The following is a 908811-nucleotide window of genomic DNA, read 5'->3' on the forward strand; positions in this document are numbered from 1 at the left end:
GCGCGCGCACCACGATCAGCGCGAGGACGGCGAGGATGATGACCATGATCATGAAGGCGCCGAACAGCGCGATCGTGCCGGGGATCGTCCCCATCTCCATCCGGATCAGTTCGCCGAGCGAACGGCCGTCGCGGCGCATCGAGATGAACAGGATCATGAAGTCCTGCACCGCGCCCGCCACGACGACGCCGGCGAGAATCCAGAGCGTACCGGGGAGGTAACCCATCTGTGCCGCGAGCACGGGGCCGACCAGCGGGCCGGCGCCGGCGATCGCCGCGAAATGGTGGCCGAACAGGATGTTGCGGTTGGTGGGCACATAGTCGAGCCCGTCGGCGCGGCGGTGCGCCGGGGTGGTGCGGGCCGGGTCGATGCGCAGCACGCGGTCCGCGATGAAGCGCGCGTAGAAGCGGTAGGCGATCAGGTAGACCGAGATCGCGGCGGCGACGATCCAGAGCGCGTTGATCTGTTCCCCGCGGGACGTGGCGACCACCGCGAGCGCGCCGGCCGCAAGCGCGGCCATGGCGGCCCAGCCGGTTTTCTGGATGATGGTCATGCGCCGCCCCTCTGTTCTTGGGTGGAACCTAGTCGGGGTTTGGGTTGGAGGGCAAGCTGCCTGCCGGTCTTGTTCCCCGGCGAAGGCCGGGGCCCAGACGCAACCGCTTCACCTGGGCCCCGACCTTCGCCGGGGAACTGTCGGCGGTGCAGGTGTTGGCTCTCCCTTCCGTTGTCAGACCGGGTAAGGAGGCATCAGACACACAGGGGAATCAGGTGGACGATCCGAACATGAACCGGCGCGTGCTGTGGGCCAGCCTGGTCGGGACGGCGGTCGAGTTCTACGATTTCTATATCTATGCGACCGCGGCGAGCCTGTTTTTCGGGGCGATGTTCTTTCCGGCCACGTCGGCGGCGGCGCAGCAGATGGCGGCTTATGCCAGCCTGGGGCTCGCGTTCGTCGCGCGGCCGGTGGGGGCGGCGGTGTTCGGTCATTATGGCGACCGGATCGGGCGGAAATCGACGCTGGTCGCGTCGCTGCTGCTGATGGGGGGATCGACGACGCTGATTGCGTTCCTGCCGACATATCAGGTGGCGGGATGGTGGGCGCCCGCGTTGCTGTGCGTGCTGCGGTTCGGGCAGGGGTTCGGGCTGGGCGGTGAGTGGGGCGGGGCGGCGTTGCTGGCGGTCGAGAATGCGCCGCCGGGGTGGCGCGGGCGGTTCGGCATGGTGCCGCAGCTCGGCGCGCCGGTCGGGTTCATCGCGGCGAACGGCTTCTTCCTGCTGCTCGGGCTGACGCTGACGCCCGATCAGTTCCGTGACTGGGGTTGGCGCGTGCCGTTCCTGGCGAGCGCGGTACTGGTCGGGTTGGGGCTCTGGGTGCGGTTGAAGCTGACCGAGACGCCTGCGTTCAAGCAGCAGTTGGCGGAGGGGCCGCCGGAGGCGGTGCCGTTCGCGACGGTGTTCGCGCGCCATCTGGGGCCGACGCTGGCCGGGACGTTCGGTGTGGTGGCGTGTTTCGCGCTCTACTATCTCGCGACGGCGTTCGCGCTCGGTTGGGGGACCGGGACGCTCGGCTATTCGCGGACCGAGTTCCTGCTGATGCAGCTTGGCGCGATCCTGTTCATGGCGGCGGGGATCGTCGCGGCCGGCGTGCTGTCGGATCGCTACGATCCGCGGCGCGTGCTGATCGGCGGGTGCCTGGGAACGGTGGCGGTCGGGATGCTGCTCGCGCCGCTGTTCGGCAGTGGATCGGCGGTGGGGGTGTTCGTGTTCCTGGCGCTCGCGTTGCTGGCGATGGGGTTCGTGTACGGGCCGCTCGGCGCGTGGTTGCCGGGGCTGTTTCCGGCGGGGGTGCGCTATACCGGCGCGTCGATCGCGTTCAACGTCGGCGGGATCCTGGGGGGCGGGGTGGCACCGCTGGCTGCGCAGGCGATGGCGGAGCGTGGCGGGCTGGCACCGGTCGGCTGGTATCTGGCGGGGTGTGCGGCGGTCAGTCTGGTTGCGCTGCTCGCGGCGTCGCGGTCCGGGACCGCTGTCGACTGACGGTTAAAACGTGGAGCGGGTAGCGGGGATCGAACCCGCGTCACAAGCTTGGAAGGCTAGTGCTCTACCATTGAGCTATACCCGCGTCGGGTGGTTCCCTGCCATTCGGGCGGGCGGTTCGTCAACCGTCTTGGCGTGCGGTCAGGCATGCGCCGGTTCGCGGGCGGGCGGCGCATCCGACCGGGTCCGGCGGGGCTGCGCGCCTTCGTAGAAGCCGGCGATCGTGATCCAGTCCATCCGCCATTCCATGACGATCCGATCGTCCGTGATGTGGACCAGTGCTGCGCCTTCATCGACCAATCGGAACCCGATCCGCCCGTGCCGATCAGGCGTGCCGAGGATGCGCGACCCGTCGCTGGTCGCGATCCAGAAGCGATCCTCGATCCCGGTATCGGGGATGCGCAACTGGACGTCGATGTCGCCGGTGACGGCAATGCGGTCGGAACGAATCGGTCTGATGTCGATGCCCATGTCGGCCTCTTCGCGGAACAAAGGAAGAACATGGACGAGGGCGGGTTTGTAGGAAAGCGCAAATCCTACTGCGATGGTGCTTTCCTGGGGTCACTCCCGATGAAGCCGAAGAAGATGTCGTGCGATAGCAGGTCACTGGCCGCCATGACGTAGGTGACGCACTCATACTGCGCCGGCGTGGCGGCGGCGCCTTCGATCCCGGTGGCGGTCAGATGCCCGAGGCCGCCCTCGGTAAAGGTTATGGTCCGGTCGTCGACCGCGACGAGCAGCGCGCCGGGTTGGACGCCGCAGAATTGTTCGACGGCCTTCGTGAACCCGGCCAGCGGGCGACCGCGCTTGATCGACCGCGCGGTTTCGGGCCGGTTCTGCTCCTGCAACCACGCGCGTGCTTCGGCGACGTCTCCGGTGTTTGCGATGGTCGCGTAGATTGCCGAATAACGCTTCCACTCCGCCGCCTCGCGGAAATAGACATAGTAGGACGTCCGGCGGGACGCGTGTGCGATGCAGGACAGCATGGTCTTTGCGAACGGTGCATTGCCACTTGCGATCCACACGACGTCTTCCTGCATGTCCTCGTCGTACGACACGCTGACGCGATCGGGTGCCACGCCGCAGCCGATCACGGCGCTGCGAGCCTTGTCCGGTGATGGCGAGGTGACGGGGGCCGGCGCCGAGCCGTTCGACGGCAATGCGGGTGCCGCCAGCAGCAGCATCGAGCCGATCAGGTCGAACATGGCGATCCCCTCAGTCTGCCCGCGTATCGCGGCGCTGCTCCGGTATAGCAGCTTCGGACTGCGACGGGGCGTTCGGCAACGGCTTCGCGATTTCTGCACGAATTGACGCTATGCCGGCCGAATGACGGAACGGGATCAGCGGCCGCGGTCGGCAGTGAGCGGTTGGGTGGGGCTGGCCGGGATGGTCGGGCTGGCGGCGTGGATCGCGGTGGCGGCGTATTGGGGCATGGACGGGCCGATGGCGGGGATGGCCGCGGTCGTCGCGTGCGGGCTGCCGATGGTGGCGTGGTCGCTGATCGTCGACAAGGTGCATCGGCGGGCGTCGACCGGGATCGACTGGTCGTTGCGCCGGCCCTGGGCCGAGGTGCGCGAGACCGCGTTCGCCAAGATCGCCGGGCTGTGGGTGACGTGGGCGGCGATCGCGGGCTTCTACGCGCTCGGGCGGTGGTATTGGCAGGGCGGATATGTGTTCGCGATGCAGGTGCTGGCCGGTGTCGTGCCGGCGTTGTTGCTGCTGTCGGTGCCCTACATCTTCTGGATCGACAGGCGGCTGATCGAGCCGCGCGACGGGGCCTATGCGTTCGGGCAATGGCTGAGCGGGCGGGCGCATGACCGCGACGCGGTGGCGCGGCATGCGCGGGCGTGGGCGGTGAAGGGGTTCTTCACGGCGTTCATGCTGTCGATCGTGCCGGGGAACTGGCACGAGCTGATGCACCGCGATCCGTGGGCGATGCTGGCGGATCCGATGGCGGCGGCGTTTGGGCTGATCACGCTGATGTTCCTGATCGACGTGGCGTTCGCGACGGTCGGCTATGTCCTGACGATGCGGCCGCTGGATGCGCATATCCGATCGGCGAACCCGTATCTCGGTGGCTGGGTGTCGGCGCTGGCCTGCTACCCGCCGTTCATCCTGATCGCGCGCGGCGGGCCGGTGGATTACGAGACGGGCGGGGCGAACTGGTCCTGGTGGCTGGCGGGGAGCCCGCGGCTGACGTTCGTCTGGATGGTGCCGCTGGTCGTGCTGACGGGCGTCTATGCCTGGGCGACGGTGGCGTTCGGGTTGCGGTTTTCCAATCTGACGCATCGCGGGATCATCACCAACGGACCGTACCGGATTACCAAGCATCCGGCCTATCTGGCGAAGAACCTGTTCTGGTGGATGTCGGCGATGCCGTTCCTGGCGGTGTCGGGGGATCTAGCGACGGGGGTGCGCAACACGGTGCTGATGGGGGTGGTGAGCGGCGTCTATTACTGGCGCGCGCGGACCGAGGAGAAGCATCTCGGCGCGGATCCGGAATACCGGGCCTATGCGGCGTGGATGGACCGGCATGGGCCGGTGCCGCGGGTGTTGGGGAAGGTCGGGTTGCGGACCGGGGGGTGGAGCTGACCGTTTCATCCCAACAGCGTCGCAGCTGTGTTGAGGTAGTCCCCACCCCAACCCAGTTTCACGCCACGTCAGGTGAAACATGCCCCCGGCATGTTTCAGGAATTGCCGGGGCAATTCCGACCTGACGTGACGTAAAACTCCTAAAGGAGAGGGGTTTTCGGTTGTGATTAGAAGCGCATCTCGTCGTAGATGCGGCTGAGGTCGCCCTGCCATTCGCCGTGGTAGCGTTCGAGCAGGCGGTCCGCGGAAGTCTTGCCGCTGGCGACGATGTCGCGGAGCGGGCTGAGATAGCCGGTTTCGTCATCGCCGGCCGCGTTGTGGCGTGCGCGAGCCTTGAGACCGGCATGGGCGACGTCGAGCACTTGCGCGCCAAGTTCCTTGAACGTGCGGCCGCGCGGGCCGACCGTCTTGAGGCCGAGCCGCGGGACGTCGGCGCGGATGCGGGTGTGGTCCGCGATCGTCCAGTGCTTGACGAGATCCCACGCCGCATCGAGCGCGGCATCGTCGTATAGCAACCCGACCCAGAAGGCAGGAAGCGCGCAGATCGTGCCGTGCGGGCCGCCGTCCGCGCCGCGCATTTCGAGGAAGCTCTTCAGCCGCACTTCGGGGAAGGCGGTGGAGAGATGGTCGGACCAGTCGGTGCGGGTCGGCTTGTGCCCCGGATACACCGGCAGTTCGCCGCGCAAGAACGCCTTGAAGTCATGGCCCGCGGCGTCGATGTATTTCCCGTCGCGGTACACGAAGTACATCGGCACGTTCAGCATGTAGTCGGCATAGCGTTCATAGCCGAACCCGTCCTCGAACACGAACGGCAGCATGCCGGTGCGCGCCGGATCGGTATCGGTCCAGATGTGGCTGCGGTAGCTGAGGTAACCGTTCGGCTTGCCTTCGGTGAAGGGCGAGTTGGCGAACAGCGCGGTGGCGAGCGGTTGCAGTGCCAGGCTGACCCGGAACTTCTTCACCATGTCGGCCTCGCTGCCATAATCCAGGTTCGTCTGGATCGTGCAGGTGCGGAGCATCATGTCGAGCCCCATGCCGCCGACGCGCGGCATGTGATCGAGCATGATCCGGTAGCGGCCCTTGGGCATGATCGGCAGTTCGGCGCGCGTCTTGTCCGGCCACATGCCCATTCCGAGGAAGCCGAGGCCGAGCTTCTCGCCGATCGCCTTCACCTGTTCCAGGTGGCGGCCGGTTTCGGCGCAGGTCTGGTGGAGGTTGTCGAGCGGGGCGCCGGACAGTTCGAACTGGCCCGCCGGTTCCAGGCTGACATTGCCGTCGCTGCCCGCCAGCGCGATGACGTTGCCGCCCTCCTCGATCCCGGTCCAGCCATAGTCGCCCATGCCGGCCAGCAGATCACGGATGCCGCCCGTCTCGGTGTAGGACGGGGCGCGGCGATCCGCGGTGCGGAACACGAATTTTTCGTGCTCCGTCCCGATCCGCCAGCGGTCCTTCGGTTTTTCACCATCTGCGAACAGGCCGATCAGGTCGGCGCGATCGGTGATGGTCGCGGTGCTGAGGGTGTCGGTCGTGCTGCTCATGAACGCGCCCTTACGCGTGGGCGGGGATGCGCGCCAGCGAGCATTTTTCGAGGCGTCACCAGTCGCCCGCATGCGCCATCCAGAGTGCCACCGCGGCCGCCATGGCGGTGTCGGCGCGCAGGATTCGGGGGCCGAGCGTGACGCCCGACGCCTGCGGGATCGCGCGGATCGAGTCGCGTTCTTCGGGGGTGAAACCGCCCTCCGGCCCGATGAGGATCGCGGCCGGGCCGGGGCGGACGGCCTGCCCGAACGACAACCCGCCGGTTTCGTCGGCGAAGAGCAGCTGGCGGTCGTCGGGCCACGCCTTGAGCAGCGTGTCGAGCGGGGTGAGTTCGGCGAGATCGGGAAGCGCGGTGCGGCCGCATTGTTCGGCCGCCTCGATCAGGTGGGCGCGGAGCCGGTCGTGGTTGAGCCGGTCGACGATGGTGCGGCGGGTGAGGACGGGGACGATCCGTGCGACGCCCAGTTCGCAGGCTTTCTCCATCAGCCAGTCGATACGGCCTTTTTTGATCGGCGCGGCGAGCAGCCAGAGGTCGGGGACGGGCTCACGGTCGCGCAGGTGGCGGGTGATGGCGAGCGTGACGGCGCGGCGCTCGGCGGTGACGATTTCGGCGAGCCATTCGCCGGTGCGGTCGTCGAACAGCTTCACCTGTGCCCCGGGTTTGAGGCGCAGGACGGCGCCGAGATAGTTGGCGGCTGGGCCGTCCAGGGTGAGGTGGGCGTCCTGGGTCAGGGGCTGGTCGAGGTAGAGGCGGGGGAGGGTGTTGGGGGGCCAGGCTGGGGTGGCGGGCATTTTCTTGGCTTTCGCGGAGTGAGTCGTGTGTAGCCATATAGCCCTCCCCCCATCGGGGGGAGGGTACGGTGAGGGGCTTTGGCTGGACGGGGTCTGTTCCATTGTCGCTTCACCCAGAAAAACCCCCCACCCCAGCCCTCCCCCCGGTGGGGGGAGGGGGCTTTGTTCCGTGCTTCCTGAGCGGTAAGGCGTTCCGATGACGACAGAGACTACCCCCGACAGCGAGCAGCGTGGTTTCGTGCGGTTGCTGCCCGCTGCGATCCAGCCATTCTGGTTGCTGGCGCGGTTCGATCGGCCGATCGGGGGGTGGTTGCTGTTCTGGCCGGGGGCTTGGGCGATCGCGCTAGCGGGGGCGGGGTGGGCGCGGGTCGATCTGATCCTGTGGTTTCTGCTCGGCGCGTTCGCGATGCGCGGGGCGGGGTGCGTCTATAACGACATCGTCGACCGCGATCTGGATGCGCAGGTCGAGCGGACGCGGAACCGGCCGTTGCCGAGCGGGCAGGTTTCGGTGCGGGCGGCGTGGATCTGGCTGGTGATGCTGTGCGCGGTCGGGCTGGTCGTGCTGACGCAGTTGAACTTGACCGCGGCGATCACCGCGGTGGCGAGCTTGGGGGCGGTGGCGGCCTATCCGTTCATGAAGCGCATCACGTGGTGGCCGCAGGCGTGGCTGGGGATCGTGTTCAGCTGGGCGGCGCTGGTGGGGTGGCCCGCGGCGACGGGGACGTTCGCGCCGGCGCTGGCGTGGCTCTATGCCGGGTCGATCGCCTGGGTGATCGGGTACGACACGATCTATGCGTTGCAGGATATCGAGGACGACCAGATCGCAGGTGTAAAGTCCAGCGCGCGGGCGCTCGGGGCCCATGCGCGCGCGGGGATCGCAATCTTCTATGCGGTGGCGGTGGCGGCGTGGGGCGTGGCGATCTGGCAGGTCCGGCCGCAGGGGCTGGCGCTGCTCGCGCTGGCGCCGGTCGCGCTGCATCTCGCGGCGCAGGTCATGACGCTGAAACCCGCGGACGGCGGCGATGCGCTGGCGAAGTTCCGGTCGAACCGCTTTGCCGGGCTGCTGATGTTCCTGGCGTGCCTGGTGGTGGGCAGCGCGCGCTAGCCGGGACGGCCCTTTCGCCGGGGCCGCCGCGGCCCTAGATGTCAAACATGCTGACATCCTCTTCCGCCGCGGCGCGTGCCGCCGATCTCGTTGCCGATGCCGTTGCGGCCGGTGCCGACAGTGCCGACGTCCTCTATGTGCGCGATGCATCGACGCAGGTGTCGGTGCGGCTCTGTAAGCTCGACGATGTGCAGCGGTCGGACGGCGAGGAGATCGGGCTGCGGCTGTTCGTCGGGCGGCGGTCGGCGAGCGTGTCGTCGTCTGACCTGTCCGCGGACGCGATGCGCGCGCTGGTCGAGCGTGCGGTCGCGATGGCGCGGGAGGCGCCGGAGGACCCCTATGCGGGGCTCGCTCCGGCCGAGCTGCTGGCGACCGGGGCGGTGCCCGATGTCGATATCGACGATGGCGGCGGGGTCGGCCCGGCTGAGCTGAAGGCACGCGCGCTGGAGGCCGAGGAGGTCGCGCGGGCGGTGCCGGGCATCACGAACAGCGAGGGCGCGGGGGCGAGTGCCAGCCGGGCGACGATCGCGCTGGCGACGTCGACCGGCTTTGCGCGCGAGTACAGCACGACGGCCTATGGCTGTTCCGCCAGTGTGATCGCGGGGGCGGGTGGCGCGATGCAGCGAGATTACGCCAGCCACAGCGCGCGGCATCTGGCGGATCTGGAGGCGGCCGACACGATCGGGCGGCGCGCGGGCGAGCGGGCGACGGCGCGGCTGAACCCGGTGCAGCTGCCGTCGGGCCGGATGCCGGTGGTGTTCGACCCGAGGGTCAGCGCCGGGCTGCTCGGTCCGCTGATCGGCGCGATCACCGGGTCGGCGATCGCGCGGCGGACGAGTTTCCTGCTGGATGCAATGGGGACGCAGCTGTTCGCACCGGGGATCAGCGTGATCGACGATCCGCACCGCGTGCGCGGACTGCGGTCGCGGCCGTTCGATGGCGAGGGGCTGCCGACTGCGCGGAGCGAGATCGTGGCGGACGGGCGGCTGACCGGGTGGATCGCCGATTCCGCGTCCGCGCGGCAGCTCGGGATCCAGCCGACCGGCCATGCCAGCCGCGGAATCGGTGGATCGCCGGGCGCGGGGACGACGAACCTGCATCTGGCGGCGGGGACACTGTCGGTCGAGGAGTTGATCGCGGACATCACGCTGGGCGTGTGGGTGATCGAGCTGATCGGGAGCGGCGTGAACGGGCTGACCGGCGACTATAGCCGGGGCGCGGCGGGCTTTGCGATCCGCGACGGCAAGCTGGCGGAGCCGGTGGCGGAGATCACGATCGCGGGCAATCTCAAGACGATGTACCGCGAACTTGTGCCGGCGTCTGACCTGGTGTTCCGCGGCGGTAGCAACGCGCCGACGGTGCGGATCGATGGCATGACGGTGGCGGGTGCCTGACCGGTTGATCGATGCGGTCGCCGACGTCGCCGCGGAGGCCGGGCGGATCGCGATGGCGAGCTTCGGCGGCGACTATTGCCGCTGGGAGAAGGAGCCCGGCCACCCGGTGTGCGACGTCGACCTGGCGGTCGATGCAATGGTGCGGGCGCGATTGCGTGAGATCGACCCGGAGGCGGGCTGGCTGTCCGAGGAGACGGTCGACAACGCCGAGCGGCTGATGGGGGTTAGGACGTGGGTGGTCGATCCGATCGACGGGACGCGCGATTTTCTGCGCGGGCGACCGGGCTGGGCGGTGTCGATTGCGCTGGTCGAGGGTGGGAATGTGGTGCTGGGCGTGCTCGATGCGCCGGTGCGGGGTGAGCGCTGGGCGGCGGTTCGCGGGCGGGGGGCGACGCGGAACGGCGTTGTGTTGCGGGCCGGTGGGCGGACGGAGCTGGCGGGGGCGCGGACGCCGGCGGAGGCTTTGCCGCGCGCGGACCGCGCGTTGACGATGGTGGAGCGGCCGAACTCGATCGCGCTCAGGATCGCGATGGTGGCGGCGGACGAGGCGGATCTGGTCGCGACGCTGCGCTGGGGGCATGAGTGGGATATCGCGGCGGCCGCGCTGATCGCGCAGGAGGCGGGGGCGGTGGTGACCGACGGGTTCGGCGATCCGCTGCGCTATAACTCTACGAAGGGCGAGGCGTTCGGGTGTATCGCGGCAGTGCCGGGAATCCATGCGGCGGCGGTGGCGCACCTGGGGTCGCGCGCGGTTGCGGCTGTGGCTCGGTAGGGCTGGGTCTGGCGGGGCAGTCCTTCGATACGGGCCTTCGCCTTCGCTCGGTCCCTACTCAGGACGAACGGATGGTCAGTTAAAACGCCGGGTCTTTGCGACCCGGCGTTTTTAGGTCGTGATCAGCTTGGCTTGATGGCCGAGATCATCTCGATGTGGTGCTGGACGATCGGCACGGCTTTCGTCGCGGCGGCCTTCAGCGCGGGCTGCGTGCCGGAGGTGCTGTAACCCTGGTGCAGGGCGAGCGCTTCCTGGTGGGCGGTGGCCTGCTGCTGCAGGTAGAGCGCATCGCGGGCCGGGCCGGTGGCGCGGTTGAGGTCGGCGATCATCTGCGCCTTGGGGGCGTCGAGCTTCGGCGGGGCGGGGCGGATGCCGGCGGTCTTGGCGGCGGCCATGACGGTCGCGGTCGTCTTGCCGTGATCGGTGATCATCATCTGCGCGAAGCTGCGCACGCCGGGGTTTTTCGTCGTTTTCAGGACCGACTGGCTCGACTGCTTTTCGTACAGGTCGCTGGCGCCGGCTTTCATGACGAAGGTCGCGGGCGTCTCGGGTGCCTGGGCGAAGGCGGGGGTCGCGACGAGAGCGGCGAGGATTAGGGCTGGCTTGAACATGGTGATCTCCATTCGATGCGGCGTTCAACCGCGAATGGAGCCCCAACCGCTCGTATGGCCTGGGTGTTCAACACTATTCGGGAGTAGCAACCTGGATCAGGACGATTGTCCATCCGACACGGGCGACAGGCCGAGCCGCGCGATTTCGATCTTCGGGCAGCGATCGACGACGACCTTCAGTCCGGCCGCCTCGGCGCGCGCGACGCCGGCGTCGTCGTGGACGCCGAGCTGCAGCCAGACCGATTTCGCACCGGCGGCGATTGCCTGATCGATCGCGGCGCCGGCATCCGCGGACTTGCGGAAGATGTCGACCATGTCGATCGGTTCGCCGATCTGCGCCAGTTCGCGCCAGACATATTCGCCGTGGACATGCTCGCCGGTGATCTGCGGATTGACGGGGATCACGCGGTAGCCGTGGTGGGTGAGGAACTGGGCGACGCCGTAGCTCGGCCGGTCGGGGCGGTCGGATGCGCCGATCATCGCGATGGTGCGGGTGTCGCGCAGGAGGGCCGCGATGTCGTCGTCGGATGTTAGGGGCATGCCGGTCTCCGTCAAATGGTGGGTGTGAGCGCCGCGGGTTGGGTCAGCCAGTCGGCGATGCGGTCCGCGATGGCCAGGAACGCGGCGGCCTCGGGTCCGTCGCCGGCGGCCGGCGGGGTGCCGGCGTCGGACGCGGTGCGGATCGCGATGTCGAGCGGGACGCGGCCGAGGAACGGGAGCGCCAAAGCGGCGGCCGCCGCCTCCGCACCGCCGCGACCGAACGGATCGGACTGCTCGCCGCAATGCGGGCAGATGTAGCCGGACATGTTTTCGACCAGGCCGATGAGCGGCACCGACGCCTGGCGGAACAGGTCGATCGCGCGGGTGGCGTCGATCAGCGCGAGGTCCTGCGGCGTCGAGACGATGACCGCGCCGGCCGGCTTGTGCTTCGAGATCATGCTGAGCTGCACGTCGCCGGTGCCGGGCGGCAGATCGAGGATCAGGACGTCGATATCGCCCCAGTCGGCATCGACGAGCTGGCCGAGCGCGCCGCCGACCATCGGCCCGCGCCAGGCGATCGCGCGGCCGGGCTCGACCAGCTGGCCCATCGACAGCATCGGGACGCCGTATTCGGTGGGCACCGGGTTGAGCCGCTTGTCGAGCGCGGTCGCCTTTTGATCTGCGGCGTGCATCAATTGCGGCTGCGACGGGCCGTAGATGTCCGCATCGACCAGCCCGACCTTCACGCCGCGCCGCGCGAGTGCCACCGCGACGTTGGCGGACAAGGTGGACTTGCCGACGCCGCCCTTGCCGCTGCCGATCGCGATGATGCGGCGGGTCTTCTTCTCCGCGGTCATGGCGACACGGACTGTCGCGACGCCGGGGACCGCGAGTAGGGCGGCCCGGATGTGGTCCTCGACGGCGGTGCGGTCCGCGTCACTGTAGCCGGTGACGTCGAGGATCACGCTGGCGGTCGTGCCGGTCATGCGGGGGGCCGCGGCGCGGGCGGCGGCGATGAGGCCGCGTCCGGACGCCGGGTCGACGACCAGATCCAGGGCGTGGGCGAGACGGTCGGTGGGATCGGCGGGAGACTGCATATGATGGACATAAGGCCCATAGGCAGCGTTGCCACTGTTTTTCCCCGGGCGGACACCTATAAAGAATGGATGAGCGACACAGCAGGCGGACAAATACCGGGGCGCAGCCTTTTGAACGAGGCGGGCGGCGGCCCATGGAGCGGTGGAGCCCCGGGTGGCGGCTCCGGCGGCGGTGGCGGCAAAGGTGGCGGCGACGGTGGCAAGGGTGGTGATGGCGGCAAGGGCGGCGACGGCGGCCTCGGCCCGCGCAACCCGTGGGACCAGCCGCCACGCAAGCGCCCGTCCGGCGGCGGGAATGGCGGCAAGGGTCCGAACGGGCCGACCGCGCTCGACGAACTGCTCCGTCGCGGACGGCAGGGATTCAACAATGGCCTGCCGACGCCGCAGGGGCGCAAGGTCTGGACTTTGGTGGCGGCGGCCATCGTGCTGCTGTGGATCGTGACGACGTCGTTTCACCAGGTCGGCGCGCAGCAGCGCGGCGTGGTCACGCGGTTCGGCAAATATGTTACGACGATGTCACCGGGTGTCGGCTTCACGCTGCCCGCGCCGATCGATCGCGTGACGAAGGTTTCGGTCGACGAAATCCGCGAGATCAACATCGACGCATCGGACACAAGCGGTGCCGCCGCGGGCGGTGCGCAGAACCTGATGGTAACCGGCGACCAGAACATCATTGACCTGGCCTATTCGGTGCGCTGGAACATCCGCGATCCGGAGCTTTATTTGTTCGAGCTGGCCGATCCGGACGACACGATCCGCGAAGTTGCCGAGAGCGCGATGCGGGCTGAGATCGCACGCGTGACGCTGAACGACGCGATCGGGCCGCAGCGCAGCCAGATCGAGGGCCGTGTGCAGCAGCGTGTTCAGGCGATCCTCGACGGGTACAAGGCCGGCGTGCTGATCCAGGGTGTCGCGATCAAGCAGGCCGATCCGCCCGCCGCGGTCGTGGCCGCATTCAAGGACGTATCGGCCGCCCAGCAGGAGGTGCAGAGCTACCTCAACAATGCGCGGGCCTACGCGCTCCAGCTGACCGCCAAGGCGCAGGGCGAGGCGGGTGCGTTCGACAAGGTGTACGACCAGTATCGCCTCGCGCCGGAAGTGACGCGCAAGCGCATGTATTACGAGACGATGGAGGATGTGTTGGCCAAGACCGACAAGACCGTGGTGGAGACGCCGGGTGTCACGTCCTACCTGCCGCTGAACCAGTTGCCGCGCCCGGCAACGACGCCCGCGGCCCCCGCCGCGCCCGCGATCCAGGAAGGGCCTGCGCAGTGAACCCGGTGACCAACCTGTTCCGCAATCCGATCAGCTGGGCGATTGCGCTGGTCCTGGCGCTGATCGTCGCGGCGTCCGTGTTCGCGGTGGTGCCGGAAACGCGGCAGGGCCTCGTCGTGCGGCTCGGCAAGCCGAACCGGGTGATCAACGGCTATGTGCCGGGTCGTCCGTTCGGGCAGACCGGGGCGGGCCTCGTGGCACGCTGGCCGTTCCTCGAGCAGATCGTCTGGATCGACAAGCGTGTGCTCGATTTCGACATGCCGCGTCAGTCGGTCCTGTCGACCGACCAGCTGCGGCTGGAGGTGGATGCGTTCGCGCGGTACCGGATCGTGAATCCGTTGCGCATGTACCTGCGTGCGCGTGGCGACGAGAAGCGCGTTTCGGATGCGTTGCGCCCGATCCTGGCGTCGTCGTTGCGTAATGAGCTTGGGCGGCGGTCGTTCGTCGCGTTGCTCAGCCCGGAGCGTGGCCAGCTGATGGACAACATCCAGGCGCGACTGAACATCGTCGCGGCGCAATATGGTGCCGAGATCGTCGACGTGCGGATCAAGCGGGCCGATCTGCCCGACGGTACGCCGCTCGAGAGCGCGTATCAGCGGATGCGGTCGGCGCGCGAGCAGGAGGCGCGGTCGATCCGTGCCGAGGGCCAGAAGCAGGCGCAGCTGATCACCGCTCAGGCCGATGCCGATGCGTCGCGGGTCTATGCCAATTCGTTCAACCGCGACCCCGAGTTTTACGACTTCTACCGGGCCATGCAGTCCTACCGCCATACGTTCGGGACGGACGGCACCACGGCGACGGGTGGAACGTCAATGGTGCTGTCGCCCGAAAACGAGTATCTTCGCCAGTTCCGGGGCCGGCGCCCCTGATCCGTCGGGCGGGCCGTCCACAGGCCCGTCGTTCAAACACCGTTCAGCCGGGAAACGGCAGCGACACGCTGTCCGCCCGGTGCCACAAGGCGGAAACTGACTCCCTGAGGAGGATTGCGATCGTGCGTTACGCCTATGCCATCACTGCCGCCATGCTTGCCGGCGGTGCGACGGCCACACTCGTCGTAAACCAGCCGCTCGGCGCGCAGGTCGCGCAGAACGCCCCGGGCACCGTGCCCCCCGTGGCGCCGCGACCCGGCGCGCCGATGAGCTTCGCGGATCTTGCCGCCAAGCTGCAGCCCGCGGTGGTCAACATTTCCACCACGCAACAGGTGTCGCTGCGCGGGAATCAGTCGAACCCGTTCGCCGGCAGCCCGTTCGAGGATTTCTTCAAGCAGTTCGGCGGCCAGGGCGGCGCTCCGGGCGACGGCGGCCGTCCGCAGACGCGCGAAGCGACCTCGCTGGGGTCCGGCTTCATCGTGTCGGACGATGGTTACATCGTGACCAACAATCACGTGATTTCCGGCGGGCGCGATGCGGCCGGGCAGGGCACCACGTCGGTCGTGTCGTCGATCACGGTCACGCTGCCCGATCGCAAGGAATATGTCGCCAAGGTCGTCGGCCGCGACGTCAATTCCGATCTTGCGGTGCTGAAGATCGAAGCGCGCGGCCTGCCGTTCGTGCAGTTCGGCGATTCGAAGCGCGCCCGGATCGGTGACTGGGTCGTGGCGATCGGCAACCCGTTCGGGCTCGGTTCGACCGTGACCGCGGGCATCGTGTCGGCGCTCCATCGCGGGATCGGCGCCGGCGGTGCCAACGACCGTTACATCCAGACCGACGCGTCGATCAACCAGGGCAACTCGGGCGGCCCGATGTTCGACCTGAACGGCAACGTGATCGGCATCAACACCGCGATCTATTCGCCGACCGGCGGCAATGTCGGCATCGGCTTCGCGATCCCGGCCGAGGAAGCCAAGCCGATCGTCGACGCGCTGCGCGCCGGCAAGCGGGTGCGCCGCGGGTATCTGGGCGTCGGCATCCAGCCGATCGACGACAACATTGCCGAATCGCTTGGCTTGCCGAAGAATGTCGGCGAGCTGATCCGCTCGGTCGAGCCGGGCTATGCCGCGGCGCGTGCCGGCATCCGCCAGGGTGACGTGGTCGTGAAGATCGGTGGGACCGACATCACGCCGGACAGCACGCTGAGCTACACCGTCGCGAACCTGCCGATCGGCAGCCGCGTGCCGATCGAACTGATCCGCAGCGGTCAGCGCATGACCGTGACCGCAGTGATCGGCGAGCGTCCGCCCGAGGACCAGTTGGCCGCGGCCGGTTCGGGTCAGGGGCTGAACGACGACGATGATGCCGATCCGGCGACGCCGCAGGCACAGCCGACGCGCGCCTCGCTCGGCCTCAGCCTGCAGGCGCTGACGCCCGAGATCGGGCGTTCGATCGGGCTGCCGACCGGAGTGCGCGGTGTGGTGATCTCCGCGGTCGATCCGTCGAGCAACGCGGCATCGCAGGGGCTGGCACGCGGTGACGTGATCCTGTCGATCAACCAGAAGCCGACGACGACCATCCAGGAGGTGATCGCCGCAGTGAATGCCGCCAAGGCTGCCGGTCGGCCGAGTGTGCTGATGCTGGTCCAGCGTCAGGCGACGCCGCCGCGTTATCTGGGCGTGGAACTGGCGAAGAAGTAAACCGGTCCTAGAACCGGACGAACGACGAGCACCCCCTTTCCAACCGGAGAGGGGGTGTTTGCATGAGGAGGGCAAGCGATGGCGGACGGCGAGATCCTGATCGGGGCAACGGCGGACGGGGTGCGGCAGGTGATGAACCTGAAGCGCGCCAATCGGCACGGCCTGATCGCCGGGGCGACGGGCACCGGCAAGACCGTGACGTTGCAGACGATCGCCGAGCAGTGCTCGCAAGCCGGCGTGCCGGTGTTCGTGTCCGACGTGAAGGGTGACCTGAGCGGGATCGCGATGGCCGGGTCGGCCGCCGCGCCGATGCATGCGACGCTGGCGGCGCGGGCGGCGGAGATCGGGCTGACCGACTGGACCTATGCCGCCAATCCGGTCGTGTTCTGGGACCTGTTCGGCAAGCAGGGGCATCCGATCCGCACTACGGTGTCGGAGATGGGGCCGATCCTGCTCGCGCGGCTGATGGACTTGAACGCGGTGCAGGAGGGCGTGCTGGCGATTGCGTTCCGGGTGGCGGACGAGGGCGGGATGCTGTTGCTCGACCTGGCCGACCTGCAGGCGATGCTGGCCCATATCGCGGAGAATGCGGCGGAGCTGACTGCCAAGTACGGGAACGTCACGCGGCAGAGCGTGGGGGCGATCCAGCGGCAGTTGTTGCAGCTGGAGTCGCAGGGTGGCGACGCGTTCTTCGGCGAGCCGGCGCTCGACATCCACGACTTCATCGCGGTGCACGAGAACGGCCGCGGGAACATCAACGTGCTGGCCGCCGACAGCCTGATGGCGAGTCCGCGGCTTTACGCGACGTTCCTGCTGTGGCTGCTGTCCGAACTGTTCGAGACGCTGCCGGAGATCGGCGATCCGGACAAGCCGGTGCTCGTGTTCTTCTTCGACGAGGCGCATCTGCTGTTCGATGCCGCCCCGCCGGCGCTGATCGATACGATCGAGCAGGTCGTGCGGCTGGTCCGGTCGAAGGGGGTGGGCGTCTATTTCGTGACGCAGAACCCGATCGACGTGCCGGACGATGTGGCGGGGCAGCTGGGCAACCGCGTGCAGCATGCGTTGCGCGCGTTCACGGCGCGCGACCAGAAGGCGGTACGCGCGGCGGCCGAGACGTTCCGGGCGAGCCCCGGTGTCGATGTAGCGACCGCGATCACCGAGCTGAAGGTCGGCGAGGCGCTGGTGTCGATGTTGCAGCCGGACGGATCGCCCAGCCCGGTCGCGCGCACGCTGGTCGCGCCGCCGGGGTCGCGGCTGGGGCCGGTGACGGACAAGGAACGTGCGCTGCTGGTGTCGGTGTCGCCCTATGCCGGGAAGTATGACGAGGCGATCGACCGCGAAAGTGCGGCCGAGCTGCTGGCGGCCAAGGCGGGCGATGCGCAGGCGGCGGTCGAGCGTGCGGCGGCCGATGCCGCGGCTGCGCGCGAGCAGGCGGCGCAGGCGAAGCTGGACGCGGCACGCGAGAAGGACGACGCGCGGCTGGCGCAGGTCGCTGATCGTGCGGCGGCCCGCGCGGAGGCGGCGCAGGCCAAGGCGGAGGAGCGCGCCCGGATTGCGGCGGAACGCGAAGCGGCGCGGCCGACGATGGTGGACAAGATGGTGCAGTCGGCGGCCCGGTCCGCGGCGTCGTCGGTCGGGCGGCAGGTAGCCGGGCGGTTCGGCGCGCAGCTGTTCCGCGGGTTGCTGGGCGGATTGTTCAAGGGATGAGGCATCACGCCCGGTTGGTGGTTCGGCCGGGATGGCTTATCTGAGAGGAAAGCAGGACAGGACCGCGATGATTACCGAGATCGAACCGACGACCACCACCGATGCGATCGCATCGCTTTCGCTGACCGACAGCAGCACCGATCCGCAGGGCTTCGCCGACGCGCTGGGGCGGTCTTTCGAGACCTACGGCTTCGCGGTCGTGCGCGATCACGGGATCGATGCGGCGATCATCGCGCGGGCGGAGACGGCGGCGAAGGCGTTCTTCGCGCTGCCCGAGGATGTGAAGCGGCAGTATCATATTCCCGGCACCGGCGGTGCGCGCGGACTGACGCCGTTCGGGATCGAGACGGCGAAGGATGCGACCGCGGTCGACCTGAAGGAATTCTGGCATGTCGGGCGCGAGCTGGTCGCGGGGCACCCGTTCAGCGCGCAGATGCCGCCGAACGTGTGGCCGGCGGAGGTCGCCGATTTCCGCGATGCGATGCTGGCGATCTTCGCCGCGTTCGATGCGGCAGGGGCACGGATCCTGTCGGCGATCGCGCTGTATCTGAAGCTCGATCCGGACTTCTTCGTCGATACGGTGCGTGACGGCAATTCGGTGCTGCGACTGCTCCACTATCCGCCGATCGGCGCGGACAGCCCGAGCATCCGGGCGGGCGCGCATGAGGACATCAACACGATCACGCTGCTGCTGGGCGCCGAGGAGGCCGGGTTGCAGTTGCAGAAGAAGGACGGCGACTGGATGTCGGTCGCGATCGGCGAGGGGGAGCTGGTCGTCAATGTCGGCGACATGTTGCAGCGGCTGACCAACGGCGTGTTGCGGTCGACGACGCACCGCGTGATGAACCCGCCGCCGGAACGCCGCGGCGTCGCGCGTTACTCGATGCCGTTCTTCCTGCATTTCCGGCCGGACTACATGATCCGCACGCTGCCCGGTACGATCAGTGCGGAGCGGCCCGACCAGTATCCGGACGGCATCACCGCGCATGACTATCTCATGCAGAGGCTCCGCGAGATCAAACTGATCTGACCGGCGACAGGGGCGTCAGCCGCGGCCGCGATAGCCGGGGACGCCCTGATCCGGCAGCCAGAGGCCTTCCGGCACGGCGCCCGATTGCCAGAACACGTCGATCGGGATGCCGCCGCGCGGGTACCAGTAGCCGCCGATCCGCAGGTAGCGCGGGTGCATCTCGTCGAACAGCCGCTGGCCGATGCCGACGGTCACGTCCTCGTGGAAGCCCGCATGGTTGCGGAAGCTGCCGAGGAACAGCTTGAGCGATTTCGATTCGACGATCGTGTCGCCGGGCGCATAGTCGATGACGAGATGCGCGAAATCCGGCTGTCCGGTGACCGGGCAGAGCGAGGTGAACTCGGGCACCGCGAACCGGACGAGATAGAGCGATCCAATGCGCGGGTTCGGGACATAGTCGAGAGCGGCCTCCTCCGGCGATGCGGGGAGCGTGCTGGCCTGGCCAAGATAGAGAGGTGTCATGCGTTCGGCCTTAGCGGTTTTCCGAGCCCAACTATACCATTGTCGTCGCGCGATTGAACGGGTGGCGGGCGGGGGTTAGGGTGGCTTCGAACCAAGGGAAGACGCAGATGGACGCGCTGGTATCAACCGAGTGGCTGGCGGACGCGATGGTGGCGGACGATCTGCGGATCGTGGACGCGACTTATTTCGCGACCGATCCGGGGCGTGATCCTGCTGCAGACTATGCGGTCGGCCATATTCCCGGGGCGGTGTTCATGGACCTGGGCGGGCTCGCCGATCCGGAGAGCGACCTGCCGGGCATGGTGCCGCCCGCCGCGCTGTTTGCGGAGCGGATGGGGGCGCTCGGGATCGGTGATGGTGTGCGGGTGGTGCTGTACGATGCGGCGCCGCACCGGACGTCGGCGCGGGCGTGGTGGATGCTGCGGATGTTCGGGGTGCGCGACGTAGCGATCCTGGACGGTGGGCTGGCGAAATGGGTTGCCGAGGGGCGGCCGTTGGCGACCGGGCGCGAGACGTCGGGGCCGGGGCGGTTGAGTGTTCGGCAGGATGAGGCGGCGGTGCGCGATCTTGGGCAGATGACGGACAATCTGGCGTCGGGGGCGGAGCAGGTGGTCGATGCGCGTTCCGCCGCGCGGTTCAGTGGGGCGGAGGCCGATCCGCGACCGAGCGTGGCGTCGGGGCATATTCCGGGGAGCGTCAACATTCCTTACGACCGGCTGTTCGCGGCGGACGGGACGTGGAAGCGTGGGGACGCGTTGCAGGCTGTGTTCGACGAGGCGGGGGTCGATCTGGCGCGGCCAATCGTGACGACGTGCGGGTCTGGGGTGACCGCGGCGGTGCTGCTGTTCGGGGCGCATCTGCTCGGGGCGCGTCAGGTGGCGTTGTACGACGGGAGCTGGAGCGAATGGGGTGCGGACCCGACGACGCCGAAGGCCGTGTTCTGAGCGCCCCCGCCGACCCTACGCGCCCGGTCGGGGCGCAGACGCAGCTTGTCGAGGGCGGGCGACGGGCGGAGTGGACGCAGGGGATCGTCAACCCGGCGGTGTGGCGTGCCTCGACCGTGCTGTTCAACAGCGTGGCCGATCTGCGTGCGGCGTCCACGCGGCCGAATGACGGGCTGTATTATGGACGGCGGGGCACGCCGACGCAGTGGGCGCTGGCCGAGGCGCTGACCGCGCTGGAGCCGGGGGCGGAAGGGACGATGCTGTACCCGTCCGGCGTGGCGGCGGTGGCGGGGGCGCTCCTGTCGGTGCTGAAGCCGGGCGACGAGTTGCTGGTGGTGGACAGCGCCTATGAGCCGACGCGAGCGTTCTGCCGGACGGTGCTGGCCCCGATGGGCGTGACGACGCGGTTCTACGATCCGATGATCGGCGCGGGGATCGCGGATCTGATCGGCGAGCGGACCGCGGCGATCCTGATGGAGAGCCCGGGAAGCCTGACGTTCGAGGTGCAGGACGTGCCGGCGATCTGCGCGGTAGCGCGGGCGCGGGGGGTGGCGACGGTGTTGGACAACACCTGGGCGACGCCTTTGCTGTTCCGGGCGATCGAGCATGGGGTCGACCTCACCGTGCTGGCCTGCACCAAATATATCGTCGGGCATTCGGATGCGATGCTGGGGTCGGTGACGGCAGGGCCGGGGCGGTTCAAGCGGTTGCGCGATCTGGTTCATGCCTACGGCATCCATGTCGCGCCGGACGATGCATTCCTCGGGAGCCGCGGGCTGCGTACCTTGGCTGTGCGGATGCGGCAGCATGAGGCGGGTGGGTTGGCGGTCGCGCGCTGGCTGGCGGATCAGCCGCAGGTCGCGCGGGTGATCCATCCGGCGATGCCGGGGTGTCCGGGGCATGAGATTTGGGCGCGCGATTTCAGTGGGGCGTCGGGGTTGTTCGGGTTCGTGCTGGCGGGCGGCGACGATGCGGCGCGGACGGCGCTGATCGACGGGCTGGTGCATTTCGGGATCGGCTATAGCTGGGGCGGGTATGAAAGCCTGGCGATCCCGGTCGATCCGGCGGGGTTGCGGACCGCGACGGAATGGGCGGCGGCGGGGCCGATGGTGCGGTTGCATATCGGGTTGGAGGATCCGGATGACCTGATCGCGGATCTCGCGGCCGGGCTGCGTCGGTTCGATGCGGTTGTTGGGTCGCGGTAAGGCGAGATCTCGCCTAGGTCCCGGCCTGCGTCGGGGAACTGATGGTGTTGGAGAAGCACGATAATATCACGTGGCGTGATTTATGTGCAACAATCAGCCCCCGAACTTACCCGCTGTCGCAAATTCGTCATTGTGCGGTGCGGCGATATCGCGGACATACATGGCATCGCCGGCCCGTCGCCCCCCGCAAGGAGAGAGGATCGACGCTGCGATACGCAGTGGAACGAGCTATTTTCCGCATAAGGGGCTTTCGCCATGCAACCGTTCCATATCCTGCTGCCGGCCGCGCTTCTGGCCGTTGCCACCCCTGCGTTCGCGCAGGATGCGGCGCCCAGCCCGATCACGATCAGCGGATCGGCGGGCCTCGTTTCCGACTACCGGTTCCGCGGCGTGTCGCAGTCCGACGAGGACATGGCGGTGCAGGCCGGCCTGACCGTCACGCATGAGAGCGGCTTCTACGTCGGCACCTGGGGGTCGAACCTGTCCGGCTGGGGCACGTTCGGCGGGTCCAACATGGAACTCGACCTGTACGGCGGCTACAAGGCGAAGGTCGGCTCGGGCACGCTTGACGTCGGACTGCTGTGGTACATGTACCCGGGCGGGGCGAGCAAGACGGACTTCGCCGAACCTTATGTGAAGCTGTCGGGCGTGGTCGGGCCGGTCACGCTGACCGCCGGCGTCGCCTATGCGCCGAAGCAGGAAGCACTGGGGCGCTGGTACAGCACCGGCGAACTCTACGTCGCCGGCACGCCGGATCGGCCGGGCAAGAAGAACGATAACCTCTATCTCTCGGGTGACGCGCTGGCCGCGCTGCCCGGCACGCCGGTCAGCCTGAAAACGCATATCGGTTATTCCGACGGCAATCCGGGGCTCGGGCCGAACGGGACGAGCGTTGCGCCGACCGGGACCTACTGGGACTGGATGATCGGCGCGGACACGACGTACAAGAATCTGACGTTCGGCGTGTCCTATGTCGATACCGACATCAGCTTCGGTTCGTTCGGCGCGCAGCGGATCCAGCCGAGCTTCTCGAAGGGGCAGGACGGCACCGGGTCGATCGCCAACGGCAAGGTCGTGTTTGCGGTGACGGCTGCGTTCTGAGTGTGACGGCGTCGTCCTCCGGTTTTGAGGGCGACGCCTGCATCTGGTGACGCGGGCGTTCCCGACCGAAGGGAGATCCCGGCTTTCGACGGGATGACGGTTTGGGGGTAGCTAGACTTTCCCCCAACGAAAAACCCCCGCGGCGGTGAGCCACGGGGGTTTTTCATGTTCGCGATCGGTGAGGATCAGTTCGGGGTCGGCGTTGCCGGCGTGGGGGTGGCGGCTGGCGTGCCGCTGGTTGCCGCGGCGTCGGCGCCGGCACCGACGGGGGCGGCGAGGATGTCGCGGGTGACGGCGCCCTTGTCGACGACGGTGGTGTTGCCGTCGGTTTCGGAGCGGATGCCGGCATCGCCCGCGCGACCCGCGGACCCGATCAGGCCGGCTTCACCGGCGCTGCGCGCGGCCTGGCCACCGAACATCGCGGTCAGCGCCTGCGTGCTGCTGTCGGCTTCCTGCGGGCGGGGGGCGCCGGGCTTGGGCGGGGTGAGTGCGAAATCGGGCGGCACGACCAGCGGCGCGCGGCGGGCGACGGCGAATTCGTCCGGGCCGGAGCGGCCGGCGAACACGCCGCCCTTGTTGTTGCCACCGCAGGCCGAGAGGACCAGCAGGGCGAGCGCGGAGCCCGCAACGATCGACTTACGCATGCACATTCTCCGAACGATCGGCCCCGTCGCGCGTCAGGAAGGCGCGGAGCAGCAGCAACAGGACGCCGATGGTAATGGCGGCGTCGGCGACATTGAAGACCAGAAAGGGATGCCAGTCCCCGAAATGCAGGTCCAGAAAATCCGCGACATAGCCCAGCCGGACCCGATCGAGGATATTCCCGAGCGCCCCCCCAAGGACAAGCCCGAGCGCCACCATATCGGGCGTCTTGCGTTCGCGCCAGAGCCAGACCGCGACACCGGTGGCGATCACGCCGGTCAGCCCGACGAGCAGCCAGCGCGCGGTGTCGGTGCTGGCGGTGAGCAGACCCATCGAAACGCCGAAGTTGCGGACCCAGGTCAGGTCGAAGAACGGCAGGAGACGGATCTGGAGCTGCTCGGGGAGGCGGAGCGTGTCGACGACGTACCATTTCGACAATTGGTCGATGAGGAACACGGCGATTGCGATCGCGTAGCCGAGCGGGCGGGGGCGGGTCACTGGACTGGCCCCCGAACCGTAACACCGTTCGGTTCGAGCATGTCGAGAACTTCGCGCGGGGTTCTCGACTCCGCGTCTCGGCTTCGCTCGACACTCGCTCGAACCAAACGGAGTTGGGGGGCGTGACGCGTGGGGTTGAGGCCCGGCCCGACTGAGCACGCCATTACGCGCCGACCACTTCGGTGCAGCGGTCGCAGAGGTCGCCGTCGGTCGTGACCTCCGGGAGCAGGCGCCAGCAGCGGCCGCATTTGGCGTCTTCGCTGCGGTGGACGATGACGGTCGGGCCGTGGACCGTGTGTTCGAAGCCGACGTTGGACACGATCAGCAGCTCGGCCAGTTCGGCGGTCGTGGCGCGTGGGCGGTCGAGTTCGTCGGGGTAGCCGATCGTGACGCGCGCTTCGTTGCTGGATCCCAGCTCCTTGGCGCGGCGCTTGGGTTCGATCTCGGCGTTGACGACGAGGCGGAGCGCCATGACCTTTTCCCACTCGGCCCGGTCGACGCCTTCGCCCCAGACGGGGTCGAGGATCGGCCAGGTGAGCAGGTGGACCGAGCCGCCGTCCGGGTAGCGCGTGCCCCACACTTCCTCCGCGGTGAAGCAGAGGATGGGGGCGGCGTAGCGGACGAGCGCGTGGAACAGGATGTCGAGCACGGTGCGGTAGGCGCGGCGCTTCGGGCTGTCGGCCGCGTCGCAGTACAGGCTGTCCTTGCGGATATCGAAGAACAGCTGCGACAGGTCGTTGTTTGCGAAATCGGTCAGCGTGCGGGCGTAGCGGTTATATTCGAACGCATCGGTCGCGGCGCGGAGCGTGCGATCGACGTCGAGCAGCCGGTCGAGGATGTAGCGTTCGAGGTCCGGCATATCCTCCGGCGCAACGCGTTCCTCCTCGGTGAACCCTTCCAGCGCGCCGAGGAGGTAGCGGAACGTGTTGCGCAGCTTGCGATAGGCGTCGGACGTGCCGGACAGCACCTCCTTGCCGATCCGGACATCCTCGAAATAGTCGGTGCTGGCGACCCAGAGGCGCAGGATGTCCGCGCCGGATTCACCGATGATCTTGAGCGGATCGACGACGTTGCCGACCGACTTGGACATCTTGCGCCCCTGTCCGTCGAGCGCGAAGCCGTGGGTCAGGACCGCGTCGTAGGGCGCGCGGCCGCGGGTGCCGCACGATTCGAGCAACGAGGACTGGAACCAGCCGCGATGCTGGTCGGACCCCTCGACATACAGGTTCGCGCGCGTGCCGAGGCCGTAGCGCGCCTCGATCACGAAGGCGTGCGTGCTGCCGCTGTCGAACCAGACGTCGAGGATGTCCTTCACCGGTTCGTAGTTGGCCGCGTCGTAGGCGTCGCCGAGCAGCGCCTGATGGTCGGTTGTGTACCATGCGTCGGCGCCGCGTTCCGTCACCGCCGTAACGATGCGCGCGTTGACGGCGGGGTCGCGGAGATAGTCGCCGGTCCTGCGATCGACATAGAGCGCGATCGGCACGCCCCAGGCGCGCTGGCGGCTGATCACCCAGTCGGGCCGGCCGGCGACCATCGCGTGGATGCGGTTGCGCGACTTCTCGGGCACCCAACGCGTGCGTTCGATTGCGTCGAGCGCGGTTTCGCGCAGGGTTGCACCGTTGGTTGCGGACGCGCCCTCCTCCCCGGTGGGGGGAGGGCTCTGCTGCGTTCCGGTCGCGGCATCCATCGGGATGAACCACTGGGGGGTGGCGCGGAAGATCAGTTTGGCGTTGCTGCGCCAGCTGTGCGGGTAGCTGTGCTTATAGTCCGCGGAGGCGGCGAGGAGCGCACCGGTTTCGCGCAGCGCGGTGCAGATCGGGCCGTCGGGGGCGTTGAACTTCGGGTTGATGACCGAGCCTTCGCCGCCCAGCCAGCCCCAGTCGGCGCGATACTTGCCGTCGCCCTCGACCGCGAAGACCGGGTCAATGCCGTGCGCCTTGCAGAGGTCGAAATCGTCCTCGCCGTGGTCGGGCGACATGTGGACGAGGCCCGTGCCGGCGTCGGTCGTGACGAAGTCGCCGGGCAGCATCGGGCGCGGCTTGGCAAAAAAACCGCCGAGCGTGTGCATCGGGTGGCGGACGGTGGTGCCGGCTAGGTCGGAGCCCTTAAGGATCATTGGCTGATCCAGAAAACACATCCGCCAATAGTCTTCAGTTCCTGTCCCGGATGAGACCATCCGTTTCGCGAAACTTTCTAACAAGGCAGGGTCTGCCGCGACCAGCAGCCAGCGCCCGTTATCGTTTATAAGAGCGTACTCAACCTCCGGCCCGTAAGCCAAAGCCTGGTTGACCGGGATCGTCCAGGGCGTTGTCGTCCAGATGACCGCGTGCGCACCGATCAGCTCCTTGATCGGGCTCTCGACGATTTCGAATGCGACGTCGATCTGGGTGGAGACGATGTCTTCATATTCGACCTCGGCCTCGGCGAGGGCGGTTTTTTCGACGGGGCTCCACATGACGGGCTTGGCGCCGCGGTAGAGTTGGCCGGTTTCGGCGAACTTGAGGAGTTCGGCGACGATCGTGGCTTCGGCCTCGTACTTCATGGTGAGGTACGGGTCGGCCCAGTCGCCCATGACGCCGAGCCGCTGGAACTGCGTGCGCTGCACATCGACCCAGGTTTCGGCATAGGCGCGGCATTCGGCGCGGAACAGGACGGGGTCGACCTCGTCCTTGTTCAGCTTCTTCTTGCGATACTGTTCCTCGACCTTCCATTCGATCGGCAGGCCGTGGCAATCCCAGCCAGGCACGTAGGGCGCGTCCTTGCCGAGCAGCGACTGCGACCGGACGATGATGTCCTTCAGGATCTTGTTCATCGCATGGCCCATGTGGATGTCGCCATTAGCGTAGGGCGGGCCGTCATGCAGGATGAAGCGCTCGGCGCCTTCGCGCGCCTTGCGGAGCTGTCCGTAAAGGTCGGCGTCGGCCCAGCGTTGCAGGATCGCCGGCTCCTTGGCGGCAAGGCCGGCCTTCATCGGGAAATCGGTCTTCGGCAGGAAGACGGTGGCGCGCCAGTCCTGCGCGGGCGTATCTTGGGTGTCGGTCATCGCCTGCGGCCTTAGCGCAGGGTGGGGCGGGGGGGAACAGGCGTGTTTCGCTGGTCTCGATCGTTTCGCGCTTCGGTATCCCCGTGTGGGGGGATCCCGTCTTCTTCTAAGCGCTGCGTCCTGGACTTAGCTGGACCCCCGCGTCCGCGGGGGTACGGTCAGTTAGAGGCCAGGATCGCTTTCGCCTTCGCGCTGTCGCGGTCCATCTGGGCGATGAGCGTGGGGAGGTCGTCGAACTTCGCTTCCGGGCGGAGGTGGGCGATGAGGTCGATCTCGATCGTCTGGCCGTAGAGGTCGCCGTCGAAATCGAAGAAATGCGGTTCGAGCAGTTCCTTGGGCGGCGTGAACTGGGGCCGGATGCCGAGGTTGGCGACGCCGTCGAGCGTGCGGCCGTCGGGCAGGTGGCCGCGGACCGCGTAGATACCGTAGGCGGGGCGGAGATATTTGCCCATGTCGAGGTTGGCGGTCGGGTAGCCGATCGTGCGGCCGACCTTGTCGCCGTGCTGGACGACGCCCTGGATCGCGTAGGGGCGGGTGAGCAGGCGCGCGGCCTCTTCCGGACGGCCGGCGCGGAGGGCGCCGCGGATGCGGCTGGACGAGATCGGGCCGTCGGCGTCGGCGATCGGGCCGACCGCCTCGCTGCGCAGGCCGGCGGCGGTGGCGCGTTCGGCGAGGATGGTGGCATCGCCCGAACGGCCCGCGCCGAAGGTGAAGTCGGCCCCGGTGACGATGCACGCCGCGCCGACGCGGTCGCGCAACCAGTCGGCGATGAAGTCCTGCGCCGTGACGGCGGCGAGCGCGGCGTCGAACCCGAACACCAGCATCGCGTCCGCCCCGGCCGCCGCGAACAGGCGCTGGCGCTGTTCCAGCGTGGTGAGGCGGAACGGTTCGGCGTCGGGGCGGAAATAGCGGACGGGGTGCGGATCGAAGGTGGCGACGATCAGCGGGCGACCCTCCGCCGTGGCGATGGCGCGCGCCCGGGCGACGACCGCCTGGTGGCCAAGATGGAACCCGTCGAAATTGCCGAGCGCAACGACGCCGCCGCGATAGGGGGCGGGAATGGGTTCGTTGGTGGTCAGCCTCTGCATGACGCCGGGCTATAGGTAGCGCGGGCGGCGGCGACAATGGTGCGGCGTGTGGCGGTTACGCGCGGCGCAGGTAGCGGGCGAAGCTGTAGGCCGGACGGGTGCCGTCCGCGGGGTGGTCGGTTCGCGTGGCTTCCTGCCAGACGGCTGGGTCGGGGAGCGGCAGGGAGGTGTCGCCGGTCGGCTCGGCGTGGACGTGGGTCAGTTCGATCCGGTCGGCGAGCGGTTCGAACAATGTGTAGATCTCGGCGCCGCCGATGACGGATGGTGTATCGCCCGCCGTGGCGAGCGCTTCGGCGACGGTCGCGACCGGTTCGGCACCGGCGGCGGACCAGGTGCGGTCGCGGGTCAGCACGATGTGGCGGCGGCCGGGCAGCAGGCCGGGCAGGCTGTCGAACGTACGGCGGCCCATGATCATCGGTGCGCCGGCGGTGATGGCCTTGAAATGAGCGAGGTCGGCGGGCAGGCGCCAGGGCAACCCGCCGTCGCGACCGATCACGCCGTTGGTGGCGCGCGCGACGACCAGCGTGATGCGGGGGCGGGGGGCGGCGGGATCGGACATGGTCTGCGCCCTATGCCCGCCCGCTTGGCGGAGCAAGCCCGCTTGACCCCGTGCCGCCCATCGCCAATACGACCGGGATGGCGGAACAGACGGACAGCATCGGCGACCTTTCGTTCGAGGACGCATTGAAGCGGCTGGAAGCGATCGTGCAGCGTCTGGAGGGCGGCGAGGCGTCCCTGGACGAATCGATCAAGCTTTACGGCGAGGGCGACGCGTTGAAGCAGCAGTGCGAGGCGCGGCTGCAATCGGCGCAGGCCCGGATCGAACGGATCGTGGCCGGCGCGGACGGCAAGGCGACGGGAACGGCGCCGTTCGATGGCGATTGAGACCATGAATGACGACGCGATCCTGCCGGCCGCGTTCGCGCGCGTTTCGGGTGAGATCGACGCGTTCTTCGATACGCTGCTCGCGGTGCCGGACGACGGGCGGGCGCAGCTGTATCGGGCGATGCGGCATGCGGCGATCGGCGGCGGCAAGCGGTTGCGGCCGTTGCTGGTGTCGGCGGCCTGTGCGCTGTTCAATGTCGATCGGGAGCGGGCGATCCGGGTCGGCGCGGCGATCGAGTGCATCCACGTCTATTCGCTGATCCATGACGACATGCCGTGCATGGACGATGACGATATGCGGCGCGGCAAGCCCACGGTGCACCGCGCGTTCGACGAGGCGACTGCGGTGCTGGCGGGCGATTCGCTTCACGCGCTGGCGTTCGAGGTGCTGGCCGATCCGGCGACGCACCCCGACCCCTATGTGCAGGTCGAGCTGATCGCCGAACTGGCGCGGGCGAGCGGGCCGATCGGCATGGCGGGCGGGCAGATGATGGACCTGGCGGCCGAGACCGCGGGCGACACATTCGACCTGGCTGCGGTGACGCGGTTGCAGCAGCTAAAGACCGGCGCGCTGATCGGGTTCTGCCTGGAGGCGGGCGCGATCATGGGGCGGGTGCGGCCGGAGGGTCGGACCGGCCTGCGTGGTTACGCGCACGACATCGGGCTGGCGTTCCAGATCGTCGACGACCTGCTCGATGCGGAGGGCGATGCGGCGGCGGTGGGCAAGGCAGTCGGCAAGGATGCGAGTGCCGGCAAGGCGACGTTCGTGTCGCTGATGGGCGTGGCGCGCGCGCGGGCGCAGGCGGCGATGCTGGTCGATCAGGCGGTGCAGCATCTGCACGCGTTCGGGGCGGAGGCGGACCTGTTGCGTGCGATCGCGCGGTTCGTGCTGGAGCGCGACCGGTGAGCGGCCAGCGCATCGGCGTGTATCCCGGGACGTTCGACCCCATCACGCTGGGTCATATGGACATCATCCGGCGCGGTGCGAAGCTGGTCGACCGGTTCGTGGTGGGGGTGACGACGAACCCGTCCAAGTCGCCGATGTTCACGGTCGAGGAGCGGCTGGCCACCGTGCGGCGCGAAGTGGCGACGATCGGCGGCGACATCGACGTCGTGGCATTCGATTCGCTGCTGATGGATTTCGCGGAATCGATGGGCGCGAGCATCATCGTCCGCGGGCTGCGCGCGGTCGCCGATTTCGAGTATGAGTATCAGATGGCGGGCATGAACCAGCAGCTGAACAACCGCGTCGAGACCGTTTTCCTGATGGCGGACGTGGCGTTGCAGCCGATCGCGTCGCGGCTGGTGAAGGAAATCGCGTTCTACGGCGGCGACGTGACGAAGTTCGTGCCGCGTGCGGTGATCGCCGAGATCCGTGACCGGGTCGAGACGATCGGTCGCAAGGGCCGCTGACATTCAGGCTTTGGACAGCCGCGCGCGGGTAGCGCACGGCCGAATTTTTCGGGATACGGAATGACGATGCGCAACAGCTTCCTTCTCGCCGCGATGGCCGGCCTGCTGTGTTCGGCCGGCGCGCTGGCACAGGCGCAGTCCGAACCGACCGAGGCGACCGAGCCCAAGCCGTTGCCGAAGACGTTGCAGGCGACGCCGGTGGAGGCGTTCCTGCCGCCGGCGCTGACCGCGGAGAACACGCTGAACCTCGACCTGTCGACCGGCGGGCGCGTGGTGATCCAGCTGCGGCCGGACAAAGCGCCGGAGAATGTGGCGCGGGTCAAGACGCTGGCACAGCAGGGTTTCTATAACGGGCTACCGTTCCACCGCGTGATCGACGGGTTCATGGCACAGGGCGGCGATCCGAAGGGCGACGGCACGGGCGGTTCGCCGCTGCCGGACCTGAAAGCGGAGTTCAACGACATGCCGCATGTGCGCGGCGAAGTGTCGATGGCGCGCAGCCAGCAGCCCAACAGTGCGAACAGCCAGTTCTTCATTATGCTGGCCCCGAACCTTGGCCTCGACGGCAACTATACCGCGATCGGGCGGGTGGTGTCGGGAATGGAGTTTGTCGACCGCATCGAGAAGGGCGAGCCGCCGGCGAACCCGTCGAAGATCGTAAGCGCCACGCTGGGCGCGCCGTTCGTGCCGTCGGCCGTGGCGCCGGTGGCGGCTCCGCCTGCTGCCGCGGCCGCTGTGCCAACGACGGAGCCGGCACCATCTACGACGCCTGTGCCTACGCCCCCGCAGTGATGTTCGCTGGCCCCGCGGGATCCCGGAATTAAGCCGGCTCGCGGGTCTTGCGCGTGATGTTCTGGTCCCTGAGGCGGATCGACGGTTAATCCACTGCGCGGGGGAACGCTCTCGGGTTCGTCCACATCTCGATGATGTTAGGCGAACCTTGCGAACGGGTGGCCGAGAACGCTGTAGGTCGATCTTGTCTAGATAAGCCCCGCAAGACCGGGCGGGTTAGTCCTCCATCATTGCGGCGAGCGCCGGGCTTAGATGTTCGATGGTGATACCGGCATGTTGTTCGACGATCCGTGCGGCCAAGTCGTGTTCCGTCGCCAGCGTCATTCCGGCCTTCCCTCCCATGACGGTCAACGCAGTCGCCCAAGCGTCGGCGTTGCCGGCGCGGGGGTGGATGACGGTTGCGGAGACGACGCCGTTTTTCACTGGATGGCCGGTGCGCGGGTCGAGCGTGTGGTCGCCGCGGATGGCGTTGCCGGAGGTGGCGACGGCGAGGTCGTGGAGCGCGAGGCGGAGCGGGGCGATCGTCGTGCCGGGCGGGGTTTCGAGGTCGACCCACCAGGGGTCGCCGTCGGGGCGGATGCCGCGGCCGGTAAGTTCTCCGCCGATCTCGACGAGGCAGTCGAGGATGCCTTGGGTGGCGAGCAGCTCTGCGACGGCGTCGACCGCGTCGCCCTTGGCGATCCCGGACAGGTCTAGCGCGAGGCCGCCGGGCTGGCGGATGCGGCGGGTGCCGGGTTCGAACTGGAGTTTCTGCCAGCCCGCGGCGTCGTGGACGGTCGCGACGTGTTGGGCGTCGGGAGTGGGCATCGGGCCGGGCGGGCCGTAGCCCCAGAGGTCGACAAGGCGGCCGATCGTGGGGTCGTAGGCGCCATCACTCGCCTCGGCGATCGTCAGTGCCGTCGCGACGACGCGAGCGAAGTCAGGCGGGAGTGACAGCTGGTAGCCGGCGGGGGCTTGGTTGAATTCCGAGAGGAGCGAGGTCTGGTCCCAGTGGCTCATCTCGGCGACTAGGCCGGCGAGGCGCGTGGTAATCGCGCGTTCAATCGTCCGCGGGTCTGTCGTGCGGGGGCAGGCGAACAGGACGCGCCAGACCGTGCCCATCGTCTCGCCCTGGAGCGTGACGATGGGCAGCGACGGATTGCGGCGGGCGAAGGCGTCCGGTGCAATCCGGGAGGTCAGCGCGATGCGCATGGGGGTCAGGGCGTCAGCACTTCCAGCGTGGTGGTGTAGGACAGGCGGCGCTCGGTGGCGCTTGGGACGATCGTCTTCGCGTCGGTCAGGGTCGCATTGAGCCAGTACATGCCGGCGGTCGGCCACGTCACGGACAGGACGCCGTCCGCGCCGGTGGTGAGGTCCATGCCGTTCTCGGCGTCGCGGTAGCGCTTGCCGCCGGGGATGACGATGACCTTCAGGCCCGCCGCGGGCTTGCCGTCCACGAGGAAGCGGAAGCGGGCCGCCTCGCCCGCGACCAGTTCGTCCGGGTGGGTGATGGGGCTGAGTTCGAGGCCCTTGCCGGTGGTGCGGAAAACCGTGGTGGTGGGCGCGCCGGCGGTGACGAAGATCTCGTTGCGGCCGGCGGATTCGGTGAGTTTCACGTCGGTCGCGTTGGCGGGGATGTCTGCGACCGTCAGCGGGGCGGGGGCGCCGGGTTGCGGCGGGCCGCGGCGGCCGATGCGTTTCTCGACACCGTCCACCTTGAAGCTGCCGCCGACGCCGCTGTTCTCGGACCCGATCTTCCAGGTGCCGGGCTTATCGAGCTGGACGTCGAAGACCGAGCGGTAGCGGCCGGTGGCACCGTTCTGAAGCTGGCCGGCGGTGCCGTCGGGTTGCCAGACCTTGATCGATTCGAGCCGACCAGGCTGGTGATCGAAGAAGAACAGGTCGTTGGAGACCGCAGCGTCGACGGTCACCCAGCTGTCGGTGCCGGAGAAGACCGTCGCGGAGGGGAGCAGCCACATGCGGTGCGCGGAGCCGGCCGCGGGGAGCACCAGCAACGCGGCGGCGGCGATCAGGCGGTGCTTGAAGTTCGTCATGGTCATGATCCTCAGCGGGCGGCGAGCGTGACGGCGCCGAGTTCGGTCTTGCCGGTGGCGCGGGCGGTTCCGTTCGGGACGGTGAGCGGCACGGTGACCAGCTCGCGGCCGCCGGTTTCGCGCGCGGCCTCGACATTCAGGACGTAGGCGCCGGAGCGGAGGTCCGAGGGCAAGGCAACGCTGTATTGGCCGGGCGCGCGAGTGGCGCCGCTGATGCCGTTGGCGGGGAGCGCGAGGCTGCGGCCGCCCTTGCGCCACCAGGCGCGCATGTCAGACAGCCATTTGGTGCCGGGTTCCTTGCCGCCCTTCTTGACGTCGTACCAGACCGCCAGCGTCCGCGCCGCGCCGCCGCCCGCCGGTTCCAGCCAGATCGCGACATAGGGCCGATGATATTCGGCGACCGGCAGGCGCGGGATGGTGACCGTGACGGTGCCGGCGGTGGCGGGTGCGGCGATGACGCCCGCGAGCAGCAGATAGGACGAGCGCATGACGGGACCCCCTTTAGTGGACGAACAGGACGGCAATGATGATCGGAATGGCGAGGCCGGCGGCAACGATGGGCCACGTCATGGGCCGGCGGCGCGCGTGGAATTGCAGCAGCAGCAGGCCGGTCAGCGTGAACAGGATGCAGGCCGCGGCGAAGATGTCGATGAACCAGAACCACGCGGCGCCGGCGTTGCGGCCCTTGTGGAGGTCGTTGAGGTAGGAGACCCAGCCGCGGTCGGTGGTCTCCGCGGTGATCCGGCCGGTGGCGCGATCGATGCTGACCCAGGCGTCGCCGCCGGGGCGCGGCATGGCGACATAGACTTCGCTGTCGGACCACTCGGCCGGGCGCGCGGCGGGATCGAGCCCGACCGCTCGTTCGACTGCGGCGGCAACCTCTGGCGATAGCGGGGTGTCTGCGGCGGGGGTTCTGGGCAGGAGCGATGCGGACAACTGGCCGGTCCTGTTCATGACGACCGGCTCGGCCGCGATCGAACCGGCGTGGTTCAGCGTGATGCCGGTGATCGAGAAGATCAGCATCGCCACGAGCGACACGGCAGCACTGACCCAGTGCCAGTTGTGCAGCTGTTTCAGCCACCAGCCGCGCCATTTGCGGTTCGGGACGGGGCGAGCGGCGGCGGGTGGAATGACGATGACCCCGATCAGGACGGCGGAGACTCTCCTAGGCCGCTAATGCGAGGCATTGTCAACTAGCTTCCGTCCTACATCAACGTGTCGATGACGCCGCCGTCGACGCGGAGCGCGGCACCGGTGGTGGCCGACGCCTGTTCCGACGCGACGTAGACGATCATGTTGGCGACCTCCTCGACCGTCGCGGCGCGCTGGATGATCGAGGTCGGGCGATTGCTGGTGACGAACTCGGCCGCAACGTCGGCGATCGGGCGGTTGGTGCGGGCGCGCTCGGTCTCGAGCATCGCCTCGACCCCTTCGGACAGCGTCGGGCCGGGCAGGACCGCGTTCACGGTGACGCCGGTGCCGGCCATGCGCTTGGCCAAACCGCGGGCGAGCGCCACGTCGGCGGTCTTGCTGACGCCGTAGTGGATCATCTCGACCGGGATGTTGAACGCCGATTCGGAGGCGAGCATGATGAAGCGGCCCCAGCCCTTGGCCTCCATACCGGGCAGATAGGCGCGCGCCAGCCGCACGCCGGCCATGACGTTGACCTGCCAGTGGCGATCCCAGGTCGCATCGTCGGTGTCGAAGAAGTCGGCGGGCTGGAAGATGCCCAGGTTGCTGACGACGATGTCGGCGGCGGGGATCGCCTTCACCAGCCGGTCATGGCCATCGACGGTTGCAAGATCAGCCGCGACACCGCGGACGTCGGAGCCGAGCCGTGCGACCGCCGCATCAACCTTCTGCAACGTGCGGCCGTTGATGACGACGCTGGCGCCCGCGTTGCGCAGACCGGCGGCGATGGCGTAGCCGATCCCCTCGGTCGATCCGGTGACAATGGCCGTTTTGCCGGTGAGGTCGATATGCATGGGCGGTTTCCGATGATGCGCGAGGTGAGCAGCGTCGGGTAACGCGTCGTCGCGCAATTCAGTGCCGCGCGATCAGGCGGCGTCGCGGATCGCTTGCTGGAACAGGTCGTAGCCCATGCTGTCGGCGAGGCGGGCGGCGGAGGCGGGGGCGACGACGAAGCCGATCCGCCGCCGCACGTCGAAGCCGGCGAGCGCGACCATCGCGATCCCGTCGTCGGCGAAGCAGCGCGGCATGACCGTCATGCCGAGGCCGGCGCGGACATAGGCGACTGCGCGGTCGTCACTGGTCGTGCGGGCGGCCATGAACGGGCGGACGCCGCGGCGGGTGAAGAAGCGGCTGACGTCGGCCAGTGCCTCGCAGTGGCGGCGGACGATCATCGGTTCGGCGGCGATGTCCTGCGCGTCGATCATGGTCCGGTCGGCGAGGGGATGGTCGACGGCCATTGCGACGGCATAGCCTTCATCGAACAGGGCAGGCGGGCCGTCGCCGACGTCGCACAGCACCGCATCGAGCGCGCCGCGGTCGAGACGGGGGCGGAGGTCGCGCGCGCGGCCTTCGCGGATTTCGAGGCGGTCGGTGCAGCCGGCGTCGTGGACCGCCCGCAGCGCGCGTTCGATCCAATGGGAGGGCAAGGTCGGGACGATGCCGAGGCGGATGTGCCGCCCGCTCTCCGTTTCGCGGACGGAGCGTTCGGCGGCGGCGAACTCCGCCTCGATCCGCCGGGCGTGGACGGCGAAGCGTGTGCCGGCGGCGGTAACCTCGACCCGGCGGTTGGTACGGTGAAACAGTGGGCTGCCGAGGAGCGCCTCCAGCTTGGCGATGCCGACCGACAATGTAGGTTGCGACACGCGGACATGCTGTGCCGCGCGGGTGAAGTTGCCCTGGTCGATCACCGCCAGGAAATAGCGCAGCAGGTAGCGATCGATCATAGACCGGCCCTATGCCATGCATCGCGCGGTTTCAATTTCTGCGCGCGTCCGCGAAGTGGTACGGACCGGAAAACAGATACACCGGAGAGGCCGCATGGCACCTGATTTCGATTTCGCGCTGGGCGAGACCGCGGACATGATCCGCGAGACGACGCAGCGTTTCGCGGCCCAACAAATCGCGCCGCTGGCCGCGCGGATCGACGCGGACGACTGGTTCCCGCGCGAGCTGTGGCCCGCCATGGGCGCGCTCGGCCTGCACGGCATCACGGTGAGCGAGGCCGATGGCGGGCTGGGGCTCGGTTATCTTGAGCATGTCGTCGCGGTGGAGGAGGTTTCCCGCGCGTCGGCGTCGGTGGGGCTCAGTTACGGTGCGCACAGCAATCTGTGCGTCAACCAGATCAGCCGGTGGGGCAATGCGGCGCAGAAGGCGAAGTATCTGCCCAAGCTGATTTCCGGCGAGCATGTCGGGAGCCTGGCCATGTCGGAGGTCGCGGCCGGGTCCGACGTGGTGTCGATGAAGCTGCGCGCGCGGAAGACCGACGCGGGATACGTGCTGGACGGGACGAAGTTCTGGATCACCAACGCGGCCTATGCCGACACGCTGGTCGTCTACGCCAAGACGGGCGAGGGGAGCCGCGGGATCACCGCGTTCCTGATCGAACGCGACATGCCGGGCTTCAGCATCGGGCAGAAGATCGATAAGATGGGCATGCGCGGATCGCCGACCGCGGAGCTGGTGTTCAACGGCTGCGAGGTGCCGGCCGACGCGGTGATGGGGCCGGAGAATGGCGGCGTCGGCGTGCTGATGTCGGGCCTCGATTACGAACGCGCGGTGCTGGCCGGGATCCAGCTGGGCATCATGCAGGCGTGCCTCGACGTGGTGATCCCCTATGTGCGCGAGCGGCAGCAGTTCGGGCAGGCGATCGGCCAGTTCCAGCTGATCCAGGCGAAGGTGGCCGACATGTATGTCGCGCTCAATTCGGCGCGGGCCTATGTTTATGCGGTCGCGCGGAGCTGTGATGCGGGGCGCACGACGCGGTTCGACGCGGCGGGCGCGATCCTGCTGGCGAGCGAGAACGCGGTGAAGGTGTCGCTGGAGTCGATCCAGGCGCTGGGCGGGGCGGGCTACACGAAGGACTGGCCGGTCGAGCGTTATATGCGCGACGCCAAGCTGCTCGATATCGGGGCGGGTACGAACGAAATCCGGCGGATGCTGATCGGTCGCGAACTGATCGGGGCGCCGCCGAAGGTGATGCAGTGAGCGCACCGGTCCTGACATCCGCGCTGTCGCCCGAGACCGAGGGGTTTCGCGCGAACGCGGCTCATAACCGGGCGCTGGTCGAGCGGCTGCGCGGCGATGTGGCGCGCGCGGCGCTGGGCGGGAGTGCGGCGGCGCGGGAGCGGCATGCGGGGCGCGGCAAGCTGTTGCCGCGCGACCGGGTGGAGCGATTGCTCGATCCGGGATCGCCGTTTCTGGAAATAGGCCAGCTGGCGGCGAACGGGTTGTATGACGATGCGGTGCCGGGCGCGGGGGTGATCGCGGGCATCGGGCGCGTCGCGGGGCGGCAGTGCATGATCCTGTGCAACGATGCGACGGTGAAGGGCGGGACCTATTACCCGCTGACTGTGAAGAAGCATCTGCGCGCGCAGGAGATCGCGCAGGAGAACCGGCTGCCGTGCATCTACCTGGTCGATAGCGGCGGCGCGAACCTGCCGCATCAGGCGGAGGTGTTTCCGGACCGCGAGCATTTCGGGCGGATATTCTTCAACCAGGCGCAGATGTCGGCGCTGGGTATCCCGCAGATCGCGTGCGTGATGGGCAGCTGCACCGCGGGCGGGGCGTATGTGCCGGCGATGTCGGACGAGACGGTGATCGTGCGCGGGCAGGGGACGATCTTCCTGGCCGGGCCGCCGCTGGTCAAGGCGGCGACGGGCGAGGTCATTTCCGCGGAGGAACTGGGCGGGGCGGATACGCATGGCAGGCGGTCGGGCGTGGTCGATCATGTCGCGGAGGACGACGACCATGCGCTGGCGATCGTGCGCGATATCGTGTCGATGTTGCCGCCGCAGGTGACGGCGCCGGTCAACATGGCCGAGCCGCGGCCGCCGGCGTTCGATGCGGAGGAGTTGTACGGCATCGTGCCGGCCGACGTGCGGGCGCCCTACGATGTGCGCGAGGTGATCGCGCGGATCGTCGATGCGTCCGAGTTTCACGAGTTCAAGGCGCTGTACGGGACGAGCCTGGTCTGCGGGTTCGCGCATGTCCACGGGATGCCGGTGGCGATCCTGGCGAACAACGGCGTGTTGTTCAGCGAGAGTGCGCAGAAGGGCGCGCACTTCATCGAACTGGCTTGCCAGCGGCGGATCCCGCTGCTGTTCCTGCAGAATATCTCCGGCTTCATGGTCGGCGGGCGGTACGAGGCGGAGGGGATCGCCAAGCATGGCGCGAAGCTGGTCACCGCCGTTGCCACCGCGACCGTGCCGAAGATCACGATGCTGATCGGCGGGAGCTTCGGCGCGGGGAATTACGGGATGTGCGGGCGCGCGTACGGGCCGCGGTTCCTGTTCAGTTGGCCCAACAGCCGAATCAGCGTCATGGGCGGGGAGCAGGCGGCGTCGGTGCTGGCGACCGTTCACCGCGACGCGGAAAGCTGGACCGCGGAGGAGGCGGAGGCGTTCAAGGCGCCGGTCCGCGCGAAGTACGAGGACGAGGGCAACCCGTGGTACGCGACCGCTCGGCTGTGGGACGACGGGATCATCGATCCGGCGCAGACCCGCGACGTGCTGGGCCTGGCGTTGGCCGCGACGTTAAATGCCCCGATTTCCGAACGCACCGCGTTCGGCGTGTTCAGGATGTAGCCGCATGATCGCATCGCTTCTGATCGCCAATCGCGGCGAAATCGCCTGTCGCATCATCCGGACCGCGCGGGCGCTGGGGATCCGGACGGTTGCGGTTTATTCGGATGCCGACGCGCAGGCACTCCATGTGAGCCAAGCTGACGAGGCCGTGCATATCGGTGCTTCGCCGGCGCGGGAGAGCTATCTGGTCGGTGAGCGGATCATCGCGGCGGCGTTGGCCGCGAGCGCGGAGGCGATCCATCCGGGCTATGGTTTCCTGTCGGAGAATGCCGAGTTCGCGGAAGCCGTGATCGAGGCCGGGCTGGTCTGGGTCGGGCCCCGGCCGGACAGCATCCGCGCGATGGGGCTGAAGGATGCCGCCAAGCAGCGCATGATCGCGGCTGGCGTGCCGGTGACGCCGGGCTATCTCGGCGCGGACCAGTCGCCCGAGCGGTTGCGGGCGGAGGCGGATGCGATCGGCTATCCGGTACTGATCAAGGCGGTGGCGGGCGGCGGCGGCAAGGGGATGCGGCGCGTGGACGAGGCGGCGGCGTTCGACGATGCGCTGCTGTCCTGCCAGCGCGAGGCTGCGGCGGCGTTCGGCAATACCGACGTGCTGATCGAGAAGTACATCCTGTCGCCGCGCCATATCGAGGTGCAGGTGTTCGGCGACACGCATGGCGACGTCGTGCACCTGTTCGAGCGCGACTGTTCGTTGCAACGGCGGCACCAGAAGGTGATCGAGGAAGCGCCCGCGCCGGGCATGGATGCCGAGACGCGGGCGGCGATCTGCGATGCGGCGGTGCGGGCGGCCAAGGCGGTCGACTATGTCGGGGCCGGCACGATCGAGTTCATCGCGGATGCGAGCGAGGGGCTTCGCGCCGACCGGATCTGGTTCATGGAGATGAACACACGGTTGCAGGTCGAGCATCCGGTGACCGAGGAGATCACCGGCGTCGATCTGGTCGAATGGCAGCTGCGCGTGGCGAGCGGGGAGCGCCTGCGGAAGCGGCAGGACGAGCTGGCGATCAACGGCTGGGCGATGGAAGCGCGGCTCTATGCGGAGGACCCGGCGACGGGGTTCCTGCCGAGCATCGGGCGGCTGGACTATCTGCGTTTTCCCAAGCCCTATCGCGGGCGGACGGTGCGGATCGAGACCGGGGTGCGGGAGGGGGACGCGGTTTCTCCCTTCTACGACCCGATGATCGCGAAGCTGGTCACCCATGCGCCGAGCCGGGCGCTGGCGATCGAGAACCTGGAGCAGATGACGGCGCGGACGCGGTGCTGGCCGGTGAGGACGAATGCCGGGTTCCTGACGCTTGCGCTGCGCAATACGGACTTTGCCGGTGGCGAGATCGATACCGGGCTGATCGCGCGGGAGGGTGAGGCGCTGATCCCGGCGGTACAGCCTTCGGATGCGGTGTTGCAGGCGGTGGCGCGGGTTGCGGTCGGGCGGCAGCCGAGGGGTGGTCGGTTTAGACACCGGACTTCCGACAAGAGCGGTTTCCGGGTGAACGGTGCCGCTGCGCCGGTCATGGTTCGGTTTGCCGAGGGTGGGCGGTCCTACGAGGTCGTTGTCGAGGATGGTGACGCCGACCTGCCGCGTGTGACGCGGATCGATGCGGGCTGGGCGGTGACCGAGGATGGCGTGACGCGGGTGTTCACGCTGTACCGGCCGGGCGGGCCGCAGGGGGCTGTCGCGGGCGATGGGGCGATCCTGTCGCCGATGTCGGGGCGGATCATCGCGGTCGATGTCGCGGAGGGAGCGGCCGTGACGAAGGGGCAGAAGCTCGTCACGCTTGAGGCGATGAAGATGGAGCATGGGCTGGTCGCGCCGTTCGACGGGGTGGTCGCGGAGCTGCATGCGGTGGTGGAGGGGCAGGTGCGCGAGGGCATGTTGCTGGTCCGGATCGAGAAGGACGCCTGATGGCCGGACGGCATTATGATGCGTGGCGGGTGGGCGACCGGATCGCGCACGAGATCCGCCGGACGGTGACCGAGACGGACAATCTGCTGTTCTCGGTCATGACGCACAATCCGCAGCCGCTGCACATCGATGCGGAGGCGGCGAAGGCGAGCGAGTTCGGGCAGATCCTGGTGAACGGGACCTTCACCTTTGCGCTGATGATCGGGTTGTCGGTCGGTGAGACGACGCTGGGCACCTTGGTTGCGAACCTCGGCTACGACGCGCTGGTGATGCCGAAGCCGGTGTTCATCGGCGATACGATGCGGGCGGAGACGGAGGTCACCGCGCTGAAGGACAGCCGGTCGCGGCCGGAGGCGGGGATCGTCACCTTCACGCATCGGTTGCTGAACCAGCGGGACGAGATCGTCTGTCAGTGCCTGCGGAGCGCGTTGTTGATGCGGACGCCGGCGTGAGGTTGCGGTCGCTGCTGTTCGTGCCGGCGGATCGGCCGGAGCGGTTCAACAAGGCGACGGCGAGCGGGGCGGATGCGATCATCCTTGACCTGGAGGATTCGGTGGTGCCGGCCCGCAAGGATGCCGCGCGGACGGCGGTGGCGGCGTATCTCGACACGCCGTGCGACGTGATCCGGATGGTGCGGATCAATCCACTGGACGGTGGGGCGCTGGACGCGGACCTGAGCGTCGCGCGGCGGGCGGATGCGATCATGCTGCCCAAGGCGGCGGGTGCGGCGGACGTGCGGGCGCTGGTGCGGGCGGCGGGGGCGGAATGTCCGCCAATCCTGCCGATCGCGACGGAGGTGCCGGCGGCGATCTTCACGCTGGGCGAATATGCCGGCGTGGCGGAGCGGCTGTGCGGGCTGACCTGGGGGGCGGAGGACCTGCCGGCTGCGATCGGGGCTGCGACCAGTCGCGAGCCGGACGGGTCCTATACCGCGCCCTACCAGATGGTGCGCGCGCTGCTGCTGTTCGGCGCACACGCCGCGGGGGTCGCGGCGATCGAGACGGTCTATCCGGCGATCCGCGATCTGGAGGGGCTGGCGGCCTATGCGGCGCGCGGGTGTCGCGACGGGTTCACGGGCATGATGGCGATCCATCCGGCGCAGGTGGCGGTGATCAACGCGGCCTTCACGCCGGATGCGGCGACGGTGGCCCGGGCGCGGGCGATCGTCGCTGCGTTCGCGGCGGAGCCGGAGGCGGGTGCGCTGCAACTCGACGGGCAGATGATCGATGCGCCGCACCTACGCCAGGCGCTCGCGACGATCGAGCGGGTAGGTGACGCTGCGGCGTAGCGCGGGCCGGCGGACGCTGGCATAGTCGGCGCGTTCGGGGTGGGGAGCGGTCGATGTCTGCGTGGCTGAGCCTTGTCCTGCAAACGGCCGTGCCGTTCGATCTTGCCGCGGTTGCGAAGCCGGTGGACCTGAGCGCGATCCAGCGGTGCGGCGCGGCCGCTTCCGGCGAGATCGTGGTGTGCGGTGGGCGTGGCGAGCGATATCGCTTGCCGCTGCCGAACGAGCGGGTCGCCGGGGCCCGCACGCGTGGCGACGCGCTGACCGGGACGGCTGCGCTGACGCCCCCGGCTCCGTGCGGCATCTTTGCGGGCGAGCGGCGCTGCGGCAAGCGCGAGGCGGCGGACTATGGCTACGGCGGCGGGCGGGACCCGGTCACGGCGTTGACGCGGGTTATCACGAGCCTGACGGACCCTGACGCGAACTAGCCTTCCGTGCCAGCCTGTGCATGATCGGCAACGACAGGATGAAGGAGCCGGACATGGATCATCGAGTAGTCGCGATCATTCCGAGCAGCAACCTGGAGAGCAGTACCGCCTTCTATCGACGGATCGGGTTCGCGGTGGTCGGCGACTACGGGCATTATCGCATTCTGGCCGATGGGCGCGGGTGGCATCTGCACCTGAACCTCATGCCGGGCTGGCCGCGGCATATCGAGGATAACCCGTTCGGGCTGTACCTGTATGTCGACGACGTCGATGCCGTGGCCGCGGCGGTACGCGAGTTGATCATCGATCCGGCCACGCCGCATTTCACGCCGTGGAGAACATATGAATTCGCGGTCAGCGACCCGAGTGGGCTGCTCGTCCGGATCGGCCGGAGCGTCGACCAGGCTTAGGCCGGCGGCTCAGTCCGGCAGTTTGCCGCAGGCCGCCAGCCAGCGGTCGCGGGTGCTGGGGTTGTCGGCAAGCGTCGTGCCGGGAAGGTGCGAGCAATCGAGCCAGGCGGGCAGGATCGTTTCGACCGAAAAATTATGGTCGGGGACGAAGGCCGACGGATCGTCGAACGAACCGATCGTCAGGTCCATCATGTCGCCGTCGGGAAACTCGAAGGTCAGCGGGGTCCCACAATCGCGACAGAAACCGCGCAGGGCGATCGGGGAGGAGCGGTAGCGGTCGGGCTCTACCGTCGTCCAGGTGACGTCGGCCTTTGCGATGTTGCGGAACGCGATGGAGACGCCGCCGGTCGCGCGGCGGCACATCCGGCAGTGGCAGAGATAGGCCGCATTCGAATCGATACGGGCGGCGTACCGCACCCGACCGCATTGGCATCCGCCCGTCATGACCTGCATCGTCGCCTCCCCTGCGAGGCGACAGGTACTGCGGCGGTCGGTTCGATGGCAAACCGGACCTGCTCAGGGCCAGCCGATATCTTCCCGAACTTGGCGCGGCGGTGCTGCTCTACGCTGTCCTGCTCACGGGCGTGGCTCTGTGTGGCCAATCATGGGGAATTGTGGGGGCTCGGCATGGTCGTGGCGCAGGCCGCTACCGGTGACGCACCGGATCAAGGCATTGCGGCTTGCCCGCGCGTGGAGCCAGGGCAATCTGGCCGAGGTGCTGGCCGTGTCGCGCCAGACCGCGAACGCGATCGAAAACGGGCGGTACGGCCCGAGCCTGCCGCCCGCCTTCACGATCGCTGCGGTGTTGTTCGGCCTGCGGATCTAGGATGTGTTTCAGCCTTAGGCTGGCGGCGTTCGAGCGCCCGCCAACTATCGTGTCCAGCCGAGCATGGCGCGGAGTTGCGCGGTGCGTTGCCGGGTGACGGCAGCGAGGCACTGGCCAGCGGTGAACGGCTGCATCGTGCCGCCGCGCCATTCATAGCTTTCAATGCGGCATTCGGCATCGCGGAAGGCGAGCCAGGCACGTTGCGACGCGAGCAAGGCCGCGGCGAAACCCGGTTCGGTCGGCTTCGCTTCGTCCGCCCGATCCCGGTCGGCCTGCTGCATCGTCGCGTAGACCTGTTTCCAGGTGCGATCCATGTCCGCGTCGGCCTGCGCCGCGACGGCTTGCTGACACATGGTCATGGCGGTCTGGTTCGGCTTGTCGCCGCAGCCGGCGGTCGCCGCGGCGAGCGAGATCAACAGGGAGATCATGGCTTGCCCTTACTGCGCAGCGTCAGAACTTCTGGCCGGGAAAGCCCGTGAAGAATTCTCGCGTGCAGGTGCCTTCCGCCAGCGTGGCGGCCGAACCGGACCAGCCCATCATGATATATTCGCGGACGGTGCCCTTGGTGCGCGATAGCGAGACTTCCGCATCGGCGGGGCCGCCGATCGTCGCGCGGCTGTCGGGCAGGACGATGTCGTCGGCGGTAACCTGACCGGTCTGCGCGGCCGTCTTGCACGCGCCGCGGCACCAGCGCTTGGCGTCGAGATCGATGCGGAAACGCTCGGTCCAGGCGGTGGCCGGGACGCCGGTGCGCTTTTGCTCCTTGCCCTTGCAGACGAGGTCGAACTGGTTGGCGGAGGCGGCCGATGCGGTGGCGCTCCACGATGCGAGAACGGCGAACGCAACGAGCAAGGACGACTTGGACATGATTTCCCCCGACGGATTATGCTTCAGCGGAGCACAGGTTTGCTGTTCATTGCAACCGTCGAACCGGGAAGCCGCCGGGGCGGCGGATTTTACCGGATGAGTCGTCGGAGAGCGTGGGCGTTATTCGCCCGTGGCGACGGACTGAGGCCGTGATTCGGTCGAACGCGACCGGCCGTCGCCGCTACACGGGCGACGACCGGCCCGTGTTCGTCAGGCGGCGGCGCGTTCGCGCAGGCGCATTTCCTCGTTGAGCATTTCGGCGAGCAGGAAGGCGAGTTCGATCGACTGGCCCGCGTTCAAGCGCGGATCGCAGTGGGTGTGGTAGCGATCGCCCAGGCTCTGTTCGGTGACGTCGATCGCGCCGCCGGTGCATTCGGTGACGTTCTGGCCGGTCATTTCGGCATGGATGCCGCCGCCATGCGTCCCCTCCGCACGGTGGACCGCGAAGAAGCCGCGGACCTCCGCCAGGATTCGGTCGAACGGGCGCGTCTTGTAGCCGCTGGCGGCCTTCACGACGTTGCCGTGCATCGGGTCGCACGACCAGACGACCGGGCGACCCTCACGCTGGATCGCGCGGACGAGCGCGGGGAGGTGCTTTTCGATCTTGTCATGGCCGTAGCGCGTGATGAGCGTGATGCGGCCGGGGATGCGCGCCGGATCGAGCGTGTCGAGCATGCGGAGCAGCGCGTCGGGATCGAGGCTGGGCCCGCACTTGATGCCGATCGGGTTGTGGATGCCGCGGAGGAATTCGACATGCGAGGAGCCTTCGAACCGCGTGCGATCGCCGATCCAGAGGAAGTGCGCGGACAGGCCGTAATAGTCGCCGGTCAGGCTGTCCTGCCGGGTGAGCGCCTGTTCGTAGGGGAGCAGCAGCGCCTCGTGGCTGGTGAAGAACTGCGTGCCCTTCAGCTGCGGCACGGTTTCCGGGTTGATCCCGCAGGCGGCCATGAAGTCGAGCGCCTCGCCGATCCGGTTGGCGACGTCCTGATACTGCGCGGCCCACGGGCTGCGGCCCATGAAATCGAGCGTCCAGGCATGGACCTGATGCAGGTTGGCATAGCCACCCTGGGCGAATGCGCGGAGCAGGTTGAGCGTCGCGGCCGACTGGCTGTAGGCGCGGATCATGCGCTGAGGATCGGGCTCGCGTGCGGTCGCCTCGAACCCGATGTCGTTGATGATGTCGCCGCGGTAGCTGGGCAGCGAGACGCCGCCGATCTCCTCCATGTCGGTCGAGCGCGGCTTGGCGAACTGGCCCGCCATGCGGCCGAGCTTCACGATCGGCAGCTTCGACGCATAGGTCAGCACGACGGCCATCTGCAGGATGACGCGAAACGTATCGCGGATATAGTTGGGGTGGAATTCCGCGAAACTTTCCGCGCAGTCGCCGCCCTGGAGCAGGAACGCCTTGCCCGCCGCGACTTCGGCCAGCGAGGACGTCAGATCGCGCGCTTCGCCGGCGAAGACCAGCGGGGGGTAGTGCCCGAGTTCGGCTTCGGCCGCGGCGAGTGCGACGGGGTCGGAATAGGTCGGCAGCTGGCGCGCTTCGGCCTGCTTCCAGCTGTCGGGAGTCCAGTTGTGTGCCATTTACGTTTCCCAGTGTTCGCAATTTCCTTGCGTCGGACATGACCGAAACGCAACCTTCGTCGACGGCAGCCCGTCAGTCGCCGAGCAGCGGGCGCCATTCCCAGCCGAACGGGTCGCCGTCCATAACCTCGACACCGCCGGCCGCCAGTTGGTCGCGGAGCGCGTCCGAGGTCGCAAAGTCGCGCGCGGCGCGGGCTGCGGCGCGGTCGGCGAGGAGGGTGGCGACGTCGTCGTCCTGGAGCGCGGCGGCGGCGGGGCGGAGTGACAGTGCGCGACGGTCCAGCGTGACGAGGCCAAGCCCGAGGACGAGGTCCATGCTGGCGACGAGGCGGAGCCGTTCGTCGGCTGGGATGGACTTGTCGGCGATCGCGTCTTCCAGCACGGGGAGCGCCTGCGGAGTCATCAGGTCGGCGGCGATGGCGGCGTCGAATCTGGCGAGATAGTCACATGCCTTCGTGCCGAGCGGCTGCTCGATCACATCGCGCTGGTAGGTCGTGGCCGCACCGCGCGCGTCGGTCGCCTCCGCCAGGACGCGGATCCAGCCGGTGTCGGTCGCCTTGGCGCGGAGGGCGACGACCGCGGAGACGAGCCGCTTGAGCCGGGTCAGCGCAGCGCCGAGGCCGTCGGCGGAGAAGTCCAGTTCGGAGCGGTAGTGCGACGACAGGCACATCATGCGGTAGGCGAGCGGCGATACGCCACGGTCGACGAGCGAGGCAAGGGTCGCGAAACCGCCCTTCGACTTCGACATCTTGGCGCCGCGATCGACGAGGAAGTTGTTGTGCATCCACACGTTCGCGCCGGTGGCTGACGTGCAGGTGAACGCCTGGTTCTGCGCGATCTCGTTCACATGGTGGATTTCGCGGTGGTCGATGCCGCCGGTGTGAATGTCGAACTGCCGCCCGAGATACTTGAGGCTCATGACCGAGCATTCGAGGTGCCAGCCGGGCGCGCCGGGGCCCCAGGGGGAGATCCATTCCATCTGACGGTCGGCCCCGGGCGCGGACGTGCGCCACAGCGCGAAGTCGGCCGCGTTGCGCTTGCCGGCGACCGCATCGATCCGCGCGACGACGTCGTCCGGCCGCGCGCCGGCGAGCAGGCCGTAGTCGGGGACGCGCGACGTGTCGAAATAGAGACCGGTGTCGAGTTGGTAGGCCGCGCCGTGGCCCTCGATCGTGCGGGCGAAGGCGATCATGTCCTGAACATGCTCCGTCGCGACGCTCCACAGCGTCGGCGCACGCACGCCGAGCGCGGCGAGATCGGACTTGAACGCGGCGGTGTAGAAAGCGGCGATGTCGTGGATGCTGCGCCCGGTTGCGGTCGCGGCGGCCTCCATCTTGTCGTCGCCGGCATCGGCATCCGACGTCAGGTGGCCGACGTCGGTGATGTTGATGACGTGGTTGACCGCATAGCCCTTCCAGTTGAGCGTGCGGCGGAGCGTATCGGTGAAGACATAGGCGCGCAGATTGCCGAGATGCGCGAAATTATAGACGGTCGGCCCGCAGCTGTAGATCCGGACGAGGTCGTGATCGATCGGCACGAACGGCGCAGTGGCGCGCGTCATGCTGTTGAACAGGATCAGCGGGGCAGGAGACGTCATCGACAGTCCATAGGCGTGGCGGTGTGCCGCGGGCAAAGAAAAAGGCGGGGGCCCTGGGGCCGCCCGCCTTCAAACCGTCTGCTCCGGTCCGAAGACCGGGGCAGCCACGATCACATCGCGTTTGCGGCGTTCGCAGCAACGGCGCCGTTGTCGACAGCGTCTTCGACGTTGTCGGCAGCTGCGGACATGTTGTCAGCAGCGTTCTCGAGAGCGGCTTCGGTCGACTCGTTCGTCGCGTTGTCGGCGGCGTCTTCGAGGTTGTCGGCGGCGTTGTCCATGGACTCGGCGACGTTCTCGGCGGCGTTTTCGGCCGGGGTATTGTTCGTGCAGGCGGCCAGAGACATCAGGCCGGCGGCGACGACGAAGCTGAGCTTCTTCATATGTGCTGCTCCAAGAAAGGCAAACGGAAGGGCCGGCCCGAATGCCGCCCCCTGTTCGTCTGTAGCGGCGTCATCTCTTCCGTCAACGTAGAAATAGCGTGAACGGTGTGCGGTTCGTCGCATTTAACTGATGTGGTTCATGCAGGCGCAACCTACGTGTGCCGCGAACGTTTGTTCATCAACAGCGCCGGGTTACGCCCGCTGCCGCTAACCCATCATTCCCAAGGTAGACATCCATGGCATCCACCCCGACCGATCCGAAGATCGAAAACCGCATCGAACGGATCGCGATCGTGGGCAATCATCCGCCGCGGCTGTGTGGCATCGCCACGTTCACGCGCGACACGGCAGTCGCGTTGCGCGCCGCGTTCCCGGACCTGGCGATCGACGTCTATGCGATGAACGATGTGGGCGCGGCGCACGACTATGCCGGATCCGTGGTCGCGGAGATCGGGCAGGACGATATCGCCGACTATCGCGCGGCGGCCCGCCTGATCGACGAGAGCGGTGCGCAGGTCGTGATGGTGCAGCATGAATATGGCATCTTCGGCGGGCCGGCCGGGGCCAACCTGCTGACGTTGCTCGACCGCGTGACGGTGCCGGTGATCGTCGTGCTGCACACGGTGCTGGAAACGCCGAATCCCGAACAGCGCGCGGTGATCGAGGCACTGGCGCGGCGTGCGTCCAAGCTGATCGTCATGGCCGAGAAGGGCCGCGACATCTTGCAGCACGTCCACGGCCTGTCGCGTGATTCGATCGAAGTCGTCGCGCACGGCGTGCCGGATCGGCCGTTCGATCAGGGCGCGGTCAAGAAGACGCGGTTCGGGTTCGACGGCCGCAAGGTACTGATGACGTTCGGCCTGCTGTCCCCCAACAAGGGGATCGAGACGATGCTGCGCGCGCTGCCGGCGATCGTGGCGGCGAACCCGACCGCGCTGTACGTGATCCTGGGGGCGACGCACCCGCATCTGGTGGCGCGCGAAGGCGAGGCGTATCGCGACGGCCTGCGCGCGCTGGCGGACGAGCTGGGCGTGCTCGACAATATCCGCTTCGTCGACGGGTTCCTGGAGCAGGAACTGCTGCTCGATTATGTCGAGGCGGCGGATATCTACGTGACGCCTTATCTCAACGAGGCGCAGATCACGTCGGGCACGCTGGCCTATGCGGTCAGCCTGGGAAAGCCGGTGGTGTCGACGCCGTACTGGCATGCGAGCGAACTGCTGTCGAACGGGACGGGCATCCTCGCCGCGTTCGGCGACAGCGACGCGTTTGCGCGTGAGATCAACGGGTTGTTCGCGGATCCTGAGAGGATGCGTGCAATTGCCGAGCGCGCCTATGCGATCGGCCGCGGCATGACGTGGGAGACCGCGGCGCACCGTTACATGGCGATCATGCGCGCCGCCGTCCGCCGCCAGCCGGTGCGGATGGTGCAGCGGCCGGTCGCCGAGCTGCCGATCGTGGTGCCGGACCTCACCGGGGTGGAGCGGATCACCGACGGGTGCGGGATGATCCAGCATTCGATCTTCTCCGTGCCGGACCGCGACCATGGCTATTGCGTGGACGACAATTGCCGCGCGCTGATGCTGATGCACCGGATCGACGGTGACGCATCCGCACGGGCGGACCAGCTTGCGACGGTCTATGCCTCGTTCGTCCAGCATGCCTGGAACGGCGAGACCGGGCGGTTCCGCAACTTCATGGGCTTCGACCGTAGCTGGATGGAGAGCGTGGGGTCGGAGGACAGCTTCGGGCGGTCGCTCTGGTCGATCGGTGACACCGCGGCGCGGGCGCGCAAGGCCGACCTGCGGCGTTGGGCGCTGCACCTGTTCGATCAGGTGGCGCCCTATGCGCATGAGTTGGGCAGCCCGCGGACCTGGGCGTTCGCGCTACTTGGCGCCGACGCTGTGCTGGAAGTACATCCGAGCCATGCGGTGGCCCAGCGGCTGGTCAAATATTTCGGCGAGAAGCTGTCGCGCCGGTTGGCCGATGCCCGACGTGAGGACTGGATCTGGTTCGAATCCGTGCTGGGGTACGACAATGCACGTCTGCCGGAAGCGTTGATCCGGGCCGCCGCGCGGACGGGCAATTCGGCCTGGATGGCGGATGGGCTTGCTGCGCTGGAGTGGCTGGAGACGGTCCACACCGGGCCGCAGGGTTATTACCGTGCGGTCGGGACGGAGAGCTTCGGCCGTGAATATGTCGGGCCGTTGCGGTTCGACCAGCAGCCGCTCGAGGCGTGGGCCTCAATCGATGCGACGCTGACCGCCTACCGCATGACGGGTGCCGAGACGTGGCGCGATGCCGCGGTACGGGCCTATCGCTGGTATCTCGGTGCCAACGATGTCGGCATTCCGCTCGCGTCGATTATCGACGGTGGCTGCTTTGACGGATTGATGAGCGACCGGGTCAACCTTAATCAGGGAGCCGAATCGGTGCTGGCTTTCCAGTTCGCTTGCTGCGCCATGGCGTCGTTGGCGCTGGAACCGGCCCAATCCGCGGACGATCGGTCGAGCCAGGTTTCCTAGCGCGCCGGCGTCCGCGCCGCGAAAGGGTACGGACGCTAGTGATCGATGTCATACACGCCCTGTTGAAGCTGGCGGCCGACCCCGCCCGCGTCGTCGTGCGGCCGTTTCATATTCCGATCGAGGCGGGGAAGGTACCCGGGCGGCCCGGGCGGGTGCGGCGGATCGTCGATGCGGTGATGGCGCTGAACCCGGAGCAGACCGAGGCGGAGCTAGACTTGGTGCTGCGCGATTTCGAGGCGAGGCACTGGCAGACGCGCAACGTATTCGACCTGCGCTACGCGGCGATCGAGCGGGCGCTGGAGCTGGACGGGTCGACCATCCCGCATGCCAAGCGGCAGCTGATCGGCGCCTATTTCTGTCACGAATACAGCTATGCCGCCGCCGCGTTGATGAACCCCAGCATCATTCCGCATCCCGACCAGACCGGGCTGAGCGGTGGTGCGATCCGGATCGCGATGTCGCTGCGCGCAGTGGGGGAGGGGCACATCTCCTCCGTCGCGTTCCGCGAGGGGATTCTCGGGCCCGGCGCGAATTTCGAGCTGATGGCCGAGCCGCCGTTCGCGACCGCCGCCGACATGGCGCGCGAGCTCGATCGCGGCGCGGTGGAGGTGCACCGCCATCCCGACAGTTCGCTGTCGGGTACGGTGCTGTTCCCGGTGACCGAGGCGCAGCGCAACGGGTTGGAAGACCTGCGGCTCGTCGAGTTCACGCACGACGACGGTTCGGTCGAATGGCTCGGGACGTACACCGCCTATTCCGGGTCGACGATCCGGTCCGAACTGTTGCGCACCAGCAATTTCCGCAGCTTCATCTTCCAGCCGATGAGTGGGCCGGCGGCGCGCAACAAGGGGATGGCGCTGTTCCCGCGCAAGATCGGCGACGAATATATGATGATCGGCCGGCAGGACGGCGAGAACCTCTACCTGCTGCGGTCCAAGACCATCGATTTCTGGGGTGAGGGCGAGCTGCTCCTGACGCCGCATTATCCGTGGGAGATGGTGCAGATCGGCAATTGCGGATCACCGATCGAGCTGGACGAGGGCTGGCTGCTGCTGACCCACGGCGTCGGCGCGATGCGGAAATATTCGATCGGCGCGGTGCTGCTCGATAAGGAGGACCCGTCAAAGGTGCTGGGGCGGACGTCGCAGCCGATCCTGACGCCGAATGAGGATCGCGAGGGCTATGTGCCCAACGTGGTCTACACCTGCGGCGCGTTGAAGCAGGACGACATGCTGTTCGTGCCCTACGGCGTGGCGGACAGTTCGGTGGCGTTCGCGTGGGTTTCAATCCCGCACCTGCTGGCGGGCATGAAGGCGGACTGAGGGGCTTCTCAGCTCAGTATGTTCGCCGGCGGAGGCCGGGGCCTTGGTGACGGGTTTTCACCTAGGCCCCGGCCTTCGCCGGGGAATGATATTGCCTACTCCCCGTCGCCCTTCTCCACCGGGCCGAGTTCGGTCGGGTCGTTGGCGACGACCGCGAGCAGCGTCGTCCAGGCGGCGACGTTCTGGCGGAGCTGGGCCGGGTCGACCTTGTCGAGCGTGTCGTCGGGGGTGTGGTGGATGTCGAAATAGCGCGTGACGTCCTGCCGCAGGCTGACGATCGGGATGCCGGTGGCAGCCAGCGGGGTGATGTCGGAGCCGCCGGACGCGCTGTTGTTGCCGCGCGCGATGCCGAGCGGGGCGAGCGCGGCGGCGATGCGGTCCATGACGGACATAGCGGCAGGAGTAACCTTCGTGTCGAATTTCCAGACGCGGTCGGCGCCGGAGTCGGATTCGGCCATCAGCGCATGCTTCTCGTTCGGGTGGGCCTTGGCATAGGCGATGCCGCCGAACGCGCCGACCTCCTCCGCGCCGAACCAGACGACGCGGATCGTGCGGAGCGGGCGGCCGGCGTCCATGACGCGCTTGGCCGCCGCGGTGGTGATCGCAAGGCCGGTCGCGTCGTCGATCGTCCCGGTGCCGAGATCCCAGCTGTCGAGATGGCCGCCGACGACGATCACGCCCGCTTTGGGGTCACGCCCCGGAACCTCCCCCACCACATTGCCGGACTGGCGCGTGCCGATCTGCCGCGGGGTCAGCAGCAGGCGCATCTTCACTGGCTTGCCGCGCTTCAGGATGCGGTCGAGCTGGTCGGCGTCGGGGATGCTGAGCGCGGCGGCCGGGATCGGTGTCGCGCCGTCGGCGAAGACCTGCACGCCGGTATGGGGGGTGCGGTGATGGTCGGTGCCGATCGAGCGGATGACGATCGCGGCGGCGCCCATCTGCGATGCGACGGTCGGACCCTGGCGGCGGACGATCCCGGACGCGCCGTAGCTCGACCCGTCCTGCGTCGGCATCATGCTGTGCGTCAGGTAGACGATCCGGCCACGGACCGACGCGGGGGGTGCCGCCTTCAAAGCGGCAATCGAGGGGAAGGCGACGACCTCCGCCTCCAGCCCCGACGCCGGGGTCGCACCGCTGTTGCCGAGTGCGGTGAGCGACAGGTTCTGCGGGAAGGGGCTCAGGATCGCGCCGCGTTCCTCGCCGCGGACCCAGACGGGCATGTCGTAGGTCTCGATATGGACGTTGCGGAAGCCGAGCGATTTCAGCTTGGCGACGCTCCAGGCGCGGGCGCGGGCCTCCGCATCAGTGCCGGCCAGCCGCTGCCCGACCTCGGTCGTCAGTCCTTCGGTGATGTCGTAGGCGATGTCGTCGGTCAGCGCGGCGTCGCGGAGTGCCGCCACGCGGTCCGGCGTAGACGGTCCCTGCGCGAGCACGGCGGCGGGAAGGGCGGCGGCGCACAGCAGCGCGAGGGGGATGGTCTTCATGGCAGCCTGCCTATCGCCCATGTCCTCGTTTGCCAACGGTGCCGCGACCCCTTACATCGCGGACGAAATTCGACAGCCTTACGATATCGGAGACCGCGCCAGATGGCCGTTCAATACAGCTATGTGATGAAGGGTCTGACCAAGACCTTCCCCGGCGCGGCGAAGCCCGTGCTGAACAACATCCACCTGCAATTCCTGCCGGGCACGAAGATCGCGATCATCGGCGTCAACGGTGCGGGTAAGTCCACGCTGATGAAGATCATGGCCGGGTACGACAAGGACTATGTCGGCGAGGCGTGGGCCGCAGAGAATTTCCGGGTCGGTTATCTGAGCCAGGAGCCGCAGCTGGACCCCGACAAGGACGTCCGCGGCAACGTTATGGACGGCGTGCGCGCGACGGCCGACCTGGTCGACCGGTTCAACGCGATCAGCGACCTGATGGGCGATCCGCCCGAGGACGCCGATTTCGACGCGCTGCTGGCCGAGATGGGCGAGTTGCAGGAAAAGATCGACGCGGTCGACGGCTGGACGCTCGACAACCAGCTGGAGATCGCGATGGAGGCGCTGCGTTGCCCGCCGGGCGATGCCGACGTCACCACGCTGTCGGGTGGTGAGCGGCGCCGCGTCGCGCTGTGCAAGCTGCTCTTGTGGAAGCCGGAAATCCTGCTGCTCGACGAGCCGACCAACCATCTCGATGCGGAAAGCGTCGGCTGGCTCGAGAACCATCTGAAGGAATATGCGGGGAACGTGATCCTCGTGACCCACGATCGCTACTTCCTCGACAATGTCGTCGGCTGGGTGCTCGAAATCGATCGCGGCCGCGGCCTGCCGTTCGAGGGCAACTACTCGGCGTGGCTGGAGAACAAGGCCACCCGCATGGCGCAGGAGGACCGCGAGGAGGAGGGCCGCCAGAAGGCGATCCAGCAGGAACTGCAGTGGATCCGGCAGAGCCCGAAGGCGCGTCAAACCAAGTCCAAGGCCCGCATCCGCGCGTTCGACGAACTGGTCGAAAAGCAGAATGATCGCCGGCCGGGTGCCGCACAGATCCTGATCCAGATCCCGCAGCGGCTGGGCGGCAACGTGATCGAGGCGAAGGGGCTGACCAAGAGCTTCGGCGACAAGCTGCTGTTTGAGAATCTCGACTTCAACCTGCCGCCGGGCGGGATCGTGGGGATCATCGGGCCGAACGGCGCGGGCAAGACCACGCTGTTCAAGCTGATCACGGGGCAGGAAAAGCCGGACGGTGGCGAGATCAACATCGGCTCGACGGTGAAGCTCGGCTATGTCGATCAGAGCCGCGACCACCTGAACCCGAACAAGAATGTCTGGGAGGAGATTTCGGACGGGCTCGACCGGTTCACGTTCGGCAAGCACGATGTCGCGACGCGGGCCTATGTCGGTGCGTTCAACTTCAAGGGTGCCGACCAGCAGAAGAAGGTCGGCCAGCTGTCGGGCGGTGAACGCAACCGCGTCCACATGGCCAAGATGCTGAAGGAGGGCGGCAACGTGCTGCTGCTCGACGAGCCGACCAACGATCTCGACGTCGAGACGCTGCGTGCGCTGGAGGAGGCGCTCGAGAGCTTCGCGGGTTGCGCGGTGGTGATCAGCCATGACCGCTTCTTCCTCGATCGGCTGGCGACGCACATCCTGGCGTTCGAGGGCGACAGCCATGTCGAATGGTTCGAGGGGAATTTCGAGTCCTATGAAGAGGACAAGAAGCGCCGGCTGGGCGACGCGGCGGACCGGCCGACGCGGTTGGCTTACAAGAAGCTTACGCGCTGAGGGTTGGGGGGCTTCTTCTGAACCCCTCTCCTTCAGGGGAGGGGTTGGGGTGGGGGCAACAGCACCACCCCTACGACCTCACCGGTTTGACGATGTCAGCCCCACCCCAACCCCTCCCCTAAAGGAGAGGGGCTTTTCGGTTTCGCTCCCGCTTTAGCTTCAGTTCACTAACCACCACGCTGGACACGATGAGCACCGCGCCCACTAACCCGAACTGCGTGAAGCGTTCGCCGGCGATCCAGCCGATCAGGCCGGCATAGACCGGCTCGGCGGCGTAAATCAGTGTCGCGCGCGCCGGGGCGACATGCGCCTGGCCCCAGTTCATCGCGACCTGGATCACTGCGCTGGCCACGCCGAGCGCGAGCGCGCAGGCGATCAGCGGCGACGTCAGCGCCGGTAGAGGCTCGCCCGTCAGCGGCATCAGCGCGTAGCAGCCGATCGCGACGGTCGCGAGCTGGACCAGTGCCGCGCGACGTGGGTCGACCACACCGGCGAAGCGGCCGATGAACAGGATCTGGAACGCGAAGGCGAGCGCCGACAGGATGCTGAGCAGTTCGCCGTAGCCAAGCGTCAACGTCGCAATCGTCGCAGGCCCGGCGAGCAGGACGAGGCCGGAGAAGGCCATCACGATGCCGGCCCAAACCATCGCGCCCGGCACCCGCCGGAACAGGACGAGCTGCAGCAGCGGTACGAACGGCACGTAGAGCGCCGTCAGGAACGCCGACATGCTGCTCGGGATCGACTCCAGGCCGGTCGTCTGCAACGCGTAGCCCGCCACCATCGTGCAGCCGATCAGCGCCGGGGCGAGAATGTCCCGGACGCTCCAGCCGCGCAGTAATGCGGGGGACAGGGTCGCGAGCAATGCCGCGGCGATGGCGAAGCGCGAGCCGACGAAGAACAGCGGCCCGCTGTCCGCCAGACCGATCTTGGTAACGAGGAATGTGCCACCCCACAGAATGGTGATCCCGACCAGCACCAGTTCCGGGAGGAAGCGGCGCGGAGCCGCATCCTCCCGTTCCCGTGCAATCATGCGGGGTTGAACGCCCCGGTTTCCGGATCGCGGACGAGCAGGTCGCCCTCGGCAATGCCGAACCATGCGCCGTGCAACTTCAGCCGGCCGTCGTCGAGCCGGTCCTGCACGAACGGAAATGTCTTGAGATTGTTGAGGCTGACCCCGACCGCGCGGTGCTCCATCTCGGTCACCGCTTCGGCGTCGGCATTCGGGCCCTTCTCCGCGATGACCTCGTCACGCACGTCGGCGAGCATTGAGATCCAGGAGTCGATGAAGGCGCCGTGGCCGTGATCGGATCCTTCGAAGGTGCGGCTGAGCGCGGCCTTGCAGCCACCGCAGGAGGCGTGGCCAAGCACGAGCACATCGGTGACCTCGAGCTGCGTCACCGCGAATTCGATCGCGGAGGAGACACCGTGGAAACCGCCGCCGGTTTCGTAGGGCGGCACGAGCGCCGCGACGTTGCGCACGACGAACGTCTGGCCGGGCGCGACGTCGAAGATGGTCGCGGGATCGACGCGGCTGTCGGAGCAGGCGATGATCATGATCTTGGGGCTCTGACCCTTGGCCAGCGTCTCCCAACGTTCGCGCTGATCGTCCCAGCCGGTCTTCTTGAAACGACGATAGCCGTCGATGAGCGGGGTGATTCCAGTCATACTATCTCCCTTTGATAACTGGCAGGGGTGGCAAGCCGCTCCCGCTGCCGCTATCTAACGTAGCATGAACCAGATGGTGCCCAACCCCGCTGAAGCCCTCGTCACGGGCCGCGTCCGCAAACCCGACTGGATCCGCGTGAAGGCGCCGACCGGTGCGGTCGTGGCCGCAACGCGCGCGCTGATGCGATCCAAAAGCCTGACCACGGTGTGCGAGGAAGCGGCCTGCCCCAACATCGGCGAATGCTGGAGCAAGAAGCACGCGACCGTCATGATCCTGGGCGACACGTGCACGCGGGCCTGCGCGTTCTGCAACGTGAAGACGGGTATGCCACGCGCGGTGGATCACATGGAGCCGCAGAATGTGGCGGATGCCGCGGCACAGATGGGGTTGCAGCATATCGTCGTGACGTCGGTCGACCGCGACGACCTGCCCGATGGCGGCGCGAGCCAGTTCGTGAAGGTGATCGAGGCGCTGCGCCGTACGACGCCGGGCACGACGATCGAGATCCTGACGCCCGATTTCCGCAACAAGGCGGACAGCGCGATCGAGGCGATCGTAGCGGCGCGGCCCGACGTCTATAATCACAATCTCGAGACCGTGCCGCGGCTGTACCCGACGATCCGGCCGGGTGCGCGCTACTATGCCTCGCTGCGGCTGTTGGAGCAGGTGAAGCGGCTCGATCCGTCGATCTTCACCAAGTCGGGCGTGATGGTCGGGCTGGGCGAGGAGCGGCTGGAGATCCATCAGGTGATGGACGACATGCGCTCCGCCGGGATCGATTTCCTGACGATGGGGCAATATCTGCAACCGACGCCGAAACACGCCAAGGTCGCCGAGTTCGTGCCGCCGGCCGCGTTCAACGCTTATGCCTCGATCGCGCGAGCCAAGGGGTTCGCGCTGGTTGCGGCGAGCCCGCTGACCCGGTCGAGCTATCACGCCGGCGACGATTTCGCGAAGCTGCGCGCCGCGCGCGAGGCCAAGCTGGCCAAGCGCTGATGCCGCGGCATAGCGAGACGCGGCATTTGCCCTACAGCCCGGAGCAGATGTTCGACCTGGTGGCCGATGTCGGGCGGTACCGCGAGTTCCTGCCCTGGGTGGTCGCCGTACGGGTGCGGTCGAACAGCGAGACCGAGATGATCGCGGACCTGGTCGTCGGGTTCAAGGCGTTGCGCGAATCGTTCACATCGAAGGTGACCAAGACGCGCGCCGAGCGGATCAGCGTCGAATATGTCGACGGGCCGCTGGAGCATCTGGTCAACGACTGGACGTTCCGGCCGGACGGTACCGGCGGAACGCTGATCGATTTCAAGGTCGATTTCGCGTTCCGCTCGCGAATCTTCGAGGCGATTGCGGGTCAGGTGTTCGAACGCGCGCTACGCAAGATGATCGGCGCGTTCGAGGAGCGCGCGGCCGTGCTCTACGGGTCGAGCGACGCGCCGGGCATCAGCAAGTCGAGCGCGCACAACGCGGCGTGAAGCCGGATGCCGGCGCGGCCGGTGTCGTCAAACTGGCGCATGTCGGCGGTAACCTCGTCCGGGTCGCTGTCCTTGTCGGCGCGGGCGAACACGACGGTGCCGACCGGTTTCTTGGCGCTGCCGCCCTCCGGGCCGGCGATGCCGGTGATGGCGACCGCGACGTCCGCCCGGCTGCGCGCCAACGCACCGCGCGCCATGGCCCAGCCGACCGCGATCGACACGGCACCGAACGTTTCGACCACTTCGCTGCTGACGCCGAGCAGGTCGACCTTGGCGGTATCGCCATAGGTCACGAAGCCGGCCTCGAACACCGCGGACGAGCCGGGGATCTCGGTCAGCGCGGCAGAGACGAGCCCGCCCGTGCAGCTTTCGGCAACGGTAATGCGGCGGCCGAGCGCGAGGTTCGCGGCAACCACGCGGCGCGCGGCCTCGACCAGTTCGGGGGGGAGGAGGGTGTCGGGCATGTCAGCGTGCTCCGGCCGTGGACGTCGGGCAGATCGAAATGCCGGTGCGCGACGAAAGGCTGCGGTCGAGCTGGACCAGCCCGACGAGCAGCGCCGCGACGTTGCCGATCGGCAGCGGGCTGATCTGTTCGGCGATCCGGCTGACCGCCGCGCAATCGCGCGTCGCGACCGCGGTGCCGATCCGGTCGAAAATCAGCTTTTCGACGATGTTGGTGACCGTCGAGGGATCGAGCATGTCGGGGACCTGTTGCCCAGACAGTTTCTCGAACACCGGGAGTGCTGCGTCCGCATTGCCGCCACCATCGCGCCGGTAGCGTGCGGCGAGGCTGGCGCCGCCGCGGTTGAGCCAGGCGGCGGCGGGGAGGGCCGGGCGACACCGCGCCGCCGTCGCTTCGATCGCGGCGGGGAGTGCGTAGGCGACCACGGAGCGGCCCTCCGCCTCGGTCAGGCAGTCGCTCTGCGCAAGAGCGGGCCCGGCGAGCGTTGCGGCAAGCAGGAGTGCGACAGGGGTCTTCGACGGCATCTATTCGTCCTCCGGCAATCGCACGGTGGCCACGGCCTGCGCGGCGATCCCTTCGCCCCGGCCGGTGAACCCGAGCCGTTCGGTCGTCGTCGCTTTCACGCTAATCCGCTTCTCGGAAAGCTGCAACAGACGCGCGATGTTGGTGCGGATCGCGGCGCGGTGCGGGCCGACCTTTGGCGCCTCGCAGATGATCGTGACGTCGACATGGTCGAGGATGCCGCCGCGTGCGGTAAGGAGCTCGCGGGCGTGGACCAGGAAGCGGTCGGATGCGGCGCCTTTCCACTGTGGATCGCTCGGCGGGAAATGGTCGCCGATGTCGCCGTCGCCGATCGCACCGAGGATCGCATCGGTGATGGTGTGCAGCACGACGTCGGCGTCGCTGTGGCCGAGCAGCTTGAAACCGTGCGGCACCGCGACGCCGCCCAGGATGACATGGTCGCCGGGCGCAAAGGCGTGGACGTCGAACCCGGACCCGACCCGCACGACGAGCATCCGCGATCGGGCGTTGGCCAGATCCTGCGGATGGGTGAGCTTGTCGAGCGCGGGGTCGCCCTGGACGGTTGCGACAGTGCCGCCGGTGGCGCGCAGCATCTGGGCGTCGTCGGTCGCTTCGTTCGCGGGATCCCATGCAGCGTGCGCGGCGGCGATCGCGGGGAGCCGGAACGCTTGCGGGGTCTGGACGCGGACGAGGCCGGCGCGTTGGGTGACGGGGCCGAGCGTTTCACCGCCGGCCGCGAGCGTGTCCGACACCGGTAGCACGGGGACGGCACCTTCGTTGGAGCCGAGCGCCGTCAGGAGGCGATCGATGACGACGGCCGGAACGATCGGGCGCGCCGCGTCGTGGATCAGCACGCGGTCGCCGGTCAGCGATGCCAGGCCGGCCGCAACGGACTCGCGGCGGGTCGCGCCGCCGACGATGGGCGGGGGGAGGGGGCGGTCGCCGATTGCGGTCGCGTAGGCCTCGTGCTGGTCCGGGCCGATCACGACTTGGATCGCGTCGATGCCCGGGTGGCGGAGGAATGCGTCGATGGCCTGGGCCAGGACGGAGGACGCGCCGAGCGGCTCATATTGCTTCGGACCGCCGCCCATGCGGAGGCCGGATCCGGCGGCGACGATCAGGGCGGTGGTACGCGGATGCTCCATGCCGCGTGCCTAGCGGAGCCCGGTGCGGGCCGCCAGCGGGTTATCCGTCTGGCGCACTGCCTCATTTGCGGGCATATGTGCGCGATGCCTGCCATGCTGTCCCCGATCGACATCGGTCCCGTGCGGATCGAGAACCCCGTCATCCTTGCGCCCATGACGGGCGTCACCGACCTGCCGTTCCGGCGGATCGTGCGACGTTACGGATCGGGCCTGAACGTGACCGAGATGATCGCCAGCCAGGCGATGATCCGCGAGACGCGCCAGTCGCTGCAGAAGGCGGCATGGGACCCGGTCGAGGAGCCGGTGTCGATGCAGCTGGCCGGCTGCACCGCGCGCGAGATGGCGGAGGCCGCCAAGCTGAACGAGGATCGCGGCGCGGCGATCATCGACATCAACATGGGCTGCCCGGTGCGCAAGATCGTCAACGGCGATGCGGGATCGGCGCTGATGCGCGATCTGGTCAACGCCGCTGCGATCATCGATGCGACGGTGAAGGCCGTTAGCGTGCCCGTGACGCTGAAGATGCGGATGGGGTGGGACCATGACAGCCTGAACGCCCCCGAACTGGCACGGATCGCGGAGGATCTGGGCGTGGCGATGGTGACCGTCCACGGCCGGACACGGAACCAGATGTACAAGGGTACCGCGGACTGGAAGTTCATCCGCCGTGTGAAGGATGCGGTCAAAATCCCGGTGATCGCCAATGGCGACATCAACAGCATCGACGATGCGGTCGAGGCGCTGGATCAGTCCGGCGCGGATGGCGTGATGATCGGCCGCGGGGCTTACGGCCGGCCGTGGCTGCTGTCGCAGGTCATGCGCTATCTGGCGACGGGCGAGCGGCGGGCCGATCCGTCGATTGCGGAACAATATGCCATGATCGTAGGCCATTACCACGCGATGCTCGACCATTATGGCAGCGAGATCGGCGTCAACATGGCGCGCAAGCACATCGGCTGGTACACCAAGGGCCTCGAGGGATCGGCCGAGTTCCGGAACCGGGCGAACCAGGAGGCGGACCCGAAGGTCGTGCTGGCGATGTTGGAGCGATTCTACGAACCCTGGCTGTGCCGCGCGGCGGCGTGACCGCCGGATCGCTTGCAACCGCGCTGTTCGCCGCCGGGCCGATCCCGAGCCTGGCGATCGACGAGGGCGATCATGTCCGCGAGGCGAACCCCGCAAGCGAGACGTTGTTCAACTTGTCGCGCCAGATGCTGGTCGGGCGGCGGATCGATGATTTAATTGGGCCGGGTCCGACCGGTGCGCCGGTCGCGGCGCCCTATGCGGCCTATGATCAGGTGCTGACCCTGCCCGGTGGGCGGCGGGTGGTAGCGGACGTCACCGCGGCGCCGCTGGCGATCGAGGCCGGGTGGCGCGTGCTGACGGTGCATCCGCGCTCCGCCGGGCCGATCGGGGCAAGGCGGGACGGGGGGCAGCGGAGCGCGACCGCCGCCGCCGCGATGCTGGCGCATGAGATCAAGAACCCGCTGTCCGCGATCCGCGGGGCGGCGCAATTGCTCGACCGCGCGGACGAGGCGACCGCGTCGCTGACCCGGCTGATCCGCGACGAGGTCGACCGGATCGCGCGGCTGATCGACCGGATGGAGGGGTTCACCGACAGCCGTCCGTTGGTCCGGTCGCCGCAGAATATCCATGCGATCCTGGCGCATGCCCGCGACGTGGCGGAGCAGGGCTTTGCCGGAGCCGTGACGATCCGCGAATATTATGACCCGTCACTACCGCCCGTGCTGGGCGACCGCGACGCGCTGGTCCAAGTGTTCGTTAACCTCATCAAGAATGCGGTGGAGGCGCTCGACGGGCGCGGCGGGGAGATCGCGTTGACCACGGGGTATCGCTCCGGTCTCACCAAACGGACGAGCCCGGATGCGCCGCAAGCGTTGCCGATCGAGGTTTGCGTGATCGACGACGGGCCGGGCGCGCCCGACGATATCGCCGACCATCTGTTCGATCCGTTCGTGACCTCCAAGCGCAGCGGGAGCGGGCTGGGGCTGGCCCTGGTCGACAAGCTGATCGCCGATCATGGCGGTGTCGTGGAGTTCGTCCGCGAGGGGAACCCGCCGAAGACGGTCGTGCGGATGCTGCTGCCGCGGGTCGGGGGGCGGGCATGAGTGGGCGCATACTGGTCGTCGATGACGATGCGGCGATCCGGACGGTGGTGCGCGAGGCGTTGCGGCGGGCGGGGCATAGCGTGGAGCTGGCCCCGACGCTGGCGGCGGCGCGTGCGCGGATCGCGGCGTTCGAGCCGGACGTGCTGATCACCGACGTGATCCTGCCGGACGGGAACGGGCTCGACATGCTCGCCGGGCTGATCGCGCTGCGGCCGCAGATGCCGGCGATCGTCATGTCGGCGCAGAATACGCTCGCCACCGCGGTGCGTGCGACCGAAGAAGGCGCCTTCGATTATTTGCCCAAGCCATTCGATTTGGCGGAATTGTGCCGATCGGTCGAGGCCGCACTGGCGATCGGGCGGCGCGATGCGGTGGCGCCGGACGGCGACATAGTTACCGACGGGTTGCCGCTGATTGGCCGGTCGCCGGCGATGCAGGATGTGTACCGTACGATCGCGCGGGTAGTGGCGAACGACCTGACCGTGCTGGTCCTGGGCGAGAGCGGGACGGGCAAGGAACTGGTCGCGCAGGCGATCCACGATCTGGGACCGCGGGCGGCGCGGCCGTTCGTGGCGATCAACATGGCGGCGATCCCGCGCGACCTGATCGAAAGCGAACTGTTCGGGCATGAGCGCGGGGCGTTCACCGGGGCCGCGCAGCGCAGTGTCGGCCGCTTCGAACAGGCGCAGGGCGGCACGTTGTTCCTGGACGAGATCGGCGACATGCCGATCGACGCGCAGACCCGACTGCTGCGCGTGTTGCAGGCCGGCGCATTCACCACGGTCGGCGGGACGCGGCAGATTGTCGCCGACGTGCGGGTGATCGCGGCGACGCACAAGGACCTGACGGCGCTGATCGCGGCGGGGCGGTTCCGCGAGGATCTGTATTACCGGCTGAATGTCGTGCCGGTGCGGTTGCCACCGCTTCGTCAGCGCGGGTCCGATATTATTGATCTGGCAAAGCATTTCCTCGATCGGGCGGCGGCGGATGGACTGCCACGAAAGCATCTGAGCGAGGAAGCAAGCGCGCGGCTGTTGCGGCACGACTGGCCGGGCAATGTTCGCGAACTGGAGAATGTCATGCGCCGGACCGCGGTGCTGGCGCGTGCGGACGTGATTGCGGCGGCGTTGCTGGACCAGGAACTGGGCGGCGGGGCGGGCGTCGCGGACAATGTCGTGGATGCAGACGGCGCGTTGGCGGAGGTGATCGATCGCTGGATGGCCGGCTGGTTCGGCGACGGCAACGTCTCGCCCGACGCCGATGACCTGTACGATCGGCTGTTGCCGGCGTTCGAGGGGCCTTTGTTGCGCCATGTGCTGGCGGCGGCGCGGGGGAACCAGGTACGCGCCGCGCGAATGCTCGGGATCAATCGGAACACGCTGCGCAAGAAGCTGAGCGCGCTCGGGATCGAGCCGTCCGACCTGCGCCGCGCGGACGGACCCGCCGAAGGTTGAGCACAGGTGATGCAGGCGGGTGTGGCAAAGGCGCAACAACCTGATATGACTGCGAGTCGATGACGGCATTACCCATCCGGCAATTGCGACGCGCGCCCCGTTGGCGACGACTGGTAGCCCTGATCCGTCAGCGGCGGATGCTCCGGCTGATCGAGATCCTGGTGCTGATCGCGGCGATCGGCATCGCGGCCGCCAGTTATTTCGTGATCGCGCGTGGTGGCAATTCGGACCGGTTGCTGACGCCGCCGATGGTCGCTTTGCTGCTGGTCGCCAATCTGGTGCCGATCATTTCGCTGATGGTGCTGTGGGCGCGGCGCGTAGCGATGCGGCGTGCGGCGGCGTCGCCGATCGGCGGGGGCGGGCGATTGCACGTCCGGCTGGTCGCGTTGTTCTCGGTCGTGGCCAGCGTTCCGACGCTGCTGGTGGTGATTTTTGCGTCGCTGCTGTTCCAGTACGGTGTGCAGTTCTGGTTTTCGAACCGCGCACGTGCGGTGCTGGAGAACAGCGACAAGGTCGCGCAGGCGTATATCAGCGAAAACAGCAAGCGGCTGGCGGACGATATCGTCGCGTCACGCACCGATTTCCGGCTCGCGGCAAGCCAGGTGCCGTTGCAGGACCAGCGGATGCAGTTCTTCGTGGCCGAACAGATCGCGCTGCGCCAGTTCGGCGAGGTTGCGCTGATCCAGATTGGTCAGGACGGAGCGCCGCGCATGCTGATCGGGTCGCTCGACCAGCGGGCGCTGGAGAAGCGCCTGCCACCCGCCGCGTTGCCGAAACTGCGCGACGGCGCGCCGCTGACCTCGTTCGAGTCCGGGGACCGGGTCGAGGGGACGATCGCGTTCGATCCGGCGAGCCGGACCTATCTCTATGCCTCGCGGTCGGTGAAGCCTTTGGTCCTGCAGCAATTTTCGCGCGGGCGGGAGGCGCTGACCGAATATAACACGCTGCTCGACCGGTCGAAGTCGTTGCAGTTGCAGTTCAATGCCGCGTTGCTGCTCGTCTCGCTGCTGATCGTCGGCGGGGCGATCTGGGTCGCGCTGGCGGTGGCGGACCGGTTCGTGCGGCCGGTGGGCGAACTGGTCGGCGCGGCGCGGCGCGTGGCGGGTGGCGACCTGTCGGTGCGGGTGAAGATGCCGCGTGGGCAGGACGAGGTCGGCACGCTGGCGATGGCGTTCAACCGCATGACACGGCGGCTGTCGGAGCAGACCGGCGCGCTGGTCGCGGCGAACGAGCAGGCGGAGAGCCGGCGCTCGCTGATCGAGGCGGTGCTGTCCGGTGTCACCGCGGGTGTCGTGTCGGTGGGGCCGGACGGTCGGATACGGATCGTCAACACGACCGCGTCCGAACTGCTGAAGACCGGGGGGCTCAGCCCCGTTGGTCGGCCGCTCGGCGCGGTCTCGCCCGAACTGGAGTCGTTCCGGCGGTCGGGGGACCGGCAGGCGGTGGTGCGAATGGCGAGCGAGGGCGATGTCCGCACGCTGGCGGTGAAGCGCGTCCGCACCGCCGAGGATGACGTGCTGACGTTCGACGACATCACGCAGCAGTTGCTCGACCAGCGGCGCGCGGCCTGGGCCGACGTCGCCCGCCGGATCGCGCACGAGATCAAGAACCCGCTGACCCCGATCCAACTCGCCGCCGAACGGCTTCAACGCCGCTACGGCCGTGAGGTCCAGTCCGACCCGGCGACGTTCGAGCGCCTGACCCAGACGATCGTCCGGCAGGTGGGGGACATGCGCCGCATGGTCGACGAGTTCAGCTCGTTCGCGCGGATGCCCAAGCCCGTGTTTCACGACGAGGAGGTCGCGGAGATCGCGCGCCAGGCGATGTTCCTGCACGAGGTGGCGCATCCGTCGATCAGCTTCGTTGTGGATGCCGCCGAACCGTCGCCGCACCTCGTCTGCGACCGGCGGCAGATCGGCCAGGCGCTGACCAACATCGTCAAGAACGCGGCGGAGGCGATCGAGGCGCGACCGGCGGGGGCTGAGCAGGGCGAGATCCGGTTGCGCGTCCATCCGATGGGCGACGACGACCGGTTGGTGATCGACCTGATCGACAACGGCATCGGATTGCCGCCGGAACGGGAACGCATCACCGAACCTTATATGACCACGCGGACGCGCGGCACCGGCCTGGGCCTGGCGATCGTGAAGAAGATCGTCGAGGAACATCACGGGACGATCGGCTTCGAGGATCGTCCCGGCGGCGGAACGGTTGTAAGGCTATGCTTCGACGCGGGGACACTGGCGCCCATGTCCGGTGCCGATGTCGATGAAGACGATACCGACGGGGACGGACGCAATGTGCCGTTTCCCGAACTTACTCGAACGAAGGCCGATTGATCGATGGCGTTGGACGTATTGGTAGTCGACGACGAACAGGACATCCGCGAACTCGTCGCGGGTGTGCTGGAGGATGAAGGATATCAGACGCGGGTCGCCGCCAATAGCGACGCGTGCCTGGCCGCGCTGGACGAACGCCGGCCGTCGCTGGTGCTGCTCGATGTGTGGCTGAAAGATTCGAAGCTCGACGGGCTGGATCTGCTCGACGAGATCAAACGGCGGGATCCGTCGCTGCCGGTGCTGGTCATCTCCGGGCACGGCAATATCGACACCGCGGTGTCGGCGGTTCGGCGCGGCGCGGCCGATTTCATCGAGAAGCCGTTCGAGGCGGAGAAGCTGCTGCTGCTGGTCGCGCGGGCGACCGAGACGGACCGGTTGCGGCGCGAGAATGCCTCGCTGCGTGCACAGATCGGGCAGGAGGAGGAGCTGACCGGCAGTTCGGTCGGGATCAACGCGGTACGCGCGACGCTGAAACGTGTGGCGAGCACCGGCAGCCGTGTGCTGATCACCGGTGGCGCGGGCGTCGGCAAGGAGGTTGCCGCGCGGCTGCTCCATATGTGGAGCACGCGCGATGCGGCGCCGTTCATCGTGGTGTCGGCTGCGCGGATGACCCCCGAGCGGGTCGAGGAGGAGCTGTTCGGCATCGAGGACGGGACAGGCACCGTCCGCCCCGGCCTGTTCGAACAGGCGCATGGCGGCACGTTGTTCCTTGACGAGATCGCCGACATGCCGCTGACCGCGCAGGCCAAGATCCTGCGCGTGCTGACCGACCAGAGCTTTGCGCGGGTCGGCGGGCGGCGGATGGTGAAGGTGGACGTGCGCGTCGTGTCGGCCACCGCACGCACGCTGCCGACCGAGATCGCGGCCGGGCGGTTCCGCGAGGATCTATATTACCGGCTGAACGTGGTGCCGGTCCATCTGCCGTCGTTAACCGACCGGCGGGAGGATATTCCGGCGCTGGTTGATCATTTCGTCGCGCGCTACGCCTCCGAACGGCGGGTCGCGACGCCGAAGGTGTCGGACGAGGCCTATGCCGCGCTGCAATCCTACGACTGGCCGGGCAATGTCCGCCAGCTGCGCAATATTGTCGAGCGGACGATCATCATGGCGCCGGGCGACCGGATCGGACGGGTCGATGTCGACATGCTGCCGCCGGAAGTGATGTCCGACCAGGAGAAGTTCGCGCCGACCAGCGCATCGAAATCGATCATGGGCACGCCGCTGCGCGAGGCCCGCGAGACGTTCGAGCGCGAGTATCTTCGTGTTCAGATCCGCCGCTTTTCCGGCAATATCTCGCGCACCGCGACGTTCATCGGGATGGAGCGATCGGCGCTCCACCGGAAGCTCAAGACGCTCGGCCTGGCCGAAGCGAAGGAGGAGGGCGGCGAGTGATCGCCGGGCGGGCGTTTACCTTGGGCCCCACCCACCCTACATATTGAGCGTCGGGACGCGGTGTCCCGGCGTACCGACGCCCTCCAGGGCGCACCCCGCGGGCTTACGGCCCGCCAAGACCGGAGACCGGCACCATGGCCGAAAAGGTCAACAATCTTCAGGACATTTTCCTGAACACCTTACGCAAGACCAAGACACCGGTGACGATGTTTTTGGTAAAGGGGGTGAAGCTGCAAGGCATCATCACCTGGTTCGACAATTTTTCCGTCCTGCTTCGTCGCGACGGGCAGTCGCAACTGATCTACAAGCATGCGATTTCCACAGTCATGCCGGCACAACCGGTTGACCTGAGCGAGGTCGAGGCGTCGTTCGAGGAACGCAAGGCGACGTTGCTGCAGGAGATCTTCCTGTCGGCGGTGCGCAAGCAGCGTGAACCGGTGACGATGTTCCTCGTCAACGGCGTGATGTTGCAAGGCGAGATCGCGGCGTTCGATCTGTTCTGCATGATGTTGCGGCGCGATGGGCTGTCGCAGCTCGTCTACAAGCACGCGATTTCGACGGTGCAGCCGGCCAACCCGATCTATCTCGGCGGCGTGGACGATAGCGCGGAGGATGCGGATTGAGCGGCTTCGATCGTGATGCGGACGGCGTGACGCGTGGGGCGAGGGCGATCGTCGCCCTGCCCGAACGCGGCGAGAATGCCCGCACGACCGAGGCGCGGCTGGCGGAGGCCGCGGGGCTGGCGGCGGCGATCGGGATCGAGGTGATCGACCGGATCGCGGTGAAGTTGCGCGAGCCCAAGGCGGCAACGCTGTTCGGGTCGGGTCAGGTTGAGAATCTGGCGACCGCGGCGCGGATGGCGGAGGCCGAGCTGGTCATCGTCGACGCGGCGCTGTCGCCGATCCAGCAGCGTAATCTGGAGAAGGGGCTGTCCGCGAAGGTCATCGACCGGACCGGGCTGATCCTCGAGATTTTCGGCGAGCGGGCCGCGACCGCCGAGGGGCGGTTGCAGGTCGAGCTGGCGCATCTCGATTACCAGGCGGGTCGTCTGGTGCGCAGCTGGACCCATCTCGAACGGCAGCGCGGCGGCTTCGGCTTTCTCGGCGGCCCAGGCGAGACGCAGATCGAGGCGGATCGCCGGCTGATCCGCGATCGGATCGCCAAGCTGAAACGTGAGCTGGAGCAAGTCGCGCGGACGCGGACGCTGCACCGGTCGCGTCGCCAGAAGGCGCCGTGGCCGACGATCGCGCTGGTCGGCTACACCAATGCCGGCAAGTCGACGCTGTTCAACCGCATGACGGGAGCCGCCGTGATGGCGGAGGATCTGCTGTTCGCGACGCTCGACCCGACGATGCGGCAGATCGGGCTGCCGGGGATCGACAAGGCGATCCTGTCCGACACGGTCGGGTTCGTCTCGGACCTGCCGACACAGCTGGTCGCGGCGTTCCGTGCCACACTGGAGGAGGTCGTGGCGGCCGATCTGATCCTGCATGTCCGCGACATGTCGCATCCGGACAGCGAGGCGCAGGCCGCCGACGTGCTGACCGTGCTGAGCGAGATCGGGATCAGCGGGGAGGAGGGGGCTCCGATCTTCGAGGTCTGGAACAAGATCGATCTGCTCGAACCCTCGCTGGTCGAGGCAGCGGCGACCGAAGCGGCGTTGCGCGACGATGTGGCGGTCGTTTCGGCGCTGACCGGCGACGGTGTCGCGGCATTGCGCGATGCGGTGTCGGCGCGGCTGACGCAGGGCGCGCGGTTGCGGCATCTCGATCTGGATGCAGGCGACGGGGCGGATCTGGCCTGGTTGCACGCGCATGGCGATGTGGTCTCGAGCGATCCGGAGGGCGACCGGATGCTGGTCGATGTGCGGATGACCGAAACCGAATGGGACAGGTTCCAGGCGCGGCGTCAGGTGTGAGCGGGCGGCTCCGCGCGTTTGACCTGAACCCATAAGGCTTCCTGCTCGTCGAGATTGCGGTCGGCGAAGCCTGCGTCGAGCGCCTCCATCGCGGCGAAGCGCCGTTCGAACTTGCCGTTCGCGGTGCGGAGCGCAGCCTCGGGGTCGACGCCGAGGTGGCGGGCCCAATTGACCACCGCGAAGAGCAGGTCGCCGACCTCCTCGGCGCGGTGGCCGGGATCGGTCGCCGTCTCGACCTCGGCCAGTTCCTCGTCGATCTTGTCGCGCGGGCCGATCGCATCGGGCCAGTCGAACCCAACTCGGGCGGCGCGCTTCTGGAGCTTTGCGGCGCGGAGCAGGGCGGGCATGCCGAGCGCGACGCCGGCAAGTGCGCCGGTCACCTGGGCGCCGTCGCGCTCGCCGGCCTTGAGCGTTTCCCAATCGCGCCGCGGGCCATCGCCGAAGATATGCGGGTGGCGGCGTTCCATCTTGTCGACGATGCCGGCCAGCACGTCCTCGATCGTGAACGCGCCGCGGTCGGCCGCGATGGCGGCATGGAACACGACCTGAAGCTGGAGGTCGCCGAGTTCGTCGCGGAGGGCGGCCATGTCGTCATGCGCGATGGCATCGGCGACCTCATAGGATTCCTCGATCGTGTACGGTGCGATGGACGCGAAATCCTGCGCGCGGTCCCAGTCGCAGCCGCTCGGACCACGCAGGGTGGCCATGACTTGGACGAGCTTATCGAACAGGTTCATCCATCACCTTAAGTCTGATAATATATATTATGTTAAATCGAGGTTTTCGGAGTGAGGATGAGTGTGCGATCTTCGACCCCCCAGCGCTGCAACCCGGACAGGAAGTTCATCCCCAGCACGTTGATGCCACCGAATCCCGGCGACGAGACCGCGTCGAGATCCTCGACGCGGATCGAACCGACGGCGAGCGTCGGTATCGTGACGCGATCGGCTCGGATGTCGCCGTTGGCGGTCCGCAGGATCATCGGTCGCCGATCGTCCGTTTCGAGTTCGGCCTTGGCGAGCGTCTCCGGCGAGATCGCAGTCATGGTCGCGCCGCTGTCGACCAGGAAACGAACCGCGTCGCCGCCGATCTTGGCATCGACCCAGAAATGGCCGTCGGGCGACATGGCGATCCGGACTGTCTTGCCGACGATCTGCGGCGTGGCCGGTCGCAGGTCGGTCGTGACGCGGTCGAACATCGGGCGGAACGCGTCCCGGTTGACGAACAGCAGATACGCTCCGACGAAGATCGCAGCCCATGACAGCAAATAGCCGATGACGCGCCCGAGCTGCAGGCGTCGCGCGCCGAGCGACAGCAGCACGAGCACGAGGATCAACGCAAGATAGCCGGCCTGCGCGCCCTGATCGGCCGTCATGCGACGTCCCTCGTCAGCCCGTCATGACCTGGGACGACACCGGTCGGTAGCGTCGCGACCAGTTCGGCATAGTCCATCGACTGATCCATATGCGTCAAGACCGCCTCCCCCGGCTCGAAGTCCGCGATCCATTCGAGCGTTTGTGACAGCGTAGGATGGCTGGGGTGCGGCGCACGGCGGAGCGCATCAACGACCCAGAGGTCCAAGCTTTGATACAGCGTAGCCATATCGTCCGTCATGCCACTGAAATCGGTGGCGTATCCGATTGCACCAGCACCCTGCGAGAAGCGCAGGCCGGCACTCTGCGTGCGACCATGTGGTTGATCGACGGCATCGACGACGATGTCGCCGATCATGATCCGGTCGGGCAGTTCCTGGCCCGCGAGCGTGGCGGGGTAACCCGACTTGCCGTCGAACGCGTAGCCGAACCGGCTTGACAGCGACGCCATCGTGGCCGGCCGCGCATAGGCCGGGATCGGCGAGCGCCGGTTGTGAAAGACCTGGCGCAGGTCGTCGATCCCGTGTGTGTGGTCGGCATGATCATGCGTCCAGACGATCGCATCGAACGTGCCGACGTCCGCGCGGAGCAGCTGCTCGCGCATGTCGGGGCCGGAATCGACCAAGATGCGGGTCGTGGCGCTTTCGATCAGGATGGCGGCGCGCGTGCGCCGGTTGCGCGGCTCGGCCGGGTCGCATGCGCCCCAGTCGTTGCCGATCCGCGGGACGCCGGACGACGTGCCGCAACCGAGTATCGTGAGCCTCACGCGGCGGCCTTGTCGAACAAAGTGAAGAAGTTGGCACGGGTTTGCGCCGCGAGGTCTTCGACGGAGACGCCGCGGAGGCGGGCCAGGAAGGCGGCGGTATCGGCGACGAACGCAGGTTCGCCGGGGCGGCCGCGGTGCGGGACCGGCGCGAGGAACGGCGCATCGGTTTCGATCAGCAGCCGGTCCGCCGGCAGCGTCGCGGCGATGGCCTGAAGGTCCCTGGCGTTCTTGAACGTCACGATCCCAGAGATCGAGATATAAAGGCCCATTGCCAATGCCTTGGCGGCGAACTCTGCGGACGCGGTGAAGCAGTGGATGACCCCGGAATAGGCCCCCTTCCCCATCTCGTCCGCCATGATCTCGGCGGTATCGTCCTCCGCATCGCGGGTGTGGACGATGATCGGCAGCCCCGTGTCGCGCGAAGCGGCGATGTGCGCGCGGAAGCTGCGGCGCTGCCGGTCGCGGTCGCTATGGTCGTAGTGATAGTCGAGCCCGGTCTCGCCGATCCCGACGACGCGCGGGTGCGCGGCGGCTTCGATCAGTCGCGCGGTGCCGACGTCGGGATGGGCGTCGGCCTCGTGCGGGTGAATGCCGACCGTGGCCCAGACGCCCGGCTCGCGGTCTGCCGTGGCGATGATCGCGTCCCAGTCGCTTTCGCGTGTTGCGATGTTGAGCATCGCGGTCACGCCGCGGGCCTGCGCCCGGTCGATCACCGCGCGCTGGTCCTCGACAAGGCCGGGATAGTTCAGGTGGCAGTGGCTATCGGCAAACATGCTCTGCAGATAGGGGCTGCCCCACCGCGCGTCACCCCGCCTTTTCGTCCTCCAGCCGCGGAAACACGCCGACGGGCGGCGGCAGCGGCGTGCCGGGGGCGATCGCGGTGGCGAGTGCGGTGAAGTCGCGGGCCTCCATGGGTTGCGCGAGCAGGTCGAGCAAGCGATCCGCACTGGCCGGCACCGCCCAGCGAACAAGGATGGCGAGGCGGCGGACTGCCTCGGCCGTGTGATACAGGATCGTATCTGCCGCGGCCGGGTCGGTCTTGCGCAGGCTCCACGGTGCGTTGTCGGCGAAGTAGCGGTTCGCGTCGCCAACCGCTTCCCAGATCGCCTCGAGCGCGCGGTTCGGCGAGAGCTGGGTCATTGCGGCATCGACTGCGGCGCGGGTGGCCTGTCCGGCTAGGTCAGGATCTTCCGAACCGGCGGCAGGTTCCGGGACCAAGCCATTGCAATTCTTGGCGATGATCGACAGGCAGCGCTGTGCTAGATTGCCGAGGCCGTTGGCGAGATCGGCGTTCGAGCGCGTCACGATCGCGTCGGCGGCATAGCTGCCGTCCTGGCCGAAGCTGACCTCGCGCAACAGGAAGTAGCGCACCGGATCGACGCCGTAGCGCTGCGCCAGCTCCTGCGGATCGACGACGTTGCCGAGCGACTTCGACATCTTGACGCCGCGGTCGAGGACATGGCCATGGCCGAAGATCTTGGCGGGCAGCGGCAGGTTCGCGGACATCAGGAAGGCGGGCCAGTAGACCGCGTGGAACCTGACGATATCCTTGCCGATGACATGCAGGTCGGCGGGCCACCAGCGGTCCATCCGCTCGCGATCGTCGGGGTAGCCCGCGCCGGTCAGGTAGTTTGTGAGCGCGTCGACCCAGACGTACATGACCTGCTCCGCGCTGCCCGGCACCGGCACGCCCCAGTCGAAATTCGAGCGCGAGATAGACAGGTCGCGCAGCCCGCCGCGGACGAAGGCGATGACCTCGTTGCGGCGGCTTTCGGGCTGAATGAAGTCCGGGTTGGCCTCGTAATGCGCGAGCAGTCGGTCCTCGAACGCGGACAGGCGGAAGAACCAACCCTCCTCCGCGGTCCAGGCGACCGGCGATCCTTCCGGCGACAGGCGACCGCCGCCGTCCGGATCGTCGACCAGTTCCTTCTCGTCGTAAAACGCCTCGTCGCGGACCGAATACCAGCCTTCGTAGCGGTCGGCGTAGATGTCGCCGGCATCGGCCATCGCCTGCCAAAGCGTCTGGCTCGCGTGGTGGTGAGCGGCCTCCGTCGTGCGGATGAACCGGTCATAGGAGATGTTGAAAGTATCCGCCATCTCGCGGAAATAGCCGGACATTTCGTCCGCCAGCGTGCGCGCGTCGATCCCGCGGGCGCGCGCCGCCTGGTCCATCTTCAGGCCATGTTCGTCGGTGCCGGTCTGGAAGTAGACGTCACGCCCGACGAGCCGATGGTAGCGCGCGATGGCATCGGTGACGATCGCCTCATAGGCGTGGCCGATGTGCGGCCGGCCATTGGGGTAGCTGATCGCGGTGGTGATGTAATAGGGATCGGTCATGCGCGGTCCTTAGCCGAGCCGGCGGCGGGAGCAAGACTTGCGGCGAGCGTCGCGATCTCGAACGCGGTGGTTTGCGGGTCGAGCGACAGGCCGACGGCGGCGGCGGAGACGCCCCTAACCCGCTCCCATGCTTGCAGCGCCTGTTCGAGTGCCGGCCCGCTGCGGTCGCGCGCGGCGGAGGCGAAGCGGCTGGGGGCGCGATCGAGGAACGCCTCGAACCGCGGTTGCGCCGCCTTGGTCGCCATAGTGCGCGCGAAACGGTTGCGGAGCGCGTTGGTTGGGTCGCCGCGGGTGATGAGCTGGTCGAGTGTTTCGTCGATCGAAGCGATGTCGAGCCCGGCGAACCGCAGCGCGCGGCCGGGGGAACCGTCGCCGGCGCGGATCAGCGCGGCCAGCTCCTGCGGCGACAGGTCGGGTGCGGCCTGCGTCAGGGCGGCGGTCATCGCTGCGTCGTCGAGCGGGCCGAAGCGCAGCATACGGCAGCGCGAGCGGATCGTCGGGAGCAGCCGGCCGGGGGCGTGGGTGACGAGCAGGAACAGGCCGTCGGCGGGTGGTTCTTCCAACGATTTCAGCAGGGCGTTGGCGGCTTTTGCCTCGAGGTCGTCGATCGAATCGATGATGACGATGCGGCGCGGCGACATGCTGCCGGTGGTCGCGAACACGCCGTTGAGCGAGCGGACCTGCTCGATCGAGATGTTGCGGGCATGGTCGCCGGTCTTCTCGCGGAACAGCCGTTCGGCGATGCGCAGGTCTGGGTGGCTGCCGGCTGCGATCAGTGCCGCGATGCGGTGCGCGGGGTCGACCATGAAGCCGGGGCCCGTGGGTCGTGGCCCGGCGGCGTCCGCGAGCAGCCAGGTCGCGGCGGCGCGGGCGAAGAGCCCCTTCCCCACCCCCTCCGGCCCGGCAAGCAGCCAGGCGTGGTGGAGCCGGCCGCTGTTGGCCGCTGTCTGGAGCGCCGCGACGTTCGCGTCATGGCCGATCGGCTGGATCATGCCGGGGCGTCGATCGCGGCGAGCAGCCGTTCGGTGACCGCCGCAGCGGGTCCGCTCGCGTCGACGATGCGGAATCGTGCGGCGTCCGCCTTGGCCAGCGCGAGGAAGGCATCGGAGACGCGCGCATGATAGTCCGGATCGCGCGCCCCGAACCGGTCTGCGGCGCCGGCATCGCGTGCCGCAGCCCGGTCCGTTGCTTCGGCGAGCGGCAAAGTCAGCAGCAGCGTCCGGTCGGGCAGCAGCCCTTCGCTGCCGATCGCGTGGAGCGTGCGGATCGCGTCGGCGCCGATGCTGTCCGCGCCGCCCTGATAGGCGAGCGAGCTGTCGAGGAAGCGGTCGGTGAGCACCCACTGCCCCGCCTCCAGCGCAGGCCGGATCGTACGCGCGACATGGTCGGCGCGCGCGGCGGCGAACAGCAAAGCTTCGGTCCGCGCGGTCCAGCGGTCCGCCGTGCCTTCGAGCAGCAGCCGGCGGATCGCCTCGGCGCCCGGACTGCCGCCCGGTTCGCGGGTTTCGACGACGGTCAGCCCGCGCGCGCGCAGGGCCACACCGAGTGCCCGGACCTGCGTCGACTTGCCCGCCCCCTCCCCGCCCTCGAGCGAGATGAAGCGGCCGGGCGTGCGCGGGCTCACGCCAACCCGAACAGTCGACGGAAGCCGGCCATGATCCGTCCGAAGAAGCCGGCCTCTTCGACCGCCGACGCGGTGACCAGCGGCAGGCGCTGCGGCGCCATGTCGGGGCCGCTGACGACGAGGTCGGCGACATGCTGCCCGGCCGCGAAGGGTGCCGCAATCGGGCCCTGGTACACGACGCGGGTGCGCAGGTCGGAGCCCATGCCAGCGGGCACGGTGACGGCGAGGTCGTTGGGCGCGACGAGCGCCACGGTACGTGCGTCGCCGCCCTGCACCTCGGCATCCTGGACATGCGCGCCCTTGCGGACGATCGGCTTCGACGACCAGGCACCGAAACCCCAGTTCATGAAGGCGACCGACTGTTCCTGCCGCTGACCCGAGGAGGTCAACCCGGCGATGACCATGACGAGCCGGCGGTTGCCTTGCTTGGCGGAACCGGTGAAGCCGTAGCCCGCCTCCTCGGTGTGGCCGGTCTTGAGGCCGTCCGCGCCCTCGACCCGGCCGAGCAGCGGGTCGCGGTTCTGCTGCGTGATCGCCTCGCCGCCGCCCATCGTCTTGCCCCAGGTGAAGGACGTGCGGCTGTAGAATTTCTTGTAGAGATCCGGGTGGTTCTGGATCGTCGCCTCGGCCAGCGTCGCGAGGTCCTTGGCGGTCACATAGGTGCGGCCGGCGTCGGGCCAGCCGTTCGACGTCCCGAACTGCGAATTGCGCATGCCGAGTTCGGCGGCGCGGCGGTTCATCAGCGACACGAACGCGGGTTCGGTGCCGGAGATCGCCTCGGCAAGAACGACGCAGGCGTCGTTGCCGGACAGCGTGACGATGCCGTTCAGCAGGTTTTCGACGCTGACCTGCTCGTTCGGCGACAGGAACATGGTCGATCCGGCTTCCGGACCGTGCCAGCGGCGCCACGTCTCGGGCCGCACCGTGACCATGCGGTTGAGCTTCAGCTCGCCCTTCTTGATCAGGTCGAACGCTACGTAGACCGTCATCATCTTGGCGAGCGACGCCGGCGGCATGCGGCGATCCGCATCCTTGGCGTACAGGACCGCGCCGGACGACAGGTCCTTCATATAGGCGACCGGGGCCGGCGTATCGAACGGCGGGGCGGCGGCTTGGGCGGCGGTGCCGAGCAGCAGGATCGCGGGAAGAAGACGCTTCATCGTGCAGGTTCCATGTTTGATATCGGAGCGGGATCGCGGACCAGCCTGGCGTCCTGATAGCCGGCCGCCCGGACCCGCGCCAGCGTCGGTTGCGCGTCCGCCTCCGCGATCGGGCCGATCCGCACGCGGACGAGGTTGCCGACGGCAAGCGTGGTGCCGCCGAGGTCGCGCGCCAGTTGTGCGGCGCGGTCCGGGTCGGACAGGGTGGCGACCTGGACGTGTAGCTGGCCGAGCATCGGGAAAGCGGGCGGTCGGGCTGGCTGGGGCAGCGGTGCGGTCGACGCAGTGCGGAGGCCGGTCGAGCGGCCGGCGCGCAGGGCGGCGCGGTCCCGCTCGCTGGGGAACACGCGGCGGACGCGGACGCGGAACGTGCCGGTCCGCTCGACGCCGAGCAGCCGCGCCGCGCCGCGCGACAGATCGATGATGCGGTCGGACGCGAACGGACCGCGATCGTTGACCCGGACCAGGATGGTGCGGCCGGTGTCCAGCGCGGTCACCTCGACATAGCTCGGCAACGGGAGCGTGCGGTGCGCGGCGCCGATCCAGTCCGGGCGGAAGCGCTCGCCGTTCGCGGTCTGGCTGCCCGATTCGGAGCCGTACCAGGATGCCATGCCGACCGCGTCGTAGGTCGGGTCCTCCGCCGGAACGTAGGTGCGCCCGCGGACCGTGTAGGGCCGGCCGATCCGGACCGGGAGGTCGGCGACCGGGCGGTAACGTCGCGCGCCCCCGCCTCGGTCAGATCCGCCGGCACATCCGGCGAGCATCAGCGCCGCGAGCAATGCAGCGCCGGTCGCCCGCTCAACGCTGGACGGCATCGGCCAGCAGACCCACGGACAGGGCGTAGAAATTGGAGCAGTTATAGTCGAGGATCGAGCGATAGTTGGTGGTGAGCAGATAGGCGGTTGCGCCCGGACCGTCCGGTTCGATCAGGCTGGCCTGCTCGCCGTCAGCGGGCACGGGATAGCCGACGAACTGCACGCCCAGCCGCCGCCATTCGCCGATCGTCTGCCAGCGGCTCTGCCGGTCATAGACGCGCGGGCAGCGCGGCGAGGAGAGTTTCGAGCGGAGCACGGCACGGTCCAGATCCGCGGGCACGCGGACCGCGACGCCCCACGGCACGGAGGGTTTCCACCCGGCCTTCGACAGATAGTTGCCGATCGAGGCCAGCGCGTCTGGTTCGCTGTTCCAGATATCGACGCGCCCGTTGCTGTCGCCGTCGACCGCGAGGCGCAGGTACATGCTGGGCAGGAATTGCGGGTAACCGGTGGCGCCGGCCCAACTGCCCTTCAGCGTGCTGCGCGGGATGCCGCTTTCGAGCAGCTTCAGCGTGGCGATGAACTCCGCGGTGAACAGTTCGCGGCGCCGCCCCTCGAACGCCAGCGTGGCGAGCGAGCGGAGCAGATCGAAGTCGCCGACCACGCGGCCATAGCCGGTTTCATGGCCGTAGATCGCCATCATGATCGGCCCCGGCACACCGGTCTGCGCCTCGATCCGCTGCAGCCGCGGTCGTAGCTCTGCATAGCGCGTCCGGCCGCGGCCGATGCGGTCCGCATCGACATGCGTGCGCTGATAGGGCGCGAAGGCCGGGATCGACGGCGTGCTGGTCGTCGTCGCCGGATTGCCGCCCGGCTGGCCGCGATCGAGCGTGATGACGCGCGGGTTGAACGTCAGCGTGGGGAATACCTGGTCGAGCGTGCGGGCGCTGACCCCGGCGGCCAGTGCGCGCGGCCGCAGGTTGGCCAGGAACGCGCGGAATGCGGCATCGCGTGGGTCGGCAGCGGTCTCGTACTGGCCCATATCCTGCGCCTGGCAGGCGGAGGACGCGGGGAGCAGTGCCGCCAGCAGCATCGCCGCCACGATCGTCGAACGCATCATCATCCCCTGGTCACCCCGCAAGCCCACCTGATGCCACGTCGCGGGCGGCGCGATAACCCCGGTCGTCGCAGGGACGGCACGTCCGGCCCTTCCCACTCCGCGGCAACCGCGCTAATTGACGATGGCACCGGACGGGTGGTCGAGTGGTTTATGGCTACGGTCTTGAAAACCGTCGTGGGTTCACGCCCACCGTGGGTTCGAATCCCACCCCGTCCGCCAGCATATCCGGAGTATCCCATGGTAGCCGAACTCGACCGCATGATCGCGGCACGCGCCGCATGGGGCGAGACCCCGATGGCGATCGCCACCGTCGTTTCCACCTGGGGATCCGCGCCGCGGCCGAAGGGCAGCCACATGCTGGTCGCCGCGGACGGCCGGTTCGAAGGGTCGATCTCCGGCGGGTGCGTCGAGAACGAGGTGCTGCAGGTCGCGAGCGAGGCGATCGTCGACGGGCGCAGCCGGCTGCTCGACTATACGATCGGCGACGAGACGGCGTGGGAAGCGCATCTGCCCTGCGGCGGATCGATCAGCGTGCTGGTCCAGCCTGTTTCGCCCGATGGTTATGTGCCGGAAATCTTCGACGCGTTGGCCGAGGCACGGGTCGCCGGGCGCAGTCTGTCGGTCACCACCGATATCGAATCCGGGCACAGCCGGATCGGTGCGGAGCCGGACGAGGGCCAGTTCGTGAACCGGTACCGCCCGGCGCGCACGCTGCTGATCGTCGGCGCCGTGCAGATCGCGCAGTCGCTGGTCGAGTTCGCCGCGCCGCTCGATACGCGCGCGGTGCTGATCGATCCGCGCGAACGGTTCCTGACCGCGGCGCGCTTCCCCGGCATCGAACTCGATTCGCGCTGGCCGGACGAGGCGATCGCCGCGCGGATGCCGGGGCCGGAGACCGCGGTCATCACGCTGAGCCACGATCCAAAGATCGACGATCCGGCGCTGATCGCCGCGCTGTCGGCCGACACGGGCTATATCGCGGCGCTCGGTAGCAAGCGCAGCCATGCGGCGCGGCTGGAACGGCTCGCTGCGGCGGGCATGACGCCGGCGCAGCTCGATCGGATCGATGCGCCCGCGGGCCTGCCGATCGGTGCGCTGGGGCCAGCGGAGATCGCCCTGTCGGTCGCGGCGGGCATGGTGCGTGCGTTCCGGACGCACGGCTGAGACGCATGAAAAAGGCCGCGGCAGGATGATCCCGCCGCGGCCCTTTTCGGGTTCGAGCTGCTTACTTCTTGGTGAGCGACAGGCCACCGAAGCGCTTGTTGAAACGGGCGACCTGGCCGCCGGTGTCCAGCATGCTGGACTTGCCGCCGGTCCATGCGGGGTGGACGGTGGGGTCGATGTCGAGCGTCAGCGTGTCGCCTTCCGCGCCGTAGGTCGAGCGGGTTTCGAACACGGTGCCATTGGTCATCTGGACCTTGATGACGTGATAGTCGGGGTGGATGTTCTTCTTCATGTCGCGGCTCCGATGTTGCGCTGGTTTCCGACCAGCCGGGCGAAGGCGCGCTGTTACCGTGCGATAGCGCGAATGACAAGCTGTGAGGTCACCCGGCGGTCGCGTGTCTGTTTGCTTTCGACCAGGCACTCTGTACCGCCGTGGCGAAGGACCTTGTCGATATGAATGCTCAACTCACACCGGCGGCTGCTCGGGAGGCGGGAAACCGAACGGTGAAGACGCTCGGTGCGATATTTGCGGGCGGTGCGGGTCGGCGGTTCGGTAGCGACAAGGCGGTGGCGCTGCTCGACGGTCGGCCATTGCTGGAGCATGTGGCGGAGGCGTTACGGGCGCAGTGCGATGCGGTCGTAGTGATCGGGCGCGAGTGGCCCGGCCTGGACGACGTTCCGGATCGACCGGCGCCGGGGTTAGGGCCACTTGGAGCGCTCGCCGGTGCGCTTGGCTACGCAGCAGACAATGGGTTTGACCAGGTGCTGACGAGCGGATGCGATCTGCCGGAGCTTCCGTCGGATTTGTTGACGCGGCTGCGGCCGGGGCCTGCGGTGGTGGCGGGGCAACCGTTGCTCGGGTTGTGGCCTGCTGAGCTTGGGTCACGCGCCATTGCCTGGCTGGAAGCGACCACCGACCGATCGATGCGGGGGTGGATCGCGGAGACTGGCGCTCGTGTGGTGCCGTTCGACGACGCGATCGCCAACATCAATCGGGTCGAAGATCTGGAAGCGCTGACCGCAGTGCGCGGCCGGCCTCTGTCCCACGATTGAGTTCAGCCGAGACGCTGGAGACCGCCGCGCAAAACGTGATCGACTCTGCGCGTCCGTGCGGACCTGATCCGGGAGGCAAGTTCCTGCCCGGATCAAGCCCGGGCGGGCCACGTCCTGTATCAATTGACTAGCATCGTCCGCTTCCCAGACCCCTCGCCCGTCATCCCGGCGAAAGCCGGGATCTCGTTCTGGCTTGGGGTCACCCCTTACCGACGGGAGATCCCGGCATGCGCCGGGATGACGGCTGGGGGGCATGGGCTGGGCTAGGTCAGTCTGGGTAGGCGTCTGTTCCAAGCCGGATGATCTTCCGGAGTAGCACCTTGACGTAAAAAGGGGTCACAGCTTCACGCTGTAACCCCCTCTATCGACGCTCTAATCTTGAGACTAAACCGTCGTCACGCCGGCGGATCGGCGATCATGGCCATGAAGCTCGCCTGTGCGGCCAGCTTGCCGTCGACCAATGCACGGCCAGCGAACTTGCTTGCCGACTTGCGCATCTGGGTGAACTCGACCTCCAGCGCCATCAGCACGCCGGGTTCGACCGGAACGCGGAACTTCGCGTCGTCGATCGCCATGAAGTAGACGAGCTTCCCCGTCCCCTCCAGCCCAAGCGACTTGACCGCCAACACGCCGGCGGCCTGCGCCATCGCCTCGATGATCAGGACGCCGGGCATGATGGGACGGCCGGGGAAATGCCCCTGGAAGAACGGCTCGTTGATCGTCACCGCCTTGATCGCGCGGATCGATTTGCCCGGGACGAGCGATTCAACCCGGTCGACCAGCAGCATCGGATAGCGATGCGGCAACGCCGCCATGACCTGCCGGATATCCAGCGGGCCCATGGCGCCGTCGTCACTCCCGTCCGTCATGGACGTGTCGCTCACCGGCCCTGCGGACGGCGTGCCGGGGTGGCAGGTGCAGCGGCCGGGGCCGGTGCGGCGCCAGCGCCCTGCGCGGTCTGGCCGGGCTGCCAGCCGGCGGGCGGCGTGGTGGATACGGTCTTCACCAGCGCGTTCAGTTGCGTCGTGACGTCGGCGGTCAGGTCGGCGGCGGGCTGGATCGCGACGACGGCCTGCGGGTTGACGATGATGCCGATCCGCTTGGCGACCATCGCGGCGCGCAGGGCCTGGTCGAGCTTCGTCGCAACCTGCTCCTCAGCGTAGGACAGCGGGCGCTGGAACGGCGCGGCAAGCGGCGCCAGTTCGCGCTGGGCCGAGGCTTCGCGGGTGCGATAGGCCGTGACCTTCGCCTGCAGCGTGGCGGGCGGAGTCGCGGGATTGGCCTGAAGCGTCTGGATTTCGCGCGCCATCGGCTCGAGTTCCGTGCTGATCGCGGTGCGGCGCGCGGTGAACGCGTCGATCTGCGCCTTGTACTGCGTCTGGATCTGCGTCTGGGCGGCCTTCAGCGCGGCCGAGTTGCCGAGTGCGCCCTCGAGGTTGGCCGAGGCGACGCCCAGCCCCTGTGCGGATGCCTGGGTCGCGACGAGCGGGGTCGCCGCCAGCGCCAAGCCAAGCGCGATGGTCTTGATATGGTTGGTCATCAGAACTGCGTCCCTACGTTGAAAGTGAAGAGTTTCGTGTCGTCGCCCGGCTCCTTCAGGAGCGCCTTGGCGACATCGATCCGGAAAGGACCGAATGGCGAGTTCCAGTTGACGCCGACACCGACCGACAGGCGCGGTTTCGGCGTGTTGCCCGAATAGACTTCCTGGAACGCACCGCTCTGGTCGGTGGCCAGCGTGGAACCGGTCGGGCAGCCGTTGTTGGAGTCGGCCTTTTGCACGACGCGCGACGTCGCGGAAGTCGTCCCGCTCGCCGGGAAGTCGCAAACCCGCGTGTCGATCGTGTTCGGCCGGGTCAGGCCGAAGACCGCGCCGGCATCCATGAACAGCGACGGGCGCAGGCCCAGGTCGCGCGCACCGGCGCCGAGCGGAATTTCAAGCTCGGCACGGCCCAGATAATAAGCGCGGCCGCCGATGGCGTCGTCCTGGATCTGGTTGCGATCGACGCCCGTGTTGAGCGTGCCGTCCGCATTGTACGGGATACGCTGGATGCGCGGACCGACACCGCGGATGTCGAACCCGCGCAGCTGCGGCTGGCCGAGGAACCAGCGATCGACCAGGCGGACCTTGTCGACCCCCTCACCGCGGCTCTTGTCGTAGGAGAAGATGTAACCACCCTCGAGCCCGAGCGAGAAGACGAAACCGGAGCCGAGGCCCCAATATTTGTCGGCGTCGATCTTGGTCTTGATATACTTCACGCTGCCACCGAGGCCGGCGAAATCCTGCGAGAAGATGACGCGCTGGCCACCGGTCGGGCGGATCGAGTTGTTCAGCGTGCTGTAGACCAGCGAGTAGCCGACCGACGAGGTGATCCGCTTACCGATCGCATCGCAGAGGTAACGGCCGGCCTGCAACGGATCGCAGGTATCGCCGGCCGCGTCGCCGCGGATGCCGTTATTGTCGATATCCGTATAGAAGCTGCCGCGATCGAGCGTCACGTTGTCCTGGCTCAGGCCGTAGCGCAGCGCCAGCTGGACGAACTCGGTCAGCGGCACGCCGGCGCGGACCTGGAACCCGGTGGTCGTCTGCCGGTACGTCGTGTTGCGATTGTTGTTGACGTAGTTGAACGAGTTGAAGTCGCGTCGGAAGATGTCCACGCCGACCGCGATGTTCTGATCGAACAAATAGGGTTCGGTAAAGCCCAGTTCGACCGACTTCGAGTAGGTCGAGTAGCTGCCGCTTGCGCGCAGGACCTGGCCCTTGCCGCGGAAATTGCGCTGCGTGATCGACAGGTCGACGATGAACTTCTCGAGGCTGGAATAACCGGCCGACAGCTGCAGCTCGCCGGTCGACTTCTCCTGGACGTTCGCCTCGAGCACGACGCGATCGGGGGCCGACCCCTGCTTGCGCTCGATCTCGAACTTGTCCTGGAAGAAGCCGAGCGACTGGATGCGGTCGCGCGAGCGCTTCACGCGGAACGAGTTGAACGCGTCACCCTCGGCCAGCCGGAACTCGCGGCGCACGACCTTGTCCTGTGTCAGCGTGTTGCCGTTGACGTCGATCCGTTCGACATAGACGCGCGGCGCGTCGTTGATCTTGAAGGTGACGTCCATCGTGAGCGTCTCCTTGTCCGGCCGGAAATCCGGGCGGACATCGGGCGTAAAGCCCAGGAGGCCGGTCGTCTCGGTGATCGAATCGACGGTATCTTCGATCTGCTTGGCGTTGTACCAATCGCCCTTCTTCATCGGTAGGAGGTAGCGGAACGTCTCCGCCTTCACGTCGCGGATGTCGCTTTCCAGGTTCACTTCGCCGAACTTGTAGCGATCACCCTCCTCCACCACATAGGTGACGATAAAGTCACGCTTGTCCGGGGTCAGTTCCGCCACCGCCGACACCACGCGGAAATCCGCATAGCCGTTGGTGAGGTAGAATTGCCGCATCTTCTGCTGATCATAGGACAGCTTGTCGGGGTCGTAGCTGTCGCCCGACGAGAAGAAGCGGTAGAAACGCGACTGCTTGGTCGCCATTTCACCGCGCAGCTGGCCGTCGGAAAACTTCTCGTTGCCGATGATGTTGATCTGGCGGACCTTGGACTTCGCGCCCTCCGTGATCTCGAACACCACGTCGACGCGGTTCTGGTCGAGCTGGACCATCTTCGGTTCGACGGTGGCGGCGAAGCGCCCCTGGCGACGGTAGAGTTCGATGATCCGCGCGACATCGGCACGCGCCGCTTCGCGCGTGAAGATCTGGCGCGGGGCGAGCTTCACCTCCGGCCGGATCTTGTCTTCCTTCAGCCGCTTGTTCCCCTCGAACACGATCCGGTTGATCACCGGGTTCTCGCGGACCTGCAGGACGATGTCGCCGGTCTCCGCACCCACGATCGTCGCGTCGGCGAACAACTGCGTCGCGTAAAGGTCCTTGATCGCCTGATCGAGCTGCTCGGTGGTGTAGGTCTCACCCACCCGCAGCTTGACGTAGGAGCGGACGGTTTCGGGTTCGAGACGCTGTGCGCCGGTCACCGACAGCGAGCGGATGATCCGCGTCTGCGCCAGGCTGGGCGCGGCGGCCGCGGGCGTGCCGGCTGCCCCGGGGGTGGGCTGCACGGTAGGGGGAACGCGCGGGCCGGCCGGTGCCGGGGTCTGGGCCCCCGCCAGCGATGCCGTGCCGCCAAGGATGGTGCCAAGCAGGAATACGGACGTCGAACGCCGCCCGAAATGATTGTTAATGACCGTCACGCAATCCCGCCCTCGATAAGGAAGTGTCGCCCCTGCCCCCGCGGGTGACGCCATAGTGCTGCCCTGCCCTATCAGGATCAACCGATCAACCCGGCAAGCTGCCGCCACAAGCCGAAAGAGCCCAGGTCGTTGACGGTCACGAAGACCATGAACGTCAGCAACAGGGCCAGTCCGGACCGAAACGCCCACTCCTGCGCCACCGGGGCCAGCGGTTTCCGCCGCACGGCCTCGATCACGTAGAAGAACAGGTGCCCGCCATCGAGCATCGGAATTGGAAGAAGGTTCATGAATCCCAGATTAATGGAGATCGCCGCCATGAAGTAGACGAAGTCCAGCCAACCGAGCGTCGCGACCTGGCCGGACAACCGCGCAATCTGCAACGGCCCGCCCAGTTCGCGGACCGAGCGGCGGCCCGACACGATCTGCCAGAGCGTATCGACCATCGTGCGGGTTATCAGCACGGTCTGCCGCGCGGCGGCGCCGGGAAGCTCGCTGAACTGCAGCGGCACCTTCACCTGCTTGCCGGCTGCGATGCCGAGCATGCCGATCCGGAATTCATTGCCGAACCGGTCGCGTTGCAGGTCGGTTTCCGGGGTGACAAGCAGATGGATCTGTTGCTGCCCGCGATACACGTCCATCTTCAGTGTCTCGCCCGCGCGGTGGCGGACAAGGTCGCCGATATCCTCGAACCGGTACACGCCCTGCGACGCGATCATCGTGATGCGGTCGCCGGCGCGCACGCCGGCTTGCGCCGCCGCCGACCCGGGCAGCACCGCTGCGACCGTGGATGGTGTGCGCCCCTCCCCCACCACCGCGAAGATCGTCATGAAGATCAGCACCGCCAGCGCGAAGTTGATTGCCGGGCCGGCCGCCACGATCAGGAACCGCTGCCAAACGGGTTTCGCCTGGAACGTCATCGCGCGTTCGCCGGGCGGGAGAGCGAGCCAGGCTGGGGTGGGGACGCTGGCCGGGTTCATGTCGCCGGCGAACTTCACATAGCCGCCGAGTGGGAGCAGGGCCACGCGCCACCGCGTCCCGCGCCGGTCGGTCCAGCCGAACAGTTCCCGTCCGAACCCGATCGAGAAGGTGTCGGCCTTCACCCCGAACGCGCGCCCGGCGAGATAATGGCCCATTTCGTGGATGAAGATCAGCGGGCCGATGAGCAGGAAGAAGCTCAGCACGGTCAGCGCGATCCCGGGGCTCTGCATCATGCGGCCATGTCCTTCATCACTTCGTCCGCGATCCGTCGCGCCTGCCGGTCGATCGACAGCACGTCGTCGATCGTCGCGGGCGCGGGCGGATCGTAGCGGTCCAGCACGGTCGCGACGATCCGCGCGATATCGAGGAAACCGATGCGCGAGGCGAGAAAGGCCGCGACCGCGATCTCGTTCGCCGCGTTCAGGATCGCCGGCCGTCCCCCGCCGGCGACCGCCGCTTCGCGCGCCAGCCGGAGTGCGGGGAAGCGTTCGGGATCGGGTGCCTCGAAGTCGAGCCGGCCGAGCGTCGTGAAATCGAGCGGAGCGGACGGTCCGTCCATCCGGTCCGGCCAGGCGAGCGCGTGAGCGATCGGCGTCCGCATGTCGGGCGTGCCCATCTGGGCCAGCGTGGAGCCGTCGATATACTCGACCATCGAGTGAATGACCGATTGCGGGTGGACGACGATCTCGATCCGTTCGGAGCCGATCGGGAAGAGGTGATCCGCCTCGATCAGTTCGAGGCCCTTGTTCATCATGGTGGCCGAGTCGATCGAGATCTTGGCACCCATCGACCAGTTGGGGTGGCAGACCGCTTCGGCCGGGGTGACGGCGCGCATCCGATCGATCGTCGCGGTGCGGAACGGGCCGCCGCTGGCGGTCAGCAGGATGCGGCGGACGCGTTCAATCCTGCTCCCGGCAAGGCACTGAAAGATCGCGTTATGTTCGGAGTCGACGGGCAGCAGCGTGGCGCCGGTGCGCGTGGTGGCGCGGATCATGAGGTCGCCTGCGGAGACGAGCGCCTCCTTGTTGGCGAGTGCCACGGTCTTGCCCGCCTCGATCGCGGCCATCACGGGGACGAGCCCCGCGCATCCGACGATCGCGGCCATCGTCCAGTCGGCCCCGAGTCCGGCGGCATCGCGCACGGCGTCGGCCCCGGCGGCATGGGCTATCCCGGTTCCGGCGAGGGCCGTAGCAAGCGCCGGTTCCTGGTCGGGGTCGGCGATGACGGCAAGCTCGGCGTTCGTCCGGATCGCGGCGGCGGCGAGACCGGCGACATCGCGGTGCGCAGTCAGCGCCTTCACCTGGAACGCGTCCGGCGTGCGCTCGATCAGGTCGAGCGTCGAGGAGCCGACCGATCCGGTCGCGCCCAGCACGGTGATGGTCCGGGGCGTCACAGCACACCGCCCGCGACGAGGCCGGACACGAGCACCGCGACGGGCACGACGCCATCGAGCCGATCGAGCGCGCCCCCATGGCCGGGGAGCAACCGCCCGCTGTCCTTCACCCCGGCGCGGCGTTTGAGCCAGCTTTCGAACAGGTCACCGATCTGCGCCAGCACGGCGAGCGGGGGACCGAGCCAGAGGCAGGCGGTCGGCAGTCCGGCGATCCAGGCGATCAGGCCACCCACGACGAGCGCGCCGGCCATCCCGCCGAACAGTCCGGCCCAGGTCTTGTTCGGGCTGAGCCGCGGCGCGAGCTTCCGCCCGCCAATCGCGCGGCCCGAGAAATACGCGCCGATGTCGGTCGCCCAGACGATCGCCAGCGTCCAGAGCGTCCAGCCGATGCCAGCCGGCTGACCGCGCAGGAACAGCAGTCCCGCGGTCGGCAACCCGGCGTAGAGCAGCCCCATACCCAGGCGGCCCGAGTTGCCGACGACCATCACCAGCAGCGCGCAGGCGACCAGGATGGCGATCGTGTCGCGGTTCGCCCCGCCGATCGCCGGCATCAAGAACAGCATGGGGACGGCGAACAGCACAAGCGCCAGCACGATCCGCCGCGACGAGGACCGCATGAGCCCTGCCCATTCGGCGAGCATAAGTCCGGCCGCCGCGACCGCCAGCAGCCAGAACGCCGTCCCGCCGAGTGCGAGCGCACCGACGGCAACGAAGATCATCGCCGCACCCGCCAGGGCCCGCGTCGCCAGATCGGAACGACGCCGCGCGGGCGTCTGGCCGGGAACGACGGTCACAGGCCCCCGTATCGCCGTTCGCGCGTCGCGAAGTCCTGCACCGCGGTCGCCAGTGTCGCGGCATCGAAATCGGGCCACAGCGTGTCGACGAACAGCAGTTCGGCATAGGCCGCCTGCCACAACAGGAAGTTCGACAGCCGCCGTTCGCCCGACGTGCGGATCAGCAGGTCGAGCGGCGGCAGGTCCGACGTATCAAGCCGCGCGCCGATCGCGGCGGTATCGATGTCCGCCGGCGCGAGCCCGTCCGCGACGATCGCGCGCACCGCCCGAACGATCTCGTCCTGCGCACCGTAGTTGAGTGCGATGACCAAAGTCGTGCCAGTGTTGCCCGCGGTTTTTGCGACGGCATCGTCGATCAGCGTGACCACGTCCGGTTCGAACCGGCGATAGTCGCCGATGATCCGCAACCGGATGCCGGCCGCCGCGATCTCCGCGATTTCGGCGCGGATATAGTGGCGGAGCAGACCCATCAGGTCGGCGATCTCGGACGCCGGGCGACGCCAGTTCTCGGATGAGAAGGCGTAGAGCGTCAGCACCTCGATCCCGAGCTGCCCGGCGCCGCGGATCGTGCGGCGCAGTGCCTCCGCCCCGGCACGATGCCCGGCGATGCGCGGCAGCAGGCGCTTCTTCGCCCAGCGGCCGTTGCCGTCCATGATGATCGCGACATGCCGTGGCCCGCCGGACCGGCCGGTCGCCGGCCCGGGAACGGGCTCCGATACGGCCGGGACGCCGGTCACTTCCCGAGGATTTCCTTTTCCTTCGACGACGCCAGGCTGTCGATGTCCGCGATCGTCTTGTCGGTCAGCTTCTGGACGTCGGTTTCGTGACGCTTGCGCTCGTCCTCGCTGATCTCGCCCTTCTTCTCGTCGGCCTTCAGTGTGTCCATCCCGTCGCGGCGCACGTTACGCGCGGCGATGCGCGCACCCTCGGCATATTTGCTGGCGAGTTTGGCCAGTTCCTTGCGCCGTTCCTCGGTCAGTTCCGGGATCGGCAGACGCAGCGTCTGGCCGTCGACGATCGGGTTCAGGCCGAGACCGGCGGCGCGGATCGCCTTGTCGACCGGGCCGACATTCGTCTTGTCCCACACCTGGACCGAGATCATGCGCGGTTCGGGCACCGATACGGTCGCGATCTGGTTGATCGGCATGCGCGCGCCGTAAACCTCGATCTGCACCGGATCGAGCAGCGAGGTTGAGGCACGGCCGGTGCGCAGGCCCTGCAGATCGTGATGCAGTGCATCGATGCTGCCGGCCATGCGCCGTTCAAGATCGGTCTTGTTATACGCCGCCATGCGGGGTCTCCTCGTTGCGGACGATCGTCGCGATCCCCTCACCCGCCAGGACGCGGGCAAGATTGCCGCGTTCGCGGATGTTGAAGACGACGATCGGAATATTGTTGTCGCGGCACAGTGCGACGGCGCTGGCGTCCATGACGCGCAGGTCGTCGCTCAGCACTCGGTTGAAACTGACGGTGTCGTAGCGTCGCGCGGTCGGCACCTTCTTCGGGTCGGCATCGTAGACGCCGTCGACCGAGGTGCCCTTCAGCAGCGCGTCGCAGCCCATTTCCGCCGCGCGCAACGCCGCGGCGCTGTCGGTGGTGAAAAACGGGTTGCCGGTGCCGCCGGCGAAGATCACGATGCGACCCTTTTCCATATGCCGTTCGGCGCGGCGCCGGATGAACGGCTCGCACACGGTCGGCATCGGAATGGCGGACTGGACGCGGGTGTCGACGCCGATCCGTTCGAGCGCGCTCTGCACCGCCAGCGCGTTCATGACGGTGGCGAGCATGCCCATATAGTCGGCGCTCGTCCGGTCCATGCCGCGTGCGGAGCCGGCCAGGCCGCGAAAGATGTTGCCGCCGCCGACGACGATGCACAGCTCGTGCTCGCGCGCGACGCCGGCTATTTCCTCCGCAACGCGACCGACGGTATCGGGGTCGATGCCGAACTGGCCGCTCCCCATCAGGACCTCGCCGGACAGCTTCAGCAGGATACGGTTGAAGCGAGGGCGTGTCATTACGGGCAGGGTATCCGATTCATGGGCGGGGCGGGCGTGGCGCACCTTAGGCAGTGGAACCCGCGGTGCCAAGGGATGCGATCGGTCTCGCGCCGATCGACCGACAAGCACGGGACATGAAAAAGGGGCGGATGGTCGCCCACCCGCCCCTTCTCAATGCCGATCGAGGATCAGGCCTTCGGGCCGACGCCCGATGCGGCGGCGACTTCGGCGGCGAAATCGCTCGTCTCGCGCTCGATGCCCTCGCCCAGCTGCAGCCGGACATAGTCAGTCAGCGCGATGCTGCCGCCCGCATCCTTGGCCGCGGCCGCGACGACGTCCGCGATCTTGGTCTTGTTGTCCATGACGAACAGCTGGTTCAGCAGGCTGTTCTCCTTGCGGAACTTGGCGATCGCGCCCTCGACCATTTTTTCGATGATGTTGGCCGGCTTGCCGCTCTCGTTCGCCTTTTCCATGGCGATCGCACGCTCGCGCTCGACCAGGGCGGCGTCGAGGCCTTCCTCGGTCAGCGCCTGCGGGCTGGCGGCGGCGATGTGCATCGCGAGCTGCTTGCCGAGTGCTTCGATCTTCGCGACGTCGGCATCACCCTCGAGTGCGACGAGCACACCGATCTTGCCGAGGCCGGGGGAGGCCGCGTTGTGGACATAGGCGACGACCGCGCCCTGCTCGACCGAGACGGTGCGCGCGCGGCGCAGCGCCTGGTTCTCGCCGATCGTGGCGATGTTCGCGGTCAGCTTCTCCTCGACCGTGCCACCCGTCGGGTATGCGGTCGCCTTCAGCGCGGCGATGTCGTCGCCGGTAGTCAACGCAAGGCCGGTCACGGTGCGGACGAAATCCTGGAACTGTTCGTTCTTGGACACGAAGTCGGTCTCGGAATTGACCTCGACCGCGGCGCCCTTCTTTCCTTCGACCACGACGCCGATCAGGCCCTCTGCCGCGGTGCGGCCGGACTTCTTGGCGGCGGTGGCGAGACCCTTCGTGCGCAGCCAGTCGACCGCGGCCTCCATGTCGCCGCCGGTTTCGGTCAGCGCCTTCTTGCAATCCATCATGCCCGCGCCCGAGCGTTCGCGCAGGTCCTTTACGGCCGCAGCGGTAATGTCCGCCATGTCATGTTCCTTCTCGAGAGAGTCCAGGCGCGCCGTATGTGGCAGCGCCATGTTGCACATATGCGTACCCCCGCGCAGGCGGGGGTCCAGTTCGACAGGTCGGGACTGGACCCCCCGCGCGGGGGCACGAACGAGCGATCAGGCGGTCGCGAGCGCTTCTTCGACCGGCGGCTCCATCATGGCGCCGAGGTCTTCACCGCGGGCGGCACGGCCACCCTGGTTGCCCTGCGTCGCGGCCGTCGCAACGGCATCGCAGTACAGCCGCAGCGCGCGTGCGGCGTCGTCGTTCGCCGGGATCGGGAACGCGATGCCGTCGGGGCTGACGTTCGAGTCGAGGATCGCCACGACGGGAATACCCAGCGTGTTGGCTTCCTTGATCGCCAGCTCTTCCTTGTTCGCGTCGATCACGAACATAACGTCCGGGATGCCGCCCATGTCGCGGATGCCGCCGAGCGACAGCTCGAACTTGTCGCGCTCGCGCGTCAGCTGGAGCACTTCCTTCTTGGTCAGGCCGTGCGTGTCACCCGACAGCTGCTCCTCAAGCGACTTGAAGCGCTTGATCGAACCGGAAATGGTCTTCCAGTTGGTGAGCATGCCGCCCAGCCAGCGATGGTTGACATAATGCTGGCCCGAACGGCGAGCGGCTTCTGCGATCGGCTCCTGCGCCTGGCGCTTGGTGCCGACGAACAGGACCTTGCCGCCGTGCGAGACGGTCTGGCCGATGAAGTCGAGCGCGCGCGCCATGAGCGGTACGGTCTGCGACAGATCGAGGATGTGGATGCCGTTGCGATCGCCGAAGATGTAGGGTTTCATCTTGGGGTTCCAGCGGTGCGTCTGGTGGCCAAAATGTGCGCCTGCGTCGAGCAGGTCATGCATCGAGACGGTGGGTACCGCCATAGGATAGTCTCCTTCCGGTTATACCTCTGCAGGGCAGTGACCGGGACGTATCAAACGTCCACAGCACCGGTTTATGACGCCCTGCATGGGGAATATGGCGCGGTTAGCCGTGTTCGCAGCACAAATCAAGGCTTGCGTGCAGAACAGAAAGGGAACATACGGAACCGTCACCGAATGGATTGGTTAACCAGTTCACCGGTCGACGCGGATCATCGGGCGCTTCGGCCAAGGAGAGTTTCGTGCTTCATTTCCTTATGTTCACATTCTTCACGGTCACTTTGTTCGCCGCGATCGCTGGGTGCGTCACGCAGTTGTTGGCGTCGAAGGACATGATCCTTGCTGCGTTGCAACTGGCACCCGCCCCCACCGTGCCGGTGTCGGCCGGCGTGGCGAGAGTGCGGATCCGGTACAATGCTACGCCGCGCCGGGTTGAGACGCCGCTTCGCGCAGCCGCCTGACCTTGCGATAGGCCGTCATGCCGAACGGGATGGCGGCTATATAAGCGAGGCTTGCGAGCGTCAGCGTCGCCCACGGTGCGCTAATCAAGGCGCCGGTTACCACTGCTAAGCCGACGAGCGCGCCGAACCGGACGCCATGACGGAGGCGGAGCGCGCCCCAACTGAACGTCGCGATATCCGACACCATCAGGAACGCGACCGCGGCAACCCAGGGTGCGACGACATACCATTCCCGGAAGATGCCGAGCCCGGTCCACAGCCAGAGATAGATCGGCAGGAACGCCAGGCCGGCCGCAGCCGGTGCCGGAATACCGGTCAGGAAGCCGGCGGACTTGTGCGGCTGTTCCTTCGTATCGATCGCCGCATTGAACCGGGCGAGCCGCAGCGCGCAGCAGACCGCGTGGGCCAGCGCAAAGGTCCAGCCGAACTGCGGCATCGCCTGTAACGACCAGAGATAGATCACGATCGCCGGCGACACGCCGAACGCGATGACGTCAGACAGTGAATCGAGCTCGGCGCCGAAGCGGCTCTCGCCTTTCAACATCCGCGCGATTCGACCATCGAGCCCGTCGAGCACCCCGGCGAACAGGATTGACAGCAGCGCCTTCTCCCAGTCGCCCTCGACACCCCCCGCCGCGGAAATCGCGAATCGCACGCCCGACAGGCCGAAGCACAATGCCAGCGCGGTGACCGCGTTCGGCGCGACCGCGCGGAGCGGAATACCGCGCCGTGGCCGATCTTTCGGCCCTACCCGGCGAACCGGCCTCACTGGGCGATCCCGGTGACGGCGATCGACTCGCCGATCTTGGCGAGCACCGTCTCGCCCGCCAGCGTGCGTTGTCCGAGCGCGACACGCGGCAACGTTCCGGCCGGTAGGTAGACGTCGACGCGGCTGCCGAAGCGGATCAGCCCGATCCGCTGTGCCTGAGCAACGAGATCGCCCGGTTTCACGAACGGCACGATGCGTCGCGCGACCAGCCCGGCAATCTGCGTGAAGCCGATCCGCGTGCCGTCGGTGCCCTCGACCATGATATGCTGGCGCTCATTATCCTCGCTCGCCTTGTCGAGGTCGGCATTGAGGAACGCGCCGGAGATATAGACGACGCGGCGGATCGTGCCGGCAATCGGCGACCGGTTGATGTGTACGTCGAACACACTCATGAAGATCGACACCCGCGTCATCGGCAGGCTGCCGAGCCCGTCCGGCCCCTCCAGCTCGCGCGGCGGCGCGACGGTGGCGATCATCGTGATCAGCCCATCGGCCGGCGCGATGATCAGCCCCTCCCCGCGCGGCGCGGTGCGGATCGGATCGCGGAAGAAGGCGGCGACCCACATCGTGATGCCGATGAAGACGAAACCCAGCTCGTCCCAGATGAAGAACAGCAGCAGGACCGTGATCGCGGCGGAGATGAGGACGAACTTCCGACCGTCCGGATGGACCGAGGGAAAGCGCCATTTGATCGTGGTGGTGCCGACGTCCGGCTTTTCGAGCGATGTCATCGTGCCACCGTAGCATCCCCGGCCAACGAGACAATGACGGCGGTTCGCCCCTACCCCTTGCGCCCGCCCCCGGTTGATCCCGGCGGCACTGTCCCGTAAGCGGACCGGGACTTTCCTCCCCCGGAACAAGGCGTATCAGCATGGCCAAGATCAAGGTGAAAACCCCCGTCGTCGAAATGGACGGCGATGAGATGACACGCATCATCTGGGCCTGGATCCGCGAGCGGCTGATCCTCCCCTATCTCGATATCGACCTGGAATATTACGATCTGGGCATGGAGAATCGCGACGCCACCGACGATCGCGTCACGGTGGAGAGCGCGCACGCAATCCAGAAGTACGGCGTCGGCGTGAAGTGCGCGACGATCACCCCGGACGAGCAGCGGGTTGAGGAATTCGGCCTGAAGAAGATGTGGAAGTCGCCCAACGGCACGATCCGCAACATCCTGGGCGGCGTCGTCTTCCGCGAACCGATCGTCATCAAGAACGTCCCCCGGCTGATCCCCGGCTGGACCGACCCGATCGTCGTCGGCCGCCACGCATTCGGCGACCAGTATCGCGCGACCGATTTCAAGGTGCCCGGCCCCGGCAAGCTGAAGATGATCTGGGAAGGCGAAGACGGCCAGCGGATCGAGGAGGAAGTGTTCAACTACCCGTCCGCCGGCGTCGCGATGGGCATGTACAACCTCGACGATTCGATCCGCGATTTCGCGCGCGCATCGATGAACTACGCGTTGCAGCGTGGCTGGCCGCTATACCTGTCGACCAAGAACACGATTCTGAAGGCCTATGACGGCCGCTTCAAGGACCTGTTCGCCGAAGTGTTCGCCGCCGAATTCGCCGACAAGTTCCGCGACGCCAACATCGTCTACGAACATCGCCTGATCGACGACATGGTCGCATCGGCGCTGAAGTGGAGCGGCAAGTTCGTCTGGGCCTGCAAGAATTATGACGGCGACGTGCAGTCCGACCAGGTCGCACAGGGCTTCGGTTCGCTCGGCCTGATGACGTCCGTTCTGCTGTCGCCCGACGGCAAGACGGTCGAGGCGGAAGCCGCGCACGGCACCGTCACGCGTCACTTCCGCATGCACGAAAAGGGCAAGTCGACGTCGACCAATCCGATCGCGTCGATCTTCGCCTGGACCGGCGGCCTGAAGTTCCGCGGCCAGTTCGACGGCACGCCGGAAGTGACCAAGTTCGCCGAGACGCTGGAGCGGGTCTGCGTCGAGACCGTCGAGCAGGGCGCGATGACCAAGGATCTGGCGATCCTGATCGGGCCGCAGCAGCCCTGGATGACGACCGAGCAGTTCTTCGAGGCGATCGTCCAGAACCTCGAGAAGGCGATGAACGTTCCTGCCTGACGGAACGCGTAACGGCATCCCCCGTTCAGGTGGGACGAACGGGGGATTACATGGCTAAAAGTACACGTGCTCGGCTGGAGGTGCGCAACGCATCGCCGGCCGACGCATCCGCGATCATGGCGCTGATCGAACGCGTCTATCCACGGATGAGCAGCTACACCGCGGGGCAGATCCGCGGTCAGATCAACAATTTTCCCGATGGCCAGTTCGTCGCAGTCTATGACGACGACGTCGTCGGCTACTGCGCCTCGTCGCGGCTGGACGAGACGGTCGTCATGTCGCCGCACGACTGGGAACAGATTTCGGGCAACGGCTTCGGATCGCGTCACGATCCGACCGGCGACTGGCTCTACGGGTTCGAGATGTGCGTCGATCCGGACCGCCGCGGTCTGCGGATCGGAAAGCGGCTGTACGAGGCGCGGCGTGCGCTGGCGGAGCGGCTCGAGCTGCGCGGGATCGCGTTCGGCGGGAGACTGCCGGGCTATCGCCGCGTGCGCGACCGGGTCGATGGGCCGGAGGGTTATCTCGCCGGGATCAAGGATGGAACGCTGCGTGATCCGGTGATCGGGTTCCAGCTGGCCAACGGGTTCGAGCCGGCCGGCATCCTGCCGCGCTACCTGCCGGAGGACAAGCAGTCGGGCGGTGCGGCGGCGCTCATGATCTGGCGCAATCCCTATGTCGATCCGAACGAGGCGCCCGAATTCCGCGTGCCGCGCGGGATCGAGAGCGTGCGGCTGGCGACGGTCCAGTTCCAGACGAAGCCGGTCAAGGACTTCGCGGAGTTCATCAAAAACGTCGAATATTTCGTTGATATCGCGTCGGATTACAAAGCCGACTTCGTGGTGTTCCCTGAGCTGTTCACGTTGGCGCTGCTGTCGTTCGAGAAGCAGGAGCTGTCGCCGATGGAGGCGATCGACCGGCTGACCGAGCATACCCAGCCGCTGATCGCTGAACTCAGCCGGATGGCGCTGGAGTATAACGTCAACATCATCGGCGGGTCACACCCGACGCGGACCGACGACGGCGATATCCAGAACATCACCTATGTCTGCCTGCGCGACGGGTCGGTCCATGGGCAGGAGAAAATCCATCCGACGCCGAACGAGCGTTACTGGTGGAAGATCAAGGGCGGCGATTCGCTCGACACGATCCAGACGGACTGCGGCCCGATCGGCGTGCTGATTTGCTACGACAGCGAATTTCCGGAGCTGGCCCGGCGGCTGGCGGACGGTGGCGCGCGGATCATCTTCGTGCCGTTCTGCACGGACAGCCGGCAGGGCTACCTCCGCGTCCGCTATTGCGCGCAGGCGCGGGCGATCGAGAACCAGTGCTATGTCGTGATGTCGGGCAATGTCGGCAATCTGCCGAACGTCGACAATATGGACATTCAATATGCCCAGTCGGCGATCCTGACGCCGTGCGATTTCCCGTTCGCGCGCGACGGGATCGCGGCGGAGTCGACTGAAAATGTCGAGACACTGACGATCGCGGACGTGAACCTGGCCGACCTGACCTGGGCGCGGGCGGAGGGCACGGTGCGAAACCTGGCCGATCGCCGGTTCGACCTCTACGCAATCGACTGGAGCAACCGGCCGCACGGCGAACAGCCGCAGGTCGACAGCCGGCCGATGGGGAGCCGCGCGCCCGGCGGCGGCTGACGCCTTACGTTACAGGAAGGGGTGACACGGCGCGTCGGATGTCGAATGGTCGTGCAATGGCGCTACCGATCAACTCCGACGCATTCAGCGACGCCCTCGTTATCCTCGGCGCGGCCGGTCTGGTCATCCCGGCCTTTGCGCGGGCGCGGGTCAACCCGGTCATCGGGTTCATTCTGGTCGGCATGCTGGTGGGGCCGGCCGGGCTCGGAGCGCTGTCCGGGCGGTTTCCGTGGCTCTACCACATCACGATATCCAGCCCCCACGCGATCGAGCCGTTCGCGGAGTTCGGCATCATCCTGCTGTTGTTCTCGATCGGGCTGGAGCTGTCGTTCCGGCGGCTCTGGTCGATGCGGACCGACGTTTTCGGGCTTGGCGCCGCAGAACTCGTGGTGTCGGCCGGGCTGATCGGCGGGGCGCTTTTCCTGCTGGGGCAGGAACCGGCGGGTGCGATGGGGCTCGGGCTGGCGCTCGCGCTGTCGTCGACCGCGCTGGTTCTGCCGATCGCGGGAATGCGCAGCGCGGTCGGCAAGGCGGCGTTCGCGATGCTGCTGTTCGAAGATCTGGCGCTGGTGCCGATCATCTTCCTGCTCGGTGCGCTGGCGCCGATGTCGGCGGATGCGGGGTGGGACGGACTGGTCCGGACCCTGCTGATCGGCGCCGCGACGGTCGCGGGCATGATGGTACTTGGCCGGCTGCTGCTGCCCCGGCTGTTCGCGCAGGCGGCGAGGACAAAGAGCCCGGAGTTGTTCCTGGCGGCCAGCCTGCTCGTCGTGATCCTGGCGAGCGTCGCAACGACCGCCGCCGGGCTGTCGCCGATCGTGGGGGCGTTGCTCGCCGGCATCCTGATCGCCGAGACGGATTATCATACCGAGGTTGAGGCGATGACCGCGCCGTTCCGCGGACTGGCGCTGGGCGTGTTCCTGATCACGGTGGGCATGTCGCTCGACCTGAGGTTGATCGCGGGTAGCTGGGTGCCATTGGCGACCGCGGTGGTGGGCGTCGTGATCGCCAAAACGGTCGTGACCGCCGTGCTCCTGCGGCTGCGCGGGGCAACGCGCGGGCTGGCGGCGGAGGTCGGCCTGCTGATGGCGTCGCCGTCCGAGACGACGCTGATCGTGCTGGCCGCCGCGGCGCAGGCGCAGCTGATCCAGGCGTCGACCGCATCGTTCTGGCAGATCGTGACCGCGCTGGGGCTGACGATCACGCCGCTGCTGGCGCGCGTCGGAAGCGATCTGTCGAAGCGGGCGGAGCGGAACGTCAAGACGGAGCTGCCCGAGGCGAGCACCGATACCGAACGGACGGTCATCATCGGTTGCGGGCGGGTCGGTCGACTGGTCGCGCAGATGCTAGACGCGCACAAGCAGCCCTATGTCGCGATCGAGGCAGACGTCGACGCGGTCGCCCACGCGCGGATGCGTGGATACAACGCGCAATATGGCGACATCGTGCGACCCGGCATGCTCGAGCGGTTGCAGCTGGAGACGGCCAAGGCGCTGGTGCTGACGATGGACGATCCGGTCCAGCTGGTGCGGATCACGCGTAAGGTCCGGCTGATGCATCCGGCGCTGACGATCGTCGCGCGGGCGCGGGATCCCAACCATGCCGCCGAACTCTACCGTGCCGGGGTGACCGACGCGGTGCCGGAGACGCTCGAAAGTTCGTTGCAGCTTTCCGAGGCGGTGCTGGTCGATCTGGGGGTTGCGATGGGGCCGGTGATCGCGTCGATCCACACCAAGCGCGCCGAACTGCGCAGCAAGATCATGGAAATGGGGGCGGTCGATCACGAGCCGCCGATCCAGCGGCGGCGGCTGAGCGATCTGGCGGCCGATCCTGTGGTGGAGTGATTTTCCGGGCCGAAATCAGTCCAGTTCGCGCAACTGACTGACCCGTCCATGCCGAACGCAGTCCCGGCAAAAATTCCCAAGCGAAGCGGTTGGCTTCGCCCGGGAAGGATGGGCTATCGAATTCGTGTCTAACCGACGATCGTTTCCGGCCTGCGGCCGAGCGCGGTTGCGAGAATCTTGAGCCGACGTTCGACCGATTCGCCCGCCAGATCGCGGTGATCCGCCGGCAGGGTCAGCGTGATCGCGTCGGCGGCGAGTGCGACGCTGCTGCCCGCCAGCGGACCGGCCACGCCGCCCGACAGACGCTGACCAAGGCGCATCGCGTGGCCCCAGCGATCGGCCATGGCCTTGTCCTCTGCCGTGAACAGGCGGTCGAGCAGCGGCACCGGCAGCGTCCCGCCGAAGCTGGTGTAGAGCGCGCGGGCGACGATCGCCCGGCCGCGGGCGTCGATGCCGACCCAGTTGCCGTGCAGTGCGGTGTCGAGGCCGCGGGCGGCGCGGAACTCGGGGTGCGCGCGCCAGCCGACGTCGCCCAGCAGGCAGGCGGCATGGCGCAGGCGGGCGTCTTCGGCCCCCTCGTCCGGGAACAGCGGCGCGATCCAGTTGTGGAGCAGGTCACCATGCTCGGCGAAGCGGCCCTGACGCCCCCCCTCCTCCCGCGTTGCGGTGATGAGCGGATCCTGCCGCCGTTCCGCGACCGGCAACGTGTCGTGGAGCAACCCTTCGCGCAGACCGTAGGCGGAGGCAACGAGGGAGCTGGTCTGCAGCTGGCGCACCACGACGCTGAGCAGGGCGGCGGCATCGGGCAATGTCGGCAGGCGCGATGCGGACAGGCCGATCACCTCGCGCAGCCGCTTGCGGTCGATCTGCGCCAGCACGCGGACGAGCCGCGCGGCACGGTCGGATGGCATGCGGTAATGGTGGATGATCGGCAGCGGCCAATCCTCCAGATACATGTCGAGCCGGGCCAGCGCACGCCACGATCCACCGACGAGATAGAGCGGCAGCCCCGCGGGAATGTCGGTCCAGTCGGCCGCGTCCAGCCCGGCGGCGACGGTGCGCTGCAACGCGCCCGGCCCGCGCGCACGGATCGCGGCGAGCCGCAGGACGCCAAGCGGCAGCGACAGCTTCTCGTGGACCGTGCCGCTATGGACGCGGATCAGTTCGAGACTGCCGCCGCCGAGGTCGCCGACGATGCCGTCCGCCCCCGGAATGCCGGCCAGCACGCCCATTCCGGCCATGGTCGCTTCCTGATCGCCGGATAGGAGTTCGACCTGAAGACCGAGCGCTTCGATCTGTTTCAGGAACAGCGGGCCGTTGCGGGCGTCGCGGACCGCGGCGGTGGCGACGGTGCGGAGGCTCGATACCTCCATCTGGCGGGCGAGCGTGGCGAACCGTTTCAGCGCGGTCATGCCGCGTGCGATTCCGTCCTCCGCGAGCGCGCCGTCCTTGGCGAGCCCCTTGCCGAGGCCGGCCATCACCTTTTCGTTGAACAGGATGACCGGGGTGCGGGTCGGCGCGTCGTAGACGACGAGGCGGATCGAGTTCGATCCGATGTCGATGATGCCGATGCGGCCCGACGGGGCGGCCTCATCCCGGCGGCGAAAGATCGGTAAGGCCATGGCCGGGGAGGTAGCCGAGAAGGTCTGGTACTTCTACCCCTTGCGGCTATGTCCCCCGCTTCAAACTGAGCTTCGGCACCGCGCCGCTGCGCGCCTCGCCGCGGCCGGAAAGCGACGGGTTGGTCATGAAATACCGGTGCAGGTTGAAGTGGCGGCGGCCGGTGTGGACCCGGTCGTAACTGCCGTCGGGCAACAGCTGCCACGTCTGCTCGTCGTCGATCAGGTTGGCGACCATCACCTGTTCCAGGATCTGCGCATGGACGGTGGGATTCTCGATCGGCAACAGATATTCGACGCGGCGATCGAAGTTGCGCGGCATCCAGTCGGCGGACGAGATGTAGACCTTCGCCTGCTTGTTGGGGAGTGCTGCACCGTTGCCGAAACACATGATGCGGCTATGTTCGAGGAACCGCCCGACGATGGAGCGCACGCGGATATTGTCGCTGAGCCCCGGCACGCCGGGACGCAGGCAGCAAATGCCGCGGATAATGCAGTCGATCTGCACGCCGGCCGCCGACGCGCGGTACAGTTTCTCGATGATCGCCGGATCGACGAGTGAGTTCATCTTGATCCAGATCGACCCCTCGCCCCCTGCCCGCGCCGTGTCGATCTCCGCGTCGATCAGTTCGGCCAGCCGTTCGCGCATGCCCATCGGCGAGATGGTGAGCAGTTCCATGTCGTGCGGTTCGACATAGCCGGTGATGTAGTTGAACAGCCGCGCCGCATCGCGCCCTGCCCGTGGATCGGCGGTGAAGAAGCTGAGGTCCGTATAGATCCGGGCGGTAACCGGGTGATAATTGCCCGTGCCGAAATGGCAGTAGGTCCGGTAGGTGCCGTTTTCGCGGCGCACGACCATCGACACCTTGGCGTGCGTTTTCCAGTCGATGAATCCGTAGACCACCTGCACGCCGGCGCGCTCCAGCTGGCTGGCCCACATGAGGTTCTGTTCCTCGTCGAACCGCGCCTTCAGCTCGACCACCGCGGTGACGGACTTGCCCGCCTCCGCCGCGTCGACCAGCGCGCGGATGACGGCGGACTGCTTGCCCGCGCGGTACAGCGTCTGCTTGATCGCGACGACGTCGGGGTCCTGTGCGGCCTGTTTGAGGAAGGCGAGCACGACATCGAACGATTCGTACGGGTGATGGACGACAATGTCCTTCGACCGGATCGCCGCGAAGCAATCGCCGCCATGTTCGCGGATGCGTTCCGGAAAACGCGGGTTGAATAGCGGAAATTTGAGGTCGGGGCGGTCTTCCTCGACCAGCTGTTCCAGGTCGGCGATGCCCAGGAAGCGGCCGGTGTCGGTGATGATCGCGTCGGCGCCACCGATCTCCTCCTTGATCAGCTTTTCCAGATTTTCCGGCATTCCGACTTCCATCACCAGCAGGATCACGCGACCCTTGCGGCGACGCTTGATGGCCGAGCGGAAGTAGCGGACGAGATCCTCGGCCTCTTCCTCCAGCTCGATATCGCTGTCGCGGATGATGCGAAACGCGCCGTCGCCCTGGACCTCGTAGCCGGGGAACAGGATGTGCGTGAACCGCCGGATGACGGTTTCGATCGCAACATAGCGTGCGCGGGGGACGATGCCGTCCTGCGTCGGCAGGTCGGGCAGCCGCACGAAACTGGGGAGACGCGCGGGGACCATCAGCAGCTCGCGGATCGGCTCGTCGTCGGACAGCCGGCGAAGGTCGAAGATGAGGCTGAAGCCCTTGTTCGGGATGAACGGGAATGGATGCGCGGGGTCCAGCGCCTGCGGGGTCAGCACGGCGAACACCTGTTCGCGGAAGAACGCCTCCAGCCAGGACGTTTCGTCGGCCCGGATATCGGCGAGGTCGAGCACGTCGATCCCGGACGTCGCCATCGCACGGCGGATCGCGGACCAGACGCGCTGCTGCGCATCCATCAGCCGATCGGCTTCCTCGGTGATCGCGGCCAGTTGCTGTGCCACGGTCAGCCCGTCGGGCGAGCGCGTGTCCACATCCTGAAGGAGTTGCCCCTTCAGTCCCGCGACGCGGACCATGAAGAACTCGTCGAGGTTGTTGCCGGAGATCGACAGGAAGCGCAGCCGTTCGAGCAGCGGGTGCGCTTCGTTACAGGCCTCGTCCAACACACGCTGGTTGAACGCCAGCCAGCTGAGTTCACGGTTGAAATAGCGTTCACGCAGCGTGATCGGTGCGGCGGGATCGGACGCCGCGGTCAGCGTTGCGTTCTCGGTGGGATCGGGCGTTTCCATGGGATCGACTCTAGCCGATATCGGATGACTCGTCGATGAATCCGCAGGCGGCGAGCGCATCGCGGGCGAGCGGCACCGTCAATCCGCGCTGTCGGACGAGTGCGGCGGTGTCGAGCGCATCGACGATTCGCGCGATCGCGACATGCGTGCGGTCAATCCGGGCGAGCACATAGGTCGCAACTGCGGGTGGCAGCGCGAGGCCGCGTGCGCCGAGTTCCTTGTGAAGCAGCGCGGTGGCCAGCGCGTCGTCCGGGTTGCCGAGCGTCACGACGGGAGTCGCCGCCAGCCGCGATCGCAGGTCGGGCAGTGCGGGCGACCAGATCGGCGGCGGCTGGTCCGCGATCATCAGCAGCGGGCGGCGATCCGACTGCGCACGGTTCCAGGCGTGGAATAGTGCTTCCTCCGGCTGGCGATCCGCGGCGTCGATCAACGTGCCGCCGCTTTGCGCCGCGAAGATCCGGCCGAGTAGGCTGCGGCCCGACTTACGCGGTCCGACCAAGACGGTCGCCATGACGGGCCAGAGTGCGAGATGGTCGAGATGACGGACCGCGTCCGCGTTGGTAGGAGAGACGATGAAGTCGTGCGCCGCCGCGTCCGCCGGCCAGAGCAGCGGCAGCGCGATCTGGTTCACGGCGCGGCGGGTTCTGGCGCGGGCGCCGCGGCGGCCGGCGGGGTTGCGGGCGCGGCGCGGCGCAGGCGGAAGCTGTTGTTCCCGATTTCCTCCGCACGGATGCCGCGGGCCCCGAGCGCGATCGACAGCGCGGCGGCGTCGCCCTGGTACAGCACGCGGATCACCGAGACGCCGCCGATCGCGAGGCTGGGCGTGCTGAGCGAGCGGACGCCGGGGATGGCGCGGATCGTCTGTTCCGCCGAGGTGAGCGCCGCGGCGTCGGGCGTATCGACTTCGAGCGAGAAGCTGCTGCCAGCGGTGTCCGCGCCGTCGACGGCCGCGGTCTCGGCGGCGGCATCGTCGAGCGTTTCTTCGATGGCCGGATCCTCGACCAGCATCGAGTCGGGATACAGCGCGCCGGTGCGCAGCGCGTCGGCATAGGCCATGTCGATCCGCCGGACGCCCTCGTCGAGCAATCGCGGCATGTTCGCCGAACTGCTCGTGCGCAAGACGAACCGGTCGATCACCGTCCCGTCCGGGCCGTGGCGGGCGGTGAAGGTGGCGACGACCGGGCCGCCGGGGAAGCTGCGCTTGATCGACACCTCGGGCACCAGCACGTCGGACGCGCCATATTGATCGAGCAGCATGCGCCACCACGCACGGCCCGGCCGACGCGATTCCGCGACGTTCAGGAGGAGCGGGTCCGCCCCCGTCCCGACCGGCCGGACATAGTCGATCGGGCTGCCGCCGGTGCGGAACCGCGCCCAGGCCTGCTGCCACTGAGTGCGCAGTTCGAAACTCTGCGGCGCGCCGCCGGACCACATGACCGGGATGGTCAGCATCGGCGCGGACCGTCGTACCTGCCCGCCGACGCCGAGCAGCGCGCCCGCCCGCCCGCGATCGAACAGCACGCCGAGCCGGCCGATATAGCGCCGCGCGCTGATCTGTTCGTCCTCGACAACGATGCCTGCCACGATCGAATCGAGCGTCGAATCGGGTAGCCGGGGGGCGGCCGCGAACGGCACGCCGTGGACGCGGGCGTAGAGCATGCGCCATCCCTTGCGCTGCGCCTCGCGCCAGCCGCCGGCGCGGGCGGTGTCGGCGTCCTTGCCCGAAACATCAACGGTGACGCCGCCGATCTCGTAGCTGGACGTGCTGTCGATCGGCGCCACGCCGCGGTCGCCCTGTTCGATCTGGCTGACGGCGATGCCGCCGGCGACGAGCGATGCCGCGCCGGCGAGCGCGATCAGGATGCGCGGAGGGGTCAGAAGTCGGGCCACGAACGCGCTTGTGGCGAGTTGGTCGTGGAAATCCAAGCGCGTTATGTCTAATCGCGCGGACATGGCCACAGACGACACACCTTATACCTATGCCCAGGCGGGCGTTTCGATCGCGGCGGGCAATGCGCTCGTCCGGGCGATCGGCCCCCTGGCGCGGTCCACGCGGCGGCCGGGGGCGAACGCGGAACTCGGCGGGTTCGGCGGGTTCTTCGACCTCAAGGCGGCGGGTTATGCCGATCCGCTGCTCGTCGCGGCGAACGACGGGGTCGGCACCAAGCTGAAGCTCGCGATCGAAAGCGGGCGGCACGAGACGGTCGGGATCGACCTGGTCGCGATGTGCGTCAACGATCTGATCGTACAGGGTGCGGAGCCGCTGTTCTTTCTCGACTATCTCGCGTGCAACAGCCTGGACGTGGGGCAGGCCGAGACCGTGGTGGCGGGAATCGCGGAGGGGTGCCGGATTGCGGGCTGCGCGCTCATCGGTGGCGAGACGGCGGAGATGCCGGGCATGTATGCGCCGGGCGACTATGATCTGGCCGGGTTCTGCGTTGGCGCGGTGGAGCGATCCGACGTGCTGGACGGCGATCGGGTTCGCGTCGGCGACGTCGTGTTGGGGCTCGCGTCGTCGGGCATCCACAGCAACGGCTATTCGCTCGTTCGGCGGCTGGCGGCGGACAAGGGGTGGAAGCTCGATCGCCCGGCGTTGTTCGACCAGGACGTGATGCTGATCGACGCGCTGATGGCGCCGACGCGGATCTATGTGAAATCGCTGCTGCCGGTCGTGCGGTCCGGGCGGGTCCATGCGCTGGCGCATATCACCGGCGGCGGGTTGCTCGAGAATATCCCGCGCGTTCTGCCCGACGGTCTGCACGCGACGATCGACGCCGACGCGTGGGTGCAGCCGCGGCTGATGGCGTATCTGCAGGCGCAGGGGAATATCGAGCCGGGCGAGATGGCGCGGACGTTCAACTGTGGCATCGGCATGGCGGTCGTGGTGGCGGCGGACGATGTCGACGCGGTGACTGCGGAGCTTGAAGCGGCGGCCGAGACGGTGTTCCGGATCGGCGCGATCGATGCGGGCGAGAAGGGCTGTACCGTACGCGGTTCGGCGGAAAGCTGGAGCGGGCGCGGCGACTGGTCGGCCACCTTCCATGGCTGATTTGCGCGTGCCGGTCGCGATCCTGATTTCGGGTCGTGGATCGAACATGGCGGCGCTGATCGCCGCGGCGGAGGCGGAGGACTGCCCCTACCGCGTCGTGTTGGTCGCGGCGAACGATCCGGCCGCGGGTGGGCTGGCGATCGCCGAGGCGGCGGGGATCGCGACGTTTGCGCTTAGCCATAAGGGCATGCCGCGCGCGGCGTTCGATGCGCTGCTCGATGCGGAGATCCGGCGTGCCGGGGCGGAGTGGATCGCGCTCGCCGGCTATATGCGCGTGCTGTCGGCGGAGTTCATTTCCGGCTGGGCTGGGCGGATCGTCAACATCCATCCCTCGCTGTTGCCGCTGTACAAGGGGCTCGACACGCATGCCCGCGCAATCGCGGCGGGCGATGCGGAGGGCGGTTGTTCGGTGCATATCGTGACGGCGGAGCTGGATGACGGACCCGTGGTGGCCCAGGCGCGCGTGCCGATCCTGCCCGGCGACGATGCCGATACGCTGGCGGCACGCGTGCTGCCGGAGGAGCACCGGCTCTATCCCGCAACTCTGGCCGAACTGGTACGCCGATGACCGATCGTCAGGACAAGGCCGAGGCTGCGCGGGTCCGCCGCCGTTGGGTGACCATGGGCGAGGTGCTGGCGGTGGCCGCGGTCGCGATCTCCGGGCTGACGTTGTGGAACAGCTATACCGAGCGGCAGGACGTCCGCGTGGAGAAGGCGGGGGAGGTCGCGAAGGCGAGCGTGGCGAACCGGACCCTGTTGCTAAAGGCGACCGCGGACCGGTCCGCGGCGACGCTCGACATGGCGCCGCTGAATGCGGAGCAGAGCATCCAGAGCCAGACGATCGCGTTTCCGTCCGCGCTGGGCGTGGCGGCGGTCGATACGACGGGGGATGCGCGGATCGAGGCCGGGTGGTTCGACGATGCGCTGGTCCGGGCACGCAAGTCCGCCGGATTGCAGGCCGAGACGCGCGGGGACGAGCGGCTGCCGGTGCTGTTGACGACGCGGTATCTGGCGGAGGGTGTCGCGATGACGGATCGGGCGATCTACGACATCGGCTATGCGACCGACACGGCGTTCCTGCAGGGCACGGATGTGCGGTTGCGGGGGTTGTCGCTGGTTGAGCGGGTGAAGGGTGACGATGGGGTGAAGCGGGTTGATGCGCTTTGGGCGCGGAAGGCGCGTTGAGGTTTTCGCGTTGTTGACCATCTGAGCGTTACTTCTCGGCTTGGTTAGCCCAAGCCACTCCCCCTCTCCCAACCCTCCCCCGTGGGGGAGAGGGCTTTAGAAGAGGCCATTCACGGGCACGACAGGCCCCCTCTCCCTTGCGGGGAGAGGGGTGGGGTGAGGGGCTTTGGCTGGACCGAAGCCCGCCTAAAGCCCCCTCACATCACCCGACGATTTCTTCCGGCTTGAAGAAATACGCGATTTCGATCGCGGCGTTCTCGGCGCTGTCCGAACCGTGGACGGTGTTGGCTTCGATCGATTCGGCGTGGACCTTGCGGATCGTGCCCTCGTCGGCGTTGGCGGGGTTGGTGGCGCCCATCACTTCGCGGTTGCGGGCGACGGCGTTCTCGCCTTCCAGAACCTGGATCACGACCGGGCCGGAGACCATGAAACCGACCAGGTCGGCGAAGAACGGGCGTTCGGCGTGGACGGCGTAGAAGCCCTCGGCCTGTTCGCGGGTCATCTGGATGCGGCGCGATGCGACGACGCGCAGGCCGGCTTCTTCCAGCATCGCGGTGACGGCACCGGTCAGGTTGCGACGCGTGGCGTCGGGCTTGATGATCGAAAAGGTACGCTCGGTCGCCATGGCCGGACGGGCTCCTGTATTAGCGATTGGGGATGGCGTCGCTCTAGTCGGGCGTTGCGTCCCCGGCAAGCGCGCTGACTTCAGGCGACGCGCGTCCAGCGACCGTCCTCGTCCTGCCGCCAGAAACGCCTTTCCAGCCCTTCGACGTCGTTCAGCGATCGCCACGCCGCGCGCGCCGCCTCGATCGAGTCGTCGTCGAAGAAGTGGAAGCTGCGGTCATAGTCGAGCGCCTCGGCCCGCCAGCGCCCGTCGACCAGTGCGACATTTCGCGCGGCGTTGAGCGGATCGAGCGTGGTGGAGAGCAGGACCGGCTGGTGCGCCTCGCCCCCCTGCCCCGCGCGGCCATGCGGTAGGAAGGCGTCGGCGGCATAGTCCCACAGCTCGCGGTCGAGCCGTTCGAGCATGGCTGGGTCGTCCGCTACCACCAGCAGGCGGGCGCCGGACCCGGTCACACGCTCCGCGATACGCGGCAAGACCGCGGCGATGGGGGCGTGCCCGAGATGGTAGAAGTCGACCTGCATGACGCGGCGTCTAACCCGTCCGGCAGGCCGTGATAAGAGGATCCGGGCGACGGCCGCGCCGCCCGGACCTGACGACGCGGATCAGACCTCGAAATTATCGCGGACGAACCGGTCGAGCAGGCGCACGCCGTAACCGGTCGCGCCCTTGTCGTGCAGCGTGCCGGGCTTGGCCGCCCAGACCATGCCGGCGATGTCGAGATGCGCCCAGCGGACATCCTTGTCGACGAACCGCCGGATGAACTGCGCCGCAGTGATCGAACCGCCCGGCCGCGGCCCGACATTCTTCATGTCGGCGATCGGGCTGTCGATCAGCTTGTCGTAGGCATCGCCCAGCGGGAAGCGCCAGAGCGGGTCACCCGACGCGGTGCCGGCGGCGAGCAGCTGCTCCGCCAGCGCATCGTCGTTGGCGAACAAGCCGCCATATTCATGGCCGAGCGCGACGATCATCGCGCCGGTCAGCGTGGCGAGATCGACGATCGTCTTGGGCGCGTAGTTCTGCTGCACCCAGGAGATCGCGTCGCACAAGACCATGCGGCCCTCCGCGTCGGTGTTGATGACCTCGATCGTCTGGCCGGACATCGACGTCACGACATCGCCCGGGCGCGTCGCGGTGCTGGACGGCATGTTCTCGACCAGTCCGCAGACACCGACGACGTTCACGCGCGCCTTGCGGCCGGCCAGCGTCGCCATCGCCCCGACGACCGCGCCGGCACCGCCCATGTCCCACTTCATGTCTTCCATGCCTGCGGCCGGCTTGATCGAGATGCCGCCGGTGTCGAACGTCACGCCCTTGCCGACCAGCGCCAGCGCGGGGTCGCCCGCATCGTCGGTACCGTTCCAGTGCAGGACGAGCAGCTGTGCCGCCCGCGCGCTACCCTGGCTGACGGCCAGAATCGCGCCCATGCCGGCGGCTTCCATCTCCGCTTCGCCCAGCACACTCACCTTGATGCCAAGATCGGCAAGCGAGCGGCAGCGTTCGACGAAGCTTTCCGGGTAGATGATGTTGGCCGGTTCGGTGACCAGTTCGCGGGTCAGCGACAGCCCTTCGGCAAGCGCGGCGAGCGGGGCGTACAGGTTCGCGGCATCGTCCCCGCCGCCAACGATCACAATCTCGGTCAGCGTCGGCTTCGACTTGTCGGCCAGCTTCGTGCGGTACTTGTCGTAGCGCCAACTGCGCATGAGCGCGCCGAATGCGATGTGCGCGGCCGCGGTCGCCGGGTCGCCGATGCTGCTGCCGGTCAGGTCGACGACGAGGCTGGTTTCGCCGGAGGTAAGCAGGCGGGCGGCGAGCGCGGAGCCGGCCTTTTCGAGATTGTCGGTCGTCGGTGCGGCCTTGCCGATCCCGGCGAACAGAACGCGCGACGCCGTTTCGCCGCCGGGTACGAACAGGTCGAGCAACGAGCCGGCGTCGCCGTCGAATCGCTGTGCGGCGGCAGATGCGGTGGCGAGGGCGGCAGCATCCGCATCGGTCTGCGGAAAGGCTGTGCCGGTGACGGGATAGGCGACGGTCCGGGTATCGACGGGACGGCTGGCTTCAAAACGGACCTGCATGTGCGTGTCATTCCTTGTTCTGGTTCGTCGCCGGGCGTCACCCGGCCGGCGTTGCCTGCCAGAAATGGGAAGTGTGCGAAGGGTTTGCCACCATTCTCCACGGTAAAGCGGTCCCAAGTGCCGTCGATACGGCCTGCCGCATCGACGATTGCAGCCGTCCGGAGTCGATGCGATAGGCGGAGATCGGCCATAGCGGCCGCAAAGGGTTGCTGGCTTGCAAGTGAAGACGACCGGCGGGGCAATGGTCTCGCTTGCGATCCTGTTATCGGGAACGGCCGCGGCGGCCCAGTCGGGGTCGGCGACGTCGCCTGTCGCGACCGGCCAGGCCACGGCGCCCGAATCGACCGCGACGCCCAGCCTGCTGCCGCCCATCGTGGCGCCGCCCGCTGATGTCGGCATCACGGCCCCACTGTCCGACGAGGAAGTGGGTTTCAGCTCCGACACGCTCGATTACGACAGCAATGGCGACATCGTGACCGCCTCCGGCGACGTGCGGATGGTGCGCGCCGGCAACCGGATGCGCGCGGACCGGATCGTCTGGAACCGCAAGACCGGCGCGGTCCGGGCGGAAGGCAATGTCGCGGTCGTCAATCCGGGCGGCGACACGGTCTACGGCGACAGCGTGGACCTGACCGATACGCTGAAGGACGGCGTGATCGAAAATCTGCTGCTCGTGCTGGAGGATGGCGGGCGGCTGGCGGCGGTACGCGGCACCCGCGTCAACGGCGTCAGCACGCTGGAACGCGCCGCGTACACGCCCTGCGCGGTGACCGATGCGGCGGGCTGCCCGCGCACGCCGGTGTGGACGATCAGCGCGGTCCGGGTGGTCCACGACCCCGTCAAGCACCGGATCAGCTACCGCGACGCGCGGTTCAAGCTGCTCGGCGTCACCGTGCTGTGGCTGCCCGGTTTTTCGCACCCAGATGGGCAGCAGGGGGGCGGGCCCGGGTTGCTCGTGCCCGATTTCCAGATCTCGCGCCTGAACGGCGTCCAGTTCTCGGTCCCTTATTACATCAAGATGGCGCCGGGCCGCGACCTGACCATCACGCCGCACGTTTATTCCAAGGTCCTGCCGGCGGTCGAAGGCCAGTACCGCGAACTGACGTCGAACGGCGCGTATCAGGTCGGCGGCATGCTGACCTACGGGTCGCGCTCGCCCGCTTTGCTGGTGCCGACCGATGTCGATACCGATCGCGGCGTGCGTGGCTACATCGATGCGAACGGCAAGTTCCAGCTCGATCCGAACTGGTCGGTGACAGGATCGCTGCGCTTGACCAGCGACCGGACGTTCCTGCGGCGGTACGACATCACCAACGACGATCGGCTGCGGTCGGTGCTGAACGTCGAGCGGATCGACCAGGACAGCTATCTGTCGATCGCGGGCTATGCCGTCCAGACGTTGCGCGCCGGCGCGATCCAGGGGCAGCAGCCGATCGCCATCCCGGCGATAGATTATCGCCGCCGCATCGACGATCCGCTGCTCGGCGGAAAGGTCGAGCTGCAGCTCAACAGCCTCTCGCTGATCCGTACCGCGGGGCAGGATACGCAGCGCGCCTTTGCCGGCGCGCGCTGGGACCTCCGCCGGCTGACGACGCTGGGACAGGAAGTGACGCTGACCGCCTATGCGCGCGGCGACGTTTATCACAGCGACGACGGCATCTCGACGCCGACGGTCAGCTATCGCGGTCAGGACGGCTGGCAGGGCCGCGGCATCGTGGCGGGCGCGGTCGACATGCGCTGGCCGTTCGCGGGGACGTTGTTTGGCGGCACGCAGACGATCACGCCGCGCGTCCAGATCGTGGCGACGCCGCCGCTTAGGAATTCGGACATTCCTAACGAGGACAGCCGCGCGATCGATCTGGAGACGCTCAACCTGTTCGCGATCAACCGGTTCAGCGGCTATGACCGGTTCGAGGACGGATCGCGCGCGGTCTACGGTGCGGAATGGGCGTTCGATCGGCCGCGGCTGTCGGTGCGGTCGGTCATCGGCCAAAGCTACCGCCTGACCAAGGAGCCGACGCTGTTTCCGCAGGGGACCGGCCTGACCGATCGGTTCTCCGACATAGTGGCGCAGACGACGATCCGCTACGGCCGGTTCGCAGCGCTGACGCAGCGCATCCGGCTGGACAAGGACAACCTCAATATCCGGCGTAACGAAGTCGACGCGACGCTGGGCGGTCGGCGCACCTATGCGACGGTCGGCTATTTCCGGCTCAACCGGAACGTCGATACCGCGATCGAGGATTTGCGCGATCGCGAGGAGATCCGGCTGGGGGGCCGCGTGCAGATCACCCGCACGGTGTCCGTGTTCGGGTCCACCGTGGTTGACCTGACCGGTCCGGGCGAGGACCCGGCTGTGATCTCCGACGGCTATCAGCCGGTGCGGCAGCGGATCGGCATCCTGTACGCGGATGAATGCCTGGAGGTCGGCGCGACCTATCGCCGCGACTACGACATCATCGGATCGACCCGTCGCGGCAGCACGGTCGCCGTCAGGCTGGCGCTCAAGAACCTCGGGCGCTAAGCTAAGGTTCAGGCGGGGGCCGGTAGGGAACCTTTTCCCTGTTGCGGCGTGGGACTTTGTGAATTGGAGCATATCTTGGGTGCATTACGAAGGCATCGGGTCGGGCGTGCCGCGCTGTTGGCGGCGGGTCTCGGCTTCGGCGCGGTAGCACTGGCGCAAACGGTGGACGACAGCGTCGGTCCTGCAGTGCAGTCGATGAACCTGCCCAACGACCTGACCGTGTTCGGCAAGGTCGACCCGAACGTCCGCAAGGCGACCGCGATCGTCAACGGGACGATCATCACGCAGACCGACATCGAACAACGCCTAGCGCTGGTGCTGGCGGCGAACGGCGGCAAGGTGGAAGGCGAGGAGCGCGAGCGGCTGAAGCTGCAGGTGCTGCGCAACCTGATCGACGAGACGTTGCAGATCCAGGAAGCCAAGGCGCGCGACATCGTCATCACCCCGCCCGAGATTCAGCAGACCTACACGCGCGTTGCCGGCAATTTCAAACGGACGCCCGCGACGTTCGGCACGTTCCTGCGCGAACAGGGGTCGTCGGAAGCATCGATCAAGCGGCAAATCGAGGGCGAGTTGGCCTGGCGCCGGTTGCTCAGCCGACGGATCGAGCCGTTCGTCAATGTCGGCGACGAAGAGGTTGCCGCCGTGATGGCGCGAATCAGCGCCAACAAGGGCGCGGAGGAGTTTCGGATCGGCGAGATATTCCTGTCCTCCACCCCCGAAACGGCAGCAGCGACGCTCACCAATGCGAACCGCATCGTCGAACAGGTGCGCAAGGGCGGATCGTTCCTCGCTTATGCCCGCCAGTTCTCGGAAGCCTCGACGGCAGCGGTCGGGGGCGATCTCGGCTGGGTTCGCGCCGAACAGCTGCCGCCCGAGCTGGCGACGGTGGCGCAGACGATGCAACCGGGTTCGGTCAGCGTGCCGATCGCGGTGCCCGGTGGGTATTCGATCATCGCGGTGGTCGATCGTCGCACCGGTGGCGGCGTCGATGCGCGCGACGCGGTGCTCGCGCTGAAGCAGGTCAGCATCAAGTTCCCGGCCGGCGTGACGCGCGAACAGGTGGCGCCCGACGTCGCCAAGTTCGGTGCGGCGATGAAGACGGTGCGCGGTTGCGGTTCGGTCGAGGCGATCGCCAAGACGCTGGGGGCCGAGGTGGTCGACAACGACCAGATCCCGGTCCGCGGACTGCCCGCCGCACTCCAGCAGATGATGCTCGACCTCCAGATCGGCCAGGCGAGCCCGCCCTTCGGGTCGGTCGAGGACGGCGTCCGTTCGCTGGTGCTGTGCGGCCGTGACGAAGCCAAGGCGGCGGCCGGCCCGGACGCCGCGACGATCCAGTCCCAGTTGGAAGAGGAACGCGTCAACCGCAGCGCGCGGCGTTATCTGCGCGATCTGCGACGCGACGCGGTGGTCGACTATCGCTGACGATCCCGCCACGCCGCTCGCCGTCGCGCTGGGCGATCCCGCCGGGATCGGTCCCGAGATCGTGGCGAAAGCCTGGGCGCTGCGACAGGTCCACCGCCTGCCGCCGTTCTTCGCGGTGGGCGATTGCCGTGCGATCCGTGCGGTCTGGGACGGCCCCGTCGTGCGCATCGCCGATCCGTCCGAGGCCGCCGAGCGGTTCCACGATGCGTTGCCGGTCGTGCAGGTGGAGGACGCGGCCGACATCGTGCCGGGCAAGCCCAACATGGCGGGCGCGCGCTGCTCGCTCGATGCGCTGGAGCTCGCCGCCGGGCTGACCCGGTCTGGGGTCGCCTCCGGCCTCGTCACCGCGCCGGTGTCGAAGGCGCAGCTCTACGCGATCGGGTTCGTCCATCCCGGGCAGACCGAATTTATCGCCGAACGGTGCGGCGTGGCGGCGGACAATGTCGTCATGCTGCTCGCCGGACCGACGTTGCGCACGGTGCCGATCACGACCCACCTGGCGATCCGTGACGTGCCGGATGCGCTCTCGATCGAGCTGATCGTCGCGAAGGCGCGGGTCGCGGAACGCGGACTGGTACGAAATTTCGGCATCCTGCACCCGCGGCTCGCGATCGCCGGGCTCAACCCGCATGCGGGCGAGGAAGGTGCGCTGGGGCGTGAGGAGATCGACCTGATCGCCCCCGCGGTCGAAATCCTGCGCGAAGAAGGGATCGACATCGTCGGGCCGCTGGCCGCGGACACCATGTTCCACGAACGCGCGCGCGCGCAGTATGACGTGGCGCTCTGCCTCTATCACGATCAGGCCCTGATCCCGATCAAGACGCTGCATTTCGACGAGGGCGTCAACATGACGCTCGGCCTGCCGATCGTGCGGACCGCGCCGGATCACGGCACCGCGTTCGGTATTGCGGGTCTTAACCAGGCGCATCCCGGTGCAATGATCGCGGCGATCGCGCTGGCCGGCAAGGCGGTGCGGTACCGGGCGACGTCGGCATGACGACCCCGCCGGCGGCGGTCGTCCTGCCGCCGCTGCGTGAGGTGATCGCCCGCCACGGGTTGGCGGCATCGAAGGCGCTCGGGCAGAATTTCCTGCTCGACGGGCAGCTGCTCGATCGGATCGCGCGCGTGCCGGGCTTGCTCGATGGGCAGCGCGTGTATGAGGTCGGGCCCGGCCCGGGTGGCCTGACGCGCGCGCTGTTGAAGGCTGGGGCGACCGTCACCGCGGTGGAGCGCGACCGCCGTTGCCTGCCCGCGCTGGCCGAACTGGGCGATGCCTATCCCGGACGGCTGACCGTCATCGACGACGACGCGCTGGCGATCGACGAGGCGGCGCTGATGGGGTCCGGCGCGCATATCGCGTCGAACCTGCCGTACAATGTCGGCACGGCGCTGCTCGTTCGCTGGCTGACGATCGAGCCGTGGCCGCCCTTCTGGGCGTCGCTGACCTTGATGTTCCAGAAGGAAGTGGCCGAGCGGATCGTCGCCGCACCGGACACATCGGCTTATGGCCGGTTGTCGGTGCTGGCACAGTTCCGCTCGACTGCAACGCTGGCGTTTGCCGTGCATCGCTCGGCGTTCGTGCCACCGCCAAAGGTCACCTCGGCGATCGTGCATCTGGTGCCAGCCGCGCAACCCGCGGGGGTTTCGATGCGGACGGTGGAACGGTTGACCGCGGCGGCGTTCGGGCAGCGTCGCAAGATGCTGCGGCAGTCGCTGAAGTCGGTGTCGGGCGCGGTCGAGGCGCTGGTCGGTCTAGGGATCGATCCTACGCGGCGAGCGGAGACGCTGCCGGTCGCGGACTTCGTGGCACTGGCGCGGGTACTGGACGCCGCCTCGGCGTAAGCTTCTAAGTTTAGGGCCTACCCCAACCCGTTTGGTTCGAGCCTGTCGAGAACTCGGCGCTGAGTTCTCGACAGGCTCGAACCAAACGGGTCAGGGTACTGGCAAACCGTCAAATCAGGGTTTGACGGTCGCCGCTTCCTTGCCCTTCGGCGGGACGACGGTGGTCGCCTGCGCCGTCACGACGGCGGGCGGCGGACCCTTGGTGATCGCTGCAGCCAGCGCGGTGGCCGGCGCGCAGGGAGTGGCCTTGCAGATCGTCTTGATCTTCGCGAGGTTGAGCTTGGCGCGTTCGACGGCACCCTTCTGGACCATTGCCTCGCCCTGCCCGCCGAGCGCGGTGACGTCGTTCGGTTCGAGGACGAGCGCTTCGCGGTACAGGCGGATCGCCTTGCCGGGGAGCGACTGGGCCTGCGCGACACGGGCAAGCGCCACATAGGCGCCGCGGTTGCGCGGATCGACGGCGAGTGCGGTTTCGATCAGGTCGCTCGCGCCGGTCAGGTTGCCCGCGCGACGGGCCGCTTCGCCAGCTTGCATCAATGCGACCGAACGCGGGTTGATCTGGTCGTCGGGCTTCTGGCCGGATCCCATGCTGGACACCAGGCCGAGGACGACCGCCAGGGCAATGGCAGGGCCGGAGAAACGCATGAGGGTATCCTTAAAACTGGCGCGCGGTAACGCTAGCACGGCGCCCGGGCTCTCGCGACGAAAAATCCGTCGGTGCCGTCATGCAGCGGCGTCAGGCGTCGGCCCTTCCCGTGTGGGACACCCGCGGGGATCGTGACCTGGTCGACCGCCCACTTCGGGTGGCGGGTCAGGAACGCGTCGAAGCCCCCCGCCCCCTCGTCGTCGATCAGCGAGCAGACCGCATAGACCAGCGCGCCACCCGGCTTGACCATCGATGCCGCGATGTCGAGGACATGCTGTTGAAGCGTGACGAGCTTTTCGACCCGCGCCCGCGTCAGCCGCCAGCGCGCCTCCGGATTGCGCCGCCACGTGCCGGTGCCGGAACAAGGGGCGTCGACCAGCACGATGTCCGCTTGTTTGACGAAGTCGGCCAATGCCTCCCGCTCACGATCCGGGTCGAGCAGCTTGGGTTCGACGATCGTCACCCCGGCCCGCGTCGCGCGGGGCGCGAGATTGCCCAGGCGGCGGCGATCGGTGTCGCAGGCGATCAGCCGCCCGTCATTCTGCATCGCGGCGGCCAGTGCGAGCGTCTTGCCGCCCGCGCCCGCACACAGGTCGATCACCATCATGCCGGCGCGCGCCTCGCAGGCAAGCGCGAGCAGCTGGCTGCCCTCGTCCTGAACCTCGATCCGACCTTCGCCATAGGCCGTAAGTGTCTCGAGTTGGGTTCCTTCCGGCATGCGCAGACCATCCGGCGCATGCGGCGTGGGCTCTGCGCCGGGCAGTTCGGCGAGCATCGTCGCGCGGTCGGTCTTGAGCCGGTTCACGCGCAGGTCGAGCGGTGCGCGACCGAGCAGCGCCTGCTGTTCCGCGCTGTCGAGCGTATCGAGCTTGGCGACGAGCCAGGCTGGCGCAACACCAGCGCGCGCGACGAGTTCACCGGGATCGATCGTGGCCGGAGCGTGATCGCTGCCGTCGAACAGATCGCGGATCTCGGGTTGGTCGACCGCGAGACCCAGCATCGCGGCGCGGCCCGACACCGGACGCTCGCCCGCACGGCGGATCGCGGCGTAGACGAGGTCGCGGACCGCACGACGATCCTTTGACCCGGCGTAGCGCCGCGTCTTGAAGTAGCGCGCGATCAGCGTGTCGGCGGCGGCGCCCCCCGCCCCGGCTGCCGCGATGGTCTCGTCCAGCAGGTCGATCGCGGCCTGGACGCGCGCGGCGGGGGTCACCGATCAACCCCGGGTCGGATAGTTGGGTGCCTCACGCGTGATCGCGACGTCGTGGACATGGCTTTCGCGCAGCCCGGCGTTGCTGATCCGCACGAACTTCGCCTTCTTCAGGTCCGCCAGTGTCTGCGACCCGGTATAGCCCATCGCCGCCTTCACGCCGCCGACCAACTGGTGGATCACGTCGCGTGCGGGGCCCTTGAACGGCACCTGCCCTTCGATTCCTTCGGGAACAAGCTTGAGCGAGTCCTTGATTTCCTGCTGGAAATAACGATCCGCGGAGCCGCGTGCCATGGCGCCGACCGACCCCATGCCGCGGTACGACTTATAAGCCCGCCCCTGGAACAGGAAGGTTTCGCCCGGCGCTTCCTCCGTCCCGGCCAGCAGCGATCCGATCATGACGCAGCTTGCCCCGGCGGCGAGCGCCTTGGCGACGTCGCCCGAGGTGCGCAGCCCACCGTCGGCGATCACCGGTACGTCGGACTTGGCGGCTTCCTCCGCCGCCTCCTTGATGGCGGTCAGCTGGGGCACGCCCACGCCGGCGACGATCCGCGTGGTGCAGATCGATCCGGGGCCGATCCCGACCTTTACCGCATCCGCCCCGGCGCCAATCAGCGCACGGGTCGCCTCCGCCGTCGCGACGTTGCCCGCGACGATCTGGACGTTGTTCGAGATCGCCCGCACCCGTTCGACCGCCCGGCTGACCTCGCGGTTATGGCCGTGCGCGGTGTCGATGACGATCAGGTCGCAACCCGCGTCGATCAGCGCCTGCGTGCGTTCCCAGCCGAGGTCGCCGACCGTGGTCGCGGCCGCAACGCGCAGGCGGCCAGCTTCGTCCTTCGTCGCGGTGGGATAGGTGACGGCCTTCTCGATATCCTTGACGGTGATCAGGCCGATGCAGCGATATTCCTCGTCCACCACGAGCAGCTTCTCGATCCGGCGCTGGTGCAGCAGGCGGCGGGCGCCTTCCTGATCAACGTCGGCGGGGACGACGGCGAGGTTATCGTGCGTCATCAGCTCGGACACGGGCTGGTTCGGGTTCTCAGCGAACCGCACGTCGCGATTGGTCAGGATTCCGACCAGGCGGCCGGACGCCTCGACGACCGGAATGCCGGAGATGCGGTGCCGCGCCATCAGCGCCTGCGCATCAGCCAACGTCGCGTCGGGCGCGATGGTGATCGGGTTGACGACCATGCCGCTTTCGAAGCGCTTGACCTGCCGCACGGCCGCCGCCTGTTCCGCGACGGTCAGGTTGCGGTGGAGTACGCCCAGGCCGCCGAGCTGCGCCATGACGATCGCCATGTCGGCTTCGGTCACGGTATCCATCGCGGCGGACATCATCGGGATGTTGAGCGCGATCGACCGCGTCACCCGCGTGCTGGTGTCGGCCTGCCCCGGCATCACGTCCGACGCGGCCGGGCGGAGCAGAACATCGTCGAAGGTAAGGCCGAGCGGGATATCCATCATGATCCTGGAGCAAGGGGAGTCGGGTGCGACCCTATAGGGCGAATGGCGGGGCGAGACCAGTGCGCGGGCACGGTGCCGTAGCGACACGCGGCAGGATGGGCATCGTCAGCGTGCCGGATAGGCGGCCGGATCGACGAGCGTGCGCGCCACCGCGACCGTCAGATCGGCATCCTCCGCCGCCCCGCCGAGCACCACGGACTTGCCCGGTGCATCCGCCGGCCCGTGATAGACGCTGCCAAGGAAAGCCTCCAACCGCTTCAGATCGCTGAACGATCCGCCAATCATGACGGCCGGAACGCCGCGCCGGACCAGTACCGCGCCGTCCTGCCGATCGATGAAGGCGTTCGCCTCCAGATCGGTGTCGACCTTCCGCCCCAGCCGGCGGGCGGCGCGATCGACGACGGGGTCGAGCCGGGTCAGGCCGCGCCCGACGATCGCCACGGGAAGGCCGCGCGGGGCGATTGCGACGGTGTCGACGTTGATCGCCGCGACCACATCGGTCAGCGGAACCGTCGGTGCATCCGCCCATGCCTCCATGCCCAACAAGCCCAGTTCCTCGGCCGTGGTGGCGATGAAGACCTCGTCCCGCACCGGTTTGGCACCGGTGCCGAGTTCGCGCGCGGTTTCAATCATGCTGGCGATGCCGCTGGCGTTGTCGACCGCGCCGTTGCAGATCCGGTCCGTCGCGCCTTCCGGGCGGCAGATGCCGAGATGGTCCCAGTGGCCGGTGAACAGGACCGCCTGCCCCATCGCCGCGGTGCCGGCGCGGCGGCCGATGACGTTCCACGAGGTGAACGGACGGATCGTCGTTTCGACCGTGAGGCTCATCCGTCCCGGCAACGGGACCGCCTGGAAACCGGCAGTGTCGGTGGCGGCGAGCAGCGCGTCGGCGTTCGGGGCTAGTCGCCGAAACGCGGCCTGGCTGATCGTGCCCTGCACAGACGGGCGGCGCACGGTCGCCAAGGTCGTGGCCGGGCGGGTCCGCTGTGCGGTCTGATCGGCCCATGGTGTGGTTGCGGACGTCACGGTCAGGACGGCGGCCGCACCGCGCGCCTGCAACGTGGCGATGCGCTCCGCCGTGCGCGGGGCCTGGGCCATGCCGGCGGGCGTCCCGCTGCGGATCACGACCACCGCCCCGGTCAGGGCGACGCCGGCCAGGTCGTCGCGACCCTGTCCGACGATGCCGTAGCCCGCGAAGACGATCGGGGCGTTCGCGATCCGGACCTGCGGATCGAGTCCGGTCGCGGTCACCTCTGCTTCGTGCCGCGTCCCGACGCGCGTGTCCGTCGTGACGGGCGTCCGTTCGGTGAAGCCGATGGCCTGGTACCAGCCGCCGTCCGCGGCGCCCGGGGTCAGGCCGGCATCGCGGAATGCGGCGGCGATGTAGGTGACGGCCTTGATCGCACCGGGCGTTCCGGGCTTCCGCCCCTCATAGGCGTCGCTCGCCAGCACATCGATATGGCGGGCCAGCGACGCCTCGCGGATCGGCGCGGTGATCGACGGCGTCGAGGCGGCAAGCAGCGGGAGCAGGAGAGCGGTGCGGAGATGATTCATACAGCCCGATATCAAGCGATCGACCGGCTGCAAAGCGGGCGCCGCTTTTCATTTGTCGCCGACCACCGGGAGGTCCAGACTAAGACGCTAACGGGGATGGGGTTGGATATGGCGGCGATTGTTTTCGGGGTGTTCGCGTTACTGGTCGTCGTCTTCATCGGCGCGGGTGTCACGGTGGTGCGGCAAGGCTACCAATATACGATCGAGCGGTTCGGCCGCTTCACGGCTGTCGCCCGGCCCGGCTTCACCTTCATCGTCCCGTTCGTCGACAGGATCGGTCGCAAGGTCAACATGATGGAGCAGGTTCTGGATATTCCGGGGCAGGAGATCATCACGCGCGACAATGCGATGGTCTCGGTCGACGGCGTTGTGTTCTTCCAGGTGCTGGACGCGGCGAAGGCGGCGTATGAGGTGAGCGAACTCTATGTCGCGATCATGCAGCTGACGACCACCAACCTGCGGACCGTGATGGGATCGATGGACCTCGACGAGACACTGTCGAAGCGCGACGAGATCAATGCGCGGCTGCTGTCGGTCGTCGATCACGCGACCAATGCGTGGGGGATCAAGATCACGCGGGTCGAGGTGAAGGACATCCGCCCGCCCGCCGATATCGTGAACGCCATGGGGCGGCAGATGAAGGCGGAACGCGAGAAGCGCGCCCAGATCCTGGAAGCGGAGGGCAGCCGCGCGTCGGAGATTCTGCGTGCCGAGGGGCAGAAGCAGTCGCAGATCCTGGAGGCCGAGGGCCGCCGCGAGGCCGCGTTCCGCGACGCCGAGGGCCGCGAGCGCGAGGCGGAGGCGGAAGCGCGCGCCACCGAGACGGTGTCGACCGCGATCGGCACAGGCGGAACACAGGCGATCAACTATTTCGTCGCGCAGAAATATGTCGAGGCGATAGGCAAGTTCGCGACCAGCCCGAACGCGAAGACGATCCTGTTTCCGGTAGAAGCGACGCAGTTGATGGGCACCCTTGGCGGCATCGGCGAACTGACCCGCGAGATCATGGGCGACCGCGATCGTCCGCGGCAGGAAGCACCGCTGAAACCGCGGGCGTCGGAGAATGCCGCGCCGTCGGTGCCGCGCGTCACCGGGCCGGAGAGCTGAGGCATGCCGACGATCGATCCGGCGATGCTGTGGATCGTGCTGGGACTGTTGCTCGCGATCGCGGAGATTGCGCTGCCCGGCATATTTCTGATCTGGCTGGGGTTTGCGGCGCTGCTGACCGGGTTGGCGACTTTGGTGACCGGCATGGCGCTGGCCGCACAACTGGGCACATTCGCGGTCGCGGCGCTGGCAACGGTTCAGGCCGGGCGCAGCGTGATCAAACGGCATCCGTCGCAGAGCGCCGATCCGTTACTGAACGACCGGCTGGCGCGGCTGGTGGGCGAACAGGTGGTCGTCGTCGAGGCGATCGAGGACGGTGTCGGGCGTGTCCGGGTCGGCGACGGGGTGTGGGCAGCGTGCGGGCCGGACACGCCAGCCGGCACGCGCATGCATGTGATCGGGCATGACCAGGGACGACTGGTGGTGGCGCGGTCTGGGTGAGGCCGGGCAAGCTTTCGTTCGCGGGTCTAGCCGTGGGCGATGGTGCGTCCCGACCAACTGGAGTTTGGCGGCCTGAGCATGTTGCCGAGCGCTCCGGGTAGAGTATCCCCAACGCACGACCACCTGAAAAACTCGCTGTTTGAGAATGGCTGATCTCGTCAGCAGCGTGCCGGGACAACGGCGACGGCCCTGCTGTGACAACGGCGGAACAGCCGGCTTGGACATTTGCAGGACATATCATCCCGCCAAAGCTCGATCTCGATGATGACGGGAGTGGCAACCAATGACCGTCCGCTGCTGCGCGGGGCGCGTCGTGCGGACATGCGGCACCGCATGTTCGGCCATCGACGGGCGTGGCCGCATGGGCGGCGAACGGTCGGTTGGGCAACTCTCCTGCACATGAGCCTAGCTCGTCCCGGCTGGGGGATCGGCTTGCTTCTTGTGTACCCGGCGATAGCGCAGGCGCGCCATGGCGGCAATATCACCGACAGCGTTGACAGGACTGGCCGTGCGTCCGCGTTGCCCTTATCCGGCCTATCCGCTAACCGGTGGCCTTGCCGGATGTGGAGGAAAGGCCCGGAATGTCCGCTTCCATCGCGCTCGTCGACGACGATCGCAACATACTGGCGTCCGTATCGATCGCGCTGCAATCCGAAGGGTTCGCGGTGCGCGTCTATTCGGACGGCGACACGGCGTTGAAGGCGCTGATCGACTCGCCGCCCGACCTGGCCGTGCTCGACATCAAGATGCCGCGGATGGACGGGATGGAGCTGCTTCGTCGGCTGCGCGAGAAGAGCGCGGTGCCGGTCATCTTCCTGACATCGAAGGACGACGAGCTGGACGAGGCGCTCGGCCTCGCAATGGGTGCCGACGACTACATCACCAAGCCGTTTTCGCAGCGGCTGCTGATCGCCCGGATCCGCGCCATCCTGCGCCGGTCGGAGGCACGCGCCGTGCCCGATGCGGAGGGTGAGCCCGCCCCGGCCGCCGAGCGCATCGTGCGCGGACGGCTGACGATGGATCCCGCGCGGCACCGCGTTCAATGGGCGGGCGCGGAGGTCGTGCTGACCGTGACCGAGTTCCTGATCCTCGAGGCGCTGGCGCAGCGCCCCGGGTTCGTGAAGTCGCGCGACGCGCTGATGGACACGGCGTATCAGGACGACGTCTATGTCGACGATCGCACGATCGACAGCCACATCAAGCGCCTGCGCCGCAAGTTCCGGCAGGTAGACGGCGAGTTCAAGGCGATCGAGACGCTGTACGGCGTCGGCTATCGTTTTTCCGAGGAATAGGATGTCGACATTCCGGCCCCGCGGCAAAAGCACGGGCAATCACGAACTGGACCGCGACCTGGCGCTTGCCTGGTCCGGGCGATGGACGCTGGTCACGCGCATCCTGGCGGTCAACATCTTCGCGCTGGCGCTGCTGGCGGGCGGCTTCTTCTATCTCGACAGCTACCGGTCGCGGCTGATCGATCAGCGGATCGACCAGTCGACGGTGCAGGCCACGCTGATCGGTGAGGCGATCGACGCCGCGCGGCCTTCCGATCGCTCCGCCCTGATCGCCCGGCTGGGGCAGTCGACGAAGCTGCGGTTGCGGTTGTACGGCCCGGACGGGCGGTTGATGGACGACAGCTGGCGGCACGAGGCGCCGACCTACGAACTGCGCGATCCGGCGACCGAGGGCTGGCGACGGCAGGTGGCACGCGCGCTGGATCGCGGCGTCGACATGGTCGTGGGCGCGGACGTGCCGGAGATGTTCGTGGAGCCCGATTTCGACCGCGCCGCCGCCTGGCCCGAAGTCCGCGCCGTGCTGGCCGGCGACCCGGTGGAGGCGCATGTGCGGCGCGCGCCGGACCGGACGCTGGTCGTATCGGTGGCGAGCCCGCTGCCGATGCGGGGCCGCGGCGTGCTGTTCATCACCGGCAATGCGCGCGACATCACGCGGATCGTGCGGGAGGAACGGTTGCGGCTGGGCATCGTCCTGCTGGTCGTCATCCTGACGTCGGTCATGTTGTCGCTGTTTTTGGCGCGGACGATTGCGCGGCCGCTGCGTCATCTCGCCATTGCGGCGCAGCGCGTGCGCCTCGGCCGATCGCGCGAGGTGCAGGTGCCCCGCCTGCCCAGCCGGCGCGACGAGATCGGCATGCTGGCGCGGGCGCTCTCCGACATGACGCAGGCGCTGCGCCAGCGGATCGACGCGACGGAAGCGTTCGCCGCGGATGTGACGCACGAGCTGAAGAACCCGCTCGCCTCGCTCCGGTCGGCGATCGATAGCCTGGATGTTGTGACCGACGCGGAGTTGCGCGCCCGGCTGATCGCGATCGTGCATGACGATGTCCGGCGGCTGGATCGGCTGATCACCGATATTTCGGAGGCATCGCGCGTCGACTCCGAACTGGCGCGCGCGAAGTTCGAGTTCGTCGATCTGGGCACCATGATCGAAGGGCTGACCCGATCGCGCGAAGATCGCGGGATCGACGGTGGCGTGCGGATCGCCTTTGCCCGCCCACACCGCGGCAGCGCCGTCGTGCTGGGCGACGGATCGCGGTTGACGCGCGTGGTCGAGAATCTGATCGACAATGCGGTGTCGTTCTCGCCCGAGAACGGCCTGGTGCAGATCGGTGCGACGCGGATCGGCGACCGGGTGACGGTGTGGGTGGAGGACGAGGGCCCGGGCGTTCCGGCGGCATCGCGCGAGGATATCTTCCGACGCTTCCATTCGGTGCGGCCGGAGGGCGAGACGTTCGGGCGGCATAGCGGCCTCGGCCTCGCGATCGCCAAGGCGACGGTCGAGGGGCATCAGGGTTGGATCACGGTGCGCGACCGCGACAGCGGGGCGAGCGGTGCGCGTTTCGTCATCGACCTGCCGGCCGCGGAGTTGTGAACGAGGCGGGCAGCGAGACTGTTCACGCAACCGCGGTGGCGCGGGATGGCCGCGCGGTGCTGCTGTTCGGGCAGTCGGGTGCTGGTAAATCGGACCTGGCGTTGCGGCTGATCGATCGCGGATGGGTGCTGGTCAGCGACGACTACACGGTGGTGCGGCGCACGGGCGCGGTCGCCATCGCCACGCCCCCTGCCACGATCGCGGGGCGGATGGAGGTGCGCGGGATCGGGATCGTCGCGATGCCGCATGTCGCGTCTGTCCCAGTTGCGCTGCTCTGTGATCTGGGCGAGGCCGTCGTGCGGATGCCGGACGCGGCGGAACGGTCGATTGCTGGTGTTATGTTGCCCTGCATCGCGCTCGCCGCGTTCGAAGCGTCCGCGCCGATCAAGCTCGAACTCGCGCTCGCAAGGATAGCGTCATGACCGAACCGAGCCGCATCATCCTGGTCACCGGCATGTCGGGGGCAGGCAAGACGACTGCGCTCAAGACGTTCGAGGACATGGGCTGGGAAACGGTCGACAATTTTCCGCTGGCGCTGCTCGACCGGCTGCTCGGCGCGCCCAGCGCGCCGGGGGCGGAGGATCAGGACCGGCCGCTGGCGATCGGCATCGACATGCGGACGCGCGGGTTCGACGCGGAACAGATCGTCGCCCGCATTGCCCGGTTGCGGGTGGAGCGCGGCGGGACGGCGGAAATCCTGTTCCTCGATTGCGGCGGACCGGAACTGGTCCGGCGCTTTTCGGAGACGCGGCGGCGGCATCCGCTGGCGCTCGACCGGCCGGCGGCGGACGGCATCCTGCGTGAACGCGACCTGATCGCCGCGGTCCGGCGCGGGGCGGATCACCTGATCGACACGACGGAGCTATCGACCAACGCGTTGCAGGCCGAGGTGCGGGGGCGGTTCGGCGCGACGGACGAGACGCCGACGCTGACCGTCATGTCGTTCGGTTTCTCGCGCGGAGTGCCGCGCAACGCCGATCTGCTGTTCGACATGCGGTTCCTGCGCAACCCGCACTGGGACCGCGCGCTGCGGCCGATGACCGGGCAGGACCAGCCGGTGATCGATCATATCGCCGGCGATCCGGCCTATGCCGACGTGGTCGGGCGGATCGAGGATCTGCTGCTGACGCTGTTGCCGCGATACCATGCCGAGGGAAAATCCTACGTCACGGTCGCGTTCGGATGCACCGGGGGGCGTCACCGCTCGGTTCACGTGGCCGAACGCGTCGGCCAGCGGTTGCGCGATGCGGGCTTTTCGCCCACGGTTCTGCATCGGGACCTGGGCGATGCCGCCCGTGAGTCCGCTGGCGACGGGGCTGCGAAGAAGGCATGATGCGACAATGATCGGACTGGTTCTGGTGACGCATGGCCGGCTGGCCGCGGAGTTCGTGACGGCGATGGAGCATGTCGTCGGACCGCAGGAAGCGATCGTGCCGATCTGCATCGGGCCGGACGACGACATGGAGGCCCGCCGCGCGGACATCGCGCGCGCGGTGGCCGAGGTCGACCGCGGCAAGGGCGTCATCCTGCTGACCGACCTGTTCGGGGGCACGCCGTCCAACCTGGCGATTTCGCTGATGGAGCCGGGCCGGGTCGAGGTGATCGCCGGCGTCAACCTGCCGATGCTGATCCGGCTGGAGGGCGCGCGCAAGACGTTGAAGGTCCAGCCCGCCGTCGCCGCCGCGCGCGATGCGGGCCGCAAATATATCTCCGTCGCGTCCGAGGTCCTGGGAGTCGCGGCGGCATGAGCGACTGTACGCGCACCGTCCAGGTCACCAACCGCCGCGGCCTGCACGCGCGGGCCAGTGCGAAGTTCGTGACGCTCGCGGCGCAACAGGAAGCGGCGATCAAGGTCGAGAAAGACGGGTCGAGCGTGACCGGCACGTCGATCATGGGGCTGATGATGCTGGGCGCCGCGATGGGCGACAGCGTGAAGATATCCGCCGAGGGACCGGGTGCGGAACGCTCGCTGGATCTGCTGGTAGCGCTGGTCGAGAACAAGTTCGGCGAGGATTGAGGCTGAAGTTCGCGTGCTCCCGTTTCCCATCACGGCGGCACCCGCCGCCATACGACAAACGGTTTGATCCACTCCCCGCCCCGTTTGGTTCGAGCCTGTCGAGAACTCGGTGCCGGGTTCTCGACAGGCTCGAACCAAACGGATTTGTGGGCGGTTTGATCGACGATTATCCAACCGAGTATGCTTGGCACGGCTAGACCGAGCCGCCGCTGTCCTACCGGCGGATGAGCGAACACCGCCAGCGAGCCCCACCGAAAGCTTCGATCATGCCCCGCACCATCACCGCCTTCTCCAACCCGCTCATCAAGCGCGTGCGATCGTTGCGCGAGAAGAAGGGCCGGCGGCTGGAGCGGTTGTTTCTGGCGGAGGGACTGCGCATCCTGACCGAGGCGCGCGAGATGGGGCGCGTGCCGAACTGGGTGTTCTACGCGCCCGAGGGGGCGGCGCATCCGCTGGTCGATGCGCTGATCGCCGCGGTCGAGGGTGCGGGCGGCGAGGCGATCCAGACCGACCGCGACATCCTGTCGAAGCTGAGCGGCAAGGACAATCCGCAGGCCGTGCTTGGCGTGTTCGACGAGCCGGCGACCGACCTCGACCTGATCGACCGCGGGTCGGCGGACCTGTGGATCGTGGCGCAGGCGCTGCGCGATCCGGGCAATATCGGCACGATCTTGCGGACCGGCGACGCGGTGGGAGCCGGCGGCCTGATCCTGATCGACGATTGCGCGGACCCGTTCTCGGTCGAGGCGGTGCGCGCGTCGATGGGCGCGATCTTCACGCAGAAGCTGGCGACCGCGCGCTGGCCGGACTTTCTGACCTGGCTCCGCGCCGGCCCCGGTCAGCTTGTCGCGACCGCGCTGGACGGTGCGGTGGATTACCAGTCGCCGACTTATCAGACCCCCAGCTTTCTGATGGTCGGCAACGAATCGCAGGGCCTGCCCGCCGACTATGCCGCCGCCGCCGACCTCCGCGTGAAGATCCCGATGCTGGGCAAGGCGGACAGCCTGAACGCCGCCGTCGCGACTGCGGTGGCGGCGTACGAGATCCGCAACCAGTGGCGGCGCGGCTAGCCCCCTACTCCGCCGCCTCGCTGTAACGCGGGAGCGCTTCGACCGGGACCGAATCCTCGATCGCCTTCGATCCGGTCTCGATGTTCAGATCGCGGAACTTGCGGCCGGTGACGAGCACGCGGCCTTCGAACGAACTGACGAACTTGTTGTAGTTGTTGACCGCCGTCGACAGCCCGCCGCCGACCGTCTTGAGGTGCCCGGCGGCCACCGCGAGCCGGTCGTACATCTCCTTGCCCAGCTCGCCGATCTGCTGCGCCTCGGCGGCCAGCTTCTCCTGCCGCCAGACCGCTGACACGGTGCGGGCGATCGCGATCAGGTTGGTCGGTGTGGCGAGCAGCACGCGCTTGTCGAACGCAAAGTCCCAGAGCGTCGGATCGTGCTCCAACGCGGCGGTCAGGAAATGCTCGCCCGGCACGAACATGATGACATAGTCGGGTGCGTCGCTGAACTGCGACCAATAGGCCTTGTTGCCCAGCCCGTTGACGTGCGCGCGCATCGATGCGGCGTGCGCGGCGAGCCCCAGCGTGCGTTCGCGGTCGTCCACCGCGCCGAACGCGTCCTGATAGGCGTTCAGCGACACCTTGGCATCGATCACCAGCGCCCGCCCGCCCGGCACGCGGACGATCGCGTCGGGGCGCATCCGACCGCCCTCCCCTTCGCCGTCGGCGATGCTGACCTCCATCTGAAAGTCGGTGTGTTCGGCGAGGCCGCAGCTTTCGAGCACGTTGCGGAGCTGCTGTTCGCCCCAGCGGCCGCGCGCCTTGGGGGCGGAACGGAGCGAGTTGACGAGCTTGGCCGCCTCGCTGCGCACCGCGTCCTGCCCGTCGCGCATCGAGGCGATCAGGCCGGTCAGCGTCCCATATTCCTGTCGCCGATCCTGCTCGACCTTGGTGACGGTCTCCTCATAGCGTTGCAGCCGTTCACGGACGGGCTGCAGCAGCGCCTTCAGCTCAACGCCGCTCTTCTCCTCCGACTGGCGGAAGCGCGCATCGGCGCGTTCCAGGAACACCTTCTGCGCATCGCCCAGTGCCTTGCCCGCCAGTTCGCTGAAGCGGGCATCGAGCCGCGCCTCGAGTTCGCCCAGCCGGGCGGTCTGCTCTTCATAGGCCCGCGCCCGCTCCGCCTCGCCGCGGACGAAGGCGGCGCGTTCACCGGCCAGCGTCTCGACGCGCTGCACCGCCTCGGCGAGCCGCGCTTCCAGCGTTGGGACGCGCGCGGCGGTCGCGTCGGCGGTCGCCAGTGCCTGACGTGCGTCGTCGCGTTCGCGCGTGACCTCGGTCAGCATCTGCCGGACCAGCCCCGCGTCGCGCGCGCGCTCCTCAGCGACCGCCAAGCCCTGTTCGGCGACCCGGCCACGTTCCACCGCCGCGTCGCGCTCCGTCCGCAGCGTCGCGGTCGCGCGTCCGAACAGCAGCCAGCCCAGCATCACGCCGACGGCCAGCGCCACCAGCAGCAGGAGTATCAGTTGACCGTCCATCGAAGCACCTTGGGCAAGAACATTATGGCAACAATGCCGTGTTCCGACCCGAATGGCAACGCTGCCGGTCCGATCAGCGGCGGAGGCGCTGGCCCTTCAGGACCTTCTTAAGTGCCATGTCGCGCTTCAGCTTGGACAGATGGTCGGTGAACAGCACGCCGTTCAGATGGTCCATCTCGTGCTGGACGCAGGTGGCGAGCATGCCGTCGATCCGCTCGTCGTGGGCAGCGCCGGTCTCGTCGGTCCACTGCGCACGGACGCTGGCGGGGCGGATCACCTCGGCATAATATTCCGGGATCGACAGGCAGCCTTCGTTGTAGGACGAGACCTCTTCCGACGGCTCGCTGATCACCGGGTTGATGAAGACGCGCGGGTGGCGGATCGGCTTTTCGTCCTCGTCCTGCTCTTCCTGCAGGTCGATCACCATCACGCGCTTCGCCACGCCGATCTGGATCGCCGCGAGGCCGATGCCGGGCGCATCGTACATCGTTTCGAACATGTCGGCGATCAGCTGCGGCAGCGACGCGTCGTCGGGGGCGACCGGTGCGGAGATATCGCGCAGGATCGGATCGGGAATTTCGAGGATTGGAAGAATGGCCATGCCGCGCAGCTAGGATTTGGCGGCGGACGGGTCAAGGCTCACACGATCGGCCGGCGCGCGCGCAACGCCTGTGCCAGCGTGCCTTCGTCCATATAATCGAGTTCGCCGCCGACCGGGAGGCCGTGGGCGAGCTGTGTCAGGCGGACGGGAAACGCCTCGATCCGCTCCGCCAGATAATGCGCCGTCGTCTGGCCCTCCAGCGTGGCGTTCATCGCCAGCACGACCTCGTCGATGCCGCCGGCAGCGACCCGGCGGAGCAGCGCGTCGATCGTCAGATCCTCCGGGCGGATTCCCTCCAGCGCGGACAACCGGCCGCCAAGGACATGGAATCGACCCGGGAACAGCCGCGACCGATCGAGCGCCCAGAGGTCGGCGACATCCTCCACGACGCAGAGCATACGCGGGTCGCGGCGATCGTCGCGGCAGATCGCGCACGGATCGCTGGTGTCGACATTGCCGCAGACGCCGCAGGTCGCGAGCCGATCGGCCACCGCCCCCAGCGCCTGCAACAGCGGGGCAAGCGCGCTTTCCCGCTTTTTCAGCAGGTGAAGCGCGGCGCGGCGGGCGGAGCGCGGGCCGAGGCCAGGGAGGCGGGCGAGCGCCTGGACGAGCCCTTCGATTTCGGTGGATGCCATGCGGATAGCGATATGGGCTTGCATCGCGGCTTGCCAAGCGTTTCAGGGGGTGGATGCGTATCATCTTCATGGGAACCCCCGATTTCGCGGTGCCGACGCTCGACGCGCTGGTCGCGGCCGGGCACGACATCGTCGCGGTCTACAGCCAGCCCCCCCGCCCCGCCGGCCGCGGGAAGGCGTTGCGGGCCGGCGCCGTGCAGGCGCGGGCGGAGGCGCTTGGCCTGCTCGTCCGCTGTCCGCTGTCGCTGCGCGATGCGGAGGCGCAGGCCGCGTTCGCGGCGCTCGGTGCCGATGTCGGCGTGGTCGCCGCCTATGGGCTGATCCTGCCGCAGGCGGTGCTGGATGCGCCCCGGCTGGCGTGCCTGAACGTCCACGGGTCGTTGTTGCCGCGCTGGCGGGGGGCGGCGCCGGTGCAGCGCGCGATCCTGGCCGGCGATACGGAGACGGGCGTCGGCATCATGCAGATGGAGCGCGGGCTCGATACCGGGCCGGTGCTGCTGGAGGGGCGGACGGCGATCGCGGGCAAGGACGCGGGCATGCTGACCGCGGAACTCGCCGCGATGGGCGCGGCGCTGATGGTGCGGGTGCTAGGCGATATCGATGCGTACCCGCGGGTGGCACAGGAGGGAGAGACGACCTATGCGCCGAAGATCGACAAGGCGGAGACGCGGCTTGACCTGAGTGGCAGCGCAGCGGCGGTCGAGCGGCAGGTCCGCGCCTTTGCGCCGGCGCCGGGGGCCTGGTTCGAACATGCGGGCGACCGGGTGCGGGTGATGGCGGCGGAGGTGGTCGAGGGGAACGGACCTCCGGGTACCGTGCTCGACGATCGGCTGACGATCGCCTGCGGCACGGGCGCGATCCGGCCGACCGCGGTGCAGCGTGCGGGCCGCGGCGTGATGACGACCGGCGAACTGCTCCGCGGCTTTGCCGTGCCCGTCGGCACGCGGATCGCATGACGCGGTTCCGGCTGACAGTGGAGTTCGATGGACGGCCCTTTATGGGCTGGCAGCGGCAGCCGCATGGGCCGAGCGTGCAGGCCGCGATCGAGGCGGCGGTGCTGGCCATCACGCGCGAACCCGCCGCCGTGACCGCCGCCGGGCGCACCGATGCGGGCGTCCATGCCGAGGCGATGACCGCGCATGTCGACATCGCCCGCCCGTTCGATCCGTTTCGGCTCGGCGAGGGACTCAACGCGCTGCTCCGCCCGCAGCCCGTGGCGATCCTGTCCACCGTGGCGGTCGCGGACGACTGGCATGCGCGCTTTTCCTGTGTCGGGCGGCGTTATCGCTACCGGATCGTCAAACGGCGCGCGCCGCTGGCGCTCGATGCCGGGCGGGCGTGGCATGTCCGCGCGCCGCTCGATACCGACGCTATGGCGGCGGCGGCACGGGTCCTGGTCGGGCGGCACGACTTCACGACGTTCCGCTCCGCGCATTGCCAGGCGGACAGCCCGGTTCGCACGCTCGAACGGCTGGAGCTGACCCGGACCGCCGACGGGATCGACATCCATGCCGAGGCGCGGTCGTTTCTCCATCATCAGGTCCGGTCGATGGTCGGTTGCCTGATGCTCGTCGGGCGCGGCCGCTGGTCGGTGGCGGATATGGCAGATGCTCTGGAGGCGCGGGATCGGACGCGGCTCGGCCTGAACGCGCCGCCGGACGGGCTGTATTTTACCGGGGCGGTCTATCCGGACTGAGCCGGATCAGACCCGCGTACGGAACGGCGTAAAGTCGGTGTCGTCGTCGTACACGTCGATCCCCTCGCGGCGTTTCAGGAACCCGACCGCGGCGTAGGTGGCGGGGGTCAGCACGACCTCCCACGTCACCTTCAGCACGAACTGGCTGAGCATGACCATCAGCAGCGCATCGCCGGACCAGCCGACCGCGCCGTAGAAGGCCAGCGGGTAGAAGATGAGGCTGTCGACGCCCTGCCCCGCGATCGTGCTGCCGATCGTCCGCATCCAGAGATGCCGGCCGCGGGTGCGGAGTTTCAGCCGGGCGAGGACCAGCGCGTTGGCGAACTCGCCCGCCCAGAATGCGCAGATCGAGGCGAACACGATGCGCGGGACCTGGCCGAACACCTGTTCGTATGCCGCCTGCCCCGTCCAGCCGGCGTCGGGCGGCATCCGCACGACGATCCACGACATCGCCGCCATGAACAGCAGCGCCGCGGTCCCCGCCCAGATGCAGCGCCGCGCGCGGGCATAGCCGTAGACCTCGGTCAGCACGTCGCCGATGACGTAGGAGATCGGGAAGAACAACAGCCCCGCACCGAACGGCCAGGGTCCGATCAACGGGAGGTCGACCACCGCGCGCTTGCCCGCGCCGATGACGTTGCTGAGCAGGAGGATCGTGACGAACGCCACCATGACGAGATCGTAGTAACGAAACGGGCGGTCGCCGAGCGCGGTCGCGGAGGGCTGGTCTGTCACGCTGGGCCTCGTGATTCCGTGGGCAGTGGCTCTTATTAGGCGACACCGAACAGGCGGGTCAGCGATTTTTCGAGCATCAGCAGCTGCCAGAGCAGGCGGCCATGGTCGGCACGGCCGCTGCGATGGTCGTCCGCAACCGATTTCAGGCGTGCGCCGTCGAACCAGCCGGTCGCGGACAGTGCCGAACCCTCGCCGATCCGCTGCGCCTCCGCCGCCAGCGGCCCGCGGAACCAGGCGGTGATCGGCGTCACGAACCCCATCTTGCGGCGATACAGGATCTCGTCCGGCAGACGGCGGGCGAGCGCCTTCTTCAGGAGCCACTTGCCCTGCCCGCGGTGCAGCCGCATCGACGCGGGCAGCCGGGCTGCTAATTCGACCAGCCGGTGGTCGAGCAGCGGTTCGCGCGCCTCCAGGCTGACCGCCATGCTGGCGCGGTCGACCTTGGTCAGGATGTCGCCGGGCAGCCAGATCTGCATGTCCGCATATTGCGCGCGGTCGATCGGGTCGCGCGCCGGGGCGTCGGTCATCGCCTTGACGTAGCGGTCCTCCGCCCGGTGGCCGGACAGGCTGCGCGCGAAGCCGGGGGCGTAGAGCGCGTGGCGATCGGCGTGCGACGTGATGCCGACCGCGGTGGCATAGGCCTCCGCCCCGCTCTGCCCCAGCGATTGCAGTGTCGATTTTGCGCGGAACATTTGCGGCGCCCAAGCGAGCTTCGGATAGGCGGCACCCAGCCGGCCGAACACCGGTTCGCGCAAGCTGGCCGGGATCATCCCGCGCACGCGCTCCTCCGCGGCGTGGAAGGCGTGGCGGCGATATCCGGCGAACGCCTCGTCCGCGCCGTCGCCCGACAACGCCACCGTCACCGTCTCGCGCGCCAGTTCGCAGACGCGGTAGGTCGGCAGCGCGGAGGCATCCGCGAACGGCTCGTCATAGGCGGCGACCAACGTGTCGATCAGGCCGAAGTCGCCCGCCGCAACCGTCCGTTCGCGGTGGTCGGTCGCGAACCGGTCCGCCACGATGCGGGCATAGCGCGTCTCGTCATAGCCGGCGCTGTCGAACCCGATCGAACAGGTCTGGACGGCGTGCGGGCTGGCCTCCGCCATCATCGCGACGACGCCCGACGAATCGACGCCGCCGGACAGGAACGCCCCGAGTGGTACGTCCGCCACCATCCGCGACCGGACGGCGTCGCGCAGGCGGGCGTCGAGCTCCTCGGTCAGCGCGGCGACGCTGCCGGTGGCCCGATCGGCGAAGCTTAGCTGGTACCATTTGGTCGGGGCCGGCAGCGGTTGCCCGCGGCGGACGAGCATGTGGTGCCCGGCGGGCAGCTTGCTGACCCCCGCCACGATGCAGGCGTCGTCGGGGACATAGCCATAGGCCAGATAATCGTCGATCGCGGTCAGGTCGGGCACCGCACGGAACAGCGGGTGCGCCAGGATCGCCTTGAGTTCCGACGCGAACAGCAGCGCGCCGTCGGACAGCGTCGCGTAGAACAGCGGCTTCACGCCGAACCGGTCGCGCGCCAGGAACAGCGTGTTCTCGGCCGCATCGTGCAGCGCGAAGGCGAACATGCCGTTGAACCGGTCGAGGCACGCCGGCCCCCAGCGCCGGTAGGCGTGCAGGATGACCTCGGTATCGCAATCGGTGTGGAAGCGGTGGCCGGCGAGCGACAGTTCGGCGCGGACCTCGGCGAAGTTGTAGATCTCGCCGTTGAACACGATCGTCAGATGGTCGAGCAGCATCGGCTGCGCGCCGGCCGGCGTCGGATCGATGATGGCGAGCCGGCGATGGCCGAGCCCGACGCCGCTGCCGGTCCAGACCCCCGCGCCGTCCGGCCCGCGATGCGCGATCGCGTCGGTCATGCCGCGGACGCGCGCGGGATCGACGGGCTTGCCGGTCTCGCGGTGGAAGATGCCGGCGATGCCGCACATCAGCGCGTCGCCCGGTCGGCAAGTGCGTCGATCGGCCCGATCGCGGCGCGGAACCGGTCGAGCGCCGGGCGCGCGGTGCCGCCGCGTGGGGCCTGCGCCGACAGGATGATCGCGACGGCGCGCTGTGGTGCTCCGGTCAGCCGCGCACGGAGGGTTTCGAGTTTCACGCGAGTCTCGCTGCCGGTGGTGAGGGTGCCGATGCGGTAGAAGATCAGGACGTCGCGCGGCGTATCGCCCGGCCCGACGATCCGCATCGCCCGGCCATCCGCGACCTTTGCGCCGTCCGCCCCCCATGTCCAGCGGCTCTGCGGATCGACCGCACCGATGCCGTAGCCGACGACCTCGTGGCCCTCCTCCTGATCGCCGTACGCCGCGATCGCGAGATCGACGACGGTGCCGTCCGCCGCGCGGTAATGCGCCAGTGCGAACCGGTCCGCACCGGGGAAGCGCGGTGCCCAGGGCAGACCGTGCGTTGCGGACACCGGCGTCCAACTGTTCGGAGAGGGTAGAGCAATGGCGGCCGGGGCGAGGCGGCCGCCGGAAGCGGCGAGTTCGGTCCACGTGACGGGTGCCGCAGCGATCAGCACGGCCGCCACCGCGACGGCAACGCGGCGGCGCGGATCGGCGTGCGGCGGCACCGGTTCGATCCGCGCGGGGTCGAACGCGGGATCGTCCGGCGCGCGATCGAAAAAGCGCCAGCTGAGCCCGAGCAGCAGTCCGATCACGACGGCGAAGAACACCCAGCCGTAGACGACATGATCGAAGCTGCCGGCGACATCGGTGTCGGTATAGTTCGCGACCAGGATGGTGCCGAACGCCCGCACGCCGTTGGCGAGCACGGGGATGACGATCGCCAGTGTCATGAACGCGATGCGGCGGCGGATGCTGCGGAAGCAGACGTTTGCGGCGAGCGCGCCGAGCGCCACCATCGCGATCAGGAACTTCGCGCCGGAACAGGCCTCCGCCACCTCGAACCAGCCATGCGCGGTGGTGATGAAGATGCCGTCGAGCCGCGCGGCGATGCCGAACAGATGGAGGAGGGCCATGCACATCTGCGCCGTGATCGCCTGAAGCGGCGGCACCAGCCCCTCCCCCGCCGGCACGAGGAAGAAGGCGTAGCAGAGGGGGAACAGCAGCCCGCGGGTGACCGCCGGGCCGAGCGTCGCGACGACCACGCCCTGCAGCATCAGCACCAGCCCGAGATGCCGCGCGATCGCGACCCCGGCAGCATGGCCGAGCAGCCAGCCGGCGGCCCCCGCGGCGACGATCAGCAGCCCCGGCGCCCAACCGCGCGGGCAGAGCCGAGCGAGTTCTGGTGCGCGCTGCCACACCAGCCAGCCGATCAGCGGCAGGATAAACAGGCAATGTTCGAAGGTCGAACTGGTCCACCAGATGCGCGCCATGTCCGCTGCATCGCCACCGAACAGCAACAGCACGGCAAGCATCGCGGCGATCACGATCGGGACGGCGGCCGCCCACGCGTCACGGGTATCGGTGGTTTCCGGCGCGACCGGCACCGCACGCATCGCGGTCATTCGGCCGCGATCGCGCGTGCGTCCCCTTGGCCCGTCACCATCGGCGCCAGCGGCGTGAGCACGCGGTCCCAGCCGTAGCGCTCCACCATCCGCGCGCGCGCGGCGCGGCCGAGCGTGGCGCGACGGACGGGATCGGCGATCAGTGCGCGGACGACGTCGGCCTGACGGTCCGGCCCCGCGACGATCAGGTGGCGACCGGGTTCGGCGTCGATCCCCTCATGCGCGGACGGGCTGGCGACGACCGCCTTGCCCATCGCCATCGCCTCCAGCACCTTGTTCTGGATGCCGCGCGCGAGTTTCAGCGGAGCGACCACGACGTCGGCGGCGGCGAGCCAGGGGCGGACGTCCGGAACCTCGCCGACGACCATGACGCCCGGCAGAGTCGCCAGTGCACGCACCGCGGGGACCGGCGCGCGGCCGACGATGGCGAAGCGTGCGGTGGGGTACGAAGTGCGGACGGCGGGCAGGATGTCGCGCGCGAACCCGTCGACCGCCTCGACATTGGGGGCATAATCCATCTGGCCGGTGAACAGGATCAGCGGACCGTCGCCCGCCGAAACCGGGGTGATGTCGGCGTCCGGATCGAAGGTGGCGAGATCGATGCCGTTTTCCAGCGCGGCGACGCGGCCGGAGACGGCGGGATGACGGTGGGCGAAGACGTCCGCCTCCGCTCGGCTGACGAACAGCGACAGGTCGGCGCGTTCGGCCACCTTGCCTTCGAAGTCCGCCAGCAGCCGGCCTTCGCGCGCGTTCACCTGTCGCCAGAGCAGGCCGGCGGTGGCCGCGTAGCCGTCGAACTTGGCGCTGTCGACGTCGACGAAATCCATCAGAAAACGGGCGGTGATGTCGTGCGGCACGAACTGCGCCATCTGGCCGGAGAAGGCGTAGACCGTATCGATCCGCACGCGGCCCAGCAGGCCGTTCGCCGCGCGGCGCATCGCGGGATCGTCGAACATCGCGAGCGACACCGGGCGGCGCGACGCGAGCGCGGCCACCGCCCCGAACGCTCGCCCGCGCCGGCGGACGATGACCTTTGACGACGACACCCACGGTGCCAGTCCGGCGACATGCGCGGCGTCGGCCTCATCGTCGGCAAAGGTCAGCAGGTGGACGCGGCCGAGCGCGGACAGTGCTTTCAGGATATGGAACGACCGGATCTTGTCGCCGCGATCGGGCGGGAACGGGACGCGGTGGCAGAGGAACAGGATGTCGCGGCTCACCCCAGCCCCCGCGCGATCCAGGGGCCGATCAGGTTCGCGACGGGCAAGGGCAGCTTCTTCCACAGCGCGATCTTCGCCTGGTACTTCGGATCGAGCGGATTGATCTCGCGCGGGGTGTCGCCGTGGACCGCGTAGGACAGCGGTTGCGGATCGAAGCCCCAGTTGCGCTTGAACGCGGCGGCGCCGGTGCCGACCTTCGACCGGCCGAAATCGAACCGCGTGCATCCGCGCGCGCGGGCATGGCCCATCAACGCATAATACATCAGGTCGTTGGCGCGCATGGACCGGGCCTCCGTCGTCCCGCCGCCCCAATAGGGCATCACCGTGCCGCGATGATAGAGGCTGAGCACGGATGCGATCGGCCGCCCCTCGTGACGGACGGTCAGGATGTCGGCGTCGTCTCCGAACCGGTCGAGCACCGAGCCGAACAGCTTGGCCGGGAACACCGGCGTGCCGAGATTGTGTACGCTAGCGGCGTAGACCGAATGGTGATCGGCGCGCTCCGCCGCGTCGCGACCGGTGGTGACGGTCATGTCGTTGCCGAGCGCGCGGCGGACCTCGGCGCGTTGCTTGCGCGGGATGGCAAGCAGTTCGGCTGCGTCGTCCGCGGCGATCGGGCGGGTGAAGCCGACATAGGTCGTGTCGTCGCGGTGCCAGGCGGCGGGGAGCCAGCCGCCGCGGAGTTCGACCGAGGGGCAGGATGAGCGTGCGGCGAGCGCGACCGCGGCGTCGGCAAGCGTTTGGGCGGCGGTGTCGTCGTCCGCGAGAATGCCGCCCGCGACCGCGAAACCGGTGGCGGCGAGTGCTCGACCGAATAGAGCGGAGTGGACTTCGGTCAGCGGGAGGATGCCGACTAGGGTTTCGGCGCGATAAACGGCGAGGAGGTGCGGGGTTTGCTTGCAGCCTGCGCAAACGGCGAGGTTCCAGGCGGAGAGGTGGAACGGCGTGCCGTCGGCGTGCTGGCGGGCATAATCGTCACAGCGAGCGACCTGCGCGGCGTCGGTGATGACGTTGCGCACCGACAAGCCGGTGACGGCAGGCCGCGTCTCACCATGCGGCCTATGCACTGGATACGGCGTTAGGTGCTCTTGCGACAAGGTTGTGTCTAGGCCCCGGCCTGCGCCGGGGAACCCTCGAGGGAGCTTTGGCTCACAGCGTTGCGGCCTGGCGGGCGACGACGTGGTCGGTGCGGTCCCAGGCGAACTCCTTGAGGAGCCGTTCCAGCTTGCCCTCCATCGCGGACAGCCGGCTGTAGTGGCGCAGTTTCGAGCGGAGCGGGGCGTTCGCGACGCGCGGCTGCTGGGGGTCGATCTCCCAAGGGTGGAAGTAGAACACCGCCGGGCGCCCTTCCATCCCGTTCGCGCGGCCGATCGCCCAACGCGAGAAGGCGTAGGGCAGCATGCGGAAGAAGCCCCCGCCCCCTGCCGCCAGCGTGCGGCCGCCGATCCGCGCGGTGGTGACGGGGAGTTCGATCAGCGGACTGTCCGCCAGCGGCCGCCAGATGTAGCGCGGCGACTCGGGCCAGCCATAATGATCGTGCCGGACCGGCGCGACGCTGGACGAATAGGTATAGCCCGCCTCGGCCAGCACCGGGTGTGCCCAGGGTGTGCGGGCGTCGATCGAGAAGCTCGGCGCGCGGTAGCCCGTCACGCGGACGCCACCGGCATCCTCGATCGCGGCGCGCGCATTTTCCAGGTCGGCACGGAACTCGTCTGGCGTCAGGGTGAACACGCGCTTGTGATCCCAGCCATGGCTGGCGATCTCGTGCCCGGCCGCGACGATCTTGCGGATCAGCTGCGGATGCTGCGCCGCGACGCAGCCGAGCGTGAAGAAGGTGCTCTTCACCCCCACCCGATCGAACAGCGCCAGCACCGCGTCCCCGTTCCGCGCGACGCGGTCCTCGCAACCCGCCCAGTCCGAACGCGGGATCACGTTCTCGAACGCGCCGACGTGGAACCAGTCCTCCAGATCGACGGACATCGCGTTGCGCATGGGCACGGACTGGGCGTCGGGCATGAGACGATCAGGCCGCGTTGTGGCGCGAACGATCGGAGCGCAGCGGCGCATCGCTTTCGACCCAGTCGATCAGCAGGCCGAGCACGCGGCGCAGCGACGACTCGAGTTCATCCTGGCGCGCCTCGATCGCATTCAACCGGGCGTCGTACGCGGGTTCGGCACGGAGTGGCGTGACCGACGCGCTGCGCAGGCGCGGTTCGTTTTCGGCGGCGACGCGTGGGCGGTTGGCATCGCCGTCCATCTCCGACGCCACGCTGTCGACCAGCGCCGCATCGATCACGGTCCGATCCTCGACCGCAGCAGCGAGCAGGACGCGGCCGGCGATCTGGTTCAGCTTGCGGGGCACGCCGCCCGAATGGCGGAAAAAGGCGTCGTACGCGGCGGGCTCGAAATCCGGATTGCCCGCCCAGCCGACCCGCGCGAGGCGGTGGAGCATATAGGGTTCGACCTCGTTCGCGGTCATCGGATCGAGGTGATGCGTCGCGATCACGCGCTGGCGCAACTGCTCCAGCCGGTCCGACTGCTGCAACAGCTCGCGGAACTCGGGCTGGCCAAGCAGGAAGATCTGGAGGAGCGGCTGGTTGCCGGTCTGGAAATTCGACAGCATCCGCAGCTCCTCGAGCGCGCCGAGCGACAGCGTCTGCGCTTCGTCGACGATCAGGAGCGTGCGGCGGCCGGAGCGCGCCTCGTTGACCAGATGGCGTTCGATCCGGTCGATCAGTGCCGCCTTGTCGTGCGCACCGCCGCCGACGCCGAACGCCTGCGCCACCAATGCGACAAGCTGGTCGGCGTCGGCCTGCGTTGACACCAGCCGGACCGCGGTCAGGCGCTGCGGATCGACCGTCTCCATCAAATGCGCGACCAGCGTGGTCTTGCCCGCGCCGATGTCACCGGTGATGACGATGAAGCCTTCGCCCTGCGCCAGGCCATAGCCCAGATAGGCCATCGCCTTGCGGTGGGTGGCGCTTTCGAACCAGAAACGTGGGTCGGGCGTCAGCTGGAACGGGCGATCGGTCAGCCCATAATGATCTTGGTACATAGTGGCGTCTCCTGCGCGGCACTGTATCCGCGCAATCCTTAACGTTGGCCTAGAATGCGTAACGCGCCCCGACGAGCAACTGCCCCGTCACGTCCGTATCGAATTCCTGCTGGTCGGTCGCGAAGATCGCGACGGTGGCGTTGCCGCTCAACCGGTCGGTCAGGCGACGATAGTAGCTGCTCGACACGCCGCCGGTCAGCACGCCGTCGGTGTCCGGCAGGCCGCTTTCGAACCAGCCGACGAAGATCTGGTTCGCCAGACTGGACCGTTCGTCGAGGGTGATGGTCGCGTTGGCCTGCGCGGTCACGCTGCGGTCGGTGACATTGTCGTACGCGATCCCGTTGGCGACCAGCACCGGCCCGAGATAGCGTCGCTCGTCATAGCCGATACCGAGCCCCACCGACAACGCGCCGCGGCGGTTGGTGTAGAGCGCGTTGACGCCGCGGGCGCGGTAGTTGGACGTGCTGGCCGATTGCAGCGCATCGTTGAAGCAGCCGCCGGTGCCCTGGTTACCGAACACGCACCCGTCGAACCGGTTGTTCAGGCTGTTGCGCGGCACCGAGAACTGCGTCGGCAAAGCGGACAGGTTGTTGCCGATCGACCGGCCGAAACTGTCGATGCCGTTATAGACACCGATCGTCAGCCCGCTGCGCGAATTGATCTGGTGGCTGAACGATCCGGTGACCGCCAGCTGGCCGTAGCGCCGCCCCACGGTGGCAACGAGCGTCGTCCGCCGGCTGGGGCGCCAGATGACGCCCGCGTCGTAGAACAGCCCATCGAAATCATAGGCGATCTGCCGCGGCGCGGACCGGTCGCCGACGAAACGACCCTTGCTGTCCACAACCGGCAGGCCCGCGGCGGTCCGCTGCACAGCCTGCTGCGACACGCGGATATCCTCGTATCCCACGCCGGCGGTCAGCGCGAGCGTGGGAGCGACCGGGACCAGCACCTCGGCCCGGACGAACTTGTTCCCGAACCGCTGGTCGAGTGGCTTGGCATCTTCGCGCGAATAGGAGCCGGACAGCGTCCAGCCGAACGGCAGCTGGCCAGGCTTCATGCCGACGCTGGCGTTCGCCAGGTGACTGACGGAACTGTCGTAGCGGTTCAGCCCGAACTGGCCGGTGCCAAGATCGGCGCCGTCGTCGCCGCCGAACCCGTTGTCGGTCTTTACATAGCCGAAGCGGTAGCCGGCGTTGATGTCCAGCGGGCCGACGCGGGTGGTCAGGCTCGGGCCGACATAACCGCCATAGACCTGCGCGACGTTGTTGCCGCGGCCGAGGAAATCGACGCCGCCGCCGCGCGCATCGACGCGCGTGCGGGTGGCGATGCCGCCGGCCTGGAGCGTCAGGAAGTTGGGCACGAGCTGGAAGCTGCCGCGCGCGATCCCGTTATGCGTATCGCTCGGCACGCCGCCGTCGCCGCCCCAGGGGAAGCGCCGTTCGTAGCGATAGCTGAGCGTTCCCTCGAGCCGCCGTCCGCTCGCGCCGGCATCCACCCCGGCCGCGAGCACGCTGTAGGTCAGCACGTCCCGTCCGCCGGTGATCGGCACGTCGAGCACCTGCAACGCCTCGATATACGGCGTGATATAGGTGGTACGCGGCGCCGCGATCGCGGCCGCACCGGGCATGCCGACGCTCGCGATTGCCGTGGCCAGGATGGTCGTCGAACGCATTCAGCCGACCTGCCCGTAATAGGACCCGAAGCGCCGGCCGCCAGACGCCAGCGCCGCCGCGTTCAGCAGCAGACGGATGTCGTCGCAACCGGACAGCAGGGCAACGGCCTCGCGCAGTTCCGTCTCGCCGGTTTGATCTGCGCGGACCACCATCACGACGCGGCCGACATGGTGGGCCAGTTCGGATGCGGGCGACGCCGCAAGCGCGGGAGGCGAATCGAACAGCACGATGCGGTTCGTGCGCTGCGTCGCGATCCGGTCGAGGACCGCGCGGGTGCGGTCGGATGCGAGCAACTCGGTCGCATCGTTGCGGATGCTGCCGGCCGGCAGAACCGACAGATTGCCGATGTCCGTCCGGATGATGCACCCTTCGACATCGAGCCGCGGGTCGGCGATCGCGTCCATTAGGCCGGGGCCGTCCTCCAGCCCCAGCAGCGCGGGGATCGTCGGCTTGGCGACGTCGGCATCGACCAGCAGGACCTCGAAGTCCTTTTCCGCCGCGATCGATAGTGCCAGATTGACCGCGCAGAACGTCTTGCCTTCGGCCGGCAACGCGGATGCCACGAGCAGCATCCGGTCGCGCGGCGTGGCATCGGCCGCGGTCGCGGCCTGGAGCAACTGGCGCTTCACCAGTCGGAATTCCTCGGCAATCGCCGTGACGCCGGCGTCGGGCATGACGAATCCGGCGGCGGTCAGCGCGTCGCGCGCAACCGATCCGCGACGATTGGGCGTCGCAGGGCGAGCCGCGTCCGTATACCGGCGGCCGAGTTCGAGCGGCGGGCGCGGGTCGGACCCGGGGCCGGGCAACCGTGCACGCGCTGCGGCATTGAAGTCGTAGACGTCGGCGGCGCGCTCGAACAGCGATCGGCGGGGTTCGGTCATCGGGGCGTTCCTCATGCTACCAGCCCCCGCTGGATAAATTCGATGGTCATCAACAGCAGGAAGCAGCCGACCAGACCAGCGACACCGCCGGCAAAGCGCAGCGTATGCTTGCGCCGCACCGCCTGTTGCGCCGGGGTGACCACCTCCGACACCGATCCGAGGACCGGCAGGCCCGTGGCCGACGCCAGCTTACCCGCGGTTGGGTAGGTCGTCGTCAGCTGGCCGCGCGCGAACGCGACCCCTGCCCCGGCACCCAGCGCGACGATCAGAATCCCGGCCAGCAGCAGCGGCCGCTTCGGTGCGACCGGCACCTGTGGTGCGGACGGCGGATCCATGACCTGTACTCGGACGGCGTCGGTCTTGGTGCTGACGTCTGCCCGCAACTGAACCTGCTCGCGATCAGCCAGCAGCTTGTCATATTGCGTTTTCAGGACGTCATAACCGCGGTTGAGCCGATCCTGTTCCGCGGCGACGGTCGGTTCCGACGCCTGGCGCGATGACAGCGAGCCGATCTCGGCCTGCAACGCCGCACGGCGCTGCGACAGGCCGGACACGGTCCCCTGCCGATCCGCCTGGAGCGAACGGATCGAGGCATAGGCCGGGTTCTGCACCGTCCCTGCGCCGCCGCCGCCCGAGGCGGGTTCACGCGCGACGTCGGACCGGGTCCGGGCGATCTGCGACCGCAGGGCGATCACGTCGGGATGCTGGTCGGTCAGCCCGCGGGCCATCGCCTCGCTCAGCTGCCCTTCGAGCGCCGAGAGACGACCGCGTGCGCCGCCGACAGCGCCACCGCCGCCATAATAAGGCGCGGGGATCGTGGCGGGGGTGCTTGCCAGCTGTCCACCCATCGCCGCCAGCGCGCTTTGTGCGGAAACCAGTTCGGTTTCGACCTGGCTGAGTTCGGCACGCTTCTGCTCCGCGCGCTGCTCGAACGAGCCGACGCCGGGCAGGAGGCCCATATATTTCTGCTGGAACGCCACACGGCGTGCCTCCGCCTCCGACAGCTGTGCGGCACGCCGGGCCAGTTCCTGGTTCAGGAAGGTCAGCGTCTGACCGGCTTCCTCGCGGCCGCCCATGACGTTTTCGGTCGAGAAGATCGTGACGAGCTGCTCCACCACGCGACGCGCCAGGACGGCGTTGTGCGCGTCGCTGTTACCACCGGCGGAGATCCGCGCACTGATCTCGAACATGTTGTCGGGCAGCGCCTTCACGGTCACCGCGTTGCGGAGCGTAGCAATATGTCCGTCGATCGTGCCGTCGTCGGCACCGACCGGGGCCATGCCGCTGCCCAGCACGACCTTGCGCAGGTTCGCGGCCGACAGCAGCGCGGACCGGACGCGGTCGATGTCGCCCTGCTGATCGTTGGGGCTGATCCCCATCGTGTCGCTCAGCATCGACTGGTTCTGGACCTGGACGCGCGCGGTGCTTTCGTAGCTGTTCGGGATCAGCGCGATGATCAGCCAGCCGAGCAACGCCACGGCCCACGCGACGCCGAGCGCGAGCCAGCGTTGCCGCCAGACCGAGTGCAACGCGATCTTCACTTCGTCGTAGAGGCCGTTCATCTTTACCTGCCGTTCCCGTCCGGTTCCGGTTCGTTGCCGCGCGTGCGGATCAGAACATGCTTTCCGGGATGATGATGACGTCGCCCGGCTGCAGCGCGACGTTCGCCTTGGCATCGCCCTGCTTAAGCAGGCGGCCGATGCGCAGGCTATATTCCATCTGCTTGCCGGTCGCGCGATCGAACCGGACTAGGCGCGCCTTGTTGCCCGACGCGAATTCGCTGAGCCCGCCGACCGCGATCATCGCGTCGAGTAGCGTCATGTTCGCGCGGTACGGGATCGACGCCGGCTTCTCGGTCGCGCCGACGATGCGGACCTGTTGCGAGAAGGTGCCCGAGAAATTGTCGACGATGACCGACACCAGCGGTTCACGCACGAAGGTGGCGAGCCGGTTCTTGATGTCGTCCGCAAGCTGCGCCGGGGTGCGGCCGACCGCGGGTAGATCGGCGATCAGCGGCGTCGTGATGCGCCCGTCGGGACGAACCTGAACCTTGCCGCCCAGTTCCGGGTTGCGCCAGACGAAGATCGTCAGGCTATCGAGCGGCCCGATGACATAATCCTCGCTCGGCCCCTGCGTGGACGAAACGAACGCCGCGGGCGGAAGCTGCGGCGCGGCCGAACCGCCGCCTGCGCAACCGGTAATGGCGGTGGCGACCAGCGCCAGGGTCAGGACGGTTGCACGCGTGTCGATCATCTTGGTCACCTTGGGCTTTTGCAGGGGGCGATACGGATCGCTCGATTATTGGACCTGCATCGGCGATACAGGTGAAGATACGGTTAGGAACGTCCCGGAGTTCGCGTCTTAACCCAAAATTTACCATCATTCGGGACAGATTGCAGCATCCCCGTCGACCAGCCGTTCGAGTGGTGCGGGGTGCCCCAGGAATGCGGCCGGGCTGGCGGTGGCGCCGTAAGCCCCCGCCATGAAGATCGCGACCAGATCACCGACCTCCGCCCGGGGCAGCGCAACGCGGTCCGCGAGCCGATCCAGCGGCGTGCAAAGGCAACCGACGATGCTGGCGGTCTCGGTCGGCTCTGCCCCGAAACGCGTGGCGATCGCCGCCGGATAGTTGCGTCGCACGACCGTGCCGAAATTCCCGGACGCCGCGAGTTGGTGGTGCAGCCCGCCGTCGGTGACGAGGAAGGTTTCGCCGTGGCTGTCCTTCCGGTCGACGATGCGTGAGAGGTAGACCCCGGCCTCCCCCACCAGCCAGCGGCCGAGTTCGATCGCGAACCGCGTTTCGGCCAGCACCGGGTCGCGGGTCGCGAGCGCGTTGATCAGCCGTCTGCCGATCACCGTGAGATCGAGCGGCGTCTCGTGCGGAAAGTAGGCGATGCCGAACCCGCCGCCTAGATTGACGAGCGGCGGCGCCGTCTCGCTGTCCCGGCTGACCCCCGCCGCGAACGCAATCGCAGACGCCTGCGCATCGGCGATTGCATCCGGATCGAGCGCCTGCGATCCGGCGAAGATGTGGAGCCCGCGATAGTCCGCGCCGCTCGCGACGATCCGCCGGACGAGCGCCGCCGCACGGTCCGCATCAACACCGAACGGCTTGGCCCCGCCCCCCATCTTCATACCCGACCCGCGCAGGTCGAAGTCCGGGTTCACCCGCACCGCCAGTCGTGGGCGAACGCCCTCCTCCGCCGCGATGCCGATCGCGCGTTCCGCTTCGCCTTCCGACTCAAGGTTGAGCGTCGCGCCGGCCAGGATCGCAGCGCGCAGTTCGCGGTCGCGCTTGCCGGGTCCGGCGAAGCTGATGTGCGTCGCCCCCGCCGCGACCGCCAGCGCGAGTTCGCCCCCCGACGCGACGTCGATCCCGTCCACCATCGGCACCATTCGCGCGAGCAGCGGCGCCCACGGATTGGCCTTCATCGCATAATGAAGCGACACGCCTGGCGGCATGTGCGCGCGGAACGCCGCGACCTGCGCCCGGACGCGGGCGAGATCGTAGACGAACAGCGGCGTATCGCCGGCGGCCGCGACATGGGCGGTGACGCCCTGCCCCGCGATCTGCAGCTCGCCGTCCACCGCGTCGAAATCGGCCGGGACCGTGCCCATCGCCTTCATGCGCCGGCTTCCTTGGCATATTCCGTCTTTAACGCGACGCGGTCGAGCTTGCCGTTCGCGTTGCGCGGCAGGGCGTCGCGCCAGATCACGCGGTGCGGCACCATGAAGTTGGGTAGGTCGCGCTTCATTGCGGAGAGCAAGCGGTCGTCGTCACCGTCCCCGCGCGCGACGAGCAGGACGCTCTGGCCGAGCCGTTCGTCGGCGATGCCGAGTGCCACCGCCTCCGCCGCGCCGGCTGCGACCGCCGCTTCCTCGACCTCGGTCGGGCTGATCCGGTTGCCCGCGGACTTGATAATCTCGTCGTCGCGGCCGACGAAGCGCAGCAGGCCATCCGCGTCGCGCATTACCGTATCGCCGGACCAGACCGCCATGCCGCCGCGGGTCGACGCCGCTGGAGCGGGCCGAAATCGTAACGCCGTACGCTCGGGATCCTGCCAATAGCCTTGTGCCACTAACGGCCCGGCATGGACCAGTTCCCCAGGTTGCCCTTCCACGGCGATCGCGCCGTCCGGGGTCACGACCAGTATTTCGGCGAACGGAATGGCGGTGCCGATCGAGTCCGGATGGTTGTCGATCAACGACGGGTCGAGATAGGTCGAACGGAACGCCTCGGTCAGCCCGTACATGGAGAACAGCCGGGCATCCGGGAAGAGATCGCGCAGCCGACGGACGAGCGGGACGGACAGCCGCCCGCCGGTGTTGGTGATCCGGCGCAGCGTCGGCGCTCCCTCCGCTGGCCACTTCGCTTCGACCAATTGAACCCACAATGGCGGTACGCCCGCCAGCGTGGTGATCCCCGCCTTCGCCACCGCCTTCACCGCATCGGTCGGCGTCAGGTAATCGAGCGGGTACGCGCAGCCGCCCGCCGCCCATGTGGCGAGCAATTGGCTCTGGCCATAGTCGAAGCTGAGCGGGAGCAATGCCAGCACGCGGTCGTCCCCCGCCAGCCTGAGATAATGCGCGACCGAGACCGCGCCCAGCCACAGGTTCGCATGGCTGAGCATGACGCCCTTGGGCCGTCCGGTCGATCCGGAGGTGTAGAGGATCTGGGCCAGTGTTTGCGCATCTGCTCCCAAAGCAGAGGGTGGAAGCGTCGTGGAACCGAGCGGGATCGCAAGCGCGTCGATCGCCTCGGCGGACCCGAGGTCGCCCGGTTGTAACGTGTCGAGCCTGGCCGGCTGGGTGATGAGCAGCACCGCACCGCTGTCCGCCAGGATGTGCGCGACCTGCGCGCGTTTCAACAGCGGGTTGATCGGCACATGGACCAGCCCCGCCCGCGCGCAGGCGAGCGGCAGCAGGCAGGCGATCCGCGTCTTGGGCAGCCAGCAGGCGATCCGGTCCCCCGTCGCCGCCCGCGCACGCAGCGCTGCCGCGAGCACGCCGACCGCATCGTCGAACGCCGCGTAGTCGAGCGTCCCGTCGCGATCGACGAGCGCGGGCGCGCCCGGATCGCCGCGCAGCGTCAGTCGGTCGAGCCGTTGCGGGACGGGATCGGGTCCATTAACCGGAACTTGCACTCTACCTCCCTACACTCAGCAGCGGCGCTTTTGCCGGGGATAGCGCAATGCTCGTTAACGTTCACCTCTACGACGATCTGGACGCGGTCGCGATCGACGCGGCGGGCGCGCTCGATCGCGATGCGCAGCCGGTGCTGTTCGATCGGATCGATTGGTTTCGGTTGATCGCCGCCCACTTGCCGGACCTGCGCCCGGTCGTGATCCGTGCCGAATGCAGCGGCAGCCGAGCGTGGCTGTTCCTGACCGACCGCGGTGGCGGGCGGGCGGAGGCGCTGGCCTGCTGGTACACGCTCGGGTTCGGGCCGGTTTTCGGCGGTGAGGGACCGCACGACGTGCTGCTCGCCGCCTGCGCAAAGAAGGCCCGGGCGCGGTTCCGCTCGATCACGCTGTCTCCGCTGGCCGATGACGATCGCGCGTTGGTCGAACGGGCGTTCGGCGCAACCGGTTGGGGCACGATCGCAACGCCCGCGACGATCCGGCGCACGACGGCGGTCGAGGGCGATTTCGCCGCATGGTGGGCGGGTCGCCCGGGCCAGTTGCGCAACACCGCCAAGCGCAAGGCGAAGGCGACACCGTTTCGGATCGCGATCGCGGACGGCTTCGATCCCGACCTGTGGGCTGCTTACGAGCGGGTCTATGCCGACAGCTGGAAAGGCGCCGAAGGATCGCCTGCCCTCCTGCGGACGCTCGTCGAGCAGGAAGGCGCGGCCGGCACGTTGCGGCTGGGGGTCGCCTGGCTGGCGGACGAGCCGGTCGCGGCACAGTGGTGGCTGGTCGAGCGCGGCCATGCGACGATCCACAAGCTGGCCTATGTCGAGTCGGCGCGCCCACTGTCGCCCGGCACCGTTCTGACCGCCGCGCTGTTCCGGCACGTGATCGACCGCGATCGGCCGGCGACGATCGATTTCGGGACCGGCGACGATCCGTACAAGGCGGACTGGATGGACGGCCGCGAGGTCCTATGGCGAGTGTATCTGTTCCGGTTGAGCAGCCCGTCCGCACTGTTGCGCTATGTCCGCGCCCGGGCGGCGGCGCTTGTCCGTACCGCCAAGGGCGGTTAGTGCCGGCCACCCGATTGGAGAAGACCATGAGCCAGGATGCCGCGATCATCGAGACGACCCTGCGATCGGTGCTGACCGACGTGCTGGGGATCGACGCCGCACGCGTGGCGACGTTCGTGTCGACCACGCCGCTGTTCGGCGCGCTGCCCGAGCTGGACTCGATGGCGGTCGCGGGCCTGCTGACCGAGCTGGAGGACCGGCTCGGCATCGTCGTCGAGGACGACGAGGTCGATGGCGAGATGATGGAGACGTTCGGCAGCCTGCTGCACTTCCTCCGGAACAAAGCTCTTTGAGCGATCCCGTCGCCGATGTCGCGCGCCTGACGATCCACGGCCGCGAGGAATATCTGCGCATCGTCGGTTCGGGCGATACCGCCGCCGTCCTGCTTGTCCCGCCGCTGTTCGGCGAGGCGAACCGGTGCCGGCGGTTGCTCGCCGACGTGATGGCTGAACTGGCGGTGCTCGGCCGCGGTAGCGCGCTGCCCGATCTGCCGGGCACCGGGGAAAGCCTGACACCGTTCGCCGTGGCGACGCTGGCCGACTGGCGGGCGATGGTCGCGGCGAGTGCGGCGCTGCTGCACGTGGCGACGGGCCGACCGGCGATGATCGCCTCGTTCCGTGGCGGGGCATTGCTGGACGATGCGCCTGAGCCTGCAGATGTTGCGGGTCGATGGCGCATGACACCCGTCGAAGGCGCGACCGTGCTGCGCGAACTGGGCCGGGCGCAGCGGATGGCGGCGACGTCCGGGGCACCGATTTCGGGGCCGGTGTTCGCCGGGACCGCATTGGCGACTGGTCTTGCTGGACCGCTGGCCGGTGCGTTGCCGGCCGGAGCTGCGCGGGTCGTGCGGTTGGCGGAGGACGGCAAGGGCGCGGACGAACGCTTGCCCGGATCGCCCATGTGGCGCCGCGCGGAACCGGGGCGCGACCGTGCCATGGCCAAGGCCATCGCGCAGGATATTGATCGGATGGCGGCGACATGCGCGAATTCCTGACCATCGACTGTGCGGGCGATCTAGTCGCCGCGACGCTCGATACTGCCGATGAACGTGCTCCTGCCGGTCTGCTGATCGTTGGCGGCGGGACCGAAATCCGCGCCGGTGCGCATGGCGGGATGGCACAACTGGCGGCGGCGGTGGCGGCGGCTGGGTGGCCGGTGCTGCGCTACGACCGGCGCGGGGTAGGTGACAGTGGCGGTGAGGATCCGGGCTTCGCTGAAAGCGGTCCTGACATTGCCGCGGCGGCGGATGCGTTGCGCTCACGGCTTGGCGCTGGCGGACGGGTCGTCGGGTTTGGGCTCTGCGACGGCGCGACGGCTCTAGCGCTGCATCACGCTCCGGCGAAACTCGATGCGCTGCTGCTCGCCAATCCGTGGGTCGTCGAGCCGGCGGGCGACCTGCCCCCGCCTGCCGCAGTGCGGGCGCATTATCTGGCGCGACTGACCGACGGGGCGTTCTGGAAGCGCCTGCTGACGGGCGGCGTCGATCTGCGCAAGGCGGCGCGCGGCGTTGCGAGCCTGGGTGCGGTGGCGGACGACAGCCTGCCGACGCGCATTGCAGCTGCGCTTTCCGCCGGGCGACGGCCGCTGGCGATCCTGCTGGCGAAGGCTGACGGGACCGCGATCGCGTTCGATGACGCCTGGTCCGGGCGCGCCTTCGCCAACGTGCGCGATGGGGTCGAGGTGGTGCGGATCGATAGCCCGTCACACACCTTTGCCGCGGACGCCGCCGCGATGCTGGCTGCTTTCGTAGTCGCCGGAATGGAGCGTTTCGCCTCGGACGCCTAAGCCGGTCCCCGGCGTAGGCCGCGGCCTGGGTGGCCGCGTTTCATCTAGGGCCCGGCCTACGCCGGGGAACGCATCCTACCCGGAGCGGAGCAAGCCGACGGCGGCATCGCGTTCGAACAGGTAAAGCGCCACCCTTGCCGCCTGTCCGCGCGGACCATCCAGGCCACCATCGCGGTCGACCAGCAGACGCGCGTCGGCCGTTGCTGTTTCGATTAGCGCGGCGGTCTTCTCCGGACTAGCGATCCGGAACTGCGCCTCGCCCGACTGGCGGGTACCGAGCATTTCACCAGCACCGCGTAGTCGCAAATCTTCCTCGGCGATACGGAAGCCGTCGTTGCTCTCCCGCATCAGCGCAAGCCTTGCCCTGCTCGTCTCGCTCAGCCCGTCGCCGCGCAGCAGGAGGCAGGTAGACTTGCCCGTCCCCCGCCCCACTCGCCCGCGCAACTGGTGCAACTGCGCCAGTCCGAACCGGTCCGCGGCCTCGATGATCATCAGCGTCGCGTTTGGCACGTCGACGCCGACCTCGATGACCGTCGTCGCGACCAGCACCTGCGTCTCGGCCCGCTGGAACGCGGCCATCACGGCGTCCTTTTCCGGACCCTTCATTCGCCCGTGGATCAGCCCGACCTTGTCGCCGAACCGCTCGCGCAACGTCGCGGCACGACTTTCCGCCGCGGTCAGGTCGCTGACCTCGCTCTCCTCGACCAGCGGGCACACCCAGTAAGCCTGCCCGCCTGACGCGACATGCCGCCCCAGCGCGTCCGCGATCTCGTCGATTCGCGCGCCGGACAAGACGCGGGTCTCGATCGGCTGGCGGCCCGGCGGCATCTCGTCCAAACGGCTGACGTCCATCTCGCCATATTGGCTGAGCGTCAGCGTGCGCGGGATCGGCGTTGCGGTCATGACGAGCAGGTGCGGCGGGCGTTCGGCCTTCGCCTGCAACAGCATCCGTTGCGCCACGCCGAAGCGGTGCTGCTCGTCCACCACCACCAGTCCGAGCCGGCGATAGCAGACTGCTTCCTGGAAGATCGCGTGCGTGCCGATCAGGATATCGATCGATCCGTCCGCCAGCCCCATCAGCGTCGATTCGCGCACGCGGCCCTTGTCGCGCCCGGTCAGGATCGCGACGTTCACCGGCAGGCCGGCCAGCGTCTTCACGAACGTCGCATGATGTTGCCGCGCCAGGATCTCGGTCGGGGCCAGAAGCGCGCCCTGCGCACCCGCCTCGACCGCCGCCAGCAGCGCCATCGTCGCGACCAGCGTCTTGCCCGACCCAACATCGCCCTGCAGCAGGCGGGTCATCGGTCGCGGCTGGGCCAGGTCGCCCTCGATCTCCGCGATCGACCGCGCCTGCGCCCCGGTCGGCGCATAGGGCAGCTCGAGCGCATCGCGCAGTCGGCCGTCGCCCTGCAACGGCACGCCCTTCCGGCGCCGCGACGACGCACGCAGCAGCATCAGCGCGAGCTGGTTGGCGAACACCTCGTCATAGGCGAGCCGGTCCTTGGCCATCGCATCGGTCGGATCGGCATGCGCGCGGACCAGCGCGTCGCGCCACGCCGGCCAGTCGTTCTTGGCCAGTAGCGTCGGCTCGATCCACTCCGGCAACTCCGGCGCGCGCGCCACCGCCTGCGTCACCAGCGCCTGCAACCGGCGGTTGGTGAGGCCGGCGGTCAGCGCATAGACCGGGTCGCGCGGCGGCAGCGCGGCGGCTTCCTCCGGCGTCATCACGTCCGGGTGGACGATCTGCAACCACTGGTCATAATGTTCGAGCTTGCCGGACACCGCGCGCGTCTCGCCGATCGGCAGCAGCGCCTTGGCCATCCCGGCATTGGCGCGGAAGAACACCAGCGCCACGATATTGCCCGCCGGGTCGGTCGCGATCACCCGCGACGGACTGCGCGGGCCGTTGCCGAGCCGGTGTTCGGTCGGCGTCACCACCACCGTCACCACGCGGCCGACATCGACCACGTCGAGTTCGGGCACGGCGGTGCGATCGATATAACCGGTCGGCAGATCGAACAGCAGGTCGACCGGGCGCGACAGGCCGAGCTTCGCCAGCGGCTTGGATAAGGCCGCGCCGACGCCCTTGAGCGACTCTACATCTGTGAACAGCGGATTGAGTATATCGGGTCGCATGACTATCTGCGTGCCCATAGACCCCGCCGAGGACGTTCGCCAAGACGTCCGCCGGCTTATTCGCGTTGGGACCAGAATGGACGTCACCACCCGCATCAAGCGCCAGCGGTTTCGCGCATGGCATCGCGGCACGAAGGAAGCCGACATGCTGATCGGCGGCTTCTTCGACCGCGAGCATGCTAGCTGGACGCTGGAGGAGATCGACTGGTTCGAGGCGCTGCTCGACGAGGAAGATGTCGAGATCATGGGCTGGGCGCTGGGCACGATCGCAGTGCCCACGCGGTACGAGGGCCCGATGCTCGAACGGATGCGCAAGCTGGACTACATCCCCGTCTCTGAGTGATGCCCAAATGACTCCCCTCCCCTTCACGGGAGGGGCTGGGGGTGGGTCGGCACGCGAAGACGTGTCGTTCGGCCTCCGACGCAGGAGCCGCCGTCTGCGCGGCGGCACCCACCCCCGGCCCCTCCCTTGAAAGGGAGGGGGGGTTCACGAAAGTCACGAATGCCCGACCTGAAGACGATCCTGACCGCGACCCATCCCCTCACCCTGTCGGGCGTGCCGACCGGGTTCCTTCCCTCGCTGGTCGCCGATCTGGCGCGAGCGGCCAAGGGACGCGCGGTGCTGGTGACGTCGGACGAGGCGGCGATGCGCGCGGTGGGCGATGCGGCGACCTGGTTCGCACCGGAACTTGAGGTCATTCAGTATCCGGCGTGGGACTGCCTGCCCTACGACCGCGCCTCGCCCTCATTGCGGTCCACCTCCGAACGGCTGGCCGCGCTCTATGCGTTGCAGGAGAAGACGACCAAGCCGCAGCTGCTCGTCACCACCGCCAACGCCGCGACCCAGCGGACGCTCACCCCGTTTCGCGTGCGGCAACTGGTCGCCAAGCTCGCACCCGGCGAGCGGATCGGGCGCGACCGGTTGGCGGCGTTGTTGCAGGCCAATGGCTATGTCCGCACCGATACGGTCGCGGATGCCGGTGAGTATGCGGTCCGCGGCGGGCTGGTCGACCTGATGCCGGCCGGCGCGCCGCACGCGTTGCGGCTCGATTTCTTCGGGGACGAGATCGAGAGCGTCCGGCAGTTCGATATCACCGACCAACGCACGATCGGCCGGATCGACGGCTTCACGCTGCTGCCCGCATCCGAGACGTTGCTGGACGAAGAGACGATCAAGCGTTTCCGCGGCGCATACCGCGAACGGTTCGGCGCCAGCGCGACGGGCGATCCGCTGTACCAGGCGATCAGCGAAGGCCGGCGGCTGGCGGGCATGGAGCATTGGCTCCCGATGTTCGAGGAACGGCTGGCGACTTTGTTCGATCACCTGTCCGACGACGACATCGTCGTGCGCGATGCTTCCGCCGATCCGTCGGTCGAGACGCGGTTCGAGGCGATCTCCGACTATCATACCAACCGCGTCCGGGCGCAGTCGTCCGACCCGGGTAGCTACCGCCCGCTTGCGCCCAACACGCTGTATCTAAGTCCCAAGGACTGGCAGGCCGCGATCGCCGAGCGCCCGGTCCACCTGATCGCGCCGTTCCACGAACCGGCAAGCGCCAGCGTCTTGGATTTCGGCGTCGACCCGGCGCGCGATTTCGCGCCGGAACGGTCGCAGCAGGTCAACATCTACGACGCGGTCGTCGATCATCTCGCGGCGCTGCGGAAGCAGAAGCGCAAGGTCGTGCTGGCAAGCTACACCAAGGGATCGCGCGACCGCTTCTCCGGCCTGTTGCGCGATCACGGGCTGGAGACATTCTCGCTGGCCGAAAGCTGGCAGGAGGCACTGGGCAAGGCGAAGGGCGGCGTGTCGCTCGCGGTCGTGCCCCTCGATCACGGTTTCACGACGCCCGACGTCGCTGTCCTGACCGAACAGGACATGCTGGGCGACCGGCTGGTCCGCCGGCCGAAGCGCAAGAAGTCGGCCGATGCGTTCCTTGCCGAACTCGCGACACTGACGCCGGGCGACCTCGTCGTCCACATGGACCACGGCATCGGCCGCTACGAGGGGCTGACCTCGATTCCGGTCGGCGCGTCGCCGCATGACTGCGTGATGCTGAGCTATGCCGGCGGCGACAAGCTGTACGTGCCGGTCGAGAATATCGACATCCTGTCGCGCTACGGCAACGCGGAGGACGGCGTCGGGCTCGACCGGCTCGGCGGCGTCGCGTGGCAGGCGCGCAAGAGCCGGATGAAGGAGCGCATCCGCGAGATTGCGGGCGACCTGATGGCGACCGCCGCCGCGCGCGCGCTCCGCCCCGCCGACGTGCTGGAGGTGGATCCGGGTGGCTATGCCGAGTTCACCGCGCGTTTCCCGTACCAGGAGACCGAGGATCAGGACGCCGCGATCGTCGACGTGCTTGCCGATCTGTCCGCCGGGCGACCGATGGACCGTCTGATCTGCGGCGACGTCGGGTTCGGTAAGACCGAGGTCGCGTTGCGTGCCGCGTTCGTCGCCGCGCTCGCCGGAATGCAGGTTGCGGTCGTGTGTCCCACCACGCTGCTCGCGCGCCAGCATTTCATGAACTTCGTCGACCGGTTCCAGGGTTTCCCGATGAACATCGGCCGGCTGTCCCGACTGGTGACCGCGAAGGAAGTCCGCCAGACCAAGGAAGGGCTGGCCAACGGCACGGTCGATATCGTGATCGGCACGCATGCGCTGCTCGCCAAGAACATCGATTTCAAGCGGCTCGGCCTCGTCATCGTCGACGAGGAACAGCGATTCGGCGTGACCCACAAGGAACGGTTGAAGGCGCTCAAGACCAACGTCCACCAGCTGACGCTGACGGCCACACCGATCCCGCGCACGTTGCAGATGGCGATGTCGGGCCTGCGCGAACTGTCCGTCATCCAGACGCCGCCGGTCGATCGGCTGGCGGTGCGGACCTATGTCATGCCGTGGGATCCGGTCGTGGTGCGCGAGGCGTTGCTGCGCGAGCATTATCGCGGCGGGCAGAGTTTCTTCGTCACGCCGCGCGTCGCGGACCTACCCGATATCGAGGATTTCCTGCGCCGCGAGGTGCCCGAGGTCCGCTACGTCATCGCGCACGGCCAGATGGCGGCAAGCGACGTGGAGGAGCGGATGTCCGCGTTCTACGACCGCAAGTTCGAGGTGCTCGTGTCGACCACCATCATTGAATCGGGGCTCGACATCCCGTCCGCCAACACGATGATCGTCCACCGCGCGGACCGTTTCGGGCTGGCGCAGCTGTACCAGATCCGCGGCCGCGTCGGCCGCGCCAAGACACGCGCCTACGCCTACCTCACCACGCCCGCCACGCGGACCATCACTGATACGGCGGAGAAGCGGCTGCACATCCTGTCGAACCTCGACACGCTCGGCGCCGGGTTCCAGCTGGCAAGTCATGATCTCGACATCCGCGGCGCGGGCAACCTCCTCGGTGACGAGCAGTCCGGGCACATCAAGGAAGTCGGGTTCGAACTCTACCAGTCGATGCTGGAGGAGGCGATCGTCGAGGCGAAAGCTGGATCGCTCCGCGACGACCGCGTGCGCGACCATTTCTCGCCGCAGATCACGATCGATGCGCCGATCCTGCTGCCCGACGACTATGTCATCGATCTCGACCTGCGGATGGGCCTGTACCGCCGCATGAACGAGCTCGACGACAAGACCGCGATCGAGGCGTTCGCCGCCGAACTGATCGACCGGTTCGGGCCGTTGCCGGACGCAACGCAGAACCTGCTGACGGTGATCGAGACCAAGCTGAACTGCCGCAAGGCGTGCGTGGCGAAGCTCGACGCCGGGCCGCGCGGCGCGCTGGTCAGCTTCCACGACGATCGCTTCCCGGACATTCCGGGGCTGCTCGCCTATGTTGATCGGCTGAAGGGGACGGCCAAGCTGCGCCCCGACAACAAGCTGGTCATCACCCGCCCCTGGCCGGACCCGAAGGCGCGCCTGCATGGAGCGTTGCAACTGTCCAAGGGTTTGGCGAAGATCCTCACCATCTGACGGGAGTGAAGCTGATGAAACCGATATTTGGTCTGGCGGCCATGCTGGTACTCGCGACCCCCGCGGTCGCGCAGCGGCCGGTGGCCAACCCGTTCAGCGACAAGCTGGCGTCGTTGAAGGACGTCCCACGCCGCGCCGTGCTGCGCCGGGCGATCCTCGACAGCAACCTGTGGTGCGACCGTGTGTCGCAGGATCTGCGCCGCGGCACGTGGCGCAACCTGTCGGTCTGGAACGCTCGCTGCGGCCGCGGGGCCGACTACGGCGTGTTTATCGGGCAGGACCAGTCGGTCCAGGTCCGGCCGTGCAAGGACCTCGCGTCCTTGAAACTGCCGCGCTGCACGCTGCCGCCCCGCGCCGTGGTTCAGAACACGGGCGCGCGGCAGACCCGCTGAGCCAGTCGGTCGCCGCCGTTACGCGGCGACCGTATCGTTCGTCAGGGCCGCACGGACGGCGTCGATCGCTGCCGGGGCTGCGGCGCCATCCGGCCCACCGCCCTGCGCCATGTCGGGACGGCCACCGCCACCCTGCCCGCCCAACGCCGCGACTGCAGCCTTAACCAGCACGACGCTGCTGAACCGATCGACCAGATCGGCGGTCACCCCGACTGCAACCGTGCCGCGGCCGTCTTTCTCCGCCACGATCGTGACGATGCCCGACCCGATCCGCTGCTTGGCCTCGTCAACCAGTCCGCGGAGGCCCTTCGGATCGAAGTCCTGCAGCGTCTGGGCGACGAACGGCACACCCGCGACCATCTCGGTCGGAGCGGCGTCGGTTGTAGCACCGCCGCCGGTCGCAAGCGCCTTCTTCGCCTCCGCCAGTTCGCGCTCGAGTCGCTTGCGATCATCAATCAGTCCCTGGACCCGCGCCGGGAGATCCTCCGGCCCGGTGCGCAGCGTCGTTGCGATCTCGCGCAGCCGTTCGTCGCGGGCGGTCAGCCAAAGACGCGCGGCCTCGCCGGTCAGCGCCTCGATCCGGCGGATGCCCGACGAGACGGCGGTTTCGCCGATGATCTTGAACAGGCCGATATTGCCGAGTGCCGCGACATGCGTGCCGCCGCACAGCTCGATCGAATAGGTGCCGTCCTCGGTACGGCCCATCGACAGGACGCGGACCTCGTCGCCATATTTCTCGCCGAACAGCGCCATCGCGCCCTCCGCGATCGCCTCGTCCGGCGTCATCAGGCGCGTGGTGACGACGTCGTTCTCGCGGATGTGACGGTTTACGTCGGCTTCGACGACCGCGATGTCCTCGGGCGTCAGCGGGCGCGGCTGCGAGAAGTCGAACCGCAGCCGTTCGGGCGCAACGAGGCTGCCGCGCTGCGCGACATGGCCGCCGAGCCGGTCGCGGAGCGCGGCGTGGAGGAGATGCGTCGCGCTGTGGTTGGCGCGGATCCGGCCGCGGCGGGCGACGTCGACCGCGAGGCGCACGGTATCGCCGACCGCGACACTGCCGCCCTCGATCCGCGCGCGGTGCGCGTGCAGGCGGCCGAGCGGCTTGCCGGTGTCGGCGACCGCGGCGTGCAGGCCGGTATCGGACGTGATCGTGCCGGTGTCGCCCACCTGGCCGCCGCTTTCCGCGTAGAACGGCGTCTGGTTGGTCAGGATGGTGACGGCGTCGCCGGTCTCGGCGCGCGGAACCCGCTCGCCTTCGCGCAGAATCGCGACGACCTTCGCCTCGCCTGCATGGTTACTGTAGCCGGTGAACTCGGTTCCGCCGAGCTCCTCGACGATGTCGAACCAGATCTCGTCCGATGCCTTCTCGCCGGAGCCCTTCCACGCGGCGCGGGCGGCGGCCTTCTGCTCGGCCATGGCGCTGTCGAAACCGGCGCGGTCGACGGTGCGGCCCTGGGCGCGCAAGGCGTCCTCGGTCAGGTCGTAGGGGAAGCCGAACGTGTCGTATAGCTTGAACGCGACCTGGCCGGGCAATTCGCCGTCGGCCGCCATGTCGGCGGTAGCATCGTCGAGCAGGCGCAGTCCGTTGGCGAGCGTCTGGCGGAAGCGGGTTTCCTCGAGCTTCAGCGTCTCTTCGATCAACGGCTGGGCGCGGACCAGTTCGGGATAGGCGACGCCCATTTCGGCGACGAGGCTCGGCACCAGACGGTGCATAAGCGGTTCGGCCGCGCCGAGCAGATGGGCGTGGCGCATCGCGCGGCGCATGATGCGGCGCAGGACATAGCCGCGGCCTTCGTTGGCGGGCAGGACGCCGTCCGCGACGAGGAAGCCGGCGGCTCGCAGATGATCGGCGATGACGCGGTGCGACGCCTTGGTCTCACCTGTCGCGGCGGTCCGGGTCAGGTCGCAGGAAGCGGCGATCAGCGCCTTGAACGTGTCCGTATCGTAGTTGTCGGTCACGCCTTGCATCACCGCGGCGATGCGTTCGAGGCCCATCCCGGTGTCGATCGACGGGCGTGGCAGCGCGACGCGGTCGTCCTTCGTCACCTGGTCATATTGCATGAACACCAGGTTCCAGATCTCGACGAAGCGGTCGCCGTCCTCGTCCGGGCTGCCGGGAGGGCCGCCGGGGATGTGGTCGCCGTGGTCGTAGAAGATTTCGGAGCACGGACCGCAGGGGCCGGTATCGCCCATCGCCCAGAAATTGTCGGAGGTCGGGATGCGGATGATCCGCTGTTCCGGAAGGCCGGCGATCTTGCGCCACAGGTCGAACGCCTCGTCATCGGTGTGGTAGACGGTGGCGGTCAGGCGGTTCGGATCGAGCCCCCAGTCGCGGGTCAGCAGGGTCCAGGCGTGGGTGATCGCCTGTTCCTTGAAATAGTCCCCGAACGAGAAATTCCCGAGCATTTCGAAGAAGGTATGGTGCCGCGCCGTGTAGCCGACATTGTCGAGATCGTTGTGCTTGCCGCCGGCCCGGACGCATTTCTGCGACGAGGTGGCGGTGACGTAGGGGCGCGTTTCGAGGCCGGTGAAGACGTTCTTGAACGGCACCATCCCGGCGTTGACGAACATCAGCGTCGGATCGTTCTGCGGCACGAGTGGCGCCGAGGGGACGATGCGGTGGCCGCTCCCCGCGAAATAATCGAGGAAGGAACGGCGAATATCGTTGGTCGATGTCATGCCGAGCGGCTTAATCGACGACCCGCCGCTACTCAAGCAAATCGGTCAGTCACGCATAGGCATAGGGCCCGCCGCGTTCCAAGGCGCGGCCATAGGCGGGCCGGGCGTGGCAGCGTTCGAGCCAGTCGATCAAATGCGGGCGGCTGCCGTCGAGCCCGGCGCGGGAGCGGCAGGCCTCGATCGGGAAGCTCATCATGACGTCGGCCGCGCTGAAATCCGCGCCGGCGAACCACGGGCGGGAGCCGAGTTCGGTCTCGAGCCAGTCGAGATGGGTGTCCATCATCGCCTGCACCGGCTTGCGGGCGGGAAGGCCCAGGACGCCGAGCTTGCCGAGCACCAGCAGCGCGAGGAGCGGCGGCATCATCGAGCCTTCGGCGTAATGGAGAAACTGCCGGTAGCGGAGCGCCGCGTCACGGTTGCCGGGTGCGCCGAGCCGTCCCCCTGCCCGTTCGACCAGATACTCTACGATCGCGCCGGTTTCGGTGATGACGCGGCCTTTGTCGACGATGACCGGGGACTTGCCGAGCGGGTGGACGGCCTTGAGTTCGGGAGGGGCCAGCATCGTCTTGGGATCGCGTTCGTAGCGCTTCACCTCGTAGGCGAGGTCGAGTTCCTCGAGCAGCCAGAGGATACGCTGCGACCGCGAATTTTCGAGGTGGTGGACGATGATGGTCATTTTTGGCGGGCCTGTGGCTGCGGGGTGACTGCGGGGTTCGGGGGTGACGGGGCAAAGACGATGGCGATCGGAGTCCGTGTAGGAAAGCGATGTCCTACGGTTTCGCGGTCGGACGATCCGGCGCGGCGACGACCCGATTTCCGGGCGTCATGAGCAAAAGCGATCTCGGCCCGAAAAAGATGCGGGGGGGGTCTGTGGGGGCTCAGGATTTCGCAGTTTCGGCGAGGAGTCTCTCGAGTCGGTCAGCGTTTTCCGATGCCGGTGCTGATAATGATCGGCGCGCGGCAGTGATCGATACGGCGATCAACGGCGAGATAATGGTTGGCCGGCGGAAGGTCGGCCAGCTTCTGGGCCTTGCCGGATTTCGAGTCGGCGGTCTTGCGGACTTCCATTTCCTGGCAGTGTTTGGGGTCTGCGCCGATCGACGGCGTCGGCAGAACCGGTGGCGCGGCGCTTGCGGCGATGGGGGCAAGTGTCAGCAGCAGGGGCAGGATACGCATGGCGTGTTCCTCTGGTTGGTAACCGGAGAATGACGCGGATCGGGTTTCCCTACAAGTCGGGTTCCGCCCGATACCAAACCGGCCGCGCCTCCTGGTGGAAGCGCGGCCGGGTGGTCGGTCGGAGGGGCGAAGATCAGTCCTCTTCGGGTCCGGTCATCATCTGTTCGGCGACGCCGGCTGCGTTGTCGCGGATCGCCTTTTCGAGGCGGACGGCGACGTCCGGATGCTCCTTAAGGTAGGTCTTCGAGTTCTCGCGGCCCTGGCCGATGCGGATCGAGTCGTAGCTGAACCAGGCACCGGACTTCTCGACGACGCCGGCCTTGACGCCGATGTCGAGCAGCTCGCCCATCTTGGAGATGCCTTCGCCGTACATGATGTCGAATTCGACCTGCTTGAACGGCGGCGCGACCTTGTTCTTCACGACCTTCACGCGGGTCGTGTTGCCGACGATTTCGTCACGGTCCTTGATCTGGCCGATGCGGCGGATGTCGAGCCGGACCGAGGCGTAGAATTTGAGCGCGTTGCCGCCGGTGGTCGTCTCGGGCGAGCCGTACATCACGCCGATCTTCATGCGGATCTGGTTGATGAAGATGACGAGCGTCTTCGACCGGCTGATCGAGCCGGTGATCTTGCGGAGCGCCTGGCTCATGAGACGAGCTTGGAGGCCGACATGGCTGTCGCCCATCTCGCCCTCGATTTCCGCGCGGGGCACGAGCGCCGCGACCGAATCGACGACAAGCACGTCGATCGCGTTCGACCGGATCAGCGTGTCGGTGATTTCTAGCGCCTGCTCGCCATTATCGGGCTGCGACACGATCAGTTCGTTCGTGTCGACGCCGAGCTTGCGGGCGTAGCTGGGGTCGAGCGCATGTTCGGCGTCGACGAACGCGGCGGTGCCGCCCGCCTTCTGCGATTCGGCGATGACGTGGAGCGCCAGCGTGGTCTTGCCCGACGATTCGGGGCCGTAAATCTCGATCACGCGGCCCTTGGGCAGGCCGCCGATGCCGAGCGCGATGTCGAGCCCGAGCGAACCGGTGGAGACGGCTTCGATTTCGACCGCTTCCTTGCTGCCCAGCTTCATCGCGGAGCCCTTGCCGAATGCGCGATCGATCTGCGCCAGCGCGGCGTCGAGCGCCTTCTGCCTGTCCATGTCGGCCTTTTCCTTCTCGGATCCGATAAGCTTCAGTTGCGCCGCCATGGTGTCGATCCCCGCATGTCAGGTCCAGTCCGGACAGGACTTTCCATGTACGCGCTTTGTTCTGTTGGAACAAGTAGGGAACGGCGCCGCGTTGGCGGTTTGTTGGAGTGTGGTCGTGGTTTCGTTTCGCACAGTCGGGCGTGGATAAGAAGCGGGATCCCGGATCAAGCCCGGGATGACGATGTATGGGACCTGTTCCATCGGCCGCGCGGATCGGCTAGCGGCGGCGCGAAGGAGAGCGCCGATGTCCGCCAACCGGGTTACCGCATGACGCGGACGTCGCCGATGCAGCGCGCGCTGGTCGCGGGCTTGCTGGGGCTGGTGTCGGCCACCGGGTTCGCGCCGCTGGGGGCGTGGCCGCTGACGATCGGTGCGCTGGGGGGGCTGCTGTACCTGCTGACCCAGGCGCACGGGGTGCGGCAGGCGGCGGCGATCGGCTGGTGGTTCGGGCTGGGGCAGTTCGCGCTCGGGCTGAACTGGATCGCGACGGCGTTTACGTATCAGGCGACGATGCCGGCGTGGCTCGGCTGGCTCGCGGTGGGGCTGCTGTCGATCTACCTCGCGGTGTTTCCGGCGATCGCGGCGGCGGTCGCGTGGCTGGCGGGCGGACGGCGGACGATGCCGCTGATCTTTGCGTTCGCGGGCATCTGGCCGCTGACCGAGTGGGTGCGGGCGTCGCTGTTCACCGGGTTTGCGTGGAACCCGCTTGGGGTTGCATGGATGGGCCTGCCGACGGCGCAGGCGGCACGCTATATCGGGACCTACGGGCTGTCCGCCCTGATGGTGCTGGCGGGCGGTGCGGTGCTGGCGGCGGCGTTGCGCAAGCCGGGGACGACGGCGGCCGCCGCGGTCCTGCCGCTCGCGCTGTCGCTGACCCCCACGCCGGCGGCGCGCGACACGGGCCGCGCGATCCATGTGGTGCAGCCGAACATCGACCAGGATGCCCGCAACGAGCCCGACTATGCCTATGACGGGCTGCTGAAACTCGGCGCGCTGTCGCATCGGCCGGCTGCGGATGCGCCGCCGCGGCTGCTGTTCTGGCCGGAGGCGGCGGTCGAATATTATCTGGAGACCGACCGGCTGGCGCGCGAGGCGCTGACCGGGCTTTTGCGCCCCGGCGACCTGCTGGTGACCGGCGGGACGCGGCTGGAACGTGACGACCGGGACAATGTGATCGGGGCCCGCAACAGCCTGTTCGTCATGGATGCGCGCGGGCGGTTGCTGCACCGTTACGACAAGGCGCATCTTGTGCCGTACGGCGAATATCTGCCGATGCGCGCGCTGCTGTCGCCGATCGGGCTGTCGCGGCTGGTACCGGGCGATATCGATTTCTGGCCGGGTCCGGGGCCGCGATCGTTCGCGCTGCCGGGGTTCGGCAAGATCGGCGTGCAAATCTGTTACGAGATCATTTTCTCCGGCCATGTGGTGGATCGCGCGAACCGGCCCGACTTCATCTTCAACCCGTCGAACGATGCGTGGTTCGGCGCGTGGGGCCCGCCGCAGCATCTGGCGCAGGCACGGTTGCGCGCGATCGAGGAGGGGTTGCCGGTCGTGCGTGCGACGCCGAACGGCATTTCCGCGCTGATCGATCCCGCCGGGCGACTGGTCCGCACGATCCCGACGCACCGCGCCGGCGCGATCGATACCACCCTGCCCGCGCCGTTCGCGGCGACGCCGTTCGCGCTGTTCGGCAACCTGTTGCCGCTCATGGTGGCATTGGCACTGTTGGCCATTGCCGCGATTGCGCGGCGGTCGAAGCGCGGCTAAGGCAGATATAAGGATAGCTTTATATCTTTATATGCGGTGTCTTCTACGACGCCCGTTCTACTGGAAAGGCTGCTTTTACCCATGCGCGATACGTTCCTGTTCACTTCCGAAAGTGTCTCCGAAGGCCATCCCGACAAGGTTGCCGACCAGATCTCAGATGCGGTCGTCGACCTGTTCCTGGGCAAGGACGCGCAGGCGCGCGTCGCGTGCGAGACGATGGTGACGACGCAGCGCATCATCCTGGCCGGCGAAGTCCGCGGCGAAGGCATGATCGACACGGCCGGCAACTGGTCCGCCGGCGCGCTTGACGAGATCGAGGCCGCCGCGCGCGAGACCGTGAAGCGGATCGGGTACGAGCAGGAAGGGTTCCACTGGCAGACCGCCGATTTCGCGAACCACCTGCATCCGCAGTCGGCGCACATCGCGCAGGGCGTGGACGAGAGCGGCAACAAGGACGAAGGCGCCGGCGACCAGGGCATCATGTTCGGTTACGCGACCGACGAGACGCCCGACCTGATGCCCGCGACGCTGTATTACGCTCACCGCATTCTGGAGAAGATGGCGGAGGATCGCCACAGCGGCGCCGCACCGTTCCTGGAGCCGGACGCCAAGAGCCAGGTGACGCTCGAATATCAGAACGAGAAGCCGGTCCGCGCGACCGCGCTGGTCGTGTCGACGCAGCACGGCAAGGGCGCCGATCAGGCGATGCTGCGTGACTATGCCAAGGGCGTGATGGCCGGGATCCTGCCCGAGGGCTGGATGCCGGGCGACGAGTCGATCTTCGTCAACCCGACCGGGCTGTTCGAAATCGGCGGGCCGGACGGCGACGCGGGCCTGACCGGGCGCAAGATCATCGTCGACACCTACGGCGGCGCATCCCCGCATGGCGGCGGCGCATTCTCCGGCAAGGATCCGACGAAGGTCGATCGTTCGGCTGCCTATGTGACGCGCTACATGGCGAAGAACATCGTGGCGGCGGGCCTGGCGCGTCGCGTGACGATCCAGCTGAGCTATGCGATCGGCGTGGCCGAGCCGCTGTCGCTCTATGTCGACACGCACGGCACCGGTCAGGTGGACGAAGCGGCGATCGAGCGCATCCTGCCGCAGCTGGTGCGCCTGACGCCGAAGGGCATTCGTACGCATCTGAAGCTCAACGCGCCGATCTATGCGCGGACCGCAGCCTACGGGCACTTCGGCCGCCAGCCGGACGGCGACTTCTTCACGTGGGAGAAGACGGACCTGGTGGAAGAGCTGAAGCGCGCTTTCTAAGGCCGGCTTCATTGCGGACCTGATGCGGGATCCGGGGTGGCGGGCTTTGGCCTGTCACTCCGGATCCCGTTTCGTTTCGGGCGAAGTCGGACGCGCCTTCCCCTTGCCCTCGTCGTCGGCTAACCGGCGCGGTCATGGAAGATCCCACGACGCTTCGCCGGCTGTACGGCCGCCGCACCGGACATAAATTGCGCGAAGGCCAGGCCGGGCTGGTCGAGCGGATGCTGCCCGAGCTGGCGGTGCCGGAGACCGGACCGATCGATGCGGCGATGCTGTTCGGCGACGACCGGCCGATGCAGGTCGAGATCGGGTTCGGCAAGGGCGAGCATCTGGCGGGCCAGGCGGCTATGCGGCCGGACCACGGTTTCATCGGGTGCGAGCCGTTCCTCGACGGGGTCGTCGGCGCACTGATGAAAATCGATGCGGACGGGATCGACAATGTCCGGCTGCACATGGGCGATGCGCTCGACGTGCTCGAGCGGTTGCCCGATGCCTCGCTGGAGCGGGTGTATCTGCTGCACCCCGATCCGTGGCCCAAGGCGCGCCATGCCAAGCGGCGCTTCATGAACGCCGGGCCCGTCGACCGGATCGCGCGGAAGCTGAAGCCGGGCGGTGAGTTCCGGTTCGGGACCGACCACCCGGTCTATGTCCGCTGGGCCATGATGATCATGGACGAAAGCCCGGATTTCGAATGGCTGATCGACGGACCGCAGGATTTTCTCGTCCGCCCGGACGACTGGCCGGAGACACGCTATGAGCAGAAAGCCCGCAGCAAGGGGCACGAGGTCTGGTACTTCCGGTACCGGCGGCGCTAGTGGTGACGGCATGAAGACGTTCGTGACCGTCCTGCTCGCCGCGCTAATCGGTGCGGTGGGGTTCCACCTTTATTATCTGTCCGCCGCGCGCGACGAGCGGTGCGCGTGGGATCACCGTGTCGGCTGGCGGTCGAGCGATGCGTGCCGGATGCATGCGGTGCCCGCGCAATATGATCGCGCGGCGCAGAAGAAGCTGGATGCGCTGATCGACGACGTTCGGTAGGTGCCGTCATCCCGGATCGGGTCCGGGATGACGGTGTCGCGCCTTACCCCTTCGGTGTCAGGCGCAGCAGGCGGGCGTTGGGGCCGTCTTCCAGCACGTAGACCGCGCCGTCGGGGCCCTGTTCGACCTCGCGGATGCGGGCGCCCATGTCGTAGCGCGCGGCCTCGCGGGCGGTGGTGCCGTCGATCGCGACGCGGATGAGCGCCTTCGACGACAGCCCGCCGATGAACGCATTGCCGCGCCATGCGGGGAACAGTGCGCCGGAATAGATCATGAGGCCGGCGGGCGAGATGACCGGGTTCCAGCTCGCCTTGGGTGCCTCCAGGTCCGGGCGGGTCGGATGGTCGGGGATCGGGCGGCCGTCATAATGGTCGCCGTTCGACACGAGCGGATAGCCGTAGTTGCGGCCGGGCAGGATGAGATTGAGCTCGTCGCCGCCCTTCGGCCCCATCTCCTGCTCCCATAGATTGCCCTTCGCATCGAACGCGATGCCGAGCAGGTTGCGGTGGCCGTAGGTCCAGACCGCGGGGTCGAACCCCTTGGCGGCGAGCGGGTTGCCGGGCGCAGGCTTGCCGTCCGCGGTCAGCCGCAGGACCTTGCCGAGCGTCAGCTTGGGGTCCTGCGCGGGATCGAACTTCTGCCGTTCGCCGGCGGTGAAGAACAGATGCCCGTCCGGCGCGAACGCGATGCGGCCGGAATAATGGCCGTTGCCGTCGACCTTCGGCGTGCGGAACAGCGTCTCGACGTTGTCGAGACGAGCGCCCTTCGCGTCCTGCACGAAGCGCGCGCGGGCGAGGGCAACGCCCTTGCCGCCGGCACCGGCCTCCGAATAGCTGAAGTAGAGCATGTCGGTGCCGGGGCGGAACACGACGTCCATCAGCCCGCCCTGCCCCCCGTCGTCGACCTTCGGCACGCCGGCGACCGAGCGCGCCGCGGCGTTCGGGCCGATGGGGAGATATTTGAGCGTTCCGGCCTTCTCGGTGACGAGGAAACCGCCGCCGGGCGCCGGCGTCATCGCCCACGGGCTGTCGAAGCGCGCGACCTGCGTTTCGGTGAAGTCCTTCGCGGCGAACGGCTGTTCCGCGGTGATCGGTGCTTGTGGGGAGGCAGTCTGGGCGGCAACGGCGACCGCGCCGCCGGCGGCGAGCAACAAGGCGAGGGTGAAGCTGGTGGTCGGTACGCGCATGACTGTCTCCCGGCAGTTTGGTTGGATGCGAAACTCCGCGGCCCCACTTTATGTTGCAGTCTTGCCGCCCCCGGTCGTTTGGCGTAGAGGAAATTCATCTTCTCGACATTGGTAACTTTGGCGAGGTCGGATCCCCCCGGGTCCGGCGATACGGACGCATGCATGACGCATGAAGAGCGCAGGAGCATCGATGGCGGATATCGCCTTGTTGAACAGTCTGATCGAACCGGAGGCGCAGGCCTTGGGTCTCGCACTGGTGCGCGTGCAGATGAACGGCGGCAAGTCCGACCCGACGCTGCAGATCATGGCCGAGCGGCCCGACACCCGCCAGCTGGACCTGACGGATTGCGAGGCGCTGAGCCGCCGCATCTCCGACATGCTGGACGAGAAGGACCCGATCGAGGAGGCGTACCGGCTGGAGGTGTCGTCCCCCGGCATCGACCGGCCGCTGACCCGCCTGAAGGATTTCCAGGACTGGGCGGGCTTCGATGCGCGTATCAAGCTGGTCGAGCCGCGCGACGGGCGCAAGCAGTACGAGGCGTCGCTGAAGGGCGTCGATGGCGACGACGTGCTGTTGTACGTCGAACGCGTCGGTGAACTGACGCTGCCTTTTACCGGTATCGCATCTGCCAAACTTATCTTGACCGACGCGCTCCTCAAGGCCACGGCCCCGCTGAACGCGGACGGCGCCGACGAGATCGTCGAACTGGACGCCGATGACGGCGTCGAACCCACGCAGGAAGGATAGTCCGATGGCCACCGCCATTTCCGCCAACAAGGCCGAGCTGCTCGCCATCGCCGATGCGGTCGCCAAGGAAAAGCTGATCGATCGCGAGATCGTGATCGAGGCGATGGAAGACGCCATCCAGCGCGCCGCCCGTACGCGGTACGGCGCGGAGAACGACATCCGCGCGAAGATCGACACCACCGCGGGCGACCTGCGCCTGTGGCGCGTCGTCGAGGTCGTCGAGCTGGTCGAGGATTATTTCAAGCAGGTGAGCGTCGCAGACGCGCAGAAGCTGCAGGCCGGCGCGGTCGTGGGCGACTTCATCGTCGATCCGCTGCCCAACATTGAATTCGGCCGCATCGCGGCACAGGCCGCCAAGCAGGTCATCTTTCAGAAGGTGCGCGATGCCGAGCGCGACCGCCAGTATGAAGAGTTCAAGGACCGCGCGGGCGAGATCATCACCGGCGTGGTCAAGCGCGTCGAGTTCGGCCATGTCGTCGTCGACCTGGGCCGTGCAGAAGGCGTCGTGCGCCGCGATGCGCAGATCCCGCGCGAAGTCGTCCGCGTCGGCGACCGCATCCGTTCGCTGATCCTGCGCGTCGCCCGTGAAACGCGTGGTCCGCAGATCTTTCTGAGCCGCGCGCACCCCGATTTCATGAAGAAGCTGTTCGCGCAGGAAGTGCCCGAAATCTACGACGGCGTGATCGAGATCAAGGCCGCCGCGCGCGATCCGGGCAGCCGCGCCAAGATCGGCGTCATCAGCCACGACAGCTCGATCGATCCGGTCGGCGCCTGCGTCGGCATGAAGGGCAGCCGCGTGCAGGCCGTCGTGCAGGAAATGCAGGGCGAGAAGATCGACATCATCCCCTGGTCGCCCGACACCGCGACGTTCGTGGTGAACGCGTTGCAGCCGGCGCAGGTCAGCCGCGTCGTGATCGACGAGGAGGACAGCCGCATCGAAGTGGTGGTGCCCGATGACCAGCTGTCGCTCGCCATCGGCCGCCGCGGCCAGAATGTGCGGCTCGCGTCGCAGCTGACCGGTTCGGCGATCGACATCATGACCGAGGCGGATGCTTCGGAGAAGCGCCAGAAGGAATTCGTCGAGAATAGCGGCCTGTTCGAGAAGGAACTGGACGTCGACGAGACGCTGGCCCAGCTGCTGGTCGCCGAGGGCTTCTCCAGCCTGGAAGAAGTCGCCTATGTCGAGGTCGACGAGATCGCCGCGATCGAGGGTTTCGACGAAGAATTGGCGTCCGAGTTGCAGAACCGCGCGCAGGAAGCACTCGACCGGCGCGAGCAGGCCAACCGCGAAGAGCGGCAGGGCATGGGCGTCGAGGACGCACTGGCCGACCTGCCTTACCTGACCGAGGCGATGCTGGTGACGCTGGGCAAGGCGGGCATCAAGACGCTCGACGACCTGGCCGATCTGGCGACCGACGAGCTGATCCTGAAGAAGCGCGTCGAACCGCGCCGCCGCACGCCGAGCACCGATCCCGAGAAGAGCGGCATTCTGTCGGAATATGGCCTGACCGAAGATCAGGGCAACGAGATCATCATGGCGGCGCGCGCGCACTGGTTCGAGGACGAAGAGCCTGCGGCCGAGGCTTCGGAAGAGGCGCCTGCGAACACAGCCGTGGAGGACGACGCCTGATGCCGTTCGTCGACATCAAGGTCGCCGGGCCGCTGACCACCGAGCAGAAGCGCGGGCTGGTAGAGGACGTGACGCGTTCGCTGGTCGAGCGTTGCGGCAAGAACCCGGCGACGACGCACATCGTCATCACCGAAGTCGCGACCGAGAATTGGGGCAACAACGCCATGCTCGTCATGGATCGCAAGCCGCGGGAGGACGCAACCGCGGATGTCCCACGATGATCGCCCCGAGTTCGTAAATCATCGCGATGCGCCCCCGCCTGAAACGGCGGGGGATGTGCGTGCGCCTTACCCAGTAGAGGGAACGGAGTCCGGTGGTCCGGACGCCGATGTCACGGTTGTGCCCGGGACGTTGCTGAGCACGGACGTGGGTTCGGATGCCGAGCCCGAAGAAGATACCAAGGCCAACAAGCATGATCCCGAGCGGCGCTGCATCCTGTCGGGTGTGCGCGCGTCGCGGGAGAAGCTGATCCGGCTTGCGCTCGGCCCCGACGGGTCGATCGCGCCGGACGTGCGGGCGCGGGCGCCGGGGCGTGGGGCGTGGATCGGGGTGGACCGGACGACGCTGGAGACGGCGCTGGCCAAGGGCAAGCTGAAGGGTGCGCTGTACCGCGCGTTCAAGACGCAGGCGTTGACCATCCCGGACGACCTGCCCGCGCGCATCGCCGCAGCGCTGGAGCGCGATGCGCTCGATCGGCTGGGGCTGGAGGCGCGCTCGGGCACGTTGCTGACCGGATCGGACAAGATCGCGGAGAGCGCGCGCAAGGGCGTTGCCAAGCTGCTGCTGCACGCCGCGGATGCCGGCACCGACGGCAATCGCAAGCTGGATCAGGCGCTCCGCGTGGGCCGCGGCGAAGAGGGCAGCGATCTGCGCGGTCTGGTAATCCCGGCGGGCCGTGCCATATTGTCGATGGCGCTGGGCCGCGAAAACGTGGTACATATTGCGCTGATAACGCCGGCTGCTGCCGCGCGAGTCACGCAGGCGCTGGATCGCTGGCGCGACTTTATCGGACGAGAATGGGCGATCGAGCCTTGCGACAGTGCTTCGCAAGGCCCTTCCCCGCTGAATATCGAAGGGTTCTGACGACCATATGAGCGACAACGAAAAGCCGAAGCTTGGTATGCGCGCACCGCTTGGTGTCCGCCGCACGGTCGAAACGGGCAAGGTGAAGCAGAGCTTCAGCCATGGCCGTTCCAACACCGTGGTGGTGGAGGTCAAGAAGGCACGCGTATTCCGCAAGCCCGGCGAGGCGGAGCCTGTGGTCGAGCAGGCGGCACCCGAGCCCATGGCGGCACCCGAAGTGGTGGCCTCACCGACGCCGGTCCCGGCACCAGTTGCGGCACCCGCCCCTGCGCCGGAGCCCGTTGCGGCCCCGGTTGCCGAGCCCGTCGCCGAGGCACCTGCCCCGGTCGCCGAAGCTGCACCCGAGGCCCCTGCCGCGGCACCGGCCTTCCCGCCGCCGCGCGCGTTCACGCCGGTCGCCAAGCCGGTGCCGACGCCGCCCCCGGCCCCGGCTCCCGTGGTCGAAGCTGCGCCGGAGCCGGTCGCGGCACCCGAGCCGACGCCTGCGCCGAAGCCGGTGACCGCAACGCCGCGCCGTGCCCCCGCCCCCGTGCGGACCCCGGCGCGTCAGGCCGCCCCCGCTCGCAACCCGGGCAACGACCTGCTCAGCCGTCAGGAACGCCAGGCCAAGCTGCTGCGCGAGGCCGAAGAGGCACGCATGACGGCGCTGGAGGAAGCGCGCCGCCGCGAGGATCGTCTGCGTGCCGAGGCCGCGGAAGAAGAGAAGCGCCGGATCGAGCAGAACAAGCTGGCGGCGGAAAACCCGACGGCGGCCCCTGCCCCCGCCGCGGCACCGGCCGCCCCTGCGGCTACCGCAGCCGCGCCGACCGGCGAAGCCGCGCAGGCCGAAGCCGGTGCGGATGGGCGTTTCCCGCCGCCGCGTCGCTTCACCCCGTTGCCGACCGCACCGCGTCCGGCCGCAAAGCCCGTATCGCGCGAAAAGAATGCCGACGAGCGTCGCCAGTCGGGCAAGTTGACCGTCACGCGTGCGCTGGACGATGGTGCCAGCGCCCGCACCCGCTCGCTCGCTGCGCTGAAGCGCAGCCGCGAGAAGGCCAAGGGTTCGGGCAACAGCGGTCCGTCGATCAAGCAGGTTCGCGACGTGAACGTGCCGGAAGCGATCACCGTGCAGGAACTGGCGAACCGCATGGCGGAACGCGGGGCCGACCTGGTCAAGGCGCTGTTCAAGATGGGCATGCCCGTCACGATCACGCAGACGATCGACCAGGATACGGCGGAGCTGCTGGTCACCGAGTTCGGCCACAACATCAACCGCGTGTCGGACAGCGACATCGACCTGACGAGCCACGAGGAAGTCGATTCCGACGACACGCAGGTCACGCGTCCGCCGGTCGTCACGATCATGGGCCATGTCGATCACGGCAAGACCTCGCTGCTCGACGCGCTGCGCGGTGCGAACGTCGCATCGGGCGAAGCGGGCGGGATCACCCAGCATATCGGCGCCTATCAGGTGACCGTGAAGTCGGGGAACAAGATCACGTTCCTCGACACGCCGGGCCATGAAGCGTTCAGCGACATGCGTGCGCGTGGCGCCAACATCACCGACATCGTGGTGCTGGTGGTGGCCGGCGACGACGGCATGCGGCCGCAGACGATCGAGGCGATCAGCCATGTCCGCGCCGCGGGCGTGCCGATGATCGTGGCGATCAACAAGATGGACAAGCCGGGTTCGGATGCGTCCAAGATCCGCCAGGCGCTGCTGCAATATGACGTGCAGGTCGAGGAAATGGGCGGTGACGTCCAGGACGTCGAGGTTTCCGCGACCAAGAAGACCGGGCTGGAAGAGCTGATCGACAAGATCGAGCTGCAGGCCGATCTGCTCGAACTGCGCGCCAACCCGGATCGTCCGGCCGAGGGCACTGTCGTGGAAGCGACGCTGGACAAGGGCCGTGGTGCGGTTGCGACCGTCCTGGTCGGGCGTGGTACGCTGCGCGTCGGCGACATCTTCGTGGTGGGTGCCGAGAGCGGCAAGGTCCGCGCGCTGATCGACGACAAGGGCAAGAACGTGAAGCTCGCGCTTCCGTCGATGCCGGTGCAGGTGCTGGGTCTGACCGGCGTGCCGTCCGCGGGTGATCCGCTGTCGGTGGTCGAGAACGAGGCGCGTGCCCGTGAGGTCGCGGATTACCGTGCGAGCGTGATCCAGCAGAAGCGGACCACCTCGGCCCCGGCCAACCTCGAGACGATGTTCTCGGCACTCCGCGAGAAGCAGGCGCAGCAGTTCCCGCTGGTCGTCAAGGCGGACGCGCAGGGCTCGGTCGAGGCGATCGTGGCGTCGCTCAACAAGATCTCGACCGACCTCATCCAGGTCCGGATCCTGCATTCGGGCGTGGGCGGCATCACCGAGAGCGACGTGTCGCTGGCGGCGGCGTCGCGTGCCCCGATCATCGGGTTCAACGTGCGTGCGAACAGCAAGGCACGCGAACTCGCGACGCGGGACGGCGTGGCGCTGAAGTATTACGACGTCATCTACGACCTGCTCGACGAGATCCGCGCCGCGATGGCCGGGCAGCTCGGGCCGGAGTATCTCGAGCATGTCGTCGGTCGTGCCGAAATCCGCGAGGTCTTCTCCGCGGGCAAGCACGGCAAGGCGGCGGGTCTGCTCGTGGTCGAAGGTTATATCCGCCAGAAGCTGCGTGCCCGCGTGTTGCGCGACGACGTCATCATCTACAACGGGTCGATCTCGTCGCTCCGCCGGTTCAAGGACGACGTGCCGGAAGTGCGCGCCGGTCTGGAGTGCGGTATCACGATCGAAGGGTCGACCGACATCAAGGCGGGCGACATCGTCGAGACGTTCGAGGTCGAAGAGCGCGAGCGCACGCTTTAAGCGCTTCGTCCTGAATTCGTCATCCCGGCGGAGGCCGGGGTCTCCCTGCGGCTTGGGCCACCCGGCCACATCGAGATCCCGGCCTTCGCCGGGATGACGGGCTCGCTTCGTTTCGCTAGACAGGGGTCATGCCCAGGCATGATCCCGTCACCCTGCTTGCCCGGATCGCGTTTGCGCCGATCCACCTGTTGTTCAGCGGGATGATGATCCTGATGACGCTGCTGATGCCCCCGCGGCGTCACGACTGACTGGAGTACCGCCATGCGCCCCACCGAAACATCCGAAGGCCGGTCGGTCCGGGCGCTCCGCGTGGGCGAACAAGTGCGTCACGCGCTGTCCGAGGTGCTGATGCGCGGCGACGTGCATGACGACGTGCTGACCAAGCACAGCATTTCGGTGACAGAAGTGCGGATGTCCCCCGACCTGCGCCACGCGACCGCGTTCGTGAAGACGCTGGGCGAGGCGGACGAGGCGGTGATCCTGAAGGCGCTGCGTACCAACACCGCCTATCTGCAGAGCGAGGTCGCGCGACGGGTGAACGCACGGTTCGCGGCGAAGCTGAAGTTCCTGTCGGACGAAAGCTTCGACGAGGGCAGCCATATCGACGCGCTGCTCCGGGATCCGCACATCGCGCGCGACCTGGGGTCCGATTGACCGGTTGGACGGTAAGACGTATCTTACCGGCATGAACGCGCGCACCAGATTGTCGTCGAAGGGACAAATCGTCATTCCGAAGGACATTCGGGATGCGTTGCAACTCGAACCCGGCGAGTTCCTCGACATTGTTCGGGAGGGCCGCCGCATCGTCCTGCAAGCGGCTGAACCCGCGCGCGAGAAGATCAGCTACGAGGAATTCAGGCGACGCATACCGCGGCATGAAGGCCCCGCGGTGACGATCGAAGAGATGAATACCGCGGTCGACGCAATGTTCGCGGCGAAGGGCCGCGAATGAGGGCTGTCGATACGAATGTCGTCCTGCGGCTGATCGTCGCGGATGACGAGGATCAGGCGCGCGAGGCCCAGACGCTCCTCCAGAACGAGGTCCTGCACGTTTCGCTGACCGTCCTCATCGAGGTCGAGTGGGTCCTGCGCAGCGCCTATGGCTGGAAGCGTGAACGGATCGCTGACGTTCTGGCGGTGTTGACCGATCTGGACGGCCTTGTCGTCGATGAAGCTGCGATGGTTCGCTGGGCTGCGGAGCGCCTGGCCCACGGCGCGGACTTCGCGGACATGATCCATCTAGTCGCGACGCGGCATATTAGTTGCTTCGTCACGTTCGACCGTGGGCTTGCCCGCAGGGCTGGCGTTGACGCCCCCCTGCCCGTTGAAACGCTGGGCGTGTCCTGATGGCGAAGCTGTATTTCTACTACGCGTCGATGAATGCGGGGAAGTCGACGATCCTGTTGCAGTCGAGCTTCAATTATCGCGAGCGTGGGTTGAACACGATGTTGTTCACCGCGGCGCTGGATGATCGGTATGCGGCGGGGATGATTACGTCGCGGATCGGCTTGTGTGCGCCCGCCATGACGTTTGATCGCCAGACCGCAATCCGGGCGTGTGTCGAGGCGCAGCATGCGGCGACCCCGCTCGCCTGCGTGTTGGTGGACGAGGCTCAGTTTTTGACGCGGCACCAAGTGTTGGAACTGGCGCAGGTTTGCGACGAGGTCGGGATACCGGTGCTGGCCTACGGCTTGCGCACCGATTTTCGGGGGGAGTTGTTCGAGGGGAGCGCGCATCTGCTGGCGCTGGCGGACACGCTGACCGAGATCAAGGCGATCTGTGCTTGTGGGCGGAAGGCGACGATGAATTTGCGGGTCGATGCCGGCGGGCGCGGGGTGCGTGATGGCGACCAGACCGAGATCGGCGGGAACGACCGCTATGTCGCGCTGTGCCGGCGGCATTATATGAAGCAGAGCCGTGCGCGGTGATTTGAACCGCCTGATCGCGCCGATCGATGCGCCGGGGTTGCACCTCGAGCAGCTTGGCGATGCGCATCGCGAGTTGCTTCGCCCGCTCTGCCCCGCGGACGATCCGGTCTGGGAAATCTATCCGACGTCCTACGCGCCGGAACGGTTCGACGCGAGTTTCGCGGCGATGCGCGCGGATCAGGGCCGGCGGCCGTTCGCGCTGTTCGCGGATGGCGCGATGGTCGGCATGTCGGGGTATCTGAACGTCGATACCGCCAATGGCGTCCTAGATATCGGCGGCACTTACCTGACCCCCTCGGCCCGCGGCACGGGCCTGAACCGGCCGATCAAGCATCTGCTGATCGAGCGGGCGTTCGAGGCGGGTTTCCACCGCATCCAGTTCCGCATCGACGCGCGGAACGGCCGGTCGATGGCGGCGGTGGAGAAGCTCGGCGCGGTGCGCGAGGGCGTGATGCGCCGCGATCGGATCACCTGGACCGGATATGTCCGCGACAGCGTGATGTACGCGATCCTCGCCGACGAATGGGTTCCTGCGTGAACGGCTGGCTGGTGATCGACAAGCCGCTCGGACCCGGATCGACGCAAATCGTGTCCGCGGTGAAGCGCGCGCTGCGCTCCGGCGGCTATGCGAAGGTGAAGGTGGGCCATGGCGGCACGCTCGATCCGCTGGCAACGGGCGTGCTGCCGATCGCGCTGGGCGAGGCGACGAAGCTGGCCGGGCGGATGCTCGATGCGGACAAGGCATACGATTTCACGATCGCGTTCGGGGCGGCGACCGATACGATCGACCTGGAGGGCAAGGTGGTGGCGACGTCGGATGTGCGGCCGAGCTTGGCGGAGTTGCTGGCGGTGCTGCCGCGTTTCACCGGGCCGATCGAGCAGGTGCCGCCGGCGTATAGCGCGATCAAGATCGACGGGGAGCGTGCCTATGACCGGGCGCGGGCGGGCGAGACGTTCGAGATCCAGACGCGTGGGGTTACGGTCTATGCGCTCGAGGTTGTGGCTCCTGCTAAGGCTGCCTCGACTTCGCTCGGCATGGACGGGGTTGAGGGTTTGTCGGAGATCACCCTCACCGCGCGCGTGTCGAAAGGCACCTATATCCGCAGCCTCGCACGCGACATTGCCGAAGCGCTGGAGACCGTCGGGCATGTGACCATGCTCAGGCGCACGAAAGCCGGGCCGTTCGTGCTCAGACAGGCGATATCGCTGGACAAACTGGCCGATCTGGGACAGGACCGCGGCGTGCATCATGCACTCCTGCCGTTGACGGCGGGGCTGGACGACATCCCGGCCTTTTCCGTCACCCCCGATCAGGCAGGTGCGCTCCGCCAGGGGCGCAAGCTGATCGGGATCGCCGTACCACCCGGCCTGCACCTCGCGCTCGACGCCGGCACCCCTGTGGCGCTGGTCGAACAGGGCGAAAGCGGGATACGGGTCGTGCGCGGTTTCAATTTAGTCGATGTCGAGGACATAGCATGACGATCACCGCAGAACGCAAGACCGCCCTCATCGCCGAACATGGTCGCAGCGAAGGCGACACGGGCAGCCCCGAGGTCCAGATTTCGATCCTGACCGAGCGGATCGTCAACCTGACCGAGCATTTCAAGGGCCATGCGAAGGACAACCACTCCCGCCGCGGCCTGCTGATGATGGTGAACAACCGTCGCAGCCTGCTCGATTACCTGAAGAAGAAGGATGCGCAGCGCTACACCGATCTCATCGGCAAGCTCGGCCTCCGCAAGTAAGGAAAAGGCGCCGAAAGGCGCCTTTTTCATATCCCCGCGGCATGCGGGGATCCAGTTCCACGGTCGACCGGAACTACCGCCTATGCGGGGTACGAACGACCGCAGATAGGACGAACGGCAATCCGGCCATCGTCCACAGGGGGCCCCAGGGCATCCCGAACCGCGCGGGCCGGTCATCGTCCGCACCGATCCACATGGGATCGGATAGAGGCCCCGGCCGCATCGGGCGTGCCGGCAATCCTGAGGAAACCGAATGTTCGATATCCAGAAGAGCGAAATCCAGTGGGGCGGCCAGACGCTGACCCTGGAAACGGGCCGCGTTGCCCGCCAGGCCGACGGCGCGGTCCTCGCGACGCTCGGCGAGACGGTCGTGCTGTGCGCGGTCACCGCCGCCAAGTCGGTCAAGGACGGGCAGGACTTCTTCCCGCTCACCGTCCACTACCAGGAAAAGTACAGCGCCGCCGGCCGCATCCCGGGTGGTTTCTTCAAGCGTGAGCGTGGCGCCACCGAGAAGGAGACGCTGACCAGCCGCCTGATCGATCGTCCGATCCGCCCGCTGTTCCCGGAAGGTTTCTACAACGAAATCAACGTCATCTGCCAGGTTCTGAGCTATGACGGCGAGAACGAGCCAGACATTCTGGCGATGATCGCCGCATCGGCCGCGCTGACCATTTCCGGCCTGCCCTTCATGGGCCCGATCGGTTGCGCCCGCGTCGGTTACAAGGACGGCGAGTACATCCTCAACCCGTCGAACGAGGCGATCAAGGACAGCGATCTGGACCTGATCGTCGCCGCCACACACGGCGCGGTGATGATGGTCGAGTCCGAAGCCAAGGAGCTGTCGGAAGACGTCATGCTCGGCGCCGTCGTGTTCGCGCACGACGCGAGCCGCCTGGTCATCGACGGCATCATCGACCTGGCCGAGAAGGCCGCGAAGGATCCGTGGGAATTGCCGGCGCTGGACGACAGCGGCGACCTGAAGAAGCAGGTCAAGAAGCTGATCGGCAACGGGCTGGACAAGGCCTACAAGCTGACCGGCAAGGCCGACCGCGTCGCCGCGATCGCAGAAGCCAAGAAGGCGATGCACGAGCATTTCAAGGATGCCGATGCCGCGACGCGCCTGAAGGCGAACAAGCTAGGCAAGAAGCTGGAAGGCGACATCGTCCGCACGGCGATCCTGAAGGAAGGCCGCCGCATCGACGGACGCGACACGAAGACCGTGCGCCCGATCGAATCGATGGTCCACTTCCTGCCGCGCGCGCACGGTTCGGCGCTGTTCACCCGCGGCGAGACGCAGTCGATCGTCACCACGACGCTCGGCACCGCCGATGCGGAGCAGATGATCGACGGCCTGAACGGGCTGCATTACGAGCGCTTCATGCTGCACTACAACTTCCCGCCCTACTCGGTCGGTGAAGTCGGCCGCTTCGGTGCGCCGGGCCGTCGCGAGATCGGTCACGGGAAGCTCGCCTGGCGCGCGCTGAACCCGGTCCTGCCGACCAAGGAAGAGTTCCCGTACACGATCCGCGTCCTGTCCGACATTACGGAGAGCAACGGCTCCTCGTCGATGGCGACGGTCTGCGGCGGGTCGCTGGCGATGATGGATGCGGGCGTTCCGCTGAAGCGTCCGGTGTCCGGCATCGCGATGGGCCTGATCCTGGAAGGCAAGGAGTTCGCCGTGATCTCCGACATCCTGGGCGACGAGGATCATCTCGGCGACATGGACTTCAAGGTGGCGGGCACGTCCGAGGGCATCACCAGCCTGCAGATGGACATCAAGATCGCCGGCATCACCGAGGAGATCATGAAGGTCGCGCTCGCGCAGGCGCATGAAGGCCGTGCCCATATCCTGGAGGAGATGGCCAAGGCGCTCGACACCACCCGGACCGAGCTGTCGGCGCACGCGCCGCGGATCGAGACGATGACGGTGCCGAAGGATAAGATCCGCGATATCATCGGCACCGGCGGCAAGGTGATCCGCGAGATCGTCGCCACCACCGGCGCGAAGGTCGACATCGAGGACGACGGCACGATCAAGATCGCATCGTCCGACCCCGAGAAGATCGCAGCCGCACGCAAGTGGATCGAAGGCATCACGCTGGAAGCCGAGATCGGCAAGATCTACGACGGCAAGGTCGTCAACCTGGTCGACTTCGGCGCGTTCGTGAACTTCATGGGCGGCAAGGATGGTCTGGTCCACGTGTCCGAGATCAAGAACGAGCGGGTGGCCAAGGTCTCCGACGTGCTGTCCGAAGGGCAGGACGTGAAGGTCAAGGTCCTCGAGATCGACCAGCGCGGCAAGGTGCGCCTGTCGATGCGCGTCGTCGATCAGGAAACCGGTGCCGAGCTGGAGGATACCCGTCCCCCGCGCGAAGCCGGTGACCGTCCGGATCGCGGCCCGCGCCGTGAAGGCGGCGGTGGCGGTGGCGACCGGGATGGTGGCCGTGGCCCGCGTGGCGGCGGTGGCGGTGGCGGCGGCGATCGCAACGATCGCGGCCCGCGCGGCGGCGGCGGCGGCGACCGTGGTGGCGATCGTGGCCCGCGCCGCGACCGCAACGACGGCGACCGTCCGGATCGCGGCGGCAGCAACGAAGAGACGACCTTCGCACCCGCGTTCCTGACGCGCGAAGACTGATCTTCGTCAGCCTTGCTACGAAGCGAAAGGGGGCCCCGCGGGGCCCCCTTTTTGCGTCGGCGGCTGGTGGCGTTGCCTCGACCTAGAAGCGCGTCTTGACGGTCAGACCGTAGGTGCGCGGGTCGGCGGGTTGGCCGACGATCAGGCCCGTGCTGCCCGACTGGGTGGCGAGGATGTCGTAATAGTTCTTGTCGAGCGCGTTGCGGACCCAGCCGAAGATGTCCCAGCCGTCCGCCACGCGGGCGCCCGCCCGGAAGTTCGCGACCGCGTAGCGGGCGATGTCGGTGTAGGCGGAGCGCGAGGGATTGGACGAGAATTTCGAGCGGTAGTTGCCGTCGAACGCGGCGTAGACCTGCCCCTCCCGCCCGAAGAATGTGGCGGGGATGTTGTATTCAGCGCCGTAGGAGGCGGCCCATTTCGAGATGCCGGGCAGCCACTCGCCGGAGATGTCGCAGTTGGCGGGGCTAAGGCCGCCGGGGGTGCCGGGCGCGCTGGGCGTCTGGCCGGCGGTGACCGTCGTGCCGCCGGACAGTTCGGGCGGGCACGGGGCGTCGACGAACTTGACGTATTCGTGGTCAGTGAAGGCGCCGCTGGCGTAGACCGTCAGCCGCTCGCTCGGCCGCATCGAGAAGTCCGCCTCAATCCCGCGGACCCGGACCTTGTCGGCATTGGCGAGGTAGCCGCGCAGCACGCCGAGCTGGCCGTTGGTGACGGTCGCCTGGTAGTTGCCGATCTCTGTCCAGAACGCGGCCAGGTTGAACGTCGCGCGGCGATCGAACAGCTGGGTCTTGAGGCCGAGTTCGTAGTGGTTGACGTTCTCGGGTTTCACCGTTTGGGTGGCGAGGATCGGGCGGTTGTTGGCGTCGAGCGGCAGGCCGGCGAGGTTGATGCCGCCGGACTTGAAGCTCTTCGCATAGGTTGCGTAGCCGAGCACGTCGCGTGCGAATTCGTAGGAGGCGGTGAAGTCGCCCGACACGTTCCAGTCGGTGAATTTCGGGTTGTAGCTTTGCGGCGGCAGCGTCGCGCACTGATCGCGCAGGATGGTATTGGTCGACGGGATGACGGTGCAGTCGATCGCGACCCCCTGCCCGTTCGTCACGACGGAGACATAGTTGCCGGACTTCCGGTCGTAGTTCACGCGCAGCCCGGGTTGCAGCTTCAGCCGGTCGGTGACCTTCCAGCTGAGCTGGCCGAACGCGGCGAGGCTGGTCGATTTGAACAGGATGTCGTTGGACGAGGTCAGGCCGTTCAGGACCGCGGGGTTGTTCGCGTTGGCACTGGTCGGGTTGAGCAGCCAGCGGCTGGCGGCGGCGCCCTGTTCCTGGACGCCGGTGGTGTGCTGTTCCTGGTGATAGGCGAACAGGCCGGCGACAGTGTCGATGCGGTCGCCCGACACGGCGTAGCGCAGTTCCTGGGAATATTGGTCCTGCTTCGACGGGTTGTTCGACCGCGTGGTGATCGGCAGGCCGGTGAAGTCGCGGTCGTTCGACGGCTTCCAGTTCCAGAAGCGCCAGGCGGAGACCGAGGTCAGCGTGCCCGGGCCGACATCCCATTCCGCGCGGAGCGAGGCGCCGCCGATTTCCTGGAACGCGTCGAGCGGCGTGTCGAGATCGGTGACGCGGTCGAACGCGTTCGTGCTGGGCGGGACATAGCCGAACGCGGCGGCGAGGCCGGCGAACTGACGGTTGAGCGGGCGTTGTGTGGCCCCGGTGCGGACGTAGATCTGCGCGCAGCATTCGGGGTCCTGGCGGTTATAGTCGCCGGACAGCGTGAGTTTCAGTGCGTCGGTGGCGCGCCAGAGCAGCGAGCCGCGGAAGCCGAGATTGTCCTGTTCGTTGACGCGCCGGCCGCTCGTGACGTTGTAGATCGTGCCCTTCCGGTCGGTGGTCGACGCCGCCAGCCGGATCGCGAGTGTGTCCGCGATCAGTGGGCCGGAGATGGACGCCTTGGCCTGGACGAAGCCGAGATTGCCGACGGTGGCCTCGGCGCGGCCCTCATATTCGAAGCTGGGGGCGCGCGTCGTGATGTTGATCGCGCCGGCGGTGGTGTTCTTGCCGTAGAGCGTGCCCTGCGGCCCGCGCAGCACTTCGACCTGTTCCACGTCGAGGAAGTCGAACGTCGCCGCCGCGATGCGGCTGTTGTAGACCTGGTCGATATAGACGCCGACGCCCTGTTCGATGCCGTCGTTGGTGAGCCCGAACGGCGCGCCGAGGCCGCGGATGTTGGCGGCGGAGTTGCGCGGGTTGGTCGAGTAGAATTGCAGCGAGGGTTGTAGCTGGGTGAGCTTGGCGACGTTGAAGCTGCCGGTCGCCTCCAGCGCGCGCGCGTCGACGACGGAGATGGCGAGCGGGACGCTCTGGACATTCTCGCTGCGCCGGCGGGCGGTGACGAGGATGTCGAGCGGGTTGGGTGCTTCAGTCGTCGCGGCGGGGGCCGGCGCAGCGCCTGACGTTAGGCCGGGTTGGGCTGCGACCGGTTCCGCTGTCGCGGGTTCAACCGCAGGTTGCGTGACGGGTTGGTCGGCTGCGGTCGTGGTCGCAGCGGCTGGCTGGGCGAAGGCTGCAAGTGCCGAGCCGGCGCAAAGGATGGTTCGGAATGTCATGGTAAGGCCCCCTGGTCTCGCACGCAGCGTGACCCGCCCCCCTCACGGCCCGACGTCGTGAGGGGAGCGGGTCGGAGGCGAAGCGCCTCCGGACCGGATGATGGCATCATTCCCAACTGGATTGGTAGAGATAAAAGTTTGCGGCGGGCAATTTGGGTTTGTTGGGGAGGCGGGCGCCCTTTCCCGTTTGGTTTGAGCCTGTCGAGAACCTTGCGTGGAGTTCTCGACAAGCTCGAACCAAACGGGGTGGGGTGTGAGTTGGGGTTCTCGACAGGCTCGAACTGAACGGTGTTTGGGGAAGCGGTCTCGGCTTGCTTATATCGGGACTTGGCTTGCTGACCTACGTCAGCCCTCACCCCGTTCGTGCTGAGTAGAGGTGGAGTAGTGCCCTTGCGCGTATCGAGGGCTCGTATCGAAGCATGGTGTTCGAGGCTGGGACCGATCCTTCGATACGGGCCTTCGGCTTCGCTCAGTCCCTACTCAGGACGAACGGTGGGTTCGAGGGTTCGAGGCTTCGAACCCTCCCACTCCGTCCATGCCGGGCGAAGTCGCTCTTCCCCGCGCGCAGCCCAGGGGCGCTGTTGGCTTCTCGGCTTCGCTCGAAGGATCCCTCGACTTCGCTTGAGACCGGCGGATCTGGTCTAAGCACAGATCGGAACTGCAGGACTAAACCAGCAGCGTCTCGCCAAATTAAAAACAAGTGGGGAGCTTCTGTTGCTCGGTGCCCCCCGTACCGCCGGTGTCCGCTTCTGTTGCCCGGTGCGGCCCCAACCGCGCTTTTGTCTGTTTAACTTCGTCCGTTAGGACTTAGTTACGCAGCAATCGCGAGTGCCTCGTTGTCGTTAGCACTTGTGGTTGTGATCGGTTTTACGGCTCAATCAGGCCGGGCAAAAATATCGTCTTTCAACACACGTCGATCCTAGTTCGGCCCCGTCACAATCGGCGCCGCCCGTCTAGGGTCGGGTGCGCCGATGATGGTGGAGCCGCCGGGTACTGCCCCCGGGTCCGCTGCGTCTATGTCACGACATCATTTATCACCATAGCCGGGCGAACCCGGCATTGGCGATATAGGATGGTGCGCGACGCGGCGCAATATGTCGGTCAGATGACGGGCGGGCGGCCCTGACGCAGGGCGTCGCGGATTTCGCGAAGCAGCAGGATCTCGGTCGATTCGACCACGACCGCAGGCTGTTCCGGCGCCTTCGGGATCGCGCGGTTGACGGCACGCACGACCAGGAAGATCACGAACGCGACGAGCAGGAAATTGACCGCGACGGTCAGGAACTCGCCGTAACCGAGCAGCGGGACGCCGGCTTTCTTGAGCGCCGCATAGTCGTCCAGCGATCCGGTATAGTCGGCGGGCACGGCACCCATCTTCAGGAAATAGCTGCTGAAGTCGAGGCCGCCGAAGATGCGGCCGATGACCGGCATGATGATGTCGTCGGTCAGCGATGTGACGATCCGGCCGAACGCGGCGCCGATGATGACGGCGACCGCCAGATCGAGCACGTTGCCACGGCTGACGAACGCCTTGAATTCGGTAAGCATCGACGGTCTCCCTGTTTCGCCCGCGATCTGGCATCGGCGGTGCCGGCCGGGCAAGCAGTTATTGCGGGCCGGCGGGGCGCGCGGTAGACCGCCGTCCGAGACCTCCGAGGGGAACATCATGCCGCATCCGACCCGTCGCCGCATCCGGTTGCTCGTTCCGTTCGCCGCGCTGATGCTGTCCGCGTGCGGCGTGAACAGCGTGCCGACCGCGGAGGAGACCGCCAAGGCGCGCTGGGCCGATGTGCAGAACGAATATCAGCGGCGCGCGGACCTGATCCCCAACATGGTCGCCACGGTGAAGGGTTATGCCACGCAGGAAAAGGATGTGCTGACTCAGGTGACGCAGGCGCGCGCGAATGCGACGGCGATCAACGTGCGGACCGACGATCCGGAATCGCTGAAGCGGTTCGGCGCGGCGCAGGGCGAGCTGTCCGCGGCGCTCGGCCGGCTGATGTCGGTGACGGAGAATTATCCGGACCTGAAGTCGAACGCGAACTTCCTGGCGTTGCAGGCGACGCTGGAGGGGACCGAGAACCAGATTCGCATCGCGCGGCGCGATTATAACGAGGCGGTGCAGGCGTATAATACGCGCATCCGGACCTTCCCCGACGCGATCGGCGCGAAGATCTTCTACGGCGCCAAGCCGATGACGCCGTTCGAGGCGACGACGCCGGGTGCGCAGACCGCGCCGACCATCGACTTCTCGCCGAAACCGGCATGATGCGCGCGTGGCGGGCGCCGGCGCTGCTGGTCGCGCTCGCCCCCCTGCCCGCGGTCGCGCAGACCTTTCCAAAGTTCACGGGGCTGGTCGTCGATCAGGCGAACGTCATCCCCCCGGCGGACGAGACGGCGCTGACCGCCAAGCTGCAGGCGTTGCAGAAGGATACCGGGCGGCAGCTGGTCGTCGCGACGATCGCCGACCTGCAGGGGTATAGCGGCGAGGATTATGGGTACCGCATGGGTCGCGAATGGGGTGTCGGGGTGCGCAAGATCGACAACGGCGCGATCCTGTTCATAGCGCCCAACGCGCCGGTCGGACAGCGCGACGCGCGGGTCGAGGTCGGCTACGGCCTGACCCCGGTGCTGACCGACACATTCTCGAGCATCGTCGTGAACACGGTCATCCTGCCGCGGTTCAAGGCGGGCGACATTCCGGGCGGGCTGACGGCGGGCACGGACGCGTTGATCGCGCAGCTGCGGCTGCCCGATGCGGCGGCGAAGGCGAAGGTGGACGCGGCGGCGAAGAAGTATGACGCGGAGCATAAGAACGGCGGCGGGATCCCGGTGGAGATGATCTTCGTCGGACTGGTGCTGCTGTTCGTGCTGTTGTCGATGATGCGCGGGCGCGGCGGTGGTGGCGGGCGGCGGCATCGGGGCGGCGGGATGCCGGTGATCCTGTGGGGGCCCGGCCTCGGCGGTGGTTTCGGTGGGGGTGGTTTCGGCGGCGGCTTTGGCGGCGGCGGGGACAGCGGTGGTTCGTCCGGCGGCGGCTGGATGGGCGGCGGCTTCACGGGCGGCGGCGGCGGATCGTTCGGCGGCGGCGGGGCATCGGGGCAATGGTGATGTTCGCCCTCTCCTCGGCGGACAGTGCGCGCATCACGCAGGCGGTGACCGCGGCGGAGGCGGCGACGGACGGCGAGATCGTGCCGATCGTCGCGGCGCGGTCGGACAGTTACGGCGATGTCGTGCTGCACTGGGCGTTGCTCGGCGCGCTGGTGGCGATGGCGGTCGCGGCGGCGCGCCCTGCCCTGCTCGATGCGATCGACGCGCTGTTCCGCGGCGGCTGGTCGATCGAGGCGGCGCCTCGACTGACGATCCTGCTGTTCCTCGTGGTCGCGCTGTTCCTGGTCCTGCGGTTCGTGATCGGTCTGCCGGCGCTACGCTATGCGCTGACGCCGGGGGCGACCAAGGCACGGCGTGTGCGGCGGCGGGCGGTCGACCTGTTTCGCGTCGGGGTGCAGACCCATACCGCCAACCGCAACGGCGTGCTGCTCTACCTCTCGCTGGCCGAGCGCCGGGCGGAGATCGTCGCGGATGCGGCGGTCCACGCGGTGGTGCCGAACGAGCGTTGGGGCGATATCCTGTCCGCGCTGCTCGAGCAGGTCCGCGCGGGCCGCGCCGCCGATGGCATGATCGCGGCGATCGAGGCGGTTGGCGAAACGCTCGCGACGCACTTCCCGCATTCCGCGCGCGATGCGCCCGAACTCCCGGACAGGTTGATTCAGCTATGACCGATGCACCCGTCGAGACGATGTGGGAGGGGCGTTACATCGTCGTCCGGCGGCGCGGGCCGTGGGAATATGTCGGGCGGGCACGTGGGATCGGCGCGGCGGTGATCGTGGCGATCGACGACGGGCATGTCCTGCTGGTCGAACAATATCGCGTGCCGTTACAGGCGCGCTGCCTGGAACTGCCGGCCGGGCTGGTCGGGGACGAGAGCGAGGGCGAACCGGTCGAGGTCGCCGCGGCGCGTGAGCTTGAAGAGGAGACCGGGTACCGGCCGCAGCATGTCGAGGCGCTCGGGCGGTTCGCGTCGTCGCCGGGGATGGTGTCCGAAACCTTCATGCTGGTGCGCGCGACCGGGCTGGTCCGGGTGTCGGACGGTGGTGGTGTGGCGGGTGAGGATATCGTCGTTCACCGCGTGCCGCTGGGCGAGATCGCGGCATTCGTCGAGGACGCGCGGGCGGCGGGGATGGTGATCGACGTGAAGCTGTTGCTGCTGCTCGGCGGGGGGATGCTCGCGGGCTGACGGAACGACGCGGGCTGCGCTGCGTCCTGACAGGACATGACGCAGATTAAGTTCACCCGCCCTGCCCGCCTGTTGGCCGGCGTTTCGATCGTCGCGGCGGCGGGCGTGGTGGCGGTCGGGGCATTCCCGTGGGGGGTGTTCCGCGGGCCGATCGAGCAGCGCCTGTCCGCGCGGGTCGGGCGGCCGGTGACGATCGGCGCGATCGAGCGGGTCGACGCATTCGGCTTTTCGCCGACGGTGCGGATCAGGGATGTCCGCGTTCCACAGCCGAGCTGGGCCGGGCGTGGCGACATGCTGCGCGTGGCGGAGGCGACGGTGCGGTTTCCGATCGGGCCGCTGATCCGCGGCAAGCTGTTGCCGACGGCGGTCGATGTGGCGGGTTTGCGGCTGGTGGCGGTGCGCGATGGGCGTGGGCGCTGGAACCTGGATGGCGGCGGTTCCGCTGGCGACGACAGCGGCGATATTCCGCGTATCCGTCAGCTGCGGGTTCGGGACAGCGAGGTGCGGATCGTCGATGCGCGGCGGCGGCTGGACCTGGAGGCGACCCTGTCGGCGGATGCACGGTCCGGGGTGCGGATCGCGGGGCGTGGGACGTTGCGTGGTGCAGCGGTGCGGGTCGTGGCGACGGGCGGTGCGCTAAACGATCTCGATCCGGACGCGCGCTATCCCTTCGGACTGTCGGTGGTGTCGCCGGCGGTGACGCTCGAGGCGCGGGGCATGATGGATCATCCGCTCGACGTGGCGCATCTGGCGGCGCGGGTGACGTCGCGCGGGGATGATCTGAAGTCGCTCGACGCCATCGTCCAGGCGGGCATTCCGGCGACGCAGGACTATGTGCTGCGGGCCGACGTACGGCGTGACGGGTCGACCTGGGCCTTTCGGCGGATGGTTGGGACGCTCGGCCATTCCGACGTGGCGGGTACGCTGACGGTGTCGAAGCGCGCGGGGCGGAGTTTCCTCGATGCGACGGTGCGGTCGCGGCGGTTCGATTTCGACGATCTGGCGTCCGCTGCGGCGCAAGCCCGGGCGGCGGCGCGGGAGCGCGTGACGGGTCGGCGGGTGCTGCCCAATACGCCGATCCGGCTGGACAAGCTGGTCCATACCGATGGCCGACTGCGGTTCGTGGCGGAGCGGCTGGTGATGCCGCCGGGGAGCCGGTTCCGGAGCCTGTCGGCGACGCTGACGCTCGATCGGCAGCGGCTGGTGGTGGCGCCGTTGCGGGTGGGCATGACGCACGGGTCGCTCGACGGGAGTATCGCGGTCGACCACCGGGCGGGCGGCGATCCGCGGCTCGCGATGCGGCTGGCCATGCGCGGGGCGCGGATCGAGGATGTGCTGACCACGGTGGCGGAGGCGTCGGGGCCGCTGGAGGGGCGGATCGCGCTCGACGGCAGCGGCTCGACGATCAGGTCTGCGCTGGGGCGGTCGTCGGGGACGATTGGGCTGGTCGCGCGCGAAGGCTTGGTCGCGCGGACCCTGGCGACGCTGGCGGTGGGCGATCTGTTGCGCGGCGCGGTGCTGGCGATCGATGGCGATGGTGCCACCGTGCCGATCCGGTGTCTGATCGGGCGGTTCACGGTGCGCGGCGGACGGATGTCGCCAGCGCCGGTGCTGATCGATACGCCGGTCATGCGCGCCGATGCGCGGGGCAGCGTGGACCTGGCGACGGAGCGGCTGGCGCTGATGTTCGATGGGCGGTCGAAGCGGCCGGACCTGATCCAGTCTGCGGCGCCCGTGCGGGTGTCCGGCACGCTGGCGGACCCGAAGCTCGATGTGACGCCGCCCGATCCGGTCGGCCACAAGCGCGGCCTGCTGAGCAAGATCGGAACGTTCCTGAAGACGATCCGAACCCGCGGTGATGAGGGTCGTGGTGTCCGCGCGCCGGATGCGGACTGCTCGCGTCTCGAACGGCTCGCGCTTCGGTGATCTAGTCTACTTACATTCCGCATTGACCGTTTCCCCGCGGTCAAAACGAAAAATTCATTTTGTCACAATCATGCGACCGGAGTCGGTAGGAAGCCCCGGATCGCTCCAGGGCTTCCATGGGATCAGCCTTCCTGACCGCCGCCGATGCCGTCGTGGTTGTCGCCGTACCACCAATCCCAGATGCCCCACTTGAGCTGTGCTGGCTTCTTCATCGCAAATTCCCCTGAACTGTCGTGCGACCGACTCGCAACGACAGGGAGGAATTTACTGAATCAACAATATGGTTACCAACAAATTAACCAATTAAGCGGCCGTTCGCCGCCGTTCCTTTAGGAGCAGACGGCTGAGCGCGCCAAACTTCATCGGCCGACCGGTCAGATAGCCTTGCACGAGGTCGCACCCCATGACGCGCAAGGCCCGCAGCGTTTCCTCGCGTTCCACGCCCTCGGCGACGACGCTCTGGCCGAGCGAGTGCGCCATCTGGATCGTTGATCGCACCATCACCGCATCGCTCCGGCTGTGATCGATTGCGTCGATGAAGCTACGGTCGATCTTGATTTCGGTGGCCGGGATCGTCCGCAGATTTTCGAGATTCGAATAGCCCGTCCCGTAATCGTCGATCGAAAGCACGACGCCGATCAGCCGCAACCGGTTCAACACCGCGATCGAGTGCGCGCTGTTCGCCACGGCGACTGTTTCGGTAATCTCGAGCGTCAGCAGGTTGGATGCCAGACCATGCTCGGTCAGGATCGACGATACGCGCTCGACAAGTTCGGGATCGTCCAGCAACCGCGCGGACAGGTTGACCGCGATCCCGAAACTGATGCCGTGGCTGTTGATCGCAGCCGCGGCGCGGATCGCGGTTTCGAGGACGTGATAGGTGAGCTTGCCGATCCGGTTCTGCTGTTCGGCCATGGGGATGAAATCGACCGGGCTGATCGGTCCCTTTTCCGGATGGCTCCATCGGACGAGCGCTTCACTCCCCACGATGCGACCGGACGCCAGGTCGATCTTGGGCTGATAGGCGACCCAGATCTCCCCGCTGTCGATCGCCGCGTCGAGCCGACCGAGCAGCGACAGGCGCCACGCGGAGTCGTCTTCCTGTTCGGGCTCGTGCAGCTTCCAGTGCAGTCCGGCGTCCGCGGCGGCGTCGGCCGCCATCAGGGCGCCGCCCAGCCGGTTGAACGGCGACGAGTCCGGATCGGACGCCAGACCGAAGGTGATGGCCAGATCGAACCGCCGATCGTCGATCGAGATCGGATTGCGGAACAGGGCGTGGAGCGCGTCGAACTGGTCCGACGTGAACGACACCGTTTCGCACGGCATCAGCCAGGCGAAGATGCCCTCGTCGCCCTGATAGATCGTCGCCCCGCCGCTGCCGAGCGCAAGGCGGCGCGCAATCTGTTCGACCAATGCGCGTTCCTTCTCCTCCGGCAGGGTCGCCGAAATCTCCGGGAAGTTCCGGACGCGCGCGGCCACCAGCGCCACGTCCGGCGCGTTGTCGACGGCCCGTAGCGCGTTCAGATTGGGCAGGCCCGAGACCACGTTGACGACCGACCGACGACGGGCCGCCTCGCGATAGGCGAACCAGAGCGACGTGCCACCGATCGCCGCCAGCAGCGCCAGTGTCGGCACGATCTCCACAAAGATCAGTTCGCGATCGAGCATGAAGGGTGCGGCGACGGCAACGATCGTCCCCAATATGTAGACGATCACCCGAAAGCGCCGCCGCCGGATGAAGGACGCCACGAACGCAACGATCAGTGCCACGCTGAGCGGGACGAACCAGGGGATGTCGGTTGCCGATCCGTTCCGCAGCGTCTCCGCGCCGAGCACATGAAGGATGACGCCGGAAACCAGACCGATGTTCGGGACCAGGAAGTTGTTTCCGGCGCGTGCGGAGGTCAGGCCGACAACGACGTCCCGTCCCGCGATAGCCCGTTTAGGAACCGCCCCGGACAGGACGTCCTGGGCATTGACGATCGGTATCGATGACAGGTTGGTCGCGTAATCGATCGGATACTGGCTTCCCGCCGAACCCTCTCGATTTGCCAGGAGCGCCGAGAAGGACGGGGTGACGCCCATATCGCTCTTCATGGCGTAAGGCAGACGGCGGACCGTCCCTTCGGCATCGAAATTCAGATTGATGCTCGATACGCTGGTAACCGGCTTGAACAAAAGCGCGGGCGCGAAATAGGCGCGCACCCTGGTGATCGGATCGATGGTGAACCCGACCGGCAGGATGATCGGTGCCTTCGACCGTCGCATGGCGCTGACCAGTAGAGCGTCGTCCACGGGATCGGACAGCGTCGTGAAGTTGACGCTGATGAATATGCGTCCGGCCCCTTCCGCGTTCAGACGATCGATCAGGGTCGCGTAGAACCGCCGCGGCAAAGGCCATTGTTGTGCCGCGCTCATCGTCCGGTCGTCGATCGCCACGACGACGATCTGCCCCGAAACCGGATGGTCCCGGACGCGATCGCGGAGGAAGCGGAGCATATGTTCGAGCGGTGCGCCGGCCTGCAACAGGCCGAACAGCATGGATCCGAGCGCAATCCAGAACAGCGGTCGCCGTTGAAACACACGTGGCCTTTCGCGGTTGCGCCGGCGAGGACGCGAAAGGGATGCCGGGCTCATGCGGCACCGATGCCCGATATTGGTTATCAAACCATCAATAGACGGGGGTCGAAACGGGATCGAAACGATCTTTTCTGCTTATTTGGCCGGTTGACCGGGGGCCTGCTTGCGTTGCGCCGCGCTTTCGTTGCGGATCGCGGCGAATTCCGATCCGGCGCGCCAGTCGGGCCAGCGCGTGCCGTTTGCCAGGTTCGTGGCGATTGTCCTGACCAATTCGGTATCGGCGGCGGCCCCGCGAAGGTCCCATTTTGCGTCCCACGCGTCGCAGGTCTGGTGGTAGCATTTCATATAGTCGCGCAGCCAGGCGTCGCCCGCCGCGCGGCCGCCCGCGACCAAGTCCGGTCCGCCGCCGAGCGCCATCAACAGCAGCGTCGGTACGCCCCGCCTGGCGAGCGAGAAATGGTCGGCGCGGTAGAACAGTCCGCGTTCGGGGAGCGACTCGGGCGTCACGCGGCGGCCTTGCGCGGTGGCGGCGCGGGCGAGGTCGTCCTCCAGCGCGTTCTGCCCCTGCCCCACCAGGATGACGTCGCGCGCCGGCCCCGCGGTCTGCAGCACGTCGAGCGTCAGGTTCGCGACGGTGTGGTCGATCGGGTAGATCGGGTCGGTCGCGTAGGTTTCGGAGCCGAGCAGCCCGCGCTCCTCCCCGCTCCACAGCGCGAACACCAGGCTGCGCGCCCGCTTCGGCCCGGTCGCGAAACCGCGCGCGAGTTCGAGCACGCCGGCAACGCCCAGCGCATCGTCGTTGGCGCCCGGCCGGACGGTGCGGCCCTGCGCGTCGGGCGTGCCCTTGCCGTACGCGTCCCAGTGCGCGCCGATCATGACCGTTTCGTCCGGCCGCGTGGCGCCGGGGATACGCGCGAGCACATTGCGGCTTTCGACGCGCTCCTGCTTGACGGACAGGTCGGCGCTGAACGTCAGCGCGCGCATCGCCACCGGGCGGAACGTGCGGCTGCGCGCCCGGACCCGTTCGGCGGCGAGGTCCAGCCCGGCGCGGGCGAACAGCGCGGTGGCGGCCTCGCCCGAGAGCCAGCCCTGCAACGGCACGCGCGCGTTCGGATCGGTGCGGATGATGTCGTAATTCTCTCCACCGGGCGCGGTGACCGTGTCCCAGCCATAGCCGGCGCCGGCGGTGTCGTGGACGATCAGCGCGGCGATCGCCCCGCGACGGGCGGCTTCCTCGTACTTGTAGGTCCAGCGGCCGTAATAGGTCATGCGGCGGTCGCCGAACTTACCCTTCGCGTCGTCGCCCGCCATGGCCTCGAAATCGGGGTCGTTGACCAGGAACACCGCAACCTTGCCCTTCAGGTCGACGCCCTTGAAATCGTCCCACTGGCGCTCCGGCGCGGAGACGCCGTAGCCGACGAACACCATCGGGGCCTTGTCGATCGCGACGCGGTCGACCGGGCGGACCGTGCTGACATAGACGTCGCGGCCGCGGACCAGCGGTTGGCCGGAGACGGTGATGGTGCCGCCGGGCGCGACCTGCGTGCGGACGAGCGGCACGGGCTGCGTCCAGCTGCCGCCGCGGCCGCCGGGTTGCAGGCCCATCGCCTTGAACTGCGCGACCAGCCAGTCGACCGTGCGGGTTTCGCCGGGCGTGCCGGGTGCACGGCCCTCGAACGCGTCGGACGCGAGCACCTTCACCGAGGCGGACATCCGCTCAGGCGAGATCGTGGGCGCGGCAGACGCCCCCGTGGCCAGCATCGCCGCCAGCGCGACGCCGCAGCGCCATCCAGATCCGATCATGTTCGTTCCCCTTGGTCAGTCGCCTGCGTCGGTAGCGTGGTGAAGGCCCATCGCGCCAGTCCGGATCGGACGAGCGGAGAAGGCTGACAGGCGCATTCGTTCCCGCTATGGTCCTCCATAATGTCCGCCGACGATCTCTTTGCCGCAGCGCCCGCCACCGGTTCGGGCGATTATGACGCGTCGTCGATCGAGGTGCTGGAGGGGCTGGAGCCGGTCCGCCGCCGGCCCGGCATGTATATCGGCGGGACGGACGAGCGCGCGTTCCACCATCTGGCGGCCGAGGTGCTCGACAACGCGATGGACGAGGCGGTCGCGGGCCACGCCAACCGCATCGACATGGCGCTGGGTGCTGGCAACCGGTTGACCATCGTCGACAACGGGCGCGGCATCCCGGTCGATCCGCATCCGAAATTCCCCGGCAAGTCCGCGCTCGAGGTGATCCTGACCACGCTCCATTCGGGCGGCAAGTTCAGCGACAAGGCCTATGCCACGTCGGGCGGCCTGCACGGCGTCGGCGTGTCGGTGGTGAACGCGCTGTCGTCCGACACGGTGATCGAGGTCGCGCGCAACCGTGCGCTGTACCGCCAGAGCTTTTCGCGCGGCCTGCCGACGAGCGAGCTGATCGAGGTGGGTGGCGCGCCCAACCGTCGCGGGACGAGCGTCGCGTTCACGCCCGACACGGAGATCTTCGGCGAGGCGGCGGGGTTCAAGCCGGCCCGGCTGTACCGGCTCGCGCGGTCGAAGGCCTATCTCTATGCCGGCGTCGAGATACGCTGGCGCTGCGATCCCGCGCTGCTGACCGACGAGACGCCGGCCGAAGCCGTGTTCCAGTTTCCGGGCGGGCTGTCGGACTATCTTGCCGAGCAGCTGGGCGACCGCGAGACCGCGACGACCAGTTTCTTTGCGGGCAAGCAGGACTTTCCCGGCACCGCGGGGCGCGTCGAGTGGGCGGTCGCGTGGCCTTTGTGGTCGGAGGGGTCGTACACCTATTATTGCAACACCATCCCGACGCCCGATGGCGGGACGCACGAACAGGGCCTGCGCGCGGCGCTGACCAAGGGGATCCGCGCGTTCGGGGCGCTGGTCGGGCAGAAGAAGGCGACCGACATCCAGGCGGAGGACATCGCGGTCGGCTGCGAGCTGATGCTGTCGGTCTTCATCCGCGATCCGCAGTTCCAGAGCCAGACGAAGGACCGGCTGACCAGCCCGGAGGCCGCGCGGCTTGTCGAGAATGCGGTGCGCGACCATTTCGACCATTATCTGACCGACGATATGGCGCGCGGCCGCGCGCTGCTCGGGTTCGTGCTCGACCGGATGGACGACCGGCTGCGCCGCAAGGCGGAGCGCGAGGTGAAGCGCAAGACGGCGACGTCGAAGCGCTCGCTCCGCCTGCCCGGCAAGCTGACCGATTGCGCGTCGGACAGCCCCGCCGGCACCGAATTGTTCATCGTCGAAGGCGACAGCGCGGGCGGTTCGGCCAAGCAGGCGCGCGACCGCAAGACGCAGGCGGTGCTGCCGATCCGCGGCAAGATCCTGAACGTCGCCTCCGCCAACCGGGCGAAGATCGGTGCGAACAGCGAGATCGGCGATCTGATCCAGGCGCTCGGCTGCGGCACGGGAAAGACGTGCGATCCCACGCTGCTGCGTTACGAGCGGATCGTGATCATGACCGACGCGGACGTCGACGGCGCGCATATCGCGACGTTGCTGATGACGTTCTTCTTTCAGGAGATGCCGGACTTGGTGAGACGCGGGCATCTGCATCTGGCGCAGCCGCCGCTGTACCGGCTGACCGCGGGCGGCAAGTCCGCCTATGCGCGCGACGATGCGCACCGGGCGGTGCTGGAGAAGGGGAAGGATTTCCGGGGAAAGAAGGTCGACGTCTCGCGCTTTAAAGGGTTGGGCGAGATGAACCCGCAGCAGTTGCGCGAAACGACGATGGACCCGAAGAGCCGTTCGATGCTGAAGATTGTGCTGCCGGCGGATTATGAGGAGCGGTCCGCGGTGCGCGACCTGGTCGATCGGCTGATGGGCAAGCATGCCGAGCACCGCTTTGCGTTCATCCAGGCGAACGCCGCGAAGCTGGACGAAGACGCGATCGATGCGTGAGGCCGGGGTCGCGCCCCGACACCGAAGTGTCACACTGGACGCGCGCTGCTGCTGCACTATATACCGTTCGGTATGAATAGCTTGTCCAAGATCTCGATCTGCAAGGGTCGCCCGCGCGAGTTCGATCTCGAAACCGCGCTGGCGGCTGCGCTCCGCGTGTTCTGGAAGAACGGTTACGAGGCCGCGTCGATGGCCGAGCTGACCGCCGCGATGGGGATCACCAAGCCGAGTCTGTATGCCGCGTTCGGCAACAAGGAGGCGCTGTTCCACAAGGCGCTCGACCTCTACGAGCGCGAGAAACTGGCCTACATGACCTCCGCGGTCGAAGCGCCGACCGCGCGTGCGGTGGCGGAACGGCTGCTGCACGGCGCGTTGCAGATGCAGACCAGCACTTGCGACCCCAAGGGTTGCCTGGGCGTCATCAGCACGGCGGCCTGCGGAGTCGAGGCCGAGCCGATCAAGGCGGAGGTGATGAAGCGCCGCGCGTCGTCCGAGGCGGCGATTGTGCGGCGATTCGAGCAGGCGAAAGCCGACGGCGAGTTTCCCGAGGGGCTCGAGCCTGCCGCGCTCGTCCGCTACCTGTTTGCGATCATGTCGGGCATGGCGTTGCAGGGCGGGTCCGGTGCCACGGCCGCGGAACTGCGCCAACTGGTCGAAACCAGCATGGCGGTCTGGCCCACCAAATAAATCTACCGCGCGGTACAAAAGCCGATTGACGCGATGAACCTCAGGTTTATATACCGACTGGTATCGAAGCAGTCCCCCGCAACGGGGTCCGCAGACGGGGGACCAGCGACCATGACACTGAGCACCTGACCTTACGGCTTCGGCCGTTTCCAACACCCATCATTGACCGGATACCGCGTGTCGCCCGTGCGATCGCGCATGTCCTCCTGCGTCCGCCGCGTGGCGCATCGCCGACGGATCGTCCGTCGGTGGCTGCCGGCGCACGTCCCCGCTCCACCGCCTTGAACCGCAAGGAATTTTCCATGGCCTATCTGGACATCGACGACATGTTCGCACCCGCCGCCCGCACCTTCGCCTCCGCGCCCGCCACGATCAGCCCCGCCGCGACGGCGGATGCCGGATTCCGCCCGCTGGAATGGAGCGTGATCGCGCTGGCCAAGCGCGACACGCTGCGCAGTCTCAGCGAACCGAGCCGGCTGTCGCGCGCGATGGGGAGTTTGTTCGGGCAGGAGACGCCCTCGCGGCTCGCCGACCCGCGGCTGGAGGCGCTGCGCCGGATGGCGGTCTATGCGTGGCGGCACGGCTTCGCGCTGCCCAAGGCGGAAATCGAGCGGTTCCTGTCCGCCGGGTTTCAGGAACAGCAGATCGAGACATTGGTCACCAGCGTGACCGGCATGCGTGTGAGCGCCACGAAGCGGAGCCGATCGGCATGAATATGGATACCCCGATTTCGCGGACGGACGCGGTGCAACCCGATGCGCGCCGCCGCCGGCCGAGCTGGCAGCGCGGCGCGATGGTGCTGGTGCCGGTCGCGCTGCTCGGTGCGGTTGGTGTGAAGCTGTTCGACCAGCCCAATGCGGCGGTGGCAGCCCCTGCCCCGCCCGCGGTGACGGTGGCGGCGCCGCTCGTCCGCCAGGTGAGCGAGTGGGACGATTATGTCGGGCGGTTCGCCCCGAGCCGCACGGTCGAGATCCGACCGCGCGTGGCGGGCGAGGTGACCGCCGTTCATTTCCGCGACGGCGAGATCGTCCGCAAGGGCCAGCTGCTGTTCACGATCGATCCGCGGCCGTTCGCCGCTTCACTGGCCGAGGCGCGCGCTAATGCGGCCAGCGCGTCGAGCGCGCTGACGCTGGCGCGCACCGATCTCGGTCGCGCGCAGCGGCTCGTCGCGGACGAGGCGGTGTCGGCGGGTGAGGTCGACGCGTTGCGTGGTCGGTTGCAGGCGGCGCAGGCGGCGCTCGCGGCGGCCAATGCGCGGGTCCGGGCGCGGGCGCTCGACGTGTCGTTCACGCAGGTTCGCGCCCCGATCGGCGGGCGGATTTCCGACCGCCGCGTCGATGCGGGCAACCAAGTGGCGGGCGGCGAAGGCACCGGCGGCACCGTGCTGACCACGATCAACGCGCTCGATCCGATCTACTTCACGTTCGACGGGTCGGAAGCGCTGTTCCTCAAGGGCCAGCGCGCACGGCGTGCCGGGGCGGCGCCTGCCGCGGTCGAGATCCGGTTGCAGGACGAGGCGGAGCATCGCTGGCACGGGCGGCTCGACTTCACCGACAACGGGCTCGACCAGCGATCGGGCACGATCCGCGGGCGGGCCGTGCTGTCCAACCCCAATTATTTCCTGACGCCCGGCATGTTCGGCAATATGCGGCTGGCAAGCGTCGGCACGCGGACCGCGATGCTGGTGCCCGACGACGCCGTCCAGACCGATCAGGCGCGCAAGATCCTGCTGACCGTCGACCGCCGCAACATGGTGGTGGCGAAGCCGGTCGAGCTCGGCCCGGTGGTCGGCGGGCTGCGCATCGTGCGGTCGGGGATTGGCCCCGACGACCGGATCGTCATCACCGGCACGCAGATGGCGATGCCCGGATCGCCGGTGCAGCCCAAGCCCGGGCGCATCACGCCGCAGGCCGCGGTGGCGACGCCGACGGCGGTCCAGCCGGTCGCGGGCGAGGCCACGCTGGCCAGCTGACCTAGGCTCAGCCCACTCTGATCGACCTCCCGACCTCGCCCACCAGGGCGGGGACGGCGGACCGCGCCCCCTCCTGTTCGAGGACAGACATCATGCGCTTCTCGCGCTTCTTCATCACCCGGCCGATCTTTGCGGCCGTCATCGCGGTCATCATCACCATCGTGGGCGCGATCGCGTACCTGGCGCTCCCGGTGTCGCAATATCCCGACATCGTGCCGCCGACCGTGACGGTCAGCGCGACCTATCCCGGTGCGTCGGCCGAAACGGTCGCCGAAACCGTGGCCGCGCCGATCGAACAGGAGATCAACGGCGTCGACAACATGCTGTACCAGTCGTCGCAATCGACCGGGGACGGCAATGTCACGATCACCGTGACGTTCAAGATCGGCACCGATCTGGATGCGGCCCAGGTGTTGGTCCAGAACCGCGTCTCGGTGGCCGTGCCGCGATTGCCGGAGGATGTGCAGCGGCTGGGCGTGGTGACGCGCAAGACGTCGCCCGACTTCCTGATGGTGGTGAACCTCGTGTCGCCCGACCGGTCGCTCGATCGCGGCTATATCTCGAACTATGCGCTGACCCAGGTGCGCGACCGGTTGAGCCGGATCGACGGCGTGGGCGACGTGCGGCTATTCGGTGCGCGCGACTATGCGATGCGCGTCTGGATCGATCCGGGCCGGGCGGCGGCGCTGGACCTGACCGCGGGCGAGATCGTCGCGGCGTTGCGCGCCCAGAACGTCCAGGTCGCGGCCGGGACGCTCGGGCAGCCGCCTTATGATCAGGGTGCCGCGTTCCAGCTGAACGTCGAGACGCAGGGCCGGCTGACCGATCCAAAGCAGTTCGCCGACGTCGTGATCCGCACCGATGCGCAGGGCCGCCAGGTCCGCGTGTCCGACGTCGCGCGGGTCGAGCTGGGCGCGCAGGATTACGGCGCCAACACCTATCTGAGCGGCGAGCCGACGGTCATCGCCGCGGTGTTCCAGCGCCCCGGATCAAACGCGCTGGCCGCGGCCGAGGCGGTCAATGCCGAGATGGAAACAATGTCAAAGAAGTTTCCCAAGGGCCTGGAATATCGCGTTATCTATAACCCAACCGAGTTCATCGCGCAGTCGATCGACGCGGTGAAGCATACGCTGATCGAGGCGATGTTCCTCGTCGTGCTCGTGATCCTGGTGTTCCTCCAGAAATGGCGTGCGGCGATCATCCCGATCGTGGCGATCCCGGTCTCGCTGATCGGGACCTTCGCAGTGCTGGCGGCGGCGGGCTATAGTCTCAACAACCTGTCGCTGTTCGGGCTGGTGCTGGCGATCGGCATCGTGGTCGACGATGCGATCGTGGTGGTCGAGAATGTCGAGCGCAACCTGGAGCATGGCCTGACCCCGCTGGAGGCGGCGCGGACGTCGATGGACGAGGTGTCGGGTGCGCTCGTCGCGATCGTGCTGGTGCTGTGCGCGGTGTTCGTGCCGACGGTGTTCCTGACCGGGTTGTCGGGTGCGTTCTACCGCCAGTTCGCGGTTACGATCTCGACCGCGACGATCATCTCGCTGCTGCTGTCGCTGACGCTGTCGCCGGCGCTCGCCGCGATGCTGCTGAAGCCGAACGAGACGAGCGAGAGCGGTAACCGGCTGGTCCGCGTGACGCGTCGGGCGGGCGACTGGTTCAATCGCGGGTTCGAGCGGATGAGCGACGCCTATGCGCGGCTGACCGCGAAGCTGGTGGCCGCGCCGAAGCGGATGATGATCGGCTATGCCGCGCTGATCGCGGTGACCGCCGCGGTATTCGCGGTGACGCCGACCGGGTTCGTGCCGGCACAGGATCAGGGCTATTTCCTGACCGTGATCCAGTTGCCGTCCGGCGCGTCGGTCGAGCGGACCGATGCGGTGATGCAGAAGGTCGCCAAGCGCATCCTGCCGCTGGCCGGCGTGAAGGGGGCGGTGATGCTCGCCGGGTTCGACGGACCGTCGCAGACGCTCGCACCGAATTCAGCCGCGGCCTATATCCCGTTGAAAAGCTTCGAGGAACGCCAGGAACTCGGCGTGACGTTCGCCGGGATCATGGACGAGGCGCGCAAGGCGACCGGCGATATCACCGAAGCACGGTTGCTGATCATCCCGCCGCCGCTGATCCAGGGGATCGGTTCCGCGGGCGGATACCGGCTGATGGTGCAGGACCAGGGTGGCCATGGCTATCAGGAGCTGGGCAAGACGGCGGGCGGGCTGATCGGCCAGGCGAACCAGACGAAGGGGCTGGCGCAGGTCTTCACCTTCTTCGACACCGCCACGCCGCGCATCTTCGCCGATGTCGACCGTGCCAAGGCCAATCTGCTGGGTGTCCCGCCGGAGCGTGTGTTCGAGGCGTTGCAGGTCTATCTCGGTTCGGCATTCGTCAATGATTTCAACCTGCTGGGGCGGACATATCGCGTCACGGCCCAAGCCGATGCGCCGTTCCGTGCCACCACCGCGGACATCGCCAACCTGAAGACGCGGTCGAACAGCGGTGCGATGGTGCCGGTCGGGTCGGTCTCCACGTTCCGCGACAAGACCGGCCCGTACCGCGTCGTGCGTTACAATCTGTTCCCCGCGGTGGAAGTGGACGGCGACACGGCGCCCGGTTTCTCGTCCGGCCAGTCGCTGGTCGCGATGGAGAAGCTGGCCGAGACCGCCCTGCCCGCCGGCTATGCCAGCGAGTGGACCGGGATCGCGTTCCAGCAGAAGTCGGCGGGCAGTACCGCGGCGATCGTGTTCGGGATGGCGGTGCTGTTCGTCTTCCTGGTGCTCGCCGCGCAATATGAGAGCCTGACCCTGCCGCTGGCGATCATCCTGATCGTGCCAATGTGTCTGCTTGCCGCGATGACCGGCGTGAACCTGCGGGGGATGGACAATAATGTCCTGACGCAGATCGGGCTGGTCGTGCTGATCGCGCTGGCGGCGAAGAACGCGATCCTGGTCGTGGAGTTCGCCAAGCAGGCGGAGGACCGCGACGGGCTGACCCCGATGGAGGCGGCGGTACGCGCGGCGCGGGACCGGTTGCGGCCGATCCTGATGACCAGCTTCGCGTTCATCCTCGGCACCGTGCCGCTGGTGATCGCGAAGGGCGCGGGCGCCGAACTGCGCCAAGCACTCGGGACCGCGGTGTTCTTCGGCATGATCGGGGTGACCGGGTTCGGTCTGCTCTTCACGCCCACCTTCTACGTCGTCGCGCGTGCGCTGGCCCTGCGGTTCGAACGCCGCCGGACACGGCACGCGACGCCGACCCTCCAGCCCGCCGAATAGGGAATCAATACGATGAAGACCGCCCTCCTCGCCACGCTGTCGACGCTGGCGCTCGCCGCCTGCGCCGCGGGTCCCGACTATCATGCGCCGGTGACGCCGCCGCGTGCGGCCGCCGCCTTCTCCACCGTCACGCCGGCCGCGACCGCGGAGGCACCGGCCGACGACTGGTGGCGGATGTACCGCGATCCGGTGCTCGACGGGCTCGTCGCCGATGCGCTGGCGGCGAACACCGATATCCGCGTGGCGGTGGCGCGGCTCGATCGCGCGCGATCGGTGCTGCGCGCTGCGCGGACCGAGCGCCAGCCGCAGGTCGATTTAGGTGCGAGCGGCACCTATGGCCGCGCGTCGCAGCTTCAGTCGCTGCCGGGGTTCGATCGTGAGCGGGCGACCTACGATGTTGGGCTCGACGTGAGTTACGAGGTCGACCTGGCCGGGCGGATCAGCCGCAATATCGAGTCCGCGCGCGGCGATGTGGGGGCCGCGGCGGCGGATGCCGATGCGGTCCGCGTGTCGATCGTGGCGGAAACGACGCGCGCCTATGTCGACGCCGCCTCGTCCGCGGAACGACTGGCGGTGGCGCAGCGGATCGTCGGGCTGCTCGACCGGTCGGCGGTGCTGACCGGCAAGCGCGTCGATGCGGGGCGTGCGGCGCGGCTGGATCAGGTCCGGATCGCGGCGTTGCGCGATCAGCGTGCCGCGCTCGTGCCGCAGATCGCGGCGGAGCGGCAGGCGGCGCTGTTCCGGCTGGCGACGCTGACCGGGCGCGTGCCGCAGGACCTGCCCGCCGCGGCGGGGGCGCGGACGACGACGCCGCGGCTGGACCGGCCGATCCCGATCGGCGACGGGGCGGCGCTGCTCGCGCGGCGGCCGGACGTGCGCGCGGCCGAACGCCGGCTGGCGGCGGCGACCGCGCGGATCGGGGTGGCGGCGGCGGATCTGTATCCGCGGATTTCGTTGGGCGGACAGGTCGGGTCGACCGCGGTCGCGGCGAGCGATCTGTTCAGCGGTGGGCCGATCCGCTGGCTGCTCGGGCCGCTATTGAACTGGTCGCTGAACCAGTCGGCGGCGCGCGCGCGGATCGCCGGGGCGGAGGCCGATACCCGTGGTGCGCTCGCAACGTTCGACGGTAACGTGCTGAATGCGTTACAGGAAACCGAGACAGCGCTGTCGAACTATGCGCGCGAGCTGGACCGGCGGACGCAGCTCCAGTCGGCGCGCAATAACGCCGAACGCGCCGCCCGCATCACCCGCGCCCGCCAGCGCGAAGGCCAGATCGACTTCCTCGAAGTGCTCGATGCGGAGCGGACCTTTGCCGATACGGACGCGGACCTGGCGACTGCCGACGCCCGGATCGCCGCCGCGCAGGTCGATCTGTTCCGCTCACTGGGTGGCGGGTGGCAGCAGGCCGGCGGGGTTTGATCTGATAGGGCCGACGGACGTCAGCGGCCCTACCTCTTCGTTTGGGCTAAAGCTCAGCCGCGCAGCATCGCGACGGCGAGCCACAACCAGCCGACGATCAGCACCAGCCCGCCCAAGGGCGTGACGAACCAGATCGCCTTGGCCGGCACGCCATACGCCATCGCGTAGAGTGAGCCAGAAAACAGCGCGGCGCCCGCGACGAACAGGGCCGCCGGCCAGCGCCCGCCCGGCATCCCCATCACCACCAGCGCGGCAACCGCGTGGACCATCTGATAGTGCGAGCCGGTGCGGAGCCATTCCGCCGCTTCGCCAACCGCGCCATGCGCGCCGCGTGCGCCGGCCATGACCGCGATCGCGCCCGACAGCGCGGCCAATGCTCCGATCATCATGCTTCAGGCTCAACGGTGCGGATCGAGCGTTCTGGGGTGAACATCATTTCCTTGCCCGAATGGAGGTCGCCCGACTTGCCCTGTTCCGTTAGGCGGAGCGCGTCGCGCTTGCGATATTCCGCCTCGGCCCGGTCGATCGCGTCGTCCGCGACACCGACCGCTTCGAGCGCCTTGCGGCCCATGCAGACCGCGGATTCGAACACTTCACGCGTGACGCCGGCCAGATCGAGCCGGTTGAGCCGGATCAGGTGGCGGCGGTCGAACGCGCGGACCAGGATGGCGGCGTGCGGGAATGCCTCCAGTACGGGCTTGAGCGTCTCGGGGGACACCGGATCGCCGTCCATGCAGAACACGATGGTGCGCGCGTCGTCGGCGCCGGCCTGACGCAGCAGGTCGAGCCGTGTGCCGTCGCCGTAGAAGACCTTCGACCCGAAATCGCTGCTGCGGTCGACCTGCGTTGCGGACACGTCGATCAGCGTGACGGAGACTGCCTTCGCCATCAGCATCTGCGCCACGGTCTGGCCGAAGCGGCCGTAGCCGACGACGATCGCGCTGGCCGGCATCGCAGCGCTCGGCCCGTCGAGATCGTCGCGTTCCGGGCCGGTACCGCCGCGGTTGAACCAGCGCGCGATGATCATCAGGAACGGCGTGGTCGCCATCGACAGCGTGACGACCGCGCCAAACAGGCTAGCCGCCTCGGGCTGGATCAGCTGCGCCGCGCGCGCCTGCGCGAACAGCACGAAGCCGAACTCGCCGCCCTGGCTGAGCAGGAGACCGAGTGCGAGCGCAGGGCGCGTCTCCACACCGAACACGCGGGCGAGGCCGAAGATGACGCCCGACTTCACCGCGATGACCGCGATGGCCAGCCCGATGACGAATAGCGGCCGCGACATCACGACGTTCAGGTCGAGCATCATGCCGACCGACAGGAAGAAGAGCCCGAGCAGGATGGTGCGGAACGGCTCGACGTCGGCCTCCAGCTCATGCCGGTAGGGCGAGTCCGCCAGCATGACGCCGGCGATGAACGCGCCGAGCGCGGTCGAGAGATGAAGCGCCTCCATCACGCCGGCCGCGGCGAGCACGGTGAACAGACCGGCGGCGACGAACAGCTCGCGCTCGCCGAGATGGCCGATCAGCCGGAACAGCGGGTTGAGGAGGTAGCGCCCGGCCAGCACCAGCCCGACGACCGCACCGACGGTGTAGAGTGCGAGCATATAACCCGGCGGCGCGGCGGGATCGGCCGGCGCGCGGGACAGGGCCGCAATGATCGTAATAAGCGGGACGATCGACAGGTCCTGGAACAGCAGGACGGAGAAGGCGCGTTCACCGAACGGGGTGTTCATCCGGCCGGCGGAGCGCAGCATGGGCAGCACCTGAGCCGTCGAGGATAGCGCGAGCGGCAGGCCGAGCGCGAGCGCCGCCTCCCAGCTGAAGCCCGCGAACGCCAGGATGATGCCGCTGATCGCCAACCCGCAGGCGACGACCTGACCGAGTCCGAAGCCGAAGATGTCGCGTCTCAGCCGCCAGAGCCTGGTCGGGTGGAGTTCGAGCCCAACAAGGAACAGCAAGAGGACGATGCCGAGTTCGGCGATCCCGAACTTGCCCTCGACATCGCCGATCAGCTTCATCCCCTGCGGTCCGATGACCGCGCCGGCGACGAGGTATCCCAGCACGGCGCCGATGCCGAGCCGGCGGAACAGCAGCACGAATAGCAGCGCGGCGCCCAGCATGATGACGCCGTCATGCACCCAGTTGGCGGCGCTGTGGGCCTCGTTCACGGCTTCGCTTCCGCTTGCCGCGCCGCATCGGCGACCGCCTCGAACGCAAGCCGGATCGAGGCGTGCCGCGCGGTGTAGGGCCGCGCCGGTTCGAAAATGTCGAGGCCGGGCCATTCGCCGGGGGTTTCGCGATCGCCTGCAAGGTAGGCGGTGAGGTCGGCGCGGGCGGCCTCCAGTTCGTCGGGCGTGCGGCCCATCGCGGCGGCGCCCATCAGCGAGGCGGATGCTTGGCCCAGAGCGCAGGCGCGGACCTCCTGGCCGATCGCGTTCACCCGCCCCTCCCCGTCCAGCGCCACGTCGACGATGATCCGGCTCCCGCAAACGGGCGATCGTTTCTCGGATGTGCCGTCGGGGGCGTCGAGCCGGACCTGATGGGGAATGCTCGTCGCAAGGCGGAGGATGGTCTGGTTGTAGAGCGGTGCTGACATGGGCCGGTATGTAGGGCGTCGAAGGGACAGCGCATAGCCCTCCACCCACCGGGGGGAGGGTTGGGTGGGGGGATTGGCTGGGTGGTTGATTGCCTTTTGTGGAGGTTCGGCGACCGGTCCCGACGTTCGCTTTTCCTTACTGCATGGCCTCCTGGAACACCGTCGGCCTGAGCCGAAGCCCCCCACCCCGACCCTCCCCCCGGTGGGGGGAGGGAGTCTTGGGCTACTCAGTTGTCGCCGGCTTCGGGTCCAGTTTCCGGCGGGCGGCGACATAGTCCACGATCGCCTTGCCGCTCGCGTTGAGGAGAGAATAGCTGCGAGAGTCGCGGATCCAGTCGGGGCGGGTTGCGGCACCGCCGTAGAGCGTGTCGTAGACCAGCGTTACGGCCAGGAAGAGCAAGGTCGCGCCGATCAGGCCTTTCAGAGCGCCGAAGCCGAAGCCGAGCAGGCGGTCGAGCGGGCCGAGGACCGATTGTCGCGTCCGGCGGCCGAGCGCGCGGGCGACGAGTTTGCCGCCGGCGAACACGACGAGGAAGATCAGCGCAAAGGCAAGGACGGAGGCCCCGGCGCGCGTGCCGACCGGGCCGACGAGCAACTCGGCCAGCGCGGGATGGAAGAATTTGAGTGCCAGGATCGCGGCGACCCAGGCGAACAGCGAAAGCACTTCGGTCACGAAGCCGCGCAGGATGCCGAGAACCGCGCCGCCGCCGACGAGCAGGATCACGACGATATCGAGGGCGGTGAGCGCTGGCATGCGCCTACCGCTAACCCCGACCCAGCAGCCGGTCAACGAGGGCGGCGAGCGTCGAGTAGCCGCGCATCGACAGGCCGGAGGGCGCCTCCGCCAGCGACGCGGGCACGAGCGCCTGGGTGAAACCGAGCTTGGCGGCCTCCTTCAGCCGCAGCCCACCATGGGCCACGGGGCGGACCTCGCCGGACAGCGACACCTCGCCGAACGCGACCATTTCGGACGGGATCGGCTGTTCCGCCAACGCCGAGACGAGCGCGGCCGCAACCGCCAGGTCGGCGGCGGGATCGATGACGCGGTAGCCGCCGGCGATGTTGAGATAGACCTCGGCGGTCGAGAAACTGAGCCCGCAGCGCGCCTCTAGCACGGCCAAAATCATGGCGAGCCGCCCCGAATCCCAGCCTACGACCGCGCGGCGCGGGGTGGCGCCGGAGGCGAGCCGCACGACGAGTGCCTGGATTTCGACCAGCACGGGGCGCGTGCCCTCCATCGCCGGGAACACCGCCGCGCCGGACACCGATTCGCCGCGCGTCGTGAGGAACAAAGCGGACGGGTTCGAGACTTCGTCCAGCCCGGCCTCGGCCATCGCGAACACGCCGATCTCGTCGGTGCCGCCGAAGCGGTTCTTGATGGCGCGCAGGATGCGGTACTGGTGGCTGCGTTCGCCTTCGAACGACAGCACGGTGTCGACCATATGTTCGAGCACACGCGGGCCGGCGATCGATCCATCCTTGGTCACATGGCCGACGAGCACGAGCGCGCAGCCGCTTTCCTTGGCATAGCGGACCAGTTCGTGGGCAGACGCGCGGACCTGGCTGACCGTGCCGGGCGCACCCTCGATCAGGTCGCTGTGCATCGTCTGGATCGAGTCGATGACGAGCATGTCGGGCGCCTCGGCGCGTTCCAGCGTGGTGAGGATATCGCGGACCGAGGTCGCCGCGCCGAGCTGCACCGGCGCGTTGCCGCAACCCAACCGGCGGGCGCGAAGCCGGACCTGATCGGCGGCTTCCTCGCCCGAGACATAGGCGACCGACTTGCCGGCCAGCGCGAGTTTCGCCGCGGCCTGTAGGAGCAGCGTCGACTTGCCGATGCCCGGATCACCGCCGATCAGCGTGGCGGACCCGGCCACGAACCCGCCGCCGAGCGCACGGTCGAACTCGGCGATTCCGGTCGGCATCCGTTCGGGCAGCGCGACGTCGGTGTCGAGCGCGGACATCATGACGAGGTTGCCGCCGCCGCGCAGGTTGTGCTTGGCGGAGAAAGGCGTCTTGGCCCCGCCCGCATCCTCGACCAGCGTGTTCCATTGCAGGCAGTCGACGCACTGCCCCTGCCACTTGTTCGCCACCGCCCCGCAGGATTGGCAGACATAACGCTTCTGCGGCTTGGCCATGCAAACTCCAGTTGGAACGAAATAGGAACGTAGCGGGGAACGGGACGGGTTTCCAGTCCTGACCGCGTGGCGCGGTGCGGTCGAGGCACTTTCGCTCAGGCACGCGGCGTGCCACCTTGCCGGTCATGCGGGAGAAGGAACTGAGGCTGGCGCTGGTCTGCTACGGCGGGATCAGCCTGGCGGTGTACATGCACGGCATCACGCGCGAGATCTGGCATCTCGCCCGCGCGAGCCGCGCCTATCATGCGGGCGAGGCGGCGGATGGCGCGAGCGAGGCGGTGTACCGCGACCTGATCGGCGAGATCGAGGCGGCGACCGGCACGCGGTTGCGCGTGCTGGTCGATATCGTCGCGGGGGCGAGCGCGGGCGGGATCAACGGGATCTTCCTGGGCCAGGCGATCGCGACCGGGCAGTCGCTGGATCCGCTGACCGACCTGTGGCTGAACAATGCGGATGTCGACCGGCTAATGGCGGACGACCGGCCAGCCGGCGCGATATCGAAGCGGCTGTCGCGGCTGTGGGCGTCGCCGCTCGCGCGTTATGCCGCCGGGCGCGCGGCGACCGAGACGCTGGACCCGGCGGTGCAGGCGGAGGTGCGCGCGAAGCTGATCCAGTTCGTGCAGGCGCGGTGGTTCGCGCCGCCGTTCGGGGGTGCGCGGTTCACGACGCTGCTGCTCGACGCGATGGGGGCGATGGCGGGCACGGGTGACGGGCGGTCGCTGCTACCCGACGGGCACCCGCTCGACCTGTTCGTGACGGTCACCGATTTCCGCGGGCATCCGGAGCGGCTCACGCTGCATTCGCCGCCGGAGATTGTCGAGACGGAACATCGCCTTACGCTGGCTTTCTCGACACGTGATGAGGATGGTGCGGGGCTCGGCGAGATCCCGGCGCTGGTGTTCGCGGGGCGTGCGACGGCGAGTTTTCCGGGGGCGTTCCCGCCGTTCACGGTGGGCGAGTTGGATGCGGTGCTGGCGGAGCGCGGGCAGGACTGGCCGGGGCGTGGTGCGTTCCTGACGCGCGCCCTGCCCCGGCTGGCGGCGATCGACGCGGTGGAGAGCGCGGTGCTGATCGACGGATCGGTGCTGAGCAACGCGCCGTTCCGCCCGGCGATCGAGGCGTTGCGCAACCGGCCGGCGGCGCGCGAGGTGGACCGGCGCTTCGTCTATATCGATCCGAAACCCAATATCCGCTCGGTCCACATGACCGGTGGCGACGGCATCGAGCCGCCAGGTTTCTTCCAGACCATATTGGGCGCGATGTCCGACATTCCGCGCGAACAGCCGATCCGCGACAATCTGGAGGCGATCGCGGCGCGGTCCGCGCGGATTGCAGATGCCGCCGCTACGATCGCCGCGGTACGCCCGGAGGTGGAGGCCGCGATCGACGATGCGCTGGGGGGCACGATCTTCCTGACGCGGCCGACGCCGGCGCGGATCGCGGGGTGGCGGGCGAAGGCCAACATGCTGGCGGTGAAGCGCGCAGGGTTCACCTTTGCGGGTTACGGTCATCTGAAGCTGGCGTCGGTGATAGACCGGCTGGCAACCCTGTTCGCGGAGGGCGGTGCGCAGGATCGCGATGCGGTGCGCGTGGCGTTGTGGACGCATGTCCGCGCGGTCGGGATCGCCGGGCCGGGCGCGGACGATGCGGCGTTCGTCCAGTTCATGCGCGCGCACGACCTGGAGTTCCGCGTGCGGCGGCTGCGGTTCGTGGCGGAACAGGTGCCGGACGTACCGCCGCCCGGTTGCCCGGCGGACCTGATCGAGGCGATGCGCAGCGCGTTGTTCGCGGCGCTCGCTCCCTATCTGGACCAGCGTGCGCCGAAGCTGCGCGACATGGCGGACGTGCTGGACGATCCCGCTGCGGCGTTGGCGGCGCTGGCCGATGCGACCGACCTGCGCGCGATCGACGACCGCGCCGACGCCACACTGTGCGCCGCGCTGCTGCCCCTGCCGCGGCCCGAGCGGCGGCGTATCCTGCTCGCCTATCTCGGCTTTCCTTTCTACGACATCGCGACGCTGCCGCTGCTGCGCGGCGACCACCGCGACGAGTTCAACCCGGTGAAGGTCGACCGGATCGCGCCCGACGACGCGAGCGCGATCCGCGCCGGCGGGGCGGAGGCGACGCTGAAGGGGATCGCGTTCAACAGTTTCGGCGCGTTCTTCAGCCGGGCGTGGCGCGAGAACGACTATCTTTGGGGGCGGCTGCACGGGATCGACCGGCTGGTGGACATTCTGATCTCCACGCTGCCCGCCGGGACGACATTGCCGCCGGGGCATGTCGCGCTGCTGAAGACGCGGGCGTTCCGTGCGGTGCTGGCGGAGGAGCGCGGGCGGTTGACGGCGATCCCCGAGCTGTTCGCGACCCTGGAGCGCGAGATCGGGTGAAGGGCCACCTCTCCCCCGCCCGCTTGCGCGCCCTCTTGTTCTGGCGCGGCATCGCCGTAGAAGAAGCGGCATGACGCGGAGGGCGATGCCATGCAATTCCTGAGAACCCTGTTCTGGGTGGTGCTCGCGGTGATCGCGGTGATCTTCGCGACGAAGAACTGGACGACGGCGCAGGTGAACCTGTGGGGCGGCATCGTGGCGGACGTGAAGCTGCCGGTGCTGCTGCTGCTCGCCTACCTGGTCGGCGTCGTGCCGCCGACGATCCTGTACCATGCCAGTCGCTGGCGCCTGCGCCGCCGGCTGGACAGCGCGGAACGGACGATCGCGGAACTGCGCCCGGCCGCCGCGACGCCCGCCGCGACGCGCGAGCCGTTGTTTCCGGATCCGGTCGACGTGGCGATGCCGACCGCATACTCCCCGCCCCCGCCCGCACCGCCGCTGATCCCGGGGTCACCGGCATGAGCGGCTGCATCTATGTCGCGCTCGACACGACGGACCTTGCCCGTGCGAAGGGGATCGCGACGAAGGTCCGCAACCATGTCGGCGGGATCAAGCTGGGCCTCGAATTCTTCATGGCGAACGGCCAGGCCGGGGTGCGCGAGATGGCGGCGCTCGGCCTGCCGGTGTTCCTCGACCTGAAGCTGCACGATATTCCGAACACGGTGGCCAAGGCGATCCAGGCGCTGCGCCCGCTCGACCCCGCGATCCTGACCGTTCACGCCGCGGGCGGCCGCGCGATGATGGAGGATGCGAAGGCCGCCGCCCCGCCGGGGACGAAGGTGGTCGCGGTGACCGTGCTGACCTCGCTCGACGGCAGCGACCTGGCCGCGATCGGCGTGCCGGACGATCCGCATGCGCAGGTCGCGCGGCTGGCGGCGCTGGCGCGCGAGGCCGGGATCGACGGCATCGTGTGTTCCGGCGCGGAAGTGGCGGCGGCGAAAAAGGCGTGGCCGCGGGGCTTCTTCGTCGTGCCCGGCGTGCGTCCGGCGGGCGGCGATGCGGGCGATCAGAAGCGGATGATGACGCCGGCCGCCGCGCGGCGTGCGGGTGCGTCGATCCTGGTGATCGGCCGGCCGATCACGGCGGCGGAGGATCCGGACGCCGCGGCGCGGGCGATCGAGGCGACGCTTTAGGGGCGGCTGCCTCTCCGTTGTCCAACTGACCAACCCTGTCCATGCCGAGCGCAGCCGATGGATGCTGTCGGCGTCTCGGCTTCGCTCGACGGGTCCCCCGACTTCGCTCGGGATGGACGGGTGTCGGGGGGAATCACCAAGCCTTCCGGCGCCGTGAGGCCAGCGTTTCGGTCTCCCCCTAGTCGACGACCGGTTCCGCGCGGAAGCGGTTCTGCGCGGCCAGGCGGATCGGGGCGTTGGGGGCGCCGTAGCCGTCATAGCCGCCGGTCCGTTCGACATATTCGAAGAAGAATGTCTTGGCGAAGGCGCGGCTATAGATCTGCCGGAACCGGGCGCCGGGGCCTTCCTCGTCCAGCAGCATGTCATGGTCGCGCATTGTCGCGGCGGCGGCGGGGTCGAGCCCGAAGCGGTCGACCGCGTCGTCATGATAGTTTTGCGGGACCGGGAGCCGGGCCAGCCCATGATCGGCCAGCGCGCGCGCCGCCACGTCCATGTCGCGGACGCGCATCGCGACATGCTGGAACCCGGCGCCGAAGGACTGGCTGAGGAACCGCGCGGACAGCGCGTCGCGTGCGTCGGTGCTGTTCAGCGTGATGCGAAAGCTGCCCGAGGCGTTCTGGATCGCCTGGCTCTGGACCAGGCCGTTCGGGTCGATCACGTCCTGCGCGCCCGCGCCGTGGACGTCGAACAGCGCGCGCCAGTAGAGTTGCCAGGACAGGAACTCGTCGTTGGGCACGGTTGCGGCGAGATGATCGAACGCGGTCACGCCGATGTCGGGTGCCGCGGCGGTGCCGTCGTCCACCGAGTCGAACTCGTCGGTCCAGATCGTCCGGGCCGCCTCCACGTCGAGGACATAGACCAAAGTGCCGGCGACGCCGCGCAGCGCGGGCATCGTGCGTATGTCGCTGACATGCCGGGCGACGCCCAGCGCATCGGCCCGTGCCATCGTCGCCGCGCCGTCCGCCACGACAAGCCCCATCGCGCAGATCGCGGTGCCGTGCGTCGTGCGGTAGGCCGCGGCGAACCCGCCCTCCTCGTAATTCAGCACCATGTCGGCCGCGCCGCAGCGCCAATGTTCGACGGCCTTGCTCCGGTGGCGACCGGCGCAGGCGAAGCCGGCGGATCGCAACATCGCGGTGATCGCATCGCGGTCGTCCGGTGCCACCGCGACCTCGACGAACGCGATCCGTTCGATCTGCGCCCGGGCGGGCATCGCCGGTGCCTCCCCGATCGCCCGGCGCGCGCCGTCGCGGAGCGCATCGAGCGAGCGGACGCCGTCGCGCGCGACCATCGCGGCCGAATTGGCGCGGAACCGGTCGTTGAAGATCTCCAGGCTGAGCGGGCCGGTATAGCCAAGCCGCAGGATTTCGGCGACATAGTCGGTCAGGTCCATACCGCCCTGCCCCGGCAGGCACCGGAAATGGCGGCTCCAGTACAGATGCCCCATGTCGAGCAGCGGCGCGTCGGCAAGCTGCACGAACACCAGCTTTTCCGGCCGGATCGCACGGATCGATACGCTGGGGATGCCGCGCGACAGCGAATGGAAGCTGTCGAGCAGAATGCCGATGCGTGGGTGATCGACCGCATCGACGATCTCCCACGCGACGCGGTGGTCGTTGACGTGCCGGCCCCACGCCAGCGCCTCATACCCCACGGTGATGCCGTGCGCATCGGCCAGGTCGCCCAGCTCGCGCAGGTCGGCGACGATCCGGTCGCGGTCCGGCAGGGCATGAGGCGAGCAGTTGGAACAGAGCAGGATCCGGTCGCAGCCCAGTTCGCGCATCACGCCGAACTTCTGCGCGATGCGGGCGAAGGCGCGCGCGCGATAGGGTTCGGGCATGCCCTCAAGGTCGCGGAACGGCTGATAGAGCACGCAGGCGAGGCCGAGTTCGTCGAGGAGCGCCTTCACCTCCGCCGTCGTCATTGCCGACGCCAGGAAGTCGGTGTCGAAGATCTCGACCCCGCCGAACCCGGCCGCCGCCGCTGCGCGCAGCTTATCCTCCAGCGTCCCGCTGAGCGACACGGTGGCGATCGCGTTCATCATGATGCCTGTCCCGATTGCATGTGGTCTTGCGCGCCTGCTGCCCGCCACAATGCCGGATCGCGGAGGGAAAGCAAGAATGTACGAACCGGTGCGTTCGGATGCCGGTGAAGACGATCGCCGGACATGACGCCTTCGAGACACGGCCGGTCTCGAAGCAAGGGAGCGCGCGACGATGCGAGGCGACAAACGGAAGTCCGCGATCGATCCATGTGGCGTGTGATGGGAAGAGCGGTGGTGACCCCTACGAGAATCGAACTCGTGCTTACGCCGTGAGAGGGAACAAAACGGTCATTCTGACACAACCATGGACAGTCAAAAACTGGCTTAAACCCAAGGTTTTATATTTTAACCGTCCGTGGTTGTGTCACACTGATCCTGCGTGCATATTACCGAGATGCTACCTTGAAGGCGATTTCGGTAATGGCGCGAACGGTAAAGGATGCGAAGCTCGACACCCGCGCGGCCCGCGATCGGCTGCCCGTGAAAGCCGAGCCTTACTGGAAGATGCTCAATGAGGGAGAACACCTCGGGTATTACCGCGGCGTCCGTGTGGCGAAGTGGGTGGCGCGCTACCGGAAGCCCCGGGCTGCCGGCGGGTATGCCAAGACGACGCTGGCCGAAGCCGACGACGACAGCGACGCCGACGGTTCTAAGATCATGGACTACCGACAGGCCCAGGCTGCGGCGCGCGCATGGTTCGAGCTGGTCGCACGCGGTGGTCCTAAGCAGGGCCCGTTCACCGTCGGCGACGCCCTCACCGAATATCTCGCGAAGTTCCGAGGTAAGTCGATCGTCTCGACCCGTTCGCGCGTGGAAACGGTCGTTCGCCCGGACTGGGATACGGTTGAGGTGGCGCAACTGACCCAGAAGCAAGTCGCCGACTGGCACCGGGCGCGCGCCGCGTCGCCTGCCAAGCTGCGTACCGGCAAATTCGCGTTGAAGCAGAACGAGCGTGAGACGGTGACCGAGGACGCGATCCGCCGGCGTCGATCGACCGCCAACCGCGACCTGACCGTGCTCAAGGCTGCGTTGAACCGCGCAGCCGACGAGCGGACCGGATTGCCGACCGAAGCATGGCGCAACGTGAAACCCTTCGCCAACGTCGACGCAGCGAAGCTCCGCTACCTGTCGGACGAGGAAGTCCGCCTGGTGGTCAACGCCGTCGATCCCGTCATCCGCAAGCTGGTTCAGGCCGCGCTGCTGACCGGCGCTCGTTATGGCGAGCTGACGGCCGCGAAGGTGCGTGATTTCGATCAGCAGGCCAACGCGCTGTGGCTGCTCGACACCAAGGCTGGCAAACCACGAATCGTCTATCTCGAAGCCGAGGGTGTGCGCCTGTTCAAGCAGCTCGCTCACGGACGCGAAGCTGGTGACCTGTTGCTACCTCGCGGCGATGGGAAGCGCTGGGGGCACAGTCAGCAGACGCGCTACATGAAGGCCGCCTGCGTGGCCGCGAAGATCGAGCCAGCTGGCTTTCACGACCTGCGGCGAACCTACGGTGCGCGCTTGGCGCTGCGCGGCGTGCCGATGGCGGTGATCGCGGAGGCGCTCGGGCACGCGGACGAGCGGATCACGCGAAAGCACTACGCTCACCTTTCGCCGTCCTACGTTTCGGACACCGTCCGCCAGCACGCCGCCGGCCTGGGCATTGTTGCAGAGGATGACGCGAAGGTCGTCCCGATCGCTGCGACGCGCCCGAGCAAGGCTGCATGATGCGGTCAACGATTTCACAGTTTCGGGATCTAGGTCCCGTACCACCCTCCCCCGGATAGTCCGGGCGAGACGGCTCGACCGGGTGCGCTAACACCCGACCGAGCCTGACCACCAACGTTCATGGAGCGAACGATCATGGCTGCGACTTCCCCTACACCGGCCGCATGCGCGTCGGAAACTACCCAAATTGCGTTCGAACGACTCGATTCGGGACAAGCCACCCTTGAAAGGGCTGGCGTCATGTTTCGTGCCGCCGAAACTCTGGTTTCAATCGTGCGGGATGCACTTCGCCAAGACGGGGATGCTGCTTTCGTCGTCGCCGCCGCCTGCCGCGAACTGAGCGATGCCATTTGCCTCATCGAAGAGGGCGCCGACAGGCTGGAGGCGGCTGCGCAGGACGTTCGCGCCGCCGACACCCGGACGGGAGGATCGTTCTGATGGGCGCGATTCATGGCCGCGCTGCCTTCCCGCCCAGCGTCGACATGCCGGGCCTGGCACACATGCGCGTACTGAGGCGCTTCGACCGCGCGACGCTCGAGCGGGCAGCCGAGTGCATCATCGCCCTGCTCGACGCACTCGATGGTGATGCCGATCGGGAAGACGGCGACGAGGACCGGTGCGAAGGCTTCGATGACAGCGTCGCGTTCATGGCGAACGGTGGATCGACGCCGGGCGTCGGTGACGACGACGACGCGGAAGATGACGATCCCAGGGAGGCGAGCGGCTGGGGCAAGTCGTCCGATCGGGTCGGACAACTGCCGCGAGTTCGACGGCGCCAAGCATCGGGGCACGCCGCCGTCCGTCAGGCGGTGCGGTTATGATCGATGGCACCAAGACGCTGAACGGCAACCGGCATTTCGAACCCAACGCCGAAGTCTATCTGGAACAGGCACACGCGGTCGCCATCCTGCTGCAGCAATCGTTCGTCGACGACGCCGAACTTAACGAACGGATCCTCACTGCAGCGTGTGGCGCGCTGACCGGGCTGATCGAACGCGCTGCGGTGGCGGCTCGTCAGGAGCGTGAGACAGCTGCTCAAGCGGAGAGCGTGCAATGATCGTCCGCGTGGTCCAGATGGACGATGTCAGCCGGCATTGCCCTTCGCGCAGCCTCCTTGCGTCGGCGCGCTGATGCGTCGATCTTGGGCCTTGGACGGGATAGGGGGCACCCGAAAACGCGCCGCTCCGCGCGCTGCCCGTCTACATTATGGAGCGCCCGTGCGGAGCAGGGCGATGCAACCCCAGTTAAATGACAGCGGTGGAACCGCGTTTACTTTCAAGCTGACTAAGCTTGAACAGGAACTATCCCGCGTCTTTGGACCTCAACGCGCCAGAGATAAGATTATTGACCGCCTAATATACGGCAGTCTGCGAACAACATCTGTCGAATTTATGCGAGTTGCATATCCTCAATTTGATACTGTCGCTTGGGGTGGGCTTCAAATTACTTATAACGAAGCTGTAGTACCGTCGACCTTTTGGCGCGGAAGCCATGCGAACGGCTCACCCTCAAATGTCGATGGTACATTGCCAACCACCGAGGAGTGGGACGCCTCCGTATTCGAAACTAGGACTGTTGTGCTAGGCTCCGATCTGCCGAGCGACATCCGCCCACACGAGCAAGTCGCAGGGTTCGATGAGGCGGAAATGATCTTCATCGAGCGTGCGACTGGCATCATGTGCCATGACGATGAGGCGCGTAGGCTTCTCGCTCTTTTCGATGTCAGCACCACCACCTTCATCGGCGCTCCGAGACAACGTGCCGCCCAAGTAGTCCAACGCCTCAATCCGCTCCCCGGCACGGCATTAGATGACATTCACGACGTGCGCGGCGAGCAGGTGCTGCCCGGTGAAAGCGAGACTGGGGTTTCGGGGGTGCCTGCTGCTCGCCAGCGCGTTCCCAGCCAAGATGAACTGATAAGCTGGTTCGCGGCTAAAAGCTTGACGAGTTACAAACCGGCATGGGCCGCCTTCAAATCCGTGCCAGAATGGGAGGGCGGTCGCGAGCACGTCTTCGAACCAGCCTGGAAAGAATACCGGCTCTCCTCACGTCAAAAGCGAGCAAAATAAAAGGTTTCCGGCCATCTCCGAAAAACCCCGCGAGATTACCCCAGGGGTAATTTGACGGGGTTTTTTACGCCGCCACCCTCTCTCGCAGTCGCACTGATGCGACCAGCGACAGAGAGACACGCAAATGGCTACCAATCCCGCTTCTCCGGCTCTCAAGCCGCGAACGATCCAGATTAATGACGCGGCCGCATATCTCAGCATATCGCGGTCGAGTATCTACAGGTTGATCGAAACGAAGAGGGTCCGGTCGATCAAGGTCGGTCGCCGCACCCTGGTCGACGTTGCCAGCTTGGACGCGTTCGTCACGAATGCCCCGACCGTCACGCTGGCGGCCTGACCGGTGCCCGAACTGGATGGAGGGGCGACGCTTGCGCTCGCCGCCCGCTCCGGGAGAACGACCGGCTACCACTCCGATCGACCCTGTCATAGCACCGCGTCCGCCGTTCTGGAATCACCAATCGGCGCTACCCCGATTTCGGAACAGTTCGATCATGACGCGCGCAGAGCGCAGGCTTTCCGCAACAGCGCCGCCGTACTCGCGCGCTGGCAGGATCGTGAAGCACAGCCGATCGGTGAACTCGTGTGGCCGCAGTTCGCTGAGGTTTGCGCGCAGCTGGGCGTCACGCTGCGGGGTGAGGCATGAGCAGTCGCGCGCAAGCCTGGTCGGCCGAACCGACGCCAGCCAACGACACGCGCGCAAGTGCGGTGATCAATCCGGAAGCTGAGTTCGCGCTGCTGGGTGGCCTCATGATTGAGAACCGGCTTGTTGACGCGGTTGCGGATCGGCTGGCACCGGAAGATTTCAGCGAGCCTCTCGCCGCCAGGATCTTCAGCGCGATCCTGCATTTGGTCGCACAGGGTCAGGCCGCGAACCCAATTACCCTTCGACCTCTGCTGGCCGGCGACCCTGACATGGTCGAGCAGCCGGGGTTCCTCGCTCAGCTGACAGGTTCTAGCGCTGCGTTGATCGGTGCGCGTGATTTCGCGGATCAGATCGCGGAACTCGCGAACCGTCGGCGGCTGATGACCGGGCTGGAGGCAGCAGTTGCGCTTGCAGGCGATCTGCACTCGCCTGTCGCGCAGGTGGTGGACGCGGCCGATGCAGCGATCGTCGACGCGACGATCCGGCGGGATCCTTTGCACCAGCCGACCGGCGCGGAATGCTTCGACGAGCTGCTGGCCTCATATGGAGACCCGGTCAAAGGTGTGACGTGCGGGCAGATCGAGGCGCTCGATCGCGTCCTCGGGGCGATCCGGCCCAAGCAGCTGATCGTCGCAGCCGGTCGACCTGGGATGGGAAAGACGGCGGTCGCGCTCTCCTACTCGATCGGCGCGGCGCGGGGCGGTCAAGGCGTCCTGTTCGTCAGCCTCGAAATGGGCAGCACGGAACTTGCCGGACGCATGGCGGCCGACATGTGCTTCGACGGGCGAACGGGGATCCCCTATCAAGATATCCGCGACGGCTCCCTTTCGAACGACCAGCTTCAGCGTGTGTGTCGCGCCCGCGGCGAGATCGCAGATATGCCGCTCTACGTCGTCGACGCCGGCAGCATGACGATCGGCCGGCTGGCGATGATCGTGCGGCGATACAAGCGCCGGCTCGCCGCCAAGGGGCAATCCCTCGATCTCGTCGTCGTGGATTATCTCCAGCTGTTGTCATCCGACGCACGAGGCCGATCCAATTACGAAACGGTTTCGGAAGTGAGCCGCGGGCTGAAGGCGATCGCGAAGGATCAGTCGATCGGCATCCTGGCGCTGGCCCAGCTGTCGCGCGACGTCGAGAGGCGGCCCGATAAGCGACCGATCATGCCCGACCTGCGCGACAGTGGCCAGATCGAGCAGGACGCCGACGGCATCCTGTTCCTGTTCCGACTTGAGTATTACCTTCGCCAAGCCGAGCCGGACGCCGATACGACCGAATGGTCGGAATGGGACCACAACCTTCGGCAAGCGACGGGCCGGATCGAGTTTATCGTGGCCAAACGCCGCGGCGGTCGCACCGGCACGGCGATGGGATCATTTCTCGGGGAATATCAGGCGGTGCGGTCATGACCGCCGCTCCCGCCCCCCTTACGCCGCTCGACTGCGACCTGCGCGACTTTCCGCGGATGATGATCGACATCGGGCGCCTGCGCGGCAGCGACTTCGACGCGATGCCGAACGACGGCGCATGGCGTGCAGGCCTGAACCTGTGGATGTCGGCTTGGCATGTCGTCCCGGCCGGGTCGCTGACGAACGACGATGCGACCCTCGCAAAGGCCGCGGGTCTGGGTCGCGACCTGCGGACGTGGGCTGAGGTGAAGGAAGATGCCTTGCGGGGGTTCGTCCTCTGCGGCGACGGCCGCCTCTATCATCCCGTCGTCGCGGAGATCGCGATCGAGTCCTGGCTTGAGAAGCTGTTCCAGAGGCTATCGAGCGGTGCCGGTAACGCCCGTCGCTGGGGTGGAACATTTGACTCATCGAAGGTTGAAGAGGACATCGCTGCAGCAGTCCAGCTGCTGCGAAACCTGGCACCTAACTCGAAATCGCTAGCGAAGGTTCGCCGTCGACAGGTCCGTCAAAATGCCGACGGCATCCCATCGGGATCAGAAGCCATCCCGTCGGGACCAAACGATGATCCCACCGGGATAGACAGTTCGTCCCACCGGGACTCCCACCGGGATAACAATCCGGTCCCGGTGGGATCGCAAGGGACAGGGACAGGGACAGGGAATAATAAGAAGAGTTCCGAAGCTAACGCTTCGGGCACTGACGCGCCGACGGATCCGGTGAAACAGGTATTCGACCTGGGCGTCGCCCTGCTTACGGACGCTGGCACTAAGCCTCAACCTGCAAGGGGGCTTGTCGGAAAATGGCGCAAGGAATTCGGCGACGGGGCGGTGCTCGCAGCGCTGCTCGATTGCCGGTCACGGGGGATCAGCGACCCGGCCGCCTGGGTCATAAAACGTTTGCAAGCGGCCGGTCCCACATCGGGCAACGCGGCCCTCTACGCCCATGCCGCTCGCTACGCCGCGCTGGAAAAGAACCCACGCACAGGTGAAACATCATGACCAACGTGATCCCGCTGCGTCCCCGGCGCATCCCGCGTTCCGTCACGGGTGCCCCATACATCCCGGATCGGATCTGGCAAGCGATCGCGCCGGGAAACGATTTCGCCTCCGATCGGGCACGCCTGCGGCATTTGTCCGCAGGAGGCGAGCTCGGCCAGCTCGTCGCTGTCAGCGTCTGCGTTTCGGATGCTTGCCTCCCGGCGGAGCGCGAATGGATGCTCGACCGCCTGTCGGAACTATACCAGTTCATCGGCAGCGAACGCGGTGTCGACGGTGCCACGGCCTGGCTGGCCACCATGCTTCGGCTGCTGCATCGGTTTCCAGCGGACATCGTCCACCGTGCAATCGACCAGGCGGTCTTGGATCTCGATCGTTGGGACCTGCCGACGCCGAAGGCAATCAGTTCGATCGCAACCACGATGTTTGCCGAACGCATCGCGGACTCGATCGCGCTGGATAGGCTGGTCCGTGCCAGTCTGCGCGCCAGCCTTTCGTCGGCTCATCGCCGGGCCAAGGCTGTCTCCGCGGACCAGACGAACCTGCCGCTCGGCATCGTGCCCGCGACGCGCGCGGAGGGCCAACGATGAGCGGTGCCCCGACTCGCCCCGGCGGCGATCAACGAACTCCCTTTTTCGACCACCACGCTCGCCGCGCTGCGGCACAGGAGATCACCACGTGAAATTCATACACAACCGCCAGCGCCGGCACGCGTTGATTTACGAACAGGACGTGGGGACGACGGGTCCGATCGAGCCGATGTTCCTCAGCGCGGATCCCGACCGTCCTGCGCCGACGGCCGCCGCTCCGTCTGCCGCCAGCGAACCGAGCCCGCCGGCGCCTGTCCCGGCAATTGACGGCCGCGCCGCCACGATCCGCGCCGAAGAGCGCATCCGCATGAAGACCGTGCTCACCAGCGCCCACTTCGCCGGCCGGGAACAGGTGGCCGTCGAAATGCTCGACAGCAATCTGACGGCCGAGCGCATCGTCTCGATGCTGGCGAAGGCGCCGCGGCGCGAGGCTGCAAACGCCATGCTGGCCGGGCTGGCGGCAACACCCAACCCCGATCTGGGGCCCGGGTACGAAGCAAGCGGATCAGGATCAGCGAACCCGGACGTCATCTGGGATCGCGCGCGCGCTTCGAACCTCGCCGACATCACCCCCGAAAGGCCGAAAGCATGACCGACCGAACCGAACAGCTGTCCGACCTCGACGAATTCGATCCCGTCGACGACGACCATATTGAACCCCTCGATCCGACCACAGCCGACGACGATGACGAGGGCATGACATACGCCGCGATCCTCGCCGGGGTCGCTGCGAACTTGGTGGCGATCGACATCACGCCGGAAATCGAGCGCGCCGAAGCGGCCAAGGGTCGGACGCAGCACATCCAGACGACGCTTGCCGGCGCGCAGGAACAGGCCGCTGAACTGCGTGTGCTGATCGAGGAGCGGCGGCGCCTGGGGCCTGACGGCGCAGCCGTCGCGCGGGCGCTGCTCGTCGGGGACGATGCGCTGTTGCGATCGGGATCGCTGGGGATGCTCGAGGCGCACGAGCTGGAACTGCAGGCCGGAATTAAGGAATTGGGCCGCCAGCTGGTCGATAGCCGTCAGCGGCCCGACGACAGTCGGGATAAGGTTCGGGCGAAGCTGGCACCAGCGCCGGACGATTTGGTTCGTGAACTCCGGGAATACGCCAGCGGCATCGGCGTCGAACTGGCGGACACCTACGCTACCGTTGCGGCCGCGGCGGCCGCGACGCAGTCCCCCGCGTGCATCGGCCTCGCGCAGTCCCTTTCCCCGATCGTCGCCTTCCTCGCTCAGAATGGCCTCATCCCGAGGGCGGCGCTTCCGGTCGACGATGACGTCCGCGCAGCGCTGGCAGCGAACCCACCTGCTCTCAGGGCAGCGGGGCTGACCGTCCCCGCGACGATCCCGCTGCCGAGATACGAACCGGACGACCGGTACAGCATCGGGCTGGCGCACGGCCGTGCCGAAGCGAGAAGCTGACCCCAGCAACCTGACCAATGTGAAAGGACTAAAGATGGCTGAATACGAAGACTTTGGGAAATATCCCTCTCCCCGTTCTACCGGCACGAACCCGCCCGTCGTCAACGATTTCGGCACCGGTTCGACTTTCGTACGAGGCGTAATTATGCGCTATCATGAGGAAGCCCCCTACGAGGGAACACATCACAAGGTTAATCGTGACGGCAAGGTCGCTTATCAGAAGTTTAGCGACGCCATCCACCTAGACTATCTCGGCGAGAGTGCTCCGCTGAGTGTGATCAACGAGGAAATCACCTTCGCTCCCGGCACTTCGACAGCGTTTGATCTGCGAACTGGAATGATCGTCGGCCAGGTGACCGCGACAAAGTTCTGGCTGCCGTGGAAAGCGACCGCAACGGACGGAAGCCAGATCGCGGCCGGGATCATGGCGACACCCCACTTCACCTTCCCCGGGAGGCAGACGAAGGCGCTGGCGACCGTTCGAGGGCCTGCAACGGTCAACGGGAATTTGCTCTGCTTCCACACTGACCCGGATCTTCCGTGGAACCAGAGCACACGGACTGCCAACGCGCTTGCGGAGGAAGCTTTCAACCGAACAGCGCGGGACGCGGCCGCTGCCCTTGCGTTTCCCCAGCTGGCCCAGCGCGGCATCAAAGTTCTGACTGAATTCAAACGGCCATAGCTCCCGAAGGATCAACGAGCGCAGACCGCCGTACCACCCGGATCACGCCGATCCGTGTGGCGTACGGCGGCTCATCCGCCGCCATGCCGCTGGCTGCCTGCACAGGACGAATCTTCAATGTACCAGACCAACACCCATCTCGGGCGCGCTGAGCGCCCTGTCACGCTCGCATACGGGGCTGACGCATGACGTCGCGGCAGGACGCGGGGACTCCGGCAAAACCGGCAACCCCGTCACCCGCTTCGGATCGGCGCTCGTCTGACGCCATCCTGGTGATGGAGACCGAGCTGCGCACGCTTTCGCTGGCGCTTCTTCCCGGCGGCCGACATCCGGTCGGATCGGCATACGTCGAGGCGGCGCGAGCGACGGGCGTCGACCTGACGACGTTCGTCACAAGAAGGAAGGCGGCACTCGAGAACGAGCTGATCCGACTGAGGAAACAAGACGGCGTTGTGACCCGGCGCGCCGGGCCGGCGTCATGAGCGCGAACATCGGCACACCTGCAAACCTAGTCCACATCACCACTGAAGGAGCTTAACATGTCCAAGACACTTCGAACCGCGGCGCTGATCGTTGGCGCCGTGGCGATCATCTCAACTGGCGTCGGCGCAATCGGTGCGCTCGGGGCAGCGGGGGCCTCGTTCGGCAGTGTCGCAGCTGCAGCCAGCGCCGGGGCAATCGGGGTCTCTGCGGCCTCTTTGTCGGCGATCGCCGGGGGCCGATCTGCCAGCGCTCCCCTGCGTCGACGCGTTGCATGACCGCGTTGAACATGATGATCCAGCGCAGGGCGCGCGCTGGGTACATCATCTCGGACGGGGCGACGACCGCGCCCGATGGTACGCTGCTCGGGAACAGCCCAAAGATCATCATGTCCGCCGGTCGCTTCCCGTGGGCGGCCGGCGTGACAGGTAGCGTCCCGCCTGCCAGCATCCATGCAGAGCTGGGCAAGGCCAATCCCGTGAGTTTGAAACAATTGTTATGCCGTCTTCCCGGCGCGATGCGTAGCGCGATCCAGCGGACAGCGCGGGATACGTCAAAAGATCCAGCGGATCTTGATCTGGCACTGGTCGGGGTCGCTTGGGATTTCGACGCGAAAGCCCCCAGCGGGTTCATCATCCAGAGCCGTGCCGGCATCATCACTCCCGACGCCGAACCGTTCGTCTGGTACGAAACCGACTGGAACCTGGCGGGCGGCGAGATCGGCAGCGACGCCGCTGCTCAACTGGGCCGGGCGTGCGATCTAACAGACCCGAAATCGTTTGATCCGGAACGCGACGGCCTAGCTCTGATCGAACGCCAACGCCGTGCGGCTATTACGCCCACGACCCCGGGCTTCGACACGTCCTGCCGCCATCGGATTGGCGGTGATATCGACATGACGGTGGTCACGAGGACCGGCGTGCAGGTGTGGTGTATCCACAAATTCCCGGACGTCGTCGGCGAACCCATACGACTGGACGAGGCTCAGTGAGCGCGAGCCGAAATGGTCGCAGGCGCGGGCACACCGTATCCGCTACCGCGCGGGGTGGAAACCGGATCGACGAGATGGCCGACATCATGGCGAAGGGGTTCCAGGCTGTGTCAGCGGCGATCCTGCAAAACGCCGAGAAACAGTTCCACCAGGAAGTCGCGCTCTTCGCGGTGATCGAGCTGCTGTCCCAATCGCCTGTCCTTGCGGATCCGACCGCCCGCGAGGGCTTTGCCATCGCTATCGCTACCGCCGCCGGCGTCCCCGACACGACCGGTCACAATGCGCTGCTCGCGTCAGCCGCCGCGGTGGTGCGGAAGGGAGCGCCGAAGTCCACTGTGATCGAGCCCTCCGGCTAAGATGTCATGTCCCGACGACATGACGAAGTCGCCGCCGGGGGTGTCCACGGTAAGGACACCCCCGGGGCTTTAGCTGCCAACCGCAACGCCGTGCGAAGCATCAGCCCCCAATCCGACGCCTGCTCGCCCGAGCGATGTTCGTCTGGGCCATCCGTGCCCCGCCAGCTGCACCTCGTATCGCTGCCTGATCCGACATCGCGTTCATCTGGTTTAACAGATCCTGCGTCATCACCGCGCCGCGAAGGTCGAAGTGCATCTGCGTCGAGCTGGTGCCGCCCATGTCTTGGCCGGGCTTGCGGATGTCGACCATCTCGCCCTTCGACAAGCGCATCGAGACCAGGTTCTTATCGATGCCCGACTGTCCGCCGACACGGAACGATCCGCCGCTGGCGAACTTGGGCACGTTGAGGCTGGGCAGCGCGATCACGTTCGCGTTGCCGATCGAAGTCGCGGCGCTGATTGCGCTCGACACACCGCCACCGCCGACTGCCGCCGCGCCCGCGCCGAACAGCTTTCCAATCGACCCGAGAATACCGCCGAGGCCGCCACCGCCGCCCGATCCTATCTTCACGTTGGCGAACAGCCGCTCAATCAGCTTCGACAGGCTGTTGAGCGCGTCCTCCATGCCCTTCGCCATCCGGTTCTTGAACCAGTCTTGCGCGAAGCTCTTGAGGTTCCCATCCAGCGCCGCCCGCACGCCGTCCGACATCGCGCTGCGGAAGGTGCCGGTGATGCGCGCCCTCTCCGTCTCGAGATCCTCCGCGGTCGCCTGCGCCAGCCCTTCGCCACGATTGAGCCCTTGATCGTCTTCGATCTGGCGCGCGCGCCGCTGAACCTCATCCGCTCGCTCAAGAGCTTTGATTGTCTCGTCGCTGGAACCACGCAGCTTGGCTAGATCGATCTGACGCGACCGCTGATCCTGTTCTAAAAGTCGCGCTCGCACGACCGCACGGGCTTCCTGTAGGCGGGTCATGTCCTCCTCGGCCGCCGCGGCCGCTTCCGCATAATTCGCGGTGCGCGCGTAGTATGCTTCCGTGCGCTCGCGCAGGTCTTCCTGATCCCGAAGGCTTTCTTCTAGCGCATGGTTGGCGGTCAACTGGGCTCGTTCGATTTCGACGGCTGCGCGACCATCTGCCAGTTCCTTCGCCGTCGCCTCCGCACGTGCCTGGTGGACCAGTGCCATGTCACGCGCTGCGGCCGCCGCAGCATTGGCCGAACTCATCTCGGTATCGCGATACGCCTGCATCTGCATAACAAGATCGCGGCGGTCCTGCAGACGTCGCGCGGTGGCTTCGTCGCCCCTGGTGCGTGCGGCCTCGATCTCAGCCTCCAGCCGCAACTCCTCACGTTTCGCGGCAATGTCCTCCGCGGACGTTCCCTTACGGGTGCGCTTCTTGTCGGCATCGCCAAAATCGAGACGGTCGGTGCCGGACAGATCGACCGACCCTGCGGCTATTATTTTGTCCGCGTCGCCGATCGCCTTGATGTTGGTCGCGATAGCATCCTTCAGCGCACCTGCGTTGGCCAGCGCCTGCTTACGGGTGTTCTCCGCAGCCGAAGACGCGACGGTCACGCCCATGCCGCCATCGTAATCCGCGGGGCCGCTGTTCAACTGGTAGGCCCGGCGTGCTTCGGCTTCCATCTGCGTGACGGTTGCTTGCGCCTGCACGAGCTGCGCCCGCGCCGTTGCAAGGGTCTGCCGGGCCTGCTCTCGCTTGGCGGCCGCGTTCTTCAGTGCCTCGTCACGCTCCTTGCCGGTTGCGTTCGCGGCCAAACGTGCCGCCTCGGCATAGTCCTCGGTCGCTTTCGTCAGCGCATCGCTGGATTTGGTTGCTGCGGCGGAAGCCTCGGCTTTTCGCGTCAGCGCATACACGACGACACCGACTGCGACCGCCACCGCGGCGATCGGGCCGGCGAGGAGTGCCAGACGACCAAGTGCGGCGGACAGGAGCGTCATGCCCCGCGCCGCCGCCGCGGCCGCGCCCATCCGCAGGAGGGTCGACACGACCAGGCCCATCGGATTGACGAGTGCCGTAAAGGCTATGGCCAGCGGGTTAAGCCTGGACGCCATGAGGACCAGCGCGATCTTGCCGACCGCGAGCATCGCCAGCGCAACCGGTCCCATCGCCGCAGCGATTGCGCCGCTGATCACGATGACCTTGGCCATGATGGGCGGCATGTGCGCGAACGATTCCGCGACAGCCGCGATCGCGTTCTTGATGCCGGTCATCACGCCCAGCAGGCCCGAGTCCGCAAGTGTCATCTTCAGATTGTCGAACGCTGCCGCCATGCGCTGTGATGCGGCGACATCACCCTCCTGCATGATCGACAGCTTCTTATCCGCGCTGGCTTTGCCAATCGTCTTCCGTAAGTCCTCGATGCCCTGTCGGCCCTGCCGCATCAGCGCGATCGCCGCGTCCATGCCGTCGGCGCCGAACATAGCGGTCAGTGCTTTACCTCGGTCGCCCGTGGCAACGCCCGCCAGTGATCGCTGCAATATATCCGCCTGGTCAGCTACAGACTTGATGCTGCCGTCGGCATTAAGGAAGATATTGCCGGTGAGTCCGATCCGCTTGCCGAGCTGCTCCATAGCCTTCTCCGACTCCTTCGTCGGGGCCACGATCCCACGGATCATGGAAGCATAACCGGTGCCCGCCGACGCGCCGGACGAGAACTGCGTGGAGAGCGCTGCGATCGCGATGTTGAAGTCGTCGAACGTCAGTTCGAGCCCACCTGTCGCGCCGCTCGCCTGCGCCGCTGCCAGGCGGTAATCTTCGAAGCCGTATTTACTGGCGTCCAGCGCGCCGGTGATACGGTCCACGACCTGGGGCAGCTCGCTGGCCGATTTGTTGAACTGCACCATGATATCGTTCGCGAGTGCACCAGCGTCGGCAACCTCGCCGCTGTTAGCGGCAGCGAGCTTCAGCGAGGATGCGAACCCTCCCCCGATGATATCGCGCGTGTTCATCCCTGCGGTGCCGAGTGCAGCAATGCCCTCTGCCGCCTCGACCGCGCTTTTGCCGACCGCAGGCCCCATCTGCCTCGCCTGATCGCTTAAGGCCTTCAGCTGCTCAGGTCGCGCGTCCTGCATTGCGGCGCGGACCTTGTTCATCGCAGCTTCGAATTCGCCTCCGGCCTGCACGGCCGACTTGGCGACCAGCCCCATCGGGATTGTTACGCCAACCGTGACCCCGACGGCAGCGTTACGCATCCGCTGAGTGACGCGCTCCATGGTGCGACCGACTTGCTCGAACGCCGTCTGAAGCATTCCAAGCCCGCCGCGCGCATGCGTAACGCCTGTATCGAACTGAACCGTATCAAGGCCGACGACCCCCCGAAGGGAGCCGATTACGATGTCGGACATATTTCTATCCTTCCTTCGGTGGGGCGACGGCAGACCACATGCGGGCGATCTGCACCATCATGTCGGGGTGGCGGGCTTACCCATCCAATCGGATCTTCGTCTTCAGCGCGCGGGTGACGTCTCGGCCTTCTTCACCCGCCTCCGAGGGGCCGGCTTTGCACTGCCGCCATCTTCCGTCTCAGCGGGATCCGGGAATGCCAGCTGGAAAGCATAACCGATCAACTCGCCCGCTTTCTCGACCCCGATGTCCTGGATGATGGCGCCAGCTTCCGCGTCGGTCATCACACCGTGATGGTGTTCCAGCCCGACACGGAAGACGGTGCGCGCGCGGGTAGGGCTCGACAGATCCGTCAATCGCCCGAGCGTCTCGCCAAGCGCCTCTTCGATCGAGCAAAGCGCGTTGAAATCGTAGACCAGCGTCCACGGCAGCCCGTTCGCCGCGAAGCCTACTTCATTTTTCGTTGCAGTCGTCATTCTAGTTTCCTCCACATCGCTGCTCGGAGCCGCAGCATCACCAGCACCAGCCGCACGTCATTCCGCACCGGCCCGTAATCCCGCTGGATTTGTACCATTTAAGCGAGTCGCGCGGAAGGTAGCCGCCTTCGTGAGGCGGGTGGCGAGAAGTCCCAACGTTTGTTGGGGTTTTCGCCGATTGGGCCACAGAGTCGAAGATGATACATTCACAAAGTTTGCGGATGCCTCCCACAAACTTAAAAATCGATCCGTCGCCGCGACGCTCGCCGGGATCGGCTAGGGAGGACCCGCGATCCCCTCGCCGGCGTCACGCGCGCGTGCTCACGCTCCATGACGGGCATCCGCAGCCTCCCAGTCCGGGCCTAGTGCGCCGGCGTTGCCGCAAGCGTCAGTCGACCGACATACCGCACTGGTATAGCCAGCGCGCGGCGTGATCTGGCCGTTGATCAGTGGCCGGTATCGCGGCAATGCGCGTCCGACCCAACACGAGCGAATGCCATATGACCAAGGACCGGAACGGCACCGTGCACGGATACGCAGGCAAGGTGGCCATTCGTCACGCGGTCGAGGCTGCCAGGGCGGCGGGCGTGGAGATCGGCAGCATCGAGATGGCGCCCGATGGAACGATCAGGATCTTCACGCCGCAGAGCGCGTCACCTGAACCTATAAAGCTATACGACCGTCTCAAGGCCGAAGGCCGGCTGTGATCTAGTGCGCCGTCGCCGCGGGACGGCTGCTATCATGCCGCGGGTGGTGCCGGTCCACGCCGCCGCTTCGTCGATGCGACCACTTCGGCGGCGCGGCGTGTAACGGCGGCTTCTACAGCAGCCCGATCAGGAGCCCGCGGAGGGTGCTGGCCCCGTCGGTTCGGTAACTGGGGCGGATCGGATGCTTCAGCTTTCGGGGACGTGCCATGGCCGGTCTGGCAGGGTGCGTGCGTCACGCGCCGCTCGCCGCCCCAGCTCGCGATCAGCTCGTCGGTCTTGGCTTCCAGTATGGCGGCGTACGCTGGATGCATGATCAGCGCTCGGCTCTCCTCTGCTGTGAGGTGCAGCCGCCCACCATTGCGAGCGGACCGCTCGAGCTTCTTGCAGATCGATGTGAACAGCATCGCGTCGTCCATCATCCACTCCGTCGTAGGCGGTACCGCCAGAGTTCTTCATGACGAACCATTCTGCGCAATTATCATTTGCGATCCAACCTCAGCAGACATCCCGGTTGATGCAAACGGATCCACGACGCTGGCCGGGAATACGCACAAGCGCTGGTAATGAAATCTTAGGCGGGCGCGCCCAAGGACAATGCCGCCCTGTTTGGTCATCGGGTTGCCCCGCCGCTATGTTGCCCCCGAAGGTTTGCGGCGGGGCTTTCCACGCTCATCCCGCAAATCGGCTGGGCGCTTCATAACTCGGACCAGGTCCGGATGCACGCCGACGAGGCGCGCGACGGATCGCGCACCGAGAATGATGCTCATTCGATTTTCCTTTGTTAAGGTGCCGCTACCGCAGCCGGCCAGGGGGTAGGTTGCGCAGTCCTGCCGGTCTTTCCCTTCACCCCCCCTTGGGGAGGGCCGGCAGGCATCCTCAGGCTTATTTGTCGTCCGGCTGCCTGAGAGCGGCGCGCACGGCGCCGACGATTAGGCGGAAGGTGCCGAACCCGGTCCACCCGGCAGCGATGCCGGCGCCGAGGATGAAGTAGACCGGCCAGTCATATTCAGCCGCCAGCGCCTTACCGCGCAAACGATTGCCGCAACGCGGACCTGTGACCGCCAGCGCCCCAGTTCGTTGCCCAAGCTTACGCTAGTGGCGCGTCCCTACAGGGCAGCCGATGACAGATATATGGGGCGCAGCGTGGCCCGAAACTGATTTGTTAACTCAATTTGTGGTTTCTCTCCGTTACCAATGCGTGCGCCAGATTGATCGCTGGTGACCGCGGGACGGTGTTGTCGGGTTGGCACGCTAAGCAGGCTGGCGTTGATCGCGCCACGCGCCAGCGTTCAACATCGTGCCCGCGGACTACGCGAACGGGGTAGCAGTTCCCCTCTGTCGTCGTAGCAACGCGAGGGACCGCCGCTTAACGTGCGATGGCGCAGCGCTGGCAGACCAGCTTCTCTTGAAAGTCTCGGACGGTCCGGGCGTGCGGTACCGGTCCAACCCGTAGGGACGGCCTCATGGGTTCGGCGAAGCTGGCAATGCATCGGCTCACCACATGTCCCACGAAACTAGACGGTGGCCGTTGGGCAGCATAACAACGAGGCTGCGGAGTCCGGTTCTCTGCATAGTTCACCGGGAGCGCGTGTGTCAGAGAAGCAGATCACTGAGATGGAGCTCGACGCTCTAGTCCTGGACTTAGAGAATCCGAGGTTCGGTTTGATCGATGCCGCGAACGAAGCAGAAGCATTGGGCCTGCTTGCAGCTCGCGCCGATCTGCGCGAGTTATGGAATTCGATCAATGAGCGTGGTTTCGAACGATACGAGCCGTTAGTCGGCTTCCAAGGCGGTGACGGTCGCTATGTCATTGTCGAAGGCAACCGCAGGTTAGCCGCCGTAAAGACGCTGCGTGAGCCCCACCTGCTTTCCGGAGCGCGCGTTACACCGCCCCCCATGACTGCGCTGGCTGAGGAAACCACTCGCAAGCTACCGGTAGTCGTCGTTCAGGAGAGGGGTGAAGCAGACGATTACATTGGCTTCAAGCATATCAATGGCCCCTCAACTTGGGGTGCGCTGGCGAAGGCCAAATTTGCGGTGAAGCTTTTCGAGAAGTTGACTAGGAATGGGGCTGGGGATGATGACACACGCATTCAGCATCTCAGCAAGCGACTTGGTGACAGTCGCCAGCTGATCTTGCGAAACCTCGTCGCTTACAAAGTGTTTGAGCAGGCCCTGAAGCAGGAAGCTTTGGACGCGGAGCGGGGCGCCGATAACAACCTCGAATTTTCACATCTTTACACAATGCTGCAAAATCCTCCAACGAGGGTCTATCTTGGCCTTACAGATGCGCCGTTGACGGAAGCATTGGTTAAGGACGACCCTATCCCGGATAGTCATCGTGAACAGCTTGCGAAGATGATGCAGTGGTTATTTGGTAGCGGGGGTCAGCCGTCCGTCATCAAACGTCAGGGAACCGATCGGCCGAAACTACAAAGGATCCTCAGTTCACCGTCTGCAACACTCACTTTAGAGACGACCGGCGACTTCGAGTCGGCCGCGGACGAAGCAGGGTTTCGGACGGACAGTTGGTTGGATCAGGTTGTTCGTCTATCAACTTTGTCGAAAACAGTTGCGGACGGGGTGACGGAGCTTCCAACCGATCTGGATCCCGAGCTAGTCACGCGAGCCGGGGAACGGCTCAACGTAGCGGATCGAAACGTGAAGGGGGCAACGGCCATTTTGCGCGCACTGTTCTCGTGAGGCTGGAACTGCAGCCGATCAGTGGTGTGAAGCAGCTTGCCGCCTGGCATCCCCTCGTGGAACTCCTTGCGCTGTTTAATGGAAGCTGTGCGCTTGATGACCTTGAGTGGGACGATGGCGAGATGCTGGCCTCGTATGTGGAGGACATGGATCCCCACGCTCGTGCAGACTATGAAGCCGAACCCGCCGCTGGTATCCGAGAAGCTAAAGACCTTTTTATCACTGGCATGCTGGAATTGATACGTGACCGCCAAGCAGCCCTTGGCGCCGCCTCACCATTTCACCTACCCAACGACGGAACAACTTTGTTGATTCGCAAGCCAGTGGAGGAGGTCACGGAGGCGAGCATTGCCTACTCGTGGATGGTTCTGTTTTGGGCGATCTCGTCAAAAACGGATTACCTCATTATTACCAAACAAGATCGAACAGCGTTCACGACGGATTTTGCAAAGGTGTTTGAGTGGATTTGCTGCTTGATCATGGTTGCTCGCTCGCCGGCATCGGTTTGGTATTTCGGAGATAGCCGGGACGTAAGGGAGTTCTTGCGGAGGCTAGAGCGAATGGTCTTGGTCGCTGGGACCGGGCGGGTGAAAGGTTTTGCACAGCTTCAGGCCAACCAGGTTGGTGCCAATGACGGGGGAGTGGATATTCTAGCGATACAGACGCGCCAAGGGGCCGTTCCGCGCGACGCCACTGCCTACCTCGTTGGCGCGACGATCCAGCAGTCGGATCGGCGGGCGAAGATCATGGGGGGTGGCAGTATTGCGCGCTTCCTAGAGTTTTTCGAACGAGGCCCGAACTTTGCGTTCCATGGCGTACTCGCAGTGCCTTTCGAGGCGTCTGATATTGATCAGTTAAACTGTAATTTAAATAATTGCATTTATTTATCAAAAGCAGAGTTGATTAGTATTCTAGGACAGTATCCGCAAGACATTCGGCAACGCTTGAATGTTGGTACGGCTCGAAGAAAAATTCGGCAGCGAAGTCGTGAAATATCGAATACAACGATCTTGGTTGGAAAGGCGGGCGATCTCAGGCTGCAATGGGCGTAACCAGTATCTCACCCTCAAGCCGCTTTTTTTGCAGACTGTAGAGAACATCTAGCCTCGAAATATGAGCTCCCTTGTACGTATTTCGTATGAGTTCGCAGTCATCATACGTCACGATCCAATGCGGAATAACGCCTGCGCATAAGTATGCACCTAGTAGAATATGGTCGCGCGTCTTCATGGCGTTAAGATAAAGCCTGGAACCCGCCGTTACATATGGCGGATCTATGAAATAGAGTGATCGTTCAAGATCGATCTCATTGGATGTCTGTTGAACAAACTTTAACCCATTCATATTTGATAGTTTGATACGATCAGCGTTAGCTCCAAGCCATTTAATCCGTTCGATCATGGCTGCGCGATTGAACCGGACATCCAGCTTCCAATCCCCGTTTTGAGCATACCCACCAATTGGACCAGCCCCCTGAACGATGCCCGATCTGTTCGTGCGGTTTAGAAAAAAGGTGGCGAAGCCGAGTTCGAATTCGTCCGTTGCCAGTGTAGGATCATCGACAATGGCTTTGTGGTGCCACCATTCATCAATTCCAACAACGACGTCCGCCAGGGCATCGAGGAAGCGAGCGTTATGAGCGATCATCGCTCGCCATGCGCTGTATACGCGGATGTCCGCATCGTTGAGATATATGAGGTCGACGGAGTTTGTGCCGAGAAGCCGGATGGCAGCACCAGCTCCGCCTGCGTACGGTTCTAGATAAGCGGTGATTCCGCCTGGCAAGGCCTGAACTGCATGGTGTAGTGCCTCGGCGAAAAACGCTTTGCCGCCGGGATAGCGGAAAGGGGACATGGCCGCGCAGGCGCGCCGCGAAATCCGTTTCCTGTCCGTCATAACACCAACGCACTCACCCCAAGCAAGTCGGGCCTTCTACCGGCAAGACGCTGCATAGCAAGGCAGGTCGAGATTAGGAACCGCTTCAGTCGCCGCGGCATTTTGGGCGCCTGCACGTTCGCTGGGCAAGGAAACCAGCCGGCTGTTTGCGTTCACGAGTGCCAGACTGCGAGGTGGGCACCGGACGGATCGCGCACTGCTGTAGCACGCTGCTGTGACGTTCGCGCCAATCATGCTGCACGGCGTGGGGGTCGTCGAGGCGGACGTCGACGACGGCTGATCGCGAATCGCTTTCCTACACGTGTTCCCTATGCGTTCTCTCCCTGCATGGTTGGACCGCCAAGATCTCTTCACGATCTCCGCAAAATCGAAGCGAACCTCGTGGTCATCTGTCGCACCTGCGGCCGGTCTCGGGAGTTCGATCGCGAGGCGTTGATTGCCGAGCTGGTCCGCCGCGGCCGGAGCTTGGTCTGGGCGATGCTCCCGGCCCACTTCCGGTGCAGCGGGGAAGCGTGTCAATCGAAGGACGTCCGGCTCACCGCCCCCGCGTTCCCGGACAAGTTGCGGCTGGAGCAGTTGCAGGAAGTCCGACGCGTGTTCGACGCCGCCGACACCCTCATGGCGAGGCTCGGCGAAATGAACGGCGACATCAAATCGCTGCAGGCGGTCTCGCTCGCGCGTTGCGAGTATGAGGCGGCTAAGCGCGCGCTTATCGGCTGGGGCTGGGCATTGCATTCTGGAACAGGCTTGCAGCCGATCAGCCGCCACGGCGACGAAGGGTAAAGGGTCCGGGCCGATGACAGGAGAGCGGCGCAGTGAACGGCGTTTGGATCGGGTCAGCGACACACGGAGGCGGATAGTTCCGATCCGTTACCGAAGTTCGGCAATGCCGACCAGATGCGGCGCGCTAAGTGCTTGAAAAACCGTGGTGACCCCTACGAGAATCGAACTCGTGCTTACGCCGTGAGAGGGCGTCGTCCTAACCGCTAGACGAAGGGGCCGTTTCCGGTGGTCGCTCCTATGAAGCGGCGGCGTGTCCGTCAAGTCTTTCCGGGCCGATACTCCATCATCATTCGCACACAAGGGCTGACAAAGTGGGCCGACATTCCCTACCTGCGGCCCATGCCTACAGCCAAGATTTGCGGCCTCACCACCGAGGCCAGCCTGGATGCCGCCATCGCGCATGGTGCGTCGCATGTCGGGTTCGTGTTCTTCCCGCGCAGCCCGCGCGATATCGATCCGGACCGCGCCGCGGCGCTGATCGCCCGGACGCCGGCGCGTGTCGGCAAGGTCGGCGTGTTCGTCGATCCGGACGATGCGCTGCTGACTCGCGCCGTCGCGGCCGGAGTCGACACGATCCAGCTGCACGGCGGCGAGACGCCGGAGCGCGTGGCGGCGGTGCGGGCACGCTACGCCCTGCCCGTCTGGCGCGCGGTCGCGGTGCGGACGCGGGAGGATCTAGGCGCGGCGGCCAAGTATCGCGGGGCGGCCGACCTGATTCTGTATGACGCCAAGCCTCCTCGCGGGGCGGACCTGCCCGGCGGACTCGGGCTGCGGTTCGACTGGCGGCTGTTGCAGGGGCACGTCCACCCGCTGCCGTGGGCGCTGTCCGGCGGGCTCGATGACGCGTCGGTCGGCGAGGCCGTGCAGGTGACCGGGGCGACGTTGCTCGACGTTTCGTCGGGGGTCGAATTGTCCCCGGGCGTCAAGGATGTGGACAAGATCGCTGCCTTCCTGCAATCGGTCGCCCGGTCATGACCATACAGAACAGCTACCGTGCGCAGCCATCGCCAGACGGCCATTTCGGCCAGTTCGGCGGACGCTACGTCGCCGAAACCCTGATGCCGCTGATCCTCGACCTGGAACGCGAATATCGCGCCGCGCAGGCCGATCCGGCGTTCCAGACCGAACTCGACTGGCTGCTGAAACATTATGTCGGCCGGCCCAGCCCGCTTTATTATGCGGAGCGCTTCACCGAGGCGGTGCGTGCGGACGCGCCCGAGGGGATGGGCGCGAAAGTCTATCTGAAGCGCGACGAGCTGAACCATACCGGCGCGCACAAGATCAACAACTGCATCGGCCAGATCCTGCTGGCCAAGCGGATGGGCAAGACGCGGATCATCGCGGAAACGGGCGCGGGCCAGCACGGCGTCGCCACCGCCACAGTGGCGGCGCGGTTCGGCCTGCCCTGCACCATCTACATGGGTGCGCGCGATACGGTGCGGCAGCAGCCGAATGTGTTCCGGATGAAGCTGCTCGGTGCGGAGATCGTGCCGGTGACGGCGGGCGCGCAGACGCTGAAGGATGCGATGAACGAGGCGCTGCGCGACTGGGTCGCCAATGTCGAGGACACATTCTACATCATCGGCACCGCGGCCGGGCCCCACCCCTACCCGGAGCTGGTTCGCGATTTCCAGTCGGTGATCGGCCGCGAGGCGCGGGAGCAGATCATGGAGGCCGAGGGTCGCCTGCCCGACCTGCTGGTCGCGGCGATCGGTGGCGGGTCGAACGCGATAGGGCTGTTCCATCCGTTCCTGGACGATGCCGACGTGCGGATGGTCGGGATCGAAGCGGCGGGCCACGGGCTCGACACCGTCGAACATGCCGCGTCGCTGGCGGGTGGCGAGCCGGGCGTGCTGCACGGCAACCGGACCTATCTGCTGCAGGACGAGGATGGGCAGATCACCGAGGGTCATTCGATCTCGGCGGGTCTCGACTATCCGGGGATCGGGCCGGAGCACAGCTGGCTGCACGAGACCGGGCGCGTGCAGTATGAAAGCTGCACCGACCGCGAGGCGTTGGACGCGTTCCAGTTCCTATGCCGGACGGAGGGGATCATTCCTGCGCTGGAACCTGCACACGCGTTGTCCGCCGTGGTGCGGCATGCGCGGACGATGCCGCGGGACCAGATCATCATCGCCAACCTGTGCGGGCGTGGGGACAAGGATATCTTCACCGTCGCCGACGCGCTGGGGGTGAAGATATGACGGCGCTCGCCTGCTCCCCCTCCCTTGAAAGGGAGGGGGGAAGAGCATGACCCGCCTCGCCACCACCTTCGCCGCCTGCGCCGCGCAGAACCGGGCCGCACTCGTGTGCTTCGTCACGGGCGGGGACCCTGCCCCGGCCGCGACTCCGGCGATCCTCGACGCGCTCGTCGCCGCGGGTGCGGACGTGATCGAACTCGGCATGCCGTTCACCGATCCGATGGCGGACGGCCCCGCGATCCAGCTCGCCAACCTGCGCGCGCTGGGGAGCCGCACGACCACCGCCGCGCTGTTCGAGATCGTGCGCGGGTTCCGCGCGCGGCATCCGGACGTGCCGCTGGTGCTGATGGGCTATGCCAATCCGATGGTGCGGCGCGGGCCGGAATGGTTCGCCGACCGGTGCCGCGATGTCGGGGTGGACGGCGTGATTTGCGTCGACGTGCCGCCGGAGGAGGATGCCGCGCTCGGCCTGCCGTTGCGGGCCGCCGGGATCGATCTGGTCCGGCTGGCGACGCCGACCACCGATGATGCGCGGCTGCCTGCGGTGCTCGCGAACGCGTCGGGCTTTCTCTATTATGTCTCGGTCGCCGGCATCACCGGCAAGCAGCAGGCGGCGTCCGCATCGATCGACGCCGCGGTCGCGCGGTTGAAGGCGGCGACCGACCTGCCCGTCGCGGTCGGGTTCGGCGTCCGCACACCGGAACAGGCCGCCGCGATCGCGCGGACCGCCGACGGCGTCGTGGTCGGTTCCGCGATCGTCGAGGTCATCGCCGCGGCCTATGCCGGCGGAAACGACCCGGCCGCCGCGATCATGGACTATGTCGGCGGGCTGTCCGCCGCGGTCCGAACCGCCCGTCAGGAGGCCATCGCATGAGCTGGATCGACCGCGTCCGCCAGTCGCTGCCGTTCGTCGCCAAGCGCGAGACGGACGAAGAGCTTTGGCACAAATGCCCGTCCTGCGGGCAGATGGTGTTCAAGAAGGAGTTCGAGGAGAACCAGTCGGTCTGCCCGAAATGCGACCATCATGGCCGCATCGGGCCGGACGAGCGGTTCGACGCGCTCTTCGACGGCGGGCTCTACACGCCGCTGCCGATCCCGACGGTGCGCGAGGATCCGCTGAAGTTCCGCGATACCAAGCGCTATGTCGACCGGATCCGCGCCGCCCGCACCGCGACGGGCGAAACCGACGCGCTGATGAACGCGCGCGGCACGATCGAGGGCCGCCGTGCGGTCGTCGGCGTGCAGGATTTCGCGTTCATGGGCGGATCGATGGGGCTCGGAGTCGGCGCCGCGTTCCTGGCGGGCGTCGAGGCGGCGATCAAGGACCGCTGCCCCTATGTCATCTTCACCGCGGCCGGCGGCGCGCGGATGCAGGAGGGCATCCTGTCGCTGATGCAGATGCCCAAGACGACCGTCGCGATCGCGATGCTGCACGAGGCGGGGCTGCCCTATATCGTGGTGATGACCGATCCGACGACGGGTGGCGTAACGGCGTCCTATGCGATGCTGGGCGACGTGCAGCTGGCTGAACCGGGCGCGCTGATCGGCTTCGCGGGGCAGCGCGTGATCGAGTCGACGATCCGCGAGAAGCTGCCCGAGGGGTTCCAGCGCGCGGAATATCTGCTCGATCACGGGATGCTCGACATGGTGGTCCACCGCCACAAGCTGCGCGAGGAACTGGCGCGGCTGATCGGGTATCTTTGCGTGGATGAGGCGGCTTAGGACGCGTTTCCTTTAAGCAGCATATCGTTCCCCGGCGCAGGCCGGGGCCTAGGGACGAGCGTTTCACCTAGGCCCCGGCCTGCGCCGGGGAACCGACGCGTTTCCGGAGCGAAACCGATGGCCGATCACGCAATCTCGTCCGACCCTGCGGTTCAGGCGCAGCTCGATCGGTTGGCGTCGCTGTCGCCCGGGGCGGACATCCTCGGGCTGGAGCGGATCTCCGCGTTGCTCGCGCGGCTGGGCAATCCGCAGCTCAGGATGCCGCCGGTGCTGCATGTCGCGGGCACGAACGGCAAGGGGTCGACCTGCGCGTTCCTGCGCGCGGCGATCGAGGGCGCGGGGCTGAGCGCGCATGTTTATACGAGCCCGCATCTGGTGCGGTTCAACGAGCGGATCCGGCTGGCGGGGACGCTGATCGACGATGCGTTGCTCGCCGCGTTGCTGGCGGAGGTGCTCGATAGCGCTGGCGATATTTCGCCGAGCTTCTTCGAGGTGACGACGGCGGCGGCGTTTCTGGCGTTCGCGCGGGTGCCGGCGGATGCGTGCATCGTCGAGGTCGGGCTCGGCGGGCGGCTCGATGCGACCAACGTGCTGGCGGCCCCCGCGGCGTGCGGGATCGCGCAGTTGGGGGTGGATCACCAGGCGTTCCTGGGCGACCGGATCGAGGATATCGCGGCGGAAAAGGCCGGGATCGCACGCGTCGGCGTACCGCTGGTGACGATGGCCTATGCGGCTGGACCTGCGGAGCGTGTGGCCGGGGCGGCTCGGTCGGCCGGGGCGAATTTGTTGCGCGCGGGTGACGAGTGGTCGTTCGCGGCGGAGGCGGATGGCGTCCGCTATATCGATGCGCATGGCACGTTGCTGCTGGAGCCGCCCGCGCTCGACGGGGCGCATCAGGCGGGCAATCTGGCGCTGGCGGTGGCGATGCTACGGCATCAGCGGCGGATCGCGGTGCCCGACGCGGCGCTCGTCGCGGCCGGGCCGCGTGCCAAATGGCCGGCGCGGATGCAGCGGATCGATCGGGGCATGCTGTTCGATCGGCTGCCCACGGGTTCGGACCTGCATATCGACGGGGCACATAATCCCGCGGCGGCGATGGCGATCGCGCCACATCTGCACGCGCTGCGCTGGGACGGTCGGCCGCTGGTGGTAATCGTCGGGTTGCTTGCGAACAAGGACGCGACCGGCGTGCTCGGTCCGCTGGCGGAGGCGACAGACCGACTGATCGCAGTGCCGGTGCCGGGCCATGCGACGCATGATCCGGTCGTGTTGGCGCACGCGGTGCGGGGACTCGGCGTGCGGGCGGATGCGGAGCCCGATATCGCGGCGGCTTTTGCACGCGTGATCGCGGAGGCTGATCCGGCCCTGCCGCCGCATGTCGTGGTGCTCGGCTCGCTCTATCTGGCCGGCACCGTGCTCGCCGCGAACGGAACACCGCCCGACTGACATCGCCTCGCCGACTCTGCTAATGCGATTGACTTGCAATAGCGACGATGCTTAGTTGTGCTCCTGACGTTGATGGAGTGCAGCGACATGCCCGGCCCCCGCAGTGAGATTTCCGAAGCCACCAAGATGCTGCCGCACGCGATGCCCGCGGCGTCGGCGGACCGGCTGCTGCTGTTCGCGATCCGGCGGATGGCGCAGGGCGGGATCGACGATGCCTATGCCGCCAACGCGATGCTGACCCATTTCGGGCACGGTTTCCGCCGGCCGCTGGTGCTGCTGCGCGCGATGATGGCGGAGGTGTCGCGCGTGTCGGCACGGTCGCTGATGGTGGCGCCCTGCTGCTGCCCGCGCACGACGGCGGACGAGCATGGCCTGCTGACCGCGATCGCCGAGGCGGGCGGCGATCCGCGTGCGGGGCATGACCGGCTGGCGCGGCATATCGGGGTGCGGCACTGCCATGTGGCGGGCGAGACGGCGCGGGCTTTGGCGGAGTCGTTTTGTGACCTGGGGCATCCGTTGGGCGTTTGATGAGACCCGGTCCGCATCCGGTCAGGCTGGATCCCCGCCTTCGGCGCCGGCACTGCCGATCGAGGCGTCGACCAGCCCCGCCCGGATCATCACCCAGAACAGCACCACGCCGGGCAGCGCCAGCGCGGTCGTCAGCACGTAGAAGTCGACATAGCCGAACCGTTCGATCAGCCCCCCGGCGGTCGTGCCGGTCGCCAGCCGCCCGACGATGCTCGCCGCCGCGGAAATCAGCGCATATTGCGCAGCCGTGAAGCGCAGGTCGCACAGCGCTGAGAAGTAGGCAATGACCGTGACCCCGCCGATCCCGCTCGCGATATTCTCGAAACCGATCGCGCCGGCCATCGCCCAATTGCTGTGCCCGGACGCGGCAAGACCCGCAAAGGACAGGTTCGACACCGCCATCAACACCAGGCTGAGCAGCACGGACCGTTTCAGCCCCAACCGGGCGTACAGGATCCCCCCGATGAAGATGCCGACCAGATAGGCCCAGAAACCGAAGCCGACATCGTAGATGGCGACCTCGTCGTTGGTGTATCCAAGATCCTCGAACAGCAGCCGGAATGTCAGGTTGGCGAGCGTATCGCCGACCTTGTGGATCAGGATGAACAGCAGCACCAGCGTGGCGCCAGGCCTCTGCAGAAACTCCGCGAACGGCCCCCAGATCGATCGGGCGATTTCCGCGAGACCGCGCCGGCCCACCGGTTCGCGGTGGCGTTCCGGCTCGCCCATCGTCAGCGCGACGATCATCGCGGGCAAGGCGAACACGGCGCAGGCCATGTAGGCGACCTGCCAACCGACCCGCGCGGCCAGCACCAGCGCCAGCGCGCCGGCCGCCACCGACCCGATCCGCCAACCATATTGCGACATGCCCGCGCCGACGCCCAACTGGCGCGGTTTGAGGAGTTCGATCCGGTACGCGTCGATCACGATGTCGAACGTCGCACCGGCCAGCCCCAGCAGGACCGCAGCCTGCGCCGTGGCGATCAGGCTGGCGGACGGATCGACGATCGCGAGGTTGAGGACGGCGGCGATCACGAGCACGCCGGCCAGCAGCATCCACGAAACCCGCTGTCCCAATCGGCCGATGACGGGCAACCGGACTCCGTCGACAGCCCAAGCCCACAGCGGCTTCAGATTGTAGACGAGAAAGGCCAGCGTGAACGCGGTCACGCTTTTCTTGTCGATCCCGTCCTGCGCCAGCCGCGTGGTGAGCGTCGCGCCGATCATCGCGAAGGGGAAACCCGACGACATGCCCAGGAAAAAGGCCGCGACTGGCCCGGCCTCAAGATAAGGACGGATCGCGGCCAGCGGGCCTTCGAAGCGGGGGGTCACTGTCATCAGGCGACCATAACGACGCGGCTCCGATCGGCTACTGGAATTTCAGTTGCCGCGGCGACCAGATTCGGTGCGCATGGAGCATCCAGCGCAAGTCACGACACGCCCGTACCGTCGGCAACCGCGGCGGTACGGGGCCTGCCTATAGGCTAAAAGGCTCGACGTGCATCGCCCAGCCGCGAACGTGACATCCGCCGTTCTCCCCCGCGTAGGCCGCGGGTCCGAGGCCTTGAACGGCAGCGCGCTTGGCGCTGGTCCCCCGCCTACGCGGGGGAACCGGGATTCATCGGGTGAATGTCGACCCGTCCTAGAACAGGTCGAGTCCCGGCGGCGGGCGCTTGACTGTGCGACCGGCGATCTTGGCATCGACGGCATCGATCGCGGCGACCAGTTCGCGCGGGTTGTAGGGCTTGTTGAGCACGCCGAGCGCAAGGCCGCGTGCCTCGGGCGGGCATTGCCCGGTCACGAACAGCAGCGGGATCTTGCGTTCGCGCGCCGCGCGCGCGACGTCCAGCCCGCTGCCGTCCGACAGGCTGATGTCGGCCAGCACGAGGTGCAGTTCCTCGCCGTCGATATAGCCCAGTGCTTCTTCCACGCGGTCCACCGTCGCGACGATGTCGAACCCGGCGTCGCGCAGGAACAGTTCGTTGTCGAACGCGACGAGCGGCTCGTCCTCGACGATGAGGATTCGCTGAATCGAGCGTTTGCGCTTGCCGAAAAGCATTTGACCGTTACGCCCCCACACGAGTCCCGCCGTAAGTTGATCAGACGGTCTGGCGGATGTTTCGGTTCCGGTTTATTTCCGGCTTTTATACCCGTTTCCAGATCGGACGACCTGACCCTTGCGTACTCCCCGCCGCCCCGGCCCCGCGGCACCCGTTCCGCCCACCGCAACCCCCTCCGCGCCGCCCCCGCCCAAGCCCGCGCGCGAACCCGATCGCGCGTTGAAGAAGCAGGCCGGCGACCCGCAACGCATCGCGAAACTGCTGGCGCGTGCCGGCGTGGCATCGCGGCGCGAGATCGAGCGAATGATCGACGAACGGCGCATCGCGATCGACGGCGTGGCGATCGAGACGCCCGCGACGATCCTGACCTCGCTCCACGGTGTGACGGTGGACGGCAAGCAGGTGAACGCGCCCGCGCCCACCCGGCTGTTCCGCTATCACAAGCCCGCCGGCCTGCTAACCGCCGAGCGCGACCCCAAGGGGCGGCCGACGATCTACGACAAGCTGCCCGAGGGGCTGCCGCGGCTGGTGCCGGTCGGGCGGCTCGATCTCAATACCGAGGGGCTGTTGCTGATGACCACCGACGGTGGGCTGAAGCGCCAGCTGGAACTGCCCGCAACGGGTGTCGAGCGAACGTACCGCGCCCGCGTGTTCGGCGACATCAGCCAGAAGCAGCTCGAGGAGCTGATCCACGGGATCGAGATCGAGGGCATCCGCTACGGTTCGATCGACGCGAACCTGGAACGCCGCACCGGCCGCAACGGCTGGGTCGAGATGCGCCTGCGCGAGGGCAAGAACCGCGAGGTCCGGCGCGTGCTGGAGTTTCTGGGGCTGCAAGTCAGCCGGCTGATCCGGACGAGCTATGGACCGTTTCCGCTGGATGACCTGCCGGCGGGGTATGTGGACGAGATCAAGCAGCATGATCTCGTCGCGTTTAGGAAGACGTTGAAGGACTAGCCTTCGCTTCGACCACCCCTAACCCCGTTTGGTTCGAGCTTGTCGAGAACTATGCACAACGTTCTTGACAAGCTCGAACCGAACCGGGTGGGGTTTTGTGATCGCGCTGTTCTCGACAGGCTCGAACCGAACGGTTTAGGGGGTGTCGTGACGCACCTCGTTGCATTCATCATCGGATATCACACCCATGCGCATCATCGCCGGCAGCTGGCGCGGCCGTTCCATCGTATCGCCCAAGGGGGACGACACGCGGCCGACGTCGGACCGGACGCGCGAGGCGCTGTTCTCGATGCTTGCCAGCCGGTTCGGCAGTTTCGAGGGCGTGCGCGTGCTCGACCTGTTCGCCGGGACCGGTGCGCTGGGGCTGGAGGCGCTGTCGCGCGGGGCGGCCTATGCGACGTTCGTAGAGCGCGAGCGGCAGGCGCTCGACGTGCTGAAGGTCAATGTCGCCAAGCTCGCCGCGCCGGGCACGACCGATATCCGCGGCCAGGGGGTCGAGGCGCTCGGGCCGCTCTACGGACCGCGGTACGATCTGGTGCTGATCGACCCGCCCTATCTGTCGGGCGGCGGCGGCGCGTTGCTCGAACGGCTGGCGCGGCTCGGCTGGTTCGCGCCGGGTGCGCTGGTGTCGGTCGAGACGGGCAAGGCGGAGGTCGTGGCGGCCAAGGGGTTCGAGCAGGATACGGACCGTGTGCATGGGAAGGCCAAGCTGACCTTGCTGCGCTGGGTTGGGGGTGATGACGGTGCGGTTGTTGCGAAGGTTGAGGCAGTCGAGGAAGACGATGTTGCTGAGGACGAGGCCAAGGACTGACCGCGAACGCCTTTAGCCCCTCTCCTTCAGGGGAGGGGTTGGGGTGGGGCTGACCTCCTCAAGCCGGTGAGGTTGTGGGTGTGGTGCTGTTGCCCCCACCCCAACCCCTCCCCTGAAGGAGAGGGGCTTTCTGTTTCGCGTGCGTTTGCGGCCCGTCTCGCACCAACCCCAACAAACTTGCCCCCGCGGCCCGCGTTCCCTACCTGTTCGCGGGTGAACCAGCCGCTTTCCCCCTCGCCCGCCGATCCCGCCTATCTGCGCGGGTTGAACCCGCCGCAGCGGGAGGCGGTGTTGACGACCGAGGGCCCGGTGCTCGTGCTAGCCGGTGCGGGGACTGGCAAGACCTCCGCCCTCACCGCGAGACTCGCGCATCTGGTCGCGACGCGGCGGGCCTGGCCGTCGGAGATCCTGGCCGTGACCTTCACCAACAAGGCGGCGCGCGAGATGCGCGAGCGGATCGGGCGGATCCTGGGCGATGCTGTGGAAGGCATGCCGTGGCTCGGCACGTTCCACTCGATCGCGGCCAAGATGCTGCGCCGTCATGCCGAACTCGTCGGGTTGCAGAGCAATTTCACGATCCTCGACACCGACGACCAGCTGCGCCTGCTGAAACAGCTGATCGTGGCGGCCGAGATCGACGAGAAGCGCTGGACCCCGCGGATGCTCGCCGGGCTGATCGACCGCTGGAAGAACAAGGGCTGGGTGCCGGCCGATATCGACGCCGCGGAGTCCGAGGCGTTCGCCAACGGGCGCGGGGCGGAGCTGTACGCCGCCTATCAGGCGCGGCTGCGGGGCGTGAACGCGTGCGATTTCGGCGACCTGCTGCTCCACATGCTCGTCATCCTGAAGACGAATCGCGACGTTCTGGAACTGTATCAGCAGCGCTTCAAATATGTGCTGGTCGACGAATATCAGGACACCAACAGCAGCCAGTATCTCTGGCTGCGGCTGATCGCGCAGGAGCGGCGCAACCTGTGCTGCGTGGGGGACGACGACCAGTCGATCTATTCCTGGCGCGGCGCGCAGGTGGAGAACATCCTGCGGTTCGAGAAGGATTTCCCGGGCGCGGCGATCATCAAGCTGGAACAGAATTACCGGTCCACGCCGCATATCCTGGCCGCCGCATCCGGCGTGATCGCGCATAATGGCGGGCGGCTGGGCAAGACATTGTGGACGCAGGAGGCGCAGGGCGATCCGGTCAAGGTCGTCGGCGTGTGGGACGGGCCGGAGGAGGCGCGCCGCATCGCCGAGGAGATCGAGGGGCATCAGCGCGGGGGTGGCACGCTCGACCAGGTCGCGATCCTGGTCCGTGCGCAGTTCCAGACGCGCGAGCTGGAAGACCGCTTCATCGCGATCGGCATGCCGTACCGCATCGTCGGCGGCTTCCGCTTCTACGAACGCGCCGAGATCCGCGACGCGCTTGCCTATCTGCGCGTGATCAGCCAGCCGGCGGATGACCTGGCGTTCGAACGGATCGTCAACGTGCCGAAGCGCGGCCTGGGCGACAAGGCTGTGGCCAAGATCCACATGGTGGCGCGTGCGCAGGGGCTGCCGCTGTCCTATGCGGCCGCGCGGCTGCTCGACACGGACGAGCTGACCGGGGCGGCGCGCAAGTCGCTGGGCAATCTGGTCGGCGATATCGCCCGCTGGCGGGACCGGCTCGGGTCGCTCGGCCATGCGGAGCTGGCGCGGCAGATGCTCGACGAGAGCGGCTATACCGCGATGCTGCAGGCGGATCGATCGGCGGAGGCGGCCGGGCGGCTGGAGAACCTGACCGAGCTGGCCCGTGCGATGGAGGAATATGAGACGCTGTCCGCGTTCCTGGAGCATGTCAGCCTGGTGATGGACAACGACGCCGCAGCGGACGAGGCGAAGGTGACGATCATGACGATCCATGCCGCCAAGGGTCTGGAGTTCGACACGGTGTTCCTGGCCGGGTGGGAGGAAGGCGTGTTCCCATCGCAGCGCGCGGTGGACGAAGGCGGGACCGCGGCGGTCGAGGAGGAGCGCCGGCTGGCCTATGTGGCGATCACGCGGGCGCGGCGGAAATGCTTCATATTCCACGCGGCGAACCGGCGGATCTACGGGCAGTGGACGTCGTCGATCCCGTCTCGCTTCGTGGGCGAACTGCCGGCCGACCATGTCGATCAGGAGACGACGATGTCGGGTGGCGAGTCGCTCTGGCGCGCGCAATGGTCCGAGCATCAGGACCCGTTCGCACATCTGGGGCGCAGCGAGGGGCGTGGTCCGGGCTGGCAGCGGGCGGCCGCGACCGGGGTGGATCTGCGGCCGGCGCGGGTGGTGGAAGCGCGGACGTCGCCGACGAGTTTTGCGGCGAAACCGCGGGCGGATATCGCGGTGGGGATGCGGGTGTTCCACACCAAGTTTGGCTATGGCGCGGTGGCGACGATCGACGGGAACAAGCTGGATATCGATTTCGAGCTGTCGGGGCGGAAGCGGGTCTTGGACAGCTTCATTCAGCCGGCTTGAGAACACCTTAGCGGTCCCCCACCCCGTTTGGTTCGAGCCTGTCGAGAACTCAGCGCTGAGTTCTCGACAGGCTCGAACCAAACGGGGTTGGGATTGGAGTCGTGACGAATTCCTCGAACTTGGTCCGACCCGCCTCCCCGCCTATTTCGCCCGGTCCGGTCGCGTGTAGGGCACGAAATCGTCCAGAACCACGAAACCGCCCTGCATGCGCGTGTTGCGGTCGATCAGGCGGACCGCGTCGAGCCGGCAGGCCGATCCGCCGTACAGGATCGAGACGGGGATCACGTTCCAGTCGAGCCAATTCGCACCCGATTGCGGCACGTTGAGATATTTGCGGCCGCCGCCGACGTCGTAGAGCAGGCCGACACCGGTGATAACCTGGGTCGATTGGACCGACGACAGCGGCAGGCAGCGGACGGATTCGCCGCGGACCAGGCCCTTGGTGGCCTTGGCAAGTTCCGCCTGCCCGCGTTCGGCCAATGTCTGGCGGTCGCGTGCGGCGACGGGGGCCGTCACGATGGCGGCCAGCATGGCGCAGCTTAGCAAAAACCTCTTCATCACCGCATCCTTCGATCCTCCTGACGATATAGGGTGCGCGAGATAAAGCGCATCTGACCGCGGGGTCGGAAGCCCAGCTTTGCTCCCGTCAAGCAATCGGAGATTGTGGCGGTGGCGCGGGTGGCCCATCTGCCGGTCATGGCAAATCTTCTCGATCCTGCGGCGCGCGGACGCGTCATCCTGGTGGGGGCCGGCCCGGGCGATCCGGACCTGCTGACGTTGCGCGCGGTGGAGGCGCTGCGGTCTGCCGACGTCGTCGTACATGACGGGTTGATCGATCCCCGCGTGCTCGACCATGCGCCCGCATCGGCGCAACGTATCTCGGTCGCCAAGCAGCGCAGCCGCCATACGGTGCCGCAGGAGGGGATTAACGCGCTGATCGTGGCGCATGTCCGCGCCGGCAGCGTCGTCGTGCGGCTGAAGGGCGGCGATCCGTTCGTGTTCGGGCGCGGCGGTGAGGAGGTCGAGGCCGTCCGTGCCGCCGGCCTGCGCGTCGATGTCGTGCCGGGCGTGTCGGCCGCGCTCGGTTGCGCGGCGGAGGCGATGCTGCCGCTGACGCACCGCGACTGGTCGTCGGCGGTCAGCTTCGTTGCGGGGCAGTGCAAGGGGCTGTCGGACCAGAACTGGGCCGGGCTGGCGGGCAAGGGTCGCACGCTGGTGATCTACATGGGTCTCGCCAACGCCACCGCGATCGCGGACAAGCTGATGGCGGACGGCGTGTCGCCGGGCATGCCGGTGGCGGTGCTGGAACGCGGCACCCTGCCCGGGTCGCGCGCGATGCGGACGCTGCTGGCGGACCTCGGCGACATGACGGTGCGCGAGCGGATCATGAGCCCGGCGATCATCGTGGTGGGTCAGGTCGTGCTGCTGTCCGACGCGCAGGACCGGCTGCACCAAATCGCAACCCAAGCCGCGGAGGCGTTCGCATGAAGATCCTGACCGGCCAGGACCTGGCATCGGGCGACGTGACGTGGTGGACCGGCAGCGGCTGGTCGCTGCACCTGTTCGATGCGGTCGACGTGGGCGATGCCGGCCCCGCGATCGCGGCGGCCGAGGAGAAGGCGCTGCGCGTGAACGTGCCTTACGTCATCGACGCGACGCAGACCGCGGACGGCCCGATGCCGGCGCACATCAAGGACCGCATCCGTGCGGCCGGGCCGACCGTGCATCCCGCATTCGGCATCCACCCCGAAATTCCGATCCTAAAGACGCCCGCGCAGCATGAGAACAACGCCGACGCCCCGTCCGAAGTGAAGGCGAACTGAGATGTACAAGTACGACACCTACGACCAGACGCTGGTCGATGCGCGCGTCGCCGATTTCGGCGATCAGGTCGCGCGCCGCCTGTCGGGCGAGATGACCGAGGACCAGTTCAAGCCGCTCCGGCTGATGAACGGGCTCTATCTGCAGCTTCACGCCTATATGCTGCGCGTCGCGATCCCGTATGGGACGCTCGACAGCCGGCAGATGCGAATGCTGGGGTCGATCGCGCGCGATTACGATCGCGGTTACGGTCACTTCACAACGCGCCAGAATTTGCAGTTCAATTGGATCAAGCTGGAGGATACGCCCGAGATCCTCGCCAAGCTGGCGACGGTCGAGATGCATGCCATCCAGACGTCGGGCAACTGCATCCGCAACATCTCGTCCGATCAATATGCGGGCGCTGCGGCGGACGAGGTCGGCGATCCGCGGCCTTGGGCGGAGCTGCTGCGCCAGTGGTCGAGCTTTCACCCGGAATTCAGCTACCTGCCGCGCAAGTTCAAGATCGCGGTGATCGGGGCGGCGCAGGACCGCGCCGCGATCCAGCTGCATGATATCGGGTTGCAGATGCGGCGCGACGAGGCGGGCGAACTCGGGTTCCGCGTGCTGGTGGGCGGCGGCATGGGCCGGACGCCGATGATCGGGTCGGTCATCCGCGACTATATTCCGGCGGCCGACCTGCTGAGCTATGTCGAGGCGTGCCTGCGGGTCTACAATCGCTACGGCCGGCGCGACAATATCTACAAGGCGCGGATCAAGATCCTCGTCCACGAACTGGGCGCGCCGGAATATGCGCGCCAGGTCGAGGAGGAATGGGCGCATGTGAAGACGCTCGGGCTCGATCCGCCGCAGGCCGAATATGACCGGATCGCGGCGTTCTTCGCGCCGCCGGCGTTCGCGGAAGGTTTGCCGACCGAGATCGACCGCAGCGACGCGGGCTTCGCGCACTGGGTCGACCAGAATACCGCGGCGCACAAGGCGGCGGGCTATGCGATCGTGACGGTCAGCCTGAAGCCGACCGGCGGTATTCCGGGCGATGCGACCGCGGACCAGATCGACCTGATCGCGGACCTCGCCGAACGCTACAGCTTCGACGAGATCCGCATTACGCACAGCCAGAATGTCGTGTTGCCGCATGTCCAGCGGCAGGACCTGCGCGCGATCTGGGATGCACTGGTCGCCGCGGGGCTCGCCACCGCGAACCTCGATCTGGTGACCGACATCATCGCCTGCCCCGGGCTCGATTATTGCAGCCTGGCCAATGCGCGCTCGATCCCGGTCGCACAAAAGATCACGGAACGGTTCGCCGATCCGGACCGGCAGCGCGATATCGGCGAGTTGAAGCTGAAGATCAGCGGCTGCATCAACGCGTGCGGCCACCACCATGCCGGCCACATCGGCATCCTGGGTGTCGATCGGAAGGGCGAGGAGAATTACCAGCTCTCGTTCGGCGGATCGGCGGCGGAGGACACCAGCATCGCCAAGATCATCGGCCCCGGTTTTTCCGAGGACGGCGTGGTCGATGCGGTCGAGAAGGCGGTCGAAACCTATCGCGGCCTGCGCGAGCCGGGCGAGCGGTTCCTCGACACCTACCGCCGGGTCGGCCTGCAACCGTTCAAGGCCGCGATCTATGGGTGAGCTATTTCCCAAGAGCCGGTCGAAAGCCCCTCTCCTTCAGGGGAGGGGTTGGGGTGGGGCTGAGCTACTCACCCTTCCAATGTTGCAGGCTTGGCGAGGTCGCCCCCACCCCAACCCCTCCCCTGAAGGAGAGGGGCTAATAGAACTTCGAGGTGCGTTCGCATGATCCGTTTCCGTGACGACGTCGCCCACGACGCGCCCCCCGCCCCGCTGGCCGAGTTCGTCGGGGAGAGTAACGCGACCGCGGTCCGGCTGGAGCCAACTGACGATGCGCGCGCGCTGCTGCCGCATCTCGATCGGCTGGCGCTGATCGAGGTGGCGTTCCCCAAGTTCCGCGACGGACGCGGGTACAGCGCCGGGCGCATCCTGCGCGAGGCCGGGTATCTCGGCGAACTGCGCGCGCAGGGTGATTTGCTCGTTGACCAGATCCCGCTGATGCGGCGCTGCGGGTTCGACTCGTTCGTGCCCGACGTGCCGCTCGACGAGGCGGCGCTGGGCCGCACGCTCGACCGCTATCCGAACGTGTATCAGAAGGCCGCGGACGGCCGGAGCCCGGTCTGGGCGTTGCGACATGGCTGAGGCCGCGCGCCGGATCGACATGATCGACACCGCCCCGGCGTTCACCGCCGCCGACGTCGCGGCGCTCAACACGCGCTACGACGGGGTGGCGACCGATGTCATGTTGCGGGAGCTGGTGACCGGCGAACTGGCGGGGCGCATCGCGCTGGTGTCGTCGTTCGGCGCGGAGTCGGCGGTGCTGCTGCATCTGGTGTCGGAGATCGACCGGAGCGTGCCGCTGGTCTTCACCAACACGCAAAAGATGTTCGGCGAGACGCTGGCGTACCGCGATGCGCTGTCCGAGCAGCTCGGCTTCACCGATTTGCGCGTCTACCGCCCCGATCCGGCCGCGCTGGCGACGAAGGACGGCACTGGCCTGCGCTGGTCCTACGACCCGGACGGGTGCTGCGAGATCCGCAAGGTCGAGCCGCTGGCGCGCGCGCTGGCGCCGTTCGACGCGTGGATCAGCGGGCGCAAGGGGTTCCAGGCGAAGACCCGCACCGCCCTGCCCCGCTTCGAGTTGGACGAGACGGACGGCTATGGCCGGCTGAAGATCAACCCGCTGGCGAGCTGGACCAAGCCGGAACTCGACGCCTATTTCGTGGAGCACAAGCTGCCGCCGCATCCGCTGGTCGAGCAGGGTTATCTGTCGATCGGCTGCCAGCCCTGCACCAGCAAGGTGCGGCCGGGGGAAGACCCGCGCGCGGGCCGCTGGCGCGGGTGGGACAAGATAGAATGCGGCATTCATGTGAGCGAACTGCCGGGGGAAGAGCCGGCGTTCTGAGGGCGGTCAGCCGGTCGCGCCATAGCTGCCCGGTGCCTCGAACAGCGCCGTAAGTCCCGCGCGTTCCTGCGGCGTCAGTTCAGGACGCCAAACCTCGAACAGAAGCACCACGCGCACGTCGTCGCTGTCGTTCCACGCTTCATGTTCGATACTGTCGTCGAACAGCATCGCTTCCCCGGTCCGGACAGCGCGGGTTTCGTTGCCGACGCGCAGGCGGCACCCATCCGGAACGATCAGCGGAATATGGCATATCAGCCTGGTGTTGAGCATGCCGTGATGCGGCGGAATATGCGTTCGCGGGCGCAGTTGCGAGAACAACGCCATCGGCGACCGCCCAGCGATCGCCGGCATGGGCGCCGCGGCCAGCAGGGCCATCGTCCGCGGGCAGCGCGTCGCGTTGGCCGGAACGATCACGCCACCCTGCCACAGGTGAAGCGCACTCCAGCGAATATCGTCCCGCAGTGCATGGTCGCGGTTGGGGCGGTTTGGTTCGGCGACAATATAGGGTTCGAACCCGTGGTCCTGCGCCAGTACCGCCTCGACCTCGGCACGCATCGCAGGAACAGCTGCCTCCAGTGCGGCGACCCAATCGAGTCCGCCAGTCGGGAAGAAGCTGGTATGCGGCAGGCCGGGGTAAAAAAAGCTGGTCGGTTGTTGCAGCTGGACGGTCGCAGTTCCGGACAGGATATCCAGCGCCTCACGGAACCTGCCCGGTTGGGCCGCCGGATCGACCGCCGCATCCGCAAGTTGCCGGTCGAGATGTGCGCGGAATTTTGCCTGGATCGTCACGACAGCGTCGTCCGCCGATCGCAGCCGCGCGCGAAGGTCGGGCGGGACATCCGGTGCGGCGGTGGCGGATTGCAGTGCAAATGTGAGGTAGCTGGAGGCCGCGCGTTCGTCGCCTGCCGCAAGCCTGATCTCGCCCTTGATGAGCAACGCGTAGAGATTCCCGCGTTCCAGCGCGAGCAGCCGATCAGCCGCTGCCTCGGCACCGGTCAGGTCGCCCGAAATCTGGCAGCTGTGCGCCAGGTAGAGCCAGGCCTGCGCATCGCGCGGATTGCCGCGCAGGACAGTTTGGAAATGTCCGCGCGCAGTCCGCGGATCGCCGTGTTGCAGCGCAAGAACGCCGGCATCGGTCGCGGATCGTTGGTCAGCCATCGCCAGTCTTCAACTCCCCTGCAACATCATACAAGCGCGCACTATTCCTCCAATGAACGGAAACTTTCGTCGGCCAAGTCGGAGAATCGGGTGATCTTGCTCTCGAATTTCAACGTCACGGTGCCGGTCGCGCCATGGCGCTGTTTGGCGATCACCAGCTCGGCCTTGCCGTGCGCGTCGGCCATCTTGCGCTGCCAGTCCTCGAACTCCGCGACCGAGGCCAGGCTGTCGCCCTCCCCCGCGCTCGCCTCCTTGGGCTTGGCGAAGTTGATGTAATATTCCTCGCGGTACACGAACCAGACCATGTCGGCGTCCTGCTCGATCGACCCGGATTCGCGCAGATCAGACAGCATCGGGCGCTTGTTCTCGCGGCTTTCGACCGCGCGGCTGAGCTGCGACAGTGCGATCACGGGCAGATGCAGTTCCTTGGCGAGCGTTTTCAACCCGCGGCTGATCTCCGAAATCTCCTGCACGCGGTTGCCGTCGCTGGCCTTGCCCGATCCCTGGAGCAACTGGAGATAGTCGACGACGATCAGGTTGATCCCGCGCTGACGCTTCAACCGGCGCGCTCGAGTGCGGAGCGCGGCGATCGTCAGGCCCGGCGTGTCGTCGATATAGAGCGGGAGGTTCTCCAGCTCGGCCGCGGCGCGCGCCAGGTTGCGGAAATCCTGCTGGCTGATCTTGCCCATGCGGAGGTTTTCGGAGCTGATCCCCGACTGCTCCGACAGGATACGCGTCGCGAGCTGATCCGACGACATTTCGAGCGAGAAGAACGCGACCGCCGCGCCGACCGACTTGGCATCCTCGATCCCGTCGTTGCGGTCGCGGACCAGCCGCATCGCCGCGTTGAACGCGATGTTGGTGGCGAGCGACGTCTTGCCCATGCCGGGACGGCCGGCCAGGATGATGAGATCGGAGCGGTGCAGGCCGCCCATCTTGCTGTTCACGCTGTCGAGGCCGGTGGTGATGCCGGACAGGTGCCCGCCCGATTGCAGCGCGCGTTCCGCGGTCTCGACTGCCATGCGGGTCGCCTGCGCGAAGGTCTTGACCGAACCCTGTTCGCCGCCCTCCTCCGCCACCTTGTAGAGTGCAGTTTCGGCCTCCTCGATCTGGCCCTTCGGATCGACCGATTCGCTGGTGTCGAACGCGGTTTCAACCATGTCGCGGCCGACGCCGATCAGCGCGCGGAGCAAGGCCAGGTCGTAGATCTGCGCGGCGAAATCGCGCGCACCGATCAGCGCGGCGCCCGATCCGGTCAGCTGCGCCAGATAGCCCGGCCCGCCCAGTTCGCGCATCTGGCTGTCCGCATCGAACAGCGGGCGCAGCGTCACCGGGTTGGCGATCATGTTCTTGTCGACCATCCGGATGATCGCTTCGTAGATCCGGCCGTGCAGCGACTCGTAGAAATGGTCGGGACGGAGCTTCAGCTGCACATCCTCCATCAGGCGGTTGTCGATCATGAGCGCGCCGAGCAGCGCCGCCTCCGCCTCGACATTGTGCGGCAGCGTCTGTTCGGGCGGCGGGGATGCGACGGTGTAGGGGAATGCAGTAGCCATGCGCGCATCATCGGCGCTTTCGGCCGCACCCTCAACCGGCTTGGTCGCGGTCGCCCACAGCTTATCGCTGTCCTGTGGATAAGCCGCGCTACGATTGCGGCGGCCCGCAGGCTCGGCTAGGCGGAAAGGCTGCCATGTCCGATCCCCGCATCATCGCCGTCGATCTGGACGAAAAGACCATCCTGTGGCGCAATGCCGATATCGAACAGGAACGGCAGGTCGCGATCGTCGACCTGCTGGAGAGCAACCATTTCCGTCCGCTGCGGCCCTACCCCGAGGACTATGCCGGGCCGTTCCGGATTGGACTGGCCACGCAGGAGGGGCGGCTGGCAATCGACATCATGGCGATGGGCGGCGAGCGGCTGGAGACGCTGATCCTGGGGATGGCGCGGTTCCGCCGACCGATCCGCGATTATTTCGCGATCTGCGACAGTTATTTCCAGGCGTTGCGCGCGTCGACGCCGCAGCAGATCGAGACGGTGGACATGGCCCGCCGCGGTATCCACAACGATGCCGCGGAGCTTCTGAAAGAAAGACTGGAAGGCAAGATCGACGTGGATTTCGACACCGCCCGCCGACTGTTCACGCTGATCTGCATGTTGCACATCCGTGGTTGAGGTGGCGATGACCGAGGTCGCCGGACAGGTGCTGATCGACGCGGCGCGCACCGCGGCGGCGAACGCGCATGCGCCTTATTCCAACTTCGCGGTCGGCGCGGCCGTGCTGCTGACCGACGGCAGCATCGTGCCGGGGACCAATTTCGAGAATGCGAGCTACGGCCTGTCGCTGTGTGCCGAAACGGTGGCACTAGCCGCGGTGAACGTGGCCGGGCGGTTGCGCGATGTGGTGGCGATCGGGATCGTCGGCGGCATGATCCGCGGCGACCGGATCGAGGGCACCGCGCCGATAAGGCCGTGCGGGCGCTGCCGCCAGGTGCTGAACGAGGCGGCCCAGGTCGGCGGGCGCGACGTGCTGGTCTATTGCGGGTCGGCGACGGGGGACGAGATCGAGCGGCATGATCTGTCGGATCTCATCCCGTACGCCTTCGGGCCGCGGGATTTGGGCGTGGTGGTGTAGCGCAACCTGCCCCCTCTCCCCTCCGGGGAGAGGGTTGGGGAGAGGGGTTTGGCTTGAGACGGCCGCACTTCTAGACCCGCACCGTTGCGGGGGGGGGGCNGGGGAGAGGGCTTAGAAAGAAAGAGGCTACATGACCGTCCAATCCGACCGCTGGATCCGCGAACAGGCGGAGGCGCATGGTATGATCGAACCATTCGTCGAGGCGCAGCGGCGTGACGGGTGCATCAGCTACGGGCTGTCGTCCTACGGGTACGACGCGCGGGTGGCGGACGAGTTCAAGATCTTTACCAACGTCCATTCGGTGACGGTCGACCCGAAGAATTTCGATCCGGACAGCTTCGTCGACCGGCAAACCGATTGCTGCATCATCCCGCCGAACAGCTTCGCGCTGGCCCGGACGGTGGAATATTTCCGCGTGCCGCGCGACGTGCTGGTGATCTGCCTCGGCAAATCGACCTATGCGCGCTGCGGGATCATCGTGAACGTGACGCCGCTGGAGCCGGGTTGGGAGGGGCATGTGACGCTGGAATTCTCCAACACCACGCCGCTGCCGGCCAAGGTCTATGCCAACGAAGGCGCGTGCCAGTTTCTGTTCCTGAAGGGCAACGAGCCGTGCGAGGTCAGCTATGCCGACCGCGCGGGCAAATATATGGGCCAGCGCGGGGTGACCCTGCCGAAGCTGTAGCGGCTCAGCGCTTCACCAGCGTTACCTGCGCCACGTCGATCCCGCCGCCGCGGAAGCCGCCTTCGCAATACATCAGGTAGTAGCGCCACAACCGGACGAAGCGGTCGTCGAAGCCCGGCGGCAGGCGTCCCTCCGCCACCGCGGCGTCGAACCGGACACGCCATTGACGCAGCGTCTCGGCATAGTCGGTTCCGAAGCCGACCCGGTCGTGCCAGTCGAGCCCGGCCGCCGCGGCCGCCGCGCGGAAACGCGATTCGGAGATCAGCATGCCGCCGGGGAAGACATAGGTCTGGATGAAATCGGCGCTGGCGGCATAGTGCTCGAACACCGCGTCGTCGATCGCGATATACTGGATCGCGGCGCGCCCGCCGGGTTTGAGCGCGCGGGCGATGGCGGCCATGTAGGTCGGCCAATATTCCGCGCCGACCGCCTCGACCATCTCGACACTGGCGACCGCATCGTATGTGCCGGTCTCGGCCCGATAGTCGCGCAGCGCGATCGTGACGGCCTCCGGCACGCGCGCGTCCGCCCACGCCTTCTGTTCCGCCGACAGGGTGAGGCCGGTGACGGTCAGGCGATAGTCTCGCGCGGCGACATCAGCGAGCGCGCCCCAGCCGCAGCCAATTTCCAGCAGCCGCTCGCCGGGCCGCGTGCCGAGCCGGTCGAGCAGCGCGCCGATCTTGCGGCGCTGCGCCTGTTCGAGCAACTCGTCCGGGTGGCCGAACATCGCGCTGGAATAGGTCATGCCCGGGTCGAGCCAGGCGGCGTAGAAGTCGTTGCCCAGGTCGTAATGGAACGCGATGTTGCGCCGTGCGCCGCGCGGATCGTTGCGGCGCCAGGCGTGGGCCAAGCGGTTGACGATCCGCCCCCAGCCATGCGCGCGGGCGGTGGCGCCGAGCGGCACGCGGTTGCGCATGAACAGGTCGAAAAGCGGCACCGGATCGGGGCTCGACCATTCGCCGTCCGCCCAGCTGCGATACCAGCCGACCGAGCCGGACAGCATCAGCCGCATCAGCGGCCGCCAATCGTGCAGCGTGACGATCGCGACAGGTCCGGGCTTGCGACCGCCCAGCCGGCGCTTGCGCCCATCGGGCAGCGTCGCCTCGATCGCGCCCTCCGCCAGGCCGCGGTCGACGCGGTCGAGCACGCGGTGGAAGGCGGGCGCCAAGAAGCGTGAGACCCGCCCGCCCCCGGTCGAAAAACCGCGATCGGCCCGGACAAGATGGTCGCCCCGGCGCGGGGTATCGGTCGTCATGCGCGCTCAGTGGCGTCGTGCGGGATCGGATGCAAGCGGAAGCGGGTTTGCGGGTGGTGAAGTCAGTCCGACGCGCCGGGATCGCGCGCGGTCACCTTCTTCACCGCCTGCAGCGCGCGCTCGCGCGCCTCGCGGTGGCCGATGATCTTTTCGGGATAGTCGGCGGGACGGCACCCGGCCTCCTCCGGATCGTGGATCGCGCCGTCGGACAGGTCCGCCAGTTCTGGCACCCAGGTGCGGATATAGTCGGCCGCGTCGAACTTGGGCGACTGGGTCAGCGGCGCCATGATGCGGCCGAACGGATTGGAGTCGATGCCCGTCCCGGCGACCCATTGCCAGTTGACGCTGTTGTTGCCGTAGTCGGCGTCGATCAGGCAGTCCCAATACCACGCCTCGCCGCGCCGCCAGTCGAGCAGCAGATGCTTGATCATGAAGCTGGCCGCAACCATCCGGACGCGGTTGTGCATCCAGCCATGCGTCCAGAGCTGGCGCATCCCGGCGTCGACCAGCGGGTAGCCGGTGCGCCCTTCGGTCCACGCCTTGAAGTCGGCGTCGGCCTCCTTGCCCGTGCGCCACGGCATCGCGTCATAGGCGTTGCGGCCGTTCGCGTCGGCATAGGCGGGCAGGATGTCGATGACATTCGACGTGAAGTCGCGCCAGCCGACCTCGCGCAGATAGGGTTCGGTGTCGCCCTTCCCCTTGGCCACCGCGTGCCAGACCGCCGCGGGCGAGACCTCGCCGTGGTGGAGGTGCGGGGAGAGCCGCGACGTGCCCTCCTCGGACGGCAGGTTCCGCGCGGTGTCGTACGCGCCAACCTTCGGCACGAACGCCTTCAGCGCTGCATGAGCGCCCGCCTCGCCAGGCTTCCAGTCCGCGAAACCCGGAGACCAGTCGGGCGTGGTGGGCAGCAGTTTCCAGTCGGCGAGATCGTCGGACGCGATCTTGCCGGACGGACCGGACAGGTTGCGCGGTGCGGCGATCGGCTCGGGCGGCGGCATGCGTTCGCGGAGCGCCTTCCAGAACGCGGTGAACATGCGGTAGCGGCCGCCCGATCCGGTGCGGATGCTGTCCGGATCGTCGAGCAGCATCCCGCCGTGGAGCTTAAGCGTCAGCGCCTTGCCGAGCGCGTCCTCCGCCACCTTCCACCAGGGTTCGTAGTGATGGACTGCGTGGACCGTCTCCGCGCCAACCTCCTTGGCGAGCTTGCCAATCTCCGCCACCGCATCGCCGCGCCGCAGGATCAGCGGAACGCCGTGCTTCTTCAGATCTGCGGCCAGCGCGGTCAGGCTGTGGTGCAGCCACCAGCGTTGCGCCCCGCCGATCTTCCACGCGCCGGGCGCATCGTCGTCGAGCACATAGACCCCCACCACGGGCCCGTCATGGGCAGCGGCCGCCAGCGCCGGCTGGTCCGCCAGACGCAGGTCCTGACGGAACCAGACGATGGATGGGGTGGTCATATGGGGGCGGCTCCGTATCGAACAGGCGCTGGAAACGCCTGACTCCGCCATTTTATCCGGCATTTTATCCGCGTGCCCTTATCCGCGCGCAGCCCCCGCCAGCGTCGTCATCGCCGCGACGTGGCGCGTGGCCACCGCGAGCCGGTCGTTGCCGTAGCCGCCGCCCATCGTGCTGGCGACCGGGATCCCGCGCGCCGCGGCGATCACATGGCGTTCGCGCGCGGCGAGGCCCGCGTCGCTCAGCGCCAGCCGGCCGAGCCGGTCGTCGCGGTGCGGATCGACGCCCGCCTGGTACAGGATCAGGTCGGGCGCGAACCCGTCGATCACGCGCGGCAGATGCTCGTCGAGGATTTCGAGATACGCCTCGTCTCCCACTCCGTCGGGCAGGTCGACGTCGAGCGACGAGGCGGCCTTGCGGACCGGGAAGTTCTTCGCCGCATGGACCGACAGCGTGAAGATGTCGTCGCGCCCCATGGTCAACGCCGCGGTGCCGTCGCCCTGATGCACATCGAGGTCGAGGATCAGGATGCGGTCGACGTCGCGTTCCGCGATCAGCCGGTTGGCGGCGATGACGAGGTCGTTGAACACGCAGTACCCCGCGCCCGTATCGTAGAGCGCATGGTGGCTGCCCCCCGCGGCATTCGCGGCGAACCCGTGCCGCATCGCCAGTTTAGCCGCGAGCCAAGTGCCGCCCGGCGACAGCAAAGCCCGCCGCGCGACGCGTTCGGTAACGGGAAAACCGATCCGCCGTGTCTTGTCGGCCGGCACGGTGCAGGACAGCACCTGTTCGACATAGGCGGGGTCGTGGACCGCCTCGACCCAGTGGCGCGGCATCGGATCGGGGGTGTGGACGATGTGCGGATAGCTGCCGTTCGCCAGCACCTCCATCACCAGCCCGTATTTGTCGAACGTGAACGTCGATCCCGGCGGTGGCGGCGAAACATAGGCCGGGTGGTGGACGACGTGCAGCATCGCGGACTAGGTAGGCACGCGCCGCTGCGGAGAGAAGTGCATGACCGATATGAGACAGCCCCCCGCCGATCCGAACGACGGACTGCCGCCCGCGCGCCCGGACGTGCGGGCGTTCCTCGATTATCTGAACGCCCTGCCCGGCCCGCGCAGCCACGAGATCGGCGCGGTCGCCGCACGCCAGCAGATGCGCGATTCGCGGTCGCTGGTCGATCTGGACGTCGGGCCGCTCGCCGTGCTGCGCGATCTGGAATGCCCGCGCGCCGACGGCAGCATGATCCCGCTGCGGCTGTACGATCCGCGCCCGTCGCGTGCCCCCGGGCCGGTGATGGTCTTCTTCCACGGCGGCGGCTTCGTGATCGGCGATCTGGAGACGCACGAGCCGGCCTGTGCCGAGATCGCCCGGACGCTCGACATGCCGGTGATCTCGGTCGATTACCGGCTGGCGCCCGAATATCCGTGGCCGGCAGCACCCGACGATTGCGAGACGGCGGCGCGCTGGGTCGCGACGGGACCGAGCGAACTCGGGTTCGGCATCACCTCGCTGGTGCTGGCCGGCGACAGCGCTGGCGGCACGCTGACCGTCGTCACCGCGCTCGCGCTGCGCGACCGCGCGGCGGACGTGCCGGTCGTGGCGCAGTGGCCGATCTATCCGGCGGTCGACAAGGCCACCGAATATGCGTCGTTCGCGCAGTTCGCCGACGGCTATTTCCTGACGCGCGAAGGGATGGCGTGGTTTCACGACAGCTACGCGCCCGACGTCGCGGACTGGCGCGGATCGCCGCTGATCGCGTCGCAGCACGACATGCCCGCCACGCTGGTGGTGACCGCCGGGCTCGACCCGCTGCGCGACCAGGGGCGCGCCTATGCCGCCAAGACGATTCAGGCCGGCGTGCCGACGATCTACCGCGAGGCGGTCGGCAACGTCCACGGCTTCATCAGCCTGCGCCGCGCGATTCCGTCGTCGCAGGGCGATCTGGCGATGTGCTTGGCCGTGCTGCAACCGATGATCGCGGAGGCGGAGGCCAACCGCGTGATGGCGCAGGCCGCACCGCGATGAGCGCCGACCAGTATCGCCCCGCCGCCGGCATCATGCTGCTCAACCGGGACGGCCGCGTGTTTGTGGCGCAGCGCCGCGACACGACGCTGGACGCCTGGCAGATGCCGCAGGGCGGGCTCGACCCCGGCGAGGATGCGGAGGCGGGCGCGCTGCGCGAGCTGGAGGAGGAAACCGGCATTCCGGCGCGGCTGGTAGAGATCCTCGCGCGGTCGCGTGGCGAGCTGCGCTACGACCTGCCGACCGATCTTGCCGGGTCGTTGTGGCGCGGCAAGTGGCGTGGGCAGCGGCAGGTCTGGTTCCTGATGCGGTACCTGGGGCAAGACGACGAAATCGACATCGAGACCCCGCATCCGGAGTTTCGCGCCTGGAAATGGGCCGAAGCGCGCGAACTTCCGGACATGATCGTGCCGTTCAAGGCAGAATTGTACCGCGACGTGCTACGCGAGTTCGCCGATCATTTATCCCGCGAGTAGCCGATGACCCCGCTGATCCTGATCGCCGCGCAGGTGCTGACCCTGCCGCCCGAGTTGCTGGAACCGGTTACACCGGTGCCGCCGCCTGCCCCCGTGCTGGTGTTTTTCCTGCCGCCGCCGCCCGAGCCTCTCCCGCTGCTCGAACCGCGCCGGCCGGAGGATGCGCCGCCCGTGCTGCCCGAACAGATCCGCGCGGTGGTGAACGCCGCGGTCAGCAGCGGCGATCCCGCGGCGGTCGCGGCGGTGGTGAAGTTCGCCAAGACGACCAACCCCGAAACCGCGGTGCAGATCGACCGGATCAACGAGGCGTATCTCGCCCGCGTCGCGGCACGCAAGGCGCGGGAGGCACGCGAGAAACGCGACGCGCTGATGCTCGCCGGGCCGCTGGATTACTGGAAGGGTTCGATCGAGCTGGGCGCCTCTCGGTCGACCGGCAACACCGATGCGCTCGGTGTCTATGTCGGCGCGGCGGCGAACCGCGACGGGATCGACTGGCGCCACAAGCTGACCGGACGCGTCGATTACCAGCGCACCGACGGCGTCACGAGCACGGAGCGGTTCAACGCCGCGTACCAGCCGAACTACAAGATCAACGAGCAGCTCTACATCTACGGCATCGCGCAATATGAGCGCGATCGGCTGCTCGGCTACACCACGCGTCTGACCGCCGGCGGCGGGATCGGGTACAGCGTGTTCCGCACCGGGCCGATCAAGCTGGACCTCGAAGGCGGCCCCGCGCTGCGCCGCACCGACTATGTCGAACTGCCTGAGGAGAGCGGGCTGGCCGGGCGCGGATCGGCCAACCTGACGTGGAACGTGACGCCCAAGCTGGTGCTGACCCAGAATGCGTCGGTCTACTTAGAACCGGACAACCGCAGTGCGACGTCGAGTACCGCGCTCGACACGACGATCATCGGGTCGCTGAAGGCGCGGTTTTCGTACAACGTGCAGTATGAGCGCGCCGCACCGACGCGGAACCGTTCGGTCGATACGCTGGGGCGGGCGACGCTGGTTTACGGGTTTTAGGGGTTGGGGTTGGGGTGACCGACGCCGCCCTGCCCACGTACCGAATCTGCCGCCCCTGCCCGGCCTGTCCGCCCCGCCGCCCACCCCGTTTGGTTCGAGCTTGTCGAGAACTTAGCGCTAAGTTCTCGACAGGCTCGAACCAAATGGGGTTGGGGGGTGGTTAGATTGACTGCACAATTCAAACTTCAGACTCTGAACCCCAAACTCCGTCCATGCCGAGCGAAATCGAGGCACCCTCTTCCCCGAGCGCAGCCGAGGGGCCCCTACTCAGGACAAACGGTGGGTGGGAGGCAACCCAGACGAGCGCCCCAGCATCGCAGGTTCCACTCCGCCCGCTCCCGTCCTACAGTCCCGCCATGCTCCACACCGCCCTGCTCGACCGTGCCGCTGCCGCCCCTATGTTGGATCAGGTCCTCGCCTGGTCCGCGGTCAACAGTGGGTCGCGGAACCTAGCCGGGCTCGCGACGATGGCCGGGCTGCTGGCGGATGCCTTCGCCGTCCTGCCCGGCGAGATCACGCTGGTGCCCCCGGAGCCGGTCGACGCGGTCCTCCCCGACGGGACGCGCGCAGAGCAACCCCACGGCGCCAACCTGCACCTTCGCGTCCGGCCCGAGGCCCCCGTCCAGATCCTCCTGACCGGGCATATGGACACGGTGTTCGCCGCGGACCATCCGTTCCAGGCGACGCGCCTGAGCGCGCCCGACCGGCTGAACGGCCCCGGCGTGGCGGACATGAAGGGCGGGATCGCGATCATGCTGGCCGCGCTCGCCGCGATCGAGGGGGATCCGGTGCGCGAGCGACTGGGCTACGAGGTCGTGCTGAACGCTGACGAGGAGGTCGGATCGGGCGGGTCGGCGGCGCTGATTGCGGCGGCGGCGCGCGGCAAGGCGGCGGCGCTGACCTACGAACCGGCGCTGCCCGACGGCACGCTGGCGGGTGCGCGGCCGGGGAGCGGGAACTTCTCCGCGATCGTGACGGGGCGCAGCGCGCATGCCGGGCGCAATCCGGAGGACGGGCGCAACGCGGTCGTCGCGGCGGCCGATCTGGCGCTGCGGCTGTCGAAGGCGGCCGGGCCGCGGCTGTCGGTCAACCCCGCGCGGATCGAGGGTGGCGGGCCGAACAATGTCGTGCCCGACCATGCCATCCTGCGCATCAACATGCGCCCCGCGACCCCGGAGGACGAGGTGCGCGCACGGTCCGCGCTCGACGCGGCGATCGCGATGGTCGCGGCGACGCACGACGTGACAATCCACCTGCACGGCGGGTTCGGACGGCCGCCGAAGCCGCTCGATCCCGCCGCGGAACGGCTGTTCGCGCTGGTGCGGGATTGCGGGGCGGAGCTGGGGCTGAAGATCGGCTGGTCGGCGACCGGCGGGGTCTGCGACGGCAACAATATCGCGGCATGCGGCGTGCCGGTGATCGACACGATGGGCGCACGCGGCGGGGCGATCCACAGCGATGCGGAGTTTCTGATGATCGACAGCCTGGCCGAACGCGCGCGCCTGTCCGCGCTGGTGCTGCACCGACTGGCGACGGGGGGCCGGCCATGACGTTCTTCGTCCGCCCGTCGCGCACCGACGATATCGATGCGCTGTACGAGATGGCGAAGCTGACCGGTGGCGGGTTCACCAACCTGCCACCGGACCGGCCCGCGCTGACCGCCAAGCTGGCGCGCTCAGCCGCCGCGTTCGGGCGCACCGACGATGCGCTGGGCGACGATCTGTTCCTGCTGATCCTGGAAAATGCCGAGGACGGCCGCATCGCCGGTACCGCGCAGATCTTCAGCTGCGTCGGCATGACCTGCTCCTTCTACAGCTACCGGCTCGGCACGCTCAGCCAGACGAGCCGCGAGCTGGGCCGCACATTCAAGGCGGAGATGCTGTCGCTGACCACGGACTATGAGGGCGCGTCGGAGGTCGGCGGGCTGTTCCTCCACCCGCGCGAACGGGCCGGCGGGCTCGGCCTGCTGCTTGCGCGCAGCCGTTATTTGTTCATCCGTCAGCACCGCGCGCGGTTCGCGGATCGGGTGATCGCGGAACTGCGCGGGGTGATCGACGAGGCGGGCGGATCGCCCTTCTGGGACGGACTGGGCGCCAAGTTCTTCGGCATGGGGTTCCAGGACGCGGACGAATTCAACGCCACGCACGGGACGCAGTTCATCGCGGATTTGATGCCCAAGGACCCGGTCTACCTCGCGATGCTGAGCGAGCCGGCGCGCCATGTGCTGGGCCTGCCCCACCCCACCGGCCGCGCGGCGATGCGGATGCTGGAAAAGGAGGGCTTCGCGCACGAGGGTTATGTCGACATCTTCGACGGCGGGCCGACGATGGCGGCGCAGACCGACCGGATTGCGACGATCCAGGGTGCGGCCGATGCGACCCGCGCGGCGGGCGATGCGGCGGACGGCGGGCGCGCGGCCCTGCTCGCCACCGGGCATTACGACACGTTCCGCGCGGCGTGGGGGCGGATCGCCTCGGCACCGGGCGGCATGGCGGTCGAGCCGGCGGCGGCGCGTGCGCTGGAACTGCCGGTCGGCGGGGGGTTCGTTCATGTCGCACGCTGATGCCGTGGTGGAGATCAATTTCGACGGGATCGTCGGTCCAAGCCACAATTATGCGGGCTTGAGCGTCGGCAACCTGGCGGCGGTCGGCAATGCCGGGCGCGTGTCCCGCCCGCGCGACGCGGCGCTGGAGGGCGTGGCGAAGATGCGCACGGCGCTGTCGCTCGGCCTGACGCAGGGCATCCTGCTGCCCCAGCCGCGCCCCGCTGCGGATTGGCTGGCGGCGCTCGGGGCGACGCCAGAGACAGCCGACAGCCTGCTGATGGCGAACGCGATGAGTGCGTCGGCGATGTGGGCCGCCAATGCCGCAACGGTCTCGCCCGCGGCGGACAGCGCGGACGGCCGTTGCCACCTGAGCGTCGCGAACCTGCTGACGATGCCGCACCGCGCGCATGAATGGCCCGCGACGCTGGGGCAATTGCGGTTGGCGTTCGCGGACCCTGCCTTTGCGGTCCACGGCCCCGTCCCCGCCCCGTTCGGGGACGAGGGCGCGGCGAATCATATGCGGCTGGCGATGGCGGATGGTGCGCCGGGGGTCGAGATCTTCGTCTACGGCCGGCCAGGCGGCGCCTTTCCGGCCCGACAGCACGAACAGGCCAGTCGCGCTGTCGCGCGTCGCCACGGGCTCGACCCGGCGCGGACGCTGTTCTGGCAGCAGTCGGACGCGGCGATCGCGGCGGGTGCGTTCCACAACGATGTCGTCGCGGTGGCGGACGGCACGATCCTGTTCGCGCATGAGCAGGCGTTCGCGGACCGCACGGCGGCGTTCGATGCGCTGCGTGCCGTACTGCCCGCGGTCGAGATCGTCGAGGTGCCGGCCGCTTCGGTACCGCTCGCCGACGCGATCCGGAGCTACCTGTTCAATGCACAGCTGGTGACGCGGCCGGCGGGCGGCGCGGTGCTGATCCTGCCGCGCGAGGCGCAGGACGTGGACAGCGTGCGGACCTATGTCGACGCGCTGGTCGCGGGCAACGGGCCGATCCGCGCCGTGCAGTTCGTCGATGTGCGCGAATCGATGGCCAATGGCGGGGGGCCGGCGTGTCTGCGGCTGCGCGTGCTGTGCGATCCGGCGACGGTCGACCCGCGGTTCCTGGTGGATTTTGCAAAGCTGGACCGGATTGCGGGGGTAGTCGAACGCTATTGGCCGGAGCGGATCGTGCCGGATGCGCTGGGTGATCCCGATTTGCACAATGCAATCCGGGTGGCGCGATCTGCGCTTCTTGCAGAACTCAACCTCAGCGAACTCAAATCCTATTCACCCGTTCGCCCTGAGTAGGGACTGAGCGCAGTCGAAGGCCCGTATCGAAGGGGGCTACGCAGTGCTGCTTCGATACAAGCCCTCGATACGCGCCAAGTGGCGCTACTCGGTCTCTACTCAGCACGAACGGAGGGTTTGTGAGTGATATTGGCCACCCCGCCCCCGAAACTCGCAGTACAATAAAAAAGGCCGATCCCCGAAAGGACCGGCCCTGCCGTTTCCGGCGGTATGAGTTGGTGCACCCAGAGCGATTCGAACGCCCGGCCCTCAGATTCGTAGTCTGATGCTCTATCCAGCTGAGCTATGGGTGCGCCGTGGGAGGGTCTCTAGCCACCACATGCAGATCGTGCAACCCCGTTGCGACGGTAAAATGATGATGCATAAGGCGGCATGACATATCGCCCCCGCGCCGCCGCCCTTCCCGCCCTCTCCTGCGCCGCCCTTGCGCTGCTCGCGGGGTGTGCGGGCGATACCGCCTTTCCCTCGCTCGCGCCGCGCCCGATCGAGGCGATCGCCCGCCAGCCGGAGCGGACCGTGACCGCGCCGGTCCCGGTCGGCGACAGCGCGCTGGAAACGCAGGTGACCGCGCTGGAGACCGAGCTGAAGGACGCCGCGTTGGAATGGTCTTCCACCGCGGCGACGACGCGGACGGCGGTCGGGCGGGCGCGTGGTGCGGCGGTCGGCAGCGAGGGCTGGATCGTGGCGCAGCAGGCGGTGTCGCGGCTCGATGCGATTCGCGAGCGGACCGCGAAGGTGACGGAGGCGCTCGACCAGCTGCGGATCGACCGGGCGCAGGCGGCGAAGGTCATCGATACCGCGCGGCTGGACCGGATCTGGGCGGCGTCGGTGGCGCAGGGGGAGGCGCAGGATACGGAATATGCGGCGCTGCTGGCGGGGCTGAAGTCGGCTTGATCTAGCCCGTTCAGCCTGTTGAGACCGTTCCGCTGAGTTCTCGACAGGCTCGAACCGAACGGGTTTGGGGGGTTTAGAAGCGGCGTGAAAAGCCCGCGAAGATCCGCACGGCCGGGCTGTCTGCATTCAGACCGATCGCGGTGCCGCAGTCGATCTGGGCGTTGTCGCTGACCTGGTAGCCGCCCGACAGCGCGGCGAGCAGGAAGGTCTGCGCGCCGTCCGGGTCGCGGTCGCGCGCGGCGGACAGCTCGACGGTGGCGGAGACCGCCTTGCTGAGTGTCAGCGCGATGCCGCCGATCGCGGAATAGGCGCGGTGGCGGCCGATACCGTCCTCGTCCGGCGTCGCGTCGACCTCCGCGGTCAGCTGCAGCTGGACTATGTCGTTCAGCTCATAGCCCATCGGCACGGTCAGGCCCGCGCCCCAGGTGCCCTCGCCGATCGGCTGGCGGCCGACGGGGAGCGTCACGAACGGCTGGAGCGCGAGGCTGAACCCCGATCCGTCGGGGTTGCTGAGGTTCTGGCGGAGGGCAAGGGACACGTCGCCGATCCGCGTCCGGCGATCAACCATGCCGGTCGCATCGCGTTCGCGGACATGGCCGACGGCCGTCCAGCCGAGCTGCACCTCGGTCGTGTCGCCAAGCCCGACGCGGACCAGCGTGTCGCCGGTCAGGAACGTGTCGGTGCGGCCGCCGTCGTCCGTCTCGCGCTGCCAGTCCGCGACGCCCATCTCCAGCATCGGATGGCCGATCTCCGTGATGCACGCGCCCGCACCCAGGCTGGGCCGCGTCGGGCAATAGGGGCGCGTCGGGGCGTCTGCGGCCTGCGCGGCGGCGGGTGCGGGCGCCAGCACCAGCATGACGGGTGCCGCTACGGCGAGGGCGTGGAGTCGGGGTAGAATCATACCATGGCCATCTGCCAACTTTACCCGTGTCGCAAGCGGTGCGGCCGATCGGTCCGCGACAGGATGACGCCGCCGGAACGATCGGCTACGCGGTCAGGATGAGCAGCGCGTCGTCCAGCCCCGCCCCGACCCGGTCCCGATCCCCGTTTGCACGGATCGTGCGGTTCGTGTTGCGGATCGCGCTGATCTTCCTGGTCGTGTCGGTGCTGTGGGTGCTGGCCTACCGTTTCGTGCCGCCGCCGGTCACCGCGACGATGCTGGGCGACGCGTTCGCCGGGCGCGGGATCGACAAGGACTGGATGTCGCTCAACCGGATCGATCCGGACATGCCGCGCGCGGCGATCGCGGCGGAGGACGGCAATTTCTGCCGCCACCACGGGTTCGACGTGACGGCGATCGGCCGCGCGATTCGCAACAATGCGACCGGGCACCGGCTGCGCGGCGGATCGACGATCAGCCAGCAGGTCGCGAAGAACGCGTTCCTGTGGCAGGGCGGCGGCTTCTTCCGCAAGGGGCTGGAGGCGTGGTTCACCGTGCTGATCGAGGCGACGTGGCCCAAGCGGCGGATCATGGAAGTCTATCTGAACATCGCCGAGACCGGGATCGGCACCTACGGCGTCAATGCCGGGTCGCAGCGCTATTTCCACCACGACGCGTCGCGGCTGAGCATGGCGGAGGCGTCGCGGATTGCCGCAGTGCTGCCGTTGCCCAAGAAGCGCGGCGCGATCTCGCCGACGGGGTTCACGCGGCGCTACGGCAACAACATCGCCAGGCGCGTGCCGAAGATGCAGCGGGCGGGTTATTATAGCTGTCTGTGAGGCTTCGTAGGTCGAGCGAGCTTGCGAACCGATAAGACCCGTGATCCGGGATCCAGGGACGCGGGAACTTTGCGTGAAAAGCTGGATCCCGGATCAAGTCCGGGATGACGAAGATTTAGGTTGCAGGGGTCAACGCCGCCCGCCCCAGCGCGGGGTCGTCGGTGAAGAAGCCGTCGATGCCGGTCGCGATGTAGCGCCGCATTTCGGCGATCGAACCGGCGGGGTTGCGGGCGTCCTGGCCGGCAGCGTTGCGGAAGTCGGCGGCGAGAAAGCGGTTTTCCGGGCGGAACGTCCAGGGAATGACCTGCAACCCGGCGGCATGCGCGTCGCGGACCAGCGTGCTGGGCGGGCCCAGCCGGCCGTCGGCGCGCAACGGGATGATCGCGCGGGTGCCGGGCGACACGATGTCGGCGTAGGTCGCCATCGCGCGCAGTCCCTTGAGTGTCGCCATCTGCGCGAAGGTGGTGGTGCCGCCCGCCTTCGCCACGTCGGCCGGGCGGATGTCGCCGTCCGCGATCAGTTGTGCCAGCCGGACGTTCGTGGGGCGGCGGAGCTTCGTGCGGAGGTAGCGCAGGTTCGCGATCTCGAACGACTGGACGACCACCGGCGCGCGCCTCGTATAGGCGTGGGCACCCAGGACAGCGAGCAAGCGGTCCTCGGTCGGCAGGCCGATGCCGGCGAAATAGGTGCCGTGCTTGAGTTCGGGAATCAGCCCGATCGTCCGCCCGCGCGCCGCCGCCTCGGCCGCCGCGAAATCGACGATCTCCTCGAATGTCGCGATCTGGAACTGGCCGTCATAGCCGGCGCTGATCGGCCGCACCTTGCCGAGCCGCTCGACCGCGCGCAGCGTCTTCAACTCGGCCAGCGTGAAGTCCTCCGCGAACCAGCCGTCCTGCACCTCGCCGTCGACCGTCTTGCGGGTGCGGCGGGCGGAGAACTCCGGGTGGCGCGCGACGTCGGTCGTCTCCGCAATGTTGTTCTCGTGCCGCGCGATCAGCACGCCGTCCTTCGTCACGACCAGATCCGGTTCGATGAAGTCCGCGCCGTCTTGGATCGCCTTGGCATAGGCGGCCAGCGTATGTTCGGGACGGAGCGCGGAGGCCCCGCGATGCGCGATGACGAGCGGCACCTTCGGGGCAGTTGCTGCGCCGACCGCGCGCGAGGTCAATGTGAGGGCGGCGGCGCCGGCTGCGGTGCCGATCAGGGCGCGGCGCGTGACGTCGGGCATCGTCAGGACCGCGGCCGGACCGGGTTCGGGATCATGTTCTCGATGGTCATGGCAGTCCCTCTTGCGAACGGGATCGGGTCGGCCCGGTCGCGCTGCCATTGCGCTTTACCCGCGTCCGTGTCGGTTGCGTGACAGCGCGGCGACGGTTCGATGACGGCGGCGAAATGCCGGGTCCGCGCCGGTGCGGCCAATCGGGCGTCGTGCGCGACGGGGCCGCGGCTTAGGCGGCACAAGGCGGAAACCTCCCGCGACCAGCATCGTTACGCATCCAAGACCGACCGCCGTCCCGGCATCGGCAGACGAGGAATTTGGCATGGGTCTCTTCAGCAGCGACATCAAGACGTTCGACGACCTGTTCATCCACCAGCTCCAGGACGTCTATTATGCCGAGCACCAGATCCTGAAGGCGCTGCCCAAGATGGCGGCGAAGGCGACCGCCGCCGACCTGAAGGAAGGGTTCGAGATGCACCTGCGCGAAACCGAGACGCAGGTTGCGCGGCTCGAGCAGGTGTTCGCGCTCCACAACGAGAAGCCGAAGGCGGTCACCTGCCCGGCGATCGACGGCATCATCAAGGAGGCCAACGAAGTCGCGGGTGAGATCTCCGACAAGGCGGTGCTCGACGCCGCGCTGATCGCGTCCGCCCAGGCGGTCGAGCATTATGAGATCACGCGCTACGGCACGCTGATCTCGTGGGCCCGCCAGCTCGGCCGCGAGGACAGCGCCGCGATCCTCAAGCTGACGCTCGACGAGGAATATGCGACCGACGACAAGCTGACCAAAATGGCGGAATCGCGTATCAACCCGCGCGCCGAGCAGGTTACCGCCTGATTTGATGGACGGGGGTGCCGGTGGTGCCCCCGTCCCAAGCGCGCCCGCACCCCCGCGGAGGCGGGGGTCCAGAGCCACGGGCGATACCGTTTGTGGCACTGGACCCCCGCCTACGCGGGGGTACTCATGTTAGCCGCTTAAATTACGCTCCAACCTAGTTCAGCCGCACACCGATCCAGAGCGTCCGCGGTGTGCCCAGATCGATCGATCCGCCCTGATTGCGGGTCACCACCGTCTCGTCGAACAGGTTTTCCGCCCGAGCAACGACCGCGACATGCGCCGTGATGCCGATCCGTGCGACCGCGTCGATCGTGACCGCGTCGGGCAGGACGTCGGTTTCGAGATCGTCCTCATATTGCTTGCCGACATAGCGCGCGGTGCCGGACAGCGACCAGTCCGGTGCGGGCGTCCAGGCGATCGTCGCGCTGCCGCTGTGCCGCGGGCTTTGCGAAGGGACGAAGCCGTCCAGCGCGGCGGACTCGCCCGATCCACGGACTTCCGCGTCGCTATAGGCGTAGGAGGCGTCGAACGAAACCTGCCCCAGCGCGGCGGCGGCGGTCAGTTCTACGCCGCGCGCGACGACCGCGTCGACATTGCGGCGCTGGCGCAGGTTGGTGCCGATCGTGACGTTGGCGATCGCATCGTTTAGCCGGTTGCTGAACACGGTCAGCCCGATCCGCGTGCGCGGCGCTGGGGTCAGGTCGATCCCCGCCTCCACGCCCCGGAGTTTCTCCAGCCCAAGGTCGGCGTTCGCCTGCGTCGTGACCGGAAACACCACGAACGGACGGTACAGCTCGTTCAGCGTCGGCAGGCGGAAGCCGGTATAGCCCGCGACGCGCAGCGCCACGGCGGACGTCGCCTGGAACAGGGCCCCGGCCCGCCCCGTCGCGGTCACGCCGTCGCGGTCGGCGAAGCTCTGGTCGGTGCCCGCCCCACCCGCCGCGGGGCGCTCGCGGAAGAAGCCGTCGGTGATCGTCCAGCGGTCCGCCCGCACGCCGCCGGTCAGAACGAGCCGGCCGATCGTCCAGTCGTCCTCGACGAACAGCCCGGTCGTGCTGGTCCGGCCGCCGGCGTTGCGGCGTGTGGTGACCTGGCCGGTGACCGTGCTGTACGCATCCTCGAACAGCTCGCCGTCGCCGAGCCGCGCGTCGACGCCGATCCGCAGGACATGGTCCGGGCCGACCGGCGGGCGGATCTCGATCTTGCCACCGAGGCCGGTCGACGGCGTGTTGCGCTGGTCCAACGTCAGGCGAAGGTTGGTCGCGCTGATCACCTTGTTGCTGAAATTGCGCGCCTGGACATAGGCGAGCGCGTCGACCTGCCACGGCCCGCGGTGGACCAGGCGCACGCTCGCGTCTTGCCCGGTCGAGGTGCTGTCCGCGCCGGCGAAGCGCAGCGTGCGCTTGTCGTCGTAGACGAGCCCGCGGAACTGCAGGTCGGTCTCCGCATCGATCGGCGCGACGCCGCGCAGGCCGATCGACCAGTCGCGGTAGCGCGCGGGTACGGTGGCCGCGCCACGCTGGTCCCGCGGTGTCGTCTGGAAGCCGTCGCCGCGTTCGAACCGGCCGGACAGCGTGACGAACCCGCCGCCGACATCGGGCGAGACCGCGCCGGCGACGCTCATCGAATCGCGGCTGCCGTAGAAGGCGCTGGCGGAATAGGGCGGCAGGTCGGCGCGCGTGGCGCTCGCCAGTTCGATCGTGCCGGCCACCGCGCCCGCGCCGAATGGCCCTGCCCCGCCGCCGCGCGTGATGCGCACCGCGGACAGCCGGTCGCCGCTGAGCGCGTTGAACGGGATGTAGCCGAAGAACGGATCGGCCAGCGGCACGCCGTCGAGCAGCACGAGCGCGCGGCCCGACGCGTTGCCGCCCAGCGCGCGAAGCGTGACGCCCTGCGCCGACGGATTGGCGGACCGGCTGTCCGAGCGGCGAAACTGCTGGAACCCGGCGACGTCCTTCAGGACATTCTCGACCCGGTCGGACGCCTCGTTGGTCAGCCGGTCGCGGTCGATGATCGTCGACCCGTAGGCCGGCGTGCCGGGCGGCAGCGGCAGGCCCGACCCGAGCACGAGGATGTCGGCCTCAGCCTGCGTGATCGGCGTCTGGGCGGCGGCTCCGACCGGCGTGGCGAGCGCGAGGAACGGCAGGAGATAACGCATCGCGGTGGAAGCTTTCGGGGATTCGGACGGGCGGAAAGCCCGGACTTTCCGCCCCCATGCCACAGAAACCGGCCGCGATGCTTATAACCGGTTGGGTCGGCCGTAGTTTGGCGGCGCGCCGTCAGGCCGGATCGTTACACAAGCCCGCATCGGTCCCCGGCAGGCGCATCAGCGGGACCCCTGCCCGCACCTGCTCGCCCTCCGCCACGCAAAGTGCGAAGCCCGGCGGGGCGAACACGAGGATGGTCGAACCATGTTCGAACCAGCCCATCTCCGCGCCCTTCGCCACCGGCACGGCGCAGGCGATCCGCCGCGGGCCGCCCTCGCGCAACAACCGTTCGGTGTCGAGGCAATGGAGCCGGATGCCGGCGACGAGGATCGCCGCGACGGGCACCAGCAACACCGGCCAGCCGCCCTGCGCCAGCCGCAGCCGCAGCACTGCGCGCTCGTTCCGGCAGAACAGCCGTTCGACGCGCTTCAGCGCGATCGGGTTCACGTTCCAGGTGTCGCCCGACAGATAGCGGATCTCCTGCACCTCCGCATCGTGTGGCGCGTGGAAGCGGTGGTACATGCCCGCGGTCAGCCGCAGCGTGACATAGCTGCCGTCGCGGAACGGCGCGGCGAGCGCGGCGTCGCCGAGCAGGTCGGTCAGCGTGTAGGGAAAGCCCTTCACCTGCATCAGCATGTCGCCGTCGATCCGCCCGCACGCGCCGACGATCGCGTCGCACGGGCTGGCCAGCACGTCCGGATCGGGATCGGCCGGCCGCGCACCGGGGCGCAGCGCGCGGGTGAAGCCGGCGTGGAGGCTCGGGTACTTTGCCTCCGCGGCGTCACCCAGGTCGACGTCGGAGAAGAACCGCCACGCGGCGATCGAGGCGCGCGCGACCAGCGGCTGTTCGATCTTGCTGACCCGCCCCATGAACGTCGTCGCGACGCGGCGTGGAATGCGGTTGGTCAGCAGGAAATTCAGATTCTCCTGCATCAGGAAACGCGTGATGGCGCTGCGGACTGTCATGAGATTTTCCCCGTTCGGTCATAACGCTGCCGGTCATGAACATGACACTTCTCGGCTTCGTCGGCGCGGGCGCCATCGTTGGAACCACCTGGTTGAAGGGCGTGCCGCGGCTCACCCTGTCGCGCGCGAAACACCGCTCGCTCGCCGGCCATGCGCGGATGGGCCGGCGCGTCGCGGGGCAGATCCCGTTCTACGATTATGGCGAGGACCGCTTCTTCCGCGCGGACGATGCGCCGGACGACGTCGTCGCGACGCGCACCGCCGGGTTCGCGCGGCTGTCCGACCTGTTCCGCGGCCGCTGCCCCAAGACGCTGGCCGAGACCGCGGCGTTGCGCGAGGGCTATTCCGACCTGAAATTCACCAGCCGATACCGCGTGCCGTTCCAGTTCGCACGCATCGTGCGCGAACGGTTGCCGGTCGGCGCGTTCCTGGCGTCGTCGGAGGGGACGACGGTCACCGATCTGGACGGCAACCACTATCACGACCTGACGGGGTCGTACGGCGTCAACCTGTTCGGTTACGGCTTCTACCGCGATTGCATCGCGGACGGCACCGCGCGGGTCGAGGCGCTGGGGCCGGTGCTCGGCGCCTATCATCCGGTGGTGCAGGGCAATGTCGCGCGGCTGCGCACGATCTCCGGCATGGACGAGGTCTCGTTCCACATGTCGGGGACGGAGGCGGTGATGCAGGCGGTGCGGCTGGCGCGCTACCATACGGGGCGCAGCCATCTGGTGCGGTTCTGCGGCGCCTATCACGGCTGGTGGGGCGATGTGCAGCCCGGTATCGGTAACCCGACGCCGGCCGACGGCACCTACACGCTGGCCGAAATGTCGGACCGGACGCTGAAGGTGCTGGCGACGCGTCGCAACATCGCCTGCGTGCTGATCAACCCGTTGCAGGCGCTGCACCCCAATGGCGGCGCGCCGTCGGACGGGACGATGGTCGATGGCAGCCGGCGCGCGCATTTCGATCGCGCGGCCTACACCGCCTGGCTGCACAAGCTGCGCGCGGTCTGTACCGAGCGCGGCATCGTGCTGATCTTCGACGAGGTGTTCATGGGCTTCCGGCTCGCCCCCGGCGGGGCCGCGGCCTATTTCGGCGTGCGGCCGGACATGGTGACGTACGGCAAGACGCTGGGTGGCGGCCTGCCCGTCGGCGTGCTGTGCGGGCGCGGCGACCTGATGCAGCGGTACCGCGAGGATCGGCCGGTCGACATCTGCTTCGCGCGCGGCACGTTCAACGCGCACCCCTATGTCATGGGCGCGATGGCCGCGTTCCTCGACCGGATCGAGACGCCCGAGGTGCTCGCGCTCTACGACGGGATCGATGCGCGCTGGGATGCGCGGGCGGCCGACCTCAATATGCGGCTCGCGACCGCGGGCGTGCCGGTGAAGGTCGCCAACATGTCGACCGTCTGGACCGTGCTGTACGACGTGCCGTCGCGCTACAACTGGATGCTGCAATATTATCTCCGCGCCGAAGGGCTGGCGCTCAGCTGGGTCGGGACCGGCCGGCTGATCTTCAGCCTGGACTATGACGATGCGGCGTTTGCGGAGGTCGCCACCCGGTTCGTTGCGGCCGCGGAAGCGATGCAGGCGGACGGATGGTGGTGGGTGGAACCCGGCATCACCCCCAAGCAGGTCCGCCGCCGCGTCCTGCGCGAGACGCTGGCGGCGCGGTTCGGGCGGTAATCCCTACGCCGTCATCCCGGACTTGATCCGGGATCCCGCTTCTTCTCGCGACAGGAAAGAAGCGGGACGCCGGATCAGGTCCGGGGCGACGTAAAAGCCTCAGTGACGCGCAGCCTCGACCAGCCGCGCGTCGATCGTCTCGCCGCGGAGCAGGCGGAGCGGTGCCTTGCGGTACAGCCAGAAGTCGCTGAACGGATCGGTCAGGATCTTCGTCGCCCAGGTCACCCCGGTTGGCACGTCATACAGCACGAACAACTGCACCATCCGGAACAGCAGGCCGGCGACCGCAAGGCCGAGCCAGACCAGACCCAGGTGACGCGCGAACTGGACGAAGCCGTCATGCGGCACGAACAGCCCGAACAGCGTCGGATCGATCAGCAGCGGGATCGGCGTCGCCGCCCAGATGCCGACCAGCACCCATTTGCGGAACAGGTTGTAGCCGAGCTTAATCTCTTCCTTGTGCTCGTGGCTCGCGTCGTTGACGTGGTCGTAGCCCTTGGGTTCGAAGAAGAAATGCCCCGACTGCCGCGTCGTCATCGCGACCAGCCAGCCGAGCAGGCTGGCGAGCGCGGGATCGATGAACAGGACGACATAGGCGCACAGGAACGTCGTCGCGCTGACGAAATGGAGCGCCTGATTGACCAGACTGTGATGATAATAGCGGTGATCGTCCCACCGCTGTTCGCGCAACGACGCGAGAAATGCAGGCATGCGGATCGTCCTTTCGGGGGGGTCAGGCGGCGACGGCGACGGGCACGTCGCGCCGGCGGAAACAGATGAGGGCGAAATGGCCGAGCGGAGGCAGCGGCCGACGTTCGACCAGCTCCACCCCCGCGCCGCCGGCCCAGCGGGCATAGCGTTCCCACGCGAATTCGGTGCGCCAGCCGAGCCGGCTGGTGACCGGCATCAACGCGCGTTCGATCCCGCCGCGCAGGCCGCCTTCGGCGCCGATCCGCGTGGCGATCACGATCAGCCCGCCCGGCCGCACGACGCGCACGAATTCGTCGAGCGCGCGTTCCGGGTTGGGCACCGCGGTGACGACATATTGCGCGACGACCACGTCGAACGCGGCATCCGGGAAATCGAGCGCCTCGGCGTCCATGACCTGGATACCCTCGACATTGGCGAGCTTCAGCTGGGTCACGCGGGTGCGCGCGCGCTCCAGCATCTCCTCGGAGATATCGACGCCGAACAGCGTGCTGGTCGACGCATAGTCGGGCAGCGAGATGCCGGTGCCGACACCGACCTCCAGAATGCGCCCGCCGACTTTTTCGGCCGCCACGATCGCGGCACGCCGGCCGCGGCGGAACACCGGACCGAACACCATATCGTACACCGGGGCCCAGCGATCGTAGGCCGCGGTCACGACCTGCTTGCTGAGCTGCTTTTGCTGTGGCTTCGTCATATCGACACGCACCCCGTCACCGCATGCGGCCGGAAAGATCGGCCGATAACCACGGTGGCCGCGAACCATGACGAACCGGTTGCGGATCGGTGAACATGCGGTGGCAGGACGGTGACAGGACCGTCACGCAGCCGAAACCGCCACGACGCGAACCTGCACTAATCATGAACGGACCGCAGCGGCGACCGGCCGGCGGCAGCGACAGGGGAAACGCCATGGCGACCATGTTCGACGACAGCACGGCAAAGCTGGCACCGGCCCGGGATCGAGCTCCGGGTTCGGGCCAAGGTGGCGGTGGCCGCCGGCCGCGCATCCCGTTGCCGACGTGGCTGGCCGCCGAGGATCCGGCCGACACCCCGCCGACGAAGGACCGCATGCGGTTCCGCACGGTGTTCGTGTCCGATTTCCACCTGGGCACCGCCGGCTGCAACGCGGACCTGCTGCTCCATTTCCTGCGCACGATCGAATGCGACACACTCTATCTGGTCGGCGATATCGTCGACGGGTGGCAGATCAAGAAGGGCTGGTACTGGCCGCAGGGGCATAACGATGTCGTGCGCTGCATCCTGAAGATCGCGACGAAGGGCACGCGCGTCGTCTACCTGCCGGGCAATCATGACGAGGCGTTCCGCGACTATGTCGGGCTGGAATTCGGCGGGGTCGAGCTGCTGCCCGAGGATATCCACGTCACCGCCGACGGGCGCCGGCTGCTCGTGGTCCACGGCGATGCGTTCGACGCGGTCGTACTCTACGCGCGCTGGCTCGCCTTCCTGGGCGACTCGGCCTACACCTTCCTGCTGAAGGCGAATGCGGTCTACAACGCGGTGCGCCGCCGGCTGGACCTGCCCTATTGGTCGCTGTCCACCTATGCCAAGCGCAAGGTGAAGAACGCGGTGCAGTTCATCAGCCGGTTCGAGGAAACGGTGGCGCATGCCGCGGCCGAACGCGGTGTCGACGGCGTCGTCTGCGGCCACATCCACACCGCCGAGATCCGCGAGTTCGAAGGCGTGACCTATTATAATGACGGTGACTGGGTCGAAAGCTGCACCGCGCTGGTCGAACATGACGACGGCCGGATGGAGGTGCTCGACTGGCACGAGCGGGCGCGTGCGCAGCAGTCGGCACGACGGGCCGACGCGAAGCGCCCGGTGGTCGCTGCGTGAGGATCGCGATCTGTAGCGACGCATGGGCGCCGCAGGTGAACGGCGTGGTCCGCACGCTGCGCACCACCGCGGCTGAGGTCGTGGCGCGTGGCCATGTCGTCGACATGGTCACGCCCGACCTGTTCCGGACCGTCCCCTGCCCCAGCTATCCGGAGATCCGGCTGGCGTTGGGGTGTGGGCGGGCCGTCGCGCGCACGCTGTCGGCGGCGGACCCGGACGCGGTCCACATCGCCACGGAAGGGCCGATCGGCTGGGCGGCGCGGCGCTGGTGCATCGACCGCGGCATGCCGTTCACCACCTCGTTCCACACGCGCTTCCCCGACTATGTCGCGCTGCGCACGCGGTTGCCGGCGGACTGGTTCTGGCCGCTGCTGCGCCGGTTCCACGGGGCGGCGGCCAATGTGCTGGCGGCCACCGCACGACTGGAGGACGAACTGCACGGCCGCGGCATCGTGCGGACGCACCGCTGGTCGCGCGGCGTGGATCTGAGCCTGTTCACGCCGGGCGATGCGGTGCCGGCGGCGCTGGCCGACCTGCCCCGTCCGTTTCTGCTCCATGTCGGGCGCGTCGCGGTGGAGAAAAATATCGGCGCATTCCTCGATGTCGATCGGCCGGGGACGAAGATCGTCGTCGGCGACGGACCTGCGCTCGCCACTTTGCGCGGGGCGCATCCGGACGTGCTGTTCCTCGGCGCGTTGCACGGGCCGGAGCTGGCCGCGGTGTACCGCGCGGCCGACGTGCTGGTGTTCCCGAGCCGGACCGACACGTTCGGGCTGGTGATGGTGGAGGCGCTGGCGAGCGGCGTACCGGTCGCGGGCCATCCCGTGCAGGGGCCGCTTGACGTGGTCGGGATCGAAGGCGCTGGGCTCAATGGCGGCACGCGACAGATCGGTGCGCTCGATGAAGACCTCGGGGTCGCGATCGACCGCGCGATGGGTGCGGACCGCGAGGCCTGCGCCGACTATGGCCGCGGGTTCAGCTGGGCGGCCTCGACCGATCAGTTCCTCGCCGGCCTGCGCCCGCGGAACCGCCTGCCGACCGACGCGGTACCGTTGCGCCGCCGGACGCGCCGGCCCGCGGCGATGCCGGTTCGGCGTCCGGCGTTTGCAAAGGACAGTGCCAAACCGGCGTAGGTTTCGATCGACGTTAAGCGGTCTGATCGCGAACATGACACCAGCGGTTCCCCCGCGCAGGCGGGGGTCCAGCGCCACAAATTGCAGCTTTCTTGGCTCTGGACCCCCGCCTGCGCGGGGGAACCGAGGCGAGTTAGAATGCCGGTCGGTCAGTCGATCCGGCGTTCGCCCTCGATCGATAGGCCGTAGCCGTCGAGCCCGACCAGCGTGTGGTGCGTGTTGGTGAGCAGGATCATCTTCTGCACGCCCAGTTCGGTCAGGATCGATGCGCCGACGCCGTAGTCGCGCAGCGCCTCCATCTCCGCGACGCTCGCCTCGCCCGAGCGGACGCGCAGCGCGGTGGTGAACGCGTCCTGATCGGTGCTGTTGATGATGACGATGACGCCCGCGCCCTCCGCGCCGATGATCTCCATCGATTTCTGAAGAAGCCCGCCCCGTCCGCTGAGATCATTGAAAATATCGGCGAACGGCGACAACGCGTGCATCCGCACCAGCGTTGGCTTGGCCGGGTCGATCGTGCCCTTGGCCAGCACCAGCTGTTCGGAATTGGTCGCGCGGTTCCAGAAGGTCATCGCCTTCCAGTCGCCGCCCCAATGGCTGGCGAAGTCGGCCTCCGCGCGCTTTTCGACCAGATGGTCGTAGCGCCGGCGATAAGCGATCAGGTCGCGGATCGTGCCGAGCTTCAGATTGTGATGCTGCGCGAAGGCGACGAGATCGTCGAGCCGCGCCATCGTGCCGTCGTCCTTCATGATCTCGCAGATCACGCCCGACGGGTTCAACCCGGCAAGCCGCGCGATATCGACGGCCGCCTCGGTATGGCCGGTGCGGACCAGCACGCCGCCGTCCTTGGCGATCAGCGGGAAGACATGGCCGGGCGACACCAGAGTTTCCGGCCCGTTGCCCGCATCGATCGCCACCGCGATGGTGCGGGCGCGGTCGGCGGCGGAGATGCCGGTCGACACGCCCTCCTTCGCCTCGATCGACACGGTGAAGGCGGTGCCGTGGCGCGTGCCGTTCGCGCGGGTCATCGGTTCCAGGCCGAGCTGCGTCGTGCGCTCGCTGGTCATCGCCAGGCAGATCAGCCCGCGGCCGAAGCGCGCCATGAAGTTGATCGCATCGGGCGTCGCCATCTGCGCCGGGATGATGAGGTCGCCCTCGTTCTCGCGGTCCTCGTCGTCGACGACGATGACCATGCGGCCGTTGCGCGCCTCGTCGATCAGTTCCTCCGGGGACGAGAGGAACCCGTGCCTGATATGCGCCAACGCGGTGTTCATCCGTACCATCCCGACTGGATTTTGCCTGGCCCGCATATCGGCCTGGATCGCGCCGATCGCAACCCGCGCGGATGGATCGTCGCAGGGGTGAGACCGTTGGACGGAAATGAACACCCCCCTCCCCGCCGCGCTCGCCTCCTGGCCGGAAGCCCCGCGCGTCCGCCCGCTCAACGCCGAGGCCGTCCGGCCGGACGGACGCTATGTCCTGTGCTGGCTGCAACAGGCGTTGCGGGCGAACGACAATCCGGTGATCGATGCGGCGATCCGGCTGGGCAATGCGCTCGGCCTGCCCGTGCTGGTCTATCAGGGCGTGCGGGAGTATTATCCCTACGCGTCGGACCGGTTGCACAGCTTCATGCTCGCCGCCGGGCGCGATCTGGCGCGCGATTGTGCTGCGCGCGGGATCGCGTGCGTCCAGCATGTCGACCGGGCGGAGGTGCGCGAGAAGGGGCTGGTCTACCGCCTCGCTGCGGACAGCGCGGCGGTGCTGGTCGAGGATCAGCCGACATTCGTCGCGCGCTGGCAATCGGAGCGTGTCGCGGCGCGGGCCGACCGCGCGGTGCTGGCGATCAACGCCGCCTGCCTCGTTCCACCGGCGGCACTCGGCGACGGGATCGGCTCGACCTCCGCCTTCCGCCGCCGGCACGAACCGCTGCGCGCCGAATGGCAGCATGCGACCGCCGAGGTGCCGGCGGTCGCATGTTACAATGGTCCGCTGCCGTTCGTGCCCGACGACCTCGTTGCGATGTCCGATGCGGACCTCGATGCGCTCGTCGCCGCGGCCGACATCGATCACAGCGTACCGCCGAGCACGTTGTTCGTCGGCGGAAGGACGGGGGCTCTGGAAGGACTGGAGCGGTTAGTCGGGGTCGTACTGCCGAGCTATGCCGGCACGCGAAACGACGCGACCCGGCCGAAGGGCGCGAGCATGTTGTCGCCCTATCTGCATTTCGGCGTCGTCGGCCCGCGCGAGGTGATGGACGCGGTCGACGCGGCCAAAGCGCCGGCCGCGTGCAAGGACAAGTTCGCCGACGAACTGCTGAGCTGGCGCGAGTGGTTCCACTGCCGCGCGCGGACGCTGGCGGCACCCGAGCGCTACGACCGGATCGCCGGCTGGGCGCGCGAGACGCTGGAAGCGCATGCGGGCGACCGTCGCTGGGACGGCGAGACGCTTGCCGACATCCTGCACGGCACGACGCGCGACGAGACGTTCAACGCGTGCCAGCGGCAGTTCCTGATCGACGGCTGGATGCACAACAACCTGCGCATGTACTGGGGCAAGCGGATCATCGCGATGACCGCCGATCCAGAGACCGCGTGGGCGGTGGCCTGTTACCTGAACGACCGGCTGAGTTTGGACGGGCGCGATCCGTCGACCTACGGCAACATCGCGTCGTCGTTCGACGGTGGCGCACCGGCGCGCGAGGAAGAACCGGTTTACGGCAAGGTCGCGACGCGATCGGACGGATCGACCCGCCACCGCCCGAACGGGCCGCAATGGCTGAACGAGGCCGCGAACCGCCCCGCGCCGCGGCCGACCGTGCCGGATGCGGTGCCGACCGAACGGTATGTCGGGACCGCATAGTACTTCTCGGCATGGGACCTAATTCGGGCGGGCGCGTTCTACGGGCTCTCTCGAAAGGAGCCATCATGAGCAACACGACCGACGTCACCGTCCTGAACAGCCTGATCAAGACCACGCTGGACAGCATGAAGGGTTACGAAGAAGCGGCCAAGGACGCCGAGAGCACGCAGTTCGCGACGATGTTCGCCGATTTCGCACGCGATCGCAGCGCCGTCGCGATGAAGCTGCAGGCGCAGGTCCGCACGCTGGGCGGCGAGCCGGAAATGGACTCGAGCCTGCTGGCCGCGGCGCACCGTTCGTTCATGGACCTGAAGCAGGCCATCACCGGCAAGGACGACAAGGCGATCATCGAGGAGGTCGAGCGCGGCGAAGATGTGATCAAGGCGAAGTACGAAGCCGCGATGCAGGAAGCCGACCTCTCCCCCACCACGCTGGCGGCGGTCAAGGACGGCTTCGTCTCGGTCAAGGAAGGCCACGACAAGATGAGCGCGCTGAAGCACAGCATCGGCTGAGCGTTCTGACGTTTGAATGACTTGCGGCCGCATCCGAACCCCGGGTGCGGCCGCTTTTCGTTTGGGCGTCGTTGCGCGGTTCGTCACCCCTCCTCACCGTCGTCATCCCGGCGAACGCCGGGATCTCCCTTGAGCTAGGGGTGCGCGCTTCACCGAAGGGAGATCCCGGCTTTCGCCGGGATGACGTGTTTGGGGAGGGGCTGGGGGCCTCGGTGGCTGACAGCGGCGGTTGGTTTGCCGCCCAAACCGAAGCTGAACCGCGCGGTTCAGAGCGGGTTGGTCGGTCATCCACTAGGACCGCAGCCGACGATTGCAGCCGCCGAAACCAAGCGGCCATGATTGACGTATGTTAATAGACCCCCGCCGGTAAGAGCCGCGGACGGTCGGACCGGGGGAGAGTGCCGCATGCCCGTGATCGACCGATCCGAACGGTCCTGCCGGTGATCGCGACAGCGACCATCTGGACGATCTGCGCCGGTGCCACCGCGGGCGTGATCGTGCGGCCGTTCCGCTGGCCGGAGGCGGTGTGGGCGGTGGCGGGCGCGGTCCTGCTGGTCGCCGGCGGGTTCATGCCGTGGGGCGAGGCGGCCGGTGCGGTGGGCGAGGGGCTCGACGTCTACCTGTTCCTCATCGGCATGATGCTGCTGAGCGAGGTCGCGCGGGCGGAGGGACTGTTCGACTGGATCGCCGCGACCGCCGCGATCCATGCGCGCGGATCGTCGCCGCGGCTGTTCGCGCTGGTGTTCGCGACCGGTGTCGTGACGACCGCATTCCTGTCGAACGATGCCACTGCGGTCGTGCTGACCCCCGCGGTCTATGCCGCCGCGCGCAAGGCGAAGGCCGATCCGCTGCCGCTGCTGTTCGCCTGCGCGCTAATCGCCAATGCGGCCAGCTTCGTGCTGCCGATCTCCAACCCCGCGAACCTCGTGCTGTACGGCGGGCGGATGCCGCCGCTGGCCGAGTGGTTCGGGTCGTTCGCGCTGCCGTCGGTCGCGGCGATCGGCGTGACGTTCCTGATGCTGCGCTGGGTGCAGCGCGACCGGATCGTCGGCACCTGTAACTCGACGGTCGAGCGCGCGGCGCTAAGCCGGGGCGGGAAGCTGGCCTTTGCGGGGATCGTTGCGACGGCCGTGCTGCTGCTCGTCATGTCGTTGCGCGGGATCGACCTCGGGTTGCCCACCTGTATCGCGGGCGTGGCGACGACGCTGGTCGTCTGCGCGCTGGCCCGACGTTCGCCCATCGCGGTTGCGCGGGACGTGTCGTGGAGCGTCCTGCCGCTGGTCGCCGGGCTGTTCGTGCTGGTCGAGGCGCTCGACCGGACCGGCGTGATCGCCCGCGTCGCCGATGCGCTGCGCACCGCGTCGGCCGATCCGGCGCGCGCGGCGGCGGTGTCCGGCCCGATCCTGGCGTTCGGGTCGAACCTCATGAACAACCTGCCCGCCGGGCTGATCGCGAGCAGCGCGGTCGCGCAGGCGCAACCGCCGCGGATCGTGGTCGATGCGCTGCTGATCGGAGTCGATCTCGGCCCCAACCTGTCGATCACCGGCTCGCTCGCGACGATCCTCTGGCTGCAGGCGATCCGGCGCGAGGGGGAGGATGTCGGCTTCTGGCAGTTCTTCCGGGTCGGGCTCGTCACGATGGTGCCCGCGCTGGTCGCGGCGCTCGGCGTCCGGTTGCTGATCGGATGACACCCTTCTCTACCGGCCCCTCCCCCGGCACCCTCCCCCGAACGGACGCACAGCCATGGTCGCAGACACCAGACCCAACCCGTCGCAGGGCCGCACGCTAGACGCGCTCAACTTCTTCCTGGCGGACGTGCGCGACGGGCTCGGGCCGTATCTCGCCATCTACCTGCTTGCGGTGCGCGGGCCGGCGCATGGCTGGAACGAGGCGACGGTCGGCCTGGTCCTGACGATCGCCGGCATCGTCGGGCTGCTCGGCCAGACGCCCGCGGGCAGCCTGATCGACCGCAGCCGCAACAAGCCGCGGATCGTGATGATCGCAGCGCTACTGGTGACGATCAGCAGCCTGTCGCTGCCCGTCGTGTCGGGCTTCACCTTCGTTGCGATCACACAATCGGTCGCTGCGGTGGCGGGTGCGGTGTTCGCCCCGGCGATCTCGGCGATCACGCTGGGTCTGGTGGGCCCCAAGCTGTTCGCGCGACGGGTCGGGCGGAACGAGGCGTTCAACCATGCCGGCAACGCGGTGTCGGCGGCGCTGGCGGGCGTGCTGGCCTGGAATTTCGGGCCGGTCGTGGTGTTCTGGCTGATGGGCGGGCTGACCGTGGCGAGCATCGTCACTACCATGCGGATCCGCAACGCGGACATCGACAATGCCGTCGCGCGCGGGCTCGAATGCGAGCCGGAGGAAGGGTGCGAGGAGCCGAGCGGCTGGAAGGCGCTCGTCGAGAACCGGCCGCTGCTGCTGTTCGCGGTGATCGCGTTCCTGTTCCACCTCGCCAACGCCGCGATGCTGACGTCGGTCAGCCAGCTGCTGTCGCGCACGGTGGGCAAGGATCAGGCGACCTCGCTGACCGCCGCGTGCATCGTCGCGGCGCAGTTGGTGATGGTGCCGGTCGCGGTCATCGTCGGGCGCAACACCGATCGCTGGGGGACGAAGCCGCTGTTCCTGGTCGCGTTCGGCGTGCTGGCGGCGCGCGGCGCGCTCTATACCGTGTCGAACGATCCGTGGTGGCTGGTCGGGGTGCAGGCGCTGGACGGGGTCGGCGCCGGCATCTTCGGCGCGCTGTTCCCCGTGTTGATCGCGGACCTGACCAAGGGGACCGGGCGGTTCAACGTCAGCCAGGGTGCGGTCGCCAGTGCACAGGGGCTGGGTGCGGCGCTGTCCGCATCGCTGGCCGGCGGGATCATCGTGTCGGCGGGCTATGCCGCGGGGTTCCTGACGCTGGCCGGGATCGCCGTGGCGGGCCTCGCGCTCTACGCAATCGCGATGCCGGAGACAAAAAAGGGGTGACCCGAAAAAATTTGCGGCGACATTCTTGACGGTCGGAAGGCCCGAATTATCTCGCTCGCCGTCGGATGCGTTGGTCGGTCCGGCACCCAAGTTGAGGGCACCGGCTCTCCCGGTGCTCCTTGTGCTCAGATTGCTCATGAGGAGGATTTGGATATGAGGACGAGCTTCGATTTCACCCCCTATCGGCGGTCCACGGTCGGTTTCGACCGGTTGTTCGACCTGCTCGAAACCAACGCGCGCGTCGAGACGGTCGACAGCTACCCGCCGTTCGATATCGAGCGCGAGAGCGAGGACAGCTACCAGATCACGCTGGCGGTGGCCGGGTTCCGCCCCGAGGACATCGACATCGTGGCGCAGGACAACCAGCTGACCGTCAGCGGACGCCGGCCGGACGAACGCGACGAAGGCCGCTTCGTACACCGCGGCATCGCGACCCGCGCGTTCGAGCGCCGCTTCCAGCTCGCCGATTTCGTGCAGGTGCAGGGCGCGCGGTTCGACAACGGGCTGCTGCGCATCGCGCTGCGCCGCGAGGTGCCGGAGGCGATGAAGCCGCGCCGGATCGAGATCGCGAGCGCCGCCAGCGCGGCCAACGACCGGATCGAAGCGCCGGTCGCGGATCGCAACGCCGCCTGATCCGACGTCACGACGCAACGCGGGCCGTCGCCGGTTTCGGGACCGGCGGCGGCCCTTTTTGTTGTCCGCGGCGTTCGATCAAACCGGTGCATGCCGCTGCCACCTTGGGCTAAAGGGTGCACGACGCGGCGCGACCGCAACGGAAGGGTGAGCATGACATCGACGGAACAGCCGGCGGGCGCGACCCCGATCGGTCGCGGGCTGACGTTTGCGATGGCGGCGGCGGCGGGCGTTGCGGTCGCCAACATCTACTACAACCAGCCGATGCTGGGCGTGATGGAGCGCGACCTGCCGGGTGGGATCATGCCGCTGGTGCCGACCGCGACGCAGCTGGGCTATGCCGCCGGGCTGTTCCTGCTCGTCCCGTTGGGCGACCTGGTCGAACGGCGGCGGTTGATCGTGGTGCAGTTCATCGCATTGGCCGCCGCACTGGCGATGGTGGCGGCAGCGCCGGGTGCGGCGCTGGTGCTGGTCGCCTCGCTGCTCGTCGGCGTGCTGGCGACCGTCGCGCAGCAGATCGTGCCGTTCGCCGCGCATCTGGCGACGCCGGAACGGCGCGGGGCGACCGTCGGCACCGTGATGGCGGGGCTGCTCTGCGGCATCCTGCTCAGCCGCACGCTTGCCGGGTTCGTCGCGACCCATGCGGGCTGGCGGGAGATGTTCTGGCTTGGCGTGCCGATGGCGCTGGGCGCGGCGGCGGTGATGGCGATGCGGCTGCCGCGCAGCATGCCGGCGGCGGAGATGCGCTACACCGCGCTGATCGCGTCGCTGGCCGATCTATGGCGGACCTTCCCGGCGCTGCGCCGTGCGGCGGTGACGCAGGCGTTGCTGTTCGGCGGCTTCAGCGCGTTCTGGACGATCCTCGCGCTCTTGCTCCAGACGCCGGAGTTCGGGCTGGGCGCGGACATCGCCGGGCTGTTCGGCGTGGTGGGCGCGGTTGGCGTGCTGGCCGCGCCCATTGCGGGGCGGATCGCGGACCGTCGCGGGCCGCAGCCGGTGATCATCCTGGGCGCCGCGCTGACTTTGGTCGCGTGGATCATCTTCGGGTTGTGGGTGTCGATCGCCGGGCTGATCGTCGGCGTCATCCTGCTCGATTTCGGGGTGCAGGGCGCGATGGTGTCGAACCAGCATATCGTGTTCGCCTTGCGGCCGGAGGCGCGGGCGCGGCTCAACACCATCTTCATGGGCGCGATGTTCCTGGGCGGTGCCGCTGGGTCGGCGACCGCGATCTGGGCGTGGAACGCCGGCTGGACCGCGGTGACGATCGTCGGTGGCACGCTGTCCGCCGCGGCGTTGCTGATCCAGCTGCTCCACGCCCGGCGGTAGGAACTCGAAGCCGCCGGTCCCTCTCCGGGGACCGGCGGGATCACGCGCTAGAACCGGGCGCGGACACCGGCGCGGTAGAAACGGCCGAGCGTGTCGTACAGTGCCGGGTTGACGTCCAGGCCGGTGTTGGTCTGCGGCGCGGCCGCCGGATCATGATCGAACACGTTTTCGACGCGGAAGAACGCGCTGACCTGCTTGGTCAGGTTCACCGATCCACCGACGTCGACATAGAAGGCGCCCTTCATCTTGTTGTAGTCGATCGTCGGGTTGTTGGCGGTCGAGGCGGGACAGCCCGTGGTGCAGACGACATACTGGTTGCCGAAATTGCCGTCCGAGAACCAGCGTTGCTGGATGTTGATGCTGAACAGGTCGTTGTCGTAGCTCTGCGTCGCCAGCCACTTCCAGTTGGGCGTCGCGCCGTTGTTGGCGCCGGCCTGATCGACCGTAGCGACACCAGCGATGCCGGCCGCCACCTTGAACTCCCGCACGTGCGTGCCGAGTGCGCGGACCGTGAAGCTGCCCGGCAGGCCGAGCGGCTGCTTCCAGGCGTAGCTCGCCTCGATATCGAACCCGCTGGTCTTCCACGATGCCAGGTTGAACGGCTGGACGTTCACGAAATTGCCGCCCTGCGTCGGGCTGTTCAATTCGAAGCCGCCGCAGAACGCCTGGTTCCCTTCGAAACAGAAGCGCACGATCTGGTCCGCCGACAGGGTCGATACGACGCCGTTCAGCTTGATGTTGTAATAGTCGAACGACAGGCTGAGCCCCGGCAGCCAGGACGGACGCGACAGAACGATGCCCGCCTCGGTATTGCGCGCGATCTCGGGCTTCAGGTCGGTGTTACCGACCGTATTCTGGAAGATCTGCACGGCAGGCCCGCCGAACGGATTCGTGAAGCTGGGCAACGTCGTGACGGTAGGCGCCGCGAACAGTTCCGACAGGTTCGGCGCGCGCACGTCGCGCGACGTGACGGCGCGCAGCCGGATACCGTCGAGCGGCGTCTCCCACGTCCCGCCGACCTTCCACGCCCAGATCGTACCCGACGTGCTGTAACGCGTCACGCGGGCGGCGCCGTTCACGTTCGCCTTGCCGATCGCCTCACTGTCGAACAGCGGAAGGTTGAGTTCGAGAAACCCTTCGTAGACGTCGTACTTGCCGGTCCCGTTCTTGTAGTTGCCGGCGGCCCAGTTGCTGCCGAGCGTCGAGTTCAACAGCGGATCGGCCGGATAGGCTTCGCTGTTCGGGCTGACGTCGGTCACGCCGGCACCGTAAGGGTCGCCGCGGACGCGGTAATATTCGCGGCGATATTCGGCGCCGAACGCGACAGACAGCGGCCCCGCCCACAGCTCGACCGGCTCGCCCGAGAAGTTGAGGCTGGCGACGTCCTGCTTCAGCGTCGTGCGCTGCAACGGCCCGTTGGCCGGGGTGACATAGGCAAGCGCCGCCGCCGACGGTTCCGCGCCGCCGAAGATGTTGATCGGCTGGCACCCCGCCGCCCGCGCCGCCGCATCGGCGCAGACGATCGCGCCGTTCAGCGTGATCGCGTTGGTCGCCGCGACATAGCGGTTCTGCAACACGGTCCGCTCGACGTCGATCGCCGCCTTGGTGACGCCGTGTTCGTAATAGCCGTCATAGGTCCAGTCGGTGCCACCGACGTCGAACTTGCCCTTCAGTCCGGCGACGAAGCGATATTGCCGGCGATCGGTCTGGACCAGCGGGTTGGGGAAGTTCGCGTTGCTGCTGCCGAAGTTGAACTGGGTGATGCCCGCGGTGGCGCAGCGATCGCGGACGAGCTGCGGCAGATACGGGTTCGCGCACTGCACGGTCAGGTTGGGGCGGTTGTAGCCCGGGCTCGGCTGGTTGCTGGTCTTCACCTGCGCCACGTTGACCGTGACATAGGCTTCGCTGCTTTCCGCGAAGTCGTAGCCGATCCGGCCGAAGCCGATCAGCCGTTCGAGCGACGACTTGAGCGACGCGCCGGAGCCGGGGGCCCCCGAAAGATCGCCACCGACGCAGAAGCTGTTGCCGGGGAAGCAGTTGGTGACGGCACCGGTACCCGTCGGACGGCCGTTCGACCCGTAATTGAACTGATACGGCGCACCGTTCTGGTCGAACGCGATCCCCTGCAACGGCCCGTTGTTGATCAGGCCGTATTTCGCATATTGATAGGGCTGCGCGAAATCGCGGTAGTTGAACTGCGGCAGGCCGTTATTGGTCTGCCCGGTGTTGAGCAGCGTCGACGCGCGGTACCAGTTGCGCTCCTTGGCCAGGTCGGTGCCGTAGTCGCCGGGCCCGACGCCGTCCTCGTCGTCATACTCACCGCTGACGATCACGTGCAGCCGGTCGTCCAGCAACGAAGCGCCGTAGGCCGCCTGGACCAGCGCCTGCTTGTCGTCGCCGTAGCGTGTGACGCCGCCCTGGACATTGGCCTTGAACCCCTTGAACCGCGTGTCGGTGATGAAGTTGACCACGCCGCCGACCGCGTCGGACCCGTAGGATGCGGACGCGCCGCCGGTCACCACGTCGACCCGCTTGATCAGCAGCTGGGGGAACATGCTGATGTCCGGAACGCCGGTGACGTTGGCGCCCACCACCCGCTGCCCGTCGAGCAGCGTCAGCGTGCGGATCGCGCCGAGACCGCGCAGCGAGAAGGAGCTGAGCCCCTGCGTGCCGCTGGACGTGCTGAACGTGCCGGTGGATGCGCCGGTCGATCCCTGCAACGACGGAAGCTGGGCGATGGTGTTGAAGATGTTGGGCTGCGCATTTTTCAGGATCGCGTCCTCGCCAATCACCGTGGTGGGCGTCGGCGCGGCGAACCCGCTGGAGGTGATGCGCGTGCCGGTGACGACGATCGATCCGGCGTCCTGCGGGCCTTCGGCGGGCGTGGTGCGCGGCGCGATCGACTGGTCCGGGGCGGCCGGATCGGCGGAACGGGTGGAGGCCGGGACGCCCGCGTCGGCCGGCGGCGTGACCGGTGCCGCCTGCGCGAAGGCCGGCGCGCTGGCGAGCGATGCGGCCAGCGCGGCGAGGCTGCCGGCGACGCGCCATGCAACGGTCGATGTACGAATCCCCTGTTCGGTCGTCATGGTTCATCCCCTGTCGTGCACCGTCGTGCGATGCTTGTTCTGGTTACCGCCGGGTTACCGGATCGCGGGGGGTGCGGCACCCGCGACCATGGTCGCGTGTGGCCCGGAAATCACGGCTGCGCGGCGTATAGCGCGTGGTGGGCGAGGATGAACAAGGTGCGGCCGTCCGCCCCGCCGAAGACCAGTTGCAGCGGGCGTTCCGGCACGTCGATCCGGCCCAGTTCGCGGCCGTCCGCGGCGTAGACGAAGACCTGCCCGTTCGCGACATAGACCCGCCCGTCCGGCCCGGTCGCCACGCTTTCCCCGCCGCGCGGTGCGAAGGCACGCAGATCGATTACTGCCCCGCCCGGCCCCAGCAGCCCGCTATAGGTCCGGTTCTCCGACGCGTTGGCGACATGGATGCGCGCGCCCACCGTGCCGGTGACGAAGCCGTAGGTGTCGAGCGTATCGGAGAAGCGCCAGCCGAGATGGTCGGCCGGTCCCTGCTGCCACACGCGGAACGCGGGCAGGATCAGGCTGCCGTCCGGCGAGACATATTCGCGCGCTTTCGGTGCGGCCATGTCGCGCGCGAACATCTCGGCCAGCGTCGGGAACCGATCCGCCGCGGCGTCATACTGGTCGCGGAACTCGCCATTGTTCCAGAAGCTGCCGGGCAGCGCGACGCTTGTACCGCGTCGCGCCGCGACCGCCGTGGGGGCGATCAGGCGAACCGCGGCCGGCTTGCGCGGATCGATGCTGTACACCGTCGCGGCGGGCCCAGCGGAGGACAGCACCATCAGGTCGCCCGACCGATCGACCGCGAGGTTGACCGCATCGAGCGGGGCATCCGCCACAATCGACAAGCCTTCCTTGGCTGACCAGCCATGGATGCGCTGAAATTGCCGATCGACGAAGTAGAGCTTGCCCGCCGCATCGACCGCCCCGCCGCCGATCGAATAGAAGCCGTCCGCCAGTTTCCGGACCGGGGCGAGTGAAGCCGTCGCGGCCGGAGTCGGCGCGTCGGTGACGTCGAGCACCGCGAACTCGCGCTCGCGGATCTCCGTGCCGCGCGTGACGTCGCGGATCGCGTTCTCGTACGGGAACTTGCTGGCGCGCAGATAGGTGCCGCAGCCGTTCGCGTCGCAGGTCGAGAAGCCGCTTTCGGCGTTCACATGGACGTTGCGGAACCGGATGCCCGTGGAGTTGTAGAGCGTGACCGCGGCCGGTGCCGGCTGGAGCGACCGCGTGACGCGGTAGGCGTGCAGGTTCGCGAACAGGATGTCGCGCGAATTGCGGACCTCCAGCGCGACGGTGTTGCGGCTTTCGCCGGCCTCCTCCTCGGTCTGCGGCGCGAGGAATTCCCAGTTGCGCACGCGGTCCAGCACGATCTCGGCGCGAACATGATGCTCGGCCGACATTTCGTAGACATGGCCCGGCGTGTCGGTGTCCGACACGTACAGCCCGGCCTGCGCATAGGTGTTGGGCGTCCACAGCCCGTTGAACGTGCCGCCCCCGCCGTCCGTCACCCACAGGCTGGCATATTGCCCGTCCCAGCGCTTGGCCGGGTCGGCATCGGCGGTGTGGGTGGCGTTGTAGGGATCGAACCGCGTCCCGTCGGGCAGGTTGGTGCCGTGCCCGCCCTGGAACTTCACGTCGTCGACCAGCGATGCTTCCCCGGCGCGCCACAGCAGCGCGGTGGTGCGCGGGTTGCGGCCGCCGGTGGCGAGGCCGAGCCCGGACAGGATCGCGGCGCCGCCCTTAGCGCTTTCGATCAGCGCACGCGCGCCGCCGACGCCGCGATAGGCCGGGCTGTCCTCGGCCAGCACGATCTGCGTCAGGCTGGGGTGCAGGCCGATCAGCACGCTGTCGGGGCGGAGCTTCAGCGTGTCGGTGACGCGGTAGAAGCCGGACGGGAAATACAGCACGCGGTGGCGATCGATCGCACGCTGGATCGCGGCGGTGTCGTCCGCGCTGTTGTCGCCGCGCACGCCCAGGGTGCGGACGTTGACCCAGCTGGCCACCGGCGGCAGCGCGCGGATCGCGGGAGCTGGCACGCGCGGGCGGGCGGAGAGCGGTGCGGCGTCCATCCGCGTTTCGTAGGTGCCGGTGGTCGATGCCCCTGCCCCCGTGCCGTTCAGCGTCAGGCCGTAGGTAAACGATCGGACGCGATATTGCGCCGCGGGGCCGGCCACCGTCCGGCCGCTGTCGCGGAACCGCGCGAACACCGGCGTGGCGCTGGCGGTCGCATTCTCGAACCCGACTTGGGTATAGGCATTGCCTTCGTTGCTGACGATCACGCCGGCCTTGGCGATGTTGTCGAACCGGACGTCCCGGCCCCACAGCCAGTCGCCATAGCCGCGGTCGATCTCGATCCCGACGGGCATGTTGCGGAAGCTGGTATTGACCAAAGTCAGCCCCGCCTCATGTTCGCGGATGCCGGCGTCGCGCTGGCCTTCGAACGTCGAATCAAGCAGCGTATACTGCCACGCGGGCGAGGGTTTCTCGGTCAGGATGCCATAGCGCCCGCCGTGGAAATGCAGGTCCATGCCGAGGTTGCCGACCTGGTAGATCCCGGCGAGCGCCGTCCCCAGCCGGAAATCGATATGGCTGAGATAGGCGTGCTGCGCGGTGTGGAACCGGACCGCGGTGGCGGCCGGATTGCCGTCGCCGATCTCGAAATCGATGTTCGACAGCGCGGAATAGAAGGTCCCCGAATTGGCATCGCCGATCCGCGGATCGAACGGCACGCTGGTCGGCGGGGGGACCGGCACCGGTCCGGTCGCGACCTTGCCACCGGGACCGGGCGATGCGCCGCCGGGCCGGTTGCCGGTGAAGAAGACCATGCTGCCGACGCCGGTCTGAAACCCGGGGGTGGCGGGCGCGAGCACGAACACCGGCCGCTTGCCGCCGACGCCGAACAGTCGGACGCCCGGCCAGACGAACAGGCTGCGCGTGATGCGGTACCGCCCGGCGGGCAGGAACACGATGCCGCCACCGCCCTTCGCCTCGGCTGCGTCGATCGCCGCCTGGATCGCGGCGCTGTCGTCCGCAACGCCGTCCCCGCGCCCGCGCACGGTGACCGCGCGCGGATCCTCGGTCGCGGCGCCGAACGCCGACACGCCCGATGCGGCGATCGCCGGCGCGGCCGTACCCGCCAGCAGCAGCGCGAGCAGCCCCGCCGCGGTCCCCGTCTTCATTGCGTCGCGCGCCATCGTCCTGCTCCCTGTCCGGCCTGTCTATTCCCGCTTGCCGCGCGATCCGCGACCGCGACAAAGGTCGCGATAGTCAGGTCGTCCGCTGCCACCGATAGCGATGCCAGGTCGGGCACCGACGCGACGGAAAGAAAATGATGCGACCGGACAGCACCAACACCGCCCCCTGCGCCATCGTCGCGATGGGGGTGAGCGGCAGCGGCAAGTCGACGCTGGCGGAATGCCTGGCCACCCGGCTGGACTGCGCGTTCCTGGAGGGCGACGCGTTCCACGGCGCGGCGAACGTGGCCAAGATGCGCGCGGGCCATCCACTGACCGACGACGATCGCTGGCCCTGGCTCGACCGGCTGGGCGCGGCGATCGGCACGGGCGCCCGCGACGGCGGGATCGTGGTCGCGACCTGTTCGGCGCTCAAGCGGACCTACCGCCGGCGGCTGGAAAGTGCCGCCGCGCTGCCCCTGCTGTTCGTGCTGCTCGACGGTGACGTCGATGCGCTGGCCGCGCGGATGGAGCGGCGCGCGGGGCATTATATGCCGGCCAGCCTGCTCGACAGCCAGATCGCGACGCTGGAACGCCCGACGCCGGACGAACGTGCGCTGACGCTCGACGCCGTGCGCCCGCAGGATGCGCTCTGCGACGCTGCGCTCGCCTGGATCGATGAGATGCGCGGCGCCCTGCCGCGCTGAGACGGGCGCCGCATCACGGCATCAACCGCTTGCGGCCCTGCGACAAGTGCCAGCGCATCGCGAGCGCCGCGCCGTCCGCATCGTGCGCGCGGATCGCCTCGACGATCGCATCATGCTCCTCCATCATCGCGCCGATCACCTCCGGCGGGCGGGAGCGCGAGATTTCGACCCCCGCCTTCAGGATGCGAAGCACGCCGTCGCGCAGATGGTCGAAGCTCTCGATAAACGCCGGGTTCCCGGTCGCTTCGACGATCGCGCGGTGGAGCAGCCAGTCCTCGTCATGCGCCGGCGCGTTGGACAGCAGCGCCCCGCGCAACGCCTGCAACGCCTGCTCGATCGCATCCATCTGGTCCGTCGACCGACGCTGCCCGGCCAGCCGCGCGGCCTCCGCCTCCAGCACGAACCGCACCTCGTACGTGCCGAGCGTGGCGGACAGCGCGTGCATCGGCATGAACGAGCCGAGCCGCTCGGACGGCCGCCGCTTGACGTAGGACCCCGCGCCGCGCCGCGCCTCCGTGATGCCGTCCGCCGCCAGCCGGACCAGCGCCTCACGCACGATCGTGCGCGACATGCCGAACATCTCGCCCAGCCGCGCCTCGGACGGCAGCCGGTCGCCGCTGACCAGCGCATCGTCGTTGATGAGTTGCGCGATCGCGGTGTAGGCGCGATCGGCGAGCCGCCCCTCGCTCATGGCCGTCCCCGCCCGCTCACACGACTAGGCTCAGCAGCAGCACGAACGCCAGGCCGGCGACCGAGATGACGGTCTCCAGCATCGACCAGGTGCGGAACGTGTCGGCCGTGCTGGTCCCGACATAGCTTTTCACCAGCCAGAAACCCGGATCGTTGACGTGGCTGAAGAACACCGAACCCGCGCCGATCGCCAGCACGACCAGTTCGGGCGACACGCCCGACCCGGCGACGACGCCCGACATCACGCCGACCGCGGTGATCGTCGCGACCGTCGCCGATCCCGCCGCCAGCCGGATGCAGACCGCGACCAGCCAGCCGAGCAGCAGCGGCGAGATCGCGTGCATCAGCACCAGACGGGCGAGCAGATCGGACAAGCCGGCGGTGACCAGCACCTGCTTCAACGCGCCGCCCGCGCCGATCGCGAGCAGGATCGCGCCGGCCGAGATCATCGTTTCGTGCCAGACCGCATCCTGGATCGCCGCCTCGCTGAGCCGCCGCCCGAACAGCAGGGGAAGTGCCACGAGGTTGGTGACGAGCAGCGCCACGACCGGGTTGCTCGCCGCGACCAGCCCGGCCGCACCCTTCAGCCCCGGCACGAACTGCCCCAGCTCGCCGGTCGCGATCAGCAGCACGGGCAGCAGCACGACGAGCAGCGACACGGCACGCGCCGGCGGGGCGATCGTGACGGTCGGTTCGGTGATGGCGAGCGGTTCCAGCCGGACGCCGGGCGTCACGAACCGCGCCAGCACCGGCCCCGCCAGGATCGCGGTCGGGATCGCGATCAGGATACCGTAGAACATCGTGAGCCCGAGGTTCGCGCCCAGCGCCTCGACCGCGAGCAGCGGCCCGGGATGCGGCGGCACCAGCGCATGGACGACGCCGAGCCCGGCGAGCGCGGGCATGATGAGCCGCAGCTTGCCCACATCGCGCACCGCGCCGCTCGCCTCGTCACGGTGCATCGCGTCGGCGGCCGCAACCACGATCGGCAGCAGCAGGACGAGTCCCGTCTCGAAGAACAACGGCAGGCCGATGACCATCGCGATCCCGAGCGTCGCCCACGGTGCCGCGCGTACGCCGGTGAGCCGCAGCGCGCCGGTCGCGAGCGACGCCGCCGCGCCCGACAGGTGCAGCATCGCGCCCAGCGACAGGCCGAGCGCCACGACGAGGCCGGTGCCGCCGATGATATCGCCGACGCCCTTCTGCACCGCCTTGGCCGTCTCGCCGATCGGCAGGCCGGCGAGGATGCCGACCGTGAACGCGCCGCACAGCAGCCCGATGAACGGGTGCAGCCGACCGCGCACGATCATCACGACGGCCAGGATGATGCCGGCCAGTGCCGCCAGGACGAGTCGGGTGTCGGCGCCGGTCACGGGCGAAATCCGGGCATCGCTACGGGATCGGTCCTGACCGTCATGTTCGTCCTCCCCCGCGGCGCATTCGCCTGCTCGTTAACGTGAACGCTGTAGGACAGCTATTTCGGGAATAACACCATAAAAGGCTTGCCGAGCCATCAAAAGAGGCGATCATATGGATATCTGTCCAACAGAATCCGGAATCACCGGAATGTCGGACGGGGGCACGGAGTCGCGCTGACGGAACGGTCTGACGGCTGCGACCGGACAGGGAAAAGGGACGAGAGGATGACGATGGAGAGGAACGCCCACAGCGCGATCGCGCCGATGCCGGAAACCGCGCACGCGGACGGCGGGCCGGCGACGCAATTCACGCCCACCCAGATCAAGGTGCTGCGCGGCGTCCATTCGGGGCAGCTGAACAAGCAGATCGCCTACGACCTGGGCATCGCCGAGGCGACCGTGAAGGCGCACATGACGACGCTGATGCGCAAGCTGAACGTCCGCAACCGGACGCAGGCTGCGATCGCTGCGCAGCGGATGTCGCTGTCGCTCTGACCGCGCGACTGCACGGGCCGACCGCCTGCACGATAGAATTTCGGGGGAGAGAATCGATGAAGTCATGGTGCCTTGCGGGCGCGGCGCTGCTGCTGCCTGTCCCTGCCCTCGCTGCGACGGCGGGCTCGACCTCCGTCTACCTTCAGGCCCCGGCCGATCCGCGCGCGATCACTGTGCGCGGCGTGGGCGACGGGCGTGCGGACGACAGTGCCGCGATCCAGCAGGCGATCGATGCCGCCGCCGCGGGGGGCCATGGCGGCGTCGTGTTCCTGCCGTCCGGCCGCTACCGCATCACCCGGACGATCTTCGTCAAAACGGCGGTGCGGGTGTTCGGCGTGGGCAAGACGCGGCCGGTGATCCTGCTGGCGGACGGGACGCCCGGCTACGGATCCGGCGTGGCGGCGATGGTCAGCTTCACCGGGGAAGACCAGTACCGCGTCGGCAAGGCGCCCGTGCCGCCGCGCACCAGCGTGCCGTTCGATCCGTCGATCTTCGACGCGACGTCGAGCACCTTCTACTCCACGCTGTCCAACGTCGATTTCGCGATCGGCGAGCGCAATGCCGGCGCGGTCGCGGTGCGGTTCCGCGTCGCGCAGCACGGCTATCTGCGCCACATCGATTTCCACACCGGATCGGGGCTGGCCGGCGTATACCAGGCGGGCAACGAGTTTGAGGACCTGAACTTCCACGGCGGGCGCTACGGCATCATCTCCGAAAAGACGTCGCCCGCCTGGCAGTTCACGCTGATCGATTCGACGTTCGACGGGCAGCGCGACGCCGCGATCCGCGAACATGAGCTTGGGCTCACACTGGTCAACGTCGCGATCCGCAACACGCCGGTCGGGATCGAGATCGACAACGGCTATTCCGACTCGCTCTGGGGCAAGAACGTCCGGTTCGAGAATGTCGCGCAGGCTGGCGTGCTAATCTCGAACGAAAACAATGTCCTGACGCAGATCGGGTTCGACAATGCGGTGGCGACCGGGACGCCGACGTTCGCGCGGTTCCGCGACAGCGGACGCACCGTGGCTGGTCAGGGCCGGCAATACCGGGTGAGCGACTTCTCGTACGGACTGAAACTGCCCGCGCTCGGCACGATCGGGGCGTTCGCGACCGATGTGAAGATGGCGCCGCTCGGCCGCATGCCCGCCCGCCCCGCCCCCGCGATCCGCGCGCTGCCGCCGGTCGCGACCTGGGCCAATGTCCGCGATTTCGGCGTGAAGGGCGATGACACGACGGACGATACCGCCGCGTTCCAGCGCGCGATCGATACGCACCGCGTGCTGTACCTGCCGATGGGGCGGTACCGCGTGTCGGACACGCTGCGGCTGCGGCCGGACAGCGTACTGATCGCGCTGCACCCCAGCCTGACGCACATCTACCTGCCCGACGAAACGCCCGCCTTCATGGGCGTCGGCGCGGCCAAGGGACTGATCGAGTCCGCGCGCGGCGGCAACGCGATCGTCCACGGCGTCGGCCTGTGGACCGGCGGCGTCAACCCGCGGGCGAGCGCGCTGATCTGGCGCGCGGGTGCTGCGTCGATGGTCAACGACGTGAAGATCCAGGGTGGCGGCGGCACGGTGCTGACCAAGGGGAGCCCGATCGGCTTCGGCAACCCGAAGGCGCGGTTCGACGGGCAGCATCCCAGCATCTGGGTCACCGACGGCGGCGGCGGCACGTTCGCGGCGGTCTGGTCCCCGAACACGCTGGCGTCCGCCGGGTTCTACGTGTCGAACACCAAGACGCCGGGCCATGTCTACGAACTGTCGGCCGAACATCATTACCGGGCGGAGATCGTGCTCGATAACGTCGAGAACTGGGATTTCCTCGCCCCGCAGACCGAACAGGAAGTCCGCGACGGGATCGACGCGATTTCGACCGAGTTCCGCAATTCGCGCAACATCCTGTTCGCCAACTATCATGGCTACCGCGTCACGCGGTCCGCCAAGCCGATGGATGCGGCGGTGAAGCTGTATAATTCGGGCAACATCCGGTTTCGCAACGTCCATGTGAACGCCGAAAGCGCGTTCGCCAGCTGCGACGCCAAGGGCTGCGGCACCTATGTCCGCGCGAGCAAGTTCCCGTTCGAAAACGCGATCAAGGACATGACCCGGCAGCAGGAGGTTCGCGAGCGCGAATTCGCCAGCCTCGACGTGCCGCCCGCCCCCGCACAGGCGGCGCAGGCCCCCGCCATCCCGGTGACGCCCGGCGTGCGGAAGCTGGCCGGCGGCTTCTATTCGATCGCCGGTGCGGCGACCGACGCGAAGGGCAAGCTGTACTTCATCGACCGGCAGTTCCAGCGCATCCATGGCTGGACGGACGCGGAGGGGCTGTCGATCGTCAGCGACGCGACGCTCGACCCGGTCAACCTGGCCGTTGCACGCTCGGGCGACCTGCTCGTGCTGTCCTCGGCCGGGCGCGACGGGACGGTGTACAGCATCGACCCGGCCAAGCCGGCCGACGTGCGCGTCATTCCGCCGACACCGGTGCGCGCGCGACGCGGCGCCGCGACGTTACTGCCGGTCAACGTCTGGGCGAACGGCGAATTCGCGGACCGGATCGATCCGGTGACCTACCGTTTCCCGACGCTGGCCGACTTCTTCACCCGCGGGCTGGGCGAGGCGAAGCCGCAGGAATATGTCTCGCCGGACGGGTCGCTGGTCCTGCCGGCGTTCCGCGTGTGGAACCAGGGGCCTGACGATCATCAGGGCTGGCGCTGGTCCGATACGCTCGACGCGCACGGCTTCGTCGGCGCGCCGGTCGGGTCGCGCGTGTTCCTGACCAATGCGTCGGAGAACCGGACCTATAGCGGGCTGGTCGGCGACGGCGGGCGCGTGACGGACCTGAAGATCGCGGCGGACCGTGGCGGCGAAAGCGTGGCGCGCGATGCAGCCGGCAACCTGTATGTCGCAAACGGACAGGTGTTCGTCTACGCGCCGGACGGCACGCTCACCCGGCGGATCGACGTGCCGGAGCGCCCGCTGCAACTCGTGATCGGCGGGGCGGACGGGCGGACCCTGTTCATCCTGGCGCATCACACGCTGTACGCGACGACGCTCTGACGGACTGGCTCCGCCGCCGGAGCCAGCGCCGCAACCCGGTGTAGAACAGGATCGCCGGCAGCAACCCCGCGACGAAGGCGAGCACGCGCCCTGTCAGGCCGAACGCCTCGCCGCCGTGCAGCGGGTGCAGCCAGTTCAGGACGGTATCGCCGCCGCTACCCGCCAGCCCGTCCCGCACCGCCACGATCCGCCCGTCATGCGGATCGAGCCAGACGTTGGTGCGCGGGAAGCGCCGACTGGGTTCGCCGGGGCGCGACAGGTTGATCCGCACCGTGCCGGTCGCGCCGGCGGGCGTCTCGATCCAGGCGAGCGCCGCGTCCGGGAACCGCGCCTGCGCGATCGCGACCAGCCGGTCGATCGGGACCGCGCCCTGCCCCGCCGCAACGGTCGGGCGCGCCGCGGGTGTGATCGGCGAGGCCAGCGCGACCACCGCACGCGTCTGATCGGGCAGGTCGAGCATCGCCCCCGTCGCGGTGACGACGAGCAGCAGGACGAGCCCGACCAGCCCGTTCAGCTTGTGCCAGTCGTACAGCCGGCGGATCGGCGCGGCGTCGCGCTTAAACCGCAGTGCGCGCCACCAGCCCCCCGGCCGCGGCCACCACGCCCACAACCCGCTCACGATCAGCAGCAGCATGACGAGCCCAGCGATCCCCATCGCGATCCCGCCCGGCTCCTCCAGCAGCAGCCGGTAATGCAGGTCGTAGAGCCAGGTCACGACCGTATCGCCCCAGAAACCGGTGCGGATCGTCCGCATCGCGACGGGATCGATCCAGACGAGCAACGGCGCGAACGCGCGGCCGGCGGTCTCCTTCGGCTTGTAGTAACGCGCCGGGATCGCGCCGCCCGCCTCGGTCACCTCGATCCGCCAGGCCCCGGTGCGGGTCGGATGGTCGCGGTGCAGCGTATCGACCACCGCCTGCCACGATGGCGGGCGCGCATCGCCCGGCACTGCGCGCAACGCCGGGTTCAGCGCCGCGTCGATCTCCGGATAGAAGACCAGCGCGCTGCCCGTCAGCCCCGCGAACACGAACAGCGTGCCGATGGTCAGCCCGAGCCAGAGGTGGATGCGCCGCACCGTGACGCGCAGCGGCGCGCGGGTCGCACTCACCGGAACCCGACCCGGACGGTCGCGAGCAGCGAGCGCGGATCGGCCGGCGCGTGGAGCCGCTGCGTCCCGTCATACCAGACATATTCGTAGCGATCATTGGCCAGGTTCTTGACCTGCGCCGACAGCGTGACCTGCGGCGTCAGCGTGTAGGCCAGCTCCGCATTCAGCACGACATAGTCGCCGAAGCGGCCCTGCGAATTGGCGGGGTCGAGTTCGTAGCTCGACTGCCCGTTGCCCCACAGCGACAGCCGGACGCGCGCCGCCGGATCGAGGTCGATCCCGCCGCTGAACACGTTGCCCGGCACATGATCGATCCGGTTGCCGGCCTGCGACGGGGTGGCCGGATCGGGCGTCACGATCCGCGCGGACTGGCGCGACCAGCTGGCCCAGAGTGCCACGCCGCGAACCGGCTTCACGTCGATCTGCACGTCGACGCCGCGCCGCCGGGTCCGCCCGAGATTGTCGAAATCACCCGACGGATCGTTCAGGCGGCGCTTCAGCTCGCCGCTCGCGGTTTGCTGCCACAGCGCCACGCGCGCCTCCAGCCAGCGGCCGCGGGTCAGCTTGAAGCCGCCCTCATACCCCTCGTTGATCGATGCGGCGACATCGGCCACCCGCGGCGGCACGAGATAAGCGCCCGAGCCCGCCCCGATCTGGAACGTCCGGCCGTAATTGCCGTAGAGCGTGAGCCCAGGCGTGGGCACGACCGCGACGCTCAGCTTGGGCTGGCTGATCGTCCCGTAATCGTTGATCGGCGCGGTGACCGCGGACAACCGGTCGTGGAAGTCTCCCTCCACCCGGTCGATCCGCCACGCCGGCGTGATCGTCAGCCAGCCGGTCGGCTCGATCACCGCCTGGAGGTAGCCGCCGTAGACCGTCAGGTCGAACGCCTGGTCACGCGTCCGGCGGACGAGGACGCGGCGGTCGGTGGTCCAGCGCGAGCTCTGATTGTCCTGCACCTGCACGTCGCCGCCCGCCTCGATCATCAGGCTGTGCAGCCCGGCGATCGGCGGGTGATAATGCAGCGCGATCGTGCCGCCATATTGCCATTCGTCGGCCAGCCGGCGCTGCTGCGCGACGGTGGCGGAATAGCGGACGTAGCGGTCGTCATACAGGCTGTTGGCATAGCCCTTCGCACTCAGCGCCAGCGTCTCGGCAAGGTCGGAATCGAGGTGCAGGCTGTACTGCCCGATCCGCCGCCGGCCGCCGTCCGTCTCGGACAGCGGATAGGATGTGCGCCGGTCGGTATAGGCGTCCACATCGGTCAGGTAGCCCGGTTCCTGCGCGGTCGCGGTCGACCGCCGGACGATCGCGCCGATCCGGGTGGCGCCGAAATCGTAGAACCACTTGCCCGCCAGGTTCAGCCGTTCGAGATCGGCATGGTCGCGGTAGCCGTCCGTCCGGCGATAGCTGACGAGGTAGTTCTGGCTGAACCCGCCGCGTTCGTAACCGGCCGAGACCTGCCCGTCATAGGTCTCGAACGCGCCGACGATGGCGCGCGCGTCCAGATAGGTCCCGCCGATCCGGGTCAGGATGTTCGCATTGCCGGCGATGTTGTGCAGCCCCCAGCGCGGGTCGGACGTGCCGCGCACCAGCTCGATCCCGGCGATGTCGAGCGGGGCGATCATGTCGATCCCGGTCATGCCGCCGGCATTGTCGTTGGTCGGCACCCCGTCGATCAGCAGCTTGACCGCGTTGATCTCCCCCTCCCCGTTGAAACCGCGGATCGAGAAGCGGCCCGACGTGGTGCCCTGGTTGAAATCGGTCAGCACGACGCCGGGCAGCCGCGCGAACAGCTCCCACGCATTGTCGACCGACTGGCGCTGCGCGATGTCGCCGCCCAGCACGTCGACCGAAGTCAGCACGGTGCCGGCGGCGCGCGCCATGTTGGTGGCGGTGACGACGATGTCGCCGATGGTGAAACGGGTGTCGCCGTCCGTGACACCGGGCGACGGCGTGGGTGAAATGGCGGTTTGTGCGAATGAGGGCGCGGCGGCGGCAACAGCCACCACCCACGCGGTCAGCGTCAAGCGAAACATCGGTAAGACCTTCGACCGGCGGCGATCCCTGGGGACTGCCCACCATGAGCGACGGCGCACGGCCCCAACCGGGACCGGGCGCACTGCGTAGCGTGGGGGTCAGGCGGTCGCGGGCGGTCCGCGCTGCGGCGGGCGGAGGTAGGGCGTGCCGGCCCGGACCGGCGTTCGGACGGGGCGCAGGGCCGCCGCCATGACGAACGCGATCGCCGCCAGCAGGACGATCGGATCGATCCCGCCCAGCGCATGGGCGCTCAGCGCCGTGAAGGCGCAGGGCATTTCGGTCTGGCCGTGGTCGCCGGGTTTCTCGTGATCCGCCATGTCGCCGTGCATTGCCGGCATCGCGGCCGGCGCGACGCCCGAACACAGCGTGATGGTGACGCGCCCGTTCTGGCTGGCGACCATGTAGCCGGCCGGCACGATCAGCTTCAGCGCCAGCGCCGCCATGCAGATCAGCACGGCGATATGGCGATGCGCCAGGATGAGGCTGCGGAGTGCGGACACGTGCGACGCGCTACGCGGTTCACGGAGCGCTGTCATCGGGACAGGTTGTCCCGCGTCGTTTTCTAGGGGGGCGGGTCGGTCTGGACATCGCCGCCGCCCATCATCCCACCGCCGCCCATGCCGCCACCGCCTCCCCCGCCGCCACGGCCGGACCCGCCACCGGACCGGTCGCCACCCCCGCGCCCGCCCGACCCCGACGGCCGCGCCGGACCCTGCGGCGGCAACACCAGCCCGGCCGGCACGGGGTCGAGATCGAGCGCCGCGCGGATGAAATCGCGCAGCGACACGACGAGGTCGTGCGTCGGCACCGGCCGCCCGGCGACCAGTTCCTGCGCGGCCGTCGCGGCAAGCTGCACATGCGCATCGGTGCCGAGCAGAATGATGTCGGACAGCGCGGCCTCCACCGCATCGCGGATCCGACGCGTCCGGTCCGACCCGGCGGCGCCAGTCCCGGCAACGGTTAGGTCGATCGCGGTCGCCTCGGTCGCTTCGCCCTGGCGGCGCGGGTCGCGCAGATGCGCGGGGTCGACCGTCAGGTTGCCGGTGAAAGATCCGCCCAGCGTCTTGTACGCGGCGATCAGCGTGCGCAGCCGTTCGTTGATCTGGCGGTTCAACCGCTCGCGGCGCTGCTGGATCGTCATCATCGTGACCAGCCGGATGCCGACGCCGATCAGCGTGACCAGCACCAGCCCGAACAAGGTCGCGAGCACGCTCTGCCACGAACTGAAATCGATATTGCGCATTGCACACCCCTCGTCCGCAGACCACGAACGTCACGACCATCAAGAACGGACAACGCGACTTGCGAAGATTTCGGGCCAAAATTGCGACGATCGCACCGCCGGGACGTTGCGATGGCATGAAGTTGAAGACGATGCGGGTGCGACGCACCCATGCAGGGCGGACGCTGCCTATGGTTCTGGCGGCGCTGGCCGCGATCTCGATCCCGCACGGCGGCATGGCGCAGACGCCTTCGACCGACAGCATCCCGGTCGCCAAGACCGCGGTCACCGGTCCGATCGTGGCGAACGTCTATGCCAAGGTGGGCTGGCGGACGATCTGGACGCCCGGGCTGATCGCGGCGTTCGACCGCGTGCTGGAGGATCGCGGGCGGCACGGGCTCGACCGCGTGGCGTTCCTGCCGGACCCGATGCCGGATGCGTCACCGGTGGCGGCGGACATCGCGCGGACCGAGGCGACACTCGCTTATGCCGCGGCGCTTGCCTACGGACGCGTCGATCCGGCCACGCTGCATGCGGTTTACACGCTGCCCAAGGCAAAGGCAGACCTTGCCGCCGGGCTGGCGAGTGCGATCGCGGCCGACCGGCTCGCCGCCTGGTTCGACGGTCTCGCGCCGCAGGACGACGAGTATCGCCAGTTGTCCGCGTCCTACCTGACGTTCCGTGCCAGGGCGTCGGTCGCGCCCGCCGGGCAGCCGATCGCGGCGGGACTGATTCGGGTCGGCGACCGCGATGCGCGCGTCGCGGCGGTGGTCGAACAGTTGACCGAGAATGGCTATTTCACGCCCGCGACGGCGGCCGCGCCGACCGGACCGGTGCGCTACACGCAGGCGATGGCCGATGCGTTGAAGGCGTTGCAGGACGATTACGGGATCGCGTCGGACGGTGTCGTCGGGCCGGACACGCTGAAGGTGCTGAACCTCGGCCCCGGCGACCGGGCGCGCGCCATCGCGGTGGCGCTGGAACGGCGGCGCTGGTTGTCGCGCACCACGCCGGACACGCGGATCGACGTCAACACCGCGGCGGCGCAGCTGCGCTACTACCGCGACGGCACGCTGGCGGACGAGCGCAAGGTGATCGTCGGCGAGCCGGGGCACGAGACGCCGCCGCTCGCGTCGCCGATCTTCCGGCTGGTCGCCAACCCGACCTGGACCGTGCCGAAATCGATCCAGAACGGCGAGATGGCGAACACCGACGACGCCTATCTCGCGGCGCACAACATGGTGCTGAAGGACGGCTGGATCGTGCAGCAGCCGGGGCCGGACAACGCGCTCGGCCTCGTCAAGTTCGACATGGCGAACGACCAGGCGATCTACCTGCACGACACGTCCACTCCCGCGCTGTTCGGCCGCAGCCAGCGTCACCTGAGCCATGGCTGCGTGCGGGTGGAGGATGCGCAGGGCTTCGCGCAGATGATCGCCGAGGATCAGGGGATCGGCTCCGAATGGTATGTGGCGCAGGCGTCCGGCGAGACGCAGTTCGTGCAGATCCCGACGCGGATCCCCGTGCGGTTGCTCTACCACACCGTGTTCGTCGACGATGCCGGGCGCGTCGCGTTCCGGACCGACGCCTATGGCTGGAACGATCCGGTCGCCGAGCGGCTGGGCTTCACGCCGAACGCGGCGCGCAAGGTGGAGGCGAAGGCGATCGATATCGGGCCGTGAGGGCATCGACCCGCGCCGCGCATCGTGTCAGAGGATCGCACTACCGCACGGATAATGCTCGATGATCCTGACGACGCTGACGACGCTCCCGTTCCTCGCCGCACTGTTGCTGGCGTTGTGCGGACGTGCGTCGCGGGGCGTGCATATTGCGATCGCAGGGGCCGCGAGTGCGATCGGGCTCGGGCTCCTGCTGCATGCCGCGACGGGGGTGTTGGCGGGCACGCCGCTGACGCTGCGGATCGGCTGGGTGCCGGCGATCGATCTCGATGTCAGCCTGTGGCTCGATCCGCTCGGGCTGCTGTTCGCCGGGCTGATCCTCGGTATCGGGTTGCTCGTCGTGATCTATGCGCAGGGTTATCTGGCGAAGGACGAGCCGACCGGGCGGTTCCTCTCGTTCCTGATGCTGTTCCAGGGCGCGATGGTCGGGATCGCGCTGTCCAACAATGTCCTGCTGATGCTGGTGTTCTGGGAGCTGACGAGCCTGTCGTCGTTCCTGCTGATCGGCTTCTGGCGCGATCGGGCGGACGCGCGACAGGGTGCGCGGATGGCGCTGGCGGTGACCGGCGGCGGCGGGCTGGCGCTGATCGGCGGGCTGCTGCTGCTCGGTCAGGCGGCCGGGACCTATGATCTGGCGACGATCCTGACGCGCGGCGATCTGGCCCGCGCGTCGCCGCTCTATCCCGCGATCCTGGTGCTCGTGCTGCTCGGCGCGTTCACCAAGTCGGCGCAGTTTCCGTTCCATTTCTGGCTGCCGCACGCGATGGCAGCACCCACACCGGTCAGCGCGTACCTGCATAGCGCCACGATGGTGAAGGCCGGCGTGTTCCTGCTCGCGCGGTTGTGGCCGGTGTTGAGCGGGACCGAACTATGGTTCGATCTGGTTGCCACGACCGGGCTTGCGACCATGCTGTTCGGGGCGGCGGTCGCGCTGTTTCGCAACGACCTGAAGGCGATCCTGGCCTATTCGACGATCAGCCAGCTCGGGCTGATGGTCATGCTGCTCGGCTTCGGCACCGCCGCCGCGGTGACGGCCGCGCTGTTCCACATCCTGAACCATGCCGCGTTCAAGGCGGCACTGTTCATGAACGCCGGGATCGTCGATCACGAGACGGGCACGCGCGACATCACGCGGCTGGGCGGGCTGGCGCGGCTGATGCCCATCACCGCGACGCTCGGGACGCTGGCGGTCGCCGCGATGGCCGGGCTGCCGCCGCTCGGCGGGTTCATCTCGAAGGAGATGATGCTGGAGGAGAGCCTTCACGCGGGACAGGGCTGGCTGGTCCCGCTGCTTGCGACGCTCGCCGCGCTGCTGTCGGCCGCCTATTCGCTGCGTTACGCCATGCAATATTTCGGGGCCCAGCGGACCGGTGAAGTCGGGGCGCCGCATGATCCGGGGCTCGCGATGATCGGGCCGTCCGTGGTGCTGGTGACGGTCGCGCTCGTGCTGGGTCTGCTGCCGATGACGATCGCCGGGCCGCTCGTCCGGGCCGCGTCCGGTGCGGTGATCGGGGGTACGCCGCCGGAGCTGGATCTGGCCCTTTGGCACGGCATCAACCCGGCGCTCGGGATGAGCATCGTCGCGGTCGCGGCGGGTGCGCTGCTGCTGTGGCGGCGTCGGCCGATCGCGCGCTGGGTCGCGGATCAGCGCAGGCCCGACGCGAAGTTCATGTTCGACACCGCCATGGATGCCATCATCGGCGCGACGCGGCGTGTTTCGCTCGCAGTCCACACGGCGTCGTTGCAACGCTATCTGTTCATGCTGTTCGCGGTTGCGGTCGCGTGCGGGATCGACGGCGCGCTGACCAACGGCGGCCTGCCCGGCGGCACGCGACCGACGCAGCCCGCCTCCCCCATCGCGATCGTCGCCTGGTTCGCGCTGGTCGTGGCGACCGGCACGGTGGTGATCGCACAGCGGCGGCGGTTCCTGGCGCTCGTCTTCATCAGCGTCATCGGGCTGGTCATGGCGCTCGCCTTCGTCCGGCTGTCCGCGCCGGACCTCGCGCTGACGCAGATCGCGGTGGAGGTCGTGACGATCCTGCTGATGCTGCTCGCGCTCCACCTGTTGCCGAAGATCCCGCCGCGGCTGTCCGACACGCCGCGCCGGGTGCGCGATGCGGTGCTGGGCATCGCGGCCGGGATCGGCACGGGCTGGACCGCGTGGGCGATCATGACGCGCGAGGCGCGCACGTCGGTGTCGTCCTGGCACTGGGCGCACAGCTATTCCGGCGGCGGGGGCAAGAATGTCGTCAACGTCACGCTCGTCGATTTCCGCGCGTTCGATACGCTGGGGGAGATCATCGTGCTCGGCATCGCCGGCCTCGCAATCTACGCGTTGCTCGAACCCGCGGCGCGCGGTGCGGCCGGGCGGCGGTTGCGCGAATGGCGCGCGGACATGCCGCATTCGCCCGAACGCCACCCGATGATGTTCGTGATGGCGACGCGGCTGCTGCTGCCGCTGGCGCTGCTGGTGGGCATCTACATCTTCCTGCGCGGGCATAACCAGCCGGGCGGCGGGTTCATCGCGGCGCTGGTCTTCGCGATCGCGCTCCTGCTCCAGTATCTCGCCTCCGGGTTCGACTGGACCGACGACCGGCGCAAGATCGGCGAACATCCGCTGATCGCGATGGGCGTGCTGATCGCGGCCGCCACCGGCCTTGGCTCGCTCGCGTTCGGCAAGCCGTTCCTGACGAGCAGCTTCGGCCACTTCACCCTCCCGCTGGTCGGCGAGTTCGAGCTGGCGACCGCGACTTTGTTCGACACGGGCGTCGCCTGCGTCGTGGTCGGCGCGGTGATGATGGCGCTGGCCCAGCTCAGCCATGTCGCGCAGCGCGCCGCGAAATACCGCGAACCGGATGCGGAGCCGCCACGATGACCCTCGAATTTCTGGTCGCCAGCGCCATCGGCGTGCTCACCGCGGGTGGCATCTACCTCGCGCTGCGGGCGCGGACGTTCCAGGTCGTGCTGGGGCTGACCCTGCTATCCTATGCGGTCAATCTGTTCCTGTTCGCGGTCGGGCGGCTGGTGGTCGATCGGCCGCCGCTCTACGCGCCCGGCATGACCGATCATGCCGATCCGCTGCCGCAGGCGCTGGTGCTGACCGCGATCGTCATCACCTTCGGCATGACCGCTCTGGTCGTCATCCTGTCGCTGCGGTCTTACCTCGAAAGCGGGTCGGACCAGGTCGACGGGATCGCCGATCCGCCGCGGGACGAAGGCGAATGACCGCGCTCGACCATCTCGTCATCGCGCCGGTCGTGATCCCGGCGATCGTCGCGCCGCTGGCCCTGCTCGCGATGCGGCGGCGGCGGCGGGTCGGCGTCGCGCTTTCGCTAGCGGGCTGCGTCGCGATGCTGGCCGCGGCGCTCGCGCTGTTCGGCATCGCGCAGGACGATACGATCCGCGCCTATCCACTCGGCGACTGGCCCGCGCCGTTCGGCATCGTGCTGGTGCTCGACCGGCTGTCCGCAACGATGCTGGTGCTGGCCGCGGTGCTGGGGCTGGTGGTGATGGTCCATGCGGTCGTCACCGCGGCGGACCGGCGCGGCTGGCATTTCCACCCGCTGTTCCATTTCCAGCTGCTCGGCCTGAACGGCGCGTTCCTGACCGGCGATCTGTTCAACCTGTTCGTGTTTTTCGAGGTGCTGCTGATCGCGTCCTACGGCCTGATGCTGCACGGCCAGGGGGCGGACCGGCTGAAGGCGGGGGTCGCCTATGTCGTGGTCAACATCGTCGGATCGGCGCTGTTCCTGATCGCGCTCGGGCTGCTCTACGGGCTGACCGGCACGCTCAACATGGCCGATCTGGCGGTGCGCGTTGCGGCGCTGGGCGCGGCGGATCAGGGCCTGCTGCGGATCGCCGCGCTGCTGCTCGTCACTGTTTTTGCGCTGAAGGCCGCGGTCGTGCCGCTGCATCTCTGGCTGCCGCGCACCTATGCCGCGACCGCGCCGGTGGTGGCCGCGCTGTTCGCGATCATGACGAAGGTCGGCGTCTATGCGATGATCCGTGTCATCCCGCTGATCTTCGGCGACGGTGCCGGGGCGGCCGCTTGGGTGCCCGCCCCGTGGCTGCTGCCCGCTGCCGTCCTGACCGCGATCATCGGGTTCGCCGGGATCCTGGCGGCGCGCGCGATGCGGGAACAGGCGGCGTTCGCGATCGTCGGGTCGACCGGCACGCTGCTGCTCGCGGTCGCCTGCTGGACGCCGACCACGACCGCGGCGGCTCTCACATACCTCGTCCACGCGGTGATCGCGGGGGCGGCGTTGTTCCTGGTCGCGGACGTGGCGCAGCGCCGGCGCGGGCAATATGGCGACGCGCTGGTCCCCACGCCGCGCTTCGCCGGACAGCAGGCGGCCGGGCTGCTGTTCCTGGCCGCCACCGTCGGCGCCGTCGGCCTGCCGCCGCTGTCGGGCTTCGTCGCCAAGCTGTTCATCCTCCAGTCGAGTTTCGCGCTGCCCGGCTGGTGGGTCATCTGGGCGACGGTGCTCGGCACCACCCTGATCGGCGTCATCGGTTTCGCACAGAGCGGCAGCCGACTGTTCTGGAAGTCCGCGCCCGATGCCGCACCGATCACCGGTCCGGCGCGGTCGCGCTTCGAGTTCATCGCCCCCGCCATGCTGATCGCGCTCCTCGCGCTGCTGACGATCGGCGCCGGCTGGGTCACGGCGCAGATGCAGGCGACCGCGGCGCAGGTCTATGCACCCGAGCGCACGATCGCCGCGGTGCTGAGGGAGGCTCCAAGATGATGAAGCGCATCCTGCCGCACCCCGCGCTGTCGGCGATGCTGCTGGTCGTCTGGCTGCTGATGGCGAACGGCATCACCGCGGGTGGCGTCCTGATGGGCGCGCTGTTCGGCGTGCTGCTGCCGAAGTTCACAGAACCGTTCTGGCCGGATCGCCCGCGCATCCGGTTCGGGCGCACGCTGCTCGTCTACCTCGTCACGGTGCTGTACGACATCGTCGTCGCCAATTTCCAGGTCGCCGGGCTGATCCTGTTCCGCCGCAACGCCGACCTGCGTTCGCGCTGGCTGGTGATCCCGATCGCGCTCACCACACCGGAGGCGATCACCGTACTCGCCGGCACGATCAGCCTGACGCCCGGCACCGTCTCGGCCGACGTCTCCGCGGACGGCCGCTTCCTGCTGGTCCACGCGCTCGACGTGCCCGATCCGGTGGCGGAGATCGCGCGGATCAAGGCGCGCTACGAGGCCCCCCTGCTGAGGATCTTCCGATGATCACGGTGGCACTTTATATCGCCGCGGTCGCCATCGCGCTCGCGCTGCTGCTGAACGGCTGGCGGCTGCTCAAGGGGCCTGCGCTCGGCGACCGGATTGTGGCGCTCGACACGATGGTGATCAACGTCATTGGCGTCATTCTGCTGATCGGCATCGCGGGCGGCACGGCGACCTATTTCGAGGCGGCGCTGCTGCTCGCGATGGTCGGGTTCGTCAGCACGATCGCCTACTGCAAGTTCGTCCTGCGCGGGGATATCGTCGAATGAGCGCGCTGCTGGACATCGCGGTCGCGGGGCTGCTGCTGCTCGGCGCGGCGTTCGTGCTGATCGGCAGCTGGGGGCTCGTCCGCCTGCCGACGACGATGGAGCGGCTGCACGGGCCAACCAAGGCGACGACGCTCGGGCTTGGCGCGCTGCTGGTCGCGAGCGTGCTGTTCTTCCAGTCGCGCGGGATCTGGTCCGCGCACGAGCTGCTGATCTCGCTGTTCCTGTTCATCACCGCGCCGATCTCGGCCAACATGATCGCCAAGGTCCACCTGCACCGCCGCCGCACCGGGGGACACGTCGAGCCCGGCGGGATCGCGGGCGAACCCCCGCGGCCGAGCGAGGACGGCGACTGGGCGACGTTCGAGGCGCCGAAGCAGGATACACAGGCATCGACCGCGAACAGCTGATCTGGGTCTGGAGCGCGCGCGTCGAGTCACATCAGTTGCCCCCACCTCGTTTGGTTCGAGCTTGTCGAGAACTCAGCGCAGAGTTCTCGACAGGCTCGAACCAAACGGAATAGGGGTACGGTTCAGCTGAAATCTTCGCGCTCGAACGCGTGCATGTACCCGCCCAACCGCGTCCATCCCGAACGCAGCCGAGGGGCGCTGTGAGCTTCGAATGCGCTCGAGATGAACGGTTCAGGAAGCCGCTATCGCATCCTGCAACGCCGCGCGGGGACCGGCCGTCCGCCATTTCGTCACAGCTTCGACAAGGGCCGCCATCGTGATTTCGGACGCCCCGATCGCAGGCGCGAAGATGCCCAGCTCTCTGGCGAACCGCGTCACCACAGCGCCCACAGCGCCCCCGGCCTCGGCCCAGATCGCCGCATAGCGCGCGTCGAACGGATCGCTCGCGATCGCCGGCGCGCCCGCCGTGTAGGCCATCCAGGCCGCGAGGCTCATCAGGTGGAACGGGCTCGCCTGCCCTCTCTCCAGCCGGTCCGCGACGGTCGCGATCCAGCGTTGCGGCAGCTTCTGCGACCCGTCCATCGCGATCTGGTCGAGCCGGTGGTGGAGGTCGGCATTGCCGAACCGGTCGAGGATCGCGGCGATGTACGCCTCCGGGTCCAGCCCCGCGGCCGGGGTCAGGCCGGGGACCGCCTCCGTCCGCATCTGCGCCAGGACGAAGGCGCGGAGCAGCGGGTCGGCGATCGCCTGGTGGACATACTCATGGCCGAGCTGCAGCCCGGCATAGGCCAGCGTCGAATGGCTGGCGTTGAGCAGCCGCAGCTTGGCGAGTTCGAACGGTGCGACGTCCGCGACGATCTGCGCCCCCGCCGCCTCCCACCGCGGACGCGGGCCGGCGAAGCGGTCCTCGATCACCCACTGGCGGAACGGCTCGGTCACCAGCGCCGCTGCGTCCTCGACGCCAATCGCCGCGGCGACCGTCGCGCGGTCCGCGGCGGTCGAGGCGGGCACGATCCGGTCGACCATCGTATCGGGTGCCGCGACATGCGTGCGGGTCCAGTCCGCCAGCCCCGCGTCCGACGCGTCGAGGAAGGCGAGCAGCAGCGCCATCAGCAGCGTGCCGTTGTGCGACAGGTTGTCGCACGACACGAGCGTCAGCCCCCCCGCCCCGTCCGCGCGGCGCCGCGCCAGCCCGGCGGCGAGGAAACCGTAGATCGTCTGCGGCGTGTCCCCGCGCAGGTCGGCGGCGACAGCGGGATCATCGGTTAGCAGCCGGCCGGGGGCGGGGTCGCGGTGATAGCCCTTCTCGGTCACGGTCAGCGTGACGACATGCGTGTCGGGGGCCGCGATCGCAGCGATCACCGCTTGCGGATCCTCCGCCGCGACGAGCAGCGTGTCGATGAGGGTCACCAGCCGGGTCTCGCCCGCGCCGTTCTGCCGATCGGTCACGGTATAGAGCCCGTCCTGCGGCGCCAGCGTATCGCGGACCGCCGCCGAACGCAGCGATACGCCCGTGATCCGCCAGCCGTCGCCGGCGTCCTGTGTATACACCGCCTGATGCGCGCGGTGGAACGCGCCGATGCCGAGATGGACGATCCGCCGCACCGGCCCCGACCCCTCGACGGGCCGCACGACATCGTCGGACAGCGCGGACAGCGTTGCGCGCGACAGCCTCACAGCTTGTACGCCCGACGGACCAAGCCACTCGTCAGCTCCTGCGCCAACTCCGCCGCTTCCCAGTCCTCCAGCCGGTGCTCGGCCACGAGACGGGCCAGGAAGCCGCAGTCGATCCGCCGCGCGACATCGTGACGCGCCGGGATCGACAGGAACGCGCGCGTGTCGTCGTTGAACCCGACCGTGTTGTAGAAACCGGCCGTCTCGGTCGTCATCTCGCGGAACCGGCGCATCCCCTCCGGACTGTCGTGGAACCACCAGGCCGGCCCCAGTTTCAGGCAGGGATAATGACCGGCGAGCGGCGCCAGTTCGCGCGAATAGGTGCTTTCGTCGAGCGTGAAGAGGATGATCGACAGGTCGGTCGAGGTGCCGAACCGGTCGAGCAGCGGCTTCAGCGCGTGGACATAGTCGGTGCGGCGGGGGATATCGGCGCCCTTGTCGCGGCCGTGGCTGGCGAACAGGCCGGCATTGTGGTTGCGCACCGATCCGGGGTGGATCTGCATCACCATGCCGTCCTCGATGCTCATGCCCGCCATCTCGGTCAGCATCTGCGCGCGGAACAGTTCGGCATCGGCTGCGGTCCAGTCGCCGCCGACGATCCGCGCGAACAGCGTCTCGCATTCCGCGGGCGACAGGTTCGCGGTTGCTGCGGTCGGATGGCCGTGGTCGGTCGCGGTGGCCCCGGCCGCGCGGAAGTCCGCACGGCGCTTGCGGTGCGCCGCGAGGTAGCCGTGCCAGCTGTAGACGTCCTCGCCGGTCAGTTCGGCGAAGCGCCGCATCGCGCCCGCGAACTGCTCATGCTCGACATCGATCACGCCGTCGGGGCGATAGGTGCTGACGACGCGCCCGGTCCAGCCGCTTGCCTGGATGCGGTGATGCGCGTCGAGGCTGTCGTGCGCGCCCTCGGTGGTGGCGAGGAAGTCGATCCGGAACCGGTCGAACAGTGCGCGCGGGCGGAACGCGTCGGTCGCGAGCTTCTCGCCGATCGCGTCGAAGTACAGGTCGGCCGTCGCAGCTTCGAACGCCACGTCCATGCCGAACACCTCGGCGAACACATGGTCGAGCCACATCCGCGACGGCGTGCCGCGGAACAGGGGATAATGCTCGGCCAGCACCCGCCATGCGTCGCGCATCGCCGTCTCGGGCGCGACGCCGTGCCGCGGGATCGCCAGCCGATCGAGGTCGATCCCCTGGCTGTACAGCATGCGGTAGAGATAATGATCGGGCGCGAGCAGCAGCGAGGTCGCGTCGGTCCAGTGGTGATCATCCGCGAACCAGTTCGGGTCGACATGGCCATGCGGGCTGACGATCGGCAGGTCGGCGATGCCGGCATACAGGCTGCGCGCGATGGCGCGCGTCGTCGGATCGGCGGGAAACAGCCGATCGGGGTGCAATTCCAGACGCCGGGTCATGCCGGGGCTCCTCTGCCAGTTGCGATCCCGCGCTCCGGCCCCCCGCATCGTCGCGGGGCCGCGCAGCCGCGGACCGCCGAATAGCGGGGTTTGCCCGCGCGGTGAAGCGGCGTCCGTGCCATCGCCGCACGATGACTGGCATCACCGGCCGGATGTGATAGCGCAGAGCCATCATCTGGCCTGCGAGTATGCACAGCGTGTTTGAATCGAATATCCCGGCACCGGCCGGAGACGCAGCGATCCGTTACGACGTCCTGATCGTGGGCGCGGGCCATGCCGGGACGCAGGCGGCGATCGCGTTGCGGCAACGCGACTATGCCGGCAGCATCGCGCTGCTCGGCGACGAGCCGGAACTGCCCTACGAACGACCGCCGCTGTCGAAGGATTACCTGGCGGGCGACAAGCCGTTCGAACGCATCCTGATCCGACCGGAGAGCTTCTACGCCGCGCGCGACATTACGCTCCTGCCCGGCCGGCGGGTAGTGGCGGTCGATCCCGTGGGGCACCGCGTGACGCTCGCCGATGGCGGGACGGTCGGCTACGGCACGCTCGTCTGGGCGACGGGCGGCCAGCCGCGGCGGCTGAGCTGTTCTGGCCATGCGCTGGCCGGTGTCCACGGCGTGCGGACACGGGCGGATGTCGACCGGATGATGGCCGAACTGCCCGCCGTGCGCCGCGTCGTGGTGGTCGGCGGCGGCTATATCGGGCTGGAGGCGGCGGCGGTGCTGACCAAGCTCGGCAAGCCGGTCGTGGTTCTGGAGGCGCAGGACCGTGTGCTGGCGCGGGTGGCCGGGGCGCCGCTGTCCGCCTTCTACGCCGCCGAACATCGCGCGCGCGGCGTCGACCTGCGGCTCGACGTCACGGTCGCCTGTCTTGAGGAAGCCGACGGCGCGGTCACCAGCGTACGGCTGGCGGACGGCGAGGTGTTGCCGTGCGAGATGGTGATCGTCGGCATCGGCATCGTGCCCGCGGTCGAACCGCTGCTGGCGGCGGGCGCGGCGGGCGGCGACGGCGTGACGGTCGACGACCATTGCCGCACCACCCTGCCCGATGTGTTCGCGATCGGCGATTGCGCGGGCCATGCCAACCCGTTTGCGGGCGGTGCCGCGATCCGCCTCGAATCGGTGCAGAACGCCAATGACCAGGCGACCATCGTCGCAAAGGGGCTGACCGGGGCGGCCGAACCCTATCATGCGGTGCCGTGGTTCTGGTCGAACCAGTATGATCTGAAGCTGCAGACCGTCGGGCTGTCGACCGGCCATGATCTCGCGGTGCTGCGCGGCGATCCCGATACGCGCAGCTTCTCGGTCATCTATCTGCGCGACGGGCGGGTGATCGCGCTCGACTGCGTCAACAGCGTGAAGGACTATGTCCAGGGCCGCGCCCTGGTGGTGGCGGGTGCGGAGATCACCCCGACCCTGCTCGCCGACGACACCGTCCCGCTGAAGGCGATGCTGCCGGCGGGGTGACGCGGACCCTTTGCGGCCGGTCGGAACGCGCATACATCTCTGCCAAGCCAGGGCGCGCCACATGCCCATCGGCCATCAGGAGACCGTCATGACGCCACCATCCCGTCGCGCGATACTCGGCGGGGGTGCGATACTGGCGCTCGCCGCGACGCCGCTTGCCGGACAGGTCACCGCGCAGGACGAGGTGATCGAACTCTGGCCCGGCCCGCCGCCGGGCAGCCGCGGGACCAAGATCACCCGCTCGATCGAGCAGAAGGGGCGCGATCCCGCCCACCCCGACCGCTGGATCCGCGGCATCGCGCGCCCGCTGCTGGTGGTGCGGCGCCCCGCGCGGCCTAACGGATCGGCGGTGCTGCTGATGCCGGGCGGCGGCTATGGCTTCCTGTCCTACGATAACGAGGGCGAGGAGCAGGCGAAGTGGCTCAACGCGCGTGGGATCACCACCTTCATCCTGATGTACCGCCTGCCCGCGGAGGGCTGGGACGGGCGCGGCGACGTGCCGTTGCAGGATGCGCAGCGCGCGATGCGGACGATCCGCGCCGGCGCACAGCGCTTCGCCATCCGGCCGGATCGGATCGCGGTGCTGGGTTTCTCGGCCGGCGGGCATCTCGCCGGATCGCTCGCAACGCGCCATGCGGAACGGGTCTATGCGCCGATCGACGCCACCGACCGGCTGAGCGCGCGGCCGGATCTGGCCGGGCTGATCTATCCCGTCATCAGCCTGGATGCGCCGTTCACGCATGGCGGTTCGCGCGACAATCTGCTCGGGAAGGATGCGCCCGCCGCCGCGCTGCGGGCGCGATCGGTTGAGCGGCGCGTCGATGCTACCACCCCGCCGGTGTTCCTGGTCCACGCCGCCGACGACGATCTGGTGCCGGTGGCGAACAGCGTCGCGATGTTCGATGCGATGCGGACCGCCAAACGACCCGTCGCGATGCATGTGTTCGAGGATGGCGGCCACGGTTTCGGCACGCGCTTGCCCGCGACCCAATCGGCATCCGCCTGGCCCGGCCTGTTCGTCGCGTTCGCCACGCGGCAGGGGATCCTGCCGGGCGGGCCGGCCTAAAATGAACCTCCCCCCGGCCGCACGACCGGGGGGGACACAGCCTTACTTGAACGTGTAGCGCGCGCCGATCGCGAAGGTCCGGCTGAGCAACGTGGTGCCCAGGTTGAACTGTTCCGGGCCGCCGGTGTCCTCGAACTTGTAGTAGGTCTGCTGCTTCGACTTGGTCAGGTTCACCGCGTCGAACGTCAGCCCCAGCCGGTCGTTGACGTTCAGCGTCAGCTGGAGGTCGAGGCTCTTTTCCGGGTTGCGCCACACGCCGATCGGGTTGGCGAACAGCCGCGCCTCGTTGTTGGCGAGGAACGCCTTGCGCCAGATGTAGGACAGCCGCGCGCCGATGGGCCCGCGATCATAAGCGAGCGTCGTGTTGTACGACAGGTCCGACACGCCGAAGAAGGGCGAGGTCGCCTGCCCCGTGATGTTGCCCGCCGCATCGGACAGCGGGATGTTCTGTTTCGAATCGAGCACGGTGACGCTGCCCTGGAACCCGAGGCCGCGGAACGGACCCGGCAGATAGTCCGGGAAATAGGTCAGGCCCGCCTCGATCCCCTTGAGCACGCCGTCGGACGCGTTGACCGGCCGCGTGATCGCGAACGAGTTGGTGGCACCGGCGACGATCCCGTTGTTCGGGATCGTCTCGCGCACCGTCAGCGGCACGACCAGGCCGTCAACCTCGCGCCGGAACCCGGTGACGAAGATCGCGCTGTTGCGATCGAAGTACCATTCGGCCGCGACGTCGTAATTCTTCGACTCCGTCGGCCGCAGCGTCGCGGTACCCGCCGTGCCGCTGCCGTAGCCGACATTGGTGAGATCGCCGGTCAGCGCGAAGTTCGGGTTGATGTCCGAGAAGCTCGGCCGGCGCAACGTCTGGCCGTAGTTGAACCGCACGCGCAGCTTGTTGGTGATCTCGTACCGCGCGGTGAAGCTCGGTAGCCACTTCGCGGAGCCGGTCGACACGAAGGTCTGCGCACCGTTGGCGTACCGATCGAAGAAATTATAATCGGTGTCGACCGTCACGTGCCGCACGCCGGCCTGCAGCTTGAGCGGCCGGCCGAAGATCGACAGTTCGGCATCCGCCTGGATATAGGCGGCGAGCGTGGTTTCGGTGATATCGAACACGCGTTGTAACGCCAGCTGGTCGGACGTCTTCAGCCCATACAGCGCGCGGACGGTGTCGGCATTCTCGTGCAGCCAGTAACCGTTCGGCAGGACCCAGCTGGTCGGGCTGTCGCTCCGGCCGTCGAAGAAGTCCTTGTTCGTGAACTGCGCTTCGGACGGCAGCGACGACAGGGTGCGGCCGAGATTGGCGGCGTCCTGCGTCCGGACCGACGTCGCCGCCTTGCGGTTGTCGTAGCGGAAGCCCGCCTTGATCTGGCGCAGGAAGCCTTCGTCCCAGCCATAATAGCCGTCGAGCGTGCCGGTCAGCGCGCTGCCCTTGTCGCGATTGGCGTTGTCGTAGAATTGCGCGACGTTCCAGATGCTGGGGTCGGTCAGCAGCGCGTCATTGTCGAAATGATAGGACGGGATGCCACCGCCCGCGTTGAAATCGACGTTGATCTGGTTGGCGGTCCGCTCGGTCCGCATCGCGTTGAACGACGTGGTGACCTTGCTGGTCTGATAGGCGACGTCGCCGATGATCTTGCCGCTCGATCCGAGATCCCATTTGCCGTTCACCGCGTAGACGAAGCTGTCCGTCTTCGACTTGGTATAGTCGCCGCTGTTGAACCCGTAGACGCTGTTGGCGGTGCGCGACTTCACGATGTTGGTACCGTCGTACAGCGTCACCGGCTGCGGATTGCCCCAGAAATCGACGAAGCTGAACTGCAGGCTGTTGAACGTCTCGCCGCGGAACCCGGCGTAGAACGCCTCGGCCGTGTAGACCGAGCTGCTGTTCGGCGCCCATTGCAGCGCGATGTTGGCCGACGGCCTCTCGCGCTTGCCGTACAGGTCCGAACTGAAGATCGCGTCGCGCGACAGGTAATAGGGCGTGGTGACGCCGTTGATGTTCAGCGTCGAACCCGGCGTCGTCGGCAGGCCGCGGTCCAGCCCCGGCGTCCAGTTGCCGTTGGTCGCACCCGGGAAGATCCGCTCGAGCGGCGCGAGGCCGGACCCGGCGGGCGGCGTCTCGGTCGCGAACGGGACGAACGCGCCCGCGGTGATCGTCTGGTCGCGATATTTGGTGCGCGTGTAGCTGCCGTTCACCAGCAAGCCGATGTCGCCGATGCCGGTTTCCCAGCGGTTGCTGACGAGCAGCGCCGCGTTCGGGTTATAGCTGTCGGCCTGTTCGTTGTAGATTCCGCGTGCGAGGCCCGAGATCGCGAACCCGTCGAAATCGAATGGGCGGCGCGTGGCGACGTCGATCTGTCCGGCCAGCCCGGTCTCGATCTGCTCGGCCGCGCGCGTCTTGTACACGTCGACCTGTTTGACGAGATTGGCGGAGATGTCCTGCAGCGCGAATGCCTGCCCCGCCGCGGTGAAGATGTTGCGGCCGTTCAGCGTGGTGAGCGCGTCGGGCAGCCCGCGGATCGAGATCGCGGCGGCCTCGCCCCCCGTGCGGTTGGTCACCTGCACGCCCGTCACGCGCTGCAACGCCTCGACGACATTGTTGTCGGGCAGCTTGCCGACATCCTCGGACACGATCGAGTCGACGATCTGGATCGAATTCTTGCGCACGTTCAGCGCGCCGACCAGGCTGGCCCGCACCCCGGTGACGACGATCGCTTCCTCGCTGCCGTCCGCGGCGGGTGCGGCGGCGCCGGCTGCGGGTTGCGCGGTGTCGGCGGTCGGGGTGGTCGCCGCCGGGGCGCTGTCGGTCCGTGCGGGGGTGCCGGTCGGCGCGACCTCCGGGCGATCCTGCGGCGTGGTGGGCACCGCCTGCGCGAAAGCCGGTGCGGCGAGCACCAGCGCGAGGACGGACGCAGAACAGAGTTTGAATGCCTTGATCGCCATGCGACCTCTCCCCGATTCGTTATCGCGGCCTTGTTGTCGGCCTACCATTACTCCGACATCCGCTATGCCTGCTCGGTGCTTTACGCAAGCGGTAAGTTACGGGTCTGTCGCACGGCGAAATATTTGGCCCGAGCGAGGGACAGACGCCGCCAAACCGGCCTTTTCAGCCGCCGGGCGTCAGCCCGTACAGCGCGGCGCCATGCGATGCAATGGTCCGCGTGATCCGATCTGACACCGTTGCCTCGTCACGCCGCTTCCACAGATCCCGCATACCGACACGGCCCGACAGACCAAGCAACGTCAGATCAAGCGTCACGGATCGCGCGCTTTTGTCGGTGTTGAACAAGGCGAGGTAGCGATCGTCGGTACCCGGCACCCGCGCCGACCAGACCCGGATCCCGTCCGCGATGTAGTGCGGCTGGTTGCCGTCGCTCCGCTGGTTGACCGCGATCACCTCCGGATTGGTCAGCAGCGCCAGTGTCGCGTCGTCAAGGTGGCGGAGGTCGCCGCCCATGATCAGCGGTGACCGTGCGATCGCCCACAGCGTCATCAACGTCCCCTGCTCGTCCGGCGTGAATTTCGTATCCCGCGCGCCCAGCGCCAGCCGACCGAGCGGCAGCATGTCGGCGTCCGGCCACGCCCCCGGCGCACGGTGCGCGTTCCAGTTCTCCAGCCGCACGAACTGCGCCTCCAGCAACGCCCATTCGTCCCAGAAATCGTCGCTGATCCGCCACATCTGCGCGTAGCGGCGAACATGGTCGGCGCGCGGCACCGGCGTCTCGCCCGGCGACAGGCTCAGGATGATCGGCCGGCCGGTCGCGCCGATTGCCTTGTGCGCCGCCTCGATCTCGGCTGCGTGCGCGTCATAGGGACGGCTCATGTCGTCCATCTTGACGAAGTCGACGCCCCACGACGCGTAGAGCGCGAACACGCTGTCATAATAGGCCTGCGCGCCGGGCTTCCGCATGTCGACGCCGTACATGTCGGGGTTCCACGCGCAGATGCTGGTCGTATCGGCGATGTCGCGGGCGCGGTACCGCGTCCCAAGCACCGGCAGGTTGCGCTCCACCGCCAGCCGCGGGATGCCGCGCATCAGGTGGATGCCGAACCGCAGGCCCAGCGCATGGACCTGATCGGCGAGCGGGCGGAACCCCTTGCCGCCGACGCTCGACGGAAACCGGTTTAGCGCGGGCAGCAACCGGCCATGGCCGTCCATCGCCGGCGTCGGGCGGGCATTGTACGTGTAGCTCTCCGCCTCCGGTTCGTACCACTGGATATCCACGGTGAAGATGTCGTAGCCCGCGGGCAGCAGCTTGGCTGCCATGATCCGCGCGGTCTCGATCGCCTGCGCCTCGGTGATCGTCGTCGCGAAGCTGTTCCAGCTGTTCCACCCCATCGGCGGGGTCGGCGCGAGCAGCGGCGGACGCGACGACGGCGCGGGTTGGGCACGCACCACCCCCTCGCCGCCGATCGCGGTCGCGGCAAATGCGCCGGCCAGCAGCGTGCGGCGATCGACCGGCGCGATCATGGCTCAGCGCACCAGGAAGGTGGCGGACGCGCGCTCGGCGGGCGTCGCGGTGGTGCCGAGCATCAACGCGCCGTCGCCGCGCCGCACGGCCATGCCCGGCCGCCCCGCCGCCACGAACGTGATGCCGCCCGGATCGGTCAGTCCCGGCCGCGCGATAAAGCTCGCCTGTTCTGCGAACCCGCGGCCGCCGTCCTTGGCCGCCAGCGCGATTTGCCCGTCGCCCTGCGCGAACAGATAGCGGTCGGGCGCATCGATCGGCACCAGCGACACGCTGCCCCGCCCGGCGATGCCCGGCACCCGGCGGAACTGGCTGGACGCGATGTCGCCCTGCCCCACCGACACGCGGTCGCCGTCATGGCGCAGGAAGCCGGCGTCGCCACCGACCGCCGCGAACCGGTCCGGCAGCGGTCCGTTGCCGACCGGGATACCGAAGTCGGGCGTGCCATCGGGCTTGTAGTAGAAACGCTGCATCCGCGTGTGGCGGTTCGGGTCGAACAGCGGATCGCCCTTGATCGCGGCATAGTCGCGCCCGTGGTAGACGAGCACGTCGCGGCCCTGTTCGTCCACCGTGAAGCTGTTGTGCCCCGGCCCGTAGACGTTGGTGACCGTCGAGGAGACGAACACCGGCAGCGGCGACTTCGTCCAGGATGCGGCGTTCATGATGTCCGCATCGGCGCGCGCGCTGACCATGCCGAGGCAGTAGCGCGCGTCGGTCGCACTCGCCGAATAGGTGATGAACAGCCGGCCGTTGCGCGCCAGCAGCGACGGCGCCTCGGCGACCTTGTAGCCCTGGATCTCCCAGTCCAGCGTCGGCACTGCCAGCCGGATCGGCGGTTTCGCCAGCGTCAGCGGCGTGGCGAGCGGCGCGAGGTACAGGTTGCTGTTCGTCTCGATCCCCGGTTCGCGCTGCGCCCAACACAGGTAGCGCGTGCCGCGGTGGACGAACGACGTCGAGTCGAGGTTGAAGCTGTCCCACGGCGTCTTCAACTGGCCCAGCACGGACCAGCGCGCCGTCATCGGATCGGCCCCGTCCGCCACCAGCGCATAGGTGCGGATGCGGAACACGTCCTCCCCGCCCCCGCTCGGCCCCGCGGCGAAGTACACGATCCACTTGCCGTCGATCAGATGCAGCTCGGGCGCCCACAGGAAGCCGGACATCGGTCCGCTGGCGAGATGCCGCCACAGCACGCGTTCCGGCGCCGTCGTCAGCCCGGCCAGCGTCCGCGACCGGCGCAGCACAATCCGGTCATATTCCGGGACCGACCCGGTCATGTAGTAATAGCCGTCGTCGTGGCGGAACACCTGCGCATCCGCCCGCTGGCGCACCACCGGGTTGCTCGGCACCGGCGCGGCCGCGGGCGCCCCGCCGGGCAGACGCGCGATCGCGCCGCTGGCGGACACTGCGCCGGCACCGGCCACGAACAGGCGGCGTGAAACTGCGATCATCATTGATACTCCGCTGTCGGCCAACCATCGGCACCCCAGGCGATCGGCGCGATCCGGAGCGTGGGCACGCCGTCCTTCGTCCGGTCATAGGCGTGGTAGACCACATAATCGCGCCCGTCGGCATCGTGCATCACGCCCGGATGGCCCGGCCCGCGAAACCGCTGCTGCTCCTGCAGGTCGGCGCGCAGCAGGATCGTGCCGCCGCCGTTCAGCATCGTACTGCCGTCCTTGCCGAGATACGGCCCGGTGATCGCCTTCGCGCGGCCGACAACGGTGTAGTAGGTGCTATTCACGCCCTTACAGCAATAATCATAGCTGGCGAGCAGCCAGTGATAGCCGCCGTGCCGGATGATGAACGGCGCCTCCACCGGGGCCGGCCCACCCGCGGGGGCCGGACGCCGCGCGATCGCGTAGGGCTTCTCCTTGGGATCGAGCAGCTTGCCGGTCCGCGGATCGAGCGCGAACAGCTTCAGCCCGCTCCAGAAACTGCCGAGCGCCAGCCAGTGGCGGCCGTCCGCATCGACGACATGGTTGGGGTCGATCGCGTTGAAATCGTCCGCCGGGGTGGACATCACGACCATCCCCTCGTCGCGCCAGCCATAGCCCGGCGCGGCCGGATCGAGCGTCGCGCTGGTCGCCAGACCGATCGCCGAGCGGTTCGACCCGAATGTCGAAACCGAATAATAGAGCCGGTAGCGCCCGTCCGCCCCGCGCGAGATGTCGGGCGCCCACATCCCCTTCGTCCCGGGCACGGCCTTGGTCGCCCAGTCGGGGAGCCGCGACAGCGGCGGCGTGCCGGCGGTCCAGTGGATCAGGTCGGTCGATGTCCGCGCGCTCAGCATCTGCCCGTCGAGGCCGGTGCCGTAGACATAATAGGTCTTGCCGGCGCGGATCATGACGGGGTCGTGGACCGGCGCGATGTCGCCCGTCATCCGCGCGTTGATCGCCCCGCGCCCGGCGGCGGCTTTTGGCTGCGCCTGTCCGGACGCGCTGCCCGCCAGCATCAGGGCGATCAGTCCCGTCGCCCAAACCCGTGAAGCCATCGTCGCACTCCCCCATCCCTGCCCGCCGGTTGTTCCGGCCGGGCCACCGACTCCGGCGGCGCGGATCGCCCGTTCGGATGGTCGGTTTCAGTATTTCTACTCCGACATATGCGGTCGCGGCGAGTTTGACAATCGACCCCCCGCGCTTCTCATCTTGAACGTTCGAGGGCAGAGGTGGCTGGCGAAGGCCGCCGCCGGGGCCAAACCTCGCTACGGTCGGGTGACCGGATGTCGGACAAGGCTGCCGGCCAGATCCGTTCACCTGCGTCACTCCAAAGCGAGCGGCCCCCGGGCGGCGGATCGCGCTCCGTCAGTTGCCTTCGGCGTCCACCATGAACAGCATCGGCCTGCCGCGCGACATCGGGTCCCACCCCGCGGCGAGCGCCGCACGAACGCCACGCGAGAGGGTCGCATCGTCGATCTGGAGACGCCCCCGTGGCAGCCCCTTCATCAGGCGCTTCGGAGCCGGAAATTCGATCGAGGCCTCACGCTGCGTATCCTTTTGCAGCAGGCGGATCGCCATCCCCCTCCATCCCTCGTCATCCGACCATTGCGGCTCGCGCTGGAGTTCCCAGGTGTAGGTGAGCCCATCGACATCGACGGTCCCGGTGTTGCTTCGGTTGTTTGACATGCCCGCCGCCCTAGCATGCCAGCCCGGCCAGTTCATCAGCCCCCGTGAATCCGTCTCGCCCGGGGGCGGCCGCAGTCGTTCCGGTCCCGGACATTCGCCAGGCCCGGCCGTTTCGCGACTTCCGCTTAGAACCGCATGCCGAGACCGACGCCGAACACGAGCGGATCGATCCCGGCATCGACCCGGTTGACCAACGCCCCGGTCCTCAGCCGCGCCCGGGTGTCGATATCGACATATTTCACGTCGAAGTTCGCGAACAGCTTCGCGCTGATGTCGACATCGAACCCCGCCTGAAGCACGTAGCCGAAACTGTCCTTCAGATGCACGTCGGTCTCACCAATCGCGGTGTTCAGCGCGCCGCTCGCCTTGCTGGAATAGAAGATCGTGTAGTTCACGCCGGCGCCGACATAGGGCCGGATCCGCGCATTCGGCCGCAGATGATATTGCAGCGTCAACGTCGGCGGCAGCACCCAGGTGCTCGCCACCTTGTCCAGCGCCGCCAGCGTACCGCGGCCCTGCAGCGTGTGCTTGGTCGTCGCCAGGATCAGCTCGGTTCCGATATGGTCCGACAGCATATAGGTGAAATCGAGTTCCGGCGCGAAGCTGTCGGTCACCCCGATGCGCGCGCCCGGAAAGCTCGGCTGCACGCCGCCGGAACTCTCGTTTGGCGACACCATGATCGCGCGGACGCGGACCAGCACGTCGCCCTTGTGCTGCGCCGTGGCCGGGGTGGCGACGCAGGCCGCGGCGAGCGCCAGCAGCGTGGCGGTGGAAGAAAGGATGCGCATCTGGATGTCCCCGTAAAGCAATGCGCATCCGCTACGGCGACGCGCCCAGCCCCGCCTTGATCCCGCGCAAACCGGGTCACGCGGCGATCTGACCGGCGTCCGGCGGCTCAGCCGCGCGCGACAATCACCGCATTCCCCCCATGGCGCCGGGCATCGGCATCATGTTCGTGTTGAGGTGATACATCACCCAGATCGACCCGGCGATCGTCAGGACCACGATGACCGTGGTGAACAGGAACGCCAGCAACGTCCAGCCACCCTCGGACCGCGTATCGAGGTGGAGGAAGCACAGCACATGGACGACGATCTGCGCGAAGCCCATCGCGAAGATGAGCGCGGCCGTCGTCTGCCAGTCCTCCACGATCCCCGACATGACCAGCCAGAACGGCACCACCGTCAGGACGATCGAGAGGATCGTCCCGATACGGTAACCGCGCCGGCTGTGGCCGGGCGCCGCGCCATGGCCGGGATTGGCCGGGTCTTGCCCGATCGAGATGTCGCTCACCGCAGGACTCCAAACAGATAGACGAAGGTGAAGACACCGATCCAGATGATGTCGAGGAAGTGCCAGAACATCGACAGGCAGATCAGCCGGCGCTTCATCGGCGGGCTGAGGCCCTGCTGCCCGAGCTGCACGAGCAGGACCGCGATCCAGATCAGGCCGACCAGGACATGCACGCCGTGCGTGCCGACCAGCGTGAAGAACGCCGACAGGAACGCGCTGCGCTGCGGCGTCGCGCCTTCGGCGATCAGTGCCGCGAATTCGAACAGCTCGACGCCGACGAACGCCGCACCGAGCAGGCCGGTGATGGCGAGCCAGACGCGCGTCGGGCCGACCCGCCCCGCCTCCATGTGCGGCATCGCCTGGCCGAAGGTGATCGACGACGCGAGCAACAGCGCGGTATTGAGCGCGACGAGCTTCAGGTCGAAGATCTCGTGCGGCATCGGCCCGCCGGCGTAGCTGGTCCTGACCACGCCGAACATCGCGAACAACGACGCGAAGATCAGCGCGTCGCTCATCAGGTAGATCCAGAAACCGAGCACGGTCGCGCCGTTCCCGTCATGGTCATGATCGTCGTCGGGCAGGTGCCATGTCGCCGCGGTGTCGGCGGGGTGGAGCGTGTGGTCGGTCATGTCGGGCTCCCGTCGGCCGGCTGGTGGCGCGCGCTCTCGGTCAGCGCGACCGCGTCGGCCGGAATGAAATAGTCGCGCTTGAAGTTGAACGTGTGCGCCACCGTCACGACGAGCAGCCCGGCGAAGCTCAGCGCGGCGAGCCACCACATGTACCACACCATCGCGAAACCGAGCGTGAGCGCGAGACCGGCCAGGATCACGCCCGCGCCGGTGTTGCGCGGCATGTGGATCGGGCGATAGCCCCCGGCGGGCCGTTCGTAGCCGCGGCTCTTCATGTCGTACCAGGCATCCAGATCGTAAATCACCGGCGTGAACGCGAAATTGTAGGCCGGCGGCGGCGAGCTGGTCGACCATTCGAGCGTCCGGCCATCCCACGGATCACCGGTCAGGTCGCGAAGCTTGTCGCGCTTTACGAACCCCATCACGATGCTCATCACGAAACCGAGGATGCCGATCAGGATGATCAGCGCGCCGATCGCGGCGACCACGAAATAGGGCTGGAGCGTGGGATCGTCGAAATGGTTCACGCGGCGCGTGGTGCCCATCAAGCCGACGACGTAGATCGGCGTCCAGGCGATCCAGTAGCCGACGACCCAGCCCCAGAAGGCGACCTTGCCCCAGAATTCGTCGAGCTTGAACCCGAACGCCTTGGGGAACCAGTAGACCATCCCGGCGAACAGGCCGAACACCACGCCGCCGATGATGACGTTGTGGAAATGCGCGACGAGGAACAACGAGTTGTGCAGCACGAAATCGGCAGGCGGGATCGCCAGCAGCACACCGGTCATCCCGCCGACCACGAAGGTCAGCATGAATGCCACCACCCACATCATCGGCAGTTCGAAGCGGATGTCGCCACGGTACATGGTGAACAGCCAGTTGAAGATCTTCGCCCCGGTCGGGATCGCGATCACCATCGTGGCGATGCCGAAGAAGCTGTTGACGCTCGGCCCCGCACCCATCGTGAAGAAGTGATGCAGCCAGACGAGATACGACAGAAGCGTGATCACCACCGTCGCGTACACCATCGACGAATAGCCGAAGAGCCGCTTCCCGGTGAAGGTCGAGGTGATCTCGGAATAGATGCCGAACGCCGGCAGGACCAGGACGTAGACCTCGGGGTGACCCCAGATCCACACCATGTTCCAGTACATCATCGGCGACCCGCCGAGTTCGTTGGTGAAGAAATGCGTCCCGACATAACGGTCGAGCATCAGCAGGAAGAACGCGGCGGTCAGCGCCGGGAAGATGGCGATCGCCAGCACGTTGGAACACAGCGCCGTCCAGCAGAACACCGGCATCTTCATCATCGTCATGCCGGGTGCGCGCATCTTGATGATGGTCGCGACCATGTTGATCGCCGACAGCGTCGTGCCGACCCCGGCGATCTGCAACGCCCACAGATAATAGTCGACCCCTGTTTCGGGGCTGTAGGCCAGGCCGGCGAGCGGTGCGTAGGACAGCCAGCCCGTGCTCGCGAACTCCCCGATGAACAGTGAGATCATCACCAGGACGGAGCCCGCCGCGGTCAGCCAGAAACTGAAATTGTTGAGGAACGGGAACGCCACGTCGCGCGCGCCGATCTGGAGCGGCATGACGTAGTTCACCAAGCCCACGACCAGCGGAATGGCCACGAAGAAGATCATGATCGTCCCGTGCGCGGTGAAGATCTGGTCGTAGTGATGCGTTTCGAGGAAACCCTGGTTGTCGCCGAACGCGATCGCCTGCTGCGCGCGCATCATCAGCGCGTCGGAGAAGCCGCGCAGCAGCATGACGATGCCCAGGATGATGTACATGATGCCGATCCGCTTGTGATCGACGCTCGTGAACCATTCATTCCAGAGATAGCCCCACAGCCGGAAGTGCGTCACCGCACCGACCAGCGCGAGGCCGAGCAGCGAGACGACGATGAACGTCGTCAGCAGGATCGGCTCGTGCAGGGGAAAGGATTCCCAGGTGAGCCGTCCGAAGATCGATTTGAGGAGATGGTCGCTCATGAATGTCCCGATGGTTGGGGATCAGACCCGCACGGCGCGAAGCGCGCCGGGGGCGGGGATGGGCTGCGTCACGGACATGTCGCGGTTGCGCGGGTCGCCGGGCTTCTGGTCGCCCGGCGCACCCGGTCTGGCGGGCTTGGTCACGTTCGGCCCCGTGCCCTTGTCCTGCTGCGCCTTGAACAGTGCCGGCGTCGGCGTGTCGCCGTGCAGCGGTGCGGCGCTGCGGCCCGGCATCGCGCCGCTGCTGCGTTCCATGTCGCGGCGCATGATGTCGATCGTGCAGGGCGTGCCCGGCACGACGCAGCGGTTGAGGACGCGATCGAACAGGCCCGGCATGACCGACCCGAAATGCAGGACCGGCACCTTGATGCTGGGTTTTTCCAGCGCGACATAGTTGCCGGGCGCCAGCGTCCCGCGCTTGCTGGCCTTCACCTGCGCGACCCAGGCGTCGAAATCGGCCGGTGCCAGTCCACGCAGCTTGAACCGCATGTCGGTATGGCCGCGCCCGGTATAGTTGCCCGAATAGCCCCAGCTTTCGCCCGGCTTGTTCAGAACCGCGTTCAGCACCGACTGCATCCCCGGCATGGCGTAGATCATGCCCGCCATGGTGGGCGCGTAGAATGTGCTGAACTGGCTCGTCGACGTGATCGTGAAATGCACCGGCACATCGACCGGCAACGCCAGCTCGTTCACGGTCGCGATGCCCTGCGCCGGGTAGATGAACAGCCATTTCCAGTCGAGCGCGACGACCTGCACCTTCAGCGGCTTGGTGTTCGGCGCGACCGGCCGGCCCGCCGACAGGCGGTCGAGCGGCCGGAACGGATCGAGCAGATGCGTACTGGTCCACGTCACGACGCTCAGCGCGATGATGATCAGCAACGGGCACGCCCAGATCACCAGTTCCAGCGTGGTCGAATGATCGAAATTCGGGTCGTAGACCTTGTTCGGATTGCCGCGGCGATACCGCCACGCGAACAGCACGATCAGCACCATGACCGGCACGATGATCAACAGCATGATCCCCGTGGCGAACAGGATGAGGTTGCGTTGCTGCACGGCGATATCGCCGGTCGGGTTCATGACGACCATGTCACACCCGCTCAGCAATGCCGCCACGCCCAGGAGTGACAGGCGCGCGGCCCGGTTAAGATGATCGGAAATTGGTCTGCCCATGGCCGGCGCTTAGCTGCCGATCCGCGACCCGACTTTGTCCGCGGTCAAAGTTTCGCGGTTTGCCCGTCGCTATGGTCCGCTCGTCGGCATGGCTGATCGATCGCGGCGCGCAGCCACGGTCGGCGCCACGATCGATCGAGCAGATAGGACCCAAACGCGATGGTAGCCACGACCCCTGGCGCGGGCAATTCGACCGCCCTGGAACGCGACGCGCAAGTGATCAACGCGCGCGGGCATCAAATCCGGCCGGGCGACATCGCGGTCGGCGTGATCATCGGGCGCTCGTCGGAATTCTTCGACTTCTTCGTCTACGCGATCGCCTCGGTCCTGGTGTTCCCGTCGGTCATCTTCCCCTATGTCGATCCGCTCACCGGCACGCTCTATTCGTTCGGCATCTTCGCGCTCGCCTTCGTGGCGCGGCCGTTCGGCGCGCTCGCGTTCATGTGGATCGACCGGAAGCACGGCCGCGGCGTCAAGCTGGCCGCGGCGCTGTTCCTGCTTGGCGGATCGACCGCCGCGATCGCCTTCGTCCCCAGTTACGCGCAGGCCGGCAACCTGGCGGTGATCCTGCTGGCGTTCTTCCGCATGGGACAGGGCTTCGCGCTCGGCGGCACCTGGGACGGCCTCCCCGCCCTCCTCTCGCTCAACGCACCGGAAAAGCGCCGCGGTTGGTTCGCGATGATCCCGCAGCTCGGCGCCCCGGTCGGCCTGTTCGTTGCCGCCGCCGTCTTCGCCTATCTGCTGACGGCACTCACCACCGCGGACTTCCTGACCTGGGGGTGGCGCTTCCCCTTCTTCGTGGCCTTCGTGATCAACGTGGTAGCGCTGTTCGCGCGGCTGCGGCTGATCTCGACCCCGGGGTTCAAGGCGCTGTTCGAAAACCGCGAGCTTCAGCCATCGTCGGTCGTCTCGCTGGTCCGCGAGGAAGGCCGCACGGTCGTGCTGGGAGCCTTCGCGCCGCTCGCCAGCTTCGCGCTGTTCCACCTCGTCACCGTCTTCCCGCTGTCGTGGTTCGTGCTCACCTCGGGCGAGCCGCCGGCCCGCTTCCTCGTCATCGAACTGGTCGGTGCGCTCGTCTGCCTGATCGCCGTGATGCTGTCCGGCGTCGTGGCGGACCGGGTCGGCCGCCGCACCGTGCTCGGCGTCTCGGCCGCGCTGATCGCCGGCTATAGCGGGTTTGCGCCGCATCTGCTCGGACAGGGGGCCGCGGGCGAATGGACCTACATGATGCTCGGCTTCGTCCTGCTCGGCCTGTCGTTCGGCCAGTCGTCGGGCGCGGTCAACGGGCGCTTTTCGGCCCGGCATCGCTATACCGGGTCGGGCACGACCGCGACGGCATCATGGTTCATCGGTGCCGCCTTCGCCCCGCTCGCCGCCTTGTTCCTGGCGAGCCGGTTCGGGCTGATGTCGGTCGGGATCTACCTGCTGTCGGGCGCACTCTGCACACTCGCCGCGCTCGCGCTCGGCCGGGACCGCGCCCGGACAACCTCCGTCGATACGGTCTGATCGGAACCATGATGCCCGATACGCTTGAACCAGACCCGATGATCGGATCACCACCCGGCCACGCCCACGCGGCAGACGCAGGCGTGCTGCCCTTCCCGGCTGGCGGGAAGCGGATCAGCGGCACCGACCTCGTCGGGCTCCTGGCGGATCATGCCCAGTTGCGCGTTCTATGCGACCAGCTCGAAACCTTGGCGGACGGCCTGCCGCTCTATCCGTCGCTCCAGGACCGTCGGACCCTCGCCGACCGGATCGAGACCGCCACGATCGCCCATGTCCGAACGACGAACTCGTTCCTCGGCCGGTTTTTTACAGGGAGCGAGCGGAGGACAACGCGCGGCATCCTCGCGCGCATCCTGTCGCGGCAGATTTCGGATGCTCTGCATGCCGAGGACACCGCCGATATCCTCCGGTCGCTATCGCTCAACCAGGCGTCGATCGACATGCTCAGCTACATGCTGCGCGTCCTGTTCGAAGGCGCGCGTCGCGCGCTGGATTTCGAGGGGCTGTTCCTGCTCTCGCTCGGCAACACCCGGCTGACCAGCGCGGCGCGCGCCGATCTTGAAGGCGCGCTGGCTTGATCTGCCGCCCCGACTGACTTCCGCGTCAGGCGGCGTGCGCACAGACGGCGAGCGCGGCCCGGTCGGAGATCGTCACCGCCCGCCCGCCCGGCAGCCCGATCACCCCGGCCGCCTTCAGCCGCGTCATCTGCCGGCTCACCGTCTCGATCGTCAGGCCCAGCACATCGCCGATCTGCCCGCGCGTCAGCGGCAGATCGAACGTCAGCGGGCCGTCCGGCGTCGCGCGACACCCGGTGTTCGCGGCCCGCAACGCCATCTCCAGCAGGAAATCGGCGATCCGCTCCTCCGCCGACTTGCGCGCCAGCGACAGCATCCGGTGCCGCGCGGCGGTCAGCGCCGTCAGCGTGCGCTGCAGCAGCAGGCGCTCCATCCGGCCATGATCCTCCAGCACCCGCTGGAACGCGGCGCGCGGGAAGATGCACAGTTCCGCATCGGTCAGCGCGGTGATGGTGAAGTCCGCCAGCCCGGCATGCGCCTGTCCGACGAAATCGGCGGGATACAGCAGGCCGACAATCTGTTCGCGCCCGTCCGGCGTCGCAGCGACCAGCTTCAGCACGCCGGACAGCAGGTTCGCGCAGATGACGCTCGTGTCGCCCGCCCAGATCACCGTATCGCCCCGCGCGATGCGCTGCCGCCGGCCGATCGTGTTGAGCGCCCACAACTCGTCTTCGCTCAACGTCCCGCACAACGCTTCGTCGCGCACGGTACAGTCGGTGCAGATGTCCTGAATCTTCATGAACCGCTATGGACCATTTCGTTCCGGAAACCGAACCTTTCCTTGAAACCGGCAATATTGGCAAGGTCGGCCGCTCAATCCCGCACGCGACCCATTAGGCGAGCGGATGGCACGACGCAGGATCGGGGCGGCACTGATGACGTTTTGTCGAACGTCATCGGTGCCGCGTCGCTTGATCTCAGCGACGTGTCCCGGGTCGCGCGACCGTGAGTGCCGCACCGCTGTAGCTGACCTCGGCGTCGAAGCCGTTGGCGTCCGTCATGGGCTTGCCCTCGCCGACCCAGCGGATGCGAATGGTGCGGGTTGTCGGCATCCCCTCCCATCCCTTGCCCTCACGCCCACCAATCGTCACCGCGCCCGTGCGATCGTCGTAGCCGATCGGGATGCGACTGAACGCGCCCTGCTTGTACTGCTGGCTGGTCCCGTCGTCCTCGTAGAGCGAGAAGCGGCCGTCCGCGCCGGTATAGACCGCCATCGTCAGGGGAGCCGCGCGGTCCTGATCGACATATTGCGTCACCGGCCCCATCGGCACGATCGCACCGGCGCGCACGAACAGCGGCATCCGCTCGAACGGTGCCGCGACACTCGCCGTCGTCCCGCCGCGATACGCCGTGCCGGTGGTGAAATCATACCAGCGGCCCGTGCCCGGGAAATAGACCGGGCGCGCGCGTGCGCCATATTCGGTGACCGGCGCGACCAGGAACGCGTCGCCGAACAGATACTGGTCGGTCGGTTTGCGCGCGCCCACGTCGGTCGGGAAATCGGCCGCCATTGGCCGCATGATGCTGCCGTCCTTGGCCCAGGTGTCGGCGCCCACCGTGTAGATATACGGCATCAGCCGGTACCGCAGCTGCGTATACCAGACCATCGACGCGCGCATCGGCGATCCCGCCGGGCTGATCTCGTAGATCTCGCGGAACGGCGCCTCGCCGTGGCTGCGGAACAGCGGGCTGAACGCGCCGAACTGGAACCAGCGCAGGTTGAGCTCGCGCCACTCGGCAAGATCCGCGGCGGCCGGCGTCTTGGCGGAATAGCGATCCTCCAGCGCGAACCCGCCGATGTCGTGCGTCCAGTTCGGAATGCCCGAGACCGACGCGTTGACGCCCGCTGAAATCTGCGCACGCAGATCGTACCAGCGGCTGGCGACGTCGCCGGACCAGATCGCCGCGCCGTAACGCTGCAACCCGGCAAAGCCCGAACGGGTCAGCAGGAACGGGCGGACGTCCGGCTTGAACGCCTGCCACCCGTCGAAGAACGACCGCGCGTTCATCAACGGGAAGCTGTTGAAATACTGCGCGGCCGGCCCGATTGCGGTCGGGCCCATCGTCTCGATCCGCTCGGGCACGGAGATGTTGGAATGCATGTCGGGCTCGCTGGCGTCCGCCCACCACGCATCGGTGCCCAGCTTGGCGAGGCGATCCTCGATCTGCCGCCAGAAGATCCGCCGGCCCGCCGCCGAATAGGGATCGTAGACCGTGCTGGCATAGCCCGGCCCCACCCAGTCCTTGTTCCCCATTTTCAGGTTGCCCTGATACACCGCACCCGCCGCCGCGAGTTCCTTGTAGGTATCGGTGGTCGGATAGAATTTCGGCCAGACCGAAATCATGAAATGCGCATTCTTGGCGTGGACCGCGTCGATCATCGCCTTGGGATCCGGGAAACGCGTCGGATCGAACCGGTGGCTCCCCCAGTCGTCGTCCCGCCAGTAACGCCAGTCGAGCACGATGTTGTCGAGCGGGATCTTCAGTTCACGGTAGCGATCGACGACGGCGGTCAGCTCGGCCGCGGTGTCGTAACGCTGCCGCGACTGCCAGAAGCCGTAAGCCCATTTCGGCATCATCTCGGCCTTGCCGGTCAGCTGGCGATAGCCCGCGACGGCGCCGTCCATGCTGCCCGCGCCGGGCACGAACCAGTAGTTCTTGGCCTGTGCCACCTCGCTGGTGAACCGGATCGATCGGCGATCGCTCTCCGGCACGGGGTCGTTGTGGAACAGCGCGATGTAACCCGCATTGGGCTCCCACTCGATCCGGATCCGCGCGGGCGTCCCGGCGCGCATCGGCACGTCGAAATTCGCGTACCAGGGATTCCAGTTCTGCCGCCAGCGGTTCAGGACTTCCTTGCCATCGACGAACACCTTGAAATAGCTCGATCCGTAAAGCTGGAAGCGGTGCAGGCCGGCGACGGTCGGCTGCAGGTCGCCCGTCCACACGACGCGCTGCTTCTGCACCGCATTGCCGGCGGTGTTCTGGCCGCCCTCCGCCGCCGTCGTCTGCACCTTCGCGGCGGCGGGCCAGTTCACCTGATCCTTGATGAACTGGTAATTCACCGTCGCTTCCTGGCGCGTGACGACCGGCCGGCCGTTCAGCGAATATTCGGCGGTGAAGCCGGGCTTTCCGTTCGACGTGACGCGCATCCCCTCGCCGACCAGCGTGTAGGGCTTGGGATTACCGAAGCGCGTGATCGCGTTGTTGTCCCACAGGATGCCGTAGCCGCGGGTGGAGACGAGGAACGGGACCGCGATGTCCATATTATGCTGCGCCAGTTCGACGTCTTCGCCGTTCTGGTCCATCTGACCGGCCTGATGCTGGCCGAGGCCGTACAGCCCCTCGTCGGTCCCGCGATTGAACTGCTGCGACACGGACACGAACGGCTTGCCGTCCGCGGTGGCCGGCGCGAAACCGGGCGCTCCGGCCTCGCTCAGCAGCGGCTTTCCGGCGGTGTCGCGAAAGCTCACCCGACCCGTCGCCAGTTCGACTTCGGCGATGGTCCGCGCGGCCGTCACGACGACGCTGCCGGCCGTCCCGCGCACGGAGAAACTGCCCGCCGCCGGGGGCGTCGGCGCCATCAGGCTCGGCGCCGGCGTGCCGGTCCGGGCGTCCCGCGGCGTCGCGACGACATGGATGATGCCGTCGCCGTGGACGGTCAGCGCCACGCGCGACGACGGCCCCGTCGCGGGCGTGACCACGATGCCGTCCGCGGTCCGCTCATACCGTCCGGCCTGCGCATAGGCCGGTGACGCGATGGCGCTGCCGATCAGCAGCGCAGCAACAAGAGCCTTGTTCATGGTCGTTCCCCTCGATCATGCGCGCCACGGCCGTTCAGGACCGGCCCCCGGGCGTCGCGGCGGTTCATGCAATCCGTGCCACGGCGCGCGGCCCCGGAACAGTGGTCATCGCGGTGTCGCGTCCGTCCGCTCGACGGTTGCGAGCACGACATCGTTGGCGCGCATCGGCACGCGCACCGCGTACCGCCCGTCGCGGCCGACCCGAACGGTCTGCGTCGATTCCGGCAGATCGCGGGTCAGCGCCTGCAATTCCGCGACCTGGACCGGCGTGGGATCCTTCGGCGACCCCATCTCGAGGTAGCGAGTATGCGCGTCGTTGGCCTTGAAACCGGTCCGGCGCAGCGTCACGCGGTAAGTGCCCGGCGCCAGTCCCGACAGCCGCAGCTGCGCGGGCGCCAGCGTGGTGGTCGGCAGCACCTTTGTAAAGAACGGCCGGTTGCTGATGGACTGTGCCGGCAGGCGCCATGCCCACAGCAGCACGCTGGTCCCGCCGTCCCCCGTCGTCGCCAGCGCTTCACCGTCGCCGGTCGCGATCTCGCGGCCGCGCAGCTGGTTCAGATATTTGTACGCGAACCAGCTGGCCTTGCGGATCCCCTCGCGGTTCATCAGCCCGAACCCGCCGTGGAACGACGTCGGCGGCACGCCGGCTTCCTCGAACAGGTCGCTATACGTCCAGTAGCTCATACCCTGCGCGATGCCGCGGGTCGCGCGCAGCTTGCCCAGGATATAGGCCGCGCTGATATAGCTGTCGTGGACCGGATCGCGCGGATTGTAGCTGGCGCTCCATTCCGTGAAATAGAGCGGTCGCCCGCGATAGGCCGTCGCGTCGATCTGCGCGCGCACCTTGCGCACGTCCGCGGTGACCGCATCGGGATTGGTCGACAGCTTGTTGTCGTCCTGCCCCTTCTCGTCCAGGAAACCGCCGTCGACGCCGTAGGTGTGGGTGGTCAGGAAATCGATCGGGACGTTGCGCCGCGACACATAGTCCAGCAGTTCCGGCACCCACGCCGCCCCTGCCGTGGACGGCCCACCGACGCGCAGCTGCGGGTCGATCGCCTTGATCGTCCGCGCGCTCGACTCGTACAGTTCGAAATACGCCTTCTGGTCCGCCTTTTCCCAGAAACCGTCCAGATTGGGCTCGTTCCACACCTCGAAGAACCAGCTGCGCACCTCCACCTCGCCGTAACGCTGGCGCAGGTGGCGCACGAACGCGTCGACCAGTGCCGCCCACGCCTTCGGCTCCGGATGCGACGTGTTGCCCTTCCAGTAGAAGATCGTCTGCGGTGACGTGGCCATCGCGTTCGGGGTGAACCCCAGTTCCACGAACGGCTTGATCTTGCGCGCCAGAAGCCCGTCGATCAGCTGATCGATCTTCGTCCAGTCGTAGATCGTCCGGCCATTCTCCACGCGCACCGTCTTCAGATCGTCGTGGAAGATCGCGTGGAAGCGGACATACTCGAAACCCAGCTCCTTCACCGCGGTATCGAGCTGCGCCATGCTGTCCGGGCGGATCAGCGTCCCGGCATAGTCGGAACCGACCGACAGCCGGAACGACTGGTCCATCGGGGCGCCCGCCTTTCGCACATCGATATCGATCACGCGTTCGGCGGGGCGCGCCACGGCCGCCGCGGCCCCGGCATGCGGCACGGCGATCATGGCGGTCGTCACCAACGACGCGGCCAGAGTGAGCGAGAGCGGACGCGTCATAGTTCTTCCCAACTGGATCACGCGGTCTGGAGCGCGGGCGCGGCGCAATGCTGCGCGATGAAGGTCTCGTGCGTCGGCATCGCGGCGGCCGTCCGGCCGATTACATCGCGCAGATGCGCCAGGAAGGCGGCCGCCTCCCCGACCGGCAGTGCAGCGACCAGCGGATCGTAACCGCTCGGACGCTGCCCCTGCCCCAGCAGCACCGCGATCCAGCTATCCGGCGTGAACAGCTCGCCGGCCTCGCGGAACAGCCTGGCATTGCCGGCCCAGAGCGCCAGCTTGTCGGCGAGCGACGTCGGAAGCGCCATGGTGCGGCAATGATCCCAGAAGGCTGAATCGCTGCGCGTCGTCGCGTGGTAATGCAGGATGATGAAGTCCCGCACCTGATCATATTCGCGCAACAGCAGCCGGTTATACTCGGCGACCTCGACCGGATTGAACGATCGGTCGGGAAACAGGCTCATCAATCGCGTGATACCGGACTGGATCAGGTGGATGCTGGTCGATTCCAGCGGTTCCAGGAAACCGCCGGCCAACCCGATCGCGACGCAGTTCTTCTCCCACAACCGTTCGCGCCGGCCCGCCACGAACCGCAACTGGCGCGGTTCCGCAAGCGGCGTTCCCTCCAGCCCGTCGAGCAGCGCACGGACCGCGGTTTCGTCGTCGCTATGCGCGCTCGAATAGACATGCCCGTTCCCGACGCGATGTTGCAGCGGGATGCGCCACCGCCAGCCCGCCCGGTCCGCGGTGGCGCGCGTGTAGGGGGTCAGCGGCCCCTGCCGCGTGCTCGGGACCGCCCAGGCACGGTCGCACGGCAGCCAGTGCTGCCAGCTGGTGAACGGCACCTCCAGCGCATCGCCCAGCAACAATGAGCGGAAGCCGCTGCAATCGACGAACAGCTCGCCGTCCACCCGGCGACCATCGGCCAGTGTCACCGCGTCGATGAAACCCGTTTCGGCGTTGCGCACGACGCCGGCGATGCGTCCCTCGATACGCGTCGCCCCGGCGGCTTCCGATAGCGTGCGCAAATAGGCGGCATAGAGGCCGGCGTCGAAATGGAACGCGTAGGACAAGGTCGACAGCACGGCCGACGGGTCCGCGACCGGCCGATTGAAGCGCCCCAGTCGGGCCGCGACGTGGGACAGGCAATACTCGCCGATCGGGCCGGGCGTTCCCGCCTCCCCGCGCGCGGCCGCACGCAACCACAATTGGTGGAACGACACACCGGCCACGTCGCGCCCATGCGTGCCGAACGGGTGCAGATAATCCTCGCCGATCCGCCCCCAGTCGCGGAACCGGATCCCCAGTTTGAACGTCGCCTGGGTCGCGCGGACGAACGCATCCTCGTCGATGCCGATGATGCGGTTGAAGTCGAGCAGCGAGGGGATCGTCGCTTCGCCGACGCCAACCGTGCCGATCTCCTCCGACTCGATCAACGTGACCGACACGTCCGGGGAGACGGCGCGCGACAATGCCGCGGCGGTCATCCACCCCGCGGTGCCGCCACCGACGATCACCACCTTGCGGATCGGGGCTGTTGCCGCGCCGGTCACGCCGCCGCCTGCGTGCCGAACCGTCCGCGCTGCGCATACTGCACGAGGTCGCGATTGCTCGGCAGGTTCCGGATCGCGAACTGCGCCTGCTGGCACACCTCGGCAAATGCGCGGCGGGCATCCTCATGGTAGCGCAGCGCGCCGGCCCGGGCGGTCAGGTCGGTCTTCCACCCCATGCCGTACAGCACATATTGCCAGCTATGCTCGGTGAAGATGTCCGTCCGCGGGTCGATATCCAGCTCGTTCGGCCAGCGGAACCGCCAGCGGTCCAGCATCTCCTGCAAGCTGTCGGGGATCGACGCGGCGGCGACATTGTCTCGCCAGAAGTCCGTGTCGCGCCGTTCGGACAGGCAATAATGCAGTTTGATGAAATCCAGCGCGCGTTCGTACCGGCGGCGCAGCGCCGCGTTGAACTGGCGTGCCGACGTCTCATGATCGCCGCCCCACGGGAACAGGTTGGCGATCAACCCGGCGGCCACCTCGGCAAAGGCGATCCCCGTCGCCTCGAGCGGCTCGAAGAACCCGCTCGACAAACCGACCGCGACACAATTCTTGTGCCAGCTGATCTCGCGGTAGCCGGCGTCGAACTTGAACCGCCGCACCTCGGCCTCCGCGCCCGCCGGGCCCAAATACGCGCGCAGGACGCGCTCGGCCGTCTCGTCGTCGCTATGGTCCGACGAGTAGACGTGCCCGATCCCGCGCCGTGCCGCGAGACCGATGTCCCACGTCCAGCCGTCCTGCTGCGCCGTCGAGATGGTATAGGACGCGATCGGTGCGTTCGGGTCCGGATAGGGCAGCTGTGCGGTCACCGCGCGGTTGCAGAACAGCGTGTCGCGGCACGACCGAAACGGCATGCCCATCGCCTTGCCGATCAACTCGGCGCGGAACCCGGTGCAGTCGATATACAGGTCGGCGTCCAGCATGCCGTGCTGCTCGGTCCGCACGCCGCCGATCGCGCCATCGGCGTCGAGCATGACCTCCGTCACGGTATCGACCAGATGACGGACGCCGTTCGCGATCCCCTGTTCGCGCAACAAGCCGGCCAGCGCGATCGCGTCGAAATGGAACGCATAGCTGAGCGGCCCGACATAGTCGGCATGGCTCGCCAGCTTCGGCGCGCGCCAGGCGTCGGCCGCCTTCTTCTGCGGCGTCGCGACCGTGTCCCAGCCTTCGGAGCCGCCCGCGCCGATCAGCCAGTAGGGAAGCAGTTCGAGCCCGCTGCTCTGGTCGGCGACCTGGAACGGGTGCAGATAATGGTCGCTCGCACCCTCGCCCGGCACATGACGCCAGTTGGCGAACTTGATGCCCTGCTTGAACGTCGCGCCGCATCGGCGGACCAGTTCCGCCTCGTCGATGCCAATCGTGGCCAGCGTCCGGCGGATCGTGGGGAACGTCCCCTCGCCGACACCCAGCACGCCGATGTCGCGCGATTCCACCAGCGTGATCGCGACGCCGCCCGGCAGATCGGCGCTCAACCGCTTGGCAAGGTAACCCGCGGTCAGCCAACCGGCCGTCCCGCCACCGACGATCAGGATGCGCTGTCTCATTCCCCCCACTCCCCGCCGTCGTCGGTCCGGCATGGCCACCGCGACCGGAGTGATTCCGATCGCGGTGGAGCCCGGCCGCCGGTGTATCAGAAAGCCAGGTTGATGCCCGTGCTGATCCGGCGATCGCTCTGGAACCAGCTGCGCCCGACCAGCTTGCCGCCGGGATAGCCGCCCATCAGCGTCTTCGCCGTCGCCGCCGTCAGGTTCGTCCCCTGGACACCGAACGAGAAGTTCTTGGTGACCTTGAAGCGAATACCGGCGTCGAGCGTCCCGTAGGAGTCGCTGTAGACCGGCAGCGCGATCTGGGTCGCCGTGGAGACACCCGGAGCCGAGAAATAGGCGTAGGTCGGGTTCGTGCCGTTGCTGTTGGTCGACTGGAGATATTTCGACCGCCAGGAATAGGCGATGCGCAGCGAGAAGGGATTGCGTTCGTACAACAACGCCGCGTTGGCGTTGTGCTTCGACAGCCCGACCAGCGGCGCGTCGTTGCGGATCGTGCCGTTGATGTCGCGGTAGACGTCGCCGGGGTTCTTGCTTTCGATATACGTGTAGTTCCCCTCGAACCCGAGACCGCTGATCGGCCCTTCGAACATGTCGAGGAAGAAGCGACCGCCCACTTCGACGCCCTTCACCGTCGCCGCCTTGTCGGCGTTGATGTAGTCGGATGCCGCCGCACTCACGGTTTCCGACCGGCCGTCAGAGAACACGACCTGCACCTGTCGCGTCGTCAGCGAGAAGATCGGCAGATCGGTCAGCCGCTTGTAGAACGGCGCGATGTGGAACGTCACGCCGCGCGGGCCATAATATTCGAACGACAGGTCGAAGTTGTTCGAAATCGTCGGCTTGAGCAACGGATTGCCGGTTTCGGCGGTGAAGTTCGTGAACGTGCCGGGCTGACCCTGCACCGGGCTTGCGGTTGTCGCCACACCGACCGATCCGGACGCGCGCAGCGCGTTGAAGCTCGGCAGGTCCATCGTGATATTGTAGCCGGCGCGCAGCTTGACCTGGTTCGACGGCGCATAGACCACGTTGATCGACGGCAGCGCGCGGGTGAATTCCGCCTTTCCGCCGCGCGCGACGAACTGCGTTCCCAGCGTCACGGTCTGGCCGTCGCGGATGAACGTGTTGCCGTTCTGCTGGATGAAGCCGTTGCCCTCGTTCTTGATGTTGACGACGCGGACACCGACGTTGCCGGACACACCGTTGCCGTCGCCCTGCGGCCCGAACCGGACGAGCGCATAGCCGGCCAGGTTCTGCGTGCGGTTATCGACCTGGTCACCCGGCAGGATGAACCCCGGTGCGCGGATGCCGGACAGGCCGCCATAACCGGTCTGCGCCAGCGGACCCGACGCCGAACAGTTGAACTCCGTTCCGGCCGGGCAGAAACCCGCCGGCGGCGGCGTGACGAGGCCGGTCCGGTCGACGTTGAACCGGTCAGCCAGTTCCTCGCTGGCGAACAGGAGATTGCCCGGCAGCAGCGTTTCGCCGCGGAAGAAGTCCTTGAACGCGTGGAGCGCGACATCGCCCGGCGCGGCATTGGCATAGGTCAGCTGCGGATCGCCGTTCCAACCGCGGCCGAGTGCGGCCCAGTTATAGCCGTTCTGCAGATCGCGCTCGGTCCGCTCGGCATAGCGTCCACCGATCTTCACCGATCGGAAGAAGCTCGAATCGAACTTATATTCGGCATCGAGCTGCGCCGTGTCGAGCCGCCCCTTGTTCCGCTCGTTATGCGGCATCGATGCAGACCAGAAATAGTTCGACGGATCGGCGAACGATGCCTGGGTTGCCGGGCTGACGCTGATCTGCGGCAACCCACCGGTCAGGTCCATCCCGAACCCCGAGCCGAAGCTGACTTCGCGGAAGATATCGATCCGATCGTAGATCTGGCGTGAATCGACCCGCTGGATCGCGCCCTTCAGCGTCAAGGGGCCATCCTGCGGCGCCCATGCGAACGACAGCGAATAGTCGCGAGTCCGCGTGTTGCTTTCGACGAAGCCCTTGTTCCCGCTGCTAGTCACCTGCCCGCCGGGCAGGAACGTCGCGGTGTCGCGGTTGAACAGCGAGTCCGTCTTCAGCAGCAGGCCGTTCGAATCGAACGTGCTGTTGGCCGGATCGACGGCCAGCGTCTGGGACGAAACCTGCGCGCCATAGTCACTCGACTGGCTCTTGTACTTCGACTGGAAGAAGCTGCCCGTGAACGTCAGGCTGTCCGATGGCGCCCACTGCGCCGCGCCGTAGATGCCGTTGCGGCGGTACTGGAACGCTTCGTCGCCATAGGTGAACCCGCCCGGAATATAACGGTCGGTGTCGCCGATACGCGTCTTGAAATAGGGTTCGGTGCGGATGAACTGCGACAGCGAGCTGAACTGGCTGTACGCCACGTCCGCCAGCAACCCGATGCGGCCGATCGGCGTGTCGAACGAATCCGTCACCAGGACCGAACCCATCGGATCGGCCTTGTTCGCCATGTCGCCCAGGCTCAGCTCGCCCGTGCCGGCGACGTGGAACTTGCCGTTAAAATCGAATGGCATCTTCGTCCGAAGATCGATCTGCCCGCCCGTGCCGCCTTCGATCAGGTCGGCCGTCGACGCCTTGTAGACATCGACCGCGGCCATCAGCTCGGGCGTCACGTCGCTCCAGAGGATCGCGCGACCGTTGTTCGCGCTGAAGATTTCGCGCCCGTTCAGGCGCGACGCGACACCGGTCAGACCGCGCACCTGCACGCCGGAACCCTGGACCGAGAAGTGATCCGGATCGCCCAGCGCGGCGAAACGCACGATCGACACGCCCGAGACGCGTTGCAACACTTCGGTGATCGAATTGTCGGGCAATTTGCCGGCATCGTCGGCCACGACGGAGTCGACGATCGTCTCGCTGCGCCGCTTGCGCTCGACCGCAGCTTCCAGCGCGGCACGGCGTCCGGTCACGACGACGGTGTCGCCGCCGGTCTGATCCGCGGCCGGTTCACCGACGTCCTTGCTTGGCGCGGCGGCCTGGGTCGCATTCGGCGCGATCGCCTGGACCTCCGCCTGCGCTGCGGCGCCCGTGCTGTATCCGGCGGCAAGCAACGCGATCAGCGATACGCCGGTCTGCGTCCGAAACTGGCGTTTCAAAACAAGCTGCTGGATCGCGCGCATTTCTGTCATCCCCCCTTAGTGAACACGGCCGTACGGGCCCGCGGCGCACTTTGTGCATTCCGCGAAGCGCGCGGTAACAGCGCAGCAACAATCCCGCAACAACCTTTCGCCGGTGGAACGACCACCGCCAGGTGCCACGGCGAATGGGGCAGCGGCCCGGCCCGCACCGGCGGGGGTCGCGCGCTGTACGGCTTTACATTAGTCGTACATATTGAAATCCTGCGTAACGAGCATGTTCAAGTGCCGCCGCACCGAAGGGGAGGATGTGGAATGACCGGGCTGCGGAGCGGAAGCGCGCTCGACCGACGAACGTTGCTGCGGACCGGGGTTGCGGCGAGCGTCGTTGCGCCGGTGGCCGGCGCACTGGGTTATACGACGGAGGCCCCCGCGCTGGCCGGCGCGCTACCGATGCCCGCGCCCCGCGACACGTTGCCGCCGAGAGCGCATGTCGAAGATCCTCACCGTCTGCTGCTCGACCGCGGCTGGCGTTTCCATCTCGGCGATATCGCGATGCCCGAGATCCGCGGTCACGGCTGGTCCTATAACGCCGCCAAGGCCGGCCAGGCGCAGGGCGCCGCCGCCATGCAGTATGACGATTCGGACTGGCCCGAAATCGACCTGCCGCACGACTGGGCCGCGGCGATGCCGTTCGAGGAAACCGCCAACGTCTCGCAAGGCTATCGCCGGCGTGGATTTGGCTGGTACCGGCGTGCGCTCCGGCTCGATCCTGCCGACCGTGGCGGCTATCTGGAACTGCAGTTCGGCGGCATCGCGACCAACGCGACGATCTGGTTCAACGGATCGGTCGTCGCGCACAACTGGAGCGGCTACACCTCGGTCTACATCGATATCACCGACCTTGCCCGCTACGGCGACGACCTGAACAGCATCGTCGTGCGGGTCGATGCGCAGTCGATGGAAGGCTGGTGGTACGAGGGCGCGGGACTGTACCGGCATGTCTGGCTGGTCCGCCGCGACGCGACGCATATCGCCACCGACGGCATCCATGCCGACCCGCTCCGCGCGCCGGACGGATCGTGGACGGTGCCGGTCACCGTGACGCTCGGCAATGTCGGCAAGGCGGCGGCAGCCACGATCGTCGAGGCGACGCTGCTGGATCCCGACGGGCGCACGGTCGGCACCGCACGCGTTCCCGCCACGGCCGATCCGTTGAAGACGACGCTCGCCACCCTGTCGATCGCGGTCCCTGCACCGCGGCTGTGGTCGGTCGAGATGCCGACGCTCTACAGCGTGCGAACCAGGCTGGTGCGCGACGGCCGGGTCGCGGACGAACGCACGCTCCGCATCGGGTTTCGCACGCTGCGCTTCGATGCGGCCACCGGCTTTCACCTCAACGACCGTCCCGTGAAGATCAAGGGCACCTGCAATCACCAGGATCATGCTGGCGTGGGGGTCGCCGTGCCGGATGCGTTGTGGGACTGGCGGCTGCGCCGGCTGAAGGCGCTCGGCTGCAACGCGATCCGTTTCGCGCACGCCGCGATCGCGACCGAGGTGCTCGACGCCTGCGACCGTCTGGGCTTCCTGGTGATGAGCGAGAACCGCAACTTCAACACCAGTCCCGACTATATGAAGCAGCTGGAATGGCTGGTCCGGCGCGACCGGAACCGGCCGAGCGTCTTCATGTGGTCGGTGTTCAACGAAGAACCGATGCAAGGCACCCCCGCCGGGTACGAGATGGTCCGGCGGATGTCCGCCGTGGTGAAGGCACTCGACGACAGCCGCCCGGTCACCGCGGCCATGAACGGCGGGATGTTCGCACCCGTCAACGTCAGCCAGGCGGTCGACGTCGTCGGCTTCAATTATCAGCGCGACCAATATGACCGGTTCCACGCCGCCAATCCGACGCTGCCGTTGACCAGTTCGGAGGATACCAGCGCGTTCATGACGCGCGGCGCGTGGACGACCGATCGCGCCGCGCAGGTCATGTCGTCCTACGACGAGGAACCGGCGGATTGGGGCAGCACCCACCGCGACGGGTGGAAATCGATCGCCGAACGGCCGTTCGTGGCTGGCGCATTCGTCTGGACGGGGTTCGACTACCACGGTGAGCCGTCGCCGTTCGAATGGCCGTCGGCGAGCAGCTATTTCGGGATCATGGACCTCTGCGGCTTTCCCAAGATGGCCTTCTACCTCCACCGCGCGCAGTGGATCGACGATGTCCCGCTGCTCGATCTGATGCCGCACTGGAACTGGCCGGGGCGCGAGGGGCAGCCGGTCCGCGTCATGGCGCTGACCAACGTCGAGTCAGTCCGACTGACGCTCAACGGGCGGCCGGTCGGCCAACGGACGGTCGATCGCTACACCATGCCGGTCTGGTCGGTCCCCTATGCGCCGGGCCGGCTGGAGGCGATCGGATATCGCGGCGGCCGTGAAGTCGCGCGCAGCGTCGTCGAGACGACGGGTGCGCCGGTCGCGCTCCGGGTCACGCCCGACCGCCGCACGATGGCGGCCGACGGCGAGGATGTGCAGCCGTTCACCATCGATGCGGTCGACGCCCGCGGACGCCATGTGCCGACGAGCAACCTCGATGTCACTTTCGCCGTCAACGGCGGTCGCATCATCGGACTGGGCAACGGCGACCCCGTCAGCCACGAACCGGAACAGGGCAACCGCCGCCGCCTGTTCAACGGGCTGGCACAGGTCATCGTGCGGGCCGATGGCGGCGATGCACGTGCCTTGACGCTCCGTGCCGACGCGACCGGGTTGCGCGCTGCGCGCAGCACCGTTCGGTTGCTCGCGACGCCGCCGCGGCCGTTCGTGCCGGTCACCCCTGCGACCCAGATGATACCGGACTGGCGCCAGTCGCCCCTATCTGCCGCGAAACCATCGCCCGACATCGTCCTGGCGGACAACGACATGAACAGCTGGCTATTCGTGCGCGCCGGCGAGATCCAGCCCGCGCAAGGCACGGGGACTTGGAGCGTCCTGCGCGCCCGGTTCACGCCGCACCGCCCGGTGCAGGCGCGCGGCGGCCGCATCCGGTTCAGGGGCGTCGTCGGGCGCGGCGAGGTCTGGGTCGACGGCCGGCGGCTGGCCACCAAGACCGGTTTCGCGTCGGAAACCATCACCGTGCCGCTGCCGGCGGGCCAGGGGGAGCGCGTCGTCACCCTCCTGCTCGAAAGCGACGGCCGCGCTCCGTCCGGGCTGGGCGGCATCGTGTTCGTCGAACAATGAACCCCCGTACCGTCCGGCTTACCAGAGGATATCGACAATGATGCACCGCCTGTTCCGGGGCATGACCTGCCTGATCGCGGCCGGGCTGCTGGCCGGCTCCGCGTCTGCGCAGCCCAGCAACCCGATCCCCACGCTGGTCACCCGCGACGGGCGTCACGCGTTGATGGTCGATGGCGCGCCGTGGCTCATGCTGGGGGCGCAGGTCAACAATTCGAGCAACTACCCCGCAATGCTGCCGCAGGTCTGGCCGACCATCCGGGCGATGCACGCCAATACGGTCGAGGTGCCGATCGCGTGGGAACAGGTGGAGCGCAAGGAAGGGCAGTTCGACTTTTCGTTCCTCGACCGGTTGCTGGTCGAAGCGCGGCAGAACAATGTGCGGCTGGTTCTCCTATGGTTCGCGACGTGGAAGAACACATCGCCCAACTACGCCCCGTCCTGGGTCAAGCTGGACAACAAGCGCTTCCCCCGCATGACGAATGCCAAGGGCGAGACGCATTATGCGCTGTCGCCGCATTATCGTGCCACGCTGGAGGCGGACAAGCGCGCCTTCGTCAAGCTGATGGAGCATCTGAAGCTCGCCGATCCGCAGAATACCGTCATCATGGTCCAACCTGAAAACGAGGCCGGGACGTACGGCAGCGTCCGAGACTTCTCGCCCGTCGCGCAAAAGGCGTTCGACGGCCCGGTGCCGCGGGCGTTGCTGACCAGGTTCGGGAAGCGTCCGGGCAACTGGAAGACCGTGTTCGGTGCCGACGCCGACGAATTTTTCCACGCCTGGTCGGTCGCGCATTATATCGACGAGATCGCGGCGGCCGGTAAGGCCGTGAAGCCCCTGCCGATGTACGTCAACGCCGCGCTGGCCGCCGCGTTCGGTCGGCAGCCGGCCAATAGTTACGCAAGCGGCGGCCCCGTCCACCACGTCATCGACGTGTACAAGGCGGCCGCACCGTCGATCGATCTGGTCGCGCCGGATATCTATGCGCGCGACCAGGGCCCCTATCTCGAATATCTGCGGCTCTACGGGCGGCCGGACAACGCGCTGATGGTCCCCGAAACCGGCAATGCGGCGGAGTTCGCGCGCTATTTCTATCCGGTCGTCGGCAAGGGCGGGATCGGCTTTGCGCCGTTCGGCATGGACGATACCGGCTACTACAACTTCCCGCTGGGCGCGCGCACGCTGGACGCCGCGACGCTCGATCTGTTCGCGCGCAACTACCGCATGTTCGCCCCAATGATGCGGCACTGGGCGCGGCTGGCCTTTGCGGGCAAGACCTGGGGCGTCGCCGAACCGACCGATCCCAAGGCCGAGCACCGCCAGGTGATGGAGCTGGGCAAGTACCGCGCCACCGCGACGTTCGGTCAGTACCAGTTCGGCGTCGACAAGCCGACCGGCAACCCGCAACCGACCGGCGGCCTGGCCATTGCCGAGATCGGCCCCGACGAATATCTCGTCGCCGGCTTCGACACGCGCGTCACCTTCGCGCTGGCCGACACGAACAGCGGCCGGTCGATGCTGTACGATCGGATCGAGGAAGGCCATTACGACGCGCAGGGCGGCTGGGTGTTCGACCGCGTCCTGAACGGCGATCAGACCGACTATGGTCTCAATTTCACCGGCCGACCGCAGGTGCTTCATGTGAAGCTCGGCAGCTACAAGGGGAGTCCCGTCATCCCGGTCGGCAATCCGAACTAGGACGCAGGAACCGGGAGGGGGGACGGGATGGCCGATTTCACGAAGCGGGAGATCCTGGCGGCGCCGCTGCTGGGTGCGGCGGGCCTGTCGTCCGCCACCGCATCGCCCCGCCCGGCGCCCGCGATCCCGCCGGGGCGCTTCGACGCATCGGTCGCCTCGCTCGAAACCTACCGCGTTCCCGACTGGTTTCGCGATGCCAAGTTCGGCATCTGGGCGCATTGGGGGCCGCAGGCGGTGGCGCGTCAGGGCGACTGGTATGCGCGTTTCATGTACGTGCCCGGGCACCCGCATTACGATCATCACGTCAAGACCTACGGCCACCCATCGACATTCGGGTACAAGGATATCCTGCCGCTCTGGACGGCGAAGCGGTTCGATCCCGATGCGCTGATGACCCGGTTCGCCGCGGCCGGTGCGCGCTATTTCGTCGCGATGGGCGTGCATCACGATAATTTCGATCTGTGGCGATCGCGGCATCACCGCTGGAACGCTGTCGCGGTGGGGCCGAAGCGCGACATCGTCGGCGCCTGGAAAACCGCCGCGACGCGCCGCGGACTGCGCTTCGGCGTCTCCGAACATCTGGCTGCAAGCTATTGCTGGTGGTACCCGAACCACCTCTACGATCAGTTCTGGCCGAAACTCGGCGTCGCCTATGACGGCGCGGATCCCGCTTATGCCGATCTGTACCACCGGAACCGCGACGAACCCTACCGCAACACGCCGGCGTCCTGGTACACCGTCAACGCCGATTTTCATGCGCGCTGGTTCGATCGGATCCGCGATCTGGTCGACAGCTGCCAGCCGGACCTGCTCTATTCCGACGGCGGCCTGCCGTTCGGTGTCGTCGGGCGCACCCTTGTCGCGCACCTCTACAACGGCAGCATCCGGCGCTCGGGGCGGCTCGACGCGGTCTACACGTGCAAGGACAACGGAACCGGCAGCTTCCACCGCGGCGCGGCCGTGCAGGATGTAGAACGCGGCGTCCTGGCCGGGATCAATCCCCTGCCGTGGCAGACCGACACGTCCAACGGCGACTGGTTCTACAACGCGGCGCACCCGTACAAGACCACGACGCAGGTCGTGACGATGCTGGCGGACATCGTCAGCAAGAACGGCAATCTGCTGCTCAACATCGTCATGGACCCGGACGGCAGCCTGCCGCCGCAGTCCGAACTGCTGCTCACCGAACTGGCGGACTGGATGGCGGTGAACGGTGCGGCGATCCACGGAACCCGCCCCTGGAAGATTTACGGCGAAGGGCCGACCGAAACGGCGGCCGGCATGTTCGCGGAGAAGGGTGACTATACGCCGCGCGACGTGCGGTTCACGACGCGCGGCGACGACCTGTTCGCGATCGTGCTGGGCGAACCGTCCGGCACGCTGACGATCGCGACGCTCGCCGCGCGGAACCGGCACGAACCCCGTCCGATCCGCCACGTCGCGCTGCTGGGCCACGCCGGACTGATCGACTTCCGCCAGACCGCGCAGGGCCTGATGATCGCCGTGCCGCCGACGCTGCCCACCCGGCACGCCAGCGCCTTCCGCATCTCCTATGCCTGACGCCCCGCCCCGCATCCTCCCGCCTGCCCGCCACGCTTCCAGGAAAGTCCGCCCCATGAACCCGACCGGCACCCCGTCCTCCCGCACCGTCCTGGCGTTGGCGCTGTCCTCCCTGCTGGTCGCGATCGCCGCCCCGCAACCGGCGGCGGCGCAGAGCGCGGTCGGCCACCCCGAATGGCCGGGCAAGGGGCAGTTGTTCGTCGGCACCTGCTATCAACCGGTCGATCGATCCCCCGAACAGATCCGCCAGGATATCGCGATCATGAAGGGTGCGGGGTTCAACATGGTCCGCATGGGCGACCTGTCCTGGGACTCGTTCGAACCCGAGGAGGGGCGTTTCGAGTTCGGCTGGTTCGACGACGTGCTGCGCCAGATGCACGCCGCGGGCATCCGGGTCATCGTCGATATTCCCGGCCAGCCGGCACCGATCTGGCTGCACAAGCGCTATCCCGGCGTCGATATCGTCAACCAGGACGGCGTCCGGCTGAACGCCGCGACGCGTTACTGGGACAATATCGCCGACCCGGACTATCGCCGGCTGGCCGCCCGCCTGGCCGAGCGGATGCTGCAACGCTACGCCCGCAATCCGGCAGTGATCGCGATCGGTTACGATAACGAGATCGGCAACGGCCAGGTGTCCTACTCGCCTGCGGACCGCGCGCGGTTCGTCGTCTGGCTGCAGAAGAAATATGGCTCGATCGCCGCACTCAATACCGCCTGGGCGACGCAGCGCTGGTCGCGCCGGATCAACAGCTGGGATCAGGTCGACCTGCCCTATATGCGCGGCCCCGGTCCGAACGAACGCTATCTCGATCTGCGGCGTTTCTGGTCGGACGATACGATCGGCGCGCTCACCGAGCTGGAGGCGGTGCGCAAGCGGTTCGCCCCCAACCTGCCGGTGGCATCGAATTTCTGGCCGACCGCCTGGACCAAGGGGTTCGACTATCTCCGATCGTGGGAAAAAATCTCGACCTACGGCGCGCAGGGCTTCTATCCGGGCGATCCGCTGGGCGCCGGTTTCGAAGTGATGATGAACCGCGCCGCGCACCAGACGCCGGTCTGGTTCAACGAATTCGTCGCGGGCGGCGGCGGCAACTACGGCACGCCCGGCCGTTCGCGCATGTGGGCCTATTTCGGTTTGCTCCATTATGCGCAGACGGTGCTGGCCTGGACGTTCAATTCGCATATCGGCGGGGAGGAACAGTCGCTGTTCGGCCTCGTCGATCATGACGGCCGCCCGTCCTGGAAAGTCGCCGAGTTCGGCCGCATCGCGCGCGAGTTCAGGACGCTCCAGGCCATGGGCTTTCCCCGCGACGCGCCACCGCAGGTCGCGGTCCATTACTCGTTCGAGACGAGCTGGCTGACCAGTCCGCCCCCCGGCCCCAACACGATGCAGGAATATTTCAAGGGCAACTACACCGATCAGGTAAAGGCCGCCTATGCGCCGTTCCACCGCGACAATATCGACGCGGCCGTCATCGACATCGGCCACGATCCGATCGACCGATACAAGCTGGTCGTGCTGTCGAGCGCGTATCTGATGGACAAGGCGACCGGCGACGCCGTCCGGCGCTATGTCGCGAACGGCGGGACGGTGATCATGACGGGCTATTCCGCCAAGGCGGACGAGACCGGCAAATGGTTCGACACCCCCCTGCCCGGGCGCCTGACCGACGTGTTCGGCGTGCGGACCAATGCCTTCTACCGCGCCGAACAGCCGTTGCGGGTCCGGTTCGACGGCCAGCTGCGGGAGGGCAGCGATCCCTATTACGAGGTCCTCGAACCCGACACTGCCAAGACGCTGGCGCTGTTCGAGAACACGCCCGAGAAGAGCCCGGCGATCACGGTGAACCGCTACGGCAAGGGGCGCGCGATCTACCTTGCCACGGCGGCCCAGCCCGGGCTGATCGGCCCGCTCATCCGATCGCTCTATCCATCCCTCGGGATCACGCCCGGACCGAAGACGCCCGAAACCGTCTCCGCGCGGGTGGTGGACGGACGGACGCTGTATGTGAACACCGCCAACGTGCCAGCGACGGTGACGATCGCCGGCACCGCGAAGGGCCTGCTCAGCGGACAGCGCTTTTCCGGGACGCTGCCGCTGGCGCCCTACGGCGTCGAACTGCTCGACCGACCATGAGGGTGGCCATGAAAGCGGAACGCGCCTCACCCGGCACGATCATCGAAAGGACGAGCATGCGGAAGACATCGACGTACGGATTGTGTTTGGCATTGGCCTCGCTCGCCGCGCCTGCCTCGGCGCAGACGAACGTGCCGGGCGACCCTTATGTGAACGACCCCGTCGGCATAGTTGCGGACCCCTGCCCGCCGGGCCGTACCATCGACAATTCCGGCGGCTGGCAGATGTGGAACCTTCATCTGCTGACCCGCGACTTCGGCCAGCTGTGCCGGTACCGCGCGGACAATGCCCGCCTGGCCGCATCGGGCGCGGCGGTGCGGGTCGTCTTCATCGGTGATTCGATCACGGACAGCTGGATCGGGGCCGACCCCGCATTCTTCACCGGCGGACTGGTGGATCGCGGGATCAGCGGGCAGACCACGCCGCAGATGCTGGTCCGCTTCCGCCAGGACGTCCTCGCGCTCCGCCCCGCCGCGGTTCACATCATGGCTGGAACCAACGACATCGGCGGGTCGACCGGCGCCGCCACTATCGAGACGGTGGAAGGCAATATCGCGACGATGGCGGAGCTGGCGAAGGCGCACGGCATCAAGGTCATCATCGCGTCGATCCCGCCGGCCGCCGCATTCCGCTGGAGCCCGCAGACGCGCCCGGTGCCGCAGATCGCGGCGCTCAACCGCCGCCTGGCGGACTATGCGCGGCGGAACGGCTTCACCTATGTCGACTATCATCCCGTGCTCGCCACGCCTGCGGGCGCGATGAAGCCGGGGCTGGCCAGCGACGGCGTCCACCCGACCCCCGCCGGCTACGCGGCGATGCGCCCCGTCGCGCTGGCGGCGATCGCGAAGACGCTGGGCGGACGCTGAGATGCAGCGCAGATCCTTTCTCGCCGGTGCCGCTGCACTCGGACTGGCCCGCACGGCGCTCGCGCAAAGCCCCATGGGCGTCGCGCGCGGACCCGTACAACCGAGCTGGCCGTCACTGGTGTCGAACTACCGCTATCCGGACTGGTTTCGCGATGCGAAGCTCGGCCTGTGGTCGCATTGGGGGCCGCAGTCCGTGCCCGAACAGGGCGATTGGTACGGGCGTTTCATGTACATGCAGGGTCACCCGATGTACGACCATCACCTGAAGACCTACGGCCATCCGTCGCGGACCGGCATGAAGGACATCATGCACCGCTGGACCGCGGACCGTTGGGACCCGGACGCGCTGATCGAGCGGTACAAGAAGGTCGGCGCCAGATATTTCGTCGCGCTCGCCAACCATCACGACAATCTCGACTGCTTCGACAGCCGCTATCATCCGTGGAATTCCGTGCGGGTCGGGCCGGAGAAGGACGTGGTCGGCATCTGGGAAAAGGCCGCGCGCCGCGCCGGGCTGAAATTCGGCGTGTCCAATCATGGCGCGCACAGCTGGCACTGGTACCAGACGGCCTATGGCTATGACCCGACCGGGCCGATGAAGGGCGTGCGCTACGACGCGTCGCGGCTGACCCGGGCGGACGGCCGCGGCCTGTGGTGGGACGGGCTCGATCCGCAAGCCCTGTACAACGGGCCCTATGCCGCGATGCCCGACGGGATCGACAGCGTGGCCGCGATGAACCGGTGGCATGACGTGCATGACGGCCAATGGATCGAAACCGCACCGCCCGGCCCGCGCGGCCAGGCCTATGTCGCCAACTGGCTGCTGCGCCAGACCGACCTGATCACGAAATACAAACCCGACCTCTGCTATCTCGACGACTACGGGCTGCCATTCGGTCCGGTAGGGCTGCAGGCGGCCGCGGACTATTATAACCGCTCGATCGATTGGCACGGGAAGATCGACGTCGTGCTGACCGGAAAGCAGCTGCAACCGCACCAGCGATTCGGCATGGTGCAGGATGTCGAGCGCGGCTTCTCCGACCATCTGTGGGAGGAGCCATGGCAGACCGACACCTGTCTCGGCGACTGGTTCTACAACGTCGCGCGGCTGAACGACAAAAGCTACAAGACCGCCGAGGACGTCGTGCAGCGGCTGGCCGACGTGGTGTCGAAGAACGGCAATCTGCTGCTGTCCGTGCCGCAACCCAATAACGGATCGATCGATGCGGAGGAGGAGCGGATCCTCGACCGGATGGCTGGCTGGATCGCGATCAACGGCGAAGCGATCTTCGGCTCCCGGCCGTGGCGCAGTTTCGGCGAAGGGCCGACCGTGCTGACCGCCGGCATGCAGAACGAGGGCGCGGCCAAGCCGTTCACCCCGCGCGACGTGCGCTTCACCACCAACAGAGGCGCGCTCTACCTGCTGTTTCTAAAATGGCCGACGGAAACCGCGACCGTCACGTCACTCGCCGCCGGGCGGTGGAACGCGAACATCGGCCGCGTCACCCTGCTCGGCGGCGGGCCGGTCCGTCATCGGCAGGACGCGGCGGGCCTCCATCTCGATCTACCTGCACGACCCGCTGGCGGATTCGTGCCGGTCGTGCGGATCGACGGGCGGGGTGTCACCGCCTGACCCCCGCCCCGCCCGCTGTCCTGCCCTAGCGGGGGTCTCCGTAGACGATCCCGCGGCCGTCGGTGCCGATATAGACCCGGCCATAGCGCTTGGGATCGCCCCCGATGACGCGGAACCGCATGCCCCATTGGTGCGCATCGTCGTTGATGCGCGCCCAGTCCGTCCCGCCGTCGATCGACCGCCAGACCGCCTTCACGCCCTCGCGTTCGCCGATGGCGTAGAGCGCCGGCCAGCCGCTGCCGGTCGCCGCCTTGCCGAGCCCGTAATAGCCGATCTTCAAGGCTCCCGGTACCCGGACCCAGCTGTCGCCACGATCCTCCGAACGGTAGAGCGTTCCGTCGATCAGCAGCCACAACGCACCCGCGCGACCCGGCGTCGCCACCAGTGGATTCTGCGCCTCGCGCCAGGTGTTGCGCGCGCTCGACAGGTCCCGTGGCAACCCGCGTGCCGCGACGACAGTGAAATGCGCGCCGCCGTCCTCACTGCGCAGGAACCGGCCCGCCTCCGCATCCACGACGTAGAACAGGCGCGGATCGACCTTGTCCGCCGCCGGGCGGCTGCGCAGCGGCAGTCCGATCGCCTCGACCCAGCTCGCGCCGCGGTCGCGGGTCAGCATCGGCATGATCGTGCCTGCCAGGAACGTCCGGCCGTCCGCCGACACGATGATCGGCGCGTCGCCCGTCGCGATGGGCGCGGGCCCTTCCAACGGGCGAACCGGTGCGATTTCGCGCGGGACCAGCGGCTGCCAGCTGCCACCCCCGTCGGCCGACCAGGCGAGCGACGGGCCGGGCACGATCTTGGTATGAGTACTGCCGCTGCGCACCATCACGGACGGCGCCAGTCCGGCATAGTCCAGCGTGTTGGTGTTGGTCAGATACGGGTTGCGGTGAACATGCGGCGGCGAAACCGTCAGGTTGTCATGGCGGAACCCGGCGATGTCGCCGAACCCCGAAACCAGCGGCGCGCCGCCGGTCGGGCTGGTCAGGGTGATGATCGCGGTCTGCTCGATCCCCCGCGTCCAGGGCCGCCATGTCATGCGGCCCGGCGCGGCGAAGTCGCGCGTGTCGTACAGCGTCGCGCCGGTCGTATAGGCGGCATGGCGATCGTCAAACGGGTCGATCCCCAGCCCGGCGATCCAGTGGCCGAAATCCGCCTCCTCGCCGTTCAGTTTCAGGAACGGGCTGGCCGTGACGTCGCGGATGCTTCGGCGGTACAGTTCGTCCCAATGCGCGCCGCCGTCGACGGACCGCCACACCGTGTCGATCGGGTTGTACCGGTTGACCGTACTGACGGCGATGACGCGCGGGTCCTGTCGCGACACGGCGACCCCGAAATAGCCGCCCGGTGGCGCATCGGCGCGGCGGTCCGGCGTCACGTCCGTCCACGCACCGGTTGCGATCGCGTGCCGCCAGACCGCGCCGCGCGTGACGCCGTTCGGCCCGATCGCATCGGCATAGCTGATGGTCAGCACGCCGTCGCCGCCGACGACCGCCTTGACCGGCACCATGTCCGCCGCCGGGCCACCGGGCACCGCCCGCCAGCTCTGCCCGCCATCGTCCGACCGGAACAGGTGCCGGTCGCCGGGGTCCGCATTGCCCACGAACATCCGCCCCGCCTGCGCGGGGTCGAACAGGACGAAGCTCAGTCCGCCATGCGTCTTGCGCGGTTCCGTGGGCTGGCCGAGCCCCGCCAGCGGAAACGCCGACACGCGCCGCCACCGTGCGCCGCTGTCGTCGCTGCGCCACAGCCCGTCGTGACGCGATCCGAAGAACAGCGTCGCGCGCTTATGCGGATCGACCGCGAGCCGTTCGCCAAGGCCGCGCCCGTCCTCGTTCCCGCCCATCGCGAACGAAACGGGTGTCACCCGCCAATGCCCGCCGCGGTCGGCCGATCGCAGGATCGCGGCCGGCGCCCGCGCCCCCATGCCCGCCGCCAGATAGACGACCTCCGCATCGACCGGATCGGGTGCGACGCTCTCGATGCCCATGTAGCTGCCGATCGCCATGCCGTCCTGCAGCGGGATCCAGCGGTCCGCCCGCGCATCCCGGCGATAGGCACCGCCCATGTCGGTGCGCAGATAGGCGAGGCCGCGCTCCGCCGTGCTGAACACGATCCCCGGCGCGAACCCGCCACCGCCCACCGTCACGTTGCGCCACGCATAACGCAGCGACGGACCGGCGGCACCAGCCGGCGTCACCATGGCAAGCGCGAGAAGGCAGGAAAAGCCGGCCCGGCGCGCAACCGCCCGGAAGTGGCGCGGTCGTATTGGGAAGAGTGTCAGCATGGCGCCAGACTAATGGCATCTCCCCCGCCCCATGCAACGCCCAATCACGGTTGCGCTTGCATCGGTGAAGACTTGTCTCTTAAGCGAAAGACCGGAATTCAAAGGCGGCCTCAGTTCGCCTGTCCGACGGGAGGGACCCTGATGAGCATCACGAAGCGCCGTCGCATGCTGACGCTGGCCGGGGCATCGCTGCTCGCGACGCTGGCCACCGTCCCGGCGCTGGCGGAGCCGATGGCGACGCTGGACCGCAACGGCAGCCTGGTCGCGGTCGAACCCTATGCGCCCAACATCGTGCGGGTCACGATCGCGCTGGATCGCACGCTGGCCGATGCCCCCCCCGGACCCGGCCCGAACGCGCAGTCGAACACGACCGGCTGGACCCGCCGCAGCGACGCGACCGGCGACATCTTCGCATCGCCCGGCATGACACTCACAGTGAACGCGCAGCCCTGGCCCAAGGCGCCCAGCCAGATGGAACGCTATTTCGCGCCGTCGCTGCCGCCCGTGTCGCTCTCCATCGCCGACGGCGCAGGCCGCGTGCTCACCCGGATGGACGGCTGGGAAATGGCCCCGCACACGGTGAACGGGGAAAAGACGTTCCGCGTCGGGGCCAGCTTCGCCGACACGCCCGACACGCATTATTACGGCCTGGGCCAGAACCAGGAAGGCACGCTCGACCTGCGCGGCCGCACCATCGACTGCCGCCACAATTACGATGCGCCGGCGGGCGAGACGGTCTGCGTGCCGTTCATGGTGACCAACAAGGGCTACGCCATCGTCTGGGACAATCCGTCGGCGCTGACCGTATCGCCGGGCCTCCACAACGGCACGCATTTCCAGTCCAACGTCGGCGAACGCGTGTCGTTCTTCGTCATCACCGGCGCCACCACCGACGCGCTCTACGCCGGCTACGCGCAACTCACCGGGCGCACGCCGCTGCCGCCGAAGGCCGCGTTCGGGCTGATCCAGTCGAAGGCGCGCTACGAGACGCAGGCCGAACTGCTCGGCATCGCCGACGGCTATCGCAGCCGCGGCTACCCGCTCGACATCATGGTGCTCGATTGGTTCCACTGGACCCGCATGGGGCAACTCGACATCGACCGCACCTACTTCCCCGACCCCAAGGGGATGAACGACAAGTTGCGCGCGATGGGGATGCACTCGATCATCAGCGTGTGGCCGCGGTTCGAACGTGAATCGCGCTACTACAACATGCTCGCGGCCAAGGGCTGGCTGCTGAAGGATCATGACGGCAATGTCGTCGACGGGCTGCCCATCCGGGCGGATCGCGCCGGGGCATTGATCGACAGCACCAACCCGGATGCGCGCGCCTGGTACTGGCAGACGATCCGCGACAATATCGCGTCGCAGGGCTTCGAATGGTATTGGTTGGACGAAACCGAGCCGGACCTGGTGCCGGACGGCAACCAGTTCTCGATCGGTTCGGGCGACCGCTATCACAATCTCTTCCCGCTGGTGCACACCAGCGGCGTCGCGGACGGATCGGCGCGCGACCGCCCGAACCTGCGCAATCTGATCCTGTCGCGCGCCGCCTATCTCGGCACGCAGCGCAATGGCGGGCTGTTCTGGTCGTCCGACATCAAGTCGACGTGGGAGGCGTATCGCCGCCAGATCCCGACCGGCCTCGGCTTCACCGCCAGCGGCCATGCCTATTGGGGCAGCGACATCGGCGGCTGGCAGTGGCCGAACGGACCGCAGGCGGCGCGGCCCGTGCTGCTCGATCCGGCCGGCGCCACCGCGATGGCACCCGACTACCGCGACTATCCCGAACTGTTCACGCGCTGGTTCGCCTATAGCGTGTTCACCCCGACGCTCCGAATCCATGGCCAGCGGCCCGGCACCGCGGTGTGGGAATATGGCAAGGCGGCCGAACCGGTCATCGCCGACTTCCTGAAGCTCCGCTACGCGTTGATGCCCTATCTCTACGCCATGGGCCGCAACACTTACGAGACGGGCGCGCCGTTCATGCGCGCGCTGTTCATGGATTTCCCGGCCGACCTCGCGGCCGCGACGATCGGCGACCAGTATATGTTCGGCCCCGCCTTCCTCGTCGCCCCCGTCACCGAACAAGGCCAGACCAGCCGCCCGGTCTACCTGCCCGCTGGTGCCGACTGGTACGATTACTGGACGAACCGCAAATATACGGGCGGCCAGACGGTCACGGTGGCCGCACCAATCGACAAAATCCCGCTGTTCGTCCGTGCCGGTTCGATCGTCCCGATGGGCGCCCCCGTGATGAGCACCGCGACCCGCCAGCCGCTCGAAAGCGTCCGGGTCTATCCCGGCCGCGACACCAGCTTCGCGCTCTACGACGACGACGGCGTCACCAACGCCTACCGGCAGGGCGGCCAGTCCGCCACGCTCCGCTGGGACGACCGCACCGGCCGCCTGACCGCGAGCGGCCGCCTCCCCACCGGCCAGGCGCTGCCCGGCCTCGTCAAGGTGATCCAGCCGGCGGCCGGAGCGAACTGACGCGGGCCCGGGCATCGGCGAGGTATGTGCCGGCGTTCTGCCTGAGGACAAGAAGGCGCTGATCGATCAACTGCGCCGCGAGGGCCGCAAGATCGCCATGGCGGGCGACGGCGTCAACGACGCGCCCGCCATGGCCGAGGCGATGAGCCTGTCGGCGGTGTCGGTCCTCACAAACGCGCTGCGCCCGGCTGGGTATTTACCGATGGCTGCCGTCAGTCGATCGCCCGACCGGGAGGACGCATCAGCGTTGAGGATGAAGTGATGACGCCATCGATTCTCGTGTTCCTCGGTTCGGAACGGGTGTCCGGCGCACCGCTGCCGACGCGCCTCGGGGCACGGGTTTCCGCGGCTTGCCTCCGCCGCCTGGCCGATAAGGACGTGGCAGCGACCCTGATCGACCCCGTCGAGGTCGATGCCCCCCATCCGTTCAAGCCGCTCTTCGCCTATGCAGCGGGTAAGGCCCCCGCGGCGCTGGACCGCTTGGCCGACCAGATCCGCCACGCCGACGGCTATGTCATGATCAGTCCGGAATATAATCACCTCATGAGCCCCGCGCTCAGCGACCTGCTGAACCACTTCGGCAGTTCGCTATTCTCGTTCAAGCCGAGCGCGATCGTGACCTATTCGGCCGGCCAATGGGGTGGCACCCGCGCCGCGGTGAGCATGCGCACGTTCCTGTCGGAACTGGGCTGCCTGCCGGTGTCGGCGATGATCCATGTCCCGCATGCGCAGGACGTGTTCGACGAGGAGGGCGGATATCCCGCCGGCGTCGACGGCGACCGCTGGGCCGGCTATTTCGATCGGACATTGGATCAGCTCTGCTGGTGGGCGACAGCCGCGGCGCGGCAGCGCGCCGGCGGATCCGATCGGCCCGACGCGTTCGTGACCAGCCCTACCGAACGCAATGCCCCGTAGGAGTACAAGATTGATGACCCGGATTGCGAACGAAGCCCTGCGCAGCAGGATCATGAGCGCCGATGCGGCCGCCGCGCTGATCGCGCCGGGCAGCACCGTCGGGCTCAGCGGTTTCACAGGCTCCGGTTACCCCAAGGCGGTCCCGTTGGCGCTCGCCGCGCGGATCGAGGCGGAACATGCCGCGGGCAACCCGTTCCGGATCCGCGTCTGGACCGGCGCGTCGACCGGTCCCGAACTCGACGGTGCGCTGGCCAAGGCAGACGGCATCGAGTTTCGCCTGCCCTACAATTCCGACCCGATCGCGCGCGAGAAGATCAACCGCGGCGAGATGGACTATTTCGACATGCATCTGAGCCAGGTCGCGCCGATGGCGTGGCAGGGCTTTCTCGGCCCGCTCGACACCGCGGTGGTCGAGGTGTCGGGCATTCGCGCCGACGGCTCGCTGATCCCGTCTTCCTCGATCGGCAACAACAAGACCTGGCTCGACCGCGCCGATCAGATCATCCTGGAGGTCAACGCCTGGCAGAACCCGGCGCTGGAGGGGATGCACGACATCTACTACGGCACCGCGCTACCGCCGCACCGTGTGCCGATCCCGCTGATCCGCCCCGACGACCGGATCGGCGAAGCCTATTTCCGGGTCGATCCCGCGAAAATTGTCGCGATCGTCGAGACGGAGGCGCCCGATCGCAACCTGCCGTTCGCGGCCCCCGATGCCGCCGCGCACGCAATCGCCGGTCACCTGATCGAGTTCTTCCGACACGAGGTCGCGCGCGGCCGCCTGCCCGCGTCACTGCTGCCGTTGCAGTCGGGCGTCGGCAACATCGCCAATGCGGTGCTGACCGGGCTCGTCAGCGGCCCGTTCGATGCCATGACCTCCTATACCGAGGTGATCCAGGACGGGATGCTCGACCTGCTCGACTCCGGCAAGCTGCGGATGGCGTCGGCGACCGCCTTCTCGCTCAGCCCGGAGGCGGCGGCGCGGCTGAACGCGGACATGGGCGCCTACCGAGACCGGATGATCCTGCGCCCGCAGGAGATCAGCAACCATCCCGAGCTGATCCGCCGGCTGGGCTGCCTCGCGATGAACGGGCTGATCGAGGCCGACATCTACGGCAACGTCAATTCGACGCACATCATGGGCTCGCGCATCCAGAACGGCATCGGCGGCTCTGGCGATTTCGCGCGCAACGCCTATGTCTCGATCTTCATGACGCCGTCGACCGCGAAGGGCGGCAAGATCTCCGCGATCGTCCCGCAGGCGAGCCATGTCGATCATATCAGCCAGGACGTCCAGGTGCTCGTCACCGAACAGGGGCTGGCCGACCTCCGCGGGCTCAGCCCGAAACAGCGCGCGACCCTGATTATCGACACCTGCGCACACCCCGACTACCGCCCCGCGCTGGCCGACTATTATCGCCGGGCACGCGCCGGTTCCTACGGGCAACAAACGCCGACCCTGCCGGGCGAGGCGTTGTCCTGGCACCAGCGCTTCCTCGAAACCGGCACGATGCGGATGTGAAGCCGCGGGCCGCCGGCGTCGTCGTGCGGGTCCCCGGGACTTACCCGACCGTCGTGCGGGCCAACTGCAACGCCGCCGCAAAATCCGCGGCATGGCGCACCCGACCGTCGGACGGGCCGAGCCGGATACGGGCCAGCATCTCGCCCGGCTGCGGCTGGACGCCGGACAGGATCACCTGGATGCCGGCACGTTCGGCCTCGCCGACCAGCCCGTCCATTGCGGTCGCGCCGGATGCGTCGATCATCGGCACCAGCCGCATGCGCAGGATGAGCGCGCGGGGCTGCTGACCCATCGCGCGGAACGTGTCGATCAGCCCGCCCACCACACCGAAGAAGAACGGCCCGCTCATCCGGAACACCTCGACGCCCGGGGGCACCGCGTCGCGTTGCCGCAAGTCCTCGTCCCCTTCGTCGAACCCCGCCCCGATGGTCACCGTCGCACTCATCCGCGCCATGAAGATCAACGACGCCAGCGTCACGCCCACGCCGATCGCGACGGTCAGGTCGACCAGCACCGTCAATCCGAAGGTCAGCAGCAGGACGAGGCGGTCGCCGTTCGGCATCCGCAGGTAACCCAGGAAATGGCGATGCTCGCTCATTCCCCAGGCGACCATGAACAGGATCGCGGCCAGCGCCGCCATCGGGACGAACGCCATCAGCTTCGATCCGAAGAGGATGAACAGCAGGATGAAGATCGCGTGGGACATGCCCGCGACGGGGGAGCGCCCGCCTGCCTTGATGTTGGTCGCCGTGCGCGCGATGGCCCCCGTCGCCGGCAGTCCGCCGAACAGCGCAGAGCCGATATTCGCGATACCCTGCCCCACCATCTCCTGGTTGGAGCGGTGGCGGAACCCCGTCATCCCGTCGGCGACCACCGCCGACAGGAGGGACTCGATGCCCGCGAGGAACGCGATCGTGAAGGCGGACGGCAGAACCTGGCGGACCTTCTCCAACGTGAAGGCCGGCAGCTGCGGCATCGGCATGCCCGTCGCCATGGTCGGGAACCGCGACCCGATCGTGTCGACCGGCAGCCCGAGCGCCACCACGACAATCGATGCGAGGACGACCGCGACGAGGAAGCCGGGGATGCGCGGCGCCACCCGACGCAGGACGATGATCGTCGCCAGCGCGCCGCCACCGACCGCGACGGTCAACGGGCTTATGGTCGCGATCTCCGCGAAATAGGCCGCCCATTTGGGAATGAAATCGGCCGGCATCGATGTCATGCGCAGGCCGAGAAAGTCCTTCACCTGGGTCGATGCGATGATGACCGCGATCCCGGCGGTGAACCCGGTCACCACGGGATGCGGGATGAACTTCACCAAGCCGCCGAGCCGCAGATAGCCGGCGGCGGCCAGGATGACGCCGGCGAGCAAGGTCGCGAGCACGAGGCCGTCATAACCATGCTGCGCGATGACGTTGAAGACGATGACGACGAACGCCCCGGTGGGGCCGCCGATCTGCACCCGCGACCCACCGAGCAGCGAGACGAGCAGGCCGGCGACGACCGCCGTGATCAGCCCCTTGTCGGGCGTGGCACCGCTGGCGATCCCCAACGCCATCGACAGCGGCAGAGCGACGATCGCGACCGTGAGGCCCGCGACGACGTCCGCCCGCAGCCGGGCTACGCCATAGCCCTCGCTGAGGACCGAGAACAGCTTGGGCGTGAACTCGACGGGAAAGGCTTTGAAGTGCATCGTCAGCTTCTCCGGTCGAACAATCGCGGGGTCAGACCGGGGCGGCCATCGACGCCGTGCGGACCAGTTTCTTGTTCACGAACTGCTGGATGCCCATGTCGCCGAGTTCCCGGCCATAGCCCGAGTTGTTGATGCCGCCGAACGGCAGCTCGGCATCGGTCCAGTCGATGTTGTTGATGAACATCATTCCGGTATCGACCCGGCTGGCGACACGCGCACCGCGCGCGGCATCGGCGGTCCAGACCGAGCCACCGAGACCGAAGTCGGAATCATTGGCGAGCGCGACCGCGGCGTCCTCGTCCTTCACGCGGAAGAACGATGCGACCGGACCGAAGAACTCGTCGCGAAAGGCCGGATTGCCGGGTGCGATGTCGGTCAGGATGGTCGGTTGCATGAACGCGCCGGCCCGATCGATGCGCGTGCCGCCCGTGACCACCGTGGCGCCGGCGGCCACCGCGGTATCGACCTGCTCCACCAGCTGGACGAGGGCCGCCTCGCTCGACAACGGCCCGAGCGTGGTTGCGGGGTCCAGCGGGTCGCCGGCCTTCAACGCCTCCAGCGCGACCTTGAACTTGGCGAGGAACGCATCGGCGAGCGAGTCCACGACGATGAAGCGCTTGGCGGCGCAGCAGGTCTGGCCGGTGTTGTACATCCGGCCCCACACCGCCCAGGGGATGACGTGATCGAGATCGGCATCGTCGAGCACGATGAACGCATCGCTGCCGCCGAGCTCCATCGACGAGATCTTGAGGTTACGACCGGACCGCGCCGCAATGCTCTGGCCCGCCGCAACGCTGCCGGTCAGCGCGACGCCCTTGATCCGCGGATCGTCGATGATGCGGTTGGACTGGTCATGCGTGATCAGCAGGTTGGTGTAGAGGCCGACCGGCGCACCGGCGTCGCGCAACAGCTGCTCGAACGCGATCGCGCAGCCCGGTACGATCGCGGCATGCTTCACGACCAGCGTGTTGCCCGCCATCAGGTGCGGACCGGCGATCCGCGCGAGCTGGTAATAAGGGAAATTCCAGGGCTCGACGCAGAAGACGACGCCGATCGGGCTGCTTTCCATATGCGCCGCGCCGACGATCGGATCGAGCTTGACCGGCGCCAGGAAGCGCTCGGCGTTCTTGGCGTAATAGCGCAGGATCTGCGCGCTGTACGCGACCTCGCCGCGCGCCTCGCCGATCCGCTTGCCCATTTCGAGCGTCATCGTCCGCGCCAGCGCGTCGGCCCGCTCGTCGAGCAGATCGGCGGCGCGGTTGAGGATGACGGCACGGTCGGCGAAGCTGGTGTGGCGCCACGTTTCGAAACACGTCTGCGCCGCGGCCAGCTTCGCCTCGACCTCGCTATCGGACAGGTCGGTGAACGTCTCGATGATCGTGCCGTCGAACGGGTTGAGGCTCTGATAGGTCATGGTGTCGATCCTTTCGGGATCTGAATGATCTTGCCGGTGCGAGACGCGCGTCGGCGCTTGATCGCCATCGTGCGGACCCTGGCGACGGACGCCCGGGATCGGGAACCGCGTCCCTAGAAGATCCGGACACCGCTCATGCAGCCTCGGAAACTACGCAGCCACGGCGATGCGGGAAACCACAATAGTCCCGCGCTGGTGCCGGTGCGACTGTCGAGCGGAGACGGCGCCTCCATCCGCGCCCGGAACCGACATCATGCACAGCATTTCCGCGATCATCGCCGTCTACGACGACGAAACTCTGGCCGAGGCCGCGATCGACCGGCTGGGCGACCAGCTCGGCAGCAGGACCGCGATCACCGTCGCCGGCGTCGATCGCGCGGACGTCGTGATGCCGATCAGCCTCTACAAGGCGGATCACCGGGTCCGGCTATGGGGGTGCCCGGCCGGCATCTGGCAGCGGCAATGGCCGATCTTCGCGGACGGCGTCTCGCTCCCGTCACCCATGAACGGGCCGACCATCGTCCTCGGATATATGGCATCCGCCGTGATCGCGGGGCTCGATATCCGGACCGGTACGACCGGTGCGGAGGCGTTCGGTTCCGCCCTGCGCGGGATCGGCGTTCCGGCGGCCGACGTCGCGATGGTGCAAACCGAACTCCTGGCGGGCAAGCTGATCGTCATGGCGAATGCCCGGGTCGATACGGGCGTCCTCCTGCCCGCGCTCGTCGGTGCCGTCGCGATCCGGCTCTACGATGCCGTCTCCGCCGCGCCGGCCATGCCGCCCGCAAGCCAGGACTTCCATGTCGAGATGCACTGTCAGGCCTGACCCGGCTGACATCGCGATCCGCACTGTCCGCGCCGGCCTGCCGAACCCACTCTTCCCGTCCGCACAAGCGAAGGACCCTTCGATGAAATCCATCCTCCTCCACGTCCATGACGATGCCGGCCTCGAATCCCGGCTGCAGGCTGTGTTCGATCTCGCCCGCGCCTTTGCCGGTCACATCACCTGCCTCCACGCCAAACCCTATCCCGACTATTTCATGGGCGATCCGAGCCTTGCCAGCGCAGTGCCGGTCGAACTGTTCGAGGAAATGGAGGCGAGGCGCTTCGCCCTGCAGAAGAAGGTCGAGCAGCGTCTGCGGCTGGAGACGATCCCCTGGGACTGGATCCATGTCGACGATCTGCCGGCCGACGGCCTGATCAAGGCCTCGCCGTTGACGGATGTCATCGTCCTCAGCCTCGACGACCGGTCCGCCGAATATGGGCGATCCCAGGCGCTGGTCGGGGCCGTCGCGACCGGCGCGTTGCCGCCCGTGCTCGCGATGCCGGCCTCGGTCCATTCGCTCGATACCGGCGCGCCGGTGATCGTCGCGTGGAACGGGTCGGCCGAGGCATCGACCGCGCTGCGCGTCGCCGTACCGCTTCTCCGCCTCGCCGCCCGCGTCCAGCTCGTCGAGGTCGCCGAACGTTCGTCGGCGCTGCCGGCCGATGCGGGCGCGCGCTATCTGTCGCGCCACGGGATCGAGGTCGAGATCGTGCAGCGCCAGCCGATCGACGGCAGTGTCGGGAAAGCGATCCTGCAGGCCGCGCTCGAAACGGGTGCGGGACTGATCGTCTCCGGCGCCTACGGCCACTCGCGGCTCCGCGAATTCCTGCTCGGCGGGGTCACCCGTTCGCTGCTCACCAGCAGCAAGGTCCCGCTGCTCTTCGCACATTGAGCGCGCGGTAGGGCCTCCCCGCCTCACACGGCCCGGGCTGCGTTCGCGCGGCCCCGCTTCCCTGCCTGGATCAGGCCGACACCGGAAACATATCATGTCCACGCCCCTTTCGCCGCGCACGATGGCACTCGTGAAATCGACGGCGCCCGCGCTGCAGCAGCACGGCGTGGCGATCACGACGCTCATGTATCAGCGCCTCTTCGTCGATCCCGACATCAAGGCACTGTTCGACATGGCCGCGCAGAAGTCCGGCGCGCAGCCGCAGCGGCTGGCCGCAGCCATCCTGGCATTTGCGCAGAACGTCGACCGGCTGGACGCGCTGACGGCGGCCCTCGAACGGATCTCGCAGCGTCATATCGCGACACATATCCGCGCCGAACATTATCCCGCGGTCGCCGCCGCCCTGCTACCCGCGATCCGCGATGTCCTGGGCGACGCGGCGACCGACGAAGTCCTGGCCGCATGGGGCGAAGCCTACTGGTTCCTCGCCGAAATCCTGATCGCCCGCGAACGGGAACTTTATCGCGAAGTCGAACCGGCATGAACCCGCCGAGTCCATTCCCGGAAGGGCTGCAAAGTTACAAGCGAACACCCTCGTTCGACGAGGCAACGGTGCCGGCCGGCCTGCGAGCCGACCATGCTACCAAGGACGGCACCTGGGAGCTGATCGAGGTGGAGAGCGGCCGGCTGCTCTACCGCGTCACCGACACCCGCCGCCCGCCCACAGAGCGCATCCTGACGCCGGACGACCCGGCCGGAATCGTCGAGCCGACGATCCTCCACAACGTGACACCGCTCGGGCCGGTGTCGTTCCACGTCTCCTTCTGGCGGTAGCCGTGTCGGCCAAGGCGACGGCCGCGCACGATCGCGTGGAGCGATCAGACCGTCGTGCCGATCAGGTGGCCGATCAGCGCGGTGGCGGCCATCGCGAACGCGCCCCAGAAGGTGACCCGCAGCGTCCCGGTCCACAGCCCAGCCTTGCCCGCCCACGACCCCATCGCCCCGAGGATCGCCAGGAACAGCAGCGATGCGACAGCCACACCGGGGATCAGCAGCGTGACCGGCAACGCGAACACGGCCAGCAGCGGCATCGCCGCGCCGACCATGAAACTGGCGGCCGAGGCGAACGCCGCCTGCACGGGCCGCGCGCGGGCCCCGACCGACAGGTCGAGTTCGTCGCGGGCGTGCGCCCCCAGGGCATCGCGCGCCATCAGCTGCGTCGCGACCACGAGCGCGGTTGGCTCGTCCACGCCGCGCGCCACATAGATTGCCGCCAATTCGGCCAGTTCCCCCGCGGGATCGGCGGCGAGTTCGCCGCGTTCGCGGGCGATCTCCGCATTCTCGGTGTCGGCCTGCGCGCTGACCGAGACATATTCGCCCGCCGCCATCGACATCGCACCGGCAACGAGCCCGGCGGTCCCGGCGATTGCGATGTCGGCCGTCCGGCTGCCGGCCGCTGCGACACCGAGGATCAGGCTGGCCGTGGAGACGATGCCGTCATTGGCGCCGAGGACCGCGGCGCGCAGCCAGCCGATGCGATCGACGACATGGCCTTCGCGGTGTCCACCCGCTCGACCGCTCTTGCCGGGCACGCCGGCCGCACGCCGCGGCTGCGACGCGTTCTTGGCGGCATCATTGTCATTCTTGACGTACATCGATTTTTCCACGGATGTTCGGCGTTAAAGCGGCAGCAGCGTCATTGCGTGCGGCCGTTCGCCACGAAAGGCTCGGAAGTTACGCATCCTCCAGAACCGTCCGCGGCGGGCAAGAATAATCATCGACTTGCGTAAAACCACAATATCGATCGGGGCGCGCAACGCTCAGGACGTCCTTGCATCTTGAGGACCGCCGACCATGTTCCACGCTTTTCGCACCTCGCTTCATCCGCTGAAAGCCATGAATCGTCGGGCGCTGATCGGCGCGGCGGGTCTGACGTTGCTGATCCTCGGGCAAACCGCGATGGCGCTCATGGCGCCGTTTGCCTGACATGGCCCATGACCGGTCCAGGGGCGTTGGTCTGTTTCGGGTCGTCCATGACTTCCCGCCGCGTCCCTCGGAAGGTAACCGTCCTGACCCATCCAACCGTTCCTCGATCCGCCGCCCCGCCGACATGAGCGAAACGTCGCGCCGGAACGCGGTGATGGCGGAGGAACTCGGGCTTCTGATCGACGGTGCGCTCGGCTACGCGATCTACATGATGGACCCGGACGGCCGCGTCACCATCTGGAACCGCGGTGCCGAACGGATGAAGGGCTGGACCGAGACCGAGGTCGTCGGCTGCAACTTCGCCATGTTCTACACGCCCGACGATGTCGCCGCCGGCAAACCTGCGGGCGATCTGGCGCGTGCCGCGGCGCAGGGCCGCATCGAGGAGGAAAGCTGGCGCCTGCGCAAGGACGGCTCCGAATTCCTGGCCAGCGTCACGATCACCGCATTGCGCGACGAAACGGGGGCGCTGCGCGGTTTCGGCAAGGTCAATCGCGACATCACGGATCAGAAGGCGTCCGAGGCGGCGTTGCTGCGGCGCGAACAGCATCTGCGCTCCATCCTCGCCACCGTGCCGGACGCCATGGTCGTCATCAACGAACAGGGCATCGTCACGTCGTTCAGCCGGGCCGCAGAACAGATGTTCGGATATGCGGCGGCCCAGGTCATCGGACAGGATGTCGCGATGCTGATGCCCAGCGCCGAACGCAGCGAGCATGGCGGCCATCTGCGCGCCTATCTCACCACCGGCATCCCGCACATGATCGGAACGGTCCGCACCGCATCGGCGCAGCGCGCGGACGGCTCGCTTTTTCCCATTGAGATCGCGGTCGGCGAGGCATCGATGGCCGGCGACCGCATCTTCACCGGTTTCGTGCGCGACCTGACGAACCGTCACGATACCGCCCGGAAGATGAACGAACTCCAGTCCGAGCTGGTCCATGTTTCGCGGGTCAGCGCGATGGGAACCATGGCCTCCACCCTGGCGCACGAGATCAACCAGCCGCTGACGGCGATCGCCGCCTATCTCCAGACCACCCGCGCGATGATCGGCGAAAGCCAGGACGAGCTGCTGGCCGAGATCGCCGAGGCACTGGACCTCGCGGCCGCCCAGTCGCTGCGCGCGGGCACGATCATCCGGCGGCTGCGCGCGTTCGTGGACGGCAGCGACAGCGGGTTCCAGGTGGAACGGCTCGATGCGCTGGTCGAGGAGGCGACCAGTCTGGGGCTGCTCGGCGCGCACGAAGCGGGCGTCAAGGTCACGATGACGATCGCCGCCGGCCTGGACCGGGTGCTCGTGGACCGGGTCCAGATCCAGCAGGTCCTCGTCAACCTCATCCGCAACGCGATCCAGTCGATGGCCTGCGTGCCGGACAAGGAACTGACGATCGCGACCGCGCCCGATCGTGCGGGGTGGGTGCGGGTGACGGTGGCCGATACCGGGATCGGGCTCGCGCCCGCGATCCGCGATCGACTGTTCGAGGCGTTCGCGACCACCAAGGAAGACGGAATGGGCCTCGGCCTGTCGATCTGCCGCACGATCGTCGAGGCGCACGGCGGCAAGATCTGGGCAGAAGCCGGCGTCGAATGCGGAACGGCCTTCCACTTCTGCGTCCCACTTGCAGGAGATCGAGATGTCTGACCCCACGCGTACCGTCCATATCGTCGACGACGACGAGGCCATCCGGCAATCGGTCGGCTTCATGCTGCGCAAGGCGGGTTACGGCGTCGAAACCTATGTCTCCGGCGTGCAGTTTCTGAAACAGGCGAACCGCGGCACACCGGGCTGCGTGCTGCTCGATGTCCGCATGCCGGAAATCGACGGACTGGAGGTTCAGGCACGGCTCGCGGCGCAGGGCATCCTGCTTCCTATCATCATGCTGACGGGGCATGGCGACGTCACCCTGGCGGTGCGCGCCGTGAAGGCGGGCGCGGTCGAGTTTCTGGAAAAGCCGTTCGAGCGGACCGCGCTGCTGGCCGCGATCGACGACGCGTTGCGCCAGGCCGACCGAAACGACCGCGGGCAGCTCGCCGCGGCCGACGCGAACGTGCGCCTGGCCGCCCTGACGGCGCGGGAGCGCGACGTGCTGAACGGCATGGTGGTCGGCCGCCCCAACAAGCTGATCGCCTACGATCTCGACATCGCGACCCGCACCGTGGAGGTCCACCGTGCCAATCTTATGGAGAAGCTTTCGGCGCGCAGCCTCTCCGACGTGCTGCGCATCGCGTTTGCCGCTGGGCTGGGGGAAACTGAGCCCGAACAACCCGCGCCGCCCTCGTCTTCTACGTAAAGACTATCGCCGATCGACCTGCAATCCTTGGGAGAAATCCAAGGATCCACACATGCAGAACAGTATCGAGACGCCGTCCGGGGAGACGATCGGGGTATCTTTGGTCGATGGCGAGTCCACCATCCGCCGCGCCCGTCAGCTGATGCTGCGCTCGGAAGGGTTCGCGGTCCGGTCCTACCCCACATGTGCCGCGATCCTCGCCGATCCGCAATCGCGCGACTATCCGTGCATCATCCTCGACCTCGAAATGGCGGATATCGGCGGCCTCGATCTGCTGCGGCGGATGCGCGCCAGCGGCTGGCGGGGCAAGGCGCTGCTGCTCGACGGTCTCGACCCGGCCGGCGCGATGGTCGCGGAAGCCGAGCGACACGGCGACACGGTGCTGCACCGCACGGTCGGCGATGGGACGCTGCTCACCGCCATCGCGGCCTCGATCGATCACGACCGGACCGTGCCGAACGCGCACGGTTGAGCCATAGGTAGTTCCCGACACTGGGTGCCGCACCGCGGGCCGCAGTATCGCTGTCGCCGACCGCGTCATCCAAACCCGCTTTTGGGTTTGTCGCCGCGACGCGGAGATCCGACGATGATGATCCACTCCGACACTGCCGACCGTGGAATGTTCACGCGCCCGGCATCGCGAGCCGGAGCCGGGTCGCGGCTGGCCGCGCGACTGCAAGGGATGTTCGATCCCCGGATCCTGTTCGTCGCGCTGCACGACTTACGCGATCGTTCTTCCGCACGTGACACGGCATGATCGTCCCACTCCGCGCGACTGGCCTGCGCACCTCGGCGGCCCCATCGCCGGACCGGTCCGACCGGCTGTTCACGATCGTCGCGACACGCATCGCGGGCGTCGCGGGCCAGCCGGTCGCGTTCGTGACGGCGGTCGCGATCATCCTGCTCTGGTCGCTCACCGGGCCGTTGTTCGGCTATTCCGATACGTGGCAGCTGGTCGTGAACACCGCGACGACGATCGTGACGTTCCTGATGGTATTCCTCATCCAGAATTCGCAGAACCGCGATGCCGCCGCGATGCAGGCGAAACTCGACGAGCTGATCCGCGCGGTCGACACCGCCCGGTCGCAATTCATCGGGATCGAGCATCTGACCGAGCGCGAGATCGAGCGGGTCCGCTCCGATCTGGAACGCGAATGCCGTGAAGCCGACGGCGACCTCTCGCCCGCGATCAGCCTCGCCCATCTGCGCGACCGGCTCTGACGCCATGCACCCGGAAAGAACCATCATGCCCGATCGACGCGACGTCCTGCTCGGCTCGGCCGCGCTCGCCCTCGGCAGTCTCAGCGGCTGCAGCGGCACGGCCGACAACGCCTACGGCACGACGATGACCCGGCTGCGGGCGCCGCTCGGGCCGACGCCCGACCTGCGCGACTTTGTGCGCTATGCCACGCTCGCGCCGAACGGTCACAACACGCAACCATGGCGCTTCGCCGCGACGCCCACCGGCGTCGACATCATGCCCGACCTGTCGCGACGGACACCGGTCGTCGATCCGGACGATCATCATCTGTTCGTCGGTCTCGGATGCGCGGCCGAGAATCTGGCGATCGCGGCATCGGCGAACGGACGGCCGGCGTCGATCGGGTTCGACCCGGCGGGCGACGGACGCATCGCGATCGAACTGGGCAGCGGTCGACCGCGCGATCTCGCACTCTGCCGCGCGATCCCGGCCCGTCAGTCGACGCGGTCGCTTTACGACGGGCGCCCCGTCCCGGTCGAAGACCTGCGAAGTCTCGAGCGCGCCGCCGCCGTCCCGGGCGTCTCGCTGCTGTTGATCACCGATCCGCCGCGCCGCGAGCGCGTGCTCGAAACCGTCCTGCACGCCAACGACCTGCAGATGGAAGACCCGGCGTTCATGGCGGAACTGATGCGCTGGCTGCGCTTCAACGAAGCGGCGGCGCTCCGCACGGGTGACGGCCTCTACTCGGCCTGTTCGGGCAGCCGGACGGCCCCCACCTGGCTCGGCAAGCGGATGTTTCCGCTCTTCTTCACGAAAACTTCGGAGACCGAGCGTTACACCGCCTAACTCCGCTCGTCCGCGGGCATCGCCGTCTTCGTCGGCGACCGCGCCGACCCGGATCACTGGGTCCGGGTCGGCCGCAGCTTCCAGCGTTTCGCGCTTCAGGCGACGGCGCTCGGTCTGCGCCATGCGCATGTCAACCAGCCGATCGAGGTACCGGCGGTGCGCGCCGGCTTCGCTCGGTCGCTCGGTCTGGGTGACGCACGTCCCGATCTGGTCGTCCGGTTCGGCGCCGCACCGGCCTTGCCGATGGCGATGCGCCGTGCAGCGAACTTCACCTAGTCCCGGCCGCCAAGTGACCGCCGATCATCGGGAAAACCGGCGTGCGGGCGTCGGATCGCGCTTCATTGCCGCGTCGACGAACGCAATCCCCGCACAGATGCGCCTCGCCATCGGGAACGGTGGGGCATAAAGCCGCCCGATGCGCATCGCGATCATCGACACCAGCACGACGCGCGCCGCGATCATTTCGGACGGCCTGCGCGACGCCGGCCTGACCGACATCGTCGTGATCGACGGCACGCCGGGCATGGTCGCCGCGCTGGAACGGGCGGCGCCGGAAGTCGTGTTGATCAACCTCGAAAACCCGAGCCGCGACGTGCTCGAGGAATTCTTCGCCGTGTCGCGCGCGCTCGCCCGGCCGATCGCGATGTTCGTCGATCAGAGCGACGAAGAAACCACTGCCGCCGCGGTCGACGCCGGCGTGTCCGCCTATATCGTCGACGGGCTCGCCAAGCAGCGGATCAAACCCGTCCTCGACCTCGCGATCCGCCGGTTTCAGGCGTTCGCCCGGCTGCAGGCCGAGCTGAACGAGGCCCGCAGCGCGCTGGCTGATCGCACCACGGTCGACCGCGCCAAGGCGATCCTGATGCAACGCCGCGGCATCGACGAACCGACCGCCTACGGCCTGCTCCGCGCGCAGGCGATGCGATCCAACCGCCGGATCGCGGAGATCGCCGACGCGATCATCACCAGCGACGCGCTCATGGGAGACTATTGATGGCGCTCGACCGGGTCCGCATCGGGTTCCTGCCGCTGGTCGATGCCGCGCTGCCGATCTTGGCGCGCGAACGCGGGTTCGCCGAGGCCGAGGGGCTGGAGATCGCGCTGGTCCGCGACATGAGCTGGGCGACAGTGCGCGACCGGCTGCTCTACGGCCATACCGACGCCGCCCACATGGTGGCACCACTCACCATCGCGACGGCGCTGGGACGCGGCCGACCGGCGGTGCCGATGGCGGTGCCGTTCGTGCTGGGGCTGAACGGCAACGCGGTGACGCTGTCGCTGCCGCTCGCTGCGCAGGTGCTGGATGACGATGCGCTCGGCGATCCCGTTCTGCTCGGCGCGCGGCTGAGGTCGGTCGCGATCGCCCGCGCCGCGGCCGGACGACGGCTGCGGTTCGGCGTGGTGCATCGTTATTCCAGCCACAACTACATGCTGCGCTACTGGCTGGCCGCGGTCGGCATCCGCCCCGACACCGATGTCGAAATCGTGACGATCAGCCCGACCTTCGCCGCCGACGCGCTGGCGGCGGGTGAGGTCGACGGCATCTGCGTCGGCGAACCGTGGAACGGCGTCGCGGTCGACCGCGGCGTCGGGCGGATCGCGCTGGTCACCGCGCAGATCTGGCAACGCGGCGTCGAAAAGGTGCTGGCGATGCGCGCGGCGACTTTGGTCGATCGCGGCGACGTCGTCCACCGCCTGATCCGCGCGCTGCATGCCGCCGCCGCACAGTTCGTCGATCCTGCCACGCGTGAGGCCAATGCGGCGATCCTTGCCCGCCCGGACTATCTCGATGCGCCGGTCGATGCGGTGTCGCGCGCGATCGGCGACCGCGTGCGGCTGGTCCGCGATGCCGTGCCGATCCACGTTCCCGACTTCATGTTCCAGTACCGCGAGGCGGCGAACTTCCCGTGGCGCAGCCAGGCGGCCTGGCTCTATTCGCAGATGGTGCGCTGGGACGGCACGCCCTTCTCCGCCGCGGAGGCGCAGACCGCGCAGGGCGTGTTCCGCCCCGACATCTACCGCGCCGCGCTCGCCGGATCGAACGCGCCCTTGCCCAATGCCAGTTCCAAGCTGGAGGGCGCGATCGGTGCCGAGAGCATCGGCGCAGGCTCCACGCAGGGTCGACTCATCCTCGGGCGCGACGCGTTTTTCGACCGACGCGCCTTCGATCCGGACGATATCGAAGGGTATCTGAGCGACCTGCCATAGGGCGTGCCGGTCGTTTCGCCTCGCCAAGACGCGGGCGAGAGACACGAACTGATCGAATTTTGCTGCGCATGCGAATGATACTTGCGCAGCGCTCCTTCTTCGGTCATCTTCTGCGTGTTCGACATAGATGCCGGACACGAAATCATCGCGAGACCGGTTCCAACGACGGGACCAGACCGCGCCGGGCGATCCACCGATCGCCCACAGGCAACGAAGCCGCCCCGATGCGCCCGCATGGTCGCCGTCGTGGCGGCTTTTTCTTTGTCCATCGCAGATGGGGGACCAACCATGTTGTTCGCATCGACGGGTATCGACGTCACCGGATCGAAGGCCAACCGGATCGACCTGTTCAGCCTGGCAACGCCGCAGATGCGCGCGTTCCACGTCACGTGGGCGGCGTTCTTCGTCTGCTTCTTCGCCTGGTTCGCCGCCGCCCCGCTGATGCCGCTGATCAAGGCGGAGTTCGAGTTGAGCAAGGATCAGGTCGCCAACATCAACATTGCCGCGGTGGCGGTCACGATCCTGGTGCGGCTGATCGTCGGCCCGCTCTGTGACCGGTTCGGTCCGCGCCGCACCTATACCTGGCTGCTGCTCACCGGCGCGATCCCCGTGTTCGGGCTGGCGTTCGCGCAGACGTACGAGACGTTCCTGTTCTTCCGCCTCGCGATCGGCGCGATCGGCGCGTCGTTCGTCATCACGCAATATCACACCAGCGTGATGTTCGCGCCGAACGTCGTCGGCACCGCCAACGCGACCGTCGGTGGTTGGGGCAATGCCGGCGGTGGTGCCGCGCAGAGCCTGATGCCGCTGGTCGTGGCGGCGATGATCGGCCTCGGGGTCGAGCACGCCTTCGGATGGCGCGCCGCGATGTTCGTGCCGGGCGTCGCGATGGTCGCGATGGCATTCGTCTATGCGCGCTACACACAGGACACGCCGCAGGGCGACATCGTCGATCTCCGCGCGGCGGGCATCGCCGTCGACGGCGGCAAGGCGACCGGCGTGGCGATCCTGCGCCGCGCCGCCGCCAACTACCGCACCTGGATGCTCGCCGCGACCTACGGCGCGTGCTTCGGCGTGGAGATCTTCATCCACAACATCGCCGCCAGCTATTATGTCGACCGGTTCGGGCTGTCGCTGACGAGCGCCGGGCTGGCCGCGGGGATCTTCGGCGGCCTCGCGCTGTTCGCCCGCGCGCTCGGCGGGATCGCCAGCGACCGGATCGCGCTCGTCCGGGGGCTCGACGGCCGCGCGCTGCTGCTGTTCGGGCTGATGCTCGGCGAAGGCGTCGGCCTCGTGCTGTTCGGCCATGCCGGCAGCGTGACGCTGGCGATCCTCGCGATGACCCTCTTCGGTCTCTTCACGCACATGGCCTGCGGCGCGACCTATGCGCTGGTGCCGTTCGTCGATCGCAAGGCGCTGGGCGGCGTCGCCGGCATCATCGGCGCTGGCGGCAATATCGGCGCGGTCGCGGCGGGCTTCCTGAACAAGGCGTCGGCCACCCCGCAGCAGTGCCTGATCGTGCTCGGCTACATCGTCGCCGGCACCGCGGTCTGCGCGCTCGCGGTCCGCTTTTCCGCCACCCACAAATCCGACGAGCGCGCGCTGCTCGACGCCGCGCTCGACGCACGCCGCACCAGCGACCGCTCGGTGACCGGCGCGATCCCCGCCTGATGCACCCCCTTCCCCGGCTCCAACCCGACTGGACGATCTGATGGAACACCAGACCATAACCCCCGCCCCCCACGACCCTCGCGAGCATCTCGTCGTGATCGGCAACGGCATGGCCGGCTGTCGCGCGGTCGAGGAACTGATCGCGCGCGATCCGACCCGCTACCGCGTCACGATCTTCGGCGCCGAACCGCATGTGAACTATAACCGCATCATGCTGTCCCCCGTGCTGGCGGGTGAGAAGACGTTCGAGCAGATCGTCATCAACGACCACGCCTGGTACGCGACCAACACGATCACGCTGGTGACGAGCGACCCGGTGCAGGCGATAGACCGCACCGCCAAGACCGTCACCGCACGGTCCGGCCTGACGGTGTCGTACGACCGGCTGCTGATCGCGACCGGCTCCGACCCGTTCATCATCCCCGTCCCCGGCAAGGACCTGCCCGGCGTCATCTCGTTCCGCGACATGGCGGACGTCGATCACATGCTGGCGGCGGCCGGAAAAGGCGGCGCGGCGGTCGTCATCGGCGGCGGCCTGCTCGGGCTGGAGGCCGCGCATGGCCTCACGCTGCGCGGCATGAAGGTGACGGTCATCCACCTGATGCCGACACTGATGGAACGCCAGCTCGACGAGGCGGCGGGCTGGTTGTTGAAGTCGGCGCTGGAGGCGCGTGGCCAGACCATCCTGACCGAAGCGAACACCGCCGAGATTGTCGGCGATACCCATGTCGAGGGCGTGCTGCTCAAGGACGGCACGCTGATCCCCGCCAGCCTCGTCGTCATGGCGGTCGGCATCCGCCCGTCGGTGGCGCTCGCCCGCGATGCCGGGCTGGAGATCGGCCGCGGGATCAAGGTCGACGACCATATGGTCACCAGCGACCCGTCGATCCTCGCGGTCGGCGAATGCGTCGAGCATGACGGCAACGTCTACGGCCTCGTCGCGCCGCTGTGGGACATGTGCCGCGCGCTGGCCGACGGGCTGACCGACAGCCACAGCGGCTATCGCGGTTCGGTCACCTCGACCAAGCTGAAGGTCGCCGGACTCGACGTGTTTTCCGCCGGCGACTTCTCCGGCGGCGCAGATGCGGAGGACATCGTCCTGCGCGACGCATCGCGCGGCATCTACAAGCGCGTCGTGGTGAAGCACGACCGCATCGTCGGCGCGGTGCTGTACGGCGACACGACCGATGGCGGCTGGTATTTCGACCTGCTGAAGCGCGGCGAGGACATCGCCCCCATCCGCGACATGCTGATCTTCGGCCAGGCCTTCGCCGCGGGAGGGGGCGCTGCGGACCCTAAGGCAGCCGTTGCGGCGCTCTCCGACGAGGCGGAGATCTGCGGCTGCAACGGCGTCAGCAAGGGACAGGTCGTGGCGTGCATCGGCGCCGGCAACACCACGCTCGATGCAGTCCGCGCCACCTGCAAGGCGTCGGCATCGTGCGGCTCCTGCACCGGGCTGGTCGAGACGCTGCTCGCGGTCACCTTGGGCGACGAGTATTCGGGCGAGCGTGCGGTGAAGACGGTGTGCAAATGCACCAGCTTCGGCCACGACGACGTCCGCCGCGAGATCGTCGCGCAGGGCATGCGTTCGATCCCCGAAGTGATGCAGAAGATGAGCTGGTCGACGCCCGACGGCTGTTCGTCCTGCCGCCCTGCGCTCAATTACTATCTGCTCTGCGCGCTGCCCGGCGACTACAAGGACGACCAGCAGAGCCGCTATGTCAACGAGCGGCTGCACGCCAACATCCAGAAGGACGGCACCTATTCGGTCGTGCCGCGGATGTGGGGCGGGCTTACCAACCCGCGCGAGCTGCGCGCGATTGCCGACGTCGTCGAGAAATACGATGCGCCGATGGTCAAGGTGACGGGCGGCCAGCGGCTCGACATCTTCGGCATCAAGAAGGAGGATCTGCCCGCGGTCTGGGCCGATCTCAACGCGGCCGGCATGGTCAGCGGCCACGCCTATGGCAAGTCGCTGCGCACCGTGAAGACCTGCGTCGGCTCCGACTGGTGCCGCTTCGGGACGCAGGATTCGACCGGGCTCGGCGTCAAGGTCGAACGCATGACATGGGGATCGTGGATGCCCCACAAGTTCAAGATCGCGGTCAGCGGCTGCCCGCGCAACTGCGCCGAGGCGACGATCAAGGATTTCGGCGTGGTCTGCGTCGACAGCGGCTACGAGCTGTCGGTCGGCGGCAATGGCGGCATGAAGGTCCGCGCGACCGACTTCCTGTGCAAGGTCGCGACCGAGGAAGAGGCGATGCACTATTGCGCCGCGTTCATTCAATTGTACCGCGAGGAAGCGCGCTATCTCGAGCGGACCGCGCCGTGGATCGAACGGATCGGCGTCGCCTATATCCGCGAGCGGATCGCCGAGGATGCCGAGGGTCGCGATGCGCTGGCGGCGCGGTTCCTGTTCTCGCAGCAGTTTACCCAGGACGACCCTTGGGCAGCACGCGCGGCGGGCGAGCATCGTGAGCAGCATGCGCCGATGGCGCGCTTCACACCCATCGATGCAACGAGGGAAATGGCATGATCGGCGAATGGCTCGATATCGGCTGGGTCGACGAGATCCCGGTCCGCGGCAGCCGCACGGTGCAGGTCACGGGCGGCGACGACATCGCGGTATTCCGCACCGGCGACGGCACCGTCTTCGCGCTCGCCGATCGCTGCCCGCACAAGGGCGGTCGTCTGTCGCAGGGCATCGTCCACGGCGGCGCGGTCGCCTGCCCGCTCCACAACTGGCGCATCGCGCTCGATACCGGCCAGGCGCTGGGCGAGGACAAGGGCTGCACTCCGGTGATCCCGGTCAGGATCAGCGGCGGCCGCGTGCTGCTCTGCCGCGCCTCGACCATGAAGGCCGCCGCATGATCCCCGCCGGGTCGGGCGGGAGCATCCGCACCACCTGCGCCTATTGCGGCGTAGGCTGCGGCATCCTCGCCACCCCGACCGGCGAGCGCACCGCACGGATCGAAGGCGACCCGGACCACCCCGCCAACACCGGCAAGCTCTGCTCCAAGGGCACGCATCTCGGCGAGACGATCGGGCTCGACGGCCGCCTGCTCCACCCGATGATCGGCAAGCGCCGCGTGGGCTGGGACAAGGCGCTCGACCTCGTCGCCAAACGCTTCCGCGACACCATCGCGCAGCACGGCCCCAACAGCGTCGCCTTCTACGTCTCCGGCCAACTCCTGACCGAGGACTATTATGTCGCCAACAAGCTGATGAAGGGCTTCATCGGCTCGGCCAATATCGACACCAATTCGCGGCTCTGCATGGCAAGCGCGGTCGCGGGCCACACCCGCGCGTTCGGCGAGGATATCGTCCCCGCCACTTACGACGATCTCGACGCCGCCGACCTGATCATACTGGTCGGATCGAACACCGCCTGGTGCCACCCGATCGTCTACCAGCGGGTCCGCGCGCGCTGTGATGGCGGTGCGAAGCTCGTGGTCATCGACCCGCGCCGCACCGAAACCGCGGACGAGGCCGATCTCCACCTCGCGATCCGCCCCGGCACCGACGTCGCGCTGATGAACGGGCTGCTCGCCTGGTGCCGTGACGCGGGCGTCGTCGATCACGACTATCTCGCCCGCCACGTCGCGACGCTGGATACGTTCTGGGACCAGCTCGCCGAGGGCAGCGACCTGTGGTCGGTCGCGCGCACCTGCGACGTGCCCCTCCCCGACCTCAAACGCTTCTTCGAACTGTTCGCCGCCACGCCGCGCACCGTCACGATGTTCAGCCAGGGCGTGAACCAGTCGCTGTCCGGCACCGATCAGGTCAACGCGATCACCAACCTCCACCTCGCCACCGGCCGCATCGGCAAGCCCGGCGCCGCGCCCTTCTCGATCACCGGACAACCCAATGCGATGGGCGGGCGCGAGGTCGGCGGGCTCGCCTCCAGCCTCGCCGCGCACATGGATTTCACGCCTGACAACGTCGCCCGCGTCGGCCGCTTCTGGGCCGCCCCCAACATGGCGACCAGACCGGGGCTGAAGGCGCTCGACCTGTTCCGCGAACTGGGCGACGGGCGGATCAAGGCGATCTGGATCATGGCGACCAACCCGACGGTCTCGATGCCCGACGCCGGCCGCGTCCGCGAGGCGCTGGCCGCGTGCCCGTTCGTCGTCGTCTCCGACGTGATTGAGACGACCGACACCTCGGTCCACGCGCATGTCCGGCTGCCCGCCGCCGCCTGGGGCGAAAAGGACGGCACCGTCACCAATTCCGACCGCACGATCAGCCGCCAGCGCGCGTTTCTGGCGGCACCCGGCGAAGCCAGGCCCGACTGGTGGATCGTCGCGCAGGTCGGCCGGCGGATGGGCTGGAAGACTGCATTCTCCTACGATCGCCCGGCCGAGATCTGGCGCGAGCATTGCCGGCTGTCATCCTATGAAAACGGCGGCACGCGGCTGTTCGCGCTCCCCGGCCACGCCGCGCAGGGCAATGCCGACTATGACGCGATGCCGCCGTTCCGCTGGGGCGGCACACCGTTCGCCGACGGTCGCTTCCCGACACCCGACGGCCGCGCGCGGCTCGTATCGGTCGTGCAGACGCCGGTCGCGGCCCCGCTGCCCAACTGGCCGATGACGCTCAACACCGGCCGCTACCGCGATCACTGGCATACGATGACGCGCACCGGCTTGTCCCCCAAACTGGCGCGCCACCGCGAGGACCCGCTGGTCGAAATCCACCCCGACGACGCCGCGCGGCTCGCGATCGTCGACGGCGGCCTCGCCCGCGTCGTGACACCGCAGGGCGAAAGCCTGTTCCGCGCCAGCGTGACCCGGACGCAGCGGGTCGCGGAACTGTTCGTGCCGATCCACTGGACCGACCGCACCGCGACCGGCGGCCGCGCCGGCCTCCTGCCCCGCCCGCTCGGCGATCCGATCTCGGGTCAGCCCGGTTTCAAGTCGACATCCGTCCGGATCGAGCCGGTCGAAACGGTATGGCGCGGTTTTCTCATACTCCGCGACGATCTCGCGACGCGCCCCGACTGCCTCTGGGCGACACGGATCGCGGCGCCCGGCGGCACGGTCTGGGAGATGGCCGGCACGGGCGATCCGGCCACGCTGATGGCGCTTTTGCCGAAGGGCCAGCGGATCGAGGCGATCGACGCCGCACGCGGCAGCCGCCGGATCGCGATCCTGAACGGCGGCCGGCTGGCTGCGGCGCTGTTCGTCACGCGCGATGGCGCCCTGCCGTCCCGCGACTGGCTCGTCGCGCAACTCGCCGAAGCGGTCGCCGCCCCCACCCTGCTCGCCGGTCGCGCGCCGGGCGTGCAGGTCGATCGCGGCCCGATCGTCTGCGCCTGCTTCGACGTCGGGCTGACGGCGATCCTGACCGCGATCGCCGACCAACGGCTCGCCGACGTCCCCGCGATCGGCGCGGCGCTCGGCGCAGGCACCAACTGCGGATCATGCCGCCCGGCGCTCGCCCGGTTGCTCGTTACGGAAGGATCGACCCATGTCGCATGATTTCCCGCCCGGTTCGGTCTGGCTGGTCGGCGCCGGCCCCGGCGATCCCGACCTGCTGACGCGCAAGGCCGAACGACTGCTCGCCGCCGCCGACATCGTCTTCTACGACGCGCTCGTCGGCGCGGGCGTCCTCGCGCTGATCCCCGCCGCCACCGATCTGGTGAGTGTCGGCAAGCGATCGGGTCGCCATTCGAAGGACCAGGGTTCGATCAACGCCCTGCTCGCCACGGCCGCACTGTCGGGCAAGCGCGTGGTGCGCCTGAAGGGCGGCGACCCCTCGATCTTCGGTCGCTCGACCGAAGAAATCGACTGCCTCTCCGCCAAAGGTGTCGCGGTGCGGATCTGCCCCGGTATCACCGCCGCCAGCGCCGCCGCGGCATCGGGCGGCGCCTCGCTCACCCTCCGCGGCCTCGCGCGCAAACTCACCTTCGTCACCGCACACGCCCGCGCCGGCGAGGCGCTCGACCTCGACTGGACCGCACTCGCCGCCCCCGATGCCACGCTCGCCGTCTATATGGGCCGCGCCGCCGCCGCCGAGGTCGCGCGCAACCTCATCGCCGTCGGCCGCGCGCCCGACACGCCGGTGATGGTCGCGGTCAACGTCTCGCTCCCCACCGAACGCATCCTGCGCGGCCGCCTCTCCGCGCTCGCCTTCCTCGTCGAAACGATCAGCGACGACGACCCCTCCCTCCTCCTGATCGGCGAAGCGATCGCCGCGCCGATCCTTCACGGCCGATCCGCAAACGCGGACATCCCGATTTGCGACGTTCATTCCACCGGCCGCCCGTAGTCTCCTGCATCGATAATCTCACACAACATCGCGACGCAAACGGTGATCCAGGCCCACGCTGCCGCAATCCATTCTTGAACGCACCTCGGCACCATCCGGCGGACCGGCCAACGGCATCGATTACCGATCTCCACGGTAAGCCCCCCGGTTCGCACCCGGCAGCGGACTCGCAACACGTGACAAATGTCACCCGGCCCGCATGACAGCCGGCACTGCATCCAGCGCGCGGCGTGGCGCACAACGCTGTCGACGTGACAGGGAGATGAACGGATGCAGGACGATCTTTCCGCCATTGCGACACTGGCGAACGTGTCGAAACGGCTGGGCGGCAAGCCCGTCCTCGGCGGCCTGACGCTCAGGCTCCGGCCGGGCGAGGTCACCGCGCTGCTTGGCCCGAACGGGGCCGGCAAGACGACCACCGTCGGGTTGCTCACCGGGCGGTTGCAACCGGATGCCGGAACCGCCCGACTGTTCGGGCTCGATCCGACCCGCCCCGCGGCGCGCAGCCGGATGGGCGTGATGCTGCAATCCGCGGGCCTGCCCGACGTCATGACCGTGTCCGAACTCGTCACGCTGCAGTCCGGCTATTATCCCGACCCGCGCCCGGTCGCCGAAACGCTGGCTGTCGCGGGCTTGTCCGATCTGGCGAGGCGGCGTTGCGGGGCGCTCTCGGGCGGCCAGGCGCGGCGCGTGCTTTACGCGCTGGCGATCTGCGGCCGGCCCGCGCTCCTCGTCCTCGACGAACCGACCGCGGCGATGGACCGCGCGGCGCGACAGGCGCTGTGGGCCACGGTGCGCGACGCGGCCGACGGCGGCACCGCGATCCTGCTGACCAGTCACGACCTGGCCGAGGCTGATGCGCTCGCCGACCGCGTCCTGGTCATGGATCATGGCCGGATCGTCGCGGACGACAGCCCCGCCGCACTCCGGGCGCGCGCCGGCGGGTCGGTCATCCGCTGCCGCACCATGCTGCCCCCTGCCATTCTCCGCGCGCTGCCGGGCGTCCGCGACGCCGGACCGGAGGGCGCGGACCAGCGCGTCGTGACGAGCGACGCTGTCACCACCGTCCGCGCGCTGTGCGGCGCCGACCCGAACCTCACCGATCTCCGCATCGCCGATGCGGCACTCGAGGACGCCATCGCCGCGCTGCTCGGCCCGGACCGGAGGATCGCCGCATGACCATCGCCGCCCTCCCCACCGGCATCTGGCGGCGCGAGGCCGTTGCCGAACTGAAACGCTCCTGGCGCCTGCCGCAGTTCCTGCTGCCGACGGTCCTGACCCCAGCCGCCTTCTACGCGCTGTTCACACTGGCGATCAGCCGCACGCCATCGCCCGCCGTCGCCGCCGCCAGCCTGGCGGGCTACGGCGTGTTCGCCGCGATCGGCCCGGCGCTGTTCGGCTTCGGTGCGGGCGTCGCGATGGAACGCGAACAGGGCCTGATCGAACTGAAACGCGTCTCCCCGCTGCCCGCCGGCGCGTTCGTTGCCGCCAAGCTGGTCGCCGCCCTCGCCGCGACCGCCGCTGCGATCGCGCTCATCTATCTCGCCGCGATCCTGGCCGGCGTGCGGCTGTCGGCCGGACCATGGCTGCTGCTGGCCGCGCTGCACCTCGCCTCCACCCTCCCGTTCGGGCTGATCGGCCTCGGTCTCGGCATGCGGATGAGCGGCAAGGGCGCAGTGGCCGTCGCCAACGCGCTGTTCCTCGGCTCCGCGGTGTTGGGCGGGCTCTGGATCCCCTCGACGATGCTGCCCGGCTGGATGCAGGCGGTCGGCCAGTTCGCGCCGTCCTACCATCTCGGCCAACTGGCGCGCGCGATCGTCGGTGCCGACACGATCGGCAGCCTGCCCGTCCATGTGATGGTCACGGTCGGCATGACGCTGGCGGCCGCCGGCTGGGCCTGGACCGGCTGGCGGCGGAGCCCCGCTTGACGACCGCCCCCATGCCGCGCGACGCTGACGCCATGCCGCCGCCCGCTCCAACGCCCCCTCACAGAAGCTGGATCGAAGGGCCGCTACCGTGGCTCGCCTATCTGCCCTTCTATGCGATGCCCTGGCTGTGGCAGCCGCCGACGCGGATGGGGATCGCGGTCTCGATCGCGGGCATCGCGCTGTTCCTGCCGGTCTATCTGTTCGGCTACCGGCGGCGCGGCACGGCGCAGGCCGCCGCCGCCGCGGTCATCCTCGTCATCGGCCTCGTCCTCGCTCCGTTCGGCGGCAGTTGGACGGTCTTCTCGATCTACGCCGCCGCGATGGTCGGCTACCTCCAGCCGTCCCGCCTCGCGATCGCCGCAATCCTCGGCATCGGCGCGATCACCGCCGCGGCCGGCATCGCATGGCAGCAAGCCCTGGTTTCGTGGCTGCCCGGCGTGTTGCTGCTTCTGCTGACCGGCTTCGGCAACTTTTCGCGCGAGGCCTTCTACCACCGCACCCAGGCACTGCTCGCCTCGCAGGAGGAGGTCCGCCGCCTGGCCGGCACCGCGGAGCGCGAGCGCATGGCACGCGACCTGCACGATGTCGTCGGCCGCACGCTGACGCTGATCGCGCTGCGTGCCGACCTTGCGGTGAAGCTCGTCCCCGGTGACGCCCCCGCTGCGGAGGCGGAGATGCGCGCCGTCGCCGACATCGCGCGCACCGGCCTGGCCGAGGTCCGCGCAGCGCTGTCGGGCACCGCGGGCGACAGCCTGCGCCACGAAGCGGAGTCGTCGCGCGGCGCGCTGGAGGCCGCGGGCATCACCGCGACGCTGACCGGCGATATCGAGGCGATCCCCGCCGACGCCGGCGCGGTGCTGGCCATGACGTTGCGGGAGGCGGTGACGAACGTGATCCGCCATGCGGATGCGCGCACCTGCTGCATCGACTTCACGACCGATACCACCACCGCCGGCCTGACCGTCGCCGACGACGGGCGCGGCGGTTCGTTCCGCGAAGGCCACGGCCTGACCGGTATGCGACAGCGCCTGTCGGCGGCCGGCGGGACATTCTCGATCCAGATGCTGACACCCGGCACGCGCCTCGTGGCGCACGTGCCCGCGGCGACCGCATGATCCGCATCGTCATCGCGGAGGATCAGGCGCTCGTCCTCGGCGCCATCGCCTCGCTGCTCGGCTTCGAACCCGACATGACCATCACCGGTCGCGCGATCGACGGCGACACCGCCCTCACGCTCGTGCGTGATCTGTCCCCGGACATCCTGCTGACCGACATCGAAATGCCGGGGCGCAGCGGGATCGACGTCGCCGCCGCAATCGCTACCGAAAGGCTCGCCACCCGCGTGGTCATCGTCACCACGTTCGCCCGCCCCGGCTACCTCGCTCGCGCCCGCGCCGCCGGGGTGCGCGGCTATCTGCTCAAGGATTCCCCCGTCGAACAACTCGCCTCCGCGATCAGGACGGTCGCCGCGGGCGGGCGCTCGATCGCCGCCGATCTGGCCGCCGCCGCCTGGGAAACCGGCGCCGATCCGCTCACCGACCGCGAACGCGACGCGCTTCGCCTCGCCGAGGAAGGGCTCCCCAACCGGGAGATCGGGCTCCGCCTCGCGCTCTCCCCCGGCACGGTCCGCAACTATCTGTCCGACGCGGCCGCCAAGCTCGGCGCGGGCAACCGGATCGAAGCGGGCCGGATCGCCCGGGCGAATGGCTGGCTGTGAACCACAGAAACATTCCCTGTTGCGATCCCGCCGAACCTGATTTACCGTGTTGGTGTAGCAATACGGTAATACTGAACGGGGAAGGACGCGAATGAAGACGCTTCTGCTCATGGCAGCACTTGTGGTCGGCGCACCGGCGGTGGGGGCCACCGAACCGAATCCTGCGCTGATGATCGTCGGCATGCCCCACCTCGCCAATCCGGCGCGCGATATCGCGAACACCAAGGTGGAAGACGTGCTGTCGCCCCGCCGCCAGCGCGAGATCGCGGACCTGGTCGATCGCCTCGCCGCCTTTCGCCCCAATCATGTCGCGGTCGAATGGGAAACCGCCAATCAGGCAAAGCTCGACCAGCGTTATGCCGACTACCGATCGGGCCGTCTGAAGCTGGCCGCCGACGAAACCGACCAGGTCGGGTTGCGCCTGGCCGCCAAACTCGGCCTGCCGCGCGTCGATGCGGTCGACTGGAATCAGGAGCCGCCGGGCAAGGACGAGGATTATGATTTCGTCGCCTGGATGAAGGCGCATGGCCGCGGCGCGGAATGGGACGCCTTCCAGAAGAGCAGCCAGGATGAGGCGGACGCCAAGGGCGCGTTCCAGCGGTGTCATCCGATCGCCGACTGGGTGCGCAACTATAACGACGCAGCCGGGACGGCGCAGCTGACGACCCCCTACTACACGATCGCGACATTCGGCGACACGGCCAGCAATCCCGGTGCGGCCTGGGTCGGCGCCTGGTATGCGCGCAACCTGCGGATCTATGCCAACCTGCTCCATGTCGGCGGCGCGCCGGGGGACCGTACCATCGCGGTCTTCGGCGCGGGCCACGGCCCGTTGCTGCGCAGCAACGCCGTCGAGTCCAGTCGCTTCACGCTGGTCGACGTCCTCCGCTCCCTCCCCCCCGCAAGCACGCCGAGCTGCTGAACGCGGACGATCGTCAACCCTGAACCACGATCCCCGTCAGAGCGACCAGCCGCCATCGACCGAGATCGCGGCCCCGGTCACGAACGCCCCCAGGTCGGCACTCATCCAGAGGACGGCGTCGGCAATCTCCTCCGGCCTGCCGAGCCGCCCAACCGGTTCCAGATCGATCGCCTTCTGGATGTCGCCGCCGGTGAAACGGTCCATCATCGGCGTCTCGATATTGCCCGGCAGGACCGCATTCACGCGGATATTCTGCCTGGCATAATCGAGCGCGGCAGACTTGGTCAGACCGATGATCGCGTGCTTGGACGCCGCATAGGCCGCGCCGCCGGCCACGCCGCGGACCCCGGCCCCGGACGATGTGTTGACGATCACACCGCCGCCCTGCCGCACCATCTGCGCCAGTTCGTGCTTCATGCAGACGAACGTCCCGCGCAGGTTGATGTCGAGAATGCGGTCCCACTCGTCGAGCGCGATGTCCGCGACCGGCGCCGCCTTGTTCTCGACGCCGGCATTGTTAAACGCGATGTCGAGCCGGCCGAACGTCTCCACCACACGCCCGACCGCCGCCTCGACCTGTTCGGGCTGCGCGACATCGCAGGCGATGACCAGCACCGCGCCATCCGCCCGCCGGATCGCATCGGCGGTGTCGCCCAACGCCGCCTCGCTCCGGTCGAGGATCGCGACGCGCGCCCCCTCCGCGGCGAACGCAACCGCGGTCGCGCGGCCGATCCCGCTGGCCGCGCCGGTCACGAACGCGACCTTTCCGGTGAAACGATGGGCGTCGGACATGGCGATAACCTCATGATATTGTTGCGGCGCTCAGCGCTTCGCGGGACCGGCCAGATATTGCGCGTCGGTGACATGCTCCAGCCAGGTCACGGGCGAACCGTCCTGCGACTCCTGGATCGCGATATGGGTCATCGCCGTGGTGGGCGTCGCCCCGTGCCAGTGCTTGCGGTCCGCCGGACACCACAGCTGGTCGCCGGCGTGGAACTCGACGACCTCGCCGCCCTCGACCTGTGTCCAGCCGACGCCCTCCGTGACGATCAGCGTCTGGCCGAGCGGGTGCGTGTGCCAAGCGGTCCGCGCGCCGGGCTCGAAATGGACGATCGCGCCGCCGACGCGCGACGGCGCATCGCGCTGGAACTGGCCGCTGATCGTGACCGTGCCGGTGAACCAGTCCGCCGGTCCGTCGATCGTCTTCATGTCGGCTTTGCGCGTGACGTCCATCTTTGCGGCTCCTTCGCCTGATCCGGGACCCGGGTGCCGCGCCCCCTGCGCATCGGCTACGGACGCCGCGGCAACGAGCAGCAGCGGCAGAGGCAATGCAGACAGCTTCATCGCGACATCCTTCCGGGCGTGCCCCTGTGGCACAGCTTCCATATGGCGCAATTCCGAGGCCCGGAAAGCGCCGGCCGGTTTGATGGAGCGATGAGCTCGGCTCATCGTCGCGGTTCAGAGCCCGAGTGGCCGCAACTCGCGAACGAGGTCGATCAGCAGGCGCAGCCCGGTCGGCAGTTGCCGGCGGCTGGAATAATAGATGTGGAACCCCGCCCCCATCGGTGCCCAGTCGGGCAGCACGACACGCAACGCCCCCTGCTCCACGCGCGACGTAACGCACGGCTCCGGCAGATAGGCGAGCCCCGCCCCGCCGACCGCCAGATCGAGCGCGAACGGGGTGTCGTCCAGCGTGATCGCACCGGGCACGTCAATCGCCAGCGCCTCGCCCTCCCGCTCGAACTCCCAGCGATAGAGGCTGTCGTCACCCAGCCTGATCCGCAGGCAACGATGGTCGAGGAGGGCCTGTGGATGATCGGGCGTGCCGAAGCGATCGAGGTAACCCGGCGCGCCGACCACGACCCAGCGGATCTCGCCCGACAGCGCCTGCGCGATCATGTCCTCGGGCACGGTTCCGCCATATCGGATGCCGGCATCCGCCCCCTGCGCGGTCACATCCACCAGGTAGTTGGTGACCGTCACGTCGACCGCGATCTCGGGATAGCGCTCGACGAACACCGGCATGACCGGACCGAGCAGCAGCGCGCTCGCATGTTCCAGCACGTTCAGGCGGATCCTGCCCATCGGCTCCGCGCGGTAGCGGTTCAGCCCCTCGACCGCCGCACCGATCGCCTCGAACGGGGATCCGATCCCGGCGAGCAGTTCCTCGCCCGCCGCCGTCAGCGTGACGCTCCGGTTGGTCCGGTTCAACAACCGAACGCCGAGCCGCCCTTCCAGCCCCTTCAGCGAATGGCTGAGCGCCGACGCGCTGACGCCCAGCTCAAGCCCCGCCCGCCGAAAGCTGCGATGCCGCGCGATGGCCAGGAAGTAGCTGAAGTCCGCCAGGTCGGTTCGGCTTATCTGCATCACGGCAGGGTGACGCGGCCCGCCCCGATTGGCAACCGCACTGAACGCCGCTCATCGTACGCGTAGCCATTGACCGGCACCGAACACCACCACTCGACACCATCCACCGATCCGCTACGCTCGCGGCGATGACGCTTCTCGATCGCCGCCACCTGCTCGGCGCTGCCGGCGCACTGCTGCTTCCCGCCTGCACCACGGGTCGCGTCGGGACCGCGTCCGCACCGCCCCGCTGCCTGCCGCCGGTCAACGCCGCGCCCGATCGTATCATCCGGACCGCAGCCGGCCTGCGCCCCTTCCGCCCCGCCGGCTTCCGCGTCGAACGCGCCGCACTGGGCGACAAGGCGCTGGTCCACAACTACGGTCATGGCGGCGCCGGCATCACGCTGAGCTGGGGCACGTCGAAGCTCGCGGTTGAACTCGGCCTGCCCGGACACACCGGGCCGGTGGCGGTGATCGGCGCGGGGATCGTCGGCCTCACGACGGCGCGGTTGGTACAGGAGGCGGGCTTCCCCGTCACGATCTACGCCGCCGCGCTGCCGCCCGACACGACCTCGAACGTCTCCGGCGGCCAGATCCACGCAGTCAGCTATTTCGACCGCGCGGCGGTGACCCCCGCATGGCTCGCCCAGGCCGAACGTGCCGAGGATTATAGCTGGCGCCGGTTCCAGATCATGGTCGGCGACGACTACGGCATCCGCTGGGTCCCGACCTATGTCGACGGCGGGGGCCGGCAGCGCCCGCACATGCCCGCCTATCAGACGCTCGAACCGAAGGCCTGGCCGTTCGGCGGCGAGCAACTGCTGCGCTACGACACGATGTACGTGGAGACCGGCCGCTTCCTGCGCGAGCTGAGCAAGGACATCCAGATCGGCGGCGGGCGCATCCTCGTCCGGCGCTTCGACACGCCGGCGGCCGTCGCCGCGCTGCCCGAAACGCTGGTGTTCAACTGCACCGGACTCGGCGCCTGCGCGTTGTTCGGCGACACGACGCTCTACCCGGTCCGCGGCCAGCTCGCGATCCTGCTGCCGCAGCCCGAGGTCCGGTACGCCTATTCCGGCCGCGCGGGCTACATGTTCCCGCGGTCGGACGGCATCGTGCTCGGCGGCACCTACGAACAGCATGTCGACGACCCGACACCGCAACCGGCGGCGATCGCTGAGATCATCGCGTCGCACCGCCGCCTGTTCACCGGGTTCCGCTGCTGAGGCACCGCTCAGCCGGACATCCCGTCCAGCGCCAGCACGGCCGCCTCCGGCAGGACCAACGATGCCGCCGCCAGGTTCTCGGCCAGATGCGCGACCGACGACGTGCCGGGAATCAGCAGGATGTTAGGCGACCGCCGCAACAGCCAGGCCAACGCCACCTGCATCGGCGTAGCGTCCAGCTCGCGCGCGACGGTGTCCAGCCGCGACGACTGCAACGGACTGAAACCGCCCAGCGGGAAGAACGGCACATAGGCGGTCCCGTCCGCGGCCAGCGCATCGATCAGTGCGTCGTCGCCCCGATGAGCGAGGTTATACTGGTTCTGCACGCAGACGACCGGCGCGATCCCCCGCGCCTCCGCGACCTGCGCCGCCGTCACGTTGCTGACGCCCAGATGGCGGATCAGCCCTTCCTCGCGCATCGCCGCCAGCGCCGCGAACGGTGCCGCGATCGATCCCTCCGTCGGCCCGCCGTTGCCGCCACCCAGCATCGAACGGAAGTTGACCACCTCCAGCGTATCGAGCCCCAGGTTGCGCAGATTGCTCTCCACCGCACGGCGCAGGTCGTCGGCCGACGCCGCAAGGTTCCACGACGCATCGTCGCCGCGCACAGCGCCCACCTTTGTGACGATCACCGGGTCCTGCGGATAGGGCGCCAGCGCCTCGCGGATCAGCTCGTTCACGACATGCGGGCCGTAAAAGTCGCTGGTGTCGATATGGGTCACGCCCGCCGCCACCGCCGCACGCAACACCGCGATCGCCGCATCCCGGTCCTTCGGCGGCCCGAACACGTGCGGCCCCGCAAGCTGCATCGCGCCATACCCCATCCGCGTCACCGCGCGGTCGCCCAGCACGAAACGGCCGGCTTGATCGATCATGTCCATGGTCCTGTCTCCTTGCCCCCCAGCTAGGCCTTGGCGACCGCCGCGATAATCCGGCATGATCCGCACGGGCCGTGCGGAAAGGCGAACAATGAAACCCGATCTTGCGGACCTGAACGCTTTCCTAGCCGTGGCCCGCGTCGGCGGCTTCCGGGAGGCGGCCCGCACAGCGGGCGCCAGCGCCTCGACATTGAGCGAGGCCGTGCGCCGGCTGGAATCATCGCTCGGCGTCCGCCTGCTCCACCGCACCACGCGCAGCGTCACCCCGACCGAGGCCGGCGCCCGCCTTCTCGAACGGCTCGCACCCGCGCTGGGGGAGGTCGCGGCGGCGCTCGGCGCGGTCGACGACCTGCGCGAAGGGCTGACCGGCACGCTCCGGTTGAACGTGCCGATCAGCGCCGCGCGGCTCGTGCTGCCCGCGATCCTGCCGGGCTTCCTCGCCGCGCATCCCGGCATCACCGTCGAAATCGTCGCGGAGGACGGTTTCGTCGACGTGCTCGCCTCGGGCTGCGACGCGGGCATCCGCTACGACGAACGGCTGGAACAGTACATGATCGCGCTGCCGATCGGCCCACGCGTCCAGCGTCTCGCGACCGCCGCCTCGCCCGATCATGTGGCACGCCACGGCCGCCCCACTCACCCGCACGACTTGCTCCACCACCCCTGCATTCTCGGCCGCTTCGGCAGCGGCCGGCTGACCACGCCGTGGGAGTTCGAACGCGACGGCGAGGTAATCCGCATCGAGCCGCAGGCGCGCCTCACCGTCGGCGTCGGCGGCGCCATCGATCTCGGCGTCGCCGCTGCGATCGCCGGCGTCGGCGTCATCACGCTGTTCGAGGAGTGGCTGCTCCCGCACCTGGCGAGCGGCGCGCTCGTCCCGTTGATCGAGGACTGGTGGCAGCCCTTCTCCGGCCCCTTCCTCTACCATTCGAGCCGTCGCCTCGTCCCGCCACCGCTCAGGGCGTTCATCGACCATGTCCGCGGCGAGCCCTGAGACCTGAGAGGCGCCGCTCGGCCAACAGTCCGCTTGACGCTCGTCCCCTGACCGGGTTGAGTCAGGCCCCGGCCCCAACACGGAAAGCAGAGCCATGACCCTGTCGGATCTCCTCGTCCCCACCTACGTGCAGATGCTGGGCTCGCTCTCGAAGTGGCTCGATAAGGCCGCGGCGCAGCGGCCGGACGACGGCGAGGAGGCGTTGCTGACCGCACGGCTCGCGCCCGACATGTTCCCGCTGGCGACGCAGGTCCGCTTCGCCTGCCGCCAGGCGCAGGAAGGCGTCTTCCGGCTGCTGCAACAGGATTTTCCGCCCGCGCTCCAGATCCTGCTCGACGAAGGGCGCAACGCCGGCGACCGACCCGGTACCGTGGCCGACGCGCAGGCCCGGATCGCCGAGACGCTGGCGGTGATCGAGGCCGCCGCCGCGGACGCCATCACGATCGACCCCGCGACCCCGATCGCCCACGCGCTGCCGAACGGCATGACGCTGGACCTGACGGCCACGCAATACGCACGCGACTGGGCGCTGCCGCAATTCTACTTCCACCTGATGACCGCCTACGCGATCCTCCGCGCGCAGGGCGTCGAACTCGGCAAGGCGGACTATGTCGCCCACATGCTCGCCTATGTCCGGCCGGCGACATCCTGAACTCACGACGCCGCGTCGCTGCCGGTCCCAGCCCCTTCGAAACGGATCGCGACACCGCGTATCGGCGGGTTCGCAGACGCTGCTAGTCCGCGACGAGCAACGCGGTCCGTGCCGTCTCGCCAACGACCATCGCCCGTCTGAGGATCAGCGAGAGTTCGTCGATCGAATAGGGTTTCTGCAGAAGTTCGAAACCATGTGTCCCTGATTCGGCCAGCGCGCTGCTATAGCCGCTGGTCAGGACGACGGGCATGGACGGGTAGAGCCGGCGCACCTCCTGCCCCAGCTCGATTCCCGACATCCCCGGCATCACCACGTCGGAAAACACGACATCATATCGGTCGTCGGTCGTGCGCAGGAACGAGAGCGCCTGCTGCGCGTCGGTGGCCAGGTGGGTGCGGTACCCGAGTTCGCGCAGCGCCTCCGTTGCGAAACGTCCGACGTCGACATTGTCCTCGACGATCAGGGCGCAGCCATCGTGGCGCATCATCGCCTCATGGCCTTGGTCGCGGTCGGCGATAATCGGCAAGACCACGGAACGCGGCAGATAGAGGGTGAAAACCGTGCCCGTCGTAGCGTGACTTTCGACGGCGATCTCGCCCCCGGACTGTTTGGCGAACCCGAACACCTGGCTCAGGCCCAGCCCCGTCCCCTGCCCGACCCCCTTCGTGGTGAAGAACGGCTCGAAGATGTGGTTGATCTGGTCGGGGGGTATGCCCTTGCCCGTGTCATGCAGCGATATCGCGACATAGTCGCCGCCGTGCGCGGCGTGGGCGCGCACAGCGGGAATGCTCGCCACACCCTGGACCCGGAGCGTGAGCCGGCCCTCGCCGTTCATGGCATCCCGCGCGTTGATCGCCATGTTGACGATGGCCGTATCCAGTTGCCCGGGGTCGGCGTTTACCGGACACGGCTCGTCCGCGATATCGACGACCACCGCAACGCGCGATCCGGCCAGGGTGACCAGCATGTCGTGGAGGTTGAGGATGTTCTTGCGTGCGTCGAACACCGTCGGCTTCAGGGTCTGGCGACGCGCAAAGGCAAGCAGCTGACTGGTCAGTTTCGACGCGCGGTCCGCGGTATCGGCGATCGCATCAATATAGCGTTTGCGGCGCTCCTCCGTCAGGTCCGGCCGCCGCAACAGGTCGACCGAACCGCGGATCACCGTCAGCAAATTGTTGAAGTCATGCGCCACGCCGCCGGTCAACTGGCCGACCGCCTCCATCTTCTGCGACTGCCGAAGCTGGTCCTCCGCGATATGGAGCGCCTGTTCCGCTTCGCGGGCCAGCGTCATGTCCCGCCCGGTGGCATAGATCATGCCGCGCGCGGCATCGGGCGCCGCGACCCACGATATCTGCCGGTACGTCCCGTCCATGTTGCGGTAGCGATTCTCCGCCGCCGGCAATGCGCATGTCCGGCCGTCGCCCCGCGCGATCTCGGTCAACAGCCGGTCGTCCGGATGGACGAGGCTGTCGACCTGCCGGCCGATCAGATCGTCGAGATCGTGGCCGAGCAGCGACGTCCAGGCCGGATTGACCTCCCGAATGATCCCGTCGAAATCGAACATCAGCAGCAGGTCGGGCGACGCTTCCCAGAGCTGGTCGCGCTCGGCCGTCCGGCGGGACACGTCGGTGGCCAACTGTTCGTTCAGGCGGCGCAGTTCGGCCTCGAGACGGTTGCGCTCCTCGTCGGCAAGTCGTTGTCGCGTCCGGTCGCGCAGCACCTTGACGTAACCGATCGCGCTATCGTCATCGTCGCGCAGCACCGTCAGTTCACCGCTCGCCCAGAAACGTTCGCCGTCCTTGCGCTGGTGCCAGCGTTCGTCGTTGCCGTGGCCGGTCGCCAGCGCGGATTGCATTTCGAACTCGACCCGCCCGGCGGCCACGTCTTCTGCGGTGAAGAAGCGATGCAGAGGCTCGCCCAGCATCTCCGCCTCGGTCCAGCGCAGGATGCGGTGCGCGCCTTCGTTCCACCGCGTCACCCGCCCGTTCAGGTCGGTTGCCACGATCGCGAAATCGATTGCGCTATCGACGACCGCACGGAGATAGGCTTCGCTTTGTTTTGGCGCAGCGGCTTCCGCCGGCGCGGCTGCCGGAACGCACGGTTGGTCATCCACCACTCGACTAGACCGGCCGGACCGACGGCAGACCGCCACCGTTCGTCTTAAGCGATTCGGCGATCGCGACGAGCAACCCATAGGATTGCCAGAGCGGCGCCGTCTGATCGTCCCGACAATGCTGATCCTCAGCCAGGGCCAATCTGTCCAACTGGGCGTCGACCGCGGTGTAGACGATACTGATCGCCTCTGCGTTGTTCAGCGCCGCTTTCTCGCAAAGGCCGTGGATCAGGCACTCGATCAGCAGCAGGGCCGCCTGCCCGTGGCCGTCGCCCGAAGACGGCCTGTTTCGCTGAACGACGTCGTTGTCATTGGTGGGCATTGTACGCACCCTTCGCAGCAGGCGGGAGCAAGCGGTTGCCCTCGGTCGTCGGCACCTGTGGAACTTGCCGTCGATCGGCCTTGAGTACCGCCCCCGAAATTTGGAACAATAACGTGCGATAACAGAAAATCTTAACATGGATTGGGATAGCCGACGGTTTCATACCTGCACCCAAGACCGAGGTCGCGTTCAAACGCGGCGGGTCGGGCCTGCTCAGGCGGCGTGGATCGGCACGCGCGGAATGAGGCAACAAACGATTGCGTCTGGTGAAATCCTAACCTGCATCAGGATTCAGGTTCTGGACCCTGTTAGACATTGATGATTGTTAATGCTCCAGAGGCCCTGGATATGCCGCTCATTCGCCGCCTTGGTGCCTCCTGCGATCTGACCCAAGCTGATGAAGAAGCGCTGGCACGTCTCATAGGATCGCCGGCGCGGGAGTTCTCGCCGCGGCACGATCTGGCGCGCGAAGGCGATACCGGGCGTCATGTCCGGCTTGTCGGGGACGGCTGGGCGTGCCGGTACAAATCCACGCTGGAGGGAAAGCGCCAGATCGTCGGCTTCATCCTGCCCGGCGACTTTTGCGATCTCAGCGCCTATCTGCTCGGCCACATGGACCACAGCATCAGCGCGATCACCCGCATCCGGGTCGCGTTGATCACGCCCGAAAGTCTGGATGCCCTGATCACCGGCCACCCCAGCCTGGCGAACGCGTTCTGGCGGCTCGAGTTGATCAACGCATCCATGCAGCGCGAATGGCTTCTCAGCCTCGGTCAACGAACGGCCTATGAGCGGATCGGCCATCTCCTTATCGAACTGTTCAGCCGGCTTCGGGCCGCGGGTCTCGTGGACGGCAATAGTTGCGCCTTCCCGCTGACCCAGAATGACCTTGCGGACGCGACCGGCTTGTCGCCTGTGCATGTCAATCGGACGCTGAGGGAGCTTCGGCTGCAAGGCCTCGTGGAGCTCGATCGCAAGCGCCTTCGACTGCCCGATCTCGCGACGCTGGCCGAAGCGAGCGGTTTCCTGCCGAACTACCTTCACGCAGATCCGAAGGAGCGGCACGTTGGCGTCTACGCCTGACAACGACGTTTCTCCGAACGCCTATGAAACCGATAAGCCGGACACGGCCGCTCGGACCTCGATGGAAGGCACGATCGAGACGCTGCGGCAACGCGGTGGCGTGTTCGTCAACGCCGTGCGCGCGACGCGCATGGCCATGGCGCTGACCGACCCGAACCTGCCGGGCAACCCCATCATCTTCGCCAATCAGGCCTTTCTCGATCTGACCGGTTATTCGCTGGACGAGGTTCTGGGCCAGCAACCATTCTTCATGAACGGCCCAGATACGAAACCCGACGACGCTGCCAAGTTACGGCAGGCGCTGGAACAGGATCGGGACGGCCTGCTGGAGTCGGTTCAGTACCGCAAGGACGGCTCCCGCTTCGTCGCGGCGATGCTGCTGAGCGCGTTCAAGGACGATGAAGGTCGAACCATCCACCAGTTCCTGTCCTGGCAGGACCAGACGCGCCGCGTCGACGCCGAGGCGGAGGCCGATGCGCTGCGCAAGGCGCAGGACCGACTTCGCGAGAGCGAAGATCGGCTCGCGGCCGCGTTCGAGGTCATTCCGGTCGGAATGGGCATCATGGATACCCACGGCAAGCTGACGGTCGCGAATGCCGAGATCCGGCGCTTCCTACCCACCGATCTCATCCCGTCCCGCGACGCGGAGCGCCGCGAGCGCTGGCACGCCGAGGATGCAACCGGGGCAAGCGTCGGCCCGATCGACTGGCCGGGCGCCCGCGCCCTGCGGGGCGAACGGGCGATCCACGGCCTGGAGATGAGCTATACGAACGAGGACGGGGCCAGGGTGTGGGCCAAGGTTTCGTCCGCCCCCATCCGCGACTCTTCTGGCAAGATCAGCGGCGCCGTGGTTGCGGTGCAGGACATCACCGCGCTCAAGCAGGCCAACGAACGGCAGCGGCTGCTGCTGTCCGAGTTGCAGCACCGCGTCCGCAATATCCTGGCCATGATCCGCTCGGTCGCCCGCCGAACCGCCGAAACCGCCGAGACGGTCGAGACTTACGCGCAGCATCTCGAAGGCCGCATCAGCGCGATGGCCCGGACGCAAGGGTTGCTGACCCGCGGTGCCGTGACCGGGATCGATCTTCAAAGCCTCATCCTAGACGAACTGAAGGCGCAGATCGCCCGGCCGGAACATCTCACGACCGTCGGCCCCGACGTGGCACTCCCGGGCAAAGCGGCCGAGGTCCTCAGCCTCGCCATCCATGAACTGACGACCAACTCGGTGAAATACGGCGCCTTGAGCCAGAAGACCGGCCGCCTCGATGTCCGCTGGGCGCTTCTCGATGGCGACGATTGTCCGCGGTTGAGCCTCATCTGGGCGGAGTCCGGCATCACGCTCGATCAGCGGCCGGTCAGACATGGCTTCGGCACGGAACTGATCACGGAGCGCGTACCATATGAATTGCAGGGGATCGGCGCGTTGGAATTCCGGACGAACGGCATTGTCGCCACGATCGAGTTTCCGCTGCTGGGGACGCCGAGCATCCTGCAAACGGATGTCAGCCCGCGCGGGAACCTTTGATGACCCCGCCTGATGCCTTGGCCGGGCAACGCATCCTCGTCCTCGAGGACGACTTCTATCTCGCTCGGGAACAGAAGCTGATCCTAGAACAGGCCGGTGCCGTCGTCATCGGGCCGTTCGGCACCGCGGTGCGGGTCGACGAACTCGCGTCACTTGGTGCCGTCGACAGCGCCATCGTCGACATCAACCTGGGCCGCGGGCCGACCTTTGAATTTGCGCGCTGGCTGCAGGCCCGCGGCGTACCGTTCGTTTTCGTCACGGGCTATGACGCCGCAACGATCCCGCCCGACCTGTCGCATATCGACCGCCTGGAAAAACCGATCCGCGCGACGGAACTCGTCCAAGCGTTGCTGCACCTGACGCGACCAGCCGCAGATCGCGAAAACGACGTGCCGTGAACGGCCAAGACAGGCAAAGGACCCACGCGCCTGCACCATCCTTGGCGTGAATCGATCGTCGAGGCGCTATGCGCACCGGCGTGGTGATGATGGCGATCCGCGGTCGCGTCTTCGAGCTTTCAGATGACCTATCGAACGATCATCTGCGACAGACCACGGAAACGATGTTGCCCGCGAGCCCTGTTCGTCAGCAGGCCAATCGGCCGAATGCCTGCATGATCAACCCTTTTACGGGTAATGGCGGAGACGGAGGGATTCGAACCCTCGGAACGAGTAAACCCCGCTCGGCGGTTTAGCAAACCGCTGGTTTCAGCCACTCACCCACGTCTCCGGGTCGGCAAGCGGCGGCTATAGCCAGTGTCCTGCGGCGGATCAACAGGTCGTACGCGAATGGGCATGATTCATCGAAAATCGCCCGATGTTCATTGCGGGGACAGCCATATTGCGCCTTAGATACCGGCACACAGACCGGATGAACCGGGGGAGCGCGCGATGACGATGGTGGCCAAGATGATACGGGCGGCGATGCTCGGGCTGGCGGTATTGCCCATGGCCCTGCCGACAGCCGGCATCGCAGCGCAGATCCGCACGGTCGATCCGTCCGCCGCATCCGTCGCCGGATCGCGCGGCACGCCGCGGACGACGTCGCCTGCCCCGAGCCCCGAGGTCGCCGACTATGGCAGCGAGACGGTGCCGGCCGCCGACGCGGCGCAGGTCGAGGACACCGTCCCGCTTCGCACGACGACGACCAGCGGCGACACGAGCGGATCCGGCAAACCGCAGGGCCCGGTCGACGCTGCGATCGCCGGCGAGGCATCCAAGACCGACCCGACCAGCGTGTACCAGGACGACGATATCCTGGGCGCGGCCGAGGGTGTGTTCGGCCGTGGTGCGGAGGGCCTCGCCAAGGCGGTCGAGAGCGTGTTGCGCAAGCAGGGCCGCCCGAACGCCTATATCGCCGGGCGGGAAGTCGGCGGCGCGTTCGTCGTCGGGCTGCGCTACGGATCGGGCACGATGCACCACAAGATCGAGGGCGACCGCCCGGTCTACTGGACCGGCCCGTCGCTTGGCATCGACTTCGGCGGCAGCGGCGCCAAGACCTTCGTGCTGGTCTACAACCTCTACGACAGCCAGGAACTCTACAAGCGCTTCCCCGCGGTGGAGGGCCAGGCCTATCTCGTCGGCGGATTCAACATCAGCTACCTGCGCCGCGGCGACGTGGTGCTAATCCCGATCCGGCTGGGCGTCGGCTGGCGACTGGGCGCGAACGTCGGCTACATGAAGTTCAGCGAGAAGGCGAAGGTCCTGCCGTTCTGAGGCTTGCCGCCCGACGGCGCGGGTCGGCGTAGCGTCCCGTTAATTGTCATCCCCGCGTAGGCCGGGATGACGATTGGGCTCGCACCGACCTACCGAGCGACGGCTGCTCGCGCGGTAGGGCGCGGAACAAGGCTCACCCCTGCGGGGCGATCGTCCCTTCGAACCGGATCGGCCGGCCTGTCGCGCGCTCGGCTAGCTGCCCGTCCCACATCACGCGCTCGCCGCGAACGATCGTGCCGACCGGCTTGCCCGTCAGTTCCATGCCCGTATAGGGCGACCAGCCGCAGCGCGATGCCAGCCAGTCCTCGGTCACGGTCCAGCGTGCTTGCGTATCGACGATCGAGAAGTCCGCGTCGTAACCGACCGCGATCCGCCCCTTGCCGACAATGCCGAAGATCCGCTGCGGCCCGGCACTGGTCAGCTCGACCAGCCGCTGCATCGTCAGGCGTCCGGCGGCGACATGGTCCAGCATCAGCGGCAGCAGGGTCTGCACCCCCGGCATGCCGGACGGCGACTGCGGATAGGGCAGCGCCTTTTCCGCCAGAGTGTGCGGCGCATGGTCGGAACCGAGCACGTCGACCACGCCCTGCTCCAGCCAGTGCCACAGCCCGTCGCGGTGCGCGCCCGATCGGATCGGCGGGTTCATCTGCGCGAAGGTGCCGAGCCGCGGATAGGCCTCCTCCCCCGCCAGCGTCAGGTGCTGCGGCGTCGTCTCGCACGTCACCAGATCCTTGTGTGCGCTCAGATATTCCAGTTCCGCCGGCGTCGTGATGTGCAGCACATGGATCCGCCGCCCGGCCGCACGGGCCAGCGCCACGATCCGCTTCACCGCGATCATCGCGCTCTCGTCGTCGCGCCAGACGGGATGCGACGAGGGATCGCCGGGCACTCGCTCGTCGAGCCGCGCCTGCATCCGCGCCTCGTCCTCGGCATGGATCGCGACGCGGCGCTTGCCGGACGCCAGCACCGCCGCCAGCCGCGCATCCTCCGACACCAGCAGGTCGCCGGTCGATGCGCCCATGAAGATCTTGACCCCCGCCGTGCCGGGCATCCGCTCCAGCTCGGCCAGCTCCGCCGCATTGGCGTTGGTCGCGCCCACGTAGAACGCATGGTCGCACCACATCCGGTCGCGCGCCAGGTCGAGCTTCTGCTGGATCGCGGCGGCGCTGTCGGTGTTCGGCTTCGTGTTCGGCATCTCGAACACCGCGGTTACGCCGCCCAGCACGGCCGCGCGGCTGCCGCTTTCGAGATCCTCCTTGGCGACGAGGCCTGGCTCGCGGAAATGGACCTGGCTGTCGATCACGCCGGGCAGGATCGTGAGCCCGGTGCAGTCGATTACCGTGCCCGCGTCGCCATCCACGCCGATCGCCGCAATCCGGCCGTCCTGCACCGCGACGCTGGTCTCGGCCGGGCCGCCGGGCGTCCAGACCGTGCCGCCGCGCAGGATCATGTCGTAATGGGCCATGGTGTGGTCTCCTCGGGCGGTGCGCGATGCGGGTTACAAATGCCGTGCCCGCGCCTTACCTGTTCGGGATGGATCCTACCACCTTGTCCGACCGCGCCGTTATCCGCCTGTCCGGCACCGATGTCCGCGGGTTCCTCCAGGGGCTGGTCACCGGCGACGTCACGGGGCCGCTACCGGTCTGGGTCGGGCTGCTGACGCCGCAGGGCAAGGCGCTGTTCGATTTCCTGGTCTGGGCGGACGGCGACGACCTGCTGCTCGATGTCGAAGCGGAACAGGCCGACGCGCTGCTCCGGCGGCTGTCGCTCTACCGCCTGCGCCGGCCGATCACGATCTTGCGGGACGAAGGGCTGGCCGTGCATTGGGCGCTGGACGGCGATGCGGGTGTGCCCGATCCGCGCTTGGCTGCGCTCGGCCACCGCTGGATCGCGCCGCCGAGCGCGCCCGCGACAGGCTGGCTGGCGCACCGGCTGTCGCTCGGCGTGATGGAGGGAATCGCGGAACTCGGTAGCGACCGGACGCTCTGGCTCGAGGCGAACGCCCGTGAACTGAACGGGGTGAGCTTCGTCAAGGGCTGCTATGTCGGGCAGGAGAACACCGCGCGGATGCACCACCGCAGCAAGGTGAACCGGCGACTGCTGGTGGAGCGGCACGACGCGGAGCCGGCGGATGCGCGAGTGTGGTATCCACAGCTTGGTTTGGCTGTGATGCACCGGCGGATTGAGGGACTGCCGGAGGGTGCGTTGCCCGCGTGGGTTGTCGCGGAAGAGTAATTTCGCGTCGCTGTTCGGCATCACCGTTGTTCGAGGCGCAAGTGGTTTGAGGCGGGCTTCGGTCTAGCCAAAGCCCCTCTCCCCAACCCTCTCCCCGGAGGGGAGAAGGAGCCTGCTGCGCCGGTGAAGCGCCCGTTCCGCCATGACGAACAGAAAGCCCTCTCCCCCTTGGGGAGAGGGTTGGGAGAGGGGGAGTGGCTTGGCCGAACCGATCCCCGGCGAAACGCCGAGACCATCAACCTCAGAACACGCCCTCCGTCTGGATCGCATCAGACGGCAAGGACGCGGACGGCTTGCGGCACTTGTCTTAATTAGATCGACTAGTCGGAGGTCGAGCGGCCGCCCGGAGCCTTGATGAGCACTGCCCGCCAGACGACGCTTTGCTGTTCTAACTGAAACCCCGTTTGGTTCGAGCCTGTCGAGAACCCTGCGCGGAGTTCTCGACAGGCTCGAACCAAACGGGGGAGCGGTCCGATCAATCGTAAGGCGTTAAATGGAAGCTCCGGACTTCAAGGCAGCGGACCCGAAGGCCCACCCCCCTCAAATCAATCCTTCATCCCGATCGCAGTCCCCAACGGCACAATCTTCTTGTCCGCTTCCTTCTTCGGTTTGCGGACTTCCTTGTTGCTCTTCTTCTGACCCTTGGCCATTTCGATGATCCTTAGTTCAGCGCTGGCGGAGCGCGCTGGCGGCGGCAGCGCGCTTGGCGGCTTCGACGCGGGCGGGGACGCGCTCGGCGGCGCGCGCTTCGGCTTCGCCGACATTGGCGACGAGCTTGCGATAGATGCTGTAGGCGCGACGATGGAAGGCGCGGTCGCGCTCACTGGTCGCGGCTTCGGCAGCGGCCAGGCTCTCGGCGGCTTTCGCGCTATAATCTTCGACGGTGCTCATGGCGCTGCTCCTGATCCAAGCGGGAGCGCGTACCGTCTCTCAGTCGCCGGATGCTTGCTTTGACACTGCGACGATGGCCGGAGCGTAGCGCATGACGGCCCCGCTGGCGAGGGGGCATATGAGACGACTTGCGGGCAAGTTTGTTCCGTCAGTAAGGTCCGGCCTGCCCCCCCCAGCCGTCATCCCGGCGAAGGCCGGGATCTCGTGCCGGTGAAGGGCGACCGTCAAGCCTAAGCTATATCCCGGCCCCCGCCGGGATGACGAGGAGCAGCGACACCGCACCCGGCTCGAGGGCGGCGAACGCAAAGCACCCCGCCCCACGCCCGCCGCCGTCAGGACTTAAGCCGCCAGCTTCCGCAGCACATACTGCAGGATGCCGCCGTTGAGGAAATATTCCAGCTCGTTCACCGTATCGATCCGGCAACGCGCCTCGAACGTCGAGGTGCGGCCGTCCGCATGGCCGACCGTCACGGTCACCTGCTGACGCGGGCGCAGGCCGGCGACGTTCTCGACCGAGAAGGTCTCCGTCCCGTCGAAGCCGAGCGTCTCGCGGCTTTCACCGACCGCGAACTGCAACGGCAGGATGCCCATGCCGACGAGGTTCGACCGGTGGATCCGCTCGAAGCTCTCGGCGATGACCATCCGCACGCCGAGCAGCATCGTGCCCTTCGCCGCCCAGTCGCGCGACGAGCCGGTGCCATATTCCTTGCCCGCCAGCACGACGAGCGGAGTGCCGTCTTCCTTGTAACGCATCGCGGCGTCGTAGATCGCCATCGTCTCGCCGGTCGGGATGTAGCGCGTCACGCCGCCCTCGATCCCCGGCGTCATCTGGTTCTTGATGCGGATGTTGGCGAAGGTGCCGCGCATCATGACCTGATGGTTGCCGCGCCGCGCGCCGTAGCTGTTGAAGTCGCCGCGGCTGACCTGATGTTCCGACAGATACTTGCCGGCCGGGCTGTCCGCCTTGATCGACCCGGCCGGGCTGATGTGGTCGGTCGTGATGCTGTCGGCGAAGATCGCCAGCGGGCGCGCCTCGACGATGTCGGCAACCGGCGCCGGCGTCATCGACAGGCCTTCGAAATAGGGCGGGTTCTGGACGTAGGTCGATCCTGCAGCCCAGCTGTAGGTGTCCGACCCCTCGACCGCGATCCCCTGCCAATGGCGGTCGCCCAGGAACACGTTGGCATAGCGCGAACGGTACATGCCGCTGTCGATATGCGACGTCACCATGTCGGTGATTTCCTGGTTCGTCGGCCACACGTCGCGCAGGTAGACGTCCTGCCCGTCGCGGCCCTGGCCGAGCGGCGTCGTGGTGATGTCCTCGCGGACCGTGCCCTTCAGCGCGTAGGCGACGACCAGCGGCGGCGAGGCCAGGAAGTTGGCGCGCACGTCGGGCGACACGCGCCCTTCGAAATTGCGGTTGCCCGACAGGACGGACGCCGCGACGAGGTCATTGTCGTGGATCGCCTTCGACACCGGTGCCGGCAGCGGCCCCGAATTGCCGATGCAGGTAGTGCAGCCATAGCCGACCAGGTTGAACCCGAGCGCGTCGAGATCGGCGCTGAGCCCGGCCTTGTCGAGATAGTCGGTCACGACCTGCGAACCGGGCGCGAGCGAGGTCTTGACCCACGGCTTCGGCATCAGGCCGAGCGCGTTCGCCTTGCGCGCGACCAGCCCGGCCGCGATCAGGACGTTCGGGTTCGACGTGTTGGTGCAGCTGGTGATCGCGGCGATCACGACGTCGCCGTGGCCCAGGTCATGCGCGGCGCGCGTCCCGTCGGCATCGACCGGCACGCGCACGTCGCTGTCGCCCGACTTTTTGTAGCCGTTCAGCAGTTCGCCGTTGAAATTCTCGTCCACCGCATCGAGCAGCACGCGGTCCTGCGGGCGCTTCGGCCCCGCCAGCGACGGCAGCACGCCCGACATGTCGAGTTCCAGCGTGTCGGTGAAGATCGGATCGGGCGCCGCCGCATCGCGCCAGAAACCCTGCGCCTTGGCATAGGCCTCGACCAGCGCGATCTGGTCGTCCTCGCGCCCCGTCAGGCGGAGATAGGTAAGCGTCGCATCATCGACCGGGAAGAAGCCGCAGGTCGCGCCATATTCCGGCGCCATGTTGGCGATCGTCGCACGATCGGCGAGGCTGAGCGCATCGAGACCCTCGCCGTAGAATTCCACGAAGCGCCCGACGACACCCTTGGCGCGCAGCATCTGCGTCACGGTCAGCACCAGATCGGTCGCGGTGATGCCCTCGGCCAGCGTACCGGTCAGCTTGAACCCGACGACCTCGGGAATCAGCATCGACACCGGCTGCCCCAGCATCGCGGCCTCCGCCTCGATCCCGCCGACGCCCCAGCCGAGCACGCCCAGACCATTGACCATCGTCGTGTGGCTGTCCGTGCCGACCAGCGTGTCGGGATAGGCGACGGTTTCGCCGTTCGCATCGACCGAGGTCCAGACGGTCTGCGCCAGATTCTCGAGGTTCACCTGGTGGCAGATGCCGGTGCCGGGCGGCACGACCTTGAAATTGTCGAGCGCCATCGAACCCCAGCGCAGGAACTCATAACGCTCGATGTTGCGCTGATACTCCAGCTCGACATTCTGCTCGGCGGCCTTGGGCGTGCCGAATTCGTCGACCATGACCGAATGATCGATCACGAGGTGGACGGGCACTTGCGGGTTGATCTTCTGCGCGTCGCCGCCCAGCGCGTTCATCGCATCGCGCATCGCGGCCAGATCGACGACGCAGGGGACGCCGGTGAAATCCTGCATCAGCACGCGCGCCGGGCGATACTGGATCTCGCGCTCCGACGTCTTGTCGGTCAGCCATTGGACCATCGCCTTCAGGTCGTCGATCGTGACGGTCTTGCCGTCCTCGAACCGCAGCAGATTCTCCAGCAGGACCTTCATCGAGAAGGGCAGGCGCGACACGTCGCCCAGCTGTTCGGCCGCTTTCGGGATCGAATAATAGGAGACGGTCTTGCCGCCGACCTCCAGCGTGGTGCGCGTGCCGAGCGTGTCCTGGCCGATGGCGGTCATGCAAGTATCCTTGATCTGCGACGTTTGAGGGGGCGCATAGCAAGGGGGGGCCGTTTGGGGAAGGGCGTGGGCCGCACTGCGTCAATGCGTCTTCCTCGCCGCCCGCTCCGCGTACCGCCCCCGCGGCGGACAAAAGCGGAACCGATATCGCAACCGATCGCTCAATCGTAGTTCAGCGGCGGTTCAACGCAGAGGTGCGAAGAAGTGCCCATCACACAGATAGAAGACGAACGGAGCGGACATGGGTTTTTCCATAAAGACATTTGCGGCCGGCGCATTGATGGTCGCCTCGCTTGCCCTCGGCGGCTGCGCCTATGACGATTATGGCTATGGCGGTATCAACGCCGGCTACGGCGTCGCGGGTGGTTATGGCGGCTATGGCGGCGGATATGGTGGGTTCAACGACGGCTATTATGGCGGTCCGGGATACGGCCTTGCCGGCGGCTACGGGTCGGGTTGGTTCAACAACTATTATTATCCGGGCAACGGCTACTACGTCTATGATCGCAGCGGCCGACGGTCGCGTTGGAACAGCGGTCAGCAGCGTTACTGGCAGCAGCAGCGTCAGGCCTATCGCGGCGACCGTCGCGACGATCGCCAGGACTTCCGCCAGGAACGGCGCGAGGATCGCCGCGGCCTCCGCAACGGCACCGTGACTCAGGACCAGTTCCGCCAGGATCGTCGCGGCGACCGACAGGACTTCCGTCAAGAGCGCCGCCAGGACCGCCAGCAGTTCCGACAGAACAATGGCGGCGCCCGCCCATCCCGCGCCGACGGCGGCGCTCGCCCGCCGCGCAACTTCGGCAATGGCGGCGGCGGTGGTCGCCGCGACGGCATCGTCGGCAACGTGCGGAACCGCGTCGAACGCTAGCGTTGAGAGTGATGGCGGGGAGCGCCCCTCCCCGCCACACTACTTCGAGGGCAAACGCCGTCATCGCGTTGGCGGGAGCGCGCCAGACATGGTCCCGGCGCACAAACCCAGACCGCATGCGCATAAATCCGTTCGGTTCGAGCCTGTCTAGAACACTGCGCAAGATCAGCGACAGACCCGAACCAAACTAGGTCGCGTCATCACCCCAAGATCGTTTCACACGACCCCGCCCATCCCGAGCGAAGTCGAGGGACCCTTCGAGCGCAGTCGAGACGCCAACAGCATTGCTGGGCTCAGCATCGTGGACGCGCGACACCACAATCCACTGCCGCACGCTTCGCCAATACAACCCAAAGCGGCGTAACTCTCACGTTAAGGCCGCACCCGCACCGGCGGCAATGCGTTGCAGATATCCAACCCCGCCGCCGGACGCTCATAAAAGTCATCCTTCCGGTTCGCCTTCACCCGGATCCAGTCCGCAAACGCCGGCGCCCGGCTGTCCATCACCTGCCAGACCTGCCGTTCACCCGCCGGCAACTCGCTCATCAACCGCACCCGCACGATGCCCGTGCGCTGCGCCGGATCGGTGTAGAACCCCAGATCCCCCGTCCCGCGCGGCAAGGCGGCCATGGCCTCCATCCCGGCCAGCACCCGCCCGACCACCGCGATATTGCGATCCAGCTGCCGCGGCGAATGGCCGATCGCGACATACAACTCCGCCCCCGTCCCCGTATCGGGCGCCAGGTTCCGCCCGACCCCGACCATGCCGTAGCAATGCGGCAGCCACGCCCGCCCGCCATCCTCCGCCACCGCCCAGCCGCCGACATGCCCCACCGCCGCGGCATAGCTGTCGCGGTACGGCATCGCCCGGAACGCCAGCCCCGCCGCAGGACGGTCATAGTCGCGCGCCGGTGCCTTGATCCCGGCGGGCAGCGGTTTCGCCTCGGTCGCATCGCCCCACTGCGTGACATAATTATCCTGCACCCGGTTGATGCTCGTTCCATCCCACCAATGCGCGCGGGCCAGCGCGACGATGTTGGCGACATGCGGTCCCGCGAAATCCGGCGACAACGCGATCGTCACCCGCCGCCCGCCGGCCAGCTCCATCACCAGCAACCGATCCGCCGGCACATCGACCCAAGCGGAGGCCGGCGCGCTTGCTACGACGCTGGAAGGCGTCACGGACTTCGTCGCATCCGCAGCGGCCGGGGCGGCCACAACCGGCGACTGCATCGCCAACGTAAGGAGCAAAGGCAGGATCATGTCCGAAGCATGCCATGTCGATGGCGCTTGCGGAAGCGCACATCACCCGATAGGGCGCGCTTTCCAGGACGCGGAGCGGTGGCCGAGTGGTCGATGGCGCACGCCTGGAAAGTGTGTAAGGGTTAATAGCCCTTCGAGGGTTCGAATCCCTCCCGCTCCGCCAGTTACCCCGTCTAACGCGTTGAATCAGAACAGATTTTATTGATCGCCGCGACGCTTCCCCACAAGACTGCCCACTTGCCATTGGACGACGTTAATCGCGTCGCCGGTCACGGGTAATTGATCACCGTCTTAGGTTCCCGGCCGCTTCACGGTCCGGACGTCGCCAATGCTACGGCAGGTTACGCGTTGGATCACCGCCTTTGCAGTGACCGTCCGGGCTCCGGACTTATCGATAATTACACGATTTTGTGACGCAGTAAGGCCCCCAAAATCCACTATCATTAGCAGTATGTCTTGGAAGTAGAACGCTTTGTTACGGTCAAGTGCCTCGGTATTTTCAATCTGTTCAAAAGTAATTTTATGATCAGTGGTCCTCATTCCGATTACCTTTCCAACCAGCGACCCGTTCTGATAGATACCATCCTCAAAATCAGGAGGCCTGGGAGGGTCGGTAAGAGCGTTTAGCCCCTTGATAAGATTGCCGTTTGCTTCCTTCCACCAAGTCAGTTCGCGTTGGAACACTTCCGAGGCCTCGCGGGCCATGACGCCCGGTGTGGAAACCAGACGAATTATGAGGGCGACCGGGAAAGCAAGGAATGGTGCCGCAGCGGTGAGCGACCGTGTTGCTGTGGTCATTTCCGTGAAGGACCCGAGAGCAAGGTAAAGGATTACCGAGGCCATAGCCTGCCCGCAGAGCGACGCAGCTGCGGCAACAGGGCTGTCCAGCTTCGCGTCTTTCAAGGCCTGGGTGGCCGCAACTTTGGCCACCGATTTGTAATATCCCACCTGACTCTCTGCCCCTCACTTGCGAATCGGCGATACCAAAACGCCCCAACCTTTCGGCAAGGGCGTAACGTACCGTATCGCGTCACTGGTGGGCAGGTTGCGCCTTACCCGCAACGCGAGCGCCCCGTATCCCGCCGTCCGGGCAAGACTGGGTTCCCTACCGTCGGCTGGGTTCGGCCGTCGCGCCCAGGCCGGTGGCCGTCCAGTAGATGCCGCCCATCAGGTGGTTCAGATATTGTGGGTCGCGGTACATCTCGCCGTTGTGGCCCAGGGTGGTGACGAACACCCGCCCGCGCTCGTACGGGCGGTGCCAAGCGATCGGATGGTCCCTACCCATCGGTTTCGACACCTGACCCGGCCAGATCTTCGTCGGGTCGTATGTCGACTCGTCGACGGTCAACACGGTGCTGATCGTCTGGCGGTGCGGGTTGGTCGTGACGTAGAACTCGTCGCTCCAGATCCACCGTTCCGGAACGCCGTACGTTGCCGGAAACCTTTTGTCGGTCGTCGTGACGACGCCGGTCTGCAGCATCGGGTGAACGCCGACGGTGCGTCCGACGAGCCGTTCGAACCACGGCCAGGCATTCGGCTGGGTGATCGCGGCACGGTGTACCACCATCGCGTTCCCGCCGGCCCGCATATAGTCCTCGAACCGCTTGCGCTGCGCCGCGTTCAATTCCTCGCTCGGTGTGTTGAGGAACATGACGGCGGCATATTGGCGCAGGTCGCCGTCGAAGGCCTCGGTCTTGCTCGTCCACGTCAGATCGAACGAATGCAGCTTGGCCAATTGTTCGAAGCTGTCCCGCGCGATCGGGATATACTCGTAATGATACTTGCTCGGCATCGCGAGGACGAGCAGCTTGTACTGCGCATCCGCCTGACCTGCGGATGGCACCGCCGACGCCGCGAAGGCGACCAGAGCGTAGGCGATGGGTCTCATGGAATCTCCTGCGTCACGTCACCGAACGTCGTCGACAGGTTCCACACAGACAGCGACGCAGTGCAACCGGCACCAAGGTCTATTCGGTCGCGACGCGCTGCTGGAGGAACATCCTGGCGGAAAGAAAGGCGGAAACATATCGCTTTCTCTCAATCCTACGCCCCCCCCCCCCGCTCCGTCGGTAACCCCGGCCCCCGCCAGGCCTGCTCCTACCCGCGCAGCCGTTCCGCGTGCCAGCGGAGATGGTCTTCCATGAAGGTGGACACGAAATAATAGCTGTGATCGTAACCCGGCTGCATGCGGAGCGTCAGCGGGATGCCCGCCGCTTCACAGGCTGCGGTCAACAGTTCGGGCTTCAGCTGCTCGGCCAGGAACTGGTCGGCCATGCCCTGATCGACCAGCAGGTCCGGCACGCGCGCGCCGTCCTCGATCATCGCGACCGCATCGTGCGCGCGCCATGTCGCTTCGTCGGGGCCGAGATAGCCACCGAGCGCCTTCTTCCCCCACGGCACCTGCCCCGGTGCCACGATCGGCGCGAAGGCGGAGACCGAGCGGTAGCGGCCGGGCATCCCGAGCGCGGCCGTCAGCGCGCCGTGACCGCCCATCGAATGGCCGAAGATACCCTGCGAGCTCATGTCGGCCGGGAATTCGTTGGCGATCAGCCGTGGCAGCTCGTCGGTGATGTAGGTCCACATCCGGTAATGCGCGGTGAACGGCGACGTGGTCGCATCGACGTAGAAGCCCGCACCGAGCCCGAAATCATAGGCCCCGTCGGGATCGTCCGGCACCTGATCGCCGCGCGGCGACGTGTCTGGCGCCACCAGAATGATGCCCAGTTCGGCGCACAGCCGGCGATACTCGCCCTTCTCCGTCACGTTGGCGTGCGTGCAGGACAGGCCCGACAGATACCACAGAACCGGCAGCGTCGTGCCGCTGGCATGCGCCGGCACGAACACCGAGAATGTCATGGCGGTGCTCGTGGCACTGGACGCGTGGCGATAGACGCCCTGGATGCCGCCATGGGCATGTGCGGTCGAAACGATTTCCACGATCTGTGGCTCCTTCAGCGGTTCAGTACTGCACGACCGAGCGGATCGATTCGCCCGCGTGCATCAGGTCGAACCCGCGGTTGATCTCGTCCAGCGTCAGGACGTGGGTGATCATCGGGTCGATCTCGATCTTGCCGTTCATGTACCAGTCGACGATCTTCGGCGTATCGGTCCGCCCGCGCGCACCGCCGAACGCGGAGCCCTTCCACACCCGCCCGGTGACGAGCTGGAACGGCCGCGTGCTGATCTCCTTGCCCGCCTCCGCCACGCCGATCACCACCGACACGCCCCAGCCGCGGTGGCACGCCTCCAGCGCCTGCCGCATCACGGTCGTGTTGCCGGTGCAGTCGAACGTATAGTCCGCGCCGCCGTCGGTCAGCCCGACGAGATGCTGGACGATGTCGCCGTCCACCTTCGACGGATTGACGAAATGGGTCATGCCGAACCGCTTGCCCCACGATTCCTTGTCGTCGTTCAGGTCGACGCCGATGATCCGGTCCGCGCCCACCATCCGCGCGCCCTGGATCACGTTCAGCCCGATCCCGCCCAGCCCGAACACGATCACGTTCGCGCCCGGCTCGACCTTCGCCGTGTTCACGACCGCGCCGACACCCGTCGTCACGCCGCAGCCGACATAGCAGGCCGACTGGAACGGCGCGTCGTCACGGATCTTCGCCACCGCGATCTCCGGCACCACGGTGAAGTTAGAGAAGGTCGAACAGCCCATATAGTGGAAGATCGGCTGCCCCTTGTAGCTGAACCGCGTCGTGCCGTCGGGCATCAGCCCCTTGCCCTGCGTCGCGCGAATCTTGGTGCACAGGTTGGTCTTGCCGCTCAGGCACGACTTACATTCGCGGCATTCCGGCGTGTAGAGCGGGATGACATGGTCGCCCACCGCGACGCTGGTCACCCCCGCGCCGATTTCGCGCACGATGCCCGCGCCCTCATGGCCCAGCACGCTCGGGAACAGCCCCTCGCTGTCCAGCCCGTCGAGCGTATAGGCGTCGGTGTGGCAGATGCCCGTCGCGACGATCTCGATCAGGACCTCGCCCGCCTTCGGCCCTTCCAGGTCGAGTTCGACGATCTCGAGGGGTCGCTTCGCTTCGAACGCCACTGCTGCCCGTGTCTTCATGGTCACTCGCCCGTCATCGTTCCTGGTTGGTGATGACATTAGCGAGCGTGCGGCCATGCGACCAGCACTGCGTATTGGGGCTCAGCCCTTCGCCGCCTCCGCCGCGCAGACCTGCGCCCATTCCGCGTTGCCCAGCCGCGACGCGAGATAGTCGAGCAGCACCGTCACCCGCGCAGGCCGCTGGACCCCCGGCGGCGTCAGCAGGTGCAGGCCGATGTCGGGCATCCGCCAGCCGGGCAGCACCTCCACCAGCCGGCCGTCCGCCAGTTCCTGCCAGATCATGAAATCGGGCTGTACGGCGATCCCCAGCCCGGCGAGTAGCGCGGGGGTCAGCGCGTCGGCACTGTTCGCGCTCAGCTGCCCGGTCAGCGTCACGACATATTCGCCCGCCTCCGCATGGACGAGCCGCAGCAGGCCCGGCGGCGATACATTGGTGTAGAGCAGCCCACGCGACGTCTCCAAGTCGCGCGGGTGCTCCGGCCGGCCGTGGCGCGCGATCCACGACGGTGCCGCCACCAACGGCAGCCGGACCGAGCATAACCGCCGTGCGCGCAGCGAGGAATCCGCGAGGCTCGCGATCCGGATCGCCACGTCGACGCCCGACGCGACGAGATCGACCTGCGCATCGCTCAACTGCATCTCGATACAGATGTCCGGGTAAAGTTCGAAGAACGCCGGCAGCAGCGGCGCGACATGCCGCACGCCGAACGACATCGGCAGCGCGAGGACCACCTTGCCGCGCGGGGTCGCCGCCTGCGACGATGCCTCGCCCTCCGCCGCCTCGCCGTCCGCCAGGATGCGACGCGCGCGGTCCAGCACGCCGCGCCCGCTCTCGGTCAGCGCCAGCTGCCGCGAGGTACGGTGGAGCAACGGCACGCCAAGCCGCGCCTCCAGCCGGGTGACCGCCTTCGACACGGTCGGTTTCGACAGGTGGAGTGCATCGGCGGCGCGTGCGAACGATCCCGCCTCCACCACCTTGGCGAAGATCGCCCACGCTTCCAGATCGGGCAACGCGGACATGGGCGTCGTTTCCTTCATCGATGGAGTGCCGTCATTGCACTTCTTAACGCCCATCGAAAGCGTATCTTGGTCGCAACGGCCGCACCCGGCCATTTTGACGGAGCAGACGATGATCGACCTTCGCCCCTTTTCCACGCTCGGCGGCGCCAACCATGGCTGGCTCGACGCCAAGCATCATTTCTCGTTCGCCGGCTATCATGATCCCGCCCGCATGGGCTGGGGCAACATCCGCGTCTGGAACGACGACGTGATCGCGCCGAAATCCGGTTTCCCGCCGCATCCGCACCGCGACATGGAGATCATCACCTATGTCCGCGAAGGTGCGATCACCCACAAGGACAGCTTGGGCAATCTCGGCCGGACCGAGGCGGGCGACGTGCAGGTGATGTCCGCCGGCACCGGGATCACCCACGCCGAATATAATGTCGAGGACGTCGAGACGCGGATCTTCCAGATCTGGATCCAGCCGACCAGCCGCGGCGTCGCCCCCAGCTGGGGCGCGCGCCCCTTCCCCAAGGGCGAACGCTCGGGCCGCTTCGTGACGCTCGCTTCGGGCTTCGCCGAGGACACCGACGCGCTCCGCATCCGCACCGATGCGCGGATCGTGGCCGCATCGGTCAAGGCCGGCGAGACGATCGACTATGCGCTCGGCAAGGAACGGCGCGGCTATCTCGTCCCCGCGACGGGCGCAGTGACGATCGACGGCGTAAAGGTCAACACCCGCGACGGTGTCGCCATCACCGATGTCGACACCCTGCGCGTGACGGCGGTCGAGGACAGCGAGCTGATCCTGGTCGACGGCGCGTAAAACCAATGAGCGTTCCCCGGCGGAGGCCGGGGCCTAGGTGAAACGGTTGCACCAAGGCCCCGGCCTCCGCCGGGGAACGCATCGAGCGTTACAAGCAAGGCCCCGGCCACGCGCGCCGGGGTCCAGCCTCAGATCTCCACCTGACTGCCCAACTCCACCACCCGGTTATGCGGCAGCTTGAAGAACTCCATCGCCGTCTCCGCATTGCGCAGCATCCAGGCGAAAAACTGCTCCCGCCACCGCGCCATCCCCGGCCGCGCGGCCGAGATCAGCGTCTGCCGCCCCAGGAAATAGCTTGTCTCCATCGGCCGGAACGCGCCGCCGCCGATCGTGATCGCGGTCAGCGCCGCCGGGATGTCGATATCCTGCATGAACCCGTAATGCAGGATCACGCGCGAGAAGCCGTGGCCCATGTCGACCACCTCCGGACACGCCCCGGCCTCGACCAGCGGCACGCCCTCGATCGTCACCGTCAGGATCACCACCCGCTCGTGCAGCACGCGGTTGTGCTTCATGTTGTGGAGCAGCGCGGACGGTATGCCGTGCGGCGACGCGGACAGGAACACCGCGGTCCCCGGCACGCGCCCGACCGACCCGGCGGCGGAGCGAATGAACACATCCACCGGCATCGCACTCTCGTCCAGCCGCGCCCGCATCAGCCGGCGACCCGTCGCCCAGGTCGTCAGCACCGTGAACACCACCGCGCCGACCAGCAGCGGGAACCACCCGCCGTCCGGGATCTTCGTCAGGTTCGACGCCAGATACGCGCCGTCGATCACCAGGAACACGCCGGTCACCGCGAACGCGACCCAACGGTTCCATTTCCACACCGTCACCGCCAGCACGCCCAGCATGCACGCCGTGATGAACATCGTCCCCGTCACCGCGATGCCGTACGCCGCGGCAAGATTGCTCGACGTGCCGAAGCCCAGCACCAGCATGATGACGAAGCCGAGCAGCACCCAGTTGACCAGCGGCAGATAGATCTGCCCCGCCGCGGTGGCACTGGTATGGACCATCTTCAGCCGCGGCAGGAAGCCGAGCTGGATCGCCTGCTGCGTCACCGAGAATGCGCCGGAAATGACCGCCTGACTGGCGATGATCGTCGCCATCGTCGCCAGGATCACCAGCGGCAGCCGCAACGCGTCGGGCGCGAGAAGATAGAAGGGATTCTCGATCGCCGCCGGGTTCTCGATCAGCAGCGCGGCCTGCCCCAGATAGTTCAGCAGCAGGCACGGGAACGCCATGTAGAGCCACGACACCGCGATCGCCTTGCGCCCGAAATGGCCCATGTCGGCATAGAGCGCCTCCGCCCCGGTCACCGCCAGCACGACCGACCCGAGCGCCAGGAACGCGCGCAGCGGATCCATCGTGAAGAACGTGACCGCATAGGTCGGGCTGAGCGCGCGCAGCACTTCCGGATGCGGCAGGATCGCCAGCATGCCGAGCACCGCCAGCACCGCGAAATACACCAGCATCACCGGGCCGAAGATCATGCCGACCTTCGCGGTCCCGCGCGACTGGATCATGAACAGCGCGATCAGCACCGCGATCGAGATCGGCACCACCAGCGGCGCGAGCCCCGCCTGCACGATCGTCAGCCCCTCAACCGCCGACAGTACGGAGATCGCCGGCGTGATGATCGCATCGCCGTAGAACAAGGCGGTCGCGACGATGCCGAGCAGCACGATCCCGCGCGTCCAGCCGCGGTCGCCACTGCTCCGCACGATCAGTGCAAGCAGCGCAAGGCTCCCGCCCTCGCCGCGATTGTCGGCGCGCAGGATGATGAGCACATATTTCAGCGTGACGATCAGCGTCATCGTCCAGAAGATGAGCGAGATCACCCCGTACAGATGCGGCGCATCCACCGCGAGCCGGTGATGCCCGATGAAACTTTCCTTCAACGCATAGAGCGGCGACGTGCCGATATCGCCGAACACCACGCCGATCGCGCCGAGCGCAAGCGTCGACGTCCGATCCTGCGGCCCGTGATGCGTCACCGGCCCCGCGGCGTCCGTCTCGATTCCCGTCGTCATGTGCCGCCCTGTCAAAAGTCTTCACGCCGCATGTGCATGGTCCCGCATAGCGAAACCAGCCATTCCGGCGGCCCACCGCATAGTATTCGCATATGTTTTTGGTGGCCGATGTTGTTTCGGAACTGCCGTTGCGCGATGACCACCGCCATGCCCACGACCCGGATACGGCGATGACGCGCTGCGCGATCTGCGGGAACCGCGCGCGGCACGACCGTGGCGACGGGGTGCGCGAATGCACCCATTGCGGGCTGCGCTACAGCGCCGGCCACCGCGCCATGGACGCCATCGCCGCGGACACCGCGGACCGGCTCGCGGCACCGTTAGTCGACCTGATCGCCCACCCCCCGCAGGACTGGACCTGCGCCATCGCCACGCTGCGCATCGCCGGCTACCGCTTCGGCCGCGCGATCCGCCCCGCAGACGCTGCACAGGCGGCCGAACTGGCCGACCCCACCGGCACCCTCCCCGCCGCCGCGCTGACCGCGCCACTCCCCGTCGACGGACCAGCGATCACGCTCGGCATCATGGGCCGCGTCTCCGAACTTCGCGCGATCCGCCGCCTTGTCGATCGGCTAACCCCGCACTTCGCCAAGGTCCGCGTGCTGATCGACAGCGATGATGAGACCGTCGTGGCGGGCCTGTCGCGCCCAGACGTCGAGTATCTCACCCACCCGCTCGGTCAGGATTTCTCGGCCCAGCGCAATCGCTTGCAAGGCGCGTGCGAGACGCCGTGGCAACTCCAGCTCGACGCCGACGAGGACCTCGACCCGGCCATGCTTGCCGCCCTGCCCGGCCTCGCCGCCGATGCCGACGCGCACGGCCTGCGCTCGCTCGCCTTCCCGCGTTCGAACCTCGTGGACGGCGTCCGCTCGGATCACTGGCCCGACGTCCAGTACCGCCTCAACCGCGCCGAAGTCCGCTTCTCCGGCGTCGTCCACGAACGGCCCAACCCGTCGCGCGACTGGCGCCATTCCGCGCTCGCCCCGGCCGGCGCGATTCTCCACCGGCTGGACGGCGCCCACGTCCCCGCCCGCACCTCGCGCTACGCCGCGATGGCCGCCGACGGCGCGCGGCCGGCGGACGAAGCCGCGCTGCTTCGCCCGTTCAGCGCCGACTGAGCATCGCGCGGTACGCCGCGACCGTCTCGCTCCCCATCGTCGCCCGCGTAAACCGTCCCGCCGCCGCTCGGCTTCCCCGGTGGAGCGTCCTGCGCAACTCCGGGTCGACAATAACGCGCCGCAGCTCATGTGCCACTGCCGACGCATCGCACCGCTCCGCCAGCAGCCCCGCCCCGGTCCCGCCTACGAACAGTCGCGCGCTCGGGTCCTCCGCACACGCCACGATCGGCCGCCCGAACGCCATCGCCTCCTGATACACCAGCCCGAACGACTCGTAGCGCGACGGCGCGACCACGACATGCGTCTTCGCCAGCAATGCGTACAGCTGTTCGCTCTCCGCGCGCCGGAACGCCATCACCCGCGCCCGCGCCGCCGCCGACAGGTCCGCCACGCGGTCATCACCGACCCCAACCATGGTCAGCGCAAACTCCGGGATCGCCCCGCGCTCAGCCTCCGCAGCAAGGATCTCGATCGCCGGCGCCAGCGCGTCATAACCCTTGCGATGCTCCGCCCGCCCGACGAACAGCAGCCGCACCGGACCGCTTGCGGCCTCCGGGTACGCCGCCTCGGCACCCGCGGCGACCAGCGCGGGGTCGAGGCTCAGCCCGACGACATGATGCGCAGGCCCAGGTTTTGCCACACCGTACAGCGCCGCGATCTTTACTCCATGCGCCGCGGTATTGGAGATCAGCATGTCGCTCCGCGCCGCCGACAGCGCCTCCACCGCCCGCGCCGCCGCATGGTCGGTCCGCGCCCGCACGCCCCGCCCGCCCGCACCGCTCGTCGCGACCGGCGTCGAATTGCGCGTCACGAACGGCATCCGCCGGTCGAGCGCCACGAACAGCCCCGGCGCGTACCAGTTTGTCGCTTCGACCACGTCGAACGGCGCGCGCGCATGCTCCGCCCGCACCGCGCGCGCCATCGCCCACGGCCCGACCAGGTGCCCCGTCGCCGGCAAACCGCGCAACCGCGCCAGCGCGCCCCCCGCCGGAAGCGCGCAACCGATCACCGTTACCGCCCCATCCATCGCCCGACCCGACCGGTCGAACGTGAGCACCCGCACGCCATGCCCCGCCTCGGCCAGCGACTGCGCGATCTCCCGCGCGGCGACCGACAATCCGCTCTTTTCGGGCGGATAGGTCCAGCTGATCACACCGACTTCCATCAGCCGCGATCCTGCGCACCCAGCACCGTGCGGTACAGTGCGACATAGTCCGTCGCCATCCGCCGCGCGCCGAACCGCGCCTCGAACCGCCGCCGCACCTGCGCCCGGTCGATCGACGGCAGCCGCGCGATCGCCGCAAGCGCCTCCGTCTCGTCGCGCACGACGAAGCCCGTGACGCCCTCCTCGATCACCTCGCGCACGCTGCCGCGGTCCCACGCGATCACCGGCGTCCCGCATGCCATCGCCTCGATCATCACCAGCCCGAACGGTTCGGGCCAGTCGATCGGGAACAGCAGCGCCGCCGCATCGCCCAGCAACCCCTGCTTCGCCCCATCGTCGACCGGCCCGACATACTCCGCATCGGTCCCCAGCAGCGGACGAACCCGATCCTCGAAATAACGCGGATTGCCGACATCGATGGTCCCCGCCAGCCGGATCGGCCGCCCGGCGGCGCGCGCCACGCGGATCGCGACGTCCGGCCGCTTCTGGTCCGTCATCCGCCCGATGAACGCAAGATAGCCGCCCGCGCCGTCCCCCAGCCGGTAACGGTCCTCGGCAATCCCGTGATGGACCACCCCCGCCAGGTTGGACGCCGGAATGTCGGCGGCCTGAGCCCCCGAGATCGCCGCCACCTGCAACCGGTCGAAATGCGCGAAGAACAGCTTGCGATCGAGTTCGTCGACCCGCCAGTGAATCGTCGTCAGCGCCGGCCGCCCGGCCAGCACCGCGGCATGCGCGAACTCGCCGTGGACATGAACGATGTCATGTTCGTCGATCGCGCGCGCGACCATGTCGAGTTGCGCCGCCTCCAGCACCCCCGGCACGCCCGGCGCGACGGGACCACCCGCCGCCCGCTCCAGCGCGGACAGGCTGGGATGCGCGGACCGCAACCGGGCCGACGTCACACTGTCCGACGGCGCATAAAGCGTCACGTCGTGGCCGAGTGCGACCAGCGCCTCGGTGAGGTCGGACACGACCCGTTCCGTCCCGCCATGATCGACGGGCGGCGTCGGGAAAATGACCGGGGCGACCTGCGCGATGCGCAGTAACTTATTGATCGACATCAACACCGGGAACCAGCGGTAGCGGAGCGCGGTTCCGCCATGAACGACAAATGAATGGACGGGGACGTATGTTCGTGATGCACATCGCGTTGCAGGGGTGCCTGCGCGCCCGCGACGTCGAATATGGTGTGAACGCGGACACTGGCGGCCATATCCGGTACCTGCTCGATCTCGCCCGCGCGTCGGCCGCCGAACCGCGCGTCGACCGGATCGAGATTGTCACGCGCGGCTTCCGGCAGGACGGCATGGCCGATTGCTACGCCGTGCGGACTGAGGATGTCGATGCCAAGACGCGGATCGTGCGGCTGGAGACGACCTCGTCCTGCTACCTCGCTAAGGAAGCGCTCTGGGCGGAACATGACAGTTTCAGCGCCGCACTGATCGCCCACATCGCCGCGCTCGACCGCCGCCCCGAGATCCTCCATGCCCACTACGCCGACGGTGGCGAAATCGCCCGCCGGGTCGGCGCCGCGCTCGACATCCCGTTCCTGTTCACCGCCCACTCGCTCGGCCGCGTGAAGCGCGATGCGTTCGCCGGTATCGACGACGCCGACGCGCTCGCCGGCATGGACCGTCGGATCGCGCTGGAGGAACGCACGATCGCCGCCGCCGCGGGCATCATCGCCTCGTCGCGCGATGAGGCCGAGGTCCAATATGCGGGCTACGACGCCTACCGCCCCGGCCGGATCCGGGTGATCGAACCGGGCAGCGATCTTGCCGCGTTCGCCGATGCGGCACCCGATCCTGCGATGGCCGGTCGCATCGACCGGTTCCTTACCGATCCGGACAAGCCGATGATCCTCGCGATCGCGCGTCCGGTAACGAAGAAGAACCTCGCCGGCCTCGTCCACGCCTATGGCAACGACCCGCATCTGCGCCGCACCGCGAACCTCGTGATCGTCGCCGGTATCCGCGACGATATCGCCCGGATGGAGCCGGAGATCGCGAGTAATCTCGACGAGTTGCTCCGCCTGATCGACCGCTACGACCTCTACGGTCAGGTCGCCTATCCCAAGCACCACCTGCCGTCCGAAGTCCCGTCGATCTACGCCCTCGCCCGGCGACGCGGCGGCGTGTTCGTCAACCCGGCCCTCAACGAACCGTTCGGGCTGACCCTGCTGGAGGCCGCCGCCGCCGGCCTGCCGATCGTTGCGACCGACAGCGGCGGGCCGAACGACATCGTCGAACGCTGCGGCAACGGTGTGCTGGTCGATCCGCGAGACCATGGCGCAATGGCCGCCGCGATCGGCCGCATCCTCGACGATCGGCCGCTCTGGGAACGCTATTCCCGCGCCGGTGCGGTCGCGGTGGCGGCGTACGACTGGACGCGCCATGCCGAACTCTATCACGACTTCGCCGAGTCTGCGCTCGGCCGACGGCCGCCCCGCGCCCTGCCCGCCGATCCGTCCGGCACGACGATGCTCATCAGCGACATCGACAACACGCTGGTCGGCTGTCCCGCCGCAACGGTCCGGTTCGCCGATTGGCATGGGCGGCAGGAGGATCTGCTGTTCGGCATCGCCACCGGCCGCTCGCTGCACAGCGCGCAGGCGATCCTGTCGCGCGAAAACGTGCCGCAGCCGCAGGTGCTGATCACCTCGGTCGGGTCCGAGATCTACCATCTCGACCGCACCGGCACCGCCTACGACCTCGACGAAGGCTGGGCCACGCAGATCGCCGCGGGATGGGACCGCGCGGCGGTCGCCGCGATCCTTGCCGACGCGACCGACCTGCAACCGCAGGGCTCGCTCGAACAGCGCCTCTTCAAGCTCAGCTACTTCACTCGCGGCGACCCCGATGCCGCCCGCCGCGTCCGCGACCTGCTGCGCGCCGCGGGCCACGCCTGTTCGGTGATCCAGAGCCACGGCACCTATCTCGACATACTCCCGCACGCCGCGTCGAAGGGGACCGCGGTCGAGCATGTCCGCCGTCACTACGGCATGGCGCGCGACCAGGTCATGGTGGCGGGCGACAGCGGCAACGACGTGGAGATGCTCCGCTCGGTCCGCCACTCGATCATCGTCGCCAACCACAGCGACGGGCTCGATCAGGACCCGACACTCGCGCACAGTTTCGTGTCGCGCTACGGTCATGCCGGCGGCATCATCGACGGCGTCGATCATTTCCGCCGCCAGGCACTCCGCCGCCTGCCCCATGCGGTGTCCGCGACCGAACCGACCTGCAGCCCGTGCGCGTCAGCGTCCTGACGCTGGTGCGCGGCCGCCGCGCGCATCTCGAACGACTGATGCAAGGACTCGCGACCCAGACGCGGGCACCGGACGAGTTCGTCATCGCCTATATGCAGGACGCCGCGCCCGCCGACCTGCCCGCGCTGCCGTGCCCCATCCGGATGGTCGCCGTGCCGGGTGAACCGATGCCGCTCGCCCGCGCCCGCAACCAGGCCGTGGCGACCGCGACCGGCGACCTGCTCCTTCTGCTCGACGTCGACTGCATCCCGTCGCCCACGCTGGTCGAAAGCTATACACAGGCAGCGGCGACCGCTGACGGGATATTCCTCGGCGAAGTGCTCTACCTCCCCGCCGGCCCGGTCGCGCTCCCGCTCGACTATGCCGCGCTCGACGCGTCGGGTCAGCGCCACCCGGCGAAACCCGCCCCGCCGACGACCGGCATCGTCCCCGAACCCGACCACGGCGAACTCTGGGGCCTGTCGTTCGCACTGTCCCGCACCGCGTGGGAGCGCAGCGGCGGGATGGACGAACGCTATGTCGGCTATGGTGGCGAGGAAACCGACTTCGCCGCAGCCCTTGCCGCCGCGCACGTCCCGATGTTCCGCGTCGGGCAAGCGCGCGCCTACCACCAGCATCACCCGGTCCACGTCCCCCCCTACCAGCATTTCGACCACATCGTCCGCAACGCGCGGCTGTTTCGCACGAAATGGGGCCGGTGGTGCATGGACTATTGGCTCGGCCAGTTCGCCGATCGCGGGCTGATCGCGATGACCCCGGACGCCATCACGATCCTGCGCCACCCGCGCGCCGACGAGATCGCCGCCGCGCGCCAGCCAGACGATGTCCGCTTCAGCTGACCGGCTCGGCCACCGCCACACCGGTCAGCACGGCCTCGCACGCCGCCACCGCACCGCCCAGCGTTCGAACCTGATCCGCCCCGCCGGCCTGTAACTGCGTCGCCATGTCGTCGACCATCGCATCGACCGCCGTCCGCCACAGGCCGACCACGATCTTCGCCTCCGGCGCCCGCTGCGACACGCGCCGCACCAGGTAACGCAGATGCGCCGGCGCGCCGACCAGTTCGAGATGGCACAGCGCGACCACCGTCACGCCGCTCAGATCGAGCGTCCCGATCGCCGCGCGCGACACGGCGGCATGCGTGATGATCCGCGTCGCGATCCCGCGCCGCGCGAGCAGCTGCGCCAGCATCGCCGCCACCGCCGCATCGAACGGATCGCGCCCCACGACGCACGCCACGACACCGCCCGGCGCGTCCTGCGGCACCGGCGGCGCACCCGCCCCGTCGCGGTGATCCTCCAGCTCGCCGATCAGGCCGAGCATCGACCCGCACATCCGCGCCGCCCGGCGATCGTCGATCGTCCCGCGCGCATGGTCGATCCCGGCCAGCCGCAATCCGGGCACCACGACCTCGTCATAATAACGGTCGAGCGTCCGGTCGGTCAGCAGCGTCTCGGCCTGCGCCAGCGCCTCGTCCGGATTGTCCGCCAGGACCCGCTGGTAGAAACTGTCCACCGCGGACAGTGCCGGCCGGTCGCCGAGCAGCACGTCGAAGAACTCCAGCGACTTCACATGCCGCCCGACGACGACCAGGCACAGCGTCAGCGGCGTCGACAAGATCAACCCGACCGGCCCCCAGATCCACGTCCAGAACACCGCCGCGACGATTACCGACACCGGGGACAGCCCCGTCGAATGGCCATACAGGAATGGTTCGACGACATAACCGACCAGCGGCTCGACGATCACGAACAGCAACGCGACCGCGATCGCCGTGCCCCAGCCCGGATCGATCGCCGCGGCCAGCGCGATCGGCGCGACCGCCGCCAAGAACGACCCGATATAGGGCACGAACCGCAGCAGCCCGGCCAGGATGCCCCACATCGCCGCCGACGGCACGCCGATCAGCGCGAGGCCACCGCCGATGATGATCCCGAACCCGGTATTGACCGCGAGCTGCGACGCGAAATACCGGCTGAGCCGCTGCCCCGCCTCGTCCATCGCGATCGTCGTGCGGTGCAGGTCGTTCGATCCGAACAGCCGGATGAAGCGGTCGCGCAGATCTTCCTTCTGCAACAGCACGAAGATCGCGACGATCAGCACGATGACGGTCGTTTCGAGCGGCCCCAGGATCGGTTGCAGGATCGTCCGCGCGACGGTCAGCGGCGACGTCCGCTCCTGCACCACCTCGACCAGCACCGGCCGGCGCTCGCCGGTGGCTTCGGCGGCCGGCGCTGCGGCGAGCGACCCACGCCGGACCGGGCGAATCCGCGGCGCGAACTCCTTCGACAGCGACGCCATCCGCGCGGCGGCGAATGCCTGCGCGCCCTCCATCTTCTGCTCGATCGTCTGGGCATAGCGCGGCGCATCCGCGGTCAGGTTCGCCGCCTGCGTGCCGATCAGCATGCCGACCGCGGCCAGCACGCCCACCGCGAACAGCACCGTCAGCACCACCGACGGCGCGCGCCACAGCCCGATCCGCTGCAGCATGTTGACCAGCGGCGCCAGCACGAACGACAGCAGCACGGACAGCGTGATCGGGATCAGCACGTCCTGCGCGAAATACAGCGCGCCCACCACGACCGCCGCGACGGCGAGCCCCAGCAGGCTCTTCAGCTCCGGCACGGCGGCCGCGGTTACGGTCGACGCGGCATCGGGCGATGGCACGCCCGTCCGGTCGCCGGTGATGATATTCTCGTATCCGGCGAGTTTCTCGTCGCTCTGCATGACCATATCCTCGTCCGAGTCTTGGATAGACCATAGCGTCCCGGTGCGGTCGGCACATTGGCTATTGACCGGCCGCCCGGCTTTCCCATCTATTGTGCAATGCAGCATAAACGCGACGTCGCCACGGCGACGCACGACGCCTTATCCCGGAGGGCCAGACCCCGATGCGTAACATCAGCGACACCATTGCCCGCCTGACCCGCGCGGCGAACCTCCCCACCGGCGCGATGGGCGCGCACATGTTCGGCGGCGCGGGCGAGGCGGATCGCCTGACCGACATGGATGCGTTCGGCACCAACCCCGGCGGCTTACGCGCGCGCATCTATGTGCCGTCCGACCTGCCGCAGGGCGCGCCGCTCGTCGTCGTCCTCCACGGCTGCACACAGACCGCGGCCGGTTACGACCATGGTTCCGGTTGGTCGCGGCTGGCCGATCGTCATGGTTTCGCGCTGCTGTTCCCCGAACAGCGCCGCGCCAACAACCCGAACCTCTGTTTCAACTGGTTCGTGCCGGCCGACACCGTGCGCGACGACGGCGAACCGCTGTCGATCCGGAACATGGTGGCCCAGATGATCGCCGATCACGCCATCGATCCGGCACGCGTGTTCGTCACCGGGCTGTCCGCGGGCGGCGCCATGACCGCGGTCATGCTTGCCACCTACCCGGATGTGTTCGCCGGCGGTGCCGCGATCGCCGGGCTGCCCTACGGCTCGGCCAGCACGGTGCCCGAGGCGTTCGACCGGATGCGCGGCCATGGCGGCCCTTCGCGCGATCTTCTCGCAGAACGCGCACGTGCAGCAGCCGGGCATGACGGCCGCTGGCCCACGCTGTCGATCTGGCAGGGTGCGGCCGACCAGACCGTCGCGCAGAGCAACGCCGACGCGATCGCCGGCCAGTGGCGCGACCTGCACGGCCTGCCCGAACGCCCGACGCAGGAGGAGATGATCGACGGCCATCGTCACCGCGTCTGGCACGATGCGAACGGCCGCTCGGTGCTGGAGGAGTATCGCATTGCCGGCATGGGTCACGGCACGCCGATCGATCCCACCGCAGGGTCCGATCACGGCGCCAGCGCGGCCTATATGCTCGACGCCGGCATTGCCTCGTCACACCTTATCCTGCGCTTCTGGGGCCTTGAGACCAACGCGGAGGAGATGACGGTCGACGCAGCTGAGGAGCAGCAAGCGGAAACGCCCGCCTCGCCGTTCGCCATGCCGATGGGGACACCCATGGCGATGGGCGGCCCGGTCGGTACCGTCATCGAAACCGCACTGCGCAACGCCGGCCTGATGAAATAAGGCGCTTGCACCCGGGGTCGGTTCAGCGTGGCGAAGGGTGCAGCCCGCTAGACGCCACGGACCGGTTCGGGCTATGTTCCCGGCAACGACCCCTGGAGTTTCCGACCTTGTTGACGCCCACGCCACCCCGTTTCCGGACTCCCTTGCTGCTGGCCGCCGCTCTGGTGCCGCTGCTGTCCGGTCCGGCGGCGGCGCAGACCGCGTCCGGCGCGGTTCCGACGTTCGGCGTGCCCGCACCTGCGATCCCGCCCGTCGTCGATGCCCCCGCCCCGCCGCCGCGCGTCATGCCCAAGCTGACCCGCGCCCAGGCGTCGCAGCTGGCCGCGATGATCGATGCCGCGCCCGCCCAGGGCCTGCGCCACGATTTGCGCGACGGTGATGGCGAGGCGGCCGATCGCGGCGATGCCGAACTGATCACCGCCGCGCTCGATCATGCCCGCGCGGTCCATAGCGGCCGGCTGGAGACCAGCGACTTCCTCAAGGACTGGGGCCTGCGCCCGGCCGCCTATGATCCGTGGCCCGGCTTTTCGCAGGCGGTCGCCAGCGACCGGCTCGCCGCCTGGATCAACTCGTTGCCACCGCCCTATGCCGGCTATGACGGCCTGATGAAGGGCCTCAAGACCTACCGCAAGATCGAGGCGGACGGCGGCTGGCGGACGCTGGCGTCCGGTCCGGACATGACGATCAACGCCAGCGGCGCGCGGGTGCTGGCACTCCGCCGCCGGCTCGCGGTCGAGGACAGCGAGGTCGCCAGGACCGGTGACACGTTCGATCGCCCGCTGCTCGATGCCGTCCGCCGGGCGCAGCGCCGCTACGGCCTGCAACCCAGCGGCATCGTCTCGACCCAGACCATCGCCGCGCTCAACGTCCCCGCGCGGGACCGCGTGCGGCAGATCATGGCCAACATGGAACGCTGGCGCTGGCTGCCGCAGGACCTCGCCAAGGACCGGGTGCAGGTGAACATCGCCGCCGCCGTCCTGACCGTGTTCGACGGCGACAACCCGGTGACGTCGATGAAGGCGGTCACCGGCCGTCCCGGCGACAACACGCCGATGCTCCAGTCGCGCATCCATAGCATCGTCATCAACCCGCCGTGGAACGTGCCGACTTCGATCGCGACCAAGGAATTGTGGCCGAAAGAGCGCGCCAATCCCGGCTACTTCAAGCGCAATTCGATCAAGGTCATCAAACTCGACGGCGGCGGCACGCGGCTGCAACAGGCGGCCGGCGACATGAGCGCGCTCGGGCGGCTGAAGTTCGATTTCGACAATCCCTACTCGGTCTATCTTCACGATTCCCCGGCACAGGCGGCCTTTTCGCGCTGGGACCGGCTCGCCAGCCATGGCTGCGTCCGGCTTGCGAAACCGGTCGAGCTGGCCGACCTGCTGCTCGCCAACGACCCGACCTATGCGGGCAACGTCAAGCCGGCGATCGACGCGGGCGAGACGAAGCGCGCGCGGCTGGCCAACCCGGTCACCGTCTACCTGCTCTACTGGACCGCGTTCGCCAGTTCGGCGGGACAGATCAATTTTCGCGCCGATCCCTATGACTGGGACGGCATCCTGGCCTCCAAGATCGAGGCGCGCGGCAACCGCGCCGCCGCCCTCGCGTCGCGATAGGATCCCCATGTTGAAAATCCGCCTGATCGCCCCGTTCGCCGCCGCCATGCTGCTCGCCGCCTGCGACCGCGGCCCCGCGCCGCAGCCGGAGGCTGACCCCTATAACGACAGCGCGAACGCGGACGAACCCGTCGAGCCGGAGCCCGCCCCCGCGCCGGAACCGATCAACGAACCCGCGCCCGCGCCCGTCGAGACGACCAGCGCGGTCGACACCCCACCCCCGGCCGAACCCACCCGGCCGAGCGACCAGATGATGGAAGACGCCGAAGCCACCGGCATGACCGCCCGCGTCGCCCGCGACGCCGAGACCGCCAGCGACGCTGCAAGCGATGCCGCAAACGAGTCCGAACAGGTGGCTGTCGAGAAGAAGTAGGTCGGAAGCACATCAAAACCCGACCGTCCCGAACGCAGCCGAGACACCTACAGCGACCCTCGGCTGCGCTCCGGGGGATGAACTAGAGTCCAGGTCGGCTGCGCGACGCCGCCACGCGAAACGCCACGCGCTAACCCGCGCCCGACCTTGACAAAATCCCGCACTCGGCCATAGCCGCGTGTGTCGCGGATCGCGCGCTTTGCGGTCGCATTCTTATCCGGATCGCCCATGACATTCGCCGATCTCGGCCTCTCCGACGAAACGCTGCGCGCCGTGACGGAGTCCGGCTACACCATACCCACGCCGGTGCAGGCGCAGGCGATCCCGCCCGTGCTGATGAACCGCGACCTGATTGCCATCGCGCAGACGGGCACGGGCAAGACCGCATCGTTCGTCCTGCCGATGATCGACGTCCTGGCGCATGGCCGCGCCCGCGCCATGATGCCGCGCTCGCTGATCCTCGAACCGACGCGCGAACTCGCCGCACAGGTCGCCGAGAATTTCGACAAATACGGCAAGTATCACAAGCTCTCGATGGCGCTGCTGATCGGCGGCGTGTCGATGGGCGACCAGACCGCCGCGCTCGCCCGCGGCGTCGACGTGCTGATCGCCACGCCCGGCCGACTGATGGACCTGTTCAAGCGCGGCAAGATCCTGCTGTCCGGCTGTTCGATCCTGGTGATCGACGAGGCGGATCGCATGCTCGACATGGGGTTCATCCCCGATATCGAGGAAATCTGCACCAAGCTGCCCGCCACGCGCCAGACCCTGCTGTTCTCGGCCACCATGCCCGGCCCGATCAAGAAGCTTGCCGACCGTTTCCTGTCGAACCCGAAGCAGATCGAGGTCGCACGGGCGGGCATGAACAACCTGCTGATCGAACAGCGGCTTGTCGAGACCACCTCGCGCGGCAAGCGCGACGCGCTGAAGGCGTTGCTCGCGGCGGAGGACGTCCGCACCGCGATGATCTTCTCCAATCGCAAGACCACGGTCCGCGACCTGGCCGAGATGCTCGGTCGTTCGGGCATGAAGGTCGGCCAGATCCACGGCGACATGGAACAGGCCGAACGGCTGCGCGAACTCGACCGGTTCAAGGACGGCACAATCAACATCCTGGTCGCCTCCGACGTCGCCGCCCGCGGTCTCGACATCAAGGGCGTCAGCCACGTCATCAACTACGACATTCCGTGGCATCCGGACGACTATGTCCACCGCATCGGCCGCACCGGCCGCGCCGGCGCCTCGGGCAAGGCGTTCAGCCTCGTCACGCCCGAAGACGCCGAGGCGATTGCCAACATCGAAAAGCTGACCAAGTCGACGATCGAACGCGTCGGAAAGCCGGTCGCCACGGCCGCGCCCATTGCGATCGAGCAGCCCGCACCCGAAGCCCCCGCCGCGCGTCAGGACGCCGAACCGCGCGGCCCGCGCCGCCGTCCGCGCAGCGAACGCGCCCCCGCCGCGAACACACCGCCGCCCGCCGTCGCCGCACGACCGATCGCTGAACCCGTCGTCGTCCAGGCCGCCCCGGTCGCCGAACCTGCACCCGCCCCGGCCCGCCCGGCCGCGCCACCCGTCCCGGCACCGCAGCCCCGCCACGTCGCGCCGCCACGCGAGGACCGCCGCGACGTCCCGTTCCGCGAAACCCGCCGCCCCCAGCAGGACGACCGCCGCCCGCAACGCGTCGTCGACGAAGGCCCGGACGACGGCTGGAACGGCCCGTTCCCCAACTTCCTCACCGTCCGCCTCGACCTGCCACCCCGCGACTGACGGGTACGGCGCTCACCGGAGCGCGGCGATCCGGCGGGCGGCCTCCGCCGCCCCGTCGTCCCCGGCGATAGACCGCGCCGCCAGTTCGGCGGCACGCCCGATGTCGCCGTCGGACAGCAGCCGAGAAATCGCCGCCAGCGCGCGCGGCGTTGCGAACTGCGCGCGGGTCAGCGACAATCCCAGGCCGGCCGTCTCCACCCGGACCGCATTGTCATACTGATCGCCAAAGTGCGGCACGACGAGCTGCGGCCGCCCGGCCCGGACCGCCTGCCCCGTCGTGCCGATGCCGCCATGATGGATCACGGCCGCTGCATGCGGAAACACCGCGGAATGCGGCGCATAGCCCATCCAAAGACACGCATCGTCACGCCGCGGCGGCCCCTCCTGGCCAGTAAGCAGCAGCGCGCGCCGGCCAAGCGTCCGGCTCACCGCCGCCGCCTGTTCGTAGAAGCCCCCGGCCGCCCCGACCGCGACGGACCCGAGCGTAAAAACCAGCGGCCGATCGCCGTCGTGTAGGAAGGCGTCGAGTTCCGGTGGCAACGCATCGTCGCCACCGCTCTCGCTGTCGAAGAACGGAAAGCCGACCAACGCGGCACTGTCCGGGGCATCCGGCGGAAGCTTCCCGAGCGTGTCAGACCAGCAGCACAGCACCGCCCGCACCGCCGCCCCATGGTCGAGCATCGGCACGCCGGTAGACGCCCCGAGCCCATGCTCCGCCCGAACCGCATCGATCCGCGTACCATAACGGCGGCGCAGCACAGTCCGGACCATCGCGAGACATGCCCTGTTCCAGCTCCGCCCGACCCGACTGCGCGGCGACTTCCGCATCATGCCGAACCGCGGCGTCACCGGCGGCTGCCATGCGGAAAACAGGCTCATCGGCTGGAGCACCACCGCAGCCAGTGGCAGGCGACGCTTCTCCGCCACGATCTCGGCGCAGAAGGCGAAGATCGAACCCGCGATCACGTCCGCGTCGGCCGCCAGCCGATCGAGCCTGGCCGTGCTCGACCGGAGATCGGGCATCAGGACCTCGTCTATGACGAAGTTCGGGTCGGCCAGTATCCTCGCGGCGACCGCCTCCTCGCTCAAGCCGAGCCGCGCGCAGATCGACGCGTAGCTCAGCAGGATCGGCTCGGCGTCGAGACCGGCCGCGCGGACCTTCGCGACCCCATCCTCCGGCACCGCCAGCAGAACCTGCCGCCCCTGCGCGACGAGCGCCCGACCGATCGCGATGAAGGGATGCAGATCGCCGAGCGAACCGACGGTGACGAGAAGTATTCGGCCCATGAACACCGGTAACCGGTGATCGTTGCGGACGCGAGACAGTCAGTCCTTCCGCTCGAACTCCGACACGATCCGGCTGTTGCCACGGATCAGCGTGCCGTCGGCATGATGTTCGCACGCCGCCTCCGCCTCGACGCGCGAGGGGTAGATGCCGATCTTGGTCCAGGCCAGCACGCGCCAGCATTGCGCGACGTACCAGTCGGTATAGGTGCGGCCGGAGAACAGCGCCTCGACCAGCGACTTTTTCTGGTGGATCACCCGATATCTACGCGCCATCGGCCGGCTCCTTCACCCGCACATAGCGCGCGCGGAACGCATCGGCATAGCCGGTCAGCGTTCCCGCCGCGATCGCGCCGCGCAGGTCCGCCATCAGCGACTGGTAGAAGGCCAAATTATGCTCGGTCATCAGCATCGCGCCCAAGATCTCGTCCGACCGGACGAGATGGTGGATATAGGCGCGTTCCCACGTCGCGCACACCGAACATGCGCATTCGGGATCGAGCGGCCCGCGGTCCTCGGCGAACTTCGCATTGCGGATGTTAATCGGCCCGTCGCGCGTGAACGCCTGCCCCGTCCGCCCCGACCGCGTCGGCAGAACGCAGTCGAACATATCGATTCCCCGTTCCACCGCGCCGACGATGTCGTCGGGCTTGCCGACGCCCATCAGGTAGCGCGGCCGATCCGCGGGCAGCTGACCCGGCGCGAAATCGAGCACCGCGAACATCTGTTCCTGCCCCTCGCCCACCGCCAGCCCGCCGACCGCATAGCCATCGAACCCGATGTCGATCAGCTGGTCCGCCGACGTCCGGCGCAGGCCCTTATCCATCGACCCCTGCTGGATGCCGAACAGCGCGGACGTCTCGGCATGCTCGCCGCCGCTGTCGAACCCGTTGCGCGACCGGACCGCCCAGCGCATCGACCGCTCCATCGACGCGGCCGACCGGTCGTAGGTCGCCGGGTGCGGCGTGCATTCGTCGAACACCATGACGATGTCGGACCCGAGCAGCCGCTGGATCTCCATCGATCGTTCCGGCGTGATCATGTGGCGCGATCCGTCGATATGGCTCTTGAACGCCACGCCGTCCTCGGACTGCTTGGTCAGTTCGGACAGGCTCATCACCTGATACCCGCCGCTATCGGTCAGGATCGGCCGGTCCCACCCCATGAACCGGTGCAGTCCGCCCAGCCGCGCCACCCGCTCCGCCGTCGGCCGCAGCATCAGGTGATACGTGTTGCCGAGCAGCACGTCCGCCCCGGTCGCCCGCACGTCCGCCGGCTTCATGCCCTTCACGGTCGCCGCGGTCCCGACCGGCATGAACGCCGGCGTGCGGATATCGCCGCGCCGCATCCGGATCGTGCCCGTACGCGCGGCCCCGTCGGTGGCGTGAATGTCGAAGGCGAAACGGGGCGCAGCGGTCATGACGCCGCTCTACGACCAGTCCGATGCGATGGAAAGCGGTGGGCGCGTCTAGCCCGGGGACGCCGCCGATCCGGCCAATAGCCCGCCGTCGATGTTGATCTCCGTCCCCGTCACATAGGTCGCTTCGTCGGACGCCAGCATCACCGCGATCGCCGCCACCTCGTCCGGCATCCCGAACCGTTTCAACGGCGTGTCCGCCACCAGCGCCGCCATTCGCGCCTCGCGGTCGTCGCCGGTCCCGAGCATCGGTTCCCAGATCCCGGTCAGGATCGCGGCCGGGTGGATCGAGTTGCAACGGATCTTCCAACCCTGCTGCGCGCAATAGAGCGCGACCGTCTTGCTGTGGTTGCGCACCGCCGCCTTCGATGAGGCATAGGCGGCGGCCATCGGGATGCCGACCAGCCCGGACCGCGACGAGATGTTGATGATCGATCCGGTCCCCGCCGTCTTCATCGCGCCGATCGCATAGCGGCAACCGAGGAACGTCCCGTCGAGGTTGACCGCATGAACCGCGCGCCAGTCCGCCAGGCTCGCATGTTCGGGATCGTGCGCCACCATCCCCTGCTCGAATCCGGTTACGCCGGCATTGTTCACCACCACGTCGGCGATCGGAACGACGCGCATCAGTCGCTGCCAGTCCGCCTCGACGCTTACGTCAAGCGGCTCGAACCGGCACCCGATCGTCGCGGCGGTCGCAGCGCCCGCCTCCACGTCGCTGTCCGTGACGATGACGCTCGCCCCCTCGTCGTGGAAACGCGCCGCGATCGCGCGCCCGATCCCGCGCGCCGCGCCGGTGACGACGCAGGTCTTCTGATTTAATCTAGCCATGATGATCCAGTAACCGGAGTAAGTTCGGCGGATCGCTCCGCCTGCGCAAGTCTGTCCGCCTCAGCGGTGGCGCTGGATCATCGGGTCATACTCCCTGAACGGCCGACGCCTTTGGCAGCAACAACGATGCGTCGCCGTAGGAGTAAAAGCGATACCCCTCCGCCACCGCATGCGCATAAGTCGCCTGCATCCGCTCCGTCCCCATAAGCGCGGACACGAGCATGAAGAGCGTCGACTTCGGCAAATGGAAGTTGGTCAGCAGCCCGTCGATCCCGCGGAACACATAGCCCGGCGTGATGAAGATCGCGGTATCGCCCTCGAACGGCCGCACGACGCCGTTCGCGCCGGTGGCGCTCTCGATCAGCCGCAGGCTCGTCGTGCCGACCGCGATCACCCGGCCGCCCGCGGCGCGCACCGCGTTTAGCCGGTCCGCGGTCGCCGCATCGATCCGGCCCCATTCGGCGTGCATGACATGGTCATCGGTATCATCCGCCTTCATCGGCAGGAACGTGCCCGCCCCGACATGCAGCGTCAGCCGCGCATGATCGACACCGCGCGCCGCCAGCGACTCCATCAGCTCCGGCGTAAAATGCAGCGCCGCGGTCGGGGCGGCCACCGCGCCGTCGGTCGTCGCAAACATCGTCTGATAATCCGACCTGTCCTGCGCATCGGCGGCACGGCGCGCGGCGATATAGGGCGGCAACGGCATGCGCCCCGCGCGTTCCAGCAGCAGTTCGACCGGCTCGTCGCCCTCGAACGTCAGCAGGATCGATCCGTCGTCGGCCTTCGCGCCCGCCACCGCAAAGACATCCGCCCCGAAATCGATCCGGTCGCCGGTCCGCACCCGCTTGGCGTTGCGCACGAACGCATGCCAGCTGCGCAGACCCTCACGCTTGTGCAGCGTCGCGCCGATCCGCGCATCGCCGCGCTGCCCTTCCAGCTGCGCCGGCAGCACGCGCGTGTCGTTGAACACCATCAGGTCGCCGGGCCGCAGGCAATCCGGCAACTCCGAGACGATCCGGTCGGCGAGCCCGTCCGGCCCCACCACCAGCATCCGCGCCGCATCGCGCGGCACTGCCGGCCGCAACGCGATCCGGTCCTGCGGCAGGGGGAAATCAAACTGGTCGGTACGCATGCCCGCGCTCTAGCGGTCGTTCGGGAGAGACGAAAGCCCCATCCGCGGGGCTGCCAGCACCCCGCGACGCGTGATCAGTTGTCCGTCCCCGGCCGGCGGATCGGCAGCGGCAGCGGCATGACCGGAATGCCGTCCTCGGTCAGCGACTTCACCTCGGTCGGCGTCGCCCGGCCGTGGATCACGCGGTCCGGGCTATCCCCGTCGTGGATTGCGCGCGCCACGCTCGCAAACCGGTCGCCGACATCATCGGATTGCTTCAACACCGCCGCCTGCGCCCGCGCCAGGTCGGCGAGCATCGCCTTGGCCACCTCCGGTCGGAACGTCGGCGTCGTATCGGTCCCCGACAGCCGCGGGGCCATCGGTGCCTTGTCGACCGCATCCGATCCGCAGATCGGGCAGGACAGCAGCCCGCGCGCGCGCTGGTCGTCATAATCGTCGGCGGACCCGAACCACCCCTCGAACACATGCCCGCCCGCCCGGCAGGCGAGATCATAGACGATCATGGCATGACCCGCGCCGGGGTGATCGTCCGGCGATGCGCCAGCGTCGGCATCCGGCCCCGAACGTCGGCAGTCACGCCCGCATCGATCTCGGCAAACCCCACGCCAACGTCGTCGCCCATGTCGAGCAGCACGTCGCCCCACGGACCCACCACCAGCGACCGGCCATAGGTCTCGCGCCCGTCCTCGTGCACGCCCGCCTGCGCCGCCGCGACGACATGGCACCCGGTCTCCACCGCCCGCGCGCGCAGCAGCAGGTGCCAGTGCGCCTCACCCGTCGGCACAGTGAACGCCGCCGGCACGGACAGCATAGTCGCGCCGCCCGCGCTCACCGCCTGGTACAGCGCCGGAAACCGCACGTCGTAACAGATGCTCAGTCCAAGCCGCCCGGCCGGCGTATCGGCCACCACCGCCTCTTGCCCGCCGACATAGCTCGCCGACTCACGCCACGACTGCCCGTTCGGCAGGTCCGCATCGAACAGATGGATCTTGTCGTACCGCGCCCGGATCGCACCCGTATCGTCGATCAGCAACGCGCGGTTCGCCATCGCGCCACCCTCGACCAGCACGCCGATCGACCCGAGCTGCACCCAGATCCCGGCCCGCGCCGCCGTGTCGCGCACCGCCTGCAGCACGGGGTCGTCCCCCTCGCTGCGGCGATGCGCGGCGGCGCGCGTCCGGTCGCGATCCAGCAGGTTGCCGTTCTCCGGCGTAAACAGCATCGCCGCCCCGCCGTCGCGCGCGGCCTCGACAGCGGCCACCAACGCCGCGGCGTTGGCGGCCGGGTCGATCCCCGTCCGGCTCTGATAGACCGCGATCCGCGTCATGCGGCCAGCAGCGCGTCCAGCTTGCCGCCGCGATCGAACGCGGCCAGATCGTCCGACCCGCCGACATGCTTCCCGTCGATGAAGATCTGCGGCACGGTCGACTTGCCGCCAGCCCGCTGGATCATCGTGTCGCGCTCTGCCGGTTCGCGCAGCACGTCGGTCTCGTGATACTTGACGCCCTTGCTGTCGAGCAGCTTCTTGGCGCGCTGGCAGTAGGGGCAGGTCGCTTTCGTGTAGATTTCGACTTTCGCCATGGGGTCGCTTCCTTCGCGTTGATGATGCGCCGCGCGGTGTCGCGCGCCGTCCGGATTGTCAACGCACGGGATCGCCATCGCGCACCACGACGCGCGCCCAGCACACCAGTCGCACCTCCGCCGCCCCCGCCCGGCGCAACACGCGCGCGCATGCCTCCGCCGTCGCCCCCGTGGTGAAGATATCGTCGACCAGCACCACGCGCCGCCCGCGGACCTGCTCCGCATCGCGCATCCGGAACGCGCCCTGCACCGTGGCCGCGCGCTGCCGCGGGTTCATGTCGCGCAATGGCGGCGTCCGCCTGTGTCGCTCGATCGCATCCAGCGCGATCGCGACGCCGCCGCGTTTCGCCAGGGTGCCGGCGATCAGCGCCGACTGGTTGAACCCGCGCGTCCAGATCCGCCAGCGGTGGAGCGGCACCGGCACCAGCACGACATCGTCGCCCGCCGGCACCAGCCGCTGCATCAACCGCGCCATCGTCCGCGCCACCCCCGGCCGTCGCCCATATTTCAGCTTCAGCGCCAGCGCGCGGGCAATCGGACCATAAGCAACCGCCGCCGACGCATGATCGAACGCCGGCGGCCGGGCGAGGCACGGCGCGCAACTCGTCACCCCAAGCGTCTCGTCGGGCAATGGCCGGCCGCAACGCTGGCACGCCGGCCCGCCCAGGAAATCGAGCCCCGCCCAGCAGTCGAGGCAGAAGCGATGATCCCCCGCCACCACCACGCCGCACCCCGGACACCGCGGCGGCAGTGCGAAGGAGACGCAGGCGTCGCCGAACCGGGCGAGATGGGTCAGGACGGCCATCCCCGCTTGTCGGGCGCGACCGCGGCGGGCACAAGCCCCGCATGGCCGACCCAACCGCACGCGACGACGCGCCCCCCGAAATCTTCGACCGCACCCGCCGCCGCCGCCGGCGCGACCGGGCGGCGGCGCGGTTCGACGACCACGCTTTCCTCATCGACGCGATCGGCGACGAGATCCTCGACCGGCTCGACGACACCACGCGCACCTTCACCGACGCGCTCGACCTCGGTTGCCACGACGGCCGGCTCGGCACGCGACTGGCGGCCCGCGGCATGACCGTGACCTCCGCCGATGCCGGGCACCGCTTCTCCACGATGTCGGGCGGCGTGCAGTGCGACGAGGACCGGCTGCCGTTCGCCGACCACAGTTTCGACCTTGTCGTGTCGGCCGGCGTACTCGACCAGGTCAACGACATCCCCGGCGCACTGGCGCTGGTCCGGCGCGTGCTGCGCCCGGACGGGCTGTTCCTGGCCGGCTTCGTCGGCGCGGGCAGCCTGACCGTCCTGCGCGACGCACTGCTCGCCGCCGACATCGCCGCCGACCGCGGCGTGGCCGCCCGCACCCACCCGCAGATCGACGTCCGCGCGGCTGGCGACCTCCTCCACCGCATCGGCTTCCGCCTGCCGGTGGCGGACAGCGTCCGGCTCGGCGTCCGCTACGGCGACCTCGTGAAGCTGATCCACGACCTGCGCGGCATGGCATCGACCAACCTGCTCGCGGACGGCGGCCGCTCTCCGATCACCCGCACCGGCCTCGCCGCCATGCGCGCGCGGTTCGCGGCGGGCGCCGACCCGGACGGGCGGCGGGCGGAGACGTTCGAACTGCTGTTCATGAGCGGCTGGGCCCCGGAGCCGGGTGTGCCGCTACCGCCGCCACCGGCGTTCCGCGGGGCGCGGTTGGGCTGAGATAAGCCAACCTAAGACGAGTTAAAGCGCCCTCAACCCCTGTCCATGCCTAGCGAAGTCGAGGGGCACTGTTGGCTTCTCGACTGCGCTCGAAGGGTCCCTCGACTTCGCTTGGAATGGACGGATCTGATTTAACCCAAACCCACCCCGTTTGGTTCGAGCCTGTCGAGAACTCCGCGCAGCGTTCTCGACAGGCTCGAACCAAACGGAGGGGGGTACAAACAAAAAAGGGGCGCAGCCTCCCGGCCACGCCCCCTTCTCACGCAATCAACGAAAGCTTACCGCCCGCCGACCTTCCGGACCGCACCCTTGTGCGCCCCGACCGAACCGCTGCGGCGCGGTGCGAAGCGGCGCTTTTCGCCCGACGGCGCGCCCGGACCATCGTGACGCCGTGGCGCCCCACGGTCGCTGCGACGCTCGTCGCCGGGGGCCGACGGTGCCGGCTTCGGCAGCTTGGCCTTTTCCGCCAGGAAATTGTCCGGCAGCGGCAGCATCTCCATCTTGATGCGGGTCAGCTTCTCGATCGAGCGCAGATACGCCTTCTCGTCGTCCGCCACGAACGCGATCGCGATGCCGCTCGCCCCGGCGCGCGCCGTGCGGCCGATGCGGTGGACATACTGCTCCGAAACGTTCGGCAGTTCGAAGTTGAACACGTGGCTCACACCGCCGACGTCAATCCCGCGCGCGGCGATGTCGGTCGCGACCAGGATCTTGATCTCGCCCGTCCGGAACATGCCCAGCGCGCGCTCACGCTGCGGCTGGCTCTTGTTGCCGTGGATCGCCTCCGCGCCGATGCCCGATGCCTTCAGGTGCTTCACCACCTTGTCGGCGCCGTGCTTGGTGCGGCTGAACACCAGCGCGCGGTCGATCGGCTCGCTGCGGATCTTCATGATCAGCAGCGCGGCCTTCTCGGTCTGGTTGCACAGGATCGCGAACTGCTCGACGCGCTCGGCGGTGGTCGCCTGCGGCGCAACCGCGACCTTGATCGGGTCGGTCAGGAACCGGTCGCCCAGCTCGGCGATCGCCTTCGGCATCGTGGCGGAGAAAAACAGCGACTGGCGCTTGGCCGGCAGCAGCTGGTCGATCCGCTTCAGCGCGTGGATGAAGCCCAGGTCGAGCATCTGGTCGGCTTCGTCGAGCACAAAGATCTCGACATTCTTGAGGCTGAGCGCGCGCTGGTCGATCAGGTCGAGCAGCCGGCCCGGCGTGGCGACGAGGATGTCGACGCCCGAACCCATCTGGCGGATCTGCTTGCCGATCGGCACGCCGCCGAACACGGTCGCGACCGACAGGCGCATGAACTTGCCATATTCGACGAAGCTTTCGGCGATCTGGCTGGCCAGTTCGCGCGTCGGCGCAAGCACCAGCATGCGGCAGCCACCCGGCGGACGCGGGCGGGGCGACGCGGCCAGGCGGTGGAGCGACGGCAGCGCGAACGCTGCGGTCTTGCCGGTGCCGGTCTGCGCGATACCGCACAGGTCGCGCCCGTCGAGCAGCGGCGGGATGGCCTGCGCCTGGATCGGGGTCGGCACTTCATAGCCCTTGGCGGCAAGCGCCTTCTGCAACGGCTCGGCGAGGTAAAGGTCGGAAAATTTTGTCATGATCGGCTTTCGCGGCGCGACGGACGCCAGCGATCACGCCGACGACACGAAGCGGGTTCGTGTGACGACCCGCGTGAATGGGGAAGCCCTGTGGGGTCGCGTCCGAAGGGGAAGGCCGGTCTGGCGCTTGATACGCCAGAATTCACGCTGCCATGCCCTAACGGCCGGATAACCGGACGTCGACGCTGAGCGCCCTATGCCAGCGGTGTCAGTTTTATACAAGCGGTTTTGTGCACTGCGGGGTGACGTCCGCGAACCGACGCGATACCAACCGGTATCCAGTCGAAAGGCCCACCCGAAGATGAAGCGCATCGCCGCCCTGCTCCTCGCCGCCAGCGCCCTGCCCGCCCTTGCAGCACCCACGCCGGCCGAACGCGCCGCCGTCGCCGCGGTCGATGCCGGCATGCCCGCCAACCTGGCGTTGCTCGAACGACTGGTGAACCAGAATAGCGGGACGATGAACCTCGCCGGCGTCGAACGGGTCGGCACGATGATGTGCGCCGAACTCGAACCACTCGGGTTCAAGGTCCTCTGGACGCCCTTGCCGCAGACCAAGCGCGCCGGCCACCTCGTCGCCACCCGCACCGGGCGAGCAGGCAGCAAGCGCCTGCTGCTGATCGGCCATCTCGACACGGTGTTCGAGGCGGACAGCCCGTTCCAGCGCTACCGCCGCACCGGCGACAAGGCGGAAGGCCCCGGCGTCGGCGACGACAAGGGCGGCATGGTCGTGATGCTCGCGGCGTTGAAGGCGATGAAGGCCGCCGGCACGCTCGACGATGCGACGTTCGAGATCGTGCTGACCGGCGACGAGGAACGCACCGGCGATCCGACGTCGGTCGCCCGCGCTGGGCTTATTGCAGCCGGCAAGCGCGCCGACGCCGCGCTCGATTTCGAAGGGCTGGTGCGCCAGGACGGGCGCGACATGGGCTCCGTCGCGCGGCGCTCGTCGAACAGCTGGCAACTGACCACCACCGGCACGACCGGGCATAGCAGCCTGATCTTCGACGCGGCGCACGGCGACGGCGCGATCAACGAACTGGCCCGCATCCTGGCGGCGTTCCGCAAGGAGCTGCCCGAACCCAACCTCACCTTCAACACCGGCCTCGTCGTGGGCGGCGCCACCGCCTCGTTCGATACCGACGCGGTGCGGGGACAGGCGACCGGCAAGCCCAACATCATCCCCGCCACCGCCATCGCGCGCGGTGATTTCCGCACGCTGTCGGAGGAGCAGACTGCTCGGGTCCGCGCGAAGATGGAGGCGATCGTCGCCGCCCACGCGCCCGGCACGTCGGCGGAGATCCTGTTCGACGAAGGCTATCCCTCGATGGCGCCGACCACCGGCAACCGCGCGCTGCTCGCCGCGCTCAACGGCGTGAACCGCGATCTCGGCCTGCCGCAGATGCCCGAACTCGACCCGCTGAAGCGTGGCGCGGGCGACATCGCGTTCGTCGCGCGCGACGTGGACGGGCTCGCCGGGCTCGGCCCCTACTCCACCGGCGATCACGCGCCGGGCGAGACGGTCGACATCCCGAGCATCGCGGTCCAGGCTAAACGCGCCGCGCTGCTGATGGCTCGGCTTGGGCAGGGCAAGCCTTGATTGACTTGATCCCACACCGCCATCGGACCACATGCAACCCATGCTGATCGAAACCGAACCCACACCGAACCCCGCCACGCTGAAATTCTCGGCCGGCCGCCCCGTCATGGACTCCGGCACGCGCGATTTCGCCGCGCCGGAAGAAGCCGACGCCTCCCCGCTCGCCGCCGCCTTGTTCTCGCTGGGCGATGTCGAGGGCGTGTTTTTCGGTCGCGACTTCGTGTCGGTCACCGCCGCCCCGGGCAGCGACTGGCGCGACCTGAAGCCGCAGGTACTCGGCGTCCTGCTCGACCATTTCTCCAGCGGCGCGCCGCTGTTCACCGGCGGCAGCGCGAGCGGGATCGCAGTCGACCCCGACTATAACGACGACCCGGCCGATGCCGACATCGTCGCGCAGATCCGCGAACTGGTCGAAACCCGCGTCCGCCCGGCGGTCGCGCGCGACGGTGGCGACATCGTCTACCGTGGGTTCGACAAGGGCGTCGTCTACCTCGCGATGCAGGGTGCCTGCGCCGGCTGCCCGTCGTCCACCGCGACGCTCAAGCAGGGGATCGAGTCGCTCCTCAAGCACTATGTGCCGGAAGTGACCGAGGTCCGCGCGGCCTGACACGACAAGGGGGGATGACCATGACGACAGTCTTGCCGGATCCGGCGCTCGATCAGCTGTTCCGCACCGCGCGCAGCCATTATCATTATGACGCGACGCCGGTCACCGACGCCGACCTGCGTGCGATCTGGGACCTGGCGAAGATGGGGCCGACCTCGGCCAACATGCTGCCCGCGCGGATCGTGTGGTGTACCACCGACGACGCCAAGCGCCGGCTGGCGGACTGCGCGAGCAGCGGCAATGTCGACAAGATCCTGCACGCGTCGGTCACCGCGATCGTCGGGACCGATCTCGACTTCCCCGATCACCTGCCGACGCTGTTCCCGCCCGCCGACGCGCGGTCCTGGTATGTCGGCAACACCGCGCTGATCGAGACCGCGGGCCTGCGCAACAGTTCGCTGCAAGCCGCCTATGTCATCCTCGCCGCGCGCGCGCTGGGCTTCGACACCGGGCCGATGTCCGGGTTCGACAACGACAAGGTCGACGCCGCGTTCTTCGCGGGCACCAACATCCGCTCGAACCTGATCATGTCGCTCGGCCACGGCGTCCCGGCCGCACTCCACCCCCGCCTGCCCCGCCCGGAGTTCGAGGCGTACAACACAGTCGCCTGATGCGGGTGCTGGTGATCGAGACCGCGTCCGCCGCCTGCTCGGTCGCGCTGATCGATGACGGTCACGTCGTCTCCGCGATCCACGAGGTCGTCGGGCGCGGCCATGCCGAACGGCTCGTCCCGATGATTTCGGAACTGGCCGGCGGCGGGCGCGCCGATGCGATCCTGGTCGATTGCGGCCCGGGCAGCTTCACCGGCGTCCGCGTCGGGCTCGCCGCCGCCCGCGCGCTCGCGTTCGGCTGGGGCGTGCCGGTCCACGGCTTCGGCGCACCCGCCCTGCTCGCCGCCGCCGCCTTCGCCGAGCGACCGGATCTGACCATGCTGACCGTCGCGATCACCGGAGGCCACGGCGAACTGTTCGTCCAACGCTTCACCGGACCGACGCTCACGGAGGCCACGCCGCTCGCCTCGCTCGTCCCGTCCGCCGCCGCGGAAGCCGCCGACGACGACTGGGTCATCGGCTCCGGCGCGCCCGCCCTGCTGGCCGCCCGCGGTGACGAATATGGCGCAGACCGCCTGCCCGACTCATCGGACGCACACCACCTCGCCCCCGCCTTCACCACGCTCCCCGCCACGCCGGTCTACGGCCGCGCGCCGGATGCGAAGCTGCCCGCGTGACGGCGCTCGTCTTCGCGGATGCCGGGGTCGGCGACCTGCCCGAAGTCATGGCGACGATGCACGACGCGTTCGACCCCGCGTTCGGCGAGGCGTGGACGCAGAGCCAATGCGTCGGAATCCTTTCGCTCCCGGGTGTCTGGCTCACGCTCGCGCGGATCGACGGCAAGCCCGCCGGCTTCGCGCTCAGCCGCGTGGTGATCGACGAAGCGGAGCTGCTGCTGCTCGCGGTCCATCACGACCACCGCCGCGCCGGCATCGGCCGCGCGCTGCTCGAACGCGTCGCGGTCGCTGCGAAGTCGCGCGGCGCGCTTCGCCTGTTCCTCGAGACACGCGACGGGAACCCGGCCCGCGCGCTCTACGACGCCGCCGGCTTCCAGGCGGTCGGCACGCGCCTGAACTATTATCGCGGCCGCGACGGGTCGGCGCATGACGCGCACACGCTCGAACGGCGGCTCGATCACGACTGACCGCGGCCCCCGTCGCGTTGGAGGCTTTCGCGCCGCCGCCCCATGTTCTAGAGGAAAGGCTGCAAAGGCCGCGTGACTCGCTCGGCCGCGCCGATATTCAGGGACGCCATGCACCGCCGAATCGATGTAGAAGCATTGTGCGCTGAAAAGGGGTTGCGGATCACCGAGCAGCGTCGCGTCATCGCACGCGTCCTGTCCGAGGCAGAGGATCACCCCGACGTCGAGGCGCTGCATGTCCGTGCCGTCGCGATTGATCCGGGCATTTCGATCGCCACCGTCTACCGCACCGTCCGGCTGTTCGAAGAAGCCGGCATTCTCGCCCGCCACGATTTCGGCGACGGCCGAGCGCGCTACGAAGCCGCACCCGACGCGCATCACGATCACCTGATCGACATCGAATCGGGCCGCGTCATCGAATTCGTCGACGAAGAGGTCGAGATTCTTCAGGCCAAGATCGCCGAGCGGCTCGGCTACCGGCTCGTCGATCACCGCATGGAATTGTACGGCGTCCCGATGGACCGCGATCACTGATCGCCGACACAACGGACAGCGCGGTGACGACCGGCGTGCCGTCCGCGTTTGAACGGCTCGGCGCGCGACTCCGCATCGCCCGCCGCGTCGGCGCGCTCGTTCTATTCCTGCTGTTCTGCCTCGTCGGCTACGGCCTCGCCCAGCCCGCCCGTCGCGTGGCCTGGGTCCAGCGCTTCCTCGGGGGCGCTGCCCGCCGGCTCGGCGCGGACGTGACGATCGCCGGCACGCCGCTCAAACGCGACGTCCTCTACGTCGCCAACCACCTCTCCTGGTTCGACATCCTCGCCATGGGCGGCGCCACCGGCACGGCGTTCGTGTCGAAGGAGGAGGTCGGGGCCTGGCCGATCGTCGGTGGCCTCGCCCGCATCGGCGGCACGATCTTCATCGCCCGCACCAGCCGCGCCGCCGCCCGCTCGCAAGCCGACGCACTGACCGCAGCACTCGCCACCGGCCGCCCCGCCACGTTGTTCCCGGAGGGCGAAACCAACGACGGCACGCAGATCCTGCCGTTCCGCGCCGCCCTGCTCGGCGCGGCCCCCGCCGCGGGCGTCGCGGTGCAACCGGTCGCGATCGACTACGGCCCCGCCGCCGCCGAGATCGCCTGGGGCAAGGACGAAACCGCCCCCGCCGTTGCTGCTCGCCTCATCGGCCGGCGCGGTCGCCTCCCCGTCACGCTCCGCTTCCTCGATCCGGTCGCGCCCTCGCCCGACCGCAAGGAACTTGCCGCCGCCGCCCAGGCCGCGATCGAGCACGCGCTACGTCCCTAAGCGGGGCTACCCCCTGCGCCGCCGCTCCTCTATAGCGCGCCGATGAACGCCCCGCCCCGCTCCTTCCACGTCAAGTCCTTCGGCTGCCAGATGAACGCCTATGACGGCACCCGCATGGCCGAGATGCTGGAGGCGGAGGGCATGACCGCCACCGACGAGGCGACCCAGGCGGACCTCGTCGTGCTCAACACCTGCCACATCCGCGAACGCGCCGCGGAAAAGGTCTATTCCGACATCGGCCGGCTGAAGCGTGCCGACGGCAGCACCCCGATGATCGCCGTCGCCGGCTGCGTCGCGCAGGCGGAGGGGGCCGAAATCCCGCGCCGCGCGCCCACCGTCGACATCGTCGTCGGTCCGCAGGCCTATCACCGTCTGCCCGCCATGGTCGCCGCGGTCACCGCGGGCGCGCGCGCGATCGACACCGACATGCCCGCGCTGTCGAAATTCGCGCAGCTCCCCGTCCGCCGCCGCCAGGGGCCGAGCGCCTTCCTGACCGTGCAGGAAGGCTGCGACAAATTCTGCACCTACTGCGTCGTGCCCTACACGCGCGGCGCCGAAATCAGCCGCCCCTGGGCCCAGGTGATGGACGAGGCGCGCGCGCTGGTGGACGCCGGCGCGCGCGAGATCACGCTGCTCGGCCAGAACGTCAACGCCTGGACCGGCACCGACGGACGCGGGCTCGCCGGTGGCCTCGACGGGCTGATCGCCGAACTCGACCGGCTGCCCGGGCTCGAACGGATCCGCTACACGACCAGCCACCCCAACGACATGACGCAGGGGCTGATCGACGCGCACCGCGACGTCGGGAAACTGATGCCGTTCCTCCACCTCCCCGTGCAGGCCGGCTCCGACCGCATCCTGAAGGCGATGAACCGCAGCCACACGCGCGACAGCTACCTGCGCATCCTCGACCGCGTCCGCGCCGCGCGGCCCGACATCGCGATCTCGGGCGACTTCATCGTCGGCTTCCCCGGCGAAACCGACGCCGACTTCGCCGCCACGCTCGATCTGGTCCGCCAGGTCGGCCACGCGCAGGCCTACAGCTTCAAATACAGCGCGCGCCCCGGCACGCCCGCCGCCACGCTCGACGGCGCGGTGCCGGAGTCGGTCATGGACGAACGGCTCCACGCGCTCCAGGCGCTGATCTGGGAACAGGCGACCGCGTTCAACGCCGCCACCGTCGGCCGCCGCACCCGCATCCTGATCGAACGCGACGGCCGCAAACCCGGCCAGCGGATCGGCAAGTCCCCCTGGCTGCAATCCGTCCACCTCGACACCGACGCCCCCATCGGCGCGATGCTCGACGTGGAGATCGTCAGCGCCGGCCCGAACAGCGTCGGCGGCGCGGCGCTTCTCTAACTTAAGCCCCTCTCCTTCAGGGGAGGGGTTGGGGTGGGGGCAACAGCACCACGCCCACGACGTCGGAGGCTTGAAGAGGTCAGCCCCACCCCAACCCCTCCCCTAAAGGAGAGGGGCTAAGAAGACCCCGAAACCAAATCGCGCGCCTCCACTTTCCAATCTCCCCCCCGCCCCCCATCTCGGCTAGCATCGGTGCGCGCCGGAGTCCCTGGCGGCCGTGGGAGAGTGCGCAGATGACGAGTGTCCATGTCGCGTAAGCCGGTCCAAGCGCGTGCCGGGGATCGCGCCCGGCTCGAAATCCTGTTCGACAAGCCGCAGCTGCTGGGGCGTCTGTTCGGGCAATATGATCAGAACCTGATCGCCATCGAAAGCAAGTTGGGCGTCTACATGTCCGCCCGCGGCAATAAGATCCAGATCGAGGGCGAGGCCGAGGCCGCCGCCCGCGCCCGGGAGGTCCTGACCGGCCTCTACAACCGCATCGTGCAGGGGCAGGACGTCGACGCCGGCATGGTCGACGGCGTGATCCAGATGTCGGCCGAACCCACGCTCGAAGGGATCATCCGCGCCGATGCGGGCGACGCCCCGCCGGTCATGATCCGCACGCGCAAGAAGACGATCGTGCCGCGCACCGGCACGCAAATCGGTTATATGGAGGCGCTCGGCCGCGACGACGTGATCTTCGCGCTCGGGCCGGCGGGCACCGGCAAGACCTATCTCGCGGTGGCACAGGCGGTGCAGCAGCTCATCAACGGATCGGTCCAGCGGCTCATCCTGTCGCGCCCCGCGGTGGAGGCGGGCGAACGGCTCGGCTTCCTGCCCGGCGACATGAAGGAGAAGGTCGACCCCTATCTCCGCCCGCTCTACGACGCGCTGTACGACATGCTGCCGACCGAGCAGGTCGAACGCCGCATCGCCAGCGGCGAAATTGAGATCGCCCCGATCGCGTTCATGCGCGGCCGCACGCTGTCCGACGCCTTCATCATCCTGGACGAGGCGCAGAACACCACCATCGCGCAGATGAAGATGTTCCTGACCCGCTTCGGCATGAACAGTCGCATGGTGGTGTGCGGCGATCCGCGCCAGATCGATCTGCCCGGCGTCGGCCAGTCCGGCCTCGCCGACGCGGTCCGCCGGCTTGAGGGCCTCGAAGGCATCGGCACGATCCGCTTCGGCGCCGCCGACGTCGTCCGCCACCCCATCGTCGGCCGCATCGTCCAGGCCTACGAAGGCCCGGACGATGCGTGACGCCAAACACAACAGAAAGCCCCTCTCCTTCAGGGGAGGGGTTGGGGTGGGGGCAACAGCACCACAATTTCCGACCTCGAACCGTAAAACCCACTACCGGACCAACTCATGATCGAAGTCGCCATCTCCCCCGAAGAAGGCTGGTCCGGCCCGACCGACTGGCAGGCGCTCGCCGACCGCGCCGTCGCGACCGCGCTGCGCCACAGCCCCTACGCCGAACTCATCGACGCCGACGCGCTGGTCGAGGTCTCGGTCCGGTTCACCGACGATGATGAGGTGCAGGGCCTCAACGCCAGCTACCGCGCGAAGGACCGCCCGACCAACGTCCTGAGCTTCCCGATGGTGCAGCCCGACCTGCTCCCCGGCCTCGCCAACACCGACGACGGCGAGATCCTGCTCGGCGACATCGTGCTGGCGTCCGGCGTCTGCGAGCGGGAGGCGGCCGAACGCGGCGTGCCCGTCGAAACGCACGCCACCCACCTCATCGTCCACGGCACGCTCCACCTGCTCGGCCTCGACCATCTCGACGAGGCGACCGGCGACGCGATGGAAGCCGTCGAACGCGCCGCGCTGGCCGCGATCGGCATCGACGACCCCTACGCCGTCGAGGACGACTGAAGGCATCACCCGCCCGGTCCCCCTCGAGCAAAGCCGAGAAGAGGGCAGCCGAAAACAAATCTCCCACCTCCCCATCATCGCGATAGCGACACCCCGCCAATCCGCGCTAGGATTGCGATAACTGCACCGAAGGACCCTACCCCCTCCCATGCCAGACGATTCCAGTAGCAACGAGACCGGCGGCCGATTGTGGGCCGGTCTCCGCAACCTCCTGTTCGGTGAGGACAGCGAACCGAATCTGCGCGACCAGATCGAGGAAGCGATCGAGGACCATGAGGACGGCGGCGCGCGCCCCGACCCGGGCGACCTCTCCCCCGTCGAACGTCAGATGCTCCGCAACCTCCTCCATTTCGGCGAGCGCCGGGTGGGCGAAATCGGCGTCCCGCGGGCGGACATCATCGCGGTCGCCGAAACGATCAGCTTCACCGATCTCGTCGCCGCCTTCGCGGATGCGGGCCACAGCCGCCTGCCGGTGTACCGCGACAGCCTCGATCATGTCGTCGGCATGGTCCATGTGAAGGACGTGTTCGCGATCCTCGCGTCCGGCGGCCCGCACCCAGTCGATCTGACCGGCCTGCTCCGCGAACCGCGCTACGTCCCCGAATCGATGGGCGTGCTCGATCTGCTCGCGGAAATGCGTTCCACCCGCACGCATCTCGCGATCGTGGTCGACGAATATAGCGGCACCGAAGGGCTCGTCACGATCGAGGACCTGATGGAGGAGATCGTCGGCGATATCGAGGACGAGCATGACGAGGCGGCCGACGCGCTGTTCGTTCAGCTCGAGGACGGGATGTGGGATGCCGCCGCCCGGGCCGAGCTGGAGGACATCGCCATCGTCGATCCGCGCCTGGCCGATACGGACGAGGATGTCGAGACGCTCGGCGGCCTCGCCTCCGCGCTCGCCGGCCACGTCCCGCAACCGGGCGAGACGGTACTGCACCCGAGCGGCTGGCGACTGGAGGTCACGGCGGGCGACACCAAGCGCATCCACCGCCTGCGGCTGCACCCCCCGGTCGGCCCGACGCAGGATGCTGACTGAACCGATCGTCACTTGCAATCGCCGCCATATTAGATCGTTATCGCGGCCTGTGTCGCTCGCCCGGAAGGCTCAAGCCGTTGCGTAACCGCATCATCGCCGTCATCGTCCTGCTGCTCGTCCTGGGCGGCGGGCTGTTCTACTGGCTAAGCCGCGGCACCACCGCCAAGCTTGACCTTGCGCAGACGCAGGGCACCAAGCCGGAGATCCCGGAACCGACGACGTCGTGGATCCCGACGGTCAACATCGCACCTGCGGTCGGCTGGAAGGCCGGCGAGGCTCCGACCCCCGCCGCCGGGCTCGCGGTCAACGACTTCGCCGCCGGGCTCGATCATCCGCGCTGGATGCTGTTGCTGCCGAATGGCGACGTGCTGGTCGCCGAAACCAACAAGCCGCCCAAGCCGGGCCAGAGCAAGAGCATCCGCGAGTGGGTCCAGTCAAAGGTCATGGGCCGCGCCGGTGCCGGCGTGGCAAGCCCGAACCGCATCGTCCTGCTGCGCGATGCGGATGGCGACGGCATCGCGGAAAGCCGCTCGACGTTGCTCACCGGCCTGATGTCGCCGTTCGGCATGGCCCTGGTCGGCAACCAGCTCTACGTCGCGAACGCCGACGCGCTCGTGCGCTACCCGTTCACACCCGGCCAGACGAAGATTACCGCCGCGCCCACCAAGGTCGTCGACCTGCCCGGCGGCCCGATCAACCATCACTGGACAAAGAACGTCATCGCCAGCCCGGACGGCAAGCGGCTGTTCGTCACGATCGGGTCGAACAGCAATGTCGGCGAGAACGGCATGGCGGCCGAGGAAGGCCGCGCCGCGATCTGGGAAGTCGATCCCGCCACCGGCAACCACCGAATCTACGCCTACGGCCTGCGCAACCCGAACGGCCTGGCCTACGAACCGCAGTCGAAGCAGCTGTTCACCGTCGTCAACGAACGCGACGAACTCGGGTCCGACATGGTCCCGGACTACCTGACCCACGTCGAATTCGGCGGCTTCTACGGCTGGCCCTACTATTATTGGGGCGGCTACATCGACAAACGCGTGCCGCCGCCGGAAGAAGACATGCGCCAGTACAGCGTCCGCCCCGACTATGCGCTCGGGCCGCACACCGCCTCGCTCGGCCTGACGTTCGCGGATGGCGCGAAACTCGGGGACCGCTTCGCCAACGGCGCCTTCATCGGCCAGCACGGCAGCTGGAACCGCAAGCCGATGTCCGGCTACAAAGTGGTCTACGTGCCCTTCGTCGACGGCCGGCCGACCGGCAAACCCGTCGACGTCCTGACCGGCTTCCTCAGTGCCAAACAGGACGCCCGGGGCCGCCCGGTCGGCGTCATCAAGGACAAGACCGGCGCGCTATTGGTCGCTGACGACGTCGGCAACCGCATCTGGCGCGTAAGTGCCGCGCCCGCGGTACGGACTGCGACGCGGTAGGGACGCCGTGGTCGTGACAGGACGCACGCCAAGGCGGCAATAGCCCGCGACACGCGCCCCACCCCGTTTGGTTCGAGCCTGTCGAGAACTCAGCGCAGCGTTCTCGACAGGCTCGAACCAAACGGATCAGGGGCTGGGCGAATTCACGCGCCCCGGTTTCGGCGACGCCCATCGAAGCGAAATCCCAAAACGCCCCGTCCATCCCGAGCGAAGTCGACGGATCCTTCGAGCAGAGCCGAGAAGCCTACAGCGTCAGCGGGCGAACACCACCCCACCGAGCGCAGTACGCTCGGCGTCCATGGAGTGTTTAGTCTTGGGAAACCCCGGCCGTCCGCAAACCCTCGAGCGCGCTCTCCACGCGGTCCAGCGTGAACGGCTTGGGCAGCGTCGGGCAATCCGCATGGCGCGCGGGCGGCGGGTCGATCATGCCGCCGGTTGCCACGACGAACGCCTTGCCCTGATCGGCCAACGCATCGGCCACCGCCCAGCTCGGCTCGCCACCGCGCAGGTGGACATCCAGGATCGCCATGTCGAACGGCGTGGTGCGGATGTGGTCGAGCGCAGCGGAAACATTGTCCACCGTGCCGGCCACCCGGTGCCCCAGCGCGTCGACGAAATCTTCCAGCATCATCGCGATCAGGGGTTCGTCTTCGACAATCAGAACGGACAATGGCTGCGTCATGAAAGGGGCATTACGGGATGCCCGCCACGCCGCAAAGCCAATTCGCTACGCTGCCGGTCCAATTGACTGACTTGGATCAAGACCGAGCGAGTTATCCCGCGATATCGCTCCGCCCGACCGCCGCCCCCAGCGCGTCGCGCGCCGCCTGTCCAAGCTGCTGTACCGAAAACGGCTTGGGCAGGAACGCGACATTGTCGATCGCGATCGACTTGCGCAGCTGCTCCTCGGCATAGCCCGACATGAACACGATCGGCAGCCGCGGCAGCACCGCCCGCGCGTGACGGACCATCGTCGGTCCGTCCATCGTCGGCATCACCACGTCGGAGATCAGCAGGTCGATCGTCGCCGGTTCCGGATTGCCGGCCCCCCAAGTTCCGATCCCGAGCATCTCCAGCGCCAGCTCGCCGTTCGCGGCGGTCAGCACGCGGTAGCCCTGCCGCGTCAGCGCGCGTTCCGCGACCGCACGAACCATATCCTCGTCCTCGACCAGCAGGATCGTGCCGGAGCCCCACACCTCGGACGGCTTCTCACGCGGCAGCGGCAGCACCACCTCCGCCTTCGAATCGGCCAGATGGACCGGCAGGTAGATGACGAACGTCGTCCCCTCCCCCAGCTTCGAATCGGCAAAGATGAACCCGCCCGACTGCTTGACGATACCGTACACCGTCGACAGCCCCAGCCCCGTCCCCTTGCCGACCGGCTTGGTCGTGTAGAACGGCTCGAACACCTTGCTCAGCACCTCGGCCGGAATGCCGGTGCCGGTGTCGGTCACCGACAGCGCGGTATAGTCGCCCACGGGCAGCACGTCGGACCCGAGATCGCGCACCTGCGCCGCGGTCACGCCGTAGGTCTGCAGCGTCAGCGTGCCGCCCCCCGGCATCGCATCGCGCGCATTCACCGCCAGATTGACGATCACCTGTTCCAGCTGCCCCGGATCGGCGCGCACCGCCCCCAGCGCGCGGCCATGCTTGACCTGCAACGCCACGGTCTCGCCCAGCAACCGCTTCAGCAGGTTCGAGATTTCCGAGATCACGTCGGGCAGTTGGAGCACCTGCGGCCGCAGCGTCTGCTGGCGCGAGAAGGCAAGCAGCTGCCGCGTCAGGCCGGCCGCGCGGTTCGAGTTGTGCTTGATCTGCTGGATGTCATCATAGTCGCTGTCGCCCGGCGTGTGGCGCATCATCATCAGGTCGCAATGCCCGATGATCGCGGTCAGGATATTGTTGAAATCATGCGCCACGCCGCCGGCCAGCTGGCCCACCGCCTGCATCTTGGTCGCCTGCGCCACCTGCCGCTTCAGCTTCGATTCCTCGGTGCTGTCCTTCAGGCTCAACAGGACGGACGCGTCGCCCAGCCCGCGCGCGGTGGCGATGGTCAGCGACACGGGCTCGTCCGGCCGGTGGCGCAACCGCACGGACAGGTCGCCCGAATGCTGCCGACCGGACCCGGATCCGAACCGCCGCACCGCATCGGACACCGCGCCCTTGTCCTCCTTCACCACCAGGTCGCTCGGATACACCGCCGCCTGTCCCGCGGGCAGCCCCGCCGCACGCTCGAACGCCGCATTGACGAACAGCAGCCGCCCATCGCGTTCCGCCAGCGCAAGGCCGAGCGGCAGCATGCCGAGCAGGTTGTGGATATGGACCGCCGACCCGGCATCGCCCGTCGGAGTCGCGCCCGGCCCGGGGCTGTCGTCCAGGATCAGGAACAGGCTGGTGTCGCGGTCGGGATCGATCGGCACCTGCACCAGCCGCAGCGGATCGACCTCGTCGCCGTCGCCGGCAAAGCGAATCCGGTCGTCCGGCCCGCGGCGCAGCAGGTCGGTCAGCGTCCGTCCGGTCGCGTCCACCCCGCTCAGCCCCGCGCCGGTTCCGGTCGCATCCAGCGCGCGCGCCGACAGTACGCGGTTCGCGCCGAGCAGCCGCCCGTCCCGATCGACCAGCGCCGCCATCACGCCGGCATCGCCCATCCGCCGCCCCGGCTCGCCCGTCACCAGCGCCAGCAGGTCGCGCACCGGATCGTCGGTCAGATGCGGCCGGAACCGCCAGACGAGATGATCCTCCGACTGGCCCGCACGCAAGACCGTCACCGACAGCCTGCGATGCTCGGTATTGAGCAACGCCGCCGCGCCGATCCCGTCGCGCCACGCCGCACGCCCCGCCGCGCTCAGTGCCAGGCTGCCCTCCCCGTCGAACAGGATGCCCGACGGCGGCGGCAATCCCCCGAACCAGCTTTCGTACATGCGGTTCGCGCACAGCAGCTGCCCGTCGCGGTCGGTGATCGCCACCGCGTCGTGGTCCTGCTCGATCCCCGCCAACGCCAGCGACCAGTCGACCCCCGGTCCCGCACCCGCTTCGCCCCCCGTCCGCACGGTGCGCGTGAACCAGACGAGCGCGACGATCGCCGCCAGCGTCGCAAGGAACATGGTCGCGACCATCACATCGCCCGCGAACCACCAGATCGCCACGGCACTTGCCAGCGCGACGCAAGCCACCGCGGTGAGCGCGATCCGGTGGCGGACGTCGGGATCGGCGGGGTCAGGGGACGGTGTCATGCGTGGATGCGCTTTCGACCCGCCGGGGGTGCATCGTCAAGCCGCCTGCCATGGGCGGTGTCGCAACGGGGTGGCGCCGACCGCCACCCCTGCCATGATTACCAGATGCGGACGCGCTCGGCCGGCGTCAGGTACAGTTTCTCGCCCGGCTTCGGCTTGTACGCCGCATACCAGGGGTCGAGGTTGCGGACCACGTTCGCACGCTGTTCGGCGGGCGAATGCGGATCGGTCAGCAACTGCTGGCGCAACGCGGCCTCGCGGTCGTTGCGGCGCCACACCTGCGCCCAGCCCAGGTAGAAGCGCTGGTCGCCGGTCATTCCGTCGATCACCGGCGCGGGCTTGCCGCCCAGCGACTTCTGGTACGCGCCATACGCGGCGGTCAGCCCGGCCAGATCGCCGATATTCTCGCCCAGCGTCAGCCCGCCCTGCACGTGCAGCCCCGGGATCGGCTCGTACTTGTCATACTGCGCCACCAGCTGGCCGGTCAGTGCCTTGAACTGCGCGACGTCCTTGGGTGTCCACCATTCGGTCAGCTTGCCGGTGCTGTCGTACTGCGACCCCTGATCGTCGAAATGATGGCTGATCTCGTGGCCGATCACGGCACCGATCCCGCCATAGTTTACCGCCGGATCGGCGTTCGGATCGAAGAACGGCGGCTGCAGGATCGCCGCCGGGAACACGATCTCGTTCATGCCGAAATTGGCATAGGCGTTGATCGTCGTCGGGGTCATGCCCCATTCCTCGCGGTCGAGCGGCTTGCCCAGCTTGTTCAGGTCGCGCTGGAACTCGAACGCCGTCGCACGCTGCACATTGCCGAGCAGGTCGCTCCGGTCGATCTTCAGCGCGGAATAATCGCGCCACGTGTCCGGGTAACCGATCTTGGCGCGGAACGCGGCCAGCTTGGCGCGCGCCTTCACCTTCGTCTCGGGCGCCATCCACGTCAGCGCGTCGATCCGGTCGCCCATCGCGGCGATCACGTTCTTCACCAGCAGGTCGGCCTGCGCCTTGGCTTCCGGCGGAAAATACTTAGCGACGTAGATCTTGCCGAGATCCTCGCCGACCTGCCCGTTGACCAGCGCCACGCCGCGCTTCCAGCGATCACGGTTCTGCGGCGTGCCCTGCAACTGCGTCGAATTGAACGCGAACGACGCGTCGACAAACGGCTGCGAAAGGAACGGCGCGAACCGGTTGATCGCGCGCAGCTTCATGTAATCCTGCAACACATTGAGCGGCGTCGCGGCGATCACCGCGGCACTGCCCGTGAACGCGGTCGGCTGCGCGACCAGGAACTGCGTCTGGCCGTTCACGCCGGTCGCGGCGAGATATGCCGTCCAGTCGAACCCGGGTGCCTTCTGCGCGAAATCGGCGGCCGACCATTTGTTGTACGTCTTGACCGCATCGCGCGAATCGATCCGCGTCCACTGGACCTGCGCCAGCTTCGTCTCGAACGCGATCACTGCCTGCGCCCGCGCCGCGCCGTTGGGCAGCCCCGCCAGCGCGAACAGCTTCGTCAGATACCCGGCATAGGCGGTCCGCGCCTCGACCAGCTTCGGATCGGTCTTGAGGTAGTAGTCGCGGTCGGGAAGCCCCAGCCCGCCCTGCGCCATCGACACGATGTAGGTTTCGGGATTGCGATCGTCCTGACCCACGCCCAACCGGAACGGCGACGGCACGCCGAACCGTGCGAGCTTGCCCATCTCGGCTGCCAGCGCCGGCTTCGTCTTGGCCGCATCGATCGCATCCAGCGTCGGCTTCAGCGGGGCCGCGCCCTTGGCGTCGACCGCCGCCTGATCGACGAAGCTGGCGTATAGATCGCCGATCCGCGTCCCCGGCGTCCGCGCCGCTTCCTCCAGGATCGCGCGGCTGCGCTCGGTCGACAGGTCGTCCAGCTTGGTGAACATGCCGAAGCTCGACCGATCGGCCGGGATCGGGTTCGTCTTCTTCCACGTGCCGCTGGCGAACGCGTCGAAATTGTCACCCGGTGCCACGCTGCGGTCCATGCCCGCGGTGTCGAACCCGAACGTGCCGAGTTCCGGCTTGCCGCCATTGACTGCGGCCACGGGGCGCGGCGCAGGTGCATTTGCGGTCTGGGCGAACCCGGTGGTGGCGATGCTGGCAAACGCGGACGCGCCCAGCAGGGCGATCTTCAGACGCATGGAAATCCTTCTCGATCGGGTGCCGCGGACGACGCGGCTAGACCCCGGAGTGTACGGACTTCAGGCGACTATGCGAGCATTTCCGTCGCCGCTCCTGACATCTCTGTCGCAAAGCTCAGAGGCCGCGCAGCGCCCGTTCCCGGCCGCGCGCGTGCCATTTGTGACCGATCCAGATCCGCCAGCCGATCGTCGCGACCGCATAGCCCGCCAGCCCCATCCCGACCGCCAGCACGGTGAGCCCGATCAGCAAGCCCGGCGCCGCCGAGGACAGCAGCCAGTGCTTCCAGTCCGCAAAGGTCGCGCCCGCATGGATCATCCGCATCACCGACCCGGGATCGGTCTCCATCCCGAACAGCGCGGACGCGATCCACAGCGACGCGATCACGATCAGCGGCGTCGTCAGCGGGTTGGACAGGAACGTCGTCCCCGTCGTCAACGGCACGTTGGCGCGGAACGGGATCGCCAGCATCGCGGCCGACAGCGGCTGCACCACCGGGATCATCACGAATATCCCGACCAGCAATCCGAGCCCGATCGCCCGCGGCACTGACCGCCGGGTGAAACGCCACAGCGCCGGGCGCAGCAACAAATGCGCCACGGGCCGCAACAGACGGTTCGCCTCCAGCTCCTCGCGGGCCGGCATGATCGCGCGGATGCGATCGGCGAGCCAGGTCTTAGCCACGTTCGCGCATGATCCGGGCTCGGTCGCGCGACCAGTCGCGGTCCTTCTGAACCTCGCGCTTGTCGTGCAGCTTCTTGCCCTTCGCCAGCGCCAGTTCGACCTTCGCCCGCCCGCGCCCGTTGAAATAGATCGCCATCGGGATCAGCGTCATCCCCTCGCGCGACACGCCGGTCCGCATCTTCTCGACCTCGCGTTCGTGCAGCAGCAGCTTGCGCGGGCGCTTGGGCTCGTGATTGAACCGGTTGCCGAAATTATATTCCGGCACGTTGGCGTTCACCAGATAGACCTGGCCGTCCTTCACCTCGGCATAGCTCTCCGCGATCGACCCCTCGCCGAACCGCAGCGACTTCACCTCTGTGCCGGTCAGCGCGATGCCCGCCTCGAAGAACTCCTCGAGGAAATATTCGAACCGCGCACGGCGATTCTCGGCGACCACCTTCACCTTTTCGAACTGCGGGGGCTTGGGACGCGCCATCAGGCAGCACGCTCGCGGAGAGGGAAAACGATCATGATCCGGCCTAGATGGTCCGTCCGGCCGCGCTTCACAACAGTCCGGCCACCAGCAGGGCAGCATCGACCTGCGCCCGGCTCGCCGCGGACGGCTCCGTCATCGGCAGGCGCAGCTCGGCCGGGAAATCGGACAGCACGCGCGACAGGGCATATTTCACCGGCCCCGGCGACGCATCGCTGAACAGCGCAGTGTGCAGCGGGAACAGCTTGTCCTGCAACGCCAGCGCATCGCCCCAGCGCCCCTCCAGGCACGCATCCTGGAACTCCGCGCACAATGCCGGCGCGACGTTGGCGGTGACCGAGATGCACCCCACCCCGCCCATCGCCATGAACCCCAGCGCCATGTCGTCATTGCCCGACAGCTGGCAAAAGTCGCTCCCGCACGCCAGCCGCTGCGCCGTCACGCGCACCGCATTGCCGGTCGCATCCTTCACCCCGATCACGCCCGGCATCTCCGCCAGCCGTGCCATCGTGTCGACATGGATATCGACGGAGGTTCGGCCGGGCACGTTGTAGAGCATGATCGGCAGGTCGCAGCCGTCGGCCAGCGCCTCGAAATGCGCGACGATCCCGGCTTGCGACGGGCGGTTATAGTAAGGCGGCACCAGCAAAGCCGCCGCCGCCCCCGCCCGCTGCGCCGCGCGCATATGTTCCAGCGCGACGCGCGTATCGTTCGATCCGCATCCCGCGATTACCGGCACGCGCCCCGCCGCCTGCTCGACGCAGACCGACACGACGCGGTCATGCTCGACGATCGTCATCGTGGCACTTTCCCCGGTCGTCCCGCACGGCACCAGCGCGCTGCTGCCCGATTCGATCTGCAGGTCGATGAACTTCCGATATGTGCCTTCGTCGAACGCCCCATCGCGGAACGGCGTTACCAAGGCCGGAATGGACCCGCGAAACATGCGCTTCTCCCCTTCACCCGGACGCCGCCAACCGGCATAGTCGCCGGCATGTCACAGCCCCGTGATCGTTCAGCGCCTGATAAGGACGCCCCTGCCACCGTGTCCAGCATGCTTAGTCGTATCCTCGTCTCCTCGACGCTCCTCGCATCGGTCGCGGCCGCCGCGATGACGCTGCAACCGCAGGGTGGCGCGCTCGTCCCGCCGGCGTTGCCCGCGCCCGGTTATGCCGTGCCGTCGTCGGCCATGCCGGTCACAGGCTATACCGCCCCGGGCTATGATCCGATCCGTTCCGCCATCGCGGAATGGACCCGGCTGCGGCAATCCGACTCCTATGCGTTCGGCGATTATGCGCGGTTCCTGACCGCACACCCCGGCTGGCCGGGCGACGTCGCGATGCGCCGCACGGCGGAGAAGCGGCTGGAGACAAGCGGCGCGGATCCGCAGACGATCGTCGCCTTCTTCACGCGCTATCCCCCGCGCACGCCGGCCGGCAACGCGCGCTTCGCCGATGCGCTGGCCGCACTCGGCCGCGCGGCGGATGCGCAGACCGCGGCGACCGCGGCCTGGACGGGCGGCTACCTGCCGCCGGATCTGGAGGCCGGCATCGCCTTGCGCTACGGCCCGCGCTTCACCACCGTGGACCAGGACCGGCGGATGGAGGCGCTGCTCTGGGCACGCGCCACCGTCCCCGCGATGCGCCAGCTCCCGCTCGTCTCACCCGCCCGCCGGCCGCTCTATGCCGCGCGCATCGCGTTGCAGAGCAACCAGCCCGGCGCCGGCACCGCCCCCGCCAGCTTCGACAGCGATCCGGGCTATGTCGTTGATCGCGCCAACTGGCTGCGTAACGGCGGACAGGTGCCGGCTGCGCGCGCCTACCTCGCATCGCCGCTCAGGATCGAGGGGCAACCCTATGATGCAGAACGTTATCTCGACGCGCTGCTGACCATTGCACGCGGTGCGGCGACCGACAACCAGTCGAGCTACGCCTATGCCATCGCGGAAAAGGCGGAGGCTGCGTTCCCGGCCGGCACCAATATCCGCGAGCGTGATCTGGACGAGCGCGACGACTATACGAGCCTCGTCTGGCTGGGCGGCATCACCGCGTTCAAAAAGCTCAACCGCCCGGCGGACGCCGCGACGATGTTCGCGCGCTACGCCCGCGCCGCGCAGACGCCCCAGACCCAGACCAAGGGGCTCTACTGGGCCGGCCGTGCGGCGCAGGCCGCAGGCAACACCACCGCCGCCAACGCTTATCTGTCCGAAGCCGCGCAGCACATGGACCAGTTCTACGGTCAGCTGTCCGCCGAACGGCTCGGCCGTGCGATGGTCCTGCCGCCCGAACCCGCCGCGCCCGTCGTCGGTGCCGCCGAACGCGCCGCATTCGAATCGAGCGAACCGGTCCGCGCCGCCCGCCTGCTCGGCCGCGACGGCAACTGGCAAGACCAGACCTTGTTCGTCCGCGCGATCGCCGCGAACGCGAAGGATCAGGTCGCCCACCAACTCGCCGTCGATCTGTCGCGCAGCATGAACCGCCCCGACCTCGGCGTCATGGTCGCGCGCAATGCGCGGATCGGCACGACCGACCCAGTGCGTTACGGCTTCCCGACCATGACGGTCCCCGGTGCGTACGCCAGCGACTGGACGATGATCCACGCGATCAGCCGCCAGGAAAGCCAGTTCGACCGCCAGGCCAACAGCCGCGTTGGCGCCCGCGGCCTGATGCAGCTCATGCCCGGCACCGCGCGCGAAACCTCGGGTAAACTCGGTTTGTCGTATGATTACGGACGTTTGACGAGCGATCCGCAATATAACATCATGCTCGGCGCCAGCTATTTCCGCCGTATGCTCGACTATTATGGCGGCAGCCATGTGCTGGCGGTCGCGAGCTACAACGCCGGCCCGGGCAATGTGAACAAGTTCATCCGCGCCAACGGCGACCCCCGCATGGCCGGCGTTGACGTCATCGACTGGATCGAGGCGATCCCGCTCTCCGAAACGCGCGGCTACGTCCAGCACGTCCTGGAGAACGCCGTCGTCTACGACATGATGAACCCGAGCCGCGCCAAGATGCCGGCGACAAACCGCCTCTCTGCTTACCTGGGCAAGCGGACCGCAGGCTGATCGCTTCGCACTTGGCCCCTCTCCTTCAGGGGAGGGGTTGGGGTGGGGGCAACAGCACCATAAGCGCAACACCAGCCGGCTATCCAACCAACCACATGGACCGCCCCAACTACATCACCCCCACCGGCTACCACGCCATGCAGGCCCGCTACCGCCACCTGCTCGGCGAAGAGCGCCCCAAGCTCGTCGAAGTCATCAGCTGGGCGGCGGGCAACGGCGACCGCTCCGAAAACGGCGACTATATTTACGGCCGCAAGCGCCTCCGCGAAATCGACCGCGAACTCGGCTGGCTCTCCAAACGCATGAAGGCCGCCAAGATCGTCGACCCCGCCCATCAGACGGAGCGCCACCGCGTCCTGTTCGGCGCCTGCGTCACGATCGCCGACGAGGACGACGCCGAGCGCACGCTCACCCTGGTCGGCGAGGACGAGACCGACACTGCCGCCGGCCGGATCAGCTGGTCCTCCCCGATCGCCCACGCCCTGCGCGGCGCCACCATCGGCGACGTCCGCCGCGTCGACCTCCCCGGCGGCACGAAGGACTACGAAGTCCTGACGATCACATACCCGTCAGAGCGGTCCTGACGCCCCCCGTCGAGCTCAAAATCCCCACCCCGTTCGGTTCGAGCCTGTCGAGAACCCCGCGGGAAGTTCTCGACAGGCTCGAACCAAACGGGGCGTAAGGCCTCCCCTCAATCCAGCTTCAGCGCCGCCCCGAAATGCGCCTTCGCCAGCGCGATCATCTCCGGATCCGCCTCGGGCGCGTCCATCGGCACATGCTTCTCCAGCACCTTCGCCACATGGGTCAGCGCCGCGATCCGCGCCGCCTTCTTGTTCCCCGCATCCACGACATGCCACGGCGCGACGTCCGTATCGGTATGGCGGAACATGTCCGCCATCGCATCGAGATAGCCCGCCCGCTTGTCACGGTTACGGAAGTCGTCGGCCCCCGTCTTCCAGCGCTTCCACGGATGCCGCACGCGCCGCATGATCCGCTCGTCCTGCTCCGTCTGGTCGATATGCAGGAACAGCTTCACGATCTTCGTTCCGTCCGCACATTGCTGCGCCTCGAACGCGTTGATCTCGTCATAGCCGCGCCGCCGCTCGTCCTCGGTCGCATAGCCCTCGACCCGCTCGACCAGCACGCGCCCGTACCAGCTGCGATCGAACACCGCGATCCGCCCCGCGGCGGGCAACCGCGTCCAGAACCGCCACAGAAAATGCCGCGACGCCTCCTCCGGCGACGGTGCCGCGATCGGCCACACCTGGAAATAGCGCGGGTCCCATTCCGCCGTCATCCGCTGGATCGCGCCACCCTTGCCCGCCGCGTCCCAGCCTTCGAACAGGATGATCGACCGCCGCTTGTGGACGATATGGGCGACCATGATCCGGGTCAGCCGCTCCTGCAGCTTCGCCAGATCCTCCTCATAATCGCCGTCATATTTCGCGCCGGTCTCATACTCGGAAAGGTCGATGCCCATCGCGGCTACTCCGTTCGGTTACGCCTTCGGGCCGTCGACCACCCGGATCGACAGCTCGCGCAACTGGCGCGGCGTCGCGGGCGCGGGCGCCTGCATCATCAGGTCCTCGGCGCGCTGGTTCATCGGGAACAGCACGACCTCGCGGATGTTCGGCTCCTCCGCCAGCAGCATCACGATCCGGTCGATCCCCGGCGCGGAGCCACCATGCGGCGGCGCGCCGAACTTGAACGCGTTGATCATGCCCGAGAAATTCGTGTCGACATCGGCCTGCGAATAACCGGCGATCTCGAACGCCTTGTACATGATCTCCGGCTTGTGGTTCCGGATCGCACCACTTGAGAGCTCGACACCATTACAGACGATATCATACTGATAAGCCAGGATATCGAGCGGATCCATCGTCTCCAGCGCGTGCAGTTCGCCCTGCGGCATCGAGAAGGGATTGTGGCTGAAATCGACCTTCTTGGCGTCCTCGTCATATTCGAACATCGGGAAGTCGACGACCCAGCAGAACTTGAACACGCCCTCCTCGATCAGGCCCAGCTCCTCGCCCGTCCGGGTCCGCGCCGCACCGGCCAGCTTCGCGGTCGCCAGCTCCTTGCCCGCAGCGAAGAACACGCCGTCGTTCGGCCCCAGGCCCAGCGCCGCGATCAGCTTCGCGGTCGCCTCCTCGCCGTGGTTCTTGGCGATCGGCCCGCCGGGCACGCCGTCCTTGATGTTGATATAGCCCAGGCCCGCATGCCCGGCCGCGCGCGCCCACTCGTTCATCTCGTCGAAGAACTTGCGACTCTTCGCCCCCGCGCCCGGTGCCGGGATCGCGCGGACCACGCCGCCGCCTTCGACGATCTTGGCGAACAGGCCGAAGCCCGAACCGACGAAATGCTCGGTCACGTCGACGATCTCGATCGGGTTGCGCAGGTCCGGCTTGTCCGACCCGTAACGCAGCATCGCGTCGCGGTACGCGATCCGCGGGAACGGCGCGGCCGTCACCGTGCGGTTGACCGCGAACTCCTCGAAGATGCCGTGCAACACCGGTTCGATCGCTGCGAAAACATCGTCTTGCGTGACGAAGCTCATCTCGAAATCGAGCTGGTAGAACTCGCCCGGCGACCGGTCGGCGCGCGCATCCTCGTCGCGGAAGCACGGCGCGATCTGGAAATAGCGGTCGAACCCGGCGACCATCAGCAGCTGCTTAAACATCTGCGGCGCCTGCGGCAGCGCGTAGAACTTGCCCGGATGCACCCGGCTCGGCACCAGATAGTCGCGCGCACCTTCCGGCGACGACGCGGTCAGGATCGGCGTCTGGAATTCCATGAACCCCTGGTCGATCATCCGCCGGCGGATCGATGCGATGACGTTCGACCGCAGCACGATGTTGCGGTGGATCCGCTCACGGCGCAGATCGAGGAAGCGATAACGCAGCCGGATATCCTCGGGATATTCCTGGTCGCCCGCCACCGGCATCGGCAGTTCGCTGGCCGACGACTGCACCGTGACCGCGTCCGCGACGACCTCGATCGCGCCCGTCGCCAGGTTCGCGTTCGTCGCCTCGGCACCGCGCGCCACGACGGTGCCGTCAATCGTCACCACCGATTCGGCGCGCAGCCCGTCCAGGATGCGCAGCGCATCGCTGTCCGCCTTCGCGACGATCTGGGTCAGCCCGTAATGATCGCGCAGATCGACGAACAGCACGCCGCCATGGTCGCGTTTCCGGTGGACCCAGCCCGACAGGCGGACGGGCGCGCCGACGTCGCTTTCGCGAAGGGCGGCGCAGGTGTGCGTGCGGTAGGCGTGCATGTTGAAATTCACTCGAATAGTGATTTTGGAATGATGCCGCTTCACGCGTGCGACCCCGGTTTGTCAAGGCGCGCGCAGTCGCTATGACAGTCTCATGAAGATCCATCCCCTGATCACCGACAGCCAGACGCTTGCCGATCTGTGCGCCCGCCTTTCCAAATCGCCCTTCGTCGCGGTCGATACCGAATTCATGCGCGAAAACACCTACTGGCCGGAACTCTGCCTGATCCAGATCGGCGATGCGGAGGAAGCCGCGGCGATTGATCCGAAGGCCAAGGGGCTCGACATGACCCCGCTGATGGACCTGATGGTCGAGAACGAGGACGTTCTGAAGGTTTTTCACGCCGGCGGGCAGGACCTTGAGATCATTCATAACATCACCGGCAAGACGCCCTACCCGTTGTTCGACACGCAGGTCGCAGCGATGGCGCTCGGGATGGGCGAGCAGATCGGCTATTCCAACCTGGTCGAGAGCATGATCGGCGTGAAGCTGGACAAGGGCGCGCGCTTCACCGACTGGGCGCGCCGCCCGCTCGACCGGCGGCAGATCGACTATGCGATCGGCGACGTCACCTATCTCGCTGATATCTTCCCCAAGATGCTCGGCAAGCTGAAGCGCCAGGGCCGCGGTGCCTGGCTGGATCAGGAGATGGAGCGGCTCGGCGATCCGGCGAGCTACGTCAACATTCCCGACCTCGCCTGGCTGCGGATCAAGATCCCGAGCCGCAAGGCCGACGTGCTCGGCCGGCTGAAGGCGATCGCCGCGTGGCGCGAGCGCGAGGCGCAGACCAAGAACCTGCCGCGCGGCCGCCTGATCAAGGACGAGACGATCGCCGATCTCGCCGCCCACCCCCCGGTGCAACAGAACGACCTTTCGCGCGTCCGCGGCATGAGCCCGAGCTGGGCGTCGAACGACATCGGCGCGCGGCTGCTCGCCGTGATCCGCGACGCGCCGCCGCTGTCCGATGCGGAGATGCCGGCGCGCGAGGACCGCAAGCCGGGGCTCGGCAAGGACGGCTCGCTGGTCGCGGACCTGCTGAAACTCCTCCTCAAGATCCGCGCTCGCGATGCCGATGTCGCCTCGAAGCTGATCGCCCGCGCCGACGAACTTGAGCATCTCGCCGCCGGACGCCGCGAGGGGCTGTCGATGCTCGAAGGCTGGCGCTTCGAACAATTTGGCCGCGACGCGCTCGACCTGGTCGAAGGCCGCCTCGCCTTCGCGGTCGTGAACGGCAAACTGACCATGACGCGCACCGCGCTGGAGACGGACAATGACGATCGGCACGACACGGGCAGCGGCGATTCTGATGATGACGCTGGCCTGCGGTTGCATGCGGACGGGTGACACCGTCCGACCAGTGGCGACTGCCGAAATCTGCGACGCCGGCCGGATCGCCGATGCGGTGGGCAAACCGGTGTCGGACGAAACGGCGGAAGGTTGGCGCCGTCAGAGCGGCGCGCGCACCATCCGGATCGTGCGGCCGGGTATGATGGTCACTGCGGATCTCCGCCCTGACCGGCTGACCGTAGATGTCGATGCCGCCGGGCTTGCGACGCGGGTTGTCTGCGGTTGATTTTCGCGGATTGAGACAGGGAAAGGCTGGCTGCCCGTTGACGTAGCGGATCCGCTTGGCTCCGCATCATAACTCCCGCCCATCCCGAGCGAAGTCGAGGGACCGGCCGAGCGCAGCCGAGGCTTCCGACTTTAACGCTTCTCGACTGCGCTCGAAGAAGTCCCTCGACTGCGCTCGGGATGGACGGGGGTTGGGTGAGACCCAAAGTGTCGGAAGCCGAGAGATCCGAGCTCAGGTGAAGGGCGGGGACGCGTTACCAAACGGTCGCGCCAGATGACGGCCCGCCCCCGCCCCACACGAATCAGAACGGTAGCTTGAACCCCGGCGGCAACGGAATACCCGCCGTCATCTTGCTCATCTCCGCGGAGGAAGCGGCGTCCGCCTTCGTACGGGCGTCGTTCAGCGCGGCGGCGATCAGGTCTTCCAGCATCTGCTTTTCCGACGCGACCATCAGGCTGTCGTCGATCGACACGCCCAGGATGCGGCCCTTCGCGGTCGCCTTGATCGTGACAAGTCCGCCGCCGGACACGCCTTCGATTTCGATCGTGTCGAGGCTGTCCTGCGCCTGCGACAACTGGTTCTGCACATTCTGGGCCATCGCCAGGATATCGTCGAGATTCTTCATGCGTGCGCACTCCTCTGATCCAGCGTGTAGCCCAGCAACTCGGTATCGGGAAAGGCCTCGCGCGCAGCCCGCACGACCGGCGAGTCCCACACCACCGCGCGCTCGGCCGCCTGCATCGCGCGTTCCTGCTCCAGCATCGTCGGCGCGGCATCGCCCTCCTCCGCCGAAACCGTCCAGACCGTGTCGGTCAACCGGCGCAGCGCCCCCGCCAGCTTGCGCAGATCAATCGGCCGCGTCGGGCGCACCACCAGTTCGGGCGGCGCATACCGAACAAGCCCAGCGAAATCGTGCAGCTCCTGCGCCAGCAGCGGCTCCCCGCGATCTTCGAGCAGGTCGTGCAACGCGCGAAAATCAGCCGGCAGCACAGGCTTCGGCGGCACGACCGGCGTGGGGGGCGGAACCGGCGCGGCGGCAACTGGTGCGGGCGCAGGCGGCGCGACCGATGGCTCATAGGCGGAGGACACCGCGGCCGCGGCCGGCGCAGACGCACTCGTCGCAGCAGGGGCAACCCCCGCCGCTTCCATCCCCGTCAGCCGGCGAATCAGCTCCCCCGGATCGGGCAGCGTGCTCGCATGAACGATCCGCAGCAGCGCCATCTCGGCCGCCTCCATCGGCAGGATCGCCGACTGGACCTCCTCATGCCCTTTCAGCAGCAGTTGCCACATGCGGTGCAGCACGGGATATCCCAGCCGACTCGCCCAGTCTGCGAACGCCTCACGCTCCTCCGCCGACAGTGCGGGATCGACATGATCGCCGACCTTGGCGCGCGTCACGCCGTGGCACGTCTCGAGCAACCCGCGGAACAACGCGGTCGGATCGACGCCCAGCTCATGCTGCCGCCCCACCGCCGCCAGCACCGCCGGCGCATCGCCCGCGAGGAGCTTTGCGAACAGCGCGCGCACCGCCCCGCGATCGGACAGCCCCAGCATGTCGCGCACCTGCGCCGCGTCGACCCGGTCCTGCCCATGCGCGATCGCCTGGTCCAGGATCGACAGCCCGTCGCGCGCCGACCCCTCCGCCGCCCGCGCGATCAGCGCCAGCGCCTCGGGCTCGGCCTCGACGCCCTCCTGCTCCACCACATGCGCGAAATGACGGGTCAGCAAGTCCGCTGGGATCCGCCGCAGGTCGAACCGCTGACAACGCGACAGCACGGTCACCGGGATCTTGTTCACTTCCGTGGTGGCGAACAGGAACTTCACATGCGCCGGCGGCTCCTCCAGCGTCTTCAACAACCCGTTGAACGCCGCCTTGGACAGCATGTGGACTTCGTCGATGATGTAGATCTTGTAGCGCGCCGAGACCGATGCATAGCGCACCGCCTCGATGATCTCGCGGATGTCGTCGATGCCGGTGTGGCTCGCGGCGTCCATCTCGGTCACGTCGATATGGCGGCCCTCGGCGATCGCGCGGCACGGGTCGCACACGCCGCACGGGTCGATCGTCGGCCCGCCCTGCCCGTCCGGCCCGATGCAGTTCAGCGCCTTGGCGATCAGACGCGCGGTCGACGTCTTGCCCACCCCGCGCACGCCGGTCAGCAGGAACGCATGCGCCAGCCGATCGCGCCGGATCGCATTGCCCAGCGTCGTCACCATCGCATCCTGCCCGATCAGCTCGGCAAAGGTCTGCGGACGGTATTTGCGCGCCAAGACGCGGTAGGGAACTGCGGATTCGGCCATGACACGGATTTAGGTCATCGGCGGGCGGTTGTCGAAGGGAGAGCTTGGGTTCGCTACGTGAAGGGCGCCCGTCCAGCCGAAAGGAGATCCCGGCCTGCGCCGGGATGACGGCCTTAGTAATGATGCCTTGTTAATCGCCCCTCAGTCGTCATCCCGGCGAAAGCCGGGATCTCCCTGAGGCGAGGACGACATCTTTGCGGAGCGCCCAAAGCCGCTCAACCAACCATCAATGTAAGAAGGTGGGAGCCGGAACGACCCGGTACGAAATCGTTGTGGCTGCTTCCTTCCGGATCTGACCAGATTGGCGACAGCATCGTCCGCCCGACTCCCGCGCCGCCTATGCGACATGCGCGGGTGGAGGGCAAGGGTTTGCGTTTGCAGAGCTAAAACGACTGTTCCCCGGCGAAGGCCGGGGCCTAGGTGAAGCGGTTCCGCCTAGGCCCCGGCCTGCGCCGGGGAACTACATCATACCAATGCGGTGTGACGGGACACTAAGGCAACCCCGTCACAACCTAACCATCAAGCCTCGCGGAAGATCTTCCCCCAGGCGCGCACCGGCCGGTCCTTCCAGTGACCGCGATGATAAGCATCGCTCGCCAGGAGCGGCATGACCGAGCCGGCCTCCGCGAACACCATCTGCTCGATGCCGGTGTTCACCTTGCCCCAGCTCGCTGCTTCCTGAAGCGTCGAGGACGAGCAGGCACCGTCGCGCACGTCGGCGACGGTGATCTGCACCGCGTACTTGTGAACCTGCACATCGTCATGACCCAGGATCTCGGCGCAGACGACCGTGTCCTGAATGAAGTTCTTCGGCACGCCGCCGCCGATCATCAGCAGGCCGGTGACGCCCGCCTCGATCTTGATCTGCGTGAGCTCACGGAAATCGGCGATCGCGTCGAGCACCATGTAGGGCTTGCCCGCCTTCACCGCATCGACCTGATGCTTCACCAGCCCGAACCCGGCCGACGAATCGACGAACGCCGGGCAGAAGATCGGCACGTCGTGCTCGTAGGCGAGCTTGACGAGGCTGTTGTCCTTCTTGCCATGCTCGACGAGATACTTGCCCATCTCGCGGATGAACTCGCGGCTGGAATAGGCGCGCGGCTCCAGCGTCTCGGCGATCTCGAAGATCGTGTGATCGACGTGCTGCAGCTGCTCTTCGTCGATATAGGTGTCGTAGATCCGGTCGATCAGCAGCGAGCGCAGCGTGTCGTCGTCCGGCACGTCGAGCGCCTGATAATGCTTGTGGCCGAGACCCTCGAAGAAATCCATGTCGACGATCGACGCGCCGGTCGCGACGATGCCGTCGATCATGTTGTTGCGCAGCAGCTCGGCATAGAGGTCCATGCACCCGCCCGCCGAGGTCGACCCGGCGATGACCAAGAAGATCGTGCAGTCCTTATCGGCCAGCATCTGGTTGTAGATCTCGGTCGCACGGCCCAGGTCGCGGCTGGTGAACGACATCTTCTTCATCGCGTCCACGATCGGGCGCGCGTCGAATTCGCGGATGTCGATATGCTCGACTTCGGTGGACAGCAGCTCCGCCTTGCGGACGTCGTTGATCTTGGTGTCGGTCATGGGTGCTCCAGACGATGGGCAGGCTCGACCCCGGTCATGGGATCGAGCCTGCACTCTAATTCCGCATCCCGGCCGGGCCGGGGTGCAATGCTACAGGTGATGGATCGGTTCGGTTACAGCGTAACGACGTTCGACGGCATCATGATGTCGTCTTCTTCGACATACACGGTGGCCATCGGCTCGTCGGTCGCCAGCACGGTTTCGCCCGCGGTGAAGCCGTTGAACCCGGTCCGCATCGCGCACCCGTAGGCGCCGAGCATACCGATCTCGATATAGTCGCCCGCCTTGGTATCGGCGGGCAGCATGAACGGTCCGACCATATGGTCCATGTCGTCGCACGTCGGCCCGTAGAAGCTGAACCCGACATCCTTGGCGTTCGACGTCACGTCGCGCACCAGTTCGGTCGGGAAACGCCACGCGACATGCGCCGCATCGAACAGCGCGCCATACGCGCCGTCGTTGATGAACAGCTCGTCGCCGCGACGCTTCTCAACGCGGACCAGCAGGCTGGCATATTCCGCGCACAGTGCACGACCCGGTTCGCACCACAATTCGGCGGAGTAGCTGATCGGCAGGCTTTCGAACGCCTGCTTGATCGCGTCGAAATATGCGCCCAGCGGCGGCGGCGTCATGCCCGGATAGGTCGACGGGAACCCGCCGCCCACGTCCACGACGTCCACCGTGACGGCGGCGTTGACGATCGCTTCGCGCACCCGGCCCATCGCCTGGATGTAGGCCGCCGGGCTCATCGCCTGCGAACCGACATGGAAACAGATGCCGAGCGCGTCGGCCACCTGACGCGTCGCGAGCAGCAACGGTGCCGCGTCGCGCGCCTCGACCCCGAACTTCGACGCCAGGCTGAGCTTGCTGTGATCCGAAGACACGCGCAGCCGGACGCACAGCGTCAGGTCCGTCGCGTCGTTCGTCGCGCGGCAGATCTTTTCGAGTTCTTCAAGCGAATCGAGCGAGAAGGTGCGCACGCCGTGAACGGCATAGGCCTCCGCGATCGCCTCTTCCGCCTTCACCGGGTGCATGAAACACAGGACGGCGTCCGGCAGCGTACGAGCAACCAGCCGCACCTCGGCGATCGAGGCGACGTCGTAATGCGTAATGCCGCTGTCCCACAGAACCTTCAGCAGGTCTGCGGATGGGTTCGCCTTGACCGCATACATCGAGCGACCCTGGAACTTCTCTACGAAGTACCGGGCCGCGCGCCGTGCGGCGTGCGGACGAATCAGCGTGACCGGTTGAACCGGACGAAGGGCAGTTGCTAGCCCCAGCGCGCTATGATGCTTGTGCAATTCAAGGGACCTCCAGTGGTCGTTCCGACAAAGCTGCCTTGCGGTGGAAGTCCCATGGGGCAGCGGACGCATCCATATGAACCAGTCGCCCCCCTGTAAAGTTGCAATTGAAACGTCACGAAGTGCAATGGACGCAACACCAGACCGCAGGAGGCACGATGGCGACGAACGACGACATTCCCCAGGTCTCTCACGAGGGCGTCGTAGCGGCCGCCGCGCGCATCGCCAGCGTCGCGACGCGGACCCCGCTTCTGCCGCTGCCCGGTTTCGCCAATATCTGGCTCAAGGCCGAATCGCTCCAGCTCGGCGGGGCGTTCAAGTTCCGCGGTGCTTATAACCGTCTGGCGCGCGTCCCGGCCGCGGACCGGCCACGCGGAGTCGTGGCCTTCTCGTCCGGTAACCACGCGCAGGGAATCGCCCGCGCCGCCGCGCTGCTCGGGCTGCCCGCCACGATCGTCATGCCCGCCGACGCGCCCTCCGTGAAACGCAACGCCACCCTCTCGCTCGGCGCCGAGGTCGTGACCTACGACCGCGCGACCGAAAGCCGCGAACAGATCGCCGCCGCGCTCGCGACCGAACGCGGTGCGGTCCTCGTCCCCTCGTTCGACGATCCGGATGTGGTGGAGGGTCAGGGTACCGCCGGGCTGGAGGCCGCGTTCCAGGCGACCGCACTCGGCCTGCCGCCATTCGAGCGCGCCGTGATCTGCTGCGGCGGGGGCGGCCTGTCCGCGGGCATCACGCTCGCTTTGCGCGATGCCGAGATCGTCGTGGTCGAGCCGGTCGGCTGGGACGACATGGGCCGCTCGCTCGCCGCCGGCACGATCCTGCCCGTCGAGCCGAACCCGCCCGCCACCGCTTGCGACGCGCTCCAGACGCTGCGCGTCGCACCGCTGACGTTCGACGTCCTGCACGCCGCCGGGGCTCGTGGAGTCGCGGTGAGCGAGGCAAAGATCCGCGCCGCGATGCGCCACGCCTTCGGGCTCGGCCTCGTCGTCGAACCGGGTGGTGCTGTGGCGCTGGCCGCGATCCTGTCCGGCCACGTGCCCGCCGATGGCCGCCAGACGCTGGTCACGCTGTCCGGCGGCAACGTCGATCCGGCCGCCTACGCCGCCGTGCTGGCGGAACAAGCATGATCGCGGGCGGCGTCGTCCCCGCGGTCCTGATGATCGCGGTCATCGCGCTCATTATCGGCGGCACCGCGCTCCGCCGCCGCGGCGAACGCCAGCGCAGCACGCTGATGTTCGTCGCCGCCGCGGTCTTCCTGGGCAACGTCCTGATCCAGACTTGGCCCAGGTAACCGAGCGACTAAAAACCCCATGTCATCCCGGACTTGATCCGGGATCCCGCGTCTACTCAACCAGCGCAAAGGCAGCGAGACCCCGGATCAAGTCCGGGGCGACGTCTGACTCAGGCCTTCAACCGCATATCGAGATAATTATCGACCGACCGCATCAGCTGCGTCTGTTCGTTCTCGAAGAAGTGGTTCGCGCCCGGGATGGTGTCGTGATGAATCGTGATGTGCCGCTGGGTGCGCAGCTTGTCGACCAGCTTCTGGACGGCACCCGGCGTCACCACCTCGTCCTGCTCACCCTGGATGATGATCCCCGACGACGGGCACGGCGCAAGGAAGGTGAAGTCGTACATGTTCGCGGGCGGCGCGATCGAGATGAAGCCCTTGATCTCCGGCCGCCGCATCAGCAGCTGCATCCCGATCCACGCACCGAAGCTGACGCCCGCGATCCAGGTCGTCTGCGCCTCCGGATGGATCGATTGCACCCAATCGAGCGCGGACGCCGCATCGGACAGTTCGCCAACGCCATTGTCGAACACGCCCTGGCTCTTGCCAACGCCGCGGAAATTGAACCGCAGCGTCGCGAAACCGCGCTTCACGAACGTCTGGTACAGCGACTGCACCATCCGGTTGTTCATCGTGCCGCCGGCCTGCGGATGCGAATGGAGGATCATGGCGACGGGCGCACGCGGGCGCGGGCCCGGCTGGAACCGACCCTCGAGACGACCTTCGGGACCGGGAAAAATGACTTCTGGCATCGTGTCTGCTTCTTGTCTGCGCGCAACGGGCGGGTGCGCGATGGATCGGCACCCTATATGAGGAATAGGACCCGAACGGCAATCACCGGAGATACTACGATTACGCGGCCGACCTACTATCTCGATCACGCCGCCACTGCGCCGGTCTCGGCCGCCGCGCGCGCCGCGATGGCGGACGGGCTGTCGCGCTGGGCGAACCCCTCCTCCCCGCACGCCGCCGGCCGCGCCGCCCGCGCCGCGCTCGAGGATGCGCGCGCCCGCATCGCCGCTGCGTTCGACTGGCCCCACACCGTCATCCTGACTAGCGGCGCGAGCGAGGCGCTGGCCATCGCCCTCACCCGCGCAAAGGTTCAGCGCCATGCCGTATCCGAGGTCGAACATGACGCCGTCCTGCGCGTACTCCCGGACGCCATACGTTTGCCGGTGGACGCCAACGGCATCGTTCAGCTGGACGAAACCTTGCTCGACGGCCCCCCCGCCCTCGTCGCGATCCAGTCCGCCAACAACGAAACCGGTGTCCTGCAACCGCTGGCCGGGATTGCCACGAAGCTCCGCGCCGCCGGTCACCTCCTGCTTGCCGACTGCGCACAGACCGCCGGCAAGCGCCCGCTCCCCGACGCCGACTTCATCGCCGTCTCCGCCCACAAGCTCGGCGGCCCACCCGGCATCGGCGCGCTGCTCATCCGCGACCTCGCGACGCTCGCACCCAGCGGCGGCCAGGAACAGGGCTATCGCGGCGGCACCGAAAACATGCCGGCCACGCTGGGATTCGCCGCCGCCCTCGAAGACGGATCGGCCTGGCTCGCCGAAGCCGAACGCCTGCGCGAAAAGCTCGAAGCCGGCATCCTCGCATCCGGCGGCGAAGTCATCGCTAGTGACACCCTCCGCCTCCCCACGATCGGCGCCTACCGCCTGCCCGGCGTCGCCGCCACGACGCAACTGATCCGCATGGACATGGCCGGCATCGCCATCTCGGCCGGCAGCGCCTGCTCGTCGGGCAGCCTCAAGCCCGGCCACGTCCTCGCCGCGATGGGCCTCGACCCGACCGCCGCCACCGAGACGATCCGTGTCAGCATCGGCCGCGACACCGGCGACGCCGCGATCGACGCCTTCCTCGCCACCTACGCCGCGATGGCCACCCGGCGCGCCGCGGCATGATCTGTCTCGACTATCAGGCGACCACCCCGCTCGCCCCCGAAGCGCGCGCCGCGATGCTCCCCTGGCTGGCGGAGGACGGGTTCGCCAACCCGCACAGCCCGCACAAGGCCGGCCGCGCCGCCGCCGCCGCGGTCGCCGCCGCCCGCACGCGGATCGTCGCCGCGGACCCGGCGCTTGGACAAGGCAAACTCTGGTTCACCTCCGGCGCGACCGAGGCGGTCAACTGGGCGATCCAGGCGACGCTGGCCGACGCACCCGCCGCCCGCCGCGGCATCGTGACGATCGCCACCGAACATGCCTGCACGCTCGACACCGCCGCCTGGGCCGCGCGCCACGGCGCAGACGTCACGATCCTGCCGGTCGGCCCGGACGGGCTGATCGACCTGGCCCAGGCCTCCGCCGCGATCGACGACCGCACCGCGATCGTCTCCGCGATGCTGGTCAACAACGAGATCGGCGTAATCCAGCCGCTCACCGAACTCGCCGCGATCGCCCGCGCGGCCGGCGCGCTGTTCCTCTGCGACGCGGCGCAGGCCTATGGCCGCGTCCCACTCCCGGACGCCGACCTGATCGCGCTGTCCGCGCACAAGATCCACGGCCCCAAGGGCATCGGCGCGCTGTACGTCCGCGACGGCGTCCGGCTCGGCGCGCTCCTCCACGGCGGCGGGCAGGAAGGCGGCATCCGCTCCGGCACGCTCTCCCCCATGCTCTGCGCCGGTTTTGGCGCCGCCGCGAGCGTCGCGCAAGACCGTCGCGACACCGACGCCGCCCACGTCGCAACCCTTGCCCAGCGCTTCCGTGCCGCCCTCCCGGACTGGACCGTCAACGGCAGCACCGACCACCGCTACCCCGGCAACCTCAGCCTGCGCCGCGACGGGGTCGATGCGGCCGGCCTGATCTCCCGGCTGCGCGACGTCGCCTTTTCCGCGGGTTCAGCCTGCGCCAGCGGATCGGGCCGCCCCAGCCATGTCCTGCGCGCGATCGGCCTCAGCGCTGCGCAGGCGCGCAACACGATCCGGCTCGGCTTCGGCCGCTACACCACTGCGGACGAGATCGACACCGCCGCCGCGCTGATCGCCGCCGCCGCATGACCCACGTCCGCTTCCTCGACTCCGCGGGGCACCTCTCGTCCGAAACCGACGCCCCGCCCGGCACGCGCCTGCTCGACGTCGCCCAGGCGCTCGGCGAACCGCTCGAGGGCACCTGCGAAGGCCAGATGGCCTGCTCGACCTGCCACGTGATCGTCGCCGCGGAGGATTTCGACCGCCTGCCCCCCGCGTCGGAAAACGAGGACGACCTGCTCGACCTCGCCCCCCACGTCACCCGCACCAGCCGACTGGCGTGCCAGATCGTGCTGGATGGGACGCTGGAGACACTGACGGTGCGGATCCCCGGTTAGAATTCCCTACCTCCGTTCGGTTCGAGCTTGTCGAGAACCCTGCATAGCGTTCTCGACAGGCTCGAACCAAACGGTGTCTCGTTAAGCAGGCTTGACCCACCCCCGCACATCCAGCTGCACACCCGTCTGCAACGGCACATGCCCCGCCGCGCGCCCGAACACGCCGACCAGCTCAACATGCGTCGACCAGCGGAACTGCCCCACCGGCACGACCCGCTCCAGCACCCAACCGCCCGCGATCAGGTCCTTCGCGTCGCGCGCGAACGTCGCCGGATTGCACGAGACATAGGCCAGCCGCCGCACCCGGCTCGCCGCCGCCAGCGCCGTCATCTGCTCGCGCGCGCCCGCCCGCGGCGGATCGAGCACCACCGCATCGAACCGGTCCAGCTCCGTCACGGTTAGCGGCCGGCGCACCAGATCGCGATGATCCACGAACAGCGGCAGCTGGCGCATCCCCGCCGCCGTCTTCAGCGCGGTCGCCGACGCCCGCGCGCCTTCGGCGGCATAGACCTTCGCATTCGCCGCCAGCGGCACCGCGAACGTCCCGATCCCGGCGAACAAGTCCGCCACCGTCTTCGCATTGCCCACCGCGGCGCGCACCGTCTCGACCAGCATCGCCTCGCCGTCCGCCGTCGCCTGCAGGAACCCCGCGGTCGGCAGCGGCACCGCGATGCCGTCGAACGTCACCGTCGCCGGCCGCGGTTCCCAGCGCGGCTCCGCTCCGTGCCCCTCGTCCACCGACAGCCGCGCCAGCTTATGCTCCTGCGCAAAAGTCGTCAGCGCCTCGGTCGCCGCCAGCCCCTCGACGGTGACCTTCTCGATCAGCAGGTCGACACCCTGGTCGGCCAGCGTCATCCAGATTTCCGCCTTCCCCTTCCGCGGCGGCAGCAACAGCGACATCAGCCCGCGCAGCGGCGCCACCAGCGCGAACAGTTCGGGGGCCAGCACATGGCATTCATGCATGTCGACGATCGTGTGCGTCTCATGCTCGTTGAACCCGATCAGCACCTGCTTGCCGAACCGTTCCGCCTTCAACGACGCACGGCGCCGGCTGCGCGGTGGCGACAGCGCGGGCACGGACATGTCCGGCCGGTCGATCTGCTGCGACGCCAGCGCGCCCGCGATCCGGTCGACGATGAACGTCTGGATCCCCGCATCGTCGACATGCTGGATCTGGCACCCGCCACATTTCGGGAAGTGCCGGCACGGCGGCACCTGGTGATACGGCCCCGGCGTCAGCACGCCGAACCCATCCAGATTGTCGCCCGGGGCGGCCAGCGGCGCATGCCGTCCGTCCGCCGTCACGCCCTCGCCATTGCCGGCGATCCGGACGATTTCATCTACTGACATGCACTCACTACTTTCCTGATCATATCCAGCAGGTCGTCGGCGACCAGCACCGCACCCGCCGCTTCGGCCGCCGCGCCGTGCAGCCAGACCGCCGCCTGCGCCGCCGCGAACGGATCGTCGATCCGCGCACGCATCGCCGCGACCAGCCCGGCCAGCACGTCGCCCGTGCCCGCCGTCGCCAGCCACGCCGGTGCCGGATCGGCGATCGCCACCCGTCCGTCGGGGGCGGCTATAACAGTATCGGCGCCTTTCAGCACCACGACGCATTGCGCCATGGCCGCCGCCGCCCGCGCCCGATCGATCCGGCTGCCCGGCAACGTGCCGAACAGATGCTCGAACTCGCCCGCGTGAGGCGTCACGATCGCCGGCACCGCCAGCCCGCGCAGCACCGCCGGCGACACGAGCCGCAACGCGTCGGCATCCAGCACCAGGGGCCGCCCGCACGCCAGCGCCGCCACCAGCGTCCGCTCCGCCCCCGCACCGCGCCCCAGCCCCGGCCCGCACAGCACTGCATCGACACGGGAGTCCGCCAGCACCTCGGTCCCCTGACGATGCACCAGCGCATGCAACCCACCGACACTCGAACCGCCGGCCAGCACGACATAGCCCGCCCCCGCGCGCTGCGCCGCAGTCGCCGCCAGCAACGCCGCCCCGCCCATCGCCCCGGACAGCACCGCGACCATGCCGCGCGTATATTTATGATCCTCCGCCCCCGGCGCCGGCAGCGAAGGCCGCCCGATCGCGGTCAACTCGGACGCCTCAACCGGCACCCCGATATCGGCCACCACCACCCGCCCGCACAGCGCAGCCGCCGGCTGCAACCGATGCGCCGGCTTCAACGCCCCCAGCGCCACGGTCATGTCGTAGATCGGCAACGCCGTCCCGAACGTCGCCCCGTCATCCGTCGCGACCCCGCTCGGTACATCGACCGCAATCCGCACCCGCGCCGCCCCGGCCAACCCGACCAGCACAGCCGCCACCGCCGGCTCCAGCCCGCGCGCCAGCCCCGTCCCGAACAACGCATCGACCAGCACCGCCCGCGCCGGCGCATCGTCCAGCGCTACAACCGGTCCGCCCCAAGCCACCCGTGCCGCCAGCGCATGCGCCGACCGCGGCTCGCCCAGCGCGGCGACCGTCACATCGACGCCGCGCTCACGCAGCATCCGCGCGACGACATACCCGTCGCCGCCATTATTCCTCGGCCCGCACAGCACCAAAGTCGGCGCCCCCGCCGCAAACCGCCACGTCGCCTTGGCAACCGCAGCCCCGGCCCGGTCCATCAGGACGCCCGCACCCGTCCCGCCCGCCATGCACGCCGCCTCCGCCGCTCGCATCGCGGCGGCCGTCAGGATCGGTCGTCCGCTCACTTCTTGCCGGCAGGAGCAGCAGCAGCCCGTGCCGCAGGCAACCGGTACGTATCGCCACCGATCGCCACCTCGGTTGCGCCGTTCGCCCCGACCACGACCTTCGCCGGCTCCGCCCCGTCCGCCGCCGTCATCGTCTTGCCGTCGCTCGCCAGCATCACGCGGTGGAACCCGCCGTCCGGTCCGCGCAGCGTCAGCAGTTGCCCACCCGAGACGGCCGCCCGCTCCGCCGTACACACGTCACCAAACGCCGCCGCACCGCTCACCCGACACGCGATCCGCCCACGCCCCGCAACGTCGTCCGGCAAAGCCCCCGCCGCCACGCGTGGATCGTCGGACGACTGCCCGCACCCGGCCGCCAGCAGCAGCAGCAACCCGGCGTCAGATATCCGCAAAGACATGGCGTTCCCCCCGCGCACCCGGATGGGTGACTGCGCCTGCCCAGGCCGGCCCGACATTCTGCGCGAACCGCCACAGCGCGCCGGACCCATAGTCGTTGACCCGCGGCCGCCAGTCGCGGTGCCGCTCTATCAGCTCCTCCTCCGGCACAAGCAGGTCGATCGTCCCGGCCTCGGCATCGATCCGGATCGCATCGCCGTCCCGCACCAGCGCGATCGGCCCGCCGTCCGCCGCCTCCGGCCCGACATGCCCGACGCAGAACCCGCGCGTGCCGCCCGAAAACCGCCCGTCGGTGATCAGCGCCACGCGCTCGCCCAGCCCCTGGCCGTACAGCGCGGCGGTGGTCGACAGCATCTCGCGCATCCCCGGCCCGCCCTTCGGCCCCTCGTACCGGATCACGATCACCGACCCGTCGGCGATCTCGCGCGCCTCGACCGCAGCGAAGCACTCCTCCTCGCAATCGAACACCCGCGCCGGCCCTTCGAACACCAGCCGGTGCATCCCCGCGACCTTCACGATCGCCCCTTCCGGGGCCAGCGTCCCCTTCAGCCCCACGACACCGCCCGTCGGGCTCAGCGGCGTCTTCGCGTCGTAGATCACCTTCTGGTCCGGGTTCCACGTCACCTGATCGATGTTCTCGCCCAGCGTCTTGCCCGTCACCGTCATGCAATCACCGTGCAGCAACCCTTCGGCCAGCAACGTCTTCATCAGCATGTAGACGCCGCCCGCCTCGTGCATGTCCTTGGCAACATAGCGCCCGCCCGGCTTCAGGTCGGCGATATACGGCGTCGTCTTGAAGATATCGGCCACGTCGAACAGGCTGAAGTCGATCCCCACCTCGTTCGCCATGGCGGGCAAATGCAGACCCGCATTGGTCGATCCACCCGTCGCCGCCACGATTCGGGACGCATTCTCGAACGCATCGCGCGTGCAGATGTCACGCGGGCGCAGGTTCCATTCGAGCAGATTCATCACCTGCACACCGGCGGCATGCGCGATCTCGTCGCGTCCGCGATACGGCGCCGGCATCATGTTGCTGTTCGGCAGACTGAGGCCGATCGCCTCGCCCACGCACGCCATCGTGTTGGCGGTGAACTGCCCCCCGCACGCACCGTGACCGGGGCAGGCCACCTTCTCCAGCGCGGTCAGGTCCTTCAGCGGGCAATTGCCGGCCGCATGCTGGCCCACCGCCTCGAACACGTCGACCACCGTCACGTCACGGTCCTGGTACCGGCCCGGCAGGATCGACCCGCCATAAACGAAGATCGACGGCACGTTCAGCCGCAGCATCGCCATCATCATGCCCGGCAACGACTTGTCGCAGCCGGCGAACGCGACGAGCGCATCGTAGCAATGCCCGCGCACCGAAAGCTCGACCGAGTCCGCGATCACCTCGCGGCTGACCAGCGAGGACTTCATCCCCTGATGCCCCATCGCGATCCCGTCAGTCACGGTGATCGTGTTGAACCGCCGCGGCATGCCGCCACCCGCGATCACGCCCTCGCGACACACGTCGGCCTGCGCATCCAGCGTCGTGTTGCACGGCGCGCTGTCGTTCCCCGCGCTCGCCACCGCCACGAACGGCCGCGCAATCTCCTCCTCGGTCAGCCCCATCGCGTAATAATAACTACGATGCGGCGCACGCTCCGGCCCGACCGAAACGTGGCGGCTGGGCAGGCGGGATTTGTCGAAACGCTCGGACATGGAAATGCTCTCGGATGCCATTCGGGTCACCCGCGTCTTGGCGGCATCCCGCCCGCGACGCAACCACCGCGGGCTTTGGGCTGTCAGCGCGCCGCAAACCGTGCGGCGAGCGCCGGCCCGCCGAACAACGCATCGAACCGCGCATCGCCACCCGGCTCGCCGCGCAGTCCGGCGCGCAACGCCGCGATGCTCTCGGCGGCATTCTCCGCGATCCGCCCCGCGACCGCGTGCGCCGCAACCTCCGCATCCGCCGCCACGATCTCGACCAGCCCGATCCGCGCCGCCTCCGCCGCATTGATCCGATCGCCGGTCAGCAGCAGCCGCGCCGCCTGCCCCGACCCGACCAACGCGCGCAGCCGATCGATATCGCCCTGCGGATAGCTGATCCCCAACCGCGCGGGAGGCACCGCAAAGCTCGCCCCCGCCCCAGCAATCCGCATGTCGCACGCCAGCGCCAGCGCGACGCCCGCGCCGAAACATCCGCCATCGATCACCGCGACCACCGGCACCGCCGCCCGCACAACGGCATCGGTCGCCCGCGACATCGCCGCGCGGAACAGCGGCGGCAACGCCGCGTCCGCCATCATCGCGGGGAACTCGGTTAGGTCCGCCCCGGCGCAGAACACCCCCGGCACCGCCGACCCTAACAGCACCACCGCCGCCCGCCCCGCCGCATCGCGCACCGCATCGGCCAGCGTGTCCCACACCGCCACCGGCACCGCGTTGCGCGCCGCCGGCCGGTCGAGCGTCACGCTGGCGACCGCCCCCTCGACCGCGACAGAGATCATGCCCGCAACCGTGTCGCCAGCGTCCACCACCCGGCCGCCATCGCAGCCTCCGCCGCATCACGCGCTGCCACCATTTCAAACAAAGCGAAACACGTCGCACCCGACCCCGACATCCGCACCAGCCGCGTCCCAGCGCACCCGGCCAACGCTTCCAGGACCGCACCAATCTCCGGCCGGATCGCCCGCGCCGGCAGTTCCAGATCGTTCCGCCCCGCCTCGGCCACCGCCAGCGGCGCCCCGTCCGCCAAGGGACCTCGGTCAAGCCGGTCCCAGGCTGCAAACACCGGACCCGTGGCCAACGGCACGTTCGGGTTCACCAGCAACAACGGCACCCCCGCCAGCGCACCCGCATCGACAAGACAAAGCTCATCCCCACGCCCATCGCCCCGCACCGGCCGCGACACCAGGCACGCCGGCACATCCGCCCCCAGCGCCCCAGCAATCTCCATCAGACCGGCGTCGTCCTCCGCCACGCCATCCCGCCGCGCGAGCAATCGCAGCACCGCCGCCGCATCCGCCGACCCGCCCCCGATCCCCGCCGCCACCGGCAATCGCTTGTCGAGGGTGAACGCCGCCGCCTCGCCGCCGAACCGCGCGCGATACGCCGCCGCCGCGCGCGTCACCAGATTGTCGCCATCCCCCGACAGCCCCGCCCCGAACGGGCCGACCACCGTCAGCACCGGCCGATCCGCACCGTCGTGCAACGTCAGCCCATCACCATCCTCGGCAAAGGCGAACAGCGTCTCGATCGCGTGATAGCCGTCGTCCCGCCGATGCCGGACATGCAAAGCGAGGTTGATCTTGGCGAAAGCGGTCTCGAACATCCGCCGGGCTTAGGCGGCGCGCGGCACCCCGATCAAGGGCCAGGATCAGGGGGCAGCGACAGCCTTGGTCCAGCCGCCGTCAATCTTCGCCCGCAACCGGAGCAGATCCGCCGGCTCGGCCCCGACCAGCGCGGCCGACCAGGCATAACGCGCCTCGAACCGCCGCCCGGCGGACCAATAGGCGTCGCCCAGATGCTCGTTGATCGCACTTTGCGCCGGGTCGCCCGCCACCGCGCGTTCCAGCGTCGCGATCGCGCGCGGCACGTCCCCGCGCAGGTAATAGGCCCAGCCGAGCGAGTCGGTGATCGACGCATCGTCCGGTCGCAACAGGCTTGCCCGCTCGATCAGCGCCTGTGCCGCGGCAAGATTCTCACGCCGCTCCAGTTGCGCATAGCCGAGCAGGTTCAACACGACCGCCTCGTCCGGCGCGGCGGCATGCGCCTTCTCCAGCACCGGCTTGGCCGCGGCCCAGTCGCCCGCCTCCTCGAGCGCGCTGCCCTGCAACAGCCACGCCGGCCAGCGCGCATCGGCCGGGGCCAGCGCCGCCGCCTTCCCATACGCCGTCGCCGCATCGCTCGCCCGGCCAAGCGCCGCCAGCACATCGCCCACCCGACTCCAGTCCGCCGGCCCCGCCCCGGGTCGCGCCGCGGCGGCCTCGGCGACCTGCAACGCCGCCTCGTTCTCGCCGCGCCGGACCATCGCAGACAACCGCGCCTCGCGCGCGGCCGGCGCGAACGGATCGTCGTCGCGGACATGCGTCAGCGCCTCGGTCGCGGCGGCATAACGATCGCCGGTCAGCAGCAGTTCGGCCGTGACCAACCATGTCTCGGCACTGTCCGGCGCCAGGAACGTCGCGGTCCGGGCCAGCGCCAGCGCGATCGGTGTCGCTCGTTCGCGGTTGATGTCGATCGCGACGCGGACCAGCAGTTCCGCGATCCCCGCCGCCGGCGTATCGATCGGCGCCGGCAACGCGGTGCGCCGCTTGATGTCCGCCCGCGCCTCGACCAGCGGCCGCACCTCGCCCTCCAGCATCGCCAGCGCCGGCCCGCGCTTGCCCTGCCGGGCCAGCAGCGCCGCGGTCGCCAGCTTCAGCCGCACCTGCCGCCCGCCTGCCGCCGGCAGGATCGCGCGCAACGCCGCGATCCCGTCATCCGTCCGCCCCATGGCCAGCAACAACAGCGCGCGCTGTTCCCCGGCATAGGCGCTGCCGACCGCGCCGCCGCCGGCTTCCAGGATCGCGATCGGATCGCCGCTCTTCGCACCCAGCGCGATCCACGCGCGGATCGCGGGCACGATGAACGCGAACGCCTTGTCGCGCACGATCGCGTCGGTCGTCGCCTGCGCGCGCGTCCAATCGCGCCGCTCAACCGCATCCGCCAGCATCACCAGCCGCGCATCGGGCGGCAACATATCCACGCGCTGAAGCTGCACCGCCGCCGCCAGGGCAAGCGCCCGATCACCCGCGCTGATCGCCTGACGATACGCCCGCGTTGCCACCACCGGATCGTTCGGGTTTCGCGCCAGCACCGCGCCATACCCCTGCGCCGCCACGTCGATCCGCCCGTCGGCATCCGCCGCCCGCGCATGAACATAGTTGCGGATCGCCGATCCATCCTGGTTCGCCGACGCCGCGCCGGGCGTCGCGGCGGCCAGCAGCGCGGCGGTCGACAGGGCGATGATCCGTACGGTCAGCATGGTTCAGCCAACCAGCCGCCGTCCGGTGCGGTTCCCGCCACCGGTCGCTTCACCCGCGCAATCGCGCATAACCACCTCACATATTGGGATAGTTCGGCCCTCCGCCGCCCTCGGGCACCACCCATTTGATGTTCTGGGTCGGGTCCTTGATGTCGCAACTCTTGCAGTGGACGCAGTTCTGCGCGTTAATCTGCAGCTTCGGCGTGCCCTGCTCCGCCCCGACGATCTCGTACACCCCGGCCGGGCAATAGCGCTGCTCCGGGCTGTCATACATCGCGTAGTTCACCGCGATCGGCACCTCCGTATCGCGCAGCGTCAGGTGGACCGGCTGGTCCTCCTCGTGATTGACGTTGGACAGGAACACCGACGACAGCCGGTCGAAACTCAGCACGTTGTCGGGCTTCGGATATTTGATCTTCGGCGCGATGTCGGCGCGCCACAGCTGTTCGTTGTCGCGGTGATGCTTGAACGTCCAGGGCAGCTTCACGCCCAGCTGATGCATCCACATGTCGAACCCGGCATAGACCGTGCCCGTGACCGCACCGAACTTTTCCAGCGCCGGCCCGGCGTTGCGGACCTTCTTCAGCTCCTTGGCGATCCAGCTCGCCTCGACCGCCGGCTGGTACGCGCTCAGTTCCGGCGTCATGCGGCCCGACACGATCTCGTCGAACGCCGCCTCCGCCGCCAGCATGCCGGATTTCATCGCGGTATGACTGCCCTTGATCCGCGGCACGTTCACGAACCCCGCGGAACATCCGATCAGCGCGCCGCCCGGGAACGCCAGCTTCGGCACGGACTGCCACCCGCCCTCGTTGATCGCGCGCGCGCCATAGGACACGCGACGGCCGCCCTTCAGCATCGCGGCGATCTCGGGGTGATGCTTCCACCGCTGGAATTCGTGGAATGGCGACAGATGCGGGTTCTTGTACCCCAGCCCGACGACGAACCCGAGCGCCACTTGGTTGTTCGCCTGGTGATAGATGAACCCGCCACCGGTCGCATCGGACAGCGGCCAGCCCTGCGTATGGACGACCTTGCCCGGCACGTGCAGCTCGGGGTTGATGTCCCACAATTCCTTGATGCCGATCGCATAGGTCTGCGGCTGGCAATCGCGTTCCAGGTCGAACAGCCCCTTCAGCTCCTTCGACAAATGCCCGCGGACCCCTTCGGCAAAGAAGGTGTATTTCGCGTGCAGCTCCATCCCCGGCTGATAATCCGCCTTGTGCGTGCCGTCGCGCGCCACGCCCATGTCGCCCGTCGCCACGCCACGCACCGCGCCATGCTCGTCGAACAGCACCTCGGCCGCCGCAAAGCCCGGGAAGATCTCGACGCCCAGCGCCTCGGCCTGTCCCGCCAGCCAGCGGCAGAAATTGCCCAGCGAGCAGGTGAACGTGCCCTTGTTGTTCATGAACGGCGGCATCAGCAGGTGCGGCAGCTCGGTCTTGCCCCCGGCGCTCAGCACCCAGTGATTATTCTCCACCACCGGCACGGTCAGCGGGCTGTCCAGCTCGCGCCAGTCGGGGATCAGCTCGTCGATCGCGATCGGATCGATCACCGCGCCCGACAGGATATGCGCGCCGACCTCGGACCCCTTTTCCAGCACGCAGACGGCGATCTCGCGCTCGGCTTTCGCGGCCAGCTGTTTCAGTCGGATCGCGGCGGCAAGGCCGGCCGGCCCCGCGCCCACGATGACGACGTCATATTCCATACTCTCGCGCTCAGCCATGTCCGCTCCATCGGGCTTCCGGTCGTCCCGCGGAATCTTCGTCCCGCCCGGATCCGCGTGCCTGCAAGTTGACGTGTTCGTCAACTATCGTCTGTATGTGGGCACAGAAGGCGGGATTTCCATGGACGATTTGGCGGATGCACTCGGCGCGCTGCGCTGGTGGCGCGATGCGGGCGTCGACACGCTGGTCGACGACGAACCGCGCGACTGGCTGCGTCCTGCCGCACAGCTGGCCCCGATCGCGCCGACCGGCCCCCGCGAATCGGTCGAGCCGCTATTCGAAACGGCCGATGTCGCTCCTTCCGCGGCGCCCGCCCCCGCGACTGAACCGCTGCCCGCCACACTCGAAGCCTATGCCGCCTGGTGCGCCGACCCGGCGACCTTCCCCGATCTCGGCCCGCAACGCGTCTGCGCGGCGGGCGACCCGGCGTCGGGCATCATGATCCTCGGCGACATGCCCGAACCGGGCGACGCGGACGCCGGTACCTTGATGTCGGGCGAACTCGGCCGGCTGTTCGACCGCATCCTCGCCGCGATCGGCCGCGACCGCGCCTCGGTCTATCTTGCCGCGCTCTGCCCCGCGCGCCCCGCCGGCGGCCGGATTGCATCCGCCACCGCCGCAGAACTGGTCCGTGCCGCGCACCATCATGTGGCACTGGCCGCCCCCAAGGTCCTGCTGCTGCTCGGCAAGGAGGCGATGACCGCGTTCGGGCTGGACTGGCCCGGCGCGCGCGGGCATTTACACGAAATCAACCATATCGGCGGAAAGACGGTCGCGATCGCGACATTCCATCCGCGGATGCTGCTCCAGTCGCCGGCCCGCAAGGCCGATCTGTGGGCGGACCTGCGACTGCTGCTACAGGAGCTCGACCGTTGAGCATCAGGACCATCGCCGTGGCCATCCTCGCCACCGCCACGCTGCCCGCCGGCGCCGTCCGCGCCCAGGACATGGTCTACGGTTTCGGCCTGCAACCGCGGGTGGTCGCCCCCACCGCACCCGAACTGGGGACAGCCGACGTGGCCGCCCCGGCACCTGCTCCGACACCCGCCACTCAGCCCTGGATCGCCCCGTCCGCAACCGCCGCGACGACGATCACACCGCGGACCGCGACGCCGGCAACGTCCGTCTCCACCGCCGCGGCCGCCACACCAACCCCCAAACCCGTGGCACCTGCGCCGACCGCAACCGCCGCCGCCGTCCCGCCCGCCGCAATGCCGCTGCCCGCCACGATCGTGATCCCAGCCACCAGCCGCAACCTGACGTCGCGCGCCGTCGCCACCGCGCGCTTCGCACCCTCCTCGCCCTTCACCACCCGCACCGCCGCCACCCCCGCCGCCGCCCTCCCGGCGCAGCTCGACGCCAGCCAGCGCGAGGGTTACCGCGCGGTCTTCGCCGCAATCCGCGCGCATGACTGGTCGTCGGCCGCCGCCCGGCTCGATGCGATGGGGGCCGGCCCGCTCCACGCCGTCGCCCGCGCCGAACTCTACCTGGCCAAGGGCAGCCCGCGCGTCGAAACCGACGCACTCGTCAGCGCGATCGGTGCCGCCCCCTGGCTACCGCAATCCGCCCAGATGGCGCGCCTTGCCGCCACCCGCGGCGCGGTCAGCCTGCCGGTGATTCCTTATCAGCGCGACCTCGTCCATCTCGACGGCGCCCCCAAGCGCCGCGCTGCGCAGACCACGCGCAGCGACCTCGCCGCCGCCGACCTCTCGCGCCGCGTCCTGCCGCTGATCAAGGACGACCGCACTGCGGAGGCCGAGGCGCTGCTCGTCGCCGCGGAACCCGTCCTGTCGGGCGACGCGCTGGTCGAATGGCGGCAACGCATCGCCTGGTCCTATTATCTGAACGGCGACGACGCCAACGCCCGCCGCCTGGCCGCCGCATCCGCCAACTCGACCGGCGAATGGGCGATCCAGGCCGACTGGGTCCAGGGCCTCGCCAGCTGGCGCGCGCATGACTGCAACGCCGCAGGCCAGGCCTTCAGCCGCGTCGCCTCGCGCGCCCGCGACTCGGAAATGACCGCCGCCGGCCTGTTCTGGTCCGCCCGTGCCGACGTCGCCTGCGGCCGCCCGGAACAGGTCCAGTCGCGGCTGCGCACCGCCGCGCGCATGTCGGAGACCTTCTACGGCCTGCTCGCCGCCGGCGCGCTCGGCACTGCGATCCCGGCGCCCGACCACCATATGGACTTCGCCGGCAACGACTGGTCGATCGTCGCCAGCCGCCCGAACCTCGTCGCGGCCGTCGCGTTGAAGGAGATTGGCGAGGACGATCTGGCCGACGAACTGCTGCGTTACCAGGCGCGGATCGGCTCGCCGTCCGACCACGAATCGCTGCTCCACCTCGCCGCCCGGCTGAACCTGCCCGCGACGCAGATCTGGCTGGCACAGAACGGCCCGGTCGGCGCGCGGATGTCCGCCAACGCACGCTATCCCGCACCCGGCTGGACCCCGCAACGCGGCTGGCGCGTCGACAAGTCGCTGATCCTCGCCCACGCCCTCCAGGAATCGCAGTTCCGCGTCGGCGCGGTCAGCCCCGCCGGCGCGCGCGGCCTGATGCAGGTCCTGCCCGGCACCGCGGACCTCATCAACAAGCGCCGCGGCGAAGGGGCCGCCGACCGCTCCCGCCTGAACGATCCCTCGGTCAATTTCGAATATGGCCAGGCCTATCTGGAACAGCTCGCACAGAGTTGGATGACCGGCGGGCTGCTGCCGAAGGTCATCGCCGCCTACAATGCCGGCCCGGGATCGGTCCAGAAATGGAACGAGCGTGGCCGCAATCTGACCGACCCGCTGCTCTTCATCGAATCGATCCCGTTCTACGAAACGCGTGCCTATGTCGCGATCGTGCTGCGCAACTACTGGATGTACCAGCGCCAGTCCGGCGCCGCCTCCGCCAGCCTGAAGGCAATGGCCCAGGGCCTCTGGCCGCGCTTCCCCGGCATGTCCGGCGCCACCGCCATCCGCATGGACGGCACCGGCGCAACGGCCAGCATCGCCCGCAGCACCTCCGGCGCGAATTGAGGACAGCGCTAGGCCACGAGTGAGCAAAGCCCTCAGCCCCACGGGGAGAGGGTTGGGAGAGGGGGATCGGCCAGGAGAAACCCCGACCACTTCCCAAGCGTAGAGACCAGTCCCCACGCCCTCACCCGACGAGCCCAGAAAATGCCCATCGACGAAACCCTCCCCTTCCGCCCCATCCGCATCGCAGCCCTCACCGTCTCCGACACCCGCACCCCGGCCGACGACCGCTCCGGCGACACCCTCGCCGCCCGCATCACCGAGGCAGGCCACACCGTCGCCGCCCGCGCGATCGAGCGGGACGACGTCCCTACCCTCGTCGCCCGCCTGAACGGCTGGATCGACGACCCGCAGATCGACGTCATCATTTCCACCGGCGGCACCGGCGTCACCGGCCGCGACGTCACACCGGAAGCGTTCGCGCAGGTCTGGGACAAGCAGATCGAAGGGTTCGGTGAGCTGTTCCGCTGGCTCTCGTTCCAGACGATCGGCACCTCCGCCATCCAGTCGCGCGCCTGCGCCGGCGTCGCGCGCGGCACCTACCTCTTCGCACTCCCCGGCTCGACCGGCGCGGTCAAGGACGGCTGGGACGGTATCCTGAAGGACCAACTCGACAGCCGCCACCGCCCCTGCAACTTCGTCGACCTGATGCCCCGCCTGACGGAACGCTAAGCCCAAACCCGCGAACGTTCCCCGGCGCAGGCCGGGGCCTAGATGCAACAGCGCCCCCAGGTCCCGTTCGGTTCGAGCCTGTCGAGAACCCCGCCCGGCGTTCTCGACAAGCTCGAACCAAACGGGAAACAATTACCCAGCCTGCATCACCGCCAGTACGTTCCCGCTCGGATCGGCAAAATGAAACCGCCGCCCACCCGGAAACCCGAACGTCGCCACCGTCACGACGCCACCCGCCGCCTCGACCATCACCTGCGCCGCCTCCAGGTCATCCACCTCGATCACCGGCAACGGCGCCGTCCCCGCCGGCAGATCACCGTCGATCCCCAGGTCCACATCCCCCGTCGTCGTCGCGGCATAGGACGGCCCATACGCCGTCATCGCCCACCCGAACGCCGCCGCGTAGAACGCCCGGTCCCGCGCCGTGTCAGCCGTCGCCATTTCCACATAGTTCAACCGTGCCATCGCGCCCTCCATGTTCTTGATACGTTCTCCACGATCCGCTACGCTGCGTCAATGCGTTCCCCCGAACTCCAGCGCGGCCGCGGCGCCACCGTCAACGCGACGAGCAAGCGGTTCGCGCTGCCCGCGCGCGAGGCGGACGGCGACTGGCTCGACGCGCGCGAGGAGCTCGACGGCGGCGCCCCCCCGCTCCGCACGACGGTCACGAGCGAGGCGGCCCGCACAATCATCACCCGAAACCAGTCGCCCGATATCGGGTTCGACCGTTCGATCAACCCGTATCGCGGTTGCGAGCATGGCTGCATCTACTGCTTCGCGCGGCCCAGCCACGCCTATCTCGACCTGTCGCCCGGCTTGGATTTCGAGACGCGGCTGTTCGCCAAGCCCAACGCGCCCGACCTGCTCCGCGCCGAACTTAAGAAGCCCGGCTATGTCGTCCGGCCGATCGCGTTCGGGACCAACACCGATCCCTATCAACCGATCGAGCGCGACTGGCGGCTGACCCGCGCCTGCATCGCGGTGCTCGCCGAAACGCGCCACCCGCTTACCATCACCACCAAGTCCGACCGCGTCGTGCGCGATATCGACCTGCTCGCCCCCATGGCGGCAGACGGCCTCGCGACGGTCGTTGTGTCGGTCACCACGCTCGACTCGACCATCGCCCGCACACTCGAACCACGCGTGCCGCACCCAAAGCGCCGCCTCACCGCGATCCGCGCGCTCGCCGACGCCGGCATCCCCGCCTATGTCTCGCTCGCCCCCGTGATCCCGCACATCACCGATCACGAGATGGAGGCGATCCTCGAGACCGCCGCCGAACATGGCGCGAGCGGCGCATTCTTCCTCCCCGTCCGGCTCCCGAACGAAGTCGCCCCGCTGTTCCGCGCCTGGCTCGACGAACATCACCCGGACCGCGCGGCCAAGGTCATGGCGACGATCCAGTCGATCCGTGGCGGCCGCGACAACGACCCCGACTTCTTCGCCCGGATGCGCGGCCAGGGCCCCTGGGCCGATCTGCTTCGCACCCGCTTCCGCATCGCCTGCCGCCGCCACGGGCTCGGCCACATCAAGCCCGACCTCCGCTGCGATCTTTTCAAGGCACCAAGCGGACCGCAGCTGTCGTTGTTCTAACTTTTCTTAGCCCCTCTCCTTCAGGGGAGGGGTTGGGGTGGGGCTGACCGCTTCACTACTGCGACGTTGGATTCGTGGTGCTGTTGCCCCCACCCCAACCCCTCCCCTAAAGGAGAGGGGCTAGAACGAAGACCTCAAGAAGCCAAAGCCAACGGTGCCTCACCGGCCAACAACCGAATGTCATCGATCCCCGGCACCCGCTCGATCAGCGCCGCCAGTTCCGCATCGATCTTCACGTCCCGCGCCACGCGCAGTTCCGCGACCCCGCCCTCGACCGCCGCATTCACAACCACATCCCCGCGCCCGCCACGCGCACCGGCACAAATCCGCGCCAGCGCCGCCACCGCACCCGGATCGGCGATCGACACGACCAGTTTCAGCTTGGTCGTGCCCTGCATTTCCTCGAACGGCCGGATATGCTTGATCGTCACGCGCGGCGTCTCTTCGCCCGCCTTGCGGTCCAGCTCGACCCGCGCAAAGCCGCAGCTTCCGGTCCGCGCCGCACCCTCCAGGTCCGCTGCGATCTCGTCGTCGAAGCATGTCGCCACGAACTGCGCCGACGCATCGGAACAGGTGGCCATCAGGTACCGCCGCCCCTTCGCGGATGTGCGCCAGCCCGCGCTCTCGATCAGCAACGCCATCCGCGCCTCGCTCCGCCCGCCATCGACGGTCGGCGGATAGCTCGACAGTTCGGAAAAGCTCCGCGCGCCCAGCGCCGTCGCGATATGGCGGTACCGATCGGTCGGATGCGCCGAGAAATAGAAGCCGAACGCCTCCTTCTCCGCCGCCATCCGCTCCGCCAGTGTCCACGGCTCCGCCTTCGGCAACCGGATCGACGAGGCACCCCCGCCGATATCGCCGAACAGCCCACCCTGCCCGCTGGTGCGCTCGTTCAGCGCGCTCGCCGCATGCGCCAACACCGTTTCCGCGCCGGCGAACACGCTCGCCCGGTCCGGCGCGATGCCGTCGAACGCGCCCGCGCCCGCCAGCGCCTCCAGCTGCCGCCGGTTGAGCAGCCGCGGATCGACCCGCCCGGCAAAATCATCGAGCCCCGCAAACGGCCCGTTCGCCGCCCGTTCGGCGATCAGCAATTCCATCGCCTTTTCGCCGACACCCTTCAACGCGCCCAGCCCGAACCGCACCTCGCCGTCCTCGACCGAGAACTCGGCATCCGACGCGTTCACGCACGGCGCACGGCACGCGACCCCCATCCGCCGCATATCGTCGGTCCAGATCGCCAGTTTGTCGGTCAGGGCCATGTCGTAACACATCGACGCGGCGTAGAATTCCGGCTTGTGATGCGCCTTCAGCCACGCGGTCTGATACGCCAGCAAGGCATAGGCCGCCGCGTGGCTCTTGTTGAAGCCATAGCCGGCGAACTTGTCGATCAAGTCGAACAGCGTGTTCGCCTGCGCCGCCGGGATACCGTTCACGCGCAGGCATCCGTCGACGAACCCAGCGCGCTGCGCATCCATCTCCGCCTGGATCTTCTTGCCCATCGCGCGGCGCAGCATGTCCGCCTCGCCCAGCGAATAGCCCGCCAGGATCTGCGCGGCCTGCATCACCTGTTCCTGGTAGACGAAGATTCCGTACGTCTCGCCCAGGATCGTCTCGAGCAACGGGTGCGGATATTCGATCGGTTCGCGCCCGTTCTTGCGCGCCCCGAACATCGGAATATTGTCCATCGGCCCCGGCCGGTACAACGACACAAGTGCGATGATGTCACCGAAATTGGTCGGCCGCACCGCCGCAAGCGTCCGCCGCATCCCCTCGGATTCCAGCTGGAACACGCCGACCGTGTCGCCCTTCTGCAGCAGCGCATAGACCGCCGGATCGTCCCAGCCGAGCGTGCCGAGATCCACCTCGACGCCGTTCTTGGCCAGCATCTGCACGCCCTTCTGCAGCACCGACAGCGTCTTCAGCCCGAGAAAATCGAACTTCACCAGCCCGGCCGCCTCGACATATTTCATGTCAAGCTGCGTCACCGGAATGTCCGACCGCGGATCGCGGTAAAGCGGCACCAACTGGTCGAGCGGCCGGTCCCCGATCACCACGCCCGCGGCATGCGTCGACGAATGGCGCGGCAGGCCCTCCAGCTTGCGCGCCAGGTCGAATAGCCGCCGGACCTGCGCATCCTCGCGATATTCCGCCGCCAGTTCGGACACGCCGTTCAGCGCGCGGTCCAGCGTCCACGGATCGGTCGGATGGTTCGGCACAAGCTTGGCCAGCCGGTCGATATGGCCATAGCTCATCTGCAGCACGCGTCCGGTGTCCTTCAACACCGCGCGCGCCTTCAGCCGACCGAAGGTGATGATCTGCGCCACATGGTCGCGACCATATTTCGCCTGGACGTAGCTGATGACCTCGCCACGCCGCGTTTCGCAGAAATCGATATCGAAATCGGGCATCGACACGCGTTCCGGGTTCAGGAACCGCTCGAACAGCAGGCCAAGCTTCAGCGGGTCCAGATCGGTGATGGTCAACGCCCAGGCGACCACCGAACCCGCACCCGATCCACGCCCCGGGCCGACCGGAATATCCTGCTCCTTCGCCCATTTGATGAAATCGGCGACGATCAGGAAATAGCCCGGGAATCCCATGTTCACGATGACGTCCAGCTCGAAATCGAGCCGTTCGAAATAGTCGGGATAACGTTCCGCGATCGATCCCTCACCTGGCCGCGGGGCGCCCGCCGCCTCGGCCTTTTCCAGCCGCTGGATCAGCCCCGCGCGCGCATCGTCGCGCAGCATCGTCGCCTCGCCCTCGCGGTCGCCGGCGAGACTGGGCAGGATGGGTTTCCGCGTCGGTGCCATCACCGCGCAACGCTGCGCCACCACCAGCGTGTTGGCGATCGCCTCGGGCAGGTCCGCGAACATCCGCCGCATCTCGTCCGCCGGCTTCATCCAGTCGTCGACGCAGGACCGCTTGCGCTCCTCCGTCTCTAGATACGCCGACCCGGCGATGCACAGCATCACGTCATGCGCGGGATGAAAATCCGCCTCGGCGAAACAGGACGGGTTCGTCGCCACGATCGGCAGGTCGCGCGCATAGGCCATCGCCAGCAGCGCCGCCTCCGCACGCTCCTCCACCTCATGCCCGCGCCGCGCCAGTTCGATATAGAGCCGCTGCGGAAACAACGCCTCCAGCCGCTCGACATAGTCCGCCGCCGCGTCCGCCTGCTCCTCCGCCAACATCCGGGCCAGCGCACCCTCGCCCGCCGCGGTCAGTGCGATCAGCCCGTCCGTCCGCCCGTCGAGATACGCCATCGGCACATGCGCATCCTCATGCCCCGGCCGGTCGAGATGCGCCGCCGAAACGAGCGCGCACAGATTGTCGTAACCCTGCGTGTCCTGCGCATAGAGCGCCAGCCAGTCGATGACCGCCGGCTTTCCCGCCGCGATCCCCGGCCGGCACACACCGAGCAACGCGCCGACGATAGGCTGTACGCCAGCCTTGGTCGCCCCCTCGCAAAACGGCATCGCACCGTACAGCCCGTTGCGGTCCGTAATCGCGGCCGCCGGAAACCCCAGCTTGCGCGCCTGCGTCGCGATCGCCTTCGGCTCGATCGCCCCCTCCAGCATCGTGAAGGCGGAGAAAATCCGGAGCGGTACGAAGGCGTTGTGCGGCATCCCCACCCTATGGGGCGCAGGAACGATTCGTGAAAGAGCGCGACGCGGACCACGCGCAAAGAATGCGACGAGTCAGTGACATGCCAGGAGAAACGCGATCCGGATCACGAGGGCTCTGGGTCACCTTATTTTTTTCCCCTCAACGCCTACGCCGTTCGGTTCGAGCCTGTCGAGAACGCCGCGCTGAGTTCTCGACAAGCTCGAACGAAACGGGGTTGTACTTTCGTCCATCCCGAGGGAAATCGAGGGCCTCTTCGAGCGAAGCCGAGAAGCCAACCGCGAAACCAGCGTAACTCAGAAGCTCAGACCCGCACCCCGAGCAAAGCCACCCCAAAACCAATAAACAGCGCCCCCGTCACGCGATTGAACACCCGCATCGCCGCCGGCCGGTCGAGATACGCGACCAGCTTCGCACCCCCCGTCGCGTAGATCGCGTACCAGCCCGCCTCCACCACCGCGAAGGTCGCGATCAGGATCGCGAACTGCGTCCCCTGCGGCTGCGTCCGATCCACGAACTGCGGCAGGAAGGCGGCGGCGAACAGTAGCAGCTTCGGGTTGCTGATCCCGATCGCGAACCCGCCGCGGAACAGCTGCGCGCTGGACCCATAAGCCCCGATCGCGCCCGACCCGACATCCAGCGGCGCATCCCCGCCTCGCCACGCCCTGATGCCGAGGTACAGCAGGTACGCGACGCCGACATAACGCAACACCCCGAACAGCCACGGCGACGCCATCATCACCGCGCTCAACCCCAGGGCCGACGCGCACAGCACGATGACCAGCGCCACCAGGCACCCCGCCATCGCAGCGAGACTCCGCCGCAGGCCGAACCGGACGCTCCGCGTCATGACGTGCAGCATGTTCGGCCCCGGCGTGCCGCACAGCACGACCACCGCCAGCACGAACAGCCACCAGACGTGCAGCGTCACGCGATCAACCCCACGCGCGCAGCGTCAGGAGACGACACTCACCCGCCCCTCGTGCAACCGAACGACGCGGTCCATCTTGGCGGCCAGCCGTTCGTTGTGCGTCGCCACCAGCGCCGCGGAGCCCTCGCCGCGCACCAGCCGCAGGAACTCGCCCAGCACGATGTCGGCGGTATGTTCGTCCAGATTGCCGGTCGGCTCGTCCGCCAGCACCAGCTTCGGCCGGTTGGCGAGCGCACGCGCCACCGCGACACGCTGCTGCTCGCCCCCCGACAACCGGCTCGGCCGATGCGACAGCCGGTGGCCGAGCCCCAGCGCGGTCAGCAAGGTCTCGGCCCGCGCCTGCGCCTCAGCCCGCGTGCCCCCGCGGATCAGCGCGGGCAGCACGACATTCTCCGCCGCGGAGAAATCGGGCAGCAGATGGTGGAACTGGTACACGAAGCCCAGCGCGTCGCGCCGCACCCGCGTCCGCCCGTCGCTGTCCAGCTGCGCCGCCTCCTCGCCCGCGATCCGGATCGATCCCTCGAACCCGCCCTCGAGCAGCCCGACAGCCTGCAACATCGTCGACTTGCCCGACCCCGACGGCCCGACCAGCGCCACGATCTCGCCCGCTCCGACCGTCAGGTCGACGCCGCGCAACACCTCGATCGTCACGTCGCCCTGCACGAAACTGCGCTTCAGGCCGGTGACTGTCAGCACGTCGGTCATGCCGCGAACCCCATCATTCATAACGCAGCACCTGCACCGGGTCCGTGCTCGCCGCCTTCCACGCCGGGTACAGCGTGAACAGGAACGTCGAACCGATCGCCATCGCGATGATCGCGAACACCTCGACCGGGTCGGTCCGCGCGGGCATTTCGGTCAGGAACCGGATCGACGGATCCCACAGATTCTGCCCCGACAGATATTGCACCCCGTCGACGATCCCCTGCCGGAAATACAGCAGGATGAACCCCAGCGCGACGCCCGCCAGCGTGCCGAGCGCGCCCACCGTGACGCCCACCGTCATGAATATCCGGATCATCGCCCCGCGCGATGCGCCCATCGTGCGCAGGATCGCGATGTCGCGCGTCTTGGCGCGCACCAGCATGATCAGCGACGACAGGATGTTGAACGCCGCCACCAGGATGATCAGCGACAGGATCCAGAACATCACCACGCGCTCGACGCTCAGCGCCTCGAACAAGGCGGCATTATTCTGCCGCCAGTCGCGGATCTCCGCCTGGCCCGCAATCTTGGGGACCAGCGGCTTGACGATGTCCTGCACCTTGTCGGCATTGGTGGTGACCAGTTCGACCATACTCACGCTGTCGCCCAGCATCAGCAAAGTCTGCGCGTCCTGCATCGGCATGATCACGAACGCATTGTCGTAATCATACACCCCGACCTCGAAGATCGCGCCGACCGTATAGCCGACCGAGCGCGGCAGCGTGCCGAACGGCGTCGTCTGGCCTTGCGGGCTGATCACCGTGATCGGTGCGCCGACCGACGCGCCCAGCGTCTCAGCCAGCCGCGCGCCGATCGCGACCTCGCCCGACCCCGGCTTGATGTTCGCCAGGCTGCCGGCAACGATATTGTCGCGGATCAGCGGATTGCCGGTGATGTCGCGCATCTCCATGCCGCGCACCAGAATGCCCGCGACGCGGCCGTTCAGGCTCCCCATCAGCGGCTGCTCGATCAGCGGCGTCGCCTCCGTCACCCCCGGCGTCGCCCGCGCTTCCCGCACGATCGCGCGCCAGTCGGGCAGCGACCCGCCATAACCCTGCACCACGGCATGGCCGTTCAACCCCGCGGTCTTGTCGAACAGGTCCGCGCGGAACCCGTTCATCACGCTCATCACGGTGATCAGCGCGGCGACGCCCAGCATCACCCCGATCATGCTGATCGACGCGACCAGGAAGATGAAGGACTCACCCTTGCCCGGTAGGAGGTAGCGCTTCGCAATCATGCGCTCGTAGCGGTTCAGGATCATGACGCCCCCCACAGGGCGTCATCCCGGCGAAAGCCGGGATCTCCCTTAGGCCGGGTGGGACCAAGCCGCAGGGAGATCCCAGCCTGCGCCGGGATGACGGACAATGTCTCGGGCACGGACGAAAGCGTCACCCCCGCACCCGCGCCAAGGCCTCGTCGGCGCTCAGTTCGACCTTCTCGCCCGATGCCCGTCGCTTCAGCTCGACGACGCCCTTCTCGATCCCCTTCGGCCCGATCACGATCTGCCAGGGCACACCGACCAGATCCATCGTCGCGAACTTCGCCCCGCCACGCTCGTCGCGATCGTCGTACAGCGTCTCGATCCCCGCCGCCTGCAGTCGCGCGTACAGGTCGTCCGCCGCCGCGGTGCAGCCCGCATCGTCCACCCGCATGTTGATCAGCCCAACCGCATAGGGCGCGATCGCATCCGGCCAGATGATCCCGCGATCGTCGTGGCTCGCCTCGATGATCGCGCCGACCAGCCGGCTGACCCCGATCCCGTAACTGCCCATATGCGGGTTGACCGGCGTCCCGTCCGTGCCCTGCACCGCCAGCCCCATCGAGGCCGAATATTTTGTGCCGAAGTAGAAGATATGCCCCACCTCGACGCCGCGCGACTGGCGCAGTGCGTCGCCCGCCGCCGCCTCGCGCGCCTCGTCGCGCTTCTCGTCGGTGGCGGCATAATCCTGCGTGTAGCCGTCGACCACGCCCTGCAACGCCGCCGCATCGTCGAAATCGACCTCCGCCGGTTCGGCCGAGGCATCCCAGTTCGAATGATAGAACACGTCGCTCTCACCCGTCGGGGCGAGCACGATGAATTCGTGGGACAGGTCCCCGCCGATCGGCCCGGTATCGGCCTGCATCGGGATCGCGCGCAGCCCCATCCGCGCGAACGTCCGCAGATAGGCGACGAACATGCGGTTGTAGCTGTGCCGCGCGCCCGCCTCGTCCATGTCGAACGAATAGGCGTCCTTCATCAGGAACTCGCGCCCGCGCATCACGCCGAAGCGCGGCCGCACCTCGTCGCGGAACTTCCACTGGATATGGTACAGCGTGCGCGGCAGGTCGCGGTAACTCCGCGCGGCATCGCGGAACAGCGACGTCACCATCTCCTCGTTGGTCGGCCCGAACAGCATCTCGCGGTCGTGCCGGTCGGTGATCCGCAGCATCTCCGGTCCGTAGGCGTCGTACCGCCCAGACTGCCGCCACAGCTCGGCGGACTGCATCGTCGGCATCAGCATCTCGACCGCGCCGGACCGATCCTGCTCCTCGCGCACGATCCGCTCGATATTGCGCAGCACCTTCAGCCCGAGCGGCAGCCAGGCATAGATTCCGGCCGCGGTCTGCCGCACCAGCCCCGCGCGCAGCATCAGCTTGTGGCTGACGATCTGGGCGTCGGCGGGCGACTCCTTCATTACGGGCAACAGATAACGGGAAAGACGCATCGAACTTGGGTATCCGGGCCGTTGACGGGGCGAAACCGCTCTAGAACGCCGCCCCCGCCCCGACAAGCCGGCGATATTGTTGCAACCCAGACACAGGGTGCCACCTTTCGCACACCAGGGGCGATACGGCGGATGACAGACCGTTCATCGCGGCGTAATCCGGTTGCACGAACACAGGCAACGCCATGGTTCGGGGAGGCCTTCGGAGCCCATGCGATCGTCAGGGGGCGGTCACATGAGAGCCCAGGCTAAAAAATGGGGGCTGACGAGCGATCGTCACGCAGGCGTCCGGGTCGGAAACGGCTCGGACGTTTGCTTTTACAGGCTTACCTGCTTTTCTAAACCCGCCGATGCGTCCCGATGCTGCCTCCTGCGTTAACCCTTCTCAACACGAGAAGAGGAACGCCCCATGGCCAGCCAGCCCCCCGTCCCCGAAGTCCCCGGCACGATGCCCGTCGATGTCCCGGTCCCGACCCCGGTCGACCCGACGCCGCCCACGCCGAGCGACCCGGTCGTCCCGAACCCGTCCGACGTCCCCGTCACCGGCGGCATCGACGCGACCGTCACGCAGGCCTGAGCCTCAAAGCTGAATGAATGTGGGCGCGCCTCGAACGGGACGCGCCCACATTCACGTCCAGCTACGTTCAAGGCAGATGCCGACCGCAATGGTATCCCCGCAGACGCGGGGATCGAGCTTGAACCAAGCGCAATTTCGCCGTCCAGCCAGTCCTTTACCAGACCTCGAAAGTTCCCCGGCGCAGGCGGGGGCCTAGACGCCACCGCTTCACCTAGGCCCCGGCCTCCGCCGGGGAACTTACGCTTTCAAAGGCAGCGCGGAATGCGCCCCGACCTAAAGCCTCAAACCAACCGGCTCTGCGCCACCGCCGCCGCAATAAAGCTCTGAAACAACGGATGCGGCGCGAACGGCTTGGACTTCAGCTCCGGATGGAACTGCACCCCCACGAACCAAGGATGATCCGGCCGCTCGACGATCTCGGGCAGCTCGCCGTCCGGCGACATGCCCGAGAACACCAGCCCGCCCTTCTCCAGCGCCTCGCGGTAATGCACGTTCACCTCGTAGCGGTGGCGGTGCCGCTCCGTGATCGCATCACTGCCGTAGATCCCGGCCACCCGGCTCCCGTCGGCCAGCTTCGCGTCATAGGCGCCCAGCCGCATCGTCCCGCCCAGGTCGCCACCGGCGGCGCGCGTCTGCAGCCCCGCCTCGGTCATCCATTCGGTGATGAGCCCGACCACCGGCTCCGCCGTCGCGCCGAACTCGGTCGTCGACGCATCGGCCAGCCCGGCCGTGTTCCGCGCGCCTTCGACGCAGGCCATCTGCATCCCCAGGCAGATCCCGAAATACGGCACCTTGCGTTCGCGCGCGAACCGGACCGAGGCGATCTTGCCTTCTGACCCGCGCTCGCCGAACCCGCCCGGCACAAGGATCGCGTGCAGCGGCTCCAGCTGCGCCGCAAGCCCGTCAGCATCCTGCTCGAACAGCTCCGCATCCAGCCAGCGAATATGCACCTTCACCCGGTTGGCGATCCCGCCATGGACCAGCGCTTCGTGCAACGACTTGTACGCATCCTGCAGCCCGACATATTTGCCGACCACGCCGATCGTCACCTCGCCCTCGGGCAGGCTCAGCCGCTCCTCGATCTCGGTCCAGCGCGACAGGTCGAGCGTCGCCGACGTGTCGAGCCCGAACGAGTCGAGCACCGCGCGGTCGAGCCCCTCGACATGATATTGCACTGGAACACCGTAGATCGTCTTGGCGTCCAGCGCCGGGATCACCGCTTCCTTCTTCACGTTGCAGAACAGCGCGATCTTCGCGCGGTCGCTGTCGGGCAGCGGACGGTCGCACCGGCACACCAGCACGTCGGGCTGGATGCCCAGCGCGGTCAGGTCGCGCACGCTATGCTGCGTCGGCTTGGTCTTCAGCTCACCCGCGGCGGCGATGTACGGCACCAAAGTCAGGTGGACGAATGACGTCCGGTCGCGGCCCAGGTCGTTCCGCAGCTGGCGGATCGCCTCCATGAACGGCAACGATTCGATGTCGCCCACCGTCCCGCCGATCTCGCACAGCACGAAATCCAGGTCGTCGGTATCGGCCCGCGCGAATTCCTTAATCGCGTCGGTCACGTGCGGGATCACCTGCACCGTGGCGCCCAGATAGTCGCCGCGCCGTTCCTTGGCGATGATCGTCTGGTAGATCCGGCCCGACGTCACGTTATCCGACTGCCGGCTCGGCACGCCGGTGAACCGCTCGTAATGGCCGAGGTCCAGGTCGGTCTCCGCCCCGTCGTCGGTCACATAGACCTCGCCGTGCTGATAGGGCGACATCGTCCCCGGATCGACGTTCAGGTACGGATCGAACTTGCGGATCCGCACCGTGTAGCCGCGCGCCTGCAACAGCGCCGCGAGGCTTGCGGCCATGAGGCCTTTTCCGAGCGACGAAACCACGCCACCGGTGATAAAAATAAACCGTGTCATGGGAGTATCGCGTTAGCGACCCGACGTGGGGGACGGCAAGGCCCCGACTCCATCACGACCGACATTAGCTGTGGATGGAACGGCGATCGTCACCGCGATACGCCGCGAGATCCTCCAAACGCGGCGGACCATCGGAAGCCCACCGCGATGGGAAAACGTCCTTACTGACCCGAAGAGTTGCTCGGCGTCGTCGGGGCCGGTGCGGTGATGATCGGCAGCGTCGGCGTCGTGCTCGACTGCGCGGTCGGCGTGGTGGCCCGGGCTGCAGGCGTCCGCTCTGCCGCCGGACGCTCGCGCCGCGTGGCACGTTCGGCCGCCCGCGTTGCCGGACGCGGCGTCGCGGCTGCGGTCGGGTCGGTCCGCACCGTCGCCGGCGGGTTCGTGATCGGCGTATCGGTGATCGCCGCCGCACCGTTGCTCAACGCGCTCGGTGCCACCGCACCCGCCGCCGCAGCTGCCGCAACCGGATCGGCCCCGGGCGCCGGCGTCTCGCCCGCCATCGGTACGCCACCTGCGACCGGTGCCGGGCGCCGCGCCAGCGACGCATCGATCGTGCTCGGCGCGCGCGACATCGTCGCCATCACCGCCAGCAGGATGCTCATCAGCACGAATGCGCTCGCCAGCACGGTCGTCGCGCGGGTCAGGAAATCGGCCGCCCCGCGCGCGCTCATCAGGCCCGACGGGCTGCCGCCCATGCCCAGCCCGCCGCCTTCCGACCGCTGCATCAGGATGACGGTGACTAGCCCTGCGGCGATGATGGCGTGGACGATGAGAAGGAAGGTGAACATTGAGGCCGCAATCTGTCTGGGGATGCGCCGCCGGCGCGTGCTGTCACGGCGCTTAGCGAATCAACGCGCGCGCATCAACCGAGCGCTGCGGCCGCCCGGATGATCGGCACGAACGCGTCCGCGGTCAGGCTCGCCCCGCCGACCAGCCCGCCGTCGACGTCCGCCACCGCCAGCAACGCCGCGGCATTCCCCGCATTCATCGAACCGCCGTACAGGATCCGCACCGCCGCCGCCGTCTCCGCGCCCAGCTTGGCCGACAACCGCGTCCGGATCATCGCGTGCATCTCGGTCACGTCGGCGATCGACGGCACCCGCCCGGTCCCGATCGCCCATAGTGGTTCGTACGCGACGACCAGCCGGTCCGCGGTCGCATCGTCCGGCACCGAACCGGCAACCTGCGCCGCCACGACCGGCATCGCATCACCCGCATCGCGCTGCGCCTCGGTCTCGCCGACGCACACGATCGCGGTCATCCCTGCCGCCATGACCGCGATCGCCTTGGCGCGCACTTCGGCATCGGTCTCGTGCTGCCCGGTCCGGCGCTCGCTATGCCCGACGATCGACAGCGTCGCGCCCGCTTCGATCAGCATCGCCGCCGACAGGCAGCCCGTATACGGCCCGGCCGCCGCCGCATGGCAATCCTGCGCACCGATGATCACGTCGCTGCGCGCGTCACGCGCCGCCGCGATCAATGTCGCGGGCGGACACACCACCACGTCCACCCCAGGATGCTCCGCCGCCGCGGCCGCCATCCCGGCCAGTTCGGCCAATGCCGCCCGACTGCCGTTCATCTTCCAATTGCCCGCGATCAACGTCCGTCGCATCTAGCCTCCCAGCGCATGCTCGTGATGCCGTCGTCTTGGTCGGTTCCGCCCGCAATGACAATCCGCCGGGCACGGCCCACCCCCCGCCCCGCGCGCCTTGCCGCGCACCGCCCGCGCCGGTAGAGCGACCATCTTGTTTCAGCTGTTCGACGGGCTTGCCGATGCTTTCCTTCTTCCGCCGCGCGATCAAATCCTGGCTGGCGGTCGCCATCCTCGCGCTCGTTGCGATCGCGGTCGTCGTCTCGGGCGTCGGCATGGACAGCCTAGGCGGCGGCGCCGGCCCACAGGGTGAGACGCTCGCATCGATGGACGGCGGGTCGATCGGCTCGGTCGAGGCCGACCGCCGCGTTCGCGAGGCCTATACCCAAGCGTTGCAGCAGCAGCCCGGCCTGACGATGGCCGCGTTCGTCGCCGGCGGCGGGGTCGAGGGAACCCTGCAGCGGGTCATCTCCGCAAAGGCCGTCGAACTGTGGGGCCGCGACCACGGCTTCACCGCGTCGAAGCGGCTCGTCGACGGCGAAATCGCCAGCATCCCGGCGTTCCAGGGCCCGACCGGCAAGTTCGACGAAGCCACGTTCCGCAGCCTGCTCGCCCGCGAACGCATTTCCGAAACCCAGCTCCGCGCCGACATCGCCGGCGACGCGATCCGCCGCCAGATCCTCGGCCCCGTCGCCGGCGGCGCCCGCGCCACCGACGCGCTCGTGACGCCTTATGCCGCCATGCTGCTCGACCGCCGCGACGGCACGATCGGCTTCGTGCCGGCCGCCGCCATGCCGCAGGGCCCGGCCCCGACGCCAGCGCAGATCGACGCCTTCTACCGCAAGAACATCGCCGCCTTCACGCTGCCCGAACGGCGCGTCCTGCGCTACGCCGCGATCGACGCCAGCCAGCTCGGCGCCGTCCCCGCCCCGACTGAGGCCGAGATCGCCGCCGCCTACAAGGCGAATGCCGCGCAATATGCCGCTAGCGAGAAGCGGACCCTGTCGCAGGTTCTGCTGCCGACCGAGGCCGCCGCCCGTGCGCTCGTCACCCGCATCCGCTCCGGCACGCCGTTCGCCGCCGCGGCCCAATCCGCCGGCTTCGGCCCGCGCGACACGGCGCTCGGCGCCAAGTCCCAGTCCGAACTGGCCGGGCTCTCCTCGCCCGCCGTCGCCGCCGCCGCCTTCGCAGCCGCACAGGGTGCGACGACCGACCCGATCAAGTCGCCGCTCGGCTGGCACATCGTCCGCGTCGACGCGATCACCCGCACGGCGCAGACGCCGCTCGCCGCCGTCCGCGGTGCGCTGGTCGCCGACCTGACGAAGCGCGCGACCGATGCCGCGCTGGCAGATCGCGTCGCCAAGATCGGCGATGCGATCGACGACGGCTCCACCTTCGAACAGGCCGCGACCGCCAACAGGCTGCAGGTCGTGACCACCCCGCCGCTGCTCCCTACCGGCGCCGCCCCGACGAACCCGGCGTTCAAGCCCGACGCCACGCTGCAGCCGCTGCTGAAGGCCGCGTTCCAGGCCGGCGAAGACGACGACCCCAGCGTCGAAACCGTCGGCCCCAGCAGCTACGCGCTGCTCGACGTGGTCGATGTCGTGCCCGCCGCGCCGATCCCGCTGGCGCAGGTCCGCGCCACCGTCGTCGCCGCGCTGACCGCCGAACGCGCCTCGGCCCAGGCACAGCAGGTCGCGAACACGATCGCGGCCAAGGCCAATCGCGGCATGTCGCTCGCCGCCGCCTTCGCCGGTGCCGGCGTGAAGCTGCCCGCGCCGCAGACCGGCGGCGGTCGCCAGATCGATCTCGCCCAGGCGCGTCAGGCGGTCCCGGCCCCGGTCCAGCTGCTCTTCACCATGGCACCCGGCAAGGTCCGCACGATCCCCGACCAGAGCGGTGCCGGCTGGTACGTCGTCCAGTTGAACAGCGTGAAGAAGGGCGACATCCGCACCCAGCCGCAGCTCGTCGCCGCAACCCGCGACGAATTCGGCCGCGCGCTCGGCAACGAATATGCCGATCAGTTGATCGCCGCGATCATGAAGGACATCAACGTGAAGCGCGACGCCGCCGCGATCGCCCGATTCAAGACCAGCCTGCTGCAAAGCTCCGTCATCCCGTGATGACGGACGTGAAGGACGCCGACGCGACCGCCCATGCGGCGCTCAACGCCGGCCGCCCCGCCCTGGTCGCACGGCGCCGGATCGCCGATTGCGACACGCCGGTCGCCGCCGCGCTCAAGCTCATGGAGCCCGGCCGCGGCGACTTCCTGCTCGAATCGGTCGAGGGCGGATCGCAGCGCGGCCGCTATTCGATGGTCGGCCTCGCCCCCGACCTCGTCTTCCGCGCGCGCGGCGACACGGCGGAGATCAACCGCCACTGGGCGACCGACCGCGAGGCCTTCATGCCCTCGAAGGACGGCGCGCTGCTCGCGATGCGCAACCTCGTCGCCGAATGCCGGATGGACGTGCCGGCCGACATGCCGCCCGCCCTCGCCTGCCTCGTCGGCTATTTCGCCTACGAGACGATCCGCCTCGTCGAGCGGCTCCCCCGCCCCGCCGACACCGCGATCGACGTGCCCGACATGCTGTTCGTCCGGCCGACGCTGGTGCTGGTGTTCGATCGGCTGACCGACCAACTGCACATCGTCGCCCCGCTCTGGCCCGATCCGGCGCGCGATCCAGCCGACCAGATCGCCGCCGCGGTCGAGCAGATCGACGCGACTTTCGCTCGCCTCGCGGCACCGATCCCCGCGCGGACCGCGATCCCCGGCGACGCGGCCGAACCGGTCGTCACTCCGGTCATGCCCGCCGGCCGCTACGGCGGGATGGTCGCGCGTGCGAAGGACTATATCGCGGCGGGCGACATCTTCCAGGTCGTGCTGGCGCAGCGCTTCACGATGGACTTCCCGCTCCCGCCGCTCGATCTCTACCGTGCACTCCGCCGGATCAACCCGTCGCCCTTCCTCTATTATCTCGACCTGCCCGGCTTCGCGATCATCGGCTCATCCCCCGAAATCCTGGTCCGGGCGCGCGATGGCGAGGTGACGATCCGCCCCATCGCCGGCACCCGCCCGCGGGGCAAAACCGCGGCCGAGGACGCCGCCAACCGCGCCGAACTGCTCGCCGATCCGAAGGAACGCGCCGAACATCTCATGCTGCTCGATCTTGGCCGCAACGATGTCGGCCGTGTAGCGCAGGCCGGCACCGTCACGGTAACGGACAGCTACGGCGTGGAATTCTACAGCCACGTCATGCACATCGTGTCGAACGTGGTCGGCAAGATCGCCCCCGGCGTCGGGCCGCTCGATGCGCTGTTCGCCGGCTTCCCGGCCGGCACCGTCTCCGGCGCGCCCAAGGTCCGCGCCTGCCAGGTGATCGCCGAGCTCGAACCCGAAAGCCGCGGACCCTATGGCGGCGGCGTCGGCTATTTCTCGCCCGACGGCGGGATGGACAGCTGCATCGTGCTGCGCACCGCGGTGCTGAAGGACGGCGTCATGCACGTCCAGGCCGGCGCCGGCATCGTCGCCGACAGCGATCCCGCCGCCGAACAGCGCGAATGCGAGGCAAAATCCGGCGCCCTCTTCGCCGCCGCCCGCGAAGCGATCGGGCTCGCCAGCACCAGCGACTACGGCCAGTAAAACACCTCCCTCCCCCCACCGGGGGGGGGGGGCCGGGGTGGGGGGCTGCCCTGGACGCAACGCGACTGGCCATCGCTGCCGCCATCGCCAAGCCCTCAAACCTTCCACCCAGTGACGCCCCCCACCCAACCCTCCCCCCGATGGGGGGAGGGCTTTGTCGTTTCCGCGTCACCTTCCCCCCCGCCATGCGTTCCGCCCCCGACACCCACATCGAAAGATTGAACCCATGCGCATGAACACCTTGGGCCGCACCGGCCTGTTCGTCTCCGAACTCTGCCTCGGCACCATGACGTTCGGGGGCAGCGGCGACAGCATGTGGAGCAAGATCGGCCAGCTGCAGCAGTCCGACGCCGACGGCCTCGTCAAGGCGGCGCTCGACGGCGGCATCAACTTCATCGACACCGCAGACGTCTATTCGGTCGGCGTGTCGGAGGAGATCACCGGCCAGGCGATCCGCAATCTCGGCATCGCCCGCGACGAGGTCGTCGTCGCGACCAAGGCGTTCGGCCCGACCGGCGAAGGCCCCAACCAGCGCGGCGCATCGCGCTCCCACCTGATCGCCGCGTGCAAGGCCAGCCTCAAGCGGCTCCAGCTCGACCATATCGACCTCTACCAGATTCACGGCTTCGACGACGCGACCCCGATGGAGGAGCAGCTCGAAGCGCTCGATATCCTCGTCCAGCACGGCCATGTCCGCTACATCGGCGTGTCGAACTGGGCCGCGTGGCAGATCACCAAGGCGCTCGGCATCTCCGCGCGCGAACGGCTGGCCAGCATCAAGACGCTCCAGGCCTATTACACGATCGCCAGCCGCGACCTCGAGCGCGAACTGGTACCGATGATGCGGTCGGAAGGCGTCGGCCTCATGGTCTGGAGCCCGCTGGCCGGCGGTCTGCTCTCCGGCAAATATGATCGCGACAACCCCGGCACCGGCGACGGCCGCCGCGCCGCGTTCGACTTCCCGCCCGTGAACAAGGACCGCGCCTACACCGTCATCGACGCGATGCGCCCGATCGCGGAGGCTAAGGGCGTCTCAGTCGCGCAGATCGCGCTGGCCTGGCTGCTCCACCAGCCGGTCGTGACCAGCGTCATCGTCGGCGCCAAGCGCGTCGAGCAGCTGTCCGAGAACATCGCCGCCGCCGACGTCGTGCTCAGCGTCGAGGAGCTGAAGACGCTCGACTTGGTCAGCGCGCTGCCACCCGAATATCCCGGCTGGATGTTCGAACGGCAGGGCGAATATCGCCGCGACCAGCTGCATCAGCCCCCACGCGGCAGCTGATCGGGCATGAGATAGCGCTTGATATAATATATCATGGCGCTATATCACCGGAATGAGCGATAGCTGCCATACCCATTGCCACGGCGATCACCCCGTGGCCCCCGCGACCGTGGTCGCCAAGCCCCCGCTCGGGGGGCTCGACACGGTCGCGGCGATGCTGTCGAGCCTCTGCCTGCTCCACTGCATCGCCATCCCGGTGGCGATCGCCCTCCTCCCCGCCTTCGCGCTCGCGATCCCCGACCTGCCCTGGCTCCATGCCGCGTTGCTCGTCGTCGCGGTCCCGGCCAGCGGTCTCGCCCTCTGGCGCGGCTGGCGGGTTCATCACGATCGTGTCCCCGCCACGGTCGGCGCGCTCGGCCTCGGCATCATGGCCACCGCGCTGCTGGCCGTGCCGCACAGCCTGACCGAGGTCTCGCTGACCGTCGGCGGCGGCCTCCTCGTCGCCACCGGCCATCTCCTGAACCTCCGCGCCGGATCGCGCAGCCGTCGGGGCTGACCCCCACAGAGTTCCACGACGGAAGCGGTTCCCTCGCGGTCCGATCCGCCCTAGCCTTCGCGTATCTCGCGAAAGGCCATCCATGAAGCGTACCCTGTCGTTCCTGCTCCTCGCATCCACCAGCGCCTGGGCACAGCCGACGCCGGCGCCCGTTACCGACGCGGACAAGAAGCCGAAGTGGGACGTCGCAGCACCGCATGGCCCCTACAAGGACGTCCCAATCGACACGCGATCCGGCACCTGGCTGTCGGTCGATGTCTCACCCGACGGGCGCGAGGTCGCGTTCGACCTGCTCGGCGACCTCTACGTCATGCCGATCGGCGGCGGCGAGGCGCGCGCGCTGACCAGCGGTGCGGCGTGGGACATGCAGCCGCGCTACTCCCCCAACGGCCGCTGGATCGCCTTCACCTCCGATCGCGGCGGCGGCGACAATATCTGGATCGTCGACCGCGCCGGCGGCAAGACGACGCAGGTGACGAAGGAGGATTTCCGCCTGCTCAACCAGGCCGACTGGACCCCCGACAGCGACTATATCGTCGCGCGCAAGCATTTCACCGGCACCCGCTCGTTGGGTGCGGGCGAAATGTGGCTCTACCACCGCGCCGGTGGCGGCGGGGTGCAGATGACCAAGAAGCGCACCGACCAGAAGGATACCAACGAGCCGGCCTTCTCGCCCGACGGCCGCTACCTCTATTTCTCCGACGACGTCACGCCGGGCGAGGTGTTCGAATACTCAAAGGACGTGAACGGCGAGATCTACGCCATTCAGCGGCTCGACCGCACGACCGGCAAGATCGAGAAATATGTCTCCGGCCCCGGCGGCTCCATCCGCCCCACCCCCTCGCCCGACGGCAAGAGCCTCGCCTTCATCCGCAGGGACCGTTACAAGTCCACGCTCTATGTGCTTGATATCGCAAGCGGCCGCGAAACGCCGCTGACCGATATCCTCGACCGCGACATGCAGGAAACCTGGGCGATCCAGGGCGTCTATCCCGGCATGGACTGGACGCCCGACAACCGCTCGATCCTGTTCTGGGCGGGCGGCGGGATCAAGCGGATCGACGTCGCCAGCAAGGCTGTGGCCGACATCCCGTTCCACGTCGCCGGCACGCGCCGCATCACGCAGGCCGTCCGCCACGCGGTCGACGTCGCGCCGACGCAGTTCGACGTGAAGATGATCCGCTCGGCCCATGTCTCGCCGGACGGCCGCCGCGTCGTGTTCGATGCGCTCGGCCACCTCTGGATCCGCGACGTCGCCGGCGGCACCCCGCGCCGCCTGACGACGCAGACCGACGCGTTCGAACTCAACCCGAGCTGGTCACGCGACGGCCGCCAGATCGTGTTCGCGACCTGGTCGGACGAGAAACAGGGCGCGATCCAGACCGTATCCGCGTCGGGCGGCACCGCGCGCACGATCACGACGCAGCCCGGCAACTATATCGAACCGGTCTTCTCACCCGACGGCAAGACCGTCGCTTATTCAAAGGTTTCAGACGGTTACCTGACGTCCCCCGTCAACGGCCGCGAGACCGGCATCTACGTCGTACCCACCGCCGGCGGCCCCGCTCGGCTGCTGACCGACAGCGGCAGCACACCGCAATTCGGCGCGAGTTCGGACCGGCTGTTCTTCACCGCGCGCGAGAACAAGAAGATATTGCTCAAGTCGATCGCGCTGAACGGCACCGAGGAACGCGCCCACGCCTCGTCCGAGTTCGCGCGCAACTACGCCGTCTCGCCCGACGAGAAATGGCTCGCCTGGACCGAGCGGTTCCAGGCGCGCGTCGTGCCGTTCGCGCGCACCGGCACCGCGGTCGAACTGTCCGCGGACCAGAAGGCGCTGCCGATGTTCCAGGTCACGCGCGACGCGGGCGACTGGATCCACTGGTCCGGCGATAGCAACAAGCTCTGGTGGACGCTCGGTTCGCAGCTTTACGGCCGCGAAACGCGCAACGATTTCGCGTTCGTCGACGGTGCGCCCACCACCCTGCCGCCGGTTGCGACCAGCGGCATCGAACTCGGTTTCCGTCGCCCGTACGACGCGCCCACCGGCCGCGTCGCGTTCACCAACGCCCGCCTGCTGACGATGCGCGGCGGGACGGAAGTGATCGAGCGCGGCACGATCCTGTTGAACGGCAACCGGATCGAGGCCGTCGGCCCCGACGTCACGGTGCCCACCGGCACGAAGGTCATCGACGCCACCGGCAAGACGATCATGCCCGGCCTGATCGACGGCCACTGGCACGGCAGCATGGGGTCGGACGACATCGTGCCGCAGCAAAGCTGGGTCAACTACGCCGGCCTCGCGTTCGGCGTCACCACCATCCACGATCCGTCCAACACGACGAGCGAAATCTTTGCCGCGTCCGAACTGGGCAAGGACGGCCAGATCGTCGCCCCCCGCATCTTCTCTACCGGCACCGTCCTGTACGGCGCGACCACGCCGTTCACCGCGAAGATCGACAGCCTCGACGACGCGCGCGGCCACCTCCGCCGGTTGCAGGCGTCGGGTGCCTGGTCGGTCAAGAGCTACAACCAGCCGCGCCGGGAACAGCGCCAGCAGATCGTCCAGGCCGCCCGCGAACTGGACATGGCCGTCGTGCCGGAGGGCGGCTCGCTGTTCGAGATGAACATGACGATGATCGCCGACGGCCACACCACGATCGAACATTCGCTGCCCGTCGCGCACATCTACGACGACGTGAAACAGTTCTGGCGCGGGTCGGGCACGGCCTACAACCCCACGCTGATCGTCGCCTATGGCGGCCCGTTCGGCGAGAATTACTGGTACCAGCATACGCAGGTCTGGAAGGACCCGATCCTGACCAAGTGGGTGCCGCGCCGCATCCTCGATAGCCGCGCGCGCCGCCCGGTGATGGTGCCGGACGAAGAGAACAACGTGCTGCAAATCGCTCGTACCGCTCGCGAAATCTCCGAACTCGGCATCCCCGTCACGATCGGCGCGCATGGTCAGCGCGAGGGGCTGGGCGCGCATTGGGACATGTGGAGCTTCGCACTCGGCGGCATGACGCCGATCCAGGCGATCGCCACCGCCACCTGGAACCCGGCGCGCGCCTACGGCATGGACCGCGATCTCGGCACGCTGGAGGTAGGCAAGCTGGCCGACCTCGTCGTGCTCGATCGCAACCCGCTCGACAACATCCGCGACACGACGAGCATCCGCTACACCGTCGCCAACGGCCGGATCTACGACGGCGACATGAACGAGGTCGGGACGCGCACCCGCCCGCGCAAACCCTTCTGGTTCGAAGAGCCCGGCAATGGCGGCTGGACCCCACGCACCACCGCGGCCGCGATCGGCCATGTCGACTGACCGCCCGGGCGGGTCCTGATCGGCCCGCCCTCAGTTGTCCCGGCGCCGGCGTGCCTCGCGTTCGGCTTCCTTGTTTCGCTTGCGCAGTTCGCGGCCTTCGCGCGCTTCCTTCTTGCGCATCTTGCGGCCGTAATTCCGGTCGGACTCGTCCTGGCTGGTCGTCGCCCAGTCCGCCGCTTGTCCGGCGACCTGGAACGGTGCCTTCACGATCGCCGCGGCCGTGCTGATGCACCCCGACAGGGCCAGCCCCGCCGCCAGTAATGGCACTGCGAGGCCGATCCGATACCTGCGTCCGTCCGTCATGCCGTACCTCCGCCCCGCCCGTTTCGACTATGTCGTAGCGACCGTCCGCCCGACCCGCCAGACGAATGATCGGTCGGCTGTGTGGAAACCAACGGCCTACGGCCTTATCTTTGACTCAATGATGAACGACTTTTCCAGCATCCGGCTCAGCCGGCGCGGCTTCACCACCGGCCTCGCCTGCTTCGGCGCCGCGATTCCCGCCATGGCCGCCACCCCCCGCGTCGGCACGGCCGAAGCCCCGCTTCCCGAAGAGGACCCGATCGACCCGACCCGCGCCCGCGGCAGCGTCATCGCCCCCGTCGGCGCGGGCGTTCCCCCCGCGCTGATGGCCAAGGCCCTCGCCGCCATGCAGGTCCACAACCGCCGGCTTTGGTCGCGCGACGTGATCGCGATCGCCGACTTCGGCCTGCCGTCCGCCAACCCGCGCTTCCACCTCGTCGACGTGCTGAACGGCAAGACCACCACGCTGCTCGTCTCGCACGGCAAGGGCTCGGACCCGGCGCACAGCGGCATGCTGCAACGCTTCTCCGGCGTGATCGGGTCGGAGGCCACCTCGCGCGGCGCCTACCTCACCGCCGACCCTTATGTCGGCCAGCACGGCCGCTCGCGCCGGCTGGAGGGGCTGGACCCGGACAACCGCACCGCGCTGGAACGCGCGATCGTCATCCATTCCGCCTGGTACGTGGCGCCCGACGTGGTCGCCAAGCAGGGCATGTGCGGCCGCAGCCAGGGTTGCTTCGCGGTGTCCCCGGCCGATCTCGACCAAGTTCTGACGCGGCTCGGCCCCGGTCGCCTGCTCTACGCCGATCGCGCCTGACCCTCAGCGATACCCGCGTGGCGCGGCCCGCGGTCCATCGCCCATGTCCTGCGCCACCACGGCCCGCGCCACGTCCGACATCAAGCGCTGCCGCACCGGGATCGGCTGCCGCGTCGTCTTGATCATCACCGCCAGCGCGTAGGTCCGGCCCTCCGGCGACGTCATCAGCCCGATGTCGTTATAGCCGGTCGCCTCACCGCCCAGCTCCTGCCCCGTCCCGGTCTTGTGCGCGAACGCCCAGCCCGGCCCTGATCCGGCGCGCATCCGCTGCGGCCCGGTCTTGCTCGACGCCATCAGCGTCAGCAATCGCGGCGTCGACTCCGGCGACAACAGATCGCCCTTCCGCAACCGCGCGAGCGCCAGCGCCACCTGCTCCGGCTGCGCCCCGTCGATCGGATCCGCCAGATACCGATCGAGCGCCGCGCGCCGCACCGACATCGGCAGCGCCGACCGCGCGACGTAGAACCCGTTTCCCTCGGCATAGGATTGCCGCCACGTCAGCCCGGCGGTCCCGGCCTGCAACAACCGCTCGCCCGGCCCGAACCGGATACCCGTCAACTGCGATCGGCTAAGGAACGCCCGCACCGCGCTTGGTCCGCCGACCGTCCGCAACAGTGAATCGTTCGCCAGATTGTCGCTCGTCGTCATTGCCGCCAGCAGCAGCTCGGACACGCTCGCGCTATACCCATTCGCCCCGACCTTGCCGCGCATCGGCTGGTGGAAGACAACGAGGTCCTTGCGCTCGATCCGTACGGTATCGGACAGCGACATCCGCCGCCGATCGATCGCATCGAACACCGTCAGCGCCACCCACAGCTTGGACACGCTCTGCTGCGGGAAATAACCCGATCCATTGAACGAGATGAACCAACCCGCCTGCACATCGCGCACCGCGATTCCGACGATCCCGTCAAAGCCGCGGCCCAGCCGCTCGATCGTCGCGGCCAGCGCCGCCGGCGGCCGCGGGATCGTGCCCGGCAACGGCGTCGGCGGAATCGCGACCACCACCGGTGCGCGCGCGGGCGCCAGCGCGGGCATCGCCGGTGGCGGCGGCTGCGACGGCGAGACGCAGGCCGTCGTGGCGAGGGCGAAGAGGATGGCGGATCGGCGCAGGTTCTGAATGACGGCCCCCTTGGTGATATGCGTCGCTATGCGGTCCTGAACCTGAACGATACCCGTCCCGCCGATTGCCGCCCGTTTTTGCGACGCTATCTCTATGTTCTGCGACGGAAGGATGGCGATATGATCGACTTCTATTACTGGACCACGCCGAACGGCCACAAGGTCACGCTGTTCCTGGAGGAAGCGGGCCTGCCATACCGCGTCATTCCGATCGACATCGCCAAGGGCGCTCAGTTCGATCCGGCGTTCCTGGCCGTCGCACCGAACAACCGTATCCCCGCGATCGTCGATCATGAACCGACCGGCGGCGGCGAGCCGATCGCGCTGTTCGAATCCGGCGCGATCCTGTTGTACCTTGCTGAAAAGACCGGCCGTTTCCTGCCGCAGGACCTGCGCGGCCGAACGGAGGCGCTCACCTGGCTGTTCTGGCAGATGGGCGGCCTCGGTCCGATGGCGGGGCAGAACCATCATTTCTCGATCTACGCGCCCGAACGGATCCCCTACGCCACCGAACGCTATGTCCGCGAAACCGGCCGGCTCTACGGCGTGCTCGACCGCCGGCTGGCGGACCGTCCGTTCGTGGCCGGCGACGATTACGGCATCGCGGACATGGCGATCTACCCCTGGATCGTGCCGTGGCACGCGCAGCAGCAGGACCTCGACGCGCACCCTCATCTGCGCCGCTGGTTCGACGCCGTCGCCGCCCGCCCCGCCACCGTCCGGGCCTACGCCGTCGCGGACAGCATGGCGTAGACCCAACTATCGAAGCAGCGCTAGCCCTCGTCGGGGATCAGCGTCTCGAGCAACGCCATCACCGCGGCGACCCGCGCGTCCGCATCGGTCGTGGCGATCTTCGCGAGCAACCGATCCCCCTTCGCGACCAATCCGGCCGCCTTCGCATCCGCCGCAAAGTCGCGCCGCGGGGTCAGCGCGATCGCCGCCGGTCCGGCATCGATCCGCGCGACACAGGCTGTCCGGGCCAGCTGCCGGATCCGGCCGATCGCGAACGTCCGCCGCGCATCTTCCGGCGGGGTGCCGAACCGATCCTCCACCTCGTCGGTCAGCGCATCGATCGCGTCCACCGACGTCGCCCGCGCCAGCCGCGCATGGATATCGAGCCGCAACTCCGGCTCCGCGATCCAGCTGGCCGGCAAGTGGCAGTCGATCCCCAGCGCCAGTTCCGGCGTCCACAGATCGACCGTCTCCCCCGCCGCGGTACGCAGCGCCCCGGTCAGCAGATGCTGGTACAGATCGACGCCGATCAGCCGCACATGCCCGGCCTGCGCCTCGCCCAGCAGGTCACCGGCCCCACGCATGTCCAAATCACGCGCACTGATCTCGAACCCCGCGCCCAGCCGGTCATGCGCCGCGATCGTGCGCAGCCGCTTCAGCGTCGCCTCCCCCACCGTCGCACCCGGCTCGGTGGTCAGCAGAATGCGCCCGCGCCGCGTGCTACGCCCGACCCGCCCACGCAGCTGATGGATCTGCGACAGGCCGAACCGGTCCGTCCGCCAGACGATCATGGTGTTGGCCCGCGGCACGTCCAGCCCCGCCTCGATGATGTTCGTCGCCAGCAGGATGGCGCCATCCCCCTCGCCGAACGCAACCATCACTTGGTCGATCTCCGCCGCGGGCAGCTTGCCATGCGCCTGCACCACGGTCAGTTCGGGCACCAGCCCGCGCAACGTCTCGGCGAGCCCGTCCAGATCCTCGATCCGCGGCGCCACGACGAAGCTCTGCCCGCCGCGCATATTTTCGCGCAGCAACGCGATGCGGATGATCGCCGGATCGAATGCGCCGATCGTCGTGCGCGTCGGTTGCCGCCGGGCGGGCGGCGTCGCGATGATCGACAATTGCTGGATGCCGACCAGCGCCGACTGCAACGTCCGCGGGATCGGCGTGGCGGTGAGCGTCAGCAGATGGCAAGAGTCGCAGATCGTGCGCAGCTTCTCCTTGTCCGCCGCTCCGAACCGCTGCTCCTCGTCGATCACGATCAGGCCCAGCTTGGCGAGACGTACCGTCTTGCTGGCTACCGCGCTCGTGCCGATCACGATATCGATGCTGCCGTCCGCCAGCCCGGCCTTGACCGCCTTCGCCTCGGCCGGTGTCGACAATCGCGAAAGACTTTCGATACGAACGCCAAGCCCTTCGAAACGTTTGCGAAACCCCTGGAGATGCTGGCGCACCAGCACCGTCGTCGGCGCCACCACCGCCACCTGTCGGCCGGACATCGCGACCATCGCCGCGGCGCGCAGCGCGACCTCCGTCTTGCCGTAACCCACGTCGCCGATAACGAGCCGGTCCATCGGCCGCCCGGACGCCAGATCGTCGCGCACCGCGGCGATCGCCCTCGCCTGATCCGGTGTCTCGGTGAACGCGAACCGCCCGGCGAACCGCTCGTAACGCGCCGCGTCATAGTCCAGCGGATCGACGCGTTTCGCCGCCTTCACCTCGGCCAGCGCGATCAACCCACGCGCCGTATGGGCGATCGCCGTATCGATCTCCACCCGACGCTTCAGCCAGCTTTCACCGGTCAGCGTATCGGGCGCGACGCCGCCCTCGTCCGCGCCGTAGCGCCAGACCCGGTCCAGCTCGATCGCCGGCACCAGCCGGTCACCGCCCTTCGCATATCCCAGGCGCAGCGCGTCCTGCCTTGTGTCCCCGACGTCCACCGCCTCGAGTCCGCGGACGATCCCGATGCCGTGATCCTCATGCAGCACCGCATCGCCGATCCGCAGGACGGTCGTATGGAACGCCAGCGGATCGATCGCCGCCGCGCCCATCGCATCGCCCGCTCGACCGCCGAGGATGTCCGCCGCGGTGATGACGAGCAACCTGTCGTCGGACCAGCCGCGTTCGGACTGAACCTCCAGCAAAGCCAGCGACTTGGGCGGCAGCGCCGCGACATTCTGCCAGGTCGCCACGGGCACCGGAACGGCACTGGTCAGCTTGGCGATCCGCCGCGACAGAAACCGCAGATCGCGCGCACCGCCCAGCAGGACGACCTGGCGCCTCGCCGCCTGCGCATCCAGCACCGCCTTCTTGAGCGCCCGTGCCGGCTGCGACTTCTCGACGAACCGCAGCGCCGGCGCCTCGTTCCCGGCCGCGATGTCGCCGCGCGGCAGGTCGGCCAGCGCCGCCGCCCATGCGCGATCGTCCAGGAAGGTCGGGATGGCCCCCGCCCGCCGGTTCGCGATTCGGGTCCGGGTCGCATCGCCGATCAGTTCGATATAGCGTTCGCGGTGCCGCGGTACATCCGGATCGGCCAGCACCAGCGGCCGGTCGAGGTGCTCGAACACCGACACCGACCCGCGCGGCGCGCTCGGTTCGATCGCCGGGTCGACAGCGATCCGGTCGAGCGCATCCGAACTGCGCTGCGTGATGGGATCATAGCGATGGATCGCGGTGATCACCCCCTCTGCCTGCTCGATCCGGACCGGCCCGTCCGCCGCAGCGGGGAACAGGTCCAGCACGCCGCGCACCGCATATTCGGCGGCCTCGTCGACGCGATCGTCGGCGAGATATCCGCGCTCCACCAGCGCCGCCTCGGTCGCGACCATGTCGATCGCGTCGCCGCATGCAAGGGTCAGCGGTGGCACCATGAAGCTGGCCGGTGGCGCGATCCGCCGGGTCGCCGCCTCCGCGGTCAGGATCAGGATGACCGCCCGCCGATCGGTTTCCCCGAGCGCCCGCAGGATCGCGTTCCGCCGCCCGGCCACCGCAGGCGACGCCGCAATGCCGTCACCCGGCAACGTGTCGATCGACGGTAGGTAGCGAACGTCATGCGTATCCGTCAGACCGGCGACAAGCTGCGCGATCCGCTCCGCCCGCTGCTCGGTCCCGCACAGCACGACCACGTCGCCCGCCTCCTGCGCGGCCTCGACGATCCGGACCGCGGTCGGCCCGGTCGCTCCGACACGAGCATCGCCCGCTCGCTCCTCATCCGCACGCGCCTCGGCAATCGTCGCCATCCCGCCTGAACCCCTTGCTCTGTCTATCGGATGCGGCGCAGGACGCGACGGACGCCGTCAACGGTCATGCCGAACACCAGGTGCGATGCCAGCCCGTAGAGATGGGTACTTGCCGGAAACGTCCAGGGTGCCTCGGACAGTCCGGTCGCCGGAACTGCCACGTCGTCCAGCATCGCCGCGGTCGTCACGCCGAACGCCGCACCGGCGCCCTTCGTCACGCCCGGCTCATATTCCGCCGCCATGGCATAGGTCGCGCCCAGCACGGCGCCCAGCAGGTAATGGATCGCTTCGCCGGCAGCAGGCCGGGTCTCGTCGCTCAACGTAGTCCCCAGGACGGACGCCAGATCGTCCGCCGCCTTCTCGGTCGCCGGTTCCGCTGCGGCGTCGTCGTTGTCATTGTCCGGCCCGAAATGCGTCACCGCATCCTGGAAGACGTTCATGACGAACGACGCCGCCAGACCGGCGGTCGCACCGATCAGCAGCGCACGAGAAATATCGGAGTGGTTGGGGTTACAGCGCAAACGGCATTCCTTCGGTGGGGTGTCCTTTCAGAACCCCGGGCTGCGGCGTGCCGTTCCGCCGCAACCCGCTAACCTGCATCAATCCACGAAGAGGAGAGCCGGCGTTTCGATCAGCCGCCGGACCGCCTGGATGAACGACGCCGCGTCCCAGCCGTCCACCACGCGGTGGTCGAAACTGGACGACAGGTTCATCATCTTGCGGATCACGATCTGCCCATCGACCACCACCGGCCGCTCGACGATCCGGTTCACGCCGACGATCGCGACCTCCGGCCGGTTGATCACCGGGGTCGACACGATCCCGCCGATCGGCCCGAGGGAGGTCAGTGTGATCGTCGAACCGCTCAGCTCGTCACGCGTCGCCTTGCCGCGCCGCGCCGCATCGGCCAGCCGGACGATCTCGGTCGCCAGCGCCCAGACGTCGCGCGCCTGTGCATCGCGGATCACCGGCACGGTCAGCCCCTGCTCGGTCTGCGTCGCGAAACCCAGATGCACCGACGCATAGCGCGATACGACCCCGGCCGCATCGTCATAGCGCGCATTGACCATCGGAAACGCCGGCAGCGCGCGCGTCATCGCACGGATCAGGAACGGCAGCAGCGTCAGCTTCGCCCGCGCGCCACGGTCCAGGTTCATGACGGTCCGCAGCCGTTCCAGCTCGGTGACGTCGCATTCCTCGACATAGGCGAAGTGCGGAATGTTGCGCTTCGACTCCGCCATATTCTCGGCGATCCGCCGCCGCATGCCCATCACGCGCACTTCCTCGACCGCACCCGGCTCGACCACGACCGGCGCCGCCGCAGCGGCAACAGGAGCCGCACTGGCGTAGCGCAAATGCGCATCCAGATCGGCATGCCGCACCCGGTCACCCTGCGCGGACTTCACGTCGGCCAGGTCGATCCCCAGGTCGCTCGCCCGCGCCCGGACCGCAGGAGACGCCTGCACCCGCGACCGCGTCGGTTCAGACGCCACGACAGGCTCCGCCACCACCGGACGCGCCGGCTCCGGCTGGATCGCCGCCACCGGATCCGCCACCGCCGCCGCCTCGGGCGGAGCGACCGCCTCGGCAAAGCCCGCGACCTCGCCGACATCCGCCTCGGCTTCGTCCTCGGTCTCGAACACCGCAAGCACCGATCCGATCGCGATCTGGTCGCCGACCACGCCGGCAACCTCGACCACCCGGCCCGCCACCGGCGCGGACATCTCGACGGTCGCCTTGTCCGTCATCATGTCGGCCAGCGGCGCGTCCTCCTCGACCATGTCGCCCACTGCGACATGCCAGGCGACGATCTCCGCCTCCGCAATCCCCTCGCCGATGTCCGGCAGCTTGAACGTGAAACGGGCCATCGATCAGTCCTTCATCACACGCTTGAGGGCCTCGCCGATGCGAACCGGCCCCGGAAAATACGCCCATTCCAGGCTGTGCGGATATGGCGTGTCCCACCCGGTCACGCGCTCCACCGGCGCCTCCAGCGCATGGAAGCAACGCTCCTGCACCAGCGCCGACAGTTCCGCGCCGAACCCGGACGTCCGCGTCGCCTCATGCACCACCACGCAGCGCCCGGTCTTCCGCACGGACGCGGTGATCGCCTGGATATCGAGCGGCACGAGCGTCCGAAGATCAATGACTTCCGCGTCGATCTTCATGTCCTCCACCACTGCGGAGACGACGTGCACCATCGTGCCGTAGCACAGGATCGTCACGTCCCCGCCGCCGCGCACGACCTTCGCCTGGCCCAGCGAGATGCGGTAATAACCCTCCGGCACCATCGCGGCGGGGTGCTTCGCCCACGGCGTGACCGGCCGGCCATAATGCCCGTCGAACGGCCCGTTGTAGATCCGCTTGGGTTCGAAGAAGATGACCGGGTCGTTGTCTTCGATCGCGGCGATCAGCAGCCCCTTCGCATCATAGGGCGTCGACGGCACGACCGTCTTGAGCCCGGCGACGTGCGTGAAGATCCCCTCCGGCGACTGGCTGTGCGTCTGTCCGCCGAAGATGCCGCCACCGAACGGTGACCGCACCGTGATCGGCGCGATGAATTCACCCGCGGAACGGTACCGTATCCGCGCTGCCTCGGACACGATCTGATCGAGCGCGGGGTAGATATAGTCCGCGAACTGGATCTCCGGCACCGGCCGCAGTCCGTACGCCGCCATGCCGACCGCGACGCCCATGATGCCACATTCGGTGATCGGCGTGTCGAACACGCGCGTCTTGCCGTACTTGCGCTGCAGGCCTTCCGTCGCCTTGAACACGCCGCCGAAATAGCCGACGTCCTCGCCCATCACGACGATGTCGGGGTCGCGCGCCATGCAGATGTCCATCGCCTCGTTCAGCGCCTGGATCATGTTCAGCGGGCGTGCCGTGCCGACGTCGCCCTGCTCGTCTGCGCCGCTCATATCCCGGCCGCCTTGCGTTCGTCGAACATCTGTTGCGACTGCTCCTTCAGGTGCCACGGCATCTCTTCGAACACATCCTCGAACATCGTCGAGAAGGGCTGGTGCATACCGTCGCCCAGGATGCCCTGCTTCTCGGCTTCCTTGCCCGCCGCGCGCACCTCCTCGGCGACCTCGCGGTCCATCGCGACCTGCCGCTCCTCGTCCCACGCGCCGATCAGGATCAGGTGCTGCTTCAGCCGCACGATCGGATCGCCCAGCGGCCAGGTGCCCTGCTCCTCGGCGGACCGATATTTGGTCGGGTCGTCCGACGTCGAATGGCCCTCCGCACGGTAGGTGAAATGCTCGATCAGCGTCGGCCCGTGATTGCCGCGCGCCCGGTCCGCCGCCCACTCCGTCGCGGCATACACCGCCAGCGCGTCGTTCCCGTCCACGCGCAACCCGGCGATACCGTAGCCCACCGCGCGCGCCGCAAACGTCGTCGCCTCTGCGCCTGCAAACCCGGAAAAGGACGAGATCGCCCACTGGTTGTTCACCACATTCAGGATCACCGGCGCGCGGTAGACCGAGGCGAACGTCAGAGCGGAATGGAAATCGCCCTCCGCGGTCGATCCCTCCCCGCACCAGGCGGACGCAATCTTGTTGTCGCCCTTCGCCGCCGATGCCATCGCATAGCCCACCGCCTGCGGATATTGCGTCGCCAGATTGCCCGAGATCGAGAAGAACGCCGCGGCGCGCGACGAATACATGATCGGCATCTGCCGACCCTTCAACCGGTCGCCCGCGTTCGAATAGACCTGGCACATCATGTCGACCAGCGGCCAGCCGCGCGCGATCAGCACGCCCTGCTGGCGGTAGGACGGAAACACCATGTCCTCGCGGTCCATCGCGTGCGCGGCGGCGATGCAGGTCGCCTCCTCGCCGGTGCACTTCATATAGAAGCTCGTCTTGCCCTGCCGCTGCGCGCGGTACATCCGCTCGTCATAGGCGCGGGTCAGCGCCATGTGGCGCAACATCGCGGTCAGCTTGTCCGGGGTCAGCCGCGGGTCCCACGGCCCCGTCGCGCGCCCCTCGTCGTCCAGCACGCGGATCAGCCCGTAGGACAGGTCGCGCATCGTCGCCGGCGCCGCCGCGATGTCGGGCCGCGGCATCAGCCCCGCCTCGCCCCGATCGAAGTCGGCATAGTCGACCGCGTCGCCGGGCCGGAACTTGGGTTCCGGAACATGGAGTGAAAGTGGCGCGAGATTTCCGCGCCCGCCGGTCTCGTCGGTCATCCTCATCCTTCCGGTTTGCCCCCGGTCCGCCGATGACGTCCGTGCAGGCCGCCTCAGCATGTTATCCTCGCTTGTTATTTTATTCCAAGCGCCGACGCGAGCGATTCGTGATGGGGAACGGCGTGATCCCGCCAAGCTACAGCGCGCGCATCGCGAACCGCGCCTCGAGTCCCCCCGTGCGGCGGTTGCGCAGCGTCAGCGTCCCGTCATGCCGCTGCGCGATCGACCGCGCGATGGTGAGCCCCAGCCCGGTCCCGCCGGTCTGCAGGTTGCGCGACGCATCGCCGCGCTCGAACGGCTCGAACACGCGCGCCAACTGCTCCTCGGGTAACCCGGGCCCACGATCCGCCACGGTCACGATCGCCTCCTCCCCCACGCGCGTCAGCCCGATCTCCACCGCGCCGCCATGCCGCACGCCGTTGTCGACCAGGTTCTGGATCAGCCGGTGGATCGACAGCGCGTCCGCCTCGACCTGCACCGGCGTCTCGATCGCCAGCGTCACCGCCCGCCCCATCTCGCGCTCCTCCGCCACCAGCGCGGACAGCAGCGCGTCGAGCGCCACGGCCTCCCGTTCCTCCCGCCCGGTCCCGTCGCGGACGAAGCCGATCGTCGCGGCGATCATCGCGCGCATCTGTTCGATGTCGGCCTGAACCTTCTCACGGATTGCATCGGGCGCACCCTCGATCCGGAACGCGACGCGGGCCAGCGGCGTGCGCAGGTCGTGCGCGATCGCCCCGATCATCGCGGTACGCTCGGCCACATGCCGCCCCATCCGGTCCTGCATATGGTTGATCGCCTGCGCCGCGATGCGCAGTTCTGCCGGCCCTTCCTGCACGATCCGCGGCGCGTGCGGGTCGCCCCCCATCCGGTCGGCGGCATCCGCAAACCGCCGGATCGGCCGGGTCAGCCGCCGTGCAAAGAACCAAACGAACGGCAGCAATAGGAACGCCGACAGCCCGAACCACAGTGCACTGCGCTTCTGCCACGTCCCGATCGGCGGCCGCGCGGTCGTCTCCACCACCCGCCATCCGCCCGGCACCGCAACGCCGGCGCGCACCGTGTCGAAGAACAGCGGCTCGCGCTTCCGCCGGGGCGACCCGTCCACCGTCTCCCGCCGGATCAGCGGCGACCCGTCCCGCGGCCCGCGTTCGAAGTAGAACCGGACGCGCGTAACCGGCACGTTCAATCGCGCGGCCAGCATCTGCGTGAACGCCGGGTCGGCCACCATATACTCGTTCGCCACCGGCGCCGTGCGGGAGAACTGGACCCGGAAACTCCCGTCGCGCTGCTCCGTATCGCGCACGCCGCGCAGCGCGTCCGCCACGTCGGCCATCCCGTTATAGTCGGGCCGCGGCAGGCGCAGCGACAGGAACAGCCCGATCGACACCGCCTGCGCCACCATCAGGCTGGCGAGCACCAGCAGCAGCGTCTGCCAGAAGATCGGCAGGCCGCGCCGGCGCCGCATCACGGCTGGACCGGCAACGTGAACATATAGCCTTCGTTGCGGACGGTGCGGATCGGGTCGTCGGGGGCCAGCTTCTTGCGCAGCCGGCTGATCGTCACGTCGATCGCGCGGTCGTACACGTCGCTGTCGATGCCCCGCCCGCGGTCGATCAACTGATCACGCGTCAACACCTGCTGCGGTCGGTCCAGGAATACGCTCAGCGTCCGGAACTCCGCGTCGGTCAGCACCACCGGCGGTACGCCCGCCCGTTCCAGCGCGCGCTGCATCACGTCCAGCGTCCACATGCCGAACCGCCGCTCCGGCCCGCCGCGCCCGCCGCCATCCTGCCGTCGGCGCAGCACCGCGCGGATCCGCGCCAGCAACTCACGCGGGTTGCACGGCTTGGCGAGATAGTCGTCGGCGCCCACTTCCAGCCCGATGATCCGGTCGGTGTCGTCGCCCACCGCGGACAGCATGATGACCCCCGGCCCGCCCGGCTTGCGCAACCGCCGCAGGATCGCCAGCCCGTCCTCACCGGGCATCATCAGGTCCAGCACGACCAGATCGGCCATGTTGACCGCCAGCCGCTGGTCCATCTCGGCACCGCCCGACGCGCTGTCGACGATCATGCCGTTGGCACCGAGGAACTCGGCGACCAAGTCGCGCAGGTCGGCGTCGTCGTCGACGACCAGGATACGGGGTGGTTGTTCGCTCATCGTCGTGCCTTTGCTGCGCGCGCGGCGCATTCCGCCAACATCGCGGCCTGGGGTGTCGCGGGCAGATCGGCCAGCGCCAGATCCCCGCGCGTCTTCGCGATCGTCGCGAAGATCCGGCCGATCGCCGCACCGAACTCCGCCCGCGTGATCCCGCGGTTCATGTCCAGATCCGCCGCCGCAATCGGGTTCGGCACGTTGGTCAGCGCATACCGCCCACCGCCGATCGGCCCGCCATACGGAGTCTGTTTCCCGCGCCGACGCCGGTCGGGTGGACCACTGTCGTACAGGCTCAGCTCCGGCACGCTCCGCTCGTACAGCGCCAGCTCGTCCGGAATGATCTCGCCGTTCCCGTCGCGGTCGACGGTCGCGAAGAACCGTGCCGCATCGACCTGCATCTCGGCCAGCGTCAGCCGCCCGTCGCGGTCGCGGTCCGCCCCGGCGAACCACGTCGCCACCGGTGCAGGCGAACCAGGCGGCGCGCGAAACGCCTCGCCGGCCGGCGAGATGAACGCCTGCTCGCGCACCCGGCACGGGTCCGGCCGCGGTGCCGCCTCCGCTGCGCCGCCGATGATCGCAAGGGAAATAAGCAGCGTCTTCATTCGTGCCGCAACGCATCGATCGGGTTCAGCGATGCCGCCCGCCGCGCCGGAAAATAACCGAACACCACGCCGATCAGCGCGGAGAAACCGAACGCAATGAGGTTGATCTGCGGATCGAAGATGAACGGCGCTTTCATCAGCGGCGCGATCGAGATCGACGCGACGAACCCCAGGATCAGCCCGAGAATCCCGCCGAGACACGCGAGCGCCACCGCCTCGACCAGAAACTGCAGCAGCACCTCGCGCGCCACCGCGCCGATCGCCAGCCGGATGCCGATCTCCCGCGTCCGTTCGGTCACCGAAACCAGCATGATGTTCATGATCCCGATCCCGCCGACCAACAGGCTGATCCCCGCCACCGCCGTCACGATCCGCGTCAGGATCGTCGTCGTGCCGGTCAGCGTATCGGAAATCTGCTTGGTGTCGAAGATGTTAAAATCATCCTCCTTCCCCCCGTTGATCCGCCGCCGTTCGCGCAACAGCGATTGCAGCGAGGACTGGATCGCCGCGGTGTCGTACGCCGGATCGGTGCCGACCAGCATCAGCCGGATCTCGCGGTTGCCGGTGAAGCGGCGCTGTACCGCCTTCAACGGCATGATCACGACGTCGTCCTGATCGCCGCCGAACCCGGACTGGCCGCGCTTGGACAGCACACCGATCACCTGGCAGCTCAAGTCGCGGATCCGGAACCGTTCGCCCACCGCTTCCTCTCCGCGGAACAGATTGTCGTACACCGTGCTGCCGATGATGCAGACCGCCTTGCCCGCCTGCTCCTCCGCACGCGTGAACACCCGCCCGCTGGTCAGCGGCCATGGCTGCACGTCGAAATAGTCCGCCGTCGTCCCGTTGATCGTCGTCGACCAGTTCGCCGCGTTGCGGATCGCGGTTCCGCTCGACTGCGCCTGCGCCGCCACCGCGCGCACTCCCGCCACCTGGCCGCGGATCGCGGCGACATCGTCCAGGTCGAAATTGGGCGGCGTCGCCCCGCCACCACCGCGCCCGAACCCCTGCCCCGGCCGCACCTGCAGGATGTTGGTGCCCAGACTTGAAATCTGCTCCTTCACCGCCGCCGTCGCGCCGTTGCCCAGCGTCACCATCGTGACCACCGCCGACACGCCGATCACGATCCCGAGGATGGTCAGGAACGACCGCAGGATATGCCGCCGGATCTCGCGCAGTGCGAGGACGAGAGTGGTGAGGAACATCTGCATCGCTCGTCCCGCTCAGCTTATCGCGGGCACGACGCCCGGCCGATGGTTCGCGTCGACCCGGTCGACCAGCCCGTCCTTGAAATGGACCACCGTATGCGCGAACGCCGCCATGTCGGGCTCGTGCGTCACCATCAGCACGGTGATCCCGCTCTGTCGGTTCAGATCGGTCAGCAATTCCATGATCTCCACCGACCGCTCCGAATCGAGGTTGCCGGTCGGCTCGTCGGCCAGCAGCACGTCGGGCTGCGTCACGATGGCCCGCGCGATCGCCACACGCTGCTGCTGCCCGCCGGACAGTTCCGCCGGGGTATGATCCCACCAGTCGGCCAGCCCGACCTTGTCGAGCGCCGCCATCCCCATCCGGTGCCGCGTGCCGCGATCCTCGCCGCGGTACAGCAACGGCAGCTCGACATTCTCCAGCGCCGTCGTCCGGGCGAGCAGGTTGAACCCCTGGAACACGAAACCGAGATAGCGCCGCCGCAACAACGCGCGTTGGTCGCGGTCCAGCGTCTCGATCGCGAACCCGCGGAACAGGAACTGCCCCGCGGTCGGTACGTCCAGGCACCCCAGGATGTTCATCGTCGTCGACTTGCCCGAACCGGACGGCCCCATCACCGCGATGAAGTCGCCCTTCCGCACGTCCATGTCGACACCCTTCAGCGCCTGGAACGCGGTCGGCCCCTGCCCGAACGTCTTGGTGACGCCGCGCAGCGAGATCAGGATGTCGGCGTCACTGGCCACCCGACCGGCGCCCCCCGCCGCCCGCAGCGGCGCCGGCACCTGCCGCCGCACTGCTCCCGTCGCTGCCCGCCAGCGTACCGGTGATGACCTTCAGCCCCGGCTTCACGCCCTCACCGGACACCATCGTCATCGTGCCGTCCGTATCGCCGACCGTCACCGATAGCCGCTGCGGCTTGCCGTCCGCGCCGAGCACATAGATCGCCTGCACGCTGCCGCGCCCGATCGTCGCCTGCCGCGTCGCGCCGCCGCCGCGTCCACGCGGGGTCAGCATCGATGCCACCCCGCCGCCGCCCGCCGCGGCTCCGCTCGGCGGCGTGAAACGCAGCGCCGCGTTCGGCACCAGCAACACATTCTGCCGCTCGGTCGTCACGATATCGGCGGTCGCCGTCATGCCCGGCCGCAGGAGCAGGTTCGGGTTATCCACCGTCAACCGCGCCGTATAGGCAACCACCGTTCCGGTCGTGCTCGCCGTCGTCGTCGTGCTGCTCGTCGTCGAGCCGGAGTTCGCACCCACGTCGACCCGCTCGATCCGCGCCGGGAACGTCCGCCCCGGAAACGCATCGACGCTGAACGTCGCGCGCTGCCCGGCGAGCACCTGGCCGACATCTGCCTCGTCCACCTTCACCTCGAGCCGCATCCGCGACAGGTCCTCGGCGATCACGAATAACACCGGCGCGTTGAACGACGCCGCCACCGTCTGCCCCGGCTCGATCTGGCGCGACAGCACGACGCCGTTGACCGGCGACTTCACCGACGCCCGGTCAAATTGCGTCCGGTCGGACGACAGCTGCGCCCGCGCCTGCGCCACCGCGGCCTGCGCCGATCGCACGCCGGCCACCCCGCGCGCCGCCTCCGCCCGCCCGGTGTCGAGCTCAGTCGCGGACGGCACCTTGCCGCCCGACAACCGGTACACTTCCTGCAAGCGCTTCAGGTTCGCATTCGCCTGCCGCGCGGTCGCCTGCGCGGTCCCGACATTCGCCTCTGCCGCCGCGATCGCCGCCGCGCTGCGGTTGATCGTGTCCTGCAACGTCGCCGTATCGATCGTCGCCAGCGTCTGCCCCGTCGTTACCCGGTCGTTGTTGTCGACATTGACCCGCGTCACGAGCCCCGATATCTGCGACCCGACATCGACCTGGTTGGTCGGCTGCAAATTGCCCGTCGCCGAGACGGTAACGGTCAGATTGCCGCGCTCCAGCGGCGTCGTCGCATAGCGCACGACGTCGCCGTCCCCCCCGAACAGCCGCATCGCGAGCAGCCACAGCAGCATTAAACCGATCGCCACCGCCACCCATTTCAGGATCTTCGATCGGCGCGACGGCGGTTTCGCGCCCAGGAATGCGTCGAGATCGCCGGGGGTCTGGGTCTGGTCCATCACGGCCTCGTCACTGCGTCGAATACCGGGCTCGGCCCAGTCCGGGTGGCGGTCGCGGGCAGCGGGGCGGATTGCCACCCCCCGCCCAGCGCCTTGTAAAGCTGCACCGTCGCGGTCGCACGGTCGCCGCGCGCGGTCGCACGGCTGTCCTGGCTCGACAACAGGCTCCGCTCGCTGTCGAGCAGCGTCTGAAAATCGATCAGCCCCGCGCGGTACTGGCTGCGCGCATAGATCACCGCGTTGCGCGATGCCTCTTCCGCCACCACGATCTCGCGTTCGCGCCGCTCGCTGGTGGTGAGCGCGGTCAGCGCATTCTCGACATCCTCCAACGCGGTCAGCACGACCTGCCGGTAATTGGCAAGCGCCGCATCGGTCGACGCGCGCTGCCCTTCGATCGCCGCGCGGATGCGCCCGCCCTGAAAGATCGGCGCGCTGACCGACGCCAGAACATTGCCGATCGCCCCGCTCACCAGATCGTTGAGCGTGGTCGACGAGCCGGCAAAACTCCCCGTCAGCCGCAGCGCCGGATACAGCTCCGCCTCCTGCACCCCGATCCGCGCGGTCTCGGCCGCCAGCGACCGCTCCGCCGCCGCCACGTCGGGCCGCCGCGCGATCACCGCCGCCGGAATATCGGTCGCAGCCGGCGCCAGCGGTATAACTCGGTCGGGTGCGATCTCCGCATCGACCGATCCCGGCGCGGTGCCCAGCAGGACCGCGATCCGGTTGACCGCGTTGGCATAGTTGTTCTCGAGCGTCGGGATCGTCGCCGCGGTCTGCGCGCGCAACTGGCGCGCCTGTTCCAGGTCGAGCGAGCTCACGAGCCCGGCCTGCACGCGCCAGCCGACGATCTGCACCGTCTCGTCCTGCGACGCCAGGTTGTTGCGCGCGATCCGCAGCCGGTTCTGCGCCAGCCGCGCGGTGATGTAGTTCAGCCCGACCTCGGACGCGACCGTCTGCTGCGCCGACTGCAAATCCGCCAGTGACGATCCATAATCCGCGCGCGCCGCCTCGACCGACCGGCGGATGCCGCCGAACAGGTCGACCTCATACGCCGCGTCGAAACCCGCACGGTAGACGGTCGTATCGCCACCGGTCGACAATTGCGTGCCTGTCGTCGGATCGACCACCGACCGCCCCTGGTTGCCGATGCTCCGCCCGATCGACCCGGACAGGCTGCCCGTCGGCAACTGATCCGCCCGCGCAACCCGGATCGAGGCCCGCGCCTGCCGCAGGCGCGCTCCGGCCGCATCGATGTCGAGATTCTGCGCGAGCGACCGTTCGATCAGCGATGTCATCACGGGATCGCCGAAGCCCGTCCACCACCGCGCCAGATCGACCGGCGCGACCGGCGTCGCGGTCGGCCCGCTGGTCGGCAGCGCGGTCGACGACTTGAACGCGCCCGGCACCTGCAAAGCCGCGGGCGACGCCGCACGGTAATCGGGGCCGACAGCACAACCGCCAAGTCCAGCCAGCAGCAGGAGAGAATATCGTCGCATCATCCTGCCCCCCTCTAGCGCGCGTTCATGACCCGTTATGTCAGTCCTGCAATATCTGTCAGTGAGCGGAACCGGCACCGGTGCCTACGATGCGGCCCCGTTCGGGTCCAACCTGATGGGCCCCCTCCGATCCACTCCCCGACCGGTTCGAACCAGACGGACTATTCCATGGCTCTATTAAATATCACCCATGTTCCGAACCGCCACACCCGGGACGTAACACCGAACTCCAGCTGCACTCAGTAATTCTTCGAATAGCGCAGGCTGACATTCGACCCGCCGAACGACCCCGTCGAACTCAGGATGCTCAGCGTCTTGGACAACGCGATCTGCAACTGCGTCGCGGTGAAGCCACGCGCGTCGGTGATCACCTCCACATAGATATCGTTGGAGATATACTGCCCCGCCGCCAGCGCCGTCCCGCGGCCCGTCGTCTGATCCGCACCCAGGATGCGCAACCGGTCGATGCCGGTCGCCGAGCGCAGCTTGCCGAGCGGGTTGAGCCCGCCCCCGCCCGACCCGCGGAGCGAGTTGAGCGCGGCCGCCAGCTGGATCGCCTGCGTCGGCGACAGCGAGGTCACCGACGTGCCGAACAGCAGGCGCGACAGCACCTCGTCCTGCGGCAGCGACGGCGTCGAGGTGAACGTCACCTGCGGGTTCTGTGCGCGCCCGCCGATGTTGATGATCGCCATCACCCCGTCCACCGTCGTCGTGGCACTGATGTCCAGCTCCGGATCGGTCATCGCGCCGCCGTTGAACGTCACGTTGCCGCGCGAAATCTCGAACCTGCGCCCGGAGAAAGAGTAGGTGCCGCGCACCACCTCCAGCTTGCCGACAACGCGCGGATCGGTCGCCGTGCCCCGCACGCGCAGGTCCGTGCGCCACTCCGCCTCCAGCCCCATGCCGGACACGAAGATCCGGTTGTCCGCCCGCACCCGGATGTCGAGCTTCCAGTTCGACGGCACGGCGCTTGCCGCGACCGCGGCCACCGGTGGCGCATTGCGACGCCGCACGCCTTCAAGGACCGCGACCTCGGACGCGCCCTGATACACGATCTGGTACCGCACCTCGGGCAGGGTCAGGTCGCCTTCAATCAGCGCCCCCGTCTGCGGCCCGTTGCGCACGCGCAAGCTCCCCGACACGGTCGCGCCCAGCGCATCGCTGCGCGCCAGCTGAGCCCGCGCAAGCGTCGCCCGCACGTCGATCGGGAATCCGCCGGCCGCATCCAGCCCGACCGAACCGCTCGCCGTGAGACTCCCCGTCCCAGCCTTTGCGGTCAGGCTGTTCAGCACGAACCGCGACTGCGTGAAGCGCCCATCGACCGCGATCCCCGACAGCACGGTGCCATAGGTCTCGTTCTCGTAACGCAGCGCATTGGCGCGCACGACACCGGTCAGCGTCGGCTGATCGACCCGCCCGCCAAAGTCCGCCGCAACAGCGACCGGCCCGGACAGCGTCTGCCCGGCGATCCCGGTTAGCGTCCACAACACCTCGGCCGGCCCGCTATAGCGCACGCCACCCGACAGCGGGGCCGACAGCAGCCGCTCGGACCACGCTTCCGGCCCGGTCGACAACGGCGCAAGCCGCGCCTGCAATCGGCCGACCACGGCCCCGCCGCGTCGCACGATCGCATTGGCCGATCCACCCGCATCGGACAACCGGACCAGCGTGGCGATATCGACCGGCTCGCTGATCGTCAGCGCCCCCGTCCGCGTGAAGTTCGCGATATCGACGCGCGCGTTCAGCGTCGGCACACCGGCGTCGCCGATATAGTCGACCACCCCGGTCGCCTTGCCGCCCAGCCCCAACCCCGGCGCGAACGCGCGCAGCATCGACAGGTCCAGATTGCTCAGCCGCGCCCGCCCGCGGATCAGGTCGCCATAGCTGCCCTCGACCACGACCTGCCCCTGCGGCAGCACGACGGTCGCGGGCGCCAGCACCCATCCGGCCGCGGTCTTGCGGATCGTGGCCGGTGCCGCCAGCCGGAACGGGATTGCATTGGCCGACCCGCGCACGTTGGCGCGGATCATCTCCGGCGACAGCGCGGCCTGCACCGCGATATCGAACGGCACGCCGCTCGTCCCCTTGGCGACCATGGCCAGCGTACCGCGTCCGCCGCGATAGGCGATCCGCCCCTGCGCTCGATCGACCGACAGACTGCCCTGCTTCACCCCGGTCAGCGCGAACTGCCCGTTGATCGCCGGCGCGTCGGGATAGACGATCACCGACCCGCGGATCACGCCACCCGCGATCGTGATCGGCACGTCACCCGGAATCCGGGCGTTGCGCGCCGTCACGTCCACGTCGGCCCGCTGATACTTGCCCGCCGCGGCGAGCCGTACGGTGCCGTTCAACCCCGACCCGGACAGCGTCAGCAGCCCGGCATAGGGCCCCGCCCCGGTCGGCCTCACCGTCCCGCGCACGTCGATCCCGGCGAAGCGCGCGTTGCGGATGTCGTACGACGTGCCCCCACGCCCTATCCGGATCAGCACGTCGGCGGAGAACGGCCCGTAGGCGGAGTTCCCCTTCGCATTCACCTGATACCCGCCGGCCACCCCGACCACGTCGACCTGCACACCGGTCAGCGGAATGCCCACATTCGGCCGCGACGCCAGCACGCGGATCCGCGGTGCGGTCGCGGTACCGGCCACGATCACCGACACCGGGCCATAGTCCGCTGATACGCCCGCCGCACGGAACGCGATCGTCCCGTCGGTGCGGTACGATCCCTCGCCGCTGGTGATCCGGAACTTGCGCGCGCTCATCCGCACGTTGCGGAATGTCGCGGTGCCGTTCTCGCTATAACCGACGTCCGCCGTAATCGTCGCCGGCCCGCCCAGCGCATCGCGCACCGACGCATTGTCGATCCGCTGCGTCGTGACGCGAACCCTGCCGCGGATGCCGTAGGTCCCGTTCGATCCGGCCACCAGATCGGCGTCGGTGACCAGGTTGATCCGCCCCAGCCCGTCGATCTGGTAATCGTTGACGCGCCCCTTCAGCGCCCCGGTGTAGCGCCCCGCCGCGATGTCCGCGACCAGGATCGCGGTCGCATCGATCCGGTCCGACCGCAGCTTCAGATTGTCCGACAGCAGCTTGCCCTTGGCATAGGCCAGGTCGCCATCGACGCGCAGGTTGGTCAGCAACCCGCCCGCCGCCGCGTTCAGCCCCGTCACGCGCCGCGCCGTGGCATGCAGCGGGATCAGGATGCGGTCGGTGTTGATCGTGGCGCGACCATAGGCACGCAGCCCTTCGATCCCCGTATCGTTGAACCCCACCGCCGCGGCGGTCACACGGTACTGCACCGTCGGCGTCGCGAACGGCCCGTCGATCGCGGCGGACAACCGGATGTCACGCCCGCGCACGTTCGGCGCGATCGCGCCCGGCCGCAGCAACTGCCCCTCGATCCGCAGATTGCCGAGCCGGCTCTGGCCCAGGTCGACACGACCCTGCCCCTCTACCGCCAGCGCAGCCGACCGCACCGCAAAACGCGTATCGACGATCCGCTTCGCGATCGTCGCCATCAGATCGATGTCGGTCGCCGGCTCCACCAGCCGCGCCGCCGGCCCGCTCAGCATCAGCCCCGGCTGCGTCCGGCCCTTGGCCCGGAACGCACCGTTGCGCCCGACGATCGCCAGGTCCGCGACCGACTGCCCGCCAATCGATGCCTGCCCACGCCCGCGCCAGTTCGCCCAGTCGCCGCGCCCGCCGACGTCCAGCGTCACGGCCTTGCCCAACCCGGCATAGCTGTCGACCAGCCCGCCCGCCGGCGCGCGCAACCGCGCGCTGATCAGCAGCCGGTTGTCCGCTGGCACCGCGTCCAGCACGAACGCGAGCCGGTCGCCACCGACCGTCCCGGTCTCGCGCAGCGCGCCCGCATCCAGGTTCAGCCGCGCGCGCCCGTCGGCGATGTCGGCCGACCCGGCCAGCCGCACGACGCTCCGCTTGCCCGTCACCGGCGGTTCCAGTACGAGCCGGCCGACGTTCAGCCGGCCGATCGCCAGGTCGATATCCGGCAGGATCGGCGCGTTCGGATCGCTCGGCACTTCCTTCAGTTCCGGCAGCCGCGACAGCGTCACCAGCGGCGCGCCAAGGCTCCGCACGTCGATCTTGCCGTTGACGTACGCGAACGGCCGCCAGTCGAGCGCCACCTCTGGCGCCCGCGCGAACACGCCGCGCGGATCGCTGATCGTCAGGTCGCGGATCGTCAGCTTGCCGTACAGCGACCCGTCAAGCCGCCCCACGCCGATCTTGATCCCCGACGCGGTCTCATATCCGTCGAGCTGCCCGCGGACGAAATTCCGCCCCGGCGAACTGTTCATCCCGAGCACGACCAGCAGCAGCAGCGCCACCAGCACGGCGACCGCGATGCCGACCCATTTGACGATCCGCAGTGCCATCAGAATGCCTGCCCGATCGAGATATAGAGTGCGATCTTGCTCTCACCGCGCTTGCGCCCGATCGGCGTCGCGACGTCGAGCCGCAGCGGACCGAAATTCGTATAATAGCGCCCGCCGATCCCCGCGCCGTAGCGCAGGCCCGAGATCGACGGGCTCGACGCCTCGCCGACACGCCCGGCATCGACGAACGGTACGATGCCGAAATTGCCGAACCGATAGCGTCCCTCGATCGCGAACTCGGTCAGCGACCGCCCGCCGATCGGATCGTTGTTCGGATCCTTCGGCCCGAGCTGCTGATAGCCGAAGCCGCGCACCGAACCGCCGCCGCCCGCGTAGAGCCGCCGCGACGGCGCCAGATCGTCGCGCGACACGCCGATGATCGACCCGACTCGCGCCCGCGCCGCCATCACGATGCTGCCCGCGACCGGCAAATAGGTGCTGCCCTCAACCAGGAACCGGCCATAGGTATCGACAGCGCCCTGCAACGACGCCTCCGGGCTGACCCGCGCCGTCAGGCGGAAACCCTTGGTGGGATCGAGCAGGCTGTCCGACCGGTCATAGCTGATCTGCATCGGCAACGCGCCGATCAGGTAGGTCGCACGCGTCCGTTCCGCGTCGCCCGGATCGAACCGGCTTTCGTTCGTGCCGATCACCTCGGCCCCGACCGAATAGGTCCAGCGCTTCTGCCACAGCGGCGTCGACTGGCGCGACATGCCGACCGAGACGTTCACCGTCCGCGCACTGTACGCATCGAAATCCTGCCGCGCGGCGCCGATCGATGCCTGGAACGTGCGGTCGCGCTGCCCGGCGTTCGACCGGCGGAACGTCGCGCTCGCGCCCTGCTGCTGCGTGCCTGCGACGACGTCGGTGATCAGCGCGCCTTCGTCGGGGAACAGGTTGCGGTGCGTCCAGCTGCCCGTCACCTTGATGCCCTCGCCCGTGCCATAGCCGCCGCTGCCCGACAGTGAGCGTGCCGGCCCGCGGCTCTGGTCCACGCGCAGGTCGACGATCTCGGTCCCGTCCGGCGCGGTCCGCCCGGTCTTCACCGGCTGCACCGCCACGGTCGAGAACAGGCTCGTCGCGATCAGCGCCTGGCGCAGGTCGTCGACCTCGCGGCTGTCGTAGATCTGGCCCGGCTTGAACCGCGAAAGCAGCGCGATGTGATCGGTCCCGAACACATCGTCGCCCGCCGCCTGGAACCCGCCGAAGCTCGACCGCGGCCCCGACACGATCGGCAGTGTATAGTCGCCGACCGGCGTCCGATCGTCGAGCACGATATCGCGCGCGCCAACCTCCACGAACGGATAGCCCTGCTCCGGCAGGCGCAGCGCGACCTTGGCCTCGCCGGTCAGGATGTCCGTCGCGACGATCGGCTGCCCGGTCCGCAACGCCAGCGCCGATAGTGCCAGCGCGGTGGGCGACGGTTCCGCCCCGGTCACGGCGATCGTGCCCAGCTTGTAGCGTTCGCCCGGCGTGGCCACGATCGCGACTTTCGCCGTCCCCTGCGCGGCGGGCGCGGGATCGACGGTCGCGGTGGCGATGCCGTCATAATAGCCTTCGGATTTCAGGATCCGCTCGACCAGCGCGACGTCCTCGTCCGCGCGCGCGGTGATCTGCGCCGCGTTCGCCGCCTTGCGTCCATCCTTCAGCAACGCCGACAGCGGCTTGAACCGGTCGTACAACCCGTCCTGCTCCAGCCCGGCGACCGTCACGGCATACCGGATCGGCGGCAGTTCCGCGTCGGCGGCGGCTCCCGGAGCGGCAGGCGGAGGCACGACCGACGCCTGCGCCAACGGCACGAGCGGCGCCGTAAGCTCGGCATCCGGGACGATCGTGGTCGCGGCCACCGTCGGAGCGACAGGTGCGACCGGAACAGGCGTCGGCGTCGGCGATACCGCTTCACCCGGCGCTTGCACGCTGTCGAGCGGTGGCAGTGCGGCATCGAACTGGCTGTCGTCGAGCAACGCGGGCGTCGCGGGCGGTGCAGCCTCACCCGGGGCGGGTGCGACCACCTGGGCCACGACCGGCGAGGTCAGTGCAAATATGCTCGCACCGATCATCACCCGGACCGAAACCGCCAAACCGCATCGCCGCAAGAAACTCACCCCCAAGAACGCCGGTCGCGGCACTGCGTGTCCGGTAACCATGGCGGGGGCCGCCACATGCCGCAACCCGTAAACCGGTTCGGCCGGGCGCTTTGGGGCCCGGCCGCGGCGGCTGCGCAACAGGCGCAGAGCCGAAAGCAGACGAAAGTCGAACCGGGTCCATCCCATACAAAAACGCCGCGGAATCCCTCGACCCCGCGGCGCTCGCTATCCTAAATTGTTCGGACGGTCAGTCCAGCAGCTTGTCGATCGTAATCGGCAGCGAGCGAACCCGCTTGCCCGTGGCGTGGAAGATCGCGTTGCCGATCGCCGCCGCGGTGCCGACGATCCCGATCTCGCCGAGCCCCTTGATGCCCAGCGGAGACACCTCAGCATCCGGCTCGTCGACGAAGATCACCTCGATATCCTGAACATCGGCATGCGCCGGAATGTGATATTCCGCGAAGTTGTGGTTCATGAACCGCCCGATCCGGTGATCGGCCAGCGTCTCCTCGTGCAATGCCATGCCGATCCCCATCACCACGCCGCCCAGGATCTGGCTGCGCGCGGTCTTGGGGTTCACGATCCGTCCGGCCGCCACCGCGCAGACGATGCGCGTCACGCGCACCACGCCCAGTTCCTCGTCGACCTTCACCTCGGCATAGATCGCGCTGTGCGTGTTCTTTGCTTTCTTCTTCACGCCCAGCATTTCGCCAATCGACTCCAGCGGACCCGGTGCCGCCGCCTCGGTCGCCTCGATCTCCGACACGCCGGCTGCGGTCATCGCCTCGCCGTACCCGATCGACTTCGACGGATCGGCCGCCAGGATCATGCGCCCGTCCTCGAACCGCAGGTCGTCGACCGACGCGCCGCCCAGTGGATTGCCGTCCACCTTGGCGGCCGCCTTGGCCAGCTTCACCCGCACCGCATCGCACGCGATCTTCACCGCCGCACCCGTCGATGCCGCGGTCCAGCTGCCGCCCTCGATCGGCGACGGCGGCAAATCGCTGTCACCCAGCACCGCACTCACCTGATCCGCCGGCAGCCCCAGCGCACCGGCCGCGACCTGCGTCATGACCGTATAGGTACCCGTCCCGATGTCCGACCCCGCGGTCGCGACCTCAAGATGGCCGTTCGCGGACAGCTTGGCGCGCACCGTCGTCTTCTGGAACATCGCGTCCCAGATGCCCGTCGCCATGCCCCATCCGACCAACTCGCTGCCGTCGCGCATCGACCGCGGCGCCGCCTCGCGCTGCGACCAGCCGAACGCTTCCGCGCCCTCCTGATACGCCTCGCGCAGCGCCTTCGACGTGTACGGAATATCCATCATCTCGTCGCGGTCGCTATAGTTGGTCAGCCGCAGCGCGAGCGGATCGACGCCCGTCTCATACGCCATCTCGTCCAGCGCCATTTCGAACAGCGTCATGCCGGTCGCGGCCCCCGGGGCGCGCATGTCGCCCGGCGTATAGGTATCGACCGCGGTCAGCGCCCAATCCATCGTCGCATTGTCGCAACGATAGGCCTGCCCGCCCCAGTTCGCGATCGGCTCCATGTAGTTCTCGAACCGCGACGTCGGCGTCACCGCCTTGGAATAGATCGACTGCAGCGCCCCATCGTCGTTCGCGCCCAGACGAATGGTATGGCGGCATTCCGACCGGTGGGTGAACGAGAACATCTGCTGACGTGTCAGCACAACCCGCACCGACCGCTCCAGCATCTTGGCCGCCAGCGTCGCCAGATACACCTGATATTGCGGCCGCAGCCCGGACCCGAACCCGCCACCGACATAGGGGTTCAGCACGCGGACATTCTTCTTTGCGAAACCGAACACGCCGACCAGATAGGCCTGCACATTCTGCGAGCCCTGCGTCTTGTCGTACACCGTGATGCGCCCGTCGCCGTGCCACTGCACGGTCGTGGCATGCATCTCCATGGGATTGTGATGCTCGGTCGGCAGATAGTAGGAGACATCGACCTTGTTGGGCGCCTTCGCATACGCCCCGGCCTCGTCGCCGCGGTTCTTCGGCTCGACGAACGTATCGCGCGTCTTCTTCGGCTTGAACTCGGGCGACCGCTCGAAATCGGTCTCGTGCTCGTCGATCTCATATTCGACCTGCACCAGGCTCGCGCCGTGGCGTGCGTCCTCGAACGTCCGCCCGACGACCAGCGCGATCGGCTGCCCGCTATAGAGGATCTCGGCATCGTAGAACGCGCGGAACGGCGAGCCCGGGGGCGCGACCTGATCCTGATAAGCCTTGTCGAACCAGGCGATATGCGGGCGGTTCAGGTGGCTGACCACCTCCACCACGCCCGGCGCCGCCATTGCGGCCTCGGTGTGCAGCTTCGTGATCCGCCCCTTGGCGATCGCGCCCGACACGACCACGCCGTACAGCAGGTCCGCCACCGGGTGCTCAGCGGCATAGCGCGCGCCGCCGGTGACCTTCAGCTTGCCGTCGACGCGGCTCAGCGGGGAGCCGATACCGACCGGCGCGTCATTGAGTTTCGTAGCCATTTCTTCTCTCCCGCTCAGGCGACGCGCTTGTCGATCTGCGATTGCGGCGTTCCGTCCGCAGCCTGTCGACACGCCCGCACGATCGCCCGTCGTGCCAGCCCGATCTTGAAATCATTCGCCCCCTGCCCCTGCGCGCCTTCCAGCAACGCATGGGCGGCGGCCAGGAACGCCGACTGCGACGGCACTTCGCCGACCAGCAGGCCTTCCGCCGTCTTCGACCGCCACGGCTTGTGCGCCACACCGCCCAGCGCGATCCGCGCCTCCGCGATCCGACCGTTCTCGATCCGCATCACCACCGCCACCGACACCAGCGCGAAGGCATAGGACAGCCGGTCGCGCAGCTTGAGGTACGTGTAATTACCCGAGAAATCCGCGTCCGGCAGGTCGATCGAGGTGATCAGCTCGCCAGGCTTCAGCGTGTTGTCGCGCGACGGATCTTCACCTGGCAGGCGGTGATAGTCCGCGAACGGAATCGACCGATCGCCGAGCGGCCCGGTGACGTTCACCGTCGCGTTCAGCACGGCCAACCCGACGCACATATCGGACGGATGCGTGGCGATGCAGGACGGGCTCGCCCCCAGGATCGCGTTCACCCGGTTGACGCCACCGATCGCCGAGCAACCCGTGCCCGGCTCGCGCTTGTTGCACGCCGTGGTGTTGTCGTAGAAATACAGGCACCGCGTCCGCTGGTTCAGGTTGCCGCCCGCGGTCGCGACGTTGCGCAGCTGCGGGCTGGCCCCGGCCAGGATCGAACTGGCCAGCACCGGATACTTGGCCTCGACCCGCGCATCCCATGCCGTCTCGCTGTTCGTCGCCAGCGCGCCGATCCGCAGGCCGCCGTCATGATCCTCGATCTCGTGCAGCGGCAACCGGTTGATGTCGACGATCCGCACCGGCCGCTCGACATTCTCCTTCATCAGGTCGACCAGGTTGCTGCCCCCGGCCAGGAACCGGACACCGCGCGCATTGCCGTCGCGCACCGCTTCCGCCACGTCGGACGGGCGATCGTAACCGAACCGGTTCATCGTGCGTCCTCCCGGTCCTGCACCGATTCGATCGCGTCGGCGATGTTGGTGTAGGCGCCGCAACGGCACAGATTGCCGCTCATATTCTCGCGGATCGCATCGCGCCCGTCCGCCTTGCCCTCACGCAACATGCCGATCGCCGAACAGATCTGCCCCGGCGTGCAGTAACCGCATTGGAACGCGTCATGATCGATGAACGCCTGCTGCATCGGGTGCAGCGTGTCGCCCGACGACAGCCCCTCGATCGTCTGGATCTCCGACCCGTCGCGCACCACCGCCAGCGTCAGGCAGCTGTTCACGCGCTTCCCGTCGACCAGCACGGTACACGCCCCGCACTGCCCGTGATCACAGCCCTTCTTGGTGCCGGTCAGGTCCAGCCGCTCGCGCAGCAGGTCGAGCAGCGTGACCCAAGGGGCGATCGAGAAATGCTCCGCCTTGCCGTTCACGGTCAGGTCGATGTCGATCAACCGTTCGGCGGTCTGGGCGGACGGTTCGGCGAGTTTGGTGGGCAATGCGGCCTCCGGCGTCGGGATATGGGCTTCAGACCGACAGCGGCCGGAGCCGGTTTTCGTTCCGCTCCACGCGGGTTTAGCCGACAATTGGCGACGCCCCCGGGACCCGCCTTCCCCCAAAGCATCGACAGCGCGACCCGACAGCGGGTAAGTGGCGCGCGTGACCGAACTGCCCCCGCCCCGCCCCGCGCCGCCACCCCGCGGCCGGCTCAAGGTCTTCCTCGGTGCCGCCGCCGGTGTCGGCAAGACCTACGAGATGCTGTCCGAAGGCATCACGCGGCGCCGTGACGGCGTCGATGTCGTGATCGGCATCGTCGAAACGCACGGCCGCCCCGAAACCGACCGGCTCGCGCGCATGCTGCCCGACGTCCCGCTCCGCCCCGGCCCCGGCCCGTGTTGCGCCATGGACGTCGATGCGCTGATCGCGCGCCGCCCTGCGCTGGTGCTGGTCGATGCCATCGCGTCCGCGAACCCGGCCGATGCGCGTCATGCGCGCCGCTACCAGGACGTCGAGGAACTGCTCGCCGCCGGCATCAACGTGCTTGCCACGCTCAACATCGAACATCTCGAAAGCCTGAACGACGTCGTCGCCTCGGTCACCCATATGCGTGTGACCGACACGATCCCGGACTCGGTGCTGGAATCGGCCGAGATCGAGGTCGTCGACATCCCGCCCGACGACCTGATCGAACGGCTCCGCGCCGGCAAGGTCCAGGTGCCGCACGAAGCCACCCGCGCCCCCGTCCACGCCTTCTCCAAATCGACGCTGTCGGCACTCCGCGAACTCGCGCTGCGCCGCGCCGCGCAGACCGTCGATACGCAGATGCTGGAACATGTCCGCGAACAGGCGCTCGACGGCAACTGGGCGGCCGGCGAACGGATCGTCGTGGCGATCAGCGAACAGCCCGGCTGCGACGGCCTCGTCCGCGCGACGAAGCGGCTGGCCGACGCGCTCCACGCCGGCTGGACCGCGGTGCATATCGAAACGCCGCGTACCCGCACCTTCGGCGATGTCGAACGCGCGCGGATCGCGGCGGTGCTCAACCTCGCCACCCGGCTGGGCGGCGCGGTCGCCTCCGTGCCGGCCGAGGCGGTGCTCCCCGGCCTCCAGGCGTTCGCCGCCGACACGCACGCGACGCAGCTCGTCGTCGGCAAGTCCGCCCGCTCGCGCTGGTTCGAACTGCGCCACGGGTCGGTGGTCGACCGGCTCGTCCGCAACACGCCCGGCGTCGCGGTCCACGTCCTGCCGATGGAGGCGGGCGCCGATGCCAAGGCCCCCGCCGGCCGGTCGCGTGCCATGCCCGATCGCGGCCGCCACGGGCTGCTCTGGGCCACCATCATGGTCGTCGCGGTCACTGCGCTCGCGAAGGGGCTCTACGCCTTCCTCGGCATCGGCAACACGGCGCTCCTGTATCTGCTGCCCGTCATGGTCGCGGCCAGCACACACGGCCGGCGCGCAGGGATCTATGCCGGCATCCTGTCGTCGATCGCCTACAACTTCTTCTTCCTGCCGCCGACGCTCACGCTGACGATCAGCAACCCGGAAAACGTCGTCACCATCATCGTGCTGCTGTCGGTCGCGTTCGCCACCAGCCAGCTTGCCGCCCGCGTCCGGGCCCAGGCCGATCTCGCCGCCACCAGCGCGCACCAGAATGCGGCGCTCGCCGGCTTCCTCCACCGCCTGAACGCCAGCGACAGCGACGCGGCGGTGATGCAGGCGATCTGCACCGAACTCGGCCGGCTATTCGACGTCCGCGTCGCACTGCTCATGCCCTCGGCGGAGGGCCTGACCCTGCGCGCCGCCGTCCCGCCCGCCGAACCGCTCGATTATATCGCCGCCACCGCCGCGCAATGGGCGGTCGACAACGGCACGCCCGCCGGTCGCGGATCGGACACGCTGACCGCCTCGGACTGGCTGTTCTACCCGCTGAAGGGCGCGCGCGGCGTGCTCGGCGCAGTCGGCGTCGCGCGCGACGATGGCCGCACACCGATCCGCTCGGATCGTATCGGCCTGCTCACCGGCCTGCTGAGCCAGGCGACACTTGTGCTCGAACGCATGCTGCTCGAATCCGAGACCCGCGACGTCGTCCAGCTGAAGGAACGCGACCGCCTCCGCGCCGCTTTGCTCTCCTCGGTCAGCCACGACCTGCGCACGCCGCTCACCGCGATCCTCGCCGCCGCCTCCGAACTGCGCGCCGATCCCGCGACGCCCGCCGCACTCGACACGATCGATGACGAGGCACGCCGCCTCAACCGGTTCGTCGCCAACCTGCTCGACATGGCGCGGGTCGAGGCCGGCGCGCTGGCCGCCGCCGCCGAACCGACCGACCTGACCGACGCAATCGGTTCCGCGGTCCACGACACGCGCCGCACGCTCGTCGGCCGCGCGGTCGAACTCGCGGTCCCGGCCGACCTGCCGATGGTCCGGCTCGATCCGCAGCTGTTCCACCATGTCCTGATCAACCTGCTCGACAATGCCGGCCGCTACGGCGATCCCGACACGCCGATCACGATCCGCGCGGAACGACTGCCCGATGCGCTGACCCTCTCGATCCTCGACCAGGGCCCCGGCCTGCCGCCCGGCCGCGAGGCCGAGGCGTTCGAAACCTTTGCCCGCCTCCAGGGCTCCGACCGCGCGCAGGGCGGCACCGGCCTCGGCCTTGCCATCGTCAAGGGTTTCGCCGAAGCCATGGGCATGACCGTCGCCGCCACCGCCCGCACCGACCGTAACGGCGCCTGCTTCACGCTGACCATGCCGGACACCTTGCTGGTCCGCGCGTCCAGCGGCGACGAGACATGACCACCGCGAACCGCATCCTGGTCGTCGACGACGAACCCGCCATCCGCCGGCTCCTGCGCACCGCACTCGAACGCGTCGGCCACGCCGTATCGGAGGCGGGCAACGCCGCGGACGCACTCGCCGTGCTGGCCACCGACCGTCCACAGGTCGTGCTGCTCGATCTCGGTCTGCCCGACCGCGACGGGCTCGAACTCGTACCGCTCATGCGCGCCCGCTCGGACGCCACCATTCTCGTCGTCTCGGCGCGCGACGCGACCGATCTCAAGGTCGCCGCACTCGATCTCGGCGCCGCCGACTATATCACCAAGCCGTTCGACACCGACGAGCTGCTCGCCCGCGTCCGCGCGGCACTCCGCCACCGGCTCGTGTCCGGCGGGGGCCGCACCAGCGTGCGCGCCGGGCCGATCCTGATCGACCTGCTCGACCGCCGCGTCCTGCGCGGCGATGTGGCCGTCCACCTGACGCCCAAGGAATATGAAGTGCTGACCGAACTGGCGCGCTACCCCGGTCGGGTCGTTACGCACGCGCATCTGCTCCGCACGGTCTGGCCGCACGAGACGGACGGACAGGTCGGCTATCTCCGAGTCGTGGTGCGCAACCTGCGCGGCAAGCTGGAGGCGGACCCGTCCGCGCCCACGCTGATCGTCAACGAACTGGGCGTCGGCTACCGCCTGATGGGCAGCGACTGACATAGAAATCCCCGCCGCGGACGAACCGCGGCGGGGATATGTTCGCCGCTCAGCTTGCGGCGCTGGTCCGGATCGTGCCGTTCAGGCCCGACGGGAAGAAGCCGCCCGCCGAAACCGCGGTCCGCGAAAGGTACACGATGTTCAACACCTGACCGGTCGACCGACCATATGCCAGACCGTTGGCATCGGTCGGTACGATGTTCGACGCATTCCCGATCGCACGAATGCCCTGGTCAAGATCGGTCGCACCATCCAGGCTATCGCGCGCGGTCGAGATCGACTCCGTCGCGTTGATCAGCGCCGGCGTCGCAACGCCCTTGCGGTACAACACGGTGCGGATCAGCCCGGCATGATAGGCCTCCGCCGCCAAGATCCCAGCCGCCGCTTCGGTGAACGTCTTGTTGGAGATCAGCGACGCCGCACCCTTGTAGGCGGACACCCCGACATCCTCGAAGATGAACGCGCCGAGCAGGAAGTTCTCGTCATTGGCGTAAGGATCGAACGTCGACCCCGCGCCGGTGATGAGGCCCGCCGCGCGCGCCGCGGACGAGAAGGCACCAGTCGCGGTGGCACCGATGTCGAGCGCCGGCTGGCCCACGGTCGCCGTACCGATCACGCTGCGCAGGAACCGCACATGGTTGATCTCGTCCTGCGCGATTTCCAGCGCATAGGCCGCGACGACCGGATCGGTGAACGTCACCTTCCGGCCACCCGTAACCGCACCGGTCCCGCCGATCCCGCCGGTCAGGCCGGCGTCCAGGCCCACGCCGAAGGCGGCATAGGAATAGAACTGCGCCTCCAGATATTCCAGGTTCAGCGCGAAGTTCAGGATGTCCTGATCCGGCACGGTGGCGCTGGTCGGGGTTGGCGTCGGGGTCGGCGTCGGTGTGACGCTGGGGTTGCCGCTGCCCCCACAGGCGGTCAGCAGCGACGCGCCGCCGACCATGACCGCGGCGCCACCAGCCATCTTGAAGAACTCACGCCGTTCGCCCCGGCGCTTGACCCGCAGGTCGAGGGCTTCGATCATCTTTTCGCTATTCATCGAAATCTCTCCGCAATCATGCGTGAAACAGGTCTGCGGATCAGTTCGCAGCGCTCGTTCGGATGGTGCCGTTGACACCTGCGGGGAAGAAGCCGCCACTGCCGACCGCGGCCCTGTTCAGGTACACGATGTTCAGCACCTGACCGGCGCTCCGGCTGTACGCCAGACCGTTCGCGTCGAGCGGAACGATGTTGGACGCGCCGTTGATCGGGGCCACGCCCTGATCCAGGTCGCTCGAACCGTCGAGGCTGTCGCGTGCGGTGGAGATCGACTCCGTCGCGGTGATCAGCGACGGCGTCTGGATGCCCTTGGCATACAGCGTCGTCCGCACGATCGCGGCGTGATACGCCTCGACCGCCAGGATCCCGGCCGCCGCGTCGAGGAACGTCGCGCTGGTCAGCAGCGGCGATGCGCCCTTGTACGCGGTCACACCGACATCTTCGAAGATGTACGCACCGAGCAGGAAATTCTCGTCCGACGCATAAGGGTCGAACGACGCGCCCGGACCGATCAGGCCGGCGGCGCGTGCGGCGGACGAAAACGCCCCGTTCGGGGTCGCACCGATGTCGATGGCGGGCTGTGCCACCGCGGCGGACGCCAGCGCGGTGCGCAGGAACGTCACGTGCGCGATTTCGTCTGCGGCGATCTCACGCGCATATTGCGCGACGACGTTGTCGGTAAAGGTCACCTGACGACCACCGGTCACCGCACCCTGCGTTCCCGTGCCGGTCAGCAGCGATGCCGACAGCCCGGTGCCGAACGCCGCGAACGAGTAGAATTGCGCTTCGAGATATTCGAGGTTCAGCGCGAAGTTCAGGATGTCCGCATCGGTCACCGCCGTCTGCGCTTCAGCCTGCACCGCGACCGCGCCCGCGGCGAGGCCACCGACGATTTTGCCCGCGCCTGCCATCGTCTTGAAGAACTCACGGCGATCGTTGCGCCGTGCCACCCTTGCATCCAGCGCGTCCATAATCAGACTGTCGTCGGTCATGCGTACCTCCTCCTGCTAACTCCCCACCGATACGGAGCGGTCATTCGGGGAGTTGCACGGGACGGCGACTTTATTGCGATTTATGCATCCGCTGAAATATTCGGCCGGACTTAACCGGAGTGACCAGCTTCCGCACACACAAAGAAGGGGCCGACGATCGCCGACCCCTCCGTTCGTCCGACCGGCTCGTGCCGCGGCTTAGCAGCGACGACCGTCCGACTTGTCGACCGCGCGACCGGCGAGTGCGCCGACGCCCGCGCCCAGGATCGTGCCCAGCGTCCGGTCACCGCGGCCGGCAACCTGGTTGCCGAGCAGGCCGCCGGCGATGCCGCCGATCGCCAGACCGCCATTGCCCTTGTCGTAGCAGCGCTGGTTGCCGCGATACCCGTTGTTGCCGCGGTAGTCGCGGTTGCCCCGGGCGTAGCGACGATCGCGGCGGTCGCGCCAGCCAACGTTCTGGAACCCGGACTGGCCTTCGTCGTAACGGCTATACTGTGCCGGTGCGTTCCAGCCCTGCGCCATGGCGGGCATGGGGGCGACGACGGCCAGCGAGGTCAGCGAAAGCGTAGCGGCGGTGAGGAACTTCGTGAACATGTCGATCTCCCTGTGTTCGATCTGCGAATGTCTCTCTGCACCGATTCGCATGTTCCTACTCTGAACACGCTTGTTAGCGGCCGTTCAGCAAAGCTTTCCCTTGGCCCCCGCCCGGACGCCCGGCATGGATCGGCCATGACGCAACCGACCGCCCGCCCGCTCGCCCATCTCCGTGGCGCCCGCCCCCCGGCCCCGGCATGGTACGACGCCGCACTGGCCGACCGGCCCGAGACCGGATCGGTCGTGGTGGAGGATGCCGCGATCGAGTGGCACGCCTGGGGTCCGCGCGGCGCGCCCGGCCTGCTGCTCGTCCATGGCGGCTGGGCGCATGCCGGCTGGTGGTCGCACATCGCGCCGCTGCTGGCGCGCGACCGGCGGGTTGCCGCGCTGTCGCTGTCCGGCATGGGCGGGTCGGACTGGCGGGCGGCCTATTCGATCGACCAATATGCGGATGAGCTTCGCGCCGTCTCGCACGCCGCCGGGCTCGACGCCGCCGGCCCGCCCACGCTGGTCGGCCACAGCTTTGGCTGCGCCCCGGTCATCGCCGCGCTCGCCGATCCGTCCGGCTCGGCGGCCGGCGGCATCCTGATCGACGGGTCGATCACCATGAAACCCGGCACCCGCCCGCCCGTCACCGGCCTGCGCACGCAGCATTTCGCCGATCTGGACGCGGCGCTCGCCCGCTTCCGCCTGATGCCCGAACAGCCCTGCGACAATCTCTACATCGTCGACGGCATCGCCCGCGGGTCCGTCACGGCTTGCGACACCGGCCTCCGCTGGTCGTTCGATCCGACGCTCTACGATCGCTGCACGCTGATCGACACGCGCGCCACTGCAAAGGCGATCCGCGCGCCGCTGACGTTCATTCGTGGGGAACTCTCCGCGATCGTACCGCCGGAGACGCTGGTGGGGCTACGGGCGGACCTGCCCGCCATGCGCGTGGTCACCATCCCGAACGCGCACCATCATGTCATGATCGATCAACCGATCGCGCTGGTCGCGGCGATCGAGGACCTGCTGGCCGGCTGAGCCGTCACCGCGGTCGCAAAAGGATAGGGCCGCCGACTAACCCGGCGGCGGCCCCGACAGATCAGGCGTTCAGCGCGTCGCGCACGGCCTTGGACGGCTGGAAGCTCAGCTTGCGCGATGCGGCGATGTCCATCGTCTCGCCGGTGCGCGGGTTGCGGCCTTCGCGTGCCGGACGATCCTGGACCTTGAACTTGCCGAAACCGGGCAGCGAGACCTCGGTCCCCTCGGCAGCGGCGTCGGTGATCGCCTTGAAGATGCTCTCGACGACGGACTTGGCCTGTGCCTTGGTCATGTCGTGCTCGGTGGCGATGGCGTCTGCCAGTGCTGCGCTGTTCATCGGTCTGCTGTTCCTCTGTGGTTGACGGAGCCGGCGTCCTGCCGAACTTTGCCAGCGCTGTCACCCCTGCACTAGGGTTAACTGCCCTCTGTGACGCGGCATCTCGCGCCTTCGGCACGCTTCATCGGCTCAACCGTCGGCGGATGCGCGAAACGATGCCGCGACCGGTCTTGCGCGGCCCGGCCTCCAAAGCGCGGAACCGCTCGATCCGGCACTCCCCGCCGGACCGGACGCGCACGCTGTCGCGGTCCGCGCAGACCAGCCCGTCGGTGCCCGGCCGGATGTAGAAGCCGCCGTAATAATCGAGGTCGGGGCAATCATCCTCGAACTGCGCGCGCACCCGGTTACCGCCGCGCAGCAACAGGTCGACACTGTCCTCCGCCACGACCGCCGCGGCACCCACCTTGTTCATCGGCACGCACTTCGGCCCCTTGCGTTCGCGCCACCGCGTCTGCCCGGCGGGGGCCGGATCCACCTGACGCGTCGGGACACGCACGATGGTGCTCCGCCGGATCATCATCTGCGTCACGATCAGCGTCGATCCCGCGTCCCGCGCCGGCGCGGATCCCGCCGCCAGCAGCAGCACGGCGCTCCAGATCATCATGATTCCGCATCCGTCATGGGGTGCAGCGTTTCGGCCCGGCGACTGAACGCCAGATGAACCCAACCCGGCTATCGGCTCCGCAGGCTGATTGCGCTATCAGGGTGTGATGATCGTGCCACCCCCCGCTTTGCTTGCCGACCTTGCCGCACTGCTCGGCCCGGCCGGCTATTCCGACGATCCGGCGGTGGTGGCACCCTGGCTCACCGACTGGCGCGGGCGATATCACGGCACCACTGCCGCGCTGCTCTCTCCGGCCTCCACCGATCAGGTCGCGGCCGTCGTCCGGCTGGCCAATGCCTACCGCGTCCCGCTGGTCGCGCAGGGCGGCAACAGCTCGACGGTCGGCGGTGCCACCCCCCCGGCGGACGGTTCCGCGCTGCTCCTCTCGCTCCGCCGCATGGCGCGCCCGCCGGTCATCGACACGGGCGATGCCGCCGCCACCGTCGACGCGGGCGTCATCCTGTCCGACCTGCACGATGCCGCCGCCGCGCACGGCCTGCGCTTCCCGCTGTCGCTCGCGGCCCGCGGGTCGGCCACGATCGGCGGCCTCGTCTCGACCAACGCCGGCGGCATTCAGGTCCTGCGGTTCGGCACGATGCGCGCGCTGGTGCTGGGGCTGGAGGCGGTGCTGCCCGACGGCACGATCTTCCACGGCCTGTCGAGCCTTCGAAAGGACAATCGCGGCTACGACCTGCGCCAGCTGCTGACCGGGGCGGAAGGCACGCTCGGCATCGTCACCGCCGCCACGCTCCGCCTCGTCCCCGCGATCGGCACGCGCGCCGTCGCCTGGGCGGCCGTGCCCGATCCGCAGTCGGCGCTCCGCCTGCTCCGCCGGCTCGACGGCGCGCTCGGCGATGCGGTGGAGAGCTTCGAACTCATCCCCGCTGCCGGTCTCGACCTCGTCCTCCACCACATCCCCGCCACCCGCGCACCGATCGCCATCGCGGCCCCTTGGAATGTCCTGATCGAGGCGACCGCCCCGCACGGCGCGCCCGACCCGGCCGACGCGCTGGCGTCCGCGCTTCAGTCCGCGCTGGAGGACGGCCTGATCCTCGACGCCACCATCGCCGCCAGCGAAACCCATGCCGAGGCCCTCTGGAAACTGCGCGAAACGTTACCCGAGGCCGAACGGCTCGACGGCTTCGCGGTCAAGCACGACATCGCCGTCCCGGTCTCCGCCATGCCCGACTTCATCGTCGACACCACCCGCGCGATCGAGGCGGCGCACAGCGGCGCCCGCGTCCTGGCGTTCGGCCATCTCGGCGACGGCAACGTCCACTTCAACGTCCGCGCACCGGCGGGCACGGACTCCGCCGCCTGGTCCGCCGCGCATGGCCCGGCCGTCTCGCGCGACGTCCACGACCGCGTCATGGCGGTCGGCGGCACCATCTCGGCCGAACATGGCATCGGCCAGGCCAAGCTCGCGGAGTTCGCGCGCACCGCCGATCCGGTCCGGCTGGCGACGCTGCGCGCGATCAAGACCGCGCTCGATCCGCTCAACCTCTTCAATCCGGGTAAACTCGTGCCGCTTGCGCCTGCGCGCACGGGTCCATAAACGGGGCGGCATCGCGAGCGTCCGACAGGGGCGTCGTCGAACGACCGCACGTGGAGTATGATGCATGGCCAGCGCCGCACCGGCAAATGATCTGCCGCTGTTCTATAACCAGCTTGAACCGCTTTCCAGCCAGACGCACGGCAGCTGGAAGGCCCGCAACATGGACGCCCCCACCTTCCTGGTCGGCACGCATGCCGTGCCGCTGACGGTCGAGGAGTTCGCGCCCGCCTCGCGCTTCTACCCGATCGTGTTCTCGCTGGGTGACCAGCCGGTGCCGCTCGCGCTCATGGCGCTGAACGAGGGCGTCAACACCTTCGTCGGCCCCGACGGCCGGTTCACCAACGACGCCTACATCCCGGCCTACATCCGCCGCTATCCGTTCATGCTCGCCCGGCTGAACCCGAATGCGGAGGAATTGTCGCTCTGCTTCGATCCGTCGTCCGGCACGATCGGCGAGTTCGAGGAGGGCGACGCCCTGTTCGCCGACGGCAAGCCGACCGAGGTCGTCGGCAACATCCTGGCGTTCTGCGAACAGTTCGAACAGGCCGGCCAGCGGACGTCGCAGTTCATGAAGGAACTGGCCGACCACAAACTGCTGATGGACGGCGAAGTCACGATCCAGCCCGAGGGCGCGGACCAGCCGTTCATCTACCGCGGGTTCCAGATGGTGAACGAGGATGCGCTGAAGGAAATGCGCGGCGATACGGCGCGCAAGCTGATCAAGTCTGGCGTCCTGCCGCTGATCTACGCGCACCTCTTCTCGCTCGCGCTGATCCGCGACATCTTCGCGCGGCAGATGGAACAGGGCAAGATCCCGGCCCAGCCGCTCCGCGTCGACGCCTGATCGACCATGCTGGCCCCGGAACCCTATCGTCCGACCGGCGACCGCGGCCGACGTTATTCGTCGGTCGCGATCGCCTTCCACTGGACGATCGCGGTTCTGGTGATCGCAAACCTCGCGATCGGGCTGCTGCACGATGCGCTGACGGGCGTGCAACTGATGCCGATCCACAAATCGATCGGCATCACCGTCCTGGCGCTCAGCATCGCACGGCTGATGTGGCGGCTCGCCCATCCGGCGCCCGCCCTCCCCGGCGACGTGCCGGGGTGGCAGCGCGCCGTCGCGCACATCACCCACTGGGCGCTGTACGCGCTGATGATCCTCATGCCCGCCACCGGCTGGTGGATGGTGTCGGCCGGCGCGAGGAAATATCCGCTCGACTGGTTCGGCCTGTTCCCGGTCCCGTTCCTGCCCGTGACGTCCGGTGGCGACATTTCGAACGAAGCGCACGAACTGCTCGGCTGGGCGATGCTCGCGCTGGTCGTGCTGCACGTCGCCGCCGCGCTGAAGCACCATTTCGTCGATCGCGACACCGTGCTCGTTCGCATGCTGCCCGGGTCAGGCCACCGCTGAACACGGTGTCTGGCGAGCGCTACCACCGCGCCGCACAATTTACGCTTGAATCCCCCGCCCAGGGGACTATTTAAGAACTGTCAGACCGTGTTCCCCCCCTTTCACGGTCCGACTGAATGCATCCCTCCGGGGGTGTGTTTCCTCCCTGAACCTTGGCCACTCCATGCTTGCATGGGGTGGTTTTTTTTACTCCGCGGCCTGGCGGTCGTTGCCTGGCAGGGCAAGCGCCAGGGTCCGGCGCAGCGCGGCGACGAACTGCTGCGCCCGCACCAGTCCAGGCCCCGGCAGGCGGAACGTCGCGTCCAGATAGAGCGATCGGCACAGCTCGATCTGCACCGCATGGATGCCCCGCCGCGGCCGCCCGTGCCGGTCCACTCCGTATCCGCCCGCATAGGGCCGGTTGCGCGCCACCCGGTATCCCGCCGCCCGCGCCGCATCGATCGCGCCCGCCGTCACCGTCGGATCGGCGCTCGCCCCGTTCAGGTCGCCCACCACGATCGTGATGCCGCGATCGCGCCCGGCCAGCGGCGGCATCGAATGCAGGTCGATCAGCACCGCGACGCCGTGCGCGGCGTGGGCGGCGTCCAGCGCGTCGGCCACCGCCCGGTGATAGGGTTCGTGGACCCCCGCGATCCGCCCGGCCAGGTCCGCCGCCGCGATCGGCCCATGCCAGATGTCGCCCACCCCGGCCATCCGCCGCGGCACCAGCCCCAGCCCGGCGCGGATCCGCGGTCCGTCGCGCAACCCCGCGGCCGGCGGCGGTGGATCGATCATCTCGCCGTCCAGCTCGTCCGGATGGCGGTTCAGGTCGATCCACGCGCGCGCCATGTCGGCGGCGATCACCGTCGCGCCCTCGTCCACCGCCGCCGCCGCCAGCAAATCCGCATGGCGATCCTCCAGCCCGATCAGCCGGTCGACCGGCACGCGCGCCGCCGCGATCAGCGCCTCGGGATAGCTTCGCCCGGCATGCCCCACCGCGATCACCACCGGCGTCTGCGGCACGCGCGGGCCGACCGTCCGGAAAGGGCTGATATCCATGCCATGCCATAGCGCGCCGCACGATCCGCACCAACCGTCGATACGCGCTTCCGGACCGCCGTCGCCCGTCGATTAAGTCGCGGACCCCCCTTGGAGAATCTTAAGGGCTGACAGCATAAGGGGCATCGATGACCAACGGCCGGAACCCTATTGCATGACGCGCATCCTGCTGGCCGAAGACGATGATTCGATGCGGGAATATCTCGCGCGCGCACTGGAACGATCGGGTTACACCGTGGTCGCGGTCGACCGCGGGACGGCGGCGCTGCCGCTGCTGGAGAACGAGGCGTTCGATCTGCTGCTGACCGACATCGTCATGCCCGAAATGGACGGCATCGAACTGGCGCAGCGCGCGACCGTCATAAATCCCGGCATGCGCGTCATGTTCATCACCGGCTTCGCTGCGGTCGCGCTGAAGGGTCAGCAGACCCCGCCAAACTCGCGCGTCCTGTCCAAACCGTTCCACCTGCGCGATCTCGTGCTCGAAGTGGACCGGATGTTCGAAATGGGCACCGTCACCGGTTTGTAAGATTTTCCGCAACAGTCCGCTTGCACCCCCCGCGGACCCCGGCTAGAGGCCTTCCCACGGCGGGCGTGTAGCTCAGTGGTAGAGCACTGTGTTGACATCGCAGGGGTCGCAAGTTCAATCCTTGCCACGCCCACCATAGAAAGACCCGGTCACGCATCGCGTAGCCGGGTTTTTTTACGCCCTGCCCGGGATCGGGACCCGACCTAGCCCCGCAACGCCGCCACCACCGCCTGCGCAACATCGCGGTGAACCCCGTCCGCCGCCGCGCCCTCGATCTTCGCCTGGGTCAGGTAGCTTGCGATCACGATCGGCGCCCGCTTCGGCGGCCATAGCACCCCGATCACCGCGCTCGTGCCGGTCTGCCCCCGTCCGGTCTTGTCCGCGACGCGCCAGTCCTGCGGCACCCCGGCGCGCAACATGCCCAGCCCCGTCCGACTCGCCGCCATCCACTCCGTCAACATCCCGCGTGACACGGGCGTCAGTACGGGTCCCAGCGCCAGCCGATCCAGGCTGGCCGCCATCGCCGCGGGCGTCGTCGTATCGCGCGGGTCGCCCGGCGTCGCACTGTTCAGCGCCGGCTCGATCCGGTCCAGCCGGGTCGCCGGATCGCCCGTCCGGCGCAAGAACGCGGTCAGCCCGGCCGGCCCGCCGACGATCGGCAGCAGCAGGTTCGCCGCGCTGTTGTCGCTCAGCACGATCGCCGCCTCGCACAGTTCGCCCACCGTCGCGCGCCCGCCGACCCGCGTTTCGCAGAACGGCGCGTGCGGCACGATATCGCTCCGCCCGACCGTGATCGCCCGGTCGCCCCGCTCGCGACCCTGATCGACACGGTGCAGGATCGCGGCCACTAGCGGCACCTTGAACGTGCTGCACATCGCAAACCGCGCGTCGGCCGCGTAACCGAACACGTCCCCGGTCGCCCGGTCCCGCACCGCGACGCCCAGCCGCCCGCCGCTCCGTCGTTCCAGCGCCGCCAGCGTCGCGCGCAACGCCACACCGTCCGTCCACCGTGCCGCCCCCGCACTACCGCCACACGCCAGCGCAGCGGCCCCGACCAGCATCCCCCGTCTATCGATCATCGTCCCGCGATCCTCCCCGTCAGGGGGTCACGGTATCAGAACCCGATAGCGGAGGCGAAACGTCCGTCCTGCGATATGCGTCCCGCCCAGCTTCACGCGGAACCCGCGCACCGCCGGGTCATAACCGTCCGCGTCGGGCCGCGGGATATAGCCCCATGCCGTCCCATTGGTGAATTCCAGCCCGTCGGTCTCGCTCGCCAGGCTGACGAAGCCGAACGTCGCACCGCTGCCGAGCAGCCCGGTGCCCAGCAGGCTGCCGTCCTCGAACTGGACCGGGCTGCCGTTCGTGCCGAGCGAGGTCACCTGCATCCGCGTCTTGGCCGACACCGTCTCCTCGATCGTCACGCCCCGCGCGCCCGACACGAACAGGTCCAGCTGGTTCGTCACGTTGATCTCGTAATCGACCTGTGTGCCAGGAAGGATCCGCGGGGCCAGCCCGTTGGTCGGCGGCGTGACGATCCGCACCCCGCGCGCGAACGTCAGCGGGCTCGCCGTCGCCGGGCCAGCCAACATCGCCAGCACCGTGCCAACCGCGGCCAGTGTCGCCCGCCCGGTCACCGCGTCACCCCGCCACGCGCGCCGCCGACCCGGCTGAGCGTCGTCTGATCGAACTTCATCCGCATCGTCACATAAGGCCCCTGCCGCGTGTAGCGGTCCGCCTCGAAATCGCGGTCGCGGTACCCCGCCACATTATATCCGACGGTCACCCACATGTCCGTCGCGGGCGACACCCCCACCGTCGGCCCGCCCGCGAACGCCACCACGTTGCGCGTCAGGGCATGCTGCACGGAACCCTGCAGCCCGATGTCGAACCGCGTCCCGATATCGCGGCGCAGCTCGAACCCGACGACCTGGATGAACCCGTCATAGGCATCCTGCGCGAACCGCCCGCGGACATATTTCGCCCCGTGATACAGCGTGCCTTCGAACCCGTGCCCGCGGCCCTCCGCCCCCGTCCGGTAATTCAGCGCGACATTGTTGATCACCCGCGTCGTCACCTGGTCCCCGCCGCCATAGGCCGGCACGCCCAGCGCATTGTCGTCGGTGAACCCACCGTCCGCCCGCTCCATCCGCAGCTCCAGCCGCTCCAGCACCGACCAGTTCCGGTCCAGCGGACGCAGCGCCAACGCGACATCGACCGCGGCATAGGCGGCGATCGCGCCGGACCGCGAACGCACCCGGTACGCCTTGATCCCCGATGCCAGCGTCTGCCCCTGCCCCAGCGTCCGCAGCACACTGCTCGTCAGGCCCAGCCGCTGCTCGAACCCGTCGCGATATTCCGCCCGCCCGTTCCACGACCAGCGGTTCGCACGGAACGCCGCGCCCAGCGTCACGGCGGTATAGTCGCCGCCGCCCTGTCCCGACGTGACCGTCCCGCCCGTCGTCGAACCGCCGCCCGGCACGCCGCCCGACGCGACGGGCTGGAACGCGTTGATCACCGCGCCTTCGGGCACCCGTCCGCGGATCGTGCTGCTCGCGTCCAGCGTCGCGTCGACCGTCCAGTGCTTGCCGATCGGCAGCGACTGGTTCAGCCCATATTGCGCGAACGTGCGTTCCCCGTTCTCGCCGATCGCCTGCTGGTTGGCGGTCGCGGAAAACTTGCCACCCTTCCACGGCGCGACATCGAACCCCGCCTGCGTCGTGTGCGCGACATAGTCCGTCCCGTCGGCGATCTCATATCCGCCGATCAGCCGGATCCCGGGGCGGACGCGGTAGGCCGCTGTGATCTGGTGGCGCACCGGAAAGTCCACGCTGCCCTTGCTGCCGCCCGGCGCGACCTGCGTCTGCCCGCTCAGCACCAGCGTCTCGCCGAACAGCGACTGGCTGCCGCCCAGCGTCAGCAACCGGCTGTCGCGCTTTATGCCGTCGATCCCGCGGTCCATCGCGATCTGCCCGCCGACGAACACCGTGCCCGTATCGCGGCGATATTCCAGCCGCGCCTCGCCCGCCGTCCGGCTGCCCGGTTCGGTCAGCTGCGTCTGGCTCCAGCCCGTGCCCGTCAGGCTCAGCCGGTCGGTGATGCCCAGCCGACCGTCCAGCCCGTATTTTCGGGTGCCCGCCTCGACCAGGTTCTGCTGCCCCACGCCGAACGCCGCATCCTGTTGGCGGACATAGCCCAGCGCGTCGATCGACTTGGAATGATGCTCCACCTCCGCGAGGAACGACTTGCCCGTGTCCAGCCCGCCGCGCCCACCCTGCGCATATTCGCCGCGCAGTTCGGTGCCGGGCGCCAGCCGCGCCTTCGCGTCCACCCCGGCGACCGTCGACACGCCGACCGTCTCGTCGCGGATCACGCTGGCGCCCAGCTCCAGCTTGCCGTCCGCGATGCGCGTAGCCAGACGCCCGGCGGCTGCCAGCTTCCGCCCGCGCCCGCCCTCGACCTCGTAATCCGCCACGATGAAGATCGGGTTCAACGCCGCGTCGCGCCCCAGGATCGGCTGGCGAAACCGCACCGTGCCCAGCGTCGCGTCGATATCGTAATCGATGTGGCGGGTCAGCGACTCGCTCGACAGGATCCGTTCCGACCGGAACCGGTCGCGCGTCTCGATACGCAGCTTGTCGCTGTTCGGCACGATCCGCCGGCCCGACAGCCGGTACGGCCCCGACAGGCCGTTCCCGCGGATCTCGTCGCGCGTGTAGAGCGTGTCGGTCTGCGCCGCAAAACCGCTCGCCCGCACCCGCGGTCCTTCATAAGCGGCCTTCACGCCGTTCAGCGTCCGGCTGTACCGGGTCAGCTGCGTCTCGTTGAACCCGCTCTCGAAATCACCGAACAGCGCGTAGAATTCGCGCCGTTCCAGCCGCAGGTACAGCTTGCGCCGCGTCGCCGCGTCATAACTCTGCTGCGTCGCGTCGCCGTACACCGTGTAGTATCGATCCGGATCGATCGTCCCGAGCAGCCCGCGGTCCGGGTCATATTTCCGGTCGCTGTCATAGGCGATCGTCAGCAGCCACGATCCGTGGACCCGCCCCTTGGCATAGAAAGCCAGTTGCCCGTCGGTCACGACTTTGTTGCGGTCGCCGCGCGGCAACGCCGTCGCGCGCCGCTTCAGCATGTCGTAGCCCGCACTGCCCGATCCGAACCCCACCACCACCCAGTCGCGCGCCGCGGCGGTCAGCCAGCTGCGGATCTCGCTGGTCCGCACCGTGCGATCCTCGGTCAGCGTCACGACCGCGCGGACCGCCCCCGCCTGCGTCGTCGGTTGGAGCGCGATGAACGCGATGCCGGCATCGCCCACGACGCGCGCCACGGTCTCCTCCGCCGGACGGTCGGTCTGCTGGCGCCCCTGTTCCAGCGCCACGTCGACCGCGGCGGTGTACGGCGCCTCGATCCGGAACGGCACCGCCGTGCCCGCGCGCACCGGCCGGCCCGCCGCATCGGTCACACGCACCGCGATCAGCGGCCGGGTCACGCCGTCCGCCATCAGCCGGCTGACCGCCGGATCGAACACCGCCCGTGCCGGCGCACCGGCATAATGCACGCTGCGTTCCAGCGTCTGCGCCACGCTGCCGTCCGCGTTCAGCACGCGCGCCGCCAGCCGGTTCTCGCCGGCGTTCAGCGGCAACCCGGTCCAGCGCGAGATCGCGACCCCGCGCGGATCGTCGCGGTCGGTCCCGTCGAAACTCAGCGGATCGACCTGCGCACCGTTCAGCGTCAGCGCGACGCGTTGGCCGGGCGCATGCTTGATGACGACGCGCTGCGCCGGTGCGCGCGGGTTGTGATCAACCAGCGGGAACAGCCATTCGACGCCCGCCGTCTGCCCCGCCATCCAGTCGCGGTTGCCCGCCGCGGTCGCATCGTCGGCGATCGCGACCGGCAGGACGTCCACCGGCGCGGCCGCCTTGCCCGTCGGGCGCAGCTGGAAATCGACACGCTTCAGCAGGCCGCCGGTCCCCTCGATGAACCGCGAGATCGCGTTCCCCGCCTGGCGCGTGTCCACGTCGCACGCCACCGGTTCATGCGTCGCGGGCAGGCCGGCCCGGTCGATCTGCACGACATGCCGCCCCGCGCGCACCCCTTCGAAATGATACAGGCCGTCGCGGTCGGTAACCACGAATGTCCCGTCCTCCATCAACAACCGCACGCCGGGCACGCCGCGCCGGCGGCTGGCCGGGTCGTTGCATGCCCCCTCCGTCACCCGCCCGATGATCGTCATCGCGTCGCTGAACAGCAGCGCCTGCACGCGGACCGACGCTGCCGCCTCGTTACTGCCCACCGCACCGTCGCCGGTCGCGCGCGCCCGGTTCAGCGCCTCGCCCACCGGCGCGCCTGGCGCGATCGTCACGACGTAGCGGAAGTCCGCGGTCGCCCCCGCCGCCAGCCGCGGCACGGCAAAGGTCAGCGTCCGGCCATTGCGCGACAGCGTCGGTTCGCCCACGCCGTGCGTCGATCCGGTTTCGTAACGCAGCCCGACGGGCAGGTCGTCGGTCACCCGCACGCCCGCCGCCGCTGCCTCGCCGCGATTGGCCAGCTGCAGCCGGTACTGCACGAAATCGCCGGGCGATGCCTGCCGCACCGATGCCTGCTTCGACAGCAGCAGCGTGCCACCCGCATCGCGATCGACCGGTATATCGGAATAGAATGGCGCGGTGCCGGCCAGCACCAGTTCCCCGCCGAAACTGGCCGGGTTCAGGATATACCGCGCGCCGGACGGATCGCGCACCTGCGCCAGCTGCGCCCGGTCGATCGTGGACGGCGCGCGATACGGTTCGGGCGGCGTGATGCGCAACCGGTACGTGCCCGGCGGGGACAGCGGAAAGCGGTATCGCCCGGCCACGCCCGGATAGACCCGCCCGCCGGCATCGGTCACCGCGGCACCGGTCACCACGGTTGCGGGATAGGGACTGACGCCGTCATCGCCGAACACCGTGGCGGGCGCGCCCTGCGCATCGACCAGCGAGACCGTCGCGCCATCGACCGGCACACCGGTGCGCGAATCGAACACATATCCAGCCGGATCGATCAGCAGGTCGATCGCCACGCCCGCGCTGTCGGCGGTCTCCACGAACCGGAACGTCGCGGTGTCGCCGCGGCCGGGCGCGGGTTCGCAGGCGGCACGCGCGGCGTCGGTGCGCGGTGCGGGCACCAGGCCGGCGAACACGCCGCTGCCCGCCGCGGTCTCGCGCACCATGATCTTCCGGCTGGCGGCACCGATCTCGACCGTGACGGCCACGGTTTCGCGTGCGGCGGGGTCGCGATTCTCGGCCGCGGCCTCCACCACCACGATATAGGGGGACAGCAGGTCGACCGTCTTCATGCGCGTGGCGACGGCCAGCGTGTCGGCATCGATCGGCGGCGCGATCATCATCGCTGCGGCGGCGTCGCAAGTGGCGGCCGCGATCGGCCGGTCCGGCGGCGGCAGGCGGAAACTCAGCGTCGTCGGCTGCTTGATCCGCACGACGTCCAGGCCGACGCTGTTGGATGTCAAAACCCGCGTCTGCCCGCCCCGAACATAGCTCAGGGTCGCGACATTGCTGATCCGCGCCACGGGCTGCGCCGGGGCAACGCCCGCGACGGCACATAGCAGGATCGCGCACAGGCGCAGGAGGCGGAACAGGATGGGCATATTGGGGCGCTGTCCGGCGCGGGGCTGGCCCGCGCCGGATCGCTCGTTCCTTCCAATCGCGGGGCCGGGCCTAGTTGATCGTCACGCGGAAGCTGGCCGACAAAGACGTCAGGCCGAGGAGCAACGGGATTGTCGCCCGCACCTCCCCGTTCGCGGCATCGAACGCACCGGTATACGGCCCGACCGTGTTCGACCCGTCGTCGTTCTGCGGGAACCCGTTCAGGACGCAGACATTGCCCGTGCCCAGCCCGCCGACCGTGATCGATCCCGGAACATAGGTCGTGTTGTCGGGGATCTTGTCCTTCAGCACCACCGACGTCGCGGGCGTCAGCGCGGTCCCGTTGTTGACGACCAGGCAATATTCCACGATCGCACCGGGCAGCGCGCGCGCCGGCGTCAGCAGGTTCACGCCGTCCGACACGATCCGCGCGGTCTTCGTCACGGTCAGCGCGACGGCCCGCGTCGCGATCTCGTACGCCGCCGATGCACGACCCTGGCCGTTGCGAGGCAGATCGCCCAGCCCGAGGCCGTCCGAATCGTTGTCGGCAAAGACGATGTCTTCCACCCCTTCACGGTTCAGCAGGTCCAGGTCGGTCGACACCAGCCGTTCGCCGACCGCGTTCACGCCTCCGCCGGCCGCGACGACGGCCTGCAGCGACACGAACGCCAGATACGGATTGTTCGGCGGCGAACCGACGTCGGCGACGATGAACACCGTGATCGACGTATCGGGTGCCAGTTCGTCGATGTACGTCGCGCGGTCCAGATCGGCATCATATTGCCCGTTGGCGTTGGAATCGACGAACACGCGCAGGTTGCTGACGTCGAAATTGTCCGAACCGGGCAGGATGCCGGTCGACAGCGTCGTCTGGTCCGGGGTCAGCAGGAAATCCTGCGTCCCGTTGGTGATGTTGGTGATGGTGAAGCTGGTCACCACGTTCGGATCGTTGACCGCCACCTTCGTGGTGGTCGCCTGCGCCGATACGGTGGTGAACGCGACCTTGCGATCGACCACGAACTGCGCAACGTCCGATTGTGCGTTCACCGTGTTGTTGTTGACGGTGTAGGTCGCCGTCGCCTGGTTGGTGATGATCGTCCCGGCGGTCGTCGGTGCGGCCACCGCGGTCCCCCCGCCCGCCATGGCCGCCATCGCGGCCCCCGTCATCAGCAGTCGTCTCGCCCCTGTCTTGCTCATCGTCTCGTTCCTCGGCTTCGGTGGTAAAAGGATGGTCGGGTGCGGCGCGTCAGCGCAGCACGCCCTGGAAAGCGAACTGGCCGGATGCCCCCGCCGCGACCGGCGTCAGCCGCCAGCGGACGGCGACGACGTCGTCCGGCGTCGCGGGGCGCATCCCGCCGCCCGACGCCGCGGTGCGCAGCGTCGGCAGCGGTGCGAACGTCTTGCCGTCCAGCGACACTTCGGGGGCCGGCGTACCGGGCGCCACGCCGCGGAACGCGATGCCCTTGGGCACCGGGTTGGCCAGCACGACATCGTCGAGCGGCCGGCCGCTGGTGTTGCGATACGCCACGACGAACGTGACCCGGTCGCCCGGGATGACCTTCTGCGGCGTGACCATGTCGACGCGCGTCGTGCCGTCTGGGGCCGCCACGCGCTTCTCCACCAGCATCCGGCTGGTGATCTCCAGCGGCGGGGCCGCCACGGCCGCACTGGCCATCATGGCGACAAGCGCCAGGGTCGCGAATTTCACGATGTACATGTTGCTGTTCCTCACTGGATGATGACCTGGAAACTGATGGTGCGGGCGCCGCCGGCGGTCGGCAGCGCGACGGTGACGCGCGTGCCGTCGCACCCGCCCGGATCGCCGTCGTCCGCGTCGCTGATCGCGACATCGTCGAGCCGCAGGCTGCCGGGGACGTAGCGCGTGCCGGCCGGCACCGGATCGTCGACCCGCGCCGCCGTCGCGCCCACGCCCACCCGCGCGCGCAGCGTGTAGGTGACGACCGCGCCCGGCACGCCGCGCGCCGATCCGTCCGGCGCGCGAACAATCTGGCTCTTCTCGATCGAACCCTCGACCACCGCCGCCGTCAGCACCGGTTGGATCAGCGACGCGCTTCCGCCCGTCTGGCCGACCACTGCATCCGCACCGCCATCGCCTGCGCCCGCGAACACCGTGCCGGGCGCGTCCGCCCCGGTCGCCGTGCGCGCTTCGATCGTGACGTTGCCGTCCGCCGTCGCGTCGCTGCCCGCATTGGCCGACAGGATCACCACGAACGCCGCGGTGCCGCCCGCCGCGATCGGCGCGGTCGCGCCGCCGTCCACGATGCCGCCCTCGTCGGGTCTGCCGTCGCCGTCCGCGTCGCGCGCGATCGCCACAAACCGCCGCCCGGCGGGGACCACCGGCACGCTCAGCACGAACGCCTCGCGCCCGTTGCCGCGGTTGATCAGCAGGAACGGCACATGCGCCGGGTCCGCCGCCGCGATGTCGGGCCGCGCGGCCAGCGCCACGTCCAGCCGCTCGTCGATCGTGGTGGCCGCCTCGTTGCTGCGCGTGGCCAGGGACTGCTCGCCCGCGACATACTCGGCGTCGGCGACGTTGCGGATGACGACGCCAGCGCCGGTCCCGCCCTGCGCAGCGGCGACCGACGGCTGGCTTAGCCCGAGCATCGCCGCGATCCCGACGCAGACGCGCCGGACACCGCGATACCGCGTGCGAAAACCGCCCGATCCCCCGTCCTGTCGCAGAAAATTGCCCCCGGCGCCGTCGCGGCGCAGGAGGAAAATGCGATTGCGTGATTAATCGGGAACTAAAGAACCGAAGCGGTGTTTACACCGATCCGGTTCGACATTGCGACCTTCCGCTACACCTGATGGTCGTCGAACCTACGCTTGATCCGCCAGATAGCGCTCGATCGCCGCGGCCGCCTTGTCGCTCAGCGCGACCTCCACCCGGCGCCGGTCGCCGACATCGTCGGTCCGGACGACCAGTTCCAGCCGTGCCAGCTGCTCGATCCAGCGCTGCGACGTTGTGATCGGCGCATCCGCGGCGGACACCAGCGTCTTCACGTGCATCGTCCGGCGCTCCGCCCGCGCGACATACAGCGTCAGCAGCATGTCCCAGGCCGGCTCGTGGAACAGTTCGGCCGGGAAAAACGCGCGTCTGCGCCGGCGATGCTCGCGCAGTTCCCGGCACCGCATCAGGATGTCCCCCTGCGCGACCGGTTCGTCCACCACGCTCGGCACTGCCGCGATCCGGTCGGCACGCGCCTCCAGTTCGTCGGCCAGCTCGCGCAATTCACACGAAAGGTCGCGGACCTTCTGCTGGACGAGTCCCGTCTTTAACATAGCCCCCGACCGAACAGGACTAACGCTACATTTACCAATTCACACATCGTCGAAACCCCCGCCCGAACAATTGAACCATATTGATCAGATTATTCGGAACGTATCAAACTGTTGCCGATCGCGTTTAGACCAACGTCTATGATCTACTGACCGCGGCGCGCGCATTTCATGGAACCAGTCAAAACCATTTGATTCCGGTCGATGGATGTTTTCGACTTTGGTCGCTCCTCACAGGTCCGTTTCTTACCGGCTCCCCGAATCACGATGTTCGTCGCACCGGCAGCGGCGCGGATTCTGCGGTTTCTCGCTCACGCGGCTTGCCGTCCGCGCGCCAGTCGTCAAAAGACCGGGAATGAGCGATCCCGATCCAGCCACCCCGGATTTCTTCCGCCCCGGCCACAACAGCTGGTGCGTCGACCAGGCCGATCGGTTCGCCGTCGTGATCGACGCCGCCAACTATTTCCGGCGCGCGCGCGAAGCGATGATGAAGGCCGAACGCCGCATCATGCTCGTCGGCTGGGATTTCGACGCCCGCATCAAACTGCGCGGCGAACCGCTCGAACCCGGCGAGCCCGAGACGGTCGGCGAGTTCATCCTCTGGCTCGTCGAACGCAAGCCGACACTTGAAGTCTTTCTCCTCCGCTGGGACATGGGCGCGATCAAGTCGCTGTTCCGCGGCCGCACGATCTTCACGCTGCTCCGCTGGATGCGCCACCCGCGCATCCATACCAAGCTCGACGGCAAGCACCCGACCGGCGCGTCGCATCACCAGAAGATCGTCGTGATCGACGACATGTTCGCCTTCTGCGGCGGCATCGACATGACGTCGGACCGCTGGGACGACCGCCACCATGCCGACGGCAATCCGTTCCGCGTCCGCCCCAACGGCACGCCGCACCCGCCCTGGCACGACGCGACCAGCGCGATGTCCGGCCCGATCACGCAACGCTTCGGCGACATGGTCCGCCACCGCTGGATGCTGGCCGGGGGCATGAAGGTCGACGCGGTCATGGGCGGCGTCGATTGCTGGCCGGACTCGCTCGACCCCGATTTCCGCGACGTGCCGGTCGCCATCGCGCGCACCCATCCCGACATGCCCGACCTCGAACCGGTCCACGAGATCGAGCAGCTCTATCTCGACATGATCGCGGCCGCGCGCCGGCACATCTATGCCGAAAGCCAGTATTTCGCGTCGCGCCGCATCGCCGAGGCGATCGTGAAGCGCCTGCAGGAGCCCGACGGTCCCGAGATCGTGCTGGTCAATCCGCTGACCGCCAATGGCTGGCTCGAACCGATCGCGATGGACACCGCCCGCTCGCGGCTGGTCGAGGCGATGCGCAAGCTCGATCCGCACCAGCGGTTCCGGATCTACCACCCCTTCACGCGCGACGGCGAGGCGATCTACGTCCACGCCAAGGTGATGATCGTCGACGAACACATGATCCGCGTCGGCTCGTCCAACATGAACAACCGCTCGCTCCGACTCGACACCGAATGCGACGTCGCGGTCGATCTGCGCGCGGACGAGGAAGATCCGCGCCGCGCCCGGATCGGCGCGATCCGCAACTCGCTGATCGCCGAGCATCTGGGTGCCGAACAGGATAAGGTCGCCGACCATATCCAGGCGACCGGATCGCTCATCGCCACGATCGAGGCCCTCCGCGGCCCCGGTCGCTCGCTCCGCCCCTACGAGACGCCCGACCTCGGCACCGTGGAGAAATGGCTCGCCGACAACGAGATCCTCGACCCCGAAGGCCCCGGTGAAATGTTCGAAGGCCTCTCCAAACGCGGCCTCTTCCGCCGCGCCCACGCGTGGCGCGCGGCTAGGCGCGAACGGCGCGGGCGCTAAAACCCCGCCCAGTTCCCCGGCGAAGGCCGGGGCCTAGACGCAACCGCTTCACCTAGGCCCCGGCCTCCGCCGGGGCACAACGCCAAACCCTCAGCGCACCAACGCAGCCGCAGCCTCAGCCGCCGCCCGCACAGCGTCAGCATCCAGATCGCCAGCCGGCACCAGCCAGGACCCACCCACACACAACACCTGCGGGATGGCCAGCCACTCCGCCGCAGTCGCCTGCGTCACGCCCCCCGTGGGACAGATCGCGATCTTCCCGAACGGCCCGAGCAGGCTCTTGAGTGCCGGAATGCCGCCATTGGCCACCGCAGGGAAGAACTTGAAATGCCGCAACCCAAGATCCAGCCCGAGCATGATGTCGCTCGCATTCGCCACGCCCGGCAGGAACGCGATGTCCGCCGCATCCGCCGCCTTCGCCAGCTTCTTCGTCAGCCCCGGCGACACGATGAACGTCGCCCCCGCATCCTGCGCGCGCGCCAGGTCGTCCGCGTTCAGCACGGTGCCCGCACCCACGATCGCGCCCTCGACCTTCGCCATCTCACGGATCACCTCCAGCGCGCTCTCGGTGCGCAACGTCACCTCCAGCACCGGCAGGCCGCCGGCGACCAGCGCCTCCGCGATCGGGCGGGCGTGGGCCGCATCCTCGATCACCAGCACCGGGATCACGGGGGCCGCCCGCATGACCTTTTCGACGGATTTCATGCCGGGTACGCTCCTGCAAAGGCAGCCGCCGCCCCGAACAGGCCCGGCTGCGGATGGGTGATGAACTTGACCGGCATCGCCGACATGATCCGCTCGAACCGCCCTTTTGCGACGAACCGCTCGGCAAAGCCAGACGTCGGCAGATGATCCGCGATCCGCAGGCCCAGACCGCCCGCGATCACCACCGCATGCGCGCCGTGCGCCAGCGCCAGATCGCCCGACACCGCACCCAGGCTCAGGCAGAACCGATCGAGTGCCGCCGCCGCCCGGCTGTCGCTGCCGTCCAGTGCAGCGGCCCACAGCATCTTATCGTCGCGATAATGTTTCGCGGTCCCATGCGGATCGGGCAACGCTTCGTAGATATTGACCAGCCCCGGTCCCGACACGATCCGTTCGATCGACACGCGGCGATACTGCTTGCGCAGCGCCGCCAGCATGCGGTCCTCCAGCGCATCCAACGGCGCGAAATCGACATGCCCGCCCTCGCACGGCAGCACCTGATAACCGCTCGCGGTCCGCAGCAGATGCGCGACGCCCAGCCCGGTCCCCGGCCCGACGATCGTGATCATCCCCGTCTCGGGCAACCCCACATTCGGACCACACAGATGGCGCAAATCACCCTCGCCCACCTGCGCCACGGCATGCGCCACCGCCTCGAAATCATTGACCAGGACATAGTCGTCCACCCCCAGCCGCGACTTGATCAGCGCCGGGCGGATCACCCAGGGATTGTTGGTCAGCTTCAGCACCTCGCCGCCGATCGGCGTGGCGACCGCGATGCCCGCCGCGCGCGGGATCGGCCGGCGCATTTCCTCGCCCGCAGCCTCCCACGCCAGCCGCAGACTGCCATGTTCCGCGGTCTTCAGCGTCACCGGTTCACCCAGCGACTGCACGCGCCCGCCGCTCACCTCGGCAATCGCGAAGCGTGCGTGGGTTCCGCCGATGTCGACGGCGACGATTTCCATTACAATCCTCCTGCGGCCAGCATGGCCGATGCGCCGCGTTCCGCCTCGTCCGCACCGTGGCGCATGAACGCGAACAGTTCGCGCCCCGTGCCGATCGGTGCCGGCGGCGGCGACGCATCCACCCTGGCCGCCCATGTCTCCGCATCGACCAGCACGTCCAGCGTTCCGCGATCACCCGACACGCGGATCAGGTCGCCGTCCTGCACGCGCGCCAGCGGCCCGCCCGCCAGCGCCTCGGGCGACACGTGGATCGCCGCCGGAACCTTGCCCGACGCGCCCGACATCCGCCCGTCGGTGACCAGCGCCACCCGGAACCCGCGATCCTGCAGGATGCCGAGCGGCGTCGTCAGCTTGTGCAGTTCCGGCATCCCGTTCGCGCGCGGCCCCTGGAACCGCATCACCAGCACCAGATCGCCGGTCAGCGTGCCGGCCTTGAACGCCTCCAGCACCGCATCCTGATCGGTGAACACCCGCGCCGGCGCCTCGATCGTCCAGCGTTCCGGGTCGACCGCACTCGTCTTCATCGTCGCCCGGCCTAGATTGCCCTGCACCAGCCGCATGCCGCCATCGGGCAGGAACGGATCGGACACCGGCCGCAACATCGTGCGGTCGAGCGGCTCGGCCGGCCCGTCGACCCAGGTCAGCCCATCGTCGACCAGCAACGGATCGCGCGCATAGGCCTCCAGGCCCCCCTCCGCGATCGTCAGGATGTCGGCATGCAGCAGCCCGTGGTCGATCAGCGTGCGGATCACATAGGCCATCCCGCCCGCCGCCTGAAAATGGTTCACGTCGCCCGATCCGTTCGGATAGACCCGCGCGATCAGCGGCACGACCGCCGACAGCCGGTCGATATCCTCCCAGTCGATGACGATCCCCGCCGCCCGCGCGATCGCCGGAATGTGGATCGCATGGTTGGTCGACCCACCCGTCGCGAGCAGCCCGACCACCGCGTTCACGATCGCTTTCTCGTCCACGCAATGCCCGAGCGGCCGGTAATCGTTCCCGTCCCAGCCAATCGCCGCCACACGCTGCGTCGCCGCCCGCGTCAGTTCGGTGCGCAGCCGCGTCCCCGGATTGACGAAAGCCGCGCCCGGCACGTGCAGGCCCATCACCTCCATCATCATCTGGTTGCTGTTGGCCGTACCGTAGAAGGTGCAGGTCCCCGCGCCGTGATAGCTGGCCGACTCCGCCTCCAGCAGCTCGGCGCGCCCAACCTTGCCCTCGGCATAGAGCTGCCGGACGCGCTGCTTCTCTTTGTTCGCCAGCCCCGACGGCATCGGCCCGGCCGGCACCAGCACGGTCGGCAAATGCCCGAACCGGAGCGCGCCCATCAGCAGCCCCGGCACGATCTTGTCGCAGATGCCGAGCAGCGCCGCGCCCTCGAACATCCCGTGGCTGAGGCCGATCGCGGTCGACATCGCGATCGTATCGCGGCTGAACAGCGACAGCTCCATGCCCGCCTGACCCTGCGTCACGCCGTCGCACATCGCCGGCACCGCGCCCGCCACCTGCGCCGTGGCACCCACCTCGCGCGCGAACAGCTTCATCTGTTCGGGGTAGCGGTGGTACGGCTGATGCGCCGACAGCATGTCGTTGTACGCGGTGACGATCCCGATGTTCATCGCCCCGCCCGCGCGGATCACCGCCTTGTCCTCGCCGCTCGCCGCAAAGCCGTGCGCCAGGTTGCCGCAGCCCATCCGGCTGCGATCCACGCCATGGTCCCGCGCGCGCGCGATCTGGTCGAGATAGGCGGTCCGCCCCTCCCGCGATCGTTCGATGATCCGCTCCGTGACGGCGGCGACGACGGTTGCGATCTCAGTCATTCCAGCTCACCCCGTCCCGCTCGGTCAGCGCGATCGCCGCCGATGGCCCCCATGTCCCCGCCGCATAGGGTTTCGGCTCCATCCCGTTGGCGCCCCAGCCGGCGCGGATCCCGTCGATCCACTCCCACTGCGCCTCCACCTCGTCGCGCCGCACGAACAAAGTCGGGTCGCCCTCGATCAGGTCGAGCATCAGCCGCTCATACGCGATCCGCCGGCGCGTATCGGCAAAGGCATTGGCCATTCCGATATCCAGCGGCACCTCGCGCAACCGGATCCCGTCGCGGTCCAGCCCCGGCACCTTCGTCATCATCGTCAGGCGGATATTCTCCGCGGGTTGCAACCGGATGACCAACCGGTTCGGCTGCGTCACGGCGCCCTTGGTGGCGAAGATCGAATGCGGCACCGGCTTGAACTGGATCACAATTTCCGAATGGCGCGACGGCATCCGCTTGCCGGTCCGCATGTAGAACGGCACCCCGGCCCAGCGCCAGTTGTCGACATGCGCCTTGATCGCCACGAACGTCTCGGTCGACGATTGCCGGCCCAGCTCGGTCGCATATCCCGCCACCGGCTGCCCGGCGACCGCACCCTCGCCATATTGCCCGATCACGCTGTTGCGCGCCGCATCGACCGCATCGATCCGGCGCAGCGAGCGCAGCACCTTCACCTTTTCATCGCGGATCGCGGTCGCGTCGAACTGCGCGGGCGGCTCCATCGCCACCAGCGCGAGCAGCTGGAGCATATGGTTCTGCAGCATGTCGCGCAGGCTGCCGGACCCGTCGAAATAGCCGGTCCGGCCCTCCAGCCCGACCGTCTCGGCGACCGTGATCTGGACATGGTCGATGCCCGTCGCGTTCCACAACGGCTCGAACAGCGTGTTGGCAAAGCGCAGCGCGAGCAGGTTCTGCACCGTCTCCTTGCCCAGATAATGGTCGATCCGGAACGTCCGCTCCTCCGGAAACACCGCCGCGACCGCATCGTTGATCACCCGGCTCGACGCCAGGTCCGCGCCCAGCGGCTTCTCCAGCGCCAGCCGCACCTCCGGCCCGGTCAGCCCGGCATGGCTCAGCCCGGCGATCGTCGCGCCGAACAGGCTCGGCGCGGTCGACAGAAAGATCGACAGCCCGGTCCGGCCGGCGTCGCCCACCGCATCGGCCAGCGCCACGAACTGTTCCGGGTCCGCCGCATCGACCGGTACGTAGCGCAGCCGATCGAGGAACCGCGTCACCGCGGCGGGCACCAGCCGCTCGACGTCGATATGCTCTTCCAGCGCCTGCGCCGCGACCGCGCGATAGCCCTCGTCGTCCAGCGTGCTGCGCGCCGTCCCGACGATGGTCAGGCTAGGCGGCAGCAACCCGTCCGCGTCCAGCCCGAACAACGACGGCAGCAGCATCCGCTGCGCCAGGTCGCCGGTCGCGCCGAACAGCAACAGTGCGTCCGAAGGATGCTGCATCGTCTCGGTCCTCTCGTCTCCGGCCATGCCGGTCGCCCGTCATCGCCGCGGGCATTTGCCTCCTACCCCGACGTTGACAACCTTGTCATCCTCGTTCGAACCCGTTGACGGCGTCCGCCCGCCGCTTCGCCGCGAACGGCGGAGGGAGCCCATCGCTTCTTGATCTGTTATAACGAATGCCGACGTCGCCACGCAGGACGACGTCACAGCTCAGGAGAGTGATGATGACCGATCAAGCCCGTAACGCCGCCGACGCGATGACCGGATCGATGAAGGACGCGACCGATCAGCTGAAGGCAGCCGGCGGCAAGGCGGCCGAAACCTCGAAGGAACTGAACGGCAAGATCCTCGACCAGGCCGAAACCAACGTCCGCGAAGCCTTCGCCGCGCTCCGCGCCGCCGCGTCTGCCGGCTCGATGGGCGACGTTCTCAAGGTCCAGGGCGACTATGTCCGCGAACAAAGCGCGCGCAACATGGAACAGGCCAAGGAAATCGGCGAAATGATCGCCAATTTCGGCCGCACCGCGATGTCCGGCATGGGCAACATGCCCGGCATGGGGAACATCCCCGGCATGGGCGGCAACAAGAACTGACGTGAGCAGCGCCCGCCTGCGCCGAGAAGGCGCGGGCGGGCGTACTTCTCCACGTAAATTACCTCATTCAAAGAACCGCCTATCCCGAGCGAAGTCGAGGGACCCGTCGAGCGCAGCCGAGACGCCAACAGCGTCGCGCTCGAAAGCCGATGGTCTAACACCACCCCAAAACCCGTTCGGTTCGAGCCTGTCGAGAACGCCCCCGAAGTCACACAGCAAGCTGTCACCGGAGAAGGGTGGGCAAGAAACTTCAATAGCTCCCCCAAGCCCGCTTATGCCGAACGAAGTCGAGGCACCCGTCGAGCCCAGCCGAGACGCCGCCACCACCGCAACCGCAACGCCGCTACTCGAGCCCCAACCCCAACCCCGTTTGGTTCGAGCCTGTCGAGAACCCTGCGCAGGGTTCTCGACAGGCTCGAACCAAACGGGGGGGCCGACTTAATCACCCCCCAACCGGCGCAGGCAAGACCAACACCGCCCGCACCCCGCCCAACGCCCCCCGCCCCAGCTCCAAATTCCCCCCATACAACTCCGCCAGCTCCCGCGTGATCGGCAGCCCGAACCCATGCCCATCCCCCCGCTCGTCCAGCCGCCGCCCCGGCACCATCGCCTCCTCCGCCGCGGCGCCCGACAACCCCGGTCCGTCATCCTCGATCGCGATCCGCACCATCGCCCCCGCGCGCTCCGCCGTCACCTCCAGCCGCCCCGCCGCATGCCGCCAGCCATTGTCGAGCAGGTTGCCGATCATCTCCGACAGATCCTGCGCATCCACCGCCACCGCGACATCCGAACCGACCGACACAGTCACCGCCAAGGCCCGCTCCGCATGCACGCGCTCCAGCACCGCGACCAGGTCCCCCACCGCCGGCGCGAGCGCGGTCCGCAGCCGCTGCGCAGCCCCCGGTGCTACCGCCCGCGCGCGGCCCAGATGGTGCCGCACCTGCGAATCGATCCGCGCCACCATTTCGCCCAGCGTCCCGTCCGGGTCACGCCCCGGTTCCGCCAGCCGCACGCCCAGCGCCGCCAGCGGCGTCTTCAGCCCATGCGCCAGGTTCGCGACATGCCGCCGTGCATGATCAAGCCCCGCCGCGTTCTGCACGATCAGCGCGTTCAGTTCCGCCACCACCGGCGTCAGCTCGGTCGGCTGGTCGTCCGGCACCTGTTGCCGCCGCCCCGCACGCACGTCCGCCAACGCCCCCGCCAATCCGCGCAACGGCCGCAACCCCACGCGCACCTGCACGATCGTCGCCGTCGCCAGCGCCAGCCCCAGCAGCCCCAGCGACAGCAGCAACGGCGTCATCGCCGCACGCAACGGCTGCGTCACCACCGCCCGCGGCCCGCCCGCCGTCACCGTCACCGTGCCCCGCGCCGTCGCCAGCGCTACCTGCCGATAATGCAGCGCACCGCCCGCCGTGCGCACATCCCCCGGCCACGCCCCGTCGCGATCACCGGGACCACCGGGTCCAGGCCCAAACCCAGGCCGCCGCACCGGCATCGCGGTCGGCACAACTCCATCCGCGACCCCACTCGCCCGCACCACACCACCTGGCTCGTCGATCCGCCAGAACCAGCCTGACCCAGCCTCCCCGAACGGCGGCAGGTCGACCACGCGCGCCGCATCCAGGGTCCCGTCCGCCCGCACAGCACGCGTCAGCACGGACAGCTGCGCATCCAGACGCTGGTCGAACCCGGTCATCACGAACCGTTCCAGCACCCCACCGATCGCGAACCCCGCGAACAGCAAAGCGGCCAGCGTCACGACGGTCGAGATCGCCAGCAGCCGCCCGACCAGCGACCGCGGCACCACCCTCACGCGGCAGAGCCCGCGGCACCCGCAGCATCCGCAGTCAGCCGATATCCCCGACCACGCACCGTCTCGATCATTTCCGGCCCAATCTTCCGCCGCAGCCGCCCGATGATCACCTCGATCGAATTGGAATCGACGTCAGCATCGCCCTCGTACACCCGCTCGATCAGGTCGCCGCGCTCCACCACCACCTCCTTGCGCAGCATCAGCGTCGACAGCACGCGCCACTCGAACGCCGTCAGCTTCAGCGGCAAACCATCGCGCTCGAACGTCCCGATCTGCGCATCGAACAGGATCGGGCCGCAGACGATCTGCGCCGACGCATGCCCCGCCGCCCGCCGCACCAGCGCCCGCAACCGCATCACCAGCTCCTCCACGCGGAACGGTTTCACCAGATAATCGTCCGCCCCCGCCTTGAACCCCTCGACCTTCGCCGACCACCCGTCGCGCGCGGTCAGGATCAGCACCGGCAGGTTGCGCCCCTCCGCCCGCCAGTCGCGCAGCACGGACACCCCGTCGCGCCGCGGCAGGCCCAGGTCGAGCACCGCCGCATCGTACCGCTCGGTCGACCCCAGATGCCCGCCATCCTCGCCATTGTCCGCCACGTCGACCGCAAAGCTTTCCGCCCGCAACGCGCGCGCGATCCCGTCCGCCAGCACCGCGTCGTCCTCGACCAGCAATATCCGCATCGCCTCAGTCTCCTCGCCGCCCGCCTATGCCGTCCGACTAAACCCAAACTGAACGCCGCGGTTCAGCGTCGGTGGTCCCGGCTCCGCTAAATCGAGTCGCATCGCAACCGTACAGGAACAGTCCGATGACACAGACCACCGACTCGAAACTCTTCCAGCGCCTCGGCCGTGGCCGCACCGCGCTCACCGCCGCCGTGCTGCTCGCCGTCGGCGGCGGGGCCGGCGCACTGGCCGTCAACGCCTACACCCCGTCCGCCACCATGGCGCCCGCGACCCCCACCGCGATCCGCGCGCTCGGCACCGAAGGGATCGTCACGATCCGCGGCCGCATCGCGGAGGTCTACGGCGACCGCTTCATCGTCGCCGACCCGACCGGCCGCATGCTGGTCGATGCCGGCCCCGACGCGGGCAGCTTCGCGGTCGGCCAGCCGATCACCGTCCAGGGCCGCTTCGACGACGGCTCCGTCCACGCCGCCTTCCTGGTCGACGCCGCCGGCAAGGTCCGTCAGGTCGGCCCGCTCGGTGCCCCGCCCCACGGTCCGGGCGGTCCCGGTGGCCCAGGCGGCCCAGGCGGTCCCGACCTACGCGGCGGCCCGGCCGGTCCCGACCGCGCACCCCCGCCCCCGCCGCCCGGCGCCACCGCGATGGTCGCACCGCCCGCCGCAGCACCGGCGCCGACCGCGCCGGCGACCACGACCGTCGCGAACCCAGCCACCCCAGCCGCCGCGCCCACCACGGTCCGCTGACCCGGCCCGCGCGCCGCACTCCCGACAAAGGGGTGCGGCGCGCCTTCCACGATTGCCCGAACCGCCTTCCCCCACTATCTGTCGCCCGACCGATGCCCGACCCCCGGGCCCGCAAAAGGTGATGCCCGCATGAAGCAGCTGATCGCATTCGACCTCGACGGAACGCTGGCCGAGAGCAAGCAGGCGATCGACGCGGAAATGGCCTCGCTGCTCGCCCGGCTCACCTCCGTCGCGACCGTGGCCGTCATCTCCGGCGGCGACTGGCCGCAGTTCGAATCGCAGCTGATCGGCAACCTGCCCAAGGAAGCCGACCTCTCGCGCCTGCTCGCCATGCCGACGTCGGGCACGAAGCTCTACCGCAACGAGGGCGCTGGCTGGACGCAGATATATGCCGACAACTTCAGCCCGGAAGAGCGGGACACCATCCTCGCCGCACTCGACAAGGCGATCGTCGAGGCCGGGTTGCAGGACGATCCCGCTTGGGGCGACAAGATCGAGGACCGCGGCAGCCAGATCACCTTCTCCGCGCTCGGTCAGCAGGCCCCGCTTGACGCCAAGCACGCCTGGGATCCCGATTTCGCCAAGCGCAAGAAGATGCAGGCGATCCTCGAACCGGTCCTGCCCGAATTCACCGTCCGCACCGGCGGCTCCACCTCGCTCGACATCACGCGCAAGGGCATCGACAAGGCATACGGCATCCGGCGCCTGTCGGAGATCACCGGCATCGCGACGACCGACATGATCTTCATGGGCGACGCGATCTATCCGGGCGGCAACGATTACGCCGTGCGCGCCGCGGGCGTCGATTCGGTCGCGATCCGCGACGTCACGGAAACCAAGCGCGTGATCGAGGGCATCCTGTTCTGCCTCTCGGCTGCCTGATGTCTTCAGGGTCGGCGGGCGACACGCATTTCTACGAACCGTCCGCCGGTCACCGCCTGCCGCATGATCCGTTCAAGGCGATCGTTGCCCCCCGCCCGATCGGCTGGATCTCGACCGTCGACCCCGACGGCCGCCCGAACCTCGCGCCCTACAGCTATTTCAACGCGGTGTGCGACGTGCCGCCGATGATCCTGTTCTCCAGCAACGGTCGCAAGGACACGCTCCGCAATGCGGAGGCGACCGGCTGCTTCGTCTGGAACCTCGCCACCCGCCCGCTCGCCGAACGGATGAACGAAACGTCCGCCCCGGTCGCACCGGACGTCGACGAATTCGTCCGCGCCGGCCTCACCGCGACGCCTAGCCGGCTGGTCCCCGCCCCGCGCGTGGCCGAAAGCCCCGCCGCGCTCGAATGCCGCGTGCTCCAGGTGATCCCGCTCGCCGACCTCGACGGCGCATCGGCCGACCACTTCATGGTCGTCGGCCAGGTCGTCGGCGTCCACATCGACCCCGCCTATCTCCGCGACGGCCTCTTCGACACCGCCGCCGCCCAACCCATCCTCCGCGCCGGCTACCGCGGCGACTACGCCACGATCGACGCGGCGAACATGTTCGAACTGATCCGCCCGACGAGTTGAGCATGAGGGGTTCCCCGGCGTAGGCCGGGGCCTAGACACAACCGCTTCACCCAGGCCCCGGCCTTCGCCGGGGAACACAACCGCCGATCAAACCGCCGCCAGCACCGCATCGGCCCGCGCCAGCGCCACCAACCGCACCCCGGCCCCCGCCGCCCGCGTCACCGCCAGACTCGTCGGCGCAGAGATCGTCACCAGCATCGGACACTTCGCCAGCGCCGCCTTCTCGACCAGTTCATAGGAACAGCGCGCCGACAACAACGCGAACCCCCCGTCCCACTCCAAGCCCCCACGCGCCATCGCACCGAGCAGCTTGTCGAACGCATTATGCCGCCCGATATCCTCCCGCACCGCCCGGATCTCCCCGTCCGCCGTACAACAGGCCGCGGCATGCACCGCCCCCGTCATCCTGTTCAAAGGCTGCAAAGCCCGCAACGAACCCAGCGCCCGAAACACCGCCGCATCCGTCACCGGCGCACCCGGCGCCACCATCGGCAACACCCGCAGCGCCTGCTCCAGATTCTCGATCCCGCACAGGCCGCAGCTGCTCTCCGAAACCCGATGCCGCACCCGTTCCAGCACGCGCTCCACCCGCTCCGGCACCAGCGTGATGCGCAGCACCATCCCCTGCGGCGCGGGATGCGCGACGACGTCCAGCACATCCGCCGCATCGTCGATCAAGCGCTCCGACAGACAGAACCCGTAAGCGAAATCCTCCAGCGCGGTCGGCGTCGCCATCATCACCGCATAGCCGAGCCCGTTCACCTCCACGGCGACCGGCATCTCCACCGCCAGCGCGCGCATCGTCGGCACCGCAGGGCCGTCCGGTACGATCCGCAGGAACGCCGCATCGACGGTCGCCTGCGGCATGACCGGGTCGTCTGTCATTCTATCGATCCACTATTCTGCTATGGGTCCGAAACTACCAGAAGGGCGTTACCGGCTGCATGAACGACCGACCCTTACCCCGCCAGGCCGTCCTGATCGTCAACGCGCGCTCGCGCAAGGGACGCAAGCTGTTCCGCCGCGCCGCGCGCAGCCTGAAGGCGGCGGGGGTCGAGATCATCCGCTCCCACGCCGTGCGCGACCCCGCCAAGCTCAAGGTCCATGTCTGCGAAGCGGTCGCGGACGGGGCGCCGATGGTGATCGTCGGAGGCGGCGACGGGTCGCTATCCTCCTCGGTCGATCACCTCGTCGGCCACGACACGGTGTTCGCACTGCTCCCGCTCGGCACCGCGAACAGCTTCGCGCGCACGCTCGGGATCCCGCTCGACCTCGACGGCGCGATCGACGTCATCGCCAACGGCCAGCGCCGCCGCATCGATCTCGGCATGATCGACGACGATTATTACGCCAACTGCGCCACGCTCGGCATCGCGCCGCTGATCGCCGAAACCGTGCCCCACGGCCTGAAGAAGATTCTCGGCCGCCCCGGCTATCTCGCCTGGGCCGCCTACCAGATGCTGCGCTTCAAGCCGTTCCGCCTGACCATCGGCGAAGGGGAAAACGCCGAAACGCTCGACGCGCTCGAGGTTCGTGTCGCCAACGGCAACTATCATGGCGGTACCGAAATCGTCGACACCGCCTCGGTCGACTCCGGCCAGATCGTCGTTCAGGTCGTGACCGGCACGATGCGCGGTCGCCTCGCCTGGTCCTGGATCGCCAGCGTCCTGAAACTGGAAGCGCGCAAGGGCACGATGCGCGAATTCCACGGCCGCGAGATCCGCATCGCCACCGACCGCCCGATGCCCGTCTCGATCGACGGCGAACTCCTCGCCACCACCCCGTTCACCGCCCGCATCGCCCGCGCGGTGATCGACGTGGCAGCGCCCGCCTCTGCAACCCCCTAAACCGTCAGCCGGTAGGCCGATCCCGCCCCGCCGCATCGGCATCCGCCAAAGCCGTCTCGCGCCCCGCCTCCGGCAACAGACTTCCCCGTCGCCACGTCCCGCGCAGATAGTAGGCCGTCGCCAGCAGCAACGAAGCGGTCATCCCGACCGGAAAACTCCACCACAGCGCATCCGTCCCCAGCACCGGCTGCAACAGCCGCGCAAACCCCAGCCGCACCGGCAGCAGCGTGATCGCCAGGATAATCAGCGGCGCCACCACCGCCCCGTTCGCGCGCACCGTGGAAAACAGTACCATCGTCACGCCGAACAGCACGAAGCTCCACCCCGCGATCAGGTGGATATGCGCTGCGATCGGGATCGCCGGGCTCCCCGACGCGAGGAACAGCCCCAGCGCCGCACGATCCACCAGCGTCGTCACCACCACCATCGCTCCGGTCAGCGCCAGGTTCGTCACGATGCCCGCCCGCGTGATCGCGCCGATCCGGTCCCACCGCCCCGCGCCGATATTCTGCGCCGCCATCGCGCTCACCGCAGCACCGATCGCCATCGCCGGCATCTGGATATAGGTCCACAGCTGCAACGCCACGCCGTACGCCGCCGTCGTGACCAGCCCCTGCCGGTTGACCAGCCCGATCATTGCCAGCCCCGACACCGACACCACCATCATCTGCAACCCGAGCGGCGCGCCCTTCGCCAGGATCGCGCGCAGCAGCACCGGATTGGGGATCAGATACCGCCACTCCCGCCCGCGCAGCCGGATCGGCAGGTCGCGCGCGTAGATGTAGATCAGCAGCGCCCCCAGCCCGACATGGTTGGCGATCAGCGTCGCCGTCGCCGACCCCGCAATCCCCATCGCCGGGATCGGTCCCGCTCCCGCGATCAGGATCGGGTTCAACCCGCTGTCCACCACCGTCGACACCACCATGAACCAGAGCGGCGTCAGCGAATCGCCCGTGCCCCGCAGCCCCATCATCAGCAGCACGAGCAGAAACGCCGCGGGCATCGACAGGAAAATGACGCGCAGATAGATCAGCGCCAGGTCCTGCACCGCCGGCGGCGTCGCGAGCAGCCGCAGCAATTGCGGCGCGAACACCCAGCCGAGCAGCGCGATCACGAACGATCCGCCGACTAGCATCCCGATCGCCGACCCCAGCGACCGCCGCGCCGCGTCCGGATCGCCACGCCCCGTCGCCTGCCCGACCAGGATCGTCGCTGCCATCCCGAACCCGAACACCGCCGCGAACATCAGAAACATGATCAGGTTCGCATTGGACGTCGCGGCCAGCGCCCCCTCGCCCAGATACCGCCCGACCCAGATCGCGTTGATCGACCCGTTGAGCGACTGCAACACGTTCGAACCGAGCGTCGGCAACGCGAACATCAGCAACGCCGGCGTGATCGCCCCGGTCGTCAGATTGGGCCGGCTGCCGTGCGTCGCCATCTCGATGTCTTTCCTACCTGCGGGAGTGGGGGGCGCGGCCGGGGCCGACGTCGCCCCAGCCGCTACCTCACCCCAACCGCGCCAAAGCCGCCCGCAACCGGTCCGCCTCCGCGGAGCGCAGCGCATGATCCTCACGCGCCTTGGCCACCGCATCCGGCTTCGCGCGCTCGACGAACGCCGCGCTGCCAAGTCGCCCGGCCAGCGCATCGCGCTCCTTCTCCGCCACCGCGATCCCCTTCGCCAGCCGCGCCCGCTCCGCCTCGAGGTCGATGACCCCGTCGAGCGGCAGCACGAACGTCGCCTCGTCGACCACCACCTGCGCCGCCCCGCCGGTCGCGGCCTCGAACGACACCGCCTCGATCCGCGCCAGCCGCGCCAGCACAGCGGCTTGCGACGCCAGCCGCGCCCGCGTCACCTCCGACGCATCGCGCACATGTGCCACCAGCTTCGCCCCCGGCGGCACGTTCAGCTCCGCCCGCGCCGCGCGGATCTCGCCCACCAGCCGGATCGTCCAGTCGATCTCCTGGCTCGCCGCCGGATCCATCGCGCCCGCATCCGCCATCGGCCAGGCCGCAACGATCAGGTCATGATCGCGCGCCGCCAGCGCGTGCCACAGTTCCTCGGTGATGAACGGCATGAACGGATGCAGCATGACCAGGATCTGGTCGAGCACCCAGCCCGCCAAGGCCCGCGTCTCCGCCGCGGCACCCGCGTCCGCCTCGGCACCCAGCGCCGGCTTGATCAGCTCCAGATACCAGTCGCAGAACGTCGCCCACACGAACTGGTAAACCGTGTTCGCCGCCTCGTCGAACCGCAGGTCGGCCAGCGCCAGGTCCAGCGCCTGCACCGTCTTCGCCGTCTCGCCCAGGATCCAGCGGTTGACCGCCTGCTCCGCGCGCGGCGGCTCCAGCATCGTCGATCCGCCGATCCCGTTCGACTGCGCGAACCGCGCCGCATTCCACAACTTCGTCGCGAAGTTCCGGTATCCCTCGACGCGCCGCTCATCCAGCTTGATGTCGCGCCCCTGGCTCTCCATCGCCGCCATCGTGAAGCGCAGCGCATCCGCCCCGTACCGGTCGATCAGCCCGAGCGGATCGACGGTATTGCCCTTCGACTTGGACATCTTCGCCCCGTCCGGCGCGCGCACCAGCCCATGCAGGTACAGCGTCCGGAAGGGCACCTCCCCCATGAACTCCAGCCCCTGCATGATCATCCGCGCATCCCAGAAGAACAGGATGTCGAACCCGGAAATCAGCACGTCGTTCGGATAATGCTTGCCGAGTTTCGTGGTCTCATCGGGCCACCCCAGCGTCCCGAACGGCCACAACGCCGACGAGAACCACGTGTCGAGCACGTCCTCATCCTGCGTCAGCACGCGATCGTCGCCGGCCTGCGCCCGTGCCCCGGCCTCGTCCAGCGCGACGAAGGCATTGCCCTCCGCATCGAACCAAGCCGGGATCCGGTGCCCCCACCACAGCTGCCGTGACACGCACCACGGCTGGATATTGTCGAGCCAGTTGTAATAGGTCTTGGTCCAGCTCTCCGGCACGACCTTGATCGCGCCCGACCGCACCGCTTCGATCGCCGGCCCGGCCAGCGTCTTGGCATCGACATACCATTGGTCGGTCAGCCACGGCTCGATCACCACGCCCGACCGGTCGCCATAGGGCGTCTGGATCGTGCGATCCTCGACCCGGTCGAGCAACCCCGCTTCCTCCAGCGCCGCCACCACCGCGACGCGCGCGTCCTTCACCGAGAGGCCGAGATACGCGTCGGGGATCAACCCGTCCGCCACCTGCACCACCCGCGCTTTCGCATCGAGCATGTTGAGCATCTCGCCCGCCGCGAACCCGGCGCGCCGCCCGACCTCGAAATCGTTGAAGTCGTGCCCCGGCGTGATCTTGACCGCGCCCGACCCCAGCTCCGGATCGGCATGCTCGTCCGCCACGATCGCGATCGACCGCCCCGTGATCGGCAGCGTCACGCGCTTGCCGACCAGCGCGGTGTAACGCTCGTCGGTCGGATGCACCGCGACCATCATGTCGGCCAGCAGCGTCTCCGGCCGCGTCGTCGCGACGGAAATGAAACCCGACCCATCCTCCAGCGGATAGCGCAGGTGGTAGAATTTGCCCTGCACCTCGCGCGCCTCGACCTCCAGGTCCGAGATCGCGGTGCCCAGCCCCGGGTCCCAGTTCACCAGCCGCTTGTCGCGGTAGATCAGCCCCTTGGCATGCAGGTCGACGAACACCTTCAGCACCGCGCGCGAGAAACCCGGGTCCATCGTGAACCGCTCGTTCGCCCAGTCGCACGACGCGCCCAGCCGGCGCAGCTGCCCGGTGATCGTACCGCCGCTCTCCTCCTTCCACGCCCACACCCGCTCGACGAACTGCTCGCGCGTCAGGTCGGTGCGCTTGCTCCCCGCGGCATTCATCTGCCGCTCGACCACCATCTGCGTCGCGATGCCGGCATGGTCGGTGCCGACCACCCACAACGCATCCTTCCCCTTCAACCGCGCATGGCGGACGAGGATGTCCTGCAACGTATTGTCGAGCGCATGGCCGATGTGCAGCGAGCCCGTAACGTTCGGCGGCGGAATGACGATCGTGAACGGCTCCGCCTCGGGCCGCTCCGGCCGGAACCCGTTCGTGCTCTCCCAATGGGAATACCAGCGCGCCTCAATGGCCGCGGGGTCGAATGTCTTGTCGATCGTCATGCGACCAGCCTTAGCGGGGCGTCGTGGCGTCCGAAAGTGTTTCGGGCGGGGTGATGGTGATCGGTACGCGTCCCAGAGGCCTCGCTACCACGAACACCGCGACCCCCTCCTCAACCGTTCGTCCTGAGTAGGGGCTGAGCGAACTCGAAGACCCGTATCGAAGGACAGGCACAGCGCCGGACCAAGTCCCGCCACGCGCGGATCGGCCGCTCAACCCTCAACCCCTACCCCCGTTCGGTTCGAGCCTGTCGAGAACGCCGCGCAACGTTCTCGACAGGCTCGAACCGAACGGCGTGGGAATAGAATGCCAGAGCACCCAAACCCGCCCATCCCGAGCGAAGTCGAGGGCCCCCTTCGAGCGCAGCCGAGAAGCGTGAAGGTAGAAGACCTCGGCTTCGCTCGGTCGGTCCCTCGACTGCGCTCGGGATGGACGGTGAGTGGTAGGGAGATAAATTAGCCGAGAGCGTGAAGTCCGCAGCCCAAACCCTCAGCCCTGCTTCCCGGTAATCCGCGCAATCTCACGCGCCACCAAGGTCTCCACCACCTCGGGCAGCCGCGCGTCGAGCCATTCCTTCAGCATCGGGCGCAGCATCTCGCGCACCATGCCCTCCAGCGTATTCTCGCTCGGCCCCGCACCACGCACGACGAGCGCAGACAGCAGATCCAGCGACTGCTTGCTCGCCACAACCGCATCGGGCGACACCAGAGCCGGCGCCGGCTCGGTCAGTTCCAGCACGTCACACGGAGGCGGCGGCACATCCACAGGCGGGGCGGCAGCGACCGAATCCTGCACCGGCCGGCGCGGGCGCGGCGGCACGACCGCCGCGCCGTCATCGGCGATGATGCGTTTGATGGAAGCCAGTATATCTTCCATCGACGGTTCCTGACGTACGTCCCCCATGGCCCCGCTATCCATCATCTGACGGGCGGTGTCACGGGGTTTGCGCGGACCGGCGGGGGCACGTCGCGCGACGCCGCCGGCACCGCCGGCCCGTACGCGCTCTGCGGCAGTACGACCTGCGTCGGCGACGGCAGCGCGGCGGTCGATGCCGCCACCGGCACCGGCGCCGGATCGTCGTTCCAGTCGCTTAGCGAACGCCGCGCCTGACGGTAGCTGATCGTCGGATCGTACAGCGGCCCACCGTCCAGCCCCAGGTCGCGCGCCTCCGCCCGGCCGATCGCGGCGAGCAGCGCGAACCCGGCGACATACGCATCGCGCCGCGCCGTCACCAGCTGCACCCGCACGTTCAGCAATTCCTGTTCGGCGTTCAGCACGTCGAGCACGTTGCGCGTCCCCACGCTGTTCTCCGCCCGCACGCCTTCCAGCGCCAGCTCGCTCGCCGACACCGCGCGTTCGGACGACGCGATCACGCCAAGCGCCGCGGCGTAGAGCGAATAGGTCGCCCGCGAATCGGCAACCACCGACCGTTCGACCAGCGCGATCTGCTCGATCGCCTGGCTCGACCGCGCCTGCGCCTGCCGCACGCGCGCCGCGGGCAACCCGCCCTGATACAGCGGCAGGCTCGCGCTCAGCCCGATCGTCGCGGTCTTCTGCGACTGCTGCGCCGACTCGACGATCGTCCCCGGCTGCGTCGGATCGCCCGTGCCGCCGCCCGGATTGACCACCACTGATCCGGGCCGCGATCCGATGAAGTTGGTGTAGCTGCCCTGCGCGAAGCCCGACAGCGTGGGCAGCCGCGATGCCTTCGCGGTCCGAATGTCGAAATTTGCCGCCCGCGCCGCCGCCCGCGCCGCGATCAGGTCCGGGTTGTTCTCGATCGCCAGGTCGGCCGCCGCATCGGCATTGGCCGGGAACCGCGGCAGCGGCGGCGGCGGTTCCAGCGCGTCCGGCGTCGTGCCGATAATGCGGAGGTAGTTCTCGCGGCTCGAATCGAGCTGCGCCAGCGCGGACTGCAGCTGGCTCTGCGCGATCGACAGTCGCGCCTGCGATTGGGCGACGTCGGTGCGGGTCAGGTCGCCGACCTCGAACCGGTCGCTCGATGCCTGCACGTTGGTTTCGAGCACGCGGACGTTGCCGCGGTTCAGCTCGACGATCGCCAGGTCGCGGATCACGTCCATGTAGCTGCCGACCGCCTGGACGAAGATGTTCGCCTCGGTCGACCGCAGCTGCGCACGTCCCGAATCGACGCGCGCATCGGCCGCCCGGATCGAACTCTTGACGCCGCCACCCTGATAGAGCGGCACGCTGGCATTCAGCCCGGCATTCAGCGACCGCGCCGGCGAGAACTGTCCGCCAATGCCGCGCAGCACGAACTCGCTGTAGCTGCCGCTACCCGCCAGCGTCGGCCGGCCCTGCGACAATGCGATCGCGACATTCTCGTCCGTCGCGCGCTGCCCGGCGCGCGCACCGGTCAACGTCGGGTTGCCATTATAGGTGCGGACCAGCGCCTCGCGCAGCGTCGCGCCCATCGCGGGGGTCGCAACCGACGCCAGCATCGCCGCCACCGCGACCGCCTTCGTTCCTGCCGTCATGCCGTCCCGCCCCCGCTCGATCGTTCAGAATGTAAAGACAGGCGGCGCCGCGAACCCCGGCAGCACGACCGCCTCGGCGTCCGCCACCGTCACCAGCCCGAACCCGTTGCCCGCGCGCCGGCCGATCGCCAGCCGCGTCACACCGCGCTCGATCAGCCCGGTCGCCAGCCGACCGCCATCGACCAGCTGCTCGCTGATCGCCGCCGGCACCGCATCGACCGCCCCGTCGATCAGGATCAGGTCGTACGGCGCACTCGCCGCCCAGCCGGCGTTCAGCGGCCCGGACACATAGCTCACGCCCGCGGTCTGGACGGGCACCAGCGCCACGTCCTCCTCCAGCGCGACGACGGAGGCGACCAGCGGCGCGATCACCGCGGCGGCATAGCCGGTCGCCGATCCGACGATCAGCACACGGTCGCTCGCCACCGGACGCGCCTCGGCCAGCAGCCGTGCGGTCGCCAGCGGCGCGTTCAGCCAGCGTCCGTTCGCCAGCGGCACCGGCCGGTCGGTATAGGCCGCGGCCATCGCGTCCGCCGCGACGAACCGTTCGCGCGGCACCTCGGACAGCACCGCAAGCAAGCGTGGCTCGCTGACGGTGTTGGTGCGCAACTGGCTGTCCACCATGGCGCGTCGCATCTGGTCATAATCTGGATGGGTCACGGAAAGCCTCGTCGCACGACTGTATTGAATAGGCAACACAGCTGGCCGCCCGTTCGTCGTCTATCCTGTCGTTTTCGTCGCGCCAAGCGCGAAGCGCCGCATCGGCGTTTCCGTCCACGATATTGCCAGCGGAAAGGCTGGAGGCCCGACCGGGAATCGAACCCGGGTGCGAGGATTTGCAGTCCTCTACGTCACCACTCCGCCATCGGGCCAAACCGTGGGGAGGCGCGCATTTGCAAGGCTTTCGCCCGTGGGTCAACCCGAACTTCGCGCGACCGATGGCAAAACCGGTCCGACCGCACCCCGCCCGATCAGTCCAGCTCGGCTACCAGCACGCGCTTCACCCGCACGCCGATGACGGTCAGCCGCCACGCATTCTCGGATTTGCCGCGCCGCTGGATCAGTCCCTTGGCATCGCGGATCGCCGTCATCCGCTTGGCGGTGCGGTGGTCGTCGGCCTCCTGCCAGTCGTCCGACAACGCCATCACGACGCGGCGCTGCGCCACGCCGATCTCGGCGGCGATCTCCATCGCCTCGTAATCGGTGTCGTCGTCCGGCGTGTCGTGCCCGTCGGTCATCCCGGATCGTCCCCTGCGGCCCCGGGGCGGCGCGATGGGCCGGCCGGGTCGGTCGCTGTTACGGCTGGTGGGCGGTGACGGGTTCGAACCGCCGACATCCTGCGTGTAAAGCAGGCGCTCTACCGGCTGAGCTAACCGCCCGCCGCATGGCCGTCGTTGCCAGTCTTGCCGCACGATCGCAAGCCCCCAGGCGCATGGCCCGCCCGATGACCCCCCGCCCGATCAACCCTCGACCGTCTGCGCCGCGCGGACATAGCCGTCCATCGCGTGCGCGGTGTCGTCGGACAGCGTGATGTACACCCGCCGCCCGTCCTCCACGTCCGGCGTGCGGACCATCAGCCCGCGCTGCGTCAGTGCGCGGATCCAGCGCAGCGCCGTCGTCGCGGGCACCGCGGCCGCGATGCACAGGCTCGACACTGCGACCGGGTTCCCCTCCAGCCGCGCCGCCGCCAGGTCGAGCAGCATGTCCCACGCCGGATCGGAGAACAGCCCCTCGCCCAGAAACTGGTCGCGCAACCGCCGCCGCCGCAGGATCCGCCGGAACGCCTCCGCCCCGATCGCCGGCGCGTCCGCCGCCTGCACCATGGCGGGCAACGCGTCCGCCCCGCCCAGCCGCGGCTCGACCGACGCCACCAGCCGGTCCGCGATCCGGCTCAGTTCCGCGCTGATCATGCGCAACTGATCTTCACGATCCGGCCCGTCCTCGCGCAGCAGGCCACCGCCCGTCGCCATCGCAATCTCGATCGCCGCCAGCCGGTCGCTCGCCCGCCCGGCGCAGACCAGCCCGACCGGCGCATCGCCGAGTGCGGCATCGGTGACGTCGATCAGTTCGGGGCGGATCGCCACCACCGCCGCCTGCCCGCCCAGTGCCAGCCGCGCGACCCGCGCCAGCAACACATCATAGGCCGCACCCGGATCGTCATCGACCTCGACGAACAGCAGGTCTGCCGCCAGCGTGCGGTCCGGCGCATCGACCGCCTCCGCGACCGTCATCGCCCGCGACACGGCCAGTCCCACGTTCCGCGCCATCGCGGTCGCGCGCGCCTCGGCGGCCGCACCGTCGGACACGAGCACCATCGTCCGCCGCATCGTCGACGCACCATATTCCATAATCAAATCCGAATCTTACGCCGGCCGACCGATCGGCTGCACCCCCGCCATCGCAGTTTCGGCCTGGATCGCAAGCACCAGTTCCGCGCTCATTCGGCCCTGCAACGCGAGCAGCACGCCATTGCCCAGCCCGGACAGCACCACGCCGAGCAGGAACAGCGGCCTGCCCGCCCCGCTATGGGCGGCGGCCAGCTCCGCCCACGCGCGCTGCACGGCCACCGGATCCTGACCGGCCGCCATCACCGCGGTCATGTCGCCCATCTGCACCGTCAGTCCCGGCACCAGCGCGACGAGCCCCATCAGGAACAGCAGGATGTAGGCGAGGAACAGGAACCAGAACCGCCCCCTGCCCAACCGCCACGCCTCACGAACCGCAAACCGCCCGCGCTGCGCCGCCAAAGGCACGGCGAGCGACAACCGCACGCCGCAATATAGCGCCGCGAACGGCACGATCAGCGCCAGCAGACCGGCAACGATCGCCACCAATATGCCGACGCCCCCCAACGCTGCCCCGGCGGCCGCCGCGACCGCGATCAGCACGATCATCGCCACGACCATCAGCAGGTAGATGCCGAGCCCGAGCAGCAGCATTGTCGCCAGCACGCGCAGTTCGGTGCCGCCGAACCGCAACCGCACCGGCTCACCCGGCGTGAACGCCGATCGCATCGCCGCGACCATGACGGCGGTGCACACCAGCGAAGCCAGCAACGCCACGACACTGGCCCCGACGATGAACCGCGGCGAAATGGACGCCGCGTCGGCGGACAGCGCCACCATTTCGCGCATCATCATCGGCTGGATCAGCAGGCCGGACGCCAGCCCGATAACCCCCAGCACCGCGGCCGCCACCAGCACCGCGCGCCATTCGCGCCACAATCCCGCCAGCGTCCGTTCGATGACCGTGCCGACATCGGCACGCTCCGGCATTGGCGCGCCCCCCGCCACGCCGTCCGTCATGCGCGCGTCCCGCTCAGCGTCCGTCTATCCATCCGCCCCATATCGTCGCTGCCTTCGAAGACGTGCGTGCCCGGTCGCCCGGCATCCGCCCGTCGTTTCGCCCCCCGTGCAACTTATGCTGCGTCGCCGTCAGCTGGCGATTACGAACACCACGATGGCCACGATCACGATGGTCGCGATCGTCCCCCACTTCGCCATGTTCAGGAACCCCAGATAGGTCGACACATGCGCCTTCTGGTCCATGCCGTTGCTTTCGTTCGCCGCCATCGTCCGTTCCCTCGCCCGTCGTCGTTGCCGCGTGATAGCGGTGCGCGCTACACACGCCAAGCCCGCGCTTAATCCGCCCTTTACCGAAAGCAGGGTAGGCAACGGCACGAGAGACCCTGGGACAAGGACGATGTCGGCAATGGCCGAGCCAAGCCGTACGCTTCTGCTGATCGACGACGAACCGGCACAGGGCCGGCTGGTCGCCGCGATCGTCGCTCGCGCGGGCTGGCGCACCGTCCGTGCGCGCGATGCGGAGGAGGCGATCGCGCTGCTCGGCGGCCCCGGCACGCCCGCGGTCGATGCCGCGCTGATCGATCGCTGGGCACCGGACGGCCCGGCCGCAAACGACATCGGCGACGGCGTCGCCCGGCTGCGCGCGCATCATCCCACGCTGCCGATCGTCATGATCGCGGCCAGCGCGACGGTCGCCGACGCGGTCGAGGCGATGCGCACCGGTGCCACCGATTTCCTGGTCAAACCGCTCGCGCCCGACCGCCTGCTTGCCGCACTCGATGCCGCAACGGACGGCCGGCGCGGCACCGGCGAACTGCGCCCGCTCACCGAAAAACTGCCGCAGGCGCTCGCCTTCGACGAAATCGTCGGCTCGGCCTCCGCCTTCCGCTCCGCGCTCGCCATCGCGGCAAAGGCGGCCCGCGCCCGCGTCGCGATCCTGATCGAAGGCGAATCCGGCGTCGGCAAGGAAGTGGTAGCGCAGGCGATCCACGCCGCCTCGCCTCGTGCCCGCCGTCTGCTCGTCACCGTCAACTGCGCCGGCATCGCGGAGAACCTGATCGAAAGCGAGCTGTTCGGCCACGAACGCGGCGCGTTTACCGGTGCGTTCGATCGCCGCATCGGCCGCTTCGAACAGGCCGATGGCGGTACCCTGTTTCTGAACGAGGTCGCCGAACTGTCCGCCGATGCGCAGGTTCGCCTGCTCCGCGTCCTGCAATCGGGCGAGATCACGCCGATCGGCGCACGCGGCCACCGCGTCGTCGACGTCCGCGTCGTCGCCGCCAGCAGCCGCCCCCTGGCTGAGGAGATCGCCGCCGGCCGGTTCCGCGAGGACCTTTATTACCGGCTCGCCGTCGTGCAGGTCGCGGTGCCGCCGCTCCGCACCCGGATCGCGGACGTCCCCGCGCTCGCCCGCCACCTCCTCGCCCGGATCGGCGATCAGCCGGGGCTGCGCGGGCTCGGCATCACCGACTCCGCGCTGGCCCTCCTCATGCGCTACGACTGGCCCGGCAATGTCCGCCAGTTACAGGCCGCGCTCTTCCGCGCCGCCATCCTGTGCGACGGCGATGCGCTGACGGCCGAGGATTTCCCGCAGATCGCCGCCGCCACCAGCGGGGACCGCACCGCGCCGTCCGGCCTGCCAGGCGGCGGCGGCGTCACGCTGTACGAACCCAACGGCCACATCCGCCCGCTCGACGCGATCGAGGCGGACGTCATCCGGCTGGCGATCGGCCATTATCGCGGCCGCATGACGGAGGTCGCCCGCCGGCTCGGTATCGGCCGCTCGACGCTTTACCGAAAGCTCGGCGAAATGGGCATCGACAGCGCCGCCTGACCGGCCAACCTTCACCAAATCTTCCATCCGCTCGGGCAGGACACCCGCATGATCCAGATCGCCCGAATCACGTCACTGCCGCTGCGCCTGATGCTCGCGCTGTTCGCGGCCTATGCGCTCTACACCATCCCCTCGCTCCTCCCGCGCTGGGGCGCGTCCGCCGCGGGCATCCCGCTCCTCATCGGCTGGCTCGCGCTCGCCGCCATCGCCGTGCCGCTGGCGCAGGGCCGCTGGCACGGCCGGCGCACCTGGCTCGCGTTGTTGACCGTCGTCGTCGCGCTGCGCGTGGCCGCGCTTATCCTCCTCTGGAACCGCGTGCCGTCGGCCGATCCCATCATCTACGTCCAGATCGCGTCGGACATCATCGCCGGGAACGGCCTGTTCTTCGTCGATCCACGCAGCAACGTCGTGTTCCTGGCGCTCTACCCGCCCGCCTATCCGCTGCTCCTGGCCGGGCTCGGCAGCGTGTTCGGGCTGGGCCAGGTCATTCTGTCGCTCAGCAATCTCGTCTTCGACCTCCTTGCCGCGCTGCTGATCGTCCGGATCGGCGACCGCGCCGGATCGCGCCCCGGCGGGATCGCCGCGGCGTGGCTCTGGCTCATCTGGCCCACCTTCGTCCTCGCCACCCCGTTCGCGCAGAAGGAGCCGCTGGTCGCCGTCCTGATCCTCGCGATGATCCTGCGCCTGCTCCGCCTCCGCGACCATCCCGTCCCCGCCTTTCGCGACGGCCTTGTCTTCGGCGTGCTGGCCGGCCTGCTCGCGCTCAGCCAACCCGGCCTCGCGACGCTCCCCGCGACGTTCGGACTTTTCCTGATCCCCGTCGTCGGGTTCCGCCCGCTGCTGATCCTCGCGCTGCGCAGCGTGCCGGTCCTGCTGCTCGTCATGGCGCCCTGGTGGATCCGCAACGGGCTGGTGCTCGGCCACTTCGTCCCGCTCACCACCACCGGGGGCCTCGGCCTGTGGATCGGTAACAATCCCAACACCAGCGGCAACTGGATGCCGCTCCCCCCCGCCATCGCCGCGCTCCCCGAACTGGAACAGTCCGCCCGCGCCGCCGCGGTGGCCAAGGCGTGGATCGCCGCCCATCCGGTCGACATGCTGATCCTCAACGCGACGAAGCTCGTCCGCTCCTTCGCCATCGAACATTTCACGTTGATCCGGCTGACCGCGGTCTCACCCGATTTTCCGGACGGCATTACCGCATTCTTTCTGCCGCTGTTCCAGGGCGCGCTGTTCACGGTGCTTGCCGCCACCGCCGCGCTTACCGGTCATGCCCGCCGCATCGCGCACGGCGACTGGCTCGTCCTGCTCTTCGCCGCCGCGATGGCGCAAATCCTGATCTTCGACGTCTGGTTCGAATTCGCGGAACGGCACCGTTATTTCACGATGCCGTTCCTCTTCCTCCTGATCGGCGCCGGCCTTGCCGCCACCCGCACCGAACCGCAGGTCGCGCCCGCCCGCTAGCCGCGCGGGGTCAGCGCCTCGTCCCGCAACCCGCGCCAGATCTTCAACGCCTGCACCGTATCCGCCACGTCGTGAACGCGCAGGATCTGCACGCCCTGCGTCGCGCCCGTCATCGCCACCGCCACCGACCCGCCCAGCCGTCGATCGACCGGCGCCTCGTTCGACAGCGCGCCGATAAACCGCTTCCGGCTCGCCCCCAGCAGCACCGGACACCCGAGCCCGTGGAACAGCGACAGACCGTTCAGCAGCGCCAGATTATGCGCCACCGTCTTGCCGAACCCGATGCCAGGATCGACGATGATCCGCGACCGCGCGATCCCCGCCGCCTCGGCCGCCGCGATCCGGGCCGCCAGCCAGTCATACACTTCGATCAGCACATCGTCGTAACGCGGCCGATGCTGCATCGTCTGTGGATCACCCGCATGATGCATCAGCACCACCGGGCACCCCGCCGCCGCCACGACCGCCGCGGACCGCGCATCCCACAACAGCGCCGACACGTCGTTGACGATCCCCGCGCCCGCCGCCAGCGCCGCCTCCATCACCGCCGCCTTGCGCGTGTCGATCGCCACCGCGACCCCCGCCCGCGTCATCCGCTCGATCACCGGTCGCACCCGCGCGATCTCGTCACCCTCCCAGACGACTTTCGCCCCCGGCCGCGTCGATTCGCCACCGACATCGATCAGCGCCGCGCCCTGCGCCGCCATCGCCACGCCCGCATCGGCCGCCCCCGCCGCATCGCCGTCATGCTGGCCGCCATCCGAAAAACTGTCCGGCGTCACGTTCAGGATCGCCATCACCTGCGGCTGATCGAGCCGAACCGTCCGCTCGCCCAGCACTATCGCCGGCCGCGGGGCCACCAACCGCGCCAGCACCGCCTCGCCCTCCGCCCGCAAGCGGTCGGGCAACGCGGCCAGCGCCGCATCCAGCCGATCGACCGGCACCAGTACCTGCGAAAAGCGCCGCCCGGCCTCGACGCGGACCAGCTCAACCGCGGAGAACCACAGCAGCCCGCCGGCCAGCCGCAGCACCTGCCCGTCATGCCCGAACGGCGCATCCACGAACCCGGTCGGACGCAGGTAAAGGCCGGTCGTCATGGTATTTTCCTTCGGGTGAATGCAGGCGTCCTAACCGACGATCGCGACCCCGTCCCAAACCCTACAACCCGGCCGCCATCAGATGCCGCTGCCGATACTCGTCGATCTGCACCAGCCCGTCCGGCCCGTCGACATGCCAGAACGTCCAGCCATTGCACGACGGCGCGCCCTGCAACGTCGCGCCAACCTTGTGGATCGATCCGCGCGCGCCGTCCGTCACCAGCGTCCCGTCGCCGCGCACTTCCGCCCGCCAACGCCGCTTCAGGTCGGTCAGGATTGTCCCCGGCGGAATCGCGCCGGTCTCGATCATCACGCCGAACGCCACCCGCGGCGCGCTCCGCTTCGACGGCACCGTCTGCATCGCGCTCTCGTCCAGCGCCAGCGTCGACGCGATCCGCGCCCGCGCCACGCGGACATATTTCTCCTCGCGCTCGATCCCGATCCAGCGCCGCCGCAACCGCCGCGCCACCGCACCCGTCGTCCCCGTCCCGAAAAACGGGTCCAGCACGATATCGCCCGGCTGCGTACAGGCCAGCATCACGCGGTACAGCAGCGCCTCCGGCTTCTGCGTCGGATGCGCCTTGTGCCCGTCATCGTCCTTCAGCCGCTCGCCACCCGAACAGATCGGCAGCACCCAGTCCGACCGCATCTGGATATCGTCGTTCAGCGCCTTCATGCTGGCATAGTTGAACGTGTAGCGCGCCTTCTCCGACTTCGAACACCAGATCATCGTTTCGTGCGCGTTGGTGAACCGCGTGCCCTTGAAATTGGGCATCGGGTTGGCCTTCCGCCACACGATATCGTTCAGGATCCAGAACCCGTGATCCTGCAACGCCGCGCCGACGCGGAAGATATTGTGATAGCTGCCGATCACCCACAACGTGCCGTCGTCCTTCAGCACGCGCCGCGCCTCGGCCAGCCAGGCGCGCGTAAACTTGTCATACGCCTCGAACGACGCGAACTTGTCCCACTCGTCGTCGCACGCATCGACGCGCCCGCCCTCCGGCCGCAACAACTCGCCACCCAGCTGCAGATTGTACGGCGGATCGGCGAAGATCATGTCGACCGACCGGTCGGGCATCCCCTGCATCGCGCTGATGCAGTCGCCCAGCAAGATCGTATCGAGCGACAGCATCGTCAGTTTCGGCCGCGCGACGGTGCGCAGGACGGGCACGTCGTCCATGTCGATCTTGTTCAACGCACCCATCGTCCGTCCCCGTCTTCGTTCGAAAACACCCTGATTCCTGCCGAGTCGCGGGTCAAGGGAGGGTCCGAATCGAACGCCGCGCGACGGGCCACGCCGCGCCGGAACGAACCGAGTCCAGCTACCGCATGTTGAGTCCGTGGACTCCTGCGGACTCAACATGCGGGGGTGTTGCCGGCAGGACTCGCCCGACCTTTTATTTCTGGTGATGCCGGACAAGCCAGGGCAAAGTCGCGTCATCGCTGCCGCATTCGGGAAAAGCATGACGGGACATCTTCGCTACGTGCTGCTCTCCTCACTCGGCGCGCTGCTGCTCGGCGCGCTGCTGGGGCTGTCGACCGTCAACGGCCTGCGCGAACGCACACTCCCCACCGCGCCGATCTACCCGCGCTCCAGCTACGTCCAGGATCCCGTCCTCGCCGCCGAAACCCCCGACTGCGCCGGCTGCACCACCTATGACGAAGGCTATCGCTGGGCCAGCGCCCACGCCGTCGACACTGCCGACGCCTGCTTCGCCGACGACTGGGCCTACCAACGCGGCTGCATGGCCTACATCGACGGCCGCAGGCCGAATTGAGCGGCTTTCAACAAAACTGAGCGGATAACCCGCAGGCCCCCCCCCGCTTATCCTGAGTAGGGACTGAGCGCAGTCGAAGGGCCGTATCGAAGGACGCGTACCGTGCTCCGATACGCGCCCTAGATACGCCCCTGCGGAGCTACTCGGCCGCTACTCAGCATGAACGGAGTCATTTAATACAGCCCCCAAAAATAACCGCCCATCCCGAGCGAAGCCGAGAAGCCAACATCATCACTGGCACAGCGCCCGGGGTTAGCAGTAACAGAGACCCGGCTTCTCGGCTCCATCCCGCCCTCAACCCCGTTCGGTTCGAGCTTGTCGAGAACAACCCTCAGTTCGACCGTTCAAAGCCCCCCATCCCGTTTGGTTCGAGCCTGTCGAGAACCCTGCGCAGAGTTCTCGACAGGCTCGAACCGAACGGATGTTGGGCACAAATAACCCACCAAACTCACAACAAAACCAACTGCCGAACCGGCGCAAAACTCCGTCGATGGATCGGACTGGGCCCCAGCGCCCCCAAGGCCGCCAGATGCGCCGCCGTCCCGTACCCCTTGTTCGAAGCCCACCCATAACCCGGGTGCGCCGCGTCATACTCCAGCATCATCCGATCACGCTCATGCTTGGCCACGATCGAGGCCGCCGCGATCGACAAACAGGACGCATCGCCCTTCACCACCGCCACGGCGGTATGCCGCCACTTCGGCAGGGCGTTCCCGTCGACCAGCACCATCATCGGCTCATGCCCCGCCGCGTCGATCATCGCATCCACCGCGCGCGCCATCGCCAGCATCGTCGCCTGATAGATATTGATCGTATCGATCTCCTCCACCGACGCGATCCCGACGCCGACCAGTCCCCGCACGCGGATCTCTCCGCACAAATCCTCCCGCCGCCGCGCGCACAATTTCTTACTGTCGTTGATCCCCTTCGGCGTCCGCCGCCGATCCAGCATCACCGCCGCCGCCACCACCGGTCCGGCCAGCGGCCCACGCCCCGCCTCATCCACGCCTGCCACGGGCGCCGGATGCGTCCGCTCGATCCTGAAACTCGCAGAAACCATCGTGGCGGACTAGACCCTGCGCCGAGTCCGTTCAATGCCGGGACTACGCCCTTCACGTCCGAGGCAGAGCGAAACCCACCGTCTATCCCGAGCGAAGTCGAGGGGCCCCCGAGCGTAGCCGAGCCGCCGACCTCGCCGCGACGAACGAGCAGGGGACGGCGGATGAGCAACTTGAACAGACGCGCGCAGCCAATCCCCCACCCCCAACCGTCATCCCGGCGAAAGCCGGGATCTCCCTTGGGCCAGGGGTAAGCGCTTCACCGAAGAGAGATCCCGGCCTCCGCCGGGATGACGTCGCCAGAAAAGGCGTACGAGCTCGCCAAAACCCTCACCCAGCCCGCATCGACTCCACGATATCCACCAGCGTCCCCGCCGAGATCGGCAGCACGAACAGCAGCACCACGATGAACGCGATGACGACCGTCATCACCCGCTCCTGCGCCTTGCGGGGCGCGGGTTCGGGGGTCGGCTGCGGGTTCCAACCACTCCCGTCGAACGGCATCGCCAAATTCCTCACACCACCCGCGGCCACCCGCGAGTTCCCGTCAAACGGACGGTATCGCCGGATCGTTGCCGCTGTCCAGCTTGGACGTTTCGCCCACCCCGGTCCTTAGACCATGCCCCATAGGCCCATGCCCGGCCCCCAACCCGGGCGCCGCCAGCAACGCATCGCGCACCACCCGCCGCGCCACCGTCACCGCCCGCTCCAGGCCAAGCCCCTGCCCCAACCCCGTCGCGATCGCACTCGCCAGCGTACAACCCGTCCCATGCGTGTGGCGCGTCTCGATCCGCGGATCGCTCCACGAAACGACGCCCTCCGCGCTGAACAGCCGATCGACCAGCTCGACGCCTACGGCATGCCCGCCCTTCACCAGCACCGCGCCTCCATGCAGCGCCACCAGCCGCGCCGCACCCTCCGCCGGATCGTCGGTGCCGGACAGCGCCGCCAGCTCCGGCAGGTTCGGAGTCGTCACCGTGGCCAGCGCCATCAGCCGCCCGAACGCCGCGATCGTCTCGTCATGCGCCAGCACCGCGCCGCTCGTCGCCACCATCACCGGGTCGAACACGATCGGCACGCCGCTCAGCCCCGCCAGCCGGTCCGCTACCGCATCGGCCACCGCAGCCGACCCGATCATCCCGATCTTCACCGCATCGACGCCGATGTCGCTCACCACCGCGTCGATCTGCGCCAGCACCATCGCGGCGGGCACCGGCATCACGTCCGTCACGCCCAGCGTATTCTGCGCGGTGATCGCGGTGATCGCCGTCATGGCATGACCGCCCAGCGCCATCACCGTCTTGATATCCGCCTGGATCCCGGCCCCGCCGCCGCTGTCCGAGCCGGCAATCACCAGGATACGCGCGATACTCACGCCGCCGCGCGCCGCACCGCCTGGCACACCTCGTCGACGACCTCGGCGACCAGCGTCTCGTCCTCGCCCTCCGCCATTACGCGGATCAACGGCTCGGTCCCCGACTTGCGGATCAGCAGCCGGCCCGTGCCCACAAGCCGTTCCTCCGCCGCCGCGATCGTCTTCTGCACGCCCGCATCGTCCAGCGGCTGCCCGCCCGCGAACCGCACATTCTTCAGCAGCTGCGGCAACGGCTCGAACTGGCGCAGCAACGTGCTCGCCGGCTTGCCCTCGCTCACCAGCGCGGCCAGCACCTGCAACGCCGCGACCAGCCCGTCGCCGGTCGTCGCATAGTCGGTCATGATGATGTGACCCGACTGCTCGCCGCCGACGTTGAAGCCGCCGGCGCGCATCGCCTCGACCACATAGCGGTCGCCGACATTGGTCCGGTGCAGCGTCAGCCCCTGCGCCTCCAGATGCCGCTCCAGCCCGAGGTTGGACATCACGGTCGCCACCACGCCGCCCCCGCGCAACAACCCGCGCCGGTGCCATGACACGCCGATCAGCGCCATCAGCTGGTCGCCGTCGACGATCGTCCCGCGGTCGTCCACCACGATCAGCCGGTCCGCGTCACCATCCAGCGCGATGCCGATATCGGCGCGCGTCTCCAGCACCTTGGCACGCAGCGCTGCCGGGTCGGTCGATCCGGTCCGCTCGTTGATGTTCGTCCCGTTGGGCGTCACGCCCAGCGCGATCACGTCCGCGCCCAGTTCCCACAGCGCGGACGGCGCAACTTGATAAGCCGCCCCGTTCGCGCAATCGACCACGACGCGCAGCCCGTCGAGCCGCAGATTGTCCGGAAAGGTCAGCTTGGCGGCATGGATGTACCGCCCGCGGGCATCCTCCACACGCCGCGCCCGCCCGATCTGCTCGGCCGGCGCCAGCGTCGGCGTCCCGTCGAGCAGCGCCTCGATCGCCAGCTCATCCGCATCGCTCAGCTTGTACCCGTCCGGCCCGAACAGCTTGATCCCGTTGTCCGCGAACGGATTATGGCTCGCCGAAATCATCACCCCCAGGTCCGCCCGCATCGACCGGGTCAACAACGCCACCGCCGGCGTCGGCATCGGCCCGACCATCACCACGTCCATGCCCACCGAGGTGAACCCGGCGACCAGCGCGGACTCGACCATATAGCCCGACAGCCGCGTATCCTTGCCGATCACCACCCGATGCCGATGCGCGCCGCGCAGGAAATGCGCACCCGCCGCCTGGCCGACCTTCATCGCGATCTCCGCCGTCATCGGCGCCTGGTTCGTCCGCCCGCGAATGCCGTCCGTGCCGAAATATTTGCGTGCCATGAAACGGTCCTGTGGTGGTGTGTTGTCGTCCGTCTAGCACGGCGAAGCTGAAGAAAGGGATAGCCCGCAGGCTTGCGGCCCTGTCCAGTTTCAACCGTCATCCCGGCGAACGCCGGGATCTCCCTTCGGTCGGCATCAACCTGGTCACATACGTCACCTACCGCTCATAAGCCTTCGGCAACGCGCCCTCCTGCGGCACCGCGTACCGATCACGAAGCTTCGTCTGGCGGTTGACCAAAGACTGTTCCACCCCGTCGATCATCACCATCACCGGCGCGGACGACACCTCCAGCGGGTCACCGTCCCAGATCACGACATCCGCCCGCCGCCCCGGCCGCAGCGACCCGATCTCGCCGTCCAGCCCCAGCGCCGCTGCCGGGCCTGAACTGATCGTCGCGAACGCCCGGCCCCAGTCGAGCCCGGTCGCCCCCGGCACGCGCGTCAACGCCACCAGATTGCCGGCATATTGCTTGATCAGCCGCGCCTGTCGCGCCTCGTCGTCGTTGATCATGCCGATGCCGACGGTCACGCCCGCCGCCTGCAACCGGCCGATGTTGGACTGCGTCGCGGCCAGCGCCTCGAAACTCGCCGGCAGATCGGCGAGCGCGGACGCCAGCACCGTCACTCGGGCGGCGGCGATCTGCGGCGCCACCATCCAGCCCTCCGACGCACCGACCAGCACCAGCTTCAGCGACGGGAACTCGCGCACCAGGTCGAGCACCTGCACGATGTCCGACGCCCGCTCGACATGCACCAGCGTCGGCACGCGCCCCTCGACCATCGGCACCAGCGCCGCGGCGTCGAGCTTCGTCAGCATCCCGTCGGTGATCCGCCCGCCGGCCTGCCCCGGATTGCGCGCATAGCCGCGCGCTTCCTGCAACGCGTTGCGGAACATTGCGAACGCCGCCGGGCGGCTGCCGCCCGCGGTCGCCGCAGCACTCTCACCGAACTCGACGAACTGGAATGCGCGCGGCCGCATCACCGCATTCGGGTCCATGCCCAGGTCGATCACAGCGCCTTGGCCCGCGAAGATCGTCTTGCCCGTATCGGGTGCGACGACAGCGCGCGTGATCCCCTCCGCACGGTTGATCGCGATCGGCGTCTCGCGCGGGTTCACCGCCAGCGACACGTCGAGCGCCGCGGAGAAATCGGACTTGTCCGCCCCCGCGTCGTTCGTCTCGCGCACCCCGTCGACCTCGACGATGCCCAGCCGCGTAAAGCCTGCGACCAGCCCGGGCGACACCCACTTGCCCTGCGCATCGATCACGCGCGCGCCGCCCGGCACCGCAACGCCCCGCCCCGCGGCCGTCACGCGCCCGCCGCTGATCACGACCGTCCCGCCATCGACCGGACCGCCGCCATCGCCCACCACCAGCTTCGCGTTCGTAATCGCCACTATCTGGCCAGAAGGGGGGGTCTGCGCCGCCAGCGGCGTCGCGCCCAGCAGCGCCGCGATCAGAGCAAGCCGCTTCACTTCACGTCCCCTTCGCCCGGCTGGCCCAGTTCGAAATCCGACACCGGTCGCCGGCGCGGATCCATCGCATCGTACATCAGCGCCCCGTCGATCCAGACCTTTTCCGGCCTTGTGTAGACGCTCAGCGGATTGCCGTTCCACAGCACCACGTCCGCCATCTTGCCGGGTTTGAGACTCCCCGTCCGGTCCGCGATGCCCATCGCCCTGGCCGGATTGATCGACAGCCATTCCCACGCCACCTCGTCCGGGATCACGATCCCCATCCGCCGCCCATCGGCCAGCGTCTTGGCGACTTCCTGGTTCAGCCGCTGGATCCCGTTCGGATCATCCGAATGGATCATCGCGCACGCCCCCGCCTTCTGCAGCAGCGGCAGGTTCTCGTTGACGGCGTCATAGCCTTCCATCTTGAACCCGTACCAGTCGGCCCACACCGCGGCGCAGATCCCGTTCGCCTTCAACAGGTCGGCGATCTTGTACGCCTCGATCGCATGGTGGAACGCGGTCACCTTGTACCCGAATTCCTTCGACATATCGATCACCTGGGCCATCTCGTCGGCGCGGTAACAATGGTTCTGCACGGTGATCTCACCGTTCAGCACGCCCATCAGCGTCTCGTTGCGCAGGTTCCGGCCCGGCTGGTCCGCGGGCTTGGCGGTGCCGTCCTGCACCTTCTTCTCATACGCATCCCACTTGCGCTTATACTCGCTCGCGTCGATCCAGGTCTGGCGGTCGAGCGCCATGTTCCCCATCCGGGTCTGCGGCAACTGTCCCTTCGATCCGTAGACGCGCTTCGGATTCTCGCCGCACGCCATCTTCAAACTGTACGGCGCGCCCGGGAACTTCATCCCCTGCGCTGTGCGGGCATAAACGTTCTTCAACGTCACGCCCCGCCCGCCGAACAGGTTCGCCGACCCTGGCAAAATCTGCAACGTGGTCACCCCACCATTGGCCAGCGCGCGGCTGAACCCCGGGTCCTGCGGCCACACGCTATGTTCGGCCCACACCTCGGCGCGCACCGGCCCGGTCGCCTCGTTCCCGTCGGACAGCGCCTGCACCGACGGGCTCGGATAGTCGCCCAGATGGCTGTGAATATCGATGACGCCCGGCGTCACCCACTTGCCGCGCCCGTCGATCACGGTCGCCCCCGCGGGTGCCGCGATCGTCTGCCCGACCTCGACCACCTTGCCGTCCGCGAACAGGACCGATCCGTTGTCGATCCGCCCACCCTCGCCGTCATAGATGGTCACGTTCGTCACCAGCGTCGGCACGCCCGGATAGGCGCGATAGGTCGACGGATAGGGATCACGATCGAACGTCGGCTTGGCATCCCCCTTCGCCGGCGTCGCGGCGGACGCGCTCTTCACCGGCGGCGTCTGCGCGCACGCGTTCAGCGCCAGCGCGGCGCATGCCGTCATCCAGACCCGTTTCATGCCTTGTGTTCCCCCTCGGTACGCGTGCCCGCCGCGGCCGGTTCGGCGAGCGTATCCTGCCCCGCCAGCACCGGATCGCCCGCCTTCATCAGTTCCAGATGCATCAGCCGCACCACGAACGGCGCGATCAACAGGACGACGACGCCGATGACGATCGAAACCCAGCCGATCCGGCTATACACCTCCAGCACCCGCTCCGGCCCGACATTCTCGCCGCCGGTCGCCTGCGCGATCTGCCCGGCCAGGAAATTGCCCGCCGCGGTCGCCAGGAACCATGTGCCCATCATCAGGCCGACCATGCTGCTGACCGACAACCGCGTCATCGCCGCCAGCCCGACCGGCGAGAAGCAGAGCTCGGCCGCGGTGTGGAAGAAATACAGCAGCAGGATGAACATCGCCGGCGTCGGAGCACCTGGCGTCAGCGCCGCACCGAACACCAGCACCAGGAACCCCAGCCCGATCACGATCAGCCCGATGCCGAACTTGAACGGCGCACTCGGCTCCAGCCGCCGCCGGTCGAGGAACGTCCAGAGCGCGGCGAACACCGGCGCCATCAGGACGATGAAGATCGAATTGACCGACTGGAACAGCGACGCCGGGATCTCGTACCCGAACATCGACCGGTCGACCGCGCGGTCGGTATAGACGTTGAGCGACGACCCGGCCTGTTCGAACAACGCCCAGAACAGTGGGCACAGCGCGATCAGGAACAGCGCGCCGAACACCCGGTCACGCTCCACCTTGGGCAGCGTGAAGACCGCCCGGTACAGGATGAACCCGATCGTCGATGCCGCGAACACGACCAGCAACGTACCGACCACGCCCTGGCTCTGCAGCAACCACCACGCCACCGCGACCGCGGCGAACGCACCGAGGTAGATCGCCCACTCGCGCGACACGCCCACCGCGGTCCGCGCACGCAGCAGCACCGGCTCCGGCGGCTCGCCCACACCCATCAGGTCCTTGCGGAACAGCACGAACACCACGAGGCCGAGCAGCATCCCGACCCCGGCCGCGCCGAAGCCCCAGGACCAGCCGACCGTCTCGCCCAGCAGGCCGCAGATGATCGGCCCGCTCGCCCCGCCGATGTTGATCCCCATGTAGAAGATCGAAAAACCCGGATCGCGGCGCGCATCGCCGCGCGGATAAAGCTGCCCGACCAGCACCGAGATATTGGCCTTCAGAAACCCGGTCCCGACGATGATCGACGCCAGCCCCAGATAGAAGCCGTTCAGATATCCGCCCTGCGTCCCGACCGGTCCTTCCAGCAACCCGATCATCAGATGCCCGACCGCGATGAACAGCCCGCCGACCAGCACGGCCCGCCTTGCGCCCAGAAATTTGTCGGCCAGATACCCGCCGATCACCGGCGTGACATAGACCAGCGACGTATAGGCGCCGTAGATCCCGTAGGCCGGCTCGTCCCCGAACAGGAAATGCTTGGTCAGGTAGAAGATCAGCAGCGCGCGCATGCCGTAATAGGAAAAACGCTCCCACAATTCGGTGAAGAACAGCACGAACAGCCCGCGCGGATGGCCGAGGAACGTGGGCCCCTGCATCGCGGTCGGGGGGAAGGATGTGGCCATGGACAGAGCGGCTCCGCAGATGGGACAGGACGGGACGCGGCAGTGCCGGTCGGTTGGCGCGGAGACTAACGGACAAATTGCGCCAGGGAAGAAGATTGTTGCGTCGCAATGACACTGGTAGCAGGAGCAGCATGTTCAACGACCCATCCAGCGCCACCGCGCTCCTCGCCACGCGCCGCTCCGGCAAGCCACGCGACATGGTCGCCCCCGGCCCCGATGCAGGCCAGCTCGCCCGGATCCTGGCCACCGCGATCCGCACGCCCGACCACGGCAAGCTCGCCCCCTGGCGGATCGTCGTGATCGACCAGGATCGCCGCGCCGCCTTCGCGGACCTGCTGCGCACCGCCTATCTCGCCCAGAAACCGACCGCGAGCGCGAAGGAACTCGAGGCCGCGGACCAGTTCGCACACCAGGCCCCGACGCTCGTCGTCGTGCTGTCCGCGCCCGTCCTCGGCAAAATCGAGCTTTGGGAGCAGGAACTGTCCGCCGGCGCGGTCTGCATGAACATGCTCGCCGCCACCCATGCCGCGGGCTTCGTCGGCGGCTGGCTGACCACCTGGGCGGCATATTCCGACATGGTCCGCGATGCGCTGGGCGGCGGGCCGGACGACCGGATCGCCGGTTTCATGTTCATCGGCACGCCCTCGCGCCCGCTCGACGAACGACCGCGGCCGGCATTCGACAGCGTTGTCACACGCTGGTGATCTTGACCGTTCCACCGTGTTAGTACAGTGTGGCGCATGGCCGAACAGGATCGCCCCGTCTATCTGCGGCTACGGGACCGCATCTCCGATTCCATCCTCGACGGCCGCTACCGCGACGGTGATCCGCTCCCCTCGGTCCGCGCCTTCGCCGCCGACCAGGGCGCCAACCCGCTGACCGTCGCCAAGGCATATCAAAGCTTCCAGGAAGACGGCCTCGTCACCGTCCGCCGCGGCGTCGGCATGTTCGTCGCCGACGGCGCCACCGAACGCCTTCGCCGCACCGAACGCCAGCTCTTCCTCGACCAGGAATGGCCCCAAATCACCGCCCGCATCCGCCGGTTGCGATTGGACGCGAACGACCTGCTGGCGAAAGTCGAGGCCTAACCACGCACAACAGAAAGCCCCTCTCCTTTAGGGGAGGGGTTGGGGTGGGGCTGACCTCTTCAAAACCGCCACGTTGGAGGGGAGGCAACGAAGCCCCCACCCCAACCCCTCCCCTGAAGGAGAGGGGCTAAGAAGAAAGCCAACAGAGCCCCCTCCCTTCCAAGGGAGGGCAGTACTAGGCCACCAACTCCTCAACCCCCACCGCATACAACCCAGCCGCGCCAGACAGCGCCCCCGCGCTCAACCCAGCCGCCTCGGGCACCAACCGATCCAGATAAAACCGCACCACAGCCCGCTTCATCCGCGCAAACCCGTCGTCCCCGACCGCGGCTCGCCCCTGCCGCGCCATCAGCCACCCCGCCGTCGCGACCGACAGCATCGTGAGGAACGGATAACTTCCCGCCAACCGGTCATCCCCATCCCCGGTCCGCAGCGCCTCAGCCACCCGCTCCACCGAATCGACCAGGACCATCAACCCGGCCTCGTCCGAAGCCTCCCCGCGGATCTCGGCCAGCAACGCCGCCAGCCCAGCGCCAGCATCCCCGGTCAGCTTCCGCCCGACCAGATCCGCCGCCTGGATCCCGTTCGTCCCCTCATAGATCGGCGCGATCCGCGCATCGCGGTAATGCTGCGCCGCTCCGGTCTCCTCGATGAACCCCATGCCACCATGCACCTGGATGCCGATCCCGCTCACCTCGACGCCCACGTCGGTGCCGTACGCCTTCACCAGCGGCGTCATCAGGTCGACCCGCACCCGCGCCGCCGCATCACCCTGATGCGCGCGGTCCACCTGCCCCGCCGCGTGATAGCACAGCGCTCGCGCCCCCTGCGTCAGCGCCTTCATCCGCAGCAGCATGCGCCGCACGTCGGGATGCTCGACGATCGCCACCGACTCGCGCGATGCCGCCCCGGCGCGCGCCGACTGCACGCGCCCCGTGGCGTAATCGACCGCCGCCTGCGTCGCGCGCTCGGCGATTTCGACGCCCTGCAGCCCGACGTTCAGCCGCGCATTGTTCATCATCGTGAACATCGCGCGCATCCCGCCATGCTCCGGCCCGACGATCTCGCCGATGCAGTCGTCGCGGTCCCCAAACGACATCACGCAGGTCGGCGACGCGTGCAGCCCCATCTTGTGCTCGATCGACACGCACCGCACGTCGTTCGCCGCCCCGATCGCGCCGTCCGCGCAGACCCGGAACCGCGGCACCACGAACAGCGAGATCCCGCGCGTCCCCGCCGGCGCACCCGGCGTCCGCGCCAGCACGAGGTGAATGATATTCTCCGCCAGATCATGCTCGCCGTAGCTGATGTAGATCTTGGTTCCCTTGATCCGGTACGTCCCGTCGGCCTGCGGCGTCGCGGTGGTGCGGAGCGCGCCGACGTCCGACCCGGCCTGCGGCTCGGTCAGGTTCATCGTGCCGGTCCACTCGCCGGTCACCAGCTTGGGCAGGTACATCGTTTGCTGTTCCACGCTGCCATGCGCCGAGATCGCCTCGATCGCCCCGACCGTCAGCGTCGGGCACAGCGCGAACGACAGGTTCGCGGTCCCGAGACTTTCCAGCACCGCCGTCGCCACGGAGAACGGCAGCCCCTGCCCGCCCAGCGCGACATCCGCGTCGATCGTCCCCCAACCCCCTGCGACATAGTCGTGATACGCCGCGACATAACCCGGCGGCATCATCACCCCCGCCTCGGTCCGCCGCGCGCCGATCGTATCGCCGACCCGGTTGAGCGGCGCGAACGCCCCCTCCGCAAATGACGCCGCCCCCTCCAGCACGGCGTCCACCATGTCCGGCGTCGCATCGGCAAAGGCCGGCATCGCCGCCAGCGCATTGATGCCGGCCACATGCTGCAACAGGAAACGCTGTTCGGCGACGGGAACGGCAAACGGCATCACGATCTCCTCACGGGCTTTCACAGCCCTTTGGTGTCGCTATAGCGTTGCCCGGTGACCGTTCCAAACCCGCCAAAACGCCCAACCATCCGCCCCTACGGCAGCGCCGCGATCGTCGAGGCTGCGGCGCTGATCCGCGCCGGCGAACCGGTCGCGATCGCTACCGAGACAGTCTACGGCCTCGCCGCCGACGCCACGCGCGGCGAATCGGTCGCGGCGATCTACGCCGCCAAGGGCCGCCCCTCGTTCAACCCACTGATCGTCCACGTCCTGGACCTCGCCGCAGCCGAACGGATCGCCGAGTTCGACCCACTGGCACACGTTCTAGCCAAGGCATTCTGGCCCGGCCCCCTGACGCTCGTCCTGCCGCTCCGACCGAACAGCGGCATCGCCTCGCTGGTCACCGCCGGCCTCCCGACCATCGCGATCCGCGTCCCCGCACACCCCGCCATGCGCGCGCTTCTCGCCGCCACCGCCGTGCCCCTTGCCGCCCCCAGCGCCAACGCCAGCGGCAGCATCAGCCCAACCCGCGCCGCCCACGTTGCGCAAAGCCTCGCCGACCGCATCCCGCTCGTCATAGATGCCGGCCCGACCGCGCTGGGCCTCGAATCCACCATTGTCGCCGTCACGGACGACACGCTCCGCCTACTCCGCCCCGGCCCCATCACGACGGAAATGCTGCGCGAGGTCACCGGCCTCACCCCGCTGACGACCGCCTCGGACAAGATCGAAGCCCCCGGCCAACTCGCCAGCCACTACGCCCCTTCGCTCCCGATCCGCCTGAACGCCGAAACCGCGACGCCCGAAGAATGGCACATCGGCTTCGGCTCGATCGCCGGAGACCGCTCGCTCTCACCCGAAGGCGACCCCATAGGCGCTGCGGCGAACCTGTTCGAAGCACTCCACCGAGCCGACGCCTCCGGCCGCAACGCCATCGCCGTTGCCCCGATTCCACACGACGGACTAGGGGCCGCGATAAACGACCGGCTTGCGCGCGCTGCCGCGCCGCAGTGATCACATCACCTAATATCAATTCCCCAACCCCGTTTGGTTCGAGCTTGTCGAGAACTCAGCGCTGAGTTCTCGACAAGCTCGAACCAAACGGAACGGGGGCTGGCTTAGATTAAGCGGAGCCGGACCTCACGCGTCCGCGCTAACCCCATCCTTCAGCCGCTCCGAATACGCCTTCCGGAACTTGCGCAGCTTCGGCGCGACGATCGCCATGCAGTAGCCGTTCTTGCTGCCCTCGCGCTCGAAATACTCCTGGTGGTAATCCTCCGCCGGATACCATTTCGACAGCGGCTCGATCGTCGTCACGATCGGCTTGTCCGACTGCACCTGCGCCTGCTCGATCGCCGCACGGGCCTCCGCCTCTTGGCGCTCGTCATGCGGGAAGATCGCCGAGCGATACTGCGTCCCGATGTCGTTCCCCTGCCGGTTCAGCTGGGTCGCGTCATGCACGTGGAAGAAGATCTCGAGCACGTCGGAGAAGGTGATCAGCTCGTTGTCGAACACGATCCGGATCGCCTCGGCATGGCCGGTATTCCCGTCGCACACCTGGCGGTAGTTCGGGTTCTCGACATGCCCGCCGATATAGCCGCTCTCCACCGACTCGACCCCGACCAGGTCGTCGAACACGGCTTCCACGCACCAGAAGCATCCGGCGGCGATCGTTGCGGTTTCCTGGGTCATGCTTGATGCCTCGCTAGTCATTCGTTGATGTTAAAATGGGATGCCACCCGGCGGATGCAATCGGCTAGGTCGGGCCAACACGTTCGCGATCCGCCTTACGAAGGGAACCGCCCCATGACCGTCCTCGTCACCGGCGCCGCCGGCTTCATCGGCTTCCACGTCGCCGCCCGGCTGCTGGCGGACGGCCACCGCGTGCTCGGGATCGACAACCTCAACGCTTACTATCCTGTCAGTCTCAAGCGCGACCGCCTCGCGGCCCTCCACGCCGACCACCCAGACGCTTTCACCTTCGCCGAGGCCGACTTCGCCGACCACGCCGCGCTCGACCAGGCCGTCGGCACAACCGAGCTCAGCGCCATCGTCCACCTCGGCGCGCAGGCCGGCGTGCGCTACTCGCTCGAAAACCCGCGGGCCTATGTCCAGTCCAACCTCGTCGGCCACGTCAACATGCTCGAACTCGCGCGCCACCGCGCGGTCGCCAACATGCTCTACGCCTCGTCCTCCTCGGTCTACGGCGGCAACGCCGCGCTCCCGTTCCGGGTCGAGGACCGCGCCGACCGCCCCGTCTCGCTCTACGCCGCGACGAAGCGCGCCGACGAACTGCTGTCCGAAAGCTACGCCCACCTCTACCGCATCCCCCTCACCGGCCTGCGCTTCTTCACGGTCTACGGTCCCTGGGGCCGCCCCGACATGGCGCTCTGGCTGTTCACCAGCGCGATCCTGGAGGGCCGCGCGATCGACGTCTTCAACGGCGGCGCGATGCGGCGCGACTTCACCTACATCGACGATATCGTGGACGGCATCCTCGCCTGCCTGGCCACCCCCGCCCCGGACGACGGCGCGGAAAAACCGGGCGGCAGCATCGGCCCCCACCGCATCTACAACATCGGCAACAACCGGTCGGAGGAACTCGGCCGGCTGATCGACCTGATCGAACGGGCCTGCGACCGCCCCGCGATCCGTAACCTTCGCCCGATGCAGCCCGGCGACGTCCGCGACACCTATGCCGACATCACCGCCATTCAGCGCGACCTCGGCTACGCCCCCCGCACCACGATCGACGAAGGCGTGCCGCAGTTCGTCGAGTGGTACCGCGCCTACACCGGTATCTGAGGCGACCCGAACAACACGTTAGGAGAAACCTTACCCGATCCACGCTACACAGCCGGCATGACCACCGCACGCCCCGCCCGAATCCTGCTCGTGTTCGGCACCCGGCCCGAAGCGATCAAGATGTTCCCGATCGTCCACGCACTGAAGGCGATGCCCGGCCTCGAAACGCTCGTCTGCGTCACGGCGCAGCATCGCGGCCTGCTCGATCAGGTCCTGTCGATCGGCAATGTCGTGCCCGATATCGACCTCGACATCATGGCCCCGGACCAGAGCCTCGACCAGCTCACCGCCCGCCTCCTGACCGAACTCGGCCGCGTCTATGACGAGGTCCGCCCCGACCGCGTCGTGGTGCAGGGCGACACTGCCACCGCGATGGTCGGCGCACTCGCCGCCTACTATCGAAAGATCCCGGTCGGCCATGTCGAGGCGGGCTTACGTTCCGGCGACATCCACCACCCCTGGCCGGAGGAGGTGAACCGCCGCATCGTCGCCACCATCGCCGACCTCCACTTCGCCCCGACCGACACCGCCGCCGCCGCGCTGATCGCCGAGCGGATCGATCCGAAGACCGTCCACATGACCGGCAATTCGGTGATCGACGCGCTCCACGCCACCCGCGCGCGGATCGCCGCCGAACCGGCACTCGCCGCCGGCCTCGACGCGCTTGCCGAGCGGTTCGCGGGCAAGCGCATCATCGCCGTCACCACCCACCGCCGCGAGAATTTCGGCGGCGGCATGGACGCGATCGCCCGCGCAGTCGCGCGCATCGCGGATCGCCCCGACGTCGCGATCGTCTTCCCCGTCCACCCCAACCCCGCCGTCCGCCGCGCGATGGACCCGATCCTCGGCACACGCGACAATGTCGCGATGATCGACCCGCTCGATTATCCGCACTTCGTCCGGCTTCTCGGAATGGCCGATCTCGTCCTGACCGACAGCGGCGGCGTGCAGGAAGAAGCCCCCGCGCTCGGCAAGCCCGTGCTCGTCATGCGCGAGACGACCGAGCGTCCCGAAGGGATCATCGCCGGCACCGCGCGGCTGGTCGGCACGGACGAGGATCGCATTGTCGCCGAAACGCTCCGCCTGCTCGACGATCCCGCCGCGCACGCCGCCATGGCACAAGCCCACAACCCGTTCGGGGACGGCCACACCGCCCCCCGGATCGCAAGGATCATCGCCGATGCCGTCTGATACGCCGCCCACCGTCTCCGTCATCGGCCTCGGCTATATCGGCCTGCCCACCGCCGCGATCGTCGCGCGCTCGGGCTGCCACGTGCTCGGCATCGACGTCACGCCGCACGTCGTCGACACCGTCAATTCCGGCCACGTCCATATCGAGGAACTCGATCTCGACGCACTGGTCCAGGCGGTCGTCGCGCGCGGCACGCTCCGCGCCTCGCTCACGGTCGAACCCGCCGACGTCTTCGTCATCGCGGTGCCTACGCCGTTCAAGGACGATCACGCGCCCGATACCCGCTTCGTGCTCGACGCCGCGCGCACCATCGCGCCCGTGCTGAAGGTCGGCGACACGATCATCCTCGAATCGACCTCCCCCGTCGGCACGACCGAGCAGCTCCGCGACCTGATCGCCGAGCTGCGCCCCGACCTGCGCGTCCCCGGCCGCGGCGGCGACGGCGTCGACCTGTCGATCGCCTATTGCCCCGAACGCGTCCTCCCCGGCCGCATCCTGCACGAACTGGTCGTCAACGATCGCTGCATCGGCGGCATCACCCCACGTTGCGCGCGCAAGGCGATGGCGTTCTACCGCCGCTTCGTCCGCGGCCAGTGCATCACCACCAGCGCGCGCGTCGCCGAAATGGTGAAGCTCACCGAAAACGCGTTCCGCGACGTCAACATCGCGTTCGCCAACGAACTGTCGATCGTGGCCGACACGATGCAGCTCGACGTGTGGGAGGTCATCCGCCTCGCCAACCTCCACCCGCGTGTCAACATCCTGTCGCCCGGCCCCGGCGTCGGCGGCCACTGCATCGCGGTCGACCCGTGGTTCATCGTCCACAGCGACCCGGATAACACCCCGCTCATCCGAACCGCACGCGAGGTAAACGACCGCAAGTCCGACCATGTCGTCGAACGCGCCAGCGCCCTGCTCGCCGCGATGCCCGACGTGCCGGTCGCCTGCCTCGGCCTCGCGTTCAAGGCGAACATCGACGACTTCCGCGAAAGCCCCGCGGTCAAGGTCGCCGCCACCCTCGCGCAAAAGCACGGCGACCGCATCCGCGTCGTCGAACCCTATGCCAGCGCACTCCCCGCCGCCTTCGACGGCACCGGCGCCGAACTGACCGACATCGACACCGCGATCGAAACCTGCCCGATCTTCATCGTCCTGGTCGACCACGACATCTTCCGCTCCGTCCCCTTGAGCGAACGCGCCACCAAACTCGTCTACGACACCCGCGGCATCTGGCCCGACCAGCCCGTGACGATCGACGGCGGGGCGAGGGCGTAAGCCCCAACCGCTAACGCCCAATCAGTTCCCCGGCGAAGGCCGGGGCCTAGACGCAACCCCTTCCCCACGAGCGTCCCGGACTTGATCCGGGACCCAGGGTCGCGGGCGCAGCGCCTCAGGTTGGGTATCCCGCCAGTCGGGACGGCATAAGAAGAGGGCCAAGAACGGCCCCACCTAGGCCCCGGCCTCCGCCTGGGAACGACTGGACCTCAGCCCGTTACCAAAGCCTCAAACCCAATCCCGCGCATATCGCCGCCCAAGCCCGGTCAACAGCTCATACTGCGAAACCCCCGTCACCGCAGACGCAGTCGGCAGATAATACTCCAGCCCGACCCAATCCCCCTCGACCACATCGCACCCGGTCACATCCACCGCGACCAAGTCCATCGAAACCCGCCCGATCAACGGCCGAACCTCGCCCCCGACGATAGCAGTCCCGACCCCGGCAAAAGCCCGCCGATACCCATCCGCATAACCGATGTTCAAAGTCGCCACCTGCATCGGCCCCGAGGCGATGAAGTCCGCCCCATAACCCACAGCATCGCCGGCCTCGACCGCGCGAACCTGCAACACCTCCGCCGACAACCCGACGACCGGCGATGGTTCAGCCCCCGGCCCCGGCTCCCCGCCGTAAAGCCCGATCCCTGGCCGCGTCAGATCAAACCGATACGCCGCCCCCAGACAAATCCCGGCCGAGTTCGACAAACTGTACCGCTCCGCCGCAACCACCCCGGTCAACGCCGCAAACCGCTCCGCCTGCACCGCATTCAGCGGATGCTCCGGCGTATCGGCGCACGCCAGATGGCTCATCAACGTCGCGATCCGCAGCCCGTCGACGATCTCCGACCCGGCCTCCGCCGGCGAAAGCCCCAGCCGGTTCATCCCCGTATCGACCATCAGGTCGCACGGCCGGTACCCCGCCGCCGCCTTCCACCGCGCGACCATCCCGGGCGTGTTCAAAACCGGCCGCACCCGCCCGGCCAACGCCCGCGGCAGATCCGCCTCGCGCAACCCGTGCAGCACCGACAGCGACAGTCCGTCGTCCAGCGGCCCCAGCGCCTCCGCCTCGTCCCAACTCGACACGAAAAAGTCGCGGCACCCCGACGCCGCCAGCCGCGCCACAACCTCGCGCGCGCCCATTCCGTAGCCGTTCGCCTTGACCGCAGCCCCGCAAGCGGCCGTCTCCGACCGCGCGGCATACCACCGCCAGTTCGCCACCAGCGCGGCACCATCGATCGTCAGGCGAAGGGGGGAAGTGTTCACGCGCGACGACCCAACTTACTTATGCAACCAACACACGCCCCCAAACCCGTTTGGTTCGAGCCTGTCGAGAACTCAGCGCTGAGTTCTCGACAGGCTCGAACCAAACGGGGTTCGGAAGCCACCGCCACTGCCGGAAACCTGTTACTCGGCCGCCTCGGCAATCACCTCAGGCTCCCGCCACACCAGCACCGGCTTCCGCGCAGCCCCGGTTTCGTCCAGCCGCCGCCGCGGTGCGAACACCGGCGCCGCCTTCAGCACCGGATCGCCCGCCCGCGCGCGTTCCGCAACGGATCGCAGCGCGCCGACGAACTGGTCGATCGCCCGCCGGCTCTCGGTCTCGGTCGGCTCGACCAGCATCGCGCCGTGCACCACCAGCGGGAAGTACATCGTCATCGGGTGGAATCCCTCGTCGATCAGCCCCTTGGCGACGTCCAGCGTCGTGAACCCCTCGGCGAACCCATCGTCGGAGAACAGCGCCTCGTGCATGCACGGCCCCGTCCCCGCGAACGGCGCGTCGAGCACATCTTCCAGCGACCGCAGGATATAGTTCGCATTCAGCACCGCATCCTCGGATACCTGCCGCAACCCGTCCGCCCCATGGCTCAAGATATACGCTAGTGCGCGGCTGAACATGCCCATCTGCCCATGGAACGCCACCATCCGGCCGAACGTGCCGGCGTGATGCTCGCCCGCCGTCTCTTCCTCGACCAGGTGATAGTTCGCGCCGTCCTTCTCCACGAACGGCAGCGGCGCGAACGGCGCGAGTGCCGCGGAGAACACCACCGGCCCCGACCCCGGACCACCGCCACCATGCGGCGTGGAAAAGGTCTTGTGCAGGTTGATGTGCATCGCATCGATGCCGAGATCGCCCGGCCGCACGCGTCCGACGATGGCGTTGAAATTCGCCCCGTCGCAATACACCAGCCCGCCGGCCTCGTGCACCGCGTCGGAAATCGCCGCCATGTCGCGCTCGAACAGACCGCAGGTGTTAGGATTGGTGATCATCACCCCCGCCACGTCCGGCCCGAGCCGCGCCTTCAGCGCCTCCAGATCGACGCGCCCCTCCGCGTCGGCTGGGATATTCTCCACCGCATAGCCGCAGAACGCCGCCGTCGCCGGGTTCGTCCCGTGCGCGCTCTCCGGCACCAGCACCACTTGCCGCGCATCGCCGCGCGCCTCCAGCGCGGAGCGGATCGCCAGCAACCCGCACAGCTCGCCATGCGCGCCCGCCTTCGGGCTCATCGCCACCGCCGGCATGCCGGTCAGCGTCTTCAGCCACTCGCCGAGTTCGTAGATCAGCGCGAACGCACCCTGGACGGTCTCGACCGGCTGCAACGGGTGAATGTCGGCAAAGCCCGGCAACCGCGCCATCTTCTCGTTCAGCCGCGGGTTGTGCTTCATCGTGCAAGATCCGAGCGGGAAGAACCCCAGGTCGATCCCGTAATTCTGCCGGCTCAGCCGCGTATAATGCCGCACGGCCTCCGGTTCCGACAGGCCGTACAGCCCGATCGGCGCCGCACGCTCCAGCCCGCCCAGCCGCGACGCGACCTTCGGCGCCGGCGCGATGTCGACGCCGGTCCGGTCGGTCCCGCCGACCTCGAACAGCAACGCTTCTTCGAGCATCAGCGCACGGTTGCCCGTGAACGTCTTGAACTCACCCTCGGTCCCGCCGGTTTCCGGCCGGGTCACACGTCCTTCGCGGTTCATCGCAGGGCCTCCTCAAGCGCATCGGCAAGTTCGGTCACGTCGTCCTCGTCCACCGTCTCGGTCACCGCCACGACCAGCCCGTTGGCCAGCGCATCGACACCCGGATACAGCCGCCCGAGCGATACGCCGCCGAGGATCCCGTCATCGGCCAGCGCCCGAATCACCGGCCGCGCTTCCTTCGACAGATTCAGCGTGAATTCATTGAAGAACGGCCCGCTGATCAGCTCGACGCCCGGCACCTTTGCCAGCCGATCCGCCGCCTGCACCGCATTGGCGTGGTTCAGCGCCGCCAGATCGCGCAAGCCACGCTCACCCAGCAGACTCATGTGGATCGTGAACGCCAGCGCGCAAAGCCCCGAGTTCGTGCAGATGTTCGAAGTCGCCTTCTCGCGGCGGATATGCTGCTCGCGTGTCGACAGCGTCAGCACGAACCCGCGCTTGCCGTCTGCATCGACCGTCTCGCCGGCCAGCCGCCCCGGCATCTGCCGCACATATTTGTCGCGCGTCGCGAACAGGCCGACATAGGGCCCGCCGAAGTTCAGCCCGACGCCGATCGACTGGCCTTCGCCCACCACGATGTCCGCGCCCATCTCGCCCGGCGATCGGATCGCGCCCAGCGCCACCGGTTCGGTCACCACCGCGATCAGCAGCGCGCCCTTGGCATGGCACCGCGCCGCCAGTTCGGACAGGTCGGCCACATGCCCCAGGATGTTCGGGTTCTGCACGACGACGCAGCTGACGTCGCCGTCCACCGCCGCCAGCAACCGCGCCATGTCATCGCCCGGCGCGCCCTCGGTCAGCTCCGGCACGGCCGTATCGAGCACATCGCCCGTGAACCGCGCCATCGTGGTGCAGACCGAAACATAATGCGGGTGCAGCCCGGCGGACAGCACCGCGCGCCCACGCCGCGTGATCCGCCGCGCCATGACGATCGCTTCCCAGCACGCGGTCGACCCATCGTACATCGACGCATTGGCGACGTCGCAGCCGTAGAGCCGCGCGACCTGCGTCTGGAATTCGAACAGCGCCTGCACCGTTCCCTGAGCAATCTCCGGCTGATACGGCGTGTAGCTCGTCAGGAACTCACCACGCTGGATCAGGTGATCGACGCTGGCCGGCACATGATGGCGATACGCGCCGCAGCCGAGGAAGAACGGTGCATCGCCCGCCGCCAGGTTCCGCCCCGCCATGCGCGACAGCTTGCGCTCCACCGCCAGCTCCGACGCATGCATCGGCAGCCCTTCGATCGGCCCGTCGAGCCGCGCATGTTCGGGCACGTCGACGAACAGGTCGTCGATCGTTTTGGCCCCCACGACGGCAAGCATGTCCGCCCGGTCGGCATCGGTCAGCGGTAGGTAACGCATGAGGTCAGTTTCCCATGTTGGGGAGGATCACACCCCACCCCGTTCGGTTCGAGCCTGTCGAGAACTCAGCGCAGGGTTCTCGACAGGCTCGAACCGAACGGTGCTGGGCAGTAAAGCCCGGGCGAAATCAAAGCCCTTCGCAATAAACCTTATACGAGTCGGCATCCATCAGGCCATCCAGCTGCCCTGCGTCGGACAATTTGACCTTGAAGAACCACCCGTCCGTTTCCGGCGCGGTGTTGACCAGCGAGGGATCCGCTTCCAGCGCCGCATTGGCTTCGACGACCTCGCCCGACACCGGAGCGTAGACGTCGGACGCCGCCTTCACGGACTCCACAACCGCGGCCTCCTTGCCCTTGTCGACCGTCGTGCCGGCCGGCGGCACTTCGACGAACACGACGTCGCCGAGCTGCGCCTGCGCATAGTCGGTGATCCCGACCGTCGCGGTGGAATCCTCCGCGCCGTCGATGCTGATCCATTCATGGTCACGGGTGAAATAGAAGGCCATCGGTTCAGGCTCCCTTGCGGACATATTGATGGGGTACGAACGGCATGGCCGTCACTTCCGCGGCAAAACGCTTGCCGCGCTGTTCGATGTCGATCTTGGAACCCGGGTTCGCCAGCACCGCGGGGACATAGGCCATCGCGATCGAGCGTTGCAGCGAGGGCGAGAAGCCACCGCTCGTCACGCGCCCCTCGACGCCGTCGATCGCCTCCAGCACTCGCGCACCCTCGCGCACCGGCTGCCGCCCCTCGACGAACAGCCCGACGCGCTTGAACAGCGGACCCGCCGCGCGCTCCGCCAGGATCGGCTCGGCGCCCAGGAAGCCGCCCTCCTCGCGCCGCCGCTTCGACAGCGCGAAACCCAGGTCGGCGGTCACCGGCGACGTCTCGGGATCCAGGTCATGCCCGTACAGCGGCAACCCGGCCTCCAGACGCAGCGAATCACGCGCGCCCAGCCCGATCGGCTTCACCTCCGGTTCCGCGCACAGCCGCTCGGCAAACGCCTCAGCCGCCTCGGCGGGCAGCGAGATCTCGCAACCGTCCTCACCGGTATACCCCGACCGACTGATCCACAGCGGCACGCCGTCCCAGTCGAACGCCCCCGCGGTCATGAACACCAGCGTGTCGACGCCCGGTACGATCCGCGCCAGCGCCTCGACCGCCTTCGGCCCCTGCACCGCGAGCAGCGCCTGCTCGTCCATGTGGTTCAGCGTAATCTCATCCTCGAGATTGTCGAGGATATGCGCGATGTCGTCATATTTCGTCGCGCCGTTCACCACCATGTAGAACCCGTCCGCACGCCGCGTCAGCATCAAGTCGTCCAGGATGCCGCCCGTCTCGTTCAGCAGCAGCGAATAGCGCATCCGCCCTTCGCCCAGCGAAGCGACATCGGCCGGCAGCATCTTCTCCAGCGCCTCGACGACACCGTCGCCGGACAGCAGAAGCTGACCCATATGGCTGACGTCGAACAGCCCGGCCGACGTCCGCGTCCACAGATGCTCGGCCATGATGCCGTCATACTGGATCGGCATGTGATAGCCCGCAAACGCCACCATCCGCGCGCCACGCGCCCGGTGCCAGGCGTCGAGCGGCAACGTGCCGGTTTCGATATCGTCCATTTCGGGATCGGTGACGGGGTCGCTCATGGTAAGGCTCCTGGCAGGACGACGACGCGCGGCGGGCATCGCTGCCCACACCCGTCGCCCCCTCTGTCACGGAACCTGAGAGCTTTCGTCACGACCTTATGGCCGGGACTTACCCCTTCGGCGGCCCCCCGCGCGAGCGAGAGACTCTTTCCAGAGTGCTGATATGTCCGCGCGGTCCCGTATGCCTGAGAGATTCCGGGGCGGTTGCTCCTTCGGCGGCGGCCCGGTTTCCCGACCCGCGCTCTCCCGCGCGGCCATCCGGAGTCGCCCCCGGCCAGCCCCATCGGATTGGCCCGGCTTGGGGGTCGCTGTCAACGATCATGAAGCGGCTCCGACGATCATCAAGCGGCTTGCCGACTCACGCCCCGCGCCGCAAAGACACCCGGATGACCGTTACCATCGACATGGGCACCGGTGCCGGCGGCGCCCCGGCGCTGATGGAGCTGGAGGAACTGCTCGCCACCCGCCTGCTGGTGCAGGGGAACAGCGGCTCCGGCAAATCGCACCTCCTCCGCCGCCTGCTCGAAGGCGCCGCCCCCTGGGTGCAGCAGATCGTCGTCGACCCGGAGGGCGATTTCGTCACGCTGTCCGACCGCTACGGCCATTCGGTGGTCGAGGGCGCCGACTATAGCGAGGCCGAGATCCGTCGCATCGCCGCGCGTATCCGCGAACACCGCGTGTCCGCCGTGCTCAGCCTCGAAGGGCTCGATGCGGAGGCCCAGATGCGCTGCGCCGCCGCGTTCCTGATGGCGCTGTTCGACGCACCCCGCGACCATTGGTATCCGGCGCTGGTGGTGGTGGACGAGGCGCAGCTCTTCGCCCCCGCGGTGGCGGGCGAGGTCGCCGACGACGCCCGCCGCGCCTCGCTCGGCGCGATGACCAACCTCATGTGCCGCGGCCGCAAGCGTGGCCTGGCCGGCGTCATCGCGACGCAGCGGCTGGCGAAACTCGCCAAGAACGTTGCCGCCGAGGCATCGAACTTCCTCATGGGGCGCACCTTCCTCGACATCGACATGGCGCGCGCCGCCGACCTGCTCGGCATGGAACGCCGCCAGGCCGAACAGATCCGCGACCTCGAACGCGGGCAGTTCCTGGCGCTCGGCCCCGCGCTCTGCCGCCGCCCGCTGTCGATCCGCATCGGCCCAGTCGAAACCTCCGCGCGCACCTCCAGCCCCAAACTGCTCGACATGCCCGCCGCCCCGACCGGCGAGGATGCGCAGATGCTGTTGTTCGCCGCCGCCCCGGTCGAACCGCGCGCGTCCACGCCGACACCACCGCCAACCCCGCCCGCATCAGCGGACGACCTGATCCGCGAGATCGCGCGCCCGCTGCCCATGTCCTCGCTCCTTGACCGCCCCCAGGTCAGCGGCGCCGAGCGCGAGAAGATCATCTCGACCGTGCTGGGCGAGATCGTCGCCGAACCGGACAGCGCCTACCGCTCGCCCGCGGTGCTGTTCCAGGATTTCGGCGTCCGCTGCCGAATGCACGGCCTTGCCGACACCGGCCACGATCTCGCCCGCTTCCGCAGCCGCCTGTCGATGGCGCGCGCAGGCCTCACCGGCGGGATCGCCGACGACGCGCGCTTCGCCCCCGCTGCCGAAATCGCGCGCGGGCTGGAGGAAGGCATGCAGGGCATCTACCTGCTCCTCGCCCGCGCCGCGCTCGACGGCGCGCCCTGCCCAGACGATGCGGAGATCGCCGCGGTCTACGGCACCCACTCACTCGGCCGCGTCCGCCGCCTGCTGGCCTATCTCCAGACGCAGGGCCTGCTCGCCATCCACACCGACATGCGCGGCGACCGCCGCATCGGCCTCCCCGCCCTCGGCTGGATCACCGCCGCCGCCGCCCCGACCACGACGGGCGAATAACTCCGCGAACCGTTCCCCGGCGAAGGTCGGGGGCCGAGTGCCCCCTTTACGCAAACGTAAACGTCACTTGCCTCCCGCCCGCGTTGCGATATCGTCGGTCCCCATGAGCCTCCCCCCCCTCTTCGACCGCCTCCGCCTGCCGGTGATCGCCTCGCCGCTGTTCATCATCTCGACGCCCGACCTGGTGATCGCGCAATGCAAGGCCGGCATCGTCGGCTCCTTCCCCGCGCTCAACGCGCGCCCGGCCGGCGTCCTCGACGAATGGCTCGCCCGCATCACCGAAGAACTGGCGCAGCACGACCGCGACCATCCGGACAGCCCCGCCGCCCCATTCGCGGTCAACCAGATCGTCCACCGCTCCAACGACCGGCTGGAAACCGACCTCATGGTCTGCGCCACGTGGAAGGTGCCGATCGTCATCACCTCGCTCGGCGCGCGGGTGGACCTGAACGACGCGGTCCACAGCTGGGGCGGCATCACGCTGCACGACGTCATCGACGACCGTTTCGCGCGAAAAGCGGTTGAAAAGGGCGCCGACGGCCTGATCGCGGTCGCGGCCGGCGCGGGCGGCCATGCCGGCACGCTCTCGCCCTTCGCGCTGATCCGCGAGATCCGCGATTGGTTCGACGGCCCGCTCATCCTGTCCGGCGCGATCGCCAACGGCGCGTCGGTGCTGGCGGCACAGGCGATGGGCGCCGACCTCGCCTATATCGGATCGCTCTTCATCGCCGCGACTGAGGCGAACGCAGACGCCGCCTACAAGCAGGGCATCGTCGACGGCCGCGCCGCGGACATCGTCTATTCCAACCTCTTCACCGGCGTTCACGGCAACTATCTGCGCGGCTCGATCATCGCCGCCGGGCTCGACCCCGACGCGCTACCGGAAGGCGACCTCAAGACGATGGATTTCGGCACCGGCGCCGGCCAGACCAAGGCCTGGCGCGACATCTGGGGCTCGGGCCAGGGCATCGGCGCGGTCCACGCGGTCGAACCCACCGCCGCGATGGTCGCCCGCCTTACCGATGAATATACCAGCGCGATCGCGGCCCTGCGGACACGTGCCGGACTAGGCTAAGGCCCGCGCCAACCCAGCGGAGCGTTTCCCTACCAGGTCCCCTCAAGCCGCCGGATCAGCGTCCGCGCCGGACCATCCGACCCGGCCTCACCCGCCTCGCCGAGCAGCATGCCGGCCTCCAGCCGCCGCACCCGGTCGTGCAGGTCGCGGCTCGCCCCGACCAGCTGCTGCGCCGTCACCGGCAGCGCCGCGATCGCCGCAGGATCGCTTACCACCGCGTCGCCCAATGGCCGCTGCGGCAGGCTCCGCCCCTCCCGCGCGCCCTCCACGCGCCGCGTCATCAGCCACGCCACGACATGCATAAGCCGCGTCGTCACCTTCAGCGATTCGCATGAAAACCCGACGCGCTCGCTTGGCGACAACCGATCGCGCTCCAGCCGCCCCGGCCCATCGAAGTAACCGCGCGCCTCGTCCGCCAGCAACAGCGCCTCGGTATGAAGCGTGCTGATCAGTCGCCCCGTCAGGCCATATCGGCCATCGTCGTCCAACACCGTTCCCCCGCTAAGCCGCTGGATTCCCGATGCCATTTCGATAGCGGATCGCAACCGTCAAAGCGATCAAGCTGCATGTCGCGCGACGAACGCGCGCGGCGGACGACCAGAGCGAGCTAATCAGGCGATAATGTCAGGGATCAACATATCTTCAGCCTGCGCGATCTCGTCGCGCAACCGCAGCTTGCGGCGCTTCAGCCGGGCAAGCTGCAATTCGTCGCGCACCGTCGCCGCGTTCAGCGCGGCAATGGCATCGTCCAGGTCGCGATGCGCAACCCGCATCTGCTCGATCCGTCGCGACAGTTCATCCATGCCGAAATCTTCCCTTCAAGCCGGATCCACCCCTTGGATAGGGACGAAACGGCCGCCGCTCAAGCCGGACGGACGGCCGCGATCGGCTGGTCCCGCCCGCACCCGCATCCCGTCGAAATTCGCGCAAAGGGGGGCCTGACAGACGCTGCAATCGATGCTCTACTGGTCGCTTCCGAAGCCTTTGGACAGGAGACTTTCTCAGTGGAGACAGGACATTCCTCGGCGTTGATCGCCAAGCACGCGGGGCTCGAGTCCCGCATCCACGCCGAACAGGTCCGCCCCGCGCCGGACGAGACACTGCTCGCCAAGCTGAAGAAGCAGAAGCTGCGCATCAAGGAAGCGCTGTCCGGCGAATGAGCAACAGGCGTGCGTCGATCGACCGATGATCGGACGGCGCTCGCCCCGCTATTCCTCGCGCGACACCTTCTCGTTCCGCTCGTGCCGCTCCTGTGCCTCGACCGTCATCGTGGCGATCGGCCGCGCTTCCAACCGCGCGAGTGAGATCGGCTCACCGGTCACGTCGCAATAACCATATTCGCCCGCATCGATCCGGCGCAGTGCGGCTTCGATCTTCGAAATCAGCTTCCGCTGCCGGTCGCGCGTCCGCAGTTCGATCGACCAGTCGGTTTCGCTCGATGCGCGGTCGGTCGAGTCCGCTTCCCGCAACGTGTCGGTCTGCAACTGCGCCAGCGTTCCCTGCGATTCGCGCAGGATCGCATCCTTCCAGTCGAGCAGCTTGCGCCGGAAATAGCGCTGCTGAGCGGGATTCATGAACTCTTCGTCGGGGGACGGCCGGTAGCCGGGACGGATGTCGTCCTGGTCCAGTTCCGGTGCGTCCGTCGCCTCTGTTGCCGCCGTCGCCATCATGGTTACCGCTCTCCCTGGGTAGGCACGACCCGATGACCGGCCACACGTCCGCGCGGCCCTATATCGCCCGTCGCAGGCCGGCACAAGCAGACCGCGTCCTCCGCAACATGTCGCAAATCCGCCCGATGTCAGCGATTTGTCCGTTTCGGGTGGCGCCCGACATAGCGTCCGCGATTCGTCGGAAGTCGGTACGTAACCGGGTTTCACCCGCCGCTTTTCTTCATCCCGATGTGGGACAGGATTGGCGGACTACGGGGGCCATCCGAATAATCACCCTTTTCCGATTATGAAAACACGGTTAACAAGTTTGCCATTAGTAAAATTTTGTCCATTGCCTCGTTATCACATCAGGGCGGTTCGGATTTCGTTGCATCGCAGCGGCCCGAACGGTGGACGAGAACGGAAAGACACGAAGATGTCGGTAAAGATGGCCTTGGCTAAACTCTGTGCCTGCGCATGCGGCGGTGCCGTGATCGGTGGCGGTGCGGTGCATGTCGCCGAACGTCCGGCGCGTGTCCATTATGCCAAGGCGAAGTACGCCAAGCGACCCGCCGTTCGCCAGGCCAGCTACGTCCGCCCCGCGCGCGTCCGCCGCACGGTGACGACGTCCACCTGCGCGCCGGGTGCGACCACGGTCGTCGCCACGCCCGCCGCGGCCCCCGCGGTCGCCTATGCCGATCCGCCAATCTTCGCTGGCGGCGGTGCCGGCCCGGTTTCGGGCGCGGGCGGCTTCCCGGTCGTCGTGGGCGGTTCCAGCGGCTTCGGCGGCGGCGGGTTCTTCGGCGGCTTCTTCGGTGGCGGCACGGGCGGTGGCAGCAGCAGCGGCAGCTACACCATCTCGTCGACGACTAGCTCGTCGAACGGCGTCTCGACCACGTCCGGCGGCAATGTCAGCTCGACCTCGGGCGGCGACGTCGGAACCTCGACATCCACCGGCGGTGTGACCTCGACATCGACCTCCACCGGCGGTGTGACGTCCACTTCGACCTCGACGGGTGGCCCCACCATCGTCGACGTGAACAACAGCAATACCAACACGCAGACAAACAATCAGAACCAGTCCCAGAATCAGAATCAGTCGCAAAATCAGAACCAAAACCAGAATCAGTCGACGACGACGTCCACCGGCGGTTCGACTCCGACCGATCCCACGACGCCGACCAACCCGACCGATCCGACCCCGGTGCCTGCGCCGCCGATGGTCCTGCTGTTCGGCGCGGCCGCGGCCGCACTGGTTGCCCGCCGCCAGATCGGGAAACGCAAAGCCGTCGCCTGAGCGAACATCGGCGCCAAGAAAGCGTCGACAAGAAAAAGCCCTCCCGGATCGCACCGGGAGGGCTTTTTCGTATCAGACGGACTTTGCGGGCCGTCGGTATGGCCGGGCAGCCTTCTGCCCGGCCTAGCGTCGAACCGGCTTAGTTGCCGGTCGTGGTCGCCGCCGCGGCCGGTGCGGCCTTCGCCGCCGCTGCATCCAGCTCGGCCGCCGTCATGCCGATCACCGGGCCGTTTGCGCCTGCCGCGAACGAACTGACCGGCAGCTTGACCTTGTTCTTCGTCGTGGCGACCGTCGCGAACTCACCGTCGACCGCCTCGATCTTGCCGACCGTGCCGCCCGACGCATCCATGACGGTCGTGCCCGCCTTGATCTGCGCGCTCAGCTTGGCCTGACGCTCGGCCGTCGCGCCGGATGCCGCGGACTCGACCTGCGACTTCGTCAGCGCGATGACCGGCCCGTTGGCACCCGCCGCGAACGACGTCAGCGGCAACCGGACCTCGACGGTCCCGGTCGACAGGACCGCAAGATCACCCTCGATCGACTTGATCGTGCCGACGGTCCCACCCGACGTGTCCGTCACGGTTGCGCCCACCTTGACCGAGGCCGCTGCCGATGCAGGGGCAGTCGCCGTCGTCGCGCTGCCAGCGGCCGGAGCCGTCGTGGTCTGCGCCTGTGCGCCACCTGCCAGAGTGGCCAGGCCTGCGAAAATGAGAATGGACTTCATGATTTGATCTCCCTCGACAGTTAAAATGGCGAGGATCCGCCAGGTTCCAAGCTTTTTCGCCGCTAACTCCGACAGGACGCGCCCGCGAAGCGATGAGCCGCCGGATATCGGCACAATCCTGGGACTGGGGCATAGCATCCCGGCCCCACACCGTCCTAATCCACACGCCGATTACCAGCGCATCCCGAATCTTTCGCACGCCCGTTCGAATCTGTTGTTTCGGTCGGCGACATCGTGACTCACGCGATACGACTATCGCTCTCCTGACCCGACAGGCTTGCGGCCCGCCCGGCCCCCCGGCATAGGCAGGCCATGCATGATATCCGCCTGATCCGGGACGATCCCACCGCCTTCGACGCGGGCCTCGCGCGCCGCGGATTGCCCGCTCAGGCCGACACGCTCGTCGCGCTCGATGCGGACCGCCGCCAGCTCCAGACCGCGCTCCAGACCGCGCAAACCCGCCGCAACGAGGCCTCGAAAGCGATCGGCGCCGCCAAGGCCGCCCGCGACGAAGCCACCGCCGCCGCGCTGATGGAGGAGGTCGCCTCCCTCAAACTGCGCATGCCGGAGTTGGACGCCGAGGCCGCCGCGATCGGCACCGATCTCGACACCCGCCTCGCCGCCATCCCCAACCTGCCCGCCGCCGACGTGCCACCCGGCGCGGACGAGGACGACAATGTCGAGGTCAAGCGCTGGGGCACCCCGCGCACCATCGATGCACCCCGCGAACATCCCGACTTCGCCCCCGCGCTCGGTCTCGATTTCGAGGCCGCCGCCGCCATGTCCGGCGCGCGCTTCGCCGTCCTGCGCGGCCAGATGGCACGCCTCAACCGCGCGCTCGGCCAGTACATGCTCGACCGGCAGACCGAGTCGAACGGCTATACCGAAATCGCGCCCCCGCTTCTCGTCCGGTCCGAGGCGCTGTTCGGCACCAGCCAGCTGCCCAAGTTCGCCGACGACCTGTTCCGCACCACCGACGACCGCTGGCTGATCCCGACCGCGGAGGTCAGCCTGACCAACCTCGTCCGCGAATCGATCCTCGATGAAGCCGCACTCCCGCTGCGCTACACCGCGCTCACCCCCTGCTTCCGGTCGGAGGCCGGCGCCGCCGGTCGCGACACGCGCGGCCTGATCCGCCAGCATCAGTTCGAGAAGGTCGAACTCGTCTCGATCGTCGCCGCCGACCACGGCGCGGCCGAACTGGAACGCATGACGGAGGCCGCCGAGTCGATCCTCGAGGCGCTGGAACTCCCCTATCGCCGCATGCTGCTCTGCGCCGGCGACATGGGGTTCGCCGCCGCGCGCACCTATGATCTGGAGGTCTGGCTGCCCGGCCAGAACCGCTACCGCGAAATCTCGAGCTGTTCCTGGTGCGGCGATTTCCAGGCGCGCCGCATGGCCGCACGCTACCGCCCGACCGGCGATGCGAAGGGTACGCGCTTCGTCCACACGCTCAACGGCTCGGGCCTCGCGGTCGGCCGCACGCTCGTCGCGGTGCTGGAGAATTACCAGCAGCCCGATGGATCGGTGATCGTCCCCGACGTGCTGCGCCCCTATGCGAAGCTCGACCGGCTCGACCCCGCGTGATGCGCATCCTGCTCACCAACGACGACGGCATCGATGCGCGCGGGCTGAAGGTCCTCGAAACCATCGCGCGGCGTTTCTCGGACGATATCACCGTCGTCGCCCCGTCGGAGGAGCAGTCCGGCGCGGGCCACTCGCTTACGCTCAACCGCCCGGTTCGGATCCGCAAGCACGGCGACCGACGCTACTCGGTCACCGGCACGCCGACCGACAGCGTCATGATCGCGCTGCTCGAACTGTCGCCCGACGGAAAACCCGACCTGATCCTGTCGGGCGTCAACCGCGGCGCGAACCTGGGGGAGGACGTCACCTATTCCGGTACAGTGTCGGCCGCGATGGAGGGTGCGCTCGCCGGCGTCCGCTCGATCGCGCTGAGCCAAGTCTATGCCCGCGACGCGATGGGCGACAGCGTGCCGTTCGACGCCGCGATCGAATGGGGCGAACGCGTCCTCCGCCCGCTGATCGACCGCCCGTTCGTGCCGAACACACTGATCAACGTGAACTTCCCCGCGCTCCCCGCGGACGCCGTCAAGGGCGTCCGCGTCGTGTCGCAGGGCGTGCGCGACTATGGCCGCGGCACGCTGGTCCGCGGCACGGACCCGCGCGGCTTCCCTTATTACTGGTTCGGGCTCGGTCCCGCGGTCCACACCCCGGCCCACGCCACCGATCTGGAGGCGATCGACGACGGCTACATCGCCGTCACCCCGCTCCACCTCGACCTCACCCACGGCCCCTCGCTCGAGGCGCTGCGCAGCCTTTACTGATCGTCTACCCGGTGGGATGCGCGGCCACTGCAGCCCAAAGAGTTGCACCCCGACCCACTTCGGCTAGGACTGCCGCATGCGCCGTCTCGCACCCTTGCCGTTGGCCCTGACGCTCGTCGCCTGCATCCCATCCGGCCGTGCCGACCCGCCAGGCCTGTACGACGCCCCGCCCGCCGCCAGTCCATTGACCGACGACGCGCCCCGCGAAGACAGTCGGAGCCGCAGCGATCGTGATCGGGACCGCCGCCCCGACCGCGAAGATCAGGACGCCTCCACCCCACCGCAGGTCGCCGAGCCCAAGCCCGCCTGGGTCATGCGCAAGGTCGTCCCCGACGCGGTCGAAATCGCCCAGACGACCTACACCGTCCAGTCCAGCGACTCGCTCAGCCGGATCGCCGAACGCACCGGCGCCGGGGCCGACGCCATCGCCCACGCCAACCAGCTCGCGCCGCCCTATGTCGTCCGCGAAGGTCAGACGCTCACCATTCCCGGCGGCCGCTACCACCGCGTCCGGTCGGGGGAGACCGGCATCGCCATCGCCCGCGCCTACGGCACCGCGTGGGACCGCGTGATCGCGCTCAACGACCTGACCGCGCCCTACATCCTTCGCCTCGATCAGCGCCTGCTGATCCCCAGCAAGACGGAGGTCCGCGCCATGACGCTGGAACAGCGCGCGGCTGCGTTCCGGCTCGATATCGACGATTTGATCACCGGGGCCGAACCCGCGCTTGCCGCCAATGCGCGCCCCGCCGCCCCGGTCCGCACCGCGCGCACCGCGGTCCCGTCCAACGTGCCCGTCCGGTCGCCCACCCGCTTCACGGGTCGGTTCGACTGGCCGCTGACCGGCCCGATCCTCACCCGCTTTGGCCCGCAGGGTCAGGGCCGCATCAACGAAGGGATCAACATCGGCGCCCGCGCCGGCACGCCGATCCTCGCGTCCGCGGACGGCGTCGTGGCCTATGTCGGGTCCGACATCGCGGTGTATGGCGGCCTCATCCTCATCAAGCATGGCGGCGGCTGGATCACCACTTACGGCCATGCTGAACAGCTGCTCGTCACCCGCGGACAGGCGGTGAAACGCGGCCAGATCATCGCACGCGCCGGCGAAACCGGCTCTGCCCGCGAACCGCAGCTTCATTTCGAGATCCGCCAGGGCCGCCGCCCGGTGAATCCGCTGAGCCAGCTGCCGAGGCGCAGTTGATCCCACGCGCCGCCCCCCGCCCGGTCGAAAGCCTGGCCATGCGGCAACGCCCGCGGTTGCCCCCCTGGGTGTCGCTGCTGTTCCGCATCACCCTGGCGCTCGTGCTGATCGGCATCGCGCTCGCCGGCCACTGGTACGGGCGCGAGGGGCTGCGCGACAATGTCGACGGGCGGATCAGCTTCATCGACGTGCTCTATTTCACCACGGTCACCGTCACCACGGTCGGGTTCGGCGATATCGTGCCGGTCAGCGACAATGCCCGGTTGTTCGACACGTTCATCGTGACGCCGATCCGGTTGTTCGTCTGGCTCATCTTCCTCGGCACGGCGTATGACTTCGTCCTGAAACGCACATGGGAGCGATATCGAATGCGGGGCATCCAGCGCACGCTGCACGACCATGTAGTCGTCGCGGGCTTCAGCGACACGGGCATGGAGGCGGTCCGCGAACTGATCGCCCGCGGGCTCGACCCCGCGCGCATCGTCGTGGTCGACGAAAGCGAGTCCGCACTCGCCTGCGCGATCGAGATGGGCGCCACCACGCTGGAAGGCGATGCGACCCGCAACGCGGTGCTCGAGGCCGCGCGCATCGCCCGCGCGGAGAGCGTCATCGTCGCCGCCGGTCGCGACGATACCGCCATCCTCATCGTCCTCACCGCCCGCCGGCTCGCGCAGGACGTGCCGATCAGCGTCATCATCCGCTCCGACGACAACGAACCGCTGGCACACCAGGCCGGCGCGAACGTCGTGATCAACCCCGCCAGCTTCGCCGGCCTCCTGCTCGCCGGCTCCACCCGCGGCCCGCACATCGCCGACTATATGACCGACCTTGCCGCGCATGACGGCCAGGTCGCCTTGAAGGAACGCGCCGTTACCGCGGACGAGGTCGGCCAACCGCTCACCGCGATCACCACCGGCATCGGCCTGCGCATCTACCGCGACGGCGAGGCGATCTGCTTCGGCGACCCCGCCACCGCCGCGCTGCAGGCCGACGACATCCTGGTCGAGGTCGTCAAGCGCAACCCCTGACCGATCAGGCCAGGTTGCCCGACACCGGCCCCACCGGCGCCGCACCGCGTCCGCCCTCCGGCTCGATCGCCAAGCCAGCCCGCCCCAACACCCGCTCCGCGATCGCGTAGTTCACCGCGACCAACAGCGGTGCCATGAATGCGACCAGCAGGCTGTCCGCCCCCAGCACCCCCGCCGTCACCGCCGGGCTGCGCCCGAGCGAGGCGAACGCCAGCACATAATGCAGCACCAGCACCGGCAGGACGGTCACCAGCGTCAGCCCGAGCGACCACAAGTAGCTGCCCCGCGTCAGTTCGATCGACCGCATGAATCCGACCCGCCCATCGCCGACCGCCGTCGTGGTCTTCCACGTCGCCAGGAACATGTTGAACAGCAACATCGCGGGCAGCAGGATGGCCACGATCAACATGATCAGCCGTTCGGGCAGGTTCAGCGCGCCCGCGATGATCGGCCCGTCCTGGATCACCACCAACCACATCAACTCCCACGCAACGACCGGCAGGTATAGCCCGATCGCGCGTGCATCGAGCCGGCCGGCGGCCCGCGCGTCGTCGCCGTAAGCCCAGAACCGCGTCGCCCAATATCCGGTCAGGTACAACGCGATCACCTTGAGATGGCCGAGCACCATCCGCCCCGTGTCGTGCTCCGCCGCCTTCATCGCCGCGATCGACCGGTAGAAGCCGGCGCCATATTCGACGACATGCTGCGCCACCTCCGCCACCGCGGGCACCGCGAACAGCAAGGGGCAGGCCAGCGCGAACCGCCAGGCGCGCGAATAGGGTGTCGTAAAGGCATTCATGTCTCGTCCCCTTCGAAAGTCACCGACAGAAGATCGCCAGGCTGGCAGTCGAGCACACGACAGATCGCTTCCAACGTGGAGAAACGGATCGCCTTCGCCTTGCCGGTCTTGAGGATCGAAAGATTGGCGAGCGTGATGTCCACCCGCTCGCTGAGTTCGGTCAGCGTCATGCGCCGATCGTGCAGCATGTCGTCCAACGCGACACGGACCGGCATCAGACGGTCCCCGCCAGCTCGTCGCGCATCGCCGCCCCCGCCACGAACACCCGCGCCAGCACGAACGCCAGCAGCACGCCGAGGCAGCCGGTCAGCGACGGCGTCCAGTCCATCACCTCGATCCCCGCGCGCCGCGCCCACCACAGGATCACGCACAGCACGACATCCAGCAGCTGCAACGCCAGCAAGGCCCAGCCGATCGCGTTCAACCGCACCGCATTCTCGACTTGAAACGGATCGCCCGCCCGCACCGAACCGAGAATTCCCGACACAGCCCCGAAGAGCCGCGCGACGGGCAACACCGCCGCCATTCCCATCACCGCCACGAAACGCAGGAACAGCAGGACCGTCCCGGCATCGATCACGCCATGATATTTATGCTCGATATGAGCTTCGAACGCCCCGGCGAACACGATGGTCGCCAGAAGAAAACCGATCATCAGAACGAGATACGCATAATTGCCGACCCGCAGGATCCGCACCAGCAACGCCACGCCATCCACGAACCGATCCCGCATTCCAACCTCCGACGCTCTATCTTGCTTATTGTTTATCGAGGCACGACATATTGATTGTCAATATGACCCTGTTCACGGTCAGAGGTAGATGTTGAGCGTCACGGGGTGCTCTGTGCCGGTCCCAGTCAAAAGTCCGACCGTTAAGCCGTCAGGCCACGCACTGCCCTATCCCCGCCACCCCCTCGTAAATTCCCGCCACATCGACTATCTGCCGCGCTCCCATGGCAACTATCCTCCCCTCCCCGCCGAAGATCGGCATGGTCTCGCTCGGCTGTCCGAAGAACCTCGTCGACAGCGAGCGCATCCTCACCAAGCTGCGCGCCGATGGCTATGCCATGTCGCCCGACTATGCCGGCGCGGACGTCGTGCTGGTCAACACCTGCGGCTTTCTCGACTCAGCCAAGGAAGAATCGCTCGACGCGATCGGCGAGGCGATGGCCGAAAACGGCCGCGTCATCGTCACCGGCTGCATGGGGCGCGAGGCGGAGACGATCCGCGCACGCTTCCCCGGCATCCTCGCGATCACCGGCGCGCAGGCATACGAACAGGTCGTCGGCGCTGTCTACGACGCCGCCCCGATGCCGCCGTCCGCGTTCCTCAACCTCGTGCCCGAACGCGACCTGAAGCTCACGCCGCGGCACTACAGCTATCTGAAGATCTCGGAGGGCTGCAACCACCGCTGCTCCTTCTGCATCATCCCCGCGATCCGCGGCGACCTCGTCAGCCGCCGCCCCGACGCGATCCTGCGCGAGGCGGAGAAGCTCGTCGCCGCCGGCACGCGCGAACTGCTCGTGATCAGCCAGGATACGTCCGCCTACGGCCTCGATCTGCGCCACGCCGAATGGCCGTGGAAGGGTGCGCCCGTCCGCGCACACATGACCGATCTCGCCCGCGAACTCGGCAAGCTCGGCGCCTGGGTCCGGCTCCACTATGTCTACCCCTATCCGCATGTCGACCGCGTCATCCCGCTGATGGCCGACGGGCTCGTGCTCCCCTATCTCGACATCCCGTTCCAGCATGCCGCGCCGAATGTGCTGAAAGCAATGAAGCGCCCAGCCAACGAAGCCAAGGTCCTCGAACGGCTGGCCAACTGGCGGAGCATCTGCCCCGACATCGCGGTCCGCTCCTCGTTCGTCGTCGGCTTCCCCGGCGAAACCGAGGCCGAGTTCCAGTATCTCCTCGACTGGCTGACCGAGGCGCAGCTCGACCGCGTTGGCGCGTTCCGCTTCGAACCGGTCGCCGGCGCGCTCGCCAACGACCTGCCGGGCGCGGTGCCGGAGGAGGTCAAGGAAGAGCGCTACGCCCGCATCATGGAACACACCGCGCTGATCTCCGCGGCAAAACTCCAGCGCAAGATCGGCCGCACGCTCGACGTCATCATCGACGCGGTCGACGCGGAAGACGGCGGCGCCACCGGCCGCTCCAAGGCCGACGCCCCCGAAATCGACGGCGAAGTCCACCTCCGCGACGCCGGCCACCTGACCCAGGGCGACATCGTCCGCGTCGAAATCGAAGACGCCGACGACCACGACCTGTTCGGCGTCCCGTTGGCGTAAGGCTCGCGCCGCGTCAGTAGACGTCCGGGAAGGACCAACCGGTAAGCTTCAACATCGCCAGCCCGAACTCGCGAACCGGTCCGGCGTCCGGGCTTGGCCGATCGGCGTAATGATACCCGGCCCGATCCACGCCCTCCACGATCCAGCGCGCGCCATCCACCATTATTAAATCCCTACAATCCTTCGGCGGCTGCGCCAGCACCTTGGTCCTCATGAGAAGAGCGTTCAGCCCATTCGCCTCCTCTGGGGTCAGCTTCCTGTCGACAGTCCTGGCGACACGGCCGGGTCGGTACCCCCCGGCCCCCGTCAACGCCTTCGCGACCAATGTGGGCGAACCGCCTGCCTTCCATTTCACCCGCACGATGACGGGCGCATGGAAACTGCGAAGCCAAGTGAACCGAACCGCCCTCACCGAACCGCGTTTCGCCGCCGCCGTCGCCTGGTACAGCGATGGTTCGCCCGCCGCCGCCAGGTGCGACGAGAACCATTTGTCCTCAAAGGCACTCAGGATCGCGGCGTTGAACGGACGCCCTCCCCCCGAACAGGAATAGCTCGGCGTCGCAAACGCCTCCGGAAAATAACGCGGCGCTGCCGGTGTCTCCGTTGCGAGGGCGGTCGCCAAACCAACCGACACGACGAAAATCAGTGACATCGCACGGCTCCCCCAACCCAACCGCATCTCGTTATCAGCATAATCGCCTGCCCGTCTCCCCATCAAATCGGGTTGAGCCACCCCGGCATCGCGCCTATCGCCGCGCCATGACCCTGAACATCCTCGCCACCGGCACCAGCCGCGGGATCGGCGCCGCCATCGTCGCCGCGTTCGCCGACGACGACGTCACGATCGTCGGCCACGCCACCACCCCCGGCCACGACCGGATCGCCGCGGACCTGTCGACCACCGCCGGGCCGACCGCGCTCTGGAACATGGCGCTCGACCGGCTGAACGGGCGGATCGACATCCTGATCAACAACGCCGGCATCTTCGAGGCCGCCCCCGTCGACCTGCCCGACGCGGAATGGTCGGATGCCTGGAACCGCACGATGCAGGTGAACCTCGCCGCATCGGCCGAACTCTGCCGCCGCGCGGTGCTGCACTTCGGCACGCGGCCGGAGGGCGGGCGGATCGTCAACGTCGCCAGCCGCGCCGCCTATCGCGGCGACAGCCCGGCCCACTGGCATTATGCCGCGTCGAAGGGCGGCATGGTCGCGATGACCAAGTCGATCGCCCGCGGCCATGCGCGCGCCGGCGTGCTCGCCTTCGCGGTCTGCCCCGGCTTCACCATGACCGGCATGGCCGACGACTATCTCGCCAGCCGCGGCGGCGACGCGCTGCTCGCCGACATCCCGCTCGGCCGCGTCGCCACGCCGGAAGAGGTCGCGACCACCGTCCGCTTCCTAGCACTCGACGCGCCGCCCTCGATGACCGGCGCCGTCCTCGACATCAACGGAGCCAGCTATGTCCGCTGACCTGCCCGACTGGACCGCATCGCAATCCTCCGAGAGCTGGAAGCTCGTCCTGCCCTGCACCAAGGCGGAGGCGGAGGCCGTCGCCGAGGACATCGGCGCGCTTGCCGATCTCGATCCGCCCCCCACGCTGATGACCAGCGAGCCCGACCCGACGCGCGAAGACGACTGGCTGCTCGAAGCCTATTTCGAAGGCGAGCCGTCACCCGAAGCGATCGCCATGGTCCGCGCCCTGGTGCCGAGCGCCGACGACGTGGATTATGAACTGAACCGCATCGAGGACGCCGACTGGGTCACGCTCAGCCAGGCCTTCCTCGAACCGATCCGCGCCGGCCGCTTCTTCGTCCACACCGCCGCCCATGCCGGCGAGGTGCCGTCGGGCGCCACCGCCTTCCATATCGAGGCGGGACGTGCATTCGGCACCGGGCATCACGAAACCACCACCGGCTGCCTGCACATGATCGACGGGTTGAAGGCGCGCGGCCACCGCTTCCACGCGATCGCCGATGTCGGGACCGGCACCGGCCTGCTCGCCTTCGCCGCCCGCGCCTGCTGGCCGCGCGCCGCGGTGATCGCGTCCGACATCGATCCGATCTCGATCGACGTCACCGCGGAGAACGCCGCGCTGAACGACATCCCGGTCGGCACGGGACGCGGCCAGGTCGCGCTCGTCGCCGCCCCCGGCCTCGCCGACGCGATGCTCGTCCGCCGCACGCCCTATGATCTGCTGATCGCCAACATCCTCGCCGGTCCGCTCATCGCGCTCGCCCCGACGCTGTCCGCCGCGTTACAGCCCGGTGGCTCGCTCATCCTGGCGGGCCTGCTCAACACGCAAGCCGACCGCGTCATCGCCGCCTACCGCCGCCAGGGCCTCCGCCTCGCCGAACGGATCGACACCGGCGACTGGCCGACCCTCCGCCTCGTGCGCCGCACATCGGCCCGCGTGCGCAGCCTGCCGGAACGCCGCGACACGGGTCTAGGCGACTGGAGTACCGACGGGGCCTGACAACCGTCAGTTCCCCGGCGAAGGCCGGGGCCTAGGCGCAACGCCGCCCCAGAATGGTACCCCCGCGAAGGCGGGGGTACAGTTCGGAGTGCAGATCTGGATCCACGCCTCCGCGGGAATACGCCAGACGGCAGTTCCCCGGCGCAGGCCGAGGCCTAGTTAAAACCGCTTCACCTAGGCCCCGGCCTGCGCCGGGGAACAACTTAACCAGCCTTGCTCAACGCATATTCCTGCGTACCCCACCCATAAACCACATCCTGCGACAAGACCTCAGCCGGCTCCAACTCCGCCTCCGCCGCAATCTCCGCATAAAGCGGCCCGAAATCCGTCTCGACCGCCGCCTTCAACAGCGCCTCGAAGCTCGGAATCACGAAATAGCTCTGCTGGTAATCGTCGATCCGATACTTCGTCCGCATCACGCGCTTCAGGTCGAACCCGATCCGGTTCGGGCTATCACTATCCAGCGCGAACCGACTCTCCCCCGCGCTCGACACGATCCCCGACCCATAGATCCGCAACTCGCCCTCTTCGCGCACCAGCCCGAACTCGACCGTGTACCAGTACAGCCGCGCCAGCTTGTCGAGCGCGCCATGCTCCATCGCGCGCTGCCCGCCCTGCCCGTACAGCTGGATGAAGTCCGCGAACACCGGGTCGGCCAGCATCGGCACATGCCCGAACACGTCATGGAACACGTCCGGTTCCTGCAGATAATCGAGCTGATCCGGCCGTCGGATGAAATTCCCCGCCACGAACCGCCGGTTCGCCAGATGATCGAAGAACACCGCATCCGGCACCAGGCCCGGCACCGCCACGACCTGCCACCCGGTCGCCGCCATCAGCCGATCGGACAGTTCGTCGAAGTCCGGAATGCCCGGCTTGGACAGCTTCAGCACGTCCAGCCCTTTCAGGAACGCGGTACTCGCCCGCCCCGGCAACAGCTTCGACTGCCGCTCGAACAGCGTATCCCACGTCGCATGTTCCTCGGCCGTATAATGCGACCAGTCCTGCGAAATGGTCCAGTCGGGCGATGGCGGAGTGGCGATGATGGTATCCATTGTCACAACCTATCACGCCCCAAGCGGAACGCCAGCGTGGTGACTGAGACTGAAGTCAACCAGCCTCCGCCACGATCACCGCCCACCCAGCCTCGTCCACCGTCTCGATCCCCAGCTCCGCCGCTTTCTTCGCCTTCGACCCGGCGTCCGCGCCGAGCACCACAAGATCGGTCTTCTTCGACACGCTCGCCGCCACCTTCGCGCCCAGTGCCTCGGCCTGCACCTTCGCCTCGTCGCGCGACAGTGTTTCCAGCTTGCCGGTGAACACCACCGTCTTCCCCGACACGCGCGACGCCCGCGTCTCGTGCACCACGTCGGTCGGCGCCACCTGCCGCAACAGGTCGAACACCACCGTCCGGTTGTGCGGCTCGGCAAAGAACGCGATCAGCGCGTCCGCCACCTCCGGCCCGACGCCGTTCGTATCGACCACCGCGACCAGCGCCTTCTCCCGCCGGATCGCGAACTTGCGCTCCGTCTCGCCGATCACCGGCGCCATCGAACGCCGCAACCGGATCGCCGCATGGATCATCGCCCCTAGTGCGCGCGCGGACCGGTACCGCCGCGCCAGGTCCGCCGCCGTCACCGCGCCGACATGGCGGATCCCCAGCCCGAACAGGAACCGGTCGAGCGGCACCGCACGCTTCGCCTCGATCGCCTCCAGCAGATTATCGACCGACAGGTCCGCCAGCCGGTCCCGCGCGATCAGCACGTCGCGCCGCGCGCGCAACCGGAAAATATCGGCCGGCGACTGCACCAGCCCGTCGTGGAAGAACTGCTCGACCCGCACCAGTCCGAGCCCGCGAATGTCGAACGCATGGCGCGACGCGAAATGGATCAGCCGCTCCACCCGCTGTGCCGGGCAGATCAGCCCGCCGGTGCAGCGATAATCGACCTCCTCCGGCTCGCGCTCCGCCGCCGATCCGCATTCGGGACACGTCAGCGGGAACGGCCACGCCGCCCGCTCCGGCCCGGCATACAGCCCCTCTACCACCTGCGGGATGACGTCGCCCGCACGCTGGATCACCACCCGGTCGCCGGGCTGCACGCCCAGCCGCACGATCTCGTCGGCATTGTGCAACGTCGCGTTGGTCACCACCACGCCGCCCACCGTCACCGGCTCCAGCCGCGCGACCGGCGTCAGCTTGCCCGTCCGCCCGACCTGGATATCGATCGCGTTCAGCGTCGTCTGCGCGCGTTCCGCCGGAAACTTGTGCGCGATCGCCCAGCGCGGCGCACGCGCCACCTGCCCCAGCCGCCGCTGCCAGTCGAGCCGGTCGACCTTGTAGACGACACCGTCGATATCATAGGGCAAGTCCGCCCGCTGCCGCTCGATCGCCGCATAATGATCGAGCGCCGCATCCGCCCCCGCCATCTCGCGCAGCATGTCGGACACCGGCAGCCCCCATGCCGCGATCGCGCGCATCACCGCGGCCTGTGTCTCGAACGGCAGGTCCGACACCTCGCCCCAGCCATGCGCCAGGAACCGCAACGGCCGCACCCGCGTCACGCCCGCATCCAGTTGTCGGAGCGACCCCGCCGCCGCATTGCGCGGATTGGCGAACAGCTTGCCGCCCGCCTCGACTTGCCGCGCATTCAGCGCGGCGAAATCGGCCTTCGCCATATAGACCTCGCCGCGCACCTCGAACACCGAGGGCACGTCGCCGGTCAACTGCTCCGGGATATCGCCGATCGTCCGGACATTGCCGGTCACATCCTCGCCCACCGCCCCGTCGCCGCGGGTCAGCGCCTGCACCAGTCGTCCGTTCTCGTACCGAAGCGAACAGGACAGCCCGTCGATCTTCGGCTCCGCGGTCAGCGCAACCGGTGCATCGCCGTCCAGCGCCAGAAACCGCCGCACCCGCGCCACGAACTCGCGCACCTCGTCCGCCGAAAAAGCATTCTCCAGGCTCATCATCGCCTTGGCGTGCGCCACCTTGCCCAGCCGCCCGCTCGGCGTCGCCCCGACCCGCAACGAAGGGCTGTCACCGCGCACCAGCTCCGGATGCGCCGCCTCCAGCGCACGATTGCGCCGCACCAGCGCGTCATAGGCCGCGTCGTCAATCTCGGGCGTATCCTGGTCGTGATACAGGCGGTCGTGCCGCGCGATCTCGGCGGCCAGTTCGGCCAGTTCGGTTGCGGGATCGGTGGCGGCGTCGGTCATGCCCCTCGCTACCGGATCGCGCCCCGCCCCGGCAAGCCATCGGACCGGACCGCTTTCTCCACAACCCGGCGCAGGCCTATTGTCTTCCAACGGGATAGAGATATGTCTGGAGCTGAAGGAGACGATGCATGGCACAGACCTCGACGCTCGGCCGCCGTACCCCGACGATCCTGACCGTACCGGGCCTCAACGGGTCCGGCCCCGCCCATTGGCAGACGCTCTGGGAACAGGGCCGCACCGACACGATCCGCGCCGATCTGGGCAGCCTGTCGAGCCCTCGCCGCAATGCCTGGGTGACGCGACTCGATCAGTCGATCCGCACCGCCCGCGCGCCCGTCATCCTGGCCGCCCATTCGCTCGGCTGCCTCGCGGTCGCCTGGTGGGCCGCGCTCGCCGGCCAGACCTGGGGCTGGCCCGTCGCCGGCGCGCTGCTCGTGGCGCCACCCGATGTTGACCGCCACGACGTCCGCGACGAACTGCGCGATTTCGGCCCCTCCCCGCGCGTCCTGCTGCCCTTCCCGTCGATCGTCGTGGCCAGCACCGACGATCCCTATGCCTGCTTCCAGCGCAGTTTCGACATGGCGCGCGACTGGGGCAGCCACTTCGTCGACGCCGGCCCGCTCGGCCACCTGAACGCTGCCAGCGGCCTCGGCTGGTGGCGCGAAGGCCAGGACCTGCTCGACCGCCTCACCGGCGTCGCCACCAACCCCGCCCCCCACGCCGGCGGCCCCGCCGACGTCATGGCCGCGCTGGCGGCTGGGAAGTGGCAGACGCATCGGCATTGACGAGGCAGACCGCCAAACCGCGTACGACAACCAAGTATCCCCGCGGACGCGGGGATCCAGCTAAGTTCCAATGACGACGTCCGCGATGTGTTCAATCTGGACCCCCGCTTCCGCGGGGGCACGTCCGTAGCCAGGGAATCAAGTACCTTCACACCGTCCCTGTCACGCCAACAAACCGGCTTCTACCGCTCCAACAACCTCGCAGCCTGAGCCCGAGCCTCTTCCGTCACCTCGGCCCCCGACAACATCCGCGCAATCTCCTCGCGCCGCTCCCCGGCATCCAGCGCGGACACCCCGGTCCGCGTCACGATTCCATCATGCCGCTTCGCGATCAGCCAGTGCCGGTCTGCCCGCGCCGCAACCTGCGGACTATGCGTCACCACCAGCAGCTGCGCCTTCCGCGACAGCCGCCCCAACCGCTCGCCGATCGCCGAGGCCACCGCACCCCCGACCCCGCGATCGATCTCGTCGAAAATCATCGTGCCGGCACCACCTTCCTCCGCCAGCGCGACCTTCAGCGCCAGGATGAAGCGCGACAGCTCGCCGCCCGACGCGATCTTTACGAGCGGCGCGAACGGCGCACCCGGATTGGTCGAGATCTCGAACTCCACCCGGTCGCGCCCCGCCGGGCCCCAGCTGCCCTCCGCCAGCGGCTCCACCACCGTCCGGAACCGCGCCGCATCGAGCTTCAGCGGCGCCAGCTCACCCGCCACCGCCGCATCGAGCCGCGCCGCCGCCAGCTCGCGCATCGCGCTCAGCGTCGCAGCCGCATCGGCATAGGCGGTCCGCGCCGCCAGCGTCTCCGCCTCCAGCGCGGCGATCCCCGCACCCCCCGCTTCCATCCGCGCGAACCGCGCCTCTAGTTCGACGGTCAGCTCCGCCAGCGCATCGGGCGTCGTGCGATGCTTCCGCGCCAGCGCGCGCAGCTCGAACAGCCGGGTCTCGACCAGCTCCAGCCGGTTTGGGTCGAACGCCATGTCGCCCAGCGCGGCGTTGAGGTGATCCTCCGCCTCCGACGCCTCGATCACCGCACGGTCCATCGCCGCCAGCGCATCGGCCAGCATCGGGTGTTCGGGCGCCAGCCGGTCGAGCCGCCGCGACGCCTGCCGCAAATTCGCGATCGCGCCTTGTGATCCGTCGAGATGATCGTTCACCGCCGCCAGGTCGTCCGCCAGCCGCGCGCCCTTCTGCATCGCGCCGCGCTCCTCGGCGAGCGTCTCTTCCTCGCCCGGCTCCGCACCGAACTTCGTCAATTCGCCGACCGCATGCTCCAGCCACTCACGATCACGCTCCGCCGTCTCCAGCTCGGCCCGCGCGGTCGCCAGCGTCTCCTCCGCCGCGCGCCACCGACGATACGCCGCCCCCAGCGGCCGCGAATCGACCCGCCCGAACATGTCGAGCAGATCGCGATGCCCCTTGGGGTTCAGCAGCCCGCGATCGTCATGCTGCCCGTGAATCTCGACCAGCATCGCGCCGATCTCGCGCAGCAGCCCTGCCGACGCCGGCTGGTCGTTGATGCTCGCCCGGCTACCGCCGTCCGCCTTCACGATCCGCCGGATCATCAGCGGCTCGCCAGCCTCCGCCTCGAACCCGTTCTCGGCGAGCACCGCCATCGCGGGGTGCGTCGCCGGCACCTCGAACGTCGCGGTCACCACCGACTGCGTCGCACCCTGCCGCACCAGCCCGCTCTCGGCGCGCTTGCCCAGCGCCAGCCCCAGCGAATCGAGCAGGATCGACTTGCCCGCCCCCGTCTCGCCCGTCAGCGCACCGAGCCCGGACTCGAAGTCCAGGTCCAGCGCCTCGATCAGGACGACGTCGCGAATGGAGAGGGACGACAGCATGCCGACCCCATGTAGCGCCGAATGTTCTCGATTTGAACCCATCGTGCGCGGGGTCCCTACGTCAGGCCCCGCGCGGCCGATCAGGCCTTCGGCGTCTTGGTCTGGATCAGCTTGTACGCGCGCTCATACCATTCCGAACCGGGGTAGTTGGCCCCCAGCACGGCGGCCGACTTGCGCGCCTCCTCCGGCACGCCCAGCGCCAGATAGCTTTCGGTCAGCCGCTCCAGCGCTTCCGGCACATGGCTGGTCGTGTCGTAGTCGACGATCACCTTGCGGAACCGGATCACCGACGCCAGCCAGTCGGCGCGCCGCTGGTACAGCCGGCCGATCTCCATTTCCTTGCCCGCCAGATGGTCGCGCACCAGATCGATCTTCAACCGCGCATCGGCGGCATATTGCGTGTCGGGATAGCGCCGGATCAGCTCGCCCAGCGCATCGAGCGCCTGGCTGGTGATCTTCTGATCGCGCGTGATGTCCTGGATCTGCTCGTAATAATCGACCGCGATCAGGTAGAGCGCGTAGGGCGCATCCTTGTTACCCGGATGGATCGACAGGAAACGTTGCGCCGACTGGATCGATTCGGGGTAGCTGCGCGCCAGATAATAGCTGAACGCGCTCATCAGCTGCGCCCGCCGCGCCCATGCGGAATAGGGATGCTGCCGCTCGACCTCGTCGAACAGCACCGCGGCCTGCTTGTACTGCTTGCGGTCCAGCCGGATCTTCGCCGCGTTGTACAGCGTGTCGACGTCGCGCGCGACATAGCTGGTGTCCGCCTTGCCCTTCCCCCCCGATGCGCAGCCGGTAACGGCAAGGGAGAGACCGGCGACAAGACCGATGGCGAGCGGGCGGGACATGAAACGCATGACCCGTTCTGTAGCTTGTCCGACGCCCCCCGCAAAGAGGGCATCGGCGCGGCGGATTTCCGCTCACCGTGCATCCTTTTCGCTTTGGTAGGACAGGTCTGCCATACCTGTCGGATCATGCGCGTCCTGACCCTCTCCACGCTGTTCCCCGACGACAGCCGCCCGACCTTCGGCCGCTTCGTCGAACGCCAGACGCAGGGCCTCGCCGCCCGCCCGGGTGTCTCGGTCCGGGTGGTCGCACCGATCGGGGTGCCGCCGCTGCTGTCGCGCCACCCGCGCTACGCCGCGCTCAGCGACGTGCCGGAGGCCGAGGTCCGCGGCGGGCTCGACATCCTGCGCCCCCGCTTCCCCGTCGTGCCGGGACCGGGTGCGGCATTGGCGCCACGGCTGCTCGCGTCCCGCCTGCTGCCGATGCTCCGCCGCTTGTACGCGAACTTCCCGTTCGACGTCATCGACGCGGAATTCTTCTGGCCGGACGGTCCCGCCGCGGTTCGGCTCGGCGCAGCGCTGGGCGTGCCCGTCTCGATCAAGGCGCGCGGGGCGGACATCCATTACTGGGGCACCCGACGCGGCTGCGCTCCCCAAGTCGTCGCCGCCGGCCGCGCCGCCGCCGGGCTCCTCGCGGTCAGCGGCCCGCTCCGGGCGGACATGATCGCCGCAGGCATGCCCGCCGACCGGATCGCCGTCCACCACACCGGCGTCGATCAGGACAGCTTCACCATCGCTGACCGCGCAGCGGCAAAGGCAGCGCTCGGGCTGTCCGGCCCCGTCTTGCTCTCGATCGGCCATCTCATCCCGCGCAAGGGCCAGGCGATCGCGATCGGCGCACTCGCCTGGGTCCCCGGCGCAACCCTCCTGCTCGCCGGCGAAGGACCCGACCGCGCCGCCCTGGAACGCGCCGCCGCGCAGTCCGGCGTCGCCGACCGGGTCCGGTTTCTCGGCAACGTCGCCCACGCCAGTTTGCCCGCACTGTTCGCAGCAGCCGACGTGTTCGTCCTGCCCACCGCCTCCGAAGGGCTCGCCAACGTCTGGGTCGAATCGCTCGCCTGCGGCGTCCCGGTGGTCACCACCGACGTCGGCGGCGCCCGCGAAGTCATCGACCGCCCCGCCGCCGGCCGCCTCGTCACCCGCGAACCCGCCGCCTTCGCCGAAGCGATCCGCGTACTTCTAGCAAATTCACCCGAGCGCGAAGCCACCCGCGCGGCGGCTCAGCCCTTCTCGTGGGATCGCAACGCCGAACAACTCGAAACGCATCTTCGCGGACTGGTGGATGGCCACCAAGGGAACACCACCTAAAAGCCTAGCCGGAATTGACCCGAAGCCCCAAACGGAGAAGCGGAGGAGGTCAGTTCAGCGGATACAACAAAGCCGCAATCCAGCGCTGCTCCGCCCGCAACAGGCCCCAGGCTCGCGCAGCAGCCCGGCTGTCCATCGGCTCCATCCCCACACCCAGCGCCTCAAGCGCTAGGATCAGGTCCACCGGCGGCCGCTGCAACGTATCGCCCGTGCCCAGCAGGATGAACTCTGGCAACGGCGTCAGCGCCAGCGCGTCCACCATGTCCGCCATCGTCAGCAGGTCCACGGCCGGCGCCACCCAGTCCACCGCCCGCTCGGGCGTCAGCAGCATCCCGCCGTCATGCACGCGGTCGTCCACCCGGTATCCCCGGCCGGAAAAGCCGCGGATCAGCGGGCCGGTGGCCTCCGGGTCGCGTTCCATCCGCATCGCGTCAGGTCCGCGGTCCGACGCGCTCGGCATTGGCGTTGCGGCCGGTCGGCTTGGCCGCGTCATCCTCGCGGTTGCGGTTCCCTACCCCCAGCGTGATCAGCAGCGAGGACGAAACGTAGATCGACGAATAAGTCCCGACCACGATCCCCAGCAGCATCGCCGCGGAGAAGCCCTGCAACACCTGCCCCCCCCAGATCAGCAACGCACCCAGCGCCAGCATGATCGTCAGCGACGTCATCACGGTCCGCGGCAGCGTCTCGTTCACCGACAGGTCGATCAGCGCCTTCATGTCCATCTTGCGGTACTTGCGCATATTCTCGCGGATACGGTCATCGATCACGATCTTGTCGTTGATCGAATAACCGATGATGGTCAGCACCGCCGCGACGATGTTCAGGTCGAACTCCATCTGCGTCAGCGCGAAGAAACCCAGCGTCATCAGCACGTCGTGCGCGATCGACACGAACGTTGCCGCGCCGAACTGCCACTCGAACCGGAACGCACCGAACAGCGCGATCGCGAACACCGCCAGCACGACGGCCAGCACACCGTTTCGGATCAACTCGTTCGAAACCTTGCCCGACACCGTGTCGTACCGCGTGAACACCATGCCCGGATAATCGCGCAGCAACGCGGCCTTTACCTTGGCGACCACCGCATTGTTCGCGGCCGGGTCCGCACTCGGCGGCGGCGGCAGGCGGATCGACACGACGTTGGGCGCGCCGAACTGCTGGAGTGCGGCATCGCCAACGCCCAGCGAATCGATATTCTCGCGCACCGCGTCCAGCGGCGGCGGCTGGACGAACTTGGCCTCGATCATCAGGCCGCCGACGAAATCGACGCCCAGGTTCAGCCCTCTGACCCCGACCAGCACGCAGGCGGCGAGCGTCAGCGCGGCGGTCAACCCGAACGCCCAGAAACGCAGGCGCACGAAACCGATGTTGGTGTTGTCGGGGACGAGTTTCAGCAAACGCATGGGAACGCCCCGATCAGATATTAATGTCGCTCGGACGGTTGCGGCGGATCCACAACGCGACGAGCATGCGGGTGAAGGTGACCGCGGTGAACACCGACGTCGCGATGCCGAGCAGCAGCACGACGGCAAACCCCTTCACCTGCCCCGACCCGAGCAGCAGCATGATGAGCCCCGAGATCGCATGGGTGACATTCGCCTCGAAGATCGTGCGGCTCGCCTCCTTGTACCCCAGTTCGACCGCCTGCGCGACGTTGCGACCACGGCGCCGTTCCTCGCGAATGCGCTCGTTGATCAGCACGTTGGCGTCGACCGCGGTGCCGATCGTCAGCACGAACCCGGCGATCCCGGGCAGCGTCAGCGTCGCACCCAGCAACGCCATGACCCCAAGGATGACAAGGATGTTCAGCGTCACGGCGATGTTCGCGTACAATCCGAACCGGCCATAGGTCACGAACATGAAGATGATGACCGCCAGCGCGGCGATCGTCGATGCGATAATGCCCGCGCGGATCGAATCGGCACCCAGCTGCGGCCCGACGGTCCGCTCCTCGATCACCTTCAGGTTCACCGGCAGCGAACCCGAGCGCAGCGAGATCGCCAGCGCGTTGGCGCTTTCCGTCGTGAAGCTGCCCGAGATCCGCGCCTGCCCGCCGAGAATGGCGGTTTCGATGTTCGGTGCGGACAGCACGCTGTTGTCCAGGATGATCGCGAACGGCTTGCCGACATTGTCCTGCGTCACGCGTGCGAAACGCCGGCCGCCATTGCCGTCGAACGTGATCGCCACGACCGGCTGGTTGTCGGTCTGGTCGAATTCCTGACGCGCGTCGGTCAACTGGTCGCCCGTGATGATCGCGCGGCGCTGCACCGCGATGAACCCGCCGGGGCTGCCCGGATAGGGCAGCACCTGGCTACCCGCCGGTGCGCGGCCCTGCGCCACGTCCACCGGGTTGGCGGTGATGTCGACCAGCTTGAACTCCAGCTTGGCGGTCTTGCCCAGCAACGCCTTCAACGCCGCGGGATCCTGCAGACCCGGCACCTGCACCACGATCCGGTCGTCGCCCTCGCGCACGATCGACGGTTCGCGCGTGCCGAGCGAATCGATCCGGCGGCGCACCACGTCGGTCGCGGTATCCATCGCCTTGTCGACCGCGTCCTTGATGCCTGCCGAGGTGGGCGTCATCACGACCCGCGTCCCATCGACGACCGACACGTCCCAGTCGCGCTGCCCGGTCACGCCGACCGCGTTGGTCAGGTTGCGAACCCGGTCCACCGCGGCGTCGAGCTGCGCCACGTCGCGCACCATGAATTCCAGCTTGCCGCCCTGCGTCGAGATATCGCCGATCGCGATCCGCGGGGACGCGCGCCGCATCTCGCTGCGCACTTCCTCTTCCTTCAGGCCCAGTCGCTGGCGGACCACGTCGGTCGTATCGGCTTCGAGCAGCAGGTGACTGCCGCCCGAAAGGTCGAGCCCGAGGTTGATGCGCGGCATGTTGCCCAGGCCGACGCGGCGCGAATTGGCCTCGCCGATCAGGCTCGGGATCGCCAGCGCGACGCCGAGTGCCAGGATCAGGAGGATCGACCAGATCTTCCAGCGCGGGAAATCGAGCATCTGTCGGTCAGTCGTTGGCGGGCTTGGAACCGGGGGCCTGGCGGACCTCGGTCAGCGTGGCCTTCACCACCCGGACGCGCGTGTTCGGCGCGATCTCCACCTCGACCTCGGTTTCGTCGACCTTGGTCACCTTGCCGATCAGGCCGCCGGCGGTGACGACCGTGTCGTTACGCCGCACGCCGTCGACCAGCGCGCGATGCGCCTTCATCCGGGTCTGCTGCGGCCGGATCAGCAGGAAGTAGAAGATGACGAAGATGAACAGCAGCGGCGCCGCCTGGAGCAGGATGGCCGACAGGCCACCACCACCCGCTGCGGGTGCGCCGGCTGCCTGGGCGTATGCGGGGGATGCGAACATGGAGCTGGGTTCCGGCATGGTCGGCGGGCGCGACCGATCGGCCGCCCGCTTTGGGAAAGCGCGCGCCTATCATGTTCGCGACGGATCACGCAATGCCGCGCGACTTTCCACCTTGGTCGTGCCCCGCCCTTGCGCATCGTGCTTGCATCGCCCCCGCATCCCGCCTAATGCCCGCGGCCTAGGTCGGGGCGTGGCGCAGCCCGGTAGCGCATTAGACTGGGGGTCTAAGGGTCGCAGGTTCGAATCCTGTCGCCCCGACCAGAACATCTCCCCCGCACCGGCATGGCCGGCACCCTACAGCGGTCGATCCAGAAACAGACGCCTTCGATCAACGCCGCGTCGCGGTGGGCAACACGCCCCAATTGCGCTCCGCCCGACCCTACCCATATCCGGACCACACAATGGACGGATGATATGCACGAAGACAAAATCGGCTGGCATGGAACGACGATCCTGTCGGTGCGGCGCGACGGCAAGGTGATCGTGGCCGGCGACGGACAGGTTTCGATGGGCAACACCGTCATGAAACCCAATGCCCGCAAGGTCCGCCGGCTGGGCGACGGCTCCGTCATCGCCGGGTTCGCCGGCGCGACGGCAGACGCCTTCACGCTGTTTGAACGGCTGGAACGCAAGCTGGAACAGCATCACGGCAAGCTGCTGCGCTCCGCGGTCGAACTCGCCAAGGACTGGCGCACCGACAAATATCTCCGCAACCTCGAAGCGATGATGATCGTCGCCGACAAGGACGTGACCCTGATCCTGACCGGCAATGGCGACGTGCTGGAACCGGAAATGGGTGTCGCCGCGATCGGTTCGGGCGGCAACTTCGCACTCGCCGCCGCCCGCGCGCTCATCGACTACGAGCAGGATGCCGAGAAGATCGCCCGCAAGGCCATGGCGATCGCCGCCGAGGTCTGCGTCTTCACCAACGGCAACCTCACCATCGAAAGCCTCGACACCGCGTAACACACTGAAGCCCCCTCCCTTTCAAGGGAGGGGGTTGGGGGTGGGTGCGCGACCCCTCGGTCGCGCTCCGACATCACCCCACGAGCGAACTACGCAGCCCTCGGCAATCACCCCTGCCCCTCCCACCACGGGAGGGGGGAGACCAAAATGAACGACGCGCTCACCCCGAAGGCCATCGTGGCCGCACTCGACGCCCACATCGTGGGTCAGGACGCCGCCAAGCGCGCCGTCGCGGTCGCACTCCGCAACCGCTGGCGCCGCCAGCGGCTCGGCGCGGACCTGCGTGACGAGGTCACGCCCAAGAACATCCTGATGATCGGCCCCACCGGCTGCGGCAAGACCGAGATCAGCCGCCGCCTCGCCAAGCTCGCCGACGCGCCGTTCGTCAAGGTCGAGGCGACCAAGTTCACCGAGGTCGGCTATGTTGGCCGCGATGTCGAACAGATCGCCCGCGACCTGGTCGAGGAAGCCGTGCGCCTCGAAAAAGAGCGCCGCCGCCTCGCGGTCAAGGACAAGGCGGAGGAAGCCGCCCTCGCCCGCCTGATGGACGCGCTCGTCGGCAAGGACGCCAGCGAGGCCACCCGCGCCTCCTTCACGCAACGCTTCCGCGACGGTCACCTGAACGAAAAGGAGATCGAACTGGAGCTTGAGGACAGCGCCGGCCCGCAGATGGAGATCCCCGGCATGCCCGGCCAGATGGGCATGATCAACCTGTCCGACATGATGGGCAAGGCGTTCGGTGGCGCAAAGCTCAAGCGCCGCAAGCTGCCCGTCGCCGACGCCTGGACCAAGCTGGTCGAGGAGGAGGCCGACAAGCGCCTTGATCAGGACGAGGTCAGCCGCGTCGCGCTGAACGACGCGCAGGAAAACGGGATCGTCTTTCTCGACGAGATCGACAAGATCGCGGTCAGCGACGTCCGCGGCGGCTCCGTAAGCCGCGAAGGCGTCCAGCGCGACCTGTTGCCGCTGATCGAGGGCACTACCGTCGCCACCAAATACGGCCCGATGAAGACCGACCACATCCTGTTCATCGCCAGCGGCGCGTTCCACGTCGCCAAGCCGTCCGACCTGTTGCCCGAGCTGCAGGGCCGCCTGCCGATCCGTGTCGAGCTGAAGGCGCTGACCGAGGCCGATTTCGTCCGCATCCTCTCCTCGACCCGCGCCTCGCTCACCGAACAATATCGCGCGCTGATCGCCACCGAAGGAGTCGAGGTCAGCTTCACCGAAGACGGCATCGCGGCCATCGCCCGCATCGCGGCGGAAGTGAACGGCCAGATCGAGAATATTGGCGCCCGCCGGCTCTCGACCGTCATGGAAAAGCTGCTTGAAGAAGTCAGCTTCGACGCCGAAAACCGCGTCGGCCAGAGCGTCGTGGTCGACGCCGCCTATGTCGAAGCGCAGCTCGCCGAAGTCGCGCGCGATACGGACCTCAGCAAGTACGTGCTGTAATCCTCTCCAAGTCCGCCCATCCCGAGCGAAGTCGAGGGACCCTTCGAGCGTAGCCGAGAAGCCAACCGCTCCCCATCATGCAGCCACGTTTGGTTCGAGCCTGTCGAGAACTTGGCGCTGAGTTCTCGACAAGCTCGAACCAAACGTGTCGGGGTAGAAACCCTAAACCAAAGCCTCCAACAACCCGATCAACGGCCGATCCGCCGGCGGCATCGCCAGCCGGTGCAAAGCCACCGGCCGCACCCACTGCAGCGCAGTCGCCTCTAGCGGCACCGGCACACCGAACCACTTCCGGCACACGAACAGCAGCAGCAACAGGTGCCGATCCCCCAGCGGCGCACTCGCGAAGCACGCCGGCGCAAGGCACGCCGCCGACACGTCGATCGCCAGCTCCTCGCGCAGTTCGCGGATCAGCGCCTGCTCCGGCGTCTCGCCCGGTTCGATCTTGCCGCCCGGAAACTCCCACAGCCCCGCCATCGCACGCCCCGGCGGCCGCTGTTGCACCAGCACGCGCCCGTCCCCGTCGATCAGCGCCGCCGCCACCACCTGCATCGTCGTCGTCATTGATCGATCCCTTACTGCCAGGACTGTTAACCCGGCCGCGTTAGCCTGAAGCGGTACCGCCCCCGGGCGGCCGAAGAGGGGCAGTTATGCGAATCGTCTGGACGATCTGGCGGGACCGGCGCGGCGCCACCGCGGTGGAATATGGCCTGATATTGGCGCTCGTCATGCTGATCGTCATCAGCGCGATCGGCGCGCTTGCGGGCAATACCACGACGATGTGGGACTATGTGAGCACCAAGGTCCTGAACCGCTGATCCTCGCCCTCCGCAAAATCCTCCACGTCCTTAAGCATTTCGCAACCGCCCGCAGCTAGACAGTCCCTAGCTGACCCGCACACCGGGGGGACAGCGGGCAAACGGCAAGTTTTTCAAATTACTACGAAAGGAACGCTCGATGATCATGATCCGCAAGCTTCTCAAAAATTCCAAGGGCGCCACCGCCATCGAGTACGGCCTGATCGCAGCGCTGATTGCCGTCGCCGCCATCACCGCGATGAGCAGCCTGGGTTCGAACCTGAACAACACGTTCACGAACGTCGCCGAGAACGTCGCGATCAAGAAGCAGTCGTAATAAACGATCACTGATCGTGACGACGCGAAAGGCGGCGGGAGCGATCCCGCCGCCTTTTTCATGTCCGCTATCCGTAAACGATCAGCTTCACCTTGCTGCCCGGCGTCAGGCGGTCCTGCGCCTCGAGCGCGTTCAGCACCAGGAACCGCTCGCGCTGCCGATCGGAATAGGCCATCCGCCGCGCCAGCGTGTCGATCGTGTCGCTCGCCGCCACCGTCACAACGCGGATCCGCCGCGCCTTCACCGCCGCCGCCTGCGCCGCGGTCAGCCGCGTCATCGACTGCACCATCGACGAAAACGGCCCCAGGCCCTGCCCAGCTGGCGTGATAACGACGAAGTGATAGGCCGACGTCGGGCTCGCCTGATACGCCACGACGGACACGTCGACGGACCCGCTCTGCGTCTGCGCGGTCGTCGAAAATACGCTGCTGGCAAAACCGTTGATCGTCGTCGCACGCACTGCGTCGCGTGGCGCCCCCGACTGGGCACCCACCCCGCGCAGCACCGTGTCGATATAGGCCGGCAATCCGCCCGCACCCATCACGCCGCCCGCAAACTGCGCCTTGCCGCCCGTCCCGCTGACCGTCACCGCCTGGGTCCCGTTCGACACGGCAAAGCCCTGCGGCGCGGTGAACGCGATGCGCAGCGCCGGATGGACGAAGCGCGTGCCATCGACCACGCCCTGCTTCGGATCGTCGCCGTACAGCGTGCCGTCGACCGCCGCCAGGAACGCATCGCGCCCGCGGGCGCCCGTCCCCTCGGGCTTCCCGCCCGCCAGCCGTGCCGCGACCTTCCGCGCGTTATCCACGCGCGCGCCGGGATCAGGATGGGTGCTCGCCCACGCCGGCACGCCACGACTTTCCGCACCCTGCGTCTCGGCATCCAGATTCGTCTGCGCCTGCAACGACGCCAGCATGGTGGACGCCGCATAGGGATCGTAACCCGCCCCGACCAGGTAACGGATGCCCAGATCGTCCGCCTCGATCTCCTGCGACCGGCTGTAGCGCAGCGTCAGCAGCTGCGCGCCCGTGCCTACGCCGCGCGACAGGATGTCACCGAACCCCGAATCACCCGCGACGGCACCGACCAGTACCTGCCCGATCGCGCCCAGGATCGAATTGCGCCGGCTCTTCGACTCGCGCTTCTGCGCATGGCGCGCCGCGACATGGCCCACCTCGTGCCCCAGCACCGACGCCAGCTCCGCCTCGTCGTTCATCAGGCCGGTCAGCTGCCGCGTCACGTAGACATAGCCACCGGGGATCGCGAACGCGTTGTTCACCGGCGAATTGAGCAACGCGATGTTGAAATCGGCCTGCGAATTGGACAGGCCGGACTGCACCGCGATCCGCCGCCCGACGCGCGTCACATACGCCGCCTGCGGCCCCGCATAGGTCCCGCCATATTCCGCCAGCAGCTGCGGGTTCGCCTTCGCCCCCGTCGCCTTGTCGCTCGCCGAAATGCTGCTCGTCTGGCTAACCCCGTATCCCGCGGTCGCGATCAACGCGGCGAACGTCGCCACGGCGAAAATCGGCTTCATGACATCGTCCCCTGTTCGTTCGGCCCCTCTTGAGGAGGCCTATCGCGAAACTACCCGATCCTCAAAAACTTCTCGCGCCGTTCCGTGCGCAGCTGTTCGGGACGCAGCGGCGCCAGCGTGTCGAGCTCCTCGCCGATCGCATCGGCCAGCGCGGCGATCGCCTTCGGCCGGTCACGATGCGCGCCACCCATCGGTTCGGGCACGATCCGGTCGATCACGCCTAGCCGCAACAGGTCGTTCGCGGTGATCTTCATCGCCTCCGCCGCATCGGGCGCGCGGTCCGACGTCCGCCACAGGATCGACGCGCAACCCTCGGGGGAGATTACCGAATAGACCGCATGTTCGAACATCAGCACGCGGTTGGCGGCGGCCAGCGCGATCGCCCCGCCGGACCCGCCCTCGCCCACCACCGCGGTCACCATCGGCACGCCCAGCGCCAGGCATGCCTCGGTCGACCGGGCGATCGCCTCGGCCTGCCCGCGCTCCTCCGCCTGGATGCCGGGAAACGCACCGGACGTGTCGACCAGGGTGACAACCGGCAGGCCGAACCGGTCCGCCAGCTCCATCAAGCGGATCGCCTTGCGATATCCTTCCGGCTTGGCCATCCCGAAATTGTGCCGCAACCGGCTCGTCGTATCGTCGCCCTTCTCATGGCCGATCACCATTGCGCGCCGTCCGCCGATCCGCCCGAACCCGCCGATGATCGCCTTGTCGTCGGCAAACGCGCGGTCGCCGCACAACGGCAGAAAGTCCTCGACGAAGCCCGCGACGTAGTCCTTGAAGTGCGGCCGTTCCGCATGGCGCGCGACCTGCGTCTTCTGCCACGGCGTCAACTTGGCATAGGTCTGCTGCAGCAACGCATCGGACTTCGCCTCCAGCTTGGCGATCTCCGGCGCGATGTCGATCGTCCCGGCCACCGCGCTTTCGCGCAGTTCGACGATCTTCGCCTGCAATTCGGCAATGGGTTTTTCGAAGTCGAGGAAAGCAACCATAGGTCGCGCGGTTAAGCGCCGCGGCGGGTCGCGTCAACGAGCGGATGCCTTGCATTGACCAGCGCGACCAGCCGCGCGCCGTCGACATGCGTATAGATCTGCGTCGTGCTGATGTCCGCATGGCCCAGCATCGCCTGCAACGCGCGCAGGTCCGCCCCGCCTTCCAACAGGTGCGTCGCGAACGCATGGCGCAGGACATGCGGGCTGATCCGGTCCGGCGCGATCCCCACCGCCGCACCGACTTCGCGCACAAGCTGGAACAGCCGCACCCGGCTGACATGCCCCGTCCGCGACGGGAACAGGTAGATGCCACCCGGCAACGTCGCGCGCCACGCCGCCACCGCCGCGCGCGCCCGGTCCGATATCGGCACCAGCCGCTCCGCCCCGCCCTTGCCCGACAGGATCAGGTAGGGCTGGTCCGGTCGCACCGCATGCAGCGGCAACGACACCAGCTCCGTCGCGCGCAGGCCCGATCCGTAGAGCAGCTCCAGCATCGCCGACAGTCGCAGCGCCGCCCACTCGCCGTCCTCGATCCGCCGCGCGACCTCGCGGAACAACGCCTCGACATCGCCGCGCGCCAGCACCTTCGGCAACCCCCGCGCGCCCACCGGCCGCGGCAGCGCATCGGACGGATCGTCCGCGCGGATGCCGTCATCCACCAGGAACCGATAGAACCGCCGCAACGCCGCCGCCTTGCGCGCCACGCTGGTCCGCGCCAACGGCAGCCACGCCTCGCCCAGCCGCCCCAGATCGCCCGCATCCGCCCGCACCAGCGCCCGCCCGAGCAGCGTCGACGCACCGTCCAAGTCGGTCCGGTACGCCAGGATCGTGTTGCGCGCCGCGCCGGCCTCGGCCGCCATCATCTCGAGAAACCGATCGATCGCCGCCGCGTCGGACACCGCGCGGTCCGTCACGACGTCACAGCCGCGCCATCGCCTCGGCCGCCATCATCCGCGCCTCACCGTCCAGCCCGACGCGGTTCAACGCGGTCAGGATGCGGTAGAAATGCGCCGGCGGCACACCCTGCCAGTTCGGCGTCTGCATGCCGGTCGCTGCCAGGATCGCGACCGTCCCGGCCTCGCCCCGCGCCGCCGCCGCGTCCAGTACGCGCGTGAAACTGTCCTGTGCGCGAAAATCGATCCCCGCCGCGGTGCCCAGCCGGTCGCGCTCGTCCGCCGGCATCCGCCCCAGCCCGGCCAGCGCCGCGATCAGCAACCGCGACTTGGTCGGTCCACCCCCGCCGCCGCTCTCGACGAACGCCTCGATCCGGGCTGCGCTCAAGTCCACCTCGGGCTGAGGCGCGCCCACCGCCAGCATCGCCCACGCCGCATCGGCATCCAGCCCGCTCTCGTCAGCCACGACCGTGGCCCAGCGATTCGCCTGGATATCCAGCCCGGCCGAGAACATCGCGGAGATCAGCCGCCGCGTCTGCGCCTCGGGCGTCTCACCCGGCGCGATGCCGGCCGCCGCCCGCGCGGTCAGGATGTCGGCGGCATAGGCATCGTCACCGATCGCGCTATTGCCCCACAACAAGCTGAGCGCACCCAGCCGCGCCGCGCGGTCGCCGATATAGGCGGTGCGCAACCGGCCCGCGTCGGTGCCGTCGAGATCCTCGACATCCGTCCGGTCCGCCACAGCGCCATAAAGATCGACCAGCGTCGCACTGGAAAACACGCCCAGCCGCGCCGCCGTCCGCGCCGCCGCCACGCGCGCTTCCGGCGTCAGCATCGGCGCTCGCGCCGCCCAGGCGCGGACATGCGGTCCGACCGAATTATACAACCCGTCCGGGATCGGCACGGCCAGCGCGCTCGCCACGCCGAACCGCCACGCGGTCAGCGCATCGACGCCCTCCCATTCGATCGTGATCGACCGGCGGCCGTTATTGCCCGCCCCCACGACCTTTTCCGCCAGCAATACGTCGATCCCGCGCGCCTTGCGCCCGCGCCGTGCCTGATCGATCAGCGCACTCGCCAGCGACGGTTCGCCCGACAGCCCCGCGCACATCGCGCGCGCCATCGGCCAGATCGGCTCCTTGCTCATCGTCGCGGCGATCGGCTGCAACGGACACAGCGCCGCCGGGTCCGCATTGGCCAGCGCCACCTGCGTCGCCACCGCAAGCAGCTTCGGCGTGAACCGGTCGACGTCGATGCTGTCGACCAGCATCCGCGCCGCATCCGCCTCGCCCATCCGCAGCAGCAGCCACGCGCGCTCCGCGACCCAGTCCGCCCCGTTCAGGCGGGCAGGCGTCTCGGTCGCGGTCAGCAGGGCGCGACGCAGCAGCATATGCCCCCACCGCGATGCGATCGGCGCATCCATCCGCCGCATCAGCGTCGACAGGAACCGCCCGTCCGCGCGGCCGAACTCGCCGGCGCCAAGCCCCTCCGGCCCGGTGCCGAGCGGTCCGATCCCGTCGACCGGCCGACGCGCCGTCTCCGGCACGTCGAACGTCTCTTCCGGCGGCGCATCGGGATCGACCTCCTCGATCGCGTCGCCCGTCCCCTCGTCCGGCGCGACCGTCGTCGTGCCCGGGGCCGACGCGGCCGCAGGGGCCGGCGCCAGGTTCAGGTCCGCCGGCGACAGCGTCAGCGGCGTTCCGGGCGCAGCCGTGCCCGTTGCAGTGCCCGCCCGCGGACGCGGCGCAGGACGCTCCGCTGGCGGCGTCGGCGCAGGCGTATCGCCGAACCCGGGCGGCAGGATCGACTCAGGCGCGGACTGCCCGCCGGCGGGGCTGAGCGTCGGGCCGATCGCGATCCCGACGCTCAGCAGCGCAGCGCCGACCAGCAGGGCGCTATTGCGCCGCTGCTTCATTCAGCATGTCCTTTTCGACCGTCTTCGGCGCGATTTTTGTGTCCATCGATCCCAGTGCGACGGCGATGCCGACGACGACCAGCAGGCCCACGATGAGGAGAATAAGGCTACGCGACATGACAGAGATCGTCCCGAATGATCAAAAATACCCCGGCTCCGGCCTTTTTTGCCGGCGGTCGCGTGCTTGTGTATAGCCCCGCCGTCATGTCCGAAAGCCCCCAGCCGAAAAGGCGGCGTCCGCCCCGCCGGGCGGCCAGCCGAACGACCGAACGCCCGGTCGATCGCCCGAACGATCGCGCCGCCCCGCGCCCCGACCTCATCCTGCCGCCGCGCGTCGAGAACGCGCGCGAACCCACCATCGTGCTCGTCGGCCTGATGGGCGTCGGCAAGACCACGATCGGCCGCCGGCTGGCCGCGCGGCTGCGGCTCGGCTTCGTCGATACGGATCGGGAAATCGAGCGCGCATCCGGCATGTCGATCCCGGAAATCTTCGCGCGGTTCGGCGAGGCGCATTTTCGCGACGGCGAACGCCGCGTGATCCGCCGGCTCCTCCAGGGCCGCCGCGTCGTGCTCGCGACCGGCGGCGGCGCGTTCATGGACGAGGAGACGCGCGCGCTCATCCTGTCGCGCGCAACCGCCGTCTGGCTCGACGCCGATCTCGACGTGCTGGCCGAACGCGTCTCGCGTCGCCAGGGCACCCGCCCGCTGCTCACCGGCGCCGATCCGCGTACCGTGTTGGGCGAGCTGGCCGCGGTCCGCAACCCGATCTACGCGCTCGCCCCGGTCCATGTCCGCAGCGAACCGTTGCCGCACGAAGCCACCGTCACCGCCATCCTGAAGGCCATGCGCAGATGACCACGATCCCCGTTGCACTGGGCGACCGCAGCTACGACGTCGCGATCGCCGACGGCGCACTCGACACCGCCGGCCCGCGCCTCGCCCAGTGGCTCGGCACCCGTCCGATCATCGTCGTGACGGACGAGAATGTCGCCGCGGCCCAGCTCCCGCGCCTGCTCGCCGGGCTCGGCCGACCCGCCGAAACCGTCGTGCTGCCCGCCGGTGAAGCGACCAAGAGCTGGCAGGGGCTGGCGCTGCTCTGCGACCGTCTGCTCGCCGCGGGCGTCGAACGCAGCGACCATATCGTCGCGTTCGGCGGCGGCGTGATCGGCGATCTCGTCGGGTTCGCCGCCGCCATCGTCAAGCGCGGCTGCGGCTTCGTCCAGATCCCCACCTCGCTGCTGGCGCAGGTCGACAGCTCGGTCGGCGGCAAGACCGCGATCAACACGCCGGCCGGCAAGAACCTCGTCGGCGCGTTCCACCAGCCCGCGCACGTCCTGATCGACCCGACCGTCCTCGATTCGCTCGACGCCCGCCAGACCCGCGCGGGCTATGCCGAAGTCGTCAAATACGGCCTGATCGACGATCCGGCCTTCTTCGCCTGGTGCGACGCCAATGTCGCCGACCTGCTCGCCGGCAACCCTGCCGCCCGTACCCACGCGATCGCGCACAGCGTCGCGGCCAAGGCGCGGATCGTCGCCGCCGACGAACGCGAAACCGCCGGCGTCCGCGCGCTCCTCAACCTCGGCCACACCTTCGGCCACGCGCTGGAGGCGGACACCGGCTTCTCCGACCGCTTGCTCCACGGCGAGGCCGTCGCCGCCGGCATCGCACTCGCCCACCGCTACTCGGTCCGCACCGGCCTCTGCCCCGCGGCGGACGCAGCACGCGTTACGGACCACCTCCGCCGCGTCGGTCTCCCCGCCGGGCTCGGCGACGCCGGCGTCACTGCGTCGGGCGCAGCGCTCATCGATCACATGGCGCACGACAAGAAGATGGCGGCGGGCAAGCTCCCCTTCCTCCTCACCCGCGGCATCGGCCAGACCTTCCTGGCGTCCGACGTCGACCTGAAGGACGTTGCCCGCTTCCTCGACGAGGATCGCGGCTGACATGCCCAACGGCGTCCACAAATCCAACCTCCCCACCAAGGACTGCCTCGCCTGCGGCCGCCCTTTCACCTGGCGCAAGAAATGGGAACGCGACTGGGACAACGTGAAGTTCTGCTCCGACGCCTGCCGCAAGAAGGGCGCCGCGAAGAGCGCGACCTGACCCCGTCAGTTCCCCGGCGCAGGCCGGGGCCTAGATGAGACGGCTGCACCTAGGCCCCGGCCTGTGCCGAGGAACGCGCAACGCTTCGAAGCCTCACCCCAAAACCCACTCCGCCCGCGGGATGCCCTGCGCGTACAACAACGCACTCAAATCCCCACTCTCGATCCGCGCGCCCGCCGCAGCCGCAGTCTTCGGCTTGGCATGATAGGCCACCCCCAACCCCGCCGCCTCGATCATCGGAATGTCGTTCGCGCCGTCGCCAACCGCGAGCACCTCGCCCAGCTCCAGCCCACCAGCCGCAGCCTCCGACACCAACAAAGCCCGCTTCGTCGCCGCGCCAACGATCGGCCGGCGCACCGTCCCCGCCAGCATGCCGCCCTCGATCTCCAGCACGTTGGACACCGCCAGATCAAAGCCGATCTCCGCCGCCACGCGGTCCGCGAACACCGTGAACCCGCCCGACACCAGCACCGCCCGTGCGCCCGCCGCCTTCATCGTGCGCACCAGCGCCCGCGCGCCCGGCATCACCCGCACCCGCTCGGCGTAGCAGCGGTCGATCACCCCCACGTCCAGCCCGCGCAACAACGCGACCCGCGCATCCAGCGCCGCCTCGAAATCCAGTTCCCCACGCATCGCCCGCTCGGTCACTTCAGCGACCTCCGCCTTGATCCCGGCATAGTCGGCCAGTTCGTCGATGCATTCGACCGTGATCATCGTCGAATCCATGTCCGCGATGATCATCCGCTTCCGCCGATCCTCGGCCCGCTGCACCACCACGTCGACACCAGGGAACAGCCCCTCCAGCGCCGCGCGCGCCGCCACGCCGTCCGCGCGCATCACCGTTATGTCCGCTGCGACGCCCGGTTCGATCCACGCGACAGCGCCCGGAACGCCGCCAACGCCCGCAATCGCATCGCACGCCTGTTCGATCGTGCGCGCATCCAGCCGATCCGATGCTATCAGCGTCGCGATGACCATGATTCCAGACCCTTCCGCAAATCCGTCCACCGCTTCCGGCGTCCGTCCCAAGGTCGCGCTCATTGCAGGGCCCACCGCCAGCGGCAAGTCCGCACTTGCGCTCGACCTGGCAGAGGCGGTCGGCGGCACGCTGATCAACGCCGACGCCTCTCAATATTATGCGGACCTGCGCATCCTGTCCGCCCGCCCCACGCCCGAGGACGAGGCGCGCGTCCCCCACCACCTGTTCGGCACGCGCGACGGGGCCGATCCCGCCTCCGCCGCCGACTGGGCGGAGGACGCGGCAAATGCGATCGACGAGGTCCTGGCCGAGCGGCGCGTGCCGATCGTCGTCGGCGGCACCGGCCTCTACATCCGCACGCTTCTGGACGGCATCGCTCCCGTCCCCGACATCGACCCCGCGATCCGCGACCGCGTCCGCGCGCTCTCCCCCGGCGAAGCGACCGCCGCCCTTCGCCGCGAGGATCCTGAGGCCTCCGTCCGGCTCAACGCCAACGACGCCGCCCGCATCTGGCGCGCGCTGGAGGTCGTGCGGTCCACCGGCCGCACGCTGGCGGAGTGGCAGACCGCCAAGACCGGCGGCATCGGCGACCGCGTCGAGATCGTCCCCATGATCCTGCTCCCCCCGCGCGACCTGCTCTACGCGCGCTGCGACGCGCGGTTCGAGGCAATGCTGGACGCCGGGGCGGTGCAGGAAGTCGAGGCATTGCGCGCCCGCAAGCTCGATCCCGAACTCCCCGTCATGCGCGCGATCGGCGTCCGCGACATCGCCGATTTTCTCGATATGGAGATCACCCGGTCGGAAATGATCGCCGCCGCGACCGCCGCAACCCGGCGCTACGCCAAGCGCCAATATACCTGGTTCAATCACCAGCCGCCGGCGGAATGGCCGCGCGAAAACGGGACCGACCACGACGATCTTGTAACTAAATTACGTGAAAAGCTGTTGACGCATTAGTATCTATCGCCTACCGCGCCGCAACACATTCCAACGGGACACGCAATCATGACGGCCGAACGCTCCGGCGCCGATATCCTGATCCAGGCACTGACCGACCTCGGGGTCGAGGTCGTGTTCGGCTATCCGGGCGGCGCCGTGCTCCCGATCTACGACGCGCTGTTCCGGCAGGACAAGATTCGCCACATCCTGGTCCGCCAGGAAGGTGGCGCGGCGCATGCGGCGGAGGGTTATGCCCGCGCCACCGGAAAGCCCGGCGTGGTGCTCGTCACCTCCGGCCCCGGCGCAACGAACGCGGTCACCGGCATCGCCGACGCGCTGATGGATTCGATCCCGATGGTGGTCATCACCGGCCAGGTGCCGACCGCGCTGATCGGTACCGACGCGTTCCAGGAATGCGACACGGTCGGCATCACCCGCCACTGCACGAAACATAATTACCTGGTGAAGGACCCCGCCCGCATCGGCGAGGTCGTGCACGAGGCGTTCCACATCGCCACCAGCGGTCGCCCCGGCCCGGTGGTGATCGATCTGCCCAAGGACGTCCAGGTCGCGACCGCCGGCTACACCCGCCCCGACGCGCCCGTCGCGCACCGCAGCTACAAGCCGCAGGTGAACCCCGACGCGCGGCTGATCGAGGCGGCGGCCGAAATGCTCGCCGCGGCCGAACGCCCGATCCTCTACACCGGCGGCGGCATCATCAACGCCGGCCCGGCCGCCAGCCTGATGCTCCAGCAGCTGCAGGCGCTGTGCGGCGCGCCGGTCACCTCGACGCTGATGGGCCTCGGCTGCTTCCCCGCCAGCCACCCGGCGTTCCTGGGCATGCTCGGCATGCACGGCACGTACGAGGCCAATCATTCGATGCACGACGCGGACCTGATCCTCTGCCTCGGCGCGCGGTTCGACGACCGCGTCACCGGCCGGCTGGACGCGTTCAGCCCGAAGTCGAAGAAGATCCACGTCGATATCGACCGCTCCTCGATCAACAAGAATGTCCGCGTCGACCTGGGCATCGTCGGCGATGTCGGCGTTGCGATGGCCGACATGGTCGCGCTGTGGAAGGCGCGCGGGCACGAGCGGCAGGACCTGACCCCCTGGTTCGCCCGCATCGACGGCTGGCGCGCCAAGCAATCGCTGGCCTACCCGCCGTCGGTGGCGGAGATCATGCCGCAGCACGCGATCAAGCGGCTGTGGGCGGCGACGCATCACCTGTCGCCGATCATCTCGACCGAGGTCGGCCAGCATCAGATGTGGGCCGCGCAGCATTTCGATTTCGAACGGCCGAACAAGTGGCTGACCTCCGGCGGTCTCGGCACGATGGGCTACGGCCTGCCCGCCGCGATCGGCGCGCAGATCGGCTTCCCCGACGCGCTGGTGATCGACATCGCCGGCGAGGCATCGATCCAGATGAACATCCAGGAGATGGCGACCGCGCTGCAATATGAGCTGCCGGTCAAGGTCTTCATACTGAACAACGAATATATGGGCATGGTCCGCCAGTGGCAGGACCTGACCTATGCCGGCCGCCATTCGCACAGCTATTCCGAGGCGCTGCCCGACTTCGTCAAGCTGGCCGAGGCCTATGGCTGGACCGGCCTGCGGATCGAGAAGCCCGACGAACTCGACGACGGCATCGCGCAGATGCTGGCCGTGAAGGGCCCCGTCATGGTCGACTGCCGCGTGTCGAAGATGACCAACTGCTTCCCGATGATCCCGAGCGGTGCCGCCCACACCGAAATGCTCATGCAGGCGGAAGAAGTCTCCGGCGAAATGGACGACGCAGCCCGCGCGCTGGTCTGATTTCTCCTAGAAACCGCTGATACCGAGCGAAGTCGAGACGTCCCACCGTCTCGACTTCGCTCGACGCAGAAGGGCATGTCTCGACTGCGCCCGACATGGACGGAAGTGATAGAATGCAGATCCCCCCCCAGACCAGCGAACGCCACACGCTGTCGGTCATCGTCGATAACGAGGCCGGCATCCTGGCCCGCATCGCCGGCATGTTCTCCGCCCGCGGCTACAATATCGAAAGCCTGACCGTGGCCGACGTGACGGAGGATGCCGCGATCAGCCGCATCACCGTCGTCACGTCCGGGCCGCCCGCCGTGATCGAACAGATCATCGCGCAGCTCGACCGGCTCGTGCCCGTCCACCGGGTGACCGATCTCACCGCCTGGGGCCCGCACGTCACGCGTGAACTGGCGCTGGTGAAGGTGGCCGGTGTCGGCGATCACCGGATCGAGGCGATGCGGCTGGCCGAGGTCTACCGCGCGCGCGTCGTCGATGCGACGATCGGCAGCTTCGTGTTCGAAGTCACCGGCGCGCCGGAAAAGATCGACAAGTTCACCGAACTGATGCGCGAAGTCGGCTTGGTCGAAGTCGCCCGCACCGGCGTCGTCGCGATCACCCGAGGCCGCGAGGCCGTCTAACCAGTTTCACTAGAAGAAAATCGTCATCCCGGCGAAAGCCGGGATCCCCCTTAGTCGAGGGACGACCAGGCCACCGGGAGATCCCGGCCTTCGCCGGGATGACGCCAAGGTAAGCAAAAGGAACCCACCATGCGCGTTTATTATGACAGCGATGCCGACATCGGTCTCATCAAGGGCAAGAAGGTCGCGATCGTCGGCTACGGCAGCCAGGGCCACGCCCACGCCCAGAACCTGCGTGACAGCGGCGTCTCGGAAGTCGCGATCGCGCTCCGCCCCGGCTCCGCGACCGCGTCCAAGGTGACCGACGCCGGCTTCAAGGTGCTGACCAACGCGGAAGCCGCCGCCTGGGCCGACATCGTCATGGTCCTCGCCCCCGACGAACTTCAGGCAGCACTCTACGCCGACGACCTGCACGCGAACCTGAAGCCCGGCTCGGCGCTCGCCTTCGCGCACGGCCTCAACGTCCATTTCGGCCTGATCGAACCGCGCGCCGACATCGACGTGTTCATGATCGCGCCCAAGGGCCCCGGCCACACCGTGCGTTCGGAATATCAGCGCGGCGGCGGCGTCCCCTGCCTCATCGCGATCCACCAGGACGCATCGGGCAACGCGCACGATGTCGCTTTGTCCTATGCCTCCGCGGTCGGCGGCGGCCGTTCGGGCGTCATCGAAACGACGTTCAAGGAAGAATGCGAGACCGACCTGTTCGGCGAACAGGCCGTGCTCTGCGGCGGCCTGACCCACCTCATCCAGGCCGGGTTCGAAACGCTGACCGAGGCCGGCTACGCGCCCGAAATGGCCTATTTCGAGTGCCTCCACGAAGTGAAGCTGATCGTCGACCTGATGTATGAGGGCGGCATCGCCAACATGCGTTATTCGATCAGCAACACCGCCGAATATGGCGACATCCACACCGGCCCGCGCATCATTACGTCCGAAACGAAGGCCGAGATGAAGCGCGTGCTGGAGGACATCCAGTCCGGCCGCTTCGTCAGCCGCTTCGTCCTCGACAACCGCGCCGGCCAGCCCGAACTGAAGGCCTCGCGCAAGCTCGCCGCCGCACATCCGATCGAAAAGGTCGGCTCCGAACTTCGCGCGATGATGCCCTGGATCGGCAAGAACGCCCTGGTCGACAAGGCGAAGAACTGACGGACGGGGGCGGAAACAAACCCCGCCCCCACCCCAAACCGTCATCCCGGCGAAAGCCGGGATCTCCCTTCGGTGAAGAACTCACCGCCAGCCCAAGGGAGATCCCTGCCTCCACCGGGATGACGATGTTTGGAGCGCCAATCAAAACCGGCAACCCACCCTTTCCAGCTTGGCATTTGACTAAACCCCGCGCGCGCCACACCTCCTGTCCCGACCAAACAGGAGACCCGACCATGCGCACGTTCATCGCCCCGCTCGCCCTCGCACTTGCCGCTGCGACCCCCGCCCTGGCGCAGGTCCCGGGCCAGCCCAACGCTGCCGCCGTCCAGGCCGGCAGCTACGCCACCGATCCGAACCACAGCCAGGTCGCGTTCGCGATCAACCACTTCGGCTTCAACGTTTACAACGGCCTGTTCGGCAACATCACCGGCACGCTGACGCTCGATCCCAAGGCACCGAAGGCGGCCAAGGTCGTCATCGACGTGCCCGTCGCCGAGGTCGTCACGACCAGCGCCAAGCTGAACGAGCATCTCAAGACCGCCGACTTCTTCGACACCGCCAAATTCCCGACCGCGCATTTCGAATCGACCTCGGTCGTGCCGCAAGGCACGCGGGCCAAGATCACCGGCAACCTGACGCTTCACGGCGTCACCCGCCCGGTCACGCTCGACGCGCGCTTCGTGGGCACCGGCGCCAATCCGATGAGCAAGGCGCAGACCGTCGGGTTCGAAGCCACCACGCAGATCCAGCGCAGCCAGTTCGGCATCGTCAAGTACGTCCCCGGCGTCGCCGACACCGTCGACCTGCGCATCACCGTCGCGTTCGAAAAGAAGTAAGCACCGCTCCCGGCCGCCGCGACGCAACTTTCTGCGTTGCGGCGGCTGGACTTTGGCAACGATCCTCCGTTATTGACGGGCCATGTTCGCGGTCCGCCCCCTGCTCGCACGACTTACACGCCCTTAGGCGTGCGATGTCGCTCGGCCCCGATGCGGGCCACCAGAGCCACGGCGCCTGAGGGACTTTCACCCCAAGGCTAATCTCCGCCAGACTTCAAGGAGCGGACCCGTGACCGACCAGACCCAGATCCTGATCTTCGACACCACCCTGCGCGACGGCGAGCAATCGCCCGGCTGTTCCATGAACATCGAGGAAAAGCTCCAGGTCGCAGCTCAACTCGAGGCGATGGGCGTCGACATCATCGAAGCCGGCTTCGCGATCGCCAGCCAGGGCGACTTCGACGCGACCAGCGCGGTCGCGAAGCACTGCACCCGCGCCATCGTCGCCAGCCTGGCCCGCGCCGGCGCCAAGGACATCGAACGTGCGTGGGAGGCCGTGCGCCACGCCAAGCGCCCGCGCATCCACACCTTCATCGCCACCTCCCCGCTCCACATGCGGGTGAAGCTGAACAAGTCGCCCGACGAGGTGCTGGAGGCGGTCGAACGCAGCGTCCGGCTGGCGCGCAAGCTGTGCGACGACGTCGAATGGTCGGCGGAGGACGCGACGCGGTCCGAACCCGACTTCCTGGCGCGCTGCATCGAAACCGCGATCCGCGAAGGCGCCACCACGATCAACCTGCCCGACACGGTCGGCTATGCGACGCCCGAAACCTATGGCGCGATGTTCCGCGACATGATTGCACGCGTCCCGAATGCTGACCGCGCGATCTTCTCGACGCATTGCCACAACGATCTGGGCCTCGGCGTCGCCAACACGCTGGCGGCGGTCGCGGCCGGCGCGCGCCAGGTCGAATCGACGATCAACGGCATCGGCGAACGCGCCGGCAACGCCGCGATCGAGGAAATCGCGATGGCCATGAAGGTCCGCGCCGACGTGCTGCCGTTCCGCACCGGCATCGTCGCGACCGAGATCACCCGCGCCTCGCGCCTCGTCTCCGGCATCACCGGGTTCCAGGTTCAGCCGAACAAGGCGATCGTCGGCGCCAACGCCTTCGCGCACGAAAGCGGCATCCATCAGGACGGCATGATCAAGGACGCCTCGACCTACGAGATCATGACCCCCGAATCGGTCGGCCTGACGCACAGCAACTTGGTGATGGGCAAGCATTCCGGCCGCGCCGCTTTCCGCCAGAAGCTGGAGGAGATGGGCTACGAACTGGGCGACAACGCGTTCCAGGATGCGTTCGACCGCTTCAAGGCGCTCGCCGACGCCAAGAAGTCCGTGTTCGACGAGGACATCCTCGCGCTGGTCGACGACGAGGTCCTGCGCGGTCACGACGGCATCCAGGTGCGCGAGGTCGAGATCCACTGCGGCACCGGCCCCGCCCGCGCGATCCTGACCCTGCTGGTCGACGGCGTGGAACACACCGCCGCCACGCGCGGCAACGGCCCGGTCGATGCCCTCTTCAATGCGATCCGCGCGCTCGTCCCCCACGCCGGCGCGGTCCTCGAACGCTACGAAGTCCACGCCGTCACCGGCGGCACCGACGCGCAGGCCGAAGTCTCAGTCCTGCTCTCCGAAGACGGCCGCACCACCCGCGGTCGCGGCGCCCACCACGACACCCTCGTCGCCTCCGCCCGCGCTTACGCGAACGCGCTCAACAAACTGATCGTGAAGCGTGGCCGCGCGCCCGTTGACGCGGTGGCTGCGGGGTAGGTCGCGACGCACGCCATGGCGAGGTCCACGGGCGAGCAACCCCAGTAGCGGACCTGCACCCCAACCCGTTCGCTTCGAGCTTGTCGAGAAGCCGCCACAGACGCAAAGCGTGGCGGCAATATCCTATCCCAATCACCCCCGGTTGGTTCGAGCCTGTCGAGAACCCTGCGCGAAGTTCTCGACAGGCTCGAACCAAACGGGGTGGGGCGTGTAGCCTAACCCAGTGCGCCAAAGGTGGCGTGGGGACCGCGCACCCAAAGCTCGGCGGCCTCGGCCATTCTCAGCAACTGTCCAAGCATGGGCAGCTCGCCAACCAACCAGCCCGACCTCAAGCCGCAGTCTTGTCCCGCGCCCGCGCCTTGATCTTCGCCTTCAACCGCGCCGGATCCTCCGCGATCAGGAACCCGTGCGATACGGTCCCTGTCTTCCCCCGCACCGCGTGATGCAGCTTGTGCGCCTGATGCAGCCGCTTGAAATACCCCTTGCGCGGCACCCAGCGGAACCCCCCGCGCTGATGCACGAGCATGTCATGCACGAACGCATAGATCCCGCCGTAGACGGTGATCCCCATCGCCGCCCACCACAACGGCGCCGACCAGATCGCACCCGCCGTGAACAGCCCCATCACGATGAACGCGAAGCTGATCGCATACAGGTCGTTCTTCTCGAACCACCCGTGCGTCTCTTCATGGTGCGACGCGTGCCAGCCCCATCCGAAGCCGTGCATCACATATTTGTGCGTGGCCCAGGCGAACACTTCCATGAACACGACCATCGCCACGACGATGCCCAGCTTCTCGTACCAGTTCATGCCCGCAACCCCGTTGCAACGTCGCCCAAAGCCCTGTCGGCCGCCAGCCCCGCACGATAGCGCGCCGGCAGTCGCCACCACGGCACATGCGGGCTCAAATGATGCTCGTGATGATAGCCAAAATGGAAGCAGGTCATCAGCGACAGCAGCGGCCCGAACCCGCTCGTCCGCGCGAAATGATCGTCCGCAAACCCCTCCTCGTCATGACGATGCGGCCGGTAGGTCCCGAAGTAAAACAGCTGGAGCGAAGACCCGATCGCCGGAATCCCGTAGAACAGCAGGATGTTCGCCGGCGACACCCGGAACACGACCGCATAGACCGTCACCACCGTCACGACGTACAGCATCGACTTCCAGCCGAAATAGCGCCGCAGGAACGTCCCGTACCACGCCCAGAATGCAGACGGATGCGCCGCGTCGAAATCCGGGTCGCCCTCGGTCCCGCTATGCTTGTGGTGGTCCATATGCGCGTCGCGCATCCGCCGCCACCCGAACCCGGCGTAGAGTGCCAGCACGCCGCCACCGACGACGGCGTTGGTCCGCTTGTGCCCCGGCGCCAGCGACCCGTGCATCGCATCGTGCGCCGCGATGAACATCCCGACCGACAACCAGCATTGCAGCAGCATGACGAGCGGCACGATCGGCCAGTTCGCGCCGTCGATCCGGAAGAAGAATACCGACCACACATGCACCGCGATCCAGCCGCCCACGATCGCCGTGGTCAGGCCGAGGCCGATCTGCGCCTGATGCGGGACTGTTCGGGAAAGCGCCATATCGCGGAATGTAGAGCGTTCGCGGCGCTTTACAAAGGGCCGTCTTGTCTCACCCTCGGCTTCAACGCCGCTGCCAGCGCGTCACCAGCCGGGTCAGCGCGGCCATGTCGAGCGGCGGCGCGCACAGGAACCCCTGATAACTGTTGCACCCCTGCGCCGCGAGCAGCTCCAGCTGCCGCGCCGTCTCCACCCCTTCGGCGATCACCGACAGGCCGAGCGACTTGGCCATCCCGATCACGCTCTGCACCACCACCCGGTCGCGCGTCGTGCCGGTGATGTCCTGGCTCATCCGCCGATCGATCTTGAGATAATCGAGCGGCAGCGACTTAAGATAGGCGAGGCTGGAATACCCAGTCCCGAAATCGTCGATCGCCACCCGCACACCCCCGGCGCGCAGCTCCGCCAGCAGCCCCGCCGCCGCGCGCAGATCCTCGATCAACCCGCTCTCGGTCACCTCCACCGTCAGCCGCGATCGCGCGAACCCCGCCTCGTCCGCCGCCGCCAGCAGCGTCGCGGCGAAATCCGGCCGCACCATGTCCGCCGCGGTCACGTTCACCGCCAGCCGCAGCTTGGCCAGCCGCTCCGGCCACGCCGCCGCCATCGCCAGCGCCTTGCGCTGCACATGCCCCGACAGCGCGGCGAGGTAATCCGACCGCTCCGCCACCGAAAACAAAGTCGCCGCACCCAGTTCGCCCAGCACCGGGTGATGCCACCGCGCCAGCGCCTCGACACCGGTCACCGCATTGCTCGTGATGTCGACCTGCGGCTGGAACAGGATGTCGATCTCGTCACGCGCCAGTGCGCGACGCAGGTCGACCTCCAGCCGCGCATCGCGCTCCGCCACCGCCTCGCCTTCGCTCTCCAGCATGCGGATCGCGTCGCCGTCCGCCGCCATCGCCTCCGCCAGGGCCGCCGAGGCGCGGCGCAGCAGGTCCGCCGACGCACGGTCGCCCGGTGCCGATGCGGCGATCCCGATCCGGCACCCCAGCGTCACGACATGCTCGCCCGCCGCGAACGGCCGCGCGATCGACTCCGCGATCTGCCCGGCCAGGAACCGCGCATCGTCCGGCCCGGCGGGTGCGGCCATACCGACCAGGAACTCGGAGGATGCCAGTCGCGCGATCATCCGCTGCCCCGCCCGGTCGTTCGCCGCCAACCGCTCGATCCGCCGCGCCACGCCCTGCAACAGGCTGTCGCCCACGCTCCGCCCGAACGCGGCGTTCAGCATGTCGAACCGGTTGATCCCGACGATCATCACCACGCAGCCCGGCTCCGCCGCATCCACCAGCCGCGCGGCGATCCACGCCCGCGCGCCCGTCCCGTCCGCCAGCCCGGTCAGCGCATCGCCGCGCGGTTCCGCCCGCGGTCCGCTGGTCAGCTCCTCAATCTGCCCGAACACCACGTCGGTCCCGTCCGCGATGGTCAGATGATGCACCAGCCGCCGTCCGTCCGCCGCATCATGCGCGAACGCCGTCGGCCGCCCGGTCGCGCGGATCCGCCGCAACGCCTCGATCGCCGCCCGCCGCCCGGGCGCGTCCAGCCGGCGCAGCATCGCGCGCGGGCTCGTATCGGACGCCAGGTTCGGCCCCGGCGCCACGATCACCGTCCCCCCGCCATATCCCGCCCCCGGATGCCAGCGCCAGCTGTCGTGTGGCGCCTCCACCGCGTGCGCCGCCAGCCGCGATCCGGCCAGCCGGTCCGCATGCCGCGCCGCGAAGCGCAGGTGGATGCCCAGCACGTCCTGGTCGAACGGCGGGGCCAGCACATGCGTCGCCCCGGCGTCATACGCCGCCTCCAGCGTCACGGCCGCGGCATCGGGCACCAGCGCCAGCAAGGCGGCATGGTTCGTCTGCGCGGGCCCGTTCAGCGACCGCATCGCCTCGATCGATTCCGGGAAATCCAGCCGCCCGTCGACCACCGCGATGCTCGCGCCGCTGGCCAGGAACCGCGCCGGCGCGCCGTCCGCACGCCTCGCCGCAATCGGCCGCCACCCGCTGCGCATCACGGCGTCGGCCAGGTCGTCGCGGTTCGCGAACGACAATATAAAGGCCGGGGGCGCAAAATTCGCGGCCGTGCCGGGCATGTCGTCGGGCAGGCGCACGGCCCTCGTCGCGGTTTCGGTTCCCATCACGGTCATGATAGCCACAACGCGGTCGGAACGTCCCGGAAAATCGGTTGTTATACGGCACGTGCGAATGAGACATCCGTCTCGGGATCGCCGCTTGTTCCCGGTCCCCCCCGCGCTTAAGTTCAGATCGTGAGCGATATGCCTGATGCATCCCCGTTGATCGACGGTTTCGGCCGGACGATCACCTACCTGCGGATATCGGTCACGGATCGGTGCGACCTGCGGTGCCGCTATTGCATGTCCGAAGCGATGACGTTCCTGCCCCGCTCGCAGGTCCTGACGCTTGAGGAAATCGCCGAACTCTCCGACGCGTTCATCGCGCGCGGCGTGCGCAAGATCCGGCTGACCGGCGGCGAACCGCTCATCCGCCGCGGCGTGCCGGAACTGGCGCGCATGATCGGCCGCCACATCGGCCACGGCCTCGACGAACTCACGCTCACCACCAATGGCACACAACTGGCGAAGCAGGCGGACGGCCTCGTCGCCGCCGGCGTCCGCCGCGTGAACGTCAGCCTCGACACGCGCGATCCGGACAAGTTCCGCCACGTCACCCGCTGGGGCGACGTCGCAGTCGTGCTCGACGGGATCGCCGCGGCCAAGGCGGCCGGGTTGAAGGTCAAGATCAACATGGTCGCGCTCAACGGGTTCAACGACCAGGAGATCGAATCCATGCTGCGCTGGTGCGGCGCGGAGGGGCTCGACCTCACCCTGATCGAAACGATGCCGCTCGGCTCGATCGACGAGGACCGCGTCGATCGCTACCTCCCGCTCGACCGCGTCCGCGCGGACCTGGCCGAACGCTACACGCTGCGCGACCTCGCGGAGACCAGCGGCGGCCCGGCGCGCTACACGATCGTCGAGGAACTTGGCGCGAAGCTCGGCCTCATCACCCCGCTCACCCACAATTTCTGCTCCACCTGCAACCGCGTCCGCGTGACCGCATCGGGCAGCCTGTTCATGTGCCTCGGCCATGAAGACAAGGTCGACCTGCGCGGCGCGCTCCGCACCGGCGGCCGCGCCGCGCTCGACGATCTGCTCGACCGCGCCATGCGCCTCAAGCCGCTGCGCCATGCGTTCGAAATCGCCGAACGCGAGGCCGCACCCGCGACATCGCGCCACATGAGCGTCACCGGCGGCTGATGCCCGATCGCCGGCTCGCCCTCGCCGCGTCGCCGACCGAGGCGGCCCAGGACGCCGAGCGCGAGCTGCGCCGCCGTCACGACTGGGTCCCGGTCGAGGAAGCCGACACGATCGTCGCGCTCGGTGGCGACGGCTTCCTGCTCCAGACGCTCCACGCGATGCTCGACCGCCATCGGATCCTGCCGGTGTTCGGCATGAACCTCGGCACGGTCGGCTTCCTAATGAACGAGTGGAGCGCGGAGGACCTGCTCGGCCGCATCGGCCGGACCAAGCCGTTCACCGTCAACCCGCTCCGCATGGATGCGACAACCATCGACGGCCAGAGCTTCACCAGCCCCGCGATCAACGAAGTCTCGCTTCTCCGCGAAACGCGCGAGACCGCCAAGCTGGAGGTGATCGTCAACGGCCGCACCGTCCTGCCCGAACTGGTCTGCGACGGCATCCTGGTGGCCACCCCCGCGGGCTCCACGGCCTACAACCTGTCCGCGCAGGGTCCGATCCTGCCGCTCGACTCCATGCAACTCGCCTTGACGCCGATCAGCCCCTTCCGCCCACGGCGCTGGCGCGGCGCGATCCTACCCGAACGGACCCGCATCTCGTTCCGCGTGCTCGATCCCGTCAAGCGCCCCGTCTCCGCCGTCGCCGACCAGCGCGAGGTGCGCGACGTGGCCACCGTCGACATCGCGATCGACCGCACCAATCCGCTCACCCTGCTGTTCGACCCCGAACACGCCCTCGACGACCGCATCACCATGGAACAGTTCGCCTTCTGACGCTGCTCCCCGAAACAGGGGTTGCCAGCGTCCGCCCGGTGTAGCATAGGCGCGCCTCGCCCGAACGAAACGGGCTGTTCCCCGGTAGCTCAGTGGTAGAGCGTTCGACTGTTAATCGAATGGTCGCTGGTTCGAATCCGGCCCGGGGAGCCATCTAAACCCTTTGAATTGGCTGCTTTTACTGACCGGCGAAGCTATGCCCGACCGGGCATTATGACAGCCATTATGACAAGCATTATGACATTCACGGTTCGTTCCAGACGGTTCCACGACCGTAGAATCATGCCGATTAGTCTTCGTCTGGCTCTGGCGGCCGGCCGTAGACCACTTTGTAGAGCGTCGCCGATGCCTCGCATTCGGCGAAACACGGCTCCCCCGCAGGAGGGTTGAACCATCCGGCACCGGCGAAATTCCACCCCTCATCGAAGGTCGCGCATTCGAAGCCTAGGGACGGAAAGCGGGTTGCTAACGCCTCGAAGATGGGGACTGGGAATGACCACGCTGTTTCGAAACGAAAGGCGAATGGCTCGGCCCCGGTTTCTGCGAACCTGAAAGCCCCCCACTTAGTGCCCCAGTTCGCAAGCGCCCAAGGATACCAACTGGCAAAACCGGTCTCCGCGAGCGCCCTAATGCGGCTCATGCCCATCTGCTCGATCTCAGGGTGTTTCAGGAGGAATGCTGCCGCTACCTCGCCGATGCCAGCGTCATACGGCAAGCCTGCCTTTGACCGCACCCATTCAATTTGGTTGTCGTACAAGCCCAGCTTGCTGAACGGCGGCGGAGTGCTGCCCCGCGCCGTGACGAGGGACATCCCCAGTTCCGAACGACTGCTCTCGTCAGCGTCCCGCAGGCAGGAGGGCATCGGAATCACCGCATCGAAATCGAAGAGAAGCCCGCCCGCGTCGGAATGACCAGCGGGCGCAGTTCGGATAATCTCACTCCGGAAACGAGCAACATCCTCATCGGGACCAATCAGGCGGCAGGTTGAGGTAACGTAGTTTGGCATCAGACTAATTCCTCTAGCTCGTCAGTGCAGTTGTTCTCGCCCGCTTCCGCGTCGACAGAATCGCCCCCGGTGATCGCCTTAATGTGCTCGCGACGACGTCCGGCGATGCGCTTCGCCTTCACGACGTTGGCCTTGTTGTAGATCTTGGTGACCTCCAGCGTGCTGTGTCCGGACACCGCCCGGACGTCGTCCTCGCCGCTGTCGCCGATCTCGGTCAGGCCGCCGTGCCGGAAGCTCGTGAAGCGCAGGTCCGCAGGCAGCTTCGCCTTCGTCCGGATCCGCTTGTGCAGCGTCTGCATGTAGCTGGTCGTGTACGGCTCACTGCGGCGGCGTGGCGCTTGCGCGCCTCGACGCAATCCGCGCGTTCGGCCGCGGTCAGTAGTTCCGGCGTGACCAGGGCGGTGTCCATGCGGCGCACCTGCCCCGCGTCGAACAGCACGTTCTTGACCAGCTCGCGCTCGATCGGTTCATCCGAGAACGCCATGGACGGGGACCGCTCGATGAGCCGCGCCAGATCGGTCGGATGGCCCTCCCGCGTCGAGAAGCCCCACGCAACAGCCTGGCGCTTCGCAGCGGCCCGGCCGGCCTCGTCGTCGTCGTGGTTCGGACGACCGGGCCGGCCCGCAGCGCGCGCCGCGGCGTGGGTCGTATCGTGGTTCAGCGCCTTGAGCGCGCGGCCCGCCTCGCCATAGGTCAGGGGAGACGGCCGGGTCATACAGCGCGCCCCGCGTCGAGCAGCAGAGCGTCGATCCGGGCGATCTGAGCGTCGATGCACGCGAGGTGCGGCCGCGTCTCCGCGTCCATCGTGTCGAGGTCAGCAAGCCCGTCCGCCCCGGCATCGCAGTGCGCGTCGATGATGGCCGATGAACGCGCGACCGCAAAGGCCACCGGAGCAGCCTCAGTTTTCAATGATGTCGGACGGTCGTACGCCGGATGACCGGCTGCATGCCCGCATTCGCTCATTCAAGTACCCGGCGCCGCACCTCACCAAGATGCGGCGCACACACCTACCGGACCGGGTGCTTCTCCAGCCACGCGGTGATCGCATCGATCTCCGCCCGCTGTGCCTTGATCACCGCGCGGGCCAGCGCCAGCGATTCCGGGTCGCGCCCGTGCGCCAGTTCGACCTCCGCCATCGCCACGGCGGCCTGATGGTGAACCAGCATCTGGCGGTTGAAGTCGACGTCCGCATCGCCGCTATACGCCGGCGACGCCTTCATCATCCCCGCCATCGATTCCCGGTAACCCCGCGTCGCCGCGCTGTCGCCCGGTGCGGCGTCCATCGCCATCCCGTCGGCATGCGGCGTCGACTTGGGCGCATCGCCCTTGCCGCACGCCGCAACGCTCAGGCACGCCGCAACCAGGACACCGGCCCGCGCGCGCATCAGGCGAACGCCCCGTGGCAATGCTTGTACTTGCGCCCCGACCCGCACGGGCACGGTGCGTTGCGGCTGACGCGCCCTTCCCACTCGGACGGATCGTCGCCCAGTTCCTCGACCATCTCCGGTTGCATGCTCTGCATCGGGGGCAGCGTCGTGGTGATGTACCCCTTCGCCCCCGCGTCCATGTCGAACGTGTCGTCCATGCCGGTCAGCGGGTCGAAATGGCTCGTCAGGAAATCGGGCATTTCGGGCAGTTCGGGGGCTTGGTCGAACCGCGCATTGCCCAGCACCTTGGTCACGTCCTCGCGGATCTCGACCAGCATCTTCTCGAACAGCGCGAACGCTTCCTGCTTATACTCGTTGATCGGCGTCTTCTGCGCATAGGCGCGCAGATGGATCACTTGGCGCAGCGCGTCGAGCGTCGACAGATGCTCCTTCCAGTGATGGTCGAGCGACTGCAGCATCACGCTCTTCTCGACCCCGCGCCAGCTCTCGACGGGCATGGAGGCGACCTTCTCCGCCATCGCCGCGTCGGTCGCCGCCTGCAACCGCTCGGTCACCATGTCGGGCTCGATGCCCTCCTCGGCGAACCATTCCGCGATCGGCACGTCGACGCCCAGCATGTCCTGCGCGCGCGTGCGGAGCGACTCCGCGTCCCACTGCTCGGGGTAGCTATTCGGCGGACAGGCGTCGGCTACCAGCGCGTTGACCGTCTCGGCGCGCATGTCGCTGACGATGTCGTCCACCGTTTCGGCATCCATGATGTCGGAGCGCTGCTCGTACACCACCTTGCGCTGGTCGTTCATGACGTCGTCATATTCCACGACCTGCTTGCGCACGTCGTAGTTGCGCGCCTCGACCTTGCCCTGCGCGGTCTGGATCGCCTTGCTGATCCAGGGGCTGACGATCGCCTCGCCATCCTCCAGATTCTTGTTCAGCATCTTGGCGAACATCGTCTGCGGGCCGAAGATGCGCAGCAGGTCGTCGTCCAGCGACAGGTAAAAACGGCTCAGCCCCGGATCGCCCTGGCGCCCCGAACGACCACGCAGCTGGTTGTCGATCCGTCGGCTCTCGTGCCGCTCGGTGCCCAGCACGAACAGCCCGCCCGCGGCCAGCACCGCGGCCTTCTCGACCTCGATCTCCTTGGCAATCCGCTCGGCGACTTCCGTATATTCCGGCGTCCCCTCGACCAGCTCCGGATGCTCGTCCAGCATCCGGAATTCCAGGTTGCCGCCCAGCTTGATGTCGGTCCCGCGCCCGGCCATGTTCGTCGCGATGGTGACGGCGCGCAGCCGCCCCGCCTGCGCCACGATATGCGCCTCGCGCTCGTGGAACCGCGCGTTCAGCACCTCGTGCTTCACGCCGTCGCGCGTCAGGAATTCGGACAGCATTTCCGACTTCTCGATCGACACGGTGCCGACCAGGATCGGCTGGCCATGCTCGGCCTTCTCCCGGATCGTCTTGGCGATCGCGGCGAACTTGTCGCCGATATTCTTGTAGAACTCGTCTTCCTCGTCGATCCGCAGGACCGGCACGTTCGTCGGGATGGTGACGACGTTCATCTTGTAGATTTGGTAGAACTCAGCCGCTTCGGTCGCCGCCGTGCCGGTCATGCCGCCCAGCTTCGGGTACATCCGGAAATAATTCTGGAACGTGATCGAGGCCAGCGTCTGGTTCTCGGGCTCGATCTCGACGCCCTCCTTGGCCTCCACCGCCTGGTGCAGCCCGTCGGACCAGCGCCGGCCGTCCATCATGCGCCCGGTGAACTCGTCGATGATGATGACCTTGCCGTCCTTCACCAGATAGTCGACGTCGCGCTTGAACACGACATTGGCGCGCATCGCCTGGTTCAGGTGGTGGACGACCTGCGTATTCTCGAAATCATACAGATTGTCGCCGGCCAGCAGCCCCGCCGCCTCCAGCATCCGCTCCATCCGCTCGGTGCCGTCCTCGGTCAGGATCACCGACTTCTGCTTCTCGTCCAGCTCGTAATCTTCGGGCGCGATCTGCTTCACGATCGCGTCGACCTGCATATACAGCTCGGACTTGTCGTCGGTCGGGCCGGAGATGATCAGCGGCGTCCGCGCCTCGTCGATCAGCACGGAATCGACCTCGTCGACCACCGCGAACTTGAACGGCCGCTGCACCATCATGCCGCGGTCATACTTCATGTTGTCGCGCAGATAATCGAACCCGAACTCGTTGTTCGTGCCGTAGGTGATGTCGCACGCATAGGCATCGCGGCGCTGCTGGTCCGACAGGTTCGGCACGATCACGCCGGTCGTCAGCCCCAGGAAGCTGTAAATCTCCGCCATCCAGCTGCTGTCGCGCGCCGCCAGATAGTCGTTGACCGTGACGACATGGACGCCCTCCCCCGGCAACGCGTTCAGGTAGACGGCCAGCGTCGCCATCTGCGTCTTGCCCTCGCCGGTCCGCATCTCGGCGATCTCGCCGCGGTGGAGCACGATGCCGCCGACCAGCTGCACGTCGTAATGGCGCTGCCCCAGCACGCGCCGCGCGGCCTCCCGCACCGTCGCGAACGCCTCGGGCAGGATCTGGTCCAGCGTCTCGCCCGCGGCCAGCCGCTCGCGGAACAGCACCGTCTGGTTGCGCAGGCCCTCGTCGTCCAGCGCCTGCATCGCCGGCTCGAACGATCCGATCTTGTCGACCGTCGGCTGCAGGGATTTGACGTATCGGTCGTTGGACGAACCGAAAATGGCCTTGGCAATGCCGCCGAACATGGACGTTCCTTGGAAAGAATGCGCGGGGTCGCGGCGTGCAGCCATCCCGCGGTGATATCAGGGGCGAGATAGGTGGCGGAGGGGATCGCGTCAATCGACGGGGCGACCCGGCTCCGGGGCGCATGCCCCCTGCCCCCTTGTGCGATGCGTCGAACCCATGCAGTCTTCACCGCGTCCGCTCACCAGATGGCGGACGCCAGGAGGTTCATGCCTAGGTCCGGTGCTTACGACGAAATCTGGGGCGCATCCGGCAGCCGCGAAGGCCGGCCGGAATTCAAGCATCTCGCCGACTGGATCCGCGATACCGACACGGTCGAATTCGACCGGCGTCAGGCCGCGGCCGAGGCCGCCTTCCGCCAACTCGGCATCACCTTCGCCGTCTATGGCCAGGAGGAAGCCGGTGAACGGATCATCCCGTTCGACATCGTGCCGCGCGTGTTCACCGCGCCCGAATGGGAACAACTGTCGACCGGCCTGGTCCAGCGGGTCGAGGCGATTAACGCGTTCCTCGACGATCTCTACGGCGCGCAACGCATCCTGAAGGACGGCGTCGTGCCGGCCGAACTGGTGCTCGCCAACCCGCAATTTCGCCCGCTGCTGACGGGTGCCCGCCCGCCGCACGGCATCTATGCGCATATCTGCGGCATTGATCTGGTCCGCACCGGCCCGACCGACTTCTTCGTGCTGGAGGATAATGCCCGCACTCCGTCCGGCGTCTCCTACATGCTGGAAAACCGCGAGGCGATGCTGCGGCTCTGCCCCGAACTGTTCCAGATCTATGACGTGCTGCCGGTCGATACCTACCCGGATCGCCTGCGCGAAACGCTCGAGTCCGTGTCGCCGCGCTCCGACCATCCGGTCTGCGTGCTGCTGACCCCCGGCCACTTCAACTCGGCCTTCTACGAACACAGCTTCCTCGCCGACTCGATGGGCATCGAACTGGTCGAGGCGGCGGATCTGGAGGTGGACGACGACATCGTCTGGATGCGCACCATCGACGGCCGCGTCCGCGTCGACGTCATCTACCGCCGGATCGACGACGACTATCTCGATCCGCTGTTCTTCCGCCCGGATTCGATGCTCGGCGTGCCCGGCCTGCTCGCCGCCTATCTCGCCGGCAACGTCACGCTGGTGAACGCGCCCGGCACCGGCATCGCCGACGACAAGGCGATCTACAGCTACATGCCCGACATCGTCCGCTATTATTCGGGCGGCGAGGCGAAGCTGCCCAACGTCGAAACCTATCGCTGCCGCGAACCGCAGGCGCTGCAATATACGCTCGATAATCTCGCCAGTCTGGTGGTGAAGCTTGTCGACGGCTCGGGCGGCTACGGCATGCTCGTCGGCCCGACCGCCAGCAGCGCAGAGATCGAGGCGTTCCGCGCCGCGCTGATCGCCGAACCGCACCGCTACATCGCGCAGCCGACGCTGGCCCTCTCGACCGTGCCGACGCTGGTCAAGGACGGGATCGCCCCGCGCCATGTCGACTTCCGCCCCTTCTGCCTGACCGGCGCGGACGGCGTCAGCATCGTTCCCGGCGGCCTTACCCGCGTGGCGCTCAAGGAAGGCTCGCTCGTCGTCAACAGCAGCCAGGGCGGCGGCACGAAGGACAGCTTGATTCTCGCCCCCACCCGCCAGACGATCGACCCGAACGGGATGCAACAGACGCTCGGCAACATGACCCAGACGATCGGACGCGGAATGAAACCCATGCAGTCGATGGGGCGGCGCTGATGCTCGCCCGCACCGCCGCCTCGCTTTACTGGATCGGCCGCTATGTCGAACGCGCCGAGTTCACCTCGCGCCTGCTCGAAGCGACGATCCGGTTCGACGCGCTCTCCTCCCGCCCGGCGGGTGAGGCCGCGTGGGACAGCGCGCTCGCCGTCGCCGCCGCCGACCACGGTTTCGACGCCACCGGCGCGGACCGCACCGCCGCGAACGTCAGCCGCTACCTGACGCTCGATCCGGCCAACCCCGGCTCGATCCGCTCCTGCCTCGATGCGGCGCGCTCCAACTCCAAATCGGTCCGAACCGCGCTCAGCCGCGACGCGTGGGAGGCGATCAACCGCGCCTGGCTCGGCATCCGTCAGGCGACATCGGGCGGCAACTACGCCACACTCGCGCTCGTCGAGACCTTGCGTGCGGAGGCCCGCGGGTTCGAAGGCGCGCTCCACCGCATGCTCCGCAACGAGGCCTATTTCTTCCTCGGCCTCGGCGCCGCGATCGAACGGGCGGACAACACCGCGCGGCTGATCGACGTCAAATACCACCTCCTGCTGCCGGAGGGGGAGGAGGTCGGCGGCGCGGTCGATCGCGATCAGTGGACCACCATCCTCCACACCGTGTCCGCCAACACCGCCTATCGCTGGCTCTACCGCGATCAGCCCAAGCCCTGGCGCGTTGCCGACCTGCTGATCCTTCGCCGCCAGATGCCGCGCTCGCTGCTCGCCTCGGCGGACGAGGTCGTGGGGCTGCTCACCGCGCTCGCCAAGCTGCGCGGGTTGCAGGGCGAGGCCGACCGCGCCGCCCGCACCCGCCAGTCGACGCTCGCCAACAGTACGATCAGCACGATCTTCGCCGGCGGCCTGCACGAATGGCTGGGCTGCTACATCGTCGAAAACGCGCGCATCGACCGTCTGGTCAGCACGCAGTTCCGGTTCGCCTGATGCGCCTCTCCATCCTCCACCGCACCACCTACACCTACTCGCAGCCGCAGACGCGGCTGATGCAGCTGCTGCGGATGACGCCGTCCAGCCACATCGGCCAGCATGTCGTCGACTGGCATATCGACATCGATCGCGACGCGCGGCTGCGCTACCGCCGCGACGGGTTCGGCAACGAAACCGCGATGCTCTATGTCGACGGGCCGGTCGACACGATCACGCTGACCGTCGCGGGCGAGATCCTGACCGAGGATACCGCCGGCATCGTGCAGGCCGCGAACGAGCCGCTCCCCCCGCTCGTCTACCTGCGCGCCACGCCGCTCACCGAACTGGACGAGGGACTCGCCACATTCGCGCGCGAACTCGCGCCCGATGCCTCGCCGCTCGACCGCGCCCATGCGCTCAACCGCGGCATCGGCGAACGGATGCGCTTCGACACCGGCACGATGGACGTCGAACGCGCCGCCGCCACCGCCTTCGCCGCCGGGCACGGCGTCTGCCAGGACATGGCGCACGTCTTCATCGCCGGCGCACGCGTCCTGGGCCTGCCCGCCCGCTACGTCTCCGGCCACCTGTTCCGCCGCGACGGCGCGTCGGACCAGCCCGCGGCACATGCCTGGGCGGAGGCCTATATCGAGGGGATCGGCTGGATCGGGTTCGATCCCGCCAACGCGATCTGCCCCGACGACGCCTATGTCCGCGTCGCGGTCGGGCTCGATTACCGGGAGGCCGCACCCGTGTCCGGCGCGCGCACCGGCGGCGGGATGGAGACGCTCGACGTCGGTGTCCGCGTCGCGCTGTCGCAGATCCAGTCGCAGGGATGACGGGCGGGCAATCTTAACATGACCGCTTTCCATGGCCGTTTACGGGGCATAGTCTGCCACCGATGACATACTGTATCGGTATCAACGTCCGCGACGGGCTCATCATGATGTCGGACACCCGCACCAACGCGGGCATCGACAACATCTCGTCCTATCGCAAGATGCACGTGCTGGCGGACGGCCCGGACCGGCTCATCATGTGTCTGTCGGCCGGCAACCTGTCGATGACGCAGCATGTGCTGGGCCAGCTTGCCGAGGGCCTCGAACCCAAGGCGGCCGGCGACCACCGCCGCATGATCGCGGACCAGCCGTCGATGTTCCGCGCGGTCCAGCTCGTCGGCGAAGCGGTTACACATGCCGACGCCGAAATCGGTGCGGGCCTGCGCGCGGCGGAAATCAACGGTGGCGTCTCGCTGCTCGTCGGCGGGCGCATCGGCGGCGGGCCGATCCGACTGTTCCTGGTCTACGACGCGGGCAATTTCATCGAATGCCTGCCCGAAAGCCCGTTCCTCCAGATCGGGGAACGCAAATACGGCAAGCCGATCCTCGACCGCACCATGAACTACGACACCGAACTCGAGGAAGCGGTCAAGGTCGGCCTCCTCTCCTTCGACTCGACGATCCGCTCCAACCTCTCGGTCGGCCTGCCGATCGACATCGTCGTCATCCCCGCCAACGCGTCCCGCCCCGTCATCCGCCGCCGCATCGAAGCCGATGACCCCTATTTCCAGAACCTCTCCGTCCGCTGGTCCATGATGCTCAACGAAGCCCGCGCCACGATCCCCGACCCGCCGTTCATGCGGATGGGGTGACATCGTCTTCTTCCCCCTCTCCCCTCCGGGGAGAGGGCCGGGGAGAGGGGATCAACGTTACCACGAGCACAGCGCCCGAGCAGAGGTAGCCCCCCTCTCCCAACCCTTCCCCCCGAGGGGAGAGGGTTAAGCCTCACTCAATCCCAAACAACTTCCCCAGAAACACGGTCTCCACCGCCCGCCGCAGATCGTTGTTGCCCTTCTTCAAAAACCCGTGCCCCTCGTCCGCGAACAGCACGTAGGACACCGGCACCCCGTTCGCGCGGATCCCCGCCACCACCTGTTCGCTCTCCGACTGCGGCACGCGCGGGTCGTTCGCGCCCTGCATCACCAGCATCGGCTTGCGGATCTTGGCTACGTTGCGCAGCGGCGAGATCCGGTCGAACACCGCCTTCATCGTCGGATCGCGCTCATCGCCATATTCCGCCCGGCGGTTGTCGCGGCGATACGCCTCGGTATTGGCCATGAACGAGTTGAAGTCGCTGATCCCGTACCGCTCGACACTCCCTACCAGCCGGTCGGCATAATGCTCCGACACCGCCAGCGACATGTACCCGCCATAGGACTGGCCGTAGACCGCGACCCGCTTCGCATCCAACCCCGGCTGCGTCCCGATCCAGTCGAGCAGCGCGCCGATATCCTTCACGCTGTCCTCGCGCTTCGGCCCGTTGTCGAGGTTGAGATACTTCGTCCCGTACCCGTCCGACCCGCGGACGTTGGGCAGGATCACGGTCGCGCCCAGCACATCCGCGAAATACTGCGCACCGTAGTTCCAGTTCGGCCGCGTCTGCGCCTCCGGCCCACCATGGATGTCGATGATCACCGGCGTCCGCACCCCCGCCGCGATTCCCTTCGGCCGATAGACGAACGCCGGCACCGATACGCCGTCGAACGACTTGAACCGCACCAGTGTCGGCTCGGCCAGCGCCGCGGGGTCGAGCCCGCCTAGCTCGCTCTCGGTCCAGCGCACCAGTTGCCCCGCCGTCACGTCCCACGCCCACACGTCGCCGGCCGACGTCGCGGTCGACAGGCCGATCGCCAGCCGCCGCCCGTCCGCCGTGAACTTCAGCCCCGTCAGCACCCCGCGCGGCAACACCGGCTGCGGCAGCATCTGCCGCGTCCGCACCGGCGTCACCACGACGCGCGAGAACCCATCTTCGTTCACCGCATAGGCCAGCGTCTGCCCGTCGTCGGACAGGTCGTACTCCTCGACGTCCCACTTCGACGCCGGCGTCAGCACGCGGATCGCCCCACCCGCGACGGGCAGCTCGATCAGCCGGCGGACATCCGACTCCCGGTCGCTGATCGCAATGATCCCGCGCCCGTCCGTGGTGAAACGCGGGTCCTCGTACCGCGCCGCCGGCCCGGTCGCGACCGGCGTCACCCGCCCGCTCGCGATATCGAGCAGCGACAGCGTCGTCTCGCGGTTCGAAATGCCGCGCGTCAGCAGGATCGTCCGCCCGTCCGCGCTGATATCGGCCGGCCCGATCGCGCCGGTGCCCTTCAGCAGCACGCGCGCGCTCTTCGGATCGCCCGGGTTCGCGATCATGATCGTATAGTCGCCCGACCCCTTCGTGGCGCGCGACCACGCCATCACCCGCCCGTCCTTGCTGAACGTCGCGGACTGGTTGCGCGTCCCCGGCTCGGTCATCCGTACCGGCTGCCCGGTCGGCCCGGCGGCATAGATCTGGAACCACTCGTCCCCGCCGGTATCGCGCCCGAACACCCAGGCATTGCGCCCGGGGATCGCCTGCGCGTTCGCCACCGGCTCCGCCGCGAACGTCATCTGCGTCCGCGCCGCACCGGGCGCACGGACATGGTGCAACTGCTGCGTCTCGCCGAACCGCGTCGCGATCAGCATCGACCCGTCCGGCAACCAGTCCTCGAACAAAGCCGCCCGGCTATTCTGGTAACGCTGCACCGCATCGGCCACCGACTGCGGAATGGCCGGCACGTCGTACAACGTCGCTGTCCCGACGGTCCGCACCACGGGAGCGGGCGCTGCCACCGCGATCGCTGGCAGGCTGGCGGCAGCAAGAAAAGCAGTCAGGATCAGTCGCATGCGGGTCTCCGGTTGATGACCCGTTGGAACCGCCCCGGCCCGTCAGGTCAAGCGGGACCCACCTGCCCCCTCAGGCAGCCGTAACAGCCACCGCCGCACAGGCCGCGCACCGCCCGCGCACTTCGATCACCGGCCGCACCGGTTCGAACCCGGCATCGGTCGCCGCCTGCCGCACCGTATCGGTGATGCGGTCGTCGTCCAGATGCGTCGTCTGCCCGCACATGTCGCAGACCAGAAAGATACAGTCGTGCCGGCAATCCGGGTGCGCATTGGTGACGTAGGCGTTCGCACTCTCGATCCGGTGCGCCAGGTTCGTCCCGACGAACAGGTCGAGGATCCGGTACACACTGTTCGCCGCGACCCGCCGGCCCTCCGCCTTCGACACCGCATCGGCGATGTCATAGGCGGACGCCGGCCGTGCGAACTGGTCCAGCGCCCCGAACACGCGCGCGCGCATCGGCGTCCATTGTTCGCCCGCACGTTCCAGCGCGCGCTGTGCTGCGGTGGCAAGGGCGGCACCTTCGTGCAGGCGGTGGTTCGGACCATGGGACATCATGACATAGCTAATGCCCGCCCCGCCCCGCCACAAGGACGCTCCGTCCCATTGAACGCGCGCCGCCACAGGGCCATAGCTTGATCCATGCGTATGTCCCGCCCCAACGCCCGCGCCACCCGCCCCCGCGCCATCGCCAACTGGCTGATCGCGGTGGCCGTGCTGGTCTTCCTCATGGTCGTCGTCGGGGGGATCACCCGGTTGACCGAATCCGGCCTGTCGATGGTCACGTGGAAACCGATCTCCGGAATCATCCCGCCGCTCAACACCGCGCAGTGGATGGCCGAATTCGACGCCTACCGCGCCACGCCCGAATATCTGAAGGTCAACCGCGGCATGACGCTGGCCGCGTTCCAGGGCATCTTCTTCTGGGAATATCTCCACCGCGTGCTCGGCCGCGTCATCGGCCTCGCCTTCGCGCTGCCGCTTCTCTGGTTCTGGTTCCGCCGCGCGATCCCGGTCGGCTACGGCCCGCGCCTCGCCGCCCTGCTCTCGCTCGGCGCGTTGCAGGGTGCGATCGGCTGGTGGATGGTCGCCTCCGGCCTCGTCGACCGGCCGGACGTCAGCCACCTGCGGCTCGCGACGCATCTGTCCACGGCACTCTTCATCTTCTCCGGCTTGATCTGGACCGCGCGCGACCTCCGCCTCATGGCGCGCGACGCCGGCGTGCCCCCCGCGCGCCTCCACCGCGGTGCGCTGATCGCGCTTGCGATCGTCGCGCTCCAGATCATCATCGGCGCGCTCGTCGCCGGGCTCGACGCGGGCTATGCCTTCTCGAGCTGGCCGATGATGGGCGACAGCTGGTTCCCGGCCGGCGGCTGGCGCGACACGATGGGCGTCGCCGCGAACCTGATCGACAACCCGATCGTGGTGCAGTTCGTCCACCGCTGGTTCGCCTGGGTCGCCGCCGCGGCCGCCGTCTGGCTCGCCATGCGCGCCTCCCGAACCGGCGCGATGTGGGCACTGCCACTCACCGGCGGCCTTGTCGCGGCGCAGATCGCGCTGGGCATCGGCGCGCTACTGTCTGGCGTGGCGATCCCGATCGCCGCGGCTCACCAGGCCGTCGGCGCCCTCCTGCTTGCCGCACTCGTCGCCTGCGCGCACCGCGTCGGCTCGTCGCCGGTCCGTGCCGCCAGCCGCTCGCCGCGGTCCAGCCCGGTCCTCGCCCACTGAACAGAACAGGCGTCGTAAACCGCAAGGTATCCTGATACCCGTCAGGAAACCCGCGGTTTGCTTGACTCTTTCGGGCCTTTCCGCGATTGACCGGCCGTTCGCGCCGCCCTGTGAAGGGCGGCGTCCTCGTTTCCGTTGAAAGGCACGCCCATGAAGGCGCTGATGAAGACGACGAAGTCGGCCACGCCGTACACCGTCGAAAAGAAATGGCATCTGATCGATGCCGATGGCCTGGTCGTCGGGCGCGTCGCCTCGATCATCGCCAACGTCCTGCGCGGCAAGCACAAGGCGTCCTACACCCCGCACATCGATTGCGGTGACAATGTCATCGTCATCAATGCGGACAAGGTGCGCTTCACCGGCCGCAAGGCTGCGCAGAAGATCTACTACCGCCACACCGGCTACGCCGGCGGCATCAAGGGCGTGACCGCAGCCAAGGTCCTCGAAGGACGCTTCCCGGAACGCGTCCTGGAAAAGGCCGTGGAACGCATGATTCCGCGCGGCCCGCTCGGCCGCCAGCAGATGCGCAACCTGCGCCTCTTCAAGGGCACCGAGCATGACCATGAAGCACAGCATCCGCAGGTGATGGACATCGCCGCGATGAACCCGAAGAACAAGGTGGGTGCACGATGACCGACGACCGCCAGAATGACGCCCAGAGCGATGGTCGCCAGTCGCTCGCAGACCTCGCCGCGCTGACCGGCGCGACGCCCGCCCCGGCCGCCAAGGCCGATGTCGTTCACTACAACGACGAAGGCGAGCAGACGAACGAAGCCCCGGCCCAGCCGGAAACGCCGTTCACGCCGCTGCGTGAGCAGATCATCGACGCGCAGGGCCGCGCCTACGCCACTGGTCGACGCAAGGATGCGGTCGCCCGCGTTTGGGTCAAGCCCGGCACCGGCAAGATCACCGTCAACGGCCGCGACCAGGAAGTGTATTTCGCACGTCCGACGCTGCGTCTGGTGATCAACCAGGTGTTCGACATCGCCGATCGCGGCGGCCAGTACGACGTCGTCTGCACCGTCAAGGGCGGTGGCCTCTCCGGCCAGGCCGGCGCGGTCAAGCACGGCATCAGCCAGGCGCTGACTCGCTACGAACCGGTCCTCCGCGCCGCCGTCAAGGCTGCCGGCTTCCTGACCCGCGATCCGCGCGCCGTGGAACGCAAGAAGTACGGCAAGGCAAAGGCCCGCCGCAGCTTCCAGTTCTCGAAGCGCTAGATCCAACCCCGACCCCGGTCGGCCAACGAAAGGCCCCGCAGCAATGCGGGGCCTTTTTTGTTGGTCCCGCCGCTGTGCACTACCCCAACAGTTCCCCGGCGAAGGCCGGGGCCTAGACACTACCGCCTCACCAGCCGCACACCCGCCCCCGTAAGGAACCGTCCATGCTGAGTAGAGACCGAGTAGCGCCGCTTGGCGCGTATCGAGGGCTCGTATCGAAGCACCGGCCCCACGAGATCCTTCGATACGAGTCTTCGACTTCGCTCAGCCCTACTCAGGACAAACGGGGTGCGAGTTCAGAACCAGCGCCACAAAGCCCCAAATCATTCCCCCACCCGTCACAACCCGCTAAGGCTCCCCCCGCGCCCGTCGCCGCAGGAGTCCCGATGACCGACCTCTCCCCGCTCGCCTTGCCCTTCCCCGATCTGCCGCCGGTCGCCGGCGTCCGGCTCGGCATTGCCCGCGCCGGGTACAAGGCCTGGGACCGCGCCGACCTGACCTATGCCGCGTTCGACGAGGGCACCGTTGTCGCCGGCGTCACGACGCAGAGCCTGTGCCCCTCGCCCGAAGTCGAATGGTGCCGCGCCGCACTCGTCTTGGGCCATGCCCGCGCGCTGGTCGTGAACGCCGGCAACAGCAACGCCTTCACCGGCCACCGCGGGCGCGCCGCGGTCGAGGCGATCGCCGCGCGCGTCGCCGGCACCACCGGCTGCCGCCCGTCCGACGTGTTCGTCGCCTCCACCGGCGTCATCGGCGTCCCCCTGCCGATCGACCGTGCGGAGGCCGGCATCGACGCGGTCCTCGCCGCCCCGCCGGCCAGCTGGGCCGATGCCGCGGCCACCATCATGACGACCGACACCTTCCCCAAGGGCGCGGTCACCCACGCGATCGTCGACGGCCGCCGCGTCACGCTGGTCGGCATCGTCAAAGGCTCCGGCATGATCGCGCCCGACATGGCGACGATGCTCGGCTTCGCCTTCACCGATTGCGCGATCACCGCGCCGCTCCTCCAGACGATGCTGGCCGAGGCCAACGCGACCACCTTCTCCTGCATCACGGTCGACGGCGACACCTCGACCTCCGACACCGTCCTCGCCTTCGCCACGGGCCACGCCGGTAACACCCCGCTGGACTCGGACGAGGCACCGGGTGCCGACGCCTTCCGCGCCGCACTTACCGATCTCTGCCGCATGCTCGCGCAGGCCGTGGTCCGCGACGGCGAGGGCGCGTCGAAGTTCGTGACCATCGCGGTCACCGGCGCAAAGTCCAACGCCAGCGCGCGCCGCATCGGCCTGTCGATCGGCAACTCCCCGCTCGTCAAGACCGCCATCGCCGGCGAGGACGCGAACTGGGGCCGCGTCGTCATGGCGGTCGGCAAGGCGGGCGAACCGGCCGAACGCGACCTCCTCTCGATCCGGTTCGGCGACACGCAGGTCGCGACCGCCGGCATGGCGGTCGAGCGCTATGACGAAGCCCCCGTCGCCGCGCACCTGACCGGTCGCGAGATCGAGATCGGCGTCGACATCGGCCTGGGCGACGGCGCCGCCACCGTCTGGACCTGCGATCTGACCCACGGCTACATCGCCATCAACGCCGATTATCGGAGCTGACATGCACGGACTGCACACCGAAGTCTCCGGCCTCATGCGGCGCGTCGCGACCGAAATCATGATGCCGCGGTTCCGCAACCTCGCCGCGCACGAGGTCAACGACAAGACCCCCGGCGACCCCGTGACGATCGTCGATCAGGAAAGCGAGGCGCTGCTCACCGACGCACTCGCCCGCCTGCTGCCCGGCGCGCGCGTGGTGGGGGAGGAAGCCGCCTCGCTCGATCCCACCGTCCTCGACGGCATCGGCAGCGGCACGGTCTGGATCATCGACCCCCTCGACGGCACGAAGAATTTCTCGGAGGGCATCCACCCGTTCGCGATCATGATCGCGCTGACGGTGGACGGCGAGCGCGAGGCCGGCTGGATCCTCGACCCGACCACCGACCGCATGTGCCACGCCGCCCGCGGCCTCGGCTCCTTCGTCAACGACGAACGCGTCCGGACCCAGCCGACCACCGGCCCGCTCCCCGTCGCCGCGCTCGCACTCCACTATCTCGACGACGAACGCCGCCAGGACCTCATCGAACGCTCGCGGGACGCGCTCAACCTCGTCGCCATCCCACGCTGCGCCGGCGAACAATATCCGCGGCTGGTGCTGGGCCAGAACGACATCGCGCTGTTCGAGCGCACCTGGCCCTGGGATCACGCCCCCGGCGGCCTGTTCCTTGAAGAAGCCGGCGGCCGCATCGCCCGCCCGGACGGTACCCCCTACCGCATCGGCACCCCCGGCGTCGGTGCCATCGCGGCGGCGACGCCCGAACTCTGGGACCGCGCCGCCGCCGTCATGTTCGGCTGACACAAAAAAAGCGGGGGAGAAGCAACCGCTCCTCCCCCGCCTTGGCACTCAGTTCAGAGCGCGCCTTCCAGCCAGCTTTTCAACTGGCTCTTCGGCGCCGCTCCGACCTTCGTCGCGGCCGCCTCGCCGCCCTTGAACAGGATCATCGTCGGGATGCCGCGGACGCCGTAGCGTGCCGGCGCATCCGGGTTCTCGTCGATGTTGATCTTCGCGATCGTCACCTTCTGACCCAGCTCCTCGGACAGTTCCTCGAGCGACGGCCCAATCTGCTTGCACGGGCCACACCATTCCGCCCAGAAATCGACGAGCACGGGGCCGTCCGCCGCGATCACGTCGGCGTGGAAACTGGTGTCGGTGATCTTCTTCGTGGCCATGGTCATGCTCCTGATTGTTGACGCCGATGTAGGACGCGCCGCCTGATGGCTCAACCGACCGGCTGCTGCTTTTGCTCCGGCGCCACGAAGGCCTGCTTGTGCGCCGCGAGCAGTTCGGGGCTCAGTTCGAACAGCGTAGGCCCACCGGTATAGAGCAACGCCGCCGACACCGGCCGCCCCGGAAACACCACGCCGACTGCCGCGACATAGGCCGCCATCTGTTCGATATGATGCGGCGGCACCGCGTCGATCCCGCCCGGCACGCGCCGCGCCGTCTTGAAATCGACGATCCGCACGCCGTCCGGCCGCACCAGCAACCGGTCGACCGTCCCGGCCACGACCACGCCGTCGACCACCGCCGCGATCGGTGCCTCGGCCAGCGCGTCCGGCCCGAAGATTTCGGCAAAGCGCGGATCGTCGACGATCCGGCACGCACTGGTCAGCAACGCCTTGCGCTCCACCGGATCAGCGACCCCGCCCGACTGCGCGAGCCAGCGATCCCCCGCCGCCATCCGCGTCCCCGGCGCGACCGCCGGCAACCGTTCGAACAACGCGTGCAGCAACCGGCCACGCTCCGCCGCCGCGCGCATCGCTGCGACCGGGGGCGGATCGGACACCGCATCCAGCCCGATCGACGACGGCGCCAGCGGCCGCGGCGGACGCGCCTCCTCCGGTGCCGCCCGCCGCAGCCACTCCGGCTCGGCCAGCACCGGCGGCGAGGGGCGCACCCGCGGCGCGGCGCCCTTGCGCGCTACGGCCGGCTCGGTCCCGCGATGATGATGCGCCTCGCCCCAGATCGCGTCGACCACCGGCGTCGCGCCCAGCCCGGCCATCGCCTGGCCGATCGCGGCGTACCAGCTCCGCTCCGGCGGCACACCCTTCGCCCGCACGCCCAGCGCCCCGCCGATTACCAGCCGCTCCTCGGCGCGCGTCATCGCGACGTACAGCAACCGCCAATGCTCCTCGCGCTCGCGCTGCGCCTCGCTCGCCATGTCGTCGGCGAGCGAGCCCGCAAGCTCCGCCTTGCGCGGCCGGAACACCGGCACCGGCCCCGCCTCGCCCAGCGCCCATTTGATCGAGCGACGCGGCGCCAGTTCCGGGTCCGTCGTCGCATCGGCCAGGATCACCATCGGCGCCTGCAAGCCCTTGGACCCATGCACTGTCATCACCCGCACCGCATCCGACGGCGCCGACGGATCGCGCGTGATCGTCACCTCGCCGCGGTCGAACCAGTCGAGGAACCCCTGCAACGTCGGCGTCGCCTCGTCCTCGAACGCCAGCGCGGCACCCAGCAATTCCTGGATCGGGTCGCGCGCTTCCTCGCCCAGCCGCCCGACCAGCCGCCGCTGGCCGTCCAGCGGACCGGTCAGGATATGATCGAGGAACCGGAACGGCGTCTCGTAATCCGCCCGCGCCAGCAGGTCGGACAGCCCGGCCTGCGTCGCCGCGTCGCCCGTCTCGCGCACCGCCTGGCGCAGGCTCCCCAGCCGCCCGAACCCGACATCGTACAGCGCCTGCTGGCTCCACCCGAACAACGGCGACACGAGCAGCGACGCCAGCGTCAGATCATCCTCCGGCTGCACCGCAAACCGCGCGGCGGCGAGCAGGTCGCGCACCGCCAGCGGCGCATCGAGCCGCAACCGGTCGACACCCGCCACCGCCACGCCCTCGGCATGCAGCCGCGCGACGATCAGCGACGCGAGCGTGCCGCGCTTGCGCACGAGGATCAGGATATCCTCCGGCCGCAACGCCCGCCCGCGCGATTCGAGCATCAGCCCCTCGTCGAGCCACTCGCGGATCTGCCGCGCCAGCCGCGTCGCGAACGCCCGCGTCGCATCGTCGACCCAGCCCTCCTCACCCGCATCGTCGGCCGGGTCACCCTCGTCCGCGCTGTGCGGGCGGAGCAGCGTGACCGTCCCCGGCCCGCCCTTGAAACTCGCATGCCGCTCGGTGACGTGATCCGGCCCCAGCCCCAGCGTGTCCGCGCCCAGGTCGCCGATCAGCCGGTCGACCAGTTCCAGCACCGGCGGCGTCGAGCGGAACGACTGGTCTAGCGACAGCGCCAGGATCTTGCGTTCCACCGCCACCGCATGCCGCTCGAAATGCAGCCGAGCCGCCGCGAACGCCTGCGGATTGGTGCCCTGGAACCCGAAGATCGCCTGCTTGAAATCGCCGACCGTGAAGATCGTCCGCCGCACGTTCGGCCGCGCGCCCTCGCCCGCGAAATACTCGCCCGCCAGCATCGCGACGATCGTCCACTGGTCCGTATTGGTGTCTTGCGCCTCGTCCACCAGGATATGGTCGGTCTGCCGGTCGAGCTTGTAGCGCACCCAGTCGCCCATCCCGTCGGTCGTCAGCAGCTTCACCGTCGTGCGGATCAGGTCGTCGAAATCGACCAGCCCCGCGCGCCGCTTCGCCGCCGCATAAAGCAGCGCATAGGTCTGCCCCGCGCGCAGCCCCGCCCCGACCAGCGCCGCCAGCGCCGCCCCCGCCCGCAAACGCAGCAGGCCGCCGCACCACGCATGCAGCAGCATCGCGGTCTCGGCATAGCCCGGCGTCTGCGGCGCCTGCCCCTTGGCGAACGACCGCGGCTCCCCGTCCGCCTTCGCCCATACCTGATGCAGGTCCGCCAGCCCCGCGGCGCGTGCGGGCAGGTCGCCCGCCAGCCACGCCGCGATCCGGTCCGCCCGCGCCAGCGCGGTCTTGGTGCCCCAGTTGCCGTTCGCCTCCGATATCTCGAACAGCGCATCCAGGTCGAACTGGTCATCCGCACACGCCGCGGCGATCGCCTCCTCGACATCGCCGACCGGCACGTCCAGCGCCGCCCGCAACCGCGCCTCGATCCCGGACCGCGCGCCCAGCTCCGCCAGCGCATCCGGCGCGCGGGTGCACTCCATCAGATACGCCTCCGCCGCCCCCTCGCCCAGCCGCCTCGACAGCGTCTGCACGTCGCGGATCAGCCCCAGGTCGCCCTCGCGCTCCGCCGCGACCAGCATCTCGGCCAGCACGCGCCGCGCCAGCGCGCCCTCCTCGCGCCCCTCGATCGGCCGGAACCCCGGCGTCAGCCCCGCCTCCGCCGGAAACCCCGCAAGCAATGTCTGGCAGAAGGCATGGATCGTCTGGATGCGCAGCCCGCCGCCCGCCGCCTCCAGCACGCGCGCGAACAACGTCCGCGCCCCCGCCACCGCCTCGTCGCCATGCGGCTCGCCCAGCGCGAACAGCTCCTTGCGCAGCTTCGCATCGTCCAGCCGCACCCACGCCGCCAGCCGCCCGTGGATCCGGTCCGCCATCTCCGCCGCGCCCGCCTTGGTAAAGGTCAGGCACAGGATCGCCGCCGGATCGACGCCCGACAGCAGCAGCCGCAACACGCGCGCGGTCAGGACGTGGGTCTTGCCGGTGCCCGCCGACGCAGACAGCCAGACCAGCTCGGCCGGGTCCGACGCGCGCAACTGGTCGCCCTTGAGCGGGATCAGCGGCGTGAATCTATGCGCCATCGCTACGCCCATACCATTCGTCCAGCCGCATCAGCTGGTCGTAATCGCCGTACGGCGCATATTCCGGGTGCAGCTTCGCGGTGAACGGCGCATCGCCGAGCAGCCAGCGATCGACCGCCTCGCCCAGCACGCTCGCCGCCAGCCGCGTGAACTCCGCCGGGTCGATCCCGCGGCCCTGTTTGTCGATCCCCACCGGGCTCGACGCGTGGCCCAGCCGGTCGCCGTCCGCCGCCAGCGACCAATATTCGAACGCCGCCGGATCGCCCTTCAGGTCGGGAAAACCGTCCTGCTCCGCGATCAACCCGAGGAGCCCCAACTGCATCGCATAGCCCGCCTCCACCTGCCGCTTCGACGGCGCCTTGCCGGTCTTGTAGTCGACGATCGCCAGCCGCCCGTCGGGCATCCGGTCGATCCGGTCGACCGTCCCGAACAGCTCGATCCCCGCGACCTCCGCCTTGCCGCGCACCTCCGCGATCAACGGCACACGACCCTCCGCTTCCCCTTCCGCGATCCGTTCAGCGACCCAGTCGATCGCCTCCAGCAGCCGCGGCGTCCACAGCGCGCGTAGCACCGGGTGCGCCGACGTCTCCGCCAGCATCCGCGCCGCCCGCGGGCGCAGCGCCGCCGGATCGCAGCGATCCTCGCGCATCCACGCCTCGAACACCGCATGCACCGCGGTACCGCGCCACGCCGCCGACGGATCGGCATCGACCATGTCCCACGCGTCCAGCTTCAGCATCGCACCGGCGTAGAAGGCGTACGGATCGGCCTTCAACCGGTCGAGCCGCGTCACCGCGATCCGCCGCGGCCGGTCTGCGATCGGCGGCGACGGGGCCGGCCGCGCGGCATAGGCCGGCGGCCCGGCAACATGGTCGATCGCCTGGGTCTGCGCCATCAACCGCGGATCGCGCGTGATGCCGCCGGTCATCGCCTCCATCCGCAGCCAGAACCGCGACGCGATCGCCGGCGCGCGCGCATCGCGCCTGGCGCGCGTCACCAGCACCCGCCGCGCCCCCAGCCCCGACGCGAAGTCATGCGCCGCCAACCCGATCCGCCGCTCCAGCCCGGGCAGGCCCAGCACCTGCCGGATCCGCGGCGCCAGCCAGGGGTCGGGCGCCGGAGCCGCCGGCCACGTCCCCTCGTTCAACCCGCCCAGCACGATCAGGTCGGCATGCTGCAACCGCGCCTCGATCAGCCCCCAGACGAACAGCCGCGGATGCCCGCCCTGCGGCGGCCGCACCGCCACCGCCTCCATCAACCCGCGCAACAGGATCGGCAGCGCGGTGACGTCCGCCAGCAGCGGCCCGTCCGCCGCCGCATCCTCAAGCCCGGCGATCAGGTCCGCCGCCGCGCGCCCGGCCGGCCCCGACCAGATCCCGTCACCACTCAGGGCGGACGCCGCCACACGCAGCGCGGTCACCAGCGGGCCAAGCTCCGCCCCGCCGGCAAACGCCGCCTCCACCGGGCGCAGCATGTCGACATGCTTCGCCCACCACTCGCCCGCCGGCGTCCGCACCCGCGCATCGCGCCCCTCGCCGCCGGCCAGATAGTCGCCCAGCCCATCCAGCCCCGCCGCCGGCCGCGGTCCGCGCAACGCCCGGTCCAGCCGCCGCACCCCGTCCAGCCACGCCAGCCGATCGTCGTCCGGTTGCACCAGCGGGTGTTTCAGCAACGCCAGCAACGGCACCGGCGCGAACGACTCCGCCGCCGCCTCCGCCAGCGCGAGCAGCAGCGCGCCCGGCGGCGTCGCGGACAGTGGCCGCCCCGCGCTGTCGTCCGCCGCGATGTTCCAGCGCCGCAACTGCGACACCACGCGCCGCGCCAGCGCCCGGTCCGGCGTCACCAGCGCGGCTGTCTTGCCCGGCTGCTCCAGCATCCCGCGCATCGCGATCGCGATCCCGCGCGCCTCGTCCGCGGGCGACGCGAACTCCGCCGCGCGGATGCCCGACAGCCGGCGCGCACGCGGCGGCAGCGTCTGCCATTTGCCCGTGAACCGTGCCGGCGCCATCGCATTGCCGATCGCCCGGCTGCGCACCGCGGGCGCATCGCCCTCGCCACCGCCATAACGCCAGCGCGCCACTTCGCCGCGCGCCACGCCCATTCGGTCGAGCAGCAGCTTCAGATGATATTGCGGATGCGTCTCGATCGACGGCACCGGGGGGCGACCCTCTTCCGTAGCCTCATGCGGCCCCAGCGCCTCCCACTCCGCCGTCGGCATCGCCAGGTCGACACCCGGCAGCACGACCATTCCCTGCTCCATCCGCGACACGCGGCGCAGCAGCGCGGCCAGCGCAGGCGTCGATCCGGTGATCCCCGCCGCAACGACCAGCCCGGCCGGCGGCGTCGCCTTCCACAGGTCGGCCAGCGTACGCAGCATCCGGTTGTGGCGGTCCGACGCATCGATCGCACCCGCCGCCGCCAGCGCGCGCGGCCAGCGGTCCAGGATCGTCTCCAGCACCGTCAGCGACGCCTGCCAATGCTCCGACAGTTCAGGCGCCACGCTGTCCGCCAGCCGCACAGGCGCGATCTCCTCGGCGATCAGCTGGTCCAGCGTCCGCGCCAGGTCCGCCGCCAGCCGCATCGCCTCCGCCGCATCGACCGGGTCCGCCGCATCGCGCCGCACCTGCTGCACCAGCCGCGCCAGGATCAGCTGCCGCCGCAGCGGATCGATCGCCGGCGGATGCGCGCGGTCCTCGCCGATCGGGTCGAGCATCGCGCCCGCCTCGCTCCCGTCGATATCGCCGATCGCGACCAGCCGGGGCAGCATCAGCCCCGCCTCCGCACGCCGCACGAACGCGTCCGTCATGGTCCGCACCGCGCGGTTGTTGGGCAGCAGCACGAGCCCGCGTGCCAGCACCAGCTGATCGCCCCCCGCCCGCGCGATCAACCCGGCGACAAGCGCATCCGCGAACGCGCGGTGCAACGGGATGGTGAAGACATTGGGCGACACGCCGCGGAACCTAACGGGAACGAAGCAAAAGGAAAGCCCGGACTCGAACGAGAATCACGCGGCGTTCAGCAGCAATGCCTCGGTCTGCCGGATCGCCGCCGGATCGCCCACGTCGAACCACAGCCCCTGATGCACGATCCCGAAAGCCCGCCCCGCCGCCAGCGCGCGGTCCCACAGGATATTGGTCGAATAGGACCCTTCCGGTGCCCCATCGAGCAACCGTCGCGACACCATCTGCACGCCGGTATAGACGAACGGCGCCACCCGCCCTGCCTTCCGACGCCGGATCCGCCCGTCGGCCGCCATATGGAAATCGCCGATCCCGCGGTGGCAGTTCGCACGCGCCAGCGGCACCATCAGCAGCAGCGCATCCATCGTCGCATCGTCCCACCGCTGGCTCAGCAGGCGGATCGCGTCGATCGGCCCGTCGACCCAGTAATTGTCGCTGTTCACCACCAGGAACCGGTCGTCCTCGATCAGCGGCAGCGCCTTCACCAGCCCGCCGCCGGTCTCCAGCAATTGCGCCCGCTCGTCCGAAACGATAACCTCCAGGTCGCTCGCCTTGCGCGCCAGATGCGCCTCGATCGAATCGGCAAGGTAATGGACGTTCACCACCACCCGCCCGATCCCCGCGGACCGCAGCCGGTCCAGCACATGGTCGATCAGCGGCTGCCCCGCCACCTCCACCAGCGGCTTCGGCCGGGTCGCGGTCAACGGGCGCATCCGCTTGCCCAGCCCCGCGGCCATCACCATCGCGGTCCGCACCGGCAACCCGCCGGCCTTCAGCGACAACGGCGTCCGCCCGTCCGGCAACCGCGGCGCCATCACGCCGCCTCCGGCCAGTAACCCGCCCGCATCGCGGCGGGCACGTTCGCATCGAACCACGCCCGCACCTCGGCCAGCGCGGGGTGCAGCAGGTCGCGTTCCAGATACCGCCAGACGCGCGGCTGATACGCCAGATAACGGTCCTTCCCGTCGCGCTTCCACAGCCGCGTGAAGATCCCCAGGATCTTGGCATTCCGCTGCGCGCCGAGAATGGCGTAGGCGGTCTCGTCGATCGGCCCGTAATGCGACAGCATCGCCGCCTCCAGTTCCCGTGAAACCGCGCGCCGCGCATCCTGCAACAGCGACACGACGTCATAGGCAGGATGCCCGGCGAGCGCATCCTGAAAATCGAGCAGCCCGAGCGCCCCGTCGTCCAGCAGCATGATATTCTCGGCATGATAGTCGCGCAGCACGGTCACGACCGGCTCCCGGTCGAGCCGCGCCAGCACCGCGCTCCAAGCCGCGCGATACCCCTCATGATCCACCGCGATCCCCACCGCCGGCGCATACCATTCGGGGAACAGCCCGGCCTCGCGGTGATACACCGCATCGTCATAGGCCGGCAGCGCGGCGGCGGCGGGGTGAGCGTGCAGCGCGCGGATCAGGTCGATCGCTGCCTGGTACGTCTCGGTCTCGCGCTCTGGCTTGGCCGACAACGCCTCCGCCATCCGCAGGTCGCCGAAATCCTCGAGCAGCACCAGCCCCGCGGACAGATCGTGCGACAGGATACGCGGCGCGCGGAACCCGATGTCGGTCAGGTGCGATGCCACCGTCAGGAACGGCCGGCTGTCCTCATGCTCCGGCGGCGCATCCATCAGCACCGCATCCTGCGTGCCGCGCCGCACGCGGAAATAGCGCCGGAAACTCGCGTCGCCGGCCAGCGGCAGGATCGCCGCGCCGTCCCAGCCGCACCCGGTCAGGAACGCCGGCGCATGCGGCGGGGGAATCATGTCGATCGTGGTGGCCATCTCTGCTCCCAAGACGGCGGCCGTTCCGCTGTCAAGCGGCGCGCGCCGTCCGGTGTCGCGACCAGGAACAATCGGAGCGCGTCCGCCCACGCCTCCGCCCCCATCCGCTCCGGCCATTCGACCAGCAACACGCCGTCTTTACGATAGTCGTCCAGCCCCAGTTCGGCCGCATCCTCCGGCGCATCGATCCGGTACAGGTCGACATGCGCGACCGGCAACCGCACGTCGGGCGGGGCATAAGGCTGCACGATCGCAAAGGTTGGGCTCGGCGCCTCGCCCTCCAACCCCAGCCCCGCGAGCAGCCCGCGCGACAGCGTCGTCTTGCCCGCCCCCAGGTCGCCGAACAGCGCGATCACATCGCCCGCCCGCACGACATCAGCCAACGCGCGCCCGACCGCCTCGGTCGCCGCCGCATCCGCCAGGATCACCCCATCCGCCATCACAACGGGTCCGCCGGCAACCGCACGATCACGGTGGTGCCTTCGCCCGGCTCGCTCGCCAGCACGATCGTGCCGCCATGCGCCTCGACCAGCCGGCGGGTCAGCGGCAGGCCCGGCCCCGGCGTATCGCGCCCGTTGCGTGGCGCGGTCGATCCCGTCCCGCTGCGAAACCGGTCGAACAGCCCCGCCTGCCGCTCGCGCGCGATTCCCGGCCCGTTGTCAGATATGACGATCTCGACCATGTCGCCCGCCCGCGTCGCGCGAAACAGCACGCGCCCCTGCTCGCCGTCGCCCGCGCCCCCGGCCGGCGTGAACCGCACCGCATTGTGCAGCAGATGGTCGATCACCTGCCGCAAGCGCCGCGGATCGCCCGTCATCGTGCCGAGCGGTGGGACGATCTCCACCGCCAGGTCCAGCCCCACCGCCTTTGCCGCCGCGCTTGCCTGCGCGCCCCCGTCGGCGACCAGCGCACCCAGATCGACCGTCTCCGCCGCCAGCGGCAGGCTACCGGCCTCACTCTGCGTCAGGTCGAGGATATTCTCGATCAGCGCGGACAGTCGCGCGACCGACGACAGGATCGCCGCGACATAATCCTTCGCCGTATCGCCCAGCGCCCCGGCATAGCCGCCCCCCAGCATCTCCGCGAAGCCGGAGATCGAGGTCAGCGGCACGCGCAGTTCGTAACTCATATTGGCCACGAACGCGGTCTTGAGCAGATCGGCCTGCTCCAGCGCCTCCGCCCGCTCGCGCAACGCCGCCTCGATCCCGCGGCTCGCGGTGATGTCCAGCATCGTGAACAGCGCGTTGCCATCGGGCAACGGCACCGCCGCGAACTCGAAATGGCGTCCGTCGGTGAACTCCACGCGACCCGATCGCTGCTGCCGCTCGATCGTCGCGATCCGCACCAGTTCGCGGATCAGTCCCGCGCGGCTCGGATTCGCCAGCCGCCGCGCCACCGATTCGACCAGCGCATCGACCCGCGGGCTCTGCGCCAGCTCCGCATCCGCCAGCCCCCAGACATCCTTGAACCGGTTATTCCACAGATGCAGCCGGCCATCCGCGGCGAACACGCCGACCGCCTCGAACAGATTGTCGAACGTCGCGGTCCGCACGCGCAGCAACGTATCGCGCGCGCTCGCCAACTGGAGCTGCTCGGTCCGATCTTCGAAGATCAGCAGCAGGCCACCGTCCGGCAACGGCTGCGCCAGCAGGCGGTAATGCGACCCACCCGGCAGCAGCCAATTCTCCTCGACCGCATCCGGAGCAGTGAACCAGCCGCGCCGCTCCATCCGCCAGCGCGGGAAATCACGGCTTTCGGGCGCGCGCTGCGCCTCGCGCATCCGGTCGAGCACGCGGTCGAACTCCGGCCGGTCGGCCAGCCATTCGGGCTGCAACGCGAACATCCGCAGGAACGGATGGTTGTAGAACACCAGACTCCGGTCCGCCGCGAACTGCGCCACGCCCGCCGACAACCGGTCGAGCAGATCGCGCTGCGTCCGGGCGAAACGATTGAGGTCGGCGCGCGCCTCCTCCAGCTCCTCGACATCGACGGCATAGCCCGCGACCCCGCCCGGCCCGAGCGGCACGTCGGTGATCCGCACCATCCGCCGCGCACCGGCGATCGTCGCGGGCACCGTCCGGCGCAGCACGCGGTCCTGCGCCCGCGCCTCGGCGGCCGCCGCCAGCGGCCCACGCCCCGCCTGCCCCTCGACCAGTTCCAGCCCGCGCGTCACCACGTCCGCGCCGTCCCGTCCCTCGACCGCCGCGACATAGGCTCCGTTGACCAGCGCCAGCCGCAGGTCCGGCCCGCGGTGCCACATCGGGAACGGCGCCGCCTCGATCAGCGAGGAGATCGCCGCCACCGCCTGCCCCAGCCGCTCCGTCTCCGCGCCCAATTGCTCGATCTCGCGGCGACTGTCGGTATCGTCGAACACCCAGAGCAGGATCTCGCCCGCGCGCCCCGTACCCGCCGGCCGCCCGCGCACCACCAGCACGCGCTTGCCGCCTCGCGGGTGCAAGGTCCGCTGGAACGGGCGCGCGCTGCGTTGCGCGGTCCGCACGTCGTCCGCCAGCGCCACCGCCTCGTCCAGCGGCAGCCCTTCGTCCGCCCCGCCCAGGTCGACCAGGTACAGCGGCAGCTTGCGCAGGCCCAGCCAGTCGCCCAGCCGCGCCGGCGCGTCCAGCCGCCCGTCCGCCGCAACCCGCAGCGGGATCGCCGGCGCATCACGCAACAACAGCGCCAACCGCTCCGCCTCCGCCGTCGCCCCGCGCGCCGCCGCCGCCCGGCGCAATCCGTACAGCGTGGCGACCACCGCGGCGACCAGCCACGCGGCCAGGATCGCGGCGATCCCCGCGACGGCCGCGGGGCCCAGGGTCACCATGACGATCTGCCGCGCATCGCTTTCATGCCGTCGCTTGTAGAGGTGGGCGCGGCGCTACGCCAAGCCGCAAAAAAGCCCTCCCTCCGGCGTGGAGGAAGGGCTCGTTTGTGGAACGACGCGCCCGCTCGGGCGCGCCGGTCATCGCTTAGTAGCGGTAATGGTCCGGCTTGAACGGGCCTTCGGTGGAAACACCGATATAGCTCGCCTGCTTCTCGGTCAGCTTGCTCAGCTTGACGCCCAGCTTCTCGAGGTGAAGCAGCGCGACCTTCTCGTCGAGATGCTTCGGCAGGACGAACACTTCGTTCGCGTAGTGGCCCGGCTTGGTCCACAATTCGATCTGCGCCAGCACCTGGTTGGTGAAGCTGGACGACATCACGAACGACGGGTGACCGGTCGCGCAACCCAGATTGACCAGGCGACCCTTCGCCAGGATCAGGATCTGCTTGCCGTCCGGGAAACGCACCAGGTCGACCTGCGGCTTCACTTCGGTCCACTCGTAGTTCGACAGTGCCGAAATCTGGATCTCGCTGTCGAAGTGGCCGATGTTGCAGACGATGCTCATCGGCTTCATCGCGGCCATGTGGTCCGCGGTGATGACGTCGGCATTGCCGGTCGCCGTCACAAAGATGTCGGACCGCGTCACGGCCTCTTCCATCGTCACGACTTCGAAACCCTCCATCGCCGCCTGCAGCGCGCAGATCGGATCGACTTCGGTCACGAGGACGCGCGCGCCGCCGTTACGGAGCGACTGGGCCGAACCCTTGCCGACATCGCCGAAGCCGGCGACGGTCGCGACCTTGCCGGCCAGCATGACGTCGGTGGCGCGACGGATCGCGTCGACCAGCGACTCCTTACAACCGTAGAGGTTGTCGAACTTCGACTTCGTGACGCTGTCGTTCACGTTGATCGCCGGGAAGGGCAGCATACCCTTCTTGGCGATCTCGTACAGGCGGTGAACGCCGGTCGTGGTCTCTTCCGACACGCCCTTGATGTTCTTGACCGTCTCGGTCAGGTAACCCGGACGCTTGGCGACGAACGCCTTCACGACGCGCTGGAATTCGACTTCCTCGTCATTCTCCGGCTCGGGCAGGCTTTCCCCTGCTTCAAGGCGCGCGCCCCACAGCGCGAACATGGTGGCATCGCCGCCATCGTCCAGGATCAGGTTGCAGGTCTGGTCACCCCAGTCGAAGATGCGCTCGACATAGTCCCAATATTCCGCAAGCGTCTCGCCCTTGATGGCGAACACCGGCACCCCCGTCGCGGCGATCGCGGCGGCGGCATGGTCCTGCGTCGAATAGATGTTGCACGATGCCCAGCGGACGTCGGCGCCCAGCGCGGTCAGCGTCTCGATCAGCACGGCGGTCTGGATCGTCATGTGCAGCGAACCGACGATGCGCGCACCCTTCAGCGGCTGCGTCGCGCCGAATTCGGTGCGAAGCGCCATCAGGCCGGGCATCTCGGTCTCGGCGATCTCGATTTCCTTGCGGCCATATTCGGCGAGCGAGATGTCCTGGATGACATAGTCGTTGAATGTGTCGGCGGTCATGGTGGCCACGCTGGGTCTCCCGATAGATCGCGCAGGGGCGCGACGTTCATGGCGGCCATCTACCGTCCGCCGGGCGGTGATGCAAATATAAAGATGTCTTTATATCCGCAATTCCGAGCCGCGCGATCGTGGCTCAGGCGTGCCCCGCCTCGCTCGCCAGCATCCTCGTATCGACGCCCGCCGCACGGAACAGCCCGTCCCACCGCCCCTCGGTCGGCGTGTCGAACAGCAGCGCGTCGGTGCCCGGCGTCGCGAACCAGCCGTGGCGCGTCATCTCCATGTCCAGCTGCCCACCGGTCCAGCCGGCATAGCCCAGTGCCACGACGAACTGCCGCGGCCCGCGCCCCGCCGCGATCGCGCGCAGGACGTCCAGCGTGCCGGTCAACGCCCAGCGTTTCCCGACATGCAGCGTATCCTGCCCGCCCCAGTCCTGCCCGTGCAGCACGAACCCGCGCTGCGGCTCCACCGGCCCGCCGACATGGACCGGCACGTCGGGCGCCACGCCCACGTCGATCTCCACCTGCGCCAGCAGGCCGTGCAGCCGGATCTCCGGAATCGTCCGCCCCACGCCGATGCCCAGCGCGCCGTCCGGGTCGTGCGAACACATCGCGACCACCGCGCGCTCGAACCGCGGATCGCCGATACCCGGCATCGCGAGCAGCATCTGGCCGGAAAGAAAACGCGGATGATCCATGGCCTTGTCCTATCCCCGTCCGCCCCGGTCGTCACCCCGCCTCGGCTGCGTTCGACTTTCCTCTGCCTCGTCCTAAACAGCAGATTACCGTCAATTACATTGTTGGGTAACGGGTTAGGGCGTACGGAACCCGGTCTATGCCAACCCCTCCGATCCCTGCCGTTTCCGTGCTGGTGCCCGCCTATCGCTGCGCCGGCTTCATCGCGGACGCGCTGCTGTCGTTGCAGGCGCAGACGATGACGGACTGGGAAGCGATCGTGGTGGACGACGGATCGCCCGACGATCTGGCCGGCGCGATGGAGCCGTTTGCCGGCGACTCGCGGATCCGGCTGATCCGCACCGCCAACGTCGGCGTCTCCGCGGCGCGCAACCGGGCGCTGGCCGATGCCCGCGCGCCGCTGATCGCCCTGCTTGACGGGGACGACGCGTACCTGCCGGACTATCTGGCGGTCATGACGCGGGCGATCGCCGCCGATCCGGACATCGGCTTCGTCACCTGCGACGCGGTCTATTTCGGCAGTGCAAAGCTCGACGGCTTGTCCTTCTCCAGCGTCTCGCCGCAGGCTCCGCCCGCCACGCTCGATCGCGTGCTGGCGCGGCAGTTCAACGTCTTCACCGCCTGCATGCTGAAGGCCGTCGCGCTCCGCTCGGTCGGCGGCTGGTCGAACGACCTGCAATCGGCGGAGGATCTCGACCTCTGGATCCGCCTGCTCGAAAATGGCTGGGCCTGCGCCGTCGTGCCACAGGCGCTCCACCGCTACCGCCGCCGCCCGGATTCGCTGTCCGCCGCGCGCCTGCCGCTCCTTCGCGCGGTCGCCGCGGTGTACGACAATGCGGTTCAGCGGCTTGCCGGCCGCCCCGAATGCGACACCGCGCTCACCATGCGCAAATCGATCGAGTCGGAAATCGCGTTCGAATGCGGCGAGGCGCTCGTCATGGCCGGCCGCGTCCGCGAGGGGATCGACGAACTGCGCCGCGCCGCGCCCCGCACCCAGACCCCGGCGTGGCGCGCCGCGCTGATCGGCATGCGGATCGCCCCCCGCCTCGCCCCGCGCTTCATGCGCTGGCGCATGGAAACCGCAGCACGCGGCTGATCGCCAGGGACCTTCCCGCCGCGCACGCGTTACAGGTCGCAACACGCTCCGAAGGAAGACACGCATGACGATCAGCATCGGCGACACCATCCCCCAGGCCACACTGCAAAAGGTGACGCTAGACGGCCCCGAGCCCGTCGAGACCGCAACCTGGTTCGCCGGCCGCAAGGTCGCGCTTTTCTCCGTTCCCGGCGCCTTCACGCCGACCTGCTCCGCCCGCCACCTGCCCAGCTTCGTCGAACAGGCCGACGCCCTGCGCGCCAAGGGCGTCGACGAAATCGCCGCTACCGCGGTCAACGACGCCTTCGTCCTGGGCGCCTGGGCGCGCGATGGCGAAGCGGACGGCATCACCATGCTGGCCGACGGCAATGCCGACTTCGTCAAGGCGCTCGGCCTCACCATGGACGGCAGCGGCTTCGGCATGGGCACCCGCGGACAGCGCTTCTCGATGATCGTTGACAACGGCGTCGTCACGCAGCTGAACGTCGAGGAACCCGGCGAATATCGCGTCAGCTCCGCCGAGCATCTGCTGACGCAGCTCTAGGCGTTACGCTCTTCGTCGTCTCGGACCGGGTCCGGGACGACGGAAGTGCCACCAGACGCGACCGCCATTGCGGTCCCCGCGCCCCCGCCCTAAAAACGGCGATGGCATCCGAACGCAGCTACGCACTGGTCGACGAACTCGACCATATCTACCGCACCTCCGTCGTGGCGCTCCGCCACGCGCTCGGGCGCTACATCGACCATGGCGAACGCCCGGACGAGGCCGCCCGCGTTGCCGGCGCTTTCGCCTATCCAGAGCTGCGCCTCCACTACGACGGCGGCACCCCGCGCGACCATGTCATGCGTGCCTATGGCCGGCTGACCCGCCCCGGCCACTATGCCGTCAACATCACCCAACCCGCGCTCTTCCGCGACTATCTCGCACGCCAGATCGACCTGCTGGTCGACGATTACGGCGCGGTGGTGGAGGTCGGCCGCGGGCGGCAGGAGATCCCCTACCCCTATGTCCTCGATGCCGGCCACGACGTCGACCTGTCGAGCGCCGCCGCGACCGAACTCGCGCGCATATTCCCGGCCAACGAACTCGCCCACATCGGCGACGAGATCGCGGACGGCCTGTGGGAGGGCGGCCCCGGCGTCCCCCACCCGCTCGCGCTGTTCGATGCGCAGCGCACGGATTTCAGCCTCGCCCGGCTGCGCCACTACACCGGTACGCCGACCGCGCATGTCCAGAACTACATCCTGTTCACCAATTATCACCGCTACGTCGATGAATTCGTGCGCTGGGGCTGCGCGCAGGTCACCGGCGACAGCCCCTATACCGCGCTCAGCTGCGCCGGCGGGCTGGAACTGACCGCCGACAATGCCGACCCCGAACTGGCGATCAACGACAGCGCCTGGCGCAAGCACCAGATGCCCGCCTACCACCTGATCGCGCCCAACCGCGCGGGCATCACGCTCGTCAACATCGGCGTCGGCCCGTCCAACGCGAAGACCATCACCGATCATCTCGCCGTGATGCGGCCCGAGGCTTGGCTGATGATCGGCCATTGCGGCGGCCTGCGCCCCAGCCAGCGGATCGGCGACTATGTCCTGGCGCACGCATACCTGCGCGACGATCATGTCATGGACGACGTGCTGCCCCCCGAAATCCCGATCCCACCGATCGCGGAGGTCCAGCAGGCGCTCGTCCGCGGGGCGGAGATCGTTTCGGGCGAAAGCCGCGAGGTGCTCAAGGCCCGGCTGCGCACCGGCACCGTGGTGACGACGGACGATCGCAACTGGGAACTGCGCTACACCCGCTCCGCGCTGCGCTTCAACCAGAGCCGCGCCGTCGCGATCGACATGGAATCGGCAACGCTCGCCGCACAGGGCTACCGCTTCCGCGTTCCCTATGGCACCTTGCTCTGCGTATCCGACAAACCGATTCACGGGGAAATCAAGTTGCCGGGCCAGGCCAACCGCTTCTACGAACGCGCGATCTCGGAACATCTCCGGATCGGCATCGCCGCGATCGGCGAGTTGCGCGCCGCCGGCGACCAGCTCCACAGCCGTAAATTGCGCGCCTTCGACGAACCCCCGTTCCGATGAAGCGCCTGGCTCCCCTCCTCCTCCTCGCGGGCTGCGGCGGCTCGGAGGTCACCGCGACCAGCAACATGGTCGACACCGCCACCCCGGTCGCCGCATCCGACGCCGGCCAGGGGGCGCGCTTCCTCTGCACTGACGGCCGCACCGTACGCGCGGTGTTCGTCGACCCCGAAACGCTCACCCTCCACATCGGCGACGGCACGACCGAGATGCGCTCCGCCGTCGCGGCGAGCGGCGCCCGCTATGTCGGCGACAAATGGCAATGGTGGACGCGTGGCCTGCAGCAGGCGACCCTCGCCCCGCTCAAGCCGGGCGAAACGGTCGCTTCGGCCAAGGGCGTGGAGTGCCGGGTTCAATAAGGGCTAGCGGAGCGTGTCGGCCACCGCCCGATCCACCCCCTCCGTTCGGTTCGAGCTTGTCGAGAACCCGCCAAACATCCCAACGCGTTTAGTCGAAACCGCATCAACCCCAGCCCCCACCCCGTTTGGTTCGAGCCCGTCGAGAACTCAGCGCTGAGTTCTCGACGGGCTCGAACCAAACGAGGTTGGGCATCTTAGTCAGCGGACCCGTTCTGGGTTGCGCGGCACGGTGCGATCACCATCCGAGCCAGCCGCCAGCCCCGCCTAACGCAGCTTGGAAATCTTCAACCCGTCGACCTTCGCGCGGTCCTTGATCGACTCCTCGCTCCGGGTCAGCGCCTTAGAGATAGCCTTCATCGCCATCCCCTTCGCCGCGAACTTGTGGAGCTTCTGAATCTCGTCCTGCGTCCAGGGCTGGCGATGCCGTTCAAAACCTTCGGCCATCAGGACGGCCGACGCGCATGCGTGTCCCGTACCATCAGAATCATTCCGGCAACCCCGACGACCAACGCAAGCCCGATCACTGTGCCATGCCAGAAGTCGGCACTTAGCCCGGCCATCGCGGGCATGTGGCCTGCAGGTCCACTCGCGAACAAGGGCGCGAGAAGCATGAGCACGTGAAGCCCGAGCTTGCGCGGCACCGGGCGCTTGTCCGTAACTTCCTGCGCGCCATCCGTCATGCCGCTCACCCTCCGCTTCGCAATGTGAAAAGGCCCGAACCATCCGGTCCGGGCCTCTCGTCAAATCAGTAAACCCGTGCCTTGGGCTTGATATATTCGATATCGTCGGTGAGCGTGTAGTCATGCACCGGGCGATAATCGAGTGTGACCCGACCCTTGTCGAACCAGCTGATCGTGTGCTTCATCCACTCGTCGTCATGCCGCTCGGGATAATCCTCGTGCATGTGCGCACCACGGCTTTCGTGGCGGTTCGCGGCGCTGTGCACCGTCACCACCGCCTGCGGCAGCATGTTGTCGAGTTCCAGCGTCTCAATCAGATCCGTGTTCCAGATCAGCGAGCGATCGACCACGCCGACATCGTTCAGCCGCGCCTGAACGCGATCGATCTTCTCGATGCCCTCGTTCAACAAGTTCGTGTCGCGGAACACCGCGGCATGCGCCTGCATCGTCTTCTGCATGTCCAGCCGGATCGCCGCCGTCGTCTCGGCACCGCTCGAGTTGCGGAACCGGTCGAGCCGGGTCAGCGCGAAATCGTCCATTTCCTTCGACACCGGCTTGTGCGGTGCGCCCGGTTTCGTGATCTCGTTGATCCGGTGGCCGGTCGCACGACCGAACACGACCAGATCAATCAGCGAGTTGGACCCCAGCCGGTTCGCACCATGCACCGAAACGCATGCCGCCTCGCCGACCGCGAACAGCCCCGGCACGACCGAGTCCGGGTTGCCGTCCTTCAACGTCACGACTTCGCCGTGATAGTTACAGGGGATGCCGCCCATGTTGTAATGCACCGTCGGCGTCACCGGCAGCGGCTGGCGCGTCAGGTCGACGCCCGCGAACACCTTGCCAGTCTCGCTGATGCCGGGCAGGCGCTCGGCCAGCACGGCCGGATCGATGTGATCCAGATGCAGGTAGATATGGTCCTTGTCCTTGCCGACGCCGCGACCCTCGCGGATCTCCATCGCCATCGACCGCGACACCACATCTCGCGACGCCAGGTCCTTTGCGGACGGAGCGTAGCGCTCCATGAATCGCTCGCCCTCGGAGTTGGTCAGGTAACCACCCTCGCCGCGCGCACCCTCGGTGATCAGAACGCCCGCGCCGTAGATCCCGGTCGGGTGGAACTGCACGAACTCCATGTCCTGCAACGGCAGGCCGGCGCGTAGCACCATCCCGCCGCCGTCGCCGGTGCAGGTGTGCGCCGACGTCGCGGAGAAGTAGCAGCGCCCGTAGCCGCCGGTCGCCAGCACCACCGAATGGGCGCGGAACCGGTGGATCGTGCCGTCTTCCATGCACATAGCGATCACGCCGCGGCACTCGCCATCTTCCATGATCAGGTCGAGCGCGAAATATTCGATGTAAAAGTCCGCGTCGTACTTCAGGCTCTGCTGGTACAGCGAATGCAGCATCGCGTGGCCGGTGCGGTCTGCGGCGGCGCAGGTGCGCTGGGCCGGCGGACCTTCGCCCATGTTCTGCATCATGCCGCCGAACGGCCGCTGATAGATCTTGCCTTCGGTCGTGCGGCTGAACGGCACGCCGGCATGCTCCAGCTCATACACCGCGGCCGGGGCCTCACGGCACAGATATTCGATCGCGTCCTGGTCGCCCAGCCAGTCCGAACCCTTGACGGTATCGTACATGTGCCAGGTCCAGTGATCCGGACCCATGTTGCCGAGCGAAGCGGCGATGCCGCCCTGCGCCGCGACCGTGTGGCTGCGCGTCGGAAACACCTTCGTGATGCAGGCCGTTTTGAGGCCCGATTCAGCGATCCCCATCGTTGCGCGCAGGCCGGAGCCTCCGGCCCCCACCACAACGGCGTCATAGACGTGATCGATGATCTTGTAGGCCTCAGCCATGGTCAGGCGGCTCCGAAAGCGATCTTGAGGATCGAGAAGACAGCGATCGCCGCAAGTGCGATCGTATAGAAGTTAAGTAGGACGATCGCGACGAAGCGCGAGCCCTCATGCTGATAATCTTCGATCACCGTCTGCAATCCGAGACGAAAATGATAGAAGACCGATCCGACGAGCAGCAACATCATCACCGCGTTGAACGGCGACTGCAGCCACGTCACGACCGACGCATGGTCAAGCGACGGCAGCCGGAACAACGACACGACGAACCACACCATCGTCACGATGTTGCCGCCCGCGGTCAGCCGCTGCCGCCACCAGTGCATCGCACCGTGGTGCGCCGATCCAAGCCCGCGGACGCGGCCGATATTCGTTCCGGTCCCCATCAGTTCCTCCAGGCCCAGATCCAGAGGATCAGGGTAAGCAGCGTCGATGCGACCATCGTCAGCCGCGCGAATGTCCGGTTGGTCTTCAGCTCGTAACCCGCGCCCAGGTCGAGCACGAGGTGACGGATGCCCGTCGCCATATGCTGGAAGAACGCCCAGGTCAGACCGACCGCCGCGACCTTCGCCAGCAGCGTCGTGAACATGGCAAGGCCACCCGAGCCCTCGGCGTCGATCACGTAGCGCGAGAAGCTCGCATAGGCGTCCGGCCCCGACGCGATGGCGGACAGCCACCAGGTGAACAGCATCGCCCCGCCCGTCGCGAGCGCGACGCCGGTGGCACGATGCAGGATCGAGACCAGCATATGCGGGCCCCATTTCCAGATGGTGAGATGGGGGGAGAGGGGCCGCCCCGGATTGCGCGCCATAGTCCGCCTTCCTGTTGATGCCGGGTCCTTTAACGCAACAGCCGCGCCATGCAAGCGACGCGGAGGTCTTCGCAAGCGACAGACCGTGCGTGAACACCTGTCAATAACATCCGTTCGCCATCCCTGCCGTGGGCATACATCCGGAATGTGGGCAGCGGAATGCCGTCTCGGTAGGACCTTTTGTCCTGTCCGAAAGCCGGTCCGGAATGCTGCCATCCGCCCGTGATGTCACGAAACGTCTCGTGCTCCACGACGGCAACACGAACCGGCACCCCCTCCCCGCCGCCGAATTGACCGTCGCCGCCATGGTTTTCCCGAATCGGGATGCCTATGCTCTCGGCATGACAGACTTCGCATCGCTCCTCGTCCCCGACCGCGGCCAGCCGGCCCACGGCATCCAGCTGATCCAGCCCGCCCAGCTCGACGACTGGGTCGCGACGCAGCCGGAACGGACCCGCGTCGCGGTCACGACCGCGCAGTTCACCGGCAAACCGGGCTCGGTTGTAATCCTGCCCGGCCACAAGCCCGACGAATGGTCCGTCGTAGCCGGCAGCGACGGCAGCGACGATCCGTGGCAGCTCGCCGCGCTGGTCGCCGCACTCCCCGCCGGCCACTACCGCTTCCACGACGACGTCCCCACCGCCGCGACGCTCGGCTGGCTGCTCGCCCACCACCGCTTCGATCGCTATCGCTCGGCGGGCGATCCCATCCCGCAACGCATCCTGCTCACCCGCCGCCCGGCGGAGATCGACGCGATGGTCTCGCTGGCCGCGGCGACCGCGCTTGTCCGCGACCTCGTCGATACGCCCGCGTCCGACATGGGCCCCGCCGACCTCGCCGCGCAGGTCGAACGCGTCGCCGCCCGCTTCCAGGCGTCGCTCACCGTGACGCAGGGCGACGATCTTGCCCGTGGCTTCCCGATGGTCGCCGCGGTCGGCCGCGCCGCCGTCCCGGCCCGCGCCCCGCGCATGATCGAACTGCTCTGGGGCGACCCCGCCCATCCGCGCATTGCCATCGTCGGCAAGGGCGTCGTGTTCGACAGCGGCGGGCTGAACATCAAGCCGACCTCCGGCATGCTGCTGATGAAAAAGGACATGGGCGGCGCGGCGCACGCGCTGGCGCTCGCCATGCTGGTGATGGAGGCGCAGCTCCCCGTCCGGCTCCATTTGCTGATCCCTGCGGTCGAAAACGCCATTGCCGGCGACGCCTTCCGCCCCGGCGACGTGCTCGCCAGCCGCAAGGGATTGAGCGTCGAGATCGGCAACACCGACGCGGAGGGCCGGCTCGTGCTCGGCGACGCACTGACCCGCGCGGGGGAAGACACGCCCGAACTCATCCTAGACTTCGCCACGCTCACCGGCGCGGCCCGCGTCGCGCTGGGGCCGGACCTGCCCGCGCTGTTCGCCAACGATGACGCGCTGGCCGACGCGCTGATCGCCGCCGGCACCGCCACGGCGGACCCGGTCTGGCGCATGCCGCTCTGGGCCCCCTACAACGACATGCTGAAGTCCGGCATCGCCGACATCAACAATGCCGGCGAAGGCGGTCTCGCCGGCGCCGTCACCGCCGCTCTGTTCCTGCAACGCTTCGTCCCAACCGATATTCCATGGGCGCATTTCGACACCTTCGCATGGCGTCCCACTGCCCGCCCCGGTCGTCCGAAAGGCGGCGAGGCGCTGGGTTTGCGCGCTGCATGGCGCTATCTTTTCAATCGCTTCGGTGCCCCAGAAACGAACATGACGGGAACGCAGTCCGATCCGACGTGAAACGATCCGTCCACCTGTGTGTTTTGATGGAACCCGGCCGTCGTGCCCCATGGACAAAGGTGCGGAGAAGTGCCGATTACGTCGCTAGGTACCTGGATGAATACGCTGGTCGGCTATGTCCGATCCGGCAAACCTGACCTGACCAACCGCCAGATGGCCCTGCTGCTGGCGGTCTACCTCACCCCCGGCCCGCACACCGTGCGCGGTCTGGCCCACACTCTGGGCGTCTCGAAACCGGTCGTGACGCGGGCCTTGAACACGCTGGGCACGCTCGGCTATCTGCGTCGCGAGCGGGACGAGGCCGACCGGCGCAACGTGTTCGTCGCACGCACCGCTGTGGGGAATGATTTTCTTGAAGGGTTCGACAGTCTTATCCACGATCAGGACCGATCCGATCGCCGACAGCCCGCTGCGGCGCTCTGCTGATCGCTTCCGGCTGACCGGACCCTCGCGGGTTTTTGACCCGCGCATCACCGCCGCCCGCCGCGACATCGCCGATATCGCGCTCGCCGACCGGTTGTTCGCGCCGCACTATGTCCTCCCGCTCCCCCGCATCTGCGGCGGGGCGGCGACGATGCTGCACAAGGCACCCGACAGCGGCGCGCCCGCGGTCTCGCAGTTGCTGCCCGGCGAACCGTTCGCGGTGGTCGACATGGCGGACGAGTGGTGCTGGGGCTACTGCGTCGCCGACGACTATGTCGGCTACGTGCCGACCGCCGCGCTCGTACCGGCCGGCCCCGTCACGACCCACATCGTAACGGCCCTCGCGACGCTCGTCTTCGCGGACGCCGATATCAAGACGCCCTCGCCGACCATCCTGCCGATCGGCAGCCAGGTCGCCGGCGTCATCGACGACCAGTTTCTCGCGCTGGCGGACGGCGGATTCATCCCCGCCGCGCATGTCTCGCCCGCGCCCGCCCACGCGACCGACCCCGCCGCGGTCGCCGGCACGCTCGTCGGCATGCCCTATCTGTGGGGTGGACGCGGCGGCGGCGGGATCGATTGCTCCGGCCTCGTCCAGATGGCGCTCGCGCAATGCGGCATCCCCGCCCCGCGCGACAGCGACCAGCAGCAGGCTGCCCTGGGCGAGCCCATCTCGACGGAGGTCGCGCTGGACCGCGGCGACCTCATCTTCTTCCGCGGCCATGTCGGCATGATGGTCGACGCCACCCACATGGTCCATGCCAACGCGCACTGGATGGCCGTCACGATCGAGCCGCTGGCCGCCGTCGTCGCGCGACTGTCCGTCGACGGCGCCGACCCGATCCTCTCACGGCGGAGACTGCCATGACCATCCGTGTCTTCATCGACGGTGCCGTCGGCACGACCGGCCTGGAAATCCGCGACCGGCTCATCGACCGGTCCGACATCACTCTGGTGACGCTCCCTGACGCCCTCCGGAAAGATGCCGCCGCCCGCGCCGACGCACTCAACGCCGCCGACGCGGTCGTGCTCTGCCTGCCCGACGATGCGGCACGCGATGCCGTTGCAATGGTGCAGAACCCGGCGGTCCGGATCGTCGACGCCTCCACCGCGCACCGCACCGCCGACGGCTGGACCTACGGCTTCGCCGAACTCGAACCCGACCGCGCCACCGAGCTTGCAAGCGCGAAGCGGATCAGCAACCCCGGCTGCTACCCAACCGGCTTCCTGGCCCTTGTCCGTCCGCTCGTCCGCGCCGGCGTCCTCCCCGCCGACCGCACCATCGCGGTGGCGGCGACGTCAGGCTATTCCGGCGGCGGCAAGGACATGATCGCCGCGTTCGAGGACCCCGCCGCCAAGGGCGCGACCGACACCGGCTACCGGCTCTACGCGCTCGGCCTCGGCCACAAGCATGTCCGCGAAATGCAGGAGCATGGCGGCCTCGCCCGCGCGCCGATCTTCCTGCCCGCCGTCGCACGCAGCTACCGCGGCATGCTCGTCGAAGTCCCGCTCGCACTCGGCGACCTGACCCCCGGCACCACCGCGGCCCACGTCCGCGACGCCCTCGCCGAGGCCTACACGGGCAGCCGCCTGGTCTCGCTCGCGACCGAGCTCCCCGCTGTGCTCGACATCGAACGCACCGCCGGCACCGACCGGCTGGAACTGTTCGTCTACGACGACCCCGCCGCCGGCCAGATCCGCCTGATCGCCGCGCTCGACAATCTCGGCAAGGGCGCCGCCGGTGCGGCCGTCCAGAACCTCAACCTCGCCTGCGGCCTCCCCGAAACCGAAGGACTGCGGCTCTAAGGTCGGAGCTTACCCGACAACCCTAGACTAAACTTACATCTCACCCTTCGCCCGACGCAGCGCGTAATAACGCTGCACATTGGCATTATGCTCGGCCAGCGTCCTGGCGAACACATGCCCACCCTTGCCCGTCGCCACGAAATACAGCGCGTCGGACTTCGCCGGATCGAGCACCGCGGCGATCGAGCCCTTCCCCGGATTGGCGATCGGCCCCGCCGGCAGCCCGGCCATCGCATAGGTGTTGTACCCGTTCACCGCATTCAGTTCGGAACGGCGGATCCGTCGCCCGAGCGGACGGCCACGCGTGATCGGATAGATGACGGTCGGATCGGCCTGCAACTTCATGCCCGTCCGCAACCGGTTGGAGTAGACCGCGGCCACCGTCCGCCGTTCCGACGCCAGCGCGGTCTCCTTCTCGACGATCGACGCCAGCGTCACCGCGTCCTGCTTCGTCTTGACCACGGTGCCCGGCTTCCGCGTCCGCCACAGCGTATCGACCGTCCGCGTCATCGCGTCCTGCATCCGCTTCAGCACCGCCGCCCGCGTCTCGCCCCGCCCGAAACTGTAGCTGTCGGGCAGCACGGACCCTTCGGCCGGCACCGGAATATCGCCGGTCAGCAGGTCCTTCGCCATCAACCGGTCGCGCACCAGCACCGACGGCATCCCCTCCGGGATCGTCACCAGCCGCTGCAACGTCTTGCCCGATTGCAGCATCGCCAGGATATCCGCCGGACTCGCCCCCGCCTCGACCGCATACTCACCCGCCTGGATTGGCGTATCGTCGCCGAAGAGCTTCACCTTGCGCAGGAACCCGGTCGTCGAATCGATCGCGCCGGCCTTCTCCAGGATGCGCGCCGCGGCCGCCAGCGTCGCACCCTCCGGGATCGTCACGTCGGTCGCGGCGGTCAGCGGCCCGGCCGCGCGCCACTCCCGCGTCGTCCACAGCCAGCCACCACCTATCGCCAGTGCGGCGACGACGATCAGCGCGATCAGCCACCTGCCGACGGGGGTCTTGCGTTTCCGTGCCATGCCGTCGCCCCCCGTCCGTCCGTCAATCGCGGACCGGCACCATCACCAGCGACGCGTTCGTCCCGCCGAAACCGAACGAATTGTTCAGCACCGCGCGCACCTCCCGCTTCTTCGCGACATGCGGCACGAGGTCGACGCCCTCCGCACCCTCCGACGGATTGTCGAGGTTCAGCGTCGGCGGCACGATCTGATCGCGCATCGCCAGGATGCAGAAGATGCTCTCCACCGCGCCCGCGCCACCGAGCAGATGCCCGATCGCCGACTTCGTCGAACTCATCGACAGCCCGCCGACCGCGTCGCCGAACAGCCGCTTGACCGCGCTCAGCTCGATCATGTCCGCCATCGTCGATGTGCCGTGCGCGTTGATATAGTCGATGTCGGACAGCGCCAGACCCGACTTCTTGATCGCCATCTCCATCGAACGATACGCACCCGACCCCTCGGGTTCCGGCGCCGTGACGTGATAGGCGTCGCCCGAAAGCCCGTAGCCGACCACCTCGCAGTAGATCTTGGCACCGCGTGCCTTGGCGCGCTCATATTCCTCAAGCACGACGACGCCCGCGCCCTCGCCCATGACGAAACCGTCGCGGTCGCGGTCATAGGGGCGGCTCGCCTGTTCCGGCCGGTCGTTGAAGCTGCTGTTGAGCGCGCGCGCCGCGGCGAAGCCGGCGATGCCGATCGGGCAGACCGTGCTTTCCGAACCACCGGCCAGCATCACGTCGGCATCGTCGAGCGCGATCATCCGCGCGGCATCGCCGATCGAGTGCGCACCGGTCGAGCAGGCGGTGACCACCGCATGGTTCGGCCCCATCAGCCCATATTTGATCGAAACCTGACCGGAGATCAGGTTGATCAGGCGACCATGGACGAAATGCGGCGAAACCCGCTTCGGCCCCTTTTCGGCCAGCACGAGCGATTCGCTTTCGATCCCCGGCAGACCACCAATGCCCGACCCGATCGAACAACCCGCGCGAAACCGCTCCTGCTCGGTCATCTGGGTCAGCCCGGCGTCCTCGAGCGCCTGTCCGGCGGCGTCGATGCCGTAGATGATGAACGGATCGACCTGACGCTGCACCTTGTGGTCGACCCGCTTGTCGGGATCGAAGCCATAAGGGTGATCCGCGGGCTTCACCTCGCACGCGATCTGGCACTTCTGGTCGGACGCGTCGAACCGCGTGATCCGCGTCGCGCCGGACTTGCCGGCCAGGATGTTGGCCCAGACGAGTTCGACCTCGGCACCCAGCGGCGTCACGAGGCCCAATCCGGTTACGACGACGCGACGCATGCCTTGTTCTCCAAACCCATTATCTTTTTGCCGAACGCAAAACGGCCCCCCGGCCCAAAGTCACCCGGGGCGGGAGGCCGTTCGGCGTCATCATCCGGGGCCGTGAAGCCCGCGCAGGATCAGGCCTTGTTGCTGTCGATGTAGGTGATCGCATCCTTGACGGTGCCGATCTTCTCAGCCGCGTCGTCGGGGATCTCGACGCCGAATTCCTCTTCGAACGCCATCACCAGCTCGACGATGTCGAGGCTGTCGGCACCCAGATCGTCGATGAAGCTGGCATCCTCGGTCACCTTTTCGGCTTCCACGCCGAGATGCTCGACAACGATCTTCTTCACGCGTTCGGCGGTGTCGCTCATGATCTTATACCTTCCTTACGAACCTTGTGATTTGCACTCGCCCTAACCGCGCCGTGATACGCTTGCAAGCGTCCGGTGGGGTCAGATCATCGCCATGCCGCCATTCACGTGCAACGTCTGCCCCGTGACATAGGCGGCTTCGCGGCTGGCCAGGTAGACGACGGCGGCGGCAATGTCGTCCCCCGCGCCCAGCTTGCCCGCCGGAATCCGGCCGGTCAGCGCCGCCTTCTGCGCGTCGGGCAACGCGTCGGTCATCGCGCTGGAAATGAACCCCGGCGCCACGCAATTCACCGTGATGTTGCGGCTCGCCAGTTCCTGCGCCAGCGCCTTGGACATGCCGACCAGCCCGGCCTTCGACGCGGCATAGTTGGCCTGCCCCGGATTGCCGGTCGTGCCCACGATCGACGTGATCGACACGACGCGGCCGAAACGCTGCTTCATCATCGGCTTGGCCGCCGCGCGGATCAGCCGGAATGCCGCCTCCAGGTTCACCGACAGGACGGTGCTCCACTCTTCGTCCTTCATCCGCATCGCCAGATTGTCGCGCGTCACCCCGGCGTTATTGACGAGGATGTCGAGCCGCCCGCCCAGCGCCTCCACCGCACGCGGCACCAGCGCATCGACCGCGGCCGCATCGGACAAATCACACGCCACCGCCACATGCCCCTCGCCCGGCAACCCGGCCAGGAACGCGTCCAGCTTGGCCACATTGGACCCCGACACCGCCAGCCGCGCGCCCTGCCCCGCCAGCGCCGTCGCGATCGCCGACCCGATCCCGCCGGACGCGCCGGTCACCAATGCGGTCATTCCGGTCAAATCGAACATGATCTCTTCCTTCTCGAATTGCTCGAACCAAGCCAGTCGGGCTTAAAGCGTCGCCGCCAACGCCTCGACGTCCGCCATTGTCACGATGCTCGTCGTCTTCGCTTCCGGCGCGATCCGCTTCACCATCGGGGTCAGCACCTTGCCGCCGAACTCGACGAACTCGGTCACCCCCGCCGCGAACATCGCCGCGACACTCTCCCGCCACCGCACCGTGCCGGTCACCTGCTCCACCAGCAACCGCCGGATCGTGTCGGCATCCGCCACCGGCGCCGCCGTCACATTGGCATAGACCGGCACCAGCGGCGCGCGCAGCGGGGCCGTCGCCAGCGCCGCCTCCATCGCGTCCGCGGCCGGCGCCATCAGCGCACAGTGGAACGGCGCAGAGACCGGCAGCAGCAGCGCCCGCTTGGCCCCGCGCGCCTTGGCGATCTCCATGGCGCGCTCGACCGCGGCGACATGGCCGGACACGACCACTTGGCCCCCGCCATTGTCGTTCGCCGCCTCACAGACCTCGTCCTCGGCAGCTTCCTCTACGATCGCCTGCGCCGTCTCGAAATCGATGCCCAGCAACGCGGCCATGGCGCCGACCCCGACCGGCACCGCGGCCTGCATCGCCTGCCCACGCAGCTTCAGCAGCCGCGCCGTCGTCGCCAGGTCGAAGCCTTCCGCGGCACACAGCGCGCTATACTCACCCAGCGAATGCCCGGCGACATAGTCCGCCTTGTCGGCCAGTCGCACGCCGCCCTCGCGCTCCAGCACGCGCAGCGTCGCGATCGCGTTCGCCATGATCGCGGGTTGCGCATTCTCGGTCAGCGTCAGGTCACGCTCCGGCCCCTCGGCCATCAGCTTCGACAGCCGCTGCTCCAGCGCGTCGTCCACCTCCTGCAACGTCTCGCGCGCCGCGGTGCTGGCCGCGGCAAGGGCCGCCCCCATGCCGACCGCCTGGCTACCCTGTCCGGGGAATAGGAATGCACGCACGGGCTCTCTCCACCAAATCCGTTTGGGCTGCGCGTTATGGCCGCGGGGCGATCCGCGCAAGCCGCTTGCTTTCCGCCGCCCTTTGCGCCATTGCCGCCGCTTCGTCAGGCGACGGGCCCGTCCCGCCGCCCAATCGATATTTGAAGAAAGCCGGAGGGGCGTTCGCATGGGGCGGCGTCAGCGATCGGCCAAATGTAAGGACGTGAAGCATGGCTCTGTATGAGCACGTGTTCCTCGCGCGTCAGGATCTGGCTCAAGCCCAGGTCGATGCGCTTGCGGAAACCGCTACCAAAATCGTCGAAGAGGGCAAGGGCCGGGTCGTCAAGACCGAGAGCTGGGGCCTGCGCGGCCTCGCCTATCGCATCCAGAAGAACCGCAAGGCGCATTACGTCATGCTCGAAATCGACGCGCCGACCGGCGTGATCGCCGAGCTGGAGCGTCAGACCGGGATCAACGAGGACATCGTCCGCTACATGACCGTCCGTGTCGACGCGCATGAAGCCGGCCCGTCCGCGATGATGCGTCGCAACGAGCGCAGCGAGCGCGACCGTGGTGGCCGTGGTGGGGACCGTGGTGATCGCGGCGATCGTGGCCCCCGCCAGGACCGCGGCGACCGTCCGGACCGTGGCCCGCGCGAAGATCGTCCCCGCGACGACCGCGACGCGGCCTGAAGGAGCTAGAAACAGATGGCACGCCCATTTTTCCGTCGTCGCAAGAGCTGCCCCTTCTCCGCGAAGGACGCGCCCCGGATCGACTATAAAGACGTCCGGTTGCTGCAGGGCTTCGTGTCCGAACGCGGCAAGATCGTCCCCAGCCGCATCACCGCGGTTTCCGCAAAGAAGCAGCGCGAACTCGCCCAGGCGATCAAGCGTGCCCGTCACATCGGGCTGCTTCCGTACATCGTTAAGTAAGGAGCTGCCGACATGGATGTGATCCTGCTCGAACGTGTTGAAAAGCTGGGCCAGATCGGTGACGTCGTCACCGTGAAGAACGGTTTCGCGCGTAACTTCCTCCTGCCCCGCAAGAAGGCGCTCCGCGCCAACTCGGCGAACAAGAAGGTCTTCGAGGCCAACCGCGCCAACATCGAAGCCGAAAACGCCAAACGTCGTGACGTCGCCACCGAAGATGCCAAGGGCATCGACGGCAAGACCATCACGCTGATCCGTCAGGCGTCCAACACCGGTCAGCTCTACGGTTCGGTTTCGACCCGCGATCTGGTCGAAGCGTTGGAAGCCGATGGCGACAAGGTGACGAAGAACCAGATCGTCCTGAACAAGCCGATCAAGACGATCGGCCTGTCCACGGTCCGCATCGCGCTCCACCCGGAAGTGTCGATCACGATCAAGGTCAACGTCGCCCGTTCGCCGGAAGAAGCCGAACTCCAGGCGCAGGGCGTCGACGTCATGTCGTCGATGTTCGAGCGCGACGAAGCCGGCTTCACCGAGGACTATGATCCGAACGCGGAACCCGGCGAAATCGCCGTGGAAGACGCGCCGGAAGGCGAGACGCCGAACGAAGGCTGAGGCTTTCGATCAGTGGCACCAGAAAAGGCCGTCCGGAGCGATCCGGGCGGCTTTTTCGTATTCGTTGAAGCCCGGTGCCGCGCGCCGGCACTGACCGTAGACCGCACGTCGAACCGTTCGATCGAGTCCGACGTAGCCGAATTTTACGCGGCGTTAATGCTAAAGGACTAGTTCTGAAGATCGACACGCAATCTGATGGCGATGTGTTGGCGGGGGGCTTCGATGCAGCCCCGCGACTGGGAGCGTGACATGTTTGCCTTCACCCTCGAACCCGATCGGGTTCTGTTGACCGCGACTTTGACGGGCGAATGGTCCTTCGAAACCGTCTTGGCGTACGAGCCGCACCTTCGACAGCAGCTGGCCCTGCTCCGGGCGTCCGGCCGCCCGCGCCTGTTCATCGTCGATTGCCGGACGGTTGTTCAGAACGACGACGTCGGGGAAGCCCTGCGTCTGGCGGTCGCACGACTGGGGCAGCTTCATCCTGATCGGACCGCCGTCGTGTTCGCGGGGTCGATCGAAAAGAACAGCGCGCGTCGCGTGGGGGACCTGAACGCCCCGATCTTCCCGACCATGGAACTCGCCCGGGATTGGGTGACCGGCAAGGTCTACCGCGCGCAATCCCCGGCTACGGTTCACGACGAACCGAGCGACGCGATATCGGAAGGCTTTGCCGTTCGTATCCACGGACCTGCGGACGTGGACCTTGTCCTCACGCCCGCCGCGGCGCTTGAGACCGCCCGCCGGATCAGCGATGCCGCGGTGGGTGCGCTGATGGAGAAGGCCAGAACCGAACCCGGCGCCAGCGGTGTACCCCATTTCGTAGAGGCCCTTTAACAACAGTAAGCGGCCCCAACCCTCAAAAGTATCGCACGGCGGTGGAGGGCTAGCATCCCATTAGCGCCAGCACTTCGCGGCGGCTGCGTTCGTCGTCGCGGAACACGCCCATCATCCGGCTGGTGACCATCGTCACCCCCGGCGTCCGCACACCGCGGGCGGTCATGCAGGCGTGACTCGCCTCGATCACCACCGCGACGCCGTGCGGCCTCAACGCGTCCCAGATGCAGTCCGCCACCTCCGCGGTCAGCCGTTCCTGGATCTGTAACCGCCGCGCGAAACCGTGCAGCACGCGCGCCAGCTTCGAAATCCCGACGACATGGTCGCGCGGCAGATAGGCGATGTGCGCCTTGCCGATGATCGGCGCCATATGATGTTCGCAATGCGACTGGAACGGAATGTCCTTCAGCAGCACGATCTCGTCGTAACCGCCGACTTCCTCGAATATGCGTGACAGGTGGATCCGCGGATCCTCGCCATAGCCTTGGCAATATTCCTTCCACGCGCGCGCAACGCGGGACGGCGTATCGACCAGCCCTTCGCGCGTGGGATCGTCGCCGGCCCAGCGGATCAGCGTGCGGATGGCCTCCTGCACCGTCTCGGGCACCTCGGCTTTCGCGGGCGCCTCGGGTATCGCGGCAGGGTCCCGGTCGTCGGCCATCATGCGTCTCCATTCGGGGCCATGAACCGGCCCAAAAGCAAAAGGGCGGCGAAGCCATCGCCCCGCCGCCCCATCATCTGTCCCGGACCGGATCAGGCCTGCTGGTCGAGCCAGATCGTCCAGTACTGCGCCAGACCTGCGCGCGGACCCGTCGTGACCGCGGCGAACGCCTGCTTCGCCGCATCCTTCTGACCCGCCTTGGCCAGTGCCATGCCGAGGCGCGTATTCAGCAGCGCCGGATCGACACCGCCCTTGGTCGCCGCCAGCTTGTACATCTCGGCCGCATTGGTGAAGTCACCATAGCCGAGATAGGCATCGCCGAGCGAAAGCGCGGTCTTGCCCGTGCCCTTCGGCCCGCGTGCCGTCGTGGCCGCCGCACCGAGTGACGCCTTGTCAGCGGCGACCTTCGGCGAAATGATGCCGTTGATCTCCGCCGCGTTGCCGCCCTTGCTCAGGTTGATGACGCCGGCGCGCGTGCCCTCGTCCAGCACGGCCTTCGCCTCGCCCGGGTAACGCAGATAGGTCGCCAGCACATATTCCATATAGTCGCCCTGGCCCTTCATGGCCCCGGCCGCGCGCTGGAACCGCATCAGGTCCAGCTGACCGTCGGCATCCATCGGGTTCAGTTCGCGGTACGTGACCAGCGCATCGCGCCAGTTGCTCGGCGACGGGTAATCCTTGACCCACGCCCGTGTCAGCGCCGAGGTCTGTTGCGGCAGCTTGGCGGTATAGGCCATGCTGATCCCGCGACCGTACCAGTCGGCCGGAACCTTGGTGCCTGCCGCGCGCGAATTGTCGATCGCGGTCTGCAACGTCTGCAACGCCTGCGGCGTCTTGTTCTGCTTGGCCTGCGCCTCGACGAGCAACGCGTAGGCGTTCGGCTCGGTCGTCTTCAGCTCGATTGCCTTGGTCAGCATCTGCTCGGCCTTGGCATAGTTGGCGGCCTTGTACGCCGCCTGCCCGCTGGCGAGGTACAGCGTCGGCAGCTGGTCGGCCGGCGCACGGTTGCTGGCGATCAGCCCGTCGATCGCGGCCTGCTGCGTGGCCGGATTATTGTCGAGCTTCGACAGGTCGAGCGTTACCGCGGCGACATAGTAATTCTCTTCGTCAGTCTTTGCCGCGGCCTTCGCCTCGGTCAGCTTGGCGGCACCGGTGGCGGCATCACCCGCCTTGATCGCGGTCTGCGCGGCGGCCAGCGGTTCGCGGACCTCCTTGCTCAGCTTCGGGCCGGCAGGTGCGGCTTCCTTCTTCGCGGCGATCGCCGGCTGGACCATGACGGCCGCTCCGCCGAACGCCAGCGCGATACCCAACGCGGTCGTGGAAAAATGCTTCATCGCCGTACGGCCTCCTTCTGACGGTGCCCGCGGCGCCGTCTTGATCCCGGCATTAGCTAATGCCGCCCCCGCGTGGGCACAAGTCGTCTCCGCCAGCCGGCGTTGCGCTACGCTGAACCGGGGCCTGCATACGCCGGTTGCGCCGGCTTGGACGGGTGCCGCACATGCGCTACGCCGCGTCGCATGATCGCCGTTATCTCGCCCGCCAAATCGCTCGACTACGAGTCGCCGTTTCCCGACGTCAAACCGACCGCGCCACGGTTCGCGGACGAGGCCGAGACGCTCGCCGCCGCCGCCGCCCGGCTGACGAAGCCGAAGCTGTCGAAGCTGATGCACATTTCCGACACGCTGGCCGCGCTTAACGTCACGCGCTTCCGCGGCTTCATGGACCAGCCGGAACGCCCAGCAATCTACGCGTTCGACGGCGACGTCTATACGGGGTTCGAGGCACGCTCGCTCGAACCCGAGGCGATCGACTATGCGCAGGATCATCTCCGCATCCTGTCCGGGCTCTACGGCCTGCTCCGCCCGCTGGACCAGATCCGCCCCTACCGGCTGGAGATGGGCGTGAAGTGGGCACCCGGTCGCGGCAAGACGATCTACGGCCACTGGGGCGCGAGGATCGCGGACCTGCTCGCCAAGGACCTGCATTCCGATGGCTCCGGCATCATCGTGAACCTCGCCAGCCAGGAATATTGGGGCGCGGTCGCCCCCACCCCGCCGGCCGGCGCGCGGATCGTCGCGATCGATTTCCGCGACGACGGCCCCAAGGGGCTCCGCTTCAACAGCTTCGCCGCCAAGCGCGCCCGCGGCATGATGGCGCGCTACATGTGCGAACATCGCATCGCCGATATCGACGGGCTGAAGTCGTTCGACAGCGACGGCTACGAATTCACTCAGGACGGCTCCGACGACGCGACGCTCCGCTTCGTCCGCGCCCGCTGACCGCCCGGCCATGACCCAGCGCGCGATCGTCATCGGTGCCACCGGCGGGATCGGCGCTGCCCTCGCCGCCGCCCTCACCGAGCAGGGCGCGACCGTCGACGCCCTGTCGCGCAAGGGCGAGCATCGCATCGACATCCTCGACGAGGCCCTCATCGCCGACGCCGCCGCGCGCATCGCGGAGGGTCCAGCCCCCCGGCTGGTAATTGTGGCCACCGGCATGCTCCACGAACCCGGCCTCATGCCCGAACGATCGATCCGCGATCTCGACGGCGACCGCCTGCTGCGCAGCTATGCGCTCAACGCGGTCGGCCCCGCGCTCGTCGCCAAGCATTTCTTGCCCCTCCTCCCCCGCGACGGCCGCTCGGTGTTCGCGGTGCTCGGCGCACGCGTCGGCAGCATCGGCGACAACCGGCTCGGCGGCTGGACCGGCTACCGCATGGCCAAGGCCGCGCTCGCCATGCTCGTCCGCAACATCGCGATCGAGACGACGCGCCGCGCGCCGGAGGCGATCTGCGTCGGCCTCCACCCCGGCACCGTCGCGACCGAACTTAGCCTGCCGTTCCGCCGCAACCTGGCCGAAGGGCAGTTGACGCCACCCGAAACCGCCGCCGCAAACCTGCTTCGCGTGATCGCCGGACTGACCCCGGCGGACAGCGGCAACATGCTCGCCTGGGACGGCCAGACGATCGCCCCGTGATACGGGCTTAAGACCAGCTTTTCCCTCGTTCGCGCCCCCTTGCGGGGTGGCGTTACGGATGCGTTTCGTCTAGGCTCGAGGATCGTCGGGACGTACCCGATCTCCCTGATAACAACCCACGGAAACACACTTGGCCAGCACGCCGCCGATCACGCAGAACAGCGACATTTCCCCGGTCTCCATCGTCGATGAAATGAAGTCGAGCTATCTCGACTACGCGATGTCGGTGATCGTCAGCCGTGCGTTGCCCGATGTCCGCGACGGACTGAAGCCCGTCCACCGCCGCGTCCTCTACGCCTGCCAGGAAGGCGGCTTCGTCCCCGGCAAGCCCTACCGCAAATCCGCCAAGATCGTCGGCGACGTGATGGGCAACTACCATCCGCACGGCGACAGTTCGATCTACGACGCGCTCGCCCGACTGGCGCAGGACTGGTCGATGCGCGTGCCGCTGATCGACGGTCAGGGCAATTTCGGCTCGATGGATCCCGATCCGCCCGCCTCGATGCGCTACACCGAGGCGCGGCTGGCCAAGGTCGCGATGACCCTGCTCGAGGATATCGAGAAGGACACGGTCGATTTCCAGCCGAACTATGACGGCTCGCGCGACGAACCGACCGTGCTCCCCGCGCGCTTCCCGAACCTACTCGTCAACGGCGCGGGCGGCATCGCGGTCGGCATGGCGACCAACATCCCGCCGCATAACCTGGGCGAGGTCATCGCCGCTTGCAAAGCGTATATCGCCGACGGCAGCATCACCTCCGAACAGCTCCACGAGATCGTCCCCGGCCCGGATTTCCCGACCGGCGCCACGATCCTCGGCACGGGCGGCGCGCGCAACGCCTACACCACCGGCCGCGGGTCGATCATCATGCGGTCCGCCTGGGCGGTCGAGGAAGGCCGCGGCGAAAAGCGCGCGATCATCCTCACCGCCATCCCCTACCAGGTCGGCAAGAACCGCCTGGTCGAAGCGATCGCCGATGCGGCGAAGGAAAAGCGGATCGAAGGCGTCAGCGACATTCGCGACGAATCGAACCGCGAAGGTGTCCGGATCGTCATCGAGCTGAAGCGCGACGCGACGCCCGACGTCGTGCTCAACCAGCTCTGGCGCCACACCCCTGCGCAATCGTCCTTCCCGGCCAACATGCTCGCGATCCGCGGCGGCCGGCCCGAACTGCTCAACCTGCGCGACATCATCGAAGCGTTCGTGAAGTTCCGCGAGGAGGTCATCACTCGCCGTTCGAAGTACGAGCTGCTGAAGGCCCGCGAACGCGCGCACATCTTGCTCGGGCTCGTCGTCGCCGTCACCAACCTGGACGAGGTCGTCCGCATCATCCGCGGGTCGTCCAGCCCCGCGGAGGCGCGCGTCAAGCTCAGCCAGCGCGAATGGCCGATCGCCGAAATCGCCAGCTACATCCGGCTGGTCGAGGCGGTCGAGGCCGAGATCGAGGGCGACAGCTACCAGCTGTCCGACATCCAGGTTCGCGCTATCCTCGACCTGCGCCTCCACCGCCTCACCGCGCTCGGCCGCGACGAGATCGGCGACGAGCTTCAGAAGCTCGCGGACTCGATCGGCGAACTGCTCGCGATCCTGGGCGACCGGGCCAAGCTGTACGAGGTCCTCGAAACCGAGCTCGACCAGATCAGCACCGCCTTCGCCACGCCGCGCAAGACGCTGATCGCCCCCGCCGGCGACGACATCGACGACGAGGACCTGATCGAGCGGGAGGACATGGTCGTCACCGTCACGCTTGGCGGCTACATCAAGCGCACCCCGCTCGACGCGTTCCGCACCCAGGCGCGCGGCGGCAAGGGCCGCTCCGGCATGGCGACGAAGGACGAGGACGCCGTCACCCGGCTGTTCGTCACCTCCACCCACACGCCGGTGCTGTTCTTCTCCAGCCACGGCAAGGTTTACCGCAAGAAGGTCTGGCGCCTGCCGGAGGGCGCACCCCAAGCGCGCGGCCGACCGATGATCAACCTTCTCCCACTTGCGACGGGCGAGACGATCACCACCGTCCTGCCGCTGCCGGAGGACGAGGCCGAGTGGGCGAAGCTCCACGTCGTGTTCGCCACCGCGCATGGCGGCGTGCGGCGCAACGCGATGGACGCGTTCGCCAACGTGCCGACCAACGGCAAGTTCGCGATGCGGTTCGACGAGGATGCGACCGATCACCTGATCGGCGTCGCACTGCTGTCCGCCGACGATGACGTCCTGCTCGCCACCCGCGCCGGCCGCGCGATCCGCTTCGCCGGCACCGACGTCCGCGAATTCCAGAGCCGCACCTCCACCGGCGTCCGCGGCATCGCGCTCAAGGACGGCGACGAGGTCATCTCGCTGTCGATCCTCCAGGGCTTCCACGCCACGACCGAGGAACGCGACGCCTATCTGCGCGCCGCGCCGTGGAAGGAAAACGGCAGCGAACCGACGCTCGACGCCGCGCGCATGACCGAGTTCACGGAGGCGGAGGAGTTCATCCTCACCGTTTGCGCCAACGGCTACGGCAAGCGCAGTTCTGCCTATGAATATCGCCGCACCAACCGCGGCGGTCAGGGCATCACCAACATCGATAACCTCGGCCGCAACGGCCCGGTCGTCGCCAGCTTCCCCGCCCATTCCGGCGAACAGCTGATGCTGGTGACCGACCAGGCGAAGCTGATCCGCATGACCGTCGGCGACACCCGCGTCATCGGCCGCAACTCGGCCGGCGTGAAGCTGTTCGACGTTTCCACCGGCGAACACGTCGTCGCCGCCGCCCGCATCGAGGAAAGCGAAGGCGATGCGGAAGTCACGCCCGGCGTGGAAGCCGACCTGACCACGGGCACCCCCGTAGTCGACGAGGCCCCATCGGAAACCCCGGACGGCGAAGACGCATGACACACCCAGCGTATCCCCGCGCAGGCGGGGGCCCAGCTCGAAGCGCGAACCCACACTCCACCCCCGAACCGTTCCCCGGCGGAGGCCGGGGCCTAGACACAACCGTTCCACCCAGGCCCCAGCCTACGCCCGGAAACAACCGACGAACCATCCGCTACGTAGCCCCAGTCGCAGCCCTCATGCTCCTAGCCGCCTGCGACCCCTTCAAACCCGACGACCCCAAATCGGTCATCGTCACCCCGGTCGGCCAATGCCAGAACCTCGGCGGCACCCCCGCAACGCGCAAGGCCAAGGACGGCACCCCGTGGAAGGTCTGCACCTTCCCCGACACACGCGTCTGCGACCTCGAAAAGCTCCGCGTCGACAATCGCTGCTACACGACCGTCCCGGACACCGCCCCGGAAACAACCCCTGGCAACTGATGCACCCCGTCCGCGCCGACCGGCAGCGGATCGACCCCAACCACCGCAGACCACGGCAACGCCGCATAGAGATGCGGAAACAGCTGCCCGCCCCGCGCCGGCTCCCACGCGAGCGGCGTCGGCAACGCATCCTCGTCCACCGACACCAGCACCAGCCCGTCGCGCCCCGCGAAATGCCGCGCCAGCGTGTCGGCCGCCTGCGTCGCCGTGGAAAAATGGATGTAGCCGTCCGCCAGATCGATCTCCGCCCCCGCAAAACTGCCGGCCCGGCGAAACGCATCGGCGGCATCCGCCGTCATGATCTTGTAGATTGTCATGCCGCCGGGATACTGCCGTGGTGGCCGCAAGGAAACCGGGGACTTCACCAACCGCGCCGCAACGCCTAGAGCCGGTCCATGTCCCATCAGATCCACATCATCGGCGGCGGCCTCGCCGGTTCCGAAGCCGCCTGGCAACTGGCCCAGGCCGGCATCCGCGTCCGCCTGTCCGAAATGCGCGGCGTCGAAGGCACGCCTGCACACCACACCGACGATCTCGCCGAACTCGTCTGCTCCAACAGCTTCCGGTCCGACGATCCCGAACGCAACGCGGTCGGCGTCCTCCACGCCGAACTGCGCACGCTCGGCTCGCTCATCATGGCGCAGGCCGACATCCACCGCGTCCCCGCCGGCTCGGCACTCGCGGTCGATCGCGACGCCTTCGCCGCCGGCGTCACCGCCGCGATCGACGCGCATCCGCTGATCGATCTCGTCCGCGAACGCGTCGACACGCTTCCGGAGGGTCCTGCGATCATCGCCACCGGCCCGCTCACCGCGGCACCGCTGGCGGCCGCGATCGGCCAGGCGACAGGCGAAGACGCGCTCGCCTTCTTCGATGCGATCGCGCCGATCGTCCATTTCGACAGCATCGACATGGACACCTGCTGGTTCCAGTCGCGCTGGAACAAGGGCGACGGCAAGGACTACATCAACTGTCCCATGAACCGCGAGGAATATGCCGCCTTCCACGCCGGGCTGATCGCCGGTGAGAAGGGCGAATTCAAGGAATGGGAGAAGAACACCCCCTATTTCGACGGCTGCATGCCGATCGAGGTCATGGCCGAACGCGGGTTCGACACGCTGCGCTACGGCCCGATGAAGCCGGTCGGGCTCGACGATCCGCGCACCGGCCGCTGGCCACACGCCGTCGTCCAACTGCGCCAGGACAACGCGCTCGGCACGCTGTGGAACATTGTCGGCTTCCAGACCAAGCTGAAGCATGCCGAACAGGTCCGGCTGTTCCGCACCATCCCAGGCCTCGCCAACGCCGAATTCGCGCGGCTTGGCGGCCTGCACCGCAACACCTTCCTGCAGGCACCCAAGCTGCTCGACGGCACGCTGCGACTGAAGAACGCCCCGAACATCCGCTTCGCCGGCCAGATCACCGGCTGCGAAGGCTATATCGAATCGGCCGCGGTCGGCCTCCTCGCCGGACGTTTCGCCGCGGCCGAACTGGCCGGGACCGAAGCACCGCCTCCGCCGCCGACCACCGCACTCGGCGCGCTGCTCGGCCACATTACCGGCGGGGCGAAGGCGGACACCTACCAGCCGATGAACGTCAATTTCGGCCTGTTTCCGCCACTCGAAGGCGTCGCGAAAAAGGTCGACCGCAAACCCCTCATGGCCGCCCGCGCCCGCGCCGCCCTTGAAAGCTGGATCGCCGCCTAAACACATCGCGCCCACCCAAACTACGCCAACCCGTTTGGTTCGAGCCTGTCGAGAACTCTGCACAGCGTTCTCGACAGGCTCGAACCAAACGGCACTTGGAGACTAGCTCTCCTCATCCCGCTCCGCCGGCGCGGCCACCGGCGGACACTTCGTCCGCGAAGCCGTCTTCCGCACCACCCGCGTCGTCGCGAACTCCACCGGCGTCAGCACGCCCGTCCGGTCCGCATCCGCGCCCGCGAACTTAGCCAGCGCCTTCACCGAATATTCCTCGAACGACAGCCGGCCGTCCTTATTCGCGTCCAGCTTTGCGAACGCCTTCTGCCGGCTGACCAGATATTCGGCCCGCGCAATCCCGCCATCCTTGTCCTTGTCGTACCGGCCGAAGCGCTTCTCCTCGCGCGTCTTGGCGCTCGCGGCCGGCGGCTCGCCGATCGGCGCATCCTCGCCCGCCGCCCCACGCGTCATCGCGACCGGCGCAGGCGGGATCACATCCGCCGCCCGCCCGGCCCCCTTCCACCAGAATAGCACGCCCGTCATCAGCAGCATCGCTGCCGCCGCCCCCATCAGGAACCGCCCCATGTTCATCCCCTTTGACGAAAGGCTAACCGAACGGCTTGTCAGCGCCAAGCCCTAGCGTCCGACCAACCGATATCGCAGCAACCGGCCGATCCGTGCCGGCGACCCGCGGCGGGCAAACTCCGCTCCGCCCCCCGCGGCGTCGATCCGCGCCAGCATCCCAAGCATCCCGAGCACACGCAGGGACGTAGGAACCCGTCCGTCCCAGCCGTCGAACGTCCCACCCGCCAGTCGCAGCGCCGCCTTCCGGACCTCCATGTCCCGCGTTCCACGCGCCAGATCGACCAGGCCCCAGCCCGCCCCGATCCGCCGCGCCAACGCCGCATCGCCACCCAGCACCTCTGCTACCAGGCTGAACAGTTCGGCACCGCGTTCGCGCCACCCCGCCAAATCGTCCCCCTCGTCGGCCAGCACGCCGCCCCACGCTTCCGGCAGCGCCGCGATCCGTTCACCGCGCACATGCGGCAGCAGCACGTCCGCGACATGCCGCAGTAACGGTTCGGCCGGCGGCGACGCATCGTCCAGCCTGCCCAGCGCGTCGCGCCACCATGCCATCCGGAGCATCCCGATCGATGGCTCGCTCGTGGTCGACACCACCGTCCCCAGCCGGGCATCGACCCGCCACAACGCGCCCACCGCCTGCCTTACCGGGGGGGCAAGATAGGCAAGCACAAGCGCTCGTTCGGGATCCTCAGGAATCTCGGTCGGCGGCGAATCTGCGTCGTTCATAAGGCGCCCATGACCCTTCCCATCCCCAATGGCAAACACGCCGTTAACCCTGTCGGTTAGCCAGATCGTACACTCCCGCTGCCATGGTCGCATCGAAACGCCGCCAGGTACGGCATAGGCACGAGAAGCAGGTAACGACAGTGGCGAGGCAGCGGGAAACGCGCACGAACCGTGCGGCGGGCGGGTTACTCCGCCGACTGCAACGGGATGCCAGCGGCAATACGCTGGCGATCATGGCGGCCGCAATGATTCCGCTCGCCGCCGTGGTCGGGTCGGGCATGGATCTCGCCCGCACCTACCTCGTCCAATCGCGCCTGCAACAGGCCTGCGATGCAGGCGTGCTGGCCGGTCGCCGATCAATGACCGGGATCGTCCTCTCAAGCGCGGACAAGGCCCAGGCGAACAATTTCTTCAACTTCAATTTTCCCTCGGACATGTTTCGGGATGTGGTCCGGACATTCATTCCGACGGACGGAGCCGCTGGTGCCGTCGTTGGCACCGCGACCGCCCGCGTCCCGATGACGCTGATGAGCCTGATCTTCAAGAAACCAGTGATCAACCTGGCCGTCAACTGCGAGTCCCGCCTCGATATCGCGAACACCGACGTCATGTTCGTCCTCGATGTCACTGGCTCGATGGCCTGTACGGCAAGTGATAGCACTAGTGCATGCTTAAGCCACGTAGGTTCCGTCGGTTATCGGAAAAGTGGAAGCTACTGGCTGGTACCCGAGAAATCGGGATCCCGTATTGCCGCTCTCCGCACGGCGGTCGGCCTGTTCTATGATGCATTGGCTAGTTCGGCGGGACAGAATACTCGTTTACGGTTTGGGTTCGTTCCGTATTCGACAACCGTCAACGTGGGCGACTTGATCCCCGCGGCTTACATAACGAAAAACTGGAACTACCAATCGCGGTACGTCCCGGAATGGTACGGTCGAAGCGGCCCGGTCAGTCGGTTCTCATTCAACTGTCGTAACTTCGAGCAGGCACGAACGCCGCGTACGGGTTACGACAGCAATGGCCGCGCGCAAGCCGTGACGGTCGAGGGCACCATCGGGTTTTGCAACGTGACGACGATCACGTATCGCCCGAACTACGCGGCTGACACACCCGAGTTCGACAACTGGCGCTACGAACAAGTGGCGTATGACCTTTCCAAGCTCACGGGCACCGGGACGGTCAACTATAGCGACCTTGCCTATCCAAAACTCGTCTGGGGCAAGTGCATTGAAGAAGCGATGACCAGTCCGAGCAGCAGCTTCTCTATGACGAAGAACCCGGATTTGAATATAGATCTTGTGCCCGACGAAGACGCAAACCGTTGGCATCCTTATCTTCCTGACTTGATTCACGGTCGGAAGACTCTGGCCGGAGAGTTCGTTCTAAATCCACCATCGAGTACCGAGTACCCGCAACCCTCGCTCGGGGTGGGTAACGCCTCGTGTCCTAAAGCGGCGCAGAAGCTCAAGGAAATGAAGAAGGCCGACATTACGGACTATACCAGCGCGGCTAAAGGCTTCGTTCCGCATGGCGGCACTTATCATGACATAGGCATGATCTGGGGCGGTCGCCTTCTCTCGCCAGACGGCCTGTTCAAGGCTGATAACGCCAGCCCCAACGGGCAGGAAATTAATCGTAACATCGTTTTCATCACTGATGGCGACATGCAACCAGGTGCTGGAACATACAGCGCATATGGGATGGAAAAACTCGACCGGCGGGTCATGGGCACATCGGGGAATGACGATACCTCGATGAAGGCCCGTCACAATGCCCGTTTCCTCAACGTCTGCAATTCCATCAAGGACAAACAGATCACGATCTGGGTCGTCGCCTACGCCCAGACGATGACGGACGAACTGAAGGAATGCGCCACCGACGCAAGTCATGCGATTTCGGCGCCGACTGACGCCGTCCTGAAGACGCGACTGGCCGACATCGCTACCAGAATCGCTGCGCTCAGGTTGAGCAAGTGACGAAGCCGCGTACGATCGCAACCCTGTTCGTCGATCACCGTGGCGCAACGATCATCGAATTCGCCATCGTGGCGCCGGTCCTGATCATCCTGCTCTTCGGCCTGCTCGATCTTGGCTACGACGTGTACGTCAAGGCTCAGTTGGAAGGCGCGATGGAACAGGCAGGGCGTAACTCCACACTGGAAACCAACGCGAAGAGCGGCGCGGCGATCGATGCATTCGTCGAGTCCCGCGTGCGCAACGTCGTCTCCCGCGCCACGTTCGTACCCAAAAGAATGGCCTATGCCGCGTTCAAGGACGTCCAGAAGGAAGAGAGCTACAGCGACAACAAACCCGCCAATGGCCGCTACGATCTGGGTGAGTGCTTCGAGGACGTGAACGGCAACCAGAGGTGGGACGCCGACCTCGGGCGCACCGGTCAGGGTGGCGCCAACGACGTCGTGCTATATTCCATGACGGTGAAGTACGATCGCCTGATGCCGTCGAGCGTGCTGCTGGGGCTCAGTCAGCGCGTCCAGGTGACGGCGTCGACCGTCCTCCGCAACCAGCCCTATGACGATCAGGTCATCCCGACGGTGGTGAAATGCAAATGAGGCGCCGCCGACTGCGGTCGATCGCTGCGGATACGCGCGGTCTCGCCCTGCTCGAATTCGCCTTGTCTCTGCCGATCGTGCTGACCCTCGGTACACTCGGCATCGAGATCGCGAACTACGCGCTGATCAACATGCGGATGAGCCAGATCGCGCTCAATCTCGCCGACAACATCTCACGTGCCGGGGAAGCCAGTCAGTTGGCGCTGACCAGATTGCGGGAGTCCGATGTCAACGATGCGTTCCAGGCGGCGCGGCTGCAGGGTTCATCCTACGCGCTGACGACCCGCGGTCGGATCGTGCTGTCATCGCTGGAACAGAATTCGTCCCTGGCTCAGTATATTCACTGGCAACGTTGCGTCGGGACCGCCCGCTACAATTCCACATTCGGCGTACAGGGCGCCGTCGTCACGAACGGCATGGGTCCTGCGAAAGGCGTCAAGATCAAGGCGCCGCTGGACAGCGCGGTCATGTTCGTCGAACTGACCTACGACTACCGGCCGCTCTTCCTGAACAATATTCTGTCAGGCAAACAGCTTCATTATACCGCTGCGTTCCTGGTGCGCGATCGGCGCGATCTCTCCGGCACCGGCTTGAGCAACGACACGACGGCCAGCACCTGCGACAAATACGCCGCCTGACTTCGGCTCGGGCGCGTCAGCGGGCGGGGTCTTTACCCCGCCCGGACCACTCAGCGGTAGCAGACCGTCTTAACCGCCTTCACCACATCGTCCGCCTTGAGCAGCGCGGCCTTTTCCAGGTTCGCGGCATAGGGCATCGGCACGTCGACATTGGTCACGCGCAGGACCGGCGCGTCGAGGTCGTCGAACCCTTCCTCCATCGCGATCGCAGCAATCTCGGCACTGATCGAACAGGTCGGCCAGCCTTCCTCGACGCAGACGATCCGGTTGGTCTTGGCCAGGCTCGCCAGCACGGTCTGCTTGTCGAGCGGGCGGAGCGTGCGCAGATCGATGACCTCCGCCTCGATGCCCTCGGCGGCCAGCTTGCCCGCCGCGTCCGTCGCGACCGCGACACCGATCGAATAGGTCACGATCGTCACGTCGCTGCCCTCGCGCACGATCCGCGCCTTGCCGATCGGCAGGACGTAGTCGTCCAGCGCCGGCACGTCGAAGCTCTGCCCGTACAGCAGCTCGTTCTCGAGGAACACGACCGGGTCCTGCGACCGGATCGCCGCCTTGAGCAGACCCTTGGCATCCGCCGCGCTGTACGGCGCGATCACGATCAGGCCGGGGACGCTGGCATACCACGGCGCGTAGTTCTGCGAATGCTGCGCACCGACGCGCGCCGCCGCACCATTGGGACCGCGGAACACGATCGGGCACCGCATCTGGCCGCCCGACATGTAGTTGGTCTTGGCCGCCGAGTTGATGATGTGGTCGATCGCCTGCATGGCGAAATTGAACGTCATGAATTCGATGATCGGCTTCAGACCACCCATCGCCGCGCCCGTCCCGACGCCGGCAAAGCCGTATTCGGTGATCGGCGTGTCGATGACGCGCTTGTCGCCGAACTCGTCGAGCAGGCCCTGCGTCACCTTGTACGCGCCCTGATACTGCGCGACTTCCTCGCCCATCACGAAGATGCGGTCGTCGGCGCGCATTTCCTCGGCCATCGCGTCGCGCAATGCCTCGCGGACGGTCGTCTTGACCATCTCGGTCCCTGCCGGAACCTCCGGATCGGCGATCTTGATCTTCTCAGCAGACGCGACCAGCGCGTGCGTCCCGCTTTCGGCGCTTTCGGGCGCACCCGTTTCGGGGCTCGGCGCACGACCGGTATCGGCCGGAGTCTCGTCAACCGACGGAGACTGGTCCGGCGTGGCCTGCTCGGCGGCGGGCGCAGCGGCCCCACCGGAGGCGGATACGGTCGCCGCGTCCTCACCCTCTTCGGCGATGATCGCGATCACCGTACCGACCTTCACCGCGTCGGTGCCCTCGGCGACCAGGATCTTGGCGATGACGCCTTCGTCCACCGCCTCGAATTCCATCGTCGCCTTGTCGGTTTCGATTTCGGCCATGATGTCACCGGACGCGACGGTGTCGCCTTCCTTGACCAGCCATTTGGCAAGCGTGCCTTCCTCCATCGTGGGGGAAAGCGCGGGCATCTTGAGTTCGATCGCCATCAGTAGGTTTCCACCAGCACGTCGGTATGAAGTTCGGACAGGTCCGGCTCGGGCGACTGTTCAGCGAAGTCCGCGGCGTTCGCCACGATCGTCTTGATGTCCTTGTCGATCGCCTTCATCTCGTCCTCGGTCACGCCGATCGCCTCCAGCTCGCGCTTCACGGCGTCGATCGGGTCGGACTTGTCCCGCATCGACTGCACCTCGTCGCGCGACCGGTACTTGGCCGGATCGGACATCGAGTGACCGCGATAGCGATAGGTCTTGAGTTCGAGCAGGATCGGACCCTTGCCGGACCGCGTCCATTCGATCGCGGTCTCGGCAGCACCACGCACCGCCAGCACGTCCATGCCGTCGACCTGGATGCCCGGAATGCGGAAGCTTTCGCCGCGCAGGTACAGCTGGTCCTCGGCCGATGCGCGGTTCACGCTCGTGCCCATCGCATATTGGTTGTTCTCGATGACGAAAATGACCGGCAGCTTCCACAGCTCGGCCATGTTGAACGCTTCGTACACCTGGCCCTGGTTGGCCGCACCATCGCCGAAATAGGCGAGGCACAGTCCGCCGTCGCCCTTGTACTTGTGGCCGAAGCCCAGCCCGGCCCCCAGCGAAACCTGCGCGCCGACGATGCCGTGCCCGCCGTAGAACTTATGTTCCACGGAGAACATGTGCATCGACCCGCCTTTGCCCTTGGAGATCCCCGCAGCGCGGCCGGTCAGTTCGGCCATGATTATCTTCGGATCGATCCCGTAGGCGAGCATGTGACCATGGTCGCGGTACCCGGTGATGACCGAGTCCTTGCCGACTTCCAGCGCGGACTGCAGCCCGACCGCCACGGCTTCCTGGCCGATATACAGATGGCAGAAGCCACCGATCAGGCCGAGACCGTACAACTGGCCGGCCTTTTCCTCGAACCGGCGGATGAGCACCATCTGGCGGTAGAATTCGAGCAGTTGTTCTTTCGTGGCCTCGAACCGCACCGGCTGCTGCGGGCGTTCACGGTTCGGTGTCGCGGGAGGGGCCTCGGCCTCTTCACCGCGGGGCTGCACTGCCTTTGCCAAGCGTCCGGCTCCTGTCGTTTGAAACGTCGTGGCCGCGGTCTAGGCCACCACCGGGCGTTCCGCAACGTCCCCGGCCACCTTTTACCGGTTCTGCAGGATCACCTCATCCTCACGAACCTGATCGGTTCGCGACCGGACGAGTTCGTCGGCAAGGTCCGGGTCCACGCCCTTGCGCGGGTCAAGAAGGTCGGACCGGTGCTGCAGTCGTGCCCGCTCCGCCTCGACCTTCGCCAACTCCGCCTCACGCGCCACCCGCTCGGTCTTGTAGTCGCCCCAGGCCAGCAGTCCGTTCTGGCCGATCACCGCCGCCAGCACGAAATAGACGATGATCAGCACGACCGCCGCCGGCGCCGCCGCCGCCAGCACGAGCCCGATCGTCGAACGCCGCGGTGCCCCGCCCGGCCTGCTCATCGTCTACGCCTGCTCATCGCCTATCCCCCGCTCGGTTGCGTCAGGCGGTCCGTCGCAGGATCGACCGGCCGGCATATTCCGCCACGATGCCCAGCTCTTCCTCGATCCGGATCAGCTGGTTGTACTTCGCCAACCGGTCCGACCGCGCGAGCGAGCCCGTCTTGATCTGCCCGCAATTCGTCGCGACCGACAGATCGGCGATCGTCGAGTCCTCGGTCTCGCCCGACCGGTGCGACATCACCGCGGTATAGCCCGCGCGCTGCGCCATCGACACCGCCTGCAACGTCTCGGTCAACGTCCCGATCTGATTGACCTTCACCAGCAGCGAATTGGCAAGCCCGTCGCGGATCCCCTGCCCCAGCCGCTCCGGATTGGTGACGAACAGATCGTCGCCGACCAGCTGCGTCGTGTGCCCGATCTTGTCGGTCAGCAGCTTCCAGCCCTCGAAATCATCCTCGCCCATTCCGTCCTCGATCGAGAAGATCGGATAACGCGCCGCCAGGTCCGCCAGATAATCCGCCATTTCGGCCGGCGACAGCACGCGGCCCTCGCCGTCGAGATGATAGGCCCCGTCGCGGAAGAACTCGGTCGCGGCGCAATCCAGCGCCAGCATCACGTCGTCACCCGGGCGATACCCGGCCTTCTCGATCGACTGCATGATGAAATCGAGTGCCTCGACCGGGCTGCCGATGTTGGGCGCGAACCCGCCCTCGTCGCCGACCGAGGTCGACAGGCCCTTGTCGTGAAGACCCTTCTTCAACGTGTGGAAGATCTCGGCACCGCACCGCACCGCCTCGACCATGTTCTCCGCACCCACCGGCACGATCATGAATTCCTGGAAATCGATCGGATTGTCGGCATGCATCCCGCCGTTGATGATGTTCATCATCGGCACCGGCAGGACATGCGCCGACACGCCACCGACATAGCGGTACAGCGGCAAACCGCGTGCTTCCGCCGCCGCCTTCGCGGTCGCGAGACTCGCACCCAGGATCGCGTTCGCGCCGATCCGGCCCTTGTTGGGCGTACCGTCCAGCTCGATCATCGTCGTGTCGATCGCGGCCTGGTCCTCCGCGTCGATCCCGATGATCGCGTCGGCCAGCTCGCCGTTCACCGCGTCGATCGCCTTGTCGACGCCCTTGCCCAGCCAGCGCGTCTTGTCTCCGTCGCGCAGTTCGACCGCCTCGTGCGCGCCGGTCGATGCACCGGACGGCACCGCGGCCCGACCGAAGCTGCCGTCTTCCAGCGTTACGTCCACCTCGACGGTCGGGTTGCCCCGGCTGTCGACGATCATGCGGGCGTGGACATCGACGATTGCGGTCATGGAAGTGGCCTTTCGCGGGTGGACAGACGGGTTGCTGCGCCTCCTACCGGGCCGCTCCGCCGCTGGCAAATAAGCGATGCGACGAATGGAACGGGGCGGCACCATGTCGGTTGTCGTCTCGATACCGCAACAATCGATCGGAGAAGAACATGGCTATCGGCGACACCCGCCTCCCCGAGGGCACCGACAGCATCATCGGCGGAAGCTCGGTCGGCAACGACCTGTCCTCCACCGGCGGCCTTAGCTCCACCGCACCTGGCTTCGACAACAAGCCCACCCCGGCACCGGCCGCCACCGCGCGCGATACGCTGGAAGAGGCCAAGGCAACCGTGACCGAGAAGACCACCGAGCTGCGCAGCCAGGCCGCCGACAAGGCGCGTTCCTACGCCATCATGGGCAAGGACCGCGCGGTCGAGGGACTCGACAACGTCCAGCGCATGATCGACGACGCCGCCGATACGCTCGACGAGAAGCTGGGCGGACAGTTCGGCGACTATATCCGTCAGGCCGGCGCCAGCGTCACGACGCTGTCCGACGCGATCCGCGACAAGGACGTCGACGAACTTCTTGACGACACGCGCGACCTCGTCCGTCGCAGCCCCGGCATCGCGATCGGTGCGGCTGCCGCGATCGGTTTTCTGATCGCTCGCGTCGCGAAGGTTGGCCTCGACCCGGAACCGCACACCCCGACGACGGGCGGCGTCACTCCGGTCGCGCCCGTGTCGACGGGTAGCTCGCTGGCCGGAACGCGTCCTTCGGCATGACGCAGCGCCACGATTCAGACGACGAAACGGTCGCCGGCCTTGTGCATCGGCTGGTCGATGACGGCCGGACCTATGTCCGCGCCGAACTCGACGTGGTCCGGGCCACGGCGAGCGCAAAGATCGCTGCGACCAAGATGGCCGTCGTCGTCGGGATCGCGGCTATCTTCGTCGTGCAGGCCGGACTGACCGTCCTGTTCATCGCGCTCGGTTCTGTGCTGGCTTTGCTGATGCCGATCTGGGCGGGGCAATTGCTCGCGGCGGTTATCGCGTTCGCGGTTGCGGGCTTGATGGTGAAATACGCCATCTCCCGCTTCTCGACCGGTGCAGCCACTCCGGTGGGTGACGCGTCATGAGCGGCTCCCCCGAAGTCATCGCCGCAAAGGCGCGCGCGGCTGCTGCTCGCATGCGTCTCGACGGTACGGTGGCGGAACTGAAGACCCGGCTTCAACCGTCGACGTTGGCGCATAACGTTTGGGCCGATACGGTCGATCGCGGTGCCGATGCCTGGGATGTTACCGTGGAACGCGGCACCGAAAGTCTTGCCCTGGCCGTCGACAAGGCGACCGAGGCCGGTGAAGCCGCGTTCGCCTATGCACAGAAGCGCCCGGGCGTTGTCGCCGCCGCTGCCGGCGCTGCCATTGCCTTGCTCGCTGGCCCGTCGCTCATCCGCCGCGCGCTGCGGTCCCCGCCCCCCAAACCCATTCCAACGAATCCGCCGCGTCTGACCGGCCCGATTCCTCATCTGGAGACACGCTCATGATCACCCCAGTCAACGACGACCATGCCGAAGGCCGTCTGGCCGCTGCCGCTCACAAGGTGAGCGACGCCGCCGCGTCCGCGGGTCATGCAGTGAGCGAAACCGCCACCGCTGCCGCCGACAAGGTGAGCGACGCCGCGCACGCAGCGAAGGTAAAGGCCGCCGACACCGCCGCCGTGATCCGCGACAAGGCCGCCGATGCCTACGACGCGGCGCGCGACAAGGCGTCGACGGCACGCGAGACTGCCGCGACCGGCTTCGACTCCGCACCGCTCGCCGTCCTCGCCGGCGGCATCGCACTCGGTGCGATCCTGGGTGCCCTGCTCCCGCGTACGGAGCGTGAAACCGAACTGCTCGGCCCGGTCGCGGCCAAAGCCGCCGACGCTGCACGCTCGGCCTTCGTCGCCGCCAAGTCGGCCGGGCAGGACAAGCTCGACGAACTCGGCATCAACAAGGAAGCCGCCCGCGCGAAGGTCGATCAGCTGGTCGATACCGCCAGCCAGGCTGCAACCTCGGCCGGCGCAGCCGCCAAGGATGCCGTCCGCACCCGCACCGACGTCTGACCGCGGGTCGCCGCGGAACCGACAGGTTCAACGGCGGTTCACTGATCAGAGACTACGGCGTTCCCATGGCGGGGACGCCGTAGTCGTGTTTACAGGAGTTCTTTTCATGCGTGCATCCATTCGCACCGCTTTCGCCGCAGCCATCATGTCCGCCGGCGCGGTCGTGCCCCTGCTTCCCGCCACCGCGCAGGTCCGGATCGACAACAGCGATCCCGCCCGGTTCGTCGATACCCTGTCCGACGCCGGCCTCGGCGCGCTCCGCACCGGTAACCGCACCGCCGCGCGTGCGCAGTTCCGCACGCTGCTGGCGCAGCATTTCAACATCGACCAGATCGGCGACCGCCTGATCCGCGCGCACATCGCCCGCATCACGCCGCAGCAGCGCGCAGCCTACAAGGCGGCTTTCCCGAGCTTCCTGATCAACACCTACGCCGATCGTCTTCAGCAGTACGCCCGCGCCGACGTCAAGGTCATCCGCGTTGCTCCGGCCGGCAACACGGCACAGGTCATGACGCAGGTCATCCAGCCCGGCGCGAGCCCGATCAACGCAACCTGGACCGTCGATCGCACGAGCGGCAGCTGGAAGGTCAGCAACCTGACCGTCGCCGGGATCAACCTCGGCATCACCCAGGCGAACGACTTCAACTCGGTGATCCAGCGCCAGGGCTTCGACGGCCTGGTCAAGCTGATGCAGTCCCGCGCGGGCTGAGCGCCGGCTTGGGGGTTGTAAGGGGTGCGGATCGCAGTTAGTCGGTCCGCAACCCCGAACCCTACGGCATCGGACATTTTTGTATGAGCAGTCTCCATCTCGTTTTCGGCGGTCGCGTCTCCGATCCCCGCACTCTCGACTTCGTCGAGCTGCCCGCGATCGACTTCGTCGGCGTCTTCCCGAACTACAAGGCCGCCGAGGACGCATGGCGCGCCGCCGCGCAGCGCACGGTCGACGATGCCGAGATGAAATATGTGGTCGTCCCGCTCCAGCGGATGCTCGAACCCGCCGGAACCGCCGGCCAGCCTCCTCGCGAGGTCGGCTGAGTTCGCCGAGGTCGCTTATGACTGAGCTGAGCGACCTCACGCTAAAACGCGACGGCGCTTCGCTTCATTCCGGCGCAGTCGCCGACGTTGTTCCCAACCTTTTGGCCGAACTCTCCTGGCTACCCACCGGACGCGCGGGTGTCCGCCTAACAGGCCACACCGCCCTTGCCACAATGCTGATGCCGTCCGGACGCATCGGCCGTCTTGCCGCCCGAGCACTCGACGCAGCCTGTCTCCCGGTCCGCGCCATCCTGTTCGACAAGAGCGCCGCCACAAACTGGGCGCTCGGCTGGCATCAGGATCGAACGATCGTCGTGAAAGAGCGTCACGACATGCCGGGGTTCGGCCCGTGGACGATCAAGCAAGGCCTCCAGCACGTGGCCCCGCCCTTCGCTTACCTGTCAGCCATGGTCACCCTTCGGGTCCACCTCGACGACGTCTCGCCGGACAACGCCCCGCTCCGCATTGCCGCTGGTACGCACCGGCTCGGCCTATTGCCCGAGCCGGTCATTCCCGGTGTGGTCGCTCGACATCCGCTGCATGACTGCACCGCCAAGGCAGGCGACGTCTGGATCTACGCGACGCCCATCCTGCACGCGTCCGACCGCGCAAAATCCGTGACGCGGCGGCGGGTCCTGCAAGTCGATTACAGTGCGAAGGCTCTCCCCAGCCCGCTCGAATGGCGCGGGATCGACTAACCCACCCCGGGCGTCAGGCCTTGCGCCAGTGCAGCCGCAACAGCGGCTTCGCCAGCAGCAGTCCCAGCAGGAACCCGCCGACATGCGCCGCCGCCGCGATCCGACCGCCGGACACCGTCGTCAGCCCGACAAGCAGCTGCAGCCCGATCCAGGCCGCCGCGAGCCACAGAACCTGCAGCGCGGCGCCCAGCCGCCCCTCGCGGAACCGCCCGCGCCGCTCGCCGTAAAGGAGCGCATAGGCGGCGAACAACGCCGACACCGCGCCGCTCGCACCGATCATCGGCGCCATCCCTGACGGATCAACGGCATATTGCGCGCCCGCTGCTGCATAAGCGCCGGTAACGTACAGGATCGCAATCCCCGGCCATCCGATCGACGGCTCGAGGTACCGCCCGCAGAACCCGAGCATCAGCATGTTGAAGGCGAGGTGGAAGATGCCCGCATGCACCAGCGTCGCGCTGAGCGGCGTCAGCCACACCGGTACCGCACCGCTCAGCGCCAAACCTCCGACCCGCGCCGGGATGAACCCCGCACTCACGGGAATGACATCACGCCACGGCCCGAGCGAGCCGACCGCCCACGCGACGACAGTCACTCCGACCAGGATCGCGGTCGCGCGTGCAGGCGGCAACCGCATACCGATCAGCCCTTGTTACGGTCGGTCGAGATCAGATGAACTCGATCTTCGACACGACATAATAACGATCGCCCGACGGGACGGTAACCTCGATCTCGTCGTCGATCGTCCGCCCGATCAGCGCACGCCCCAACGGCGAATTATACGAGATGCGCCCGAGCTTCGCATCCGCCTCGGTCTGGCCGACCAGCTGATACGTCACCGGCTTCTCGTCCTCGTCGATTAGGTGGACGGTCGCGCCGAACACCACCTTGTCGCCCGACAACGTCTTCGGATCGATCACCTGCGCACGGGACAGCTTGTCCTCGATGTCGCCGATCATCGCTTCGATCTGGCCCTGCCGCTCCTTGGCGGCGTGATACTCGGCGTTTTCGGACAGATCGCCGTGCGCACGCGCTTCCTCGATCGAATCGATCACGCCCGGCCGTTCGGCTTTCAGAAGCGCGAGCTGGTCGCTGAGCATCTTCTGCCCTTCCGCCAGCATCGGCATCTTGTCGACGGTCGCCATGAACCAAACCCTTTCGTACCATCGTCTTTACCGGCGCCGTCCCGCGTGGACGACGCCCTCACCTGTCCGCGTTGGGGGTGATCAGACGTTCAATCCCGGATAATATGCCTGCAACGGCCGCACTTCAAGGTTGCGGTCGCGCAACGCGGCGATCGCCCGCACCGTGGCGACGCTCGCCGCCGCGGTCGTGAAGTACGGAACGCGGTGCTTCAGCGCCGCCCGCCGGATCGACGCGCTGTCCTGCAACGACTGCCAGCCTTCGGTGGTGTTGAACACCAGAGCGATGCCGCCGTCGATGATCCGGTCGACGATGTGCGGCCGCCCCTGCGCCACTTTATTGACGACCTCCACCGGCACGTCGTGCGCCTTCAGATACGCCGCCGTCCCGTCGGTCGCGACCAGGCGGAAGCCGAGCGAGACCAAGTCGCGCGCCGCATCCAGGATCACCGGCTTGTCGCCCTCCTTGACCGACACGAAGACCGTCCCCGTCAGCGGCAGGACGACGCCCGCTCCAAGCTGCGCCTTGGCGAAGGCGGTCGGGAAATCGCGGTCGATTCCCATGACTTCGCCGGTGCTCTTCATCTCCGGCGACAGGACCGGATCGACGCCGGGGAACCGGTTGAACGGGAACACCGCCTCCTTCACCGCAACATGCGCGATGCGCCGGTCGATCGGTTGCAGGTCGGCCAGCATCTCGCCCGCCATCACGCGCGCTGCGATTTTCGCCACCGGCACGCCGATCGCCTTCGCGACAAACGGCACCGTCCGGCTGGCGCGCGGATTGACCTCGATCAGATAAACCGCGCCGTCCTTGACCGCGAACTGGATGTTCATCAGCCCGCGGACCTTCAGCGCGTGCGCCAGAACGACCGTCTGCCGCTCGATCTCCGCGATCGTCTCGTCGGACAGGCTGTACGGCGGCAGCGAACAAGCGCTGTCGCCCGAATGGACGCCGGCCTCCTCGATATGCTGCATCACGCCGGCGACCACCACGTCGGTCCCGTCGCACAGCGCGTCGACATCGACCTCGATCGCATCGCGCAGATACTGGTCGATCAGCACGGGGGACTCGCCCGACACCTGCACCGCGGTCGCGATATAGGTCTCCAGCTGCGCCGGCCCGTCGACGATCTCCATCGCGCGCCCGCCCAGGACATAGCTTGGCCGCATCAGCACCGGATAGCCGATCCGCTCCGCCACCGCGATCGCCTCCTCCAGGCTGCGCGCGATGCCGTTCGCCGGCTGCAACAGCTTAAGCGAGGAGATCAGGTCGGCGAACCGCTCGCGGTCCTCGGCCAGATCGATCGCATCCGGGCTGGTCCCCAGGATCGGAATCCCCGCCGCGGCCAGTTCCGCCGCCAGTTTCAGCGGCGTCTGCCCGCCGAACTGCACGATCACGCCGACCAGCGTTCCGTTCGACTGCTCGACATGCAGGATCTCCAGCACGTCCTCCGCGGTCAGCGGCTCGAAATACAACCGGTCCGACGTGTCGTAATCGGTCGACACCGTCTCCGGGTTGCAGTTGATCATGATCGTCTCGTACCCGGCGCCGCCCTGGGCCTCGGACCCGAGCGCGAAGCATGCGTGGCAGCAGCAATAGTCGAACTCGATCCCCTGCCCGATCCGGTTCGGACCGCCGCCCAGGATGACGATCTTGCGCTTGTCCGAAGGCTGCGCCTCGTTCTCCGCCTCGTCGAACGTCGGCGCTTCGTAGGTCGAGTACATATACGGCGTCTTGGCCTCGAACTCGGCCGCGCAGGTGTCGATCCGCTTGAACACCGGCCGCACGCCCAGCTTGTGGCGAAGCGCACGCACCTCCTGCTCGGTCACGCCGCCGGTCATCGCCTTCATCACGTCGTGGATCAGCCCCGATCCGCGCGCCTGCGCCCGGTCCATGCCGCGCAGATTGGCCGATTGCAGCGCCAGGAACGCCAGCCGCTTGTCGGAAAAGCCCATCGCCTTCAGCCGGCGCATGCCGGCCGCGTCGTTCGGCAACCCGTCGCGCGAAACCTGTTCCTCCGCGCGAATGATCGCCGCCATCTGCTCCATGAACCACGGATCGTAGCGCGCGATGCGGCACACATCGTCGACCGTGAACCCCTCGCGCATCGCCTGCGCCGCAACCAGCAGCCGGTCCGGCGTCGGCCGCGACAGCGCCGCTTCGATCACGTCGCGCCGCGCTCCGCGAAGATGCTCGACAAAATTGAGCCCGGACAACCCGGTCTCCAGACCGCGCAGCGCCTTCTGCAGGCTCTCCTGGAAATTGCGCCCGATTGCCATGACTTCGCCGACGCTCTTCATTGCCGTCGACAACAGATCGTCCGCGCCTTTGAACTTCTCGAACGCGAAACGCGGGATCTTGGTCACGACATAATCGATCGTCGGTTCGAACGCCGCGGGGGTCGCACCCGTGATATCGTTGTCGATCTCGTCCAGCGTGTAGCCGACCGCCAGCTTGGCCGCGACCTTCGCGATCGGGAAGCCCGTCGCCTTCGACGCCAGCGCGGACGACCGCGACACGCGCGGGTTCATCTCGATCACCACCAGTCGCCCGGACTTCGGATCAACTGCGAACTGGACGTTGGAACCGCCTGTTTCGACGCCGATTTCCCGCAAAACCGCGATCGATGCATTGCGCATGATCTGGTATTCCTTGTCGGTCAGCGTCAGCGCGGGGGCGACCGTGATCGAGTCCCCCGTATGGACGCCCATCGGGTCCAGATTCTCGATCGAGCAGATGATGATGCAGTTGTCGTTCCGGTCCCGGACGACCTCCATCTCATATTCCTTCCACCCCAGCACCGACTCTTCGATCAGCACTTCGGTGGTGGGCGATGCATCGAGCCCGCCGGTCACGATCGCGATGAACTCCTCGCGATTATAGGCGATGCCGCCACCCGTGCCGCCCATCGTGAAGGATGGCCGGATGATCGCCGGCAACCCGACCGTATCGATCAGCGCCAGCGCCTCGTCGACGGTATGGGCCACGTCCGACCGCGGGCTTTCCAGCCCGATCTTGTCCATCGCCTGCCGGAACTTCAGCCGATCCTCCGCCTTGTCGATCGCCTCGGCATCCGCGCCGATCATGACGCAGCCATATTTCGCCAGCGTCCCGTCGCGGTCCAGCGCTAACGCCGTGTTCAGCGCGGTCTGCCCGCCCATCGTCGGCAGGACGGCGTCGGGCCGCTCCTTCTCGATGATCTTGGCGACGATCTCGGGCGTGATCGGCTCGACATAGGTCGCGTCCGCCATGTCCGGATCGGTCATGATCGTGGCGGGGTTGGAGTTCACCAGAATGATCCGGTAACCCTCCTCTTTCAATGCCTTGACCGCCTGAGTTCCGGAATAGTCGAACTCGCACGCCTGCCCGATCACGATCGGCCCCGCGCCGATGATCAGGATGCTCGATATGTCGGTGCGCTTCGGCATGGCTCAGTGATCCGTCCCGGCTTCCAGATGGCAGCCCCAGCCATCATAGGTGACGCCGTATTTCTCGGCGATTTCCAGCATCCCGGCGGTCAGCGCGTGGATCAGCTCGCGCGTGATCGCCTGCTCGCGCACGACTTCCAGCACATGCTCGCCGTCGTCGCCCTCATACACCTCGTCCGCGTCCCAGCCCTGCGCTTCGAGCGCGTCGGCCAGCGCCTCAAGCTTCTCCGGATCGCCGACGAAGCCGACGTCGACGTCGCGCGGGATCTCGTGCCGGTCGCCATCGCCCGCCAGATGCTCGAGCAGCGTATCATCTTCGGCGAAATGCTCGGCCAGTTGCTCGTCGGTCATCGTCTTTCTCCAGTCGGAGGAATGGCTTAGGCGGCAGACTTCAGCTGCGCCACGAACTGTTCGAACAGGTAATGGCTGTCCTGCGGGCCGGGGCTCGCCTCCGGATGATACTGCACCGAGAAGGCCGGTTTGTCGGTCAGCCTCAGCCCCGCGAGCGACCCGTCGAACAGCGACACATGCGTCGCCTCGGCGTTCGCAGGCAGCGAGTTGGCATCCACCGCGAACCCGTGGTTCATGCTGGTGATCTCCACCTTGCCGTCCGACGTGCGCTTCACCGGGTGGTTCGCCCCGCGATGCCCCTGATGCATCTTCGACGTCGTGGCACCCACCGCCAGCCCGAGCAGCTGATGCCCCAGGCAGATGCCGAAGATCGGCTTGCCCACCGCTAGCAGTTCCTGGATCACCGGCACCGCATAGATGCCGGTCGCCGCCGGATCGCCCGGCCCGTTCGACAGGAACACGCCGTCCGGCCGATGCGCCATGACCTCGTCATAGGTCGCGGTCGCCGGCACCACCGTCACGCGGGCACCGGCCGCGACCAGGTTGCGCAGGATGTTGCGCTTCAGCCCGTAATCGATCGCCACGACATGCGGCCCCTCCGGGTTCGCCGCGTGCGTCGCGTAGCCCTCGCCCAGCGTCCACAGCCCGTCGTCCCAGCGATAACTCTGCGTCGACGACACGTCGCGTGCCAGGTCCATCCCCTCCAGCCCCGGCCAGGCCTGCGCCTGCGCTCGCAGCGCGTCGAGGTCGAACACCCCGTCGGCGGCATGCGCGATCACCGCATTGGGCGCGCCGTGGATGCGGATCGCGCGGGTCAGTGCGCGCGTGTCGATCCCCGATAGGCCGATCCGACCCTGCCCGCGCAGCCAGGCGTCGAACCGCTGCGTGCTGCGGAAATTGCTCGGGTCGGTCACGTCCTCGCGTACGATGCAGCCGAGCGCGTGCGGGTTGATCGCTTCGACATCCTCCATGTTCGCACCGACATTGCCGATGTGCGGGAATGTGAACGTCACGATCTGCCCGGCATAGGACGGGTCGGTCATCACCTCCTGATATCCGGTGATGGCGGTGTTGAAGCATACTTCGCCCACGGCAGCGCCCTCGGCGCCGAAGCCGCGGCCCCAGATGGTCTTGCCATCGGCAAGAACGAGCACGCCGGTCGCGCCATCGGGGCGCGCAGGATCGGTCTCGGCCACAGGCGGGCTCCTTTGTTGATGTCGGCGGGTAAGGCGGCGTCGCACTACGGACAGCAAGCCGGGGGGTCAATGTCTATCAAATTTAGCGGCTTTGCGCTAACCCGTCCGCTTTCCCGGACAAACGCCGAGGCTCCATGATTCGAGACGATATCGCAGCGGCGCAGATTGCCGCGATGAAGGCCCGTGACAAGGGCACGGTGGACGCCACGCGACTGATCCAGGCCGCGATCAAGAACCGCGACATCGAACTGCGCACCGCCACGACCATGCCGGACGACAACCTGATGGTCACCGAAGTGCTCGGCAAGATGATCAAGCAGCGCCGCGAATCGATCGACATGTTCGAAAAAGGTGGCCGCCCGGAACTCGCCGCCAACGAAGCGGCCGAGGTCGCCGTGATCGAACGCTTCCTGCCGACCCAGATGACCGAGGAAGAAGCCACCGCCGCGATCGACGCGGTCGCGACCGAACTCGGCGCGACGTCGGTCAAGGACATGGGTCGCGTCATGGCCGCGGTGAAGGCCGCGCATGCCGGCAAGATGGACATGGCGCGCGCCAGCGCGCTGGTGAAGGCGCGGCTGGCCGGGTGAAGGGCGTGCCCGCATGAGTCTCACCCCGCAATGGCTGGACGAACTGCGCGCCCGCACCACGCTCAGCACGCTGATCGGCCGCACGGTCAAGCTGCAGAAGGCGGGCCGCGAATATCGCGCCTGCTGCCCCTTTCATCAGGAAAAGTCGCCGAGCTTCTACGTCAATGACGAGAAGGGCTTCTACCACTGCTTCGGCTGCTCCGCGCACGGCGACGCGATCAAGTTCCTGACCGAGGCGCAGGGCCTGCCCTTCATGGATGCGGTCAAGGAACTGGCCGCCACCGCCGGCATGGAAGTGCCCGCCAACGACCCACGCAGCGCGGAGCGCCAGGCGCGCGCGATGGGCCTGCACGATGCCGTCGCCGCCGCCGCCACCTGGTTCACCGCCCAACTCGCCACGCCAGAGGCGGCGCATGCCCGCGCCTACATGGCCAAGCGCGGTGTCACGCCGGCGCAAGCACAGGCCTTCGGGTTCGGCTACGCGCCCGACGCGCGCAATCGGCTCAAGACCGCGCTTGCCGAATATGGCGTGCCGATGCTGGTCGAGGCCGGGCTGCTGATCCAGGTCGAGGACAAGGATCCCTATGACCGGTTCCGCGGCCGGCTGATCATCCCGATCCGCGACCAGCGCGGGCGGCCGATCGCGTTCGGCGGTCGCATCCTGGGCGACGGCGAGCCCAAGTACCTCAACTCCCCCGAAACCCCGCTGTTCGACAAGGGTCGCACGCTCTTCAACATCGACCGGGCGGGCGCCGCCGCGCGCAAGGCGGACCGGGTCGTGGTGGTCGAAGGCTATATGGACGTCGTCGCCCTCGACCGCGCCGGCATCGGTGAGGCGGTCGCCCCGCTCGGCACCGCGCTGACCGAAAGCCAGCTCGAACGGTTGTGGAAGATGGCCGACACGCCGATCCTCTGCTTCGACGGCGACAGCGCGGGGCAGAAGGCGGCCGCACGCGCCGCGATCCGCGCGCTCCCATTGGTCCAGCCCGGCCGCACGCTGCGTTTCGCGACGCTCCCCGCCGGCCAGGACCCGGACGACCTCCTCGCCAACGGCGGCCGCGCCGCGCTCGATGCCGTGCTGGAAAAAGCCGAGTCGCTCGCCGCCCGGCTCTGGTCGCTGGAGGAGAAGGCCGCACCGCTCGACACGCCGGAGGCCCGCGCCGGCCTGCGTCGTCGGCTGGCCGATCACGCCGCCACGATTGCCGACCGCGACGTCCGCGAACAATATCAGGCCGATTTCCGCGAACGGTTCGACGCCCTGTTCCAGCGATCGTCGGGCCAGTTCAACCAGTGGAGCGGTGCTCCCTCCGCCCGCGGCACCTGGAAGCCCGGCCGCGGCTTCATCCCCCCGCCCCGTCCGGTCACCGACCGCGCCCGCGCGATCGGCAACGATGGCGTAACGCAGATGGTCGTCGCCGCGATCCTGTCGGGCGTCCTGCGCCACCCCGCGGTGCTCCACGCCCATACCGAGGCGCTCGCCGCCCTCCCGATCCACGATCGCCGGCTGGGCGCGATCCGCGATGCGATGCTGGAGGCCGCGTTCGATTCGCAAGCGCTTGAAAGCGGCGGGCTTGCCCTCATATTGCGTAAAGGTGGCCATGAGGCCGTATCGGGAGAGCTGATCCGGACGAACGGTCTTGCCTTTTCCTTCCTCCGCGGCAATGCCGACCCGGATCGTGCAATGCGCGATCTGGGGGCAGTCATAGAAGCGGTGGTGGAACGCGCCGAACTGGAAGCCGCGCTCGACCGGGCAACCGATCGGTTCAAGGCGAACCCGGACGACGAGGCAGCGTTTGCCGAACAGTTGCGATTGGGCGCGGCACGCAATGCCGCCGCCGAAGCGCTGGCTACACTGGTGGCGGACCAGGACGGCCTCGGTAATTGAGATAGGGTATCGGACGGCATGGCGAAAACGAACACGGCGGATACGCAGGACAAACCGGATGCCGGTGATGCGCCGCTGATCGACCTGAACGATGCGACGCTGAAGAAGCTCATCGCGCGGGCCAAGAAGCGCGGCTACATCACCTATGACCAGCTGAATGCCGCCCTGCCGCAGGACCAGATGTCCTCCGAGCAGATCGAGGACGTCATGTCCGCCCTCAACGAGATGGGCGTCAACGTCGTCGAGAACGAGGAAGGCGGCGAGGAGGAGCAGGCCCAGGAGGACGCGCAGGACGACGCCGAGGAAACTCAGGACGACGGACCCGCGCAGGTTCTGCAGGCGACCGCCAAGAAGGAAACCGTCGATCGCACCGACGATCCCGTCCGCATGTACCTGCGCGAGATGGGCGCCGTCGAACTGCTCAGCCGCGAGGGCGAGATCGCCATCGCCAAGCGGATCGAGGCCGGCCGCGACACGATGATCCTGGGGCTGTGCGAAAGCCCGATCACGTTCAACGCGATCATCGACTGGTCGACCGCGCTCAACGAAGGCACGATCCAGCTCCGCGAGATCCTTGATCTCGACGCCATGCTGTCCAAGGGTCCGACGCCGGAGCAGGTCGAGCAGGCCGAAGAAGGCGACGAGATTTCCGAGAAGACCGCCGGCCCGTCGTTCAAGGACGAGCCCGAGCCCGAAGAGGCCGCGGTCGACGAGGAAGAGGGCAGCGAAGGCCGCCCCGCGCGTGCGTCCGACGACGAGGAGGAGGACAACACCCTCAGCCTCGCGCAGATGGAAGAGACGCTCAAGCCGCTCGCGCTCGAAAAGTTCGCGACGATCACCGCGCTCTACAGGAAGTTCGGCAAGATCCAGCAGGCCCGTCTCGTCGCATTCAGCGTCGGCGACGATTTCCCGGCTTCGCAGGAGCGCTCCTACCAGCGCCTGCGCGAGGAGCTGACGGAGCAGGTCGAGAGCGTCCAGTTCCACGGCGCGAAGATCGAATATCTCGTCGACCAGCTCTACAGCTTCAACCGGCGCCTCACCGCGCTCGGCGGCCAGATGCTGCGCCTGGCCGAGCGCCACAAGGTGCCGCGCAAGGCGTTCCTCGACGCCTATGTCGATCATGAGCTCGAGGACGGCTGGCTCGAGAAGCACAGCAAGACCGACAAGAAGTGGGCGGCGTTCGCGGCGGCCGAGGGCGACGCGGTCGAGCGCGTGCGTGCCGAGATCGGCGAGATCAGCCAGGCGACCGGCATGGCGCTCACCGAGTTCCGCCGCATCGTCAACATGGTCCAGAAGGCGGAGCGCGAGGCGCGCATCGCCAAGAAGGAGATGGTCGAGGCGAACCTGCGCCTCGTGATCTCGATCGCCAAGAAGTACACCAACCGCGGTCTGCAGTTCCTGGATCTGATCCAGGAGGGCAATATCGGCCTGATGAAGGCCGTCGATAAGTTCGAATATCGCCGCGGCTACAAGTTCAGCACCTACGCCACCTGGTGGATCCGTCAGGCGATCACCCGCTCGATCGCGGATCAGGCGCGGACGATCCGCATTCCGGTCCACATGATCGAGACGATCAACAAGCTGGTCCGCACCAGCCGCCAGATCCTGCACGAAATCGGCCGCGAGCCGACGCCCGAGGAACTGGCCGAGCGGCTGTCGATGCCGCTCGACAAGGTCCGCAAGGTGATGAAGATCGCCAAGGAGCCGATCAGCCTCGAAACGCCGATCGGCGACGAGGAGGACAGCCACCTCGGCGATTTCATCGAGGACAAGAACGCGGTCATCCCGGTCGACGCGGCGATCCAGGCGAACCTCAAGGAAACGGTCACCCGCGTCCTCGCCTCGCTCACCCCGCGCGAGGAACGCGTGCTGCGCATGCGTTTCGGCATCGGCATGAACACCGATCACACGCTGGAGGAAGTTGGCCAGCAGTTCAGCGTGACCCGCGAACGCATCCGCCAGATCGAGGCGAAAGCGCTCCGCAAGCTGAAGCACCCCAGCCGCAGCCGCAAGATGCGCAGCTTCCTCGACCAATAGGTCGGAGCCGAATCTCATACCGAAGGGGCCGCTCATCCACGATGGGCGGCCCTTTTCGTATGCGCAGACAAACGCCCCCTCTCCTTCAGGGGAGGGTTGGGTGGGGGCAACAGCACCGCCCGCTCTACGTCGCAACAACAAGCGATGACCCGCAACGACGGGTGAGACGAACCTCCTGATCCGTTTGGTTCGAGCCTGTCGAGAACCCTGCGCAGGGTTCTCGACAGGCTCGAACCAAACGGGCTGGGCGGTAACGCGATCGGAGGTCGCTCACCGACCCGTTCATGCAACACCACACCCTTAACCCGCTCTTCACCGTCTCTTTACGCCCCCCGATGTACACATCCTCGCACGCCCTACGGCGGCAAGACGGACGGAGCGTACACCAATGGCCTCACAGCCCACCCATCAGGCCAATCCGGGCAGTCTCGCGAAAGACCTCATCACGCTCGTCCAGCAGGACGGCAGCGCATCGCATGGCTGGGCCCAGGCCCTCCTCACAGGCGCCCCCCGCGACCTGTCCGACGCCGCGCATCAGTTCGCGGCACTCCACGCCCGCCACCCCGGCGTCATCGACCTCGCCGGCAACGTCGCGCTCCTCGCCCCGCTCGCCGACCGCATCGCCACCGCCTTCGCCGCCGAACGCGCCTACCTTGCCGCTTTGGTCGTCGCGGTCGGTCCGGTCCCCGGCACCCCCGGCCAGGCGCAGAGCGAAGCCGCGCTCGTCGCCCAGCGCCACGCGCTCGAAACGCTCGCCCAGTCCGACCGGACCGGCTGCGCCTGCGGCACCGTCACCGCCCTCCTGCTCGACTGGGCCGCAATCCGCCCCGTCCTCGACGCCGCCGCCCGCCACTTCGGCCTGACACCCCCGCCCAGCGACCTGCCCGACCCCACGACCCTGACCACGACGATCGACGCGGTCGAAGTCCCCCCGCTCGCCGGCCGCGCGGCCCAGTTTGGCGCACGCCAACTGCTGCTCCAGCATAACGGCCTCTGGGACCTGCTCGAAGCCCGCGCCCACGCCCGCGGCTCCGCCTGATCGCTTGCGACACGCGCCGCCTGCGCCTATCGCACCCGCATTGACGTTTGCGGAAAGGACCGGCGACCGATGCGCTTCGAAGGCACAGCCGACTATGTCGCCACCGACGACCTGAAAGTCGCGGTCAACGCCGCCGTCACGCTCCGCCGCCCGCTGCTCGTCAAGGGCGAGCCCGGCACCGGCAAGACCGTCCTGGCGCACGAGATCGCGCGCGCCGCCAACGCACCGCTGATCCAGTGGCACGTGAAGTCCACCACCAAGGCGCAGCAGGGGCTTTACGAGTACGACGCCGTCGCCCGCCTGCGCGACGGCCAGCTCGGCGACGCCCGCGTCCACGACATCGCCAACTATATCCGCCGCGGCAAGCTGTGGGATGCGTTCGAAAGCCCCGTGCTGCCCGTCCTGCTGATCGACGAGATCGACAAGGCCGACATCGAATTTCCCAATGACCTGTTGCAGGAACTCGATCGCATGGCGTTCGACGTCTACGAAACCGGCCAGACCATAACGGCGCGCGAACGGCCGATCGTCGTCATCACGTCGAACAACGAAAAGGAACTGCCCGACGCGTTCCTGCGGCGTTGCTTCTTCCACTACATCAAATTCCCCGATCGCGGCACGATGCAGGCGATCATCGACGTCCATTTCCCCGGCATCCAGACGATGCTCGTCACCCGCGCGATGGACATCTTCTACGAGATTCGCGACGTCCCCGGCCTGAAGAAGAAGCCTTCGACCAGCGAACTGCTCGACTGGCTCAAACTTCTGCTGGCCGAGGACATGCCGCTCGAGGTGCTGCAATCGCGCGATACGCGCAGCGCCATCCCCCCGCTCCACGGCGCGCTGCTCAAGAACGAACAGGACGTGATGCTGTTCGAACGGCTCGCCTTCCTCGCACGGAGACAGGGCGCATGAAGATCACCACCCTCCCCGCACTCGACGCCGCCCGCGACGCGGCGCGGTCCGAAGTCCACAAGCGCGCGTTCAAGGCGGGGGCCAAGGCCGCCGAACCGCTCGGCCTCGCCACCTCGATCTGGGGCGAAACGGTGACCGACCTGATCACCGACATCCAGGACACCTTCCAGCTGACCCCCGAACAGCGCGCCGCGATCGAGCCGCAGCTGCTCCACGGCCTCGGCGAACTCATCACCCACTACGCGCCCGCCACGGTCAAGGCCGGCACGCTCGCCACCGTCATGGCGACGCTCCGCGGCTCCTCTCTGGCCCGCAAGGCCGCGAACGGCGTGGCCGCACGTGCCGCGACCCGGATCGGCGGCCGCGTCGCGCGCCATGCCGGCGCCGGCGGCCTGGCGGCCCGTGCCGTCCTGCGCCGCGCCTGGGTCGTGCCGCTCGCGCTCGGCGGCGGCACGGGCGCTCTGTACGAGGTACTCGGCCGGCGCTGCATCAACGCCTGCTACGACCATCTCCACGCCACGATCGCCGGCCCCGCACCCGCCGCCATCGGCGCCCCGGTCTGATCCCCACCCCATGTTCCTGAACTTCCTGGATGCGTTGCGCAGCGCCGGCATCCCGGTCGGCATGAAGGAGCATCTCGTCCTGCTCGAGGCGCTCGACGCCGACGTCATCGCGCACCGGCCGGAGGAGTTCTACTATCTGTCGCGCGCGATCTACGTAAAGGACGAGAGCCTGTTCGACCGGTTCGACCAGGTGTTCGCGAGGATTTTCCGCGGCGTCTCGTCCGGCCCAGAGACGGACGCGCAGGCGATCCCCGAGGACTGGTTGCGGCAGGTCGCCGAGCGCTATCTCTCGCCCGAGGAGATGGCGAAGATCAACGCGCTCGGCGACTGGGACACGTTGATGCAGACGCTGCGCGACAGGCTGACGGAGCAGCAGGAGCGCCACGAAGGCGGGTCGAAATGGATCGGCACCGGCGGCACCTCGCCCTTCGGCCATGGCGGCTACAACCCCAAAGGCATTCGGATCGGCGGCGAGGGCCGCCACGGCCGCGCGGTGAAGGTGTGGGACCGCCGCGAATTCCGCAACCTGGACGACAGCCGCGAACTCGGCACCCGCAACATCAAGGTCGCACTCCGCCGCCTCCGCCGCTTCGCCCGGACCGGCGGCGTCGACGAACTCGACATGGACGCGACGATCGACGGCACCGCGCGCCAGGGCTGGCTCGACGTCCGGATGCGCCCCGAACGCCGCAATGCCATCAAGCTGCTGCTGTTCCTCGACATCGGCGGGTCGATGGACGGCCATGTGAAGCTGTGCGAGGAACTGTTCTCCGCCGCCACCGCGGAGTTCAAGCATCTCGAATTCTTCTACTTCCACAACTGCATCTACGAAGGCGTGTGGAAGGACAACAGCCGTCGCTTCACCGAACGCACGCCAACCTGGGACATCCTCCACCGCTTCGGCCACGACTATAAGCTCGTGATCGTCGGCGACGCTGCGATGAGCCCCTACGAGATCCAGGTCCCCGGCGGCTCCGTCGAGCATATGAACGAGGAGTCCGGTGCGACCTGGATCGAGCGGCTGACCCGCGTCTATCCCAGCGCCGCCTGGCTCAACCCCGCCCCGCGCTCGCATTGGGACTATTCGCAGTCCACCGCCATCCTGCGCAACCTGATGGGCGACCGCATGTACCCGCTGACGCTTGCGGGTCTCGACGACGCGATGCGCGCGCTGACCCGCAAAAGCTGACCATCTTCCTTACGCAACCGCTTCCTAACGGTTCGCGACTAGGACGGCGGTCATGATCGCCCCGCCCCCGCCCGCCCGCCGTCTTGTCGAACTCGACGCCCTGCGCGGGCTGGCGGCGCTGGCCGTCATGCTGTTCCACTACACCACGCGCTACACCGAGATGTACCCCGCCGCCCCGCAGCCAGTCTGGGCGGTGCCTTGGGGCCATCACGGCGTCGAGCTGTTCTTCGCGATCAGCGGGTTCGTCATCTTCGTGACGCTCGACCGCAGCCGCACGCTGGCCGACTTCGCCGTATCGCGTGTCTCGCGGCTGTTCCCGGCCTACTGGACCGCGATTCTGCTGACCTCGCTCGTCATGCTGCTCGCCGGCCAATACGACCTGCTCCGCACCCCGGCGGAGATCTTGGTCAACCTGACGATGCTGCAGGGCTTCCTCCGCGTCGCCCCGGTCGACGCCGCCTACTGGACGCTGTCGATCGAACTGGCGTTCTACGCCGTCATGGCGGTGATCTGGCGGCTTGGCCTGTTCCGCCACATCGGCGTGGTGCTGATCGGCTGGCTGCTGCTCCCCTGGATCTGGACCTACGCGCCCGCGCTGACCGGCCACACCCCGTCCTGGCTGCTCGGCCTCCTGCTGATCCAGGCGCAGATTCCTTGGTTCGCGATCGGCATCGCTGCCTACCGGCTGCGTTTGGGGTCCGGCGGCGGGGGCGGTTGGGCTTACCCCGTGATCGCCTTCGCGCTGGTCACGATCGCCGCCTGCCAGGGCCTGTCCGCGCTATGGGTCGCGGTGCCGGTCACGCTCGTCATGGTCACCGTCGCGACACGCGGCCTCCGCGCGCTACGCTGGCCGCCGCTCGTCTGGCTCGGCACCATCTCCTACAGCCTGTACCTGCTCCACCAGAATATCGGCCACGTCCTGATCGCCGCACTCGAACGACGTGGCACGGCCCCCTCTCTGGCGATCGCGATTACCATCATAGTCGCCATCGCACTCGCCGCTGCGGTGAGTTACGCGATAGAACGCCCCGTCCTGCACGCCGTCCGCCATCTCTGGTCGCGCGTCAGGCGACGCGGTGGATCACCCCCCCCGCCATTGGCGACGGCGCCCCGGTCGTCCCCGGAAAGCTGATCGGCAGCCCCGCCAGCGTCCGCACCGCCATATAGGCGAAGCCCTCCGCCTCGGTCGCATCACCGTCCCACCCCATCGCCTCGATCGGTTCCGCTGCGATCCCCGCCCGCTCGCCGATCATCCGCATCAGCGTGGCATTGTGCCGCCCGCCGCCCGCCACGAACAGCCGCAGCGGCCGCGCCGGCACCTGACGCAGCGCCAGAGCCACCGTCTCGGCCGTAAACGCGGTCAACGTCGCCGCCCCGTCCGCCGGCGACAGCCCACGCGCCGGCTGCATCGAGAAATCCGCCCGATCGAGCGACTTCGGCGCCGGCAGGTCGAACCACGGCGTATCGAGCATCCCGCCCAGCACGCTCTCGTCCACCCGCCCCGACCCGGCCAGCATCCCGCCGGCGTCATGGCTCACCCCCGCCTCCGCCAGCATCCAGTCGTCGATCAGCGCGTTTGCCGGCCCGGTATCGAACGCGATCAGACCGCCGTCCTCGCCGATCCACGTCAGGTTGCCGACCCCGCCAAGGTTCAGCACCGCCACCGGCCGCGGCAAATGCGCGCACAACGCCGCATGATAGACCGGGATCAGCGGCGCCCCCTGCCCGCCCGCCGCGACATCGGCCGCGCGGAAATCGGACACCACCGTGATCCCGACCATCTCCGCCAGCGCCGCCCCGTCGCCGATCTGCCAGGTCCAGCCACGGTCCGGCCGGTGCGCTACCGTCTGCCCATGGAACCCCACCACCGCCACGTCGGCAGCCGCCACGCCCGCCTCGGCCAGCAACTGCCGCACGGCCAGCGCATGGCGGTTCGTCACCATCTCGGCCGCCGCCATCACCGGCGGGCTGGCGCGCGGCCGTTCGAACTGCAACGCCAGCGCGGACGCCTCACGCAGTTGATCGCGCATCTGTTCGGAATAAGGATCGCTGCGGAACGCGACCGGCCGGACATGGCCCTCGCCGTCGGTCTCAACCAACGCCGCGTCGATCCCGTCGAGCGACGTCCCGGACATCAATCCGATCGCCAGCACGCTACCCCCAATCCCGCTACCCACCGCCCCGTTCCCCGTGCTAGACGCCCGCGCGCCATGACCGCTCATAAATCCGAACTCCTGCGCCTACTCGATAGCCGCGGCTACATCCACCAGACGACGGACGCGACCGCGCTCGATGCGCTCGCCTGCACCGGCGTCGTGCCCGGCTACATCGGGTTCGATCCGACCGCGCCCTCGCTCCACGTCGGCAGCCTGGTCCAGATCATGCTGCTCCGCCGCCTGCAACAAGCGGGGCACAAGCCGATCGTGCTGATGGGCGGCGGCACCGGCAAGATCGGCGACCCGAGCTTCAAGGACGAGGCGCGCAAGCTGCTGACCGGCGATACGCTGGCCACCAACGTCGCCTCGATCCGCCGCATCTTCGAACGTTTCCTGACGTTCGGCGACGGCCCGACCGACGCGGTCATGCTCGACAATGCCGAATGGCTCGACGCGCTCCAGTACATCCCGTTCCTGCGCGACATCGGCCAGCATTTCTCGATCAACCGGATGCTCAGCTTCGATTCGGTCAAGCTCCGGCTCGACCGCGAACAGTCTCTCAGCTTCCTCGAATTCAACTACATGATCCTGCAGGCCTACGACTTCCTCGAACTGTCGCGCCGCGCCGGCTGCCGGTTGCAGATGGGCGGGTCGGACCAGTGGGGCAACATCGTCAACGGCATCGAACTGGCCCGCCGCGTCGACGGAACGGAGGTGTTCGGCATCACCACCCCGCTGCTTACCACTGCCGACGGCGCCAAGATGGGCAAGACCGTCTCCGGTGCCGTGTGGCTGCACGAGGACCAGCTGCCGCACTACGACTACTGGCAATTTTGGCGCAACACCGACGACCGCGACGTCGGCCGCTTCCTCCGCCTGTTCACGGACTTGCCGCTGGACGAGATCGCGAGGCTTGAGGCGCTGGAAGGCGCGGAGATCAACGCCGCGAAGAAGGTGCTGGCGGATGCGGCAACGACGCTCTGTCGCGGGGCCGACGCCGCCGTCGAAGCAGCCGAAACGGCACGACGGACCTTCGAGGAAGGCAGCGCCGGCGCATCCCTTCCCACGATCGCCGGCCCGATCGGCGTCGTCGAAGCGCTGGTTGCCCTGGGTTTCGCTACATCCAACGGCGAAGCCCGCCGCAAGATCGGCGAAGGCGCGGTCAAGTTCGACGGCACTGCAGTCACCGAACCAAGCCAGACCCTTACCGCCGGCCGCCTCTCGCTAGGCAAGAAGAAGCACGCGCTGATCACCGCCTGACAGGGTAGTGCCCCGGCGGAGGCCGGGGCCCAGGAGAAACGGTGACGTCTAGGCCCCGGCCTCCGCCGGGGAACGCACCCGCGTCACGCTTCAAACCGTCCCCCCGCGGACGCGGGGGTCCAACTCGGTTCCTGGGACGACCATCGAAACAAGAAGAAGACTGGATCCCCGCCTACGCGGGGATGAGAGGGCAGCGGATTACGCCCCCCGAACAACCTTACTCTGCAGCCACCCGCACAAAATCCGCCTCGGCCAAGAACCGCTCCGCATCCAGCGCAGCCATGCACCCCGTGCCCGCAGCCGTAATCGCCTGCCGGTAATGCTTGTCCATCACGTCACCGCACGCAAACACACCTTCGGTGTTCGTCCGCGTCGTCCCAGGCTGCACCTCCAGATACCCGTCATCGTCGGTATCGAGATGCCCCTTGAACAGCTCGGTCGACGGATGATGCCCGATCGCCACGAACCCGCCGTCCACCGGCAGCCGCTCGATCTCGCCCGTCACCGTATCGCGCAGGTCGAGCGCCACCAGACCTTCGGTCCCGCCGCCGTCCACGAACTCGGCCACTTCGCGGTTCCACAGCACGTTCACGTTGGGATGCGCGAACAGCCGCTCCTGCAGGATCTTCTCCGCACGCAACGTATCGCGGCGGTGGATCAGCGTGACGTGATGGCTATGATTGGTCAGGTACAACGCCTCCTCGACCGCGGTATTGCCGCCGCCGATGACCGCCACCTTCTTCCCCCGGTAGAAGAACCCGTCGCACGTCGCACAGGCCGACACGCCCTTGCCGCGCAACGCCGTCTCGCTCTCCAGCCCCAGCCAGCGCGCCTGCGCGCCCGTCGCGATCACCAGCGTATCGCCGGAATAGATCGTGCCATCGTCGCCCACCAGCCGGAACGGCCGCTGCGACAGGTCGACCGACACGATCTGGTCCCACATCATCGTCGCGCCGACATGCTCGGCCTGCGCCTGCATCTGGTCCATCAGCCACGGGCCCTGGATCACGTCCTTGAACCCCGGGTAGTTCTCGACGTCGGTCGTGGTCATCAACTGACCACCCGGCTGGATCCCCTGCACCACGATCGGCGCCAGTCCCGCGCGCGCGCCATAGATGGCCGCGGACAGCCCGGCAGGACCGGACCCGAGGATGAGCATGCGGGTGGAATGAACGGCGGCCATGGTAACTCCGGTGATCGATATCTTGCGCGGGAGATAGGAGGACGCGACGCCAAACCCAAGCGGAACCTACGGCCGAGACCGCACCCCGCCCTCCTCAAACACGTCATCCCGGCGAAGGCCGAGATCTCCCTTCGGTAAAGAGCGCCCCCCCAGCCCAAGGGGGATCCCGGCCTTCGCCGGGATGACGAAGCGTGGCACACAAAGAAAAAGGCGCCGAGGTCACCCCCCGCGCCTTCGTCAACTCAGCCGTGAAATCCTCAAGCTTCGGTCGCGGCCTTGGCCGGGCGCGGATCGCGGCGCTCGGCGATACGGGCCGACTTGCCGGTGCGGCCGCGCAGATAATACAGCTTCGCGCGACGCACGACGCCGCGGCGCACGACGTCGATCGAATCGATGTTCGGCGAGTAGAGCGGGAACACGCGCTCCACGCCTTCGCCGAAGCTGATCTTGCGGACGGTGAAGGACGAACCCATGCCACGCTGTGCGCGGGCGATGCAGACGCCTTCATAATACTGTACGCGGGTCCGCTCGCCTTCGACCACCTTCACGCCGACCTTGACGGTATCGCCGGGACGGAACTGGGGGATGGCGCGTGCCGCGGTGTACTTTTCGATCTGCTCTGCTTCGAGCGTCTGGATGAGGTTCATCCCATCGGTCCTTTACGTCGTTGCCGCGCGCCAGAGGGCGACTGAACCCGAGCGTCCTCATGACGCTCCCAAAGGTCCGGCCGCCGTGACCGTGTATCGATCTCCGCCTGCGTCTTGCGCCATGCATCGATCTTCGCATGATCCCCCGATCGCAGCACCTGCGGGATCATGCGCCCTTCCCATTCCACCGGGCGGGTATAATGCGGATATTCGAGCAGCCCCGTTTCGAAGCTCTCGTCATCCCCGCTGGAAGCGGCACCCATTACGCCGGGAAGCAGCCGGACGCAAGCATCCAGCAGCGTCAGGGCCGCCATCTCGCCCCCCGACAGAATATAGTCCCCGATCGACACCGGTTCGATCGCGCGCGCCTCGAACAACCGCTCGTCGATCCCCTCGAACCGCCCGCACAATATCGTCACCCCCGGCCCCGCCGCCAGCGCCCGGACCCGGTCCTGCGTCAGCGGCCGCCCGCGCGGCGTCATGGCCAGCAGCGGCACGTCCGGCCGTCGTTCCACCACCGCATCCACCGCGCGCGCCAAGACATCGGCGCGCATCACCATCCCGGCTCCGCCGCCGGCCGGCGTGTCGTCCACCGACTTGTGCCGGTCGGTCGCATGGTCGCGGATCTGCACCGGCTCGCACGACCAGCGCCCGTCGGCCAGCGCCCGCCCGGCCATGCTCGCGCCGAGCGGTCCGGGGAACATCTCGGGGTACAAGGTCAGGATGGTGGCGGCCCAGGTCATGCGCGTTCCTTCATCCCACCAACATGGATTGGCAAGCGTGGAACGATCGTGCGACTGGCGGTTTGCCTGTCGCATGATCGAAAAGACCTACGACGCACTGGTAATCGGCGGTGGCCCAGCCGGGCTGACCGCGGCGATCTACCTCACCCGCTTCCACCTCGACACGCTGGTGGTCGATGCTGGCAAGAGCCGCGCGGCGCTCATCCCGCTCAGCCACAACCATGCCGGTTATCCGGAGGGGGTGCGCGGTACCGATCTGCTCGCCGATATGCAGGCCCAGGCGGCGCAGTATGGCGCCCCGGTGACGCCCGGCGCGGTGACGAAGCTCCACCGTCACGCCGACGGTCGCTTCTTCGTCGAACTCGACGGCGGCACCACCCTGTTCGCGCACAGCGTGCTGCTCGCCACCGGCGTCGTCAACAAGCGCCCGCCGATCGACGACGACGTCCATCACGAGGCGCTGGAACGCGGCCTGCTGCGCTACTGCCCGGTCTGCGACGGTTACGAAGTGACGGACCGCAAGGTCGGCATCATCGGCACCGGATCGCACGGCATGAAGGAAGCCGTCTTCCTGCGCAGCTACACGCGCGACGTGACGCTGATCTCGCCCGACGCCGAACATTGCTTCAGCGACGACGAAATCGCCAAGCTCGACGACCTCGGCGTCGTGCGCGTCGCCGGCCCGTGCGACCGGCTGCGGATCGAGGGCGACAGCCTCATCGTCCCCACCCCGCAGGGCGGCCTCGCGTTCGACAGCGTCTACCCCGCGCTCGGCTCCGACATCCGCTCGCGCCTCGCGGTCGATGTCGGCGCGGACGCCGGCGACGACGGCTGCATGCACGTCGACGATCATCAGCGCACCTCGGTCCCCGGCCTCTACGCCGCGGGCGACGTCGTGATCGGCCTCGACCAGATCAGCCACGCCATGGGCGCCGCCGGCGTCGCCGCCACGACGATGCGCAACGACCTGGCGGAGAAGCGCGCGCTGGTTAGATAAAGAACGAAAGTCCTTACGCGTCGCCCCGGGCTTGACCCGGGGTCTCCGCTGCCTTTCGACACAAGGCAGAAGAAGCGAGACCCCGGATCAAGTCCGGGGTGACGTGAGTCAAGGGGAAACCAAACCTCAAACCAGAAACGCGTCGTCCACCACCACCCGGTCCGGCTCCAGCACCGCAGCCGGTTCCTTGAACGGCATCATCGCCCGCTTGCCGTCCGGCCGCTCGACCTCGATCACGTCCCCCGCGCCGAAATTCTCGATCGCCACGACCTGACCGATCACCACCCCCGCGGCATCGACGCACGGCAGCCCGATCACGTCCGCATGATAATATTCGCCGGGCTCAAGCGGCGGCAGCGCAGACCGCGGCACCGATAATTCGGTCCCGCGCATGGCCTCCGCCCCGTTGCGATCGGTGATCTCCGCGAACCGCGCGATCGCGCCGTTCCCACCGGGCCGCAGCGACTTCAGCGTCAGCGCCCCGTCGTTGAATGCGCCATGCGCCTTCAGGCCCGCCACATCCTCCGCGAACAGCTTCAGCCGGACCTCGCCGGCGATGCCGTGCGCGCCGATGATGACGGCCAGCGTGATCGGACGATCGGTCATAACGGTCCCCAAACGCGGAACCCGCCCACCGGCAAAAGCCAGCGGACGGGTCCGGAAATGGCGACCCTGTCACCGGGTCGCCGCAGTCGGCTCAGGCCGCGGTTTCGACGTGCTCGGCACCTTCCGCCGGTGCGGCGTCGGATGCGCCCTCTGCCGGATCGGTCGCCGACTTGGCTTCGTTCGCGGCGGCCTCGGCGGCGGCGGCCTTCGTCGCACGCTCTTCGGCGCGCTCGACGGCCTTCTCGCCCGGCTTGCCCTTGTCCGGGTTGCTGCGCGCGGGGCGCTCCTTCACGCCGGCGACGTCCAGGAAGCGTGCGACGCGGTCGGTCGGCTGCGCGCCCATTGCCAGCCAGTGCTTGGCCCGCTCCGTGTCGAGGACGATGCGCTTCTCGTCGTCCTTGGCGAGCAGCGGGTTGTAGGTGCCGATCTTCTCGATGAAGCGGCCATCACGCGGCGCACGCGAATTGGCGACGACGATACGATAATAAGGACGCTTCTTGGCGCCACCGCGCGAAAGACGGATCGAAACGGACATACTGACTTCCTTCTTTGTGTTCTGACTAAACTAAACCGAAACTGAAAAGCGGGGCTTGCTCGCCCAATTCCCCCCCGGACCGTCACCCCGGCGAAGGCCGGGGTCTCGCTCCGTAACGGGCTACCCCTTCACCGAAGGGAGATCCCGGCTTCCGCCGGGATGACGGCCTGGGGCAACCAGGCTCACTTTTTCTTGAACCCATTGAACCCCGGCGGCAGGTTACCCGGACCGCCCAGCCCGGGCAGCCCACCCGGCATGCCGCCCGGCGCGCCGCCCATGCCCCCAGGCGCAAGGCCGCCCATGGCCGCACCCATGCCGCCCTTGCTGAACAGCGCGCCGAGCCCTTTCAGGCCGCCCATCTTGCGGATCTTCTTCATGGCGCTCGCCATGTCCTGATGCATCTTGAGCAGCTTGTTGACCTCCTGCACCGTGGTGCCGGAGCCCTTGGCGACGCGGATCTTGCGCTTGGCGTTGAGCAGCTCGGGCTTGGTGCGCTCCTTCATCGTCATCGACGAGATGATCGCATCCATCCGGACCAGCACCTTGTCGTCCGCCTGGCCGTTGGCCATCGCGTTCTTCACCTGCTTCACGCCGGGCAGCATCGCGGCGAGGCCGGAAAGCCCGCCCATCCGCTGCATCTGCGCCAGCTGCGCCCGCAGGTCGTTCAGGTCGAACTGGCCCTTCGCCATCTTGGCGGCGAGCGCCTCGGCCTCGTCTTCCTTGATCGTCTCGGCCGCACGCTCGACCAGCGACACGACGTCGCCCATGCCCAGGATGCGCCCGGCGACGCGCCCCGGATGGAACAGCTCGATCGCGTCGAGCTTCTCGCCCGTGCCGACGAACTTGATCGGCTTGCCCGTCACCGCGCGCATCGACAGCGCCGCACCGCCGCGCGCATCGCCGTCCATCCGGGTCAGCACGACACCGGTCAGCGGAACCTGATCCGAGAAATTCTTCGCGACGTTGACCGCGTCCTGACCGGTCAGTGCGTCGACGACCAGCAGGATCTCCTGCGGCTTCGAAATGTCGGCCACCGCCTTCATCTCGTCCATCAACGCCTGGTCGACGTGCAGGCGGCCCGCCGTGTCGAGCATCACGACGTCGAAACCCTGCAGCTTCGCGGCCTGGAGCGCGCGGCGAGCGATGTCGACCGGCTGCTGCCCCTCGACGATCGGCAGCGTCGCGACCGACGTCTGCGTGCCCAGCGTCGCCAACTGCTCCTGCGCGGCCGGCCGGTTGACGTCCAGCGACGCCATCATGACGCGCTTGCGACCGCGCTCGGTCAGCCGCTTGGCGATCTTGGCGGTCGTCGTCGTCTTGCCCGACCCCTGCAGGCCGACCATCATCACGACCGCGGGCGGCGCGACGTCCAGCTCCAGGTCGACCTGGTCGGACCCCAGCATCTCGACCAGCGCGTCGTTGACGATCTTGACGACCTGCTGACCCGGCGTGACCGACTTCAGCACATTCTGGCCGACCGCCTGCTCGGTCGCCTTCTCGACGAACTCGCGCACGACGGGCAGCGCCACGTCGGCTTCCAGTAGCGCGATCCGCACCTCGCGCATCGCCGCGCGCACGTCCGCCTCGGCCAGCGCACCGCGGCCGCGGAGCTTGTCGAACACACCGCTCAGGCGGTCGCTCAGGGTCTCGAACATTCGCTTCTCCCAAGGCCCCGCCCGGGCCAGTATGATGTCCCACCCGGGCCAACGCACAAAACGCCGGCGGGCGAAAACTCGCTGGCCGGCGGGCACCCTTGGAGGCTTGCACATCGGTTCCGGATGGAACCGTCGCTGGTCGCATAGCGCGCACCGCGCCGAAACGCAATGTTACGACCGAACGAGGTCCATATGAGCCCGGCCGTGGTCCTGTCTTAACCAGTCGTAAAGCGTCGCAATGCGACTATCGTCTTATGGCATTCCCGCTTCCCCGTTTCGCGCAGCGCCTTCGCACGGCCCCTGCCGCCGGTTCGACAGAGCCGTCCGCGACGGCGGGTCAGACCGTGATCGTCGTCGCGCTCTGGTTCATCGCGCTGCTCGCGGCACTCGGTTCGGAACTCCTGCCGGTCACGCTGTCGCCCGACCACTCGCGGCGCGTGCTGCAATGCGCGCTGCTTCTCAACATCGCGCTGACGCTGTTCGGGCTGGTCCGCCATCGCCGCCTGGTTGCCGAAAGCCGCAACTACCGCTCGCTGGAGGCGCGGGTTCAGACGCTCGCCTCGCGCGACCCGCTGACCGGCCTGCCGAACCGCCGGACGCTGGCCGAACTGGCGAGCAGCACGCGGATCACCGCGGCACAACGCGGCCTGTCGATCGCCGTCCTGACCATCAACCTCGACAATTTCCGCGCCGTGAACGAAGGCCGCGGGCATGCCGCCGGCGACGCCGTGCTCGTCGAATTCGGCGAGGCATTGACGCAGCTTATGCCGCCGTCCGCCACCGTCGCACGGCTGAGCGGTGACGAGTTCGCCTGCCTCATGACCTATGACGCCGCATACTCGTCGACCGTCGATACCGTCGTCGGCCACATCCTGGCGCGGCTGACCCGGCCGTTCGCGTTCGGCCGCGAATCGATCCACATCACCGCGTCGATCGGCATCGCCCGCACCGAACCGAGCGACGTCACGGTCGATCCTGCCATGCGCCGCGCCGACATCGCGCTGTCCGCGGTGAAGAAGTCCGGCGGCGCGTCGGCCTGCTGGTTCAACGCCGGCATGGGCCGCGAACTGGCCGCGCGCAACGCGGTCGAGGCTGGGCTGCGCACCGCGATCCCGGCCGGCCGGATCGTCCCCTATTACGAACAGCAGATCGATCTCGCCACCGGCCGCCTGATGGGGTTCGAGGTCCTGGCGCGCTGGGATCACCCGACCGACGGCATCCTGATGCCCGGCCTCTTCATCCCGATCGCCGAGGACGCCGGGCTAATTTCCGACCTGTCGATGTCGATCATGCGCCAGGCGTTCGAACATGCCGCCGGCTGGGATGCGGCGCTCAGCCTGTCGGTCAACATCAGCCCGGCGCAGCTGAAGGACCCGTGGCTGGCGGAGAAGATCCTGAAGCTGCTGATCGAAACCAGCTTTCCGCCGCAACGGCTGGAGATCGAGATCACCGAGACCTCGCTGTTCGACAATATGGCGCTCGCCCAATCGATCGTCGCGTCGCTCAAGAACCAGGGCGTCCGGGTGGCGCTCGACGATTTCGGGACCGGCTATTCCAGCCTCGCCCATCTGCGCGCGCTGCCATTCGATCGGATCAAGATCGACAAGAGCTTCGTCATGGCGATGAACGACGACCCGGAAAGCACCGCAATCGTCGAGGCGATCACGCGGCTCGGCCACAGCCTGTCCGTTCCGGTGACCGCGGAGGGCGTCGAGAGCGCCGCGATCGCCGACCGGCTGCGCGGGCTTGGCTGCCACCGCGCGCAGGGCTGGCATTATGGGCAACCGGTGGACGTGCAGCAGACCCGCCGCCTGCTCGCCGATCGCTCGCTGCTCGGCACCGCCCGCGCCGCCTGACCGCGGCCCGCCATCGATCTCGCCGCGGTCAAGCAAGTGGACTTCCCCGCCCCCCGCACCTAGATCGCCCGCATGACGATCCGCTTCACCAAGATGCACGGCCTGGGCAATGATTTCGTGGTGATCGACGGTCGCGGCGATACCATCGCACCGGACGCCGACACCGTCCGCGCGATCGCCGATCGCCGCACCGGCGTCGGTTGTGACCAGCTCATCCTGCTGTCCGACCACGCGCAAGCCGACTCGATCGCGATGCGCATCTTCAACGCCGACGGGTCCGAAGTGTCCGCCTGCGGCAACGCCACGCGCTGCGTCCCGGTGCTGCTCGGCCATAACGTCACCGTCGTCACCGCCGCCGGCCCACTGGTCGCGAAGCTGTCGGACGGCGGCGCCGCGGTCGACATGGGCGTCCCCGATTTCGCGTGGGACCGCATCCCGCTCGCCTACGCCATGGACACCGGATCGCTGCCGGTCGGGTGGGAGATGCTCGAAAACCCCGTCGCGCTGTCGGTCGGCAACCCGCACCTCGTCTTCTTCGTCGACGATATCGACGCCGTCCCGCTGGACCGGCTCGGCCCCCAGATCGAGCAGGACCCGCTGTTCCCCGAACGGATCAACGTCAACGTCGCCAGTATCACCGACCGCGGCCATGTCCGTATGCGGACCTGGGAACGCGGCGCCGGCCTGACGCGCGCCTGCGGGACCGGTGCCTGCGCCACCTTTGCCGCCGGCCGCCGCCGCGGGTTGCTTGACGCCACCGTCCGCCTGACGCTGCCGGGCGGCGATCTGACTCTGGCCGAAACCGATGGCCGCTTGTTGATGACGGGGGCGGCCGTCCGGGTCTTCGACGGCACCCTTTCCGGGGATTTCCACGCATGACCGAACCGACCTGGCACGAAAAGCTGATCGGCGGTTTCCGCCGCACGTCGGACAAGCTCGGCGACAATCTCTCCGGCCTGTTCACCAAGACGACACTCGATCACGAGACGCTCGACGAGATCGAGGAGGCGCTGATCGCGTCCGACCTCGGCCCCGCCACCGCCGCGAAGATCCGCGCGACGCTCGGTTCCGCGCGCTACGAACGCGGGCTGGACGAGGCCGGCGTGCGGCAGGTCGTGGCCGACGAGATCGCCGCGATCCTCGCCCCCGTCGCCAAGCCGCTCGAGATCGAGGCCTTCCCCCGCCCGCAGGTGATCCTGGTCATCGGCGTCAACGGATCGGGCAAGACCACCACGATCGCGAAACTCGCCCACCTGCTGCAGGAACAGGATTACGAGGTGATGCTGGTGGCCGGCGATACGTTCCGCGCCGCCGCGATCGGCCAGCTGAAGGTCTGGGCCGAACGGCTGGGCATCCCGATCATCTCCGGCAAAGAGGGCGGCGACGCGGCCAGCCTGGTGTTCGAAGGGGTGAAACAGGGCACTGCGCGCGGCACCGACGTGCTGATCGTCGACACCGCCGGCCGGCTCCAGAACAAGGCCGGGCTGATGGACGAACTGTCCAAGATCCGCCGTGTGCTCGGCCGCCTCAACCCCGCCGCGCCGCACGACGTCGTGCTCGTGCTAGACGCGACCACCGGCCAGAACGCGCTCAATCAGATCGAGGTCTTCGGCGCATCCGCCGGCGTCACCGGCCTGGTGATGACCAAGCTCGACGGCAGCGCGCGCGGCGGCACACTGGTCGCCGCGGCCGAGAAATACGGCATGCCGATCCACGCGATCGGGGTCGGCGAGACGATCGAGGACCTCCGCCCGTTCGATCCGCAGGAGGTGGCGCGCGCCATCGCCGGCGTCGAACGACTCGCCAGCTCGAAGAACCCGGCATGACCGACACGCCCGCCGCCAAGGAACGCGGCTCGCTCGTCGGCCTCGCGCTCGATTTCGGCCCGCTTGCGGTCTTCTTCCTGGCCAACCTGCTGACGAAGAACATCTTCGTCTCGACCCTGGTCTTCATGGTCGCGACCGCCGCCGCCATAATCGCCACACGCATCGTCCACGGCAAGGTGTCGCCGATGCTGGCGATCTCCGGCGTCATGGTGCTGGTGTTCGGCGGCCTCACCATCTGGCTGCACAGCGAAACCTTCATCAAGCTCAAGCCGACCATCTACTACGTCATCGTTGCCGCGATCCTGTTCTTCGGCCTCTGGACGAACCGCCCGACGCTGAAGGTCGTGCTGGGTGCCGCCTATCCGGGCTTAAGCGATCGCGGCTGGGCGCTGCTGTCGCGCAACTGGGCGTGGTTCTTCCTGGCGCTCGCCGCCGCCAACGAACTGGTCTGGCGCAACACCAGCACCGACTTCTGGCTCGGCTACAAACTCTGGGGCGCGATGCCGGCGACGATCCTGTTCGCGCTGGCGAACATCCCGCTGCTCCTGAAGCACGGCCTGGACATGAAAACGGCGGAATCGGACCCGCCGATTCCGCCGCAGGGCTGACGCGGATCGAAACCCGCGTCGTCACTTACCGCCGGTAATCGCGGCGGTCGTTCCGGTCGTGACGGTCATGCCGCTGACGGTCGTAACGCTGGCGGCCATAATGCCGGCCACGGTTGCGATACTGGTCGCGCCCGCGCCAGTTGCGGCGCTGCACATGATGGCCGGGCCGGTCGTAACGATCGCCTCGGTCGTAACGCTCGTGCCGCGGCTGCGCTTCGGCCTGCGCGGGGGCGACCACGGCGGCGGCCGGGATCATTGCGGCCAAGGCCATGATGAAGGTTTTGGTACGCATCGTGTCTCTCCCTGAATTGGTGAGACCCGTATGCGGCTGGCGATCTGAACGGCATCTGTTCGCACCTGTAGGGCGCCGTTCACATGCCCCAAGAAAAAGGGGCGGACCTCGCGGCCCGCCCCTTTCGTACTTGGTCGAGGAAGATCAGCCCTTGGCGGCGTCGTAACGCTGCCCGGCCTTGTCCCAGTCGACGACATCCCACCACGCCTTCAGATAATCCGGCCGGCGGTTGTTGTACTTCAGATAGTAGGCATGCTCCCACAGATCGTTGCCGATGATCGGCGTGCCCTTCACCTCGGCCACATCCATCAGCGGATTGTCCTGGTTCGGCGTCGAGGTGATCTTCAGCGCGCCGCTCTCGTCGACGATCAGCCACGCCCAGCCCGAACCGAACTGGCCGACGCCCGCCGCGTTGAACTTCGTCTTGAACTCGTCGACCGACCCGAACGTCTCTTCGATCGCGGACTTCAGCGCGCCGGATGGCTGCGCCCCACCCGCCTTCATCGTGTCCCAGAAGAAGATGTGGTTCCAGTAACCGCCGCCATTGTTGCGCACGGCCTTGGGATAGGCGGAGATGCCCGACACGATCTCCTCGATCGACTTGGACGCCAGCGCGTCGTCGGCGGCCACGGCCTCGTTCAGCTTGTCGGTATAGGCCTGGTGATGCTTGTCGTGATGCAGCTTCATCGTCTCCGCATCGATCGTCGGCTCGAGCGCCGCATAGTCATAGGGGAGCGGGGGAAGTTCGAACGCCATCGTCTGTCTCCTTGGACGGTTCCGTCGCGCTTCCTAACGCAGCATACGCCGGAACGATGCCCCCTTTATCGCAGCCCGGCTTACCCCAGCAACGCATGGCGTTTCAGGCAATGGCGCAGCTGGTCGTAACTCAGCCCCAGCGCCTTGGCGGTCGCACGCTGGTTGAACCGATGCTGCGCCATCGCCGCCTCGATGATCGCCTTCTCATACCCGTCCACCGCCCCGCGCAGGTCAGCCACGACCTCCACCGGCGGCGCAGGCGCCACGGCCGCCGTCGCGACCTCCTTCTGCACTTTCGGGATCGAACAGGCCTCGCGCCCCATCGGGGCCCAGGGTGATGCGAACGGATCGAACTGGATCGCATCCACCGCGCGTTCCGGATCGTCCCAGCGGTACACCGCGCGCTCCACCACGTTGCGCAACTCGCGGACATTGCCCGGCCACGGATGCGCCACCAGCGCCGCCATCCCCGCATCGGTAAAGCCCGGCCAGTGCGTCCAGCCCAGCTCCGCCGCCATCCGCCGCGCGAAATGCTCCGCCAGCACCGGCACGTCGCCCGTCCGCGCGCGCAGCGGCGGCAGCGTGATGACCTCGAACGACAACCGGTCGAGCAGATCGGCGCGGAACCGCCCCGCCTCGCACAGCGCCGGCAGATGCTCGTTCGTCGCCGCCACGATCCGCACGTCGACGCGGATCGCGCGGTTCGACCCGATCCGGTTCACCTCGCCATATTCCACCGCGCGCAACAGCCGCTCCTGCGCACCGGAACTCAGCGTCGCCAGCTCGTCCAGGAACAGCGTCCCGCCATGCGCTTCCTCGAACCGCCCTGGCCGCGCCTTGGTCGCGCCGGTAAACGCGCCCGCTTCATGCCCGAACAGCTCCGCCTCGATCAGCGTCTCGGGCAGCGCGGCACAGTTCAGCGTCACCAACGGCCCCGACCAGCGCTGCGAGAGGCGGTGCAGCCGCTCGGCGATCAGCTCCTTGCCGGTCCCGCGCTCGCCGATCACCAGCACCGGCCGATCGAGCGCCGCCGCCCGGCTCGCCCGCTCGACAGTATCGAGAAAGACCGACGATTCGCCGATGAAGCTGCTGGTCCGTTCCATGGCGAAAGATTGGCGTCATTTCCCAACCGTTCGCAAGCAGCTTTGCAGGACAGCCCCGCGCCGCCTCGCAAAACCCGCCTGCCAAGCCATTTCGACGAACTGGCACGCTCCATGCAGAGTACCCGGCATCACCGGCCATCAGCGCCGGGACATCAGTCCACCGGGTTCAGGGAGACGACCATGTTCCAGTCCGACCGTTACCATGTCATCCTATCCACGATCGGCGCCCTGCTGCTCTCCGCGACCTGCGTCGTGGCGGCGGTCGGCCCCGCCCGCGCCCCCGTTGACGCGGCGGGCACGACGGCGCTGCGCTACTGAACCCCTGTTTTCAAGGAAAACGCCAGATGGGCATATTCTCCCGCACCCGCGACATCATCGCCGCCAACATGACCGACATGCTCGACCGTGCCGAGGATCCGGCCAAGATGATCCGCATGATCATCCTTGAGATGGAAGAGACGCTGGTCGAGGTCCGCGCCTCCGCCGCGCGCACCATCGCCGACCAGAAGGAAATGCGCCGCCAGATGGGCAAGCTGGCCCAGGTCCAGGACAACTGGACCGAAAAGGCCGAGCTCGCGCTGTCGAAGGGCCGCGAGGACCTCGCCAAGGCCGCACTGGTCGAAAAGCGCAAGGCCACCGACCTGTCCGAACAGTTGGCAGCAGAGGTCGGCGTGCTCGAGGATGCGCTCCGCGCGTCCGAAGGCGACATCGCCAAGCTGCAGACCAAGCTGCGCGAGGCACGCAGCCGCCAGAACGCGATCTCCGCCCGGCTCGAAAGCGCCAACAACCGCGTCCGGATGCGGGAAATGTATGCCGGCCAGAAGACCGAGGACGCCTTCTCGCGGTTCGAGGTGCTCGAACGCCGCGTCGACTGGGCCGAGGGTCGCGCCGACGCGATGAGCCTGGGCGCGCCGCCCAAGTCGCTGGAGGAGGAGATCGCCGAACTGCGCTCGTCCGACGCGGTCGATGCCGAGCTGGAAGCCCTGAAGGCCCGCCAGCAAGCGCGGGAGAGCTGAGATGATGGAAGACGTCATGCTCCCGATCCTGATCGTCGGGATGCTCTTCATCGGCCTGCCCTGGCTCATCTTCCACTACATCACGCGGTGGAAACAGTCGGGCACGCTGACCGTCCAGGACGAAAACCTGATGGACGACCTGTACGAAACCGCACGGCGGCTCGACGACCGGCTAGCGACGATCGAACGGATCATCGCTGCCGACCACCCCGACTACCGCCTCGCCAGCCAGTCCGCGCCCGACCGCGACTTGCCGGGCCGCGACATGCCGGACCGCGATTACCGCCGCGAAGACCAGGACCCCATCGGCAGCCGCCGCCGCTAAGGCGCGCGCCGCACACCCCAGGAAAGGAAAACGCTCATGTCCGCCCGCCGCACCACCTTCTACCTCGACAAGCGCAACAAGAAGGCCATGGGCGTCTGCGCCGGCCTCGCCGACTATACCGGCCTCGACGTCACGCTGATCCGCGTCGGCACCGTCCTGCTCACCGTGTTCGCACTGGGGCCGCTCATGCCGATCGCCTATCTCGTGCTCGGCTGGATGGCGGACGACAAGCCGCGCGAATTCTACGGCGCCGACGCGCAGGAGGAGAAATTCTGGCAGCAGGTCCGCGCCAAGCCCAGTGCCTCGGTCCGCGACGTGCGCAGCCGGTTCCGCGACATCGACCGCCGCCTGGCCGACATCGAAACGCACGTGACCAGCCAGAACACCCGCCTCGCCAACGAAATCGACGCGCTGCGCTGAACCGCCAGATCCAAACGGGGGACCCACCGACATGCCGCTCAACACCATCCCACCCGCGCCGATGCCGCCCGAAGTCGGGTTCATCCTCGGGCTAATGCTGGGGATCATCGCGACCCTGCTCATCCAGGCTTACGGCCGCCGCAAGGCAAAAGGCGCGCAGGACTCGTCCGCGATCGATACCCAGCGCGCGGTGGAACTGCTGTCGCAGGAGAATGAGCGCCAGGCCGACCGGACACTCCGCCTTCAGGAACGGCTCGCCGTCCTCGAACGGATCGCTGTCGATCCGGCAACGCACACCGCCCGCGAAATCGAAGCGCTGCGCTGAACGCGCGCCGCAGGATATAGGAGGAAAAGCTGGAGAAAGAGATTTTCGTGATCGCCGTCATCGCGATGGCCATGGTCGCCTGGGTCGTGACCACCGCGATCCGCGCCAAGCACGGCTACCCGCTCACGGATGACTGGGGCAACACGATCGACCGCAGCCTGCCCGATGCGGAACGCCGGTTCGACCTGCTCGGCGGGGAGAATGAACGGCTGAAGGGTCAGGTCCTGCGGCTGGAAGAACGCATCGCCGTTCTGGAACGCATCGCGACCGACGAAGGTGCCCGTCTGGGCCGCGAGATCGACGCACTCCGCTAGTCTCGGGCACTAGGCGCCGGATCATAATTTGCAAAGGAATGAGACCATGGGTGGCGGACAGATGATGGTGGTCCTGATCGTCCTGATCGCGTGCATCGCCGGCGTGATGAAGGCGAAGTACCAGACGCGAAGCTCCGGTACCGACGCCGCAGCGCCGCAGGACCGGATCGACACGCAACTGCTGGCCGACGAGGTCCGCCGCCTGCGCGACCGGGTCGCCGTGCTCGAACGCATCGCCACCGACGGCGAAGGCCCGTCCAAACTCGACCGCGAGATCGAGGCGCTGCGCCTCAAGGATCGCTGAACCCCTCCCCTCTTCAGGAGCCGTCCCGATGAATGCCGATATGTCCATGTGGATCATCGCCGCTGTCGCCGCCCTTGCCGGCCTGGTCGTCATGACGCACGCTGCGCTGATCGGCTGGCGCGGCTGGCTCGACCTCCGCCGGCTGGAGATCGAGGGTCGCCGCGAAACCGCCGCTCCCTCTTCCGGCGCCCGCATCGAGCTCGCCGACCTGCGCGAACGGATCCGGAAGCTCGAAGCGATCGCCGCCGGGGTGGACCTTTAGTCCGGCGACAAGCCGTGGCCCTCGCCCGCCCGACCTGTTATCCGCGCCCCATGACCGCACCCGCCACCCTGTCCGAAGCGCTGGAGGAATATGATTTCCTCGAAGGCGACGACCGATACCGCATGCTGATCGACCTCGGCCGCGAACTCGCCCCGATGCCGGACGCGCTCAAGACCGACGCCACCCTCGTCCGCGGCTGCTCCGCCTCGGTCTGGGTCTACCCGACCGACCAGGACGGGCAGCTCCACTTCCTCGCGGACTCGAACGCCGCGATCACCAAGGGCATCATCGCGCTCGTCCTGCTCGCCGTCCAGGACCGCCCCGCCGCCGACATCGCCCGGACTGACATCGCCGCCGAACTCGCCCCCTTTGACCTGTCCCGCCAGCTGAGCTCGAACCGCACCCAGGGCATCCCCAACATGATCGCCCTGATCCGCGAAACGGCGGAACGCTACGCGGGCTGAGGCGACCCGTTCCCCCGCGGATGCGGGGGTCCAGCTAAGTCAAACAACGCACCACCTGAGACAAACTGGATCCCCGCGTCCGCGGGGATACGAAGAGGGTGCGAGAGCCTCCGCAAACACTCTACCCGAAGCACCGAAGTTCCCCGGCGAACGCCGGGGCCTAGGTGAAACCGTTACGTCTAGGCCCCGGCCTCCGCCGGGGAACGGTTCGTGGCGGATGCAGCAACCTCACCCCCAAACCCCAACCGCTCCACAACCTCCGCAACCTCAGTCCCAGCCTCGACCAGCAACCAGTCCCCCGGCCGCCGCCCATCGACCACCACCACAGCCCGCTTCGGACAAACCTTCAGGCAATCCACCTCGACCACGCCAACCGCAGCCTTCCGCCCCTTGCCCCCGCCCAGAGCCTTCCGCAAAAGCTTCGCCAACGACCGATCCCCATCGGCGCCGAACCCGCCATCCAGCTTGCGCGAACATTTCCGGCAGACCAGCACCGCCGCGGTCCAGTCCGCGCGCACATGGTCCTTCATCGCGTCGGCTTCGCCTGCGCCTGCTCACGCCGCTCGTCGGCGGCACGCAACACTTCGTACGCAGTCTGCACCGCCTGAAACCGCTCGGCGGCGGCTGGATCGTTCGGGTTCACATCCGGATGGTTCGCCTTCGCCAGCTTCCGCCAAGCCGTCTTAACCGCATCCGCCTCGACGTCCGGGTCCAGCCCCAGCACCTCCAGCGCGCGCAGTTCATCGCGCGACCGGCTGCCGTCGCCCGACCCGCCCCAGCCATAATGCGACGCCTCGGCATAACCCGACGCCGTGCCACGTTCCGCCTTCTCGCGTGCCGCCGCTTCCTCCGCCGACAATCCTTCGAAATAATTCCAGCCGCGGTTGTATTCGCCGGCATGTTCCTCGCAGAAATACCAGCGTTCCGGGCTGTTCGGGGACTTCGGCGCAGGTCGATCGCCGGGGCGCGTACAGCCGTCGCGGTCGCACATCCGGACCTGCGTGGCCCCGCGCTCTCCGCCATAGCTGCGCCAGCGGGGAAAGCCCCAGTCGTTCGATCGAGACGTTCCTGCCATGCCGCTAACCTAGGGCTGCACGGCCGCCGCCACCATGGCCGGGCCGGAATAAAGTGCCAGAGGGCCTGTAAGCCGGGTTCTGTCCACCACCGCCCGAAGGCGACGGATGGGCGACCATTCCTCTAGGACCACGGTTGCCCGCGGCCTCCAGCGACCAACCCGGACGACGGGGCGAAGCAGCCCATATGCCGTCCCTATTCGGTCTTGCTCCCGGTGGGGTTTGCCGTGCCGTTCCGGTTACCCGGTCCGCGGTGCGCTCTTACCGCACCGTTTCGCCCTGACCCGGCCGAAGCGCGGGCGGTCTGTTTTCTGTGGCACTGTCCCTAAGATCGCTCTCGCCGGGCGTTACCCGGCACCGTTGCTCCTTGGAGCCCGGACTTTCCTCCCGTGCACGGATGCACCGGCGGCCGCCCGGCCCTCTGACGCGGCCGCTATTGCGGCAACGCCGCGCCCGTGTCCAGCAGCAGCGCCAGCAGGATCGCGCGGCATTCCCCGTCCGCCACCCCGTCCACCGTCTCCGGCCGGAACCGCCGCTGGAACGCGCGCACCGCCGCCGGCCCGTCCGCCACGTCGTAGCCAAACCGTTCCAGCGCGACCAGAAACCCGCCCGGCGTCCAGTGCGGATCACGAAACGCCAGCTTCGGCCGCGCCACCGCCAGCCGGTGCCGTTCGAGCCGCCGCCAGTCGAACAACTCGCCCGGGTCCTCCTTGCGCGCCGGCGCGATATCGGAATGACCCACCACGTTCACGGGCGCGATCCCGTGCCGCGCGACGATCTCGGCGACCAGCGGCACCAGCCTGTCCATCTGCGCCGCCGGAAACGGGCGATAGCCAAACTCATGCCCCGGATTGACGATCTCGATCCCGATGCTAATCGCGTTGACGTCGACCGCCCCGCGCCAGAACGAGCGCCCCGCATGCCAGGCCCGATCCGCCTCGTCGACCAGTTGGTACAGCGTCCCGTCCTCGTCGAGCACATAATGGGCGGACACCTTCGCCTCCGGGTCGCAGAGCCGCGCGATCGCCGACTCAGCATCCCTCATGCCGGTATAGTGCAGCACCAGCATCGACACGTCCGCATCCCGCGCATCGAAATTGGGCGACGGGCGGCGGATCGGGTCTGGCATGGCATCGTCTCGCAATCACGGCGTCGGGTGCCCCTAGCATCCCGCCGCGCGCCGCGCCGTCAACCCTGCGACGCAGGAACCGGCCGCTGGAACCCATCGTCGGCCACGAACGCGGCGGACCCGGCCAGCGTCTCGCCCGCACCCAGCATAACGAACCCGTCCGGCGCGATCGCCCGGGCCAGCCGCTGCACCGCCCGCCGCCGCACGTCTCCGGCGAAACGGCTCAGCACATTGCGGCACAGGATGATGTCGAACGTCCCCGGCAGCGGCGCCGTGTCGAGCAGGCTGAGCGTGTGGAACCTGACGCTGTCCCGCAACGCCGCCCGCACCCGCCACCTATCCCCGTCACGCACGAACCACGCCGTCGCCCGCTGCGGTGACAAGCCGCGGCCGACCTCGAACTCGGAATACCGCCCCGCCCGCGCCTGCTCGATCGCCCCGCGCGACACGTCGGTCGCGACGATATCGACCTGCCAGCCGTCCAGCCCGGCATTCTCCGCCAGCGCTATCGCGACCGAATAGGCCTCCTGCCCCGTCGAACAGCCCGCGGACCAGATGCGCAGCGCGCGGTCCGGCCGCGCCGCCATCACCCGCGGCACCACATTATCGCTCAGTTGGCCAAAGCAGTCCGGATCGCGAAAGAAACTCGTCTCGCCGTTCAGCAGCGCTTCGATCACCGCGTCGGACAACGCCGGATCGCGACCGCCCGCCACCGCCGCCGCCACCGCATCCGCACTGCCGAACCCGTGCGCGCGGACCAACGTGTCGAGCGCAACCTCCAGCCGTCCCTGCTCCGCGGGCGGCAGCAACTGCCCCGTCCGCTGTTCCAAAATGCCCGCGAACATCCGTGCGCTGGCTGGACTTATCTCCATGAGGCGATCCCTTCCTCGAATCTCTCTCAGGCTTGGCAGCGTCCGGTTAAGGTCGCGTTAGCCCGCAAAGGAACCGCGGCGTCATCCGCGAATTGAGTCGCCACTGGAACGAGATAGGGGGAACGGGACGATGGCCGCACGCGCCTATTGGCAGGGTCAGATCAGGCTCGCACTCGTCTCGATCCCGGTCGAGATCTTCTCCGCTACGAAAAGCGGCGCGACCGTCGCGTTCCACCAGATCCACGAACCGTCGGGCAAGCGGATCAAGTACGAGAAAGTCGTGCCCGGCATCGGCCCGGTCGACACCGACGAGATCCTCAAGGGCTTCGAGTATAAGAAGGGCGAATATGTCCTGCTCGACGAGGAGGAGATCGAGGGCGTCAAGCTCGAGTCCAAGAAGACGCTCGAACTGACCCAGTTCGTCGACGCGCACGAGATCGACGCGATCTATTTCGACAAACCCTATTATGTCGTCCCCGCCGACGACCTCGCGGAGGAAGCCTTCATCGTGCTGCGCGAGGCGTTGCGCGCCCGCAAGAAGGTCGGCCTCGGTCAGCTCGCGATGCGCGGCCGCGAATATGTCATCAGCCTGAAGCCCTGCGGTCGCGGCCTAGTGCTCGAAACGCTGCGCTACACGGACGAAGTGAACAAGGCCGCCTCCTACTTCCGCGACATCGACGATGCCAAGCCCGACGCCGACCTGCTCGACCTCGCCACCACGCTGATCGACAAGAAGACGGCACCGTTCGACGCGACCGAGTTCCACAACCGCTATGTCGATGCGCTCCGCGACCTGATCGAGCGAAAGAAGGAGAGCAAGGAGACCCGCATCGTCGAGGAGCCCGAGGACGCCGCGGCGCCCAAGGGCAGCAACGTCGTCGATCTCATGGCCGCACTGAAGAAGTCGCTCGACCGCAGCGGTGGCAGCGCGAAGCCCGCCGCCAAGAAGGCCCCCGCGAAGAAGGCCGCGGCAAAGGACGATGCGGACGACGAAAAGCCGGCGCGCAAGGCGCCCGCCCGCAAACGCGCCTGATATGGCCGCCAAGCCCGATCCGCTGACGTCCTACAACGCGAAGCGCGACTTCGCGAAGACGCAGGAACCCAAGGGCAAGGTCGCCCGGTCGAAGGCCGACCAAGATCGGACCTTCATGGTCCAGAAACACGACGCGACCCGGCTGCACTTCGACTTCCGCCTCGAACTCGACGGCGTCCTGAAAAGCTGGGCGGTCACTCGCGGCCCCAGCCTCGACCCCGCCGACAAGCGGCTCGCCGTCCGGACCGAGGACCACCCGATGTCCTACGCCACGTTCGAGGGCACGATCCCGGCCGGCGAATATGGCGGCGGCACCGTCATGCTGTGGGACCGCGGCACCTGGGCGTCGATCCCCGGCAAGGACCCGTCCAAGACGATCGAGGAGGGCCACCTCCACTTCACCCTCGCCGGCGAACGCATGCAGGGCGAATGGCTGCTCGTCCGCATGAAGCCCCGCGGGCGCGAAACGCGCGAGAACTGGCTGCTCCGCAAGGTCGAGGACGCCGCCGCCGATCCCGCCCGTGATCTCGTCGCCACCGAACTCACCAGCGTCGACACCGGCCGCACCATGGCCGAGATCGCGGCAAAGGCCGGCGCCCCCGTCGTCGAACCCACGAAGAAGCCCGCCGCCAAACCCGCCAAGGCAAAACGCAAACCCGCCGCGACCAAACCGTCCGGCCCCCCACCCGCCTTCCGCCCCGTCCAGCTCGCCACGCTGGTCGATGCGATCCCGGCCGGCAAAGGCTGGCTGCACGAAGTCAAATATGACGGCTACCGCGCGCTGATTGCGGTCGGCGACGGGCAGGCCAAGGCGTTCACCCGCACCGGGCTCGACTGGTCGGATCGCTTCACCACCATTGTCACCGCCGCCGCCAAGCTGCCCGGCACCGCGCTGATCGACGGCGAGATCGTCGTGCTCGACAAGGACGGCAAACCCAGTTTCCAGGCGCTCCAGGCCGCGTTGAAGGACGGCGGAGCAACGCTCTCCTTCTTCGCTTTCGACCTGCTCGAACGCGACGGCCGCGTCCTCACCGGCGAGTCCAACCTCGACCGCAAGACCGCGCTCGCTGACCTGCTCGACGGGATCGAACCGCCGATCCACTATGCCGATCACATGCTGACCGGGGGCGAGGCGCTGTTCGGGAGCCTCTGCAGCGCGGGATACGAAGGCGTCATCTCCAAACGCGCCGACGCCCCCTATCGCGGCGCGCGGTCGCAGGCGTGGCTCAAGATCAAATGCACGCAGCGCCAGGAATTCGTGATCGTCGGCTGGCTGCCCAGCGACAAGACGCGCGGGTTCAAATCGCTCCTGCTCGGCGTCCACGGCGGGGACGGATTACGCTACGCGGGCAAGGTCGGCACGGGTTTCGACACCGCCGGCATGGCGGCGCTGCTGGCGCAACTCGCCCCGCTCGAACGCAAGACCGCCACGGTCGACGCCCCCAAGGCGGCCGTCCGCGGCGCGCACTGGGTCACGCCGAAACTGGTCGCCGAGGTCGCATTCGCCGAAGTCACCGGCGACGGCGTCCTGCGCCACTCCAGCTTCATCGGCCTCCGCGAGGACAAGGCCGCCGCTGATGTGGTCGAGGAGGCTCCGCAACCGCTGAAGCCCGTGAAACCCGCCGCGGACGACAAGCCGGCCGGAATCACGCTCACCAACGCCGACCGCGTCATCTTCCCCGAATCGAACATCACCAAGGGTCAGCTCGCGGCCTATTACGCCGCTCTCGCCGACCCCATGCTTGCCTTCACCGCCCGCCGCCCGGTCAGCCTCGTCCGCTGTCCGCAGGGCCGTGCGAAACACTGCTTCTTCCAGAAACACGACGCCGGCACGTTCGGCGACCATGTCCGCCACGTCCCGATCCCGGAGAAGGACGGCGGCACCGAGGACTATCTCTACGTCGAAGACGCCGCCGGCCTCGTCGCCTGCGTTCAGATGGGCGCGATCGAGTTCCACGGCTGGGGCTCGCCCGTCGACTCGCTGGAAGCTCCCGACCGGCTGGTGTTCGATCTGGACCCCGACGAAGGGCTCGACTTTGCGGACGTCCGCGCGGCGGCCCTCACGGTGCGCGACACGCTCGCCGACCTGGGCCTCGCGACTTGGCCGCTGCTGTCCGGCGGCAAGGGCATCCACGTCGTCGCCCCACTCGATGCGTCCGTCGAATGGCCCGCGGTCAAGGACTTCGCCGACCGGTTGGCCCGCGCGCTGGCGCAGGCCCATCCCAAACGCTTCACCGCAAACATGAAGAAGTCCGAACGCACCGGCCGGATCTTTCTCGACTGGCTCCGCAACCAGCGCGGCGCCACCGCGATCCTGCCCTACGCCGTCCGTGCCCGCCCGAACGCTCCGGTCGCCGCGCCCATCACCTGGGACGAACTCGACACGATCGAAACCGCAGCAAAGTACACGATCGCGGATGCCGACACATTGTTGGAACGGGCGGCCTCACCCGCGCTGGCAAACTGGTGCGTCGCGGATCAGGCTTTGCCCGACGCCTGACGGTTCAGTCCAGCGCCAGTTCCGACCCCTCGCGCCCGAACGTCCGCTGCAGGAACGCTGCAATATCGCCGCCGGCCGCCGCGCGAACCTCGGCCGCCGGGATGCCGTTCTGCCGCGCGTCCGCTTCCCACTGTTCCGCCAGCATCGCGGCGTCGGCATCGGTCAGCGGCGGATGGTGATCCTGCTGCGTCGTCCAGACATCCAGAAATTCTTTTGCTGCGCCCGACATCACGTCCCCCCGTTACCCATCAACCCAGTTCGTCTTCGTCCGAACGCTGGTCCTTCTCGACACTTCGGGCCGCCAGCACCGATCGAATCGCCCACAAGGCGATGAGCACGAGCGGTACGACGATCACGACGTAACCGAGTATCGGGGTGGAGCCTGTCATTTCAATCATGCCCCTTCAACCCCCCATCCACCCGCATGTTTCCCTGCTCGCGACTTGTCGGAGCAATTAGTCGCGGGATGAGCGATCGACGCCCTGCCCCAACGTTTCGCTTGCGCCGCAAAGGCAGGTGCGCCTAGGGGAACGGCAGTCGGGGAGTGGCGCAGCCTGGTAGCGCATCTGGTTTGGGACCAGAGGGTCGCAGGTTCGAATCCTGTCTCCCCGACCATTATGATCCGATCAGCCGGCGGCGCCGGCGGCAACCGGGATCTGCGCCCCGAGCATCAGCACACCGTCTGCGCCGTCGGATGCCTGAACCTGCCCGCCCATCTCGGCGGCCAGCGCATGGACCAGCCACGCCGCCGCCGCCCGCGGGGTCACCGTCTCCGGATCCGCCCCACCCAGCAGCGCGGTGCGCAGTTCGGGGTCGAGCACCAGCCGCGGCCCTTCCGCGCGCACCACGATCTCGCCGGCTTCCGCGCCGATATCCAGCCGCCCGCCGCGGACCAGCGCATCGCCCGCGATCAGCGCGAGGTTCAGCAGGATCTTCATCGCGCCCTTTGGCATCGCCGGGTCCGACACCATCCAGCCGAGCTGGATCCGGCGATCCTGCCCGAACAGCCCCTCGATCGCGGACCGCGCCTCGCGTGTGTCGACCGCATCGCCGAACCCGCCGGCCGCCCCGAACGCCAAACGAAAGAACTTCAGCTTGTTCGCCGATGCCCGCGCGCTTTCCGCCAGCAGTTCCAGGCAGCGCGCCCGCATCTCCGGATCATGCTCGTCGGCCAACAGCTCGATCCCGTTGTTCAGTGCGCCCACCGGGCTCAGCAGGTCGTGGCACAGGCGCGAACAAAGCAGACTGGCAAAATCGATCGAGCTGCGGGACATAGGCTGGATTTCCTGGGTCGGGCCTGCGCGAAGCGGCCTTGAAGCTGCTTGTATTGACGCGCGATGCGCCAATGTTCAAGTTTGCGCCACCGCACATTCGGTGAACGCGCCGTCCGGTCCGCTCAGGTACAACCGCGCGTCCGTTCCCGCCAGAATGAGCCAGAACTGGCCCGGTTCCGCCCCGGCCCGGTCGCGCGCCGACGGCGTGGCACTCCCCCGCGGATGCGAATGGTAACAGCCGACCACCTCAGGACCGCCAGCCCGCGCCGCGCGATACGCCGCGAACAGTGCCGCCGGATCGATCTCGAACGTCGTCTCCGGAACCGCCGCTACGTTCGCCGCGACGCCATATCCATCGATCCGACCGGCCGCGCCGTACAGGATACCGCACACCTCGCGATCCGGGTCCGCCGCGGCCAGTGTGGTCAGTTCGGCGATCAGCCCTGTTGCTATTTCGACACGCATTGCCATTTGGTACCGCAATGGACGCGGGGGTGTCGACTTTGGAAGCGGTCCTGTCCGCGGAGCATCACGGCTGGCGGCTGGACCGTGCGCTGGCGGCCGTGCTGACGACATTGTCCCGCGAACGGCTGAAGGCGCTGATCTCCTCCGGACAGGTGAGCGTCGGCGAGACCCTCTCCCGCGACCCGGCGCTGAAGGTCGCCGCCGGCCAGGTCTACCGCGTCACGATCCCCGCCCCGACGCCCGCGCACAACATCGCGCAGGATATCCCGCTGGTCATCGCCTACGAGGACGACCACCTGATCGTCGTCGATAAACCGGCGGGCCTTGTCGTCCATCCCGCCGCGGGCAATTACGACGGCACGCTGGTCAACGCGCTGCTCCACCACTGCCGCGGCACGCTGTCCGGCATCGGCGGCGTCGAGCGGCCCGGCATCGTCCACCGCATCGACAAGGATACATCGGGGCTGATCGTCGCGGCCAAGACCGATCCGGCGCACGAGGGCCTCGCCGCGCAGTTCCGTCGGCACAGCGTCGACCGCCGCTACCGCGCCATCGTCGCCGGCATCCCGCGCCACCTGAACGGTACGGTCGATGCCGCCCTCGCCCGGTCCGCCACGAACCGCCAGAAGATCGCGATCGTCGATGGGGACCGCGGCCGGCACGCGATCACCCACTGGTCGCTGCTTACACGGTTGAACCGCGCGGCACTGATCGAATGCCGCCTAGAAACCGGCCGTACGCACCAGGTCCGTGTCCATATGGCGTCGCTCGGTCACCCCCTGCTGGGCGATCAGACTTATGGAAAGAACCGTCCTGAACATATGGCGTTGCTGACGCGTTTGGGTTTCGAGAGGCAGGCGCTCCATGCCCAGACGCTCGGGTTCATCCATCCGGTGACCAATGAGTTTCTGACGTTTGAAAGCGACATTCCACCCGACATGCAGCAATTGTTCAGCGAACTTTCTGTATGACGGGCCCAAAGGTCGCCCACGGAAACATCCGGCCGACTGATCATATGAAGGAAATGCAAGATGGCGGCCGGAAAGACATTGCCTGCGACGATTCCCGCGCTCGGCGGTGAAGCCAGCCTGAATCGGTACCTGAGCGAAATCCGCAAATTCCCGCTGTTGCAGCCGGAAGAGGAATATATGCTCGCCAAGCGGTTCCAGGAGCATCAGGATCCGGACGCCGCGGCGCGCCTCGTCACGTCCCACCTCCGCCTCGTCGCGAAGATCGCGATGGGCTATCGCGGCTACGGCCTGCCCACGTCGGAACTGATCTCCGAAGGCAATATCGGCCTGATGCAGGGCGTGAAGAAGTTCGAGCCGGACCGCGGCTTCCGCCTCGCCACCTATGCGATGTGGTGGATCCGTGCCTCGATCCAGGAATATATCCTGCGCTCGTGGAGCCTCGTGAAGATGGGCACCACCGCCGCGCAGAAGAAGCTGTTCTTCAACCTGCGCCGGATGAAGAGCCAGCTGAACGCGTTCGAGGACGGCGATCTGCGCCCCGAGACGCTCACCAAGATCGCGACCGACTTGGGCGTGACCGAGGATGAGGTCACGTCGATGAACCGCCGCATGGCGATGGGCGGCGACACGTCGCTGAATGTCCCGATGCGCGAGGATGGCGAGGGTCAGTGGCAGGACTGGCTGGTCGACAACGACCCGCTCCAGGACGAACTGCTCGCAAACAGCGAGGAAAAGGACGTCCGCCACGACATGTTGCTCGAGGCGATGGACGCACTCAACGACCGCGAGAAGCACATCCTTGCCGAGCGTCGCCTGTCCGAGGATCCCAAGACGCTCGAGGAACTGAGTCAGGTCTACGGCGTCAGCCGCGAACGCGTCCGCCAGATCGAGGTCCGCGCGTTCGACAAGCTGCAGAAGGCGATGATGCGCATCGCCGGCGAAAAGCGCCTTCTGCCAGCAATGGCATAAGCGCGCGGGGTGTGACTTGTCGCAGGTTGTCACCGAACCGCGGCTCTACAACGAGAGTTTAGTCATCCCGGCGTAGGCCGGGATCTCCCTTCGGTCGTAAACTCACCTCTAGCTCAAGGGAGATCCCGGCCTACGCCGGGATGACGGATTGGTGGTAAGGCCCTTGAGAAACTAAGCCCCCATCAACCGCGCCGCCAAAGGCGCATGATACGTCAAAACCCCCGAAGCCCCCGCCCGCTTGAACGCCATCAGCGTCTCCAGCACGAGCGCATCGCGGTCCCCCGCCCCCGCTGCGACCGACGCCTCGATCATCGCATACTCGCCCGACACCTGGTACGCGAACACCGGCACTTCGAACCGCTCCTTCACGCGCCGCACGATGTCGAGATAGGGTAGCCCCGGCTTCACCATCACCGTGTCGGCCCCCTCCGCCAGGTCCAGCGCCACCTCGCGCAACGCCTCTTCCGCGTTGGCCGAATCCATCTGATATCCGCGCTTGTCGCCCTTCAGCAGCCCCCGCGTCCCCACCGCATCGCGGAACGGTCCGTAATAAGCCGAGGCGTACTTGGCGGCATAAGCCATGATCTGCACGTCGTGGTGCCCGCCGGTCTCCAGCGCAGCACGGATCGCACCGACCCGCCCGTCCATCATGTCGGACGGCGCGATGACGTCGCTTCCCGCCTCCGCCTGAACCACAGCCTGCTGCACCAGCACCTCCGACGTGACATCGTTCATTACGTTGCCGCGCGCGTCGACCAGGCCGTCATGCCCGTGGCTCGTGTAAGGATCGAGCGCCACGTCGGTCAGCACGCCGACACCCGGGGCCGCCTCCTTCGCCGCCCGGATCGCCCGACACATCAGATTGTCGGGGTTCAGCGCCTCACGCCCGTCGTCGCTCCGCAGGTTCGCGGGCGTATTGGGAAACAGCGCGATGCACGGAATACCCAGCGCCTCCGCCTCCCGCGCGCGCTCCGCGATCCGCTCGACCGACCAGCGCGACACGCCGGGCAGGCTGGTGATCGGCTCCTCAACGCCGCTCCCCCCTGTCACGAACAACGGCCAGATCAGGTCGGCCGGGGTCAGGACCGTTTCCGCGACCATCCGGCGGCTCCACGGGGCGACACGGGTCCTGCGCATGCGAAGGGCGGGATAGCTGGCTTGGGTCATGCGCCGCATTTGGGGCCTCGCGCCGCAAAGGTCTACCCGTACGCAATATGGTCCACGGACGCGGTTCACCCGCGGCACAACATCGGCTACGTCCGCGCCCATGATGACCGATATCGAAATCTCCCGCGCCGCCACGCTCCGCCCGATCGCGGATGTCGCCGCCGACCTCGGCCTACCCGACAGCGCGGTCGAGCCCTATGGCCGCCACAAGGCGAAGCTGACGGTTTCCAGCGACACCGGTCGCGCGCCGGGCAAGCTGATCCTGGTCACCGCGATCAACCCGACCCCGGCGGGTGAGGGCAAGACGACCACCTCGATCGGCCTGGCCGACGCACTCGTCCGCACCGGGCGCAAGGCGGTCCTCGCCCTGCGCGAACCGTCGCTCGGCCCCTGTTTCGGGACCAAGGGCGGCGCGACCGGCGGCGGCCATGCCCAGGTCACGCCGATGGAAGACATCAACCTCCATTTCACCGGCGACTTCCACGCGATCACGTCGGCACACAACCTGCTCGCCGCGATGATCGACAATCACATCCACTGGGGCAACGCGCTTGGGCTCGACCCCCGCCGCATCATGTGGAAACGCGTGCTCGACATGAACGACCGCGCGCTGCGCCACGTCGTGCAATCGCTCGGCGGCGTGACCAACGGCATACCGCGCGAATCCGGCTTCGACATCACCGTCGCATCCGAAGTCATGGCGATCCTCTGCCTTGCCGACGACCTCGCCGACCTCCAGGCCCGGCTCGGCCGCATCGTGGTCGGCACGACGCGCGACCGCCGCCCCGTAACTGCGGCCGACCTGAACGCCGACGGCGCGATGGCCGTGCTGCTCAAGGACGCGATCAAGCCCAACCTCGTCCAGACGCTGGAGGGCACGCCGGCTCTCATCCACGGCGGCCCGTTTGCCAACATCGCGCATGGCTGCAACTCGGTCATCGCCACCCGCACCGCGCTCTCGCTCGCCGACTATGTCGTGACGGAGGCCGGGTTCGGCGCGGACCTCGGTGCCGAAAAATTCTTCGACATCAAATGCCGCCAGGCCGGCCTCGCCACCGCCGCCGCCGTGATCGTCGCCACCGTCCGCGCGCTCAAGATGAACGGCGGCGTCGCCAAGGCAGACCTCGCCCAGCCGGATCTCGCTGCCGTCCGCCGCGGTGCCGTGAACCTGCTGCGCCATATCGAGAACGTCCAGCAGTTCGGCGTGCCCGTCGTCGTCGCGATCAACCATTTCGGCACCGACACTGCGGAGGAAACCGCCGCGATCCAGGCGATCGTCGCCGAACGCGGCGTTGAGGCAATCCCCTGTCGCCATTGGGCCGAAGGCGGCGCGGGCGCGGTCGAACTCGCAGAAGCGGTCGCTGCGCTCGCGGACACCCCGTCGCAATTCCGCACAATTTACGACGACGCCCTCCCCCTGCAGGCGAAGATGGAACGCGTCGCAACCGCCATCTATCGCGCCGACGGCATCGCCCCCACCCCTGCGGTCGTGCGCCAGCTCGCCGAATGGGATGCCGCCGGCTACGGCGCGCTGCCGGTCTGCATGGCCAAAACGCAGTACAGTTTCTCCGCCGACCCGACGCTGCTCGGCGCCCCCGTGGGCCATGTCGTGCCGATCCGCGAGGTCCGGCTCGCGGCCGGCGCCGGCTTCGTCGTCGCGGTCTGCGGCGACGTCATGACCATGCCCGGTCTGCCGCGCGTACCGGCCGCGGACGCAATGCGGCTCCATGCCGACGGCGCGATCGAAGGACTGTTCTGACCGATAGGACGTTGACCGCGCTTCCCCCGGAAACTACCCCGTCCCCGGCTGCCCCGATAGCTCAGCAGGACAGAGCAACGGTTTCCTAAACCGCAGGTCGGGAGTTCGGGTCTCTCTCGGGGCACCAGCATGACCCATGCAATCGTGCGCGTGATGGCACCCTTCGCATGCCGGCCCGGTCGCGATCGTTCGACACCGAACTGCTCACGGACCCGCCCGCAGGTCGGTCTGCCCTGCCGTAATGACCATGCTGTCCGGATGAGCGGGACCGTACCGCAAGACCTGCGCCCGCGGTCTCTAGTACCATATGACTATGGATTCAGCCTTCAATACCATGGACTGCCAGTACATCGCTGGCATTAGATCGCTTACGTCCGATATCGACTGTCGTTTCGCAGGACTTCTTCTTCAGTCCCCGGAATGCGTCGTCGAATACGGGACAGAACCCGCCGTTCCACGCAACGGCGCGCCTGAGGATGAAGCGACGATGCCGACAATCGACCAGAGCGGGGCCAGCACCAAACCCCCAACCGACCGCCCGCGCCCGCAAGCCCTCGCACGACGTCTCGCGGCGGAGGCGATCGGCACATTCTGGCTGGTGCTCGGCGGCTGCGGCGCAGCGGTGATCGCGGCCGGCGGCGATGTCCCGAACGCAATCGGCATCGCCGGCGTCGCGGGAGCATTCGGCCTGACCGTATTCACCATGGCGTTCGCGGTCGGGTTCATTTCCGGCGGACATTTCAACCCCGCGGTCAGCGTCGGACTTGCCGTCGCGGGCCGCTTTCCCGCCCGCGACGTGCCCGCCTATGTCGGTGCGCAGCTGGTCGGCGCCATCGTTGCCAGTGCGATCCTCGCCGCGCTGGCGTCGGGCGCGCCCGGCTTCGACATCGTGGCGAGCGGCTTTGCCGCCAATGGCTACGGCGCCCATTCGCCGGGGGGGTACGGCGCCACCACCGCGTTCCTGTCCGAAGCGGTGCTGACCGCGGGCTTCCTGCTCGTCATCCTCGGCGCGACGGACGAGCGGTCCCCGGCCGCCTTCGCCCCGCTCGCGATCGGACTGGCGCTCACCCTCATCCACCTGGTGTCGATCCCGATCGACAATACGTCGGTCAACCCAGCGCGCAGCACCGGTCCGGCGTTGTTCCTCGGCGGTTGGGCCCTGTCTCAGCTCTGGCTGTTCTGGCTGGCACCGCTGGTCGGCGCGGCTGCAGCCGGTCTCGCCGGACGCTGGCTGTTCGCCCATGACGACGCCGACCAGTCGCCGGGCCCGATCGGCGACACGCCGGTGGAACTCATGATGTCGAATGCCGCGACGGACACGACGCCGCAGCCGTGACGCGATCGGGCGGGATCGCGGTCCCGCCCCCTCCGTCACGTCGCGCGCGTCGCCACCGGCCCCACCGACATAGGATCGTGGTCCCATTCATCGACGGAACCCGCCCGGCGGAACTTTCGTGCCGGTAGTCCGTCGAACCGGGTGGAGACGGAGGAACTAGCATGCGCGAAGTTCATGACGATGCGAGCCGGGTATACGCGACCGACGGGATCGTCCGCGCCGTCGGGCCGGACTCGATCAAGGTGGACCTCACCCCTGCCGCGGCCCTCGAAACCGCCAATCGGTTGATCGAAGCGGCCGCCAAGGCGGAAGGGCAGAAGCAGTTCGCCGACCGAGGCGCCCGGCAGCGAAAGTAGTGATCGTCGGCTGGGGCTGATCACGTCCCCGCGAATCTGAGACGGGATTAGACGCATCGTGGCGTCATCGACGCGTCGACCCACTAGTCCGAAACCGCACTCAAATCACACCGCAGACGAAGGTGCTACTCCGCCCGAGGCGTCCCCAACTCAGGACGCCTTGTTCGCGAATTCCTTGTTGATGAGCAGCGCGCCGAGCGTGCAGAGCGCCCCCGACAGCAAATACACGCCGACCGAGAACAGCCCGAACTTGCTCGACAGCAACAATGCCGCCAGCGGCGCGAAGCCAGCCCCGATCAACCAGGACAGATCGGACATGATCGCCGCACCGGTATAGCGATAGCGCATCGGCAGGTTCGCCGTCACCGACCCGGACGACTGACCGAAGGACAGGCCGAGCAGGATGAAGCCGCTGATCATGAACAGCAGTTCCGCGCCCTCGCCACCGTCGAGCAGCCGCGGCGCGAAGCCGCTGAACACCGCAATCATCGCCGCGGAAATGCCGAGCAGGTAACGCCGCCCGATCCGATCCGCGATCAGGCCCGACGCAACGATCGCCAGAACGCCAATCGCCGCACCGATCATCTCGATCACCAGGAAGCGCGTCACCGACTGTTTCGTGAACAGCAGGATCCACGACAGCGGGAACACGGTCACCAGATGGAACAACGCGAAGCTGGCGAGCGGCGCGAACGCACCCAGCATGATGTTGCGCCAATTGGCACGGTACGTCTCGCGCACCCGCGCCGGGGTCAGTTCGCGCGTCTCGAACAGCTGTTCGTAATCCGGCGTCGCCACGATCCGCAGCCGTGCAAACAGCGCCACGACGTTGATCGCGAACGCCACGAAGAACGGATAGCGCCAGCCCCAGTCGAGGAAATCGACCGGCGACAGGCTCGCCTCGAAGAACGCGAACAGCCCCGACGCCACCAGCAGGCCGAGCGGCGCGCCGAGCTGCGGAATCATCGCATACCAGCCGCGCTGGTTCTTCGGTGCGTTCAGCGCCAGCAGCGAGGCCAGACCATCCCAGGTCCCGCCGAGCGCCAGCCCCTGTCCGATCCGCAACACGCAGAGCGCCACCGCGGATCCGGCACCGATCTGTTCGTAGGAGGGGATGAACGCCACCGCCATCGTCGACCCGCCGAGCAGGAACAACGCGATCGTCAGCTTCACGCCGCGCCCGTGCCGCCGATCGATCGTCATGAACAGCCAGGTGCCGAACGGGCGCGCGATATAGGCCAGCGCGAACACGCCGAACGAGTACATGACACCGGTCAGTGCATCGACATACGGGAATACCAGCGCCGGAAACACCAGCACGGACGCGATCGCATAGACGAAGAAGTCGAAGAATTCTGACGTGCGGCCGATAATGACGCCGATCGCGATCTCGCCGGGCTGGACCTCACCGTGACGTGCGTTGATCCGTCGGGCGTCCTGCTCGATGGAGTCCGACTTGGGATGGGCGGTCTGGGCACTCATGCGGTCACTTCGCTCCTGGTCGGCGCCTTTGGGAGGGCGTAAAACAGCCAAATCCCAACGTTCACGGCCCTCATGCACTTTTTGCTGCAACTGCGAGACTGGACAAACTGTCCAGCTATCCGCGGGGGCAGCATGCGGCTATATCATGCCCCATGATGTTCGATCGGTCCACACCTTCCACCCGCCGGCTCCGTCTCCTGGCTGGGCTGCCGCTGTTGCTCCTTGGCGGATGCAACATGGTCGTCATGAACCCGTCCGGCGACGTTGCATTGCAGCAGCGCGACCTGATTTTGGTGGCCACCGGCCTGATGCTGCTGGTGATCGTGCCGGTGATCGCGCTGACCGTCTTGTTCGCCTGGCGGTACCGCGCGGGCAACAAGGACGCGAAGTACGAACCCAATTGGGATCATTCGACTCAGCTCGAACTCGTCATCTGGGCGATCCCGCTACTCATCATCATCGTGCTCGGTGCGGTCACCTGGGTCAGCACGCACGTGCTCGACCCGTATCGCCCGATCGAACGACTCGGTCCCGGTCGCCTGATCGCCAAGGACGTCCGCCCGCTTGAGGTGCAGGTCGTGGCGCTCGATTGGAAGTGGCTCTTCATCTACCCGGAATATGGCATTGCCACGGTTAACCAGCTGGCGGCGCCCGTTGATCGCCCGATCGAATTCAAGCTGACGTCTTCGACGGTCATGAACGCGTTCTACATCCCGTCGCTGGCGGGCATGATCTACGCGATGCCCGGCATGGAGACGAAGCTGCACGCGGTGATCAACAAGCCCGGCAACTATGACGGCATCTCCTCCAACTACAGCGGTGCCGGCTACTCGGGCATGAAGTTCCGGTTCTACGGCATGTCGGATCAGGGCTTCGCGCAGTGGGTCGCCAGCGTCCGCGCCAAGCCGATGCCGCTCACCCGCGCCAATTATCTGCAACTGGAAAAGCCGACCGAGAACGTCCGCCCGATGCATTTCGGCCGTGTCGATCCGCAGCTTTACAAGGCCGCGCTCAACATGTGCGTGCGCCCCGGATCGATGTGCATGGATCGCATGATGATGATCGATGCGATGGGCGGCGGCGGCAAGCATAGCGCCGAACCGAAGAACGGCGTCGGCCATGCCGAGGGCGCGCTGGAGAAACAGCCCGAGGAAAAGGGCGCACCCGGCCACTGGAGTACGCCGCGAAAACCGGGCGCTCCCGGTGCGCAGCAACCCGGTGCACAACAGAATCGTGACCTGACACTGAACCGTACGCCCCCCGCAGCGACGCCTGGCCTCCGCCAGTCCGCGCGCGCCTGATACGATAGGCACACAGATGTTCGAGAACCCTGCAATCCTGAAGACGATCTTCGGCCGCCTGACGCTCGAATCGCTGCCGCTGCACGAACCCATCGTGATGGGCACGTTCGCTGCGGTCGCGGTCGGCGGGATCGCGCTGCTCGCGGCGATCACCTACTTCAAGCTCTGGACCTGGCTCTGGAAGGAGTGGCTGACCAGCGTCGACCACAAGAAGGTCGGGATCATGTACATGATCCTCGGTACGGTCATGCTCCTCCGCGGCTTCTCCGACGCCATCATGATGCGCGCGCAACAGGCGATGGCATTCGGCGCGAACGAGGGCTTCCTGCCCGCGCACCACTATGACCAGGTGTTCACCGCGCACGGCGTGATCATGATCTTCTTCGTGGCGATGCCGTTCGTCACGGGTATCATGAACTACGTCATCCCGCTTCAGATCGGTGCGCGCGACGTGTCGTTCCCGTTCCTCAACAACATGAGCTTCTGGATGACCGCTTCCGGTGCCGTCATTGTCATGATGTCGCTGTTCATCGGTGAGTTCGCACGGACCGGCTGGCTCGCCATGCCGCCGCTGTCGGGGATCGCGTACAGCCCCGATGTCGGTGTCGACTATTATATCTGGGCGCTGCAGATCGCCGGCGTCGGGACCTTGCTGTCCGGCGTCAACCTGATCGCGACTATCGTCAAGATGCGCGCACCGGGCATGTCGATGATGAAGATGCCGATCTTTTGCTGGACCGCGCTCTGCACCAACGTGCTGATCGTCGCCGCCTTCCCCGTGCTGACCGCCGTGCTCGCACTGCTGTCGCTCGATCGCTACATCGGCACCGCCATCTTCACGAACGAACTCGGCGGCAACCCGATGATGTACGTGAACCTGATCTGGATCTGGGGTCACCCGGAGGTCTACATCCTCATCTTGCCGCTGTTCGGCGTGTTCTCGGAAGTCACCTCGACCTTCTCGGGCAAGCGCCTCTTCGGTTACACCTCGATGGTCTACGCCACCGTGGTCATCACGATCCTCGCCTACCTCGTCTGGCTTCACCACTTCTTCACGATGGGATCGGGTGCCAGCGTCAACTCGTTCTTCGGCATCACCACCATGGTGATCTCGATCCCGACGGGCGCGAAGATCTTCAACTGGCTGTTCACGATGTACCGCGGCCGGATCCGGTTCGAACTGCCGATGATGTGGACGGTGGCCTTCATGATCACATTCACGATCGGCGGCATGACCGGCGTCCTGCTCGCCGTGCCCCCGGCCGACTTCGTGCTGCACAACTCGCTGTTCCTGGTCGCCCACTTCCACAACGTCATCATCGGCGGCGTGTTGTTCGGCACCTTCGCGGCGATCAACTACTGGTTCCCGAAGGCCTTCGGCTTCCGCCTGAACGAGTGGTGGGGCAAGCTGAGCTTCTGGATGTGGGTGCCCGGCTTCTACGTCGCGTTCATGCCGCTCTATGTGCTCGGCCTGATGGGCGTCACGCGCCGCCTGCGTCACTTCGACGACCCGTCATTGCAGATCTGGTTCGTGATCGCGGCCATCGGTGCGGCGATGATCGCGGTGGGCATCGCGGCCTTCCTGATCCAGATCTTCGTCAGCGTCCGCAACCGCGAGGCCCTGCGCGACACGACCGGCGATCCGTGGAACGGTCGTACGCTGGAGTGGGCGACCTCGTCGCCGCCGCCGGCCTACAACTTCGCCTTCACGCCGATCGTGCATGACGGCGACGCCTATGCCGACATGAAGGTCCGCGGCTACGATCGTCCCATGACCGGGTTCCGCGCGATCCACATGCCGAAGAACACCGGCACCGGTGTGATCTTGGCCGGCTTCGCGACCGCGCTCGGTTTCGGGATGATCTGGTACATCTGGTGGCTGGCCGCCGCGAGCATGCTGGGTCTGATCGCGACGTCGATCATCCACACGTTCAACTACAAGCGCGACTATCACATCCCGGTTGAGGAAGTGGAGCGGACCGAGGCGGCCCGTACCGCACTGCTCGCCCAGAACAAGGTGACGACGGCATGAGCGCCACCCACACGGCGCCCCCCGCGGGTGCCGACGACGCAACGAAGCTGGCCTTCTACCAGATCGACGAGCACGACCATCCGGAGGGCGGCAGCACGATGCTGGGCTTCTGGATCTACCTGATGAGCGATTGTCTCATCTTCGCGTGCCTGTTCGCGATCTACGGTGTGCTCGGTGCGAACTATGCCGGCGGGCCTGCGCCGAAGGACCTGTTCGAACTGCCGCTGGTCGCGATCAACACGTCGATGCTGCTGTTGTCGTCGATCACCTACGGCTTCGCGATGCTGGCCATGGAGAAGCAGCAGATCCGGGCCACCCAGCTCTGGCTGGCGGTCACCGGCCTGTTCGGCGCGACCTTCATCGGGATCGAGCTGTACGAGTTTGCGACGCTGGTCCACGAAGGCGCCACGCCGCAACGCAGCGCCTTCCTGTCCGCCTTCTTCACGCTGGTCGGCACGCACGGCCTGCACGTCACCTTCGGCCTGATCTGGTTGGTGACGCTGATGGTCCAGGTCGGCAAGCATGGCCTGATCCAGGCGAACAAGCGCCGCCTGATGTGCCTCAGCATGTTCTGGCACTTCCTCGACGTCATCTGGATCGGCGTCTTCACCTTTGTCTATTTGCTCGGGATGCTGCGATGACCGACACTTCCAGCCACGTTCACGCGCATGCGGACTCGCACGGCAAGGGCGATGACGGCCATCACGAGGGTGACGCCCAGTCGCACGGTTCGTTCAAGGGTTACATGACCGGGTTCGTCCTGGCGGTCATCCTCACCGCGATCCCGTTCTGGCTCGTCATGGCCGGCCCGTTCGCGCAGCAGACCACGGCGCTGATGGTCATGGGCTTCGCGGTCGCGCAGATCGTCGTCCACATGATCTACTTCCTCCACATGGACACCAAGTCCGAGGGCGGCTGGACGATGATGGCGCTGATCTTCACCGTCCTGCTCGTCGCGATCGCGATCAGCGGATCGCTCTGGGTCATGTTCCACCTCAACACCAACATGATGCCGATGAACCCGGCCGCGATGGACTCCATGTGACCAACGGGGCAGCCGGCGCACCCGATACGGGCGCCCGGCCGCCCCGCTCGCGGCTGACGCTCGTCATCCTGACGGTCGTCACGGCGCTGCTCGTCGCGGCACTGCTCGGCCTTGGGACCTGGCAGGTCCGGCGCCTCGCCTGGAAGCGCGACCTGATCGCCCGCGTCGACGCCCGCGTCCACGCCCAGCCCGTCGCGGCCCCCGGCCCCGCGGCATGGGGAGGGCTCAATGTCGAAAACGCCAGCTATCGCAACATCCGCCTGACCGGCCGCTACCGGAACGATCGCAGCGTCCGAACCCAGGCCGCGACCGTCCTCGGCGCGGGTAGCTGGCTCATCACGCCGCTCGTCACCGACGCGGGCTTCACCGTCCTCGTCAACCGTGGCTTCGTCCCCCCCGGCTGGCAGGACCGCACCCCGCCGTCAGGCCCGGTCACGGTCACCGGCCTGCTCCGCATGACCGAACCCGGCGGCGGCTTCCTGCGTCGCAACAACCCGACCGCGGGTCGCTGGTACTCACGCGATGTCGCCGCGATCGCCGCCGCCCAGCGGCTCAAGGCCGTCGCCCCCTATTTCGTCGATGCCGCGGCCGACCCCGCTGCGCCGACGCGTCCCCCCGTCGGCGGCCTCACCATCGTCGCCTTCCCGAACAGCCATCTGACCTATGCGATCACCTGGTACACGCTCGCGCTCATGCTGATCGGCGGCTGGGTGTTGATCCTGCGCTACGAACGGCGGATGCGGCGATGAGGAGCGCGCCACTGGCCCGCACCGCCACACCCTCGATGCCCCCGCTGACCGGTGACGGCGCGACGCGCTCGATCGGCGACGCCGGCCGCCGCAACATGCTGCAACTTGTGCAGCTCCGCTGGCTTGCGGTTGGGGGCCAGGTCTCCGCCATCCTGATCGCGCAGTTCGGGCTCGGCATCGAACTCCCGCTTGGCGCCATGCTCGGCGTGGCCGGCGCCACGCTACTCCTCAACCTCGCCAGCATCATTCTGCTCCGCAACCGGGTCGGCACCTCCAACGGCTCGTTGTTCTTCGCGCTCATCCTCGACGTCGCCTCACTCACCGCGCAGCTCTACCTGAGCGGCGGCGCGACCAACCCGTTCATGTGGCTCTACCTGCTGCAAGTCGTGCTCGGCGCGATCCTGCTCGATACCTGGTCCGCGATCGTCATCGTGATGGTGACCAGCCTGTGTTTCGCGGCGCTCACCTTCATCTACCGCCCGCTTAACTTCCCCCCCGTGCTCGCCGACAGCCGCCGGCTGATCGACACCGCCGGCGCCTGGGCCTGCTTCGCGCTCGTCGCGATGCTGCTCGTGCTGTTGATCACCCGCATCACGCAGAACCTGCGCGCCCGCGACGCCAACCTCGCGAACCTGCGGCAACAGGCGGTGGAGGAGGATCACATCGTCCGGATGGGCCTGCTCGCCTCCGGCGCCGCGCACGAACTCGGCACGCCGCTCGCCTCGCTCGCCGTCATCCTGGGCGACTGGAAACGCATGCCCGCCCTCGCCGCCGACCCGGATCTGGTGGCCGAGATCGGCGAGATGCAGGCCGAGGTCCAACGTTGCAAGGCGATCGTCACCGGTGTCCTGCTCGCGGCGGGCGAGGCGCGCGGCGAAGCGCCCGCGATCACCGGCATGCGCCGTTTCCTGGACGGTATTGCGGATGACTGGCATGCGGCACACATGAGTACGGTGCTCGACTACCGGAACGCATTTCCCGGCGACCTGCCCGTCGTGGCGGACCCGGCCTTGAAACAGGTCATCTTCAACGTGCTCGACAATGCCGCTGAATCCTCCCCCGCCTGGATCGCGTTCAACGCGTCGCAGCGTGGCGACGCGCTCATCATCGCGGTGCAGGACGCCGGCGGTGGCTTCTCGCCCGAACGGCTCGAACGGATCGGCAAACCCTATGAATCGAGCAAGGGCCGGCTCGGCGGCGGGCTCGGCCTCTTCCTCGTCGTCAACGTCATGCGTAAGCTCGGCGGCGCGGTCTCGGCCGCCAACTGCCCGAACGGCGGCGCGGTCGTGACGCTCACCCTGCCCCTCGCCGCGATCGCCGCACCCCCGGGGCGCGCCGCATGACCGCCGGTCGCCTGCTCGTCATCGTCGAGGACGACGCCGCCTTCGCACGCACGCTGAAGCGCTCGTTCGAACGGCGCGAATACGAAGTCCTGCTCGCCGCCAGTCACGAGGATCTCGTCACGCTGCTCCAGGGCCGTACCCCGGACTTCGCGGTCGTCGATCTCAAGCTCAACGGCGCGTCCGGCCTCGTCTGCGTCCAGACGCTGCGCGCGCACGATCCGGCGACGCTGATCGTCGTGCTGACCGGCTTTGCCAGCATCGCGACCGCGGTCGAGGCGATCAAGCTGGGCGCGTCGCACTATCTCGCCAAGCCGTCCAACACCGACGATATCGAGGAAGCGTTCGGCCGTGCCAGCGGCAACGTCGCCGCCCCGCTGACCGAGCGTACGACGTCGATCAAGACGCTGGAATGGGAACGGATCCACGAGGTGCTGGCCGAGACTGGCTTCAACATTTCGGAAACCGCCCGCCGGCTCGGCATGCATCGCCGCACGCTCGCCCGCAAACTCGAGAAGCGCCAGGTCAAGTGAAGCCCGGCGATAACGCTTGAACTGACCGGACCCCCACGCAACAACAGCCCCTTACTCAAGGAGCTGCCCCATGCGTCGCCGCACGTTCATCGCGTCCCTGCCCGCCGCCGCACTGGCCTCGAACGCCGTCGCGCAGACCGGCACCACGGGCGGCGCGGCAAAGGCGGCCCCCGGTGACGGCGCGGCGCCGCAGCCCCCGACGGCGCAAGCGGCACTCCCGCCCGTCTGGGAACCCGGCACCGATCGCTTCATCCGGCCCGACGTCAGCGCCGGCGATCGTCCGGTCGGCGCCAGCTTCGCCTCGCGCACCGCGGTCTACGGGCTCAACGGCGCGGTCGGCACCGCCCACCCGCTCGCCACCCAAGCCGGCATCGATATCCTCCGACGCGGCGGGTCCGCGGTCGATGCCGCCATCGCGATCAACGCCTGCCTCGGCTTCCTCGAACCGACCGCCAGCGGCATCGGCGGCGATGCCTATGCGATGATCTGGGACCCGAAGGCGAAGGCCGTCGTCGGCATCGCCGGATCGGGCAACAGCCCGCGCGGGCTCAGCCTCGAAACCGTCCGTGCCCGCGCGAAGAACGGCGTGCTGCCCCCGCTCGGTGCGCTCAGCGTCTCGGTCCCCGGCACGGTCGATGCCTGGTGGTCGATGCACCAGCGTTACGGCAAGCTTCCCTGGGCCGACCTGTTCCAGCCCGCCATCGCCCATGCCGAGGCCGGCGCTCCCGTCCCCGACATGATCGCCTTCTACATCCGGCGCAGCCTCACCGCCTTCCGCCGCCCCGGAAACGGGTTAGAGGAGTCCGCCAATGCGCTCCGCACCTACGGCCTCGCGGATGGCAAGGGCCCCCGGCCGGGCCAGGTGTTCCGCAACCCCGATCTCGCCCGCACCTACCGCGCGATTGCTACGGGCGGCCGCGACGCCTTCTACCAGGGCGACCTCGCCCGCACGATCGACCGTTATTTCCAGCGGATCGGCGGCTGGCTGCGCTATGCCGATCTCGCCGCGCACCGTTCCGAATGGATCGCGCCCAACCGTACCGACTATCGCGGCACCACCGTCCACGCGCTCGGCGCGAACACGCAGGGACTGGCCACGCTCCAGATGCTCAACATCCTCGAACGGTTCGACCTGAAGGGCGCCGGCTTCCAGTCCCCGCTCTCGATCCACCTCCAGGCGGAAGCCAAGCGCCTTGCCTACGAAGATCGCGCGCGTTATTACGCCGACCCGCGCTTCGCGAAGATCCCGGTCGAATGGCTGATCTCGAAGGAGTATGCCGCCGAGCGCGCCAAGCTGATCCGCCCCGACCGCATCCTGACCCCCGTCTATCCCGGCCAGGCCCCCAGCCGCGGCGACACCACCTATTTCAGCTGCGCCGACAGCAGCGGCATGATGGTGTCGATGATCCAGTCCAACTTCCGCGGCATGGGCTCCGGTCTCGTCGCCGACGGGCTCGGCTTCATGTTCCAGGACCGCGGCCAGTTGTTCAGCCTGAAGGACGGTCACCCGAACGTCTATGCGCCCGGCAAGCGCCCGTTCCAGACGATCATCCCCGGCTTCGCGACGCGCGGCAACGCACCGTGGATGAGCTTTGGCGTGATGGGCGGCGACATGCAGCCGCAGGGCCAGACCCAGATCATCGTCAACCGCGTCGACTACGGCCTGGAAATTCAATCGGCCGGCGACGCCCCCCGCTGGCACCACGAAGGCTCTTCGCAATCGATGGGTGAGGACGACACCGGCCTCGGTCCCACCGGGCTGCTCCGCCTGGAAAGCGGCGTCCCGCTCGCCACCCGCAAGCGCCTCGCCGAACTCGGCTGGACGATCGGCGACCCGGACGGCGGGTTCGGCCGCTACCAGTGCGTCGAACACCGCATGGACGGCCCGACCCGCGTCTATGCCGGCGCCAGCGAAATGCGCGCCGACGGCTGCGCGCTCGCCTACTGAGCTTTCCCAAGCCACGGCCAGCTGAACAGAACCGTCGGCGGTGGCCGTCGCCATTGTTCAACTCAAGTTATAAAACGGCCTGCCCCCGCAATCCGTCCGGCGTCGCTATCGCCCTCGGCAAATGGCAAACCGAAACGCTGCCGAACCAACCACAAAAAAGCCTGGCTCCGGTCCGACATCAGTCGAACCGGAGCCAGGCAATTGGCTCAGCACTGTAAACGGGGAACCGGCCAGGCCGGCTCCCCTGCCACGATCAGACCGCGACCACATTCTCCATGACGCCGTAGTTCCAGGACGTCATCAGGGCCATGCCCGCCCCGGCCATATGGCTCATGTCCGACGCGATCGGCTCCGCCGAGAAGGCCGACGGCGTGACGACTGCGAAGTCGCTCACCGGCTCCGCAACCGCGGCATCGGAACTGACGATCACATCCGACGTCGTGACCACTGCCGACCGCAGCACGAGATCGGACGTCGCGACCGCATTGGCACCGGTCACCTGGATGTTCAGGTCGACCACACCGTTGCCGCCGAGATCGACGCTGACGAACGTGTCGCTGCCGAACGTGAAGATGTTCACGCGGTCGGCGGCGCTGGTGTTGACCGTCGAAAGATCGATCTTGTCGACGCCGGTCTGGAAGTCGGTGATCACATCCGCGGTCGCGGACGGCGAGTCGCCTGCCACCGCGTACTTGAACGTGTCCGCCCCGGCCCCGCCCGTCATGCGATCGGACAACAGGCCACCCTGCAGCAGGTCGTTACCGTCGCCACCGTTCAGCGTGTCGGAACCCTGTCCACCGAACAGGCTGTCATTCCCGATCCCGCCGTCCAGCGTGTCATTGCCCTGGTTACCGTACAGCGCGTCGTCGCCGTCCCCGCCGCTCAGCGTATCCGTGCCCAATCCGCCGTTCAGCGTATCGGTCCCGGCCCCGCCGGTCAGCGTGTTCGCCGCATCGTTACCGGTCAGGACGTCGTTGAACGCGGACCCCGACAGGTTCTCGATCGAGGTCAGCAGGTCCGGGCCACCGGCACCGGTCTGCTGCAACCCAGCCAAGGCGAGGCTTACCGTCACGCCCCCCGTCGCGCTGGCATAGCTTGCGGTATCGTTGCCGATCCCGCCGTCAATCGCGTCGAACCCGGACGTGAACGTCCCAGTCGGCGTGACCTCTGCCGACGTGTCGGAGATGTGGAGCGTATAGGTTTCGCCCGCGACCAGACCGCCGGCGCTCGGTGCGGCCAGCGTGTCGAAATCGATGACCCGGACATAATAGGTCCCGGCCGTCGCGAACGTGTAGTCAAGCCGGCTGGCGAGGCTGGAGCTGCCCGGATCGCCGAAGTCGTCGTCATTTTCGGCGAGGACCGTGCCCGCGGCGTCGACAATCTGGATCACGGAGTCGAACGACACCTGATCGATGTCGAACACGACGCGTGCGCCCGCATCGACCGTAACCCCGTAATATTCCAGGCCGTTGCCGGCGGCGGTCGCGTTGACCGTCGCATGCGGGATATTGCGCGCGCTTTCGATGTTGGTGTTGCTGACCAGATCGAAATTGCCGGCGGCCGAGGAGTCGAGCACCACCGCGGTGGCGATGCTGTTGTTGGTCGTCGCGGCGGACTTCGTCACGTCGGGACGATCGACCGTGTCGGCGAATTGGGTTTCGTTGCCGAACCCACCGTCGATGATGTCGTCGCCTTCACCACCGCTGATCGTGTCGCTACCTGCGCCGCCGCTGATGACGTTGTTCTCGACGCTGCCGCCGATCGTGTCACCGAAACTGGAACCGGTGGCGTTCTGGAAGTTGCTGAGCGTGTCGGTGCCGGCCCCGCCGATCGCGGTGCCCGTCGCCAGGTTCACCGAGACCGCTGCGGTCGCGTTGACATAGCTGGCGGTGTTCGTGCCGACACCGCCGACCATCCGATCGTTGCCCAGCCCGCCTTCGACCACGTCGTCGCCGGCGCCGCCGTTCAGGATGTCATTACCCTGCCCGCCGTAGATCGTGTCGTTGCCGCTCTCGCCGAAGACCTGATCGTCGTCCTGGTTGCCGTACAGCGTGTCGTTGCCCGCGCCGCCATAGATCATGTCCGCACCGGTGCCGCCCGTGACCCGGTCGTCACCGTCATAACCGTACAACGTGTCCGCCGCGACGCTGCCCGTGATCGTGTCGTTCAGGTGGGTGCCGTACAGCGTCGTCTGACCAGGGTTGGAGATGTTGAGCGTCGTCGCGAACTGCACCGACTTGTCGGCCAGCACGAAACCGGACCCGGTCCGCACGTCCAGACCGACGTCGAACCCGACCGTCGCGCTGTCGTCCATGTCGATCGACGAATTCATCATCAACGCCCGGACGTCCGCGCCGTTCAGCAGCGGGTTGGCCTGCAGCATCAACGCCGCGACCGCCGCCGCGTCGGGGGCCGCCGCGGACGTGCCGAAGAAGTTCGGGAACGTGTCCGCATCCGCCGCCGAATCGCCGGAGAAGAAGGTCGTATTGCCACCGTCGACCGCCGTCATCGCAACCGTGCGAACCTCGGGCGCCGCAAGCCGGTTGCCGTTGTCGTCGAACAACGTCGTCTGTGTGCCGCGCGAGGAGAAGGTCTCCGCGACCGGCGGGTTGTAGCCATATTCCGGCGTCCGGGCGAACGACGCCGCGCCGATCGCCATCGACCCTTCGGCCGCATGGTGGCCGTACAGCGTGCCCTCGTTGGTGTTGGACAGCGGGTTTTCCAGGTTGATGTTCGCCCCGTTGCCCGACGCGATCAGCCGGATCTGGCCCGGTGCCTCGCCGTCATACAGGCCGACGCGGATCTGGAACGTGCCGGTTGACGGCGCGGTGTAGCGGAACACCTCGACCGGATCGCCGCCCACATTGTTGGTGGCCGCCCGTGCGCGGACCGTCGTGCCGTCCGCGCTCGTCAGGAACACGTCGAGGTCGTTGGCCGAACCGGGGCCACCCGCCGATGCGGCCGGTGAATCCCACTGCAGGATGAACGTGCCGGTGGCACCCGCACCCATCGTGACGGTGATGAAGTCCTGGCCCGGTGCGAACTGCATCAGCGTATATTCGGCGCCGAGCAGCGTCTGCGTGCCGCCGGAAACCCAGGCGCCCTCATAACCTTCGCGCCCGTCGTTGCCGGCCGAGCTGAAATAGGCGACGCCGCGATCCGCGACCTCGTTCACCGCCTGCGAAATGATGCCGTTCTGGTAGGTCAGTTCGGCGAAGTAGCTGACGTCGTCGACGATCACCCGGTCGCCGGCATTGGCCAGCGCGATGATGTTGTTGGCGAACGATGCCTGGCCGTTGAACGCCGTCGCGAAATCGATCGCCGCGCCCGGTGCCAGATCGTGGACCAGCTGCGCCATCGCGCGGCCTTCGTCGCTGCCCGCGCCGGTCAGGTCGGCCAGAACGCGCGTGTCGGTCGGCAGGTCGTTGCTCGCGATGTTGGTCGCGACGGTATCGGTCGTGCTGCCGTTGCGGCCGAAGCTGTCGGACATCACGCCGACGCGGATCCCGCTGCCGTCGACGCCGTAGGTCGCGCGCGCCGTATCGGCCGCCATCGTCGAGTCGGCCTGCGTCGTGACGAGGCCGACACTGCTGGTGAACCCGGATTCGCGGGCGGCGAGCAGGTTCGTCGCGGTGGTCAGCGCGCCGATCTGGTCAACCGCAATGTATCCGGATGCGACCGCGCCGTAGCTGCTGCCACCCTTCAGGCCCAGACCCTGCAATTCGGCGAGCAAGCCGGCACCGTTGCCGTCGCGCGCCGTGGTATCGATCAGCACATATTTGCCGTCTGCGGTGATCGCATTGGCGATCTGTTCGACGCTGCTGGTAAAGGCGGACATCGCCACCGCCTGCGACGAATTGCTGTAGTACAGCGACGCGAGCTGTTCATCCAGCATCGACAGGTCACCGGACTTCAACGCCGTCATGGCCAATGCCGATGCGTCGTCGAAGCTCAACGCCACCGCATCATCACCGATCAGGCTCGTCGTCATATCGGGGGCCAACACCGCATTGCCGGCCGACGTCACGATGTTGACTGCATCGGGGCCGGTATCGGCAGTCGCGGTCTGTGCCGCGTTGTAGGCCGCCGTGAAGTGATCGCCTGCCATACTGGTCGCGGCATCGTTCTGGTCGGTCGGCGCAGAAGTCACTTGACGAGATGTTGCCATGGAGTGGGTTCCGTTTCCGCAGATACAGGGGCAGGGCGTCCGCGGGAGAGACTCATCTTCCCCCGCCGGCCGATCTTGAGTATCGGCACCCCCCGCGACGCGTAACGTCATGAGGTGATACCGTTAATCTTCAATTCACGAAACGTATCTGCGATATTTTTGCTTCGCAAGCCCGCTAGGCGGATTTATTATTACCGGAAAGTTAATCGCAATTTGGACGCCGCGGGGCATGGTGGCGGACCGAATTTGGACTATGCAGTCATGGTGGATGACGGTGCGGACGGGACCCGGTAAGCGGGCCTGCACGCCGTTCGGTGGGCCGCGGACACGCGGTGGACGGTCGGTGCGGGATGGGCGAGGGCAATTGACTTGAACGTATCGAAAGTCCGGTCGGCCGGGGACGCACGGCGGCCCGTGTGCGCCGCATTGCTGCTGGTACTTGCCGGAACGGCGCTGTCGCCGGACCGCGCCCTGGCCGCCGTCCCGACGCCGCCCACCCCCGCCGCCACCGATCTGCCCGCGCCGGTCGGCGATCCGATGCGGATCGATCCGGCCGCCGATCCGGTGCTGGCGCTCGGCCGTACCAACGGCAGCGAGGACGTGTTCCGCACGATGATCGGCCGCGCCGTGCGCGAGGCACCGTCATCGGCGGAGGCGACCGCCGAACGCGACGCCGCGGTGGCCGCACGCGGTCAGGCGCGCGCCGGCCTGTTCCCCTATGTCGACGTGTCGGGCACCAGCTACCGCGCGATCGCGCGCAACTTCTCGAACGACATCAACAATATCGTCGAACGGTCGCGCGCCGCGGGCCGGACCGACACCACCGTCAACATTCAGCAGACCGTGCTCGATTTCGGCGCGACCTCGATCCGCATCGCCGCCGCCGGGGCCCGCCTCCGCGCCGCCGCCGCCGGCATCGACGCCTCGGCTGACCAGGTGGCGCTCGGCGCGATCGGCGCATGGTACGACGTGTTCGTCTACCGCGCGCTCGTCCGGCTCGGCGCCGCATTCGCACAATCGCAGCGCGACCTGCGCGTCGCGGTGGAACAGCGCGTCAAGGAAGGCGTCTCCGCCCCAGGCGACGTCGCCCGCGTCGAAAGCTATATCGCCAGCGCCGACGTCCGGCTCGCCGGCTATCGCCGGTCGCAGGCGAATGCCGAGGCGCGCTTTACCGAATTGCTGCGCGAACCCCCACCGGCCCAGCTGCCCCGCGCGCCGCTGCTCGATCGGACCGAATTGTCGCGCGACTATGTCGGTAAGGCGGCACTCTCCACGCCCACCGTCCGGCTCGTCACCGCGCAGGCCGACGCCGCGCGACAGGACGCCCGCGCCGCGCGTGCCGACACGCTGCCGGTCCTCACCGCCGGGGTCCAGGCCGGCCGCTACGGCGTGCTGGAAAACCCGGACGACTATGACGTCCGCGGCGTCATGACGATCCGCAAGCGCTTCTTCGGCGGCGTCGACGCCCGCGCCGACCAGGTCCGCGCGCAGGCAAACGTCGCCGAGGCCCGCGCCGCCCGCGCCCGGGAGGAAGCGGCCCGCGACGCGACGATCGCCTGGTCCGACGTCCAGGCGCTCGTCGATCAGGCGAAGGCGTTCCAGGAAAGCTACATCGCCGCCCGCCGGTCGCGCGACGTGCTGTTCGAACGGTTCCGCGTCTCGCGCGGTTCGCTGTTCGATGTACTGGGCGCGGAGGACTCGTTCTTCCTCACCGCGTCCGCCTATATCCAGGGGGTCGGCGAACTCGACGCCGCCCGCTATGTCCTGCTGTCGCGCACCGGCCGGCTGCTGGACGCGCTGGCCATCCCCCCCGCCCCTACTACCCCAGGTCGAGGAACACCGCGTTGAGCGAAGAGATCGTCATTGACGCGCCGAAGCCCCGGATCGCCGCCTGGCTGACCGAGCCGATGCGCCGCAACCGCGCGACCTATTTGAAGGTCGCGGCCGCCGCGGTCATGATCAACCTGTTCGGCCTCGTCACCTCGCTCTTCGCGATGACGGTGTATGACAGCGTGCTGCCCAACAACGCGACCGCCTCGCTCGTCGGCCTGTCGATCGGGCTCGGCATCGTGGTGCTGTTCGATTTCCTGTTGAAGACGCTGCGCGCGTACTTCGTCGACATCGCCGGCGCGGACATCGACCGCCGTGTCGGCACGTCGATCTTCAACCGCCTGCTGTCGATGCGGATGGACATGCGCAAGGGCTCGACTGGCTCGCTCGCCGGGCTGATGCGCGAGCTGGAAACGCTGCGCGATTTCTTCGCCTCGGCCACCATGACCGCGATCGTCGACGTGCCGTTCGTGCTGCTGACGCTCGCCGTCATCGCGCTGATCGGCGGCAAGGTCGTGCTTGTCCCGCTCGCGATGGTCCCGATCGTGCTGATCGCGGGGCTCCTCACCCGCCCCGCGATGGACCGGCTGTCCGCGCAATCGATGGGCGAGGGCCTGGCGAAACAGTCTGTACTGGTCGAGGCGATCGGTGGGCTTGAGACCGTGAAGTCGGTCCAGGCCGGCCCGCTGCTCACTAAGCGCTGGCGCCGCGCGATGGAAAGCCACGCGGACAGTTCGCTGCGCCAGCGGCTCGTAGGCGCGATCAGCGTCAACATCGCCACGTCGGGCCAGACGATCTCCTACGCCGGCGTCGTGATCGTCGGCGTCGCGATGATCGGTGCGCAGGAACTGACGATGGGCGGGCTCATCGCCTGCTCGATGCTCGCCGGCCGCGCGGTCGCCCCGCTGGCGCAGATCGCCAGCCTGCTCTCGCGCCTCACCTCCACCCAGGCCGCCTACCGCCAGCTCGACGGCATGATGCAGGCCCCGCGCGAAGGCGCCCAGTCGAACCCGCTGGTCCTCGCCAAGGTGAAGGGCGCGATCGAGTTCCGCCGGGTCACCTTCCGCTACCCCGGCGCCACCGCCAACGCGCTCGAGGATGTCAGCTTCTCGATCAAGCCGGGTGAGCGCGTCGCGATCCTCGGCCGCATCGGATCGGGCAAGTCGACCGTCGCACGGCTCATCCTTGGCCTCTATCCGCCCGCCGACGGGCTGGTGATGATGGACGGCACCGACCTGCGCCAGCTCGATATCGGCGCGATGCGCGCGCAGATGGGCGTGGCGCTTCAGGAAAGCGTGCTGCTGTCCGGCTCCGTCCGCGATAACATCACGCTCGGCCGCGACGGCGTCGACGATGAAGAGATGCTGCGCGCTGCGAACCTGACCGGCACGCACCAGTTCATGGGCCAGATCGCCAACGGCTACGACTTGCGCCTCAACGATCGCGGCGAAAGCCTGTCCGGCGGGCAGCGTCAGTCGATCGCAATCGCCCGTGCGCTCGCCGGTCGTCCACCCGTGCTGATCTTCGATGAGCCGACCAGCGCGATGGACACCCAGACCGAGAGCAGCCTGCTCGAACGGCTGCATGCCGAACTGACCGACCAGACACTCGTCGTCATCACGCACCGCCCGTCGCTGGTGAAGCTCGTGACGCGGCTGATCGTGATGGACGCCGGCAAGATCATCGCCGACGGGCCGCGTGACGAAGTCCTGAAGAAACTCCAGCCGAGGGCGGCAGCATGAGCAGTATGCATCTGGAGGATCTGGCCGACCAGGTCCGCCCCCGCGTCGTCTCCAGCGTCCTGCTCTGGACCATTCTCGCCTTCTTCGGCATCCTCATCCTGTGGGCGTGGTTCACGGTGCTCGACCGCTCGGTCAATGCCGAGGGGCGGATCGGCCCCACGTCGCAGCTCCAGGTCGTCTCGAACCTCGAAGGGGGCATCGTCAGCGCGATCCTCGTCCACACCGGCGAGATCGTTCGCGCGGGCGACCCGCTGATCCGGCTCGACCAGACCAGCACGACCGCCGAACTCGGCACCGGCCGCGCCACGGTCGGCGCGCTATCGGCCAAGCTCGCCCGGCTGACCGCCGAAATGTCCGGCACCACTCCGAACTTCGGCGCCGTGCAGGGCGACAGCGGCCAGATCGCCAGCGAACGCAGCCTTTACGCATCGCGCCAGGCCGATCTGGCGAACATGATCTCCGTCGGCCAGTCGCGCATCGTTCAGTCCGAACGCGCGGTGGCCGAGGCCCGCTCCGCGCTGGAGGCCCGCATCGCCGCCCGCGATTCGAAGCGCACCGAACTGGCGCTGATCCGCCCGCTGGTCGAACGCGGCATCGAACCGCGCATCACGCTGGTCCAGACCGAAAGCGCCGCCGCGATTGCCGCCAGCGAGGCGGCCGCCGCATCAGCGTCGCTCGCCCGCGCGCAATCCGCGGTGGCCGAGGCCCGCGCGACGCTCAGCCAGCAACGTCAGGACTGGCGGACGCGGACCAGCGACGAACTCGCTACCGCCCGCGGTGAACTCGGCACCCGGTCCGAAACCATGCCGCTGCTCGCCGATCGGCTGGCGCGCACCGTCATCCGCGCCCCCCGCGCCGGCCGCATCAACCGCGTGCTGGTCGCCACCGTCGGTGGCACTGTTCGCCCCGGCGATCCGCTTGTCGAACTCGTCCCCAGCGACGACACGCTCGTCGTCGAGGCGATGGTGAAGCCCAAGGACATCGCCTTCGTCCGCACCGGCCAGCGCGCGAAGGTCAAGATCACCGCCTATGACAGCGCGATCTACGGCTCGCTCGACGGCCGCGTCGTCACGATCTCGCCTGACGTCACGATCGACCAGCGCACCGGCGAAGGCCACTATATCGTCCGCGTCCGCACGGACCGCGACGCGCTGCGCGACAATGCCGGCCGCGCGCTGCCGATCGGCCCCGGCATGATCGCCGACGTCAGCCTGCTCGGCGACAAGCGTTCGGTCCTGTCCTACCTCCTCACCCCCTTTACCCGCCTCCGCCAGAACGCGTTTACGGAGTAAGAATACCGGTCGCGGTTCCCGTTGCCCCGGACTTGATCCGGGGCCCCGCTGCCTCCCGACGCCACATATTGAGCACAGACAGTCGGAACCACACCCACCGCTTCGCCCAAACACGCCAACGCCGTTCGGTTCGAGCCTGTCGAGAACCCTGCGCGGCGTTCCCGACAGGCTCGGACCAAACGGAACGGTGGTCACGCTCCAACCTGAACGGCTCAGTCCGGCAGCGCCTCCACCGGCACACCCCGATACCGGATCAGCAAAGGCACGGTCAGCGTCGCGGCGCATGAAATGCCATGTTCCCACAACCCGTCCTCGCCCCACGCATCGCCGTGGTCGCCGCACAGCAGGATCGTCGCATGCGCGAACCGCGCCAGCAGCGGCGCGATCTGCCGGTCGAGATATTCGCACGCCAGCCGCTGGCGATGCGCGCAGTCTGCACGGCGATCGACGGTCTGGAACGGCACGCACGGATTGTCGGCCGCCGCCCAGTCCGCGCCCTCGAAATGATAGGGCACATGCGTCTCGCCCAGGTTCAGGAACACGAACTGGTCCGCCGCAGTCGACGCCTCGATCTGCGCTTCGATCCAGGCGACCTGCTCACCGGCATGTTGCGAGAACTGGAACGACCCGAACCCCTGCCGCAACGTCCCCGACACCGCGGTCGCGGGATCGAACCAGCCCATCGCCGCCGATCCGATCGTGTCATAGCCCGCGTTGCGAAACCCATCCGGAATGTCCGCACCGTCCACCGCGAATCCCGGCTGGCTCAACCCGGGATGCCCCGCCGCCGCCAGTCTGAAGAGCCGGCCGAGCTTGGGATTCAGGAAGCGCTTCTTCAACGCCGCCACCCCCGGCGTGAACCCGACGAACATCGCCGCATGCGACCCATAGGTGAAATGCGACGGCGCCTGCGCCGCGTACAGCGCCGACACCGATTTCAACGCCGGTGCATCGGCCGCGGCAAAGCTGTCATACCGGCATGAATCGAGCGTGACGAACAACACGCTGCCATCGGAAATCGTCCGGAGGGTCCTGTCCTGCACCGCGCTACTCTCCCCTCACCGGGACATCAGCGCGCCGGGTTTGGAAAGCATAACGCTGTTCCACGCGACGCAGGAAGCGCCAATAACGAATCGGGGCGGCAACCGGCGCTTCCGCCGATCACCACCCCGCCCGAACCCGACCGCCGCCGTGGATATCCCACCGCGGTCACCCTTTTCAACGTGTCACCATCACCCGAAGACGATGTCGCTCTGCACGATCGCATTCTCGCCGGTGAAGGCGATCCGCATGTCGAACACGTCGTCGCCGCCGAGGTCCACGTTCAGGAAGGTCATGCCGTCGCTGTTCGTGATCTCGAACACCGACTGCATGTTGGCGAGGCCGGTCAGGTCGACGGTGTCGAACCCGGACTGGAAATCGCCGACGATGTCGTACGCCGCGATCGTGGAGTCCGCCGCGATGACGAAGCGGAAGCTGTCCGCCCCGGCCCCGCCGAACAGGATGTCGCTGCCCACGCCACCCTGAAGCATGTCCGACCCGTCGTCGCCCGACAGCGTATCGTCGTCGCGGCCGCCGTACAGCGAGTCATCGCCCAGCCCGCCGAACAGACGATCGGCATCCTGGTTGCCATACAACATGTCGTTGCCCTCACCACCGTTCAGCGTGTCGACGCCGAACCCACCGGTCAGCATGTCGTCGCCGGCCAGCCCGGTCAGCGTGTTCGCGCCGCCGTCACCGGTCAGCACGTCGCCATAGGTGCTGCCGATCAGCCCCTCGAACCCGACCAGCGTGTCGCTGCCGATCCCGGTGCTCTGCGCCCCGTTCTGCAACAGCAGAGAGACGGTCACGCCCTGCGTGGCGTTGGCATAAGCCGCGCTGTCGATCCCGTCGCCACCGGTCAGCGTGTTCGTGCCGCGGCCGCCTTCCAGCATGTCGTCGCCCGTGCCGCCGGTCAGCGTGTCGTCGCCCTGGCCGCCGAACAGCATGTCGGCCCCGTCGCCGCCGTCGATCGTATCGGCATCCTGATTGCCGTACAGCACGTCGTCGCCGCCACCACCGACGATCGTGTCGGCCCCCAGCCCGCCGCTGATGCGATTGGCGAACTGGTCACCGGTCAGCGTATCGGCGAAGTTGCTGCCCAGCAGGTTCTCGATCGACACGAGCGTATCGCTGCCCGCGCCGCCGGTATCCTGCGTGCCGACGACGCGCAGGTCGACCGTCACCGGCCCCGCCGCGTTGAAGTAGGTCGCGGTGTCGGTGCCCTCGCCACCGTCGATGACGTCGTCACCGCGGCCGCCTTCCAGGGTGTCGTCGCCTTCGCCGCCCGACAGGTTGTCATTGTCCTGCCCGCCGTACAGCGTGTCGTCGCCGGCCCCACCGGCCAGGACGTCGGCGCCCTGGTTGCCGAACAGCGTGTCGTTGCCCTCGCCGCCCGACAGATTGTCGTTCCCGGCCAGGCCGGTCAGCGTGTCGTTCCCGGCCAGACCCTGCAACGTGTCGTTGCCGATCGTCCCGGTCAGCTGGTCGTCGCCAGCAGTCCCCGGCACGCGCGGGATCGCCAGCACGGCCACGACCTGGTCATGGTCGGTCGCGCGGCCCACCGAGTCCGGCTGCTCCGCATTGTAATGGACGACGTCGAACGCCGCGCCGTTGGCCAGGCCACCGGTGACCAGGATGTTGTCGAACGCCTGGACATTGCCCTCGAACAGGTAGGAATAACGCTCCTCGGTCGGCAGCGTGTCGTACAGGTTGGTCAGCACCCCGCCGGCGGTCAGCGCCTGCTGGCCGTCCTCATAATAATAGCCGTTGAAGTCGCCCAGCACCGCGATGTTGAGCGCCGGGTTCGCCGCAAGCAGACCGTCGACATAGGTCCGCAGCTGCGTGTTCTGCGCGGTGCGCGCACCGTCACCGGCCTGGGCCGGCGGCTGCGTGTCGCCGAACAGCGCGTCCGACCCGCCGCGCGACGTGAAGTGGACGTTGATCGCCGTCACGGTCTGACCATTGAACGAGAAGTCGGCCGCCAGCGGCGAACGCGTCCCCGCATAGGCCGACCCGGGCACCGCAACCGCGCTGTCGGCGATGTAGCTGACCCGGTCGGTGTTGTAGAGGAAGCCGTTGCGGATGTTGCCACCCGGCTCGCCACCGGTCGAATTCGCCGTCGTCGGCGCAACCTCGACATAGCCATAGTTGCCGCCGCCGGCCGCCGCGATCGCGTCGATCAGCAGCTGGGCCGTCGCCGCACCGGACAGGTCGGATCCGTTGCCGGCGCCGTCCGCATCCTGGATTTCCTGCAGGCCGATGATGTCCGGTGCCTGAAGCGCGTAGACGATCTCCTCGGCGATCAGTGTGAACTTCGCCGCACCGTCGGTCGGGTCGAGATTTTCGACGTTGAAGCTGGCGATCGACACATGGTCCGCGCTGCCGACCAGTTCGGTCGTCTCACGCTCGGGTAGCGCCACGTCGTTCACGACGGTCACCGCCTCGGTGACGAGCACCTCATAAGTCGAGAAGGCATAGTTCATGATGCCGGTGACGCTGCCCAGCTGGTCGCCCTGGGTGTGCGCCGGTGCGTAACCGGCGAACAGGTCCGTGTCGGCGTCGATCTGGAGACGCTCGGGATTGTCGTCGCCTTCCGACAGCGTGATGCCACCGCGCTCGTTCAGCCCGGTCGCGCCTTCGCCGTTCGATGCCACGACGAACGTCTCGCCGAACTCGTTGGTCGCCGCGACGACCTGCGGACGGTCGACCGTCACGCGCATGCCCTCCATGCTCTCGTAAAAGTCGATCCCGTCCAGGTCCGGATCGAACGAGGTCAGGTTGTCGTCGTCGATCACTTCCGACGGCGCCAGCCGCCCGCCGATGCCGATCAGCACCGCTTCGGGCAGGGCATTGTTCTGCGACACGACTTCGATCGTGGTCGGCGTCGTGATCTCGGTCACGCTCAGCGAGCCCGCGCCCGCAACATATTCCGTAACCGTGCCGGTGACGTTCAGCAGGTCGCCGATCGCGACGGTCGGCCGCGTGCTGGTGAACACCAGCACCGCATCCGACGTGTCGTTGTCGCCGTCGCCGGTCGCGGTCTGGATGTAGAAGCCGTTATTGTCGACGGCGGTCACGATGCCGCTCGTCGTGATGACCTGGCCGGCATATTCCGACCGGTGGCCGGCACCCTGGATGTCGTAGATTTCCAGGTTCAGCGGGTCGTCATTGACGATCGTGCCGACCGCCGTGTCGTCCGCGATGCTGATGTTGCCGACCGGGTTGGTCAGCTGCACGGTCAGCGTCTCGTTCAACTCGCCGATCACGTCACCGTTCACGTCGATCACGATCCGCTGCGACGACACGCCCTCGGCAAAGTTCACCGTGCCGGTCAGCGCGGTGTTCGCGCCGATGTCGTTCCCGTCGATCCCGCCGGCGGTCAGGTTGATCGCATAGTCGACCGAGGCCGCCGTGGCGCTGCCGCCCGCGCGGGTGACCGTGAACACCAGCTGCGACGTGCCGCTATTGCCCTCGACCACGCTCGTATCGCCGATCCGCACGACGCCCGCTGCGTTGGCGGACAGGAAGTTCTGACCCGTGTTGATCGCGCCGAACGTATTCTGCTGGGCATTCACCCAGGTGAAGTCGCTCGCATTGGCGCCGTCACCGGCCAGCTGCAGCGAGAAACCGTCCGCGACGCCTTCTTCGGCCACGCCGATATCGGTGCTGGTCAGGCCCGCCGCGGCACCCGCCGTCGCGGTGAACGTGCCTTCGTAGGACAGGAACTGCACCACCTGCGCACCAGGTGCGACCAGCGCGATTGCGTCGGGCGACCCGTTCTGGATGCCGGCGACCGCAAAAGATAGCGTGCCGTAACCATCGTCCTGATTGGCGATCACGCCGCTCAGCGCTTGCGTCGCATACACGCCGCCGCCATTGCCGTTGTAGAACACCAGCGACCAGCCGGTCAGGTCGGTGCCCGCGAGACCCGCGACCTCGACAGCCTCGCCCGCGTCGGTGCCGGCGTCGTCATAATGGATTTCGTTGATGAACACGCTTGGCGTGTCGTCGTTGCGGATCGTGCCGGTCGCGCTGGCGTCGGTCAGCGTCACGCCGACCGGATCGGACAGCGTCACGCCGAACGTCTCGTCGCCTTCGAAGCGAACATCGCCGGCAACCTGCACGACGATCGTCGCGGTCGTCGCGCCATCGGCGAAGTCGACCGTGCCGGTGAGCGCCTGCGTCGCCAGATCGTCGGCCGCCGCGGTCCCGTTCAGCTGGATCGTGTAGTTCGCCGAACCCACGCCCGTGCTGCCCCCGTCGCGCGTGACGGTGAAGGTCAGCGCGGTGCTGCCGCTCGCCCCTTCGAAGGCCGCCGCGTCGGCGATCGACAGCGTGCCGGCCGAACCCGCAACGTCGTCGTTCGTGATCGTGCCGGTCGCGCTGCCGTCCGCGATCGTCGCGCCGACGGTCGAAGTGGTCAGCGTCACGCCGAACGTCTCGTCGCCCTCGACCAGCACGTCGCCGTTCAGCAGGACCGTGATGGTCTGGCTGGTCTGGCCGTCCGCGAACACCACGGTGCCGCCGGTCGCGTCCAGATCGGCCGCGTCCGCGGTGCCGTTCAGGTCGATGGCATAGGCCAGTTCGACGGTGCCGGTGCTGCTGTCCGTCCGCGTGACCGTGAAGGTCAGCTGCGTCGTGCCGGCATTGCCCTCGGCCACCGCGGCGTCCGCGATCGCGAAGGTGCCGACCGCCGGTGCAGCATCGTCGTTCAGGATCGTGCCGGTCGCGGTCGCGTCGCCGATCGTGCCGATGCTGGCGTCGGACAGCGTGACGGTGAACGTCTCGTCCTGTTCGAACACGGTGTCGCCGTTCGCCGCGACCGTGATCCGCGCCTCGGTCTGGCCGTCCGCGAACGTCACCTGGCCGGTCAGCGCGCCGGACAGGTCGTCCGCGCCCGCGGTCCCGGTGGCGACCGTGTAGGTCAGCGTCGCCGCACCCGTGCTGCCGCCGGTGCGCTGCACGACGAATTCGATGGCGGTCGTGCCGGCATTGCCCTCTGCCGCCTGCACGTCGCCGATCGCGAAGCTGCCCGCCTCACCCGCGGCGGTCACCGTGAAGCCGGCGGGATAGGTCACGCCGGCCGTGTCGTTCTGCGTCCAGAGCGTCTCGTCGGCGATGTTCGCCAGGATCTCCGCACGCGTGCCGCCGAGCGGTCCGGTATAGGCGGCATTGTCGGCGCCGAACGCCAGCGCGGTTTCGCCAAACGTCAGACCGGTCGGCACGGCGGAGGTGTTGGAATTGCCCGCGTCGGCTGCATAGGCCGCGTTGCCGTCCGCGAAATCGACGGCATACAGCAACGTCGGCTCGGTAGCGGACCCGGTATAGGCGATGATCTGGTCACCGCTGGTCGATGGGTTGAAGGTGCCGGTGACGTTGACCGTTACGACCGTCCCGATCGCAGTGCCGGCCGGCACGACATAGCTCGACGTGCCTTCGCCCCCGCGGAAGCCACCGGCCGCCAGCCAGCCATTGTCGGTGAAATTGATCGTCTGCCCGGACAGGTCCGCCAGGATCACGAACGAGAAGGATTTGACCCCCGTATCCGCACCATAACCAACGATCGCGATATCACCGACTTGCGCCATGCCCAGTTTTCCTCACCTGCGCCGGACCCTGAAATATCGGACGCACGAAGGCGGCATGCCTCCGTGCGTCCTGTCCGGTCCGAACTATGGTGAATACCCCTGTCAGCGCCGTGCAACAGTTTCATGACAACGCCGTAATGTCGCGGTCGGGGCGTGAATCCCAAAATGGGGCAGTTTTCATAAGGTTAGGACAGGCACCGGCGGGCAGCGGCACCTGTCCCGATCCGGGCCGTTACCCCCAGAACACGTCGCTGGCGACGACGGAGTCGATCCCCGCCACCATGATCTCCATGTCGGCGACACCATCGCCCAGCAGGTCGACCGAAATCAGGCTGTTCCCGCCGATATTCTCGATCGACAGCGTATCGAACGCGCTCATGCGCAGCATGGACAGGTCGATCCGGTCGCTGCCGCTCACGAAATCGAGGATCATGTCGCCGGCCCCGACCTCGGAATCCGCCGCCTGCATGAACCGGAAATTGTCCGCGCCCAGGCCACCGGTCGTGACGTCGGCGCCCAGTCCGCCCTGGATCAGGTCGTTGCCGCCGCCGCCGTCGAGCGTATCCTCGGACTGGCCGCCGAACAGCGAGTCGGCGCCTTCGCCACCAGACAGCGTGTCGCGACCGAGGTTACCGAACACCGTGTCGTTGCCATCGCCGCCGAACAGCGCGTCGATGCCGTCGCCGCCGTTCAGCGTGTCGTCGCCCGCGGCGCCGAACAGCAGGTCGTTGCCGGCCTGACCGAACAGATTGTCCGCACCTTCGCCGCCGTCCAGCCGGTTATCGTACCGGTCGCCGACCAGCGTGTCGGCGAACCGCGTGCCGACCAGGTTCTCGAACCCGAGGAGCAGGTCGGACCCGGCCGCACCGGTATTCTGGAACTCACCCTGCAGTTCCAGGCTGACCACCACGCCGCTGCCGACAGTGGCCGTCGAATAGCCGGCCGTATCGCCGCTGCCGTCGATCAGGCCCAGCACGCCACCGCCGTCGAGCGTATCGTTGCCGAGGCCGCCCTCGATCGTGTCGGACCCGAGCCCGCCGCTGATGATGTCGTCGCCCTGCCCGCCGAACAACAGGTCCGATCCGCTGCCGCCGTCGAGGAAATCGTTGCCGATATTGCCGTACAGCGTGTCGTTGCCGCTGCCGCCGTTGATCGTGTCGTTGCCGCCGTTGCCGGTGATCCGGTCGTTGCCGCCCAGACCGGAGATCAGTTCCCCGTCCGCGCCGCCGACGATGGTGTCGTTCCCTTCGGTGCCGAAGATCGGCAGCGTGATGAGGGCCGCTTCCGCCACCGGGGCGACCGCGGAAATGTTCGAGTTCAGGCTGATGCCAAATTGGGAACGCGTAACTTTCACAACCATCTCTCCTGGTTCCGGGCACGCCAGTTCTGCCGCGCCAACAGATGCACAATCTGGACAAATCGTCTTAACGAAGTCAACAAAACCGGCGTCGCAATAGTGTCGGCTACACTATACCTTCGTCTCTTTTAGATGGGTAACACATCATTAACCGATCTCGCTAAGTCTGTTCCGTGACCATTTGATTTCCATGGAGCGTATCGCGCTCGATGGCCTACTTGCAGAACTAGCCTGAGCGAGGACCGCTTGGGCCGATCGGCCTCCGAAAGCGGATCGGACAACCGGCAAAATCCGCAATTCATATGCAATCGCTATGCGGCGCGTCGGAATCGATCTCGATTTGCAACGCGGCGCCGCCCTAATTGCGCGTCCTTGAGGCGCCGCGAATATTCTGCGGCCGCCATCGGCAGGGGCCACGCATGACGTTTTCCAAATCGCTTATCGCCGTCGCATTCATCACCATTCCGGCCATCGCGCAGGCCCAGTCCGGCGAGTCGGTCGCCGCCACGCCCGCGATCGTCGTCAGCGGCTCCGCCGGCCTCGTCTCCGACTACCGGTTCCGCGGCGTGTCGCAGTCCGACCGCGAGATGGCGGTCCAGGCCGGCCTGACCGTCACGCACGACAGCGGGCTCTACGTCGGCACCTGGGGGTCCAACCTCGCCGGCTGGGGCACGTTCGGCGGTGCCAACATGGAACTCGACCTGATCGGCGGCTACAAGGCGAAGCTGGCCGACAACGCCACGATCGACGTCGGCCTGACCTGGTACATGTACCCCGGCGGCGCGGACAAGACCGACTTCGCGGAACCCTATGCCAAGCTGACCGGCACCGCCGGCCCCGCCACGCTGACCGCCGGTGCAGCCTATGCGCCGAAGCAGCAGGCGATCGGCAAATGGTACGCGACGGGCTCGGACGCAGCGGCGGGCGTCTACACCAGCCCGGGCGACAAGGACGACAATCTCTACCTGTGGGGCGACGGCGCGGTCGCGGTCGTCGGCACGCCGATTACCGCGAAGGCGCATGTCGGTCATAGCTGGGGCCAGAACGGCCTCGGCCCGAACGCCACCGCCGTCGCCCCGACCGGCGAGTATTGGGACTGGTCGCTCGGTGCCGACGCGACCTGGCGGAACCTGACCTTCAACGTCTCCTACGTCGACACCGATATTTCGACGTCGGAGTCCCGCTACCTGCGGCCCAGCTTCAGCAAGGGTCAGGACGGCACCGGCTCGATCGCCGGCGGCACCGTCCTTGTCTCGCTGACCGCCGCGTTCTGAGGAGATCGACCCATGGACGACCTGCTGTGGATCCTCGTCATGGTCGGGCTGGTGGCGGCGACGCTCGCCTACGCCCGGCTATGCGACAATGCGTGAGGCAATGACGCGATGACACTCGACCTCTGGCTGGCGGCACTGACCGCGCTCGGCCTGCTCATCTACCTTGTGGCGGTCCTGATCCGCCCCGAACGCTTCTGAAGGAGGCGGCATCATGACATTCCAGGGCTGGATCCTGATCCTCGGCTTCGTCGCCATCCTGCTCGCGCTGACCAGACCGGTCGGCGCCTGGCTGTTCGCATTGTACGAGGGGCGCCGCACGCCGCTCCACCTCGTCCTCGGCCCCGTCGAGCGCGGCTTCTACAAACTGTCCGGCATCGATCCGCAGGCCGAACAGGGCTGGCGGCGCTACGCGCTCCACATGCTGCTGTTCAACGTGACGCTCATGGCGTTCACCTACGCGGTGCTGCGCCTGCAAGGCGTGCTGCCCGCTAACCCCCAAGGGCTGGCGGGGCTCTCCCCGCACCTCGCGTTCAACACCGCGGTCAGCTTCACCACCAACACCAACTGGCAGAGCTATGGCGGGGAATCGACGATGTCGAACCTCAGCCAGATGCTCGGCCTGACGATCCACAACTTCCTCAGCGCCGCGACCGGCATCGCGCTGGCGTTCGCGCTGTTCCGCGGGTTCGCGCGGCGTGAGTCCGCCTCGATCGGCAATTTCTGGGCCGACATGACGCGCGTCACGCTCTACGTCCTGCTCCCGATCTCGGTCGTCTACGCGATCTTCCTCATCGCCAGCGGCGTGCCGCAGACGATGGCCGGCGTCGTCGACGTCCAGACGCTGGAGGGTGCCCGCCAGTCGATCCTGCTCGGCCCCGTCGCCAGCCAGGAAGCGATCAAGATGCTCGGCACCAACGGTGGCGGCTTCTTCAACGCCAACTCCGCGCACCCGTTCGAAAACCCGACCGCACTCACCAACCTGGTCCAGATGCTGTCGATCTTCGTCCTGGGCTTCGGCCTGACCTGGACGTTCGGCGAGGCGGTCGGCAACACTCGTCAGGGCTGGGCCATCCTGTCCGCGATGATCATCCTGTTCCTCGCCGGCGTCTTCGTCACCTACTCGCAGGAAGCGGCCGGCAACCCGGTCCTCCACCACCTCGGCGTGGCGGGCAGCAACATGGAGGGCAAGGAAGTCCGGTTCGGCGCCGCCGCCTCCGCCCTGTTCGCGGTCGTCACCACCGCGGCCTCCTGCGGCGCGGTCAACGCGATGCACGACAGCTTCACCGCACTCGGCGGCATGATCCCGCTGTTCAACATCCAGCTGGGCGAGGTCGTGATCGGCGGCGTCGGCGCGGGCATCTACGGCTTCCTGCTCTTCGCCATCCTGGCGGTGTTCGTCGCCGGGCTGATGGTCGGCCGCACGCCGGAATATGTTGGCAAGAAGATCGAGAGCCGCGAGGTGAAGCTCGCCGTGCTGGCCATCGCCGTCCTGCCGCTGATGATCCTCGGCCTGACATCGCTGTCCGCGGTGCTGCAGGCCGGTCTCGCCGGGCCGCTGAACAAGGGTCCGCACGGCTTTTCGGAGATCCTCTACGCGTTCACCAGCGCGGTCGGGAACAACGGTTCGGCGTTCGCGGGTCTCACCGCCAACACGCCTTACTATAACGGCCTGCTTGGGCTCGCGATGTGGTTCGGCCGCTTCTTCGTCATCGTGCCGATGCTCGCCATCGCGGGGAGTCTCGCGGCCAAGCGGCATGTTCCGGAAAGCGCCGGTTCCTTCCCGACCACCGACGGCCTGTGGGTGGGCCTGCTCGTCGGGATCATCCTGATCCTGGGCGGCCTCACCTTCCTGCCGAGCCTCGCGCTCGGTCCCATCGCCGATCATCTTGCGATGATCCGCGGCACTCTGTCCTGACGGAAGCGCCATCATGGCCCACACGACACAAAGATCGCAGTCCAAGAGCCTGTTCACCGCGGACCTCATGGTGCCGGCGATCAAGGCGTCCTTCACCAAGCTCGCCCCCGCGCAACTGATCCGCAACCCGGTGATGTTCGTCACCGCCACGGTCGCCGCACTGATGACCGTCCTGCTCGTCGTCGGGCAGGACGGGCTGACCACCGGGTTCAAGCTGCAACTCGTCATCTGGCTCTGGCTGACCGTGCTGTTCGGCACGTTCGCCGAGGCGCTGGCGGAGGGCCGCGGCAAGGCGCAGGCCGCCTCGCTGCGCGCGACCAAGGCGGACCTGATCGCCAAGCGGCTGAAGGGCACCGGCCGCGACTATGACGACGTGCCCGCCAGCGCACTCAAGGTCGGCGACGTGGTGCTGGTCGAAACCAACGACCTGATCCCGTCGGACGGCGAGGTCGTGTCCGGCGTCGCCTCCGTCAACGAAGCGGCGATCACCGGCGAAAGCGCGCCGGTGATCCGCGAGGCGGGCGGCGACCGTTCCGCCGTCACCGCCGGCACGCGCGTCATCTCCGACGAGATCCGCGTCAAGGTGACCGTCGAACCCGGCAAGGGCTTCCTCGACCGCATGATCGCGCTGGTCGAAGGCGCCGAGCGTCAAAAGACCCCGAACGAGATCGCGCTCACCCTGCTGCTCGTCGGGCTGACCATCATCTTCCTGATCGCGGTCGCCACAATCCCGGGCTTCGCCAGCTATGCCGGCGGCTCGATCCCGGTCGCGATCCTCGCTGCGCTGCTCATCACGCTGATCCCGACCACCATCGCGGCGTTGCTCTCCGCGATCGGCATCGCCGGCATGGACCGTCTCGTCCGCTTCAACGTCCTCGCCAAGTCCGGCCGCGCGGTCGAGGCCGCGGGCGACATCGACGTCCTGCTGCTCGACAAGACCGGCACGATCACGATCGGCGACCGCCAGGCGAGCGAATTTCGCGCCGTCGGCGGCACCAGCGACGCGGAGATGGCGGAGGCCGCGCTGATCGTCAGCTTGGCCGATGAAACGCCGGAAGGCCGCTCGGTCGTCGTCCTGGCGCGCGAGAAGTTCGGCATCCGCACGACCGACCTGCCCGCCGGGGCGGAAGTCATCCCGTTCACCGCGCAGACCCGCATCTCCGGCGTTCGCACCGCCGACATGCTGCTCCAGAAGGGTGCGGTGGAATCGATCCTGAAGGCCAATCCTGGCGTCGGCCAGACCGCGGCGGCGACCGAACTGCGCCGCATCACGGACGAGATCGCCCGCGCCGGCGGCACGCCCCTCGCGGTCGCCAAGGACGGCCGCCTGCTCGGCGCGATCTTCCTGAAGGACGTCGTGAAGGCCGGCATCCGCGAACGGTTCGGCGAACTGCGCGCGATGGGCATCCGCACGGTGATGATCACCGGCGACAACCCGCTCACCGCCGCCGCGATCGCGGCCGAGGCCGGCGTCGACGACTTCCTCGCGCAGGCGAGCCCCGAGGACAAGCTGGCGCTGATCCGCAAGGAACAGGCCGGCGGCAAGCTCGTCGCGATGTGCGGCGACGGCACCAACGATGCACCCGCGCTGGCCCAGGCCGACGTCGGCGTCGCGATGAACACCGGCACGCAGGCCGCGCGCGAGGCGGGCAACATGGTCGATCTCGACAGCGATCCGACCAAGCTGATCGAGGTCGTCGGCCTGGGCAAGCAGCTGCTCATGACCCGCGGCGCGCTCACCACCTTCTCGGTCGCCAACGACGTCGCGAAATATTTCGCGATCATCCCGGCGATGTTCGTGGTGCTCTATCCGGGGCTGGGCGTGCTGAACGTCATGCGGCTGGGTTCGCCCGAAAGTGCGATCCTGTCGGCAATCATCTTCAACGCGATCATCATCCCGATGCTCGTCCCGCTCGCGCTGCGCGGCGTGAAGTACACGCCGATGGGCGCCGGGCCGCTGCTCGCCCGCAATCTCGCAATCTACGGGCTCGGCGGCCTCGTCGCCCCGTTCGTCGGCATCAAGGTCATCGACCTGCTCGTCGGCACCCTCGGCCTCGCATAAGGATCTTCCCATGGGCAAGGATTTCACCTCCGCACTGCGGCCCGCGATCGTCATGACGATCCTGTTCGCCGCCCTCCTCGGCCTCGCCTACCCGCTGGCCATGACCGGCATCGGCCAGGCGTTCTTCCCGTTCCAGGCGAACGGCAGCCTGGTTCACGACGGCGACCGCGTCATCGGCTCGACCGTCTTGGGCCAGGCTTTCACCACCGACCGCTATTTCCAGACGCGCCCGTCCGCCGCCGGCAAGGGCTATGACGGGCTCGCCTCGTCCGGCTCCAACCTCGGCCCCGCGTCGCAGGCTCTGGTCGACCGCGTGCAGCCGGACGTCGCACGCGTCCGGGCCGAGGGGGTCGCCGGCCCCCTCCCCGCCGACCTCGTCACCGCCAGCGGCTCCGGGCTTGATCCCGATCTGTCGCCCGCCGCCGCCGCCGCACAAGCCCCACGCATCGCCCGCGTCCGCGGCCTGCCGGTCGCTGCCGTCACCGCGCTCGTCGATCGCGCGACCGAAACCTCACTGTTCGGCGATCCCCACGTCAACGTGCTCGCCATGAACCGCGCGCTGGACGCGTCCGCCCGCCGATGACGGACGGCGACCATGCCCGACCCGACCCCGATGCCCTCCTGCGCCAGGCCGCGCAGGAGGGCAAAGGCCGTCTCAAGATCTTCCTCGGCGCCGCCCCCGGCGTCGGCAAGACGTTCGAGATGCTGTCCGAAGGCGCCGCCCGCCGGCGTGACGGCGTCGATGTCGTGATCGGCGTCGTCGAAACGCACGGCCGCGCCGAGACCGCAGCACTGACCCGCGGGCAGGAAATCGTGCCGCGCCGCGACGTCCCCTATGACGGCCGCATCCTGAGCGAAATGGACATCGACGCGGTCCTCGCCCGCGCCCCCCGCCTCGCGCTGGTCGACGAACTCGCCCACACCAACGCGCCCGGCAGCCGCCACCCGAAACGCTATCAGGATGTCGAGGAGCTGCTCGCCGCCGGGATCGACGTCTACGCCACGCTCAACATCCAGCACGTCGAAAGCCTGAACGACATCGTCGCCAGTTTCACGCGCGTCCGGGTCCGCGAAACGGTGCCCGACCGCATCCTCGAACTGGCGGAGATCGAGGTCGTCGACATCCCGCCCGACGAACTGATCGAGCGGCTGAAGGCCGGCAAGGTCTACCTGCCCCATGAAGCAACCCGCGCGCTCGGCCACTTCTTCTCCAAATCAAACCTTTCCGCACTCCGCGAACTTGCGCTCCGACGCGCCGCGCAGGCGGTCGATGCGCAGATGCTCGATCATGTCCGCGCGCTCGGCGTCGGCGGCACCTGGGCCGGCACCGACCGGATCGTCGTCGCGATCAACGAACTGCCCGGTGCCAACGGCCTCGTTCGCGCGGGCAAGCGCGTGTCGGACGGGCTGCACGCCCCCTGGACCGCGCTGTTCATCGAAACCCCGCGCACCGCCCATTTCAACGACGCGCAGCACCGCCGCGTGGCCGAAGCGATGACGCTCGCGACGCAGCTCGGCGCCGCGGTCGCCACCGTGCCCGCCGCATCGGTGGTCGACGGCATCCGCGGTTTCCTCACCACCGCCCGCGCGACACAACTCGTCGTCGGCAAATCGCGCCGCTCGCGCTGGTTCGAACTGCTCCACGGGTCGGTCGTCGATCGGCTGGTCCGCGACACGCCCGGCGTCACCGTCCACGTCCTGCCGCTCGACGCCCGCCCCGCCGCATCCGAACCGCGACAGCGACGCGGCGCCGGCTGGGGCACGACGTCCGGCTACGCGATTACGCTCCTGGTCGTCGCGCTCGTCACCGCGGTCGGCAGCGCGCTGTTCCATATCCTCGATCTCGGCAATGTCGCGCTGCTCTACCTGCTGCCCGTCATGGTCGCGGCCAGCCTGTTCGGGTTGCGCACCGGGCTGTTCGCCGGCCTCGCCTCCTCGCTCGCCTACAATTTCTTCTTCCTGCCCCCGGTCGGCACGCTCAGCGTCAGCAACCCCGAAAACGTCATCTCGATCTTCGTCCTGCTCGGCGTCGCGGTCGCCACGAGCCAGCTGACCGCCCGCGTCCGGGCGCAGGCCGATCTCGCCGCCGCCAGTGCGCGCACCAACGCCACGCTCGCCGGCTTCCTGCGCCAGCTGAGCGCGGTCAACGACCCGTCCGAGGCCGCGCGGCTGATCTGCGAGGACGTCGCCCGGCTGTTCGACGTCCAGGCCGTGCTGCTCGCCCCGCTCGTCGGCCCCGGTCTCGCGGTCCAGGCCGCCAGCACGCCCGACTACCGGCTCGATACGATGGACATGGCCGCCGCCAACTGGGCGTCGGACACCGGCACGCCGGCCGGCAAGGGATCGGGCACGCTCGCCGCGTCCGAATGGCTGTTCAACCCGGTCCGCGCCGGCGGCCGCACGCTCGCGGTGCTGGGCGTCGCGCGCGACAACGGCGAACCGATCCGCGCGGACCAGGTCCCGCTCCTTTCCAGCCTCATCGACCAGTCCGCGCTGGTGCTCGAACGGCTCCGCCTCGAAATGGAGATGCGCGATGTCGACGCGGTCCGCACCCGCGACCGGCTCCGTGCAGCGTTGCTGTCATCGGTCAGCCACGACCTGCGCACCCCGCTCACCGCCGTCATCGCCGCCGCGGACGAACTCGGCCACGGCGCCACGCCCGAACTGATCGGCACGATCCGCAACGAGGCCGCCCGGCTCAACCGCTTCGTCGCCAACCTGCTCGACATGGCACGGGTCGAGGCCGGCGCGCTGAAGCTCAACGTCGAACCGACCGACCTGGCCGACGCGGTCGCCGGCGCGGCCCACGACGCCCGCCGCGCACTCGAAGGTCACGCGATCCAGTTCGACGTGCCCCCCGACCTCCCGCTCGTGCTGGTCGATCCGCAGCTTTTCCATCACTGCCTGCTCAACCTGCTCGACAATGCCGGCCGCTACGGCGACCCCGGCACCGCGATCCTCGTCGCCGGCCGGCACGTCTATGGCGAGATCCGACTGTCGGTCTGCGATCACGGCCCGGGCCTGCCGCCGGGGCGCGAGGCGGAGGTGTTCGAGACGTTTCACCGGCTCGAGGGCTCCGACCGCGCCGCCGGCGGCACCGGCCTCGGCCTCGCGATCGTCAAGGCGTTCGCCGAAGCGATGGGCATGACGGTCGAGGCCGGCAACCGCCCCGAGGAAGCCGGTGCCGCCTTCACGCTCGTCTTCCCGACCGCGCTCATCGTTCGCGCCGTCGCGTCGGACGCGATCTGATGCCCGCGCGTATCCTGGTGGTCGATGACGAAGTTGCGATCCGCCGGCTGCTCCGCCACACGCTGGAACGCGCCGGCTATGCGGTGGTGGAGGTGGGCACCGCGCGCGATGCGCTGTCGGGGGCCGCGGCCGAACATCCGGTTGCGGTGCTGCTCGACCTCGGCCTGCCCGACCGCGACGGCCTCACCCTGATCCCGCTGCTGCGCCGCAACGGCGAGGTGCCCGTCCTGATCGTCTCGGCCCGCGACGCGACGGAGGAAAAGGTCGCCGCGCTCGATCTCGGCGCCGACGATTTCGTCACCAAGCCGTTCGATACCGACGAACTGCTCGCCCGCCTGCGCGCCGCACTCCGCCACCGCGACGCGGGCAACACCGCGCAGAAGACGCTCCACAAGGGCGACCTGACGATCGACCTGGACCGCCGCATCGTCCGGCGCGGCACCGAACCGCTCCACCTGACGCGCAAGGAGCATGACGTACTGGCGATCCTCGCGCGCCACCCCGGCCGCGTCGTGACGCACGACCGCATCATCGCCGCGGCCTGGGGCGGCGACGACGATCCGCGCATCGAATATCTCCGCATCGTCATCCGCAACCTGCGGCAGAAGCTCGAGCCCCCCGGCCCGGTCGGCAGCCTGATCGCCAACGAACTCGGCGTCGGCTACCGCCTGCTCGTCGATCCGTAACGCGTCTTTACGCGAACACTACGCGATCGCCCGGAACCGCTCTCGAATACCTACGCGCCGACCGATAACTGGGCTGCCTTGTCGAAAGGATAAGGCATGGCCGCGTGGCATCGATCGAAACAGGCCGACATCGGCCTCCGCGTCGCGGGACTGGCGCTCTGGGGTGTCGCCTACGCCGCGCTCACCTTACTCGAAGCCCTCGCCAAGCCGACGCTGCACGGCCCGACAGCCCTCCTCGCCATCGCGCTCGCCGCAACGCTGTTCCTCTGCGCCAGCACCGGCGCAGCACTGATCACACTCGGCAACCACCTGTTCGACCGGATCACCGTCAGCGGCCGGTGGCAGCGCCTGCCACGCGTCCCGGTCGAACCCGACGCGGTCGCCCTACCAGCCGCGCAACCAAGACCGCAGCAGCATCGTCACCTCGCCGGGGCGCTCCATCGGTGACAGATGCCCGCACGACTTCAGGATATGGAACCGCGCCCCCGCGATCAGCGCACTGAGCGCGCGCGCATCGTCCGGCGTACAGATCCGGTCGCGGTCCCCCACCGCCACCAAAGTCGGCACACGGATCGACGCGATCGCGTCGGCGATGTCGGGCCGCGCGAGCAACGCCTGCTGCTGCCGCTCGAACACCGCCTTGCCGACCCGCTCGGCCATCGCCTGTACCGGCCCGCTGATGATCTTCGACAGCTGCGGGTCGTCGTGCGGCGCAGTGGCCAGCGACCCCTGGTCCGCCACCGTCCGCGGCCGCGCCTCCATCGAAGCGCGCGTCCCGAACAGCGCGATCTTCGTGATCCGGTCCGGCGCCTGCCGCACCATCTCCATCGCGACATAGCCGCCGAGGCTGACCCCCGCGACCGCGAACCGCGGCGGCGCATCGTCCAGCACGCGTGCCGCCATGTCGTCGATCGTCGTATCGCGCGACAGGTCGCCGAACTCCGGCTCGGCCACGTCGCCCAGATCCATGATCTGGCGCGCCCACAACTGGCCGTCGCACCCCATGGCGGGCAACAGCATCAATGGGATCGACGGTCGGTCCATGGTGGGTCTCCGGATTGCGGGACGAAGGACGGTGGCGCGCATCACCCGGCCACGAACGGGAAGGCGAGCGCGATCATCCCGACCAGCGTCATCACCACGCACACCATGATCGCGGGCACCAACGTGAAACGCTGATGATCGGCCAGGTCGATCCCGGCCAGGCTGACCAGCAGATAGGTCGACGGCACCAGCGGGCTGAGCAGATGGACCGGCTGCCCCATCAAGGACGCGCGCGCGATCGCCATCGGCTCGACGCCGTAATGCGCGCCCGCCTCCGCCAGGATCGGCAGCATGCCGAAATAGAATGCGTCGTTGGAGATGAAGAAGGTGAACGGCAGGCTCAGCGCCGCGGTGATCGGCGCCATGTACGGCCCCATCGCGGGCGGGATCATGCCGACCACTTCCTTGCTCATCGCCTCCACCATCCCGGTCCCGCCCAGGATCCCGGTGAAGATACCGGCGGCGAAAATGAGCGAGACGACCGACAGGACGTTGCCGGCATGCGCGGCGATCCGCTCCTTCTGCTCCGCCACGCCCGGATAGTTCACGATCATCGCGATCGCGAACGCGATCATCATCAGCACCGACAGAGGCAGCAGACCCCACACCAGCAGCGTCAGCAGCGTCACGACCAGCAGCCCGTTGAACCAGATCAGCTTCGGCCGCCGCGCCTCGGGATATTGCGAGACCGCCATGCCGGTGAACTCCACCGCGTCGCGCGCCTGCACGCTCCCCATCCGGGTGCGCTCCTTGCGGCCGAACCAGACCGCCAACGCCATCAGGCTCGCCAGCCCGACAATCATGCCGGGGATCAACGGCAGGAACAGCGTGGCGGGATCCAACTTCAGCGCGCTCGCCGCCCGCGCGGTCGGCCCGCCCCACGGCGTCAGGTTCATGATGCCGCTCGTCAGCATCAGCAGGCAGCACAGGTACAGCCGGTTCATGTCGTACCGCTTGTACAGCGGCAGCAGCGCGGCGATCGTGATGATGTACGTCGTCGATCCGTCGCCATCCAGGCTGACCAGCGCGCACAGCACGACGGTGCCGAGCAGGATCCGCATCGGATCGCCCTGCACCAGCCGGATCAGCCGCCCGACCAGCGGATCGAACAGCCCGGTGTCGGTCATGGTGGAGAAAAACAGGATCGCGAACAGCAACATGACGCCGGTCGGCGCCAGGTTCTTGATCCCGTCGATCATCATGTCGCCCAGGCCCGCGGCCTGACCGGCGACGACGCCGAAGATCGTGGGAATGACGATCAGCGCGACCAGCGGCGTCATCCGCTTGGTCATGATCAGCGTCATGAATGTGGCGACCATCAGGAAGCCAAGCAAAGCCAGGTTCATGCGAACGATCCTTGAAGGAAGGTCAGGAGCAGCGGATTTCGTGCAGCGAGCGGCATCAGAAGGTGACCGCGACCCGCGCGCTCAGCGTCTCGCCCTCGTCGCCGCCGGTGTAATCGCCGGTGCGGTTGTTGGTGTACCAGTGGATGCCGTTCAGCTGCAGGCGGGTGAAGCTGTTCAGGTACCAGTTCACGCCCACCGTCGCCGCCCAGCCGCGCCCGCCGGTCAGCAGGTCGGTCTGGTCGAGGTCCTCGTACCGCGCGGTCAGCTCGATCGCGCCGGGGCCGCCGTCGAACGTCGGGCGCTTCACCTTCGGCTGCCCGAACGCGCCGAGCCGCGGGTTGTACGGCGGCAGGTCGCCCGTGATGAAGAACCCGCCCGACACGCTCCACGCCTTGCTGGTGAAGTCCGGCCGCCCGCCGTCGAGCTGGGCGTCGCGCCGCCCCGCCTCCGCCATGATCCACACCGGCCCGCGATACCCGCCCAGTTCCAGCCCGTATCCGGTCGTCCCCCGGCCGCCAAGCAACGGCCCGGTCGACACGCGCAGCGCGCCGTTGAACCGCCCGCCGATCACCGTGTTGCGGGTCAGCGTCGTCGCCGCCGGGGAGAGCGATTCGTCGAAGCCCCACGCGCCCAGATGCAGCACCGCATTGTCGGTCTTGATCGGGTTCCAGTGCGCGCGCGCCAGGAATGTCCGCCCGTCGCTCACCGTCTGCGTGCCGTCCACCCGGTCGCCAGTGACCGTCAGCGAGGCATGGCCCGTCTTCCAGAACAGCCGCGGCATGATGCCGATGCCGTAGAAACCGCGCTGCGGGATGATCGCGGTGGCGACCGTCGTGCGTTCCAGGAACGGCGTCGAATCCGATCCCGTCGACCCTTCGAACCCGCGGTCGTTGAACAGATGCCCGGCGCGTACGTCATATTCGAGCCCCGGCGAGATCCGGTTGCGCCAGCCCATGAACGCGGTCACGACATCGACCTCGTTCTCCGAAAAATCGGCTTCCATCTGGTAGAAGAAATGCGTGCCGACGCCGCCTTCGAGGCCGAGGCGCAGCGCGCGCATACCGGTCGTGGTCAGGTTGCGACCGTCCGATTTCGACCCGAACGAGCTGCTGACATCGGCCAGGATGCGCCCGCGCGGCTTGAACGTATAGACGCCGTCCGCCGAATGGAACACCGGCAGGCCCGACCCCCATTCGGTCGTGACACCCGATGGATTTTCGCGCGCCGCGATCGCCTGCGCCACGTTGCGCTCCGCGGGTCCCGGCGGGGCCAGCTGCGGCGCGAACGGCACGGTCCGGCGCTGCTCGGGCGTTGCCTGCGCGACCTGTGTCGGCGCCGCCTGCGCCGCCGGAACGGGCACGGGCGCTGCCGCGGCCGCCGCCTGCTGCCCCTCCAACCGGTCGAGCCGCGCCTGCAACGTCGCGATCTGCGCCGCCTGCGCCTGCACCAGGCGGGCGAGTTCCGCCGCATCGGGCGTCTGGGCGAGCGAAGGGGTGGCAAGAGCGAGCGCGAGCAGCCCACAACCGGTACGCAACAGGATCATCGGGAAACTCCGGAAAGGATCGCCTGCCAGTCGCGCAGGAAGCGCTGGCGGGTGATGCGGTCGAGATAAACGAGAAGTTGCGGCCCCACGCGGATCGGCCGGGCCTGCGCCGCGGGCATCCGCCGCGCGGGCACGTCGGTCCGCACGGGCCAGAGGCTCCGTTCCGCCAGCAACGACTGGCCACGGCGCGACAACAGGAAATCGAGGAACAGCTTGGCCGCCGCCGGCGCGCGCGCATCGGCGGCGATGAACGCGATCCGCGACGTCACGATCGTATAGTCGCGCGGCAGGACCACGCCGATCCGCGGATCGCGCTTCGCCCGTTCCAAGGCATAGGACCCGATCACATTGTACGCGATCGCCTGCCGCCCCTCCGCGACCGCCGCCAGCATCGGCTCGGTCCGTGCGACCAGCACGGGCTTCGTCGCGGCGATGGCGGACAGCAACGCCCGGCTGTCACGCGTGATCGCCATGTCCTCGGACAGGTACAGATACCCGACGTCGGACTGCCGCGGGTCGAACGTCGTCACCCGCCCGGTGAACTGCGCCCGCCGACGACGGAGCAGCGCCTCCAGCCCGGCATGGTCGCGCGGCATCGCCGCGTCGGGGATCAACCGGCGGTTATACGCGATGCCGATCGGCTCCGCGGTCACGCCGTACCCCATGCTCTTCCACACCGCCTGCGCCGGCAATGCGGGCTTTTCCGGGCTGGCATAGGCCTGCGCATAACCGTCGTTGATCAGCTTCACCTGCAGGTTCATCGCCGACGACCACACCAGGTCCGCCGACGGCCGCCGCGCGCGCCGTTCCGCCGTCACCCGGCGGTAGATTTCGGTCGAACCCAGATCGGCATAGCGCACCGCGATGCCCGGATAGGCCCGCCGGAACGCCGCCACGACACCCACCAGCTCCGCCCGGTCGGCATTGCCGTAGACGGTCAGCCCGCGTTCGGCCTGCGCCGCGGCGATCAGCGCGTCATAGGATCGGGGATAACCCGCCGGACGCTCGGCGGCATGAGCAGGTATGGCTGTGACAGCCGTCACCCCCGCCATCGCAATCGTCAGACTAAGGATTCGCATCCCGGCTCCTCTCGCTTTTCCGCTTCTGTGATCGGATAAGCCCATGGATGCGATACGCGCCCGACCTGTCAGGAACCTTTCACCGCGGGCCACCATGCGCGTCCTGATGATCGAGGACGATGCGGCGCTCGCGCGCAGCATCGCGACCCTGCTGCGCGCCGGCGGCCACGCGGTCGATCACTGCACGGGTGGCGAGGAGGCGCTGACGCTCGTCTCGGGCGAACCCTATGCGGTCGTGATCCTCGACGTCGGCCTGCCCGGCATCGACGGCTTCACGGTGCTCGAACGGCTCCGCCGGCGCGGCGATCGTGTCCCCGTCCTCATGCTCACCGCGCGCGACGGGCTGGACGACCGGGTCCGCGGGCTCGATCTCGGCGCGGACGACTATCTCCGCAAGCCGTTCGATCCGGAGGAGCTGGAGGCGCGCGTCCGGGCGCTCGGCCGGCGGCGCGGCGGCGATCCGGTGCCCGTCGTCACGATCGGCGCGCTGACCCTCAACCGCTCGACCGGCCAGGCCGACGTCGCCGGCCGCCCGCTCGCGCTCCGCCGTCGCGAATGGGCGGTGCTCGACGCGCTCGCCACCCGCGCGGGGCAGGTCGTGCCGCGCGAACTGCTGCTGGCAGAGGTGTTCGGCTATGACGAACCGGTCGGCCCCAACGCGATCGAGGTCCACGTCACCCGGCTGCGCAGCAAGCTCGGCAGCGCCGGCCCGCAGATCCGCACGATCCGCGGCGTCGGCTACCTGATCGACGCCGGATGAACGCGCCGCCGCCGCGCCATGCCGTCGCCCTCCGCACCCGCTTGCTCGTGTCGATGCTCGGTCCGCTGCTGCTCGTCGCGGTCCTGCTCGGCCTCGCCGGTGCCACGCTGATCGCCGATGTCGTACGCCGCACCAACGACCGCGTCCTCGGCGGCGCGCTCGGCGCCATCGCCGAAACCGTCCAGGTCGAACGCGGCGAGGTCACGCTCGACCTGCCGCCCGCCGCGTTCGGGATGCTGGAGAACAGCGAGCGCGACAACGTCTATTACCGGATCGGCGTCGGGCGCGAGCTGCTCACCGGCTATGCCGACCTGCCCGCCCCTCGGCCGGAAGACCTCGCGATCGATCAGCCGCGCTTCCGTTTCGCCCCCTATCGCGGCCAACGCATCCGCATTGCCGAGGTTCGCCGCGCGCTACCTGCGATCGACCAACCGGTGATCGTCCAGGTCGCCGAAACGCTCGACGGCCGCCGCGCGCTCACCCGCCGGCTGATGTTCGCGCTGCTGGTGGGTGAGGTCGCGCTGGTCGGCATCGCCGTGCTGCTGCTCCGCCCCGCGCTCGGCTGGAGCCTCCGCCCGCTCGCCCGGCTGCGCGGCGCGGTGGAGGCGCGCGACGGCCCCGCCACGCCCGATCTCTCGCCGCTCGATCCCGGCCCGCTCCCGCTCGAACTGCGCCCGCTCGCGCAGGCGTTCGACCGGCTCCTGGCGCAGCTCGACACCGCCACCGCCGCCACCCGGCGCTTCACCGCCGACGCCTCGCACCAAATGCGCACCCCGCTTGCGGTGCTGAAGGTCCAGGTCGCACTCGCCCGTCGCGGCTCACAACCGGCACTGGACGAGATCGCCGACGCCAGCGCCCGCCTCGAACGCCTGCTGACCCAGCTACTGGCCTTGGCCCGCGCCGAGGACGCGGGCGCCGCCGCCCCGCTCGAACAGGTCGACCTGCGCGAGGTCGCGGTCCGCGTCATCAGCCGCAAGATCGGCCAGGCCATCGCCGCCGACGTCGAACTCATTCTCGACGCCGCCGACGCGCCCACGATGATCACCGGCCACCGCACGCTGATCGTCGAGATCCTGAGCAACCTCGTCGACAACGCGATCCGCTACAACCACCGCGGTGGGCTCGTCACGGTCGCGATCACGCCCGACGACGCCGCCACCACGCTGTCGGTGCAGGACGATGGCCCCGGCATCCCGGCCGCCGACCGCGACCGCGTCTTCGACCGGTTCATCCGGCTTGGCCGCGGCGACGGTCCGGAGGGCAGCGGCCTCGGCCTCGCGGTCGTGCGCTCCGCCGCGGCCCGCACCGGGGCGACGATCACGCTGGACGACGCGCACCCCGGCCTGATCGCGCGCCTCCGTTTCGATCGATAGGGCTCAGCTGGGATGCGCGGCACTGTCCAGCGCATCGTCGCCGCTCTCGGTCGGCATCGCGTCCGTCGTCGGCGCGCCGGAAACGCCCTCGTTCAGCACCGGCCCGTCCCTTAGTGCCGCATTCTCCGCCAGGATCATCTGCTCGTACGCGATCTCCAGGTCGGCCACGCCGGACCCGGTCGGCAGGATCGGCGGCAGGTCGATATACTCGCCGGGCTTCTCGTCTGGTGTACGCTCGTCGCTCATCGCTCTCTCCTCATGGCGGGGTCGCCGCCGGGCGTGAACGCGCCGCCCAGCCTTTTCGTTCGCCCGATCCGCCACCATATCACAGCGTATGGGAGGACGCGTCAAAGGCCGGGCCGGACTGGCGCAAGCGGAGGCCCGTTCAGCGCGCGAAACGGCGGTCCCCGCCTGCGCGCTGTGCGACCGCGCGCTCGGCACGCGCACCGAATGGCACCACATCATCCCCAAGAGCCGCGGCGGCACCGAAACCGTTGCCGTCCACCCGATCTGCCACCGCGCGATCCACGCGAACGTCTCGAACCGCGATCTGGCGACCCGCTTCCCCACGATCGACGCGCTTCGTGCCCGCGACGACATCGCCCGCTTCCTCCACTGGATCGCGAACAAACCGGCCGACTTCCACGCGCCGACCCGGAAAGCGTCTTCGATCGATGACTTAGGTCACCCCCTCAACGCGATTGCGACCACTAATAGACCCTGATCAATTGCCAGCGCGGCACAACGGGGGCAGTCTGTTGATGGGCAACGGGGAGATCAGGGGAATGACAGTCGAGACCGACGCCAGGTCCGCTCGCCGTCTCGTCCGGCTGGTCAAGGACAGCCCGCTCCCGTCCGTCATCAGCGATCCGCGCTTGCCCGACAATCCTATCATCGCCTGCAACCAGCCCTTCTGCGACCTGACCGGCTACCCCGCGGACATGGTGCTCGGGCGCAACTGCCGTTTCCTCTCCGGCCCGTCGACCGAACCCTGGCTGTCGGAGGAGATCCGCCGCGGCGTGCGCGAACACAAGCCGGTGCTTGTCGAGATCCTGAACTACAAGCGCGACGGACAGCCGTTCCGCAACGCGGTTCTAGTCGCGCCCTTGTACGACGAGGACGACCAGCTGCTCTACTTCCTGGGCTCGCAGCTGGAGATCGACACGCAGGCCGCCACCCCGACCAGCATGCGCCGGATCCGCGCCGCCGAACTGGTCAAGTCGCTTTCGCCGCGGCAAAGCCAGGTGCTGCGCTTCGTGGCACAGGGCTGGCTGAACAAGCAGATCGCGGCTGAACTCGGCCTGGCGGAAAAGACGGTGAAAATGCACCGCGCGATCCTGATGGAACGGCTCGGCCTTGCCACCACCGCCGACCTCATCCGGCTGGCGGTCGAAGCCGGACTTTAATGATCTGCCCCGGTACGGCCCAAGGTCCGTATCGCGACGCGTCCCACGCGGGCGTACCACCTCCATCGACGCCGCAGCGACAGCCGCCACGAACGGAGATAACCCGACCTGTTCGCGGTTCCGGCTTGTGCAGCCCCGGAAGGACCGGCTGCCGCTGTGACGTCAACTCGGGTGGACCGAGGACCGATGCGGCTTGTCGGCCATCGCCCCCGCAACAAAGCGGCCCCGCCGAAGCAGCGGGTCCGAGACAGTCAGGCGATGGAGGTCCCGATGGACACAATTACACCGTTTCAGTTTTCGTTAGTTTACAACGCATTCTCGTTCACCTTTGCCACGATGGCCGCGACGACGCTGTTCCTCTGGCTCTGCCGGTCGCAGGTCGCACCCGCCTATCGCACCGCGGTGACCATCTCCGGCCTCGTGACCGCGATCGCTGCCTATCACTACCTCCGTATCTTCGAGAGCTGGAACGCATCCTACACGCTTCAGAACGGCGTCATCGCGACCACCGGCTTCGCGTTCAACGACGCCTATCGCTACGTCGACTGGCTGCTCACCGTGCCGCTGCTGCTGATCGAACTCGTGCTCGTGATGCGCCTGTCGCCGGAAGAAACTTCGTCGAAGACGCTGCGTCTCGGCACCGCCGCCGCGCTGATGATCATCCTGGGCTACCCCGGCGAAATCGCGACCGACATCCCGACCCGCGCGATCTGGGGCACGCTGTCGTCGATCCCGTTCGTCTACATCGTCTGGGAACTGTTCAGCGGTCTCGGCAGCTCGGTCGCTTCGCAGCCCGCCGCCGCACAGGGTCTGGTCCGCAAGGCGCGCCTGCTGACCTTCGCATCGTGGGGCTTCTACCCGATCGTCTACATGGCGCCGTTCGCCGGTCTGACCGGTTCGACCGCGACCACGACGATCCAGCTGGGCTATACGATCGCCGACATCGTCGCGAAGGCGGGCGTCGGTATCCTGATCTACATGATCTCGGTCCGCAAATCGCAGGTGGAGAAGCACGACGCCCCTGCCTACGCCGAACGTTACTGATCCCGTTCAGACGGCCGGCATGACTGCCGCCGTCGCCGGACATCACGATCGCCGCGTCCACACCGGGCGCGGCGAAGTCGTGCGTCCGGCGTTCTGGATCGCCGCACTGTTCGTCGGGATGGCACTCGCACTCGGCCTGCCGCTCGACGGGCCGACCGCCACGCTGATCGCGACCGGCGTCTTCGTCGTCGGCGGCATGCCGCACGGGGCCTACGACATCGCCCTGCTCTCCCGCGCGACCCGCCTCGGTCGTCGCGGGCTCGGCCTCGCACTCGGCGGTTATATCGCGATCGCCGCCGCGATAGCCGCGCTTTGGGTGGTGGCCCCGCTCCTCGCGCTCGTCCTGTTCCTGATTGTCGCCTCGGTCCATTTCGGTGAGGACTGGACGATGATCGAGGAGCCCCTGTTCAGGGTCGCCGCCGGCACCGCCATCCTGGCCGCCCCCGCGATCAGCCATTTCGACGATGTCGCCCGACTATTCATCGCGATGTCCGGCACGCCCTACGGCGCGACCGTTGCGCGCGCGCTGATCGCCGTTGCGCCGGTCGCGCTGCTGGTCACCATCGTCGGCATCGCGACCGCGTGGCGCGACGGCGCGCGCGCCTGGGCCGCCGCCACGACCGTCGCGATCGTCGGCCTGATCGTCGCGCCGCCGGTTGCCGGCTTCGCGCTGTTCTTCGTGTTCCTCCACTCCCCCCGCCACTTCGCGGAGGCGGGCACCGTACTGCACGGCCGGTCGCGCGGCTGGTGGATGGCGACCGGCGCGCTCATGTCCGCCGCCGCCATCCTCGGCTGGGTCCTGTTCGCCACCCTGCTGCGCGACCGCCTCACCCCCGACGACACCGCGCAGGCGTTCCAGCTGCTCGCCACCGTCGCCGTCCCGCACCTCGTTTTCTCGCGCTGGATCGAGCGCCGCCTCGCCCGCGACGTCACTTGATCACGAGACCGCTGACCGCCCGGACGCCTCCGCCACCGCACGCTCGCCCATCGTGACATAATCGAGCTTGCCCGTGCCCAGCACCGGCAGCGCCTCCACCACCCGCACGTCGCGCGGGATCGCCAGCTCCGCCACGCCGTTCGCCCGCCCCCACGCCTGCAGGTCGCTCGCCGTCGCATCCGCCCGCGTCGTGAACAGCACCAACTGCTCGCCCTTGCGCGCATCCGGCCGCGTGACCACCGCATGGTCCGCCCCCGGCCACACCGCCGCGGCATAGCCCTCGACCGCGGGCAGGGACACCATCTCGCCGCCGATCTTGGCGAACCGCTTGGCCCGCCCGCGGATCGTAACGAACCCCGCTCTGTCGATCGTCACGATATCGCCCGTGTCGTGCCAGCCGCCCGCCGGGGGTTGCAGCACGCCCGGCGCATCGGCCTTCAGATACCCCGCCATGATGTTCGGCCCGCGGATCGACAGTCGCCCGCCCTCCGCGATGCCCGGCACCGGCTCGACCTTTGCCTCGATCCCTGGCAGCAGCCGCCCGACGCTGCCCGCATGGAAATGCATCGGCGTGTTGACCGCGATCACCGGCGACGCCTCGGTCGCGCCATAGCCTTCCATGATGCGCAGCCCGAACTTCTCGGCATAGGTCCGGCGTGTCTCGTCGCGCACCCGCTCCGCCCCGGCAAAGATGTAGCGCAGCGCGTAGAAGTCGTAACCGTGCGCCATCCGCGCATAGCCGGCCAGGAACGTGTCGGTCCCGAACAGGATCGTCGCATTGGCATCATAGGCCAGCGCCGGCACAATGCGATAATGCAGCGGGCTCGGGTACAGTAAAGTCTTCACCCCCGACAGGATCGGCAGCAGCGTCCCGCCGGTCAGCCCGAAACTGTGGAACACCGGGAGCGCATTCAGCACCACGTCCGCCGAATTGAAATCGATCCGCGCCGATAGCTGGAGGCAGTTGGACAACAGATTGCGGTGGGTCAGCACGACGCCCTTCGGCGACCCCTCGGACCCGCTGGTGAACAGGATCACCGCGGGCGCGTCCGGCGTCACGCGGTGGCGGCGATGCAGCCGCCCGGCCCAGCGGGTCGCCACCAGCGCGCGCAGCTTGGCGAGCCCACCGATCCCCGCACCGATATCCTCCAGATAAAGGATGCGGATCCCCGCCCCCGCCAGCCCGTCGATCACCTCGCCCAGCTTCGCCTGCGTCACGAACGCCCGCGCGGTCAGGATCGTCGCGATCTCCGCTGCGCCACACGCCGCCTTCAGGTTGGTCAGCCCCGCCGTGTAGTTCAGCATCGCCGGCACGCGCCCGATGCCCTGCAACGCCAAGAACCCGACCACCACGCCGTTGACGTTGGGCAACAGCATGCCGACCACCTCGCCCGGCCGGGTCAGCACGGCCAGCGGGCGACCGAGCGCGATGCTGCCGGTCAGCAACCGGCCATAGCTCAGCGGCTCGCGCTTCACGTCCTCGACCGCGGCGGCGTTCGCGCCGTGAATGTCCTTCGCATCGATCAACGCCTGGTACAGCGTGCGGTCGGTGTCGGACGTCGCGAAGATCATCTCGCTCATCACGTCGTACAGCTTGGCCCCCGCCGCCGCACGACGCTGGCGCGCGGTGTCGCCCTCCACCACGAACCGCCGCTGCGGCAGGATGGTCAGGTCGATCTTCGGAAACATCCGCAACCGCACCTTGCCGCGCAGGCGGGAGAAAGGCGTATACTGCGCGCCGGAGATCCGCACCGGCACGATCGGCGCCTCCGCCTTGTCCGCGATCATCCCCGGCCCGTCGAACACCTTCATCAGCGCGCCGGTCACCGTGACGCGGCCTTCGGGGAAGATCACCAGCGTCCGCCCCTCGCGGACCGCCTTCACCATCGCCTTGGCCGCCATCGGGTTCGTCGGATCGACCGGAAACGCATCGAACATGCCCAGGAACGGCCGCACCCACCACGCCTGCGCGATCCGCGTCGCGACCGCAAAGGTCGGCTTGCCCGGCAGGAACGCAGCGAGCAGCAGGCCGTCGAGGAACGAGACATGGTTCACCACCACCACCGCGCGCTCCCCCGGCTGCGGCATGTTCTCGGCCCCGTGAACGTCGACGCGGTACAGCAACACCAGCAGGCCACGGATCAACGCCTTGAACACCGTCTCCGGCAGCAGCCAGCAGGAGATGAGCGCCACCGCCAGCGTCGCAAAACCGAGCGTCCCGATCACGCCGGGCACGCCCGTCCCGCTCGCCAGCAGCCCGGTCACCACCGCGACCAGCAGCACCGTGACACACGCGTTGACGATGTTGTTCGCCGCGATGATCCGCGACCGTTCCGCCGGCGCACTATGCACCTGCAAGATCGCATAGAGCGGCACGATGAAGACGCCGCCCGAAAAGGCGATGCCGGCCAGCGCGAACAGGATGTGCCAGCTGCCGGCACTAGCCAGGAACGCCGCCACGTCCAGCTGCGCGCCCGCGGCTTCATAACCGCGCGTCGCAATCCACAGGTCGATCAGGAACGCCGCCAGCCCCAGCGCCGCCGCCGGCACATACCGCGCCGACACCGCACCGTTCAGCAACATGTTCACCACCAGCGATCCGGCCGCGACCGAAACCGAGAAGACGAGCAGGAACAGCGTCACCACGCCCGCCCCGGCGTTCAGCGTCCCGCTCGCCAGCGGCGCGAATTCGGACAACAGGATCGCACCGACCGAAAAGAACCAGCTGATCCCCAGGATCGCCAGCCACACGCCGCGCCCCGCCTTCGCCACCGTCAGGATCTGCCACGTCCCCTTGAAGATGTTGCGCTGGATCCGCAGGTCCGGCGCCGCGGCGGGCGCGGACGGCACGGCCAGGCTCGTCACGAAACCCAGGATCGCGACACCGGTCGCGATCAGCCCCGCCTCCCACGGCGGCACGACCCCGCCCAGCAACTGCCCCGCCAGGATCGCCAGGAACGTCCCCGCCTCGATCAGGCCCGTCCCGCCCATGATCTCGTCGCTGCCCAGATGCTGCGGCAGGATCGAATATTTGACCGGGCCGAAGATCGTCGAATGCATGCCCATCAGGAACAGGCACGTCAGCAATACCGGTACCGACTGGAACCAGAACCCACCGATCGCGATCGTCATGATGCCGATTTCCGCACCCTTCACGATGCGGATCAGCCTCGCCTTGTCGTATTTGTCCGCCAATTGCCCGGCCGGCGCCGACAACAGGAAATAGGGCAGAATGAACAGCCCGGTCGCGATCGTCGCCAGCATCTCCGATTTCTCGGGCGCAGCGGCGTACAGTCCGAAATTGGCCAGGAACAGCAGCGCGAACTTCAGCAGGTTGTCGTTGAACGCCCCCATGAACTGCACGAGGAACAACGGACCGAACCGGCGCTTGCCGAGTAACGAAATATCAGGCGCGGACATGTGATGATCCCCGTGTCAGAGCATGTAGACGGTACCGGCCTCGCGGTCTCGTCGCTGGAGCCTTGCTAACACAAACTGAGCATTGCTCAATAACAAAATTGGACACTGCTCAGTTTTTTTCGTATCTGGGTTTCCATGGGCCGCCGATCCGATCATAGCCGCGAACAGCTCGAAACGCTGATCCTCGATGCCGCCGCCGCATTGGTCGCCGAAACCGGCCTCGCCCGCTTCTCGTCGCGGGAGGTCGCGCGGCGGATCGGCTACTCGATCGGCACGCTGCACAACGTCTTCGGCACGGCGGACCGGCTGGTCACCGCGATCAATACGCGCAGCTTCGGCCTGTGGGCGGCCTATCTGCGCGAACGGCTCGCCGCCGCGCCGGACGGCGACCGGATCGCCGCGCTGGTCGACGGCTATTTCGATTTCGCGCGCGCCAATACCCATCTCTGGACCGCGATCTACGACCACCGCCTGCCCCCCGACACGACCTTGCCGGAGGCGGACCAGCAGGCCCGCGGCGTGCTGACCGAAATCGTGATCGGTGAGGTCGCGCACGCGCTCGATCGCCCGGCCGACGAACGGGTCGCCGCACTCGCCCGCTCGCTGATCGCGACCGTCCACGGCCACTGCGCCTTCGCGATCAGCGGCACTTGGGCGCTGATGGGCGAGGCCGCGCCCGAAGTCGCCGCGCTCGCCCGCGTCCGCGAAACCCTGGCCCTGCAACGCGACTGACCGTCGGGCCGGCCGAATCCAGCGCCAGATCAGGTTTCCACCGCCCAAGAAACCGCGCGCCGCCGCGATACGGCTTCGTGAACGGACCAAGTACAGACGGCCCAGCCAGCGCTATGACGGAATATCGCGGCAAACCGGAACATGCTATTCTTGTCCGCGGCATGTCCCGCGGCGGGTCCCGCTCGTCGCATAGTGCTCCCCGCCCCGGAACAATTCCCTATGGCTGGCAACGAAACTGTTGCATTGCAGCACATTGATCCCAAGGGAGAGTTGGTTTTGCCCTTCCTCGCCGGGCCCTGGCGGTTCGTGTGGCATTATGTCGCCGCAAAGCCGTATATGTTTCTCGCGCTGGCCCTGGTCGTGGTGGGCGCGTCGAGCAGTGCCATCTACGTCCAGTATTCGATGAAACTGCTGATCGACGCGATGACTGCCAAGCCGTCGGTCATCGACCATGTCTACGGCGCGCTGGCGATCTTCATCGGCATGACGCTGCTCGAAAGTCTGCTCCAGCGCGTCGCCGCCTTCACGCTCAGCAGCGTCACGGTCCAGTCCGGCGTGAACATCCGGCTCGACATGTTCAACTATCTGACCGGGCACCAGCTGCCGTTCTTCCAGAACCACCGCGCCGGCGCGCTTGGCCACCGCGTGTCCACGCTGTCCGGCTCGTTCGGCTCCGTCATCCACCGGCTGTTCCTCGAAATCGCGCCGCCGCTGATCGCATTCACCGGTGCGATCATCATCTTCGTCTCGATCGACGTCCGCATGTCGATCGCGCTCAGTCTCGTCTTCCTGATCGTGACCGGCGCCCTTGTGGTGCTCGGCTTCCGCGGCCACGTCCATCACCAGGATTTCGCCGGTCGCGCCGGCGTGGTCGGCGGTGAACTGGTCGATCTGATCAGCAACATCTGGGTGGTGAAGGCGTTCGCCGCCCGCCGGCGCGAGGCCGAACGGTTGCGCGGTTTCCTGCTGGAGGAAGCGGCGGCGCAACGCCGCGGCTGGTTCTTCGTCGAACGGATCCGCGGGCTGCACGATTTCGCGCTCGCGCTGCTGGTCGGCGGGACGCTGCTCTGGACGATCGGCCGCTGGTCCGCCGGCCTCATCACCACCGGCGACGTGGTGGTGGTCAGCACGCTTACCTTCCGCATCCTCCAGGGGTCGCGCGACCTGGCGATGGCGGTCATCGATACCAGCCAGCAATGCAGTTACCTGCGCGAAACCCTCGACGTGATCGGCCTGCCGCAGACGCTGAACGATCGCCCGAACGCCAAGCCGCTGACGGTGCGCGACGGCACCGTTCGGTTCGAAAACGTCACCTTCGGCTACACCGACGACAGCGCGATCCTGCACGGCCTGTCGATCGACGTCCCCGCCGGCCAGAAGGTCGGGCTGGTCGGCCCGTCCGGCGCGGGCAAGTCCTCGATCCTGCAACTGATCCAGCGCTTCTACGATCCGCAGTCGGGCGACGTCCTGATCGACGGCCAGTGCGTCGCCGCCGTGACGCAGGACAGCCTGCACGAAGCGATCGCGGTCGTGCCGCAGGAGGTGATGCTGTTCCACCGCACCGTCATGGAGAATATCCGCTTCGCCCGCCCGGGCGCCTCCGACGCGGATGTCCGCCGCGCGGCGGAGGCGGCGGGCTGCGACGGGTTCATCATGCAACTGCCCGACGGCTATGACAGCATCGTCGGCGAACGCGGCACCAACCTCTCCGGCGGCCAGCGCCAGCGCATCGGCATCGCCCGCGCGTTCCTGAAGGACGCGCGCCTCGTCCTGCTCGACGAGGCCACCTCGGCACTCGACACCGGCTCCGAAATGGAGGTTCAGTCCGGGCTCAACGCACTGATGACCGACCGCACCGTCATCGCCGTCGCACACCGCCTGTCGACGATCGCCGCGTTCGACCGCGTCCTGGTGCTGGAGGAAGGCCGCGTCGTGGAGGACGGCGCGCCGCAGGACCTCCTGGCCCAGCCCGACGGCCTGTTCCGCAAGCTGTGGCAGCTTCAGGCCGACGGCCTGATCCAGTCCGACGTCGTCCTGCCCGACGCCCCCTGCCCGCCCCTCGCCCCGCCGCGCCCGACCGAACTGGCCGCCCCGCTTTAACGCCGGCCCAACCCATCACTCCCAAAACGCGCCAGATCGAACGGCGCCGGATCGACCCGCGGCTCGGCCCCGCGCGCCAGCGCCGCCACCAGCTCACCCGTCACCGCCGCCAGCGTCAGCCCCAGATGCTGATGCCCGAACGCGTAAAGCAGATTGTCCGCAACCCCCGCCCGCCCGATCGCGGGCAGGTAATCGGGCAAGGTCGGCCGCGCACCGATCCACCGCGTGGCCCCCTCCATCGGCAGGCCCAGCGCGACGGCATGCTCCTGCAACCGGCGCCACTTCGCCGGATCGGGGGGCGTATCGCGTCGGCCGAACTCGACGATCCCCGCCACGCGCATCCCGTTCCGGAACCGCGTCACGATAACCGACCGATCCTCGAACACCACCGGCGGCAGGCCGACCCCGTCCGCGGCGCCGTGCAGATGGTAACCCCGCTCCGCGATCATCGGCACGCGCAGCCCCAGCGGCGTCAGCAACTCTCCCGACGCCGCCCCCGCCGCGACGACGATCCGGTCCGCCGGCATCCGGCTTCCATCCTCCAGGAAAACGCAGGCGCGCCGCCCGACAACCCGGATCGCCGCAACGCGCCGGTCGATCCGCACGCCGCCGAGCCCCTTGAACCGCGCCGCCAGCGCAGCCTGCAACGCCGCCAGATCAGCAACCTGCCCACTCCCCGTGAAGCGGATGCCCCCCGCGATCGGCACCGCCACACTCGCCGCCACCGCCGCGCATTCCGCCGCGCTCAGTTCCACGAACCGCGTCGTCCCGGTCTCCGCCGCACGCCATCTGGCCAACCCCGCCGCCGCGGTCGCCGCACTTTCCCACACGACGATATGCCCTGCCTCGATCAACAGGTCGTGCGCGCCGGCATCGGCCAGCACACGCCGCCACGCCGGCATCGCGCGTTCCAGCAACGCGGACAACGCCACCCGCCCCGCCGCGAACCGCGCCGGCCGGCTCGCCCGGACCAGCCGGATCACGAACGGCAGCCACGTCGCGATATCGCGCAGCGGCAACGCCAGCGCGCCGCCGTTCCGGAACAACCGCTTCCACGCACCGCGCACCGCCGCCGGCGACGCCAGCGGTTCGACCTGCTCGGTCGCGATATGCCCGGCATTCCCCAACGACGCAGTCGCGACGATCCCGGCCGGCGCGATCAACGTCGTCGCAAACCCGCTCCGCTGCAACGCGAGTGCGGTACAGTGTCCGACCACCCCCGCGCCGATCACGATCGCAGTCTTCGGGGTGGCCGCAAAATCGGTTCGCATGGCGGCGCAACTAGCTTAGCCTAATTTAATCGTATACAAAATATTGGAGCCGTGGATGTTCGCCTTCCCCCCGTCCCTGCTGCTCGCGCTTCAGGCCCCCGCCCCCGCCGCACCGATCGCCTCGCAATCCCGTGCCGCGCCGACGAAGACGTGGCCCACGACCGAGGGCGACGTCACGCTCGACCGGTTCCGCTTCGCCGCCGGCGGCGAACTGCCCGCGCTCCGGATGCACTACACCACGCTCGGCACCCCCCGCCGCGACGGGCAGGGCAGGATCGTCAACGCGGTCATGGTCCTTCACGGCACCGGCGGCACGGGCAAGCAATTCCTCAGCCCGCAATTCGCGGACGCGCTTTACGGCCCCGGCCAGCCGCTCGACATCACCCGCTACTACATCGTCCTGCCCGACAACATCGGCCACGGCCGTTCGTCCAAGCCGTCCGACGGCCTCCGCATGCGCTTCCCGGCCTACGACTATGCCGACATGGTCCGCGCCCAACGCCTGCTGCTCAACAGGCTCGGCGTCGGGCAACTCCGCCTGCTGATCGGCACCTCGATGGGCTGCATGCACGCATTCCAGTGGGGTGAAACCTATCCGGACGGCGCCCGCGCGCTGATGCCGCTCGCCTGCGAGCCGGTCGAAATCGCCGGGCTCAACCGCATGTGGCGCCAGATGCTCGTCGACGGCATCAAGGCCGATCCCGCCTGGGCCGCCGGCAACTACACGACGCAGCCCGTGCTGGGCCTGCGCACCGCGGCCGCCCTGTCCGTGGTCGCCGGCGGCGCACCGCTCAACCTCCAGTCGCTCTACCCGACGCGGGCCGCCGCCGAGACCTATGTCCGCGACCGCGTGCAGAAGGACATCGTCAGCCGCGACGCGAACGACATGATCTACCAGTTCGAATCGTCGCGGACCTACAATCCCTGGCGCGCGCTCGAGAAAATCACCACGCCGATGACGTGGATCAACTCCGAAGACGACTTCATCAACCCGCGTAACCTGGACTTCCCGCAGCGCGCGATCGCCCGGATGCCGAACGCCCGCTTCCGCATGATCAAGGAGTCCGCCGACACGCACGGCCACGGCACCCACACCTGGGCGGTGAACTACACGGCGGACCTCGTCGACCTCCTCGCCCGGACCGAGCCGCCGAAGCCCTGACCCAAATCAGGGTCTGGCGGGCGCTTCCAGTGACGAAACATGGTTCATCGTCACGACCCAGCGCCCGCCGATCTTCCGGAACAGCCGCGTGTTGATCCCGGTCTGCGGGTCCACCGGCCGATTTAGCCGGTAACGCCCGACCAGCATCGCCGCATCCGGCGCGAGCATCTCGATCTTCAGGTCCCAGAACCGCAGGACGCCGCGCCGCTCGGCCGCTCCGTCATACTCGCGGATATAATGGTCGAGCGTCCCCTGCCACCCGTCCTGGATCTTGCCGCGCGACACGAATACGACGCCCGGATTCGCGAAACCCCGCATATAACCCCGGAAATCACCGCGATTCCACGCCGCCTCCATCGCCGCCACGACCGTGCGGATCTCCGCCGGCCCGCTGCTCGCCGCCGGTCGCGCCGCCGGCGCACTCACTGAAACGGCCGCCAGCGCCACCGCGAACGACAGCCGCACCATCACCGCTCAGCCGAGCTGCAGACGCAGGTCGTCCAGCGTCTTCACGATATGCACCCGGCTCAGCGCGATCACCGCCGCCTCGTCGCGCGCCAGCCAGGCGTCGAAGATCATGCGATGCTCCGCATTGGCGCGGTCGTCGCGCCCCAGCCATTCCAGATGCTTGCGCACATAGCGTTCCGACAGAACGTGCAGACGTTCGAGGAACGTCAGCGTGACCGGCTGCGCGCAGGGCCGCAGCAGCGCCAGGTGGAACGCGCGGTTGAACGCCCCCACCCCGGCGCCATGCGCGTCGGTCACCTGTTCCAGCGTCTCGATCGTCGCGGTGGCGAACTGCTGATCCTCCGGCTCCGCGCGCAGTGCCGCCGCCGCAGTCGCCTCCGGCTCCAGTTTCAGCCGCAGCGCGAACACCTCTTCCGCTTCCGACGTGCTCAGCGGCCGCACGAAAAACCCGCGATTGGCCTGCGAGAACACCAGTCCCTGCTGCTCCAGCCGGGTCAGTGCCTCGCGCAGCGGGATCTTGCTGACCCCCAGTTCGGCCGCCAGCGCGTCCTGCCGGATCGCCTGATCGCCCGGGATGCTGCCGGAAATGATGCGGTCGCGGACAAGGTCGGCGACCTGATCGGAAAGGTTGCGAATGACTAGGCTCATATACCCCTCATAGCACCGGAAATTCGCGCCAGAAGGGGTCCTGACGATCCCATGTGACGATGTTCGTTCCGGCGGCGATCATCGCGTCCCTTTCCGACACCACCTGCCGCCGGGTGCGACGACGTACACGGGGCTTGCGGCCGGGTCGCGACCGTATACGATCGGACCATCGTCGCGTCGGTAGGGGGAAGCCGGATGCCAGCAATGCCGTCGAATCACGTCCGCCATCCCGGTCTCCGCAACCGGGCCGATCCGCCGCGCCCCGACCGCAAGACCCGCGCCGCCCCTCGGAGTTGACCATGTTGAAACCACTGCTCGCCCTCCTGCTGACCACCGTCGCGACCCCATCGCTCGCGCAGGTCGCGCCACCGGCGTCAACCGCCCCGTCCGCCGCGGACCAGCGCCTGCGGACGCTCTACGAAGCGGAATGGGCGTGGCGGCAGAAGGAACAGGCGCGCATCGAAACGGACGACGACGCGACCGACGCCGCCGACCACCTTCCCCGCGTCGATCCCGCCAGCCAGCAGACCCGGCTCGCCTACTGGCAGAAGACCCGCGCCGAACTCGACCGCATCCCCGTCGCAGACCTCAGCGCGGAGGAGCGGGTCAACGCCGCCGTCTTCCGCACGAGCCTCGACGCGTTCATCGCCAACGCACAATATCGCGACTGGGAAATGCCGTTCAACGCGGACAGCAATTTCTGGTCCTACCTCGCCCCGCGCGCCGGTTTCGACAAAGCGGCGGACTACACCCCCTATCTCGGCCGAATGCGCGATCTGCCGCGCTATTTCGACGAGCAGATCGTCAACATGCGCTCGGGCCTCATACGCGGCTTCTCCGTCCCGCGCGTCACGCTCGCCGGCCGCGACGCATCGATCACCGCCTTTACCGGCGCCGACACCACCAAGAACCCGTTCTACGCGCCGTTCGTCACGCTGCCGTCGTCGATGACCCCGGCCGAACAGGATGCGATGCGCGAACAGGCCCGCACGCTGATCGACCAGTCGGTCCGCCCGGCTTACGTCAAACTGCTCGCCTTCTACCGCGACGAATATCTGCTCAAGGCGCGCACCACGCTGGCGGCCGAGGCGATGCCCGACGGCAAGGCCTATTACCGCGCGCAAATCCGCGAATACACCACGCTCGATCTGACTCCCGAACAGATCCACAAAATCGGCCTCGCTGAAGTCGCGCGGATCGATGCCGAAATGCGCGTCACGATGAAGAAGGCCGGCTTCACCGGCAGCTTCGAACAGTTCCAGCATTTCCTGCGCACCGATCCGCAGTTCTACGCCCGCACGCCGGACGAACTGATGGGCGTCTCGGCCTATGCCGCCAAGCGTGTCGACGGCGAACTGAAGAAGACGTTCGGCTTCCTGCCGCGCTACCGCTTCACCATCCGGCCGGTGCCCGACGCGATCGCGCCTTACTACACCGCGGGTCGCGGCGGCCTCGAAAGCTGCATGATGAACACCTACGACCTGCCGTCGCGGCCGCTCTACCAGATCCCGGCGCTCACCCTGCACGAATGCAATCCGGGCCACAGCTTCCAGGCCGCGGTCGCACGCGAAGGGCCGAACCGCCCGACCTTCCGCAAGCAGACCTATTTCTCCGGCTACGGCGAAGGCTGGGGGCTCTACACCGAATGGCTCGGCACGGTCATGGGCATCTACCGCACGCCCTACGAGGATTTCGGCCGGCTCTCGTACGAGATGTGGCGCGCCTGCCGCCTCGTGATCGACACCGGCATCCACCATGACGGCTGGACCCGCGACCAAGCGATCGCCTACCTCGCCGGCCACACCGCGCTGTCGCAGCACGAGATCGAAACCGAGGTCGACCGCTACATCAGCTGGCCGGGCCAGGCGCTCGCCTACAAGCTGGGCGAGATGACGATCCGCCGCAAACGCGCCGACGCGGAAAAGGCGCTTGGCCCCCGCTTTGACCAGCGCTGGTTCCACGATCTCATCCTCAACCTCGGCTCGGTCCCGCTGCCCGTCCTGGAACAGAAGATCGACGACTGGATCGCGGGCGGCGGCAAGAACACGCTCGCCTCCCCCGCATCCTGATCCCCAACGCCATTACTGGAGGTCGTATGACCCGCACCCGCCTCGCCGCCCTCTCGCTCGCCGCGCTCATCGCCGCCCCGCTCGCCGCCCAGCCCCGCCCCGACGCGCCGCCCGCGCCCAAGGATAAGGCCGACGACCGCCCGAACGGGGTCGAGGAGTCCGACTATGCCGTCGCCACCGCGGTCGAGGATGCCCAGCCGAAACGCGGCAGCGTCGCGATCGGCGGGCGGACGATCGGCTACACCGTCACCCCCGGCACCGTCACGATCCGCAACGACGACGGCGATCCGATCGCGTCGATGTTCTACGTGGCCTATGTCGCGGACCGGCCGAAGGGCGCGCGCCCCCGCCCGGTCACCTTCACCTTCAACGGTGGCCCGGGCTCGTCCAGCATGTGGCTGCACATGGGGTCGATCGGCCCGGTCCAGGTCCAGACCCCCGAACCGACCTCGACCGCGCCCGCCCCCTACCGCATCGCGCCCAACCGCTTCTCGATGCTCGACAAGACCGACATCGTGTTCATGGACGCGATCGGCACCGGCCTGTCGCGCCCGATCGGCAAGGCGAAGATCAAGGACTTCGCCGGCGTCGACAAGGACATCGACGCCTATGCCCGCGGCATCATGCGCTACCTGACGATCGCGAACCGCTGGGACAGCCCGAAATTCCTGTTCGGCGAAAGCTACGGCACGCTGCGCGGCGCGGGCCTCGTCTACGCGCTGCAACAGCGCGGGGTGCAGATGAACGGTGTCGTGCTGCTCTCGTCGATCCTGAACTACGGCGTTCGCCAGCCGGGTTTCGATCAGATCTACCTCTCCTACCTGCCCAGCTTCGCGGCCACCGCCTGGTATCACAACCGGCTGCCCAACCGCCCGCCCGCGCTCGAACCATTCCTGGCGGAGGTGCGGCAATGGGCGATCGGCCCCTACGCCAACGCCATGGCCAAGGGCGACGCGCTGCCCGATGTGGAACGCGACGCGATCTCCAAGCAACTCAGCGCCTATATCGGTTTGTCGCCCGACTATCTGCTGAAGGCCGATCTGCGCGTCGATCTGTCGCGGTTCCGCAAGGAACTGCTGCGCGATCAGCGCCGCACCGTTGGCCGGCTCGATTCCCGCTATGTCGGGATCGACGTCGATCCGGCGGGCGAGGATCCGGAATATGACGCCACCGACGCGGCGCTCAGCGGCCCCTATGTCGGCGCGCTCAACACCTATCTGTTCGGCACGCTCGGCTACCGGACGAAGCTGCAATACCGCCCGAATTTCTACGTCGAACTCGGCGGCGGCAACTGGGACCAGGGACACAGCGGGCCCGGCGGCCGCAGGATGGCACTCGCCGATACCGCGCTCGATCTGTCGGCGGCGATGCGTCAGAACCCGTATCTGAAGGTCCTGTCGCTCAACGGCTATTACGACATGGCCACGCCGTTCTTCGGCGCGGAATATGATCTCGGCCATATGCAGCTCGACAAGTCACTGCGCGGCAACGTCACCTTCCGCTATTACGAGTCCGGCCACATGGTCTATGTGAAGCCCGCCGTCATGCCGCTCTTCAAACGCGACCTCGACACCTTCTACGACAGCGCCACCGCCGCCACCCCGCCGCCCGCGACGGCGGAGTGATGTCCGGTGTCGGGGCGGCGTTGCCCGGCTTTCGCTCGCGAAAATAAGGGTCGACCAGCCGCCCCATGACTGCGCATGGACGGAGACGACGTTTCGAGGTTCCGATGTCCGATCGCCTGAAGATACTGCTGCAATATGCGCTGCCGAAGCAGCGCCTGACCACCTTCGCCGGCCGCATCGCCGGCGCGCAGGCGGGTGCGATGACGACGCGACTGATCCGCTGGTTCGTCGGCAAATACGGCGTCGACATGCGTGAAGCCGCCGATCCGGACATCGCCAGCTACAAGAGCTTCAACGATTTCTTCACCCGCCCGCTGCGGGCCGGCGCGCGCCCGATCGCGGCCGCCGATTTCGTCTGTCCGGTCGACGGCGCGATCAGCCAGTTCGGCGCGATCGACGACCATCACATGGTTCAGGCCAAGGGCCACCGCTTCACCACCGCGGCGCTGTTCGGCGGCGACGCTGCGCTGGCGGCCGAGTTCCGCCACGGCAGCTTCGCCAATCTCTATCTGTCCCCCAAGGACTATCACCGCCTGCACATGCCCTGCGACGGCCGGCTCGTGCGCATGATCTACGTGCCCGGCGCGCTGTTCTCGGTAAACCCGGTCACGGCGCGCGGTGTGCCCAACCTGTTCGCGCGCAACGAACGGGTGGTGTGCATCTTCGCATCGCCGGAACATGGCCCGTTCGCGATGGTGCTCGTCGGCGCGACGATCGTCGGCAGCATCGCGACCGCCTGGCACGGCGTGGTCAATCCGAAGCGGACCAATACGCCGTCCGAATGGACCTATGCCGACCGGGACATCGTCCTGAAGAAGGGCGAAGAGATGGGCCGCTTCCTGCTGGGCTCGACGATTGTGATGCTGTTCGGGCAGGATGTGATCGCCTTCAACGACAGCTGGGCCCCGGAACGGCCGGTCCGCCTCGGCGAACCGATGGGCCACCGCCTGACCTGAGCATTTCCCCCACAGCGTAGGTCACCGTCGGCTTCAGACGGTTTTCTCCACCTTCGGAACCGCGAATGTCCGCGACAGGCCGTGATACAGCTTCTCCCGGCAGACCCACTGGCTGGCCGCATCGGCGATGAAGGCGGTCGCGAACATCGGCAGCATCAGGCCCCGGCTCGCGGTCGTCTCCGCCAGAAGCTCTCGGCATAGCGCTCAAACACGCGGCCCGCCCAGTCGGCCGCCTCGGCGAACAGCGTGGCGACAATCCCGATCAGGATGGCACCGACCAGGATGGCCGCGCGCGTCCGGAACTGCACGGATCGCGGCCCCCGGGCACGCAGGAGGGCGCGATAACGCGACGGCGTCCAGCGCTTCGCCGGCATCAGGCGATCGAATATGCCAGTCATGACGCCCCTCTAGGGCGCACGGAACGATACGTCACCCCGACCGATCCGGTGCGAACGCGGCGTCGGGCTCAGAAAGGGAATAACGCCCGTATCGCGACGATGGCCACCGCGTAGGTGAGCAGGTTGAGCGGCAGGCCGACCCGGACGAAATCCATGTAGCGGTACCCACCCATCTGGTAGACGATGACATTGGTCTGATAGCCGAACGGGGTGGCGAATGCGGCGCTGCCCGCCATCATGACCGCGACGAGGAACGGCCGCGGACTGACCCCCAGGCTTTCCGCCAGTGCCACCGCGATCGGCGTGACCAGCACCGCGACGGTGGCGTTGGACAGCAATTCGGTCAGCACCATCGTCAGGCCGTAGAGTACGATCAGCGCGACGAGCGGACTGACCCCGTGCAGCGAGGCCACCAGCGTGTTCGTCGCCACCGCGGCAAGCCCGCTTTCCTCCATCGCGATGCCGATGACCACCATCCCCGCAATCAGGATCAGGATCTGCGGCCGCAATCCGCCATAGGCCTCGTCCGCGGTGATGACGCGCATCAGGATCAGCAGCACCGCGCCGGCAAAGGCGGATGCCGCGATCGGCGCAATGTCCATGGCCGCCGCGGCGATCGCCCCCACGAACGCCAACCCGGCCAGCACGGCCTTGGCCGGCTGGAACGGCCGACGTTCCGCGAACAGGTCCGCATCGCCGATCTGCGCGCCGGGTGCCTCGAAGCCGGGCGCGTGCTGCTCGCTGGCCGGCTCCGTCAGGCTGCGCCCCATCAGGCGGCCACTGAACAGGAACAGATAAAGCCCGCCGGCCAGCGCGATGGGCAGGCCGACGGGCGTAATCTCGAACAACCCGAACCGCGGCTGCCCCGCGACCCGCGCCATATCGTCGACCAGCAGGTTGGTCGACGTCCCGATCAGCGTGCAGCAGCCGGTCAGCACGGTGATGTAGGACAGCGGCATCAGGTAACGCTTCGGCGGCAGCTTCAGCGCGGTCGCCACGTCGCGCACGACCGGCGCGCCCAGCACCACAATCGGCGTACTGTTGAGGAAGCAGGACAGGAACCCGATCAGCGCGAGCAGCAGCCAAACGCCTGCCGCCCCGAGCCGCCGACACATCCGGACGGCGAGATCGATGCCACGATCGAGCAAGCCGGACAGTTCGAGCGCGTAGGCAATCACGAACAGCGACGCGAGCGCGATGATCGCCGGGCTGGCGAACGCGCCCTGCACCTCCACCGGCCGCACGACGCCCGTCACCAGCAGCACTGCCGCACCGGTCAGGGCGACCACGTCGGCGCGCACCTTGTCCCAGATCAGCGCGCCGACCACCGACACGAGCACCACCAGCGTGAGGATCTGCGAAATGCTCACCCGGACACGATCCTCGGCAATTGGGGATGGCCTGTCACGTTCATGATGAACCCTTTGCCGGACCTTGCTATGGCGTGTCCATGAGGGAACCCAGTCCACGCGCCAGCCGCCTCGTCATCGCCGCCGGGATCGTCGCGGTCGCGGTCGTCGGTGGCGGCGGGTTCCTCCTCGGACAACGGACGACGAACCCGCGTCCGGTCGCGGCCGTCGCGGCCCCCGTCGCGATCCCGGCACCGGCGGCACCGGACGACGACGCCGGACGGACATTGGGCCGGGCCGATCTGATCGCGCTGGCCGCAACCGCCGCGGATGCCACCGCGCGGGGCACGGCCATGCCCGCCACGTTCCGCGGCATGGTCGGCCGCTCCTTCTCGATCGCGCTTCCGTTCGGATGCGGCGGGCCGGCGACGGAGGAAAGCGATGCCGCCATGCGCTGGACCTACGATGCGGCGGCCGGTGCTTTGCGCATCCACGTCGCCCCGCTGGCCTGGTCGCCTGCGGACTGGTGGCCGCGCGCGGCACCGGCCGATGTGGAGGCAATCGAGGGCTTCTGGATCGCGCGACCCTGGACCAACAGCGAGACCTGCCCGGCGGCCCAGGATCCGGTTGCGGCGACGGGGGCCGAGCCTGTGACCCTGCCCGGACAGACGCTGGCGGTCGGCCAGATCTTCGGTCCGGACAGCGACCGGCAGGCGCGTCGCGAGGGCACCCCCTACACCGCCGTCCTGCGCATGGCGCCGGATACGGTGCGCGCCGAACAGGGTTTCCGGGTGCGCCTGACCGGTCGCATCGCCGCCACCCCGGACGGCGCACCGGTTGTGTGTCAACAGGCCGGCGGCGCGGAACAGCGCCCGGCGTGCCTCGTCGCGACATCGCTCGACGCGATCACCATCGAAAACGGGGCGACCGGTGCGACGCTGGCGACCTGGCCGGCAAACGGGCCCCGCGCCGCCAGCTAGGCAGCTTTTGAAACCAGACGGGATCGTCAAGTATAACCGGCTGTGCGACAAGCCGGCCCTGAACACGCGCAGGAGCAATTCGGTTATGGAGCAGCGTCCATTCGGTTCGACCGGGGCCACGGTATCGCCGATCGGCTTCGGGGCCTGGGCCATCGGCGGCAATTGGGGTGACGTGAGCGACGACGCTGCCCACGCGACGTTGAACGCGGCGCTCGATGCCGGGATGACGTTCATCGATACCGCCGACGTTTACGGCGATGGCCGGTCCGAACGGCTGATCCGCGCCGTCCTGGACACGCGGGACGGCCCGCGTCCGTTCGTCGCCACCAAATTGGGGCGCCGGCTCTCCCCGCATGTCGCCGACGGCTACACCGCCGACAATCTTGCCGCATTCGTCGATCGCAGCCGCGAGAATCTCGGCGTCGACACACTCGACCTCGTCCAACTCCACTGTCCACCGACCGAAATCTACTATCGTCCGGAGGTGTTCGCGGCACTCGACCGGCTGGTCGAGGCCGGCAGCATCGCGCGCTACGGCGTATCGGTCGAAAAAGTCGAGGAGGGGCTGAAGGCGATCGAGTATCCCGGCGTCGCCTCCGTGCAGATCATCTACAACATGTTTCGCCAGCGTCCGGCATCCCTGTTCCTTGCCGAGGCACGCCGGCGCGGTGTCGCCGTCATCGCGCGCGTCCCGCTGGCGAGCGGGCTGCTCACCGGCAAGATGAGCGCCGACACCCATTTCGCCGCCGACGATCACCGGGCCTTCAACCGCCACGGCGAGGCATTCGACGTGGGCGAAACCTTCGCCGGCGTGCCCTACGACGTCGCCCTTGACGCGGTGGATGCCCTTCGCGCACTCCTGCCCGGTGATGTGCCGATGGCGACGGTCGCGTTGCGCTGGATCCTGATGAACGAAGCGATCTCGGTCGTCATTCCGGGCGCCAGAAGCCCCGAACAGGCAACGGCGAACGCCGCTGCGGTTGACCTCGATCCGCTCTCCCCGGCGCTGATGGCGGCAGTCAAAACCCTCTATGACGAGCGCATCGCGCCGCACGTGCATCAGCGCTGGTGAGCGCGGCGATACGCCAACGTCCTCCACTTCGGTGACCGGCCTCGATCCGGTTCCGGACGTTTGCGAACCCATCACACCCCGTCTCCATCAAGCGATGAACCGCACCCTGCTCCCGCTCGTCCTCTCGCTCCTCGCCGGCTGCGCCGCGGCGGGCGCGGTCGACGGCCCGGTGCGGCTCGGCCAGACCGCCGATGTCGGCGGGCCGCGCGTCCGGGTGGACCGCGTCATCGAGGACAGCCGCTGTCCGGTCGACGCGCAGTGCGTCTGGGCCGGTCGCCTGATCGTGCGGGCGACCGTGCTGGGCGGCACCTCGTCCAGACAGGTCGATCTCACGCTCGGTGAGCCCATGGCGATCGCGGACGGCAAGCTCACGCTCATCACCGCGGTGTCCGACCGAGGCACCGGTCAGCAGGCGAACGCGCAATACCGCTTCACCTTCGACTTCCAGGGTGGCTTGTGACAGCCCGTGACGCTAGCAGACCCATCCTGCCACTGCATCGGCCCGCCGAGGGCACGCAACGGCGAGCATGACCACAAGGAACCGCACGATGCGCTTGATCGGATTTCTCGCAGTTGCAGCGTTCGCGCTCGCCGGATGCACGACCGCCGGACCGGTGTCCGCGCCCACGACGCCCGCGACCCCCCAGTCGCGGATCCAGGCCATCACCTATGCGACGACGCCCTGCCATGGCTTCTGCCCGGTCTATTCGCTGACCATCGCCGCCAATGGCGCCGGCACGTTCACCGGCACCCGCAACACCGCGGTCACCGGCGAACGCCGCTTCACCGCGACGCCGGCGCAGACCACGGCGTTCTTCGCTCGCTTGCAACCCTTTCTCCCGACGGGCGAGCTGCTGCTGAACGGACCCGAAGCCTGCAAGAGCTATGCGACCGACCTGCCATCGGCCGACGTGACGTGGAGCGGCGCGGACGGGTCCGGCCATCTCGTCTACGATTATGGCTGCGACCGCGACGAACACCGGCCGCTGGCCGACGCGCTGCGTACCGCGCCCGCGATGCTGCCGATCGCCGATCTGATCGGCAGCCGTTGATCTTGCGGTAGCGACCGCCGACATGTCGAGTGTCCGAGCACGGGCGGCGACATCCGGGAAAGTAGACGATCATGACCGAAGCGACCCGGGCGGAGACCCTGACGCCCGCCCACGCCTCCGCGACGCCCGCGGATTGCCGCACTACCAACACTTCGGCGGCGGAGTAAGCGGCGATGACCGAACCCAGCGTCCGATTCGAGCCTGGCGAATGGTATTGGGTCGCCGAGCGCGAGAGCGTCGGCTTCACCGGGACCACCAACCTGGGCGTGGTCGAGTTCCTCATCACCAACGAGGCGCTGACCCAGCTTCACGACCCCGACCTCGATATGCTCGATTACGAGACGGCGCTCGAGGTGTTCGCCGACTTCGAAGGCCACATCCACCGCATCGCCCAGCGCGAGTTCGTCAAGCGCCTCGGTGGCGAGCCGCCAATTCTGCTGACCACGGCAGACGTCGAGGGCTGAGGACGCCGGGCGGACGTATGTCGCGCCATCACACCGCTCTGACCGTGGCGGCGGGTCGCCAGCCATTGAACGATCCCAACCGACGACCATTTGCTGCGGCAAGACAGTCCGGCGCGGAGCAGACATCATGAAGACCAGCGGCAACACCATCCTCATGACGGGCGGCGGCAGCGGCATCGGCGAAGCGCTCGCCCACCGCTTCCACGACCGCGGCGACACCGTCATCATCGTCGGCCGCCGGCAGGACGCACTCGACCGTGCCGCGGCAGGGCGCGAGCTCATCCACACCGCGATCCTGGACGTCGAGGACGTCGCCGCGGTGGCCGCATTCGCGAAACAGGTCGTCACCGACTTCCCGTCGCTCAACGTGCTCTTCAACAACGCCGGCATCATGAAGTTCGAGGACCTGACCACGGCGCGCGATCTCACCGATGCGGAGGCGACGCTGTCGATCAACATCCTCGGCCCGATCCGGCTGACGAACGCGCTCATCGATCACCTGACCCGCCAGCCCGACGCCGCGATCGTCACCGTCACCTCGGGCCTCGCCCACGTCCCGCTGATCGCCGCGCCGACCTATTCGGCAAGCAAGGCGGCCATCCATTCCTACACCGTCTCGCTGCGCACGCAGCTTGGCGGCCAGGTGGAGGTGATCGAGCTGGTACCGCCCGGCGTCCGGACCGACCTGACACCGGGCCAGGCGAACCGCCCGGGCTATATGCCGCTCGACGCCTTCGCCGACGCGGTCGCGGCGCAGTTCGCGCAGCAGCCGACCCCGCGCGAAATCCTGGTCGACGAGGTCCAGTTCCTGCGTCAGGCGGAGCGCGAAGGCCGTTTCGACGAGACGCTGAAGACGCTGACGGAACGCGCCGCCGCCCAACGCGCCGCGGGCGATCATCAATAACGCCAAGCCGATATCAAATCGGGCGTCCCGTCGGAGCCGACGGAAACACCGAACCATAAGGCCCCACCCTTGATTGGGCGGAGGCCTGTCCGATCGAATTGTTTGGCGTCGGGCGCCAGTGCCCCGGGCAGCCCCGCCCTATCCGGTGTCGACAGGACCCAGCGAAGGCGGGGCAGATATCATCACACGATCGGCCACGATGGCGCTCTAGGCGGCAATGCTGTCGATCGATGTCGCGCAGCCCGCCCCGACGCTCGTCACCGTGCGGGCCAGGGTCGTCGGCGCCACAACGGAGGGCGTCGATCGCTTCATCGGCGTCCAGTTCGCCGCGCCGCCGGTCGGCCCGTTGCGTTGGCGCGAACCGCAGGCGCAACATGCCTGGATCGGGGTGCTCGTAGTGACCACCACCTCGCCGCTCTGCCTGCAGGACAGCGCCACAACCAGCTGACGGCCGGCTACACGCCCCGGCAGAGCGAGGATTGCCAGTATCTCAACATCTTCCGTCCGGCGGACGCCAAGAAGGTCAAGCTGCCGGTGATGATGTGAATCCCTGGCGGCGGATCCCGCATCGGCCGAGCTCCTCCAATTCGAGGTCGACGCGATCGCCGCGATCACGTCCCGAGGAACTCGCCTCAGGCATAAGACGACATATTTGGGAAAGTGGCGGAGAGGGTGGGATTCGAACCCACGGTACCTTGCGGCACAACGGTTTTCGAGACCGTCCCGATCGACCACTCTGGCACCTCTCCGCAGAGGTCTGGCGCCGTGCGTCGAGGCACGGCGGCGGTCCGAGCGGTGGCCTCTAGCGAAGGTCCGCGGGCTTGCCAACCCTTGATGCGACGCACTTGGTCGCAGCCGCCCTTCCCGCTGCTTGCGATGGCGCGACAACGCTCTAAATTGACCATCATGACAAAGACCCTCGCCTTCTCCCCCGACCAGCACGCGGCAAGCCGGACCGCGCCTGCGATTTCGCATGCGCGATTCGCGATCGGCGCGGTCGTGCGCCACCGATTGTTCGAATTCCGCGGCGTCGTGTTCGATGTCGACCCGACCTTCGCGAACAGCCAGGAATGGTATGACGCGATCCCGGAGGACATCCGCCCGTCGAAGGACCAGCCCTTCTACCACCTGCTCGCCGAAAATGCCGACAGCAACTATGTCGCCTATGTCAGCCAGCAGAATCTGGAGCCCGACGAAAGCGACGAGCCCATCGACCATCCCGCCATTGCCGGGCTGTTCGACGGCTATGAGGATGGCCGCTACTCGCTCCGCCGCGAGCATCGCCACTGAGAGAATACCGGCCCGACACCATGCCGTCACCGGTCGAGCGGCATAGTGCGGGTCGCGTCCCGCATAGCAAAGGTCGCTTGCACGTGGTGACCGCCGTCATCACTCTCTGCCGATGACAGCTGCGACCACTCCGCCCAAAGCCCAACCCCGCTTCGGTTTCGCCGCGCAGGTCCTCGTCGGGGTCCTGGTAGGATTGGCGCTCGGGTTCGTCGCCCGCGGGCTGGGTGGGGACGCCGCGAACCCGAACTGGCTGCTCCGTGCGCTCGACCTCGTGGGGTCGATCTTCGTTCAGCTGCTGCGCGCGCTCGTCCCACCGCTAGTCTTCACCGCGATCGTCGCCTCGATCGCCAACATCCGCAATCTCCAGGGCGCGGCCGGGCTCGTCTGGCGCACGCTCCTCTGGTTCGGCATCACCGCGCTGATCGCGGTCTGCATCGGCCTCGCGCTCGGCACGATCCTGCAACCCGGCGTAAACTCCGGCCTGGCCCCCGGCACCGGGACCGTTCCTGACACCGCGGGCAGCTGGCTCGATTTCCTGAAGGGTATCATCCCGTCGAACCCGATCGGCCTCACCGTCTCGTCGCATCTCGACGCCAGCGGCGGCGTGGTCAGCAGCCTGTCGTTCAACGTGCTCCAGATCGTCGTCATCGCGCTGGTGATCGGCATCGCGGCGGTGCGGATCGGTGAGAAGAGCGACGCCTTCCTCGCGTTCAACCGCGCGTTCCTCGATATCGTCCGCAAGATCCTGTGGTGGGTCATCCGCCTGACGCCGATCGGCACCGCCGGGCTTCTGGGTACCGCGGTCGCCAAATATGGCTGGTCCACACTGGCGCAGCTCGGCGCATTCGCCGGCGCGGTCTATATCGGCCTCGCGATCGTGCTGTTCGTCGTCTACCCGCTCATCCTGATCGCCAATGGCCTGCGCCCCGCCGCCTTCTTCGCGGGCGCCTGGCCGGCGATCCAGCTCGGCTTCGTCTCGCGCTCCTCGATCGGCACGCTGCCCGTGACGGAGGCGGTCGCGGTCAGCAACCTGGGCGTGCCGCGTGATTATGCCGCGTTCGCCGTGCCGCTCGCCGCCACGACCAAGATGGACGGATGCGCCGCGATCTACCCCGCGGTCGCCGGGCTGTTCGTGGCGCAATTCTACGGCATCCCGCTCCACCTCTCAGACTATGTCCTGATCGCCTTCGTCTCGGTCATCGGCTCGGCCGCCACCGCCGGGCTGACGGGGGCGATCGTCATGCTGACGCTCACGCTGTCGACGCTCGGCCTTCCGCTGGAGGGGGCCGGACTGCTCCTTGCGATCGATCCGATCATCGACATGGGCCGGACCGCGGTCAACGTGGCGGGCCAGGCGCTGGTCCCGACGATCGTCGCCAAGCGGATGGGCATCCTCGATCAGGACCGCTACGACTCGGTTTCCGCTGCCGGATTGCCGGAAATCGCCTGATCGATTGTCGCGGTTCTGTCACCAATCGGTTGACTTTGACCCTCATGAAGGTTAGCCGCGCTTCTCTTCCGAACGGGATCGGCACGCAGTCGATTCCCGAACCGGACCAGCTTTGAAGAAGTGATGAGGGCCATGTTCGCTATCGTGCGCACGGGCGGCAAGCAGTATCGCGTTGCCGCCGGAGACAAGATCGTCGTCGAAAAGATCGCGGGTGACGCGGGCTCGACGGTATCGCTGGGCGACGTGCTGTTCGCCGGCAACGACGGCGCGGCGCAGGACGTCGCCGGCCTGACCGTGTCGGCCGAGATCATCGCGCAGGCGAAGGGCGAGAAGGTCATCGTCTTCAAGAAGCGCCGCCGGCATAACTACCGCCGGAAGAACGGCCATCGCCAGCACCACACCATCCTGAAGATCACCGCGATCGGCGATCACAAGGCACCGCAGGCGTCGGCTCAGCCCGCGTCCGCCGAAGCCTGATCCGCGAACCGGAGTAAGAAGATATGGCACATAAGAAAGCAGGCGGCTCCAGCCGCAACGGTCGTGACTCGGCCGGTCGCCGTCTCGGCGTGAAGAAGTTCGGCGGCGAAGAAGTGATCGGTGGCAACATCATCATCCGCCAGCGCGGCACCCGCGTCTATCCCGGCGTCAATGTCGGTATGGGCAAGGATCACACGCTGTTCGCGCTGACCGAGGGCCGCGTCGTGTTTCACTCGGGCAAGCTCAGCCGCAAGTTCGTCAGCGTCGAAGCACCGGTGCTGGCCGAAGCCGCAGAGTAATCAAGGCAACCGGGCCGTTCGGCCCGGTCGTCTGCCGATATCGAAAAGGGAGGTGGGCACCGGTTGCCTGCCTCCCTTTTTCGCGTTCTTCTTTCGTCGGCCCGAGCGTCGCAGAGTCGTCATGCGATCCGGCTAATCCGCGGCGAACGAAGGAGAGTGTACCGATGTTCGCCCGCACCGACAGGCTGCTGCTGAGGCCCGGCTGGGTCGACGATGCCGCGATCCTGGCATCCGCCCTCGCAGGCCCAGCCACCCCGTTCACGTCCAGGTTGGTCCCGGCACGCTGCGACGATCGAGCCCACGCGCTGCTCGCCCGCCCGGCGGAGTTCGACCGCCCGGCACTGCTGATGATGGAGCGCACCGGCACCGGCGCCGAACTGGTCGGCACCATCGCGCTCGAGGATCGTCAGGGCCGCGTCACACTCGACTGCTGGGTCCGCGCCGACCGCCGCAACCGCGGCTACGCCACCGAGGCCGGACGCGCGATGATCGCGATCGCCGCGATGCTCGGCCTGACGCAACTGGACGCGGCTCCGGACGGTGACCCCGCCGCGACTACCCTGCTCCGCAAGCTCGGTTTCCGCTTCACCGGCGCGACCGCCATTCTTCACCTGGAACCGGACCCGCACGGCGGGCCGGTCCACCTCCTCGCCGCGTAACGCGCCGTTACGCGGTCGCGAGCAGCCGCTCGGCCTGCACGATCAACGGCCGGTCATCCTCGTTCCACGGGTGGAAGCCCGGCATGAAATAGGCAAACCACGCCCCCGCGATCCGGCGCACCAGCCCTGGTGCCACGAACGCCGCATGGAACAGCCCCCACCCGGCCCGCCATCCGGTAATCCCGTCCTGCGCCAGCAGGTCCAGCGCACCGCGCGTTCGATCGACCATGAAGTTCTGCGTGACGAGCAGCATCACCTTCGCCTTCACCGACCAGCGCTGCCACCGCGACCAGCCCCGCGTCGCGTGCAGCCAGGTGTCGTACGCGACGCCCTTGTGCTCGATCTCCTCGATCGCGTGCCAGCGCCACAACGCCGCGGTTTCGGGCTCGGCGCGGTCCAGATGCGCCGGATAGGCCAGCAACGCATGCGCCAGGATCGCGGTATAATGTTCCAGCGCCATCGTCACCGCCAGGCTCGCGATCGCCGGTCGTGTCCGAATCACCGCCAGCCGCCCATCCACCGCCGCCTCCAGCCGGCCGACATCGTAGCCGGCATCGGTGACGCGCCGGTTGAACGCGACATGCTCGCGCGTGTGCATCACTTCCTGCTTCACGAATGCGGCGATCTCGGCGGCCAGTCGCGGCTCCGTACCGTCCCGAAAAGCCCGCACCGATTCGACGAAGAACGCCTCGCCTTTCGGAAATGTGACGGACAGCGCATTGTAGATCGCGGTCTGATAGGGGTCGCCCGCCAGCCAGTGGCGGTCCTGCGGAGCGTCCCGCCCAAACCGGCGGTCGCGCGGGGTGATCGACAAATCGGCCGGACTGTGGCTTTGCATCACAATATCCCGGTGGCTTCTGACAGGGTTGTTAGTACTATGGAACCGACAATAGTGTCAACGCGCACCCGACTGACCGCGGCGGACAGCAAGGATGCGGCCATCGCCGCCGCCCGCGCTCTGCTGATCGAGGATGGGCCGCAGGCCGTGACGCTGAAGGCCGTGGCCGCCCGGATCGGCAAGAGCCACGCGAACCTGCTCCATCATTTCGGCTCCGCCGCCGGGCTGCAGAGCGCGCTCGCCGCGTCGATGGCCGAACGTATCACGGCCCGCATCGAGGACGCCGTCCGCAAGGCGCGCGCCGGGGAAGCGGACCCGCGGATCATCGTCGACCTGACGTTCGACGCGTTCGACAGCGAAGGGGCCGGCGCGCTCGCCTCCTGGATGATCCTGTCGGGCGACCGCGGTTCGCTCGATCCGATCATGGATGCGATCCACAAGGTGGTGGAGGCGCTCGGCGATCATCAGGGCGAACCGGTCGCGCCGCTCACTCTGTCGCTGGTGCTCAGCGCGCTCGGCGACGCGCTGCTGGGCGATCCCGTCTCGCGTGCACTCGGCCTGCCGCGCAACACGGCGCGCGACATGGCGGTCGCGCAACTGATCGCTTCCGCACAGCGCCCCACAAAGGACGACTCCAGGCCCACGCCGCCGGCCCCCGTATAGCACGGCCGATCGCGGTTCCGTTTCGGCCGTGTTTCGGCTAAGGGCGCGCGATGCATTTTCTCGATCAGGCCAAGATTTACGTTCGTTCCGGTTCCGGTGGCCCCGGCGCGGTGTCGTTCCGACGTGAAAAGTTCATCGAATATGGCGGCCCCGACGGCGGCCATGGCGGCAAGGGCGGCGACATCGTGTTCGAGGCGGTCGCCGGCCTCAACACGCTCATCGACTTCCGCTACACGCAGCATTTCCGCGCGCCCCGCGGCAAGGGCGGCTCCGGCTCCAACCGCACCGGCGCGGGCGGCAACGACCTCGTCGTGCGCGTCCCCGTCGGGACGCAGGTCCTGTCCGACGACAAGGAAACCGTGCTGCTCGACTTCACCGAGGCGGGCCAGCGCGAGATCTTCCTCAAGGGCGGCGACGGCGGCCGCGGCAATGCCAGTTACAAAACCTCCACCAACCGCGCGCCGCGGCAGCACGGCAGCGGCTGGCCCGAGGAAGAAGCGTGGGTCTGGCTGCGGCTGAAGCTGCTCGCCGACGCCGGGCTCGTCGGCCTGCCCAACGCCGGCAAGTCGACCTTCATCAACGCGGTGTCGAACGCGAACGCAAAAGTCGGGGCCTACCCTTTCACCACCGTCCGTCCGCAACTCGGCGTCGCGACGCATCACCAGCGCGAATTCGTCGTCGCCGACATCCCCGGTCTGATCCAGGGCGCTGCGGACGGCGCGGGCATCGGTGACCGCTTTCTCGGTCATATCGAACGGTGCCGCGTCCTGCTTCACCTGGTCGACGCAACCGGCGACGATCCGATCGAGGCCTGGCACGTCGTCAACGACGAACTGGTCGCCTATGGCAGCGGGCTCGAGGACAAGCCGCAGATCCTGGCGCTGAACAAGGTCGACGCGCTCCCCGAAAAGGACGTGGCGAAGCTTGCGAAGAAGCTCGCCAAGGCCAGCGGCGCCGAGGTCATGCTGCTCTCCGGCGCGGCCGGCACCGGGCTCGAACCGGTGCTCGACCAGATCGTCGCGGCCCTCGGCACCGCGCCGGACAAGGGCAACGCCACGACCGACACCAGCGAAGCCGACGCCGAAACCCCCGCCTGGTCGCCGATCTGATCGTCCCCGGCCGGTGCCGCAACGCTTCTCCCCCGGCCGCTGCGCGCGGCTGATCATCAAGATCGGCTCGGCGCTCCTCGTGGATGCCGACGGGTCGATCCGGCGGGACTGGCTGGCGACGGTGGCGGCCGATATCGCCGCGGCCCATGCGGCGGGGCAACAGGTCGTGATCGTGTCGTCCGGCGCGATCGCGCTCGGCGCCCGCCGGCTGGCCCTCCCCAAGGGCGGCCGCGCCTCGCTCGAGGATGCACAGGCCGCCGCCGCGGTCGGCCAGATCGCGCTGTCGCAGGCCTGGGCCGAACTGCTCGGCAGCCGCGGGCTGACCGCCGCGCAGATCCTGCTGACACTCGACGATCTCGAGGACCGCCGGCGCTACCTCAACGCCGCTTCGACGCTCGATCGGCTGCTCACGCTCGGCACGGTCCCGGTCATCAACGAAAACGACTCGGTCGCCACCGCGGAAATCCGGTTCGGCGACAACGACCGCCTCGCCGCCCGCGTGGCACAGGCCGCCCGCGCGCAGGGCGTGCTGCTGCTCTCCGACGTCGACGGCCTCTACACCGCCAATCCGCACCGCGACCCGGCCGCAACCCGCATCGACGAAGTCACCCACATCGACGCCCGCATCCGCGCGATGGCGGACGGCGGGTCCGCCTCGGGCATGGGCTCCGGCGGCATGGCCTCGAAGGTCGAGGCCGCGCGGATCGCCCAGGCCGCCGGCGCGCACCTCGCCATCGCCAGCGGTCAACGCCCCCACCCGCTCGCCGCCTTCCTCGCCGGCGGCACCGGCACGGTGTTCGTCGCCGATCCGGTCCGCGGCGCACGCAAATCCTGGCTCGCCGGCCGCCTCACCGCGCGCGGCACGATCCATGTCGATGCCGGCGCAGCCGATGCGCTCGCCCGCGGGGCCAGCCTGCTCGCGGCCGGCGCGGTCACGATCGACGGCCGCTTCACGCGCGGCGACGTGGTGGAGATCGCGGGCCCCGACGGCCGCTTCGCCCGCGGCCTGGCGGAATATGACGCCGCCGACGCGGTCCGCATCGCCGGGCGCCGTTCCGCCGAACAGGCTGGCATCCTCGGCTACGCGCCGCGCTCCGCCCTCGTCCACCGCGATCACATGGTGCTGCTATGACCGTCATTGCCATCACCGGCGCGACCGGCTTCGTCGGCGGCCACCTGCTGACCCAGGCCGCCGCCGCCGGCCACCCCGTCCGCGCCCTCACCCGCCGGCCGCAGCCCAACCGAGACGGCGTCACCTGGATCGCCGGCGCGCTCGACGACACAGGCTCGCTCGCCGCGCTAGTCGAGGGGGCCGACGCCGTCATCCACGTCGCCGGCGCAGTCAACGCGCCCGACCGCGCCGGTTTCGCCCGCGCCAACATCGACGGCACCGCCGCCATGCTCGCCGCGGCGACCAACGCCGGCATCGCGCGCTTCGTCCACGTCTCCTCGCTCTCCGCACGCGAACCGCAGCTCAGCGACTATGGCTGGTCGAAGCTGCAGGGCGAGAATCTCGTCGCCGCATCCGCGCTCGACTGGTCGATCGTCCGCCCGCCCGCCATCTACGGCCCCGGCGACCACGAGATGCTCGAAATCTTCCGCATGGCGGCGCGCGGCCTCGTCCTGCTCCCGCCAAGCGGCCGCTTCTCGATCATCGCCGCGGAGGATCTGGCCCGCCTGCTCCTCCTTCAACTCACCCACTATGACCGGCAGATCCTCGAAGCCGACGACGGCACCCCGAACGGCTGGGACTATCACGTCTTCGCTCGCCTGCTCGGCACGGTGTTCGACCGCCGCGCCCGCACCCTGTCGATGCCTGGCCCGTTGCTGGCGCTCGGTGCGCGAATCGACGGACTGATCCGCGGCAAGGGTGCCAAGCTCACCCCCGACCGCGTCGGCTATCTCCGCCACCCCGATTGGGTCGTGCACGGCACCATGCCCGACGGCCCCTGGCGGCCACAGGTCACGACCCCCGCCGGCCTGCGCGCCACCGCCGCATGGTACCGCGCACATGGCTGGCTTTGATCCGCCTTTTCGCCGCAATCGCTTGGCACATGCCGACTCGACCAATTAAGGGACGTCCATGACATCGCGCCAAGAGACCTTCGCCAAGGTCGCCGACCAGATCGAACCGTTCAACAAGAAACAGGTCCCGCTGGCCGAAGCGACCAGCTTCGCCGGCGACCTCGAATGGGACAGCCTGACCGTCATGGATTTCGTCGCCGCGGTGGAGGACGAATTCGACATCCTCATCACCATGAACATGCAGGCCGAGATCGAGACGATCGGCCAGCTGGTCGACACCATCGAAAAGCTGAGCAAGCCCGCATGACCGACGCCAGCCAGACCCCCGACTCGGTCGCCCTGACCGACGTCCTGCCCAACCCCACACCGCGCGATCTGCTGTCGAAATTCGACGGGCTGATCGCCGAGCGCCAGGCGCTGCTCGACACCGGCGTGCGCGATCCGTTCGCGATCGTGATGGAGGAGGTGCTGTCCCCCACCCTCGCCATCATCAAGGGCCGCAAGACGATCCTGCTCGGCACCTACAATTATATGGGCATGACGTTCGACCCGGACGTCGTCGCCGCCGGCAAGGACGCGCTCGACAAGTTCGGCGCCGGCACCACCGGCAGCCGCGTGCTGAACGGCACTTACCAGGGCCACCGCGAGTGCGAGGATGCGCTCCGCGAATTCTACGACATGGAAAGCGCGATCGTCTTCTCGACGGGCTACCAGGCGAATCTCGGCGTCATCTCCACGCTCTGCGCCAAGGGCGACTACATCATCCTCGACGCAGATAGCCACGCGTCGATCTACGACGGCTGCTGGCTGGGCAATGCCGAAGTCGTGCGGTTCCGCCACAATTCGGTCGAGGATCTCGACAAGCGGCTCGGCCGCCTGCCGGTCGAGGCGGGCAAGCTCGTCGTGCTCGAGGGCGTCTATTCGATGCTCGGCGACATCGCGCCGCTCAAGGAAATGGTCGCCGTCGCGAAGAAGCATGGCGCGATGATCCTGTGTGACGAAGCGCACGGCATGGGCTTCTTCGGCGAACATGGCCGCGGCGTGTTCGAGGAAGCCGGCGTCGCCGACGACATCGATTTCGTGGTTGGCACCTTCTCCAAGTCGGTCGGCACGGTCGGCGGCTTCTGCGTGTCGAACCATCCGAAGTTCGAGGTCATGCGGCTCGTCACGCGCCCTTACGTCTTCACGGCATCGCTCCCGCCGTCGGTGGTCGCCACCGCCGCCGCCTCGATCCGCAAGCTGATGCACGCGGGCGACAAGCGCGAACATCTCTGGAAGAATTCGCGCCGCCTGCACCAGGGCCTGCGCGATCTCGGCTACACGCTCGGCACGCCGACCGCCCAGTCGGCGATCATCGCGGTCATGATGCCCGACCAGGCGATCACCGTGGCGACGTGGCAGGCGCTGCTGGAACGCGGGCTCTACGTGAACATGGCGCGTCCGCCCGCGACGCCGGCCGGCACCTTCCTGCTGCGCTGCTCGCTCTGCGCGGAACATACCGACGACCAGGTGACCGAGATACTCGAAACCTTCGCCGCCGCCGGGCGCGCGACGGGAGTGATCCCGCAGGCCTGACCCGACCCTGACCGATTGCGCATGTTTGCAAGCTCGCCCCCTTGGGCTAGCTTGCCGGCATGACCGCACCGCTCCCCCGGACCTCCGACGCGGAACCGCCGAACTGGTGGCAGAACATCTGGGTCCGGGCCGGGGCGATGGCGGTGGCGTTGTTACTCGCGCTGCTCGTCACGCTGGTCGGTATCGCGAACGCGCGGCGGGATACCGCGCTGTCGCTACAACGGCACAGCTACGAAGTGCTGCTCGCCATCCGCGATTTCGACGTGGCCATGGCGCGGGCGGAGGCGGCGCTCGGCCGCTTCGCGATCTCCGGCGCCCCACCCGCGGGTCGGGCCTACTTCGATCACTGGGCGCTGGCTGGCGCGCGGCTCGACACGCTGACTGGCTTCACCGCACCCGATCCGGTCCAGCGCCCCGTCATCGCGGCGCTCCGCGTCCTCTACGAACGCCGCCGTGCCGAACTCGACGCCCCCGCGCGCAGCGCCGGTACGCGCCAGGCCTGGGCCGCGCTCACCGCGTTCGACCGCGCCGGCCGATCGCCGAGCATTGATCAGTTGTCCACGCTGGTCGACCGCGTCTCGCGCCACGAACGCGCCACGTTGACCAGCCTGTCCGCACAGGCCGAGCGATCGGGCGCGCAGTCCGACATCCTGGCGACCCTGCTCTCGCTGCTCGGCGTCGTGCTCAGCATCGTCGGCGTCGTACTCGGCACGCTCGCGGTCCGCGCTGTCCACGCGCGGCGCGAGGCAGGGCGCCGCGCGGACGTCGCCGCCGATCGCGCCGGCGCACTGGAACTCGCGGTGGAGGCGCGGACCCGCGAACTGCGCGATGCCAACGTCCGACTGCAGGTCGAGGCCACGACCCGCGCGGCGGCCGAGGCGCAGCTGCATCAGGCGCAGAAGATGGAAGCGGTCGGCCAGCTGACCGGCGGGATCGCGCATGATTTCAACAACATGCTGGCGGTCGTGCTTGGCGGGCTCGAACTGGCGCAACGCCGGCTGACGAACAGTCCGAAGGACGTCGCCCGCCACCTGGATCAGGCGCTCGACGGGGCGACTCGCGCAGCCGCACTCACCCGCCGGCTGCTCGCCTTCGCGCGTGCCGAACCGCTGCGGCCGGAACATGTCGATGCCGCGCGGCTGATCCGCGGCATGCGCGACCTGCTCGACCGTGCGCTGGGCGAACGGATCGTCGTCGCGTTGACGATCGCCGACGATTGCTGGGCGACCTGGTGCGACCCGCATCAACTCGAGAACGCGGTCCTGAACCTCACGGTCAACGCGCGCGATGCGCTGGACGGCGAAGGCCGCGTCGACATCATCACGACGAACTGCAGGGTCGCGGCGGACGAGGTCGGCAAGCTCGCCCCCGGCGACTATCTCCGGATCGAGGTCCGCGACACCGGCTGTGGCATGGACCCCGCCGTCATCGAGCGCGCGTTCGAACCGTTCTTCACCACCAAGCCGATCGGCAAGGGCACCGGTCTAGGCCTCAGCCAGATCTTCGGCTTCGCGCGCCAGTCCGGTGGCGACATCCTGATCAGCTCGCAGCCTGGGGCCGGCACCGGCGTCTCGCTCTACCTCCCCCGCCACATCGCCGAGGTCGCGCGACCGGCCATCTCCGCCCCCTCCCCCGCCACCGCGGACGGCCGCGGCGAAACCGTGATGGTGGTGGAGGACGACCCGCGCGTCCGCACCTCGACCGTCGAAGCGTTGGTGGAACTCGGCTACCGTCCGATCGCCTGTGCCTGCGGGGAGGATGCGCTCTCCGCCCTCCGTACCGAACGCGACGTGCGGCTCGTGATATCGGACGTCGTCATGCCGGGCATGACCGGACCGGACCTCGTCGCCGCGATCCGAGCGGACCATCCGCACGTCGCGACGATCTTCGTCACCGGCTATGTCGGCGATGCCGATACCGGCGACCGGCTCCGCGGGCAGGACGTGCTGCGCAAACCATTCACCATCGCCGGCCTCGCCCGCGCGGTCCGCACCGGTCTGGCCACCACCGAACCCGCCGGGACCTGATCTTACCGCACTGCGCCGCCGCGCAGCAGCTGCGGCAGCAGCACCAGCGCACCCAGCAACGGATGCCGCCGCTGCCAGGGCCTGATCGCGATCTTGGTCCCCGCGTGACGATTGATCTTCCACGCCAGATAATCGATCCCGCCGGCGAAGGTCGCGCTCGCCTTCATCAGCCGCAGCACGGTCAGCGACTTGCCGTTCCGCCGCAAGCTGCGCCAGCGCGCCTCGCCCCCGGCCCCGACCAGCCCCGGCAGGATCGCCGCCCCGAACCGCCGGTAGCGCTCCGGATCGGCATCGACGATCGACCCTGACCGATCGTCCCGCTCGGCCCGCAGCTCGGCACGGTAGGTCTGCGCGAACGCCGCCCGCCACACCGCCAGTGGATCGCCCCGCTCGGCCGGCGCACACATCGGTAACGCCAGCGCCATCGCGGTCGGCCCGGCCCGCGCGACCGACCCGACCACCCGCTCCGCCGCCGCGTCGTCGCGCCGCCACACCAGCCGCGACGGCTGCGCGAACCGTGCCCAGACCGACACGGTCGACGCTTCCGGCCCGCACAGCGCGTCCAGATCGGCTTCGGACAACACTGCATATTTAGATGCCAACCCGTTGTCCGCAACCGGAAACACGTTCGGTGGTAGCAACCGGTTCGCCAGCCGCATCCAGCGCGCTGGATAGGCCGCGCGATAATCCGACACGATCAGGTAGAAATCGAGCATCTGCCCGTCGAGCTCGGTCGTCCTGAGGCACGACCCGTAGAACAGCACCGCCCGCGCCGCACCCCCATGCCGCGCCGCGATCGCCGCCGCCATCGCGGTCACGCGCGGATCGACCGGCAGCGCCAGCTCCTCACGCACCAGCGCGCACACTGCCGTCACGCCCGACGCCTGTTCAGGCGGCAAGGCGCAGGAACGGAACGGGTGAGGTATGCTTCAGAACGATCGGGAATCCCTCGACATTCTGGAACAGCTCGCCGTCCAGGATCACGCTCGACCGCACGCCCTCGATCCGGATCTCGTCGCCGCGCTCGACATGCACGCCGTTCATCGCCTGCTTGCCCAGCCGCCCGCTGATGCCGGCAAAGATCGCCCGCACCAGCGTCCACGGCCGGTGATCGACCATCATCAGCTTCAGCGCACCCTCGTCGCCGCCCGCCATCGTCGACGCGGACGTACCGATCAGCATCTTCTGCAACGTGGTCACGATCATGATCGAGAACCGCCCCTGCAACTGGCCCTGCCGCATCAGCGACACCTTCACATGCCCCGGCCGCGGCGGCAGGAACGCCGCGCGGATGCCGAATATCAGCGACAGCACGACGGCCATCGCGGTCAGCACATGGCTGAACCCGTTGGGCAGCCCCAGCGGATACACCTTGTTGCGGCAGAACAGGATCGAGTCGGCCAGCCCGGCACCGCCCAGGAACATGCCCATCACGGGCCGCACGCTGGCATCGTCGCCGCTGGTCAGCGCGATCAGCTCACGACGCACGACATAGGCGTCGACCCCGTTCCGCGCGATCTCCATCACCCGTTCCAGCGCCGCGACCGGATCGCCCACCGCGCCCAGGTCGAGCGCGATCAGGTTCGTCTTGCCGTTGGGCAGTACCGCGACTGGCGGCGGCGTCTCGCCGAACCACTGGCCGTGATGGATCTCGGTCAGCACCGTCTGCACCGTGCCGTCGCCGCCGTTGATCACCAGCACGACCGGCTCGACCCGCGCGATCGTGCGCAGCGCCTCGCCGATCTGCGCGACCTCCTCCACCTCGTAGTGGAAGATGTCGTCATGCTCGGCGCAGAAGGCGCGGATCCGCGGCAGGAGCGACCGGTTGCCCGTCGATTTCGGATTGGACAGAAGTGCGACACGAACCATCTTAACGCCCCGAAATCGGGCGGAATGACATGCCCTGCATATAGTTGAGGATGACCGGCACCGTCGTCACGCCGCGCCCGACCGAGATCGCCACCCGCTCGGCGGGCGGCTTCCGCTTGAACACCAGGTCGCCGACCGACACGTGCGGATTGCCCGACATGCCGCCGCCATCGGCGCGGCCGGTCTTGCGGTCCCCGTCCATGTCGTGCCGCACAGAGACGGCGTACTCCCCGGTCCGACCGACCGGAACGCAGACCCGCGCGGGGCCATTCGCCGGCACCGGCACGTCGATCCGATCGATATACGCTCCCTTTTCGAAGAAGCTCTGTCGATCGCCGCCATAACTCTGGACGCGCAACGTCCCGTGACGGTCCTTGAACCCGGTCACCTGCACCAGCATCGCCGGCACGGGCGACGCAGCGCACCCGCCGACATGCGACGCCAGCGGCGCAGCGGCCGCCGGCGCGCCAGACAGCAGGCCAACTGCGACCAACCCGACCAGACCCGACAGTTTCGACATGACCTACGCACTCCCGGAAGCTATAGCCGCGCATCATCGCGGTGGTTCGACGAAGCCTCCTCGTTCACGTCAGATCGGCCGCGTTTGAGGCCAAAACATGGTGATGGGGCGTCGCAATCTTGAAATTCGGAACCCTGACCGATCGCTACATCGCCCGCCTGATCGCCGTTCCGCTGGCCGGAACCCTGGTCGTGGCGGCCATGCTCTTCTTGCTCGACAAGATGCTCAGCCTGTTCGATTTCGTCGCGAGCGAGGGCGGACCGGTGTCGGTCGTCTGGCGGATGCTGGCGAACATGCTGCCCGAATATTTGTCGTTCGCGATCCCGATCGGCCTGACGCTCGGCATCCTGCTGGCGTTCCGGAAACTGGCGATGTCCTCGGAACTCGACGTGCTGCGTGCGGTCGGGCTCGGTTATGGCCGGCTGCTGCGCGTGCCCTACATCTTCGCGATCGCGCTCGCGCTCCTCAACCTGCTGATCCTCGGCTACGTCCAGCCGATGTCGCGCTACGCCTATGAAGGGCTGCGCTACGAACTTCGCTCCGGTGCGCTGGGCGCATCGATCAAGGTCGGCGAATTCACCAAGCTCGGCAAGCGCATGACGATGCGGATCGAGCGCGCGGAGAACAAGGGCCGCGACCTCTACGGCATCTTCGTCGATACGCAGGCGAGCGGCGGGCGCACGCTGGCCGTCACCGCAGAACGCGGCACCTTCCTGGCGACGGACGATCCGAACACGATCATCTTCCGCCTGGCGAACGGCACGCTCGTCCACGACGCCCCCGAATTCCGCTCCCCGCGCGTGCTCAGCTTCGTCGCGCACGATCTGCCGATCGACCTGCCCAAGATGGAGTCGTTCCGCCAGCGCGGCAGCCGCGACCGGGAGCTGACGATTCCGGAACTGTCCCGCCAGTCCAAGCTGGAGCAGACGACCCCCGCTACCCGCAACGCGCTCCGTTCCGAATATCATTTCCGGCTGGTGGAGGTCGCGACGATGCTGCTGCTCCCGCTGCTGGCGCTCGCCCTTGCGGTGCCGCCCAAGCGCTCGTCCTCTGCGCTCGGCGTGTTCGTCGCGATCGTCGTGCTGGTGACGCAGCACAAGATCAACGAATATGGCGCGGCGCTCGGCACGCTCGGTCGGATCGATCCGATCCTGGCGCTCTGGGTTCCGTTCCTCGGCTTCGCGGCGCTGACGATCTGGATGTACCACATGGTCGCGAACGTCCCCGGCGGCGCGCCGATCGCCGTTCTCGAACGCGGCTTCGCGAAGATCGGGGCGAGCTTCCGCAACCTCGGCCGGCGCTGGACCGATCGCCGTAACAAGGACCTGCCGGCATGAACCTGTCCTTCGGCTCGCGCACCATCACGATCTACATGGCGCGGACCTTCCTGGTCCGCAGCCTGGCCGTGCTCGCGGCGCTGGTGATCGTCCTGCTCGCGCTCGACCTGCTGGGCGAGTCGGGCGACATCCTCGCCTACAAGGGCAATGGAAGCCCGGAACTGTGGACCTATGCCTCGCTCCGCACGCCGCAGATCATCTCGCGCTTCCTCCCCTTTGCGGTGCTGCTCGGCACGCTCATCACGCTCGCAACGCTGAACCAGAACAGCGAGATCATCGCGATGAAGGCCGCCAGCGTGTCGGCGCATCAGATTCTCGCCCCGCTGATCATCGCCAGCGTCGCGGTCGCCGCGGTTTCGTTCGCGTTCAACGATCGCATCGTCACGCGCGCCACCGCGACGCTGTCCGCGTGGCAGGCGGTCGAATATGGCCCCATCCCGGCCGACCGCGGCATCGTCACGAACGTCTGGCTGCGCGACGGCGACGACCTCGTCCACGCCGATACCGTTGGCGGGCGCGGCGCGGCCACCGTCCTGCGTGGGGTCACGGTCTATGACCGCGACGGCGGCATCCTGAAATCGATCGTCACCGCCGCCAGCGCCCTTCAGCAAGGCGACGGCTGGGTGCTGCAGGGGGCGCAGCGGTTCGACGTCGCCGCCGGTGTCCGCGCGCCCGCGCCCGGCTACCGCATCGCGCAGGGCGTCACGCCCGACCGCTTCACGCTCGCCGATGTCCACCCCGACGAACGCTCGTTCACCGACCTGAGCGACGCGATCGGCGAACTGTCCGCCGCCGGCCGCCCGACCGGACCGTTGAGGGCCGGGCTGTGGCACAAGATCTCCGGCCCGTTGTCCGCGGTGCTGATGCCGCTGCTCGCCGGCGTCGCCGCCTTCGGTCTTGCGCGGTCCGGGCGGCTGTTCCTGCGCGCGGTGCTCGGCATGGCGCTTGGTTTCGCCTATTTCGTGGCGGATAATTTCGCGCTCGCGATGGGCAATCTCGGCGCCTATCCGCCCAGCCTCGCCGCCTGGGCGCCGTTCGTCCTGTTCCTGTTGATCGGCGAGGCCGTTCTGATCCGGACCGAGGAATAACGCGGCAACGCCCGAAATCCGCCGCATTGCAGAACGATAGACGTCTTCATATCTGAATGGACCGGGCGACGGCCTGCGACGTACCAGCAAGGACTGCCAGTGAAGACGATCGAAACCCCCCGCGCCGGCTTCTGGAGCCAGCGCCACCATCTCGACCGGATGACCCTCCGCGAGCTGGTCGTTGCCTATTTCCAGTACCCCGCGATCATCGCCTATCTGGTGCTGTCTGCCGTCTCGATCGGTGTTTTCGCCTGGCGTCCCGCACCGCTAGTCCCGACGCTGGCCGCGATCCTGTTCGCCGCGATCGTCTACCCGCTCGCGTGGTACGTCCTTCACCGCTTCGTCCTGCACAGCAAGTGGATGTGGAAGTCGAAGGTCCTCGCCCCGACCTGGAAGCGGATCCATTACGATCACCATCAGGATCCGAACCATCTCGAGGTTCTGTTCGGCGCGCTCCACACGACGCTGCCGACCATCGCCATCGCGACCGCCCCGATCGGTTACGCGATCGGCGGTATCGGCGGCGCGGCCGCGGCACTGGCCACCGGCCTGCTGACGACCTGCTTCTACGAATTCTGCCATTGCATCCAGCATCTGGCCTACAAGCCGAAGAACGCCTGGCTCGCCACGATGAAGGCCAAGCACATGGCCCATCATTTCCATGACGAGACCGGCAATTTCGGGATCACCAGCTACTTCTGGGACAAGCTGTTCGGCACGCACTACAACCGCGTGAGCGAGCGAAAGAAGAGCCCGACCGTCTTCAATCTGGGTTATACGCCCGACGTCGCCAAGGACTACCCGTATGTGGGCGAGCTCTCGGGCGGCGTGAAGATGAGCCACCCGGCGACGCGCATCCGGGACTGAGCTTCATGACCATGGTTCCGACCGACGTCCGCATCACAGAGGTCCGGACGCGGTCCGAGTGGGCCGCCTTCATCGACCTGCCCTTCCGGCTCTACGCGAACGACCCCGCGTGGATCCCGCCACTCAAGGTGGAGGTGAAGGCGCTGCTGACCCCCGGCGAAAATCCGTGGTTCGAACATGCGACCGCAGCGTTCCTCATCGCGCGCCGCGGCACGCGCGTCACCGGTCGGATCTCGGCACAGGTCGACAAGCTGGTGCAGGCCATGCCGTCCGAACAGGGCGGCGGCAGCGAGGTCGGCCACTGGGGCATGTTCGAGGCGGAAGACGCCGAGACCGCCGCCGCGCTGATTGCCGCGGCCGAGGACTGGCTCCGTCGCCGCGGCATCCGCCACGCAATGGGTCCGTTCAGCCTCTCCGTTTGGGACGAACCCGGCCTGCTGGTCGACGGGTTCGATCAGTCGCCGACCGTCATGATGGGCCATCACCTGCCCACCTACGAAGGCTATATCACCGCGGCGGGCTATACCGGGGTCAAGGACCTCTATTGCTACGAACTCAGCATCGTCGAGGACATGCCCCCGCTGATCCAGCGGATCGTCGCCTCGGGCGAGCGCAACGCCCGCATCCGCGTCCGCAAGGTCGACAAGACCAAGTTCGCTCAGGAAGCCGCGATCATCCTCGGCATCCTCAACGACGCTTGGTCGGACAACTGGGGCTATGTCCCGCTGACCGACTCCGAAATCGCCTATGCCGGCAAGAAGCTGAAGACCGTCGTGTTCAACGACCTCATCATGATCGCCGAGGTCGAGGGCGAACCGGTCGCGTTCATGATGACGCTGCCCGACCTGAACGAGCTGACCGCCGACCTCAACGGCCGGCTCTTCCCGTTCGGCTTCGCCAAGCTCCTCTGGCGCCTCCGCAAGCCGCAGGTCCGCACCATGCGCGTCCCCCTGATGGGTGTCGTCAAACGGATGCAGGCGACCCGTCTCGCCAGCCAGCTCGCCTTCATGATGATCGAATATATCCGCCGCGCGTCGGTTGCCAACTACGGCGCCACGCGCAGCGAGATCGGCTGGATCCTCGAAGACAATCAGGGCATGCGCTCGATCGCCGACGCGCTGAAGACCCGCATCAACAAGACCTACCGCATCTACGAACGGCATATCTGAGCGGTCGTCAGCGCGGCGGCGCCCCTCGTCGCGCTACAGTTCGTCCATGATATCCCGCAACTCCGCGATCGGCGCGGCGGTCCAGGCGGACGGGCCGGCCGGTTCGGCAACGCGCAACCGACTGACGAACGGCGCCACGAACGCCGCGGGATCGCGATGGAACGCCGGTTCGCGCATCGCCCATTTGGCGGCCAGCGTGCTGCACGGATGCTTGACCGCGCATGACAAATAATCCGAACTGTCCGTGACGACCATGTCCGGCTGCGCAAAGGCGCGCGCGGCTTGGCTATGCTCGAACATCGCCTCGCGCCCGCGGGTCAGGAACGCCGCGCCGCCGACCGCATAGTTGTTGGTATAGACGATGTCGGACAGCGGCCGCAGCGCGAGGATCCCCGCCCCCGGCGCGGTCAGGTCGAAATCCAGCCCGATCCGGATCGATCCCCACCGGTAACCGTCCGCCTGCGGCAGGCGCGCCAGTTCCTCGAACACGTGCGGGGCCAGCCAATCATCGTCGTCATGGAAGATGATGCGGTCCTGTGCCGTGATGGCACCCGCATCGAACGCGTCGTATCGCAGCACCGTCGCGTCATGCACCGCCTCGATGGTAACCAGCGTCAGCGCCTTCAACCTCGCCCGCACCATCCGATAACTCAGCCGGAACGTGGCGTCCCAGATCCGCGCGAAATCGATGACCAGATTCTCGTCCAGCTTGTGCAACCGCAGAAACGGCCGCGTCTCCTCCAGATCGAACGTCGCCCAGTCCGGACTGGCCCGCAAAACAACGTAGTTTGTCATATCAAAATCGTAACCGCGGCCGCCCGAACGGTAAAGCCGCGCGCACTGGTGAGCCGATATGACCGCCTCAGGAACAGCATCTCCACCCCCGCGGTATCGCGCTTCATCAAGCTCAACCTGTAAAACCTACGCTTCCGAACGTCCGGGTTTGGTGGAAAGCGGACGCTCACTCGACGTCGCTGTTCTCCCACACGAGCCGGGCGGTGCGTGGCTCATAGCAATAGGTCGGCTCGCCACCCACGCTATAATCGATGAGCGCGAATTTCACGCAGGACATTGACGGCGTGTCCACTACTTGGACTTGATAAGGTGACATCACCTTTTCGACCGTTCCACCCTGCCTTAACATCCACCTACGAATTGCGTCTCGCACAATGGGGGAGCCTCCGAAACCTTCCGGGGATCGGGATCGCGCGATTACCGCAGCTTCGGCGGCCCGGATGTGATCCACTTCGGGGGCATGCGGTTTTGGTAGCCCGAAAGCGTATCCGGCGGCCGCAGACGCCAACGCTATCGCGATCGATCCAACAGCACGGGTCGTGACAGGTCGCTGCGTCATGGCCTGGATAGTGCCAGCAAATCTGAATGACTGCTACTGGGCGTTAGCTGTCATGAGCCTCCTATGCCCCGGAATGGCGCATTGTGGTGGTTAGCGGACGTTCACGGACGATAAAACGTGCTACCCTTATTAGGCGCTAAGAGAAGCTGGTGTACGCGGATACGCCAAGCGTCTTCGATCGACATGATCGGCATGTCACTGTTCCAAATCGAAGCGGACACGCCGACGGTGAACTCCTGCTCAAGGCGGCGAAGTACCTTCTCAGCAGCTTCCGCTTGCGTGGCTGCGTAAGCGTGACGGGTTGTATAAAACCCCTTCATCCCCGCCGGGAGATGTGGGTCGCGACCATGTACCATGAACCGAAAGAAGGGCATCAATGCCGAGTAGGCCCTGAGGTGAGTGACTGCAATTGGGCGTGAGCAGCCGTCAGGTCGGAACGGGCTCGCCGTCTATGTCCAGCTCGTAATCGCTGCCCTCGACCCAAAAGCGGATCATCCCGGCATGATACTCTGCATAGGACGTGTCTTCTTGATCGACGTGCGGAGTGTAGTGGATGGCGAACCTAGCGCCGGCCGAGATCGGCTCGACCGCCCCCCACGGTTCGACCATCAATTCCATGGCCCGATCCGTTTCGTTTGAGAAGCGCACTGTGACCATGAACGTGTTCTAAGCCTTGATCGAACGTCTGCAAGTGGTCGTTTCCGGACATACGCCGGTCGCACGAACTGTCCGGGTCTGTGGGAAGCGGGCATTCGACCCTTAATTCCCGCCAGTAAACGCAAGCAGAAAAGGGAGGATCGCGAATCCTATTAGAATCGATGGGATCAACGTAATTAGCGGCTTGCGAAACATATTCCCCGCCCAACCTCCAGCCATAAGCAACACCACGGACACTAGCGGATAGACGATGTAATAATCGATATGCCCAGAGTTTGGAGCTGTTTCATAACCCTGCGAGTATGCCTGACCGATGACGTCGCGACCCAGCAGAACGACAGCGAACTATAGGGCTGCAATTGCCCCAACGACGATGTTTGCTGAACGCATTCAATGAACCTATCTGCTGCGTCCACGTCCGCAATTAGGCGTTAGCGGACATTCGCCCTCGCCCCTCATTTGCGCCCGAACAGTTTCTCCAGATCGGCCGACTGCAGTTTCACCCACGTCGGCCGCCCATGGTTGCATTGCCCGCTGTGCGGCGTGACCTCCATCTCGCGGAGCAGGGCGTTCATTTCGGCAACCGACAGGATCCGCCCGGCGCGGACCGATCCGTGGCACGCCATCGTCGCGGCGATCAGGTCCAGCCGCGCCTGCAGCGACAGCGCGCTGTCGAACGCCGCCAGGTCGTCCGCCAGGTCCGTCACCAGCCCACGCACGTCCCCCGCCCCCAGCAGCGCCGGCGTCGCGCGGACCAGCACGGCGCGCGGGCCGAACCGTTCCAGCTCCACCCCGAACGCCACCAGCTCGGCCGCGCGCTCCTCCAGCCGGTCGCACGCCGTCTCGTCCAGCTCGACCACCTCGGGCAGCAGCAGCGCCTGCCGCGCGACGCCGCCGTCCGCCATCGCGGCACGCATCCGCTCCAGCACGAGCCGCTCGTGCGCGGCATGCTGATCGACCAGCACCAGCCCGTCCACCGCCTCGGCCACGATATAGGTCGCCGCCACCTGCCCCCGCGCGATCCCCAGCGGATGTTCGGTCGGCTCCGGCGGCGGCGCGGCCGCATATTCCGCACGCCCCGCCGGTTCGGGGCGATAGTCGGGCCGCGCATCCCACACCGATCCCTGCCGCGGCGCGGACGACACCGCCGACGACGGCGCCCAGGCCGGCTGCAACGGTTCCGCATGCCAGCTACCCAGCGCCGCCGCGGACGGCCGCTGCACGCTGCGATGCCCCGCGGCGTCGAGCGCGGCGCGCAGCCCGCCCACGATCAGCCCGCGGACCAGCCCCGCATCGCGGAACCGTACTTCGGTCTTGGCCGGATGCACGTTCACGTCGACCTCATCGCCCGGCAGGTCGATGAACAGCGCCAGCACCGGATGTCGGTCGCGCGCCAGCAGGTCCTGATACGCCGCGCGCACCGCCCCCACCAGCACGCGGTCGCGCACCGGGCGGCCGTTCACGAACAGATATTGATGGTCCGCCACCCCGCGATGGAACGTCGGCAGCCCGGCCACCCCGCCCAGCGTCACATTGCCGCGGACATGATCCACCGCCACGCTGTTCGACAGCAGCTCCCGATCGGTCAGCGCCGCGACCCGCGCCGCGCGGCTGTCCTGCGGCGTCACGGCCAGTGTCCGCCGCCCGTCATGGTCCAGCGTGAAGCCGATGTCCGGCCGCGCCATCGCCAGCCGTTTCACCACATCGACGCACGCGCCATATTCGGATCGGACGGACCGCAGAAACTTCCGCCGCGCCGGCACCCGCGCGAACAGATCCTCCACGCGGATTCGCGTCCCCGGCGGCATCGCGACCGGCGCATCGGTCGCGACCACGCCGTTATCGACGATCCGCGCCCAGCCATCGCCGGTTCGCGTCCGACTTTCGATCGTCATCCGCGCAACGCTGGCGATCGACGGCAACGCCTCACCCCGAAAGCCGAGCGTCTGGACGTCCTCGATCGCCTCGTCCGGCAGCTTCGACGTGGCATGACGTTCGAGCGCCAGCGCGATATCGGCACGGTCCATCCCCTGCCCGTCATCGGCCACGTCGATCCGCGATATCCCGCCTTCGACAAGGGATATGACGATCCGCGTCGCCCCCGCGTCGATCGCGTTTTCCACCAGTTCCTTCAGCGCGGCGGACGGCCGTTCGACCACCTCGCCGGCCGCGATGCGATTCACCAGATGCTCGGGCAGGCGACGTATTGACATGCCCCGTCCCGTAGCCCAATCGCCGGGCATCCGCGAGCCGTCGATCATATGAAGCCATTCCTTGATCGGCGGATGGGGCACGCGATCCTATTCGGACCAGATGGGCGGGCAGATGATTTTTTCGCGATTGTTCAAGATGATGTCGCACGACATGGCGATCGATTTGGGGACCGCCAACACGGTCGTCTATCTGCGTGGCCGGGGAATCGTCCTGAACGAACCCTCGGTCGTGGCGATCGAGACGATCAACGGCGTGAAGAAGGTGCGCGCGGTCGGTGACGACGCCAAGATGATGATGGGCAAGACACCCGACAGCATCGAGGCGATCCGCCCGATGCGCGACGGCGTGATCGCCGACATCGACGTGGCCGAACAGATGATCAAGCACTTCATCGAAAAGGTGCACGGCAAGAGCCGCTTCCCGCGCTGGCCGGAAATCGTCATCTGCGTACCGTCGGGGTCCACGAAGGTGGAACGCCGCGCGATCCGCGATGCCGCGTCCAATGCCGGTGCGTCGCAGGTCTGGCTGATCGAGGAGCCGATGGCCGCCGCGATCGGCGCAGATATGCCCGTCACCGAACCGATCGGTTCGATGGTGGTCGACATCGGCGGCGGCACGACGGAGGTCGCGGTGCTGTCGCTGCGCGGTCTCGCCTACACCACGTCGGTCCGGGTCGGCGGCGACAAGATGGACGAGGCGATCGCTTCCTACGTCCGGCGCAACCACAACCTGCTGATCGGCGAGGCCACGGCCGAACGGATCAAAAAGGAAGTCGGCTGCGCGCGGATGCCCGCCGACGGCAAGGGCACGACGATCCACATCAAGGGTCGCGACCTCGTCAACGGCGTGCCGAAGGAGATCACGATCACCCAGGCGCAGATCGCCGAGGCGCTGACCGAACCGGTCGCCGCCATCGTCGAGGGCGTCCGCATCGCGCTGGAGAACACCGCACCCGAACTGGCGGCCGACATCGTCGACCAGGGTATCGTGCTCACCGGTGGCGGTGCGCTGCTCCAGGGGATCGACGACGTCCTGCGCGAGGAGACGGGCCTGCCCGTCACGGTGGCGGAGGATCCGCTCACCTGCGTTGCGCTCGGCACCGGTCGAGCGCTGGAAGACCCGGTCTTCCGGGGCGTTCTGCTCACCGCTTGAGGTAGGAAGCCCGGATGGCGCCGCCCAAGCACCGGCGCCCCGGCTTCTCCCGCCGGGCGCAATATGGTCTGTTCGCCGGCTATGTGATCGCGACGATCGGCGTCGTGATCGCGCTGGCGGCGATCGCGGCGTGGCGGCTCGATCCGACCGGCTTCGCGCTGGTCCGCGGCGCGGCGCTCGATGCGACCGCGCCGTTCACCGCGGCTGGCGCATCCGTCTCGCGCGGGCTGTCCGGCATGGGGGCCGAGGTCGGCGCCTACTGGAACGCCGGCGCGCGCAACCGACAGATGGCGCAGGAGGTGGCCGCGATGCGATCCGCCCTCGTTCAGGCCCGCGCCGCACGGTTCGAGAATGCCCGGCTGAAACGCCTGCTCAAACTGGCGGACCGCACGCCGGAGACGATCGTCACCACCCGCATCATCGGCAGCACCGCGTCGGGCACCCGCCGCCTCGCCACCATCGCGGCCGGGTCGAGCGACGGCGTCCGTCCGGGCCAGCCCGTGCGCAGCGGCGAAGGGCTGGTCGGCCGCATATTCGAAACCGGCCGCGGCGCCGCCCGTCTGCTGATGCTCACCGACACCGGCAGCACGGTGCCCGTCCGGCTCGCGCGCAACGGCCTGCCCGCGCTCGTCACCGGCAACGGCGACGGCCGGCTCCGCGTCCGCCCGCTGATCGCCGGGGAAAACCCGTTCCGGCGCGGGGACCTGCTGCTCACCTCCGGCACCGGCGGTCTCTATCCGCCCAACGTGCCCGTCGCGGTCATCACCGGCGCGGACGCGCTGACGCCGCTTGCGCGCCCGCTCGCCGATCCGGACCGCACCGATTTCGTGCTGGTCCAGGCGATCTACGCGCCCGAGGCCGCCGCCCCGCCCCCCGGCCTGCCGACCACCGCCGGTACCGCGGGGGCGCCGTGATCGGGCGGCAGCCGGCGGGATCGGCGCATCGCGGGGCGCTGATCGATGGTCAGGCGCCGAAGGTCTCGCGCTTCGCCCGCGCGGTGCCGCCGATCTCGACCGTGCTGGCGTCGCTGCTCGGCGTCCTGCCGATCGTGACCGACGCGCCGACGATCCCGCCGTTCGGCCTGCTCACCGTGCTCGGCTGGCGGCTGCTCCGCCCCGAACTGTGGCGCGCCTGGATGGCGCTGCCGCTCGGCCTGGCGGACGATCTGCTGACCGGTCAGGTGCCGGGCACCGCGATGGCGACCTGGACGGTCATCTTCCTGATCCTCGACATCGTCGACGAACGCTTCCTGTTCCGTGACTATATGCTCGACTGGGCGATTGCCGCGGTCGCGATCTGCCTGGCGATCACCGCCGGCCTGCTGTCGTCGGGCCAGCATATCGCCCAGCTTCCGCTCTTCATGCCGCAGATGGCGCTCGCCATCCTCTGCTTCCCGCTCGTCGAACGGATCTGCGCGCGTGTCGACCGCTGGCGGTTGCAGCGATGAGGTGGCGCCGGACGCAGCAGCGGACCCCTACCACCGAACATGCGCAGGCGCTGTCCTTCACGCGCCGCGCGCTCGTGCTGGGCGGGGTGCAGGGCGGCATCATGGCGATGCTGGCGGTCCGGATGGGCTGGCTGTCGATCGCCGAGAACGAGCATTACCGGCTGCTGTCCGAAAGCAACCGCGTCCAGCTTCAGCTCATCCCCCCGCGCCGCGGCTGGATCGTCGACCGCAACGGCCGGCCGATGGCGATCAACCGCACCGATTTCCGCGTCGACCTGATCCCCGACCAGCTCCGCGACCGCGACCGCGTGCTGGCCGCGCTGCAACGCATGCTCGGCCTGACCCCGGACGACATGCAGCGGATCACCGAGGAGCTGGAGGACTCACCCGGCTTCCGCCCGGTCCCGGTCGCCGAGAACCTGCCCTACGAAAAATTCGCCGCCGTCTCCGTCCGGCTGCCCGACATGGCGGGCGTCGCGCCGGCACAGGGCTATTCGCGCTACTATCCGGACGGCGCGGCCATCGCGCACCTGATCGGCTATGTCGGCGCCGCCTCCGCCAAGGATTATGAGCGCGACCGCAATCCGTTGCTCATCACGCCGGGGTTCAAGATCGGCAAGGAGGGCCTCGAACGCTCGATGGAGCCGCTGCTCCGCGGGCTGCCTGGCGCCAAGCGCAACGAGGTGACCGCACGCGGCAAGCTGGTTCGCGAACTCACCACCCGGCCCGACACCAACGGTCGCACGCTGAAACTGACCATCGACGCGGGGTTGCAGGCCTATGCCGCACGCCGGCTGGGCAACGAGTCCGGCGCGGTCGTGGTCGTCGACACCCACACCGGCGACCTGCTGACCATGACGTCGATGCCGGCCTATGATCCCAACAGCTTCACCGACGGCATCAGCCATGCCGAATGGGACATGCTGTCGCAGGACGATCACTTGCCGCTCCTGAACAAGACACTCCAGGGCCTCTACCCGCCCGGCTCCACCGTGAAGCCGATCGCGGCGCTGGCGTTGCAGGAGGCCGGCGTCTCGCCCGCCGAACGGGTCTTCTGCTCGGGCAGCTACCGGCTCGGCAACGGCACCTTCCACTGCCACAAGCGCGGCGGCCATGGTCCGCTCGATATGTACGGCGCCATCGCGCAGAGCTGCGACGTCTATTTCTTCACCATGGGCCGGCGGATCGGGATCGACCGGATCGCCACGATGGCGCGCAAGCTCGGCCTCGGCAGCGAATATCCGTTGCCGTTCAAGTCGCAAAGCTACGGCACGGTGCCCGACACCGCGTGGAAGCTGAAGAAATACGACAAGGACTGGACGGTCGCCGACACGCTCAACGCCACGATCGGTCAGGGCTATATGCTCGCCAACCCGTTGCAGCTGGCGATGATGGTCGCGCGTATCGCCAGCGGCCGCGCGCTCATGCCCGCGCTCACGCCAGGTGCGAGGCGAGGGGCCGCTCCGCTCCAGATCGATCCCGAACATCTCGCGGTGGTGCGCCAGGCGATGAGCAACGTCATCAACCATGGCGGCACCGCGGGGCGCAGCAAGCTGCCGATCCCCGGCATCGAAATGGCGGGCAAGACCGGCACCGCGCAGGTCCGCCGCATCACGAAGGCGGATCGTGCCCGCGGCGGCAAGTTCGGCGGCGCCGGCACCGACTGGAAATATCGCGACCACGGCCTGTTCGTCGCCTTCGCGCCCGTCGCCGCCCCGCGCTATGCGGTCGCGGTCGTGCTGGAACACGGCATCTCGGGCAGCGGCGCCGCAGGCCCCGTCGCACGCGACGTCATGACCTACATCTACGACAAGCCCAGGGCGGAGAAGATCCTGGCGGTGCTGGAGGAAGGCTGGGGCGGCGATATCGCCACCCGTGCCGCGACGCACGCCGCCGAATGGCGCGCCGCCCGTGCCGCGAAGGAGGCACCGCCCTCCACCCCCGCCCCGCCCCCTCCTCCACCGGGTCCCGTCGAATGAACCGCGACAGCGTCGTCCCCGCCCCGCTCGCCGACCTGCCGTGGCGGGTCATCCTGCTCGTCGTCGGGATCGCCGGCTTCGGTCTCGTCGTGCTCTATTCCGCGGCGGGCGGCTCGCTGCGGCCCTGGGCACAGTCGCAGGGGATCAAGCTCGTCCTGTTCCTCGGCCTATCGCTCGTCGTGTCGCGTGTGCGGGAGGAACAGCTGAAGGCCGCCGCCTTCCCGATCTACGTCGTCCTCGTCACATTGCTGTTCGCCGTGGAGATCTTCGGTTTCGTCCGCGGCGGCAGCCAGCGCTGGCTCGACCTCGGCCTGATCCGCCTGCAACCCTCCGAACTGATGAAACCCGCCATCGTGCTCGCGGTCGCGCGGTTCTACGATCTGCTCCCCTCGGGCGAGATCCGCCGGCTGAACGCGCTCTGGCCGACCGCGCTGATCATCGGCGTCCCGTTCGTCCTCGTCATGCTGCAACCCGATCTCGGCACCGCGACGATGATCCTGGCGGGCGGCGTCACCGTCGCATTCCTCGCCGGCATCCCGATCCGGCTGTTCGTCGGGGCCGGCGTCGCCCTGACCTGCGCGCTCCCCGTCGTGTTCGCCTCGATGCACGATTATCAGCGAAACCGCGTGCTGATCTTCCTCAACCCCGAAAGCGACCCGCTCGGCACCGGCTATCACATCAGCCAGTCGAAGATCGCGATCGGTTCGGGCGGCATCTTCGGCAAGGGGTTCCTCGCGGGCACACAGAGCCATCTCGACTATCTGCCCGAGGGCCACACCGATTTCGTGTTCGCCACCATGGCGGAGGAATGGGGCCTGGTCGGCGGCTGCCTGCTGATGCTCGGTTTCTTCCTGGTCGTGCGCTGGGGCCTCAACGTCGGCCTGCGCGGCCGCACGCGCTTTGCCCGGCTGTCCGCCGCGGGGCTGGCGACGACGATCTTCTTCTACGTCGCGATCAATCTCATGATGGTCATGGGCCTCGCCCCCGTCGTTGGCATCCCGCTCCCGCTCGTGTCGTTCGGCGGCTCCGCGATGATGACGGTAATGCTCTGTTTCGGCATGCTGATGGCGCTCGATCGCGCACAAAGGCGATCGCGCTGATTAACCGCTTGCAGGGACACCGACCCTTTGCTAATCGGCACCCCGCAGCAAGGACGACCCCCGGGTCGCCGCCGCTCCGGACGCATAGCTCAGTTGGTAGAGCAGCTGACTCTTAATCAGCGGGTCCTTGGTTCGAGCCCAAGTGCGTCCACCATTTATTCGTAATTCCAATTAGATCACACGGTGTCATCCAGACACCGTGCGTTCTATTGTTCGGACGACGTACCGACGCAAAACTGTCCTCAGAGTTCACCGTCAGCCTATCGCTCTTGGGGACGCACCGTCCGCGCGATCAGCCGGGACGGGCAAGCCGCTGCCATCGCGCCACGATCTGCTTGGTCACTTCGGTCACGACGATCGTCGTGACGGTCGCACCGAGGCAAAACCACAACGTGTCGGCGACGACCGGCGACGTGCCGAGGATCTTGCCCAGCGGCGGCCAGAACATCGCGACCAGCTGCAACCCGACCGCCACGCCGATGCCCAGCAGCAACCAGGGATTGGACATGATCGGCTCGCGGAAGATCGACCGCCGCTCGCTCCGCATGCACAGCACATAGACGTTCTGAAACAGCACGGTCATCAGCAGCACCGCGTTCTGGATCTCGTCCAGCGGATGCCCGTCGCGGCGCAGCGAATAGACGAGGAACAGCGCGAACCCCGTCATTACTAGAGCCGGCGGGATCATCAGCGCGATCGCGCTGCGGTCCAGGATCGGTTCGTCCGGCCGGCGCGGCGGCTGGCGCAGCTCGTCGCCCTCGCCGCGGCCGAAGCCCAGCATCACGTCCTGCGCCCCGTTGGTGACCAGGTTCAGCCACAACAGCTGCACCGCGGTCAGCGGCATCGGCAGGCCCAGCGCCACCGCGCCGATGAACATGCCGATCTCCGCCATGCCGGTCGCCAGCAGGATGATGACGATCCGCCGGACATTGGCATAGGTCACGCGGCCTTCCTCGACCCCCGCCACGATCGACGCGAAATTATCGTCCGCCAGCACAAGGTCGGCCGCCCCGCGCGCGACGTCGGTCCCGGCGACGCCCATCGCGACGCCGATATGCGCGGCCTGCAACGCCGGCGCGTCGTTCACCCCGTCGCCGGTCACCGCGACCAGTTCGCCGCTCGCCGCCAGGATCTGCACGATCTCCAGCTTCTGCACCGGCTCGATCCGCGCGAACACACGGCCGGCCAGCACCAGCTTGGCCAGCGCCTCCGGCCGGTCGGTCAGCGCCGTCATCTGCGTCCCCGTCACCACCTGATCCGCCTGCGCGTCCAGCCCCAGGCCACGCGCGATCGTCAGCGCGGTGCCCGGATGGTCGCCCGTCACCATCCGCACGCCGATCCCGGCCTCCGCGCACTGCGCGATCGCGGCGGGCACTTCGGGACGGACCGGATCGATCAGCCCGATCCAGCCCAGGAAGGTCAGCCCACGCGGCGCCTGCGCATCGACCGTCTTCAACCCGTCGGACGCCGCGACGGCGATGATCCGGTATCCGTCCTCCGCCATCGCATTGGCCTGCGCGATGATCGCCGCATCGACCGGCAGGCTCATCGGCCGGACCACTTCGGGCGCACCCTTGGCGAACACCCGCACGCCCCGCGCTTCGTCGATCGCGACGGTCGAGAATTTCCGCGCCGGCTCGTAGGGCAGCGCCGCAACGCGCACGACCGCATGCAGCGCCGCCAGATCCGCGCCGCCCTCCGCCGCGAAACCCAGCAGCGCGACGTCGACCGTATCGCCGACCGGCACGCCGTCGGGACCGATCGCCGCTTCGTTGCACAACGCCGCGGCATGGCGGATCGCGGACAACGCATCGCCGTGCGCGGCCCAGTCAACGCGGTCCAGCACCGTCCCGTCGGCCAGCAGCACCCGCTCGACCGACAGGATGTTGCGGGTCAGCGTCCCCGTCTTGTCGCTCGCGATGATCGTGCAGGCGCCCAGCCCTTCCACCGCGGGCAGCGACCGGACGATGACCTTGCGCGCCGCCATCCGCCGCGTCCCCGCGGCCAGCGCGACGGTCACCGCGATCGACAACCCCTCGGGGATCGCCGACACCGCCAGTGCCACCGCCAGCAGCAGGATCTCGTCCCCCGGCCGCCCCTGCACCATCAGGATCAGCGCGAACGGCACGATCAGCGCGATCGTCGCGATGCTGATCTGCCGCGCCAGCCGGTCGAGCCGCCGGACCAGCGGCGGCGGCGTGGCCGCGGTGCCGCGCAACGACGCATCGATCGCGCCCAGCGCGGTGTCGCCCCCGGTCGCCACCACGATGCCGACCGCGCGGCCCTGCTCCACCATCGTACCGGCCAGCACCATCGTCGTCCGGTCGCCGGGGGTCGCGCCTTCCTCGACGGTCGCGGTTTCGTCCTTCTCGACCGCGACGGACTCCCCGCTGAACGTCGATTGGTCGACACGCAACGCGGCGCTCGACGACAGCCGCATGTCGGCGGGAACCGCCATGCCGCTTTCCAGCATCACGACGTCGCCCACCACGATGTCGCGCGCATCGACCACGGACACCGCCCCGCCGCGCCGCACGGTCGCACTATGGCCGATCATGTCGCGCAACGCCGCCAGGCTGCCCGCCGCCTTGCCCTCCTGAAACGTGCCGATCAGCGCGTTGACGATCAGCACGACGCCGATGAACCCCGCATCGGTCCGGTGGCCCAGGCTCAGCGACACCGCCGCCGCGGCGATCAGCAGGTAGATCAGCGGACTGTTGAATTGCCGCAGGAACAGCAGGAACAACGATGGCACGGGCGGCGGCGCCAGTTCGTTCGGTCCGTCCCGCACCAGCCGCGCGGCGGCCTCCTTCGGCCGCAACCCGGCGTCGCCGGTCTCCAGCCGCGCGGCGACGTCACGGCTCGGCATCGCATGCCACGCCACCGTCGCGGCCGGGTCGATCGTCAGGTCGGCGATCATCGTGCGTCGGTTTCGATAATCGTCACCGGCGTGCCCGTGCCCGCACTCGCCAGCGTCTCACGCGTCACCAACAACGTGGCGCCCGGCGTCAGCACGGTCGCCAGCGCCGCGCGGAACCCCTCCGGCAAGCGGCCCTTCGCGCGGTCCGCGGCACTCAGCTCCCCGGTCCGCGTCTCACCAGGCAACGGCAGGCGCAGCCAATGCTCGCCGTCTGCGTCCACCGCCTGCAACGTGAAGGCCGCGGTCCGATCGACCGGCGTATCGAGCACGATCGCGCTCGATCCGATCTCGATCCCGTTGCGCAACACGACCACCCGGCTGTCGCGCCCGCTGACCACGATCGACACCGGCCCCGTCGGCGACAGCGCCGGGTTCCAGGCGAACGCTCCGTCAGACCGCGGTGCCGCGACGCCGCGCTTCAACATGCCGGGCGTCGGCACCACCACCGGCACCAGCGCGTCCTGTGTGATGACCACCGTGATCCCCATCCGCGTGATCCCGAACAGCGCCTTGGCGAACGCCAGCGGCATCCGGATGCAGCCATGCGACGCGGGATAGCCCGGCAGGTTGCCCGCATGCATCGCGATCCCGCCCCAGGTCAGCCGCTGCATGAACGGCATCGCGGCGTCCTTGTAGAGGTTGGACACATGGTCCGCGTCCTTTTGCAGCACCGTGAAGACGCCGGTCGGCGTGGCGAACCCCTCCGTGCCGGTCGACACCGTCGAAACGCCGATCGCCACGCCGTTGCGATATGCATAGGCCTTCTGCGTCTTCAGGCTGACGATGATCGTGACCGGCCCGGCGGGCGCGATCTCCGGTGCCCAGAGAAACTCGCCGGGCTTCAGCTGCTCGATCCGGCCATCGGCGGCGGCGACCGGCAGGGTCTGCGCGGCCGTCACGCCCGGAAACGCCGTCGCCATCAGCAACGACAGGGCAATCCCGCGGGTCGCGCGGCCCCAATCGCGGGCCGGGGCGGCGTTCATATGATCGATCGTCATGGCTGTTCGTGTCCGGTCCTGCCGGTCGGGCTGCGTCAGCCCGACGGTCGGGAAAAAGAGGTCGGACAAGGGCGTAACGGATGGGCCGCCCCGCTATCAGTATCGGGAACTACGCAGGCGTTCGCCGCCGCCCCGAACGCGATCCGCCCGGCACGCCTGTCCTGCGCCCCGGGCACGCGGGTTGGTTAATCGCGCGAACACCAAAATCACTGATCCAAATCAAAGACACGACCGCCCATCTGGCACAACAAACGATTACGGATCGGTTTTTACTTATATCATTCGCAAATCAAATCGCAGCATAGTGTTTGAAAATCGGGTTTGGCATGTATCGCTCGAAAACCATGGCCACTCGCACCTCAAACACAGAATAGATGTCATGGAATCATCGTTGAAAGCGACTATCGAACTGTTCGTCAAACGGCTGATGTCACGTTCTGCTTTGACGGATAAGGAGGTTTCGGCATTGCTGGAGCTTCGCGGTTCTCCCAAGGTCTATCGATCGCATAGCGATCTGGTCAGGCGCGGTGATTTGCTCGAGCACTCCTGCCTGGTGGTCGACGGGCTCGTCGGCCGTTTCGGTCAGAATGGTGAGGGCGAGCGACAGATCTCCGGCCTGTACATCGCCGGCGACATGGCGGATCTGCCGTCTGTCGTCAGCCCGGCAGCAGGCTGGGGGATCGGCTCTCTCAGCCAGACGACCATCCTGCGCATCCCGCATGTCCAGCTCCGGCACTTGGCCAGCCAGTATCCGGGAATTGCGGAGGCGTTCTGGCGCGATTGCGTCGCCGATGGTTCGATTTTCTCGGAATGGGTCGTGAATGTCGGGCGCCGCGACTCGCTCTCGCGCCTCGCCCATCTTTTCTGCGAAATGGCGGTCCGCTCCGAACGCGCCGGCCTGGGCGATCGAACATTCTTCCGGCTGCCCATCACCCAGATCGATCTTGCCGACGCGACCGGCCTCACGGGCGTCCACGTCAACCGCATCCTGAAAAAGCTGCGGGAGGCGTCGATCGCCAACTTCCGTTCCGGCGAAGTGACGATCCAGGATTGGGATCAACTCGTGTCGGTCGGCGATTTCGATCCGGCCTTCCTCCTGTTCGGCGGGCCATCCCCGCGGATCACCGAACCGACCGGATCATCGATGAAGAACGTTCCGCAGCCTGCACCGGCGGCCTGATACGCGCGCTTGCCGAACGGATCGCGTATCCGATCGCGCAAGACCATGTTCCAGCGCGACTGTCGCCGTTTTCGGGCGTAATGATCCACGATGAGATCGATGACCGGGTCCGCAAAACTTCGGTCACCGCGTCCGTTCGGAGCAATTCCATGCCACAATATTTCTTCCATACGCAAACGGCATCGCGCGAAACGGACGAAGACGGGCTGGATTTGACCGGCCCTGTTCAGGCCAGGCAGCAGGCTATTCAAACCTGCGGCCAGATGATGCGCGATGCACCGGAAAGCTTCTGGGGCTCCCGCCCATGGAACGTCACCGTCACGGACGCCGCCGGTGTGGTCCTGTGGGAAATCACGATGGACGGTATCTCGACCGCCGCGGCCCCGGACTGATCCGCGCCAAAACGCGACGCCCTGCTGTCCCCACGTCGTCGTCGATCTGGCGCTCAACCACGCTCTGGTTTCAGACGGCTGAACGATATCAACCGGCCCGCATCCCTATTCGGAAATGCGGGAGAACAGCGCACTGCGGTCCGCGAGTTGGTCCATCCGCGCCGCCGCGTCCGTCGTCGATCGACCGGAGGCCGGCGTCGGGCCGGGCCGCACGAACAGCGCCATGTCATGGACCGCCTCGCGCTGGTCGCGCGACCCACCCGCCAGCATCGCGACCACGACATGCTCCAGCGCCACGACCCGGTCGCGCATATCCGCATCGTTCCGCACGGACGGCGTCATATCCGGCTCTGGCTGACCCTGTTCGCGACCGGGTCTTTCGCCGCCCTGCACCGATCGATCCCCATCGAGCTTGAGCGCCGTCAGTCGCGCGCCATAGGCGTTGGCGATCCCGACATGCGAAGCACGCGCGCACGCGTTCGTGGACGCCAGCGCCAGGGCGGTGGATTGGGCGATCCGGCCCGTGCAATACGTGACTTCATCCGCATAGCTGGACATCTCGAACTCCCGTCGCGCGCGCCGCGTTCGATCCCGAACCCCGGCCAAGGCGATAATCTCTGGCCGCGCATCCCCCGTCTGGCGACGCTCGGATACTACCTAGGCCGCGTCGCGGGCCGCCGGGATCAGCACCTTCACATGCCGCGCGATCTGCGCCTCCTCGTCGGACGGGCAGACCCGGACCACGCAACCATGCTGCGATCCGCCGGCACCCTCGCCGGGCAACACGACCCCCGCCCACGCCAGATCGGCGCAGATCCTGCGCCGCACGTCCGCGTCATGCTCCCCGATGCCGCCGGTGAAGACGATCGCATCCGCACCGCCCAGCGCCGTCATCATCCCCGCAATCTGCTTGGCGACCGATCGGCAGAACATCGCGATCGCCAGGGCGGCGTCCTCCCCCGGCGCGGCATGGAGAACGCGCATGTCGCCCGACAGCCCGGACACCCCCCGCATCCCCGCGTCGCGGTCCACGATCGCCTCGATCGCATCCGCACCGCATCCGCGCGTCCGCATCAGGTGGATCAGCACGCCCGGGTCGATGTCGCCCGTTCGGCTACCCATCATGACGCCACCTGTCGGGGTCAGTCCCATGCTCGTATCGATCGACCGGCCGTCCCGCACCGCGGTCACACTCGCTCCGTTCCCCAGATGCGCGACCACCAGCCGCCCGGGCACGTCCTCGCCCAGCTGATGCACGACCGACTCGCACGACAGCCCGTGAAACCCGTAGCGATGGATTCCCTCCGCCCACATCGCCCGCGGGATCGGCAGCGTGCGCGCGATATCGGGCATATCGGCATAGAACGCCGTATCGAAACACGCGACCTGCACAGCGTCCGGATAGCGTGCGGTCGCCGCGCGGAGCAGCGCCAGCGCGGCCGGCACATGCAACGGCGCGAACGGTTCCGCCTCGTCCAGCTCGCGGATCACCGCGTCATCGACCACACAATGCCGCACCAGCTTCGGTCCGCCGTGCACGATCCGATGCCCGACCGCGACCGGTGCCGGCACACCGGCCTCCGCCAGCGCGGCATCGATCGCCGCGAACGCCGCCGCCCCGTCCCCCGCATCGACCTGACCGTCGACGATCGCCCGCGCCTCCGCACGCGCGATATCGAACGCCGCATATTTCAGCGACGACGACCCGCTGTTCAGCACCAGTACGACGCGCGGACCTGTCACGTCGGCCACTGCCAGTCGCGCACCTCCGGCATGTCGTCGCCCTGTTCGGCGATGTAGAGCTTGTGGCGCTCCAGCGTCGTCCAGTAGCGCGCCGTCTCGGCCGGCACCCGGTCCGCCAGCCGCGGGATCCGCTCGATCGCATCCAGCGCCAGCCGGTACCGGTCGAGATCGTTCAGTACGACCATGTCGAACGGCGTCGTCGTGGTCCCGCGCTCCTTGTACCCCCGCACATGGATGTTGCGGTGGTTGGCGCGCGCATAGGTCAGCTTGTGGATCAGCGCGGGGTAGCCGTGAAACGCGAAGATCACCGGCTTGTCCGCGGTGAACAGCGCCTCGAACGCGCGGTCGTCCAGCCCGTGCGGATGTTCCGACTGCGGCTGCAGCACCATCAGGTCGACGACGTTCACCACCCGGATCCGGATGTCCGGCACATACGCCCGCAGCATCGTCACCGCCGCCAGCGTCTCCAGCGTCGGCACGTCGCCCGCGCACGCCATCACGACATCCGGGTCCGCATCGTCCCCCGCCCAGTCCCAGATGCCGGCCCCCACCGTGCAATGCCGCACCGCTGCGTCCATGCCCAGCCACTGCCAGTCGGGCTGCTTGCCCGCGACGATCACGTTCACATAGCCCCGGCTGCGCAAGGCATGATCGGCGACGGATAACAGGCAGTTCGCATCCGGCGGCAGGTAGATCCGCGCCACGTCCGCGGTCTCGTTGGTAATATGATCGATGAACCCCGGATCCTGATGCGACAGGCCATTATGGTCCTGCCGCCAGACATGCGACGTCAGCAGATAGTTCAGCGACGCGATCGGCCGGCGCCACGGGATCGACTTGGTCACCTTCAGCCACTTGGCATGCTGGTTCACCATCGAATCGACGATGTGGACGAACGCCTCGTAGCAGGAAAACAGCCCGTGCCGCCCGGTGAGCAGATACCCCTCCAGCCAGCCCTGGCAGAGATGCTCGCTCAGCACCTCCATCACCCGCCCGTCGGTGGACAGGTCCTCGTCGACCGCATCGATCTCGGCCATCCAGACCTTGCCCGCCACGTCGTACACGTCGGCCAGCCGGTTCGACGCGGTCTCGTCCGGCCCGAACAGCCGGAAATTCTTGGCGTCCATGCTGAACTTCATGACGTCGCGCAGGTAGCGGCCGAGCACCCGCGTCGCCTCCGCCTTCACCTGCCCCGCGACCGGAACCGGCACGGCGTAGGCATGGAAGTCCGGCAGCGACAACGGCTGGAGCAACTCGCCGCCATTGGCATGCGGGTTCGACCCCATCCGCCGATGCCCGGTCGGCGCAAGCGAGGCATAGTCGTCCAGGAACTTGCCGTCCGCATCGAACAGCTCCTCCGGGCGGTAGCTTCGCATCCACGCATCCAACTGGCGAATATGCTCGGGGTTCTTGAAGTCCGCGATCGGCACCTGGTGCGACCGCCACGTCCCCTCGACCGGCTTGCCGTCGACCGCCTTCGGCCCGGTCCAGCCCTTCGGCGTCCGGAACACGATCATCGGCCACCGCGGTCGCTCCACGATCGCCCCGTCCGCCCGCGCCGTCGCCTGGATCGCCTTGATCCGCGCCAGCGCCGCGTCGAGCGCGCTCGCCAGCTGCTGATGCACCACCGCCGGGTCCGACCCTTCGACGTACAACGGCTCATGCCCGTACCCGCGCAGCAACGCGTCGAGTTCGCCACGATCGATCCGCGCCAGGATCGTCGGGTTGGCGATCTTGTACCCGTTCAGGTGCAGGATCGGCAGCACCGCGCCGTCGCGCGCCGGGTTCAGGAATTTGTTGCTGTGCCAGCTTGCCGCCAGCGCACCCGTCTCCGCCTCGCCGTCGCCCACGATGCAGGCGACCAGCAGGTCCGGATTGTCGAACGCCGCGCCGTACGCATGCGCCAGCGAATAACCCAGCTCGCCGCCCTCGTGGATCGACCCCGGCGTCTCCGGCGCGACATGGCTCGGGATCCCGCCCGGCCAGGAAAACTGCCGGAACAGCCGATGCATCCCCGACCGGCTCCGCTCGATCGCCGGATAGCGCTCGGTATACGACCCCTCCAGATAGGTATGGGCCACCAGCCCCGGCCCGCCATGCCCCGGCCCGATGATGTTGATCATGTCCAGATCATGCTCGACGATCAGCCGGTTCAGGTGGACGTAGAGGAAGTTCAGCCCCGGTGTCGTCCCCCAATGCCCCAGCAACCGCGGCTTCACGTCCGCGACGGTCAGCGGCCGATCGAGCATCGCATTGTCGCGCAGGTAGATCTGCCCCACCGACAGATAGTTTGCCGCCCGCCAATACCCGTCCATCCGCCGCAGCATGTCCGGGGACAGGGGGGCCGCGACATCCGTCGTACTCGTTCGGTCTTGGTCGATCATCATACGGCCCGATCTCTGGCGCGGCGGATCGGGGCATCGCCGGCCACGCATCGGCCCGGCGTCGTCGATCCTGTTCCGGGTGAAGCCTTCGCGCTACGCGTTTGTCCGCAGGATCATGAGCCTCGGAGATTACGTAGGCTGAACTTCGAACAGAGAACGCCTGGCGCATCGAACCTCTCCGCGCCGTCATCACGGTGCAATCGCACCTGCGCTAAAGTCTGAAATCAAATCGCGGTCACCGCCTGACGCGTCGTGCGCGGCATGGTATGACCGATCGAAACGGACCGATCCCGCCGCATGTATGGCGGGCCCGCGCAGGAGATTGCGATGTCGATCATCATCAATGGCTCGCCGGCCGCCTTGCCGGCCGATCCGCGGACGTCGCTGCTCGATCTGTTGCGCGACACGCTTGCGCTGCCCGGCACCAAGAAGGGCTGCAACCAGGGCGCGTGCGGGGCCTGCACCGTGCTGGTCGACGGCGATCGCATCCTGTCCTGCCTCGCGCTCGCAGTGCAGTATGACGGGCGGCACGTCACCACGATCGAGGGGCTGGCCGAGGACGGCGCGCTCCATCCGTTGCAGCAGGCGTTCGTCGTCCATGACGGGTTCCAGTGCGGCTACTGCACCCCCGGCCAGATCTGCTCCGCGATCGGCATGGCGGCCGAGGCGAAGCGCGGCATCCCCAGTCACGTCAGCGAGGATCTGAGCGCCGACGTCGTGCTGACCCGGGCGGAGTTGCAGGAGCGGATGAGCGGCAATCTCTGCCGCTGCGGTGCGCATAACGGCATCATCGACGCGATCAGCGAATATAACACGGAGGTCGCGGCATGAACCCGTTTCGCTATGCCCGTGCCGACGATGCGGCCGACGCCGTCGCCCTCGTCACCGCCGGCGGCACCGCGGCCTTTCTCGGCGGCGGCACCAACCTGGTCGATCTGATGCGTGAGACGGTCGCGCGCCCGGACAGCCTGGTCGACGTCAGCGGCCTGTCCGACGAGATCACCGAAACCGACACGGGCGGCCTGCTGATCGGCGCCGCGGTCCGCAACACCGCGCTGGCCGGTCATCTGTCGGTGCGGACGCGCTACCCGTTGCTGTCCCGCGCGATCCTGGGCGGCGCATCGGCGCAGATCCGCAACATGGCGACGGTCGGCGGCAACATCCTGCAACGCACGCGCTGCACCTATTTCTACGACACCGCCGGATCGCGCTGCAACAAGCGCGACCCCGGCGCCGGCTGCGACGCGATCGGCGGGTTCAACCGCATCCACGCGATCCTCGACGCCTCGCCGGAATGCGTCGCGACCCACCCGTCGGACATGTGCGTCGCACTCGCCGCGCTCGACGCCACGGTCCATATTCGCAGTTCGGGCGGCGCCCGCACGATCGCGTTCACGGATCTGCACCGCGCGCCGGGCGAGACCCCTGAATATGACACCGTCCTGGAACCGGGCGATCTGATCGTCGCGGTCGAACTGCCGGCACTCCCGTTCGGCGCGCACTCGACCTACCGCAAGGTCCGCGACCGGGCGAGCTACGCCTTCGCGCTGGTGTCCGTCGCCGCCGCGCTCGACGTGCAGGACGGCCAGGTCCGCGACGTGCGGATCGCACTTGGCGGCGTCGCACACCGCCCGTGGCGCGCCTGGAAGGCGGAGGCGGCACTGCGCGGCGCGCCCGCCACCGCGCAGTCCTACCGCGACGCGGCCGATGCGGAGTTGGCCGACGCCCGCCCGCTCAGCGACAACGGCTTCAAGATCGAACTCGCCCGGCGCACGATCGTCGCCGTGCTGACCGAACTCGCCGGCCCCGACGGAGAAGCAGCATGAGCATCGTCGACACCGCAAAGTCCGCAGCGCAAGGCGTCGTGCAGGGCGTCATGTCCAAGCTCGTGCCGCTCGCCCCCGACAGCTGGATTCCCGGCGGCACGCCCGATCCGCTGATCCGCCACCAGCACGGTCTGATCGGCACGGAGGTCTCGCGGCTCGACGGCCCGCTCAAGGTGCGCGGCGCGGCCCGGTTCGCCGCGGAGGTCCCGCTCGACAACCTGACCTACGCCGCGCTCGTCTTCTCGACGATCGCGCGCGGCCGGATCGCCACGCTCGACACGACCGCGGCGGAGGCGGCCCCCGGCGTCGTGCTCGTCATGACCCACCGCAACGCGCTGCAGATGAATGCGCCCGCGATGTTCGGCACGTCGGCCACCGCCTGCGGAGCGAGCAACCTGCCGGTGATGCAGGACGACCAAGTCCACTGGAACGGCCAGCCGGTCGCGCTCGTCCTCGCCGAAACGCAGGAGCAGGCCGATCATGCCGCGTCGCTGATCGCGGTCGGTTACGCCGCCGACCCGTCGGTCACCGCCTTTGCTCATGCCAAGGCGCAAGGCACCAAGCCCGGCCTGTTCATGGGCCAGCCGCTCCAGAACATCGTCGGCGATGCGGAGGCGACGCTCGCGAAGGCACCGCACAAGGTCGACCAGACCTACCGCACCCCCCGCCACAACCACAACGCGATCGAACCGCACGCCGCCACCATCGCCTGGGACGGCGACACCTTGCTCCTCCACGACGCGACGCAGATGGTGAGCAGCCACGCCGCGACCGTCGCCGACATCTTCGGGCTCCAGGCGGATCAGGTCCGCGTGATCTCGCCCTATGTCGGCGGCGGGTTCGGGTCGAAGGCGCTGTGGGATCACCAGATCCTGGGTGCCGCCGCGGCGCGGCTCGTCGGCCGCCCGGTCCGCATCGCCCTGTCGCGCGAGGGCGTCTACCGCATCGTCGGCGGTCGCACGCTGACCGAGCAGCGCGTCGCACTCGGCGCGGAGCCGGACGGTCGCTTCACCGCGCTGATCCACGACGGCACGGTGGCGATGACGCCGCACAACAACATGCCCGAACCGTTCATCCTCGGCACGCGCTCCGGCTATGCCGCGGACAGTTTCAAGCTGTCGGTCGACACCGTCACGATGAACATGATGGCCAACACCTTCATGCGCGCGCCCGGTGAATCCGTCGGCACCTTCGCGCTGGAATCGGCGATCGACGAACTCGCCGACGAACTCGGCATGGACCCGATCGCGCTGCGCATCCGCAACGAGCCGACCAAGGATCCGCTGTCCGGCCTGCCCTTTTCCTCCCGCCACCTCGTCGCCGCATGGCGCGCGGGGGCGGAACGGTTCGGCTGGGACGCGCGGCCTGCGGTGCCGGGGTCGCGGCGCGAAGGCGAATGGCTGGTCGGCATGGGCTGTGCCGCCGCGACCTACCCCTATTACCGCATGCCCGGCGCCGCCGCGCGCATCACGCTGACCCGCGACGGGGAGGCGCTGATCGAGGTCGCCGCGCACGAGATGGGCATGGGCACCACCACCACGACGGCGATGATCGCCGCCGAACGGCTCGGCCTGCCGATCGATCGGATCATGGTGCGTTACGGCGACTCGATCATCCCCGGCGCGATCATGGCCGGCGGATCGCAACAGACCGCGGCGATCGGCGCGGCGGTCATCGCCGCGCACCGCGCACTCGTCGCCGAACTGCTCAAGCTCGCCGGCAACGACTCTCCGCTCGCCGGTCTGTCACCGGACGAGGTCGGCAGCGAGGATGGCGGCCTCACCCGGATCGACGACGCCACCCGCCGCGAAAGCTACGCCTCGATCCTCGGCCGGGCGCAGCGTGACACCGTCGTCGTCGCGGAACAGGCATCGCCCCCGCTCGAACAGATGCACTGGTCGATGCACTCCTACGGCGCGATGTTCTGCGAAGCGCGCGTCAACGCGGTCACCGGTGAAACCCGCATCGCGCGGTTCCTAGGCTCGTTCGACACCGGCCGCATCCTCAACCACAAGACCGCACGCAGCCAGTTTCGCGGTGGCATCATCATGGGCCTCGGCATGGCGCTGATGGAGGAAACGCAGTTCGACGAGCGCAACGGCCGGATCATGAACCCCAGCCTGGCCGAATATCACATGCCCGTGCATGCCGATGTGCCCGACATCGACGTGATCTGGACCGACATCGCCGATCCGCACACCCCGATGGGTGCGCACGGCATCGGCGAAATCGGCATCACCGGCGTCGCCGCCGCGGTCGCCAACGCGGTCCACAACGCCACCGGCCGCCGCGTCCGCGACCTGCCGATCACACTGGACAAGCTGCTCTAGGCCCGCACGCCTCACTGCCGTTGCGGGCCGGCCACGGTCGCTGTTGCCGGCCCGCAACATGTCTTGACAGCGCAGGTCGATCCCCGGACCTTGGACCCGACATTGCCGTCGGACTCCATCAGCGGGCGCGACCATGAATTCACGTCAGATCGAGGTTTTCCACGCCGTTTATTCCAGCAAGTCGGTCAGCGCCGCCGCCCGGATCCTGAACGTCTCGCAACCCTCGGTCAGCAAGATCCTGAAGCACACAGAAGACCGCCTCGGCTTCAGCCTGTTCCAGCTCGTCCGCGGGCGGCTGGTCGCGACCGAGGAAGCGCATATCCTGTTCGGCAAGGCAGACGAACTCAACACCCGCATCGGCCTGTTCCAGCAGACCGCACGCAACCTGAAATCCAGTACCGAAGGGATCATCCGGATCGGCGTGCTGCCCTCGCTCGCGCTGTCCGTGGTGCCGGAGGCGATCGCGCGGTTCGGTGCGGTGGCCCCGCGCGTCGGCTTCGACATCAGCACGATTCATCACGACACGTTCCGCACGGCGCTCACCGCGCGCGACTGCGATTTTGTGATCGGCCATCACCTGCTGCGCGATCCCGGCATCACCCCCGTCCCGCTCGGCACCGGGCGGCTCGGCGCGCTGTTCCGGCGCGACCTGATCCCCGGCGCGCACGACCGGATCGACCGCGACATGCTGCGCGACCATGACGTCATCAGCCTGGCGCCCAGCGTCGCGATCGCCGGCCTCGCCGCACCGTTGCTGGCGGACCGGCCGTCGCGTCGCCGCGTCATTACGGTCCGAACGGTCTATGTCGCCGGTGCGCTGGCGCGGGAGGGGGCGGGCGTCGCGATCATCGACGAATTTACCGCGCGCGGCCTCGCCACGCCCGACCTCTGCTTCCTGCCGCTCGATCCGGTCGTCACGTTCGACCTGAATGCGCTGCACATGGCCGAACTTCCGCTGTCGCGCCTGACGCGCAGCTTCCTCGATCTCGTCCGCCAGATCCTCGTCCCCGCCGCGGGCAGTCCGGGCGCCACCCCGGCCTGACGGCGCACCCGCGCGGGCGCCATGCCCAAAAGCTATGACCTGCATCCGAAATGATCGGGACATGTCATAAATTATACCGCGCGCGTTCGAACAGGCGACATATAGTGGCGATCACGGGAGAGGCGGGGACATAAACAAATCTCTATTCCGTGTCGGGGGACATAATCGATGCACGCGTGCCAAGCGCGGCATCTCGCCGGAATGGACGTAAGCCCAGGGGGGCCGCCGTCATGATTGCTCTACTCCGTACGCAGCTGCTGCTCGGCGCCGCGATGTCGGTCGCCACGCCGGCGCTGGCCCAGCAGGCCGCCGAGACCGCACCGCCCGCCGATGCCACCACCGCGGATAGCGACCCGAACACCATCGGCGCATCGCGGGGCGAGTCGGGCGAGATCGTCGTCACCGCGCTGAAGCGCGCCGCGACGGTGCAGACGATCCCGATCGCGATCACCGCGCTCGGCGACAAGGGGCTCGCCAACCTCGGCGCCACGACGATCGCCGACATCATCCGCCAGGTCCCCGGCCTCCAGCTGACCGAAAGCGACTCCGGCCGCACGCGCGTGTCGATCCGCGGCGTCCAGGCGGCCGGGGAATCCACTGTCGGGCTCTACTACGGCGAAACCCCGCTCACCGGCCCGTCGGGCGTCAGCTCCGATCCCGGCGGCAACACCCCAAACCTGAACCTGTTCGATGTCGAACGGGTCGAGGTGCTGCGCGGGCCGCAGGGAACGCTCTACGGCTCCGGTTCGATGGGCGGCACGCTGCGCGTCCTGTTCAAGCAACCCGACGCAACGCGCTACGAAGGGGCCACCGAACTCCAGATCTCGGACACCCGTAACGGATCGCTCGGCTTCTTCGCCAAGGGCGCGGTCAACGTGCCGCTGATCGCGGACAAGCTCGCCGCGCGCGCCGTCCTCTACCGCGAACGCAGCGGCGGCTTCGTCGACTATACCACCCTGCCGCGCCGCGACGTGAACCGCGCTAATTTCGAAGGCGGCCGCTTCATGCTCGGCCTGACGCCGAACGAGGACATCTCGATCGTCGGCACCGCGCTCGTCCAGACGCAGCGGATCGGCGGCACGTCGCAATGGACCTCCACGCTCGGGCCCTACCAGAACGACGCGCAGGTGTTTCAGCCGTGGTACGACAAGCTACAGCTCTACAACGGCACCGGCCGGTTCGACCTGGGCTTCGCCACCGTCACCGCCATCACGTCCTGGTATAAATGGAAGGTCGAATCGACGAACGACAACGTCCGATCCTATGCGAACGTCATCTCGCGCAACACGTGGTGCCCGCTCTACACGCGGATCCAGACCGGCGTGAACACGACGACCTGCAACGCCGCGCAACGCACAGCCTACCAGGCCTATGCCCAGTCCAAGCAGCCGATCGGCGCGTTCCAGCCGCGGTTCGTCAAGAACTTCACCAACGAACTGCGCGTCTCGTCGAACGGCACCGGCCCGTTCTCCTACACCGTCGGCATGTTCCTAGAGGACCGCAACGACCGCGTCGACACCATCGTGTTCCCGGGCGACGCCGCAACCGGGGAACAGCGCCAGCCGACCGAAAATCTCGGCGGCCGCTACGTCACCAGCGCGGTGAAGCAAACCGCGTTCTTCGGCGAGGGCAGCTACCGCATCCTCGAACCGCTGACCGCGACGATCGGCCTGCGCCATTACGACTTCAAGAAGACGGTCGGCGGCGAATATCTCGGCTACAACTTCTTCAACGGGCAGGAACCGCGCGCCTATGAGGAAACGACCGCCAACGCCAAAGGCTGGGTGAAGAAGTTCAATCTCGACTTCAGGCTGTCGCGCAACGTCCTGCTCTATGCCAACGCCGCGCAGGGCTTCCGCCCCGGCGGCGCGAACAACATCCCCAACCTGCCGTCGCAATATCTGGTCTACGCGCCGGACTCGCTCTGGAACTACGAAGTCGGCGTCAAGACGTCGCTGTTCGATCGGCGCGCGACGCTCAACGTCACCGCCTACCGCACCGATTGGAAGGACGTGCAGACCTCTGTCTCTACGCTCCAGACCGGCGGCGGCAACTTCTCCTTCATCTACAACCTCGCCGGCGTGACGGTGGAGGGGCTGGAAGTGGAAGCGACCGCCAATCCGTTCGCCGGGCTCTCGTTCAACGGCTCGTTCAATTACAATAATGCCCGGCTCGATGCGGATCAGGTCGATGACACCGGCTTCGTCGTCGCCGCCGGGCTCGAAGGCGACAAGCTGACCTACGTGCCGCGCATGACCGCGTCGGCGGGTGCCGAATATCGCTGGCCGCTGTTCGGCAATTTCGAAGGTTACGCGCGTGCCGACTATACCTACACCGGCAAGATGAACACCGAACTGCGCCCGACCAACGCCTTCTACCGCGAGGTCGGCAAGTTCAGCATCGTGAACGCCAGGATCGGTATGGAAACCGGCGACTTCGGTGTCTTCCTGTTCGTCAACAATGTCTTCGACGAACTCGGCATCAACCGGGTCAGTTCGGCGACCGGCGTGTCGGATACCTATGTCAGCGCCCGCCCGCGCACCGTCGGCCTCAACATGCGCAAGAGCTTCCGCTGATGCCCCGCCTTTCCAGAAGGACACTCGCCGTGAACCACCCCCTCCTCGCCCTCGCCGCCGCACTCGCGCTCCCCGCCGCGGCTGCCAACGCCGCCGACTATGACGCCAGCGCCAAAGCGTTGCTCGCCAGCCCGAAGTTCAAGGCGGCCAAGGCGAAGATCGACGCCGACTACGACACCGTCGTCGCCGACATCGTCAAGCTCACCGAAATCCCCGCCCCGCCCTTCAAGGAAGCGGCCCGCGCCGCCGCCTATTCCGACATGCTGAAGGCGGTCGGCCTGACCGACGTCACCACCGATGCGGAGGGCAACACCTACGGCATCCGCAAGGGCACCGGCGGCGGCCCGCTGATCGTCATCTCCGCGCATATGGACACGGTGTTCCCGGAAGGCACCGTCACCAAGGTCCGGCGCGAGGGCAACAAGCTCTATGCCCCCGGCGTCGGCGACGACACGATGAGCCTGCCCGTGCTGCTCACCTTCGTCCGCGCGATGGACGCGGCCAAGTTCACCACCACGTCCGACATCGTCTTCATGGGCAATGTGGGCGAGGAAGGCCCGGGCGACCTGCGCGGCATGCGGTACCTTTTCACCAAGGGGCCGATGAAGGACCGTGTGAAGGCGTTCATCTCGTTCGAACCCGGTCTCGCCGGGCGGATCACCGACGCCGGCACCGGATCGCGGCGCTACAAGGTGACGTTCAAGGGGCCCGGCGGCCATTCGATGGGCGCGTTCGGCACCGTCAACCCGGCCTATGCGATGGCCGCCGCGATGATCGAATTCGGCAAGATGCAGGTGCCGAAGGAGCCGCGCACCGTCTACAATGTGGGCATCGTCGAGGGCGGCACCTCGGTCAATTCGATCCCGTTCGAAACCGCGATGACCATCGACATGCGGTCGAACGGCAAGGCGGAACTGGCCGCGGAGGAGCAGACCTTCCTCGCCATCCTGCCGCGCGCGGTGGCGGCCGAGAATGCGGCGCGCGACACGACCGCCGGCAAGATCAGCTTCGACGCGAAGCTGGTCGGCGATCGTCCGGTGGGGTCGACGCCCAAGACCACCGACATCCACCGCATCGCGACCGCGGTCGCGCAGGCCGGCGGCCTCACCCCGCGCTACGGCGCAGGATCGACCGACTCCAACATTCCGATGAGCCTCGGCATCCAGGCGCTCACGCTCGGCTCCGGCTTCGAAAGCTTCCGCTCCCACTCGCTCGACGAAGGGCTGACGCTCGACAAGCCTAAGAATGTGGACAGCATGGCGCTGGGGCTGGCGACCGTGCTGATGCTCGCCGGCGCGCGCTGATGCGACTGCGGCGGCCGTACCCCGCGGCCGCCGATCACCGACAGGACAGGACACCGGACATGCGTCATCTGCTGCTCGCCACCACCATGCTCGCTGCCCTGGCCGCCCCCGCGCACGCGGTCGACGCGCCCGCCACCGCGCGCACCATCGCCGCACCCGAAACCGTCGTCGGCGGCCGACCCGGCGCGGACTATTTCCTGGCCGACTATACCGCGATCTCGAAATGGCTGAACCTGGTGGCGGGCCAGACCGATCGGATGAAACTGGTCAGCATTGGCAAGACCGCGGAGGGCCGCGACCAGTATATGGCCGTCGTCTCTTCGCCCGATAACATCGCCCGGCTCGATCATTACCGCGACATCGCCAAGCGCCTCGCACTCGCCAAGGACATGACCGACGACCAGGCCAAGGCGCTGGCGGCGGAGGGCAAGGCCGTCGTCTGGATGGATGCCGGCCTGCACGCGACGGAGGTCGTCAACGCGCAGACGCACGTCCAGATCATCCACGAAATGCTCACCCGCAACGATCCCGAAACGCTCCGCCTGCTGGGCGACGACATCATGCTGTTCGTGTTCGCCAATCCGGATGGGCTCGAACTCGTCGCCGACTGGTACATGCGCGATCCGAAGAAGGTCACGACGGAATCGATCCCCGTCCTGTACCAGAAATATATCGGCCACGATAACAACCGCGACAGCTTCGCGTCGAACCAGCCCGAAACGACCAACATGAACCGCGCCGGATACCGCGACTGGTTCCCGCAGATCCTGTACAACCAGCATCAGACGGGACCGATCGGCACCGTCGTCTTCATCCCGCCATTCCGCGATCCCTATAATTTCAACAACGAACCGCTCGTCATCAACCAGACCGACGTCGTCGGCGAAATGATGCATGCCCGGCTGGTGGCGCAGGGCAAGGGCGGCTCGGTCATGCGCTCCGGCGCGCCCTATTCCACCTGGTTCAACGGCGGCGTCCGCACGGTCGGCTATTTCCACAACGTCATCGGTATCCTGACGGAGATCATCGGCAACCCGACCCCGATGGAGATCCCGCTCGTCCCGGCGAACCAATTGGCGCGCCAGGACGAGGTCCTGCCGATCGCGCCACAGCCTTGGCATTTCCAGCAGTCGATCGATTATGTGAAGGAAATGAACCGCGCGATCCTGGACTATGCCTCGCGCTACCGGGAAACCGTGCTCTACAACCGCTACGTCATGGGGCGGAACCAGATCGCCAAGGGAAGCCGCGACGAATGGATCGTCACGCCCAAGCGGATCGACGCGCTGAAGGCGGAAGGCGCAAAGCTGGCCAAGGCCAGGCCGCCCGGCGCACTCGACGATCTCGTCGGCTACAACAGCCGCGACGTCGTACCGACCGCGCTCTACGCCTCGGTCCTGCACGATCCGGCGATGCGCGCGCCGCGCGCCTACATCATCCCCGCGGACGGCCAGGCGGACATGCCGACCACCGTCAAGTTCCTTAACTCGCTCATGAAAACCGGCGTCGAGGTCCAGCGCGCACCGGCCGACTTCGACTTCGGCGGCAAGACCTACAAGGCGGGCAGCTTCGTCGTCCGCACCGATCAGGCCTACCGCCCGCATGTGCTCGACATGTTCGAACCGCAGGATCATCCGCAGGACTTCGCCTATCCCGGCGGCCCGCCGATCCGGCCCTACGACATCACCGGCTATACGCTTGCGCTCCAGATGAACGTCGCGTTCGATCGCGTGCTCGACACCCCGCCGCCCGCCTTCCCGATCGTGCCCGACGTCCTCGCCGGCCCGCCGCCCGGCGCGGTGATCGGCGCGGACTCGGCCGGCTGGGTCGTCGATCATGCGATCAACAACAGCTTCACGCTCACCAACCGCCTGCTGAAGGCCCGCCTACCGGTCGAGTGGATGACCGCCCCGACCACCGTCGCGGGCAAGACGCTCGCCCCCGGCGCGCTGTGGATTCCCGCCTCGGCCAAGGCGCGCGCGATCGTCACCGCCGCGGTCACCGAACTCGGTCTCGACGCCTACGGCATGACCGCCCGGCCGACCGGCGACGCGATCGCCGTGAAGCCCGTCCGGATCGGCCTCGTCGACCTCTACGGCGGGTCGATGGCGTCCGGCTGGACGCGCTGGATCCTCGAACAATATGAGTTTCCCTACACCAAGGTGTTTCCGCAGGAACTCGACAAGGGCGGCCTCAACCGCCGCTACGACGCGCTGGTGTTCCAGAGCGACGTGCTGGGGCGCGAGGGTCGTCCCGACCGCCCGCAACCCGCCGCCGCCACCCTGCCCGCGCAATATCGCCCCTGGCTCGGCCGCATCACGGAAGAGAAGACGCTGCCCCAGGTCGCGGCCTTCGCCCGGGCGGGCGGCACCGTCATCACCATCGGCGATGCGTCGCGACTCGGACCCGCGCTCGGCGTACCGGTCACCAACGCGCTGGCACCCGGCGGCAAGAAGCTGTCGACGACGCAATTCTACGTGCCCGGCTCGATCCTGACCGCGATGGTCGATCCGACCGCACCGCTCGCCTACGGCATGCCGGCGCGCATGAACCTGTTCTACAACAATAATCCGGTCTTCGCCGGGGCTGGCGACACCCCTGCCGCGCGCCGCGTCAGCTGGTTCGCGCAGGACGATCCGCTCGTCTCCGGCTGGGCCTGGGGCCAGCGCGCGCTGAACGGCACGGCGGGCGTCGTCGATGCCTCCGTCGGCAAGGGCAAGGTCCTGCTGATGGGGCCGGAGGTCACGCAGCGTGGCCAGCCCTATGCGACTTTCAAGTTCCTGTTCAACGGGTTACTCTACGGTAGCGGTATCACGAAACCGTAATGAACCGTGTTAACCGAGAAGTCTTTCCGACAATATCGAAGGTCCGCGCCGGTTTGCCCGGGCCTTCTCATCAGAAATATTTAGTCTTTAACTGATCTACGTTTAGACAAACGATCCAAACGTTCACATTCTGGCAACACCTGAAACCCCATCCCGGTGCCATGAATAGTCCGACGACATCTGCAGCGCTGTTCGTCCGGTCCATGGACGAGACGAACCGTCTGGACTGCGCGGCGAGCTATCGCCTGGAGGGGACCCCGGTCGCGCCGCTGTTCGATCACCTCGCCGCGCTGGGTGCGGAGCTGTTCGACGTGCCCGTCTGCCTCGTCTCGATCACGGGCCGCGAGGATCAACTGTTCATCGGCCGCTTCGGCATCGACAGCGAAACGATGCCGCGCGCGCTGTCCTTCTGCAACGAAACGCTCTGGAGCGATCAGGTACAGGTCGTGCCGGACCTCTCCGTGGACGACCGGTACCGCGCCAACCCGTTCGTCCACGGCCCCTCCGCGCTGCGCTTCTATGCCGGCACCGCCTTGTTCGGGCAGGATGGCGTGCGGATCGGCACGGTTTGCATCCTCGATACGCAGGCGCATAACGACTTCTCCGAAAATGATCGTGCACTGCTCGCCCGCCTCGCGACGATCGCGGCCAGCGCGCTCGACATCCGCCGCAACCAGTTGAGCGGCAGCGCGGCGCAACGCTTCGTCGAAACCACCACCATGGCGGTCATTACCGCCGATCATGACGGTCATATCAGCTTCTGGAACCCGGCTGCGGAGGCGCTGTTCGGTCATCCCGCGCGGGATGCGATCGGTGGCAACCTGACCATGATCATGCCCGAACGGTTCCGCGAGGCGCACCTTCACGGCGTGTCGCGCCTCGCCCAGGGCGGCAGCCCGACGTTGGCCGGCAAGACGGTGGAGGTGCAGGCGCTCCACCGCGACGGGCATGAATTCCCGATCGAAATGACGCTGTCCTTCTGGAAGACCGCCACCGGGGTCGGCTTCGGCGCGCACATCCTCGACATCTCGGTCCGCCGCGCGCGGGAGGCGCGATTGCAACATCTCGCCCATCACGACGAACTGACCGGGCTCCTCAACCGTCGCGGCTTCATGGACCGCGTGGAACGCGCACTTGCCGAAAACGGCCGCGCCACCGTCCTTGCGCTCGATCTCGATACCTTCAAGGAAGTGAACGACGCGTTCGGCCATGCGGTGGGCGATTCCTTCCTTCAGGCGCTGTCGCTGCGGCTGTCGTCCGCCATCGCCGGCGACGCCGCGCTGGGCCGCATCGGTGGCGATGAGTTCGCGGTCCTGCTGCACGGCGAAACCGGGCTGTCCCACGCCGCCGATGTCGCGCGCACGATCCTGCACGTGCTGCGCGATCCGATCACCATCGCGCAGCATCAACTGCAGGTGGGGGTCAGCATCGGCATCGCCGCCGCGCCGATCCACGCATCCGACGTAGACGAACTGATGATCCGCGCCGACCTGGCGCTGTTCCGGTCGAAACGCGACGGCGGGCGCGCCTTTTGCGTCTTCGACAACGGCATGGGCGCTGACCTTGCCGCCAACCGCGCGTTCAAGATCGAAATCGGCCGCGCGGCCAAGAACGGCGAATGGGAATTGCTGTACCAGCCGCAGGTCGCATTGCCCGACGGCCGCCTGATCGGCACGGAGGCGTTGCTGCGCTGGCGCCACCCGGAACGCGGGCTGCTGCTGCCCGGTGCCTTCCTCCCGCTGCTCGAAATGCACGCCGCCGCGTTCGAGGTCGGGACCTGGGTCATCGACCGCGCCTGCGCGCAGCTGGCCGACTGGCGCGCGCGCGGCCTCTGCATAGAACGGGTCAGCGTGAACCTGTTCGCCGCGCAGATCCGCGCCGGCAACATCGAAACCATCGTCCGCGCGGCCCTCGCCCGCCACGGGCTGGAACCGAGTGACCTGGAACTGGAGATCACCGAGACGATCGCGCTGCGCCATGACGGCGATCTCGAACCGTTGCGCGCGCTCCATGCCGCCGGCGTCGCGATCGCGTTCGACGATTTCGGCACCGGTTTCGCCTCGCTCACCACGCTCAAGCGCTTCCCGCTCTCAAGGCTCAAGATCGACAAGTCGTTCGTCACCGATCTCGTGACGGACGATCACAACGCGGCGATCGTGGAAGGCGTGATCGCGATCGGCCACCGGCTCGGCCTGCGCGTGATCGCGGAGGGGATCGAGGACGGTCCGCAGGAACGGGCGCTCGCGGCACTCGGCTGCGACGAGGGGCAGGGCTATCTCTACGGCCGCCCGATGACCGCGATGGACATCCTGAATCGCTTCATCACGCGCCACGAACGGCGACCGATCCGGGCTCTGTTCCCGATTTGACCCACTGCGGTGGGGCGCGTATCACGGACCCGTCATGCCGTTCGACGATCTTCTGGCGGGCATCGCCGCGGACATGCGCACCGTCACGGACCGCGGGCGTGTCGCCGACTATATCCCCAGCCTCGGCTCGGTCGATCCCGCCCGGTTCGGCATCGCGCTCTGCACCGCGGACGGCGCCTGCCACGTCGCGGGCGATGCGGACCTACCCTTTTCGATCCAGAGCATCTCGAAAGTCTTCGCGCTGACGCTCGCGCTCGGCAAGGTCGGCGACGCGCTCTGGTCGCGCGTCGGCCGCGAACCGTCGGGCAGCGCGTTCAACTCGATCGTCCAGCTGGAACGCGAGGAAGGCATCCCGCGCAACCCGTTCATCAACGCCGGCGCGCTGGTCTGCACCGACGTCCACCTCGCCGGCCATTCCCCACGCGAAGCGATCGGCGAGATCCTGCGCTTCGTCCGCGGGCTGGCGGACGACGACGACATCGTCGTGGACGAAACCGTCGCGCGGTCGGAGCAGGA

The 908811-nt window shown here is 68.0% G+C and carries 819 protein-coding genes, 15 tRNA genes, 3 other RNA genes, 4 pseudogenes and 2 riboswitches (2 of these 843 only partly in view); of the genes and pseudogenes, 445 read left to right on the forward strand and 396 right to left on the reverse strand.

Features of this window, described 5'->3' with window-relative positions; all coding sequences use genetic code 11:
• Nucleotides 1–553 carry the 5' portion of a carbon starvation CstA family protein gene (locus tag ACFSGX_RS06800; protein ID WP_380928564.1) on the reverse strand. Its footprint begins 1499 nt before the window's first position, so 553 of the gene's 2052 nt are visible here — the first part of the coding sequence; its start codon is at nt 551–553; the stop codon falls past the left edge of the window.
• A gap of 230 nt (nt 554–783) precedes the next feature.
• On the opposite strand from ACFSGX_RS06800, the gene ACFSGX_RS06805 reads away from it, so the two are divergent.
• On the forward strand, nt 784–2037 hold the full coding sequence (locus ACFSGX_RS06805; protein ID WP_380929994.1) for an MFS transporter: 1254 nt from the start codon (nt 784–786) through the stop codon (nt 2035–2037).
• 11 nt (nt 2038–2048) lie between these two features.
• On the opposite strand, the gene ACFSGX_RS06810 is transcribed toward ACFSGX_RS06805, so the two are convergent.
• The 3 genes from ACFSGX_RS06810 to ACFSGX_RS06820 form a co-directional block, all read right to left on the reverse strand.
• Nucleotides 2049–2122, reverse strand: a tRNA-Gly gene (locus tag ACFSGX_RS06810).
• Nucleotides 2123–2178: 56 nt separating this feature from the next.
• Nucleotides 2179–2508, reverse strand: a complete 330-nt coding sequence (locus ACFSGX_RS06815; RefSeq protein ID WP_380928566.1) for a hypothetical protein — start codon at nt 2506–2508, stop codon at nt 2179–2181.
• A gap of 65 nt (nt 2509–2573) precedes the next feature.
• Entirely contained in the window at nt 2574–3242 is a 669-nt protein-coding gene (locus ACFSGX_RS06820; protein ID WP_380928567.1) for a hypothetical protein, read from the reverse strand.
• Nucleotides 3243–3363: 121 nt separating this feature from the next.
• Here ACFSGX_RS06820 and ACFSGX_RS06825 point away from each other — a divergent pair, with 121 nt between their 5' ends.
• Complete coding sequence (locus ACFSGX_RS06825; RefSeq protein WP_380928569.1) at nt 3364–4629, forward strand: methyltransferase family protein; 1266 nt, start codon at nt 3364–3366, stop codon at nt 4627–4629.
• Between the two features lie 167 nt (nt 4630–4796).
• Here ACFSGX_RS06825 and ACFSGX_RS06830 read toward each other — a convergent pair whose 3' ends face one another.
• Complete coding sequence (locus tag ACFSGX_RS06830; RefSeq protein WP_380928570.1) at nt 4797–6167, reverse strand: glutamate--cysteine ligase; 1371 nt, start codon at nt 6165–6167, stop codon at nt 4797–4799.
• A gap of 55 nt (nt 6168–6222) precedes the next feature.
• Entirely contained in the window at nt 6223–6960 is a 738-nt protein-coding gene (locus ACFSGX_RS06835; RefSeq protein WP_380928572.1) for a 16S rRNA (uracil(1498)-N(3))-methyltransferase, read from the reverse strand.
• Nucleotides 6961–7156: 196 nt separating this feature from the next.
• On the opposite strand from ACFSGX_RS06835, the gene ubiA reads away from it, so the two are divergent.
• The 3 genes from ubiA to ACFSGX_RS06850 are packed head-to-tail and all read left to right on the forward strand — an operon-like array spanning nt 7157 to nt 10231.
• The gene (ubiA, locus tag ACFSGX_RS06840; RefSeq protein WP_380928574.1) at nt 7157–8065 is read left to right on the forward strand and encodes a 4-hydroxybenzoate octaprenyltransferase; all 909 of its coding nucleotides are present in this window, start codon (nt 7157–7159) and stop codon (nt 8063–8065) included.
• A gap of 47 nt (nt 8066–8112) precedes the next feature.
• Nucleotides 8113–9459 carry a TldD/PmbA family protein gene (locus tag ACFSGX_RS06845; RefSeq protein WP_380928576.1) on the forward strand — a complete coding sequence of 449 codons (1347 nt, stop codon included), beginning with the start codon at nt 8113–8115 and terminating at the stop codon, nt 9457–9459.
• A complete protein-coding gene (locus ACFSGX_RS06850; protein WP_380928578.1) occupies nt 9452–10231 on the forward strand; it encodes an inositol monophosphatase family protein in 780 nt (259 codons plus the stop codon). The genes ACFSGX_RS06845 and ACFSGX_RS06850 overlap by 8 nt, the downstream gene beginning before the upstream one ends.
• Nucleotides 10232–10353: 122 nt before the next feature.
• On the opposite strand, the gene ACFSGX_RS06855 is transcribed toward ACFSGX_RS06850, so the two are convergent.
• The 3 genes from ACFSGX_RS06855 to ACFSGX_RS06865 form a co-directional block, all read right to left on the reverse strand.
• Nucleotides 10354–10842, reverse strand: a complete 489-nt coding sequence (locus ACFSGX_RS06855) for a DUF4142 domain-containing protein (RefSeq protein ID WP_380928580.1) — start codon at nt 10840–10842, stop codon at nt 10354–10356.
• A 96-nt stretch (nt 10843–10938) separates the two neighbouring features.
• Nucleotides 10939–11382, reverse strand: a complete 444-nt coding sequence (locus ACFSGX_RS06860; RefSeq protein WP_380928582.1) for a CoA-binding protein — start codon at nt 11380–11382, stop codon at nt 10939–10941.
• Between the two features lie 11 nt (nt 11383–11393).
• Complete coding sequence (locus ACFSGX_RS06865) at nt 11394–12419, reverse strand: Mrp/NBP35 family ATP-binding protein (protein WP_380928584.1); 1026 nt, start codon at nt 12417–12419, stop codon at nt 11394–11396.
• Nucleotides 12420–12488: 69 nt separating this feature from the next.
• Between ACFSGX_RS06865 and hflK the strand changes: the two genes are divergently transcribed.
• From hflK to ACFSGX_RS06890, 5 genes are all read left to right on the forward strand, one after another.
• Nucleotides 12489–13694, forward strand: coding sequence for an FtsH protease activity modulator HflK (gene hflK, locus ACFSGX_RS06870; protein WP_380928586.1), 1206 nt, complete (start codon nt 12489–12491; stop codon nt 13692–13694).
• A gap of 5 nt (nt 13695–13699) precedes the next feature.
• Nucleotides 13700–14563, forward strand: a complete 864-nt coding sequence (gene hflC / locus ACFSGX_RS06875; protein ID WP_380929996.1) for a protease modulator HflC — start codon at nt 13700–13702, stop codon at nt 14561–14563.
• Nucleotides 14564–14685: 122 nt separating this feature from the next.
• Nucleotides 14686–16263: a Do family serine endopeptidase gene (locus ACFSGX_RS06880; RefSeq protein WP_380928588.1), complete on the forward strand. Its 1578-nt coding sequence runs from the start codon at nt 14686–14688 to the stop codon at nt 16261–16263.
• A gap of 78 nt (nt 16264–16341) precedes the next feature.
• Complete coding sequence (locus ACFSGX_RS06885; protein ID WP_380928590.1) at nt 16342–17970, forward strand: helicase HerA-like domain-containing protein; 1629 nt, start codon at nt 16342–16344, stop codon at nt 17968–17970.
• A gap of 67 nt (nt 17971–18037) precedes the next feature.
• A complete protein-coding gene (locus tag ACFSGX_RS06890; RefSeq protein ID WP_380928592.1) occupies nt 18038–19000 on the forward strand; it encodes an isopenicillin N synthase family dioxygenase in 963 nt (320 codons plus the stop codon).
• Nucleotides 19001–19015: 15 nt separating this feature from the next.
• Here the strand turns inward: ACFSGX_RS06890 and queF are convergent, their stop codons facing one another.
• Nucleotides 19016–19462, reverse strand: coding sequence for a preQ(1) synthase (gene queF / locus ACFSGX_RS06895; protein WP_380928594.1), 447 nt, complete (start codon nt 19460–19462; stop codon nt 19016–19018).
• Between the two features lie 107 nt (nt 19463–19569).
• Between queF and sseA the strand changes: the two genes are divergently transcribed.
• The 3 genes from sseA (at nt 19570) to ACFSGX_RS06910 (ending at nt 22712) form a co-directional block, all read left to right on the forward strand.
• The gene (sseA, locus tag ACFSGX_RS06900) at nt 19570–20406 is read left to right on the forward strand and encodes a 3-mercaptopyruvate sulfurtransferase (protein WP_380928596.1); all 837 of its coding nucleotides are present in this window, start codon (nt 19570–19572) and stop codon (nt 20404–20406) included.
• A complete protein-coding gene (gene metC, locus ACFSGX_RS06905; protein WP_380928598.1) occupies nt 20367–21611 on the forward strand; it encodes a cystathionine beta-lyase in 1245 nt (414 codons plus the stop codon). The genes sseA and metC overlap by 40 nt, the downstream gene beginning before the upstream one ends.
• Before the next feature lie 255 nt (nt 21612–21866).
• Nucleotides 21867–22712: a TorF family putative porin gene (locus ACFSGX_RS06910; RefSeq protein ID WP_380928600.1), complete on the forward strand. Its 846-nt coding sequence runs from the start codon at nt 21867–21869 to the stop codon at nt 22710–22712.
• Between the two features lie 185 nt (nt 22713–22897).
• On the opposite strand, the gene ACFSGX_RS06915 is transcribed toward ACFSGX_RS06910, so the two are convergent.
• The 5 genes from ACFSGX_RS06915 to ACFSGX_RS06935 form a co-directional block, all read right to left on the reverse strand.
• Nucleotides 22898–23356: a DUF3035 domain-containing protein gene (locus tag ACFSGX_RS06915; RefSeq protein ID WP_380928602.1), complete on the reverse strand. Its 459-nt coding sequence runs from the start codon at nt 23354–23356 to the stop codon at nt 22898–22900.
• Nucleotides 23349–23852: a signal peptidase II gene (gene lspA / locus ACFSGX_RS06920; protein ID WP_380928604.1), complete on the reverse strand. Its 504-nt coding sequence runs from the start codon at nt 23850–23852 to the stop codon at nt 23349–23351. Before lspA ends, ACFSGX_RS06915 begins: the two co-directional genes overlap by 8 nt.
• 163 nt (nt 23853–24015) lie before the next feature.
• Nucleotides 24016–26895, reverse strand: a complete 2880-nt coding sequence (gene ileS / locus ACFSGX_RS06925) for an isoleucine--tRNA ligase (RefSeq protein WP_380928606.1) — start codon at nt 26893–26895, stop codon at nt 24016–24018.
• Between the two features lie 158 nt (nt 26896–27053).
• Entirely contained in the window at nt 27054–27983 is a 930-nt protein-coding gene (locus ACFSGX_RS06930; protein ID WP_380928608.1) for a bifunctional riboflavin kinase/FAD synthetase, read from the reverse strand.
• A 55-nt stretch (nt 27984–28038) separates the two neighbouring features.
• Nucleotides 28039–28542 carry a dihydrofolate reductase gene (locus tag ACFSGX_RS06935; RefSeq protein WP_380928610.1) on the reverse strand — a complete coding sequence of 168 codons (504 nt, stop codon included), beginning with the start codon at nt 28540–28542 and terminating at the stop codon, nt 28039–28041.
• Between the two features lie 77 nt (nt 28543–28619).
• Between ACFSGX_RS06935 and ACFSGX_RS06940 the strand changes: the two genes are divergently transcribed.
• From ACFSGX_RS06940 to ACFSGX_RS06955, 4 genes are all read left to right on the forward strand, one after another.
• Nucleotides 28620–28868, forward strand: a complete 249-nt coding sequence (locus ACFSGX_RS06940) for an exodeoxyribonuclease VII small subunit (protein WP_157177632.1) — start codon at nt 28620–28622, stop codon at nt 28866–28868.
• Entirely contained in the window at nt 28858–29775 is a 918-nt protein-coding gene (locus ACFSGX_RS06945) for a polyprenyl synthetase family protein (RefSeq protein ID WP_380928612.1), read from the forward strand. Before ACFSGX_RS06940 ends, ACFSGX_RS06945 begins: the two co-directional genes overlap by 11 nt.
• On the forward strand, nt 29772–30281 hold the full coding sequence (gene coaD / locus ACFSGX_RS06950) for a pantetheine-phosphate adenylyltransferase (protein ID WP_380928614.1): 510 nt from the start codon (nt 29772–29774) through the stop codon (nt 30279–30281). Before ACFSGX_RS06945 ends, coaD begins: the two co-directional genes overlap by 4 nt.
• 66 nt (nt 30282–30347) lie before the next feature.
• Nucleotides 30348–31073, forward strand: coding sequence for a peptidylprolyl isomerase (locus ACFSGX_RS06955; RefSeq protein ID WP_380929998.1), 726 nt, complete (start codon nt 30348–30350; stop codon nt 31071–31073).
• Between the two features lie 216 nt (nt 31074–31289).
• Here the strand turns inward: ACFSGX_RS06955 and ACFSGX_RS06960 are convergent, their stop codons facing one another.
• From ACFSGX_RS06960 to ACFSGX_RS06985, 6 genes are all read right to left on the reverse strand, one after another.
• Nucleotides 31290–32264 (reverse strand): FAD:protein FMN transferase, encoded by a 975-nt coding sequence (locus ACFSGX_RS06960; RefSeq protein WP_380928615.1) that lies wholly within the window; start codon nt 32262–32264, stop codon nt 31290–31292.
• Nucleotides 32265–32269: 5 nt separating this feature from the next.
• Nucleotides 32270–33106 (reverse strand): DUF4198 domain-containing protein, encoded by an 837-nt coding sequence (locus ACFSGX_RS06965; RefSeq protein WP_380928617.1) that lies wholly within the window; start codon nt 33104–33106, stop codon nt 32270–32272.
• An 11-nt stretch (nt 33107–33117) separates the two neighbouring features.
• On the reverse strand, nt 33118–33594 hold the full coding sequence (locus tag ACFSGX_RS06970) for a DUF2271 domain-containing protein (protein ID WP_380928619.1): 477 nt from the start codon (nt 33592–33594) through the stop codon (nt 33118–33120).
• Between the two features lie 13 nt (nt 33595–33607).
• Entirely contained in the window at nt 33608–34237 is a 630-nt protein-coding gene (locus ACFSGX_RS06975) for a PepSY-associated TM helix domain-containing protein (RefSeq protein ID WP_380930000.1), read from the reverse strand.
• A gap of 74 nt (nt 34238–34311) precedes the next feature.
• Nucleotides 34312–35091: an SDR family NAD(P)-dependent oxidoreductase gene (locus tag ACFSGX_RS06980; protein ID WP_380928621.1), complete on the reverse strand. Its 780-nt coding sequence runs from the start codon at nt 35089–35091 to the stop codon at nt 34312–34314.
• 72 nt (nt 35092–35163) lie between these two features.
• Nucleotides 35164–36021: a LysR family transcriptional regulator gene (locus ACFSGX_RS06985; protein WP_380928622.1), complete on the reverse strand. Its 858-nt coding sequence runs from the start codon at nt 36019–36021 to the stop codon at nt 35164–35166.
• A 94-nt stretch (nt 36022–36115) separates the two neighbouring features.
• On the opposite strand from ACFSGX_RS06985, the gene ACFSGX_RS06990 reads away from it, so the two are divergent.
• From ACFSGX_RS06990 to ACFSGX_RS07020, 7 genes are read left to right on the forward strand one after another with little or no spacing between them, the layout of a single operon-like run.
• Nucleotides 36116–37282: an acyl-CoA dehydrogenase family protein gene (locus ACFSGX_RS06990; RefSeq protein WP_380928623.1), complete on the forward strand. Its 1167-nt coding sequence runs from the start codon at nt 36116–36118 to the stop codon at nt 37280–37282.
• Nucleotides 37279–38880, forward strand: a complete 1602-nt coding sequence (locus ACFSGX_RS06995) for a carboxyl transferase domain-containing protein (protein WP_380928624.1) — start codon at nt 37279–37281, stop codon at nt 38878–38880. Before ACFSGX_RS06990 ends, ACFSGX_RS06995 begins: the two co-directional genes overlap by 4 nt.
• 4 nt (nt 38881–38884) lie before the next feature.
• Nucleotides 38885–40786: an acetyl/propionyl/methylcrotonyl-CoA carboxylase subunit alpha gene (locus tag ACFSGX_RS07000; RefSeq protein ID WP_380928625.1), complete on the forward strand. Its 1902-nt coding sequence runs from the start codon at nt 38885–38887 to the stop codon at nt 40784–40786.
• Nucleotides 40786–41238, forward strand: coding sequence for a MaoC family dehydratase (locus ACFSGX_RS07005; protein ID WP_380928627.1), 453 nt, complete (start codon nt 40786–40788; stop codon nt 41236–41238). The genes ACFSGX_RS07000 and ACFSGX_RS07005 overlap by 1 nt, the downstream gene beginning before the upstream one ends.
• The gene (locus ACFSGX_RS07010) at nt 41235–42074 is read left to right on the forward strand and encodes an HpcH/HpaI aldolase/citrate lyase family protein (protein ID WP_380928629.1); all 840 of its coding nucleotides are present in this window, start codon (nt 41235–41237) and stop codon (nt 42072–42074) included. The genes ACFSGX_RS07005 and ACFSGX_RS07010 overlap by 4 nt, the downstream gene beginning before the upstream one ends.
• A gap of 53 nt (nt 42075–42127) precedes the next feature.
• Nucleotides 42128–42499, forward strand: coding sequence for a hypothetical protein (locus ACFSGX_RS07015; RefSeq protein ID WP_380928631.1), 372 nt, complete (start codon nt 42128–42130; stop codon nt 42497–42499).
• A gap of 53 nt (nt 42500–42552) precedes the next feature.
• On the forward strand, nt 42553–42909 hold the full coding sequence (locus ACFSGX_RS07020; RefSeq protein WP_380928632.1) for a VOC family protein: 357 nt from the start codon (nt 42553–42555) through the stop codon (nt 42907–42909).
• Nucleotides 42910–42918: 9 nt separating this feature from the next.
• On the opposite strand, the gene ACFSGX_RS07025 is transcribed toward ACFSGX_RS07020, so the two are convergent.
• On the reverse strand, nt 42919–43362 hold the full coding sequence (locus ACFSGX_RS07025) for a GFA family protein (protein WP_380928633.1): 444 nt from the start codon (nt 43360–43362) through the stop codon (nt 42919–42921).
• 199 nt (nt 43363–43561) lie between these two features.
• On the opposite strand from ACFSGX_RS07025, the gene ACFSGX_RS07030 reads away from it, so the two are divergent.
• Nucleotides 43562–43735, forward strand: coding sequence for a helix-turn-helix transcriptional regulator (locus ACFSGX_RS07030; protein WP_380928634.1), 174 nt, complete (start codon nt 43562–43564; stop codon nt 43733–43735).
• A gap of 44 nt (nt 43736–43779) precedes the next feature.
• Here the strand turns inward: ACFSGX_RS07030 and ACFSGX_RS07035 are convergent, their stop codons facing one another.
• The 5 genes from ACFSGX_RS07035 to ACFSGX_RS07055 all read right to left on the reverse strand — a co-directional run bounded on the left by ACFSGX_RS07035 (nt 43780) and on the right by ACFSGX_RS07055 (nt 48163).
• Nucleotides 43780–44163, reverse strand: coding sequence for a lysozyme inhibitor LprI family protein (locus tag ACFSGX_RS07035; protein ID WP_380928636.1), 384 nt, complete (start codon nt 44161–44163; stop codon nt 43780–43782).
• Between the two features lie 22 nt (nt 44164–44185).
• Nucleotides 44186–44602: a hypothetical protein gene (locus tag ACFSGX_RS07040; RefSeq protein ID WP_380928638.1), complete on the reverse strand. Its 417-nt coding sequence runs from the start codon at nt 44600–44602 to the stop codon at nt 44186–44188.
• 210 nt (nt 44603–44812) lie between these two features.
• Nucleotides 44813–46186 carry a class II 3-deoxy-7-phosphoheptulonate synthase gene (locus ACFSGX_RS07045; RefSeq protein WP_380928639.1) on the reverse strand — a complete coding sequence of 458 codons (1374 nt, stop codon included), beginning with the start codon at nt 46184–46186 and terminating at the stop codon, nt 44813–44815.
• A 73-nt stretch (nt 46187–46259) separates the two neighbouring features.
• Nucleotides 46260–47783: a cysteine--tRNA ligase gene (cysS, locus tag ACFSGX_RS07050; RefSeq protein WP_380928641.1), complete on the reverse strand. Its 1524-nt coding sequence runs from the start codon at nt 47781–47783 to the stop codon at nt 46260–46262.
• A 110-nt stretch (nt 47784–47893) separates the two neighbouring features.
• Entirely contained in the window at nt 47894–48163 is a 270-nt protein-coding gene (locus ACFSGX_RS07055) for a hypothetical protein (protein WP_157177612.1), read from the reverse strand.
• 236 nt (nt 48164–48399) lie between these two features.
• Here ACFSGX_RS07055 and ACFSGX_RS07060 point away from each other — a divergent pair, with 236 nt between their 5' ends.
• Nucleotides 48400–50688: a glycosyltransferase family 4 protein gene (locus tag ACFSGX_RS07060; RefSeq protein ID WP_380928643.1), complete on the forward strand. Its 2289-nt coding sequence runs from the start codon at nt 48400–48402 to the stop codon at nt 50686–50688.
• A gap of 41 nt (nt 50689–50729) precedes the next feature.
• On the forward strand, nt 50730–52010 hold the full coding sequence (locus tag ACFSGX_RS07065; protein WP_465270299.1) for a glycoside hydrolase family 130 protein: 1281 nt from the start codon (nt 50730–50732) through the stop codon (nt 52008–52010).
• A gap of 95 nt (nt 52011–52105) precedes the next feature.
• Here ACFSGX_RS07065 and ACFSGX_RS07070 read toward each other — a convergent pair whose 3' ends face one another.
• On the reverse strand, nt 52106–53494 hold the full coding sequence (locus ACFSGX_RS07070; RefSeq protein WP_380928646.1) for a M20/M25/M40 family metallo-hydrolase: 1389 nt from the start codon (nt 53492–53494) through the stop codon (nt 52106–52108).
• 102 nt (nt 53495–53596) lie between these two features.
• On the opposite strand from ACFSGX_RS07070, the gene ettA reads away from it, so the two are divergent.
• Entirely contained in the window at nt 53597–55276 is a 1680-nt protein-coding gene (ettA, locus tag ACFSGX_RS07075; RefSeq protein WP_380928648.1) for an energy-dependent translational throttle protein EttA, read from the forward strand.
• 118 nt (nt 55277–55394) lie between these two features.
• Here ettA and ACFSGX_RS07080 read toward each other — a convergent pair whose 3' ends face one another.
• Nucleotides 55395–56306, reverse strand: a complete 912-nt coding sequence (locus ACFSGX_RS07080; RefSeq protein WP_380928650.1) for a DMT family transporter — start codon at nt 56304–56306, stop codon at nt 55395–55397.
• A complete protein-coding gene (locus ACFSGX_RS07085; protein ID WP_380928651.1) occupies nt 56303–56941 on the reverse strand; it encodes a carbonic anhydrase in 639 nt (212 codons plus the stop codon). Before ACFSGX_RS07085 ends, ACFSGX_RS07080 begins: the two co-directional genes overlap by 4 nt.
• Nucleotides 56942–57005: 64 nt before the next feature.
• On the opposite strand from ACFSGX_RS07085, the gene lipA reads away from it, so the two are divergent.
• Nucleotides 57006–57938, forward strand: a complete 933-nt coding sequence (lipA, locus tag ACFSGX_RS07090; protein WP_380928652.1) for a lipoyl synthase — start codon at nt 57006–57008, stop codon at nt 57936–57938.
• Nucleotides 57938–58417, forward strand: a complete 480-nt coding sequence (locus tag ACFSGX_RS07095) for a type II toxin-antitoxin system RatA family toxin (RefSeq protein ID WP_380928653.1) — start codon at nt 57938–57940, stop codon at nt 58415–58417. The genes lipA and ACFSGX_RS07095 overlap by 1 nt, the downstream gene beginning before the upstream one ends.
• Here the strand turns inward: ACFSGX_RS07095 and ACFSGX_RS07100 are convergent.
• From ACFSGX_RS07100 to ACFSGX_RS07110, 3 genes are read right to left on the reverse strand one after another with little or no spacing between them, the layout of a single operon-like run.
• Entirely contained in the window at nt 58360–58881 is a 522-nt protein-coding gene (locus ACFSGX_RS07100; protein ID WP_380928655.1) for a CinA family protein, read from the reverse strand. The two genes, ACFSGX_RS07095 and ACFSGX_RS07100, sit on opposite strands and share 58 nt — an antisense overlap.
• A gap of 1 nt (nt 58882) precedes the next feature.
• On the reverse strand, nt 58883–59404 hold the full coding sequence (locus tag ACFSGX_RS07105) for a hypothetical protein (RefSeq protein ID WP_380928656.1): 522 nt from the start codon (nt 59402–59404) through the stop codon (nt 58883–58885).
• Nucleotides 59405–60547, reverse strand: a complete 1143-nt coding sequence (locus tag ACFSGX_RS07110) for a bifunctional 2-C-methyl-D-erythritol 4-phosphate cytidylyltransferase/2-C-methyl-D-erythritol 2,4-cyclodiphosphate synthase (RefSeq protein ID WP_380928658.1) — start codon at nt 60545–60547, stop codon at nt 59405–59407.
• Between the two features lie 84 nt (nt 60548–60631).
• On the opposite strand from ACFSGX_RS07110, the gene dusB reads away from it, so the two are divergent.
• The 7 genes and pseudogenes from dusB to hflX all read left to right on the forward strand — a co-directional run bounded on the left by dusB (nt 60632) and on the right by hflX (nt 69779).
• On the forward strand, nt 60632–61633 hold the full coding sequence (dusB, locus tag ACFSGX_RS07115) for a tRNA dihydrouridine synthase DusB (protein WP_380928659.1): 1002 nt from the start codon (nt 60632–60634) through the stop codon (nt 61631–61633).
• A complete protein-coding gene (locus ACFSGX_RS07120) occupies nt 61630–62676 on the forward strand; it encodes a two-component system sensor histidine kinase NtrB (protein ID WP_380928661.1) in 1047 nt (348 codons plus the stop codon). The genes dusB and ACFSGX_RS07120 overlap by 4 nt, the downstream gene beginning before the upstream one ends.
• On the forward strand, nt 62673–64130 hold the full coding sequence (gene ntrC / locus ACFSGX_RS07125) for a nitrogen regulation protein NR(I) (RefSeq protein ID WP_380928663.1): 1458 nt from the start codon (nt 62673–62675) through the stop codon (nt 64128–64130). The genes ACFSGX_RS07120 and ntrC overlap by 4 nt, the downstream gene beginning before the upstream one ends.
• 137 nt (nt 64131–64267) lie before the next feature.
• Complete coding sequence (locus ACFSGX_RS07130) at nt 64268–66469, forward strand: sensor histidine kinase (RefSeq protein WP_380928665.1); 2202 nt, start codon at nt 64268–64270, stop codon at nt 66467–66469.
• Nucleotides 66470–66472: 3 nt separating this feature from the next.
• Nucleotides 66473–67861 (forward strand): nitrogen assimilation response regulator NtrX, encoded by a 1389-nt coding sequence (gene ntrX / locus ACFSGX_RS07135; RefSeq protein ID WP_380928667.1) that lies wholly within the window; start codon nt 66473–66475, stop codon nt 67859–67861.
• A gap of 50 nt (nt 67862–67911) precedes the next feature.
• Nucleotides 67912–68484, forward strand: a pseudogene (gene hfq, locus ACFSGX_RS07140) (RNA chaperone Hfq); the annotation flags it as partial.
• Nucleotides 68481–69779 (forward strand): GTPase HflX, encoded by a 1299-nt coding sequence (gene hflX / locus ACFSGX_RS07145; protein ID WP_380928669.1) that lies wholly within the window; start codon nt 68481–68483, stop codon nt 69777–69779. The pseudogene hfq and the gene hflX, both read left to right, overlap by 4 nt.
• Here hflX and mazG read toward each other — a convergent pair.
• From mazG to ACFSGX_RS07195, 10 genes are read right to left on the reverse strand one after another with little or no spacing between them, the layout of a single operon-like run.
• Nucleotides 69770–70516: a nucleoside triphosphate pyrophosphohydrolase gene (gene mazG / locus ACFSGX_RS07150; RefSeq protein WP_380928671.1), complete on the reverse strand. Its 747-nt coding sequence runs from the start codon at nt 70514–70516 to the stop codon at nt 69770–69772. The genes hflX and mazG overlap by 10 nt on opposite strands.
• Before the next feature lie 32 nt (nt 70517–70548).
• Nucleotides 70549–71154 (reverse strand): retropepsin-like aspartic protease family protein, encoded by a 606-nt coding sequence (locus ACFSGX_RS07155; RefSeq protein ID WP_380928672.1) that lies wholly within the window; start codon nt 71152–71154, stop codon nt 70549–70551.
• A complete protein-coding gene (locus ACFSGX_RS07160; protein WP_380928674.1) occupies nt 71151–71918 on the reverse strand; it encodes an MBL fold metallo-hydrolase in 768 nt (255 codons plus the stop codon). The genes ACFSGX_RS07155 and ACFSGX_RS07160 overlap by 4 nt, the downstream gene beginning before the upstream one ends.
• The gene (locus ACFSGX_RS07165; protein ID WP_380928676.1) at nt 71915–72691 is read right to left on the reverse strand and encodes a TatD family hydrolase; all 777 of its coding nucleotides are present in this window, start codon (nt 72689–72691) and stop codon (nt 71915–71917) included. The genes ACFSGX_RS07160 and ACFSGX_RS07165 overlap by 4 nt, the downstream gene beginning before the upstream one ends.
• A gap of 31 nt (nt 72692–72722) precedes the next feature.
• Nucleotides 72723–74255, reverse strand: a complete 1533-nt coding sequence (gene metG / locus ACFSGX_RS07170; RefSeq protein WP_380928678.1) for a methionine--tRNA ligase — start codon at nt 74253–74255, stop codon at nt 72723–72725.
• Nucleotides 74252–75247 (reverse strand): AAA family ATPase, encoded by a 996-nt coding sequence (locus ACFSGX_RS07175; RefSeq protein WP_380928680.1) that lies wholly within the window; start codon nt 75245–75247, stop codon nt 74252–74254. The genes metG and ACFSGX_RS07175 overlap by 4 nt, the downstream gene beginning before the upstream one ends.
• Nucleotides 75244–75879 carry a dTMP kinase gene (gene tmk / locus ACFSGX_RS07180; protein WP_380928681.1) on the reverse strand — a complete coding sequence of 212 codons (636 nt, stop codon included), beginning with the start codon at nt 75877–75879 and terminating at the stop codon, nt 75244–75246. Before tmk ends, ACFSGX_RS07175 begins: the two co-directional genes overlap by 4 nt.
• Nucleotides 75876–77039: a D-alanyl-D-alanine carboxypeptidase family protein gene (locus tag ACFSGX_RS07185; protein WP_380928683.1), complete on the reverse strand. Its 1164-nt coding sequence runs from the start codon at nt 77037–77039 to the stop codon at nt 75876–75878. Before ACFSGX_RS07185 ends, tmk begins: the two co-directional genes overlap by 4 nt.
• Entirely contained in the window at nt 77036–77854 is an 819-nt protein-coding gene (locus ACFSGX_RS07190; protein WP_380928685.1) for a septal ring lytic transglycosylase RlpA family protein, read from the reverse strand. The genes ACFSGX_RS07185 and ACFSGX_RS07190 overlap by 4 nt, the downstream gene beginning before the upstream one ends.
• Nucleotides 77838–78911 carry a lytic murein transglycosylase gene (locus ACFSGX_RS07195; RefSeq protein WP_380930002.1) on the reverse strand — a complete coding sequence of 358 codons (1074 nt, stop codon included), beginning with the start codon at nt 78909–78911 and terminating at the stop codon, nt 77838–77840. Before ACFSGX_RS07195 ends, ACFSGX_RS07190 begins: the two co-directional genes overlap by 17 nt.
• Nucleotides 78912–79043: 132 nt before the next feature.
• On the opposite strand from ACFSGX_RS07195, the gene ACFSGX_RS07200 reads away from it, so the two are divergent.
• A tRNA-Ser gene (locus ACFSGX_RS07200) sits at nt 79044–79133 on the forward strand.
• A gap of 18 nt (nt 79134–79151) precedes the next feature.
• A complete protein-coding gene (locus ACFSGX_RS07205) occupies nt 79152–80078 on the forward strand; it encodes an XdhC family protein (protein ID WP_380928686.1) in 927 nt (308 codons plus the stop codon).
• 61 nt (nt 80079–80139) lie between these two features.
• Here ACFSGX_RS07205 and rpmE read toward each other — a convergent pair whose 3' ends face one another.
• On the reverse strand, nt 80140–80370 hold the full coding sequence (gene rpmE, locus ACFSGX_RS07210) for a 50S ribosomal protein L31 (RefSeq protein ID WP_380928688.1): 231 nt from the start codon (nt 80368–80370) through the stop codon (nt 80140–80142).
• Nucleotides 80371–80582: 212 nt separating this feature from the next.
• Between rpmE and mobA the strand changes: the two genes are divergently transcribed.
• Nucleotides 80583–81131, forward strand: a complete 549-nt coding sequence (gene mobA, locus ACFSGX_RS07215) for a molybdenum cofactor guanylyltransferase (protein ID WP_380928690.1) — start codon at nt 80583–80585, stop codon at nt 81129–81131.
• A 395-nt stretch (nt 81132–81526) separates the two neighbouring features.
• Here the strand turns inward: mobA and fabZ are convergent, their stop codons facing one another.
• The 11 genes from fabZ to rpsB all read right to left on the reverse strand — a co-directional run bounded on the left by fabZ (nt 81527) and on the right by rpsB (nt 92547).
• Nucleotides 81527–82000, reverse strand: coding sequence for a 3-hydroxyacyl-ACP dehydratase FabZ (gene fabZ, locus ACFSGX_RS07220; RefSeq protein WP_380928692.1), 474 nt, complete (start codon nt 81998–82000; stop codon nt 81527–81529).
• A gap of 11 nt (nt 82001–82011) precedes the next feature.
• A complete protein-coding gene (locus ACFSGX_RS07225; protein ID WP_380928694.1) occupies nt 82012–82671 on the reverse strand; it encodes an OmpH family outer membrane protein in 660 nt (219 codons plus the stop codon).
• Nucleotides 82671–85364 (reverse strand): outer membrane protein assembly factor BamA, encoded by a 2694-nt coding sequence (gene bamA / locus ACFSGX_RS07230; RefSeq protein WP_380928695.1) that lies wholly within the window; start codon nt 85362–85364, stop codon nt 82671–82673. Before bamA ends, ACFSGX_RS07225 begins: the two co-directional genes overlap by 1 nt.
• A 77-nt stretch (nt 85365–85441) precedes the next feature.
• Entirely contained in the window at nt 85442–86575 is a 1134-nt protein-coding gene (gene rseP, locus ACFSGX_RS07235) for an RIP metalloprotease RseP (RefSeq protein WP_380928697.1), read from the reverse strand.
• Nucleotides 86572–87735, reverse strand: a complete 1164-nt coding sequence (locus ACFSGX_RS07240; RefSeq protein WP_380928699.1) for a 1-deoxy-D-xylulose-5-phosphate reductoisomerase — start codon at nt 87733–87735, stop codon at nt 86572–86574. The genes rseP and ACFSGX_RS07240 overlap by 4 nt, the downstream gene beginning before the upstream one ends.
• Complete coding sequence (locus ACFSGX_RS07245; RefSeq protein WP_380928701.1) at nt 87732–88529, reverse strand: phosphatidate cytidylyltransferase; 798 nt, start codon at nt 88527–88529, stop codon at nt 87732–87734. The genes ACFSGX_RS07240 and ACFSGX_RS07245 overlap by 4 nt, the downstream gene beginning before the upstream one ends.
• Complete coding sequence (locus ACFSGX_RS07250) at nt 88526–89266, reverse strand: isoprenyl transferase (protein ID WP_380928703.1); 741 nt, start codon at nt 89264–89266, stop codon at nt 88526–88528. Before ACFSGX_RS07250 ends, ACFSGX_RS07245 begins: the two co-directional genes overlap by 4 nt.
• On the reverse strand, nt 89263–89820 hold the full coding sequence (gene frr, locus ACFSGX_RS07255; protein ID WP_380928705.1) for a ribosome recycling factor: 558 nt from the start codon (nt 89818–89820) through the stop codon (nt 89263–89265). The genes ACFSGX_RS07250 and frr overlap by 4 nt, the downstream gene beginning before the upstream one ends.
• Complete coding sequence (gene pyrH / locus ACFSGX_RS07260; RefSeq protein ID WP_380928707.1) at nt 89807–90544, reverse strand: UMP kinase; 738 nt, start codon at nt 90542–90544, stop codon at nt 89807–89809. The genes frr and pyrH overlap by 14 nt, the downstream gene beginning before the upstream one ends.
• Before the next feature lie 170 nt (nt 90545–90714).
• A complete protein-coding gene (gene tsf / locus ACFSGX_RS07265) occupies nt 90715–91650 on the reverse strand; it encodes a translation elongation factor Ts (RefSeq protein ID WP_380928709.1) in 936 nt (311 codons plus the stop codon).
• A gap of 138 nt (nt 91651–91788) precedes the next feature.
• Entirely contained in the window at nt 91789–92547 is a 759-nt protein-coding gene (rpsB, locus tag ACFSGX_RS07270; protein WP_157177576.1) for a 30S ribosomal protein S2, read from the reverse strand.
• A gap of 239 nt (nt 92548–92786) precedes the next feature.
• On the opposite strand from rpsB, the gene ACFSGX_RS07275 reads away from it, so the two are divergent.
• Complete coding sequence (locus tag ACFSGX_RS07275) at nt 92787–93005, forward strand: hypothetical protein (protein ID WP_380928710.1); 219 nt, start codon at nt 92787–92789, stop codon at nt 93003–93005.
• On the opposite strand, the gene ACFSGX_RS07280 is transcribed toward ACFSGX_RS07275, so the two are convergent.
• Together ACFSGX_RS07280 and ACFSGX_RS07285 are read right to left on the reverse strand one after the other, a co-directional pair.
• Nucleotides 92962–93774 (reverse strand): CDP-alcohol phosphatidyltransferase family protein, encoded by an 813-nt coding sequence (locus tag ACFSGX_RS07280; RefSeq protein WP_380928712.1) that lies wholly within the window; start codon nt 93772–93774, stop codon nt 92962–92964. The two genes, ACFSGX_RS07275 and ACFSGX_RS07280, sit on opposite strands and share 44 nt — an antisense overlap.
• The gene (locus ACFSGX_RS07285; RefSeq protein WP_380928713.1) at nt 93771–94505 is read right to left on the reverse strand and encodes a phosphatidylserine decarboxylase; all 735 of its coding nucleotides are present in this window, start codon (nt 94503–94505) and stop codon (nt 93771–93773) included. Before ACFSGX_RS07285 ends, ACFSGX_RS07280 begins: the two co-directional genes overlap by 4 nt.
• A gap of 140 nt (nt 94506–94645) precedes the next feature.
• Here ACFSGX_RS07285 and ACFSGX_RS07290 point away from each other — a divergent pair, with 140 nt between their 5' ends.
• The 3 genes from ACFSGX_RS07290 to ACFSGX_RS07300 are packed head-to-tail and all read left to right on the forward strand — an operon-like array spanning nt 94646 to nt 99368.
• Nucleotides 94646–95866, forward strand: a complete 1221-nt coding sequence (locus tag ACFSGX_RS07290; RefSeq protein ID WP_380928715.1) for an NADP-dependent isocitrate dehydrogenase — start codon at nt 94646–94648, stop codon at nt 95864–95866.
• Between the two features lie 50 nt (nt 95867–95916).
• Entirely contained in the window at nt 95917–97524 is a 1608-nt protein-coding gene (locus ACFSGX_RS07295; RefSeq protein WP_380928717.1) for a GNAT family N-acetyltransferase, read from the forward strand.
• Nucleotides 97525–97580: 56 nt separating this feature from the next.
• The gene (locus tag ACFSGX_RS07300; RefSeq protein ID WP_380928719.1) at nt 97581–99368 is read left to right on the forward strand and encodes a cation:proton antiporter domain-containing protein; all 1788 of its coding nucleotides are present in this window, start codon (nt 97581–97583) and stop codon (nt 99366–99368) included.
• 128 nt (nt 99369–99496) lie between these two features.
• Here ACFSGX_RS07300 and ACFSGX_RS07305 read toward each other — a convergent pair whose 3' ends face one another.
• Genes ACFSGX_RS07305 through ACFSGX_RS07320 form a run of 4 tightly spaced genes read right to left on the reverse strand, consistent with a single transcriptional unit; the run spans nt 99497 to nt 105116 of the window.
• Nucleotides 99497–100990: a Ppx/GppA phosphatase family protein gene (locus ACFSGX_RS07305; protein WP_380928721.1), complete on the reverse strand. Its 1494-nt coding sequence runs from the start codon at nt 100988–100990 to the stop codon at nt 99497–99499.
• Between the two features lie 46 nt (nt 100991–101036).
• Nucleotides 101037–103226, reverse strand: coding sequence for an RNA degradosome polyphosphate kinase (locus ACFSGX_RS07310; protein WP_380928723.1), 2190 nt, complete (start codon nt 103224–103226; stop codon nt 101037–101039).
• 10 nt (nt 103227–103236) lie between these two features.
• Entirely contained in the window at nt 103237–103857 is a 621-nt protein-coding gene (locus tag ACFSGX_RS07315) for an HdaA/DnaA family protein (RefSeq protein WP_380928725.1), read from the reverse strand.
• Nucleotides 103854–105116, reverse strand: a complete 1263-nt coding sequence (locus ACFSGX_RS07320) for a heavy-metal-associated domain-containing protein (protein ID WP_380928727.1) — start codon at nt 105114–105116, stop codon at nt 103854–103856. The genes ACFSGX_RS07315 and ACFSGX_RS07320 overlap by 4 nt, the downstream gene beginning before the upstream one ends.
• A 61-nt stretch (nt 105117–105177) precedes the next feature.
• Between ACFSGX_RS07320 and purM the strand changes: the two genes are divergently transcribed.
• From purM to ACFSGX_RS07335, 3 genes and pseudogenes are all read left to right on the forward strand, one after another.
• Nucleotides 105178–106275 carry a phosphoribosylformylglycinamidine cyclo-ligase gene (purM, locus tag ACFSGX_RS07325; RefSeq protein WP_380928729.1) on the forward strand — a complete coding sequence of 366 codons (1098 nt, stop codon included), beginning with the start codon at nt 105178–105180 and terminating at the stop codon, nt 106273–106275.
• A pseudogene (gene purN, locus ACFSGX_RS07330) lies at nt 106268–106840 on the forward strand (phosphoribosylglycinamide formyltransferase); the annotation flags it as partial. The gene purM and the pseudogene purN, both read left to right, overlap by 8 nt.
• Nucleotides 106840–107460 carry a hypothetical protein gene (locus ACFSGX_RS07335; protein ID WP_380928731.1) on the forward strand — a complete coding sequence of 207 codons (621 nt, stop codon included), beginning with the start codon at nt 106840–106842 and terminating at the stop codon, nt 107458–107460. The pseudogene purN and the gene ACFSGX_RS07335, both read left to right, overlap by 1 nt.
• 202 nt (nt 107461–107662) lie before the next feature.
• Here ACFSGX_RS07335 and ndk read toward each other — a convergent pair whose 3' ends face one another.
• The 3 genes from ndk to ACFSGX_RS07350 form a co-directional block, all read right to left on the reverse strand.
• Nucleotides 107663–108085 (reverse strand): nucleoside-diphosphate kinase, encoded by a 423-nt coding sequence (ndk, locus tag ACFSGX_RS07340; RefSeq protein WP_157177564.1) that lies wholly within the window; start codon nt 108083–108085, stop codon nt 107663–107665.
• A gap of 80 nt (nt 108086–108165) precedes the next feature.
• Nucleotides 108166–108606 carry a DNA polymerase III subunit chi gene (locus ACFSGX_RS07345; RefSeq protein ID WP_380928733.1) on the reverse strand — a complete coding sequence of 147 codons (441 nt, stop codon included), beginning with the start codon at nt 108604–108606 and terminating at the stop codon, nt 108166–108168.
• 81 nt (nt 108607–108687) lie between these two features.
• Nucleotides 108688–110157, reverse strand: coding sequence for a leucyl aminopeptidase (locus ACFSGX_RS07350; RefSeq protein ID WP_380928735.1), 1470 nt, complete (start codon nt 110155–110157; stop codon nt 108688–108690).
• 241 nt (nt 110158–110398) lie between these two features.
• Here ACFSGX_RS07350 and ACFSGX_RS07355 point away from each other — a divergent pair, with 241 nt between their 5' ends.
• The 4 genes from ACFSGX_RS07355 to rsmA all read left to right on the forward strand — a co-directional run bounded on the left by ACFSGX_RS07355 (nt 110399) and on the right by rsmA (nt 115951).
• On the forward strand, nt 110399–112681 hold the full coding sequence (locus tag ACFSGX_RS07355) for an LPS-assembly protein LptD (RefSeq protein ID WP_380930004.1): 2283 nt from the start codon (nt 110399–110401) through the stop codon (nt 112679–112681).
• A 75-nt stretch (nt 112682–112756) separates the two neighbouring features.
• Nucleotides 112757–114109 (forward strand): peptidylprolyl isomerase, encoded by a 1353-nt coding sequence (locus ACFSGX_RS07360; protein WP_380928737.1) that lies wholly within the window; start codon nt 112757–112759, stop codon nt 114107–114109.
• Nucleotides 114102–115106 (forward strand): 4-hydroxythreonine-4-phosphate dehydrogenase PdxA, encoded by a 1005-nt coding sequence (pdxA, locus tag ACFSGX_RS07365; RefSeq protein ID WP_380930006.1) that lies wholly within the window; start codon nt 114102–114104, stop codon nt 115104–115106. The genes ACFSGX_RS07360 and pdxA overlap by 8 nt, the downstream gene beginning before the upstream one ends.
• Entirely contained in the window at nt 115103–115951 is an 849-nt protein-coding gene (gene rsmA, locus ACFSGX_RS07370) for a 16S rRNA (adenine(1518)-N(6)/adenine(1519)-N(6))-dimethyltransferase RsmA (RefSeq protein WP_380928739.1), read from the forward strand. Before pdxA ends, rsmA begins: the two co-directional genes overlap by 4 nt.
• Nucleotides 115952–116065: 114 nt before the next feature.
• Here the strand turns inward: rsmA and ACFSGX_RS07375 are convergent, their stop codons facing one another.
• The 4 genes from ACFSGX_RS07375 to ACFSGX_RS07390 form a co-directional block, all read right to left on the reverse strand.
• Nucleotides 116066–116596 (reverse strand): tetratricopeptide repeat protein, encoded by a 531-nt coding sequence (locus tag ACFSGX_RS07375; protein ID WP_380928740.1) that lies wholly within the window; start codon nt 116594–116596, stop codon nt 116066–116068.
• A 32-nt stretch (nt 116597–116628) separates the two neighbouring features.
• Nucleotides 116629–117810 carry an RsmB/NOP family class I SAM-dependent RNA methyltransferase gene (locus tag ACFSGX_RS07380; protein WP_380928741.1) on the reverse strand — a complete coding sequence of 394 codons (1182 nt, stop codon included), beginning with the start codon at nt 117808–117810 and terminating at the stop codon, nt 116629–116631.
• A gap of 3 nt (nt 117811–117813) precedes the next feature.
• Nucleotides 117814–119271: an IMP dehydrogenase gene (gene guaB / locus ACFSGX_RS07385; protein WP_380930008.1), complete on the reverse strand. Its 1458-nt coding sequence runs from the start codon at nt 119269–119271 to the stop codon at nt 117814–117816.
• Nucleotides 119272–119379: 108 nt separating this feature from the next.
• Nucleotides 119380–120828 carry a M28 family peptidase gene (locus tag ACFSGX_RS07390; RefSeq protein ID WP_380928743.1) on the reverse strand — a complete coding sequence of 483 codons (1449 nt, stop codon included), beginning with the start codon at nt 120826–120828 and terminating at the stop codon, nt 119380–119382.
• 108 nt (nt 120829–120936) lie between these two features.
• Between ACFSGX_RS07390 and ACFSGX_RS07395 the strand changes: the two genes are divergently transcribed.
• The 9 genes from ACFSGX_RS07395 (at nt 120937) to ACFSGX_RS07435 (ending at nt 128349) form a co-directional block, all read left to right on the forward strand.
• On the forward strand, nt 120937–121935 hold the full coding sequence (locus tag ACFSGX_RS07395; RefSeq protein ID WP_380928744.1) for an SPFH domain-containing protein: 999 nt from the start codon (nt 120937–120939) through the stop codon (nt 121933–121935).
• 3 nt (nt 121936–121938) lie between these two features.
• The gene (locus tag ACFSGX_RS07400) at nt 121939–122376 is read left to right on the forward strand and encodes an NfeD family protein (protein WP_380928746.1); all 438 of its coding nucleotides are present in this window, start codon (nt 121939–121941) and stop codon (nt 122374–122376) included.
• Nucleotides 122377–122957: 581 nt separating this feature from the next.
• Entirely contained in the window at nt 122958–123668 is a 711-nt protein-coding gene (locus ACFSGX_RS07405; RefSeq protein ID WP_157177554.1) for a response regulator transcription factor, read from the forward strand.
• Between the two features lies 1 nt (nt 123669).
• Nucleotides 123670–125262, forward strand: a complete 1593-nt coding sequence (locus ACFSGX_RS07410; protein ID WP_380928748.1) for a sensor histidine kinase — start codon at nt 123670–123672, stop codon at nt 125260–125262.
• Entirely contained in the window at nt 125259–125684 is a 426-nt protein-coding gene (locus ACFSGX_RS07415) for an HPr kinase/phosphorylase (protein ID WP_380928750.1), read from the forward strand. The genes ACFSGX_RS07410 and ACFSGX_RS07415 overlap by 4 nt, the downstream gene beginning before the upstream one ends.
• Entirely contained in the window at nt 125681–126595 is a 915-nt protein-coding gene (gene rapZ, locus ACFSGX_RS07420) for an RNase adapter RapZ (protein WP_380928751.1), read from the forward strand. Before ACFSGX_RS07415 ends, rapZ begins: the two co-directional genes overlap by 4 nt.
• A gap of 7 nt (nt 126596–126602) precedes the next feature.
• On the forward strand, nt 126603–127010 hold the full coding sequence (locus ACFSGX_RS07425; RefSeq protein WP_380928753.1) for a PTS sugar transporter subunit IIA: 408 nt from the start codon (nt 126603–126605) through the stop codon (nt 127008–127010).
• A complete protein-coding gene (locus ACFSGX_RS07430; protein WP_380928755.1) occupies nt 127007–127279 on the forward strand; it encodes an HPr family phosphocarrier protein in 273 nt (90 codons plus the stop codon). The genes ACFSGX_RS07425 and ACFSGX_RS07430 overlap by 4 nt, the downstream gene beginning before the upstream one ends.
• A 266-nt stretch (nt 127280–127545) precedes the next feature.
• Nucleotides 127546–128349 carry a TrmH family RNA methyltransferase gene (locus ACFSGX_RS07435; RefSeq protein WP_380928756.1) on the forward strand — a complete coding sequence of 268 codons (804 nt, stop codon included), beginning with the start codon at nt 127546–127548 and terminating at the stop codon, nt 128347–128349.
• Between the two features lie 4 nt (nt 128350–128353).
• On the opposite strand, the gene ACFSGX_RS07440 is transcribed toward ACFSGX_RS07435, so the two are convergent.
• The 3 genes from ACFSGX_RS07440 to recR all read right to left on the reverse strand — a co-directional run bounded on the left by ACFSGX_RS07440 (nt 128354) and on the right by recR (nt 131062).
• A complete protein-coding gene (locus ACFSGX_RS07440; RefSeq protein ID WP_380928758.1) occupies nt 128354–129826 on the reverse strand; it encodes a DNA recombination protein RmuC in 1473 nt (490 codons plus the stop codon).
• 73 nt (nt 129827–129899) lie between these two features.
• Nucleotides 129900–130427, reverse strand: coding sequence for a peptide deformylase (def, locus tag ACFSGX_RS07445; protein WP_380928760.1), 528 nt, complete (start codon nt 130425–130427; stop codon nt 129900–129902).
• 38 nt (nt 130428–130465) lie between these two features.
• Nucleotides 130466–131062, reverse strand: coding sequence for a recombination mediator RecR (recR, locus tag ACFSGX_RS07450; protein WP_157177544.1), 597 nt, complete (start codon nt 131060–131062; stop codon nt 130466–130468).
• 53 nt (nt 131063–131115) lie between these two features.
• Here recR and fmt point away from each other — a divergent pair, with 53 nt between their 5' ends.
• Complete coding sequence (gene fmt, locus ACFSGX_RS07455) at nt 131116–132018, forward strand: methionyl-tRNA formyltransferase (RefSeq protein ID WP_380928762.1); 903 nt, start codon at nt 131116–131118, stop codon at nt 132016–132018.
• On the forward strand, nt 132015–132758 hold the full coding sequence (gene truA / locus ACFSGX_RS07460; RefSeq protein WP_380928764.1) for a tRNA pseudouridine(38-40) synthase TruA: 744 nt from the start codon (nt 132015–132017) through the stop codon (nt 132756–132758). The genes fmt and truA overlap by 4 nt, the downstream gene beginning before the upstream one ends.
• A gap of 6 nt (nt 132759–132764) precedes the next feature.
• Here truA and ACFSGX_RS07465 read toward each other — a convergent pair whose 3' ends face one another.
• The 13 genes from ACFSGX_RS07465 to ACFSGX_RS07525 form a co-directional block, all read right to left on the reverse strand.
• The gene (locus ACFSGX_RS07465; RefSeq protein WP_380928765.1) at nt 132765–133493 is read right to left on the reverse strand and encodes a queuosine precursor transporter; all 729 of its coding nucleotides are present in this window, start codon (nt 133491–133493) and stop codon (nt 132765–132767) included.
• Between the two features lie 35 nt (nt 133494–133528).
• Nucleotides 133529–135424 (reverse strand): XrtA/PEP-CTERM system amidotransferase, encoded by a 1896-nt coding sequence (locus tag ACFSGX_RS07470; protein ID WP_380928767.1) that lies wholly within the window; start codon nt 135422–135424, stop codon nt 133529–133531.
• Nucleotides 135424–136959 (reverse strand): exosortase A, encoded by a 1536-nt coding sequence (gene xrtA, locus ACFSGX_RS07475; RefSeq protein WP_380928769.1) that lies wholly within the window; start codon nt 136957–136959, stop codon nt 135424–135426. Before xrtA ends, ACFSGX_RS07470 begins: the two co-directional genes overlap by 1 nt.
• Nucleotides 136956–138179 carry a TIGR03087 family PEP-CTERM/XrtA system glycosyltransferase gene (locus ACFSGX_RS07480; protein WP_380928771.1) on the reverse strand — a complete coding sequence of 408 codons (1224 nt, stop codon included), beginning with the start codon at nt 138177–138179 and terminating at the stop codon, nt 136956–136958. The genes xrtA and ACFSGX_RS07480 overlap by 4 nt, the downstream gene beginning before the upstream one ends.
• Nucleotides 138176–139246, reverse strand: coding sequence for a FemAB family XrtA/PEP-CTERM system-associated protein (locus ACFSGX_RS07485; RefSeq protein WP_380928772.1), 1071 nt, complete (start codon nt 139244–139246; stop codon nt 138176–138178). The genes ACFSGX_RS07480 and ACFSGX_RS07485 overlap by 4 nt, the downstream gene beginning before the upstream one ends.
• A gap of 82 nt (nt 139247–139328) precedes the next feature.
• Complete coding sequence (locus ACFSGX_RS07490) at nt 139329–140171, reverse strand: XrtA system polysaccharide deacetylase (protein WP_380930010.1); 843 nt, start codon at nt 140169–140171, stop codon at nt 139329–139331.
• 31 nt (nt 140172–140202) lie between these two features.
• Nucleotides 140203–141234 (reverse strand): XrtA/PEP-CTERM system-associated ATPase, encoded by a 1032-nt coding sequence (locus ACFSGX_RS07495; RefSeq protein WP_380928774.1) that lies wholly within the window; start codon nt 141232–141234, stop codon nt 140203–140205.
• Between the two features lie 49 nt (nt 141235–141283).
• Nucleotides 141284–142906 carry a porin family protein gene (locus tag ACFSGX_RS07500; protein ID WP_380928776.1) on the reverse strand — a complete coding sequence of 541 codons (1623 nt, stop codon included), beginning with the start codon at nt 142904–142906 and terminating at the stop codon, nt 141284–141286.
• A complete protein-coding gene (locus tag ACFSGX_RS07505) occupies nt 142907–143803 on the reverse strand; it encodes an AAA family ATPase (RefSeq protein WP_380928777.1) in 897 nt (298 codons plus the stop codon).
• Nucleotides 143800–145350, reverse strand: coding sequence for an XrtA system polysaccharide chain length determinant (locus ACFSGX_RS07510; RefSeq protein WP_380928779.1), 1551 nt, complete (start codon nt 145348–145350; stop codon nt 143800–143802). The genes ACFSGX_RS07505 and ACFSGX_RS07510 overlap by 4 nt, the downstream gene beginning before the upstream one ends.
• Nucleotides 145351–145399: 49 nt before the next feature.
• Nucleotides 145400–146041: an XrtA/PEP-CTERM system exopolysaccharide export protein gene (locus tag ACFSGX_RS07515; RefSeq protein WP_380928781.1), complete on the reverse strand. Its 642-nt coding sequence runs from the start codon at nt 146039–146041 to the stop codon at nt 145400–145402.
• A gap of 126 nt (nt 146042–146167) precedes the next feature.
• Entirely contained in the window at nt 146168–147415 is a 1248-nt protein-coding gene (locus ACFSGX_RS07520) for a pyridoxal-dependent decarboxylase, exosortase A system-associated (RefSeq protein ID WP_380928782.1), read from the reverse strand.
• The gene (locus ACFSGX_RS07525) at nt 147412–148932 is read right to left on the reverse strand and encodes an acyl-CoA ligase (AMP-forming), exosortase A system-associated (RefSeq protein ID WP_380928784.1); all 1521 of its coding nucleotides are present in this window, start codon (nt 148930–148932) and stop codon (nt 147412–147414) included. Before ACFSGX_RS07525 ends, ACFSGX_RS07520 begins: the two co-directional genes overlap by 4 nt.
• A gap of 47 nt (nt 148933–148979) precedes the next feature.
• Here ACFSGX_RS07525 and ACFSGX_RS07530 point away from each other — a divergent pair, with 47 nt between their 5' ends.
• From ACFSGX_RS07530 to ACFSGX_RS07545, 4 genes are read left to right on the forward strand one after another with little or no spacing between them, the layout of a single operon-like run.
• Nucleotides 148980–149993: a GNAT family N-acetyltransferase gene (locus ACFSGX_RS07530; RefSeq protein WP_380928786.1), complete on the forward strand. Its 1014-nt coding sequence runs from the start codon at nt 148980–148982 to the stop codon at nt 149991–149993.
• Nucleotides 149994–150019: 26 nt separating this feature from the next.
• Entirely contained in the window at nt 150020–150286 is a 267-nt protein-coding gene (locus ACFSGX_RS07535; protein ID WP_380928787.1) for an acyl carrier protein, read from the forward strand.
• Nucleotides 150283–150987: an alpha/beta hydrolase family protein gene (locus ACFSGX_RS07540; RefSeq protein WP_380928789.1), complete on the forward strand. Its 705-nt coding sequence runs from the start codon at nt 150283–150285 to the stop codon at nt 150985–150987. The genes ACFSGX_RS07535 and ACFSGX_RS07540 overlap by 4 nt, the downstream gene beginning before the upstream one ends.
• The gene (locus tag ACFSGX_RS07545) at nt 150972–151778 is read left to right on the forward strand and encodes a hydrolase 1, exosortase A system-associated (protein ID WP_380928791.1); all 807 of its coding nucleotides are present in this window, start codon (nt 150972–150974) and stop codon (nt 151776–151778) included. Before ACFSGX_RS07540 ends, ACFSGX_RS07545 begins: the two co-directional genes overlap by 16 nt.
• A gap of 75 nt (nt 151779–151853) precedes the next feature.
• Here the strand turns inward: ACFSGX_RS07545 and recG are convergent, their stop codons facing one another.
• The gene (gene recG, locus ACFSGX_RS07550; RefSeq protein ID WP_380928793.1) at nt 151854–153914 is read right to left on the reverse strand and encodes an ATP-dependent DNA helicase RecG; all 2061 of its coding nucleotides are present in this window, start codon (nt 153912–153914) and stop codon (nt 151854–151856) included.
• A 76-nt stretch (nt 153915–153990) separates the two neighbouring features.
• On the opposite strand from recG, the gene ACFSGX_RS07555 reads away from it, so the two are divergent.
• From ACFSGX_RS07555 to ACFSGX_RS07565, 3 genes are all read left to right on the forward strand, one after another.
• Nucleotides 153991–154257, forward strand: coding sequence for an FAD assembly factor SdhE (locus ACFSGX_RS07555; RefSeq protein ID WP_380928794.1), 267 nt, complete (start codon nt 153991–153993; stop codon nt 154255–154257).
• Between the two features lie 159 nt (nt 154258–154416).
• Nucleotides 154417–157881, forward strand: a complete 3465-nt coding sequence (gene mfd, locus ACFSGX_RS07560; protein WP_380928796.1) for a transcription-repair coupling factor — start codon at nt 154417–154419, stop codon at nt 157879–157881.
• A 14-nt stretch (nt 157882–157895) separates the two neighbouring features.
• Nucleotides 157896–158273 (forward strand): hypothetical protein, encoded by a 378-nt coding sequence (locus ACFSGX_RS07565; protein ID WP_380928797.1) that lies wholly within the window; start codon nt 157896–157898, stop codon nt 158271–158273.
• 18 nt (nt 158274–158291) lie between these two features.
• Here the strand turns inward: ACFSGX_RS07565 and alaS are convergent, their stop codons facing one another.
• From alaS to recA, 4 genes are all read right to left on the reverse strand, one after another.
• On the reverse strand, nt 158292–160952 hold the full coding sequence (gene alaS / locus ACFSGX_RS07570; protein ID WP_380928798.1) for an alanine--tRNA ligase: 2661 nt from the start codon (nt 160950–160952) through the stop codon (nt 158292–158294).
• Between the two features lie 49 nt (nt 160953–161001).
• On the reverse strand, nt 161002–161628 hold the full coding sequence (locus ACFSGX_RS07575; protein WP_380928799.1) for a glutathione S-transferase family protein: 627 nt from the start codon (nt 161626–161628) through the stop codon (nt 161002–161004).
• 242 nt (nt 161629–161870) lie between these two features.
• Complete coding sequence (locus ACFSGX_RS07580) at nt 161871–162128, reverse strand: hypothetical protein (protein ID WP_380928801.1); 258 nt, start codon at nt 162126–162128, stop codon at nt 161871–161873.
• A gap of 133 nt (nt 162129–162261) precedes the next feature.
• On the reverse strand, nt 162262–163326 hold the full coding sequence (gene recA / locus ACFSGX_RS07585; RefSeq protein ID WP_380928802.1) for a recombinase RecA: 1065 nt from the start codon (nt 163324–163326) through the stop codon (nt 162262–162264).
• A gap of 267 nt (nt 163327–163593) precedes the next feature.
• Here recA and lnt point away from each other — a divergent pair, with 267 nt between their 5' ends.
• From lnt to ACFSGX_RS07605, 4 genes are all read left to right on the forward strand, one after another.
• Nucleotides 163594–165093 (forward strand): apolipoprotein N-acyltransferase, encoded by a 1500-nt coding sequence (lnt, locus tag ACFSGX_RS07590; protein ID WP_380928803.1) that lies wholly within the window; start codon nt 163594–163596, stop codon nt 165091–165093.
• Between the two features lie 81 nt (nt 165094–165174).
• Nucleotides 165175–166362, forward strand: a complete 1188-nt coding sequence (gene metK / locus ACFSGX_RS07595; RefSeq protein ID WP_157177518.1) for a methionine adenosyltransferase — start codon at nt 165175–165177, stop codon at nt 166360–166362.
• Between the two features lie 134 nt (nt 166363–166496).
• On the forward strand, nt 166497–167177 hold the full coding sequence (gene trmB / locus ACFSGX_RS07600; RefSeq protein ID WP_380928805.1) for a tRNA (guanosine(46)-N7)-methyltransferase TrmB: 681 nt from the start codon (nt 166497–166499) through the stop codon (nt 167175–167177).
• A 10-nt stretch (nt 167178–167187) separates the two neighbouring features.
• Nucleotides 167188–167400 (forward strand): hypothetical protein, encoded by a 213-nt coding sequence (locus tag ACFSGX_RS07605; RefSeq protein ID WP_380928807.1) that lies wholly within the window; start codon nt 167188–167190, stop codon nt 167398–167400.
• Between the two features lie 43 nt (nt 167401–167443).
• Here ACFSGX_RS07605 and ACFSGX_RS07610 read toward each other — a convergent pair whose 3' ends face one another.
• Complete coding sequence (locus ACFSGX_RS07610) at nt 167444–168586, reverse strand: PQQ-dependent sugar dehydrogenase (protein WP_380928809.1); 1143 nt, start codon at nt 168584–168586, stop codon at nt 167444–167446.
• Nucleotides 168587–168776: 190 nt separating this feature from the next.
• On the opposite strand from ACFSGX_RS07610, the gene rimP reads away from it, so the two are divergent.
• The 13 genes from rimP to pnp all read left to right on the forward strand — a co-directional run bounded on the left by rimP (nt 168777) and on the right by pnp (nt 181179).
• Complete coding sequence (gene rimP / locus ACFSGX_RS07615) at nt 168777–169334, forward strand: ribosome maturation protein RimP (RefSeq protein WP_157177514.1); 558 nt, start codon at nt 168777–168779, stop codon at nt 169332–169334.
• A 4-nt stretch (nt 169335–169338) separates the two neighbouring features.
• A complete protein-coding gene (nusA, locus tag ACFSGX_RS07620; protein WP_380928810.1) occupies nt 169339–170964 on the forward strand; it encodes a transcription termination factor NusA in 1626 nt (541 codons plus the stop codon).
• Nucleotides 170964–171185, forward strand: a complete 222-nt coding sequence (locus tag ACFSGX_RS07625; protein ID WP_157177512.1) for a tautomerase family protein — start codon at nt 170964–170966, stop codon at nt 171183–171185. Before nusA ends, ACFSGX_RS07625 begins: the two co-directional genes overlap by 1 nt.
• A gap of 145 nt (nt 171186–171330) precedes the next feature.
• Nucleotides 171331–172047 (forward strand): DUF448 domain-containing protein, encoded by a 717-nt coding sequence (locus tag ACFSGX_RS07630; RefSeq protein WP_380930012.1) that lies wholly within the window; start codon nt 171331–171333, stop codon nt 172045–172047.
• A 7-nt stretch (nt 172048–172054) separates the two neighbouring features.
• Entirely contained in the window at nt 172055–174871 is a 2817-nt protein-coding gene (infB, locus tag ACFSGX_RS07635) for a translation initiation factor IF-2 (RefSeq protein ID WP_380928812.1), read from the forward strand.
• A 261-nt stretch (nt 174872–175132) separates the two neighbouring features.
• Nucleotides 175133–175525, forward strand: a complete 393-nt coding sequence (rbfA, locus tag ACFSGX_RS07640) for a 30S ribosome-binding factor RbfA (protein WP_157177509.1) — start codon at nt 175133–175135, stop codon at nt 175523–175525.
• Between the two features lie 31 nt (nt 175526–175556).
• Complete coding sequence (locus tag ACFSGX_RS07645) at nt 175557–175823, forward strand: AbrB/MazE/SpoVT family DNA-binding domain-containing protein (RefSeq protein WP_380928814.1); 267 nt, start codon at nt 175557–175559, stop codon at nt 175821–175823.
• On the forward strand, nt 175820–176218 hold the full coding sequence (locus ACFSGX_RS07650; RefSeq protein ID WP_380928816.1) for a type II toxin-antitoxin system VapC family toxin: 399 nt from the start codon (nt 175820–175822) through the stop codon (nt 176216–176218). The genes ACFSGX_RS07645 and ACFSGX_RS07650 overlap by 4 nt, the downstream gene beginning before the upstream one ends.
• Nucleotides 176218–176799, forward strand: coding sequence for a thymidine kinase (locus ACFSGX_RS07655; RefSeq protein ID WP_380928817.1), 582 nt, complete (start codon nt 176218–176220; stop codon nt 176797–176799). The genes ACFSGX_RS07650 and ACFSGX_RS07655 overlap by 1 nt, the downstream gene beginning before the upstream one ends.
• Entirely contained in the window at nt 176789–177337 is a 549-nt protein-coding gene (locus ACFSGX_RS07660) for a GNAT family N-acetyltransferase (RefSeq protein ID WP_380928819.1), read from the forward strand. The genes ACFSGX_RS07655 and ACFSGX_RS07660 overlap by 11 nt, the downstream gene beginning before the upstream one ends.
• Nucleotides 177322–178278: a tRNA pseudouridine(55) synthase TruB gene (gene truB / locus ACFSGX_RS07665; protein WP_380928821.1), complete on the forward strand. Its 957-nt coding sequence runs from the start codon at nt 177322–177324 to the stop codon at nt 178276–178278. Before ACFSGX_RS07660 ends, truB begins: the two co-directional genes overlap by 16 nt.
• Nucleotides 178275–178544, forward strand: coding sequence for a 30S ribosomal protein S15 (gene rpsO / locus ACFSGX_RS07670; protein ID WP_076068233.1), 270 nt, complete (start codon nt 178275–178277; stop codon nt 178542–178544). Before truB ends, rpsO begins: the two co-directional genes overlap by 4 nt.
• A gap of 253 nt (nt 178545–178797) precedes the next feature.
• Nucleotides 178798–181179, forward strand: coding sequence for a polyribonucleotide nucleotidyltransferase (pnp, locus tag ACFSGX_RS07675; protein ID WP_380928823.1), 2382 nt, complete (start codon nt 178798–178800; stop codon nt 181177–181179).
• 82 nt (nt 181180–181261) lie between these two features.
• Here pnp and ACFSGX_RS07680 read toward each other — a convergent pair whose 3' ends face one another.
• From ACFSGX_RS07680 to mscL, 3 genes are all read right to left on the reverse strand, one after another.
• The gene (locus ACFSGX_RS07680; protein WP_380928825.1) at nt 181262–183781 is read right to left on the reverse strand and encodes a TonB-dependent receptor; all 2520 of its coding nucleotides are present in this window, start codon (nt 183779–183781) and stop codon (nt 181262–181264) included.
• A 738-nt stretch (nt 183782–184519) separates the two neighbouring features.
• Nucleotides 184520–184878: a transfer-messenger RNA gene (gene ssrA, locus ACFSGX_RS07685) on the reverse strand.
• A gap of 4 nt (nt 184879–184882) precedes the next feature.
• Nucleotides 184883–185329: a large conductance mechanosensitive channel protein MscL gene (gene mscL, locus ACFSGX_RS07690; RefSeq protein ID WP_380928827.1), complete on the reverse strand. Its 447-nt coding sequence runs from the start codon at nt 185327–185329 to the stop codon at nt 184883–184885.
• A 118-nt stretch (nt 185330–185447) separates the two neighbouring features.
• On the opposite strand from mscL, the gene ACFSGX_RS07695 reads away from it, so the two are divergent.
• The 5 genes from ACFSGX_RS07695 to ACFSGX_RS07715 are packed head-to-tail and all read left to right on the forward strand — an operon-like array spanning nt 185448 to nt 190004.
• Entirely contained in the window at nt 185448–186050 is a 603-nt protein-coding gene (locus tag ACFSGX_RS07695) for a LemA family protein (protein WP_380928829.1), read from the forward strand.
• On the forward strand, nt 186047–186892 hold the full coding sequence (locus ACFSGX_RS07700) for a TPM domain-containing protein (protein ID WP_380928831.1): 846 nt from the start codon (nt 186047–186049) through the stop codon (nt 186890–186892). Before ACFSGX_RS07695 ends, ACFSGX_RS07700 begins: the two co-directional genes overlap by 4 nt.
• On the forward strand, nt 186892–187560 hold the full coding sequence (locus ACFSGX_RS07705) for a TPM domain-containing protein (RefSeq protein WP_380928832.1): 669 nt from the start codon (nt 186892–186894) through the stop codon (nt 187558–187560). Before ACFSGX_RS07700 ends, ACFSGX_RS07705 begins: the two co-directional genes overlap by 1 nt.
• A complete protein-coding gene (locus ACFSGX_RS07710) occupies nt 187557–188078 on the forward strand; it encodes an NUDIX hydrolase (protein WP_380928834.1) in 522 nt (173 codons plus the stop codon). The genes ACFSGX_RS07705 and ACFSGX_RS07710 overlap by 4 nt, the downstream gene beginning before the upstream one ends.
• Before the next feature lie 36 nt (nt 188079–188114).
• Nucleotides 188115–190004, forward strand: coding sequence for an AsmA family protein (locus tag ACFSGX_RS07715; protein ID WP_380928835.1), 1890 nt, complete (start codon nt 188115–188117; stop codon nt 190002–190004).
• A 303-nt stretch (nt 190005–190307) separates the two neighbouring features.
• On the opposite strand, the gene ACFSGX_RS07720 is transcribed toward ACFSGX_RS07715, so the two are convergent.
• Nucleotides 190308–192587 carry an EAL domain-containing protein gene (locus ACFSGX_RS07720; RefSeq protein WP_380928837.1) on the reverse strand — a complete coding sequence of 760 codons (2280 nt, stop codon included), beginning with the start codon at nt 192585–192587 and terminating at the stop codon, nt 190308–190310.
• 132 nt (nt 192588–192719) lie between these two features.
• Nucleotides 192720–194387, reverse strand: coding sequence for a M28 family metallopeptidase (locus tag ACFSGX_RS07725; RefSeq protein WP_380928838.1), 1668 nt, complete (start codon nt 194385–194387; stop codon nt 192720–192722).
• A gap of 120 nt (nt 194388–194507) precedes the next feature.
• Here ACFSGX_RS07725 and parE point away from each other — a divergent pair, with 120 nt between their 5' ends.
• From parE to ACFSGX_RS07755, 6 genes are all read left to right on the forward strand, one after another.
• On the forward strand, nt 194508–196496 hold the full coding sequence (gene parE, locus ACFSGX_RS07730; protein ID WP_380928840.1) for a DNA topoisomerase IV subunit B: 1989 nt from the start codon (nt 194508–194510) through the stop codon (nt 196494–196496).
• A 72-nt stretch (nt 196497–196568) separates the two neighbouring features.
• Nucleotides 196569–197183 carry a TetR/AcrR family transcriptional regulator gene (locus ACFSGX_RS07735; RefSeq protein WP_380928842.1) on the forward strand — a complete coding sequence of 205 codons (615 nt, stop codon included), beginning with the start codon at nt 196569–196571 and terminating at the stop codon, nt 197181–197183.
• A gap of 302 nt (nt 197184–197485) precedes the next feature.
• A complete protein-coding gene (locus tag ACFSGX_RS07740; protein ID WP_380928843.1) occupies nt 197486–197896 on the forward strand; it encodes a hypothetical protein in 411 nt (136 codons plus the stop codon).
• A complete protein-coding gene (locus ACFSGX_RS07745) occupies nt 197893–199155 on the forward strand; it encodes an efflux RND transporter periplasmic adaptor subunit (RefSeq protein ID WP_380928844.1) in 1263 nt (420 codons plus the stop codon). The genes ACFSGX_RS07740 and ACFSGX_RS07745 overlap by 4 nt, the downstream gene beginning before the upstream one ends.
• Nucleotides 199156–199247: 92 nt before the next feature.
• On the forward strand, nt 199248–202424 hold the full coding sequence (locus ACFSGX_RS07750; protein WP_380928846.1) for an efflux RND transporter permease subunit: 3177 nt from the start codon (nt 199248–199250) through the stop codon (nt 202422–202424).
• Between the two features lie 12 nt (nt 202425–202436).
• Nucleotides 202437–203843: an efflux transporter outer membrane subunit gene (locus ACFSGX_RS07755; protein WP_380928848.1), complete on the forward strand. Its 1407-nt coding sequence runs from the start codon at nt 202437–202439 to the stop codon at nt 203841–203843.
• A gap of 53 nt (nt 203844–203896) precedes the next feature.
• On the opposite strand, the gene ACFSGX_RS07760 is transcribed toward ACFSGX_RS07755, so the two are convergent.
• The 5 genes from ACFSGX_RS07760 to radA form a co-directional block, all read right to left on the reverse strand.
• Complete coding sequence (locus ACFSGX_RS07760) at nt 203897–204232, reverse strand: DUF423 domain-containing protein (RefSeq protein WP_380928849.1); 336 nt, start codon at nt 204230–204232, stop codon at nt 203897–203899.
• Nucleotides 204229–205962, reverse strand: a complete 1734-nt coding sequence (locus ACFSGX_RS07765; protein WP_380930013.1) for a monovalent cation:proton antiporter-2 (CPA2) family protein — start codon at nt 205960–205962, stop codon at nt 204229–204231. The genes ACFSGX_RS07760 and ACFSGX_RS07765 overlap by 4 nt, the downstream gene beginning before the upstream one ends.
• Before the next feature lie 44 nt (nt 205963–206006).
• The gene (locus ACFSGX_RS07770) at nt 206007–206438 is read right to left on the reverse strand and encodes an iron-sulfur cluster assembly scaffold protein (protein ID WP_380928851.1); all 432 of its coding nucleotides are present in this window, start codon (nt 206436–206438) and stop codon (nt 206007–206009) included.
• 223 nt (nt 206439–206661) lie between these two features.
• Nucleotides 206662–207192 carry a CvpA family protein gene (locus tag ACFSGX_RS07775; RefSeq protein ID WP_380928853.1) on the reverse strand — a complete coding sequence of 177 codons (531 nt, stop codon included), beginning with the start codon at nt 207190–207192 and terminating at the stop codon, nt 206662–206664.
• A 10-nt stretch (nt 207193–207202) separates the two neighbouring features.
• Nucleotides 207203–208576, reverse strand: a complete 1374-nt coding sequence (gene radA / locus ACFSGX_RS07780) for a DNA repair protein RadA (protein WP_157177194.1) — start codon at nt 208574–208576, stop codon at nt 207203–207205.
• A 125-nt stretch (nt 208577–208701) separates the two neighbouring features.
• Between radA and ACFSGX_RS07785 the strand changes: the two genes are divergently transcribed.
• From ACFSGX_RS07785 to pyrF, 3 genes are all read left to right on the forward strand, one after another.
• Nucleotides 208702–210963, forward strand: coding sequence for a patatin-like protein (locus ACFSGX_RS07785; RefSeq protein WP_380928854.1), 2262 nt, complete (start codon nt 208702–208704; stop codon nt 210961–210963).
• A 90-nt stretch (nt 210964–211053) separates the two neighbouring features.
• A complete protein-coding gene (locus tag ACFSGX_RS07790; RefSeq protein WP_380928855.1) occupies nt 211054–211425 on the forward strand; it encodes a hypothetical protein in 372 nt (123 codons plus the stop codon).
• Complete coding sequence (pyrF, locus tag ACFSGX_RS07795; RefSeq protein ID WP_380928856.1) at nt 211422–212096, forward strand: orotidine-5'-phosphate decarboxylase; 675 nt, start codon at nt 211422–211424, stop codon at nt 212094–212096. Before ACFSGX_RS07790 ends, pyrF begins: the two co-directional genes overlap by 4 nt.
• Before the next feature lie 178 nt (nt 212097–212274).
• Here pyrF and ACFSGX_RS07800 read toward each other — a convergent pair whose 3' ends face one another.
• Nucleotides 212275–214140 carry a bifunctional sugar phosphate isomerase/epimerase/4-hydroxyphenylpyruvate dioxygenase family protein gene (locus tag ACFSGX_RS07800; RefSeq protein WP_380928857.1) on the reverse strand — a complete coding sequence of 622 codons (1866 nt, stop codon included), beginning with the start codon at nt 214138–214140 and terminating at the stop codon, nt 212275–212277.
• Nucleotides 214141–214542: 402 nt separating this feature from the next.
• Here ACFSGX_RS07800 and ACFSGX_RS07805 point away from each other — a divergent pair, with 402 nt between their 5' ends.
• From ACFSGX_RS07805 to ACFSGX_RS07880, 16 genes are all read left to right on the forward strand, one after another.
• A complete protein-coding gene (locus ACFSGX_RS07805) occupies nt 214543–215853 on the forward strand; it encodes a tyrosine-type recombinase/integrase (protein WP_380928859.1) in 1311 nt (436 codons plus the stop codon).
• A gap of 135 nt (nt 215854–215988) precedes the next feature.
• The gene (locus ACFSGX_RS07810; RefSeq protein ID WP_380928860.1) at nt 215989–216291 is read left to right on the forward strand and encodes a hypothetical protein; all 303 of its coding nucleotides are present in this window, start codon (nt 215989–215991) and stop codon (nt 216289–216291) included.
• Nucleotides 216291–216674, forward strand: a complete 384-nt coding sequence (locus ACFSGX_RS07815; RefSeq protein WP_380928861.1) for a hypothetical protein — start codon at nt 216291–216293, stop codon at nt 216672–216674. The genes ACFSGX_RS07810 and ACFSGX_RS07815 overlap by 1 nt, the downstream gene beginning before the upstream one ends.
• A complete protein-coding gene (locus tag ACFSGX_RS07820; RefSeq protein WP_380928863.1) occupies nt 216671–216910 on the forward strand; it encodes a hypothetical protein in 240 nt (79 codons plus the stop codon). The genes ACFSGX_RS07815 and ACFSGX_RS07820 overlap by 4 nt, the downstream gene beginning before the upstream one ends.
• Nucleotides 216911–217085: 175 nt before the next feature.
• Complete coding sequence (locus ACFSGX_RS07825; protein ID WP_380928865.1) at nt 217086–217922, forward strand: hypothetical protein; 837 nt, start codon at nt 217086–217088, stop codon at nt 217920–217922.
• Nucleotides 217923–218046: 124 nt separating this feature from the next.
• A complete protein-coding gene (locus tag ACFSGX_RS07830) occupies nt 218047–218259 on the forward strand; it encodes a helix-turn-helix domain-containing protein (protein ID WP_380928866.1) in 213 nt (70 codons plus the stop codon).
• Nucleotides 218260–218262: 3 nt separating this feature from the next.
• Complete coding sequence (locus ACFSGX_RS07835; RefSeq protein ID WP_380928867.1) at nt 218263–218565, forward strand: hypothetical protein; 303 nt, start codon at nt 218263–218265, stop codon at nt 218563–218565.
• Nucleotides 218562–219974 carry a replicative DNA helicase gene (locus tag ACFSGX_RS07840; protein ID WP_380928869.1) on the forward strand — a complete coding sequence of 471 codons (1413 nt, stop codon included), beginning with the start codon at nt 218562–218564 and terminating at the stop codon, nt 219972–219974. The genes ACFSGX_RS07835 and ACFSGX_RS07840 overlap by 4 nt, the downstream gene beginning before the upstream one ends.
• Nucleotides 219971–220972, forward strand: coding sequence for a hypothetical protein (locus tag ACFSGX_RS07845; RefSeq protein ID WP_380928870.1), 1002 nt, complete (start codon nt 219971–219973; stop codon nt 220970–220972). Before ACFSGX_RS07840 ends, ACFSGX_RS07845 begins: the two co-directional genes overlap by 4 nt.
• A complete protein-coding gene (locus tag ACFSGX_RS07850) occupies nt 220969–221559 on the forward strand; it encodes a hypothetical protein (protein WP_380928872.1) in 591 nt (196 codons plus the stop codon). The genes ACFSGX_RS07845 and ACFSGX_RS07850 overlap by 4 nt, the downstream gene beginning before the upstream one ends.
• Nucleotides 221560–221728: 169 nt before the next feature.
• Nucleotides 221729–222151, forward strand: coding sequence for a hypothetical protein (locus ACFSGX_RS07855; protein WP_380928873.1), 423 nt, complete (start codon nt 221729–221731; stop codon nt 222149–222151).
• Nucleotides 222148–222981, forward strand: a complete 834-nt coding sequence (locus ACFSGX_RS07860) for a hypothetical protein (RefSeq protein ID WP_380928875.1) — start codon at nt 222148–222150, stop codon at nt 222979–222981. The genes ACFSGX_RS07855 and ACFSGX_RS07860 overlap by 4 nt, the downstream gene beginning before the upstream one ends.
• Nucleotides 222982–223015: 34 nt before the next feature.
• The gene (locus tag ACFSGX_RS07865) at nt 223016–223663 is read left to right on the forward strand and encodes a head decoration protein (protein WP_380928877.1); all 648 of its coding nucleotides are present in this window, start codon (nt 223016–223018) and stop codon (nt 223661–223663) included.
• Between the two features lie 185 nt (nt 223664–223848).
• Nucleotides 223849–224145 carry a hypothetical protein gene (locus ACFSGX_RS07870; RefSeq protein WP_380928879.1) on the forward strand — a complete coding sequence of 99 codons (297 nt, stop codon included), beginning with the start codon at nt 223849–223851 and terminating at the stop codon, nt 224143–224145.
• Between the two features lie 272 nt (nt 224146–224417).
• A complete protein-coding gene (locus tag ACFSGX_RS07875; RefSeq protein WP_380928880.1) occupies nt 224418–225134 on the forward strand; it encodes a hypothetical protein in 717 nt (238 codons plus the stop codon).
• A 74-nt stretch (nt 225135–225208) separates the two neighbouring features.
• Nucleotides 225209–225490: a hypothetical protein gene (locus tag ACFSGX_RS07880; protein ID WP_380928882.1), complete on the forward strand. Its 282-nt coding sequence runs from the start codon at nt 225209–225211 to the stop codon at nt 225488–225490.
• Between the two features lie 100 nt (nt 225491–225590).
• Here ACFSGX_RS07880 and ACFSGX_RS07885 read toward each other — a convergent pair whose 3' ends face one another.
• Both ACFSGX_RS07885 and ACFSGX_RS07890 read right to left on the reverse strand, forming a co-directional pair.
• Entirely contained in the window at nt 225591–228854 is a 3264-nt protein-coding gene (locus ACFSGX_RS07885) for a phage tail tape measure protein (protein WP_380928883.1), read from the reverse strand.
• Nucleotides 228855–228956: 102 nt separating this feature from the next.
• The gene (locus ACFSGX_RS07890) at nt 228957–229328 is read right to left on the reverse strand and encodes a hypothetical protein (protein ID WP_380928884.1); all 372 of its coding nucleotides are present in this window, start codon (nt 229326–229328) and stop codon (nt 228957–228959) included.
• 500 nt (nt 229329–229828) lie between these two features.
• On the opposite strand from ACFSGX_RS07890, the gene ACFSGX_RS07895 reads away from it, so the two are divergent.
• The gene (locus tag ACFSGX_RS07895; RefSeq protein ID WP_380928886.1) at nt 229829–230035 is read left to right on the forward strand and encodes a hypothetical protein; all 207 of its coding nucleotides are present in this window, start codon (nt 229829–229831) and stop codon (nt 230033–230035) included.
• Between the two features lie 32 nt (nt 230036–230067).
• Here the strand turns inward: ACFSGX_RS07895 and ACFSGX_RS07900 are convergent, their stop codons facing one another.
• Together ACFSGX_RS07900 and ACFSGX_RS07905 are read right to left on the reverse strand one after the other, a co-directional pair.
• Nucleotides 230068–230451, reverse strand: a complete 384-nt coding sequence (locus ACFSGX_RS07900) for a hypothetical protein (RefSeq protein WP_380928888.1) — start codon at nt 230449–230451, stop codon at nt 230068–230070.
• 466 nt (nt 230452–230917) lie between these two features.
• Nucleotides 230918–231067 (reverse strand): hypothetical protein, encoded by a 150-nt coding sequence (locus ACFSGX_RS07905; protein WP_380928890.1) that lies wholly within the window; start codon nt 231065–231067, stop codon nt 230918–230920.
• A 558-nt stretch (nt 231068–231625) separates the two neighbouring features.
• Here ACFSGX_RS07905 and ACFSGX_RS07910 point away from each other — a divergent pair.
• Nucleotides 231626–232738, forward strand: a complete 1113-nt coding sequence (locus ACFSGX_RS07910) for a ParB N-terminal domain-containing protein (RefSeq protein ID WP_380928891.1) — start codon at nt 231626–231628, stop codon at nt 232736–232738.
• Complete coding sequence (locus ACFSGX_RS07915; RefSeq protein WP_380928893.1) at nt 232735–233790, forward strand: hypothetical protein; 1056 nt, start codon at nt 232735–232737, stop codon at nt 233788–233790. Before ACFSGX_RS07910 ends, ACFSGX_RS07915 begins: the two co-directional genes overlap by 4 nt.
• Here the strand turns inward: ACFSGX_RS07915 and ACFSGX_RS07920 are convergent.
• A complete protein-coding gene (locus tag ACFSGX_RS07920) occupies nt 233771–234634 on the reverse strand; it encodes a DNA adenine methylase (RefSeq protein WP_380928895.1) in 864 nt (287 codons plus the stop codon). The two genes, ACFSGX_RS07915 and ACFSGX_RS07920, sit on opposite strands and share 20 nt — an antisense overlap.
• 432 nt (nt 234635–235066) lie before the next feature.
• Here ACFSGX_RS07920 and ACFSGX_RS07925 point away from each other — a divergent pair, with 432 nt between their 5' ends.
• Nucleotides 235067–235417: a hypothetical protein gene (locus ACFSGX_RS07925; protein ID WP_380928896.1), complete on the forward strand. Its 351-nt coding sequence runs from the start codon at nt 235067–235069 to the stop codon at nt 235415–235417.
• A 143-nt stretch (nt 235418–235560) separates the two neighbouring features.
• On the opposite strand, the gene ACFSGX_RS07930 is transcribed toward ACFSGX_RS07925, so the two are convergent.
• Nucleotides 235561–235635 (reverse strand) — tRNA-Glu (locus tag ACFSGX_RS07930).
• A 121-nt stretch (nt 235636–235756) separates the two neighbouring features.
• Between ACFSGX_RS07930 and ACFSGX_RS07935 the strand changes: the two genes are divergently transcribed.
• From ACFSGX_RS07935 to ACFSGX_RS07960, 6 genes are all read left to right on the forward strand, one after another.
• On the forward strand, nt 235757–236392 hold the full coding sequence (locus ACFSGX_RS07935) for a phosphoribosylanthranilate isomerase (RefSeq protein WP_380928897.1): 636 nt from the start codon (nt 235757–235759) through the stop codon (nt 236390–236392).
• On the forward strand, nt 236389–237621 hold the full coding sequence (trpB, locus tag ACFSGX_RS07940; RefSeq protein WP_157177200.1) for a tryptophan synthase subunit beta: 1233 nt from the start codon (nt 236389–236391) through the stop codon (nt 237619–237621). Before ACFSGX_RS07935 ends, trpB begins: the two co-directional genes overlap by 4 nt.
• Before the next feature lie 46 nt (nt 237622–237667).
• A complete protein-coding gene (trpA, locus tag ACFSGX_RS07945) occupies nt 237668–238492 on the forward strand; it encodes a tryptophan synthase subunit alpha (protein WP_380928899.1) in 825 nt (274 codons plus the stop codon).
• Nucleotides 238489–239340 (forward strand): acetyl-CoA carboxylase, carboxyltransferase subunit beta, encoded by an 852-nt coding sequence (gene accD / locus ACFSGX_RS07950; RefSeq protein WP_380928901.1) that lies wholly within the window; start codon nt 238489–238491, stop codon nt 239338–239340. The genes trpA and accD overlap by 4 nt, the downstream gene beginning before the upstream one ends.
• A gap of 117 nt (nt 239341–239457) precedes the next feature.
• On the forward strand, nt 239458–240786 hold the full coding sequence (locus tag ACFSGX_RS07955) for a bifunctional folylpolyglutamate synthase/dihydrofolate synthase (RefSeq protein WP_380928903.1): 1329 nt from the start codon (nt 239458–239460) through the stop codon (nt 240784–240786).
• 87 nt (nt 240787–240873) lie between these two features.
• Nucleotides 240874–241314 (forward strand): DUF6628 family protein, encoded by a 441-nt coding sequence (locus tag ACFSGX_RS07960; RefSeq protein ID WP_380928905.1) that lies wholly within the window; start codon nt 240874–240876, stop codon nt 241312–241314.
• 21 nt (nt 241315–241335) lie between these two features.
• Here ACFSGX_RS07960 and ACFSGX_RS07965 read toward each other — a convergent pair whose 3' ends face one another.
• On the reverse strand, nt 241336–242652 hold the full coding sequence (locus tag ACFSGX_RS07965) for an AmpG family muropeptide MFS transporter (protein ID WP_380928907.1): 1317 nt from the start codon (nt 242650–242652) through the stop codon (nt 241336–241338).
• 304 nt (nt 242653–242956) lie between these two features.
• Nucleotides 242957–243373 carry a response regulator gene (locus tag ACFSGX_RS07970; RefSeq protein ID WP_380928908.1) on the reverse strand — a complete coding sequence of 139 codons (417 nt, stop codon included), beginning with the start codon at nt 243371–243373 and terminating at the stop codon, nt 242957–242959.
• A 118-nt stretch (nt 243374–243491) separates the two neighbouring features.
• Here ACFSGX_RS07970 and ACFSGX_RS07975 point away from each other — a divergent pair, with 118 nt between their 5' ends.
• The 3 genes from ACFSGX_RS07975 to ACFSGX_RS07985 all read left to right on the forward strand — a co-directional run bounded on the left by ACFSGX_RS07975 (nt 243492) and on the right by ACFSGX_RS07985 (nt 247632).
• Nucleotides 243492–244331, forward strand: a complete 840-nt coding sequence (locus ACFSGX_RS07975; RefSeq protein ID WP_380928910.1) for a pseudouridine synthase — start codon at nt 243492–243494, stop codon at nt 244329–244331.
• Nucleotides 244332–244518: 187 nt separating this feature from the next.
• The gene (gene rsmD, locus ACFSGX_RS07980) at nt 244519–245142 is read left to right on the forward strand and encodes a 16S rRNA (guanine(966)-N(2))-methyltransferase RsmD (RefSeq protein ID WP_380928912.1); all 624 of its coding nucleotides are present in this window, start codon (nt 244519–244521) and stop codon (nt 245140–245142) included.
• A 213-nt stretch (nt 245143–245355) separates the two neighbouring features.
• Complete coding sequence (locus ACFSGX_RS07985) at nt 245356–247632, forward strand: ATP-dependent helicase (RefSeq protein ID WP_380928914.1); 2277 nt, start codon at nt 245356–245358, stop codon at nt 247630–247632.
• Between the two features lie 141 nt (nt 247633–247773).
• Here ACFSGX_RS07985 and ACFSGX_RS07990 read toward each other — a convergent pair whose 3' ends face one another.
• On the reverse strand, nt 247774–248190 hold the full coding sequence (locus ACFSGX_RS07990; RefSeq protein WP_380928916.1) for a hypothetical protein: 417 nt from the start codon (nt 248188–248190) through the stop codon (nt 247774–247776).
• 138 nt (nt 248191–248328) lie between these two features.
• Here ACFSGX_RS07990 and cobA (ACFSGX_RS07995) point away from each other — a divergent pair, with 138 nt between their 5' ends.
• The 5 genes from cobA (ACFSGX_RS07995) (at nt 248329) to ACFSGX_RS08015 (ending at nt 252433) form a co-directional block, all read left to right on the forward strand.
• Nucleotides 248329–249120 carry a uroporphyrinogen-III C-methyltransferase gene (gene cobA / locus ACFSGX_RS07995; RefSeq protein WP_380928917.1) on the forward strand — a complete coding sequence of 264 codons (792 nt, stop codon included), beginning with the start codon at nt 248329–248331 and terminating at the stop codon, nt 249118–249120.
• Nucleotides 249117–249455: a DUF2849 domain-containing protein gene (locus ACFSGX_RS08000; protein ID WP_157177209.1), complete on the forward strand. Its 339-nt coding sequence runs from the start codon at nt 249117–249119 to the stop codon at nt 249453–249455. Before cobA (ACFSGX_RS07995) ends, ACFSGX_RS08000 begins: the two co-directional genes overlap by 4 nt.
• A gap of 1 nt (nt 249456) precedes the next feature.
• Entirely contained in the window at nt 249457–251091 is a 1635-nt protein-coding gene (locus ACFSGX_RS08005; protein WP_380928918.1) for a nitrite/sulfite reductase, read from the forward strand.
• A 162-nt stretch (nt 251092–251253) separates the two neighbouring features.
• Entirely contained in the window at nt 251254–251670 is a 417-nt protein-coding gene (locus ACFSGX_RS08010; protein WP_380928920.1) for a DUF934 domain-containing protein, read from the forward strand.
• Entirely contained in the window at nt 251663–252433 is a 771-nt protein-coding gene (locus tag ACFSGX_RS08015) for a phosphoadenylyl-sulfate reductase (protein WP_380928922.1), read from the forward strand. The genes ACFSGX_RS08010 and ACFSGX_RS08015 overlap by 8 nt, the downstream gene beginning before the upstream one ends.
• A gap of 6 nt (nt 252434–252439) precedes the next feature.
• Here the strand turns inward: ACFSGX_RS08015 and ACFSGX_RS08020 are convergent, their stop codons facing one another.
• Together ACFSGX_RS08020 and ACFSGX_RS08025 are read right to left on the reverse strand one after the other, a co-directional pair.
• Complete coding sequence (locus ACFSGX_RS08020; RefSeq protein ID WP_380928924.1) at nt 252440–253591, reverse strand: aspartyl/asparaginyl beta-hydroxylase domain-containing protein; 1152 nt, start codon at nt 253589–253591, stop codon at nt 252440–252442.
• A 41-nt stretch (nt 253592–253632) separates the two neighbouring features.
• Nucleotides 253633–255147, reverse strand: coding sequence for a replicative DNA helicase (locus tag ACFSGX_RS08025; RefSeq protein WP_157177213.1), 1515 nt, complete (start codon nt 255145–255147; stop codon nt 253633–253635).
• 134 nt (nt 255148–255281) lie between these two features.
• Here ACFSGX_RS08025 and ACFSGX_RS08030 point away from each other — a divergent pair, with 134 nt between their 5' ends.
• From ACFSGX_RS08030 to dcd, 3 genes are all read left to right on the forward strand, one after another.
• Complete coding sequence (locus ACFSGX_RS08030; RefSeq protein ID WP_380928925.1) at nt 255282–255764, forward strand: UPF0262 family protein; 483 nt, start codon at nt 255282–255284, stop codon at nt 255762–255764.
• A gap of 7 nt (nt 255765–255771) precedes the next feature.
• On the forward strand, nt 255772–256224 hold the full coding sequence (locus ACFSGX_RS08035; RefSeq protein ID WP_380928927.1) for a cytidine deaminase: 453 nt from the start codon (nt 255772–255774) through the stop codon (nt 256222–256224).
• Between the two features lie 130 nt (nt 256225–256354).
• The gene (gene dcd / locus ACFSGX_RS08040; RefSeq protein WP_157177216.1) at nt 256355–256909 is read left to right on the forward strand and encodes a dCTP deaminase; all 555 of its coding nucleotides are present in this window, start codon (nt 256355–256357) and stop codon (nt 256907–256909) included.
• Between the two features lie 4 nt (nt 256910–256913).
• On the opposite strand, the gene ACFSGX_RS08045 is transcribed toward dcd, so the two are convergent.
• The 3 genes from ACFSGX_RS08045 to ACFSGX_RS08055 form a co-directional block, all read right to left on the reverse strand.
• The gene (locus tag ACFSGX_RS08045; protein ID WP_380928929.1) at nt 256914–258164 is read right to left on the reverse strand and encodes a class I SAM-dependent methyltransferase; all 1251 of its coding nucleotides are present in this window, start codon (nt 258162–258164) and stop codon (nt 256914–256916) included.
• 62 nt (nt 258165–258226) lie between these two features.
• Nucleotides 258227–259621, reverse strand: coding sequence for a cryptochrome/photolyase family protein (locus ACFSGX_RS08050; RefSeq protein ID WP_380928930.1), 1395 nt, complete (start codon nt 259619–259621; stop codon nt 258227–258229).
• A gap of 78 nt (nt 259622–259699) precedes the next feature.
• Entirely contained in the window at nt 259700–260593 is an 894-nt protein-coding gene (locus ACFSGX_RS08055) for a histone deacetylase family protein (RefSeq protein WP_380928932.1), read from the reverse strand.
• A 40-nt stretch (nt 260594–260633) separates the two neighbouring features.
• Between ACFSGX_RS08055 and ACFSGX_RS08060 the strand changes: the two genes are divergently transcribed.
• From ACFSGX_RS08060 to ACFSGX_RS08085, 6 genes are all read left to right on the forward strand, one after another.
• On the forward strand, nt 260634–261650 hold the full coding sequence (locus tag ACFSGX_RS08060; RefSeq protein WP_380928934.1) for an alpha/beta hydrolase: 1017 nt from the start codon (nt 260634–260636) through the stop codon (nt 261648–261650).
• Entirely contained in the window at nt 261647–262123 is a 477-nt protein-coding gene (locus ACFSGX_RS08065; protein WP_380928935.1) for an RNA pyrophosphohydrolase, read from the forward strand. The genes ACFSGX_RS08060 and ACFSGX_RS08065 overlap by 4 nt, the downstream gene beginning before the upstream one ends.
• A gap of 3 nt (nt 262124–262126) precedes the next feature.
• Nucleotides 262127–263149 carry a DUF481 domain-containing protein gene (locus ACFSGX_RS08070; protein ID WP_380928937.1) on the forward strand — a complete coding sequence of 341 codons (1023 nt, stop codon included), beginning with the start codon at nt 262127–262129 and terminating at the stop codon, nt 263147–263149.
• A gap of 356 nt (nt 263150–263505) precedes the next feature.
• Nucleotides 263506–264699 carry a hydrolase gene (locus ACFSGX_RS08075; protein ID WP_380928938.1) on the forward strand — a complete coding sequence of 398 codons (1194 nt, stop codon included), beginning with the start codon at nt 263506–263508 and terminating at the stop codon, nt 264697–264699.
• Nucleotides 264696–265712, forward strand: coding sequence for an arginine N-succinyltransferase (locus ACFSGX_RS08080; RefSeq protein WP_380928939.1), 1017 nt, complete (start codon nt 264696–264698; stop codon nt 265710–265712). The genes ACFSGX_RS08075 and ACFSGX_RS08080 overlap by 4 nt, the downstream gene beginning before the upstream one ends.
• Nucleotides 265699–266985: an N-succinylarginine dihydrolase gene (locus ACFSGX_RS08085; RefSeq protein WP_380928941.1), complete on the forward strand. Its 1287-nt coding sequence runs from the start codon at nt 265699–265701 to the stop codon at nt 266983–266985. Before ACFSGX_RS08080 ends, ACFSGX_RS08085 begins: the two co-directional genes overlap by 14 nt.
• Before the next feature lie 216 nt (nt 266986–267201).
• On the opposite strand, the gene ACFSGX_RS08090 is transcribed toward ACFSGX_RS08085, so the two are convergent.
• A tRNA-Arg gene (locus ACFSGX_RS08090) sits at nt 267202–267278 on the reverse strand.
• Between the two features lie 79 nt (nt 267279–267357).
• Between ACFSGX_RS08090 and ACFSGX_RS08095 the strand changes: the two genes are divergently transcribed.
• Nucleotides 267358–267879: a hypothetical protein gene (locus tag ACFSGX_RS08095; protein ID WP_380928943.1), complete on the forward strand. Its 522-nt coding sequence runs from the start codon at nt 267358–267360 to the stop codon at nt 267877–267879.
• A 73-nt stretch (nt 267880–267952) separates the two neighbouring features.
• On the opposite strand, the gene ACFSGX_RS08100 is transcribed toward ACFSGX_RS08095, so the two are convergent.
• A complete protein-coding gene (locus ACFSGX_RS08100; RefSeq protein WP_380928945.1) occupies nt 267953–268780 on the reverse strand; it encodes a transporter in 828 nt (275 codons plus the stop codon).
• 98 nt (nt 268781–268878) lie between these two features.
• Between ACFSGX_RS08100 and mtgA the strand changes: the two genes are divergently transcribed.
• Complete coding sequence (gene mtgA / locus ACFSGX_RS08105; protein WP_380928946.1) at nt 268879–269598, forward strand: monofunctional biosynthetic peptidoglycan transglycosylase; 720 nt, start codon at nt 268879–268881, stop codon at nt 269596–269598.
• A gap of 115 nt (nt 269599–269713) precedes the next feature.
• Here the strand turns inward: mtgA and ACFSGX_RS08110 are convergent, their stop codons facing one another.
• On the reverse strand, nt 269714–270826 hold the full coding sequence (locus ACFSGX_RS08110) for a glycerophosphodiester phosphodiesterase (protein ID WP_380928948.1): 1113 nt from the start codon (nt 270824–270826) through the stop codon (nt 269714–269716).
• A gap of 313 nt (nt 270827–271139) precedes the next feature.
• Here ACFSGX_RS08110 and ACFSGX_RS08115 point away from each other — a divergent pair, with 313 nt between their 5' ends.
• The gene (locus ACFSGX_RS08115) at nt 271140–271655 is read left to right on the forward strand and encodes a YciE/YciF ferroxidase family protein (RefSeq protein ID WP_157177227.1); all 516 of its coding nucleotides are present in this window, start codon (nt 271140–271142) and stop codon (nt 271653–271655) included.
• Between the two features lie 154 nt (nt 271656–271809).
• Here the strand turns inward: ACFSGX_RS08115 and ACFSGX_RS08120 are convergent, their stop codons facing one another.
• Nucleotides 271810–273813 (reverse strand): TonB-dependent receptor, encoded by a 2004-nt coding sequence (locus ACFSGX_RS08120; RefSeq protein WP_380928951.1) that lies wholly within the window; start codon nt 273811–273813, stop codon nt 271810–271812.
• A 121-nt stretch (nt 273814–273934) separates the two neighbouring features.
• Nucleotides 273935–274828 carry an archaetidylserine decarboxylase gene (gene asd / locus ACFSGX_RS08125; RefSeq protein WP_380928953.1) on the reverse strand — a complete coding sequence of 298 codons (894 nt, stop codon included), beginning with the start codon at nt 274826–274828 and terminating at the stop codon, nt 273935–273937.
• A gap of 35 nt (nt 274829–274863) precedes the next feature.
• Here asd (ACFSGX_RS08125) and ACFSGX_RS08130 point away from each other — a divergent pair, with 35 nt between their 5' ends.
• The gene (locus ACFSGX_RS08130) at nt 274864–276519 is read left to right on the forward strand and encodes an aminotransferase class III-fold pyridoxal phosphate-dependent enzyme (protein ID WP_380928955.1); all 1656 of its coding nucleotides are present in this window, start codon (nt 274864–274866) and stop codon (nt 276517–276519) included.
• Nucleotides 276520–276618: 99 nt separating this feature from the next.
• Here ACFSGX_RS08130 and ACFSGX_RS08135 read toward each other — a convergent pair whose 3' ends face one another.
• The gene (locus ACFSGX_RS08135; protein ID WP_380928957.1) at nt 276619–277230 is read right to left on the reverse strand and encodes a hypothetical protein; all 612 of its coding nucleotides are present in this window, start codon (nt 277228–277230) and stop codon (nt 276619–276621) included.
• 22 nt (nt 277231–277252) lie between these two features.
• Nucleotides 277253–277924: a class I SAM-dependent methyltransferase gene (locus tag ACFSGX_RS08140; RefSeq protein WP_380928958.1), complete on the reverse strand. Its 672-nt coding sequence runs from the start codon at nt 277922–277924 to the stop codon at nt 277253–277255.
• 215 nt (nt 277925–278139) lie between these two features.
• On the opposite strand from ACFSGX_RS08140, the gene ACFSGX_RS08145 reads away from it, so the two are divergent.
• Together ACFSGX_RS08145 and ACFSGX_RS08150 are read left to right on the forward strand one after the other, a co-directional pair.
• The gene (locus ACFSGX_RS08145) at nt 278140–279087 is read left to right on the forward strand and encodes a UDP-2,3-diacylglucosamine diphosphatase (RefSeq protein ID WP_380928960.1); all 948 of its coding nucleotides are present in this window, start codon (nt 278140–278142) and stop codon (nt 279085–279087) included.
• On the forward strand, nt 279084–280220 hold the full coding sequence (locus tag ACFSGX_RS08150) for a glycosyltransferase family 4 protein (protein ID WP_380928962.1): 1137 nt from the start codon (nt 279084–279086) through the stop codon (nt 280218–280220). The genes ACFSGX_RS08145 and ACFSGX_RS08150 overlap by 4 nt, the downstream gene beginning before the upstream one ends.
• A 149-nt stretch (nt 280221–280369) precedes the next feature.
• On the opposite strand, the gene ribB is transcribed toward ACFSGX_RS08150, so the two are convergent.
• Complete coding sequence (ribB, locus tag ACFSGX_RS08155) at nt 280370–281494, reverse strand: 3,4-dihydroxy-2-butanone-4-phosphate synthase (RefSeq protein WP_380928964.1); 1125 nt, start codon at nt 281492–281494, stop codon at nt 280370–280372.
• 106 nt (nt 281495–281600) lie between these two features.
• Between ribB and ACFSGX_RS08160 the strand changes: the two genes are divergently transcribed.
• From ACFSGX_RS08160 to ACFSGX_RS08185, 6 genes are all read left to right on the forward strand, one after another.
• Entirely contained in the window at nt 281601–283079 is a 1479-nt protein-coding gene (locus tag ACFSGX_RS08160; protein ID WP_380928966.1) for a deoxyribodipyrimidine photo-lyase, read from the forward strand.
• Between the two features lie 65 nt (nt 283080–283144).
• On the forward strand, nt 283145–283591 hold the full coding sequence (locus ACFSGX_RS08165) for a ferritin-like domain-containing protein (protein ID WP_380928968.1): 447 nt from the start codon (nt 283145–283147) through the stop codon (nt 283589–283591).
• A gap of 440 nt (nt 283592–284031) precedes the next feature.
• Nucleotides 284032–285279 (forward strand): arsenic transporter, encoded by a 1248-nt coding sequence (locus ACFSGX_RS08170; protein WP_380928970.1) that lies wholly within the window; start codon nt 284032–284034, stop codon nt 285277–285279.
• Nucleotides 285280–285334: 55 nt separating this feature from the next.
• Nucleotides 285335–286564 (forward strand): MFS transporter, encoded by a 1230-nt coding sequence (locus tag ACFSGX_RS08175; protein WP_380928972.1) that lies wholly within the window; start codon nt 285335–285337, stop codon nt 286562–286564.
• Nucleotides 286565–286717: 153 nt separating this feature from the next.
• Entirely contained in the window at nt 286718–287197 is a 480-nt protein-coding gene (locus tag ACFSGX_RS08180) for an Hsp20 family protein (RefSeq protein WP_380928974.1), read from the forward strand.
• A 153-nt stretch (nt 287198–287350) separates the two neighbouring features.
• Nucleotides 287351–288523, forward strand: a complete 1173-nt coding sequence (locus tag ACFSGX_RS08185; protein ID WP_380928976.1) for an MFS transporter — start codon at nt 287351–287353, stop codon at nt 288521–288523.
• Between the two features lie 47 nt (nt 288524–288570).
• Here ACFSGX_RS08185 and ACFSGX_RS08190 read toward each other — a convergent pair whose 3' ends face one another.
• Both ACFSGX_RS08190 and ACFSGX_RS08195 read right to left on the reverse strand, forming a co-directional pair.
• Nucleotides 288571–291609: a TonB-dependent receptor plug domain-containing protein gene (locus ACFSGX_RS08190; RefSeq protein ID WP_380928978.1), complete on the reverse strand. Its 3039-nt coding sequence runs from the start codon at nt 291607–291609 to the stop codon at nt 288571–288573.
• Between the two features lie 110 nt (nt 291610–291719).
• The gene (locus ACFSGX_RS08195) at nt 291720–294800 is read right to left on the reverse strand and encodes a glycosyl hydrolase family 28-related protein (protein ID WP_380928980.1); all 3081 of its coding nucleotides are present in this window, start codon (nt 294798–294800) and stop codon (nt 291720–291722) included.
• A 134-nt stretch (nt 294801–294934) separates the two neighbouring features.
• Here ACFSGX_RS08195 and ACFSGX_RS08200 point away from each other — a divergent pair, with 134 nt between their 5' ends.
• The gene (locus ACFSGX_RS08200; RefSeq protein WP_380928982.1) at nt 294935–295486 is read left to right on the forward strand and encodes a gluconokinase; all 552 of its coding nucleotides are present in this window, start codon (nt 294935–294937) and stop codon (nt 295484–295486) included.
• Nucleotides 295487–295499: 13 nt separating this feature from the next.
• On the opposite strand, the gene ACFSGX_RS08205 is transcribed toward ACFSGX_RS08200, so the two are convergent.
• Nucleotides 295500–296177 (reverse strand): FadR/GntR family transcriptional regulator, encoded by a 678-nt coding sequence (locus tag ACFSGX_RS08205; protein WP_380928984.1) that lies wholly within the window; start codon nt 296175–296177, stop codon nt 295500–295502.
• A gap of 16 nt (nt 296178–296193) precedes the next feature.
• The gene (locus ACFSGX_RS08210; protein ID WP_380928986.1) at nt 296194–297546 is read right to left on the reverse strand and encodes a GntT/GntP/DsdX family permease; all 1353 of its coding nucleotides are present in this window, start codon (nt 297544–297546) and stop codon (nt 296194–296196) included.
• Nucleotides 297547–297855: 309 nt separating this feature from the next.
• On the opposite strand from ACFSGX_RS08210, the gene ACFSGX_RS08215 reads away from it, so the two are divergent.
• Together ACFSGX_RS08215 and ACFSGX_RS08220 are read left to right on the forward strand one after the other, a co-directional pair.
• A complete protein-coding gene (locus ACFSGX_RS08215; protein WP_157177405.1) occupies nt 297856–298086 on the forward strand; it encodes a response regulator transcription factor in 231 nt (76 codons plus the stop codon).
• 56 nt (nt 298087–298142) lie between these two features.
• Nucleotides 298143–301148, forward strand: coding sequence for a glycosyl hydrolase family 28-related protein (locus ACFSGX_RS08220; RefSeq protein WP_380928988.1), 3006 nt, complete (start codon nt 298143–298145; stop codon nt 301146–301148).
• Here the strand turns inward: ACFSGX_RS08220 and ACFSGX_RS08225 are convergent.
• From ACFSGX_RS08225 to ACFSGX_RS08240, 4 genes are all read right to left on the reverse strand, one after another.
• Nucleotides 301108–302256, reverse strand: coding sequence for a PepSY-associated TM helix domain-containing protein (locus ACFSGX_RS08225; RefSeq protein ID WP_380928990.1), 1149 nt, complete (start codon nt 302254–302256; stop codon nt 301108–301110). The genes ACFSGX_RS08220 and ACFSGX_RS08225 overlap by 41 nt on opposite strands.
• A complete protein-coding gene (locus ACFSGX_RS08230; RefSeq protein WP_380928991.1) occupies nt 302253–304295 on the reverse strand; it encodes a TonB-dependent receptor in 2043 nt (680 codons plus the stop codon). The genes ACFSGX_RS08225 and ACFSGX_RS08230 overlap by 4 nt, the downstream gene beginning before the upstream one ends.
• A gap of 99 nt (nt 304296–304394) precedes the next feature.
• Nucleotides 304395–304832, reverse strand: coding sequence for a DUF2946 family protein (locus tag ACFSGX_RS08235; RefSeq protein WP_380928993.1), 438 nt, complete (start codon nt 304830–304832; stop codon nt 304395–304397).
• Between the two features lie 26 nt (nt 304833–304858).
• Entirely contained in the window at nt 304859–305539 is a 681-nt protein-coding gene (locus tag ACFSGX_RS08240; protein ID WP_380928995.1) for a hypothetical protein, read from the reverse strand.
• A 116-nt stretch (nt 305540–305655) separates the two neighbouring features.
• On the opposite strand from ACFSGX_RS08240, the gene ACFSGX_RS08245 reads away from it, so the two are divergent.
• From ACFSGX_RS08245 to ACFSGX_RS08275, 7 genes are all read left to right on the forward strand, one after another.
• Nucleotides 305656–307200 (forward strand): L,D-transpeptidase family protein, encoded by a 1545-nt coding sequence (locus ACFSGX_RS08245; RefSeq protein WP_380928997.1) that lies wholly within the window; start codon nt 305656–305658, stop codon nt 307198–307200.
• 61 nt (nt 307201–307261) lie between these two features.
• Complete coding sequence (locus ACFSGX_RS08250) at nt 307262–310072, forward strand: monovalent cation/H+ antiporter subunit A (protein ID WP_380928999.1); 2811 nt, start codon at nt 307262–307264, stop codon at nt 310070–310072.
• A complete protein-coding gene (locus tag ACFSGX_RS08255) occupies nt 310069–310422 on the forward strand; it encodes a Na+/H+ antiporter subunit C (RefSeq protein WP_380929001.1) in 354 nt (117 codons plus the stop codon). Before ACFSGX_RS08250 ends, ACFSGX_RS08255 begins: the two co-directional genes overlap by 4 nt.
• A complete protein-coding gene (locus tag ACFSGX_RS08260) occupies nt 310419–311942 on the forward strand; it encodes a monovalent cation/H+ antiporter subunit D (RefSeq protein WP_380929003.1) in 1524 nt (507 codons plus the stop codon). The genes ACFSGX_RS08255 and ACFSGX_RS08260 overlap by 4 nt, the downstream gene beginning before the upstream one ends.
• A complete protein-coding gene (locus tag ACFSGX_RS08265; RefSeq protein WP_380929005.1) occupies nt 311939–312430 on the forward strand; it encodes a Na+/H+ antiporter subunit E in 492 nt (163 codons plus the stop codon). Before ACFSGX_RS08260 ends, ACFSGX_RS08265 begins: the two co-directional genes overlap by 4 nt.
• Nucleotides 312427–312696 carry a K+/H+ antiporter subunit F gene (locus tag ACFSGX_RS08270; protein WP_380929006.1) on the forward strand — a complete coding sequence of 90 codons (270 nt, stop codon included), beginning with the start codon at nt 312427–312429 and terminating at the stop codon, nt 312694–312696. The genes ACFSGX_RS08265 and ACFSGX_RS08270 overlap by 4 nt, the downstream gene beginning before the upstream one ends.
• Nucleotides 312693–313103 (forward strand): Na+/H+ antiporter subunit G, encoded by a 411-nt coding sequence (locus ACFSGX_RS08275; RefSeq protein WP_380929007.1) that lies wholly within the window; start codon nt 312693–312695, stop codon nt 313101–313103. The genes ACFSGX_RS08270 and ACFSGX_RS08275 overlap by 4 nt, the downstream gene beginning before the upstream one ends.
• Before the next feature lie 231 nt (nt 313104–313334).
• On the opposite strand, the gene ACFSGX_RS08280 is transcribed toward ACFSGX_RS08275, so the two are convergent.
• Nucleotides 313335–314780: a mannitol dehydrogenase family protein gene (locus tag ACFSGX_RS08280; RefSeq protein ID WP_380929009.1), complete on the reverse strand. Its 1446-nt coding sequence runs from the start codon at nt 314778–314780 to the stop codon at nt 313335–313337.
• The gene (uxaC, locus tag ACFSGX_RS08285) at nt 314777–316189 is read right to left on the reverse strand and encodes a glucuronate isomerase (protein ID WP_380929010.1); all 1413 of its coding nucleotides are present in this window, start codon (nt 316187–316189) and stop codon (nt 314777–314779) included. The genes ACFSGX_RS08280 and uxaC overlap by 4 nt, the downstream gene beginning before the upstream one ends.
• 197 nt (nt 316190–316386) lie before the next feature.
• On the opposite strand from uxaC, the gene ACFSGX_RS08290 reads away from it, so the two are divergent.
• On the forward strand, nt 316387–317658 hold the full coding sequence (locus ACFSGX_RS08290) for an NAD(P)/FAD-dependent oxidoreductase (RefSeq protein WP_380929011.1): 1272 nt from the start codon (nt 316387–316389) through the stop codon (nt 317656–317658).
• A gap of 88 nt (nt 317659–317746) precedes the next feature.
• Nucleotides 317747–318724 carry an alpha/beta hydrolase gene (locus tag ACFSGX_RS08295; RefSeq protein WP_380929012.1) on the forward strand — a complete coding sequence of 326 codons (978 nt, stop codon included), beginning with the start codon at nt 317747–317749 and terminating at the stop codon, nt 318722–318724.
• Nucleotides 318725–318766: 42 nt separating this feature from the next.
• On the opposite strand, the gene ACFSGX_RS08300 is transcribed toward ACFSGX_RS08295, so the two are convergent.
• From ACFSGX_RS08300 to cyoA (ACFSGX_RS08345), 10 genes are all read right to left on the reverse strand, one after another.
• The gene (locus ACFSGX_RS08300; protein ID WP_380929014.1) at nt 318767–321670 is read right to left on the reverse strand and encodes a TonB-dependent receptor; all 2904 of its coding nucleotides are present in this window, start codon (nt 321668–321670) and stop codon (nt 318767–318769) included.
• A 163-nt stretch (nt 321671–321833) separates the two neighbouring features.
• Nucleotides 321834–323198, reverse strand: a complete 1365-nt coding sequence (locus tag ACFSGX_RS08305; RefSeq protein WP_380929016.1) for a glycoside hydrolase family 27 protein — start codon at nt 323196–323198, stop codon at nt 321834–321836.
• 3 nt (nt 323199–323201) lie between these two features.
• Nucleotides 323202–324647, reverse strand: a complete 1446-nt coding sequence (locus ACFSGX_RS08310) for a family 43 glycosylhydrolase (protein WP_380929018.1) — start codon at nt 324645–324647, stop codon at nt 323202–323204.
• A complete protein-coding gene (locus ACFSGX_RS08315) occupies nt 324644–325687 on the reverse strand; it encodes an arabinan endo-1,5-alpha-L-arabinosidase (protein WP_380929020.1) in 1044 nt (347 codons plus the stop codon). The genes ACFSGX_RS08310 and ACFSGX_RS08315 overlap by 4 nt, the downstream gene beginning before the upstream one ends.
• 310 nt (nt 325688–325997) lie before the next feature.
• Complete coding sequence (locus ACFSGX_RS08320; RefSeq protein ID WP_380929022.1) at nt 325998–326318, reverse strand: hypothetical protein; 321 nt, start codon at nt 326316–326318, stop codon at nt 325998–326000.
• A 125-nt stretch (nt 326319–326443) separates the two neighbouring features.
• Entirely contained in the window at nt 326444–327106 is a 663-nt protein-coding gene (locus ACFSGX_RS08325) for an OmpW/AlkL family protein (RefSeq protein WP_380929023.1), read from the reverse strand.
• Nucleotides 327107–327230: 124 nt separating this feature from the next.
• Nucleotides 327231–327611, reverse strand: a complete 381-nt coding sequence (cyoD, locus tag ACFSGX_RS08330; protein ID WP_380929025.1) for a cytochrome o ubiquinol oxidase subunit IV — start codon at nt 327609–327611, stop codon at nt 327231–327233.
• Entirely contained in the window at nt 327608–328240 is a 633-nt protein-coding gene (gene cyoC, locus ACFSGX_RS08335; RefSeq protein ID WP_380929026.1) for a cytochrome o ubiquinol oxidase subunit III, read from the reverse strand. The genes cyoD (ACFSGX_RS08330) and cyoC (ACFSGX_RS08335) overlap by 4 nt, the downstream gene beginning before the upstream one ends.
• Nucleotides 328237–330237, reverse strand: a complete 2001-nt coding sequence (cyoB, locus tag ACFSGX_RS08340; RefSeq protein WP_380929028.1) for a cytochrome o ubiquinol oxidase subunit I — start codon at nt 330235–330237, stop codon at nt 328237–328239. The genes cyoC (ACFSGX_RS08335) and cyoB (ACFSGX_RS08340) overlap by 4 nt, the downstream gene beginning before the upstream one ends.
• Nucleotides 330238–330258: 21 nt before the next feature.
• Entirely contained in the window at nt 330259–331410 is a 1152-nt protein-coding gene (gene cyoA, locus ACFSGX_RS08345) for a ubiquinol oxidase subunit II (protein WP_380929029.1), read from the reverse strand.
• 159 nt (nt 331411–331569) lie between these two features.
• Here cyoA (ACFSGX_RS08345) and ACFSGX_RS08350 point away from each other — a divergent pair, with 159 nt between their 5' ends.
• Nucleotides 331570–332916 carry an MFS transporter gene (locus ACFSGX_RS08350; RefSeq protein WP_380929031.1) on the forward strand — a complete coding sequence of 449 codons (1347 nt, stop codon included), beginning with the start codon at nt 331570–331572 and terminating at the stop codon, nt 332914–332916.
• Between the two features lie 11 nt (nt 332917–332927).
• A complete protein-coding gene (locus ACFSGX_RS08355) occupies nt 332928–333494 on the forward strand; it encodes a hypothetical protein (RefSeq protein ID WP_380929032.1) in 567 nt (188 codons plus the stop codon).
• 25 nt (nt 333495–333519) lie between these two features.
• Here the strand turns inward: ACFSGX_RS08355 and ACFSGX_RS08360 are convergent, their stop codons facing one another.
• From ACFSGX_RS08360 to ACFSGX_RS08385, 6 genes are all read right to left on the reverse strand, one after another.
• Nucleotides 333520–334230, reverse strand: a complete 711-nt coding sequence (locus ACFSGX_RS08360) for a Crp/Fnr family transcriptional regulator (RefSeq protein ID WP_380929033.1) — start codon at nt 334228–334230, stop codon at nt 333520–333522.
• Between the two features lie 178 nt (nt 334231–334408).
• The gene (locus ACFSGX_RS08365; protein ID WP_380929035.1) at nt 334409–337294 is read right to left on the reverse strand and encodes a glycoside hydrolase family 31 protein; all 2886 of its coding nucleotides are present in this window, start codon (nt 337292–337294) and stop codon (nt 334409–334411) included.
• Nucleotides 337295–337399: 105 nt separating this feature from the next.
• Nucleotides 337400–339001: a GH39 family glycosyl hydrolase gene (locus ACFSGX_RS08370; protein WP_380929036.1), complete on the reverse strand. Its 1602-nt coding sequence runs from the start codon at nt 338999–339001 to the stop codon at nt 337400–337402.
• 17 nt (nt 339002–339018) lie between these two features.
• Nucleotides 339019–340554: a tryptophan halogenase family protein gene (locus ACFSGX_RS08375; RefSeq protein WP_380929038.1), complete on the reverse strand. Its 1536-nt coding sequence runs from the start codon at nt 340552–340554 to the stop codon at nt 339019–339021.
• Nucleotides 340551–342101, reverse strand: a complete 1551-nt coding sequence (locus tag ACFSGX_RS08380) for a tryptophan halogenase family protein (RefSeq protein WP_380929040.1) — start codon at nt 342099–342101, stop codon at nt 340551–340553. Before ACFSGX_RS08380 ends, ACFSGX_RS08375 begins: the two co-directional genes overlap by 4 nt.
• Before the next feature lie 86 nt (nt 342102–342187).
• Nucleotides 342188–345238: a TonB-dependent receptor gene (locus ACFSGX_RS08385; protein WP_380929041.1), complete on the reverse strand. Its 3051-nt coding sequence runs from the start codon at nt 345236–345238 to the stop codon at nt 342188–342190.
• Between the two features lie 270 nt (nt 345239–345508).
• Between ACFSGX_RS08385 and galA the strand changes: the two genes are divergently transcribed.
• Genes galA through ACFSGX_RS08415 form a run of 6 tightly spaced genes read left to right on the forward strand, consistent with a single transcriptional unit; the run spans nt 345509 to nt 356328 of the window.
• Nucleotides 345509–348433, forward strand: a complete 2925-nt coding sequence (gene galA / locus ACFSGX_RS08390; RefSeq protein ID WP_380929042.1) for a beta-galactosidase GalA — start codon at nt 345509–345511, stop codon at nt 348431–348433.
• A gap of 40 nt (nt 348434–348473) precedes the next feature.
• Nucleotides 348474–350129: a DUF5597 domain-containing protein gene (locus tag ACFSGX_RS08395; RefSeq protein ID WP_380930015.1), complete on the forward strand. Its 1656-nt coding sequence runs from the start codon at nt 348474–348476 to the stop codon at nt 350127–350129.
• Nucleotides 350130–350156: 27 nt separating this feature from the next.
• Entirely contained in the window at nt 350157–351689 is a 1533-nt protein-coding gene (locus ACFSGX_RS08400; RefSeq protein ID WP_380929044.1) for an alpha-L-fucosidase, read from the forward strand.
• Nucleotides 351690–351744: 55 nt separating this feature from the next.
• On the forward strand, nt 351745–353829 hold the full coding sequence (locus ACFSGX_RS08405) for a beta-galactosidase (RefSeq protein WP_380929045.1): 2085 nt from the start codon (nt 351745–351747) through the stop codon (nt 353827–353829).
• A gap of 56 nt (nt 353830–353885) precedes the next feature.
• Nucleotides 353886–354695, forward strand: a complete 810-nt coding sequence (locus tag ACFSGX_RS08410) for an SGNH/GDSL hydrolase family protein (protein WP_380929047.1) — start codon at nt 353886–353888, stop codon at nt 354693–354695.
• A 1-nt stretch (nt 354696) separates the two neighbouring features.
• On the forward strand, nt 354697–356328 hold the full coding sequence (locus ACFSGX_RS08415) for an alpha-L-fucosidase (RefSeq protein ID WP_380929048.1): 1632 nt from the start codon (nt 354697–354699) through the stop codon (nt 356326–356328).
• Between the two features lie 25 nt (nt 356329–356353).
• Here the strand turns inward: ACFSGX_RS08415 and ACFSGX_RS08420 are convergent, their stop codons facing one another.
• A complete protein-coding gene (locus ACFSGX_RS08420) occupies nt 356354–358528 on the reverse strand; it encodes a WD40/YVTN/BNR-like repeat-containing protein (protein ID WP_380929050.1) in 2175 nt (724 codons plus the stop codon).
• Between the two features lie 249 nt (nt 358529–358777).
• On the opposite strand from ACFSGX_RS08420, the gene ACFSGX_RS08425 reads away from it, so the two are divergent.
• Genes ACFSGX_RS08425 through ACFSGX_RS08440 form a run of 4 tightly spaced genes read left to right on the forward strand, consistent with a single transcriptional unit; the run spans nt 358778 to nt 363542 of the window.
• Nucleotides 358778–361105, forward strand: a complete 2328-nt coding sequence (locus ACFSGX_RS08425; RefSeq protein WP_380930017.1) for a glycoside hydrolase family 31 protein — start codon at nt 358778–358780, stop codon at nt 361103–361105.
• A gap of 13 nt (nt 361106–361118) precedes the next feature.
• Nucleotides 361119–361367, forward strand: coding sequence for an HAD family hydrolase (locus ACFSGX_RS17745; protein WP_465270300.1), 249 nt, complete (start codon nt 361119–361121; stop codon nt 361365–361367).
• Nucleotides 361367–362020 carry an NADPH-dependent FMN reductase gene (locus ACFSGX_RS08435; protein WP_380929052.1) on the forward strand — a complete coding sequence of 218 codons (654 nt, stop codon included), beginning with the start codon at nt 361367–361369 and terminating at the stop codon, nt 362018–362020. The genes ACFSGX_RS17745 and ACFSGX_RS08435 overlap by 1 nt, the downstream gene beginning before the upstream one ends.
• Nucleotides 362021–362033: 13 nt before the next feature.
• Nucleotides 362034–363542 (forward strand): acetyl-CoA hydrolase/transferase family protein, encoded by a 1509-nt coding sequence (locus ACFSGX_RS08440; protein WP_380929054.1) that lies wholly within the window; start codon nt 362034–362036, stop codon nt 363540–363542.
• Nucleotides 363543–363582: 40 nt separating this feature from the next.
• Here the strand turns inward: ACFSGX_RS08440 and ACFSGX_RS08445 are convergent, their stop codons facing one another.
• Entirely contained in the window at nt 363583–365238 is a 1656-nt protein-coding gene (locus ACFSGX_RS08445) for a SulP family inorganic anion transporter (protein WP_380929056.1), read from the reverse strand.
• Between the two features lie 31 nt (nt 365239–365269).
• Complete coding sequence (locus ACFSGX_RS08450) at nt 365270–366652, reverse strand: NAD-dependent succinate-semialdehyde dehydrogenase (RefSeq protein ID WP_380929058.1); 1383 nt, start codon at nt 366650–366652, stop codon at nt 365270–365272.
• 253 nt (nt 366653–366905) lie between these two features.
• Here ACFSGX_RS08450 and ACFSGX_RS08455 point away from each other — a divergent pair, with 253 nt between their 5' ends.
• The 4 genes from ACFSGX_RS08455 to ACFSGX_RS08470 all read left to right on the forward strand — a co-directional run bounded on the left by ACFSGX_RS08455 (nt 366906) and on the right by ACFSGX_RS08470 (nt 369204).
• Complete coding sequence (locus ACFSGX_RS08455; RefSeq protein WP_380929060.1) at nt 366906–367478, forward strand: hypothetical protein; 573 nt, start codon at nt 366906–366908, stop codon at nt 367476–367478.
• Between the two features lie 82 nt (nt 367479–367560).
• Nucleotides 367561–368370 carry a universal stress protein gene (locus ACFSGX_RS08460; RefSeq protein WP_380929061.1) on the forward strand — a complete coding sequence of 270 codons (810 nt, stop codon included), beginning with the start codon at nt 367561–367563 and terminating at the stop codon, nt 368368–368370.
• A gap of 94 nt (nt 368371–368464) precedes the next feature.
• Nucleotides 368465–368914, forward strand: coding sequence for a globin domain-containing protein (locus ACFSGX_RS08465; RefSeq protein WP_380929063.1), 450 nt, complete (start codon nt 368465–368467; stop codon nt 368912–368914).
• Nucleotides 368911–369204, forward strand: a complete 294-nt coding sequence (locus ACFSGX_RS08470; RefSeq protein WP_380929065.1) for a TehB family protein — start codon at nt 368911–368913, stop codon at nt 369202–369204. Before ACFSGX_RS08465 ends, ACFSGX_RS08470 begins: the two co-directional genes overlap by 4 nt.
• Before the next feature lie 44 nt (nt 369205–369248).
• On the opposite strand, the gene ACFSGX_RS08475 is transcribed toward ACFSGX_RS08470, so the two are convergent.
• Nucleotides 369249–370025, reverse strand: a complete 777-nt coding sequence (locus tag ACFSGX_RS08475) for a VIT1/CCC1 transporter family protein (RefSeq protein WP_380929067.1) — start codon at nt 370023–370025, stop codon at nt 369249–369251.
• Between the two features lie 199 nt (nt 370026–370224).
• Here ACFSGX_RS08475 and ACFSGX_RS08480 point away from each other — a divergent pair, with 199 nt between their 5' ends.
• From ACFSGX_RS08480 to ACFSGX_RS08570, 19 genes are all read left to right on the forward strand, one after another.
• Entirely contained in the window at nt 370225–370356 is a 132-nt protein-coding gene (locus ACFSGX_RS08480) for a hypothetical protein (protein ID WP_380929068.1), read from the forward strand.
• 124 nt (nt 370357–370480) lie between these two features.
• Nucleotides 370481–371998: a PAS domain-containing sensor histidine kinase gene (locus ACFSGX_RS08485; RefSeq protein WP_380929070.1), complete on the forward strand. Its 1518-nt coding sequence runs from the start codon at nt 370481–370483 to the stop codon at nt 371996–371998.
• Nucleotides 371991–372647 carry a response regulator transcription factor gene (locus ACFSGX_RS08490; protein WP_380929071.1) on the forward strand — a complete coding sequence of 219 codons (657 nt, stop codon included), beginning with the start codon at nt 371991–371993 and terminating at the stop codon, nt 372645–372647. Before ACFSGX_RS08485 ends, ACFSGX_RS08490 begins: the two co-directional genes overlap by 8 nt.
• 52 nt (nt 372648–372699) lie before the next feature.
• A complete protein-coding gene (locus ACFSGX_RS08495; RefSeq protein WP_380929072.1) occupies nt 372700–373119 on the forward strand; it encodes a response regulator in 420 nt (139 codons plus the stop codon).
• Between the two features lie 114 nt (nt 373120–373233).
• Nucleotides 373234–373404 (forward strand): hypothetical protein, encoded by a 171-nt coding sequence (locus ACFSGX_RS08500; RefSeq protein WP_380929074.1) that lies wholly within the window; start codon nt 373234–373236, stop codon nt 373402–373404.
• Nucleotides 373401–373868: a low affinity iron permease family protein gene (locus ACFSGX_RS08505; protein ID WP_380929076.1), complete on the forward strand. Its 468-nt coding sequence runs from the start codon at nt 373401–373403 to the stop codon at nt 373866–373868. The genes ACFSGX_RS08500 and ACFSGX_RS08505 overlap by 4 nt, the downstream gene beginning before the upstream one ends.
• A gap of 25 nt (nt 373869–373893) precedes the next feature.
• Nucleotides 373894–374694: an Acg family FMN-binding oxidoreductase gene (locus ACFSGX_RS08510; RefSeq protein ID WP_380929077.1), complete on the forward strand. Its 801-nt coding sequence runs from the start codon at nt 373894–373896 to the stop codon at nt 374692–374694.
• Nucleotides 374695–375109: 415 nt separating this feature from the next.
• Entirely contained in the window at nt 375110–375688 is a 579-nt protein-coding gene (locus ACFSGX_RS08515) for an ANTAR domain-containing response regulator (RefSeq protein WP_380929079.1), read from the forward strand.
• Nucleotides 375688–376902 (forward strand): CmpA/NrtA family ABC transporter substrate-binding protein, encoded by a 1215-nt coding sequence (locus tag ACFSGX_RS08520; protein WP_380929081.1) that lies wholly within the window; start codon nt 375688–375690, stop codon nt 376900–376902. The genes ACFSGX_RS08515 and ACFSGX_RS08520 overlap by 1 nt, the downstream gene beginning before the upstream one ends.
• 288 nt (nt 376903–377190) lie before the next feature.
• Nucleotides 377191–378573 (forward strand): MFS transporter, encoded by a 1383-nt coding sequence (locus tag ACFSGX_RS08525; protein WP_380929082.1) that lies wholly within the window; start codon nt 377191–377193, stop codon nt 378571–378573.
• 40 nt (nt 378574–378613) lie between these two features.
• Nucleotides 378614–381109: a nitrite reductase large subunit NirB gene (gene nirB / locus ACFSGX_RS08530; RefSeq protein ID WP_380929083.1), complete on the forward strand. Its 2496-nt coding sequence runs from the start codon at nt 378614–378616 to the stop codon at nt 381107–381109.
• Nucleotides 381106–381444 carry a nitrite reductase small subunit NirD gene (gene nirD, locus ACFSGX_RS08535; protein ID WP_380929084.1) on the forward strand — a complete coding sequence of 113 codons (339 nt, stop codon included), beginning with the start codon at nt 381106–381108 and terminating at the stop codon, nt 381442–381444. The genes nirB and nirD overlap by 4 nt, the downstream gene beginning before the upstream one ends.
• Nucleotides 381441–384053, forward strand: coding sequence for a molybdopterin-dependent oxidoreductase (locus ACFSGX_RS08540; protein ID WP_380929086.1), 2613 nt, complete (start codon nt 381441–381443; stop codon nt 384051–384053). The genes nirD and ACFSGX_RS08540 overlap by 4 nt, the downstream gene beginning before the upstream one ends.
• Complete coding sequence (gene cobA, locus ACFSGX_RS08545) at nt 384043–384843, forward strand: uroporphyrinogen-III C-methyltransferase (protein ID WP_380929088.1); 801 nt, start codon at nt 384043–384045, stop codon at nt 384841–384843. The genes ACFSGX_RS08540 and cobA (ACFSGX_RS08545) overlap by 11 nt, the downstream gene beginning before the upstream one ends.
• Nucleotides 384844–385113: 270 nt before the next feature.
• Nucleotides 385114–386022, forward strand: a complete 909-nt coding sequence (locus ACFSGX_RS08550) for an ABC transporter ATP-binding protein (protein WP_380929090.1) — start codon at nt 385114–385116, stop codon at nt 386020–386022.
• Nucleotides 386019–386771: an ABC transporter permease gene (locus ACFSGX_RS08555; protein ID WP_380929092.1), complete on the forward strand. Its 753-nt coding sequence runs from the start codon at nt 386019–386021 to the stop codon at nt 386769–386771. Before ACFSGX_RS08550 ends, ACFSGX_RS08555 begins: the two co-directional genes overlap by 4 nt.
• On the forward strand, nt 386768–387886 hold the full coding sequence (locus ACFSGX_RS08560) for a sensor histidine kinase (RefSeq protein WP_380929093.1): 1119 nt from the start codon (nt 386768–386770) through the stop codon (nt 387884–387886). The genes ACFSGX_RS08555 and ACFSGX_RS08560 overlap by 4 nt, the downstream gene beginning before the upstream one ends.
• Entirely contained in the window at nt 387883–388488 is a 606-nt protein-coding gene (locus ACFSGX_RS08565) for a response regulator transcription factor (protein ID WP_380929094.1), read from the forward strand. Before ACFSGX_RS08560 ends, ACFSGX_RS08565 begins: the two co-directional genes overlap by 4 nt.
• A gap of 91 nt (nt 388489–388579) precedes the next feature.
• Nucleotides 388580–389410: a DUF5694 domain-containing protein gene (locus tag ACFSGX_RS08570; protein WP_380929096.1), complete on the forward strand. Its 831-nt coding sequence runs from the start codon at nt 388580–388582 to the stop codon at nt 389408–389410.
• Between the two features lie 36 nt (nt 389411–389446).
• On the opposite strand, the gene ACFSGX_RS08575 is transcribed toward ACFSGX_RS08570, so the two are convergent.
• From ACFSGX_RS08575 to ACFSGX_RS08585, 3 genes are all read right to left on the reverse strand, one after another.
• On the reverse strand, nt 389447–390202 hold the full coding sequence (locus ACFSGX_RS08575) for an SDR family NAD(P)-dependent oxidoreductase (protein WP_380929097.1): 756 nt from the start codon (nt 390200–390202) through the stop codon (nt 389447–389449).
• Between the two features lie 30 nt (nt 390203–390232).
• Complete coding sequence (locus ACFSGX_RS08580; protein WP_380929098.1) at nt 390233–390643, reverse strand: (R)-mandelonitrile lyase; 411 nt, start codon at nt 390641–390643, stop codon at nt 390233–390235.
• Nucleotides 390644–390868: 225 nt separating this feature from the next.
• The gene (locus ACFSGX_RS08585) at nt 390869–391777 is read right to left on the reverse strand and encodes a LysR family transcriptional regulator (protein WP_380929100.1); all 909 of its coding nucleotides are present in this window, start codon (nt 391775–391777) and stop codon (nt 390869–390871) included.
• Between the two features lie 128 nt (nt 391778–391905).
• Here ACFSGX_RS08585 and ACFSGX_RS08590 point away from each other — a divergent pair, with 128 nt between their 5' ends.
• Entirely contained in the window at nt 391906–392982 is a 1077-nt protein-coding gene (locus ACFSGX_RS08590; RefSeq protein ID WP_380929101.1) for an FAD-dependent oxidoreductase, read from the forward strand.
• A gap of 8 nt (nt 392983–392990) precedes the next feature.
• On the opposite strand, the gene ACFSGX_RS08595 is transcribed toward ACFSGX_RS08590, so the two are convergent.
• Entirely contained in the window at nt 392991–393863 is an 873-nt protein-coding gene (locus tag ACFSGX_RS08595; RefSeq protein ID WP_380929109.1) for an oxidoreductase, read from the reverse strand.
• An 88-nt stretch (nt 393864–393951) separates the two neighbouring features.
• On the opposite strand from ACFSGX_RS08595, the gene ACFSGX_RS08600 reads away from it, so the two are divergent.
• On the forward strand, nt 393952–394854 hold the full coding sequence (locus ACFSGX_RS08600; protein WP_380929111.1) for a LysR family transcriptional regulator: 903 nt from the start codon (nt 393952–393954) through the stop codon (nt 394852–394854).
• 94 nt (nt 394855–394948) lie between these two features.
• Nucleotides 394949–395506, forward strand: coding sequence for a DUF1993 domain-containing protein (locus ACFSGX_RS08605; RefSeq protein WP_380929112.1), 558 nt, complete (start codon nt 394949–394951; stop codon nt 395504–395506).
• 82 nt (nt 395507–395588) lie between these two features.
• Here ACFSGX_RS08605 and ACFSGX_RS08610 read toward each other — a convergent pair whose 3' ends face one another.
• Nucleotides 395589–397622 carry a PAS domain S-box protein gene (locus ACFSGX_RS08610; RefSeq protein ID WP_380929113.1) on the reverse strand — a complete coding sequence of 678 codons (2034 nt, stop codon included), beginning with the start codon at nt 397620–397622 and terminating at the stop codon, nt 395589–395591.
• Nucleotides 397623–397626: 4 nt separating this feature from the next.
• On the reverse strand, nt 397627–397941 hold the full coding sequence (locus tag ACFSGX_RS08615; RefSeq protein ID WP_380929115.1) for a hypothetical protein: 315 nt from the start codon (nt 397939–397941) through the stop codon (nt 397627–397629).
• 318 nt (nt 397942–398259) lie between these two features.
• On the opposite strand from ACFSGX_RS08615, the gene ACFSGX_RS08620 reads away from it, so the two are divergent.
• From ACFSGX_RS08620 to ACFSGX_RS08630, 3 genes are read left to right on the forward strand one after another with little or no spacing between them, the layout of a single operon-like run.
• Nucleotides 398260–399024 carry a Crp/Fnr family transcriptional regulator gene (locus ACFSGX_RS08620; RefSeq protein WP_380929117.1) on the forward strand — a complete coding sequence of 255 codons (765 nt, stop codon included), beginning with the start codon at nt 398260–398262 and terminating at the stop codon, nt 399022–399024.
• Complete coding sequence (locus tag ACFSGX_RS08625) at nt 399008–400549, forward strand: PAS domain S-box protein (RefSeq protein WP_380929119.1); 1542 nt, start codon at nt 399008–399010, stop codon at nt 400547–400549. Before ACFSGX_RS08620 ends, ACFSGX_RS08625 begins: the two co-directional genes overlap by 17 nt.
• Nucleotides 400549–400947, forward strand: coding sequence for a response regulator (locus ACFSGX_RS08630; RefSeq protein WP_380929120.1), 399 nt, complete (start codon nt 400549–400551; stop codon nt 400945–400947). The genes ACFSGX_RS08625 and ACFSGX_RS08630 overlap by 1 nt, the downstream gene beginning before the upstream one ends.
• 238 nt (nt 400948–401185) lie before the next feature.
• Here the strand turns inward: ACFSGX_RS08630 and ACFSGX_RS08635 are convergent.
• Nucleotides 401186–401278, reverse strand: a tRNA-Ser gene (locus ACFSGX_RS08635).
• Nucleotides 401279–401439: 161 nt separating this feature from the next.
• Here ACFSGX_RS08635 and ACFSGX_RS08640 point away from each other — a divergent pair.
• Nucleotides 401440–402264 carry a DUF1134 domain-containing protein gene (locus tag ACFSGX_RS08640; RefSeq protein WP_380929122.1) on the forward strand — a complete coding sequence of 275 codons (825 nt, stop codon included), beginning with the start codon at nt 401440–401442 and terminating at the stop codon, nt 402262–402264.
• Between the two features lie 133 nt (nt 402265–402397).
• Here ACFSGX_RS08640 and ACFSGX_RS08645 read toward each other — a convergent pair whose 3' ends face one another.
• A complete protein-coding gene (locus tag ACFSGX_RS08645; RefSeq protein WP_380929124.1) occupies nt 402398–403729 on the reverse strand; it encodes a dihydroorotase in 1332 nt (443 codons plus the stop codon).
• Between the two features lie 68 nt (nt 403730–403797).
• Between ACFSGX_RS08645 and ygfZ the strand changes: the two genes are divergently transcribed.
• Nucleotides 403798–404499 (forward strand): CAF17-like 4Fe-4S cluster assembly/insertion protein YgfZ, encoded by a 702-nt coding sequence (ygfZ, locus tag ACFSGX_RS08650; protein ID WP_380929125.1) that lies wholly within the window; start codon nt 403798–403800, stop codon nt 404497–404499.
• A 666-nt stretch (nt 404500–405165) separates the two neighbouring features.
• Here the strand turns inward: ygfZ and ACFSGX_RS08655 are convergent.
• Both ACFSGX_RS08655 and acnA read right to left on the reverse strand, forming a co-directional pair.
• A complete protein-coding gene (locus ACFSGX_RS08655; RefSeq protein ID WP_157177283.1) occupies nt 405166–405390 on the reverse strand; it encodes a hypothetical protein in 225 nt (74 codons plus the stop codon).
• Nucleotides 405391–405729: 339 nt separating this feature from the next.
• The gene (gene acnA, locus ACFSGX_RS08660; RefSeq protein WP_380929127.1) at nt 405730–408426 is read right to left on the reverse strand and encodes an aconitate hydratase AcnA; all 2697 of its coding nucleotides are present in this window, start codon (nt 408424–408426) and stop codon (nt 405730–405732) included.
• Between the two features lie 241 nt (nt 408427–408667).
• Between acnA and ACFSGX_RS08665 the strand changes: the two genes are divergently transcribed.
• The gene (locus ACFSGX_RS08665) at nt 408668–409297 is read left to right on the forward strand and encodes a hypothetical protein (RefSeq protein WP_380929129.1); all 630 of its coding nucleotides are present in this window, start codon (nt 408668–408670) and stop codon (nt 409295–409297) included.
• Nucleotides 409298–409669: 372 nt separating this feature from the next.
• Here the strand turns inward: ACFSGX_RS08665 and ACFSGX_RS08670 are convergent, their stop codons facing one another.
• On the reverse strand, nt 409670–410560 hold the full coding sequence (locus ACFSGX_RS08670; protein WP_380929130.1) for a peptidylprolyl isomerase: 891 nt from the start codon (nt 410558–410560) through the stop codon (nt 409670–409672).
• A gap of 72 nt (nt 410561–410632) precedes the next feature.
• On the opposite strand from ACFSGX_RS08670, the gene ACFSGX_RS08675 reads away from it, so the two are divergent.
• Nucleotides 410633–410723 (forward strand) — tRNA-Ser (locus ACFSGX_RS08675).
• 128 nt (nt 410724–410851) lie between these two features.
• On the opposite strand, the gene ACFSGX_RS08680 is transcribed toward ACFSGX_RS08675, so the two are convergent.
• From ACFSGX_RS08680 to ACFSGX_RS08700, 5 genes are all read right to left on the reverse strand, one after another.
• Complete coding sequence (locus ACFSGX_RS08680) at nt 410852–411490, reverse strand: hypothetical protein (protein WP_380929132.1); 639 nt, start codon at nt 411488–411490, stop codon at nt 410852–410854.
• Nucleotides 411491–411665: 175 nt separating this feature from the next.
• The gene (locus ACFSGX_RS08685) at nt 411666–412448 is read right to left on the reverse strand and encodes a ThuA domain-containing protein (RefSeq protein WP_380929134.1); all 783 of its coding nucleotides are present in this window, start codon (nt 412446–412448) and stop codon (nt 411666–411668) included.
• Nucleotides 412449–412657: 209 nt separating this feature from the next.
• Nucleotides 412658–413497: an S-formylglutathione hydrolase gene (gene fghA / locus ACFSGX_RS08690; protein WP_380929136.1), complete on the reverse strand. Its 840-nt coding sequence runs from the start codon at nt 413495–413497 to the stop codon at nt 412658–412660.
• Nucleotides 413498–413519: 22 nt separating this feature from the next.
• Nucleotides 413520–414629: an S-(hydroxymethyl)glutathione dehydrogenase/class III alcohol dehydrogenase gene (locus tag ACFSGX_RS08695; protein WP_380929138.1), complete on the reverse strand. Its 1110-nt coding sequence runs from the start codon at nt 414627–414629 to the stop codon at nt 413520–413522.
• Nucleotides 414630–414710: 81 nt separating this feature from the next.
• On the reverse strand, nt 414711–415649 hold the full coding sequence (locus ACFSGX_RS08700; protein ID WP_380929140.1) for a LysR family transcriptional regulator: 939 nt from the start codon (nt 415647–415649) through the stop codon (nt 414711–414713).
• A gap of 109 nt (nt 415650–415758) precedes the next feature.
• Here ACFSGX_RS08700 and ACFSGX_RS08705 point away from each other — a divergent pair, with 109 nt between their 5' ends.
• Nucleotides 415759–416457: a pirin family protein gene (locus ACFSGX_RS08705; RefSeq protein ID WP_380929142.1), complete on the forward strand. Its 699-nt coding sequence runs from the start codon at nt 415759–415761 to the stop codon at nt 416455–416457.
• A gap of 128 nt (nt 416458–416585) precedes the next feature.
• Here the strand turns inward: ACFSGX_RS08705 and ACFSGX_RS08710 are convergent, their stop codons facing one another.
• Nucleotides 416586–418493, reverse strand: coding sequence for a potassium transporter Kup (locus tag ACFSGX_RS08710; RefSeq protein ID WP_380929144.1), 1908 nt, complete (start codon nt 418491–418493; stop codon nt 416586–416588).
• A gap of 101 nt (nt 418494–418594) precedes the next feature.
• Here ACFSGX_RS08710 and ACFSGX_RS08715 point away from each other — a divergent pair, with 101 nt between their 5' ends.
• Nucleotides 418595–419611, forward strand: a complete 1017-nt coding sequence (locus tag ACFSGX_RS08715; protein ID WP_380929145.1) for a glycosyltransferase family protein — start codon at nt 418595–418597, stop codon at nt 419609–419611.
• Here the strand turns inward: ACFSGX_RS08715 and ACFSGX_RS08720 are convergent.
• A complete protein-coding gene (locus tag ACFSGX_RS08720; RefSeq protein ID WP_380929147.1) occupies nt 419598–420776 on the reverse strand; it encodes a glycosyltransferase family 4 protein in 1179 nt (392 codons plus the stop codon). The two genes, ACFSGX_RS08715 and ACFSGX_RS08720, sit on opposite strands and share 14 nt — an antisense overlap.
• Entirely contained in the window at nt 420776–421840 is a 1065-nt protein-coding gene (locus ACFSGX_RS08725; RefSeq protein WP_380929149.1) for a glycosyltransferase family 4 protein, read from the reverse strand. Before ACFSGX_RS08725 ends, ACFSGX_RS08720 begins: the two co-directional genes overlap by 1 nt.
• A 68-nt stretch (nt 421841–421908) precedes the next feature.
• Between ACFSGX_RS08725 and ACFSGX_RS08730 the strand changes: the two genes are divergently transcribed.
• Nucleotides 421909–424047, forward strand: a complete 2139-nt coding sequence (locus ACFSGX_RS08730) for an HAD-IIB family hydrolase (RefSeq protein ID WP_380929151.1) — start codon at nt 421909–421911, stop codon at nt 424045–424047.
• Nucleotides 424029–424886: a glycosyltransferase family 2 protein gene (locus ACFSGX_RS08735; protein ID WP_380929153.1), complete on the forward strand. Its 858-nt coding sequence runs from the start codon at nt 424029–424031 to the stop codon at nt 424884–424886. Before ACFSGX_RS08730 ends, ACFSGX_RS08735 begins: the two co-directional genes overlap by 19 nt.
• On the opposite strand, the gene ACFSGX_RS08740 is transcribed toward ACFSGX_RS08735, so the two are convergent.
• Entirely contained in the window at nt 424879–426774 is a 1896-nt protein-coding gene (locus ACFSGX_RS08740; RefSeq protein ID WP_380929155.1) for an AI-2E family transporter, read from the reverse strand. The genes ACFSGX_RS08735 and ACFSGX_RS08740 overlap by 8 nt on opposite strands.
• Before the next feature lie 164 nt (nt 426775–426938).
• Between ACFSGX_RS08740 and ACFSGX_RS08745 the strand changes: the two genes are divergently transcribed.
• From ACFSGX_RS08745 to ACFSGX_RS08760, 4 genes are all read left to right on the forward strand, one after another.
• Nucleotides 426939–428072: an extracellular catalytic domain type 1 short-chain-length polyhydroxyalkanoate depolymerase gene (locus tag ACFSGX_RS08745; RefSeq protein ID WP_380929156.1), complete on the forward strand. Its 1134-nt coding sequence runs from the start codon at nt 426939–426941 to the stop codon at nt 428070–428072.
• 143 nt (nt 428073–428215) lie between these two features.
• Nucleotides 428216–429691 (forward strand): L,D-transpeptidase family protein, encoded by a 1476-nt coding sequence (locus ACFSGX_RS08750; RefSeq protein ID WP_465270298.1) that lies wholly within the window; start codon nt 428216–428218, stop codon nt 429689–429691.
• A gap of 7 nt (nt 429692–429698) precedes the next feature.
• Nucleotides 429699–430064 (forward strand): hypothetical protein, encoded by a 366-nt coding sequence (locus ACFSGX_RS08755; RefSeq protein ID WP_380929157.1) that lies wholly within the window; start codon nt 429699–429701, stop codon nt 430062–430064.
• Between the two features lie 228 nt (nt 430065–430292).
• Entirely contained in the window at nt 430293–431831 is a 1539-nt protein-coding gene (locus ACFSGX_RS08760) for a DEAD/DEAH box helicase (protein WP_380929158.1), read from the forward strand.
• Nucleotides 431832–431843: 12 nt separating this feature from the next.
• Here the strand turns inward: ACFSGX_RS08760 and ACFSGX_RS08765 are convergent, their stop codons facing one another.
• From ACFSGX_RS08765 to ACFSGX_RS08805, 9 genes are all read right to left on the reverse strand, one after another.
• Nucleotides 431844–433118: a glycosyltransferase gene (locus tag ACFSGX_RS08765; protein WP_380929160.1), complete on the reverse strand. Its 1275-nt coding sequence runs from the start codon at nt 433116–433118 to the stop codon at nt 431844–431846.
• Between the two features lie 39 nt (nt 433119–433157).
• Nucleotides 433158–433391: a hypothetical protein gene (locus ACFSGX_RS08770; RefSeq protein WP_380929162.1), complete on the reverse strand. Its 234-nt coding sequence runs from the start codon at nt 433389–433391 to the stop codon at nt 433158–433160.
• The gene (tgt, locus tag ACFSGX_RS08775) at nt 433381–434535 is read right to left on the reverse strand and encodes a tRNA guanosine(34) transglycosylase Tgt (protein WP_380929164.1); all 1155 of its coding nucleotides are present in this window, start codon (nt 434533–434535) and stop codon (nt 433381–433383) included. Before tgt ends, ACFSGX_RS08770 begins: the two co-directional genes overlap by 11 nt.
• Nucleotides 434536–434583: 48 nt before the next feature.
• Nucleotides 434584–435363 carry an SDR family oxidoreductase gene (locus ACFSGX_RS08780; protein ID WP_380929166.1) on the reverse strand — a complete coding sequence of 260 codons (780 nt, stop codon included), beginning with the start codon at nt 435361–435363 and terminating at the stop codon, nt 434584–434586.
• An 85-nt stretch (nt 435364–435448) separates the two neighbouring features.
• Nucleotides 435449–436498, reverse strand: a complete 1050-nt coding sequence (gene queA / locus ACFSGX_RS08785; RefSeq protein WP_380929167.1) for a tRNA preQ1(34) S-adenosylmethionine ribosyltransferase-isomerase QueA — start codon at nt 436496–436498, stop codon at nt 435449–435451.
• Nucleotides 436499–436572: 74 nt separating this feature from the next.
• Nucleotides 436573–437001, reverse strand: a complete 429-nt coding sequence (locus tag ACFSGX_RS08790) for a DUF1178 family protein (protein WP_380929168.1) — start codon at nt 436999–437001, stop codon at nt 436573–436575.
• Complete coding sequence (locus ACFSGX_RS08795; protein WP_380929170.1) at nt 436998–437825, reverse strand: carbon-nitrogen hydrolase family protein; 828 nt, start codon at nt 437823–437825, stop codon at nt 436998–437000. The genes ACFSGX_RS08790 and ACFSGX_RS08795 overlap by 4 nt, the downstream gene beginning before the upstream one ends.
• Nucleotides 437822–438079, reverse strand: a complete 258-nt coding sequence (gene grxC / locus ACFSGX_RS08800) for a glutaredoxin 3 (protein WP_380929172.1) — start codon at nt 438077–438079, stop codon at nt 437822–437824. Before grxC ends, ACFSGX_RS08795 begins: the two co-directional genes overlap by 4 nt.
• Before the next feature lie 58 nt (nt 438080–438137).
• A complete protein-coding gene (locus ACFSGX_RS08805; protein WP_380929174.1) occupies nt 438138–438884 on the reverse strand; it encodes a double zinc ribbon domain-containing protein in 747 nt (248 codons plus the stop codon).
• 41 nt (nt 438885–438925) lie between these two features.
• On the opposite strand from ACFSGX_RS08805, the gene ACFSGX_RS08810 reads away from it, so the two are divergent.
• Nucleotides 438926–439789: a class I SAM-dependent methyltransferase gene (locus ACFSGX_RS08810; RefSeq protein WP_380929175.1), complete on the forward strand. Its 864-nt coding sequence runs from the start codon at nt 438926–438928 to the stop codon at nt 439787–439789.
• A gap of 278 nt (nt 439790–440067) precedes the next feature.
• Here the strand turns inward: ACFSGX_RS08810 and ACFSGX_RS08815 are convergent, their stop codons facing one another.
• Nucleotides 440068–441390, reverse strand: a complete 1323-nt coding sequence (locus tag ACFSGX_RS08815) for a DEAD/DEAH box helicase (protein ID WP_380929176.1) — start codon at nt 441388–441390, stop codon at nt 440068–440070.
• A 301-nt stretch (nt 441391–441691) separates the two neighbouring features.
• On the opposite strand from ACFSGX_RS08815, the gene ACFSGX_RS08820 reads away from it, so the two are divergent.
• The 12 genes from ACFSGX_RS08820 (at nt 441692) to ACFSGX_RS08875 (ending at nt 452281) form a co-directional block, all read left to right on the forward strand.
• Nucleotides 441692–442987, forward strand: coding sequence for a M20/M25/M40 family metallo-hydrolase (locus ACFSGX_RS08820; RefSeq protein ID WP_380929178.1), 1296 nt, complete (start codon nt 441692–441694; stop codon nt 442985–442987).
• Nucleotides 442988–443027: 40 nt separating this feature from the next.
• Nucleotides 443028–443594, forward strand: coding sequence for a NifU family protein (locus tag ACFSGX_RS08825; RefSeq protein WP_157177424.1), 567 nt, complete (start codon nt 443028–443030; stop codon nt 443592–443594).
• 20 nt (nt 443595–443614) lie between these two features.
• The gene (locus tag ACFSGX_RS08830) at nt 443615–444205 is read left to right on the forward strand and encodes a malonic semialdehyde reductase (RefSeq protein ID WP_380929181.1); all 591 of its coding nucleotides are present in this window, start codon (nt 443615–443617) and stop codon (nt 444203–444205) included.
• Nucleotides 444205–444822 (forward strand): tRNA (adenosine(37)-N6)-threonylcarbamoyltransferase complex dimerization subunit type 1 TsaB, encoded by a 618-nt coding sequence (tsaB, locus tag ACFSGX_RS08835; RefSeq protein ID WP_380929183.1) that lies wholly within the window; start codon nt 444205–444207, stop codon nt 444820–444822. The genes ACFSGX_RS08830 and tsaB overlap by 1 nt, the downstream gene beginning before the upstream one ends.
• Nucleotides 444819–445289 carry a GNAT family N-acetyltransferase gene (locus tag ACFSGX_RS08840; RefSeq protein ID WP_380929184.1) on the forward strand — a complete coding sequence of 157 codons (471 nt, stop codon included), beginning with the start codon at nt 444819–444821 and terminating at the stop codon, nt 445287–445289. Before tsaB ends, ACFSGX_RS08840 begins: the two co-directional genes overlap by 4 nt.
• A gap of 108 nt (nt 445290–445397) precedes the next feature.
• Entirely contained in the window at nt 445398–445820 is a 423-nt protein-coding gene (locus ACFSGX_RS08845; protein WP_380929186.1) for a Fur family transcriptional regulator, read from the forward strand.
• 23 nt (nt 445821–445843) lie between these two features.
• Complete coding sequence (locus ACFSGX_RS08850) at nt 445844–446587, forward strand: lysophospholipid acyltransferase family protein (RefSeq protein WP_380929187.1); 744 nt, start codon at nt 445844–445846, stop codon at nt 446585–446587.
• A 42-nt stretch (nt 446588–446629) separates the two neighbouring features.
• On the forward strand, nt 446630–447946 hold the full coding sequence (miaB, locus tag ACFSGX_RS08855) for a tRNA (N6-isopentenyl adenosine(37)-C2)-methylthiotransferase MiaB (RefSeq protein ID WP_380929189.1): 1317 nt from the start codon (nt 446630–446632) through the stop codon (nt 447944–447946).
• Between the two features lie 246 nt (nt 447947–448192).
• Nucleotides 448193–449191, forward strand: a complete 999-nt coding sequence (locus ACFSGX_RS08860) for a PhoH family protein (RefSeq protein WP_380929191.1) — start codon at nt 448193–448195, stop codon at nt 449189–449191.
• Between the two features lie 108 nt (nt 449192–449299).
• Complete coding sequence (gene ybeY / locus ACFSGX_RS08865) at nt 449300–449809, forward strand: rRNA maturation RNase YbeY (protein WP_380929193.1); 510 nt, start codon at nt 449300–449302, stop codon at nt 449807–449809.
• A gap of 148 nt (nt 449810–449957) precedes the next feature.
• Nucleotides 449958–450851 carry a hemolysin family protein gene (locus ACFSGX_RS08870; RefSeq protein ID WP_380929195.1) on the forward strand — a complete coding sequence of 298 codons (894 nt, stop codon included), beginning with the start codon at nt 449958–449960 and terminating at the stop codon, nt 450849–450851.
• A gap of 77 nt (nt 450852–450928) precedes the next feature.
• Nucleotides 450929–452281 (forward strand): PQQ-dependent sugar dehydrogenase, encoded by a 1353-nt coding sequence (locus ACFSGX_RS08875; protein WP_380929197.1) that lies wholly within the window; start codon nt 450929–450931, stop codon nt 452279–452281.
• Nucleotides 452282–452588: 307 nt separating this feature from the next.
• Here ACFSGX_RS08875 and ACFSGX_RS08880 read toward each other — a convergent pair whose 3' ends face one another.
• From ACFSGX_RS08880 to dapA, 6 genes are all read right to left on the reverse strand, one after another.
• A complete protein-coding gene (locus ACFSGX_RS08880; RefSeq protein WP_380929198.1) occupies nt 452589–452963 on the reverse strand; it encodes a response regulator in 375 nt (124 codons plus the stop codon).
• 91 nt (nt 452964–453054) lie between these two features.
• Nucleotides 453055–455514, reverse strand: coding sequence for a hybrid sensor histidine kinase/response regulator (locus tag ACFSGX_RS08885; protein WP_380929200.1), 2460 nt, complete (start codon nt 455512–455514; stop codon nt 453055–453057).
• Between the two features lie 98 nt (nt 455515–455612).
• Nucleotides 455613–457670, reverse strand: a complete 2058-nt coding sequence (locus ACFSGX_RS08890; protein WP_380929202.1) for a M13 family metallopeptidase — start codon at nt 457668–457670, stop codon at nt 455613–455615.
• 115 nt (nt 457671–457785) lie between these two features.
• Nucleotides 457786–458352 (reverse strand): DUF2062 domain-containing protein, encoded by a 567-nt coding sequence (locus ACFSGX_RS08895; protein ID WP_380929204.1) that lies wholly within the window; start codon nt 458350–458352, stop codon nt 457786–457788.
• Nucleotides 458345–458827, reverse strand: coding sequence for an SsrA-binding protein SmpB (smpB, locus tag ACFSGX_RS08900; protein ID WP_157177364.1), 483 nt, complete (start codon nt 458825–458827; stop codon nt 458345–458347). Before smpB ends, ACFSGX_RS08895 begins: the two co-directional genes overlap by 8 nt.
• A gap of 67 nt (nt 458828–458894) precedes the next feature.
• The gene (gene dapA / locus ACFSGX_RS08905; protein ID WP_380929206.1) at nt 458895–459770 is read right to left on the reverse strand and encodes a 4-hydroxy-tetrahydrodipicolinate synthase; all 876 of its coding nucleotides are present in this window, start codon (nt 459768–459770) and stop codon (nt 458895–458897) included.
• A 108-nt stretch (nt 459771–459878) separates the two neighbouring features.
• Here dapA and ACFSGX_RS08910 point away from each other — a divergent pair, with 108 nt between their 5' ends.
• Both ACFSGX_RS08910 and ACFSGX_RS08915 read left to right on the forward strand, forming a co-directional pair.
• Nucleotides 459879–461891: a lytic transglycosylase domain-containing protein gene (locus ACFSGX_RS08910; RefSeq protein ID WP_380929208.1), complete on the forward strand. Its 2013-nt coding sequence runs from the start codon at nt 459879–459881 to the stop codon at nt 461889–461891.
• Nucleotides 461892–461986: 95 nt separating this feature from the next.
• A complete protein-coding gene (locus ACFSGX_RS08915) occupies nt 461987–462475 on the forward strand; it encodes a GreA/GreB family elongation factor (RefSeq protein WP_380929210.1) in 489 nt (162 codons plus the stop codon).
• 107 nt (nt 462476–462582) lie between these two features.
• On the opposite strand, the gene ACFSGX_RS08920 is transcribed toward ACFSGX_RS08915, so the two are convergent.
• Together ACFSGX_RS08920 and aspS are read right to left on the reverse strand one after the other, a co-directional pair.
• Nucleotides 462583–463371, reverse strand: a complete 789-nt coding sequence (locus tag ACFSGX_RS08920) for a polyphosphate kinase 2 family protein (protein WP_380929212.1) — start codon at nt 463369–463371, stop codon at nt 462583–462585.
• An 18-nt stretch (nt 463372–463389) separates the two neighbouring features.
• Entirely contained in the window at nt 463390–465168 is a 1779-nt protein-coding gene (gene aspS / locus ACFSGX_RS08925) for an aspartate--tRNA ligase (protein WP_380930021.1), read from the reverse strand.
• A 94-nt stretch (nt 465169–465262) separates the two neighbouring features.
• Between aspS and rnd the strand changes: the two genes are divergently transcribed.
• Nucleotides 465263–466513, forward strand: coding sequence for a ribonuclease D (gene rnd, locus ACFSGX_RS08930; RefSeq protein WP_380929214.1), 1251 nt, complete (start codon nt 465263–465265; stop codon nt 466511–466513).
• Nucleotides 466476–466742, forward strand: a complete 267-nt coding sequence (locus ACFSGX_RS08935) for an I78 family peptidase inhibitor (RefSeq protein ID WP_380929215.1) — start codon at nt 466476–466478, stop codon at nt 466740–466742. The genes rnd and ACFSGX_RS08935 overlap by 38 nt, the downstream gene beginning before the upstream one ends.
• Before the next feature lie 301 nt (nt 466743–467043).
• Here the strand turns inward: ACFSGX_RS08935 and ACFSGX_RS08940 are convergent, their stop codons facing one another.
• From ACFSGX_RS08940 to ACFSGX_RS08960, 5 genes are all read right to left on the reverse strand, one after another.
• Nucleotides 467044–467367 carry a YbaB/EbfC family nucleoid-associated protein gene (locus ACFSGX_RS08940; RefSeq protein WP_157177372.1) on the reverse strand — a complete coding sequence of 108 codons (324 nt, stop codon included), beginning with the start codon at nt 467365–467367 and terminating at the stop codon, nt 467044–467046.
• Nucleotides 467364–469043, reverse strand: a complete 1680-nt coding sequence (locus ACFSGX_RS08945; RefSeq protein ID WP_380929217.1) for a DNA polymerase III subunit gamma/tau — start codon at nt 469041–469043, stop codon at nt 467364–467366. Before ACFSGX_RS08945 ends, ACFSGX_RS08940 begins: the two co-directional genes overlap by 4 nt.
• A 235-nt stretch (nt 469044–469278) precedes the next feature.
• Nucleotides 469279–469376, reverse strand: an RNA gene (gene ffs, locus ACFSGX_RS08950) — signal recognition particle sRNA small type.
• Between the two features lie 186 nt (nt 469377–469562).
• Nucleotides 469563–470621, reverse strand: coding sequence for a 1,9-bis(guanidino)-5-aza-nonane synthase (locus tag ACFSGX_RS08955; protein WP_380929219.1), 1059 nt, complete (start codon nt 470619–470621; stop codon nt 469563–469565).
• Nucleotides 470622–470734: 113 nt separating this feature from the next.
• Complete coding sequence (locus ACFSGX_RS08960; protein WP_380929221.1) at nt 470735–471922, reverse strand: type III PLP-dependent enzyme domain-containing protein; 1188 nt, start codon at nt 471920–471922, stop codon at nt 470735–470737.
• A gap of 158 nt (nt 471923–472080) precedes the next feature.
• Between ACFSGX_RS08960 and ACFSGX_RS08965 the strand changes: the two genes are divergently transcribed.
• Together ACFSGX_RS08965 and ACFSGX_RS08970 are read left to right on the forward strand one after the other, a co-directional pair.
• On the forward strand, nt 472081–473055 hold the full coding sequence (locus ACFSGX_RS08965) for a threonine ammonia-lyase (protein WP_380929223.1): 975 nt from the start codon (nt 472081–472083) through the stop codon (nt 473053–473055).
• Complete coding sequence (locus tag ACFSGX_RS08970; protein ID WP_380929225.1) at nt 473052–473219, forward strand: hypothetical protein; 168 nt, start codon at nt 473052–473054, stop codon at nt 473217–473219. Before ACFSGX_RS08965 ends, ACFSGX_RS08970 begins: the two co-directional genes overlap by 4 nt.
• 110 nt (nt 473220–473329) lie before the next feature.
• Here the strand turns inward: ACFSGX_RS08970 and ACFSGX_RS08975 are convergent, their stop codons facing one another.
• Complete coding sequence (locus tag ACFSGX_RS08975) at nt 473330–473971, reverse strand: alpha/beta hydrolase (protein ID WP_380929227.1); 642 nt, start codon at nt 473969–473971, stop codon at nt 473330–473332.
• A gap of 57 nt (nt 473972–474028) precedes the next feature.
• Here ACFSGX_RS08975 and ACFSGX_RS08980 point away from each other — a divergent pair, with 57 nt between their 5' ends.
• Genes ACFSGX_RS08980 through ACFSGX_RS08990 form a run of 3 tightly spaced genes read left to right on the forward strand, consistent with a single transcriptional unit; the run spans nt 474029 to nt 476528 of the window.
• Entirely contained in the window at nt 474029–475129 is a 1101-nt protein-coding gene (locus ACFSGX_RS08980) for a cysteine desulfurase family protein (protein WP_380929228.1), read from the forward strand.
• On the forward strand, nt 475126–476220 hold the full coding sequence (locus ACFSGX_RS08985; RefSeq protein ID WP_380929230.1) for a cysteine desulfurase family protein: 1095 nt from the start codon (nt 475126–475128) through the stop codon (nt 476218–476220). The genes ACFSGX_RS08980 and ACFSGX_RS08985 overlap by 4 nt, the downstream gene beginning before the upstream one ends.
• The gene (locus ACFSGX_RS08990; RefSeq protein ID WP_380929232.1) at nt 476217–476528 is read left to right on the forward strand and encodes a 2Fe-2S iron-sulfur cluster-binding protein; all 312 of its coding nucleotides are present in this window, start codon (nt 476217–476219) and stop codon (nt 476526–476528) included. Before ACFSGX_RS08985 ends, ACFSGX_RS08990 begins: the two co-directional genes overlap by 4 nt.
• Nucleotides 476529–476609: 81 nt before the next feature.
• Here the strand turns inward: ACFSGX_RS08990 and ACFSGX_RS08995 are convergent, their stop codons facing one another.
• The 8 genes from ACFSGX_RS08995 to ACFSGX_RS09030 all read right to left on the reverse strand — a co-directional run bounded on the left by ACFSGX_RS08995 (nt 476610) and on the right by ACFSGX_RS09030 (nt 486378).
• Entirely contained in the window at nt 476610–477878 is a 1269-nt protein-coding gene (locus ACFSGX_RS08995) for a class I SAM-dependent RNA methyltransferase (protein ID WP_380929233.1), read from the reverse strand.
• The gene (locus tag ACFSGX_RS09000; protein ID WP_380929235.1) at nt 477869–479245 is read right to left on the reverse strand and encodes an NAD(P)H-hydrate dehydratase; all 1377 of its coding nucleotides are present in this window, start codon (nt 479243–479245) and stop codon (nt 477869–477871) included. The genes ACFSGX_RS08995 and ACFSGX_RS09000 overlap by 10 nt, the downstream gene beginning before the upstream one ends.
• Nucleotides 479242–479637 (reverse strand): hypothetical protein, encoded by a 396-nt coding sequence (locus tag ACFSGX_RS09005; protein WP_380929237.1) that lies wholly within the window; start codon nt 479635–479637, stop codon nt 479242–479244. Before ACFSGX_RS09005 ends, ACFSGX_RS09000 begins: the two co-directional genes overlap by 4 nt.
• Nucleotides 479624–481345 carry a dihydroxy-acid dehydratase gene (gene ilvD, locus ACFSGX_RS09010; RefSeq protein ID WP_380929238.1) on the reverse strand — a complete coding sequence of 574 codons (1722 nt, stop codon included), beginning with the start codon at nt 481343–481345 and terminating at the stop codon, nt 479624–479626. Before ilvD ends, ACFSGX_RS09005 begins: the two co-directional genes overlap by 14 nt.
• An 83-nt stretch (nt 481346–481428) precedes the next feature.
• Entirely contained in the window at nt 481429–482133 is a 705-nt protein-coding gene (locus tag ACFSGX_RS09015; protein WP_380929240.1) for an enoyl-CoA hydratase/isomerase family protein, read from the reverse strand.
• Nucleotides 482130–482957, reverse strand: a complete 828-nt coding sequence (locus tag ACFSGX_RS09020) for a 4-(cytidine 5'-diphospho)-2-C-methyl-D-erythritol kinase (RefSeq protein ID WP_380929241.1) — start codon at nt 482955–482957, stop codon at nt 482130–482132. Before ACFSGX_RS09020 ends, ACFSGX_RS09015 begins: the two co-directional genes overlap by 4 nt.
• A gap of 45 nt (nt 482958–483002) precedes the next feature.
• Nucleotides 483003–484652, reverse strand: coding sequence for a tetratricopeptide repeat protein (locus tag ACFSGX_RS09025; protein WP_380929243.1), 1650 nt, complete (start codon nt 484650–484652; stop codon nt 483003–483005).
• A 76-nt stretch (nt 484653–484728) separates the two neighbouring features.
• Complete coding sequence (locus ACFSGX_RS09030; protein WP_380929245.1) at nt 484729–486378, reverse strand: electron transfer flavoprotein-ubiquinone oxidoreductase; 1650 nt, start codon at nt 486376–486378, stop codon at nt 484729–484731.
• Nucleotides 486379–486499: 121 nt separating this feature from the next.
• Between ACFSGX_RS09030 and ACFSGX_RS09035 the strand changes: the two genes are divergently transcribed.
• The 3 genes from ACFSGX_RS09035 to moaB all read left to right on the forward strand — a co-directional run bounded on the left by ACFSGX_RS09035 (nt 486500) and on the right by moaB (nt 490068).
• Nucleotides 486500–487255, forward strand: a complete 756-nt coding sequence (locus ACFSGX_RS09035) for a uracil-DNA glycosylase family protein (RefSeq protein WP_380929247.1) — start codon at nt 486500–486502, stop codon at nt 487253–487255.
• Nucleotides 487252–489399, forward strand: a complete 2148-nt coding sequence (locus ACFSGX_RS09040; RefSeq protein WP_380929249.1) for a lytic transglycosylase domain-containing protein — start codon at nt 487252–487254, stop codon at nt 489397–489399. The genes ACFSGX_RS09035 and ACFSGX_RS09040 overlap by 4 nt, the downstream gene beginning before the upstream one ends.
• A 141-nt stretch (nt 489400–489540) precedes the next feature.
• Nucleotides 489541–490068 (forward strand): molybdenum cofactor biosynthesis protein B, encoded by a 528-nt coding sequence (gene moaB / locus ACFSGX_RS09045; RefSeq protein ID WP_380929251.1) that lies wholly within the window; start codon nt 489541–489543, stop codon nt 490066–490068.
• Nucleotides 490069–490200: 132 nt separating this feature from the next.
• Here the strand turns inward: moaB and ACFSGX_RS09050 are convergent, their stop codons facing one another.
• Complete coding sequence (locus tag ACFSGX_RS09050; RefSeq protein WP_380929253.1) at nt 490201–490533, reverse strand: VOC family protein; 333 nt, start codon at nt 490531–490533, stop codon at nt 490201–490203.
• 51 nt (nt 490534–490584) lie between these two features.
• Between ACFSGX_RS09050 and ACFSGX_RS09055 the strand changes: the two genes are divergently transcribed.
• Nucleotides 490585–491661, forward strand: a complete 1077-nt coding sequence (locus ACFSGX_RS09055) for a PA0069 family radical SAM protein (RefSeq protein WP_380929255.1) — start codon at nt 490585–490587, stop codon at nt 491659–491661.
• Nucleotides 491662–491795: 134 nt separating this feature from the next.
• On the opposite strand, the gene dnaE is transcribed toward ACFSGX_RS09055, so the two are convergent.
• The 5 genes from dnaE to proS form a co-directional block, all read right to left on the reverse strand.
• Complete coding sequence (gene dnaE, locus ACFSGX_RS09060; protein WP_380929257.1) at nt 491796–495290, reverse strand: DNA polymerase III subunit alpha; 3495 nt, start codon at nt 495288–495290, stop codon at nt 491796–491798.
• Nucleotides 495291–495592: 302 nt separating this feature from the next.
• Entirely contained in the window at nt 495593–496219 is a 627-nt protein-coding gene (locus ACFSGX_RS09065; protein ID WP_380929259.1) for a LysE family translocator, read from the reverse strand.
• 24 nt (nt 496220–496243) lie between these two features.
• A complete protein-coding gene (locus ACFSGX_RS09070; RefSeq protein ID WP_380930023.1) occupies nt 496244–496924 on the reverse strand; it encodes an ABC transporter ATP-binding protein in 681 nt (226 codons plus the stop codon).
• A 13-nt stretch (nt 496925–496937) separates the two neighbouring features.
• Nucleotides 496938–498188 (reverse strand): lipoprotein-releasing ABC transporter permease subunit, encoded by a 1251-nt coding sequence (locus ACFSGX_RS09075; protein WP_157175763.1) that lies wholly within the window; start codon nt 498186–498188, stop codon nt 496938–496940.
• A 127-nt stretch (nt 498189–498315) separates the two neighbouring features.
• Nucleotides 498316–499632: a proline--tRNA ligase gene (gene proS, locus ACFSGX_RS09080; RefSeq protein ID WP_380929261.1), complete on the reverse strand. Its 1317-nt coding sequence runs from the start codon at nt 499630–499632 to the stop codon at nt 498316–498318.
• Between the two features lie 409 nt (nt 499633–500041).
• Here proS and ACFSGX_RS09085 point away from each other — a divergent pair, with 409 nt between their 5' ends.
• The gene (locus ACFSGX_RS09085; protein ID WP_157175761.1) at nt 500042–500209 is read left to right on the forward strand and encodes a hypothetical protein; all 168 of its coding nucleotides are present in this window, start codon (nt 500042–500044) and stop codon (nt 500207–500209) included.
• Nucleotides 500210–500490: 281 nt separating this feature from the next.
• Here the strand turns inward: ACFSGX_RS09085 and ACFSGX_RS09090 are convergent, their stop codons facing one another.
• From ACFSGX_RS09090 to tpiA, 3 genes and pseudogenes are all read right to left on the reverse strand, one after another.
• The gene (locus ACFSGX_RS09090) at nt 500491–502125 is read right to left on the reverse strand and encodes a CTP synthase (protein WP_380929263.1); all 1635 of its coding nucleotides are present in this window, start codon (nt 502123–502125) and stop codon (nt 500491–500493) included.
• Nucleotides 502126–502517: 392 nt separating this feature from the next.
• Nucleotides 502518–502913 (reverse strand): annotated as a pseudogene (gene secG / locus ACFSGX_RS09095) (preprotein translocase subunit SecG); the annotation flags it as partial.
• 74 nt (nt 502914–502987) lie between these two features.
• On the reverse strand, nt 502988–503737 hold the full coding sequence (gene tpiA / locus ACFSGX_RS09100) for a triose-phosphate isomerase (RefSeq protein WP_380929265.1): 750 nt from the start codon (nt 503735–503737) through the stop codon (nt 502988–502990).
• 161 nt (nt 503738–503898) lie between these two features.
• On the opposite strand from tpiA, the gene ACFSGX_RS09105 reads away from it, so the two are divergent.
• The 5 genes from ACFSGX_RS09105 to ACFSGX_RS09125 all read left to right on the forward strand — a co-directional run bounded on the left by ACFSGX_RS09105 (nt 503899) and on the right by ACFSGX_RS09125 (nt 512462).
• Complete coding sequence (locus tag ACFSGX_RS09105; protein WP_380929267.1) at nt 503899–505839, forward strand: peptidylprolyl isomerase; 1941 nt, start codon at nt 503899–503901, stop codon at nt 505837–505839.
• On the forward strand, nt 505839–507356 hold the full coding sequence (gene trpE / locus ACFSGX_RS09110) for an anthranilate synthase component I (RefSeq protein ID WP_380929269.1): 1518 nt from the start codon (nt 505839–505841) through the stop codon (nt 507354–507356). The genes ACFSGX_RS09105 and trpE overlap by 1 nt, the downstream gene beginning before the upstream one ends.
• Before the next feature lie 226 nt (nt 507357–507582).
• Nucleotides 507583–508635: an aldo/keto reductase gene (locus ACFSGX_RS09115; protein WP_380929271.1), complete on the forward strand. Its 1053-nt coding sequence runs from the start codon at nt 507583–507585 to the stop codon at nt 508633–508635.
• Nucleotides 508636–508687: 52 nt separating this feature from the next.
• On the forward strand, nt 508688–509131 hold the full coding sequence (locus ACFSGX_RS09120; protein WP_380929272.1) for a MerC domain-containing protein: 444 nt from the start codon (nt 508688–508690) through the stop codon (nt 509129–509131).
• 82 nt (nt 509132–509213) lie between these two features.
• Complete coding sequence (locus ACFSGX_RS09125; protein WP_380929274.1) at nt 509214–512462, forward strand: amidohydrolase family protein; 3249 nt, start codon at nt 509214–509216, stop codon at nt 512460–512462.
• 30 nt (nt 512463–512492) lie between these two features.
• Here ACFSGX_RS09125 and ACFSGX_RS09130 read toward each other — a convergent pair whose 3' ends face one another.
• Nucleotides 512493–512765, reverse strand: coding sequence for a hypothetical protein (locus ACFSGX_RS09130; protein WP_380929275.1), 273 nt, complete (start codon nt 512763–512765; stop codon nt 512493–512495).
• A 118-nt stretch (nt 512766–512883) separates the two neighbouring features.
• Between ACFSGX_RS09130 and ACFSGX_RS09135 the strand changes: the two genes are divergently transcribed.
• Nucleotides 512884–513582: a murein L,D-transpeptidase catalytic domain family protein gene (locus ACFSGX_RS09135; RefSeq protein ID WP_380929277.1), complete on the forward strand. Its 699-nt coding sequence runs from the start codon at nt 512884–512886 to the stop codon at nt 513580–513582.
• Nucleotides 513583–513585: 3 nt separating this feature from the next.
• Here ACFSGX_RS09135 and ACFSGX_RS09140 read toward each other — a convergent pair whose 3' ends face one another.
• Nucleotides 513586–514620 (reverse strand): serine hydrolase, encoded by a 1035-nt coding sequence (locus ACFSGX_RS09140; protein WP_380929279.1) that lies wholly within the window; start codon nt 514618–514620, stop codon nt 513586–513588.
• A gap of 204 nt (nt 514621–514824) precedes the next feature.
• On the opposite strand from ACFSGX_RS09140, the gene ACFSGX_RS09145 reads away from it, so the two are divergent.
• Complete coding sequence (locus ACFSGX_RS09145) at nt 514825–515457, forward strand: glutathione binding-like protein (RefSeq protein ID WP_380929281.1); 633 nt, start codon at nt 514825–514827, stop codon at nt 515455–515457.
• Nucleotides 515458–515477: 20 nt separating this feature from the next.
• Here the strand turns inward: ACFSGX_RS09145 and ACFSGX_RS09150 are convergent, their stop codons facing one another.
• The 17 genes from ACFSGX_RS09150 to ACFSGX_RS09230 form a co-directional block, all read right to left on the reverse strand.
• Nucleotides 515478–518675 (reverse strand): DEAD/DEAH box helicase, encoded by a 3198-nt coding sequence (locus ACFSGX_RS09150; protein WP_380929283.1) that lies wholly within the window; start codon nt 518673–518675, stop codon nt 515478–515480.
• 23 nt (nt 518676–518698) lie between these two features.
• Nucleotides 518699–519196, reverse strand: a complete 498-nt coding sequence (locus tag ACFSGX_RS09155) for a DUF1440 domain-containing protein (RefSeq protein WP_380929285.1) — start codon at nt 519194–519196, stop codon at nt 518699–518701.
• A gap of 78 nt (nt 519197–519274) precedes the next feature.
• Complete coding sequence (locus ACFSGX_RS09160; RefSeq protein WP_380929287.1) at nt 519275–520543, reverse strand: dihydrolipoamide acetyltransferase family protein; 1269 nt, start codon at nt 520541–520543, stop codon at nt 519275–519277.
• 3 nt (nt 520544–520546) lie between these two features.
• Nucleotides 520547–521596, reverse strand: coding sequence for an alpha-ketoacid dehydrogenase subunit beta (locus ACFSGX_RS09165; RefSeq protein ID WP_380929288.1), 1050 nt, complete (start codon nt 521594–521596; stop codon nt 520547–520549).
• Nucleotides 521593–522867 (reverse strand): thiamine pyrophosphate-dependent enzyme, encoded by a 1275-nt coding sequence (locus ACFSGX_RS09170; protein WP_380929290.1) that lies wholly within the window; start codon nt 522865–522867, stop codon nt 521593–521595. Before ACFSGX_RS09170 ends, ACFSGX_RS09165 begins: the two co-directional genes overlap by 4 nt.
• 136 nt (nt 522868–523003) lie before the next feature.
• Nucleotides 523004–524332, reverse strand: a complete 1329-nt coding sequence (locus tag ACFSGX_RS09175) for an ATP-binding protein (protein WP_380929292.1) — start codon at nt 524330–524332, stop codon at nt 523004–523006.
• The gene (locus tag ACFSGX_RS09180; RefSeq protein ID WP_380929293.1) at nt 524332–525027 is read right to left on the reverse strand and encodes a response regulator; all 696 of its coding nucleotides are present in this window, start codon (nt 525025–525027) and stop codon (nt 524332–524334) included. Before ACFSGX_RS09180 ends, ACFSGX_RS09175 begins: the two co-directional genes overlap by 1 nt.
• Nucleotides 525024–525626 (reverse strand): EF-hand domain-containing protein, encoded by a 603-nt coding sequence (locus ACFSGX_RS09185; RefSeq protein WP_380929295.1) that lies wholly within the window; start codon nt 525624–525626, stop codon nt 525024–525026. The genes ACFSGX_RS09180 and ACFSGX_RS09185 overlap by 4 nt, the downstream gene beginning before the upstream one ends.
• Nucleotides 525623–526831, reverse strand: coding sequence for an ABC transporter permease (locus ACFSGX_RS09190; protein ID WP_157175743.1), 1209 nt, complete (start codon nt 526829–526831; stop codon nt 525623–525625). The genes ACFSGX_RS09185 and ACFSGX_RS09190 overlap by 4 nt, the downstream gene beginning before the upstream one ends.
• An 18-nt stretch (nt 526832–526849) precedes the next feature.
• Nucleotides 526850–527578 (reverse strand): ABC transporter ATP-binding protein, encoded by a 729-nt coding sequence (locus ACFSGX_RS09195; RefSeq protein ID WP_380929297.1) that lies wholly within the window; start codon nt 527576–527578, stop codon nt 526850–526852.
• Nucleotides 527568–528950, reverse strand: a complete 1383-nt coding sequence (locus ACFSGX_RS09200) for an efflux RND transporter periplasmic adaptor subunit (RefSeq protein ID WP_380929299.1) — start codon at nt 528948–528950, stop codon at nt 527568–527570. Before ACFSGX_RS09200 ends, ACFSGX_RS09195 begins: the two co-directional genes overlap by 11 nt.
• Nucleotides 528950–530449, reverse strand: a complete 1500-nt coding sequence (locus tag ACFSGX_RS09205) for an efflux transporter outer membrane subunit (RefSeq protein WP_380929300.1) — start codon at nt 530447–530449, stop codon at nt 528950–528952. The genes ACFSGX_RS09200 and ACFSGX_RS09205 overlap by 1 nt, the downstream gene beginning before the upstream one ends.
• A gap of 236 nt (nt 530450–530685) precedes the next feature.
• The gene (locus ACFSGX_RS09210) at nt 530686–534843 is read right to left on the reverse strand and encodes a translocation/assembly module TamB domain-containing protein (RefSeq protein ID WP_380929302.1); all 4158 of its coding nucleotides are present in this window, start codon (nt 534841–534843) and stop codon (nt 530686–530688) included.
• On the reverse strand, nt 534843–536903 hold the full coding sequence (locus ACFSGX_RS09215) for an autotransporter assembly complex protein TamA (protein WP_380929305.1): 2061 nt from the start codon (nt 536901–536903) through the stop codon (nt 534843–534845). Before ACFSGX_RS09215 ends, ACFSGX_RS09210 begins: the two co-directional genes overlap by 1 nt.
• A gap of 274 nt (nt 536904–537177) precedes the next feature.
• Complete coding sequence (locus ACFSGX_RS09220; RefSeq protein ID WP_380929307.1) at nt 537178–539439, reverse strand: xanthine dehydrogenase family protein molybdopterin-binding subunit; 2262 nt, start codon at nt 539437–539439, stop codon at nt 537178–537180.
• A 14-nt stretch (nt 539440–539453) separates the two neighbouring features.
• Nucleotides 539454–540464 (reverse strand): FAD binding domain-containing protein, encoded by a 1011-nt coding sequence (locus ACFSGX_RS09225; protein WP_380929308.1) that lies wholly within the window; start codon nt 540462–540464, stop codon nt 539454–539456.
• Nucleotides 540461–540997 carry a (2Fe-2S)-binding protein gene (locus tag ACFSGX_RS09230; RefSeq protein WP_380930025.1) on the reverse strand — a complete coding sequence of 179 codons (537 nt, stop codon included), beginning with the start codon at nt 540995–540997 and terminating at the stop codon, nt 540461–540463. Before ACFSGX_RS09230 ends, ACFSGX_RS09225 begins: the two co-directional genes overlap by 4 nt.
• Nucleotides 540998–541136: 139 nt before the next feature.
• Here ACFSGX_RS09230 and ACFSGX_RS09235 point away from each other — a divergent pair, with 139 nt between their 5' ends.
• Entirely contained in the window at nt 541137–543776 is a 2640-nt protein-coding gene (locus ACFSGX_RS09235) for a DUF4118 domain-containing protein (protein WP_380930026.1), read from the forward strand.
• The gene (locus tag ACFSGX_RS09240; RefSeq protein ID WP_380929309.1) at nt 543773–544465 is read left to right on the forward strand and encodes a response regulator transcription factor; all 693 of its coding nucleotides are present in this window, start codon (nt 543773–543775) and stop codon (nt 544463–544465) included. The genes ACFSGX_RS09235 and ACFSGX_RS09240 overlap by 4 nt, the downstream gene beginning before the upstream one ends.
• A gap of 49 nt (nt 544466–544514) precedes the next feature.
• On the opposite strand, the gene ACFSGX_RS09245 is transcribed toward ACFSGX_RS09240, so the two are convergent.
• The 3 genes from ACFSGX_RS09245 to ACFSGX_RS09255 form a co-directional block, all read right to left on the reverse strand.
• Entirely contained in the window at nt 544515–545507 is a 993-nt protein-coding gene (locus ACFSGX_RS09245) for a ferritin-like domain-containing protein (protein ID WP_380929310.1), read from the reverse strand.
• Nucleotides 545508–545547: 40 nt separating this feature from the next.
• Nucleotides 545548–546498, reverse strand: coding sequence for a ferritin-like domain-containing protein (locus tag ACFSGX_RS09250; RefSeq protein WP_380929311.1), 951 nt, complete (start codon nt 546496–546498; stop codon nt 545548–545550).
• Between the two features lie 198 nt (nt 546499–546696).
• Complete coding sequence (locus ACFSGX_RS09255) at nt 546697–547092, reverse strand: glycine zipper 2TM domain-containing protein (RefSeq protein WP_380929312.1); 396 nt, start codon at nt 547090–547092, stop codon at nt 546697–546699.
• 135 nt (nt 547093–547227) lie between these two features.
• Here ACFSGX_RS09255 and ACFSGX_RS09260 point away from each other — a divergent pair, with 135 nt between their 5' ends.
• The gene (locus ACFSGX_RS09260) at nt 547228–548121 is read left to right on the forward strand and encodes an alpha/beta fold hydrolase (protein ID WP_380929314.1); all 894 of its coding nucleotides are present in this window, start codon (nt 547228–547230) and stop codon (nt 548119–548121) included.
• A gap of 61 nt (nt 548122–548182) precedes the next feature.
• Here ACFSGX_RS09260 and ACFSGX_RS09265 read toward each other — a convergent pair whose 3' ends face one another.
• Nucleotides 548183–548458, reverse strand: coding sequence for an HU family DNA-binding protein (locus ACFSGX_RS09265; protein ID WP_157175728.1), 276 nt, complete (start codon nt 548456–548458; stop codon nt 548183–548185).
• A gap of 121 nt (nt 548459–548579) precedes the next feature.
• Nucleotides 548580–549062, reverse strand: coding sequence for a hypothetical protein (locus ACFSGX_RS09270; RefSeq protein WP_380929317.1), 483 nt, complete (start codon nt 549060–549062; stop codon nt 548580–548582).
• A gap of 106 nt (nt 549063–549168) precedes the next feature.
• Here ACFSGX_RS09270 and ACFSGX_RS09275 point away from each other — a divergent pair, with 106 nt between their 5' ends.
• From ACFSGX_RS09275 to ACFSGX_RS09285, 3 genes are all read left to right on the forward strand, one after another.
• The gene (locus ACFSGX_RS09275) at nt 549169–550617 is read left to right on the forward strand and encodes an FAD-binding oxidoreductase (RefSeq protein ID WP_380929319.1); all 1449 of its coding nucleotides are present in this window, start codon (nt 549169–549171) and stop codon (nt 550615–550617) included.
• Nucleotides 550618–550681: 64 nt separating this feature from the next.
• A complete protein-coding gene (locus ACFSGX_RS09280; RefSeq protein ID WP_380929320.1) occupies nt 550682–551461 on the forward strand; it encodes a SapC family protein in 780 nt (259 codons plus the stop codon).
• A gap of 6 nt (nt 551462–551467) precedes the next feature.
• Nucleotides 551468–552031, forward strand: coding sequence for a cytochrome b (locus ACFSGX_RS09285; protein ID WP_380929322.1), 564 nt, complete (start codon nt 551468–551470; stop codon nt 552029–552031).
• A 186-nt stretch (nt 552032–552217) separates the two neighbouring features.
• Here ACFSGX_RS09285 and ACFSGX_RS09290 read toward each other — a convergent pair whose 3' ends face one another.
• Nucleotides 552218–553069, reverse strand: coding sequence for an N-formylglutamate amidohydrolase (locus tag ACFSGX_RS09290; protein ID WP_380929324.1), 852 nt, complete (start codon nt 553067–553069; stop codon nt 552218–552220).
• A gap of 154 nt (nt 553070–553223) precedes the next feature.
• Between ACFSGX_RS09290 and cpdR the strand changes: the two genes are divergently transcribed.
• Both cpdR and ACFSGX_RS09300 read left to right on the forward strand, forming a co-directional pair.
• A complete protein-coding gene (gene cpdR, locus ACFSGX_RS09295) occupies nt 553224–553598 on the forward strand; it encodes a cell cycle two-component system response regulator CpdR (protein ID WP_380929325.1) in 375 nt (124 codons plus the stop codon).
• A gap of 61 nt (nt 553599–553659) precedes the next feature.
• Nucleotides 553660–553734 (forward strand) — tRNA-Val (locus ACFSGX_RS09300).
• A gap of 67 nt (nt 553735–553801) precedes the next feature.
• On the opposite strand, the gene bla is transcribed toward ACFSGX_RS09300, so the two are convergent.
• The 7 genes from bla to ACFSGX_RS09335 all read right to left on the reverse strand — a co-directional run bounded on the left by bla (nt 553802) and on the right by ACFSGX_RS09335 (nt 563542).
• Nucleotides 553802–554677, reverse strand: a complete 876-nt coding sequence (gene bla / locus ACFSGX_RS09305) for a class A beta-lactamase (RefSeq protein WP_380929327.1) — start codon at nt 554675–554677, stop codon at nt 553802–553804.
• Nucleotides 554678–554704: 27 nt separating this feature from the next.
• Nucleotides 554705–555235, reverse strand: a complete 531-nt coding sequence (locus ACFSGX_RS09310; RefSeq protein WP_380929329.1) for a hypothetical protein — start codon at nt 555233–555235, stop codon at nt 554705–554707.
• The gene (locus tag ACFSGX_RS09315; RefSeq protein WP_380929331.1) at nt 555232–560241 is read right to left on the reverse strand and encodes a hypothetical protein; all 5010 of its coding nucleotides are present in this window, start codon (nt 560239–560241) and stop codon (nt 555232–555234) included. Before ACFSGX_RS09315 ends, ACFSGX_RS09310 begins: the two co-directional genes overlap by 4 nt.
• A gap of 70 nt (nt 560242–560311) precedes the next feature.
• On the reverse strand, nt 560312–561436 hold the full coding sequence (locus ACFSGX_RS09320) for a hypothetical protein (RefSeq protein WP_380929332.1): 1125 nt from the start codon (nt 561434–561436) through the stop codon (nt 560312–560314).
• Nucleotides 561437–561485: 49 nt separating this feature from the next.
• Nucleotides 561486–561956 carry a hypothetical protein gene (locus ACFSGX_RS09325; RefSeq protein ID WP_380929333.1) on the reverse strand — a complete coding sequence of 157 codons (471 nt, stop codon included), beginning with the start codon at nt 561954–561956 and terminating at the stop codon, nt 561486–561488.
• 11 nt (nt 561957–561967) lie between these two features.
• Nucleotides 561968–562864: a hypothetical protein gene (locus ACFSGX_RS09330; protein ID WP_380929335.1), complete on the reverse strand. Its 897-nt coding sequence runs from the start codon at nt 562862–562864 to the stop codon at nt 561968–561970.
• 216 nt (nt 562865–563080) lie between these two features.
• The gene (locus ACFSGX_RS09335; RefSeq protein ID WP_380929337.1) at nt 563081–563542 is read right to left on the reverse strand and encodes a hypothetical protein; all 462 of its coding nucleotides are present in this window, start codon (nt 563540–563542) and stop codon (nt 563081–563083) included.
• Nucleotides 563543–563894: 352 nt separating this feature from the next.
• Between ACFSGX_RS09335 and ACFSGX_RS09340 the strand changes: the two genes are divergently transcribed.
• Nucleotides 563895–565391, forward strand: a complete 1497-nt coding sequence (locus ACFSGX_RS09340) for a phospholipase D-like domain-containing protein (RefSeq protein ID WP_380929339.1) — start codon at nt 563895–563897, stop codon at nt 565389–565391.
• Between the two features lie 90 nt (nt 565392–565481).
• Here the strand turns inward: ACFSGX_RS09340 and eda are convergent, their stop codons facing one another.
• Genes eda through zwf form a run of 4 tightly spaced genes read right to left on the reverse strand, consistent with a single transcriptional unit; the run spans nt 565482 to nt 570337 of the window.
• Entirely contained in the window at nt 565482–566096 is a 615-nt protein-coding gene (gene eda, locus ACFSGX_RS09345) for a bifunctional 4-hydroxy-2-oxoglutarate aldolase/2-dehydro-3-deoxy-phosphogluconate aldolase (RefSeq protein WP_380929341.1), read from the reverse strand.
• On the reverse strand, nt 566093–567061 hold the full coding sequence (gene glk, locus ACFSGX_RS09350; RefSeq protein ID WP_380929343.1) for a glucokinase: 969 nt from the start codon (nt 567059–567061) through the stop codon (nt 566093–566095). The genes eda and glk overlap by 4 nt, the downstream gene beginning before the upstream one ends.
• Nucleotides 567061–568884 carry a phosphogluconate dehydratase gene (gene edd / locus ACFSGX_RS09355; protein ID WP_380929345.1) on the reverse strand — a complete coding sequence of 608 codons (1824 nt, stop codon included), beginning with the start codon at nt 568882–568884 and terminating at the stop codon, nt 567061–567063. Before edd ends, glk begins: the two co-directional genes overlap by 1 nt.
• Nucleotides 568877–570337, reverse strand: a complete 1461-nt coding sequence (zwf, locus tag ACFSGX_RS09360) for a glucose-6-phosphate dehydrogenase (protein WP_380929347.1) — start codon at nt 570335–570337, stop codon at nt 568877–568879. Before zwf ends, edd begins: the two co-directional genes overlap by 8 nt.
• Before the next feature lie 224 nt (nt 570338–570561).
• Between zwf and ACFSGX_RS09365 the strand changes: the two genes are divergently transcribed.
• A complete protein-coding gene (locus ACFSGX_RS09365) occupies nt 570562–570930 on the forward strand; it encodes a phasin family protein (protein ID WP_380929349.1) in 369 nt (122 codons plus the stop codon).
• A 442-nt stretch (nt 570931–571372) separates the two neighbouring features.
• Here ACFSGX_RS09365 and ACFSGX_RS09370 read toward each other — a convergent pair whose 3' ends face one another.
• Both ACFSGX_RS09370 and ACFSGX_RS09375 read right to left on the reverse strand, forming a co-directional pair.
• Nucleotides 571373–572743 (reverse strand): sensor histidine kinase, encoded by a 1371-nt coding sequence (locus tag ACFSGX_RS09370; RefSeq protein WP_380929350.1) that lies wholly within the window; start codon nt 572741–572743, stop codon nt 571373–571375.
• Nucleotides 572740–573426 carry a response regulator gene (locus ACFSGX_RS09375; protein ID WP_380929351.1) on the reverse strand — a complete coding sequence of 229 codons (687 nt, stop codon included), beginning with the start codon at nt 573424–573426 and terminating at the stop codon, nt 572740–572742. Before ACFSGX_RS09375 ends, ACFSGX_RS09370 begins: the two co-directional genes overlap by 4 nt.
• 125 nt (nt 573427–573551) lie before the next feature.
• Between ACFSGX_RS09375 and ACFSGX_RS09380 the strand changes: the two genes are divergently transcribed.
• The 3 genes from ACFSGX_RS09380 (at nt 573552) to ACFSGX_RS09390 (ending at nt 575689) form a co-directional block, all read left to right on the forward strand.
• On the forward strand, nt 573552–574172 hold the full coding sequence (locus ACFSGX_RS09380; protein ID WP_380929353.1) for a hypothetical protein: 621 nt from the start codon (nt 573552–573554) through the stop codon (nt 574170–574172).
• A 129-nt stretch (nt 574173–574301) separates the two neighbouring features.
• Nucleotides 574302–575054, forward strand: coding sequence for an HAD-IIB family hydrolase (locus ACFSGX_RS09385; protein ID WP_380929355.1), 753 nt, complete (start codon nt 574302–574304; stop codon nt 575052–575054).
• Complete coding sequence (locus ACFSGX_RS09390) at nt 575054–575689, forward strand: flavin reductase family protein (RefSeq protein WP_380929357.1); 636 nt, start codon at nt 575054–575056, stop codon at nt 575687–575689. Before ACFSGX_RS09385 ends, ACFSGX_RS09390 begins: the two co-directional genes overlap by 1 nt.
• A gap of 87 nt (nt 575690–575776) precedes the next feature.
• On the opposite strand, the gene fdhD is transcribed toward ACFSGX_RS09390, so the two are convergent.
• Nucleotides 575777–576574 carry a formate dehydrogenase accessory sulfurtransferase FdhD gene (gene fdhD / locus ACFSGX_RS09395; RefSeq protein ID WP_380929359.1) on the reverse strand — a complete coding sequence of 266 codons (798 nt, stop codon included), beginning with the start codon at nt 576572–576574 and terminating at the stop codon, nt 575777–575779.
• Between the two features lie 59 nt (nt 576575–576633).
• Here fdhD and ACFSGX_RS09400 point away from each other — a divergent pair, with 59 nt between their 5' ends.
• Complete coding sequence (locus tag ACFSGX_RS09400) at nt 576634–577536, forward strand: diacylglycerol/lipid kinase family protein (protein WP_380929361.1); 903 nt, start codon at nt 576634–576636, stop codon at nt 577534–577536.
• Between the two features lie 4 nt (nt 577537–577540).
• Here ACFSGX_RS09400 and ACFSGX_RS09405 read toward each other — a convergent pair whose 3' ends face one another.
• From ACFSGX_RS09405 to ACFSGX_RS09455, 11 genes are all read right to left on the reverse strand, one after another.
• Complete coding sequence (locus ACFSGX_RS09405; RefSeq protein WP_380929363.1) at nt 577541–578977, reverse strand: MATE family efflux transporter; 1437 nt, start codon at nt 578975–578977, stop codon at nt 577541–577543.
• A 67-nt stretch (nt 578978–579044) separates the two neighbouring features.
• A complete protein-coding gene (locus ACFSGX_RS09410; protein WP_380929365.1) occupies nt 579045–581690 on the reverse strand; it encodes a valine--tRNA ligase in 2646 nt (881 codons plus the stop codon).
• A gap of 487 nt (nt 581691–582177) precedes the next feature.
• On the reverse strand, nt 582178–582591 hold the full coding sequence (locus tag ACFSGX_RS09415; RefSeq protein ID WP_380929367.1) for a DUF2497 domain-containing protein: 414 nt from the start codon (nt 582589–582591) through the stop codon (nt 582178–582180).
• 14 nt (nt 582592–582605) lie between these two features.
• Nucleotides 582606–584183 carry a TolC family outer membrane protein gene (locus tag ACFSGX_RS09420; RefSeq protein ID WP_380929368.1) on the reverse strand — a complete coding sequence of 526 codons (1578 nt, stop codon included), beginning with the start codon at nt 584181–584183 and terminating at the stop codon, nt 582606–582608.
• Nucleotides 584184–584207: 24 nt separating this feature from the next.
• A complete protein-coding gene (locus tag ACFSGX_RS09425; RefSeq protein ID WP_380929370.1) occupies nt 584208–584843 on the reverse strand; it encodes a protein-L-isoaspartate O-methyltransferase family protein in 636 nt (211 codons plus the stop codon).
• Nucleotides 584844–584981: 138 nt separating this feature from the next.
• Nucleotides 584982–585055: transfer RNA gene (locus ACFSGX_RS09430), tRNA-Cys, on the reverse strand.
• Between the two features lie 99 nt (nt 585056–585154).
• Nucleotides 585155–585421, reverse strand: a complete 267-nt coding sequence (locus tag ACFSGX_RS09435; protein WP_380929372.1) for a hypothetical protein — start codon at nt 585419–585421, stop codon at nt 585155–585157.
• 65 nt (nt 585422–585486) lie between these two features.
• Nucleotides 585487–585562 (reverse strand) — tRNA-Val (locus tag ACFSGX_RS09440).
• Nucleotides 585563–585643: 81 nt separating this feature from the next.
• Nucleotides 585644–586531, reverse strand: a complete 888-nt coding sequence (locus ACFSGX_RS09445) for a MarR family transcriptional regulator (RefSeq protein ID WP_380929374.1) — start codon at nt 586529–586531, stop codon at nt 585644–585646.
• A gap of 15 nt (nt 586532–586546) precedes the next feature.
• A complete protein-coding gene (locus tag ACFSGX_RS09450) occupies nt 586547–587488 on the reverse strand; it encodes a hypothetical protein (RefSeq protein WP_380929375.1) in 942 nt (313 codons plus the stop codon).
• A 129-nt stretch (nt 587489–587617) separates the two neighbouring features.
• On the reverse strand, nt 587618–587755 hold the full coding sequence (locus ACFSGX_RS09455) for an aa3-type cytochrome c oxidase subunit IV (protein WP_157175703.1): 138 nt from the start codon (nt 587753–587755) through the stop codon (nt 587618–587620).
• A gap of 139 nt (nt 587756–587894) precedes the next feature.
• Here ACFSGX_RS09455 and ACFSGX_RS09460 point away from each other — a divergent pair, with 139 nt between their 5' ends.
• Together ACFSGX_RS09460 and ACFSGX_RS09465 are read left to right on the forward strand one after the other, a co-directional pair.
• Nucleotides 587895–589322, forward strand: coding sequence for a sigma-54-dependent transcriptional regulator (locus ACFSGX_RS09460; RefSeq protein ID WP_380929377.1), 1428 nt, complete (start codon nt 587895–587897; stop codon nt 589320–589322).
• 48 nt (nt 589323–589370) lie between these two features.
• Nucleotides 589371–590786, forward strand: coding sequence for a glycosyltransferase (locus ACFSGX_RS09465; protein WP_380929379.1), 1416 nt, complete (start codon nt 589371–589373; stop codon nt 590784–590786).
• Here ACFSGX_RS09465 and folP read toward each other — a convergent pair.
• Both folP and ACFSGX_RS09475 read right to left on the reverse strand, forming a co-directional pair.
• Nucleotides 590783–591883 (reverse strand): dihydropteroate synthase, encoded by a 1101-nt coding sequence (folP, locus tag ACFSGX_RS09470; RefSeq protein ID WP_380929381.1) that lies wholly within the window; start codon nt 591881–591883, stop codon nt 590783–590785. The genes ACFSGX_RS09465 and folP overlap by 4 nt on opposite strands.
• 61 nt (nt 591884–591944) lie before the next feature.
• Nucleotides 591945–593090 (reverse strand): site-specific DNA-methyltransferase, encoded by a 1146-nt coding sequence (locus ACFSGX_RS09475; protein WP_380929383.1) that lies wholly within the window; start codon nt 593088–593090, stop codon nt 591945–591947.
• A 259-nt stretch (nt 593091–593349) separates the two neighbouring features.
• Here ACFSGX_RS09475 and ACFSGX_RS09480 point away from each other — a divergent pair, with 259 nt between their 5' ends.
• Nucleotides 593350–593664 (forward strand): hypothetical protein, encoded by a 315-nt coding sequence (locus ACFSGX_RS09480; RefSeq protein ID WP_380929384.1) that lies wholly within the window; start codon nt 593350–593352, stop codon nt 593662–593664.
• A gap of 448 nt (nt 593665–594112) precedes the next feature.
• Here ACFSGX_RS09480 and ACFSGX_RS09485 read toward each other — a convergent pair whose 3' ends face one another.
• The 7 genes from ACFSGX_RS09485 to ACFSGX_RS09515 all read right to left on the reverse strand — a co-directional run bounded on the left by ACFSGX_RS09485 (nt 594113) and on the right by ACFSGX_RS09515 (nt 601924).
• Entirely contained in the window at nt 594113–594724 is a 612-nt protein-coding gene (locus ACFSGX_RS09485) for a ribonuclease HII (protein WP_380929385.1), read from the reverse strand.
• A gap of 328 nt (nt 594725–595052) precedes the next feature.
• Nucleotides 595053–595226: a hypothetical protein gene (locus ACFSGX_RS09490; protein WP_380929386.1), complete on the reverse strand. Its 174-nt coding sequence runs from the start codon at nt 595224–595226 to the stop codon at nt 595053–595055.
• A 43-nt stretch (nt 595227–595269) separates the two neighbouring features.
• Entirely contained in the window at nt 595270–596097 is an 828-nt protein-coding gene (gene thiD, locus ACFSGX_RS09495) for a bifunctional hydroxymethylpyrimidine kinase/phosphomethylpyrimidine kinase (protein WP_380929387.1), read from the reverse strand.
• Complete coding sequence (glmM, locus tag ACFSGX_RS09500; protein ID WP_380929389.1) at nt 596094–597434, reverse strand: phosphoglucosamine mutase; 1341 nt, start codon at nt 597432–597434, stop codon at nt 596094–596096. The genes thiD and glmM overlap by 4 nt, the downstream gene beginning before the upstream one ends.
• A 157-nt stretch (nt 597435–597591) precedes the next feature.
• Nucleotides 597592–598908 carry an amidohydrolase family protein gene (locus ACFSGX_RS09505; protein WP_380929391.1) on the reverse strand — a complete coding sequence of 439 codons (1317 nt, stop codon included), beginning with the start codon at nt 598906–598908 and terminating at the stop codon, nt 597592–597594.
• A complete protein-coding gene (locus tag ACFSGX_RS09510) occupies nt 598905–600338 on the reverse strand; it encodes an amidohydrolase (protein ID WP_380929393.1) in 1434 nt (477 codons plus the stop codon). Before ACFSGX_RS09510 ends, ACFSGX_RS09505 begins: the two co-directional genes overlap by 4 nt.
• Entirely contained in the window at nt 600335–601924 is a 1590-nt protein-coding gene (locus tag ACFSGX_RS09515) for a peptide MFS transporter (protein WP_380929394.1), read from the reverse strand. Before ACFSGX_RS09515 ends, ACFSGX_RS09510 begins: the two co-directional genes overlap by 4 nt.
• Before the next feature lie 131 nt (nt 601925–602055).
• Between ACFSGX_RS09515 and ACFSGX_RS09520 the strand changes: the two genes are divergently transcribed.
• Together ACFSGX_RS09520 and ACFSGX_RS09525 are read left to right on the forward strand one after the other, a co-directional pair.
• Nucleotides 602056–602628 carry a nitroreductase family protein gene (locus ACFSGX_RS09520; protein WP_380929395.1) on the forward strand — a complete coding sequence of 191 codons (573 nt, stop codon included), beginning with the start codon at nt 602056–602058 and terminating at the stop codon, nt 602626–602628.
• A gap of 36 nt (nt 602629–602664) precedes the next feature.
• On the forward strand, nt 602665–603012 hold the full coding sequence (locus ACFSGX_RS09525) for a GntR family transcriptional regulator (protein ID WP_380929397.1): 348 nt from the start codon (nt 602665–602667) through the stop codon (nt 603010–603012).
• A 175-nt stretch (nt 603013–603187) separates the two neighbouring features.
• On the opposite strand, the gene ACFSGX_RS09530 is transcribed toward ACFSGX_RS09525, so the two are convergent.
• Nucleotides 603188–604906, reverse strand: coding sequence for an acyl-CoA dehydrogenase (locus ACFSGX_RS09530; RefSeq protein WP_380929398.1), 1719 nt, complete (start codon nt 604904–604906; stop codon nt 603188–603190).
• 54 nt (nt 604907–604960) lie between these two features.
• Between ACFSGX_RS09530 and ACFSGX_RS09535 the strand changes: the two genes are divergently transcribed.
• Entirely contained in the window at nt 604961–605920 is a 960-nt protein-coding gene (locus ACFSGX_RS09535) for an L-threonylcarbamoyladenylate synthase (RefSeq protein ID WP_380929399.1), read from the forward strand.
• Nucleotides 605921–606046: 126 nt separating this feature from the next.
• Here the strand turns inward: ACFSGX_RS09535 and msrA are convergent, their stop codons facing one another.
• Nucleotides 606047–606598: a peptide-methionine (S)-S-oxide reductase MsrA gene (msrA, locus tag ACFSGX_RS09540; protein WP_380929400.1), complete on the reverse strand. Its 552-nt coding sequence runs from the start codon at nt 606596–606598 to the stop codon at nt 606047–606049.
• A gap of 114 nt (nt 606599–606712) precedes the next feature.
• Here msrA and ACFSGX_RS09545 point away from each other — a divergent pair, with 114 nt between their 5' ends.
• The 3 genes from ACFSGX_RS09545 to wecC are packed head-to-tail and all read left to right on the forward strand — an operon-like array spanning nt 606713 to nt 610178.
• Nucleotides 606713–607711, forward strand: a complete 999-nt coding sequence (locus ACFSGX_RS09545) for an SDR family NAD(P)-dependent oxidoreductase (protein WP_380929402.1) — start codon at nt 606713–606715, stop codon at nt 607709–607711.
• A 57-nt stretch (nt 607712–607768) separates the two neighbouring features.
• On the forward strand, nt 607769–608902 hold the full coding sequence (gene wecB / locus ACFSGX_RS09550) for a non-hydrolyzing UDP-N-acetylglucosamine 2-epimerase (RefSeq protein WP_380929404.1): 1134 nt from the start codon (nt 607769–607771) through the stop codon (nt 608900–608902).
• Nucleotides 608892–610178 (forward strand): UDP-N-acetyl-D-mannosamine dehydrogenase, encoded by a 1287-nt coding sequence (wecC, locus tag ACFSGX_RS09555; RefSeq protein ID WP_380929405.1) that lies wholly within the window; start codon nt 608892–608894, stop codon nt 610176–610178. Before wecB ends, wecC begins: the two co-directional genes overlap by 11 nt.
• Before the next feature lie 228 nt (nt 610179–610406).
• Here wecC and alr read toward each other — a convergent pair whose 3' ends face one another.
• The 5 genes from alr to gcvT form a co-directional block, all read right to left on the reverse strand.
• The gene (gene alr / locus ACFSGX_RS09560; protein WP_380929407.1) at nt 610407–611441 is read right to left on the reverse strand and encodes an alanine racemase; all 1035 of its coding nucleotides are present in this window, start codon (nt 611439–611441) and stop codon (nt 610407–610409) included.
• Between the two features lie 141 nt (nt 611442–611582).
• Complete coding sequence (gcvPB, locus tag ACFSGX_RS09565) at nt 611583–613148, reverse strand: aminomethyl-transferring glycine dehydrogenase subunit GcvPB (protein WP_380929408.1); 1566 nt, start codon at nt 613146–613148, stop codon at nt 611583–611585.
• Entirely contained in the window at nt 613145–614512 is a 1368-nt protein-coding gene (gene gcvPA, locus ACFSGX_RS09570; RefSeq protein ID WP_380929410.1) for an aminomethyl-transferring glycine dehydrogenase subunit GcvPA, read from the reverse strand. Before gcvPA ends, gcvPB begins: the two co-directional genes overlap by 4 nt.
• Nucleotides 614513–614639: 127 nt before the next feature.
• Nucleotides 614640–615020 carry a glycine cleavage system protein GcvH gene (gcvH, locus tag ACFSGX_RS09575; protein WP_076071430.1) on the reverse strand — a complete coding sequence of 127 codons (381 nt, stop codon included), beginning with the start codon at nt 615018–615020 and terminating at the stop codon, nt 614640–614642.
• Between the two features lie 4 nt (nt 615021–615024).
• Nucleotides 615025–616161 carry a glycine cleavage system aminomethyltransferase GcvT gene (gene gcvT / locus ACFSGX_RS09580; protein WP_380929412.1) on the reverse strand — a complete coding sequence of 379 codons (1137 nt, stop codon included), beginning with the start codon at nt 616159–616161 and terminating at the stop codon, nt 615025–615027.
• Between the two features lie 53 nt (nt 616162–616214).
• Nucleotides 616215–616323: riboswitch (glycine riboswitch) on the reverse strand.
• Nucleotides 616324–616420: riboswitch (glycine riboswitch) on the reverse strand.
• Between the two features lie 127 nt (nt 616421–616547).
• On the opposite strand from gcvT, the gene ACFSGX_RS09585 reads away from it, so the two are divergent.
• On the forward strand, nt 616548–618029 hold the full coding sequence (locus tag ACFSGX_RS09585; protein WP_380929414.1) for a helicase HerA domain-containing protein: 1482 nt from the start codon (nt 616548–616550) through the stop codon (nt 618027–618029).
• Nucleotides 618030–618132: 103 nt separating this feature from the next.
• The gene (locus ACFSGX_RS09590; RefSeq protein ID WP_380929416.1) at nt 618133–619104 is read left to right on the forward strand and encodes an NAD(P)H-dependent flavin oxidoreductase; all 972 of its coding nucleotides are present in this window, start codon (nt 618133–618135) and stop codon (nt 619102–619104) included.
• 29 nt (nt 619105–619133) lie between these two features.
• Here the strand turns inward: ACFSGX_RS09590 and ACFSGX_RS09595 are convergent, their stop codons facing one another.
• A complete protein-coding gene (locus tag ACFSGX_RS09595) occupies nt 619134–619595 on the reverse strand; it encodes a DUF1465 family protein (RefSeq protein WP_380929418.1) in 462 nt (153 codons plus the stop codon).
• A gap of 120 nt (nt 619596–619715) precedes the next feature.
• The gene (locus tag ACFSGX_RS09600; RefSeq protein ID WP_157175678.1) at nt 619716–619907 is read right to left on the reverse strand and encodes a YdcH family protein; all 192 of its coding nucleotides are present in this window, start codon (nt 619905–619907) and stop codon (nt 619716–619718) included.
• A gap of 201 nt (nt 619908–620108) precedes the next feature.
• Between ACFSGX_RS09600 and ACFSGX_RS09605 the strand changes: the two genes are divergently transcribed.
• Entirely contained in the window at nt 620109–620264 is a 156-nt protein-coding gene (locus tag ACFSGX_RS09605) for a DUF465 domain-containing protein (protein WP_184075199.1), read from the forward strand.
• A 48-nt stretch (nt 620265–620312) separates the two neighbouring features.
• Here ACFSGX_RS09605 and dksA read toward each other — a convergent pair whose 3' ends face one another.
• Complete coding sequence (gene dksA, locus ACFSGX_RS09610) at nt 620313–620771, reverse strand: RNA polymerase-binding protein DksA (protein ID WP_198350629.1); 459 nt, start codon at nt 620769–620771, stop codon at nt 620313–620315.
• Between the two features lie 430 nt (nt 620772–621201).
• Between dksA and ACFSGX_RS09615 the strand changes: the two genes are divergently transcribed.
• Complete coding sequence (locus ACFSGX_RS09615; RefSeq protein ID WP_380929420.1) at nt 621202–622050, forward strand: hypothetical protein; 849 nt, start codon at nt 621202–621204, stop codon at nt 622048–622050.
• 139 nt (nt 622051–622189) lie between these two features.
• Here ACFSGX_RS09615 and ACFSGX_RS09620 read toward each other — a convergent pair whose 3' ends face one another.
• Entirely contained in the window at nt 622190–622774 is a 585-nt protein-coding gene (locus ACFSGX_RS09620; protein ID WP_380929421.1) for a hypothetical protein, read from the reverse strand.
• 312 nt (nt 622775–623086) lie between these two features.
• Here ACFSGX_RS09620 and serS point away from each other — a divergent pair, with 312 nt between their 5' ends.
• The 4 genes from serS to ACFSGX_RS09640 all read left to right on the forward strand — a co-directional run bounded on the left by serS (nt 623087) and on the right by ACFSGX_RS09640 (nt 627351).
• Nucleotides 623087–624361 (forward strand): serine--tRNA ligase, encoded by a 1275-nt coding sequence (serS, locus tag ACFSGX_RS09625; RefSeq protein WP_380929423.1) that lies wholly within the window; start codon nt 623087–623089, stop codon nt 624359–624361.
• Nucleotides 624361–625122, forward strand: coding sequence for a 5'/3'-nucleotidase SurE (surE, locus tag ACFSGX_RS09630; RefSeq protein WP_380930027.1), 762 nt, complete (start codon nt 624361–624363; stop codon nt 625120–625122). Before serS ends, surE begins: the two co-directional genes overlap by 1 nt.
• Nucleotides 625123–625198: 76 nt before the next feature.
• On the forward strand, nt 625199–626323 hold the full coding sequence (locus ACFSGX_RS09635) for a peptidoglycan DD-metalloendopeptidase family protein (RefSeq protein ID WP_380929424.1): 1125 nt from the start codon (nt 625199–625201) through the stop codon (nt 626321–626323).
• A 38-nt stretch (nt 626324–626361) separates the two neighbouring features.
• Nucleotides 626362–627351, forward strand: coding sequence for a potassium channel family protein (locus ACFSGX_RS09640; protein WP_380929426.1), 990 nt, complete (start codon nt 626362–626364; stop codon nt 627349–627351).
• A gap of 4 nt (nt 627352–627355) precedes the next feature.
• Here ACFSGX_RS09640 and ACFSGX_RS09645 read toward each other — a convergent pair whose 3' ends face one another.
• From ACFSGX_RS09645 to ACFSGX_RS09655, 3 genes are read right to left on the reverse strand one after another with little or no spacing between them, the layout of a single operon-like run.
• Complete coding sequence (locus ACFSGX_RS09645) at nt 627356–628150, reverse strand: hypothetical protein (RefSeq protein ID WP_380929427.1); 795 nt, start codon at nt 628148–628150, stop codon at nt 627356–627358.
• The gene (locus ACFSGX_RS09650; RefSeq protein WP_157175668.1) at nt 628147–628365 is read right to left on the reverse strand and encodes a helix-turn-helix domain-containing protein; all 219 of its coding nucleotides are present in this window, start codon (nt 628363–628365) and stop codon (nt 628147–628149) included. Before ACFSGX_RS09650 ends, ACFSGX_RS09645 begins: the two co-directional genes overlap by 4 nt.
• Complete coding sequence (locus tag ACFSGX_RS09655) at nt 628365–628883, reverse strand: DUF2975 domain-containing protein (RefSeq protein WP_380929428.1); 519 nt, start codon at nt 628881–628883, stop codon at nt 628365–628367. Before ACFSGX_RS09655 ends, ACFSGX_RS09650 begins: the two co-directional genes overlap by 1 nt.
• A 221-nt stretch (nt 628884–629104) precedes the next feature.
• Here ACFSGX_RS09655 and rimO point away from each other — a divergent pair, with 221 nt between their 5' ends.
• Nucleotides 629105–630439, forward strand: coding sequence for a 30S ribosomal protein S12 methylthiotransferase RimO (rimO, locus tag ACFSGX_RS09660; RefSeq protein ID WP_380929430.1), 1335 nt, complete (start codon nt 629105–629107; stop codon nt 630437–630439).
• A gap of 13 nt (nt 630440–630452) precedes the next feature.
• Here rimO and ACFSGX_RS09665 read toward each other — a convergent pair whose 3' ends face one another.
• Nucleotides 630453–631091, reverse strand: coding sequence for a hypothetical protein (locus ACFSGX_RS09665; protein WP_380929432.1), 639 nt, complete (start codon nt 631089–631091; stop codon nt 630453–630455).
• A gap of 107 nt (nt 631092–631198) precedes the next feature.
• Here ACFSGX_RS09665 and ACFSGX_RS09670 point away from each other — a divergent pair, with 107 nt between their 5' ends.
• Complete coding sequence (locus tag ACFSGX_RS09670) at nt 631199–631909, forward strand: SDR family NAD(P)-dependent oxidoreductase (protein ID WP_380929433.1); 711 nt, start codon at nt 631199–631201, stop codon at nt 631907–631909.
• Complete coding sequence (locus tag ACFSGX_RS09675; RefSeq protein WP_380929435.1) at nt 631899–632912, forward strand: 50S ribosomal protein L11 methyltransferase; 1014 nt, start codon at nt 631899–631901, stop codon at nt 632910–632912. Before ACFSGX_RS09670 ends, ACFSGX_RS09675 begins: the two co-directional genes overlap by 11 nt.
• A gap of 203 nt (nt 632913–633115) precedes the next feature.
• Here the strand turns inward: ACFSGX_RS09675 and phhA are convergent, their stop codons facing one another.
• Together phhA and ligA are read right to left on the reverse strand one after the other, a co-directional pair.
• Nucleotides 633116–633967: a phenylalanine 4-monooxygenase gene (gene phhA / locus ACFSGX_RS09680; protein ID WP_380929437.1), complete on the reverse strand. Its 852-nt coding sequence runs from the start codon at nt 633965–633967 to the stop codon at nt 633116–633118.
• A 55-nt stretch (nt 633968–634022) separates the two neighbouring features.
• Nucleotides 634023–636128, reverse strand: a complete 2106-nt coding sequence (ligA, locus tag ACFSGX_RS09685; RefSeq protein ID WP_380929439.1) for an NAD-dependent DNA ligase LigA — start codon at nt 636126–636128, stop codon at nt 634023–634025.
• Between the two features lie 128 nt (nt 636129–636256).
• Between ligA and ACFSGX_RS09690 the strand changes: the two genes are divergently transcribed.
• Entirely contained in the window at nt 636257–636913 is a 657-nt protein-coding gene (locus ACFSGX_RS09690; RefSeq protein WP_380929441.1) for an RBBP9/YdeN family alpha/beta hydrolase, read from the forward strand.
• Between the two features lie 182 nt (nt 636914–637095).
• Here the strand turns inward: ACFSGX_RS09690 and recN are convergent, their stop codons facing one another.
• Both recN and ACFSGX_RS09700 read right to left on the reverse strand, forming a co-directional pair.
• Nucleotides 637096–638754: a DNA repair protein RecN gene (recN, locus tag ACFSGX_RS09695; RefSeq protein WP_380929442.1), complete on the reverse strand. Its 1659-nt coding sequence runs from the start codon at nt 638752–638754 to the stop codon at nt 637096–637098.
• Between the two features lie 80 nt (nt 638755–638834).
• Nucleotides 638835–639617: an outer membrane protein assembly factor BamD gene (locus ACFSGX_RS09700; RefSeq protein WP_380929444.1), complete on the reverse strand. Its 783-nt coding sequence runs from the start codon at nt 639615–639617 to the stop codon at nt 638835–638837.
• A gap of 117 nt (nt 639618–639734) precedes the next feature.
• Between ACFSGX_RS09700 and ACFSGX_RS09705 the strand changes: the two genes are divergently transcribed.
• Nucleotides 639735–640913, forward strand: coding sequence for a glycosyltransferase (locus ACFSGX_RS09705; protein ID WP_380929446.1), 1179 nt, complete (start codon nt 639735–639737; stop codon nt 640911–640913).
• A gap of 49 nt (nt 640914–640962) precedes the next feature.
• Here the strand turns inward: ACFSGX_RS09705 and ACFSGX_RS09710 are convergent, their stop codons facing one another.
• From ACFSGX_RS09710 to yajC, 4 genes are read right to left on the reverse strand one after another with little or no spacing between them, the layout of a single operon-like run.
• Nucleotides 640963–641340, reverse strand: coding sequence for an MTH938/NDUFAF3 family protein (locus tag ACFSGX_RS09710; RefSeq protein ID WP_380929448.1), 378 nt, complete (start codon nt 641338–641340; stop codon nt 640963–640965).
• A gap of 4 nt (nt 641341–641344) precedes the next feature.
• Nucleotides 641345–642319 (reverse strand): protein translocase subunit SecF, encoded by a 975-nt coding sequence (secF, locus tag ACFSGX_RS09715; protein ID WP_380929450.1) that lies wholly within the window; start codon nt 642317–642319, stop codon nt 641345–641347.
• 13 nt (nt 642320–642332) lie between these two features.
• Entirely contained in the window at nt 642333–643928 is a 1596-nt protein-coding gene (gene secD / locus ACFSGX_RS09720) for a protein translocase subunit SecD (protein WP_380929452.1), read from the reverse strand.
• 7 nt (nt 643929–643935) lie between these two features.
• Nucleotides 643936–644283 carry a preprotein translocase subunit YajC gene (yajC, locus tag ACFSGX_RS09725; protein ID WP_380929453.1) on the reverse strand — a complete coding sequence of 116 codons (348 nt, stop codon included), beginning with the start codon at nt 644281–644283 and terminating at the stop codon, nt 643936–643938.
• A gap of 184 nt (nt 644284–644467) precedes the next feature.
• On the opposite strand from yajC, the gene ACFSGX_RS09730 reads away from it, so the two are divergent.
• From ACFSGX_RS09730 to hslU, 3 genes are all read left to right on the forward strand, one after another.
• Nucleotides 644468–644544 (forward strand) — tRNA-Pro (locus ACFSGX_RS09730).
• 153 nt (nt 644545–644697) lie between these two features.
• Nucleotides 644698–645249 carry an ATP-dependent protease subunit HslV gene (gene hslV / locus ACFSGX_RS09735; protein ID WP_380929454.1) on the forward strand — a complete coding sequence of 184 codons (552 nt, stop codon included), beginning with the start codon at nt 644698–644700 and terminating at the stop codon, nt 645247–645249.
• A 147-nt stretch (nt 645250–645396) separates the two neighbouring features.
• On the forward strand, nt 645397–646698 hold the full coding sequence (gene hslU, locus ACFSGX_RS09740; protein WP_380929456.1) for an ATP-dependent protease ATPase subunit HslU: 1302 nt from the start codon (nt 645397–645399) through the stop codon (nt 646696–646698).
• A 162-nt stretch (nt 646699–646860) separates the two neighbouring features.
• Here hslU and ACFSGX_RS09745 read toward each other — a convergent pair whose 3' ends face one another.
• Nucleotides 646861–647262, reverse strand: a complete 402-nt coding sequence (locus ACFSGX_RS09745; protein ID WP_380929458.1) for a (deoxy)nucleoside triphosphate pyrophosphohydrolase — start codon at nt 647260–647262, stop codon at nt 646861–646863.
• An 86-nt stretch (nt 647263–647348) separates the two neighbouring features.
• Here ACFSGX_RS09745 and ACFSGX_RS09750 point away from each other — a divergent pair, with 86 nt between their 5' ends.
• Complete coding sequence (locus tag ACFSGX_RS09750; protein WP_380929459.1) at nt 647349–647516, forward strand: Flp family type IVb pilin; 168 nt, start codon at nt 647349–647351, stop codon at nt 647514–647516.
• 139 nt (nt 647517–647655) lie between these two features.
• Nucleotides 647656–647832 carry a Flp family type IVb pilin gene (locus ACFSGX_RS09755; protein WP_380929461.1) on the forward strand — a complete coding sequence of 59 codons (177 nt, stop codon included), beginning with the start codon at nt 647656–647658 and terminating at the stop codon, nt 647830–647832.
• A 67-nt stretch (nt 647833–647899) separates the two neighbouring features.
• On the opposite strand, the gene ACFSGX_RS09760 is transcribed toward ACFSGX_RS09755, so the two are convergent.
• The 5 genes from ACFSGX_RS09760 to ACFSGX_RS09780 are packed head-to-tail and all read right to left on the reverse strand — an operon-like array spanning nt 647900 to nt 653287.
• Complete coding sequence (locus ACFSGX_RS09760; protein ID WP_380929463.1) at nt 647900–649369, reverse strand: M48 family metalloprotease; 1470 nt, start codon at nt 649367–649369, stop codon at nt 647900–647902.
• Between the two features lie 50 nt (nt 649370–649419).
• Nucleotides 649420–650361, reverse strand: coding sequence for an acetyl-CoA carboxylase carboxyltransferase subunit alpha (locus ACFSGX_RS09765; protein ID WP_380929464.1), 942 nt, complete (start codon nt 650359–650361; stop codon nt 649420–649422).
• 11 nt (nt 650362–650372) lie between these two features.
• Nucleotides 650373–651275 carry a tyrosine-type recombinase/integrase gene (locus ACFSGX_RS09770; protein WP_380929466.1) on the reverse strand — a complete coding sequence of 301 codons (903 nt, stop codon included), beginning with the start codon at nt 651273–651275 and terminating at the stop codon, nt 650373–650375.
• A gap of 4 nt (nt 651276–651279) precedes the next feature.
• Nucleotides 651280–653169: a hypothetical protein gene (locus tag ACFSGX_RS09775; RefSeq protein WP_380929468.1), complete on the reverse strand. Its 1890-nt coding sequence runs from the start codon at nt 653167–653169 to the stop codon at nt 651280–651282.
• Complete coding sequence (locus tag ACFSGX_RS09780) at nt 653150–653287, reverse strand: hypothetical protein (protein WP_184075177.1); 138 nt, start codon at nt 653285–653287, stop codon at nt 653150–653152. The genes ACFSGX_RS09775 and ACFSGX_RS09780 overlap by 20 nt, the downstream gene beginning before the upstream one ends.
• Nucleotides 653288–653373: 86 nt before the next feature.
• Here ACFSGX_RS09780 and ACFSGX_RS09785 point away from each other — a divergent pair, with 86 nt between their 5' ends.
• From ACFSGX_RS09785 to ACFSGX_RS09795, 3 genes are read left to right on the forward strand one after another with little or no spacing between them, the layout of a single operon-like run.
• Complete coding sequence (locus tag ACFSGX_RS09785; protein ID WP_380929470.1) at nt 653374–654024, forward strand: shikimate kinase; 651 nt, start codon at nt 653374–653376, stop codon at nt 654022–654024.
• Complete coding sequence (aroB, locus tag ACFSGX_RS09790; RefSeq protein ID WP_380929472.1) at nt 654021–655115, forward strand: 3-dehydroquinate synthase; 1095 nt, start codon at nt 654021–654023, stop codon at nt 655113–655115. The genes ACFSGX_RS09785 and aroB overlap by 4 nt, the downstream gene beginning before the upstream one ends.
• Before the next feature lies 1 nt (nt 655116).
• A complete protein-coding gene (locus ACFSGX_RS09795) occupies nt 655117–655275 on the forward strand; it encodes a DUF2256 domain-containing protein (RefSeq protein ID WP_157175642.1) in 159 nt (52 codons plus the stop codon).
• A 93-nt stretch (nt 655276–655368) separates the two neighbouring features.
• Here the strand turns inward: ACFSGX_RS09795 and serB are convergent, their stop codons facing one another.
• Entirely contained in the window at nt 655369–656253 is an 885-nt protein-coding gene (gene serB / locus ACFSGX_RS09800) for a phosphoserine phosphatase SerB (protein ID WP_380929473.1), read from the reverse strand.
• On the opposite strand from serB, the gene miaA reads away from it, so the two are divergent.
• The 6 genes from miaA to ACFSGX_RS09830 all read left to right on the forward strand — a co-directional run bounded on the left by miaA (nt 656246) and on the right by ACFSGX_RS09830 (nt 663402).
• Entirely contained in the window at nt 656246–657211 is a 966-nt protein-coding gene (gene miaA, locus ACFSGX_RS09805) for a tRNA (adenosine(37)-N6)-dimethylallyltransferase MiaA (RefSeq protein ID WP_380929475.1), read from the forward strand. The two genes, serB and miaA, sit on opposite strands and share 8 nt — an antisense overlap.
• Before the next feature lie 48 nt (nt 657212–657259).
• A complete protein-coding gene (locus ACFSGX_RS09810; RefSeq protein ID WP_380929477.1) occupies nt 657260–659011 on the forward strand; it encodes an acetolactate synthase 3 large subunit in 1752 nt (583 codons plus the stop codon).
• A 113-nt stretch (nt 659012–659124) separates the two neighbouring features.
• A complete protein-coding gene (gene ilvN, locus ACFSGX_RS09815) occupies nt 659125–659640 on the forward strand; it encodes an acetolactate synthase small subunit (RefSeq protein ID WP_380929479.1) in 516 nt (171 codons plus the stop codon).
• Between the two features lie 129 nt (nt 659641–659769).
• Nucleotides 659770–660789 carry a ketol-acid reductoisomerase gene (gene ilvC, locus ACFSGX_RS09820; protein ID WP_380929481.1) on the forward strand — a complete coding sequence of 340 codons (1020 nt, stop codon included), beginning with the start codon at nt 659770–659772 and terminating at the stop codon, nt 660787–660789.
• Nucleotides 660790–661022: 233 nt separating this feature from the next.
• Nucleotides 661023–661625, forward strand: a complete 603-nt coding sequence (locus tag ACFSGX_RS09825; protein WP_380929483.1) for a YceI family protein — start codon at nt 661023–661025, stop codon at nt 661623–661625.
• A 229-nt stretch (nt 661626–661854) separates the two neighbouring features.
• Nucleotides 661855–663402, forward strand: a complete 1548-nt coding sequence (locus ACFSGX_RS09830) for a 2-isopropylmalate synthase (protein ID WP_380929485.1) — start codon at nt 661855–661857, stop codon at nt 663400–663402.
• A gap of 328 nt (nt 663403–663730) precedes the next feature.
• On the opposite strand, the gene ACFSGX_RS09835 is transcribed toward ACFSGX_RS09830, so the two are convergent.
• The 3 genes from ACFSGX_RS09835 to ACFSGX_RS09845 form a co-directional block, all read right to left on the reverse strand.
• Complete coding sequence (locus ACFSGX_RS09835; protein WP_380929487.1) at nt 663731–664213, reverse strand: sterol desaturase family protein; 483 nt, start codon at nt 664211–664213, stop codon at nt 663731–663733.
• Nucleotides 664210–664986: a fatty acid desaturase gene (locus ACFSGX_RS09840; RefSeq protein WP_380929488.1), complete on the reverse strand. Its 777-nt coding sequence runs from the start codon at nt 664984–664986 to the stop codon at nt 664210–664212. The genes ACFSGX_RS09835 and ACFSGX_RS09840 overlap by 4 nt, the downstream gene beginning before the upstream one ends.
• A 61-nt stretch (nt 664987–665047) precedes the next feature.
• On the reverse strand, nt 665048–667123 hold the full coding sequence (locus tag ACFSGX_RS09845; RefSeq protein ID WP_380929489.1) for a putative bifunctional diguanylate cyclase/phosphodiesterase: 2076 nt from the start codon (nt 667121–667123) through the stop codon (nt 665048–665050).
• Nucleotides 667124–667252: 129 nt separating this feature from the next.
• Between ACFSGX_RS09845 and moaA the strand changes: the two genes are divergently transcribed.
• The 3 genes from moaA to ACFSGX_RS09860 all read left to right on the forward strand — a co-directional run bounded on the left by moaA (nt 667253) and on the right by ACFSGX_RS09860 (nt 669180).
• Nucleotides 667253–668254 (forward strand): GTP 3',8-cyclase MoaA, encoded by a 1002-nt coding sequence (gene moaA, locus ACFSGX_RS09850; RefSeq protein ID WP_380929491.1) that lies wholly within the window; start codon nt 667253–667255, stop codon nt 668252–668254.
• A complete protein-coding gene (locus ACFSGX_RS09855) occupies nt 668254–669027 on the forward strand; it encodes an NAD kinase (RefSeq protein WP_380929493.1) in 774 nt (257 codons plus the stop codon). The genes moaA and ACFSGX_RS09855 overlap by 1 nt, the downstream gene beginning before the upstream one ends.
• A gap of 78 nt (nt 669028–669105) precedes the next feature.
• Nucleotides 669106–669180: transfer RNA gene (locus ACFSGX_RS09860), tRNA-Asn, on the forward strand.
• 136 nt (nt 669181–669316) lie between these two features.
• On the opposite strand, the gene ACFSGX_RS09865 is transcribed toward ACFSGX_RS09860, so the two are convergent.
• The 6 genes from ACFSGX_RS09865 to secA form a co-directional block, all read right to left on the reverse strand.
• Nucleotides 669317–670033: a hypothetical protein gene (locus tag ACFSGX_RS09865; protein WP_380929494.1), complete on the reverse strand. Its 717-nt coding sequence runs from the start codon at nt 670031–670033 to the stop codon at nt 669317–669319.
• A complete protein-coding gene (locus tag ACFSGX_RS09870) occupies nt 670033–670332 on the reverse strand; it encodes a hypothetical protein (RefSeq protein ID WP_380929495.1) in 300 nt (99 codons plus the stop codon). Before ACFSGX_RS09870 ends, ACFSGX_RS09865 begins: the two co-directional genes overlap by 1 nt.
• Nucleotides 670248–670748, reverse strand: coding sequence for a hypothetical protein (locus ACFSGX_RS09875; RefSeq protein WP_380929497.1), 501 nt, complete (start codon nt 670746–670748; stop codon nt 670248–670250). Before ACFSGX_RS09875 ends, ACFSGX_RS09870 begins: the two co-directional genes overlap by 85 nt.
• Entirely contained in the window at nt 670745–670921 is a 177-nt protein-coding gene (locus ACFSGX_RS09880) for a hypothetical protein (protein ID WP_380929498.1), read from the reverse strand. Before ACFSGX_RS09880 ends, ACFSGX_RS09875 begins: the two co-directional genes overlap by 4 nt.
• A gap of 119 nt (nt 670922–671040) precedes the next feature.
• Entirely contained in the window at nt 671041–671418 is a 378-nt protein-coding gene (locus ACFSGX_RS09885) for a DUF305 domain-containing protein (protein WP_380929500.1), read from the reverse strand.
• Entirely contained in the window at nt 671418–674156 is a 2739-nt protein-coding gene (secA, locus tag ACFSGX_RS09890; protein ID WP_380929502.1) for a preprotein translocase subunit SecA, read from the reverse strand. Before secA ends, ACFSGX_RS09885 begins: the two co-directional genes overlap by 1 nt.
• A 207-nt stretch (nt 674157–674363) precedes the next feature.
• On the opposite strand from secA, the gene ACFSGX_RS09895 reads away from it, so the two are divergent.
• The 4 genes from ACFSGX_RS09895 to ACFSGX_RS09910 all read left to right on the forward strand — a co-directional run bounded on the left by ACFSGX_RS09895 (nt 674364) and on the right by ACFSGX_RS09910 (nt 678455).
• On the forward strand, nt 674364–675890 hold the full coding sequence (locus ACFSGX_RS09895) for a circularly permuted type 2 ATP-grasp protein (protein WP_380929504.1): 1527 nt from the start codon (nt 674364–674366) through the stop codon (nt 675888–675890).
• Nucleotides 675890–676822, forward strand: coding sequence for an alpha-E domain-containing protein (locus ACFSGX_RS09900; protein ID WP_380929506.1), 933 nt, complete (start codon nt 675890–675892; stop codon nt 676820–676822). Before ACFSGX_RS09895 ends, ACFSGX_RS09900 begins: the two co-directional genes overlap by 1 nt.
• Nucleotides 676822–677643 carry a transglutaminase family protein gene (locus ACFSGX_RS09905; protein ID WP_380929507.1) on the forward strand — a complete coding sequence of 274 codons (822 nt, stop codon included), beginning with the start codon at nt 676822–676824 and terminating at the stop codon, nt 677641–677643. Before ACFSGX_RS09900 ends, ACFSGX_RS09905 begins: the two co-directional genes overlap by 1 nt.
• A 62-nt stretch (nt 677644–677705) precedes the next feature.
• Nucleotides 677706–678455, forward strand: a complete 750-nt coding sequence (locus ACFSGX_RS09910) for a proteasome-type protease (protein WP_157175625.1) — start codon at nt 677706–677708, stop codon at nt 678453–678455.
• 133 nt (nt 678456–678588) lie between these two features.
• Here ACFSGX_RS09910 and ACFSGX_RS09915 read toward each other — a convergent pair whose 3' ends face one another.
• Both ACFSGX_RS09915 and ACFSGX_RS09920 read right to left on the reverse strand, forming a co-directional pair.
• A complete protein-coding gene (locus ACFSGX_RS09915; protein ID WP_380929509.1) occupies nt 678589–680517 on the reverse strand; it encodes a S9 family peptidase in 1929 nt (642 codons plus the stop codon).
• 70 nt (nt 680518–680587) lie between these two features.
• Nucleotides 680588–681073 (reverse strand): Fur family transcriptional regulator, encoded by a 486-nt coding sequence (locus tag ACFSGX_RS09920; protein WP_380929511.1) that lies wholly within the window; start codon nt 681071–681073, stop codon nt 680588–680590.
• 84 nt (nt 681074–681157) lie between these two features.
• On the opposite strand from ACFSGX_RS09920, the gene ACFSGX_RS09925 reads away from it, so the two are divergent.
• From ACFSGX_RS09925 to ACFSGX_RS09945, 5 genes are all read left to right on the forward strand, one after another.
• A complete protein-coding gene (locus ACFSGX_RS09925; protein WP_380929513.1) occupies nt 681158–682243 on the forward strand; it encodes a COX15/CtaA family protein in 1086 nt (361 codons plus the stop codon).
• A 150-nt stretch (nt 682244–682393) separates the two neighbouring features.
• The gene (gene rplM / locus ACFSGX_RS09930) at nt 682394–682876 is read left to right on the forward strand and encodes a 50S ribosomal protein L13 (RefSeq protein WP_380929514.1); all 483 of its coding nucleotides are present in this window, start codon (nt 682394–682396) and stop codon (nt 682874–682876) included.
• On the forward strand, nt 682873–683460 hold the full coding sequence (rpsI, locus tag ACFSGX_RS09935) for a 30S ribosomal protein S9 (protein WP_157175622.1): 588 nt from the start codon (nt 682873–682875) through the stop codon (nt 683458–683460). Before rplM ends, rpsI begins: the two co-directional genes overlap by 4 nt.
• A 386-nt stretch (nt 683461–683846) precedes the next feature.
• Nucleotides 683847–685070, forward strand: coding sequence for a bifunctional glutamate N-acetyltransferase/amino-acid acetyltransferase ArgJ (gene argJ / locus ACFSGX_RS09940; protein ID WP_380929516.1), 1224 nt, complete (start codon nt 683847–683849; stop codon nt 685068–685070).
• 1 nt (nt 685071) lies between these two features.
• Entirely contained in the window at nt 685072–685866 is a 795-nt protein-coding gene (locus ACFSGX_RS09945) for an inositol monophosphatase family protein (RefSeq protein WP_380929518.1), read from the forward strand.
• Between the two features lie 53 nt (nt 685867–685919).
• Here ACFSGX_RS09945 and trxA read toward each other — a convergent pair whose 3' ends face one another.
• From trxA to ACFSGX_RS09990, 9 genes are all read right to left on the reverse strand, one after another.
• Nucleotides 685920–686240 carry a thioredoxin TrxA gene (trxA, locus tag ACFSGX_RS09950; RefSeq protein WP_157175618.1) on the reverse strand — a complete coding sequence of 107 codons (321 nt, stop codon included), beginning with the start codon at nt 686238–686240 and terminating at the stop codon, nt 685920–685922.
• A 50-nt stretch (nt 686241–686290) separates the two neighbouring features.
• Nucleotides 686291–689734 carry a double-strand break repair helicase AddA gene (gene addA, locus ACFSGX_RS09955; protein WP_380929520.1) on the reverse strand — a complete coding sequence of 1148 codons (3444 nt, stop codon included), beginning with the start codon at nt 689732–689734 and terminating at the stop codon, nt 686291–686293.
• Entirely contained in the window at nt 689724–692684 is a 2961-nt protein-coding gene (addB, locus tag ACFSGX_RS09960; RefSeq protein ID WP_380929521.1) for a double-strand break repair protein AddB, read from the reverse strand. Before addB ends, addA begins: the two co-directional genes overlap by 11 nt.
• 54 nt (nt 692685–692738) lie before the next feature.
• Nucleotides 692739–693509, reverse strand: a complete 771-nt coding sequence (locus ACFSGX_RS09965; protein ID WP_380929523.1) for a nucleotidyltransferase family protein — start codon at nt 693507–693509, stop codon at nt 692739–692741.
• On the reverse strand, nt 693509–694459 hold the full coding sequence (locus ACFSGX_RS09970; protein ID WP_380930029.1) for an aminoglycoside phosphotransferase family protein: 951 nt from the start codon (nt 694457–694459) through the stop codon (nt 693509–693511). The genes ACFSGX_RS09965 and ACFSGX_RS09970 overlap by 1 nt, the downstream gene beginning before the upstream one ends.
• The gene (tsaE, locus tag ACFSGX_RS09975) at nt 694456–694917 is read right to left on the reverse strand and encodes a tRNA (adenosine(37)-N6)-threonylcarbamoyltransferase complex ATPase subunit type 1 TsaE (protein ID WP_380929525.1); all 462 of its coding nucleotides are present in this window, start codon (nt 694915–694917) and stop codon (nt 694456–694458) included. The genes ACFSGX_RS09970 and tsaE overlap by 4 nt, the downstream gene beginning before the upstream one ends.
• Nucleotides 694917–697298: a sensor histidine kinase gene (locus ACFSGX_RS09980; RefSeq protein ID WP_380929527.1), complete on the reverse strand. Its 2382-nt coding sequence runs from the start codon at nt 697296–697298 to the stop codon at nt 694917–694919. Before ACFSGX_RS09980 ends, tsaE begins: the two co-directional genes overlap by 1 nt.
• Nucleotides 697299–697443: 145 nt before the next feature.
• The gene (ahcY, locus tag ACFSGX_RS09985; RefSeq protein WP_380929529.1) at nt 697444–698853 is read right to left on the reverse strand and encodes an adenosylhomocysteinase; all 1410 of its coding nucleotides are present in this window, start codon (nt 698851–698853) and stop codon (nt 697444–697446) included.
• A gap of 124 nt (nt 698854–698977) precedes the next feature.
• The gene (locus ACFSGX_RS09990; RefSeq protein ID WP_380929531.1) at nt 698978–699538 is read right to left on the reverse strand and encodes a YqgE/AlgH family protein; all 561 of its coding nucleotides are present in this window, start codon (nt 699536–699538) and stop codon (nt 698978–698980) included.
• Between the two features lie 137 nt (nt 699539–699675).
• Between ACFSGX_RS09990 and ACFSGX_RS09995 the strand changes: the two genes are divergently transcribed.
• From ACFSGX_RS09995 to ACFSGX_RS10010, 4 genes are all read left to right on the forward strand, one after another.
• On the forward strand, nt 699676–700632 hold the full coding sequence (locus ACFSGX_RS09995; RefSeq protein ID WP_380929533.1) for a glycosyltransferase family 2 protein: 957 nt from the start codon (nt 699676–699678) through the stop codon (nt 700630–700632).
• A gap of 64 nt (nt 700633–700696) precedes the next feature.
• On the forward strand, nt 700697–701176 hold the full coding sequence (locus ACFSGX_RS10000; RefSeq protein ID WP_380929535.1) for a peroxiredoxin: 480 nt from the start codon (nt 700697–700699) through the stop codon (nt 701174–701176).
• Nucleotides 701177–701277: 101 nt separating this feature from the next.
• Nucleotides 701278–702726: an AMP nucleosidase gene (locus ACFSGX_RS10005; RefSeq protein ID WP_380929536.1), complete on the forward strand. Its 1449-nt coding sequence runs from the start codon at nt 701278–701280 to the stop codon at nt 702724–702726.
• Nucleotides 702723–703082 (forward strand): MliC family protein, encoded by a 360-nt coding sequence (locus tag ACFSGX_RS10010; RefSeq protein WP_380929538.1) that lies wholly within the window; start codon nt 702723–702725, stop codon nt 703080–703082. The genes ACFSGX_RS10005 and ACFSGX_RS10010 overlap by 4 nt, the downstream gene beginning before the upstream one ends.
• A 264-nt stretch (nt 703083–703346) precedes the next feature.
• On the opposite strand, the gene ACFSGX_RS10015 is transcribed toward ACFSGX_RS10010, so the two are convergent.
• From ACFSGX_RS10015 to sdhC, 4 genes are all read right to left on the reverse strand, one after another.
• Nucleotides 703347–703526 (reverse strand): hypothetical protein, encoded by a 180-nt coding sequence (locus ACFSGX_RS10015; RefSeq protein ID WP_076068501.1) that lies wholly within the window; start codon nt 703524–703526, stop codon nt 703347–703349.
• Nucleotides 703527–703827: 301 nt separating this feature from the next.
• Nucleotides 703828–705615, reverse strand: coding sequence for a succinate dehydrogenase flavoprotein subunit (gene sdhA / locus ACFSGX_RS10020; protein ID WP_380929540.1), 1788 nt, complete (start codon nt 705613–705615; stop codon nt 703828–703830).
• A gap of 2 nt (nt 705616–705617) precedes the next feature.
• Nucleotides 705618–705998 carry a succinate dehydrogenase, hydrophobic membrane anchor protein gene (gene sdhD, locus ACFSGX_RS10025; protein ID WP_157175603.1) on the reverse strand — a complete coding sequence of 127 codons (381 nt, stop codon included), beginning with the start codon at nt 705996–705998 and terminating at the stop codon, nt 705618–705620.
• Nucleotides 705998–706423, reverse strand: coding sequence for a succinate dehydrogenase, cytochrome b556 subunit (gene sdhC / locus ACFSGX_RS10030; RefSeq protein ID WP_157175602.1), 426 nt, complete (start codon nt 706421–706423; stop codon nt 705998–706000). The genes sdhD and sdhC overlap by 1 nt, the downstream gene beginning before the upstream one ends.
• Before the next feature lie 341 nt (nt 706424–706764).
• Here sdhC and ACFSGX_RS10035 point away from each other — a divergent pair, with 341 nt between their 5' ends.
• The 4 genes from ACFSGX_RS10035 (at nt 706765) to argC (ending at nt 710418) form a co-directional block, all read left to right on the forward strand.
• Entirely contained in the window at nt 706765–708189 is a 1425-nt protein-coding gene (locus ACFSGX_RS10035) for a leucyl aminopeptidase family protein (RefSeq protein WP_380929543.1), read from the forward strand.
• Between the two features lie 96 nt (nt 708190–708285).
• Entirely contained in the window at nt 708286–708615 is a 330-nt protein-coding gene (locus ACFSGX_RS10040; RefSeq protein ID WP_157175600.1) for a MarR family transcriptional regulator, read from the forward strand.
• The gene (locus tag ACFSGX_RS10045) at nt 708542–709480 is read left to right on the forward strand and encodes a C40 family peptidase (RefSeq protein WP_380929545.1); all 939 of its coding nucleotides are present in this window, start codon (nt 708542–708544) and stop codon (nt 709478–709480) included. Before ACFSGX_RS10040 ends, ACFSGX_RS10045 begins: the two co-directional genes overlap by 74 nt.
• Nucleotides 709477–710418, forward strand: a complete 942-nt coding sequence (argC, locus tag ACFSGX_RS10050) for an N-acetyl-gamma-glutamyl-phosphate reductase (RefSeq protein WP_380929547.1) — start codon at nt 709477–709479, stop codon at nt 710416–710418. The genes ACFSGX_RS10045 and argC overlap by 4 nt, the downstream gene beginning before the upstream one ends.
• Nucleotides 710419–710451: 33 nt before the next feature.
• On the opposite strand, the gene mltG is transcribed toward argC, so the two are convergent.
• From mltG to fabD, 5 genes are all read right to left on the reverse strand, one after another.
• A complete protein-coding gene (mltG, locus tag ACFSGX_RS10055) occupies nt 710452–711447 on the reverse strand; it encodes an endolytic transglycosylase MltG (protein WP_380929549.1) in 996 nt (331 codons plus the stop codon).
• A 22-nt stretch (nt 711448–711469) separates the two neighbouring features.
• A complete protein-coding gene (gene fabF, locus ACFSGX_RS10060; RefSeq protein ID WP_380929550.1) occupies nt 711470–712732 on the reverse strand; it encodes a beta-ketoacyl-ACP synthase II in 1263 nt (420 codons plus the stop codon).
• 119 nt (nt 712733–712851) lie between these two features.
• Nucleotides 712852–713088 carry an acyl carrier protein gene (locus ACFSGX_RS10065; RefSeq protein ID WP_157175595.1) on the reverse strand — a complete coding sequence of 79 codons (237 nt, stop codon included), beginning with the start codon at nt 713086–713088 and terminating at the stop codon, nt 712852–712854.
• Nucleotides 713089–713169: 81 nt separating this feature from the next.
• Nucleotides 713170–713913 carry a 3-oxoacyl-[acyl-carrier-protein] reductase gene (fabG, locus tag ACFSGX_RS10070; RefSeq protein WP_380929552.1) on the reverse strand — a complete coding sequence of 248 codons (744 nt, stop codon included), beginning with the start codon at nt 713911–713913 and terminating at the stop codon, nt 713170–713172.
• A 42-nt stretch (nt 713914–713955) separates the two neighbouring features.
• Nucleotides 713956–714891, reverse strand: coding sequence for an ACP S-malonyltransferase (gene fabD / locus ACFSGX_RS10075; protein ID WP_380929554.1), 936 nt, complete (start codon nt 714889–714891; stop codon nt 713956–713958).
• 209 nt (nt 714892–715100) lie between these two features.
• On the opposite strand from fabD, the gene rpsF reads away from it, so the two are divergent.
• The 4 genes from rpsF to ACFSGX_RS10095 all read left to right on the forward strand — a co-directional run bounded on the left by rpsF (nt 715101) and on the right by ACFSGX_RS10095 (nt 717248).
• Nucleotides 715101–715562, forward strand: a complete 462-nt coding sequence (gene rpsF / locus ACFSGX_RS10080) for a 30S ribosomal protein S6 (protein ID WP_157175592.1) — start codon at nt 715101–715103, stop codon at nt 715560–715562.
• A 15-nt stretch (nt 715563–715577) separates the two neighbouring features.
• A complete protein-coding gene (gene rpsR, locus ACFSGX_RS10085; RefSeq protein WP_025292255.1) occupies nt 715578–715802 on the forward strand; it encodes a 30S ribosomal protein S18 in 225 nt (74 codons plus the stop codon).
• Nucleotides 715803–715814: 12 nt separating this feature from the next.
• Nucleotides 715815–716414 (forward strand): 50S ribosomal protein L9, encoded by a 600-nt coding sequence (gene rplI / locus ACFSGX_RS10090; RefSeq protein ID WP_380929557.1) that lies wholly within the window; start codon nt 715815–715817, stop codon nt 716412–716414.
• A gap of 249 nt (nt 716415–716663) precedes the next feature.
• Nucleotides 716664–717248, forward strand: coding sequence for a hypothetical protein (locus tag ACFSGX_RS10095; protein ID WP_380929558.1), 585 nt, complete (start codon nt 716664–716666; stop codon nt 717246–717248).
• A gap of 49 nt (nt 717249–717297) precedes the next feature.
• On the opposite strand, the gene folE is transcribed toward ACFSGX_RS10095, so the two are convergent.
• Both folE and ACFSGX_RS10105 read right to left on the reverse strand, forming a co-directional pair.
• Entirely contained in the window at nt 717298–717909 is a 612-nt protein-coding gene (folE, locus tag ACFSGX_RS10100) for a GTP cyclohydrolase I FolE (RefSeq protein ID WP_380929560.1), read from the reverse strand.
• Between the two features lie 92 nt (nt 717910–718001).
• The gene (locus ACFSGX_RS10105; RefSeq protein WP_380929562.1) at nt 718002–719243 is read right to left on the reverse strand and encodes a tetratricopeptide repeat protein; all 1242 of its coding nucleotides are present in this window, start codon (nt 719241–719243) and stop codon (nt 718002–718004) included.
• Between the two features lie 183 nt (nt 719244–719426).
• Here ACFSGX_RS10105 and yaaA point away from each other — a divergent pair, with 183 nt between their 5' ends.
• From yaaA to gyrA, 3 genes are all read left to right on the forward strand, one after another.
• Nucleotides 719427–720188, forward strand: coding sequence for a peroxide stress protein YaaA (gene yaaA, locus ACFSGX_RS10110; RefSeq protein WP_380929563.1), 762 nt, complete (start codon nt 719427–719429; stop codon nt 720186–720188).
• Between the two features lie 10 nt (nt 720189–720198).
• Entirely contained in the window at nt 720199–720885 is a 687-nt protein-coding gene (locus ACFSGX_RS10115; protein ID WP_380929565.1) for an SDR family oxidoreductase, read from the forward strand.
• A gap of 130 nt (nt 720886–721015) precedes the next feature.
• Nucleotides 721016–723760, forward strand: coding sequence for a DNA gyrase subunit A (gyrA, locus tag ACFSGX_RS10120; protein WP_380929567.1), 2745 nt, complete (start codon nt 721016–721018; stop codon nt 723758–723760).
• A gap of 373 nt (nt 723761–724133) precedes the next feature.
• On the opposite strand, the gene ACFSGX_RS10125 is transcribed toward gyrA, so the two are convergent.
• Nucleotides 724134–724499 (reverse strand): DUF952 domain-containing protein, encoded by a 366-nt coding sequence (locus ACFSGX_RS10125; protein WP_380929569.1) that lies wholly within the window; start codon nt 724497–724499, stop codon nt 724134–724136.
• 78 nt (nt 724500–724577) lie between these two features.
• Here ACFSGX_RS10125 and trmFO point away from each other — a divergent pair, with 78 nt between their 5' ends.
• Nucleotides 724578–725888, forward strand: coding sequence for a methylenetetrahydrofolate--tRNA-(uracil(54)-C(5))-methyltransferase (FADH(2)-oxidizing) TrmFO (gene trmFO / locus ACFSGX_RS10130; RefSeq protein WP_380929570.1), 1311 nt, complete (start codon nt 724578–724580; stop codon nt 725886–725888).
• A 102-nt stretch (nt 725889–725990) separates the two neighbouring features.
• Here the strand turns inward: trmFO and ACFSGX_RS10135 are convergent, their stop codons facing one another.
• Together ACFSGX_RS10135 and ACFSGX_RS10140 are read right to left on the reverse strand one after the other, a co-directional pair.
• The gene (locus ACFSGX_RS10135; RefSeq protein WP_380929572.1) at nt 725991–726467 is read right to left on the reverse strand and encodes an EF-hand domain-containing protein; all 477 of its coding nucleotides are present in this window, start codon (nt 726465–726467) and stop codon (nt 725991–725993) included.
• Between the two features lie 51 nt (nt 726468–726518).
• Nucleotides 726519–727193, reverse strand: coding sequence for a squalene/phytoene synthase family protein (locus ACFSGX_RS10140; protein ID WP_380929574.1), 675 nt, complete (start codon nt 727191–727193; stop codon nt 726519–726521).
• 83 nt (nt 727194–727276) lie between these two features.
• Here ACFSGX_RS10140 and ACFSGX_RS10145 point away from each other — a divergent pair, with 83 nt between their 5' ends.
• Genes ACFSGX_RS10145 through ACFSGX_RS10155 form a run of 3 tightly spaced genes read left to right on the forward strand, consistent with a single transcriptional unit; the run spans nt 727277 to nt 730400 of the window.
• A complete protein-coding gene (locus tag ACFSGX_RS10145; protein ID WP_380929576.1) occupies nt 727277–729169 on the forward strand; it encodes a TadE/TadG family type IV pilus assembly protein in 1893 nt (630 codons plus the stop codon).
• The gene (locus tag ACFSGX_RS10150; RefSeq protein WP_380929578.1) at nt 729166–729762 is read left to right on the forward strand and encodes a TadE family protein; all 597 of its coding nucleotides are present in this window, start codon (nt 729166–729168) and stop codon (nt 729760–729762) included. The genes ACFSGX_RS10145 and ACFSGX_RS10150 overlap by 4 nt, the downstream gene beginning before the upstream one ends.
• Nucleotides 729759–730400: a TadE/TadG family type IV pilus assembly protein gene (locus ACFSGX_RS10155; RefSeq protein ID WP_380929580.1), complete on the forward strand. Its 642-nt coding sequence runs from the start codon at nt 729759–729761 to the stop codon at nt 730398–730400. Before ACFSGX_RS10150 ends, ACFSGX_RS10155 begins: the two co-directional genes overlap by 4 nt.
• A 50-nt stretch (nt 730401–730450) precedes the next feature.
• Here the strand turns inward: ACFSGX_RS10155 and ACFSGX_RS10160 are convergent, their stop codons facing one another.
• The 4 genes from ACFSGX_RS10160 to eno form a co-directional block, all read right to left on the reverse strand.
• Complete coding sequence (locus ACFSGX_RS10160; RefSeq protein ID WP_380929582.1) at nt 730451–731899, reverse strand: pyruvate dehydrogenase complex E1 component subunit beta; 1449 nt, start codon at nt 731897–731899, stop codon at nt 730451–730453.
• Nucleotides 731899–732957 (reverse strand): pyruvate dehydrogenase (acetyl-transferring) E1 component subunit alpha, encoded by a 1059-nt coding sequence (gene pdhA / locus ACFSGX_RS10165; protein ID WP_157175576.1) that lies wholly within the window; start codon nt 732955–732957, stop codon nt 731899–731901. The genes ACFSGX_RS10160 and pdhA overlap by 1 nt, the downstream gene beginning before the upstream one ends.
• A gap of 81 nt (nt 732958–733038) precedes the next feature.
• Nucleotides 733039–733368 carry an FtsB family cell division protein gene (locus tag ACFSGX_RS10170; RefSeq protein ID WP_157175575.1) on the reverse strand — a complete coding sequence of 110 codons (330 nt, stop codon included), beginning with the start codon at nt 733366–733368 and terminating at the stop codon, nt 733039–733041.
• A 40-nt stretch (nt 733369–733408) separates the two neighbouring features.
• Nucleotides 733409–734692 (reverse strand): phosphopyruvate hydratase, encoded by a 1284-nt coding sequence (gene eno, locus ACFSGX_RS10175; RefSeq protein ID WP_380929584.1) that lies wholly within the window; start codon nt 734690–734692, stop codon nt 733409–733411.
• A gap of 149 nt (nt 734693–734841) precedes the next feature.
• Between eno and ACFSGX_RS10180 the strand changes: the two genes are divergently transcribed.
• From ACFSGX_RS10180 to ACFSGX_RS10210, 7 genes are all read left to right on the forward strand, one after another.
• On the forward strand, nt 734842–735456 hold the full coding sequence (locus tag ACFSGX_RS10180; RefSeq protein WP_380929586.1) for an antitoxin: 615 nt from the start codon (nt 734842–734844) through the stop codon (nt 735454–735456).
• The gene (locus ACFSGX_RS10185; protein ID WP_380929588.1) at nt 735453–735809 is read left to right on the forward strand and encodes a phage holin family protein; all 357 of its coding nucleotides are present in this window, start codon (nt 735453–735455) and stop codon (nt 735807–735809) included. The genes ACFSGX_RS10180 and ACFSGX_RS10185 overlap by 4 nt, the downstream gene beginning before the upstream one ends.
• Nucleotides 735806–736216, forward strand: coding sequence for a hypothetical protein (locus ACFSGX_RS10190; RefSeq protein WP_380929589.1), 411 nt, complete (start codon nt 735806–735808; stop codon nt 736214–736216). The genes ACFSGX_RS10185 and ACFSGX_RS10190 overlap by 4 nt, the downstream gene beginning before the upstream one ends.
• Nucleotides 736213–736776 carry a hypothetical protein gene (locus ACFSGX_RS10195; protein ID WP_380929591.1) on the forward strand — a complete coding sequence of 188 codons (564 nt, stop codon included), beginning with the start codon at nt 736213–736215 and terminating at the stop codon, nt 736774–736776. The genes ACFSGX_RS10190 and ACFSGX_RS10195 overlap by 4 nt, the downstream gene beginning before the upstream one ends.
• A gap of 106 nt (nt 736777–736882) precedes the next feature.
• Nucleotides 736883–737485 carry an MlaC/ttg2D family ABC transporter substrate-binding protein gene (locus tag ACFSGX_RS10200; protein WP_380929592.1) on the forward strand — a complete coding sequence of 201 codons (603 nt, stop codon included), beginning with the start codon at nt 736883–736885 and terminating at the stop codon, nt 737483–737485.
• 83 nt (nt 737486–737568) lie between these two features.
• The gene (locus ACFSGX_RS10205) at nt 737569–737811 is read left to right on the forward strand and encodes a DUF4170 domain-containing protein (RefSeq protein WP_380929593.1); all 243 of its coding nucleotides are present in this window, start codon (nt 737569–737571) and stop codon (nt 737809–737811) included.
• Nucleotides 737812–737828: 17 nt separating this feature from the next.
• On the forward strand, nt 737829–738509 hold the full coding sequence (locus ACFSGX_RS10210) for a phytanoyl-CoA dioxygenase family protein (RefSeq protein WP_380929595.1): 681 nt from the start codon (nt 737829–737831) through the stop codon (nt 738507–738509).
• Between the two features lie 13 nt (nt 738510–738522).
• Here ACFSGX_RS10210 and ACFSGX_RS10215 read toward each other — a convergent pair whose 3' ends face one another.
• The 5 genes from ACFSGX_RS10215 to carA form a co-directional block, all read right to left on the reverse strand.
• Nucleotides 738523–739146, reverse strand: coding sequence for a rhomboid family intramembrane serine protease (locus tag ACFSGX_RS10215; protein WP_380929597.1), 624 nt, complete (start codon nt 739144–739146; stop codon nt 738523–738525).
• A gap of 31 nt (nt 739147–739177) precedes the next feature.
• The gene (gene greA / locus ACFSGX_RS10220; protein ID WP_157175566.1) at nt 739178–739654 is read right to left on the reverse strand and encodes a transcription elongation factor GreA; all 477 of its coding nucleotides are present in this window, start codon (nt 739652–739654) and stop codon (nt 739178–739180) included.
• Between the two features lie 81 nt (nt 739655–739735).
• Nucleotides 739736–743083 (reverse strand): carbamoyl-phosphate synthase large subunit, encoded by a 3348-nt coding sequence (carB, locus tag ACFSGX_RS10225; RefSeq protein ID WP_380929599.1) that lies wholly within the window; start codon nt 743081–743083, stop codon nt 739736–739738.
• Between the two features lie 3 nt (nt 743084–743086).
• Entirely contained in the window at nt 743087–743434 is a 348-nt protein-coding gene (locus ACFSGX_RS10230; RefSeq protein ID WP_380929601.1) for a ribonuclease E inhibitor RraB, read from the reverse strand.
• 26 nt (nt 743435–743460) lie between these two features.
• Nucleotides 743461–744630 (reverse strand): glutamine-hydrolyzing carbamoyl-phosphate synthase small subunit, encoded by a 1170-nt coding sequence (gene carA, locus ACFSGX_RS10235; RefSeq protein WP_380929603.1) that lies wholly within the window; start codon nt 744628–744630, stop codon nt 743461–743463.
• A 134-nt stretch (nt 744631–744764) separates the two neighbouring features.
• Between carA and ACFSGX_RS10240 the strand changes: the two genes are divergently transcribed.
• The 8 genes from ACFSGX_RS10240 to ACFSGX_RS10275 all read left to right on the forward strand — a co-directional run bounded on the left by ACFSGX_RS10240 (nt 744765) and on the right by ACFSGX_RS10275 (nt 753980).
• On the forward strand, nt 744765–745220 hold the full coding sequence (locus ACFSGX_RS10240; protein WP_157175562.1) for a GatB/YqeY domain-containing protein: 456 nt from the start codon (nt 744765–744767) through the stop codon (nt 745218–745220).
• A gap of 13 nt (nt 745221–745233) precedes the next feature.
• A complete protein-coding gene (dnaG, locus tag ACFSGX_RS10245) occupies nt 745234–747105 on the forward strand; it encodes a DNA primase (protein ID WP_380929604.1) in 1872 nt (623 codons plus the stop codon).
• A gap of 18 nt (nt 747106–747123) precedes the next feature.
• A complete protein-coding gene (gene rpoD, locus ACFSGX_RS10250; RefSeq protein WP_380929606.1) occupies nt 747124–749142 on the forward strand; it encodes an RNA polymerase sigma factor RpoD in 2019 nt (672 codons plus the stop codon).
• Nucleotides 749143–749530: 388 nt separating this feature from the next.
• A complete protein-coding gene (locus ACFSGX_RS10255) occupies nt 749531–750181 on the forward strand; it encodes a DUF6975 family protein (RefSeq protein ID WP_380929607.1) in 651 nt (216 codons plus the stop codon).
• Between the two features lie 69 nt (nt 750182–750250).
• Nucleotides 750251–751096, forward strand: a complete 846-nt coding sequence (locus tag ACFSGX_RS10260) for an AAA family ATPase (protein ID WP_380929609.1) — start codon at nt 750251–750253, stop codon at nt 751094–751096.
• Nucleotides 751093–751659, forward strand: a complete 567-nt coding sequence (locus ACFSGX_RS10265; protein WP_380929611.1) for a hypothetical protein — start codon at nt 751093–751095, stop codon at nt 751657–751659. Before ACFSGX_RS10260 ends, ACFSGX_RS10265 begins: the two co-directional genes overlap by 4 nt.
• 10 nt (nt 751660–751669) lie before the next feature.
• Nucleotides 751670–752848 carry a vWA domain-containing protein gene (locus ACFSGX_RS10270; RefSeq protein ID WP_380929612.1) on the forward strand — a complete coding sequence of 393 codons (1179 nt, stop codon included), beginning with the start codon at nt 751670–751672 and terminating at the stop codon, nt 752846–752848.
• Nucleotides 752849–752900: 52 nt separating this feature from the next.
• Nucleotides 752901–753980, forward strand: coding sequence for an acyltransferase family protein (locus ACFSGX_RS10275; RefSeq protein ID WP_380929614.1), 1080 nt, complete (start codon nt 752901–752903; stop codon nt 753978–753980).
• Here the strand turns inward: ACFSGX_RS10275 and ACFSGX_RS10280 are convergent.
• Nucleotides 753913–755001: an anhydro-N-acetylmuramic acid kinase gene (locus ACFSGX_RS10280; RefSeq protein WP_380930031.1), complete on the reverse strand. Its 1089-nt coding sequence runs from the start codon at nt 754999–755001 to the stop codon at nt 753913–753915. The genes ACFSGX_RS10275 and ACFSGX_RS10280 overlap by 68 nt on opposite strands.
• Before the next feature lie 57 nt (nt 755002–755058).
• Here ACFSGX_RS10280 and tyrS point away from each other — a divergent pair, with 57 nt between their 5' ends.
• Nucleotides 755059–756264, forward strand: a complete 1206-nt coding sequence (gene tyrS, locus ACFSGX_RS10285; RefSeq protein WP_380929615.1) for a tyrosine--tRNA ligase — start codon at nt 755059–755061, stop codon at nt 756262–756264.
• A gap of 217 nt (nt 756265–756481) precedes the next feature.
• Here tyrS and trxB read toward each other — a convergent pair whose 3' ends face one another.
• The 3 genes from trxB to trmD form a co-directional block, all read right to left on the reverse strand.
• Nucleotides 756482–757447, reverse strand: coding sequence for a thioredoxin-disulfide reductase (gene trxB, locus ACFSGX_RS10290; protein WP_380929617.1), 966 nt, complete (start codon nt 757445–757447; stop codon nt 756482–756484).
• A 257-nt stretch (nt 757448–757704) separates the two neighbouring features.
• Nucleotides 757705–758094: a 50S ribosomal protein L19 gene (gene rplS / locus ACFSGX_RS10295; RefSeq protein ID WP_157175552.1), complete on the reverse strand. Its 390-nt coding sequence runs from the start codon at nt 758092–758094 to the stop codon at nt 757705–757707.
• Nucleotides 758091–758837 carry a tRNA (guanosine(37)-N1)-methyltransferase TrmD gene (gene trmD / locus ACFSGX_RS10300; RefSeq protein WP_380929619.1) on the reverse strand — a complete coding sequence of 249 codons (747 nt, stop codon included), beginning with the start codon at nt 758835–758837 and terminating at the stop codon, nt 758091–758093. Before trmD ends, rplS begins: the two co-directional genes overlap by 4 nt.
• A 73-nt stretch (nt 758838–758910) precedes the next feature.
• Here trmD and ACFSGX_RS10305 point away from each other — a divergent pair, with 73 nt between their 5' ends.
• Nucleotides 758911–759834 (forward strand): NAD(P)/FAD-dependent oxidoreductase, encoded by a 924-nt coding sequence (locus tag ACFSGX_RS10305; RefSeq protein WP_380929621.1) that lies wholly within the window; start codon nt 758911–758913, stop codon nt 759832–759834.
• 126 nt (nt 759835–759960) lie between these two features.
• On the opposite strand, the gene rimM is transcribed toward ACFSGX_RS10305, so the two are convergent.
• The 3 genes from rimM to ffh form a co-directional block, all read right to left on the reverse strand.
• Entirely contained in the window at nt 759961–760440 is a 480-nt protein-coding gene (rimM, locus tag ACFSGX_RS10310; protein ID WP_380929622.1) for a ribosome maturation factor RimM, read from the reverse strand.
• Nucleotides 760441–760531: 91 nt separating this feature from the next.
• Nucleotides 760532–760975, reverse strand: coding sequence for a 30S ribosomal protein S16 (rpsP, locus tag ACFSGX_RS10315; protein ID WP_380929624.1), 444 nt, complete (start codon nt 760973–760975; stop codon nt 760532–760534).
• Between the two features lie 182 nt (nt 760976–761157).
• On the reverse strand, nt 761158–762630 hold the full coding sequence (gene ffh, locus ACFSGX_RS10320) for a signal recognition particle protein (protein ID WP_380929626.1): 1473 nt from the start codon (nt 762628–762630) through the stop codon (nt 761158–761160).
• 254 nt (nt 762631–762884) lie between these two features.
• Here ffh and ACFSGX_RS10325 point away from each other — a divergent pair, with 254 nt between their 5' ends.
• The 4 genes from ACFSGX_RS10325 to ACFSGX_RS10340 all read left to right on the forward strand — a co-directional run bounded on the left by ACFSGX_RS10325 (nt 762885) and on the right by ACFSGX_RS10340 (nt 766920).
• Entirely contained in the window at nt 762885–764486 is a 1602-nt protein-coding gene (locus tag ACFSGX_RS10325; protein WP_380929628.1) for a putative bifunctional diguanylate cyclase/phosphodiesterase, read from the forward strand.
• A gap of 72 nt (nt 764487–764558) precedes the next feature.
• Nucleotides 764559–765365, forward strand: a complete 807-nt coding sequence (gene dapF, locus ACFSGX_RS10330; protein ID WP_380929630.1) for a diaminopimelate epimerase — start codon at nt 764559–764561, stop codon at nt 765363–765365.
• The gene (gene ftsY / locus ACFSGX_RS10335; RefSeq protein ID WP_380929631.1) at nt 765362–766312 is read left to right on the forward strand and encodes a signal recognition particle-docking protein FtsY; all 951 of its coding nucleotides are present in this window, start codon (nt 765362–765364) and stop codon (nt 766310–766312) included. Before dapF ends, ftsY begins: the two co-directional genes overlap by 4 nt.
• Nucleotides 766309–766920, forward strand: coding sequence for a septation protein A (locus ACFSGX_RS10340; RefSeq protein WP_380929633.1), 612 nt, complete (start codon nt 766309–766311; stop codon nt 766918–766920). Before ftsY ends, ACFSGX_RS10340 begins: the two co-directional genes overlap by 4 nt.
• Nucleotides 766921–766945: 25 nt before the next feature.
• On the opposite strand, the gene ACFSGX_RS10345 is transcribed toward ACFSGX_RS10340, so the two are convergent.
• The 3 genes from ACFSGX_RS10345 to pspF form a co-directional block, all read right to left on the reverse strand.
• Nucleotides 766946–767212 (reverse strand): hypothetical protein, encoded by a 267-nt coding sequence (locus ACFSGX_RS10345; RefSeq protein ID WP_380929635.1) that lies wholly within the window; start codon nt 767210–767212, stop codon nt 766946–766948.
• Between the two features lie 144 nt (nt 767213–767356).
• Nucleotides 767357–767968: a superoxide dismutase gene (locus ACFSGX_RS10350; RefSeq protein ID WP_380929637.1), complete on the reverse strand. Its 612-nt coding sequence runs from the start codon at nt 767966–767968 to the stop codon at nt 767357–767359.
• An 80-nt stretch (nt 767969–768048) separates the two neighbouring features.
• Nucleotides 768049–769071: a phage shock protein operon transcriptional activator gene (pspF, locus tag ACFSGX_RS10355; RefSeq protein ID WP_380929639.1), complete on the reverse strand. Its 1023-nt coding sequence runs from the start codon at nt 769069–769071 to the stop codon at nt 768049–768051.
• 180 nt (nt 769072–769251) lie between these two features.
• Here pspF and ACFSGX_RS10360 point away from each other — a divergent pair, with 180 nt between their 5' ends.
• The 9 genes from ACFSGX_RS10360 (at nt 769252) to ACFSGX_RS10400 (ending at nt 772501) form a co-directional block, all read left to right on the forward strand.
• On the forward strand, nt 769252–769389 hold the full coding sequence (locus ACFSGX_RS10360; protein WP_380929641.1) for a hypothetical protein: 138 nt from the start codon (nt 769252–769254) through the stop codon (nt 769387–769389).
• Between the two features lie 26 nt (nt 769390–769415).
• Complete coding sequence (gene pspA, locus ACFSGX_RS10365) at nt 769416–770087, forward strand: phage shock protein PspA (protein WP_380929643.1); 672 nt, start codon at nt 769416–769418, stop codon at nt 770085–770087.
• 4 nt (nt 770088–770091) lie between these two features.
• On the forward strand, nt 770092–770412 hold the full coding sequence (gene pspB, locus ACFSGX_RS10370; protein WP_380930033.1) for an envelope stress response membrane protein PspB: 321 nt from the start codon (nt 770092–770094) through the stop codon (nt 770410–770412).
• A 36-nt stretch (nt 770413–770448) separates the two neighbouring features.
• Complete coding sequence (pspC, locus tag ACFSGX_RS10375; protein ID WP_157175537.1) at nt 770449–770832, forward strand: envelope stress response membrane protein PspC; 384 nt, start codon at nt 770449–770451, stop codon at nt 770830–770832.
• Between the two features lie 31 nt (nt 770833–770863).
• Entirely contained in the window at nt 770864–771157 is a 294-nt protein-coding gene (locus tag ACFSGX_RS10380; protein WP_380929645.1) for a hypothetical protein, read from the forward strand.
• Between the two features lie 65 nt (nt 771158–771222).
• Nucleotides 771223–771471 carry a hypothetical protein gene (locus ACFSGX_RS10385; RefSeq protein WP_380930035.1) on the forward strand — a complete coding sequence of 83 codons (249 nt, stop codon included), beginning with the start codon at nt 771223–771225 and terminating at the stop codon, nt 771469–771471.
• Nucleotides 771472–771517: 46 nt separating this feature from the next.
• Nucleotides 771518–771775: a hypothetical protein gene (locus tag ACFSGX_RS10390; protein ID WP_380929647.1), complete on the forward strand. Its 258-nt coding sequence runs from the start codon at nt 771518–771520 to the stop codon at nt 771773–771775.
• A gap of 28 nt (nt 771776–771803) precedes the next feature.
• Nucleotides 771804–772037 (forward strand): hypothetical protein, encoded by a 234-nt coding sequence (locus ACFSGX_RS10395; RefSeq protein ID WP_380929649.1) that lies wholly within the window; start codon nt 771804–771806, stop codon nt 772035–772037.
• Nucleotides 772038–772087: 50 nt separating this feature from the next.
• Complete coding sequence (locus ACFSGX_RS10400; RefSeq protein ID WP_380929651.1) at nt 772088–772501, forward strand: SufE family protein; 414 nt, start codon at nt 772088–772090, stop codon at nt 772499–772501.
• A 179-nt stretch (nt 772502–772680) separates the two neighbouring features.
• Here ACFSGX_RS10400 and ACFSGX_RS10405 read toward each other — a convergent pair whose 3' ends face one another.
• The 5 genes from ACFSGX_RS10405 to ACFSGX_RS10425 all read right to left on the reverse strand — a co-directional run bounded on the left by ACFSGX_RS10405 (nt 772681) and on the right by ACFSGX_RS10425 (nt 775575).
• A complete protein-coding gene (locus ACFSGX_RS10405) occupies nt 772681–773031 on the reverse strand; it encodes a hypothetical protein (protein ID WP_380929653.1) in 351 nt (116 codons plus the stop codon).
• Nucleotides 773028–773576, reverse strand: coding sequence for a J domain-containing protein (locus ACFSGX_RS10410; RefSeq protein WP_380929655.1), 549 nt, complete (start codon nt 773574–773576; stop codon nt 773028–773030). The genes ACFSGX_RS10405 and ACFSGX_RS10410 overlap by 4 nt, the downstream gene beginning before the upstream one ends.
• A 52-nt stretch (nt 773577–773628) precedes the next feature.
• Nucleotides 773629–773999, reverse strand: an RNA gene (gene rnpB, locus ACFSGX_RS10415) — RNase P RNA component class A.
• 8 nt (nt 774000–774007) lie between these two features.
• Nucleotides 774008–774703 (reverse strand): N-acetylmuramoyl-L-alanine amidase, encoded by a 696-nt coding sequence (locus ACFSGX_RS10420; protein ID WP_380929656.1) that lies wholly within the window; start codon nt 774701–774703, stop codon nt 774008–774010.
• Between the two features lie 59 nt (nt 774704–774762).
• Nucleotides 774763–775575 carry a CheR family methyltransferase gene (locus tag ACFSGX_RS10425; protein ID WP_380929657.1) on the reverse strand — a complete coding sequence of 271 codons (813 nt, stop codon included), beginning with the start codon at nt 775573–775575 and terminating at the stop codon, nt 774763–774765.
• A 130-nt stretch (nt 775576–775705) separates the two neighbouring features.
• Here ACFSGX_RS10425 and ku point away from each other — a divergent pair, with 130 nt between their 5' ends.
• Together ku and ligD are read left to right on the forward strand one after the other, a co-directional pair.
• The gene (gene ku / locus ACFSGX_RS10430) at nt 775706–776608 is read left to right on the forward strand and encodes a non-homologous end joining protein Ku (RefSeq protein WP_380929659.1); all 903 of its coding nucleotides are present in this window, start codon (nt 775706–775708) and stop codon (nt 776606–776608) included.
• 1 nt (nt 776609) lies between these two features.
• Nucleotides 776610–779108: a DNA ligase D gene (gene ligD, locus ACFSGX_RS10435; protein WP_380929661.1), complete on the forward strand. Its 2499-nt coding sequence runs from the start codon at nt 776610–776612 to the stop codon at nt 779106–779108.
• Nucleotides 779109–779112: 4 nt separating this feature from the next.
• Here the strand turns inward: ligD and ACFSGX_RS10440 are convergent, their stop codons facing one another.
• Together ACFSGX_RS10440 and ACFSGX_RS10445 are read right to left on the reverse strand one after the other, a co-directional pair.
• Nucleotides 779113–779337 (reverse strand): hypothetical protein, encoded by a 225-nt coding sequence (locus ACFSGX_RS10440; protein ID WP_380929662.1) that lies wholly within the window; start codon nt 779335–779337, stop codon nt 779113–779115.
• Nucleotides 779338–779356: 19 nt separating this feature from the next.
• On the reverse strand, nt 779357–779506 hold the full coding sequence (locus ACFSGX_RS10445; protein ID WP_380929664.1) for a hypothetical protein: 150 nt from the start codon (nt 779504–779506) through the stop codon (nt 779357–779359).
• Between the two features lie 140 nt (nt 779507–779646).
• Here ACFSGX_RS10445 and ACFSGX_RS10450 point away from each other — a divergent pair.
• Nucleotides 779647–779723 (forward strand) — tRNA-Pro (locus ACFSGX_RS10450).
• A gap of 11 nt (nt 779724–779734) precedes the next feature.
• Here ACFSGX_RS10450 and ACFSGX_RS10455 read toward each other — a convergent pair.
• Nucleotides 779735–780382 carry a histidine phosphotransferase family protein gene (locus ACFSGX_RS10455; protein ID WP_380929666.1) on the reverse strand — a complete coding sequence of 216 codons (648 nt, stop codon included), beginning with the start codon at nt 780380–780382 and terminating at the stop codon, nt 779735–779737.
• A gap of 75 nt (nt 780383–780457) precedes the next feature.
• Nucleotides 780458–780853 (reverse strand): Mov34/MPN/PAD-1 family protein, encoded by a 396-nt coding sequence (locus ACFSGX_RS10460; protein ID WP_380929668.1) that lies wholly within the window; start codon nt 780851–780853, stop codon nt 780458–780460.
• A gap of 11 nt (nt 780854–780864) precedes the next feature.
• Between ACFSGX_RS10460 and ACFSGX_RS10465 the strand changes: the two genes are divergently transcribed.
• Both ACFSGX_RS10465 and rpoH read left to right on the forward strand, forming a co-directional pair.
• Complete coding sequence (locus ACFSGX_RS10465; protein ID WP_380929669.1) at nt 780865–781818, forward strand: RluA family pseudouridine synthase; 954 nt, start codon at nt 780865–780867, stop codon at nt 781816–781818.
• A gap of 60 nt (nt 781819–781878) precedes the next feature.
• Nucleotides 781879–782787, forward strand: coding sequence for an RNA polymerase sigma factor RpoH (gene rpoH, locus ACFSGX_RS10470; protein WP_157175522.1), 909 nt, complete (start codon nt 781879–781881; stop codon nt 782785–782787).
• A 171-nt stretch (nt 782788–782958) separates the two neighbouring features.
• On the opposite strand, the gene hemB is transcribed toward rpoH, so the two are convergent.
• The gene (hemB, locus tag ACFSGX_RS10475; protein ID WP_380929671.1) at nt 782959–783954 is read right to left on the reverse strand and encodes a porphobilinogen synthase; all 996 of its coding nucleotides are present in this window, start codon (nt 783952–783954) and stop codon (nt 782959–782961) included.
• Nucleotides 783955–784054: 100 nt separating this feature from the next.
• Here hemB and ACFSGX_RS10480 point away from each other — a divergent pair, with 100 nt between their 5' ends.
• The 4 genes from ACFSGX_RS10480 to ACFSGX_RS10495 all read left to right on the forward strand — a co-directional run bounded on the left by ACFSGX_RS10480 (nt 784055) and on the right by ACFSGX_RS10495 (nt 787405).
• The gene (locus tag ACFSGX_RS10480; RefSeq protein WP_380929672.1) at nt 784055–785713 is read left to right on the forward strand and encodes a formate--tetrahydrofolate ligase; all 1659 of its coding nucleotides are present in this window, start codon (nt 784055–784057) and stop codon (nt 785711–785713) included.
• A 50-nt stretch (nt 785714–785763) separates the two neighbouring features.
• Nucleotides 785764–785840, forward strand: a tRNA-Arg gene (locus ACFSGX_RS10485).
• A gap of 360 nt (nt 785841–786200) precedes the next feature.
• Nucleotides 786201–787049 (forward strand): aquaporin Z, encoded by an 849-nt coding sequence (gene aqpZ, locus ACFSGX_RS10490; RefSeq protein ID WP_380929674.1) that lies wholly within the window; start codon nt 786201–786203, stop codon nt 787047–787049.
• A gap of 161 nt (nt 787050–787210) precedes the next feature.
• A complete protein-coding gene (locus ACFSGX_RS10495; RefSeq protein WP_380929676.1) occupies nt 787211–787405 on the forward strand; it encodes a hypothetical protein in 195 nt (64 codons plus the stop codon).
• A gap of 150 nt (nt 787406–787555) precedes the next feature.
• Here the strand turns inward: ACFSGX_RS10495 and ACFSGX_RS10500 are convergent, their stop codons facing one another.
• The gene (locus tag ACFSGX_RS10500; RefSeq protein ID WP_380929678.1) at nt 787556–788887 is read right to left on the reverse strand and encodes an MFS transporter; all 1332 of its coding nucleotides are present in this window, start codon (nt 788885–788887) and stop codon (nt 787556–787558) included.
• A gap of 152 nt (nt 788888–789039) precedes the next feature.
• Between ACFSGX_RS10500 and cyoA (ACFSGX_RS10505) the strand changes: the two genes are divergently transcribed.
• The 8 genes from cyoA (ACFSGX_RS10505) to ACFSGX_RS10540 all read left to right on the forward strand — a co-directional run bounded on the left by cyoA (ACFSGX_RS10505) (nt 789040) and on the right by ACFSGX_RS10540 (nt 797835).
• Nucleotides 789040–790188, forward strand: coding sequence for a ubiquinol oxidase subunit II (cyoA, locus tag ACFSGX_RS10505; protein WP_380929679.1), 1149 nt, complete (start codon nt 789040–789042; stop codon nt 790186–790188).
• Nucleotides 790189–790204: 16 nt separating this feature from the next.
• Nucleotides 790205–792220, forward strand: a complete 2016-nt coding sequence (gene cyoB / locus ACFSGX_RS10510; protein ID WP_380929682.1) for a cytochrome o ubiquinol oxidase subunit I — start codon at nt 790205–790207, stop codon at nt 792218–792220.
• Nucleotides 792217–792861 carry a cytochrome o ubiquinol oxidase subunit III gene (gene cyoC / locus ACFSGX_RS10515; RefSeq protein ID WP_380929684.1) on the forward strand — a complete coding sequence of 215 codons (645 nt, stop codon included), beginning with the start codon at nt 792217–792219 and terminating at the stop codon, nt 792859–792861. The genes cyoB (ACFSGX_RS10510) and cyoC (ACFSGX_RS10515) overlap by 4 nt, the downstream gene beginning before the upstream one ends.
• Nucleotides 792858–793265 (forward strand): cytochrome o ubiquinol oxidase subunit IV, encoded by a 408-nt coding sequence (gene cyoD, locus ACFSGX_RS10520; RefSeq protein ID WP_380929686.1) that lies wholly within the window; start codon nt 792858–792860, stop codon nt 793263–793265. The genes cyoC (ACFSGX_RS10515) and cyoD (ACFSGX_RS10520) overlap by 4 nt, the downstream gene beginning before the upstream one ends.
• Nucleotides 793262–794014: an SURF1 family protein gene (locus ACFSGX_RS10525; RefSeq protein WP_380929687.1), complete on the forward strand. Its 753-nt coding sequence runs from the start codon at nt 793262–793264 to the stop codon at nt 794012–794014. The genes cyoD (ACFSGX_RS10520) and ACFSGX_RS10525 overlap by 4 nt, the downstream gene beginning before the upstream one ends.
• A 35-nt stretch (nt 794015–794049) precedes the next feature.
• A complete protein-coding gene (locus ACFSGX_RS10530) occupies nt 794050–795357 on the forward strand; it encodes an ATP-binding protein (RefSeq protein WP_380930036.1) in 1308 nt (435 codons plus the stop codon).
• Complete coding sequence (locus tag ACFSGX_RS10535) at nt 795354–795887, forward strand: response regulator transcription factor (protein ID WP_157175512.1); 534 nt, start codon at nt 795354–795356, stop codon at nt 795885–795887. The genes ACFSGX_RS10530 and ACFSGX_RS10535 overlap by 4 nt, the downstream gene beginning before the upstream one ends.
• A gap of 70 nt (nt 795888–795957) precedes the next feature.
• Nucleotides 795958–797835 (forward strand): gamma-glutamyltransferase family protein, encoded by a 1878-nt coding sequence (locus ACFSGX_RS10540; RefSeq protein ID WP_380929689.1) that lies wholly within the window; start codon nt 795958–795960, stop codon nt 797833–797835.
• Nucleotides 797836–798088: 253 nt separating this feature from the next.
• Here ACFSGX_RS10540 and ACFSGX_RS10545 read toward each other — a convergent pair whose 3' ends face one another.
• Nucleotides 798089–802003 (reverse strand): S8 family serine peptidase, encoded by a 3915-nt coding sequence (locus ACFSGX_RS10545; RefSeq protein ID WP_380929691.1) that lies wholly within the window; start codon nt 802001–802003, stop codon nt 798089–798091.
• Between the two features lie 369 nt (nt 802004–802372).
• On the opposite strand from ACFSGX_RS10545, the gene ACFSGX_RS10550 reads away from it, so the two are divergent.
• Genes ACFSGX_RS10550 through ACFSGX_RS10560 form a run of 3 tightly spaced genes read left to right on the forward strand, consistent with a single transcriptional unit; the run spans nt 802373 to nt 806867 of the window.
• Nucleotides 802373–803851 carry a TolC family protein gene (locus ACFSGX_RS10550; protein WP_380929692.1) on the forward strand — a complete coding sequence of 493 codons (1479 nt, stop codon included), beginning with the start codon at nt 802373–802375 and terminating at the stop codon, nt 803849–803851.
• Nucleotides 803848–805575 (forward strand): type I secretion system permease/ATPase, encoded by a 1728-nt coding sequence (locus ACFSGX_RS10555; protein ID WP_157175508.1) that lies wholly within the window; start codon nt 803848–803850, stop codon nt 805573–805575. Before ACFSGX_RS10550 ends, ACFSGX_RS10555 begins: the two co-directional genes overlap by 4 nt.
• Nucleotides 805572–806867: an HlyD family type I secretion periplasmic adaptor subunit gene (locus ACFSGX_RS10560; RefSeq protein WP_380929694.1), complete on the forward strand. Its 1296-nt coding sequence runs from the start codon at nt 805572–805574 to the stop codon at nt 806865–806867. The genes ACFSGX_RS10555 and ACFSGX_RS10560 overlap by 4 nt, the downstream gene beginning before the upstream one ends.
• Before the next feature lie 212 nt (nt 806868–807079).
• Here ACFSGX_RS10560 and ACFSGX_RS10565 read toward each other — a convergent pair whose 3' ends face one another.
• The 3 genes from ACFSGX_RS10565 to ACFSGX_RS10575 all read right to left on the reverse strand — a co-directional run bounded on the left by ACFSGX_RS10565 (nt 807080) and on the right by ACFSGX_RS10575 (nt 814850).
• The gene (locus ACFSGX_RS10565; RefSeq protein WP_380929695.1) at nt 807080–807910 is read right to left on the reverse strand and encodes a hypothetical protein; all 831 of its coding nucleotides are present in this window, start codon (nt 807908–807910) and stop codon (nt 807080–807082) included.
• A 189-nt stretch (nt 807911–808099) separates the two neighbouring features.
• On the reverse strand, nt 808100–813496 hold the full coding sequence (locus ACFSGX_RS10570) for a Calx-beta domain-containing protein (protein ID WP_380929696.1): 5397 nt from the start codon (nt 813494–813496) through the stop codon (nt 808100–808102).
• 232 nt (nt 813497–813728) lie between these two features.
• The gene (locus tag ACFSGX_RS10575) at nt 813729–814850 is read right to left on the reverse strand and encodes a calcium-binding protein (protein ID WP_380929698.1); all 1122 of its coding nucleotides are present in this window, start codon (nt 814848–814850) and stop codon (nt 813729–813731) included.
• Between the two features lie 422 nt (nt 814851–815272).
• Between ACFSGX_RS10575 and ACFSGX_RS10580 the strand changes: the two genes are divergently transcribed.
• The 8 genes from ACFSGX_RS10580 to ACFSGX_RS10615 all read left to right on the forward strand — a co-directional run bounded on the left by ACFSGX_RS10580 (nt 815273) and on the right by ACFSGX_RS10615 (nt 824486).
• The gene (locus tag ACFSGX_RS10580) at nt 815273–816127 is read left to right on the forward strand and encodes a TorF family putative porin (protein WP_380929699.1); all 855 of its coding nucleotides are present in this window, start codon (nt 815273–815275) and stop codon (nt 816125–816127) included.
• Nucleotides 816128–816235: 108 nt separating this feature from the next.
• The gene (gene kdpF / locus ACFSGX_RS10585) at nt 816236–816325 is read left to right on the forward strand and encodes a K(+)-transporting ATPase subunit F (protein ID WP_022685962.1); all 90 of its coding nucleotides are present in this window, start codon (nt 816236–816238) and stop codon (nt 816323–816325) included.
• 13 nt (nt 816326–816338) lie between these two features.
• Nucleotides 816339–818042 carry a potassium-transporting ATPase subunit KdpA gene (gene kdpA, locus ACFSGX_RS10590; protein WP_380929701.1) on the forward strand — a complete coding sequence of 568 codons (1704 nt, stop codon included), beginning with the start codon at nt 816339–816341 and terminating at the stop codon, nt 818040–818042.
• A 13-nt stretch (nt 818043–818055) separates the two neighbouring features.
• The gene (kdpB, locus tag ACFSGX_RS10595) at nt 818056–820104 is read left to right on the forward strand and encodes a potassium-transporting ATPase subunit KdpB (RefSeq protein ID WP_380929703.1); all 2049 of its coding nucleotides are present in this window, start codon (nt 818056–818058) and stop codon (nt 820102–820104) included.
• A gap of 10 nt (nt 820105–820114) precedes the next feature.
• Nucleotides 820115–820687, forward strand: coding sequence for a potassium-transporting ATPase subunit KdpC (gene kdpC / locus ACFSGX_RS10600; protein WP_380929705.1), 573 nt, complete (start codon nt 820115–820117; stop codon nt 820685–820687).
• On the forward strand, nt 820684–823353 hold the full coding sequence (locus tag ACFSGX_RS10605; protein ID WP_380929707.1) for a DUF4118 domain-containing protein: 2670 nt from the start codon (nt 820684–820686) through the stop codon (nt 823351–823353). The genes kdpC and ACFSGX_RS10605 overlap by 4 nt, the downstream gene beginning before the upstream one ends.
• On the forward strand, nt 823353–824039 hold the full coding sequence (locus ACFSGX_RS10610) for a response regulator transcription factor (RefSeq protein WP_380929708.1): 687 nt from the start codon (nt 823353–823355) through the stop codon (nt 824037–824039). The genes ACFSGX_RS10605 and ACFSGX_RS10610 overlap by 1 nt, the downstream gene beginning before the upstream one ends.
• 96 nt (nt 824040–824135) lie before the next feature.
• The gene (locus ACFSGX_RS10615; protein ID WP_380929709.1) at nt 824136–824486 is read left to right on the forward strand and encodes a hypothetical protein; all 351 of its coding nucleotides are present in this window, start codon (nt 824136–824138) and stop codon (nt 824484–824486) included.
• Here ACFSGX_RS10615 and ACFSGX_RS10620 read toward each other — a convergent pair.
• Genes ACFSGX_RS10620 through ACFSGX_RS10635 form a run of 4 tightly spaced genes read right to left on the reverse strand, consistent with a single transcriptional unit; the run spans nt 824424 to nt 829051 of the window.
• The gene (locus ACFSGX_RS10620; RefSeq protein WP_157175496.1) at nt 824424–825083 is read right to left on the reverse strand and encodes an alpha/beta fold hydrolase; all 660 of its coding nucleotides are present in this window, start codon (nt 825081–825083) and stop codon (nt 824424–824426) included. The genes ACFSGX_RS10615 and ACFSGX_RS10620 overlap by 63 nt on opposite strands.
• Nucleotides 825084–825124: 41 nt before the next feature.
• Nucleotides 825125–826429 carry a CitMHS family transporter gene (locus ACFSGX_RS10625; protein ID WP_380929711.1) on the reverse strand — a complete coding sequence of 435 codons (1305 nt, stop codon included), beginning with the start codon at nt 826427–826429 and terminating at the stop codon, nt 825125–825127.
• A 55-nt stretch (nt 826430–826484) separates the two neighbouring features.
• A complete protein-coding gene (locus ACFSGX_RS10630) occupies nt 826485–827972 on the reverse strand; it encodes an OprO/OprP family phosphate-selective porin (RefSeq protein ID WP_380929712.1) in 1488 nt (495 codons plus the stop codon).
• The gene (locus ACFSGX_RS10635; RefSeq protein ID WP_380929713.1) at nt 827969–829051 is read right to left on the reverse strand and encodes an ABC transporter substrate-binding protein; all 1083 of its coding nucleotides are present in this window, start codon (nt 829049–829051) and stop codon (nt 827969–827971) included. The genes ACFSGX_RS10630 and ACFSGX_RS10635 overlap by 4 nt, the downstream gene beginning before the upstream one ends.
• A 94-nt stretch (nt 829052–829145) precedes the next feature.
• On the opposite strand from ACFSGX_RS10635, the gene ACFSGX_RS10640 reads away from it, so the two are divergent.
• Both ACFSGX_RS10640 and ACFSGX_RS10645 read left to right on the forward strand, forming a co-directional pair.
• The gene (locus tag ACFSGX_RS10640; protein ID WP_184075165.1) at nt 829146–829811 is read left to right on the forward strand and encodes a response regulator transcription factor; all 666 of its coding nucleotides are present in this window, start codon (nt 829146–829148) and stop codon (nt 829809–829811) included.
• Nucleotides 829808–831184: a sensor histidine kinase gene (locus ACFSGX_RS10645; RefSeq protein ID WP_380929716.1), complete on the forward strand. Its 1377-nt coding sequence runs from the start codon at nt 829808–829810 to the stop codon at nt 831182–831184. The genes ACFSGX_RS10640 and ACFSGX_RS10645 overlap by 4 nt, the downstream gene beginning before the upstream one ends.
• A gap of 3 nt (nt 831185–831187) precedes the next feature.
• On the opposite strand, the gene ACFSGX_RS10650 is transcribed toward ACFSGX_RS10645, so the two are convergent.
• A complete protein-coding gene (locus tag ACFSGX_RS10650) occupies nt 831188–831430 on the reverse strand; it encodes a hypothetical protein (RefSeq protein ID WP_380929717.1) in 243 nt (80 codons plus the stop codon).
• Nucleotides 831431–831518: 88 nt separating this feature from the next.
• On the opposite strand from ACFSGX_RS10650, the gene ACFSGX_RS10655 reads away from it, so the two are divergent.
• From ACFSGX_RS10655 to ACFSGX_RS10670, 4 genes are all read left to right on the forward strand, one after another.
• Nucleotides 831519–831908, forward strand: coding sequence for an HNH endonuclease (locus ACFSGX_RS10655; RefSeq protein WP_380929719.1), 390 nt, complete (start codon nt 831519–831521; stop codon nt 831906–831908).
• A gap of 61 nt (nt 831909–831969) precedes the next feature.
• Complete coding sequence (locus tag ACFSGX_RS10660) at nt 831970–832590, forward strand: LuxR C-terminal-related transcriptional regulator (RefSeq protein ID WP_380929721.1); 621 nt, start codon at nt 831970–831972, stop codon at nt 832588–832590.
• 270 nt (nt 832591–832860) lie between these two features.
• Complete coding sequence (locus ACFSGX_RS10665) at nt 832861–833634, forward strand: bacteriorhodopsin-like (protein ID WP_380929722.1); 774 nt, start codon at nt 832861–832863, stop codon at nt 833632–833634.
• A gap of 19 nt (nt 833635–833653) precedes the next feature.
• On the forward strand, nt 833654–834571 hold the full coding sequence (locus ACFSGX_RS10670; protein WP_380929723.1) for a Brp/Blh family beta-carotene 15,15'-dioxygenase: 918 nt from the start codon (nt 833654–833656) through the stop codon (nt 834569–834571).
• Here the strand turns inward: ACFSGX_RS10670 and ACFSGX_RS10675 are convergent, their stop codons facing one another.
• A complete protein-coding gene (locus ACFSGX_RS10675) occupies nt 834572–837991 on the reverse strand; it encodes an acyl-[ACP]--phospholipid O-acyltransferase (protein ID WP_380929724.1) in 3420 nt (1139 codons plus the stop codon).
• A gap of 135 nt (nt 837992–838126) precedes the next feature.
• On the opposite strand from ACFSGX_RS10675, the gene ACFSGX_RS10680 reads away from it, so the two are divergent.
• Nucleotides 838127–838723, forward strand: coding sequence for a TetR/AcrR family transcriptional regulator (locus tag ACFSGX_RS10680; protein WP_380929726.1), 597 nt, complete (start codon nt 838127–838129; stop codon nt 838721–838723).
• A 276-nt stretch (nt 838724–838999) separates the two neighbouring features.
• The gene (locus ACFSGX_RS10685) at nt 839000–840823 is read left to right on the forward strand and encodes an ABC transporter ATP-binding protein (protein WP_380929728.1); all 1824 of its coding nucleotides are present in this window, start codon (nt 839000–839002) and stop codon (nt 840821–840823) included.
• Here ACFSGX_RS10685 and ACFSGX_RS10690 read toward each other — a convergent pair.
• Nucleotides 840820–842094, reverse strand: a complete 1275-nt coding sequence (locus tag ACFSGX_RS10690) for an NAD(P)/FAD-dependent oxidoreductase (RefSeq protein WP_380929730.1) — start codon at nt 842092–842094, stop codon at nt 840820–840822. The genes ACFSGX_RS10685 and ACFSGX_RS10690 overlap by 4 nt on opposite strands.
• A 55-nt stretch (nt 842095–842149) precedes the next feature.
• Here ACFSGX_RS10690 and ACFSGX_RS10695 point away from each other — a divergent pair, with 55 nt between their 5' ends.
• A complete protein-coding gene (locus ACFSGX_RS10695; RefSeq protein WP_380929732.1) occupies nt 842150–843256 on the forward strand; it encodes an alpha/beta fold hydrolase in 1107 nt (368 codons plus the stop codon).
• Nucleotides 843257–843262: 6 nt separating this feature from the next.
• Here ACFSGX_RS10695 and ACFSGX_RS10700 read toward each other — a convergent pair whose 3' ends face one another.
• Both ACFSGX_RS10700 and ACFSGX_RS10705 read right to left on the reverse strand, forming a co-directional pair.
• Nucleotides 843263–843724, reverse strand: a complete 462-nt coding sequence (locus ACFSGX_RS10700; RefSeq protein ID WP_380929733.1) for a nuclear transport factor 2 family protein — start codon at nt 843722–843724, stop codon at nt 843263–843265.
• A gap of 6 nt (nt 843725–843730) precedes the next feature.
• Entirely contained in the window at nt 843731–844372 is a 642-nt protein-coding gene (locus ACFSGX_RS10705) for a GntR family transcriptional regulator (protein WP_380929735.1), read from the reverse strand.
• 299 nt (nt 844373–844671) lie between these two features.
• Here ACFSGX_RS10705 and ACFSGX_RS10710 point away from each other — a divergent pair, with 299 nt between their 5' ends.
• The 3 genes from ACFSGX_RS10710 (at nt 844672) to asd (ACFSGX_RS10720) (ending at nt 849022) form a co-directional block, all read left to right on the forward strand.
• Complete coding sequence (locus ACFSGX_RS10710; RefSeq protein ID WP_380929736.1) at nt 844672–846441, forward strand: DUF885 domain-containing protein; 1770 nt, start codon at nt 844672–844674, stop codon at nt 846439–846441.
• A 26-nt stretch (nt 846442–846467) separates the two neighbouring features.
• The gene (locus tag ACFSGX_RS10715; protein ID WP_380929738.1) at nt 846468–848066 is read left to right on the forward strand and encodes a S10 family peptidase; all 1599 of its coding nucleotides are present in this window, start codon (nt 846468–846470) and stop codon (nt 848064–848066) included.
• Between the two features lie 104 nt (nt 848067–848170).
• The gene (gene asd, locus ACFSGX_RS10720; RefSeq protein WP_380929739.1) at nt 848171–849022 is read left to right on the forward strand and encodes an archaetidylserine decarboxylase; all 852 of its coding nucleotides are present in this window, start codon (nt 848171–848173) and stop codon (nt 849020–849022) included.
• Between the two features lie 33 nt (nt 849023–849055).
• Here asd (ACFSGX_RS10720) and ACFSGX_RS10725 read toward each other — a convergent pair.
• The 3 genes and pseudogenes from ACFSGX_RS10725 to ACFSGX_RS10735 form a co-directional block, all read right to left on the reverse strand.
• Nucleotides 849056–849211 (reverse strand): annotated as a pseudogene (locus ACFSGX_RS10725) (chloride channel protein); the annotation flags it as partial.
• Nucleotides 849178–849420: a hypothetical protein gene (locus ACFSGX_RS10730; protein WP_380929741.1), complete on the reverse strand. Its 243-nt coding sequence runs from the start codon at nt 849418–849420 to the stop codon at nt 849178–849180. The gene ACFSGX_RS10730 and the pseudogene ACFSGX_RS10725, both read right to left, overlap by 34 nt.
• A gap of 68 nt (nt 849421–849488) precedes the next feature.
• Entirely contained in the window at nt 849489–850790 is a 1302-nt protein-coding gene (locus tag ACFSGX_RS10735) for an SLC13 family permease (protein WP_380929743.1), read from the reverse strand.
• An 80-nt stretch (nt 850791–850870) separates the two neighbouring features.
• Between ACFSGX_RS10735 and ACFSGX_RS10740 the strand changes: the two genes are divergently transcribed.
• From ACFSGX_RS10740 to ACFSGX_RS10770, 7 genes are all read left to right on the forward strand, one after another.
• The gene (locus ACFSGX_RS10740; protein WP_380929745.1) at nt 850871–851749 is read left to right on the forward strand and encodes a hypothetical protein; all 879 of its coding nucleotides are present in this window, start codon (nt 850871–850873) and stop codon (nt 851747–851749) included.
• Nucleotides 851700–852821, forward strand: a complete 1122-nt coding sequence (locus ACFSGX_RS10745; protein WP_380929746.1) for an aldo/keto reductase — start codon at nt 851700–851702, stop codon at nt 852819–852821. Before ACFSGX_RS10740 ends, ACFSGX_RS10745 begins: the two co-directional genes overlap by 50 nt.
• A 94-nt stretch (nt 852822–852915) precedes the next feature.
• Nucleotides 852916–853281 (forward strand): hypothetical protein, encoded by a 366-nt coding sequence (locus ACFSGX_RS10750; protein WP_380929747.1) that lies wholly within the window; start codon nt 852916–852918, stop codon nt 853279–853281.
• Nucleotides 853282–853369: 88 nt separating this feature from the next.
• Nucleotides 853370–853873 carry a DUF6438 domain-containing protein gene (locus ACFSGX_RS10755; RefSeq protein ID WP_380929748.1) on the forward strand — a complete coding sequence of 168 codons (504 nt, stop codon included), beginning with the start codon at nt 853370–853372 and terminating at the stop codon, nt 853871–853873.
• A 173-nt stretch (nt 853874–854046) separates the two neighbouring features.
• Complete coding sequence (locus tag ACFSGX_RS10760; RefSeq protein ID WP_380929750.1) at nt 854047–854337, forward strand: hypothetical protein; 291 nt, start codon at nt 854047–854049, stop codon at nt 854335–854337.
• A gap of 127 nt (nt 854338–854464) precedes the next feature.
• Entirely contained in the window at nt 854465–855241 is a 777-nt protein-coding gene (locus ACFSGX_RS10765) for an SDR family oxidoreductase (RefSeq protein ID WP_380929752.1), read from the forward strand.
• 217 nt (nt 855242–855458) lie between these two features.
• Nucleotides 855459–855689, forward strand: coding sequence for a carboxylesterase family protein (locus ACFSGX_RS10770; RefSeq protein WP_380929754.1), 231 nt, complete (start codon nt 855459–855461; stop codon nt 855687–855689).
• A gap of 213 nt (nt 855690–855902) precedes the next feature.
• Here ACFSGX_RS10770 and ACFSGX_RS10775 read toward each other — a convergent pair.
• Nucleotides 855903–855990, reverse strand: a tRNA-Ser gene (locus ACFSGX_RS10775).
• Nucleotides 855991–856147: 157 nt separating this feature from the next.
• Here ACFSGX_RS10775 and hspQ point away from each other — a divergent pair.
• The 5 genes from hspQ to ACFSGX_RS10800 all read left to right on the forward strand — a co-directional run bounded on the left by hspQ (nt 856148) and on the right by ACFSGX_RS10800 (nt 859416).
• The gene (gene hspQ, locus ACFSGX_RS10780; RefSeq protein ID WP_380929756.1) at nt 856148–856531 is read left to right on the forward strand and encodes a heat shock protein HspQ; all 384 of its coding nucleotides are present in this window, start codon (nt 856148–856150) and stop codon (nt 856529–856531) included.
• Nucleotides 856532–856643: 112 nt separating this feature from the next.
• The gene (locus ACFSGX_RS10785; protein WP_380929758.1) at nt 856644–857981 is read left to right on the forward strand and encodes a dicarboxylate/amino acid:cation symporter; all 1338 of its coding nucleotides are present in this window, start codon (nt 856644–856646) and stop codon (nt 857979–857981) included.
• 132 nt (nt 857982–858113) lie between these two features.
• The gene (gene rplU / locus ACFSGX_RS10790) at nt 858114–858458 is read left to right on the forward strand and encodes a 50S ribosomal protein L21 (RefSeq protein WP_157175464.1); all 345 of its coding nucleotides are present in this window, start codon (nt 858114–858116) and stop codon (nt 858456–858458) included.
• Between the two features lie 23 nt (nt 858459–858481).
• A complete protein-coding gene (gene rpmA, locus ACFSGX_RS10795; RefSeq protein ID WP_157175463.1) occupies nt 858482–858757 on the forward strand; it encodes a 50S ribosomal protein L27 in 276 nt (91 codons plus the stop codon).
• A 164-nt stretch (nt 858758–858921) separates the two neighbouring features.
• On the forward strand, nt 858922–859416 hold the full coding sequence (locus tag ACFSGX_RS10800; RefSeq protein ID WP_380929761.1) for a GNAT family N-acetyltransferase: 495 nt from the start codon (nt 858922–858924) through the stop codon (nt 859414–859416).
• A 7-nt stretch (nt 859417–859423) separates the two neighbouring features.
• Here the strand turns inward: ACFSGX_RS10800 and ACFSGX_RS10805 are convergent, their stop codons facing one another.
• Complete coding sequence (locus ACFSGX_RS10805; protein WP_380929762.1) at nt 859424–860254, reverse strand: metal-dependent hydrolase; 831 nt, start codon at nt 860252–860254, stop codon at nt 859424–859426.
• A 39-nt stretch (nt 860255–860293) separates the two neighbouring features.
• Between ACFSGX_RS10805 and ACFSGX_RS10810 the strand changes: the two genes are divergently transcribed.
• The 7 genes from ACFSGX_RS10810 to ACFSGX_RS10840 are packed head-to-tail and all read left to right on the forward strand — an operon-like array spanning nt 860294 to nt 867653.
• Nucleotides 860294–860917, forward strand: coding sequence for a TetR family transcriptional regulator (locus ACFSGX_RS10810; RefSeq protein ID WP_380929764.1), 624 nt, complete (start codon nt 860294–860296; stop codon nt 860915–860917).
• Between the two features lie 50 nt (nt 860918–860967).
• Complete coding sequence (gene obgE, locus ACFSGX_RS10815; RefSeq protein WP_380929765.1) at nt 860968–862026, forward strand: GTPase ObgE; 1059 nt, start codon at nt 860968–860970, stop codon at nt 862024–862026.
• 13 nt (nt 862027–862039) lie between these two features.
• The gene (gene proB, locus ACFSGX_RS10820) at nt 862040–863158 is read left to right on the forward strand and encodes a glutamate 5-kinase (protein ID WP_380929767.1); all 1119 of its coding nucleotides are present in this window, start codon (nt 862040–862042) and stop codon (nt 863156–863158) included.
• The gene (locus ACFSGX_RS10825) at nt 863155–864051 is read left to right on the forward strand and encodes an SDR family oxidoreductase (protein WP_380929769.1); all 897 of its coding nucleotides are present in this window, start codon (nt 863155–863157) and stop codon (nt 864049–864051) included. Before proB ends, ACFSGX_RS10825 begins: the two co-directional genes overlap by 4 nt.
• Nucleotides 864052–864109: 58 nt before the next feature.
• Nucleotides 864110–864358, forward strand: coding sequence for an acyl carrier protein (locus tag ACFSGX_RS10830; RefSeq protein ID WP_380929771.1), 249 nt, complete (start codon nt 864110–864112; stop codon nt 864356–864358).
• Complete coding sequence (spt, locus tag ACFSGX_RS10835) at nt 864355–865626, forward strand: serine palmitoyltransferase (RefSeq protein ID WP_380929772.1); 1272 nt, start codon at nt 864355–864357, stop codon at nt 865624–865626. Before ACFSGX_RS10830 ends, spt begins: the two co-directional genes overlap by 4 nt.
• A gap of 59 nt (nt 865627–865685) precedes the next feature.
• Nucleotides 865686–867653, forward strand: coding sequence for an ATP-binding protein (locus ACFSGX_RS10840; RefSeq protein ID WP_380929774.1), 1968 nt, complete (start codon nt 865686–865688; stop codon nt 867651–867653).
• A gap of 2 nt (nt 867654–867655) precedes the next feature.
• Here ACFSGX_RS10840 and ACFSGX_RS10845 read toward each other — a convergent pair whose 3' ends face one another.
• From ACFSGX_RS10845 to ACFSGX_RS10855, 3 genes are read right to left on the reverse strand one after another with little or no spacing between them, the layout of a single operon-like run.
• Nucleotides 867656–868528, reverse strand: coding sequence for a hypothetical protein (locus ACFSGX_RS10845; protein ID WP_380929775.1), 873 nt, complete (start codon nt 868526–868528; stop codon nt 867656–867658).
• Between the two features lie 13 nt (nt 868529–868541).
• The gene (locus ACFSGX_RS10850; RefSeq protein WP_380929777.1) at nt 868542–869522 is read right to left on the reverse strand and encodes a diacylglycerol/lipid kinase family protein; all 981 of its coding nucleotides are present in this window, start codon (nt 869520–869522) and stop codon (nt 868542–868544) included.
• A 1-nt stretch (nt 869523) separates the two neighbouring features.
• Nucleotides 869524–870042 carry a DUF2141 domain-containing protein gene (locus ACFSGX_RS10855; protein WP_380929779.1) on the reverse strand — a complete coding sequence of 173 codons (519 nt, stop codon included), beginning with the start codon at nt 870040–870042 and terminating at the stop codon, nt 869524–869526.
• 119 nt (nt 870043–870161) lie between these two features.
• On the opposite strand from ACFSGX_RS10855, the gene lptF reads away from it, so the two are divergent.
• The 4 genes from lptF (at nt 870162) to ACFSGX_RS10875 (ending at nt 874503) form a co-directional block, all read left to right on the forward strand.
• A complete protein-coding gene (gene lptF / locus ACFSGX_RS10860; RefSeq protein ID WP_380929780.1) occupies nt 870162–871379 on the forward strand; it encodes an LPS export ABC transporter permease LptF in 1218 nt (405 codons plus the stop codon).
• The gene (lptG, locus tag ACFSGX_RS10865; RefSeq protein ID WP_380929782.1) at nt 871376–872467 is read left to right on the forward strand and encodes an LPS export ABC transporter permease LptG; all 1092 of its coding nucleotides are present in this window, start codon (nt 871376–871378) and stop codon (nt 872465–872467) included. The genes lptF and lptG overlap by 4 nt, the downstream gene beginning before the upstream one ends.
• Before the next feature lie 159 nt (nt 872468–872626).
• Nucleotides 872627–873334, forward strand: a complete 708-nt coding sequence (locus ACFSGX_RS10870) for a sterol desaturase family protein (RefSeq protein ID WP_380930037.1) — start codon at nt 872627–872629, stop codon at nt 873332–873334.
• Nucleotides 873335–873345: 11 nt separating this feature from the next.
• Nucleotides 873346–874503: an N-acetyltransferase gene (locus ACFSGX_RS10875; RefSeq protein ID WP_380930038.1), complete on the forward strand. Its 1158-nt coding sequence runs from the start codon at nt 873346–873348 to the stop codon at nt 874501–874503.
• Between the two features lie 33 nt (nt 874504–874536).
• On the opposite strand, the gene ACFSGX_RS10880 is transcribed toward ACFSGX_RS10875, so the two are convergent.
• The 3 genes from ACFSGX_RS10880 to mutL all read right to left on the reverse strand — a co-directional run bounded on the left by ACFSGX_RS10880 (nt 874537) and on the right by mutL (nt 878727).
• The gene (locus ACFSGX_RS10880; protein ID WP_380929784.1) at nt 874537–875298 is read right to left on the reverse strand and encodes a hypothetical protein; all 762 of its coding nucleotides are present in this window, start codon (nt 875296–875298) and stop codon (nt 874537–874539) included.
• A gap of 985 nt (nt 875299–876283) precedes the next feature.
• Complete coding sequence (locus tag ACFSGX_RS10885) at nt 876284–876475, reverse strand: hypothetical protein (RefSeq protein ID WP_380929786.1); 192 nt, start codon at nt 876473–876475, stop codon at nt 876284–876286.
• Nucleotides 876476–876969: 494 nt separating this feature from the next.
• The gene (mutL, locus tag ACFSGX_RS10890; RefSeq protein WP_380929788.1) at nt 876970–878727 is read right to left on the reverse strand and encodes a DNA mismatch repair endonuclease MutL; all 1758 of its coding nucleotides are present in this window, start codon (nt 878725–878727) and stop codon (nt 876970–876972) included.
• A 112-nt stretch (nt 878728–878839) separates the two neighbouring features.
• Between mutL and ACFSGX_RS10895 the strand changes: the two genes are divergently transcribed.
• The 6 genes from ACFSGX_RS10895 to ACFSGX_RS10920 all read left to right on the forward strand — a co-directional run bounded on the left by ACFSGX_RS10895 (nt 878840) and on the right by ACFSGX_RS10920 (nt 884560).
• Nucleotides 878840–879880: a rod shape-determining protein gene (locus ACFSGX_RS10895; RefSeq protein WP_380929790.1), complete on the forward strand. Its 1041-nt coding sequence runs from the start codon at nt 878840–878842 to the stop codon at nt 879878–879880.
• A 14-nt stretch (nt 879881–879894) separates the two neighbouring features.
• Nucleotides 879895–880794, forward strand: a complete 900-nt coding sequence (locus ACFSGX_RS10900; protein ID WP_380929792.1) for a rod shape-determining protein MreC — start codon at nt 879895–879897, stop codon at nt 880792–880794.
• Complete coding sequence (locus ACFSGX_RS10905; protein ID WP_380929794.1) at nt 880791–881327, forward strand: rod shape-determining protein MreD; 537 nt, start codon at nt 880791–880793, stop codon at nt 881325–881327. The genes ACFSGX_RS10900 and ACFSGX_RS10905 overlap by 4 nt, the downstream gene beginning before the upstream one ends.
• Nucleotides 881324–883306, forward strand: coding sequence for a penicillin-binding protein 2 (gene mrdA / locus ACFSGX_RS10910; RefSeq protein ID WP_380929796.1), 1983 nt, complete (start codon nt 881324–881326; stop codon nt 883304–883306). Before ACFSGX_RS10905 ends, mrdA begins: the two co-directional genes overlap by 4 nt.
• A complete protein-coding gene (gene rodA, locus ACFSGX_RS10915) occupies nt 883303–884406 on the forward strand; it encodes a rod shape-determining protein RodA (RefSeq protein ID WP_380929798.1) in 1104 nt (367 codons plus the stop codon). Before mrdA ends, rodA begins: the two co-directional genes overlap by 4 nt.
• 78 nt (nt 884407–884484) lie before the next feature.
• Nucleotides 884485–884560, forward strand: a tRNA-Lys gene (locus ACFSGX_RS10920).
• Between the two features lie 138 nt (nt 884561–884698).
• Here the strand turns inward: ACFSGX_RS10920 and ACFSGX_RS10925 are convergent.
• Both ACFSGX_RS10925 and ACFSGX_RS10930 read right to left on the reverse strand, forming a co-directional pair.
• Nucleotides 884699–887326, reverse strand: a complete 2628-nt coding sequence (locus ACFSGX_RS10925) for a cation-translocating P-type ATPase (RefSeq protein WP_380929799.1) — start codon at nt 887324–887326, stop codon at nt 884699–884701.
• Nucleotides 887323–888393 carry a L,D-transpeptidase gene (locus ACFSGX_RS10930; RefSeq protein WP_380929800.1) on the reverse strand — a complete coding sequence of 357 codons (1071 nt, stop codon included), beginning with the start codon at nt 888391–888393 and terminating at the stop codon, nt 887323–887325. The genes ACFSGX_RS10925 and ACFSGX_RS10930 overlap by 4 nt, the downstream gene beginning before the upstream one ends.
• A 310-nt stretch (nt 888394–888703) precedes the next feature.
• Between ACFSGX_RS10930 and ACFSGX_RS10935 the strand changes: the two genes are divergently transcribed.
• Together ACFSGX_RS10935 and ACFSGX_RS10940 are read left to right on the forward strand one after the other, a co-directional pair.
• Nucleotides 888704–889504: a Crp/Fnr family transcriptional regulator gene (locus ACFSGX_RS10935; RefSeq protein WP_380929802.1), complete on the forward strand. Its 801-nt coding sequence runs from the start codon at nt 888704–888706 to the stop codon at nt 889502–889504.
• 80 nt (nt 889505–889584) lie between these two features.
• Nucleotides 889585–889896: a DUF6894 family protein gene (locus ACFSGX_RS10940; RefSeq protein WP_380929804.1), complete on the forward strand. Its 312-nt coding sequence runs from the start codon at nt 889585–889587 to the stop codon at nt 889894–889896.
• 105 nt (nt 889897–890001) lie between these two features.
• Here the strand turns inward: ACFSGX_RS10940 and ACFSGX_RS10945 are convergent, their stop codons facing one another.
• From ACFSGX_RS10945 to ACFSGX_RS10955, 3 genes are all read right to left on the reverse strand, one after another.
• On the reverse strand, nt 890002–890454 hold the full coding sequence (locus ACFSGX_RS10945) for a hypothetical protein (protein ID WP_380929806.1): 453 nt from the start codon (nt 890452–890454) through the stop codon (nt 890002–890004).
• Between the two features lie 99 nt (nt 890455–890553).
• Nucleotides 890554–891648, reverse strand: coding sequence for an acetate/propionate family kinase (locus ACFSGX_RS10950; RefSeq protein ID WP_380929808.1), 1095 nt, complete (start codon nt 891646–891648; stop codon nt 890554–890556).
• Nucleotides 891636–894026: a phosphoketolase family protein gene (locus tag ACFSGX_RS10955; protein WP_380929809.1), complete on the reverse strand. Its 2391-nt coding sequence runs from the start codon at nt 894024–894026 to the stop codon at nt 891636–891638. Before ACFSGX_RS10955 ends, ACFSGX_RS10950 begins: the two co-directional genes overlap by 13 nt.
• A gap of 324 nt (nt 894027–894350) precedes the next feature.
• Between ACFSGX_RS10955 and ACFSGX_RS10960 the strand changes: the two genes are divergently transcribed.
• From ACFSGX_RS10960 to ACFSGX_RS11000, 9 genes are all read left to right on the forward strand, one after another.
• Nucleotides 894351–894854, forward strand: coding sequence for a 2Fe-2S iron-sulfur cluster-binding protein (locus ACFSGX_RS10960; RefSeq protein WP_380929811.1), 504 nt, complete (start codon nt 894351–894353; stop codon nt 894852–894854).
• Complete coding sequence (locus tag ACFSGX_RS10965; protein WP_380929813.1) at nt 894851–895849, forward strand: FAD binding domain-containing protein; 999 nt, start codon at nt 894851–894853, stop codon at nt 895847–895849. Before ACFSGX_RS10960 ends, ACFSGX_RS10965 begins: the two co-directional genes overlap by 4 nt.
• Nucleotides 895846–898179 (forward strand): xanthine dehydrogenase family protein molybdopterin-binding subunit, encoded by a 2334-nt coding sequence (locus ACFSGX_RS10970; protein WP_380929814.1) that lies wholly within the window; start codon nt 895846–895848, stop codon nt 898177–898179. The genes ACFSGX_RS10965 and ACFSGX_RS10970 overlap by 4 nt, the downstream gene beginning before the upstream one ends.
• A gap of 133 nt (nt 898180–898312) precedes the next feature.
• Nucleotides 898313–899221: a LysR family transcriptional regulator gene (locus tag ACFSGX_RS10975; RefSeq protein ID WP_380929816.1), complete on the forward strand. Its 909-nt coding sequence runs from the start codon at nt 898313–898315 to the stop codon at nt 899219–899221.
• Nucleotides 899222–899451: 230 nt separating this feature from the next.
• A complete protein-coding gene (locus ACFSGX_RS10980) occupies nt 899452–901797 on the forward strand; it encodes a TonB-dependent receptor (RefSeq protein WP_380929818.1) in 2346 nt (781 codons plus the stop codon).
• A 29-nt stretch (nt 901798–901826) separates the two neighbouring features.
• The gene (locus tag ACFSGX_RS10985) at nt 901827–903101 is read left to right on the forward strand and encodes a M20/M25/M40 family metallo-hydrolase (RefSeq protein WP_380929820.1); all 1275 of its coding nucleotides are present in this window, start codon (nt 901827–901829) and stop codon (nt 903099–903101) included.
• Nucleotides 903102–903160: 59 nt separating this feature from the next.
• Nucleotides 903161–905926 (forward strand): M14 family metallopeptidase, encoded by a 2766-nt coding sequence (locus tag ACFSGX_RS10990; RefSeq protein ID WP_380929822.1) that lies wholly within the window; start codon nt 903161–903163, stop codon nt 905924–905926.
• 161 nt (nt 905927–906087) lie between these two features.
• Nucleotides 906088–908295 (forward strand): sensor domain-containing phosphodiesterase, encoded by a 2208-nt coding sequence (locus tag ACFSGX_RS10995; RefSeq protein ID WP_380929824.1) that lies wholly within the window; start codon nt 906088–906090, stop codon nt 908293–908295.
• 34 nt (nt 908296–908329) lie between these two features.
• Nucleotides 908330–908811, forward strand: the 5' portion of a protein-coding gene (locus ACFSGX_RS11000; RefSeq protein ID WP_380929826.1) for a glutaminase. 451 nt of this gene lie beyond the right edge of the window; only the first 482 of its 933 coding nucleotides appear in the window; its start codon is at nt 908330–908332; its stop codon lies beyond the right edge, outside the window.

It is taken from the genome of Sphingomonas arantia (assembly GCF_042682045.1).
In the GTDB taxonomy this organism is placed as follows: Bacteria; Pseudomonadota; Alphaproteobacteria; order Sphingomonadales; family Sphingomonadaceae; genus Sphingomonas_R; species Sphingomonas_R arantia.

Bases quoted from the DNA above. Each gene is read 5' to 3' on its own strand.
- ACFSGX_RS06805 (WP_380929994.1), top strand. From the start codon at position 784: ATGAACCGGCGCGTGCTGTGGGCCAGCCTGGTCGGGACGGCGGTCGAG.
- ACFSGX_RS06815 (WP_380928566.1), bottom strand. From the start codon at position 2,508: ATGGGCATCGACATCAGACCGATTCGTTCCGACCGCATTGCCGTCACC.
- ACFSGX_RS06820 (WP_380928567.1), bottom strand. From the start codon at position 3,242: ATGTTCGACCTGATCGGCTCGATGCTGCTGCTGGCGGCACCCGCATTG.
- ACFSGX_RS06825 (WP_380928569.1), top strand. From the start codon at position 3,364: ATGACGGAACGGGATCAGCGGCCGCGGTCGGCAGTGAGCGGTTGGGTG.
- ACFSGX_RS06830 (WP_380928570.1), bottom strand. From the start codon at position 6,167: ATGAGCAGCACGACCGACACCCTCAGCACCGCGACCATCACCGATCGC.
- ACFSGX_RS06835 (WP_380928572.1), bottom strand. From the start codon at position 6,960: ATGCCCGCCACCCCAGCCTGGCCCCCCAACACCCTCCCCCGCCTCTAC.
- ubiA (WP_380928574.1), top strand. From the start codon at position 7,157: ATGACGACAGAGACTACCCCCGACAGCGAGCAGCGTGGTTTCGTGCGG.
- ACFSGX_RS06845 (WP_380928576.1), top strand. From the start codon at position 8,113: ATGCTGACATCCTCTTCCGCCGCGGCGCGTGCCGCCGATCTCGTTGCC.
- ACFSGX_RS06855 (WP_380928580.1), bottom strand. From the start codon at position 10,842: ATGTTCAAGCCAGCCCTAATCCTCGCCGCTCTCGTCGCGACCCCCGCC.
- ACFSGX_RS06860 (WP_380928582.1), bottom strand. From the start codon at position 11,382: ATGCCCCTAACATCCGACGACGACATCGCGGCCCTCCTGCGCGACACC.
- ACFSGX_RS06865 (WP_380928584.1), bottom strand. From the start codon at position 12,419: ATGCAGTCTCCCGCCGATCCCACCGACCGTCTCGCCCACGCCCTGGAT.
- hflK (WP_380928586.1), top strand. From the start codon at position 12,489: ATGAGCGACACAGCAGGCGGACAAATACCGGGGCGCAGCCTTTTGAAC.
- ACFSGX_RS06885 (WP_380928590.1), top strand. From the start codon at position 16,342: ATGGCGGACGGCGAGATCCTGATCGGGGCAACGGCGGACGGGGTGCGG.
- ACFSGX_RS06890 (WP_380928592.1), top strand. From the start codon at position 18,038: ATGATTACCGAGATCGAACCGACGACCACCACCGATGCGATCGCATCG.
- queF (WP_380928594.1), bottom strand. From the start codon at position 19,462: ATGACACCTCTCTATCTTGGCCAGGCCAGCACGCTCCCCGCATCGCCG.
- sseA (WP_380928596.1), top strand. From the start codon at position 19,570: ATGGACGCGCTGGTATCAACCGAGTGGCTGGCGGACGCGATGGTGGCG.
- metC (WP_380928598.1), top strand. From the start codon at position 20,367: ATGGGGTGCGGACCCGACGACGCCGAAGGCCGTGTTCTGAGCGCCCCC.
- ACFSGX_RS06910 (WP_380928600.1), top strand. From the start codon at position 21,867: ATGCAACCGTTCCATATCCTGCTGCCGGCCGCGCTTCTGGCCGTTGCC.
- ACFSGX_RS06915 (WP_380928602.1), bottom strand. From the start codon at position 23,356: ATGCGTAAGTCGATCGTTGCGGGCTCCGCGCTCGCCCTGCTGGTCCTC.
- ileS (WP_380928606.1), bottom strand. From the start codon at position 26,895: ATGACCGACACCCAAGATACGCCCGCGCAGGACTGGCGCGCCACCGTC.
- ACFSGX_RS06930 (WP_380928608.1), bottom strand. From the start codon at position 27,983: ATGCAGAGGCTGACCACCAACGAACCCATTCCCGCCCCCTATCGCGGC.
- ACFSGX_RS06935 (WP_380928610.1), bottom strand. From the start codon at position 28,542: ATGTCCGATCCCGCCGCCCCCCGCCCCCGCATCACGCTGGTCGTCGCG.
- ACFSGX_RS06940 (WP_157177632.1), top strand. From the start codon at position 28,620: ATGGCGGAACAGACGGACAGCATCGGCGACCTTTCGTTCGAGGACGCA.
- ACFSGX_RS06945 (WP_380928612.1), top strand. From the start codon at position 28,858: ATGGCGATTGAGACCATGAATGACGACGCGATCCTGCCGGCCGCGTTC.
- ACFSGX_RS06955 (WP_380929998.1), top strand. From the start codon at position 30,348: ATGCGCAACAGCTTCCTTCTCGCCGCGATGGCCGGCCTGCTGTGTTCG.
- ACFSGX_RS06960 (WP_380928615.1), bottom strand. From the start codon at position 32,264: ATGCGCATCGCGCTGACCTCCCGGATTGCACCGGACGCCTTCGCCCGC.
- ACFSGX_RS06965 (WP_380928617.1), bottom strand. From the start codon at position 33,106: ATGACGAACTTCAAGCACCGCCTGATCGCCGCCGCCGCGTTGCTGGTG.
- ACFSGX_RS06970 (WP_380928619.1), bottom strand. From the start codon at position 33,594: ATGCGCTCGTCCTATCTGCTGCTCGCGGGCGTCATCGCCGCACCCGCC.
- ACFSGX_RS06980 (WP_380928621.1), bottom strand. From the start codon at position 35,091: ATGCATATCGACCTCACCGGCAAAACGGCCATTGTCACCGGATCGACC.
- ACFSGX_RS06985 (WP_380928622.1), bottom strand. From the start codon at position 36,021: ATGATCGATCGCTACCTGCTGCGCTATTTCCTGGCGGTGATCGACCAG.
- ACFSGX_RS06990 (WP_380928623.1), top strand. From the start codon at position 36,116: ATGGCACCTGATTTCGATTTCGCGCTGGGCGAGACCGCGGACATGATC.
- ACFSGX_RS07000 (WP_380928625.1), top strand. From the start codon at position 38,885: ATGATCGCATCGCTTCTGATCGCCAATCGCGGCGAAATCGCCTGTCGC.
- ACFSGX_RS07005 (WP_380928627.1), top strand. From the start codon at position 40,786: ATGGCCGGACGGCATTATGATGCGTGGCGGGTGGGCGACCGGATCGCG.
- ACFSGX_RS07015 (WP_380928631.1), top strand. From the start codon at position 42,128: ATGTCTGCGTGGCTGAGCCTTGTCCTGCAAACGGCCGTGCCGTTCGAT.
- ACFSGX_RS07020 (WP_380928632.1), top strand. From the start codon at position 42,553: ATGGATCATCGAGTAGTCGCGATCATTCCGAGCAGCAACCTGGAGAGC.
- ACFSGX_RS07025 (WP_380928633.1), bottom strand. From the start codon at position 43,362: ATGCAGGTCATGACGGGCGGATGCCAATGCGGTCGGGTGCGGTACGCC.
- ACFSGX_RS07035 (WP_380928636.1), bottom strand. From the start codon at position 44,163: ATGATCTCCCTGTTGATCTCGCTCGCCGCGGCGACCGCCGGCTGCGGC.
- ACFSGX_RS07040 (WP_380928638.1), bottom strand. From the start codon at position 44,602: ATGTCCAAGTCGTCCTTGCTCGTTGCGTTCGCCGTTCTCGCATCGTGG.
- ACFSGX_RS07045 (WP_380928639.1), bottom strand. From the start codon at position 46,186: ATGGCACACAACTGGACTCCCGACAGCTGGAAGCAGGCCGAAGCGCGC.
- cysS (WP_380928641.1), bottom strand. From the start codon at position 47,783: ATGACGTCTCCTGCCCCGCTGATCCTGTTCAACAGCATGACGCGCGCC.
- ACFSGX_RS07055 (WP_157177612.1), bottom strand. From the start codon at position 48,163: ATGAAGAAGCTCAGCTTCGTCGTCGCCGCCGGCCTGATGTCTCTGGCC.
- ACFSGX_RS07060 (WP_380928643.1), top strand. From the start codon at position 48,400: ATGGCATCCACCCCGACCGATCCGAAGATCGAAAACCGCATCGAACGG.
- ACFSGX_RS07070 (WP_380928646.1), bottom strand. From the start codon at position 53,494: ATGAAGACCATCCCCCTCGCGCTGCTGTGCGCCGCCGCCCTTCCCGCC.
- ettA (WP_380928648.1), top strand. From the start codon at position 53,597: ATGGCCGTTCAATACAGCTATGTGATGAAGGGTCTGACCAAGACCTTC.
- ACFSGX_RS07080 (WP_380928650.1), bottom strand. From the start codon at position 56,306: ATGATTGCACGGGAACGGGAGGATGCGGCTCCGCGCCGCTTCCTCCCG.
- ACFSGX_RS07085 (WP_380928651.1), bottom strand. From the start codon at position 56,941: ATGACTGGAATCACCCCGCTCATCGACGGCTATCGTCGTTTCAAGAAG.
- lipA (WP_380928652.1), top strand. From the start codon at position 57,006: ATGAACCAGATGGTGCCCAACCCCGCTGAAGCCCTCGTCACGGGCCGC.
- ACFSGX_RS07095 (WP_380928653.1), top strand. From the start codon at position 57,938: ATGCCGCGGCATAGCGAGACGCGGCATTTGCCCTACAGCCCGGAGCAG.
- ACFSGX_RS07100 (WP_380928655.1), bottom strand. From the start codon at position 58,881: ATGCCCGACACCCTCCTCCCCCCCGAACTGGTCGAGGCCGCGCGCCGC.
- ACFSGX_RS07105 (WP_380928656.1), bottom strand. From the start codon at position 59,404: ATGCCGTCGAAGACCCCTGTCGCACTCCTGCTTGCCGCAACGCTCGCC.
- ACFSGX_RS07110 (WP_380928658.1), bottom strand. From the start codon at position 60,547: ATGGAGCATCCGCGTACCACCGCCCTGATCGTCGCCGCCGGATCCGGC.
- dusB (WP_380928659.1), top strand. From the start codon at position 60,632: ATGCCTGCCATGCTGTCCCCGATCGACATCGGTCCCGTGCGGATCGAG.
- ntrC (WP_380928663.1), top strand. From the start codon at position 62,673: ATGAGTGGGCGCATACTGGTCGTCGATGACGATGCGGCGATCCGGACG.
- ACFSGX_RS07130 (WP_380928665.1), top strand. From the start codon at position 64,268: ATGCTCCGGCTGATCGAGATCCTGGTGCTGATCGCGGCGATCGGCATC.
- ntrX (WP_380928667.1), top strand. From the start codon at position 66,473: ATGGCGTTGGACGTATTGGTAGTCGACGACGAACAGGACATCCGCGAA.
- mazG (WP_380928671.1), bottom strand. From the start codon at position 70,516: ATGAACCTGTTCGATAAGCTCGTCCAAGTCATGGCCACCCTGCGTGGT.
- ACFSGX_RS07155 (WP_380928672.1), bottom strand. From the start codon at position 71,154: ATGACGGCCGATCAGGGCGCGCAGGCCGGCTATCTTGCGTTGATCCTC.
- ACFSGX_RS07165 (WP_380928676.1), bottom strand. From the start codon at position 72,691: ATGTTTGCCGATAGCCACTGCCACCTGAACTATCCCGGCCTTGTCGAG.
- metG (WP_380928678.1), bottom strand. From the start codon at position 74,255: ATGACCGATCCCTATTACATCACCACCGCGATCAGCTACCCCAATGGC.
- ACFSGX_RS07175 (WP_380928680.1), bottom strand. From the start codon at position 75,247: ATGATCCAGCCGATCGGCCATGACGCGAACGTCGCGGCGCTCCAGACA.
- ACFSGX_RS07185 (WP_380928683.1), bottom strand. From the start codon at position 77,039: ATGAAGCGTCTTCTTCCCGCGATCCTGCTGCTCGGCACCGCCGCCCAA.
- ACFSGX_RS07190 (WP_380928685.1), bottom strand. From the start codon at position 77,854: ATGCCGTCCAGCGTTGAGCGGGCGACCGGCGCTGCATTGCTCGCGGCG.
- ACFSGX_RS07195 (WP_380930002.1), bottom strand. From the start codon at position 78,911: ATGCGTTCGACGATCGTGGCGGCGATGCTGCTGGCGGCACTGCTCCCC.
- ACFSGX_RS07205 (WP_380928686.1), top strand. From the start codon at position 79,152: ATGGTAGCCGAACTCGACCGCATGATCGCGGCACGCGCCGCATGGGGC.
- rpmE (WP_380928688.1), bottom strand. From the start codon at position 80,370: ATGAAGAAGAACATCCACCCCGACTATCACGTCATCAAGGTCCAGATG.
- fabZ (WP_380928692.1), bottom strand. From the start codon at position 82,000: ATGACGGACGGGAGTGACGACGGCGCCATGGGCCCGCTGGATATCCGG.
- ACFSGX_RS07225 (WP_380928694.1), bottom strand. From the start codon at position 82,671: ATGACCAACCATATCAAGACCATCGCGCTTGGCTTGGCGCTGGCGGCG.
- rseP (WP_380928697.1), bottom strand. From the start codon at position 86,575: ATGATGCAGAGCCCCGGGATCGCGCTGACCGTGCTGAGCTTCTTCCTG.
- frr (WP_380928705.1), bottom strand. From the start codon at position 89,820: ATGGCGGCGTATAACAAGACCGATCTTGAACGGCGCATGGCCGGCAGC.
- pyrH (WP_380928707.1), bottom strand. From the start codon at position 90,544: ATGACACGCCCTCGCTTCAACCGTATCCTGCTGAAGCTGTCCGGCGAG.
- tsf (WP_380928709.1), bottom strand. From the start codon at position 91,650: ATGGCGGACATTACCGCTGCGGCCGTAAAGGACCTGCGCGAACGCTCG.
- rpsB (WP_157177576.1), bottom strand. From the start codon at position 92,547: ATGGCGGTACCCACCGTCTCGATGCATGACCTGCTCGACGCAGGCGCA.
- ACFSGX_RS07285 (WP_380928713.1), bottom strand. From the start codon at position 94,505: ATGACATCGCTCGAAAAGCCGGACGTCGGCACCACCACGATCAAATGG.
- ACFSGX_RS07290 (WP_380928715.1), top strand. From the start codon at position 94,646: ATGGCCAAGATCAAGGTGAAAACCCCCGTCGTCGAAATGGACGGCGAT.
- ACFSGX_RS07295 (WP_380928717.1), top strand. From the start codon at position 95,917: ATGGCTAAAAGTACACGTGCTCGGCTGGAGGTGCGCAACGCATCGCCG.
- ACFSGX_RS07300 (WP_380928719.1), top strand. From the start codon at position 97,581: ATGGCGCTACCGATCAACTCCGACGCATTCAGCGACGCCCTCGTTATC.
- ACFSGX_RS07305 (WP_380928721.1), bottom strand. From the start codon at position 100,990: ATGGCCTTACCGATCTTTCGCCGCCGGGATGAGGCCGCCCCGTCGGGC.
- ACFSGX_RS07310 (WP_380928723.1), bottom strand. From the start codon at position 103,226: ATGGAAACGCCCGATCCCACCGAGAACGCAACGCTGACCGCGGCGTCC.
- purM (WP_380928729.1), top strand. From the start codon at position 105,178: ATGGCCACAGACGACACACCTTATACCTATGCCCAGGCGGGCGTTTCG.
- ACFSGX_RS07335 (WP_380928731.1), top strand. From the start codon at position 106,840: ATGACCGATCGTCAGGACAAGGCCGAGGCTGCGCGGGTCCGCCGCCGT.
- ndk (WP_157177564.1), bottom strand. From the start codon at position 108,085: ATGGCGACCGAGCGTACCTTTTCGATCATCAAGCCCGACGCCACGCGT.
- ACFSGX_RS07345 (WP_380928733.1), bottom strand. From the start codon at position 108,606: ATGCAGGTCGACTTCTACCATCTCGGGCACGCCCCCATCGCCGCGGTC.
- ACFSGX_RS07350 (WP_380928735.1), bottom strand. From the start codon at position 110,157: ATGCAGGTCCGTTTTGAAGCCAGCCGTCCCGTCGATACCCGGACCGTC.
- ACFSGX_RS07355 (WP_380930004.1), top strand. From the start codon at position 110,399: ATGGTCTCGCTTGCGATCCTGTTATCGGGAACGGCCGCGGCGGCCCAG.
- rsmA (WP_380928739.1), top strand. From the start codon at position 115,103: ATGACGACCCCGCCGGCGGCGGTCGTCCTGCCGCCGCTGCGTGAGGTG.
- ACFSGX_RS07375 (WP_380928740.1), bottom strand. From the start codon at position 116,596: ATGCGTTTCTCCGGCCCTGCCATTGCCCTGGCGGTCGTCCTCGGCCTG.
- guaB (WP_380930008.1), bottom strand. From the start codon at position 119,271: ATGGATATCCCGCTCGGCCTTACCTTCGACGATGTTCTGCTCCGCCCG.
- ACFSGX_RS07390 (WP_380928743.1), bottom strand. From the start codon at position 120,828: ATGAATCATCTCCGCACCGCTCTCCTGCTCCCGCTGCTTGCCGCCTCG.
- ACFSGX_RS07395 (WP_380928744.1), top strand. From the start codon at position 120,937: ATGGCGGCGATTGTTTTCGGGGTGTTCGCGTTACTGGTCGTCGTCTTC.
- ACFSGX_RS07400 (WP_380928746.1), top strand. From the start codon at position 121,939: ATGCCGACGATCGATCCGGCGATGCTGTGGATCGTGCTGGGACTGTTG.
- ACFSGX_RS07405 (WP_157177554.1), top strand. From the start codon at position 122,958: ATGTCCGCTTCCATCGCGCTCGTCGACGACGATCGCAACATACTGGCG.
- ACFSGX_RS07410 (WP_380928748.1), top strand. From the start codon at position 123,670: ATGTCGACATTCCGGCCCCGCGGCAAAAGCACGGGCAATCACGAACTG.
- rapZ (WP_380928751.1), top strand. From the start codon at position 125,681: ATGACCGAACCGAGCCGCATCATCCTGGTCACCGGCATGTCGGGGGCA.
- ACFSGX_RS07425 (WP_380928753.1), top strand. From the start codon at position 126,603: ATGATCGGACTGGTTCTGGTGACGCATGGCCGGCTGGCCGCGGAGTTC.
- ACFSGX_RS07430 (WP_380928755.1), top strand. From the start codon at position 127,007: ATGAGCGACTGTACGCGCACCGTCCAGGTCACCAACCGCCGCGGCCTG.
- ACFSGX_RS07435 (WP_380928756.1), top strand. From the start codon at position 127,546: ATGCCCCGCACCATCACCGCCTTCTCCAACCCGCTCATCAAGCGCGTG.
- ACFSGX_RS07440 (WP_380928758.1), bottom strand. From the start codon at position 129,826: ATGGACGGTCAACTGATACTCCTGCTGCTGGTGGCGCTGGCCGTCGGC.
- def (WP_380928760.1), bottom strand. From the start codon at position 130,427: ATGGCCATTCTTCCAATCCTCGAAATTCCCGATCCGATCCTGCGCGAT.
- recR (WP_157177544.1), bottom strand. From the start codon at position 131,062: ATGGCATCCACCGAAATCGAAGGGCTCGTCCAGGCGCTCGCCCGCCTC.
- fmt (WP_380928762.1), top strand. From the start codon at position 131,116: ATGCGTATCATCTTCATGGGAACCCCCGATTTCGCGGTGCCGACGCTC.
- truA (WP_380928764.1), top strand. From the start codon at position 132,015: ATGACGCGGTTCCGGCTGACAGTGGAGTTCGATGGACGGCCCTTTATG.
- ACFSGX_RS07470 (WP_380928767.1), bottom strand. From the start codon at position 135,424: ATGTGCGGCATCGCCGGCATCTTCCACCGCGAGACCGGCAAGCCCGTC.
- xrtA (WP_380928769.1), bottom strand. From the start codon at position 136,959: ATGACCGCGATGCGTGCGGTGCCGGTCGCGCCGGAAACCACCGATACC.
- ACFSGX_RS07490 (WP_380930010.1), bottom strand. From the start codon at position 140,171: ATGCGCAACGCGATGTCCGTCGATCTGGAGGACTGGTTCCACGTCGGC.
- ACFSGX_RS07495 (WP_380928774.1), bottom strand. From the start codon at position 141,234: ATGTACCAAGATCATTATGGGCTGACCGATCGCCCGTTCCAGCTGACG.
- ACFSGX_RS07500 (WP_380928776.1), bottom strand. From the start codon at position 142,906: ATGCGTTCGACGACCATCCTGGCCACGGCAATCGCGAGCGTCGGCATG.
- ACFSGX_RS07505 (WP_380928777.1), bottom strand. From the start codon at position 143,803: ATGAGGAACGCCCCGATGACCGAACCCCGCCGATCGCTGTTCGAGCGC.
- ACFSGX_RS07510 (WP_380928779.1), bottom strand. From the start codon at position 145,350: ATGAACGGCCTCTACGACGAAGTGAAGATCGCGTTGCACTCGGTCTGG.
- ACFSGX_RS07515 (WP_380928781.1), bottom strand. From the start codon at position 146,041: ATGATCGACACGCGTGCAACCGTCCTGACCCTGGCGCTGGTCGCCACC.
- ACFSGX_RS07520 (WP_380928782.1), bottom strand. From the start codon at position 147,415: ATGAAGGCGATGGGCACGGTCCCGGCCGATTTCGACGCGGTGGACGGC.
- ACFSGX_RS07530 (WP_380928786.1), top strand. From the start codon at position 148,980: ATGCTCGTTAACGTTCACCTCTACGACGATCTGGACGCGGTCGCGATC.
- ACFSGX_RS07535 (WP_380928787.1), top strand. From the start codon at position 150,020: ATGAGCCAGGATGCCGCGATCATCGAGACGACCCTGCGATCGGTGCTG.
- ACFSGX_RS07545 (WP_380928791.1), top strand. From the start codon at position 150,972: ATGCGCGAATTCCTGACCATCGACTGTGCGGGCGATCTAGTCGCCGCG.
- recG (WP_380928793.1), bottom strand. From the start codon at position 153,914: ATGCGACCCGATATACTCAATCCGCTGTTCACAGATGTAGAGTCGCTC.
- ACFSGX_RS07555 (WP_380928794.1), top strand. From the start codon at position 153,991: ATGGACGTCACCACCCGCATCAAGCGCCAGCGGTTTCGCGCATGGCAT.
- mfd (WP_380928796.1), top strand. From the start codon at position 154,417: ATGCCCGACCTGAAGACGATCCTGACCGCGACCCATCCCCTCACCCTG.
- ACFSGX_RS07565 (WP_380928797.1), top strand. From the start codon at position 157,896: ATGAAACCGATATTTGGTCTGGCGGCCATGCTGGTACTCGCGACCCCC.
- alaS (WP_380928798.1), bottom strand. From the start codon at position 160,952: ATGACATCGACCAACGATATTCGCCGTTCCTTCCTCGATTATTTCGCG.
- ACFSGX_RS07575 (WP_380928799.1), bottom strand. From the start codon at position 161,628: ATGACCATCATCGTCCACCACCTCGAAAATTCGCGGTCGCAGCGTATC.
- ACFSGX_RS07580 (WP_380928801.1), bottom strand. From the start codon at position 162,128: ATGCGTATCCTGCCCCTGCTGCTGACACTTGCCCCCATCGCCGCAAGC.
- recA (WP_380928802.1), bottom strand. From the start codon at position 163,326: ATGGCGGCGCAACTGAAGCTTATCGGATCCGAGAAGGAAAAGGCCGAC.
- lnt (WP_380928803.1), top strand. From the start codon at position 163,594: ATGACGCGGACGTCGCCGATGCAGCGCGCGCTGGTCGCGGGCTTGCTG.
- metK (WP_157177518.1), top strand. From the start codon at position 165,175: ATGCGCGATACGTTCCTGTTCACTTCCGAAAGTGTCTCCGAAGGCCAT.
- trmB (WP_380928805.1), top strand. From the start codon at position 166,497: ATGGAAGATCCCACGACGCTTCGCCGGCTGTACGGCCGCCGCACCGGA.
- ACFSGX_RS07605 (WP_380928807.1), top strand. From the start codon at position 167,188: ATGAAGACGTTCGTGACCGTCCTGCTCGCCGCGCTAATCGGTGCGGTG.
- ACFSGX_RS07610 (WP_380928809.1), bottom strand. From the start codon at position 168,586: ATGCGCGTACCGACCACCAGCTTCACCCTCGCCTTGTTGCTCGCCGCC.
- rimP (WP_157177514.1), top strand. From the start codon at position 168,777: ATGGCGGATATCGCCTTGTTGAACAGTCTGATCGAACCGGAGGCGCAG.
- nusA (WP_380928810.1), top strand. From the start codon at position 169,339: ATGGCCACCGCCATTTCCGCCAACAAGGCCGAGCTGCTCGCCATCGCC.
- ACFSGX_RS07625 (WP_157177512.1), top strand. From the start codon at position 170,964: ATGCCGTTCGTCGACATCAAGGTCGCCGGGCCGCTGACCACCGAGCAG.
- infB (WP_380928812.1), top strand. From the start codon at position 172,055: ATGAGCGACAACGAAAAGCCGAAGCTTGGTATGCGCGCACCGCTTGGT.
- rbfA (WP_157177509.1), top strand. From the start codon at position 175,133: ATGCGCCCCACCGAAACATCCGAAGGCCGGTCGGTCCGGGCGCTCCGC.
- ACFSGX_RS07645 (WP_380928814.1), top strand. From the start codon at position 175,557: ATGAACGCGCGCACCAGATTGTCGTCGAAGGGACAAATCGTCATTCCG.
- ACFSGX_RS07650 (WP_380928816.1), top strand. From the start codon at position 175,820: ATGAGGGCTGTCGATACGAATGTCGTCCTGCGGCTGATCGTCGCGGAT.
- ACFSGX_RS07655 (WP_380928817.1), top strand. From the start codon at position 176,218: ATGGCGAAGCTGTATTTCTACTACGCGTCGATGAATGCGGGGAAGTCG.
- truB (WP_380928821.1), top strand. From the start codon at position 177,322: ATGGGTTCCTGCGTGAACGGCTGGCTGGTGATCGACAAGCCGCTCGGA.
- rpsO (WP_076068233.1), top strand. From the start codon at position 178,275: ATGACGATCACCGCAGAACGCAAGACCGCCCTCATCGCCGAACATGGT.
- pnp (WP_380928823.1), top strand. From the start codon at position 178,798: ATGTTCGATATCCAGAAGAGCGAAATCCAGTGGGGCGGCCAGACGCTG.
- ACFSGX_RS07680 (WP_380928825.1), bottom strand. From the start codon at position 183,781: ATGACATTCCGAACCATCCTTTGCGCCGGCTCGGCACTTGCAGCCTTC.
- mscL (WP_380928827.1), bottom strand. From the start codon at position 185,329: ATGCTTACCGAATTCAAGGCGTTCGTCAGCCGTGGCAACGTGCTCGAT.
- ACFSGX_RS07695 (WP_380928829.1), top strand. From the start codon at position 185,448: ATGCCGCATCCGACCCGTCGCCGCATCCGGTTGCTCGTTCCGTTCGCC.
- ACFSGX_RS07700 (WP_380928831.1), top strand. From the start codon at position 186,047: ATGATGCGCGCGTGGCGGGCGCCGGCGCTGCTGGTCGCGCTCGCCCCC.
- ACFSGX_RS07705 (WP_380928832.1), top strand. From the start codon at position 186,892: ATGTTCGCCCTCTCCTCGGCGGACAGTGCGCGCATCACGCAGGCGGTG.
- ACFSGX_RS07710 (WP_380928834.1), top strand. From the start codon at position 187,557: ATGACCGATGCACCCGTCGAGACGATGTGGGAGGGGCGTTACATCGTC.
- ACFSGX_RS07715 (WP_380928835.1), top strand. From the start codon at position 188,115: ATGACGCAGATTAAGTTCACCCGCCCTGCCCGCCTGTTGGCCGGCGTT.
- ACFSGX_RS07725 (WP_380928838.1), bottom strand. From the start codon at position 194,387: ATGATCGGATCTGGATGGCGCTGCGGCGTCGCGCTGGCGGCGATGCTG.
- parE (WP_380928840.1), top strand. From the start codon at position 194,508: ATGTCCGCCGACGATCTCTTTGCCGCAGCGCCCGCCACCGGTTCGGGC.
- ACFSGX_RS07735 (WP_380928842.1), top strand. From the start codon at position 196,569: ATGAATAGCTTGTCCAAGATCTCGATCTGCAAGGGTCGCCCGCGCGAG.
- ACFSGX_RS07740 (WP_380928843.1), top strand. From the start codon at position 197,486: ATGGCCTATCTGGACATCGACGACATGTTCGCACCCGCCGCCCGCACC.
- ACFSGX_RS07745 (WP_380928844.1), top strand. From the start codon at position 197,893: ATGAATATGGATACCCCGATTTCGCGGACGGACGCGGTGCAACCCGAT.
- ACFSGX_RS07750 (WP_380928846.1), top strand. From the start codon at position 199,248: ATGCGCTTCTCGCGCTTCTTCATCACCCGGCCGATCTTTGCGGCCGTC.
- ACFSGX_RS07755 (WP_380928848.1), top strand. From the start codon at position 202,437: ATGAAGACCGCCCTCCTCGCCACGCTGTCGACGCTGGCGCTCGCCGCC.
- ACFSGX_RS07760 (WP_380928849.1), bottom strand. From the start codon at position 204,232: ATGATGATCGGAGCATTGGCCGCGCTGTCGGGCGCGATCGCGGTCATG.
- ACFSGX_RS07765 (WP_380930013.1), bottom strand. From the start codon at position 205,962: ATGCTGGGCGCCGCGCTGCTATTCGTGCTGCTGTTCCGCCGGCTCGGC.
- ACFSGX_RS07770 (WP_380928851.1), bottom strand. From the start codon at position 206,438: ATGTCAGCACCGCTCTACAACCAGACCATCCTCCGCCTTGCGACGAGC.
- ACFSGX_RS07775 (WP_380928853.1), bottom strand. From the start codon at position 207,192: ATGCCAGCGCTCACCGCCCTCGATATCGTCGTGATCCTGCTCGTCGGC.
- radA (WP_157177194.1), bottom strand. From the start codon at position 208,576: ATGGCCAAGCCGCAGAAGCGTTATGTCTGCCAATCCTGCGGGGCGGTG.
- ACFSGX_RS07785 (WP_380928854.1), top strand. From the start codon at position 208,702: ATGCGGGAGAAGGAACTGAGGCTGGCGCTGGTCTGCTACGGCGGGATC.
- ACFSGX_RS07790 (WP_380928855.1), top strand. From the start codon at position 211,054: ATGCAATTCCTGAGAACCCTGTTCTGGGTGGTGCTCGCGGTGATCGCG.
- pyrF (WP_380928856.1), top strand. From the start codon at position 211,422: ATGAGCGGCTGCATCTATGTCGCGCTCGACACGACGGACCTTGCCCGT.
- ACFSGX_RS07800 (WP_380928857.1), bottom strand. From the start codon at position 214,140: ATGATGAACGCGATCGCCACCGTGTCGCTCAGCGGGACGCTGGAGGAT.
- ACFSGX_RS07810 (WP_380928860.1), top strand. From the start codon at position 215,989: ATGGCTGCGACTTCCCCTACACCGGCCGCATGCGCGTCGGAAACTACC.
- ACFSGX_RS07815 (WP_380928861.1), top strand. From the start codon at position 216,291: ATGGGCGCGATTCATGGCCGCGCTGCCTTCCCGCCCAGCGTCGACATG.
- ACFSGX_RS07820 (WP_380928863.1), top strand. From the start codon at position 216,671: ATGATCGATGGCACCAAGACGCTGAACGGCAACCGGCATTTCGAACCC.
- ACFSGX_RS07825 (WP_380928865.1), top strand. From the start codon at position 217,086: ATGCAACCCCAGTTAAATGACAGCGGTGGAACCGCGTTTACTTTCAAG.
- ACFSGX_RS07830 (WP_380928866.1), top strand. From the start codon at position 218,047: ATGGCTACCAATCCCGCTTCTCCGGCTCTCAAGCCGCGAACGATCCAG.
- ACFSGX_RS07840 (WP_380928869.1), top strand. From the start codon at position 218,562: ATGAGCAGTCGCGCGCAAGCCTGGTCGGCCGAACCGACGCCAGCCAAC.
- ACFSGX_RS07845 (WP_380928870.1), top strand. From the start codon at position 219,971: ATGACCGCCGCTCCCGCCCCCCTTACGCCGCTCGACTGCGACCTGCGC.
- ACFSGX_RS07850 (WP_380928872.1), top strand. From the start codon at position 220,969: ATGACCAACGTGATCCCGCTGCGTCCCCGGCGCATCCCGCGTTCCGTC.
- ACFSGX_RS07855 (WP_380928873.1), top strand. From the start codon at position 221,729: ATGTTCCTCAGCGCGGATCCCGACCGTCCTGCGCCGACGGCCGCCGCT.
- ACFSGX_RS07860 (WP_380928875.1), top strand. From the start codon at position 222,148: ATGACCGACCGAACCGAACAGCTGTCCGACCTCGACGAATTCGATCCC.
- ACFSGX_RS07865 (WP_380928877.1), top strand. From the start codon at position 223,016: ATGGCTGAATACGAAGACTTTGGGAAATATCCCTCTCCCCGTTCTACC.
- ACFSGX_RS07870 (WP_380928879.1), top strand. From the start codon at position 223,849: ATGACGTCGCGGCAGGACGCGGGGACTCCGGCAAAACCGGCAACCCCG.
- ACFSGX_RS07875 (WP_380928880.1), top strand. From the start codon at position 224,418: ATGACCGCGTTGAACATGATGATCCAGCGCAGGGCGCGCGCTGGGTAC.
- ACFSGX_RS07880 (WP_380928882.1), top strand. From the start codon at position 225,209: ATGGCCGACATCATGGCGAAGGGGTTCCAGGCTGTGTCAGCGGCGATC.
- ACFSGX_RS07885 (WP_380928883.1), bottom strand. From the start codon at position 228,854: ATGTCCGACATCGTAATCGGCTCCCTTCGGGGGGTCGTCGGCCTTGAT.
- ACFSGX_RS07890 (WP_380928884.1), bottom strand. From the start codon at position 229,328: ATGACGACTGCAACGAAAAATGAAGTAGGCTTCGCGGCGAACGGGCTG.
- ACFSGX_RS07895 (WP_380928886.1), top strand. From the start codon at position 229,829: ATGACCAAGGACCGGAACGGCACCGTGCACGGATACGCAGGCAAGGTG.
- ACFSGX_RS07900 (WP_380928888.1), bottom strand. From the start codon at position 230,451: ATGGACGACGCGATGCTGTTCACATCGATCTGCAAGAAGCTCGAGCGG.
- ACFSGX_RS07920 (WP_380928895.1), bottom strand. From the start codon at position 234,634: ATGACGGACAGGAAACGGATTTCGCGGCGCGCCTGCGCGGCCATGTCC.
- ACFSGX_RS07935 (WP_380928897.1), top strand. From the start codon at position 235,757: ATGCCTACAGCCAAGATTTGCGGCCTCACCACCGAGGCCAGCCTGGAT.
- trpB (WP_157177200.1), top strand. From the start codon at position 236,389: ATGACCATACAGAACAGCTACCGTGCGCAGCCATCGCCAGACGGCCAT.
- trpA (WP_380928899.1), top strand. From the start codon at position 237,668: ATGACCCGCCTCGCCACCACCTTCGCCGCCTGCGCCGCGCAGAACCGG.
- accD (WP_380928901.1), top strand. From the start codon at position 238,489: ATGAGCTGGATCGACCGCGTCCGCCAGTCGCTGCCGTTCGTCGCCAAG.
- ACFSGX_RS07955 (WP_380928903.1), top strand. From the start codon at position 239,458: ATGGCCGATCACGCAATCTCGTCCGACCCTGCGGTTCAGGCGCAGCTC.
- ACFSGX_RS07960 (WP_380928905.1), top strand. From the start codon at position 240,874: ATGCCCGGCCCCCGCAGTGAGATTTCCGAAGCCACCAAGATGCTGCCG.
- ACFSGX_RS07965 (WP_380928907.1), bottom strand. From the start codon at position 242,652: ATGACAGTGACCCCCCGCTTCGAAGGCCCGCTGGCCGCGATCCGTCCT.
- ACFSGX_RS07970 (WP_380928908.1), bottom strand. From the start codon at position 243,373: ATGCTTTTCGGCAAGCGCAAACGCTCGATTCAGCGAATCCTCATCGTC.
- rsmD (WP_380928912.1), top strand. From the start codon at position 244,519: ATGCGCATCATCGCCGGCAGCTGGCGCGGCCGTTCCATCGTATCGCCC.
- ACFSGX_RS07990 (WP_380928916.1), bottom strand. From the start codon at position 248,190: ATGAAGAGGTTTTTGCTAAGCTGCGCCATGCTGGCCGCCATCGTGACG.
- cobA (WP_380928917.1), top strand. From the start codon at position 248,329: ATGGCAAATCTTCTCGATCCTGCGGCGCGCGGACGCGTCATCCTGGTG.
- ACFSGX_RS08000 (WP_157177209.1), top strand. From the start codon at position 249,117: ATGAAGATCCTGACCGGCCAGGACCTGGCATCGGGCGACGTGACGTGG.
- ACFSGX_RS08005 (WP_380928918.1), top strand. From the start codon at position 249,457: ATGTACAAGTACGACACCTACGACCAGACGCTGGTCGATGCGCGCGTC.
- ACFSGX_RS08010 (WP_380928920.1), top strand. From the start codon at position 251,254: ATGATCCGTTTCCGTGACGACGTCGCCCACGACGCGCCCCCCGCCCCG.
- ACFSGX_RS08015 (WP_380928922.1), top strand. From the start codon at position 251,663: ATGGCTGAGGCCGCGCGCCGGATCGACATGATCGACACCGCCCCGGCG.
- ACFSGX_RS08020 (WP_380928924.1), bottom strand. From the start codon at position 253,591: ATGGCTGACCAACGATCCGCGACCGATGCCGGCGTTCTTGCGCTGCAA.
- ACFSGX_RS08025 (WP_157177213.1), bottom strand. From the start codon at position 255,147: ATGGCTACTGCATTCCCCTACACCGTCGCATCCCCGCCGCCCGAACAG.
- ACFSGX_RS08030 (WP_380928925.1), top strand. From the start codon at position 255,282: ATGTCCGATCCCCGCATCATCGCCGTCGATCTGGACGAAAAGACCATC.
- ACFSGX_RS08035 (WP_380928927.1), top strand. From the start codon at position 255,772: ATGACCGAGGTCGCCGGACAGGTGCTGATCGACGCGGCGCGCACCGCG.
- dcd (WP_157177216.1), top strand. From the start codon at position 256,355: ATGACCGTCCAATCCGACCGCTGGATCCGCGAACAGGCGGAGGCGCAT.
- ACFSGX_RS08045 (WP_380928929.1), bottom strand. From the start codon at position 258,164: ATGACGACCGATACCCCGCGCCGGGGCGACCATCTTGTCCGGGCCGAT.
- ACFSGX_RS08050 (WP_380928930.1), bottom strand. From the start codon at position 259,621: ATGACCACCCCATCCATCGTCTGGTTCCGTCAGGACCTGCGTCTGGCG.
- ACFSGX_RS08055 (WP_380928932.1), bottom strand. From the start codon at position 260,593: ATGCTGCACGTCGTCCACCACCCGGCCTATGTTTCGCCGCCACCGCCG.
- ACFSGX_RS08060 (WP_380928934.1), top strand. From the start codon at position 260,634: ATGACCGATATGAGACAGCCCCCCGCCGATCCGAACGACGGACTGCCG.
- ACFSGX_RS08065 (WP_380928935.1), top strand. From the start codon at position 261,647: ATGAGCGCCGACCAGTATCGCCCCGCCGCCGGCATCATGCTGCTCAAC.
- ACFSGX_RS08070 (WP_380928937.1), top strand. From the start codon at position 262,127: ATGACCCCGCTGATCCTGATCGCCGCGCAGGTGCTGACCCTGCCGCCC.
- ACFSGX_RS08075 (WP_380928938.1), top strand. From the start codon at position 263,506: ATGCTCCACACCGCCCTGCTCGACCGTGCCGCTGCCGCCCCTATGTTG.
- ACFSGX_RS08080 (WP_380928939.1), top strand. From the start codon at position 264,696: ATGACGTTCTTCGTCCGCCCGTCGCGCACCGACGATATCGATGCGCTG.
- ACFSGX_RS08085 (WP_380928941.1), top strand. From the start codon at position 265,699: ATGTCGCACGCTGATGCCGTGGTGGAGATCAATTTCGACGGGATCGTC.
- ACFSGX_RS08095 (WP_380928943.1), top strand. From the start codon at position 267,358: ATGACATATCGCCCCCGCGCCGCCGCCCTTCCCGCCCTCTCCTGCGCC.
- ACFSGX_RS08100 (WP_380928945.1), bottom strand. From the start codon at position 268,780: ATGATTCTACCCCGACTCCACGCCCTCGCCGTAGCGGCACCCGTCATG.
- mtgA (WP_380928946.1), top strand. From the start codon at position 268,879: ATGAGCAGCGCGTCGTCCAGCCCCGCCCCGACCCGGTCCCGATCCCCG.
- ACFSGX_RS08110 (WP_380928948.1), bottom strand. From the start codon at position 270,826: ATGCCCGACGTCACGCGCCGCGCCCTGATCGGCACCGCAGCCGGCGCC.
- ACFSGX_RS08115 (WP_157177227.1), top strand. From the start codon at position 271,140: ATGGGTCTCTTCAGCAGCGACATCAAGACGTTCGACGACCTGTTCATC.
- ACFSGX_RS08120 (WP_380928951.1), bottom strand. From the start codon at position 273,813: ATGCGTTATCTCCTGCCGTTCCTCGCGCTCGCCACGCCGGTCGGAGCC.
- asd (WP_380928953.1), bottom strand. From the start codon at position 274,828: ATGACAGTCCGCAGCGCCATCACGCGTTTCCTGATGCAGGAGAATCTG.
- ACFSGX_RS08130 (WP_380928955.1), top strand. From the start codon at position 274,864: ATGAACATGACACTTCTCGGCTTCGTCGGCGCGGGCGCCATCGTTGGA.
- ACFSGX_RS08135 (WP_380928957.1), bottom strand. From the start codon at position 277,230: ATGCCTGCATTTCTCGCGTCGTTGCGCGAACAGCGGTGGGACGATCAC.
- ACFSGX_RS08140 (WP_380928958.1), bottom strand. From the start codon at position 277,924: ATGACGAAGCCACAGCAAAAGCAGCTCAGCAAGCAGGTCGTGACCGCG.
- ACFSGX_RS08145 (WP_380928960.1), top strand. From the start codon at position 278,140: ATGGCGACCATGTTCGACGACAGCACGGCAAAGCTGGCACCGGCCCGG.
- ribB (WP_380928964.1), bottom strand. From the start codon at position 281,494: ATGAACACCGCGTTGGCGCATATCAGGCACGGGTTCCTCTCGTCCCCG.
- ACFSGX_RS08160 (WP_380928966.1), top strand. From the start codon at position 281,601: ATGAACACCCCCCTCCCCGCCGCGCTCGCCTCCTGGCCGGAAGCCCCG.
- ACFSGX_RS08165 (WP_380928968.1), top strand. From the start codon at position 283,145: ATGAGCAACACGACCGACGTCACCGTCCTGAACAGCCTGATCAAGACC.
- ACFSGX_RS08175 (WP_380928972.1), top strand. From the start codon at position 285,335: ATGGTCGCAGACACCAGACCCAACCCGTCGCAGGGCCGCACGCTAGAC.
- ACFSGX_RS08180 (WP_380928974.1), top strand. From the start codon at position 286,718: ATGAGGACGAGCTTCGATTTCACCCCCTATCGGCGGTCCACGGTCGGT.
- ACFSGX_RS08185 (WP_380928976.1), top strand. From the start codon at position 287,351: ATGACATCGACGGAACAGCCGGCGGGCGCGACCCCGATCGGTCGCGGG.
- ACFSGX_RS08190 (WP_380928978.1), bottom strand. From the start codon at position 291,609: ATGACGACCGAACAGGGGATTCGTACATCGACCGTTGCATGGCGCGTC.
- ACFSGX_RS08195 (WP_380928980.1), bottom strand. From the start codon at position 294,800: ATGGCGCGCGACGCAATGAAGACGGGGACCGCGGCGGGGCTGCTCGCG.
- ACFSGX_RS08200 (WP_380928982.1), top strand. From the start codon at position 294,935: ATGATGCGACCGGACAGCACCAACACCGCCCCCTGCGCCATCGTCGCG.
- ACFSGX_RS08205 (WP_380928984.1), bottom strand. From the start codon at position 296,177: ATGAGCGAGGGGCGGCTCGCCGATCGCGCCTACACCGCGATCGCGCAA.
- ACFSGX_RS08215 (WP_157177405.1), top strand. From the start codon at position 297,856: ATGCCGGAAACCGCGCACGCGGACGGCGGGCCGGCGACGCAATTCACG.
- ACFSGX_RS08220 (WP_380928988.1), top strand. From the start codon at position 298,143: ATGAAGTCATGGTGCCTTGCGGGCGCGGCGCTGCTGCTGCCTGTCCCT.
- ACFSGX_RS08230 (WP_380928991.1), bottom strand. From the start codon at position 304,295: ATGTTTCGCTTGACGCTGACCGCGTGGGTGGTGGCTGTTGCCGCCGCC.
- ACFSGX_RS08235 (WP_380928993.1), bottom strand. From the start codon at position 304,832: ATGACAGCGCTCCGTGAACCGCGTAGCGCGTCGCACGTGTCCGCACTC.
- ACFSGX_RS08240 (WP_380928995.1), bottom strand. From the start codon at position 305,539: ATGCGCAATATCGATTTCAGTTCGTGGCAGAGCGTGCTCGCGACCTTG.
- ACFSGX_RS08245 (WP_380928997.1), top strand. From the start codon at position 305,656: ATGAAGTTGAAGACGATGCGGGTGCGACGCACCCATGCAGGGCGGACG.
- ACFSGX_RS08250 (WP_380928999.1), top strand. From the start codon at position 307,262: ATGATCCTGACGACGCTGACGACGCTCCCGTTCCTCGCCGCACTGTTG.
- ACFSGX_RS08255 (WP_380929001.1), top strand. From the start codon at position 310,069: ATGACCCTCGAATTTCTGGTCGCCAGCGCCATCGGCGTGCTCACCGCG.
- ACFSGX_RS08260 (WP_380929003.1), top strand. From the start codon at position 310,419: ATGACCGCGCTCGACCATCTCGTCATCGCGCCGGTCGTGATCCCGGCG.
- ACFSGX_RS08265 (WP_380929005.1), top strand. From the start codon at position 311,939: ATGATGAAGCGCATCCTGCCGCACCCCGCGCTGTCGGCGATGCTGCTG.
- ACFSGX_RS08270 (WP_380929006.1), top strand. From the start codon at position 312,427: ATGATCACGGTGGCACTTTATATCGCCGCGGTCGCCATCGCGCTCGCG.
- ACFSGX_RS08275 (WP_380929007.1), top strand. From the start codon at position 312,693: ATGAGCGCGCTGCTGGACATCGCGGTCGCGGGGCTGCTGCTGCTCGGC.
- uxaC (WP_380929010.1), bottom strand. From the start codon at position 316,189: ATGACCCGGCGTCTGGAATTGCACCCCGATCGGCTGTTTCCCGCCGAT.
- ACFSGX_RS08295 (WP_380929012.1), top strand. From the start codon at position 317,747: ATGACGCCACCATCCCGTCGCGCGATACTCGGCGGGGGTGCGATACTG.
- ACFSGX_RS08300 (WP_380929014.1), bottom strand. From the start codon at position 321,670: ATGGCGATCAAGGCATTCAAACTCTGTTCTGCGTCCGTCCTCGCGCTG.
- ACFSGX_RS08305 (WP_380929016.1), bottom strand. From the start codon at position 323,198: ATGATCGCGCCGGTCGATCGCCGCACGCTGCTGGCCGGCGCATTTGCC.
- ACFSGX_RS08310 (WP_380929018.1), bottom strand. From the start codon at position 324,647: ATGATGATCGCAGTTTCACGCCGCCTGTTCGTGGCCGGTGCCGGCGCA.
- ACFSGX_RS08315 (WP_380929020.1), bottom strand. From the start codon at position 325,687: ATGGCTTCACGGGTTTGGGCGACGGGACTGATCGCCCTGATGCTGGCG.
- ACFSGX_RS08320 (WP_380929022.1), bottom strand. From the start codon at position 326,318: ATGTCAAACAACCGAAGCAACACCGGGACCGTCGATGTCGATGGGCTC.
- ACFSGX_RS08325 (WP_380929023.1), bottom strand. From the start codon at position 327,106: ATGCGCATCCTTTCTTCCACCGCCACGCTGCTGGCGCTCGCCGCGGCC.
- cyoC (WP_380929026.1), bottom strand. From the start codon at position 328,240: ATGACCGACCACACGCTCCACCCCGCCGACACCGCGGCGACATGGCAC.
- cyoB (WP_380929028.1), bottom strand. From the start codon at position 330,237: ATGAGCGACCATCTCCTCAAATCGATCTTCGGACGGCTCACCTGGGAA.
- cyoA (WP_380929029.1), bottom strand. From the start codon at position 331,410: ATGGGCAGACCAATTTCCGATCATCTTAACCGGGCCGCGCGCCTGTCA.
- ACFSGX_RS08350 (WP_380929031.1), top strand. From the start codon at position 331,570: ATGGTAGCCACGACCCCTGGCGCGGGCAATTCGACCGCCCTGGAACGC.
- ACFSGX_RS08355 (WP_380929032.1), top strand. From the start codon at position 332,928: ATGCCCGATACGCTTGAACCAGACCCGATGATCGGATCACCACCCGGC.
- ACFSGX_RS08360 (WP_380929033.1), bottom strand. From the start codon at position 334,230: ATGAAGATTCAGGACATCTGCACCGACTGTACCGTGCGCGACGAAGCG.
- ACFSGX_RS08365 (WP_380929035.1), bottom strand. From the start codon at position 337,294: ATGAACAAGGCTCTTGTTGCTGCGCTGCTGATCGGCAGCGCCATCGCG.
- ACFSGX_RS08370 (WP_380929036.1), bottom strand. From the start codon at position 339,001: ATGACGCGTCCGCTCTCGCTCACTCTGGCCGCGTCGTTGGTGACGACC.
- ACFSGX_RS08380 (WP_380929040.1), bottom strand. From the start codon at position 342,101: ATGAGACAGCGCATCCTGATCGTCGGTGGCGGGACGGCCGGTTGGCTG.
- ACFSGX_RS08385 (WP_380929041.1), bottom strand. From the start codon at position 345,238: ATGCGCGCGATCCAGCAGCTTGTTTTGAAACGCCAGTTTCGGACGCAG.
- galA (WP_380929042.1), top strand. From the start codon at position 345,509: ATGACCGGGCTGCGGAGCGGAAGCGCGCTCGACCGACGAACGTTGCTG.
- ACFSGX_RS08395 (WP_380930015.1), top strand. From the start codon at position 348,474: ATGCACCGCCTGTTCCGGGGCATGACCTGCCTGATCGCGGCCGGGCTG.
- ACFSGX_RS08400 (WP_380929044.1), top strand. From the start codon at position 350,157: ATGGCCGATTTCACGAAGCGGGAGATCCTGGCGGCGCCGCTGCTGGGT.
- ACFSGX_RS08405 (WP_380929045.1), top strand. From the start codon at position 351,745: ATGAACCCGACCGGCACCCCGTCCTCCCGCACCGTCCTGGCGTTGGCG.
- ACFSGX_RS08410 (WP_380929047.1), top strand. From the start codon at position 353,886: ATGCGGAAGACATCGACGTACGGATTGTGTTTGGCATTGGCCTCGCTC.
- ACFSGX_RS08415 (WP_380929048.1), top strand. From the start codon at position 354,697: ATGCAGCGCAGATCCTTTCTCGCCGGTGCCGCTGCACTCGGACTGGCC.
- ACFSGX_RS08420 (WP_380929050.1), bottom strand. From the start codon at position 358,528: ATGGTGACGCCGGCTGGTGCCGCCGGTCCGTCGCTGCGTTATGCGTGG.
- ACFSGX_RS08425 (WP_380930017.1), top strand. From the start codon at position 358,778: ATGCTGACGCTGGCCGGGGCATCGCTGCTCGCGACGCTGGCCACCGTC.
- ACFSGX_RS08435 (WP_380929052.1), top strand. From the start codon at position 361,367: ATGACGCCATCGATTCTCGTGTTCCTCGGTTCGGAACGGGTGTCCGGC.
- ACFSGX_RS08440 (WP_380929054.1), top strand. From the start codon at position 362,034: ATGACCCGGATTGCGAACGAAGCCCTGCGCAGCAGGATCATGAGCGCC.
- ACFSGX_RS08445 (WP_380929056.1), bottom strand. From the start codon at position 365,238: ATGCACTTCAAAGCCTTTCCCGTCGAGTTCACGCCCAAGCTGTTCTCG.
- ACFSGX_RS08450 (WP_380929058.1), bottom strand. From the start codon at position 366,652: ATGACCTATCAGAGCCTCAACCCGTTCGACGGCACGATCATCGAGACG.
- ACFSGX_RS08455 (WP_380929060.1), top strand. From the start codon at position 366,906: ATGCACAGCATTTCCGCGATCATCGCCGTCTACGACGACGAAACTCTG.
- ACFSGX_RS08460 (WP_380929061.1), top strand. From the start codon at position 367,561: ATGAAATCCATCCTCCTCCACGTCCATGACGATGCCGGCCTCGAATCC.
- ACFSGX_RS08465 (WP_380929063.1), top strand. From the start codon at position 368,465: ATGTCCACGCCCCTTTCGCCGCGCACGATGGCACTCGTGAAATCGACG.
- ACFSGX_RS08470 (WP_380929065.1), top strand. From the start codon at position 368,911: ATGAACCCGCCGAGTCCATTCCCGGAAGGGCTGCAAAGTTACAAGCGA.
- ACFSGX_RS08475 (WP_380929067.1), bottom strand. From the start codon at position 370,025: ATGTACGTCAAGAATGACAATGATGCCGCCAAGAACGCGTCGCAGCCG.
- ACFSGX_RS08480 (WP_380929068.1), top strand. From the start codon at position 370,225: ATGTTCCACGCTTTTCGCACCTCGCTTCATCCGCTGAAAGCCATGAAT.
- ACFSGX_RS08485 (WP_380929070.1), top strand. From the start codon at position 370,481: ATGAGCGAAACGTCGCGCCGGAACGCGGTGATGGCGGAGGAACTCGGG.
- ACFSGX_RS08490 (WP_380929071.1), top strand. From the start codon at position 371,991: ATGTCTGACCCCACGCGTACCGTCCATATCGTCGACGACGACGAGGCC.
- ACFSGX_RS08495 (WP_380929072.1), top strand. From the start codon at position 372,700: ATGCAGAACAGTATCGAGACGCCGTCCGGGGAGACGATCGGGGTATCT.
- ACFSGX_RS08500 (WP_380929074.1), top strand. From the start codon at position 373,234: ATGATGATCCACTCCGACACTGCCGACCGTGGAATGTTCACGCGCCCG.
- ACFSGX_RS08505 (WP_380929076.1), top strand. From the start codon at position 373,401: ATGATCGTCCCACTCCGCGCGACTGGCCTGCGCACCTCGGCGGCCCCA.
- ACFSGX_RS08510 (WP_380929077.1), top strand. From the start codon at position 373,894: ATGCCCGATCGACGCGACGTCCTGCTCGGCTCGGCCGCGCTCGCCCTC.
- ACFSGX_RS08515 (WP_380929079.1), top strand. From the start codon at position 375,110: ATGCGCATCGCGATCATCGACACCAGCACGACGCGCGCCGCGATCATT.
- ACFSGX_RS08520 (WP_380929081.1), top strand. From the start codon at position 375,688: ATGGCGCTCGACCGGGTCCGCATCGGGTTCCTGCCGCTGGTCGATGCC.
- ACFSGX_RS08525 (WP_380929082.1), top strand. From the start codon at position 377,191: ATGTTGTTCGCATCGACGGGTATCGACGTCACCGGATCGAAGGCCAAC.
- nirB (WP_380929083.1), top strand. From the start codon at position 378,614: ATGGAACACCAGACCATAACCCCCGCCCCCCACGACCCTCGCGAGCAT.
- nirD (WP_380929084.1), top strand. From the start codon at position 381,106: ATGATCGGCGAATGGCTCGATATCGGCTGGGTCGACGAGATCCCGGTC.
- ACFSGX_RS08540 (WP_380929086.1), top strand. From the start codon at position 381,441: ATGATCCCCGCCGGGTCGGGCGGGAGCATCCGCACCACCTGCGCCTAT.
- cobA (WP_380929088.1), top strand. From the start codon at position 384,043: ATGTCGCATGATTTCCCGCCCGGTTCGGTCTGGCTGGTCGGCGCCGGC.
- ACFSGX_RS08550 (WP_380929090.1), top strand. From the start codon at position 385,114: ATGCAGGACGATCTTTCCGCCATTGCGACACTGGCGAACGTGTCGAAA.
- ACFSGX_RS08555 (WP_380929092.1), top strand. From the start codon at position 386,019: ATGACCATCGCCGCCCTCCCCACCGGCATCTGGCGGCGCGAGGCCGTT.
- ACFSGX_RS08565 (WP_380929094.1), top strand. From the start codon at position 387,883: ATGATCCGCATCGTCATCGCGGAGGATCAGGCGCTCGTCCTCGGCGCC.
- ACFSGX_RS08570 (WP_380929096.1), top strand. From the start codon at position 388,580: ATGAAGACGCTTCTGCTCATGGCAGCACTTGTGGTCGGCGCACCGGCG.
- ACFSGX_RS08575 (WP_380929097.1), bottom strand. From the start codon at position 390,202: ATGTCCGACGCCCATCGTTTCACCGGAAAGGTCGCGTTCGTGACCGGC.
- ACFSGX_RS08580 (WP_380929098.1), bottom strand. From the start codon at position 390,643: ATGGACGTCACGCGCAAAGCCGACATGAAGACGATCGACGGACCGGCG.
- ACFSGX_RS08585 (WP_380929100.1), bottom strand. From the start codon at position 391,777: ATGCAGATAAGCCGAACCGACCTGGCGGACTTCAGCTACTTCCTGGCC.
- ACFSGX_RS08590 (WP_380929101.1), top strand. From the start codon at position 391,906: ATGACGCTTCTCGATCGCCGCCACCTGCTCGGCGCTGCCGGCGCACTG.
- ACFSGX_RS08595 (WP_380929109.1), bottom strand. From the start codon at position 393,863: ATGGACATGATCGATCAAGCCGGCCGTTTCGTGCTGGGCGACCGCGCG.
- ACFSGX_RS08600 (WP_380929111.1), top strand. From the start codon at position 393,952: ATGAAACCCGATCTTGCGGACCTGAACGCTTTCCTAGCCGTGGCCCGC.
- ACFSGX_RS08605 (WP_380929112.1), top strand. From the start codon at position 394,949: ATGACCCTGTCGGATCTCCTCGTCCCCACCTACGTGCAGATGCTGGGC.
- ACFSGX_RS08615 (WP_380929115.1), bottom strand. From the start codon at position 397,941: ATGCCCACCAATGACAACGACGTCGTTCAGCGAAACAGGCCGTCTTCG.
- ACFSGX_RS08620 (WP_380929117.1), top strand. From the start codon at position 398,260: ATGATTGTTAATGCTCCAGAGGCCCTGGATATGCCGCTCATTCGCCGC.
- ACFSGX_RS08630 (WP_380929120.1), top strand. From the start codon at position 400,549: ATGACCCCGCCTGATGCCTTGGCCGGGCAACGCATCCTCGTCCTCGAG.
- ACFSGX_RS08640 (WP_380929122.1), top strand. From the start codon at position 401,440: ATGACGATGGTGGCCAAGATGATACGGGCGGCGATGCTCGGGCTGGCG.
- ACFSGX_RS08645 (WP_380929124.1), bottom strand. From the start codon at position 403,729: ATGGCCCATTACGACATGATCCTGCGCGGCGGCACGGTCTGGACGCCC.
- ygfZ (WP_380929125.1), top strand. From the start codon at position 403,798: ATGGATCCTACCACCTTGTCCGACCGCGCCGTTATCCGCCTGTCCGGC.
- ACFSGX_RS08655 (WP_157177283.1), bottom strand. From the start codon at position 405,390: ATGAGCACCGTCGAAGATTATAGCGCGAAAGCCGCCGAGAGCCTGGCC.
- acnA (WP_380929127.1), bottom strand. From the start codon at position 408,426: ATGACCGCCATCGGCCAGGACACGCTCGGCACGCGCACCACGCTGGAG.
- ACFSGX_RS08665 (WP_380929129.1), top strand. From the start codon at position 408,668: ATGGGTTTTTCCATAAAGACATTTGCGGCCGGCGCATTGATGGTCGCC.
- ACFSGX_RS08670 (WP_380929130.1), bottom strand. From the start codon at position 410,560: ATGATCCTGCCTTTGCTCCTTACGTTGGCGATGCAGTCGCCGGTTGTG.
- ACFSGX_RS08685 (WP_380929134.1), bottom strand. From the start codon at position 412,448: ATGAGACCCATCGCCTACGCTCTGGTCGCCTTCGCGGCGTCGGCGGTG.
- ACFSGX_RS08695 (WP_380929138.1), bottom strand. From the start codon at position 414,629: ATGAAGACACGGGCAGCAGTGGCGTTCGAAGCGAAGCGACCCCTCGAG.
- ACFSGX_RS08700 (WP_380929140.1), bottom strand. From the start codon at position 415,649: ATGTCCGCGTTGCCCGATCTGGAAGCGTGGGCGATCTTCGCCAAGGTG.
- ACFSGX_RS08705 (WP_380929142.1), top strand. From the start codon at position 415,759: ATGATCGACCTTCGCCCCTTTTCCACGCTCGGCGGCGCCAACCATGGC.
- ACFSGX_RS08710 (WP_380929144.1), bottom strand. From the start codon at position 418,493: ATGACGACGGGAATCGAGACGGACGCCGCGGGGCCGGTGACGCATCAC.
- ACFSGX_RS08720 (WP_380929147.1), bottom strand. From the start codon at position 420,776: ATGGAAGTCGGTGTGATCAGCTGGACCTATCCGCCCGAAAAGAGCGGA.
- ACFSGX_RS08725 (WP_380929149.1), bottom strand. From the start codon at position 421,840: ATGTCGATCAATAAGTTACTGCGCATCGCGCAGGTCGCCCCGGTCATT.
- ACFSGX_RS08730 (WP_380929151.1), top strand. From the start codon at position 421,909: ATGTTCGTGATGCACATCGCGTTGCAGGGGTGCCTGCGCGCCCGCGAC.
- ACFSGX_RS08740 (WP_380929155.1), bottom strand. From the start codon at position 426,774: ATGCAGAGCGACGAGAAACTCGCCGGATACGAGAATATCATCACCGGC.
- ACFSGX_RS08745 (WP_380929156.1), top strand. From the start codon at position 426,939: ATGCGTAACATCAGCGACACCATTGCCCGCCTGACCCGCGCGGCGAAC.
- ACFSGX_RS08755 (WP_380929157.1), top strand. From the start codon at position 429,699: ATGTTGAAAATCCGCCTGATCGCCCCGTTCGCCGCCGCCATGCTGCTC.
- ACFSGX_RS08760 (WP_380929158.1), top strand. From the start codon at position 430,293: ATGACATTCGCCGATCTCGGCCTCTCCGACGAAACGCTGCGCGCCGTG.
- ACFSGX_RS08765 (WP_380929160.1), bottom strand. From the start codon at position 433,118: ATGGGCCGAATACTTCTCGTCACCGTCGGTTCGCTCGGCGATCTGCAT.
- ACFSGX_RS08770 (WP_380929162.1), bottom strand. From the start codon at position 433,391: ATGGCGCGTAGATATCGGGTGATCCACCAGAAAAAGTCGCTGGTCGAG.
- tgt (WP_380929164.1), bottom strand. From the start codon at position 434,535: ATGACCGCTGCGCCCCGTTTCGCCTTCGACATTCACGCCACCGACGGG.
- ACFSGX_RS08780 (WP_380929166.1), bottom strand. From the start codon at position 435,363: ATGGCTAGATTAAATCAGAAGACCTGCGTCGTCACCGGCGCGGCGCGC.
- queA (WP_380929167.1), bottom strand. From the start codon at position 436,498: ATGCGTACCGACCAGTTTGATTTCCCCCTGCCGCAGGACCGGATCGCG.
- ACFSGX_RS08790 (WP_380929168.1), bottom strand. From the start codon at position 437,001: ATGATCGTCTATGATCTCGCCTGCCGGGCGGGCGGGCATGTGTTCGAG.
- ACFSGX_RS08795 (WP_380929170.1), bottom strand. From the start codon at position 437,825: ATGACGCGGATCGCGGTCTATCAGAGCCGGACGGGGATCGACCCGGCC.
- grxC (WP_380929172.1), bottom strand. From the start codon at position 438,079: ATGGCGAAAGTCGAAATCTACACGAAAGCGACCTGCCCCTACTGCCAG.
- ACFSGX_RS08805 (WP_380929174.1), bottom strand. From the start codon at position 438,884: ATGGCCGTCCTGACCCATCTCGCCCGGTTCGGCGACGCCTGCGTCTCC.
- ACFSGX_RS08810 (WP_380929175.1), top strand. From the start codon at position 438,926: ATGGCCGACCCAACCGCACGCGACGACGCGCCCCCCGAAATCTTCGAC.
- ACFSGX_RS08815 (WP_380929176.1), bottom strand. From the start codon at position 441,390: ATGACAAAATTTTCCGACCTTTACCTCGCCGAGCCGTTGCAGAAGGCG.
- ACFSGX_RS08820 (WP_380929178.1), top strand. From the start codon at position 441,692: ATGAAGCGCATCGCCGCCCTGCTCCTCGCCGCCAGCGCCCTGCCCGCC.
- ACFSGX_RS08825 (WP_157177424.1), top strand. From the start codon at position 443,028: ATGCTGATCGAAACCGAACCCACACCGAACCCCGCCACGCTGAAATTC.
- ACFSGX_RS08830 (WP_380929181.1), top strand. From the start codon at position 443,615: ATGACGACAGTCTTGCCGGATCCGGCGCTCGATCAGCTGTTCCGCACC.
- tsaB (WP_380929183.1), top strand. From the start codon at position 444,205: ATGCGGGTGCTGGTGATCGAGACCGCGTCCGCCGCCTGCTCGGTCGCG.
- ACFSGX_RS08845 (WP_380929186.1), top strand. From the start codon at position 445,398: ATGCACCGCCGAATCGATGTAGAAGCATTGTGCGCTGAAAAGGGGTTG.
- miaB (WP_380929189.1), top strand. From the start codon at position 446,630: ATGAACGCCCCGCCCCGCTCCTTCCACGTCAAGTCCTTCGGCTGCCAG.
- ACFSGX_RS08860 (WP_380929191.1), top strand. From the start codon at position 448,193: ATGTCGCGTAAGCCGGTCCAAGCGCGTGCCGGGGATCGCGCCCGGCTC.
- ybeY (WP_380929193.1), top strand. From the start codon at position 449,300: ATGATCGAAGTCGCCATCTCCCCCGAAGAAGGCTGGTCCGGCCCGACC.
- ACFSGX_RS08870 (WP_380929195.1), top strand. From the start codon at position 449,958: ATGCCAGACGATTCCAGTAGCAACGAGACCGGCGGCCGATTGTGGGCC.
- ACFSGX_RS08880 (WP_380929198.1), bottom strand. From the start codon at position 452,963: ATGACGCAGCCATTGTCCGTTCTGATTGTCGAAGACGAACCCCTGATC.
- ACFSGX_RS08885 (WP_380929200.1), bottom strand. From the start codon at position 455,514: ATGACACCGTCCCCTGACCCCGCCGATCCCGACGTCCGCCACCGGATC.
- ACFSGX_RS08890 (WP_380929202.1), bottom strand. From the start codon at position 457,670: ATGCGTCTGAAGATCGCCCTGCTGGGCGCGTCCGCGTTTGCCAGCATC.
- smpB (WP_157177364.1), bottom strand. From the start codon at position 458,827: ATGGCGCGTCCCAAGCCCCCGCAGTTCGAAAAGGTGAAGGTGGTCGCC.
- dapA (WP_380929206.1), bottom strand. From the start codon at position 459,770: ATGTTTCGCGGGTCCATTCCGGCCTTGGTAACGCCGTTCCGCGATGGG.
- ACFSGX_RS08910 (WP_380929208.1), top strand. From the start codon at position 459,879: ATGCTTAGTCGTATCCTCGTCTCCTCGACGCTCCTCGCATCGGTCGCG.
- ACFSGX_RS08915 (WP_380929210.1), top strand. From the start codon at position 461,987: ATGGACCGCCCCAACTACATCACCCCCACCGGCTACCACGCCATGCAG.
- ACFSGX_RS08920 (WP_380929212.1), bottom strand. From the start codon at position 463,371: ATGGGCATCGACCTTTCCGAGTATGAGACCGGCGCGAAATATGACGGC.
- aspS (WP_380930021.1), bottom strand. From the start codon at position 465,168: ATGCACGCCTACCGCACGCACACCTGCGCCGCCCTTCGCGAAAGCGAC.
- rnd (WP_380929214.1), top strand. From the start codon at position 465,263: ATGAAGATCCATCCCCTGATCACCGACAGCCAGACGCTTGCCGATCTG.
- ACFSGX_RS08935 (WP_380929215.1), top strand. From the start codon at position 466,476: ATGATGACGCTGGCCTGCGGTTGCATGCGGACGGGTGACACCGTCCGA.
- ACFSGX_RS08940 (WP_157177372.1), bottom strand. From the start codon at position 467,367: ATGAAGAATCTCGACGATATCCTGGCGATGGCCCAGAATGTGCAGAAC.
- ACFSGX_RS08945 (WP_380929217.1), bottom strand. From the start codon at position 469,043: ATGGCCGAATCCGCAGTTCCCTACCGCGTCTTGGCGCGCAAATACCGT.
- ACFSGX_RS08955 (WP_380929219.1), bottom strand. From the start codon at position 470,621: ATGACCGACACCAAGATCAACGACGTCCGCAAGGCGGAGCTGCTGTCC.
- ACFSGX_RS08965 (WP_380929223.1), top strand. From the start codon at position 472,081: ATGGCGACGAACGACGACATTCCCCAGGTCTCTCACGAGGGCGTCGTA.
- ACFSGX_RS08970 (WP_380929225.1), top strand. From the start codon at position 473,052: ATGATCGCGGGCGGCGTCGTCCCCGCGGTCCTGATGATCGCGGTCATC.
- ACFSGX_RS08975 (WP_380929227.1), bottom strand. From the start codon at position 473,971: ATGCCAGAAGTCATTTTTCCCGGTCCCGAAGGTCGTCTCGAGGGTCGG.
- ACFSGX_RS08980 (WP_380929228.1), top strand. From the start codon at position 474,029: ATGAGGAATAGGACCCGAACGGCAATCACCGGAGATACTACGATTACG.
- ACFSGX_RS08985 (WP_380929230.1), top strand. From the start codon at position 475,126: ATGATCTGTCTCGACTATCAGGCGACCACCCCGCTCGCCCCCGAAGCG.
- ACFSGX_RS08990 (WP_380929232.1), top strand. From the start codon at position 476,217: ATGACCCACGTCCGCTTCCTCGACTCCGCGGGGCACCTCTCGTCCGAA.
- ACFSGX_RS08995 (WP_380929233.1), bottom strand. From the start codon at position 477,878: ATGTCAGTAGATGAAATCGTCCGGATCGCCGGCAATGGCGAGGGCGTG.
- ilvD (WP_380929238.1), bottom strand. From the start codon at position 481,345: ATGTCCGAGCGTTTCGACAAATCCCGCCTGCCCAGCCGCCACGTTTCG.
- ACFSGX_RS09015 (WP_380929240.1), bottom strand. From the start codon at position 482,133: ATGATCTCTGTCGCGGTCGAGGGGGCGGTCGCCAGCGTGACGCTCGAC.
- ACFSGX_RS09020 (WP_380929241.1), bottom strand. From the start codon at position 482,957: ATGTTCGAGACCGCTTTCGCCAAGATCAACCTCGCTTTGCATGTCCGG.
- ACFSGX_RS09025 (WP_380929243.1), bottom strand. From the start codon at position 484,652: ATGCTGACCGTACGGATCATCGCCCTGTCGACCGCCGCGCTGCTGGCC.
- ACFSGX_RS09030 (WP_380929245.1), bottom strand. From the start codon at position 486,378: ATGGCTGAGCGCGAGAGTATGGAATATGACGTCGTCATCGTGGGCGCG.
- ACFSGX_RS09035 (WP_380929247.1), top strand. From the start codon at position 486,500: ATGGACGATTTGGCGGATGCACTCGGCGCGCTGCGCTGGTGGCGCGAT.
- moaB (WP_380929251.1), top strand. From the start codon at position 489,541: ATGCCCATCGACGAAACCCTCCCCTTCCGCCCCATCCGCATCGCAGCC.
- ACFSGX_RS09050 (WP_380929253.1), bottom strand. From the start codon at position 490,533: ATGGCACGGTTGAACTATGTGGAAATGGCGACGGCTGACACGGCGCGG.
- ACFSGX_RS09055 (WP_380929255.1), top strand. From the start codon at position 490,585: ATGCGTTCCCCCGAACTCCAGCGCGGCCGCGGCGCCACCGTCAACGCG.
- dnaE (WP_380929257.1), bottom strand. From the start codon at position 495,290: ATGCCGCACAACGCCTTCGTACCGCTCCGGATTTTCTCCGCCTTCACG.
- ACFSGX_RS09070 (WP_380930023.1), bottom strand. From the start codon at position 496,924: ATGACCGACGTGCTGACAGTCACCGGCCTGAAGCGCAGTTTCGTGCAG.
- ACFSGX_RS09075 (WP_157175763.1), bottom strand. From the start codon at position 498,188: ATGATCCTGAACCGCTACGAGCGCATGATTGCGAAGCGCTACCTCCTA.
- proS (WP_380929261.1), bottom strand. From the start codon at position 499,632: ATGCGTCTTTCCCGTTATCTGTTGCCCGTAATGAAGGAGTCGCCCGCC.
- ACFSGX_RS09085 (WP_157175761.1), top strand. From the start codon at position 500,042: ATGGCCAGCCAGCCCCCCGTCCCCGAAGTCCCCGGCACGATGCCCGTC.
- ACFSGX_RS09090 (WP_380929263.1), bottom strand. From the start codon at position 502,125: ATGACACGGTTTATTTTTATCACCGGTGGCGTGGTTTCGTCGCTCGGA.
- tpiA (WP_380929265.1), bottom strand. From the start codon at position 503,737: ATGCGACGGACGTTGATCGCGGGCAATTGGAAGATGAACGGCAGTCGG.
- ACFSGX_RS09105 (WP_380929267.1), top strand. From the start codon at position 503,899: ATGCTTTCCTTCTTCCGCCGCGCGATCAAATCCTGGCTGGCGGTCGCC.
- trpE (WP_380929269.1), top strand. From the start codon at position 505,839: ATGACGGACGTGAAGGACGCCGACGCGACCGCCCATGCGGCGCTCAAC.
- ACFSGX_RS09115 (WP_380929271.1), top strand. From the start codon at position 507,583: ATGCGCATGAACACCTTGGGCCGCACCGGCCTGTTCGTCTCCGAACTC.
- ACFSGX_RS09120 (WP_380929272.1), top strand. From the start codon at position 508,688: ATGAGCGATAGCTGCCATACCCATTGCCACGGCGATCACCCCGTGGCC.
- ACFSGX_RS09125 (WP_380929274.1), top strand. From the start codon at position 509,214: ATGAAGCGTACCCTGTCGTTCCTGCTCCTCGCATCCACCAGCGCCTGG.
- ACFSGX_RS09130 (WP_380929275.1), bottom strand. From the start codon at position 512,765: ATGACGGACGGACGCAGGTATCGGATCGGCCTCGCAGTGCCATTACTG.
- ACFSGX_RS09135 (WP_380929277.1), top strand. From the start codon at position 512,884: ATGATGAACGACTTTTCCAGCATCCGGCTCAGCCGGCGCGGCTTCACC.
- ACFSGX_RS09140 (WP_380929279.1), bottom strand. From the start codon at position 514,620: ATGCCCGCGCTGGCGCCCGCGCGCGCACCGGTGGTGGTCGCGATTCCG.
- ACFSGX_RS09145 (WP_380929281.1), top strand. From the start codon at position 514,825: ATGATCGACTTCTATTACTGGACCACGCCGAACGGCCACAAGGTCACG.
- ACFSGX_RS09150 (WP_380929283.1), bottom strand. From the start codon at position 518,675: ATGGCGACGATTGCCGAGGCGCGTGCGGATGAGGAGCGAGCGGGCGAT.
- ACFSGX_RS09160 (WP_380929287.1), bottom strand. From the start codon at position 520,543: ATGGCCCGTTTCACGTTCAAGCTGCCGGACATCGGCGAGGGGATTGCG.
- ACFSGX_RS09165 (WP_380929288.1), bottom strand. From the start codon at position 521,596: ATGAGCGGCGCAGACGAGCAGGGCGACGTCGGCACGGCACGCCCGCTG.
- ACFSGX_RS09170 (WP_380929290.1), bottom strand. From the start codon at position 522,867: ATGACCGACGAGACCGGCGGGCGCGGAAATCTCGCGCCACTTTCACTC.
- ACFSGX_RS09175 (WP_380929292.1), bottom strand. From the start codon at position 524,332: ATGCGGCGCCGGCGCGGCCTGCCGATCTTCTGGCAGACGCTGCTGCTG.
- ACFSGX_RS09180 (WP_380929293.1), bottom strand. From the start codon at position 525,027: ATGAGCGAACAACCACCCCGTATCCTGGTCGTCGACGACGACGCCGAC.
- ACFSGX_RS09185 (WP_380929295.1), bottom strand. From the start codon at position 525,626: ATGAAGACGCTGCTTATTTCCCTTGCGATCATCGGCGGCGCAGCGGAG.
- ACFSGX_RS09190 (WP_157175743.1), bottom strand. From the start codon at position 526,831: ATGTTCCTCACCACTCTCGTCCTCGCACTGCGCGAGATCCGGCGGCAT.
- ACFSGX_RS09200 (WP_380929299.1), bottom strand. From the start codon at position 528,950: ATGGACCAGACCCAGACCCCCGGCGATCTCGACGCATTCCTGGGCGCG.
- ACFSGX_RS09205 (WP_380929300.1), bottom strand. From the start codon at position 530,449: ATGATGCGACGATATTCTCTCCTGCTGCTGGCTGGACTTGGCGGTTGT.
- ACFSGX_RS09210 (WP_380929302.1), bottom strand. From the start codon at position 534,843: ATGGCACTGCGGATCGTCAAATGGGTCGGCATCGCGGTCGCCGTGCTG.
- ACFSGX_RS09215 (WP_380929305.1), bottom strand. From the start codon at position 536,903: ATGATCGGTGCGAGCATATTTGCACTGACCTCGCCGGTCGTGGCCCAG.
- ACFSGX_RS09220 (WP_380929307.1), bottom strand. From the start codon at position 539,439: ATGGCTACGAAACTCAATGACGCGCCGGTCGGTATCGGCTCCCCGCTG.
- ACFSGX_RS09225 (WP_380929308.1), bottom strand. From the start codon at position 540,464: ATGAACCGGTTCGGTTACGATCGCCCGTCCGACGTGGCGGAAGCGGTG.
- ACFSGX_RS09240 (WP_380929309.1), top strand. From the start codon at position 543,773: ATGACCACCGCGAACCGCATCCTGGTCGTCGACGACGAACCCGCCATC.
- ACFSGX_RS09245 (WP_380929310.1), bottom strand. From the start codon at position 545,507: ATGAATAGCGAAAAGATGATCGAAGCCCTCGACCTGCGGGTCAAGCGC.
- ACFSGX_RS09250 (WP_380929311.1), bottom strand. From the start codon at position 546,498: ATGACCGACGACAGTCTGATTATGGACGCGCTGGATGCAAGGGTGGCA.
- ACFSGX_RS09255 (WP_380929312.1), bottom strand. From the start codon at position 547,092: ATGTTCACGAAGTTCCTCACCGCCGCTACGCTTTCGCTGACCTCGCTG.
- ACFSGX_RS09260 (WP_380929314.1), top strand. From the start codon at position 547,228: ATGACGCAACCGACCGCCCGCCCGCTCGCCCATCTCCGTGGCGCCCGC.
- ACFSGX_RS09265 (WP_157175728.1), bottom strand. From the start codon at position 548,458: ATGAACAGCGCAGCACTGGCAGACGCCATCGCCACCGAGCACGACATG.
- ACFSGX_RS09270 (WP_380929317.1), bottom strand. From the start codon at position 549,062: ATGATGATCTGGAGCGCCGTGCTGCTGCTGGCGGCGGGATCCGCGCCG.
- ACFSGX_RS09275 (WP_380929319.1), top strand. From the start codon at position 549,169: ATGATCGTGCCACCCCCCGCTTTGCTTGCCGACCTTGCCGCACTGCTC.
- ACFSGX_RS09280 (WP_380929320.1), top strand. From the start codon at position 550,682: ATGGCCAGCGCCGCACCGGCAAATGATCTGCCGCTGTTCTATAACCAG.
- ACFSGX_RS09285 (WP_380929322.1), top strand. From the start codon at position 551,468: ATGCTGGCCCCGGAACCCTATCGTCCGACCGGCGACCGCGGCCGACGT.
- ACFSGX_RS09290 (WP_380929324.1), bottom strand. From the start codon at position 553,069: ATGGATATCAGCCCTTTCCGGACGGTCGGCCCGCGCGTGCCGCAGACG.
- cpdR (WP_380929325.1), top strand. From the start codon at position 553,224: ATGACGCGCATCCTGCTGGCCGAAGACGATGATTCGATGCGGGAATAT.
- bla (WP_380929327.1), bottom strand. From the start codon at position 554,677: ATGATCGATAGACGGGGGATGCTGGTCGGGGCCGCTGCGCTGGCGTGT.
- ACFSGX_RS09315 (WP_380929331.1), bottom strand. From the start codon at position 560,241: ATGCCCATCCTGTTCCGCCTCCTGCGCCTGTGCGCGATCCTGCTATGT.
- ACFSGX_RS09320 (WP_380929332.1), bottom strand. From the start codon at position 561,436: ATGAGCAAGACAGGGGCGAGACGACTGCTGATGACGGGGGCCGCGATG.
- ACFSGX_RS09325 (WP_380929333.1), bottom strand. From the start codon at position 561,956: ATGTACATCGTGAAATTCGCGACCCTGGCGCTTGTCGCCATGATGGCC.
- ACFSGX_RS09330 (WP_380929335.1), bottom strand. From the start codon at position 562,864: ATGCTCGGGCTAAGCCAGCCGTCGGTCGCCGCTGCGCAGGGCGGGACC.
- ACFSGX_RS09335 (WP_380929337.1), bottom strand. From the start codon at position 563,542: ATGTTAAAGACGGGACTCGTCCAGCAGAAGGTCCGCGACCTTTCGTGT.
- ACFSGX_RS09340 (WP_380929339.1), top strand. From the start codon at position 563,895: ATGAGCGATCCCGATCCAGCCACCCCGGATTTCTTCCGCCCCGGCCAC.
- eda (WP_380929341.1), bottom strand. From the start codon at position 566,096: ATGAAATCCGTCGAAAAGGTCATGCGGGCGGCCCCCGTGATCCCGGTG.
- glk (WP_380929343.1), bottom strand. From the start codon at position 567,061: ATGGAAATCGTCGCCGTCGACATCGGCGGAACCCACGCACGCTTCGCG.
- edd (WP_380929345.1), bottom strand. From the start codon at position 568,884: ATGACTGAGATCGCAACCGTCGTCGCCGCCGTCACGGAGCGGATCATC.
- zwf (WP_380929347.1), bottom strand. From the start codon at position 570,337: ATGCAGCATCCTTCGGACGCACTGTTGCTGTTCGGCGCGACCGGCGAC.
- ACFSGX_RS09365 (WP_380929349.1), top strand. From the start codon at position 570,562: ATGACCGATCAAGCCCGTAACGCCGCCGACGCGATGACCGGATCGATG.
- ACFSGX_RS09375 (WP_380929351.1), bottom strand. From the start codon at position 573,426: ATGCGGATATTGCTGGTCGAGGACGACGCGGTGCTGGCGGACGGGATC.
- ACFSGX_RS09380 (WP_380929353.1), top strand. From the start codon at position 573,552: ATGACACAGACCACCGACTCGAAACTCTTCCAGCGCCTCGGCCGTGGC.
- ACFSGX_RS09385 (WP_380929355.1), top strand. From the start codon at position 574,302: ATGAAGCAGCTGATCGCATTCGACCTCGACGGAACGCTGGCCGAGAGC.
- ACFSGX_RS09390 (WP_380929357.1), top strand. From the start codon at position 575,054: ATGTCTTCAGGGTCGGCGGGCGACACGCATTTCTACGAACCGTCCGCC.
- fdhD (WP_380929359.1), bottom strand. From the start codon at position 576,574: ATGACAGACGACCCGGTCATGCCGCAGGCGACCGTCGATGCGGCGTTC.
- ACFSGX_RS09400 (WP_380929361.1), top strand. From the start codon at position 576,634: ATGAACGACCGACCCTTACCCCGCCAGGCCGTCCTGATCGTCAACGCG.
- ACFSGX_RS09405 (WP_380929363.1), bottom strand. From the start codon at position 578,977: ATGGCGACGCACGGCAGCCGGCCCAATCTGACGACCGGGGCGATCACG.
- ACFSGX_RS09410 (WP_380929365.1), bottom strand. From the start codon at position 581,690: ATGACGATCGACAAGACATTCGACCCCGCGGCCATTGAGGCGCGCTGG.
- ACFSGX_RS09415 (WP_380929367.1), bottom strand. From the start codon at position 582,591: ATGGGGGACGTACGTCAGGAACCGTCGATGGAAGATATACTGGCTTCC.
- ACFSGX_RS09420 (WP_380929368.1), bottom strand. From the start codon at position 584,183: ATGACGGCAGGAACGAAGGCGGTCGCGGTGGCGGCGATGCTGGCGTCG.
- ACFSGX_RS09435 (WP_380929372.1), bottom strand. From the start codon at position 585,421: ATGACCGACGGGCACGACACGCCGGACGACGACACCGATTACGAGGCG.
- ACFSGX_RS09445 (WP_380929374.1), bottom strand. From the start codon at position 586,531: ATGGAATATGGTGCGTCGACGATGCGGCGGACGATGGTGCTCGTGTCC.
- ACFSGX_RS09450 (WP_380929375.1), bottom strand. From the start codon at position 587,488: ATGACGGACGGCGTGGCGGGGGGCGCGCCAATGCCGGAGCGTGCCGAT.
- ACFSGX_RS09455 (WP_157175703.1), bottom strand. From the start codon at position 587,755: ATGGCGGCGAACGAAAGCAACGGCATGGACCAGAAGGCGCATGTGTCG.
- ACFSGX_RS09460 (WP_380929377.1), top strand. From the start codon at position 587,895: ATGGCCGAGCCAAGCCGTACGCTTCTGCTGATCGACGACGAACCGGCA.
- ACFSGX_RS09465 (WP_380929379.1), top strand. From the start codon at position 589,371: ATGATCCAGATCGCCCGAATCACGTCACTGCCGCTGCGCCTGATGCTC.
- folP (WP_380929381.1), bottom strand. From the start codon at position 591,883: ATGACGACCGGCCTTTACCTGCGTCCGACCGGGTTCGTGGATGCGCCG.
- ACFSGX_RS09475 (WP_380929383.1), bottom strand. From the start codon at position 593,090: ATGGGTGCGTTGAACAAGATCGACATGGACGACGTGCCCGTCCTGCGC.
- ACFSGX_RS09480 (WP_380929384.1), top strand. From the start codon at position 593,350: ATGACGGGACATCTTCGCTACGTGCTGCTCTCCTCACTCGGCGCGCTG.
- ACFSGX_RS09485 (WP_380929385.1), bottom strand. From the start codon at position 594,724: ATGGTTTCTGCGAGTTTCAGGATCGAGCGGACGCATCCGGCGCCCGTG.
- ACFSGX_RS09490 (WP_380929386.1), bottom strand. From the start codon at position 595,226: ATGCCGTTCGACGGGAGTGGTTGGAACCCGCAGCCGACCCCCGAACCC.
- glmM (WP_380929389.1), bottom strand. From the start codon at position 597,434: ATGGCACGCAAATATTTCGGCACGGACGGCATTCGCGGGCGGACGAAC.
- ACFSGX_RS09510 (WP_380929393.1), bottom strand. From the start codon at position 600,338: ATGAAACGGGTCTGGATGACGGCATGCGCCGCGCTGGCGCTGAACGCG.
- ACFSGX_RS09515 (WP_380929394.1), bottom strand. From the start codon at position 601,924: ATGGCCACATCCTTCCCCCCGACCGCGATGCAGGGGCCCACGTTCCTC.
- ACFSGX_RS09520 (WP_380929395.1), top strand. From the start codon at position 602,056: ATGTTCAACGACCCATCCAGCGCCACCGCGCTCCTCGCCACGCGCCGC.
- ACFSGX_RS09525 (WP_380929397.1), top strand. From the start codon at position 602,665: ATGGCCGAACAGGATCGCCCCGTCTATCTGCGGCTACGGGACCGCATC.
- ACFSGX_RS09530 (WP_380929398.1), bottom strand. From the start codon at position 604,906: ATGCCGTTTGCCGTTCCCGTCGCCGAACAGCGTTTCCTGTTGCAGCAT.
- msrA (WP_380929400.1), bottom strand. From the start codon at position 606,598: ATGACCCAGGAAACCGCAACGATCGCCGCCGGATGCTTCTGGTGCGTG.
- ACFSGX_RS09545 (WP_380929402.1), top strand. From the start codon at position 606,713: ATGACCGTCCTCGTCACCGGCGCCGCCGGCTTCATCGGCTTCCACGTC.
- wecB (WP_380929404.1), top strand. From the start codon at position 607,769: ATGACCACCGCACGCCCCGCCCGAATCCTGCTCGTGTTCGGCACCCGG.
- wecC (WP_380929405.1), top strand. From the start codon at position 608,892: ATGCCGTCTGATACGCCGCCCACCGTCTCCGTCATCGGCCTCGGCTAT.
- gcvPB (WP_380929408.1), bottom strand. From the start codon at position 613,148: ATGAACCGCGAAGGACGTGTGACCCGGCCGGAAACCGGCGGGACCGAG.
- gcvPA (WP_380929410.1), bottom strand. From the start codon at position 614,512: ATGCGTTACCTACCGCTGACCGATGCCGACCGGGCGGACATGCTTGCC.
- gcvH (WP_076071430.1), bottom strand. From the start codon at position 615,020: ATGGCCTTCTATTTCACCCGTGACCATGAATGGATCAGCATCGACGGC.
- gcvT (WP_380929412.1), bottom strand. From the start codon at position 616,161: ATGAGCGACCCCGTCACCGATCCCGAAATGGACGATATCGAAACCGGC.
- ACFSGX_RS09585 (WP_380929414.1), top strand. From the start codon at position 616,548: ATGACCGTTACCATCGACATGGGCACCGGTGCCGGCGGCGCCCCGGCG.
- ACFSGX_RS09590 (WP_380929416.1), top strand. From the start codon at position 618,133: ATGAGCCTCCCCCCCCTCTTCGACCGCCTCCGCCTGCCGGTGATCGCC.
- ACFSGX_RS09600 (WP_157175678.1), bottom strand. From the start codon at position 619,907: ATGGATGAACTGTCGCGACGGATCGAGCAGATGCGGGTTGCGCATCGC.
- dksA (WP_198350629.1), bottom strand. From the start codon at position 620,771: ATGGCGACGGCGGCAACAGAGGCGACGGACGCACCGGAACTGGACCAG.
- ACFSGX_RS09615 (WP_380929420.1), top strand. From the start codon at position 621,202: ATGGCCTTGGCTAAACTCTGTGCCTGCGCATGCGGCGGTGCCGTGATC.
- ACFSGX_RS09620 (WP_380929421.1), bottom strand. From the start codon at position 622,774: ATGAAGTCCATTCTCATTTTCGCAGGCCTGGCCACTCTGGCAGGTGGC.
- serS (WP_380929423.1), top strand. From the start codon at position 623,087: ATGCATGATATCCGCCTGATCCGGGACGATCCCACCGCCTTCGACGCG.
- surE (WP_380930027.1), top strand. From the start codon at position 624,361: ATGCGCATCCTGCTCACCAACGACGACGGCATCGATGCGCGCGGGCTG.
- ACFSGX_RS09635 (WP_380929424.1), top strand. From the start codon at position 625,199: ATGCGCCGTCTCGCACCCTTGCCGTTGGCCCTGACGCTCGTCGCCTGC.
- ACFSGX_RS09640 (WP_380929426.1), top strand. From the start codon at position 626,362: ATGCGGCAACGCCCGCGGTTGCCCCCCTGGGTGTCGCTGCTGTTCCGC.
- ACFSGX_RS09645 (WP_380929427.1), bottom strand. From the start codon at position 628,150: ATGAATGCCTTTACGACACCCTATTCGCGCGCCTGGCGGTTCGCGCTG.
- ACFSGX_RS09650 (WP_157175668.1), bottom strand. From the start codon at position 628,365: ATGCCGGTCCGTGTCGCGTTGGACGACATGCTGCACGATCGGCGCATG.
- ACFSGX_RS09655 (WP_380929428.1), bottom strand. From the start codon at position 628,883: ATGCGGGATCGGTTCGTGGATGGCGTGGCGTTGCTGGTGCGGATCCTG.
- rimO (WP_380929430.1), top strand. From the start codon at position 629,105: ATGGCAACTATCCTCCCCTCCCCGCCGAAGATCGGCATGGTCTCGCTC.
- ACFSGX_RS09665 (WP_380929432.1), bottom strand. From the start codon at position 631,091: ATGTCACTGATTTTCGTCGTGTCGGTTGGTTTGGCGACCGCCCTCGCA.
- ACFSGX_RS09670 (WP_380929433.1), top strand. From the start codon at position 631,199: ATGACCCTGAACATCCTCGCCACCGGCACCAGCCGCGGGATCGGCGCC.
- ACFSGX_RS09675 (WP_380929435.1), top strand. From the start codon at position 631,899: ATGTCCGCTGACCTGCCCGACTGGACCGCATCGCAATCCTCCGAGAGC.
- phhA (WP_380929437.1), bottom strand. From the start codon at position 633,967: ATGGATACCATCATCGCCACTCCGCCATCGCCCGACTGGACCATTTCG.
- ligA (WP_380929439.1), bottom strand. From the start codon at position 636,128: ATGACCGACGCCGCCACCGATCCCGCAACCGAACTGGCCGAACTGGCC.
- ACFSGX_RS09690 (WP_380929441.1), top strand. From the start codon at position 636,257: ATGGCACAGACCTCGACGCTCGGCCGCCGTACCCCGACGATCCTGACC.
- recN (WP_380929442.1), bottom strand. From the start codon at position 638,754: ATGCTGTCGTCCCTCTCCATTCGCGACGTCGTCCTGATCGAGGCGCTG.
- ACFSGX_RS09700 (WP_380929444.1), bottom strand. From the start codon at position 639,617: ATGCGTTTCATGTCCCGCCCGCTCGCCATCGGTCTTGTCGCCGGTCTC.
- ACFSGX_RS09705 (WP_380929446.1), top strand. From the start codon at position 639,735: ATGCGCGTCCTGACCCTCTCCACGCTGTTCCCCGACGACAGCCGCCCG.
- ACFSGX_RS09710 (WP_380929448.1), bottom strand. From the start codon at position 641,340: ATGCGGATGGAACGCGACCCGGAGGCCACCGGCCCGCTGATCCGCGGC.
- secF (WP_380929450.1), bottom strand. From the start codon at position 642,319: ATGCGTTTGCTGAAACTCGTCCCCGACAACACCAACATCGGTTTCGTG.
- secD (WP_380929452.1), bottom strand. From the start codon at position 643,928: ATGCTCGATTTCCCGCGCTGGAAGATCTGGTCGATCCTCCTGATCCTG.
- yajC (WP_380929453.1), bottom strand. From the start codon at position 644,283: ATGTTCGCATCCCCCGCATACGCCCAGGCAGCCGGCGCACCCGCAGCG.
- hslV (WP_380929454.1), top strand. From the start codon at position 644,698: ATGCACGAAGACAAAATCGGCTGGCATGGAACGACGATCCTGTCGGTG.
- hslU (WP_380929456.1), top strand. From the start codon at position 645,397: ATGAACGACGCGCTCACCCCGAAGGCCATCGTGGCCGCACTCGACGCC.
- ACFSGX_RS09745 (WP_380929458.1), bottom strand. From the start codon at position 647,262: ATGACGACGACGATGCAGGTGGTGGCGGCGGCGCTGATCGACGGGGAC.
- ACFSGX_RS09750 (WP_380929459.1), top strand. From the start codon at position 647,349: ATGCGAATCGTCTGGACGATCTGGCGGGACCGGCGCGGCGCCACCGCG.
- ACFSGX_RS09755 (WP_380929461.1), top strand. From the start codon at position 647,656: ATGATCATGATCCGCAAGCTTCTCAAAAATTCCAAGGGCGCCACCGCC.
- ACFSGX_RS09760 (WP_380929463.1), bottom strand. From the start codon at position 649,369: ATGAAGCCGATTTTCGCCGTGGCGACGTTCGCCGCGTTGATCGCGACC.
- ACFSGX_RS09765 (WP_380929464.1), bottom strand. From the start codon at position 650,361: ATGGTTGCTTTCCTCGACTTCGAAAAACCCATTGCCGAATTGCAGGCG.
- ACFSGX_RS09775 (WP_380929468.1), bottom strand. From the start codon at position 653,169: ATGAAGCAGCGGCGCAATAGCGCCCTGCTGGTCGGCGCTGCGCTGCTG.
- ACFSGX_RS09780 (WP_184075177.1), bottom strand. From the start codon at position 653,287: ATGTCGCGTAGCCTTATTCTCCTCATCGTGGGCCTGCTGGTCGTCGTC.
- ACFSGX_RS09785 (WP_380929470.1), top strand. From the start codon at position 653,374: ATGTCCGAAAGCCCCCAGCCGAAAAGGCGGCGTCCGCCCCGCCGGGCG.
- aroB (WP_380929472.1), top strand. From the start codon at position 654,021: ATGACCACGATCCCCGTTGCACTGGGCGACCGCAGCTACGACGTCGCG.
- ACFSGX_RS09795 (WP_157175642.1), top strand. From the start codon at position 655,117: ATGCCCAACGGCGTCCACAAATCCAACCTCCCCACCAAGGACTGCCTC.
- miaA (WP_380929475.1), top strand. From the start codon at position 656,246: ATGACCATGATTCCAGACCCTTCCGCAAATCCGTCCACCGCTTCCGGC.
- serB (WP_380929473.1), bottom strand. From the start codon at position 656,253: ATGGTCATCGCGACGCTGATAGCATCGGATCGGCTGGATGCGCGCACG.
- ACFSGX_RS09810 (WP_380929477.1), top strand. From the start codon at position 657,260: ATGACGGCCGAACGCTCCGGCGCCGATATCCTGATCCAGGCACTGACC.
- ilvN (WP_380929479.1), top strand. From the start codon at position 659,125: ATGCAGATCCCCCCCCAGACCAGCGAACGCCACACGCTGTCGGTCATC.
- ilvC (WP_380929481.1), top strand. From the start codon at position 659,770: ATGCGCGTTTATTATGACAGCGATGCCGACATCGGTCTCATCAAGGGC.
- ACFSGX_RS09825 (WP_380929483.1), top strand. From the start codon at position 661,023: ATGCGCACGTTCATCGCCCCGCTCGCCCTCGCACTTGCCGCTGCGACC.
- ACFSGX_RS09835 (WP_380929487.1), bottom strand. From the start codon at position 664,213: ATGAACTGGTACGAGAAGCTGGGCATCGTCGTGGCGATGGTCGTGTTC.
- ACFSGX_RS09840 (WP_380929488.1), bottom strand. From the start codon at position 664,986: ATGGCGCTTTCCCGAACAGTCCCGCATCAGGCGCAGATCGGCCTCGGC.
- ACFSGX_RS09845 (WP_380929489.1), bottom strand. From the start codon at position 667,123: ATGACCGTGATGGGAACCGAAACCGCGACGAGGGCCGTGCGCCTGCCC.
- moaA (WP_380929491.1), top strand. From the start codon at position 667,253: ATGCCTGATGCATCCCCGTTGATCGACGGTTTCGGCCGGACGATCACC.
- ACFSGX_RS09855 (WP_380929493.1), top strand. From the start codon at position 668,254: ATGCCCGATCGCCGGCTCGCCCTCGCCGCGTCGCCGACCGAGGCGGCC.
- ACFSGX_RS09865 (WP_380929494.1), bottom strand. From the start codon at position 670,033: ATGCCAAACTACGTTACCTCAACCTGCCGCCTGATTGGTCCCGATGAG.
- ACFSGX_RS09870 (WP_380929495.1), bottom strand. From the start codon at position 670,332: ATGCAGACGCTGCACAAGCGGATCCGGACGAAGGCGAAGCTGCCTGCG.
- ACFSGX_RS09875 (WP_380929497.1), bottom strand. From the start codon at position 670,748: ATGACCCGGCCGTCTCCCCTGACCTATGGCGAGGCGGGCCGCGCGCTC.
- ACFSGX_RS09885 (WP_380929500.1), bottom strand. From the start codon at position 671,418: ATGCGCGCGCGGGCCGGTGTCCTGGTTGCGGCGTGCCTGAGCGTTGCG.
- secA (WP_380929502.1), bottom strand. From the start codon at position 674,156: ATGTTCGGCGGCATTGCCAAGGCCATTTTCGGTTCGTCCAACGACCGA.
- ACFSGX_RS09895 (WP_380929504.1), top strand. From the start codon at position 674,364: ATGCCTAGGTCCGGTGCTTACGACGAAATCTGGGGCGCATCCGGCAGC.
- ACFSGX_RS09900 (WP_380929506.1), top strand. From the start codon at position 675,890: ATGCTCGCCCGCACCGCCGCCTCGCTTTACTGGATCGGCCGCTATGTC.
- ACFSGX_RS09905 (WP_380929507.1), top strand. From the start codon at position 676,822: ATGCGCCTCTCCATCCTCCACCGCACCACCTACACCTACTCGCAGCCG.
- ACFSGX_RS09910 (WP_157175625.1), top strand. From the start codon at position 677,706: ATGACATACTGTATCGGTATCAACGTCCGCGACGGGCTCATCATGATG.
- ACFSGX_RS09915 (WP_380929509.1), bottom strand. From the start codon at position 680,517: ATGCGACTGATCCTGACTGCTTTTCTTGCTGCCGCCAGCCTGCCAGCG.
- ACFSGX_RS09920 (WP_380929511.1), bottom strand. From the start codon at position 681,073: ATGATGTCCCATGGTCCGAACCACCGCCTGCACGAAGGTGCCGCCCTT.
- ACFSGX_RS09925 (WP_380929513.1), top strand. From the start codon at position 681,158: ATGCGTATGTCCCGCCCCAACGCCCGCGCCACCCGCCCCCGCGCCATC.
- rplM (WP_380929514.1), top strand. From the start codon at position 682,394: ATGAAGGCGCTGATGAAGACGACGAAGTCGGCCACGCCGTACACCGTC.
- rpsI (WP_157175622.1), top strand. From the start codon at position 682,873: ATGACCGACGACCGCCAGAATGACGCCCAGAGCGATGGTCGCCAGTCG.
- argJ (WP_380929516.1), top strand. From the start codon at position 683,847: ATGACCGACCTCTCCCCGCTCGCCTTGCCCTTCCCCGATCTGCCGCCG.
- ACFSGX_RS09945 (WP_380929518.1), top strand. From the start codon at position 685,072: ATGCACGGACTGCACACCGAAGTCTCCGGCCTCATGCGGCGCGTCGCG.
- trxA (WP_157175618.1), bottom strand. From the start codon at position 686,240: ATGGCCACGAAGAAGATCACCGACACCAGTTTCCACGCCGACGTGATC.
- addA (WP_380929520.1), bottom strand. From the start codon at position 689,734: ATGGCGCATAGATTCACGCCGCTGATCCCGCTCAAGGGCGACCAGTTG.
- ACFSGX_RS09965 (WP_380929523.1), bottom strand. From the start codon at position 693,509: ATGGCGCCGCGGTTGCCGGACGGGCGGACGCCGTTGTCGCTGAAGGCC.
- ACFSGX_RS09970 (WP_380930029.1), bottom strand. From the start codon at position 694,459: ATGATTCCCCCGCCGCATGCGCCGGCGTTCCTGACCGGGTGCGGCTGG.
- tsaE (WP_380929525.1), bottom strand. From the start codon at position 694,917: ATGGCGGATGGGGTGATCCTGGCGGATGCGGCGGCGACCGAGGCGGTC.
- ACFSGX_RS09980 (WP_380929527.1), bottom strand. From the start codon at position 697,298: ATGGTGACCCTGGGCCCCGCGGCCGTCGCGGGGATCGCCGCGATCCTG.
- ACFSGX_RS09990 (WP_380929531.1), bottom strand. From the start codon at position 699,538: ATGGATCATCCGCGTTTTCTTTCCGGCCAGATGCTGCTCGCGATGCCG.
- ACFSGX_RS09995 (WP_380929533.1), top strand. From the start codon at position 699,676: ATGCCAACCCCTCCGATCCCTGCCGTTTCCGTGCTGGTGCCCGCCTAT.
- ACFSGX_RS10000 (WP_380929535.1), top strand. From the start codon at position 700,697: ATGACGATCAGCATCGGCGACACCATCCCCCAGGCCACACTGCAAAAG.
- ACFSGX_RS10005 (WP_380929536.1), top strand. From the start codon at position 701,278: ATGGCATCCGAACGCAGCTACGCACTGGTCGACGAACTCGACCATATC.
- ACFSGX_RS10010 (WP_380929538.1), top strand. From the start codon at position 702,723: ATGAAGCGCCTGGCTCCCCTCCTCCTCCTCGCGGGCTGCGGCGGCTCG.
- ACFSGX_RS10015 (WP_076068501.1), bottom strand. From the start codon at position 703,526: ATGGCCGAAGGTTTTGAACGGCATCGCCAGCCCTGGACGCAGGACGAG.
- sdhA (WP_380929540.1), bottom strand. From the start codon at position 705,615: ATGGCTGAGGCCTACAAGATCATCGATCACGTCTATGACGCCGTTGTG.
- sdhD (WP_157175603.1), bottom strand. From the start codon at position 705,998: ATGGGGACCGGAACGAATATCGGCCGCGTCCGCGGGCTTGGATCGGCG.
- sdhC (WP_157175602.1), bottom strand. From the start codon at position 706,423: ATGGCGCGCAATCCGGGGCGGCCCCTCTCCCCCCATCTCACCATCTGG.
- ACFSGX_RS10035 (WP_380929543.1), top strand. From the start codon at position 706,765: ATGACAGACTTCGCATCGCTCCTCGTCCCCGACCGCGGCCAGCCGGCC.
- ACFSGX_RS10040 (WP_157175600.1), top strand. From the start codon at position 708,286: ATGAATACGCTGGTCGGCTATGTCCGATCCGGCAAACCTGACCTGACC.
- argC (WP_380929547.1), top strand. From the start codon at position 709,477: ATGACCATCCGTGTCTTCATCGACGGTGCCGTCGGCACGACCGGCCTG.
- mltG (WP_380929549.1), bottom strand. From the start codon at position 711,447: ATGGCACGGAAACGCAAGACCCCCGTCGGCAGGTGGCTGATCGCGCTG.
- fabF (WP_380929550.1), bottom strand. From the start codon at position 712,732: ATGCGTCGCGTCGTCGTAACCGGATTGGGCCTCGTGACGCCGCTGGGT.
- ACFSGX_RS10065 (WP_157175595.1), bottom strand. From the start codon at position 713,088: ATGAGCGACACCGCCGAACGCGTGAAGAAGATCGTTGTCGAGCATCTC.
- fabG (WP_380929552.1), bottom strand. From the start codon at position 713,913: ATGTTCGATTTGACCGGAATGACCGCATTGGTGACCGGCGCGTCCGGC.
- rpsF (WP_157175592.1), top strand. From the start codon at position 715,101: ATGGCTCTGTATGAGCACGTGTTCCTCGCGCGTCAGGATCTGGCTCAA.
- rpsR (WP_025292255.1), top strand. From the start codon at position 715,578: ATGGCACGCCCATTTTTCCGTCGTCGCAAGAGCTGCCCCTTCTCCGCG.
- rplI (WP_380929557.1), top strand. From the start codon at position 715,815: ATGGATGTGATCCTGCTCGAACGTGTTGAAAAGCTGGGCCAGATCGGT.
- ACFSGX_RS10095 (WP_380929558.1), top strand. From the start codon at position 716,664: ATGTTTGCCTTCACCCTCGAACCCGATCGGGTTCTGTTGACCGCGACT.
- folE (WP_380929560.1), bottom strand. From the start codon at position 717,909: ATGGCCGACGACCGGGACCCTGCCGCGATACCCGAGGCGCCCGCGAAA.
- ACFSGX_RS10105 (WP_380929562.1), bottom strand. From the start codon at position 719,243: ATGAAGCATTTTTCCACGACCGCGTTGGGTATCGCGCTGGCGTTCGGC.
- yaaA (WP_380929563.1), top strand. From the start codon at position 719,427: ATGATCGCCGTTATCTCGCCCGCCAAATCGCTCGACTACGAGTCGCCG.
- ACFSGX_RS10115 (WP_380929565.1), top strand. From the start codon at position 720,199: ATGACCCAGCGCGCGATCGTCATCGGTGCCACCGGCGGGATCGGCGCT.
- ACFSGX_RS10125 (WP_380929569.1), bottom strand. From the start codon at position 724,499: ATGACAATCTACAAGATCATGACGGCGGATGCCGCCGATGCGTTTCGC.
- trmFO (WP_380929570.1), top strand. From the start codon at position 724,578: ATGTCCCATCAGATCCACATCATCGGCGGCGGCCTCGCCGGTTCCGAA.
- ACFSGX_RS10135 (WP_380929572.1), bottom strand. From the start codon at position 726,467: ATGGGGCGGTTCCTGATGGGGGCGGCGGCAGCGATGCTGCTGATGACG.
- ACFSGX_RS10140 (WP_380929574.1), bottom strand. From the start codon at position 727,193: ATGAACGACGCAGATTCGCCGCCGACCGAGATTCCTGAGGATCCCGAA.
- ACFSGX_RS10145 (WP_380929576.1), top strand. From the start codon at position 727,277: ATGGTCGCATCGAAACGCCGCCAGGTACGGCATAGGCACGAGAAGCAG.
- ACFSGX_RS10155 (WP_380929580.1), top strand. From the start codon at position 729,759: ATGAGGCGCCGCCGACTGCGGTCGATCGCTGCGGATACGCGCGGTCTC.
- ACFSGX_RS10160 (WP_380929582.1), bottom strand. From the start codon at position 731,899: ATGGCGATCGAACTCAAGATGCCCGCGCTTTCCCCCACGATGGAGGAA.
- ACFSGX_RS10170 (WP_157175575.1), bottom strand. From the start codon at position 733,368: ATGAGCAGGCCGGGCGGGGCACCGCGGCGTTCGACGATCGGGCTCGTG.
- eno (WP_380929584.1), bottom strand. From the start codon at position 734,692: ATGACCGCAATCGTCGATGTCCACGCCCGCATGATCGTCGACAGCCGG.
- ACFSGX_RS10180 (WP_380929586.1), top strand. From the start codon at position 734,842: ATGGCTATCGGCGACACCCGCCTCCCCGAGGGCACCGACAGCATCATC.
- ACFSGX_RS10185 (WP_380929588.1), top strand. From the start codon at position 735,453: ATGACGCAGCGCCACGATTCAGACGACGAAACGGTCGCCGGCCTTGTG.
- ACFSGX_RS10190 (WP_380929589.1), top strand. From the start codon at position 735,806: ATGAGCGGCTCCCCCGAAGTCATCGCCGCAAAGGCGCGCGCGGCTGCT.
- ACFSGX_RS10195 (WP_380929591.1), top strand. From the start codon at position 736,213: ATGATCACCCCAGTCAACGACGACCATGCCGAAGGCCGTCTGGCCGCT.
- ACFSGX_RS10200 (WP_380929592.1), top strand. From the start codon at position 736,883: ATGCGTGCATCCATTCGCACCGCTTTCGCCGCAGCCATCATGTCCGCC.
- ACFSGX_RS10205 (WP_380929593.1), top strand. From the start codon at position 737,569: ATGAGCAGTCTCCATCTCGTTTTCGGCGGTCGCGTCTCCGATCCCCGC.
- ACFSGX_RS10210 (WP_380929595.1), top strand. From the start codon at position 737,829: ATGACTGAGCTGAGCGACCTCACGCTAAAACGCGACGGCGCTTCGCTT.
- ACFSGX_RS10215 (WP_380929597.1), bottom strand. From the start codon at position 739,146: ATGCGGTTGCCGCCTGCACGCGCGACCGCGATCCTGGTCGGAGTGACT.
- greA (WP_157175566.1), bottom strand. From the start codon at position 739,654: ATGGCGACCGTCGACAAGATGCCGATGCTGGCGGAAGGGCAGAAGATG.
- carB (WP_380929599.1), bottom strand. From the start codon at position 743,083: ATGCCGAAGCGCACCGACATATCGAGCATCCTGATCATCGGCGCGGGG.
- ACFSGX_RS10230 (WP_380929601.1), bottom strand. From the start codon at position 743,434: ATGACCGACGAGCAACTGGCCGAGCATTTCGCCGAAGATGATACGCTG.
- ACFSGX_RS10240 (WP_157175562.1), top strand. From the start codon at position 744,765: ATGATTCGAGACGATATCGCAGCGGCGCAGATTGCCGCGATGAAGGCC.
- dnaG (WP_380929604.1), top strand. From the start codon at position 745,234: ATGAGTCTCACCCCGCAATGGCTGGACGAACTGCGCGCCCGCACCACG.
- rpoD (WP_380929606.1), top strand. From the start codon at position 747,124: ATGGCGAAAACGAACACGGCGGATACGCAGGACAAACCGGATGCCGGT.
- ACFSGX_RS10255 (WP_380929607.1), top strand. From the start codon at position 749,531: ATGGCCTCACAGCCCACCCATCAGGCCAATCCGGGCAGTCTCGCGAAA.
- ACFSGX_RS10260 (WP_380929609.1), top strand. From the start codon at position 750,251: ATGCGCTTCGAAGGCACAGCCGACTATGTCGCCACCGACGACCTGAAA.
- ACFSGX_RS10265 (WP_380929611.1), top strand. From the start codon at position 751,093: ATGAAGATCACCACCCTCCCCGCACTCGACGCCGCCCGCGACGCGGCG.
- ACFSGX_RS10270 (WP_380929612.1), top strand. From the start codon at position 751,670: ATGTTCCTGAACTTCCTGGATGCGTTGCGCAGCGCCGGCATCCCGGTC.
- ACFSGX_RS10275 (WP_380929614.1), top strand. From the start codon at position 752,901: ATGATCGCCCCGCCCCCGCCCGCCCGCCGTCTTGTCGAACTCGACGCC.
- tyrS (WP_380929615.1), top strand. From the start codon at position 755,059: ATGACCGCTCATAAATCCGAACTCCTGCGCCTACTCGATAGCCGCGGC.
- trxB (WP_380929617.1), bottom strand. From the start codon at position 757,447: ATGGCCGCCGTTCATTCCACCCGCATGCTCATCCTCGGGTCCGGTCCT.
- rplS (WP_157175552.1), bottom strand. From the start codon at position 758,094: ATGAACCTCATCCAGACGCTCGAAGCAGAGCAGATCGAAAAGTACACC.
- trmD (WP_380929619.1), bottom strand. From the start codon at position 758,837: ATGACCTGGGCCGCCACCATCCTGACCTTGTACCCCGAGATGTTCCCC.
- ACFSGX_RS10305 (WP_380929621.1), top strand. From the start codon at position 758,911: ATGATCGAAAAGACCTACGACGCACTGGTAATCGGCGGTGGCCCAGCC.
- rimM (WP_380929622.1), bottom strand. From the start codon at position 760,440: ATGACCGATCGTCCGATCACGCTGGCCGTCATCATCGGCGCGCACGGC.
- rpsP (WP_380929624.1), bottom strand. From the start codon at position 760,975: ATGTCCGTTTCGATCCGTCTTTCGCGCGGTGGCGCCAAGAAGCGTCCT.
- ffh (WP_380929626.1), bottom strand. From the start codon at position 762,630: ATGTTCGAGACCCTGAGCGACCGCCTGAGCGGTGTGTTCGACAAGCTC.
- ACFSGX_RS10325 (WP_380929628.1), top strand. From the start codon at position 762,885: ATGGCATTCCCGCTTCCCCGTTTCGCGCAGCGCCTTCGCACGGCCCCT.
- dapF (WP_380929630.1), top strand. From the start codon at position 764,559: ATGACGATCCGCTTCACCAAGATGCACGGCCTGGGCAATGATTTCGTG.
- ftsY (WP_380929631.1), top strand. From the start codon at position 765,362: ATGACCGAACCGACCTGGCACGAAAAGCTGATCGGCGGTTTCCGCCGC.
- ACFSGX_RS10340 (WP_380929633.1), top strand. From the start codon at position 766,309: ATGACCGACACGCCCGCCGCCAAGGAACGCGGCTCGCTCGTCGGCCTC.
- ACFSGX_RS10345 (WP_380929635.1), bottom strand. From the start codon at position 767,212: ATGCGTACCAAAACCTTCATCATGGCCTTGGCCGCAATGATCCCGGCC.
- ACFSGX_RS10350 (WP_380929637.1), bottom strand. From the start codon at position 767,968: ATGGCGTTCGAACTTCCCCCGCTCCCCTATGACTATGCGGCGCTCGAG.
- pspF (WP_380929639.1), bottom strand. From the start codon at position 769,071: ATGGAACGGACCAGCAGCTTCATCGGCGAATCGTCGGTCTTTCTCGAT.
- ACFSGX_RS10360 (WP_380929641.1), top strand. From the start codon at position 769,252: ATGTTCCAGTCCGACCGTTACCATGTCATCCTATCCACGATCGGCGCC.
- pspA (WP_380929643.1), top strand. From the start codon at position 769,416: ATGGGCATATTCTCCCGCACCCGCGACATCATCGCCGCCAACATGACC.
- pspB (WP_380930033.1), top strand. From the start codon at position 770,092: ATGGAAGACGTCATGCTCCCGATCCTGATCGTCGGGATGCTCTTCATC.
- pspC (WP_157175537.1), top strand. From the start codon at position 770,449: ATGTCCGCCCGCCGCACCACCTTCTACCTCGACAAGCGCAACAAGAAG.
- ACFSGX_RS10380 (WP_380929645.1), top strand. From the start codon at position 770,864: ATGCCGCTCAACACCATCCCACCCGCGCCGATGCCGCCCGAAGTCGGG.
- ACFSGX_RS10385 (WP_380930035.1), top strand. From the start codon at position 771,223: ATGGCCATGGTCGCCTGGGTCGTGACCACCGCGATCCGCGCCAAGCAC.
- ACFSGX_RS10390 (WP_380929647.1), top strand. From the start codon at position 771,518: ATGGGTGGCGGACAGATGATGGTGGTCCTGATCGTCCTGATCGCGTGC.
- ACFSGX_RS10395 (WP_380929649.1), top strand. From the start codon at position 771,804: ATGAATGCCGATATGTCCATGTGGATCATCGCCGCTGTCGCCGCCCTT.
- ACFSGX_RS10400 (WP_380929651.1), top strand. From the start codon at position 772,088: ATGACCGCACCCGCCACCCTGTCCGAAGCGCTGGAGGAATATGATTTC.
- ACFSGX_RS10405 (WP_380929653.1), bottom strand. From the start codon at position 773,031: ATGAAGGACCATGTGCGCGCGGACTGGACCGCGGCGGTGCTGGTCTGC.
- ACFSGX_RS10410 (WP_380929655.1), bottom strand. From the start codon at position 773,576: ATGGCAGGAACGTCTCGATCGAACGACTGGGGCTTTCCCCGCTGGCGC.
- ACFSGX_RS10420 (WP_380929656.1), bottom strand. From the start codon at position 774,703: ATGCCAGACCCGATCCGCCGCCCGTCGCCCAATTTCGATGCGCGGGAT.
- ACFSGX_RS10425 (WP_380929657.1), bottom strand. From the start codon at position 775,575: ATGGAGATAAGTCCAGCCAGCGCACGGATGTTCGCGGGCATTTTGGAA.
- ku (WP_380929659.1), top strand. From the start codon at position 775,706: ATGGCCGCACGCGCCTATTGGCAGGGTCAGATCAGGCTCGCACTCGTC.
- ligD (WP_380929661.1), top strand. From the start codon at position 776,610: ATGGCCGCCAAGCCCGATCCGCTGACGTCCTACAACGCGAAGCGCGAC.
- ACFSGX_RS10440 (WP_380929662.1), bottom strand. From the start codon at position 779,337: ATGTCGGGCGCAGCAAAAGAATTTCTGGATGTCTGGACGACGCAGCAG.
- ACFSGX_RS10445 (WP_380929664.1), bottom strand. From the start codon at position 779,506: ATGATTGAAATGACAGGCTCCACCCCGATACTCGGTTACGTCGTGATC.
- ACFSGX_RS10455 (WP_380929666.1), bottom strand. From the start codon at position 780,382: ATGTCCCGCAGCTCGATCGATTTTGCCAGTCTGCTTTGTTCGCGCCTG.
- ACFSGX_RS10460 (WP_380929668.1), bottom strand. From the start codon at position 780,853: ATGGCAATGCGTGTCGAAATAGCAACAGGGCTGATCGCCGAACTGACC.
- ACFSGX_RS10465 (WP_380929669.1), top strand. From the start codon at position 780,865: ATGGACGCGGGGGTGTCGACTTTGGAAGCGGTCCTGTCCGCGGAGCAT.
- rpoH (WP_157175522.1), top strand. From the start codon at position 781,879: ATGGCGGCCGGAAAGACATTGCCTGCGACGATTCCCGCGCTCGGCGGT.
- hemB (WP_380929671.1), bottom strand. From the start codon at position 783,954: ATGACCCAAGCCAGCTATCCCGCCCTTCGCATGCGCAGGACCCGTGTC.
- ACFSGX_RS10480 (WP_380929672.1), top strand. From the start codon at position 784,055: ATGATGACCGATATCGAAATCTCCCGCGCCGCCACGCTCCGCCCGATC.
- aqpZ (WP_380929674.1), top strand. From the start codon at position 786,201: ATGCCGACAATCGACCAGAGCGGGGCCAGCACCAAACCCCCAACCGAC.
- ACFSGX_RS10495 (WP_380929676.1), top strand. From the start codon at position 787,211: ATGCGCGAAGTTCATGACGATGCGAGCCGGGTATACGCGACCGACGGG.
- ACFSGX_RS10500 (WP_380929678.1), bottom strand. From the start codon at position 788,887: ATGAGTGCCCAGACCGCCCATCCCAAGTCGGACTCCATCGAGCAGGAC.
- cyoA (WP_380929679.1), top strand. From the start codon at position 789,040: ATGATGTTCGATCGGTCCACACCTTCCACCCGCCGGCTCCGTCTCCTG.
- cyoB (WP_380929682.1), top strand. From the start codon at position 790,205: ATGTTCGAGAACCCTGCAATCCTGAAGACGATCTTCGGCCGCCTGACG.
- cyoC (WP_380929684.1), top strand. From the start codon at position 792,217: ATGAGCGCCACCCACACGGCGCCCCCCGCGGGTGCCGACGACGCAACG.
- cyoD (WP_380929686.1), top strand. From the start codon at position 792,858: ATGACCGACACTTCCAGCCACGTTCACGCGCATGCGGACTCGCACGGC.
- ACFSGX_RS10530 (WP_380930036.1), top strand. From the start codon at position 794,050: ATGCCCCCGCTGACCGGTGACGGCGCGACGCGCTCGATCGGCGACGCC.
- ACFSGX_RS10535 (WP_157175512.1), top strand. From the start codon at position 795,354: ATGACCGCCGGTCGCCTGCTCGTCATCGTCGAGGACGACGCCGCCTTC.
- ACFSGX_RS10540 (WP_380929689.1), top strand. From the start codon at position 795,958: ATGCGTCGCCGCACGTTCATCGCGTCCCTGCCCGCCGCCGCACTGGCC.
- ACFSGX_RS10545 (WP_380929691.1), bottom strand. From the start codon at position 802,003: ATGGCAACATCTCGTCAAGTGACTTCTGCGCCGACCGACCAGAACGAT.
- ACFSGX_RS10560 (WP_380929694.1), top strand. From the start codon at position 805,572: ATGAGCAGTATGCATCTGGAGGATCTGGCCGACCAGGTCCGCCCCCGC.
- ACFSGX_RS10570 (WP_380929696.1), bottom strand. From the start codon at position 813,496: ATGGCGCAAGTCGGTGATATCGCGATCGTTGGTTATGGTGCGGATACG.
- ACFSGX_RS10580 (WP_380929699.1), top strand. From the start codon at position 815,273: ATGACGTTTTCCAAATCGCTTATCGCCGTCGCATTCATCACCATTCCG.
- kdpF (WP_022685962.1), top strand. From the start codon at position 816,236: ATGACACTCGACCTCTGGCTGGCGGCACTGACCGCGCTCGGCCTGCTC.
- kdpA (WP_380929701.1), top strand. From the start codon at position 816,339: ATGACATTCCAGGGCTGGATCCTGATCCTCGGCTTCGTCGCCATCCTG.
- kdpB (WP_380929703.1), top strand. From the start codon at position 818,056: ATGGCCCACACGACACAAAGATCGCAGTCCAAGAGCCTGTTCACCGCG.
- kdpC (WP_380929705.1), top strand. From the start codon at position 820,115: ATGGGCAAGGATTTCACCTCCGCACTGCGGCCCGCGATCGTCATGACG.
- ACFSGX_RS10605 (WP_380929707.1), top strand. From the start codon at position 820,684: ATGACGGACGGCGACCATGCCCGACCCGACCCCGATGCCCTCCTGCGC.
- ACFSGX_RS10610 (WP_380929708.1), top strand. From the start codon at position 823,353: ATGCCCGCGCGTATCCTGGTGGTCGATGACGAAGTTGCGATCCGCCGG.
- ACFSGX_RS10615 (WP_380929709.1), top strand. From the start codon at position 824,136: ATGGCCGCGTGGCATCGATCGAAACAGGCCGACATCGGCCTCCGCGTC.
- ACFSGX_RS10620 (WP_157175496.1), bottom strand. From the start codon at position 825,083: ATGGACCGACCGTCGATCCCATTGATGCTGTTGCCCGCCATGGGGTGC.
- ACFSGX_RS10625 (WP_380929711.1), bottom strand. From the start codon at position 826,429: ATGAACCTGGCTTTGCTTGGCTTCCTGATGGTCGCCACATTCATGACG.
- ACFSGX_RS10630 (WP_380929712.1), bottom strand. From the start codon at position 827,972: ATGATCCTGTTGCGTACCGGTTGTGGGCTGCTCGCGCTCGCTCTTGCC.
- ACFSGX_RS10635 (WP_380929713.1), bottom strand. From the start codon at position 829,051: ATGCGAATCCTTAGTCTGACGATTGCGATGGCGGGGGTGACGGCTGTC.
- ACFSGX_RS10640 (WP_184075165.1), top strand. From the start codon at position 829,146: ATGCGCGTCCTGATGATCGAGGACGATGCGGCGCTCGCGCGCAGCATC.
- ACFSGX_RS10645 (WP_380929716.1), top strand. From the start codon at position 829,808: ATGAACGCGCCGCCGCCGCGCCATGCCGTCGCCCTCCGCACCCGCTTG.
- ACFSGX_RS10650 (WP_380929717.1), bottom strand. From the start codon at position 831,430: ATGAGCGACGAGCGTACACCAGACGAGAAGCCCGGCGAGTATATCGAC.
- ACFSGX_RS10655 (WP_380929719.1), top strand. From the start codon at position 831,519: ATGGGAGGACGCGTCAAAGGCCGGGCCGGACTGGCGCAAGCGGAGGCC.
- ACFSGX_RS10660 (WP_380929721.1), top strand. From the start codon at position 831,970: ATGACAGTCGAGACCGACGCCAGGTCCGCTCGCCGTCTCGTCCGGCTG.
- ACFSGX_RS10665 (WP_380929722.1), top strand. From the start codon at position 832,861: ATGGACACAATTACACCGTTTCAGTTTTCGTTAGTTTACAACGCATTC.
- ACFSGX_RS10670 (WP_380929723.1), top strand. From the start codon at position 833,654: ATGACTGCCGCCGTCGCCGGACATCACGATCGCCGCGTCCACACCGGG.
- ACFSGX_RS10675 (WP_380929724.1), bottom strand. From the start codon at position 837,991: ATGTCCGCGCCTGATATTTCGTTACTCGGCAAGCGCCGGTTCGGTCCG.
- ACFSGX_RS10680 (WP_380929726.1), top strand. From the start codon at position 838,127: ATGGGCCGCCGATCCGATCATAGCCGCGAACAGCTCGAAACGCTGATC.
- ACFSGX_RS10690 (WP_380929730.1), bottom strand. From the start codon at position 842,094: ATGCGAACCGATTTTGCGGCCACCCCGAAGACTGCGATCGTGATCGGC.
- ACFSGX_RS10695 (WP_380929732.1), top strand. From the start codon at position 842,150: ATGTTCGCCTTCCCCCCGTCCCTGCTGCTCGCGCTTCAGGCCCCCGCC.
- ACFSGX_RS10700 (WP_380929733.1), bottom strand. From the start codon at position 843,724: ATGGTGCGGCTGTCGTTCGCGGTGGCGCTGGCGGCCGTTTCAGTGAGT.
- ACFSGX_RS10705 (WP_380929735.1), bottom strand. From the start codon at position 844,372: ATGAGCCTAGTCATTCGCAACCTTTCCGATCAGGTCGCCGACCTTGTC.
- ACFSGX_RS10710 (WP_380929736.1), top strand. From the start codon at position 844,672: ATGTTGAAACCACTGCTCGCCCTCCTGCTGACCACCGTCGCGACCCCA.
- ACFSGX_RS10715 (WP_380929738.1), top strand. From the start codon at position 846,468: ATGACCCGCACCCGCCTCGCCGCCCTCTCGCTCGCCGCGCTCATCGCC.
- asd (WP_380929739.1), top strand. From the start codon at position 848,171: ATGTCCGATCGCCTGAAGATACTGCTGCAATATGCGCTGCCGAAGCAG.
- ACFSGX_RS10730 (WP_380929741.1), bottom strand. From the start codon at position 849,420: ATGACTGGCATATTCGATCGCCTGATGCCGGCGAAGCGCTGGACGCCG.
- ACFSGX_RS10740 (WP_380929745.1), top strand. From the start codon at position 850,871: ATGAGGGAACCCAGTCCACGCGCCAGCCGCCTCGTCATCGCCGCCGGG.
- ACFSGX_RS10750 (WP_380929747.1), top strand. From the start codon at position 852,916: ATGAACCGCACCCTGCTCCCGCTCGTCCTCTCGCTCCTCGCCGGCTGC.
- ACFSGX_RS10755 (WP_380929748.1), top strand. From the start codon at position 853,370: ATGCGCTTGATCGGATTTCTCGCAGTTGCAGCGTTCGCGCTCGCCGGA.
- ACFSGX_RS10760 (WP_380929750.1), top strand. From the start codon at position 854,047: ATGACCGAACCCAGCGTCCGATTCGAGCCTGGCGAATGGTATTGGGTC.
- ACFSGX_RS10765 (WP_380929752.1), top strand. From the start codon at position 854,465: ATGAAGACCAGCGGCAACACCATCCTCATGACGGGCGGCGGCAGCGGC.
- ACFSGX_RS10770 (WP_380929754.1), top strand. From the start codon at position 855,459: ATGCTGTCGATCGATGTCGCGCAGCCCGCCCCGACGCTCGTCACCGTG.
- hspQ (WP_380929756.1), top strand. From the start codon at position 856,148: ATGACAAAGACCCTCGCCTTCTCCCCCGACCAGCACGCGGCAAGCCGG.
- ACFSGX_RS10785 (WP_380929758.1), top strand. From the start codon at position 856,644: ATGACAGCTGCGACCACTCCGCCCAAAGCCCAACCCCGCTTCGGTTTC.
- rplU (WP_157175464.1), top strand. From the start codon at position 858,114: ATGTTCGCTATCGTGCGCACGGGCGGCAAGCAGTATCGCGTTGCCGCC.
- rpmA (WP_157175463.1), top strand. From the start codon at position 858,482: ATGGCACATAAGAAAGCAGGCGGCTCCAGCCGCAACGGTCGTGACTCG.
- ACFSGX_RS10800 (WP_380929761.1), top strand. From the start codon at position 858,922: ATGTTCGCCCGCACCGACAGGCTGCTGCTGAGGCCCGGCTGGGTCGAC.
- ACFSGX_RS10805 (WP_380929762.1), bottom strand. From the start codon at position 860,254: ATGCAAAGCCACAGTCCGGCCGATTTGTCGATCACCCCGCGCGACCGC.
- ACFSGX_RS10810 (WP_380929764.1), top strand. From the start codon at position 860,294: ATGGAACCGACAATAGTGTCAACGCGCACCCGACTGACCGCGGCGGAC.
- obgE (WP_380929765.1), top strand. From the start codon at position 860,968: ATGCATTTTCTCGATCAGGCCAAGATTTACGTTCGTTCCGGTTCCGGT.
- ACFSGX_RS10825 (WP_380929769.1), top strand. From the start codon at position 863,155: ATGACCGTCATTGCCATCACCGGCGCGACCGGCTTCGTCGGCGGCCAC.
- ACFSGX_RS10830 (WP_380929771.1), top strand. From the start codon at position 864,110: ATGACATCGCGCCAAGAGACCTTCGCCAAGGTCGCCGACCAGATCGAA.
- spt (WP_380929772.1), top strand. From the start codon at position 864,355: ATGACCGACGCCAGCCAGACCCCCGACTCGGTCGCCCTGACCGACGTC.
- ACFSGX_RS10840 (WP_380929774.1), top strand. From the start codon at position 865,686: ATGACCGCACCGCTCCCCCGGACCTCCGACGCGGAACCGCCGAACTGG.
- ACFSGX_RS10850 (WP_380929777.1), bottom strand. From the start codon at position 869,522: ATGGTTCGTGTCGCACTTCTGTCCAATCCGAAATCGACGGGCAACCGG.
- ACFSGX_RS10855 (WP_380929779.1), bottom strand. From the start codon at position 870,042: ATGTCGAAACTGTCGGGTCTGGTCGGGTTGGTCGCAGTTGGCCTGCTG.
- lptG (WP_380929782.1), top strand. From the start codon at position 871,376: ATGAACCTGTCCTTCGGCTCGCGCACCATCACGATCTACATGGCGCGG.
- ACFSGX_RS10870 (WP_380930037.1), top strand. From the start codon at position 872,627: ATGACCCTCCGCGAGCTGGTCGTTGCCTATTTCCAGTACCCCGCGATC.
- ACFSGX_RS10875 (WP_380930038.1), top strand. From the start codon at position 873,346: ATGGTTCCGACCGACGTCCGCATCACAGAGGTCCGGACGCGGTCCGAG.
- ACFSGX_RS10880 (WP_380929784.1), bottom strand. From the start codon at position 875,298: ATGACAAACTACGTTGTTTTGCGGGCCAGTCCGGACTGGGCGACGTTC.
- ACFSGX_RS10885 (WP_380929786.1), bottom strand. From the start codon at position 876,475: ATGGAATTGATGGTCGAACCGTGGGGGGCGGTCGAGCCGATCTCGGCC.
- mutL (WP_380929788.1), bottom strand. From the start codon at position 878,727: ATGTCAATACGTCGCCTGCCCGAGCATCTGGTGAATCGCATCGCGGCC.
- ACFSGX_RS10895 (WP_380929790.1), top strand. From the start codon at position 878,840: ATGATTTTTTCGCGATTGTTCAAGATGATGTCGCACGACATGGCGATC.
- ACFSGX_RS10900 (WP_380929792.1), top strand. From the start codon at position 879,895: ATGGCGCCGCCCAAGCACCGGCGCCCCGGCTTCTCCCGCCGGGCGCAA.
- mrdA (WP_380929796.1), top strand. From the start codon at position 881,324: ATGAGGTGGCGCCGGACGCAGCAGCGGACCCCTACCACCGAACATGCG.
- rodA (WP_380929798.1), top strand. From the start codon at position 883,303: ATGAACCGCGACAGCGTCGTCCCCGCCCCGCTCGCCGACCTGCCGTGG.
- ACFSGX_RS10925 (WP_380929799.1), bottom strand. From the start codon at position 887,326: ATGATCGCCGACCTGACGATCGACCCGGCCGCGACGGTGGCGTGGCAT.
- ACFSGX_RS10935 (WP_380929802.1), top strand. From the start codon at position 888,704: ATGGAATCATCGTTGAAAGCGACTATCGAACTGTTCGTCAAACGGCTG.
- ACFSGX_RS10940 (WP_380929804.1), top strand. From the start codon at position 889,585: ATGATCCACGATGAGATCGATGACCGGGTCCGCAAAACTTCGGTCACC.
- ACFSGX_RS10945 (WP_380929806.1), bottom strand. From the start codon at position 890,454: ATGTCCAGCTATGCGGATGAAGTCACGTATTGCACGGGCCGGATCGCC.
- ACFSGX_RS10955 (WP_380929809.1), bottom strand. From the start codon at position 894,026: ATGATGATCGACCAAGACCGAACGAGTACGACGGATGTCGCGGCCCCC.
- ACFSGX_RS10960 (WP_380929811.1), top strand. From the start codon at position 894,351: ATGTCGATCATCATCAATGGCTCGCCGGCCGCCTTGCCGGCCGATCCG.
- ACFSGX_RS10965 (WP_380929813.1), top strand. From the start codon at position 894,851: ATGAACCCGTTTCGCTATGCCCGTGCCGACGATGCGGCCGACGCCGTC.
- ACFSGX_RS10970 (WP_380929814.1), top strand. From the start codon at position 895,846: ATGAGCATCGTCGACACCGCAAAGTCCGCAGCGCAAGGCGTCGTGCAG.
- ACFSGX_RS10975 (WP_380929816.1), top strand. From the start codon at position 898,313: ATGAATTCACGTCAGATCGAGGTTTTCCACGCCGTTTATTCCAGCAAG.
- ACFSGX_RS10980 (WP_380929818.1), top strand. From the start codon at position 899,452: ATGATTGCTCTACTCCGTACGCAGCTGCTGCTCGGCGCCGCGATGTCG.
- ACFSGX_RS10990 (WP_380929822.1), top strand. From the start codon at position 903,161: ATGCGTCATCTGCTGCTCGCCACCACCATGCTCGCTGCCCTGGCCGCC.
- ACFSGX_RS10995 (WP_380929824.1), top strand. From the start codon at position 906,088: ATGAATAGTCCGACGACATCTGCAGCGCTGTTCGTCCGGTCCATGGAC.